Annotated in this window: 868 protein-coding genes, 28 tRNA genes, 3 rRNA genes, 3 other RNA genes and 2 pseudogenes (1 of these 904 only partly in view); 469 read left to right on the top strand and 435 right to left on the bottom strand. The window is 51.8% G+C overall.

Annotation, left to right across the window (positions count from 1 at the left end):
- Positions 1 to 1,236, bottom strand: the 5' portion of a protein-coding gene (locus BLP47_RS08340; protein ID WP_091852726.1) for an ice-binding family protein. It extends 930 nt beyond the left edge of the window; 1,236 of the gene's 2,166 nt are visible here — the first part of the coding sequence; its start codon is at positions 1,234 to 1,236; its stop codon lies off the left edge, out of view.
- A 406-nt stretch (positions 1,237 to 1,642) separates the two neighbouring features.
- Here BLP47_RS08340 and BLP47_RS08335 point away from each other — a divergent pair.
- Positions 1,643 to 1,724: transfer RNA gene (locus BLP47_RS08335), tRNA-Tyr, on the top strand.
- 86 nt (positions 1,725 to 1,810) lie between these two features.
- On the top strand, positions 1,811 to 3,904 hold the full coding sequence (locus BLP47_RS08330; protein WP_091852723.1) for an MMPL family transporter: 2,094 nt from the start codon (positions 1,811 to 1,813) through the stop codon (positions 3,902 to 3,904).
- On the opposite strand, the gene BLP47_RS08325 is transcribed toward BLP47_RS08330, so the two are convergent.
- Positions 3,901 to 5,535, bottom strand: a complete 1,635-nt coding sequence (locus BLP47_RS08325; protein WP_091852720.1) for a glycoside hydrolase family 13 protein — start codon at positions 5,533 to 5,535, stop codon at positions 3,901 to 3,903. The genes BLP47_RS08330 and BLP47_RS08325 overlap by 4 nt on opposite strands.
- 2 nt (positions 5,536 to 5,537) lie before the next feature.
- The gene (locus BLP47_RS08320) at positions 5,538 to 7,184 is read right to left on the bottom strand and encodes a glycoside hydrolase family 13 protein (RefSeq protein WP_091853124.1); all 1,647 of its coding nucleotides are present in this window, start codon (positions 7,182 to 7,184) and stop codon (positions 5,538 to 5,540) included.
- A gap of 211 nt (positions 7,185 to 7,395) precedes the next feature.
- Between BLP47_RS08320 and BLP47_RS08315 the strand changes: the two genes are divergently transcribed.
- The 7 genes from BLP47_RS08315 to BLP47_RS08285 all read left to right on the top strand — a co-directional run bounded on the left by BLP47_RS08315 (position 7,396) and on the right by BLP47_RS08285 (position 14,452).
- On the top strand, positions 7,396 to 8,658 hold the full coding sequence (locus BLP47_RS08315) for an extracellular solute-binding protein (RefSeq protein WP_091852717.1): 1,263 nt from the start codon (positions 7,396 to 7,398) through the stop codon (positions 8,656 to 8,658).
- Between the two features lie 85 nt (positions 8,659 to 8,743).
- Positions 8,744 to 10,288, top strand: coding sequence for an ABC transporter permease subunit (locus BLP47_RS08310; protein ID WP_091852714.1), 1,545 nt, complete (start codon positions 8,744 to 8,746; stop codon positions 10,286 to 10,288).
- On the top strand, positions 10,288 to 11,136 hold the full coding sequence (locus BLP47_RS08305; RefSeq protein WP_091852711.1) for a sugar ABC transporter permease: 849 nt from the start codon (positions 10,288 to 10,290) through the stop codon (positions 11,134 to 11,136). Before BLP47_RS08310 ends, BLP47_RS08305 begins: the two co-directional genes overlap by 1 nt.
- Before the next feature lie 54 nt (positions 11,137 to 11,190).
- Positions 11,191 to 12,378 carry an extracellular solute-binding protein gene (locus BLP47_RS08300; RefSeq protein WP_091852708.1) on the top strand — a complete coding sequence of 396 codons (1,188 nt, stop codon included), beginning with the start codon at positions 11,191 to 11,193 and terminating at the stop codon, positions 12,376 to 12,378.
- 6 nt (positions 12,379 to 12,384) lie between these two features.
- Positions 12,385 to 14,238, top strand: a complete 1,854-nt coding sequence (locus tag BLP47_RS08295) for a glycoside hydrolase family 13 protein (RefSeq protein WP_091852705.1) — start codon at positions 12,385 to 12,387, stop codon at positions 14,236 to 14,238.
- Between the two features lie 32 nt (positions 14,239 to 14,270).
- Positions 14,271 to 14,342: transfer RNA gene (locus BLP47_RS08290), tRNA-Thr, on the top strand.
- Positions 14,343 to 14,375: 33 nt separating this feature from the next.
- Positions 14,376 to 14,452 (top strand) — tRNA-Met (locus tag BLP47_RS08285).
- A 24-nt stretch (positions 14,453 to 14,476) separates the two neighbouring features.
- On the opposite strand, the gene BLP47_RS08280 is transcribed toward BLP47_RS08285, so the two are convergent.
- Positions 14,477 to 15,727 (bottom strand): ATP-binding protein, encoded by a 1,251-nt coding sequence (locus BLP47_RS08280; RefSeq protein ID WP_091852703.1) that lies wholly within the window; start codon positions 15,725 to 15,727, stop codon positions 14,477 to 14,479.
- 157 nt (positions 15,728 to 15,884) lie between these two features.
- On the opposite strand from BLP47_RS08280, the gene BLP47_RS08275 reads away from it, so the two are divergent.
- Genes BLP47_RS08275 through BLP47_RS08255 form a run of 5 tightly spaced genes read left to right on the top strand, consistent with a single transcriptional unit; the run spans position 15,885 to position 18,609 of the window.
- A complete protein-coding gene (locus BLP47_RS08275; RefSeq protein WP_091852699.1) occupies positions 15,885 to 16,322 on the top strand; it encodes a MaoC family dehydratase N-terminal domain-containing protein in 438 nt (145 codons plus the stop codon).
- Entirely contained in the window at positions 16,322 to 16,738 is a 417-nt protein-coding gene (locus tag BLP47_RS08270; protein ID WP_091852696.1) for a MaoC family dehydratase, read from the top strand. The genes BLP47_RS08275 and BLP47_RS08270 overlap by 1 nt, the downstream gene beginning before the upstream one ends.
- On the top strand, positions 16,735 to 17,772 hold the full coding sequence (locus BLP47_RS08265) for a UDP-N-acetylmuramate dehydrogenase (protein WP_157671614.1): 1,038 nt from the start codon (positions 16,735 to 16,737) through the stop codon (positions 17,770 to 17,772). Before BLP47_RS08270 ends, BLP47_RS08265 begins: the two co-directional genes overlap by 4 nt.
- Before the next feature lie 40 nt (positions 17,773 to 17,812).
- Positions 17,813 to 18,169 (top strand): type II toxin-antitoxin system PrlF family antitoxin, encoded by a 357-nt coding sequence (locus BLP47_RS08260; protein ID WP_157671612.1) that lies wholly within the window; start codon positions 17,813 to 17,815, stop codon positions 18,167 to 18,169.
- Positions 18,169 to 18,609 carry a type II toxin-antitoxin system YhaV family toxin gene (locus BLP47_RS08255; RefSeq protein ID WP_091852688.1) on the top strand — a complete coding sequence of 147 codons (441 nt, stop codon included), beginning with the start codon at positions 18,169 to 18,171 and terminating at the stop codon, positions 18,607 to 18,609. The genes BLP47_RS08260 and BLP47_RS08255 overlap by 1 nt, the downstream gene beginning before the upstream one ends.
- On the opposite strand, the gene BLP47_RS08250 is transcribed toward BLP47_RS08255, so the two are convergent.
- Complete coding sequence (locus tag BLP47_RS08250) at positions 18,598 to 19,797, bottom strand: pyridoxal phosphate-dependent aminotransferase (protein WP_091853122.1); 1,200 nt, start codon at positions 19,795 to 19,797, stop codon at positions 18,598 to 18,600. The two genes, BLP47_RS08255 and BLP47_RS08250, sit on opposite strands and share 12 nt — an antisense overlap.
- Before the next feature lie 213 nt (positions 19,798 to 20,010).
- Between BLP47_RS08250 and BLP47_RS08245 the strand changes: the two genes are divergently transcribed.
- The 5 genes from BLP47_RS08245 (at position 20,011) to rplA (ending at position 22,428) form a co-directional block, all read left to right on the top strand.
- Positions 20,011 to 20,083 (top strand) — tRNA-Trp (locus tag BLP47_RS08245).
- A 21-nt stretch (positions 20,084 to 20,104) separates the two neighbouring features.
- Positions 20,105 to 20,368, top strand: a complete 264-nt coding sequence (gene secE / locus BLP47_RS08240) for a preprotein translocase subunit SecE (RefSeq protein WP_091852685.1) — start codon at positions 20,105 to 20,107, stop codon at positions 20,366 to 20,368.
- A gap of 10 nt (positions 20,369 to 20,378) precedes the next feature.
- Entirely contained in the window at positions 20,379 to 21,197 is an 819-nt protein-coding gene (gene nusG / locus BLP47_RS08235) for a transcription termination/antitermination protein NusG (protein WP_249883339.1), read from the top strand.
- Between the two features lie 19 nt (positions 21,198 to 21,216).
- Complete coding sequence (rplK, locus tag BLP47_RS08230; protein ID WP_091852682.1) at positions 21,217 to 21,648, top strand: 50S ribosomal protein L11; 432 nt, start codon at positions 21,217 to 21,219, stop codon at positions 21,646 to 21,648.
- An 87-nt stretch (positions 21,649 to 21,735) separates the two neighbouring features.
- On the top strand, positions 21,736 to 22,428 hold the full coding sequence (gene rplA / locus BLP47_RS08225) for a 50S ribosomal protein L1 (protein WP_091852679.1): 693 nt from the start codon (positions 21,736 to 21,738) through the stop codon (positions 22,426 to 22,428).
- Here rplA and BLP47_RS08220 read toward each other — a convergent pair.
- Positions 22,425 to 23,996, bottom strand: a complete 1,572-nt coding sequence (locus tag BLP47_RS08220; protein ID WP_157671610.1) for a TM0106 family RecB-like putative nuclease — start codon at positions 23,994 to 23,996, stop codon at positions 22,425 to 22,427. The two genes, rplA and BLP47_RS08220, sit on opposite strands and share 4 nt — an antisense overlap.
- 83 nt (positions 23,997 to 24,079) lie before the next feature.
- Between BLP47_RS08220 and BLP47_RS08215 the strand changes: the two genes are divergently transcribed.
- Positions 24,080 to 24,736, top strand: a complete 657-nt coding sequence (locus tag BLP47_RS08215; RefSeq protein ID WP_091852673.1) for a response regulator transcription factor — start codon at positions 24,080 to 24,082, stop codon at positions 24,734 to 24,736.
- Positions 24,736 to 26,490, top strand: a complete 1,755-nt coding sequence (locus tag BLP47_RS08210) for a hypothetical protein (RefSeq protein ID WP_091852670.1) — start codon at positions 24,736 to 24,738, stop codon at positions 26,488 to 26,490. Before BLP47_RS08215 ends, BLP47_RS08210 begins: the two co-directional genes overlap by 1 nt.
- On the opposite strand, the gene BLP47_RS08205 is transcribed toward BLP47_RS08210, so the two are convergent.
- Complete coding sequence (locus tag BLP47_RS08205; RefSeq protein ID WP_091852667.1) at positions 26,480 to 27,448, bottom strand: PfkB family carbohydrate kinase; 969 nt, start codon at positions 27,446 to 27,448, stop codon at positions 26,480 to 26,482. The two genes, BLP47_RS08210 and BLP47_RS08205, sit on opposite strands and share 11 nt — an antisense overlap.
- A gap of 22 nt (positions 27,449 to 27,470) precedes the next feature.
- On the opposite strand from BLP47_RS08205, the gene BLP47_RS08200 reads away from it, so the two are divergent.
- The 6 genes from BLP47_RS08200 (at position 27,471) to rplL (ending at position 32,312) form a co-directional block, all read left to right on the top strand.
- The gene (locus BLP47_RS08200) at positions 27,471 to 28,505 is read left to right on the top strand and encodes a hypothetical protein (RefSeq protein ID WP_091852664.1); all 1,035 of its coding nucleotides are present in this window, start codon (positions 27,471 to 27,473) and stop codon (positions 28,503 to 28,505) included.
- The gene (locus BLP47_RS08195; RefSeq protein WP_157671608.1) at positions 28,498 to 29,139 is read left to right on the top strand and encodes an HAD-IA family hydrolase; all 642 of its coding nucleotides are present in this window, start codon (positions 28,498 to 28,500) and stop codon (positions 29,137 to 29,139) included. The genes BLP47_RS08200 and BLP47_RS08195 overlap by 8 nt, the downstream gene beginning before the upstream one ends.
- Positions 29,140 to 29,148: 9 nt before the next feature.
- On the top strand, positions 29,149 to 29,397 hold the full coding sequence (locus tag BLP47_RS08190) for a glutaredoxin domain-containing protein (RefSeq protein WP_091853116.1): 249 nt from the start codon (positions 29,149 to 29,151) through the stop codon (positions 29,395 to 29,397).
- Between the two features lie 92 nt (positions 29,398 to 29,489).
- A complete protein-coding gene (locus BLP47_RS08185; protein WP_249883338.1) occupies positions 29,490 to 31,226 on the top strand; it encodes a DEAD/DEAH box helicase in 1,737 nt (578 codons plus the stop codon).
- Positions 31,227 to 31,394: 168 nt separating this feature from the next.
- Positions 31,395 to 31,907, top strand: a complete 513-nt coding sequence (rplJ, locus tag BLP47_RS08180) for a 50S ribosomal protein L10 (RefSeq protein WP_091852657.1) — start codon at positions 31,395 to 31,397, stop codon at positions 31,905 to 31,907.
- 30 nt (positions 31,908 to 31,937) lie between these two features.
- A complete protein-coding gene (rplL, locus tag BLP47_RS08175; protein WP_091852654.1) occupies positions 31,938 to 32,312 on the top strand; it encodes a 50S ribosomal protein L7/L12 in 375 nt (124 codons plus the stop codon).
- Between the two features lie 564 nt (positions 32,313 to 32,876).
- Here rplL and BLP47_RS08485 read toward each other — a convergent pair.
- On the bottom strand, positions 32,877 to 33,017 hold the full coding sequence (locus tag BLP47_RS08485; protein ID WP_157671606.1) for a hypothetical protein: 141 nt from the start codon (positions 33,015 to 33,017) through the stop codon (positions 32,877 to 32,879).
- A 172-nt stretch (positions 33,018 to 33,189) separates the two neighbouring features.
- Here BLP47_RS08485 and BLP47_RS08170 point away from each other — a divergent pair, with 172 nt between their 5' ends.
- From BLP47_RS08170 to BLP47_RS08155, 5 genes and pseudogenes are all read left to right on the top strand, one after another.
- Positions 33,190 to 33,426, top strand: a complete 237-nt coding sequence (locus tag BLP47_RS08170; protein ID WP_091852651.1) for a hypothetical protein — start codon at positions 33,190 to 33,192, stop codon at positions 33,424 to 33,426.
- 1,326 nt (positions 33,427 to 34,752) lie between these two features.
- Complete coding sequence (locus BLP47_RS08595; RefSeq protein WP_249883337.1) at positions 34,753 to 35,025, top strand: hypothetical protein; 273 nt, start codon at positions 34,753 to 34,755, stop codon at positions 35,023 to 35,025.
- 125 nt (positions 35,026 to 35,150) lie between these two features.
- A pseudogene (locus BLP47_RS08650) lies at positions 35,151 to 35,627 on the top strand (fibronectin type III domain-containing protein); the annotation flags it as partial.
- 141 nt (positions 35,628 to 35,768) lie between these two features.
- On the top strand, positions 35,769 to 56,243 hold the full coding sequence (locus tag BLP47_RS08160; RefSeq protein ID WP_249883334.1) for a fibronectin type III domain-containing protein: 20,475 nt from the start codon (positions 35,769 to 35,771) through the stop codon (positions 56,241 to 56,243).
- A 147-nt stretch (positions 56,244 to 56,390) separates the two neighbouring features.
- On the top strand, positions 56,391 to 57,266 hold the full coding sequence (locus tag BLP47_RS08155; protein WP_091852642.1) for a thrombospondin type 3 repeat-containing protein: 876 nt from the start codon (positions 56,391 to 56,393) through the stop codon (positions 57,264 to 57,266).
- Between the two features lie 417 nt (positions 57,267 to 57,683).
- On the opposite strand, the gene nrdF is transcribed toward BLP47_RS08155, so the two are convergent.
- Genes nrdF through nrdH form a run of 4 tightly spaced genes read right to left on the bottom strand, consistent with a single transcriptional unit; the run spans position 57,684 to position 61,472 of the window.
- Positions 57,684 to 58,646 (bottom strand): class 1b ribonucleoside-diphosphate reductase subunit beta, encoded by a 963-nt coding sequence (gene nrdF, locus BLP47_RS08150; protein WP_091852639.1) that lies wholly within the window; start codon positions 58,644 to 58,646, stop codon positions 57,684 to 57,686.
- A 20-nt stretch (positions 58,647 to 58,666) separates the two neighbouring features.
- Positions 58,667 to 60,772 carry a class 1b ribonucleoside-diphosphate reductase subunit alpha gene (nrdE, locus tag BLP47_RS08145; RefSeq protein WP_249883434.1) on the bottom strand — a complete coding sequence of 702 codons (2,106 nt, stop codon included), beginning with the start codon at positions 60,770 to 60,772 and terminating at the stop codon, positions 58,667 to 58,669.
- 53 nt (positions 60,773 to 60,825) lie between these two features.
- Entirely contained in the window at positions 60,826 to 61,233 is a 408-nt protein-coding gene (nrdI, locus tag BLP47_RS08140; protein ID WP_091852632.1) for a class Ib ribonucleoside-diphosphate reductase assembly flavoprotein NrdI, read from the bottom strand.
- A gap of 14 nt (positions 61,234 to 61,247) precedes the next feature.
- Positions 61,248 to 61,472, bottom strand: a complete 225-nt coding sequence (gene nrdH, locus BLP47_RS08135; protein WP_091852629.1) for a glutaredoxin-like protein NrdH — start codon at positions 61,470 to 61,472, stop codon at positions 61,248 to 61,250.
- Between the two features lie 323 nt (positions 61,473 to 61,795).
- Between nrdH and BLP47_RS08130 the strand changes: the two genes are divergently transcribed.
- The 3 genes from BLP47_RS08130 to BLP47_RS08120 are packed head-to-tail and all read left to right on the top strand — an operon-like array spanning position 61,796 to position 64,788.
- Positions 61,796 to 62,320 (top strand): copper chaperone PCu(A)C, encoded by a 525-nt coding sequence (locus BLP47_RS08130; RefSeq protein ID WP_091852626.1) that lies wholly within the window; start codon positions 61,796 to 61,798, stop codon positions 62,318 to 62,320.
- A 1-nt stretch (position 62,321) separates the two neighbouring features.
- Positions 62,322 to 63,518 (top strand): Dyp-type peroxidase, encoded by a 1,197-nt coding sequence (locus BLP47_RS08125; RefSeq protein ID WP_091852623.1) that lies wholly within the window; start codon positions 62,322 to 62,324, stop codon positions 63,516 to 63,518.
- Between the two features lies 1 nt (position 63,519).
- Positions 63,520 to 64,788: an MFS transporter gene (locus tag BLP47_RS08120; protein ID WP_091852620.1), complete on the top strand. Its 1,269-nt coding sequence runs from the start codon at positions 63,520 to 63,522 to the stop codon at positions 64,786 to 64,788.
- On the opposite strand, the gene BLP47_RS08115 is transcribed toward BLP47_RS08120, so the two are convergent.
- From BLP47_RS08115 to gndA, 4 genes are all read right to left on the bottom strand, one after another.
- Positions 64,778 to 65,698, bottom strand: a complete 921-nt coding sequence (locus BLP47_RS08115) for a DMT family transporter (protein ID WP_091852616.1) — start codon at positions 65,696 to 65,698, stop codon at positions 64,778 to 64,780. The genes BLP47_RS08120 and BLP47_RS08115 overlap by 11 nt on opposite strands.
- Before the next feature lie 78 nt (positions 65,699 to 65,776).
- Positions 65,777 to 66,964, bottom strand: coding sequence for a type II toxin-antitoxin system HipA family toxin (locus tag BLP47_RS08110; RefSeq protein ID WP_091852613.1), 1,188 nt, complete (start codon positions 66,962 to 66,964; stop codon positions 65,777 to 65,779).
- A complete protein-coding gene (locus BLP47_RS08105; protein WP_091852610.1) occupies positions 66,957 to 67,157 on the bottom strand; it encodes a helix-turn-helix domain-containing protein in 201 nt (66 codons plus the stop codon). The genes BLP47_RS08110 and BLP47_RS08105 overlap by 8 nt, the downstream gene beginning before the upstream one ends.
- A gap of 180 nt (positions 67,158 to 67,337) precedes the next feature.
- The gene (gene gndA, locus BLP47_RS08100; RefSeq protein WP_091852607.1) at positions 67,338 to 68,786 is read right to left on the bottom strand and encodes an NADP-dependent phosphogluconate dehydrogenase; all 1,449 of its coding nucleotides are present in this window, start codon (positions 68,784 to 68,786) and stop codon (positions 67,338 to 67,340) included.
- A 160-nt stretch (positions 68,787 to 68,946) separates the two neighbouring features.
- Here gndA and BLP47_RS08095 point away from each other — a divergent pair, with 160 nt between their 5' ends.
- The 3 genes from BLP47_RS08095 to BLP47_RS08085 are packed head-to-tail and all read left to right on the top strand — an operon-like array spanning position 68,947 to position 73,482.
- Positions 68,947 to 70,239 carry a D-alanyl-D-alanine carboxypeptidase/D-alanyl-D-alanine-endopeptidase gene (locus BLP47_RS08095; protein ID WP_091852604.1) on the top strand — a complete coding sequence of 431 codons (1,293 nt, stop codon included), beginning with the start codon at positions 68,947 to 68,949 and terminating at the stop codon, positions 70,237 to 70,239.
- Between the two features lie 52 nt (positions 70,240 to 70,291).
- A complete protein-coding gene (gene pta / locus BLP47_RS08090; RefSeq protein ID WP_091852600.1) occupies positions 70,292 to 72,394 on the top strand; it encodes a phosphate acetyltransferase in 2,103 nt (700 codons plus the stop codon).
- Positions 72,391 to 73,482 carry an acetate/propionate family kinase gene (locus BLP47_RS08085; protein ID WP_091852597.1) on the top strand — a complete coding sequence of 364 codons (1,092 nt, stop codon included), beginning with the start codon at positions 72,391 to 72,393 and terminating at the stop codon, positions 73,480 to 73,482. The genes pta and BLP47_RS08085 overlap by 4 nt, the downstream gene beginning before the upstream one ends.
- Positions 73,483 to 73,487: 5 nt before the next feature.
- On the opposite strand, the gene BLP47_RS08080 is transcribed toward BLP47_RS08085, so the two are convergent.
- From BLP47_RS08080 to BLP47_RS08065, 4 genes are all read right to left on the bottom strand, one after another.
- On the bottom strand, positions 73,488 to 74,315 hold the full coding sequence (locus tag BLP47_RS08080) for an amino acid ABC transporter permease (RefSeq protein WP_091853114.1): 828 nt from the start codon (positions 74,313 to 74,315) through the stop codon (positions 73,488 to 73,490).
- Positions 74,312 to 74,959: an amino acid ABC transporter permease gene (locus tag BLP47_RS08075; RefSeq protein WP_091852594.1), complete on the bottom strand. Its 648-nt coding sequence runs from the start codon at positions 74,957 to 74,959 to the stop codon at positions 74,312 to 74,314. Before BLP47_RS08075 ends, BLP47_RS08080 begins: the two co-directional genes overlap by 4 nt.
- A 42-nt stretch (positions 74,960 to 75,001) precedes the next feature.
- Positions 75,002 to 75,880: a glutamate ABC transporter substrate-binding protein gene (locus BLP47_RS08070; RefSeq protein ID WP_091852591.1), complete on the bottom strand. Its 879-nt coding sequence runs from the start codon at positions 75,878 to 75,880 to the stop codon at positions 75,002 to 75,004.
- A 77-nt stretch (positions 75,881 to 75,957) separates the two neighbouring features.
- On the bottom strand, positions 75,958 to 76,734 hold the full coding sequence (locus BLP47_RS08065) for an amino acid ABC transporter ATP-binding protein (protein ID WP_091853111.1): 777 nt from the start codon (positions 76,732 to 76,734) through the stop codon (positions 75,958 to 75,960).
- A gap of 150 nt (positions 76,735 to 76,884) precedes the next feature.
- Between BLP47_RS08065 and BLP47_RS08060 the strand changes: the two genes are divergently transcribed.
- The 8 genes from BLP47_RS08060 (at position 76,885) to hrpA (ending at position 85,395) form a co-directional block, all read left to right on the top strand.
- A complete protein-coding gene (locus BLP47_RS08060; RefSeq protein ID WP_091852588.1) occupies positions 76,885 to 77,379 on the top strand; it encodes a DUF3817 domain-containing protein in 495 nt (164 codons plus the stop codon).
- Positions 77,380 to 77,465: 86 nt separating this feature from the next.
- The gene (locus BLP47_RS08055; RefSeq protein WP_197672374.1) at positions 77,466 to 78,872 is read left to right on the top strand and encodes an aspartate aminotransferase family protein; all 1,407 of its coding nucleotides are present in this window, start codon (positions 77,466 to 77,468) and stop codon (positions 78,870 to 78,872) included.
- Between the two features lie 136 nt (positions 78,873 to 79,008).
- Complete coding sequence (locus BLP47_RS08050) at positions 79,009 to 79,287, top strand: ArsR family transcriptional regulator (RefSeq protein ID WP_157671602.1); 279 nt, start codon at positions 79,009 to 79,011, stop codon at positions 79,285 to 79,287.
- Between the two features lie 3 nt (positions 79,288 to 79,290).
- Positions 79,291 to 80,265: a sodium-dependent bicarbonate transport family permease gene (locus BLP47_RS08045; RefSeq protein ID WP_091852582.1), complete on the top strand. Its 975-nt coding sequence runs from the start codon at positions 79,291 to 79,293 to the stop codon at positions 80,263 to 80,265.
- A complete protein-coding gene (locus BLP47_RS08040) occupies positions 80,265 to 80,561 on the top strand; it encodes a P-II family nitrogen regulator (RefSeq protein WP_091852579.1) in 297 nt (98 codons plus the stop codon). The genes BLP47_RS08045 and BLP47_RS08040 overlap by 1 nt, the downstream gene beginning before the upstream one ends.
- 58 nt (positions 80,562 to 80,619) lie before the next feature.
- Positions 80,620 to 81,006 carry a helix-turn-helix transcriptional regulator gene (locus tag BLP47_RS08035; protein WP_091852576.1) on the top strand — a complete coding sequence of 129 codons (387 nt, stop codon included), beginning with the start codon at positions 80,620 to 80,622 and terminating at the stop codon, positions 81,004 to 81,006.
- Positions 81,003 to 81,602, top strand: coding sequence for a mobile mystery protein B (locus tag BLP47_RS08030; RefSeq protein WP_157671600.1), 600 nt, complete (start codon positions 81,003 to 81,005; stop codon positions 81,600 to 81,602). Before BLP47_RS08035 ends, BLP47_RS08030 begins: the two co-directional genes overlap by 4 nt.
- 1 nt (position 81,603) lies before the next feature.
- Entirely contained in the window at positions 81,604 to 85,395 is a 3,792-nt protein-coding gene (gene hrpA, locus BLP47_RS08025) for an ATP-dependent RNA helicase HrpA (RefSeq protein WP_091852569.1), read from the top strand.
- Here the strand turns inward: hrpA and BLP47_RS08020 are convergent.
- On the bottom strand, positions 85,388 to 85,816 hold the full coding sequence (locus tag BLP47_RS08020) for a hypothetical protein (protein ID WP_091853106.1): 429 nt from the start codon (positions 85,814 to 85,816) through the stop codon (positions 85,388 to 85,390). The two genes, hrpA and BLP47_RS08020, sit on opposite strands and share 8 nt — an antisense overlap.
- A 191-nt stretch (positions 85,817 to 86,007) precedes the next feature.
- Here BLP47_RS08020 and BLP47_RS08015 point away from each other — a divergent pair, with 191 nt between their 5' ends.
- From BLP47_RS08015 to BLP47_RS07960, 12 genes are all read left to right on the top strand, one after another.
- Complete coding sequence (locus BLP47_RS08015; protein ID WP_091852566.1) at positions 86,008 to 88,581, top strand: MMPL family transporter; 2,574 nt, start codon at positions 86,008 to 86,010, stop codon at positions 88,579 to 88,581.
- A 106-nt stretch (positions 88,582 to 88,687) separates the two neighbouring features.
- Complete coding sequence (gene heR, locus BLP47_RS08010) at positions 88,688 to 89,491, top strand: heliorhodopsin HeR (RefSeq protein WP_091852563.1); 804 nt, start codon at positions 88,688 to 88,690, stop codon at positions 89,489 to 89,491.
- 151 nt (positions 89,492 to 89,642) lie between these two features.
- On the top strand, positions 89,643 to 91,748 hold the full coding sequence (locus BLP47_RS08005; RefSeq protein ID WP_091852561.1) for a DUF6421 family protein: 2,106 nt from the start codon (positions 89,643 to 89,645) through the stop codon (positions 91,746 to 91,748).
- Positions 91,749 to 91,800: 52 nt separating this feature from the next.
- Positions 91,801 to 92,862: a low specificity L-threonine aldolase gene (locus tag BLP47_RS08000; RefSeq protein WP_091852559.1), complete on the top strand. Its 1,062-nt coding sequence runs from the start codon at positions 91,801 to 91,803 to the stop codon at positions 92,860 to 92,862.
- A gap of 135 nt (positions 92,863 to 92,997) precedes the next feature.
- Positions 92,998 to 95,157, top strand: coding sequence for a catalase/peroxidase HPI (gene katG / locus BLP47_RS07995; protein ID WP_091852556.1), 2,160 nt, complete (start codon positions 92,998 to 93,000; stop codon positions 95,155 to 95,157).
- 202 nt (positions 95,158 to 95,359) lie between these two features.
- A complete protein-coding gene (locus tag BLP47_RS07990; RefSeq protein WP_091852553.1) occupies positions 95,360 to 95,926 on the top strand; it encodes a DUF305 domain-containing protein in 567 nt (188 codons plus the stop codon).
- A gap of 115 nt (positions 95,927 to 96,041) precedes the next feature.
- On the top strand, positions 96,042 to 97,856 hold the full coding sequence (locus BLP47_RS07985; RefSeq protein WP_091852550.1) for a phosphoenolpyruvate carboxykinase (GTP): 1,815 nt from the start codon (positions 96,042 to 96,044) through the stop codon (positions 97,854 to 97,856).
- A gap of 79 nt (positions 97,857 to 97,935) precedes the next feature.
- A complete protein-coding gene (locus BLP47_RS07980; protein WP_091852547.1) occupies positions 97,936 to 98,904 on the top strand; it encodes a quinone oxidoreductase in 969 nt (322 codons plus the stop codon).
- A 72-nt stretch (positions 98,905 to 98,976) separates the two neighbouring features.
- A complete protein-coding gene (locus BLP47_RS08645; protein WP_091852544.1) occupies positions 98,977 to 99,114 on the top strand; it encodes a DUF2256 domain-containing protein in 138 nt (45 codons plus the stop codon).
- A gap of 2 nt (positions 99,115 to 99,116) precedes the next feature.
- Positions 99,117 to 100,601 (top strand): cryptochrome/photolyase family protein, encoded by a 1,485-nt coding sequence (locus tag BLP47_RS07970; RefSeq protein ID WP_197672373.1) that lies wholly within the window; start codon positions 99,117 to 99,119, stop codon positions 100,599 to 100,601.
- A gap of 117 nt (positions 100,602 to 100,718) precedes the next feature.
- Entirely contained in the window at positions 100,719 to 101,768 is a 1,050-nt protein-coding gene (locus tag BLP47_RS07965) for a cytochrome b5 domain-containing protein (protein WP_172807188.1), read from the top strand.
- A gap of 163 nt (positions 101,769 to 101,931) precedes the next feature.
- The gene (locus tag BLP47_RS07960) at positions 101,932 to 102,411 is read left to right on the top strand and encodes a DUF427 domain-containing protein (protein ID WP_091852535.1); all 480 of its coding nucleotides are present in this window, start codon (positions 101,932 to 101,934) and stop codon (positions 102,409 to 102,411) included.
- 14 nt (positions 102,412 to 102,425) lie between these two features.
- Here the strand turns inward: BLP47_RS07960 and BLP47_RS07955 are convergent, their stop codons facing one another.
- The 8 genes from BLP47_RS07955 to BLP47_RS07920 form a co-directional block, all read right to left on the bottom strand.
- A complete protein-coding gene (locus tag BLP47_RS07955; RefSeq protein ID WP_091852532.1) occupies positions 102,426 to 102,848 on the bottom strand; it encodes an ester cyclase in 423 nt (140 codons plus the stop codon).
- A 165-nt stretch (positions 102,849 to 103,013) separates the two neighbouring features.
- Positions 103,014 to 103,457 (bottom strand): hypothetical protein, encoded by a 444-nt coding sequence (locus BLP47_RS07950; RefSeq protein ID WP_091852529.1) that lies wholly within the window; start codon positions 103,455 to 103,457, stop codon positions 103,014 to 103,016.
- A gap of 178 nt (positions 103,458 to 103,635) precedes the next feature.
- Positions 103,636 to 104,190 (bottom strand): TetR/AcrR family transcriptional regulator, encoded by a 555-nt coding sequence (locus BLP47_RS07945; protein ID WP_091852526.1) that lies wholly within the window; start codon positions 104,188 to 104,190, stop codon positions 103,636 to 103,638.
- 57 nt (positions 104,191 to 104,247) lie between these two features.
- Positions 104,248 to 105,552 (bottom strand): glutamate-1-semialdehyde 2,1-aminomutase, encoded by a 1,305-nt coding sequence (gene hemL, locus BLP47_RS07940; RefSeq protein ID WP_091852523.1) that lies wholly within the window; start codon positions 105,550 to 105,552, stop codon positions 104,248 to 104,250.
- On the bottom strand, positions 105,549 to 106,523 hold the full coding sequence (gene hemB, locus BLP47_RS07935) for a porphobilinogen synthase (protein WP_091852520.1): 975 nt from the start codon (positions 106,521 to 106,523) through the stop codon (positions 105,549 to 105,551). Before hemB ends, hemL begins: the two co-directional genes overlap by 4 nt.
- Positions 106,520 to 107,284: a uroporphyrinogen-III synthase gene (locus BLP47_RS07930; protein ID WP_091852517.1), complete on the bottom strand. Its 765-nt coding sequence runs from the start codon at positions 107,282 to 107,284 to the stop codon at positions 106,520 to 106,522. Before BLP47_RS07930 ends, hemB begins: the two co-directional genes overlap by 4 nt.
- Positions 107,284 to 108,207, bottom strand: coding sequence for a hydroxymethylbilane synthase (gene hemC / locus BLP47_RS07925; RefSeq protein WP_091852514.1), 924 nt, complete (start codon positions 108,205 to 108,207; stop codon positions 107,284 to 107,286). Before hemC ends, BLP47_RS07930 begins: the two co-directional genes overlap by 1 nt.
- Complete coding sequence (locus BLP47_RS07920) at positions 108,200 to 109,459, bottom strand: glutamyl-tRNA reductase (protein WP_091852512.1); 1,260 nt, start codon at positions 109,457 to 109,459, stop codon at positions 108,200 to 108,202. The genes hemC and BLP47_RS07920 overlap by 8 nt, the downstream gene beginning before the upstream one ends.
- Before the next feature lie 73 nt (positions 109,460 to 109,532).
- Here BLP47_RS07920 and hemE point away from each other — a divergent pair, with 73 nt between their 5' ends.
- From hemE to BLP47_RS07890, 6 genes are all read left to right on the top strand, one after another.
- Positions 109,533 to 110,612, top strand: a complete 1,080-nt coding sequence (hemE, locus tag BLP47_RS07915; protein WP_091852509.1) for a uroporphyrinogen decarboxylase — start codon at positions 109,533 to 109,535, stop codon at positions 110,610 to 110,612.
- Complete coding sequence (locus tag BLP47_RS07910) at positions 110,609 to 111,958, top strand: NAD(P)/FAD-dependent oxidoreductase (RefSeq protein ID WP_091852505.1); 1,350 nt, start codon at positions 110,609 to 110,611, stop codon at positions 111,956 to 111,958. Before hemE ends, BLP47_RS07910 begins: the two co-directional genes overlap by 4 nt.
- Positions 111,955 to 112,641, top strand: coding sequence for a hydrogen peroxide-dependent heme synthase (gene hemQ / locus BLP47_RS07905; protein ID WP_091852502.1), 687 nt, complete (start codon positions 111,955 to 111,957; stop codon positions 112,639 to 112,641). The genes BLP47_RS07910 and hemQ overlap by 4 nt, the downstream gene beginning before the upstream one ends.
- Positions 112,638 to 113,726, top strand: coding sequence for a ferrochelatase (locus tag BLP47_RS07900; RefSeq protein ID WP_091852499.1), 1,089 nt, complete (start codon positions 112,638 to 112,640; stop codon positions 113,724 to 113,726). The genes hemQ and BLP47_RS07900 overlap by 4 nt, the downstream gene beginning before the upstream one ends.
- A 140-nt stretch (positions 113,727 to 113,866) precedes the next feature.
- Positions 113,867 to 114,517 carry an LON peptidase substrate-binding domain-containing protein gene (locus tag BLP47_RS07895; RefSeq protein WP_091852497.1) on the top strand — a complete coding sequence of 217 codons (651 nt, stop codon included), beginning with the start codon at positions 113,867 to 113,869 and terminating at the stop codon, positions 114,515 to 114,517.
- Positions 114,518 to 114,670: 153 nt separating this feature from the next.
- Positions 114,671 to 115,114 carry a Dps family protein gene (locus tag BLP47_RS07890; RefSeq protein WP_091852494.1) on the top strand — a complete coding sequence of 148 codons (444 nt, stop codon included), beginning with the start codon at positions 114,671 to 114,673 and terminating at the stop codon, positions 115,112 to 115,114.
- A 47-nt stretch (positions 115,115 to 115,161) separates the two neighbouring features.
- Here the strand turns inward: BLP47_RS07890 and BLP47_RS07885 are convergent, their stop codons facing one another.
- Positions 115,162 to 115,650 carry a phosphate-starvation-inducible PsiE family protein gene (locus tag BLP47_RS07885; protein WP_091852491.1) on the bottom strand — a complete coding sequence of 163 codons (489 nt, stop codon included), beginning with the start codon at positions 115,648 to 115,650 and terminating at the stop codon, positions 115,162 to 115,164.
- Between the two features lie 627 nt (positions 115,651 to 116,277).
- Between BLP47_RS07885 and BLP47_RS07880 the strand changes: the two genes are divergently transcribed.
- The 5 genes from BLP47_RS07880 to BLP47_RS07860 are packed head-to-tail and all read left to right on the top strand — an operon-like array spanning position 116,278 to position 120,697.
- Positions 116,278 to 117,057 (top strand): ABC transporter ATP-binding protein, encoded by a 780-nt coding sequence (locus BLP47_RS07880; protein WP_249883333.1) that lies wholly within the window; start codon positions 116,278 to 116,280, stop codon positions 117,055 to 117,057.
- Positions 117,058 to 117,079: 22 nt separating this feature from the next.
- Complete coding sequence (locus BLP47_RS07875) at positions 117,080 to 118,093, top strand: aliphatic sulfonate ABC transporter substrate-binding protein (RefSeq protein WP_091852485.1); 1,014 nt, start codon at positions 117,080 to 117,082, stop codon at positions 118,091 to 118,093.
- Between the two features lie 5 nt (positions 118,094 to 118,098).
- Complete coding sequence (locus BLP47_RS07870) at positions 118,099 to 118,905, top strand: ABC transporter permease (RefSeq protein ID WP_091852482.1); 807 nt, start codon at positions 118,099 to 118,101, stop codon at positions 118,903 to 118,905.
- A 23-nt stretch (positions 118,906 to 118,928) separates the two neighbouring features.
- Complete coding sequence (locus tag BLP47_RS07865) at positions 118,929 to 120,224, top strand: O-acetylhomoserine aminocarboxypropyltransferase/cysteine synthase family protein (RefSeq protein ID WP_091852479.1); 1,296 nt, start codon at positions 118,929 to 118,931, stop codon at positions 120,222 to 120,224.
- The gene (locus tag BLP47_RS07860) at positions 120,221 to 120,697 is read left to right on the top strand and encodes a CoA-binding protein (protein WP_091852476.1); all 477 of its coding nucleotides are present in this window, start codon (positions 120,221 to 120,223) and stop codon (positions 120,695 to 120,697) included. The genes BLP47_RS07865 and BLP47_RS07860 overlap by 4 nt, the downstream gene beginning before the upstream one ends.
- A 70-nt stretch (positions 120,698 to 120,767) precedes the next feature.
- Here the strand turns inward: BLP47_RS07860 and BLP47_RS07855 are convergent, their stop codons facing one another.
- From BLP47_RS07855 to BLP47_RS07840, 4 genes are all read right to left on the bottom strand, one after another.
- Positions 120,768 to 121,562, bottom strand: coding sequence for a hypothetical protein (locus tag BLP47_RS07855; protein WP_091852471.1), 795 nt, complete (start codon positions 121,560 to 121,562; stop codon positions 120,768 to 120,770).
- 261 nt (positions 121,563 to 121,823) lie between these two features.
- Positions 121,824 to 122,489, bottom strand: coding sequence for a thioredoxin domain-containing protein (locus tag BLP47_RS07850; protein ID WP_091852468.1), 666 nt, complete (start codon positions 122,487 to 122,489; stop codon positions 121,824 to 121,826).
- A 103-nt stretch (positions 122,490 to 122,592) separates the two neighbouring features.
- Positions 122,593 to 123,012 (bottom strand): helix-turn-helix transcriptional regulator, encoded by a 420-nt coding sequence (locus tag BLP47_RS07845; RefSeq protein ID WP_197672372.1) that lies wholly within the window; start codon positions 123,010 to 123,012, stop codon positions 122,593 to 122,595.
- Positions 123,009 to 123,944 (bottom strand): cation diffusion facilitator family transporter, encoded by a 936-nt coding sequence (locus BLP47_RS07840; RefSeq protein WP_091852465.1) that lies wholly within the window; start codon positions 123,942 to 123,944, stop codon positions 123,009 to 123,011. Before BLP47_RS07840 ends, BLP47_RS07845 begins: the two co-directional genes overlap by 4 nt.
- Before the next feature lie 431 nt (positions 123,945 to 124,375).
- Here BLP47_RS07840 and BLP47_RS07830 point away from each other — a divergent pair, with 431 nt between their 5' ends.
- Positions 124,376 to 125,464, top strand: a complete 1,089-nt coding sequence (locus BLP47_RS07830; RefSeq protein ID WP_091853101.1) for a VIT1/CCC1 family protein — start codon at positions 124,376 to 124,378, stop codon at positions 125,462 to 125,464.
- A 326-nt stretch (positions 125,465 to 125,790) separates the two neighbouring features.
- Here the strand turns inward: BLP47_RS07830 and BLP47_RS07825 are convergent, their stop codons facing one another.
- Entirely contained in the window at positions 125,791 to 126,072 is a 282-nt protein-coding gene (locus BLP47_RS07825) for a DUF4143 domain-containing protein (protein ID WP_157671596.1), read from the bottom strand.
- Between the two features lie 446 nt (positions 126,073 to 126,518).
- Here BLP47_RS07825 and BLP47_RS07820 point away from each other — a divergent pair, with 446 nt between their 5' ends.
- The 4 genes from BLP47_RS07820 to BLP47_RS07800 all read left to right on the top strand — a co-directional run bounded on the left by BLP47_RS07820 (position 126,519) and on the right by BLP47_RS07800 (position 129,747).
- The gene (locus BLP47_RS07820) at positions 126,519 to 127,775 is read left to right on the top strand and encodes a multidrug effflux MFS transporter (protein WP_091852456.1); all 1,257 of its coding nucleotides are present in this window, start codon (positions 126,519 to 126,521) and stop codon (positions 127,773 to 127,775) included.
- Positions 127,776 to 128,081: 306 nt separating this feature from the next.
- Positions 128,082 to 128,819 (top strand): SDR family oxidoreductase, encoded by a 738-nt coding sequence (locus BLP47_RS07815; RefSeq protein WP_091852453.1) that lies wholly within the window; start codon positions 128,082 to 128,084, stop codon positions 128,817 to 128,819.
- A gap of 226 nt (positions 128,820 to 129,045) precedes the next feature.
- Positions 129,046 to 129,312, top strand: a complete 267-nt coding sequence (locus BLP47_RS07805) for a PGPGW domain-containing protein (protein WP_157671594.1) — start codon at positions 129,046 to 129,048, stop codon at positions 129,310 to 129,312.
- An 84-nt stretch (positions 129,313 to 129,396) separates the two neighbouring features.
- Complete coding sequence (locus tag BLP47_RS07800) at positions 129,397 to 129,747, top strand: DUF805 domain-containing protein (RefSeq protein WP_091852444.1); 351 nt, start codon at positions 129,397 to 129,399, stop codon at positions 129,745 to 129,747.
- Positions 129,748 to 129,847: 100 nt separating this feature from the next.
- Here BLP47_RS07800 and BLP47_RS07795 read toward each other — a convergent pair whose 3' ends face one another.
- The 5 genes from BLP47_RS07795 to BLP47_RS08480 all read right to left on the bottom strand — a co-directional run bounded on the left by BLP47_RS07795 (position 129,848) and on the right by BLP47_RS08480 (position 133,173).
- Positions 129,848 to 130,054 (bottom strand): hypothetical protein, encoded by a 207-nt coding sequence (locus BLP47_RS07795; RefSeq protein WP_091852441.1) that lies wholly within the window; start codon positions 130,052 to 130,054, stop codon positions 129,848 to 129,850.
- On the bottom strand, positions 130,051 to 131,526 hold the full coding sequence (locus tag BLP47_RS07790) for a glycosyltransferase family 2 protein (protein ID WP_091852437.1): 1,476 nt from the start codon (positions 131,524 to 131,526) through the stop codon (positions 130,051 to 130,053). Before BLP47_RS07790 ends, BLP47_RS07795 begins: the two co-directional genes overlap by 4 nt.
- Positions 131,527 to 131,626: 100 nt before the next feature.
- A complete protein-coding gene (locus BLP47_RS07785; protein ID WP_091852434.1) occupies positions 131,627 to 132,226 on the bottom strand; it encodes a GAF domain-containing protein in 600 nt (199 codons plus the stop codon).
- Complete coding sequence (locus tag BLP47_RS07780; RefSeq protein ID WP_157671592.1) at positions 132,223 to 132,942, bottom strand: EAL domain-containing protein; 720 nt, start codon at positions 132,940 to 132,942, stop codon at positions 132,223 to 132,225. Before BLP47_RS07780 ends, BLP47_RS07785 begins: the two co-directional genes overlap by 4 nt.
- A gap of 93 nt (positions 132,943 to 133,035) precedes the next feature.
- A complete protein-coding gene (locus BLP47_RS08480) occupies positions 133,036 to 133,173 on the bottom strand; it encodes a hypothetical protein (protein ID WP_157671590.1) in 138 nt (45 codons plus the stop codon).
- 83 nt (positions 133,174 to 133,256) lie between these two features.
- Between BLP47_RS08480 and BLP47_RS07775 the strand changes: the two genes are divergently transcribed.
- Positions 133,257 to 134,189, top strand: coding sequence for a GGDEF domain-containing protein (locus BLP47_RS07775; RefSeq protein ID WP_157671588.1), 933 nt, complete (start codon positions 133,257 to 133,259; stop codon positions 134,187 to 134,189).
- Positions 134,190 to 134,460: 271 nt separating this feature from the next.
- Here BLP47_RS07775 and BLP47_RS07770 read toward each other — a convergent pair whose 3' ends face one another.
- From BLP47_RS07770 to BLP47_RS07760, 3 genes are all read right to left on the bottom strand, one after another.
- A complete protein-coding gene (locus BLP47_RS07770; RefSeq protein ID WP_091852425.1) occupies positions 134,461 to 135,375 on the bottom strand; it encodes a hypothetical protein in 915 nt (304 codons plus the stop codon).
- Positions 135,365 to 135,811, bottom strand: coding sequence for a MarR family winged helix-turn-helix transcriptional regulator (locus BLP47_RS07765; protein WP_091852422.1), 447 nt, complete (start codon positions 135,809 to 135,811; stop codon positions 135,365 to 135,367). Before BLP47_RS07765 ends, BLP47_RS07770 begins: the two co-directional genes overlap by 11 nt.
- 129 nt (positions 135,812 to 135,940) lie before the next feature.
- A tRNA-Ser gene (locus BLP47_RS07760) sits at positions 135,941 to 136,028 on the bottom strand.
- 339 nt (positions 136,029 to 136,367) lie between these two features.
- Between BLP47_RS07760 and BLP47_RS07755 the strand changes: the two genes are divergently transcribed.
- The 10 genes and pseudogenes from BLP47_RS07755 (at position 136,368) to BLP47_RS07710 (ending at position 147,863) form a co-directional block, all read left to right on the top strand.
- Entirely contained in the window at positions 136,368 to 137,903 is a 1,536-nt protein-coding gene (locus BLP47_RS07755) for a Re/Si-specific NAD(P)(+) transhydrogenase subunit alpha (RefSeq protein ID WP_091853098.1), read from the top strand.
- Positions 137,900 to 139,297 carry a Re/Si-specific NAD(P)(+) transhydrogenase subunit beta gene (gene pntB / locus BLP47_RS07750; RefSeq protein ID WP_091852419.1) on the top strand — a complete coding sequence of 466 codons (1,398 nt, stop codon included), beginning with the start codon at positions 137,900 to 137,902 and terminating at the stop codon, positions 139,295 to 139,297. The genes BLP47_RS07755 and pntB overlap by 4 nt, the downstream gene beginning before the upstream one ends.
- A gap of 155 nt (positions 139,298 to 139,452) precedes the next feature.
- Positions 139,453 to 140,283: an alpha/beta fold hydrolase gene (locus BLP47_RS07745; RefSeq protein WP_091852416.1), complete on the top strand. Its 831-nt coding sequence runs from the start codon at positions 139,453 to 139,455 to the stop codon at positions 140,281 to 140,283.
- A gap of 45 nt (positions 140,284 to 140,328) precedes the next feature.
- A complete protein-coding gene (locus BLP47_RS07740) occupies positions 140,329 to 141,816 on the top strand; it encodes a CoA-acylating methylmalonate-semialdehyde dehydrogenase (RefSeq protein ID WP_091853095.1) in 1,488 nt (495 codons plus the stop codon).
- 56 nt (positions 141,817 to 141,872) lie between these two features.
- Positions 141,873 to 142,964 carry a Fic family protein gene (locus BLP47_RS07735; RefSeq protein WP_091852413.1) on the top strand — a complete coding sequence of 364 codons (1,092 nt, stop codon included), beginning with the start codon at positions 141,873 to 141,875 and terminating at the stop codon, positions 142,962 to 142,964.
- A gap of 39 nt (positions 142,965 to 143,003) precedes the next feature.
- Positions 143,004 to 143,099: signal recognition particle sRNA small type (ffs, locus tag BLP47_RS07730), an RNA gene on the top strand.
- A gap of 59 nt (positions 143,100 to 143,158) precedes the next feature.
- Positions 143,159 to 144,670, top strand: a pseudogene (locus tag BLP47_RS07725) (DNA polymerase III subunit gamma and tau); the annotation flags it as partial.
- 203 nt (positions 144,671 to 144,873) lie between these two features.
- Positions 144,874 to 145,470, top strand: a complete 597-nt coding sequence (gene recR, locus BLP47_RS07720) for a recombination mediator RecR (protein WP_091852407.1) — start codon at positions 144,874 to 144,876, stop codon at positions 145,468 to 145,470.
- A 56-nt stretch (positions 145,471 to 145,526) separates the two neighbouring features.
- Positions 145,527 to 146,792, top strand: a complete 1,266-nt coding sequence (locus BLP47_RS07715) for an aspartate kinase (RefSeq protein ID WP_091852403.1) — start codon at positions 145,527 to 145,529, stop codon at positions 146,790 to 146,792.
- A 3-nt stretch (positions 146,793 to 146,795) separates the two neighbouring features.
- The gene (locus BLP47_RS07710; protein ID WP_091852400.1) at positions 146,796 to 147,863 is read left to right on the top strand and encodes an aspartate-semialdehyde dehydrogenase; all 1,068 of its coding nucleotides are present in this window, start codon (positions 146,796 to 146,798) and stop codon (positions 147,861 to 147,863) included.
- Here the strand turns inward: BLP47_RS07710 and BLP47_RS07705 are convergent.
- Positions 147,860 to 148,687 (bottom strand): metallophosphoesterase, encoded by an 828-nt coding sequence (locus tag BLP47_RS07705; RefSeq protein WP_091852397.1) that lies wholly within the window; start codon positions 148,685 to 148,687, stop codon positions 147,860 to 147,862. The two genes, BLP47_RS07710 and BLP47_RS07705, sit on opposite strands and share 4 nt — an antisense overlap.
- Positions 148,678 to 151,227: a transglycosylase domain-containing protein gene (locus BLP47_RS07700; protein ID WP_091852394.1), complete on the bottom strand. Its 2,550-nt coding sequence runs from the start codon at positions 151,225 to 151,227 to the stop codon at positions 148,678 to 148,680. The genes BLP47_RS07705 and BLP47_RS07700 overlap by 10 nt, the downstream gene beginning before the upstream one ends.
- A gap of 41 nt (positions 151,228 to 151,268) precedes the next feature.
- Here BLP47_RS07700 and BLP47_RS08525 point away from each other — a divergent pair, with 41 nt between their 5' ends.
- Together BLP47_RS08525 and BLP47_RS07695 are read left to right on the top strand one after the other, a co-directional pair.
- Positions 151,269 to 151,421: a DUF4177 domain-containing protein gene (locus BLP47_RS08525; protein ID WP_172807186.1), complete on the top strand. Its 153-nt coding sequence runs from the start codon at positions 151,269 to 151,271 to the stop codon at positions 151,419 to 151,421.
- Positions 151,422 to 151,880 carry a RidA family protein gene (locus tag BLP47_RS07695; protein WP_091852391.1) on the top strand — a complete coding sequence of 153 codons (459 nt, stop codon included), beginning with the start codon at positions 151,422 to 151,424 and terminating at the stop codon, positions 151,878 to 151,880. It begins immediately after the preceding gene.
- Here BLP47_RS07695 and BLP47_RS07690 read toward each other — a convergent pair whose 3' ends face one another.
- Entirely contained in the window at positions 151,881 to 152,318 is a 438-nt protein-coding gene (locus BLP47_RS07690) for a GNAT family N-acetyltransferase (RefSeq protein ID WP_091852388.1), read from the bottom strand. It lies immediately after the preceding gene.
- A 2-nt stretch (positions 152,319 to 152,320) separates the two neighbouring features.
- Complete coding sequence (acs, locus tag BLP47_RS07685; protein ID WP_091853091.1) at positions 152,321 to 154,294, bottom strand: acetate--CoA ligase; 1,974 nt, start codon at positions 154,292 to 154,294, stop codon at positions 152,321 to 152,323.
- Positions 154,295 to 154,629: 335 nt separating this feature from the next.
- Between acs and BLP47_RS07680 the strand changes: the two genes are divergently transcribed.
- Genes BLP47_RS07680 through BLP47_RS07640 form a run of 9 tightly spaced genes read left to right on the top strand, consistent with a single transcriptional unit; the run spans position 154,630 to position 162,960 of the window.
- Positions 154,630 to 155,562 (top strand): CpaF family protein, encoded by a 933-nt coding sequence (locus tag BLP47_RS07680; RefSeq protein WP_157671584.1) that lies wholly within the window; start codon positions 154,630 to 154,632, stop codon positions 155,560 to 155,562.
- Positions 155,559 to 156,293, top strand: a complete 735-nt coding sequence (locus BLP47_RS07675; RefSeq protein WP_091852382.1) for a hypothetical protein — start codon at positions 155,559 to 155,561, stop codon at positions 156,291 to 156,293. The genes BLP47_RS07680 and BLP47_RS07675 overlap by 4 nt, the downstream gene beginning before the upstream one ends.
- Positions 156,294 to 156,308: 15 nt before the next feature.
- On the top strand, positions 156,309 to 156,470 hold the full coding sequence (locus tag BLP47_RS07670) for a DUF4244 domain-containing protein (protein WP_091852378.1): 162 nt from the start codon (positions 156,309 to 156,311) through the stop codon (positions 156,468 to 156,470).
- A gap of 16 nt (positions 156,471 to 156,486) precedes the next feature.
- Positions 156,487 to 156,756, top strand: a complete 270-nt coding sequence (locus BLP47_RS07665) for a hypothetical protein (protein WP_157671582.1) — start codon at positions 156,487 to 156,489, stop codon at positions 156,754 to 156,756.
- Positions 156,732 to 157,088: an Rv3654c family TadE-like protein gene (locus BLP47_RS07660; RefSeq protein WP_091852372.1), complete on the top strand. Its 357-nt coding sequence runs from the start codon at positions 156,732 to 156,734 to the stop codon at positions 157,086 to 157,088. Before BLP47_RS07665 ends, BLP47_RS07660 begins: the two co-directional genes overlap by 25 nt.
- A gap of 17 nt (positions 157,089 to 157,105) precedes the next feature.
- Entirely contained in the window at positions 157,106 to 159,724 is a 2,619-nt protein-coding gene (gene topA / locus BLP47_RS07655) for a type I DNA topoisomerase (RefSeq protein WP_172807185.1), read from the top strand.
- Between the two features lie 2 nt (positions 159,725 to 159,726).
- Positions 159,727 to 160,344: a dTMP kinase gene (gene tmk, locus BLP47_RS07650; protein WP_091852366.1), complete on the top strand. Its 618-nt coding sequence runs from the start codon at positions 159,727 to 159,729 to the stop codon at positions 160,342 to 160,344.
- A complete protein-coding gene (locus BLP47_RS07645; RefSeq protein WP_091852363.1) occupies positions 160,341 to 161,498 on the top strand; it encodes a DNA polymerase III subunit delta' in 1,158 nt (385 codons plus the stop codon). Before tmk ends, BLP47_RS07645 begins: the two co-directional genes overlap by 4 nt.
- Positions 161,488 to 162,960, top strand: coding sequence for an alpha/beta hydrolase (locus tag BLP47_RS07640; RefSeq protein WP_091852360.1), 1,473 nt, complete (start codon positions 161,488 to 161,490; stop codon positions 162,958 to 162,960). Before BLP47_RS07645 ends, BLP47_RS07640 begins: the two co-directional genes overlap by 11 nt.
- A 23-nt stretch (positions 162,961 to 162,983) precedes the next feature.
- Here the strand turns inward: BLP47_RS07640 and BLP47_RS07635 are convergent, their stop codons facing one another.
- Positions 162,984 to 163,352 carry a hypothetical protein gene (locus BLP47_RS07635; protein WP_091852357.1) on the bottom strand — a complete coding sequence of 123 codons (369 nt, stop codon included), beginning with the start codon at positions 163,350 to 163,352 and terminating at the stop codon, positions 162,984 to 162,986.
- A 45-nt stretch (positions 163,353 to 163,397) separates the two neighbouring features.
- On the opposite strand from BLP47_RS07635, the gene BLP47_RS07630 reads away from it, so the two are divergent.
- The gene (locus BLP47_RS07630) at positions 163,398 to 164,300 is read left to right on the top strand and encodes an oxygenase MpaB family protein (RefSeq protein WP_157671580.1); all 903 of its coding nucleotides are present in this window, start codon (positions 163,398 to 163,400) and stop codon (positions 164,298 to 164,300) included.
- Positions 164,301 to 164,369: 69 nt separating this feature from the next.
- Positions 164,370 to 164,445: transfer RNA gene (locus BLP47_RS07625), tRNA-Thr, on the top strand.
- Between the two features lie 68 nt (positions 164,446 to 164,513).
- On the opposite strand, the gene BLP47_RS07620 is transcribed toward BLP47_RS07625, so the two are convergent.
- Both BLP47_RS07620 and BLP47_RS07615 read right to left on the bottom strand, forming a co-directional pair.
- Positions 164,514 to 165,344, bottom strand: coding sequence for an ABC transporter permease (locus BLP47_RS07620; protein WP_091852351.1), 831 nt, complete (start codon positions 165,342 to 165,344; stop codon positions 164,514 to 164,516).
- On the bottom strand, positions 165,341 to 166,309 hold the full coding sequence (locus BLP47_RS07615) for an ATP-binding cassette domain-containing protein (RefSeq protein ID WP_091852348.1): 969 nt from the start codon (positions 166,307 to 166,309) through the stop codon (positions 165,341 to 165,343). The genes BLP47_RS07620 and BLP47_RS07615 overlap by 4 nt, the downstream gene beginning before the upstream one ends.
- Positions 166,310 to 166,695: 386 nt before the next feature.
- Here BLP47_RS07615 and BLP47_RS07610 point away from each other — a divergent pair, with 386 nt between their 5' ends.
- On the top strand, positions 166,696 to 166,989 hold the full coding sequence (locus tag BLP47_RS07610; protein WP_091852345.1) for a DUF2892 domain-containing protein: 294 nt from the start codon (positions 166,696 to 166,698) through the stop codon (positions 166,987 to 166,989).
- Positions 166,990 to 167,155: 166 nt separating this feature from the next.
- Positions 167,156 to 168,253, top strand: a complete 1,098-nt coding sequence (locus BLP47_RS07605; RefSeq protein ID WP_091852341.1) for a calcium:proton antiporter — start codon at positions 167,156 to 167,158, stop codon at positions 168,251 to 168,253.
- Positions 168,254 to 168,316: 63 nt separating this feature from the next.
- Here BLP47_RS07605 and BLP47_RS07600 read toward each other — a convergent pair whose 3' ends face one another.
- Positions 168,317 to 169,744, bottom strand: coding sequence for a hypothetical protein (locus BLP47_RS07600; RefSeq protein WP_091852338.1), 1,428 nt, complete (start codon positions 169,742 to 169,744; stop codon positions 168,317 to 168,319).
- 802 nt (positions 169,745 to 170,546) lie between these two features.
- Here BLP47_RS07600 and BLP47_RS07595 point away from each other — a divergent pair.
- The 3 genes from BLP47_RS07595 (at position 170,547) to BLP47_RS07585 (ending at position 174,046) form a co-directional block, all read left to right on the top strand.
- Positions 170,547 to 172,481, top strand: coding sequence for a heavy metal translocating P-type ATPase (locus tag BLP47_RS07595; protein WP_091853089.1), 1,935 nt, complete (start codon positions 170,547 to 170,549; stop codon positions 172,479 to 172,481).
- 77 nt (positions 172,482 to 172,558) lie between these two features.
- Entirely contained in the window at positions 172,559 to 173,350 is a 792-nt protein-coding gene (locus BLP47_RS07590; RefSeq protein ID WP_091852335.1) for a GNAT family N-acetyltransferase, read from the top strand.
- Between the two features lie 96 nt (positions 173,351 to 173,446).
- Complete coding sequence (locus tag BLP47_RS07585; RefSeq protein ID WP_091852332.1) at positions 173,447 to 174,046, top strand: hypothetical protein; 600 nt, start codon at positions 173,447 to 173,449, stop codon at positions 174,044 to 174,046.
- A 349-nt stretch (positions 174,047 to 174,395) separates the two neighbouring features.
- Here BLP47_RS07585 and BLP47_RS07580 read toward each other — a convergent pair whose 3' ends face one another.
- Positions 174,396 to 175,637 (bottom strand): MFS transporter, encoded by a 1,242-nt coding sequence (locus BLP47_RS07580; protein WP_091852329.1) that lies wholly within the window; start codon positions 175,635 to 175,637, stop codon positions 174,396 to 174,398.
- A gap of 31 nt (positions 175,638 to 175,668) precedes the next feature.
- Positions 175,669 to 176,268, bottom strand: coding sequence for a LysE family translocator (locus BLP47_RS07575; RefSeq protein WP_091852326.1), 600 nt, complete (start codon positions 176,266 to 176,268; stop codon positions 175,669 to 175,671).
- 90 nt (positions 176,269 to 176,358) lie between these two features.
- On the opposite strand from BLP47_RS07575, the gene BLP47_RS07570 reads away from it, so the two are divergent.
- Positions 176,359 to 177,279 carry a D-isomer specific 2-hydroxyacid dehydrogenase family protein gene (locus tag BLP47_RS07570; RefSeq protein ID WP_091852322.1) on the top strand — a complete coding sequence of 307 codons (921 nt, stop codon included), beginning with the start codon at positions 176,359 to 176,361 and terminating at the stop codon, positions 177,277 to 177,279.
- Positions 177,280 to 177,285: 6 nt separating this feature from the next.
- Positions 177,286 to 177,894: a LysE family translocator gene (locus BLP47_RS07565; RefSeq protein ID WP_091852319.1), complete on the top strand. Its 609-nt coding sequence runs from the start codon at positions 177,286 to 177,288 to the stop codon at positions 177,892 to 177,894.
- Here the strand turns inward: BLP47_RS07565 and bcp are convergent.
- A complete protein-coding gene (bcp, locus tag BLP47_RS07560; RefSeq protein ID WP_091853085.1) occupies positions 177,891 to 178,355 on the bottom strand; it encodes a thioredoxin-dependent thiol peroxidase in 465 nt (154 codons plus the stop codon). The genes BLP47_RS07565 and bcp overlap by 4 nt on opposite strands.
- A 22-nt stretch (positions 178,356 to 178,377) precedes the next feature.
- Here bcp and BLP47_RS07555 point away from each other — a divergent pair, with 22 nt between their 5' ends.
- The 3 genes from BLP47_RS07555 (at position 178,378) to BLP47_RS07545 (ending at position 180,667) form a co-directional block, all read left to right on the top strand.
- Entirely contained in the window at positions 178,378 to 179,028 is a 651-nt protein-coding gene (locus tag BLP47_RS07555) for a LysE/ArgO family amino acid transporter (protein WP_371325785.1), read from the top strand.
- Positions 179,029 to 179,152: 124 nt separating this feature from the next.
- Positions 179,153 to 180,220, top strand: a complete 1,068-nt coding sequence (locus BLP47_RS07550; protein WP_091852313.1) for a MalY/PatB family protein — start codon at positions 179,153 to 179,155, stop codon at positions 180,218 to 180,220.
- Positions 180,221 to 180,226: 6 nt separating this feature from the next.
- Positions 180,227 to 180,667, top strand: a complete 441-nt coding sequence (locus tag BLP47_RS07545) for a SprT-like domain-containing protein (RefSeq protein ID WP_091852310.1) — start codon at positions 180,227 to 180,229, stop codon at positions 180,665 to 180,667.
- Positions 180,668 to 180,676: 9 nt separating this feature from the next.
- Here BLP47_RS07545 and BLP47_RS07540 read toward each other — a convergent pair whose 3' ends face one another.
- Genes BLP47_RS07540 through BLP47_RS07520 form a run of 5 tightly spaced genes read right to left on the bottom strand, consistent with a single transcriptional unit; the run spans position 180,677 to position 184,599 of the window.
- Complete coding sequence (locus BLP47_RS07540) at positions 180,677 to 181,528, bottom strand: prenyltransferase (protein WP_371325784.1); 852 nt, start codon at positions 181,526 to 181,528, stop codon at positions 180,677 to 180,679.
- A complete protein-coding gene (locus BLP47_RS07535) occupies positions 181,525 to 181,812 on the bottom strand; it encodes a lycopene cyclase domain-containing protein (protein WP_157671578.1) in 288 nt (95 codons plus the stop codon). The genes BLP47_RS07540 and BLP47_RS07535 overlap by 4 nt, the downstream gene beginning before the upstream one ends.
- Complete coding sequence (locus tag BLP47_RS07530; protein WP_091852301.1) at positions 181,809 to 182,135, bottom strand: lycopene cyclase domain-containing protein; 327 nt, start codon at positions 182,133 to 182,135, stop codon at positions 181,809 to 181,811. Before BLP47_RS07530 ends, BLP47_RS07535 begins: the two co-directional genes overlap by 4 nt.
- Positions 182,132 to 183,709, bottom strand: coding sequence for a phytoene desaturase family protein (gene crtI / locus BLP47_RS07525; protein WP_091852298.1), 1,578 nt, complete (start codon positions 183,707 to 183,709; stop codon positions 182,132 to 182,134). Before crtI ends, BLP47_RS07530 begins: the two co-directional genes overlap by 4 nt.
- The gene (locus tag BLP47_RS07520; RefSeq protein ID WP_091852294.1) at positions 183,706 to 184,599 is read right to left on the bottom strand and encodes a phytoene/squalene synthase family protein; all 894 of its coding nucleotides are present in this window, start codon (positions 184,597 to 184,599) and stop codon (positions 183,706 to 183,708) included. Before BLP47_RS07520 ends, crtI begins: the two co-directional genes overlap by 4 nt.
- A 39-nt stretch (positions 184,600 to 184,638) precedes the next feature.
- On the opposite strand from BLP47_RS07520, the gene ilvD reads away from it, so the two are divergent.
- The 5 genes from ilvD to serA all read left to right on the top strand — a co-directional run bounded on the left by ilvD (position 184,639) and on the right by serA (position 191,980).
- A complete protein-coding gene (gene ilvD, locus BLP47_RS07515; protein WP_091852291.1) occupies positions 184,639 to 186,330 on the top strand; it encodes a dihydroxy-acid dehydratase in 1,692 nt (563 codons plus the stop codon).
- Positions 186,331 to 186,355: 25 nt separating this feature from the next.
- A complete protein-coding gene (locus BLP47_RS07510) occupies positions 186,356 to 188,110 on the top strand; it encodes an acetolactate synthase large subunit (protein WP_091852288.1) in 1,755 nt (584 codons plus the stop codon).
- A gap of 2 nt (positions 188,111 to 188,112) precedes the next feature.
- Positions 188,113 to 188,619 carry an acetolactate synthase small subunit gene (gene ilvN / locus BLP47_RS07505; protein WP_091852285.1) on the top strand — a complete coding sequence of 169 codons (507 nt, stop codon included), beginning with the start codon at positions 188,113 to 188,115 and terminating at the stop codon, positions 188,617 to 188,619.
- Between the two features lie 32 nt (positions 188,620 to 188,651).
- Positions 188,652 to 189,677: a ketol-acid reductoisomerase gene (ilvC, locus tag BLP47_RS07500; protein ID WP_091852283.1), complete on the top strand. Its 1,026-nt coding sequence runs from the start codon at positions 188,652 to 188,654 to the stop codon at positions 189,675 to 189,677.
- 707 nt (positions 189,678 to 190,384) lie between these two features.
- Complete coding sequence (gene serA / locus BLP47_RS07495) at positions 190,385 to 191,980, top strand: phosphoglycerate dehydrogenase (RefSeq protein ID WP_091852280.1); 1,596 nt, start codon at positions 190,385 to 190,387, stop codon at positions 191,978 to 191,980.
- Between the two features lie 67 nt (positions 191,981 to 192,047).
- On the opposite strand, the gene BLP47_RS07490 is transcribed toward serA, so the two are convergent.
- From BLP47_RS07490 to BLP47_RS07475, 4 genes are read right to left on the bottom strand one after another with little or no spacing between them, the layout of a single operon-like run.
- Positions 192,048 to 193,691, bottom strand: coding sequence for an FAD-dependent oxidoreductase (locus BLP47_RS07490; protein ID WP_091852277.1), 1,644 nt, complete (start codon positions 193,689 to 193,691; stop codon positions 192,048 to 192,050).
- A gap of 2 nt (positions 193,692 to 193,693) precedes the next feature.
- Positions 193,694 to 194,026 (bottom strand): rhodanese-like domain-containing protein, encoded by a 333-nt coding sequence (locus BLP47_RS07485; RefSeq protein ID WP_091852274.1) that lies wholly within the window; start codon positions 194,024 to 194,026, stop codon positions 193,694 to 193,696.
- Complete coding sequence (locus BLP47_RS07480; RefSeq protein WP_091852271.1) at positions 194,026 to 194,343, bottom strand: rhodanese-like domain-containing protein; 318 nt, start codon at positions 194,341 to 194,343, stop codon at positions 194,026 to 194,028. Before BLP47_RS07480 ends, BLP47_RS07485 begins: the two co-directional genes overlap by 1 nt.
- Positions 194,344 to 194,361: 18 nt before the next feature.
- Complete coding sequence (locus BLP47_RS07475) at positions 194,362 to 194,619, bottom strand: metal-sensitive transcriptional regulator (protein WP_091852268.1); 258 nt, start codon at positions 194,617 to 194,619, stop codon at positions 194,362 to 194,364.
- A gap of 71 nt (positions 194,620 to 194,690) precedes the next feature.
- Between BLP47_RS07475 and BLP47_RS07470 the strand changes: the two genes are divergently transcribed.
- From BLP47_RS07470 to BLP47_RS07435, 8 genes are all read left to right on the top strand, one after another.
- A complete protein-coding gene (locus BLP47_RS07470; RefSeq protein ID WP_157671576.1) occupies positions 194,691 to 195,059 on the top strand; it encodes a rhodanese-like domain-containing protein in 369 nt (122 codons plus the stop codon).
- The gene (locus tag BLP47_RS07465; protein WP_091852262.1) at positions 195,059 to 195,664 is read left to right on the top strand and encodes a hypothetical protein; all 606 of its coding nucleotides are present in this window, start codon (positions 195,059 to 195,061) and stop codon (positions 195,662 to 195,664) included. The genes BLP47_RS07470 and BLP47_RS07465 overlap by 1 nt, the downstream gene beginning before the upstream one ends.
- A gap of 47 nt (positions 195,665 to 195,711) precedes the next feature.
- Positions 195,712 to 196,740: a 3-isopropylmalate dehydrogenase gene (locus BLP47_RS07460; protein ID WP_197672371.1), complete on the top strand. Its 1,029-nt coding sequence runs from the start codon at positions 195,712 to 195,714 to the stop codon at positions 196,738 to 196,740.
- 8 nt (positions 196,741 to 196,748) lie between these two features.
- Complete coding sequence (locus BLP47_RS07455) at positions 196,749 to 197,834, top strand: branched-chain amino acid aminotransferase (protein ID WP_091852259.1); 1,086 nt, start codon at positions 196,749 to 196,751, stop codon at positions 197,832 to 197,834.
- A gap of 4 nt (positions 197,835 to 197,838) precedes the next feature.
- Positions 197,839 to 198,591 carry a fumarylacetoacetate hydrolase family protein gene (locus BLP47_RS07450; protein ID WP_091852256.1) on the top strand — a complete coding sequence of 251 codons (753 nt, stop codon included), beginning with the start codon at positions 197,839 to 197,841 and terminating at the stop codon, positions 198,589 to 198,591.
- A gap of 10 nt (positions 198,592 to 198,601) precedes the next feature.
- A complete protein-coding gene (gene gltX / locus BLP47_RS07445) occupies positions 198,602 to 200,107 on the top strand; it encodes a glutamate--tRNA ligase (protein ID WP_091852253.1) in 1,506 nt (501 codons plus the stop codon).
- Between the two features lie 31 nt (positions 200,108 to 200,138).
- Positions 200,139 to 200,210, top strand: a tRNA-Gln gene (locus tag BLP47_RS07440).
- Between the two features lie 30 nt (positions 200,211 to 200,240).
- Positions 200,241 to 200,621 carry a hypothetical protein gene (locus BLP47_RS07435; protein ID WP_091852250.1) on the top strand — a complete coding sequence of 127 codons (381 nt, stop codon included), beginning with the start codon at positions 200,241 to 200,243 and terminating at the stop codon, positions 200,619 to 200,621.
- Here BLP47_RS07435 and BLP47_RS07430 read toward each other — a convergent pair.
- The gene (locus tag BLP47_RS07430; RefSeq protein ID WP_091852247.1) at positions 200,618 to 201,253 is read right to left on the bottom strand and encodes an MBL fold metallo-hydrolase; all 636 of its coding nucleotides are present in this window, start codon (positions 201,251 to 201,253) and stop codon (positions 200,618 to 200,620) included. The two genes, BLP47_RS07435 and BLP47_RS07430, sit on opposite strands and share 4 nt — an antisense overlap.
- Positions 201,254 to 201,305: 52 nt before the next feature.
- On the opposite strand from BLP47_RS07430, the gene BLP47_RS07425 reads away from it, so the two are divergent.
- From BLP47_RS07425 to BLP47_RS08475, 4 genes are all read left to right on the top strand, one after another.
- Complete coding sequence (locus BLP47_RS07425) at positions 201,306 to 202,199, top strand: diacylglycerol kinase family protein (RefSeq protein ID WP_091852244.1); 894 nt, start codon at positions 201,306 to 201,308, stop codon at positions 202,197 to 202,199.
- A 41-nt stretch (positions 202,200 to 202,240) separates the two neighbouring features.
- Positions 202,241 to 202,313 (top strand) — tRNA-Glu (locus BLP47_RS07420).
- Between the two features lie 16 nt (positions 202,314 to 202,329).
- The gene (locus BLP47_RS07415) at positions 202,330 to 203,484 is read left to right on the top strand and encodes a DivIVA domain-containing protein (protein ID WP_091852241.1); all 1,155 of its coding nucleotides are present in this window, start codon (positions 202,330 to 202,332) and stop codon (positions 203,482 to 203,484) included.
- Positions 203,485 to 203,582: 98 nt separating this feature from the next.
- The gene (locus BLP47_RS08475; RefSeq protein WP_157671574.1) at positions 203,583 to 203,975 is read left to right on the top strand and encodes a hypothetical protein; all 393 of its coding nucleotides are present in this window, start codon (positions 203,583 to 203,585) and stop codon (positions 203,973 to 203,975) included.
- Here BLP47_RS08475 and BLP47_RS07405 read toward each other — a convergent pair.
- Complete coding sequence (locus tag BLP47_RS07405) at positions 203,972 to 205,210, bottom strand: MFS transporter (RefSeq protein ID WP_091853076.1); 1,239 nt, start codon at positions 205,208 to 205,210, stop codon at positions 203,972 to 203,974. The two genes, BLP47_RS08475 and BLP47_RS07405, sit on opposite strands and share 4 nt — an antisense overlap.
- Positions 205,211 to 205,267: 57 nt before the next feature.
- Here BLP47_RS07405 and leuC point away from each other — a divergent pair, with 57 nt between their 5' ends.
- The 6 genes from leuC to BLP47_RS07375 are packed head-to-tail and all read left to right on the top strand — an operon-like array spanning position 205,268 to position 211,439.
- A complete protein-coding gene (gene leuC / locus BLP47_RS07400) occupies positions 205,268 to 206,680 on the top strand; it encodes a 3-isopropylmalate dehydratase large subunit (RefSeq protein WP_091852238.1) in 1,413 nt (470 codons plus the stop codon).
- A gap of 3 nt (positions 206,681 to 206,683) precedes the next feature.
- Positions 206,684 to 207,286, top strand: coding sequence for a 3-isopropylmalate dehydratase small subunit (gene leuD, locus BLP47_RS07395; RefSeq protein WP_091852235.1), 603 nt, complete (start codon positions 206,684 to 206,686; stop codon positions 207,284 to 207,286).
- On the top strand, positions 207,287 to 208,603 hold the full coding sequence (gene murA / locus BLP47_RS07390; protein ID WP_091852232.1) for a UDP-N-acetylglucosamine 1-carboxyvinyltransferase: 1,317 nt from the start codon (positions 207,287 to 207,289) through the stop codon (positions 208,601 to 208,603).
- 3 nt (positions 208,604 to 208,606) lie between these two features.
- Positions 208,607 to 209,374 carry a 1-acyl-sn-glycerol-3-phosphate acyltransferase gene (locus BLP47_RS07385; protein ID WP_091852230.1) on the top strand — a complete coding sequence of 256 codons (768 nt, stop codon included), beginning with the start codon at positions 208,607 to 208,609 and terminating at the stop codon, positions 209,372 to 209,374.
- Positions 209,371 to 210,372, top strand: a complete 1,002-nt coding sequence (locus tag BLP47_RS07380) for an NAD(P)H-dependent glycerol-3-phosphate dehydrogenase (RefSeq protein WP_249883329.1) — start codon at positions 209,371 to 209,373, stop codon at positions 210,370 to 210,372. Before BLP47_RS07385 ends, BLP47_RS07380 begins: the two co-directional genes overlap by 4 nt.
- On the top strand, positions 210,372 to 211,439 hold the full coding sequence (locus BLP47_RS07375; protein ID WP_091852225.1) for a D-alanine--D-alanine ligase family protein: 1,068 nt from the start codon (positions 210,372 to 210,374) through the stop codon (positions 211,437 to 211,439). The genes BLP47_RS07380 and BLP47_RS07375 overlap by 1 nt, the downstream gene beginning before the upstream one ends.
- On the opposite strand, the gene BLP47_RS07370 is transcribed toward BLP47_RS07375, so the two are convergent.
- Positions 211,436 to 211,882, bottom strand: a complete 447-nt coding sequence (locus BLP47_RS07370; RefSeq protein WP_091852222.1) for a DUF3515 family protein — start codon at positions 211,880 to 211,882, stop codon at positions 211,436 to 211,438. The two genes, BLP47_RS07375 and BLP47_RS07370, sit on opposite strands and share 4 nt — an antisense overlap.
- Before the next feature lie 23 nt (positions 211,883 to 211,905).
- On the opposite strand from BLP47_RS07370, the gene thiL reads away from it, so the two are divergent.
- Positions 211,906 to 212,901: a thiamine-phosphate kinase gene (gene thiL / locus BLP47_RS07365; RefSeq protein WP_091852218.1), complete on the top strand. Its 996-nt coding sequence runs from the start codon at positions 211,906 to 211,908 to the stop codon at positions 212,899 to 212,901.
- Here the strand turns inward: thiL and dapD are convergent.
- Entirely contained in the window at positions 212,898 to 213,839 is a 942-nt protein-coding gene (gene dapD, locus BLP47_RS07360) for a 2,3,4,5-tetrahydropyridine-2,6-dicarboxylate N-succinyltransferase (RefSeq protein ID WP_091852215.1), read from the bottom strand. The genes thiL and dapD overlap by 4 nt on opposite strands.
- 39 nt (positions 213,840 to 213,878) lie before the next feature.
- Here dapD and dapE point away from each other — a divergent pair, with 39 nt between their 5' ends.
- Both dapE and BLP47_RS07350 read left to right on the top strand, forming a co-directional pair.
- The gene (gene dapE / locus BLP47_RS07355) at positions 213,879 to 214,949 is read left to right on the top strand and encodes a succinyl-diaminopimelate desuccinylase (protein WP_091852212.1); all 1,071 of its coding nucleotides are present in this window, start codon (positions 213,879 to 213,881) and stop codon (positions 214,947 to 214,949) included.
- 71 nt (positions 214,950 to 215,020) lie between these two features.
- Complete coding sequence (locus tag BLP47_RS07350) at positions 215,021 to 215,194, top strand: DUF3117 domain-containing protein (protein ID WP_091852209.1); 174 nt, start codon at positions 215,021 to 215,023, stop codon at positions 215,192 to 215,194.
- A gap of 3 nt (positions 215,195 to 215,197) precedes the next feature.
- Here BLP47_RS07350 and BLP47_RS07345 read toward each other — a convergent pair whose 3' ends face one another.
- Positions 215,198 to 215,827 carry an O-methyltransferase gene (locus BLP47_RS07345; RefSeq protein WP_091852206.1) on the bottom strand — a complete coding sequence of 210 codons (630 nt, stop codon included), beginning with the start codon at positions 215,825 to 215,827 and terminating at the stop codon, positions 215,198 to 215,200.
- A 62-nt stretch (positions 215,828 to 215,889) separates the two neighbouring features.
- On the opposite strand from BLP47_RS07345, the gene BLP47_RS07340 reads away from it, so the two are divergent.
- A complete protein-coding gene (locus tag BLP47_RS07340) occupies positions 215,890 to 216,240 on the top strand; it encodes a sec-independent translocase (protein WP_091852202.1) in 351 nt (116 codons plus the stop codon).
- Position 216,241: 1 nt separating this feature from the next.
- Here the strand turns inward: BLP47_RS07340 and BLP47_RS07335 are convergent, their stop codons facing one another.
- The 4 genes from BLP47_RS07335 to BLP47_RS07320 are packed head-to-tail and all read right to left on the bottom strand — an operon-like array spanning position 216,242 to position 220,572.
- On the bottom strand, positions 216,242 to 217,708 hold the full coding sequence (locus tag BLP47_RS07335) for a succinic semialdehyde dehydrogenase (protein ID WP_091852199.1): 1,467 nt from the start codon (positions 217,706 to 217,708) through the stop codon (positions 216,242 to 216,244).
- Positions 217,709 to 217,716: 8 nt separating this feature from the next.
- Positions 217,717 to 218,820, bottom strand: coding sequence for an Mrp/NBP35 family ATP-binding protein (locus tag BLP47_RS07330; RefSeq protein ID WP_091852196.1), 1,104 nt, complete (start codon positions 218,818 to 218,820; stop codon positions 217,717 to 217,719).
- The gene (locus BLP47_RS07325) at positions 218,817 to 219,332 is read right to left on the bottom strand and encodes a DUF1003 domain-containing protein (protein WP_091852193.1); all 516 of its coding nucleotides are present in this window, start codon (positions 219,330 to 219,332) and stop codon (positions 218,817 to 218,819) included. Before BLP47_RS07325 ends, BLP47_RS07330 begins: the two co-directional genes overlap by 4 nt.
- Positions 219,333 to 219,336: 4 nt before the next feature.
- On the bottom strand, positions 219,337 to 220,572 hold the full coding sequence (locus BLP47_RS07320; RefSeq protein ID WP_091852190.1) for a magnesium transporter MgtE N-terminal domain-containing protein: 1,236 nt from the start codon (positions 220,570 to 220,572) through the stop codon (positions 219,337 to 219,339).
- Between the two features lie 47 nt (positions 220,573 to 220,619).
- Between BLP47_RS07320 and BLP47_RS07315 the strand changes: the two genes are divergently transcribed.
- Entirely contained in the window at positions 220,620 to 221,135 is a 516-nt protein-coding gene (locus BLP47_RS07315) for a general stress protein (protein ID WP_091852186.1), read from the top strand.
- Here the strand turns inward: BLP47_RS07315 and BLP47_RS07310 are convergent.
- Entirely contained in the window at positions 221,121 to 222,512 is a 1,392-nt protein-coding gene (locus BLP47_RS07310; protein ID WP_091852183.1) for an aminopeptidase P family protein, read from the bottom strand. The genes BLP47_RS07315 and BLP47_RS07310 overlap by 15 nt on opposite strands.
- A gap of 17 nt (positions 222,513 to 222,529) precedes the next feature.
- On the opposite strand from BLP47_RS07310, the gene BLP47_RS07305 reads away from it, so the two are divergent.
- A complete protein-coding gene (locus BLP47_RS07305) occupies positions 222,530 to 223,399 on the top strand; it encodes a PHP domain-containing protein (RefSeq protein WP_091852180.1) in 870 nt (289 codons plus the stop codon).
- On the opposite strand, the gene BLP47_RS07300 is transcribed toward BLP47_RS07305, so the two are convergent.
- Positions 223,384 to 224,733 carry a DEAD/DEAH box helicase gene (locus BLP47_RS07300; protein ID WP_371325783.1) on the bottom strand — a complete coding sequence of 450 codons (1,350 nt, stop codon included), beginning with the start codon at positions 224,731 to 224,733 and terminating at the stop codon, positions 223,384 to 223,386. The genes BLP47_RS07305 and BLP47_RS07300 overlap by 16 nt on opposite strands.
- Before the next feature lie 64 nt (positions 224,734 to 224,797).
- Between BLP47_RS07300 and BLP47_RS07295 the strand changes: the two genes are divergently transcribed.
- Positions 224,798 to 225,526 (top strand): ferritin-like fold-containing protein, encoded by a 729-nt coding sequence (locus BLP47_RS07295; RefSeq protein WP_157671572.1) that lies wholly within the window; start codon positions 224,798 to 224,800, stop codon positions 225,524 to 225,526.
- Here BLP47_RS07295 and BLP47_RS07290 read toward each other — a convergent pair.
- Entirely contained in the window at positions 225,516 to 225,809 is a 294-nt protein-coding gene (locus BLP47_RS07290) for a hypothetical protein (RefSeq protein WP_091852174.1), read from the bottom strand. The two genes, BLP47_RS07295 and BLP47_RS07290, sit on opposite strands and share 11 nt — an antisense overlap.
- Positions 225,809 to 226,033 (bottom strand): DUF3107 domain-containing protein, encoded by a 225-nt coding sequence (locus BLP47_RS07285; protein ID WP_091852171.1) that lies wholly within the window; start codon positions 226,031 to 226,033, stop codon positions 225,809 to 225,811. Before BLP47_RS07285 ends, BLP47_RS07290 begins: the two co-directional genes overlap by 1 nt.
- 67 nt (positions 226,034 to 226,100) lie before the next feature.
- Between BLP47_RS07285 and BLP47_RS07280 the strand changes: the two genes are divergently transcribed.
- Together BLP47_RS07280 and BLP47_RS07275 are read left to right on the top strand one after the other, a co-directional pair.
- Complete coding sequence (locus BLP47_RS07280) at positions 226,101 to 229,037, top strand: ATP-dependent DNA helicase (RefSeq protein WP_091852168.1); 2,937 nt, start codon at positions 226,101 to 226,103, stop codon at positions 229,035 to 229,037.
- Entirely contained in the window at positions 229,030 to 232,140 is a 3,111-nt protein-coding gene (locus BLP47_RS07275) for an ATP-dependent DNA helicase (RefSeq protein ID WP_091852165.1), read from the top strand. The genes BLP47_RS07280 and BLP47_RS07275 overlap by 8 nt, the downstream gene beginning before the upstream one ends.
- On the opposite strand, the gene BLP47_RS07270 is transcribed toward BLP47_RS07275, so the two are convergent.
- Entirely contained in the window at positions 232,118 to 233,221 is a 1,104-nt protein-coding gene (locus tag BLP47_RS07270; protein WP_157671570.1) for a phosphotransferase, read from the bottom strand. The genes BLP47_RS07275 and BLP47_RS07270 overlap by 23 nt on opposite strands.
- 65 nt (positions 233,222 to 233,286) lie before the next feature.
- Between BLP47_RS07270 and BLP47_RS07265 the strand changes: the two genes are divergently transcribed.
- Positions 233,287 to 234,903 carry an ATP-dependent helicase gene (locus tag BLP47_RS07265; RefSeq protein WP_091852159.1) on the top strand — a complete coding sequence of 539 codons (1,617 nt, stop codon included), beginning with the start codon at positions 233,287 to 233,289 and terminating at the stop codon, positions 234,901 to 234,903.
- Here the strand turns inward: BLP47_RS07265 and BLP47_RS07260 are convergent.
- Both BLP47_RS07260 and BLP47_RS07255 read right to left on the bottom strand, forming a co-directional pair.
- The gene (locus tag BLP47_RS07260) at positions 234,889 to 235,896 is read right to left on the bottom strand and encodes a hypothetical protein (protein ID WP_091852156.1); all 1,008 of its coding nucleotides are present in this window, start codon (positions 235,894 to 235,896) and stop codon (positions 234,889 to 234,891) included. The two genes, BLP47_RS07265 and BLP47_RS07260, sit on opposite strands and share 15 nt — an antisense overlap.
- 50 nt (positions 235,897 to 235,946) lie before the next feature.
- On the bottom strand, positions 235,947 to 237,224 hold the full coding sequence (locus BLP47_RS07255) for a zinc-dependent metalloprotease (RefSeq protein WP_091852153.1): 1,278 nt from the start codon (positions 237,222 to 237,224) through the stop codon (positions 235,947 to 235,949).
- A gap of 128 nt (positions 237,225 to 237,352) precedes the next feature.
- Between BLP47_RS07255 and BLP47_RS07250 the strand changes: the two genes are divergently transcribed.
- The 3 genes from BLP47_RS07250 (at position 237,353) to BLP47_RS07240 (ending at position 241,421) form a co-directional block, all read left to right on the top strand.
- Positions 237,353 to 238,414: a PDZ domain-containing protein gene (locus BLP47_RS07250; RefSeq protein ID WP_157671568.1), complete on the top strand. Its 1,062-nt coding sequence runs from the start codon at positions 237,353 to 237,355 to the stop codon at positions 238,412 to 238,414.
- Positions 238,415 to 238,423: 9 nt separating this feature from the next.
- The gene (locus BLP47_RS07245; protein WP_091852147.1) at positions 238,424 to 241,312 is read left to right on the top strand and encodes a UPF0182 family protein; all 2,889 of its coding nucleotides are present in this window, start codon (positions 238,424 to 238,426) and stop codon (positions 241,310 to 241,312) included.
- 32 nt (positions 241,313 to 241,344) lie between these two features.
- A tRNA-Met gene (locus BLP47_RS07240) sits at positions 241,345 to 241,421 on the top strand.
- Between the two features lie 298 nt (positions 241,422 to 241,719).
- On the opposite strand, the gene BLP47_RS07235 is transcribed toward BLP47_RS07240, so the two are convergent.
- The 3 genes from BLP47_RS07235 to BLP47_RS07225 form a co-directional block, all read right to left on the bottom strand.
- Positions 241,720 to 243,549, bottom strand: a complete 1,830-nt coding sequence (locus BLP47_RS07235) for a S9 family peptidase (protein WP_172807182.1) — start codon at positions 243,547 to 243,549, stop codon at positions 241,720 to 241,722.
- 76 nt (positions 243,550 to 243,625) lie between these two features.
- Positions 243,626 to 245,143, bottom strand: a complete 1,518-nt coding sequence (gene glpK, locus BLP47_RS07230; protein WP_091852144.1) for a glycerol kinase GlpK — start codon at positions 245,141 to 245,143, stop codon at positions 243,626 to 243,628.
- A 73-nt stretch (positions 245,144 to 245,216) separates the two neighbouring features.
- Positions 245,217 to 246,947 carry a glycerol-3-phosphate dehydrogenase/oxidase gene (locus BLP47_RS07225; protein ID WP_091852141.1) on the bottom strand — a complete coding sequence of 577 codons (1,731 nt, stop codon included), beginning with the start codon at positions 246,945 to 246,947 and terminating at the stop codon, positions 245,217 to 245,219.
- A 117-nt stretch (positions 246,948 to 247,064) separates the two neighbouring features.
- Here BLP47_RS07225 and BLP47_RS07220 point away from each other — a divergent pair, with 117 nt between their 5' ends.
- The 5 genes from BLP47_RS07220 (at position 247,065) to BLP47_RS07200 (ending at position 250,841) form a co-directional block, all read left to right on the top strand.
- Complete coding sequence (locus tag BLP47_RS07220) at positions 247,065 to 248,027, top strand: sugar-binding transcriptional regulator (RefSeq protein ID WP_091852138.1); 963 nt, start codon at positions 247,065 to 247,067, stop codon at positions 248,025 to 248,027.
- A 119-nt stretch (positions 248,028 to 248,146) separates the two neighbouring features.
- The gene (locus BLP47_RS07215; RefSeq protein ID WP_091852135.1) at positions 248,147 to 248,554 is read left to right on the top strand and encodes a hypothetical protein; all 408 of its coding nucleotides are present in this window, start codon (positions 248,147 to 248,149) and stop codon (positions 248,552 to 248,554) included.
- Positions 248,548 to 249,285: a hypothetical protein gene (locus BLP47_RS07210; RefSeq protein ID WP_091852132.1), complete on the top strand. Its 738-nt coding sequence runs from the start codon at positions 248,548 to 248,550 to the stop codon at positions 249,283 to 249,285. The genes BLP47_RS07215 and BLP47_RS07210 overlap by 7 nt, the downstream gene beginning before the upstream one ends.
- A 100-nt stretch (positions 249,286 to 249,385) precedes the next feature.
- Positions 249,386 to 250,585, top strand: a complete 1,200-nt coding sequence (locus tag BLP47_RS07205; RefSeq protein WP_091852129.1) for a S1C family serine protease — start codon at positions 249,386 to 249,388, stop codon at positions 250,583 to 250,585.
- 4 nt (positions 250,586 to 250,589) lie between these two features.
- Positions 250,590 to 250,841, top strand: a complete 252-nt coding sequence (locus BLP47_RS07200; protein ID WP_091852126.1) for a DUF3039 domain-containing protein — start codon at positions 250,590 to 250,592, stop codon at positions 250,839 to 250,841.
- Here BLP47_RS07200 and BLP47_RS07195 read toward each other — a convergent pair.
- On the bottom strand, positions 250,838 to 252,115 hold the full coding sequence (locus BLP47_RS07195) for a nicotinate phosphoribosyltransferase (protein WP_256381058.1): 1,278 nt from the start codon (positions 252,113 to 252,115) through the stop codon (positions 250,838 to 250,840). The two genes, BLP47_RS07200 and BLP47_RS07195, sit on opposite strands and share 4 nt — an antisense overlap.
- 59 nt (positions 252,116 to 252,174) lie before the next feature.
- Here BLP47_RS07195 and murI point away from each other — a divergent pair, with 59 nt between their 5' ends.
- From murI to rdgB, 3 genes are read left to right on the top strand one after another with little or no spacing between them, the layout of a single operon-like run.
- The gene (gene murI / locus BLP47_RS07190; protein ID WP_091852123.1) at positions 252,175 to 252,996 is read left to right on the top strand and encodes a glutamate racemase; all 822 of its coding nucleotides are present in this window, start codon (positions 252,175 to 252,177) and stop codon (positions 252,994 to 252,996) included.
- Positions 252,989 to 253,729: a ribonuclease PH gene (rph, locus tag BLP47_RS07185; protein ID WP_091852120.1), complete on the top strand. Its 741-nt coding sequence runs from the start codon at positions 252,989 to 252,991 to the stop codon at positions 253,727 to 253,729. The genes murI and rph overlap by 8 nt, the downstream gene beginning before the upstream one ends.
- On the top strand, positions 253,730 to 254,302 hold the full coding sequence (rdgB, locus tag BLP47_RS07180) for an RdgB/HAM1 family non-canonical purine NTP pyrophosphatase (protein WP_091852117.1): 573 nt from the start codon (positions 253,730 to 253,732) through the stop codon (positions 254,300 to 254,302).
- Positions 254,303 to 254,305: 3 nt separating this feature from the next.
- On the opposite strand, the gene BLP47_RS07175 is transcribed toward rdgB, so the two are convergent.
- A tRNA-Arg gene (locus BLP47_RS07175) sits at positions 254,306 to 254,377 on the bottom strand.
- A gap of 288 nt (positions 254,378 to 254,665) precedes the next feature.
- Between BLP47_RS07175 and argS the strand changes: the two genes are divergently transcribed.
- From argS to BLP47_RS07075, 20 genes are all read left to right on the top strand, one after another.
- Entirely contained in the window at positions 254,666 to 256,324 is a 1,659-nt protein-coding gene (gene argS, locus BLP47_RS07170; RefSeq protein ID WP_091852114.1) for an arginine--tRNA ligase, read from the top strand.
- A 3-nt stretch (positions 256,325 to 256,327) separates the two neighbouring features.
- Complete coding sequence (gene lysA / locus BLP47_RS07165; RefSeq protein ID WP_091852111.1) at positions 256,328 to 257,731, top strand: diaminopimelate decarboxylase; 1,404 nt, start codon at positions 256,328 to 256,330, stop codon at positions 257,729 to 257,731.
- A gap of 3 nt (positions 257,732 to 257,734) precedes the next feature.
- Positions 257,735 to 259,039 (top strand): homoserine dehydrogenase, encoded by a 1,305-nt coding sequence (locus BLP47_RS07160; RefSeq protein WP_091852108.1) that lies wholly within the window; start codon positions 257,735 to 257,737, stop codon positions 259,037 to 259,039.
- Entirely contained in the window at positions 259,039 to 260,121 is a 1,083-nt protein-coding gene (gene thrC, locus BLP47_RS07155) for a threonine synthase (protein WP_091852105.1), read from the top strand. The genes BLP47_RS07160 and thrC overlap by 1 nt, the downstream gene beginning before the upstream one ends.
- Complete coding sequence (thrB, locus tag BLP47_RS07150) at positions 260,118 to 261,032, top strand: homoserine kinase (protein WP_091852102.1); 915 nt, start codon at positions 260,118 to 260,120, stop codon at positions 261,030 to 261,032. Before thrC ends, thrB begins: the two co-directional genes overlap by 4 nt.
- A 74-nt stretch (positions 261,033 to 261,106) precedes the next feature.
- Entirely contained in the window at positions 261,107 to 262,879 is a 1,773-nt protein-coding gene (gene rho / locus BLP47_RS07145) for a transcription termination factor Rho (protein WP_091852100.1), read from the top strand.
- A gap of 2 nt (positions 262,880 to 262,881) precedes the next feature.
- Entirely contained in the window at positions 262,882 to 263,958 is a 1,077-nt protein-coding gene (prfA, locus tag BLP47_RS07140) for a peptide chain release factor 1 (RefSeq protein WP_091852097.1), read from the top strand.
- Positions 263,958 to 264,806, top strand: a complete 849-nt coding sequence (gene prmC / locus BLP47_RS07135; protein WP_091852094.1) for a peptide chain release factor N(5)-glutamine methyltransferase — start codon at positions 263,958 to 263,960, stop codon at positions 264,804 to 264,806. Before prfA ends, prmC begins: the two co-directional genes overlap by 1 nt.
- 9 nt (positions 264,807 to 264,815) lie before the next feature.
- Positions 264,816 to 265,478, top strand: a complete 663-nt coding sequence (locus BLP47_RS07130) for an L-threonylcarbamoyladenylate synthase (protein WP_091852091.1) — start codon at positions 264,816 to 264,818, stop codon at positions 265,476 to 265,478.
- Positions 265,478 to 266,596: a glycosyltransferase family 4 protein gene (locus BLP47_RS07125; protein WP_091852088.1), complete on the top strand. Its 1,119-nt coding sequence runs from the start codon at positions 265,478 to 265,480 to the stop codon at positions 266,594 to 266,596. Before BLP47_RS07130 ends, BLP47_RS07125 begins: the two co-directional genes overlap by 1 nt.
- A complete protein-coding gene (locus BLP47_RS07120) occupies positions 266,586 to 266,987 on the top strand; it encodes a hypothetical protein (RefSeq protein WP_157671566.1) in 402 nt (133 codons plus the stop codon). Before BLP47_RS07125 ends, BLP47_RS07120 begins: the two co-directional genes overlap by 11 nt.
- A gap of 112 nt (positions 266,988 to 267,099) precedes the next feature.
- A complete protein-coding gene (gene atpB, locus BLP47_RS07115; protein WP_091852083.1) occupies positions 267,100 to 267,924 on the top strand; it encodes a F0F1 ATP synthase subunit A in 825 nt (274 codons plus the stop codon).
- 40 nt (positions 267,925 to 267,964) lie between these two features.
- Positions 267,965 to 268,195 (top strand): ATP synthase F0 subunit C, encoded by a 231-nt coding sequence (gene atpE / locus BLP47_RS07110; RefSeq protein ID WP_091852081.1) that lies wholly within the window; start codon positions 267,965 to 267,967, stop codon positions 268,193 to 268,195.
- A gap of 10 nt (positions 268,196 to 268,205) precedes the next feature.
- Positions 268,206 to 268,754: a F0F1 ATP synthase subunit B gene (locus tag BLP47_RS07105; protein ID WP_091852079.1), complete on the top strand. Its 549-nt coding sequence runs from the start codon at positions 268,206 to 268,208 to the stop codon at positions 268,752 to 268,754.
- A complete protein-coding gene (locus BLP47_RS07100; protein ID WP_091852076.1) occupies positions 268,755 to 269,546 on the top strand; it encodes a F0F1 ATP synthase subunit delta in 792 nt (263 codons plus the stop codon).
- 31 nt (positions 269,547 to 269,577) lie between these two features.
- Positions 269,578 to 271,215: a F0F1 ATP synthase subunit alpha gene (gene atpA, locus BLP47_RS07095; RefSeq protein ID WP_091852072.1), complete on the top strand. Its 1,638-nt coding sequence runs from the start codon at positions 269,578 to 269,580 to the stop codon at positions 271,213 to 271,215.
- Between the two features lie 18 nt (positions 271,216 to 271,233).
- Positions 271,234 to 272,136: a F0F1 ATP synthase subunit gamma gene (locus BLP47_RS07090; protein WP_091852069.1), complete on the top strand. Its 903-nt coding sequence runs from the start codon at positions 271,234 to 271,236 to the stop codon at positions 272,134 to 272,136.
- A gap of 15 nt (positions 272,137 to 272,151) precedes the next feature.
- On the top strand, positions 272,152 to 273,588 hold the full coding sequence (gene atpD / locus BLP47_RS07085; RefSeq protein ID WP_091852066.1) for a F0F1 ATP synthase subunit beta: 1,437 nt from the start codon (positions 272,152 to 272,154) through the stop codon (positions 273,586 to 273,588).
- A complete protein-coding gene (locus BLP47_RS07080) occupies positions 273,588 to 273,854 on the top strand; it encodes a F0F1 ATP synthase subunit epsilon (RefSeq protein ID WP_091852063.1) in 267 nt (88 codons plus the stop codon). Before atpD ends, BLP47_RS07080 begins: the two co-directional genes overlap by 1 nt.
- Positions 273,855 to 274,595 (top strand): YaaA family protein, encoded by a 741-nt coding sequence (locus tag BLP47_RS07075; RefSeq protein ID WP_091852060.1) that lies wholly within the window; start codon positions 273,855 to 273,857, stop codon positions 274,593 to 274,595.
- Here the strand turns inward: BLP47_RS07075 and BLP47_RS07070 are convergent.
- Genes BLP47_RS07070 through BLP47_RS07055 form a run of 4 tightly spaced genes read right to left on the bottom strand, consistent with a single transcriptional unit; the run spans position 274,592 to position 277,510 of the window.
- Positions 274,592 to 275,899, bottom strand: a complete 1,308-nt coding sequence (locus BLP47_RS07070; protein WP_091852057.1) for a hypothetical protein — start codon at positions 275,897 to 275,899, stop codon at positions 274,592 to 274,594. The two genes, BLP47_RS07075 and BLP47_RS07070, sit on opposite strands and share 4 nt — an antisense overlap.
- Position 275,900: 1 nt before the next feature.
- Positions 275,901 to 276,404, bottom strand: a complete 504-nt coding sequence (locus BLP47_RS07065; protein WP_091852054.1) for an RNA polymerase sigma factor — start codon at positions 276,402 to 276,404, stop codon at positions 275,901 to 275,903.
- Between the two features lie 42 nt (positions 276,405 to 276,446).
- The gene (locus tag BLP47_RS07060) at positions 276,447 to 277,010 is read right to left on the bottom strand and encodes a DNA-3-methyladenine glycosylase I (protein ID WP_091852051.1); all 564 of its coding nucleotides are present in this window, start codon (positions 277,008 to 277,010) and stop codon (positions 276,447 to 276,449) included.
- On the bottom strand, positions 277,007 to 277,510 hold the full coding sequence (locus BLP47_RS07055) for a methylated-DNA--[protein]-cysteine S-methyltransferase (RefSeq protein ID WP_249883324.1): 504 nt from the start codon (positions 277,508 to 277,510) through the stop codon (positions 277,007 to 277,009). The genes BLP47_RS07060 and BLP47_RS07055 overlap by 4 nt, the downstream gene beginning before the upstream one ends.
- A 135-nt stretch (positions 277,511 to 277,645) precedes the next feature.
- Between BLP47_RS07055 and BLP47_RS07050 the strand changes: the two genes are divergently transcribed.
- Positions 277,646 to 278,653: an AAA family ATPase gene (locus tag BLP47_RS07050; protein WP_091852048.1), complete on the top strand. Its 1,008-nt coding sequence runs from the start codon at positions 277,646 to 277,648 to the stop codon at positions 278,651 to 278,653.
- Positions 278,654 to 278,694: 41 nt separating this feature from the next.
- Here BLP47_RS07050 and BLP47_RS07045 read toward each other — a convergent pair whose 3' ends face one another.
- Both BLP47_RS07045 and BLP47_RS07040 read right to left on the bottom strand, forming a co-directional pair.
- Positions 278,695 to 280,200, bottom strand: coding sequence for an aspartate aminotransferase family protein (locus tag BLP47_RS07045; RefSeq protein ID WP_091852045.1), 1,506 nt, complete (start codon positions 280,198 to 280,200; stop codon positions 278,695 to 278,697).
- A gap of 44 nt (positions 280,201 to 280,244) precedes the next feature.
- The gene (locus BLP47_RS07040) at positions 280,245 to 280,718 is read right to left on the bottom strand and encodes an Lrp/AsnC family transcriptional regulator (protein ID WP_091852042.1); all 474 of its coding nucleotides are present in this window, start codon (positions 280,716 to 280,718) and stop codon (positions 280,245 to 280,247) included.
- A gap of 112 nt (positions 280,719 to 280,830) precedes the next feature.
- On the opposite strand from BLP47_RS07040, the gene BLP47_RS07035 reads away from it, so the two are divergent.
- The 5 genes from BLP47_RS07035 (at position 280,831) to BLP47_RS07015 (ending at position 286,528) form a co-directional block, all read left to right on the top strand.
- Positions 280,831 to 282,309, top strand: coding sequence for a gamma-aminobutyraldehyde dehydrogenase (locus BLP47_RS07035; RefSeq protein WP_371325782.1), 1,479 nt, complete (start codon positions 280,831 to 280,833; stop codon positions 282,307 to 282,309).
- 133 nt (positions 282,310 to 282,442) lie between these two features.
- Positions 282,443 to 283,687, top strand: a complete 1,245-nt coding sequence (locus BLP47_RS07030) for a PotD/PotF family extracellular solute-binding protein (protein WP_091852039.1) — start codon at positions 282,443 to 282,445, stop codon at positions 283,685 to 283,687.
- Positions 283,688 to 284,815, top strand: a complete 1,128-nt coding sequence (locus BLP47_RS07025; RefSeq protein WP_091852036.1) for an ABC transporter ATP-binding protein — start codon at positions 283,688 to 283,690, stop codon at positions 284,813 to 284,815. It begins immediately after the preceding gene.
- 4 nt (positions 284,816 to 284,819) lie between these two features.
- Complete coding sequence (locus BLP47_RS07020) at positions 284,820 to 285,734, top strand: ABC transporter permease (protein WP_091852033.1); 915 nt, start codon at positions 284,820 to 284,822, stop codon at positions 285,732 to 285,734.
- Complete coding sequence (locus BLP47_RS07015) at positions 285,731 to 286,528, top strand: ABC transporter permease (protein WP_091852030.1); 798 nt, start codon at positions 285,731 to 285,733, stop codon at positions 286,526 to 286,528. Before BLP47_RS07020 ends, BLP47_RS07015 begins: the two co-directional genes overlap by 4 nt.
- Here the strand turns inward: BLP47_RS07015 and BLP47_RS07010 are convergent.
- Positions 286,517 to 287,875 (bottom strand): transaminase, encoded by a 1,359-nt coding sequence (locus tag BLP47_RS07010; protein WP_091852027.1) that lies wholly within the window; start codon positions 287,873 to 287,875, stop codon positions 286,517 to 286,519. The genes BLP47_RS07015 and BLP47_RS07010 overlap by 12 nt on opposite strands.
- Before the next feature lie 45 nt (positions 287,876 to 287,920).
- Entirely contained in the window at positions 287,921 to 289,252 is a 1,332-nt protein-coding gene (gene gabT / locus BLP47_RS07005) for a 4-aminobutyrate--2-oxoglutarate transaminase (protein ID WP_091853058.1), read from the bottom strand.
- 76 nt (positions 289,253 to 289,328) lie between these two features.
- On the opposite strand from gabT, the gene dxr reads away from it, so the two are divergent.
- The 17 genes from dxr (at position 289,329) to BLP47_RS06915 (ending at position 305,786) form a co-directional block, all read left to right on the top strand.
- Positions 289,329 to 290,423, top strand: a complete 1,095-nt coding sequence (dxr, locus tag BLP47_RS07000) for a 1-deoxy-D-xylulose-5-phosphate reductoisomerase (RefSeq protein ID WP_091852024.1) — start codon at positions 289,329 to 289,331, stop codon at positions 290,421 to 290,423.
- 22 nt (positions 290,424 to 290,445) lie between these two features.
- A complete protein-coding gene (locus BLP47_RS06995) occupies positions 290,446 to 291,750 on the top strand; it encodes an RIP metalloprotease (protein WP_091852021.1) in 1,305 nt (434 codons plus the stop codon).
- A gap of 56 nt (positions 291,751 to 291,806) precedes the next feature.
- Entirely contained in the window at positions 291,807 to 292,964 is a 1,158-nt protein-coding gene (gene ispG, locus BLP47_RS06990) for a flavodoxin-dependent (E)-4-hydroxy-3-methylbut-2-enyl-diphosphate synthase (RefSeq protein ID WP_091852018.1), read from the top strand.
- A 14-nt stretch (positions 292,965 to 292,978) separates the two neighbouring features.
- Complete coding sequence (locus tag BLP47_RS06985) at positions 292,979 to 294,751, top strand: proline--tRNA ligase (RefSeq protein ID WP_091852015.1); 1,773 nt, start codon at positions 292,979 to 292,981, stop codon at positions 294,749 to 294,751.
- 16 nt (positions 294,752 to 294,767) lie between these two features.
- On the top strand, positions 294,768 to 295,745 hold the full coding sequence (gene nusA / locus BLP47_RS06980) for a transcription termination factor NusA (protein ID WP_091852013.1): 978 nt from the start codon (positions 294,768 to 294,770) through the stop codon (positions 295,743 to 295,745).
- Positions 295,746 to 295,753: 8 nt separating this feature from the next.
- Positions 295,754 to 296,029, top strand: a complete 276-nt coding sequence (locus BLP47_RS06975) for a YlxR family protein (RefSeq protein ID WP_157671564.1) — start codon at positions 295,754 to 295,756, stop codon at positions 296,027 to 296,029.
- A 73-nt stretch (positions 296,030 to 296,102) separates the two neighbouring features.
- Positions 296,103 to 298,757, top strand: a complete 2,655-nt coding sequence (gene infB, locus BLP47_RS06970) for a translation initiation factor IF-2 (RefSeq protein WP_091852007.1) — start codon at positions 296,103 to 296,105, stop codon at positions 298,755 to 298,757.
- The gene (rbfA, locus tag BLP47_RS06965; RefSeq protein ID WP_091852004.1) at positions 298,757 to 299,188 is read left to right on the top strand and encodes a 30S ribosome-binding factor RbfA; all 432 of its coding nucleotides are present in this window, start codon (positions 298,757 to 298,759) and stop codon (positions 299,186 to 299,188) included. The genes infB and rbfA overlap by 1 nt, the downstream gene beginning before the upstream one ends.
- Positions 299,188 to 300,057 (top strand): tRNA pseudouridine(55) synthase TruB, encoded by an 870-nt coding sequence (gene truB, locus BLP47_RS06960; protein WP_091852002.1) that lies wholly within the window; start codon positions 299,188 to 299,190, stop codon positions 300,055 to 300,057. The genes rbfA and truB overlap by 1 nt, the downstream gene beginning before the upstream one ends.
- Entirely contained in the window at positions 300,050 to 300,430 is a 381-nt protein-coding gene (locus BLP47_RS06955) for a hypothetical protein (protein WP_091851999.1), read from the top strand. The genes truB and BLP47_RS06955 overlap by 8 nt, the downstream gene beginning before the upstream one ends.
- Before the next feature lie 10 nt (positions 300,431 to 300,440).
- Entirely contained in the window at positions 300,441 to 300,824 is a 384-nt protein-coding gene (locus BLP47_RS06950; RefSeq protein ID WP_091851996.1) for a hypothetical protein, read from the top strand.
- Positions 300,817 to 301,743 (top strand): riboflavin biosynthesis protein RibF, encoded by a 927-nt coding sequence (ribF, locus tag BLP47_RS06945; RefSeq protein ID WP_091851994.1) that lies wholly within the window; start codon positions 300,817 to 300,819, stop codon positions 301,741 to 301,743. The genes BLP47_RS06950 and ribF overlap by 8 nt, the downstream gene beginning before the upstream one ends.
- A 9-nt stretch (positions 301,744 to 301,752) precedes the next feature.
- A complete protein-coding gene (locus tag BLP47_RS06940; RefSeq protein WP_091851990.1) occupies positions 301,753 to 302,325 on the top strand; it encodes a DUF805 domain-containing protein in 573 nt (190 codons plus the stop codon).
- Positions 302,326 to 302,468: 143 nt separating this feature from the next.
- Complete coding sequence (gene rpsO / locus BLP47_RS06935) at positions 302,469 to 302,738, top strand: 30S ribosomal protein S15 (protein ID WP_091851987.1); 270 nt, start codon at positions 302,469 to 302,471, stop codon at positions 302,736 to 302,738.
- Positions 302,739 to 302,875: 137 nt separating this feature from the next.
- A complete protein-coding gene (locus tag BLP47_RS06930) occupies positions 302,876 to 304,234 on the top strand; it encodes an ATP/GTP-binding protein (RefSeq protein ID WP_172807181.1) in 1,359 nt (452 codons plus the stop codon).
- Between the two features lie 21 nt (positions 304,235 to 304,255).
- The gene (locus BLP47_RS06925; protein WP_091851981.1) at positions 304,256 to 304,843 is read left to right on the top strand and encodes an RloB family protein; all 588 of its coding nucleotides are present in this window, start codon (positions 304,256 to 304,258) and stop codon (positions 304,841 to 304,843) included.
- Between the two features lie 268 nt (positions 304,844 to 305,111).
- Entirely contained in the window at positions 305,112 to 305,786 is a 675-nt protein-coding gene (locus tag BLP47_RS06915) for a hypothetical protein (RefSeq protein WP_091851975.1), read from the top strand.
- Here the strand turns inward: BLP47_RS06915 and dcm are convergent.
- Positions 305,770 to 307,029, bottom strand: a complete 1,260-nt coding sequence (dcm, locus tag BLP47_RS06910; RefSeq protein ID WP_197672370.1) for a DNA (cytosine-5-)-methyltransferase — start codon at positions 307,027 to 307,029, stop codon at positions 305,770 to 305,772. The genes BLP47_RS06915 and dcm overlap by 17 nt on opposite strands.
- Before the next feature lie 280 nt (positions 307,030 to 307,309).
- On the opposite strand from dcm, the gene BLP47_RS06905 reads away from it, so the two are divergent.
- The 4 genes from BLP47_RS06905 to BLP47_RS06890 are packed head-to-tail and all read left to right on the top strand — an operon-like array spanning position 307,310 to position 312,025.
- Complete coding sequence (locus BLP47_RS06905; RefSeq protein WP_091851972.1) at positions 307,310 to 309,526, top strand: polyribonucleotide nucleotidyltransferase; 2,217 nt, start codon at positions 307,310 to 307,312, stop codon at positions 309,524 to 309,526.
- The gene (locus tag BLP47_RS06900; RefSeq protein WP_249883320.1) at positions 309,468 to 310,841 is read left to right on the top strand and encodes a pitrilysin family protein; all 1,374 of its coding nucleotides are present in this window, start codon (positions 309,468 to 309,470) and stop codon (positions 310,839 to 310,841) included. The genes BLP47_RS06905 and BLP47_RS06900 overlap by 59 nt, the downstream gene beginning before the upstream one ends.
- Before the next feature lie 13 nt (positions 310,842 to 310,854).
- Positions 310,855 to 311,574, top strand: a complete 720-nt coding sequence (gene dapB / locus BLP47_RS06895) for a 4-hydroxy-tetrahydrodipicolinate reductase (protein WP_091851970.1) — start codon at positions 310,855 to 310,857, stop codon at positions 311,572 to 311,574.
- A 4-nt stretch (positions 311,575 to 311,578) separates the two neighbouring features.
- Entirely contained in the window at positions 311,579 to 312,025 is a 447-nt protein-coding gene (locus tag BLP47_RS06890; RefSeq protein WP_091851969.1) for a hypothetical protein, read from the top strand.
- On the opposite strand, the gene BLP47_RS06885 is transcribed toward BLP47_RS06890, so the two are convergent.
- The gene (locus tag BLP47_RS06885; RefSeq protein WP_091851966.1) at positions 311,996 to 312,439 is read right to left on the bottom strand and encodes a DUF4395 domain-containing protein; all 444 of its coding nucleotides are present in this window, start codon (positions 312,437 to 312,439) and stop codon (positions 311,996 to 311,998) included. The genes BLP47_RS06890 and BLP47_RS06885 overlap by 30 nt on opposite strands.
- Positions 312,436 to 312,882 (bottom strand): thioredoxin family protein, encoded by a 447-nt coding sequence (locus BLP47_RS06880; protein ID WP_091851964.1) that lies wholly within the window; start codon positions 312,880 to 312,882, stop codon positions 312,436 to 312,438. Before BLP47_RS06880 ends, BLP47_RS06885 begins: the two co-directional genes overlap by 4 nt.
- 79 nt (positions 312,883 to 312,961) lie before the next feature.
- Here BLP47_RS06880 and thyX point away from each other — a divergent pair, with 79 nt between their 5' ends.
- Positions 312,962 to 313,690 carry an FAD-dependent thymidylate synthase gene (gene thyX / locus BLP47_RS06875; RefSeq protein WP_091851961.1) on the top strand — a complete coding sequence of 243 codons (729 nt, stop codon included), beginning with the start codon at positions 312,962 to 312,964 and terminating at the stop codon, positions 313,688 to 313,690.
- A gap of 8 nt (positions 313,691 to 313,698) precedes the next feature.
- On the opposite strand, the gene BLP47_RS06870 is transcribed toward thyX, so the two are convergent.
- Positions 313,699 to 314,958 carry a SulP family inorganic anion transporter gene (locus tag BLP47_RS06870; RefSeq protein ID WP_091851958.1) on the bottom strand — a complete coding sequence of 420 codons (1,260 nt, stop codon included), beginning with the start codon at positions 314,956 to 314,958 and terminating at the stop codon, positions 313,699 to 313,701.
- A gap of 54 nt (positions 314,959 to 315,012) precedes the next feature.
- Here BLP47_RS06870 and dapA point away from each other — a divergent pair, with 54 nt between their 5' ends.
- The 12 genes from dapA to dapF all read left to right on the top strand — a co-directional run bounded on the left by dapA (position 315,013) and on the right by dapF (position 326,859).
- Complete coding sequence (dapA, locus tag BLP47_RS06865) at positions 315,013 to 315,993, top strand: 4-hydroxy-tetrahydrodipicolinate synthase (protein ID WP_091851956.1); 981 nt, start codon at positions 315,013 to 315,015, stop codon at positions 315,991 to 315,993.
- Positions 315,993 to 317,672: a ribonuclease J gene (locus BLP47_RS06860; RefSeq protein WP_091851953.1), complete on the top strand. Its 1,680-nt coding sequence runs from the start codon at positions 315,993 to 315,995 to the stop codon at positions 317,670 to 317,672. The genes dapA and BLP47_RS06860 overlap by 1 nt, the downstream gene beginning before the upstream one ends.
- A 36-nt stretch (positions 317,673 to 317,708) precedes the next feature.
- Positions 317,709 to 320,204, top strand: a complete 2,496-nt coding sequence (locus BLP47_RS06855) for a DNA translocase FtsK (protein ID WP_091851949.1) — start codon at positions 317,709 to 317,711, stop codon at positions 320,202 to 320,204.
- Positions 320,194 to 320,742 (top strand): CDP-diacylglycerol--glycerol-3-phosphate 3-phosphatidyltransferase, encoded by a 549-nt coding sequence (gene pgsA, locus BLP47_RS06850; protein WP_091851946.1) that lies wholly within the window; start codon positions 320,194 to 320,196, stop codon positions 320,740 to 320,742. Before BLP47_RS06855 ends, pgsA begins: the two co-directional genes overlap by 11 nt.
- Positions 320,739 to 321,254: a CinA family protein gene (locus tag BLP47_RS06845; RefSeq protein WP_091851943.1), complete on the top strand. Its 516-nt coding sequence runs from the start codon at positions 320,739 to 320,741 to the stop codon at positions 321,252 to 321,254. The genes pgsA and BLP47_RS06845 overlap by 4 nt, the downstream gene beginning before the upstream one ends.
- 44 nt (positions 321,255 to 321,298) lie before the next feature.
- The gene (locus tag BLP47_RS06840; protein WP_091851940.1) at positions 321,299 to 321,610 is read left to right on the top strand and encodes a helix-turn-helix domain-containing protein; all 312 of its coding nucleotides are present in this window, start codon (positions 321,299 to 321,301) and stop codon (positions 321,608 to 321,610) included.
- Between the two features lie 17 nt (positions 321,611 to 321,627).
- Complete coding sequence (locus BLP47_RS06835) at positions 321,628 to 321,855, top strand: DUF3046 domain-containing protein (RefSeq protein WP_091851937.1); 228 nt, start codon at positions 321,628 to 321,630, stop codon at positions 321,853 to 321,855.
- A 149-nt stretch (positions 321,856 to 322,004) separates the two neighbouring features.
- A complete protein-coding gene (recA, locus tag BLP47_RS06830; protein WP_091851934.1) occupies positions 322,005 to 323,084 on the top strand; it encodes a recombinase RecA in 1,080 nt (359 codons plus the stop codon).
- 41 nt (positions 323,085 to 323,125) lie between these two features.
- Positions 323,126 to 323,611, top strand: coding sequence for a regulatory protein RecX (locus tag BLP47_RS06825; protein ID WP_091851931.1), 486 nt, complete (start codon positions 323,126 to 323,128; stop codon positions 323,609 to 323,611).
- An 11-nt stretch (positions 323,612 to 323,622) separates the two neighbouring features.
- The gene (miaB, locus tag BLP47_RS06820; protein ID WP_091851928.1) at positions 323,623 to 325,083 is read left to right on the top strand and encodes a tRNA (N6-isopentenyl adenosine(37)-C2)-methylthiotransferase MiaB; all 1,461 of its coding nucleotides are present in this window, start codon (positions 323,623 to 323,625) and stop codon (positions 325,081 to 325,083) included.
- Complete coding sequence (gene miaA, locus BLP47_RS06815) at positions 325,073 to 325,993, top strand: tRNA (adenosine(37)-N6)-dimethylallyltransferase MiaA (RefSeq protein ID WP_091851925.1); 921 nt, start codon at positions 325,073 to 325,075, stop codon at positions 325,991 to 325,993. Before miaB ends, miaA begins: the two co-directional genes overlap by 11 nt.
- Complete coding sequence (gene dapF, locus BLP47_RS06810; protein WP_091851922.1) at positions 325,990 to 326,859, top strand: diaminopimelate epimerase; 870 nt, start codon at positions 325,990 to 325,992, stop codon at positions 326,857 to 326,859. Before miaA ends, dapF begins: the two co-directional genes overlap by 4 nt.
- Here dapF and BLP47_RS06805 read toward each other — a convergent pair.
- Entirely contained in the window at positions 326,837 to 327,445 is a 609-nt protein-coding gene (locus BLP47_RS06805; protein WP_091851920.1) for a class I SAM-dependent methyltransferase, read from the bottom strand. The two genes, dapF and BLP47_RS06805, sit on opposite strands and share 23 nt — an antisense overlap.
- Positions 327,446 to 327,481: 36 nt before the next feature.
- Between BLP47_RS06805 and hflX the strand changes: the two genes are divergently transcribed.
- Positions 327,482 to 328,915: a GTPase HflX gene (gene hflX, locus BLP47_RS06800; protein ID WP_091851917.1), complete on the top strand. Its 1,434-nt coding sequence runs from the start codon at positions 327,482 to 327,484 to the stop codon at positions 328,913 to 328,915.
- Here the strand turns inward: hflX and lexA are convergent.
- A complete protein-coding gene (gene lexA / locus BLP47_RS06795; RefSeq protein ID WP_091851914.1) occupies positions 328,902 to 329,522 on the bottom strand; it encodes a transcriptional repressor LexA in 621 nt (206 codons plus the stop codon). The two genes, hflX and lexA, sit on opposite strands and share 14 nt — an antisense overlap.
- A 196-nt stretch (positions 329,523 to 329,718) precedes the next feature.
- Between lexA and BLP47_RS06790 the strand changes: the two genes are divergently transcribed.
- The 6 genes from BLP47_RS06790 to BLP47_RS06765 are packed head-to-tail and all read left to right on the top strand — an operon-like array spanning position 329,719 to position 333,845.
- Positions 329,719 to 330,012, top strand: coding sequence for a LysM peptidoglycan-binding domain-containing protein (locus tag BLP47_RS06790; protein ID WP_091851910.1), 294 nt, complete (start codon positions 329,719 to 329,721; stop codon positions 330,010 to 330,012).
- A 30-nt stretch (positions 330,013 to 330,042) separates the two neighbouring features.
- Positions 330,043 to 331,113 (top strand): histidinol-phosphate transaminase, encoded by a 1,071-nt coding sequence (locus BLP47_RS06785; protein ID WP_091851907.1) that lies wholly within the window; start codon positions 330,043 to 330,045, stop codon positions 331,111 to 331,113.
- A 30-nt stretch (positions 331,114 to 331,143) separates the two neighbouring features.
- Positions 331,144 to 331,743 (top strand): imidazoleglycerol-phosphate dehydratase HisB, encoded by a 600-nt coding sequence (hisB, locus tag BLP47_RS06780; RefSeq protein ID WP_091851903.1) that lies wholly within the window; start codon positions 331,144 to 331,146, stop codon positions 331,741 to 331,743.
- Entirely contained in the window at positions 331,740 to 332,369 is a 630-nt protein-coding gene (hisH, locus tag BLP47_RS06775; protein WP_091851900.1) for an imidazole glycerol phosphate synthase subunit HisH, read from the top strand. The genes hisB and hisH overlap by 4 nt, the downstream gene beginning before the upstream one ends.
- Positions 332,370 to 332,376: 7 nt before the next feature.
- Complete coding sequence (gene priA, locus BLP47_RS06770; protein WP_249883318.1) at positions 332,377 to 333,099, top strand: bifunctional 1-(5-phosphoribosyl)-5-((5-phosphoribosylamino)methylideneamino)imidazole-4-carboxamide isomerase/phosphoribosylanthranilate isomerase PriA; 723 nt, start codon at positions 332,377 to 332,379, stop codon at positions 333,097 to 333,099.
- A complete protein-coding gene (locus tag BLP47_RS06765) occupies positions 333,099 to 333,845 on the top strand; it encodes an SseB family protein (RefSeq protein WP_157671562.1) in 747 nt (248 codons plus the stop codon). The genes priA and BLP47_RS06765 overlap by 1 nt, the downstream gene beginning before the upstream one ends.
- Here the strand turns inward: BLP47_RS06765 and BLP47_RS06760 are convergent.
- Positions 333,842 to 334,162, bottom strand: coding sequence for a DUF1844 domain-containing protein (locus BLP47_RS06760; RefSeq protein ID WP_091851891.1), 321 nt, complete (start codon positions 334,160 to 334,162; stop codon positions 333,842 to 333,844). The genes BLP47_RS06765 and BLP47_RS06760 overlap by 4 nt on opposite strands.
- A gap of 178 nt (positions 334,163 to 334,340) precedes the next feature.
- Between BLP47_RS06760 and infC the strand changes: the two genes are divergently transcribed.
- The 33 genes from infC to BLP47_RS06595 all read left to right on the top strand — a co-directional run bounded on the left by infC (position 334,341) and on the right by BLP47_RS06595 (position 369,559).
- The gene (infC, locus tag BLP47_RS06755; protein WP_091851888.1) at positions 334,341 to 334,922 is read left to right on the top strand and encodes a translation initiation factor IF-3; all 582 of its coding nucleotides are present in this window, start codon (positions 334,341 to 334,343) and stop codon (positions 334,920 to 334,922) included.
- 9 nt (positions 334,923 to 334,931) lie between these two features.
- Positions 334,932 to 335,126 carry a 50S ribosomal protein L35 gene (rpmI, locus tag BLP47_RS06750; RefSeq protein ID WP_040324904.1) on the top strand — a complete coding sequence of 65 codons (195 nt, stop codon included), beginning with the start codon at positions 334,932 to 334,934 and terminating at the stop codon, positions 335,124 to 335,126.
- A 23-nt stretch (positions 335,127 to 335,149) separates the two neighbouring features.
- Positions 335,150 to 335,533, top strand: coding sequence for a 50S ribosomal protein L20 (gene rplT, locus BLP47_RS06745; protein WP_091851885.1), 384 nt, complete (start codon positions 335,150 to 335,152; stop codon positions 335,531 to 335,533).
- Positions 335,533 to 336,333 (top strand): RNA methyltransferase, encoded by an 801-nt coding sequence (locus tag BLP47_RS06740; protein WP_091851882.1) that lies wholly within the window; start codon positions 335,533 to 335,535, stop codon positions 336,331 to 336,333. The genes rplT and BLP47_RS06740 overlap by 1 nt, the downstream gene beginning before the upstream one ends.
- Before the next feature lie 9 nt (positions 336,334 to 336,342).
- Positions 336,343 to 337,377: a phenylalanine--tRNA ligase subunit alpha gene (pheS, locus tag BLP47_RS06735; protein ID WP_091851879.1), complete on the top strand. Its 1,035-nt coding sequence runs from the start codon at positions 336,343 to 336,345 to the stop codon at positions 337,375 to 337,377.
- Positions 337,377 to 339,875, top strand: a complete 2,499-nt coding sequence (pheT, locus tag BLP47_RS06730; RefSeq protein WP_091851876.1) for a phenylalanine--tRNA ligase subunit beta — start codon at positions 337,377 to 337,379, stop codon at positions 339,873 to 339,875. Before pheS ends, pheT begins: the two co-directional genes overlap by 1 nt.
- Positions 339,875 to 340,921 (top strand): N-acetyl-gamma-glutamyl-phosphate reductase, encoded by a 1,047-nt coding sequence (argC, locus tag BLP47_RS06725; RefSeq protein ID WP_091851873.1) that lies wholly within the window; start codon positions 339,875 to 339,877, stop codon positions 340,919 to 340,921. Before pheT ends, argC begins: the two co-directional genes overlap by 1 nt.
- The gene (gene argJ / locus BLP47_RS06720) at positions 340,918 to 342,072 is read left to right on the top strand and encodes a bifunctional glutamate N-acetyltransferase/amino-acid acetyltransferase ArgJ (protein WP_091851870.1); all 1,155 of its coding nucleotides are present in this window, start codon (positions 340,918 to 340,920) and stop codon (positions 342,070 to 342,072) included. Before argC ends, argJ begins: the two co-directional genes overlap by 4 nt.
- Positions 342,072 to 342,959, top strand: a complete 888-nt coding sequence (gene argB / locus BLP47_RS06715; protein WP_091851868.1) for an acetylglutamate kinase — start codon at positions 342,072 to 342,074, stop codon at positions 342,957 to 342,959. The genes argJ and argB overlap by 1 nt, the downstream gene beginning before the upstream one ends.
- A gap of 2 nt (positions 342,960 to 342,961) precedes the next feature.
- A complete protein-coding gene (gene argF / locus BLP47_RS06710; protein ID WP_091851866.1) occupies positions 342,962 to 343,885 on the top strand; it encodes an ornithine carbamoyltransferase in 924 nt (307 codons plus the stop codon).
- Complete coding sequence (locus BLP47_RS06705) at positions 343,886 to 344,443, top strand: GNAT family N-acetyltransferase (RefSeq protein WP_091851864.1); 558 nt, start codon at positions 343,886 to 343,888, stop codon at positions 344,441 to 344,443. It abuts the gene before it with no gap.
- A gap of 25 nt (positions 344,444 to 344,468) precedes the next feature.
- Entirely contained in the window at positions 344,469 to 345,869 is a 1,401-nt protein-coding gene (argH, locus tag BLP47_RS06700) for an argininosuccinate lyase (protein WP_091851861.1), read from the top strand.
- Positions 345,870 to 347,171, top strand: a complete 1,302-nt coding sequence (gene tyrS, locus BLP47_RS06695; RefSeq protein WP_091851859.1) for a tyrosine--tRNA ligase — start codon at positions 345,870 to 345,872, stop codon at positions 347,169 to 347,171.
- Positions 347,172 to 347,668: 497 nt separating this feature from the next.
- A 16S ribosomal RNA gene (locus BLP47_RS06690) occupies positions 347,669 to 349,191 on the top strand.
- 382 nt (positions 349,192 to 349,573) lie between these two features.
- A 23S ribosomal RNA gene (locus BLP47_RS06685) occupies positions 349,574 to 352,674 on the top strand.
- A 101-nt stretch (positions 352,675 to 352,775) separates the two neighbouring features.
- Positions 352,776 to 352,892: ribosomal RNA gene (gene rrf / locus BLP47_RS06680) — 5S ribosomal RNA — on the top strand.
- The 16S, 23S and 5S rRNA genes sit together here, the layout of an rRNA operon.
- Before the next feature lie 936 nt (positions 352,893 to 353,828).
- Positions 353,829 to 355,025 (top strand): hypothetical protein, encoded by a 1,197-nt coding sequence (locus BLP47_RS06675; RefSeq protein ID WP_157671560.1) that lies wholly within the window; start codon positions 353,829 to 353,831, stop codon positions 355,023 to 355,025.
- A gap of 45 nt (positions 355,026 to 355,070) precedes the next feature.
- A complete protein-coding gene (locus tag BLP47_RS06670) occupies positions 355,071 to 356,051 on the top strand; it encodes an HAD-IIA family hydrolase (protein WP_091851852.1) in 981 nt (326 codons plus the stop codon).
- A gap of 123 nt (positions 356,052 to 356,174) precedes the next feature.
- Positions 356,175 to 356,972 (top strand): TlyA family RNA methyltransferase, encoded by a 798-nt coding sequence (locus BLP47_RS06665; protein WP_091851850.1) that lies wholly within the window; start codon positions 356,175 to 356,177, stop codon positions 356,970 to 356,972.
- On the top strand, positions 356,969 to 357,865 hold the full coding sequence (locus tag BLP47_RS06660) for an NAD kinase (RefSeq protein WP_091851848.1): 897 nt from the start codon (positions 356,969 to 356,971) through the stop codon (positions 357,863 to 357,865). Before BLP47_RS06665 ends, BLP47_RS06660 begins: the two co-directional genes overlap by 4 nt.
- Positions 357,862 to 359,523 carry a DNA repair protein RecN gene (gene recN, locus BLP47_RS06655; RefSeq protein WP_091851846.1) on the top strand — a complete coding sequence of 554 codons (1,662 nt, stop codon included), beginning with the start codon at positions 357,862 to 357,864 and terminating at the stop codon, positions 359,521 to 359,523. The genes BLP47_RS06660 and recN overlap by 4 nt, the downstream gene beginning before the upstream one ends.
- 55 nt (positions 359,524 to 359,578) lie before the next feature.
- Complete coding sequence (locus tag BLP47_RS06650) at positions 359,579 to 361,243, top strand: CTP synthase (protein ID WP_091851844.1); 1,665 nt, start codon at positions 359,579 to 359,581, stop codon at positions 361,241 to 361,243.
- A 51-nt stretch (positions 361,244 to 361,294) separates the two neighbouring features.
- On the top strand, positions 361,295 to 362,143 hold the full coding sequence (locus BLP47_RS06645; RefSeq protein WP_249883316.1) for a site-specific tyrosine recombinase XerD: 849 nt from the start codon (positions 361,295 to 361,297) through the stop codon (positions 362,141 to 362,143).
- A gap of 29 nt (positions 362,144 to 362,172) precedes the next feature.
- Entirely contained in the window at positions 362,173 to 362,997 is an 825-nt protein-coding gene (locus tag BLP47_RS06640) for a ParA family protein (RefSeq protein ID WP_249883314.1), read from the top strand.
- The gene (locus tag BLP47_RS06635; protein ID WP_091851838.1) at positions 362,981 to 363,784 is read left to right on the top strand and encodes a ScpA family protein; all 804 of its coding nucleotides are present in this window, start codon (positions 362,981 to 362,983) and stop codon (positions 363,782 to 363,784) included. Before BLP47_RS06640 ends, BLP47_RS06635 begins: the two co-directional genes overlap by 17 nt.
- Positions 363,777 to 364,322: an SMC-Scp complex subunit ScpB gene (gene scpB, locus BLP47_RS06630; protein ID WP_091851835.1), complete on the top strand. Its 546-nt coding sequence runs from the start codon at positions 363,777 to 363,779 to the stop codon at positions 364,320 to 364,322. The genes BLP47_RS06635 and scpB overlap by 8 nt, the downstream gene beginning before the upstream one ends.
- Positions 364,315 to 365,070: a pseudouridine synthase gene (locus BLP47_RS06625; protein ID WP_249883312.1), complete on the top strand. Its 756-nt coding sequence runs from the start codon at positions 364,315 to 364,317 to the stop codon at positions 365,068 to 365,070. Before scpB ends, BLP47_RS06625 begins: the two co-directional genes overlap by 8 nt.
- A complete protein-coding gene (gene aroH / locus BLP47_RS06620) occupies positions 365,070 to 365,432 on the top strand; it encodes a chorismate mutase (protein WP_091851829.1) in 363 nt (120 codons plus the stop codon). The genes BLP47_RS06625 and aroH overlap by 1 nt, the downstream gene beginning before the upstream one ends.
- A complete protein-coding gene (locus tag BLP47_RS06615; RefSeq protein ID WP_091851826.1) occupies positions 365,429 to 366,499 on the top strand; it encodes a prephenate dehydrogenase in 1,071 nt (356 codons plus the stop codon). Before aroH ends, BLP47_RS06615 begins: the two co-directional genes overlap by 4 nt.
- On the top strand, positions 366,499 to 367,137 hold the full coding sequence (cmk, locus tag BLP47_RS06610) for a (d)CMP kinase (RefSeq protein WP_091853045.1): 639 nt from the start codon (positions 366,499 to 366,501) through the stop codon (positions 367,135 to 367,137). The genes BLP47_RS06615 and cmk overlap by 1 nt, the downstream gene beginning before the upstream one ends.
- Positions 367,130 to 368,593: a ribosome biogenesis GTPase Der gene (der, locus tag BLP47_RS06605; RefSeq protein WP_091851823.1), complete on the top strand. Its 1,464-nt coding sequence runs from the start codon at positions 367,130 to 367,132 to the stop codon at positions 368,591 to 368,593. Before cmk ends, der begins: the two co-directional genes overlap by 8 nt.
- A 6-nt stretch (positions 368,594 to 368,599) precedes the next feature.
- Positions 368,600 to 369,463, top strand: a complete 864-nt coding sequence (locus BLP47_RS06600; RefSeq protein ID WP_197672369.1) for a DUF368 domain-containing protein — start codon at positions 368,600 to 368,602, stop codon at positions 369,461 to 369,463.
- Positions 369,464 to 369,485: 22 nt separating this feature from the next.
- Positions 369,486 to 369,559 (top strand) — tRNA-Pro (locus BLP47_RS06595).
- 9 nt (positions 369,560 to 369,568) lie between these two features.
- Here BLP47_RS06595 and BLP47_RS06590 read toward each other — a convergent pair.
- Positions 369,569 to 371,167, bottom strand: a complete 1,599-nt coding sequence (locus BLP47_RS06590; RefSeq protein ID WP_091851819.1) for an ABC-F family ATP-binding cassette domain-containing protein — start codon at positions 371,165 to 371,167, stop codon at positions 369,569 to 369,571.
- Positions 371,168 to 371,361: 194 nt separating this feature from the next.
- On the opposite strand from BLP47_RS06590, the gene BLP47_RS06585 reads away from it, so the two are divergent.
- The 6 genes from BLP47_RS06585 to BLP47_RS06560 all read left to right on the top strand — a co-directional run bounded on the left by BLP47_RS06585 (position 371,362) and on the right by BLP47_RS06560 (position 375,850).
- The gene (locus tag BLP47_RS06585; protein WP_091851816.1) at positions 371,362 to 373,320 is read left to right on the top strand and encodes a bifunctional UDP-sugar hydrolase/5'-nucleotidase; all 1,959 of its coding nucleotides are present in this window, start codon (positions 371,362 to 371,364) and stop codon (positions 373,318 to 373,320) included.
- 55 nt (positions 373,321 to 373,375) lie between these two features.
- Entirely contained in the window at positions 373,376 to 373,543 is a 168-nt protein-coding gene (locus BLP47_RS06580; RefSeq protein WP_157671558.1) for a hypothetical protein, read from the top strand.
- 9 nt (positions 373,544 to 373,552) lie between these two features.
- Positions 373,553 to 374,131: a CDP-alcohol phosphatidyltransferase family protein gene (locus BLP47_RS06575; RefSeq protein WP_091851810.1), complete on the top strand. Its 579-nt coding sequence runs from the start codon at positions 373,553 to 373,555 to the stop codon at positions 374,129 to 374,131.
- Positions 374,132 to 374,159: 28 nt separating this feature from the next.
- Positions 374,160 to 374,579, top strand: coding sequence for an FHA domain-containing protein (locus BLP47_RS06570; protein ID WP_091853039.1), 420 nt, complete (start codon positions 374,160 to 374,162; stop codon positions 374,577 to 374,579).
- The gene (locus BLP47_RS06565) at positions 374,579 to 375,259 is read left to right on the top strand and encodes a MerR family transcriptional regulator (protein ID WP_091851807.1); all 681 of its coding nucleotides are present in this window, start codon (positions 374,579 to 374,581) and stop codon (positions 375,257 to 375,259) included. Before BLP47_RS06570 ends, BLP47_RS06565 begins: the two co-directional genes overlap by 1 nt.
- 81 nt (positions 375,260 to 375,340) lie before the next feature.
- A complete protein-coding gene (locus BLP47_RS06560; RefSeq protein WP_091851804.1) occupies positions 375,341 to 375,850 on the top strand; it encodes a MerR family transcriptional regulator in 510 nt (169 codons plus the stop codon).
- Here the strand turns inward: BLP47_RS06560 and BLP47_RS06555 are convergent.
- Positions 375,847 to 376,770 carry a ParA family protein gene (locus tag BLP47_RS06555; RefSeq protein WP_091851801.1) on the bottom strand — a complete coding sequence of 308 codons (924 nt, stop codon included), beginning with the start codon at positions 376,768 to 376,770 and terminating at the stop codon, positions 375,847 to 375,849. The two genes, BLP47_RS06560 and BLP47_RS06555, sit on opposite strands and share 4 nt — an antisense overlap.
- 64 nt (positions 376,771 to 376,834) lie before the next feature.
- On the opposite strand from BLP47_RS06555, the gene BLP47_RS06550 reads away from it, so the two are divergent.
- From BLP47_RS06550 to BLP47_RS06540, 3 genes are read left to right on the top strand one after another with little or no spacing between them, the layout of a single operon-like run.
- Positions 376,835 to 380,236, top strand: coding sequence for a pyruvate carboxylase (locus tag BLP47_RS06550; RefSeq protein ID WP_091851798.1), 3,402 nt, complete (start codon positions 376,835 to 376,837; stop codon positions 380,234 to 380,236).
- 10 nt (positions 380,237 to 380,246) lie between these two features.
- Positions 380,247 to 381,347, top strand: a complete 1,101-nt coding sequence (locus tag BLP47_RS06545) for a MinD/ParA family protein (RefSeq protein WP_091851795.1) — start codon at positions 380,247 to 380,249, stop codon at positions 381,345 to 381,347.
- On the top strand, positions 381,344 to 381,838 hold the full coding sequence (locus BLP47_RS06540) for a peptide deformylase (RefSeq protein ID WP_091851792.1): 495 nt from the start codon (positions 381,344 to 381,346) through the stop codon (positions 381,836 to 381,838). The genes BLP47_RS06545 and BLP47_RS06540 overlap by 4 nt, the downstream gene beginning before the upstream one ends.
- Here BLP47_RS06540 and BLP47_RS06535 read toward each other — a convergent pair.
- Positions 381,835 to 383,640, bottom strand: coding sequence for a long-chain fatty acid--CoA ligase (locus BLP47_RS06535; protein ID WP_249883310.1), 1,806 nt, complete (start codon positions 383,638 to 383,640; stop codon positions 381,835 to 381,837). The two genes, BLP47_RS06540 and BLP47_RS06535, sit on opposite strands and share 4 nt — an antisense overlap.
- 141 nt (positions 383,641 to 383,781) lie before the next feature.
- On the opposite strand from BLP47_RS06535, the gene BLP47_RS06530 reads away from it, so the two are divergent.
- From BLP47_RS06530 to BLP47_RS08580, 4 genes are read left to right on the top strand one after another with little or no spacing between them, the layout of a single operon-like run.
- A complete protein-coding gene (locus BLP47_RS06530) occupies positions 383,782 to 384,732 on the top strand; it encodes an ROK family glucokinase (protein ID WP_091851787.1) in 951 nt (316 codons plus the stop codon).
- A gap of 29 nt (positions 384,733 to 384,761) precedes the next feature.
- Positions 384,762 to 385,448 (top strand): 1-acyl-sn-glycerol-3-phosphate acyltransferase, encoded by a 687-nt coding sequence (locus BLP47_RS06525; protein WP_091851784.1) that lies wholly within the window; start codon positions 384,762 to 384,764, stop codon positions 385,446 to 385,448.
- Between the two features lie 11 nt (positions 385,449 to 385,459).
- Positions 385,460 to 386,806, top strand: coding sequence for a class II 3-deoxy-7-phosphoheptulonate synthase (locus BLP47_RS06520; RefSeq protein ID WP_091851782.1), 1,347 nt, complete (start codon positions 385,460 to 385,462; stop codon positions 386,804 to 386,806).
- Complete coding sequence (locus tag BLP47_RS08580) at positions 386,803 to 387,141, top strand: Rv2175c family DNA-binding protein (protein ID WP_249883309.1); 339 nt, start codon at positions 386,803 to 386,805, stop codon at positions 387,139 to 387,141. The genes BLP47_RS06520 and BLP47_RS08580 overlap by 4 nt, the downstream gene beginning before the upstream one ends.
- Here the strand turns inward: BLP47_RS08580 and BLP47_RS06510 are convergent, their stop codons facing one another.
- Positions 387,142 to 388,233: a polyprenyl synthetase family protein gene (locus tag BLP47_RS06510; protein ID WP_249883307.1), complete on the bottom strand. Its 1,092-nt coding sequence runs from the start codon at positions 388,231 to 388,233 to the stop codon at positions 387,142 to 387,144.
- Between the two features lie 56 nt (positions 388,234 to 388,289).
- Here BLP47_RS06510 and BLP47_RS06505 point away from each other — a divergent pair, with 56 nt between their 5' ends.
- From BLP47_RS06505 to dnaE, 21 genes are all read left to right on the top strand, one after another.
- Positions 388,290 to 388,637 (top strand): DUF3040 domain-containing protein, encoded by a 348-nt coding sequence (locus tag BLP47_RS06505; RefSeq protein WP_091851776.1) that lies wholly within the window; start codon positions 388,290 to 388,292, stop codon positions 388,635 to 388,637.
- Between the two features lie 154 nt (positions 388,638 to 388,791).
- Positions 388,792 to 389,223 (top strand): division/cell wall cluster transcriptional repressor MraZ, encoded by a 432-nt coding sequence (mraZ, locus tag BLP47_RS06500; RefSeq protein WP_091851773.1) that lies wholly within the window; start codon positions 388,792 to 388,794, stop codon positions 389,221 to 389,223.
- Between the two features lie 121 nt (positions 389,224 to 389,344).
- On the top strand, positions 389,345 to 390,307 hold the full coding sequence (rsmH, locus tag BLP47_RS06495) for a 16S rRNA (cytosine(1402)-N(4))-methyltransferase RsmH (protein WP_091851769.1): 963 nt from the start codon (positions 389,345 to 389,347) through the stop codon (positions 390,305 to 390,307).
- Positions 390,304 to 390,822 carry a hypothetical protein gene (locus tag BLP47_RS06490; RefSeq protein WP_091851766.1) on the top strand — a complete coding sequence of 173 codons (519 nt, stop codon included), beginning with the start codon at positions 390,304 to 390,306 and terminating at the stop codon, positions 390,820 to 390,822. Before rsmH ends, BLP47_RS06490 begins: the two co-directional genes overlap by 4 nt.
- A gap of 6 nt (positions 390,823 to 390,828) precedes the next feature.
- Positions 390,829 to 392,595 (top strand): penicillin-binding protein 2, encoded by a 1,767-nt coding sequence (locus tag BLP47_RS06485; RefSeq protein ID WP_091851764.1) that lies wholly within the window; start codon positions 390,829 to 390,831, stop codon positions 392,593 to 392,595.
- Positions 392,596 to 394,026, top strand: a complete 1,431-nt coding sequence (locus BLP47_RS06480; RefSeq protein WP_091851763.1) for a Mur ligase family protein — start codon at positions 392,596 to 392,598, stop codon at positions 394,024 to 394,026. It abuts the gene before it with no gap.
- Entirely contained in the window at positions 394,019 to 395,410 is a 1,392-nt protein-coding gene (murF, locus tag BLP47_RS06475; protein ID WP_091851760.1) for a UDP-N-acetylmuramoyl-tripeptide--D-alanyl-D-alanine ligase, read from the top strand. The genes BLP47_RS06480 and murF overlap by 8 nt, the downstream gene beginning before the upstream one ends.
- Complete coding sequence (gene mraY, locus BLP47_RS06470; RefSeq protein ID WP_091851757.1) at positions 395,407 to 396,507, top strand: phospho-N-acetylmuramoyl-pentapeptide-transferase; 1,101 nt, start codon at positions 395,407 to 395,409, stop codon at positions 396,505 to 396,507. The genes murF and mraY overlap by 4 nt, the downstream gene beginning before the upstream one ends.
- A complete protein-coding gene (gene murD, locus BLP47_RS06465; RefSeq protein WP_091851754.1) occupies positions 396,507 to 397,949 on the top strand; it encodes a UDP-N-acetylmuramoyl-L-alanine--D-glutamate ligase in 1,443 nt (480 codons plus the stop codon). Before mraY ends, murD begins: the two co-directional genes overlap by 1 nt.
- Positions 397,946 to 399,103: an FtsW/RodA/SpoVE family cell cycle protein gene (locus BLP47_RS06460; protein ID WP_091851751.1), complete on the top strand. Its 1,158-nt coding sequence runs from the start codon at positions 397,946 to 397,948 to the stop codon at positions 399,101 to 399,103. The genes murD and BLP47_RS06460 overlap by 4 nt, the downstream gene beginning before the upstream one ends.
- Complete coding sequence (gene murG, locus BLP47_RS06455; RefSeq protein WP_091851748.1) at positions 399,100 to 400,179, top strand: undecaprenyldiphospho-muramoylpentapeptide beta-N-acetylglucosaminyltransferase; 1,080 nt, start codon at positions 399,100 to 399,102, stop codon at positions 400,177 to 400,179. Before BLP47_RS06460 ends, murG begins: the two co-directional genes overlap by 4 nt.
- Positions 400,172 to 401,560: a UDP-N-acetylmuramate--L-alanine ligase gene (murC, locus tag BLP47_RS06450; RefSeq protein ID WP_091851744.1), complete on the top strand. Its 1,389-nt coding sequence runs from the start codon at positions 400,172 to 400,174 to the stop codon at positions 401,558 to 401,560. Before murG ends, murC begins: the two co-directional genes overlap by 8 nt.
- Position 401,561: 1 nt before the next feature.
- Positions 401,562 to 402,335: an FtsQ-type POTRA domain-containing protein gene (locus tag BLP47_RS06445; RefSeq protein ID WP_157671556.1), complete on the top strand. Its 774-nt coding sequence runs from the start codon at positions 401,562 to 401,564 to the stop codon at positions 402,333 to 402,335.
- Positions 402,336 to 402,475: 140 nt separating this feature from the next.
- Complete coding sequence (gene ftsZ, locus BLP47_RS06440; protein ID WP_091851738.1) at positions 402,476 to 403,666, top strand: cell division protein FtsZ; 1,191 nt, start codon at positions 402,476 to 402,478, stop codon at positions 403,664 to 403,666.
- Positions 403,663 to 404,358: a YggS family pyridoxal phosphate-dependent enzyme gene (locus tag BLP47_RS06435; protein ID WP_157671554.1), complete on the top strand. Its 696-nt coding sequence runs from the start codon at positions 403,663 to 403,665 to the stop codon at positions 404,356 to 404,358. Before ftsZ ends, BLP47_RS06435 begins: the two co-directional genes overlap by 4 nt.
- Positions 404,359 to 404,385: 27 nt before the next feature.
- The gene (locus BLP47_RS06430) at positions 404,386 to 404,781 is read left to right on the top strand and encodes a cell division protein SepF (protein ID WP_091851732.1); all 396 of its coding nucleotides are present in this window, start codon (positions 404,386 to 404,388) and stop codon (positions 404,779 to 404,781) included.
- A gap of 4 nt (positions 404,782 to 404,785) precedes the next feature.
- Positions 404,786 to 405,070 (top strand): YggT family protein, encoded by a 285-nt coding sequence (locus BLP47_RS06425; RefSeq protein WP_091851729.1) that lies wholly within the window; start codon positions 404,786 to 404,788, stop codon positions 405,068 to 405,070.
- 52 nt (positions 405,071 to 405,122) lie between these two features.
- On the top strand, positions 405,123 to 405,803 hold the full coding sequence (locus BLP47_RS06420) for a DivIVA domain-containing protein (protein ID WP_091851726.1): 681 nt from the start codon (positions 405,123 to 405,125) through the stop codon (positions 405,801 to 405,803).
- Complete coding sequence (gene lspA, locus BLP47_RS06415; RefSeq protein ID WP_157671552.1) at positions 405,790 to 406,284, top strand: signal peptidase II; 495 nt, start codon at positions 405,790 to 405,792, stop codon at positions 406,282 to 406,284. The genes BLP47_RS06420 and lspA overlap by 14 nt, the downstream gene beginning before the upstream one ends.
- A complete protein-coding gene (locus BLP47_RS06410) occupies positions 406,250 to 407,209 on the top strand; it encodes an RluA family pseudouridine synthase (protein WP_371325781.1) in 960 nt (319 codons plus the stop codon). The genes lspA and BLP47_RS06410 overlap by 35 nt, the downstream gene beginning before the upstream one ends.
- A 29-nt stretch (positions 407,210 to 407,238) precedes the next feature.
- Positions 407,239 to 410,730, top strand: coding sequence for a DNA polymerase III subunit alpha (dnaE, locus tag BLP47_RS06405; RefSeq protein WP_091851719.1), 3,492 nt, complete (start codon positions 407,239 to 407,241; stop codon positions 410,728 to 410,730).
- Here the strand turns inward: dnaE and BLP47_RS06400 are convergent.
- Positions 410,727 to 411,251: a flavin reductase family protein gene (locus BLP47_RS06400; protein ID WP_091851717.1), complete on the bottom strand. Its 525-nt coding sequence runs from the start codon at positions 411,249 to 411,251 to the stop codon at positions 410,727 to 410,729. The genes dnaE and BLP47_RS06400 overlap by 4 nt on opposite strands.
- 49 nt (positions 411,252 to 411,300) lie before the next feature.
- Here BLP47_RS06400 and hisD point away from each other — a divergent pair, with 49 nt between their 5' ends.
- Genes hisD through BLP47_RS06385 form a run of 3 tightly spaced genes read left to right on the top strand, consistent with a single transcriptional unit; the run spans position 411,301 to position 414,045 of the window.
- Entirely contained in the window at positions 411,301 to 412,608 is a 1,308-nt protein-coding gene (gene hisD, locus BLP47_RS06395; protein ID WP_091851714.1) for a histidinol dehydrogenase, read from the top strand.
- The gene (nrdR, locus tag BLP47_RS06390; RefSeq protein WP_091851711.1) at positions 412,608 to 413,051 is read left to right on the top strand and encodes a transcriptional regulator NrdR; all 444 of its coding nucleotides are present in this window, start codon (positions 412,608 to 412,610) and stop codon (positions 413,049 to 413,051) included. Before hisD ends, nrdR begins: the two co-directional genes overlap by 1 nt.
- A gap of 4 nt (positions 413,052 to 413,055) precedes the next feature.
- A complete protein-coding gene (locus tag BLP47_RS06385) occupies positions 413,056 to 414,045 on the top strand; it encodes a quinone-dependent dihydroorotate dehydrogenase (RefSeq protein WP_091853034.1) in 990 nt (329 codons plus the stop codon).
- Here the strand turns inward: BLP47_RS06385 and BLP47_RS06380 are convergent.
- Both BLP47_RS06380 and BLP47_RS06375 read right to left on the bottom strand, forming a co-directional pair.
- Positions 414,042 to 415,043 carry an aldo/keto reductase family protein gene (locus BLP47_RS06380; RefSeq protein ID WP_091851708.1) on the bottom strand — a complete coding sequence of 334 codons (1,002 nt, stop codon included), beginning with the start codon at positions 415,041 to 415,043 and terminating at the stop codon, positions 414,042 to 414,044. The two genes, BLP47_RS06385 and BLP47_RS06380, sit on opposite strands and share 4 nt — an antisense overlap.
- 24 nt (positions 415,044 to 415,067) lie before the next feature.
- Positions 415,068 to 415,607, bottom strand: a complete 540-nt coding sequence (locus tag BLP47_RS06375; protein ID WP_091851705.1) for a DUF3043 domain-containing protein — start codon at positions 415,605 to 415,607, stop codon at positions 415,068 to 415,070.
- A gap of 35 nt (positions 415,608 to 415,642) precedes the next feature.
- Here BLP47_RS06375 and BLP47_RS06370 point away from each other — a divergent pair, with 35 nt between their 5' ends.
- From BLP47_RS06370 to ssrA, 6 genes are all read left to right on the top strand, one after another.
- Entirely contained in the window at positions 415,643 to 417,055 is a 1,413-nt protein-coding gene (locus BLP47_RS06370; protein WP_091851702.1) for a M20/M25/M40 family metallo-hydrolase, read from the top strand.
- A 20-nt stretch (positions 417,056 to 417,075) separates the two neighbouring features.
- Positions 417,076 to 417,417: an iron-sulfur cluster insertion protein ErpA gene (gene erpA / locus BLP47_RS06365; RefSeq protein WP_091851699.1), complete on the top strand. Its 342-nt coding sequence runs from the start codon at positions 417,076 to 417,078 to the stop codon at positions 417,415 to 417,417.
- A 79-nt stretch (positions 417,418 to 417,496) separates the two neighbouring features.
- A complete protein-coding gene (gene coxB / locus BLP47_RS06360; protein ID WP_371325780.1) occupies positions 417,497 to 418,351 on the top strand; it encodes a cytochrome c oxidase subunit II in 855 nt (284 codons plus the stop codon).
- A gap of 6 nt (positions 418,352 to 418,357) precedes the next feature.
- The gene (ctaD, locus tag BLP47_RS06355; RefSeq protein WP_091851693.1) at positions 418,358 to 420,049 is read left to right on the top strand and encodes a cytochrome c oxidase subunit I; all 1,692 of its coding nucleotides are present in this window, start codon (positions 418,358 to 418,360) and stop codon (positions 420,047 to 420,049) included.
- The gene (locus tag BLP47_RS06350; protein ID WP_249883305.1) at positions 420,046 to 420,462 is read left to right on the top strand and encodes a cytochrome c oxidase subunit 4; all 417 of its coding nucleotides are present in this window, start codon (positions 420,046 to 420,048) and stop codon (positions 420,460 to 420,462) included. The genes ctaD and BLP47_RS06350 overlap by 4 nt, the downstream gene beginning before the upstream one ends.
- Before the next feature lie 147 nt (positions 420,463 to 420,609).
- Positions 420,610 to 420,979, top strand: a transfer-messenger RNA (tmRNA) gene (gene ssrA / locus BLP47_RS06345).
- Between the two features lie 95 nt (positions 420,980 to 421,074).
- Here ssrA and BLP47_RS06340 read toward each other — a convergent pair.
- From BLP47_RS06340 to BLP47_RS06325, 4 genes are read right to left on the bottom strand one after another with little or no spacing between them, the layout of a single operon-like run.
- Positions 421,075 to 422,733, bottom strand: a complete 1,659-nt coding sequence (locus tag BLP47_RS06340; protein WP_091851690.1) for a cytochrome bc complex cytochrome b subunit — start codon at positions 422,731 to 422,733, stop codon at positions 421,075 to 421,077.
- Positions 422,734 to 423,750 carry a ubiquinol-cytochrome c reductase iron-sulfur subunit gene (locus tag BLP47_RS06335; protein ID WP_091851687.1) on the bottom strand — a complete coding sequence of 339 codons (1,017 nt, stop codon included), beginning with the start codon at positions 423,748 to 423,750 and terminating at the stop codon, positions 422,734 to 422,736. It lies immediately after the preceding gene.
- 11 nt (positions 423,751 to 423,761) lie between these two features.
- The gene (locus BLP47_RS06330; RefSeq protein ID WP_371325779.1) at positions 423,762 to 424,538 is read right to left on the bottom strand and encodes a c-type cytochrome; all 777 of its coding nucleotides are present in this window, start codon (positions 424,536 to 424,538) and stop codon (positions 423,762 to 423,764) included.
- Positions 424,539 to 424,550: 12 nt separating this feature from the next.
- Positions 424,551 to 425,177: a heme-copper oxidase subunit III gene (locus tag BLP47_RS06325; RefSeq protein ID WP_172807180.1), complete on the bottom strand. Its 627-nt coding sequence runs from the start codon at positions 425,175 to 425,177 to the stop codon at positions 424,551 to 424,553.
- 105 nt (positions 425,178 to 425,282) lie between these two features.
- Here BLP47_RS06325 and trpD point away from each other — a divergent pair, with 105 nt between their 5' ends.
- Complete coding sequence (trpD, locus tag BLP47_RS06320; protein ID WP_091851681.1) at positions 425,283 to 426,341, top strand: anthranilate phosphoribosyltransferase; 1,059 nt, start codon at positions 425,283 to 425,285, stop codon at positions 426,339 to 426,341.
- A 138-nt stretch (positions 426,342 to 426,479) separates the two neighbouring features.
- Here the strand turns inward: trpD and BLP47_RS06315 are convergent, their stop codons facing one another.
- Entirely contained in the window at positions 426,480 to 427,085 is a 606-nt protein-coding gene (locus BLP47_RS06315; protein ID WP_091851678.1) for a YitT family protein, read from the bottom strand.
- A 31-nt stretch (positions 427,086 to 427,116) separates the two neighbouring features.
- On the opposite strand from BLP47_RS06315, the gene BLP47_RS06310 reads away from it, so the two are divergent.
- A complete protein-coding gene (locus tag BLP47_RS06310) occupies positions 427,117 to 427,890 on the top strand; it encodes a glycerophosphodiester phosphodiesterase family protein (RefSeq protein WP_091851675.1) in 774 nt (257 codons plus the stop codon).
- Positions 427,891 to 427,952: 62 nt separating this feature from the next.
- Positions 427,953 to 428,312, top strand: a complete 360-nt coding sequence (locus BLP47_RS06305) for an RNA polymerase-binding protein RbpA (protein WP_091853025.1) — start codon at positions 427,953 to 427,955, stop codon at positions 428,310 to 428,312.
- On the opposite strand, the gene BLP47_RS06300 is transcribed toward BLP47_RS06305, so the two are convergent.
- The 11 genes from BLP47_RS06300 to BLP47_RS06250 are packed head-to-tail and all read right to left on the bottom strand — an operon-like array spanning position 428,302 to position 438,824.
- Positions 428,302 to 429,015: a polyprenol monophosphomannose synthase gene (locus BLP47_RS06300; protein ID WP_091851672.1), complete on the bottom strand. Its 714-nt coding sequence runs from the start codon at positions 429,013 to 429,015 to the stop codon at positions 428,302 to 428,304. The two genes, BLP47_RS06305 and BLP47_RS06300, sit on opposite strands and share 11 nt — an antisense overlap.
- Positions 429,012 to 430,526: an apolipoprotein N-acyltransferase gene (lnt, locus tag BLP47_RS06295; RefSeq protein WP_091851669.1), complete on the bottom strand. Its 1,515-nt coding sequence runs from the start codon at positions 430,524 to 430,526 to the stop codon at positions 429,012 to 429,014. Before lnt ends, BLP47_RS06300 begins: the two co-directional genes overlap by 4 nt.
- Positions 430,527 to 430,543: 17 nt before the next feature.
- Positions 430,544 to 432,976, bottom strand: a complete 2,433-nt coding sequence (locus BLP47_RS06290; RefSeq protein WP_091853022.1) for an RNA helicase — start codon at positions 432,974 to 432,976, stop codon at positions 430,544 to 430,546.
- A 1-nt stretch (position 432,977) separates the two neighbouring features.
- Positions 432,978 to 433,766 (bottom strand): twin-arginine translocase subunit TatC, encoded by a 789-nt coding sequence (tatC, locus tag BLP47_RS06285; protein WP_091851665.1) that lies wholly within the window; start codon positions 433,764 to 433,766, stop codon positions 432,978 to 432,980.
- Complete coding sequence (locus tag BLP47_RS06280) at positions 433,766 to 433,969, bottom strand: twin-arginine translocase TatA/TatE family subunit (protein ID WP_091851662.1); 204 nt, start codon at positions 433,967 to 433,969, stop codon at positions 433,766 to 433,768. The genes tatC and BLP47_RS06280 overlap by 1 nt, the downstream gene beginning before the upstream one ends.
- The gene (locus BLP47_RS06275; protein WP_091851658.1) at positions 433,966 to 434,283 is read right to left on the bottom strand and encodes a hypothetical protein; all 318 of its coding nucleotides are present in this window, start codon (positions 434,281 to 434,283) and stop codon (positions 433,966 to 433,968) included. Before BLP47_RS06275 ends, BLP47_RS06280 begins: the two co-directional genes overlap by 4 nt.
- A complete protein-coding gene (locus BLP47_RS06270) occupies positions 434,284 to 435,246 on the bottom strand; it encodes a YafY family protein (protein WP_091851655.1) in 963 nt (320 codons plus the stop codon).
- On the bottom strand, positions 435,239 to 436,177 hold the full coding sequence (locus BLP47_RS06265) for a YafY family protein (protein ID WP_091851652.1): 939 nt from the start codon (positions 436,175 to 436,177) through the stop codon (positions 435,239 to 435,241). Before BLP47_RS06265 ends, BLP47_RS06270 begins: the two co-directional genes overlap by 8 nt.
- A gap of 19 nt (positions 436,178 to 436,196) precedes the next feature.
- Positions 436,197 to 437,171, bottom strand: a complete 975-nt coding sequence (locus BLP47_RS06260; protein ID WP_091851649.1) for an FKBP-type peptidyl-prolyl cis-trans isomerase — start codon at positions 437,169 to 437,171, stop codon at positions 436,197 to 436,199.
- 29 nt (positions 437,172 to 437,200) lie between these two features.
- Positions 437,201 to 438,163 carry a tRNA (adenine-N1)-methyltransferase gene (locus BLP47_RS06255; protein ID WP_091851646.1) on the bottom strand — a complete coding sequence of 321 codons (963 nt, stop codon included), beginning with the start codon at positions 438,161 to 438,163 and terminating at the stop codon, positions 437,201 to 437,203.
- Positions 438,156 to 438,824, bottom strand: coding sequence for an HAD family phosphatase (locus tag BLP47_RS06250; RefSeq protein WP_091851643.1), 669 nt, complete (start codon positions 438,822 to 438,824; stop codon positions 438,156 to 438,158). The genes BLP47_RS06255 and BLP47_RS06250 overlap by 8 nt, the downstream gene beginning before the upstream one ends.
- Positions 438,825 to 438,883: 59 nt before the next feature.
- Between BLP47_RS06250 and BLP47_RS06245 the strand changes: the two genes are divergently transcribed.
- Positions 438,884 to 439,747, top strand: coding sequence for a PAC2 family protein (locus tag BLP47_RS06245; RefSeq protein WP_091851640.1), 864 nt, complete (start codon positions 438,884 to 438,886; stop codon positions 439,745 to 439,747).
- A 2-nt stretch (positions 439,748 to 439,749) separates the two neighbouring features.
- On the opposite strand, the gene uppP is transcribed toward BLP47_RS06245, so the two are convergent.
- Together uppP and BLP47_RS06235 are read right to left on the bottom strand one after the other, a co-directional pair.
- On the bottom strand, positions 439,750 to 440,577 hold the full coding sequence (uppP, locus tag BLP47_RS06240) for an undecaprenyl-diphosphatase UppP (protein ID WP_091851637.1): 828 nt from the start codon (positions 440,575 to 440,577) through the stop codon (positions 439,750 to 439,752).
- Positions 440,574 to 440,777, bottom strand: a complete 204-nt coding sequence (locus tag BLP47_RS06235; protein WP_091851634.1) for a hypothetical protein — start codon at positions 440,775 to 440,777, stop codon at positions 440,574 to 440,576. Before BLP47_RS06235 ends, uppP begins: the two co-directional genes overlap by 4 nt.
- Positions 440,778 to 440,887: 110 nt before the next feature.
- Here BLP47_RS06235 and BLP47_RS06230 point away from each other — a divergent pair.
- Positions 440,888 to 440,970, top strand: a tRNA-Leu gene (locus tag BLP47_RS06230).
- 61 nt (positions 440,971 to 441,031) lie between these two features.
- On the opposite strand, the gene BLP47_RS06225 is transcribed toward BLP47_RS06230, so the two are convergent.
- Positions 441,032 to 441,760, bottom strand: a complete 729-nt coding sequence (locus BLP47_RS06225) for a LuxR C-terminal-related transcriptional regulator (protein WP_157671550.1) — start codon at positions 441,758 to 441,760, stop codon at positions 441,032 to 441,034.
- A 173-nt stretch (positions 441,761 to 441,933) separates the two neighbouring features.
- Between BLP47_RS06225 and BLP47_RS06220 the strand changes: the two genes are divergently transcribed.
- Positions 441,934 to 442,761, top strand: a complete 828-nt coding sequence (locus BLP47_RS06220) for an NAD-dependent protein deacetylase (protein ID WP_091851629.1) — start codon at positions 441,934 to 441,936, stop codon at positions 442,759 to 442,761.
- On the top strand, positions 442,758 to 443,333 hold the full coding sequence (locus BLP47_RS06215; protein WP_091851625.1) for a histidine phosphatase family protein: 576 nt from the start codon (positions 442,758 to 442,760) through the stop codon (positions 443,331 to 443,333). The genes BLP47_RS06220 and BLP47_RS06215 overlap by 4 nt, the downstream gene beginning before the upstream one ends.
- Here BLP47_RS06215 and BLP47_RS06210 read toward each other — a convergent pair.
- Both BLP47_RS06210 and BLP47_RS06205 read right to left on the bottom strand, forming a co-directional pair.
- Complete coding sequence (locus BLP47_RS06210; protein WP_091851622.1) at positions 443,326 to 444,408, bottom strand: glycosyltransferase family 1 protein; 1,083 nt, start codon at positions 444,406 to 444,408, stop codon at positions 443,326 to 443,328. The two genes, BLP47_RS06215 and BLP47_RS06210, sit on opposite strands and share 8 nt — an antisense overlap.
- Positions 444,405 to 445,271 (bottom strand): alpha/beta fold hydrolase, encoded by an 867-nt coding sequence (locus BLP47_RS06205; protein WP_091851620.1) that lies wholly within the window; start codon positions 445,269 to 445,271, stop codon positions 444,405 to 444,407. Before BLP47_RS06205 ends, BLP47_RS06210 begins: the two co-directional genes overlap by 4 nt.
- Before the next feature lie 60 nt (positions 445,272 to 445,331).
- Here BLP47_RS06205 and BLP47_RS06200 point away from each other — a divergent pair, with 60 nt between their 5' ends.
- Positions 445,332 to 446,039, top strand: coding sequence for a 3'-5' exonuclease (locus BLP47_RS06200; protein WP_091851617.1), 708 nt, complete (start codon positions 445,332 to 445,334; stop codon positions 446,037 to 446,039).
- Positions 446,040 to 446,047: 8 nt separating this feature from the next.
- Here the strand turns inward: BLP47_RS06200 and BLP47_RS06195 are convergent, their stop codons facing one another.
- From BLP47_RS06195 to glgA, 3 genes are all read right to left on the bottom strand, one after another.
- Positions 446,048 to 446,296: a type B 50S ribosomal protein L31 gene (locus BLP47_RS06195; RefSeq protein WP_091853019.1), complete on the bottom strand. Its 249-nt coding sequence runs from the start codon at positions 446,294 to 446,296 to the stop codon at positions 446,048 to 446,050.
- Between the two features lie 74 nt (positions 446,297 to 446,370).
- Positions 446,371 to 447,153 carry an ABC transporter ATP-binding protein gene (locus BLP47_RS06190; protein WP_091851613.1) on the bottom strand — a complete coding sequence of 261 codons (783 nt, stop codon included), beginning with the start codon at positions 447,151 to 447,153 and terminating at the stop codon, positions 446,371 to 446,373.
- A 10-nt stretch (positions 447,154 to 447,163) separates the two neighbouring features.
- Positions 447,164 to 448,348, bottom strand: coding sequence for a glycogen synthase (gene glgA, locus BLP47_RS06185; RefSeq protein ID WP_091851611.1), 1,185 nt, complete (start codon positions 448,346 to 448,348; stop codon positions 447,164 to 447,166).
- Between the two features lie 46 nt (positions 448,349 to 448,394).
- Between glgA and glgC the strand changes: the two genes are divergently transcribed.
- Complete coding sequence (gene glgC, locus BLP47_RS06180) at positions 448,395 to 449,636, top strand: glucose-1-phosphate adenylyltransferase (RefSeq protein WP_091851608.1); 1,242 nt, start codon at positions 448,395 to 448,397, stop codon at positions 449,634 to 449,636.
- A complete protein-coding gene (gene serB, locus BLP47_RS06175; RefSeq protein WP_091851605.1) occupies positions 449,633 to 450,262 on the top strand; it encodes a phosphoserine phosphatase SerB in 630 nt (209 codons plus the stop codon). Before glgC ends, serB begins: the two co-directional genes overlap by 4 nt.
- Here serB and fabI read toward each other — a convergent pair.
- Together fabI and BLP47_RS06165 are read right to left on the bottom strand one after the other, a co-directional pair.
- Positions 450,259 to 451,026 carry an enoyl-ACP reductase FabI gene (gene fabI, locus BLP47_RS06170; protein ID WP_091851603.1) on the bottom strand — a complete coding sequence of 256 codons (768 nt, stop codon included), beginning with the start codon at positions 451,024 to 451,026 and terminating at the stop codon, positions 450,259 to 450,261. The genes serB and fabI overlap by 4 nt on opposite strands.
- A gap of 40 nt (positions 451,027 to 451,066) precedes the next feature.
- The gene (locus tag BLP47_RS06165) at positions 451,067 to 451,777 is read right to left on the bottom strand and encodes a beta-ketoacyl-ACP reductase (RefSeq protein ID WP_091851600.1); all 711 of its coding nucleotides are present in this window, start codon (positions 451,775 to 451,777) and stop codon (positions 451,067 to 451,069) included.
- Between the two features lie 98 nt (positions 451,778 to 451,875).
- Between BLP47_RS06165 and BLP47_RS06160 the strand changes: the two genes are divergently transcribed.
- The 3 genes from BLP47_RS06160 (at position 451,876) to BLP47_RS06145 (ending at position 453,739) form a co-directional block, all read left to right on the top strand.
- Entirely contained in the window at positions 451,876 to 452,169 is a 294-nt protein-coding gene (locus tag BLP47_RS06160; RefSeq protein WP_157671546.1) for a DUF3099 domain-containing protein, read from the top strand.
- 158 nt (positions 452,170 to 452,327) lie between these two features.
- The gene (locus BLP47_RS06150; protein ID WP_157671544.1) at positions 452,328 to 453,152 is read left to right on the top strand and encodes an SURF1 family protein; all 825 of its coding nucleotides are present in this window, start codon (positions 452,328 to 452,330) and stop codon (positions 453,150 to 453,152) included.
- Between the two features lie 29 nt (positions 453,153 to 453,181).
- On the top strand, positions 453,182 to 453,739 hold the full coding sequence (locus BLP47_RS06145; RefSeq protein WP_091851588.1) for a biotin transporter BioY: 558 nt from the start codon (positions 453,182 to 453,184) through the stop codon (positions 453,737 to 453,739).
- Between the two features lie 60 nt (positions 453,740 to 453,799).
- Here the strand turns inward: BLP47_RS06145 and BLP47_RS06140 are convergent, their stop codons facing one another.
- The 5 genes from BLP47_RS06140 to sufB are packed head-to-tail and all read right to left on the bottom strand — an operon-like array spanning position 453,800 to position 457,792.
- On the bottom strand, positions 453,800 to 454,132 hold the full coding sequence (locus BLP47_RS06140; RefSeq protein ID WP_091851583.1) for a metal-sulfur cluster assembly factor: 333 nt from the start codon (positions 454,130 to 454,132) through the stop codon (positions 453,800 to 453,802).
- Positions 454,129 to 454,887, bottom strand: coding sequence for a Fe-S cluster assembly ATPase SufC (gene sufC, locus BLP47_RS06135; RefSeq protein ID WP_091851580.1), 759 nt, complete (start codon positions 454,885 to 454,887; stop codon positions 454,129 to 454,131). The genes BLP47_RS06140 and sufC overlap by 4 nt, the downstream gene beginning before the upstream one ends.
- Before the next feature lie 19 nt (positions 454,888 to 454,906).
- Positions 454,907 to 455,215, bottom strand: coding sequence for a non-heme iron oxygenase ferredoxin subunit (locus tag BLP47_RS06130; protein WP_091851577.1), 309 nt, complete (start codon positions 455,213 to 455,215; stop codon positions 454,907 to 454,909).
- On the bottom strand, positions 455,216 to 456,370 hold the full coding sequence (sufD, locus tag BLP47_RS06125; RefSeq protein ID WP_091851574.1) for a Fe-S cluster assembly protein SufD: 1,155 nt from the start codon (positions 456,368 to 456,370) through the stop codon (positions 455,216 to 455,218). It lies immediately after the preceding gene.
- A 3-nt stretch (positions 456,371 to 456,373) separates the two neighbouring features.
- Positions 456,374 to 457,792, bottom strand: coding sequence for a Fe-S cluster assembly protein SufB (gene sufB, locus BLP47_RS06120; RefSeq protein WP_091851571.1), 1,419 nt, complete (start codon positions 457,790 to 457,792; stop codon positions 456,374 to 456,376).
- A 154-nt stretch (positions 457,793 to 457,946) separates the two neighbouring features.
- Between sufB and BLP47_RS06115 the strand changes: the two genes are divergently transcribed.
- Both BLP47_RS06115 and BLP47_RS06110 read left to right on the top strand, forming a co-directional pair.
- Positions 457,947 to 459,008: a heme A synthase gene (locus BLP47_RS06115; RefSeq protein WP_371325802.1), complete on the top strand. Its 1,062-nt coding sequence runs from the start codon at positions 457,947 to 457,949 to the stop codon at positions 459,006 to 459,008.
- Positions 459,001 to 460,368 carry a deoxyribodipyrimidine photo-lyase gene (locus BLP47_RS06110; protein WP_091851569.1) on the top strand — a complete coding sequence of 456 codons (1,368 nt, stop codon included), beginning with the start codon at positions 459,001 to 459,003 and terminating at the stop codon, positions 460,366 to 460,368. The genes BLP47_RS06115 and BLP47_RS06110 overlap by 8 nt, the downstream gene beginning before the upstream one ends.
- On the opposite strand, the gene BLP47_RS06105 is transcribed toward BLP47_RS06110, so the two are convergent.
- Complete coding sequence (locus tag BLP47_RS06105) at positions 460,365 to 461,282, bottom strand: heme o synthase (RefSeq protein ID WP_091851566.1); 918 nt, start codon at positions 461,280 to 461,282, stop codon at positions 460,365 to 460,367. The genes BLP47_RS06110 and BLP47_RS06105 overlap by 4 nt on opposite strands.
- A gap of 125 nt (positions 461,283 to 461,407) precedes the next feature.
- Between BLP47_RS06105 and tkt the strand changes: the two genes are divergently transcribed.
- From tkt to pgl, 6 genes are read left to right on the top strand one after another with little or no spacing between them, the layout of a single operon-like run.
- On the top strand, positions 461,408 to 463,483 hold the full coding sequence (tkt, locus tag BLP47_RS06100) for a transketolase (RefSeq protein WP_249883299.1): 2,076 nt from the start codon (positions 461,408 to 461,410) through the stop codon (positions 463,481 to 463,483).
- Positions 463,480 to 464,574 carry a transaldolase gene (gene tal, locus BLP47_RS06095; protein WP_091851561.1) on the top strand — a complete coding sequence of 365 codons (1,095 nt, stop codon included), beginning with the start codon at positions 463,480 to 463,482 and terminating at the stop codon, positions 464,572 to 464,574. The genes tkt and tal overlap by 4 nt, the downstream gene beginning before the upstream one ends.
- The gene (locus BLP47_RS06090) at positions 464,565 to 466,148 is read left to right on the top strand and encodes a glucose-6-phosphate isomerase (protein ID WP_371325801.1); all 1,584 of its coding nucleotides are present in this window, start codon (positions 464,565 to 464,567) and stop codon (positions 466,146 to 466,148) included. The genes tal and BLP47_RS06090 overlap by 10 nt, the downstream gene beginning before the upstream one ends.
- Positions 466,145 to 467,665, top strand: coding sequence for a glucose-6-phosphate dehydrogenase (zwf, locus tag BLP47_RS06085; RefSeq protein WP_091851556.1), 1,521 nt, complete (start codon positions 466,145 to 466,147; stop codon positions 467,663 to 467,665). The genes BLP47_RS06090 and zwf overlap by 4 nt, the downstream gene beginning before the upstream one ends.
- Positions 467,662 to 468,585, top strand: coding sequence for a glucose-6-phosphate dehydrogenase assembly protein OpcA (locus BLP47_RS06080; protein ID WP_091851553.1), 924 nt, complete (start codon positions 467,662 to 467,664; stop codon positions 468,583 to 468,585). The genes zwf and BLP47_RS06080 overlap by 4 nt, the downstream gene beginning before the upstream one ends.
- Complete coding sequence (gene pgl, locus BLP47_RS06075; protein ID WP_091851550.1) at positions 468,575 to 469,276, top strand: 6-phosphogluconolactonase; 702 nt, start codon at positions 468,575 to 468,577, stop codon at positions 469,274 to 469,276. The genes BLP47_RS06080 and pgl overlap by 11 nt, the downstream gene beginning before the upstream one ends.
- Here pgl and BLP47_RS06070 read toward each other — a convergent pair.
- The 14 genes from BLP47_RS06070 to polA form a co-directional block, all read right to left on the bottom strand.
- On the bottom strand, positions 469,260 to 469,637 hold the full coding sequence (locus BLP47_RS06070) for an RNA polymerase-binding protein RbpA (protein ID WP_091851547.1): 378 nt from the start codon (positions 469,635 to 469,637) through the stop codon (positions 469,260 to 469,262). The two genes, pgl and BLP47_RS06070, sit on opposite strands and share 17 nt — an antisense overlap.
- The gene (secG, locus tag BLP47_RS06065) at positions 469,634 to 469,885 is read right to left on the bottom strand and encodes a preprotein translocase subunit SecG (RefSeq protein WP_091851544.1); all 252 of its coding nucleotides are present in this window, start codon (positions 469,883 to 469,885) and stop codon (positions 469,634 to 469,636) included. Before secG ends, BLP47_RS06070 begins: the two co-directional genes overlap by 4 nt.
- Before the next feature lie 33 nt (positions 469,886 to 469,918).
- Entirely contained in the window at positions 469,919 to 470,701 is a 783-nt protein-coding gene (tpiA, locus tag BLP47_RS06060) for a triose-phosphate isomerase (protein WP_091851541.1), read from the bottom strand.
- Positions 470,694 to 471,902, bottom strand: coding sequence for a phosphoglycerate kinase (gene pgk / locus BLP47_RS06055; RefSeq protein ID WP_091851538.1), 1,209 nt, complete (start codon positions 471,900 to 471,902; stop codon positions 470,694 to 470,696). Before pgk ends, tpiA begins: the two co-directional genes overlap by 8 nt.
- On the bottom strand, positions 471,902 to 472,903 hold the full coding sequence (gap, locus tag BLP47_RS06050) for a type I glyceraldehyde-3-phosphate dehydrogenase (RefSeq protein ID WP_091851535.1): 1,002 nt from the start codon (positions 472,901 to 472,903) through the stop codon (positions 471,902 to 471,904). Before gap ends, pgk begins: the two co-directional genes overlap by 1 nt.
- 63 nt (positions 472,904 to 472,966) lie before the next feature.
- The gene (locus BLP47_RS06045; RefSeq protein ID WP_091851532.1) at positions 472,967 to 473,584 is read right to left on the bottom strand and encodes a superoxide dismutase; all 618 of its coding nucleotides are present in this window, start codon (positions 473,582 to 473,584) and stop codon (positions 472,967 to 472,969) included.
- A gap of 45 nt (positions 473,585 to 473,629) precedes the next feature.
- Entirely contained in the window at positions 473,630 to 474,607 is a 978-nt protein-coding gene (gene whiA / locus BLP47_RS06040) for a DNA-binding protein WhiA (RefSeq protein ID WP_091851530.1), read from the bottom strand.
- 4 nt (positions 474,608 to 474,611) lie between these two features.
- Entirely contained in the window at positions 474,612 to 475,484 is an 873-nt protein-coding gene (gene rapZ / locus BLP47_RS06035) for an RNase adapter RapZ (RefSeq protein WP_091851527.1), read from the bottom strand.
- A 63-nt stretch (positions 475,485 to 475,547) separates the two neighbouring features.
- Positions 475,548 to 477,392: an excinuclease ABC subunit UvrC gene (uvrC, locus tag BLP47_RS06030; protein ID WP_091851524.1), complete on the bottom strand. Its 1,845-nt coding sequence runs from the start codon at positions 477,390 to 477,392 to the stop codon at positions 475,548 to 475,550.
- Positions 477,393 to 477,394: 2 nt separating this feature from the next.
- Positions 477,395 to 480,244, bottom strand: a complete 2,850-nt coding sequence (uvrA, locus tag BLP47_RS06025) for an excinuclease ABC subunit UvrA (RefSeq protein WP_091851521.1) — start codon at positions 480,242 to 480,244, stop codon at positions 477,395 to 477,397.
- A 9-nt stretch (positions 480,245 to 480,253) separates the two neighbouring features.
- Positions 480,254 to 482,320: an excinuclease ABC subunit UvrB gene (gene uvrB, locus BLP47_RS06020; RefSeq protein ID WP_091851518.1), complete on the bottom strand. Its 2,067-nt coding sequence runs from the start codon at positions 482,318 to 482,320 to the stop codon at positions 480,254 to 480,256.
- 9 nt (positions 482,321 to 482,329) lie between these two features.
- On the bottom strand, positions 482,330 to 482,908 hold the full coding sequence (coaE, locus tag BLP47_RS06015) for a dephospho-CoA kinase (RefSeq protein ID WP_157671542.1): 579 nt from the start codon (positions 482,906 to 482,908) through the stop codon (positions 482,330 to 482,332).
- A 63-nt stretch (positions 482,909 to 482,971) separates the two neighbouring features.
- Complete coding sequence (rpsA, locus tag BLP47_RS06010) at positions 482,972 to 484,435, bottom strand: 30S ribosomal protein S1 (RefSeq protein WP_091853014.1); 1,464 nt, start codon at positions 484,433 to 484,435, stop codon at positions 482,972 to 482,974.
- Between the two features lie 123 nt (positions 484,436 to 484,558).
- On the bottom strand, positions 484,559 to 487,252 hold the full coding sequence (gene polA, locus BLP47_RS06005; RefSeq protein ID WP_091851512.1) for a DNA polymerase I: 2,694 nt from the start codon (positions 487,250 to 487,252) through the stop codon (positions 484,559 to 484,561).
- 80 nt (positions 487,253 to 487,332) lie between these two features.
- On the opposite strand from polA, the gene BLP47_RS06000 reads away from it, so the two are divergent.
- Positions 487,333 to 487,716, top strand: coding sequence for a PaaI family thioesterase (locus BLP47_RS06000; protein WP_091853010.1), 384 nt, complete (start codon positions 487,333 to 487,335; stop codon positions 487,714 to 487,716).
- A 3-nt stretch (positions 487,717 to 487,719) separates the two neighbouring features.
- On the opposite strand, the gene BLP47_RS05995 is transcribed toward BLP47_RS06000, so the two are convergent.
- Complete coding sequence (locus BLP47_RS05995; RefSeq protein ID WP_091851508.1) at positions 487,720 to 488,298, bottom strand: ANTAR domain-containing response regulator; 579 nt, start codon at positions 488,296 to 488,298, stop codon at positions 487,720 to 487,722.
- A 55-nt stretch (positions 488,299 to 488,353) separates the two neighbouring features.
- On the opposite strand from BLP47_RS05995, the gene BLP47_RS05990 reads away from it, so the two are divergent.
- Positions 488,354 to 488,434 (top strand) — tRNA-Leu (locus BLP47_RS05990).
- Between the two features lie 54 nt (positions 488,435 to 488,488).
- On the opposite strand, the gene pyk is transcribed toward BLP47_RS05990, so the two are convergent.
- The 43 genes from pyk to BLP47_RS05775 all read right to left on the bottom strand — a co-directional run bounded on the left by pyk (position 488,489) and on the right by BLP47_RS05775 (position 532,159).
- Entirely contained in the window at positions 488,489 to 489,931 is a 1,443-nt protein-coding gene (gene pyk / locus BLP47_RS05985; RefSeq protein ID WP_091851505.1) for a pyruvate kinase, read from the bottom strand.
- A gap of 27 nt (positions 489,932 to 489,958) precedes the next feature.
- A complete protein-coding gene (locus BLP47_RS05980; protein ID WP_091851501.1) occupies positions 489,959 to 491,416 on the bottom strand; it encodes a glutamate synthase subunit beta in 1,458 nt (485 codons plus the stop codon).
- Positions 491,409 to 495,962 carry a glutamate synthase large subunit gene (gene gltB / locus BLP47_RS05975; RefSeq protein WP_091851499.1) on the bottom strand — a complete coding sequence of 1,518 codons (4,554 nt, stop codon included), beginning with the start codon at positions 495,960 to 495,962 and terminating at the stop codon, positions 491,409 to 491,411. The genes BLP47_RS05980 and gltB overlap by 8 nt, the downstream gene beginning before the upstream one ends.
- Positions 495,963 to 496,022: 60 nt before the next feature.
- Complete coding sequence (lgt, locus tag BLP47_RS05970) at positions 496,023 to 496,928, bottom strand: prolipoprotein diacylglyceryl transferase (protein ID WP_213083577.1); 906 nt, start codon at positions 496,926 to 496,928, stop codon at positions 496,023 to 496,025.
- 4 nt (positions 496,929 to 496,932) lie between these two features.
- A complete protein-coding gene (gene trpA / locus BLP47_RS05965) occupies positions 496,933 to 497,712 on the bottom strand; it encodes a tryptophan synthase subunit alpha (RefSeq protein ID WP_091851496.1) in 780 nt (259 codons plus the stop codon).
- Entirely contained in the window at positions 497,709 to 498,914 is a 1,206-nt protein-coding gene (gene trpB / locus BLP47_RS05960; protein WP_091851493.1) for a tryptophan synthase subunit beta, read from the bottom strand. Before trpB ends, trpA begins: the two co-directional genes overlap by 4 nt.
- 10 nt (positions 498,915 to 498,924) lie before the next feature.
- Entirely contained in the window at positions 498,925 to 499,698 is a 774-nt protein-coding gene (locus tag BLP47_RS05955; RefSeq protein WP_249883297.1) for an indole-3-glycerol-phosphate synthase, read from the bottom strand.
- Positions 499,698 to 499,922: a DUF6704 family protein gene (locus tag BLP47_RS05950; protein ID WP_091851490.1), complete on the bottom strand. Its 225-nt coding sequence runs from the start codon at positions 499,920 to 499,922 to the stop codon at positions 499,698 to 499,700. Before BLP47_RS05950 ends, BLP47_RS05955 begins: the two co-directional genes overlap by 1 nt.
- 35 nt (positions 499,923 to 499,957) lie before the next feature.
- Positions 499,958 to 500,455 (bottom strand): hypothetical protein, encoded by a 498-nt coding sequence (locus tag BLP47_RS05945; RefSeq protein ID WP_091851486.1) that lies wholly within the window; start codon positions 500,453 to 500,455, stop codon positions 499,958 to 499,960.
- Positions 500,448 to 501,935, bottom strand: a complete 1,488-nt coding sequence (gene trpE / locus BLP47_RS05940) for an anthranilate synthase component I (protein WP_091851483.1) — start codon at positions 501,933 to 501,935, stop codon at positions 500,448 to 500,450. Before trpE ends, BLP47_RS05945 begins: the two co-directional genes overlap by 8 nt.
- The gene (gene hisI, locus BLP47_RS05935; RefSeq protein ID WP_091851480.1) at positions 501,932 to 502,255 is read right to left on the bottom strand and encodes a phosphoribosyl-AMP cyclohydrolase; all 324 of its coding nucleotides are present in this window, start codon (positions 502,253 to 502,255) and stop codon (positions 501,932 to 501,934) included. The genes trpE and hisI overlap by 4 nt, the downstream gene beginning before the upstream one ends.
- Positions 502,252 to 503,007: an imidazole glycerol phosphate synthase subunit HisF gene (hisF, locus tag BLP47_RS05930; RefSeq protein ID WP_091851477.1), complete on the bottom strand. Its 756-nt coding sequence runs from the start codon at positions 503,005 to 503,007 to the stop codon at positions 502,252 to 502,254. Before hisF ends, hisI begins: the two co-directional genes overlap by 4 nt.
- The gene (gene hisG / locus BLP47_RS05925; protein ID WP_091851472.1) at positions 503,007 to 503,849 is read right to left on the bottom strand and encodes an ATP phosphoribosyltransferase; all 843 of its coding nucleotides are present in this window, start codon (positions 503,847 to 503,849) and stop codon (positions 503,007 to 503,009) included. The genes hisF and hisG overlap by 1 nt, the downstream gene beginning before the upstream one ends.
- On the bottom strand, positions 503,849 to 504,112 hold the full coding sequence (locus BLP47_RS05920; RefSeq protein WP_091851469.1) for a phosphoribosyl-ATP diphosphatase: 264 nt from the start codon (positions 504,110 to 504,112) through the stop codon (positions 503,849 to 503,851). The genes hisG and BLP47_RS05920 overlap by 1 nt, the downstream gene beginning before the upstream one ends.
- Positions 504,113 to 504,121: 9 nt before the next feature.
- Positions 504,122 to 504,784, bottom strand: coding sequence for a ribulose-phosphate 3-epimerase (gene rpe, locus BLP47_RS05915; RefSeq protein WP_091851468.1), 663 nt, complete (start codon positions 504,782 to 504,784; stop codon positions 504,122 to 504,124).
- Positions 504,785 to 504,793: 9 nt separating this feature from the next.
- A complete protein-coding gene (locus BLP47_RS05910; protein WP_172807179.1) occupies positions 504,794 to 506,134 on the bottom strand; it encodes an RsmB/NOP family class I SAM-dependent RNA methyltransferase in 1,341 nt (446 codons plus the stop codon).
- Positions 506,127 to 507,032: a methionyl-tRNA formyltransferase gene (locus BLP47_RS05905; RefSeq protein WP_091851462.1), complete on the bottom strand. Its 906-nt coding sequence runs from the start codon at positions 507,030 to 507,032 to the stop codon at positions 506,127 to 506,129. The genes BLP47_RS05910 and BLP47_RS05905 overlap by 8 nt, the downstream gene beginning before the upstream one ends.
- 12 nt (positions 507,033 to 507,044) lie before the next feature.
- Positions 507,045 to 508,886: a hypothetical protein gene (locus tag BLP47_RS05900; protein ID WP_091851459.1), complete on the bottom strand. Its 1,842-nt coding sequence runs from the start codon at positions 508,884 to 508,886 to the stop codon at positions 507,045 to 507,047.
- Positions 508,887 to 510,074, bottom strand: a complete 1,188-nt coding sequence (gene metK / locus BLP47_RS05895) for a methionine adenosyltransferase (protein ID WP_091851456.1) — start codon at positions 510,072 to 510,074, stop codon at positions 508,887 to 508,889.
- A 23-nt stretch (positions 510,075 to 510,097) separates the two neighbouring features.
- A complete protein-coding gene (gene coaBC / locus BLP47_RS05890; RefSeq protein WP_091851453.1) occupies positions 510,098 to 511,237 on the bottom strand; it encodes a bifunctional phosphopantothenoylcysteine decarboxylase/phosphopantothenate--cysteine ligase CoaBC in 1,140 nt (379 codons plus the stop codon).
- 9 nt (positions 511,238 to 511,246) lie between these two features.
- Positions 511,247 to 511,498 (bottom strand): DNA-directed RNA polymerase subunit omega, encoded by a 252-nt coding sequence (rpoZ, locus tag BLP47_RS05885; RefSeq protein ID WP_091851450.1) that lies wholly within the window; start codon positions 511,496 to 511,498, stop codon positions 511,247 to 511,249.
- Positions 511,498 to 512,058 carry a guanylate kinase gene (gene gmk, locus BLP47_RS05880; protein ID WP_091851446.1) on the bottom strand — a complete coding sequence of 187 codons (561 nt, stop codon included), beginning with the start codon at positions 512,056 to 512,058 and terminating at the stop codon, positions 511,498 to 511,500. Before gmk ends, rpoZ begins: the two co-directional genes overlap by 1 nt.
- Positions 512,055 to 512,861, bottom strand: a complete 807-nt coding sequence (pyrF, locus tag BLP47_RS05875) for an orotidine-5'-phosphate decarboxylase (RefSeq protein ID WP_091851443.1) — start codon at positions 512,859 to 512,861, stop codon at positions 512,055 to 512,057. Before pyrF ends, gmk begins: the two co-directional genes overlap by 4 nt.
- Positions 512,854 to 516,147 carry a carbamoyl-phosphate synthase large subunit gene (gene carB, locus BLP47_RS05870; protein ID WP_091851440.1) on the bottom strand — a complete coding sequence of 1,098 codons (3,294 nt, stop codon included), beginning with the start codon at positions 516,145 to 516,147 and terminating at the stop codon, positions 512,854 to 512,856. The genes pyrF and carB overlap by 8 nt, the downstream gene beginning before the upstream one ends.
- The gene (carA, locus tag BLP47_RS05865) at positions 516,147 to 517,262 is read right to left on the bottom strand and encodes a glutamine-hydrolyzing carbamoyl-phosphate synthase small subunit (protein ID WP_091851437.1); all 1,116 of its coding nucleotides are present in this window, start codon (positions 517,260 to 517,262) and stop codon (positions 516,147 to 516,149) included. The genes carB and carA overlap by 1 nt, the downstream gene beginning before the upstream one ends.
- Positions 517,255 to 517,743, bottom strand: coding sequence for a hypothetical protein (locus BLP47_RS05860; protein ID WP_091851434.1), 489 nt, complete (start codon positions 517,741 to 517,743; stop codon positions 517,255 to 517,257). Before BLP47_RS05860 ends, carA begins: the two co-directional genes overlap by 8 nt.
- Positions 517,740 to 519,014, bottom strand: coding sequence for a dihydroorotase (locus BLP47_RS05855; protein ID WP_091851431.1), 1,275 nt, complete (start codon positions 519,012 to 519,014; stop codon positions 517,740 to 517,742). Before BLP47_RS05855 ends, BLP47_RS05860 begins: the two co-directional genes overlap by 4 nt.
- On the bottom strand, positions 519,011 to 519,946 hold the full coding sequence (locus BLP47_RS05850; RefSeq protein ID WP_091851428.1) for an aspartate carbamoyltransferase catalytic subunit: 936 nt from the start codon (positions 519,944 to 519,946) through the stop codon (positions 519,011 to 519,013). The genes BLP47_RS05855 and BLP47_RS05850 overlap by 4 nt, the downstream gene beginning before the upstream one ends.
- Positions 519,946 to 520,473 carry a bifunctional pyr operon transcriptional regulator/uracil phosphoribosyltransferase PyrR gene (pyrR, locus tag BLP47_RS05845; protein WP_091851425.1) on the bottom strand — a complete coding sequence of 176 codons (528 nt, stop codon included), beginning with the start codon at positions 520,471 to 520,473 and terminating at the stop codon, positions 519,946 to 519,948. Before pyrR ends, BLP47_RS05850 begins: the two co-directional genes overlap by 1 nt.
- Positions 520,474 to 520,534: 61 nt before the next feature.
- Positions 520,535 to 520,954 carry a transcription antitermination factor NusB gene (nusB, locus tag BLP47_RS05840; protein WP_091851422.1) on the bottom strand — a complete coding sequence of 140 codons (420 nt, stop codon included), beginning with the start codon at positions 520,952 to 520,954 and terminating at the stop codon, positions 520,535 to 520,537.
- A complete protein-coding gene (efp, locus tag BLP47_RS05835; RefSeq protein ID WP_091851419.1) occupies positions 520,955 to 521,515 on the bottom strand; it encodes an elongation factor P in 561 nt (186 codons plus the stop codon). It abuts the gene before it with no gap.
- Between the two features lie 27 nt (positions 521,516 to 521,542).
- Positions 521,543 to 521,977: a type II 3-dehydroquinate dehydratase gene (gene aroQ / locus BLP47_RS05830; RefSeq protein ID WP_091851416.1), complete on the bottom strand. Its 435-nt coding sequence runs from the start codon at positions 521,975 to 521,977 to the stop codon at positions 521,543 to 521,545.
- A 9-nt stretch (positions 521,978 to 521,986) separates the two neighbouring features.
- Positions 521,987 to 523,021, bottom strand: a complete 1,035-nt coding sequence (gene aroB, locus BLP47_RS05825; protein WP_091851413.1) for a 3-dehydroquinate synthase — start codon at positions 523,019 to 523,021, stop codon at positions 521,987 to 521,989.
- Positions 523,014 to 523,511: a shikimate kinase gene (locus BLP47_RS05820; protein ID WP_091851410.1), complete on the bottom strand. Its 498-nt coding sequence runs from the start codon at positions 523,509 to 523,511 to the stop codon at positions 523,014 to 523,016. Before BLP47_RS05820 ends, aroB begins: the two co-directional genes overlap by 8 nt.
- Entirely contained in the window at positions 523,511 to 524,707 is a 1,197-nt protein-coding gene (aroC, locus tag BLP47_RS05815; RefSeq protein WP_091851407.1) for a chorismate synthase, read from the bottom strand. The genes BLP47_RS05820 and aroC overlap by 1 nt, the downstream gene beginning before the upstream one ends.
- 4 nt (positions 524,708 to 524,711) lie before the next feature.
- Positions 524,712 to 525,497 (bottom strand): shikimate dehydrogenase, encoded by a 786-nt coding sequence (locus tag BLP47_RS05810; protein ID WP_091851404.1) that lies wholly within the window; start codon positions 525,495 to 525,497, stop codon positions 524,712 to 524,714.
- A complete protein-coding gene (gene mltG, locus BLP47_RS05805; RefSeq protein WP_091851401.1) occupies positions 525,490 to 526,551 on the bottom strand; it encodes an endolytic transglycosylase MltG in 1,062 nt (353 codons plus the stop codon). Before mltG ends, BLP47_RS05810 begins: the two co-directional genes overlap by 8 nt.
- Positions 526,544 to 526,987, bottom strand: a complete 444-nt coding sequence (gene ruvX / locus BLP47_RS05800) for a Holliday junction resolvase RuvX (RefSeq protein ID WP_091851398.1) — start codon at positions 526,985 to 526,987, stop codon at positions 526,544 to 526,546. The genes mltG and ruvX overlap by 8 nt, the downstream gene beginning before the upstream one ends.
- Positions 526,984 to 529,623, bottom strand: a complete 2,640-nt coding sequence (alaS, locus tag BLP47_RS05795) for an alanine--tRNA ligase (RefSeq protein ID WP_091851395.1) — start codon at positions 529,621 to 529,623, stop codon at positions 526,984 to 526,986. The genes ruvX and alaS overlap by 4 nt, the downstream gene beginning before the upstream one ends.
- Positions 529,624 to 529,833, bottom strand: coding sequence for a hypothetical protein (locus BLP47_RS05790; RefSeq protein ID WP_091851392.1), 210 nt, complete (start codon positions 529,831 to 529,833; stop codon positions 529,624 to 529,626).
- A 2-nt stretch (positions 529,834 to 529,835) separates the two neighbouring features.
- Positions 529,836 to 530,183 carry a DUF948 domain-containing protein gene (locus tag BLP47_RS05785; RefSeq protein WP_091851390.1) on the bottom strand — a complete coding sequence of 116 codons (348 nt, stop codon included), beginning with the start codon at positions 530,181 to 530,183 and terminating at the stop codon, positions 529,836 to 529,838.
- A 6-nt stretch (positions 530,184 to 530,189) separates the two neighbouring features.
- The gene (gene rpsD / locus BLP47_RS05780) at positions 530,190 to 530,819 is read right to left on the bottom strand and encodes a 30S ribosomal protein S4 (protein WP_091851387.1); all 630 of its coding nucleotides are present in this window, start codon (positions 530,817 to 530,819) and stop codon (positions 530,190 to 530,192) included.
- A 104-nt stretch (positions 530,820 to 530,923) separates the two neighbouring features.
- On the bottom strand, positions 530,924 to 532,159 hold the full coding sequence (locus tag BLP47_RS05775) for a replication-associated recombination protein A (protein WP_249883295.1): 1,236 nt from the start codon (positions 532,157 to 532,159) through the stop codon (positions 530,924 to 530,926).
- A 54-nt stretch (positions 532,160 to 532,213) separates the two neighbouring features.
- On the opposite strand from BLP47_RS05775, the gene BLP47_RS05770 reads away from it, so the two are divergent.
- Positions 532,214 to 532,966: a peptidylprolyl isomerase gene (locus tag BLP47_RS05770; protein ID WP_091851381.1), complete on the top strand. Its 753-nt coding sequence runs from the start codon at positions 532,214 to 532,216 to the stop codon at positions 532,964 to 532,966.
- Between the two features lie 25 nt (positions 532,967 to 532,991).
- Positions 532,992 to 534,206, top strand: coding sequence for a DUF349 domain-containing protein (locus BLP47_RS05765; RefSeq protein WP_091851378.1), 1,215 nt, complete (start codon positions 532,992 to 532,994; stop codon positions 534,204 to 534,206).
- On the opposite strand, the gene BLP47_RS05760 is transcribed toward BLP47_RS05765, so the two are convergent.
- Genes BLP47_RS05760 through thrS form a run of 12 tightly spaced genes read right to left on the bottom strand, consistent with a single transcriptional unit; the run spans position 534,203 to position 546,238 of the window.
- The gene (locus BLP47_RS05760; RefSeq protein ID WP_091851375.1) at positions 534,203 to 536,431 is read right to left on the bottom strand and encodes a bifunctional (p)ppGpp synthetase/guanosine-3',5'-bis(diphosphate) 3'-pyrophosphohydrolase; all 2,229 of its coding nucleotides are present in this window, start codon (positions 536,429 to 536,431) and stop codon (positions 534,203 to 534,205) included. The two genes, BLP47_RS05765 and BLP47_RS05760, sit on opposite strands and share 4 nt — an antisense overlap.
- 31 nt (positions 536,432 to 536,462) lie before the next feature.
- Entirely contained in the window at positions 536,463 to 537,437 is a 975-nt protein-coding gene (gene secF, locus BLP47_RS05755; RefSeq protein WP_091851373.1) for a protein translocase subunit SecF, read from the bottom strand.
- Positions 537,430 to 539,112: a protein translocase subunit SecD gene (gene secD / locus BLP47_RS05750; RefSeq protein WP_091851370.1), complete on the bottom strand. Its 1,683-nt coding sequence runs from the start codon at positions 539,110 to 539,112 to the stop codon at positions 537,430 to 537,432. The genes secF and secD overlap by 8 nt, the downstream gene beginning before the upstream one ends.
- A 2-nt stretch (positions 539,113 to 539,114) precedes the next feature.
- On the bottom strand, positions 539,115 to 539,411 hold the full coding sequence (gene yajC, locus BLP47_RS05745; protein WP_157671536.1) for a preprotein translocase subunit YajC: 297 nt from the start codon (positions 539,409 to 539,411) through the stop codon (positions 539,115 to 539,117).
- A gap of 58 nt (positions 539,412 to 539,469) precedes the next feature.
- Entirely contained in the window at positions 539,470 to 540,459 is a 990-nt protein-coding gene (gene ruvB, locus BLP47_RS05740; protein ID WP_371325800.1) for a Holliday junction branch migration DNA helicase RuvB, read from the bottom strand.
- Complete coding sequence (gene ruvA / locus BLP47_RS05735) at positions 540,434 to 541,006, bottom strand: Holliday junction branch migration protein RuvA (RefSeq protein WP_091851361.1); 573 nt, start codon at positions 541,004 to 541,006, stop codon at positions 540,434 to 540,436. The genes ruvB and ruvA overlap by 26 nt, the downstream gene beginning before the upstream one ends.
- 4 nt (positions 541,007 to 541,010) lie before the next feature.
- Positions 541,011 to 541,544: a crossover junction endodeoxyribonuclease RuvC gene (ruvC, locus tag BLP47_RS05730; RefSeq protein ID WP_249883293.1), complete on the bottom strand. Its 534-nt coding sequence runs from the start codon at positions 541,542 to 541,544 to the stop codon at positions 541,011 to 541,013.
- Entirely contained in the window at positions 541,544 to 542,299 is a 756-nt protein-coding gene (locus tag BLP47_RS05725) for a YebC/PmpR family DNA-binding transcriptional regulator (protein ID WP_091851359.1), read from the bottom strand. Before BLP47_RS05725 ends, ruvC begins: the two co-directional genes overlap by 1 nt.
- 12 nt (positions 542,300 to 542,311) lie before the next feature.
- Positions 542,312 to 542,884, bottom strand: a complete 573-nt coding sequence (pdxT, locus tag BLP47_RS05720; RefSeq protein WP_197672368.1) for a pyridoxal 5'-phosphate synthase glutaminase subunit PdxT — start codon at positions 542,882 to 542,884, stop codon at positions 542,312 to 542,314.
- Positions 542,885 to 543,775 (bottom strand): pyridoxal 5'-phosphate synthase lyase subunit PdxS, encoded by an 891-nt coding sequence (gene pdxS / locus BLP47_RS05715; RefSeq protein WP_091851356.1) that lies wholly within the window; start codon positions 543,773 to 543,775, stop codon positions 542,885 to 542,887. It abuts the gene before it with no gap.
- A gap of 30 nt (positions 543,776 to 543,805) precedes the next feature.
- Positions 543,806 to 544,318: an HIT domain-containing protein gene (locus BLP47_RS05710; protein WP_249883429.1), complete on the bottom strand. Its 513-nt coding sequence runs from the start codon at positions 544,316 to 544,318 to the stop codon at positions 543,806 to 543,808.
- A 21-nt stretch (positions 544,319 to 544,339) separates the two neighbouring features.
- The gene (gene thrS / locus BLP47_RS05705; protein ID WP_213083579.1) at positions 544,340 to 546,238 is read right to left on the bottom strand and encodes a threonine--tRNA ligase; all 1,899 of its coding nucleotides are present in this window, start codon (positions 546,236 to 546,238) and stop codon (positions 544,340 to 544,342) included.
- Positions 546,239 to 546,413: 175 nt separating this feature from the next.
- Between thrS and BLP47_RS05700 the strand changes: the two genes are divergently transcribed.
- Together BLP47_RS05700 and mqo are read left to right on the top strand one after the other, a co-directional pair.
- Complete coding sequence (locus tag BLP47_RS05700) at positions 546,414 to 546,950, top strand: VIT1/CCC1 transporter family protein (protein ID WP_091851351.1); 537 nt, start codon at positions 546,414 to 546,416, stop codon at positions 546,948 to 546,950.
- 19 nt (positions 546,951 to 546,969) lie between these two features.
- On the top strand, positions 546,970 to 548,439 hold the full coding sequence (mqo, locus tag BLP47_RS05695) for a malate dehydrogenase (quinone) (RefSeq protein WP_091851348.1): 1,470 nt from the start codon (positions 546,970 to 546,972) through the stop codon (positions 548,437 to 548,439).
- Between the two features lie 438 nt (positions 548,440 to 548,877).
- On the opposite strand, the gene BLP47_RS05690 is transcribed toward mqo, so the two are convergent.
- From BLP47_RS05690 to BLP47_RS05665, 6 genes are all read right to left on the bottom strand, one after another.
- Positions 548,878 to 550,119 carry an ABC transporter permease gene (locus BLP47_RS05690; RefSeq protein WP_091852993.1) on the bottom strand — a complete coding sequence of 414 codons (1,242 nt, stop codon included), beginning with the start codon at positions 550,117 to 550,119 and terminating at the stop codon, positions 548,878 to 548,880.
- A gap of 1 nt (position 550,120) precedes the next feature.
- Positions 550,121 to 551,044, bottom strand: coding sequence for an ABC transporter ATP-binding protein (locus BLP47_RS05685; RefSeq protein WP_091851345.1), 924 nt, complete (start codon positions 551,042 to 551,044; stop codon positions 550,121 to 550,123).
- Between the two features lie 246 nt (positions 551,045 to 551,290).
- Positions 551,291 to 551,362: transfer RNA gene (locus BLP47_RS05680), tRNA-Val, on the bottom strand.
- Positions 551,363 to 551,377: 15 nt separating this feature from the next.
- Positions 551,378 to 551,448 (bottom strand) — tRNA-Cys (locus tag BLP47_RS05675).
- A gap of 15 nt (positions 551,449 to 551,463) precedes the next feature.
- Positions 551,464 to 551,535 (bottom strand) — tRNA-Gly (locus BLP47_RS05670).
- Positions 551,536 to 551,693: 158 nt separating this feature from the next.
- On the bottom strand, positions 551,694 to 552,950 hold the full coding sequence (locus BLP47_RS05665) for an ammonium transporter (protein WP_091851342.1): 1,257 nt from the start codon (positions 552,948 to 552,950) through the stop codon (positions 551,694 to 551,696).
- Positions 552,951 to 553,069: 119 nt separating this feature from the next.
- Between BLP47_RS05665 and nhaA the strand changes: the two genes are divergently transcribed.
- On the top strand, positions 553,070 to 554,221 hold the full coding sequence (nhaA, locus tag BLP47_RS05660) for a Na+/H+ antiporter NhaA (RefSeq protein ID WP_091851339.1): 1,152 nt from the start codon (positions 553,070 to 553,072) through the stop codon (positions 554,219 to 554,221).
- On the opposite strand, the gene zapE is transcribed toward nhaA, so the two are convergent.
- Positions 554,218 to 555,213 (bottom strand): cell division protein ZapE, encoded by a 996-nt coding sequence (gene zapE, locus BLP47_RS05655; protein WP_249883291.1) that lies wholly within the window; start codon positions 555,211 to 555,213, stop codon positions 554,218 to 554,220. The two genes, nhaA and zapE, sit on opposite strands and share 4 nt — an antisense overlap.
- Positions 555,214 to 555,263: 50 nt before the next feature.
- Here zapE and BLP47_RS05650 point away from each other — a divergent pair, with 50 nt between their 5' ends.
- Genes BLP47_RS05650 through BLP47_RS05630 form a run of 5 tightly spaced genes read left to right on the top strand, consistent with a single transcriptional unit; the run spans position 555,264 to position 558,948 of the window.
- Positions 555,264 to 556,139, top strand: coding sequence for a sulfurtransferase (locus BLP47_RS05650; protein ID WP_091851337.1), 876 nt, complete (start codon positions 555,264 to 555,266; stop codon positions 556,137 to 556,139).
- Positions 556,136 to 556,564 (top strand): SufE family protein, encoded by a 429-nt coding sequence (locus BLP47_RS05645; RefSeq protein WP_091851334.1) that lies wholly within the window; start codon positions 556,136 to 556,138, stop codon positions 556,562 to 556,564. Before BLP47_RS05650 ends, BLP47_RS05645 begins: the two co-directional genes overlap by 4 nt.
- Positions 556,554 to 557,147, top strand: coding sequence for a hypothetical protein (locus tag BLP47_RS05640; protein WP_091851331.1), 594 nt, complete (start codon positions 556,554 to 556,556; stop codon positions 557,145 to 557,147). Before BLP47_RS05645 ends, BLP47_RS05640 begins: the two co-directional genes overlap by 11 nt.
- Positions 557,148 to 557,182: 35 nt before the next feature.
- Positions 557,183 to 557,743, top strand: a complete 561-nt coding sequence (locus BLP47_RS05635; protein ID WP_157671534.1) for a DUF3000 family protein — start codon at positions 557,183 to 557,185, stop codon at positions 557,741 to 557,743.
- Positions 557,740 to 558,948, top strand: a complete 1,209-nt coding sequence (locus BLP47_RS05630; protein ID WP_091851326.1) for an HRDC domain-containing protein — start codon at positions 557,740 to 557,742, stop codon at positions 558,946 to 558,948. Before BLP47_RS05635 ends, BLP47_RS05630 begins: the two co-directional genes overlap by 4 nt.
- Here the strand turns inward: BLP47_RS05630 and dxs are convergent.
- The 5 genes from dxs to dut are packed head-to-tail and all read right to left on the bottom strand — an operon-like array spanning position 558,890 to position 565,206.
- Complete coding sequence (gene dxs, locus BLP47_RS05625) at positions 558,890 to 560,833, bottom strand: 1-deoxy-D-xylulose-5-phosphate synthase (protein ID WP_091851323.1); 1,944 nt, start codon at positions 560,831 to 560,833, stop codon at positions 558,890 to 558,892. The two genes, BLP47_RS05630 and dxs, sit on opposite strands and share 59 nt — an antisense overlap.
- A 34-nt stretch (positions 560,834 to 560,867) precedes the next feature.
- Positions 560,868 to 563,543, bottom strand: coding sequence for an aconitate hydratase AcnA (acnA, locus tag BLP47_RS05620; protein ID WP_091851320.1), 2,676 nt, complete (start codon positions 563,541 to 563,543; stop codon positions 560,868 to 560,870).
- Between the two features lie 21 nt (positions 563,544 to 563,564).
- Positions 563,565 to 564,233, bottom strand: coding sequence for a DUF3159 domain-containing protein (locus BLP47_RS05615; RefSeq protein WP_091851317.1), 669 nt, complete (start codon positions 564,231 to 564,233; stop codon positions 563,565 to 563,567).
- Positions 564,226 to 564,786: a DUF3710 domain-containing protein gene (locus tag BLP47_RS05610; protein WP_091851314.1), complete on the bottom strand. Its 561-nt coding sequence runs from the start codon at positions 564,784 to 564,786 to the stop codon at positions 564,226 to 564,228. The genes BLP47_RS05615 and BLP47_RS05610 overlap by 8 nt, the downstream gene beginning before the upstream one ends.
- Positions 564,787 to 565,206 (bottom strand): dUTP diphosphatase, encoded by a 420-nt coding sequence (dut, locus tag BLP47_RS05605; protein WP_371325778.1) that lies wholly within the window; start codon positions 565,204 to 565,206, stop codon positions 564,787 to 564,789. It abuts the gene before it with no gap.
- 34 nt (positions 565,207 to 565,240) lie between these two features.
- On the opposite strand from dut, the gene BLP47_RS05600 reads away from it, so the two are divergent.
- The gene (locus tag BLP47_RS05600; protein ID WP_157671532.1) at positions 565,241 to 565,693 is read left to right on the top strand and encodes a DUF3093 domain-containing protein; all 453 of its coding nucleotides are present in this window, start codon (positions 565,241 to 565,243) and stop codon (positions 565,691 to 565,693) included.
- On the opposite strand, the gene BLP47_RS05595 is transcribed toward BLP47_RS05600, so the two are convergent.
- The gene (locus BLP47_RS05595; RefSeq protein WP_091851305.1) at positions 565,655 to 565,936 is read right to left on the bottom strand and encodes a DUF4193 family protein; all 282 of its coding nucleotides are present in this window, start codon (positions 565,934 to 565,936) and stop codon (positions 565,655 to 565,657) included. The genes BLP47_RS05600 and BLP47_RS05595 overlap by 39 nt on opposite strands.
- A gap of 162 nt (positions 565,937 to 566,098) precedes the next feature.
- On the opposite strand from BLP47_RS05595, the gene sepH reads away from it, so the two are divergent.
- Positions 566,099 to 566,854 carry a septation protein SepH gene (gene sepH, locus BLP47_RS05590; protein WP_091851302.1) on the top strand — a complete coding sequence of 252 codons (756 nt, stop codon included), beginning with the start codon at positions 566,099 to 566,101 and terminating at the stop codon, positions 566,852 to 566,854.
- On the opposite strand, the gene BLP47_RS05585 is transcribed toward sepH, so the two are convergent.
- The gene (locus BLP47_RS05585) at positions 566,822 to 567,937 is read right to left on the bottom strand and encodes an alkaline phosphatase family protein (protein ID WP_157671530.1); all 1,116 of its coding nucleotides are present in this window, start codon (positions 567,935 to 567,937) and stop codon (positions 566,822 to 566,824) included. The two genes, sepH and BLP47_RS05585, sit on opposite strands and share 33 nt — an antisense overlap.
- A 33-nt stretch (positions 567,938 to 567,970) precedes the next feature.
- On the opposite strand from BLP47_RS05585, the gene BLP47_RS05580 reads away from it, so the two are divergent.
- Positions 567,971 to 570,313 carry a DNA topoisomerase (ATP-hydrolyzing) subunit A gene (locus tag BLP47_RS05580; protein ID WP_091851296.1) on the top strand — a complete coding sequence of 781 codons (2,343 nt, stop codon included), beginning with the start codon at positions 567,971 to 567,973 and terminating at the stop codon, positions 570,311 to 570,313.
- On the opposite strand, the gene BLP47_RS05575 is transcribed toward BLP47_RS05580, so the two are convergent.
- The gene (locus BLP47_RS05575) at positions 570,310 to 572,367 is read right to left on the bottom strand and encodes a type IIA DNA topoisomerase subunit B (RefSeq protein WP_091851293.1); all 2,058 of its coding nucleotides are present in this window, start codon (positions 572,365 to 572,367) and stop codon (positions 570,310 to 570,312) included. The genes BLP47_RS05580 and BLP47_RS05575 overlap by 4 nt on opposite strands.
- Before the next feature lie 111 nt (positions 572,368 to 572,478).
- Here BLP47_RS05575 and BLP47_RS05570 point away from each other — a divergent pair, with 111 nt between their 5' ends.
- A complete protein-coding gene (locus BLP47_RS05570) occupies positions 572,479 to 572,676 on the top strand; it encodes a hypothetical protein (protein ID WP_091851290.1) in 198 nt (65 codons plus the stop codon).
- Here BLP47_RS05570 and BLP47_RS05565 read toward each other — a convergent pair.
- From BLP47_RS05565 to BLP47_RS05550, 4 genes are all read right to left on the bottom strand, one after another.
- Positions 572,666 to 573,232, bottom strand: coding sequence for a hypothetical protein (locus BLP47_RS05565; RefSeq protein ID WP_091851287.1), 567 nt, complete (start codon positions 573,230 to 573,232; stop codon positions 572,666 to 572,668). The genes BLP47_RS05570 and BLP47_RS05565 overlap by 11 nt on opposite strands.
- On the bottom strand, positions 573,229 to 574,446 hold the full coding sequence (locus BLP47_RS05560; RefSeq protein WP_091851284.1) for a MurT ligase domain-containing protein: 1,218 nt from the start codon (positions 574,444 to 574,446) through the stop codon (positions 573,229 to 573,231). Before BLP47_RS05560 ends, BLP47_RS05565 begins: the two co-directional genes overlap by 4 nt.
- Positions 574,447 to 575,697: an RNA polymerase sigma factor gene (locus BLP47_RS05555; RefSeq protein ID WP_249883289.1), complete on the bottom strand. Its 1,251-nt coding sequence runs from the start codon at positions 575,695 to 575,697 to the stop codon at positions 574,447 to 574,449.
- A 68-nt stretch (positions 575,698 to 575,765) separates the two neighbouring features.
- Complete coding sequence (locus tag BLP47_RS05550; RefSeq protein WP_091851281.1) at positions 575,766 to 576,671, bottom strand: proteasome assembly chaperone family protein; 906 nt, start codon at positions 576,669 to 576,671, stop codon at positions 575,766 to 575,768.
- Positions 576,672 to 576,704: 33 nt separating this feature from the next.
- On the opposite strand from BLP47_RS05550, the gene BLP47_RS05545 reads away from it, so the two are divergent.
- From BLP47_RS05545 to glnA, 7 genes are all read left to right on the top strand, one after another.
- Entirely contained in the window at positions 576,705 to 578,123 is a 1,419-nt protein-coding gene (locus BLP47_RS05545) for a leucyl aminopeptidase (RefSeq protein WP_091851279.1), read from the top strand.
- Between the two features lie 39 nt (positions 578,124 to 578,162).
- Complete coding sequence (gene lpdA, locus BLP47_RS05540; protein ID WP_091851276.1) at positions 578,163 to 579,536, top strand: dihydrolipoyl dehydrogenase; 1,374 nt, start codon at positions 578,163 to 578,165, stop codon at positions 579,534 to 579,536.
- A 31-nt stretch (positions 579,537 to 579,567) separates the two neighbouring features.
- Positions 579,568 to 581,130: a 2-oxo acid dehydrogenase subunit E2 gene (locus tag BLP47_RS05535; protein ID WP_091851274.1), complete on the top strand. Its 1,563-nt coding sequence runs from the start codon at positions 579,568 to 579,570 to the stop codon at positions 581,128 to 581,130.
- Positions 581,131 to 581,326: 196 nt separating this feature from the next.
- The gene (gene lipB / locus BLP47_RS05530; protein ID WP_091851271.1) at positions 581,327 to 581,968 is read left to right on the top strand and encodes a lipoyl(octanoyl) transferase LipB; all 642 of its coding nucleotides are present in this window, start codon (positions 581,327 to 581,329) and stop codon (positions 581,966 to 581,968) included.
- Complete coding sequence (gene lipA / locus BLP47_RS05525; protein WP_091851268.1) at positions 581,949 to 582,941, top strand: lipoyl synthase; 993 nt, start codon at positions 581,949 to 581,951, stop codon at positions 582,939 to 582,941. Before lipB ends, lipA begins: the two co-directional genes overlap by 20 nt.
- A gap of 14 nt (positions 582,942 to 582,955) precedes the next feature.
- Positions 582,956 to 583,654 carry a DUF4191 family protein gene (locus BLP47_RS05520; RefSeq protein WP_091851265.1) on the top strand — a complete coding sequence of 233 codons (699 nt, stop codon included), beginning with the start codon at positions 582,956 to 582,958 and terminating at the stop codon, positions 583,652 to 583,654.
- An 80-nt stretch (positions 583,655 to 583,734) separates the two neighbouring features.
- Complete coding sequence (glnA, locus tag BLP47_RS05515; RefSeq protein ID WP_091851262.1) at positions 583,735 to 585,159, top strand: type I glutamate--ammonia ligase; 1,425 nt, start codon at positions 583,735 to 583,737, stop codon at positions 585,157 to 585,159.
- Between the two features lie 42 nt (positions 585,160 to 585,201).
- Here glnA and BLP47_RS05510 read toward each other — a convergent pair whose 3' ends face one another.
- Positions 585,202 to 588,093: a bifunctional [glutamine synthetase] adenylyltransferase/[glutamine synthetase]-adenylyl-L-tyrosine phosphorylase gene (locus BLP47_RS05510; RefSeq protein WP_091851259.1), complete on the bottom strand. Its 2,892-nt coding sequence runs from the start codon at positions 588,091 to 588,093 to the stop codon at positions 585,202 to 585,204.
- Entirely contained in the window at positions 588,094 to 589,434 is a 1,341-nt protein-coding gene (locus BLP47_RS05505) for a glutamine synthetase family protein (protein ID WP_091851256.1), read from the bottom strand. It abuts the gene before it with no gap.
- Between the two features lie 29 nt (positions 589,435 to 589,463).
- Here BLP47_RS05505 and BLP47_RS05500 point away from each other — a divergent pair, with 29 nt between their 5' ends.
- On the top strand, positions 589,464 to 591,086 hold the full coding sequence (locus BLP47_RS05500; protein WP_091851253.1) for an NAD+ synthase: 1,623 nt from the start codon (positions 589,464 to 589,466) through the stop codon (positions 591,084 to 591,086).
- Positions 591,083 to 591,868, top strand: coding sequence for a 3-methyl-2-oxobutanoate hydroxymethyltransferase (gene panB, locus BLP47_RS05495; protein ID WP_091851250.1), 786 nt, complete (start codon positions 591,083 to 591,085; stop codon positions 591,866 to 591,868). Before BLP47_RS05500 ends, panB begins: the two co-directional genes overlap by 4 nt.
- On the opposite strand, the gene BLP47_RS05490 is transcribed toward panB, so the two are convergent.
- Entirely contained in the window at positions 591,865 to 592,059 is a 195-nt protein-coding gene (locus BLP47_RS05490; RefSeq protein WP_091851247.1) for a hypothetical protein, read from the bottom strand. The genes panB and BLP47_RS05490 overlap by 4 nt on opposite strands.
- A 40-nt stretch (positions 592,060 to 592,099) precedes the next feature.
- On the opposite strand from BLP47_RS05490, the gene map reads away from it, so the two are divergent.
- Positions 592,100 to 592,963, top strand: coding sequence for a type I methionyl aminopeptidase (gene map, locus BLP47_RS05485; protein WP_091851244.1), 864 nt, complete (start codon positions 592,100 to 592,102; stop codon positions 592,961 to 592,963).
- Positions 592,964 to 593,722: a polyphosphate--glucose phosphotransferase gene (ppgK, locus tag BLP47_RS05480; RefSeq protein ID WP_091851241.1), complete on the top strand. Its 759-nt coding sequence runs from the start codon at positions 592,964 to 592,966 to the stop codon at positions 593,720 to 593,722. It abuts the gene before it with no gap.
- A gap of 1 nt (position 593,723) precedes the next feature.
- Here the strand turns inward: ppgK and rnpB are convergent.
- From rnpB to BLP47_RS05445, 7 genes are all read right to left on the bottom strand, one after another.
- An RNA gene (gene rnpB / locus BLP47_RS05475) (RNase P RNA component class A) lies at positions 593,724 to 594,066 on the bottom strand.
- Between the two features lie 13 nt (positions 594,067 to 594,079).
- Positions 594,080 to 595,195, bottom strand: a complete 1,116-nt coding sequence (locus BLP47_RS05470) for a histidine phosphatase family protein (protein WP_091851238.1) — start codon at positions 595,193 to 595,195, stop codon at positions 594,080 to 594,082.
- A complete protein-coding gene (locus BLP47_RS05465) occupies positions 595,192 to 595,908 on the bottom strand; it encodes a zinc ribbon domain-containing protein (RefSeq protein ID WP_091851235.1) in 717 nt (238 codons plus the stop codon). The genes BLP47_RS05470 and BLP47_RS05465 overlap by 4 nt, the downstream gene beginning before the upstream one ends.
- Positions 595,905 to 596,708: a Nif3-like dinuclear metal center hexameric protein gene (locus BLP47_RS05460; protein ID WP_091851232.1), complete on the bottom strand. Its 804-nt coding sequence runs from the start codon at positions 596,706 to 596,708 to the stop codon at positions 595,905 to 595,907. The genes BLP47_RS05465 and BLP47_RS05460 overlap by 4 nt, the downstream gene beginning before the upstream one ends.
- A 26-nt stretch (positions 596,709 to 596,734) precedes the next feature.
- A complete protein-coding gene (locus BLP47_RS05455) occupies positions 596,735 to 598,189 on the bottom strand; it encodes a hypothetical protein (RefSeq protein WP_157671527.1) in 1,455 nt (484 codons plus the stop codon).
- Between the two features lie 23 nt (positions 598,190 to 598,212).
- A tRNA-Val gene (locus tag BLP47_RS05450) sits at positions 598,213 to 598,285 on the bottom strand.
- Positions 598,286 to 598,331: 46 nt separating this feature from the next.
- Entirely contained in the window at positions 598,332 to 598,790 is a 459-nt protein-coding gene (locus BLP47_RS05445) for a peroxiredoxin (RefSeq protein WP_091851226.1), read from the bottom strand.
- Between the two features lie 115 nt (positions 598,791 to 598,905).
- Between BLP47_RS05445 and aceE the strand changes: the two genes are divergently transcribed.
- From aceE to fabF, 6 genes are read left to right on the top strand one after another with little or no spacing between them, the layout of a single operon-like run.
- Positions 598,906 to 601,629 carry a pyruvate dehydrogenase (acetyl-transferring), homodimeric type gene (gene aceE, locus BLP47_RS05440; protein WP_091851223.1) on the top strand — a complete coding sequence of 908 codons (2,724 nt, stop codon included), beginning with the start codon at positions 598,906 to 598,908 and terminating at the stop codon, positions 601,627 to 601,629.
- Complete coding sequence (locus BLP47_RS05435; protein WP_249883287.1) at positions 601,616 to 602,776, top strand: CdaR family transcriptional regulator; 1,161 nt, start codon at positions 601,616 to 601,618, stop codon at positions 602,774 to 602,776. Before aceE ends, BLP47_RS05435 begins: the two co-directional genes overlap by 14 nt.
- A 10-nt stretch (positions 602,777 to 602,786) precedes the next feature.
- Positions 602,787 to 603,674, top strand: coding sequence for an ACP S-malonyltransferase (locus BLP47_RS05430; protein ID WP_091851220.1), 888 nt, complete (start codon positions 602,787 to 602,789; stop codon positions 603,672 to 603,674).
- Positions 603,671 to 604,669, top strand: a complete 999-nt coding sequence (locus BLP47_RS05425; RefSeq protein WP_091851215.1) for a beta-ketoacyl-ACP synthase III — start codon at positions 603,671 to 603,673, stop codon at positions 604,667 to 604,669. The genes BLP47_RS05430 and BLP47_RS05425 overlap by 4 nt, the downstream gene beginning before the upstream one ends.
- A gap of 37 nt (positions 604,670 to 604,706) precedes the next feature.
- The gene (locus BLP47_RS05420) at positions 604,707 to 604,955 is read left to right on the top strand and encodes an acyl carrier protein (RefSeq protein ID WP_091851212.1); all 249 of its coding nucleotides are present in this window, start codon (positions 604,707 to 604,709) and stop codon (positions 604,953 to 604,955) included.
- Positions 604,956 to 604,959: 4 nt separating this feature from the next.
- Entirely contained in the window at positions 604,960 to 606,192 is a 1,233-nt protein-coding gene (fabF, locus tag BLP47_RS05415) for a beta-ketoacyl-ACP synthase II (RefSeq protein ID WP_091851207.1), read from the top strand.
- Here fabF and BLP47_RS05410 read toward each other — a convergent pair.
- Entirely contained in the window at positions 606,189 to 606,653 is a 465-nt protein-coding gene (locus BLP47_RS05410) for a DUF3145 family protein (RefSeq protein WP_157671525.1), read from the bottom strand. The two genes, fabF and BLP47_RS05410, sit on opposite strands and share 4 nt — an antisense overlap.
- Positions 606,654 to 606,772: 119 nt before the next feature.
- On the opposite strand from BLP47_RS05410, the gene BLP47_RS05405 reads away from it, so the two are divergent.
- The 5 genes from BLP47_RS05405 (at position 606,773) to BLP47_RS05385 (ending at position 611,849) form a co-directional block, all read left to right on the top strand.
- Positions 606,773 to 607,372 (top strand): thymidine kinase, encoded by a 600-nt coding sequence (locus tag BLP47_RS05405; protein ID WP_091852986.1) that lies wholly within the window; start codon positions 606,773 to 606,775, stop codon positions 607,370 to 607,372.
- A 174-nt stretch (positions 607,373 to 607,546) separates the two neighbouring features.
- The gene (locus tag BLP47_RS05400; protein WP_091851201.1) at positions 607,547 to 608,839 is read left to right on the top strand and encodes a hemolysin family protein; all 1,293 of its coding nucleotides are present in this window, start codon (positions 607,547 to 607,549) and stop codon (positions 608,837 to 608,839) included.
- Positions 608,840 to 608,971: 132 nt separating this feature from the next.
- The gene (locus tag BLP47_RS05395) at positions 608,972 to 609,841 is read left to right on the top strand and encodes a DUF6671 family protein (RefSeq protein WP_091851198.1); all 870 of its coding nucleotides are present in this window, start codon (positions 608,972 to 608,974) and stop codon (positions 609,839 to 609,841) included.
- A gap of 180 nt (positions 609,842 to 610,021) precedes the next feature.
- The gene (locus BLP47_RS05390; RefSeq protein WP_091851195.1) at positions 610,022 to 611,470 is read left to right on the top strand and encodes an NADP-dependent isocitrate dehydrogenase; all 1,449 of its coding nucleotides are present in this window, start codon (positions 610,022 to 610,024) and stop codon (positions 611,468 to 611,470) included.
- Positions 611,471 to 611,513: 43 nt separating this feature from the next.
- The gene (locus BLP47_RS05385; protein WP_091851192.1) at positions 611,514 to 611,849 is read left to right on the top strand and encodes an AsnC family transcriptional regulator; all 336 of its coding nucleotides are present in this window, start codon (positions 611,514 to 611,516) and stop codon (positions 611,847 to 611,849) included.
- Here the strand turns inward: BLP47_RS05385 and BLP47_RS05380 are convergent.
- The 7 genes from BLP47_RS05380 to BLP47_RS05350 form a co-directional block, all read right to left on the bottom strand.
- Positions 611,846 to 612,631 (bottom strand): UbiA family prenyltransferase, encoded by a 786-nt coding sequence (locus BLP47_RS05380; RefSeq protein ID WP_157671524.1) that lies wholly within the window; start codon positions 612,629 to 612,631, stop codon positions 611,846 to 611,848. The two genes, BLP47_RS05385 and BLP47_RS05380, sit on opposite strands and share 4 nt — an antisense overlap.
- A 45-nt stretch (positions 612,632 to 612,676) precedes the next feature.
- On the bottom strand, positions 612,677 to 613,720 hold the full coding sequence (locus BLP47_RS05375; protein WP_091851186.1) for an NAD(P)/FAD-dependent oxidoreductase: 1,044 nt from the start codon (positions 613,718 to 613,720) through the stop codon (positions 612,677 to 612,679).
- Entirely contained in the window at positions 613,717 to 614,253 is a 537-nt protein-coding gene (locus BLP47_RS05370; RefSeq protein WP_172807178.1) for an isoprenylcysteine carboxyl methyltransferase family protein, read from the bottom strand. The genes BLP47_RS05375 and BLP47_RS05370 overlap by 4 nt, the downstream gene beginning before the upstream one ends.
- Positions 614,250 to 615,302, bottom strand: a complete 1,053-nt coding sequence (locus BLP47_RS05365) for a type III polyketide synthase (protein ID WP_091851183.1) — start codon at positions 615,300 to 615,302, stop codon at positions 614,250 to 614,252. The genes BLP47_RS05370 and BLP47_RS05365 overlap by 4 nt, the downstream gene beginning before the upstream one ends.
- Before the next feature lie 87 nt (positions 615,303 to 615,389).
- Positions 615,390 to 616,427, bottom strand: coding sequence for a sodium-dependent bicarbonate transport family permease (locus BLP47_RS05360; protein WP_197672367.1), 1,038 nt, complete (start codon positions 616,425 to 616,427; stop codon positions 615,390 to 615,392).
- 422 nt (positions 616,428 to 616,849) lie between these two features.
- Positions 616,850 to 616,923 (bottom strand) — tRNA-Ile (locus BLP47_RS05355).
- Positions 616,924 to 617,122: 199 nt separating this feature from the next.
- On the bottom strand, positions 617,123 to 618,133 hold the full coding sequence (locus BLP47_RS05350) for a LacI family DNA-binding transcriptional regulator (protein WP_157671523.1): 1,011 nt from the start codon (positions 618,131 to 618,133) through the stop codon (positions 617,123 to 617,125).
- Between the two features lie 133 nt (positions 618,134 to 618,266).
- Between BLP47_RS05350 and BLP47_RS05345 the strand changes: the two genes are divergently transcribed.
- The 7 genes from BLP47_RS05345 to BLP47_RS05315 all read left to right on the top strand — a co-directional run bounded on the left by BLP47_RS05345 (position 618,267) and on the right by BLP47_RS05315 (position 624,706).
- Entirely contained in the window at positions 618,267 to 619,244 is a 978-nt protein-coding gene (locus BLP47_RS05345; protein WP_197672366.1) for a substrate-binding domain-containing protein, read from the top strand.
- Positions 619,245 to 619,324: 80 nt separating this feature from the next.
- Positions 619,325 to 620,035, top strand: a complete 711-nt coding sequence (locus BLP47_RS05340; protein WP_091852979.1) for an ATP-binding cassette domain-containing protein — start codon at positions 619,325 to 619,327, stop codon at positions 620,033 to 620,035.
- Positions 620,036 to 620,037: 2 nt separating this feature from the next.
- On the top strand, positions 620,038 to 621,042 hold the full coding sequence (locus BLP47_RS05335) for an ABC transporter permease (RefSeq protein WP_091851177.1): 1,005 nt from the start codon (positions 620,038 to 620,040) through the stop codon (positions 621,040 to 621,042).
- On the top strand, positions 621,039 to 622,079 hold the full coding sequence (locus BLP47_RS05330) for a phosphotriesterase (protein WP_091851174.1): 1,041 nt from the start codon (positions 621,039 to 621,041) through the stop codon (positions 622,077 to 622,079). The genes BLP47_RS05335 and BLP47_RS05330 overlap by 4 nt, the downstream gene beginning before the upstream one ends.
- 1 nt (position 622,080) lies before the next feature.
- The gene (locus BLP47_RS05325; RefSeq protein WP_091851171.1) at positions 622,081 to 622,836 is read left to right on the top strand and encodes a glutamine amidotransferase; all 756 of its coding nucleotides are present in this window, start codon (positions 622,081 to 622,083) and stop codon (positions 622,834 to 622,836) included.
- Positions 622,836 to 623,780: a nucleoside hydrolase gene (locus BLP47_RS05320; protein WP_091851168.1), complete on the top strand. Its 945-nt coding sequence runs from the start codon at positions 622,836 to 622,838 to the stop codon at positions 623,778 to 623,780. Before BLP47_RS05325 ends, BLP47_RS05320 begins: the two co-directional genes overlap by 1 nt.
- Complete coding sequence (locus BLP47_RS05315) at positions 623,777 to 624,706, top strand: ribokinase (protein ID WP_091851165.1); 930 nt, start codon at positions 623,777 to 623,779, stop codon at positions 624,704 to 624,706. Before BLP47_RS05320 ends, BLP47_RS05315 begins: the two co-directional genes overlap by 4 nt.
- On the opposite strand, the gene BLP47_RS05310 is transcribed toward BLP47_RS05315, so the two are convergent.
- The 5 genes from BLP47_RS05310 to BLP47_RS05290 form a co-directional block, all read right to left on the bottom strand.
- Positions 624,699 to 625,874 (bottom strand): M20 family metallopeptidase, encoded by a 1,176-nt coding sequence (locus tag BLP47_RS05310; protein ID WP_091851163.1) that lies wholly within the window; start codon positions 625,872 to 625,874, stop codon positions 624,699 to 624,701. The genes BLP47_RS05315 and BLP47_RS05310 overlap by 8 nt on opposite strands.
- A 179-nt stretch (positions 625,875 to 626,053) precedes the next feature.
- Positions 626,054 to 627,019, bottom strand: coding sequence for a bile acid:sodium symporter family protein (locus tag BLP47_RS05305; RefSeq protein WP_197672365.1), 966 nt, complete (start codon positions 627,017 to 627,019; stop codon positions 626,054 to 626,056).
- On the bottom strand, positions 627,019 to 628,770 hold the full coding sequence (locus tag BLP47_RS05300; RefSeq protein WP_091851160.1) for an AMP-binding protein: 1,752 nt from the start codon (positions 628,768 to 628,770) through the stop codon (positions 627,019 to 627,021). Before BLP47_RS05300 ends, BLP47_RS05305 begins: the two co-directional genes overlap by 1 nt.
- Positions 628,771 to 628,936: 166 nt before the next feature.
- A complete protein-coding gene (locus tag BLP47_RS05295; RefSeq protein ID WP_249883285.1) occupies positions 628,937 to 630,352 on the bottom strand; it encodes a glycosyltransferase in 1,416 nt (471 codons plus the stop codon).
- The gene (locus BLP47_RS05290) at positions 630,345 to 631,247 is read right to left on the bottom strand and encodes a DMT family transporter (RefSeq protein ID WP_249883284.1); all 903 of its coding nucleotides are present in this window, start codon (positions 631,245 to 631,247) and stop codon (positions 630,345 to 630,347) included. Before BLP47_RS05290 ends, BLP47_RS05295 begins: the two co-directional genes overlap by 8 nt.
- A 68-nt stretch (positions 631,248 to 631,315) precedes the next feature.
- Here BLP47_RS05290 and def point away from each other — a divergent pair, with 68 nt between their 5' ends.
- The gene (gene def / locus BLP47_RS05285) at positions 631,316 to 631,888 is read left to right on the top strand and encodes a peptide deformylase (RefSeq protein ID WP_091851154.1); all 573 of its coding nucleotides are present in this window, start codon (positions 631,316 to 631,318) and stop codon (positions 631,886 to 631,888) included.
- On the opposite strand, the gene BLP47_RS05280 is transcribed toward def, so the two are convergent.
- The 20 genes from BLP47_RS05280 to lepA form a co-directional block, all read right to left on the bottom strand.
- Entirely contained in the window at positions 631,877 to 632,179 is a 303-nt protein-coding gene (locus BLP47_RS05280; protein ID WP_091851151.1) for a hypothetical protein, read from the bottom strand. The genes def and BLP47_RS05280 overlap by 12 nt on opposite strands.
- The gene (locus BLP47_RS05275) at positions 632,176 to 632,820 is read right to left on the bottom strand and encodes an AzlC family ABC transporter permease (RefSeq protein WP_091851148.1); all 645 of its coding nucleotides are present in this window, start codon (positions 632,818 to 632,820) and stop codon (positions 632,176 to 632,178) included. The genes BLP47_RS05280 and BLP47_RS05275 overlap by 4 nt, the downstream gene beginning before the upstream one ends.
- 16 nt (positions 632,821 to 632,836) lie before the next feature.
- Positions 632,837 to 632,912 (bottom strand) — tRNA-Asn (locus tag BLP47_RS05270).
- A gap of 45 nt (positions 632,913 to 632,957) precedes the next feature.
- On the bottom strand, positions 632,958 to 634,775 hold the full coding sequence (gene dnaG / locus BLP47_RS05265) for a DNA primase (protein ID WP_091851145.1): 1,818 nt from the start codon (positions 634,773 to 634,775) through the stop codon (positions 632,958 to 632,960).
- A 10-nt stretch (positions 634,776 to 634,785) separates the two neighbouring features.
- Complete coding sequence (locus BLP47_RS05260; RefSeq protein ID WP_091851142.1) at positions 634,786 to 636,045, bottom strand: deoxyguanosinetriphosphate triphosphohydrolase; 1,260 nt, start codon at positions 636,043 to 636,045, stop codon at positions 634,786 to 634,788.
- Positions 636,046 to 637,227: a tRNA dihydrouridine synthase DusB gene (dusB, locus tag BLP47_RS05255; protein ID WP_371325799.1), complete on the bottom strand. Its 1,182-nt coding sequence runs from the start codon at positions 637,225 to 637,227 to the stop codon at positions 636,046 to 636,048.
- Positions 637,202 to 638,578 carry a glycine--tRNA ligase gene (locus BLP47_RS05250; RefSeq protein ID WP_091851138.1) on the bottom strand — a complete coding sequence of 459 codons (1,377 nt, stop codon included), beginning with the start codon at positions 638,576 to 638,578 and terminating at the stop codon, positions 637,202 to 637,204. The genes dusB and BLP47_RS05250 overlap by 26 nt, the downstream gene beginning before the upstream one ends.
- A gap of 36 nt (positions 638,579 to 638,614) precedes the next feature.
- On the bottom strand, positions 638,615 to 639,373 hold the full coding sequence (locus BLP47_RS05245) for an isoprenyl transferase (RefSeq protein WP_091851135.1): 759 nt from the start codon (positions 639,371 to 639,373) through the stop codon (positions 638,615 to 638,617).
- Entirely contained in the window at positions 639,373 to 640,092 is a 720-nt protein-coding gene (recO, locus tag BLP47_RS05240) for a DNA repair protein RecO (protein ID WP_091851132.1), read from the bottom strand. The genes BLP47_RS05245 and recO overlap by 1 nt, the downstream gene beginning before the upstream one ends.
- Before the next feature lie 40 nt (positions 640,093 to 640,132).
- Positions 640,133 to 641,863: a 2-isopropylmalate synthase gene (gene leuA / locus BLP47_RS05235; RefSeq protein WP_091851129.1), complete on the bottom strand. Its 1,731-nt coding sequence runs from the start codon at positions 641,861 to 641,863 to the stop codon at positions 640,133 to 640,135.
- Between the two features lie 133 nt (positions 641,864 to 641,996).
- Complete coding sequence (gene era / locus BLP47_RS05230) at positions 641,997 to 642,881, bottom strand: GTPase Era (RefSeq protein ID WP_091851127.1); 885 nt, start codon at positions 642,879 to 642,881, stop codon at positions 641,997 to 641,999.
- A complete protein-coding gene (locus tag BLP47_RS05225) occupies positions 642,874 to 643,947 on the bottom strand; it encodes a hemolysin family protein (RefSeq protein WP_091851124.1) in 1,074 nt (357 codons plus the stop codon). Before BLP47_RS05225 ends, era begins: the two co-directional genes overlap by 8 nt.
- A 2-nt stretch (positions 643,948 to 643,949) precedes the next feature.
- Positions 643,950 to 644,408 carry an rRNA maturation RNase YbeY gene (gene ybeY, locus BLP47_RS05220; protein ID WP_091851121.1) on the bottom strand — a complete coding sequence of 153 codons (459 nt, stop codon included), beginning with the start codon at positions 644,406 to 644,408 and terminating at the stop codon, positions 643,950 to 643,952.
- On the bottom strand, positions 644,405 to 645,346 hold the full coding sequence (locus BLP47_RS05215) for a PhoH family protein (RefSeq protein WP_197672364.1): 942 nt from the start codon (positions 645,344 to 645,346) through the stop codon (positions 644,405 to 644,407). The genes ybeY and BLP47_RS05215 overlap by 4 nt, the downstream gene beginning before the upstream one ends.
- Positions 645,346 to 645,636, bottom strand: a complete 291-nt coding sequence (locus tag BLP47_RS05210; protein WP_249883282.1) for an HIT domain-containing protein — start codon at positions 645,634 to 645,636, stop codon at positions 645,346 to 645,348. The genes BLP47_RS05215 and BLP47_RS05210 overlap by 1 nt, the downstream gene beginning before the upstream one ends.
- Before the next feature lie 44 nt (positions 645,637 to 645,680).
- Positions 645,681 to 646,382, bottom strand: a complete 702-nt coding sequence (locus tag BLP47_RS05205) for a 16S rRNA (uracil(1498)-N(3))-methyltransferase (RefSeq protein ID WP_091851115.1) — start codon at positions 646,380 to 646,382, stop codon at positions 645,681 to 645,683.
- Entirely contained in the window at positions 646,382 to 647,434 is a 1,053-nt protein-coding gene (dnaJ, locus tag BLP47_RS05200) for a molecular chaperone DnaJ (protein ID WP_091851112.1), read from the bottom strand. The genes BLP47_RS05205 and dnaJ overlap by 1 nt, the downstream gene beginning before the upstream one ends.
- A 3-nt stretch (positions 647,435 to 647,437) precedes the next feature.
- On the bottom strand, positions 647,438 to 648,457 hold the full coding sequence (hrcA, locus tag BLP47_RS05195) for a heat-inducible transcriptional repressor HrcA (RefSeq protein WP_091851109.1): 1,020 nt from the start codon (positions 648,455 to 648,457) through the stop codon (positions 647,438 to 647,440).
- Positions 648,458 to 648,498: 41 nt separating this feature from the next.
- Complete coding sequence (hemW, locus tag BLP47_RS05190) at positions 648,499 to 649,698, bottom strand: radical SAM family heme chaperone HemW (RefSeq protein ID WP_091851106.1); 1,200 nt, start codon at positions 649,696 to 649,698, stop codon at positions 648,499 to 648,501.
- A complete protein-coding gene (gene lepA, locus BLP47_RS05185) occupies positions 649,699 to 651,555 on the bottom strand; it encodes a translation elongation factor 4 (protein WP_091851101.1) in 1,857 nt (618 codons plus the stop codon).
- 132 nt (positions 651,556 to 651,687) lie between these two features.
- Here lepA and rpsT point away from each other — a divergent pair, with 132 nt between their 5' ends.
- Positions 651,688 to 651,948, top strand: coding sequence for a 30S ribosomal protein S20 (gene rpsT / locus BLP47_RS05180; RefSeq protein ID WP_091851098.1), 261 nt, complete (start codon positions 651,688 to 651,690; stop codon positions 651,946 to 651,948).
- A 63-nt stretch (positions 651,949 to 652,011) separates the two neighbouring features.
- Here rpsT and holA read toward each other — a convergent pair whose 3' ends face one another.
- The 5 genes from holA to BLP47_RS05155 form a co-directional block, all read right to left on the bottom strand.
- Complete coding sequence (holA, locus tag BLP47_RS05175; protein ID WP_091851095.1) at positions 652,012 to 652,971, bottom strand: DNA polymerase III subunit delta; 960 nt, start codon at positions 652,969 to 652,971, stop codon at positions 652,012 to 652,014.
- Entirely contained in the window at positions 652,968 to 654,812 is a 1,845-nt protein-coding gene (locus BLP47_RS05170) for a ComEC/Rec2 family competence protein (protein ID WP_091851092.1), read from the bottom strand. The genes holA and BLP47_RS05170 overlap by 4 nt, the downstream gene beginning before the upstream one ends.
- The gene (locus BLP47_RS05165) at positions 654,809 to 655,378 is read right to left on the bottom strand and encodes a ComEA family DNA-binding protein (RefSeq protein ID WP_249883280.1); all 570 of its coding nucleotides are present in this window, start codon (positions 655,376 to 655,378) and stop codon (positions 654,809 to 654,811) included. The genes BLP47_RS05170 and BLP47_RS05165 overlap by 4 nt, the downstream gene beginning before the upstream one ends.
- A 63-nt stretch (positions 655,379 to 655,441) precedes the next feature.
- Entirely contained in the window at positions 655,442 to 657,904 is a 2,463-nt protein-coding gene (gene leuS, locus BLP47_RS05160; protein ID WP_091851089.1) for a leucine--tRNA ligase, read from the bottom strand.
- 30 nt (positions 657,905 to 657,934) lie between these two features.
- Positions 657,935 to 659,212 carry an anthranilate synthase component I family protein gene (locus BLP47_RS05155; protein WP_091851086.1) on the bottom strand — a complete coding sequence of 426 codons (1,278 nt, stop codon included), beginning with the start codon at positions 659,210 to 659,212 and terminating at the stop codon, positions 657,935 to 657,937.
- Positions 659,213 to 659,245: 33 nt separating this feature from the next.
- Here BLP47_RS05155 and BLP47_RS05150 point away from each other — a divergent pair, with 33 nt between their 5' ends.
- From BLP47_RS05150 to BLP47_RS05130, 5 genes are all read left to right on the top strand, one after another.
- Entirely contained in the window at positions 659,246 to 660,025 is a 780-nt protein-coding gene (locus BLP47_RS05150) for an aminotransferase class IV (protein ID WP_157671521.1), read from the top strand.
- Between the two features lie 228 nt (positions 660,026 to 660,253).
- On the top strand, positions 660,254 to 660,886 hold the full coding sequence (locus BLP47_RS05145) for a DedA family protein (RefSeq protein ID WP_249883278.1): 633 nt from the start codon (positions 660,254 to 660,256) through the stop codon (positions 660,884 to 660,886).
- 2 nt (positions 660,887 to 660,888) lie between these two features.
- Positions 660,889 to 661,590 carry an SOS response-associated peptidase gene (locus BLP47_RS05140; RefSeq protein WP_091851080.1) on the top strand — a complete coding sequence of 234 codons (702 nt, stop codon included), beginning with the start codon at positions 660,889 to 660,891 and terminating at the stop codon, positions 661,588 to 661,590.
- A gap of 84 nt (positions 661,591 to 661,674) precedes the next feature.
- Complete coding sequence (locus BLP47_RS05135; protein ID WP_157671520.1) at positions 661,675 to 661,959, top strand: hypothetical protein; 285 nt, start codon at positions 661,675 to 661,677, stop codon at positions 661,957 to 661,959.
- Positions 661,960 to 665,184 (top strand): DNA polymerase III subunit alpha, encoded by a 3,225-nt coding sequence (locus tag BLP47_RS05130; protein ID WP_091851075.1) that lies wholly within the window; start codon positions 661,960 to 661,962, stop codon positions 665,182 to 665,184.
- Here the strand turns inward: BLP47_RS05130 and BLP47_RS05125 are convergent.
- The 12 genes from BLP47_RS05125 to BLP47_RS05075 form a co-directional block, all read right to left on the bottom strand.
- Positions 665,181 to 665,930 (bottom strand): Bax inhibitor-1/YccA family protein, encoded by a 750-nt coding sequence (locus tag BLP47_RS05125; RefSeq protein ID WP_157671518.1) that lies wholly within the window; start codon positions 665,928 to 665,930, stop codon positions 665,181 to 665,183. The two genes, BLP47_RS05130 and BLP47_RS05125, sit on opposite strands and share 4 nt — an antisense overlap.
- Positions 665,931 to 666,148: 218 nt before the next feature.
- Positions 666,149 to 666,221: transfer RNA gene (locus BLP47_RS05120), tRNA-Ala, on the bottom strand.
- A gap of 23 nt (positions 666,222 to 666,244) precedes the next feature.
- Positions 666,245 to 666,601 (bottom strand): ribosome silencing factor, encoded by a 357-nt coding sequence (gene rsfS / locus BLP47_RS05115; RefSeq protein ID WP_091851069.1) that lies wholly within the window; start codon positions 666,599 to 666,601, stop codon positions 666,245 to 666,247.
- 10 nt (positions 666,602 to 666,611) lie between these two features.
- The gene (locus tag BLP47_RS05110) at positions 666,612 to 667,340 is read right to left on the bottom strand and encodes a hypothetical protein (RefSeq protein ID WP_091851066.1); all 729 of its coding nucleotides are present in this window, start codon (positions 667,338 to 667,340) and stop codon (positions 666,612 to 666,614) included.
- Positions 667,337 to 667,930: a nicotinate-nucleotide adenylyltransferase gene (gene nadD / locus BLP47_RS05105; protein WP_091851064.1), complete on the bottom strand. Its 594-nt coding sequence runs from the start codon at positions 667,928 to 667,930 to the stop codon at positions 667,337 to 667,339. The genes BLP47_RS05110 and nadD overlap by 4 nt, the downstream gene beginning before the upstream one ends.
- A 6-nt stretch (positions 667,931 to 667,936) precedes the next feature.
- Positions 667,937 to 668,107, bottom strand: a complete 171-nt coding sequence (locus BLP47_RS08470) for a hypothetical protein (protein ID WP_157671516.1) — start codon at positions 668,105 to 668,107, stop codon at positions 667,937 to 667,939.
- Positions 668,108 to 668,137: 30 nt separating this feature from the next.
- Positions 668,138 to 669,382, bottom strand: a complete 1,245-nt coding sequence (locus BLP47_RS05100) for a glutamate-5-semialdehyde dehydrogenase (RefSeq protein WP_091851061.1) — start codon at positions 669,380 to 669,382, stop codon at positions 668,138 to 668,140.
- A gap of 10 nt (positions 669,383 to 669,392) precedes the next feature.
- Entirely contained in the window at positions 669,393 to 670,166 is a 774-nt protein-coding gene (gene proB, locus BLP47_RS05095; RefSeq protein WP_091851058.1) for a glutamate 5-kinase, read from the bottom strand.
- Entirely contained in the window at positions 670,166 to 671,653 is a 1,488-nt protein-coding gene (obgE, locus tag BLP47_RS05090) for a GTPase ObgE (protein WP_091851055.1), read from the bottom strand. Before obgE ends, proB begins: the two co-directional genes overlap by 1 nt.
- 59 nt (positions 671,654 to 671,712) lie before the next feature.
- Complete coding sequence (rpmA, locus tag BLP47_RS05085; RefSeq protein ID WP_091851053.1) at positions 671,713 to 671,964, bottom strand: 50S ribosomal protein L27; 252 nt, start codon at positions 671,962 to 671,964, stop codon at positions 671,713 to 671,715.
- Positions 671,965 to 671,974: 10 nt separating this feature from the next.
- A complete protein-coding gene (gene rplU / locus BLP47_RS05080) occupies positions 671,975 to 672,280 on the bottom strand; it encodes a 50S ribosomal protein L21 (protein WP_091851050.1) in 306 nt (101 codons plus the stop codon).
- 104 nt (positions 672,281 to 672,384) lie between these two features.
- Complete coding sequence (locus tag BLP47_RS05075; protein WP_091852962.1) at positions 672,385 to 674,286, bottom strand: Rne/Rng family ribonuclease; 1,902 nt, start codon at positions 674,284 to 674,286, stop codon at positions 672,385 to 672,387.
- Positions 674,287 to 674,502: 216 nt separating this feature from the next.
- On the opposite strand from BLP47_RS05075, the gene BLP47_RS05070 reads away from it, so the two are divergent.
- A complete protein-coding gene (locus BLP47_RS05070; protein ID WP_091851046.1) occupies positions 674,503 to 675,072 on the top strand; it encodes a vitamin K epoxide reductase family protein in 570 nt (189 codons plus the stop codon).
- 7 nt (positions 675,073 to 675,079) lie between these two features.
- Here the strand turns inward: BLP47_RS05070 and ndk are convergent, their stop codons facing one another.
- The 4 genes from ndk to ileS are packed head-to-tail and all read right to left on the bottom strand — an operon-like array spanning position 675,080 to position 680,396.
- The gene (gene ndk / locus BLP47_RS05065; protein WP_091851043.1) at positions 675,080 to 675,493 is read right to left on the bottom strand and encodes a nucleoside-diphosphate kinase; all 414 of its coding nucleotides are present in this window, start codon (positions 675,491 to 675,493) and stop codon (positions 675,080 to 675,082) included.
- A complete protein-coding gene (locus BLP47_RS05060; protein WP_157671514.1) occupies positions 675,483 to 675,875 on the bottom strand; it encodes a DUF4233 domain-containing protein in 393 nt (130 codons plus the stop codon). Before BLP47_RS05060 ends, ndk begins: the two co-directional genes overlap by 11 nt.
- Positions 675,862 to 677,208, bottom strand: coding sequence for a folylpolyglutamate synthase/dihydrofolate synthase family protein (locus BLP47_RS05055; protein ID WP_091851036.1), 1,347 nt, complete (start codon positions 677,206 to 677,208; stop codon positions 675,862 to 675,864). Before BLP47_RS05055 ends, BLP47_RS05060 begins: the two co-directional genes overlap by 14 nt.
- The gene (ileS, locus tag BLP47_RS05050) at positions 677,205 to 680,396 is read right to left on the bottom strand and encodes an isoleucine--tRNA ligase (RefSeq protein ID WP_091851033.1); all 3,192 of its coding nucleotides are present in this window, start codon (positions 680,394 to 680,396) and stop codon (positions 677,205 to 677,207) included. The genes BLP47_RS05055 and ileS overlap by 4 nt, the downstream gene beginning before the upstream one ends.
- Positions 680,397 to 680,468: 72 nt before the next feature.
- Between ileS and valS the strand changes: the two genes are divergently transcribed.
- Positions 680,469 to 683,048, top strand: a complete 2,580-nt coding sequence (gene valS / locus BLP47_RS05045) for a valine--tRNA ligase (RefSeq protein ID WP_091852959.1) — start codon at positions 680,469 to 680,471, stop codon at positions 683,046 to 683,048.
- A gap of 9 nt (positions 683,049 to 683,057) precedes the next feature.
- Positions 683,058 to 685,088 carry a M3 family metallopeptidase gene (locus BLP47_RS05040; RefSeq protein ID WP_091851030.1) on the top strand — a complete coding sequence of 677 codons (2,031 nt, stop codon included), beginning with the start codon at positions 683,058 to 683,060 and terminating at the stop codon, positions 685,086 to 685,088.
- Here the strand turns inward: BLP47_RS05040 and BLP47_RS05035 are convergent.
- From BLP47_RS05035 to BLP47_RS05010, 6 genes are all read right to left on the bottom strand, one after another.
- Positions 685,085 to 686,179: a benzoate/H(+) symporter BenE family transporter gene (locus BLP47_RS05035; protein WP_249883421.1), complete on the bottom strand. Its 1,095-nt coding sequence runs from the start codon at positions 686,177 to 686,179 to the stop codon at positions 685,085 to 685,087. The two genes, BLP47_RS05040 and BLP47_RS05035, sit on opposite strands and share 4 nt — an antisense overlap.
- Before the next feature lie 74 nt (positions 686,180 to 686,253).
- Positions 686,254 to 687,528 carry an ATP-dependent Clp protease ATP-binding subunit ClpX gene (clpX, locus tag BLP47_RS05030; protein ID WP_091851025.1) on the bottom strand — a complete coding sequence of 425 codons (1,275 nt, stop codon included), beginning with the start codon at positions 687,526 to 687,528 and terminating at the stop codon, positions 686,254 to 686,256.
- Between the two features lie 49 nt (positions 687,529 to 687,577).
- Entirely contained in the window at positions 687,578 to 688,210 is a 633-nt protein-coding gene (locus BLP47_RS05025; protein WP_091851022.1) for an ATP-dependent Clp protease proteolytic subunit, read from the bottom strand.
- Positions 688,211 to 688,212: 2 nt separating this feature from the next.
- Positions 688,213 to 688,794, bottom strand: a complete 582-nt coding sequence (locus BLP47_RS05020) for an ATP-dependent Clp protease proteolytic subunit (protein ID WP_172807177.1) — start codon at positions 688,792 to 688,794, stop codon at positions 688,213 to 688,215.
- A gap of 79 nt (positions 688,795 to 688,873) precedes the next feature.
- Entirely contained in the window at positions 688,874 to 690,136 is a 1,263-nt protein-coding gene (tig, locus tag BLP47_RS05015) for a trigger factor (RefSeq protein WP_091851019.1), read from the bottom strand.
- Positions 690,137 to 690,174: 38 nt separating this feature from the next.
- Positions 690,175 to 690,251 (bottom strand) — tRNA-Pro (locus BLP47_RS05010).
- A gap of 73 nt (positions 690,252 to 690,324) precedes the next feature.
- Here BLP47_RS05010 and BLP47_RS05005 point away from each other — a divergent pair.
- Positions 690,325 to 690,398, top strand: a tRNA-Gly gene (locus tag BLP47_RS05005).
- Position 690,399: 1 nt separating this feature from the next.
- On the opposite strand, the gene BLP47_RS05000 is transcribed toward BLP47_RS05005, so the two are convergent.
- The 3 genes from BLP47_RS05000 to BLP47_RS04990 form a co-directional block, all read right to left on the bottom strand.
- The gene (locus tag BLP47_RS05000; RefSeq protein WP_091851016.1) at positions 690,400 to 691,182 is read right to left on the bottom strand and encodes an Fpg/Nei family DNA glycosylase; all 783 of its coding nucleotides are present in this window, start codon (positions 691,180 to 691,182) and stop codon (positions 690,400 to 690,402) included.
- Between the two features lie 3 nt (positions 691,183 to 691,185).
- Entirely contained in the window at positions 691,186 to 691,659 is a 474-nt protein-coding gene (locus tag BLP47_RS04995; protein WP_091851012.1) for a ribose-5-phosphate isomerase, read from the bottom strand.
- A gap of 79 nt (positions 691,660 to 691,738) precedes the next feature.
- Complete coding sequence (locus BLP47_RS04990; protein ID WP_157671511.1) at positions 691,739 to 692,914, bottom strand: cation:proton antiporter; 1,176 nt, start codon at positions 692,912 to 692,914, stop codon at positions 691,739 to 691,741.
- Positions 692,915 to 692,988: 74 nt separating this feature from the next.
- Between BLP47_RS04990 and pepN the strand changes: the two genes are divergently transcribed.
- From pepN to BLP47_RS04975, 3 genes are read left to right on the top strand one after another with little or no spacing between them, the layout of a single operon-like run.
- Positions 692,989 to 695,538 (top strand): aminopeptidase N, encoded by a 2,550-nt coding sequence (pepN, locus tag BLP47_RS04985; RefSeq protein WP_091851006.1) that lies wholly within the window; start codon positions 692,989 to 692,991, stop codon positions 695,536 to 695,538.
- A 6-nt stretch (positions 695,539 to 695,544) separates the two neighbouring features.
- Complete coding sequence (locus tag BLP47_RS04980; RefSeq protein ID WP_091851003.1) at positions 695,545 to 696,405, top strand: mechanosensitive ion channel family protein; 861 nt, start codon at positions 695,545 to 695,547, stop codon at positions 696,403 to 696,405.
- Positions 696,405 to 696,782, top strand: a complete 378-nt coding sequence (locus tag BLP47_RS04975; RefSeq protein WP_091851000.1) for a globin — start codon at positions 696,405 to 696,407, stop codon at positions 696,780 to 696,782. Before BLP47_RS04980 ends, BLP47_RS04975 begins: the two co-directional genes overlap by 1 nt.
- Here the strand turns inward: BLP47_RS04975 and BLP47_RS04970 are convergent.
- The gene (locus BLP47_RS04970; RefSeq protein ID WP_157671509.1) at positions 696,779 to 697,438 is read right to left on the bottom strand and encodes a hypothetical protein; all 660 of its coding nucleotides are present in this window, start codon (positions 697,436 to 697,438) and stop codon (positions 696,779 to 696,781) included. The genes BLP47_RS04975 and BLP47_RS04970 overlap by 4 nt on opposite strands.
- Before the next feature lie 35 nt (positions 697,439 to 697,473).
- On the opposite strand from BLP47_RS04970, the gene BLP47_RS04965 reads away from it, so the two are divergent.
- Entirely contained in the window at positions 697,474 to 698,355 is an 882-nt protein-coding gene (locus BLP47_RS04965; RefSeq protein WP_091850995.1) for an acyl-CoA thioesterase II, read from the top strand.
- Here BLP47_RS04965 and ettA read toward each other — a convergent pair.
- From ettA to msrA, 3 genes are all read right to left on the bottom strand, one after another.
- Entirely contained in the window at positions 698,352 to 700,034 is a 1,683-nt protein-coding gene (ettA, locus tag BLP47_RS04960; RefSeq protein WP_091852953.1) for an energy-dependent translational throttle protein EttA, read from the bottom strand. The genes BLP47_RS04965 and ettA overlap by 4 nt on opposite strands.
- 167 nt (positions 700,035 to 700,201) lie before the next feature.
- Positions 700,202 to 700,627 (bottom strand): single-stranded DNA-binding protein, encoded by a 426-nt coding sequence (locus BLP47_RS04955; RefSeq protein WP_091852950.1) that lies wholly within the window; start codon positions 700,625 to 700,627, stop codon positions 700,202 to 700,204.
- A gap of 117 nt (positions 700,628 to 700,744) precedes the next feature.
- Positions 700,745 to 701,266 (bottom strand): peptide-methionine (S)-S-oxide reductase MsrA, encoded by a 522-nt coding sequence (msrA, locus tag BLP47_RS04950; RefSeq protein ID WP_091850992.1) that lies wholly within the window; start codon positions 701,264 to 701,266, stop codon positions 700,745 to 700,747.
- An 86-nt stretch (positions 701,267 to 701,352) separates the two neighbouring features.
- Here msrA and BLP47_RS04945 point away from each other — a divergent pair, with 86 nt between their 5' ends.
- The 3 genes from BLP47_RS04945 to BLP47_RS04935 are packed head-to-tail and all read left to right on the top strand — an operon-like array spanning position 701,353 to position 702,898.
- A complete protein-coding gene (locus BLP47_RS04945) occupies positions 701,353 to 702,291 on the top strand; it encodes a DMT family transporter (RefSeq protein ID WP_091850989.1) in 939 nt (312 codons plus the stop codon).
- Between the two features lie 4 nt (positions 702,292 to 702,295).
- Positions 702,296 to 702,673, top strand: a complete 378-nt coding sequence (gene trxA, locus BLP47_RS04940) for a thioredoxin (protein ID WP_091850986.1) — start codon at positions 702,296 to 702,298, stop codon at positions 702,671 to 702,673.
- Complete coding sequence (locus BLP47_RS04935; protein WP_091850983.1) at positions 702,674 to 702,898, top strand: hypothetical protein; 225 nt, start codon at positions 702,674 to 702,676, stop codon at positions 702,896 to 702,898.
- Here BLP47_RS04935 and ald read toward each other — a convergent pair.
- The gene (ald, locus tag BLP47_RS04930; protein ID WP_091850980.1) at positions 702,895 to 703,995 is read right to left on the bottom strand and encodes an alanine dehydrogenase; all 1,101 of its coding nucleotides are present in this window, start codon (positions 703,993 to 703,995) and stop codon (positions 702,895 to 702,897) included. The genes BLP47_RS04935 and ald overlap by 4 nt on opposite strands.
- A gap of 127 nt (positions 703,996 to 704,122) precedes the next feature.
- On the opposite strand from ald, the gene BLP47_RS04925 reads away from it, so the two are divergent.
- The 13 genes from BLP47_RS04925 (at position 704,123) to BLP47_RS04865 (ending at position 717,278) form a co-directional block, all read left to right on the top strand.
- Complete coding sequence (locus BLP47_RS04925; RefSeq protein ID WP_091850977.1) at positions 704,123 to 704,602, top strand: Lrp/AsnC family transcriptional regulator; 480 nt, start codon at positions 704,123 to 704,125, stop codon at positions 704,600 to 704,602.
- Between the two features lie 26 nt (positions 704,603 to 704,628).
- Positions 704,629 to 705,993, top strand: a complete 1,365-nt coding sequence (locus tag BLP47_RS04920) for a pyridoxal-dependent decarboxylase (protein ID WP_249883274.1) — start codon at positions 704,629 to 704,631, stop codon at positions 705,991 to 705,993.
- Positions 705,990 to 706,982: a nitrilase-related carbon-nitrogen hydrolase gene (locus tag BLP47_RS04915; protein WP_091850971.1), complete on the top strand. Its 993-nt coding sequence runs from the start codon at positions 705,990 to 705,992 to the stop codon at positions 706,980 to 706,982. Before BLP47_RS04920 ends, BLP47_RS04915 begins: the two co-directional genes overlap by 4 nt.
- Positions 706,979 to 707,980: an agmatine/peptidylarginine deiminase gene (locus BLP47_RS04910; RefSeq protein WP_091850967.1), complete on the top strand. Its 1,002-nt coding sequence runs from the start codon at positions 706,979 to 706,981 to the stop codon at positions 707,978 to 707,980. The genes BLP47_RS04915 and BLP47_RS04910 overlap by 4 nt, the downstream gene beginning before the upstream one ends.
- Positions 707,981 to 708,064: 84 nt before the next feature.
- The gene (locus BLP47_RS04905; RefSeq protein WP_091852947.1) at positions 708,065 to 709,108 is read left to right on the top strand and encodes an ABC transporter substrate-binding protein; all 1,044 of its coding nucleotides are present in this window, start codon (positions 708,065 to 708,067) and stop codon (positions 709,106 to 709,108) included.
- 8 nt (positions 709,109 to 709,116) lie between these two features.
- Positions 709,117 to 709,938: an ABC transporter ATP-binding protein gene (locus BLP47_RS04900; RefSeq protein ID WP_091850964.1), complete on the top strand. Its 822-nt coding sequence runs from the start codon at positions 709,117 to 709,119 to the stop codon at positions 709,936 to 709,938.
- Positions 709,931 to 710,731 carry an ABC transporter permease gene (locus BLP47_RS04895; RefSeq protein WP_091850960.1) on the top strand — a complete coding sequence of 267 codons (801 nt, stop codon included), beginning with the start codon at positions 709,931 to 709,933 and terminating at the stop codon, positions 710,729 to 710,731. Before BLP47_RS04900 ends, BLP47_RS04895 begins: the two co-directional genes overlap by 8 nt.
- Positions 710,728 to 711,600: an ABC transporter permease gene (locus BLP47_RS04890; RefSeq protein WP_091850957.1), complete on the top strand. Its 873-nt coding sequence runs from the start codon at positions 710,728 to 710,730 to the stop codon at positions 711,598 to 711,600. The genes BLP47_RS04895 and BLP47_RS04890 overlap by 4 nt, the downstream gene beginning before the upstream one ends.
- 82 nt (positions 711,601 to 711,682) lie before the next feature.
- Complete coding sequence (locus tag BLP47_RS04885) at positions 711,683 to 713,137, top strand: aminotransferase class I/II-fold pyridoxal phosphate-dependent enzyme (RefSeq protein WP_091850954.1); 1,455 nt, start codon at positions 711,683 to 711,685, stop codon at positions 713,135 to 713,137.
- Between the two features lie 36 nt (positions 713,138 to 713,173).
- Complete coding sequence (locus BLP47_RS04880) at positions 713,174 to 714,838, top strand: DUF885 domain-containing protein (RefSeq protein ID WP_091850951.1); 1,665 nt, start codon at positions 713,174 to 713,176, stop codon at positions 714,836 to 714,838.
- Between the two features lie 21 nt (positions 714,839 to 714,859).
- Positions 714,860 to 716,173: an argininosuccinate synthase gene (argG, locus tag BLP47_RS04875; protein WP_091850948.1), complete on the top strand. Its 1,314-nt coding sequence runs from the start codon at positions 714,860 to 714,862 to the stop codon at positions 716,171 to 716,173.
- On the top strand, positions 716,173 to 716,868 hold the full coding sequence (gene deoD / locus BLP47_RS04870) for a purine-nucleoside phosphorylase (protein WP_091850945.1): 696 nt from the start codon (positions 716,173 to 716,175) through the stop codon (positions 716,866 to 716,868). Before argG ends, deoD begins: the two co-directional genes overlap by 1 nt.
- Positions 716,865 to 717,278 (top strand): hypothetical protein, encoded by a 414-nt coding sequence (locus BLP47_RS04865; protein ID WP_091850943.1) that lies wholly within the window; start codon positions 716,865 to 716,867, stop codon positions 717,276 to 717,278. The genes deoD and BLP47_RS04865 overlap by 4 nt, the downstream gene beginning before the upstream one ends.
- Here the strand turns inward: BLP47_RS04865 and BLP47_RS04860 are convergent.
- Entirely contained in the window at positions 717,268 to 718,239 is a 972-nt protein-coding gene (locus BLP47_RS04860) for an ROK family protein (protein ID WP_157671507.1), read from the bottom strand. The two genes, BLP47_RS04865 and BLP47_RS04860, sit on opposite strands and share 11 nt — an antisense overlap.
- Before the next feature lie 78 nt (positions 718,240 to 718,317).
- Here BLP47_RS04860 and BLP47_RS04855 point away from each other — a divergent pair, with 78 nt between their 5' ends.
- Together BLP47_RS04855 and BLP47_RS04850 are read left to right on the top strand one after the other, a co-directional pair.
- On the top strand, positions 718,318 to 718,950 hold the full coding sequence (locus BLP47_RS04855; RefSeq protein ID WP_091850935.1) for a LysE family translocator: 633 nt from the start codon (positions 718,318 to 718,320) through the stop codon (positions 718,948 to 718,950).
- Between the two features lie 43 nt (positions 718,951 to 718,993).
- Positions 718,994 to 719,689: a metal-dependent transcriptional regulator gene (locus BLP47_RS04850; RefSeq protein WP_091850932.1), complete on the top strand. Its 696-nt coding sequence runs from the start codon at positions 718,994 to 718,996 to the stop codon at positions 719,687 to 719,689.
- Here the strand turns inward: BLP47_RS04850 and BLP47_RS04845 are convergent.
- The 3 genes from BLP47_RS04845 to BLP47_RS04835 are packed head-to-tail and all read right to left on the bottom strand — an operon-like array spanning position 719,686 to position 722,241.
- Positions 719,686 to 720,573, bottom strand: a complete 888-nt coding sequence (locus tag BLP47_RS04845) for a metal ABC transporter permease (protein ID WP_091850929.1) — start codon at positions 720,571 to 720,573, stop codon at positions 719,686 to 719,688. The genes BLP47_RS04850 and BLP47_RS04845 overlap by 4 nt on opposite strands.
- Positions 720,570 to 721,313, bottom strand: a complete 744-nt coding sequence (locus tag BLP47_RS04840; RefSeq protein WP_091850927.1) for a metal ABC transporter ATP-binding protein — start codon at positions 721,311 to 721,313, stop codon at positions 720,570 to 720,572. Before BLP47_RS04840 ends, BLP47_RS04845 begins: the two co-directional genes overlap by 4 nt.
- Complete coding sequence (locus BLP47_RS04835) at positions 721,306 to 722,241, bottom strand: metal ABC transporter substrate-binding protein (protein WP_091850925.1); 936 nt, start codon at positions 722,239 to 722,241, stop codon at positions 721,306 to 721,308. Before BLP47_RS04835 ends, BLP47_RS04840 begins: the two co-directional genes overlap by 8 nt.
- Before the next feature lie 447 nt (positions 722,242 to 722,688).
- Between BLP47_RS04835 and BLP47_RS04825 the strand changes: the two genes are divergently transcribed.
- From BLP47_RS04825 to BLP47_RS04815, 4 genes are all read left to right on the top strand, one after another.
- Positions 722,689 to 724,131: a DEAD/DEAH box helicase gene (locus BLP47_RS04825; RefSeq protein ID WP_091850921.1), complete on the top strand. Its 1,443-nt coding sequence runs from the start codon at positions 722,689 to 722,691 to the stop codon at positions 724,129 to 724,131.
- Between the two features lie 453 nt (positions 724,132 to 724,584).
- Positions 724,585 to 724,740 carry a hypothetical protein gene (locus BLP47_RS08465; RefSeq protein WP_157671505.1) on the top strand — a complete coding sequence of 52 codons (156 nt, stop codon included), beginning with the start codon at positions 724,585 to 724,587 and terminating at the stop codon, positions 724,738 to 724,740.
- A gap of 210 nt (positions 724,741 to 724,950) precedes the next feature.
- Positions 724,951 to 726,321, top strand: a complete 1,371-nt coding sequence (locus tag BLP47_RS04820; protein ID WP_157671503.1) for a hypothetical protein — start codon at positions 724,951 to 724,953, stop codon at positions 726,319 to 726,321.
- 577 nt (positions 726,322 to 726,898) lie between these two features.
- Positions 726,899 to 727,822 (top strand): ion transporter, encoded by a 924-nt coding sequence (locus tag BLP47_RS04815; RefSeq protein WP_157671501.1) that lies wholly within the window; start codon positions 726,899 to 726,901, stop codon positions 727,820 to 727,822.
- 67 nt (positions 727,823 to 727,889) lie between these two features.
- Here BLP47_RS04815 and BLP47_RS04810 read toward each other — a convergent pair whose 3' ends face one another.
- The 8 genes from BLP47_RS04810 to BLP47_RS04775 form a co-directional block, all read right to left on the bottom strand.
- On the bottom strand, positions 727,890 to 728,375 hold the full coding sequence (locus BLP47_RS04810; protein WP_091850915.1) for a YqhA family protein: 486 nt from the start codon (positions 728,373 to 728,375) through the stop codon (positions 727,890 to 727,892).
- A 193-nt stretch (positions 728,376 to 728,568) separates the two neighbouring features.
- A complete protein-coding gene (locus tag BLP47_RS04805) occupies positions 728,569 to 728,922 on the bottom strand; it encodes a monovalent cation/H(+) antiporter subunit G (RefSeq protein ID WP_249883273.1) in 354 nt (117 codons plus the stop codon).
- Positions 728,919 to 729,185: a monovalent cation/H+ antiporter complex subunit F gene (locus BLP47_RS04800; RefSeq protein ID WP_091850913.1), complete on the bottom strand. Its 267-nt coding sequence runs from the start codon at positions 729,183 to 729,185 to the stop codon at positions 728,919 to 728,921. Before BLP47_RS04800 ends, BLP47_RS04805 begins: the two co-directional genes overlap by 4 nt.
- Entirely contained in the window at positions 729,182 to 729,574 is a 393-nt protein-coding gene (locus tag BLP47_RS04795) for a Na+/H+ antiporter subunit E (RefSeq protein WP_091850911.1), read from the bottom strand. Before BLP47_RS04795 ends, BLP47_RS04800 begins: the two co-directional genes overlap by 4 nt.
- A complete protein-coding gene (locus BLP47_RS04790) occupies positions 729,571 to 731,196 on the bottom strand; it encodes a monovalent cation/H+ antiporter subunit D family protein (RefSeq protein WP_091850909.1) in 1,626 nt (541 codons plus the stop codon). Before BLP47_RS04790 ends, BLP47_RS04795 begins: the two co-directional genes overlap by 4 nt.
- Positions 731,196 to 731,597: a sodium:proton antiporter gene (locus BLP47_RS04785; RefSeq protein ID WP_091850906.1), complete on the bottom strand. Its 402-nt coding sequence runs from the start codon at positions 731,595 to 731,597 to the stop codon at positions 731,196 to 731,198. The genes BLP47_RS04790 and BLP47_RS04785 overlap by 1 nt, the downstream gene beginning before the upstream one ends.
- Positions 731,594 to 734,587: a hydrogen gas-evolving membrane-bound hydrogenase subunit E gene (gene mbhE / locus BLP47_RS04780; protein ID WP_157671499.1), complete on the bottom strand. Its 2,994-nt coding sequence runs from the start codon at positions 734,585 to 734,587 to the stop codon at positions 731,594 to 731,596. Before mbhE ends, BLP47_RS04785 begins: the two co-directional genes overlap by 4 nt.
- Positions 734,588 to 734,824: 237 nt before the next feature.
- Positions 734,825 to 734,897, bottom strand: a tRNA-Arg gene (locus tag BLP47_RS04775).
- 187 nt (positions 734,898 to 735,084) lie between these two features.
- Here BLP47_RS04775 and BLP47_RS04770 point away from each other — a divergent pair.
- The 13 genes from BLP47_RS04770 (at position 735,085) to BLP47_RS04710 (ending at position 749,748) form a co-directional block, all read left to right on the top strand.
- A complete protein-coding gene (locus BLP47_RS04770) occupies positions 735,085 to 735,363 on the top strand; it encodes a DUF305 domain-containing protein (protein ID WP_091850898.1) in 279 nt (92 codons plus the stop codon).
- Positions 735,356 to 736,153, top strand: coding sequence for a hypothetical protein (locus BLP47_RS04765; RefSeq protein WP_091850895.1), 798 nt, complete (start codon positions 735,356 to 735,358; stop codon positions 736,151 to 736,153). Before BLP47_RS04770 ends, BLP47_RS04765 begins: the two co-directional genes overlap by 8 nt.
- A gap of 116 nt (positions 736,154 to 736,269) precedes the next feature.
- On the top strand, positions 736,270 to 737,280 hold the full coding sequence (locus tag BLP47_RS04760; protein ID WP_157671497.1) for a hypothetical protein: 1,011 nt from the start codon (positions 736,270 to 736,272) through the stop codon (positions 737,278 to 737,280).
- A gap of 103 nt (positions 737,281 to 737,383) precedes the next feature.
- Complete coding sequence (locus BLP47_RS04755) at positions 737,384 to 738,346, top strand: L-threonylcarbamoyladenylate synthase (protein ID WP_197672363.1); 963 nt, start codon at positions 737,384 to 737,386, stop codon at positions 738,344 to 738,346.
- Between the two features lie 112 nt (positions 738,347 to 738,458).
- Entirely contained in the window at positions 738,459 to 738,746 is a 288-nt protein-coding gene (locus tag BLP47_RS04750) for a DUF427 domain-containing protein (RefSeq protein ID WP_091850886.1), read from the top strand.
- Positions 738,747 to 738,767: 21 nt separating this feature from the next.
- On the top strand, positions 738,768 to 739,484 hold the full coding sequence (locus BLP47_RS04745) for an ABC transporter ATP-binding protein (RefSeq protein WP_091850883.1): 717 nt from the start codon (positions 738,768 to 738,770) through the stop codon (positions 739,482 to 739,484).
- On the top strand, positions 739,485 to 740,126 hold the full coding sequence (locus BLP47_RS04740; RefSeq protein WP_091850880.1) for an ABC transporter permease: 642 nt from the start codon (positions 739,485 to 739,487) through the stop codon (positions 740,124 to 740,126). It begins immediately after the preceding gene.
- A complete protein-coding gene (locus BLP47_RS04735; RefSeq protein WP_091850877.1) occupies positions 740,119 to 740,799 on the top strand; it encodes an ABC transporter permease in 681 nt (226 codons plus the stop codon). Before BLP47_RS04740 ends, BLP47_RS04735 begins: the two co-directional genes overlap by 8 nt.
- Positions 740,800 to 740,804: 5 nt before the next feature.
- A complete protein-coding gene (locus BLP47_RS04730) occupies positions 740,805 to 741,671 on the top strand; it encodes an ABC transporter substrate-binding protein (protein WP_091850874.1) in 867 nt (288 codons plus the stop codon).
- 219 nt (positions 741,672 to 741,890) lie between these two features.
- A complete protein-coding gene (locus BLP47_RS04725) occupies positions 741,891 to 745,322 on the top strand; it encodes a bifunctional proline dehydrogenase/L-glutamate gamma-semialdehyde dehydrogenase (RefSeq protein ID WP_091850871.1) in 3,432 nt (1,143 codons plus the stop codon).
- 95 nt (positions 745,323 to 745,417) lie between these two features.
- A complete protein-coding gene (locus BLP47_RS04720; protein WP_091850869.1) occupies positions 745,418 to 749,023 on the top strand; it encodes an efflux RND transporter permease subunit in 3,606 nt (1,201 codons plus the stop codon).
- Positions 749,024 to 749,048: 25 nt separating this feature from the next.
- The gene (orn, locus tag BLP47_RS04715; RefSeq protein ID WP_091850866.1) at positions 749,049 to 749,648 is read left to right on the top strand and encodes an oligoribonuclease; all 600 of its coding nucleotides are present in this window, start codon (positions 749,049 to 749,051) and stop codon (positions 749,646 to 749,648) included.
- Positions 749,649 to 749,672: 24 nt separating this feature from the next.
- Positions 749,673 to 749,748 (top strand) — tRNA-His (locus tag BLP47_RS04710).
- 46 nt (positions 749,749 to 749,794) lie between these two features.
- Here BLP47_RS04710 and gatB read toward each other — a convergent pair.
- From gatB to BLP47_RS04680, 6 genes are read right to left on the bottom strand one after another with little or no spacing between them, the layout of a single operon-like run.
- Positions 749,795 to 751,294: an Asp-tRNA(Asn)/Glu-tRNA(Gln) amidotransferase subunit GatB gene (gatB, locus tag BLP47_RS04705; protein ID WP_091850863.1), complete on the bottom strand. Its 1,500-nt coding sequence runs from the start codon at positions 751,292 to 751,294 to the stop codon at positions 749,795 to 749,797.
- Entirely contained in the window at positions 751,294 to 752,796 is a 1,503-nt protein-coding gene (gene gatA, locus BLP47_RS04700) for an Asp-tRNA(Asn)/Glu-tRNA(Gln) amidotransferase subunit GatA (protein ID WP_091850860.1), read from the bottom strand. The genes gatB and gatA overlap by 1 nt, the downstream gene beginning before the upstream one ends.
- A gap of 3 nt (positions 752,797 to 752,799) precedes the next feature.
- A complete protein-coding gene (gene gatC / locus BLP47_RS04695) occupies positions 752,800 to 753,096 on the bottom strand; it encodes an Asp-tRNA(Asn)/Glu-tRNA(Gln) amidotransferase subunit GatC (RefSeq protein ID WP_091850857.1) in 297 nt (98 codons plus the stop codon).
- A gap of 38 nt (positions 753,097 to 753,134) precedes the next feature.
- Positions 753,135 to 755,243 carry an NAD-dependent DNA ligase LigA gene (gene ligA, locus BLP47_RS04690; protein WP_091850854.1) on the bottom strand — a complete coding sequence of 703 codons (2,109 nt, stop codon included), beginning with the start codon at positions 755,241 to 755,243 and terminating at the stop codon, positions 753,135 to 753,137.
- Positions 755,236 to 756,342, bottom strand: a complete 1,107-nt coding sequence (mnmA, locus tag BLP47_RS04685; protein ID WP_091850851.1) for a tRNA 2-thiouridine(34) synthase MnmA — start codon at positions 756,340 to 756,342, stop codon at positions 755,236 to 755,238. Before mnmA ends, ligA begins: the two co-directional genes overlap by 8 nt.
- Before the next feature lie 16 nt (positions 756,343 to 756,358).
- Positions 756,359 to 757,537 carry a cysteine desulfurase family protein gene (locus BLP47_RS04680; RefSeq protein WP_091850848.1) on the bottom strand — a complete coding sequence of 393 codons (1,179 nt, stop codon included), beginning with the start codon at positions 757,535 to 757,537 and terminating at the stop codon, positions 756,359 to 756,361.
- A gap of 57 nt (positions 757,538 to 757,594) precedes the next feature.
- On the opposite strand from BLP47_RS04680, the gene glgX reads away from it, so the two are divergent.
- From glgX to glgB, 3 genes are all read left to right on the top strand, one after another.
- Positions 757,595 to 759,652, top strand: a complete 2,058-nt coding sequence (gene glgX / locus BLP47_RS04675) for a glycogen debranching protein GlgX (RefSeq protein WP_091850845.1) — start codon at positions 757,595 to 757,597, stop codon at positions 759,650 to 759,652.
- Between the two features lie 79 nt (positions 759,653 to 759,731).
- Complete coding sequence (locus tag BLP47_RS04670; RefSeq protein WP_249883271.1) at positions 759,732 to 761,708, top strand: alpha-1,4-glucan--maltose-1-phosphate maltosyltransferase; 1,977 nt, start codon at positions 759,732 to 759,734, stop codon at positions 761,706 to 761,708.
- Positions 761,705 to 763,855: a 1,4-alpha-glucan branching protein GlgB gene (glgB, locus tag BLP47_RS04665; RefSeq protein ID WP_091850839.1), complete on the top strand. Its 2,151-nt coding sequence runs from the start codon at positions 761,705 to 761,707 to the stop codon at positions 763,853 to 763,855. Before BLP47_RS04670 ends, glgB begins: the two co-directional genes overlap by 4 nt.
- Here the strand turns inward: glgB and BLP47_RS04660 are convergent.
- Positions 763,852 to 764,691, bottom strand: a complete 840-nt coding sequence (locus BLP47_RS04660) for a tetratricopeptide repeat protein (protein WP_091850836.1) — start codon at positions 764,689 to 764,691, stop codon at positions 763,852 to 763,854. The two genes, glgB and BLP47_RS04660, sit on opposite strands and share 4 nt — an antisense overlap.
- Positions 764,688 to 766,397 (bottom strand): hypothetical protein, encoded by a 1,710-nt coding sequence (locus BLP47_RS04655; RefSeq protein ID WP_091850833.1) that lies wholly within the window; start codon positions 766,395 to 766,397, stop codon positions 764,688 to 764,690. Before BLP47_RS04655 ends, BLP47_RS04660 begins: the two co-directional genes overlap by 4 nt.
- A 67-nt stretch (positions 766,398 to 766,464) precedes the next feature.
- Between BLP47_RS04655 and BLP47_RS04650 the strand changes: the two genes are divergently transcribed.
- Both BLP47_RS04650 and BLP47_RS04645 read left to right on the top strand, forming a co-directional pair.
- Complete coding sequence (locus BLP47_RS04650; RefSeq protein WP_091850830.1) at positions 766,465 to 767,550, top strand: hypothetical protein; 1,086 nt, start codon at positions 766,465 to 766,467, stop codon at positions 767,548 to 767,550.
- Positions 767,534 to 768,586, top strand: a complete 1,053-nt coding sequence (locus BLP47_RS04645; protein WP_091850827.1) for an AI-2E family transporter — start codon at positions 767,534 to 767,536, stop codon at positions 768,584 to 768,586. The genes BLP47_RS04650 and BLP47_RS04645 overlap by 17 nt, the downstream gene beginning before the upstream one ends.
- On the opposite strand, the gene BLP47_RS04640 is transcribed toward BLP47_RS04645, so the two are convergent.
- The 9 genes from BLP47_RS04640 to rpsB all read right to left on the bottom strand — a co-directional run bounded on the left by BLP47_RS04640 (position 768,583) and on the right by rpsB (position 774,748).
- Entirely contained in the window at positions 768,583 to 769,293 is a 711-nt protein-coding gene (locus tag BLP47_RS04640; RefSeq protein ID WP_249883269.1) for an alpha/beta hydrolase, read from the bottom strand. The genes BLP47_RS04645 and BLP47_RS04640 overlap by 4 nt on opposite strands.
- Positions 769,290 to 769,586: a hypothetical protein gene (locus tag BLP47_RS04635; RefSeq protein ID WP_091850820.1), complete on the bottom strand. Its 297-nt coding sequence runs from the start codon at positions 769,584 to 769,586 to the stop codon at positions 769,290 to 769,292. The genes BLP47_RS04640 and BLP47_RS04635 overlap by 4 nt, the downstream gene beginning before the upstream one ends.
- Positions 769,587 to 770,168: a transglycosylase SLT domain-containing protein gene (locus tag BLP47_RS08460; protein ID WP_157671495.1), complete on the bottom strand. Its 582-nt coding sequence runs from the start codon at positions 770,166 to 770,168 to the stop codon at positions 769,587 to 769,589. It abuts the gene before it with no gap.
- Positions 770,169 to 770,221: 53 nt separating this feature from the next.
- Complete coding sequence (locus BLP47_RS04625) at positions 770,222 to 770,758, bottom strand: hypothetical protein (RefSeq protein ID WP_091850817.1); 537 nt, start codon at positions 770,756 to 770,758, stop codon at positions 770,222 to 770,224.
- Between the two features lie 13 nt (positions 770,759 to 770,771).
- Complete coding sequence (locus BLP47_RS04620; RefSeq protein ID WP_091850814.1) at positions 770,772 to 771,596, bottom strand: phosphatidate cytidylyltransferase; 825 nt, start codon at positions 771,594 to 771,596, stop codon at positions 770,772 to 770,774.
- Complete coding sequence (gene frr, locus BLP47_RS04615) at positions 771,597 to 772,157, bottom strand: ribosome recycling factor (protein ID WP_091850811.1); 561 nt, start codon at positions 772,155 to 772,157, stop codon at positions 771,597 to 771,599.
- A 20-nt stretch (positions 772,158 to 772,177) separates the two neighbouring features.
- Positions 772,178 to 772,879: a UMP kinase gene (gene pyrH, locus BLP47_RS04610; protein ID WP_091850808.1), complete on the bottom strand. Its 702-nt coding sequence runs from the start codon at positions 772,877 to 772,879 to the stop codon at positions 772,178 to 772,180.
- Between the two features lie 106 nt (positions 772,880 to 772,985).
- Entirely contained in the window at positions 772,986 to 773,813 is an 828-nt protein-coding gene (gene tsf, locus BLP47_RS04605) for a translation elongation factor Ts (RefSeq protein WP_091850805.1), read from the bottom strand.
- A 2-nt stretch (positions 773,814 to 773,815) separates the two neighbouring features.
- A complete protein-coding gene (gene rpsB, locus BLP47_RS04600; RefSeq protein ID WP_091852942.1) occupies positions 773,816 to 774,748 on the bottom strand; it encodes a 30S ribosomal protein S2 in 933 nt (310 codons plus the stop codon).
- 246 nt (positions 774,749 to 774,994) lie between these two features.
- Between rpsB and BLP47_RS04595 the strand changes: the two genes are divergently transcribed.
- Positions 774,995 to 775,471, top strand: a complete 477-nt coding sequence (locus tag BLP47_RS04595; protein ID WP_157671493.1) for a peptidoglycan DD-metalloendopeptidase family protein — start codon at positions 774,995 to 774,997, stop codon at positions 775,469 to 775,471.
- On the opposite strand, the gene BLP47_RS04590 is transcribed toward BLP47_RS04595, so the two are convergent.
- From BLP47_RS04590 to BLP47_RS04560, 7 genes are all read right to left on the bottom strand, one after another.
- Positions 775,468 to 776,358, bottom strand: coding sequence for a tyrosine recombinase XerC (locus BLP47_RS04590; RefSeq protein WP_091850800.1), 891 nt, complete (start codon positions 776,356 to 776,358; stop codon positions 775,468 to 775,470). The genes BLP47_RS04595 and BLP47_RS04590 overlap by 4 nt on opposite strands.
- Positions 776,359 to 776,639: 281 nt before the next feature.
- Complete coding sequence (locus tag BLP47_RS04585; RefSeq protein WP_091850798.1) at positions 776,640 to 777,674, bottom strand: DNA-processing protein DprA; 1,035 nt, start codon at positions 777,672 to 777,674, stop codon at positions 776,640 to 776,642.
- A gap of 65 nt (positions 777,675 to 777,739) precedes the next feature.
- Positions 777,740 to 778,063: a DUF2469 family protein gene (locus BLP47_RS04580; RefSeq protein WP_091850795.1), complete on the bottom strand. Its 324-nt coding sequence runs from the start codon at positions 778,061 to 778,063 to the stop codon at positions 777,740 to 777,742.
- Between the two features lie 21 nt (positions 778,064 to 778,084).
- Entirely contained in the window at positions 778,085 to 778,717 is a 633-nt protein-coding gene (locus BLP47_RS04575) for a ribonuclease HII (RefSeq protein ID WP_091850793.1), read from the bottom strand.
- Positions 778,717 to 779,478 (bottom strand): signal peptidase I, encoded by a 762-nt coding sequence (lepB, locus tag BLP47_RS04570; protein ID WP_091850791.1) that lies wholly within the window; start codon positions 779,476 to 779,478, stop codon positions 778,717 to 778,719. Before lepB ends, BLP47_RS04575 begins: the two co-directional genes overlap by 1 nt.
- A 24-nt stretch (positions 779,479 to 779,502) precedes the next feature.
- Positions 779,503 to 779,856 carry a 50S ribosomal protein L19 gene (gene rplS / locus BLP47_RS04565; RefSeq protein WP_091850788.1) on the bottom strand — a complete coding sequence of 118 codons (354 nt, stop codon included), beginning with the start codon at positions 779,854 to 779,856 and terminating at the stop codon, positions 779,503 to 779,505.
- Between the two features lie 130 nt (positions 779,857 to 779,986).
- Positions 779,987 to 781,141, bottom strand: coding sequence for a Fic family protein (locus BLP47_RS04560; protein ID WP_091850786.1), 1,155 nt, complete (start codon positions 781,139 to 781,141; stop codon positions 779,987 to 779,989).
- Between the two features lie 95 nt (positions 781,142 to 781,236).
- Here BLP47_RS04560 and BLP47_RS04555 point away from each other — a divergent pair, with 95 nt between their 5' ends.
- Positions 781,237 to 781,833 (top strand): type IV toxin-antitoxin system AbiEi family antitoxin domain-containing protein, encoded by a 597-nt coding sequence (locus BLP47_RS04555; RefSeq protein WP_091850784.1) that lies wholly within the window; start codon positions 781,237 to 781,239, stop codon positions 781,831 to 781,833.
- Here BLP47_RS04555 and trmD read toward each other — a convergent pair.
- The 5 genes from trmD to ffh form a co-directional block, all read right to left on the bottom strand.
- Positions 781,828 to 782,514, bottom strand: coding sequence for a tRNA (guanosine(37)-N1)-methyltransferase TrmD (trmD, locus tag BLP47_RS04550; protein ID WP_091850782.1), 687 nt, complete (start codon positions 782,512 to 782,514; stop codon positions 781,828 to 781,830). The two genes, BLP47_RS04555 and trmD, sit on opposite strands and share 6 nt — an antisense overlap.
- Positions 782,504 to 783,091: a ribosome maturation factor RimM gene (gene rimM / locus BLP47_RS04545; protein ID WP_091850780.1), complete on the bottom strand. Its 588-nt coding sequence runs from the start codon at positions 783,089 to 783,091 to the stop codon at positions 782,504 to 782,506. Before rimM ends, trmD begins: the two co-directional genes overlap by 11 nt.
- Positions 783,048 to 783,284: an RNA-binding protein gene (locus tag BLP47_RS04540; RefSeq protein WP_091850778.1), complete on the bottom strand. Its 237-nt coding sequence runs from the start codon at positions 783,282 to 783,284 to the stop codon at positions 783,048 to 783,050. The genes rimM and BLP47_RS04540 overlap by 44 nt, the downstream gene beginning before the upstream one ends.
- A gap of 5 nt (positions 783,285 to 783,289) precedes the next feature.
- The gene (gene rpsP / locus BLP47_RS04535) at positions 783,290 to 783,871 is read right to left on the bottom strand and encodes a 30S ribosomal protein S16 (protein WP_091850776.1); all 582 of its coding nucleotides are present in this window, start codon (positions 783,869 to 783,871) and stop codon (positions 783,290 to 783,292) included.
- A gap of 146 nt (positions 783,872 to 784,017) precedes the next feature.
- The gene (ffh, locus tag BLP47_RS04530; RefSeq protein WP_091850774.1) at positions 784,018 to 785,517 is read right to left on the bottom strand and encodes a signal recognition particle protein; all 1,500 of its coding nucleotides are present in this window, start codon (positions 785,515 to 785,517) and stop codon (positions 784,018 to 784,020) included.
- A 93-nt stretch (positions 785,518 to 785,610) separates the two neighbouring features.
- On the opposite strand from ffh, the gene BLP47_RS04525 reads away from it, so the two are divergent.
- On the top strand, positions 785,611 to 785,943 hold the full coding sequence (locus BLP47_RS04525; RefSeq protein WP_157671491.1) for a hypothetical protein: 333 nt from the start codon (positions 785,611 to 785,613) through the stop codon (positions 785,941 to 785,943).
- On the opposite strand, the gene mutM is transcribed toward BLP47_RS04525, so the two are convergent.
- Genes mutM through BLP47_RS04495 form a run of 6 tightly spaced genes read right to left on the bottom strand, consistent with a single transcriptional unit; the run spans position 785,933 to position 790,920 of the window.
- On the bottom strand, positions 785,933 to 786,844 hold the full coding sequence (gene mutM / locus BLP47_RS04520; protein ID WP_091850770.1) for a bifunctional DNA-formamidopyrimidine glycosylase/DNA-(apurinic or apyrimidinic site) lyase: 912 nt from the start codon (positions 786,842 to 786,844) through the stop codon (positions 785,933 to 785,935). The two genes, BLP47_RS04525 and mutM, sit on opposite strands and share 11 nt — an antisense overlap.
- Positions 786,837 to 787,508, bottom strand: a complete 672-nt coding sequence (rnc, locus tag BLP47_RS04515; RefSeq protein WP_091850768.1) for a ribonuclease III — start codon at positions 787,506 to 787,508, stop codon at positions 786,837 to 786,839. Before rnc ends, mutM begins: the two co-directional genes overlap by 8 nt.
- A gap of 4 nt (positions 787,509 to 787,512) precedes the next feature.
- Positions 787,513 to 787,716, bottom strand: coding sequence for a 50S ribosomal protein L32 (rpmF, locus tag BLP47_RS04510; protein ID WP_091850766.1), 204 nt, complete (start codon positions 787,714 to 787,716; stop codon positions 787,513 to 787,515).
- Positions 787,717 to 787,718: 2 nt separating this feature from the next.
- A complete protein-coding gene (locus BLP47_RS04505; protein ID WP_091850764.1) occupies positions 787,719 to 788,225 on the bottom strand; it encodes a DUF177 domain-containing protein in 507 nt (168 codons plus the stop codon).
- On the bottom strand, positions 788,222 to 788,710 hold the full coding sequence (gene coaD, locus BLP47_RS04500) for a pantetheine-phosphate adenylyltransferase (protein WP_091850762.1): 489 nt from the start codon (positions 788,708 to 788,710) through the stop codon (positions 788,222 to 788,224). Before coaD ends, BLP47_RS04505 begins: the two co-directional genes overlap by 4 nt.
- Before the next feature lie 23 nt (positions 788,711 to 788,733).
- Positions 788,734 to 790,920, bottom strand: coding sequence for an ATP-dependent DNA helicase RecG (locus tag BLP47_RS04495; protein WP_249883267.1), 2,187 nt, complete (start codon positions 790,918 to 790,920; stop codon positions 788,734 to 788,736).
- 4 nt (positions 790,921 to 790,924) lie between these two features.
- Here BLP47_RS04495 and rsmD point away from each other — a divergent pair, with 4 nt between their 5' ends.
- Complete coding sequence (gene rsmD / locus BLP47_RS04490; RefSeq protein ID WP_091850760.1) at positions 790,925 to 791,500, top strand: 16S rRNA (guanine(966)-N(2))-methyltransferase RsmD; 576 nt, start codon at positions 790,925 to 790,927, stop codon at positions 791,498 to 791,500.
- 639 nt (positions 791,501 to 792,139) lie between these two features.
- Here rsmD and BLP47_RS08455 read toward each other — a convergent pair.
- The 7 genes from BLP47_RS08455 to BLP47_RS04455 form a co-directional block, all read right to left on the bottom strand.
- Positions 792,140 to 792,304 carry a DUF3800 domain-containing protein gene (locus tag BLP47_RS08455; RefSeq protein ID WP_157671489.1) on the bottom strand — a complete coding sequence of 55 codons (165 nt, stop codon included), beginning with the start codon at positions 792,302 to 792,304 and terminating at the stop codon, positions 792,140 to 792,142.
- Positions 792,305 to 792,574: 270 nt separating this feature from the next.
- Positions 792,575 to 793,849: a citrate synthase gene (locus BLP47_RS04480; protein WP_091850756.1), complete on the bottom strand. Its 1,275-nt coding sequence runs from the start codon at positions 793,847 to 793,849 to the stop codon at positions 792,575 to 792,577.
- Positions 793,850 to 793,880: 31 nt separating this feature from the next.
- A complete protein-coding gene (gene dapC, locus BLP47_RS04475) occupies positions 793,881 to 794,981 on the bottom strand; it encodes a succinyldiaminopimelate transaminase (RefSeq protein WP_091850754.1) in 1,101 nt (366 codons plus the stop codon).
- Between the two features lie 2 nt (positions 794,982 to 794,983).
- The gene (gene fdxA / locus BLP47_RS04470) at positions 794,984 to 795,301 is read right to left on the bottom strand and encodes a ferredoxin (RefSeq protein WP_091850752.1); all 318 of its coding nucleotides are present in this window, start codon (positions 795,299 to 795,301) and stop codon (positions 794,984 to 794,986) included.
- A gap of 46 nt (positions 795,302 to 795,347) precedes the next feature.
- Entirely contained in the window at positions 795,348 to 796,391 is a 1,044-nt protein-coding gene (gene ftsY, locus BLP47_RS04465) for a signal recognition particle-docking protein FtsY (protein WP_091850750.1), read from the bottom strand.
- Complete coding sequence (smc, locus tag BLP47_RS04460; RefSeq protein ID WP_091850748.1) at positions 796,391 to 799,840, bottom strand: chromosome segregation protein SMC; 3,450 nt, start codon at positions 799,838 to 799,840, stop codon at positions 796,391 to 796,393. The genes ftsY and smc overlap by 1 nt, the downstream gene beginning before the upstream one ends.
- Positions 799,841 to 799,926: 86 nt before the next feature.
- Complete coding sequence (locus BLP47_RS04455; protein ID WP_091850747.1) at positions 799,927 to 800,328, bottom strand: type IV toxin-antitoxin system AbiEi family antitoxin domain-containing protein; 402 nt, start codon at positions 800,326 to 800,328, stop codon at positions 799,927 to 799,929.
- A gap of 249 nt (positions 800,329 to 800,577) precedes the next feature.
- On the opposite strand from BLP47_RS04455, the gene typA reads away from it, so the two are divergent.
- A complete protein-coding gene (gene typA, locus BLP47_RS04450) occupies positions 800,578 to 802,485 on the top strand; it encodes a translational GTPase TypA (RefSeq protein ID WP_091850745.1) in 1,908 nt (635 codons plus the stop codon).
- Positions 802,486 to 802,549: 64 nt separating this feature from the next.
- Here typA and BLP47_RS04445 read toward each other — a convergent pair whose 3' ends face one another.
- Entirely contained in the window at positions 802,550 to 804,193 is a 1,644-nt protein-coding gene (locus tag BLP47_RS04445; RefSeq protein ID WP_091850743.1) for an ABC transporter ATP-binding protein, read from the bottom strand.
- A 32-nt stretch (positions 804,194 to 804,225) separates the two neighbouring features.
- On the opposite strand from BLP47_RS04445, the gene BLP47_RS04440 reads away from it, so the two are divergent.
- Positions 804,226 to 804,798, top strand: a complete 573-nt coding sequence (locus BLP47_RS04440) for a PH domain-containing protein (protein WP_091850741.1) — start codon at positions 804,226 to 804,228, stop codon at positions 804,796 to 804,798.
- A gap of 20 nt (positions 804,799 to 804,818) precedes the next feature.
- Here BLP47_RS04440 and BLP47_RS04435 read toward each other — a convergent pair whose 3' ends face one another.
- The 3 genes from BLP47_RS04435 to BLP47_RS04425 all read right to left on the bottom strand — a co-directional run bounded on the left by BLP47_RS04435 (position 804,819) and on the right by BLP47_RS04425 (position 809,330).
- Complete coding sequence (locus BLP47_RS04435) at positions 804,819 to 805,907, bottom strand: ABC transporter permease (protein ID WP_091850739.1); 1,089 nt, start codon at positions 805,905 to 805,907, stop codon at positions 804,819 to 804,821.
- Entirely contained in the window at positions 805,907 to 807,451 is a 1,545-nt protein-coding gene (locus BLP47_RS04430; protein ID WP_091850737.1) for an ABC transporter permease, read from the bottom strand. The genes BLP47_RS04435 and BLP47_RS04430 overlap by 1 nt, the downstream gene beginning before the upstream one ends.
- Before the next feature lie 82 nt (positions 807,452 to 807,533).
- Entirely contained in the window at positions 807,534 to 809,330 is a 1,797-nt protein-coding gene (locus BLP47_RS04425; protein WP_091850735.1) for an ABC transporter family substrate-binding protein, read from the bottom strand.
- A gap of 194 nt (positions 809,331 to 809,524) precedes the next feature.
- Between BLP47_RS04425 and BLP47_RS04420 the strand changes: the two genes are divergently transcribed.
- Together BLP47_RS04420 and BLP47_RS04415 are read left to right on the top strand one after the other, a co-directional pair.
- The gene (locus tag BLP47_RS04420) at positions 809,525 to 810,358 is read left to right on the top strand and encodes a DMT family transporter (RefSeq protein WP_091852936.1); all 834 of its coding nucleotides are present in this window, start codon (positions 809,525 to 809,527) and stop codon (positions 810,356 to 810,358) included.
- 8 nt (positions 810,359 to 810,366) lie between these two features.
- Positions 810,367 to 811,557: an MFS transporter gene (locus BLP47_RS04415; protein ID WP_091850733.1), complete on the top strand. Its 1,191-nt coding sequence runs from the start codon at positions 810,367 to 810,369 to the stop codon at positions 811,555 to 811,557.
- Here the strand turns inward: BLP47_RS04415 and BLP47_RS04410 are convergent.
- Genes BLP47_RS04410 through BLP47_RS04385 form a run of 7 tightly spaced genes read right to left on the bottom strand, consistent with a single transcriptional unit; the run spans position 811,546 to position 815,133 of the window.
- On the bottom strand, positions 811,546 to 811,935 hold the full coding sequence (locus BLP47_RS04410) for a hypothetical protein (RefSeq protein ID WP_157671487.1): 390 nt from the start codon (positions 811,933 to 811,935) through the stop codon (positions 811,546 to 811,548). The genes BLP47_RS04415 and BLP47_RS04410 overlap by 12 nt on opposite strands.
- A complete protein-coding gene (locus BLP47_RS04405; RefSeq protein ID WP_157671485.1) occupies positions 811,932 to 812,219 on the bottom strand; it encodes a hypothetical protein in 288 nt (95 codons plus the stop codon). Before BLP47_RS04405 ends, BLP47_RS04410 begins: the two co-directional genes overlap by 4 nt.
- Positions 812,220 to 812,265: 46 nt before the next feature.
- Positions 812,266 to 812,619 carry a hypothetical protein gene (locus BLP47_RS04400; RefSeq protein ID WP_091850727.1) on the bottom strand — a complete coding sequence of 118 codons (354 nt, stop codon included), beginning with the start codon at positions 812,617 to 812,619 and terminating at the stop codon, positions 812,266 to 812,268.
- Positions 812,616 to 812,768, bottom strand: coding sequence for a hypothetical protein (locus tag BLP47_RS08515; protein WP_172807175.1), 153 nt, complete (start codon positions 812,766 to 812,768; stop codon positions 812,616 to 812,618). The genes BLP47_RS04400 and BLP47_RS08515 overlap by 4 nt, the downstream gene beginning before the upstream one ends.
- Positions 812,769 to 812,782: 14 nt before the next feature.
- Positions 812,783 to 813,340, bottom strand: a complete 558-nt coding sequence (locus tag BLP47_RS04395) for a type II secretion system F family protein (RefSeq protein ID WP_091850725.1) — start codon at positions 813,338 to 813,340, stop codon at positions 812,783 to 812,785.
- Complete coding sequence (locus tag BLP47_RS04390; protein ID WP_091850723.1) at positions 813,330 to 814,091, bottom strand: hypothetical protein; 762 nt, start codon at positions 814,089 to 814,091, stop codon at positions 813,330 to 813,332. The genes BLP47_RS04395 and BLP47_RS04390 overlap by 11 nt, the downstream gene beginning before the upstream one ends.
- Entirely contained in the window at positions 814,075 to 815,133 is a 1,059-nt protein-coding gene (locus BLP47_RS04385; RefSeq protein ID WP_091850721.1) for a CpaF family protein, read from the bottom strand. Before BLP47_RS04385 ends, BLP47_RS04390 begins: the two co-directional genes overlap by 17 nt.
- An 81-nt stretch (positions 815,134 to 815,214) precedes the next feature.
- Here BLP47_RS04385 and BLP47_RS04380 point away from each other — a divergent pair.
- Positions 815,215 to 815,296, top strand: a tRNA-Leu gene (locus tag BLP47_RS04380).
- A 222-nt stretch (positions 815,297 to 815,518) separates the two neighbouring features.
- Here the strand turns inward: BLP47_RS04380 and BLP47_RS04375 are convergent.
- Positions 815,519 to 817,420, bottom strand: coding sequence for a beta-galactosidase (locus tag BLP47_RS04375; RefSeq protein ID WP_091850719.1), 1,902 nt, complete (start codon positions 817,418 to 817,420; stop codon positions 815,519 to 815,521).
- Positions 817,420 to 819,531, bottom strand: coding sequence for an alpha-galactosidase (locus tag BLP47_RS04370; protein ID WP_197672362.1), 2,112 nt, complete (start codon positions 819,529 to 819,531; stop codon positions 817,420 to 817,422). Before BLP47_RS04370 ends, BLP47_RS04375 begins: the two co-directional genes overlap by 1 nt.
- A 252-nt stretch (positions 819,532 to 819,783) precedes the next feature.
- Here BLP47_RS04370 and BLP47_RS04365 point away from each other — a divergent pair, with 252 nt between their 5' ends.
- Positions 819,784 to 820,557 (top strand): DeoR/GlpR family DNA-binding transcription regulator, encoded by a 774-nt coding sequence (locus tag BLP47_RS04365; RefSeq protein ID WP_091850716.1) that lies wholly within the window; start codon positions 819,784 to 819,786, stop codon positions 820,555 to 820,557.
- Between the two features lie 11 nt (positions 820,558 to 820,568).
- Here BLP47_RS04365 and BLP47_RS04360 read toward each other — a convergent pair whose 3' ends face one another.
- Complete coding sequence (locus BLP47_RS04360; RefSeq protein ID WP_197672361.1) at positions 820,569 to 821,222, bottom strand: uracil-DNA glycosylase; 654 nt, start codon at positions 821,220 to 821,222, stop codon at positions 820,569 to 820,571.
- A 49-nt stretch (positions 821,223 to 821,271) separates the two neighbouring features.
- Here BLP47_RS04360 and BLP47_RS04355 point away from each other — a divergent pair, with 49 nt between their 5' ends.
- The 5 genes from BLP47_RS04355 (at position 821,272) to BLP47_RS04335 (ending at position 827,327) form a co-directional block, all read left to right on the top strand.
- Positions 821,272 to 822,468 (top strand): M20 family metallopeptidase, encoded by a 1,197-nt coding sequence (locus BLP47_RS04355; protein ID WP_091850714.1) that lies wholly within the window; start codon positions 821,272 to 821,274, stop codon positions 822,466 to 822,468.
- Between the two features lie 121 nt (positions 822,469 to 822,589).
- Positions 822,590 to 823,885, top strand: coding sequence for a bifunctional o-acetylhomoserine/o-acetylserine sulfhydrylase (locus tag BLP47_RS04350; protein ID WP_091850711.1), 1,296 nt, complete (start codon positions 822,590 to 822,592; stop codon positions 823,883 to 823,885).
- Complete coding sequence (locus BLP47_RS04345; RefSeq protein WP_091850709.1) at positions 823,885 to 825,090, top strand: homoserine O-acetyltransferase; 1,206 nt, start codon at positions 823,885 to 823,887, stop codon at positions 825,088 to 825,090. The genes BLP47_RS04350 and BLP47_RS04345 overlap by 1 nt, the downstream gene beginning before the upstream one ends.
- Before the next feature lie 9 nt (positions 825,091 to 825,099).
- Entirely contained in the window at positions 825,100 to 826,263 is a 1,164-nt protein-coding gene (locus BLP47_RS04340; RefSeq protein ID WP_091850707.1) for an MFS transporter, read from the top strand.
- Entirely contained in the window at positions 826,260 to 827,327 is a 1,068-nt protein-coding gene (locus BLP47_RS04335) for an NADH:flavin oxidoreductase/NADH oxidase (protein ID WP_091850705.1), read from the top strand. Before BLP47_RS04340 ends, BLP47_RS04335 begins: the two co-directional genes overlap by 4 nt.
- Positions 827,328 to 827,390: 63 nt before the next feature.
- Here the strand turns inward: BLP47_RS04335 and BLP47_RS04330 are convergent, their stop codons facing one another.
- Positions 827,391 to 828,425 carry a hemolysin family protein gene (locus BLP47_RS04330; RefSeq protein ID WP_091850703.1) on the bottom strand — a complete coding sequence of 345 codons (1,035 nt, stop codon included), beginning with the start codon at positions 828,423 to 828,425 and terminating at the stop codon, positions 827,391 to 827,393.
- The gene (locus tag BLP47_RS04325) at positions 828,422 to 829,738 is read right to left on the bottom strand and encodes a hemolysin family protein (RefSeq protein ID WP_091850701.1); all 1,317 of its coding nucleotides are present in this window, start codon (positions 829,736 to 829,738) and stop codon (positions 828,422 to 828,424) included. The genes BLP47_RS04330 and BLP47_RS04325 overlap by 4 nt, the downstream gene beginning before the upstream one ends.
- A 114-nt stretch (positions 829,739 to 829,852) precedes the next feature.
- Here BLP47_RS04325 and BLP47_RS04320 point away from each other — a divergent pair, with 114 nt between their 5' ends.
- A complete protein-coding gene (locus BLP47_RS04320; RefSeq protein WP_091850699.1) occupies positions 829,853 to 833,605 on the top strand; it encodes a multifunctional oxoglutarate decarboxylase/oxoglutarate dehydrogenase thiamine pyrophosphate-binding subunit/dihydrolipoyllysine-residue succinyltransferase subunit in 3,753 nt (1,250 codons plus the stop codon).
- Positions 833,606 to 833,610: 5 nt separating this feature from the next.
- Complete coding sequence (locus BLP47_RS04315) at positions 833,611 to 834,207, top strand: GDSL-type esterase/lipase family protein (protein ID WP_249883405.1); 597 nt, start codon at positions 833,611 to 833,613, stop codon at positions 834,205 to 834,207.
- On the opposite strand, the gene BLP47_RS04310 is transcribed toward BLP47_RS04315, so the two are convergent.
- From BLP47_RS04310 to BLP47_RS04300, 3 genes are read right to left on the bottom strand one after another with little or no spacing between them, the layout of a single operon-like run.
- On the bottom strand, positions 834,204 to 834,446 hold the full coding sequence (locus BLP47_RS04310) for a zf-HC2 domain-containing protein (protein WP_091850697.1): 243 nt from the start codon (positions 834,444 to 834,446) through the stop codon (positions 834,204 to 834,206). The genes BLP47_RS04315 and BLP47_RS04310 overlap by 4 nt on opposite strands.
- Positions 834,443 to 835,033: a sigma-70 family RNA polymerase sigma factor gene (locus BLP47_RS04305; protein WP_091850695.1), complete on the bottom strand. Its 591-nt coding sequence runs from the start codon at positions 835,031 to 835,033 to the stop codon at positions 834,443 to 834,445. Before BLP47_RS04305 ends, BLP47_RS04310 begins: the two co-directional genes overlap by 4 nt.
- Positions 835,034 to 835,060: 27 nt before the next feature.
- The gene (locus tag BLP47_RS04300) at positions 835,061 to 836,035 is read right to left on the bottom strand and encodes an SLAC1 anion channel family protein (RefSeq protein ID WP_091850693.1); all 975 of its coding nucleotides are present in this window, start codon (positions 836,033 to 836,035) and stop codon (positions 835,061 to 835,063) included.
- Positions 836,036 to 836,106: 71 nt separating this feature from the next.
- Here BLP47_RS04300 and aroA point away from each other — a divergent pair, with 71 nt between their 5' ends.
- From aroA to BLP47_RS04280, 4 genes are read left to right on the top strand one after another with little or no spacing between them, the layout of a single operon-like run.
- Positions 836,107 to 837,381, top strand: a complete 1,275-nt coding sequence (aroA, locus tag BLP47_RS04295; RefSeq protein WP_091850691.1) for a 3-phosphoshikimate 1-carboxyvinyltransferase — start codon at positions 836,107 to 836,109, stop codon at positions 837,379 to 837,381.
- Entirely contained in the window at positions 837,378 to 838,385 is a 1,008-nt protein-coding gene (gene rsgA / locus BLP47_RS04290; protein WP_091850689.1) for a ribosome small subunit-dependent GTPase A, read from the top strand. The genes aroA and rsgA overlap by 4 nt, the downstream gene beginning before the upstream one ends.
- A gap of 8 nt (positions 838,386 to 838,393) precedes the next feature.
- Positions 838,394 to 839,164: an inositol monophosphatase family protein gene (locus BLP47_RS04285; protein ID WP_091850687.1), complete on the top strand. Its 771-nt coding sequence runs from the start codon at positions 838,394 to 838,396 to the stop codon at positions 839,162 to 839,164.
- Positions 839,165 to 839,171: 7 nt separating this feature from the next.
- Positions 839,172 to 840,356: a CynX/NimT family MFS transporter gene (locus BLP47_RS04280; protein ID WP_091850685.1), complete on the top strand. Its 1,185-nt coding sequence runs from the start codon at positions 839,172 to 839,174 to the stop codon at positions 840,354 to 840,356.
- Here the strand turns inward: BLP47_RS04280 and glpX are convergent.
- Both glpX and BLP47_RS04270 read right to left on the bottom strand, forming a co-directional pair.
- Positions 840,353 to 841,327 (bottom strand): class II fructose-bisphosphatase, encoded by a 975-nt coding sequence (gene glpX / locus BLP47_RS04275; RefSeq protein WP_091850683.1) that lies wholly within the window; start codon positions 841,325 to 841,327, stop codon positions 840,353 to 840,355. The two genes, BLP47_RS04280 and glpX, sit on opposite strands and share 4 nt — an antisense overlap.
- A 45-nt stretch (positions 841,328 to 841,372) precedes the next feature.
- Positions 841,373 to 841,738, bottom strand: coding sequence for a hypothetical protein (locus BLP47_RS04270; RefSeq protein ID WP_091850681.1), 366 nt, complete (start codon positions 841,736 to 841,738; stop codon positions 841,373 to 841,375).
- Between the two features lie 142 nt (positions 841,739 to 841,880).
- On the opposite strand from BLP47_RS04270, the gene cysK reads away from it, so the two are divergent.
- Complete coding sequence (gene cysK, locus BLP47_RS04265; RefSeq protein ID WP_091850679.1) at positions 841,881 to 842,831, top strand: cysteine synthase A; 951 nt, start codon at positions 841,881 to 841,883, stop codon at positions 842,829 to 842,831.
- The gene (gene cysE / locus BLP47_RS04260) at positions 842,828 to 843,358 is read left to right on the top strand and encodes a serine O-acetyltransferase (RefSeq protein WP_091850677.1); all 531 of its coding nucleotides are present in this window, start codon (positions 842,828 to 842,830) and stop codon (positions 843,356 to 843,358) included. Before cysK ends, cysE begins: the two co-directional genes overlap by 4 nt.
- A gap of 122 nt (positions 843,359 to 843,480) precedes the next feature.
- On the opposite strand, the gene BLP47_RS04255 is transcribed toward cysE, so the two are convergent.
- Together BLP47_RS04255 and BLP47_RS04250 are read right to left on the bottom strand one after the other, a co-directional pair.
- Positions 843,481 to 844,569 (bottom strand): acyl-CoA desaturase, encoded by a 1,089-nt coding sequence (locus BLP47_RS04255; RefSeq protein WP_091850675.1) that lies wholly within the window; start codon positions 844,567 to 844,569, stop codon positions 843,481 to 843,483.
- Positions 844,570 to 844,630: 61 nt separating this feature from the next.
- The gene (locus tag BLP47_RS04250) at positions 844,631 to 845,551 is read right to left on the bottom strand and encodes a DMT family transporter (protein ID WP_172807174.1); all 921 of its coding nucleotides are present in this window, start codon (positions 845,549 to 845,551) and stop codon (positions 844,631 to 844,633) included.
- Between the two features lie 100 nt (positions 845,552 to 845,651).
- Between BLP47_RS04250 and BLP47_RS04245 the strand changes: the two genes are divergently transcribed.
- The 3 genes from BLP47_RS04245 to BLP47_RS04235 all read left to right on the top strand — a co-directional run bounded on the left by BLP47_RS04245 (position 845,652) and on the right by BLP47_RS04235 (position 847,761).
- Positions 845,652 to 846,185, top strand: a complete 534-nt coding sequence (locus BLP47_RS04245; protein ID WP_091850671.1) for a hypothetical protein — start codon at positions 845,652 to 845,654, stop codon at positions 846,183 to 846,185.
- Positions 846,186 to 846,241: 56 nt separating this feature from the next.
- Entirely contained in the window at positions 846,242 to 847,354 is a 1,113-nt protein-coding gene (locus BLP47_RS04240; protein WP_091850669.1) for a calcium/sodium antiporter, read from the top strand.
- A gap of 170 nt (positions 847,355 to 847,524) precedes the next feature.
- Entirely contained in the window at positions 847,525 to 847,761 is a 237-nt protein-coding gene (locus BLP47_RS04235; protein ID WP_091850667.1) for a hypothetical protein, read from the top strand.
- A gap of 88 nt (positions 847,762 to 847,849) precedes the next feature.
- On the opposite strand, the gene ychF is transcribed toward BLP47_RS04235, so the two are convergent.
- Positions 847,850 to 848,923, bottom strand: coding sequence for a redox-regulated ATPase YchF (ychF, locus tag BLP47_RS04230; RefSeq protein ID WP_091850665.1), 1,074 nt, complete (start codon positions 848,921 to 848,923; stop codon positions 847,850 to 847,852).
- Positions 848,924 to 848,953: 30 nt separating this feature from the next.
- On the opposite strand from ychF, the gene BLP47_RS04225 reads away from it, so the two are divergent.
- From BLP47_RS04225 to fbaA, 4 genes are all read left to right on the top strand, one after another.
- Positions 848,954 to 849,523 (top strand): exonuclease domain-containing protein, encoded by a 570-nt coding sequence (locus BLP47_RS04225; protein WP_091850663.1) that lies wholly within the window; start codon positions 848,954 to 848,956, stop codon positions 849,521 to 849,523.
- Positions 849,524 to 849,544: 21 nt separating this feature from the next.
- Positions 849,545 to 850,738 carry a DNA recombination protein RmuC gene (locus BLP47_RS04220; RefSeq protein ID WP_091850661.1) on the top strand — a complete coding sequence of 398 codons (1,194 nt, stop codon included), beginning with the start codon at positions 849,545 to 849,547 and terminating at the stop codon, positions 850,736 to 850,738.
- An 83-nt stretch (positions 850,739 to 850,821) separates the two neighbouring features.
- Positions 850,822 to 851,835 (top strand): 1-phosphofructokinase family hexose kinase, encoded by a 1,014-nt coding sequence (locus tag BLP47_RS04215; RefSeq protein ID WP_157671483.1) that lies wholly within the window; start codon positions 850,822 to 850,824, stop codon positions 851,833 to 851,835.
- Between the two features lie 14 nt (positions 851,836 to 851,849).
- Entirely contained in the window at positions 851,850 to 852,872 is a 1,023-nt protein-coding gene (gene fbaA / locus BLP47_RS04210; protein WP_091850657.1) for a class II fructose-bisphosphate aldolase, read from the top strand.
- Positions 852,873 to 852,922: 50 nt separating this feature from the next.
- Here the strand turns inward: fbaA and BLP47_RS04205 are convergent, their stop codons facing one another.
- The 3 genes from BLP47_RS04205 to BLP47_RS04195 all read right to left on the bottom strand — a co-directional run bounded on the left by BLP47_RS04205 (position 852,923) and on the right by BLP47_RS04195 (position 854,845).
- A complete protein-coding gene (locus BLP47_RS04205; RefSeq protein WP_157671481.1) occupies positions 852,923 to 853,258 on the bottom strand; it encodes a HepT-like ribonuclease domain-containing protein in 336 nt (111 codons plus the stop codon).
- A gap of 38 nt (positions 853,259 to 853,296) precedes the next feature.
- The gene (locus tag BLP47_RS04200) at positions 853,297 to 853,629 is read right to left on the bottom strand and encodes a nucleotidyltransferase family protein (RefSeq protein WP_091850653.1); all 333 of its coding nucleotides are present in this window, start codon (positions 853,627 to 853,629) and stop codon (positions 853,297 to 853,299) included.
- Positions 853,630 to 853,831: 202 nt separating this feature from the next.
- Entirely contained in the window at positions 853,832 to 854,845 is a 1,014-nt protein-coding gene (locus BLP47_RS04195) for a 4-hydroxy-3-methylbut-2-enyl diphosphate reductase (protein ID WP_091850651.1), read from the bottom strand.
- A 38-nt stretch (positions 854,846 to 854,883) separates the two neighbouring features.
- Between BLP47_RS04195 and xseA the strand changes: the two genes are divergently transcribed.
- From xseA to BLP47_RS04170, 5 genes are read left to right on the top strand one after another with little or no spacing between them, the layout of a single operon-like run.
- A complete protein-coding gene (gene xseA, locus BLP47_RS04190; protein ID WP_091850649.1) occupies positions 854,884 to 856,122 on the top strand; it encodes an exodeoxyribonuclease VII large subunit in 1,239 nt (412 codons plus the stop codon).
- On the top strand, positions 856,115 to 856,324 hold the full coding sequence (locus tag BLP47_RS04185) for an exodeoxyribonuclease VII small subunit (RefSeq protein WP_091850647.1): 210 nt from the start codon (positions 856,115 to 856,117) through the stop codon (positions 856,322 to 856,324). The genes xseA and BLP47_RS04185 overlap by 8 nt, the downstream gene beginning before the upstream one ends.
- Entirely contained in the window at positions 856,321 to 856,875 is a 555-nt protein-coding gene (locus BLP47_RS04180; RefSeq protein ID WP_091850645.1) for a DUF4245 domain-containing protein, read from the top strand. Before BLP47_RS04185 ends, BLP47_RS04180 begins: the two co-directional genes overlap by 4 nt.
- 1 nt (position 856,876) lies before the next feature.
- Complete coding sequence (locus BLP47_RS04175) at positions 856,877 to 857,506, top strand: carbonic anhydrase (protein ID WP_249883403.1); 630 nt, start codon at positions 856,877 to 856,879, stop codon at positions 857,504 to 857,506.
- Between the two features lie 9 nt (positions 857,507 to 857,515).
- Positions 857,516 to 858,904 (top strand): aspartate ammonia-lyase, encoded by a 1,389-nt coding sequence (locus BLP47_RS04170; protein ID WP_091852921.1) that lies wholly within the window; start codon positions 857,516 to 857,518, stop codon positions 858,902 to 858,904.
- Here BLP47_RS04170 and BLP47_RS04165 read toward each other — a convergent pair.
- The 3 genes from BLP47_RS04165 to BLP47_RS04155 form a co-directional block, all read right to left on the bottom strand.
- Positions 858,882 to 859,370, bottom strand: coding sequence for a prepilin peptidase (locus BLP47_RS04165; RefSeq protein WP_091850643.1), 489 nt, complete (start codon positions 859,368 to 859,370; stop codon positions 858,882 to 858,884). The genes BLP47_RS04170 and BLP47_RS04165 overlap by 23 nt on opposite strands.
- Before the next feature lie 78 nt (positions 859,371 to 859,448).
- Positions 859,449 to 860,753, bottom strand: coding sequence for a PhoH family protein (locus tag BLP47_RS04160; protein WP_091852918.1), 1,305 nt, complete (start codon positions 860,751 to 860,753; stop codon positions 859,449 to 859,451).
- Between the two features lie 165 nt (positions 860,754 to 860,918).
- Positions 860,919 to 861,680 (bottom strand): isoprenyl transferase, encoded by a 762-nt coding sequence (locus BLP47_RS04155; protein ID WP_091850641.1) that lies wholly within the window; start codon positions 861,678 to 861,680, stop codon positions 860,919 to 860,921.
- 58 nt (positions 861,681 to 861,738) lie between these two features.
- Between BLP47_RS04155 and BLP47_RS04150 the strand changes: the two genes are divergently transcribed.
- Positions 861,739 to 862,467 (top strand): hemolysin III family protein, encoded by a 729-nt coding sequence (locus BLP47_RS04150; RefSeq protein WP_091852915.1) that lies wholly within the window; start codon positions 861,739 to 861,741, stop codon positions 862,465 to 862,467.
- Here the strand turns inward: BLP47_RS04150 and BLP47_RS04145 are convergent.
- Entirely contained in the window at positions 862,421 to 862,717 is a 297-nt protein-coding gene (locus BLP47_RS04145) for a hypothetical protein (RefSeq protein WP_091850639.1), read from the bottom strand. The two genes, BLP47_RS04150 and BLP47_RS04145, sit on opposite strands and share 47 nt — an antisense overlap.
- 37 nt (positions 862,718 to 862,754) lie before the next feature.
- Between BLP47_RS04145 and BLP47_RS04140 the strand changes: the two genes are divergently transcribed.
- Together BLP47_RS04140 and greA are read left to right on the top strand one after the other, a co-directional pair.
- Positions 862,755 to 863,141, top strand: coding sequence for a DUF4307 domain-containing protein (locus tag BLP47_RS04140; protein WP_091850636.1), 387 nt, complete (start codon positions 862,755 to 862,757; stop codon positions 863,139 to 863,141).
- 51 nt (positions 863,142 to 863,192) lie between these two features.
- Positions 863,193 to 863,699, top strand: coding sequence for a transcription elongation factor GreA (greA, locus tag BLP47_RS04135; RefSeq protein WP_091850634.1), 507 nt, complete (start codon positions 863,193 to 863,195; stop codon positions 863,697 to 863,699).
- Here greA and ilvA read toward each other — a convergent pair.
- The 11 genes from ilvA to hisS form a co-directional block, all read right to left on the bottom strand.
- Entirely contained in the window at positions 863,696 to 864,931 is a 1,236-nt protein-coding gene (ilvA, locus tag BLP47_RS04130) for a threonine ammonia-lyase (RefSeq protein ID WP_091850632.1), read from the bottom strand. The two genes, greA and ilvA, sit on opposite strands and share 4 nt — an antisense overlap.
- A gap of 46 nt (positions 864,932 to 864,977) precedes the next feature.
- Positions 864,978 to 865,865: a M48 family metalloprotease gene (locus BLP47_RS04125; protein WP_091850630.1), complete on the bottom strand. Its 888-nt coding sequence runs from the start codon at positions 865,863 to 865,865 to the stop codon at positions 864,978 to 864,980.
- Between the two features lie 8 nt (positions 865,866 to 865,873).
- Positions 865,874 to 866,443 (bottom strand): LemA family protein, encoded by a 570-nt coding sequence (locus BLP47_RS04120; protein ID WP_091850628.1) that lies wholly within the window; start codon positions 866,441 to 866,443, stop codon positions 865,874 to 865,876.
- 59 nt (positions 866,444 to 866,502) lie between these two features.
- On the bottom strand, positions 866,503 to 867,423 hold the full coding sequence (locus tag BLP47_RS04115; RefSeq protein WP_091850626.1) for an alpha/beta hydrolase: 921 nt from the start codon (positions 867,421 to 867,423) through the stop codon (positions 866,503 to 866,505).
- Between the two features lie 21 nt (positions 867,424 to 867,444).
- Positions 867,445 to 867,520, bottom strand: a tRNA-Leu gene (locus BLP47_RS04110).
- Positions 867,521 to 867,563: 43 nt separating this feature from the next.
- The gene (locus BLP47_RS04105; RefSeq protein WP_091850624.1) at positions 867,564 to 868,955 is read right to left on the bottom strand and encodes an NAD(P)/FAD-dependent oxidoreductase; all 1,392 of its coding nucleotides are present in this window, start codon (positions 868,953 to 868,955) and stop codon (positions 867,564 to 867,566) included.
- 27 nt (positions 868,956 to 868,982) lie between these two features.
- Positions 868,983 to 870,134, bottom strand: a complete 1,152-nt coding sequence (locus BLP47_RS04100) for a S8 family serine peptidase (protein WP_157671479.1) — start codon at positions 870,132 to 870,134, stop codon at positions 868,983 to 868,985.
- A gap of 26 nt (positions 870,135 to 870,160) precedes the next feature.
- Positions 870,161 to 870,643, bottom strand: a complete 483-nt coding sequence (locus BLP47_RS04095; protein WP_249883402.1) for a DUF501 domain-containing protein — start codon at positions 870,641 to 870,643, stop codon at positions 870,161 to 870,163.
- Positions 870,643 to 871,185, bottom strand: a complete 543-nt coding sequence (locus tag BLP47_RS04090; protein WP_091850618.1) for a septum formation initiator family protein — start codon at positions 871,183 to 871,185, stop codon at positions 870,643 to 870,645. The genes BLP47_RS04095 and BLP47_RS04090 overlap by 1 nt, the downstream gene beginning before the upstream one ends.
- Positions 871,186 to 871,253: 68 nt before the next feature.
- Positions 871,254 to 872,540 carry a phosphopyruvate hydratase gene (gene eno, locus BLP47_RS04085; protein ID WP_091850616.1) on the bottom strand — a complete coding sequence of 429 codons (1,287 nt, stop codon included), beginning with the start codon at positions 872,538 to 872,540 and terminating at the stop codon, positions 871,254 to 871,256.
- Between the two features lie 101 nt (positions 872,541 to 872,641).
- The gene (gene hisS, locus BLP47_RS04080) at positions 872,642 to 873,838 is read right to left on the bottom strand and encodes a histidine--tRNA ligase (RefSeq protein WP_091850614.1); all 1,197 of its coding nucleotides are present in this window, start codon (positions 873,836 to 873,838) and stop codon (positions 872,642 to 872,644) included.
- An 89-nt stretch (positions 873,839 to 873,927) separates the two neighbouring features.
- Between hisS and BLP47_RS04075 the strand changes: the two genes are divergently transcribed.
- Positions 873,928 to 874,518: a TetR/AcrR family transcriptional regulator gene (locus tag BLP47_RS04075; protein WP_091850612.1), complete on the top strand. Its 591-nt coding sequence runs from the start codon at positions 873,928 to 873,930 to the stop codon at positions 874,516 to 874,518.
- Here BLP47_RS04075 and BLP47_RS04070 read toward each other — a convergent pair.
- From BLP47_RS04070 to rsmI, 16 genes are all read right to left on the bottom strand, one after another.
- Positions 874,515 to 875,099 carry a hypothetical protein gene (locus BLP47_RS04070; RefSeq protein WP_157671477.1) on the bottom strand — a complete coding sequence of 195 codons (585 nt, stop codon included), beginning with the start codon at positions 875,097 to 875,099 and terminating at the stop codon, positions 874,515 to 874,517. The two genes, BLP47_RS04075 and BLP47_RS04070, sit on opposite strands and share 4 nt — an antisense overlap.
- Before the next feature lie 55 nt (positions 875,100 to 875,154).
- The gene (locus tag BLP47_RS04065) at positions 875,155 to 875,850 is read right to left on the bottom strand and encodes a MazG family protein (protein ID WP_091850609.1); all 696 of its coding nucleotides are present in this window, start codon (positions 875,848 to 875,850) and stop codon (positions 875,155 to 875,157) included.
- Positions 875,837 to 879,352 (bottom strand): transcription-repair coupling factor, encoded by a 3,516-nt coding sequence (mfd, locus tag BLP47_RS04060; protein ID WP_091850607.1) that lies wholly within the window; start codon positions 879,350 to 879,352, stop codon positions 875,837 to 875,839. Before mfd ends, BLP47_RS04065 begins: the two co-directional genes overlap by 14 nt.
- Before the next feature lie 9 nt (positions 879,353 to 879,361).
- Positions 879,362 to 879,952 (bottom strand): aminoacyl-tRNA hydrolase, encoded by a 591-nt coding sequence (gene pth, locus BLP47_RS04055; protein ID WP_249883400.1) that lies wholly within the window; start codon positions 879,950 to 879,952, stop codon positions 879,362 to 879,364.
- Positions 879,897 to 880,502, bottom strand: coding sequence for a 50S ribosomal protein L25/general stress protein Ctc (locus tag BLP47_RS04050; RefSeq protein ID WP_091850605.1), 606 nt, complete (start codon positions 880,500 to 880,502; stop codon positions 879,897 to 879,899). Before BLP47_RS04050 ends, pth begins: the two co-directional genes overlap by 56 nt.
- Positions 880,503 to 880,631: 129 nt before the next feature.
- The gene (locus tag BLP47_RS04045; RefSeq protein WP_091850603.1) at positions 880,632 to 882,170 is read right to left on the bottom strand and encodes an aldehyde dehydrogenase family protein; all 1,539 of its coding nucleotides are present in this window, start codon (positions 882,168 to 882,170) and stop codon (positions 880,632 to 880,634) included.
- Positions 882,171 to 882,245: 75 nt separating this feature from the next.
- Positions 882,246 to 883,454 (bottom strand): APC family permease, encoded by a 1,209-nt coding sequence (locus tag BLP47_RS04040; protein WP_091850601.1) that lies wholly within the window; start codon positions 883,452 to 883,454, stop codon positions 882,246 to 882,248.
- A gap of 9 nt (positions 883,455 to 883,463) precedes the next feature.
- Positions 883,464 to 884,438: a ribose-phosphate diphosphokinase gene (locus BLP47_RS04035; RefSeq protein WP_091850599.1), complete on the bottom strand. Its 975-nt coding sequence runs from the start codon at positions 884,436 to 884,438 to the stop codon at positions 883,464 to 883,466.
- Positions 884,439 to 884,440: 2 nt separating this feature from the next.
- Positions 884,441 to 885,856 (bottom strand): bifunctional UDP-N-acetylglucosamine diphosphorylase/glucosamine-1-phosphate N-acetyltransferase GlmU, encoded by a 1,416-nt coding sequence (glmU, locus tag BLP47_RS04030; RefSeq protein ID WP_256381067.1) that lies wholly within the window; start codon positions 885,854 to 885,856, stop codon positions 884,441 to 884,443.
- A 26-nt stretch (positions 885,857 to 885,882) separates the two neighbouring features.
- A tRNA-Gln gene (locus tag BLP47_RS04025) sits at positions 885,883 to 885,954 on the bottom strand.
- Positions 885,955 to 885,995: 41 nt separating this feature from the next.
- Positions 885,996 to 887,789 (bottom strand): ABC-F family ATP-binding cassette domain-containing protein, encoded by a 1,794-nt coding sequence (locus BLP47_RS04020; RefSeq protein WP_091850597.1) that lies wholly within the window; start codon positions 887,787 to 887,789, stop codon positions 885,996 to 885,998.
- Entirely contained in the window at positions 887,789 to 888,679 is an 891-nt protein-coding gene (locus BLP47_RS04015; RefSeq protein ID WP_091850595.1) for a 4-(cytidine 5'-diphospho)-2-C-methyl-D-erythritol kinase, read from the bottom strand. The genes BLP47_RS04020 and BLP47_RS04015 overlap by 1 nt, the downstream gene beginning before the upstream one ends.
- A complete protein-coding gene (gene rsmA / locus BLP47_RS04010) occupies positions 888,676 to 889,494 on the bottom strand; it encodes a 16S rRNA (adenine(1518)-N(6)/adenine(1519)-N(6))-dimethyltransferase RsmA (protein ID WP_091850594.1) in 819 nt (272 codons plus the stop codon). The genes BLP47_RS04015 and rsmA overlap by 4 nt, the downstream gene beginning before the upstream one ends.
- Complete coding sequence (locus BLP47_RS04005) at positions 889,494 to 890,387, bottom strand: TatD family hydrolase (RefSeq protein WP_091850593.1); 894 nt, start codon at positions 890,385 to 890,387, stop codon at positions 889,494 to 889,496. Before BLP47_RS04005 ends, rsmA begins: the two co-directional genes overlap by 1 nt.
- Positions 890,384 to 891,955 (bottom strand): methionine--tRNA ligase, encoded by a 1,572-nt coding sequence (metG, locus tag BLP47_RS04000; protein WP_091850591.1) that lies wholly within the window; start codon positions 891,953 to 891,955, stop codon positions 890,384 to 890,386. The genes BLP47_RS04005 and metG overlap by 4 nt, the downstream gene beginning before the upstream one ends.
- 9 nt (positions 891,956 to 891,964) lie before the next feature.
- Complete coding sequence (rsmI, locus tag BLP47_RS03995) at positions 891,965 to 892,780, bottom strand: 16S rRNA (cytidine(1402)-2'-O)-methyltransferase (RefSeq protein ID WP_091850589.1); 816 nt, start codon at positions 892,778 to 892,780, stop codon at positions 891,965 to 891,967.
- A gap of 23 nt (positions 892,781 to 892,803) precedes the next feature.
- On the opposite strand from rsmI, the gene BLP47_RS03990 reads away from it, so the two are divergent.
- Together BLP47_RS03990 and BLP47_RS03985 are read left to right on the top strand one after the other, a co-directional pair.
- On the top strand, positions 892,804 to 894,249 hold the full coding sequence (locus tag BLP47_RS03990; RefSeq protein WP_091850587.1) for a dolichyl-phosphate-mannose--protein mannosyltransferase: 1,446 nt from the start codon (positions 892,804 to 892,806) through the stop codon (positions 894,247 to 894,249).
- Between the two features lie 8 nt (positions 894,250 to 894,257).
- Positions 894,258 to 895,409, top strand: coding sequence for an MFS transporter (locus tag BLP47_RS03985; RefSeq protein WP_157671475.1), 1,152 nt, complete (start codon positions 894,258 to 894,260; stop codon positions 895,407 to 895,409).
- On the opposite strand, the gene BLP47_RS03980 is transcribed toward BLP47_RS03985, so the two are convergent.
- A complete protein-coding gene (locus BLP47_RS03980; RefSeq protein ID WP_091850583.1) occupies positions 895,406 to 896,383 on the bottom strand; it encodes a TerC/Alx family metal homeostasis membrane protein in 978 nt (325 codons plus the stop codon). The two genes, BLP47_RS03985 and BLP47_RS03980, sit on opposite strands and share 4 nt — an antisense overlap.
- 81 nt (positions 896,384 to 896,464) lie before the next feature.
- On the opposite strand from BLP47_RS03980, the gene BLP47_RS03975 reads away from it, so the two are divergent.
- Entirely contained in the window at positions 896,465 to 897,349 is an 885-nt protein-coding gene (locus tag BLP47_RS03975) for a TIGR01777 family oxidoreductase (RefSeq protein ID WP_256381066.1), read from the top strand.
- Positions 897,350 to 897,352: 3 nt separating this feature from the next.
- Here BLP47_RS03975 and BLP47_RS08535 read toward each other — a convergent pair whose 3' ends face one another.
- Genes BLP47_RS08535 through BLP47_RS03960 form a run of 3 tightly spaced genes read right to left on the bottom strand, consistent with a single transcriptional unit; the run spans position 897,353 to position 899,171 of the window.
- The gene (locus tag BLP47_RS08535; protein ID WP_197672392.1) at positions 897,353 to 897,889 is read right to left on the bottom strand and encodes a hypothetical protein; all 537 of its coding nucleotides are present in this window, start codon (positions 897,887 to 897,889) and stop codon (positions 897,353 to 897,355) included.
- 59 nt (positions 897,890 to 897,948) lie between these two features.
- Positions 897,949 to 898,545, bottom strand: coding sequence for a hypothetical protein (locus tag BLP47_RS03965; RefSeq protein ID WP_091850579.1), 597 nt, complete (start codon positions 898,543 to 898,545; stop codon positions 897,949 to 897,951).
- Between the two features lie 56 nt (positions 898,546 to 898,601).
- Complete coding sequence (locus tag BLP47_RS03960; RefSeq protein ID WP_091850577.1) at positions 898,602 to 899,171, bottom strand: GNAT family N-acetyltransferase; 570 nt, start codon at positions 899,169 to 899,171, stop codon at positions 898,602 to 898,604.
- A gap of 18 nt (positions 899,172 to 899,189) precedes the next feature.
- Here BLP47_RS03960 and BLP47_RS03955 point away from each other — a divergent pair, with 18 nt between their 5' ends.
- Both BLP47_RS03955 and BLP47_RS03950 read left to right on the top strand, forming a co-directional pair.
- Entirely contained in the window at positions 899,190 to 899,711 is a 522-nt protein-coding gene (locus BLP47_RS03955) for a 5-formyltetrahydrofolate cyclo-ligase (RefSeq protein ID WP_091850575.1), read from the top strand.
- 32 nt (positions 899,712 to 899,743) lie between these two features.
- Positions 899,744 to 899,941, top strand: a complete 198-nt coding sequence (locus tag BLP47_RS03950; protein ID WP_091850573.1) for an FmdB family zinc ribbon protein — start codon at positions 899,744 to 899,746, stop codon at positions 899,939 to 899,941.
- Here the strand turns inward: BLP47_RS03950 and BLP47_RS03945 are convergent.
- The 3 genes from BLP47_RS03945 to BLP47_RS03935 form a co-directional block, all read right to left on the bottom strand.
- Entirely contained in the window at positions 899,938 to 903,543 is a 3,606-nt protein-coding gene (locus BLP47_RS03945) for an ATP-binding protein (protein WP_091850571.1), read from the bottom strand. The genes BLP47_RS03950 and BLP47_RS03945 overlap by 4 nt on opposite strands.
- Positions 903,544 to 903,702: 159 nt before the next feature.
- Entirely contained in the window at positions 903,703 to 904,068 is a 366-nt protein-coding gene (locus BLP47_RS03940; protein WP_091850569.1) for a hypothetical protein, read from the bottom strand.
- A 223-nt stretch (positions 904,069 to 904,291) separates the two neighbouring features.
- The gene (locus BLP47_RS03935) at positions 904,292 to 905,692 is read right to left on the bottom strand and encodes an NAD(P)/FAD-dependent oxidoreductase (RefSeq protein ID WP_091850567.1); all 1,401 of its coding nucleotides are present in this window, start codon (positions 905,690 to 905,692) and stop codon (positions 904,292 to 904,294) included.
- A gap of 513 nt (positions 905,693 to 906,205) precedes the next feature.
- Here BLP47_RS03935 and BLP47_RS03925 point away from each other — a divergent pair.
- Together BLP47_RS03925 and BLP47_RS03920 are read left to right on the top strand one after the other, a co-directional pair.
- The gene (locus BLP47_RS03925; protein WP_249883398.1) at positions 906,206 to 907,177 is read left to right on the top strand and encodes an arsenic resistance protein; all 972 of its coding nucleotides are present in this window, start codon (positions 906,206 to 906,208) and stop codon (positions 907,175 to 907,177) included.
- 252 nt (positions 907,178 to 907,429) lie between these two features.
- Positions 907,430 to 907,502, top strand: a tRNA-Arg gene (locus BLP47_RS03920).
- Positions 907,503 to 907,555: 53 nt separating this feature from the next.
- Here the strand turns inward: BLP47_RS03920 and BLP47_RS03915 are convergent.
- The 7 genes from BLP47_RS03915 to BLP47_RS03885 form a co-directional block, all read right to left on the bottom strand.
- A complete protein-coding gene (locus BLP47_RS03915) occupies positions 907,556 to 908,080 on the bottom strand; it encodes a PASTA domain-containing protein (protein WP_157671471.1) in 525 nt (174 codons plus the stop codon).
- A 39-nt stretch (positions 908,081 to 908,119) separates the two neighbouring features.
- Complete coding sequence (locus BLP47_RS03910) at positions 908,120 to 908,521, bottom strand: hypothetical protein (protein WP_091850559.1); 402 nt, start codon at positions 908,519 to 908,521, stop codon at positions 908,120 to 908,122.
- The gene (locus tag BLP47_RS03905) at positions 908,521 to 908,892 is read right to left on the bottom strand and encodes a PadR family transcriptional regulator (protein ID WP_091850557.1); all 372 of its coding nucleotides are present in this window, start codon (positions 908,890 to 908,892) and stop codon (positions 908,521 to 908,523) included. The genes BLP47_RS03910 and BLP47_RS03905 overlap by 1 nt, the downstream gene beginning before the upstream one ends.
- Before the next feature lie 173 nt (positions 908,893 to 909,065).
- The gene (locus BLP47_RS03900) at positions 909,066 to 910,067 is read right to left on the bottom strand and encodes a TerC family protein (protein ID WP_091850555.1); all 1,002 of its coding nucleotides are present in this window, start codon (positions 910,065 to 910,067) and stop codon (positions 909,066 to 909,068) included.
- Between the two features lie 122 nt (positions 910,068 to 910,189).
- The gene (locus tag BLP47_RS03895) at positions 910,190 to 910,696 is read right to left on the bottom strand and encodes an HNH endonuclease (protein WP_091850553.1); all 507 of its coding nucleotides are present in this window, start codon (positions 910,694 to 910,696) and stop codon (positions 910,190 to 910,192) included.
- Between the two features lie 281 nt (positions 910,697 to 910,977).
- Positions 910,978 to 911,628 (bottom strand): C40 family peptidase, encoded by a 651-nt coding sequence (locus BLP47_RS03890; RefSeq protein WP_197672391.1) that lies wholly within the window; start codon positions 911,626 to 911,628, stop codon positions 910,978 to 910,980.
- Positions 911,629 to 911,770: 142 nt separating this feature from the next.
- Positions 911,771 to 912,451, bottom strand: coding sequence for a metal-dependent transcriptional regulator (locus BLP47_RS03885; RefSeq protein ID WP_091850551.1), 681 nt, complete (start codon positions 912,449 to 912,451; stop codon positions 911,771 to 911,773).
- 59 nt (positions 912,452 to 912,510) lie between these two features.
- On the opposite strand from BLP47_RS03885, the gene serC reads away from it, so the two are divergent.
- Positions 912,511 to 913,626, top strand: coding sequence for a phosphoserine transaminase (serC, locus tag BLP47_RS03880; protein WP_091852903.1), 1,116 nt, complete (start codon positions 912,511 to 912,513; stop codon positions 913,624 to 913,626).
- Between the two features lie 71 nt (positions 913,627 to 913,697).
- On the opposite strand, the gene BLP47_RS03875 is transcribed toward serC, so the two are convergent.
- Complete coding sequence (locus tag BLP47_RS03875) at positions 913,698 to 914,204, bottom strand: DUF3027 domain-containing protein (RefSeq protein WP_091850550.1); 507 nt, start codon at positions 914,202 to 914,204, stop codon at positions 913,698 to 913,700.
- Entirely contained in the window at positions 914,194 to 914,574 is a 381-nt protein-coding gene (locus tag BLP47_RS03870) for a cold-shock protein (protein ID WP_091852900.1), read from the bottom strand. Before BLP47_RS03870 ends, BLP47_RS03875 begins: the two co-directional genes overlap by 11 nt.
- A gap of 56 nt (positions 914,575 to 914,630) precedes the next feature.
- Here BLP47_RS03870 and BLP47_RS03865 point away from each other — a divergent pair, with 56 nt between their 5' ends.
- From BLP47_RS03865 to BLP47_RS03840, 6 genes are read left to right on the top strand one after another with little or no spacing between them, the layout of a single operon-like run.
- Positions 914,631 to 914,870, top strand: a complete 240-nt coding sequence (locus BLP47_RS03865; protein WP_091850548.1) for a hypothetical protein — start codon at positions 914,631 to 914,633, stop codon at positions 914,868 to 914,870.
- Complete coding sequence (locus BLP47_RS03860; protein WP_091850546.1) at positions 914,871 to 916,484, top strand: helicase-associated domain-containing protein; 1,614 nt, start codon at positions 914,871 to 914,873, stop codon at positions 916,482 to 916,484.
- Between the two features lie 9 nt (positions 916,485 to 916,493).
- A complete protein-coding gene (locus BLP47_RS03855; protein ID WP_091850544.1) occupies positions 916,494 to 918,122 on the top strand; it encodes a DNA repair helicase XPB in 1,629 nt (542 codons plus the stop codon).
- A 49-nt stretch (positions 918,123 to 918,171) separates the two neighbouring features.
- On the top strand, positions 918,172 to 918,864 hold the full coding sequence (locus tag BLP47_RS03850; protein ID WP_091850542.1) for a response regulator transcription factor: 693 nt from the start codon (positions 918,172 to 918,174) through the stop codon (positions 918,862 to 918,864).
- 15 nt (positions 918,865 to 918,879) lie between these two features.
- Entirely contained in the window at positions 918,880 to 920,328 is a 1,449-nt protein-coding gene (locus BLP47_RS03845) for a cell wall metabolism sensor histidine kinase WalK (RefSeq protein ID WP_091850539.1), read from the top strand.
- Between the two features lie 57 nt (positions 920,329 to 920,385).
- Positions 920,386 to 920,673 (top strand): WXG100 family type VII secretion target, encoded by a 288-nt coding sequence (locus BLP47_RS03840; RefSeq protein WP_091850537.1) that lies wholly within the window; start codon positions 920,386 to 920,388, stop codon positions 920,671 to 920,673.
- A gap of 51 nt (positions 920,674 to 920,724) precedes the next feature.
- Here the strand turns inward: BLP47_RS03840 and groL are convergent, their stop codons facing one another.
- Positions 920,725 to 922,344 carry a chaperonin GroEL gene (gene groL / locus BLP47_RS03835; protein WP_091850535.1) on the bottom strand — a complete coding sequence of 540 codons (1,620 nt, stop codon included), beginning with the start codon at positions 922,342 to 922,344 and terminating at the stop codon, positions 920,725 to 920,727.
- Between the two features lie 148 nt (positions 922,345 to 922,492).
- Complete coding sequence (locus BLP47_RS03830) at positions 922,493 to 922,693, bottom strand: cold-shock protein (protein ID WP_091852897.1); 201 nt, start codon at positions 922,691 to 922,693, stop codon at positions 922,493 to 922,495.
- Positions 922,694 to 922,746: the final 53 nt, after the last annotated feature.

The following is a 922,746-nucleotide window of genomic DNA, read 5'->3' as shown; positions in this document are numbered from 1 at the left end:
AGTGGTGTCTGCTCCCACTGGAGAAGCCTGAATCGTGACGTTAGTCGCTATTACCCCAGAGGCGGTGCCCGAGTTTGCCGAATTGCCCGAAACACTCTTGATGCCAGAAATCAGGCCTGGCTTACTGGCCATGATGGTGGCTGTGAATGGAGTGCCCGAAGGGAGCCCTGAAACTGTAACGACTCCGGTAGCACTAATTCCAACCAAACCACCATTGGTCACAGCTCCGGTCCAGGTATAAGTCGGATCGTAATTGCTTATGAGAAACCTAACTCCTTCAGGAGTTGGGGTGGGAGTTGTCAAAATCGGAATAAGTCCTGAACTAGTTCCAGTTCCAGCGCCAGTGCCAGTGCCAGTGCCAGTGCCAGTTCCACCAGTGCCAGTTCCACCCGGGGGTATGACAGTGGTTCCGATACCGGCAAGTCCAAAGGAGGATCCTGGCCCACTGGTTCCAAAAAGAATGTAACCAGTTTGGGAGAAAATCCGGCCCTGCACCGAAGCATCCGCTCCGAGGCTCACGTAGCTGGAGGCCAGAATGTTGCCTGCGATGGAGGCGTTAGCTCCGAGCGAAACATAACCCCCAGTGAGCCAAAACACGTTGCTAGCTTTGGCACCGTTTACCAAGGTCACTCGGCTACTAGCCGCCGCGGCTAAATAGGTCGGGCTCTTGATGATGAACACTGCGTTGGAATCATTTCTGGCATCCAGGGTGATGGTCCCGGTGAGAGTCAAAAATCCTGCAGGAGCTCCGGAATAGACACCGGCTAAAAGAGTGGTTCCGCCGAGCTCAGAGCTAATTTCGGTCGAAGTGCGAGCGCTAGCATCGGCAATTGCCGCATCCATGGCAGACATGGCGCTGGAGAAAAGTGGCGAAACTCCAGGCTGGCTTGATTTCTGCGAACCCTCGATTTTGGTTGAAGCGCCATTGGTGATTGCAGCAACAGCATAAAGGCTTCCATTTATTGAATTACCAGCGCCCGTTGTGATGGCAGCTCCAGCGTAGAGGCTGCCCTCGTGGGTGCTGGTGGCACCTGTGGTGATTGCAGCACCGGCACCAATATCACCATTGATGGTGCTGGTGGCACCAGTGGTGACATAGGTCTTGGCCAGAACCGCAAAGTTAGCCGCGCCAGCAAGGTTCACACCAGTCGGGGAGGCCGCGTAACTCGGGGAGGCTGTTATTCCAACGACCCCCAGGGTCAAAAGGCTAGTTATTGTGAAAAAAGAAATTGACATCCGAAAATCGGACTTCGTTTTGGAGAACACTTTTAGTTACCTAAAATCTTAGGATTTATAGCCATGTCGCGATCTGTCACGATTAGTTAGCCGTGGTAAAAAGAATACACCTTTACTTAAGCTAATTAAGCAACACTTTCCGATCAGTTTCGTTTTTTCTTGTCAATTGATTTTCCACTGACGAAAAATTAGAAGAATTAGCTGGTCACTTTGTGTTCGGTCAGATGTGTCAATTGCGGCACAGAAGTTTAATCCCCATGCCCCGTCTTCTTTGTTGGCGGTTAGCGGAAACATACCCATCTTTTTTGGCCAGTTGAACTAAAGCTCACAGCTGGTTTCCAACCAAGGCATTTTGCCGATAAACTTTGGAAGCATCGCATTCGCCTCCACGCGAGTGCGGTGCGCTGGCAAGTTACCCAAGCGGCCAAAGGGATCTGACTGTAAATCAGCTGTCATCGACTTCGTGGGTTCGAATCCCTCACTTGCCACTAAACCCCGAGAAATCGGGGTTTTTAGGTTTTGGGGGTCCCACTCTCCCGATTTGTATTTCCTAGAAAAAAACATCGGAGCATAAATGAACGGCTTACTGAAGTTTCTAACTGGCAAAAAAACTGCACCGGTAACGATGCTGATTGGTTTGATATTTGCAGTGCTGGCCTTTGGGGCACTGAATACCGAATCCGAGGCCACCACCCCAACTAACGGCTTGCCAGATAGTGAGGAGTCGGTTCAGGTCTCTAAGTTCCAAAACGAGCTGCCAGCCAATGATGGCTCGGCAGTTTTTATCGTTTACGCCTCCGATGCCAAATTCTCCGAAGCTCAACTTTTATGGCTGCAAGGGGAGTTTGATCCAGTAACCCAATTGCCAGCTGGTGGGGCCAGCGAGAAGTTTGTTGAATTTACTAATTTAGAGGTGGGGGGCGCGAAATTCGTGCCGCCTGCGGTGATCTCTGAAGATGGCACCACGGCCTTGATTTCGGTTCCCTTGGCCCAAAGCGATGACTTTGATGTCACGATTCAGAGGGTTGATGCCATGCGCGAGGTTGCGCCCCAAAACATGCCGGCGGGTATCTCGGTTTATGTGACAGGCCCCGAGGCGTTTATCAAAGACATCGGGTCAATCTTTTCGGGCGCAAACTTTAGTCTTTTGGCGGTCACTGCTTCTGTCGTGGCGCTGCTTCTTTTGATTACCTACCGTTCTCCAGTTTTGTGGTTGATTCCATTATTGGTTGTTGGGGTGGCCGATGGCATGGCCGGGATCTTGGCCAGAAGGGTTGCCGAGGGGCTTGGCTTTACACCCGATGCTTCGGTAACCGGAATCTTGTCGGTGCTGGTGTTTGGCGCTGGGACAAACTATGCCCTGCTACTAATTGCGCGTTACCGAGAAGAGCTCTTGACCTATGTTGATAGGCGCGAAGCGATGCGAGTCGCACTTCGTGGCGCAGGCCCCGCCATCTTGGCTTCCGGTTCAACGGTTGCGGTGGCACTGGCATTGTTGCTACTGGCGGAGATTGAGAGTCGCCAGGTTTTAGGTCTTGTGTCAGCAGTAGGCATCGTGGTGGCGATGATTGCTGGGCTTCTAGTTTTGCCTGCTGCACTAGTGATCTTCCCACGCGGAATCTTTTGGCCACTGATTCCCAAGGTGGGAAGTAAAAACCCCTTTGAAAATTCTCTTTGGGCCAGACTTGGCCGGGGTGTTTCAAAGCGCCCAGTAATAGTTGCCTCAGCCGGAGTCGCCATTTTGGCCGTTTTGGCCACCGGGGGCCTAGGCATAAAAACCGGCTTGAGCGCAAACGAAATCTTTATCGAGAAACCAGAAGCCGTGGTGGGTCAAGAGGTCTTGGCAAAGAGCTTTGCAGCAGGTTCTGCCACTCCGACTCAAATGATTATTTCCAACCCGCAAGTTGATCAGGCGATTGAGATTGCCCAGGGTGTGGCGGGTGTTGATCAGGTCAGAACTGGAGCGACCAATGGCAGCATCACCCAGGTAGATGTTGTGCTTGCTGCTGATCCAGAATCCGCCGAGGCGCTCTTGATTATTCGCGAGCTAAGAAGCGCGCTGGATATTTTGCCTACCGAGGCGATCGCGTTAGTGGGCGGTCAAGATGCCAGCACTCTAGATGCTGAGGATGCCACCGCCCGTGACCAAGCGCTTTTGATTCCCCTGATTCTGATCTCAGTGTTCCTGATCCTGATTCTTTTGTTGCGGTCACTTTTGACCCCGGTCCTTCTGTTGGTTGCAGTGGTCGGCTCTTTCTTTGCGGCAGTGGGCGTGAGCTGGTTTATCTTCCAAAACATATTTGGGTTCCCCGCCCTAGATCTAACCGTGTTTATCCTGGCGTTTCTATTCCTTGTGGCACTTGGGGTTGACTACAGCATCTTTCTGGTCACCCGTGCCCAAGAAGAGGCCCGCAAGCATGGCACGCGAGAGGGCATGCGGATCGCCCTTGGTGCAACCGGTGGCGTTATTACTTCAGCTGGAATTTTATTGGCTGCGGTATTTGCGGTGCTCGGGGTGTTGCCACTAATTGCCTTGGCACAGGTCGGAACCATAGTTTGCATCGGAGTGCTCTTGGACACTCTTTTGGTCAGAACAGTAATTGTGCCGGCGATGGCGTTTATCTTGGGTAAAAAGTTCTGGTGGCCAAGAAAAGAATTTGCCGACTAAACCTTGAGGTAGCAGCTGGCGTGAGCCGGAAGTAAGCCCTCAAATAATTCGGCGCTGGCTAGCAACAACCTTCCTGCGGGAAGCCGTTTTGGTATGTCTGAGAAGTTGTGAATTATTAGTGTCTCGCCATTTTTATAGCTCAAAAGCTCGCCTTGATTCACCCAATCAAAAGAGCCTTCACCGAGTTTTAGTTCGTTTCTTAGCCGCAGGGCCGCCTTATAAAACTCGAGGGTCGAGTCGGCCACATTGAGTTGCTGGTCTCTGGAAAGGGCTTTGTAGCTTGAGGGTTGTGGTAGCCAAGATGCTCCGGTTTCACTAAAACCATTTGATTGGTTGCCCTTTTCCCAGGGAAGCGGGACTCGAGAGCCGTCTCTGCCTAGTCTTTTGCCATTGGTTCTTAAAAAGGTTGGGTCCTGGCGGTACTCATCCTCGAGGGTGGTGTGATCTGGCAGCCCGAGCTCTTCACCTTGATATAGGTAGCTGGCTCCGGGAAGGCCAAGCATAAAAAGGGTGGCACCCTTGGCGATTGCCAGCCCGGTTTCATTATCAGGCTGGGGGTCATTAATTCCAATGCCATCCGAGGCTGTGGCTCGGCCGTAATTACCACCGAACCTTGAGACATGTCGCATCACATCGTGGTTATTCAAGACCCAAGTGCTCGGAGCTCCAACCGAGTCGAATGCCTCAAATGATTCGTCTATCGCACTGGTGATGGCGGCTTCATTCCAACCGGCATCTAGAAAACGGAAGTTGAAGGTTTGGTGAAATTCATCGGGCCTAACCCAAAGCGCCATCAAGCTAAGTGGCAGAACGTAAGCCTCGCCACACATTGCCCTTTGGCCAGGGTAGCTCTCGAGGATCTTGCGCCAGTCTCTAAATATCTCATGGACCGAATCCTGAAACCACATCGGCGGAGCTTCGCGACCCTCAATAAACCCGGCACCGGCTTCATCGACATAGGGGTGATCTGGTAATCCAGCCGCTTTGGCCATCGCATGCGGCTGATCGACTCGGAAACCATCAACACCGCGATCGAGCCAGAAGCGAAGAATCGCTTCAAATTCACTTCGAACTAGAGGGTTCTCCCAGTTCAGATCGGGCTGAGAGGAGTCGAAGAGGTGCAAAAACCACTGGCCATCTTCACACCTGGTCCAAGCCGGCCCGCCAAACATTGAGAGCCAATTATTTGGTGGCAATTCGCCATTATCGCCGAGGCCATTTTTGAAGTGGTAGTACTCGCGTTCTTTGGAACCAGGTTTGGAATTCAGGGCATCTTGAAACCACCGGTGCTGGTCTGAGGTGTGGTTTGGAACCAGGTCGATCATCACGCGCAAGTTTTTTAGGTGAGCCGTTTTCATCAGTTCATCAAAGTCAGCGAGCGTACCAAAAAGTGGATCCACGTCGCAATAATCAGCCACGTCATAGCCGGCATCTTTTTGTGGTGAAGTGTAAAACGGGCTCAGCCACAACGCATCAACACCGAGATCAACAAGCACATCTAAGCGTTGGGTAATACCCCTAAGGTCTCCGATGCCATCTCCACTGGAATCCGCAAACGACCTCGGGTAAATCTGGTAAATAACTCCCGAGCGCCACCACTTGTATCCTTCGATGGCAATGTGCCGGGCCATTTTTAGAGTTTGATCCAGACCACTTGGTCGTGCTCAAGTACCTCTTCCACCAATAGGTCGTGCTGAGTGGTTGCTAATAGCTCACCGGCCGGCATTGAGATGGCACTGCCGGTGAAGTTTGCCAACACTAAGACGCCATTATTTTTATAGGCAAGCGAATTCTCAGAGGCGTGTTCCGGGGCCCAAATTAGTTCACCGTTACCCATGTCGAATTCTTTGCGCACCTTTAGCAGACGCTTATAAAGCTCAAGGGTTGAGCCTGCAATGCCCTCCTGAGTGTCCCTGGCGTAACGCTGGTAACTTGCCGGCTGCGGCAACCAAGACTCTCCGGTCTTATTGAAACCAAAGGCCGGTTCATGAGCCTCCCAGGGGATTGGGACTCGGCAACCGTCGCGACCAACCCGCTCGCCCTTAGTTCTGAAGAATGTTGGGTCTTCACGATATTTGGCTTCGATGGTGGTGTGTTCTGGAAGGCCTAGTTCTTCGCCCTGGTAGAGGTAGGCCCCACCAGGTAAACCCAGCATGAATGCGGTGGCAGCTCTGGATACTCGCTGGCCCTTGGCCTCATCGGGCTGCGGGTAATTCGGCCCTATTCCATCGCCCTGTTTCGGAACTTTGTCATAACCCATGCGGGTGGCATGACGAATCACATCGTGATTCGACAGCACCCAAGTGCTGGGAGCGCCAACTGCTCCAAAACCGATAAGTGATTCATTTACTACTGTTTCGAGTTTTGCCTTGTCCCAAGGAGTCTCTAGGTAGTTGAAATTGAAGGTCTGGTGATATTCGCCAGGCCTAACCCACTTGGCCATCTTTTCTATAGTTGGCAGCCAAGCTTCGCCACACATCGCGCGATCGTCATATTCATCTAGCACGCTGCGGAAGCGGCGATTGATGTCGTGCACCGCATCTTGGCCCCAGAACGGGTGAGCCTGGGAGTTTTTATCTTCTAGACCGGTCATGGTGCTCAGGTTTTGCTTGAGATCAGGCAGGCCAGGAGCTTTTGCCATGCCGTGAGCGACGTCGATTCGGAACCCCGCCACGCCGCGGTCTAGCCAAAAGCGCAACACTGAATCAAACTCGAGTTTGACCGCCTCGTTCTCCCAGTTAAAGTCCGGTTGCGAGCTGTCGAAGATGTGCAAATACCACTGCCCTAATTCGCCATTTGGCTCTGTGATTCTGGTCCAAGCCTGCCCTCCAAATACTGACTCCCAGTTGTTTGGAGCCAGTTCGCCCGAATCGCCTTTGCCATCACGGAACATGTACATGTCGCGCTCCGGAGAGTTGGGCGCGGCCTTGAGAGCGGCCTGGAATAGGGCATGCTGATCAGAGGAGTGGTTTGGCACTAGGTCCACAATCACCCGGATTCCTAAAGAAGTGGCCTTTTCCAACATGGTATCGAAGTCACCCAGGGTTCCAAATAGCGGATCGATGTCTTTATAGTCGCTGACGTCGTAGCCGGCATCTTTTTGAGGAGAGCGAAAAAACGGTGAAAACCAAACCGCATCTATCCCCAGTGAGGCCAATGAGTCAAGGCGTTGAGTAATGCCCTTCAGGTCACCCATGCCATCGCCATCGCCATCGGCAAACGAGCGCGGATAAATCTGGTAGATGACGGCAGACTGCCACCACTTCGCTTCTGTGGGCATTGAAAACCACTCCTTGATCTGAGTCAAACTGTAAACGCTTGCAGGCGTGCAGGCCCCTTAGCTATTGACGCCTAGGTTACTAGCTTCCAAACGGCAAAGAAACTCGTAATCATTATGTTATAAATCTTATTAATAATGCCTTGACTGTAAGCCTTTACAGAGTGTTTATATTATCCAGCCGTCGCAACGTTGCGACGAAATAAGGAGAAAAATGAAATCAAAGAAGGTTGTTGCGCTAGCCCTAACTCTCGGCTTCGCTGCTTCATCTTTATTAGCACTGCCTGCCTCGGCGGACGACAAGGTCATCACGGTTTGGGCAGATGAGTCTCGCGGTCCGAACCTGATCAAGGTGCTTGGAACACTAGACGATCAAAAAGGCGGCGAGTGGGTGCCTGGTTACAAGATCAAGGTTCAAGCATTCTCAAGCTTTGACGCTTTGAAGCTTGCGGTCGACAACGTGACCAAAGATGGCCCAGACATCATTGTTGGCGCCAACGACTGGGTTGCAACCGGCGCGGCTAATGGAAAGCTGGCCCCATTCACACCGTCTGCGGCAGTTCGCAAGGCCTTCAACGCGAACAACTGGTTTGACCTTACCTACAAGGGCAAGATCTACGGTGTTCCAGTTGACATCAACAACGTCGCCATGCTGGTAAACACCAAGCTAACCGGCAACAAGAAGCCCGAAACCTTTGGTGACATGGTGAAGCTTTACACCTCGACCAAGACCAAAAATAAGTTGGTTGCCGGGCTATGTGTGGCTGGCGGAGGCATGTCTTTCGGTGCCCACCCAGTGATTAGCGCTCTAGGCGGCAACGCCTACACGATGTTCTCTGGAAAAGTGAACTCGAAAGCGACTCCAGTTCCAGCGGCTGTTGCAGCAAACATCCAGAAGAACCTGCTTGGAGCAAACGGCAAGAGCAATGGCTTTTTCCCAGCCACCGACACTGGCTGCAAGGACAACTTCCTAGCAGGAAAAGTTCCTTACGCAATCATCGGAAACTGGGAGTGGAAGGATTACACCATGAAGGGTTTCTCAATGAATAACCTCATGTCGGTTCCAGGGGTCACCAAGGGCAAGTTTGGTTCAGCCTTCGGAAGCGTCAGTGGCGCCCTTCTCACTTCTTTCGCCAAGACCAACGGAAATGATGCGGCTGCTAAGTCGCTTCTAACCCGCTTCTTCGCCTCAAGCGGTGGACAGGTTATTTACCAGAACATTGAGCAGCGCCCGCCAGCCAACAAAGAGGCAGCATCTCAGGCTGGAGCCGCTCAAAAAGGCTTCGGCAACGCAGCAGCAGTAGCGTCGATCCCGCAGATTGGCAGCATCTTGAATGGTGCTGCTGGCGGAACGTCCTACTGGGACGCACTTCCTGCATTCTGGGATGACGTTCTAGTCAAGAACATTGCACCAAAAACAGCAGTGACGAAGTTGAACGCCATCTTCGTAAAGAACCGCGCGGCCGGTCTCAAGTAACCACTTGAAATTGAAAGGCTGAAAAGCAGGCTCAGAAGGGTCCCTTGACCCTTCTGAGCCTGCCTAAAACCCCGATCGGGAACTCATGAAGTTATTCAAAGGCACCGCCTTGGCGGTGACGCTAAAGATCATATTTGTCAGCCTCACCCTTGCCTTTTTAGGCACAATCGCAATCAGTGCTTTTGCAGCTGGCGAGTACGCAATTGCTATCTTTGTAGCTTTGGCCATAGGCATCATCGCCGTTGTCTACTTCACCTCAATTTCTGTCCCGATGAAGTTTTTTATCCCGGGTATTTTGCTTCTCACTGCTTTTGTTGCGGTGCCGATTGGCTACACCCTGGTGATGTCCGGTTTTCAGTTCAAAACGGGAAACTATGTTGATAAGCCTCAGGCTCTGGAGCGGATTCAATCCGACTCATTCGTGGCGGACGAGTCAGGTCTTAGTTTTGATGTCGTAATTGGTGAAACTTCAGATGGCCAATTGGCTCTTTTAGCCACCGACTACCTAAGCGGCGAATTCTTCTTAGCTACCGACAATAAAATCACCCCGCTGACCCAGGACATGGTGACCTTAGATCCAGATCTGGGAATCGCCGTTAACACGCCTGGGTTTGAAAAGCTCACCGAGGATCAGCTGGCGGCTCAGGGTGAGGCCCTGGCTCAGGTCAAGTTCGCTGGTCCGGAGGGCTTCTTCCTGGGACTTGAAGGTTTTGAGGTTGCCATCCCGTTCAAGCCAGCCTATGAATATGATGCGACATCCGACACCTTTAAAGCTCTGGAAACCGGGGCTATCTACGTAGATAATGGCCGCGGCAATTACGAGAATGTTGCGGACACAGAAGACCGCCTTTCACCAGGCTGGCGCTCGCCAATTTGGTTTGAGAACTATTTCTCTCTTTTCACCGATGACAACATCCGAGGTCCATTTATCGGAGTCTTTATTTGGACGATGATATTTGCTGTTTCAACCGTAGTAACCCAGTTTGCACTTGGACTATTGGTTGCACTGGCGCTAGACAAGCCCCTGATTGGGCGTCGCTTTTACCGTCTCATCATAATTTTGCCCTATGCGGTACCAAGCATCATGAGCATCCTGGTTTGGGGAGGGATGTTCGACACTGAATTCGGCGCCATTAACGCACTATTTGGCACCAAGATCGCGTGGTTCCTGGATCCAAACTTTGCTCGGGCGGCGGTCTTAGTGGTGAATCTCTGGCTGGGCTTTCCGTATTTCTACCTGATTTCAAACGGGGCCTTACAGGCAATTCCTCCTGAGTTGGCTGAGGCTGCGACTATTGATGGAGCCAATGGCAGGCAAATCTTCCGGCTGATCACCTTGCCGCTTTTACTAAAGATGCTCACACCGCTTTTGATTGCGTCTTTCGCGTTCAACTTCAATAACTTCAACCTGATATTTTTGCTCACCGGGGGCGGACCTAGAAATGCCCTGGACGGCGAGATAGCTGGTGCGACAGACATCCTGATCAGCTACACCTACAGAATTGCCTTCGGTTCTTCGGTTCAGGATCTGGGGCTGGCTTCAGCAATTTCCGTTGTGATATTTATTTTGGTTGCTGCTATTTCCCTTTACGGAATTAGGCGCTCCAGAGTATTGGAGGAATTCATCTAATGGTTTGGCTAAGAGAAAAAGCGTGGCGTCACCTGGTAGCTATATTTGCCGTTCTGTTTGCGCTGTTCCCGCTTTATTTAGTGGTGCTGACATCATTCCGCTCGAGTGGTTCGCTGCAGCTAACTTCGTTTTTGCCCACTGAGTTTTCGCTTGTGAACTACGAAAAACTTTTCAACGACCCGAACATCCCCTACCTGCGCTGGATGTATAACTCTTTGTTCATAGCCGGTTCGGTCGCGATTATCTCGGTTGTGATCGGTGCTGCCTCCGCATTCGCATTCAGCCGGCTGCGGTTTAAGGGTAAAAAGCTGGGGCTTCAGGCGCTGCTGTTGATTCAAATGTTCCCGGCGATTTTGGCGATTTCCGCTATTTATTTGATCATGGAGGGAATCGGCAATTTTGCACCCGAGTTTGGGTTAGGAACCCAGAATGGACTTATTCTCATCTACCTTGGCGGTGCAATGGGCGTCAATATTTGGCTATTGAAGGGTTTCGTGGATTCAATTCCGATTGAGATTGATGAGGCGGCAAAGATAGACGGTGCCAGTGCGATGCAAACCTACTGGCAGATTTTTATCCCGCTGGCTGCGCCGGTATTGGCTGTTGTCACATTATTGAGCTTCATCGGGACCTTTAACGAGTACATCTTGGCCAGGCTGTTTTTAGTGGACATGGATATTCGGACCGTTGCGGTTGGTCTACAGCAGTTTGTTTCGGGGCAGTATTCAGAGAACTGGGGAGCCTTCGCGGCTGGCTCGATTCTGGCTTCCATACCGATTGTTTTGATATTCTTATCACTGCAGCGCTTCATTATTAGTGGGCTCGCTGCCGGGTCCGTGAAGGGCTAAGGGCCTCTTCTTCATTCATCTGGCATTATTGGGTCGGTAGCTAGACGGGAAATCATGCGCAAGGTAATTATTGGTTCGAGTTTGCTTGTTCTGGCGCTCACGCTAACCGGATGCCAGAGTGTGCAAACGAATCCCGATGCCGAGCCTTCTTTGACCCAATCTAAAGTCAGGGAGCTGTCATCGATTGAAGTGTGGGCTGGTGAAGAGCTGCTCGAGTCGCTAGCAGCAGCGGCCAAGCAGTTTCAGGCAGATTATGGGGTTTCGGTCACCGTTACCCAAAAAGGCTTTTTTGATATTCGTGACGAGATTGAGACTGGCCTAAACCCCCCTGATCTTTTCGCTGGCAGCAGCACCTGGGTCAGGTCGCTCCAAGATAAAGGCTTGATTTATCCAGTCCAATCCGAGCCGGCCCTCGAGTTTCAAGCCCCGAGCCTTCGGTCATTTGGCTATCAGGGCAAGCAGTTTGGCTATCCATACGCCGCCGAGAATATTGCTCTAATTTGCAACTCAAATCAGGTGCCGAATCAGCCCACTGATTGGAGCCAGGTTGCGACCAAAGAGGCCCCGTTGCCGGTGCTCGAAAACGGTGACCCTTATTACCTTTATGCCCTGCAGGCATCTTTTGGTGCGAGCGTGTTTTTGCAGGATGAACTCGGTGACGATCTTGCAAAGCTGAATTTTGGTGGTCCCGGGGGTTCGGCTTTCGCGAACTGGCTGGGGGAGAACAGGAGCAGTTTCAAACTGCAGTCCAGCCAGGCGGCCGTGAACAGTTTTTTGAATAACGAAGCAAATTGCCTTTTGGGTGGTCCATGGCTAATACCCCAACTGGGCGATGCTATTCCTTTGGCAATCTACGATGTTCCAGCGCTTCGAGAAAGTCCAGCCACTTCCTTTTTGACAACTCGCGGGTTTTTTATCACCCAAGCCTCTTCGGCAAAAGAGACTGCTGAATTATTTCTGAGTGAGTATCTTGCTTCGGGCGAGTTTCAAAAGCTGGTTTATTTGACCTCTGGGCAGCAGCCGGTAACCGAGGCGTTCTTAGGTGAGATTGATTCTTCAACCACCAGGGGCTTTATAAAGGCGGCCAATACCGCGGTGCCGTTACCGACTCTCGAACAGCTTTCCCAGATTTGGTTTGAGTGGGGATTGGCTCAAGTCAAGATCATCCAGGGAGCTTCCGACCCAGATTTACTGTGGAGTGAAATGGCTCGAAATTTGGCCAGCAGGCTAGGACTCGAGTAAATATAAATGGCAGTAATTAACCACCTAGCTCACACTCCCCACCATGATGGATCAACCCTCTATGTTCGGAACCAGTCGCCGAAAGTAGGGGAGAAGCTAAAGCTAAAAGTGCGAATTCACTCATCGCTTGGCAAGGTAAGTCAGGTCCTGATTCGCCAAAGCGATTCTGGTGAAAACTTTCTAGCCCCCAAACTAAAAAAGATTTACACCCGCCACGGTTGGGATTGGTACGAGGGGTCGATTGAAATGTTCAACCCCCAGGTCCATTACCGCTTTTTTATTGAGCTTGAAGATAACAGCAGCTTTTGGCTCAACCCGCTTGGTTTGCACGAGATTGACCAGCCTGATCGAGATGACTTTAAAATAAACACGCATCCAAAAGCGCCGAAGTGGGCTACCGGATCCGTGCTCTACCAAGTGTTTCCAGATCGCTTTGCCAGAAGTACCGCGGCAGCAAAGCGTGAATTGCCGGATTGGGCAATCCCCAAAGCCTGGGGCGATGAGGTTATCGGCCAGGGCCCCGGCACCTCGCAACAACTCTTTGGCGGCGACCTAAAGGGTGTTGAGGAGCACTTGGATCACCTCAAAAAACTTGGTGCCAGCATTTTATACCTGACTCCCTTTTTCCCAGCCGGGTCAAACCACCGCTACGACTCTTCCAGTTTCACCCAGGTTGATCCGCTTTTGGGCGGAAATAAGGCACTGAGTGACTTGGTGAAAAAGGCCCACTCGATGGGGCTAAAGGTGATGGGAGATTTGACCGCGAATCACTCGGGGGATAAGCACGAATGGTTTCAGGCAGCTTATAGAAACCCGAAGGCTCCAGAGTCTGAGTTTTATTACTTCACCAATAAGAACTCCGAATATGACAGCTGGTGGGGAGTCAAGTCGCTACCAAAGTTCAACTGGAACTCGGCAGAACTCAAGAGGCGTTTCATCTTGGGCAAGCAGTCGGTCGTGGCCCGCTGGCTCAAGGCTCCGTTCGAGCTGGATGGCTGGCGCATCGATGTTGCAAACATGACCGGCAAAATTCGCGGTGATGACTTTAATCAAGAAGTAGCTAGGACCATCAAAAATACGATGGATGAAATAAACCCGGACACATTTCTAATTGGCGAATTTACCTCGGATGCGGCCAATTTGGTTCAGGGCGATAGTTATCAGTCCACCATGACTTACGCCAATTTCACCAGGCCGACCTGGCGCTGGCTATGGGATCCCAGCCAAGAACTCGAAGAGAATCAAATGGGGCCGGGTCGCAAGGGAATCTCGGGCACTCAGTTCATGCAGCTGCACCAGAGCTTTGCCGGCACATTCCCTTGGCAGCTCAGAATGCACAACCTCAATGCCTTGGATACTCACGACACCGGAAGGTTCAAGACGTTTGCAATTCAGGGGGCGCAGCGAGTTGCCGCCGGTTTGCAGTTCACATTCCCCGGAATCCCGATGATATTCGCCGGTGATGAGTTTGGTTTGGATGGATATAACGGAGAGAACTCTCGAACTCCGATTCCTTGGAATAACGAGCGTCCCTTTGATTCCTCTATGATTTCAACCTATTCGACCCTCGCTGCGCTTAGGAAAAAGCACCGCGCACTGGTTGAGGGTTCCATGCGCTGGCTCTACACCTCGAAAGAGGCGATGGTTTTTATTCGCGAATCCAAGACCGAATCAATCCTGGTAATTGCCGCAAGGGGTAAAGATCGCAAGATTGAATTTCCAAAAGATTCTCTAAGTGGCGCGGAAAATGCTGAGAACCTATTCGGAAATGGGGTACTCAAAGTGGTGGGTGGAAAGATTCGCTATGAGTCGGTCGCACTAGATCTTCAGATTTGGCGGTTGCCGAGCGCCCACCGCTAGTGGTAATCTTTTGCGGTCGCCTTTTAGGCTTCGCCCCGATAGCTCAGTGGTAGAGCACTTCCATGGTAAGGAAGGGGTCGACAGTTCAATCCTGTCTCGGGGCTCGTTCTTTGGTGAGGTCACTTGCTTTAGTTCGTGGCTGAGTAGCTCAGTTGGTTAGAGCGCACGACTCATAATCGTGAGGTCGCGGGATCGTGCCCCGCCTCAGCTACCAACATTTACAAAACCCCTACGGGTTTCAACTAAAATCAATCGCCCCGAGGGGGACCACGGCCACGCCGTTAGGCAGCGTCAAGATGTTTTGGCCAGCAGTAATGATTATTTTTGCTTTCACTCGACCCCCGAGAGACTTTTCCAGCGCCTCTAAGTGGCCTGACTCTTTGACTCCGGCAGCTGATAATTTAACCTCAATTATCGTCAGGTCGCCATTAGCAGCCTCCAGAATTAGATCAACTTCTGAGCGGCCGTCCCACTCGCGATAGTGGCTTAGGGTGCTTTGGTTGAGAGCTGCATGGGTCTTTAGGTGAAGAGTGACCAGTGACTCAAAAAGCTGCCCGAGTATCAATCGGTTTCCGCTCCCCGGGTGCCCGAGCATTAGATGACTTGAATTCAATCCCAGCAGCGAAGCGGTGAGGCCCGGATCCACCAACCCGTGTTTGGGACCCTGATGCACCCGTCTAAGTGAGCTGGCGGCCAATGGGAACGCTTCCACATCATCAATAATCCGAAGCAGTTTTAATAAGTCAAAGTAAGAATCAGTGGTGTTTCGCGCCGGCGTGGAATCGGAATCCATTCGAGCGGCCTTGCGAATGCTTTCATAGCTCGCGGTGGTCGCTGTGGCTGCAGCATAGGAGCGCAACCAATTCCTAAATGCGATCGGTCTGCGCACTTCGGCACCGATATCTTGCAAGTCACCCTCGGACATTATCGCTAGGTAGCTGAAAAGCTCAAACCTGGCCTGCTCTTCCGGTAGATCAAAGAAGGCCGGAAAGCCGGAGGTGACAATTGCGCGAGCGTAATCTTTGAGCTCCAGTGATGCCCGAGTTGAAACTGGCTTTAGACCCTTGGCTAAATCTGACATCATGACTTTGAGTTCTGAGATGCCACGTTCTTGCAGCGTCATAGTCCTGAGTCTCAAGTAGCTGAGCCTTCCAATGCCAGAATGCGGCATGCTTGCTGGTCGCGAGCCAGCTAGCAGGAAGTGTCCCGGTTGGCGATTTGCATCTACCGATCTTCGAACCCCGCCAATAATCTCTGGGGCCAGGTGCCATTCGTCAATAAAAATTGGCGGAGTGCCCGCCAGGATTTCATCGGGCTGCGTTTGAGCCAGCTCTCTGATGGCTGGAACTTCAAGATTCAAATATGCGCTGGATCTGGACTTGCCCAAAGTGGTCTTACCAACCCCTCTTGGACCATCGATAACCACGGCGGGTGAGAAGCTCATCAGGTCATCTAGGGCTGGCTCGATCAGGCGCTTTACTTTATTCATCCTGCCCTTACTATACAATAAACACACTCACTACTATACAATAAACACACTCACTACTATACAATTCACACACTCACTACTATACAATTCACACACTTCTGAGCACTGGTCCCGGTTGCTTGGGATGCGCACGATGAGCTTGGAGTAGCCTTATTCGATGGTCAATCCAGATATCCAAGGCAAGCGCTACCCAAGAACGCCAAGCTATTTAGTAGGTCGCGAAAAAGTGCGCGAATTCGCTAGAGCTGTGATGGCCCCCAAAGAGTGCCTTGACCTGGAGTTTGCCAAGGCTAACGGCCATGCAGACCTGGTTGTCCCAACGACTTTTCCTGTCGTTATTCAAGAGCAGAGTCTCGCGGTAGTGCTTGCAGACCCAGAAGCCCAGATTGATTTTTCCCGAGTGGTCCATGGTGAACAGAAGTTTGTCTACCAAAGACCCATCATCGCGGGCGATGAGCTCACCAGTGAGCTCACTGTCTCAAGCGTCAAGAGCCTTGGTGGGAACCATATGGTTACCTTCGATACGGAGATATTTGATTTAGCTAACAAGCTGGTCTGCACTGCAATATCGACACTTGTGGTTCGGGGTGGCTAATGGCTGATTATTCCAAGTTGGAAATTGGCGAAGTGATTGCCGAAGAGAGTTTTTCACTAACTCGAGATTCTTTGGTGCGGTATGCCGGGGCTTCGGGGGACTTTAATACCATTCACTATCGCGATGACATTGCCGAATCGGTTGGCCTACCGGGGGTGCTAGCTCACGGCATGCTAACCATGGGGCTCGCAATTCAGCCGGTTGTTGCATGGCTCGGGGACGCCGGCAAGATTATCGACTACGGGGTTCGATTCACGAGGCCGGTTGTCGTGCCAGCCAATGGCGAAGCCGTGCTTTTGGTTATTGCAAAAGTCGCCGCTCTGGAAGAAGAAACTCGCAGGGTAAGAATTGATTTGACTGTGACATTTGAAGAGAACACTGTTTTGGGTAAAGCCCAGGTTTGGGTGCAGCTTTGACTCTGATTAAAACTTCGGCGCTCGCCAATTACACCACCATCAAGGTGGGCGGTGTTCCAGCTAGCATGAACGTTTGTGAAACCGCCCAAGAGCTCTACGAAGCCGCAATTGAAGCTTGGTTGAGTGATGAAGAATTTCATGTCCTAGCAGGAGGGTCAAACACCGTTTTTGCTGATGACCTGCGCGATCTAAACATTATTTTCGTCGCCAATAAGGGCATCGAAGTTGTTTCGGAAACTGAAACCGAAGCTTTGATTCGCGTGCAAGCCGGTGAGTGGTGGGATGATTTTGTGGCTTGGTGTGTCAGTCGTGGCTATGCGGGGGTTGAGGCAATGAGTGGGATTCCTGGCTCAACAGGGGCCACTCCGGTGCAAAACGTGGGCGGCTATGGTCAAGAGGTTTCGCAAGTCATTACTCAGGTTGAATTCTTGGATAAAGCAACCCACCTGGTAGAAATCAAGCCTGCCTCTTTCTTCGAATTCAATTATCGTGATAGCGCCCTAAAGCACGAGCTTCAAGGCGTAATCGGTTGGGTGGAATTCCGGCTGCAAAAACTAGGTGGCATGAGCGTTCCGATGGCCTCGGGTCAAATCACCAATCACCTCGGCGAGCCTTACGGGTCTCAACTGCCCTTGCAGGTGGTGCGCGACACCGTGCTTCAGCTTCGAAGCTCGAAGGGCATGGTTGTAAAGCCCGAGGATTTTGACAGCGTGAGCTGTGGCAGCTTTTTTACAAATCCCGTTGTGAGCTATAACAAGGCTTTGGAGTACCCGGAAGACATGCAGCGCTGGGAAATGGAATCGGGAGACGTGAAGCTCTCCGCTGGCTGGCTGATTGAGCAGGCTGGATTCCCCAAGGGCTACAGCCTCCCCGGTTCCAATGCCGGAATATCCGCTAAGCACGCCTTGGCAATCATAAATAAGGGTGGCGCCAGTGGCACCCAGATTCTTGAACTAGCGAGACTTATTCAGGAGCGAGTAGCAGCTCGCTGGGGGATAAACCTAGTCCCCGAACCAAACCTGATCGGTTTCTAAAAAAGTAGCGATGGTAATGCAAATGCATTACCATCGGGTCATGAAGAATCCTTTTCGTTTTTTAGGTGTCTCAAAGCTCACCGATCGGTTTCAAACCACGATCCCTGCTTTTGTTCGTCAGGAGCTCGGGCTCAACAAACGCGACACAATTGAGTTTCTCAAGTCGGATGATGGCTATATCGTCCTGGGTCGCAGAGAGCCTAAGGCGCCCGAGTCTCAGGAGGAATTTTCTCCAACTCTTTTGGCCTGGCTCAAATTCATCGAGCAGGACCACGAAAATCACCCGGAGCAACTCAAGCCTCTAGGAGAGGTGATGTTTGCGGAGATCGATGCTCTTGTCGGTGATGTTGAGGTGGACCTCGATCAGCCTTTGGACCCGAACGATGATCTCAGGTGATGAAGCTCGGTGCGCAAGACGGCTGGCAGCTATTCGGGGACCGTCATTTCGAGATCGCTTACCAAGACTTGCGAGAGGGTGCCATGAAGGTCTTGCATGAGGAAAATTTTAAGACATCTAATCAAGCCAAAAGACTGAAGGCACTCTCTCGTATTTTTAGAGAAGTTGTTCCCTCAAATCCTGCGGGCAAAGAATTTCAATTAGGAAACACTTTAGGCTCGACTAATCGTGCATGGAGACGAGCCAAGTTTCTCCAGCAATATCGATTATTTTTTAGGTTTGATTCGAAATCGAAGATCATCATCTACAGCTGGTTCAATGACGAAGAGTCCTTGCGAGCGTATGGTTCAAAAACAGATGCCTACTTGATTTTTGAAAAGATGTTGGAGCAGGGCGACCCACCAAGCAATTGGGAATCGCTATTGGGCTCAGCTAAATAGCTTCTGCAGTCTTTGAATGCCTTCTAGCAACTGGTCATCGCCTAGGGCATAGCTCAGTCTTAGATATCCGCTCGGTCCAAAGGCTTCACCCGGGACCATTGCAACCTCTGCCTTTTCTAGGGCAAAATCAGCAAGTTCCAGAGAGTTGTTCAGCATTACGCCTTGATAGCTCTTGCCCAATAGGCCCGAGACGTCTGCGTAAACATAGAAGGCACCCTTTGGCATCGGGGTCACAAGCCCTGGAATCCTATTCAGCTCATTGACCGCAAGCTGGCGCCTTCGGTCAAAAGCTAGAAGCATGTCCTTTACGGGGGCTTGGTCTCCGGTGAGGGCGGCTATGCCAGCACGCTGCGAGATGTTGGAGACATTGGAGGTTAGGTGAGACTGCAGGTTGTTCGCAGCTTTAGCGGCATCTACCGGGCTCACCATCCAGCCGAGTCTCCAACCGGTCATGGCATAGGTCTTGGCAACCCCGTTGACCATGATCGTTCGGTCCGCAATTTCAGGAACCAGTTCGGTTATTGAGTGGGCGTAGGCCCCGTCATAGGTGAGGTTTTGATAAATCTCATCGGACACAACCCACAGGTTTGGCTTTGAGGCAACCCAGTTTCCGATGTCGAGAATCTCTTGTTTTGTGTAGACGGCTCCGGTTGGGTTCGATGGTGAGCACATCAAAAGCGCCTTGGTGTTTTTGTTATAGGCGGCTTCTAATTGGTCGACGGTGACCTTATAGTCTTTATCGCTACCCGCAAACACGTCGACCTGCTTGCCTCCGGCAAGCTTGATTGCCTCAGGATATGTGGTCCAATAAGGGGTTGGCACGAGCACTTCATCACCCGGATCAAGGATCACCGCGAAGGCTTGGTAAACCGCTTGCTTGCCACCGTTGGTGACAGTCACCTGGGTCGCAGAAACCTCGGTGCCGGAGTCGGTTTTGGTTTTGAGGGCAATTGCTTCGCGCAATTCCGGGAGCCCTGCGGCAGGGGTGTAGCGGTGGTTTTTGGGGTCCCTAACGGCCGCAAGTGCTGCCTCGACTATGTGGGCAGGGGTTGCGAAATCCGGTTCTCCCGCGGCGAAGGAAATGACGTCCTTGCCCTGGGCCTTCAAGGCTTTTGCTTTGGCGTCCACTTTAAGAGTTGCGGACTCGGCGATGGCTGCGATTCGTTTTGAAATGCGGGATTCACTCATGGTTTCTAGAATACTTGGAAGCACTGGCTCTTAGCCTAAAAAGCCCTTTGCATTGTGTGGGTTTAACGCCTAAACTCTTTTAAGTTGACATCTGCCGATAACTAATCTGGCGACAAATTCACTAATAGATACCAATCTAGAAGTGTGTCTTCGCTGGGTGGCACTTGAAACCAAGCCTTGTGCCTATTTCGGTTGGTGGCGATGGCAACATCTAGGGCGGTAGTTCAATTGGTAGAGCATCGGTCTCCAAAACCGAAAGTTGCAGGTTCAAATCCTGTCCGCCCTGCGTTTTAAGGAAAGGTTACAAATGGCAGAAGAGAACGAGAGAGCCTCGGAGGACCTGGTCGAAGTAGCGAAATCAGACGCTAGCAAGACTAAGAACCCTCTGCAGCGAGCTGTGCTTTTTATCAAGCAGGTGCTTGCCGAGCTCGGCAAGGTAACCAAGCCGAGCCGCAAAGAACTCATCAACTTCACCGGCGTGGTGCTCGGGTTCGTGGCCGTTGTGATGGTCATCATCTCCGGTTTGGACTGGGTGTTCCTAAACGTCGTAACCTTCGTATTTGCAGGATAAAGAGGATCAATTGTCAGATTTAAATTTCAGCGACGATTCAGTCGTTAGTGAGCCGGTGGAAATTGCCGAGCCTGCTACCGACGAGAACGTCGACCTAGACAACACCGATCTAGCCGAGGCTAGCGATGAAGCAAGCCACGAGATGGATGGCTTCCACATCGAAGAGGCCCCCACCGAGACGGCGGAAGAAGTGCCAGCGCCCATCGAAGAAGACCCGTATCACAAATTTCGCCAGGAGCTTCGCGAGCAGAGTGGCAAGTGGTATGTAGTCCACTCCTATGCGGGTTACGAGCGCAGGGTCAAGCAGAATATTGAAACTCGCAAGGCGGCCCTGGTGGGTGGCGATGAGATTCTACAGATCGAAGTTCCAATGGAAGAGTCCATTGAGATCAAAAACGGTCAACGCAAACTTGTTTCCAAAGTTCGCATCCCCGGCTACGTGTTGGTCCGAATGGAGATGACCGAAGAGAGCTGGTCACTAGTGCGCCATACCCCGGCCGTAACAGGTTTTGTCGGAAACTCGCAGCACCCCACTCCACTAAGGCCAAACGAAGCTTTTGAAATGCTCAAGCCGCTTTATACCCCGGAAGAAACCGAAGAGGTTAAAAGTGCTAAGGCAAGCGGCAAAGCCAAGGGCAAGAGCATTCCCATCAAAATCGATTTCTCGGTCGGCGAATCCATCCTCATCAAAGATGGTTCCTTTGCCGGTCTTCCAGGCACCATCTCGGAGATCAAGCCAGAATCTGGCAAGGTCACCGTACTGGTTTCACTATTCGAGCGTGAGACTCCAGTTGAGTTGTCCTTTGACCAGGTCGGCCCACTGAACTAACCCACAAAGAAAGAAAAAAATGGCACCCAAGAAAAAAATCACAGCTCTGATCAAGCTTCAGATCAATGCTGGCGCTGCTAACCCAGCTCCGCCCATTGGACCTGCACTAGGTCAGCACGGTGTGAACATCATGGAGTTCTGCACCCAGTACAACGCAGCCACTGCTGACCAGCGTGGCAATGTTGTTCCGGTTGAGATCACCGTGTATGACGACCGTAGCTTCACATTCATCCTCAAGACCCCGCCAGCTGCTGAGCTAATCAAAAAGGCAGCCGGAGTTCCTAAGGGTTCAGGCACCCCGCACACCGTCAAGGTCGCGCACCTAACCAATGATCAGGTCATGAAGATTGCTGAAATGAAGATGTCCGACCTAAATGCGAACGACATCAACCAGGCAGCAAAGATCATCGCTGGAACTGCTCGCTCCATGGGCGTAACAGTAGATCTGTAAATCAATAACCAAAAACTAACCAAATAGTCGTGGGATGGGTCGCGCTGACCCGGACACCACAACTGTGACCAATTAAGGAATATCAGCATGGCAAAGCGTTCAAGAGCTTATTTAGAAGCAAAGGCAAAACTAGTCGAAGGCAAGCTTTACTCTCCAGAAGAGTCAGCAGCACTCGCGATTGACACCGCAGGCAAAAAGACCAACTCCACAATCGAAGTTGCTCTCAAGCTTGGGGTTGACCCTCGCAAGGCAGACCAGATGATCCGTGGCACAGTCTCATTGCCACATGGAACTGGAAAAGTTGCCCGCGTAATCGTTTTCGCAACCGGAGCCGCAGCAGATGCAGCTCGTGAAGCAGGGGCCGATGAGGTTGGTGGCGATGAGCTAATCGCCAAGGTTGAAGCCGGTTGGGTCGACTTTGATTCAGCAGTTGCAACCCCTGATTTGATGGGTAAGGTCGGTCGTCTAGGAAAGGTCCTAGGTCCACGCAATCTAATGCCAAACCCAAAGACCGGAACCGTGACCATGGACACCGCGAAGGCAGTTGCAGCCATCAAGGGTGGCCGCATCAACTTCCGCATTGACAAGCAGTCGAACCTTCACTTTGTAATTGGGAAGGCAAGTTTTTCTCAGGAGCAACTAACCGAGAACCTAAACACCGCAATGGAAGAGGTTGTTCGTCTAAAGCCTTCCACTGCAAAGGGTAAGTACCTAATCAAGGGAGCAGTTGCGACCACATTTGGTCCTGGCATCCCGCTTGATGTCGCTCTTTACAGCTAAAGAGTTAATAGCCACTTATAAAGCGCCAGCGTGCTCGCACAATCATCTTGGTTGTATGCGATCACCTGGCGCTTTAGCATTTCTGCCTGAGACTTGTCTTCGGACAAAGCGGTTAGATACTGGTCGTAGTAGTCCATCGATCCCATTGCTTCTTTGACATCTGAGCCTCTTTTGAATTCGTAGTAGTTTTCTAATTTCTTTATTGAATAGCTCTCTTGGGAAATTACCAGAGCGGACTTCACTAATTTATAAAGATCCACAAATACTCCGCGTTCTAGAAACCGCTGCACCTCAACCTGATAGATGTTGTGCCGGATTGCCAGTTTCCTAAGAGCGCTCTGTTCGTAATTTGCGTAGTGATAGACCTTGGAGCCAGGGAAGCGTTGCTGACGATGAATTAGCTCTTTGACAAATATTGCAAAGGACTCCTTCTCACCCTGCCGATCATCGGCCCAATTATGGTGAAACTCTTCGCCCTTATCCACACTTGTCCAGCCGAAGAGATATTCCAAACCACCAGGTTCTGGAAAGAAAGTAAAGCCCTCAAGATCAAAGAACATATCGGCGTTATTTGGCTTTGGGAGGGCATCGAGTGCATCCTGATTGACTACCTTCACAAAATGCTGTCCGGTGTCGTAGGTCTGCTGCTGCAGTCTGGCTTGAAGAGAAAGCTGTTGCACTTTTTGCTCACTTAGTTTGTCAGTCTCACCCGAGAAGTCAGCGAGCTGTCTCACTGACTGCACTCCGGAGCGATTCAGCGAGGCAATCTGCACGCGCGTGATTCCAGCAACTAATTGCAGATGGTTTGATTCATGGCGAGTTTCCTCACACAGCGAGGGGTACTCGCAAATATCGCAATAGCTGGAAGCATCGCAAATTAGCACCCCAACATCCGCTAGCAACTTTGGTCTGGAATCCACGAATTTTTTCACGGCGCCGAGAAATTCAGCGCGCTTGGGCGCTAGTTGTGCAAGCAGCACCGCTGGGTCAAAGCCGATGATTTCCCGGGAGCCCAATATCAGGCCGTGCTCGGTTTTCGCTGCTAGTCCGATGGATTCCAAAACATCAAGGTAGAGCGCCACTTGATTTTGATAGTCGGGTTTGGCTGAGCTGGAAAGCTTTGCATCCCAGGCGCTGTATCCTCTGGAGTCATTTCCGAAGGGAATTGCTGTGAGGCCCGCCTGGCTGAAAACAAAACGGTAGTCGGCTCGCAATAAGAAATCGGGCCGTCCTGAAAACACAACTTCGCCAGATCCACCCCGAAGGCTTCCCTGGTAGATGACCGGAACTCCTTGCTGCATGAGTTCGATGGTGGAGTCCATTGAGTTGTCATTCGGGGCTTGAACTAATCCGTCGAGATTCAAAAGAAGCTCCTTTTCCAGCTGGGCCTCATATTTAATTCCGTATCGAATCGCAAGGTTATCGGGAGCCTGGTAGTGCTCCCGCACGAGCAATTCAACTCCCGGGATTTTCAGTTCGCGACCTACTGAAAGCCTCATGCAGTGACTGCATTGGGAGCGCATCAAGTCTCGGGAATCAAAGCTCCAAATGCCTTCACGAATTCTCATCACACTAGTCTGCCCGCAAGCATTGCTTCTGTTGGACTCTAGAGGCAGTTGGGACATAAGATTTGCGTGAGGAGACGATACGTTTGAATAATTTCGACCCCAAAAAAACCAGGCACGTTGTCCTGGTTGAAAATGAACCCCTCATGCGGGACCTATTGGCGCGGGCAATCGAGTCTGCAGGTTTCAGAGTCACCACAGCAGCCAACGCCGCTGACGCCAAAAGAGCGCTTATTTCAGTTGACCCAGACGCCTTTGTTTTAGACATTGAATTGGGACCTGGGCCCAATGGTTTTGATTTCGCCGAAGTTGTGATGAAGAAATCCCCATCAACCGGAATCGTATTTTTGACCAATTTGCCCGATCCGCGCTTTGGCGGCAAGGCCCAAAACGTAGTAAAAAAGAATCAGGCCTATTTGCGCAAGTCGGAGATCTACAGTGGCGAAGAACTTGTCCTAGCCCTAGAGGCAGTGCTGCGGGACCAGGTTACGAAGGAATACCGCCATGACCTAGTTTCGAATGATTCAATTTCCAGTCTCTCGGCAAGGCAAATCCAAACTCTGCAATTGGTCTCTGAAGGCAGAACGAATACTCAGATTGCAAAGGTTCGTGGAATTAGCGTTCGGGCAGTCGAGAGCATGCTCTCGCGAATATTTGGAATTTTGGAAATTGATCCAAATTCCTCCAACCCCCGGGTGGAGGCATCAAGTCGATTTCATCAACTAAGAAGCCAAATCGAGTAATGCCGCAAAACCAGCCACGCCTCCAAACCGGCTCCGGCCGGGAACTTTTGAGAGCACTTGGGCAGCCGGGGTCGCTGAATTGGCGCACGCACTTGATTTTCGCAGTCCCGGCAGGTGTTAGCCCATTTACCTTTGACTTTCCCAGGCTCGGAGGCAGCCCTTACTCCTGGGCTCTGACTGGGATTGCCGGCTTTTTGGCCACAGTTTTGGCGATTGAAATTTTTAGCAGGCTCTTTGGCAAGAACCGATGGCGAAAACCAAGGCCAGCTCTAGTGCTGACAATTCTTGGCCTGGCAGGGTTGACCCGGGGAGCGGTTATCAGCCTAATGGGCACCAGTATTGGAGTAATTCCGCTGAGTGACTTAACATTCAGAATTTTGGGTGGACCAGTTTTTGTAATTCTGATTTACTTTCTCGCTAATGCGATAGTGTCTTCGCGAATCGAGTACCGAGAAATCCTGAGTCAGCTGCTTGAAGATCAAGAGAAATTAGAGAAATCTCGCAGTGGGTTCAGCGCAGAAATTTTAAGACTTCAAAATGCTGTGAAGTTTCGAATTCAGGAATTAATCGCACCCTCGGTGTGGGAGCTCAGGAAGCTAGTCTCCGAGGCAAAACTATCAAAAGATGTCTCTGTGACAATCGGTGCATTACTAGGCCTGAATGAGTCAATCGTGCGGCCACTTTCAAAATCTCTAGCCGAACCAACCGGAAGATTGCAAGAACTACAAGGGATGTCAGGGCAAAAACTTGAACGCGTGATCTTCCCAGCCAGTGTTTACCTTGGCTCCAGTTTACCCATCCTGTCTCCAGTTCTAACGACATTTATACTTGGTTTGAGTACACGTCTAGCGCAGACGGGCTTCTTGCCCGCACTGCTTTTGGCACTTCTCACATCGGCTCTGGTTCTTAGCGCTCTAGTCATATTCACTCGGGTCACCAAAACACTTGAAGTCTCTACTCCAATAGCGGTTGCGGCTGTTGTCGGTTATGGAATTCTGATTGGGATTTTCACTGGGTTGTTAGTGCCGTTGGACTATTTGGGCCTGACTATTGTGTATGTTCCGCAAGCCATAGCTTTTGCGGTCTTAAACTTCATTCTTCATTTCTTGTTGCAGGTGTATCAAAACCAGCGAGTTGAAACTGTGAGTCAGTTGGCCGGGGTGGTGAGTGCGCTGAAAATTGTGAATGGCCAGCTACGGCAGCAGGTCTGGATTTATCAAAAAATGATTTCGAGTCAGCTTCACGGAAGACTGCAGGCAGTATTGCAGTCAGCCGCTTTTCGGCTAGCACGGCTTGAAAGCCCAACTCCACAAGAACTGGAGGCGGTTTTGTCGGATGTCAATCGTGCCGTGGCGGACCTTGGCAATTTTGACTACCTAGAGGGCAGTTCCCTTTCCCAAAGCCTTTTGGACCTCCAAGATGTCTGGGAGGGCGTTTCTCAAATCAAGTACAACTTAGACGAGGCCACCCAAACTAGTTTGGCAAAAGATCCAATTTTGGCAAGGTGTTTTATTGAGGTTCTTCGCGAAGCTGTCACAAACGCAATCAAGCATGCCGAGGCCGCAACTATTTGGGTTGAGGCTGAAAAGTTAGCCGATCGATTGAGGCTGAGTGTGGTTAATGATGGTCACGCTGTTGCTGATACCAGGCGCGGTTATGGCAGTGAATTAATTGATGAATTGACGCTGACAAGGAGCCTCGGAACCGAGAATGGCAAAACTATTTTTCGAGCTGAAATACTCTTTACTCGCTGATACGCAAGCCCACTTCTTCCTTGGTTGGAGGCTCGCAGCCAGCACGCTCGCAAACAATTCCGGCCGCAACCGCGGCTATTGCGGCAGCCTGTTCTAGGTCTTGATCACTTAGTTTTAGAAGGCGTGGCTTTGGGGCGGCTCCGAGGCCAGCCAGGGCATTAATCTCTGCTAAAAAGTTAGCCATGAAGGTGTCGCCAGCTCCCACGGTGTCAACCAGTTGAATCTTTGGGGCTGCGACATCAATCCTTTTTCCGCCGCGGTAAAGCGATGCACCGCTTGCACCGCGAGTTAGGACTACAAGCTTTGAGCCCTGAGACCAGAGGTGGCAAATTTCATCCAAATCCGCACCAGCGGGTAGGTCGAAGAGCCATTCTAAATCGGCGTCGGATGCTTTGATAATGTGGCTTTGACTGTTGGTTCGCTGCACCCTTTGAAGTTCTTTCGATCTTTCAAATCCCAGTGCTGAGCGGATGTTCAAATCGTGAGAAAGCGTGACCGCCCCGGCTGCATAAAGAGCCAGCAGCCAGTCTTCTATCACTAAATTTCCCGGCTCTATAGCCATAGCAAGACACCCAAACTGAACCGCACTCACGCCGAGCTCTTGAAGCTTCTCGAGGCTTGGGAGCTCACGGGGCTCCCAAGCCCAGTCGGCCGTGCCGTTTATGTAAAAGCTGTAGGAAGCCACACCCGCAGGATCGATGCTCGCAACCGCGAGAGTGGCCTGCTCCGTTGCTGCAATGGCAAGCTCCAGATTCACACCGTTAGAGGAGAGTCGGTGGCGAATCTGGACACCAAACCCGTCGGTTGAAATCCTCCCCAGAAACTGTTGCGGCTCACCTCTTCTGGCTAACGCCAGTGCGACATTCGCATTGGCGCCACCAACCACTGCGGTGAAGTTGCCACTCGCGTCGTTTTTGCCAATCAAATCTATAAGGGCTTCACCAATTACCAGAATCATCTAATAAGTCTAGGCTTGGGCCATGGTAAGAAAAATTGATTCAGTCAGACTCGCTCTCGCACTCCCGCTGATTGGGCTAGTAGCCACGTGGGTCACCTTCATGCTTTCGGCTTATTCCGACCAGTTTCTCGAACAGTCCTATTACACAGACTCAGGGGAGTGGATGAACCCAACCCCTGCGGTTCAGTTGAGCACCTATCTGATTTTGCTCGGCATCACTGCATTTGCTGCATCTGCGCTTTTGGGCCAACGAATTGCGATTAGCGAGCGGGCCAAAAATGACTCTGCCTTGGCAATCACGGCGCACCGCTTCACCAATCTTGCGGTAATTTTGTCTTTGGTAGCTGGCGCCGTCTACGCAATCGGTACTTTTTTGGGTGCGTTCAATACTTACGATTCCAGGGACGCAAGCGTTTTGATTCGAATCTTTGGCGTCTACGTGCCAATCATCTTGGCCACCGCGCTGGTGGTTTTTGTCTTGCTATTCGCTTTTGTCTTCAGAAACGATGCGCCGGATTTGCCTCACTCCGAAAAAGACAACGAACGCGATGCTCTGCAGCGCGCAATTGGTCTGGCCTATGCGGTGCCGGTTATTGGAACCGCCATTGCCATCATCTTCGGGTTAGCGGTCTATGACACCACCAGAACCAATTTGGATGTTTGGATTTGGGTAATTATCCAGGTGATTATTGCGAGCTCAATAATCCTTGGAACCCGCTTTGCAGCAAGGGCGCGACTTGCCAAGCCGCTACCGGTAAGACCACGTCGTACCGGAGCCGCCGCGGTGAACCTGAACTTGGTGCTAAGCATCATCTTTGGCGCAACTGTGACGCTGATGTCCTTCACCTATGGCTTTAGCGCCATCGAGAGCCTAAGGATTTGGCCCGAGTGGGTTGAGGGCGCAACAGATATGCAGTTACAGCCAACACTTGAACCGGTGACCCTCGAGTGGCTCTTGCGCGAGCTGGCGCCGGCACTGGTGCTCTTGGCTCTAGCCGCCTTCGGTGTCTACCGCAGCATGATTGTCAGAAACGGTCAGGCAGACAAAGTTGCTTAGTTTCTATCAGGGCCTCTTATTCGATAACGACGGGGTGCTGGTTGAATCTATGCATGGCGCGACCGAAGCCTGGCGGCTTTGGGGAAAGGAGTTCTCGCCTGGGTTTGAGCTTCTTCAAAGCCACCACGGTATGAGGGCCCAAGATTTAGTTTTGGAATTGGTTGGCGCCGAAAACTTCAAAGTGGCAAATGATCGAATCAATCAGCTCGAGCTCAAGGTGGCGCACCTAACTACCGCACTAAAAGGTGCTGTCGAACTCACGACTTCTTTAGTTGCCGGAACTTGGACTGTTGTAACAAGCGCCAACCAGGAGCTGGCGGCTGCCCGGCTGACAGCCGCTGGAATGCCAATTCCAAAGGAGCTGGTGTCGGCGACAGATGTTTCAAAAGGCAAGCCTGATCCTGAGCCATATTTATTGGGAGCCAAGCGACTGGGTTTGGATATCTCCGAATGCGTGGTGTTTGAAGATGCCGCAGCCGGGATTCAAGCCGGGCTTGAAGCCGGTGCGGGCCTACTGGTTGGAGTGACCGAATACGCTATGGATACCCAGGCGGATTTGGTAGTTTCTTCTCTGATGGGAATTACATTCAAGGATGGCGAATTGTTCATTCCAGATAGCTTGAGATTGAGATAGGTGGAAATTATGGCTGCAATTGAGTTTTATGGCGCTGACTGGTGTTCAGACTGCAGAAGGTCCAAGTCACTGCTAAACACTCTGGGTGTTGAATTTGCAATGTTTGATGTTGCGGAGAGTGCCGAAATGGCTCAAAAGTCCAAAGACATATCGGGCAAGACCAGTATTCCAGTGATTAAATTCGAAGACGGAGTCTTCTTGGTTGAGCCTTCAGACGCAGTTTTGCACGCCGAGCTAACAGTGCGCGGGCTAATTTAGTTCTATCTTTTTGGTAACTATTGACTTAGGCTGGGTCATGTAGTGCTAGAGGAAACCTCCTTAGGCACGTTGCCTAAGGAACCTCAATAAATATGTCAAAAGAATATTCGCCTTCCCGCGCGCCTAGAAGCGCGTCCGACTCAGCCCCAAAAAAGCGCTCAGTAGCGCCAAAGTGGGACGCCCCTAAGCGCGATGGTGCAGCTGCACCAAAGCGCGAAGGCCGACCTGGCTACACATCTAATAAGGGTGACTACGTCCCAAAGGGCGAGCGCTCCGGCGGCCGTGATTTCAACTCCGACCGCCCAAACCGCGACTCTTCCAGCTCTGACCGCGAGCGCTCCGGCGGCCGCGATTTCAACCCTTCTGACCGCAAGCCAAGGGCAAAGTCCGACCGCCCGGACCGCGTATCACGCGAGACTGGCCGCGACAAAGTCTTCGAAAAGGCTCGTGCCACAACCGGCAAGACCTTCCAGGGCGATAAAAAACTAGACCGTTTGCAAAGCACCGATGCCGCCGAGGTTGTCTCTTTTGCAACATTCGAAGAGATGGGCCTTCCTGAGCGCCTAGTAGATGAGCTAGTCAAGATGGGTGCGGCAACCCCGTTCCCAATTCAGGCATCCACAATTCCGGCAGCCCTTGAAGGTCGCCACGTTTTGGGCCGCGGTAAAACTGGCTCTGGTAAGACCATCGCTTTTGGTGTTCCGCTAGTTGCATTTTTGGCCAAGGCTGGAAACCAGCCTCGGGTGCCATTCAAGCCAAAGGCTTTGGTCTTGGCTCCAACTCGCGAGCTGGCCGATCAGATCGACCGCACGCTTTCTCAGCTTGCTAAGTCCGTTGGCTTTTTCACCACAACCATTTACGGTGGTGTTCCTCAGTACCGCCAGGAGCAGGCCCTCAAGCGTGGCGTTGACATCATCATCGCAACCCCTGGTCGCCTAGAGGACCTGATGGCTCAGGGTTTGGTTGATCTTTCAAGCTGCGAGCGCGTGGTTGTTGACGAGGCTGACCACATGTGCGATTTGGGCTTTGTTGAGCCAGTGAACCGCATTTTGTCGGCATCCGGCGAGAGCCAGAAGCTTTTGTTCTCGGCAACCTTGGACCAAGAGGTAGCTCAGCTAGTGAAAAAATACATGCCGAGCCCTTATGTTTACGAGGTTCCGGGCGAGGTAGAAGAGTCTTCGGATATCGATCACAAGGTATTGGTAATTGAGCCTAGAGACCGCTCAGCCGTGTTTCACCGCCTCGTGCAAGGTAGCGACCGAAGCATCGTATTTGTTCGCACCAAGTCAACCGCGGAAGCACTGGCTATGTCACTTAACGATGCCGGTGTCCCAACCGCTCGTTTGCACGGTGACCTGAACCAGGCGCAGCGTACTCGCAACCTAGAGCGCTTCACCAAGGGTGCAGCTCGGGTCATGGTTGCAACCGATGTTGCAGCTCGTGGTATTCACGTTGATGACGTGAAGCTGGTTATTCAGCTTGATCTTCCAGAGGAATACAAGACCTACTTGCACCGCGCTGGTCGAACTGGCCGTGCCGGTCGCTCAGGAACAGTTGTGTCACTAGTTCCAATGGGTCGCACTCGCAAGGCGGAGGATCTGCTAAAGCGAGCTGACCGCACCGCTGAATTCACTCAGGTGAAGCCAGGGGATGCGATCATCGAAGAGCTAGCAGGCCCAATCGCGCCGCCACCAATTGTTGATTTCTTAGACTTTGGCGATTCAAGATTTGAGTCAATGAACCGCGATAAAGCGAAAAAGGACTTGCGCGCCAAGCACACTCCAAATAAGCTATACCAAGCCAAAGACCGCCGGTATCGCGGGCGCTAAACCTAAGAATTAATTCAAAAGGTTCTGCCTCCACGACTAAGGATCACGAAAAGTGAATTCCAGCGTTAGGTGTGTGTAGAACTTCCCGATTCGGGAAATGCTCCGTGCGCCAAGCGCCGGAGCATTTTTGTTATCCAAAGTAGCCGGCACTAACCAACAAGGAGTGCCATGGCAGACAAGAAAGCGCAAGTTGCCGAGCTAACGGAGAAATTCAGTAGCTCATCAGCAGTTGTCCTTACTGAATACCGCGGACTCACTGTGGCGAAGCTTAAGCAGCTTCGCCGCTCAATGGCTGATGACGCAACATTTGTCATTGCAAAAAACACCCTGATCATGATTGCTGCAAAAAACGCAGGCGTCACCGCATTTGAAGGACAGTTATTTGGTCCAACTGCAATGACGTTTGTGCACGGCGACCCCGTGACCGCAGCAAAAGCACTCAAGGATTTTGCAAAGACTAACCCGCTGCTTGTGATTAAGACCGGTGTCATGGATGGCATCGCACTTTCAGAAGCAGATGTGAAGAAGCTTGCAGATCTCGAATCCCGCGAAGTGCTATTGGCTCAGGCCGCTGGTGTCTTCAAGGCTTCGCTATACAAGGCTGCCTACACCTTCAACGCGCTGCCTTCATCGGCAGTTCGCGTAGTCGACGCGCTGCGTCAAAAGCAAGAGTCCAACTAACTAAACGTTCAAATAAACTAGGAGACAAACATGGCAAAGCTAACCGCTGAGCAGCTCATTGAAGCATTCAAGGAGCTAACACTGATCGAGCTTTCTGACTTCATCAAGAAGTTCGAAGAGGTATTCGAAGTATCCGCAGCCGCACCAGTTGCCGTTGCAGCTGCCGCAGCACCAGCCGAAGCAGTAGAAGAGAAGACTGAGTTTGACGTCATCTTGGAAGCAGCTGGCGACCAGAAGATCCAGGTCATCAAGGAGGTTCGTGCAATCACTAACCTCGGCCTAGGTGAGGCTAAGGCACTAGTAGACGCAGCTCCATCAACCATCCTTGAGGGTGCGAAGAAGGATGCAGCTGAAGAGGCCAAGGCAAAGCTAGAAGCAGCCGGTGGCAAGGTTACCCTAAAGTAACTTAAGCTCTAAAAGACTTAAACCCCCGAGAGGCAACTCTTGGGGGTTTAGTTTTGGGTGGTTAACTGACTGTTAGTTCACCTGAGGCAAATCCTAGATCTTCTACTTTTCAGATGTTTTACAGACTAACCAGACGTGCAACCCTGTTGCTTTCTGACATAGTGGGTCAATTTAATATTTTTAGCCTAATTTTTTTTCCGGACTAATAGTCCTGCCGGTTTCACTGCCAGTGGCCTTTGGCTTGAGCGCATCGACAATGGAGCTGGCGCGAGAGCGGTAAGCACAACTTCCTATCCGATGTCACCCGGCAATAACGAAACTATTTTGAAGCAGCAAAGCACTAACTCGTCGGTCAATTATTTCCACCTTGGGCTCTATAAGTTTGGCGACCAGCACTTCGTTGATAACGGCAGAATTCAAGGCAATTACCTCCAACACTGCAGAGGCCTCTCAGGCCCTTCACAGTTCCTGATGCTTCGGTTTCGGCGACAGTGTTTGGGGTGGCGATGACATCGTCATTACTCGGGGCCTTCCAATATTTGATGGCGGGTCTGCAATCAGTGACTACCAGATCTTGCTGGACAGTGTCCCTGCCACCTTCGCCACGACTAGCCCGACATCTTTCGCAATTCCAAAGAACTCGTTGACCCCAGGTTCAACTGTCGCAATCGATATCAAGGTAGAAATCGGTGCTCGTTTGTCCACGCCAGCTAACGGGTCGCAAGCTTTCAAGCTCCTGTTGTAGTCAATCCAAGATCCCCAATCCCTTCGGTTCCAGGACCAGCTGCAGGCATCGAAGCAGTCTGTGGTCAAACCTGGGTTTGGACTAAGAGAATTAGCCCTAACGAGGTCAAGGTTTTACATTAAGTTCCCTGAGATGGGTGCCAACTACCAGATCAAACTTCAAAAAAACGATGGCGACTATGTTCGAAAGATGAGTAAGACCATCAACTCAACTGCTGACACAGGTTTGAGAGTTATTGGTGACTCGTATTACCTGGTCAGGACCATCACCCTTCCTGGCTCAGGTCAATACCGAATAGCGGTCACTCTTGATGGCGAAAGAACCGTTTTGAACAGCAAAGACAGGCCGGTTTTCTATAGCTATCGGTGAGCCTGAGGCAGTCGTGCTTGTTAGCTAATTACGCTTACGAGGCAAGACCCGCAGAGCACTTGAACTGAACCTTTTTTGTTTGGACTCCTTATTTGGTGTGCAACTTTTGGGGTTCAGTTCGTTTCTAAGCGGGTCCTTTTTTTGAGTGAAGTGGAATCCTTTAGCACTTCTATTTTTACCGGGCTAAACGATGGACTTGGCTACAAAGATCTATTAGGCACTAGCCTCCGCAAGCTTTACCGAATTGTCTTTGTTCTCATCAAGCCAACGACTTTCTCGGAGCTGTCGAATAATGTCAGTCGACAAAATTGAGAACTTTGAGTGCTATGAAGTCGGAGAAAACTTTTTCACCTAGCTGTAAATTAATATCGGTGCATTGACGAGCGGAACAAGTAAAAGATTTCCAGGTTGTACCAACGCCGACTTGGTCCGCCAGCAGAAGTTTGTTGCATCCTTAGAGCGATTACATGGCCAGAAAGAGTGTCAGTAATAATTTTGGTTACTCAAGATAGCAAGTGGGTCAAATTCCTTAGAAAAGTCAGACTTCAGACCCTCTCGAAGATGTGAGCTCGTAGTTTCTGGGCCTTTCTGAAAGGATTTTGACGGAAATTTCAGATAGACGCCCCATAACCCTCAAGATAACTTCGGGTACCCGTACTTGTACAGGGCGCAAAAACCCCCAAATGCTATCTTTTAAACTCTATGGGTTCAAAAAGATTGGGCAACCAGCGAGCGCTCTTGAAGCGTCTATTTGTTTTGCCCGCACCCAAAGCCTCGCCCTTGTTTGATTGGGTGGCAAAGTGAGAATAAAGAGGCCGAAGCTATCGACTCGAGCCTTTGCTGTGCTCACTGGAATGTTGGGTTTTGTGCTGGTCAGCGCCCTCTCAGTTGGAGGACTATGGAGTGATCAAGCGGCAGCTAGCTCCTCCTGCACGAACCAAAATGGACAAAGCGGTATAACGGACGCTCGTGTTGTGGGTACAAATTGTGTCCTAACTTTTGACACTCCTGGTTCGTACACCTGGACAAAACCAACAGGGGTATCGAGCCTGGCTCGGGTGGTAGTGATTGCCGGTGGTGGAGCAGGAGGATCTAGGCACGGCGGTGGCGGTGGAGCGGGAGGATTTAGAGACTCGTCTGACGTTGCCGTTCCGAGCGATAGCTATTCGATCGTTGTCGGAGGGGGAGGACTTGGGGTAGCAGCAATCGGTAATCACACCTCTGGAGGATCCTCAAGCGCATTTTCCATTTCGTCGACAGGTGGGGGGCGAGGAGGAAGCAACTACGGAGCCCAAGAGGCTGGTGGCTCCGGAGGAGGTGCTCACAATGACAATGCCTCAGGGGCAGCAGGAACAACCGGTCAAGGATATAACGGTGGTAATGGCCGGGGTGGTGGTGGGTACGCAGGTGGCGGTGGAGGTGGAGCCGCAACCCCTGGCTCTAACGTTTCAAGTAATTATGTGGGCGCCAAGGGCGGTGACGGCGTTCAATTCAATATCCGAGGGTTTGTTGACTCTGCAGCTGCTGGAGGCGGCGGCACTGGCGTATCGGGATCAGGAACCGGTGGGGCTAACGGCGGAGGAGCAGGTAACTCTTTAGGCGCAGGAACCGATGGTTCTACATGGGGCAGTGGTGGTGGTGGTGGAAACTTTAACGATGGCGTTGGTGTTTCTGGATACAAGGGAGGAGATGGGCGGTCAGGAGCGGTACTTGTTAGCTACCAAATGAGCGCCCCAACCAACCCCAGCTCAGTCACTGCCTCAGTAGCAAATGCGCAGTCAGTAGTTTCTTGGGGCGCCTCAACATCAAATGGCGGTGCTGTCACATATTCTGTGACCTCGAGTCCTGTGGTTTCAGCACCAGCATCTTGCACGAATACAGCCAGCACTTCCTGTACCTTTGCGGGGCTCACGAATGGCACCAACTACACCTTCACGGTGAGGGCAACCAACACGATTGGAACTAGCACCGGAGCTACAGCAACGGCAACTCCGCGAACTACAGCTGGCCAACCAACTAGCGTCTCAGTTACAGCGACAGGTGCGAGCACTGCGAACGTTAGCTTCACTGCGCCGTCTTCAAATGGTGGCTCCACCATTACTTCATACACCGCAACCTCGTCGCCATCTGGGATAACAGGATCAATTTCCCAAGCTGGATCTGGGACGATTGCAGTGTCGGGGTTAGTTCCTAACCAGGCATACACCTTCACTGTGACTGCAACAAATGCCGCTGGAACTTCTAGCCCATCCTCAGCATCCAGTTCATTCACGATTGCTGGCACAGCAGCCACGGTGAATATAACTTCCACAGGATCAACCTCAGGGTCATTTGTAAGCGGAGTGTTCAAGACCAACACCTTGGGTGCCGCTAACATTTTGAACACTGACCTGCAAACGGCTTTGACTCAAGGCAGCATCTTGATTGAGAGTGCCGGTGCGATAACCGTTTCGGCCGCCGTAACCAACTCAACCGCAAATAGTAATTTGACTTTGAATTGTGCGGGGTCTGGTGCTTTCACTAATTCGAACGGCGCGATATCCGTTGGAGGAGCATTGAGTGTTGACTGTGCAACTATCACCACTTCAGCGGCTTTAGGTGCGGTTGGCTCTGTTTCTCTTACTTCCGCAGGTGCAGCGTCTGCCCTGACAGTTGGTGGAAACGTGATTGTTACTGGTGCAGGAAATGATTTGACCCTTAAGTCTAAATTCAACATCCTGATCAATAGTGCCACCTTACAAACTGCAGGTACTTCTTCGGGCTCTGGAGGTGGAGTTATTGTCTGGTCAGACAGCGATGGAAACAGCACGGGATTTGTGCAAACAACCAACAGTGTCTGCATAAATACATTTGGTTCCTGCGTAACACCAGTTTCGACAGGTGGCGGCGACATCATTATTGGAGGTGGATCTACCACTGACGCTTCGGGAAGATACCCAACTGGAGGTTCGCAGGCAGGCTCCGCGTCAGGGCAACACGGTGTTAGGCTCGGCTCTGCCCACGCGGCGAACGGCACAAAGATTTGGTCTGGTGGTGGCGACCTTTCTCTCTCCTCGAGCACGGGAACAAGCGCAGGAATTTACGGGCAATACTGGTATGGAGGCACCAGCATAAACGCTGGCAATGGTCAGGTAAGAATCAATAACTTTGCTGGTGCCACGACAACGACTCAAACTTACGGATTGTTTCTGGAATCAATTAATCATCCAATTACAGTCACGTCATCAAAACCAGACGGACAAGCAATTCGGATTATTAGCTCTTTGGCCAACACTGGAGATAGATCTCAGCCAATTCTCTTTTGGGACGGAACAGGATCCATTAGGAAGACAATCTCTGCCACCGGTGGTGGAGACGTCTACATGGAGGGCAATGCCTCTGGAACCGGAGCCAGCACTTACTCTTTTGAAATAAGCAATGCAGACATCCTGGCCTCCGAAGGCGACATAACGCTTAAGGGAAATCGTGGAGCCAATTTTAACTCCCGAGACACGAACACCCTTACCAGTTTTGGAGCCGTTCCCTCAGGCTCGGCAAAGGGCGACATACTGTTTGAAGGTAATCGATTCAAGAACCAGTCAACCGATTGGGGCCTTTTGATAAAAACAGCTGGGTCGCTAACAGTCAGACCCTTAGCTGGAGAGAGTTTTACCGACGCAATTACATTTCCACGATCTGAAGTTTCCCTAATTGGATTATCTGGCTTGACCATTGGCGGGATTGGAAATACGCAAGCAATAACGGCATCAACGCCAAGCGTCAGCTCAACATCTATCGCCGGTGATGTCACATTCAGAGGTGGGGCAGTAACCCTAAACGGAAACATCACAGCCTCTGGAAATATATCGGCCTATGGGGCCGCGATTAGTCAAAGCGGTGCTTTCACATCCACCGAAGGTGACATAACGCTCTCAGGCACTGGCGCCATAAGTACTGGCGCGAGCGCAACAAACACCTCGACAGCTGGAGCAGTGTCAATTACCTCGAGCGGGTCAACAGTTACGACGTCAGGATTAATTTCTGCGAAGACTGGCGTCACTCTAGAAACCACAAGTGCCTCTAGCTCGCTAGCCGTGAATGGCAATGTTACGGTTACTGGGGCTGGTGGAGATCTACTCTTGAAGTCAAAAGTCAATGTCGTCATTGACACCGCAGGGATAAAGCTTCAGACAGCTGGCACTGCCTCTGGGTCTGGCGGCCGAATAATTCTCTGGTCAGACTCTGATGCTTCTGGGCAGGGATATATAACTGTCGATCCGAACGTAACGCTCAACTCAATAGGTGGTGCCACCACTACCTATACCGGTGGTGGAGACATTCACCTTGCAGGCGGTTTGGACAATGGTTCGACAGCCGTTTCACCAGCTTCAGTCAATAACGACGGGCTGCCAGATGGTTGGGCGATCGCTACTGACGGCCAAATGGGTATTTGGTATGGGTTCGGTGCTGCCAGTGGAAACACCAACACCATCCAAAGTGGTGGCGGGGATATTCGTCTTTTTGGAAAGAGCACGACAGCAGTCGATGCTCTTGCCTTTCACTGGACAACCCGCGTTGATTCCGGTTTAGGCCAAATTGAGATTCGAGCTGACTCCGCAGGCTGGGGGCTTCAGCTGAACAGAAGTGGTGACGCCGACACTTACACCAACAAGTCAATCTTTACCTCAAGAAGCAACATTTCGCCTGCTATCGGAATGTACGCAAAGAGCACCGGTGGCGTGGACTACATCGCACTCACTGGATCCTGGGCTGATACTGGCACTGACAACCTCGTGATTCAGTCGGTGGGAGATGGTTCTGTGGAAATTAAGGCAGATGGCCCTGCAAACAATCCTGCGCTTGGACTTACTTCCACGGCAGTTTTGAGTAAGTCGGGAAAAATCACGCTCGATGGAGGAGCTGGAAATGCAGGTATCCATTTCGGTGCTTTGCGATCTGGTCACAGCCAGGGTCAAGTGCATTTAGGAGACTGCGCTGTGGCAACCTGTGCAAATAGTTTGGTCACATCTTCCTCTGCCGATGTTGAGGTAATTGGGAACAGGGTTACAACCTTCCTAACCTTAGGCACCACAGTCTCAAGCTTAGGGGCGCTGAGCATTCTCCCTGCGGCCAACAGCACCGCCTTCACAGATTTCCAGGGACGAACTGCAGGACTCACGCTGGCATCAAAGCTTGGTGGCCTTCAGATAGGAAGGCCGGGCGACACCACAGCTGCAATGACCCTTTCAAAAAACTGGACTATTGCTGGACCAATTAGTGTCCATGCTGGTGACATAGTTGTCGCTAGCAACATCGAGCTCGTGACAACCGACGAAGCCACCTCTCCTATAAGGTTCTTCACCGGCGGCAGTATTTACACCGCTACCGGTGTTGACCTCACCACTACTGGCTCAGACGTCGTTTATTGGACTGCTGTTGACAAGGTTGCTGGAACTAACAGAACGGCTTCCAATATCTACATCGACCCTGGGACCATAACAACTAACGGTGGCAAGATTTGGCTCGCGGGCGGTCGGGATGATGGGGGCCTTGATGCTCTGATCACCACAGATCGGGGTAAGTGGTCCTCGGTGTCAGCACGGGATGGCCTACCCGATGGCTACGCGGTCGGCCAGAATAGCGCTAACTGGGACGAAATGGGCGTTCTAATAAACGCAAACTCGGTTCTGAAATCAGGGGGCGGTGACATCTTTATTGCCGGAGCGGTAGCCCCCGCGGGTGGATACAACCTTGGACACATCGGCATTTTCCCTGGGGTTCAAATCGATTCTGGCACTGGGCGCATTGCGATGTGGGGACGTTCGCTAGGCAGTGCAACCAACCAGGGTATTAGTCTTCACGTTGGGAACAACGGGGCTCCGGCCATAATTTCTTCTGATGCGGCGAGTGCCGATGCTATCTCCCTATACTCTGACTCTTCTGCCGGCGGAGCCTGGAGCAGAGGAATTACGGCTTTATGGTACGCAGCCTGGGACCAGAAGTCTGGGCATCAAGGAGTGCGGATCCTTGCAACCAAATCAGGTGGTGGTATCACACTGTCTGGAATAGGTTCATCTGCCGGCAATGACGGTAGTGGCATCCAAGGACTACGACTTGGCTTTATCGACATTCTCGCAACTGACGGCCCCATTACTTTAAACGGAGCTGCTGGGCCTTCTAGCTGGGCCGTGGGCACATCCTTTGGATGGGAAAACAATTCTCAGGAGGCAGTCCGACTCGGCGCTTGGACTGCTGGCGCAACAAATGCAGTAGGCGGCAATCGTGTGACCACCGCTGGAGGTACTCAGGTTGACTTTGCAACATCCTCCTCTGATGTCACAATCCATTCTGATGCGGTGTGGATGAGGCAATCCGGAAATGGCATGTGGGGTGTTTATGTTGCAACCACTGGAGACTTCAAGATTCTGCCCACCACAATCACCGGCGGACTATTTACTGAATCCGCTAACTTCAAGACAACTCAGAACACCACTGACTGGTCGTTCGGAAAGCTCCAGTTCCCAATTACCCCCGAGAGCATACAAATAGGTCGACCAACCACCACGACACCTATCAGCATCGCTTCAAACCTAGAGGCTCATGGAGCAATCTCGGTCCATGGCAGCGCACTCAATATTCAGGGCAACGTTGAAAGCAAGTCTGGCCGCGGTGACGTGCTATTCAAGTCCAGAAGCAGCATTGCACTCGCCCCAAATAAGAAAATTGAAACCAATGGTTCAAACATAGTCCTCTGGGGTGGATCTGCAGATGGAAACGGCTATGTGCTAATTGATGACGGTGCCTGCGTAAACACAAACGCGTCCTGTGATCCAGCGGTGTCAGTTTCTACCGGAAGCATTTACATGGGTGGCGGATCTGCTGGGACTAGCTACCCAACCGGACCTGTAGTTGATAGCGGTTATCGGGGCGTGAGGCTGGCCACCAGTTCGCTTTCGAGGGTCAAGGTCCTTTCCGGTGGCGGAGACATCGTCATGAGGGGCCAGTCAAATCTTCATGGATTCGAATCTTGGCAAGGGTCAACAATCAAGGCCACAACCGGCAGCATCACCATTGAGGGAACAAGCACAACCGCCGGCAATCAAGGTGTGAGATTCGCTACTAATTCTGGAACAACACTGATTAGTTCTGGAAAAACCTCGGGCACAGCAATCCAGATACTCGGGAAGCAAACCAATCCCGGAACTAACACTCTTTCTAACGCTATTTACATTGGTGACTCTAACTCCACCATCGAGGCAACCGGTGGCGGGGATATTGTCTTCAGCTCCGATGTTGTTTCAGCATTTGATACTCGAAGCGTTGACCTTAGGTCTGCAACAGTGTCGGCCAACGGCGGTGACATTCTGTTTGATGGCGATTTTGCGGATATCATTTCCTCCAACATCACTGGCACAAGCGGGTCTAGCATCCGGATTAAGTCTTCCTCCCATATCGGTCTTGACAGTTCCACCGTTCAAACCTCAGGACCGTCCGGAGCAAAACTGGGCCAAATTTCGCTTTGGACAGACTCTGACGGCGATGACGCCGGGGTCTTCCGCACCAGCAACGCTGTCTGCATTAACACAATCGCATCGTGCTCCGGAACCTCAGAAACTGGCGGAGCCGACATCGTCATTGGCGGCGGCAGTGCAGCTAAGGGCTTCTTCCCCGCAGGAGGCGCGCCATCAACTGCAGGCTCACAAGGAGTGCGGCTAGGAAGTGCCAATGCCGCGAATCAATTCAAGCTTTGGTCTGGTGGCGGCGACATTACCATCCGATCTAAATCTGCTACCAGTACAAACCTCATTCAGGGACAGTATTGGCATGGTGGCACCAACATGAACTCTGGCTCAGGCGCCATTTTGGTTGAAAACATTGCTGGCGCGACCGGGTCTATGCAAAGTCTAGGTATCGACATCCGGGCAGACGGTCACCCAATCTCCGTCGTCTCCACGAAAGCCACCGGTGAAGCAATCAAGTTTGTGAGCGCTTTGGGAACAACGAACGACTATTCAACGGCAATCTTGATTTACAACGGCACAAACACTGTTCGCACCTCAATCTCGGCCACTGGCGGCGGTGATATTGTCATGGAGGGCACAGCAGCTGGGACTGCCAACAACACTTATTCTTTCGATTTCAGCAACGCGGACATTATTGCCACATCAGGAAACATCACGCTCAAGGGCAATCGGGGTCTATGGCTTAACCGACTCGGAAGCGGCTCCTCAAACATTGGTGCGACTGCCGCTGGAAGTGCAACGGGCAACATTTCGATTGAGGGCAATCGTTTCATAACTGACTCAACGCTGCCTGTTAACTTCAAGACCACTGGCAAGCTAACCGTCAAGCCGATGGCAGGCCAATCTTTTATCCATCCAGTGACCTTTCCTGCCACCGGCTACACGCTCACCGGTCTTACTGGCTTGCAGATTGGGGCGGCAGACAACACTGCCAACCTAACGGTTGGCCAGTCAGCAACTGTTGCGGGTCCGATTACATATCAGGGTGGTGTTATCACAGTCAGCAATGCCCTGACGAATAACGGAGCTGGACCAATCTCGCTTACTTCGAGTTCCACAGTTGCGCAAAATGCTGATCTGGCTTCCGGTGTTGGCGGAATTTACATGAAGTCCGTTGGAAAAATCTCTGTAGGTCCAGGGGCATCGGTTGCCGTCCCTAGAAAGCTCTCCACGGCTGGAGGCCCAATCACATTATGGACAACTGCTGACAACGCTGGAGTTGATTTCAGTAACTATGTCTTGATTGAGACAAATGCCAATGAAAGTGATGGTGCAGACATCACTATCGGTGGCGGTTCGGCAGATCCAAATAATTCGGCAAGGCCAGCTGGCAGTACTTTGAGCACTAGCGGAACAGCCTTGCAAATCGGTGGAGTGTCAACCAACGCGGAGAACCTCGTGAGGGTCTACTCAGGAGTTGGGGCCATCAGCATGAAGGCACAAACAACCCACGCGAATGCTGCTTCGTCTGGAATCAACTTAAGTGCCGGTGTGAAGATTGTTGGCAACACCATTGACCTCTTCGGGAAGGCAAAGGGAACTTCAGGTACGGACAACACGGCTTCTGGTATTTTCCACTATGAAGATTTGGCAAGCGCCCAGACGGTCATTGAGGCGACAGCAAGCTACTCGACCCACACCAATGCATTAACCATGACTTCCGTTTTGGAAAATGGAGCCTACGGTTCGATGCTCGGCAACGCAACGGGAGCTCGCTCCGCTCAGATCGCGATCATCACCTCAGGTGACATGGCAGATATGTTGCTGAGCGGTGAAACATTGACTGGCGATTACGGCTTCCAGACAGGCGGCCTGCTGATTGCAACCAAAACAGGAAACGTTGTTATCGATAGCAAGGGCAAAGTAGTCGTTTTCTCCAGAAGTGGCGCCAATAGAAAAGTCGAGTTCAAACCCGTTGCCGGGCCCACGGGAGGAGACCTGACTGTTTACACTTCCGCGGTGGACAGCTTCAGCAATGGCATCATGGAGATTAAAACCGCAGGGGTTGTGTCAATTTTGCCCCCGGTAGGACAGACCTCCTTTGGTGCAGAAACGACATTCCCAATCCCAGGATCAAGTATCGACGTCGGTGGTTTGATTGTCGGCAAAGTTGGAAACACAGCGAACCTGGTCCAGGGTGCAGCGATTAAGTCAAGCGGCGACGTTAGGTACTTCGGTGGCGCCCAAACGGCTAACTTGGCAATCACGACATCAAACTCGGGCAACATAGAGTTCTATCCAACAACCTCGTTCACAAAGAGCACACCCAGTTTTAATGCATCTGGTTCGATTTTGATTGGAAAATCTTCATCTCCGGCCTCCTCCGTAACGTTGAGCACATCGACTTTGACGGCAGGGGCAAGTGTGGAGGTCTTTAGCTCTGGAACTATCACTCAGACAGCCGCCTTAGCAGCAAGCTCTGGAATCCAGCTTGAGTCCGGCACAGATGTGTTGGTGCAGGCCAACATTGGCTCGGGAGTTGGCCCAGCGCTTATTAAGGCCAAAAGGCACATTGTCACAGCGGCCGGAACCTCTGTATCACCGCTAACTATTAGTTCTCTGGGTCAAAACATTACATTCCAAGCGGACTCAGATGGCAACGAATTCGGTCATGCCCAGATCAAGAACTTCAATCGCCTGGACACGGGCACTGGTGGTGGAGACATCCTGATTTCAGGCGGAACTGATCCGGCGTCAGGTTTTGCGACATCAAATAATGACGGAACGGGGAACATATTTGGTGGCGTTACTTTAGCGACCACAGTTGATGGAACCAATCCCTACTTCTCGAATGGCATTCGTATTACAGCCGGGACTGGTGACGTGACAATACGAGGCTGGAGTAAGGGAGAGCAGTATGGCCGCGGTGTAATTGTACCCCTAAGTAATGATGCAGCTAATCCAACGGTTATATCCGGGCGTGACATTTCACTTGTAGGGAAGTCCACCGGTGCTTCTTCGTGGTACGGCATTGAGCTCGGAAAAACTTCAGGAAACCAGGCGGCACAAACTACTCAAAACTCAATAACTGCGACTCGAATATTGTCTCTCTTGGGTACATCAGATGTTTACGATGGCATTGTTCTCGTTGGCAATACAAAACTGTCCGGTGGGACAATGTCTCTGGAGGGAACTGGCCCGAGATACCCTGTGATGATCTCGCTTGCCCAGTCTGCCATCGATGCTGGTTCAGGTGGAGTTTCAATACTCGGAGTGAAGTCCTCCGCCAGTGCTGGAGACCTGACCTTAGCTGCGAGCTCTTTCCTTTCTTCCGGGCTTGTATCAATCGAACTCCGACGAGCCTCATCTAACGCTGTTCTAGATATCACTGGTGGGATTGATTCATCTTCGTCGAATTCCAACATCGAGATAACGTCTGATTTTCTAAATCTAGGAGCATCCATAAACGCAGGAACCGCAAGGGTCACCATCGAGCCTTTGGCCCCAAGCCAAGCAATCACTCTGGGAAGTGAAGTGGCAGGCACCTTGGCGCTCTCAACAACCGAATTGCAACGTATTTCCGCCGGAACCTTGGCTTTCAATACTGATGGCAACATTAACGTCTCTGCCAGCCAAAACTTCACAGGTAAAGTTTCTACCCTTGCCCTCAGAGCTGGCGGCAACGTGAATGGCTCAGCAGGAGTCGGCATCACCGTTGCAAACCTAGGCATCGACGCTGGCGGAACCATCAACTTCCCAGGCAATCAATCAGCATCAGTTATCGCCTTGAATGCCTCAACAGTCTCTTATAACCAGTCGGCCAACTACTCAGTTGCAACTGTTGATTCAATTGATCCTGAGTTTGGCTACGGCTTGAAGATGGCAGTTTCAAACGTGCCGGTAACTGGAACTGTCGATGCTTTTATGGCCGTTACTTTCAACCCGCCACCAACTGTCACCATTAGAGATAAGTTCGGCAACACACTTGCAACCAACAACTCCTCAGCTGGGGACTACACGGTGTCAACAGCTTTCACTGTCGCAACAACAACCTCTGGCACCCCGGTTATTTCGGGCGCAACGGCAACTCGCTCGGGTGGCACGTTCACCTTCTCCGACCTAAAGGTCGTTGACGGCACTGGTACAGGAACATTCACTTTCAGCGCGACTCGAAACGGCACATCACTTTCTCAGAACTCTGAATTAGTTGATGGAGAGGCATTTACCGCTCAATCAACCACCACTTTCACCTCTGCCAGCTACAACATTCAAGCGGGCGAGCCCGCATCAATTGCGCTTTCATTTGCCAGCACTTCAGCTCAAGCGGGCAAAACAGGCCTAGCACCTACTGCCACCCTGAAAGATGTCGGCGGTAACACCATTGCTTCTGGCCCTCACGCTAACGCGGCAATCACTATCTCAATTGCCGGGCTAGATGGCATCATCGTTTCGGGTGCAACTGCGACCACAGTTAATGGTGTTGCAAGCTTCCCGAACCTGGTTCTTGGTGGCAAGGTCAACACCGACTACACCCTCACCTTTTCTGTCACCTTCCAGAACACAAACACACCGCCGCAGTCAGTCACAGTTACTGAGGATGAGGTTGTCACACTTACCTTCGGAGATGCCAGCAAGGTGACACTCGGTGCAGCTACCCAAACAGTTGCCAACCGATCCAATCTGGCAAATATCGTTGCCACCATTCGGGACGCTTACGACAACGTCGTGACAGATTCGACCGCATCCGTTGCTCTTACCTTTGGCACGGGATCGACCCTTGCACAATCGCCGGTAGTCACTGACTACAGTGCGCAGAACGCCTCCTCAGGCGTTGCAACCTTCAGCGGTGTTTCACTTGCTGCAACGGTAGACAGCTACACGGTAACTGCTAGCTCGAGCACGCTAGCGACTGCAAGCCAGGTGGTCACAGTTACCCACGGTCAAGCACACACAATAACCTTGACCGCTCCCGCGACCGCAACCAATGATGTTGTCTTTGGAACTCAGCCAGTCGTGCGGATCTTTGACCAAGAGGGAAACTTGGTCACCACAGGGGACCAGTCAACCCAGACCGTTACCCTCTCGGCAACCGAAGCCACTCTTGGTGGAACAGTCTCTATGCCTGCAGTTGCCGGTGAAGCAGACTTCACGGGAAAGTTAGTAAAACTAACCGGAACCATCGGTTCTATCACCCTCAAAGCCGCCATCGCATCACCAAACGTGATTGAGGAGACTGAGACCATAACCGTTGGTTTTGGTTCAGCAACAAAGCTTTCCATTACCCAGGCTGCCTCAGGCTTTGTCAACCGCACCGACTTCACTGCTCAGCCCAAGGTCACAGTTCAGGATATCTCTGGAAACACGGTTCAAAACTTCGTGGGCACCATCAGCCTCGGTATTGGCTCGGGCGCGATCATCACCGGATCTCCTTCAATCACCTTGGCATCTCCAAATTCAGGTGTCGCTACTTTCTCAGGTTTGGGTCTGCAGGGCACCATCGGCAGCTACACGATAACCGCTAGCTCTTTGAACCTAACTTCAGCTACTCAAACTGGTGTTGCCCTTACTCACGGAGCTGCAGCCAAGGTGGTTGTTACCGCTCCGGCTAATGCCCAAAGCAATGTCGTCTTTGGAACCCAGCCTGTCGCACGGATTCTGGATGCGGACGACAACCTTGTCACCACCGAATCTGAATCCACTCAGGTTGTTACCCTCACTGCGACAGGCGCTACCCTGAGCGGCAACAACGCCCAATTGCTTTCAATGGCAGCGGTTGCCGGTGAAGCTAACTTCACTGGCAAGGGTCTCAAGCTTGAGGGCGAACTTGGCACTAAGACTTTGACTGCCACGATTTCATCCCCATCCCCGATTAGCGGAAATGCATCCATTGAGCTTGGTTTCGGCGAGGCGGTAAAGCTAGCCATCACCCAAGCTGCTGCAGGCTTTGTAAACCGAACCAACTTCACCACTCAGCCCAAGGTGACAGTCCAAGATGTTTCGGGCAACACCGTCACCAACTTCACCGGTGAAGTTGAACTTTCGATTGGCTCAGGCGCAATCATCACCGGCGACATTGATCTGACCTTGGTTGCGGGCGACTTGGGTGTTGCAACCTTCTCAGGTTTGGGTCTGCAGGGCACCATCGGCAGCTACACAATCACCGCTAGCTCCCAGGACCTCACTTCAGCAACCCAAACTCCTGTTGCTCTTACTCACGGAGATGCAACATCGGTTGCCCTAACCATCCCTGCAACTGTCACCAACGATGCAGTCTTTGGAGTTCAACCTCAGGCAAGGATCCTGGATGCTGATGGCAACCTAGTTTCAACAGGAACTCAATCAACCCAGGATGTTGTCTTGAGTTCTTCAAACGCAACTATCTCTGGCACCTTGACCCAGCCTGCCCTTGGAGGTGTTGCTGACTTCACTGGCATCAAGCTCACGTCAACCATTGGCTCAAGAAGTGTCACTGCAACTATCTCTGACCCAAGCGCCGCTGACACTGAAGCCACCACAGTTACATTCGGTTCGGCAACCAAGCTCGCAATCACCCATGCTGCCGCAGGCTTTGTCAACCGCACCAACTTCTCGACCCAGCCCAAGGTCACAGTCCAAGACATCTCCGGCAACACTGTTACTAACTTCACAGGAGATGTTGCACTTTCAATTGGCTCCGGCGCAAGCATCACAGGCGACATTGATCTGACTTTGGTCGCTGGTGACTTAGGTGTTGCAACCTTCTCGGGTCTTGGTATTCAGGGAACCATCGGCAGCTACACAATCACTGCATCGTCAGCCGGCCGCACCTCCGCCACCCAAGACATCACATTGACTCACGGCGCTGCCCACTCAGTAGTTCTCACTTCACCTTCAACTGTCACTAACAACACTGTCTTTGCCACTCAGCCATCAGTTGAGATACTGGACCGGGACCTAAACCGAGTCACCGATGGAACCCAGTCCACCCAAACCGTGACGATTAGTTCAACAGCTGATCTTTCTGGCACAGTATCAATGCCTGCGGTTGCTGGAATCGCAAACTTCTCGGGCAAAGGCCTAAAGCTCACCGACACCATCGGCAGCTACACCATCACCGCGACTATCACTTCGCCTGAAGCAATTGAAGACGAAAACAACATCTCTATCAGCTTCGGGACCGCAACCAAACTTGCCATCACCACACCCGCTGCAGGTTTTGTGAACAGAACCAACTTCTCGACCCAGCCCAAGGTCACAGTCCAAGACATCTCCGGCAACACTGTTACTAACTTCACAGGAGATGTTGCACTTTCAATTGGCTCCGGCGCAAGCATCACAGGCGACATTGATCTGACTTTGGTCGCTGGTGACTTAGGTGTTGCAACCTTCTCGGGTCTTGGTATTCAGGGAACCATCGGCAGCTACACAATCACTGCATCGTCAGCCGGCCGCACCTCCGCCACCCAAGACATCACATTGCTTCACGGAGCCGCCCACTCAGTAGTTCTGACATCCCCTGCGACTGTCACCAACGACACTGTCTTTGCCACTCAGCCATCAGTTGAGATACTGGACCGGGACCTAAACCGAGTCACCGATGGAACCCAGTCCACCCAAACCGTGACGATTAGTTCAACAGCTGATCTTTCTGGCACAGTATCAATGCCTGCGGTTGCTGGAATCGCAAACTTCTCGGGCAAAGGCCTAAAGCTCACCGACACCATCGGCAGCTACACCATCACCGCGACTATCACTTCGCCTGAAGCAATTGAAGACGAAAACAACATCTCTATCAGCTTCGGGACCGCAACCAAACTTGCCATCACCACACCCGCTGCTGGTTTTGTGAACAGAACCAACTTCTCGACCCAGCCCAAGGTCACAGTCCAAGACATCTCCGGCAACACTGTTACTAACTTCACAGGAGATGTTGCACTTTCAATTGCACCACCTGCTGGTCAGACCCGGGTCGCCTTGATCACTGGCATCACAACCCTTACCCTGACTGCAGCCAACGAGGGTGTTGCTAACTTCTCAGGCCTTGGTCTTCAAGGAACTGTTGGTGATTACACAATCACTGCATCGTCAGCCGGCCGCACCTCCGCAACCCAAGACATCACCTTGCTTCACGGAGCTGCCGTGAAGCTGTCAGTTGCTAGGGCAACAGCTGGAGTGAGGGCTGGTATTGACTTTGTTACCCAGCCTCAAATTGAAGTTTTGGACCAAGACGACAACCGTGTCACAACGGGCACGGCCGCCTCCTTGAATGTGATTGCGTCGATCTCTGGCTCTGGAGCGACCATCAGCGGCACATTGACTGGTCAAGCCTCAGTAGGCCTTGCTACTTTTGAAACCTTGCGTGTATCTGGCACTGCAGCCGGGTATCAGTTGAACTACCAGGTGTTTGGTCCAGCGGAGCTGACATCGCTCACGGCTGCCCAAGAGTCGGTTACCTTGTTGGCAGGTAATCCATACGACCTCTTGGTCACGGAGCAACCGGCGGCAATCATCGCTGGTGAAGACTTTGCACTTGATATAAAAGTATCCATTCGTGACCAATGGCTAAACACTGTTCTTTCTGACAGCACGTCAACCATTAAGCCCACCCTTGTTGCCACAGATGGCACAACCGTGATTGACAGCAGCAAGGCTGCTGTTGCTGCCACTGCCGGTGTAGTCACATTTGAAGACATGACCTTCACCTCCGCAGGTAATCGCAAGGTCTTATTTGCACTCGGTGGCATCAGCGAATTGAGCGACACCTTCACAATCACTCACGCAGCTGCGTCTCAGATTGTTTGGCTATCAAGTGAGCCAACCGCAATGCGCAACGAGATCAGCATTAGCCCTGCGCCAAGTTTTGAGATTCGGGACCAGTTCGGCAATCCTGCGACAACCGGTCCAAGATTTGCAGTCACAGCAACTGTGATTAGCTCAAACAGCGCCAATGTCTTGGCAACAGCCAACACCTCGCAGACTCTGGCCAACAACTCTGCAAACGTTGTGTTTGCAGGCCTAGTGCTAAAGGCCCCTGCAGCCAGTTACCAGTTGCGCTTCACTGCAACCTCTGGTGCAACAAGCTTCAGTGTAGTTTCGGCTGCAATTCCCCTGACCTTCGGTTCGCCAACTCAGCTTGCAATCACCACCCCGGCAACTGTTGCCAGAGCGGGATTGGCATTTGGCGGTCAGCCGATTATTGAGATCCGTGACAGTGCTGCAAACCTCGTGTCCGATAGCCAGCTAGTTGTCACTGCAAGTGTTGCAGGCAGGGACTTGGTTGGCTTGCCAACCAAGGGTGCCGTCAACGGTGTTGCAAACTTCACGGCCTCGGGTCTTGGGATTAGCGGTGCGGCCGCTGAGGGTCTGACACTTGTGTTTAGCACTGAATACCCAACTGGCACATTTATCACCAAGAGCCAAGAGATAGACGTAACAGCTGGTCAGGCCACCTTGTTCAGAATTGTTCAGAATCCGACGAACCTTATCACAAGACAAACTTTCTCTCCTGTTGTGGAGATCGAGCTTTGGGACCAGTTCGCCAACAAGGTCGAGACCGACAGCAGCTCGCAAGTATTGGTCAGGCTGTTCACCAACACTGACTCCCTTGCTCTTGCAACCACAGGCCAACCCCCAGTCACGACCATCTCCGCAACTGCCAACGCCGGCGTGGTGCTATTCACAGGGCTCGGTTACGCAGTTGCACCTGGTGTGGATTACTACCTAGAGGTAGACCTCAACGGCTATGAGCAGAACTCAAATGACTTTGAGGTTTTGCCTGGTGTTGCAACATCGATCGCTATTGACACACAGCCGAGTACCCTCACCGGGTCTGTTTTGACAAAGACCGGTGAGCTGTTGGCTGCCCAGCCTCGGGTCTCTGTATTTGACCAGGATGGTTATCTAGCAACTACAACCGCTGGCACAGTCACAGTTTCGGCCACTAATACGGGCTCTTTGTCCGAAGGCGTCACCACTGCCTTGCTGGAAAATGGCTCTGCTCAGTTCGCTGGAGTCAAGTTGTTTGGAACTCCGGCCCAAAACGGCAACCCAGCACTGAACCACGAGTTGGTGTTTAGTTTTGGTTCTGCAACCGTTACTTCACAGTCACTAAATGTGACCCACAACGATGCGTTCCAGCTTTCCTTGTTGCAGCCTGCTGCGGATGGTCGAGCATCAGAGCCTTTTGAACAGCAGCCGATCATCGAGATTCGCGACCGCTACAACAACCGCGTGGAAACCGGCGCTGGAGCCACCCTGCCGGTGCGTGTTGGCACCTCAGGTGGCGCTGTTTCAGGTGCGAATAAGAATGCGGTTGCAGGTCGCGCGACCTTCACCGGTTTGAGCCAGGGTGGAACAGTTGGCACCAACTACACCCTGACTTTTGAGGTTCCAGAGGCGCCAAATGTGGCCACGACTTTGCAGCAAAACGTTCAGGTCAGCTACGGCTTTGCTGCAGGCCTGAGGCTTGCCCAGGCGCCACTATCGATCGCCTCAGGTCAGTTAACTAAGACTGGCGACGACTTAGCAACCCAGCCGGTGATTGAGGTCGTGGACAACTGGCAAAACGTGGTTCTTGATTCAAGTGCAACTGTTACCGCAAGCCTCTTGGCAACACTTGATGCGAGAGACCGACTCGTCTCTGCTTCAAAGCAAGCGGTAAATGGAGTTGCAACATTTAGCGGACTAGCAATGGTTGTAAGGCCACTGCAAGATTATGCTCTCAAGTTCAACTCCGGTTCTTTGCAGTTTGCTCAAAGTGCAGCGCTTCAAGTGCGCCACGGCGATGCCACGCAACTGGAGATCACAACCCAGCCCGTTACCTACATTTCAGATGGTGTCATAACCAAGACCGGTGACAGGCTGGAACAGACTCCGATTGTCAGGGCTTTGGACTTTGACGGTAATCCTGCGACTGAGCTAAACGGTGACATCGTCACCGCGACCGTTACAACCGGTGACGGTCAGGCCGATGTCGCAGTTCATCAAAACACCCTGCAGCACAACCAGGCAGTTTTTATAAACGGAATTGCTCAACTGCAAAACCTGAGAGTGATTGCGCTGCCTCAGGTCGACCAGAAGCTCACCTTCACGAGCCAGCTCACGAGCCCTCAGGTGACAATCACCTCACCGGAGTCCTCGGCCTTCAAGCTGACCTTCAATGATCCTTACTCCGTTGCTGTTGTGACAAAGCCTTGTGCGGGGGTTGAGGTCGCATCTGTTTGTCAAGCCGGTATAACCGGAAACAACCTGCTGCAACAGCCTGTTGTTGAGATCAGGGACCGCTTCCAAAACCGGGTCACCAACTATGTCGGCACTGTCGAGGTTGCAACATCATCTGTTGGTTCAAGCATTCTGGTTTCAGGTGTTGCAAACCCCGCAGCTCAGGTTGCACCAGTCAGCAATGGACTTGCAAGTTTTGAGTACCTTGGTGTTGTGGCAACCCCCGGTGCCACAACGCAGTTTGTCTTTAGCTCAGGAACGCTCTTTTCTGCAACTTCCCAAAGCTTTGATGTTCTCGCCGCTGAGGCGGCAAAGCTCGTCATGGCCACTCAGCCAGTGGGTGCAAGAACCGGTGACTTATTGCCCACCCAACCTGTTGTCCATGTTCTTGACAGGTTCAACAACCGCGTTCTTTCAGACTCCTCTACCGTGGTTTCGATTCAAATTGATTCCGGTAGTGGGGGCACGCTAACAGCAGCTGCCCCCGCAACACTCTCGGCCACTTCCGTCCAGGGAGCTGCGACATTTGCAGGTTTGAGCGTTAGCGGCACACCGCTTGCCATCTACACACTTGGCTTTAGTGCTGAAGGTTTGACTCCTGCCACATCTGCTGCTTTTAGTGTCACCAATGGTTTGGCAAATGGCTTTGCATACCTGCAAGATCCTGCCGCCTCCAAGACTGGAGATCTACTAACCACAATGCCGGAGCTTGAGCTGCTGGATGCCGAGGGTAACCGGGCAGTTGATGACTCAACCACGGTTGTAGCGGTCAGCTTCGCGGTTACCGACGGCAACGCGAGATTCGTCAACTCACTTGATGAGACCGTCACTCCTTCGATGGTGGTTTCAGAAGGTGTCGCTAGCTTCACTGGCTTGCGAGTTGTTGGCACACCAGGGTTTGAATACAAGCTCCTGTTTACTGCGACTCCAGTTACTGGGCCTAGCTATACAGCCGCAGCATCGGCCGCCTTCTCGCTGATCGCTGCCAACCCCTACCAACTTGTCTTGACTCAGGATTCAACCGGTGGTCTTGTTGGTGAGGTGCTGACTGGTCAGCCGGTGCTGCAGGTCAAGGACCGCTTCAACAACAACGTTGACTGGGACAACCAGTCGGTTGTGACCGCAGCGGTATTCAACGATGTTTCGGGTTCTGTTGTTTCTGGTGGCAGCACAACTGCTAATCAGGGTGTGGTGACCTTTAGCAACATTGCGGTTACTGGTTCACCAGGCGCGGTCTACAAGCTCCGATTCAGTAGCTCTCACCTTGGCTATGCATTCAGTGTTGATGAGACCGTTGGCTACACGCTTTCAAAGACAGCGGCGATTAGCATTCGCTATCAAGCAAGGAGCTTTGTCAATGGCGAAATAGTCACGCCAACCTTTGCTACCGACTCACCCGCAACACCTAGATACACGACCTCATCACTATCGAGTATTTGTGAGCTGGTTCTTGATCCACAAACCAACGAACCAAATGGTCAAGTGTTTGTTCGCGGTGTTGGTGACTGTGTGGTTACTGTCACAGTTCCTGGGGTTCCGTTCTACTTTGCGAATACCGCCACAGCAACGTTGTCAATCTCCAAGGCTCAGCAAAAGGCTCTCGTTATCACGAGTGCAAATAACCTTGACTTTTGGAGCACCATGACCCCGGCTGCAGCCGGCGGCTCTGGAACTGGCCAGCTTTCGTTCTTGGTTCAAGGCGATTGCCGCATCATCGGCACCACCTTGATTCCAGGTCAAGCCGGTAGCTTCTGTGAGGTCACCGCGCGCAAGTTGGGAGATAACAATTACCTGATTGCGTACTCTGACCCGATGGTTTTGACAATCAACAAGATCTTGCAAAACCCACTTCGTATGGCTAGTGCGACCAGTGCAAACATGATCGATATCACCCTGTTCACATCAGGTGGTTCTGGTGATGGATTGGTCACCTTTGCGGTCACCACTAACGATTCTCTTTGCAGAATTGTCGACGGTAATAAGCTGCGTGCAAATGCCACCGGTAGCTGTGGTGTGAGTGCAACAAAGTTGACCTCAACAAACTACCTGGTTGCCATTTCTCCAGAGCAAACGGTGACCTTCACTAAGGCTGACCAGAGGGTCAACTTCACATCTGTGATACCCGCAACGCCTTTGCCTCAGCAGCTCTTCACCCCAGTTGCGGTTGCAAGTAGTGGCTTGGCTGTCCAGTACACAATCACCTCGGGGCTTGGAATAATTTGCGCCTGGGACACTGACCCAACCAAGGTCAAGTTCTTGGCCTCAGGTGTCTGTGATATCACTGCAACACAAGCTGGTGATGGTCAGTTCATGCAAGCCTCTGCGGTGCAGCGAATCGTTGTGAGTGCAAGAAACCAGACCATTGCCTTTAGCCCAATTGCACAAAAGACCTATGGTGACCCAGGATTCTTCGCAGCTGCCACCGCATCCTCTGGTTTGCAAGTTCAATACAGCGTGACGAATATTGTGGGCGCTCCAAAGTGTGCTGTCAACACTCGGGGCTTCATCACGCTCTTGGCTGCCGGAGGCTGTGAGATCACAGCCTCGCAGCCGGGTAACCTCGAGTACCTTGCTGCCACAAGTGTCCGCCAAATGTTTGTGATCTCAGCTGATCTAGCCGGTGCTCCGCACCTGGTTTCAATCTCCGCGGGCAAGCAAAACATCACCGCGTCGTTTAACCCACCTGGCTACAACGGTGGCGCAACCATCACCGCTTACCGAATGGTGGTCACAAACGCTGATGGTGACAACTTCATCAACGCGGGCTGTGTTGTTTCGGCAGCACCTATTAACTGCACCCTGGTTGGTCTGCCTATTGATACCTACACCGTCAAAGTCGCAGCAATTACTGTCGCCGGTATCGGTGTCTACTCAGAGAGCTCCTTGCCAATTAGAACCTCAAACGCTCCGCTTGGTGTGACCAACCTGGCAGCAGCCCCAAGTCCTAACACCTTGACTTTGAACTGGGACGAGCCAACCGCTTTTGATGGCAACTTTGAGGGCTATGAGGTCTATGTCTGGCCACTGGGCGGCGATGAGCCAGCAACACCCACCGCAACTTCAATGAGCACCTCGGCAAGCTTTAGCACCTCTATCGTTCAGGCACAGAGTTTCAGAACATCTGTTTTCCGCGCGATGACAGCACCAACCGCTATCGACTACTCGCCTGCCTATGAGTTCAAGGTTGTCACTATCACCTCAGAGTCACAGACTGAGGGCGAAGAGAACACCACGGTTGGTATGCAGCAGAGCCTGACAACACCATCAGCACCAACCAGGTTGCAGCTAGTCGAGCTCGAGGGCGAGCTAGTTCTTGGTTGGTCAGAGCCAGTATTCAATGGTGGTTCTAGCCTTCTCGGCTACAAAGTATTGGTGAATGGTGCTGAGCCAGCTGACTGCCCTGCAAGTGCTGACAGGCTATGTGAATACACCGAGGTTCTACCTGGGCAAACCTATGAGTTTGCGGTCTCTGCGGAGAACGGACTTGGTTTTGGTCAGGTTGCCACCTACTCAATAACTATCCCTGCACCGCCACAAACCAACTCGAGCTTTGATGGTCCAATGATCACAAAGGTGACCCCAAACCCAGCCAGACCCGGTTCCACCGTCAAGGGAATTGGTGTGAAGCTTGGAACCGTCACCAAGATCGAAATTGCTGGTCGCGAGATGCAGTTCAGTGCAACGCAGGACAGCATCACCTTTATTCTGCCTGCAAACATTGCCGACGGCGTATACGACCTAGTGCTGCACTCAAGCTATGGCCGCCTAACAATCCAAGAAGCACTCACGGTTAGCGCAATTGCAGTTGTAGTCACTGACCCAGAAACCCAGCCAGAAACCGATCCTGACTCAGGCTCTGGTTCTGGGATCGGATCTGGAGATTCTGGTACTGAAGGCTCTGGTTCTAACGGCTCAGGCTCTAGCAACTCCGGCACTGACGGTTCAAACGGTGACGGTTCTGCAGGCGATCCAGATGGAAGTGTTACTAAGCCTGATGAAGGTAGTGACTCTGGGGTCTCAGGTCCAGAATCAGAGCCGGGCTCAGGGGGTTCAGATTCCGGTGAGGAGCGTCAAGGCACTGACTTTGCCTGGCTCTGGATAGCACTAATTTTGATCGCGCTTGCTTTGGTCATTTTTGTCCGCGCAAGAAAGCGTTCTGAGCGAATAGCCGGCTAGCCGAGACGGCTCTCATCAGCGCCACAATTTACTCTAAAAACTTCGGTTAACCGAACGCTCTTCGATGCCCGATTTTGGGCTCCTTTAGATTTATCACAGTTCAATTGGGCGATTCATACCCAAAGGAGGGCAGTTGCGTATCCAGAGATGGATCAGGCGCCAAGGAAAGAGCCTTGCAGGCCTGATTTTGCCATTCTCTCCAGGAGCACCACCTACACCGTCGCAGTCGAGGCAGTGAACGAGATTGGTGCACGCCAGCGTAATGTGAAGACCTTCACTACTCCTGAAGCCCCAAACCCCCAGACCGGGGTCAACTACCAGTACCCAGGTCCAATTTTGGCTAAGTTCAACCCAACCACTGCTGCCACCGGTCAGATTGTGACCGTTACTGGCTTGAAACTCAACATGATTGATCGTATGCAGATGGGCGGAAAGGAAGTTGAGTTTGTAATCTACTCGGCAACCGAGCTTGCCATGAAGATTCCATTTGGCCTAGCCGATGGCAGATACGATGTCGTTGTTTATTCCGAATTTGGAAAGCTGAACGTTCAGGATGCCCTGCGAGTTGCAGGTAGTCCAGTAAACGAGGACCTAGTTCACCAACCGGTCGAACCAGGCCAACCTTCGCTTCCTGGAGACCAAGATGGCGATAGGGTCCCTGACAACCTAGATGCGGATATTGACGGTGATGGGCGTCCGAATGCCGTTGACCCAGACATCGACGGCGATGGGCGTCCGAATGCCGTTGACCCAGACATCGACGGCGATGGCATCCCGAATGACTACGATCCAAATCCGGTCTCACCAAATGCGCCGGAGGATGCCCTGGACACTCCTCGCGATGACGGAACAGACTCATCAGTTGACGAAGATTTGCCTGCTACGGCTGAGAATTCTGGAGGTATCAACTGGCTACTGATTGTTGGCTTTTTGGCTTTATCTCTGACATTTGGTGCGGCTCTCACCATCGTGATGCGGAAGCGCAAGATCGTTTCAGTTGTCACGGATAGCACGCTCGCCTAGTCGCTCAGGGCTAATGGGATTCGTGCTGTGCAAACCCAAAACTTCGACGGTTCAGTGCTTCTGTCATGACTAGACTCCTAGACTTCCTGAGAGCTTTTCAATCCACATTCTCCAGCTACTGAGGACTCAGGCGAAGAGCTAATCAGAAATGTTGCAAACCTTGACGAAACGCTGGCCTGGCATTCACGCTAATTGGAACAAGAATTCGGCCCTAAGAGTATTGCCTTTGGCAAGCCCCTTCTACAGTGATTCTTAAATTCCCCAGTTTTGCTGCGACAAAAAATTCATCGTCCATGTTCAGGTGCAGAAAATGCCGGGCAAATTATCTTTGCCCGGCATTTTTTGATAAAGCTTTAGCTAGTGCTTGGTGCCACAGCCGCAGCTGTCTTTAGAGCAATTGCAATCCATGATTCCTCCTTAGAAGTCCCAGTCGTCGTCAGTGGTTGATTCGTGCTTACCTATGACGTATGAAGAGCCGGAGCCAGAGAAGAAGTCGTGGTTCTCATCGCTGGATGGGCTGAGCGAGCTCAAGATGGCAGGGGAGACCTGGCAGTCGTCCTTAGGGAACAGAGGGTCAAACCCTAGGTTCATGAGTGCTTTATTGGCGTTGTAATGCAAGAACTGCTTCACATCGTGAGTTAGACCGATTTCATCGTAAAGATCTGCGGTGTATTTCATCTCGTTCTCGTATAGCTCAAGCAGTAGGTCGTAGGTATAAGCCTTTAGCTCATCCTTGCGCGCCTGCGACTGCTCGTTATAACCAAGCTGAAACTTATATCCGATGTAGTAACCGTGGATCGCCTCATCGCGAATGATTAGGCGAATTAGGTCTGCGGTGTTGGTGAGCTTGGCCCTTGAGGACCAATACATTGGCAAATAGAACCCGGAGTAGAACAAGAAGGATTCCAGCAAGGTGGAAGCAACCTTGCGCTTTAGCGGGTCATCTCCTCGGTAGTAACCGAGGATGATTTCTGCCTTTTTCTGCAAATAAGGGTTGTCTTCTGACCAGCGGAAGGCCTCATCAATCTCGGCTGTGGAAACCAAGGTGGAGAACACGCTCGAGTAGCTCTTGGCGTGTACGGACTCCATGAAAGCAATGTTGGTGATTACAGCCTCTTCGTGCTGGGTGCGAGCATCCGGCATCAAGCTCATCGAACCAACGGTGCCCTGAATCGTGTCGAGCATGGTTAGCCCGGTGAACACGTGAAGGGTTAGCTTCTGCTCGTGGGGACGCAAGGTCTCCCAGGACTGAATGTCGTTCGAGATGGGGACCTTCTCGGGCAGCCAAAAGTTCTGGGTGAGACGGTTCCAAACATCCAGGTCAACCGAATCTTCGATTCGGTTCCAGTTGACGGGGCGGGTTACAAGTTTTGTCTTCATTTGATTTCCTTCTTGGGCTTCTAGAGCATGCAGCTGACGCAGTTTTCGACCTCGGTGCCCTCTAGGGCAGCCTGGCGAATCCTGATGTAATAGATGGTTTTGATGCCCTTGCGCCATGCGTAAATCTGTGCGCGGTTGACATCTCTGGTGGTGGCGGTGTCCTTGAAGAACAGGGTGAGTGACAGACCCTGGTCAACGTGCTGGGTTGCAACCGCATAGGTGTCGATGATCTTGTCTGGACCAATCTCATAAGCATCCTCGTAGTAGTCCCAGGTCTTATCGGATAGGAATGGAGCTGGGTAATAAACCCGGCCCAGCTTTCCTTCTTTACGAACCTCGATGCGAGAGGCAATCGGGTGGATCGAGCTGGTGGAGTTGTTGATGTAGCTGATCGATCCGGTTGGTGGGACAGCCTGCAGGTTCTGGTTGTAGATACCGTGCTTCATAACTGAAGCTTTTAGTTCTGCCCAGTCGCTTTGGGTTGGAATAGCGATGTTTGAATCCTCAAACAACTCCTTCACCTTTGGTGTCGCAGGAGCCCACTCTTGATCGGTGTACTTCTCAAAGAATTCACCGGAGGCATACTTTGAGTTCTCAAAGTTGTGGAAGTAGCTCTTTCGCTCAATCGCGATGCGGTTTGAAGCGCGAATTGCATGGTACACAACGGTGTAGAAGTACATGTTGGTGAAATCAAGCGCGACCTCAGAGCCGTAGTGAATCTGCTCACGAGCTAGGTAGCCGTGCAGGTTCATCTGGCCCAAGCCAATTGCGTGGCTCTTGTGGTTACCGTCTGAGATCGAGCGAACACTCTCGATGTTTGACATATCGCTCACCGCGGTTAGCGCCCTGATCGAGGTCTCTACGGTGTTGGCAAAGTTCGGCCCATCCATTGCCATGGCAATGTTCATGGAGCCTAGGTTGCAAGAGATGTCCTTTCCAATGTCGTCGTAGGAAAGGTCTGGGTTGTAGGTGGTGGGGGTGTTTACCTGCAATATCTCAGAGCAGAGGTTCGACATGTTAATGCGGCCCTGAATCGGGTTGGCCTTATTAACGGTGTCTTCATACATGATGTAGGGGTAGCCGGATTCAAACTGAAGTTCTGCAATTCGCTCAAACAGCTCACGAGCCTTGATCTTGGACTTCTTGATGCGCGGGTCATCAACCATCTCGTTGTACTTCTCGGTAACCGAGATGTCACCGAATGGGATGCCGTAGACCTTTTCGACATCGTAAGGGGAGAACAGGTACATGTCCTCGCCGTTTTTGGCTAGCTCCAGGGTGATATCTGGAACTACTACGCCGATCGACAAAGTCTTAATGCGGGTCTTCTCATCGGCGTTCTCACGCTTGGTGTCCAAAAAGCGCAGGATGTCTGGGTGGTGAGCGTTTAGGTAAACCGCTCCGGCACCCTGGCGAGCGCCAAGCTGGTTTGCATAGGAGAAACTGTCCTCCAAAAGCTTCATCACCGGAATGATCCCGGAGGACTGGCCTTCGATCTTCTTGATTGGTGCGCCATACTCACGAACGTTGGAAAGTGAAAGGGCAACGCCGCCACCGCGCTTGGAAAGCTGAAGGGCTGAGTTAATGCCGCGGGAGATGGACTCCATGTTGTCTTCGATGCGCAATAAGAAGCAGGAGACAAACTCGCCGCGCTGCTTTTTGCCACAGTTCAAAAAGGTCGGGGTGGCTGGCTGGAAGCGGCCCGAGATCATCTCTTCGACCATGTTGATTGCCACTGCCTCATCGCCATCGGCAAGTGTTAGTGCAACCATTACAACTCGGTCTTCGAAGCGCTCTAGGTAGCGGGTGCCATCGAAAGTCTTTAGTGCGTAGCCGGTGTAGAACTTATAGGCACCCATGAATGCTTCGAAGCGGAACTTCTTTGAGTAGGCAAGCTTCTCAAGGGTCTCAATGAACTCAAACTTGTATTTGTCGAGGATTTCTTTTTCGTAGTACTCGTTTTCAACCAGGTAGTCCAAGCGCTCTTCAAGGCTGTGGAAGAAGACGGTGTTCTGGTTGACGTGGTCCAAAAAGTACTTGCGAACCGCAAGCTTGTCTTTTTCAAGCTGAAGCTTCTGGTCCTCACCCCAAAGGTTAATCATGGCGTTGAGGTCCTGGTAGCTCATGGCGGTTTCAATACCTGATTTACCGACTAGGTTGCCTCGGTCGTCTGCTATTTCTACGATTTGGTTTGCCATAGGGTGGCCAGCCTTTCTTTAACTTCTACTACATCTTCCGGCGTGCCGGTTATTTCGAATCTGTATAACACTGGTACTCCCAGCTTGGAGGCAACGATGTCTCCGGCTTTACAAAAGTGGGAACCAAAATTGGTGTTTCCCCCAGATATGACAGCCTTGATGTGTTTCCGGTTTATCGGATTATTTAAAAACTTGATTACCTGTTTTGGAACAGTGCTCGAGTCGTTCCCGCCACCGTAGGTGGGGACGACTAAAACGCTATCCCGATCGTGCACAAACTCGGCTGCTTCATCGGTCTTTAGTGGGATCCGAATCGCATTGCTGTCGATTTTGTCTACGAAGCGTTTGGTGTTTTCCGAGACACTCGAGAAATAAACAACGTCGAACATCTCAAAACCTTTTCTTAGGCGCTGATTGCTTGGATTTTGTCCATCCGGAAACCGCTCCAGTGCTCTTGGCCTGAAACAACTACCGGTGCTGCGGTGTAACCGAGGGTCTTCACCATCTCTAGAGCCACTGGATCCTGGCTCATGTCAACTTCCGAATACTCGATCTGGTTGCGCTGCAACATGCGCTTGGTGCTATCGCATTGAACGCAGGATGGAAGTGTGTAGACGGTGACCGACATTGGTACTCCTTGATAAATCGTTTTGGCTGCTGGATGAGGCTAAAAACCTCTGTTTTGGTGCAATTTTTAGAGAAAAACTCGCTAACTGAGGACTTACTAATATAGCACTAAACCACTACATGTAGTGATAAAACTCTAGAAAATTCTCTTATTTAGTTATTTCTTGAACACTAAACCACTACTTGAACTTTAGACACCTGCTTTAACCCGCGTGTCGCAATAAGTTTTGCGAAGTGGAGCACAAGCGACATTCTACGTAGCGTAGAATTTATGTTTAAGGTACACAAATTCTGCCGGTACCCACCCACAAAGATTGGATTCGGATGCGCAAGATTGCTGTTTTAATTGCCTCACTGTTGGTTTTAGCAGGCTGCGCTCCGATTGGCGACAGCGAGGACGGCATGGAACTAGGGGAGCTGTGGGTGAAATCCTCAGAAATGTCGATGGTCGGTGGTATGAGTGCTGTCTATGGAACACTCACCAATAACTCAGATCGGGACATAACACTAATCGGCGGAACAACTTCGGTGGCAAACATTGTTGAGGTGCACCAGATGATGATGATGGACGGTGAGATGAAGATGCAAAAGATTGATGGGGGGCTCTTAATCCCGGCCGGTCAAACCGTCCTGTTAGAGCCTGGTGGAAACCACCTAATGCTTATGGATCTGGTTTCGGATGTACTGGCCGGCGACCAAATCACCGTCACCTTTGAATTTGATGGCAACGCAGATGTGGTTGTTGATGGCATGACCGCTAAGCCATCGGTCGGTGGCGACGAGGAATACCACAGCACTGACATGGGTAAAACTGACATGGACATGACCGATATGGAAACGAGCAACTAGCTTGGTTTCAAGAAGAGGCTTTCTAACCGGCACCGCGGCGACAGCTGCCGGCACCGCACTCGGTGTTGCCGGTGGGGCCTCTGCCAGCTCCTTTTTTAGCACTCAGGCTCAAGAAACTGCAACCGCCACCCGCTCGCTCGAGTTTTACGGTGAGCACCAGATGGGCATCGAGCTAGATATGCAAGCCGTCACCAACATGGTTGCCTTTGACATCAAACCGGGTGTCGACAAGGCATCGATGCTGCGCTGGATGGGTTTGCTCACCGACGACATTCTTAGGCTGTCTTTGGGGCAAGCGGTTTTGGCAGACCCGGCCCCTGAGTTGGCGATTGGGGCTGCCAGATTCTCGGCTTATGTTGGTTTCGGTCCAAGTCTTTTTCAAAAGCTCGGTCTTGAGTCATTGATGCCGGTCGGTTTTAAAGAACTGCCCCGATTCAAAGTGGATCAGCTCCAGCCAGAATTCTCGGCGGGTGATGTGTTGATTCACATCGCTGCCGATGACCCAATCGTGCTATCTCACGGCACCCGTGGCCTGATTCGCGACTCGATGCCCTTTGCAACTGTGAAATACAGCCAGGCTGGCTTCACCCACACGCCGGGCATGCTCAAATCTGGGGTGACGCACCGAAACCTGATGGGTCAGGTCGATGGAACCGCGAACCCTGCGCTGGGATCAAGCGACTTTGACGATGTGGTCTGGATTGATGATGGACCCACCTGGATACAAGGTGGCACTCAGATGGTTTTCCGCAGGATCGCCATGAACCTAGACACTTGGGATCAACTTGGCACCCCCGCTAAAGAAGAGGTCATCGGCAGAAAGCTCGGTTCTGGCGCGCCGCTAACCGGTTCAATAGAGTCTGATACACCGGATCTGGCAGCCAGGCATCCAAATGGCCTAACTGTGATTCCGGAGTTTGCTCATATCAGAAGAGCTGCCCCAGCAAGACCTAACGAGCGAATATTCCGCCGGCCTTTTTCTTATGAGGCTCCGGTTTCTTCGCAGGGAAGCCCGAATGTGGGGCTGTTGTGGAATGCGTACATAAAGGACCTCTACGGGCAATTTGTTCCAATTCAAAGGCGCCTTGATGAACTGGATCTGTTAAATGAGTGGACCATTCCAATTGGTTCTGCCGAGTTTGCAATCGCAGCTGGAGTAACTCAGGCTGAGGTTATCGCGCAGGCGCTATTCTCTTAGGGTGCCAAGACCTCCTAGAACTCCAAAGGTTCAATCTGTTATCTCCACGGGAAGTCAACTTTCACCCAGGATGATGGGTATTTACATCGGTATTCTGGCGCTTTCGCTCAGCCTAATTCCATTCGCTATTGACCCTCACCTGCCGACCTTCCCTTATGTCGCAGACTTCTTCGGCCTGCCGCAGGGAACCATTCAGTCCTCAATAGTCGGTGTGACCATCGGGATTGCAGTCGGTCAGATTTTGATTGGCCCACTCACCGACGCTTTCGGCAGAAGACTGCCGATGATTATCGCGATGCTGGGTTTTGCAGGAGCCACGCTTTTGGTCATGATTGCGCCAAGCTTTGAGGTTTTCCTATTTCTCAGATTTCTAATGGGGCTCTTTGGAGCCGCCGCCGATGTCATCGGTCGGGCAATTGTTCGGGATCTATTTCGCGGCCAGGCGATGCAGCAAATGCTCTCCAGGATCTTTATGTTTCAAGCACTTTCACCGATTCTGGGACCAATTGTGGGCGCGCAGTTACTCGGGGTCGGCCCCTGGCAGAACGTCTTTTTGGTCTTTGGGCTGGTGGGTCTCGCGCTGAGCATATTCTCAATGCGCTTTTTGGTAGAGACTTTGCCGGTAGCTCAGCGTCGCAGCCCCTCAATCACGGGCATGCTGCGCGGCTATCGCTCGGTGCTCAGAGATCCGGTATTTGTGGGTTTGATGTTCTTTGGTGCCAGCGGGCTAGCTGGCATATTCGGCTACCTGAACACGGTGCCAATTCTTTACCAGGAAAGCTTTGGCCTAGACACCGCAAGCTTTGGTCTCTGGGTTTCGGTTAATGCAATTGCGCTTTGGTTTGGCTTCCAATCCGGTGGAATAATGGCGAAGCGCTTCAGGGCGCAATGGATGCTTCTGGTTTATGCAATAGCTGGCCTGGTGGTTGGTGGTTTGATGATTACCACCGCGGGCAGTGGCTTATTAGTCGCAGAATTGCTCTTTTTAGCCCAGCTTTTCCTATTCGGCTCGGCCGGAACATCGATTCCTACTCTCGCGCTATATAACCACGGCACCGAAGCAGGCAGCGCCTCTTCATTACTTGGCATGAGCGCATTTGGCGCTGCCAGCATCTTTGGAGCTATTGCGGCAGGTTTGGACGCCAGTACCACCTTGAACATGGGGATTATGTTGGCCAGCTTCTCCGCGTTTGCTCTGATTGTGATTTTTACTCTAATTAAGCCCTGGCTGATGCCGGACCTTAGGGACAAGGCTGAAGCTAAGAGTTAGCTCGCTTAGTTACTACTGAGACCTTTTGATTTAACCTGCGACCTTTTCGTTGGGCCAAGAAAGCTCCAAGGATAACCAGAACTGCTCCAACGGGTTCATACCAGTGCAGGTCTTCGCTAAGCAGCAAGACACCCCAAATGGTCGCTATCAAAGGGTTGGTATAGGTGACAATTGCGGCGGTGGCGCTTCCGGCTTGGGCCACGACACCGTGGAATAGCCGATAGGCAAAGCCAGAACCCAATACCCCGAGCGCCAAAAGTGCCCCGACGGTTTCGAATCTTGGCGCTGCCACAAACAAAGGCCCGGTCATTAGGTAAAGCGGCAACAGAGTCAGTGCCGCCGACAATACCTGAGCCGCTGCGGTCGTGGTGGCAGGCAGGCCCATCGGGGTGACGTGCTTGCGGATATAAGGACCGCCAATGCCGTAGGACATGGCCGCCATGACCAACGCGATTATGGCAAGCGGTTCATTGTCCCCAAAGCCCTGCCAAACCCCCAGGGTTACTGCAACCCCAATCAGGCCAACTAGGAGACCCACAATGGCCAGCATCGAGATTTTCTCAGTTTTATAGATAACCAAAATAGACAGCAGTGTGAACATCGGGGTGGCGGCGCCAATTATGGCGGCCAACACGCTGGTGGTGGACTGCTGAGCGTAAGAGAAAAGTGAAAAAGGAATTGCGCTCATTAGTAATCCTGCGACCCAAAGGTGCAACCACTGCACTGGCTTACTGGGAAAGCGCTGGCGAAGCAATAAGCCAAGTAGCGCCATGGCCACTCCACCCAAAAAGGTGCGCCAGAATGCCACTCCGAAAAAGGTGGTTAGTTCCAGTGACAGCTCGGTGAACAGAAAGCTCGAACCCCAAATCAGGGCCATTGGGATAAAAAGCCAGATCCAGTGTGAGCGCATTTCACGAGCCTACCGATTTAGTAACAAGTCATTGTCGTTGAAGTGAATTTGTAACGCCCGAGCCTTTCTGCTCAAAATTCACAGAAGCCGCTCGGCTCGTTTTTTTAGAAACTTTGCCACTTCGTAGTTCTCATGCCGCTGAAAAGGCAAGGCACCGTCGATTATCATTTTTGGTAGGTCGGCCAATATCCCTAGCTGTTTATCAATGACTTTTTGGGCTGCTTTTTCTGGAACTAGAAGCTGTGCCGCAGTCTTAATCAATAGATTTCTGGACCAATTAGTGACCAGGCCGCCTATTGGTAGTGCCATTTCTCTATCCTGGTAATACCTTGTGCACAGTAAGTCGTAAGCGGGTGAAACCCGCCATTCCCCAGCTGGAGTTTCCAAAATTGAATAGTTTTTGGCGTGCGTGTCACCGTTTCCGATAAGCCAGGAGAAGACAAGTTGCCTAAACAAATTCAGGCCAGCCACAGCTGCCGCAGGGCAGAGTGAAATCAACTTATTCGCAACCCTTAGGAAATCTTGGTTGTATTTTTCCGCTGGATATAAATTCAACGCCTGAGAACCGTCCTCGGCTGCCAACCTGTGTTTGACCCCCTTTAGACTCACTCGATCGAACCTCTTGAGACGCAGGGCGTGCTCACCTTTGGAATCGGTTAGTAATTTAAACTTGTAGGTCTCGACCCCGCATTTATTGGCGAGCCCCAAAAAGAAATTCTCATTCTCCACGGCAAATGGAACAGTTGCAGGGTTGAGCTTCAAAATGTAATCGATGCTCGCGAACCTCACTGGAGCATTAATCATCTTGCTGGAGACCTTGTCTTGAACTCCGGGAATCCCACTGGCTCGGGATCCAAAATAATCTTGGCGAATCTTCCCGAAGCTAAATTCGGAATCACTCAAATTTAGCGAGAGAGACTCTCTTTCAAGCTCGGGATTCGCACCAATGGGAAGGACTTGGACATCGCCAATTAAGTCCTGCCCAACTTCTAAGAGCAGGCTAAGGTCATCATTTAGTGAGGCCTTGATTCGATTCTTCATAGCGATCAACCGGGGTCCTTCCGGGAGCAGGCCGGCAAAAAATGCCGGAGTTGCGCCGTTTTGAAGGGTGATAGCGTCAGCGCTTCTCGGCAGGGTCGTTGCCAATGGCGGCATATGGGAGTTTAGGTAGTCGTTTTGATATTCAAAGCGGATCCCCTGACTGGTCCTGGTGAACCTGGCAGCCAGGATTCCCTTTTTGTAGATCAATGCTTCCGAGTTACTCATTCTTGGCAACTTCGATTCGAATCTTTAGCCCCAGTGCTTCGAGAATCCTCAGCACTCGCTTCAGGCTCATCGAATTACTACCATTCTCCAATTCAAATAGCGAGCGAGTAGAGACATCAGCCAGGTCTGCCAGCTCAATTTGGGTAAGGCCCAGATCTTTGCGCCTCGACTGGATTAGTTCGGAAACCTTCAAGAGCGCACTCTCCTAAATCTGCAATTTACTTCTGATTTAGAACAAAAATAGCGATAGCTCGGGGCTTAGTCAAGTAATTCGGCAATATTTTGCCGAATTACTAACTGCTGGGGCTGAAGCGAATCAGTAAACAGCAAAATCAGCAGTTTCTTGCCGAAATAGGTCAGGCGCTTGAGCTAGTTAGTGGCTAGACGGAGTCGTCTCAACCTCTGATCGATCAGCGGACCAAAGGGTGTGAAAGACGCCCGGTAGGTCAACCCGCTTATAGGTGTGAGCGCCAAAGAAGTCGCGCTGTCCTTGAATCAGAGCGGCTGGAAGACGCTTGGCACGCAAGCCGTCGTAGTAGCTAAGAGACGAGGCGAAGGCTGGGTTTGGGATGCCGGCCAATGAGGAGTGAGCCACAACCTTGCGCCAGGATTCGATTGAGGTGTCAATCGCTTTTGTGAAGTAGTCGTCAAATAGCAAGCTCAAGAGGCTCTCGTTCTTGGCATAGGCGTCGGAAATACGGTTTAGGAACTGGGCGCGAATAATGCAGCCGCCGCGCCAGATCTTTGCCACATTGCCAAGATTAATGTCCCAGTTATATTCAGCTGCGCCGGCACGAATTGCATCAAAGCCCTGGGCGTAGGCGATGATCTTGGAGGCGTAAAGCGCTTTGCGAACATCCTCTACAAAGGCTGCCCTGTCTTCAATAGTCCACGTTTGAGTTTTTGAGGGAAGGTGGCCGGCGCCTTGGCGCTGAGCCTCTTGAGATGAAAGGCTTCTGGCAAACACCGCTTCGGCGATGCCCGAGACCGGGGTGCCAAGATTCAGTGCAGTCTGAACGGTCCAGACCCCAGTTCCCTTGGAGCCGGCCTGGTCAAGCACAACATCGACCAGCGGCTTGCCAGTTTTTTCATCGACTTGCCTTAGGACCTCGCCGGTGATTTCAATAAGGAAGCTCTCGAGCTCGCCCTTATTCCACTCCGAAAAGATATCTGCTATCTCTGAAGGCGAATAGTTGCCCGCTTGCCGCAAGACGTCGTAAGCCTCAGCGATTAGTTGCATGTCGGCATACTCAATGCCATTGTGGATCATCTTTACAAAGTGACCGGCACCATCGGTGCCGAGGTGAGTGACGCATGGTTCGCCATCCACAACCGCAGCAATCGAGGCCAGGATTGGACCGAGAGTTTCATAGGCTTTTTTTGATCCGCCAGGCATTATTGAAGGTCCTTTCAGGGCACCTTCTTCACCGCCTGAAATCCCTGCGCCAACAAAGTTGATGCCCTTGGCGCTAACTTCATTCTCACGGCGAATGGTGTCGGTGAATAGGGCGTTCCCGCCATCCACGATTATGTCGCCCGGCTCAAATCTTTCGGCCAATTGGCTAATGACGGCATCGGTGCCGGCACCCGCCTGCACCATGATGATTGCGGTTCTTGGGGATTGAAGTGATGCAACAAACTCATCGATTGATTTTGAGGGGATAAAGTTCGCTTCGGGGTGCTCAGTTACTAAAAGTTCGGTGCGTTCTTTTGAACGGTTATAAACCGCAACGCGATTGCCCTCTCGGGAGGCCAAATTTCTTGCCAGGTTAGATCCCATTACTGCCAGACCAACTACGCCGATGTTTGCTTTTTCAGACATTTATTTCCTTTGCGGGTTCGATGCATAACTTCGAATGCTTCAGCGCGCGTCGTTGAGCGGAATTTCTTTTAGGTTAGCGCACATCGGCAATGCAACTCTTGGTTTATTGCAAGCGCGAATCGACTGATTGTGGGGTATCCGGTATTAGCCTTAGCAGGTTATGAAAAAGCGCATATTAGGTTTTATGGTGGTTTTGGGTCTCGGGCTCACTGCATTATTTCCCACCCCGGCATTCGCCGCGAGCTGCACAGCGGCCAAACAGCTGGCCTCTAAAAACATCAAAGATCTCCATTTAGAGGTCTTGAATGCAGAAACTGGCCAGCAGCTTTTAGGCATCAATGAAACTGATTCTGAGCGCACCGCATCGGTTATGAAACTTCTAACAGCCGCGGTTGCCATCGACGTGCTGGGCCCCGAGCATCAGATAACCACGAGTGTTTATGCAGATCCGCAAAATCCGGGCAAGATTTATTTGGTTGGAGCGGGAGATGTCACATTGTCTCGGATGCCCGGGAACGTGACCTCTTATTACGCCAAGGCGCCCAAGTTAGACACGCTAACTAGGCAGATAGCCAGCTGGGCAAGGCTCTCCGGGGTCGCAATTACTGAAGTTTCAATCGACAATTCACTTTATGGCGGCAATGCCGACTATCACGAGACTTGGGATAGAAGGGGTCTAAGCCAGGGCTACATGGCCCCAGTTTCAGCGCTGCAAATTGATGCCGGCCGAATCACCAGCACCCAGAATCCGAATCGCTGGCTGGCTAAGCGCACCACCAAGCCGGTTGATCAAGCCGGAGAGCTGTTTTTGGCCTCTCTGAATAAAAGAAATATTGCCGTTGGGGCCAAGGTGATTCAAGAGGTCTTGCCAGAAGGGGCTATCGCAATCGCCTCGGTGCAATCAAGACCGCTGTCCGAATGGATCTCAAACATGCTTCGAGTTTCTGATAACTCATTGGCCGAAGCCATGGCCCGCAATGCTTCTTTGGCCCTGGGTTTCGATGGCAGCATGGGGTCTCTCACCAAAACCTATGCCCAGGTGTTTCAAGCTCGAGGCTTGGATGTATCGAAGCTCTCAATAATCGATGCCTCCGGCCTTTCAAGACTAAATAAAGTGCCGGCCGAGTTTGTGAATGACCTCTTGGTTTTGATTAATAAAGGTGTCGATAACTACTCGGTGATTGAGGCCGGCATGCCAGTTTCAGGCAAATCAGGTTCATTGAGAACTCGTTTCGCTACTGGATCCAAGGCCGCCACTAGGGGCTTGGTAACTGCCAAGACCGGGTTTATCAGAACTGGTTATTCGCTTGCTGGGTTTCTGACTGCACGAGATGGCACGGAGCTGATTTTCACGGTCTACAATCTTTCGCCGAGGGCAACCTTTAATAATCGCTTGGCAATGGACAACTTGGTCTACCGGCTCTTTCAGTGCGGAGCCAAGCTGAGCCTCTAGGGATGTTTCTGGGGCACGCTTGGGTCGATAGATATCAAGATACCCTTTAGGTATGGCTCGTAGCGTATATGTCGCCTCGGTAGAGGGTCACACTGCCAAATCCGTGGTCGCCCTCGGGGTCCTGGAGGCACTGACAAAAAAATATAAGAAGGTTGGTGTTTTTCGTGCCATCGCTCCGACCGAACACGACTCTGTTTTAGAGCTTTTACTGGAAAGCACAAACACCGAATTTCCGATAAGTGAATCGGTTGGGGTCAGCTATAAAGAGATGCATCAAACTCCGGAAAAAGCCATCAGCCTGATTCTTGACCGCTTTAAGGCTCTAGAAGACAAATGCGATGCCGTGGTGATTTTAGGTTCCGACTACACCGACGTTTTTTCTCCCGCAGAGTTTTCTTTTAATTCCAGGGTTGCCACCAACCTCGGTGCACCTTTGATTTTGGTCTTCAATGGCCGCGAGATTCATTCCACCTCCGAGCACCTTGGCCAGGCTAAACCCAGAAGTTCGCAGGATTTGATGTCGATGGCCGAGCTCGCGATGCAAGAGGTCAAAGAAGCCCACACCACCATCTTGGCCGCAGTGGTGAATAGGGCAGACCCTGAACGCCTCGAATCCATCAAAGAAGCCTTGGGTAATGCGCTTCCTAAAGAGGTTCCAATCTGGGTTATTCCGGAAGAGCAACTTCTGTCTGCACCAAGAATGGAGCAAATCCTGGAGGCTGTTTCTGGGAAGCTACTTTTCGGGTCGGAAGCCAGGCTGCGAACTGAAGCTCTTGATTTAGTTGTTGCAGCAATGACTCCCGAGCACGTCCTGGAGCGAGTATCAGAGTCTGCGGTGGTGGTGGTGCCGGCCGATCGAACCGATGTCCTGCTCGCGCTTCTGATGGCGGATAGCTCAAAGAATTTCCCTCAGCTTGCTGGCATCGTGCTGAATGGTGGCTTTGAGCTCCCGAGGCTGATTAGTGAATTGATAGCCGGCCTCACCCCAACCCTGCCGGTTATCACCACCGATGGCCGAAGTTTCGACACCACCATGAAGATATCCGCCGCACGCGGCCGGGTCACCGCTTTGGACCCCGAGAAGTTGGTCTTGGCCAGAAAGTTGGTTGTTGACCATTTGGACACTGATTTACTGACCGAGCGACTTGAGGGCCTGGAATCTAGCGCCATAACACCTCTCGCGTTTGAATACTCCCTGGCCCAAAGGGCTCGAGAGGCGAAAAAGCGAATTGTCTTGCCGGAGGGGAATGAAGACCGGATTTTGCAGGCCGCTGATCAAATCATCAAGAAACAAATCGCCAGCCTAATTCTTCTTGGGGAGGAGTCGAGCATCCGTGCTAGAGCTCATGAGCTAGACCTAGATCTCTCAGCAGCCGAGGTCATCAATCCTAAAACCTCAAATCATCTAGCTGCTTGCGTGGCCGAATATGTCAAACTCAGGAGCCACAAAGGCGTGACTGCGCTGCAGGCCACCGAAAAAATGCTGGATGTCTCATATTTTGGCACCATGTTGGTAAAACTCGGAGTCGCCGATGGCATGGTCTCGGGAGCAGCCCACACAACAGCCCACACCATCACCCCGGCCTTTGAGTTCATCAAAACCAAGCCCGGTGTCTCAGTTGTTTCCTCGGTGTTTTTGATGGCCCTGGAGGACCGCGTCTTGGTCTATGGGGACTGCGCTGTGATTCCGGAGCCTACGGCTGAGCAGCTAGCCGACATCGCAATCTCCTCGGCCAAGACTGCGAGGAACTTTGCTATCGAGCCCCATGTCGCGATGCTCTCTTACTCAACCGGCGCATCTGGTTTCGGGGCGGATGTTGATCGGGTGCGGGAGGCAACCAGGTTGGTCCGGGAGCGCGAACCCGGTTTATCGGTTGAGGGCCCGATTCAATACGATGCCGCGGTCGATGTTGCGGTGGCCAAGGCTAAGCTTCCCGAGTCAACAGTCGCCGGCCACGCCACAGTCTTTGTTTTTCCGGATTTGAATACTGGGAACAACACCTATAAAGCAGTGCAGCGAACCTCTGGGGCCGTTGCTATCGGGCCCATCCTGCAGGGCTTGAATATGCCGGTGAATGACTTATCTCGCGGAGCACTGGTAGCCGATATCGTAAACACCATCGCAATCACTGCGATTCAGGCGGGCCAGCAGTGAGGCCGATTCTGGTCATCAATTCGGGCTCCAGTTCCTTGAAGTATCAGCTGATTGATGTTGATTCTTCGGTCGCTTTAGACTCCGGCTTAATTGAGCGAGTCACCGATCATGCGGCAGCCTTCGGGCAGATGCTTGCCCAGCTCTCTGGTCCGAGACCGCTTGCGGTTGGGCATCGGGTGGTTCACGGTGGTTCGTTGTTCTCAGCTCCGACTTTAATCAACGAGGAAGTGATGTCTGAGATTGAGAACCTGAGTGCTTTAGCGCCGCTTCATAACCCGGGCAACGCAGCCGGTATTAGGGGAGCAATGAAGGTGTTCGCGGACTTGCCGCAGGTTGCAGTTTTTGATACCGCCTTTCACCAATCCATGCCGGCGAGTTCTTATAGGTATGCGATTGATGCTCAGTTAGAAAAAGAATTTGGAATCAGAAGATATGGCTTTCACGGAACCAGTTACTCCTACGTCTCCAAAAAGGCCGCGGAGTTCATCGGGATAGATTCAAGCAAGCTAAGCGCCATTATTTTGCACCTAGGCAGCGGCGCTTCGGTTTGTGCAGTGAAAAATGGCAAGTCCTTCGATACCTCGATGGGATTAACCCCACTGCAGGGCTTGGTGATGGGCTCACGCTCGGGAGACATAGACCCCGCAATCATTCCTTACCTCGAGCGTGTTGCCGGAATGAGCACTAACGAGATTGACCAGAGTCTCAATAAAAATGCCGGGCTTCTGGGGATGACGGGGGAATCGGATCTTCGCGATGTTGAGTCCCGAGCGTCTAATGGCGACCAAGTTGCCATCGAAGCGCTTGCGGTTTACTCCCAAAGAATCAAGCACTACATCGGAGCATATTTGGCGGAGATTGGCCCGATTGATGCACTGGTGTTCACAGCCGGTGTCGGGGAAAATTCCAGCGGGATGCGGGCCCAAGTATTGGCCGGTTTGGAGCATCTCGGTTTCAATTGCGACAAAGATTTGAATGAGTTTCGCAGTAGCCAGGTTAGGAGTATTTCAGACTCCGGGACTCAAATTTTGATCGTGCCGACAAATGAAGAGCTTGAGATAGCACTTCAGGCTCAGAGTTTTATTTAGTTCCGCTAGCTCTGAACACTGCTGGTTTTTTTGGCTACGTATCTTGCAAAGATCGACAGGCTGATATTCATTGCTAAATAGATGGCGAGGGTGACCATAAAGAATGAAAAGGTATAGCGACTGCCAAAAAAGCTCGAGAGGTTGTTCATGGTTGAGCGAAGCAGCTCGGGGTATCCAACGATGAATCCAAGCGAGGTGTCTTTCAGTAACACCACTAGCTGGGCCACGATTACCGGCAGCATCTGCCTAAATGCCTGTGGGAACTGAATCAAAAACATTGACTGCATGCGGGTCATTCCGAGGCTGAGCCCAGCCTCGTCTTGCCCTTTTGGTAGAGCGGTCAGGCCAGCCCTCAAGGCTTCACCGATGATCGCACCGTTGTAGAGGGTCAGCGCTATTACGACTGCCCACAGGGCCCCAGTTGAAAATGAAAGCAATATAAAAAGCATCATCAAAAGCACCGGCATACCTCGGAGTAATTCCAGAAGGGCCGAGGTTGGGATTCGAATCCAAACTCTGTTGCTGGTTCGCAATAGCGCCATTACGACACCGAAAATAATGGCTAAGACAGCGGCTATTCCCGCGGCGGTAAGGGTATTGATCACACCCTGGCCGATGAATCCCCAAAGTGCTGGATCTTCGAAAATATCCCAGCGCGAGGAATCAAAAAGACCCGGCTGAGTGGTTCCGTTAAAAATCTCCCGCTCTCTGGCCAGAAGGTAAATTAAATAGCCGAGCCCACCAATTACCAACGCGCCAAAGCCAATGGAGAGGATTCTTGAGAGGCGCTTGGCCCTGGGCCCTGGTGCGTCAAATAAAACACTGTTGCTCACTTGACCATCACCCACTTCTTTTCAAGTCTCGAGGCAACAAAGCCCAGGGGAATGGTGATTGCTAGATAGAAAAGGGCGATTCCCAATAAGACCGGGATAACCGCATCGCCATTGGCGTTAGCCAGTTCTTTACCGATTGTGAAGAGCTCCACCACAAAGAATGCGCCTGCGACCGAGGTGTTTTTTGTTAGGGCAATAAATACGTTGATCAGCGGGGGAATGACCATCCGAAACGCCTGCGGTAAGACAATTTGGATCAGGGTCTGCGAAAAGCGCATTCCCAGGGATCTGGCAGCCTCGGCCTGTCCAAGCGCAACTCCGTTTATTCCAGAGCGCAGCGCCTCCGCCACAAAGGGGGAGGTGTAGAAGCTTAGGCCGATGATTGCAAGGTTGGGGTAACTGAAATCGCTGCCGAGATAGGGCAACAAAAAGGCGCAAAAGAAAAGCACCAGGGTCAGCGGGGTGTTTCTAGCCAGCTCGGTATAAGCGGTGGCAAACACTCTCATCGAGCCAAGCGGGGAGATGCGAAGCATGGCAATTAGGGTGCCAATAATTAGGGCAAAAAAACCAGAAACCAAAAGGAGTTGGAGGGTCATCCAGAAGCCGACCAGGTAACGATCGAAATTCTCAAATAGGACTTCCACTCCAACTCCCTTCTGGCTCTACTTACTTATTTGAGCTGGTAATTAGTAGCGGTCCGGCATTGGGGCTGCGCGGAATGGCAATAGCACTCCAGCGGTGGTGTCCCAAGCTGTTTGGTAGCGACCGTCTTGGTAGCTTGCCTCTAGCACGTCATTGATCCACATGCGGAATTCGGTGTCGTCTTTTAGAACGCCGATGCCGTATGGCTCATCAGTAAATGCGTCTCCCGCAATCTTGAACTGGCCCTCGTTCTGGAACGCAAGACCGGCAAGAATCACGTTGTCCGTAGAAACTGCAACAACGGCTCCGGTGCGCAGTGGCTCCAAGCAGTTGCTGTAGGTGTCAGTTAGGAAAGTGACAGCACCCAGCTCCTCAAGCTTCGCAGCAGGAGTAGACCCGGTTACAGAACAAACTGGCTGACCAACTAGGTCTGCTTCGGATTTAATTGTGTCGTTATCTGCCAAAACCAAGATCGACTGACCGGCTAGGAAATAAGGACCAGCGAAGGAGATGATCTCTTTGCGCTTATCGTTGATGGTGTAGGTGGCAACCACAAAGTCAACCTGGCCGGATTCAATGAATGGCTCGCGGTTTGCAGAAACGGTCTCAACCCAGTTGATGTTCCCCTCGGAGATACCCAGCTCGGCCGCGATCATCTTTGCGATTTCAACATCGAACCCAACCGGGATTCCATCTGGTGCTACTAGTCCAAATAGTGGCTGGTCGAACTTGGTGCCGATGGTGACTTCTCCGGCAGCAGCCAGGCGGGCCATCGTGCTGCCAGCTGCGAACATCGGAGCTTCGGTTGCGGTTTCTTCAGGAGCCGAGGCTGTTTCTGCCGGAGTGCTAGCCGCACAACCGGATAGAACTAGTGCTGCAACACCAAATGTTGCTAATAGTGAAAACTTTGCTGAACGCTTCATTTTCTCTCTTTCCTTGTGTCGTGTGACCCGAGGTTACGAGTCACTTATTCGTTTCCCCGGGTGGGGGAAATGTCTCTCTAGTGGTTCAGAATCTTCGAGAGGAAGTCTTTGGCTCGATCGGTTTTTGGATTGGTGAAAAACTCTTCGGGAGTCGCCTCTTCGACTATTTCGCCCTGGTCCATAAACAAAACTCGATCGGCGGCTTTTTTGGCAAAGCCCATTTCGTGGGTGACTACAACCATGGTCATTCCCTCATCGCTTAGCTTGACCATGACATCGAGTACCTCGTTGATCATCTCCGGGTCTAGGGCGCTGGTTGGTTCATCGAGTAAAAGAAGTTTTGGACTCATCGCTAGGGATCTTGCGATGGCGACTCTTTGTTGTTGGCCGCCGGAGAGCTGGGCCGGTTGCTTATCCGCCTGGTCTTTGACCCCAACTCTTTCCAGCAATGCCAAGGCTCGCTCCTTGGCATCGGCCTTGGACATCTTTTTTACCTTGGTCGGAGCGAGGGTGACGTTTTCCAAAACTGTCTTATGGGCGAAGAGATTAAAGGACTGAAAGACCATTCCGACCTTGGCTCTGAGTGCCGCCAACTCCTTGCCTTCTTGCGGCAGCAACTCGCCGTCAATGGTGATGGTGCCGGAATCGATAGTTTCCAATCGGTTGATAGCTCGGCAGAGGGTTGATTTTCCAGATCCCGAAGGACCGATCACCACTACCACTTCACCGCGCTTGATTGTGACGTTGATATCCTTGAGGACATGAAGCTCGCCGAAGAATTTATCCACGTTTTTTATTTCAACTAGCGGTTCTCCAACCTCAACTTGAGTGATGGATGTCGTGTTTGGCAGCATTGGGGTCACATTTTTGAATCTAGTCCACTTAATAGACCCGCTAGAAAATCGACCCCAATAGTTACCGCAATGTGACCCCTGGTCTAAGACCCAATTTCCCAGAATCTTCGTTCAGGAAAATTCCAAGGATCGATTACTAAGATTTTGATAATGAGTGAAACAATTTCAAGGTTCGCGCCTAAACCGCTATTCACGTTTGTCGCCACCGGCGAGGTCATTACCTGGGCCATCTTGATTACCGGCCTGATTTTTCGTGCTGTGGGTGTGGATCCGATAGTGGTTACTATCGGGGGTTCAATTCACGGCGCGATGTTCTTGAGTTACGGCGTTATTGCCGCTTTGGTCGGGGTGAATCAGCGCTGGAAGACCTCTAGAACCATCAGCGCAGTTGCTCTTGCGATTGTTCCTTTTGCCACCCTGCCATTTGAGCGAAGTCTGGCGAAAAAGAAACTGCTTGAGGGCGAATGGCGCACATCTAAATCCGATGATCCAAAAGATGAAGGCTGGTTTGATTCCTTATTTCGCTGGTTTATTGGCCGGCCATTCTTGCTGATTCTCGCAATGGCAGTTGTGGTGAGCATCATCTTTTTGACCCTGTTGTGGCTCGGCTCGCCCACCGAATGGGGCGAAAGGTTCGCTGACTAGTTTCTGGGCTTCGCAAGACTCGCTGAGGCTAGATTGGCTAATTAGAGCCCTTTAGGTGACAATTAGAGCGCGAAGGAGCACTCCAATTGACTATCAAAATAGCCACAACAAACGATCCAGCAGGTCTTAGACATCTTCCAAAGCACCACAAACCCATTGACCGGGATCGAATTAAAAAGCTTCTTGATCAAGAGTGGGAGCGCTTTAGCGCAAGCTCCCCAAAGTCTGCGGCAGAAAACATTGTGGCATCCAAGTCGCTGCCTCTTGGAGTGACATCCAGTTTTCAACACTGGGACCCATACCCAATCTCCATCGTCTCCGCCAAAGGTGCTTACCTAAAAGACGTTGACGGCCGCAAGTTCCTAGATTTGTCGATGGGCTTCGGGGCGATGATGGTGGGCCACTTGAACCCGGTGGTGGTGCGTGCCGTCAAAAAGGCGCTGCGCAAAACTGGCACGCTTTTTGTCACCCCTTCCCCAACTGCAACCGATGTGGCCGAACGCTTCAAAAAGCGCTTCGGCCTAGATATGCTGCGTTTCACCAACTCTGGCACCGAGTCCACCATGTATGCCATCAGGACAGCCCGTGCGGTGACTCTAAAAAAGGGTGTCATCAAGCTTGAGGGTGGTTATCACGGCGGTTACGATCCGCTGCAAGTTTCGGTGAAGCCAGCGCTAGAGCAGATTGGCGAAGCCAATGCCCCAACTCCTCACGTGCCATTTGAGGTGGTAGCCGGCGATGTCTACGTGGTTCCTTATAACGACTTGGCTTATCTAGAGCAGATCATGATGGATCATGGCAAAACCATCGCCTGCTTCATGATGGAGCCGGTGATGGAGAATCTTTCCATAATCCTGCCCGATCAGGGCTACCTCGAGGGGGTTCGAGATCTGTGCGATAAGTACGAGATTGCTTTAATATTCGACGAAGTGAAATCGGGCCTCACGGCGGGAATTGCTGGAGTAGCCGGTCGAACTGGGGTGAAGCCGGATCTAGTTACTCTTGCTAAGAGCATTGGCGGCGGGTTCCCAGTGGCTGTATTTGGCGGCACTAAAAAATACATGGACGCCGTCACAGATGGGCGAATGGCCCACTTTGGAACCTATAACGGGAATCCATTGGTGTCTGCGGCGATGAAAGCCGTAGACGAAATCTGCACACCGAAAGCACTTGGTGATGCTGAGGCAATCAACTACGAAACCATTAGGCAGCTTGATGAAATCATCGCCGAATTTGAGCTCCCAGCCCACACCATCGCTTTAGGCCTCAAGGGCGCGGTGATTTGGTCCCCGGAACCGGTTAGAAATTACCGCGATTTCAAGGCCACCGACTTCGAGGTCGCAGAACTTTCCTGGCTTTGGGGAGTGAACCGCGGCGTCCTGACCCCTCCGGGGCTGGACGAGCAGTGGTTGGTCTCTTTGGCTCACACCCAAAAAGATATGAATAAGTTGGTTGCGGCAACCAGGGAAATGGCCAAGGCACTTCGCGCTTAGCTAACAATAATTTGCAGTTGCCTCTGGGCTTCGGCTTTTATGGGTATGGTGAGGGCGGAACAAATGTTCTCTGAACTATATTTCTTTACAATACGCGGCTTTGCAGGCCGCACCTGGGTGGTGAATCGGCTTGGTAATGCGTTGGACTTTTTTAACGCATCATGCGCACGTGATGCTTTTACTCGATAAGAATCCGGATTCAAAAATCGAGGAGCTTGCGCTGGATTTAGGGGTAACTTCCCGCTACACGGTGAGCATATTAAATGATCTAACCGAGGGCGGGTATTTGCGGAAAGAAAAGATAGGCCGCCGAAATCACTACCTGATAAACCGTGAGGCTGAGCTAAGGCATGAAACCTCAAGGCACAGATCGATTGGCGACCTAATCGATTCTCTTGGATCGATAGGGGTCTAAGAAATGGATATTCTTTCGGTTGCGGTTCAAAACCTAACCAGCGCTCCGGTACTGGCATTCGCACTGGGGCTCTTGGCTGCTGCAGTAAAAACTGATTTGCGCCTTCCCGAGCCGATTTATCAGGCAATTTCGATTTACTTACTGCTGGGAATTGGCATTAAGGGCGGCGTGGCGCTATCGAATGCTGAATTCTCCGAGGTGGGGATACCGATTTTGGCGACTCTTATATTGGGAGTAACAATCCCGGTGCTGGCCTTTTTCATTTTGAAGTTCATGAAAAAGCTTTCGGTGATTGACCGCGGGGCTCTGGCCGCTCACTACGGCTCTACCTCTTTGGTTACCTTCACCGCGGCAATCATCTTCTACGAATCAATTTCGATTTCGGTGGAGGGCTACCTCACCACACTGCTTGCAATACTAGAAATCCCAGGCATCATCGTCGGTCTAATGCTTGCCTCAAGAGGCTTGCGCCGCGAGGTCTCCTGGGGTGAGTCGCTCAGGGAGATCCTCACCGGCAGGTCAATCTTCTTATTGGCTGGTGGTTTGGCAATTGGTTTTCTCACCAAGTCAACTGGCTTCGCCAGAATTGAAGATTTTTTCGTAGTTCTATTCCCCGGAGTTCTGACGCTGTTCTTGCTGGAACTTGGAATTGTTGCGGGGAGAAGACTTTCGGATCTGAAGTCAGCTGGCTTTGGTCTAGTGATATTCGGAATCGGCTTCCCGCTTTTAGCCGGGACACTCGGTGTCCTAACGGGACACCTGTCTGGCCTAAGTCTTGGAGGAGCCGCCACGCTTGGCGTGCTAAGCGCTTCGGCTTCTTATATTGCGGCTCCGGCCGCAGTTCGATTGGCGCTTCCTGAGGCAAGCCCCGGAATCTACCTCACGGCAAGCCTTGGCATTACCTTCCCCTTCAATCTCACCTTGGGAATACCGATCATGTTGGAACTTAGTAGGTTCCTAGAAAGCGCAGGGCTCTGATGCTCACAAATCGCAAACTCGTTGTCATTGTGGTGGAAGCGGCATTAGAGAAGAGGCTCTCAAAGGACGTAATTTCTCAGGGCGCCAAAGGTTTCACAATCACTCACGCAAATGGCCTGGGCCCAAGAAACCAAAGAGCTGGAGACCTTGAGGGAGGCAACATTAAGCTCGAAACAGTTGTCACCGAGGAAATTGCGACCAAAATTATGGAGCTTTTGAGCACTAACTACTTCCCGCACTATGCCTGCAGCGCTTGGATGAGTGACGTGCAGATCCTGCGCGATGCTAGGTATTAGGCTCCAAACACTGAAATCTGTGATACTTTTGCTAAGAATACTTAGCAAAAGGAATCTCTTGGTTCAAAGTTCGGCCAAATCCTCCATCAGAGAGTTGCGCAAGTCTGTAGGCCTGAGCTCTGATCAATTGGCAAAACGGCTTCATAGGGCCGGGTCAAGCATCAGATATCTTGAAAGTTCGGAGGTAGCCGGCTCGGCCAGTATCTCAAACCTGCGCGAAGTGGCGCAGGAGCTTGGCTTTGTGATGCAAATCCAATATCTCCCAATTCCAGGGGCCCGCGACATATCTGAGGCTAAGGCGGATGATTTAGCGAAGAAAATCGCAAAGCGAATACAAGTGACCATGGCAATCGAGCAACAGAGCCTAAGCGCCCTTCAGCTTGCAGACATCACTGAGAAAGTCAGAACGAGGCTCCTTCAGAATCCGAAGACGCTCTGGGGTTGAAGTGGCAAGCGGCTGATGGTCAGACTCCCCTAGACCCCGATGAGATTCAAGGGCTAAAGCTCAAGCACCTGATGTTTCAGCACGAACTAGACACTTCCGAGGCTCTCAATATTTTTGAGGCCGAGTTTTGGCTCTTGAAGCCAATACCTAAAGACCCTCTGCAGCTCAAGTTTTTAATGCGTCTCCACCTCGAGATGTTTGGGCAGGTGTGGGGTTGGGCCGGAAGTTTTAGATCGATAGACAAAAACCTCGGTTCAAGTTTTCCACTCATCCGTATCGAGCTCACCGACCTACTGGCGAAAGTGTCTGCTCAATTTGACGCCCACCTACCAAAGGAAGATGTGCTTACTTTTTACCACCACGGCCTAGTCAAGATCCATCCTTTTCCAAATGGCAACGGGAGACTCGCAAGATTGGCCACAGAGGTGTTGTGCCTGCAATCTGGCGCTCCGGATCCAATTTGGACCCTCTTAGAAATCGATGCAATCCCAGAATTCCGTAAGCAATACATAGCCGCGTTAAAGTTGGCTGACTTGGGAGACTACCGACCTCTGAGACAATTACTATTTCCACATAACATCGAGATTGAGGCTTAGGGTGAGCGATCTAGTTATCCACTACCCGCCTGATCTTCCGGTATCTGAGCGCCGGGAAGACATCCTTTCGGCGATCAAGCAAAACCAGGTGGTAATAATTGCTGGAGCCACCGGCTCCGGCAAGACCACCCAGCTTCCAAAGATGTGTCTTGAGCTTGGCAGATTATCCATTGCCCACACTCAGCCCAGAAGAATTGCGGCCCGCTCGGTTGCTGAGCGGATCTCGGAAGAGCTAAACGTGAATCTCGGCGGGCTGGTGGGCTATCAGGTTCGCTTTACCGATCAGGCCAGTAAAGATACCAAAATCAAAGTTATGACCGATGGCATCTTGCTTAATGCTTTGCAGCGCGACAAGATGCTCAAGCAATACGACACCATCATCATCGACGAGGCTCACGAGCGAAGCCTGAACATCGACTTTTTGCTTGGCTATCTAAAGCAGCTCTTAGCAAGACGCCCTGACCTAAAGCTAATCATCACCTCGGCAACGATTGACCCGGGTTCTTTTTCTAAACACTTCAATGACGCTCCAATCATCGAGGTTTCTGGCCGCACCTACCCGATTGAGATTCGCTATCGACCGGTGACCCGAGAGGCTTCTGAAGATGGCGATCCCGAGGCCGCAACCACGGCGGCTGACTACCTTGACGGGGTTGTTGCCGCGCTCAAAGAACTCGAAGCCGAACAGGACGGTGATGTACTGGTGTTTTTGTCTGGAGAGTCTGAGATCAGAGATTGCCAAGACGCAATCCAAGGCAACCTAACCGCAGGCTCGCTAAAGACGAACACCGAAGTGTTGCCGCTATATGGGCGACTCAGCTCAGCCGAGCAACATCGAGTTTTTGAGCCAAGCAAGCTAGCCGGGATAAGGAGAAGGGTAATTCTGGCCACTAACGTGGCGGAGACCAGCCTGACCATCCCAAACATCAAGTACGTCATTGACGCTGGCACCGCTAGAATCTCTCGCTATAGCCCAAGGGCTAAAGTTCAACGCTTGCCAATTGAGGCAGTTTCCCAAGCCAGTGCCAATCAAAGAGCCGGCCGTGCAGGTAGGACCTCTCCCGGAACAGTCATTCGGCTTTATTCTCAAGAGGATTATCAATCTAGGTCCGAGTTCACCGACCCCGAGATTTTGCGCACCAACCTTGCCTCTGTGATCTTGCAGGCTGCAAATATTGGCCTTGGTGACATAACCAAGTTTCCTTTTTTGCAAGCGCCTGATTCAAGGGGGGTCAAGGACGGGCTCGGGCTGTTGAGAGAACTGGGCGCTATCGAAGAAAGCGCCGATGTGGTGCTTACCCAGATGGGTAAAGAGCTCTCCAGAATTCCAATCGAGCCGCGCTTTGGCAGAATGCTGCTGGAATCCAAGCGGCATAATTTGGTGCGTGAGGTAATGATCATCGTTGCCGGCCTGACCATTCAAGATCCGAGGGAGCGACCCTTGGAAAAGCGCGAAAAGGCAGACCTGTTGCATGCGCGTTTCATCGATCCAACAAGCGACTTTTTATCACTACTTAACCTTTGGAATCATGTCGAGGACCAGCAGGCCAAGCTATCTTCCTCGGCATTTAGAAGGCTCTGCAAGGCGGAGTTTTTGAACTACTTGCGAGTGCGCGAGTGGCAAGACCTGGTCCGGCAACTAAAGAGCGTGACAAAGGAGCTAGGCCTGAATTTTGGTGGGCGCAGGGTCGATCCGAATGGAATTCACAAGTCTCTGCTAGCGGGTCTACTGAGCCAAATTGGCCTCAAGCAGGAGAATGAAAAAAAGGTCTTCAAAAACGGCAAGCTGCAAAAGCCAAAACGCGTTCAGAGCGAATACTTGGGTTCTGGAAGCAAAAAGTTTGTTATTTTCCCCGGCTCCGCGCTAGCCAGAAAGCCGCCCGAGGCTTTGATGAGCGCGGAGTTGGTCGAAACCAGCAGGCTATTTGCGCGCATGAATGCGGCGATTGATCCGGTATGGGCAGAGGAGTTAGCTGGAGAACTTTGCAAGCGAAATGTTTCTGAACCGCACTGGGAAAAAAAGCTTGGCGCCGTGATCGGGTATGAGCGAGTGATCCTCTACGGCCTGACCTTGATAGCCAAGCGCAAGGTGCAATATTCCAAGATTGACCCGATGTTTTGCCGAGAGTTATTCATTCGGCACGCTCTTGTGATGGGGGAGTGGGATTCAATTCAGCCCTTTGATAAAAAGAATAGGGACCTACTTATAGAGCTCGAGGCGATTGCGGAACGAGCCAGGGCGCCGCAGCTTGCCCCGGGCGAGGAAGATGTTTTTCGCTTTTATAACAACCGAATTCCACTCGATGTTTTTTCAACCCGCTCCTTTGAGGGTTGGTGGAAAAGGGCGAGGGTTGAGTCCCCAGAGCTCATGACAATGACTAAGTCGAACATCTTGGAACAAGAGATTCTGGAACCTAGCGAGCAGGATCTTCCAAAGACCATTCTGGTGAACGGCCAGCAGTTCTTACTTCGGTATAAATTCGAGCCTGGGGCCAAAGACGATGGCCTAAGCGTTTTAGTGCCACTTCCGATCCTGGCGAGCCTTGACAGAGCCGCCTTCGAGTGGCTTGTCCCGGGGATGCGACTTGAGCTAATAACCGAGTTGATTCGATCGCTTCCAAAGAGTCTCAGAAAAAATGTTGTCCCAGCCAAGGACTGGGCTCAAAAGGCGCTGGCTCAAATGCCGGACAATCCAGTCGGTGACATAACTTCGGCGCTCGCCAAAACCCTGCAGAAACTTAGTGGTGTCGCCATCAAGGCCGAGGATTTTGTGCTGGCCTCGATAGACCAGGGCCTGCGCGTGAAGTATGCGGTTCTGGATGACAATAGTAAGGAACTCGGGCTCAGCTCAAACCTCGCTGAGCTGCAAATCAGCTTGGCGACCAACAATCGGGCAGCGGTCGCCCTTGCTACCCAGAGCGTCACCAGCCCGATCGAAAGATCAGCAATCCCAGGCTGGGATTTTGATTCGTTACCCGAAAGTGTTGAGGTGAGTCACGGCGGTAATTTAGTTCGAGGTTTCCCCGCTCTTGTGTTGGAAAATACGGATGCTGTCGCAATTCGGGTCTTTTCAACCCACTCGGAACAGCTCACTCACCACAAAGTCGCAGTGGTTCAGCTGGTCGTACTGGCAATTTCTTCTCCCCATAAATACATTGAAAGCCACCTGAGCCCACAAGAAAAATTGGCCATAGCAGCGCTGCCTTATAAGAGCCTCAGTGGCTTTGTGCAGGATGTGATTCGAGCCGCTGCTTTTTTGGAGCTGTCGAAGATAAATCAAGCGGGTTTGATTTTCACAAGGGCCGAGTTTGAGGGCATTCGTGACTCGGTGGAGGCCAAGTCAATCGAGCTTGCATTCGAAATCGTCAAAATCGCTGCCAGAATCGCTAACGCTCTGAGGGATGCTAATAAGGCTATTTCGGAGACAAAGGATTTTGATTTTCTGCAAGTTCTAGCAAGTGAGAAGCAGCACATTTCCGAATTGCTGAGCCCTAGGTTTGTGAGCGATATTGGTCTTGAAAGACTCCCTCGACTCGAGATTTACCTCAGAACAATAGAGCTGCGAATTCAAAAACTCAGACAAAACCCGCAGCGCGATAACGTGGCCCAATACGAACTATCTCAGGCAATATCATTTTTTGAATTGGCTGGAGGAAGTTTTAGCCAGTCTGGCTCGGGGCCAGTTGCGCAGGCAAGGTGGCTGATTGAAGAATTCAGGGTGAGCCTATTTGCCCAAAGCCTCGGAACCACCGAACCGGTATCGCTGCAGCGCATCAAGAAACTGCTTAGCTAATGGCCTTTTTGATCAAACCAATAATTTGCTCCTCGGTCTGCTTGTCTAGGTCGATTAGGGCATAGGCGTTTGGCCACATGTTCCCGCCATCCAAATTAGCGTGCTCGCTGAAACCCAGGGTTGCGTAGCGGACCTTGAATTTGCCGGCGTCTTGGAAAAATAATATGGTTTTACCAGCTCTTGCATAGGCGGGCATGCCGTACCAGGTTTTGGCATCAAGTTCGGGGGCGAAGGTCTTCACAAGCTCGTGAATTTTCTGTGCGAGGGCTTTGTCATTTGAGGACATCTGCGAAATCTTTAGGAGTACTTCGGCTTCTTGAGACTCCTTGGTGCTCGCCTTTTGTTGTTCTTTGGCGCGCTCCTTGATGGCGGCGCGCTCCTGAGGGGTGAACGATTCGAGTTTGGGTTGCCTCTGAGCCATTAGCTTCTCCTGACCTTCGATGCCCACGTTACTCCTTGGTAAAAAGCCTCGACCAAGTTCGTGAAATAGATTTCGATGTTTGGGGGTTGGTTTGACAGGGGTTTGCCTGTCAGTTCCCATTCAGACTGGAAGCCTAAACTTAGACGATTTTAGATTAAGCGCTCAGTGCGCATCACAAGAACAAGGACATCATGGCTGAACTGCTTTATCGCCTCGGAAAATTCTCTGCAAAAAATGCCTTGGCTGTGATTGGTGTTTGGCTAATTTTGTTGTCGAGTGTGGGTGCCGCAGCGGCATTCTCAGGTGGTCAGCTTTCAACTGCGATGACCATCGATGGGATTCCATCCCAGGACCTAGCAACAAGCTTGCAAAAGAATTTCCCATCCGCCAGTCGCGGTGCCGGGCAGGTCGTGTTTCATAAGGCAGACGAATCCGTATTCAGCGCGGCCGATAAGGCTGGAATTGCGGACCTCTTAGAGTCAGTCAATAAACTCCCAGGAGTAGATGAGACAGCGGATCCTTTTGTGACCCAGGCCCAGCTTGACTCTCAGCGGATTGACCTCCAAGACGGCAAGGTTGCCATCGAAGATGGCAAGGTCCAGTTGGCTTCCTCACAGGCAGAACTTGACGCCGGACAGCAGGCACTGGATGCCGCAAGAACCGATTTAGAGGGACAACAGGCAGCTTTAGAGCAGACCCTGGCCGACATGTCCGCAGCTAATGCACCGGGTCAAGAAGCCGTTCAGGGCGGCTTGGCGCAGATTCAAGCGGGCCTAGATCAGATTTTTGCCCAGCAGGTAGAGCTGTCAGCGGGTCAAGCGCAATTGGATTCAGGGAAATTGGAGCTAGCAGACAACGAGTCTTTGCTTTTGGCTGGAGATTCTCTGCTGCAAAGCGCGAATGAGTTCAGGACCGTGTCTCTTCAAGGCGGAACAGCAATCGCGACGATCTACTTTGATATCCCCCTCTCAGAATTAGAGCAGCCAATCGTTACTGCCGTGGTAGACAAGATCAAGGCTGGAACTCCCGAGGGAGTTCAGGTTGAGTTCACCCAATCGCTGGTGTTCTCTCTGGATGGGCTTTTGGGTATTGGCGAGATAATCGGGCTTGCCGTTGCGGCTTTGGTTCTTACAATCATGCTTCGAACATTTATCGGAGCGGGCCTACCGGTCATAGCGGCACTTACCGGTGTGGCAATTTCTGCTGCCATCACTTTTGCCCTTTCGGCAGTTGTCGAGATGACAAGCACTACTCCGATTTTGGGAATCATGTTGGGTCTCGCGGTTGGGATTGACTACTCGCTCTTTATTCTCAACCGACACCGGCGCCAACTCAAGGCCGGCATGGAGGTGCGCGAATCCATCGGCCTTGCAAACGGCACCAGCGGTAACGCTGTGGTGTTTGCTGGAGTCACCGTGATTATTGCGCTTCTGGCCTTGAATCTGACGGGAGTCGGTTTCTTGGGTCTGATGGGAAGCGCGGGCGCGTTGGCAATTGTTATCGCGGTGCTAGTGGCCCTGACCCTAGTTCCAGCGATGCTTGGGCTCGCAAAGGAAAAGGTGCTGACCAAATCCGAGCGAGCCAAGCGTGCCGAACTTGGAGCCGAGAATGATTCCGAGAAGTTTCACCAGCTTGAAGAAGCCAATGCGCCAAAAAAGCGCGTATTCGCAAATCGCCACCCATGGCTTGTGATACTTGGCGTTGTCACAACCCTAGGTATCGTGGCAATCCCAGCGTTGAGCTTGAGATTGGCTTTGCCGGATGGCGGCTCGGAGCCAAGCTACTCGACCGCCTATAAGTCGTACACCTTGATCTCGGACAACTTTGGTCCAGGGACCAATGGCAGCTTGGTTGCCATTGTCGATGTTCCAAAAGAGCTAAATGAGATCGACCTATTAAACCTGCAGGCCGAGGTGAGCGAGCGACTAGTTTCGCTGGATGGCGCAACTGCTGTTTTACCGGGCGGGGTCTCTGAATCTGGCCTTGAACTAATGTTTGTGGTGGTGCCAAAGTTCGGCCCGACCAGCGAAGAGACTGAACAACTGGTGTTCGATGTTCGCGCTTTAGAATCTGAATTTTCCTCGGAGCTCAACGCAAATATTGAGGTGACCGGTATTGCAGCGGTGAATATTGACATTTCGCAGAAGCTTTCGGATGTGCTTCCGATTTATCTTGGAACAGTAATCGCACTTTCGTTCCTGCTTTTGATTTTGGTATTCAGATCCTTTGTCGTTCCACTGATTGCGACCGGAGGATTCCTGCTAACGGTGATCGCAACCCTCGGTGCCGTTGTCGCGGTTTATCAATGGGGTTGGCTCGGCGACTTCCTGGGAGTTGCCCAACCCGGACCGATTTTAAGCTTCCTACCGACGATATTGATCGGAATCCTGTTTGGGTTAGCGATGGACTACCAGCTGTTTTTGGTCTCGGGTATGCGGGAGGCCTATGTTCACGGTAAAAGTCCAAAGGATGCCATTGACTCCGGTATTTACCTCGGTCGCGCCGTGGTGATTGCAGCGGCAATTATTATGATCTCGGTCTTTGGTGGCTTTGCCTTCTCACACATCACAATGATCAAGCCGATGGGCTTCGGTCTTGCTATTGGCGTTCTGATAGATGCTTTCCTAGTTCGACTGCTTTTGGTTCCGGCCCTAATGAGCGTTGTTGGAAAGTCAGCTTGGTGGCTGCCGAAGTGGCTGGACAAGATTTTGCCAGATGTAGATGTCGAGGGTTCCAAACTCGAGCGCACCCACGCGAAAATCTAGACTGGACGAGGGCCTCAGTGACAAAAAAAGAAATTACACCAAATGTATTTTGTGATGTGCAGTTATCGGACCTAGACTAAAAACACAATGAACGAGGGAGTTCTAAATGGCTAAAACAGCCAAATCACCAGATGTATATATCAAGGGGCTGCGCCGCTACAACGTTGTCGCAGGATTATTACACTTGGCCCAGGCATTGGGCTTGACTTACGTACTAACGCTTTTGGACAACCAGATTCTTTTCCCAGTCACCATCGAGTATCCAACCGGTCCTCCGGGAGTTCCCGCACCAACCGATTTGGTCACACTGTTTGACATCAACATCGGTGCTGGAGCAATTGGATTCTTGGCACTTTCGGCACTCTTCCACTTCATAATTTCTTCGCCAATGTTCTACGGCCGCTATAAGGCTGGGCTAAAGAAAAACCACAACTACTTCCGCTGGGTTGAGTATTCCCTGAGTTCATCGGTCATGATCTTCTTGATCGCGCTGCTGAATGGAATTAACGGCGTGGCTGCGCTTATCGCGATCTTCGCAGTGAACGCATCGATGATCCTGTTCGGTGCTCTTCAGGAAAAATATGAGACTCCGGGAAATGGTAAGGGTCTTCCTTTCATCATGGGTTCGATGACCGGAATTGTTCCTTGGTTGATTCTTATCCTTTACATCTGGCAGCCGGGTGCGACAAACGCATCTGAGATTCCAGGCTTTGTTTACGGGATTGTGGTTGCACTGTTCTTGTTCTTCAACACCTTCGGTTTCAACCAGGCCTTCCAGTACAAGCAGATTGGCCCATGGAAGAACTACCTATTCGGTGAGACCACCTACATCACATTGAGCTTGGTTGCTAAGTCAGTGTTGGCATGGCAGGTATTCGCCGGAGCAGTTATCCCAGCGATCGTCAGCTAAATTCGAAAAAGCTCAAAACCACCCCGACTAGAACTCGGGGTGGTTTTGGCTTGTGAGGCCATACACAAAACGGCCGCAGCTTCGATTGGGATTGACCGAAGGGCTTTTTTGGCCTGAATCGGCTAACCTTGCAGGGTCTTAAGTTCATAACATGGCGGAGGCAATTTTGCACCTCAATTCTCATATTCTCATCGACCAGTCACACCGACAGGCTTGGAGTGCCGACCCTTTATTGGCGGCAAAGATGAATCCTGCGAACCCCAAAGATGCTGGCTATTCAACCCTTGCCGCTTCAGCAGTTGGGGCTGGCTTTAAGGTCAGCATCAATGAAAAATCAACTATCACGCCAGAACTTCTCAAAGAGATTGACATCTTGGTTTTGCCCCACTCTTCTTTAGATGATTGGGAGAACACGGTTGGCTACGGAGAGCCTGTGCTGTTGAAATCTGAAATCGATTCCATCCAAGATTTCGTTGCAGCCGGAGGCGGGTTGCTGGTCTTGGGTGAAACTGAGCAGCGCAAATACGGCAATAACTTCAATGAACTGATCTCGCATTTTGGCTTGGAGTTAAGTAATTTAACCGTGCAGGACCCGACCCGTAACTTTAGAGAAGTGGCTAGCTGGCCGATTGCCGAGATACCCAAGCTTGTGCAAGGAGACTTTGGCTATAAGACCAAGAAGGTTTGTCTTTATCGGGCTGGAACAATCTCAGTTTCTGATTCGGTGGAGGCTGAGGTGTTCTTGCGCTCTAGCGCCACAGCGCTACCTGCAGGTGCCGCACTCGGTGTCGCGGTGAGGCACAAAGACGGCAGAGTTGTCGTAATGGCAGACTCCGATTTGTTTGGTGATGACTCGATTGACGATTTAGACAACCGGCAGCTTTGGTTGAACATCGCGGGCTGGCTTTCCAACTCCCGAGTTGCTCTTTTGGCGAACTCGAAAAGAGACCCCAATTGGAGTGCTACCGATTTGAGTTGGCAGCGTTTGGTTTTGGCCGTTGAGCAACTTCGCCCAATGCAAGATGCGAAGGGTGCGATTCTGGATGCGTCATTACACATCAAAGCCCAAGAATTACTCGAAGACGTTCTTATTGCAATCGAAGGACTTGCTTCGAGGTTTAGCCACCAAGCTCAGTACCTAGCGGCTTGCGAGGCTGATTTGAAGAATTGGAGCTTGAGCGGTTTTGGAGTGCCAGATTTCTATGACTCTTTGGCGCTGTTCCGCCCCGATCAAGCCCGGGTGGACGGCATCCAGCACCTGGCAGTCTTTTCGATGTATACCCAAAACGGAAACCCAAATCGTAATCTTGAGGCGGTGGTGATCAACACCTTTTGGCCAGATTGGCTTGCAAAACAAGAAATCAAATACGCTAACCCAGCCTTCATCCCGATCGAGTTTGTTGGCTTCACAAATGGTTACGACACCAATTCGGCTGTGTTTTTCCCAGAGACCGTTTCAGTTCGCGAGGTCGCTACCTATCACTGGGGTGGCATATTCTGCGATCGAGAAGCGGCTCGTTTCCGCAAGGTTGTTGCCAGTGCTCAAGAGCTTTTGCACTTGCCACTTCCAGCCGATGCTGAGCGCTTGGTCAGTGACCAGCAGTTAGCGCAGGAGACTTTTGTGTTGTGGGACTTGATTCATGACCGCACTCACTCCAAGGGCGACTTACCGTTTGATCCATTCATGATCAAGCAGCGAATGCCGTTTTGGATGTATTCACTAGAGGAATTACGCTGCGATCTAACAACCTTTAGAGAGACCCTTGCTTTAGATGCCGATGGCGATCCACTAGCCAAATACATTCGCTACGCGATTTTATTTGACCGGCTATTTCGCTTCCCAATCACTGGGGGTAGGGTTCGCAACTACGACGGGCTCGGTGGTCAAATCATATTCGCCAAACTCCACCAGGCCGGCGCATTGACTTGGACCGATAATCGCTTGACTTTCGACTGGGATCTAGTGGTTCCGGTCATGGTCGAGCTTTGCGAAGAGGTTGAGGCTCTCTACCACGGTGGCATCAACCGCTCAAGGCTCGCTCAGTGGATCGCGGCCTATGAGTTTGTTACTCACCTGGTTCCTGCTCACCCGGGATCAAATTGGGCCAAGGGCAAAGACCAGCTGCCGACCGCCGGTGAGCTCAAGGAGGTAGTCAACTTGGTGCTGGATGATGAGTTCCCACTCAATGTGTTCTACGAGACTCTAAACCGCAAGTTGGCCGATGTGGTGGCTTCGACAAAAGGAATTGCGGCTTAGGTAACTGCCGATTTCAATTATTAGAAACCTTTAGCTTCAGGAGAGACGTTCAATGAGTAAAAGAGGCTTTGCAAGCGATAACTACGCGGGAGTTCACCCTAAAGTGCTAGAGGCTATGGCCCTAGTGAATGAGGGTCATCAGGTGGCCTACGGTGAGGACACTGAAACTGAGAAATTTGGCGAAATAGTCAAAGAGCTTTTTGGCAAAAATGCCGTTGGCTATCCGGTTTTTAATGGCACTGGCGCCAACGTGATTGCCCTGCAGGCTGCGACTAAGCGTTGGGAAGCAGTAATCTGCGCCCAGAGCGCACACATCAATGTTGATGAGGGGGGCGCTCCAGAAAAGATGGCCGGCCTAAAGCTTTGGACCGTGGAAACTTCCGATGGAAAGCTAACCCCAGAGTTGGCCGCTACTCAAATCTTTGACGTGGGAGTGGTTCACAGGGCGCAAGCCTCGGTCATAAGTATTACTCAAACCACCGAAATGGGAACTCTCTACAGCGTCTCTGAGATTAGGGCTCTAGCTGACCTAGCTCATGAGCACGGCATGCTCTTGCACCTAGATGGAGCCAGGCTTTCAAACGCTGCTGCGGCCCTGGGTAAAAGTTTCAAGGAGTTCACAACCGATGCTGGTGTTGATCTGGTTTCACTGGGTGGCACCAAGATTGGCGCGATGGCTGCCGAGGCGGTTATCGTGACCGATGGCTCTAGTGTTCGCGGTGCAGCCCTCGCGGAAGCTATGCCGTTTTTGCGCAAGACCTCGATGCAGCTGCCCTCCAAGATGCGGTTCGTCTCAGCGCAGCTCAACGCATTATTCGAAAATCATGCCGAGCTGGCTTTAGCAAATGCCAGGGTGGCTAATTCGATGGCTGATCTTTTATATGCCGGGGTCGTGGAATTGGCTAATAAGCACCCCAGCATCACGGTGCCGAATCCAACTCAGGCAAATGCGGTGTTTCCAATCTTGCCTCAGGAGGTAACGCTCAGAATTCAGAAGGACTACCGCTTCTATGTTTGGGATCAGTCAACCGGTCAGGTGCGTTGGATGTGTGCTTGGGACACCACTAAAGAGGACGTCTTGGGTATTTTGGCCTCTCTGGAAGCCGCTCTTTAGATATGGGTCTACCCGCGAGGACTAATAGCCAGGCAGCTCGGGATGCTTCGAGCCCGCAATCTGGTTCTAGGTTTTAGGGTCATTCCCAGCTCTTTCGAACCACGGAAATATTAATTAAGAAAAAAGGAGAATCTCATGGAACAAAGCGGTACCTGCCCAGTAATTCACGGGGCACAAACCAAAGTCGGCTCGGCGAGCATGGACTGGTGGCCTAACGCTCTGAACTTGGAGATCCTGAGCCAAAACGATACGAAGTCGAACCCAATGGGCAGTGACTTTGATTATCATGAGGAGCTCAAAAAGCTTGATGTCGATGCTCTGAAAACAGACCTGCACGCTTTTATGGTTGAGTCTCAGAGCTGGTGGCCAGCCGACTGGGGTCACTACGGCGGGCTAATGATTCGCATGGCTTGGCACTCCGCCGGCACCTACCGCACCGCAGACGGACGTGGCGGCGGTGGTTCTGGTAGCCAGCGTTTTGCGCCACTGAACTCGTGGCCAGATAACGTGAACTTGGATAAGGCCAGGCGACTGCTTTGGCCGATAAAGAAAAAATACGGAAACCAAATCTCCTGGGCCGACCTCATGATTTTGGCCGGAAATATTGCTTACGAGTCCATGGGTCTAAAAACCTTCGGGTTTGGTTTTGGCAGAACAGATGTTTGGCAGCCAGAAAAAGATGTCTACTGGGGTAGTGAAAAAGAGTGGCTCGCGCCCTCGGACTCTCGATACGAGGATCTAGAGAACCCCTCTTCTATGGAAAACCCATTGGCAGCGGTTCAGATGGGGCTTGTTTATGTGAACCCAGAGGGCGTGAACGGTAAGCCCGATCCGCTAAAAACTGCCGGTCACGTGCGTGAAACATTTGCCCGGATGGCGATGAATGACGAAGAGACCGTCGCACTAACCGCCGGTGGTCACACTGTCGGGAAGATGCACGGCAACGGCAGTGCCGAGAACCTTGAGGCAGTTCCAGCCGCCGCCGGCCTTCACGAAGCCGGTCTTGGCTGGATGAACCACACAACCAGAAGTGTCGGAACCGACACCGTTTCTTCAGGTCTCGAAGGGGCCTGGACCACCCACCCAACCAAGTGGGATAACGGCTATTTCTACCTATTATTCAAGTACGACTGGGCGCTCAAAAAGAGCCCGGCTGGAGCGTTTCAATGGGAGCCAATAAATATTTCTGAAGAAGATATGCCGGTGGATGTTGAAGACTTCTCGGTTCGCAAAAGCCCGGTGATGACCGATGCCGATATGGCAATGATTAAAGACCCTGCGTATTTGGAAATCTCTAAAAAATTCTATGCCGATCCAGATTACTTCTCTAATGTCTTTGCACGGGCTTGGTTCAAACTCACTCACCGAGACATGGGTCCAGTGGGTCGCTACTTCGGCCCAGATGTGCCGAAAGAAGAGCTGATCTGGCAGGACCCGGTCCCAGCCGGCAATAAGTCATACGACCTAACCGCCCTGAAGGTAAAGATTGCTGAATCGGGACTGTCAGTCTCGGACATGGTTTCAACTGCTTGGGATTCAGCCCGCACCTATCGCGGATCGGATATGCGCGGTGGAGCCAACGGTGCTCGCATTCGACTGGAGCCGCAGGTTGGCTGGTTAGGTAACGAGCCCGAGCGCTTGAATAAGGTGCTCAGTGTTCTTGAGCCAATCGCTAATGAGTTTTCAGCAAGTTTGGCCGATGTAATCGTTTTGGCTGGAAATGTTGGTATCGAAATCGCCGCCAAGCTTGCGGGTCATAAAGCTGATGTTCCATTCTCCCCGGGGCGCGGAGACGCCTCAAGGGAGTGGACCGACATTGAATCATTTGAACCGCTAGAGCCAATCCATGATGGTTTCAGGAACTGGGTCAAAAAGGATTACACGGTTAGTGCTGAGGAGCTAATGCTTGACCACGCTCAGCTTTTGGGCCTCACCGCCTATGAAATGACGGTTCTTGTCGGTGGAATGCGTGTTTTGGGCACCAACCACTCCGGCACCAAGCACGGCGTTTTCACCGACCGTGAGGGCTCTCTAACCAACGACTTCTTCGTCAACCTAACCGACATGACTTATGTGTGGGAGCCGGCCGGATTTAATCTTTATAACCTGCGTAATCGCGAGACCGGGCAGGTAAAGTTCACTGCTACTCGTGCCGATCTGGTGTTTGGTTCTAATTCAATTCTGCGCGCATATTCAGAGGTCTATGCCCAGGATGACAATGGTCCAAAGTTTGTCAAGGACTTTATTGCTGCTTGGAATAAGGTCATGAATGCAGATCGCTTTGATCTGAGCTAATTCTTCAAATAATCTGAATAACCCCGGTCCAAGCCTCAGCGGCTTTGACCGGGGTTATTCGCAGGGATAAGTCAGAATCCTATGAAACAGTTCGGAACAGGTTGCGTTATTCGAACGGACCAAGGCGCCAAGTTACCTCGGCGCTAGCGGGGAATGGTAGGTGTGCCTGATGGGTTGGATTGGTTTGACAGATGGGTGCTAAATGAAAAGTCTAAGATTTCTAGCAATAACGGGAACGTTATTAATTTCCGGTTCTTTCCTGACGGGCTGTGCCATGCAGATGGATGGAATGGACATGTCCTCATCTCAAAGCAGTGAAAATTCTGGCTTCTCTGGGATGGATGTGATGTTTGCCCAGATGATGATTCCTCATCACCAGCAAGCGGTTGAGATGTCAACCCTTGCGGAATCCAGATCACTAAACCCCGAGGTGTTGGCGATAGCCGCCAAGATAAAAGCCGAACAAGATCCTGAGATTGATCAGATGAGAAGCTGGCTCAAAGCTGCCAACTCTTCAGAAACCATGGCCCATTCAATGGGGATGGATGGGATGTTGTCTGAAACTGAAATAGCGAAACTAGAGGGCTCTTCAGGTGTGGAGTTCGATCAGCTTTTTCTTGCTGGCATGATTGCCCACCACCAGGGAGCAATTGAGATGGCGGACATGGTTGTGAATTCAAAAAATTCTGAGGCAGCTAAATTAGGCGCCGACATCATCAAGATGCAAACTAGTGAGATTCTCGAGCTGCAGGCCCTGCTCTCCAAGTAGCCCTGAAGCGTGCCTAATTTGGCCGAATAATTTGGGCGAAAGTGACAAACGTGCTGTCGGTACAGGATATTTTGAAGATTGACGTATTCTTGGATAAAACTAAACGGAGACAATGATGTCCTTGGTTGACTTGAAGAACTGGGTTGGGGAAGTAGCTTCTCTGACCAAACCCGATAGCGTGCAGTGGTGCGATGGCTCGGCAAACGAGCTGGAATCAATCAAATACCTGTTGGTTCGCAATGGAACTTTTATAAAGCTCAACCCGGAACTCAGACCCGACAGCTATCTTGCTCGCACTGACCCGAGAGATGTCGCGCGGGTCGAAGAGCGCACCTTTATTTGCTCGGAAAGCGAGCAGGACGCCGGCCCCACCAATAACTGGATGGAGCCGAGCGTGATGCGCACCCTGATGCGTGAATCATTCTTAGGCTCAATGCGCGGGCGAACGATGTATGTGATTCCATTTGCGATGGGTCCAATCGGTTCTCCGCTAACCCAGTACGGGGTTGAAATAACCGACTCACCCTATGTGGTTGCCTCAATGCACATCATGACCCGAGTCTCGGCCGATGTTCTAAAACAAATCGAAAAGGGAGCCGAGTGGGTTCCAGCGGTGCACTCGGTTGGAATGCCGCTAATCGATGACATGGGCAATAAAACCAAGGATGTTTCTTGGCCATGCAACCCAGAAAAGGTCTACGTTGTGCACTACCCAGAGACCAGGGAAATCTGGTCCTACGGATCCGGCTACGGCGGTAACTCGCTTTTAGGTAAGAAGGCCTTGGCCTTGAGAATTGGTTCGGTCATGGGCCGAGATCAGGGTTGGCTTGCTGAGCATATGTTGCTTATTCGTGTCACTTCCCCCGAGCAAAAGCAATACCACTTATCTGCCGCCTTCCCATCGGCCTGCGGGAAGACGAACCTGGCGATGCTGCAGCCTTCAATTCCGGGCTGGAAGGTCGAAACTTTAGGCGACGACATTGTTTGGATTAGGCCCGATGCCTCCGGCAGGCTAAGGGCGATAAATCCCGAGAACGGCTTATTTGGGGTAGCTCCAGGCACCTCCGCAAACACCAACAGCGCGGCAATCGAATCAATGTCCTATGGCACCATTTTCACGAATGTCGCATTGACAAAAGACGGTGACGTTTGGTGGGAGGGGCTCTCCAAAGTGGCCCCGGAGGGACTGATTGATTGGAAGGGTAATCAATGGGAGCCAGATATGGGTCCGGCCGCTCACCCCAACTCCCGGTTCTGTTTTCCGATGTCAAACACCACGACTTTGTGCCAGGACTGGGAAAAGCCCGAGGGTGTGGAGCTTGATGCCATCTTGTTTGGTGGCAGAAGGGCGACCAATGTTCCGCTTGTAGCCAAGTCTTATAGTTGGCAGCACGGTGTCTTTATGGGTGCAACTATTTCTAGCGAGCAAACTGCCGCTGCTGAGGGTCCGGTGGGAAAGCTGCGTCGGGATCCATTCGCCATGCTGCCATTCTGCGGTTACAACATGGCCGATTACTTTGACCATTGGCTTTCAATGGGAGAGAGCTCAACACCGGAGGCACTCCCAAAGATCTTCCAGGTCAACTGGTTTAGAAAAGGAGCCGAGGGCCAGTTCTTGTGGCCAGGCTTTGCAGAGAACTCCCGAGTTATTGAGTGGATAATCAACCAGCTTGAGGGCAAGAACAAGGGAGTCGCGACTCCGGTGGGGATTGTTCCTGCGGAAGGTGAACTAAATCTTTTTGGGCTAGCGGTCTCAGAGCAAGATCTGGATGAGCTATTCGAGATTGACTTTGAGTCTTGGAGCATCGAGGTTGAATCAACCAGAGCGTTCTTTGCGGGTTTTGGTAAAAAGCTCCCTATGCAGCTGGAGCTTGAGCTGAGTTCTCTGGAATCCCGTCTAAAAGGCCAAGTTCCGAGCCGGTCGGTCTAGGTGCTTGTCGTTTCTTAGAGTGTCCTATTTGAAAAACGAATCCCAACAGAAGTAATTGCCACCTTGCTAAGGTCTTGAAATGCGGGCTGTTCAAATAGAGAGTCATGATGGGCCCGAGGCTCTTATATTGGTTGAGGTCCCGACACCAATAATCAACAGCACTGAGGTGTTGGTGCGCAATGATTTTGCCGGAGTCAACTACATCGATGTTTACCAGCGCAGCGGGATGTATCCGATGAGCCTGCCTGCCACTTTGGGTCTTGAGGGTGCCGGTGAGATTGTGGCCCTCGGTGATTCGGTGACGGACTTGAAGATTGGTGATCGCGTTGCCTGGGGCTGGGCTAAGAACAGCTATGCGGAATATGTCGCCATATCACAGGACAGTGCGGTTATTATCCCGGCAGGAATAAGCACCCAAGTTGCAGGGGCAAGCATGATGCAGTGCACCACCGCTCACTATCTAGCCACCAGTGTCTTCCAGGCTAAAAGTGGTGACACCGCATTGGTTCATGCGGCTTCGGGTGGGGTCGGGTTAATTCTTTGTCAGATGCTCAGCGCCAAAGGGGTCAGGGTGATTGGCGCTGTTTCAAATCCGGAGAAAGAACAACTGGCAAAAGAGGCTGGGGCTTCGGAAATTATTCGCTATGACCAGGTGGATTTTGCCGCTGGTGTTTACGACATCACTAAAGGGGAAAAATGCGAGGTTGTCTACGACGGGGTAGGAGCTAGTACTTTTGAAGGCAGCTTGCAATGCCTGAAACCACGCGGGACTCTGGCCTTATTCGGAGCTGCTAGCGGGCCGGTTCCGCCCTTTGATTTGCAGCGATTGGGTGGGCTCGGGTCTTTGGTAATAACTCGCCCGACGATTGCCCACTTCATAAGTTCAAAAGAGGAGCTTTTATGGCGAACCTCCGAAATCTTCGAAGACATCACATCTAGAAAGTTGAAGATTCAAATTGGAGGCATTTATGATCTGGAAGATGCGCATCAGGCTCACAAGGATCTTGAATCACGGGCAACCGGGGGCAAGCTGCTTCTAAGAATCTAAGCTGCCATCGAAGGCGGTCATAAATATGCCAACTCTGCAGAATCACAGCGATTCTTGAATTACCATTTTCATGTGAGCGCAAATGCGAAAACCAAAAACGGCTTTGAGCCTAAGATTTGCGAGCGCTGTAGCAGGCCTTTTGAGTGGCGCAAGAAGTGGGCCAGGGATTGGGAGAGCGTGAAGTATTGCTCTGAAAAGTGCAAGCGTTGATGATGAGCGATTCCTTCGAGCGGATTCTGCTAATACCGTTTGACCATTTAAATCTTGAGCGCGGTGTCCTAAAGACGGCCAATACCAAGACCGACCTGATTTTGTTTGTGCAGTCCGAGCGAATGACCTCGGGCCGAAACTGGCATAAAGAACGCTTATTCTTTCTTATTTCTTCGGCCAAGCACTTTGCTAAAAAGCTAGAAGATATGGGCTTCACCGTCTGGTTTATTGAGGCCCCCAGCACCTTGGAGGGAATTAGTCAGGCCAAGAAAAAGCTCGGAGACCTCCCGGTAGTCTGCGCCGAGCCTTCATCCTTCAGACAATACTCTCAGCTGAAACAAGCGAGCGTGGAGTTTGTGCAAAATGACTTTTTCCTAACTTCAAGAGAGCTGTTTCGGGATTGGGCTGATTCTCAAAAAACTTTTGTGATGGAGAACTTCTATCGAGTCCAAAGAGTCCGGCTTGGTATCTTGGTGAAAAATGGCAAGCCCGAACAAGACCGTTGGAATTTTGACGCAGAGAATCGCTTGCCACCGCCAAAGAACTACACCTGGCCAGAACGCTTATCCCAAGAGCGCGATGAAATCGATGCAGCTGTTGCCAAGGCTCTCGAGTATGAACCCACCGACACCTGGGCCACCACTCGAGAGGGTGCGCTTAGGCAACTGGATCATTTTCTAGAGCACCATCTCGCTGGCTTTGGTCCCTACGAAGATGCTGTCACTCTGGATGAGTGGTCCCTTCACCATTCACTCCTGAGCCCATATCTAAATAACGGCCTCATCACAGCGGCTGAGGTTGTGGCGGCAGCGGTTAGAAAGTACGAACTGGGCGCGGCCCCAATCGCATCGGTGGAGGCGTTTGTTCGGCAAATCATTGGCTGGCGCGAATACATCAACGGCATGTATTGGTTTTTGGGAGCCGACTATCAGGAGCTCAATGGTTTAAATGCGCATAGAAAACTGCTCCCGCTATTTCACGATTCGTCAAAAACTAAGATGAATTGCGTGAGCAAAGTGGTTGAGCAAGTCGAAACCAGAGCCTGGACCCATCACATTCCAAGGCTTATGATCCTGAGCAATTTGGCCCTTGTGACTGGAACCAACCCGCAAGAGTTTTTAGATTGGATGCGAGAGAGCTTTGTTGATGCCAGCCAGTGGGTGATGGTGCCGAACATTATCGGCATGGGCGTCCATGCCGATGGCGGCAAGCTAATGACCAAGCCTTATGCTGCAGGTGGTGCCTACATCAGCCGCATGACCCAATACTGCAAGGGTTGCGTTTATGACCCAAAGAAGCGGGTTGGGGAAGATGCTTGCCCATTCACCACTTTGTACTGGGATTTCCTCGATAGACATAAAGACGAGTTCAAGAAAAACCACCGAATGAGTCAGCAGGTATTTGGGTTGAACCGACTCTCTGATCTGCCGGAGCTCAGGGTGCGCGCTCAAGAGGTTCTTGCAGGACTCAGCGAGGGTAAAATCTAGCCATTCACCGCACGAGAACGTGGTTCGATTTTCCCAGCTATGTAACAGGTTTATAACAGGAAACTCGCAATTTTTATGGTGATACTTCCTTTAATAAACTCAGTCCCAAAGGAATCCATGTTCGACACAATCGCCGGTCTCCCAGTCCATCCCCTCGCGATTCACTTTGCGGCTGTGCTGATCCCTCTTTCGGCCCTTGCTTTTGCTGTCATGATATTTTTCCCACGGTTCCGCAAGGCCTACCTCCCGCTAGTTTTGTTCGCACTCGGATTCTCGGTGGTGCTTGCCTTTGTTGCAAAAGAATCTGGCCAGGCTTTGGCGAAAAGAGTTGGAGATCCCGGTTTACACGCCGAACTTGGCGACATCCTATTTCCGGCATCGATCGGACTCTTCGCGGCAGGGATGGCTTGGTACTTGCTGCTCAGATTTAATCGACCAAGGTGGAGCCTTCAAATCGCTGCATCAGTTTCAATTTTGGCAGTAGCGGGCGTTGTTGGCCTTACTTATTTTGTCGGACATTCAGGCGCGGAGGCATCCTGGGCTAGCCGAATCGTGGCAAGTGAAGGAGTACCCCTTGTTCCGACCAAGGATTCGGCAAAGCCTTCTGTCGAAGGCGCAATTCTCCCCGAAGTGGTGGCCGCACACAGTTCACCGAGTGATTGCTGGACCGTGATAGACAGCAACGTATATGACCTTTCTTCTTTTGTCCAAAAGCATCCAGGCGGGGCTCAAGTCCTAGAAAGTATTTGTGGCACAGACGGTTCAGCGGCTTTTAGCAACCAACATTCTGGGCAACGCGACCCGGCAAGGGAATTGAAAGGGCTTCTATTGGGTCCCCTAGCAAGTCAGAGCAAAGCTCCGTCGGCTTCTGAACCCAAGGCAACTCAGCCTGCAGCCGCCACAAACACCGATCCCTCGGCAGATTCTGTAGTTCAACTCACCTCGGCAGCGGTGTCAAAGCACGACAAGGCTGCGAGCTGCTGGAGTGTCGTTGACGGGAAGGTTTACGACTTGACTTCGTACATTTCCTCACACCCGGGAGGCGCAAGTGTTCTGGAACAGATCTGTGGCAAGGACGGCTCGAATGCCTTTAGGGGTCAACACGGTAGCTCTTCCGAACCCAACCAAGCCCTAGCCAGCCTGCTAATTGGTCCTTTAGTTCAATAATTCAGGTGAAGATCACCAACAGCTTTGATGACAACTGGGAGGCGAGCGCCTCGGGGGTCGAAAGCTTCCGACGGACCGAGCTCCAATCTAAGTGCCTCATGAGTCTTGGATGGATTCTCAGAGGGTTTGGTTTAGCTTATGGAACACTTAGAAGGAGCGCCCAATGTCAAAAAAGCCTGAGGTTGAATCGGTTTGGGATTACCCAAGGCCACCACGACTGGAAGAAGTCTCCCAGCACCTGAGTGTTCACCATGCTGGCCAAGAGATCGCCTCAACCAAAGGATCGGTTCGAGTGCTTGAGACATCGCACCCGCCAACTTATTATTTGCCAATGGCCGACTTCACTCAGGGGGTTCTTATCCCTAGTCCGGGAGAGACCTATTGCGAGTTCAAGGGGGTCGCCAGTTACTTTGATTTACTCATTGCTGGTCGCCTAATTCCAAGAGCTGCCTGGACCTATAAAAAACCAAACCGAGGCTTTGAAAAGCTTTTGGGCAAGGTCGCAATCTACGCCTCGAAGGTCGATGAGTGCTACGTGGGGGAAGAGTTAGTCCAGTCCCAAGAAGGCGATTTTTATGGTGGTTGGATAACCTCCAGCATCAAAGGCCCATTCAAGGGCGCAGCTGGAACTATGGGCTGGTAGTCAAACCCAAGAAATTACACTGCTGGCAGCAGCCCAATTTGCCGGCGCAAGACAACCGAATCCCAGGCATCAAAGCCCGAGACCACCATGCCGTTGTGGATTCGGTCGATTGATACACCGTCTACCTGAATTTTGTTTCCGGTTGCCGCCGCTCCCCAGAATTCTCCAGAGTGCGTGCCAGTGAGAATCCAGCGCGTCACAACCGTGCTGGTCTCGCTATCAGCTATTAGCTCTTGAACCGCAAAATTCACGTCTGGGAAGGCGATTCGCCAGCCCTTCCACTGCTCACGAAAGCTTTCCCGACCAATCCCAAACTGCGGGTCATTGCCGGCCGCATCCTCTGCGATGAAGCGATCAATCGCACTCTCGTCGCCCTGATTCCATATCTGGTCAAAGAAGTCCTGAGCAATCTTTTTGAGTTCTTGGTTGGTGTGCAATTGATTACCGCCTTTAGCTGTTCGATGCTTACTGAAAAGCTACCCTGCAAATTGCAATCTCAGAACAATTGGCGAGATTCGCAGTGTGAAGAAAGTGTGGAAACCGTATAGTTCAAAGTGCGGAAACCGTATAGTTCGGAATTTGGAATTTATTCGCTTCTGACTTTAGCTAGCGCTGAGTTTCAGAAGAAACTGACCGCCACCGGGGGTTATCTCAGTCTTGAAGCTGGTGTTGGGTGCGAGTCTGGAAACTCTATCCAACAGCCACTCAGAAGCAGCTTGGGCATCTTCCATGCTTGGACAGCGAGCGATCGCTTCGCGGCCGCCCTTTTTACTGAGTCTTTCTACGGACTCAAAGATTGGAGCCGGGTCAACCACGAATAAGTCCTTGGACCAAGCAACGACTGGTGCAATCTTGCCGCGGCTAGTGTTGCAGGAACGGTGCGCTAAACGGTCAATTGTCGGAGTGCCCTTTTTGGCCTTGGAAGCTGCATAGCTATCGGTGCTGGGTCCAAGATCAGAATTGACTGAAGAATTGGGATCAACTGCGGCATCACAGAGCCAACAGCGCCAGCCATCGCGTTCTCCGACCTCATTCAAATTACTCATCTAGCTTGCCCTTCCGCTAATAATTTTATTCACTTAGTCCCCAAAATCTTAGAAGAGCCTCAATCGTCAGTCAGGTCGTCTCGAATGTTTTGGCGGTTGTCGAGGGCAAAACGGTGATTTCAATGCAAACTTTTAGCCGGAACCACTGAGGTTATTGGGAACCTCCTAGGACAAAGGCTCAGATTAGGCCAGCGGAGACAAACTTTTCTAATGCCTTAGCTTCAGCTGAGAAATCGGCGCCCTCGCCAATTCGCTTGGCCGCGGCTGCAACCGATCCATAAATCATGCTGCAAACTGCAGCGGGGTCTTCGGTTCCAAGCTCTGTTAGCGGGGAGATAAGGCTCATCATGAAATAGCCGTGCATTGCGCGCAGCATTCCACGCTGGTCATCGGGCAAGGTGTCAATAGAAATCTGTCGAACTATTCCGTGCTGCTTGCTCGAAAGATGAGCCAACGAATAGTGCACCCAAACTCGAATTCGTTCCATCGGGTCTTTGATTTCCAAGCCCAAGCGTTCAATCTCATTGCTGAGATCCGCCATTTCGTTCAACATGAGTTCGCCGAGCACGTGCTCACGCGAAGAAAAGTACTGATAAATGGCTGGCCTAGAAAGACCGGTGGCTTTAGCCAAGCTGGCCATGGAAACCTGAGCTGTTCCGCCATCTTCTATGATTTGCATAGCCGAATCCAGAATTAACTGCTGCCTCAGGGCAAAAGTCTCAGAAACAGTCATTTCTAGAGTTTAGCCTGCCGACCAGCTCACTGGAGAGGCTATCGGGAGCTTCACAGCTCACAGACTCGCGGCAGTCGCCTCCGCGGCTACTTTGGCGGCTGCAAGAATTGAAGCTACGTCTTGAGCGGTGATGGCATTTGAAACAAACCAGGCCTCAAAAGCAGATGGCGGCAGGTAAATCCCTTGCTGGAGCATGCTGTTGAAAAAGACACTGAATGCATCGGTGTTTTGTTTTTTGGCATCATCAAAGTTCGAAACCAGACCCTGTTTGAAGAAGAAGGAGAATAAATTACCGCCAGTTTGATAGCTGTGATTCACATTCGCGGCACTGAGTGCCGCACTAATCCCAGCTCCAATCACTCTTGCTGAGTTATCGAGCTGGTCATAGACCTCCGAGGTGCAGTTCTCAAGGGTTGCCAAGCCAGCAGCGGTTGCGATTGGGTTTCCACTGAGAGTGCCCGCCTGGTAAACCGGGCCCATAGGTGCCAGTAGGTCCATTATTTCGGCCTTGCCAGCCAGGGCAGCTATCGGAAAGCCACCACCAATGACTTTTCCAAATGTGTAGATGTCAGCCTCCCAACCCTCTTGATGACCATACTTGCCCCACCAGCCGCCGGGTGAAATCCTGAAACCTGTCATCACCTCATCGAGAATTAATAGTGCACCGTGCTTGTGCACAGTATCCGCCAGGAATTTATTAAATCCCTCAGCCGGTGGCACCAGCCCCATGTTTGCTGGCGTGGCCTCTGTGATTATTGCGGCGATCTCTGAACCGCGTAGTTGAAAGATATCTTCTACGGCCTGAAAATCGTTGTAATCCAAAACTATGGTGTCCTGGGTTTGACCGGGGGTGACTCCCGGGGAATTTGGCAAACCGAGAGTCGCAACTCCTGAACCAGCCTGCACCAAGAGCGCATCGCTGTGACCGTGATAACAGCCGGCAAATTTCACTATTAAGTTTCGGTTGGTTGCCGCGCGAGCGAGTCTGACGGCGGTCATTACTGCTTCGGTGCCGGAAGAGACAAACCGAGCTCGATCGCAAGAGGGAACTCGACGCAGGATTTCTTCGGCCAGCAAGACCTCATTCTTATTCGGCGCTCCAAAAGAAAATGAATTCTTTGTTGTCGATTGCACCGCCTCTAGGACTGCAGGGTGGGCGTGGCCAAGGATCATCGGCCCCCAAGAGTTGACTAAATCGATGTACTCATTGCCATCGATGTCGCGGATACGCGAACCCACTCCGGAAACAAAATAACGCGGGGTTCCACCCACTGCGTGAAATGCTCGAACTGGCGAGCTAACTCCGCCCGGGATGCTCAGTTTCGCTCGACTGTGCCAGCTTTTGGATTCAGTGATGTTCAAGGGGTTCTCTTTTCTATTTCGCGGGCTATTTCCAGGGCCCAATAAGTACAAATAATTTGGGCACCAGCTCGGCGCACCGAATAGAGCATTTCGAAAATCGCTGGTAGGCGATCGATGAATCCCGCCGCCGCCGCCGCCTCAACCATCGCGTATTCTCCAGAAACCACATAGGCGGCCACCGGAACCGAACTAATCTTCGACACCTCGGACACTATGTCTAGATAGGACAGCGCAGGTTTTATCATGACGATATCTGCCCCTTGTTCGATGTCGAGCTCAACCTCTAGCAGTGATTCTTTTCGATTGCGATAATCCTGCTGATAAGTCTTCCGGTCGCCAGCTAGCTCAGACTCAACAGCGTTTCGGAACGGGCCGTAGAAAGCCGAAGCATACTTGGCGGCGTAGGCCAAAATTCCGACGTCTATGCAACCGGCCGAATCCAAGGCTTTGCGAATCGCCCCTACCTGGCCATCCATCATTCCGCTGGTGCCAAGCATGTGGGCTCCTGCCTTTGCCAACACCTCAGCCATTTTGCAATAAAGCTCTAAGGTTGCATCGTTATCCACAGCCCCATGATCATCTAGGACACCGCAGTGCCCATGGGACGTGAACTCGTCCAGGCACAGATCGGCAATGATGACTAATTGGTCCCCAAAACGCTCCCGGGCCAATCGCACGACGCGACTCAAAATCCCATTGGGGTGATAAGCCTCGGTACCCAGCTCGTCTCGAACTTCCGGCACTGCAAAAAACATGACGGATGGCACCTTGGCCAAAACTAGCTCATCGAGGTATTCCAGGTAGCTATCTTCGGTGTGCTGCAAAACCCCTGGCATCCCAGCGATTTCACGTGGTTCAGTTAGGCCCTCTCGAACAAATACGGGCTGAATAAGGTGTTGTGGCAACAAGGAGGTTTCGGCCACCATCTCACGTAGCTTGGAAGAACCCCGCAGCCTTCTGGGCCTAATCATTGTCTCTCCTTATGATTCAGATGCTCAGCTATTTTTTGGGCAACCGCTGCGGGCGTTGTCTCTACTAAGGCCAGATCGGAGGCGAACCCCAATTCCCTAATCGCAGCGGTGGTAGTCGCCCCAACGCTAATCACAGTTCGGGTGGGCACCCCTTGCAGGGCAAAATAAGCCTTGGCTGAACTCGGCGAGCGAAACAGCACAAAGCCAATAGCTTCCGAAGAAATTTCGGCACGCTCGGTTTCGCTGATCTGGAGGGGCCGGTTTTGGTAGACAACCTCGGCCAGCACATCAAAACCCGCTAGGGCAAGTTTGTCTTGAGCCACAACCAGCGATCGACTGCCGATTGGCATTACGACGGTGGGCCTCATCTTGGAGCTTTGATTCTGAGCTTCAATCATTGCCCCTGCAAGTGAATAAGCATCGTGGATTTCGGGAACTAAGACTTCGACCTCAGCAATAGCTTTCAAAGAATCCGCAGACGACTCACCAACTGCAGCGAACCTTAGATTTGGATTCTTGAAGGCCAGGGCTAACTCCGCTGGGTCGGCTTGTGAAATTAGCGCCTCTATTGCGTTTGAAGAGGTCGCGATAAACCAAACATTTTCGTTTGTTCGAATTTCGGAAAGCATCCCTTTAACACCGGTTGGATTTTCTAAATTCGAGATACCGATCAAGGGGATAATGCTGGATTCGATGCCATAAGAGATAAGTGCCGCGGCGTCCTCTTCATTGCGGCTTGGCCTTATTAAAAGCGCCCTCATCAAAGAGCGGCCTTTTTAGCAATCGGGGATTCTAATAGCCTTTGAGCAACTAAGAGGCCCAGCTTTTCCGCATCTAAAAGATCCTCGGGACCAAGAATAATTTCGCTACTGATTGAGACAGATTCCCCCGTTGATTCAACAGAAAGCTCTGCAACTAAAACCAATCGGTTCCCTAGAAGCTCACCAGCAGCTCCTATCGCGGTTGCGCAGCCAGCGTTTAGACCCACCAGCACCGATCGCTCGGCAAGGGCCACCAGCCTCGATAAATGGTGATCGAGTTTGGACAGCGCTTCAATCAGGTCTTGATCTTGATCGCGACATTCAACACTCAAGGCTCCCTGTCCCGGGGCCGGGACAAAGAGTTTTCGATCCAAGTGCTCGGTAATTTCTGATTCCCGGTTGATGCGCCTAAGCCCGGCAAGTGCCAAGAGAGTGGCGTCATATTCCCCGGACTCGACCTTTTTGAGTCGAGAATCAATATTGCCGCGAATCGAATCGACGACTAGATCGGGCCGCAACCTTCGAACACTCGCCGCTCTTCTGGGCGAAGAAGTTCCCACTCTCGATCCAGCGGGCAGTGCCATAAGACTCAAGCCGGATTGAGAGATAAATACATCGGAGGAATCTTCGCGTTCTGGAACTGCTCCCGTGACGATACCCGGGTATGGTTTTGCGGGCAAATCTTTCATGGAGTGGACTATAAAATCAACCTCACCGGCTAGTAGCGCATCGCGCAGCGCAGAGACAAATACGCCGGGGTTTTTGGACTCACTCAAAGGAGTCGTAGTTTGGTCGCCCTCGGTTTTGATGATTACTTCTTCTACGCTCAGCCCCGGATTTAGTTCGATCAACTTTGCGACTACCAATCTGGTTTGTGTCAAGGCCAAAATGCTGCCCCTACTACCCACCCGCAAGCTAGTCATTTCTGCTCAAATCGATGCTGTAGAGCAACTTGACTGCCTGAACATAGTCGTTGTGATTTCCGGTTCGAGCCATGGTTTTTGCCTTCACTAAGGGTTTATGCAAAATCGCATTAGTGACCCGCATCAGTGAGCGCTCAACATCCAGGGCGGCCTGATCTCCCAACCGACGCTTCACCGCCGCCACCTCGTCGCTGACAAGAGCGCCAAACTCATGACGCAAGGCAGAAATTATCGGGTCCACCCCGCGCTCAAGCTTTGATTGGTTATAGCTAATGATCGAGGCAAGAATTATGTTTTTTGCTTGGGCTAATTCCTCTTCGTGTCCCGAGTCTTGGAGTTTTGCGAGCGTCTCGAGGTCAATGAGCTCGCAACCCGGAATTTGAGCGACCGCTGGTTCCACGTCTCGAGCCAGGGCCACATCGATAAAGATTTGAGGTGGTGAGCCGAGCTTGGCTCGTATGGCTTGAGCTTCTAAGGCTAAATCCAAACTGATCACAAAGCCCGCTCTACCACTTGCCCCCACCACTAAATCGGCCTCGACCAGTGCCGCGAGCAGGCCATCCTCGACAACCGCTTCCAGTTCGTGCGTGTCTGCAAATTTCTGAGCTCTTCCAGATCTGGAGTAAACCGATATCTGTCTTGTTTTTGTAAGCCTCAGGGCCAGAGTTGCAACCCGGGCGTAAGACCCAGTTCCAATCAGCAACACCTTGGTATTCGATAAGTTATCCATCCGGACTGCTGCTTTTTTGATCGCTTCGCCGATTATCGACCTCACGGAGAATCCGAGTCCGGTCTGGTTTGCCACTTGCTTAGAGACTCGAAAGGCACTTTGAAAAAGTCTTTGGATCTCGGGGCTGGTGGATTTATGTCGTTCAGCTTCAAAAAGCGCCCGCTTCACCTGACCCGATATTTCACCTTCACCTATCACCATTGATTCAAGACCGGCTGCCACTGAGAAGAGGTGTTGAACGACATCATCCCCCGTTCGAATCTCAAGTCGGTGAGCAATCTCTATCCCCGGTTCGCCGAGAGCCTCAGTGATCGCAGCGTGCGCGATTGCTACAGCCTCGGGCAAATTTTTGGAGTCCAAATACATCTCAAAGCGGTTGCACGTGGCTAAGACAACCGCACCGGCGCTCAATTCAAGCTTGGCTGCGAGATTGATCCGGATTTGGCTAGCGTGGGTCTCTAGAAGTTCAAGGTCCAGAGCCCGTGCCTCTCGGAAATCTGTGCCAAGAAAAACTACCGCCATAAACCTAAAACTAACAAGGGGGCTGCTGACACTATGTCAGCAAAGTTATTAGACCTGAACTAAAGATGGTGCAATGCAACTAAATGCAAATCACCCGCTCAACGATGGAAGAACCCGCCAGTCGAATTTAGTGCGCTCGCTCAGAGGGGAGCGAACTAGCCCCTTGCCAGTTTGGTTCATGCGTCAAGCCGGCCGCTCCTTGCCGGAATATCGCAAGCTCCGCGAGAACGTCAGCATGCTCGACAGCTGCCTAACCCCGGATTTGGTGGTTGAGATAACCATGCAGCCGGTCAGGCGCCACGGCGTTGACGCAGCAATTCTTTTTTCAGACATCGTGATTCCACTTCGCCTTGCAGGGGTGAAAGTGGAAATCACCGCCGGCATTGGTCCCCAAATTGCGAATCCAGTGACGACTCGAAAGGCGTTTGAAGAACTTGGCGACCTAAGCGATGAGGCCTTGGAGCCAATTCGCGTCTCTGTTGGACGGTTGATCGAGGAACTCGGAGAAACTCCTCTAATTGGTTTTGGCGGGGCGCCATTTACATTGGCCTCCTACCTAATTGAGGGAGGGCCTTCGAAAGACCTTCCCCAATCGCGCAGGCTGATGGCAGAGGATCCAGAGCTGTGGAACGACATTCTGTCTTGGTGCGCAAAAATTACCGCTTCGTTCATTCGCGCCCAAGTGCTATCCGGTGCTAGCGCGCTTCAAGTATTTGATTCCTGGGCGGGCAAGCTGAGCCATGCGGATTATGTTGCATTCGCCGCCCCACACACAAAAACCCTGTTTGATCAGCTGAAAGACCTGAGCGACGACTCCGGTGTCGCAGTACCAAGAATTCACTTCGGGGTGGGAACCGCCGGTATTCATAAGCAAATGATGGAAGTTGGAGCAACGGTACTCGGGGTGGATTATCTAACCTCTTTGGCTGATACTGCGGCCGAATTTGATTTCAAAGTACCGCTTCAGGGAAACATCGACCCTGCCTTTCTAGCTGGGGATTTTGAAGAACTAAAGGCGCACACCAAATCGGTGATTGATGCCGGTCAGAAGGCCCCCGGTCACGTGGTGAACCTTGGTCACGGGGTGCCCAAGGACACCGACCCAATCGTCTTAACAAAACTCGTTGAATACATCCATCAAATAACCTCATGAAAACATTTGACCACGTAGTCATTGGCGGCGGCTTTTCAGGGCTTTTGGCGGCACTGCGCGCTTCGGATATAGATCAACGGGTGCTAATTATTGAGGCAAATGATTATCTCGGCGGCCTGGTGAAAAAGGCTCCGATTGGCGAATCACAGATTGACTTGGGTGCGGAGTCCTTCAGCATCATAAAAGACGATCTTCTGGCGCTGGTGATCGAACTCGAATTGGAATCAAAACTAGTAATCCCTAATTCGGTGGGTGCATATTTACTCACCAGCGGCAGCCGGATCGAGATTCCAAAAGGTTATTTGGGTGTCCCAATGAATCTCGATGACCCAGTTCTTAGAGAAATTTTCAGTGAGTCGGAAATTGCCGAGGCCAAAAGATTGGATTCACTTCCCTTTGGCTTCGAGTCTGGAACAGTTTTTGACTTGATTACTAGCCGACTAGGCGAAGCCTTTAATTCAAGACTAGTTGAGCCAGTGCTCGCAGGAGTTCACGGCTCAAGCTCGCAAAACTTAGATGCGGAAGTTATATTCGCAAGCATCTTGCCAAAGGCCCTGGAACTTGGTTCCTTAGTTGAAGCCGTGAATCACAACAGAATGCAATTGGAAAAATCTGGTTCCACAATGGCGCCGGGAAGCGCCGTCATGGGGCTTTTAGGGGGCATGACCACCCTGATTGAAGCTCTGGTCGAGCGGCTGACGAAAGAATCTGTGGTTTTCGAGCTGGGTAGCAATGTGGAGTCGATATTTCGAGTCGAAGATCAATGGCGGGTCACTACTAAAAATGGTTCCGTTCTAGCTAAGAGGATGAGCGTTTGCACGGGCCCGGCTGCTGTTTCAAAGTTATTTAAATCAGCGGTCGGCCTGGCCGCGGAGCGATTCAATGTTGTGGATGTGGCAGTTGTCGGGGTTTTGGTGCAAAGCGCTCAGCTCAATAGCAACCCGCTCGGAACCGGCGCGCTGATTGCAAAAGACCAAGGGTTTTTGGCTAAGGCGACTACTCACACCAGTGCCAAATGGTCCTGGATCAAAGAATCGTTGCCCAAAGATAAGCACTTGATTCGACTGAGCTACGGTCGCGATGGTGAAATTCCGAACGGTGACCTGGAGGCTTTGGCCAAGGCGGAGCTTGGGCTCATCTATGGAATTTCCGATCACAAAGTGCTTGAGTCGGTTTCCATTTTCTGGCCAGGAGCACTGGTGCAATCGAATCAAAAAGTAATTAGTGATTTTCAGCAGGCAACCGAAAATCTAGAAGCCATGGGCATCGAATTTTGCGGGGCATTTTTGAGTGGGAACGGGCTACTCGGATTAGTAAATCAACACAATAAACGGAGGAACTCATGAGTCAAGAAGCTGTTAACGCCATCAACGACGAGATTCGCTATACAAACTGGACTGCGCTGAAACTCAGCGCACCAACTGAAGATTCTGCGCAATCTAGAAATGAAATAGCACTTTTTGAGGCCATGCTGGCCGAAAATGATATTGAGCTACGCGGTAGTTACGATATCCGAGGATTGCGTGGTGACGCTGATTTGCTTTTATGGCTGCACGCCCCCAAGGCGGAGTTGATTCAGTTGGCGCTGCGCGAATTTAGAAGAACCACGGTTGGTTCACGCTTTGAGAGCACTTGGTCGGGCATGGGAATCCATCGGCCGGCCGAATTCAACCGGAGCCATGTGCCGGGATTCATGTTGGGAAAGCCTGCCAAAGACTGGCTGTGTTTCTATCCTTTTGTGCGATCTTTTGATTGGTACTTATTACCGGAGCCCGAACGCCGCGAAATGCTGATTGAGCACGGGGTTGCGGGCGGCAAATTTCCCGGGATCGTGTCCAACACCGTCGCTTCTTTTGGTCTGGGGGACTATGAGTGGCTACTGGCCCTGGAGTCAGATGACCTCCACGAAATCGTAGACATGATGCGAGAACTTCGTTACACAAAGGCACGGCTTCACGTTCGCGAGGAAGTGCCGTTTTACACAGGCAAGCGCTTTCCACTAGAGACCACAGGGAGTCTATTCGCATGAGTTACGACGCAATTTTACTAACTTCATTTGGAGGCCCCGAGGGCCCTGATGAAGTGATGCCTTACCTAGAAAGGGTGACAGCCGGTCGAGGGGTTCCGCATGAGCGACTAGTTGAAGTGTCCCACCACTACCTAGCCTTGGGTGGAGTGAGCCCCATCAACTCCCAAAATCGGGCACTACTCGCGGCACTGAAAGATCGACTGCCCGAGCGCGGGGTCGAGATTCCCATTTATTTAGGTAATCGAAACTCTGAGCCATATTTTGCCGATGTCCTAACCCAAATGCATAACGACGGTCATAGCAAAGTTTTGGCTTGGGTCACGAGCGCCTATTCGTCTTATTCGGGTTGCAGGCAGTATCGCGAGAACCTCGCCCAGGCGCTAACGGTCTCCGAGCTCGAGGGAAAGATGACGATTGATAAAGTGAGGCATTACTTCGATCACCCTGGCTTTTTGGCTCCCATTATCGAAGACCTAAATAAAGCAATGGGTCGACTGGCCGCCAAAGGAATAGCGACCGCAGACACCATTGTTATGTTCGCAACCCATTCGATCCCCGAGTCAATGGGCGAATCTAGTGGCCCGCCGGGTGTTCGAGAAGGCTTCGAGAAGCCGGGAGGGACTTATGCCGCGCAGCACCTAGCAGCAGCTACTTTGGCGATGGCTGGGCTCAGCGAGCAAGAGAATTTACCGAGCTGGGAACTGGTCTACCAATCTCGCAGCGGATCGCCTAGTGTTCCCTGGCTTGAGCCGGATGTGAACGATGCGATCCGAACTGCTAAGGATGCCGGCAAAAAAGCCATTGTTATTGTTCCAATTGGCTTTGTTAGTGACCATGTTGAGGTTATTTGGGACTTGGACAACGAGGCGAAAGAAACCTGCGATGAGCTTGGTTTGGAGTTTGAGCGGGTCGCCACCTCGGGAACTCACAGTGCATTTGTGGAAGGCATTATTGACCTAATTAAGGAAAGAACCGATGGCCTAGAAGCCAAAGCTCTTTCGCCGCTAGGTCCATGGCCAAGCTTCTGCAAGCCGGACTGTTGTCCCAATCTTCGAAAGCCTCTTCCAGTCATCGCGGAAGGTTAGACATAGAACTATCGCAAGGGCTTGTAATTACATTGAGTCGGCCATTTTGAATAAAGTTGCGGCAGTCCGGTTTGATGATCTGTTTCTCAATCAAATCGGTTCGTCTGGTTTACTTATTGCCTGAGATGAAAAGAAGGTGAATGATGCCAGTAATGCCGATGTTTCCCCTTGGGCTAGTGCTGATGCCAAACATGCCGATGGATCTGCGCATCTTCGAGGAGCGTTACCTGAAGCTCTTGGGAGACTTGGTTCTTGAAGACAAGCCTGAGTTTGGGGTGGTTGCGATTGAGCGCGGAAGAGAATCTGGCGGTGGAGAAAAGCGGTTCGGCCTTGGAACTATTGCCTCGGTTACCGAGATTGGCACAACCGAAGAGTTTTATGGCCTTCAGTCGATAGGTGCTCAAAGGTTCAGGGTAAACAACTGGCTGCCGGATGAGCCGTATCCGCTGGCAGACATCGATTTCATAGAAGATCTAGTTTGGGATGAAAGCCTGAATCCGCTTCTAGAGCTGCTGGATGTGAAGGTGCGGAAGCTCTTGGCTTTTGCGAGTGAGTTCACCGATTTGCAATATGGCTCGGACACCATTTTGAGCGATGACCCCATGGCGGCTGCTTGGCAGCTGGCTGGAATTTTGCCGGTGGGAGTTTTGGATCAAATGGACTTATTGGGATCAGAAACCGCAGACGAGCTGCTTAGCCGCACTAACGAAATTGTCGAAACTGCTGATGAAACCCTGCGGGCAATGATTGCCCAGCAAGACGGCAATGATTTTGGCGAGAGTCAAGTCTGATCGGACAAGATCCTAATTTGAATGAAACCCTAGGCGCCATGCCTAAACTCTCTCCGTATCCACAGCTCAAAGGAGTAGCCTAAAAACTAGCGGTGAATCCAGCACCAATGCAGGATCGAAACTTAAAGCGCGACCAATCTAAGGGAGCTAAGAATGAAAAAAGAACTAGTCAGTGCATTATCAACTGTCCTCAGTGACACCGTTGTGCTGAAGTACAAAGTCCAGGGAGCACACTGGAATGTGGTTGGAATTGACTTCCACCAGTTCCACGCCTTTTTCGAAGAGATCTACCTTGAGGTTGACTCAGCCATTGACCCAATAGCCGAGCAGATTCGAACCCTTGGAGCAAGCGCACCCTTTAGGCTCGCTGAGTTCTCGGAGCTCTCCAACATTGACCAGCCGGTTCGAATTGATAGCACCTCGAGGGCGTTGGTTCAAGAAATCCACACCGCCATCGAGATCGCCCTGAAGGACATCGACCACGCGTTTGATCTAGCCAACCAGCTGGGCGAACAGGGGGTCGTTGGATTGTTAGCTCAACGCGAAGATATGCTAAAAAAGTGGCGCTGGCAGCTTGAGTCGGCGCTCGCCGGCTAGCTGGAGAGCTTTTTTGGAAGAAGTCGGAGCCGGGGTCTGATTCCGATCTAGCTCCTTTTGCTGAGGGCTTTCGCAACCGCCGCCTCGGCAACTTTCGATAAGAAGATTGCTAACACCAGTGCCACGACGATGATTGTGCTTATACCCAACTCAATCACTGCTCGGTCGAATTGTTCCCGAGTCTTTCCTGACCCCAGGGTCATGTAGGCGCCTACGGTGAGGATGTGTCTAACCGCAGCGATAACTCCAATAATCAAGAAGTTCTGTAGCTGGAAGACACCATCGGTATATCTAGCTATTACCGTTCTAAGGATCTCCAAAATGATGATGATGAACAGAATGTCATTTATGGCCTGAATCAGGCCGGTTGGGAAAAAAGGCTCAGTGGTGAAGACTCGAATCAGAGAGTAAATGAGAGCTGCAACTGCGATTCCAAAGAGGAAAATTCCAAGAACCACATGGAAGACCTCTTCCATGATTTCGACCATGCGCGAAGGCACAAGGCTCTTTTTCCCTATTTGCATTTCATCTTTCATCTATTAGTGAATTCGCGAGCCTTCAATTTGCTTCCCCATTCGGAATAAATCCACAAGTTTCGTGCATTAGAAAGAGCTGAGTCTTAGATCGCTGGGATCGAGTGCAACTCCGAATCTTAACCGGGTTCGCCCAAAGCGGGGGCAGCGTGAATTCCTCGAGAGGCCCACATTTTCTTCGCTTGCGAAAGGCAAAACTTCATGTGTTTAGATTTATTACGGAGTATTTCTGCCACTTGAGGAAGTGAAAAAATACATTTTTGAGCATGGCTCGGGATGCCACACTCCTCTGGAGCCCAATAATCTATTGAAAAATATGAACAAGCGTAAATTTCTTTTTTAGACACGGACACGCAATGACCCGAAAAATACTCGAGGTTCAAACACCGACCCACTGCAACTGTGCTTATCATTAGTCCACTCGAACCCCTAGTAAAGGAAACCATGTCAGATTTGCGCATTTTGCACTCTGTAGTTTCTAAAGTGGGTATGCGCATGGTGTCTATGGAGCGAATGCTCTAGACGCTTAGTATCTGCGTTTCGAAATAAACGGTGAACTAAGCCGCGAGGGTAAAAGCTCGCAAACCTTCCCCTAATCGAATCGATTCAGAAATCAAAAGGTCACTCAAATTGGCTATAGCCGAACCAATTAAGCCTGAAACCCCAAGCGTTTTAGCCGCGTCCGTAAAAATAACGGAAGTGAATAAGCACTTCGGATCGGGTCGAAACAGAGTTGATGTCCTCCGAGACATAAACCTTGAAATTCGAGCCGGAGAAGTGCTGGTCCTATTAGGCCCATCGGGTTGCGGAAAATCCACCTTGCTTCGACTAATTGCGGGCCTCGATTCTCCAAGCGAGGGTCTTGTTGCAATAGCTGGGGAACTGGTGGCGGGGGTTGACAAGCGCTGCGGAGTCGTGTTCCAAGAGCCGAGGCTGCTTCCTTGGCTAAACCTTCAGGACAACGTGGCAATTGGTGCAAGATCAAAGCGTAGTCAGCAGGAAATACTAGAACTGCTAGCAACCGTCGGGCTGGTTGGATTCGAAAAGTACCTACCCAGACAGGTTTCTGGTGGCATGGCGCAGCGTGCCGCATTGGCAAGAGGTCTTGCCGGCCACCCGGGAGTGCTTCTTCTAGATGAGCCATTCGCAGCACTTGATGCGTTGACTCGTTTGCGGATGCAGGATCTATTGCTCGAGGTGACCCGGGTTTCGGGTGCAACAGTTGTTCTTGTTACCCACGATATCGATGAGGCCCTTCACTTGGCAGATCGAATTGTGGTCTTGGCCGAGAGGGGCCGAGGTATCGATGAGATTGTCAAAGTCAATCACCCGCGACCCAGAGACCGCTCTCACCCCGGACTTGCACCCCTTAGAACAGAACTATTATCCAAATTCGGCATTTACACCTAAACCTATAAATAAGGAAAGAACCATGTCAAAATCAAAAAAGTCCACCCGTCTTCGCGCTTCACTTGTGGGGGTCGTGATTTCACTTCTCGCACTAACCGGCTGTGTTGCGGGCGAGGGGCAGCAAACAGATTCAGCCGAGGCGTCAAAAGTCCTGAGGCTTGACTACGCCTACTGGAATCCATTATCTCTAGTCATCCGCGACCAAGGCTGGCTGGAAACTGAGTTGGCGGCGCAGGGTTACCAGGTCGAGTGGATTCTTTCGGCCGGGTCTTGGGCAGCTCTTGAAAACCTGAACGCAAAAGTCATTGACATCGGCTCCTCGGCGGGTTCGGCTGCGTTTGCCGCCCACGCTAACGGTGTGGCAATCAATACCATTGGTGTTTTTTCTCAGCCAAACTGGGCCAGCCTGGTAGTGGCAAAAGATAGCGAAATTACCAAAGTATCCGAGCTCGCGGGTAAGAAAATTGCTGCAACTAGTGGAACCGACCCATACTTCTTTTTGCTCCAGGCCCTTGATGAGGTCGGTCTAACCGCCTCAGATGTGGAGATAGTCAACTTGGCACATGCCGACGGTCAGAAGGCTCTCGAGAACGGTGACGTCGATGTTTGGTCGGGCCTTGACCCACTAACAGCAACCAGCGAGAAAAACGCTGGAACAAAAATAATCTACTCGAACCCTAGTTTTAACTCCTGGGGCGTAATAAACGCGCGTACCGAATTTCTCGAGAGCAACCCAGAGTTGGTGGAAATAGTTCTTGTGCAATACCAAAAGGCCAGGGCGTGGATTCTTGCAAATCCAACTAAGGCAGCAGAGATTCTAGCTAGGGAAGCGCAGCTCGATGCGGATGTTGCTACCAAGGTGTTGACCGAAAGAACCAACGTGGATGTCTCGCTTATCCCGGGTGAAACACAGCTTGCTGTTTTTCGCATTATTACTCCAGTATTAGTTGCCGAAGGAAAAATTAAGTCTCAGGAGGCTGCGGATCTTGCATTGCAGACCCTAATCAACGACAGCATTGCCAAGAAGGTTGGCTAACGATAATGTCCGAATTTAGAGTCGAACAGCAAAGTACTAGACAGCAGCGTCGCGCTGCCCTACTTGGGAAATCACGTCGAGTCGCACTCGGGGCCTTGCTGCCGATTCTTATTTTCGGGCTTTGGCAGGGCCTAAGTACCAGCGGTTCTTTTTCAGTTAGTCAGCTCCCCCCTCCAGCCGAGGTTTTTGAGGGAGCCTTGGGGTTAATTGAAAGAGGGACGCTTTTTGGTCACATTGCAATTAGTTTGCAGCGAGTGTTTGGAGGCTTTGCCATCGGCGCGTTTTTAGGCATCGCCTTGGGCTCTGCGGTTGGTCTTTCCAAAATTGTCTCGCAACTTTTGCAGCCAACCATCGGTGCTCTTCGCGCGGTGCCTTCCTTGGCTTGGGTTCCATTACTTTTGATTTGGATGGGTATCTATGAAGAGCCAAAAATAACACTGATAGCCATTGGGGCGTTCTTTCCAGTCTTCACCACGGTGGCCTCGGGCTTGGCTGCAGTGGACCGAAACCTTATCGAGGTGGGCCGGGCTTATGGCCTCACGGGTATCAATTTGGTGACAAAAATTCTTTTGCCAGCCGCAGCACCAATCATTTTTTCTGGTCTGCGGCTCGGCCTGGCACAAGCATGGTTGTTCTTGGTTGCTGCGGAGCTAATAGCAAGCTCTAAGGGGCTGGGGTTTTTGCTACTTGATAGCCAAAACACGGCTCGCACGGACGTATTGTTCATGGCAATCATTCTGCTGGCGCTATTGGGGAAACTGAGTGACGTGGTAATTGCAAGAGTCGAAAAGCGCTCATTGCGCTGGATTTAGCCAAAATTAATTAGGAGAAGTAAATGTCAGAACGCAGCTTTGGATTCAAGACTCGAGCACTTCATGCCGGCAACATCCCCGATCCGGTTTACGGAGCTCGCGCGGTGCCGATCTATCAAACGACATCATTTGTGTTTAAGGACACTGCTGACGCCGCGAACCTATTTGCCCTCGAGAAATATGGCAACATCTACTCGCGCATCGGAAACCCTACGGTCGCCGCCTTCGAGGAGCGAGTCGCAAGCCTAGAGGGGGGCATTGGTGCGGTTGCAACCGCCAGCGGTCAATCGGCTGAATTCATTACTTTTGCAGCACTTTGCGCAGCGGGTGACCACATTGTTTCTTCCTCAAGGCTCTATGGAGGAACTATTACCCAGATTACGGTGACGCTTAGGCGCTTCGGCATCGAAAGCACCTTTGTTGATTCAAGTGACCCAAAAGATTACGAGGCGGCTATCAGGCCCAACACCAAGCTGATTTTCACAGAGATGATTGCAAATCCGTCGACTGCCATTGCAGACATCGAGAGCTTGGCCGAGCTTGCACATCGCAACGGAATTCCTCTAGTTGTTGATTCGACAACGGCCTCGCCCTACCTGGTTCGGCCAATAGAACACGGGGCAGACATCGTCATCCATTCTGCAACGAAATTTCTAGGTGGTCACGGGACGACCCTCGGGGGAGTTGTCATCGACTCTGGAAACTTTGAGTGGGATGGCGGTAAGTTTCCAGCCATGACCGAGCCGGTTGCCGCTTATGGAGATCTTGAGTGGTGGGGTAACTTCGGAGAATATGGTTTTTTGACCAAACTGCGAAGCGAACAGCTCAGAGATATTGGCCCGACACTTTCTCCTTTTGCGGCCTTCCAGCTTCTCCAAGGCATCGAGACGCTTCCGCAGCGAATGAAAGATCACGTGGCGAACGCGAAGGCGGTTGCCGATTGGCTCAATGGCGATAAACGAGTGAGCTGGATTTCCTACTCGGGATTGAAATCCCATCCTGATTACAAGTTAGCCAAGAAATATGCGCCCGAGGGTCCGGGATCGGTGTTTTCATTTGGAGTCGAAGGCGGCCGCAGGGCGAGCGAGAGTTTGATTAATAATGTCCAACTGATAAGCCACCTGGCAAACATTGGCGACGCCAAAAGTTTGATTATTCACCCCGCCTCGACTCTTTATCGTCAGCTAGGACCAGACCAACTGGCGGCAGCGGGAGTGCCTGAGGATTTGGTTCGAATCAGTGTGGGAATTGAGGACATCGAAGACATCCTTTGGGACCTCGATCAGGCTCTAGAGGCTGCTACCGGGAGGAAACGATGAGCTATCAGGAGTCAACCGCTAAGGAACGCTTGGGTATTTTGCAATCATCGAAAACGGTGGCAATAGTTGGAGTTTCCTCTAATCGCTCGCGGGCTAGTTATTTTGTGGCCAGTTATCTCAAGGGCGGCGATTATTACAAGGTCTATTTTGTGAATCCAATGATTGACACCCTATTCGACCAGAGGGTATACAACTCGTTGGCAGAACTGCCCGAGGTGCCGGACATTGTCGACGTGTTCAGAAAATCGAGTGAAACCCCGGGCATTTTGGATGAGGCAATTGCTATCGGTGCCAAAACCATCTGGCTTCAGCTTGGAGTCTCAAATGATGAGGTTGGTGAGCGAGGAAGCAAAGCGGGCCTGAACGTTGTCATGAATCGCTGTCTCAAAATCGAACATGCCCGCTTCCACGGCGGTCTTCATTTAGCCGGCTTCAATACCGGAGTGATTAGCTCAAAGCGGGCAAATAACTGAGGCCGAGGTCCCAAACTTTTTGCATCTCATTGATTCACTTAGGGGCACGCTTGCCTGGGAACCTAGGATTTCAAGGCTTGAGTACTAGAAGATCCTTTTTTGATCTAGCGAAGTAAGTAATTCCAACTGCAATCGCAATCAGGAAAGCCAGTGAAGTCAAATCGGTACCCAGCCCGAGCCCTCCCACATCTGAGGACTGTGATAACAAGTCACCGAGTGCAGCCCCAAGAGGCCTTGTCATGATGTAAGCCAACCAAAAAGCAAGGACCGGCCCAGCGATACCGAACCTCCATAGTGCTGCGATTATCGCAATCGTGGCGGCAAATATTGCAAGGGAGAGTGCGTAACCTAGGCTCATGGATTCAGCCAGCTGATCACCGGCTGAGGTTCCCAGGGCAAAAGTCACCAAAACAGTCACCCAATAAAATATTTCCTGACGAGGGCTCTTAATGCTCTTCATAGCCAGTGTTCTTTCGGATGAATACCAAAGGCCCAGCACCACAATCAGCATGGTTGCAAAAATAACCGTGGTGATCCAGAGTTCGACCCCGAGTAAATCGTGCAGGCCGTCGGTTACCAATGTTCCAACGATGCTCACAAAAACAATCGCCGGCCAATAGAGCCAGCGGCGATAACCGCTACTTAAGAACTGCATCGCCAGGAGCGAAATAAGTACCACCAGGGTGATGGTCAAAACTGCAATGAATGCGCTCGAGTCGGCCAGACCTAGAGAATCGACAAAGGTCGTATTCAAATAGTCGGCGAAGGTCTCTCCAACTGTTGTGGAGAGGATCTTGATTAGCCAGAACACTGCGGTGATGGCTGGTACTTTGGCGATCATTTCACGCCTAGATAGGTTTGTCATGCGATGAAATTAGATTGAGTTCCTGAATTTAAGCTGAAGAAATCTTGAAAATTATTGGTGAACGTTTTCATCTGGAAAGCGCGAGAGGGTTTCCATGTAAAAACGTATTCCTAATTATCGAATTTTGAGTTCCTCGCTGCGCACATGAGCTCACTCGGCCCTGCGCAGCGGACGAAGGATTCACTCACGCTGAGGTTTTGGTTTTGGTTTGCAATGCCCCATTTGATTGCGCGCCTCAGTAGTAGATTCTCTACAGCAACGTTAGCGACCTAGTTCCTGAACAATCGCAAGCCGAAGGTCATCGAAAGAGGTTAACTGCAACATCCGGTTGTTGAGAAAGAACGTCGGGGTGGACGCGACTCCAAGCTCTAAGCCATCATCAAAGTCGGACTCAATTCGAGCCAGCGTTGCGGGATTCGCCACTGTGGCATCGTATTCAGCGAGATTCAAATTCAGGTCTTCGGCGAATTGACGAAACAGTGGAGCACGGGTTTCTTGTGCCTCACCCCACTCAAGCTGCGTCTGAAACATCATGGTGTACATCCCCTCGAGTTGCCCCTGCTGGGCGGCTGCCTCAACCGCCAACGCGGCGTTCTTCGAGTTGAAGTGACCGGGTAGTGGGAAATAGCGCAGGGCGAAGGTGACCTCACCGGCGAACTCCTTACGCAGATCTGCTATCACCGGATAAAAAGCGGCACAGGCCTCACACTCGAAGTCGAGGAACTCCACTAGCGTCACTGCACCTTCCCCAGCGTCATCCAGGATGTGGGTGTCCTCTCGAATGGCGGATGCCAGTCCAGTCTCGGGGTTGCCCTCACCTGCGGTGCTGGACGGTTGGGCTTGAAGGCTTATTACTCCCATGACGACAACCACGATCAGGACTAGTGCGCCGCTGAGACCGATGGCGATTTTGGTGCTTATTTTCATTCTGATTCTCTCTAAATCTCGTGGGACATATCAGGCCGAACACACTCGAACATTTTGAAGGCGCGGCAATACTTTACCTGTGGCAGAGTCAAGGCGCGACGCCTCAACCCAGCCGGTCATCCAGCTCGGTTCCACCCGCCGCATGCGGAAGCACAGTGTGACCGACGTGCTCAAGCGCCAACTCGATCAGAACCCGAACATGAGCGTCGGCTAGGGCGTAATAGGCAAACCGGCCCTCGCGGTCTACGTCCACTACACGGTGTGCGCGCAGCAGACGCAGCGCATGTGAGACGGCTGACTCGCTCTGTTCAACCACGGCGGAGATGTCCTTTACCGCCATCCGACCGGCTAGCAACGCGATCAGGATGCTGACGCGGCCGGAGTCACCGAGCAGGCTGAATACGTCGGCCAAATCCACGATCTCCCGATTAGTAGGCATGCTCGCTCGGACCTGGGCAACTTGTTGAGGGTGAACGCTCGTTAGGCCCCTGCCGTTGGGCTCTGGTGAACTTGTCTCGTTCATGCTTCTCTTCTTTCTTGCTCATTCGAGTTACACCGGGTTGGTCGGTCTTCGAGGTGCGCCCGCTCGCACTGGATTGTGGCGTGCTCAATCTGGTAACTATCTCGGAGCAGGGTTAGCACCGAGTCGAGGACGTTCTGATAGTGATGATCAGCCGCGATTACGACATGCCCACTGGCGGATTCCATACCCGAGGTGATCGTCCACACGTGAAAATCATGGACTTCGACCACGCCGTCCACGGTCAGCACCGAGGTCCGCAGTTCATCCATGTCTATGTTGGACGGGGCGACCTCGAGGAGAATTCGCAAAGCCTGACGGATCATCTTCCACGTGCGCGGCAGGATAAACAAGCCAATACCGACGCCGACGATCGCATCAGCGTAGACCCACCCGGTAGTAAGGAGAACGACCGCCGCCACGATCACGCCCACCGACCCGACTAGGTCAGCGAGGACTTCGAGATATGCGCCTTTCACGTTAAGGCTTTCCTTCGATCCGGCCCTGAGTAGCCGGAAGCTAACGAGATTGATGACGAGTCCGATAGAGGAGACGATCAGTAGCGGCACGCCTGGGATCTCCGTAGGTTCGCTGAACCGCTGTATCGCCTCGAAAAGCACGTAGCCGGCAACGGCGAACAGGAGAATACCGTTCGCCAAGGGCGCCAGCACCTCGAGACGATACAGCCCGTAAGTGCGCTGGGATGTGGCCGGGCGATTCGCCAGAGTGATCGCCGCCAGCGCCATCCCAATCCCGAGCACATCAGTGCCCATGTGAGCAGCGTCGGAGATTAGAGCGAGCGAGTTGATGGTGAAGCCGACAATGAACTCGACCAACATGTAGCTGCCGGTCAATACGAATGCGATGATCAGTGGACCGCGATGCTTCCCGCCGGAACTCAACAGCGAATGAGAATGCCCTGTCTTTTTTGGCATGCTAAACCATAAATGTTTGATTGAACATATGAACGGTCTTGCATACATTGTCTTGCTGACACAAGTTGGTCATTTGGCCAGCGCCACGCGCGGGCTGAAGGGAAGGGTGCATCCGCATTCGATTGCGGTGCGCCCTAGGACGGTGATCCGATTTTTGGCTCAAGCTTGCTGCTCGCTTGCCCGCAACAAGATCCGACCCAGAATATTTTACCTAGCTAGACTTGGGGGCGAAGGGGAGTAGTTCACACTGGCCAAGCCGGTGGAGATGTGTCGACATGCTGGCTGAATAAGCCCGGTGCATCACCCATTATGGGCGAACGAGACCTTCAGCCGGATAAACAACGAGATCATCATTTGGTGTGCTCGATTCTCTGGCTGAAGCGCCAGCTTTCAGTGCTGATTCTTTGGTCGGAGCCGACAAAAGGATTACGATGCCCACGAATTCACACGTGCCCGCGCGCCCAACTCCAACCCAGGTCCGCCGTTGGCGGCAACACCTGGCCAATGAAAGAGCTGAGGCTGCGGTATATCGCGACTTAGCGAGTCGTCGAAGCGGTGAAGAACGAGAGATTCTCCTAGAGCTCGCCGAGGCCGAGGCTCGGCATGAAGCTCACTGGTTGAACCTGCTCGGAAGTCACGTCGGCAAGCCTCGCCGCGGCGATAGCCGCACCCTGTTTCTTGGTGTACTCGCTCGCCGTTTCGGATCGGTGTTCGTCCTTGCCTTGGCCCAGCGAGCCGAGGATAAATCACCCTATGAATTAGATCCTGATGCCACGTCAACAATGGCAGCCGATGAGCGTATTCACGGTGAAGTTGTCCGTGGCCTTGCCGCACGGGGACGCAACCGGCTCTCCGGCAACTTCCGTGCCGCAGTGTTTGGCGCCAATGATGGCCTTGTCAGCAACCTCTCTCTCATCCTGGGAGTCGGCGCAAGTGGTGTTGGCACGAACATCATCCTGCTCACCGGTCTGGCCGGTCTCTTAGCCGGCGCGCTTTCCATGGGAGCGGGTGAGTACGTTTCCGTGCGATCGCAGCGTGAACTCTTGGAATCCTCTAGGGCTGATCCCGAGATGCGTAACGCCCTTCCCCATCTCGATATTGACGCGAACGAGCTCGCTTTGCTTTACCGAGCCCGAGGCATGAGTCCCGAAGAAGCGCAAATTCATGCCGTCGAGGTTCTCACTGGAAACTCAAGACTCGAGTTGGAAGCGGAGGCCTCGGAGCCTGACCAGCACGAAGCTGTCGGAACTGGACATGCCGCGGCCACCTCAAGCTTTTGCTTCTTCGCATCCGGAGCAGCTATTCCCGTGTTGCCCTACCTATTCGGGATGGAAGGGATATCCGCAGTTCTTGTTTCGGCAGCCCTGGTGGGAGTTGCACTTCTCGGAACCGGTGCCATAGTCGGACTACTTTCGGGCGCTTCACCCCTCAAGCGCGGGCTTCGCCAACTCATGATCGGTTTCGGAGCCGCAGCAGCAACCTACCTACTCGGCCTACTTCTCGGGACCGGTGCGGCATAATCCGGCTCGTGTTGTTCGCGGCTTGATTGACGTAATCGTGGTGTGAGATCCTGATCGCCTTGCTGAGACAAAGTGCCCTCGATGTTCGCCGCGATGGACCGGACATTCCGCCTCCTTGAAGGGGTCGACGACTCTGGTTTAGAGGGGTAACGAGAGGGTAGTCACGGTCGCTCTTATATTGCGGGGCTTGGTGGGCAAACATCCGGTCGCCCATTTAGGCCTTCAGAATTCGAACAGCTCAAGGTGCTTTTAGGTGCAATTTCTATTGCAGGTCGCCACATGAAGATGCAAGGGGACAAGCTGTAATTTAGGAATCTGGCAGAAACTCAAGCGGTGAGTAACGCGAGTGGGATTACCGCCACACCATCCTTTTTCCGAGAGGCGCGAGATCCCGTGTTAATGACTACGAGGTCGACGATTTGGTCGGGGAGAGACTTCTTCTGCCAGAGCAATTTCCTAACGTCGCGGTCGGTGATGGCGGACTTTAGCTTCACTTCAATACCAACAGCCTCCGCGTCTCCGCGGTGAATAATGAAGTCAATCTCATGCCTACCGTCATGGTCGCGGAAGTGAGACACTTGTGCGTCATTGGCTTCGCTGAGGCTCAAAAGGCGCGCGGACAGTGCCGGATCGGCTAGAGAGTGCTTCTGTGCGAGGTCAGGTCCAAGTCGAGGATTGTCTTCGCTCGCTGCCTTCCAGTGGAGGCCCTTCCAATCGCGTGAGCACCATCTATTGATATTTCAGCGAAAGAAGGAACTAGGTCATCGATAGAGTCATCAAGTATCCGTCTGTCGTAGCTACAATTTCTGCTGGTTCTCGATAACAGCGGCTTCATTTTTTTTGGGCGCTTATAAAACACTATTGTGAGCTCACATAGCACACCATTTTGAGCACAATTTTGAGCAGAAATCGCTGTTCATTGCGCATAAAATGGGGGATTCGAAAAATCTAAAGCTCAAGCACTTACCGGGAATTTAGGTTGAGCAACAAAGCCACAGCACTCAAGAAAGCATTAGGGCCGGTCCGTTATCTTGAGAGACGCTAGTCTCTTGGAGTGTCAGAACCCAAGCCAAACCGCATTCGCGGCAGGGTTATAGATTCCGGCGATCAGCTTTCCAAAAAATTACTATTTAGCTTTATCGTAATTTTGGCACTCTCAATGAGCTTGGTGCCTTACTCAATTGACCCTTTTCTCCCTGCCTTCCCTGATATCTCGACCTACTTTGGCGTGCCAAATGGAACCGTTCAAGCTTCCCTTACTGGCGTGACAGTCGGTCTTGCGCTCGGCCAGTTGATAATCGGGCCACTCTCGGATGCCTTTGGTCGAAGGCCTCTGATTTTGCTTGCAACCGTTGGCTTTGGTTTGAGTGCAGTAATGGCCTTTTTTGCACCCAACTTCGAAACTTTTCTCGGCCTTAGGTTCGCAATGGGGTTTTTTGCAGCTGGTGCCGATGTGGTCAGCCGCGCAATCGTAAGAGATCTTTATCGTGGTCAACGCATGCAGAGCGTGCTGGCAAAAATCTTTTTGATTCAATCTCTTTCGCCGATCATCGGACCAATCGTTGGTGCACAGGTTACTCAAGCGGGCAACTGGCAGGCCATATTTCTAATCTTCGGACTCGGTGGAATCGTCTTGTCACTTTTTTCATCCCGACTGCTTATTGAGACACTTCCCGTATCAAGGCGAAGAAGTAGCACCCCGTTGGGGCTGGCCAGGGGTTACCTTGCGGTCCTGCGGGACCGGGTCTACATCGGGCTTTTGATTTACGGGGCATTCCAGATTTCAGCTCTTTTTGCATATCTCAACAACGTGCCATTTTTATTTCAAAATGGTTTTGGTTTGAGCCCGAGTGAATTTGGATTCTGGATAGCAGCGAATTCGCTAGCTTCATACATAGGCGTCCAAGTTGGCGCCTATGCCGCCAGGCACATAAAGGGCCAGTGGTTACTGGCTCTTTACTCAAGCATCGGAGTGTGTATCGGTGCTGGGCTATTTTTGACCGCCGGCTCCGGGCTGGTCGTGGCCGAAGCATTTTTCATGCTTCAGCTATTTATATTTGGGGCTGGCATCACAACTATCCCAACTATCGCTCTTTATAACCACGGTTCTGAGGCTGGCACCGCCGCCTCTTTATTGGGTGTTGTGAACTTCGCAACCGCCAGCCTGGTCTCAATTGTTTATGGCTTCATGAACACCCAGGACACCAGGGATATCGGAATCTTGATCGGGCTGTTGTTCGTGGTGTCATTGGCTAGCTTGATGTTGATCACCAGACCCTGGAAGGTCCCGGATCTTCGAACCGGCGGCTAATAAAAGTGCCCAATGTCTTATGGGGACGCTTTTGCGACACTTCTTGTCGGTGTGATCCTCCGATAGCTAAGCAAAGCTGTTTTAGGGGCCTAATTCACCGGATTATTACCCCAGCAGAGAAATAAGACTCGTTAGAAGCGTTCCCGCGCAGATCCAGTTGACAGACTCCGTCCGCGGTGCATAGAGTCAAAGGACATCCAAAATAAGACTCAGAAAATCTTCACTAGGTCGAAACATGGAACCGTTCATAACTCTTCCGAATACCTCTTCTGGGTCAAACCGATTTGGGTCTGAAAGGGAAAAATAATGGCTAGATTCGATGGAAAAGTTGTTTTAGTAAGTGGCGGAGCCCGCGGAATGGGCGAATCCCACGTCCGCGGAGTCATTGCGGAGGGCGGCAAGGTTGTCATCTCTGACGTGCTCGATAAAGAAGGTCAAGCGCTCGCCGAGGAGCTTGGAGAAAACGCTGTATTCACTCACCTTGATGTCACCAAGGAAGAGGATTGGAATAAAGCTGTGAAGCTTGCCGTGGACGAATTTGGCGGCTTGCATGCGCTGATCAATAACGCAGGAATCGTGAACTTTGGCACCATCGATACTTATACCGAAAAAGACTGGTCGCTCATCATTGGGATCAACCTAACCGGCGCATTTTTGGGAATCAAGGCGGCAACGCCTGAGCTAATCAAAAATGAGTCATCAGCCATCGTGAATATTTCATCTACTGCTGGCATGCAGGGCTACGCAGCCCTGCATGGCTATACGGCCTCTAAGTTCGGCCTTCGCGGACTCACCAAGTCGGTCGCGATGGAACTTGGCGCTCAGGGCGTTCGAGTGAACTCCGTTCACCCCGGTGGCATTGCCACCCCGATGACCGAAGGTCTCGGAAACGACACTCCGGGAATCCCGATTAACCGACTTGGCCGGCCCGAAGAAGTAACCAAGATGGTGCTTTTCTTGGCCAGCGACGATGCGAGCTTCTCAACAGGCTCAGAGTTCATCATTGACGGTGGCACCCTCGCAGGCGAAGGTGCTGTGAATTAGTCCCGGGAATCCAATCCCATAGCAAGTTGGAAAACCCGCCAAATCTTCGGATTGGCGGGTTTTCTATTTACGGTGGCCCAAGTTTCAGCATCTGGGAAACCACAATGAGGTCTTTTCCGAACCCGAAACACTGCCGCTGAGCTTGGGTTGTGGGGCAGCCCAATTTGCCAGTAAAAAGAATCTGGCTGAGTTAGGATTCTAGAATCTTGAGTTCGGTGAGGCGCGGTTGAAGAAATTAAAGAGGCTTCTGGCAAAGCTGCCGCACCCGATTCGCTGGGCGCTGTCAATGCTCGTAGGGTTCACGCTACTGCTAATTGGTTTGATAATGCTTGTTACGCCAGGTCCCGGGTTGCTCTTTTTATTCTTTGGGCTTTCGATCTTGGCTCTTGAGCTCGAGTGGGCCAGGGAGATGAATAAGCAGGGCTTGCAAGGGCTTGAAAAGATAGTCGCCAAGCTAAAAGTTTGGTTTAAGATCGGCAAGAAGGACAAGTAGTAAGAGTTCATTAGCTAATAAGCAATTAGAGGGGCATGGGGCATGGGTTTTTGAGAAGCAGTTAGGTCTTTTTGGTCCAACTACGTGAATTTCAAGGGCAGAGCCCGCAGGTCAGAGTACTGGTTCATATCGCTGTTCTTGTTTCTGACCAATCTGGCAGTGGCAATTATTGACTTTGTCCTTTTAGGTAGCGACGTGGACCGGTTCATCGCCAATGGCGGCGGTGGCATTGTGGGGCTGATCTGGATCTTCGCCACAATCATTCCCGCCCTATCAGTTCTAGCTCGCAGGCTTCATGACACCAACCGAAGTGGTTGGTGGATACTGATTGGTTTTATGCCAGTGGTTGGAGCCATCGTGCTCGTCGTATTCACCCTGACTGATTCTTCGGACGGTGACAATAAATATGGCCCTTCGCCAAAGGTGAGAGTTTAGGCAGGCACCGCAACTGGCAGTGCAACCGCAGATTTACGAGCGCCAACAGCGGTATTTAGAATCCAACTACACAACGTTCTTTGGCTGGCAACTGTTACTTTTAGGACTGGTTGCCTTCGAGAGTCTCAGGATAAATACTGCGAGATTCGGCACGAGTATTTCTGCTACTAAACCATTGGGTTGGATAGAGCCTTGGTAAAACCGAGGCGAGCGAAATAGTTCCATAAATCAAGGTGTTGACTGCGACAAATGAGGATAGGACTTGAAACCAAGCTGACTCTAGGGTTTCGGGAGTGAACCAATTCATAATTCTGCACCTTTAGAGTTGGCTCCAGCGGTTCTGGCATGCCTGCCTGCCTGCCGCTCTTGTGTGCCGGCATGTTCGTGGACTACGTGCCCCCAATTGGCATCACGCTTTAAAATGATGTCCAGCATGCTATTGAGAAACACCGCTTGCAAGAAAAACTCATAGATTAATTCTGGAATCATTGTCGCCGCCAATAGGCGCGCCCGCCAACCCGAGTGCCACACCGTTTTAACTCTCTCGTAGAGAAAAATAGCTCCCACCCCCAGCCAAAATGGATACCAGACCCAATAATCCAGGGATAAAAACACAATTCCCTGCAACGCAACAAATGACGAGAGTGCGATGACGCCGTAGCCGATACCCAATTGCTGTCCCCAGTATCGAAAAGTTGCGGGAGTCATCCCATAGCTACCGATGTTTTCTATAGCACCGCGCTGCCACCTCATCCTTTGCTTCCAGAGGTATCTCCAGGAGGGCATCAGTTCGGTATGAACTACGCAATTTTTGGGTGATTCCATTAGGGCCCCAAGAGTTTTTAACGCCAGAGTCAGTTCGTTGTCTTCAGTTAGGGAAACCGTGTCAAAGACGTCGCCCTGGAACCCACCAATCAAGACGCCGCGGTTTTCAGCAACAGTTTTGAGTGCAATCGATCGAAACATCGTAGAAGTTCCGGTTAGGACAAAGACTTGTCCCCGCCGTCGGTTTATTTTACGTTCATAGCGATCGTATTCATTGCGCTGTAGGACCCCGAGAAGGCCTCCGCCTGCATATCCCTTAAAGATTCCGCCAACAGCCATCAGGCCCCGATCTGCAGTGAATCGCAAGACCGCAGCCTCAATGAACCCAGCATCTAGAGTGGTGTCGGCATCGACAATCATCACAATGTCATTATTGCCAAGACCGGGCAATAAAGTCTTGAGTACTTGATTTAGTGCGCCACCTTTTTGACTCTGATTATTTTGTGTTTCAAAAATTTCAACGCCCAAACCCTCGGCTACCTCAATTGTCTTATCCGTGCAGTTGTCGGCAACAACAATGATGCGTTCCGGCGCTCGTCCTTGTCGCTGAAGAGCGGGTATTGTCTGTCCTAACATCCCCGCTTCATTATGAGCTGGAATCAAAACGGTGACCGTTATTTCACCGTCAAAAACTCCTCGAGTCCTAGCCATTTGAACCCGTGGAGAAAGCGGGAGCGTCGAAGGCAGCAAAGAGCGGCGAGAGTTATTTGAGGAGCGTTTTTCGATAAGCGCGAAACTTCCCGCGGCGAATAGTGCAACTGCCACGGCGATCCAAATAACGAAAATCACTGGAATCTGATTGCTATAGGTGATGCCATTCCAAGTATTCGTGAGTGATAAGTCAGTGAAGTTTGGTGCAATTTGAAGATCAAGAAAAATCGCCAAACCAAACAGGGTCACAGTGAAAAAAAGAATCCCCACGGTGCCCCGTATCAAGCCTTCATTGTTGCGCATAAATCCCCCCCCTTTTTTAGAGGTTAGTAACTAAAAAAAAGCCGGCTTGCTGCAAGGTTTCATAACAAAACCAATTACTAAAAATAGCCGCTGGACACGGTCAAGCACCCGGATTATCCTTCTGGGCTAGGTCTTCAGTCTCAGCAGTTCCAAGAAAGGAAGCCAGACCTGAAGTCTCGGCTGCACTAATCACGACGGGCAGCGCTTTTCGAAGCAGGCTTTGCACCTGAATTTCCCTGGCGACAATTTTGGATAGTAAATCAAGAATTTGACGCTGCGCTTGAGTCATTGGTTCGTGCGGCCTGAGATCCATAACGCACAACGCCCCAATGTTATGGCCGGAAATAGTTACGGTGGCACCAGTGTAAAAACGGATGCCAGGGTCGCCTTTCACAAATACGTTTTCCCTCACAACCTCGTGCAAGGTGGTGTCTGGGATTTCGAAAACCTCGTCTTGCCCGATGGTCAAGTTGCAAATGGCATCTTGTCTTGGACTTTCGGTTAGGTTCAAACCTTGCATGCTTTTGAACCACTGTCGGTCGCCGTCAATCAGTGAGATGTCAGAGATCGGTACGTCAAATATCAATCGACAGAGTTCTACAATGCGTTCCAAGTTTTCATCAGGTGCGGTGTCTAAAATGGCGAGCGAATGTAAGAATTCAACTCTCTCCGCATCTGATTTTCTATTGGACTCATTCATTGCTTAACCTTCCTGATTAGCACTTGACCTAGTTCGGAAAATGGAACGGGTTTGTAAAATTGGAAACTTTGGAACACGCGATAGCCCGCATTTGCCATCAATTCAAAAGACTCGCTCGACTCGTAAACTTCGACCACATGGGATTTATTGAGTGCAGTTAGCATTTCAAAAAGCAGCGATAGCACTTTCACTTTTGCAGTTCGCTGACCCAGGTCCATCGTCAGCATGCGGTCAATTTTCACCACGTCAAAATCGTAGTCAGTGAGCATGGTCATGCCATTTAATCCGGACCCGAAATCGTCTAAAGCGGTTACGTGACCATTCTGGCGCAGGCCCAAAAACAACTTATTTATCTCACCAGAGGGTGGCAATGCATTGGTTTCTGTAAATTCAAAAGTGGTACCAGGAACCCCTTTTTCACTAATCCTCAAAAATTGCGCTTGACCCATTGGTGAGAAGATTGCACTGTTGTCGACATTGATCGAGGATTGCAAGTTGAACTCTTCCTTCAAAAACTCTGATTGCTCTATCAGCCACTCGAGTAATAGGAAGTGCTCAAAGGAATCCAATTGTGCAATAAACTCAAATGCACTTTGGCCTGATTCGAGCCGAGTAAGGATTTCCCCCTCACGAGCGTCTTCGTCATCAAGATTTTTATACAGCTGAAAATAGGGCTCTAGCCGAACCCCCCGAAGTTTGAAATTTTCCTGACCCACAGATTCACTATAATCAAAAATTTCTCCCGATAGTCAGATTTCGTCGTTGCATCTTTGCAACGATCCAGGATGCGATTCGGATGCCAACACTCCCTAATAATCAGAGTCGTTGTTTTCTGTGGTCATTCGCATTCCCCACATCGAATCCCTAATCGAGTTTCTGGCCATCCGCAAGGTTTGAAGTGGTCTTGTGGCCCCAGCCGGTGGAATATATTTTTTAGATTCGCTCATTTGGCATTTGATTGTTATGTAGTGGCCATGGAATAATTGCCTCCTACGGCACTCTACCAGCTGGGGTATTTCAAGGGGGAATAGTGGCTTTACCAAGCAGGGGCGATTTGAGCGGTCTTGTTCCTAATCAATTGGATGTTTTGGCCCAAGCATTAAATGCCTCAAGCGACGGTTTCGCAATTTGGAAGCGGGTTGAGCAGTCCAGTGAGTCCGAATCCGAATACAAACTTGTCTATATGAACCCTGTGGCCGCGGCTCCCACGGGCAAAACACCGGATGAATTAGTCGGAGTTAGTCTTGGCGAGACTTTAGCCAGGGACGAGTCGCATGTATTAGCTAAGTTATTCGACAATGCACTTCAGTCCACTGAGCCCCAAATCTTAGTGGTTGAGATAAATGGAGAAAACGGCTGGGTGGGGGCATTTGAGAATAAAGTCTCGGCTCTTTCTCAGGACACAGTTGTCGCTGCGTTTCGTGATGTGAGCCAGTTCGTATCTGAGGTGGAGCGCCTTGAGGGCCTAATTCGGCACGATCAACTCACTGGCCTGTTGAGTCGTTCTGCAATGGAGGCAAGAGTTACGAGACATCTAGAGGAATCTCAGCTTCAGGGAGTTCCTTTTATTTTCGGATTTCTAGACGTCGATGACTTCAAGTCAATCAACGATAATTTTGGGCACGCAATGGGCGATCAAGTACTTATCGGTATTGGAAGAATTCTTGAAGAAGTCATGGACACAAGTGGAGAGGTGGCTCGAATAAGTGGCGATGAGTTTGCAATCGCAAGTTCGAAGATCCAAAATAAATCCAGCGTTGAGAATCTAATGGAAGCCTTGTTGCTTCGTTTGCGCCAGCCCTTGGGTGTTCCTGGATTTGATGGTCAGGTCACTGTTTCAGCTGGGGTTGCTTTGGTTCTGAATCCGAAAACTGATGCGTCACATGTTTTTGGTGCCGCAGATCGAGCCATGTATAAAGTGAAATTTGACGGCAAAGCTGGCTATAAAATCACCACAATATGAAACTTGCCTGACTTTCTGTAGCTCTAGGTGAAGATAAGGGAACCCGAAGTTCGTGCTTGTCTCACTAGGGAGACGGGCCTAAGACGAACCAATGATTAGGGAAATTCTGGTACTAATCGAGGCGGCTCAATAAGTTCGAGAATCACAGCCAGCTTCAGTAACCTCTTTGCCACCTCTTCGAAATGTGCCGACCAATCAAGCTCAAAACCGTGCTCGATCAGAAAAATCACAGGAACTTTTCAAGCGAACAGTTGGATCTAGGAGGTCGAAGCTACGCCTTGCGGCGAGCCGCAAGGTTCCAGCCCCCAAAGGCTAAAGCTGAAATGCTCCCAAGTGCGATGAAGCTTGTGATTGTGGTTTCGCTTGGGCTCGAGAATGACTCTGCCCTCAGGGCTTGAACTACGGTAATAATCACAAAACCCAAATAGGCAAAATTTCCTATAACCAGTAGGGGAGTCCGTGCCGCAATCGGCAAAATCAGGGCAATGGCCACAAGGGCTATTGCAACTTGAATTGAGTGCAATCCAAAGAAGTGCCCAACCCTAAGGTCGCCAGCAACGGTGCTCCAGCCAAGAAAGGGTAAACCCGGCCCCCCATCCTTAGCCCCCACGCCATGAGCCCCGGCAATGCCCTGAAAATTTGCCAGCTGATTGGCCGTTGGGCTGGTCATCAAAAATGCCAGTGCCATGCCGATTGCGGTGTTTAGGCTGCCGAGTCCTAGACCCAATCGAACCAGGTAATTTTGTTTTCTACCCCCGAGAATCAGCAAACTGAGGACCACTGTCGCAATAAGGACTGCTGAAATGAAAATAGCCATCAGCGACCAGATGACAATTTCCAGGGGAGACGAGACGTTGAAGTGACTCGTTTTGGCGAACGCCGCCACTGCGGTGATGAGGATAAGTTCGAACGAAAAAGCGATAAATATTACCCAGCCAGCCCACTTGACAAGTCTCTGCCCGCGGGTGATAAAAGAGCTAAGCCAGGAATAGGTCATTGAAAATATCACAGTTGAGATAAAGAACTTAAGAGGTTTTTCCCAAGTGGAGACCCCTTGAACAGTCCTTGGATCAATCAGCCACAGTGGAATCAGCGCGATGAATAAAACTAGTGAAGCAATCCCCATCCAGTAAAGCGGCCTGCTAAATCGAAATCTAGCTGGCTTGACCAGGTCCCTAAGCAGCAATTTTGTTCCCTTGATCGGCTAAGAGCTGCGAGGTTATCTTCTTGAGGGTGCTATCTAGTTCGCCAAGGTTTACTTCAGGCAGGCCTTGGAAAAGTGTCCGGAACTCTTTTTCTAGAAAATCTGCCGAACTAACCGCAAGTGAACGCCCGACATCCGTGAGTGCTAGTGACAAATTTTTGTGGTTCCCCTTTGGCCTAGAAATATCTATCAGATTCCGCTGTTCAAACCAGGTCAATCTTTGACTCACTGCAGCCCTTGAAACACCGAGGCTTTCGGCCAGGTGAGCAGCTGTCGATCTCCCAAGGCCTTCTAAGGTGACTATGAACAGGAACTGACTGTAGGTCAGTGAGAAGTTTGCCCGAAGGAGTCGATCAGCAGCTCCATTTAGAACGGAAACTAGTTCATTGAGGGTAAAGGTTATTCGGTTGGTAGCCATGGATAAAGTTAACTAATTAACTAAATAATAGTCAAGTTCTTGCCTGTTATTTAGAACACAGCGGCTGCGCCACCTTGATGTTTGAGTAGTGAAAAACCCGCCAAATCATAAGATTGGCGGGTTTTCTGCTGGCGGAGAATGGGGGATTCGAACCCCCGAGGGCTTGCACCCAACACGCTTTCCAAGCGTGCGCCATAGGCCACTAGGCGAATTCTCCAGGAGCCAACACTCTACTTGAATATGTGGCTCTTTGCTAAATCAGGCCAAAGCTCAAACCTCGCAGCCAATTGGAACTCCGAAACTAGACATAAGCCCCGTCATTCTCTAAAGGTGAAAGTTCGTAGCCCAGCTAATGATCGGCCTTAGGCAAGTGTTTTTTTGAGGGGTTTTTATGACTGTGTTTTCTAATTTTTAGAAGCCAAGGATTTTGAGTTTTTTTCGAGTCAGATTATTCATTTGGCGTGTTGACCGATTAGCAGAAAGACAATCTATAGAGTGTTCTGGAATACAAGGCGCCTTGGGTGAGTTGCCAAAGGGATTCAGCGAGGAAGTCTTTATGTCAGTAATTGGAATTGTTGCCGAAGCACCGGGCGAGGCTAGAGTTGCCGCTACCCCGGAGACCGTAAAAAAGATCATAACTTTGGGCTATGAGGTCCAGGTTGAAAAGGGAGCCGGGATTAGGGCTTCTTTTCCTGATGCGGCTTATGTTGCCGCGGGAGCCAAGATTGTCACTAAGGCCAAAGTCTGGAACTGCGATGTCCTTCTAAAGGTCGACGCTCCGAGTTTGGCCGAGGTTAAATACATGCGAGCAGGAGTTACCCTGGTGGGGATGCTGAGCCCTGCATTCAAGCCGGCGTTATTGAAGGCACTTGCAAAGCAGGGCGTTACTGCACTTGCCATGGACGCCGTCCCAAGAATTTCCAGAGCCCAGTCGATGGATGTGCTCAGTTCAATGGCGAATATCGCCGGTTATCGAGCTGTCGTGGAGGCGGCGCACGAATTTGGTCGCTTTTTCACGGGCCAAATCACGGCCGCAGGAAAAGTTCCCCCAGCCAAGGTCTTGATTGCGGGAGCGGGGGTCGCCGGACTTGCGGCAATCGGTTCGGCTTCTAGTCTCGGGGCTATCGTGAGGGCAACTGATCCAAGACCGGAGGTCGCGGAGCAGGTTAAGTCCATCGGGGGTTCTTACCTGCCGGTTGAGATTGACGAGCAGATGCAAACCGGTGATGGCTATGCCAAGGCAACATCTGAGGCCTATAACAAACGCGCTGCTGAGATTTACACCGAGCAGGCAATGGATGTGGACATTATTATTACCACCGCGTTGATTCCGGGTAGACCGGCACCGAAACTAATCACCGCAAAAGATGTTGCGCTGATGAAGTCTGGAAGCGTAATTGTGGACATGGCCGCGGCTCAGGGTGGCAACGTGGAGGGTTCAGTAGCTGGAAAAAAGATCGTCACCAAAAACGGCGTGACCATTCTTGGCTACACCGATTTGCCGAGCCGCTTGCCAGCCCAGTCTTCGCAGCTTTATGGAACCAACTTATTCAACCTGCTAAAACTTCTTACCCCAGGCTCCGCAGGGAAGCTCGAGTTGGACCTTGATGACGTGGTTCAGCGTGCGGTAACGGTAGTCAATGCCGGCAAAGTTACTTGGCCACCGCCCCCAATTCAAGTCTCAGCCGCGGCCACGGCCGTGGCCGAGAAGCCAGTGGTGGCTGAGAAGAAAAAGATGTCGGCTTCAACCAAGAGTGTTCTGATCGGTCTGGGTATTGTTTTGTTGGCCGCAGTTATTTCATTTGCGCCCCCGATACTGCAGCAGCACTTTTTGGTTCTCACGCTTTCGACGGTTGTAGGCTTTTACGTTATTGGCAAGGTGCATCACGCACTGCACACTCCACTGATGAGCGTTACCAATGCAATCTCTGGCATTGTGGTTTTGGCTGCCATCCTGCAAATCAAAGACCCTAGCCTGCTGATTCAAATTCTTGCGGCAATCGGTGTGCTGCTCGCGAGCATCAACGTCTTTGGAGGCTTCGCAGTAACCCGTCGAATGCTCAACATGTTCTCGAAGGGGGAAACCCGATGAACGCTCTGGCACTGGCAAATTCTGCCTATATTGCAGCCGCAATCTTGTTCATCATGAGCCTTGCGGGCCTAAGCAAGCACGAGACCGCTAGGACCGGCGTTGCCTATGGAATTTCCGGGATGGCGGTTGCTATGGTCGCTACGGTCTGGCTCACATTTTCTGGGGAGTGGAACGAGTCGACCTCACTGGGACTAGTCCTTCTGATTATTGCACTTGCGGTAGGGGCGATCATTGGGCTCTGGCGCGCAAGAGTTGTCGCAATGACGGGGATGCCGGAACTAATCGCGCTTTTCCACAGCTTCGTAGGCCTGACGGCAGTGTTAGTCGGCTGGAACGGAGCTCTTCACAGTCAAGATTTAGCTTCTGACATGGTCGGGGTGCACCGGGGTGAGATTTTTATCGGTGTCTTTATCGGTGCGGTCACCTTCACTGGCTCGATCGTCGCCTACCTAAAACTCTCAGCGAAGATTTCGTCTAGACCGTTGATGCTCCCCGGGAAGAATCTACTTAACCTCTCGGCGCTTATTGCATTTGTCGCGCTAACGGTTTGGTATGTGGTGACTCCGGAGTTGGGTCTTTTGATAGCCGTAACTCTGTTAGCACTGGCTCTTGGTTGGCATCTAGTTGCATCGATTGGCGGCGGGGACATGCCGGTGGTTGTATCTATGCTAAACAGCTATTCAGGTTGGGCAGCTGCGGCAACGGGCTTTTTATTGAGCAACAACTTGCTGATCGTGACTGGCGCACTTGTTGGCTCTTCTGGTGCTTACCTTTCATACATTATGTGTCGAGCCATGAACCGCTCGTTTATATCGGTTATCGCAGGTGGTTTTGGTATTGAGGCACCAGGCTCGGCCGAAGAAGAGACCGGTGTTCACACCGAGATCGATGCCGGCTCTGCAGCCGAGCTCCTCAGAAATGCCAGCAGCGTGGTTATCACTCCGGGTTACGGCATGGCGGTAGCTCAAGCCCAGTATCCGGTAGCAGAGCTAGCAAAGCGGCTGCGGGACAAGGGCGTGAATGTCAGCTTTGGGATTCATCCGGTGGCTGGCCGTCTGCCAGGACACATGAACGTCCTTTTGGCAGAGGCAAAAGTGCCCTACGACATCGTCTTTGAGATGGATGAAATCAATGATGAGCTATCTAAGACTTCGGTGGTTCTGGTGATTGGTGCTAACGACACCGTGAACCCGGCAGCCACAGAAAACCCGGGTAGTCCTATCGCGGGCATGCCGGTTCTAAAGGTTTGGGAAGCTGAGAACGTGATCGTGTTTAAGCGCTCAATGGCCTCTGGCTACGCCGGTGTAGCAAACCCGTTGTTTTATAAGGAAAACACCAGGATGCTCTTCGGCGATGCCAAGGACCGGGTTGAAGACATTCTAAAATCTTTATAAAACTGCGCGGCCAGAAGACTCGGCCCACGGATACTGATAGCCAGAGCAGGATTTCTTGAGTGACTCGGGAGATATGTATTGCCCTAAATCGAAACCGTTATATTTTTTTCAATTTGGATTCAGCGACAGGGTTGCGCTAGCTCTAATCTAGGTAAATGGACGAACTGAAACCGACTCCCTGGACTATCAAAAAAGGAATTGCTGGCTTTCATTGGCCTTCCAAGAAGGCCAAGGCCCAGCTTTTATTGCAACATGGCCTTGGCGAATACTCCGAGCGCTACGTAGCCAAATACAACGAGCTGATTCCAAAGCTTTTAGAAAACGATTTTGATGTTTATGCCATTGACCTTCCGGGTCACGGCAGAAGTGATGGTGAGCGTGGCCTCGTGGATCTGCACGAGGGCTTGAAATATCACCTGATGGCTCGCAGTTTGCTGCCAAATTCAGGGTTGCCGACTTTTCTTTATGGGCATTCGCTGGGCGGCCTAGTTACGGCCGCAAGCGTGATGGCAAACCCCTCTGGCATCACTGCGGCTGTAATTGGAAGCTCAGCCCTTCACTTGCCCTCAAAGCTTTGGGAGCGAGCCTTAGGTGGCATCATGGGCAGAATTGCCCCCAATGCCGATGTGGCAGTGCCAAGGCCGGGGCTTGAGGCGCTTAGCCGAGACCTGCAAATCATTACCGATGCCGAGAACGACCCGATGTTTTACCCGGGCAAGGCTAAAAACCTGGTTGCTAAAACGGTGATTGAACTCTCAGATGAGATTTGGCAAAAGGTGGGGGAGTGGAAAGTTCCGACCTTGATTATGCACGGGGACCAAGACACTTCAACCGATGTGAATTCCTCCAGGGCGCTCTTTGAGCAAATCTCATCGGTTGATAAGGAGCTCAAGATTTACCCTGGCGGTTTTCACGAGCTACTAAATGACCTAGATAAAGACCAAGCCACAAAAGACCTGATTGATTGGCTAAATGCCAGGGTGTAATTGGTTAGCATAAAAGGTATCTAAAACAGTTAGTTGGTTTCAAAGATGAGCCTTATCGGTCACTACGTAAATGGTCAGATTCTAAATTCACAATCCGGCCGTCACGGTCCGGTGTTCAACCCGGCTCTCGGGGTGGAGATTAGCCAGGTTGGCTTTGCCAACCAGGCGGAAATCGAGCTGGCGGTGGCGAACGCCAAAAAGGCTTCGGTGGACTGGAAAAACCAATCATTGGCTAAGCGCCAAGCAATCATTTTTAAGTTCCGAGAGTTGCTCGAGGCCAAAAAGGGCGAGCTGGCTGAGCTAATCACAATGGAGCACGGCAAGGTTTTGTCTGATGCCCTGGGTGAGATTACTCGTGGCCAAGAGGTGGTGGAGTTTGCCTGCGGCATGCCGCATCTTTTGAAGGGGGAGTTCTCCGAGAATGCGTCAACCTCCGTCGATGTTTATTCAATCAAGCAGCCACTTGGTGTGGTGGGGATCATCAGCCCCTTCAACTTTCCGGCAATGGTGCCGATGTGGTTTTTCCCAGTGGCTATTGCCGCTGGCAATGCCGTGATTCTGAAGCCAAGTGAGAAAGACCCATCGGCCGCGATTTGGATGGCCCGGCTTTGGACTGAGGCCGGGTTGCCAAACGGGGTATTCAATGTTTTGCAGGGTGATAAGGAGGCCGTGGACGGGCTGCTAAACCACCCGGATGTCTCAGCCATCAGCTTTGTTGGCTCCACGCCAATCGCCAGGTATATCTATGAAACCGCAGCCAAAAACGGCAAGCGCGTGCAGGCCCTTGGTGGAGCCAAAAACCACATGTTGGTCCTGCCAGACGCAGATCTTGAGCTGGTGGCAGACTCTGCGATTAATGCAGGCTTTGGCTCTGCGGGGGAGCGCTGCATGGCAATTTCGGTCATTGTGGCCGTTGAGCCAATTGCCGATCAGATGATTCAAAAGATTACTGAGCGCATCGCCAAAATTAGAGTTGGCGATGGTCGTCGCTCCTGTGACATGGGTCCATTAGTAACTAGGCAGCACCGCGATAAAGTCGCCAGCTACATCGACATCGCCATTCAAGATGGCGCTGACGTATTGGTGGATGGCCGCGGGGTAAACCCCGATGGCGATGCAAATGGTTTTTGGCTGGGCCCAACTCTGATTGACAAGGTTCCTTTGACTTCAAAGGTTTACACCGAAGAGATCTTTGGGCCAGTGCTCTCGATTGTCCGAGTGAAGAGCTTTGACGAGGGGCTGAATTTGATCAACTCTTCCGAGTTCGGCAATGGCACCGCCATCTTCACCTCGGATGGCGGCGCTGCTAGGCGCTTTCAGAATGAGGTAGAGGTCGGGATGATCGGCATCAACGTGCCAATTCCGGTGCCAGTGGCCTATCAGAGCTTTGGCGGGTGGAAGCACTCTTTGTTTGGAGACTCCCGGGCTCACGGTGAAGAGGGCTTTAGGTTCTTCACTCAGACCAAGGTGGTCACCTCGCGTTGGCCAGATCCTTCTCACGGCGGCATTAACTTAGGTTTCCCGCAGAACTAGTAAAGATTCTGAATCAATGATAAATTGAATTTATCAATTTATCATTGGAGGCTTAGGTGCTTGTTGCAACGCCAAGTTTGACTAGGGCTCAGCTTTTGATGCTCGAGGATATTTGGTTATTGCAGGCAGAGTTGGCGCCGAGCTTAAATGAGCCCAAGATTTGGACCGGAACCCTCAGAAGGCAGGCGCTGGCTCGAGTGGTTCGTTTCTCTGCCGGTATTGAGGGCTACGAGGCCACCAGTTCGGTTGTGAACTCGGTGCTTTTGAATCAGGGGCCAGCAGATCTGAGTGATGAAACCTTGGTGGCACTTTCGGGCTATCGCGATGCGATGAGCTTTTTGTTGCGCGTGGCTGCAGCGCCAGATTTTAAGATAGAGCAGAACTATCTGAACGCAATTCACTTCATGATTCTTGGTGGTCAGGCTTCCAGTGACTCTGCAAGCCTTCGGGAAAAAGACATATCTGTAGTTGATCAAAGAAGCGGTCTGAGAGTTCATCAAGGGGCCGAGCCTGCAGAGTTGCCAAAGCTAATGGGTGAATTCATAAAGCGGTATTCGCCAAGGCCGGATCGCATTGCGATCATCGACGCCGCCATGGCGCACCTGAACCTTTTGCTCATTCATCCCTACTCGGATGGCAATGGCCGCTTGGCAAGGGTTTTGCAGAGCTCACTTTTAGCGCAGGAGGAAAAGCCAAGCCCGCTATTTTTATCGGTCGAGGAGTATTTGGGTATGAACACAGATGCCTATTACCGAGTGTTGGCGGGCGTCGGTCAAGGTCAATGGAATCCGAAGGTCGATGCTTCACCCTGGCTAAATTTCATGCTTTCGGCACACCTAGAACAGCTTCACTTTGTCAAACAGCATTCTGCAGACTTGACCAAAAAATGGGTATTAATTTCGAAACTGGTTGAGAGTTTGGGTATAAATGAACGCTGCGTCCCAGCCCTGGTTCACGCGCAATCGCAGAATCGACTAACCAATTCGATTTACCGCCAGCTTTTATTGGAGGCTGGGGATCGGGTTGGTTTATTGACCGCCTCAAGAGACCTGGCGCTACTTTGTGAAAATCAACTTCTCGAGCCGATTGGTGAGAATAACGCCAGGAGTTACCGCCCCGGGCAAGCGGTAACCGGCTTGTTTTCCTAACCAAATTCCAAACACCCAAATGGGCAAGATAGAATTTTGAATGACTCCTCGTGTGGCGTCATCTTGGCTAATCCCCCAGGACCGAAAGGTAGCAAGGGTAACTGAGCTCTGACGGGTGCACGGGGAGTCGCTTTTTCTCCACAGCAGCGCTAGCCAAAGCACTCAATGTTCCTTGGGCAAGTTAGGCTTGCATCGTGACCACAGCCCTATATCGTCGATACCGCCCGGAGTCTTTTGCCGAGTTGATTGGCCAAACCCAGGTCACTGAACCTCTAATGACTGCGCTCCGCGCAGACCGCGTGAATCACGCTTATTTATTCTCTGGCCCAAGAGGTTGCGGTAAGACGACCTCTGCCAGAATCCTGGCCCGGTGTTTGAACTGCGCTGAGGGCCCAACCGACACCCCTTGCGGCAAGTGCCCAAGTTGTATCGAGCTAGCAAATGGCGGTTCGGGTTCTTTGGATGTAGTTGAGATTGATGCCGCGAGTCACAACGGCGTTGATGATGCAAGAGACCTTCGCGAGCGAGCAATCTTCGCCCCGGCTCGCGATAGATATAAGATTTTCATCCTCGATGAGGCTCACATGGTCACCCCCCAAGGATTCAATGCGCTGCTAAAGATTGTTGAAGAACCACCGGCCCACGTGAAGTTCATTTTTGCGACCACCGAACCCGAAAAAGTTATTGGCACAATCCGCTCTCGCACCCACCACTACCCGTTTCGCTTAGTTCCACCGGGGGAACTATTGGAGTACCTGACTCAGGTCTTAGAATCCGAGGACTACACCGCTCAGGGCGGGGTTATGCCACTGGTGGTTAGGGCCTCCGGTGGCTCGGTGCGCGATGCTTTATCGCTTTTAGATCAGCTGATCGCCGGCACCGAATCCAAAGAGATTGAGTATGAGCGTGCGGTGAACCTATTGGGCTTCACCCATGACCAGCTCATGTCCGAGGTGATTGACGCCTTTGCTGAGATTGATGCGGCCAAGGCTTTTAGCGCGGTGGACAAAGTAATTCAGTCCGGTCAAGATGCCAGAAGGTTTCTAGAGGACCTCCTCGAGCGCATCAGAGACCTGATGTTGGTTAATTCACTGGGTGACTCCGCCAAGGCAATCTTGCGCGGCTTAGGTCCCGAACAGTTCGAAGTCCTAACTATTCAAGCCAACCGCTTTGGTTTGAATCAATTGACCCAAGCCGCCGAGGCAACCGCCAAAGCGCTGAGTGACACAAGCGCCGCCTCAAACCCAAGGCTTCAATTGGAGCTGCTCTGCGCCAGAGTGCTCGCCCCAGCGATTGATGCCACCCCCCGCACCCCACTGATCAAAGCCACGACCGTGTCAATACCCGAAGCAATCGTTCAGGAGCCAGTCGTGCTCAAGGCGCAAGCAAAGCCTTTCGAGCAGGCCCCAGCAAAAACCGCCGAGCCTCAGCAGACCCGACCAGCAGCGGCAGTGGCGAACCTTTCTTCTTCTGCATTTAGGGATGGTTGGCCAGAGATTATGGAGCAGGTCGCAAAAAAGTCCAGGTCAGCTTGGGCGGTTGCCTTCACCACCAAGGTTCTTGACTTTAGTGATGATGTGCTAACCCTTTTGTTCCAGAGCCAAAAAGACGTAGACGCCTTCAAGAATCAGCAGGGGGCCGCTGAGGTGCTTCGCACCGCTATCGCCGAGCGCTTTGGCGTGAAGGTTAAATATAAGGCCAAGGTTGCGGAGGCTCCAGAACAAAAACCACTGGCCCCGATTATCGAACCAACTGCGCCAGAGGAATTCACCGAACCAGAGGATCACGAAGAGCCTCTCACTGAAGTTTTGAACACCTTCCCAGAGCCTAAAAAAGATCCGGAGCGATCCGGAGAGTTCATTCTTCGAGAAGTTCTCGGGGCCACACCAATCAAAAGTGAAGATAAATAATGTATGACGGCGTAGTGCAAGAACTGATGGATGAACTTGGAAGGCTCCCGGGTGTTGGTCCGAAATCCGCTCAGCGGATTGCGTTTTATCTAATTGAGGCAGATATCGATGTCGCCCATAAACTTTCAGACATCTTGCGCGAGGTCAAAGAAAAAGTTCGCTTTTGCGGGATTTGCGGCAATGTGACCGAGAGCGACACCTGTGGAATCTGCCTGGATCAAAAGCGTGACATGGGTCTGATTTGCGTTGTAGAAGAGTCCAAAGACATCAATGCGATAGAACGCACTCGAGAATATCGTGGCCGCTATCACGTGCTGGGTGGAGCGATTTCCCCAATCTCGGGGATTGGCCCAGACCAGCTCAGAATAAAAGACCTCTTAAAGCGATTGGCCGATCCCGATATTCGCGAGGTTATTTTGGCTACCAACCCAAACCTAGAGGGAGAAGCCACCGCCACCTATTTGGCTCGGTTACTCGGTTCGATGGAAATATCTGTCACCAAACTTGCTTCTGGCTTGCCTGTTGGTGGGGATTTGGAATACGCCGATGACATGACACTTGGCCGAGCCTTTGAGGGTAGGCGCAGAGTCAACTAGACTATGTGGCTATGCCAATGCAGGCACCTCATCCCTAATTTTCCAAGGAGCCCCCCTTGGCACTAATCGTGCAAAAATTCGGAGGATCTTCCGTCTCAGACGCTGAGAAGATCAAGCACGTTGCCGCGCGCATCTTGCAAACCCAGGCCCAAGGCAACGACGTTTGCGTTGTGGTCTCGGCGATGGGGGACACCACCGACGATCTAGTTGATTTGGCGGATTCGGTGTCTTCAAAGCGAGATAGTCGTGAGATGGACATGTTGCTCACTGCGGGTGAACGGATTTCAATGTCCGTACTCGCTATGGCAATCCAGGAACAAGGCGGCAAGGCAAAGTCTTTCACCGGATATCAGGCGGGCATTTCGACAGATTCCGATCACGGCTCGGCCCGAATCTGGAAGATTGAGCCCGTGCGCATTCGAGAGGCTCTAAAAGCCGGGGAGGTTGCGATTGTTGCAGGGTTTCAAGGCTTCAGTTTTGAAACTGGCGATGTCACGACTTTGGGTCGCGGGGGTTCTGACACAACGGCAGTGGCTCTGGCTTCGGCATTGAATGCTGATGTCTGTGAGATCTACTCGGATGTCGATGGTGTCTATACCGCCGATCCTCGGATTGTCCCAAGGGCCAGGAAACTCGCTCAGATAGATATTGAGTCAATGCTCGAGCTTTCCTCTTCGGGGGCCAAGATTTTGTACATACGCGCGGTTGAATTTGCAAGAAGACACGGCGTGCCGCTTCGCGTGAGATCAACCTTTAGCGCCGATTCAGGAACCCTTGTTTACACGACAAAGCCAGGAGATGAAATGGAAGAACCAGTTGTTTCAGGTGTCACAACCGACGATACTCAATCCAAGATCACCATCATTGGCCTGCCAGATATCCCCGGCAAGGCAGCGGAGGTGTTCCAGATAGTTGCGGAGGCTGGGGTGAACATCGACATGATCGTGCAGAACTCTTCCTCCCAAGACACTCAGCTCAGCGATATTTCAATCACACTTCCCCATTCGGAGCGGCCCAAGGTGGTTGAAGCACTGCGCTCCAAGCAAGCCGAGGTTGGTTTTGAGGGTGTTAGCTACGATGACGAAATTGGCAAGCTTTCGATAGTTGGGGCCGGCATGAAGACTTCTTCGGGAGTCTCGGCCAAGCTTTTTGGAGCTTTGGCTCGAGCTGGAATCAATATTGAAATGATCTCCACCTCGGAGATTCGGGTTTCGGTTATCACCCGCGCTAGCCAGCTAAAGGATGCCACTCGAGCGGTGCACACTGCATTCGAATTGGATGCCGCTGACACCGCAATCATCTACGCAGGAACCGGAAGGTAAATAATGTCCAAGCCAAACCTCGCACTAGTCGGAGCAACTGGAGCCGTCGGCTCGGTGATGATTGAGATCATCAATGCTCGCGAAAACATCTGGGGCGAAATCAGGCTAATTGCTTCCAAGCGCTCCGCAGGCAAAGAAATCATGGTCCACGGCTCTAAGCACGTTGTGGTGGAACTCACCGAAGCGGCTTTCGATGGCATCGACATAGCAATGTTTGACGTGCCAGACGAGGTTTCTGAGATCTGGGCCCCCATTGCCGCTGGCAAGGGCGTTGTTGCAATTGATAATTCTGGCGCGTTTCGGATGAACCCTGAGGTGCCACTGGTGGTCCCCGAGGTGAACCCTTTTGCTGCAAAGTCGAGACCACTAGGCATTATTTCTAACCCAAATTGCACCACTTTGACGATGATGGCTGCTCTTGGCGCGTTGCATAAAAAGTGGCAGCTCACCGAGTTGGTAGTTTCTAGTTATCAGGCGGTATCCGGTGCAGGCAGTGTCGGTATTGACCAGCTGGCCAGGGAGATAGCTGCTGTAGCAGGGAACTTGGACGCGGGACTGAGGTCAGATAATGTGTCCGAGATTATCGCTAAGGCCGGAATCAGCCAGGCTGACTCACCTTGGGGAAACCCAATTGCGCTAAATGTCATTCCAGCAGCTGGCGGCTTCCAGGCTGGCGGCCACACATCTGAAGAGCTAAAGGTCAGAAACGAGTCCCGCAAGATTCTTGGAATTAAAGATCTCAAGGTTTCTGCCACCTGCGTGAGGGTGCCGGTGCAGGTTGCTCACTCCCTAGCGGTTCACGCGACTTTCAAAAACAAGCTAACCGCGGACCAGGTTCGTGCTGAGCTAGAGCTTCAGCCCACCATCGTGGTGATGGATGATCCCGAAAAAGGCATTTTCCCAACCCCGGTTCATGTTGCAGGGCAGGACCCGACCTTTGTCGGCCGAATCAGGCAATCCGAGGACTTTGAGAACTCAATTGACTTATTCGTAGTGGGAGATAATCTTCGAAAAGGCGCGGCTCTGAACACCTATGAAATAGCAGAACTAGTTGCCCAGGAGCTTGGCTAAGAAATAGTCAAGAGCGTCGCGCTCGGGGGGCAGAAGAGCCTCACTGGAGCGTAAATCGAACAGCCCAGCCCTTGGGACACGTGAAGTATTGACTGCTTATCGCCAAACTCCCAGGCCGAGAGCCCAGAAGCGTGTTGGGTTGGCAAATCGCAGTTTGTCACCAGAGCGCTTTGACCGGGCAGGCAAATCTGACCGCCGTGGGTGTGGCCGGCAAAGATCAAGCTCGCGTCAAGCTTGGTGAAGCTCTCAATTACTCGAAGATAGGGGGCGTGAGCTATACCGAATATGACTTCGGCCGAATCAACGCTGAGGCGCTGCTTTGTGAGACCCTGAAGATTATCCAGATCTTCATGAGGGTCATCCAGTCCCAAAAAGCCCAGCCTTGATCCTTTGATATCTATCGAGCCAGCTCGATTATTGAGATTAAGCCAGCCAGCTGTTTCAAGCTCTCGAGTAAATCGGTTGGTGTCAAGGGTATTTGCGTTATTAGCCTGAGAGGGCCCTTGGAAGTATTTCAGAGGATTTCTTGGCTTCGGCGCTCGGTAGTCGTTTGAACCATTCACAAACACCCCTGGAAGATCCAATAGCGGTGCCAGCGCGCTAAGTGTTGGATTGATGGCCTGAGAGTGTCCGAGGTTATCACCGGTGTTGATTACAAGGTCGGGCTCAAGTTCGGCGAGTTCTTTTAGGTAGTGGGCTTTTTTGTTTTGACCCGGGGCGAAGTGTAAATCTGAAATATGCAGGATGGTGAATGCGGATTTGACTCCGATTTCGACGGATTTTTCAATCAGCTGAAAGGGCCCACTATTGCCGGCTAGCCACATTTATTTGGTATGACCAAGATTGCACTGGCATTGGAAACCTCGGTCCCCACGGCGGGCGAAGTTCCAATTGCTAGATCGTTTGGCCAGATTGGATCACACCTTGAATTCAGGCTTAACTGACTTGGTTGTGGGAAAGAGGGGGTCAGGCCGAGTTCCTGCAAAGTGGCAAAGGCATTCGTGTAATCCATACCCGCAATGTTCGGAACCACTATTTTTCCACCGGAGGAAATGAAGACTTTGACAATCGAGCCCTTGGGAACTGGGGTTCCAAATTCTGGGGTTGTGTAGGCAATTGCGCCAACCGGCTGGCTGGAGGCAACTTCTCTGGTAATAACCTGCATGCTCAGGCCTGCAGTGACTAACTGAACCTTCGCGCTCTCTAATTCAAAACCGGTAACCTCTGGGACCGTGACCATGGGAGCAATAACATACTTTGGGTCTGGGCTTGGGAAGGCTTCACCTTCATAGTGCTTATCGACCTCTCGCATGATCTCTTTCCAGATCGAGTGGCGAATCGTCGACACGGCCCTGCCATTGATGCTCTTAGAAGATTGCGATGTGAGGCCCACTACGTTACCTACCCAGGTTGCGGTGGCAACCTTTGATGAGAAGCCGGTCATCCAGGTGTGGATTCTTCGGTCGGTTGTTCCAGTTTTACCGGCTAGCGGGGTGCCATCACCCGGGTTCGCCGCCGCACCGGTACCACCCGAAACTACCGAGCGCATAACCTGGGTCATTGCTGCCGCAATTTCAGGAGTTACAGCTTGAGAGCACTGGGTCTTTGGAACCGGAAGTTCTTCCTTTGTTCTTCTTAGTAGCACCTTATCAATCGCTACTGGTGAGCAGTAAAGGCCGGCATTGGAGATTCCGGCGTAAGCCGCAGCCATAGCTAGAGGCGAGATTTCGTTAGTGCCCAAAATTGATGCGGGGAAGTATTCAAGCTCAGCACCATCGGCGCGATGGACACCAAATGCTGCTGCAGTGTCCCTAATCGCACAAAGATCCAGCTGAGCTGCCATTGCCGCAAAGGCGGTGTTCTGGGAAGTCACAACCGCTTGAAAAACGCTTATGTCATCTACGGTCTTATCACCTGAGTTATTGACCTCCCAAAGCCCTGCCACCCCGCCACAGCTGGCACGGAAATCCTTTTCAACATTCCAGATTTTCACCGGGTCGGGTTTGCCATCGAGGTCGACATCTTCACCGGTGAAGATTCGACCATCCACGTGTTCACCCAGGGTGTGACCATCTTTTAGCCACTGGGCCAAGGTGAAGACCTTATAGGTAGATCCGGGCTGGAATCCAGATGAGCCGCCGTAGTTTTTATCGGTGTTGTAGTTCACGCTCGTGCCGCCAAGTACCGGCTCGGTGGATTGATCAAAATATCTGTTCTGGGCCATCGAAATTATTCTTCCGGTTCCAACTTCAACCGAGACTGACGCGGTGCCAAAGCCCCACTCGTTCTCGGGAGGTAGGTCTTCCATTGTGGTGTCCCAGGCCACCTGCTGAACCGACAAATCTAAACTGGTGTAAATCTCCAGGCCGCCGCGGCGAAGCAGAATCTCACGCTCCTCCGGGGTGACACCGAACTCGGGCGAGTTTCGAATTGTCCACACGGTGAAGTCGCAGAAAAAAGCGGTTACCTGGTTCTCCTGGCAACCCTGCCTGGTTTTAGTGATTTTGGTCTGAATTGGAGAGGTCTTATAGGACTCGGCTTGCTCAAAGGAGATATACCCAGCGTCTGCCATTTGCTGGAGCACGTAGTTGCGACGCCCTATGCCGCGCTCAAGGTTGGCTGCTTCATCGGGTTTGTAATCGTTCGGAGATTTCAGCATGGCGGCAAGGTAGGCAGCCTGCGGAATGTTCAGGTCCTTGGCGCTTATTCCGAAGTAGTACTGCGAAGCAGTCTCAACACCGTTAATCTGATTGCCCAAAAAAACCAAGTTCAGGTAGCCGGCAAGAATGTCTTTTTTGCTGAATTGCTGTTCAAGCGCAATTGAAAGCCTGATTTCTCGCAGCTTTCGCTCGATAGTCACCTCGGTAGCGGCTGCGATTGCGCTCGCGTCTCCCGAGAGGTTGGCGGCTTCAACTAGAGACTGCCGCACGTATTGCATTGTGATTGTGGAAGCTCCCGGACCATCACCAAAGGTTGCGAGATTGGTAAGTGCCGCGCGCACCAGCGAAATAATGTCTACGCCGCCGTGCTCATAAAATCTTGGGTCCTCTGTCGCGATTACCGCGTTGACCAGGTTCGGGGAGATGTCCTCAAATGGAACTTCAACCCGGTTCTCGTGGAAGAAGGTCGCCATCTTGACCGGCACGCCATTTTTTAGCGCGTAGACCGTGGATGACTCGGCCGAATTAACCGGGCGAATATAACTTGGAAGTCCTTCGAACATGCCTATGCCGGTAGAGGCCGCAACTCCGGCAACTGCGACTGCAGGTGCTAGGAGTGCGACAGATAAGACTCCCGCTACAGCGCTGAACAGACCAAACTTTAGAAAAGTTGTGAGCGCCGAACCTTTTGACTTTCCGGACATAGACTCTAGGTTATCGAAGACTTGCTGATTAGGAGCTGTAAATGACCAAGTGGGAGTACATCACAACACCGCTTTTGCTTCACAAAGAAACCCAAATTTTGAACACCTGGGGCAACCAGGGCTGGGAGCTGGTCCAGATAACCACCGGCCCACAGGGCGGCCTAATCGCGTTCTTCAAAAAAGCTGCCGAGTAAATGAGTGTTGAACAAAGAATCCTTGACCTCGGTCTAGAGCTTCCGAATGTTGCAGCCCCGGCAGGTGCCTATTTGCCAGCCATTGTTTCTGGCAACCTAGTTTTCACCGCTGGCCAGCTGCCTCTAATCGATGGACAGCTCATGGCCACCGGCAAGCTCGGTGCTGGCATTGAGCCCGAGCAGGCAAAGGCAATGGCTGCAAGGTGTTTGCTAAATGCCCTTGCTGCGACCAAGGGGGTAATCGGCAACCTTGATCGCATTACCAAGATTGTCAAGGTGGTCGGTTTTGTTGCCTCAACCCCGGATTTCACGGCCCAGCCGAGCGTGATCAATGGGGCTTCTGAGTTACTGGAGAGCATTTTTGGTGAGCTTGGCAGGCATGCCCGAAGTTCAGTTGGGGTGGCATCCTTGCCGCTCGACTCCCCGGTGGAAATTGAACTGATTATTGAATTTTTATAGCTAAAGCTTTTTTCTGAGCCAGACAGAATCCTCTTGCTCAAAACCGATCCGGTGATATAGCTTTCGCACCCGATCGTTTGGCTTTTCGGTTTCTAAAAAAATCACCCTCACACCATTGGCTTTGGCATGCTCAATTGCCAGCTCGGCAAGGGAGCGCCCTAGACCCTGATTTCTGGCATCGGGGGAGATATAAACCTCGTCGATGAGCGCTTCTTTGCCGCCAGATTCGATGCCCCAGCCAAAGCTCATAACTAAATATCCCAAGAGCTCTTGATCTTGGGCCACCAAGATCACACCGTGCGGGTTTTCAGTCAGTAATGGTTCGACCGCCGCTTCGATGTGATTTTTTTCTAAAGGACTCAGGGCCTCAGTGCTGAACTCCAACATTAGCTGGGTCAAATTAGCTAGATCCTTAGGCTCGGCCCTTCGTAGCCGCATGCTTACTCGCTATGGCCGGCATTAATCTTGCCGGTGATTGTGTCCATTACCGAGGTGTCGGTCAAAGTGGTGATGTCTCCCACCGGGCGATCCTCAGCGACATCCCTAAGGAGCCTGCGCATGATCTTGCCGGAACGAGTCTTGGGTAATTCACTCACCACGATGATGGTTCTTGGCCTCGCAATTGCCCCGATTTCTTTTGCAACATGATCGCGCAAGATCTTGGAGGTGTCAGCCTCGCTACCCAGATCATTGAGTTGGCTGCTGCGCAAAATCACAAAGGCAACAATTGCTTGACCCGTAGTTTCATCTTTGGCTCCCACCACCGCAGCTTCGGCAACAAAGGGGTGAGACACAAGCGCCGATTCAATTTCGGCAGTTGAAAGCCTATGGCCGGAGACGTTCATCACATCATCCACTCGACCCAGAAGCCAAAGATCGCCATCTAGGTCAAATTTGGCGCCGTCTCCCGCAAAATAGCTGCCGGGGAATCTGTCCCAGTAGGTTTCTTGGAAACGCTCAGGGTCTTTCCAAATACCCCGCAGCATCGCGGGCCAGGGCTCTGAGATGGTGAGGTAGCCACCGTGGCCCGGGCCAACAGGTGCTCCCGCTTCATCGAGGATTGCCAGCTCAATGCCTGGCACTGCAACCTGGGCGCTGCCCGGCTTTGTGTGAGTTATGCCGGGGAGTGGCGAAATCATGATTGCGCCGGTTTCGGTTTGCCACCAGGTGTCGACTATTGGGGCAAGGTTTGAACCAATAACTTCGCGGTACCACATCCAAGCCTCGGGGTTTATTGGCTCGCCAACCGAACCCAAGACTCTGATTGAGCTCAGGTCGTAATGCTGCACCACTTTGCGGCCGAGCTTCATAAAGCTTCTAATCGCTGTTGGTGCAGTGTAGAAAATCGAAACGTGATACTTCTGAATGATGTCCCACCAGCGGCCCCAGTCGGGAGTGTCGGGGGTGCCTTCGTAAATGACCTGAGTTGAACCATTTGCCAACGGCCCGTAAGCCACATATGTGTGCCCGGTTATCCAGCCGACATCCGCCGTGCACCAGTAAATGTCTTGAGCGGGCTGCAAATCAAAAACGTTTTTATGGGTATAGCTGGCCTGGGTGAGATAGCCACCGGTAGTGTGCATGATGCCTTTGGGCTTTCCGGTGGTACCAGAGGTATAAAGAATAAATAGCGGGTGCTCGGCACCAAAGCCCAAGGCTTCGTGCTGATTTGAGACCACCTGCATCTCTTCGTGCCACCAAAGATCGGTGACCGGATTCCAGGCCACTTCCCCCTTGGTTCGCTGCACGACCAACACGTGCTCCACGCTCGGGCAATTTTGATTTGCTAGAGCCTCATCGACCGCGGGTTTTAGAGCACTAGCCTTGCCCTTGCGAAAACCTCCATCAGCTGTGATAACTATCTTTGCCTCGGCGTCTTGAATTCTTGATGCCAATGAGTCGGCTGAGAATCCACCGAAGATAACCGAGTGCACCGCACCGACCCTAGCCACCGCTTGCATCGCAATGATTGCTTCAGGAATCATTGGCATATAAATCGCCACCCGATCGCCAGGACTGACACCGAGTTTCAAAAGCAGGTTCGCGGCCTTTTTGACCTCATTGAGAAGATCGCGATAGGTAAACACCTTGGTGTCACCAGGCTCACCCTCAAAAAACAAAGCGACCCTTTTGCCAAAACCTGCCTCAACATGACGATCGAGGCAGTTATAGCTGATGTTTAGTTCGCCATCTTCAAACCATTTGGCAAAAGGTGGGTTGGACCAATCTAAAACCTTGGTAAAAGACTTGTGCCAGTGGAGTTGATTCGCTTGATCGGCCCAAAAACCCAAGCGGTCTGCCCGGGCCGATTCGTAAAGCTCAGGCTTTGCGATGGCGGCGTTCGTGAAAGCCGGCGTGGGTGGAAAGCTTCTGGTTTCATTCGCTAGATTCTCGAACTCTTGATTTTGGGACAACTTGGCCCTCCCGTTTTCTTTGACTTGCAAGCCTTTGATTAGAAAACATCTCAGGCAGCCCTTGTTCTGGTTGTGAGTCTAGGGACTGGCCCGAGAGGATTCGGTGTAAATAAATAAATTATTTGAACTTCCTGAAAATCCCAAATTGGGGGACGCTTCGTGGCCAATATCGCCTACACTTGAAAGTGCTAACTTCGGTTAGTTTGCGGTGCTAAGCGTCCCCCCATGCTGGCACCGCTGGCGGCAGGTTTCCCCCAAACCTGTCGCCCCTTTTTGTTTTCCACAGATATTGTTTTTGGCAATTATTCATGCTCGAAACCTCGCAACATAGGTCAATGAGTGAAAAAGACCTGATACCCCAAGCCCTGAAACGGCTCCTGGAGTTACCCGGCGTCACAGACATTCTGGTTGATGGTGCGAAGAACTGCCTGGTAGATGTTGGTCGCGGCCTAGAGCAAGCCCCAAACCCCTTTGAGTCCGAGCAAGAGCTGGTTAGTGCTATTCGGCAGCTCGCCTTTGATGCTGGGGCTCGCCTTGATCTTGCGAAACCAGCGGCTGATTTCATGATCGGCAGGATCCGTTTTCACGCGATACTGCCATTCGGCATTTCAGCCTCAACCCTGGTGAGCATCAGAGTCCACCCGGTAAATCAGATCTCACTGGCCGAGCTTGCAACTACCGGCTTTATTGATTTAACGCAGCGAGAAATCCTCGAACAGGCTCTCGCAAATCGATCCAACCTAATAATCAGCGGGCCGACCTCGGCGGGTAAGACCACGCTACTTTCTGCTTTGATCGCAGAGCTTCGCGAACGTGTGATCTGCATTGAGCAAATGCCCGAGCTTCAGATCCGCTGGCCTGCGATTCGGATATTTGAGCGCGAGGCTAATCAAGAGGGCCTAGGTGAAATATCAATGCAGCACCTTTTGACCCACTCTCTAAGAATGCGTCCAGACCGCATTGTGGTTGGCGAAGTAAGGGGCGCGGAGCTTGGCCAGATGCTTCAGGCCATGAATAATGGCCATAGCGGGACCATGGCGACCCTTCATGCTCGGAGCCTTCATGAAGTGCCCAATCGACTCATATCATTAGGCATGCTTGCGGGACTCAGCCAAAAGCTCGTCAGCAACCTGGCCGGGACCTCAATCGATCTAGTGATTCAGGTCGGCATCGTGAATCGAATACGCAAGGTGGTGGCGATTGGAAAACTCAGCAATGGCAAGAAGAATCTTGAAATCGAGCCGTTAAACCTGATGGCGCAGGCATGAGCGCTCTAATCGAAATCTCGGCGCTACTGTCCGCCGGACTATCCAGCAAGTCGGCGCTCGCAAATCGTTTTGACCAGCTCAGTCCGGAGCAGCAAGAGCTAATAAAAAAAGGCCAACAATTTGGAGCTCCACTGGGCCCGGCACTAAAAATACTTGAGCAATTCGAGAATGCCAAAGCGGATTTCGAAGCTGAAATAGAAAGCAGCCAAGCGGTACCCAGGGCAACTAGAACGCTCCTGCTGTGGCTCCCAGCATTTGCGTTAGCACTGGGTCAACTCGTCGGGCTAGATCCATTGGCGAGTCTTGGGAGCGGTTTTGGCATCGCCTCCTTTGCGATTGCTGGAGGCTTGATTTATCTAGGAGCCCGTTGGAGCCAAAAGATGCTCGCTGGCACCAAGGGGTCTTTTTTGAAACCGGCTAATGACCTACTGGCATTTCAGCTGGCCATCTCATCGGGGGTTGGGCTTTTTGAAGCGAAAAGACTGGCGCTTGAATCAGGGGTTGACGAGCAGGCAATTCAAGACCTTATTTCACTTTCAATGGAAACTGGCGTTGGTCTTATTTTCTTGATTGAGGCGCGCATCAAGGGCTTGATTCTTTCGGGTCGCACCCAGGCACTGGTTAGCGCGAGAGCGCTTTCGGTTCGCTTATTGATTCCCCTCGGGTTGACCGTATTGCCCGCTTTTTTGATTCTCACAACAATCCCGATGCTGATTGGCATCGCAAACTAAAAAGAAGGAGACAAAATGACCATCATTAAATCCGATAAGGGCGCAATCACTGCTGAATACGCCATCGCGACCATGGCTGCGGTTGCGTTCGCAGGCCTTTTAGTGATCGTGCTTAGAAGCGATGAGGTGCGCCAAATGCTGTTTCAGCTGGTCGCAAATGCGCTTGGTATCGAATAAAAACGACGGAGGTGCCGTGACGGCTGAGTTTATGATGTTGATGCCGGTGCTGGTGCTGGGAGTGTCTCTAACCCTAGGGGCCGTGAGTTTGGGGTTCGAGCGGCTAGAGCTACAGACCATGAGCTGGTCGATGGCCAGAGCAGACGCCCTCGGGTTAGAGCTTCCCGAGCTCGAGGGCGCCACCTACACAATTGAGCGCATCGAGCGGATTAGCTGTGTTCACCTATTGAAATCAAATCCGCTTCCGATTCGAGCAAAATCATGCCAATTGATTCTCGGCTACTAGAAAAAGGCTCCGCCTCAGCGCTTGTAATTGGCTTGATAGCTGCGCTGTCTAGTCTCTTTTTGGCGCTGAGTTTGGGCTTTGAAGTCACCCTCGGCAAGATTGTGGTGCAGCAGGCAGCCGATGCCGCTGCGGTCGCGGCCGCAGACACTCTGGCAGGGAACATAAGTGGGCTTCCATGTGAAAATGCCGTGCAAATATCCCAAACCAACGGTGCGACAGTGATTTCATGTCGTATTGTCGGATTCGGCGCCATGCTCGAGGTTGAGAAAAACATCGGATTATGGCGCCTGTCAGCAATCGCTGAGGCCGCCGTGCTTGACTCGGTTCAATAGCTATATAAGGAGTGCCCGTGCCAAAGAAGTTGGTAATCGTGGAGTCGCCGGCAAAGGCGAAGACCATTGCCAAGTATTTGGGTAAAGACTTTGAGGTTTTGGCTTCGGTTGGACATATCAGGGATCTAGCGGACCCCAAAGAGATCCCCGCTGAGAAAAAGAAGGGATCTCTGGCAAAGTTCTCAATCGACATCGAGAACGACTTCCAGCCATATTACGTAATCTCGGCGGGTAAGTCGAAAACCGTCAGCGAACTCAAGTCCGCTCTGAAGGGCTGCGATGAGCTCTATCTCGCAACCGATGAGGACCGTGAGGGTGAGGCAATTGCTTGGCACCTTCTGGAGGTCTTGAAGCCCAAGGTCCCGGTTAAGCGGATGGTCTTTAACGAGATCACCAAGGATGCAATTCAAGCGGCGGTGGATAACACCCGGGCTTTGGATGAGGATTTAGTGCAAGCGCAGGAAACCCGGCGCGTGGTCGACCGATTGGTCGGCTATGAAATTTCTCCAGTTTTGTGGCGCAAAATCAACCGCGGCCTATCCGCTGGCCGAGTTCAATCCCCAGCAATGCGAATGGTTGTCCAACGCGAGCGCGAGCGAATGGCGCACGTGAGCGCCGGCTACTCCTCGGTCATCGCTGAGCTCAAAGAAGCCGGCATTGAGTTTGAGGCGAAGCTGCAGTCGATTGACTCCAAGCGCTTGGCCACCGGGAAAAGCTTTGATGCCGATGGCAAGCTCAACTCGGATGTTTTAGTTTTACCACTTGAAAAAGCGGAATCCTTGGCTCTTGGTCTCAAGGATGCGACACTCAGTATCAGCTCTGTTGAAGCAAAGCCATCAAGCCGCAAGCCTTATGCGCCATTCACAACTTCAACACTCCAGCAAGAGGCCTCGAGGAAACTGGGCATGAGCGCGAAGCAAGCGATGGACACCGCACAGCAGCTCTATCAAGAGGGTTACATCACCTACATGAGAACCGATTCACCCAATCTTTCTCAGCAAGCGATGACCGCGGCGCGAGCGGCTGCCAGTGAGCTCTTCGGTATGGATTCAGTATCAGCGACTCCAAGGCTTTACGGGGCGAAATCTAAAAACGCCCAGGAGGCGCACGAGGCGGTGAGGCCATCAGGAGATGTTTTTAAGCATCCGAGTGAATTGACAAAGCTCGTGCACGCCAGATCGCTCGCTCTTTACGAATTGATTTGGCGAAGGACCGTGGCCTCTCAGATGGCCGATGCCAAACTCTCCACCACCACCGTGAAGTTCGCTACCAATATTCAGAACCAAGACCTTGAGCTATCTAGCTCTGGAACCACGGTGCTGGTCAAGGGCTTTCTCGCGGTCTATGACGAGACTCGAGAAGAAGACAACTCCGCAGAATCCGCCAAGCTGCCGATTCTTTCAGAGGGTCAGTCGGTGGATTGCGCTAATGCGCTAGCCAAAGACCACAAAACTCAGCCGCCAGCTAGGTACACAGAGGCATCCTTAGTAAAAGCCTTAGAAGAACAGGGGATTGGGCGACCATCGACCTATGCCGCAATTATCTCCACCATCTTGAATAAGGGCTATGTTCGAAAGCAGGGCAGCGCGCTGGTTCCAGAGTGGATTGCGTTTACGGTTACCAGGTTTTTGGAAGATAATTTCGGCGACCTGGTCGATTACGCCTTCACCGCCAAGATGGAGAATGACTTGGACCAGATTGCGCTTGGCAAACTGGATCGCTCGAAGTGGCTGACCGATTTCTACTTTGGCGACGAGGGCCTAAAGCTAACCGTGGAGAGCCTGGGGGAGTCTGACCCGAGGCTCATAAACTCCTTCGAGCTCGGCGATGGCATCTTGTTGAGAACTGGTAAGTACGGACCTTACATAGAGGTAACCGAAAACGAAGAGCGTCGAATTGTAAATATCCCTGAGGGACTAACACCGGATGAGCTCACCCACGAAAAAGCCGTAGAGCTAATCAACGCCCCACCGGTTGAAAATAGAATCTTGGGCCAGGACCCCGATAGCGGCTTGGACATAATTGTCAAGGACGGTCGCTATGGCCCCTTTGTCACCTTGGTTGATGAGGGTAACCCCAAGCCTAAAACTGCATCTTTATTCAAGAGCATGGCCCCGGCTACCATTAGCTATGAGGATGCCGTAATGCTGATGTCGCTACCGCGCGAAATTGGAATTGACCCAGAATCCCAAGCTGTAATCACAGCGCAGAACGGAAAGTATGGCCCCTATCTCAAGCGCGGCACCGACTCTAGGTCGCTCACCACTGAAGAACAAATATTTGCGCTAACGCTTGAAGAAGCAATCGAAATCTACAAGCAACCAAAGTACGGCGCTCGCAGAACTGCGGCAACCCCGCTTAGGGAGTTCGGTGAAGATCCGGCCTCGAAGCTGAATGTGGTCGCTAAGGGTGGTCAGTTTGGGGACTACGTCACCGACGGCGTTATAAATGCCACGGTGCCAAAAGACGAGGCTCTTGATGAGCTCTCCAACGATCGCGCATTTGAACTTTTAGCCATCAGGCGCGAAAAGCTCGGCGTTGAACCAGGCGAAGCGCCAAAGACTTCGAAGACCTCGAGGGCGAAGCCGAAGACGGTAAAACCAAAAGCTAAGCCCAAGGCAAAGAAAAAGGCCTAGCCGTGTTTATTACCTTCGAGGGCATTGACGGGGTTGGTAAATCAACCCAGTTGGATCTATTGGAAACCTGGCTCAAAGACCTGGGCCACGATGTGGTCAGAACGCTTGAACCGGGCGGCACCGAGCTTGGCAAGGAAATTAGGCACCTTTTGCTCCATCGAAAAGGTGATGTTTCTCCAAGGGCCGAGGCTCTTTTATACGCGGCAGACCGAGCTCACCATGTTGCCACCAAGATCAAGCCAAGTTTGACTCAGGGTAAAACCGTGCTGTCTGATCGCTACTTTGATTCTTCGGTGGCCTATCAGGGTGCTGCCAGGGATCTCGAGGTTGATGAAGTCAAAAACATTTCACTTTGGGCAGTTGATCACCTGATGCCCGACCTCACTATTTTGTTAGATCTACCCGCCGACCAGGCAATCTTGCGCAGGAACAAAAAGGGGACCGAGCCGGATCGCCTAGAGCGTGAAGAGGTGGCTTTTTTTGAGCGCGCCCGAGACGAGTACCTTCGTCGGGCCGAAGAGCCCAGGTTTTTAGTCATCGACGCGAAATTGGCAGTTCATGAGATTCAAGCGCTGATTCGGACGCGGGTCAGTCAGTTGAGTGCTGCGGGTTCTAGTTGAGCCACCCTGTTTGGGATGAACTGCTGGGGCAGCCAGAGGCAATCGAGCAGTTGCAGCGTGCGATAGGGACCAAGCAAGCCGGGTTACAGCACGCTTGGCTCTTCACGGGCCCCGCAGGTTCTGGAAGAAGTAACCTCGCAAGATCTTTCGCAGCGGCGATTGAGTGCGAGCTAGACGGCTGCGGGTCCTGTCAGCAGTGCCGCTTGGCAATGGCAGATGCTCACCCCGATGTCACAATTTTGAAAACTGACCGAGTGGTTATCAACATCGATGAGGTGAGGAGTGTTGTTTCAAGAGCCTCGCTTGCCACCTCGGTAGGAAAGTACCGAATCATCATTATTGAAGATGCCGATCGAATGGGCGAGCGCACCTCAAACGTTTTACTGAAAGTCTTAGAGGAACCAGAGGCAAACACCATTTGGATTCTCTGCGCCCCATCGGTGTCTGACCTTTTGCCAACCATCCGATCTAGAACCAGAAACCTAAACCTCAGGCTGCCCTCGGTGGCTGAGGTGACAGCTTTAATAATGCAACGCGATGGTGTCGAAGAGTCACTAGCCAGAAGAGCTGCGTTGCAGGCTCAGAACCACGTGGGCATGGCAAGAAGGCTGGCGACCTCATCGGAGGCCAGGGCGAGAAGACAAGAGACTCTGAGGGTCGCTTTGTCAGTGGGCAATTTATCTCAAGCCATGCTCGCAGCTGAGAAGCTTTTGGGGGTGGCCAAACGCGATGCCGAGGCGGTTGCCCAAGAGCGCGACGATAAAGAGCGCTTGGCACTGATGAGAGCCTATGGTCTGGAGGAATCCGAAAAGGTGCCGCCAAACCTCAGGGTCCAATTCAAGGAACTCGAAGAGAATCAAAAACGTCGTCAGACCAGAGCGCTGAGAGACGGAATCGATCGAATTTTCACCGATTTAGAATCCCTCCATCGAGACATCATGGCCATCCAACTTGGTGGCGAGCAGGAGCTAGTCAATCAAGAGTTTCAGCAGGGGATTATCGAAAGAGCCCAGGGAACCAAGGCCAAGGATACGATTGAGATTCTGGATGCCATTACCAAATCCAGGGCTCGTTTGGCTTCCAACGTCAGGGATCTGCTGGTCTTGGAGTCGCTGTGCGTGCAAATGATTTTTAGGGAGAAAATTGCGAGTTAGAGGCCTATTGGCTCTATCGGTATTGCTACTCACAGGCTGTGCCCCAGTAGTTTCAGATAGTTCAATCACTCAGGTCGAGAAAGGCTTACCTGTCTTTGATCAGGTTATCGACTGGATCGACTGCGAAACCGGTTTCGAATGCGCTGTTATCGCGGCCCCACTTGATTGGGTGACCGAGACCGGTGAGTTCATTGAAATAGCTCTTACCAGAAATTCGGCCACAAAAGACCTACCCCCGCTTTTGGTGAACCCGGGTGGTCCGGGTGTCAGTGGTGTGAAGTGGCTCCAGGAGGGCTATCAGTCGATTGGCACAGCTGCCCTTCGCTCCAAGTTTCAGCTTTTGGGTTTTGATCCGCGCGGTACTGGCGGCTCGAGCCCGGTGGAATGCCTTGATGTGGATCTCAAAGATCGGGTTTACTACAGCCAGTCAGAATTTCCCTACGGTTCAGAAGCGGATTTGGACTGGTCAAGAAAGTTGCTGACGGAATTTGCTCAAAGTTGCCAAGAGGTCGGTTTTGACACCGGCTACTTCACTACTCAGCAGGCGGCCAGGGATCTTGAACTAATCAGAGCCTTGATGGGCATGGAGCAACTTGATTACCTTGGCTATAGCTACGGAACCGAGCTTGGCGCGGTTTACGCGGCGCTATTTCCTGACCGAGTTGGGCGCATGGTTTTAGATGGTGCAATCGACCCCACCACCACGGAGGGTAAAAACCTGATCGGTCAGATAGCCGGTTTTGATAATGCTCTTCGGGGCTACCTGGCCGACTGCTTGACTCAGCGGGGTTGCCCTTTTTCTGGAACTGTTGACCAGGGGATTGCCAAAATAGCGAGCTTCCTAACTGATCGGGAATCATCGACATTGCCTACTCAGGTCGATCGTGAACTCGGAATTGGCCCTGCAATATCGGGCATTATCGCGGCTTTATATTCCCAAGAATCTTGGCCGTTTTTATCGCAAGCCTTTACTGAATCCTTTGACGGAGATGGCACTACGATGCTGCTTTTGGCCGATTTCTACAACGATAGAAATGTGACTGGCGGCTATCTTTCGAATGTGAATGAAGCGAATCTGGCCATCACTTGCGCCGATACTCGAATCACTGAGGACGAAGTAACCGAGCTGGAGCCTCAAATTGCACAGGCCTCCAAAGTCTTCGGCAAGTACTTTTCGGCTCCCCATGTCTCTTGCGAGAGCTGGCCGGATGGGATTGGTAAGCAAGAGCTTGATTTCGGTATCCCGTTAGCCAATGCACCACTAGTGGTTGGCACAACTGGTGACCCGGCAACTCCCTATTCGCAAGCCGTGGCTTTGGCAAAGCTGCTGGATGGAGCTACGCTTTTGACCTTTGTGGGTGAGGGTCACACCGCTTATGGTGGCAACCAGTGTGTGGACGCACTGGTTGATGCATACTTTGATGGCCAGGTTTATGACCAAGAAGAGCTCACTTGCGGCTGAAGCTGGTCGGTGGAGAATATGTTTTAGTAGTAGAGCCCTAAAAGAATTGTCGCGAATATAGCGATAAAGATCGTAGGGGTAACAAACTTTATGACATCGAGCCAGGGTCTGAAGGATATTATGCGGCTCCGCAGTGCAGATTTTCCAGGTAGGACCCTAAGGTCGTCAATGGCCGCCTGGGCTTGGGAAGCAGCCGAATACTCAGCCAGTGCGCCTAGAATGCCAGAAGCTAACAAGATCAAAGCAAAAGCCGCTTTCAGGTAGTTGCTGTAAGTGGCAATTTCTGGAGTGGCAAAGGCGGCAAAGGCCAAAAGTGCCGTTGGAGCCAGCTGAGCCAGAATTACGTGCAGTCGGTTTTTATTGAAGTCTTGGATTAGTTCTTGTTCGGTCATTGTTATCCTTTTTCGAAGGTCTTATTCAAGGTTAGGCAGTTGCGGTTGAAAAACAACGCTCTTCAGGAGAATTTATCCAAGCGATTCCGCAAACTCCTATCTGGCGCCAGCGATGGCGTGCCACCCTGGCTCAAGGTTGTTGAGGCCGGAGACAAGCCTGGACTTTATCTTCCAAGTGATGCTCCGTGGGTTGTGCATGGAGATTTTGCCACTTTGGTCGGTGGAGTAAGGGCGCTTTTAATGCAGGCCCTTCACCCAGGGTCACTCACTGGCGTGGCTCAGCACTCGAGGTATGAAAAAGATCCACTGGGTCGACTCTCCGGCACAATCCGTTGGCTGACAGTCACAACCTTTGGTTCAACCGACGCAGTCTTTGGTGAGGCCTCCAGGGTAAATAAAATGCACACTCGCGTTACCGGTGAGTATGAGACTGCAGCTAAAGAGGTCAGGCCCTATAAGGCCGCTGACCCCGATTTATTGCTTTGGGTGCATGTAGCATTCATGGATTCTTTTTTGCGCGCCCACCAGAACTATTCAAGAAAGCCAATCCCCGGTGGGGCGGACGATTACGTGAGGCTTTGGGCCAAGTCTGTCGAGCCGCTGGGCCTAAACACAGCCCCAATGTCAGAAGCCGAACTTCTAGAGACCCTGCAGGGTTTTGATTCTCAGCTAGTGGTCACTCCAGCAACCACCGATGTGATCAAGTGGATTCGCAAGGTGCCCTTACCCTTGGCGACCAAGCCAATTTACGCCCTGCTGTTTCACTCAGCCTTGGCGTCGCTGCCAAAGGTCTATCAGGAACGCATTGGCATGCGCTCCTATCCGCTTTGGATTTTGCGCCCCATCACCACAAACCTTTTGGCAATCATGCGAAAGGCAATCGGACCAGAGTCGGCAATCGAAGACGCCGCTGTGGCGAGACTCAAAAGAGCCGGAGTCATTTCCTAACAATTAGTTGGGGTCTGGCGTCAAAAGTGATTGGCGCTAAACTTTTGCAAGTGCCCAAGGGCATTTTTCGCCACCCTAGCTCAGTTGGTAGAGCAGCTCCCTCGTAAAGAGCAGGTCAGCGGTTCGATTCCGCTGGGTGGCTCCAAAGTGCAAGAGGATTGCCAAGGTTAGCTTCACATCCGAATTCGACAAGTCCATCGAATCAAGCCGCACCTAAACTCTGGACAAAGCCTTGAATTTTAGAATGCTGGCCGGGACGAAAATTGCTAATAGCAACCCAATACCCACCAGCACGATCAACAGCGGATTTTGCTGCACGAAGCTATCTCCCACGGGAGTCCCTGCCGGGATGTTTCCAAAGAGTTCGCGACAGGCCTGAATTAGAGAACTAACGGGGTTCCACTCCGCAAATATGCGCAGTGGGGCCGGAAGTGTGTCTGATGGCACAAAGGCATTGGACAAGAATGTCAGCGGGAAAAGAACCAAGAAACTAACGTTGTTGATAATTTCAGGTGACTTGACCGACATCCCGATTAGCACCATTACCCAGCTAAATGCGTAGCTGAAGCCCAACAACAGTCCCACTGCAAGCATTGCTTCAGGTAAGGAGCTTGTTACTCGCCAACCGACTAGGTAGCCGGTAATAAGCATCGCGACCATAGAGGCTGCGTTTATAACCAAATCTCCAGCGGTCCTTCCGATCAATAGCGCTGCAGTATTCATCGGCAGGGTTCGAAAGCGGTCAATGATGCCGTCTTTTAGATCTTGCGCCATTGCGGAACCCGAGTAGGTGGAGCCAAACACTATTGTTTGAGCGAAAATGCCTGCCATTAAGAATTGGGTATAGTCGCCACCCTCAATTGAGATTGCCCCAGCGAATACGTAGTTGAACAGCAGCACGAACATGATCGGTTGGATCAGGGTAAAAACAAAAATCTCTGGATCACGCCGAAGTTTGATGATGTTGCGCTTTGTGGTCACCCAGCTGTCGGAGATCAGCTGGGTGAAGGGTCCTTTTATATCTACTTGATATGAAAGTGTCATTTTGCAACCTCATCTTCTTGAGCCTGGCGGCCGGTTAGGTTCAGAAACACATCGTCTAGGGTCGGTCTTCTCATGCCCGCGTCATTGAGCTCTATCCCTGCATCCGAGAAAAGCTTGAGTGCTTTTTGAAGTTTTTCAGGGGCGGAATCTGCGGCAACCGACAGGGTTCTGCCATCGTTTCCAATAAACACCTTTTCATTTGAAATAGATTGCAAAAGGCCTTTACCTTGTTCGATGTCCTCGAGCCGCACCAAAGCGAACTCGATGTACTGCCCGCCAATTTGCCGCTTTAGTTCGTCGCTGGTGCCCTCGGCGATTACCTGACCATGGTCGATAACCGCAATCGAATCGGTTAGCCGGTCGGCTTCCTCGAGGTACTGGGTGGTTAGGAGTACCGTGGTGCCGTTGGTGACCAGGTCTTTGATTACCTTCCAAAGGTCAAGCCGGCTCTTAGGGTCTAATCCTGTAGTCGGCTCATCCAAGAACAAAACCGCCGGGTTGATAATCAGAGCCCCAGCTAGGTCAATTCTTCTGCGCATACCGCCACTAAATCCCTTTACGGGCCGATTCGCGGCTTCAACCAAATCGAATAGCTCGATGAGTTCATTGGCTCGTTTTTTTGCTGCTGAGGCACCAAGGTGGTAGAGCCGCCCGATCATCTCTAGGTTCTCAAAGCCGGTTAGCTTTTGATCAACCGCGGCATACTGACCCGAAACCCCGATCATCCTGCGGATCCGCTCGGGTTCCGAGGTGACGCTCACTCCATCGATAAATGCTTCACCTGAGGTCGGAGTAGTCAAGGTCGTCAGTATCTTGACTGCAGTGGTCTTGCCGGCACCGTTGGGACCAAGAAGTCCCTTAACTGTTCCCTGTGGGATTGAGAGCGACAGACCATCTAGAGCTTTTATTTCGCCTGATTTGGACTTGTAATACTTTTTCAAGTCATGCGCTTCAATGAAGTTCAATGGTGTTCTCCTGTTTTGTTCGAAAAAGCAACTGGGCTAAAAGTTTTTCGGTACCAGCAAGCTTTTGTTAAAATCTTCAGTGCAGCAAAGCCTCGCCCGCTTTTACACAACATAGCCCAGCGCTGTTTTATGCCAACTCGTCACTTAGTGACTTTCTTGCTTTTCCCGGAGACAAGGCACTTCGCTCGATCTGCCAGGCCTTGCTGGTGCCGGGGGTATCGCGGCCGGGACCAGGAATAAGATGTGGCTGCGACTTGGAATGGTTGCCGAAGTCTAAATTCCCCTAGGCAACTCTGTCAGAAAACTGTCATCCTCTAAATACCCTAGGGGGTATACTAACGACAGCGGTAACAACAAGCCGCATTGCACCGAGCAAGGAGATTCAAATGACCAGCAGCGCAACCCCAAGATTAATCCCCAAATCAAGTATCGCGGTTATGAAGGCTGTCTCTTCCCCCGCGGGTCGCTGGGCCCGAATTGTTGGCGGACCGGTTTTGATTGCTGGAAGCATTCTTTCTGGCGGCTGGGCTTTGGCGCTTATCCCACTTGGTCTGATGATGTTCAGTACTGGTCTACTGAACCTGTGTCCAGTAAGCCTTTATTACCGAGCGCCACTGAACGGCGAGAAGCTGCTCTTCTTTTTTGATCAGGTCGATTCTAAAAAGTTTGGCCTGAACTAGCCAAAGTCTCCTTAGTTGGAGTTGGGTTAATTCTCCAAAACCGAATTAGCACTTTGATTGACCCATTCAAAAATAATTGCCGCTTCCGCATTTTCAGAACTGTCGTAATATTTGAATTCGTTCACAAAGTCTCCAGCCTTTTGAACCAAATCCGGACGGGAGCACTTTGGCCACCGAGTTCTCCAACCTCAAGGTCCCCTATTTTGCCGTTCCAGTAGTTGCCTTGGTTTTATTGGCAATTTCTTGGAGTGCGACCATTCCCTTGGCGCTGCTTGCCGGGCTGGGTTTAGTTTTAGTGGCCACCGTTTTTGTTGCCGTCTCTCACGCTGAGGTAATCGCTCTGAAGGTGGGGGAGCCTTTTGGTTCTCTCATTCTTGCGGTTGCAGTAACAATCATCGAGGTCGGGATGATTGTGGTTTTGACCATAGCTGACCCCGATGCCACCAGGAACCTTGCGCGCGACACCGTGTTTGCAGCCATAATGATCACGACCGGGTTAATTATTGGCGGCTCGATCTTAATTAAGTCTTTTAGGCTCAAGTACGCAACCTTCAAGCCTGAGGGCGCAGTGCCGGCGCTGTCGGCACTGGCATCCCTGAGCATCTTGAGCTTGGTTATACCGAACTTCACCACATCAACTCCGGGCCCAACTTTTAGCCCAGCCCAACTCGGTTTTGCAGCCATCACATCACTTGTTATCTATCTGACATTCGTAACGATGCAGACCGTCAGACATCGTGATTATTTCTTGCCGCCTCCCAGAGCGAACATGCCCCCTAGTCAAACCGCTCACGTTAGGGCTCCGAGTAAAAAGCAAGCACTTTGGAGCGTATTTGGACTGCTGGGATCCTTGGTGGCCGTGGTTGGCCTGGCAAAGGTCACCAGTCCGCTTATTCAAGGGGCGGTTTCCGGCCTCGGGCTGCCTCAGATGGTAGTGGCCTTCACGATTGCAATCGTGGTGTTGTTACCCGAATCAATTTCCGCTTTGAAGGCTGCTTATTACGGCCGGACTCAGACCAGCATTAATTTAGCCCTCGGCTCGGCTCTTGCCAGCATAGGCATGACGATCCCGACGATTGCCGTTATTTCATTGGTGTTTGGTTTTCAGGTGAACCTGGGTCTCGGTGCAACGGAAATATCCCTCTTATTTCTAGCGCTATTTGTTAGCGCCCTGACGCTTTTGCCAGGCAAGGCTTCAATCCTGCAGGGGGCCGTGCACCTGAGCATTTTTGGCGCATTTGTCATGGTTGTTTTCACTTCTTGAGACTTGTTTATTTTTCGCTTGCCAAAGAGCGGTCAGCAGGTAATTGAGACCCGAAAATCGGAGCTAGTTCTGAAAGATGACCCTGAAGGGATCGAGAGTCTTGCCATTGACCTGCCATCGATACCAGTTTTCATCAGCCTTCGCCACTCTGATTTTCAGGCTCGGGGCCACACCTCCAGACTTGCATTCCCAGACATCTTTGGATCCCCAGGGGAGTTTTGTTGGAATTCCATTTCCCAGCGTTGTCCATTTACCTCCGGACCAGGTTTGCATCTTTGAAGAACTAATTTGGCTCCAGCAGAAGTCTCTTGGCCCCAGCACTACCAGCCCGATAGAGCAAATCCACGTTCCCTTAACCGATCGGCCATTTTGATCAAATAGCGGATTGCAGGTCCCTCGGTCTTGATCACTTAGAAGATTGTTTCCAACCCAAGCTTTCTGAGTCAATATGTCTACTCCGGCTGCGTTAGACCCCAGGTAATAAATCCCGTTCGGGTCCATTTCAGTTCTCTGGTTTGAGAAGCATCTTGTTTCGGGGAAATCCGACCTCGAACTCATGAGATCACAATTCTCGGGCACATGCTCGACCCCCAAGTTGTGCAATGCCTCATGAATCCACACTTTAGAAAACACTCGACCGAATTCACTTGAGCTGGCGCCGCAACTTCCCTTCATCGCGACCAGAGAGATTGTGCCAGAGACGACACCACGCCCGCAGACATCCGCCGAATCTTTTACCGGGGCGAATAAGACATAGAGCTTTCTCGAAGTGGAAGGTTTCTCAAATCCTGTGCCTGCGATCAATCCGTCTAATCTGCCACCCTCTGATAAAAGTTGCTCAATGTCGTTGGTTGACATCGAGCTTTGGATGAATCCAATGTCTATTTCCCCTTGCTGGTTCATGTCCAGGGGAAATTCGAGTCCTATGGTTTTTTTCAAAAAGTCATTTCCCTCGCGCAGGGATGTGGCAATCGTGCCATTGAGATCAAGGCGCTCATCTGCCACATCTGAGGGGAGTAGATAAATCGGTTTGATTTGAAAGCCTGCGACAGTGTCGGGGCTTTCAAAACTGCTTCGGCTCACAGCCTCGGAACCTTGATTTAGCAAGGGGGTCTTTATTGAAATCAGCACTCGACCCTGATATCTCTTAGCGTTGGAATTCTTGGATTGAAACCAAGTCGAAAGATACGGGTTCAGGCTAGCGGCATATTCACAGGCAGCTTTTGCTCGAATCCGAATCTTGAGCCGTTCCTTGCTAGATGCTTTTGGAGAGGTCACCCCCGTGCAAATGTACTTATCGGCGCTCGAATACTCTGCAACTCTGGTGAAGATGCTGGCTTTTTGGGCCGAAGTTAGCTGGGTTGAATTCACCGGAAACGCGGGCAACCACGACTGATTCACGCTTCGAGGGACCTCTTGGGCGGTGGCGCCTGGGCCAAAAATAGAAGTTAGAAAAAGGGCTGTGACCAACGCTGTAAAAAACTTTTTCAATTTCCTCCGGTGGGTCCTTGGCTCTCAAGCTATGCGGAACTTGGGGAATCTGCAAGTTCCGCATATGAGCGACGCTTTATGAATGCACGAAATTTCTGCTGGATAATGCAGAGCCGGCTTTATGCCGAAATAGGCGCTTGCCTTATAACCTGCAACCAAAGCCGAAATGACTGCAAGAGAGCTGTTCTTAATAAGGCTCACGATTGGCATTCTTTGAAGGACAGGTTGGGGCTTGTCCGTTCGATCATTTCGGCCAAATGCAGGGTGACGCGAACGGAGGTTTTGGCCCAAATACCTCAAGCGGGAGGGCGTCCTCATCCAATTCGACTCCAACTTCCACAGCCAACACAAGAATCTCCGATTGAGGACAGCGAGCTCAGTACTTTGGGCACTCGGCTTGGCATGTTGACTAAAATCACAATCAGTGGCGTTGATGCGGAAATCTCGAATCACCCACCCTTGATGTCAGTCACGAGTATTCCTACTAATTAGAGACCGATTATTACCCTTGAAAGCGGCCCTTCCAGTTGGGCGCACTTAGATTGAGATTTCTAATCTTTTCGAAGTGTGCCAGAGTGATAGCCAAGCTGCACCAGGAAAGGCCGCTGTGAATCAGCAAGATAACATTGAGAGTTCCAAGGGTGAGACTCGGAGCACTGGCGCTAGTGACAAGCACAATATGAGGGACCCAGCAGCTAACTCAAAAGTTGATGCTGGCTCGTCAAAGGGTGATCATCACGATCATAAAAAACATTCTGGCCATCACGATCACGTGGCTCAATTTCGCAGGTTGTTCTGGATCATGCTCATAGTGGCGGTTCCCGTGGTTTCACTCTCACCTATGTTTGCCAATTTGATTGGCTATCAGCTACCGAGCCTTGGCTGGCTGGCATGGGTGCCGCCAATTTTTGGAACTGGGATGTATGTCTTTGGGGGAAGGCCTTTTCTAACCGGGGCGGTTAGTGAATTAAGAGTCAAAAAGCCCGGCATGATGCTTCTGATTGCTCTTGCCATCAGCGTCGCATTTTTAGCCTCTTGGGGTTCAAGCCTCGGATTGCTCGATCAACGCCTGGATTTTTGGTGGGAATTAGCGCTTCTAATTGTGATCATGCTGCTCGGGCACTGGATCGAAATGAGTTCGCTGGCTCAAACTACCTCAGCACTTGACTCACTAGCCGCGCTGCTACCGGATGAGGCCGAGCGAGTGGAGGGCGACAAGGTTGTGGTGGTCTCCCCGGCGATGCTAAAAATTGGCGATGTCATTGTGGTGCGGCCAGGCGGTCAAGTCGCAGCTGACGGCATGATTTTGCAAGGGTCCGCCAGCATGGATGAATCCATGCTGACTGGCGAATCGATCGCGGTCCGAAGGGGTGAAGGCGATTTGGTTATCGCCGGAACCGTGGCAACGGACTCCGGACTTCGGGTTGAAATCACTGCGGTTGGCGAAGGAACGACGCTGGCTGGAATTCAAAAGCTCGTGGCCGAGGCTCAGTCTTCAACTTCAAAGGCTCAACGTTTAGCTGACAAGGCTGCCGGCTGGTTATTCTGGTTTGCACTGTCGGCAGGCGTAATCACGGCTATTACCTGGAGCCTCCTAGGGATGCCGGATGCTGCGGTGATTCGCAGCATTACCGTTTTAGTTATCGCTTGCCCGCATGCGCTGGGGCTAGCAATTCCGCTTGTGGTTTCAATCTCCACCGAGCGAGCTGCTAAGGCTGGGGTGCTGATCAAGGATCGCCTGGCTCTTGAAACAATGCGCAAGGTCGATACTGTTTTGTTTGACAAGACTGGAACCCTGACCAAGGGAACACCGGTTGTCACCGCAATCGAGTCGGCGACGGGTCTGAGCCAGGACGAGCTTTTGGTTCTTGCCGCAGCGGCAGAAGCTGATTCTGAGCATCCACTGGCCAGGGCTATTGTCAGCGCCGCCAAGAATAGAAATTTGGATGTTCCAAAATCCAAGGACTTTGAATCTTCACCTGCGGTGGGAGTTAGGGCCAAGGTGGGAAGCCAAGTCATTCAAGTGGGTGGGCCACATTTATTAACCCAAGAATCTGGTTCAGAGTTACCAATTGCCGATAAGTGGCGAAGCGAAGGCGCGATCATCCTGCACGTTTTTATCGACGGGCAGGTTGCAGGAGCTCTAGCGCTTGCCGATGAGATTCGAGAAGAGTCAAAGGCGGCTATTGCCGCCCTCAACCAAAGGGACATCGAAGTAGTGATGATCACCGGGGATGCCGAAGCAATCGCCGCCACCGTGGCTAAGGAATTAGGTATTGAGCGATTTTTTGCTGGCGTGAAACCTGAAGATAAGGCCCAGAAGGTCAAAGAGCTGCAAGCTGAAGGCCGAACCTTAGCAATGGTGGGGGATGGCGTGAATGACGCCCCAGCTCTGGCTCAAGCGAATGTTGGAATTGCCATTGGCGCAGGGACCGATGTCGCCATCGGTTCGGCTGGGGTGATCCTGGTGAGCGATGATCCTCGCTCGGTTATCTCGGTGATCGACCTATCCAACGCGGCTTATAAAAAGATGACGCAGAACCTCTGGTGGGCAGCCGGTTACAACCTAATCTCGGTTCCCTTAGCTGCTGGAATTCTCGCGCCTATCGGCTTTATCTTGCCAATGTCAATCGGAGCGCTTTTGATGTCAATGTCCACGATAGTTGTCGCTCTAAACGCTCAGCTATTGAGGAAGCTTGATCTAAGGCCCGAGTCAGCACCCCCGGTTTTAGATTAGCTTTTAGTAATCCGCTGTTGCAGCTGGTTCTGGTGTGTTCTGCTGTTCCACTTGTTTCTTCTAGATACCCTTAGGCCATGAGGCTTGACTCCGTATCTGATCCGCAGGGTAATCCCGTGGGCGAGCTGGTTGAAGATTTCACTTTGCCTGAGCTTCCCGACTTAACATCGGTATTGCTCGGCCAACTTTGCAGGCTCGAGCCGCTTGATGATGCCAAGCATGCTGCAGATTTATTTCAAGCTTTTAGTCTGAATCAATCGGGCAGCCTGTGGATCTATATGCCCCACGGGCCATTTCAGGATGAAGCCGAGTACCGAGCTTGGGTCTTGAAATTTCAGAATCAGCAAGACCCAATGTTTTACGCCTTAATAGATCTTGAAACCGGCAAGGCCGTGGGAGTAGCTGCCTACCTTCGAATAGATCCAAGGGCTGCTTCGATTGAGGTTGGTTGGATCACCTTTTCACCTCTAATGCAGCAAAAGCCGATCGCTACCGAGGCCATGTTCCTCATGATGCAATACGCCTTTGAGCTGGGTTACAGAAGGTATGAGTGGAAGTGCAATGCCTTGAATCAGCCCTCTATCCAAGCCGCCATGCGGCTCGGATTCTCCTTTGAAGGGGTGTTTCGCCAGGCAACCATTGTCAAGGGCCGTAACCGTGACACCGCTTGGTTCTCGATTCTCGATAGGGACTGGCCCAGCGCAAAGATCGCTTTTGAGACCTGGCTGGATCTAAGTAATTTTGATGAACTGGGCGTTCAGAAGACTCGGCTTTCGGAACTCACCTCTGATCTATTGGAGGACAGTTGGCCAAGCCTTCGCATCCGAGAAGGGCAGAGATTCAAACTTGGCCTTCCAAAACAACTCTAAAAAAGGGAGAGAACATGATTCTTGCTGTTCCAGTTGCAAGGCTTTTCCCTAGGGTGCTGATGGGAACAATTATTTTGAAGTCGAAAGGCATGCATCTTGGCTAAGCAAGACGCCCAACTACCGGAAAAATTGATTGCCTCGGTCATTGAGGACATTCGTGCTGGACGAGTGCCCAAAATGGCAAGCATCACCAAGAAACTCGGCGTTAGCGCGCCAATGGTCAATCACCATTTTGGAGATAGCGCTGGGCTAATAAGAAGAGCTTGGCGCGAGATAGTGCTCTCTTCGATTAGGGATGACTATTTATTTTTGGATGACCTGGCTGCCAAGAACGACTGGGAAGGCCTGTCGGATTTCATCTATGAGATCTTCTCCCCGGAGCGTCAGGCTAGTCGCCTGGCTCATCTGCGGGCAGTTTCTGAATCTATAGCGGATAACCAAGTCCGAGAGGTGGTTCTAGAGGCTCAAGAGCTCACTCGTCAAAGCTGGTTCAACTTTATAACCAAGCACACCGATGCCGGCAATTTGGCTAAACGAGTAGATGTGAATGCCATGGCAATTCTGTTTGCTGCAATGCCACTTGGCATTACCGCAGCCAGGTTGGACCTGAGTCAGCTCGAACGAAGGCAGGTATCTAATGCTTGGTTCATCATCATCCTTGCGATGCTCAAGCCGGATTACAGACTCGACAGCTGAGCAAAAACTCATCGTTGGTTGATCTGAGAACATTCTTGCGATCTGCGCCTAGGGCTATGAGGTTTAGGGAATGACGGCAAAAATTTCAGGTATTCAGGTATTCAGGTATTCAGGTATTCAGGTATTCAGGTATTCAGGTATCGGTTGGAGAGTCAGAAAACAACTTTGTTTCGATGACAGGGAACAGCATCCCCATGTCAATTACCCCATTATCATCACGATTAGTTTCGGCGAAGCAACGCGAGAAAAGGTTTTCGTCCATTTCAAAAAACCTAAATTGCTAATCCCCACTTGCCCTATTGAGCCGAGCAGCTGTCGCAGGCCAATCGGTTATTTTTTACTGTGGGGATTAATCACCTATGGGAAAAAGATTTTTGAGTGAGATTATGAATCGAATGCCCAGAATCGCAACGAAGAGTGCAATGCTTCCTGCGACTAAATAGGGCATCCGCAAACCAAACTGGGCAATTACACCGCCCATAAGCGAACCAATTGGCATCATGCCCCAAACCAAAGTCCTTCTGGTGCCATGGATTCTGCCAAAGAGCTCATTGGGGATTATCTGGTGGTAGCTAGACATTAGAAGAATATTCCACCAGGTGATGGTGATGGAGTTCACCAACCCAAATGCCACAAAGAAATAAACCGTTGGTGATAGTCCGGTCGCAACTGTGACTGCCGAGCTTGTGACAATCGCAAAAGCCATTACATTGGTCCTGCCATAGCGAGCTGAAACCTTGGGCCCGGTGATCGAGCCAATGATCGCTCCGATCGCCGGCACCGTGAAGACAAAGCCGAAGAAGGTCGGGGTGACTTCTAGAGTTTGAGTGAGGAAGAGCACCATGGTAGAGCCGGTCGCTGCCCAAAAGAAACCAAGTGTTGAGGTGAAAAGAACTAGCTTGAGCAGCACCTTATTGTTATAGAGGTAACTGATGCCAAAGCGGATATCGGACCAAAACTTGGTTGGGGCAACTGGGGCTTGATTCTCATCGAGCTTCATGAGCTTTTTGAAATTACCGGGAATTGTCAGAACCAATATCCCTGCCACCAAAACCCCGGCTCCGCCTAGGAAAAAAGGAATCGCAATCGCAACTGCAAAGAGGATTCCGGAGATTGGCGCCCCGATGAACTCTCCAACCGTGACCGCACCAATCTCTAGTCTTGCGTTACCGCGCTCGAGGTTCTTGGGTTTTAGTATTTGCGGAATCATGGACTGGGCCGTGGTGTCATAGAGCACCTCGGCAACCCCGAAGACAAATACCACCAGGTAGAGAATTGGAATGGTAATTAGATCAAAAGCGACCATGGTGGCTAAATAGGCGGCCATTAGGAATCTCACTGCATTCGCAGTTGCTAATAGCAACCGTCTATCAATGCGATCCACAATGCCGCCGATTGGAATTGCAAATAACAACCATGGCAGCATCACAAGTGCTGCCATGAGTGAAATAACAATGGGGTCTTTGGTAAGGGTTGCCGCTAGCAGTGGCGCCGAAGTCTTGAATATGCCATCGGCGAGGTTTGAGGCTAAGGAGGCCGACCAGAGCCTATTAAAGCTAGGCCCTAGGCCTTCGGCTTTGGTTTTGGTCACCGCCTAATCTTGGCATCTATTAGGAAGTTATTTAGCGTAAGAATAGAACCGGCACCATCGAGGCCACCAGCAATACTCCAGCCACCCAGTTGAATGCTTTGCGTTTCTTGGGATCCATCAAAAAGTTGCGAAGTAGTTGCCCGAATCCGGCCCAAGCCAGCGCCCCGGGAATCTTAGAGATTAGAAACACTGCAGCAAGTGTGGCGGTGATTTGAAAGCTGGCGCCAGCTGGGATGTAGCCTGCCATAAAGCTCGGGACTACCACCCAGACCTTTGGGTTTACAAACTGCAGACTGACTGATTGGAAAAAACCAATCACCTTGGTTTCTTTATCGATTGGTTGATAGCCCGAGCGAATAAGCGAAATGGCAAGGTAGAGAATGTAGCCAAAGCCCAAATATTTGATGGCTTGATAAATTACGGGAACGGTTGCGAACACCAGATTGAGGCCAAGACCAACCAGCGTGATCATGCCCATCAGGCCAAAGCTAATGCCAGCTAGATATGGCAAGGCTTTTCTGAAGCCGTGGTTCACGCTGGTGGCAAGCAATATCGTGTTGTTTGGCCCGGGGGTGATGGCTGTGACAAACCCGAAGGTCGCTGCGGCAAATATCAAACTCAGGGTTAGCACCTATGTATCTAAGCAGTTCTTTGGCCTTGATTTTGACGTCATTACTTAGAGATTCAAAAACAATCGCGGGGTTAGTGCCAGAATCAGATTATGAAGACTGAGATTGCTTTAGAACCGAGGCGGGTCCCCGCGTATCAAGAGGCTATTGAGTCTGTTGGTGCGGTGGTGGTGCCCTTGAGCGCAGCCATCGAGGCCATGGTTTGGACCGACTACGCAGATCCTGCGGGGCTAAAACAAGTTTTAGCAAATAACCCACAGCTCAAGTGGGTGCAGTTGCCCTTTGCCGGGGTGGATGCTTTTCACGAGGTATTGCAGCACTCAATCGTTTTCACCAGCGCCAAGCGCTCATACTCTGAACCGGTTGCTGAGCACGCGCTAGCTCTTTGTTTGGCCCTTGGTCGAATCATTCCAGAGCGTGTGAGGGAGAAGTCTTGGGGCAGACAATTCGCTGACTCATTATTTGACGAAGAGGTTTTGATTATCGGTGGCGGCGGAATTGCCGAGCAGCTGGTTCAGCTGCTGGCGCCCTTTAGGTCTGAAGTCACAGTGATCCGTAAGCACCCGGATGCCCCTTTTGTCCCGGGTTTTCAAGGAAGGGTGCTGGGCTTTGACCAGTTCCAAACCGAATTGGCAAAGGCGAAGTTTGTGGTGTTGGCCTGTGCTCTAACCTTCGAGACTCAGCACTTATTTGATTCAAGGGCCTTCAAGTTGATGCGCGCGGATTCGTATTTGGTCAATGTGGCAAGGGGCATGGTGATCAACCAGGATGACCTGGTTGATGCTCTGAATAATGGTGAGATTGCTGCCGCTGCAGTTGATGTGACATACCCTGAGCCGCTTCCTGAGGAGCACGCGATGTGGGGTTTGGATAATCTTTTGATCACCCCACACTCTGCTGACACTCTGGAGATTGTGACCAGGTTGTTCTCGCAGCGCTTGCGCGAAAATGTGAGCGCCTGGCTAGATGGCTCGGAGCTTATTGGCGTGGTTGATAAGAAGCTTGGTTATTAGTTAGACATGGCGCTTGATACCTGGATTATTTATGCACTAGCAGCACTTGGGTTATCTCTTACTCCGGGGCCCAATGGTCTTTTGGTGCTTACTCACGGAGCGCTCTACGGGGCCAAAAGAACCTTGGCGACAATATTGGGTGGCTCGCTCGGCTTCACTTTGGTGATTGGGCTTTCGATGTTCGGGCTCGGAGCCTTTTTGGTGGCGGCACCGGATCTGATCATTTGGCTCAAGTTGGCTGGTGGGCTGTATTTGATTTGGCTTGGGGTTCAGGTTTGGCGAGCCCCTGCGATGCGGGTGGGTAAGGTCCAAGAGGCTACTTCGCTGTCCCCTTTCGCCCTTTTTAGACAGGGGTTATTGGCTGCTAGCTCTAACCCCAAGGGGATCTTATTCTTTGTCGCATTCTTACCGCAGTTCGTGGTGCCGGAGCGGTCTTTACTGGCTCAATTTGCCATTATGGCGCTGACATTTGTGGTGATTGAGTTCGGTTATGAGTTTTTGGTTGCCTTCTTCGCCGATCGGCTGCAGCCACTTTTGGCCAAGGCCGGCAAGAGATTTAATCGTTTTTTCGGCGGAGTATTCATCGTTATCGGGGTATTGTTACCGCTTCGTTAGAGGCCCAACTCGGCTTGCAGCAAATCGATATGACCCTTGGCTTTGACGTTATAAAAAGCGTGGCTAATTTTGCCTTCTTGCACCACAAAAGTGGAGCGAATTATGCCCACATATTCTTTGCCATACATACTCTTTTTACCAAAAGCGCCATAGGCCTGAGCGATGAGGTTCTCGGGGTCGCTTAATAACTCAAAATTTAGGTTTTCTTTATCCTTAAACTTTTTGAGCTTGGCTGGCTTATCAGGGGAGATGCCCAACACGCTGAAGCCTTTTGCCTTGAGGGCGTTTATGTTGTCCCGGAGCTCACAGGCCTGGGTTGTGCAGCCGGGGGTGGAGGCTGCCGGATAGAAATAGACGATTACCCTGTCACCCGTTTCTGAAAGAGAGATCTCTTTCTCGTCTTGGTTTAGTAGGGAAAAAGTGGGGGCGGCTGCGCCAGCCACTAGCTTGAATTCACTCATGAAATAACTCAAACTTGGGCGATTGGAAATAATTCCTCTTCTAGAATCAAGGGAATCTCGAAGGGCCTTCATGCTGGCAGCTATTACCGGTTTACTGACCGGGCTTTCGCTAATTCTGGCCATTGGGGCTCAGAACGCTTTTGTGCTTAGGCAGGGGCTTCGGCGCGAGCATGTCTTATGGGTGGTGATGTTTTGCTCACTCAGTGACGCGGTCCTGATATTCTTAGGCATTGCTGGCCTTGGAGCTTTGATTAGCTCGGTTCCGATAGCCCTAGAGGTGATTCGATATGCTGGCGCCGCTTATTTGATTTGGTTTGGTGCGATGGCCCTAAAAAGGGCGATGAAGCCCAAAGCGCTAGATCCCGCGTCGAACACTCCCGCAACGCTCAAAAAGACCATTTTGGCCACCGCTGCCATCACCTTTTTGAATCCTCACGTTTATCTAGACACCGTGATATTGCTTGGGGGATTGGGTAATCAATTTGGCAATGAGCGCTGGGCATTTGGGCTTGGCGCTGCAATTGGAAGCGCGGTCTGGTTTGTTGTTTTGGGCTATGGCGCTAAGTTGGCGAATCGATTCGTATCCAGGCCAAGCTTTTGGCGTGTCTTGGATTCTGTGATTGCAGTTGTGATGTTTGGCATTGCCATTTTGTTATTGACATTCCAGTTCTAAATCGAGTGCTCAGATTGGATTCAGGAGGATAATCAAAGCTGTGATCAGACCTGAAGATTCATTTGGAAATTATGCCAACCGTTCGAGTTCGAAGTGGAAGAGGTATCCCGAGGATGTCCTGCCTATGCACGTGGCAGAGATGGACTTCCCCGTTGCAAAACCGATAAGTGACCTAATCATCTCCTTGGCCACTAACTCCGACCTTGGTTATCTTGGCCCGCTACCCGAGCTCGCGCCGGCATTTGAGGCATATGCTTTGGATAAGTGGGGCTGGCAGATCGACCCCAAGGGAATCTCGATGGCCACCGACGTCGGGGTCGCCGCGGTAGAGATAATTCGAGCGGTTTCTAGCCCAGGCGACCGAGTTTTGGTAAATTCACCGGTCTACCCAAATTTTTACTCTTGGATCCAAGAGGCTCAGTGCGAAGTTGTGGATGTACCCCTGAATCTAGTAGCAGAGCGCTGGCAGTTGGATATTCCAGGGATTGAAAAGGCCTTTGAATCAGGTGTCAAAATATTTCTAATCTGCAGTCCGCAGAATCCGGTTGGTCGAGTGCATTCGGCGCAAGAATTGACTCAGATAGCCGATCTGGCAAAGGCTCACGGGGTGCTAGTAATCTCTGACGAGATTCACGCCCCACTGGCTTGGGTTCCTTTCACCCCCTTCCTTTCCGTCTCGGATGCCGCGCGTGAGACGGGCGTGGTTATCACATCGACTTCCAAATCTTGGAATACCGCAGGGCTCAAGGCGGCGTTTATCGCCACCCAGAGCGAGACCGTTCGCAAAAAACTCGCGGGCATGCCCGAAGCAATGCTCTGGAGAAGCTCATTAATCGGCGGGCTTGCAATGGTGGTGTCCTATAAAGATTGCGGCGGGTGGATTGAGGAAACCGTTTCGACTCTGCAAGAGAACCTCGACCACCTTCGTCACGAGCTAGCTAGCATGCTACCCAAAGCGAAAGTGGCTGATATGGATGCCACTTATTTGGCTTGGATCGACCTGGCTGCTTATCACGTTGAGCGCCCCATGCAGTTTTTATTAGCAGAGGCTAAGGTTGCGCTGAATCCAGGGGAGGATTTTGCGCCACAGGATCAATACTCTTCTTTTATTAGGTTTAATTTCGCCACCTCAAAGCCCAGAATCACCGAGGCCGTTAGAAGAATGGCGGCGGCGCTCGAGGGTGTTCACTAAGCGGTTATGCAAGAACGGGTTATTGAGCTGGCAGCTAAGTTATTCCAGCAGCACGGGATTGTGAACTACTCATTCGGCTTTGATCGAGCAATCAGGCGTGCGGGAGTTTGTAACTACCGTGATAAGCGAATCACTTTGAGTAAGCATCTGGTACTAACCGGCGACTTGCATCAAATCGAACAGGTTTTACTGCACGAGATAGCCCACGCGCTTTGCGGCGAAGGGGCCGGTCACGGCGCTATCTGGAAGAACAAAGCAACCGAGCTGGGCTATTTGCACCAGAGAATTGATGGTAATCAAATTGCCCGCGAGAGTGCGAGGTACCTAGGGGTTTGTCCGGGTGGCCACGAACACTTTAGGTCTCGGAAGCCAACCAGCTTGCTATCTTGCAAGCACTGTGCGCCTAAATTCTCTAGGCGCCACCTGATTGATTGGTCGCTGCGCTAGATCTTTGGTTTAGCTTGGACCTATAAGTAATGCACTCACCAGGGCGCCTGCGAAAAAGTTGAGCCAAATAAAAACACGCCAACCGCGGTGGGCTGTTTCGCAAGTTTCATCGGTGATGAAAAACTCGCGGCCTACCACCACAAGATATGGGATTGCCGCCAGGGTGGCAAATGCGAACCTATCGGGCAGGGTTAGGGCCGAGATTCCCGCTAATAGGTAACCCACTAGGGCCAATCTGGTTGTGATTCTGGCGCCAAACTTGGTGGCAATTGAGTGGATGCCAGCTTCGCGATCTGCTTTCACGTCTTGAACGGCCCCGAAGGCATGGGAGGCCATACCCCAAAGGAAAAAGGCAATCAGGGTTGCGCTTTGGCCCTGGGCACTAATGTCTGCCCCACTCATGAAAAGGCCAGTAACCAGCGGTCCAACAAAGTGCAGGCTAGAGGTAATCGAATCCAACACCGGTATCTCTTTGAACCTGGAGGCCTTATGGCTATAGGCAATCACCATGAAAATTGTGAACCAAAGCACTAGCCAAGCGCTCGGTTTTAGGGCCGTGAGAGCTATCACAAAAGGGAGGGCGAGTAAGTAGGCCCAATAAAGAGTTGCCAAGTGATACTTGGGGTCTAGTAGCCCACCCTCGATGCCGCCTTTGCGGGGGTTGCGCAAATCGGATTCGTAATCGTAGACATCGTTCACCCCATACATCAAAAGGTTGTAAGGGATTAGAAAAAAGAAGGTACCGAGAAAAAACACCAGGTCGAACTCTGCGGTTCCGAGGTAATACGCCACCGCGAACGGGAAGGCGGTGTTGATCCAGGAGATGGGCCTCGAGGAAATAAAGAGCTTTTTCAGAATCACAATTTGGTCCGAAACAAATTAAACAGGGATGGGATCAGCACAAGTGCCAGAACCGTATAGGCGAAATCTTCTATGGGGGCAAGACCAATCATGATGCCGGAGATTTTTTCTTGGTCATAGGCAACTATGCCGGTGCCGATGATCAGATTGTCAAAGATTGCGGTGAGGGTAAGCATCACGACACCTGCGTATATGACTGGCTTCACTGGCAACCATCTGCGCATTAAAAACGCATAGCCCGCTCCCAGGGATAGAACTACGGTGTTGAGCAATAAATAAATCACTTGGCAAGCCTCCTTGCGAAAAAGCAGTATGCCAGAAGGGTGTTGTAGCAAAGCAGAATCAAAAAGAACAACTCTTCAATCGGTAGTTCTGGCGCCAAGAGGATGCCGCTTAGGTGTGGAGCATTGCCTCGGAAAAAGATTCCCAGTGCTATCCCAAGTAGATCCCAGATTAGAAAAACCACCACGCCGATACTGACCGATAAAACGGTGGCTTTGGTGTGGACAAAAAGCGCAAGCTTCTGTCTATGATCGATCGCGCCAAGTCCGGCTATGGAAATTAGTAGAGCCGCAAGATAGCCAAAGCTGGCTATCTCAAAACTCACCTAAGACCCTTCCAGTTGGTTACCTCGGTCAGTTCGCCAACTGTCGGGCCGGAGCTCTTGTCATCGATTAGATGCTTATACACGAGCTCCGCACCGATTAGGCACATCGGCAGGCCAATGCCGGGGATGGTGTTGTGTCCGGTGTAGAAGAGGTTTTTGAGTTTCTTTGAGAAATTCGCTGGTCTAAAAAATGCACTCTGAGTCAGAGTGTGCGCCATCCCCAAGGCGGTGCCGCTCCAGGCGTTGAGTTCCTCTTCAAAATTCTGCGGGCCTACGGTTCTTCTGACAACGATGCGCTCGGCAAGATCTGGGATTTCGCACCAGTCAGATATTTGCTGGATGATTTTGTCAGCCTCAAGCTCGAATTGCTCATCACCTGAGCGCTCGATGCCACCTCTACCGATAGAGGGGTCCGGGGCGATTGGGACCAGCACGAAGACATTCTCAAAACCTTCGGGGGCAACGGTCTTATCGGTCTTTGACGGCATGCAAATATACAGCGAGGCAGGAGAGGGCACCTTGCGCATGCCGTCTGCTTTGTGGAATACCTCTGCGAAGTTGGTATCCCAATCCTCGGTGTATAAAAGCGTGTGGTGATCTAGCTGCGGAAGCTTGCCCTTGACACCCAAATAGATCAGCATCGCTGAGGGGCCAGGAATCTTTTTATCCCAGAATTTCTGCGGGAAAGTCTGCTCTTTGGGTTCGAGCAGCTTGGTTTCCACGTGGTGCAGATCGGCGCTCGCAACCACTACGTCGGCCAGATACTCGGCTGGGCCGACCTGAATGCCAACGGCTTTGCCGTTTTCACTCAGGATTTTGGTGACTGGCGAAGAGGTGTGGATTTCGACGCCGTGCTTTTTAGCAAGCCGCTCGATCGCCTGAATCACAGTGTGTATGCCACCCTGCGGGTAATAAACACCCTGATTCATATCCACGTGGGTCATTAGGTGGTACATGCTCGGGGTGTTGTATGGGGAGGCTCCTAGAAACACGGATGGAAAGTTCAGCATCTTTTTTAGTCGGTCGTCTTTTACATACTTACCTGAATAGTCATAAAGAGACATTGTGAGTAGTTTCAGGAACTTAGCAAGCTTCTTCAGCACATCTGGGTGCACAAAGCTTCTGACATCTCGAAAGTTGGTGTACAAAAAGTGCTTAATAGAAAGCTCGTAGGTTTCTTCCGCACTGTCAAGATATTGCTGCAGTTTCACCGAGCTGCCAGGCTCGATTGAATCGAACAACTCTTTGATTTCTGGCAGGTTCTCGCTCATGATCAGGCGATCGTTTTTACCCTCGTTCCGGGTCTGGTAGGCGGGGGACAGGCGCTCGAGGTCCAGTTCCTTATCAGCCGTGGTTCCCATCAGGTTGAAAAACTGCTCAAAGGCATCCGGCATGAGATACCAGCTGGGTCCCATGTCGAATCTGAAGCCGTCTTTTTCCCAGCTGTAAGCCCTGCCGCCAAGCACATCCTTGGCCTCAAAGAGCTGCACCTTCATACCGGCTTTTGCCAACAGGGCCGCGCTTGCAAGGCCTGCGATGCCGCCACCGATTACTACCGCTGTTTTTTGAGTCAAGGCTTAGCTCCCATAATTGCTCTGAAAAGTAGCATGAGTTTTTTGAAGTTATTCACGCTGATACGAGTGTTAATCAAATCTTGGGCGCTAGTTGTTCCAATTTTCTGATTTAGTTCTTGGAATAAAAGCTGAGCTGCGGTGACGGCCCTTTTGGCTGAACTCGGCAAAAGCCCGAGGGAGGCGGCCGAAACCTTTAGGTCCTTCTCGATATCTTCAACCAAGCGCATCTTGGTTTCCTCATCAAAGCTACTTATGTTCACATCGGGAAAATAGCTTCGCTCAAGACTTTTGAAATCGGCTTCGAGGTCTCTAAGAAAGTTCACCTTTTGAAATGCACTTCCAAGGGCTCTGGCACCTTTGACTAGCTTTTGTTTTTCATCCAGCGAATAGTTTTTGCCATGCACAAACACCGCGAGACACATTAGCCCCACCACTTCGGCTGAGCCGTAGACGTAGGTATCGAAGGACTCTTGGGTGTGGGCCTTTTGGTTTAGGTCCTGTCGCATGGAGTAGAAAAAGGGCTCCACAATATCTTTTTGGATTCCAACTTCCCTGGCGGTTAGGGCGAAGGCGTGAATAATCAAATTGGTGCTGTAGCCGAGCTGCATGGCTCGATAGGTCTCTTGTTCAAACTTATTTAGTTCTTCTTCCGGGTCTAATTCTGGTGCTAACTCGGCTGCCTGATGGGCTGAGCCATCAACTATCTCATCGGCCACTCTCACAAGCGCGTAGATGTTTTCGACCGAGGGGCGGAGTTTTTTATCCAGCAGCCTGGTGGCCAAACCAAACGATGTCGAGTAGGCGTAAATAACCTCTTTTGCGGCCCTGTGAGCGGCGATGTTATAAAGATTGAGTCCGGTTGGGACTTTGGTCGTGTCTTGTGGTTCCACGCCATCAGGGTACTAGTTTTCCCAACTAAGATTAAGTGCATGACAAATCCCATGAAACCCCGCTCTTACCTTGTTACCGATGGCATCGAACGTGCACCAGCCAGAGGCATGCTTCGAGCAGTGGGGATGGGCGATGACGACTGGGTTAAGCCGCAAATTGGGATTGCATCCTCTTGGAACGAACTCTCTCCTTGCAATTTGTCTCTCGATCGACTCGCCAAAGCCGTAAAGGTTGGGGTTAAGGACGCTAACGGATTTCCAATGCAGTTTGGAACGATTTCGATTTCAGATGGTATTTCCATGGGTCACGAGGGCATGCACTTTTCTCTGGTTTCCAGAGAGGTCATTGCGGATTCGGTTGAGACCGTGATGCAGGCGGAGCGCCTGGATGGCTCGGTATTGCTAGCAGGCTGCGATAAGTCACTGCCGGGTATGTTGATGGCGGCAGCCAGGCTTGATTTGGCTTCAGTATTTTTGTATGCCGGCACAATTGCCCCGGGTTGGGTAAAACTGACCGATGGAACGGAAAAGCAGGTCACAATTATCGATGCTTTTGAGGCGGTTGGGGCCTGCAATGCTGGGATCATGAGCCTTGAGGACCTAGACCGGATCGAGCGCGCAATTTGTCCCGGTGAGGGCGCCTGTGGCGGAATGTATACCGCTAATACTCTTGCGTCAATCGGAGAAGCTCTTGGAATGAGCCTCCCTGGTTCAGCAGCCCCACCCGCAGCAGATCGTCGGCGCGACATTTGGGCGCAGCGCTCCGGTGAGGCTGTCGTTAATTTGATTTCTAAGGGCATCACCGCCCGCATGATCATGACCAAGAAGGCTTTTGAGAACGCGATTGCGGTTTTGATGGCTTTCGGCGGTTCCACCAATGCCGTGTTGCACCTTCTGGCAATCGCTCGCGAGGCCGAAGTGGACCTTAAACTTTCAGACTTTAACCGGATTGCCGACAAAGTTCCGCAATTGGGAGACCTGAAGCCATTTGGTCAGTATGTGATGAACGATGTGGACCGTGTCGGCGGCGTTCCGGTTTTGATGAAGGCACTTTTAGATGCCGGTCTCTTGCACGGCGACGTGCTGACCGTAACCGGAAAAACGATGGCCGAGAATTTAGCCGATATTTCTCCACCGGACCCGGATGGCAAGATTATTCGCGCAATTGATAACCCGATGAACGCTCGTGGCGGAATTAACATCCTGCACGGCTCCTTTGCTCCAGATGGTGCCGTTGTGAAGACCGCGGGCTTCACTCTTGCTGGGTTCGAGGGCCCAGCGAAGGTCTACGACAGGGAAAATGGCGCCTTGGAAGCTCTCGCCAACGGCGAAATTATGCCCGGAGATGCGGTCGTTATTCGCTATGAGGGACCAAAGGGTGGCCCGGGGATGCGCGAGATGCTTGCCTTCACTGCAGCTGTTAAAGGTGCAGGACTAGGTGGCGATGTCTTATTATTAACGGACGGAAGATTCTCAGGCGGCACAACCGGCCTTTGCATCGGACACATTTCTCCAGAGGCCACCGAAGGTGGGCCGATTTCTCTGGTTCGCGATGGAGACTTAATACGAGTCGACATCGCCACTCGTTCGCTTGACTTACTCGTCGACGATGAAGAGTTGGCTCGCCGCCGGATCGACTGGCAGCCACTACCGCCGCGCTACACCAGCGGTGTGCTCGCAAAGTTTACGAAATTAGTGCATTCAGCCTCAGAGGGCGCATACTGCGGTTAGTTTGCCAAAACGAATGAGGATTTAAATGCCTGCTGAAATACTCACCGGGGCCCAAGGAATCATCAGATCCCTTGAGCTACTGGGTGTGACCGATATTTTCGGTCTCCCCGGTGGTGCCATCTTGCCAACCTATGACCCCCTAATGGATTCCAAAATAATCCGTCACATCCTGGTTCGTCACGAGCAGGGTGCTGGTCACGCTGCTGAAGGCTATGCCGCAGCTAGCGGCCGGCTCGGGGTTTGCCTTGCAACTAGCGGGCCGGGGGCCACGAACCTTGTGACCGCCATCATGGATGCCCAAATGGATTCGGTTCCAATGCTTGCAATTACCGGTCAGGTGAACTCTCACGCAATTGGTACCGATGCCTTCCAAGAGGCGGACATCGTTGGTATCACAATGCCCATTACCAAGCACAGTTTTTTAGTCACTAAGCCTGAAGACATTCCAGCGGTTATGGCCGCGGCTTACGAGCTTGCGACTACTGGACGGCCGGGCCCGGTTTTGGTTGATGTTCCAAAGGACGTTCAAAACGGCAAGTTCGAATTTAGCTGGCCACCCAAGATCGATCTAGCAGGCTATAAGCCGGTGACTGTCCCGCACGGCAAGCAAATACAGGCAGCGGCCGAGCTCATTCTTGCAAGCGAAAAACCCATGCTCTACATTGGCGGCGGAGTGATTCGGGCAGGCGCATCTCCTGAGTTGGCAAGATTGCAAGAATTGATTAATGCCCCTGTGACCACCACATTGATGGCTCGCGGGGCATTCCCAGATTCTCATCCGGCACACCTAGGCATGCCGGGTATGCACGGAACCGTGCCAGCGGTTACCGGTTTGCAAAAGGCGGATTTACTAATCACTTTGGGTGCACGTTTCGATGATCGAGTAACCGGAGATGTGAAAAGCTTCGCTCCCGGGGCCAAAGTGATCCACGTAGATATTGATCCCGCGGAGATTGGCAAGGTTCGCCACGCTGATGTTCCAATCGTGGGTGACGCCAAGGTGGTTATCGGCATGCTCATCACCGAGCTCACCAAGCAAATGGCAGGTAAAAAGCCCGATTACTCTTCCTGGTGGGAGTATGTCAATGGGCTCAAGGAGCGCTACCCACTTGGCTACACCGACGAGAACGATGGCAAACTAGCGCCACAGTATGTGATTGAGAGAATCGGCGCGATTTCGGGCCCCGAGGCCATATTTGCCTCAGGTGTTGGCCAGCACCAAATGTGGTCGGCACAGTTCATTAAATACGAACGGCCAAACTCTTGGTTGAATTCGGGAGGCGCCGGCACCATGGGTTACTCGGTGCCAGCGGCAATGGGTGCCAAGGTTGCGCAGCCCGATCGGGTAGTTTGGGCAATCGACGGTGATGGCTGTTTCCAGATGACCAACCAGGAGCTTGCCACCTGCACCATCAACAACATACCCATCAAGGTCGCAATCATCAATAACTCTTCTTTGGGCATGGTTCGGCAGTGGCAAACGCTGTTTTACGATAAGCGCTACTCAAACACCGACCTACACACCGGCACCGACACCCAGATGGTGCCGGACTTTGTGAAGCTCGCAGAGGCTTACGGATGTTTGGCAATTAGGGTGGAGCGCGAAGAAGAAGTTGACGCTGCAATCAAGCTCGCCATCGAAACAAACGATCGACCGGTAGTGATTGATTTCATTGTTGGTCGCGATGCGATGGTCTGGCCGATGGTGGCAGCCGGTGTTTCAAACGATGCGGTGCAATATGCTCGAGATGCTAGGCCGGTATGGGAAGGGGATGAGTAAAGATGTCGCAACACGTACTTTCACTTCTGGTAGAAAATAAACCAGGCATCTTGACCCGGGTTGCAGCACTTTTTGCAAGGCGCGGTTACAACATCGAGTCTCTTGCGGTGGGGACCACCGAAGTAGAGGGTCTTTCCCGAGTGACCGTTGTGGTTTCTTTAGATGGTCAGCCACTCGAGCAGGTCACCAAGCAACTCAATAAGCTCATAAATGTGCTCAAGATAGTGGAGCTTGATTCAGAAGCTTCGGTGGCTCGGGACCACATGCTGATTAAAGTCAAAACCGACGTCACCACCCGCTCTCAGGTCCTAGAGGCCGTCACTCTTTTCCGGGCAAGGGTGATTGATGTTGTGAGCGATGCAGTGGTTATTGAAGTGACCGGAGACAGCGCTAAGTGCCAGGCATTCATTAAAGTTCTTGAGCCTTTTGGTATCAAGGAATTGGTTCAATCGGGGGCTATTGCTATCTCTCGCGGATCAAAGTCCATGAGCGAAAAAGTTCTTCGCTAAATAGCTTTCTAAATAAAACAAGGAGATAAAAATTGGCAGAAATTTTCTATGACAAAGATGCCGACCTAGGCATTATCCAGGGTCGCAAAGTTGCAGTGCTTGGCTTTGGCTCTCAGGGCCATGCACACGCGCTAAACCTAAAAGATTCCGGCGTTGACGTCGTAGTCGGTCTGCTTCCAGGTTCAAAATCGATTGCCAAGGCAACCGAACAGGGCCTCAAGGTTTTGACCCCGGGCGAAGCAGTCAAGTGGGCCAGCGTGATTGTTGTGCTAGCACCAGATCCAAAGCAGCGCGATCTTTATAAGACCGACATCGAGCCGAATCTAGAGGCCGGCGACGCTATCGTCTTTGGTCACGGTTTTGCGATTCGCTATGGACTAATTGTTCCTCCCAAGGATGTTGACGTATTCCTAGTGGCCCCAAAGGGCCCGGGTCACACCGTTCGCCGCGAGTATGTTGCCGGTAAGGGTGTGCCAAACCTAATTGCCATCGAGCAAGATGCGACCGGTCACGCCATGGAGGTAGGTCTTTCCTACTCCAAGGCAATTGGTGGAACCAGAGCCGGAACCATCAAGACCACCTTCACCGAGGAGACTGAGACCGATTTGTTCGGCGAGCAGGCCGTTCTTTGTGGTGGCGCATCGCAGCTAGTGATGTATGGCTTTGAGACCCTGGTCGAAGCCGGCTACCAGCCAGAGATTGCCTATTTTGAGGTGCTCCATGAGCTCAAGTTGATTGTTGATTTGATGTATGAAGGTGGCATTGCTAAGCAGCGCTGGAGCGTATCCGACACTGCCGAGTACGGCGATTATGTTTCTGGTCCGAGAGTCATTGACTCATCGGTCAAAGACAACATGAAGGCCGTGCTAACCGATATCCAAAACGGTGCGTTTGCCAAGCGCTTCATCGAAGATCAGGATGCTGGAGGCCCGGAGTTCAAGGCACTTCGCGAAAAGGGTGAGGCTCACCCAATCGAGAAGACTGGCCGCGAATTGCGCAAGCTATTCAGCTGGATCAAGTCGGACGACGACTACGAAGAAGGTAGTGCTGCGCGCTAGAGATCAAAAGCAACCAAACCCCTTTCTGAGATCATGAGAAGGGGGTTTGGTATTTAAATCTAGACGTGCGGGGTATCCGAGTAATCCGAAGTGATTTGCAGGCTGTGCTCAAAGAACATTTCAAACCAAAGCTGCTTGTCATCGGCGGACATTTGTGCTTATATTGGGACACCCCACCGACTGTTGCGATGGTCGGATCAGACTCCCTCGTTCGCGAGGGAGTCTTGTCTTAAGCCTGAGTTTCTGGCCTTGATCTCACCTTTTTTGGAATCCACCATTTTGGCTAGAAATCGACAAGTGGTAACCGCCATTGCCCCCGAAGACCAAAAAGCCAAGCAGCACTGCAAAACGCTTCGGGTTTTCCAAGTTGAACGAAACCCAGGTAGCAATCAGCCCGGCACAGCCGATCAGGCGGGTCAAATAGGAAGTTCGTTGAGTGTTAAATATTTGAGTCGGTCAATACCCTAGGGGGTATAATAATCTGTAACTCACTCGAGAATTAAGGAAATATAATCATGTGCTCACAAGCCACTTGCTACACCTGCAACAAGATCACCTGGGAAGGCTGCGGCCAGCACGTTGAAGAAGCCCTTGCCGGTGTTCCAGAATCTCAACTCTGCACCTGTAAATAAATCTCTGGCTGGCGCTTGATTCGCTAGACTTCGAGAGTCCCCCTAATCATTGTCGATAAGACGTTAGGTTTGCCATTGTCTAAGCCAGTTGTATTAATTGCCGAAGAACTCTCACCCGCCACGCTTGAAGCGCTCGGCCCGGATTTTGAAGTTCGAAATGTCGATGGCGCTGATCGCTCAGCTCTATTGCCGGCTCTGAAAGAGGCTCACGCAGTCTTGATTCGCTCAGCCACCAAAATGGATGCTGAGGCTATTGCCGCGGCCCCTCTGCTAAAGGTGATAGCGCGAGCCGGCGTCGGGCTAGATAACGTGGACATCAAGGCGGCAACCAGTGCCGGGGTCATGGTGGTAAACGCCCCAACCTCAAACATTATTTCGGCCGCAGAGTTGGCCATTGGTCAAATCATGGCGCTTTCGCGCCACATCCCGGATGCCAATGCCTCTTTGAAAAACGGGCTCTGGAAGCGCAGTCAGTACACCGGTGTCGAGCTTTACGAAAAAACCATCGGCATCATTGGTTTGGGCAGGATCGGAACCTTGGTCGCCCAGCGGCTAGCTGGTTTTGGCGTCACCCTGATTGGTTACGACCCTTATGTGACAGCTCAAAGAGCTGAGCAAATCGGTGTTGAGCTTTGCGATATTGAGACCCTCATGAAGCGCAGCGACTACATCACCATCCACATTCCAAAGACTCCCGAGACAACCTCGATGATTTCGACCAACGAGTTCGCGATGGCGAAGCCAAACCTGAGAATTGTGAATTGCTCACGCGGTGGAATCATCGATGAGGCCGCTCTTTACGAGGCCCTCAAGAGCAAGCAAATCGCCGGAGCAGGGCTTGATGTTTTTGTGAATGAGCCGCCCACAGATTCACCACTATTAACTCTCGATAACATCCTGGTTACCCCGCACCTTGGAGCCTCAACCGATGAGGCTCAAGAAAAAGCCGGCATTTCGGTGGCCCGCTCGGTTCGATTAGCGCTGGCTGGCGATTTGGTTCCAGACGCTGTGAACGTAGCTGGTGGCGTCATCGATGCTTCGGTCAGGCCCGGCATTGGTCTTGCTGAAAAGCTCGGGCAGATTGTCGCGGGCCTTGCCCACACTTCAATCGTCTCTGTAGAGTTCGAGGCTCTTGGGGAAATCGCAGCTCACGATGTCACCGTCTTGAAGCTTGCCGCCCTGAAGGGCCTATTCCAATCCATGGTCACCGAGCAGGTGTCCTATGTGAATGCGCCCCTATTGGCTCAGCAGCGCGGGGTTGAGGTGCGCCTTATTCAAGACCTGGTTTCTGATGAGTATCGCAATGTCACAACTTTGAAGGCCGTGCTGTCGGACGGCAGTGTTGTCTCGGCTGGCGGAACTGTAATTGGCCCTAAGCACCATCAAAAAGTGGTCTCTATTAATGGATACGATGTTGAGCTTTCGATGGCCGAGAACTTTGTGGTCATGGTCTACCAAGATCGCCCGGGAATCGTTGCCATTTACGGCAAGGCGTTTGCAGAGGCTGGCGTGAACATTGCAGCAATGAACATTGCACGCCAGCAAAAAGGTGGCAAGGCGCTTGCTGTTATCACAATCGATAGTCGGATTGACCAAGCGATTTTGGAAACTTTGCGTGCTGAGATTTCGGCCGACCTTATGCAAGCCATAGCCATTACCGAGGCTTACTAAACGCTTGTTACCCAGCCAGTAACGATTACTCGACTAAAAAGGCTGGGTCAGGAAACACCCAGGGTCGCTAAATCGCGACCCTTTCTTTGGCATCCATTCCGCTTCGCCACGTGGTGTAACCACCGTCGAGGTTGCGGGTGTTGATGCCGTGGCTGCGCAATATTTGCGTGGCTGTGTGGCCGCGCTGGCCAACAGCGCAGGTCACAATCACGTCCTTACCAGCTAGTTCGGTCAGGCGTTCCCTGAGGGTATCAACCGGAATCAGTTGAGTGTTAGGGATGCTACCGGCTTGGTGCTCTTCGCTTGAACGAACATCCACCACGATTGAGCCTTGTTCCTGAGCGGCTTTGAGCTCGTGCCATTGAATGGTGGGGGTTTTGCCGCCTTTTACATTGTTTCCAACATAGCCGGCCTGGTTGATCGCATCCTTTGCGGAGCCAAATGCAGGCGCATAGGAGAGCTCTAGATTCATTAGGTCATCAATACCGAGTCCGGCATAGATTGCGGTTGCAATCACATCCATTCGCTTATCAATGCCATCCATGCCGATTGCCTGAGCCCCCAAGAGCCTCCCGGTTTTAGGATCAAACAAAATCTTTAGTGAGACTCGTTCGGCTCCTGGGTAGTAGCCGGCGTGACTGCCTGGGTGCAAGTGAATCACGGTGTGTTCGATGTTCATGCGCTTGGCAAGGCCTTCGGTAATCCCCGTGAGAGCCGCCGCCATTCCGTAGGCGCCGATGATTCCCGTGCCAATCGATGGTCTATTCGACACTTTTTCACCGGCAACAACATCGGCTACTAGCCTCCCGTGACGATTTGCTAAGTTTGCGAGCCATATCATTTGGGGCTGCCCAGTCAGTGCGCTGATCTTCTCGGCAGCATCTCCCACCGCATAAATATATGGGTTTGAGGTGCGCATCTGATCATCAACTTTTATACCGCCAGCAGTTCCAATCTCAAGACCCGCGTCAACGGCTAGGTGGTGATCTGCCACTACGCCGATTGCTGCAACCACTAAGTCGGCCGGGATCTCTCTTCCATCTTTTAGTATCAGGGTGTCACTTCTAACCTCGGCAGTTTCTGAATTCAAAGCGAGTTTGATGCCGTGCTCAATCAAAAGCTTTTGCATCGGTTCAATCATCTCGGGGTCGAACTGCGGCAAGATGCTGTCGCGGAACTCAACGATGGTGGTGTCAATGCCGCGGTGCTGGAGGTTCTCAGCAAGCTCCACACCGATGAAGCCGGCGCCGATAATCACGGCAGATTTAATCTTCTTATTGTCAACCAGCTCCTTGATACCGATCGCATCTGGCACATCGCGCAACACATGGGCACGCTCGAGTCCTGGAATGGGTACCATTCGGGGCTTGGCCCCGGTGGAGAGAATTAGCGAGTCGTAGCTCTCTATGTATTTTTCACCAGTTTGTAGGTTTTCAACCTCTACGGTTTTAGCTGTTGGGTTTAGCTGCACCACGCGATTATTTACTCGAACATCCAGGTTGAAGCGGTCTTTAAGAGACTCCGGGGTTTGCAGCAATAGATCTGCTTCGGCTGGAATAATCTCACCGATGTGATACGGCAGGCCGCAATTCGCATAGGAGACGTGGGGTCCCTGTTCGAAAATGACTATCTCTGCATCTTCGCGGAGTCTGCGCAATCTAGTTGCCGCGGACATGCCACCGGCAACCCCGCCAACGATTAGAACCTTCATAACTAGTTCACTACCCGCTGACCAGCACGTTTCCAGCCCATCATCCCACCCGAGATATTTGTCACCTGATAGCCATTGGAGGCTAGAATTCCGGCCGCTTGCCTAGAGCGCATGCCAGACTGGCAGATCACCAATATTTTGCGTTCAATTGGGATGTCCTTGAATTTTTGTTCTAAAGAACCGAGTGGAATTAGCCTGGCTCCAGATGCGTGGCCTGAACGGTATTCACTGGGTTCGCGGACATCGATAAGCATCGCCCCGGCGTCTAGCGCTTCCTTAGCTTGCGCTGGTGAAATCGTCTCGAACTTCTTTTTGAAAAAATCAAATAGACCCATTAGATATCTTCTCCCATTGAGACGTCTTTTCCGGAGGTAATCCAGCCACCGGTGCCCCCCGCTACCGAAACCGCGTCAAAGCCTTGGGCCTCTAGGTAATTGGCCGCAGTCATGGATCTTCCACCAGACTGGCAGATTACCCATATCTTTTTGTCTTTCGGAAGATCCGTTAGATTCTCCGGTACTGAGCTCAGCGGCATATGAATTGCGGCTGGAACGTGTCCGTCTCGAAACTCCCAGTCCTCGCGCACGTCGATTAGAAATGCATCTTCCCCTAATGCTTGACTTAGATCGTTTAGGTTTACTTCTTGTGCCATTGGTTGATTCCTTATCTTTTAGCTGAGTGAGAGAAAGGCTTTTTCGAGCTTGGCTCGGTCTTTATGCCCGGATGCATCCTGCGCACAGTTGGCCATCCCGGACGCGATTAGAGCAAAAGCTCCGCGGGAGATGGCGGCTTGAGCTGCTGCAAGCTGGGTCAGGATGTCGGTGCACTCCCTGCCTTCTTCGAGCATCTTTATGATGCCGCCGATTTGCCCTTGGGCTCTGGCGAGCCGTCTTTTTACTGAGTCGAGATCCTCTTGTGGAATTTCCAAATTCAGCTCCTTTCAACTTGACACTAGATAACCTAGCACATACCCTAGGGGGTATCCTGAAAGGAATCAGATTGAAGATTTATAAGTTTTTAGCAGCCGCACTAATCGCCCTCTTCGCAGTGAGCTCACTCGCCGGTTGTTCAACGGAAAAGTTTGATCCGCAGAGCTATGCAGAGATTATCGACGTGCGAGAGCAGTCCGAGTGGGATAGCGGACACCTCGAAGGCGCAGTCCTAATTCCAATTGCCGCTGCCGATTTTGCAACCCAGATTACAACTCTTGATCCAAGCTTGGATTACTACATTTACTGCCGCAGTGGCAACCGCGCGGGCCAGGCCATTACTCAGATGCGCGATCTTGGCTTCACCGGTGAGTTGATTAACGGTGGCTCTGTGGCCAATGCTTCCAGTCAGCTTGGGCTCGCTGTCGTCAAAGACTAATGAACGGGCAATCCGCCAAGAGCTGGGATGAGCGTTATCTAGCTACTGAGTCAATGTGGTCTTTGGAGCCCAATCAGTTTGTCCTCGAGGCGCTTAGTGAGTTGCCCGTGGGGTCGATGATTGATCTGGCCGGCGGGGAGGGGCGCAACGCGCTTTGGTTCGCCAAGCGCGGTTGGCAGGTTGAGAATGTCGAATTCTCCATGGTTGCCCTGGATAGGTTTTTGGCAAGAGAGCAAAAGCTAACCCTGGCAAAACCGGTAATCACAAACCATGCCGATGCCACCAGCGTTGTCTTTGGGTCAGAGCCCGACTTGACGCTAATCGCTTATCTGCAGTTACCGTGGAATCAGTTAGAGCTTGCTCTGAATAATGTTTTGGCACAGCAGAAGACCGGTGTGATGTTTGGAGTCTGGCATTCACTTCTGAATTTGACCAAAGGCTTCGGTGGGCCACCTTTCGCAGAATTACTTCCGTCTGGGTCGCAATTAGAGGCCTGGGCGCTTTCAAAAGGACTCAATTTTGAGGTTTCGGATCGCACCCGAGAGGTTTCAACCGATTCGGGTGTAAAAACTGCGTTGGATGTAACTCTTTTAGTGCGGCTTTAGGCCCGATAAGCCAATAAGGTTAAATCAAATAACCCGTGAGGTCAGATTTGAATTCTATTAACCTTGCCGTAATTCCAGGCGATGGCATTGGACCAGAGGTCACCAAGGTCGCGCTTTCGGCGCTTGGCAAGGCTCTAGGCGATGTTCAAGTAAGGGCCACCGAGTATGACCTCGGAGCAAAAAGATACTTGGCCACCGGCTCGGTATTAGAAGAATCGGATTTAGTAGCTCTTGGAACCCACGACGCGATTCTTTTGGGAGCGATTGGCGACCCGCAGGTTGCCTCTGGAATCTTAGAGCGCGGGCTACTGCTGAAACTACGCTTTGCATTTGACCACCACATTAACCTTCGCCCATCCAAACTCTTCGCCGGGGTGCAGTCTCCGCTTTCAGGAATCGAGGGTTTGGATTTTATAGTGGTGCGCGAGGGCACCGAAGGTCCCTACGTTGGTAACGGCGGGGCTATCCGAATTGGCACCGACCAAGAGGTGGCGAACGAGGTCTCAGTCAACACCGCCTTCGGGGTGAAAAGAGCCGTTGAATATGCCTTTGAGCTCGCTCAGACTCGCGAGCGCAAGCACGTCACACTGGTGCATAAAACCAATGTTTTAGTGCATGCCGGCAAGATTTGGCTTCGAATGGTCGAGGAAGTTTCGGCTAACTACCCGGGTGTCACCCACGATTACATGCACATTGACGCCGCAACTATTTACATGGTGACGGCTGCGAATCGTTTCGATGTGATTGTTACCGACAACCTATTTGGCGACATCATTACCGATCTGGCAGCCGCAATCTGCGGTGGCATTGGGCTGGCTGCATCGGCTAATCTAAATCCAACCGGTGCATTTCCCTCCATGTTCGAACCCGTTCATGGCTCTGCACCGGATATCGCCGGCAAAAATCTGGCTGATCCAACCGCGGCCATCCTGTCTGCGGCGCTCATGGCAAAAACCCTCGGGTTCGATTTGGCTGCGCAGAAGATTGAGACTGCGGTTGCCCAAGACCTACTAACCCGCGGCAATCAAAAGCGAACCACGGATCAGATTGCAGAATCTATCCTTGGACTGATTTAGGGGTAGAGATGAAATTTGAAGTAACCCGCAACCCATCACCGCTGAGTGACTTTGATCGCGAAGCCGCTATATCTGACCCCACCTTTGGAAGCCACTTCACCGACCACCAGGTCGTTGTGGTTTGGGAAGCGGGTATCGGTTGGCACAGCGCTCAAGTAATTCCATATGGCCCAATTTTGATGGATCCATCCTCGGCAGTTTTGCACTATGGCCAAGAGGTTTTTGAGGGCATCAAGGCTTATCGCCATGAGGACGGTTCAATCTGGACTTTCAGGCCCGAGATGAATGCTGCACGCATTCAGCGCTCTGCCAAGAGAATGGCATTACCCGAGCTCCCAGCCGATGTCTTCATAGATTCACTCCACCAGTTGATTGCGGTTGACGGCGACTGGGTGCCAAAGCCCGAGGGCGAAAAAACGCTTTATTTCAGACCTTTTGAGATTGCTGCGGAGAATTTCTTGGGAGTTCGCGCCGCTAAGCGCGTTGAGTATCGAGTGATCGCATCCCCGGTAGGTCCATATTTTGTTGGGGGAGTCAAACCGATTTCGATTTGGATTGCCCTGGATTCTTCGAGGGCCGGGAAGCACGGCACCGGTGAGGCGAAAACCGGCGGTAACTATGCGGCCTCGCTTTTGGCCCAGCAAGAAGGTTATGACCAGGGCTGCTCCCAGGTGGTATTCCTAGACGCTGAGACCTCAACCCATGTCGAGGAACTTGGTGGAATGAACCTGTTCTTTATTTATAAAGACGGTTCCGTAGTCACTCCTGGACTTGATGGCACCATTCTGCGTGGCATCACCAGGGATTCTTTGATAACGCTTATTAGGGACCGTGGGATAAAAATAACCGAGCGCAAAGTGACCCTGGATGAGGTTCGTGAGGGGGCCAAATCCGGTGAAATAGCTGAGGTTCTTGCCTGCGGCACAGCAGCCGTTATTACCCCGGTGGGAATCTTCAAATCTCGAGATGAAGAGATTGTGATTGGGGATAACCAGCCGGGTGAGCTGACTGTTTCGCTTCGCGAGGAGCTCACCGGCATCCAATATGGAATTGTGGCTGATCGCCATAATTGGATGCATAAGCTGGCAGACTAACAAGGTGCGCACAGCGAGGTTCAGTCACCAGTCCGTTATTAAATACGGAGAAATTCAAGACACCCTGATTAGAGTCTTCGTCTCAAGCCCAATCGAATCATTGGAATATTCCGGTGAAGTGCTTGAGCTCTCGGAAGTGCGGCTCTTGGCTCCGGTTATTCCATCAAAAATAATCTGCATCGGAATGAACTATGCGGCCCATGCCGCAGAGATCGCGCAGGATCTTCCGGATGAACCCCTGATGTTTTTCAAGCCCGTGAGTTCGATTATCGGTCCAGGGGATGCGATTGTGCTTCCCAGGCAGTCCGATCAGGTCGAGCTAGAGGTTGAACTGGCGATTGTTATTGGCAAGCAAGCCAAAGACATCTCTGAGTCAGAGGCCAGGGAGCACATCTTTGGTTACACAATCGGCAACGACGTCACCGCCAGGGATCTGCAGTTCTCTGATTTGCAGTGGGCCAGGTCCAAGGGCTTTGATACTTTTTGCCCACTGGGGCCTTGGATTGAAACCGAATTCGAACCACAAGGCAAAAGAATTTCTTCCAAGGTGCATGGCCAGCCCAGGCAACGCTCAATCACTAGTGACATGATCTACTCTGTGGATCAGATTGTTTCCTATGTTTCGCAGAATGTGACGCTGTTTCCCGGTGATGTGATTCTCACGGGATCCCCAGCGGGAATAAGCCGGTTCGATTCTGGAGATCTGGTTGAGTGCGAGATTGAAGGAATAGGCGTTCTTAGTAACCCCGTCAAATAAGCTTTAGGCAATGTCACTGATAACTGCCCCCACAACAAAAGCCACAGGTGCTGACACCAGAGTGCGCTTTTGCCCTTCGCCCACTGGAACTCCACACGTTGGATTAGTTCGCACCGCCTTGTTCAATTGGGCCTATGCCAGAAACCAAGGCGGCAAGTTTGTCTTCCGGGTTGAGGACACCGATGCGGCGCGCGATTCTGAAGAAAGCTATGAGCAGATCGTCGAGGCGCTTCGGTGGCTCGGTCTAGATTGGGATGAGGGTATCGATGTTGGTGGGCCCAATGAGCCCTACCGCCAATCGCAGCGTGGAGATATCTATTTAGGGGTGGTTGAGAAGCTCAAGGCCTCTGGTCACTTATACGAGAGTTTCTTGTCCTCCGAAGAAATCGAAGCTAGAAACATTGCTGCTGGTCGCGCCAAACAACTTGGTTACGACAACTCTGAGCGCGAGTTATCGGACGAGCAAAGAGCTAAGTATTTGGTCGAAGGTCGTCAGCCAGCTCTTCGGTTGCGGGTTCCAGATCAGGACATTACTTTTGACGATTTGGTGCGCGGTGAGATTACTTTCCCAGCCGGTTCGTTCCCAGACTTTGTGGTGGTTAGACCGGGCGGTCAACCGCTTTATACCCTTGTGAACCCGGTTGATGATGCCCTGATGGGCATCACGCATGTCTTGCGTGGTGAGGATTTACTTTCCTCCACCCCCAGGCAGATTGCGCTTTATAACGCAATGTTTGAGGCGGGTATAACCGAGTTCATTCCGCGCTTTGGCCACTTGCCGTTTGTAATGGGAGAGGGCAATAAAAAGCTCTCTAAAAGAAACCCGGAGAGCAATCTTTTTCTACACCGCGACCGCGGGTTCATCCCCGAGGGGCTCTTGAACTACCTTGCACTTCTGGGTTGGTCAATTTCTCACGATAGAGATATATTTTCGCTGCAAGAACTCTGCGATAACTTCGACGTGAAAAGTGTGAATCCAAACCCCGCCAGGTTTGATCAGAAAAAAGCGGACTCTATTAATGCCACTCACCTGAGGATGCTCGATCCAAAAGACTACGAAAACCGGGTACTTCCTTATCTTCAAAGCGCAGGGGTTTTGCCTGGCGAACCGGATCAAAAAGAGTTGGACCTGCTTGGTCAGCTGGTGCCTTTGATTCAGGAGCGAATCACGGTTCTTTCAGAGGCGCCGGGAATGATCGGCTTCATGTTCCAGAAATCTAATGAACTGACCCTTGATGAGGATGCGCTTGCCTCGCTGCCAGCTAACGCTAAGGAGATTATCGAAGCCGCCATCAAAACCCTTGAAGAGCTGGCGGATTTCAACACCGTCGAGCTTCAGGCGGCTTTGAGTGCAGCTTTGGTAGAAGGTCTTGGTGAAAAGCCGAGGAATGCTTTCGGGCCAATCCGCACAGCCATTTCTGGCCGCAGGGTCACGCCACCATTATTTGAATGCATGGAGTTATTGGGCAAACAAGAGTCATTGGCCCGACTAGAGGCTTTCGCCCAAGGCCGCTAGGATAGAGCCTCGAGTCGCAAGATTCGACCCTTGGGGTATGGTGTAATTGGCAACACGGATGATTCTGGTTCATTTGTTCTTGGTTCGAGTCCAGGTACCCCAGCAATGATGTTTTTGACAACCGGAGGTTTAAATGCTTGCATTTGCCTCCGGTTTTTTAGTTTTTGCCTACCTCGCCACAGCATTATTTCAAATCGCTTTAGTCTTCGGAGCGCCACTTATGGAGTATTCCTATGGCGGTCAGGCTAAAGGTGCCCCGAACTTTAGATATCGGATACTGAGTGCTATTGCCAGCCTTGGAATGATCGGGATCGCGGGTCACTACCTGGCCCAGCTTGGATTTTTCTCACCACTTCTAGGTGTGGAGCTGAATGCAATCGCGAATTGGGGCTTTGCAGGCTTCGCAATGTTGGTTGCATTCGTGACCAGCGCTTTGGGTAGCAAAAAAGAGCGGGGACTCTGGTCTCCAATTACCATCGCGGTGTTTTTGGCTGCTCTAGTGGTGGCTTTTTAGAGCTGCCAGCTTTCGCCGATATCTAGATATCTAAACTCACCACCATTTGATTCGGTCACTTCTTTGATGCGAGCATTTTGCAGAGCGTGACCATTGTTGTTTAGAAGCGCATTATGAGTGGGGAATACTCGCTTTGCTTTTACCGCGCTCACATAATCAATCACATCTGAGATCCTGAGCCAAGGACCAGAAGCGGGCATTGCTAAAAGTTCGACCTGGTATTCGGGTTGCGTGTAACTATCTCCGGGGTAATAAAGAGCGTCATTCACAAGCACCCCAACATTCTGAACAATCGGAATGCTTCGGTGAATCTCTTGGTGAAGATCTCCGAAAAACTCTAGGGTGAAGGGTCCGACAGAAAAGCTGTCACCGTGATAGACCGGCTGAACCTCTAGGCCGCTAAGTTTCTCCACCACTTCTCTTGGCCCAAATAGTTTTGCTTCAGGGTTTTGCTGCAAGATCTTTTCGAGGTGGGGCAGGTAGCTGTGGTCATCGTGAATATGACTCAGAGAGATTGCAGCGACATTTTTTTGCACCCCAAAATCCACCGTGTAGATGCCCGGGTCAATCAATAGGTGCTGGTCTCTAATTTCAATATCCAGATACGCGTGTTCGTGTTTAGTGATTTTCATCTTGCTCCTTGGAAGTTCAGTCTATGTTTGTGTGCATTGCGAAAGGTTTTAGATGAAGCCGTTAGGTGTATTGGTAAATCCAGAGGCTAACCGGGGTAAAGGTGAGCTTGCTGGTGAAAGAGTATTTGAGATCCTTGCTAAATCTGGAATTGCCGCCATCAATCTTTCGGCCGAATCGGCTTTGTTGGCGCAGGATAAATCCCAGCTCGCCATCACGCATCAGGAAATTTCGGGGGTAATCGCAGTTGGGGGAGATGGCACCATTCAACTTGGTGCAAATATCTGTATTCCCAACCAGTTGCCGCTTGGAATTGTGCCTGCCGGTAGCGGCAACGACATTTCTAGAGAGCTGGACATCGAGCGCGGGAATATCGAAGCCGCGATGCAGAACATACTTTCAAGCATCGAGAATCCTCGGAGAGTTGACGCGATGCGGGTCACAACCGAGCATCGAGAGTTTTGGTCGATGGGCTCAATCTCTGCGGGTTTTGATGCACTCTGCACGGAACGTGCTAATCGGCTCAGCTGGCCGAAAGGGCCAAACAGCTATATCGCAGCACTTTTGCTTGAGCTCCCAAGCTTCAAGTCGATTACTTACCAACTCGAGGTGGATGGCGAGCAGCGCGAAATCGAGGCGATGCTGTGCGGGGTGGCGAACGTAAAGAACTTTGGTGGGGGAATGCGAATCTCACCGCAATCTGATTTCACTGATGGTGAGCTCGAGGTCTTTATTTTGCATAAGGTCTCCCGCCCCAGACTCTTGAAGATCTTCCCCAGCGTCTATAAGGGAGGGCACCTGAAATACCCCGAGGTCGAGATTTTCAAAGCGAAGTCAATCAGAGTTTCCAATAGTGGTTTTCCGATGACTTGCGATGGTGAAATAGTTGGTAAAGCGCCATTCAGCGTTCAAGTTCACCCCGGCGCTTTGGCTCTGTATAGCCGATAGACAAAGTTCTGGATTTATGGCAGACTTCTCAAGTTGCGAATGGCTCCATCGTTTAGCGGCCTAGGACGCTGCCCTCTCACGGCAGTAGCGCGGGTTCGAATCCCGCTGGAGTCACAAAATCCTGCTCTTGATGAGAAAATCTTGGGAGCGGGATTTCTCATTTCTGAGCTTCGACATTTATAATCTTCAGATGGTGGACACTCCAAAAAAAGCATTCTCATCCTCTGTAGCTGGCTATAGCCGTGCAGAGGTTGACGCGCATGTTTCCAGCTTGATGCTGGAGCTTGAGAAGCTAGAAACCTATAACGGAATGGCGATGCGAGAGCAAAATGCTCTTCGTGAGAAAATCACCGAACTCCAAGAGTCGCTAAAACTTGCCAAATCCCCCGGCTACGCCCAGGTTGGTGCTCAGTTTGAGCAAACCCTGAGGCTTGCAGAGACCGAAGCAGCCAGGCTAATTAACGATGCCAGCCGTGAGGCAATGAAACTTCGCGATCAGGCTCGAGCGGATCTAGAAAATTCGCGCAATCAGTTCGAAGAAGAAACCGCAGCAAATCTGGCCCGGGCCGAAAAAGAAGCCAAACTCCAGCTCTCTCAGGCCAAAAGGCGTTCAATTGAAATTCTTGAAGAGGCTGAAGTCGAGCTAAATCGCGCAACCAAGGAGCGCACCTCGCTAGAAAAGCAGGCAAACGTTATTCGGTCTGAGGCAGACAACTACGCTGCTCAAATTAAAGCTGAATTGCAAACCGAAGTTGAAAAGATTCAGAACGCAAATGCCAGGCTGGTCAAGCGCAATGCGGATCTGGATGCCGAAATTACTCGCAAACTCGACGACGGTGAAAAACAAGCACTTGAGATATTCCGCAGTGTTGAAAACGAGGCCCAGCAGATTCAAGAACAGGCTGAGCGGAACCTAAAGGACGCCACCAACGAGGCCAGCTCGCTGGTCGAAAATGCCGAGCAAACCTTGCTAAATGCGAGGGTCGAAGCTGATCGAATTTTCAATGACGCTAAAGAGATGGCGTTGAACATCATGGAGGATTCCAAGACTCGTGCCGAGCGGCTTGCAATCAGATCCCTCGATCTAACTCGGGACGCCATAGTTGAAGCCGAGTACCGCTTAGCAAAGCTTCCGATGCAGCAGGCTGCACTTGAAGAATTCATATCTGAGACCGAAGGGTTATTGACTCCTGAGCAACAGGTTATGCTGTCTAGAAGGCAGTCGATGAAGAGACTGGCCGAGGCGCAGGCGATTGAACCTGAGGTAATCCCCTTAGAAGATTAGGTAAATTGCCATTTTGCGCCAGGAAGCCTCGTTCTGGCCCCTGGAAGGGAGATTGCAATTTTGGTCGTTGATGCGACCCAGAGAGCAAAACCTTTTCCATGGCATTTTTTCAAAAGAGAACGACTTCACAAACCGAGGTGTCCGAAGCAGCTGGCGAGGAGCTTCTAAATTTGGAACACAGCATTCAGCACTCATTCGCTCAGCTCCGAAATGAATATCCAAAATCAGAGCCCTTGGAAATTTCCCCAAGCGCATTGCCCGATCCAAATCGCAGGGCAATGCGAGCAGCGGCAAAAAAGCAAGCCCTCGAGTTTGCTCAAGCCAAGGCCTTAGCGAAACCAAAACCCCGCAAGCCCAAGGCGGCACCACCAGAGGAGCCAGTTGCGCAGGATGCCGTGGAGCTAAAAAAGCCCGCTGCTAAAAAGCCCGCCGCAAAGAAACCTGTATCACAGAAACCGACTCCAAAAAAGCCAGCTCCAAAAAAACCCTAGGCGCTCCAGCGCCTCGAGAAGCTGGTTGCCAGCACGATCATTACCACTGGCAATAGGGCTGCTGCGTTGAGACCACCGAAGGTGTAGACGGTGAGGATTACCCCGGAGATGGCGCCACCAAAAGCCCCTGAGAAGCTCATGAGCGAGTCGCTAAAGCCCTGAACCCTTGGTCTTTGCTCGGTGCTCAACACCTCGCTCAAAAGGGCGCTGCCGGCGACCGTGGAGGCGGACCAGCCAAGGCCCAATAAGAACAAGCCGATCAGCACGGCGTTGAAGCTGTATTGGCCGAACCCAGCCACCGCCAGTGAGATGAGAAATATCATTTGCCCCAAAACGATGGTTCGCTTGGCGCCGAGTTTGTCGGTGATGTATCCGAACACCGGGGCAAAGGCATACATCCCAGCGATGTGCAGTGAGATAGTGAAGCCAACCTCGGCCAGTGAGTGCCCCTCGGCTGAAAGGTGAGCCGGGGTCATGGACATCACCGAGACCATCACCATGTGGCTCAGGGCTATTGTGAGAACTGCGTAGCCTGCCATGGGAATCACTCTGAGAACTTCGATAGCCGATTTCATGCCGTGGCGTTGTTTTTTACCGGTGAGGCCGGCCACCTCTCTTGCAACTAAGAGCGGGTCGGGTTTTAGCCCAAACCAGAAAACTGATGTGGAGAGGGTCTGCGCTAAAATCGTAAACACAAATGGCCCTGCTAGGTGGGGCATGCCAATTGCAAGCCCCATGGCCTCACCGGGGGCAATCAGGTTTGGCCCAATTACTGCCCCGAGCGTAGTGGCCCAAACCACCAGTGACAGATCCCTACCCTTGGGTTGGCCGGTTGGGATGTCGGTGGCGGCAAATCTTGCTTGCAGGCCAACAGCAGAACCGGCGCCTAAAAAGACCAGCGCAATGATTTCGATCGGGAAAGATCTCAGCCCTGCCGCGAGAATCATCCCTGAGGCTCCAAGAATTGCCAAGAATGCGCCAACACCGAGTGCAACCCGCCTGCCTCTTTGAGCCGCCAGGTTTGCCAGCGGGATTGCGCTAAGGGCTGCTCCCAGGGTGCTAAGAGTCGCAGCGGCCCCCGACCAGGCTGCTGAGCCGGAGAGTTCGACTGCCATGAGGGCTCCAACTGACAGGGTGGAGCCGAGCCCAAAGCCTCCCAAAGCCTGACCAAGTGCAAGTCTTTTTACTGTTTTTTTCTGAAGCGCAATTAGTTGTTCTTGGGTGTAATGGGTCACCCACACAATCTACTCCTTGGGGTAAACTTCTAATTCACGCGAATCGCGAGGTGAGAAATGTCAACCAACACCCTGACTCTGGCGCAGAAGCTCTGGAATGACCATTTAGTAGTCAAGGGAAAAAATGGTGCTCCAGATCTTTTATACATTGATCTCCACCTAATCCACGAGGTCACAAGCCCCCAGGCTTTTGACGGCCTAAGACTTGCTGGTCGCGATATGCGACGTAAAGATTTGACAATTGCAACCGAAGACCACAACACACCAACCGAGAACATTCACCTGCCCATTGCGGACCCCACTTCAAAACTCCAGGTCCAGGCGCTGCGCGACAACACCAAGGAGTTTGGTGTCAGAATTCACTCACTCGGGGATGCGAACCAGGGCATTGTTCACGTGGTTGGACCTCAGCTCGGGCTCACAATGCCCGGAATGACTATTGTTTGCGGCGACTCGCACACCTCAACACATGGCGCTTTTGGCTCACTAGCGATGGGTATCGGCACCAGCGAGGTTGAGCACGTGATGGCAACCCAGACCTTGCCGCTGCAGCCCTTTAAGACCATGGCAATAAACGTGGAGGGGACATTGCGACCCGGGGTTGGCGCAAAGGACATTATCTTGGCGGTAATTGCCAAGATCTCCACCGGCGGCGGCCAAGGCTATGTCTTGGAATACCGCGGAAGTGCAATTCGTTCGCTTTCGATGGAAGGCCGCATGACAATTTGCAATATGTCAATTGAAGCCGGGGCAAGAGCCGGCATGGTGGCTCCCGATGAAATTACCTACGAATACCTCAAGGGTCGCCCGCATGCACCTGAGGGTCTCGAGTGGGACAAGGCAATCAAGTATTGGGAGACCCTCAAAACTGATGACGATGCGGTTTTTGAAGCCGAAGTGTTTATTGATGCCGATAATTTAGACCCATTTGTTACTTGGGGAACAAACCCCGGCCAGGGTGTCTCGCTGCTGGACAGCGTCCCATACCCCAAAGATATTTTGGATCCCAACGAGCGCTCAGCAGCCGAAAGAGCCTTGGAGTATATGGACCTAAAGGCCGGAACTCCGATGAAGGACATCGTCGTGAACACGGTGTTTTTGGGTTCTTGCACCAACGGCAGAATCGAGGATTTGCGAGCTGCGGCCGAGGTAATCAAGGGTAAAACCAAGGCCACCGGCATTCGGATGCTGGTTGTTCCTGGTTCGCAAAAAGTCAAGCTGCAGGCTGAGGAAGAAGGCCTGGATCAGGTATTCATAGACTTTGGTGCCGAATGGCGTTTTGCCGGTTGTTCAATGTGTCTGGGCATGAATCCGGATCAGCTTGGTTCGGGGGAGCGAGCGGCATCTACCTCAAACCGAAACTTTGAGGGCAGACAGGGTAAAGGAGCCAGAACCCACCTGGTGTCTCCAGTTGTAGCCGCTGCTACCGCAATTCGTGGAACACTTTCTAGCCCATCGGATTTGGAGTAGTAAATGGAGAAGATAACGGTATTTGAGGGCCTCGCTGCGCCTTTACAAAGAAGCAATGTTGACACCGACCAAATCATCCCGGCGGTGTATCTCAAGCGCATCACTAAGACCGGTTTCGAAGATGGCCTTTTCGCAACTTGGCGTCAAGACCCGGAGTTTGTGTTGAATCAGCCCCAGTTCCAGGGCGCCCAAGTTTTGTTTACTGGGCCCGATTTTGGAACTGGTTCTTCTCGAGAGCACGCTGTTTGGGCACTGAAGGACTTTGGTTTCAAGGCTGTATTCGCAGCTAAGTTTGCGGATATCTTTTCAGGCAATTCAGGCAAGCAGGGCCTGATTGCCGGCGTTGTGAAAGATTCGGATATCGAGGCTATCTGGGCCAAGATAAAAGCAAATCCGGGGATTATTGCCAAGGTGGACCTGCCCAATCAATTAGTTTCGGTGGGGGATCTGCAAGTGGGTTTTGGGATAGACGAATACACTAAGTGGCGTCTTACAGAAGGCTTAGATGATATCGGCATCACGTTGCAAAACGAGGCTGCTATCTTGGCTTATGAGGCAAAAAGAGAGTCTTGGAAACCCAAGACCTTGCCAGCCAAAGGAGTCTGATTGAGCCAGATCACCATCAATGGGGGCAAGCCGCTTATTGGTCGCGTAGACCTGAAGGGCGCCAAAAATCTTGTCACCAAAGCTATGGTTGCGGCCTTATTGGGTGAGACCAAATCGATTCTTCTAGATGTTCCAAACATTTCTGATGTCGAGGTTGTAGCCAGGCTTTTAGAACTGCATGGCGTAAAGGTGGAGCACGACCCATTCACGGGCAATATGACCCTTGATCCATCCAATGTCGAGCAGGCTCGGATCGTCGATATTGACACTCACGCCGGATCTTCAAGAATTCCAATTTTGTTTTGTGGCCCGCTCCTGCATCGCCTCGGCGAGGCCTTCATTCCGGGTCTTGGCGGCTGCGAGATTGGCGATCGCCCAGTGGATTTCCACTTTGACGTGTTGCGCAGTTTCGGCGCGGTGATTGAGAAGCTTTCTACCGGAACCAGGCTTAGCGCTCCCGACGGACTCCGCGGAGCAAGAATCTCTTTGCCATATCCTTCGGTGGGAGCAACCGAGCAGGTTTTGCTCACCGCGACCATTGCCGAGGGTGTCACCGAGCTCACCGGAGCCGCAATTGAGCCTGAAATCATCGACCTGATTAGCATCTTGCAAAAGATGGGTGCGGTGATATCGGTAGATACCGATCGAGTAATTCGGATTGAAGGAGTGAAAAAGCTCAAGGGCTTTACTCACCGGGCTCTTTTCGATCGTAATGAGGCTGCCTCCTGGGCGGCTGCGGCGCTTGCCACCGAGGGGGACATATTTGTGGGGGGCGCATCTCAGGTCGAGATGATGACCTTTTTGAATATCTACCGCAAGGTGGGTGGGCAGTTCGAGATCGAAGATGATGGCATCCGCTTCTACCACCCCGGGTCACCACTTCAGCCGGTTGTAATTCAGACCGATGTTCACCCGGGGTTTATGACCGACTGGCAGCAGCCGCTAGTGGTTGCATTAACCCAAGCGCAGGGGCTGTCAATCGTTCACGAGACCGTTTACGAGAACCGTTTTGGCTTTACGGACGCCTTGAACCAAATGGGCGCCAAGATTCAAATTTATCGCGAATGTCTTGGTGGCAACCCTTGCCGTTTTGGACAACGCAACTTCAATCACTCCGCGGTCGTTTCGGGCCCAACTCCACTTCATGCAGCGGATATAAGGGTTCCCGATCTGCGCGGTGGGTTTAGCCACGTTGTCGCTGCCCTAGCGGCCGAGGGAACCTCTAACGTCAGCAACGTCCAGCTAATCTCTCGCGGTTACGAGCGTTTTATCACCAAGCTCGGAGACCTCGGAGCGGACTTCGAGTTCAAGGCCTAAAAAATGACAAATGCCAACATGCCCAAGGTTTCGCAAAAGGAAAACGCGCTTGCTTTTAAGGTAACCGCTTTTTTGATTGGCGCCGTCTTGCGGCTAATGTTTCGAATCAAGACAACCGGTTTAGAGAACCTTCCAAAGGGTGGCTACATTTTGGTGGGCAATCATGTGAGCTATCTAGACCCCTTTTCTTTTGCTTACTCGGTTTACTACCACATGAAAAGAACCCCGCATTATTTTGCCAAGGAGTCTCTGTTTAGGATTCCCATCCTCGGCAAACTTCTGCCAAAAGTGGGTCAGATACCAATTTCTAGGTCCGGTGGAAATTCAAACGAGGAGCCACTTCGTGCCGCCAAGGACTTCCTGCTAGCCGGTCAGGTCGTTGTGGTTTTCCCCGAGGGCACGCTAACGCGCGATCCCGACTTATGGCCGATGCGCGGCAAGCCAGGAGCGATTCGGATGGCGATTGAGCTGGGGGTTCCAATTGTCCCGGTTGGCCAGTGGGGCGTGCAAAAGGTGCTTGGAAACTATGGCAAGAAGTTCCGACCCAATCCTTTTCATATTGTGCAGGTCAAAATCGGCAAGCCATTGACCTTTGAGCACATGAATCAGGAGGGTCTGGGCACCAAAGAGGTCACAGTCGCAGCCGGCGAGGTAATGCGGGAGGTCGCCAAGATTGTTGGCGAGCTCAGGGGCGAGACACCCCCCGAGAAGCTTTGGGATCCGACCACCAAGGGCCAAACCGAGATCGGTAACTTTAGGAAACGCAAGTGAGCCGCATAGTAGTTATGGGTTCGGGCAGCTGGGGAACCACGATTGCCAAAGTTATTGCCGATGGCGGAACTAAAGTGACGCTTTGGTCAAGGCGTCAAGCGGTAGCCGATGAGATAAACCTCGAGCATACAAACAATAAATATCTACCAGGCATCGAGTTGCCCGCCAATCTTTTTGCCACCACTGATTTATCCATTGCCCTAGGCGAGGCCGAGCAAATCTATTTCGCAGTGCCAGCACAAACTCTTCGGCAGAATCTCACTGAGTGGAATTCATTTATTCCAGGATCAGCAACTTTGATTTCGCTAATAAAAGGCTTAGAGCAGGGCAGTGGTTTGCGGATGTCTCAGGTGATGACTGAGGTAACCGGTTTTCCAGGCGATCAGCTGGCCGTGATTTCGGGCCCAAACTTGGCTCTGGAGATTGCCAGGTCAGAGCCTGCGGCCTCGGTTTGCGCCTGTGATAATTCTGAGCGGGCTGAAGAGGTGGCAAGAGTCTGCTCGAGCGAGTACTTCACAGTTTTCACCAATAATGACGTGGTGGGTACTGAGCTCGGCGGTGTTCTAAAGAACTTAATTGCCGTGGCTATCGGTATCGTGAACGGTTTGGGCTATGGCCAAAACACCAAGGCATCGATTATGACCCGAGGCCTTGCCGAGATCATGCGCCTCGCGGTGGATCATGGAGCCAGAAGGCGCACCATGTTTGGCTTGGCAGGACTCGGGGATCTAATCGCCACCTCCGAGTCGGCTTTGTCTAGAAATTTCAGGGCTGGTGAAATGCTTGGTCAGGGTTTTTCGAAGAGCGAAGTTTTGGAAAAGATGGAACAGACCGCCGAGGGGCTCAGTTCCCTCCAGCCGGTTCTGGAGATGTCAAAGGCTCGTGGAATTGAGATGCCAATCGTGCAGCAGGTAAGCGATGTGCTTGAGGGCAGGATGGATCCAAAAGACTTCGGTAGGCAACTAAATCTTGCCGACGCCATCGAGGTAGAGGCCTAATGAAGCTAAAAATTGCTCTTATATACGGTGGAAAATCCTCCGAACACAGCGTGTCATGTGTGACGGCGGTGGGCGTTAAGTCGGCTATCGATCTCGAGCGGTATGAGCTGATTGAAATAGGCATTACCCCGGCGGGTAAATTTGTTTTAGAGACAATTAATCCCGAATGGCAGCTGGCTGATTTTCCAAAGGTTTCGAGCCTAAGCCCAGAAGTGATAATGCCCCTTGGCGGTGGCGAACTTAGGTTGAGCTCCGGTGAGCTGCTGGGCAAAATTGATCTGGCTTTTCCTTTGCTACACGGTCCAAACGGTGAGGACGGCTCAATTCAAGGTCTTTTGCAACTTTGCCAAATCCCTTGCGTCGGTAATGGGGTCTTGGCTTCTGCGGTTGCAATGGATAAGTCCAAGGCCAAGGCGGTTTTTCGCGATGCGGGCATTCAGGTGTCTGAGCATGTGGTGATTTCTCGAGGGGATTTTTTCAAGGATCCAAAAACTTGCCTGGCATCGGCTGCTGGGTTTAGCCAATTTCCAGTTTTTGTAAAGCCGAGCCGATCAGGTTCCTCGGTGGGGGTCTCCAAGGTGCACGAGCTCTCCGAGCTAAAGGTGGCCATCGAGTTAGCGCTTAGTCACGATGAATCCGCCTTAGTCGAAGAGTGCATCGTTGGTAGAGAGATTGAATGCTCCGTGCTGGAGTATCCAAATGGCGAACTCGAGGTTTCTTTGGCGGGCGAAATCGTGGTCACCACTAGGGAGTTCTACGATTATGAAGCCAAGTATTTAGGTGGCGGGGCGGATCTTGAGGTTCCCACCAACCTCAGTGCCCAGCAGCTTTCTGAGCTCCACGAACTGGCCATCAAGGCCTTTCGCTCGCTGGGCTGTTCTGGCCTGGCTAGAACAGATTTCTTTCTAACTGCCACAGGTTTTATATTGACCGAGGTGAATACGATGCCGGGTTTCACTCCGATTTCGATGTATCCAGCGCTATTTGAGGTCAGTGGGGTCAGCTACCAAAAGCTTGTGGCCACCCTGCTGGAAACTGGTTTGGCTAAGGGCTCTAGCGCTATCTAGTTGGTTTCGACGGTGCACTTGGTGCTGAGTGGCAGTTTCATAACGGCCTGAGCCACTGAATCCAACGCAGTGGCGCCGCTGGCTTGTTCAGAATCAACAATTACCTCAACCGCGGGGGTGGTGCCAAAAGAAATAAACCTGAAACTTGGTGCATTGGTGTCATCCACCAGCCAATCCACTCCACTTGCTGTGACGCATGGAAGAGTTGAAATTACGACCGGCTCAAGGCCGCAGCGGAATAATATCGCGGTTGGGTCTCCCCAGGCCTTTGTGGCTTGGGCATTGGTGAATCGTTGCGGTAATTCGCCAATTTGATCCGGGAGTCGAACCGAAACTTCGGCGCAGTTTGGGTCATTGGCAAACTCGGCGGCCTCAAGGCTCACCACAGCCGAGCAGCCACTCAGCAGAATCGTGCTGATCGTGAGAAAAAGGATTTTACGCATTGATAAAAGGCTAGCGTTGCTTTGTGAATAATTACGACCCAACCGTCTTTGAGTTAGGTGAGATTGAGGCACTCAAGCGCGCCGTCAAATTTTTTAGGCCCGTGGCCACGACCCTGGTCGGTTCGGGGGATGATGCAGCGGTTATTTCAGTTTCTGATAACCGCTTCGTAGTAACCTCCGACACCATGGTTGAAAATCATGACTTTAGAACTGAGTTTTCTTCAGGTTTTGATCTTGGCTATAAAGCGATCGCCACGAATCTGGCGGATGTTGTTGCGATGGGCGCGATTCCCAATGCCGTTGTGGTGGCGATGGTTATTCCCAAGACCACCAAGCAGACTTGGCTGGAGGATTTTGCACGGGGCATGCAGGAGGCGATTGATTATTTGGCGCCGAGTTGTGCGGTGGTGGGTGGCGACCTAGCTGCCGGTGACAACATCGTGATAGCAGTGACGGCCCACGGCGATTTAGAGGGGAGGAAACCCGTTTTGCGAAGTGGCACCAGGCCGGGTGATTTGGTTGCGGTGGCGGGGACGCTGGGCTGGGCGGCCTGCGGCCTGGAGCTATTGATGCACCAGGACCCCACGCTCAAAGCCGCTTACCCAGAGTTTGTGGATATTCAGCTAAGACCAAACCCGCTAATCGGCCTTGGTTTAGAGGTTGCGAAGTTTGCAACGGCGATGCTCGATATTTCAGATGGCCTGTCACTCGATGCCGCAAGGTTGGCAAATGCTTCAGGGGTGAGTATCCGATTGGACCCCAGAGCGCTGTCTGGCTTCGAGGCGGTCTTGGAGCTAGCCGCGCAGTCAATCAGCGCCAGGCAAGTTCAAATGATTAGCGAGCGAGATTGGGTGCTGCACGGCGGCGAAGACCACTCATTCTTATTTACCTGCGCCAAGGATTCGTTTTTGCCAAGGGGTTGCAAGGTCATTGGCGAGGTAGTTGAGGTTGATAAGGCTCCGCTTTATTTTGGAGCCGAAGTTTTAGAAGCTAAAGGCTGGGATTCAATCTCGGGTTAGGCGTGAAGATCTGGGTTTAGCGTGATTCCGTCTCCGGATCTGGCGATTGCTTCAACCGCTCCAGTTTGCGAGTTTCTCCTGAATAAGAGCCCGGGCAATCCGCTGAGCTCGGAAGCCTTGACGATTTGCGATCTGCCATCCACTAACAGCGTGAGCTTGCTACCAGCTGTTAGATAGAGTCCCGCTTCAACAATTGAGTCATCACCTATTGAGATGCCGATGCCGGAGTTTGCTCCCAACAGCGCGCGCTCTCCAATTTGAATGCGATGGGTGCCACCACCTGAAAGTGTGCCCATGATTGATGCCCCACCGCCAATATCAGATCCGTCTCCGACCACAACTCCCTGGGAGATGCGGCCTTCAACCATCGAGGCTCCAAGGGTGCCGGCATTGAAATTCACAAAACCCTCGTGCATTACGGTGGTGCCCGGGGATAAGTAGGCGCCGAGTCGGACCCGATTGGCATCTGCGATTCTGACCTTATTGGGCACTACGTAATCCACCAGCCTTGGGAACTTATCGATTGAGTGCGCCACAACTCCATGGGCTCGGAGGCTGACGCTGCGTTTCTCAAACTCTTGGAGCGTCATTACTCCCCTGTTTGTGAAGGCCACTATTGGGAGCTGGGAGATTAGGCCTTCAAGGTTTATTGTGTTGGGCTTCACCACAAGCTTGGAGAGCAATTGAAGTCGAAGATAGGCATCTTGGGTCGATCCAACTGGTTGGGATAACTCGACTTCGGTGCGAATCACCTCGGTTCTGATGTTGCGAAGCTCATCCTTACCCACCAGTTCATCTAGCTCCTTGGGGGAGAACCACTGCAGGTCTGTTTGGGGGGTGGTCCCAAGCTGAGGATCCGGATACCAAACGTCTAGGACGTGACCCTCAGCGGAAATTGTGGCCAGCCCGTGACCCCAGGCCTTTGATTCAAGATACATTGCGCTCATCGACCCAAGAATACAGGTAGCCTTTTTGCCATGGAACTTCACAAAAACCTCGGTCTAGTTGAACTCACAATGGCGATTTGTGATATCGAGTCGGTTTCCGGAAACGAAAGCGAGCTGGCCGATCAGCTCGAGCAGCTGCTTAGCGCTGCACCCCACCTGAAAATTATTCGTGACGGTAATGCGGTGATCGCAAAAACTGAGCTGGGGCTGAAAAGCCGAGTGATTATCGCTGGACATCTCGACACCGTTCCGGTCGCGAATAACCTCCCAACTCAGCTTCATCATTTTGAGCGCGAGCAAACCATTATTGGCCGCGGCACGGTGGATATGAAAGGGGGAGTTGCCGTGATGCTCAAGCTCGCATTGGAAATAACTAACCCAATTAATGACATCACCTGGATTTTCTACGACAACGAGGAGGTGGCGGCTGATCTGAACGGATTGGGTCGAATTCAGCGGAATCACCCTGAATTAATGAGGGGTGATTTTGCCGTGCTGTGCGAGCCAACCAACGCGTTAGTCGAAGGCGGCTGCAATGGCACTATGCGCATCGAGCTTCACACCAATGGCGTCAAGGCACATTCCGCTAGACCCTGGATGGGCGAGAATGCGATTCATAAGCTGGAGCGGGCGCTAGGGATTCTGAACTCTTATAAACCTAAAACTATCTCGGTGGAGGGGCTCGATTTCCGGGAGTCCCTGAATGCGGTCTTAGTTCGAGGTGGGATTGCGACCAACGTGATTCCAGACCAAGCGGTTCTCACAATCAACTATCGCTTTGCGCCTGATAAAGACGCCGCTCAGGCCAAGGCCCATTTGGAAGAAGTGTTTAGCGAATTTGAGATTAGAGTCACCGATATGGCGACGGGGGCTAGGCCTGGGCTCAACACACCCATAGCTCAAGCGTTTCTAAAGTCTGTCGGTGGAGACCCGAAACCCAAGTACGGCTGGACCGATGTGGCGCGTTTTTCCGCAGCTGGAATCCCAGCGGTTAACTATGGCCCGGGCGACCCGAGTCTTGCTCACGCAGATAATGAAAACGTACCAGTTGGTCAGTTATTCGACTGCGAAATAGGCCTGCGAGGCTGGCTGACGCCTTAGCCGGCTGGCTTTATCCAGAGATTTCTGGGATAATCGTAGTTTCCACCTGAATTCCCAAGGAGCAGATTCTTATGGCAGCAATGAAGCCACGTACCGGTGATGGTCCTATGGAAGCAGAGCGCGAACCTCGTGGTCTGATCGTTTTGCGAGTTCCACTGGAAGGTGGCGGTCGGCTCGTTGTCTCGGTCAATGAAACCGAAGCCAAAGAACTTCATGCAGTGCTTCAAGGCGTAATTAAAAAGTAATTACTAAGAGGCCTTAACGGCCACCAAGAGACCATCGCCAACCATCGAAAGCGATGAAATAAATTCTTCTCGATCTCCGAGGTTGCGAATCACGTTCCTGAGACTTGTGGTGTCTTCATCTCGCAGGGCGGGGTTTGGAACTCGATCTCTCCAAAGTGCGTGAGCCACAACAATGGTTCCGCCCTTTTTTACAAGCCCAATCGCGGCCTCTAGGACCGCCTCCAAGTCGTTCGGGTCAATGTCAATGAAGACTAGGTCGTAGGCTTCCTCCGCCATATTCCCAACTACTGCCCGAGCCTTGCCGGTGATTGCTCTGATGCGGTTCTGGGCAATGCCACTTTGTTTGAACATTTCCCGAGCCACATTTTGATACTCGGGCTCGTCGTCGATCGTGGTGAGCACGCTCTCGTCTGATGCCGAGAGCAGCCAGAGCCCTGAGACCCCGGCTCCGGTGCCAATTTCCACGATGCTCCGAGCATTAGAGATTGCGGCGATGAGGGCGAGTTGGTTGCCCGTGCCGGCTGTGACCGGCTCAACGCCAAGTTCTTGAGCCTGCCTTCTCGCGTTTGCGATGTGCTCGGGTTCGGATACGAACTCTTCGGAGAATTTCCAGCTTGCAATTTTGTCTATCATCTTGGGCCTAAGTGTATGAGTCCAAAGCCAAATAGCGGGGATTCATTAGGTAAGCTCATCTCATGTTTGGTCTTAGCGCAGAGAAGCTGTTACTGCTTGTGCTTTTGGCCGTCCTGATTCTTGGGCCTGAGCGGCTCCCTTACTACGCCAAGCAACTTGGCGAATTGGTGCGCAAGGGCAAGAAGATGGTGGACAACGCGCAAGTTCAGATGAAATCTGAACTTGGAGACGGCTACCAGGATTTGGATTGGAAAAAGCTCGATCCGAGACAATACGACCCGAGACGAATTGTTCGAGAAGCTTTGCAGCCTGAAAAAAAGACCTCAAACATTTTGGACCGAGTCAAAGAGCGGCCTCCGCAGCGCAAGCTGGAATTTGGTGAGGCCCCACCATTTGACCTAGAGGCTACCTAAATCAAATCCAACGAGCTAGTTTCGACATCAACGGAGCTAGTTTTTTATAATCTTTCGCCCTAGTCGGCAACCCAATTGGAAGCTTGTTGGCAACCCCAATGGTTCTAGTCTCGGTGAAACGCAAGAGCCCTCCTGGGCCTGACCTGCGCCCCATGCCCGACTGCTTCATGCCACCCATTGGAGCCGCCATCGATGCCATCGTGGCGCGGTAACCCTCGTTAACATTTACCGAGCCCGCCATTAGCCGAGAAGCCAACTTCAGCGCCGCTTTTTTATCTCCAACAATTGACGCGTTGAGACCAAAGTCGCTATCGTTCGCAAGCCTTACCGCATCATCGAGTGAGTCGTAACCGCAAAGCACAATGACCGGACCAAAGACTTCTTTGGTCAGTATTTCGGAGTTTGCTGGCGCATCGGCTATCACCGTCGGCGCATAAAAGTTGGGTCCAATTTCAGGAAGCGCTCTGCCTCCTGCAACAATCCGGGCTCCATCGGCTTGGGCTCTTTGAATAAAGCCTTCAACTCTTTCAAGCTGAGCTCTTGAGGTGAGCGAGCCGATATCGAAGTTGTAGTGATCGGAGACCCCGAGAGTAAGTGAGTTAACTCTTTTGGCCAAAATGGCCTCAAACTCTTTTATGGCATGATTCGGAACGTAGAGCCGTTCGATTGAGACGCACAGTTGGCCGGCATTGCCAAAGGCCCCACCGATAGCAGTTTCAGCGGCCATTTCTAAATCAGCACCGGGCATCACAATCATGGGGTTCTTGCCGCCGAGCTCTAGGGAGTAGCCAATGAGTCTTTTCGCTGCGCGCTCGGCGACGATTCTGCCGGTGGGGGTGGAGCCGGTGAAGGCGACATAATCAACATTGTCGGTTATGGCGTTGCCAACCTTGGCCGCTTCGCCATGGACGACCTGCCAGATTGCTTCAGGCACTCCGGCCATTACGGCGATGTCTCTGGCCAACCTAATGGTCTTCGCGGCTTGGTTATCTGCTTTTTGAACCACAGCATTGCCGGCCATGAGCGCGGGAATTACATCCATCATCGTCAGTGCGAGCGGGTAGTTCCAGGGGGTGATAATCCCGACCACTCCCAGTGCACTTGGCTCGGTGTAGGCCTCGAGCATTAGCGGCACCCCGGCCTTGAGGCGCTTACGCTTCATGGTTTTCGCGGTGACTCTTGCGTAGTAGCTCACGGCGGCAAGGCCACCGGTTAGCTCTTCGAAAGCATGGGCGCGGGACTTACCCGTCTCGGCCTGCAGAATATCCATGAGCTGATCACCGTGCTCGCTCAATTTCTTTGCGATTAGTTTCGCTATCGCGGCACGGTCTTTTGCTGATCTGACACCCCAGGCTTTTTGAGCGACCCTTCCGAGCTGAATTGCTGCAATGACATCCTCGGTTGAGTGAGAATCCAAATCGTGCAGTTTGGTGCCGGTCAGTGGGTCAACGACTGTAATTAGGTTCATAGTTATATCTAAACCGGTTTTAAGCCAAGAGATTTCCCGGAAAGCCCCCTGGGTTTTTGGGCGATGAATCTAGCTAGCTCCAAAATAGCCAAGCTAATTGCAGAGTCTGGCTCTGAGAGGACAACTGGAACCCCAAGGTCTGAGCCAATCCGAAGGTTTTCGCTCAGCGGCAATTTAGCTAATAGTTTCACTTCTTCGCCGCTTAGCTCTTGGAGCCTCGAGGCTACTGAGTCGCCACCGCCCTGGCCGAAGATGTAGAGCTTTTCACCTAAGTTATCCAAGTGGCTCATGTTTTCGACCACCCCGAGAATGCGTTGGCCAGTTTGCAGACCGATAGCCCCGCTTCGCTCCGCAACTGATGCGGCGGCGGATTGTGGAGTGGTGATGACCAGGGACTCGGCCTTGGGCAGTAGCTGCCCCAGTGAGATTGCAACATCCCCGGTCCCCGGCGGCAGGTCTACCAATAAGAAATCTAGATCGCCCCAGTAGACATCGGTTAAAAACTGCTCAATGGCTCGGTGCAACATTGGGCCGCGCCAGGCAACCGGTTTATTGTCCGCAACAAAAAAACCGATTGAAATAACTTTTACGTCGTAGGCGATTGGCGGGAGCATCAACTCATCCACCTTGGTCGGGGTCGTGGTGATTCCAAGTTGGCCGGGGATTGAGTAGCCAAAAATATCCGCATCCAGTAACCCAACCTTGTGCCCGAAGCTAGCAAGCGCAACCGCAAGGTTTGCGGTGATGCTGGATTTACCCACCCCACCTTTACCGGAACCAACAAAGATCACCCTGGTGAGATTCTCTTTTTGAGCAAACTGGTTGAACTTCATGGGCTTATTGCCGCGCAGTTTGGTGGTTAGGGCTTGACGTTCCTCACGTGTCATTGTGAGCATCTGCACCGAGACCTTGGAGAAGCCCTTGGCCAGCGCCTCCCGCACATCGCGCTCGATGCTTTGAGCAGCAGGACAGCCAGAGATGGTGAGCTTTATCTCAACGGCCACTTCATCCTGAGATTCTGTGAGCTCGCCAATCATCCCAAGATCCGTGATCGGAAACCTCAGCTCGGGGTCGATAACCGTGGCCAGCAGATCAAGAGCCTTTGAGCTCATTTGCTTTTCTTTTTTGACTGCTCGGCACTATTTATTTCGGCAGTTAGCTGCTTGAGCATGTCCTTGAGTTCATCCCTCACAAAGTCCTTGGTGGCAACCTCCTCAAGGGCCAGCCGCAGCGCCACCACTTCTCGAGCCAGGTATTCTGTGTCGGCCAGATTACGCTCGGCTCGCTGCCGGTCCTGCTCGAATTTCACTCGGTCACGATCTGCTTCGCGATTCTGGGCCAGAAGAATCAGCGGCGCGGCATATGAGGCCTGCAGGGACAAAATTAGCGTCAAAAGCGTGAAGTTCAATGCCCTGGGGTCAAACTGGGCACTAACAGGCGCCATAGTATTCCAGGTCAGCCAGGCCGCCACCACCAGGCTCATGGCGATTAGAAAGAAGCCGGTACCCATCGCTCTAGCGATTGCTTCGGAAATCCGACCAACGGTGTCTTGGCCAAAAGAGGGTTTGCGAAAGAGTTTGCGCCTGGTGACCGGAGTCTCAAGTTCGGAGGGTCTGCGAGCCATCTAGCTACTCCTCTTCACTTCGCCAGTCCTGCGGAAGCAGGTGGTCTAGCACGTCATCGACCGTAACTACCCCTAAAAGGTGATTCCGTTCGTCAACTACTGGAAGCGCAATTAGGTCGTAAGCGGCCAAGTCTCGGTGAATTTGGGCAATCGGGGTGTTGACTCCGATCGCTTGCTGCTCGGTGTCTAGGAGCGAGCTCAGGCTTTGGTGGGGCGGATAGCGCAAGAGCTTCTGAAAATGCACAACCCCCAAGTATTTCCCAGCTGGAGTTTCATAGGGTGGGAGCGTTACAAAAACCTGGGCTGCCAGAACCGACTCAACCTCTTTTCTTCGAATCAGGGCCATGGCCTCTGCGACCGTGGTGTCGGCAGCGCAAATGATTGGTTCGGGGGTCATCATTCCACCTGCGGTATACGGTCCATACTTTAGGAGCGATCTAATGTCTTCCGCCTCTTCTGGGTCCATCAGATCAAGAAGGGTTTCGGTTCTCTCTGCCGAAAGATTAGCCATGAGGTCAGCGGCATCATCCGGCCCCATTAAATCCAAAACCTCAGCCGCTCGATCATCATCCAACCCCTTCATGATTTCGAGTTGCTCTTCTTCTGGGAGCTCCTCTAAAAGATCGGCAAGTCGCTCATCGTCAAGTCCTTCGGCCAGAGCGATCATGCGATCTTCGGGCAGTTCGAGCATTGCAGTGGCGAGGTCGGCCGGTCTGAGGTCTGCGACGGTGGACAGCAGTTGCCGGGCATCTTGATCAGCCGAGTTCTCATGGTTCTCGCTGGCGTCATTCCAGTTCACAAATAGCGTGCTGCCCTTCGCAAATGGCAGCGCGGAGTTTTTGGCCTTACGCACAAACAGTTCCGCTAAAACCCAGTCGCCACGCTTGGTCTTTTCAATGGAAAAATCCTCGATGGTGGCAATGCCTGAGCCGTCAAGCAAAGTGACTTTCCTCCCCAGCATTTGAGCAATCGCCCGCACTTCTTGACCGCGCTGCGAAAATCTGCGGAGGTCAATAAAACCGTTTGACATGAGTTGACCCGGCGCGATTGCCGTCACTCGAGCGACTGGCAAAAAGACTCTACGACGCCCCGAAATCTCGATTATGAAGCCCGTGGCCCTGGGCGGCTGGGTAGCTCGATAAGCCATCAAGACATCAATAACTTTTCCAACTCGATCGCCCTGTGGGTCAAAAACCCCACAGCCGGTCAGTCTGGCCACGAATACCCTGGTTGCGCTCATAGAGATAACCCTATGGGCATAAGCAACCTGGTGTCACAATTCTTGGGATGAGTGATGCAAGAGTTAGCCCTAAGTCCAAGCGAACCGGTCCAACGATTCCCACCGGTCACACGCTGGGTAATTTTGCCAACCATAAAGAGGCTTCGAATCTTGTCGAAAAGCTAATCGCGGGGGACTTTAGCCCCCAAAAAGTCTCAATTATCGGACACGATCCGGTTATGGTCGAGCGAATTCGGGGTCGATTGGGTTATGGCCGCATCGCGGCATCCGGTGCAATCACCGGATTGTGGATTGGACTTTTATTCGCCCTGCTTTTGGGTTCGGGAGTTCAGATGGGAGAGGACGGTTCTACCGAATTCTTGCCCCAACAGTTTGTGTCGGTGGTATTTGTAACCGCCGGAATCGGAATGCTCCTTAATATCCTTCGTTTTGCCGTTTCTAAGAATAAGCGTGGTTTTTTATCCACCCAGATGCCCGTGGCCTCACGTTACGAAGTCATAGTTCCAGAGTCGGATGCTCCAAAGGCGCTCGGAATTCTCGCTAAGAGCTCAACCGCCGAGTAATGCTTTTGAGTACCAAGCTTCAATGCCCTCAGTCGTTCTTGGAAGTGCGCCACTGAGGTTTTCTACCCCCTCATCGGTAACTAGGACATCATCCTCAATGCGCACGCCAATCCCGCGCATTTCTTCGGGAACCAGGAGGTCATTTTTGTGGAAATAAAGTCCCGGCTCAATTGTGAAAATCATCCCCGGTTCCAAGATGCCATCTTGATAATGCTCTCGCTTGGCTTGGGCGCAGTCGTGCACGTCCATTCCAAGGTGGTGGCTAGTGCCATGCACCATGAATCTGCGGTGATGTTGGTTTTCTGGCAATAAAGATTCCTCCGCAGTCACCGGCAAAAGCCCAAACTCGGCCGCCTTGCGAGAGATAACTTCCATGGCAGCGTTGTGGATATCGCGGAATTTTACTCCCGGCCTGGCTGCCGCAAAAGCTGCATCGGATGCCTCTAGGACAGCGTCGTAAACCCGCTTTTGAGCCTGAGTGAATTTGCCATTAATCGGAATTGTTCTTGTGATATCAGCGGTATAAAGAGAATTCAGCTCCACCCCGGCATCTACCAAAATAAGATCGCCATTATTTACCTCACCATCGTTTCTGGTCCAGTGCAGGGTGCAGGCGTTGGGTCCCGCGGCGGCAATCGTGTCGTAGCCTAATTCGTAGCCATCCTGCCGGGCTCGAGCATAAAAGGCAGTTTCTACGACTCTTTCACCACGCGCACTCACCGCGGCTTTTGGCAAAGAACGGGCGATATCGCCAAAGCCTTGGATGGTGACATCCACGGCCTCGCGCATTTGAGAAATTTCATAATCATCTTTCACAAAGCGCATTGTGGATGCTGCTACCAGGAGTTTTTTGCTGTCGAGGTTGAGGTGCTTGCCTAATTCTTTGATTTTCTTTTTGAAGTCGTGAATCGAAGCTGTTTGGATATCGAGTATCTCGGACACCTCTTGAAGCCCAGGTCTTGCCCCAACCCAAAACTCTCCGATTGCCGGGTTTGCAAAGAATTCATCGGTCTGCCTTCCCGCGGTTGGCAGAAAATAAAGCGTGCTGCTTGGTGTTTGAGTGCGGGCATCAATCACCAGGATTGACCCGGGGACTGCTTCAGATCCCCAACCGGTCAGGTATGAGAAGGCGGTGTGGGCTCGGTAGCGATACTCAGTATCGTTCGAGCGCGTCTTGGGTTCACCAGCCTCAATCACTAGGACTTTGCCCGCTAGTTTTTTGGCTATCGCATCACGCCTTAGTTTTGCGTAGCTCGCGACCTCCCACACTTTTTGAGTCTGAGGGATTTGCTCTTGCCAATCGGAAGCAATAAAGTCCAAAAATTCTTTGGAGTGAGGTGTGCGTGATCGGTTAGTTGCGTTTATTTTTTTTCCCATGCGACTATTCTCCTACTGTGATCGATCTTCATACCCACTCCACGCAATCCGACGGCAAAGATTCTCCAAGCAGACTCGTCGAGCTGGCCAGCCAGCAGGGAATAACGGTTCTGGGGGTGACAGATCACGATTCCACTGCCGGTTGGGCTGAGGCAATAGCTGCCGGAAATAGATTTGGCGTCGGGATAGTGCCGGGTATTGAGGTTTCCACTCGGTCTGAGACTTTCGATGGCCGAGGCATTAGTGTTCACGTGCTTTGTTATTTGCCAGACCCGGCTAACCAGGCCTTGGCTAGAACTCTTCTGGCAACCAGGGAATCCCGGGTCATTCGGGCTAAAAAAATGGTTGCCCTGCTGGCTAAGGATTACCCGATCAGCTGGGAACTGGTTTTGGCGCAGCTACCCACCGGGGCAACTATTGGAAGGCCCGCCATTGCCGATGCACTAGTTGAACTGGGCATAGTGCCCAATCGAACAGACGCCTTTACTTCCATTTTGAATTCGAGCGGGCGCTACTACATTTCTGAGTTGTCACTTGAAACTGAACTCGCAATCAAGCTGATCCGAGAGGCTGGGGGAGTGTCAGTAATGGCCCACCCCCTGATGGATTTTCCGGCCGGCAAATCCCTGCACGATTTATCTGTAGAGCATTTTGAAAAACTTATTCTTGCCGGGCTTGATGGTCTTGAGATTGACCACCGAGCAGTCCCAGATCGCGCCAAGGGCTGGCTCCGCAATCTTGCGCTCAAGCACGATCTGATCGTGACCGGTTCAAGCGACTATCACGGGGTTGGCGGCAAAGATAATGAGCTTGGTGAAAACCAAACCACCCGAGAGATGCTTGATCGAATTATCGATCAAGCAACGGGCTCTCAAGCCTTTTTGTAGTTTCGGTTTCTAGTTCTACTTCTCGGAGCGGGCGTCGACTGGGTCGCGGCTTCGCGCTTTGGTGCTGCTGATCTTGGCTGAGTAGCTCTCTGGCTAGGGGGGCTTTTTTTAGAATCTGGCGCCCTGCCGATTCGACCCTTGGTGCCCTCGGGAATCTTGAGATCCTCGAATAGCTTGGGTGAGTTCGAGTAGGTTTCGGTTGGCTCTGGGGTATTGAGCTCTAGCTCGCGGTTGATGTGGACCCAACGGGTCATGTCCTCCCAGTCAACAAATGTCACTGCTACGCCGAGCTTGCCGGCACGGCCTGTGCGACCCACGCGGTGCAGGTAGGCCTTCTCATCCTCAGGGACCGAGTAGTTGATTACGTGGGTCACATCGTCAACATCGATACCCCGAGCTGCCACCTCGGTGGCTACAAGGATTTCTTTCTTACCGGTTCTAAATGCCACCATGGAGCGCTCACGTGCCTCCTGGGACATGTCTCCGTGCAACGGAGTGGCTAAGAACCCTCGGTCTTGCAGTTCCTCGGTTAGCTTGGCTGAAGCGCGCTTGGTGCGAACAAATACGATGGTTTTGCCGCGGCCCTCAGCCTGCAAGATTCGGCCAACAATCTCATCTTTGTCCATCGAGTGGGCGCGGTAAACAAATTGCTTGATGTCAGCCTTGGTCTTTCCCTCATCCGGATCAGCGATTCTGATGTGGATTGGGCGGTTCTGATACCTTCTGGCCAAATTCAGGATGGCTGCCGGCATGGTCGCCGAGAACAACATGGTCTGTCTTTTTGGTGGGGTATAGCTGAATAGCTTCTCGACATCGGGAAGAAAGCCCAAATCCAGCATTTCATCCGCTTCATCTAAAACCATAAATCTGATCTGCGAAAGATCCAGCAGTTTTTGCTTTGAAAGATCAATTAGGCGACCCGGTGTTCCAACCACCACCTGGGCACCTCTTTTGAGGGCCTCGATTTGGCCCTCGTAAGCCTTGCCGCCATAAATGGCGATCACCTGGGTGGCGCGATTGGCGCTCGCAAGCTCTAGGTCCGAGGCAACCTGAACCGCGAGTTCACGGGTTGGCACAACCACTAGCGCCTGAACTCCGTGAGCGGGGTCGGTACCTAGGGATTGCAAAAGCGGCAGGCCGAAACCCAGGGTCTTTCCGGTGCCAGTTTTGGCTTGGCCGATTACATCGGTGCCAGATAACGCAACTGGAATAGCTTGAAGCTGGATTGGGAATGGTTCGGTGATTCCTCTGGAATCTAGTGCGGCGCAGATGTCTGCATCTATGCCTAGGGATTGAAAACTCAAAAAACTCTCCGTTTGATTTTGGCCAGCCATCGTAATTCGGCGGGCACAGTTATAAGCTTGCTGGGTGTTGGACTGGTTTCGTAGAATACGCAGGGTGTCTCAGAAGCTGACGCTTCCTTCGAGGGACTCCTCTTTGGGACGCAGCCAAATCCAACTGAACCCATCAAAGCTTACTCCAGCCCCGGAGATTTATCTCGGCCAGCTTGCTTCTAGTTCACTGGCAATCGCCGACTCTCTAATGTTTGCGGCAAGCAAGGCGCCAACTAGAGCTCTGAAGAACCAGCTCAACACCCTGGCCGATTATTTCATTGTGAGAGAAAAAACCTGCGCGGCTCTGCTGCGAAAAGCTGGAGTGGACTCTTTTTTACTGCACGAGCAGTTTGATCATCGCTACGAAGAGCTTTTCGAAATTACCAAGGGCGTCAGCTTCATGGAAGAAGTCGCCAGACTTTACGTGCTGGTTGGAATCATGGAGGACTCTGCCCTGAGGCTCAGTAGAGGTCTTAGCCCGGCAAAGAGAATTCAAATCGAACCGGTGTTGTTGCTCAGCGACTTGGAACAAAGCTGCCAAAAGATACTGCAAAACCTTCTTACAGGTTCCCCGGATCTGGTTGACCCGTTGGCGCTTTACTGCAGGTCCGTTGTTGCCGATGGATTATTAGAGATTAGACATTCGGTGGATTTAACGAAGCTTGGCAAAATAAGCCAAACCGAATCAAAGGCCGATAAAGCTCGAGAAGAATTTAAGCTAATCGAGCCATATACTGCCGAATTAATTTCGGCGCATAATCTGCGGATGGACTCTTTAGGGCTTACCGCGTAGCTCGGAGTTGTTCCAGCTCTTTAGCTTCGGCTGAGGATCTCCTTGAATTCAAGAAACCAGTTGCAAACCAAATAGCCGCTGGCATGCCCAGCATGACTACGAACCAAATCCAGGCTTCGTCATAGTGAAATCCCAGCCAGGTGAAAATTAGCCATAGTGCACTGCCTGAAACAGCCGCGATACCAGCCGGAACAAATCTTCCGTAAAAATCTGATTTTGGCATCACAAAAGGAGCCACTAAAGACAAGATGGCGGTGTAGCCCAGCAGAACCAGAATTTCCATTAGGCCAGGAATCCGACTCGGCGCTTGTCCTCAACACCGATTTCAACATACGCGATTGAGGCAACTGGCACCAAAATGGTGCGACCTTTATCATCCTGCAAACTAAGGACGGTGACTTTGTCATTGAGTGCCTTGGTTACCAGCTCTTGAATCTCTTTGGCACCAAGTGGTGACTCAAAGCTCAAATCGCGAGCATTTTCTCTGATTCCGATTCTGATTTCCATAATTCTCCTTAGACGCATCTCAAGGTTACGACACGAAAATGTCGGCCGGTGCAAATAGATTGGCAACATGGCCAATGATATTCCGCTATTTGCGAATGCGCCCGCAGCTGGTGGGGCAAATTTTTTGGTACCTAGCGAGCTGGCCGAGCTACTCGAAGCTCCAGTAAGCCTGATAATTGGTGCCCCGGGTACGGGAAAGACTTCGGCGCTAGCCCAGCTCGTGTCGGAGCTCGAATCCAAAGGTTTATCAGCAAGCCAGGTTTTAGTTCTGACCCCATCTCGAAATGCGGCCAGTGCGTTGAGAAATCAATTGGCTTTACAATCCGAGAAAACCGCTACGGGCGCGCGGGCTCAATCAATATCCTCTTTTTGTTTCGGTTTGATTCAAAAATTGAATCCCGACTTGAGGCTTCTTTCTGGAGCAGGCCAACAGAATCTAATTTCCGAAATCGTTGAGAGCTTGGAGGCTTCGGGTCTTGCAGGAACTTGGGGTGTGGACCAATTAAGTCTTCGTTTGCCAAGCTTCCACATTGAACTCAGGGACTTAATTACCGTGGTTTTGGAGCATTCACTCAGCGCGAATGACCTTGGCGCACTGGGAGTTCAATTTCCCAAGCTGAAACATCAGATACTCAAGGATCTTTTGCCTATTTATCTTGAAGCGCTTGAGAAACAAAACTACCTGGACCCATCTACTTTGATTGCGCGGGCTAAAGATTCTGTAGCTTCACTCAAAGGAGTGAGGTACGTCCTGATTGATGATGCCCAGAATCTTTCGCAAGCCGGGTTGGAGCTTGCTCTAGAAATGGCGCGCGGCCGCAATCTAGTGATGTCTGGAGATCCGGACTCGGCGACCAATTCATTTCGTTCGGCAGATCCCGGCGAGTTCATTTTGGCGACCAAGCGCGAATTCAAAAATGTGAAGACCACCTTTTTGCAGAGTTTTCAACCGCAACCAAAATCCATCGCCTCGGCCATGGCCAGGATCGCACAGCGACTCCCAACTTCGGCGGCCGGTCTACAACGCAAGCCTTTTTTGCAAAGCGAGGATACCTCTGGCATCTTGGCCACCCTGCACGATAACCAGCAATCTGAGACGGATTGGCTCGCGGCGAATCTAAGAAAACTCAGACTTACTCGTGGTCTTGACTTTTCCCAGATGGTGGTGGTCGGTAGAACCAGAAGACAACTGGAACAGCTGGCTATTTCGCTTTCATCAAGGAATGTGCCGGTCCGAATTCTCGGCTCGCAGGCCGCTCTGCGAGACCAATTTGCCGCCCGCGCAGTTTTGGACTTGGGTAAATTAATTTATGGCCAAAACGAACCAGATTTGGTTGAAGCAATTCTGCTGTCACCTTTTGGGGGCTTTGATTCGATTAGCCTCCGAAGACTAGTTCGCCAGCTAGCCCAGGACCCTATCTTTGATGGCCTTGCCAGGTCGGAGATTCTTTCGGCACTGGTTTCTGAAACATTCGAACTAGATTCACCCGAGGGCCGAAAACTCGAAAAGCTCAAAGCCCTGATTAGGCGCCTGAAAACCAACCCGCCCAGCCACTCTCACGAGCTGGTTTCGATGATATTTTCCGATGTCACAGCCTCGCGCTGGGCCGAAGCGGCGCGCGGTGATTCCGAGGTCGGCTTTGCCGCAAATCGCGATCTGGACTCAATTCTCGAACTTTTTGCAGCCGCTCAAAGATTTGATCAAAGAGAGCTTGGCTCACCAGAGGATTTTGTGATTCAGCAACTGGCGCTTCGAGTGCCAGAGGACTCACTGGCCAAAGCCGGCCAGAAGCCCGCGGTGCTTTTGGCGACACCAAGTCAATTGGCGGGGCAGAGCTTTGAGGTGGTTGCGATGCCGAGGCTGCAAGAAGGCATTTGGCCCAATTTACGCCCGAGAAACTCACTGCTAGGTGCGAACTCGCTGCAGGCTTATTTGGCTGGCAAATTAGAAGATCCAACCAAACCGGCCAAGTCCGAGTTAGCGGATGAATTAAGAATGGCCTATCGAACTATCGGGGCCTGTCGGAGCGTGCTTTTGCTCTCCGCGATGCAGGACGCTGAAGAACAGCCCTCACAACTTTTTACCCTGTTTGGAATCTTGCCCGATCGGGCTAATAGCGAGATTGATTTTGATTTACGCAGACTGGTTGGCAGGTTGCGCGCCAAGCTAGCAGCTGGGGATCAAGGTTCGGCAATCACCTTGGCAAGTTTCGCCGCGGCGGGTGTTGCCGGGGCTCACCCTTCACAGTGGCTTGGATTATTTCCGCTTTCAAAAGACTCCGAACTTGTCTCAGAAGATGAGCAAATACGCATTTCGGCCTCAAAGCTAGAGGCTTTTGAGCGCTGCCCATTGCACTGGTTCATTGGCAATTTTGGGGGAGACGGCTCCGGGTTTGCGGCCTCTTTGGGAACGCTGATTCACGCAGCACTAGAGAATGCAGAGGATATTGACCCAGTTAGCTTTGTGGAATCCAATTGGCACACCCTGGATTTTGAGACTCAGTGGCAGCAAACCGCTCAAAAGCGCAGGGCGATGCAAATGGTTCAGCTGATGTCGGAGTATCTATCCACCGCGGGAGAGCTGATAAGGGCTGAGCAGGGTTTCGAGCTGCGCGTTGGCAAGCTGATCGTGAGTGGAAAAATCGATCGAGTTGAAAAAAATGCTGCCGGTGAGATCCTGGTTAGTGATCTAAAAACTGGCCGAGTCCCGACCAAGCTTGATGTTGAAAAGAATCGCCAATTAGCGCTTTACCAAATGGCCGTGCGAGTGCTTCACCAGGATGAACCACTGGCCGGAGCTCAGATTATTTCGGTTGGCTCGGACAAGTTAAGGGTGCTTTATCAGGCGCCTCTTTCCAACGAGCTCGAGGCCGAGATCAATGCGCTCTTAGAAAAAGCCGAGGATGGCATATCGGGAACCGAGTTCATTGCCAATTACCAGAGCCATTGCAATCAAGACTCTAGTTGCCAGCTTTTGCTGGCAAGAGCGGTAACAGATGCCTAGATTTTCTGCGCAGCAGGTTTATAAATTATTGAGTGAGCACCAGCTGACTGAGGAACAGCTAAGGGCGTGTGAGGATTCCTCGCTCAGTGAACCCTCACTTGTGATAGCCGGCGCCGGAAGCGGTAAGACCGAGTTGATGACGGTGCGGATTCTTTATTTGGTGGCCAATGAGCTCGCAAGACCGGATCAGATTCTCGGGCTCACATTTACCAAAAAAGCCGCTAGCGAGCTTCAAATTCGGGTTCAGCAGGCACTTTATGTCATGCGGGAATCGGAGCTCTGGCCCCCCAGCTTGGGGGTGGACTTTGAGCCACCGCGGATTTCGACTTACAACTCCTTTGGAAATGAAATATTCAGAAGATATGCGTTGAGCGTCGGATACGATCCCGAGGCAACCTTGCTAACAGAGGCGGGCTCAGTCGCCTTGGCCAGCGAGCTTTTGAGAAAAATCAATCCTGATATCTCTCTAAAGTTAGGGGACTGGGATCGCAGTCTTGAGAATCTGGTGAATTTGACTTTGGCAATGGCTTCCGAGCTCACCGATAATCAAGCGGATCCGCAGGCTGCCAGGGAGCTTCTGGAAGATTTAATCGAACATGCCAAAACTTTGCCAAAAACCGAATCTGGCTCGATGGTCCGGTTTCAATACACCCAAGATTTGATAGACCAAGCGCAGACCAACAGTCTGATTTTGGAAATTGCACAGGAGTATCTTGAACTGAAAAGAGCCCGCAACCTTCTAGATTTTTCCGATCAGGTGGCGCTTGCTCTAAAAGCGCTCGAGAGCGTCGACCCGGATTTGGATATTTCTTTTGTCATGCTGGATGAGTATCAAGACACTTCAACAATCCAGATAAGGCTCTTGGCAAAGCTATTCTTTGGGATGCCGGTCTTGGCGGTTGGGGATCCGAATCAGGCGATTTACGGTTGGCGCGGCGCAAGTAGTGCGAATCTAGAAAACTTTCACCAAGACTTTGGTTCAAAAACCAAAGCCGTCTATCCGCTTTCTCGCTCTTGGAGGTCCGGACTAAAAGTGGTGGAAGCGGCAAATCTGGTCAGTCAGCCCCTTGCCACACCCCTTAGTTTTGACACGAATCCAGATCCCAATGACTTTTCTCTCACCCCTGTTTCCTTGGTTGCGGGTAACAGCTCGCAGAAAGATCAGGTGCTGGGTCGGGTATGTGTCGATGAGCAACAAGAGAGCGAACAGGTTGCCAGCTGGCTCCGAGAAAACCTGTCGCCGGAAGCCACTGCCGCAGTGCTATTTCGAACCAAGGCGGCTATGGCCATGTTCGCCGAGGCAATCGAGGCTCGTGGGATGGAGGTCGAAATCACCGGATTATCGGGGTTATTGGACCTACCCGAGGTAATCGATTTAATCGCGGCTCTAAAGGTGATTCAGAACCCGGAAGCGGGCGCTCATCTAATGCGGATTCTTGGTGGCCCGAAATGGCGAATCAGCCCAAGGGATTTGGCGAGCCTCTCTGGTTACGCAAAAAAACTGTCACGAATTCGTAGCGAGGTCAACAGTGCGAGGCCGGTCACCATAATCGAGGCACTTGATGAGTTTCGGCGGCCGGAAACTCAGAACTATTGTGATGTTTCCGAGATTGGTTTTGCCAGGCTCAAAAATGCCGCCGAACTCTTTGCCAAAATGCGTAGCTTTTCGTCTTTGACGCTCAGCGAACTCGCCTGGGTGATTGCACGAGAGCTACAAATTGACATTGAGCTATTTGCTCATTCCAAGCGTAGAAACCCGCTTCAGCACTTGGAGGCTTTTATCGCAAGGATTGCAGATTACGAGCAGGCGGCTCTGCGACCAAGTCTCGCGGCGATGCTTTTGTGGCTTGACCAGGCGATGGAAAGGGAGAGCTTCGAGCTCCCCAAATCTGGCGCTAGAAAAGGAATAGTTCAGTTGATGTCGGTGCACGCGGCCAAGGGCCTGGAATGGGATTTGGTTTGTGTTGTCGGGCTCGTTAACGGATCTTTCCCGATTCAGGGTCGTGATGCCAAGGGTTGGCTGGTGGCAGGTAAGTTGCCATTCGCACTTCGTGGCGACCGGGCCAAGCTCCCTGCTTTTAGATTCCAACTATCCACAACTCAGGTTGAGCTGAAGGAGAGTTTCGAATCCTTTCAATCCCAGATGCGATTGCGCTCCAGTTACGAGGAGCGCCGGTTGGCTTATGTTGCAATAACCAGAGCCAAGCACAAGCTCCTATTGACCGCTTCGTTTTATAAGCAGGGTGCCAAAAAACCACGTGAGCTTTCAAGCTTTTTTACTGAGCTCTTGGAGGCAGGAGCACTGGAGTTACTCGGCCCGATCCCTTTAGTGCCAGAACAAAACCCGCTGGATCAGGTGATGGAAGTCAAAACTTGGCCAACAGACCCGCTGGGTGCAAGGCGAGCTCAGATAGAAGAGGCGGCGGACCGGGTTCAAAACGCTAAAACTTCGAGCGTTTTTGACTCTGTGGAGATTGGTCTTTTGATGGAGGAGCGAGAGCGCGCTGGCTTTCTACAGGCCGTCAGCTTCCCGGAGAGGCTCTCTGCCTCTATGGTTGTAGCTCTTTTGAAAGACCCCGAGGATTTTGCGAAACGATTGGCAAGACCGCTGCCAAACCCATATTCAAAAGCGGCCAGCATTGGCACCAAATTCCACGCTGAGCTGGAAAATGCTTTTGGCTCGGGGGATGAATTGGATGATAAAGATTGGAACGAGCAGGAAGCCAATCTCGCGATGAATTTTAAGAATTCCAGGTTTAAGGATATGCTGCCCTTTTTAATCGAGCAGGAAATTCAATTCCGCTTGGCCGGGGTCATTATTGTTTGCAAAATTGATGCAGTTTTTCAAATCGATGGTGGGTATTTGGTTGTGGACTGGAAATCTGGGAGCACTCCAAAAAGTCAGAGCGACTTAGACTCCCGTTCCATTCAGCTTGCAATCTACCGAATCGCGTTAGCTAAGCACCTTGGAATTGGGGTGGAAAAAGTGCGGGCGGCATTCTTTTTCGCCGGCGATGGCCAAGAAGTTGTCCCCCTGAAATTAGTGGGCGAGCTGGAGCTGGCCAATCAGATTGAGCTGGCTAGAAAAGCTCATCGCTCTTAGGGTCTGTTTTAGATTCTGAATCGCTCAGCTCCGCATCGGCGATTAGCGCTTCGGATGGCTCAGCCTCAGAATTCCATGCAGCCGGCTCCTCCTGAGCCAAGACGGCTTGAGTGGGAGTCTGATTCGGAATGCTGATTGTGTTGAGCCCAATAAAACTGCTCGCTCGGATGTCTCTGAGGGAGCCCGCTTCAAGCTGGGTTCGGAGATCTTCGATCAAGTCTTCGGCTTGCGCAATTCTTGCGGGGTCGCCTTCTTCGACGCAGTGAGCTAACCAGCTGCCGAGCTCCAATTCTGAATAAAGCACCGCTCTTTGGGCGATGTTTTCATCGGCCTGCGGGCGAAGAGCCCGATAATTCAGGATTGTGTCTTCGGCTGTCGACTGAAGAGCTGCACCAATGAGCCAGCGGAAATCTTCGGCCGGATCTGAAACCGACAGCGAGCTCCAGTTAGTCAAACCGGTCAGGCTCTGAGCCTCGACTAAAACGCTTTCCTGGCTGATATCACCATGAGTAATCGTTGGATGAAAGCGGAATAAGCCAACATCCTCCAGGGCTTGCTCCCAGCGCTGAAGTAAAGCGGATGGCACCCTTCCGGTGTCAGCAATTCTGTCCAGCTCGGTAACTTTGTTATGCAAAATCTGAGTGGCGGCATAATCGGGAAGGCCAGCTTCAACCACCTTCGCATTTTCCAGTGAGTGCAAGGCGGCCAGGGCATGGGCAAAGGATTTTGAGAAAGCGCCCGGTCCAAACTTCGTTAGATCCGGTTCCGAACCCCCCAAGAGAGTGAAAACTGAAATTCTGATGCCATCGGCATCGGTGGTTTGGCCTAGGAGTTCAGGTATCTCAAAGGGCAATTCTGAGGAGAAATTTCTTAGAACTTTTAGGACGCTGAACTCGGTAGCCAACTCTCGCTCACCATCAGGGCTAGCTGGAGCCTTGAGCTCATACGAGCCTCCCCGATCGTCCCAGAGTCTCAAGAGTTCAAGGTCAGTTTGACCTTCGGGCTTCTGAAAATGCCGAAAGTTTTTGCCGGGCACGGCGTCGGCCGCTAGCGCGGCTAAAATCAAAGCTTGTCTTCCCACGGACAAAGGTTAGACAATCAAGCTGGATTCACTCAGCTTCGCCACGCGCACTTAGAGGATTAGCAATGAGCTCACAGCCTTTAGCCGAGAGTATTTTGGCGGCACTCGATGCGGATCAGGCTGCGGCGGCCATGGCTCTTCGCGGGCCGGTTTGCATAGTCGCAGGTGCCGGCAGTGGAAAAACCAGAACCGTTAGTCATCGCATTGCCTACGGAATTGCCACCGGTGTGTATGCGGCCAATCGAATTCTCGCCCTGACCTATACCAACCGTGCGGCAGCAGAACTCAGGGTGCGCTTGCGCAAACTCGGGGCATCCGCGGTGCAAGTTCGAACTTTTCACTCTGCAGCCCTGAGCCAATTGCAGTTTTTTTGGCCGCAGCTGACTGAAACTTCGACACCCAAGCTGATTACCAATAAGCCGCAATTGCTAGCGGAAGTATTGCAAGATCACAACATCAAGTTGACTGAGGCTCAGCGTCGAGAGGTGATTGCCGAGATTGAGTGGCTCAAGTATTCGATGACCGATCCGAGCGAGTATCAGGATTTGGACCGAGGTTTAACAGCGGGGTTGAATTCCAAGGTGTTTTTGAATCTCCAAAATGGCTATGAGCTGCTCAAGCAAAATCGCAAGGTGATGGATTGGGAGGATGTGCTGCTACTAACCATCGGCTTATTGCGCAGTGAGCCCAGAATGCTCAATCACGTGCAGCAGCAATTCCGCTTCTTCACTGTTGATGAATATCAGGACATCTCGCCATTGCAGCAAGCGCTGTTAGAAACTTGGCTCGGCGAGAGAGAAGACATCTGCGTGGTGGGGGATCCTCGCCAGACCATCTATAGCTTTGCCGGAGCCTCGAGCGATTTTCTAATGGGGTTTGCTTCTGACTACCCGGAAGCCGAGGTTTTCAGTTTGGATAATAACTATCGTTCCAGTTCGGAGATAGTGACTCTGGCTAATTCGATAGCGGTTGGTCGCAAGTTGGAAGCCGTCCGCTCCGCTGGCTCAAAGCCAGAAATGAGAGCTGCCAAGTCGGCTGATGCCCAGGTTTCTGATTGCATAAGCGGTCTGACCGGGGCTTTGAGCTCTGGCATGCGACCCAGGCAGCTCGCCGTTTTATCGAGGATTAATTCGCAGTTAGAGCCGATTGAGAAAGGGTTACTCGAGCTCGGAATTCCCGTGCAAGTAAGGGGGGCTGGCCGATTCTTTAGAAGGCCTGAGGTGTTGCAGGTAATCAGCGCCATCAAGGCCTTGCAGTTGACTCAAAGTGATGACCCACTTTTTATTGAGCTCTCCAAAATTTTGGCATCAATGGGTTGGCGCTCAAGGCCGGAGGTCAGCGAGAAGTGGGAGGCTTTGAATTGGTTTTTCGAGGTGCTCGAGGAGATTGGCGATGATGTCAGTCTTGAGGAGTATGTCCGAGAGCTTGAGGAGCGCGAACGATCCGGGCACGAACCAATTCGAGATGCGGTGACACTCGCGACAGTTCATGCCACGAAGGGTCTGGAGTGGGATCGGGTGCATTTAATAGGCATGAATCAGGGCCTTTTTCCAATTTCACACGCCACCTCAGAATCTGAGATTGCCGAGGAAAAACGGCTTTTTTACGTTGCTGTGACTCGGGCTCGAGACAAATTAGTTATCAGCCATAATGCGGCTAAACCAATCTCACAGTTCCTCTAGGCGGCAGCCACAGTTCAGGTCCTGTGGCTCCTCAAAGCTAACTTCACTCTGAGATCGAAAAAACTTTGCGGTTTTGAAATCCTGGGGTTGATTGGGGTTATCAATCTGGTTCACTAGCCGGCTTACCGCTAAGCCGACAGCTACCAATAAGCTTGCCGAGTCCGAGAGATTTCGCTCCATGAGGGCCAATTGCGGGGCAATTTTGGCCCAGTTTTGTTGATTATTTAGTCGATATTTTTCGATGCATGCTAGGCAGGCGGTGGTTCCCGGCAAAATCAATGGCGATACTTCAGCGCCGGTTTCATCGAAGTTTATTGCGATATGCGGCACATCTCTGGCCATCCAGGTTTGGTAGCTTGGGGGTAATACGACATCGCTTGAGATCAAAAGCGCCACATCGGTTAGCTCGAAAGGCTCGCTGATTCTGGAATGCAATTGAAGGCTTGCGGAGTTGCCCAATAACGCTTTCGCGCCTTGAATCCGAGATTCGCCCTCTGATGAAACTGGATATCCCAGCTCCAGAGTGTCGCCCTTCCTAATTCGCTCGTGGTCGGTGGTGAAGACCGTTCCAATCCCCGCTGCGGCTAGGGCACGCATGGCAATCAGTCCAACTCGATCAAACTTATTGATAAAGACCTTGGCTCGGGCTCTATTTCGTAGCGCGGCAGCCGGATCTTTGGATCCGAGAAGAAACAGCCGCATGATCTCAGTGAAGCGCTGTTCAATCTGTGCCTCATCAAAACCGAAACTTGAGGTCTTCACTAGGAGCGGGGAAATTCTCTGAATCAGGCTGTTCACTTGAGCATCGGTGGCCATCGCCATTTTGGGAATCAATCGCGCCTGATTATCGGCCACCCCACGCTCGAGGTAATCCAAAATTCTAAGCTGGGTTTCACTGAGATTTTCTAGTTGCTGGGACTGCGCCGATCCGAATTGCCTACTGTTTCCGTCAAGCCAAAGTCTCGCGAGGGCTGGATTGATTTGAATGACCATCGCGCAAGTGTGCCAAATCCCAAGAAATTTGGCTTTTAGTTTTGCACAGGCTACTCGCCGAGCAGTTTCCTCAGTTCTGAATCCATTTCGTCCCCGTTGCCTTTGAGTCTGATAATAAGTTCAGCAGGGTTTTGAATTTCTTCTAAGGTTGGCAATTGGTCTGGATGCTGCCAGAGCGAGTCTCGCTTCTGGGCATCGAATTCACTTTCTACCAGCTGCCACATGAGCGTTGCCTCGCGCACCAGTCTTGGCCGCAGCTGCAACCCCAGCAGAATTCCAAAGGTTTTTTCAGAGGCTCCTTGCGTGGCTCGGCGCCTCATGAAAAGTTCTGCAATCGCATTAATTGCTGGTAATCGCTTAGCCGCTTTGAGGCTCACCGCATCCGCCCAACCCTCAATCAGTGCCAATAGCGCCTCTATTCTTTGAAGTGCTGCATCCTGCTCCTCGGAGCGCGGCGTGATCAAGGATCCCGACTCAATCAGGTCATTCAGTGCCTTGGGGTCACTTGGGTCAATCTGTTCGGCCAAGTCTTGAATCGAGCTCATGTCAATTTTTAGACCGGCGGCGAATTCCCTAACCTGCGTGGTTATTTGATCCTTGAGCCAGCGGTTGGATTGATAAAGACCCGAGATTGCCAACTCTCGGATCGAAAGATAGATCAAAACCTCACTTTTTGGGGTGTCAAGATCGGTCATAAACTCGGCAACATTTTGCGGGATCAGACCCGGACGTTGTGAGATTGGGATCCCTATTTCAGTGCTGGTGAGGGTTTGTGAACTGAGCTTTCCGATTGCCTGCCCTAGTTGCATCGCAAAGATCATTGCGCCTGCGTTGCCTAGCATTTTCGCAGCGGGTCCGAGCATTTGTGAGAGCTCTTCAGGCAGCATTTCGCCAATGTTTTCACTAAGGGCGTTAGCCATGGATTTTGCCACTGGTTCCGACAGCTCTTTGAAAATTGGCATGGCGTCTTTAACCCATAGCGATCTAGTTAGGTGCTTCGGGGTTTCCGAACCGCAAAGTTCAGTGACTTCAGAGAGCCATAAACTGGCCATGTCGAAGGCTCCAGTCAGTTCCCCAACTAATCCTGGGTTTGAGTAACCATCAGACTTAGAGGCCGACTCAAGGGCCTTTTTGGTTGCCATGTCCCAGTTCACCGGATCTTCAGAGTCGCCCATCATGGCCTGCATTTGGCCAAAAGCCTTGGCCAAATCAGCCGGGTTTGCACTGATGCCCGCCATTTTGCTCAGTTGTTCTGGATCGATTTGGCCGGAAGCAAAAAGTTGCTTGAGGAATTCCTCGAACTCTTCTCGGTCTGGCTGATTAGTCAAAATTCTCCTTGGTGTCTAAAAAAACGCTACTGCGTAAAACTTCAAACCCTCTAGGAATAACACCTTGTTCGCCCAGGGCGTTAGGTCGCTCAGGTGTTTTCTAAGCATCGCTACCTAGCATGGTGGGGATGTCTTATTTCAATTCAGAGAAACCCAAGCCTAGATTTAGTCGCTGGGGGATTGTCAGCCTTCTCGCTCTCGCGCTGGCTGGACTGAGTTTTTTACCGAGCGGCTATGTAATTGAAAGACCCGGCCAAGTTTTTAATGTGATGGGTGAAATAGATGGCAAACAAGTCATCTCCTCCAGCGATTTAGAAAGCTATCCTTCCGAGTCTAGATTCGACATCACCACCGTTTCGCTTTTGGGAAACCGCGAAGCGAATCCGAACTGGATTCAAGTGCTTGCCGCCTGGGCTGACCCAGACCAATTAGTTTTACCAATAGATACGGTTTTTCCACCAAACCTTTCCACCGAAGAGGTTCGAGCTGAGTCCACTTTGCAAATGGAGGTCTCACAGCAAGACGCGATTGCGGTCGCACTGAAGCAAATGGGCTATCAAGTGCCACGCTCGCTCTATGTGAATTCGGTTATCGAGGACACCCCGGCCTCAAAGAAATTGATTGCGGGAGATTTTGTTGTTAGCGCACAGGGGTTTGCGATCACGACCTTTGAGGAGCTCAAGGCCACCATCCAAGCCACCGGTGATTCGGAGCTGTTGCTGGGCTTAGTGCGGGACGGGATCGAGCGGCAAATCACTATCACCCCAGCCAAGCAGGGCGATTCTTTTGTGATCGGGGCCATGCTCGGCTACACCTACGACTTCCCAGCCTCAGTTTTGTTGCAACTTGGTGATGTTGGGGGGCCATCGGGTGGGCTGATGTTTACCCTTGGCATTTTGGATTCTTTTACCCCGGACTCACTTGCCGGAAATAATCATGTCGCAGGCACCGGCACAATCTCTTCGGATGGCCAAGTGGGTCCAATTGGGGGCATTAAACTGAAGGTGATTGCCGCTAAAGATGCTGGCGCAACCGTATTTCTGGCTCCCAGCCAAAACTGTGAAGAGCTACTTGGCCATGTGCCGAGTGGTCTGAGCGTAGCCATCGTGAGAGACTTAGAAGACGCACTTATTGTTTTGGACCAGGTTGCAGCTGGAACAAAGCTCCCCGAACTCAAATGCACTAACTAGGAGAAGACAGTGACCCAGACCGCACCGAGCCCAAAGCGAAGAGTCTCACCACTTTCAATTGCGATCGGAATCTTGGCCGCGATTGCCTTTGCGCTGATAAGCGCAGCAGGCATCTACACCGATTGGCTCTGGTTCGACCAACTCGGATACGTAGGGGTTTTCCTCACTCAAATCTGGGCTCAAGTCATCGTTTTCCTGATTGGTTTTGTAATCATGACCGCCTTGGTTGCCCTCGGCCTCATGCTGGCTTGGCGCACCAGGCCGATTTACATAAAGATGCCATCCGAGTCGCCCTTTGCGGTCTACGCACAGATGATTGAGGGAATCCGCAAGCTGTTTATGTTTGGTGTCCCTGCGGTAATTGGTATTTTTGGTGGCCTCTTGGCTGCTGGCCAGTGGAGAACTGTGGCACTGTGGCTCAATGGCCCCGAGTTTGGGTATACCGATGCCCAATTCGGTTTAGACGTTGGCTTCTTTGTTTTTGACTTACCATTTCTGAGTTTTGCGATCGGGTTTGTTTCCGGAGCTGTTTTCCTGGCGGCTCTGGTAAATGTTGCAATCCACTTGATTTACGGTGGAATTCGCTTCACTGGTAGAGAAATCAAATTCACCAAGCCCGCTCGCGTGCAGATTTCTATTTTGGTTGCAGTTTATTTGGCCATTCAGGGCCTTAGCGTTTGGTTGGATCAGTACGGAACCGTTACTTCCACGGGCAACTTATTCACTGGCGTGAACTACACCGACGCCAATGCGGTTATCCCGGGTCTACAGATCCTGGCGCTAATTTTGGTCGCAGTGGCCGTGACGTTTGTAGTAACAGCATTCCTAGGTCGCTGGAGGCTTGCAATCGTCTCCACTTCGGTGATGGTTGCTTCTTCGATTGTCTTGGGTGGACTATTTCCTTGGATCGTCCAGACCCTCCAGGTGGTCCCAAACGAGAGAGCCCTGGAAAGTGAATTTTTGCAACACAATATCGATGCGACAAGGCTGGCCTACGGTTTAGCTGATGTCAACGTCGTGAATTATGACGCAACCGTCGTGGCAGAGCCGGGTGCTCTTCGCGAGGATGCTAAAACCACTGCCTCAATCAGAATTATTGACCCAGCATTGGTGAGCGACGCCTTCAGGCAGCTTGAGCAGTACCGTCAGTACTACAGCTTTCCAAACCGACTCCACGTTGGCCGTTATGAAATCGATGGCGAAGTTCAAGACACCGTTATCGCGGTGCGCGAGCTCAACCAAGCGGGTCTTGGAGAGTCGCAGAACTGGATCAACTCCACAATCGTTTATACCCACGGTTTTGGAATTGTTGCAGCTTACGGAAATAAGCGAGACACCGATGGTAAACCTCTATTCTTCCAGTCTGGGATTCCATCCGTAGGCTCCCTTGGAGAGTTTGAACCAAGGGTTTACTTTGGAGCCAACTCTCCGCTTTACTCAATTGTTGGCGCACCAGAAGGTGCAGAGAATCTTGAGTTCGACTTCCCGGCCGGTGAAGGCGAATCGAATGAGACATACAACACCTTCTCAGGCTCGGGCGGACCAAATGTTGGCGGCCTAGTTCCCAGAATCGCCTACGCTCTTCGATTCCAGAGCGAGCAAATCCTGCTTTCCGATGCCATTAATTCTGAGTCTCAAATTCTTTATAACCGAGACCCAGCAACTCGAGTCCAAGAGGTCGCCCCTTGGCTACAGCTCGACTCTGAGGTTTACCCAGCGGTCGTGGATGGACGAATTAAATGGATTATTGATGGCTACACCACAGCCAGCAACTTCCCCTATTCAAATATTGAGAACTTTAACCTCGCTATTTTGGACTCCGCATCGGATGCCTTCGGTGGTTCTGGAAACAACATCAACTACATCAGAAACTCGGTGAAGGCCACGGTCGATGCCTATGACGGATCTGTTGACCTTTACGCCTGGGATGAAGAAGATCCGATTCTTGGGGCTTGGATGAACGTCTTCCCAGACACGGTCAAACCTCGCTCCGAAATCTCCGGTGATCTGATGGCGCACGTTCGCTACCCGACCGATCTATTCAAGGCGCAGCGTTCAATCCTTGGTCGCTACCACGTTACCGATGCGGGTTCCTTCTTCTCGCAGCAGGACGCCTGGATGACGCCGAACGATCCTGTTGAAGGAACTGGCTTGGGAGACTTGCAGCCGCCTTACTACCTAACCCTTCAGGCGCCTGGTGATGAGGAGAGCGCATTCTCCATCTACTCAACCTTCATTCCACAATCTGAAGGAGCGATAGCAAGAAACGTCCTCACCGGGTATCTGATTGCTAATGCCGATGCTGGAAAGGTGTCCGGAACGGTAAATGAGAACTACGGCAAGTTGACCCTGCTAAATCTTCCTCGCGAAACTATTGTTCCGGGTCCAGGTCAAGTACAGAACCAGTTCAACTCCGACACCGCAGTGTCTTCTCTATTGAACCTATTGCGCCAGGGATCCACCAGGGTGTTGAACGGAAACTTATTGACAGTCCCTGTGGGTGGCGGATTGCTATATGTCCAGCCGGTCTACGTTGAGTCAACTGGTGAGACCAGCTACCCGCTCCTGCAGAAGATTCTGGTTGCCTTTGGCGATAAAATCGCCTTCGAAGACACTCTCGATGAAGCGTTAGATGTTCTTTTTGGCGGAAACTCTGGAGCTAATGTCGACGACGGAGCTCCCACGACGGGAACCGGTGGCACTGTACAGCCAGACACTGGAACCAGCTCGCCTGTTGCCTCAGTTGATAACGCGGCCTTAGATGCAGCCTTAGAACAAGCACGAGTTGCACTTCTAGATAAGCAGGCGGCACTTGCCGCTGGGGACTGGAGCGCATTTGGTGCAGCTGATGAGCGCCTAGCCAAGGCGATCGAGGACGCTATTGCTGCGTTGAACTAACCCCCGATCTTCTGCTACTATAAGAGCTTCGCCGCGGGGTGGAGCAGTTCGGTAGCTCGCTGGGCTCATAACCCAGAGGTCGTAGGTTCAAATCCTGCCCCCGCAACCAATGTAAGTAGTCGAGGCTCAGGTCTCGGTGGCCCACGATTCGAAAGAATCGTGGGCCTTTCTATTTGACCTAGATAAGAACTGCATGTCAGGTTCAGTCGAATGTGAAATGGATGCGGGCCACCTGTTGATCGGGAACTTTGGCTCCTGGGTCAGTTTAAAATATCGCAGCCGCGGATCACACCGGAAGTTCTTGCTAGATGGATTTTGGTCTAGTAGGGAATTAGAAAAAGGCCCCAGCGCTAATTGCGCTGGGGCCTTTTTGCTTGGACTAAAGAGCTCTAAAGCTCGCCAGTCGGTTAGTAGTTGACGGTCAGCGTGTTGGATACTGACATGATCGTCACCACGCTCGCCATGATAAAGCCGGCGATGTATGGGTTCTGAGTGGCTCTGTAAAGCTTGCGAGAGATAACAACCGCTACCGCAAGTATGACGATTACAGGGAACAGCCATATGCTGAAGATTCCACCGAAACCATCGATGGTGTAGCCCGTGTTTGCGAAGTTGACGTACTGCGCTACCACCAGCACAATCACCGCTGACGAGGCCATAAGTGCCAGTACCAGGGTGTTCAACCATTCTTTTCCACGCAGAGTGAATCGGTTGAAGCTGTTTACAGCGACCGAGTTCACGACAAAGTAGAACAAGAAGAATGGCACGTATAGCAATGCAATCCAGAGCTTGTCTGCTTCAAAAGCCTTGACGGCCATGGTCCAGAATCGGAAGTCGGTTTTCAGGAAGTAATCGAGCAAGAATACGATTCCAAATGCTGCAAATACAACAACAGCTCCCAGGCCTATTCCCTGGAAGAATTTCTTCCAGCCCGGCAGGATGCCTGCGGCCTTGAGGTTCATGCCGTTGCCTTTATTGAACGCGAAGTATGAGATCAGCATGATCACAAGTCCGGCTAATCCGTTTATCGCAGCCCAAGTGGCGATGAAGAAGACCGCACCTTGGGTAAAGATAGTTGGAGTTCCGTTAAAGGCAATGCCCTGCATCCAAGACTGTTGGCTCAGCCAAACGTAGCTACCACCTGAAATTAGCGCGGAGACACCAAGAGCTCCCCAGAACCAGCCGAGGCCCTTGCGGGTTGTTCCTGCGAGTTCGGTTGTCACCTCATTCTTGAGACCGGCAAATGTTCTTGTTCCAAGAAGTGACCTAGCGAAAGCCAATAAGAAGATTCCGAAGCCAACTAGGCCAAGAGTTGTGAAGAGCTCCTTTACCTGCCAGATTTGGGTTGAGGCCGCCATCGGATTTGGGGCTGGGAGAACTTTGTCCCAGAACTCAATCTGACTCCCAATTGTGGTCTTCGAGATAGTTCCCCAGGGGTGAGTCTCAGCTGGGGTGTAGGCGACGCGCTGAGCGCCGTCTTTATTCTGATAAGAACCCGCTGAAATGTTTGCCATTCCTTCTGGGTCGGTGCCAAAGTTCAAGAACGACTGGGCGTTGGGGGTGGTGATGTAATCACGTGGCGGGGTTAGCACGGCACCCTCGGCACTGTAGCTTCGGAAGAAGAATTCGTCGTACTGGGCAGCTACTAGTCCGACACTTCGGTTGCCATAGATATTTGCGTAGGCACCATCGGCATCTCGGTAAACCGGGTCACTGTCAACTAGGAAGACTGCGTCTATCAGCTGCTTTTCTGCGGCATCATCAAGCACGACCGAGAAGTTAGCGGCGCGAGCACCGTTGGAGTGGCCGGAGATTCCTAGGCCATCTATGTAGGGCAGTTCGGAAACCAGTTTGACGACGTCATACATTCCGGTTCCGCCAAGTGTTAGCTGGTCGTAACGCAGGTTAGACGAATTACCGTGACCGTACATGTCAATTGAGACGACCACGTAACCGCGGCGGGCCAACTCTACATAGTTGCCGCTTTGCATCTCGCGGTTGTTCCACCATCCGTGGCTCACGATGATGGCGGGAGCTTTGTTTTCTTCAGTCACCGAGTCGGGCTTGAATAATAGCGCGCTAACCATCTGGCCCGAGGGGGTTTCCCAGCGCATATCTTTAATCGCGACTGTCCCTCCAGCTGTTTGTATGAGTGATGCACCGATGCCGGACACCAGCATCATGATCAGCGAGAGGGCCAGCCAGCGGCTGTTCCTTCTCAGTAGGTTCGTGTTCATTTATCCCCAACTCCTTTGTGTGAGTAGCTATCGGTCCAGAGTCGCAACGGATGTGCGCTCGTCATGTTGCTGGACATCAGGTCTCCACGTCCTGATCAACCCAACCCATGGTTTTGGTTACCGCCTTTTTCCAATTGCGGTAAAGCTTGTCTCTTTCTGGCACCGGCATCTGAGGCTCCCAGCGTTTGCCCTCCGACCAGTTTTCGGTAACGTCTTCGGGTCCCGCCCAAAACCCCACGGCAATGCCAGCAGCATAAGCGGCACCAAGGGCAGTTGTTTCAATCACGCTCGGTCGGATGACTGGAACCCCGAGTTGGTCAGCTTGAAACTGCATCAGCAGCTCGTTAGCAACCATGCCGCCATCGACTCTTAATTCAGTTAGTTCAACTCCGGCATCAGCGTTCATGGCCTCAATCACCTCCCGGGTTTGGTAGGCGGTGGCCTCAAGCGCAGCGCGGGCAATGTGATATTTATTCACATACCTAGTGAGTCCAACAAGAGCTCCGCGGGCGTCGGGTCGCCAATAGGGAGCGAAGAGTCCCGAAAATGCCGGCACAAAATAAGCACCGCCGTTATCGTCGACTTCCCTGGCTAGCTTCTCGATATCGGTTGCGTTGGAGAACAGCCCAAGATTGTCGCGCAGCCATTGCACGAGTGAGCCCGTGACAGCGATTGATCCCTCTAGGGCATAGATCGGGGCTGCAGTGCCTATCTGGTAGCAGACTGTGGTTAGCAGGCCGTGGGTGCTGTCGATGCGCTTCTCGCCGGTACTTAGCAACACAAAGTTTCCGGTGCCATAGGTGTTCTTAGCCATGCCGACTTGGAAGCAGGCTTGGCCAAAAGTCGCCGCCTGCTGGTCACCCAGAATCCCCGAGATGGGAACCCCGGGAAAAATCCCACTGGCCTTCCCGGAGCCGTAAATTTCAGACGAGGAGCGAATTTCTGGAAGCATCGTTAGGGGAATCCCCATGTCGGCTGCAATATCTTCTCTCCAGGTGAGGGTGTCAAGGTCCATTAGCATCGTGCGAGATGCATTGGTTACATCGGTGACGTGTATTCCACCGTCGATGCCTCCGGTCATGTTCCACAAAAGCCAGGTGTCCATGGTGCCAAAAAACAAGTCACCTTTATCCGCGGATTCGCGGGCACCTTTGATGTTGTTCAGAATCCAGGAAATCTTTGGACCTGAGAAATAGGTTGCAAGCGGGAGGCCAACAATGGCTTTATAGCGATCTGCTCCCTTATCGCCTGCAAGCTCCTGTGCAATTTTCTGAGTTCGGGTGTCTTGCCAAACTATCGCGTTGGTAACGGGGATCCCGGTGTGACGATTCCACACGAGCGTTGTTTCACGCTGGTTGGTGATGCCGACCCCGGCTATGTCTTCGTAACTTAGCTTTGCACGACTCAGTGCTAGTGCAACCACGTCCCGCACGTTATTCCAGATTTCAATCGGATTATGCTCAACCCATCCAGCGCGAGGAAAGATTTGCTCGTGTTCGAGCTGTCCGCTGGATACCACGGTTGCTTTTTGGTCAAAAACAATTGCGCGGGAACTGGTGGTTCCCTGATCGATTGAAACAATGTATTTTGACATCTGCGGCTCTCTTCGTTGAGGTCGATTGGTCGGGATTTATTGGTTGTTACTGAATCAAAGGCGCTGCTAAAAATCACCCCGTCATTTTCACAACGCTTGGTGCTTCAGATCTAACAATCGAAGCGCTTTGATCATTTGGCTCGAGGGCCGCCTTGGAATCTGCTTCCGCAGTCATTGAATAAGAGGCGATCTCGGCAGCCAGGCGTTTCTTGGACCAGTTGAGCTGTTCCGCAGCAATCTTGGCTATTTCTGGGAGCGCAGCTCGTGCTTCGAGCTTGTACTCGTAAATCATGCGAGTGCGACGGGCCATTATGTCTTCTAAGTGCAAGGCTCCCTCGTGGGTTATCGCATACACAATTTCGGCTCGGAGGTATGCCGGAGCCTCGGCCAAGGGCATAGCCAGCTCCTGATCAGCCCGACATAATTCGATGATGTCTTGGATATTGCTGCCGAATCGGTGCAGGAGGTGGTCGACCATCGCAGCATCCCAGCCGAAAAGGTCGATGTCTGATTGCAGATTGTCGATCTTGACGGGGGCTGCTCCGGTCAGTGGAAGAGTTTTTGTGATTGAAGGATTAGCACCCGTTATGTTTTTCAAGGCGAAATCAACGGCGTCCTTTGCCATCACTCGATAGGTGGTGAACTTACCCCCGGCGATTACGGTTAATCCCTGAACCGGAGAAGCCACGGTGTGCTCACGTGACACCTTGGCCGATGAAGTGCCCTCCTTGGTGCCGGGTTGCAATAGGGGGCGCAGTCCAGCCCACGTCCCGAGAACATCATCAAGGCTGATGGGGCGCTCTAGGACCGAATTGGCCTCATTAATCACGTACTCGATGTCTTTTGCGTTTGCTGTTGGATTCTCAAGATCCTCATTCCATGGTGTGTCAGTTGTCCCGATTACCCAATAGCGCGACCAGGGAATCACAAAAAGCACACTTGACTTGGTCTGAAGAATCAGGCCAACTTCCCCAGCGATACTCTCTCGTGGCACAACAATGTGGATGCCTTTTGAGGCCAGAACCTTGAGCCCACCTTTTTCACCAGCAAGTTCTTGGGACTCTTCGGTCCAGACTCCTGTGGAACTAATCACGTGGTGAGCGCGCACGGGAAAAGTCTCGCCCGTTTCAAGATCCTCGAGAACTGCACCGTTGACATGACCCAGTTCATTCTTGGAAATTTCTATTACTTTGGTGCGCGAGGCCGCCTGAGCTCCGTAGTCGGCTGCCGTGCGTAGCACTGTGACCACGTAGCGAGCATCATCGACGTTTGCATCCCAATATTGGATTGCCCCTACCGCTGCACTTGCTGAGAGATCGGGAAATACTGCCGAGACCTGCGAGCGAGTTAGGTGACGGTGCCATGGAAGCGCCCGACGCCCACGACGAATGGTTGCGAGGGTGTCATACAGTGCGATTCCCGCCCCTACGAAGAGTCTTTCCCAAACCCGGTGTCTCAATGGGTATAAAAAGGGGATTGGCCGAACCAGGTGTGGTGCAATTTCAGTGAGTAATAAGTCTCGTTCTGTGAGTGCCTCGATTACAAGCTTGAAATCCAGCATTTGCAAATATCGAAGCCCACCATGAATCAATTTGCTCGATCTGCTGGAAGTTCCGGAGGCCCAATCTTGTGATTCGACGATTGCCGTTTTGAGTCCTCGGCTTGCGGCATCCAAAGCAATGCCCGCCCCGGTAATTCCGCCACCTATTATCAAAACATCAAGCTCTTGGCCCGGGGACACACTCGCCCGAAGCCTCTCTAGGGCATGCTCGCGGGCCTCTTTAGTTAGTCGATTTTGAGACATCGAGATCCCTTCGTGAAACGTTGATCGCGCCTTTGCTTGCCCTCGCAGTCTAGGTAGAGCTGAGCGCTTCTTGGTAAATTGTTCAGCTAATCTGCACGAACGTGCATAATTGTCGTCATGGATAATGAAGAAGCCATGCTGGCTGCGTCCTCGATGTATTACCTGCAGGACGTCAAGATGGAAACCATCGCGAGTCACCTTCACATGTCGCGATCCACGGTGTCTCGCTTACTAAAGCGAGCCCGCGAATCCGGGTTGGTAGAAATAACCCTGCGCCCCACACCGACCAAGGCTCCCGGAGTGGGAAAGAGCATTTCTCAGGTCTTTGGTGTTGAGACCTATGTGGTGCCGGTAAGTGATTCGGCTTCCGGTGCAGAACGACTCGAACAAGTAGCCATGGCAACCGCAAGGATTGTGACCGGTTGGTTTCACTCCGACATGGTGCTGGGTGTGGCTTGGGGAACGACCCTGAGCGCAATCGCCAAGCACCTTCAGAAAAAACCAACCCGCGGCAGTGCCATTGTGCAGCTAAACGGCGCTGCGAACAATCGCACTTCGGGGGATGATTATGTGGGAGCGCTAATTCTTCGGTTCGGGGATGCTTTTGATGCGAGTGTCCACTTATTTCCGGTTCCAGCCTTTTTTGACTTCGCACAAACTCGTGAGGCGATGTGGCGGGAGAGGTCTGTCGCAAGAGTGCTCGATGTTCAGCGTCGGGCTGATATTGCGCTGTTTTCAATCGGAGCCCTCACTGGAATGGTTCCAAGCCATGTCTACTCAGGTGGCTATCTCGAACCCGAGGATATCGAATTGCTGAATGCGGAAGGTGTGGTTGGGGACGTCTGCACCGTGTTTCTCAGGGCAGATGGAACCTATGAGGACCTTCCTCTGAACGAACGTGCAACTGGACCCACGCCCAAAGAGCTCAAGCAGGTCCCAATTCGAATCTGCGCGGTTGCGGGCGATAACAAGGTGGTACCGCTGTTGGCCGCGCTTCGAGCCGATTTGATATCTCATCTTGTGATCGACGAGCAGACGGCAACCAAGTTGGTGGAATTGATCAAAGTCGAGGCCAATTAGCCAGGCAGTGAACTATGGGGGGTGCACCCATGGTCAGTTTTTACTTACTAGCCGCGTCTTGGGTCGAGGCTTGTGGATAACTTTTTTCAAAACTCTCGGTTTATGACTAGTTTCACTGCATGAGACTGATTCTGTTTTTATCGATTATTTCTCTCACTGGATGCAGCGCTCCGGTGGCAGTCTTAAATGATGCACTACTGGGCTATGCGCAATCCGCGGAGAGTGGCTACGGCTTTGATAAATATCTAACTGGAGAGGCGCTAGATTCAGCGATTCAGACTCAAGAACTGCTTGATGAATTGGGTTTGATTTCCATGGGCCAAGCCAAATTCAATGAGCTCGAGCTAGTCGGTAAAACCTCGGCCAAGGCCTGCATGGATTTGCGTGCAATAACCGTTGTCGACTCTTCGGGATTGCTTGCGGATCTTCCGCCAAGAGCTAACCAATTGGCCGTCTTGATTCAATTCCAAGACATTGGGGATCAATTGTTTATCACTAGCCTCGAAGTCAAAGGTGCGAAGTGCTAGTCGAATTGGCCATGCTTCTGGCCGCATCCTCTTGCGATATAAATAGAGCAGCCATGGGGCTTTGTGGTGGATGTCCCGATGGCGGCACCTCCTACGCAATTTGCGCGACAGAAACTGGTGGCGGAACTGGTACTTCAAACTTGCCGGGAAGTTCGAGTTCTGGACCCTCCAGGCCGACCCCGATGAAGCTTTGCGAATACTACCTAAACGGCAGCATCGATGTTCCGACCCAGACAATTATTAGCGCCTGGGTGCCGGTCGGGTCAAGGCTTTGCATCGGCGACGTAGTTGTCGAATACACCCCTGGCCCAACGCGCGAAGAGCGCATTGAGACCGAAGTCTCTGACCGGTTCGCCGCGAGTAGCAATCTGCCGTTGGCTTGGTGGGAGCCCGGTGATGAGATTGAGTACGAAGAGTTAGTTAGGTTTTATGTGGACCCTAAAAATAAGTCGGTTCCTGGCACGCTCTTAGGCGAAGCGGCAACCATTCGATTTACTGCAATTAGCATAATTTGGAACTTTTCCGATGGTGGACGCGGGTCTTCAGATTCATACTCGCGAGAGTTCAAAAAGATTGGTAGCTATAAAGCCTTTGCCCGGGTGCAGTACCGGGTTGATTACAGAATCGGCTCAGCCAGCTGGGTGCTTGGAGCTGCGACCAGGGAGCTGAAATCAAATGTGCTGGATGTGTTAGTGGTGAAATATCCGAGAAGAACTCTTTTGGTGGGGTAGTTTAGATGAGGTACTCCGAGGTCAGAAAAAACACAGTTAGAGCGCATAAATTCCTCAGGAACTCGGGTCATACTTTCTTGTCTACCACGAAAGGGTTTTCATGTCGCAGTGGAACAGATCTGGCGAGTCCCAATTCAACTTCAATACACCTTATATTTCGCCGCTCTTGGCTCAGTCAAAAAAGCCCAAGCGTTCGTTCAGGCCGCTTGCGATTGCAAGCCTCGCGTTGGCATCGGCAATGGTTGGTGGCATAGTCGCCTCAACCGCCTTCACGCTCTCCTACCTCTCCGTTGCGCAACCAGCTCCCGTTGTTGTGAATGACACTCAAGCCGTTAACTGGGTCACTGGCGCCGCCGCCGCCGCGTCTCCTTCGGTTGTGACGCTCTCTGTCATCTCTAGTTCGGGTTCCGGTTCGGGCTCGGGGGTAATTCTGACCGAAGACGGCTACATACTCACCAATGCGCACGTGGTTACCCTGGGCGGTCAGACTGAGACCGCAATTATTACGGCAAGAATGTCCAACGGTGAGGTACTCACCGCCCAACTGGTAGGTTTCGACTCCGTTTATGACATGGCGATTGTGAAGGTAATGGCCACGGGCCTGAAGCCAATAGTGTTTGCCGATTCGCAGATGCTGAATGTGGGCCAGGCCGTGATTGCTATTGGTGCTCCGCTTGGGCTAACAGCGACGGTTACCCAGGGCATCGTCTCAGCACTTAACCGCACGATTCAGGTGGCAAGCTCGGCGGTTGCAGAAGACCCCGGACTTCAGTTCTGGAACGGCACTGGATCCGCTCCAATTTCGCTACAAGTCATCCAAACCGACGCGGCCATCAATCCTGGAAACTCGGGCGGGGCATTGGTTAATGAAGCCGGGGAGCTGATCGGAATCAACGTGGCAATTGCGACAGCTGGCAATGGTGCATCTGGTTCGATAGGCGTAGGTTTTTCAATACCATCTAATACCGCGAGTCGAATTGCGCAGGAAATTATCGCCACTGGATCTGCCACTCACGGGCTCCTCGGGGCATTGGTCAGAGATGCAACCGAAGCAAATTCCTCATTCTCAACCGGTGCATTTGTTGAAGAAGTCACCGTGGGCGGGGCAGCTGAGGCGGCGGGAATCAGAAGGGGTGATATTGTGACGAAATTTAACGGCCAAAGTGTTACTTCTTCGAGTGACCTAACTGCCATGGTGCGCGCTCAGGCCGCGGGTGCGGCTGTGGATGTTGAAGTTCTTCGCTCATCAAACCCCCGAAGCTTTCAAGTGACCCTGGGCGATGCTTCGGCTCTAAACTAGCAATATGTCAGATTCAAAATCATCGGGCTCCACATTAGAAAAAGAGCAAGTTTCAACTGACTCGGGCGATCACGAGAAGTACTCCCACTATGTGAAGAAGAACAAGATCGTCGAATCGGCGGTCATGGGCAATGCCGTAGTCGCATTATGCGGCAAGGTCTGGGTGCCTGCGGGCGATCCAGTGAAATACCCGGTTTGCCCAGACTGCAAGGCGATCTACGAGGGTCTCAAGCCTGGAAAAGAAGACAAAGACTAAATAAAGACGGTCGGGATAACGGGTTCGCCCTTGGAGAGTCTGAATCCGGTCGGTGGAAGCTCCGCAATGGCTTTGGCGTGGTGAATCCTTGCCAGCGAGACTCCTGGAGCCCCAATATATTGCTGTTGAATTGCGCCTTTGATTACCAGTGGAACCTGGAGAGGTCTTCCCGAGTGGTTTTCTTTCCTCGAAACAACTTCGCTTCTGGCTAACCCATTTTCCAAATCGCGGTGGGCAAATTTCTTACCACCTAAATTTGACTTTGACTTAGAGGTTTTGGCTACCTGAATCCAAATATTATTGTCCTTGTGGGCCACCAGCTTATAAACGAATCCAGCAGTCGGAAATCCGGATCCGGTGACCAAGCTGGTGCCTACACCGTAGGCATCCACGGGCGCAGCTGCCAGTGCCGCAATGGTGTATTCATCTAAATCACTCGTCACGGTAATTTGCGTATTATTGGCCCCGAGCTCATCCAATAGTTTGCGAACCGACTCTGCGCTAGAGCCTAAATCTCCGGAGTCAATGCGCACTGCTCTGAGTTCTTTATTCGAGAGTTCAACTGCTTTGCGAACGGCAGCATCGATGTCGAAGGTGTCTACGAGTAAGGCGGTTTGATTGCCCATTGAGCCCAATTGCGCTTCAAAGGCTTCCGCCTCGCTGTCGTGCAAGAGGGTAAAGGAGTGAGCACTGGTGCCCATTGTAGGAATTCCAAAACTTCTTCCAGCCTCAAGATTGCTGGTGGCATCGAATCCAATTATGTACGCGGCCCTGGCGGCAGCCACTGCGGCTTGTTCGTGGGCTCGCCTGCCACCCATCTCGGAGATAGCGCGATTCCCAGCGGCGTACTTCATCCGAGCTGCGGCCGATGCCACGGCTGAATCGTAATTCAGGATCGATAAGAATAGGGTTTCCAGCACCACTGCTTCAGCGAAACTTGCTTCCACCGTCAAAATCGGAGAGTAGGCAAAATAGAGCTCCCCTTCTTGGTAACCGGAGATACTGCCCTTGAATTCAAAATTAGCCAGCCACTCTAGAGTCGCATCGTCAACCACCTGATTGGTTCTCAGAAACTCGATTTCCGCCGAATCAAACTTGAAGTTTTTTAGAGCATCCAGCAGCCTCCCCGTGCCAGCAACTACCCCAAACCTTCTGCCCGCGGGCAACTGCCTGGCAAACACCTCAAAGACGCATTGCCGATTGGCCTTGCCGGAGTGCAACGCTGCTTGCACCATGGTGAGTTCATAGCGATCGGTTAGAAGAGCGGTAGACACGTCTAAAGCCTACCCAACTGCAAAGATCGAATTCGGGTTCGCGCTCTAGACTTGGACTCGTGGATCAAAGGCCTATCGGAATATTTGACTCTGGAGTCGGTGGACTAACCGTAGCCAGGGCAATCATCGACCAGCTACCGCATGAATCCGTCATCTACGTGGGTGACACCATTAACTCTCCATACGGGCCAAAACCCATCTCCGAAGTCCGGCGTTTGGCGCTTGGGGTCATGGATGAATTGGTCGCCAAGGGTGTGAAGCTTTTGGTAATCGCTTGCAATTCGGCATCAGCGGCCGTGCTGCGTGATGCCAGGGAGCGCTACACCGAAGCCCTTGGGGTGCCTGTTGTTGAAGTGATTCAGCCAGCCGTGCGTAGGGCAGTTGCCTCAAGCAAGAATCAAAGGGTTGGCGTGATTGGCACAAGTGCCACGGTGACTTCTGGCGCCTATGAAGATGCCTTTGCAGCGGCCGTTGATTTTCAGATAACCTCGGCTGCCTGCCCATCATTCGTTGATTTTGTGGAACGCGGCATCACGTCAGGACCTGAACTTCTAGCGGCCGCAAAAGATTACCTGGCGCCACTCAAAGTTGCTGGTGTGGACACCCTGGTGCTGGGCTGCACGCACTACCCACTTTTGAGCGCCGCGTTGCAATACGTCATGGGGGAGTCGGTGAATCTGGTCTCCTCGGATGAAGAGACCGCCTCCGATGTTTTTAGGGTCCTAACTGAACACGATATAGCGGCGGACACTTCTAGCGATCCCTCGTACGAGTTTTTTGCAACTGGCGACGCTAAAGAGTTTGAGACTCTGGCAAAAAGATTCTTAGGGCCAGAGGTTTCCGGCGTTAAGCAAATGAAACGAGAGAGCAAAAATGACTAGATCAGACGGCAGGCTGCCCGAGCAACTCAGGCCAATCACACTTGAGCGCGGCTACACCATGCACGCGGAGGGTTCCGTATTGGTTAGCTTCGGAAACACCAAGGTGCTCTGCACTGCATCTTTTACCCCCGGGGTTCCAAGGTTCAAAAAAGGTAGCGGCGAGGGCTGGGTAACCGCAGAGTATTCAATGCTTCCAAGAGCCACCAACACCAGAAACGACCGCGAAGCGGTCAAGGGGAAAATTGGTGGTCGAACCCACGAGATCTCGCGACTTATCGGCCGCTCACTTCGGGCGATTATCGACGTGAAACAGCTCGGTGAAAACACCATCGTGCTGGACTGCGATGTGATTCAGGCCGATGGTGGCACCAGAACCGCTGCCATAACCGGTGCGTTTGTTGCGCTGGCAGATGCCGTGGCGTGGGCGAAAACCCAAGGTTTTATTGCCAAATCAGCCAAGCCACTCATCGACAGCGTTTCCGCGGTGTCGGTTGGAATCATTGAGGGGGTGCCAATGACCGATTTGGCTTATGTCGAAGATGTCCGTGCCGAAACCGATATGAATGTCGTGATGACCGGTCGTGGTTTATTCGTTGAGGTGCAGGGCACCGCTGAGGCCGCACCCTTTGATAGAGACGAGCTAAACGCCCTGCTGGATCTGGCTAAAACCTCGACCGCCGAGCTAGCCAAGGCTCAGGTTTTGTCTCTTGGTGGCTCTTTGGAGCTTCGCTAAATGGAGCTGGTGTTCGCAACGGGAAACAAGAACAAAGCCAAAGAGGCGCAGGAGATTCTGCTGGGCAAAGTTCCCGGGCTGACGGTTCTTTCTTACTCCGGCCCGGAGCCGGTGGAGGACGGGGTTTCTTTTTTAGAAAACGCATTGATTAAAGCCCGAGCCGCTCACGCAGCAACTGGTAAGCCGGCTTTTGCCGACGACTCTGGAATTGCGGTTGGAATCTTGGGAGGATCTCCCGGTATATTTTCGGCAATTTGGTCCGGCACTCGGGAGGATAAAACCAATTGCAATTTACTTTTGGCGCAGCTAAAAGATATTCACCCAGAACACCGGGCCGCTGCATTCATCTGCACTATCGCCCTGGTATCAAGAGGTTCTGAAATGAGTTTTACCGGTGTCTGGTCTGGTTCGGTGGCGCCTGAGGCAATTGGCGAAAATGGCCACGGCTATGACCCGGTTTTTATCCCGGAGGGTTTTCAGTTGACCTCAGCTCAGCTCGAGCCAGAGGTGAAGAACACTTTGTCTCACAGGTTTTTGGCGTTGACTCAAATGGCTGATTATTTAGCCCGGTAATTGTGCCCCCAGCAGGAATCGAACCTGCGCCCCCGCCTCCGGAGGGCGGTGCTCTATCCCCTGAGCTATGGGGGCTAGGGAATTGAAAGCTTATCAGCGCTTGTCTTTGACCAATATCTTGATGCTCGGTGCTAAATTTCCAGCAAATCGCAAAGATAAGCCAGGTTGATCTCAATTTGGCGAGGGAGTCGGGATTTGGCAGATGACCTTGATGGCCTAGGGGCTCAGCTATTCGAGCAGCATCTGCGAGAGCACTACTAAAAAACAGCCCATGGCCCAAGCACCAGGGCGGATTATTGGGCAGGTATGCTTGTGGCAGACCAGTAAGCCCCTAGTGGGAAACCAAGTTACCCGGGAATTCAGATGACTCCAGAACAGCTATCCGCTTCGATTCTGGCTGCGCTTAGAACCTTGATGTTAAAGGGCCAGTTGCAATTAGTTGAGCTTCCCGAGTTAGTCAATGTCGAGCGCCCAAAAAACCGAGAGCACGGTGACTGGGCTACCAATGTTGCGATGCAGCTTTCGGGAAAGTTCGGGGTAAAACCTCGCGAATTCGCGGAGCGACTGCAGGCCGAGCTGATACACGCCGAGGGCGTCGAGAGAGTGGACATCGCGGGTCCCGGTTTTATAAATGTTTTTGTATCAGACGCTGCGGCCGGGGCATTGGCCAAGGTAATTGTCGAAGCTGGCAATGCATATGGCAGAGGAAGCGAGCTATCGGGGGTGAAGCTGAACCTTGAGTTTGTCTCAGCAAACCCAACCGGCCCGATCCACCTAGGCGGAACCCGCTGGGCGGCGGTTGGTGACTCACTCGCAAGGGTTCTGGCTTTTGCGGGTGCGCAGGTGACTCGGGAATATTATTTCAATGACCACGGTGCTCAGGTGGATCGATTTGCCAGATCACTTTTGGCAAGCGCTCGAGGTCTTGAGGCTCCGGAAGATGGCTATTCGGGTGACTACATCGGCGAGATTGCGCAGCGTGTTTTGGCTGAGACGGCCGAGGATATTTTGGCGCTAGATGACGGCTTGGCCCAGGAGAAATTTAGGCTTGCCGGGGTCGATTTAATGTTTGGGCAAATCAGGGAGTCGCTGCACCATTTTGGTGTCGATTTCGATGTCTTTTTTCACGAAAACTCCCTGTATGAATCGAAGGCGGTTGAGAAGTCTTTGACCAAGCTCACCGAGCTTGGTCACACTTTCGAGGCTGAAGGGGCTACCTGGCTCAGGAGCACAACGTTCGGCGATGATAGAGATCGCGTGGTTATTAAATCAGATGGCGATGCGGCTTACATAGCCGGAGACATCGCTTATTACCAAGATAAGCGCTCTCGTGGCTTCGATCGCTGCATTTACATGCTGGGAGCGGACCACCACGGCTATGTCCCCAGAATGATGGCGCTGTGCGCAGCTTTTGGTGACACTCCGGGAGTCAACATGGAAATTCTTATTGGTCAGTTGGTCTCTTTGGTGAGAGACGGGGAGCCAGTTCGAATGTCTAAACGCGCTGGAAACGTTGTGACCATGGAGGATCTGGTGGATGCGGTTGGAGTGGATGCCGCAAGGTATGCGCTGGCAAGATCTTCGATCAACTCGACTTTGGACATTGACATCGAGCAGCTTTCGAAAAAAACCAATGACAACCCGGTTTTTTATGTGCAGTATGCCCATGCTAGGACCAAGCAGGTCTCAAAAAATGCAGCTGCTCTTGGTGTTGACCTAAGTGAATTCGACCCTGGTCTGCTCTCGCATCCATCCGAGGCCGAACTGATTTCCAAACTAAGCGAGTTTCCAAGACTTGCGGCTCAGGCTGCCGAGTTCCGCGAACCGCATCGAGTGGCAAGGTTTATTGAAGAGGTGGCAGGAAGTTATCACCGCTTCTACGACAACTGTCGAGTCACGCCAATGGGCGAAAACCCGGTCGAGTCGGTCCACCGCACCAGATTGTGGCTAAATAATGCCGCCACTGTGGTGTTGGCCAATGGCCTTGAGCTTTTGGGCGTTAGCGCCCCCGAGAGGATGTAATAAATGAAGAATCCCCTTGCCCCGGATTGGCTCCAAGAGCCCAAAGATCTAAATAGTCTCGAGCCAAGAATCTGGCCAAGGACTGCAGTTCGCAATGCTCATGGTGAACTTACCTTGGGTGGAATCGGGGTTAGGGAGCTGGTTCGTAAGCACGGCTCTCCAATCTACGTGGTGGATCAAGAGGAGTTCGAGGCCCGACTTTTGATGGTTAGGCGTGCTTTTACCGATGCCGCGTCGAAGATTGGCAGCACAAGCAAGATTTACTATGCCTCAAAGTCGCTTTTGACCACCGATGTGGTTCGCTGGGTGGAGGCGGCCGGTCTATCGATAGATGTTTCGACCGGCGGAGAGCTGGCGGTGGCCCTGGCGGCCGGGATGCCCGGTGAGCGTATTGGCATGAATGGTAACAACAAGTCCTTGGTAGAAATTGGGCGAGCGGTATCGGCCGATGTCGGTGCGATAGTGATTGATTCAGAACTTGAGATTGAACGCATTGCCTCCGTAGCCGGAGCCCAAGACAAGGTCCAAGCTGTCAGGCTCAGAGTTAATTCTGGTGTCCACGCCCACACTCACGAGTACTTGGCCACAGCTCGGGAGGATCAAAAGTTTGGGATCGCAATTTCAGATGTGCCCGACCTGGTGCAAAAAATTCGCTCCCATTCTCACCTCAGGTTCCTGGGGCTTCACAGTCACATTGGTTCGCAGATTTTTATTGTGGATGGCTTTGTGGCGGCTGCCGAGAGGCTCTTGGATATTTACCCACAGTTGCTAATTGATGGCGAGGTTCCTGAGCTTAATCTTGGGGGTGGTTTTGGCATCAGTTACCACAGGGCAGAGCACCCGATGGAACTTTCTGAACTTGCAACCAGAATCGCTAGTGCGGTGGAAGCTAGGTGCCAGAAGCTCGGCATCTCAGTTCCTAAGCTCGCTTTTGAGCCCGGTCGGATAATCTCTGGACCCACCGGGGTGACAATTTATTCAGTGGGGACCATCAAGGATGTGCTGGTTTCGGATTCTGGCGCTTCGGCGGTCAGAAAATACGTGAGTGTTGATGGTGGCATGAGCGATAACGCTCGCCCTGCTCTATACGAGGCGGAGTATTCGGTGAGCATAGCCTCGAGAAAATCGGCTGCCACCGGGGCGCTTAGTCGCGTGGTGGGTAAACACTGCGAATCCGGCGACATCGTGGTGAGAAACGATTACCTGCCTTCAGACGTGGCGGTTAATGACTTATTGGCGGTTCCTGCCACTGGCGCCTACTGCTTTTCGCTATCTTCTAACTACAACTTTGTTCCTAGACCCGCCGTGGTCGCAGTGAAAGCCGGAGCCAGCCACCTATTGGTTCGGGCAGAAACTGAGCAAGACCTACTGAGCCGGGATGCCGGCTACCAACCCGAAAAGGCTTAGAGCATGCAAAGCGCTTATAGACCCATCCGCCTGGCCCTGTTGGGCGCCGGTTCTGTTGGCTCTCAGGTAGCAAGGCTGCTACTAGAGAATGGGGCCGAGTTGGCCTTGCGTGTTGGAGCACCCTTAGAGCTTTCTGGGATCGCTGTTCGAGACCTTGAGGCCAAGCGGGACACGGATCTGCCTCAAGAGCTCTTTACCACTGACGCCGAGTCTTTGATTCTGGGGTCCGACATAGTTATCGAGCTGATTGGGGGGATTGAGCCAGCCAAGTCGTTAATTAGCTTGGCGCTGAATTCCGGTGCCGATGTCATAACCGCGAATAAGGCACTGATGGCCGCCCATGGCCCAGAGTTATTAGATCTTGCTCACCAGCTTGGAGCGCAGCTTTACTATGAGGCAGCTGTTGCAGGGGCTATTCCAATCATTCGCCCCTTGCGGGAGTCATTGGCCGGGGACAAGGTGAACCGGGTGATGGGTATCGTCAACGGGACCACGAACTTTATTTTGGATCGCATGGAATCCACCGGAGCAAATTTCTCTGACGCTCTGGCTGAGGCGACTGATTTGGGGTATGCCGAAGCCGATCCGACCGCGGACATCGAGGGCTTTGACGCGGCCAGCAAAGCTGCGATTCTCGCCTCTTTAGCCTTTCACTGTGAAGTACCGGTTGAGTCGGTTTACCGAGAGGGTATTAGCTCGATCACAGCGGCGCAGATCGAGACCGCGCGAGAGGCTGGTTATTGCGTGAAGCTCTTGGCAATTTGCGAGCGAATTGAGCAGGATGGCCTAAGCGGAGTCGTGGCTCGGGTTCACCCAACACTTATTCCCCTAACCCATCCATTGGCCGCTGTGCGCGGTGCTTATAACGCAGTCTTTGTGGAAGCCGAATCGGCTGGGGAACTAATGTTTTACGGCGCTGGCGCAGGGGGCCCCGAGACCGCTTCGGCAGTTTTGGGTGATTTAGTTTCAGCGGCAAAGCGTCACATTGCAGGAGGCCCCGGTTTGGCAGATTCAGTTCATGCCAATCTCGAGATTCTGCCAGTTCAATTTGTGACTACCAGGTTCCAGATCACATTGCAGGTGCAGGACCTGCCCGGGGTATTGGCCGCGGTTGCATCGGTGTTCGCGCTGAATGATGTAAGCGTAGAGACGGTGTCTCAATCATCTTCGGGTAAGCGTGGAGCCGCTCTTTTGACCGTGATGACCCACCAAGCTCTCGAATCCGACCTAGAGCGGGTCGTGCTCAAACTTAGAGAAAGTGATGCGGTGCAGAACGTTAACTCTGTGATCCGCGTGGAGGGTGTGTAATGGCTCATCAATGGCGTGGGGTTATCCGAGAGTATTTTGACCGGCTCCCCTTTAATGAGGGTGATCCAATCATCACTCTGGGTGAGGGCGGCACCCCGCTGATTCTTGCACCGGCGCTCGCAAAACTATTAGATGTGGGCCAGGTGCACCTGAAATATGAAGGCATGAACCCAACCGGTTCATTCAAGGATCGCGGAATGACCACCGCTGTTTCCAAGGCTGCGCTTCATGGAGCAAAGGCAGTAATCGCAGCTTCTACCGGGAACACCTCGGCCGCTGCGGCAGCTTATGCGGTGGCAGCTGGAATGCAGTCGGTAGTTTTGGTGCCCGCCGGAAAGATTTCTTGGGGAAAACTATCGCAGGCCGTTGCGCACAAGGCTCAGATTCTGCAGGTCAAGGGAAACTTCGATGACTGCCTTCGCTTAGCTCGTGAGCTGAGTCAGGGCTACCCGGTGTTTTTGGTGAACTCAGTCAACCCGGATCGGCTCCAGGGCCAAAAGACCGCCGCTTTTGAGGTGTTTGATGCTCTTGGCTATGCACCCGATTTGCACGCCATGCCACTTGGTAACGCGGGTAACATTTCGGCTTACCACTTGGGCTATAAAGAGGAAAGGGAGATCGGTAGGATTTCCCAAATGCCAAAGCTCTGGGGAATCCAAGCGGCTGGTGCCGCTCCTTTTATCACGGGCTCCCCAGTTCTGAAGCCAGAAACAATCGCGACCGCCATCAGAATTGGAAACCCGGCATCTTGGGATCTGGCGCAGGCCGCGAAGACTGAAACCGACGGGGCCTTTGGCTCGGTTACGGATAAAGAGATCTTGTGGATGCACCGATTTTTATCCCAAGAAACCGGTGTCTTTGTTGAGCCCTCAAGTGCCACCGGCGCAGCCGGTTTATACAAGGCTTTTCTCCAGGGCACCTTGCCAAAGGTGGAGAACATAGTTATCACCGTTACCGGTCACGGGCTCAAGGATCCAGACTGGGCCTTGAAGACCGAAGCGGGAAAAAAGATTAAGCCCAAAAAAGTCGCAGCACTGGCGACATCGGTAGCTGAAATTCTAGGGCTGGAGAAAAATAAGTGAGCAAATATCTAGTCAAGGTCCCGGCTACCAGCGCTAACCTCGGTCCCGGGTTTGACACTTTGGGCATGGCGCTTTCTTTTTATGACACCTACGAGCTAGAAGTTATTGAAAGCGGCCTCAGGATTGAGGTTTTGGGGGAGGGTGCTAAAGATGTCGCAACCGACGAAACGAACCTGATTTATTCATCGATGAAGCATGTCTTTGTTGCGCTAGAAAAAACGGTTCCAGCAGTCTCCATCACCTGCCATAATTCAATTCCGCACGGCCGCGGCATGGGTTCTTCGGGTGCAGCAGTCGCTGGAGGGGTGATGCTGGCCGCCGCCTTGCTAAAAGCTGAAATCGAATTATCGGAGCAGCAGCTGTTGGAGTTTGCTACCCAAATCGAGGGACACCCGGATAACGTGGCGCCGGCATTATTTGGTGGATTAACGATTGCTTGGGTTGACCAGAATGGTCCGCGCCATAAAAAACTCACCGTTCACCGCGGTGTTTCCCCCTTGGTATTAGTTCCTGCAAATCAAATGTCCACGAAATTGGCTAGAAGCCTGCAGCCCGATTCGGTCCCTTACGATGATGCCGTTTTCAACGTTTCCCGGTCAGCACTTTTAGTGGCCGCCTTGGTTCAGAGTCCGGAGTTACTGCTTGCCGCAACCGAGGATCGACTACACCAAACTTATCGAGCCAGTGCGATGCCGGAGACTGGCGATTTAATTAGCCAGCTTCGGGAACTTGGTCACCCGGCCGTTGTTTCGGGGGCCGGTCCTTCGGTATTGGTGCTTGAAGACGATCCTAAAAAGCGCCTTGCAGCAATCAAATTTGTTGCAGAAAAGTTTCCCACCTGGCGAGCCCTAACCCTTGCAGTTGACTACAAAGGTGCTAGTGTTGAAGCGCAGCATGGATCAGGCAGCTAAACGCCCCACTGCATTTATCTCGAAATTCTTTATAAACGGCCCAAAGCGCCGCGTAGAAATGAGCAATCAAACAAATGGATGAAATCCAACAAGACAAGCCTGTAAAGCGCGTTAGACGCGCCACCAGTTCTTCAGCTTCAAAAGAATCAACAACCGAAACAAAAGCGCCATCTGAACCCAAGGCCCAAGCGCGTCAGGCTTCAGATTCAAAGCCAGCGGCCCGCCGCCGCTCAGCAGTAAAGGCCGAGGGCGCCGAGACGGCTAATAAGCCGGAGGCCTCAAGTGCCCCTGAAAGCTCCGACAAGTCCGAAGCGCCAGCCAGACGGGGCAGACAAAGCCCGCAGCGGGCGGATTCGACGAAGACCGACGGTGGTTCAGAAAACTCCGGTAAGTCAGAGAAGTCCGACTCTCCAGCTAGACGCGACCGTCAGGGCTCGGATGCTAATCGCAATGACTCCAATAAGTCGGATTCAAACAAGACCGATGGTGGCTCTGATAAGTCGGAGGGTCGCGAAGACCGCGAGACTCGAAGCACAGATCGCGATAATTCTCGCAACGATCGCGACGATGACCGTCGCGGTGGTCGCTCCTCATCTAATAACAGCAATAACCGCCGCGGTCGTTACCGCGATCGTGACCGTCGTGGCCGTCCAGGTGGCCAGGATGAGCAAGAGCCGGAAATATCTGAGGATGATGTCTTAGTGCCGGTTGCAGGAATCTTAGATGTGCTCGAGAACTACGCCTTCTTGCGCACTTCGGGTTACCTTCCAGGTCCGAACGACGTTTATGTGTCTTTGGGGCAGGTCAAAAAATACGGTATGCGCAAAGGCGACGCCATTATTGGCTCAATCCGTCAGCCTCGCGATGGCGAGAGCCTGAACCAGCGTCAGAAGTTCAATGCCCTAGTCAAGGTGGAGTCGGTAAACGGCCAGACTCTTGAAGAAGCGGCTAATCGTGTTGAGTTTGGCAAGCTAACTCCTTTATATCCAGACACTCGATTGCGTCTAGAGACAGAGAGCAAGCGACTTTCCACCAGGATTATTGATCTTGTGGCTCCGATTGGTAAGGGCCAGCGCGGTCTGATTGTTTCGCCACCGAAGGCCGGTAAGACCCTGGTGTTGCAGGCAATTGCAAACGCAATTTCAACCAACAACCCAGAGGTTCACCTCATGGTTGTCTTGGTTGACGAGCGCCCTGAAGAAGTTACCGACATGCAGCGCACCGTCAAGGGTGAGGTTATTGCTTCCACCTTCGACCGCCCGGCAGAAGACCATACAACCGTTGCAGAGTTAGCCATTGAGCGTGCTAAGCGCTTGGTTGAGCTGGGCCACGATGTGGTTGTGCTCTTGGACTCAATCACCCGTTTGGGTCGCGCCTACAACCTAAGTGCTCCACCCTCGGGCCGAATTCTTTCCGGTGGTGTCGATTCTGCGGCTCTCTACCCACCAAAGCGCTTCTTTGGAGCGGCTCGAAACATCGAGTTCGGTGGCTCGTTGACCATTTTGGCAACCGCCTTGGTTGAAACCGGATCAAAGATGGATGAGGTTATTTTCGAGGAGTTCAAGGGAACCGGAAACATGGAACTTCGCCTATCTCGCCAGCTGGCCGATAAGCGAATCTTCCCCGCCGTTGACATCAACGGTTCTGGAACTCGTCGCGAAGAGATGCTAATGAGTCAGCAGGAGACCAAGATCATTTGGAAACTTCGCCGTGCCCTAGCTGGCTTGGACCAGCAGCAGGCTCTCGAGCTTGTGCTTTCTCGACTCAAAGACACCTCCTCAAACGTTGAGTTCTTGCTCAAGCTTGAGAAGTCAATGCCGGTGCCTTCAGAGTCAGACTCGGAGTAATTTTGTTAGATTCGCTTGCAGGTCTTCGGGCTGAGCACGCGAAGTTGCAAGAGCAACTCAGCGACTCGGCGGTTCACGGCAATCCAGCTTTAGCCAAGAAGCTGAATCGTCGCTACGCCGAACTCTCGGCAATGATGTTGGCGGAATCGAACGCAATCCAGCTAACCGATGATTTGGCAGCAGCCAGGGAGTTGGCCAAGGAGGATGAGGCGTTTGCCGAGGAGCTTCCTCTAATAGAGCAACAACTGCACGAGGCTCAGGAGAAACTCAAACGCCTGCTGATTCCGCGCGACCCAGATGACGGTAGGGATGTCATCATGGAAATCAAGGCCGGTGAGGGTGGAGCCGAATCCGCGCTGTTCGCTGGCGACCTATTGCGGATGTATTTGCACTATGCGACATCTAAGGGTTGGAAATCGGAGATTCTCGATCGCACTGAGAGCGATCTTGGCGGAATCAAAGACGTCCAGATCGCCCTAAAGTCGAATTCCACCGACCCCTCTCAGGGGGTTTGGGCGCACCTAAAGTATGAGGGTGGCGTGCATCGGGTTCAGCGAGTGCCAGTTACTGAGACTCAGGGTCGCATTCACACCTCAGCAGCCGGTGTTTTGGTATTTCCCGAGGTTGATGCCCCCGAAGAAGTCGAGATTTCGCAAAATGATCTTCGCATTGATGTATTTCGTTCTTCCGGCCCAGGCGGTCAGTCGGTGAATACCACCGACTCGGCAGTGCGCATCACTCACTTGCCAACCGGCATTGTGGTTTCGATGCAGAATGAGAAGTCGCAGTTGCAAAACCGCGAGGCTGGAATGCGAGTGCTTCGCGCCCGTATTTTGGCCGCTCAGCAAGAGGCTGCTGAGGCGGAGGCATCAGCTGCCAGAAGGTCCCAGGTTCGAAGCGTGGACCGTTCTGAGCGAATCCGGACCTATAACTTTCCAGAGAACCGGATAGCTGATCACCGCACCGGGTATAAGTCCTACAACTTGGATCAGGTCATGGATGGCGCGCTTGAGCCGATTGTCATCTCGGCTATCAAGATGGATGAAGAAGCTCGATTGCAAGCTCTTTCGGGTGAATAATGCTCATCCAAGATGCCATCAGTCAAGCGACGATAACCCTGACCAGGGCCGGTGTAATAAGCCCAGCCGTTGATGCGCAGTGGCTTATGGCGCATGTAAAGAAGATTGGTAGGGGAGACCTCGGGGTACTAATCGCCGTTCAGCAGGATTTATCGGCGGTGCACGAAGCTTTATTTTTTGAGCTCATTGCCATCAGGGCAAAGCGAATCCCACTGCAACACATAACCGGAGTCTCGGGCTTTCGAGCTCTGGAACTTCAGGTTGGCAAAGGGGTTTTTATTCCGCGCCCTGAAACAGAGATGGTTGTTCAGTACGCGATTGATTTTCTAAGCACTCTGCCTCATGGTGGCAAGGCGATCGACCTTGGCACCGGCTCCGGCGCCATTGCCCTGGCCATGGCCACCGAGGTGCCAAACATTCAGGTCACGGCTGTGGAGCTCTCCGAGGATGCTGCTTTTTTTGCACGTAAAAATATCGCTAGGTATGCACCTGAAACTAAATTATTAGTTGGTCCAATGGCTGATGTGTGCGCCAAGCTCGAGACGGATTTTGATGTTTTGATTTCCAACCCCCCTTACATCCCATCCGGGGCAATTCCCATTGACCCCGAGGTTCGAGATCACGATCCCGAACTTGCGCTTTACGGCGGAGTGGATGGGCTGGATGTGATTCGACAGATTTCTGAAATCGGCATGCGAATTTTGAGGCCCGGAGGTTTTTTGGTTTTGGAGCACGCCGATGGTCAATCTGAATTGGTGCGTGAATTACTATTGAGCGCAGGCTGGCGATTGGTGTCGCCTCATAAAGATGCTAATTTCAGATTTCGTACTGTCACTGCGGTGCGATAGGAGGCAATAATGCAGCGAATTTACGACTGCTCGGTAGATACCGATCTGCTTTCAGGTTTCCGCCAGGCCAAAGTTGCTCTGGGCCGGGGTGAGCTTGCGGTGATTCCAACCGACACTCTTTACGGCCTTGCCGCAGATGCCTTTAATGTCAAGGCGGTGGAGCTACTGCTCAGCACCAAAGGGCGCAACAGAACCTCACCGCCACCGGTGTTGATTCCCAAAATAGAGACGCTCTCGGCATTGGCCGCGGACTTGCCATTGGTGGCCAATCAGCTAGCGGCAAAGTTCTGGCCCGGCGCTCTCACTATGATTCTCAAGTCCCAGGCTTCGCTGTCATGGGATCTTGGGGACACTAAGGGCACCGTGGCCCTAAGGATGCCAGACCACAAGCTCACGTTAGCCCTCTTGGAGGATGTTGGCCCACTCGCTGTGTCGAGTGCAAATCTCTTCGGCCACCCAGCCGCCACCAATGCACAAGAGGCCTATCAATATTTCACTGACAAAGTTCCGGTATATCTGAATGCCGGTCCATCGCCGGTAGGCAAACCATCGACTATCTTGGATCTCACTCAGGTAAGAGACGGTGAGCCGATTCGAGTGCTGCGTCAAGGATCTATATCGCTGGAGGCAATCCGCGAGGTCATCGGAGATATCGAGCTCGAGGTCGACTAATGAGGGCCTATCTGCTGGTAGCTCTCATCACGGCTTTGGTGACCTATTTGGCAACCTGGGGTGTTCGCCTCTTTGCAAAGAAATTTAATATTCAACCTGCAATTCGAGAGCGTGACGCTCACAAGGCTCCCACGCCAAGAATTGGCGGTCTGGGAATGTTCGTTGGCCTGATTGCGGGATTAGCTGCGGCCGCTAGCTTCGGTTGGTTTGAATCAATCTTTGTGAATCCTGGGCCAATTTGGGCTCTTTTAGGCGCTAGCAGTGTAATTATCTTGGTCGGCCTTCTTGATGATCTGATTGATCTGGACTGGACTGCAAAAATGGGCGGGCAGATGGTGGCTGGTTGGATTCTGGCATCCTCCGGAGTGCAAATCGTCTCACTGCCGATTGGCGGTCTGACGGTTGGAAGTTTTGGAGTGTCGCTGGCTATTACGGTGTTTGTTGTGGTGCTGGTGATGAACGCCGTCAACTTTATTGATGGCCTTGACGGTTTGGCGACCGGCGTTGTGGCCATTGGAACGCTGGCTTTTTTTATCTACAGCTACCTATTGGCTCAGCAGTCCACGCCAACAAACTTCTTCTCAACCGCCGGACTCATTTCCGCCATCATCTTGGGCATGACCGGCGGTTTCATTTTTCACAACTGGCGCCCGGCGAAAATTTTCATGGGGGACTCCGGAGCGATGCTTTTAGGTCTACTGATGGCGGCATCCGCAATTACAGTGACCGGCTCAATAGACCCAGGCACAGTAACCCGCAATGACCTTTTGCCAGCTTTGATCCCACTTGTTCTGCCAGTTTTCATCTTGCTATTGCCACTTCTGGACCTCTTGTTCGCCGTGATTCGAAGGCTAAGTCGTGGGCAGTCTCCCTTCGCGGCTGATCGGGAGCATCTGCATCACCAATTGCAAGATTTGGGCCATACCCACCAGGGTGCTGTGTTGGTTTTTTATCACTGGACAGCTTTGGTTTCCACCACGCTTCTGCTATTTTTCTGGTTCGATTTAGCTCTGGTGCTAATTATTTTCGGGGCTTGGCTAATCTTGGCTTTAGTTCATACCTACTGGCCAGTTTTCAAAAAGGTTCGTAAATTCAGAAAGGCAAGAAGTGAAAAATAGTTCTGGCGCCATGTTCAAGAAGGCCTTGATTTTTACCTCCGTGCTAGTTGGGCTAATTGCACTCTTAGGAGTGGGCATCGGCTACTTAGCAGTTGGGGCCATCGCAATTGCCTCCGCCTTGATTGGCTCCGGGGTAGCACTCGTGTTTTCCAGTGTCACCATCTTGAGCATCTGGCTCGGATCTAAGCTCAGCCTAAATGGCTTTTTCGCGCTCTTGATGGGAGGTTGGCTGGTCAAATTTGTGGTTTTTGCTTTGGTACTGAGTACCTTAATAGGGGCAGAATTTATTTCTGGGCCGGTGCTGTTTTTCGCCGTGGTGGCCTCGGTTATGGGGACTTTGGCCATTGAGAGCTGGGTAGTGTTGCGCACTCGAGTGCAAACAATCTCCTGAAGCGAACGAATTTAGCTAAAGCGGCAAAATTCTTCTGAAGTCTCTTATAAACTGCTACTGATTCCAACTCAAGACTTGCGCAGCATAGCTACGCACCCGATTTAGGAGAACGATGCTGTTAAGATCGCTAACCCTGATCGCGGCCGAGGGATCTGAGTTTGTTCCTCCCACGATTTTCGAGTTCTATCCTGAGATAGTCGCTTTCGAAGGAACTATTTTCGCGATAAACAGAATTATGATGATCCGTTTAATCGTCATGGTCTTGCTCATTATCGTTTTTTTGCTGTGGACCAGAAAATTTAACCAAGCCGTCAAGACTGGGAATGTTGTTCCTGGCCGCTTCCAGGTTCTTGGTGAGATGGCCCTGAATTTCGTGAGAAAGTCCATTGCGCATGATCAACTCGGTGAAAAAGACGGAGAGCGCTTTTTACCGCTTCTGACAACCATCTTCTTTATGGTGCTGGGTATGAACATCACTGGAGTTATCCCCTTCGCAAACATTGCTGGCACATCCGTAATCGGCGTACCTCTGGTTTTGGCCCTAGCCGCTTACGTAACATTTATTTACGCTGGAATGCGCAAGCATGGAGTCAAATTTTTCAAGAACTCCTTATTTCCGCAGGGAGTTCCCAAGGTGTTCTACTTGCTGGTGACCCCGATCGAATTTCTTTCAACCTTCATTCTTCGGCCGGTGACCCTTGTGCTTCGTCTTCTGATGAACATGATTGCGGGTCACCTTTTGCTCGTCCTGTGCTTTTCTGCCACCCAGTTCTTCTTCTTTGAAGCGGATGGCCTATTTAGGCTCTTCGGTGCGGGTACATTGGTATTTGGGTTTGCTTTCACGCTCTTCGAAATTCTGGTTTCAGTTCTTCAGGCATACGTTTTCACACTTCTGACCACTGTCTATATTCAGTTGGCATTGGCAGACGAACACTAATTCGGCAACCGTCGAAGATAACCCCACGGAAGGAAATCAAGTGGACGCAGTAAACATTGCCGAACTAACCGGCAACATCGCAGTAATTGGTTACGGTCTTGCAGCAATCGGGCCTGGTATCGGTGTAGGACTTGTGGTTTCAAAGACCATTGAATCGATCGCCCGCCAGCCAGAGCTCGCAGGTCGCTTGCAGGTCACAATGTGGCTTGGAATCGCGTTTACCGAGGCTCTAGCCCTAATCGGTCTAGCAACCCCGTTCATTTTCGCTTAAGGAATACCCGATGATTTTAAGGATTCTTGCAGCAGCAGCCCCGGAGGGTGCCGAGGCACCGAACCCGCTGCTGCCTGCTAGCTATGACATCCTCTGGTCATCCGTTGTCTTTGCGATTCTTTTGGTTTTCTTTTGGTTCAAGGTTCTTCCTGGATTCAAAAAAATGCTAGATGAGCGTGCCAAGGCAATTGAAGGCCGGTTAGCTGAGGCTGAAGCCGCACAAGCTGCTGCTGAGGAGCGCACCCTTGCGGTTGAAGCAGAGCAGGCCAAGCTTCGCGCGGAGTCCTCATCGATCCGTGAAGAGGCTAGGACTGAAGGCGCCGCCATTCTTTCAGAAATGAAGGCGCAAGCTGCCTCGGAATCTGAGCGGCTGGCACTGCAGGCTAAAGCATCTCTAGAGGCTGAGCGCGACAGCGCCGTTAAGGCACTTCGTGCTGAAATCGGTGGGCTCGCAATCGACCTTGCTTCTCGAATTGTTTCGGCAAAACTGCAGGATGACGAGGTGGCCAATAAGGTTGTCGACGATTTCATAGCAGAACTAGCGGGCAAGAAGGCATAAGTGGCTTCCAGCACTAGAGCATCAAAAATAGCAGCGGAGCAAGCTCTGGCTGAAATTGGTAGCGCAAATCTCAACACGGCGGCAGAGCTATTCGCTATTGCAAATGCGTTGCAACTTTCCAAGCAACTGCGCTTATTGCTCTCGGACACTTCCGCCGAGGCGAAAACTAAAGATGAAATTGTTGCCAAGGTTTTTGGACCAAAGGTATCAAGTGAATCCTTGGCTCTGATGATGGTGCTGGCGAAACTTCGGTGGTCAAAAACTCGCGACCTTCCAGCAGCCTTGGAGGAGCTGGGAGTGCGTGTAATTGCCCAAAATGCAGGATCAATGGAGGCTCTGCAGGCCGAGATTTTCCAGGTTCAGCAGCTAGTTTCTTCGGATCCAGAGTTAGAGCTTGCACTTGCCAACACCCGTGCGACGGTCGCCCAGAAACAACTCCTGATTCATGCGCTCACTTTTGGCAAAATCAATGAGAGTGCTCAAGCCTTAGTTCAGCAGGGCCTTGAGTCCAAAAGCTTCAAGCGTTACGCCGATGTCCTGGAGCAGTTCAGCAAGTGGCTCGCTCGATTTGCCGGAGAGTCTGTTGCTCACATCAGGGTTGCTCACCCTTTGAGCGCAAGTCAGTTGGAACGCTTGGGCGAAGCGTTGAACAAAAGTTTTGGAAAGAAGCTTCAGCTCAACGTTGAGTTGGACAAAGAAATTATTGGCGGCGTTCACATTTCAGTGAACGGCGTGGTCATTGACCAAACCGTAGGTACCAAACTAAATCAAGCAAGATTGCAACTCTCTTGAGTTCAAAAACCAACCAGAAGCAGAGGAACCAATGTCAGAGCTAAAGATCAGCCCGAATGAGATTCGGGACGCGCTGAAGGACTTCGTTTCGTCCTATTCCCCAAAGGGGTCGGACAAGCAAGAAGTCGGCTACGTCATAGACGGCGCTGACGGCATCGCACACGTCGAGGGATTGCCGGGTGCGATGGCCAATGAGCTTTTGCGCTTCGCAGATGGCACCTTGGGCTTGGCGCTGAACCTTGACGAGCGCGAAATCGGTGTCGTTGTGCTGGGCGAGTTCGCTCAAATCGAAGAGGGCATGGAGGTTTACCGGACCGGTGAAGTTCTGTCGGTTCCAGTAGGCGATGGTTTCATGGGCCGCGTGGTCGACCCTCTGGGTAAGCCAATTGATGGTCTAGGCGAGATTAAGAGCGAGGGAACTCGTGCTTTGGAGCTTCAAGCCCCAGGTGTCATGGATCGCAAGAGCGTTCACGAGCCACTGCAGACCGGCATCAAGGCGATTGACGCCATGATTCCGGTTGGTCGCGGTCAGCGTCAGCTAATCATTGGTGACCGCCAGACCGGCAAGACCGCAATTGCGGTCGATGCAATTATCAACCAGCGCGCCAACTGGGCATCGGGAGATGTCAACAAACAGGTTCGCTGCATCTATGTTGCAATTGGGCAAAAAGGTTCTACCATCGCGGGCGTCAAGGCCGCTTTGGAAGAAGCCGGAGCCATGGAGTACACAACTATCGTGGCCTCTCCGGCTTCTGACCCAGCTGGCTTTAAGTATCTAGCCCCCTACACCGGCAGCGCCATTGGGCAGCACTGGATGTATGGCGGCAAGCACGTGCTAATTGTCTTTGATGACCTTTCAAAGCAGGCCGAAGCCTACCGCGCAGTTTCACTACTACTTCGTCGTCCACCAGGCCGTGAGGCTTACCCTGGAGACGTCTTTTACCTGCACTCTCGCTTATTGGAGCGTTGCGCCAAGCTTTCGGATGCCATGGGCGCCGGTTCGATGACCGGGCTACCAGTCATCGAAACCAAAGCCAACGACGTATCTGCATTCATTCCGACCAACGTGATTTCGATCACCGACGGTCAGATCTTCTTGCAATCCGACCTCTTCAACGCCAACCAGCGCCCAGCTATCGACGTCGGTATCTCGGTGTCTCGTGTCGGTGGAGCGGCTCAGGTTAAGGGAATCAAGAAGGTTTCCGGAACTCTGAAGCTTGAGCTTGCTCAGTACCGCTCACTAGAGGCTTTCGCAATGTTCGCATCTGATCTAGATGCCGCAAGTCGCAAGCAGCTAGCCCGCGGCGCACGCCTGACAGAGCTTCTAAGACAACCTCAGTATTCTCCTTACCCTGTTGAGGACCAGACGGTTTCAATTTGGGCGGGTACTACCGGTGAGCTCGACGATGTCCCAGTGCAGGACATTTTGCGCTATGAGCAGGAGTTCTTGGAGTACCTCAGAAGAAACACCAAAACTCTAGATGTTATCCGGGAGACCGAGAAGCTTGAGGATGACACCATTGCCGAGCTCAAAAAGGCAACGGAGCACTTCAAGAAGTCGTTCCAGACACATGACGGGGAATCCCTTGTCAAAGTCGGTAAAGAGAGTGTCGAGGCCCTTGAGGATTCCGAAATCGGCCAAGAGAAAATCGTTCGCCAAAAGCGATAGTCAGGTAAAGGAAATCTAATGGGAGCGCAACTTCGGGTCTATCGGCAGAAAATTAAATCTGCCAAGACGACCAAGAAGATTACCCGTGCCATGGAGTTGATCTCGGCATCGAGAATTCAAAAGGCACAGCAGCGGGTGGCTGCGTCGAATCCCTATACCCGGGCTGTAACTCGCGCGGTATCGGCGGTTGCAACGCACTCAGAGATCTCGCACCCGTTGGTAAATAAGGTTGAGAACCCCAAACGCGCTGCGATTGTGGTTTTTACTTCCGATCGGGGGCTGGCTGGAGCTTTTTCTACAGGGGCTCTCAAGGAGGCCGATCAGCTTGCCCAGAAACTAGCTGATGATGGGCAGGAAGTTACTTCTTACCTGGTCGGTCGCAAGGCGGTAGCCTATTTCAACTTCCGCAAACGAGAGGTTGTCCGCAAGTGGATTGGTGGCACAGATTTGCCACAGATCACCGTGGCTCGTGAGATCGCAGCAGAGGTTTTGGAGGCGTTCAATTCGCCTACTGAATCTGGCGGCGTGGATGAAATCTACCTGGTGGGAAACCGCTTTGTGTCGATGATTCTGCAAGAACCCACCACAGTTCGACTTTTACCTCTTGAAGTTGTTGAAGAAGAGGTCTCGGATCAATCTGAGATTTTGCCACTTTATGAGTTTGAGCCAGAGGTTGAATTAGTGCTTGATGCACTGCTCCCGGTCTACATTGAAAACCGGATTTTCAACGTGATGCTGCAGTCCGCAGCTGCTGAGCACGCCGCTCGACAAAAATCTATGAAGAGCGCAACCGACAACGCAGACAAGCTAATCCAGAACTTCACCCGCTTGGCAAACGCAGCCCGCCAAGCAGAAATCACCCAGCAGATTTCGGAGATCGTTGGTGGCGCTGACGCGCTTGCAACGGTGTCCGAGGACTAAGAGAGAGAAAGCACAATGGCGCAGAGCACAAAAACAGCAACGGGTCGTATCGCAAGAGTAAATGGACCGGTGGTGGATATCGAGTTTCCGCACGATTCAATCCCGGGAATTTACAACGCCCTGACCACCGAGATTGTTCTTGGTGAGAAAACTTCGAAGATCACCCTTGAGGTTGCCCAGCACCTCGGCGATGACTTGGTTCGTGCGATTGCTTTGAACCCAACCGATGGTCTGGTTCGCGGTCAAGACGTGCACGACACTGGCGCACCAATCTCTGTTCCGGTTGGAGATGTAACCAAGGGGCACGTGTTCAACGTCATCGGTGACGTACTGAATCTTGAGCCTGGTGAAAAACTCGAAATCAAGGAGCGCTGGCCAATTCACCGCACTCCACCAGCTTTCGATCAGCTTGAAGCAAAGACAACGATGTTCGAAACCGGTGTCAAGGTAATTGACCTTTTGACCCCTTATGTTCAGGGTGGAAAAATCGGGCTATTCGGCGGTGCCGGTGTTGGTAAGACTGTTTTGATTCAGGAAATGATTTACCGCGTTGCTGAGAACCACGATGGTGTTTCGGTATTCGCCGGTGTCGGTGAGCGTACCCGTGAGGGCAACGACCTGATTGAGGAGATGAAAGAGGCCGGGGTTCTTGAAAAGACCGCACTGGTCTTTGGCCAGATGGATGAGCCACCCGGGACGCGTCTTCGCGTTGCGCTTTCGGCTTTGACCATGGCGGAGTACTTCCGCGATGTTCAGGGTCAGGACGTGCTCTTGTTCATTGACAACATCTTCCGCTTCACCCAGGCCGGTGCCGAGGTTTCAACTCTCTTGGGGCGCATGCCATCAGCCGTTGGTTACCAGCCGAACTTGGCCGATGAGATGGGCATTCTTCAGGAGCGCATCACCTCGACTCGTGGTCACTCTATTACTTCGCTTCAGGCGATCTACGTGCCAGCAGATGACTACACCGACCCGGCTCCTGCAACTACCTTCGCTCACTTGGATGCCACAACGGAGCTAAGTCGTGAGATTGCTGCTAAGGGCCTATACCCAGCGGTTGACCCGCTGACTTCTACTTCACGCATCTTGAACCCCGCTTATATTGGCAAGGATCACTACGACACTGCGATTAGGGTCAAAGCCATTCTGCAGAAGAACAAGGAGCTCCAGGAAATCATCGCAATTCTGGGTGTCGAGGAGCTTTCTGAGGAAGACAAGATCACGGTTTCCAGGGCGCGCCGGATTCAGCAATTCCTGTCGCAGAACACGTTCATGGCCACCAAGTTCACCGGAGTTCCGGGTTCCACGGTCACCCTGAAGGACACCGTGGAGGGCTTCACAATGATCGCCAATGGCGACCTGGACCACGTTCCAGAGCAAGCCTTCTTTAACTGCGGTGGCATTGACGATGTTATGAAGGCCTATGACCGAATCCAAAAGGACTTGGCATAGTGGCGAACCTGATCCAGGTAAGCCTGGTCTCTCAAGATTCACCGGTGTGGTCCGGGGAGGCCACAATGGTGGTTGCTAAGACCACAGTGGGTGAGATCGGCTTGCTAGCGGGACATGAGCCATTTTTGGCAATCCTGACCGCTGGTGAGATCCGCATCACAACTGATTCTGGCGTTATCAAAGCCGAGACCAGCGAGGGTGGTTTTTTGTCCATGGAAAACAACATCGTTACCGTGGTGGTCAGGGATGCACACCTGGTTAAGTAATTGCTAATACTGCTGCCGCCGTCCGAGACCAAGCGTCCTGGCGGCGTTGGTGTTTCTATGAAATACCAGGCAATTATTTGGGCGTCGTTAGACCCAACGCGTGAGTCGATAATTCGAGCACTTGAAAAAGCTTCTAAGAATGAATCCTTAGCCGAGAGGGTTCTAAAACTTGGCAAACGTAATTTGCACGAAGCAAAAGCAAACCTAGAGCTTCACACTTCACCCACTATGCCGGCTCTGGCTAGGTATTCCGGGGTTCTTTACGAGGCATTGGGATACGACACTCTTACAAAGTTCGGGCTTCAAAGGGCTAAGGAGCAACTCTTTATTCAATCTGCTCTCTTCGGACTTCTTCCTGCAACCGAGCAGATTCCTTTCTACAGGCTCTCTGCTACTACCTTGCTTCCCGGAATCTCAATCAAGAAGCTCTGGCCGATTGCTCATGAGGAGCTGGTTTGGCCAAGACTTTCTGGTCCGATTATCGACATGCGGTCGAAGGCTTATATCGAGTTAGCACCGATTCCAAAATCTATAGAGAGTTATCAGGTTGAGGTTCTAGATGAACAAAGTGGTAGCGCTCTTAATCACTTCAATAAAAAGGCCAAGGGCGCTTTCACGCGGGTAGCCCTTGAGGGCGGACTTTCAAGCATTGATGATGTCGCTGGAGTAGCAGAAAAAGCCGGCCTCAAATCTGAATTTGAGACCGGCGTAATCCGATTGATTGTTCCTATGGGGTTCTAGCCCTGAGCTGGATCAACTTCGATTTTCAGGTTTTCAGGACTGAACTCCACTGGGTCGTAGAGTTCGATGACGCCCTCTTCTAAGCTGATGACTGCGTCAAACCAGCCCTGATTATTGTGTAGGAGGTATCCCGGGACTAGCCATACTCCACCATTTTTATCGTAAATCATGAGCATGGCCGCAGTGGATTTTTCAATTGTTAGTTTCACAATTCGAACTTCTGGCTGTGATTCGGTTGGGCTGGAATCTCCAGTAACTTTGAGTTCGGATTCGGCTGGTAGAGCTTCTTGGATTCGGTTCATGCCCTCCGCATCGTAGTAAAGGTTCCAGGCGTTGCTGGAGGGACTTCCGAACCACCTGCCGTCTGAAATTCGATCCACTGCATCCAGTGGTGAGATGGTTTTGAAGTCGCCGCGCTCCACTATCTCAACGCTTTGACCGTAGGCGTAAGCCAGTTTTCCAGTGCTGTCGTATGAGATGCTCCATTCCAGTGCAGTCTCTTGACCTTCAACTTTTAGGCTTGCTGTTGCTCCGGCGCTCCATTCGTCACGATAAGTTCTGATTTCTGAGGCGCTCACTTCGAGGCCTGTGGCGCCGAATATTTCAAGAGCCTTGGCAATAACTTCGGCATTACTGGGGATCAACTCGGGAGTGGGCTCGATTGCTACATACTCGCAGGTGTCAAAGTTATCCGAACCGTCAGCACAGCGTGGCTCCTGCTGACTCCAATTGGAATACCACCAGCTACCGGTGCCGACCCAGGAGATGCCGACCTGATTATTGTCCGTACCCAATGAGAAGCTCGGATACTCCTTTGTGGACCACTCGTCCTCGCGAATCTCACCTGCGATTCCGAAAAGGGCAGCGATTTCTGCTAGGCGTTCCTCGGGGCTGCCTTTTGGCAGGAGCTGATATACATTGCCTCGTCCGGTGTCGGAAGAAACATCAGGCCCGGCCGCGTACTCATTCTCGATCCAGTATCCTGGCCAAATACCAATACTGGCGTCTGAGCCTGCCATTACTTTTGAAGTATTAGCTTCGCTCGACGCGACTTGAGGTGCCCCAGCAGCCAGCTGTATTAGAGGCTGTGTTGCGAGGTTAGCGGAAAGGGTTAGTGCCAGAGCGGTGACTGCGACCGCAGACGCCCCTCCCAGGCCGAGCCTTATTGACTTGAAGCCAAAAAAGCGTTTTGCAGTCTTTGACAGACTCGCCTTGACTACAACGGTGTGATTTAGTTCAGGAGTGTTTTGGGCCGGATCCGCAGCTTGGATGCGAATCCGGAGTTCGTCAAATTTATCGTTCATGTTAGAGAGATGTCCTAAGTTCTGATGAATTTTCAAGGGCGAGAAAGTTTTTTAGTGAGGCCTTAGCTCGAGTTAACCTGATAGCAGCAGCGTTCTCGCTTGTTTCAATAACGATGGAAATTTCCTTATTGCTGAGACCCTCCAGGGCCCATAGTGCAATTATTTCTTGCTCTTGAGGTTTGAGCTTGCCCCAGGAAGAGCCAAGCTCCATATCAGCTAAGGCAATGGACTCCGCACTTGGCGCTGAAGTCGGCGGCCGAAGGGAGTCGAAGATTCTTTTGCGATTGTCGGATTTACGACGGCTGTTTGAGATTAGATAGCGCGCGCTTTTATAAAGCCAAGGAACTTCAAAGCCCTCTGGTATTGAGTCGCGTTTTTGCCAGGCGACTTCGAATAGATCACCAGCCAGATCTTCAACCTCTGAATCCGGCACGCGACGTGCGATGAACCTGGTGATTGAACCGAGCTCGGCACGGTAAATCGCATTAAATTGTTCGGGCGTCATTTGTCCTCCTGCACTGTAAATGTAGCGAGGTGCTGAGAATTTTCAAGCAGAACGGAAACAATCTGGGGCGTGGTCTTTTACGACACCTGAGGATTGCATGAGGGCATACATTGTGGTGGGCCCAACAAAGCTGAAACCCAGTGATTTTAATTCCTTGCTAAGTGCCTTGGATTCCGGGCTTTCCGATCGGAATTCGAATTCTGCAGCAGTCTTTGTTTTGGTTTGAGACTCGTGCTTCCAAATCAGTTCGACGAGGTTGATTTTTTTATCCAAGACGATGCCAGCATTTTTTATTGTTGATTGAATCTTTGCCCGGTTGCGGATGATTCCTGGGTCTTGCATGAGCAGATCGATCTCTTGATGGCCCATGGCTGCGACTTTGGTAATTTCAAAGTTGTGAAAAGCCTTGCGAAATCCTTCACGACGGCTAAGTATCGTGATCCAGCTGAGCCCGGCTTGAAATCCTTCCAGACAGATCGCCTCAAACAGTTGCTGTTGACCACGGTTGGGATTGCCCCATTCCTCATCGTGGTATTGCAAGTAGGTGGGGTCATCAGTAACCCAACTGCAGCGGGTCAGCCCATCGGGATGAGCTCGCGTGTTCAATTTTTATACTCTATGTTTTCGTGCCAAAGGAGCCAGCGCTTGGTTTCTAGGCCCTTACCACCGGAGTAGCCAGTTATTTTAGAGTTCGAACCCAGAACTCTGTGACAGCCAATTATCAATGGCAACGGGTTGGCTCCAACCGCCGCACCGACTGCGCGAGCAGCCATGGGGCTTCCAATAGCCCTTGCTATCTCGCCATAGCTAAGGACCCGGCCCTTTTTCAGCTTTTCAATTTCTTTCCAAACCGCCATTTGAAATGCGGTCCCCGCGACTGAAATTGGAAGTTCGAATGAATCTCTATTCCCGCTAAAGAATTCGGCAATTTGTTTTTGGGCCTCATCAAGTATTTCTAGGTCCCCTGAAGTGGAGCTGAAGCTGGAGCGCTTATGGGCATCGGTCAGAATCTCGACTGTCACCAATGACCAGCTCTTTAGGCCGATGAATATGTCACCAATTGGCGAGTCGATTACTGTCGCTGCATCCAGGATCATGTTTTCCATGACATTTATTATGACGCTTTCCAGCCTTGCCGTGGAATGGGAGCTCTGGGCTGTGGATAACTTCCGGGCCGTTAGTTATCCACAAAATCACAATTCTCCGGAGACACCGTTATTTGATTTTTGGAGACTGTTCCTATGAGTCTTTTATTTTTACTGCCCAGCGCAGGTTACGGTTTATTTTTATTCATCACCCAGGGAAATCCAATTCTTCTCATTATGAGCGGCGCGATGGTTTTGGTTTACTCGCAGACGATGAAGTATCGCGACATTCCCAAAGACGCCTCGGTTTCCTTCTCAGATGAACGGGTGTATCTAGGCGATCGCAGGCTACCGCTTTTGGCGATTCTGTGGCCCGGAAAGATTCGCAACCAGGTCTTTGAGGCCGCCTTTAAAAGGAACCCGAGAGAGCTTCTTGCGAATATTGAGATCGAAGATCACGGAGTTACCCTTGCTGGGGAAAAAGTGTCCCTTGAGCCCAGCGATAGATCTCCGCACGCAATCATAATTGGACCCACCGGCTGCGGTAAGACTCAACTCATGCGCGCGGTAGTCAATAGTTTCCGCGGAGAGGTTTGGGCTGTTGACTTCAAGGGCGGGTCAGGCTTTAGGGACTTTCGGAACCTAGCCAAGCTTGCCTCGGAGGCCGATGCCCAAATGTTGGCCACGGAAATCAACGAACTCATAAACAATCGTCAACGACAGATGTTCTCTGAATCATTGTTGATAGTTGTGGATGAATTGGGTGAGGTGATGCGCCATCGAGAACTCGCTCAAGCGATTGAGCTTGTGGCCGCTAAAGGCCGGAGTCTCGGAGTATTTTTGCTGTGCGCCAATCAAACCCTTAGTCAGATACCAAGAACCATTTGGGTCAACTGTGCAATCCGAGTCGTAATTCGGGCCGACCCGGTGGATGCTGCTCAGTTAGGGCTAAAAAGCGCTACGGAGTTTGATTTGCCGAATGATCTTCGACTTGCAGCCGCCGACATTTCAGGATTCAAAACTCAGTTCTATTTTCAAATTGGCAGGGAGATAAATACTGGATCCAGTCTCGATGATCACTCGGCACGGAAAAGTTCTCCAGTTTTTCCATTGCTCGAGTTTCATGATGATGAGTTGGAAAAAACGGTCAGTTTCAGGTTATGAAAAAAGCCCCGAGGAATAGATTCCTCGGGGCTTTTTAAGACTCAGCTAAGCTTTTTCCAAGCTTCCACTAAGACGCTACGCAGTATCTGCTCGAGCTCGTTGAACTCCTTGGGCCCGATGGTCAGCGGCGGAGCCAGCTGAATCACGGGATCTCCTCGGTCATCCGCTCTGCAGTAGAGACCCGCATCGTAGAGAGCGTTATTCAAGAACCCACGCAGAATCTTTTCCGCCTCTTGGGAGTTCAGGGTCTCTTTGGTGGCCTTATTCTTCACAAGTTCGATTGCGAAGAAGTAGCCATCACCGCGAACGTCACCAACAATCGGAAGGTCCTTGAGTTTCTCGAGGGTCTGCCTGAATATCGGGGAGTTCACTCGCACGTTTTCCACCAAGCGCTCGTTATCGAAGATATCGAGATTGGCCAGTGCTACGGCGCAAGATACCGGGTGAGCTGCGAAGGTATAGCCGTGGGGGAAGATTACCTTGTCTTCTGTGAAAGGCGTAAAGAACTTCTCCTTTAGAAACAGCGCTCCAAGAGGGGCGGCCGCCGAGGTTATTGCCTTGGCGGTTACCATCATGTCCGGCTGAATGTCGTATTTGGTAGATGCGAACATCTCTCCCGAGCGCCCGAAGCCAGTAATGGTCTCATCGGCCACCAGAATCACATCGTACTTATCGCAGATCTCACGAACTCTTTTGAAGTAAGTGGGGTGTGCGGTAAAGCAACCTCCCGAGTTCTGAATTGGCTCAACGAAAAACGCGGCTACCGTTTCTGGACCCTCGAACAGAATCGCTTCCTCGAGGCGGTTTGCCGCCCAGATTCCGAACTCCTCTTCATTAGCAAATTCACCCGGTGCGCGATACCAGTTGGTATTGGGCACTCTGAAGGTTGAAGGAACCAACGGCTCAAACATCGCCTTCATGGAAGAAATACCAGTGATTGAAAGTGCTCCGTGACTTGTGCCGTGGTAGGCGGTTTGCCTGCTGATGACTTTGGTTTTCAGAGGCTTTCCCGTTAGCTTGAAATACTGCTTTGCAAGCTTCCAAGCGGTCTCATTCGCCTCACCACCTCCGGTGGTGTAAAAGATTCGAGTGAGTTCCTTTGGCGCGTATGAGAGCAACCGCTCCGCTAGTTCAATCGCCTTGGGGTGGGCGTAGGACCAGAGGGGAAAAAAGTCCAACTGCATCATCTGCTTGGCGGCGGCGTCTGCTAATTCTTGACGCCCATGCCCAGCATTTACTGCAAATAGACCAGAGAGTCCGTCGAAGACCTTGCGGCCCTTGGTGTCCCAGAGGTAGTGCCCCTCACCGCGCTCAATGATTGTCATATCATTGTCTTGGTAGGGTGCGTGGCGCGTAAAGTGCAGCCAGAGGTGGTCTTTGGCGCTTTGCTGAAGATGCTTGTCGCCAATTACTTCGCCGCTCGCTATGGCCTCGATGAGCGGCAGATCGTCACGGTCTGCTTTGGTATGGGTTGGATCAACCCTGCGCTTTCGTTTGCCAAATAGCTTGCTGAGCGCGCTTACCTTTCTGCTTTCCTGGATTGCCATGAAATATCACTTCTATTCGTTTGTTAGATGTGGCTGAAGGCTCGTCATCGAGTTCCCCAGTTGTAGAACTGCTTGTGCAGTCTCAGGTAGACGAATGTCTCCGCTGATACCACTCCGGGCAGAATCCGGATTTTTGAATTGAGAAGGGCGATCAGGTCGTCATCGTCCTCACACACCACCTCAACCAAAATATCAAAGCCGCCAGCGGTCATGACCACATAGTCAACCGCTGAAATATCGCTTAGTGCCACTGCTGTGGCCTCAACATCCCCAGAGCATTTAATGCCCACCATCGCTTGTCTTTTGAAGCCAAGTCGCATCGGGTCGGTGACTGCTACTACCTGCATCACGCCGGATTCGGTTAGTTTTTGAACTCTTTGTCTCACGGCAGCTTCTGAGAGGCCGACCACTTTGCCTATCTCGGCATATGATCTGCGGCCGTCATGCTGTAACTGCTCAATGATTAGTTTTGAGACATCATCAAGCTGGGATTCACGGGTGCGCAGCATCCTAGACATTTTTCGATTATGTCAGTGGTTTTGCCCTTTCGCAATTCAATCCGCAGTTTTTTTCCTATTTTTGTTCGAAATCAGCAGAGTTTGTCCAGAAAGCTATCGGATTGGCTATCCATTGGCTAAAGTCGGTGGAAAGTATCTCAATGAGGAGCGATTCTTGGCCATTCAAAAGCTGCAAAACTTTATTGGTGGAAAATACGTGTCGGCAAGTTCCGATCTCGCCACAGATGTCACTGATCCTTCCACCGAAGAGGTCTACGCCCACTCACCCGTCTCATCCGATTCCGATGTGCAAGATGCTTATTCGGTGGCTCAGAAGGCCTTTGTCGACTGGAGTCAAACCACACCGAGCGAGCGCCAGCTTGCCCTGTTCCGGATTGCCGATGCTCTAGAGGCTCGAGCCGAAGAGGCAGCGGACATTGAATCAAAGAACACTGGCAAGCCTCGATCCACACTGGTTGACTACGAAATTATGCCCTCCGTAGATCAGATTCGTTTTTTTGCTGGAGCTGCCAGGAACCTTGAGGGTCGTGCCACTGCGGAATATATGCGAGACCACACCTCCTCGGTTCGTCGGGAGCCAATCGGTGTCATCGGACAGGTGACCCCTTGGAACTATCCACTTAACATGGCGGTTTGGAAGTTTGCTCCGGCAATTGCGGCGGGAAACACAATCGTGTTGAAGCCCTCAGACACCACTCCAATGTCAACCTTATTTATGGCTGAGATTGCGGCGGAATTTTTACCAGCAGGTGTATTTAACGTGGTTTCGGGAAACCGTGATACCGGCCGTGCGATGGTGGAAAACAAGATTCCCCAGATGGTCTCGATCACCGGCTCGGTTCGGGCCGGAATGGAGGTTGCCAAGAGCGCAGCCTTGGATCTAAAGAGGGTCCACCTAGAGCTGGGTGGGAAAGCTCCGGTAATTGTTTTTGCAGATGCTGATTTTGAGAAGACGGCGGCCGGCATTGTGGCAGCTGGCTTTTTCAACGCCGGTCAGGACTGCACGGCTGCAACTCGGCTTCTGGTTGAGGATAAGGCTTACGACGGCTTTATGGCGGCGCTTTTGAATGAGGTCAGAACCAACGCCAAGGTCGGTGCTCCTTCCGAGGCTGACATTTTGTTTGGACCTGTTAATAACGCGAACCAACTCACTCGGATTCAGGGCTTTATAGATCGAGTGCCGGCCCACGCCAAGGTAGAAATTGGTGGAAACCGCATTGGGCCCAAGGGTTACTTCTTGGAGCCGACCGTTATTTCTGGTCTAAGGCAAAACGACGAGCACATTCAAGACGAAATCTTCGGGCCGGTGCTCACCGTTCAGCGCTTCACTGGTGACGAACAGGCTCTTGCGTGGGCCAATGACATTCAGTACGGATTGGCTTCTTCGGTTTGGACCTCTAATCACACCAGGGCAATGCGTTTTGCCAAGTACTTGGACTTTGGTGCGGTCTGGATTAACACTCACATTCCACTGGTAGCTGAGATGCCGCACGGTGGTTTTAAGCACTCTGGATATGGCAAGGACTTGTCTCACTACGGGTTTGAGGATTACACCCGTGTGAAGCACGTCATGAGCTACATCGGAGACTGAAAGTAAAATATAGGTTTCACGGGCACTTGCTAAAAGGTTTTATGACAAACTTTGCAAAGCTTTGGATTTTCAGGGTGCAGGTTCAAGGAAAGAAAATGAGCCGGTTAGAGATAGCTGGATTTAGGAGATTGCAATGATGCGAGGACTTCCTCAAGACCCAATGCTTCGCCAACTGGTTAAAGCAGCCAGAAGCCACCAGGTTTCTAGGCGCGCGGCCCTAGCTGGAATCGGAGGAACTGCGGCTGCATTATCGCTGGCCTCCTGCGCCACGGCCGAGTCGACCCTGACACCTCTGACGGATGTATCCGATTCTGAACCCGTCTTGACTTGGCACAACTGGCCCGCTTATATGGACGAGGATGAAGCGGGAAACTATCCGACTCTCTCAAGATTCGAGCAGGAAAGCGGAATCACCGTTGATTACCGCATCGAGATCGACGATAACGACACCTGGTACGCAAAGGTCAAAGACCAGCTCGAGCTCGGGCAGGATATTGGTGCAGACATTGCTTGCCCAACTGGCTGGATGGCTCAACGGCTCAAAAACTTGGGTGTAATTCAGACATTCGATGATGCAAATATGCCAAATAAGGTTGCTAACTTAGACCCCAGTTACCTTGGGTCGGCCGATGACCCAGACCGGATCTACTCAATTCCCTGGCAGGCGGGTTTTGCAGGGATTGGATATAACAAGAAGGCCTATAAAGAAGCGACCGGCAAGGATGCTCCTGGATCAGTTGCCGATCTTTGGGCGGCAGAACTTCGCGGAAGAGTCGGATTGCTATCTGAGATGCGCGACAGCGTCGGGATAGTTCTGATGGCGGAGGGGATTGACATCACTTCTACTTCCAGCCTCAGCGAAGATGCCTTCATGAGCGCCATCGAGATCATTAAGGCTCAAATTGACGCCGGGCAGATTTTCAACGTGCGCGGCAACAGCTACCTTGACGACCTTGCCACCGGGAACATAATCGCCGCTACGGCCTGGTCGGGAGACATCACCGTGGCGAACATTGAAGCGGCGACCGATGAAGAACCAGAGCCATTCGGCTTCATCTTCCCCGAGTCTGGAGCCACAATCTGGGCGGACGTATTCGTTACCCCAATGGGAGCCACTCACAAGAAAAATGCGGAGAAGCTAATCGACTTCTACTACGACCCGGTGAACGCAGCAGAGCTGGCTCTTTGGGTGAACTTCATCACTCCAGTGGTCGGAGCGAAGGAAGTTGCGTTCGGAATTGATCCGGTATTGGCCGAAAACCAGCTGATTTTCCCGAGTGAACAGACTCTTTCGAACACTCAGGCTTTCAGGGCGCTAACCGGGCAAGAGGAACAGCGATTCTCATCGGCTTGGCAAAACCTTCTTCTGGGCGCCTAGGTGGCGATTGATTTCGTAGCTCGTGGTCAGGATTTAGAGCTAAAAGGTATTCGCAAAGAGTTTCCCGGTTTCGTGGCGGTTGACGACCTTCACCTCCATATCCCGGCCGGGGAGTTCTTCGCCTTATTAGGCCCGTCGGGTTGTGGCAAGACCACGACCCTTCGAATGATTGCTGGCCTTGAAACGCCAACCAAGGGGCAGATCCTTTTGGGCGGCAAGGACGTGACCGGCATGAAGCCCCACGAGCGGCCCGTGAATACCGTGTTCCAAAACTACGCACTATTTCCCCACATGAGCGTCCTGGAAAACGTGGCTTTTGGTATCAGGCAGCGCAAGCTCCCCGAACCCTTGGATAAGGCGCAAAAAGCACTAGAGCTGGTTGAGCTTGAGCACCTTGCGGCCAGAAAGCCTCAGCAGCTTTCGGGCGGTCAGCAGCAAAGAGTGGCTTTAGCTCGGGCCCTTGTGAATCGCCCCGCCCTGCTACTTCTTGATGAACCGCTCGGTGCACTGGATCTAAAGCTCAGGCGACAAATGCAGATTGAACTCAAGGCAATACAAATGGAGGTCGGTCTAACTTTCCTGCACGTAACCCATGACCAAGAAGAAGCAATGGATATGGCAGACACCGTTGCGGTTATGAACCAGGGCCATATCGAGCAGCTAGGTTCGCCGGAAGCTCTCTATGAGAGGCCAAGAACCGCCTTTGTTGCTAAATTCTTGGGCCAATCCAACATTTTTGTTGGCGATGTTCTTGATAGTTCTTCGGGAACTCTGAGTATCTCTGTCGCAGGGAGCAAGGTCACAGTCTTGACGGAACGCTCTGAAAAGCAGACCGGCAAAATTGCAATCGGAGTGCGTCCCGAAAAAGTGCAGTTCCTCGAAGAGAAACCAGAATCAAGCTCAGAGCTCAATGTGCTCGGACCCGGTGAGATAACCGATATTCGCTTTACCGGAGTGAGCAATCAGTACCAGATAGACATCCCCCATGTCGGCGAAGTCACGGTATTTGCGCAGAACATTGGGCGATCACCGGTGATTGAATTGGGAGCGCAAGTTTGGATCAGTTGGAAAGTTAAGCACAGCTTCGGTTTGAGCGATTTGCCCTCCGGCACCACAGAAGACGCCTAACGCTATGGCGTTCGTGGCATTTGGGCAGACTTCTAAGACGCAGGTTAAAACTCAGACTAAAAGTGGTCGCGTAGCTCTTGTGCTACTCGTGCCAGGGTTGATTTACCTTGGTTTATTCTTTATCACTCCGCTGATTTCGCTGATCATGGCTTCGCTAAAACAACCGGCTCCCTCTGGAATTATCGGACAGTACGACTTTGGTGTTGAATTTGGCAATTACGCCTACGCGGTCTCTCAATATGCTCCACAAATTTTTAGGTCTTTTTCCTTCGCTTTCATTGCCACCATCATCGCTTTGCTTATCAGCTATCCAATTGCCTATTTCATAGCCGTTAGGGCAAGGGAGCGCCCGCTGCTCAGGGGCATACTGCTGACTTTGGTAATTGCGCCATTTTTCATTAGCTTCCTGCTTCGAACCTTCGCCTGGAAGCAGATATTTTCCAATGATTCTTGGATAGTGAATGTCCTGAAGGATGTCGGAATCTTCGGGGCAGACAGTTACATCATTGGCACCAACTTTGCCGTTATTTTTGGCCTGGTTTACAACTTTATTCCGTTTATGACCCTGCCAATTTATGCCAATCTCGACCGGCTGGACATGCGACTGGTCGAAGCGGGTTCAGATCTATATGCGAGCCCGGCTACCACTTTTAGGAAGATTACTTTTCCACTTTCGTTGCCCGGGGTCATTTCTGGAACGCTACTAACCTTCATCCCCATCAGCGGAGATTACGTGGTTGCCAGCCGAGACTTTCTGGGAGGTCCAGACACGGCCATGATTGGAAACGTGGTGGAGGCCAACTTTTTGAGAATTCAGGACTACCCAACTGCTTCGGCCCTATCCGTGATGCTGATGGCTGCGATTGTGGTTTTGGTGTCGGCCTATGTGAAGCGCAGCGGAACGGATGACCTACTATGACCCGATTCTCCCTGGGCCGCTGGCTGCTACCGACCTATGTCGTCCTTACTTTTGCCTTTTTGATGATCCCGATCATTTACACTTTTGTTTTTTCATTCAATGACTCAATCAAATCAAATATTATTTGGCGAGGGTTCACCTTTAATAACTGGATCAATGTTTGTGACCAGCAGGTTGTATGCACCGCCTTTGGGAACTCTTTGATAATCGCGCTGAGCGCAACGACTATTGCCACAGTTTTGGGCACCATGATTGCCATTGCGCTAGTGCGATACCGCTTCAAGTGGCGAGCAGCAACAAACCTGCTTTTGTTTCTACCACTGGCCACTCCCGAAGTAGTAATGGGAGCTGGGCTTGCGGCTCAGTTCCTTGACTTTGGGTGGGCAAAGGGGCTCACCACGGTAATAATTGCCCACGTTATGTTCACTCTAAGCTTTGTCGTGGTGACGGTAAAGGCGCGCGTCGCGACTTTGGATCCGGCTTTAGAAGAGGCGGGTAGAGACCTTTACGCCAACCCATTTCAGGTCTTCAGAAAAGTGACTCTGCCGCTTTTGCTGCCGGGCATTTTGGCCGCCGCGATGCTGGCGTTTGCTTTGAGTTTCGATGATTTCATCATCACTCAGTTCAACTCAGGTTCAATCGAAACTTTCCCAAAGTTCGTCTACACGGCGGCCGCAAGAGGAATTCCTGCAGAGGCTAATGTGATTGGGTCGTCGGTGTTCTTGATCGCGATTGCGATCGTGCTCATCGTTCAGATCCGCGGCAGCAGGAAAGCGAAGAAACTAGCCAAATAGCGCTGCGGTTGCTTCGCTAAAGTGAGCTAGATGTTTTTCTAAATCAGCGTCGGTTGTCTTTGGTGACATCAGCGCCATGTTGTGGAACGGTGTCATGAGAACTCCGCGGTTCATGGCGTGCAGCTGTAAATACTGTTGTAACTCGAAGTCCTCCGCGGCGTTCGCTTCTTTTCCATTTTGCGGAGCCTTAGATCGAAAGCTGTATTCCCCGCGGCAGCCAATTTGGGACACCTGCCACGGGAGGTTTCCTTGCGTTATTACCTGCTGCACGTTTTTAGTCCATTGGGTAGCCAGTCGCTCCATTTCAATGAATGCCTCTTCAGTCAGGACCTCAGACAGCGTGGCAGCCACCGCGGCCATTGAAAGGGCATTCCCGGCCAGGGTTCCACCTACTCCGCCAACATCAATGCTCTCTAGGTTTGAGGAGTCGATGATTCTTTGAGCGAAAGCTGCCGATAGCCCAAAGGCCCCAACTGGGACTCCACCACCAATAGTTTTCCCAAGCACCACTGCGTCTGGCTTTAGGTTCAAGGTCTTCGTCATGCCTCCAATGCCCGCTGATAGTGTGTGGGTTTCATCGATTATTAGGAGCACCTGGTATTTATCGCAGAGCTCTCGAAGCCCCTCTAGATAGCCGGGTAGCGGCAACACGATACCGATGTTTGTCATGGCGGGCTCGATCAGCATCGCTGCAATGTCGCCCACCGCAAAAGCTAGCTCTGCAGCTGCTAAGTCATTAAATGGCACAACTACGGTGGTTTGGTCCAGCGCAACCGGCTTTCCGATATTGTCCTTTCGAGCAATCGTTTGTCCGTCATCACTCAAGACTGCAAAGGTTTCATCAACGCTTCCGTGATAGCAGTAATCGTGAACTACGATCTTCGGTTTGCCGCTGGCGTGTCTGGCGTAGCGAATCAGGTGGCGATTGGCGTCTGTTGCAGTGAGGGTGAATTGCCAACTCGGCAGGCCAAATCGTTTTTGAAGAATTTCTGCGGCAACGATGGAATCGTTGGTCGGAAGCATGAATGTGGAGCCTTTGGCTATTTGGGCCTGGACTGCGGCAACGGTTGCCTCGGGTGCATGTCCCGACATCGCTCCGGTGTCACCCAGGCAAAAGTCAACGTACTGATTCCCGTCTATGTCGCTGAAGTGCGAACCCTTGGCGCTCTCAACGTAGATAGGGAATGGCCCCGGCCACTTTGACATCCAAATCATGGGCACGCCCCCGAGCATCGAGGACTTGGCTTGGTTATGCCGTGCCTGAGATTTCGGGTGGGTTTTTATAAACCGGTCCAACTCTGCCTGGTGGAGTGCGCTGAGTTTTTCGCGGTTTTGGAAGCTGTGCAAAACAAATCTCCTTTGATTGTTTTGGTGGTTTTGATGTTTCTCTAGTTACTGAGCTAGCTTTTCGAGGCCAGCTGCCAGGACATCCAGAGCGTCATGCAGCAGTTCGTCGCTGATTGCAAGCGGTGGCAAGAACCGAATCACGTTGTTATAGGTTCCGGCATTTAGAATCACCACACCGTTTTGATGGCAGTGGCGCACCAGTTCTTCCACGGCCTGGGAATTTGGTTTCATAGTGCCTGCTTCAACAAATTCGATAGCTTGCATCGCACCCTTGCCGCGCACTTCACCAATGATTGGATACTGGGCTTGAAGTGCAATGAGACGTGTTGTCAGAATCTCGCCTATTTCGAGTGATCTTTCGAGCCAGCCGCCTTCTTCCAGCTGCTCCAGGACCGCCACCCCAGCGGCTACGGCGGTTGGGGAGCCACCGAAGGTTCCACCCAGACCGCCTGCGTGAGAAGCGTCCATTATTTCTGCACGTCCCACGATGCCTGAAAGCGGCAGCCCGCCGGCGATACCCTTGGCGACAGTAATCAAATCCGGCTCGTAGCCTTCTTCCCATTCGCTGGCAAACCACTTGCCCGTTCGGGCGATGCCCGACTGAACTTCATCGGCCACCATCACGATGCCATTTGCCTTGCACCATTGATCAAGTGTCCTTAGGAATCCTTTGGCGGGAACGATAAAACCACCCTCACCCTGAATCGGCTCGATGAAAACCGCAGCGAGCTGAGAGGCCCCGACTCGCTTTTCTAGGTAGGTGATAGCCCTGGCAGCAGCCTCTTCGCCAGTCATGCCCTCTGGATCTCTAAACGGGTAACTCATCGGGGCGTGGTGCACGCTCCCGGCTAGTGGCCCAAATCCGGTGCCGTAGGGGTGCATTTTGAAGTTCATGGACATGGTCAGGTTGGTGCGGCCGTGATACGCGTGATCAAAAACCGCGATCTCAGTTCGGCCGGTCGCCTTGCGGGCCACCTTCACGGCATTTTCAACGGCTTCGGCGCCCGAATTGAAAAATGCCGCTTTCTTCTTGAAGGTCCCTGGTGTGTGCCTTGTGATGATCTCGGCAACTTTTACATAAGGCTCATAGGGTGCCACAGTAAAAAGTGTGTGGGTAAGTTTGGCGACCTGGTGCTGAACAGCCTCAACCACTCGCTGGTTGGTGTGACCAATGGTCACTACTCCGATTCCGCTTCCCATATCGATGAACTGATTGCCATCGACATCGCGCAGAATAGCTCCGTGGGCTTCGTCCATAAAGACTGGGAGGGCTGTGCCCACCCCAGCAGAAATGACTTCCATCCGGCGCTTTTGCAACGCGATAGAGTTTGGCCCTGGAATTGCTGTCACAAGATTTCGTTTTTGCTCAATGGTCATATCTTCCATTGTAGATTCTTTGAGAGCTTTTAGCGCCCTAGAGTTCGCGATTCGCACTTGGTTCTAAGCTTGCAGGATGCGTTCAGTGATTGTTCTCGGCTCTACAGGGTCAATTGGCACTCAGGCCCTCGAGGTTATAGAGCAGTACCCCGATTTGTTTAAATTGGTCGGAATCTCCGGGTTCCAAAATCAAGACCTACTTGATTATCAACGTGATAAGTTCGGCCTCGCTTCATCCGATGCAGTTCTGGGCACTCAGGCAGCTAGCGATCTTGTCTCAGGCACTCAGGCCGATGTTGTTCTAAATGGCATCACCGGCTCAGCGGGACTAATGCCAACTTTGGCGGCCTTGGCCTCTGGAAAGCAGCTAGCCCTTGCAAATAAAGAGTCGCTAATTGTGGGCGGCACTCTGGTCACTAAAATCGCTGCACCAGGGCAAATCCTGCCGGTTGATTCCGAGCATTCCGCAATCGCGCAGGCGCTTCGATCCGGCTCGAATGGCGAAGTAAAAAAACTCATTCTCACAGCTTCGGGCGGACCGTTTCGCGGCTTTAGCCTTGATCAGCTGGCGCTAGTCACACCACAGCAGGCGCTGAAGCACCCGACCTGGGATATGGGCAAAGTGGTAACCACAAACTCGGCAACATTGGTCAATAAGGGGCTCGAGATAATCGAGGCGCACTTATTATTTGGGCTCCCCTTTGAGCAAATCGAGGTGACTGTTCACCCGCAGTCAATCATCCACTCGATGGTCGAATTTATTGACGGATCGGTTATCGCTCAATGCTCACCGCCCGATATGAAGCTCCCGATTGCGATCAGCTTGAATTGGCCCAACCGAGTGCAGGGGGTAAGCCAGGCCCTGGACTGGACCAAGTCCCATAACTGGCAGTTTGAGCCGCTTGATGAAGCGGTCTTTGGCGCAGTAGCTTTGGCTCGACAAGTCGGCAAAGCTGGGCTTACCTACCCAGCGGTATTTAACGCCAGCAACGAACAGGCAGTGGAGGCGTTCCATAAACTCAAAATCGGCTTTTTGGAGATTCTGCAGATTGTTGCTGAAACGGTTGATCTTCATGAAGCCGAATTGGAGCTGACCCTCGAGGGTGTCCTGGAGGCTGAAATCTGGGCCAGGAAAACCGCTGATTCGCTGATAGCAAAACGCAGTTCTTGATCTTTGAAGGTAGCCTTTACAAGTGGTAGACACCCTGCTTTACATCCTTGGCATATTGATTGTGCTGGTGGGGATTGCGCTATCTATCGGGTTGCACGAAATTGGCCATTTGCTGCCCGCCAAGGCATTCAAGGTGCGCGTCAAGCAGTACATGGTTGGGTTTGGCCCGACCGTCAAGTCCTTTACTCGCGGCGAAACAGAATATGGCCTAAAGGCTTTTCCGCTTGGTGGATATATTTCGATGGCGGGTATGTATCCGCCGGAGACAAAGCCTTATAACGGCCCATTTTCAAAATGGATTAACGAGGCGAGAGTAGAGGTCAGAAAAGAGATTCTTGCAACTGACGACAACCGTCAGTTCTACCAACTTTCAGCTCCCAAAAAACTAATAATCATGCTCGGGGGTCCGGTCATGAATCTGCTACTCGGGGTGGTTTTAATCATCGGGGCCCTGGCAGGTCTTGGGATTAACCAGCCTTCGATGAGCGTGGACCAAGTGTTTGCTTGCATTGAGGCCGATGCCCAGGGCAATTGCCCCGCAACCGCTCCAGAGTCTCCAGCATCGGCAGGGGGCCTCATGGCGAACGACACCATCACAGCCGTGAACGGCAACCCAGTCTTGAATTGGGATGAGGCTATTGCGATTATGAACCAATCCCCGGGGAGCCCCGTGATGCTTGAGGTTCGGCGCTCGGGGGAGTCGCTTACTCTATCGATAGCCCCAGTTTTCACTGAGCGTCAGGTCTTCTCCGAGACTAACTCGCCTCTAAAAGATGAAGCCGGTCTGCCAATCACCGAACTTCGACCAATCTTCGGTTTTCAGTTCAAGTCTGAATTGCAACCCCTTTCGCTGGGGGAGTCCCTGAGCTACGCCGGCAACATGACCCTAAGCACGCTCGGTTTCGTCCTGCAACTACCCGCGCAAATCTGGCAGGTAGGGAGCTCGGCATTGGGACTAAGCGACCGAGACCCAATGGGCGCGGTATCGATAGTGGGGGTTGGGCAGCTGGCGGGTGAGCTAACGGCTACCGATGCGATCGGTATCGACGCCAAGTTGGCATCACTTCTAATGCTGATTGGCTCTTTGAATTTGGCGTTGTTCGCCTTCAACCTGATTCCACTGCTGCCGTTGGATGGCGGTCATGTTCTTGGCGCGGTTTACGAAGGGGCAAAACGTCGAACCGTAAAGCTCATAACTAAAAAGGACCCTGGCCCAATTGACACGGCTCGGGCTCTACCTCTGGCCTATGCGGTTTGGGCATTACTAATCTTGGTAGGTATTTTGTTTATCACGGCCGATTTCATTAATCCGATTCGCCTGGGTTAGGAAGCCAAACGGCTAGTTCGTTGTTCTTGCTTGTTGCATCTCGAGAGGAAACATAAGTGCCTGCTGTAAATCTGGGTCTTCCCAAAGGTCCGCCACCAACAATTTCCCCTAGACGAAAGACTCGCCAGATTATGGTGGGCAAGGTTGGGGTTGGAAGCGATTCACCAATTTCTGTGCAGTCCATGACCACCACCCAAACCACCGACATCAATGGCACCCTGCAGCAGATTGCTGAACTGACTGCCACCGGTTGCGATGTGGTTCGAGTGGCAGTGCCAACCCAAGACGATGCCGACGTACTTCGCATTATTGCCAAGCGCTCGCAGATTCCAGTGATTGCAGATATTCACTTTCAACCTAAGTACGTCTTCGCAGCGATCGATGCTGGCTGTGGCGCGGTAAGGGTAAACCCGGGTAACATTCGCAAATTCGATGATCAGGTTGGCGCAATCGCAAAGGCAGCTAAAGACGCTGGTATTTCTCTCAGAATCGGTGTAAATGCGGGTTCGCTGGACCCCAGATTGCTCACCAAATACGGTAAACCAACTGCAGAGGCGCTAGTTGAGTCTGCGATTTGGGAAGCCGCGCTATTTGAAGAACACGATTTCCACGACTTCAAGATTTCGGTGAAGCATAACGACCCAGTCGTGATGGTAAAGGCATATGAAATGCTTGCGGAGCGCGGCGATTGGCCGCTCCACCTTGGCGTCACTGAGGCCGGGCCGGCATTCCAGGGGACCATAAAGTCGGCAGTCGCCTTTGGGGCACTGTTGTCCCGCGGAATTGGCGACACCATCAGGGTTTCGCTTTCCGCTCCGCCAGTTGAAGAGATCAAGGTTGGATTCCAGATCCTGGAGTCCCTAAATCTTCGCCCAAGAAAGCTTGAGATTGTCTCTTGCCCAAGTTGTGGTCGCGCTCAGGTGGATGTCTACACCCTTGCGAACGATGTCACCGAGGGGCTAAAGCACCTCACCGTCCCAATCCGAGTTGCGGTTATGGGATGTGTTGTGAACGGGCCCGGTGAAGCTCGCGAAGCTGACCTTGGCGTGGCCTCGGGAAATGGCAAGGGACAGATTTTCGTAAAGGGTGAAATTATCAAGACGGTGCCCGAATCCGAAATTGTCAAAACCTTGATTGAAGAGGCAAATCGGATCGCGGCGGAAATGGATCCAGCAATTTCTGGCACAGCGCAGGTCACGACCTCCGACAAATAGCTAACATTGAGCTCATGCCCATACGCCTGAGTACTTTATTTTTGCGCACACTTCGCGAGGATCCATCCGATGCCGAAGTCCAAAGCCACCGACTGCTAGTGAGAGCCGGTTACGTTCGCCGCAATGCTCCAGGGATTTTCTCCTGGCTGCCGCTTGGACTGCTGGTAAAAAACAAAATAGAAGCAATTGTGCGCGAGGAAATGAACACTGCCGGTGCCCAGGAGGTCTATTTCCCAGGGCTGTTGCCCAAAGAGCCGTTCGAGATCACTGGTCGTTGGAGCGAATATGGTGACAACCTTTTTCGCCTGAAGGACCGCAAGGATGCGGATTACCTTCTAGCACCGACTCACGAAGAGGTTTTCACCCTCTTGGTCAAAGACCTCTACAGCTCTTATAAAGATCTCCCACTAACTATTTACCAAATCCAAATCAAATACCGCGACGAGGCAAGGCCTCGCGCGGGGCTGTTGCGTGGGCGCGAGTTTGTGATGAAGGACGCTTACAGCTTCGATGTGACCGACGAGGGTCTCGGTAGAAGCTATGCGGCTCAGCGGGCCGCCTACGAAAAGATTTTCCAGCGTCTGGGTGTCGAGTACGTGATCGTGAAGGCGGATGCCGGTGCGATGGGGGGCTCGAAATCAGAAGAGTTTTTGAATCCTTCGCCAATTGGGGAAGACACCTTTGTTCGCTCCAGGGGAGGATTCGCCGCCAATGTTGAAGCGGTGAAGTTTGAGGTAGCAAATGAAATCGATGGTTCTCTGAACCCGATTGCCAAGGTCCATGACTCTCAAAACACTCCAACCATTGCTTCACTGGTGGATTTTTCAAACGCGAATCACCCCAAGACTGCGGGTGTCTGGAGCGCAGCTGACACGCTGAAAAATGTGGTCTTGGCACTTACCGATAAAGATGGCAAGCGTGAGCTTGTAATTGTTGGTTTGCCGGGGGACCGCGAGGTTGACCCGAAACGCGCCGAGGCATTTTTTGGCCCCAAAGAAGTAGAGCCCGCCACTGAGGAGGATTTCAAGAAGTACCCGGCATTGGTAAAGGGTTACATCGGGCCTAATCTTGGCGGCGAGCAGCACCTGGGCGAAAAGACTGAGTCTAAGATTCGCTATTTGGTTGACCCACGGATTGCCAAAGGTAGTGCTTGGATAACCGGTGCAAATATCGATCAAAAACACGTCTGGTACCTAACCTTTGGCAGAGACTTCGAGTCCGATGGCTATGCCGATATCGCCGAAATCAAAGCTGGAGATCCGGCCCCTGATGGTTCGGGCGAATTGGAGCTCTCGCGCGGTATCGAAATCGGTCACGTCTTCCAGCTGGGTCGCAAGTATGCCGAGGCCCTGGGGCTCAAAGTGCTTGACGAGAATGGCAAGTTGGTGACGGTAACCATGGGGTCCTACGGGATTGGCGTCACCAGGTTGGTAGCAGTCTTGGCGGAATCTTATAACGATGAAAAGGGTCTTGTTTGGCCGGAGAGCGTCTCGCCGGCGGATGTTTATATCATCGCCACCGGCAAGGATCCAGTGGCTTTTGAGGTCGCAGAGCAGTTGACTCTCGAAGCCGAAGCCGCCGGCTTATCGGTCATGCTTGACGATCGCCCAAAGCTTTCCCCGGGAGTCAAGTTTGCCGATGCCGAGTTGATTGGCGTGCCATGGATTTTGATTTGCGGCAAGGGCGTTGTCGATGGCGAAGTGGAGCTTTGGAATAGAAGAAGTAATGAGCGGGTCGCGGTGAAGATAGAATCTGCATTGGCAAAGCTCATTTCTGAGCGCTCATAATAGAAAAGAGAATATCGTGGACATCGATCTTTCAGTGTTGCGGCTTCTAGAGCGAGAAAAAGAAATTCCTTTCGAAGAGCTGGTTCTTATTATTGAATCGGCAATCTTGGCCGCATACTTCAAGCAAATTGGCAGTTCGGACGCTGGCCCGAGGGCGGTTTTGGACCGTAAATCGGGACACGTAACTATTTACGCTCCGGTTTTAGATGAAGCTGGCGAACGAATCGGTGAATCGGATTCCACCCCCGACGGCTTCGGCAGAGTCGCCGCCTTCGCTGCCAAGCAAGTCATCGCTCAGCGACTTCGAGAGATTTCAGATGAAAGCCTCTTAGGCGAATTCAAGGGCAAAGAGGGCGACATCGTGGCCGGTGTAATTCAGCAGGGCACCAGGTCAAATATGGTTTATGTGAATCTCGGTTCCATCGAGGCCATGATGCCTCCGGAAGAGCAGGTCCCTGGAGAAAACTACGCGCATGGTTCCAGAATCAGGGTTTATGTGACCAGCGTTCAGCGGGGTCTGCGCGGTCCTCAAATCACCGTCTCCAGAACTCACCCGAACCTAGTTCGCAAACTTTTTGCGCTTGAGGTCCCAGAGGTGCTCTCCGGGCAGGTTGAAATTGCGTCGATTGCTAGGGAAGCTGGCCATCGAACCAAAATTGCAGTCATAGCTCGAGAGCCAGGCATCAACGCCAAGGGTGCATGCATCGGGGAACTGGGTCAGCGAGTTCGAGCTGTTAGTGCGGAGCTGCACGATGAGAAAATTGACGTGGTGGACTTTTCTGAGGACCTGGCTAAGTTTGTCGCGCACGCTTTGTCTCCAGCCAAGGTCTCCGACTCCTACATCATTGATCACGCCACCAAGGCGGTAAGGGTGCTGGTTCCTGATTTTCAATTATCCCTAGCAATCGGCAAAGAGGGTCAGAATGCGAGGCTTGCGGCGAAGCTAACCGGAGCCAAGATTGACATTCAGCCCGACAGCATTTTAGAAGGTTAGTCACTTTGGTGGCATCTGGGCTTAGACTAAAGCCGATAAGAACCTGCGTTGGCTGTCGCCAGCGCGATTCAGTCGAAAATCTAATGCGAGTTGTTCTAGTTGGAAACACCATCAAGATCAATCAGGACGGGAATCTTCCCGGCCGAGGTGCTTGGTTCCACGAGAGTTGTTCGCAGCTGGCTATCGATAGAAAAGGTTTTCAACGAGCTTTGGGTGCAACCGATTTGGTTGAGTTCGAAGCCTGGCTAAGGAATAAGGCAGAAAACATGCTGAAATCACGATGAGTTACTCGAAATGAGAGCCCCTCAGCACTAACGCCTGCCCTGTTTGGGTAGGCCCCAGACAGGAGAAAAGAAATTGGCGCTTCCACGCGTATACGATTTGGCCAAGGAACTTGGCATTGACACAAAGGTCGCCCTAGCAAAGCTCGAAGAGCTCGGTGAATATGTAAAAGGTGGTTCTTCCACGATTGCCCCGCCGGTAGCGGCCAAGCTTCGTAAATCATTTCCCAAGGTTGAGAAGCCCGCTGAGAAAGCTCCCGAGTCCAAAGTCAGTAAGCCAGCGACCCCAAAGCCCGCTGCTCCGACCCCGGTTGCTCCCGAGGTCGCAGTTGAGTCTTCTCCCGCGGAAGTAGCTCCAGCGGCACCTTCTCCAGTTGCTTCAACCCCTTCTTCCTCAGACTCTGCAGCAGCAGAACCGCAAGCAGCCGAGGCTGCCGCTGCGGCAGCTTCATCGATTTTGGGTATTCCAAGGCCCGGCAACAACCCCTTTAGCTCTGCTCAGGGCATGGGTATTCCTCGCCCAATGGCAAGGCCCGGCAATAATCCTTTTAGTGCCAACCAGGGCATGGGCCGTTCGGCCAGACCAGGTGCACCACGCCCAGGTGGCGCTCCGGCAAGACCTGGTCAAACCGGCGCTCCAGCCAGACCGGGTGCACCTCGCCCGGGTGGCGCTCCTAGACCAGCCGGCACGGGTGCTGGCGCTCCACGCCCAGGCTTTGGTGGCGGACCAGGCGGCGCTCCGGGTGGCGCTCCAGCGGGCAGGCCGGGACCAGCGGGTCGCGGTGGCCGAGGTGCTGGAACAGCAGGTGCTTTCGGTAAGGGCGGTGCCCGCGGCAAGGCTCGCAAGTCAAAGCGCACCAAGAGAGAAGAGTTTGAACAAAGAGATGTACCGAGTCTTGGTGGCACCATGGTGCCGCGCGGGGACGGAAACACCGTGTTGCGCTTGCGCAGGGGGGCATCCATTCAGGACTTTGCCGACAAGATTGGCGCCAACCCGGGTCAGCTAATTACGGTTTTGTTCCACTTGGGTCAAATGGCTACCGCTACCGCATCTTTGGATGAGGACACCTTCCAGATTCTTGGCGTCGAGCTTGGTTACAAGATTGAAGTGGTGTCCCCAGAGGACGAGGAAAAAGAGCTTTTCGATGGCTTCGGTTTGGATATCTCAACCGGCATAGAGCAGGAAGAAGATGAAGATCTTCAGGCTAGGCCTCCGATTGTTACTGTCATGGGTCACGTTGATCATGGTAAGACCAGGTTGTTGGACTCAATCCGTAACGCCAATGTCGTAGCGAGTGAGGCCGGTGGCATTACTCAGCACATCGGTGCCTACCAGGTACACACCACTCACGAAGGTCTAGATAGGGCAATCACCTTTATCGACACCCCGGGTCACGAGGCCTTTACTGCAATGCGTGCTCGTGGTACTCAGGTTACCGACATCGCAATTTTGGTCGTGGCAGCCGATGACGGTGTGATGCCTCAGACCATTGAGGCGCTGAACCACGCTCAGGCCGCCAAGGTGCCAATCGTGGTTGCGGTCAACAAGGTTGATAAAGAAGGCGCTAACCCCGATAAGATTCGTCAGCAACTCACCGAGTTTGGCCTAGTGGCCGAAGAGTACGGTGGCGACGTTATGTTCGTGAACGTCTCGGCTCTCAAGGGCGAAGGTATTGACAGGTTGCTCGATGCGGTGCTCCTGACCGCGGACGCAGCTCTTGACTTGCGCGCCAATCCAGACCGCGATGCTCGCGGTGTGGCAATCGAGGCGAACCTCGATAGGGGCCGAGGTTCAGTCGCGACAGTGTTGATTCAGTCTGGAACCCTGCGAGTCGGAGACGCCATTGTGGCAGGTTCCTCTCACGGCCGAGTTCGCGCCATGTTTGATGAAAACGGCGATTCACTAATAGAGGCAACTCCATCGAGACCAGTACAGGTGCTTGGATTGCAATCGGTGCCGCGTGCCGGTGACACCTTTGTGGTTGCCGAGGATGAGCGCCAAGCTCGCCAGATCGCTGAGAAGCGCGAGGCTGCAGATCGCAACGCACTTCTGGCCAAGACCCGCAAGAAACTATCGCTTGAGGACTTTGCTAAGGCGATTGAAGACGGCAAGGTCGAGTCACTAAACCTCATCATCAAGGGAGATGTCTCAGGTGCTGTTGAGGCCCTGGAGGATTCCTTGATGAAGATCGAGGTCGACGATTCAGTTCAGCTTCGAATCATCCACCGCGGTGTTGGTGCGATTACCGAGTCGGATGTTAACCTAGCCACCGTCGACTCGGCGGTAATCATTGGTTTCAACGTCAGGCCAGATAATAAGGCCAAGGAGCGCGCCGACCGTGAGGGTGTCGATATCCGTCACTACACCGTCATCTACAACGTGCTGGACGACATCGAAGCATCGCTCAAGGGCATGCTCAAGCCAGAATACGAGGAGAAACAGCTTGGAACCGCAGAGGTCAGAGACATCTTCAAGTCCTCCAAGTTCGGCATCATCGCTGGCTCCTATGTTCGCTCGGGTCTAATGCGACGTAACGCAATGGCCAGGGTTCTTCGTAAGGGTGAAGTTATCAAGGACGGGCTCAAGATTGAATCGCTAAAGCGCTTCAAGGATGATGCCACCGAAGTGAAGACCGACTACGAGTGTGGAATTGGTTTGGGAGACTTCAAGGACCTCTTGGTCGATGACGTCATCGAAGCCTTTGAAATGGTGGAGAAGCCGAGGGCCTAGTGGTTGATCATGGAAGAGCTCGCAAACTAGGCGAGCGCATCAAGGTTTTGGTGGTTGAGGCTTTGGTCAAGGTTGTAAAAGACCCCGGCCTGGGCTTTGTCACCATCACCGATGTTCGAGTAACTCCTGATTTGATGCACGCGAAGATCTACTACACCGTAATGGGTAGCGATGATGATATCGAACAATCCATTGAAGTTATGGAGAAAAACAAGGGTCGGATTCGCGGCGAGATTGGGCATAAGCTCTCGATTCGCTTGACTCCAACCATCGAGTTGATTCGAGATGATGTTCCAGAAGTTGCAACGGCGCTCGCTGATTTATTGGCCGAAGCTAAACGTCGCGATGAAGAGGTTCAAAAACTCTCCAGGAACGCGAAGCCGGCTGGCGATGCCGATCCATACGTGAAGCCAAGGGTGCAGGAGGACTAATGCCAAATGGCATTGCCCTGATTGCTAAACCCCAGGGCTTCACTTCTTTTGATGTGGTTGCAAGACTGCGCAGAATCCTAAAAACCAAAAAGATTGGCCATGCTGGCACCCTCGATCCGATGGCCACCGGATTATTGATTATTGGGGTGGGGTCTGGAACTAAACTGCTGCAGTTTCTAATCGGCGTCGATAAGCAGTATCTGGCAACGATTCGGCTGGGAGCAATAACCGAAACTGATGATGCCGAGGGCGAAATAATTGGCTCCAGAGACGCATCTGGCATAACCCCCGAGCAAATTGACTTACAGATTGCAAGGCTCACCGGAGAAATCTCTCAGGTGCCCTCGAGTGTGAGTGCAATAAAGGTGGATGGCAAAAGGGCTTACGATCTGGTGCGCGAGGGGAAAACGGTTGAGCTTTTGGCCAGAGATATCACAATTCGCCGGTTTGAGCGGACCTCTGAAGTTCGCGTTTTGGATAATTATTTAGATTTTGACGTCCTGGTGGATTGCTCATCAGGCACCTACATTAGGGCGCTCGCAAGAGACATTGGAGCTCGGCTCGAGGTTGGCGGCCACCTAACTGCGCTAAGTCGAACTAAAGTCGGCGACTACTCATTAGATTCTGCTTGCCAACTTGACGGCGAAATCTTGGTGACAGATTTAGAACTTGCTGCAGCGGAGATTTATCCAAGCGTGGCGCTGACTCTGGAGCAGGAGCGAGATCTGAGATTTGGCAGGCAAATCGACCTGTCTGGAGATTTTCGCGTCAGCGGGGTGTCGCCCAAGGGAGACCTGGTTGCAATTTTGGAAAGTGCCGGCTTGAAATATAGGTCCCTAGTGGTTTTCCCCGCGGTGCAAGATGCTTGAGTGGTGGTACCTAGCGCAGTTGTGGTTATTAGTGCCGGCAGGATTGCTGCTTATCGGCATGGGTCTTCTCGGTAGAAAGCCAAGCGGCTTTTCGATCTCCATTATGGCGATCGCCGAGTTCGGCTTGTTGATGCAGCTGATTGCCTCAATCAGCCTTGTGATTTTGGGCGGGCGGGCCGCCATCGACACCTGGGAGTTTTTTGGATATTTGATCGTGGCTCTACTTATACCGGTGGCAGGCGGTTTATGGGCCTTGGTAGAGCGCTCCAAGTGGTCGAACGTCGTGATGGGGGCGGCTCTTTTGACAGTCGCTGTGATGTTGGTTCGAATGGTGCAGATCTGGACCGGAGTCAATCCGGTTGTAGGTAGTTAGGATTTAGCTGATGAAACAAAATCTCGGGGTCGGCAGACTTCTAATCGCCGTTTACGGTGTCTTTGCAATCTCCGCAACTGCTCGGGCGAGTTATCAACTCCTGCGTGAGTTCGATCAGGCCCCACTCGCCTATTCCCTATCCGCAATAGCCGCGATTATTTATATTCTCGCCACAATATCGCTGGCCAAATCAGGACCGGCTTGGCGCAAGATAGCCTTCGCAGCGGTGACATTTGAGTTGGTGGGAGTCTTGGCGGTTGGAACACTGAGCGTTTCGCACCCCGAGCTGTTCGGGCACCCTTCGGTTTGGTCTAATTTTGGGATGGGATATGGATATGTTCCGCTGGTGCTTCCGATTCTCGGCTTGGCCTGGCTTGTGAAGCGCCGTGCTTGAGATTTCTCTAGCAACTCAGTTGCCGCCGAATCATTCCGGTTTAGCTCTAGCGATAGGTAAGTTTGATGGCGTCCATTTGGGGCATCGTCAATTGGTGCATGAGTTAATCGAGTTTGCAGAAGAGGCCGGCTATGCCTCGTCTGTTTTGACTTTCGATCGCGACCCCAAATTCACTTTAGATCCGGTGAGCGCCCCCAAGGCGATAATTGGGCCGCGACAAAAAGCGGAGCTGCTGGAGCAGATCGGGGTGGATGTCCTTTTTACCCTCATGTTTGACAAAGCTCTCGCGAGTCTGAGCCCGGAAGAGTTTGTTATTACTCAGCTGGTCCCACTGGGGGTCAAGATGGTGTTCGTGGGGAAGGGCTTTCGTTTTGGCTCCAAGGGTGCGGGCGGGATTTCGGAGCTCAGGGAGTTGGGGCTCAAGCACGGCTTCAGGGCGCGCGAGCTGCCGCATGTGATGTTCGGCGATAAAAGAATATCGAGCACGTGGGTGAGAGAGTTGTTAGAAGTTGGCGATGTCGCGACCGCCTCTGTTTTATTAGGCACGAACCACAGCGTGACCGGTGAGGTAGAGCACGGTCGCAAACTTGGCAGAACTTTAGGTTTTCCAACCGCTAATCTCGCGCGCGATAGTGAAGGGTTACTGCCCGCGGACGGAGTTTACGCTGGCTGGCTGGTGGCCGATGGAGTTCGCTACCGAGCCGCCCATTCAGTCGGCACGAACGACAGCGTGGCAGCGGTGCCCAGGCTTCTTGAATCTCACGTGATTGGCCGGGATGACTTAGATCTATACGGTCAAATTGTCAGGTGCGAGTTTGTCACTCGGGTTCGCGGCTGGGCGAAATATGAAACTCTAGAGATACTCGTTGAGCAGATTGCTAGCGATGTAAAAGCGGCCTCCAAGGCCCTGGGGGAGTAGCTTTAGCATATGAATTTTGTGGATTCGGTGAAATCTGGCTTCAAGAACTTTGTGAACTTTCGGGGCAAGGCCTCCAGAAGTGAGTTCTGGTATTGGGTGTTGTTCCGCATCCTTTTGTCTCTAGTTCTTGGAACCGTGGAAAACGCTATTTGGCCGGCAACTATGGCCACCTCCGGAGATCTAGCCACGGATTTAGCCGCTGCCCTTTCGGCGCCGACACCGCTCACTTCGATAGCAACACTGTTGTTTTTCTTACCTGACCTTTCGGTGTTAGCCAGAAGGTTCCACGATGCAGGATTCAGTGCCAAGTGGTTGCTGTTGCAGCTCGCGCCAGTAATTTACGGAGTGTTTGCTTCGATCGGTGTTGTGGTGCTTTTGAACGACGCGGTCCTGGGCCAAGAGCTTTCCTCAGCAACCTTGATGACAATCATCTTCTTGGTGATTCCGTTATTTGCGCTTTTTGCAGTGGTGATCGTGGCGTATTTGATTATGACCACCAAGAAATCGCGCTCTTTTTACAATGGCAATAAATACGTCGAACCAACCCCTCTGGAGCCGGGCGATGAGGGAACCACAGCCTAGAAGGTCTCAAGTCCTTCTGAACCTGCCTAGCGCATTCGCGCTTTACCCTCTAAACTTCTCAGGTTGCCGTGTAACGGCCGCGGATAAATAGAGCAATAAACCCAATGTTTATTGCGCCGCGCAGCGGACGAAAGGATCAGTAAATGTCTCTAGACCCACAGGTAAAGACTCAGATCATCGAAGAATATGCCACCTCAAAGGGTGACACCGGTTCTCCTGAGGTACAAGTTGCAGTGCTGAGCCGCCGCATCCTGGACCTCACCGAGCACCTAAAAGAGCACAAGCACGACCACCACTCGCGTCGTGGTCTGTTGCTTATGGTTGGACAGCGTCGCCGCCTTTTGGGTTACCTTCAAAAGGTTGACATCGCTCGTTACCGTGCACTCATTGAGCGCCTAGGTCTTCGTCGATAAATAGTTTTTACTTAGAAACCCTCGGTGTGTATACACGCCGAGGGTTTTCTAGTTCCCAGGGGTTTTCCACAGGCCAATCTTTAGGCTTTGTTTATGAGAAAAAATCTCATAAACTCTAACAAAGATTGGAGATTAGAGTGATTATTGACTTTAGCGTTGAGAATTGGTCCTCTTATGGGGAAGAGGCAACCTTGAGCATGCAGGCCACCAAGGAGCGGAATCACCGCGAAAGGGTAGCTAAGGTCTCTAGCTCATTGAGTGTTTTGCCGGTGGCGGCCATTTTTGGCGCCAACGCTGCCGGTAAATCCAATTTGGTGTCTGCTTTGTCAGCTCTTAGGGGGCTAGTGACCAAAGCACAGCCCGATTTGAGCGACATTTCGGGTAGGCACTTTGCTTTTGAGTCAGTGTTCGCCAAGCGGCCAACTAAATTTGAAATTGAGTTTCTAACTGAAGGATTCAAATACAACTATCAAGTGGCAATTCATGAGGGCTTGGTAGTTCAGGAGAAGCTTGAACGAGGGATAGGCAAGCTTTCACTTGTGTTCGCAAGAAAAGGCAGTGAAGTTATTTGGGGTCCAAAATTTAAAGGGCTAGGGCATGAACTTGATGAACTTAGTCTTGAACAACTCAGGCCAAACCAGCTTCTGCTTAATTTGTCTGGCTGTCAAAGCGTCTCAGCCCTAGCCGCTCCAGTAAGTTGGCTAACGAATTCATTGTTGATCCTGCCACCCCCAGCCTCACAAGCACGGACACCAGAGGGACTATTGAAGAGCCTTGATGCCGCAGCCCTGACTTCTTTGACCAGCATTGACTTTGGGAGCCTAGGTTTTGACATCAAGACGATTTCCCTCGACCCCGCGATAGCTGAGGTGTTCACCAAGCTGCAGTCGGATATCTACGAACAGCTTTCACCTGCACTCTCTGAGCTGACGCAAAAGCTGTCAGCTTTGCAGCTGGGTATCAGTAGCGAGCTCTCGGAGGATTTGGTTGCACTTAGGGATTCTGCCAAAAAGGTATCTGAGCAATGGAGTAGGCCTGAACCGGATGCGAGCGAGCTGACCGTTACGCGAGAGAGTTTGGCCGGAGACGAAGTTTCATTGAGTATCCAAAGCGAGTCTGATGGCACCAAGCGAGCACTGGCTCTGCTGCCAGTTTTCCAGAAACTCATGCAAGAGGGCATGGAACTCACGGTGGTGATAGACGAGCTTGATTCCAGTCTGCACTCCTTGGCATCAAGAGCGCTTATTTCTAGATTCCTAGCAAGCCTCAACAGTGACTCACGGAGGCAGTTGATCTTCACTACGCACGACACTGATTTACTCACCACAAGCCTATTTCGCAGAGATGAAATATGGCTTGTGGATAAGTCGAAACGCACCATGCAGTCGGAGTTGTACGCTGTGATGGAATTTGAGGGCGTTCGCTACGACCACGATCTTCGAAAGATGTATTTGAGTGGGAGATTCGGAGCGGTGCCTGATCTTATGGCGGTCTAACAAACAGTCTGGAGTTTTCCCATGGGGCGAAAAAGAGCGACTGCGCCCGCCAGGCGAATCAAGCGGTCAATCTACATAATCCCAGAGGGCAACAAAACCGAGGTTGAATACATCAACTTGCTAAAAGACCTCACTCGCGACTCTGACGTCACACTCATTACTGATCCGGCCAGCACGAGCACAAGCCCACAGGCACTGGTGAAGCGAGCAACTAAAAGAGAGTCCGAGACGAAGTTCAGTGAAATTTGGATCATCTTTGACAAGGACGACTGGCCGCCTGAGCAAATTGAGGCAGTGTTGCGATGGGAGAGTCAGGGGCAGATCCGCCACAAAGCAATGTCTAACCCATCCTTTGAATACTGGCTGCTATTGCATTTCGAAGAGGGCCGTGAGCTCAGTAGAGTCGAGCTCAAGAAACGGCTCACACAGCACTGGCCAAACTATTACGAGTCCAATAAAGGGCTTGAGGCTAAAAAGTTTGATCTGGAAGCCATCCAGCTGGCGATTGTGCGAAGTAGGGCGAGGCTGGTGAGCAGGTCTTCGGATAACCAGGCGGGTTCGGAGGTGCACCTATTTGTAGAAAAGCTTTTAGTTCTTGACGGGGCATGAACCATTTTGCTAACTTTCCGGCGTATCAGCCACTTGACAAAAAAGGAACAGAGGCGCGAGCAGTATCCACCTGCCTTGCTACTGATGGCTCGACGGTATCGCCCCCCGTGTATTGGCTATGGTTGAAAAGATTACTCCCGTTTCACTGCTTGATTGTTGGGCGCCCAAGCCTTCTTGTCTTGCGCTCACTGCGCCTATTGGCAACTTGGGATGCCAAAAGTGCAGGTTGGTTGCTTTATGGTTGAAGCTGGATAGAAAGTAGGGGGCTATGAAATTTCGAACTTTTTCACATAGGCACGCACTTCAGATTTTGGAGAACACCAAGGAGTACTCAGAACTTTTGCGTGAGATTTTTGAATCTCTGGAAAACGTGACTGAGGAGCGATTGATTGAACACTTCCAGTACAACTATGAGGTTCCGGGTAAAGCAAAGAAATCAATCTCCGAATCGATTAACAAGCTGCTCAAATCTGAACTTGTAATCGCGGGTTGGAGGGTAGAGGCCCCAATATTTAGAGATGCTGATTTTGGAGAAGGTAAGTGGCGGTTGGATTTTGCTAAGAGCTGCAAGCTTCCCGCGTCGGACTCGAGGCCGTATGGGGATGCCGACCAGACTGGAATATCAATGGAGGTCGCATTCAATCACAGTGGATCAATTGCTTGGAATTTACTGAAGCCAGTCCTAGCCAGCGAGCTGAATCACGTTGAAAAAGCAATTCAAACTTCTGTTGGTGTGGTTGTAACAGCTACCAGGGCTTTGCAAGAAGCAGGAGGCTTCGATGGCGCCATCGGAGTTTACGAAGACTACGTGAGCCATTTGATTCCCCTAAGGGATGTTCTGACAGTGCCGATTCTAATCATTGGCCTTGAGGCGCCAGAAACGTTTGTGATGCGCCATGAAAAGCGAGGCACTACTACTTACGGCCTTATTTCAAAGAATTAAGACGATTTTTTATCTCGGAAGCGACCATAGTGACGAGTCCGACAACCAGTGCATTTCCCATAAAAAATGCTCGCCTGGAGTCAGAAAGCTCATTTCCCTGAGCATCGTATTTAGTCCAATTGTCTGGAAAGCCATTTAGTCTTTCCAGCTCGATTGGGGTCAGTCGCCTGTGACCGGATGAGGTGAGAATTACGTGCTTAAATCTGGATGCAGATGTCCCGCCCTCCGCTGTGAGAATTGTCCTGCTGGGTTTTTCTGTAGAGTCAGGAAACGCCATCCTCCCCTCCGAGTAGAGGTATTTGTGGCCGGATGTTGTTACTCGCTCTATTTTTTTTGAGCCCTTTAAATATTCCCATTCGCCAATCTTGGCCTCATCAACAAAAAACGAGGAAGGCACATCACCTTCATCAAGAAGAATATCCCCTAACACTTTTCTCGCGACGGGCTCCTCGGTTTCGATTTTGGAGGTGAAGACCGATCCGTTCTCGTAGACGCCACCCTCGAGAAACGGACTTGTTTTTCCGCCGAGATTGAACTCGTCGGAAAGTCGAACTAAGTCAGTGTCTAGCCTGAAATTCATCACTTCACCTTGGATGTGCGACTTTAGTGCTTTCCCCAGAATTCCAGTTTCAATGCTTTTGGCGGAAAACTCTTCGAACTTGTTGGCTAGTTCCGAAAGGGTTGCCACAATAAAAACGCGAATTCTCCTTTGGGGAAAACCGTGTTCTGCGGCATTTGCGATTCGCCATTCAACTCGGTAACCGAGGTCGCCAAGGGTGCGCAGCATGATGGCGAAGTCCCTCCCTCTTTGACCGGATGGTGACTTGAGTAGGCGGTCGACATTCTCAAGAAAAACGAATTTTGGCTTTTTCTGCGAAACAAGTTTGTGAATTTCCCACCAGAGCACCCCCTTTTTCCCCTCCAGTCCCTTTGAGGAGCCAGCGGTTTTGGCAACGGAGTAGTCCTGGCATGGAAACCCGCCAACAATGAGGTCTGCTTGCGGAATCAACGAATCGTCCTCTTCCGAGTGCGCCACTTCAACTGCAAGGTCTCGGTTTGAGTGGCCATCGTCCCCAAAATTTCGAACGTAACACGAGGAAGCGTGCTGAGCCTTTGTCGCAGGTTCCCACTGGTTCGACCAAATGGTGCGCCATCCCGCCTCGTCTAGTCCAAGACGGAAACCGCCGACTCCGGCGAAGAGCTCGATGGCTGAGGGGGGACTCAAGTGGATGTTTGATTTCACATTGCAAGCTTACTTTTTGCCACGGACATTATGAGTGGACTGAAGACTCAAATGGCGCACTAGGCGTGGAGTTCCTAGCCATTTCGTTACCTAGTCGTTAGACTTTATAAAGGAGATTCCGAAGGCGGGTCTTCGGTGGAATTTATTGGGTCAATGTCCCCAATTGGTTTTACTGACGGCCGGCACTTCACTTGCGAGTAGTAACTCGCCTCCAGCGCGCAGCAAAACAATGCGAATTGCCTTGTGGGTATTTGCGTGCGAAAAATAAAGAGGAGGGGCTATGGAAGGCCCAGAGATTAAATTCGCAGAAGCGATTATTGACAACGGTAAGCACGGCAAGCGCGTAATTCGGTTCGAGACTGGCCGTTTGGCACAGCAGGCAGCGGGAGCTGCGGCTGTCTACATTGACGAAGAGACCATGTTGTTCTCTGCCACGTCAGTATCAAAGCAGCCAAAGGACAACTTTGACTTTTTCCCACTAACAATCGATGTTGAAGAGCGCATGTATGCCGCGGGCAAGATCCCAGGCTCGTTCTTCCGCCGTGAGGGTCGCCCGTCAACGGCAGCAATTCTTGCTTGCCGTTTGATTGACCGACCGCTTCGCCCGTCCTTTGTTGATGGTCTTAGAAACGAAATTCAGGTCGTTGTGACCGTTATGTCGATTGAGCCAGATGAGCTTTATGACGTAGTGGCAATAAACGCAGCTTCAATGTCAACCCAGCTAGCTGGCTTGCCATTCTCCGGCCCGATTGCTGGTGTTCGTGTTGCACTGATCGATGGTCAGTGGGTAGCCTTCCCTAAGTACTCACAGCTAGCTAACGCCGTGTTTGACATGGTTGTCGCTGGTCGCGTTGTAATCGAAGATGGCAAAGAAGACGTTGCCATCATGATGGTCGAGGCTGAGGCTACTGACGTGAGTTGGGACCTAATCGCCGGTGGCGCTTTGGCTCCAACCGAAGAGGTTGTCTCGCAGGGTCTTGAGGCTGCAAAGCCTTTCATCAAGGAATTGGTTCGTGCCCAGAGTGACCTAGCGAAGCAGGCTGCAAAGCCAACCGCTGATTACCCAGTGTTCTTGCCTTACACCGAAGAGGTGTTGGCAGCTGTTGTGAAATCTGCTGGTGCAGAGCTCGCGACCGTTTACCAGATTGCCGATAAGCAGTCTCGTCAGGATGCCGATGATGCACTCAAGGCAAAGGTCAAGCTAGAGGTTGCTACCACTTTGACCGAAGAGCAGATGTCGCAGTTCTCTGGTGCGTATAAGTCAGCTACCAAAAAGGTAATGCGCGACCGAGTTTTGAAAGAGGGCATCAGAATTGATGGCCGCGGTCTAACCGATATTCGTGCATTGGATGCAGAGGTGGCAGTTATTCCTCGCACCCACGGTTCGGCCATCTTCCAGCGCGGGGAGACCCAGATTCTAGGTGTCACCACCTTGAACATGCTCAAGATGGAGCAGCAGCTAGATGCCTTGACCCCGGAAAAGTCAAAGCGCTACATGCACCACTACAACTTCCCTCCTTACTCAACTGGTGAAACTGGCCGCGTGGGCACTCCAAAGCGTCGCGAAATTGGTCACGGTGCATTGGCCGAGCGCGCACTGGCTCCAGTTCTACCGTCTCGTGAGGAATTCCCTTACGCAATCCGTCAGGTATCTGAGGCGCTGAGCTCAAACGGTTCAACCTCAATGGGTTCAGTTTGTGCTTCAACTCTTTCGCTACTAAATGCTGGTGTGCCACTTCGCGCGCCAGTTGCAGGTATCGCAATGGGCCTGATTTCAGACACTGTCGATGGCAAGATTCAGTACGCGGCTTTGACCGACATCTTGGGCGCTGAAGATGCGCTTGGGGACATGGACTTCAAGGTTGCCGGAACTCGTAACTTCATCACAGCAATCCAGCTAGACACCAAGTTGGATGGAATACCAGCTTCGGTTTTGGCCAGTGCGCTAAACCAGGCAAGAGACGCTCGTAATCACATCCTTGATGTGATGCTCGAAGCGATCGAGGAGCCAGATGAGCTTTCCAAGTACGCACCTAGAGTGATTGCAGTCAAGATTCCAATTGACAAGATCGGCGAGGTCATTGGGCCAAAGGGCAAGATGATCAACCAGATCCAGGACGAGACCGGGGCCGACATCTCAATTGAAGATGATGGAACCGTCTACATTGGTGCCACCAATGGTGAGAGTGCTGATGCGGCTAGGGCTGCCATCAACGCAATCGCAAACCCACACGTTCCTGAGATTGGTGAGCGCTTCCTAGGTACCGTCGTGAAGCTAGCCACCTTCGGTGCGTTTATCTCACTGATGCCCGGTAAGGACGGCCTGCTGCATGTTTCCGAGCTGAAGAAGATCTCAGGCGGCAAGCGCGTCGAGAACGTCGAAGACATTCTCGAGGTTGGTCAGAAGCTTCAGGTTGAAATCACCAAGGTAGACGACCGTGGCAAGCTATCGCTTTCCCCAGTTGTTGAAGATGGTGCCGAAGGAGCAAGCGAGTAGTTTGCTCTTCTCACTTAGAGATTCAGTCGAGTTCACCGCTGAGGCAGCCCGTGTTAATCGCACGGTGCTGCCCAGCGGTGTTCGCGTATTAACCGAAGAGATTCCCGGTGCACCCTCTGTAGCAGTTGCCGTTTCGGTAGCGGTTGGTTCAAGAGATGAGACCGGGGGTCACTTCGGTTCCACTCACTTTTTAGAGCATTTACTATTCAAGGGCACACCAACAAGGTCGCCGCTTGATATCTCTATTGCTTTCGATTCTGTTGGTGGATCCTCAAACGCCGCCACCGCCAAGGAATACACCAGCTATTACGCTCGGGTTTCCAACGCTGCTTTGGGTTTGTCACTTGATGTCTTGTTGGACATGTTTACCTCGGCCAGACTCGATGAAGCTGACTTCAATCTAGAGCGCACCGTGATTCTCGAAGAGCTTGCGATGAACGAGGATGACCCAGAGGATGTTGCACACGAAAATTTGGCTGAAGCACTGTTGCCAAACCACGAACTCGGCAGGCCAATTGGTGGCACCGAACAAACTATCAATGAGGTTGGCCGACAGGCGGTCTACAACCACTATAAAAAGCACTACATCCCCGAAAACCTGGTGATCACGGTTGCCGGCGGAGTGCCTCACGCCGAGGTGTTGAGGCTGGTTGAAAAAGAATTAGGCAAAGTTGGTTGGTTGTCGGGGATTAGTCATCCAACTCAAAGGCGCTCTCAGGTTCCAGATACCTTGAGCGCCGCCGAGCCTTTTAGAATTTTAGAAAAAGACGTGGCGCAGGCCAATGTTATTTTGGGCTTTCAGAGCATCCACGGCATGGATCCCGACCGCTACGCGGTGGGGATCATGAACACCATCTTGGGTGGTGGAATGAGCTCTCGATTATATCAGCAGATCAGAGAAAAGCGTGGGCTGGCCTATTCCACCTACTCTTACCAGCAGGGCTATTCTGACGCTGGGTATTTTGGTATTTATGCCGGCACGGCTCCCGAGAACGCCGAAAAAGTCACGCTCTTGATGCGGGAGATTTTCGATGGGGTAGTTCAAGATGGCGTGACAAAGGGTGAGCTGGATTTGGCCATGGGAAACCTAACTGGGGGCTTGGCGCTTCGTTATGAAAGCTCAATGGCTCGCATGAACCGGCTGCTTTCGGCAGAGATTGGTTCGGGGGAGTACCTTTCCACATCGGAAATCATGGAGCGTTTTAGCACCGTGAGTTTGGATGATGTGCAAAGGGTTGCGCAGCGGATTGCCTCAGGTTCAAGGTCGTTAGTCGCGGTTGGTCCAGATTTGGTCTCTCTTTCAGCTCACAGTTGATAGGGTCTTTAGCATGATTAGTGTTGCCATTTTGGGAGCCAGTGGTCGCATGGGCGCCTTGACTCTGGAGCTCGTCAACGACGCTGCAAATCTGTCTCTACACGCGAAACTCAACTCTGAGTCGGAGATATCCCAAATGCTGGGTGCCGATGTAATTGTTGACTTCACACTGCCAGATGTGAGCCCGAAGATGGTGGAATTTGCAATTGAGCACGATCAAAAAATCGTGGTGGGAACCTCTGGCTGGAATCAGAATAAGTTAGCGGGCCTGGATAGACTGCTGGCCCTTCATCCAAAGGCTGCAGTGTTGGTAATTCCAAATTTTTCAATTGGTTCAATGCTGGCTCAGGGTTTCGCCGCTCAGGCCGCAAAGTATTTTGATTCGATCGAAATAATTGAGGCTCACCACGCCGGCAAAATTGACTCTCCATCGGGAACCGCTGTCCGCACCGCCGAAGAGATTTCCAAGGCGCGATCGGGCATGGTGCAACCGCTTTTAACCGGGGTGGATCAAAGAGCTCGCGGTGAGGTAGTAGCGGGGATTCCGATTCACTCAATAAGAGTCCAGGGGATTAGCGCCAAACAGGATGTTCTTTTTGGCGGCGACTCCGAGGTGTTGAACATCTCCCATGAGGTCTCTTCGCTCAGGGCCTACTCAAACGGGATTCGGCTAGCCATCGAGTTTGCTGTTTCTGCAACTGGCTTGCATGTTGGCCTAGATAAGGTCGTTTAGGTTTATGAGCACAAAAATCTGGGTCCTGATTATGAGTCTTTTGACCGCCGCCTACATGATTTTGCTTGGTAGTCGCGGCGTAGTTTTGATTGCAGATCCGAACTGGATTGCCAAGGCAATGGGGCTTCTTATTCTGGTTTTCCCAATTCTTGGGATTTGGTCGCTCTATATGGAACTGCGCTTTGGGTTAGCAGCTCAGGCCTTAGTGCTTAGGGCCCGAAAGGCCGGTGTGCCAGAGCTCATGGTCGAGCTCAGGCCCTCTGGTAAGGCCGTGAAACAAAGCGCACTAATCGCCTTTGAGGGTGCCAAGTCAATTGCCGAAGCCGACCCCGAGAACTGGGAGAGCTGGGTCAGGTTGTCGGAAGGCTATGACGCGTCAGGGGATAGAAAGCGCGCTAGGTCAGCCATGCGCCACGCTATTTTATTGGCGAAGCAGACCAAGTCTTCTTAGCCCCAAGTACATCTGGCAACCTAGGCACAGCCCAAAGAATGCATTTAGGAACGCCGCGAGGAATATGAATGCGGCTGCGATTGTGACCCCGAGTGGCCAAACAAAGCCCGAAATGACCCCGAAAGCTGCAAAGCTCAATCCCACCTGCTGAGCAAAGTGTGGGGGGCGTGGATCCTCAAGTTCGGCCGGGGCCGCAAGTCTCGGGCGAACAAATTTTTGAAATAAATACGAATAGGGATGAGTGATGTTTTTGCCGAACACACTAAGTGCGAAAAGAGCAAATAGTAGCCACAAAATCAGCCAGGCATAAAGCCAGGTATCCAGGCTAAAGCCAAATGCAATGATGGCAAAAACGGATGTGATTGCCGCCCCAAATCGTGGGCCGCGCGGATCTATTCTCTGTGGCTGGGTCATAGTGCTCCTAGTTTCTCAAGCTCGGCTCTGATGATGGCCGATTTCGGTACTCCGCCAATGCGGAACTTTATTGTGCCAATTTCATCAAGGATGAAAACGGTTGGGGTCTGGCTGATCGAAAAATGGGCTGCTAAGTCAAGTCGTTGGGTGATGTCAACCTCAACATATAAGAGGTTCCCGTGCCGATATTCTAATTGTGAAAGTGATCTTCTAACCCCGGGGCATTGGCCACAATACTCGGTGGAGAATTGCACCAGGGTGGCTTTTTTGCCGAACTCGGTTACCGGCACCCCGTTTTTACTCACTTTTAGTCTGCTCAGGTTGATGGATTCCAGGGTCTTGACACGTCGTCCCCTGCCCGAGAAAACCTTGAAGCCTGCTCCGAGTGCAATTGCAATTGCAAATAGCAAACCGGCCCAGATCAGACTTGTATTAGGTAACACCTTGAAAGGCTATTTGATTTGCTTGTGCAAAATCGGTGTGTTGCGCTTTTTTACTTTCCGACTCCCTTAAACTTTCGAGGTGACCGAAATTAAATTTAGATCCGACGTGACCGTTGAGCTGGTTCGCTCAAGTGCCCGGGACGCAGACGTATTGTTCGCAGCTCGGGTTTCAACCATGGGCGAACTGACATTGGACAGCGCGCGTGAGACCGATGTAGAGGTGCAGAAGCGCGATAAGGGACTGATTAATTACCTGATGCGCGATCGTCACGGTTCCCCGTTCGAGCACAACTCAATGACGTTTTATGTGCAGGCCCCAATCTTTGTATTTCGCGAGTTCATGCGGCACCGGATCGCCAGTTACAACGAGGAATCCGGTCGCTACCGTGAGCTGCAGCCGGTGTTTTATGTTCCAGGCCCAGACAGGAAGCTGATTCAGGTAGGAAAGCCAGGGGCATACGATTTTGAGGACGGGACAGCCGAGCAAGCCGCTCTTGTCGCTCAAGAAACCATGGCCATTACACGAGCCGCCTATGAGTCTTATCAGCGGATGCTTGTGGCTGGCGTTGCCCGCGAGGTGGCGAGAATTGTGTTACCAGTGAACATTTACTCGAGCATGTACGTCACGATGAACTCGCGCTCACTGATGAACTTCTTATCTTTACGCACAAAGCGCGAGGGAACCCATTTCCCCTCATATCCCCAGCGCGAGATTGAGATGTGCGCCGAGAAGATGGAAGACGCTTGGGCCAAGCTCATGCCGCTCAGCTACGAGTCGTTTAACGAAAACGGCCGGGTAGCTCCGTAGCCCAATAATTAGTCACCGAGCGTCTCAAGCGCATCGATTTGAATTTTGTGCTTTGAGAGTTTTGTTTTTCGCAACGCTAAGTAAATCAATAGGCCGATAGCCAATGCACTTATCAGATCCAAAAACACGGTAGCTGTGATTGTGGTGAAGAGCACCATTGCATCTAAGGTCGATCTTCTAGCCGTGAACCGTAGCTCCTGGATTTTCACCATGTGCCAAGCGGTAGCAATCAGAACCCCACCGAGTGCCGCCAGGGGAATTTGAGCTATCCAGCTGGAGACCAGAAGCACAAACAGAAATAGGAATATTCCATGACTGATAGCGGAGAGCCTCGAGGTCGCTCCGGCTCGGACGTTGACCGCAGTTCTAGCAAGTGCTGCGGTGGCGGGTACTCCGCCGAAAAATGGCACAATCAGGTTCGCCACCCCTTGACCAAATAGCTCACGGTTCGGATTATGTTCCCCGGATTGCGCCATTCGGTCTGATATCTTCGCGCTCAAAAGGCTCTCGAGACCCGCGAGAAATGCGACCGCCAAGGCTGGCCCGAGCAGTAAAAGCCAATTCCCTCCCGATAGAAAATCCAATTCTGGCAAAGCGAATGTTGATGGCAGATCGCCAATCCGAGTGAGGTCTAAACTCAACGCATTTGCAATCATCGTGAGGGCGACCACGCTCAAAAGGGCGAGCGGCAGTTTTGGCCAAAATTTTGACCCAAGAATATTTCCCACTAGCGCCAGTAAACCGATAACCACCGGTGCCCACATCGGCTCGCGAAGCCAGGTTTGCCATTCCAGAATGACGTTTTGCCAGATGTGCTCGCCAGTTTCAAGCTTCACGCCCAGCACGAACGCCACCTGCTGCATCGCGATGACCAGCGCAATTCCCGCAGTGAAACCTTCAATCAAGGCCGTTGGTAGTCGATGGATGTGTTGCCCCAGCTTGAATAAGGCGGCGAGTATCAAAATGCCCCCTGCCATTAGCCCAACTTGCAGCACGGCGCTCACCCCGTAGCTCGCGACAATGGGGATCAGGATCACGGTCATTGCCCCGGTGGGTCCAGAGACTTGGTATTTGCTGCCCCCTAATGCGCTGGCAACAACTCCGGCAATCACCGCTGTGACCAAGCCGGCTTGGGCACCAAGCCCAGAGCCAATTCCGAAAGCCAAAGCGAGCGGAAGAGCCACAACGGCCACCGTCAATCCGGCAATCAAATTCCTAAAAATTACAGCGGGACCCCAGGAGTGAGCTTTTTGCTTTGGGAACCGCACACTCTTGACCCTACTCCTAGTTCAAACCAAGAAGGAGTTGAGTAGGCTAATCGGATGACTCAGGTTCAAAAAGACATCTTCGGCCAGGTGCTAGTGGCACTTGTCACACCCATGACCCCCGAGGGGGAGGTCGACTGGGCCGCCACTGAGCGTCATATTGACTATGTGATCTCCAATGGCGCGGACGGCATCGTAGTTACCGGCACAACTGGTGAGACATCAACCCTGACCGACCCGGAGAAAATCAAATTGGTCGAGGTGGGGAAGGCTGTCTCGGCTGGCCGAGCAAAAATCATTACCGGTGGCGGTTCGAATGAGACTGCCCATGCCATTCAGCTTTACCGCGAGAGCGAAAAGGCTGGAGCCGATGGAGTGATGATTGTCACCCCTTATTACAATAAGCCTACCCAGGCTGGCATCTTGACCCACTTCAGGTTGATTGCCGATGCCACCGATTTGCCAGTTTTGCTTTACGACATTCCTGGGCGCACCGGTGTGGCGATTGCTTCGGATACTTTTCATAGAGCCGCAAAGCACCCCAACATTGTGGCGGTCAAAGACGCCAAGGGTGACTTGGCTCAGGCCTCTAGGTTGATGCTGGAAACCGGACTGATGTACTTTTCGGGAGACGATTCTTATGCATTGCCGCATTTGTCAATCGGCGCTACTGGGCTGATTGGCGTGACAGCCAACATTGCTCCGCACGCCTACCGAGCCATGATTGATGCCACAAACGCGAATGATTTTCACGCTGCGCTGAAGGTCCATAACGCACTCGAGCCTCTACAGCGGGCAATCATGAATCACGTGCCGGGCACGGTTGCCGCCAAGTACGTCTTGCACGGACTTGGCCAAATCGACTCTCCACGGGTTCGTTTGCCGCTGGTTGGTCCGGAGGATTCCGAGGCAGCAGCCATCGAAGCCGGCATCGACCAGGTTATCTCGGTTCCGGGATTGAGCTTTGATAACTTCCGCCCAAACCGCAACGCCGCAGCTGGCGGAGCGCTACCAAAGATTGCAGGGACCACTCGCTAATGGAAATCAAAGCACCAGAAAAACTTGCCAAGGGCACGCTCAGAATTGTGCCACTCGGTGGCCTGGGTGAAATCGGTAGAAACATGACTGTCTTCGAAATCAACGATCAGATTCTGATTGTGGATTGCGGAGTGCTTTTTCCCGAAGAGACTCAGCCCGGTGTCGATTTGATTCTGCCCGACTTTAGTTATTTGGAAGACAAGCTCGACCGAATAGCCGGCATCGTTCTAACCCACGGTCACGAGGATCACATCGGCGGTGTTCCATACCTTTTGAGGCTGCGCCAGGACATTCCAATATTAGGCTCGCGCCTCACTCTCGCTTTGGTTGAAGCCAAGCTCAAAGAGCACCGCATCAACCCCTTTACTCACACCGTAAAAGAAGGGGAGATCGAGCAGGTGGGGCCTTACTCCCTAGAATTTATAGCTGTTAACCATTCGATTCCAGACTCGCTCGCGGTTTTGATTCGCACCGAAGCGGGGTCCGTTTTGGGCACCGGTGACTTCAAGATGGACCAGCTACCACTTGACGGAAGACTCACGGATCTTCGAGCCTTCGCTCGCATCGGAGAAGCCGGCCTGGATTTGTTTATGGTTGACAGCACCAATGCTGATGTGCCTGGGTTTACTCCGCTTGAAAGCGACATTGGCCCGGTTATCGAATCTGTGATTGCTAAGACACCGGGCAAGGTCGTGGTGGCATCGTTTTCTTCTCACGTTCACCGAGTGCAGCAGGTTATTGATGCAGCGGTTGCGAATAACCGCAAGGTGGCTTTTGTAGGACGCTCCATGGTTCGCAACATGGGCATCGCTCAGGAGTTAGGTTTTCTCAAGGTTCCAGATAAGTCAATCATCGAGATGCGTCAGATTCCGGACTACCCCGATAACAAGGTGGTGTTGATGTCCACCGGGAGTCAAGGCGAGCCCATGGCTGTTCTTTCTCGGTTGGCGAATCGCGAGCACCAAATCTCCATTGGCGAGGGAGACACCGTCTTGATGGCTTCATCTTTGATTCCCGGCAACGAGAACGCGGTTTATAAGGTAATCGACGGCCTAACTCGAATTGGCGCCAACGTTGTTCATAAGGGAAATGCCAAGGTGCACGTTTCTGGTCACGCCGCAGCCGGAGAGCTCCTTTACTGCTACAACATTCTGAAGCCTAAAAACGTAATTCCGATTCACGGAGAGTTCCGCCACCTCGATGCGAACGCGGCACTAGCCATAAGAACCGGTGTGCCCAAAGAACGCGTTTTAGTGGTTGAGGACGGCGTGGTTATTGATCTCAAAGACGGCATCGCAGAAGTAGTTGGGAGAGTTCCCTGCGGAATGCTCTATGTCGATGGGAAGACCGTTGGCAAGATTACAGAAGACGATCTAAAAGATCGTATGATTCTTGCCGCAGAGGGTTTTATCTCTATTTTTGCGGTGGTAGACAAAGATGGCAAGGTTGTTGAGGGTCCCGAAATCAGGGCCCGAGCCTACGCCGAGGACGATCACGTTTTCGATGACATTTTGCCGGCTATCTCGAACGCGCTTGCTGAGGCTCAGGCCGGTGGCATGCGCGACACCTACGGCTTGCAGCAGGTCATTCGAAGAACCGTAGGTAATTGGGTCGCAAAGGCTCACCGCAGAAAGCCGATGATTATTCCAATTGTGGTTTCCTCGAAGCGCGGTGCCTAAGGCCAAAATGCTCCCAAGCGTTGATACCTTTATCTAATGGCTTCAAAGACTCCTCCACCTAGGCGCCCGGGCGCTAAAACACCTGCGCGCCGAGCGTCACGCTCTAGTGCAATCCAAAAACCCCAACGAGCTAACTCCGGCGCCATTTTCGCCGGAGGATACATGGCCTTGGCCCATGGCCTGGGAGGATTAATCAGGGCTTTCAGCACTGAGAAACTCCCCAAGGAAGATAGGCGAGATGGCGCGCCGTTCTTTGTGTTTTTACTTTCAGTCTTGGGAGCGTTAGTAGCTTGGTTTTTCATCAATGAAACCTGGGCCAGTTTTTTACATTCCTATAGTTTTGGGATGCTTTTTGGGCTAGTTGCTTTCGCGCTGCCAGCCGTGTTTTTTGTTTATTCTTTCTACTTATTCAGACACCCGGCTTCTGTTAGGGACAGCTCCAGGTTTGCGATCGGCTTTTGGCTGTTTCTTTCGGTAATCTCCGCATTTTTTCACATCTTTGGGGGCACCCCGAGCCCCAACTCAGATGGTGCCGAGGGGCTAGCCAAGGCTGGAGGATTATTCGGTTGGTTAATTGGTGGTCCATTGAACTCGGTGCTGACCGTGTTCGGAGCAACACCGGTTCTGGTCCTACTGGCGGTTATTTCTATCCTTGTCATGACCGGAACCGCTCCCTCGCAGATCAAACCCAGGCTCATCAGTTTCAAGCAGTTCTTATTTGGAGTCTCGACCCAACCTGATATTTCTGACGCGTTTGATGGCAAGACATCGAAGTGGTTCAAGCGAAGCGATAATAATAGCCACGCTTTTGATACCGCGGTGGTGCAAGACATCGATGAGTTTGTCGCACAGGAGTTAGCCCAGCCATACCCTGAGGTAACCCTGGAGGCGGAGGCTTCCAATCTCGAATTTTTGACTCAGGAGGAAAACCTGACTGAGCCGATAGCCCTGATTGAGGGCACGAGCCCAACCAAGCAAAAGCGAACTTACACCTTGCCAAGTTTGAACATTTTGGCTGCCGGCTCCCCTCCCAAATCAAGAAGCGCGGTGAATGACCAGGTAGTCATCGCTATTAATGCCGTTTTCCAAGAGTTCGAAATTGGCGCAAAGGTCTCTGGCTTTTTGCGCGGCCCAACCGTTTCTAGATACGAAGTCGAATTGCAGCCGGGCGTGAAGGTGGAGGCCGTTACAAGGCTGAGTAACAACATTTCATACGCGGTTGCCTCGAGCGAAGTCAGGATATTGGCTCCGATCCCGGGTAAAAGTGCAATTGGTATTGAGATACCTAATACCGATCGGGAAACTGTTTCTCTAGGAGACGTGCTGCGGTCTAAAAATGCGGCCAATTCCACCCACCCTTTGACGATTGGTGTTGGTAAAGATGTTGAAGGGGGCTACCTAATTGCCAATCTGGCAAAGATGCCTCACCTTTTGGTCGCCGGAGCTACCGGCGCCGGTAAATCTTCCTTTGTTAATTCAATGATTGCTTCAATTTTGATGCGGGCGAAACCTTCTGAGGTGCGGATGGTTTTAGTAGATCCGAAGCGGGTGGAGCTGTCGGTCTACCAAGGTGTTCCGCACCTGGTTACCCCCATTATCACAAGCCCCAAAAAGGCTGCCGAGGCATTGCAGTGGGTCGTCAAGGAGATGGACTCGCGCTATGACGATTTAGCGAGCTTTGGCTTTAAGCACATTGATGACTTCAATAAAGCTGTCGTAGCCGGAGACATAAAGGTCCCAGAGGGTTCTAAGCGAGACCTACAGCCATACCCTTATCTGCTTGTAGTGGTAGACGAGCTGGCTGATTTGATGATTGTCGCGCCAAGAGATGTGGAGGATTCAATTGTGCGAATCACTCAGTTGGCCAGGGCTTCGGGCATTCACCTGGTACTGGCCACCCAGCGGCCTTCGGTGGACGTGGTGACCGGCCTGATCAAGGCGAACGTTCCTTCCAGGCTGGCATTTTCGGTTTCCTCGCTTACCGACTCGAGGGTTATCTTGGATCAACCCGGTGCCGAGAAATTGGTTGGGCAGGGAGACGCTCTGTTTTCTCCTATGGGGTCCAATAAGGCTCTGCGAGTTCAGGGCGCTTGGGTCTCCGAAGAGGAGCTCCACAAGATCGTGAATCACGTCAAGGCCCAAATGGAGCCTGAGTACCGTAGCGATGTGACGGCCAGTGCTCCAACTAAAACGGTGGATGCCGATATCGGGGATGATCTCGATGTTTTCTTGCAAGCGGTTGATTTGGTGGTTAATTCGCAATTTGGATCTACCTCAATGCTCCAGCGCAAGCTCAGAATTGGTTTTGCTAAGGCTGGAAGGCTCATGGACCTGATGGAATCCAGGGGAGTGGTTGGACCCTCAGAGGGCTCTAAGGCCAGAGACGTTTTAATAAAGCCCGATGATGTACCGGCACTTTTTGCCAAGGTTTCAGGTCAGACTACAGCGGTATTCGAGGGGGATCTCGGCCACCAGGACGAAGATCCAGATGAAGACGCGTGGCAACTAACCGGTCGAGGCGATGGAAACTAGAGGCTTTTTTTATCGGCAGACGCCGAACCTAATTACCAGTTCAAGAATCCTGGTGGTTCCTTTTGTGCTGTGGTTGATTTTGACCCAGTGGGATTCAATGTGGATGCGGCTTATCGCACTGGCCCTATTGATTTTGGCCGCTTCGACAGACGGCATTGATGGCGCGATTGCGCGCAAGAGAAACCTGGTCACTAATCTTGGGAAGATCCTCGATCCAATAGCCGATAAGGCCCTCCTGTCGGGCTCCCTGGTGGCTCTTTCAATTCAGGATGCGGTGCCGTGGTGGGCCACTATTTTGATTTTGGTTCGAGAGTTCGGCATTACTATTTACCGTCTCGCGGTCTATAAAAGGCGCGTAATTTCTGCCTCTGGCGGTGGGAAGCTCAAGACTGTTATCCAGATTATTGCGGTTTCCATGGCTCTGGCACCGTTTGACTTTCTCGGTGCTTGGTTCGAGTATTTGACCACCGGCATGATCTATCTGGCCGTGGCGCTTACCCTGTACACCGGCCTGCAGTACCTCAGGCCTCAAAGATGACTCTGATTGAGCGCTTAGAAAAAAAAGGGCTTTTTCTGGCAATCGCCGAGTCGGTCACCGGGGGTCTTATTTGCGCAAGGCTGATTGACACACCCGGTGCCTCCAGAGTGGTCTTAGGTGGAATTGTCGCTTATCAAAACGATGTGAAGCAAAATTTGCTCGGGGTTCCAAGCGAGCTCCTGGCAAAAGTGGGCCCGGTTGACTCAAAAGTTGCCATGATTATGGCCACTTCGGTGCGCGACAAGTTTGCTCTTGCCAATACTAAAAACATCTCCCGGGTCATTGGGCTTTCTTCCACCGGAGTGGCCGGTCCAGACCCGGTTGGCCGAAGCGAGGTCGGCGAGGTGTTGATTGGTTTTAGCTCCTCCAGAGGCGCTGGTCATCGAGCGTTTCAATTCCAGGGCGATCGAGAGCAGATAAGGTCGCAATCCCTAGCTGCGGCACTTCTGGTATTGGGGGAACATTTGGATGAGTTTTGGGGTTTAGAGTCAGGAAACAGTCAGATACATTGAGTATCTTTTTAGTCCACAGGATAAGTTAGAGGCATGGTGAAAACTTGGTAATTCTTAGGTTAGAAATTGGAGATGTCTTGCGTTCGCACAGGCAGCGACAGGGCCAGACCCTAAGGCAGGTGGCCGCGAAGGCATCTGTGGCTTTGGGATACCTTTCTGAAGTCGAGCGTGGCCAAAAAGAGGTTTCCTCAGAGATTTTGGCTTCGGTAGCCGAGGCGCTTTCCGTTCCACTTTCTCTGGTCATGCGCGAGGTCTCCGATCGAGTCGCTGCGCTTGAGGGCATCTACATAGATGACACCTACATTCCAGACACGGTCCCAGATGCATTCGTGACCGAAGTATCGCTTTATTCCTAGACCCAACTTCATTTCAATTGAAACTAAGTCAATTTCACGAGCTGATAAATGACGAGTTTGGTGCTGGGTTTTCGGGTGTCATAGCCTCGGACACCAGGCTCACTGAACTTAGAGACGCGACCCCCAACGAACTACTGAGCCAAGGCGAGGATCCGAGAGAAATTTGGCTGGCCATCTGCAGGCACTTGGATGTGCCCAAGGAACGTTGGCAAGGGAAATTGGCGACTAAAAGACACGCCGAATAAATTCATTCGAAATTTTGTTCGAACGCCTAGTGTTTTACCAGCACAGGATTTTGAGAGTTATCCACAGATTTTGTTGGTGGCATCAAAATGTTGGCGGCACAGCGTAGCTTCATGGGTATCAACGGCCCATGAGCCAGAAAGAGGTCTAAATGCCATCTCCATCCGAGCGTGAAAAAGCACTAGAAACTGCACTAGCTCAAATTGATCGTCAATTCGGCAAGGGCTCAGTTATGCGCCTTGGCACTGAGGAAAGATCACCAATTGAGGCAATCCCGACTGGCTCAATAGCGCTGGATGTTGCTTTGGGAATTGGCGGCCTGCCAAAGGGTCGCATCGTAGAGATTTATGGACCCGAGTCTTCGGGAAAGACGACTCTGGCCCTGCACGCCATTGCTAACGCTCAGCGCAATGGTGGCGTGGCTGCATTTATTGACGCGGAACACGCTCTTGATCCGGAATATGCAAAAAAGCTCGGTGTGGACATCGATGCCCTTTTGGTCAGCCAGCCTGATACTGGTGAGCAGGCCTTGGAAATTACGGACATGTTGATTCGTTCCGGCTCGATAGATGTAGTCGTCATCGACTCTGTAGCGGCCTTAGTGCCACGAGCCGAGATTGAGGGCGAAATGGGAGATTCACACGTTGGCCTGCAGGCCCGATTGATGTCCCAGGCGCTTCGAAAGCTAACGGGCGGGCTAAGCAATACAAAGACCACTGCAATCTTTATCAACCAGTTGCGTGAGAAAATCGGCGTCTTCTTCGGGTCTCCAGAAACCACATCGGGAGGTAAGGCCTTGAAGTTCTATGCCTCCGTGCGGCTTGATATCAGAAGAATTGAAACCTTGAAGGACGGAACGGACGCAGTCGGTAACCGTACGCGCGTGAAGGTGGTTAAAAACAAGCTCGCCGCACCTTTTAAGCAAGCCGAATTCGACATCATGTTTGGTGAGGGTATTTCTCGTGAAGGTAGCCTCATCGACTTTGGTGTCGATCAAGAAATCGTAAAAAAGTCGGGCGCTTGGTACACATTTGAAGGTGAGCAACTGGGTCAGGGGAAGGAAAACTCCCGAAGGTTTCTCAAAGAGAACCCGGAGATCGCCAACACTATCGAGCAGCGCATCAAGGTGAAGCTAGGTATTGGAGTCCCACGTCCAGTCGCTGACCTTCCAAAAGAGGAAGTCGAACTGCCCGTGGTGACTAAAGTCGCCAAAGCGGCGAATGACGGCTAGCCATCCGCTATCAAAGTAAATCTCCAGCGGTAGCGAGTGAGATGGCAAGCGAACCCTCGGATGAGAAGTTGGAAAAGCGGGCCAGGAACGTCCTGCTTTACCAAATCTCTCGGAGCATGAAGACCAAGCAGCAGCTGGCTCAAATACTTGTCAAGCGCGAAATCCCAGATCATGTGGCGCTGCCGCTTCTAGATCGTTTTGAAGAGGCTCAGCTGATAAACGACGCCGAATTTGCAAGGGCATTTGTGGTTTCAAAGTTGGCCACGGGTGGGAAGTCGGCAATGGCTCTAAGGCGTGAGCTGAGACAAAAAGGCGTTGCCGATGATCTAATCGCAGAGGCTCTTTCTGATCTTGATCAGGAGCAGGAGCAGCAGATTGCCAATAAGTTGGCAATCTCAAGATATCAGCGTTTATTGAAACTGGAACCGGATGTGCGCTACCGGAGACTCTCGGGCTTCCTCATGCGTCGCGGCTTCAGTTCTGCAATAACAACTCGTGCAATTCGCGAAGCGCAAGCTTCAGGGTAAAATCATTTTCAATGTCCCTAACTTATGAAGTTCGCACCTACGGGTGTCAGATGAATGTTCACGACTCTGAGCGCATCTCTGGCCTTCTCGAGTCCGCTGGATATGATAAATTTAGTGATGGCGATCCGGACTTAGTGGTTTTTAATACCTGTGCCGTGCGAGAGAATGCCGACAATAAGCTCTACGGGAACCTTGGGATGCTGCTTCCGAAAAAAGAGGCCAACCCAAACATGCAGATCGCTGTCGGGGGTTGCCTGGCCCAGAAAGACCAAGACGTAATCATTCAACGTGCGCCATGGGTGGATGTTGTCTTTGGGACCCACAACATGGGTTCCCTGCCAGTTCTGCTGGAGCGAGCTCGACATTATCAGGAAGCGCAAATCGAGATTCTCGAGTCGCTTGAGATTTTCCCATCAACGCTGCCAACTAGAAGAGATTCTGCTTATGCCGGGTGGGTCTCGATTTCTGTGGGCTGCAATAACTCCTGCACCTTTTGCATTGTGCCCTCGCTTCGAGGCAAGGAAAAGGACCGAAGGCCCGGGGACGTATTAGCGGAGGTCAAGGCGCTGGTTGAGGACGGAGCCATTGAGGTCACCCTCTTGGGGCAAAATGTGAATACCTACGGGGTCGAGTTCGGCGACCAGGGTGCCTTTGCTAAGCTTCTGAGGGCCTGTGGCGACATTGAAGGTCTAGAGCGAGTGAGATTCACCTCGCCACACCCGGCCGCCTTTACGGACGATGTGATTGAGGCCATGGCTCAGACGCCAAATGTTATGCCCCAGCTTCACATGCCAATGCAATCTGGATCCGACCGGATTCTCAAGGCCATGCGCCGCAGTTATCGTTCCGATAAGTACTTGGGCATATTGGATCGCGTGAGAATTGCAATTCCGGATGCTGCGATCTCCACAGACATCATCGTGGGCTTTCCTGGCGAGACCGAAGAGGACTTCCAGCAGACCATAGAAGTTGTCAAGGCGGCAAAGTTCTCTATTTGCTATACCTATCAGTACTCAATTCGTCCCGGAACCCCCGCCGGTGAAATGGCTGATCAGATTCCCAAGGATGTAGTTCAGGATCGCTACGAGCGCTTATTGCAAGTGGTTAATCAGGTTGCCTGGGAGGAAAACAAGCAGCAAATTGGAAAACAGGTCGAGGTCTTGGTTGCAAATGGTGAGGGGCGCAAGGACGCCAATACCAATCGATTATCTGGGCGAGCTCGGGATAATCGTCTGGTTCACTTCGAGGTTCCCGACTCAGAGGCTAGGCCAAGACCGGGGGATGTCGTGACGGTTACCGTGTCGCAGGCAGCTCCCTACCACCTGATTGCCGATGGTGGAAACTATCAGCTGAGACGAACCCCTGGCGGGGATGCTCATGACAGAAGAGAGCTAGAAAGTTGCGGAGTTCCGGCGGTGGGTTCGGGCAAGGTTTCGCTCGGTCTCAGCGTGAAGGCGGCAATTGAGTTTTGATGTAATCGCGGTTTTAGGCCCAACTGCGAGCGGCAAGTCTGAGTTGGCAATTGATATTGCAACCCGGTTTATCGAATCCGGTCAGCCAGCTGAGGTTGTAAACGCAGATGCTATGCAGCTTTACAGGGGTCTTGATATCGGTACTGCGAAGCTCGCTCCGGAAAAGCAGCGCGGGGTCAAGCATCACCTAATCGGAGAAATCAGTCTTAGCCAAGAGATGACTGCGGTCGAGTATCAGGGTCTGGCCCGTTCTAAGCTGACCGAACTGTTAAAAAGCGGCATCCAACCGATTTTGGTTGGGGGAAGCATGTTTTACGTTGCCGCCGCTCTGGATCAATTGGAGTTCGCGCCGACTGACATTGAGATTAGGTCCAGATTTGAAAAACTTCGGGAAGAAATTGGCGTTTTCGAGCTGCATAAAATTTTGGAGCAAAAAGATCCGGTTGCAGCATCCAGAATTCCGGCTCAGAACGCCCGGAGAGTTATCAGGGCCTTGGAGGTTATTGAAATAACCGGAGTTAGTTATTTGTCTGCGCTGCCCCAGCCAGAATACTGGAGACCGACAATTCAGATTGGCATCTCTGTTGACCGAGACATCCTCAAGGCGCGTATCCAAAAAAGAGTTTTACACATGTGGGAGCAGGGGCTAGTCGGGGAAGCTAGCGGCATCCTTCAGCAGGGCTGGGAGCTTTCGAGAACTGCCAGAATGGCAATCGGTTATTTCCAAGCTTTTTCCCAACTTGAGGGAAAGCTGACCGAACAAGAGGCTCAACTTGAGACCATATCGCTGACCAATCGATACGCCAGAAGGCAAATGTCCTGGTTTAGGCGCGATAAGAGAATTAATTGGGTGAATTCTTCAGATACTGTGATTGAAGATGCGATGAATCAAATTAGGCTGACTCAATGACCATCACATTCACAAAGGGCCACGGCACCGGCAACGACTTTATTTTGATTCAGGATCTGGCGGGGCAGATGGCTCTGACTGAGGCGGAGATTCGGAAGCTTTGTGATCGACATTTCGGCATTGGCGCGGATGGGTTAATTTTTGCCGTTCGGACCGAAAATTCAGCTGAAGTCAGGGGGCTGCTCGAGCAAGAGCCGAACGCTGAGTGGTTCATGGACTATCGGAACTCTGATGGGTCTAAGGCCGAAATGTGTGGCAATGGGATTAGGGTCTTTGCCCGTTACCTACTGTCTAATTCACTCGCTGAGCTGACCGATGGCAGCACTTTGCCAATAGCTACAAGAAACGGCATCAAAGACGTCACGGCGACAGCTTCTGGATTCGCGGTGGATCTTGGCCGTTGGGGAGTCACTGAGACCGAATATCTTGTTCGCGTGGGAGGTCTGGGTGTAGCTAGGCCGGGACTTGCGATAAATCTTGGTAACCCCCACATAGTCGTAGCTTTAGCTGACCAAGAGGAACTCAGCTCTCTAGAGCTTTCGAAGGCTCCAGTTTTAGACCCCGAGGCCCCAAACGGTGCCAACGTTGAGTTCGTAGTGCTTGATGAACCGCTTATCAAAGAGGGTGTCGCCTCGCTCACCATGAGAGTGCACGAGCGTGGAGTGGGCGAGACAATGAGCTGTGGCACAGGTGTCGCCGCCGCCGCTTTGGCCATAAGGCACTGGGCTGGTAATGGTCAAAATTTCTGGAAGGTAAGGGTGCCGGGCGGAGAGGTCGCCGTTCGAATGTTTGCCACCGAAGACGGTGAGCATGTTGGCATAAGCGGAGCTGCAGAGTTGGTGTTCACCGGGTCCGTAGAGCTCTAATAATCCGATAACCCTTTGCAGTATTGACCCTCTCGACACTGAAATTCTCGAATGAATCGGCGATCCACTGCTGCAATGAATCGGCCCCTAGTTGTTTTTGAACCACGAGCATTGCAACGCCGTCAATTGCGAGCCTCGGAAGCCAAGCCTGCAAAAGCTCATGGAGAGCTTGTTTTCCAATGCGAATTGGTGGGTTTGACCAAATAGCTTGAAATTCTAAATCGTCTGGGACATCGAGCGCCAAAACTGGATTGATGTTTTCAACATCGCTGCGCTTGGCGTTCTCCATGGTGAGTTCAAGGCTTCTATTATTCACATCCAATGCGTAAACAACCGTGTTTGGATTCAGCTTTGCTATTGCTATCGATATCGGACCCCAACCGCAACCCAGGTCCAGGACGTTGCCGCTTTTGGGGAAGTGACGGTGTTCTTTCAGAAGCACTCTGGTTCCGGGATCGAGTTTTGTTGCACTGAAAGTCCCACTTGCTGCCGTGAGCGAAAATTCAACCCCACCAACTTCGAACTCAACATCGCTTGTTCTCTTAGAGCTTTGGGGGTCTGAGCTGAAATAATGCTGCGCGACCATGACACAAACCTAATGCAGGCCTAGGCTTTTAGAACAATGGAATCTGAATCCACGATTGACCGCATTCTCCGGCGCGGAGCAGCCGCCCCCGAGTCTGAATTTGATGGCGACCAGCTAGATCTTGAAGAGCGCGAATCGCTCAGGCGAGTTCCGGGGCTGTCTACCGAACTTCAAGACATCACCGATGTCGAGTACCGGCAACTTCGTTTGGAGAAAGTGGTCTTAATCGGGGTCTGGGGTAGCGGAACCATCACCGACGCCGAAAACTCGCTCAGAGAGTTAGCCGCCTTGGCTGAGACCGCCGGCGCTGAGGTGCTGGATGGGGTCCTTCAAAGAAGGCCGAAGCCGGACCCAGCTACCTACTTTGGTAAGGGTAAGGCGCAAGAATTATGCGAATTAGTGGCAGCGCTAGGCGCTGACACTGTAATCGCAGATGGGGAATTGGGCCCGTCCCAGCGTCGCGCGCTTGAAGATGTCGTCAAAATCAAGGTGGTCGATCGCACCGCGATTATTTTGGATATTTTTGCGCAGCATGCCAAGAGCCGTGAGGGCAAGGCGCAGGTCGAGTTAGCCCAGCTTGAGTATCTATTGCCCCGGTTGCGTGGTTGGGGTGACTCAATGTCAAGGCAAGCCGGTGGTCAAGCCGCGGGAGGTGTTGGTATTGGCTCTAGGGGGCCAGGTGAGACCAAGATTGAGCTCGATCGGCGCCGCATCAATACCAGAATGGCCAAGCTCAGGCGAGAGATTTCCTTGATGAAGCAGGCTCGTGATGTGAAGCGCTCCGCTCGTGAGAAATCCAAGGTGCCACAGGTGGCGATCGCAGGATATACAAACGCTGGTAAATCCTCACTTCTGAACAGGCTCACTAAAGCCGGGGTGTTGGTCGAGAATGCTCTTTTCGCAACTCTTGATCCAACAATTCGCAAGCACCAGACACTGGATGGCCGCGAATACACCCTTGCCGACACGGTTGGTTTTGTTCGAAGCCTCCCGCACCAGCTGGTCGAGGCTTTCAGGTCCACACTTGAGGAAATATCGGCAGCTGACCTGATTATCCACGTGGTGGACGCCACAGACCCGAACCCCATGGGTCAAATAAAAACCGTGAGGGCTGTCATTAGAGATGTCGAAGCATCGGCTATTGAGGAGCTCGTGGTTTTTAATAAGTCAGACCTTATCTCTGAGGCAGATGCGGTGCTGCTCAGAGGTTTGATTCCAGGCTGCCTGTTGATTTCCACTCGCACAGGATTGGGAATTAACGAACTTGAAAAGCGCATCGCGGAGTTCTTGCCGAGGCCAGATGTTGAGTTTTTTGGCCTGATTCCCTATGACCGGGGCGATTTAGTCTCTAGGACCCACCTCAGTGGCAAGGTGTTGAATTTTGAATACGTTGAAGCAGGGACAAAGATTCATGCGTTGGTGCGACCAGATTTAGCGAATGAGTTGTCGGGCTTCGCTACACGGCCCTAAGAACCGCTACCACTTTGCCCAATATCACAGCGTGATCCCCAAGGATCGGTTCAAAAGCTGAGTTTCTAGGAAGTAACCAAGTGTGGCCATCTCGCTGTTTGAAGGTCTTTACAGTTGCTTCCTCCTCGAGCATCGCCGCCACTATATCTCCGTTTTCGGCGGTTTGTTGCTGTCTTACGACTACCCAGTCGCCGTCGCAGATGGCTGCATCAATCATTGACTCTCCGACGACTCGCAATAAGAACAAGTCGCCCTGACCGACTAATTGCCTTGGTAACGCAAAAACATCTTCGACATTTTGCTCAGCTGTGATCGGTATCCCGGCGGCGATTCGGCCAACTAGGGGAACCATTGCGGCGTCTGCCCTGAACATTTCGGTTTCCGTTTCTTCGCCCAGAAGGTCAATGGTGCGTGGGCGACGGGGGTCCCGGCTTATGAAACCGAGTAATTCGAGCTTATTGAGTTGGTGCGAAACGCTTGCAGTGGATGAGAGTCCTACCGATTCGCCTATTTCGCGCATTGATGGTGCGTAGTTGCGATCATTCATTGATTCGCGAATCACGTCAAGGATTCTTCGCTGCACAGCGCTGAGATTAGTGGTGTCCATGCTTGACCTTCCAAAATGTATGAGGGTATCGCTTTACTACTTATGTCGAAACTGTATTCGCAAGTGCACCAAGATTCAAACACATTTTCGATGATTCCGAGAAAAAATAGAGAATATATCTTGCTTTAGTGACATTTATCTCTACAATTAGAACAAGTGTTCGAAACAAATAATCGATTTGAAAGCGAGTCGGAAGATGACTGCAATCACAAAGTATCGAATTACCAACCCCCGCAAGCTTTTTCGTGGCTTAGCAATTGTGGTCCTGACTGCGGGATTCGCGGCCTCCAGCATCACCGGTTCGATGGCTGGATCGGGTTCCACGGGCGAACTTGAATTCCTAACCGTTACAGCCGGAGACTCGCTGTGGGGACTCGCCGCGGTGCACGCTCCCAAAGCGGATCCCAGAGACTGGATTTCCGAGGTCGTGCTTCTAAACGCCCTAGAGTCAGTCAATCTCGAGCCGGGTCAAAGAATCGCTTTGCCCTAGACCCTAGTTTTTATTAGCTACCCTTAGAGAGTGACCGACTTCAACCAAATCCCGCTCAGACCTGACCTGAAGGGTCAGGTGCCCTACGGCGCACCTCAAATAAACGTCCCAGTGGCTCTGAATGTGAATGAAAATACATTTGGAATTCCCGAGGTGGTCGCCTTGGAGATTATCCAGCGTCTTGCCGCTGAGGTGATTGGCCTGAATCGCTACCCTGACCGGGAATTCATGCAGCTCAGGGGTAAGTTAGCGGACTATCTGGGTTTTGGTCTAGCGCCAGAGCAACTATGGGCTGCAAACGGCTCCAACGAGATTCTTTTGCAGGCCTTTCAAGCTTTCGGTGGTCCAAGTTCCAGCGCGATTAGCTTTGGACCGACCTATTCGATGTATCCCAACATTGCGCGCATCTCTCTCACTCCTTATGAGGAGTTTGAGCGAGAAGCGGATTTTGAACTGAGTGCAGACTACGTAGCCGAGAAGATCAGGGATTCGAATCCGGGGATTGTCCTACTCTGCTCTCCAAATAATCCAACTGGGACACCTATTTCGCTGGCTGTTATTGAGGCCGCCTACCAGGCGTTTGATGGAATCCTGATTGTCGATGAGGCCTACGCGGAATTCTCAGCAGAAGAGTCTGCACTTTCGCTGCTCTCAGGAAGGCCGAGGTTAATGATCTCGCGCACCATGAGCAAGGCGTTTGCTTTTGCAGGGGCGAGAGTGGGCTATGTGGCAGCCGATGCAACAGCAATTGACGCATTACGCATAGTGCGCTTGCCATATCATCTTTCCTCGCTGACTCAGGCGGCTGCTCTTGCAGCGCTTTCTTTTTCAGAGCTTTTGCTCGAAAATGTCGCACAAATCAAGGGGCAACGCGATCGGATAATCCAGCAGGTCACCAAGATGGGACTGCGCGCTTTTCGGTCAGATTCGAACTTTGTTTTGGTTGAGGGTTTCCAGGATTCAAACGAAGTGTTCGAGAAGCTTCTAGAGCGCGGGGTCTTGATTAGAAACGTTGGAATACCCAACACTTTGCGGTTCACTGCCGGCACCGAGTCGGAAACTACAAAACTGCTTGCGGAATTAGCCATCATGCTTGACTAAACTTAGAGCAATCCCAACTAAAGGTTTCGAATGAGTCGCACAGCAAAGCTATCTAGGTCAACTTCTGAGTCCCAAATATCGCTTGAGCTGAATCTCGACGGCACTGGAATCAGCGAGATTTCTACCGGAGTTCCGTTTTACGACCACATGTTGACCGCTTTGTCAAAGCACTCCCTTATTGACCTCAAGGTGGAGGCGACAGGCGACGTAGAGATAGATGCGCACCACAGTGTTGAAGATGTGGCAATTGTTTTCGGCCAAGCACTTAGGGAGGCACTCGGGGACAAGTCGGGGATAGCTCGTTACGGCGATGCGACTGTGCCTCTGGATGACGCGCTTGCCAGGGCTGTGGTCGATGTCTCTGGGAGGCCTTTTTTGGTTCACAGTGGAGAGCCGCAGGGTTTTGAATTTCACCTAATTGGTGGTCACTTTACGGGTTCGCTAGTGCGCCACGTTTTCGAAGCAATTGCTTTGAACGCGGGGATTACTCTGCACGTCACCCTTTTAGCCGGCCGGGATCCGCATCACATTGCCGAGGCCCAGTTCAAGGCACTGGCCAGGGCGTTGCGCAAGGCGGTTGAAATGGACTCACGTGTCAGTGGAGTGCCCTCCACCAAGGGAAGTCTTTGAGTAAAAAAGTCGCTGTTTTCGATTACGGCAGCGGCAACATTCACTCTGCCCTAAAAGCGCTCCAGGCCGCGGGCGCAGAAGCTATCCTGACTGATGACCCAGTAGTTGCTCTTGAGGCGGATGGGTTGGTGCTTCCCGGAGTTGGAGCTTTCTCGGCGGTGATGCAAAAACTGAAAGCCAAGCAGGTCGATCGCCTGGTGGATAAAAGGCTGGCTGCAGGGAAGCCGGTCTTGGGAATTTGCGTTGGCATGCAGGTGATGTTTAGCTCCGGGGATGAGCACGGTGACTCGGCGGAAGGCTTGGGGCAGTGGCCGGGAGTAATCGAGCGTCTTGAAGCCCCGCTTCTCCCACACATGGGTTGGGCAACTCTTGAGGTTGATGAGGGCTCCAAGCTGTTTAGGGGGATTGAGAACGAAATGTTTTATTTTGTCCATAGCTATGCGGCCAAAAGATGGGAATTGGACATCATTCCCCCCTTCGTGCCCGCCGCACTGAGCTGGGCCACCCACGGCGAGCGTTTTTTGGCTGCAGTGGAAAATGGACCACTTTCGGCCACTCAGTTCCATCCCGAGAAATCGGGTGAGGCGGGACTCAAGCTTTTGCAAAACTGGATCAAGACCCTTTAGGAGCATCGTGAAACTAGAACTTTTACCCGCAGTTGATGTGGCAAATGGCAAGGCGGTGCGGCTAACCCAAGGCGAGGCTGGTAGCGAAGAGGATTTCGGTCACCCGTTAGCGGCCAGCCAAGATTGGATATCTCAGGGCGCAGAGTGGATTCACCTTGTGGATCTTGATGCAGCCTTTGGTAGGGGAGAGAATCGAAGCGTGATTTCCGAGGTGGTGCGGGCCGCGGGGGTTACCAAGATTGAGCTTTCGGGTGGCATTCGTGACGATGCGTCTTTAGAGGCAGCGCTATCGCTTGGGGCGTACAGGGTCAATTTGGGCACGGCGGCGCTGGAGAATCCAGACTGGACCGCTGATGTTATTCAAAAATATGGCGATCAGATTGCGGTTGGGTTGGATGTCAGAGGCAGTGTTTTGGCAGCCAGGGGTTGGACTAAAGAAGGCGGAGACTTATTTGAGGTTTTGGAGCGCTTGGAACAAGCCGGCTGCGCTCGCTACGTGGTGACCGATGTGACCAAAGACGGCACGCTTCGGGGGCCAAATATAGAGCTTCTAAAAAAGGTAATGCAGCACACCGATAAGCCGGTCGTGGCCTCTGGAGGTATCTCGACTTTGCAAGACATCCACGACTTGAGGGAACTGGTTCCTCTCGGCTTAGAGGGCGCCATCTTGGGCAAAGCACTGTATGCCGGAAGATTCACTCTGACCCAGGCTCTAGAAATTGCCAACTAGTGGCCTTTGATAAGTATCACGACTCAGCGGGAGTTCCTTGGCAGGGACGCGAGTTTCAGTCGAACAGTTGGGCTGGTGATGACGGCAGCGCTCCTGATGAACTAGCGTCCGCTTTGAGCCAAGTGCCATTGGATAAGGCTCGTTTGGTCGCGGTGGTCTCGAGAACTCGCCTATTGATACCACTTCTAGCAACGGTTGGTGAGACGCAGATGGGCCCACACGGCCTGCTGGTTGAAAAAAGTGCTGACCTCGGGATTGTCGCGGTGGCAACCCCTGATGGTAAAACGGCGATCCCCGCTTTTTCTTGCACCAATGAGCTCACACTTTGGAATTCCAGTGCTCGTCCGGTTCCGACCCCGGGCGCAAAAATCGCCTTGGCAGCTGCCAGCGAGGGGCACGAGCGAGTGGTTATCGATCCGGCTGGGGCGCGAATTGCGTTGCGAAAGACCTGGCTGCCGGCGATTGCCCAAGGTCTAGCTTGGTTGCCACCACATTTGAATCCGCGAGTCTTGGAGCTTATTTTGGCCGTGGCCAAGGGGCAGCAGGTCATTAGGGCTGTTGAATTACTGGATGGCGATCCCAAGGGAACACTCGAGGGTAATGAGCTCATAATCCAGGTTGCACTTCAGCCTGGTCTAGATTCGGAAGCATTACAGAATATGCTGGGCGATTTCAGCGGCCAATTGCAATCTCAAGAGTTCTTGGCCCTGGTTGACTCAATTTCTGTGCGATTGGTGCCCGCCTAGTTCACCGGTCCGGTGAACTTTTCGCCCGGGCCCTTGCCTGGTGCATCCGGAATCAAGGAAGCTTCCCGAAAAGCAAGTTGTAGCGAGCGTAGGCCATCTCTTAGCGGCCTAGCGTGCTGATCGCCAATCTCAGGTGCTGCTGCGGTAATTAGGCCGGCCAAGGCGGTAATGAGTTTTCTGGCTTCATCCAAATCGGCGGGAGTATCTTCTGCAAGCCCGCATTGCACCGCGGCGGCGCTCATGAGGTGCACGCAAGCGGTGTTGATAATCTCTACCGCAGGAACTTCTGCGATATCGCGAGATAGATTTTCGTCCAAGATTCCTCTTTCATTTGGGAAATTGCTCTGCTAGGCTACCTGAGGCTCCGGGCTAATGCTCGGTAAGAAGTGGATTACGATCCCACCTTGCAATCGCTAAATAGATTGACTGGGTTTGAGAGTTTTTGTTTCTATGCGCATTCGCGCGGGCTAAAACGAATACCTAGAGGAGCAAGTTATTAGCGATCCGCGCATTAACGACCGTATTCGCGTCTCAGAGGTCCGACTAGTTGGACCAGCTGGGGAGCAGGTTGGCGTAGTTGCCATCGATCAAGCACTGAGATTGGCCCGAGAAGCAGACCTCGACTTAGTCGAGATTTCTCCCGGTTCAGTTCCTCCAGTTTGCAAAATTATGGATTACGGCAAGTTCAAATACGAGGCAGCGCAAAAGGTTCGCGAAGCTCGCAAGAATCAGGTCAACACAGTTCTAAAGACGGTGCGCTTCGGTCTAAAAATCGATGATCACGACTTTGAAACCAAGGTTGGACAGGTTCGAAAATTCCTCAAGGCTGGCGACAAGGTGAAGGTCATGGTTGTCTTTCGAGGTCGCGAGCAGTCTCGTCCAGAAATGGGTGTGAGACTGCTTCGCCGACTCAGCGAAGGAGTAACCGAGTTCGGAATCGTGGAGTCAAACCCATCTATCGACGGCCGCAGTATGGTCATGGTGATTGGGCCGCTAAAGAACAAAGCAGAGGCCAGAGCCGAAGCTAAAAAGGCTCAGCAAAAAGCCGAACCGGCTTCAGCTACAGAAGATAAATAAGGAGACATCATGCCGAAAATGAAGACCCACTCGGGCGCCAAAAAGCGGTTCCGCTTTACTGGCAGCGGCAAGCTGATGAAGCAGCAAATAAACATGCGCCACAACCAAGAGCACATGTCCTCCAGGCGCAAGCGTCGCCTGAACGCCGACCAGGTTGTGTCACCAGCAGATTTCAAGAAGCTAAAAAGGCAGCTAGGCCGCTAGGCCAGCGAGAAAAGGATTAGATCATGGCAAGAGTAAAAAATGCTGTCAACTCGCACAAAAAACGTCGCACAGTCTTGGAGCGCGCTCACGGTTACCGTGGTCAACGCTCACGTTTGTACCGTCAGGCCAAGCAGCAGTTGCTGCACTCCTACGTTTATGCATACAACGACCGTCGCAAGAAAAAGGGTAATTTCCGCAGGCTTTGGATTCAGCGCATCAATGCTGGTGTCCGCCAAAACGGCATGACCTATAACCGTTTCATCCAGGGCCTAGCGCTCGCCGGCATTGAGGTGGATCGTCGCATCTTGTCAGACATGGCAATTCATGATTCCGCCACCTTCTCCGCAATCGTGGCTCAGGCCAAGGCTGCTTTGCCCAAGGACGTGAACGCCCAAAAGGTCAGCTAATGATTCAGGACCCGAGCGATGCAAGGGTCCGGTCGATAATTCAACTCTCACAAAAAGACGCCCGGTTTGAAACCGGGCTCTTTTTGCTTGAAGGACCCCAGGGTCTCAAGGAATTAGTTGAATCTCCGGGTCTTGCTCACGAAATTTTTGCCACAGAGCTGGCTCAAGACCGTTACGACAATCTGCTGACTGATCTTGAATCAGAAGGCATCAAAGTGACCTTGGTGTCAGAACGAGTCATGACCAAAATCAGCGACACTAAGACTCCTCAGGGAATCGTGTCGGTTCTCAGTCACCTCGATGTCACATTGGACGAGTTATTGGCCACCGAGCCAAAGCTCTTGGCTATTTTGGATAAAGCGAGAGATCCGGGGAATGCTGGGACAGTGTTGCGTGCAGCGGATGCTGCCGGGGCCGACGGCATCATTTTTACTAAAGAGTCGGTCGATCTTTATAACCCAAAGGTCGTTCGGTCAACTGCCGGAAGTATTTTGCATCTCCCTTCGGTGATAAACCAGGATCCGGTTGAATTGATTGCTGAGCTGCAAAAGCGCGGGATTCAAGTGTTTGCTGCGGCTTCGGGTGGCGTGTTAATTAATCAAATTTCGGATGAAGTTATGGCTAAGCCGACGGCCTGGATATTTGGTAATGAAGCGCATGGGATTGCGGAAAATCTTCTCGAACTTTGCGATCAGGTGGTTGCATTACCCATTTATGGCTCAGCCGAATCGCTGAATTTGGCCACTGCCGCATCGGTCTGCCTGTACGCATCAGCTTTTCAAATGAATAGCAATCGCTAAACTTGCACAGTGACTGAAGAACTAGACCCCCAGAGCGTTGAAAGCGCGCTAGAAGTTGCGCTCTCCGAGATTGCGCGACTTGGCAGCATTTCCGATCTCAGGGCTGCAAAGCCTGGGATTATTGGGGAGGGTTCCGCCATCTCCTTGCTGAATGCCTCAATCAAGACGATGCCAAATGATCTGAAGGCTCAAGCTGGCAAGCTTATTGGTGGAGCTAAGGCTCAAGTCTCGATGGCCTTTGAGGCCAAGGAGCGAGAGCTAGAGCAAGTAGCCGCGGTTCTAGCCCTAGAGGCGGAGCGCATGGATATCACCGCAGCCGCTCGTTATGCACCAGTGGGAGCAAGGCACCCGTTGTCTTTATTGATGGATCAGGTTAGCGATGTATTCATTGGCATGGGTTGGGAAATTGCCGATGGACCAGAGCTTGAGAATGAATGGTTCAACTTTGACGCGCTGAACTTTCACCCGGATCACCCAGCACGGGCCATGCAGGACACCTTTTTTGTTACACCAGTAGAAAATCACCTGCTACTTCGGACACACACCTCCCCGGTGCAGGTGCGTTCGATGCTGGAGCGCGAGCTGCCGATGTACGTTTTATGTCCGGGTCGGGTTTATCGGACCGACGAGCTTGACGCCACCCACACACCCGTTTTCCACCAGGTCGAAGGATTGGCAATCGATAAGGGACTGACGATGGCCGACCTCAAGGGCACCCTTGAGTTTTTCGCCAGGGTGATGTTTGGGGAGGAAGCCAAGATTCGATTGCGTCCCAGCTTTTTTCCATTCACTGAGCCATCGGCCGAGCTGGATGTTTGGCACCCGGGCGCCAAGGGCGGTGCTCGCTGGGTCGAGTGGGGCGGTTGTGGAATGGTGAATCCAAACGTTCTGCTTTCAGCCGGAATTGATCCGGATGTGTACTCGGGCTTCGCATTCGGCATGGGGATTGAACGAACTTTGATGTTTAGAAATGGTGTTCGAGACATGCACGATATGGTCGAGGCGGACGTGCGCTTTTCGAGGCAATTTGGGAGCGTGATTTGATGCGCATTCCGCTGAGCTGGCTCAGAGAGTCAGTTGATCTTGAAAAAGAGGCCACCCCCAATTCCGTAATGGCGCAGTTGGTCAAGGTGGGTCTGGAAGAAGAGGGTTCCCACGGCGGAGAGCTTTCCGGCCCAATCGTGGTGGGCGAAGTGTTGGAATTTGCTGATGAGCCACAGTCCAACGGTAAAACCATTCGCTGGTGCAAGGTAAGAGTCGCGAGGGACGGCGAACTCGCAGCTGATGGCGGCGGTGATGTGCGCGGAATTGTTTGTGGAGCCTCGAATTTTCTGATTGGTGACAAGGTGGTTGTATCGCTGCCCGGAGCGGTTTTACCTGGGAACTTTGTGATCTCGGCACGCAAGACCTACGGGCATGTCTCTGACGGCATGATCGCCTCAGCTAGGGAGCTAAGCCTTTCTGATGAACATGATGGTATTTTGCGCCTGATAACTGTGGATTTAGATCCCGAGGTCGGAACAAACGCCCTCGCACTTTTGGGGCTTAACGAGTCTGCCGCCGAGGTAAACGTCACTCCAGACCGTGGCTACTGTCTATCGATTCGGGGTATCGCCAGAGAATATTCGCACGCATCGAAAGTCTTATTCACTGACCCAGCTAGTCGGGTAAAGGTGTCCCGGGCGACCGGTTTTCCGCTGGTAATCGATGATTTGGCTCCGATTCACGGGATTCCTGGTGTCTCTAGATTCAGGCTCTTGAGCGTTACTGGCATCAACGCCAAGGCACTGGTCCCCGACTGGATGAAGACTCGGTTGCAACTTGCAGGAATGCGCTCGATTTCAATCGCGGTAGACATTACCAACTACGTGATGCTTGAGCTTGGGCAACCATTGCACGCCTACGATCAGCAAAAGATTTCCGGGGGCATCTCGGTGCGCCGCGCCCTGGCCGAGGAGCAACTGAAGACCCTGGATGAAAAGGTTCGAAAGCTCAGTGTCGAAGACTTGGTAATTTGCGATGAATCTGGGCCGATTGGTATGGCGGGTGTGATGGGTGGATTCTCCACAGAGGTATCGGATGGCACCACAGATCTTCTTCTAGAAGCCGCAGTGTTTGATCCGATCTCAATCGCCCGCTCAAGCCGCAGACACAAGCTTCCTTCGGAAGCATCCAAGCGATTCGAACGCGGCGTTGACCCCGAGGTTGGCCTGTATGCTCTTTACCGCGCGGCAGCCCTTCTCGAAGAATTTGCCAGTGGAAGAGTTACTAATTTTGGCGCTGAGTTTTCGATTCCAGTCTCGAAAACCACCATCGAACTTCCTATTGGTTTTGCTGGTGAACTCGTCGGGGTTAGTTACACCAAATCGCAGATCTCCGAAGTGCTCCTCGAAATCGGTTGCGAGGTCGTTGATAAAACTGACTTCTTGAGCGTTACCGCACCGAGTTGGCGCCCTGATTTGAAGCACAAAACCGACTTGGTTGAAGAGGTTGCGAGGCTCTTGGGGTATGACCTAATACCTTCTAGAATCCCAACCGCTCCGCCGGGAAGGGGCCTAACAGCTCGACAAAAATTCCGCAGAAGGGTGGTTGCGGCCCTTTCGGGTTCGGGCCACGTCGAGGTCTTGAACTACCCGTTTGTTTCCACCGAGCAAAACTCTTGGTTCAATAAAGGGGTTGCTGTGGTGCTGGAGAATGCGATGCAATCGGAGTTCCCGGAACTACGGCGCTCGCTGATTGCCCCACTGTTAATAGCTGCACAGCGAAATATTTCAAGAGGCCTGACTTCGCTCGCTCTTTACGAAGAGGGATCGGTGTTTCTAGAGCCCAAAGGGCAAGGAGTTTCCAGTTTGCCGCTTGGGGGGCAAAGACCAAGCGCTTCAGATCTCAGGGTCCTCAACGAAAGCATTCCTGAGCAACCAAAACACGTAGCAGGGGTGCTCCTAGGCGATTGGATTCTTCAGGCTCCGGGGCAAAAAGCCATTGAAGCTGGCTATCCTCAAGCCATTGACGCCGTGAGCACCGTCATCGCCGCTGCTGGCATTCGGGCAACTATTACCCAAAAAGTAGTTCCCGGTTTTCACCCGGGTCGTGCTGGTGAAGTTTTTGTACTCGGTAAGTCGGTGGGCTATGTCGGAGAGCTTGATCCTGCCATCAGCGAAGAGCTCCACCTGCCCCGCCGAGTTGGGGTGTACGAAATAAACCTGGACGCTGTGTTTGCTTTGGCTCCGGAGGTCTTGGTTGCCAGCGAACTTAGGATTATGCCTGCGGCAACCCAGGATTTATCTTTGGTAGTTGGTATCAAGGTGCCGGCGGGTGAGGTTTCTGAGGCGATTTACGAGGGTGCAGGAGAGCTTCTAGAAGAGGTTCGACTGGTTGATGATTACCGCGGCACTGGCGTGGCTGCCGGTTCAAAATCACTTACGTTTTCGCTGGTATTCAGAGCCCAGGATCGCACGCTAACTCAAATCGAGGCCACCGACGCCAGAGATAAAGCGGTAGCTTTGGCTTTCGAGAGATTTCAAGCGACCCTGAGGGCCTGATGATTTATAAAGTAGCGATTGCCGGGGCAAGCGGATATGTTGGCTCGGAGCTGCTGCGCTTGATTGCCAATCACCCAAACCTAGAGCTCGGTGCGGTCACGGCAAATAATAATGCTGGAGAAAAGCTCGGTCTTTTTGCCCCTCATATTCCGCAATTTGCGGAGCGTCAACTAGTTCAGACCACCGCCGCCAATCTTGCCGGTCACGATATTGTTTTTCTGGCGCTTCCTCATGGGAAAAGCGCTGAGATTGCCAGTGGTTTGGGCGACACTAAATTGGTGATTGATTGCGGTGCGGACTTTCGGTTGGAATCAGCTAGCGACTGGGAGAAATACTACGGGTCAAAACATGCTGGCACCTGGAGCTACGGCCTTCCGGAGCTGGTCTTGAATTCGGTTGGGAGGCAGCGTGATCAGCTGAGCGTGGCTAATCGGATTGCCGTGCCCGGATGCAATGTGACAGCAATCACCCTAGCTCTAGCCCCAGCGATTGGTGCCAACTTGATTGAGGCCCAGGACTTGGTGGCGGTCTTATCTGTCGGCACCTCCGGTGCTGGCAAGAGCCTCAAGCCAGATCTTTTGGCCAGCGAGGTGATGGGTTCAGCCAGGGCCTACGGTGTTGGTGGAAGCCACCGCCACACTCCTGAAATAGAACAGAATCTTCGCTGGGCCGGAGCTAAAGCGGTAAGCGTGTCGTTTACTCCGGTATTGGTGCCGATGTCTCGCGGCATACTGGCGGTTTGCACCGCAAGGCCGGCCCCGGGTTTTAGTTTTGAATCTTTGATTTCGGTCTACGAGAATGCCTACGGTCCGGAGCGATTTGTTCAGGTCCTACCTCAGGGGCAGCTTCCCACCACTAAGGCGGTTTTGGGTGCGAATAATGCCCAACTTTCATTGAGCTATGACGAGCACGCCGGCCGCGTTTCAATTATTTGCGCAATTGATAATCTGGTCAAAGGGACCGCGGGAGCTGCAATTCAGTCGATGAATCTTTCGCTTGGTTTAGCCGAGGAATCGGGACTTACGGCAATCGGCGTGGCTCCTTGAGCGTCACATATCCGTTGGGCTTCGAATCGGCTGGCGTGGCATGCGGACTAAAGTCCTCTGGCAAAAAAGATCTTGCCTTGATAGCGAATCGCGGGCCAAGTAAAAATGCTGCGGCCGTGTTCACAACCAATCGGGCCAAGGCCAATCCAATTATTTGGTCCGAAGAGGTTATAAAAGATCTCCAGGCTTCGGCAATTGTGTTGAATGCCGGGGGAGCGAATTGCTATACCGGCAGCCAAGGGTTTCAGACCACCCACGCCACCGCTGAGCTAGTAGCTGAGTTATTGGGTGTTTCCTCAAGTGATGTTTTAGTTTGCTCAACCGGGTTGATCGGGGAGCAGCTAGATCGAGCCAAGGTGCTCGCTGGCGTGAACAGGGCCTTTCAGGATTTGTCCGATTCCGGGGGAGAGTCGGCCGCATTGGCAATCATGACAACCGATTCGGTTCCTAAATTGGCAGTTCGTCAGGGTTCTACCGGTTGGCGACTCGGCGGCATTGCTAAGGGTGCTGGAATGTTGGCGCCGGGATTAGCCACCATGCTTGTGGTTATCACAACCGACGCTAATGTTCAGGCACGGGACCTGGACTCAGCGCTTCGCGAAGCAACAAGGTTGAGTTTTGACCGGCTGGATTCCGATGGCTGCATGTCCACAAACGATCAGGTGACTCTGATGTCTTCGGGTGCATCGGCTGCCACTGTTGATCTTGCGGAATTCAAAAGTGCACTCATTGAAATGTGCCAGGAGCTCGCCCTTAAGCTCTTGGATGATGCCGAGGGTGCGAGCCATAATATCCACATCAAAGTGGTGGGTGCCGCGTCCGAAGGCGAGGCCCTCGAGGTTGCCAGAGCTATTGCGCGCAATAACTTATTCAAGGCTGCGATTTATGGCAACGATCCCAACTGGGGCAGAATCCTGGCGGCCATTGGCACTACAAAAGCCAGCTACGACCCTTATGACATCGATGTTTCCATCAACGGGGTGCTGATTTCTTCAAAGGGCGAACCAGCAGGTAGCAGATCTTTAGTTGATCTGAGTCCTAAAAAAGTAGATATCTTTATCAACCTATTCGCAGGCGACCAGGACGTGACCGTGGTCACCAACGATCTCACTCATGCCTATGTTGAAGAGAACAGTGCATACTCAAGCTGATGATTCCATTTAATCAAGATAAATCGCTAGTGCGAATCAAGGCGGAAACCTTGATCGAATCGCTTGATTGGCTGAGGGAGTTTCACGGACGCATTGTCGTGATTAAATTTGGTGGCAACGCTATGGTCGACGAGGCCTTGCAGTTGGCTTTTGCCCAGGACATGGCCTATCTGAGGTTTGTCGGGATTAGGCCGGTGGTTGTCCATGGTGGTGGCCCGCAAATCACTGCTCGGCTTGCCGAGCTGGGAATTGAGACCGAATTTCGGCACGGCATGCGTTACACGGACAAAGACACTATTTTGGTGGTGAAAGATGTGCTCCGAAATCAAGTTAGCGCTGCACTGGCGAACCTAATCCAGCAGGCCGGGGCGGAAACCACGGTCTTATCGGGTGAGGACGAGAACCTCTTTAGAGCCGAAAAGGTAAAGGCAAAGACCCCCGAGGGCGATGTTGACCTGGGACTGGTGGGTGAGGTGAGGAGCGTAAACCCGAGGGCAGTCTTGCGCGCTCTGGATCAAGGTAAGGTGCCGGTAATTTCAACGGTGGCACCCACAATCCAAGGCGAGCTTCTAAACGTAAATGCGGATTTGGCTGCGGCCTCACTTGCAGTTGCACTCGGTGCCGAGAAGCTAATGGTGTTAACCGATGTTGCGGGTTTATACGCGAACTGGCCGGATCGAGGCTCATTGGTTTCCGAGATAAACGTGGCGGAGCTGAGAGAACTGATTCCATCTTTGGAATCGGGGATGATTCCCAAGATGCAAGCTTGTTTGATGGCAATCGATGGCGGCGTGCCGAAGGCGCACATTATTGATGGGCGAGAGCCGCACAGTATTTTGCTGGAGATATTCACCGAAGCTGGGGTCGGTACCCAGGTAATGAGGTAAACATGACTAGACACTTTCTAAAAGATGACGACCTAACAAGTGCCGAGCAGTTGGAAATTCTTGAGCTGGCTATTGAGCTCAAGAAGAATCGCTTCAGCCAGAAGCCTTTTGCTGGACCTCAGACAGTCGCGGTGATTTTCGATAAGACTTCGACCCGCACTAGGGTCTCATTTGCCGCTGGAATATCGGATCTTGGGGGAGTGCCCTTGATAATCGATAGTGGTTCATCGCAGCTTGGGGCAAAAGAATCGGTTGCTGATACGGCTAAGGTTTTGGAGCGCATGGTGGCTCAGATTATTTGGCGCACATATGCACAATCTGGCTTGGAAGAAATGGCGCAAAACTCTTCTGTGCCGGTGATTAATGCGCTTTCGGACGACTGGCACCCCTGCCAGCTATTAGCCGACTTGCTCACCATCAAGGAACACTTTGGTAAGACTCAAGGCTTGAAACTGGCCTATATCGGCGATGCCAATAATAACATGGCGAACAGTTATTTGGTTGCCTGCGCGTTAGCCGGGATGGATGTCTCGATCGCAGCACCATTTGGTTTTAGGCCTCAGGAGGCGGTCGTTATTAGGGCCTCAGAGATTGCAAAAGAGTTTGGTCGCAACATCGAGGTATTCGAAAAGCCCGAGGATGCTGTCATGGGTGCTCACGTGATTGCTACTGACACCTGGGTGTCAATGGGAATGGAGCACGAGAAGGCCGCACGGCTCGAAACTTTTGCCAACTACACCGTAGATCAGGCCCTAATGGATCAGGCAGCCGAGGATGTCGTTTTTCTGCACTGCCTGCCTGCCTACCGCGGCTATGAAGTGTCGGCGGAAGTGATTGATGGTCCAAGGTCCTTGGTTTGGGATGAAGCCGAGAATCGGCTGCACGCGCAGAAGGCTCTGATGCTGTGGCTCTCGAGGCAGGCCTAGTTGCAAATAGCTCAGTCGAATCAGCTGAGGCTCCGAACTCTTAGGACTTCTGATGCCGAAAACATGCTGCCGTATTTTTCTGACCCCGAAGTTTGTCGATTTATCCCCTGGGAGCCGAGGGGCATCGAAGGGGTGAATACTTTTCTCACTGAAGTGTCTGACCAGCATGTTCCTAAAAAAGATGGTGATGACCTGGTCTTAGGAATTGAGCACTTAAACCATGGTGTGATCGGTCAACTAAAAATGTTTTATCGCAGCCAGCTGAACGGCATGGTCGAAGTCGGGTATGTAATTAACCCCGTCTTTTCAGGCCGGGGTTTTGTGACTCAAGCGCTGGGTCTTTTTATCGACTGGATATTTCAGTTCCTGCCCGCTCGTCGTATCACAGCTCAGGTTGACCAGAGAAATTTGCCATCGAGCAAAGTGCTCAGGCGGCTTGGGTTTCGACTAGAAGCCACCGAGATTGATCGGGAGTGGTTCAAGGGCGAATACTGCACCATGGAAACCTATGCCCTTTTGAAAAGCGAATGGCGCGGAGCCGAATTAGTAAACTCCTAGTTACTCAAGATTGGTTGGTTTATAAATGGCTCAAAGTAATGATGCACTCTGGGGTGGAAGGTTTGCCTCCGGGCCTGCAGATGCGCTGGCGGCACTGAGTAAATCCACCCACTTCGATTGGCGCTTAGCAAGCTACGACCTTTTGGGAACCAGCGCCCACATCAAGGCGCTGAGTGCGGCAGGCTACCTTGATGCTGATGAGCTAGCAATTCTAGAAAAAGCCATCATTGAGCTTGATAAGCGGGTTCGCTCGGGTTCCTTCAGGCCAAAGCCGGAAGAAGAAGATGTTCACGCAGCCCTGGAGCGCGGTCTGATTGAAATTGCGGGGGCAGATGTTGCTGGCAAGGTTAGGGCTGGTCGTTCAAGAAACGACCAAATCGCAACGCTTGTGCGCAGCTTTATGCTAGAGGCTGCGGATCTGTTGCAAATTGAGCTAACCGAATATTTGGGCGCACTTTGCGATCAGGCCGAGGATCATGTTGGGGTTGCAATGCCGGGTCGCACCCACTTCCAGCATGCTCAGCCGGTGTTGCTATCTCATCACCTGTTGGCACACGCCTGGCCTCAAGTAAGAAACTTGCAGCGGATTGAGGATTGGCGAAAGCGTGCCAAGAAATCCCCCTACGGCGCAGGCGCGCTGGCGGGAAACACACTGGGCTTAGACCCGAACCTGGTTGCCCAGGAGCTCGGGTTCGATGCTCCGACTGAGAACAGCATGGATGCCACTTCGGCCAGGGATCTGGTTGCCGAATTTGTCTTCATCTGCGCGATGATTGGCATCGATCTTTCGAGATTTTCCGAAGAGATCATTGCTTGGTCAACCTACGAGTTTGGTTATGTCAAATTAGATGACTCTTTTTCCACCGGGTCTTCGATCATGCCACAGAAGAAAAATCCAGATATTGCTGAGCTTGCCAGGGGCAAGTCTGGAAGGCTGATTGGTAACCTCAGCGGTCTTTTAGCCACCCTCAAGGGATTGCCGCTGAGCTATAACCGTGACTTGCAAGAGGACAAGGAGCCCTTATTTGACTCGGTGGATACTTTGCTGCTTGTCTTTCCGGCCTTCACCGGCATGGTGGCAAGCTTGAAATTTGATCGTGAGAGGCTCGAAGAGCTAGCTCCAAGGGGGTTTTCTTTGGCCACCGATGTGGCGGAGTGGCTAGTAAAGCAGGGAGTCGCCTTTCGGGATGCTCACGAGATAACGGGCAATCTGGTCAAACTTTGCGAAGCACAAAATTGCGAGCTGCATCAGGTGAGTGACTCGGAATTGCAAAAAATTTCTAAACACCTAAGGCCAGAGGTGCGCGAGGTAATGAGCGTTACAAGCGCTATTAGGTCAAGAGACGGAGCCGGCGGGACTGCGTTACCTCAGGTTTTGGAGCAACTATTGGCGTTGCGCAAATTGGCACCGAGAAAGCAGGGCTAAGTGGCAACCTTAGAAACTCTTAGGGCTCAACGGAATGATTCGAGTTTCGAACACATTATTGATGAGCTCTTGTGGCGGGGGCTAATTGCACTATCCACTGACGAAAAAGAGCTTAGAGCTGCGCTCAGCGTCGGGCCAATGACTTATTACTGCGGCTTTGACCCAACCGCGCCCTCTTTGCACCTTGGGAACTTGGTGCAGTTACTGACGATGCGTCGGATTCAATTGGCCGGCCACTTTCCGCTTGCCTTGGTGGGTGGAGCTACTGGCCTAATCGGGGATCCAAAGCCGAATGCGGAGCGCACCTTGAATACCAGGGAGACGGTCGCGGATTGGGTGGAGCGTTTGGCTGCCCAAAATGCTAGGTTCCTCGATTTTGAGGGACCATTCGCGGCCAAGATGGTCAACAACCTCGATTGGACTAGTCAATACAGCGCAATCGATTTTTTGAGAGAGATCGGGAAGCACTATCGGGTCGGAAAAATGCTTGCTAAAGACTCGGTTAGCGCCCGCCTTAATTCGGATGCTGGCATTAGTTACACGGAGTTTAGTTACCAAATTTTGCAAGGCCTAGATTTTCTGGAGCTGAATAGGCGTTATAACTGCTCGATGCAAACTGGCGGAAGCGATCAGTGGGGCAACCTTACTTCGGGATCAGATCTGGTTCACAAGGTTGAGGGTAAAAGTGTGCACTTGATTGCCACGCCCTTGATAACCAATTCCGATGGAAAGAAGTTCGGCAAAAGCGAGGGGAATGCCATATGGCTTGATGAATCGCTTACCAGCGCCTATGCGATGTATCAGTTTTGGTTGAACACAGACGATTCCGATGTGATCGACAGACTTAAGGTTTTCACTTTCCTTACCCGCCTAGAGATTCAGGACTACGCCCAGAAGGTCTTGGACGAGCCCTTCAGGCGCGAAGCACAAAAAAGGCTGGCACTTGAGGTTGTTGAGCTTGTGCACTCCAAACAAGAGGCGTTGATGGCTGAAACAGCCTCTTCCGCATTATTTGGCTCAGGTGAAATTCGGGCGCTGGATGAAAAAACTCTCAGAAACGCTCTGAATGCGTTGCCTGGTATTGAGGTTCAGAACGGCACTTCCGTTATCGAGGCATTGGTGAAAACGGGGCTTTCTGAATCGAACTCGGCGGCCAGGCGAGCAATCGAACAGGGGGCGGTTACATTCAATAAAATCAAAGTTGAGTCCGTGGATGATCAGATGACGGATTTTCTGCACGATTCTATGGCAGTCCTAGGGCGTGGCAAAAAGAATTTAGCGGCACTTTTCCTAGTGAAATAGCGGGTTCCGAAAGATTTATTGAACAATCTCGGGTTTGATTTGACAGCGTGACTAAATCGTGACTAAGCTCTACCGAGTTGACCAAAGCTAGGCAGAATCCATTGAGATTGCCGGTTCAAGTGCAACACTTCCAAGATCTAAAATGGCCCTTGTGGTCGACGTTTTTAGTGTCTAGGATTTAGGTCTTCCGATCAAAATTTTGATGAAGATTTCTGGGTTACCAGGAGTTGACAAAGAGCTGGAAATCGGTAGGCTTGTGAAGTTGCCCTGAGGCTGATTCGAAAGATGAAATCAGGTGCATCCGATCTTTGAGAACTCAACAGCGTGCACAATGTCGATGCCAAAAACCTCGGTCAGAACTTGTTCTGGCAGAGATCCTTTTTGGATAAAGATACAAAACAGAATTGTCAGTAGACAGTTCGAAAGCCAAATCAAATTGATCGCCTCATTTCCGAGGCGTTCGTAAATGCTTTGCTGATTTATCAGTGAAACAATTTTTTACGGAGAGTTTGATCCTGGCTCAGGACGAACGCTGGCGGCGTGCTTAACACATGCAAGTCGAACGATGAAGCTGGAGCTTGCTCCGGCGGATTAGTGGCGAACGGGTGAGTAACACGTGAGCAATCTGCCCTTGACTCTGGGATAACTGCGGGAAACTGTAGCTAATACCGGATACTTTCCTCGGTGGGCATCCACTGGGGAAGAAAGAATTTCGGTCAAGGATGAGCTCGCGGCCTATCAGCTAGTTGGTGAGGTAATGGCTCACCAAGGCGACGACGGGTAGCCGGCCTGAGAGGGTGACCGGCCACACTGGGACTGAGACACGGCCCAGACTCCTACGGGAGGCAGCAGTGGGGAATATTGCACAATGGACGCAAGTCTGATGCAGCAACGCCGCGTGAGGGATGAAGGCCTTCGGGTTGTAAACCTCTTTTAGCAGGGAAGAAGCGAAAGTGACGGTACCTGCAGAAAAAGCACCGGCTAACTACGTGCCAGCAGCCGCGGTAATACGTAGGGTGCAAGCGTTGTCCGGAATTATTGGGCGTAAAGAGCTCGTAGGCGGTTTGTCACGTCTGCTGTGAAATTTCGAGGCTCAACCTCGAAATTGCAGTGGGTACGGGCAGGCTAGAGTGCAGTAGGGGAGATGGGAATTCCTGGTGTAGCGGTGGAATGCGCAGATATCAGGAGGAACACCAATGGCGAAGGCACATCTCTGGGCTGTAACTGACGCTGAGGAGCGAAAGCGTGGGGAGCAAACAGGATTAGATACCCTGGTAGTCCACGCCGTAAACGGTGGGTGCTAGCTGTGGGCCACATTCCACGTGGTCCGTGACGAAGTTAACACATTAAGCACCCCGCCTGGGGAGTACGGCCGCAAGGCTAAAACTCAAAGGAATTGACGGGGGCCCGCACAAGCGGCGGAGCATGCGGATTAATTCGATGCAACGCGAAGAACCTTACCAAGGCTTGACATATACAGGAAAAGCGTAGAAATACGTTCCCCGCAAGGTCTGTATACAGGTGGTGCATGGTTGTCGTCAGCTCGTGTCGTGAGATGTTGGGTTAAGTCCCGCAACGAGCGCAACCCTCGTCCTATGTTGCCAGCACGTAATGGTGGGAACTCATGGGATACTGCCGGGGTCAACTCGGAGGAAGGTGGGGATGACGTCAAATCATCATGCCCCTTATGTCTTGGGCTTCACGCATGCTACAATGGCCGGTACAGAGGGCTGCAATACCGTAAGGTGGAGCGAATCCCAAAAAGCCGGTCTCAGTTCGGATTGAGGTCTGCAACTCGACCTCATGAAGTCGGAGTCGCTAGTAATCGTAGATCAGCAACGCTACGGTGAATACGTTCCCGGGCCTTGTACACACCGCCCGTCAAGTCACGAAAGTCGGTAACACCCGAAGCCGGTGGCCTAACCATTTATGGAGGGAGCCGTCGAAGGTGGGATTGGTGATTGGGACTAAGTCGTAACAAGGTAGCCGTACCGGAAGGTGCGGCTGGATCACCTCCTTTCTAAGGAGCATCTCGAAGAACTTCGGTTCTTCATAGAGAGCCGCTTACATGCAAATGTTATGTAATCGGTTAGCTCATGGGTGGAACATCGCATTGGATAGATAAAAAAATTACTCGGCTAGTACGCCTTTATTGGTTGGAACGTTGATGATGGATGAATTTGTTTGCACGCTGTTGGGTCCTTGGGGATCGGAAACGATAACCCAGGGGCCATTTGGAGTTTTAGGACTTCATTGACCCGGTTCGTATTGAGATCAGAAATGATTGAATGCGGAACCGCACGTACTTTGAGAACTACATAGTGGACGCGAGCATCTTTATGGTCTGAATTTATTCAGACCAACGATTTTACATAAATTTATTTATGGAAGATCTCTTTGTGTATCAAGTTTTAAAGAGCACACGGTGGATGCCTTGGCAATAGGAGCCGAAGAAGGACGTAGAAATCTGCGATAAGCCTCGGGGAGTCGATAATCAGACTTTGATCCGAGGATTTCCGAATGGGGAAACCCAGCCAGACTCGATCTGGTTACTCCCGTCTGAATGTATAGGACGGGTAGAGGGAACGTGGGGAAGTGAAACATCTCAGTACCCACAGGAAGAGAAAACAACAGTGATTCCGTAAGTAGTGGCGAGCGAACGCGGAAGAGGCTAAACCAAGCATGTGTGATATCCGGCAGGAGTTGCATGTTTGGGGTTGCGGGACTTTTCAGAAGGTCTGCCGACCTTCAAGAGTATGTTATTCATATAGACGAATGGTCTTGAACGGCCAGTCATAGAGGGTGCGAACCCCGTAGTCGAAATGTGAATGCAGCTCGAGAAGTATCCCAAGTAGCACGGAACCCGTGAAATTCTGTGTGAATCAGCGAGGACCACCTCGTAAGCCTAAATACTACCTATTGACCGATAGCGGACAAGTACCGTGAGGGAAAGGTGAAAAGTACCGCGGGAGCGGAGTGAAATAGTACCTGAAACCGTGTGCTTACAATCCGTCGGAGCCAGCTTGTTCTGGTGACGGCGTGCCTTTTGAAGAATGATCCTGAGAGTTAGTGATCTGTGGCAAGCTTAACCCGCGAGGGGGAGGCGTAGCGAAAGCGAGTCTGAATAGGGCGCTTTAGTCGCAGGTTCTAGACCCGAAGCGAGGTGATCTACCCATGGCCAGGTTGAAGCGAAGGTAAGACTTCGTGGAGGACCGAACCCACTTCAGTTGAAAATGGAGGGGATGAGCTGTGGGTAGGGGTGAAAGGCCAATCAAACCTCGTGATAGCTGGTTCTCTCCGAAATGCATTTAGGTGCAGCGTCATGTGTTTCTCTCTGGAGGTAGAGCTACTGGATGACCGATGGGCCCTACAAGGTTACTGACGTCAGCCAAACTCCGAATGCCAGAGAGTTAGAGCATGGCAGTGAGACTGCGGGGGATAAGCTTCGTAGTCGAAAGGGAAACAGCCCAGACCACCAACTAAGGTCCCAAAGCGCTTGCTAAGTGGGAAAGGATGTGGAGTTGCAGAGACAACCAGGATGTTGGCTTAGAAGCAGCCACCATTTAAAGAGTGCGTAACAGCTCACTGGTCAAGTGATTCCGCGCCGACAATATAACGGGGCTCAAGCAAGTCACCGAAGTTGTGGCATTTATACATTGCTAGGCCGTAAGGTCCAGGCGTATAGATGGGTAGGAGAGCGTCGTGTGGCGAGTGAAGCGGCGGGGTGACCCAGCCGTGGACGCCACACGAGTGAGAATTCAGGAATGAGTAGCGAAATGCGGGTGAGAAACCCGCACTCCGGAAGACTAAGGGTTCCAGGGCCAGGCTAATCCGCCCTGGGTAAGTCGGGACCTAAGGCGAGGCCGACAGGCGTAGTCGATGGACAACGGGTTGATATTCCCGTACCGGCGAAGAACCGCCCAAACTAATCCAGTAATGCTAAGTAGCTGAAACTATCTGTTGAGACCTTCGGGTTGATCTGGATAGCGGAGCCTACGACCCTATGCTGGTGCGGTTAGCGTATTAACAGGTGTGACGCAGGAAGGTAGCCTCCGCGGGGCGATGGTTGTCCCCGTTTAAGGACGTAGGGCGAGAGATAGGCAAATCCGTCTCTCATTAAGCCTGAGATCTGATGATGAGTCCGCAAGGACGAAGTGGGTGATCCTATGCTGCCAAGAAAAGCATCGACGTGAGGTTCAAGCTGCCCGTACCCCAAACCGACTCAGGTAGTCAGGTAGAGAATACTAAGGAGATCGAGAGAATCGCGGTTAAGGAACTCGGCAAAATGCCCCCGTAACTTCGGGAGAAGGGGGGCCTGAGGCGTGTATGGATTTACTCCAGAAGCGCTGTATGGCCGCAGAGACCAGTGAGTAGCGACTGTTTATCAAAAACACAGGTCCGTGCGAAGTTGCAAAACGATGTATACGGACTGACTCCTGCCCGGTGCTGGAAGGTTAAGAGGACTGGTTAGCAGTAATGCAAAGCTAGGAATTTAAGCCCCAGTAAACGGCGGTGGTAACTATAACCATCCTAAGGTAGCGAAATTCCTTGTCGGGTAAGTTCCGACCTGCACGAATGGAGTAACGACTTCTCAGCTGTCTCAACCGCGAACTCGGCGAAATTGCACTATGAGTGAAGATGCTCATTACGCGCAGAAGGACGAAAAGACCCCGTGACCTTTACTATAGCTTGGTATTGGTGTTCGGTGTGGCTTATGTAGGATAGGTGGGAGACTGTGAAGCTTGAACGCTAGTTCAGGTGGAGTCATTGTTGAAATACCACTTTTGTCACCCTGGATATCTAACCACGAACCGTAATCCGGTTCTGGGACAGTGCCTGGTGGGTAGTTTAACTGGGGCGGTTGCCTCCTAAAAAGTAACGGAGGCGCCCAAAGGTTCCCTCAGCCTGGTTGGTAATCAGGTGTCGAGTGTAAGTGCACAAGGGAGCTTGACTGTGAGACTGACAAGTCGAGCAGGGACGAAAGTCGGGACTAGTGATCCGGCAGTGGCTTGTGGAAGCGCTGTCGCTCAACGGATAAAAGGTACCTCGGGGATAACAGGCTGATCTTGCCCAAGAGTCCATATCGACGGCATGGTTTGGCACCTCGATGTCGGCTCGTCGCATCCTGGGGCTGTAGTAGGTCCCAAGGGTTGGGCTGTTCGCCCATTAAAGCGGCACGCGAGCTGGGTTCAGAACGTCGTGAGACAGTTCGGTCTCTATCCTCTGCGCGCGCAGGAAATTTGAGAAAACCTGACCCTAGTACGAGAGGACCGGGTTGGACAAACCTCTGGTGTGTCAGTTGTACTGCCAAGTGCACCGCTGATTAGCTACGTTTGGGAGGGATAACCGCTGAAAGCATCTAAGCGGGAAGCCTGTTTCAAGATGAGATTTCCATGACTTAGGTCGAGAGGGCCGCAGCTAGATTACTGCGTTGATAGGCGGGATGTGGAAGTGTCGAAAGGCATGGAGCTGACCCGTACTAATAGCCCGATAACTTGATACAACTTCAAAACTTTTGCTTGCGTCCACTGTGTGGTTCTCGAAGTACGTTCGAGAACCGAATACTAAGCTTATGCTTAATCGATTCACGTGCTTCAATAGTGTTTCGGCGGCCATAGCGAGAGGGAAACGCCCGGTCACATTCCGAACCCGGAAGCTAAGACTCTCAGCGCCGATGGTACTGCAAGGGGGACCTTGTGGGAGAGTAGGACACCGCCGGACTTACTTTAGAAATGGCCACTCCTTTTGGGGTGGCCTTTTCTATTTAAGCCAAAAATTGCTCAAGGAGTTAAATAATGGAAGAACGCGGCAGAGGCAAACGGCCGAATGAAAGGCCTGAGGGTCCTTCGGGTCGAGGCGAGCGCAATGAATCGGAGCGTCCGGAGTGGCAAAAGCGCGTAGAGCGCGTTCGCACCGACGAAAAGTCCCCCCTGATTCCTAGCGCGATCACCCCAGAGGATCTGGACATCGGGGCTCGGGTGCAACTTAAGACTTTAACCGCCGAAAATGCTGAGATGACTGCCCGGCACCTCGCGATGGTGTCTCTTTTGATCGACGATGATCCCCAGTTGGCCCATAAGCATGCATTAGCTGCGTCTAGGAGAGCTGGCCGTTTGGCGATTGCTCATGAAACCCTTGGTCTCACGGCATACGCAATTGGTGATTTCTCCTTGGCTCTGCGAGAGCTCCTTACTCATCGAAGACTTTCTGCCTCCAATGAGCAGCTACCGCTGATTGTAGATTCTGAGCGTGGGATGGAACGCCCGAAGCGAGCATTGGAAGCAGTAGTTGGTGTTGACCGAACTTCTTTGCCGGTCGGAATTCGGATTAATCTTGCTATCGCGCTTTCTGGAGCCAGGCTCGACATGGGCGAAGCAAAGTTGGCGCTTCAGGAGCTTGAGATCCCTGAGCTGTCTCCAAAGCGCGTCCACGAACAATCCCCTGCCCTTTTTCGCGCCTACGCCGAATGCCTCCGGGAATTGGGGCGCGATGGCGACGAGTGGGATGCTCTGGCTGAAAGAGCAGAGACCGCAATAGCAACTCAGGATGGCGAGCTCTTTGACGTTTTCGAGGAGATCAGCATCCCAACCAGCGAGGAATTCGACGCGACCATGAAACCAGAGAAAAAAGAATATAAGCCACGCCGCGAGGGCGATCGTGACGACAGACCACGCCGCGAAGGAAGTTACTCCAGACCGGGCAGTGACTCCGGCAGGCCCTCCAGGCCAGCCGGCGATCGCCCAAACCGTGATGCTGATTCACGCCCGTCAAGGCCAAGGCCCGAGTCAGATCGTGGCGATCGGCCAGCAAGAAGTTATGAGGATAGACCACGCCGCGAGGGAGGTTACTCCAGACCGGGAAGTGACTCCGGCAGGCCCTCCAGGCCAGCCGGCGATCGCGATGAGCGACCTCGTCGCAGTTTTGAGGATCGCCCAAACCGTGATTCTGATTCTCGGCCATCAAGGCCAAGGCCCGAGTCAGATCGTGGAGATCGGCCAGCAAGAAGTTATGAGGATAGACCACGCCGTGAGGGAGGTTATTCCAGACCGGGAAGTGACTCCGGCAGGCCCTCCAGGCCAGCCGGCGATCGCGATGAGCGACCTCGTCGCAGTTTTGAGGATCGCCCAAACCGTGATTCTGATTCTCGGCCATCAAGGCCAAGGCCCGAGTCAGATCGTGGCGATCGGCCAGCAAGAAGTTATGAGGATAGACCACGCCGTGAGGGGGGTTATTCCAGACCGGGAAGTGACTCCGGCAGGCCCTCCAGGCCAGCCGGCGATCGCCCAAACCGTGATTCTGATTCTCGCCCGTCAAGGCCAAGGCCCGAGTCAGATCGTGGCGATCGGCCAGCAAGAAGTTATGAGGATAGACCACGCCGCGAAGGAGGTTATTCCAGACCGGGCAGTGACTCCGGCAGGCCCTCCAGGCCAGCCGGCGATCGCCCAAATCGTGATTCTGATTCTCGCCCGTCAAGGCCAAGGCCCGAGTCAGATCGTGGCGATCGGCCAGCAAGAAGTTATGAGGATAGGCCACGCCGCGAAGGAGGTTATTCCAGACCGGGCAGTGACTCCGGCAGGCCCTCCAGGCCAGCCGGCGATCGCCCAAATCGTGATTCTGATTCACGCCCTTCAAGGCCAAGGCCCGAGTCAGATCGTGGCGATCGGCCAGCAAGAAGTTATGAGGATAGGCCACGCCGCGAAGGAAGTTACTCCAGACCGGGCAGTGACTCCGGCAGGCCCTCCAGGCCAGCCGGCGATCGTCCAAAGGATGACCGTCCGAGGCGCGATGGTGACGCTAGGCCCGCCCGATCTTCAGATCAAAAACCTGCCAGGCCCAGCGATTCGAGGCCGGTAGAGCGTAAGCGATTCGACCGAGGTGATTCAAAGCCTAGGAGGCCAAATGGTTCAGCTGATTAGTGGTTACGATTCTCTGTTATTGGATCTTGATGGAGTTGTCTATTTAGGTAATGAGCCAGTAAAAAACGCAGTCTCGAGTATCCTCGCCGTGCATGCAAGGGGATTGCAGGTCGGATATGTTACTAATAATGCGTCGCGAACCCAAGAATCCATGGCTGAGCAATTAGCTGGTTTTGGATTACCGGCAACTTCATCAAGTCTGATTGGTTCCGCTCGGGCTGGAGCGAAGATGCTCCTTGAGCGAATAAATGTTGGTGAAAAAGTCTTGGTCGTGGGAGGGGAAGGCCTGAGGGTTGCCGTGTTGGAGGCTGGTTTTGAGATTGTAGATTCACATAAGCAACTACCAAAGGCAGTGATCCAGGGATTTAACCACGATGTTTCTTGGGATGATCTTGCCCAGGCGAGCTACGCAATTCAAAATGGTGCAATCTGGATTGCCACCAATCAAGACTGGACCATTCCAAGAGAAGACGGCATAGCGCCCGGAAATGGGACTCTTGTCTCTGCCGTTCATACCGCTGTTGGAATACTTCCTGACGTGGCAGGAAAGCCATTCGCTCCAATATTCCGATCCGCAATCGACGAGTTGGAAATCTCGAATCCGCTATTTGTTGGAGATCGTCTCGATACCGATATCAGGGGGGCAAATAACTTTGGAATCGACTCGGCTTGCGTTATGACAGGAATAGCAACTCGCAAAGAGCTGCTTGGGGCCAATATTGAGGATAGACCAAAGTTTATTCTTGGGGACTTGAGCGAATTGCTTCTTGATTACCCAAAGTCAAAAAAGACCAAGTACGGAATTCGGGTTAATAAAACAGAGGTTGAGCTTTTGGCGGGCAAGGTTTTGGTTTCTCGAGGCGACCCTGCATCGTTAGACGCCTTAAGGGCCGCAAGCGAGCTAATCTGGACCTGCGGTACGCCGATTTATGCATTAGACGTCGAGCCGGCTCTTTTTAGTTAGGAATTATTTATGAACTTAAACCCGATTCTGCAGGAATTGGAAGTTATTGAGGACTTAGAGCCGCAGGCTCAGATTGACGCACTTGTCGGGGTAATCTCTCGCATCGAAGAATTGCTCAACTAATTGGCTGAGCGACTAGACATCGAGTTGGTCGTGAGACTGCTTGCGCGCTCCAGGTCTCAGGCCGCGCAGCTAATCTCGCAGAACAGGGTTGAAGTCAACGGGAAGTTGGCAACAAAGTCCTCAGCGAAAATCGAAGAGACTGACCTAGTCAACCTGACGGAGGGGGCTAACTATGTCTCTAGGGCTGGACAGAAGCTAGCTGAGGCGCTGATTGAGTTCGGAGTGACCCCAACTGGCTGGTGTCTTGACGCTGGGTCATCTACCGGAGGCTTCACTCAGGTTCTTCTTGAACAGGGCGCACACGGGGTAGTTGCGGTGGATGTAGGTCACGACCAGCTAGTTGCCGAATTGAAAAATGACGGGCGAGTCATTTCTCTTGAAGGGTGCAACCTTCGCGACCTAACCCCTGGCTCCTTAAAAGAGCTTGTTGGCAAAAATCTTGATTTCTCACTGGTGGTTGCGGATCTGAGCTTTATCTCTCTTACGCTGGTATTAAGTCAGCTAGCAGAGCTTGCACCAAAAGCGCCGATGGTGCTTTTGGTGAAGCCTCAATTTGAGGTTGGAAAGCACTCGCTTAGTGCCAACGGAATAGTTACTGACTGGCGGGAGAAGGCGAGGGCAATGTCCCAGGTGGCCGATAATGCGGTGCAGTTGGGGTATGAAATCTCCGGGTTGACAACTTCGAGCCTAAAAGGGACCCACGGAAACGTGGAGTTCTTGTTGTGGATAACGCCAAATCGGGAAAATAATCGGCAACAATGGTCTAAAGAAATTGAGAGGTTGGCCAAGGGCAAATGAGCCGCAACATTCTTCTAGTTACCAATGCTCAGTCGCAGACGCAGGCGAGCTTGGTTTCGGATGTCTGCCAGCTGCTCTCAGCCAACGGGCTGAGCTGCCTTTTTGAACCGGGCGAGCTATCCAGGCTTGAATCTCAAGGGGCCGAGATTGAGTCTCGAGTCGAATATGATTCCCAGAAGCTCGAAGCCGTGGTGGTCTTAGGGGGTGACGGGAGCATCCTTCGAGCTGCCGAACTAACCTTTGGGAAAAATGTCCCTATTCTTGGAATCAATACGGGTCACGTCGGATTCATGGCAGAGGCGGAACTTATTGGTCTGGACGCGGCAATCGCCGCCCTTGCTCAAAAGGATTACAAAGTTAGAAACCGAGTCGCCCTCGAAGTTTCGGTGATGGTTTCAGGTGTTGAGGTTTTTAATTCCTGGGCACTCAATGAGGTGACCGTAGAAAAAAGTGCTCGTGAGCGGGTCCTCGAGGTAGTCATGGAGGTGGATGGTCGGCCACTGGCGGCATTTGGCTGCGATGGTGTACTGGTATCAACTCCCACCGGATCCACGGCTTACGCCTTTAGCGCTGGAGGACCGGTTGTCTGGCCAAATGTCGAAGCGCTTCTGCTTGTCCCCCTGAGCGCACACGCCCTATTTGCGCGGCCACTTGTTTTAGGCACAAACACGGAGATTGCCATCGAGGTCCTTGCTCGAAGTGCGAGTGCTGGAGTGATGTGGTGTGATGGTAGGCGCAGCTTTGATTTGAGCCCCGGATCCAGGGTCGAAGTTTATAAATCGGATACCTCAATACCAATGATTGTGCTGAGTGACGCTCCCTTCACGGATCGCTTGGTCAGAAAATTCGCCCTGCCAGTTGTTGGCTGGAGGGGTCCGGAGTCCCCGAATTGATTGAGTCAATTTCAATAAGAAACCTCGGAGTAATAAGTTCGGCGCAGTTGAATCTTTCAGCAGGCTTCACCGCACTGACGGGGGAGACTGGCGCTGGAAAGACCATGGTTTTAACAGCCTTGAATCTTCTGCTTGGCGGACGAGCAGACTCTGGTTCGGTTCGCAATGGTGAGAGCTCGCTTTTTGCAGAGGGACGTTGGTTCGGGGTGGATTCGTCACTCTCCGAGCAACTTATTGATCTTGGTGCTGATCTTTCAGAAGGTGAGCTGATCGTGAATCGAACGGTTTCGCAAGACGGCAGGTCAAAGGCGGCAATTTCTGGGGCTTCGGTACCCATTTCCGTTCTGTCTCTGATTGCCGATCAGTTGGTTACCGTTCACGGGCAATCAGATCAACTGCGATTGCGCTCTGCGGGCGCTCAGCGTGAAGCCCTTGACGCCTTCGGCGGAGCTGAACTCGCCAAGGCGTTGAGCACATACTCGGGAAATTATTTAAGTCATCGAGCCTTGGCTGCTCAGCTAAAACGCATTAGAGGCAGTAGTGCCGAGGAACAAGTGGCACTGTCGAAACTTCGAGAGCTGATATTTGACATCGAAGCCCTCGATCCCTTTCTCGGAGAGCTAGAGGAGCTATCAGAAAAAGTTGAGCGACTAGGAAATGTGGAGTCTCTTCGCGAGGCAGCAGATAAGTCTCACGATGCTCTTAGCTCCGAAACCAGCTCGGATGTTATGTCGCTTGCTGCGTCGGCGCGCAAGGCCCTTGAGTTATCCAGCGATCCAATTCTGCTGGCCCTGAGCGAGCGACTCAAGGAGATTGGCATGCTCGCTGGTGAGGTTGCTGCGGATTTATCCTCTTACCTCTCAGACCTAGATGCAGACCCCTCTTTATTGCAGAAGTTACTCTCCAGAAGGGCGGAGCTTATTTCACTCGAGCGCAAACACGGCAGGAGTTGTGATGAGCTAGTGGAATCTTTGCCAGCGCTTCGACTGCAGATGTTGAATCTCGATTCCTCTGATGAGCAGCTTGAGAATTTAGAAAAGCAACTCGCAGCAGAGCTCTCGGCTTTAACCGAGGCCGCTCTTGGGTTGACCAAGGCCCGCATTTCTGCAAGCGAACGACTTAGCCATTTGGTGAGCGTGGAGCTTTCGCAACTCGCGATGGGCGGCTCGGCGCTGGTCATCTCGGTTGGCGAATTGGCCGAGTTTGAAGCCACCGGTAAAGATTCAATTGAGTTTCTTCTCGCCTCGCATTTGGGGGCCCAGCCTAGGCCTCTTGCCAAGGGTGCTTCGGGTGGAGAGTTGTCAAGAATAATGTTGGCCATCGAACTGGTGTTGGCTGAATCGAACACACTCCCCACAATGGTTTTCGACGAGGTCGATGCCGGGGTTGGCGGCCAAGCGGCAGTGGAATTAGGGCGAAGACTAAAGAAGCTATCCGAGACCACGCAGGTGATTGTGGTTACACACCTAGCCCAGGTCGCCGCATTTGCGGACCATCAACTTTTGGTGTCAAAAAACTCCTCTGGCGAATTTACTGCAACATCAGTGAGTGAGCTTTTTGGTCACGACCGCGAGGTTGAGCTGGCAAGAATGCTCTCGGGTAGCCCCGATTCTGCGGTGGCAATTCAGCATGCCAGAGAACTTTTACAAACTAGCTAGCAAAGTTTCGTGTCACTGATAACTGCCGGACTAATCGCTGATAGATTCAGATTCCATGGCTGAACGTGCACAAACTCCAAGACATATCTTTGTTACCGGAGGCGTCGCCTCTTCATTAGGCAAGGGCTTGACCGCCGCCTCGCTGGGAAACCTGCTTCGAGCTCGCGGCCTCCTGGTGGTTATGCAGAAGCTAGACCCTTATCTAAACGTTGACCCCGGGACAATGAACCCTTTTCAACACGGCGAGGTCTACGTCACCGAGGACGGTGCCGAAACAGATCTCGATATCGGCCACTATGAGCGCTTTTTAGATATCAACCTAAACGCGGCAGCCAATGTCACCACGGGCCAGGCTTATTCCACCGTGATTGCCAAAGAGCGACGCGGTGAGTATCTCGGTGACACGGTTCAGGTGATTCCTCACATAACCGACGAGCTAAAACGTAGAATGCGACTCCAGGCGGATCAAGACCCGGTTCCCGATGTGATTATTACCGAAATCGGTGGGACCGTAGGAGACATCGAGTCTCAGCCATTTATGGAGGCGGCTAGGCAGGTCCGGCAAGATATTGGTCGCGATAATGTATTTTTTGTTCACGTCACCCTGGTTCCCTATCTGAAGCCATCGGGGGAACTCAAGACCAAGCCAACCCAGCACTCGGTTGCCATGCTTCGCTCTCTCGGTATTCAGCCGGATGCGATTGTTTGTCGAGCTGATCGCGAGCTGCCAGATTCAATCAAGAACAAGATTGCTTCAATGTGTGACGTAGATCGCGAGGCGGTTGTGACCGCCGCAGATGCCAATTCAATCTACGACATTCCAAAGGTCCTAAACTCCGAAGGTCTCGATACTTATATCATCCGCAAGCTCGGATTAGTCTGTGGCGAAGTGGACTGGTCTCACTGGCAACCAGTTCTGGACGCTGTCCACGACCCAAAGCATGAAATCACTATCGGTCTAGTTGGCAAGTACATCGATCTGCCCGACGCCTACCTTTCTGTGACAGAAGCACTCCGAGCCGGTGGATTTGCCGAAAACACGAAGGTTTCGATTCGCTGGATTAAGTCTGATGATTGTGAAACCCAGGGCGGCGCTCGCGATCAGTTGGCAGATTTGGATGCAATTTGTGTCCCCGGAGGATTCGGCATCAGGGGAATTGAGGGAAAACTCGGAGCGCTTAGGTTTGCTCGAGAGAACCAGATCCCTACCCTCGGCCTTTGCTTGGGGCTGCAGTGCATGGTGATTGAATATTCGAGAAACGTTGCTGGCATAGCGGGTGCCACCTCTAGTGAATTTGAGCAAGACGCTCAACATCCCGTAATTGCAACCATGGCCGAGCAGGTTGATGTCCTGGCTTCTGGAGACATGGGGGGCACAATGAGGCTTGGGGTATACGAGGCCAAATTGACTTCCGGTTCGATTGTGGCAAATGCCTATCAGGCAGAATCAGCGCTTGAGCGTCATCGCCACCGCTACGAGGTAAATAACCAGTACCGTGAGCAGATCGCGGCGGCCGGACTGGTGTTTTCTGGGACCTCTCCGGATGGCACCTTGGTTGAATACGTAGAACTTCCAAAAAGCGTGCACCCTTATTACCTAGCAACCCAGGCTCACCCAGAGTTCAAGTCGCGGCCAACTAAAGCTCACCCACTGTTTCACGGTTTGGTAAAAGCAGCGCTGGAGCGCCAAAAGCAGCAAAAACTATTCGACGAGAGCTAGCAATTGCAGCCGCTAGATAAATATTTGCGGCATCTAACCGTGGAGCGCGGTTTGAGTAAAAACACTCTGGCTGCCTACAAAAATGACCTCGCCAAGTACTTCGGATATCTAAGCCGGCTTGGCGCATCGGTCGAGGGTGTGACAGCCGAACTTGTGCAAGATTTCGTGGTCACTCTGAGTGAATCCGGATTAAAGTCGACTAGCTGCGCTCGTATTTTGGCGGCGGTAAGGGGATTTCACAGGTTTTTGTTGCTCGAGAATCTTAGAACTGACGATCCGACAGCGCGGCTGAGACCCATAAAGCTCCCGATGCGACTTCCCAAAGCGCTCAGTCAAGACCAGGTTCTTAAACTCCTAGCTGCCAGTGGACCGGAACCAACCGATGAATCGGCCGACCCGATTGGGCTGCGCAATCGCGCAATCTTGGAGCTGATGTATTCCTCTGGGGCTCGGGTCAGCGAAATAGTCGATTTAGACCTGGATGAAATAGTAGGTCAGGGCCTCATGAGAGTCAGAGGCAAGGGCGCAAAGGAAAGAATCGTTCCAATTGGCTCGTATGCCTTGAAGTCTTTGGATGCTTATTTAATTAGAACTAGACCGTTACTGAACAAAAAGACTGGATTGCCAGCATTATTTCTCAATCAGCGAGGTGGAAGGCTCTCTAGGCAAAGCATTTGGGAGGTAATTCAAAAAGCGGGCAAGGCATGCGAACTTGCTGTCTCGCCCCACACCCTGAGGCATTGTTTTGCGACCCATCTAATTGAAGGTGGGGCCGATGTCAGGGTGGTTCAGGAGCTCCTTGGTCACTCCTCGGTGGCCACGACCCAGATTTACACAATGGTGACTATTGACACCCTCAGAGAGGTCTACCACGCTGCGCATCCGCGCGCTCAGCGATAGGATTTAGCCACAAACAACTGGAGGTACCGGTGTTCCTTTCTGAAAAGGTATTCCCCGTTCCGGCAACGCTAAAGCAGCATGGCCCGGCTCGAATTATTGCTATGTGCAATCAAAAAGGTGGTGTTGGGAAAACCACCACCACCATCAATCTGGCAGCCTCTCTTGCGGAGTATGGCCGCAAGGTGCTCGTAGTTGATTTTGATCCTCAGGGCGCTCTGAGCGTGAACCTAGCTGCTGACTACCAGGACGCACCGACTATTTACGAACTGATGATGAATGCCGGGATGGACCCACACACGGCCATTCAGAAGACTGAAATCGAAAATTTAGACATAATTCCGGCAAACATTGACCTATCAGCTGCCGAGATGAACCTGGTCACCGAAATGGGTCGAGAGAGAATTCTGGATGGCATTTTGGCAAAGGTTAAAAACGAATACGACGTGATATTTATCGATTGCCAACCATCTCTTGGGCTTTTGACCGTAAATGCCCTGACAGCGGCCCACGGAGTTTTGATTCCTATGGCAACCGAGTTTTTTGCCCTGCGAGGGGTGGCGCTGCTGGTTCAGACCATCGAAAAAGTGAAGGCCCGCACCAACCCCAGCCTTACTCTGGACGGCCTGATTCCCACTATGCACGATAATCGCACGCTGCACGCTCGGGAGGTCTTGGAGCGCCTGCGCGAAGCGTTCCCTGGAGAGGTCTTTGACACCGCGGTCGACCGCACCGTAAAGTTCCCAGACGCAACCGTTGCCGGCAAGCCAATAACGACATTCGCCCCCAATTCCGAAGCCGCCGAGGCGTATCGACGGGTGGCCAGGGAGCTGGTAGCGCGTGGCAGTGCAGCTTGAATCGGAAATTGATTTTCAGCTCCAGCTAGATAATTTCGAGGGCCCTTTCGATTTACTGCTTCGGCTGATTGGTAAGCACGAGCTCGATATCACTCTGATTTCACTTTCGAAAGTCACCGAGGAGTTCCTGAGCTACGTCAGAAAGCTTGATGCCAAAGCCGAAATTAATAGCGCGAGTGAATTCCTAGTGATCGCAGCAACCCTTTTGGATATCAAAATCGCGAGTCTTTTGCCGCAGGGGGAGGTGGTAGATGCCGAAGATGTAGCAATGCTTGAGTCAAGAGACCTCTTATTCGCAAGGCTCTTGCAGTATCGGGCATTTAAGGAAATTGCCAGTTGGTTTTCCACCTCGCTGGAAATCGAGTCGAGCAGGATTCCTCGCGAGGTTCGCTTGGAGGATCGCTTTAGGAACGCACGCCCAGAGCTCAGGTGGACTACTGAACTTGACGAGTTCGCAAAGATTGCAGAATTGGCATTTTTACCCATAGCAATTCCCGGTGTCGGGCTAACCCACTTACACGCACCCAAAGTGAGTATTAGAGAGCAGGCCAGATTCATGGTGGGGCTGCTTCGTAAAACTGGCTCTGCGACATTTAGAGAGTTGATGCACGGAACTAAAGATCGCAGTGAGCTGGTCGCGAGGTTCTTGGGCCTTCTTGAGCTCTACCGCATCGGCGCGGCTTCTTTTTTGCAGCCCGAAGCATTCGCGGATTTTACCGTCTTGTGGGCAGATGAGGCCTTTAGTATGGATCAACTAACGCAGTTGGGATCGGAATTCGATGACTGATTTTCAGCTGCGCGCTGGGCTGGAGGCGATACTGGTTGTAGCAGAGACCCCCCTGAACATAATCACAATAGCGGGTGCCCTAGAGGTCCCAATCAACTCGGTTCGAGAGGAACTAGAAGCCCTCAGGGCGGAATACGACCAGGCCAATAATGGCGCCGGTCGTGGTTTTGAGATTCGCGAGGTTGGCGGGGGCTTCCGGCTTTATGTCAGGAGCGACCACGACTGGGCGGTTAAGCAACTGGTGGCAAATGAAAACCCCGCGAAACTATCCCAGGCTGCTCTTGAGACCTTAGCCGTGATCGCTTATCGGCAGCCGGTGGCCCGGGGCCAGGTTTCCTCAATCAGGGGAGTAAACGTAGACTCCGTGGTGCGCACGCTCTTATCTCGAGGCCTCATCACTGAGCTTTATCTTGATGGCGACAGTGGCGCCGCTATGTTTGGCACGACTGATCTTTTATTAGAAGTGCTAGGAATAAACTCACTGGAAGAGCTTCCTTTAGTGAGCCCGTATCTACCAGGTCAGGATGACATTGATTGAGAATGAGGGAGTAAGACTCCAAAAGGCACTTGCTGCTGCGGGGGTTGCATCGAGAAGGGCATCCGAAGAGCTAATCGTCAAGGGCAAGGTTAGAGTCAACGGCAAAGTAGTAACCGAGCTAGGCAGCCGAATCAATCCTTTGGAGGATATGGTTTCGGTGGACGGTCGCCCAATTCAGATGGACCCGGATCGGGTTTATATCGCTTTTCACAAACCCAAGGGCGTCGTGTCTACGATGAAGGATGAAAACGGTCGACCCTGTCTGGCGGACTATTTTCTTGGTTTTGATCGAGTCTTCAATGTTGGGAGACTGGATTCCGAGACCACGGGTATTTTGCTCATGACAAATGATGGAGAGCTAGCCAACCAGCTGGCACACCCATCTTTTGGTGTTCAAAAGGTATATTTTGCCAAAGTGCGCGGTCAAATAACTAGAGCAGAGATGACCAAACTCACCGAAGGGGTGAAGCTTGAGGATGGCGTATCCAAGGCTGATGCGGCGAAGGTTATAGATCAAAACGAGCAATCATCTTTGGTCGAGTTATCTATGCACTCCGGGAAGAACCGCGTTGTTCGTCGGATGTTCGAAGAAATCGGTTTCCCGGTGCTAGATCTCACCCGAAAAAGCTTCGGCCCGCTTCGGTTGGGCAACCTCAAGCCAGGTCAATATCGTGAGCTGGGTAAGCTGGAGGTTAGTTCGCTGATGGAAGCGGCGCAATCTTCTGAAAAGGCTAGAAAGAGGCAGTAATGGCGGTTAGGGCGATTCGCGGCGCAATTCAGCTTGACCAAGATGAGCGCAGCCACCTTTTGCAATTAACCGCTGAACTGGTTACCAAGGTCCTGCACGAGAACGACTTAGAAGTCGCAAATCTAATTTCTATTTGGTTCACTGCGACCCCGGATGTTGTGAGTGAGTTTCCGGCGCTCGCAGCCAGGGAGCTTGGCTTGGGGGATGTGCCCCTGATGTGCAGCGTGGAGATGAATGTGAAAAGTGCAATGCCCCTGGTGATTCGCCTAATGATGCACGCCGAAACCCCAAAGTCTCGGAGCGAGATTCAACACGTCTACTTGCGCGGCGCAAGTGGGCTTAGGACAGATCTAGCTCAGTGAGTGATCCAAAAGTACTGATTATTGGGGCAGGGTTGTTGGGCACCAGCCTGGGCCTTGCGCTATCCCGGCAGGGCGTGGTTCCGGCTATTGAAGATTTATCTAAGGCCAACCAGAGGCTCGCCATTGAATATGGTGCCGGCGTCAAGCCTTTTCAAGAACCCGATTTGGTCTTTGTGTGCGTTCCGCCGGACTTTACTGCTCAAGCGGTTGTCAATCAGCTCAAAAAATACCCGAAGGCGATCGTGACGGATGTTGCTAGCGTCAAGGCTTTTATTCTGCAGGAAGTTGCCAGCCAGGTGACTTTGGCCGAGCTTGCAAGATACGTCGGCTCCCACCCGATGGCTGGTCGGGAAAAAGGTGGCCCCGGTTCGGCAAGAGCGGATTTATTTTTCGCCAGACCTTGGGTAATAACCCCGAGAGTAGATAACGACTCGCTAGCAGTCGCTCTGATTAGAGACACTGCGAGTCGCCTGGGAGCATTGCCAATTGAACTGAGCGTTGAAAGGCATGATTCGGCGGTTGCTCTGGTGTCGCATTTGCCACAACTGCTTTCATCTTTATTGGCGGCAAGGCTGGTTGCGGGTTCTGAGGAGCAGTTGAATCTTGCTGGTCAAGGCCTGCGCGACACAGCCCGCATTGCCTCAAGTGACTCAGATTTGTGGATTCAGATAATTAGCCAAAATGCCCCCCAGATTTTGCCACTTTTGGTGGATTTGCAATCGGATTTGAATCAACTGGTAGCAAGCATTGCGAATCTTGATGAAGTTGGTGCGCTGGCGAGGGTTCATTCGATTTTGGATGCGGGTAATCGTGGGGTTGCGAGGATACCGGGCAAACACGGGGGTAAATTCCTCGAGTATCAGCTTGTGACCGTGGTTATTGACGACTCGCCAGGAGCATTGGCAGGCCTGCTCGTATTCATTGGCGAAATCGGTGTCAACATCGAGGATCTAAAGCTCGAGCACTCACCCGGCGCCGCAATTGGTTTGGTAGAGCTCCAAGTATTGCCAGAGTCCGCCGGTCGCTTGGTTGAAAAACTATCCGAAAACGGTTGGCGGCTGGTCTAGTGACTGGGTTTGTCGTGGCGATTGACGGCCCGGCTGGATCAGGAAAATCCAGTGTGAGTAGGGCCGTGGCAGCTAGGTTGGGGTTTGGTTACCTTGACACCGGCGCCGGGTACCGAGCTTTTGCAATCCACGCCCTGAATAATCCGGAAGTGCCTGCCGAACATCTCGCGGAATCCTTTGGCTACAGCATTTCCATGGACCCCGGTGCCCAGAGCGTTTTTCTCAACGGCCAAGACGTTACCGAATTGATTCGAACTGACGCCATCGCCAAAGCGGTGGGCGCCATAGCGCGGAACCTGATAATTCGAAAATTCCAGAATTCCGATGCCAGCGCGAGAATCCTGTGTTGCGACCTACCAGGCATAGTGGTGGAGGGTCGAGATATCACCACTGTTGTTGCCCCCAATGCAGCGGTTAGAATACTGCTAACCGCTTCAGAAGAAGTGCGAATGAAAAGAAGGGGCCTAGAGCAGACCGAGTCTGCCGAGAATTTGGCCCAAAGAGACAAAAGCGATTCAAAAGTCGTTGATTTTATGACGCCCTCACCCGGTGTTGAACTAGTCGACACTACCAATTTGGATTTCGAAGGTAGCGTCCAAAAGGTGCTAGAAGTGATTGAGGCAAAAAAGCATGGCTGAAGAATTTGACCCAGAAATTGATCTGGCTAGAACTGAAATTTTAAGAGAAGAACTCGAGGACTACGAGCTCGAAGAAGAAGACCTAGCGTTACTAGGGCTTGCGCTCGATGATGACTCAACCCCCAGATACAACCCAGCTCCGCCGGTACTGGCGATTGTCGGAAGACCAAACGTTGGAAAATCCGCGTTGGTCAACAGGATTCTGGGTCGTCGCGAAGCTGTGGTCGAAGATAAGCCTGGTATCACTCGAGACCGAGTCTCCTATAAGGCTGACTGGAACGGCAGGGCACTGACCCTGGTGGACACCGGTGGCTGGGAGCACGGTGCAATGGGCCTAGATGCCGCGGTCGCCGAGCAGGCCGAAATCGCAGTCGAACTAGCGGATGCGGTCCTATTCGTAGTGGACGCCCTAGTTGGTGCAACTTTTTCGGATGAAAAAGTTGTGAAGATGCTTCGCGCATCAGGCAAACCGGTGTTTTTGGTGGCCAATAAAATTGATGATTATCACCTCGAGGCTGAGGCCGCAGCGCTTTGGTCGCTCGGCCTAGGACAGCCCTATCCGGTGTCTGCCCTTCACGGCAGGGGAGTGGCCGATCTTTTGGACGCGGCCCTCAAGACCCTTCCAGAAAAATCCAACATCGCAAAAGATGAGTACTCAGGGCCACGTCGAGTAGCTCTAATCGGGCGTCCCAATGTTGGCAAGTCTTCGCTTTTGAATAAGGCCACCGGAACCAATCGCGCCGTGGTTAGCGATTTAGCTGGAACCACCCGTGACCCGGTCGATGAGCAAGTCGAGATTGCCGGCAAGATATGGCGCTTCATCGATACTGCGGGCATTAGGAGAAGGCTTCACCGTGTAGTTGGCGCAGACTTCTATGCATCCCTAAGAACAGCTGCCGCTCTCGAACGCGCTGAAGTTGCGGTCGTGTTATTTGATGTCACAGAGCCAATTAGCGAGGCCGATATCAGAATCGTGCAGTTGGCCCTTGATTCGGGCCGGGCTCTCGTGCTGGCCTTCAATAAGTGGGACATGCTAGATGATGAGCGACGTATTTACATCGAAAAGGAAATTGACCGGGACCTGGCTCACGTTGATTGGGCTCCGCGGGTCAATATCTCAGCTCTAACCGGGCGCCACCTCGAGAAGCTGGTGCCAGCCCTTGAGCTCGCTTTAGAGTCTTGGGAACAGCGCATTCCAACTGGCAAGCTAAATGCTTTTGTGCAAGAACTTCAGGCTTCAACACCCCACCCGATTCGTGGCGGAAAACAACCGAGGATCCTGTTTGGTACCCAAGCCGCATCAAGGCCACCAAAGTTCGTATTATTTGCATCGGGGTTCATCGAAGCTGGTTACCGAAGGTTTATTATTCGTAAGCTTCGCGAAACCTACGGGTTCGAAGGCAGCCCGCTTGAAATTGGCGTCCGGGTCAGGGAGCGCCGCAAGCGCGGCAAATAGTACAAAATGTTTCAACACCTACTGAGCGCACTTAGGGGTTTTCTAATTGGCACCGCCGAGGTAATTCCCGGAGTGTCTGGCGGCACCGTGGCATTGGTTACCGGAGTCTACGATCGAATCATAAGATCCGCCGCTGCCACAGTCGAGGGCTTGATTTGGCTAATTAGATTCAAGCCCAAAACCGCGCTGGTTGAGTTCAAGAAGATCGATTTCGTGCTTCTAATTCCGCTACTGATTGGCATGGTGCTGGCCATTATCTCGGCAGCTGCGGTTCTTGCCCCTTTGCTTAGAGATTATCCAATGCTCTCCAAAGCAGTCTTCGCTGGCATGATTACGGCTTCGATCTATGTCCCATTCTCCATGGCCGCTAGGCGCTGGAAACTCAGGGACTATTTGATTGGCGCTGGCTTTGCGAGCTTGGCTTTTCTGCTGACCTCACTGCCTTCAGTGGCACCGGCTAATCCAAGCGGCCTGGTAATTGTGGGGGCTGCTGCCCTCGCGGTCTGTGCACTTGTATTACCTGGCATCTCGGGTTCGTTTCTGCTTTTGGCGCTTGGAATGTACACCCCCACCATTCAGGCGGTGAATGACCGAGACATTGGCTATTTAGGGCTATTTGTTTTGGGTGCGATTTTAGGGTTGGCGAGTTTTGCTTCCGGCCTCGACTGGCTTTTGAATAACAAGAGACGAATCACGCTGGTGGCAATGACCGGATTGATGCTTGGATCCCTAAGGGCCTTATGGCCTTGGCAAGACGAGGCAAAAAACTTTTCCCAAATTACCGACCTGAGTGCAGTTCTAGTCGCGTTTGGACTTGGAGCCGCCCTGATTGTTGGCGTGATAATGCTTGAGCGTCGAATTCATCAATAGACTATGCAAGCTAGTTAGCTAGCGGGATGTAGCGCAGTTTGGTAGCGCACCTGGCTGGGGGTCAGGGGGCCGCAGGTTCAAATCCTGTCATCCCGACAAATCTTTCTACGATAATGAAATAAGATCCGCGTAGCCCTCGTTCCAGTGGTCCTCATCGCCATCAGGCAGGATGAGCACTCGCTCTGGGTTTAGAGCTCTGACCGCGCCCACATCGTGCGAGACCAGGACGATCGCACCTTTGAACGTGGCCAATGCATTGAGGATTTCCTCCCGACTAGCTGGGTCTAGGTTGTTGGTTGGCTCGTCCAGTAAAAGCACGTTGGCGGATGAAACCACAAGTGACGCGAGTGCTAGCCGAGTTTTTTCCCCACCGGAAAGCACGCCTGCTGGCTTATTCACGTCGTCACCGGTGAATAAGAAGGACCCTAAGACTTTTCTGGCATCAGTGTCAGGGATCTGCGGTGCAGCATCCTGCATGTTCTGCAATACGGTTCGGTTGACATCAAGAGTTTCGTGCTCCTGAGCGAAATAACCGACCTTTACCCCGTGCCCTTCGATTAGGTGTCCGGTGTCTGGTTTATCGACTCCTGCCAGGATCCTCAGAAGCGTAGTCTTGCCGGCACCGTTTAGGCCGATGATGACAACCTTGGAGCCTTTGTCAATCGCTAGGTCGACTGCGGTGAAGATTTCTAGTGAGCCGTAGCTTTTGGAGAGGTTCTCCGCCATCAGCGGAGTGCGCCCACAAGGGGCTGGGTCGGGGAACTTGATTTTGGCTACTCGCTCGACATCTCTGACGTCTTCAAGCGAATTCAGAAGGGCGTCAGCTCGGCGAACCATTTGCTTGGCGGCAACTGCCTTGGAGGCCTTAGCGCCGAATTTGGCTGCTTGGAGTTGAAGCGTGCTGGCCTTTTTTTCGGCAATGGAGCGATCGCGCTTGCGGCGTTCCTCGTCGGTGTTGCGAGCCTTTTTGTATTGGTTCCAGCCCATGTTGTAGATGTCAATCACTGTTCTGTTGCCATCAAGGTAAAACACGCGATTCACAGTGTCTTCGACCAGGTCGACATCGTGACTGATGACAATCAGGCCACCCTTATAGTTTTTGAGAAACTCCCTGAGCCAAACAACAGAGTCGGCATCGAGGTGGTTTGTTGGCTCATCCAGAATCATGGTTTGGGCGTCCGAGAAAAGAATCCTCGCCAACTCAATCCTTCTGCGCTGACCACCCGATAGCGTCTTCAGGGGCTGGTCCAAAATAGCGCCTTTGATATTAAGGCTCCCTGCGATAGCGGCAGCTTCAGCCTCTGCGGCATAGCCCCCAGCATTTTGGAAGCGTTCTTCAAACTTGGCGTAGTTGGTCATCGCGGTTTCGGAAATCTTCGGGTCTGAGCTGCCCATCTCTTCGGTAGCGCGAGTCATTTTTTCAATGAGCGATCCCAGCCCGCGGGCATTCAAAATCCTGGTCCGAGCTAGCTCTTCCGGGTCCCCGCTTCTAGGGTCTTGAGGCAGATAGCCAATCTCGCCCTGGCGATCAACGAAACCCTGGGAGGGTTGCCCATCGCCGGCGAGGATCTTGGTCAAGGTGGTCTTGCCGGCACCGTTTCGACCAACGAGGCCAACCTTGTCACCCTTGTCTACCCGGAAATTCACCCCGTGCATCAAGATTCGCGGGCCAATGCGAATCTCAAGGTCGCGCACGCCAATCATTTATTGCTCCAAGGGGGATTAGTTGTCGCGAATCAAAAGCGACCAACGAAACTTCAGCCTACCAAAGCAATGACCTGAAGGGATTTTTGTTTTTGATTGGTCAGTGACTCGGGAGCCTAAAGTTCACCTAAAGGTTGATACGACTTCATGTTTCAGACAAAGGGGCGGAACTCGAGGGGCATAGAGTCGGGCTTATGAAACTAATAGGTCAACGTCGACCCAGGGTCGGCCCCGCAGCTTTAGCTGCGCTTCTAATCGGTGCCCTAGCATTTGGCACCCCCGCCGTCTCAGCTGAGACGTATGCAGTTCCAACTGCACCAGTCGCTGTAACTGTTGTTCAAGCCGACGGCGGCCTAATGGTCTACTGGCGCGGGGCTCAAGGCTCACCTCCCATCACCAACTACGTCATCTCAGGGGGCCCGGGGAGCTGTCCGGTAATAGTCGGTCCAAATGCCCGCAGGGCACTTTTACCAGCTTTAAGTAAAGAAGCCATGACGGTCACCGTTGAAGCGGTTAACTCCTACGGGTTCTCTCCTTCAAAGGCCTCGACGGGCACAATAGCAGCCAATAGCCTGGCATCGAGCGACCTAAAAAACGTTCAGCTACTGCAATTTAGTGATTTCCACGGCGCACTAGAGGCTAGCTCGACCGCCATCGGAGCCGCAGGTTTGGCGGCAGCCTTCGAGGCGGATCGAAAGCTATCGAAAGCCACTTTGACTCTATCTTCGGGCGACAACATTGGCGCAGCTCCTCCAATCAGCTCTCAGTTTGGAGAGCTTCCAACAATCAGGGCACTAAACGGTATGAGGCTCGATGTTTCGACCTTCGGTAACCACGAGCACGATCGTGCGACTCAGCACCTGAGAGAAATGATTCGCTACTCCGACTTTAAGTGGATTGTTAGCAATTACAGCTCACTTAAGGGCCTAAAGGCCTCGAACGATAAGCGTGCTCAGAGTTACACCATCATTGATCGCGGTGGGGTTAAGGTCGGGGTGATAGGTATTAACACCTCGCAGACCGTGGATCAGGTCTTCCCCGGGAATCTTGACTTCACATATGCTGGAGTCTCATCTGAGATTGTGATTCAAACGGGTGTTGTCAAAGCCCAAAGGGCGGTAGATGCGGCAACGGCTGCCGGTGCCGATTTGGTTGTGGCTTTGATTCACGAGGGCTGGAACCAGAACCTTGGCGGCGAAGCGCTTGGCCCGCTAATTGGTTTCGCAGAAGACCTCAAGGGTGTGGCGGCGGTTTATGGTGGCCACTCTCACCAGCAGTTTTCCTCGGTAGTCAATGGCGTTACAACCGCAATGGTCAAGAACTCGGGTGTGCAATACACCCGGACCCAGCTCTGCGTTGACACCAAGGCAAATAAGGTACTGGGCTCATCGGTTGAGTTTATTGGTAAGTCCGATGTCGCGAGCCTGACACCAAACGCTGCGGTAACCACCATGGTTGGCGGTTATAAATCCAGACTCAACGCCAAAATGGATGTTCAAATTGGCACCGTCGCGGACCTATCTCCTCGAGGCGGAAGGCCTGCAGTTGAGCGATCCGGCGAAGCAGCTCTTGGGAGCTACACTGCCGATCTGGTTCGCGCCAAATATGAGGTTGACCTTGCACTATTAAATGGTGGCGGAATTAGGGACACCCTCCCGGCTGGGAACTATAAGCCAGCAGACGCCACACTGCGCCGACCAGCTGGAACGCAGACCGTTGGACCGTTTGATGTGACGCTCGGTGACGCCTATACGGTTTTCCCTTTCGGGAACTCAATTAGCACCGCACAAATTAGTGGAGCGGGTCTCTGGGCGGCATTAGAAAACGGAGTATCGAATTACCCAACCGACGGTCGATTCCCTCAGGTCTCTGGCTTCAAGTTCTCGTTCGATTCAACCAAGGCTGTCGGGTCCCGCATTGTTTCAGTCACCAAAACCGATGGAACTTTGATTCCCAAGGACACCGCGAGCTACAGCATCGCAACCCTGGATTTCTTGGTTTACGGTGGGGACGGTTACTCGCAGTTCAACCCAGCCAACCAGCAGGTCAGAGATCTGTTGGTCGATGTGTTCACCGAGGGGCTGAAGGCTGATTTGGCCGCCGGCAAGGTCACCACACTCAAGACTGACGGCAGGATCACAGTCATCAAATAACAAACAGGCAGGAAGGGTTGTGGGCCCGGGTGAAACCTTGGCCCACAACTCTTTAATGGCTCTTTTTTCAATCCGACTGATGATGTGCGCCTGGCTCTTGGTCTTTTTGTTGCCCGTTGACAAGGTGGATGCCTTGCTCACCGAAGCTCAAGCGAGGGTCTCTACTTTGATGTCCGTTTGGTCCAGGGCGAGCCAAGCGGATTTCTGGTGGGGTACTGGCTAGAATCGGGGGATGAGCGTTTTGAGGGAGCTGCGTAGCCTGCCGAACATGCTCAGTGTTTTGCGGCTCTTGCTTGTGCCGGTGTTCCTCTACCTGCTGTTATCAGGAGATCATTATATTTGGGCTCTTATTGTCCTAACCTTCGCCGGGGCAACCGACTGGCTTGATGGGCAAATTGCTCGAAAATTTAATCAAATGACCAAGCTCGGGCAGGTCCTTGATCCAGCCGCGGACCGGCTTTACATCCTGGCTACCATCGTTGGCCTGACCATTAATGGAACCATTCCACTTTGGCTGGCTGTCGTGATCGTTTCTCGCGATGTGATGCTTCTGATTGTTTACCCAATTTTGGCAACCCACGGCTATGGGCCGCTCCCAGTTCACTTTTTGGGTAAAGCTGGCACCTTTGCTTTGCTCTACGCCCTGCCACTACTTCTCATGGCCGACATCTGGCCCGGTGCAGATTTCATAATTTTGCCTTTGGCTTGGGGCTTCACCTACTGGGGAATTGGGCTTTACTGGTGGGCCGGTTTTGTCTATGTAAAACAGGTCTACGAATTGATTTTTGCCAGAGCGAGAAAAAGCCTCTAAAGTTGTGGGGTTAGGGGAGGAGGAAATAATGTCCAAGGAGAATTTCAGCGATGAAACTACTCGATTTGCCGAGGACTTATTGCCTCAGGACCCCAATGAACTAAGCCCTGAAGAGGTTTCTGCGGTCAAAGCGCTGCCATCTGGTTCAGCACTGCTGATTGTGCGAAGGGGGGCGGCAGCGGGGTCCCGTTTCCTGTTGGATCAAGACCTGACATTGGCCGGACGCCATCCGAATGCGGATATCTTTTTGGATGACGTAACCGTCTCCAGAAAACATGCCGAAATTCACAGGAGCGGTAAAAACTTCACGGTCAAGGACCTGGGCTCGATGAATGGAACATATTGCGATGGTGCAAGAGTAGATTCCTGCGAGCTCTCCGATGGTTCTGAATTATTGATTGGAAAATTTCGAATGACTTTTTATACAGCCCAGAGTGATAAAACCTGATGGAGTCTGCAGTTCGCAGTATCCAGCACAATCAAAAGCTCTACACTATCGGCCAAGTGCTGGCGGTCCTCAAGCCTGAGTTTGGAGAACTGAGCCCCTCAAAGCTTCGATTTCTAGAGGATCAGGGTTTGATTACTCCGGATCGGACCGAAGCCGGCTATCGAAAGTATTCGGAAAACCAGATTGAGCGCCTGAGAATTGTTTTGACTCTGCAACGAGACCAGTACCTTCCGCTAAAAGTCATCCGAGATCACCTAGACGAATTAGACGCCGGGCGCGAGCCGTTATTGCCAGTTGCTAGCGCCGCTTCACTTCGAAAGGGGCAGCGGTTTTCGACGAATCAGTTGAAAGCGGAAACTGGCATTAGCGATCAGGCATTTCGAGAAGGTTCGGAACTTGGGCTATTCGCCGCACAGCCACACTCTTCGCACGAGGTTGAAATTGCCTTCGCCCTGGTTGGTCTCGAACAGTTCGGTATTCAACCCCGGCACTTGCGGGGCCTCAAGTCTGCGACCGAGCGTGAAGTGGGCATTATCACCGGGGTTACGGAGCCGATAATACGAAAAAAGGCGCTAGATTCTCAGGCTCGAGCGGGCCATATTGCTCGAGAAATCGCCGAGCGTTTTGGGGCAATTCGTTCGCACCTGATTTCAGAAGTTATCGACGAAATCGAAAGCTAATCGCGACACGCCGAGACTCAACAGCAACCTTAAAGTAGGACTTGAAGGAATACTAAGTAAGTCTTGAACAAGGAGAAGGCTATGGACTACGAACATTTATTGTTCACTGACGGCCTGCCCGCAACCGACATTGGCTATCGCGGGGCATCAGCCGCGGCGGCTGCCGGAATTTCTTATCGCCAGTTGGATTATTGGGACCGCACCCAGCTGGTAGTTCCTAGCATTCAGACCGCTACTGGATCGGGCTCTCAAAGACTCTATGGATTCCGGGACATTTTGGTGCTGAAGCTTGTGAAGCGCTTATTGGACACCGGTGTCTCTTTGCAGCAAATCCGACTCGCTGTTGAGCAGCTAAAGGCCGCAGGTCTGAGCGATTTATCCAACACCACCTTGATGTCTGACGGCGCACGGGTTTATCTTTGCACCAGCCAGGATGAGGTTATTGACCTTCTGGGTCAAGGCCAGGGCGTATTCGGAATTGCTGTGGGTCGAGTGCTGCGCGAGGTTGAGGCGACACTTGTTGACTTTGCTGCCGAAGAAGCACAAATAACCGATGAGCTTGCGGCTCGTCGCGCCCGCAAGATTTCTTAGCGCCTAAATAAACTCTTTTTTCGGGCCGCTTTTCTAGAAAGCGGTTGTTCCCTAGAACTCTCAGGTATTAGCTCCGAGATGGGACTCGCCTGACCCCTAGTCGCACGGCCAATTGCTCCAACTCGGTCTCGTTTTTCGATTCCTTGGGTCATGTGCGACAGGGCCCCCGCTAGCAGCCAGTCAAAAGACTGAGCTACCTCGAGTGCGCCTTCGGCGGGCCAGGAGTGAATTGGTCTGGCGGCACCGGTGGCTTGCTGGATGGCGGCCCGCTCTTCAAAAAATGGCATTAGTAGTTGCTCAGAAAACATCTCTCGAAGCTCTCTGATGCGGTATTCGTGCTCGTTGGATTGTGAGCGATAGCGATTTACCACCACCCCCAGAAGCTGAAGTCTTGGGGTCAACTTGGCACTGATTTCGTTTATTGCCTTGCGTGCTCGGTCCGCGGCAATTACCGAGTAAAGCGAGGGTTCGGTAACAATCAACACTCGATCTGATGCCACCCAGGCAGTTCTTGTTAGCGCGTTTATTGAAGGCGGGGTGTCGATGATTACCAGGTCGTAATCTTCCTCGATGAGGGTCAGAACCTCTTCCAATCTCCAGACATCAGCGATAGTTGGGGCCGGGTTATCAAGTAGCAAAGAGCGGGGGCTGCCCACCATCACATCCATCTTGCTGCCCTTGTGCCAGTGAGAAGCCACGATCGCTTTTTTGATGTTTTGAATCTTTGGGGATTGCAGGACTTCTGCTACGGATAATCCAGATTCACTCATTGCGCCCAGGCCACTGGTGGCGTCACACTGGGGGTCCAGGTCGATCAAAAGAGTGTTTATTCCCTTATTGAGTGCAGCAGAAGCTAGACCCAGGGCAATGGTGGTTTTACCTACTCCGCCTTTTAGCGAGCTGACACTTAGAACTTGCACTGCAATAGGCTACCTTTTTATTAGTTAGTTGGCGCTTAGCAAGCCAGAGTTTCAGTGAGGTCTCATGTTTAAAAAGATTTTGGTAGCCAACCGAGGAGAAATTGCAGTTCGCGCATTCCGCGCAGCCTATGAAATTGGGGCCAGGACGGTAGCGGTTTACCCCTTTGAGGACCGCAACTCTGTGCACCGCCTCAAGGCCGACGAGGCTTACGAGATTAAAGCCGATGGATCGCCGGTGAAGGCCTACCTGAGCGTTTCGGAGATCATTCGAGTGGCCAAGGAGTCGGGCGCAGATGCCATCTATCCCGGATATGGATTTCTATCGGAAAACCCCGATTTAGCCAGAGCGGCTCGAGAGAACGGGATTGCATTCGTCGGGCCTGCTGCAGAAATATTGGAACTAGCTGGAGACAAGGTCAATGCCAAGGCGGCTGCGATCAGGGCCGGAGTCCCGGTGTTGGCCTCTACCGAGTCATCGGATGATAAAGCCGTATTGATCCCCCTAGCTCAAGCAATTGGTTTCCCACTGTTTGTAAAAGCGGTTGCTGGAGGTGGCGGCCGAGGTATGCGAAAAGTCGATGATGAGTCAAAGCTTTCGGATCTTCTCGATGAGGCGATGCGTGAGGCTGGAAGTGCATTTGGTGATTCAAGGGTGTTTTTAGAGCAGGCGGTTATTCGACCGAGGCACATTGAGGTGCAGATTTTGGCCGATAATCATGGGAATATCATCCACTTGCTCGAACGAGACTGCTCGATTCAGCGAAGAAATCAAAAGGTCATTGAAATTGCCCCGGCCCCGTTGCTGGATGATGAGCTGCGCCAAATGCTCTTTGTTGATGCCGTGGCTTTTGCCAAGGAGATTGGCTATCAGAACGCTGGGACCGTTGAGTTTCTGATTGACACTGTCGGTCCAAACGCCGGTAAGCATGTTTTTATTGAGATGAACCCGAGGATTCAGGTCGAGCACACCGTCACCGAAGAGGTGACCGATGTTGATTTGGTTCAGTCCCAGTTGCGCATTGCGGCCGGGGAGTCATTGAGTGATTTGGGGCTCCGGCAAGAGGACATAAAGCCACACGGTTTTGCGATGCAGTGCCGGATTACTACGGAGGACCCTGCCGCGGGCTTCAGGCCTGACACTGGAAAAATAACCACCTATCGCTCCCCGGGAGGCGCGGGGATTCGCCTAGATGGCGGAACGGTTACCACTGGGGCAGAGGTCTCGCCGCACTTTGATTCGTTGCTGGTGAAGCTGATTACTCGCGGGCGAGATTTCAAATCAGCCGTTGATCGAGGCAAACGCGCCCTGGCAGAGTTCCGCATCAGGGGAGTGGCCACCAACATCACCTTCCTCCAGGCGGTGTTGGAGGATAAAGCCTTCGCGGCGGGAGATCTCTCCACGCATTTCATTGATGAACGCCCAGAGCTATTTGAAACTCAGCCCTCCAGGGACCGAGGCACAAAAGTCATGCAGTGGCTTGCCGAGGTCACCGTCAATAAACCCTATGGAGATCGAGAGGGCAAGCCTGATCCGGTCGTGAAGTTGCCAAAGGTCGACTTGAGCTCCAAAGCCCCCGCTGGTTCCAGACAAAAATTACTAGAGCTTGGGCCCGAGGGCTTTGCTTCATGGATGAGAGAACAGAACAGGGTTCTGGTGACCGACACCACATTCAGGGATGCCCATCAGTCACTCTTGGCTACCAGGGTTCGTGGCAAAGATTTAGTTGCAATTACTCCGCACATTGCCAGGCTCACACCAGAACTTTTGTCCATCGAGGCATGGGGTGGGGCTACTTACGATGTGGCGCTGCGCTTTTTAGGTGAGGACCCTTGGGATCGTCTAGCAAAGCTTCGCGAGGGTTTGCCAAATATTTGTATCCAAATGCTGTTGCGTGGCCGCAACACTGTTGGCTACACCCCATACCCGGAAGAGGTGACCGAGGCTTTTGTTTCTCAGGCTGCCAAAACCGGGGTGGATATTTTCCGAATCTTTGATGCCCTAAACGATGTAAACCAAATGGTTCCAGCCATTAAAGCGGTGCGGGAGACTGGCACCGCTTTGGCTGAAGTCGGCATGAGCTACACCGGAAACCTCGCGGACCCCGAAGAAAAGCTCTACACCTTGGATTATTACCTTGGCCTAGCGGATGAGATTGTGGCAGCGGGCGCCCATGTTTTGGCAATCAAGGATATGGCCGGGCTCCTGAGACCAAAGGCTGCCAGGATGCTGGTGAGCGCTCTAAGAGAGCGATTCGATTTACCAGTTCACCTGCACACTCACGACACTGCAGGAGGCCAGCTAGCCACGCTTATGGCCGCCATTGATGCGGGTGTTGACGCAGTAGATGTGGCAAGCGCCCCGATGGCTGGAACCACATCGCAGCCCTCACTGTCTTCATTGGTCGCGGCGCTCGCAAACACCGAACGTGACACTCTGATGAGCTTGGATGCCGTCACGAACATTGAGCCCTACTGGGAGGCAGTGCGAAATGTTTATGCGCCGTTTGAATCTGGCCTACCGGGACCAACCGGCAGGGTCTACCGCCATGAGATTCCAGGTGGTCAACTCTCCAACCTTCGCCAGCAAGCGATAGCCCTTGGTTTGGGAGATCGGTTCGAGCTGATTGAAGAAATGTATGCGGCAGCCAACCAAATGCTTGGTCGTCCGCCAAAGGTCACACCTTCTTCAAAGGTGGTGGGAGACTTGGCCCTTCACCTAGTGGCAGTTGGTGCGAACCCAAAGGATTTCGAAGAGAATCCTCAGAATTACGATATCCCAGACTCGGTAATCGGTTTCATGGCGGGCGAACTCGGAGATCTCCCGGGTGGTTGGCCCGAGCCCTTCAGGTCGAAGGTCCTCAAGGGTAGGCACGTGGATATAGGAGTGACTCCGGTCTCTCCTGATGATTTAAAAGCACTTTCATCATCAAATGACAAGCTGATTCGCAGCACCCTCAACAGGTTATTGTTCCCGGGTCCCACAAAGGAATTCGAAAGAATTCGGGGGCTTTACGGGGCTTTGGATAACGTTGAGACCCTGGATTATCTCTACGGTATTGACGCGGAAGGGGAGCACGTGGTTGAGCTTCGAAAGGGCCTTCAGCTTTTTGTGGGTCTAGAAGCAATTGGCGAGCCTGACTCCAAGGGTTTCAGAACCGTAATGACCACATTGAATGGCCAGCTCAGACCGGTGACGGTTCGAGATCACAGCATTGCCGTGAGCGCAGTCTCTGCCGAAAAAGCCGATAAGAATAATCCGGGCCATGCCGCCGCACCTTTCACGGGCGTGGTTACCCTGAAAGTAGCCATTGGCGAGCAGGTGTTGGCAGGGGCCCCAATCGCAAGCATCGAGGCCATGAAAATGGAGGCGAGCATAGCGGCTCCAATTTCTGGCAAGATTACCAGGCTGGGCGTGAGTGGCCCGACCCCGGTTGAGGGTGGGGATCTGATTGCAGTTATCGAGTAGGGATTTATAAATGGAAAAAAATAACGAACCAACCGAGCCTTCAAGAGACTGGTCTTCGGGGGAGGGCGCAGACTTCTCAGATCTGGAACTTGACCCTGAAACCGGCGGTATCAACCAAATAGCCCCCTCCGAGACTGTCTCGGTGGAGGTTGAGATGGTGAGCCCAAGTATTTTCGACGAGGCCGAGCCAGCCTCCATGCTCACATCTGAGAGATTATTACAGGATAAAGCAAGGCCCAATGTCGTGCCGGAGACTTTTTGGCGCAGGCTCGTGTTTGGCATGAGTTTCGGAAAACTCAACCCGGGGGATAACAAGAGGGTCCTGGCAAGAAAAGCACTCGACTCCCGAATAACTGCAAACCTCACTGGCAAAACTAGGTTCGTGCCGGTGCTAACTCGAAAGGGCGGAGTCGGTAAAACCACCGTTACCGCTCTAATCGGGATGGCGCTCTCCATGGCCCGCGAGGACCGCATTTTGGCTATCGATGCCAATCCCGATCGAGGAACTCTCTCGGAGAGAGTCCCAAAGGGCACAACCAAAACCGTTCGAGACATTGTGAATAAAGCCAGCTCGATAACCGGGTTCACCGTGTTTTCAGAATATGTCTCGCGAGATAAAACCAGGCTCGATGTCCTGGCTTCGGATACTGATCCGATGATCTCTGAAGCCTTTGATGAGGGAGATTACAACGTAGTTGCAGACATCGCCTCGCGTTACTACAGCATTTGTCTAACCGATTGCGGCACTGGCATTGTGCACAGCGTCATGCGTGCAATTCTGCAAAGAGCAGATTCGATGGTCGTAGTTTCTGGCGGCTCAATCGATGAGGCGAGGCTTGCTTCGGAGACTCTAACTTGGCTGGAGGCTAATGGTTATGCGGATGTCGTGAAGGACTGCGTGGTGGCTCTAAACACCGCCACCTTTGGAACCGAATTAGTGAAACTCGACGAAATTGAGGCCCACTTCAAGACTCGCGTGCGCGCGGTGGTTCGAATTCCCTACGACCCACAGCTGGCCGCCGGCGCCGAAGTGAACTTCGAAAAGCTTCACCCCGCCACCAAGCAGGCTGCGAGAGACCTTGCGGCCCTCGTGGTTGATGGATTGGCGTGAGCGTAAGGGAAATCCGGTTGCTCGGCGATCCGATCCTGAAAACAAAGACCAAGCCCGTTCGGAATCTTGAAGATGCCCGCCAGCTGGTAGGGGATCTCTTGGAAACCGTGGCCCTTCCCGGTAGGGCCGGGGTCGCGGCTAATCAGATTGGGGTAGGCCTGAGCGTCTTCGCCTATAACATCGACGGGGAGCTGGGTTATCTGATAAATCCTGAAATCACTTTTTTGGGTGATGATAGGGAACTCATCGAAGAAGGCTGCCTATCGGTGCCGGGGTTATGGCATAGGGCTCTCCGCCACAAAGAAGCGAGTGCCACCGGATTTCAGTTAGACGGCTCCAAGATTACAATTTCAGGTAGCGGTCTCATGGCCCAGGCGCTGCAACATGAGTGTGATCACCTGGCTGGCAAAACATATCTAGACAGGCTCGAACCCACCGAAAGAAAAATCGCCTATAAAGAGCTGCGATCTCAAAAATGGTTTTTGGGCTAGTTATAAATCCGGCCCAGTTGAATGTCAAAATCGGCCATGACCTTGGCTCGCTTGATTTTTAGCGATGGGGTCAGGTGACCCGATGCTTCGGTCAATTCCACGTCCAAAATCTCAAAGGCCTTGATCTGCTCGGCGTGTGAGAATTTTTTGTTCACCTCATCCACAGCCTTTTGAAGTTCGGCTTTTATCACCTCGTGCCTGCTGGCCTCCGAAAGAGTCAGGCGCTCTGTGACTCCGTTGTTTTGACTCCAAACTGGCACCATTTCCGGGTCGAGTGAAATCAGTGCGCCGATAAAGGGCTTCGCATCCCCAACGGCAACAACCTGACCAATCAACGGGTGGGCTCTTAGCAGGTCTTCGATTGGGGCAGGTGCGACATTTTTGCCTCCAGCCGTGATCAAGATTTCTTTCTTGCGGCCCGTAATGGACAAAAAGCCATCCTCGTCTAGCTCGCCAATGTCACCGGTTTTAAACCAGTCCTCTGAGAATGCTTCCCGGGTGGCTGCTTCGTTTCGCCAATAGCCGCGCATCACGTTAATGCCGCGCAACCAGATTTCCCCGTCCTCCGCAATCTTAATTCCGGTGCCGGGAAGTGCCCTGCCCACCTTGCCAATTTTTAGCCACTTGGGTCGGCCGATGACCGCCGCAGCTGTGGTCTCGGTAAGCCCGTAACCCTCTAGCACGATTAGCCCTATTCCGCGATAGAAATGACCGAGTCGAGCGCCCAGCGGGGCTCCTCCTGAAATCGCAAACTTAACCCCACCACCCATGGCTGCTCTAATCTTGGAGTAAACCAGCTTGTCGAAGACGCCGTGCTTGAGCTTCAGCGCCAATCCTGGACCAGACTTTGAATCCAGCGCCTTTGAGTATTCGATGGCAGCTTCCGCGGCCTGTCGAAAAATCTTGCCCTTTCCGCCAGACTCAGCCCTGAGTTCGGCGCCGTTGTAAATTTTTTCGAATACTCGGGGGACGGCTAGCACAAACGTGGGCTTGAAAACCGGAAGAACTTGAGCAACCAGCTTGCTGTCACCGAGGTGCCCCACTCGGATGCCGGACTGGACGCAGAGTATTGAAACATACCGAGCCAAGATGTGGGCGAGCGGCAAGAAGATTAGTGAGCTTTGATTCGCATTCGCGATCTCAGGGATTTCCGCTTCAGCATTGCGACAGTGGTCAACAAAGTTTTTATGAGTCAGCTCGCAACCCTTGGGGTTGCCCGTAGTGCCTGAGGTGTAAACAATTGTTGCCAAATCGGTCAGCTCGGTTTTAGAGCGCGCCTTTTCCAGGTCCTCATCGGATATTGACTCTCCTTGTTGGTTCAAAGCTGAATAATCCTTGGTGTCGATGCGCCAAACATTCACCACCTTGGGGGTATTCGCTTTACCTTGCAGGTACCTCTCCATGTGATCGTCGTTTTCGATGAAAAGCGCCACGGCATCGGAGTCGGAGAGAATCCACTCGATCTGACTTGCTGAAGAGCTCTCGTAAATTGGAACGCTCACAGCACCCGCGAACCAGATTGCAAAGTCGATAACACTCCACTCGTAGCGGGTGCGACTCATGATTGCAATGGCTTGACCCGGCTTGATGCCACTGGCCATCATTCCTTTTGCCAGGGAGACGACATCCGCGTGAAATTCACGCGAGGTCACGTTGCGCCAGCTGCCATCTGAATTGGCTCTCGAGAACAAAGCGTGCTCGGGGTTTATCTTCATTCGAGTCAGCAGAATATCGCTCGAGTTATTGGTTGCCACCGGTTCGATTAAAAGCGGAACATCGTAAAACGTCATCGTTTTCTCCATCTAAGAGTTTGTACCACTCTATGGCAGGTTGCATGCCCAGACTCATTGGTGTGGAGTAACTTTTTCACAAACATATTGGTCATTTTTTGTGCGGTTGGGCCTACTATTTAGAGGTTCCCATTTTGTTACCGAGGTCATGAGTTGCTTGCTATTGGAATAGATATTGGCGGAACCAAGATTCTTGGTGCCGTGGTCGATGCCACTGGGAACATTCTTTCATCTAAAAAAGTCCCCTCCCCGGCCCAGGACCCCGACAAAATGGTCGAGGCTGTGGCAGAACTGATTACGGGACTTGCAAGGGACGCCCCGGGGGCAATTCTCGGAGTTGGGATAGCGGCCGCGGGTTTTATAGATGCGCAACAGTCAACAATCCTTTACGCCCCAAATCTGAATTGGCGAAATGAGCCACTCAGGGATCGGCTTCAAGCGATTGTTCCGTTTCGCATCGTGATCGAAAACGATGCCAATGCTGCCGGCTGGGCAGAATACAAATTTGGCGCGGGCAAAGGCTCAAAAGACATGGCGATGCTGACTTTGGGCACTGGCGTTGGGGGAGCGATTATCGCCGATCATAAGCTGCGCCGTGGTGGCTTTGGTATCGGCGGAGAACTCGGCCACATTCGCGTTGTGCAGGATGGTTTGCAATGCGGTTGTGGCCGGAGGGGCTGCGTTGAGCAATACGCCTCTGGCTCAGCGGTTCTGCGAGAGGCTAAAGCTTTGGTTGCCGCGGGCTCTTCTTTGGCCGCGAGGCTCACCGAACTTACTCAGACACCCGATGGCCTAACCGGAATGCTTGTTTATCAAGCTCTTTTGGAGGGCGACCCAGGGGCAATCTCTTTGATAAATCAAGCCGGGGCATACTTGGGTCAAGCGATGGGGAGCATCACGGCTGCAATTGACCCCCAAATTTATGTAATAGGGGGAGGGCTAAGTGAGGCCGGAGAGCTAATTCTGGCCCCGATTCGAGAGGGGTTTCTCAAGGAATTGCCGGCTCGCGGGTTTCGACCCGAGGCCCAAGTAGTTGCGGCCACTTTCAGCAATCAGGCTGGAGTAATCGGCGCTGCAGACCTCGCAAGAGAATCGCTTAGCTAAGCTTAGGTATTCGCGATGCAGGAGATCAGGTGACATATTTTTTTCTCAAGAACTTTGTTCTGGGGCCAATTCTCAAACTGCTGTTTCGCCCGTGGGTTCGTGGGGAGAAAAATATCCCCAAATCTGGTGGTGTCATTTTGGCCTCAAACCACCTTTCTTTCATTGACTCAATTTTTCTCCCTCTGAAAACTCGAAGGCCAATTACTTTTTTGGCTAAATCTGAGTACTTCACCGGCAAGGGTCTCAAGGGAGCCCTCACGCGTTGGTTTTTTAAAGCCACCGGCCAATTGCCCATCGATCGTTCAGGTGGTAAGGGTTCCGAAAGTTCGTTGAATACCGGGCTTGGGGTCTTGGAGCGCGGCTTGGTATTGGGGATCTATCCGGAGGGAACCAGATCTCCGGACGCGAAGTTATATCGTGGCCGAACTGGGATTGCGCGGATGGTTCTGGAGGCTCAAGTTCCGGTCCTTCCAGTGGCTATGATCGACACGGACAAAGTTATGCCGATCGGCGCGAAGCGACCCACCATCCATAAAATCGGGGTGGCAATCGGTGAGCCGCTTGATTTTTCAAGGTTTGCGGGCATGGAGGGGGAGCGGGCAGTATTGCGCGCGGTCACCGACAAGATTGTCTATGAGATTTATAAACTTTCCAATCAAAAATACGAGGATGTTTACGCATCCTCAGCAAGAAGCCGGCTGGCTAACCCCAGCTAATAAGGAGAAGCGTGTCCGAGTTTGGTTTAGACAACTACCTCAATCTTGAGTCCAAGCAGCAACCCAACTGGGCGGATGCTGAGGTTTTGGCAAATACTAAGGCCAGACTTGCCAAAGTGCCCCCGCTGGTATTTGCCGGTGAGGTTGACACCCTAAGACAGCGGCTAGCCGAGGCGGCTAGTGGTAAGGCGTTCTTATTGCAGGGTGGGGACTGCGCTGAGACTTTCGTAGACGCCACTGCAGATCAGATTCGCAATCGAATTAAGACCGTTTTGCAAATGGCGGTGGTTTTGATGTACGGCTCTTCTTTACCCGTGATCAAGATGGGCCGGATGGCGGGACAGTTTGCCAAACCACGCTCCTCCGATTTTGAGACCAGGGGTGACGTCACCCTTCCCGCCTATCGAGGCGATGCGGTGAATGCTTACGAGTTCGATGCAGTTAGCCGAACCAATGACGCGAGTCGTTTGATGCAGGCCTATCACACCTCGGCAAGCACCCTGAATCTAATCAGGGCTTTTACTACCGGGGGTTTTGCCGACTTACGCGAGGTACACGCCTGGAATAAGGGATTTACCGACAATCCCATTAACAAAGAATATGAGTCTCTGGCTCAGGACATTGATCGTGCGATGAGGTTTATGGAGGCCTGCGGAGTCGACTCGGCGGAGCTGCGTTCCACCGAATTCTTCGTATCTCACGAGGGTTTGCTGATGGATTACGAGAGACCCCTCACCAGAATCGACTCCCGCACTCACCAGCCCTACGCAACATCGGGTCACTTTATTTGGATAGGCGAGCGCACCAGGCAGTTGGATGGCGCTCACGTTGACTTTTTGTCCAAGGTCAGAAACCCGCTCGGGGTCAAGCTTGGCCCAACAACTTCGGTGGATGACGCGTTGGCCTTGATTGACAAGCTTGACCCGAATCGCGAGCCAGGGCGTTTAACGTTTATTACTCGGATGGGTGCCGGCAAGATTCGAGATGAGTTACCAAAGCTAATTGAAGGCGTGCGGGCGTCAGGAGCTCAGCCGCTGTGGATCACAGACCCAATGCACGGCAACGGGATTACCACTGAAAATGGCTACAAGTCAAGAAGGTTTGACGATGTAATGGATGAGGTAATGGGTTTCTTCGAGGTTCACCGCGCGCTTGGCACCCACCCGGGTGGTCTTCACGTGGAGCTCACCGGTGATGATGTCACCGAATGTCTTGGCGGCTCTGAGCACATCGATGAGAAGGCGCTAGCCAAGCGCTACGAGTCGGTTTGCGATCCGAGGCTCAACCACATGCAGTCTCTGGAGCTTTCATTCTTGGTAGCCGAACAGCTAGTTCAGACCTCTAGGGGGCAAGCTTGAACATCTCTGAGGTTGAGCACTGGATCACCTTGGACCAGGCATCCGATCAGTTGGGTATTTCAACTGCAAAGGTGCGCAGGCTAATTGATGAGCACATTTTATTTGCGGTGAGAATTGACAAGCAACCCATGATGCCGGCTCATCTGATATCAAACGGTGAGCCCCTAAGCAGCATTAGAGGCAGCATGCTGCAGTTAATTGACGCCGGATTCAGCGCCGAAGAGGCAGTGGATTGGCTTTATGCTCCAAATGAATTCCTTGGGGAAAAGCCAATTGACTCGCTACTAAAAGGGCACAAGGCCCCGGTTCGCAGAGCGGCTCAGTCGCTGGGCTGATTACTTGCTGCGATGAATGACCGCGTCGGCTAGGTCGGCAAGCTCTTTTCTTCCGGAATCTGAGATTTCCAGCGCAGCCAGAGCTTCTATCGAAGACCGTGAATGTTCAGCGATTAGCCTCTCGGTCTTATCCAGGGCACCGGATTCCCGAATGGTGGCGCGCATGAATTCGACTTGACCCTGATCCAGGTCTCCGGAAACCAAGAGTTCTTCAAATATTTTCCCTACCGACTTCGGTGCCGCTTCCAGGGTAAGTCCAACCAGGACTGTCCTTTTGCCCTCCCGCAAGTCGTCCCCAGCGGGCTTGCCGGTGACCTTTGGGTCGCCAAATACGCCTAGAACATCGTCTCTAAGTTGAAAGGCCATTCCCAGTGGGATTCCGAAATTACTGATCATGCGAAGCGCATTTTGGTCGGCCCCAGCAAAAGAAGCGCCAATCAAAAGCGGAGCCTCAAGGCTGTATTTGGCGGATTTATAAAGGATGACCTTATTGGCCCTCGCCACCGCCTGACTGGGGTCCTTGGTGGGCCCAGCGTTTTCTTCTAGAACATCTAGGTACTGCCCGGCCATAACTTCAAAGCGCATCTTAGAAAATTCAGTTCGGCAGTTAGCCTCGATTTCCTCATTACTTACCCGAAGCAGTGCTTCACCAAAAATTTCCGAGCTCCAAGAGAGCATCAGGTCACCAACTAACACCGACCCTGCAACCCCGAATCTTTCACTGGAACCCGCATAGCTGTGCATTTCATGCAAAGCCTGAAACTTTTTGTGGATCGAGGGGTCTCCGCGTCGAGTGTCGCTTTGGTCCAAAAGGTCATCGTGGACCAGGGCGGCTGCGTGGAACACTTCAAGGGCAGCGGCAATGCCGATAATTGGCGAGTCTTTGGTAAGTGGAGTTAGCTGCTGGCTCAGGCCGGCAAAAGCCTGATAGGCGAACAGCGCCCGAAATCTTTTGCCGCCGGAGAGTAGCACTTGGGTGTAGTCAATGATTGGTTCGAGGTCTTCTGAGATGGCAACTAGCTCTGCTCTTTTGCTATCACAAAAAGAGTCCAAGCGCTCTTGAACAAGGTTTCTAAGAAAATCTTCAGCCACAAGGAATAGCTTATCTGCTCTGAGCTGTTTACAATTAGAGAAGGATTGGAGTGATAATGGCACTTTCAGAACGCGAGCAAGCATTGCTCGAAGAGATGGAACGGAACCTGATGAGTCAGGACGCCGGCTTCGCCAACAGGGTAAAAAACGTTTCGTCCACGAATAAAAGCGCTAGCAAGCTGATAGCTGGAGTTCTAGTGCTTTTGGCTGGGCTGGTGCTGTTGGTCCTAGCGGTGGCTTTACAGGTGGCCTTTTTCGGTGTCGCGGCTTTTATCGTGATGGTAATTGGAATCATCATTGCATCGAGCAACTTCAGGCTCCCAGAAATCCCAAAAGTCGGCGGATCTAGCAACAAGGGTTCATTCTTTGAAGATCGTTGGAACCAAAGGTTTAATAAGGAGTAACCAATCCGTTGCAGACAGAGGCCTTCGAGAAATCGGGGGTCTTTTTTTGTTGAACAAAATAATTACCGAATTGTGATGAAATGAAATGAAAATTACCTTATTGTGGAGTGAAGTGGAGTAAAGTGGAGTAAGAGTTGGGAAAGGGGATCTTGCAATGTTGCTAGGCACACACACCCTAAAACTCGACGAAAAGGGCCGCCTGATCCTTCCAGCCAAGTTTCGAGAAGAACTTGAAGCTGGAGTCGTAATTACTCGCGGTCAAGAGCGTTGCCTCTATGTTTTTTCTCAAAAAGAGTTTGAAGGGGTCCACGAAAAGATTCGTCAGGCTCCAGTTACCTCCGATGAGGCTCGCAAATATCTTCGAGTCTTTCTTTCCGGGGCCACAGACGAGACTCCGGATAAGCAGGGTCGAGTTCTTTTACCGAGCATCCTGCGCGATTACGGCAACCTGCAAAAGGATTTGGTCATCATCGGGGTTGGCTCCAGGGCGGAAATCTGGGACGCCAAGAGTTGGAATGAATATCTTTTATTGAATGAAGAGGGCTTTGCCAATCAGGCGAAGGAGGTGATTCCCGGGCTTTTCTAGCCCCTGCACTTTGATCCTTGGCCGTGACCGACTCTCTTCCCCTGAGCCGGAAAAGCGAAAACCAAGCTCGCTAACGGGCAAGGGTCAAGGTGCAGGGCAATTAGATACCCGGCACTTAGTTATGAACCAGTCAACTTCTGATCTCCACACACCGGTGCTGCTTGAGCGTTGTCTCGAACTATTGGCCCCCTCTGTCTCGGGCGATAACTCGATAGTCATTGATTGCACACTTGGACTTGGTGGCCATAGCCAAGCGCTTTTAGAAGCTCATCCGACTCTTCGCGTCATTGGCATTGATCGTGACCCGAGAGCAATCGAATTGGCTAGTGAAAGACTCAGTGCTTTTGGGGCAAGGTTCAGTGCTCACCTAGCTGTTTATGACCAGATTCTCGATGTTCTAGCGGAGCTCGGGATCTCCAAGGTAAACGGCGTGCTGATGGACCTCGGGGTTAGCTCGATGCAGCTCGACGAAGCCGGGCGAGGTTTTTCCTATGCCAAAGATGCGGTACTTGACATGCGCATGGATCAGAGCTCTGGCCGCACTGCAGCAGAGATCCTGGCTCGATATTCCGAAGAAGAGCTGACACATATTTTCAAGAAATTTGGAGAGGAACGATTCTCTGGCCCAATAGCCAAGAGAATCGTGCAAGACCGGAAATTGGCGCCGATCGAAACTTCCAGCCAGCTGAACAAAATCGTGACTCAAATCGTGCCCTCGGCCCCCGGAAAAACCACGGGACACCCTGCGAAACGTATCTATCAGGCCCTAAGAATCGCCGCCAATGACGAGCTAGGCGCTTTAGAGCGCTCACTGCCGCAAGCTATTGAGGTTCTGGCCCCGATGGGCCGTATCGTCGTTATGTCATACCACTCACTGGAGGATGGGATTGTCAAACAGGCGCTACAGGCCGGCTCGGTCAGCAGCACGCCAATCGACTTGCCGTTTGAACTCCCCGGGACCGGGGCAATTCTCAAAATAATCACCAAGGGCGTCGAACGCGCTGGCGAAATCGAACTATCAGCAAACCCGAGGGCAGCATCGGCGCGCCTTCGGGCCGCAGAAAAACTAGAGGTAAAAGAATGAAGCTATACATGATGTCGAAATCTCAAGCGAATCGACTGAAGCCCAACATGGTAGCGGGGGTCATTTTTCTGATCGGCATCCTTGCCGTGCTCGGGGGGCAGCTGGTGTTGAACATGGCCCTGACCCATGACGCTTACTACCTGCGCGAGCTCAACATTGAAAAACGCAATCTCGCAACCGATGTTCAGATTTTGCAGGAAGAGGTCGACTCACTTGGATCACCACAAAATTTGGCCGATGCCGCAAACCAATTAGGAATGGTGGCCAATCCGGCTTCGGTTTTGCTAGATATTGAGAATGACAAAATTTACGGCAAGCCAATTCCCGCCGACTCCGGACGCAGCTTATTGGCGAGTGCAAATCTGGTTGCAAATTCTGCAATGGTGACGGTCTCGGAGTTTTCCTTGAGCACTGTTGCCGCGAGCGAGGTGGAAGCGGGTGTCAATACCGAAACATCCTTGGGGTCCGAAGTAGTTTTAGCTTCGGGTCTTATCCCAGCATCGCCGACGAGGTAGGAAAAAATGAGCAATCAGGGCAATCTATCTAGGCGCCTTGGCCTTTTTGCTTTTTTGCTGGTTGCGCTAGTTGGCGCCTTAGGTATTCGACTGGTCGATTTTCAAGTGGTCCGTGCCGATGAAATTTCGAAGCAATCCCTTGAGTCGCGTTCTGTGACTCAAACTTTGACCGCGTTGCGCGGTGAAATCAGGGACGCCTCCGGGCAGGTGATGGCGAGAACTGTGTTTCGCTACGACGTGAATGCGGCCCCAAAGAATGTCGGCCCCGTTAAAACTTTTGTGGAGGGTGTAAGGATCGAACGCAGTGTTCAAGATGTTTCACTTGAGCTTGCAACATTGCTCGGGTTATCCCTAGCGGAGCTAGCTTCCAAGCTTGAGGGCAACTCGGAGTATTCGAATCTTGCGAAAAAAGTTGATGCGCAAACCTACAATGCAATCCGCGATCTTGAGATTCCGTGGATTTATTTCGACAAGTTTGCCGACAGGCTTTACCCGGACGGTGCAGTTGCCGGCAATCTAATCGGATTCGTGGGCTCGGATGGCACACCGCTTGCCGGTCTCGAGCGCCAGTACAACAGCTGTTTAGCTGGAATTGATGGTCAAGAGACTTTTGAAAGAAGTCGCGAAGGGGTCCGTATCCCGACATCAAATCAGACCACTCAACCGACCCAGCATGGCGGTACTCTGAATCTCTCGATTGATGCCAACCTGCAATTTTTTGCGCAACAGGTATTAGCGAATGCGGTGAGTAAATTATCAGCGGAGTGGGCAACCGCTATTGTCATCGAGGTGGAGACGGGCAGGATTCTGGCCGCTGCCGAGGCTCCGTCGGTGGACCCTAATGACCCGGGTGCCACCTCGAGCCTGGATCGAGGCTCGAGAATCTTCCAAGCGGCTTTCGAGCCCGGATCGATTATGAAGGCAATAACCAGCGCGATTGTGCTGGACACCGGCAAGGCCAGTGAGCGCGATACAGTCATCGCTCCTGATTATTTGGATTTAGATTTTCCAGGCGGTTGGATTAAAGACAGTTTCTCGCATGAGGATTTCACGCTTACCTTGGCTGGAGTGCTTCGATATTCATCCAACACCGGTATGTCGAAATTTGGAATAAAGGTCGATAGCCAGACCCGCTACGACTACCTGAAGCGCTTTGGTTTTGGTGCAACGACCCCACTTCGATTTGAGGGTGAGAGTTCCGGAATTCTGCACCCAGCTAAGGAGTGGGACAAGATGACCAACTATGCAACTCTTTACGGCCAGGGAATCTCAGTTACCACAATCCAAATGGCCAGTGCCTATCAGGCGATCGCTAACGACGGGGTAAGGCTTTCGCCAGTGCTGGTGGATTCTTGTGTGAAAGAAGACGGAACGCTTTACGCAGCCACTCCTCAACAATCTACTCGCGTGATAAAAAAATCCACCGCGAATCTAAATCTAGAACTCATGGAAAAAGTGGTCGAGTTTGGTGGGGTTGGAAAAAACGCCCAGATTGATGGCTATCGAGTCGCAGGCAAGACCGGAACCGCGCAGATTCAGGATGGACTCGGGGGTTATGGCGAGCGCTATGCCATTTCCTTTTACGGGGTAGCGCCAGTTGAGGACCCGAAGTTCGTGGTTGGAATTAGCATCTTTCGCCCCTTGGGCGAGACAAACTCACTTCAGGCCACTCCGCCCTTTGTTGCTATCATGCAGCAAGCCCTCAAGCAGTATCGAATCCCGCCATCAACCACAAGCTCTCGCGACATCCCCTCGGATAAAACGGGGAAGTAGATGGTTAGCTCACAACAGCTTGCCGATGAGTTTGGGCTTGAACTGGTAGGTGAATCCCGAGAACTAAACCACGTTGCCTTGCACACCGATAAAATCCGGCCCGGCTCGCTATACATTGCAGCCCAGGGCGCAAGAAATCACGGTATTGAGTTTTTGGAAAGCGCCATTCACAAAGGCGCAATCACCGTTCTCACCGATGCAGAGCATGCCCGGGTCTTTGGCCTTCCCTGCTTGATTCACCCCGAGCCACGCAAGGTCGCCGGCGTTATCGCAGCCAGGATCTTTGGGGAGCCCGCGGGTCAGGTGCAACTTTTTGGCATCACCGGCACAAACGGCAAAACCTCGACGGCTTCCTACTTGGCAAGAATCCTTCAGCTTTGCCTGATCCCAACTGGACTTAGCGCATCCACCGGAAGGTTTTTATCTGGCGAGGTGCTACCCAGTTCGCTGACTAGCCCAGAAGTCACAGAGCTTCACGAACTGTTAGCAAAAATGGTTTCTCAGGGTCTCGAAGCCGGGGTTATCGAGGTTTCAGCTCAGGCGCTTGTGCGGAACCGAGTTGATGCCGTGATGTTTCAAGTCGCCGGTTTCACAAATCTAAGCCGAGACCACATGGATGATTTTGAATCTATGGAGAACTACCTTGCTGCCAAATCCACGCTTTTCACCAAATCTTTTGCTGCGCGCGGTGTTGTTTTTGTCGAAGACGACTTCGCTAGAAGGCTCGCCCAAAATGCGAGCATTCCCATCGAAACCGTCGGGAAATCAGGGACTGATTGGATTTATTCAATTTCTCAAGGCGGCGTTTTCAAGATCGAGGGTCCCGGTGGAAAGCTAAACCTAAGCTTTAATCACGGGGAACTGATGGCAAAGAATTTTGCCCTAGCAATCGCAATGGCTATTGCGGGAGGCGTGGGTGTGGAGATGCTCCAAGCTGCCCTTGTTGATTTTGATTTCCAAGTTCCAGGACGCCTGGAAAGAGTAAGCGTGGCTAGTCCAGCGATCTTTATCGATTACGCCCATACCCCCAGCGGGGTTCAAGAGGCGGTCTTAGAGATTAGGAAGCGCTTTTCGCACCTCACTTTGATTTTAGGGGCAAGCGGTAATCGGGATACCGGCAAGCGGCTTGAAATGGGCCGGGCTGCCAGGGAGGTTGACTTTCTGGTCATAACTGACCAGCACCCAAGGGATGAAGACCCGACTCTGATTAGGAGTGCTCTAAAAAAAGGTGCTCTTGAGTTTTTAGAAAAGGGTCAGGTTTTGGAAATTGCCGATCCTGAAAAAGCTCTTGAGGAAGCATTCAGAAGAACCCCGAGAACTGGGGCAATTCTTTGGTGCGGTCCCGGGAACCTTGGATATCGCGAGATTTCGGGCGTCAAGACTCCCTTTGATGCTAGAGCGCTTGCTAGAAAATTGGTGGATCGTGATTGAGCTAACATTCGGGCAAGTTGCCGAAGCTTTAGGTGGAGAGCTGAAATTCTGCGACCCACAGACTCTTGTGTCGGGAGCTGTGGAGACCGATTCTAGAAGCCTCGTGCCGGGGGGAATCTTTTTCGCGAAATTGGGCAAAGAGCTCGATGGCCATGACTATTTAGCAGAGGCGTTTGCCAAACAAGCCGCATTAAGTGTCGTGAGCCGGGAAACAACGAGTCAAATGCCTCAAATCATGGTTGGCGACACAGTGGTCGCGCTTCGCGATCTAGCAGAGTTTGTTTTGCAAAAAGTGCGTAACCTCGGAGAGCTAACTGTGATTGGGATTACCGGCTCAAATGGCAAAACCTCAACTAAGAACATGTTGGCCGCCATTCTTTCGGGCGATGCCCCAACTGTTTATCCCAGAGAATCTTTTAATAACGAGGTCGGGTTGCCACTGACGGTCTTGAAGTTGGCTCTGGATACCAAGTACTTGATTCTTGAGCTTGGGGCCGCTGGGCTAAGCAGCATTCACAAATTGGCAAGTTGGACCAGGCCGGATATTGGGGTTCAGCTAAAAGTTGGAATGGCCCATGTTGGTGAATTTGGCGGGATCGAGACCACCGCAATCATCAAGGCCGAGATGATGCCATTTATATCAAAAATTGCGATATTGAATCAGGATGACCCAATTGTTTCGGGTTATCGAGTTGAAGCTGGAGTTGCCAGCCGAAGTTTCGGCACTTCGGCACTCTCCGATTACCGAATTCTGGATGTTGATATTTCACTGCAGGGAACGATTGTAAAATTTCGCTACCCAGATTCTGAAGAGGTCTTAGTTTCACTCAAGATTCTTGGCGAGCATCAGGCGATGAACATGGCCGCGGCTCTGGCCGTGGCGGATCAGCTGGGAATTGAAAGAACCAGGGCCGTCCTTGAACTCGAAAAATTGGAAATGGCAGAGCGTTGGCGCATGCAACCAATTTGGACCACCTCGGGGGCTCTAATCATCAACGATGCCTATAACGCGTCCCCGGATTCAATGAAGGCTGCTTTGCAAACTCTCGCGGTAATTGGGCGCCAGGGGCATCGCACGATTGCCGTGCTGGGTGAAATGGCAGAGCTCGGCCCGGAATCCAGAGAGTCGCACGATGCAATCGGCCGCTTGGTGGTTCGGTATAACATCGACATGCTTTTTGTGGTGGGCGAAGCCGCCAAGTTGATCCACATGGGGGCAATGTTTGAGGGGAGCTGGGATGGCGAATCTGCTTATTTCGACTCAATCAGCGAAGCATTTGAAGCAATCAGTGGAAAGCTAGCGAAAGGCGATGTGGTGTTGGTCAAATCCAGCAACCTCGCGGGGCTTAGGTTTCTAGGAGATGAATTGGCGGCTATGGCGTGAGAGCACTTCTGAGTGCCGGTGGCATATCTTTATTCATTACCCTGTTTGCCACTCCGGGGTTTATCTGGGCCTTTAGAAAACTTGAGTGGGGCCAGTTCATAAGGGATGATGGGCCAAAGACCCATCACACCAAGCGCGGCACCCCAACAATGGGCGGTATTGTCATTCTTTTGGCGGCTACCGTTGCATACTTTTCGGCCAAGTGGCTCAATGGGGAGACCCCCACCGCTACCGCCCTGCTGGTGATTTTCATGATGCTGGGTCTTGGCTTGGTGGGTTTTATCGATGATTACCTAAAAGTTCGAAATCAACGGAGCCTAGGCCTGAGTGGCTGGGCCAAGATTGCTGGCCAGGGAGTCGTAGCAATTATCTTTGCCGTCTTAGCCCTGCAGTTCCCAGACGAGGATGGTCTAACTCCGGCTTCGACTAATATTTCGCTTTTTCGAGATTTGCCGATTGACTTATTTTTCTGGGGCAGCATCTTGGGCATGGGGTTATTCATACTCTGGGTCTATCTTTTGGTGGCATCAGCATCCAATGGCGTGAACATCGCTGATGGTCTCGATGGACTGGCTTCTGGGTCAGCTGTCTTGGCAATCGGTGCCTACGTGGTTATCGGTTTCTGGCAGTTCAATCAGAGCTGCGCGACAGTGGTAGAGAACATCGAATCCTGTTACCAGGTTCGAGATCCTTTGGATATCGCTGTGATCGCCGCCGCGATTGGGGGAGCCTGCCTAGGTTTTTTGTGGTGGAATACCTCACCGGCGCAATTGTTCATGGGGGACACTGGGTCACTTGGCCTGGGCGGCGCACTAGCTGCTCTGGCGATTTTGTCGCGGACCGAGCTCCTGCTGATTCTGATTGGCGGAATCTTTGTGATTGTTACCGGCTCGGTAGTGATTCAGCGAGTGTTCTTTAAAATAACCAAATGGCGAACTGGGACCGGCAAAAGAGTGTTCCTAATGTCTCCGCTTCACCACCACTTTGAGCTCAAGGGCTGGGCAGAAATCACAGTGGTGGTTCGGTTCTGGATTATCGCAGCCCTGAGCGTGGTTTCTGGTGTCGGCTTGTTTTACATTGAATGGATTTATAACTGATGATCACTCAAACAAGCTGGCACGATGACTGGAGTGGGCTCAGGGTGGCGGTTCTGGGTCTTGGTAAATCCGGCTTCTCAGTGGCCGACACTCTCAAGGAGCTTGGGTGCAAGGTCACGGTTTACGCAAAATCCACGACTTTTGAATATCGCGAACTAATGAGAGTCATAGAAGCAAAGTTGGTTTTATCTGATGATTCGACCGGCCTAGATGAGAAGGCCCTAGAGGTTGATTTTGTTGTTGTGTCCCCCGGGTTTATGCCAGATCACCCAATGGTCATGGCTTTCAAAAAAGCGAATGTTCCAATTTATACGGATGTAGATCTAGCTTGGCGGCTGCGCGACAAGACCGAGCGGGTGGCCAAATGGATCACAATTACCGGAACTAATGGCAAGACCAGCACCACCGAATTAACCGCAATGATGCTGCATAAAGCCGGCTATCAGGTGGCACCGTGTGGAAATATTGGAACCCCAATTCTTGACGCGATCCGAGACCCGGAGGGCTTTGACTATTTTGTTGTTGAGCTTTCTAGTTTTCAGTTGCACTACCTGCATCAAATAAATGCCGAAGCCAGCGCCTTTTTGAACCTCGCGGAGGATCATCTGGATTGGCACGGTGGAATCGAGCAGTACTTTTTAGATAAATCAAAAATATTTGCCGGCACCAAAACCGCGATTATTTATAATTCAAGCGACTCAAAGACGCTCGAGGCCGCGGAGAACGCAGTGGTTATCGAGGGTTGCCGGGCCATATCTTTCTCGGTGGGAATCCCGAGCTTGTCTAGCGTAGGTTTTGTGGAAGAGTTTTTAGTGGACCGAGCCTTCATAGATGATCGAGACAAGACGGCCCTAGAACTGGCAACCATCGAGGATGTCGCGGAAATTGGCGTAGTTTCCCCGCACCTATTGGCTAACGTCGCAGCAGCTAGCGCATTGGCCCGCGCGGTGGGTTGCGATGCGGCAGCTGTTCTAGAGGGGATTCGGAGCTTCAGACTCGCACCGCATCGAATTCAGAGAGTAGCCGAGCATGGGGGCGTTTTATATTTTGACGACTCAAAGGCCACCAATGCTCACGCCGCCGCCGCCTCGCTGGGCTCATTCGAGAACGTGGTTTGGATAGTCGGTGGCCTTCTGAAGGGCATCGACCTGAAGCCCTTATTAATGAAATTCGGACCAAAGATTCGAGGTGCTGTAATCATCGGGGCGGATACTCAGCTTCTGGAGGCTCTTTTTGAGAAACACCTTCCGCTGACACCGGTGCGCGTCGTTAGCGGGATTGATGTGATGCAGGATGCCGTGCTTTTTGCTAGTCAGCTCGCTTCTCCGGGGGACGTGGTACTTCTAGCTCCAGCGGCAGCGAGCATGGACCAGTTCAAGGACTATGTGGAGCGGGGCCAGAGTTACCAGGCTGCAGTGAGCAATCTGGCGGCCGAAAAATGAGTCGGATAACTTTCGCAAAGGTCGCTAGGCCTCGGTTCAAGGCGCAGTCCCCGCAATTCTTTTTGTTGTTGAGCCTCACCGCGATTACAGTTTTTATTGGTCTCGCGATGGTTGCCAGTGCCTCTTCGGTGGACGCCTTCAAAGAAACTAATAATGCGGCCTCCACCTTTTTCAGCCAGGGAAGGTTCGCCCTCATTGGCTTGGTGGGTCTGATAGTGGCCTCCAACCTGCCGATGAATTTTTATCGAAGGATTGGTCTTCCATTTCTTCTTGCCATGACTGGCTTACAACTTGCCACGGTGCTTTTTGGCAAGGAAATTAATGGCAACAGAAATTGGATTGACCTTGGTTTTGCCACTCTTCAGCCCTCGGAGTTTCTCAAATTGGCGCTGATTATTGGGTTTGCACATCAACTTGCTCAGCTGAGTGATGACCCAGAATCCAATAATCGAATTTGGCTGAGAATCTTCGGATACTCAGGTGTTGCCCTTGGCCTAGTGGTGGTTGTCGGTAGGGACCTGGGAACCGGTGTTGTAATGGCGGTGATGCTCATGGGGCTTTGGCTATTTGCTGGAATGCGCTGGTCGCGTTGGCTTGCAATAGCTGGAGTTGGAGGCTTATTAGCCACGGTATTAGTGATGAGCTCGGCTTCGAGAAGAATCAGGTTTGAGGCCTGGCTGAATCCCGATGCCGCGGATCCCATGGGGGTCATGTGGCAGTATCAGCACGGCACCTGGGCGCTGGCTGCCGGGGGGCTTTTCGGAACTGGCATTGGCCGCTCAAAGCTTAAGTGGAGCTGGATCCCCGAGGTTGAGAACGACTTTATTTTTGCCGTGATTGGGGAAGAGCTTGGTCTCATCGGTGCCATGCTAATTATCTGCCTCTTTTTGGCCCTGGGGCTGACCATGTTTGCTATTGCAAGGCACCAAACGAGTGCTTTCAACCGGAATCTAGTCGTCGGCGTGATGCTCTGGGTTGTTATGCAAGCTTTTATTAACATTGCGGTTGTGCTCGGTTTATTGCCTGTTTTAGGCGTCCCGCTTCCACTTATTTCGGCTGGAGGGTCTTCGATGATCGCAACTCTGAGTGCAATCGGATTGGTTTTAGCTGTGGAACGCGACCGGACTGCTCATCTGGGGCGTCGTTCGGTATGACCAGATTTTTATTGGCCGGTGGCGGGACTGCCGGCCACGTGAACCCCATGCTGGCACTGGCTGAAAACCTCAGGGAGCAGGGGCATCAGGTGATTGCTCTGGGAACCAAGCAGGGCCTGGAAGCGCGGCTCGTTCCGGAAAGGGGGTTTGAGCTTTTTTACATATCGCGACTTCCTTTTCCCAGAAGATTCAGCGTCCAAGCCTTGGCGTTCCCATGGAGATTCCTCGGGGCAGTTTTAGCGGTCAATAAGATACTCAAAACTCAGAAAATCGATGCTGTTGTTGGGTTTGGTGGTTACGCCTCAGCGCCAGCGTACGTGTCAGCTTTTTTGAAGCGAAAACTGCTGATTATTCACGAGGCTAACGCGATCGCGGGTTTTGCCAATCGTCTCGGCGCTAAGTTTACAAAGCATGTGGCGGTGGCCTTCGAGAACTCTAATTTGAAAAATGCCAAGTTGACCGGGATGCCGATTAGGCAAGAAATTATTGACTCTGTGCATTCTTACGATAAGGGTCAAGCCAGAATCGAGCTCGGCCTTGATCCGATGATGCCAACTCTTTTGGTAACCGGCGGTTCACTGGGAGCAAAGAGCATAAATGAGACTATCGCCCACAGCCTCGAGCGCTTGATTGCCGCCGGAATTCAGGTGTTGCACATAGTCGGAGAGCGAGCCAACCTCGGTGAATACAGCGAGGTCGGTTACACCAGAATGGCATACTGCTCAAGAATGGACGCGGCGATAGCGGCGGCGGATTTTGCAGTTTCGCGGGCGGGCGCATCCACCGTTTCTGAGTTTTCGGCCGCTGGGTTGCCAGCGGTTTATATTCCGTACCCGGTTGGCAACGGCGAGCAACGACTGAATGCCCAGACCGTTGTGGGTGCTGGTGGGGGTCTGCTCTGCCTTGATAATGACTTCACACCCGAATTTGTGCTAAACGAGCTAATCCCGCTAATTTCCCACGCGAAGACCCTAAACAAGATGCAGGCCGCGGCCATGTCGGTTGGAATTTCTGACGCCACGCAAAGACTCAGCGTCTTAGTGCTCGAGGCAGTGGATACTTATAGCCGTGATTAAGCCAGATTATTCAAAGCCCATACCAGCCGAATTGGGCAACCTGCACTTTATCGGCATCGGCGGTTCCGGTATGTCGGGGATAGCTCGACTGTGTTTGGGCATGGGTTATCAAGTTTCCGGTTCGGATCTCAGAGACACGGAAAACGTAGCCACGCTTAGAGAGCTCGGCGCACAGATTTTTATCGGCCACGACGCTGCTAATTTGCAAGCCGCCGACACGGTTGTAGTCACCAGCGCACTGTGGCCAACAAACCCAGAATTGGTCTTAGCTCAGGAGCGCGGCCTCACTGTTCTTCATCGCTCGGCACTTCTAGCTCATCTCGCTTCAAGAGGCAGGTTGATAGCTGTGGCCGGGGCTCACGGCAAGACCACATCGACCGGCATGGTGGTGACCGGGCTGATAAATCTTGGTCAGGACCCCAGCTTTGTTAATGGTGGAGTGATAGCGAGTTATGGAGCCTCAGCTCGCTTTGGCAAGGGGGAGCACTTTGTAATAGAGGCCGATGAGTCGGATAGCTCTTTTTTGCACTACGACACCAAGGTGGCCTTGATCACAAATATTGACCCCGATCATTTAGATCACTTCGGTTCCCTGGAGGCATTTGAGGCTGAATTCGCCAAATTTGCTGATGCCGCTAGCGAAATGGTGGTGATTTCTTCGGATGATCCCGGTGCAAAGCGGGTTGCGAAATTACTTAAGCACCAAAAGGTGCTCAGCTACGGTGAGGCAAAAAATGCCGACATCCGACTCGGCAAAATTGACTCTACTGGGCCTTTGGTTAGTTTTGTTATTGAGTATCTTGGCGAGTCCCAATCAGTCTCTCTCGAGATACCAGGTCACCATAACGCCCTGAATGCTGCGGGTGCGATAGCGGTTTTGGTTGGCCTCGGGTTTGAATTTCGAGCCAGCGTCGAGGCAGTTAGCAAGTTCTCCGGCACTCAAAGGCGCTTTGAGTTGCATGCCACCCGTCGTGAAGTATCCGTCTACGACGACTTCGCTCATCATCCGACAGAGGTTAGGGCCGCCCTCTTAGCGGCGCGAGCTTCGGTGGGGAAGGGGCGTCTGATTACGGTTTTTCAGCCCCACCTTTACAGTCGAACAAGAATATTTGCTCAGGAATTCGCCGATGCCTTGGCGCTATCGGATGAGGTTGTGCTGCTTGACATTTACGCAGCCCGCGAGGATCCAGAACCCGGTGTCACTGGGGAATTGATTGCAAATAAATTCTCGCGGCCAATAAATATGCACTACGTTCCCAGCTGGGACGGCGTGGCCTCAGTGGCAGCCAAAATTGCCGAACCGGGGGATTTTATTATCACAATGGGGTGTGGAGACATCTACCGCATGGTTCCCGAGCTGATTGAGGCTTTGGAGAAGTAGTTTGAAAAAACCTGAACGGGAATTGATTCGGCAAGAGCGCAAGAGATCTCTAAAACCGAAAAAAGCTAAATCTGGGACCGGATCAATCGGTGCCTTTGGGATTTTGGGACGTTCCCTTTTGATCGGTGGCCCATTAGCCCTGGTGGCTCTCGTGCTGGCAACTTTTGTCACCCCACTTTTAGCAATTGAAAACATTTCAGTTTCGGGCACCGAACGCATCTCGGGGGCGACAATCGAAAAGAGCCTGCAGGGTCTGATTTCAAGACCCCTGACTACGATCAGCGAGAGTGAGATTACCGAGCTACTAGCAGACTTTGCGCTAATCGAGACGTTCGCAATTCAGGCAGTGCCGCCGCACACTCTTGAGGTAAAAATTAGAGAACGGCAACCCATCGTAGTGATTGCTAAAGCTGGCAAGAATTTTCTTTACGACCCGGCGGGAGTGAGAATCGCCCAGATGACTAAAGAGGATAAGTATCCATTTCTATCGATTGGAACAAACGACCTAGCTAGTCCTGAATTCAAAACCGCGGTCAAGGTTCTTCTCTCACTTCCTCTAAAAAACTACGAGCGAGTTTTTTCAATCGAGGTTTCAAGCTCTCTGACCACGATTCTGACTCTCCGGACTTCCAACATCAAGGTGATCTGGGGTGGAGTGAATGATCCCCTGCTAAAGGCTGAGGTGTTGGACTCCTTGATTGCCACCAAGCTAAAAAAAGGTGTTCAGATAGACGTAACCAGTCCAAACTCTCCGGTAGTGACATATCCCCGTTAGTGGATGAATTTTAGTTTGCGACACGCCCGAGAATCTGGGACGCCAAGGCCCGGGTAACGCATACCTTTTGGGCGCAAATCGAAAACTTTTTGAAAAGCTAAGCCTCAGCCTTAGCTTGAGAGTTTTTTACAGGAGGCAAAGTGTCACAATTACCTAACTACCAGGCAGTTATAAAGGTTGTGGGAGTCGGCGGCGGCGGTGTGAATGCGCTGAACCGCATGATTCAGTCTGGCTTACGCGGAGTCGAGTTTGTGGCAATCAACACCGACGCCCAGGCCCTACTGATGTGTGACGCAGATGTGAAGCTAGATATCGGCCGCGACATAACCCGTGGTCTCGGTGCTGGAGCGGATCCAGAGGTAGGTCGTCGAGCAACTGAGGAGCACGAGTCTGAGATCGAAGCAGCCCTCAAGGGAGCCGACATGGTTTTTGTGACCGCTGGAGAGGGCGGCGGCACTGGAACCGGCGGCGCTCCCGTTGTCGCTAGAATCGCGAAACGATTAGGCGCATTGACAGTTGGTGTGGTCACCAGGCCATTTAATTTCGAGGGCAAGCGTCGCGCCGTGCAGGCCGATGAGGGCATCAGAGCGCTTCGCGAAGAGGTTGACACCCTCATTGTTGTTCCGAACCAGCGCTTGCTGGAGATGACTAATAAAAAGATTTCCGCTCTCGAGGCTTTTATTACTGCTGATGATGTCCTTCGTGCGGGAGTTCAGGGCATCAGTGACTTGATCGTGGTTCCAGGACTAATCAACCTTGACTTCAACGATGTGAAGTCAGTGATGCAGGGAGCGGGAAGTGCTCTGATGGGGATTGGCACGGCAAAGGGTGAGGACCGAGCTGTTCGCGCGGCAGAAATTGCTGTTTCTTCGCCACTGCTGGAGGCGACCATCGAAGGAGCCCACGGCGTTCTTCTATTAATTCAAGGCGCATCCGATTTAGGTTTGCACGAAATTGATGACGCCGCGCGCTTGGTCCAAGAGGCAGTGCACCCGGAGGCAAACATTATCTTTGGAGCGACTATTGAAGATACTCTCGGCGACGAAGTTAGGGTCACGGTTATTGCCGCAGGCTTTGATGGCGGCGAACCAATTCGCCGCAAATTTGAATCTCAAGCTTTCGCCTCCTCGGCTCTGAGCTCCTCGGCTGCCACCGCGCAGGTGGCTAGCGAGTGGGCCTCGGTAGAGCCTTTGGAGTCCGAGGGCATCCCGGGGTCTGTGCAAGAGTTTGAAACTGAAGCCGAGATTGTTTCGCCAGAAGGGGATCGCGAAAAAGTCTCCACCAAGGGGAGCTTCGGCGATGACTTGGATTTGCCTGAATTCTTCCGTTGAGTTCAGTTTCCGAGCGCTACGAGCAGATTGAGCAAAGAATTCAATCGGCTTGTGGTCTAGCCGGCCGATCCAGGAGCGAAGTCGAACTCATTGTGGTGACTAAAAATCATCCCGTGGATCTTGCGGTGGAGCTTTTTGATCTGGGTCATCGAAACTTCGGTGAGAATAAAGATCAAGAGGTCAGCCAGAAAGCCCAGGAATTTGCGCTTCTCAAGCCTCAAGCCGTGGTGACTTGGAGCTTCATAGGCCAGCTTCAAAGCAATAAGGCTAAGTCCGTGATTCGATATGCCAGTTCGCTGCACTCCTTGGATCGAAGTTCTCTTTTGAAAGAGCTCAATAAACAGCTCGAAATAGCGGATTCTGAGTTGAGGGTATTCATTGAGCTAAATCTCACAGGAGATTCCAATCGTGGCGGAATTCAGCCAGACAACCTGGTGGAATTCGCCCATTTGGTTTTGGACTCGCCACGACTTAAATTGCAGGGCGTAATGGCGGTGGCGGGCCTAAATGTAGACCCGAGGCAGGATTTTGAGATAGCGAGAACCGCGGCTGAAACTCTATTGACAATGGAGCCCGATGCAAAGTACTTATCGATGGGAATGAGCGAGGATTTTGAAGTCGCCATAGATTTTGGGGCGACACACCTCAGAGTTGGATCGGCAATAACGGGACCTAGGCCGCAGAGCGCCTAGTCTTTATACGAACTTGAAGGAGTAAACATGGGCGCGATGAATTCGATTTTGACTTTTTTCGGCTTTGGATCTAGCGAAGCTGTCAAGCCTGAAACTGCTTCCTCCAATAAACCTAAATCCATGGCACCAAGGCCGAGACGCTCGGGTGAGATGTCGGAAATTATGACGCTTGACCCGCAGTCTTACGCTGACGCGAAGGAAGTGGCCGCTAGTTTTCGAATGAACATTCCAGTTATCGTCAATATTGCCGCCATGAGCGAGCCTGATGCCAAGAGGATGCTGGACTTTATGATTGGCCTCAAAGAGGGCTTAGAGGGCCACCTAAGGCGTGTAACGCCAAAGGTTTACCTGCTCAGCCCCTCTCACGTAGCGGTTACGGACAATGAAGCGTCTGAAGCGGATGTTTCTCAGGAGATGCTCTAGGTCAATGACAATAATCGGGACAGCCCTGTATTGGGTTTTGCAGTTTTATATTTACGCGATGTTTGCGAGATTTATTGTGGATTTAGTCGTAAGCGTGAAACCGGACTGGCGACCGCCGGCAGCGGTTATGCCAATTATTGATTTCGCTTACTCGATAACCGATCCACCCATCAAATTTGTTAGGCGCTTCGTGCCGCCTTTGCGTTTGGGGCCAATAGCGTTGGATTTGGCTTGGACAATCGTTCTTCTTGCCGCAGTGATTCTGCAGGGCTTTGCCAGAGGTATCTAAAAAGCCCTAACATAGGCGATGAACTTATAGTGCTGGATGAGGAAGGTGCGAGATGGCCCTGACGCCTGAAGACGTAGTAAACAAGAGATTTACCATTGTCAAATTCCGCGAGGGATACGACCAGGATGAGGTAGACGACTTCTTGGATGAAATCACCAAGGAGCTTCGTCAGATGGCGTTGGAGAATGAGTCTCTAAGAGGAAAGCTAGCGGCTTCTGAAGCCTTGGAATCCGAGCCTGTCCCGAGTATGCCAGACTTCCCGGTCGCACCAATTTTGGCGGCCGCGGTCCCATCTGCTGCGGACGCCAGCAACTCCCACAGCCTTCTGGAGCTTGCTCGAAGACTCCATGAGGAGCATGTGCGCGAGGGTCTTACCAAGCGGGATCAGCTCATCCGAGATGGGCAGGAGAATGCGGCCCGCTGGGTTCGCGATGCCGAATCTCAAGCCAGAGCTGTCATCGGACAACTCGAATTGGATCGAAGGGCAATCGAGAGCACAATCGATGATCTTCGTGATTTCGAGCAGGACTATCGGTTTAGACTTCGCGACTACATTGAAACCCAGCTTGCTTCTTTGGTTCGAGAAGAACTCATTGATCAGGACCCGAGTCAGGCGGTAGCGCTGGTTCAAGAAGAGATTGACTTGGCTGCCCGCGCCGCCACGGAAAACGACAGCGACTTAGATAATACTTATTCCGGGAACGAACAGAACGAGCTCGGTGAGCGCAGTTAGCAATCGCCGTAACCTGTTTTTTGCAACAGCTTTTTTAGTAATACTGCTAGACCAAATCACCAAAGAGCTGGCTATCTTTTTTCTCACGCCTGGCACTTCGGTTCCCTTTATCGGCGAAATAATTCGATTTAGGTTGGTCTACAACGATTCCGCAGCTTTTTCGCTGAGCTTTGGGGCAACTTGGATACTGGCAATCATTTCGATTCTGGCGGTTCTTGGGTTGCTCTGGTATGGACCGAAGGTGAAGACGACGCTGTGGGGTCTGATAGCTGGATTTGTAACTGGCGGGGCGGCCGGTAATGGAATTGACAGAGTGCTTCGCGAGCCGCAGCTTTTCAGTGGTCACGTGGTCGACTTCATTCAAGTGCCGCTTAATTTTCCAATCTTCAATTTGGCTGATTCATTTTTGGTAATCGGAGTGGCATTGATGATTTATCGGACTTTGCGTGGGGATCAGATCGGCGGGGGAGTTGGTAAGTAAGTACCTTCCGGTTCCGGATTCTCTGATTGGCGAGCGGGCAGACCTGGGCCTCAGCAAAATGCTCGGATTGAGCCGTTCTCAGTCAGCCGAATTGCTTGGTGCTGGAGCTGTTAGTGCCGCTGGCAAGCTAATTGGCAAGTCTGATCGCCTCACTGTTGAGATGTTAATCGAGGTGGTATTGAATGAGAAACCGGTTGGCCTCGAGATCACCTCGGATGCGGTGGTGGATTTCAAAATTATTTTCCAAGACGATCACATCGTGGTGGTGGACAAGCCAGCGGGTGTTGTCGCTCACCCTTCTGCGGGATTTGATGGACCGAGTGTTCCGGGCGCGCTTTTGAACTTAGGGGTAACCCTCACCACATCGGGGGCTCCGGAGCGCCAGGGAATTGTTCAGCGGCTGGATGTGGGCACTAGCGGTCTAATGGTCTTGGCAAAATCCGAGCGATCATACTCGGTGCTGAAGCAGGCTTTTCGCGATCGAACTGTGAAAAAGACTTACCATGCGCTTGTTCAGGGGAGTCCCGAACCAAGTTCCGGGACAATCGATACTCCGATTGCACGCAGCCAAAAACACGATTATAAATTCACAATTTCTCCAGATGGCAAGCCCGCTGTTACCCACTACAGCACAATTGAATTACTTCCGGCCGCAAGCTTAATGAAGGTCGGATTAGAAACTGGGAGAACCCATCAAATCAGGGTGCATTTTTCGCAATTCAGACACCCGCTTGTGGGTGACCCGCTTTACGGGTGTGATCCAAAACTTGCGAGCGCCCTGTCTCTGGAGCGTCAGTGGCTGCACGCCATGAAGCTGGGATTTGCCCATCCTAAATCTGGCAAATGGGTCGAATTTGAGAGCGAATACCCATCCGATTTAAAACTCGCCCTCGATCGACTGCGTGATTCAAGCTTTCGGTTTTAGGCTTTAGCTTTGAAGGCAAAGAGGTTTCGGTGAGCAAGGATAATTTTGTGCACTTGCACAACCACACCGAGTACTCAATGCTTGACGGTGCGGCCCGCATCAAGCAGCTTGTGGGCAAGGCCGCTGAGCTGAAGATGCCGGCAATCGCCATGACCGATCACGGCAATACCCATGGAGCTTACGAGTTTTGGAAACAATCCAAGGCGGTAGGTATCAAGCCGATCATTGGTATTGAGGCATATTTAGCCCCGGAATCTAGGTTATTGAAATCAAAGGTGCGCTGGGGAGATGGCGGGGACGATGATGTCTCTGGCGGCGGGGCCTACAGTCACATGACCATGTGGGCTACTGATAACAACTCGATGCAAAATCTCTTTAGATTGTCTTCGGAATCCTATCTTTCGGGTTATTACTTTAAGCCGCGCATGGATAGGGAGTTGCTCCATAAATATGGCAAGGGCCTGATTGCGACCTCGGGGTGCCCAGGTGGCGAGGTTCAGACCAGGTTGAGAATGGGTCAATACGATAAGGCGGTTGAGACGGCCGCGGAATTTAGGGATATTTTTGGGGAGGGCAACTTCTTTGTCGAATTGATGGATCACTCCCTAGATGTCGAAAAACGAGTGCGCGAAGATCTGTTGCGTTTGGCCAAAGACCTGAATCTTCCCCTAGTTGCCACCAATGACCTGCACTACACCGAGCAGGCCGATTCTCAGGCACACGACGCTTTGCTGTGCGTTCAGGTTGGGTCAAATCTTTTAGACCCAAATAGATTCAAGTTTGAATCTCAGGAGTATTACCTGAAGTCTGCTGCGCAAATGCGCGAGATTTTCAGGGATGTTCCCGAGGCTTGCGACAACACGCTTTTGATTGCCGAGCGTTGCGAGGTCGATTTCATCAAACGAGACCTAATGCCGCGCTTTCCAGTTCCTGAAGGTCAAACAGAGTCCGGTTGGTTTCAGGAGGAGGTTTGGCGTGGGATGGAACGCAGGTTCCCACAAGGTTTTAGCGAAAAACATAAAGATCAGGCTGCCTACGAGATTGAAGTGATCATCAAGATGGGTTTCCCGGGTTATTTTTTGGTGGTGTCAGATTTTATCGCCTGGGCAAGGAATCAGGGTATTCGGGTTGGTCCGGGGCGGGGCTCCGCGGCTGGGTCACTGGTTTCTTATGCGATGGGGATTACGGAGTTGGACCCATTGCTTCACGACCTGATTTTCGAGCGGTTTCTTAATCCCGAGCGACTCTCCATGCCCGACATCGATGTGGACTTTGATGATCGTCGAAGGCCAGAGGTCATCAAGTACGTAACCGAAAAATATGGCAGCGATCGAGTTGCGCAAATTGTCACGTTCGGCACCATCAAAGCAAAGCAGGCCCTGAAGGATTCATCACGGGTTTTAGCGATGCCATACGCAGTGGGGGAGCGACTCACCAAGGCTATGCCGGCGATGGTGATGGGCCGAGATGTCTCGCTTCAAGACCTGATCAATAAGGACTCTGAGCGTTACTCCGAGGCCCAGGAATTTCGCGAGATCATCGAAACCGATCCGGACTCCATGAAGGTGTTTGAATTGGCCCAGGGTCTAGAGTCCCTTAAGCGGCAGTGGGGCGTTCACGCTGCCGGCGTGATTATGTCGGCAGAGCCGCTAATGGACGTGATTCCGATTATGAAGCGTGAGGAAGACGGCGCCATCATCACTCAGTTTGATCAGCCGCCCTGCGAAGAGCTGGGTCTTCTAAAGATGGACTTTTTGGGGCTCCGAAACCTGACTGTGATTGATGACGCCCTGGAGAACATTCGCTCAAACCGCAAACAAGAAGTGGTTTTGGAGACACTAGATCTAAATTCTGATATTCCGACTTTCGAACTTATGTCAAGGGGTGACACTCTAGGAGTTTTCCAGCTTGACGGCGATTCAATGCGGCAGCTTTTGCGATTACTGAAGCCGACAGAATTTGAACACATCTCCGCAGTGATTGCCCTATATCGACCCGGTCCAATGGGCATGAATTCGCACATTAATTACGCCCAACGAAAAAATGGAGTCCAGGAATCGCAGGGCATCCACCCCGAGCTCACCGAGCCACTGAGGGACATCCTGGGGCCGACTTATGGTCTAATCGTCTACCAAGAGCAGGTTATGGCTGCGGCTCAAAAAGTGGCTGGCTACACCTTGGGCCAGGCAGATCTGTTGCGCCGAGCCATGGGTAAGAAAAAGCCGGAAGAGCTAGCCAAGCAGTTTGAAGCTTTCAGCGACGGAATGGTTGCTGGAGGGTTTTCAAAGCCTGCAATCACTGCACTCTGGGACACCCTGCTGCCTTTTGCTGACTACGCCTTCAATAAAGCGCATTCGGCTGGCTACGGTGTTCTTTCTTATTGGACCGGCTATCTCAAGGCGAACTTCCCTGCGGAGTTCATGGCGGCACTTCTAACCTCGGTGGGAGATTCTAAGGACAAGCTAGCGATCTACCTAAATGAGTGTCGCAAGATGGGCATCAAGGTGGTTCCGCCTGATGTAAACCAGTCCATCGGGGTCTTTGCCGCCGTGGGTGAAGATATCAGATTCGGCTTGGGTGCTATTCGCAACGTTGGTAAAAACGTGGTTGACGCAATCGTTCAGGCGAGAAAAGCAGGTCCCTTTTTATCGTTTCACGATTTCCTTTCGCGATCATCGCAGCAGGCCACCACGAAGAGGGTTGTTGAGTCGCTCATCAAGGCCGGGGCCTTCGACTCTCTCGGGCACACCAGAAGATCTTTGATCGCAATTCACGAGGAGGCAATTGATTCGGCCAGCGTCACTCGTAAGCAAGCGGCTTCCGGGCAAGTTGATCTATTCGGAGAACTGGAGGGTGAAGACCCAATGGTGGTCCAGGTCCCCAGTCTGCCGGAGTGGACCAAGCGCGATCTACTTTCTCACGAACGCGAGATGCTCGGCCTTTATGTTTCTGACCACCCGCTGGCTGGCCAAGAAGCACTTCTTCTGAGGCACTCAGACATGGGGGCAATCGCGCTCAAGGAAAGTGACATCCAAGACGGCGAGACGGTCACCCTGGCGGGCCTAATAACACAGGTGCAGCACCGGATTGCAAGATCCTCGGGCAACCCTTGGGGTCAGGTAACGCTTGAGGATTTCTCGGGGGAAATCAGTTTGATGTTTATGGGTAAGACCTACATCGAGCATCGTGAAAAGTTAGTTCCAGATCAGACTGTTTCGGTGCGTGGAAGAGTTTCAAGGCGTGATGAAGAAATCATGGTTCAGGCCTATTCGATCGACCTACTTGATGCGGGTAGAGAGCAGGGCGGTGTTATTAAGCTCACCATCTTGGAGGCAATGGCCACCAAGAGCCGCTTGGAGAAACTCTCCGAAATTTTGGCTAGATATCCTGGTCCTGTGGAGGTGCAAGTGAAGCTAGTGGGATCGGGAACAAAGCACTTCTTGCTTCCTCAACGGGTGGGTGTTGATCACACCCTATTTGGAGAACTTAAGGCGCTTTTAGGTCAGGAGGCAGTGGATTAGTAGTTATCTGCTAGTCGCTCACCAATTGCTGCGTATCCGCGCTGAAAGTAGATAAGTGGGGATTTATTTCTTTGATAATCCTCGGCAGTTATTGCGTCAACCACCACAACAGCGTTGCTCTCAACTTCGAATCGCTCCCTCACCTTGCCCACCAAAACAGCACTCACGCCATTGAGTAGCGGTGTATTTCCGGGTCCTGTTTGATAATCGAGATCGACAAACCGATCCTTTGAGAGCCCTGCAAATCTTTGAGCCAATTGAATCGAGTCGTCACTAAGAGCGTGAATTGCGACCCACTTGCCAATTCTCAAGTGCGGGTAGCTCGATGAGCCCTGGGATATGTTGAAAGACGCCAATGGCGGCCTAGATCCAAGCGATGTGACCGAGGATGCCGTGAAACCAATTGGCTCACCATCGCTATTGGTTGATGTGATTATGGCTACGCCGGAAGCATGCATTCTGAATACGGCCTTGAGTGCTTCTGAGCCCTCAAGGGGCAATGTGGGGTCTAAATTTGTCATGTCAAGATAAGGTTAGGGCATTAGCTGAGACATTTTGAGAGGGTTTCTAGTGCGCAGGGTAGTTATCAGCCAACAAATTACTCAAGAGCTGGTCCGCGAACTAATTCCCAGGGCTGCAATAAATATTGCCGAAGCCACCGATGCCACTTCCACAATCATTACCGAGGTCAGAGACTCCGGGATTGAGGCTCTAAAAAAGCACAGCGCCAAATTCGACGGTGTCATCCCAGTAAATTTCAGGGTGCCCAAAGCCTCGCTAGAAAAAGCTCTGAGGGAGCTTGACTCTGAGCTAAGAATTTCAATTGAAACTGCGATTGAGCGAGTAAAAAAAGTCAGCGAAGCGGGATTGCCTCAAGAGTTTTCTGTCGAATTAGCCCACGGTGCTTTTGTTCACCAGCGATACCACCCAGTTGACTCTGTGGGGCTTTATGTTCCTGGTGGAAAGGCCGTTTACCCTTCAAGTGTTGTCATGAACGCGGTAGCTGCGATGGTCGCAAAAGTTCCGAGAATCGCGATAGCAACGCCGGCTCAGAAGGAATTTGGCGGATTGCCTCATCCGAGTATTTTGGCAACGGCAGAGCTTCTTGGCATTTCAGAGGTTTACGCAATTGGGGGAGCAAGTGCGGTTGCAGCTTTTGCATACGGGGTGAAAGAAATTGGTCTAGAGCCGGTCCGCATGGTCACAGGCCCGGGGAACATTTTTGTTGCTACGGCAAAAAGGCTACTTCGCTCCGAAATAGGAATCGACTCCGAAGCGGGGCCATCTGAGATCTTGATAATCGCCGATGGTGCCGCCGATGCCAGAATGATCGCTGCAGATTTGATTTCGCAAGCGGAACACGACGAGAACGCGGCGGCAGTTTTGGTGACGGATTCTGAGCAGTTGATTGGCCGTGTTGAAAGTCAGATCGACTTGCTGTCAAAAAATACGGCTAATAAAGAGCGCATTAGTATCGCCCTAAATGGACAACAGTCGGCCCTAGTTTTGGTGAAAAATATCGAAGCAGCGATCGAGGTGTCAAATTTCTATGCCACCGAACATCTTGAAATCATGACTAGCGACCCACGCGAAGTGCTAGCGAGGATTTCAAATGCCGGAGCAATTTTCTTGGGTTCATATTCTCCTGTCAGCTTGGGGGATTACCTGGCTGGATCAAACCACGTTCTACCCACTGGAGAGCAGGCCAAATATGGCCCAGGCCTCGGGGTTCACAGTTTCTTGCGTCCTCAGCAAATCATTGAATACTCCGAGTCTGCACTGAAGCAAGTGGCGGATCAGATATCCGTTTTTGCTAATAATGAAGGATTGCCGGCCCACGCGGAAGCGGTCCAGCTTCGTTTCGAGAAAGATAACTGATGCACTGTCCATTTTGCAGAAATTCAGACTCTAGGGTGATTGACTCCCGGACCTCAGACGACGGCTCCTCAATTCGACGTCGCAGGCAATGCCCCGAGTGCCAAAAGCGTTTTACAACCATCGAAACTGCAAGTCTCATGGTCACCAAAAGAAGTGGAGTCACCGAACCTTTTTCAAGAGACAAAATTGTCTCTGGTGTGCGCAAGGCCTGCCAGGGCAGGCCAGTCACCGATGCCGATCTAGCGTTATTGGCTCAACAGGTAGAAGAAGCACTTCGTTCATCAGGTGCTGCGAGCATTGAGGCCCAGGACATTGGCCTTGCGATCCTGGTGCCACTAAGGCAATTGGATCATGTTGCGTTCATGCGCTTTGCGAGTGTCTATCAAGCTTGGGATTCGCTCGAGGACTTCGAGGCAGCTGTAGATTCACTAAGGAAATCGTAAATTGCTGTACCGGCTTGTTTTTAGGTTTTTCTTCAAACCGCTTGAGCCAGAATTCGCACACCACGTAGTAGTTTTTGGTTTGTCTTTTTTGTCAAAGGTCGGCCTGCTCAGAGCGAAGAAGTCACCGAGACCAATCACCGAATTGGGGCTGAATTTTGAGAATCGACTTGGAATGGCGGCAGGTTTTGACAAAAACGGAGAGTACATTCGCCCTTTGCATGCTCTTGGTTTTGGGCACATCGAGATTGGCACCATAACCGCAATTGCTCAGCCGGGAAATCCAAAACCGCGGATGTTTAGACTTCCGGATCAAAGAGCTTTGATAAACCGAATGGGTTTTAATAATCAGGGAGCCCTGGCGGTTAGTAGGCGAATTCAAAAATTGCGCGAGCGTCACGATGTTTTGCCGATAATTGGAATAAACATTGGGAAGAGCAAGGTCACCGAAGCTCATTTAGCTGCTGCTGATTATCGAGCTAGTGCCAAGCTTTTGGCTCCAGTGGCCGACTATCTGGTTGTCAATGTTTCCTCACCGAATACTCCAGGTCTTCGGGATTTGCAACAAGTTCAGGAGCTAGGTCCAATTCTTAGCGCCGTATTAGCCGAGGCTGGATCGAAGCCAGTTTTGGTCAAAATAGCTCCGGACCTTGCAGACCAAGACGTCTTGTCGGTTTTGGAGCTGGTAAAGCGTTTAGGTCTCAGCGGAGTGGTGATCGCAAATACGACAATCAAGCGCGAGGTTGCGGGAGATCCAGAGGTTTTGAGACAAGCTGGCGGGCTGAGTGGCCCGATGCTGAGACTTAGAGCAACAGAGATGCTGGAACTTGCTCGAGCGGAGCTGAAAGAGGGTTACACGATAATTTCAGTGGGTGGTTTGGAAACTCAGGAGGATGCAAGGAACAGGATCGCACTCGGGGCCAACTTGCTTCAGGCTTACACGGGTTTTGTATACGGCGGACCTTTTTGGGCCCGCCGTATCACACGGGGTCTCTAGGACATTCTTCCTTCAGGTGATTTAGTGAGGCTCGCGTCTCGCACGACGCTTGAGCCGAGAATCTCGTCAATTTTGATGAGCATTTCCTTTGGAATTTTCACACCGCTGGCTGCAACATTGGAAGCGATTTGCTCTGGCTTAGATGCCCCAACAATCGCCGCAGAAATGTTTGAATTGTTCAGAACCCAAGCGATTGAGAGCTGAGCCATTGTGATGCTCAGCTCATCGGCTAATGGCTTTAGGAGCTGAACTTTAGTTAGCACCTCATCTGACATGTATTTCTCGATAATGCTCGCCAGTTCTGGATCGGCAGCTCTTGAGCCCTCAGGAAGCGGTGCTCCCGGCAGATATTTGCCGGAGAGAACTCCTTGAGCCATCGGCGACCAAACAATCTGAGTGACGCCGTTTTGCTCGCTGGTGGGAATGACTTTTTCCTCAATTACCCGATACAACATCGAGTACTGCGGCTGATTGGAGACAATCTTGAAGCCAAGTCCTTTGGCAAGTTTTTGGCCTTCGCTAATTTGCTCTGCGGTCCACTCTGAGACACCTACGTAAAGAACCTTGCCCATACGCACAAGGTCACCAAACGCCTGCATGGTCTCTTCGAGGGGTGTTTCGTAGTCGTAACGGTGAGCCTGGTAGAGATCGACGTAGTCGGTCTGAAGCCGCTTTAGCGAACCGTTTATGGACTCGAAGATGTGCTTGCGGCTCAATCCAGTGTCATTTGGACCCTTTTCAGCAACTGGCCAGTAGACCTTTGTCAGAATCTCAAGACCTTCTCGGCGCTGGTTTTTCAGGGCTTTACCCAACACGGTTTCCGCGGCCTGGTTGGCGTATACATCTGCAGTGTCATAAGTGGTGATGCCGGCTTCAAGCGCTGCAGCAACGGTCATCATCGCTTGGTCATCGGCTATTTGAGAGGCATGGGTCAGCCAGTTGCCGTAGATGATTTCTGAAACTTTGAAACCGGAGTCGCCAAGATATCTAAACTGCATTTTTATTGCCCTATCTACTAGTGATTATTTAAGCTTTGCAAAGCGCGCGACCTGCGGCTTCGGAATCCGCAGTGAGCGCATCTGAATTGAACGCATTGCTCCATACCAAACCAAGCCGCCTTCGAGCTTGTCGGCACCGAACTTTGCGGTCACCATCTTTTTGACTCTGCGGCCAACAATCCAGGCATCTATTGCCACGACTCCAAACAGTCCCCACATTGTGAAAAGTGACACTAGTTGGACAATGTAAGAGTCAATGAAGGTGGTCAGTACGACTACCAGCAAGAGCGGCAGAACTAGCTCGCCTGCCGTGAATCGCGTGTCCACGACATCGCGGGCGAGCTTTCGCTGAGGGCCCTTGTCGCGAGCGGTTAGGTAGCGCTCGTCCCCGGCCATCATGCCCTCGCGGGACTTTTTTCGCTCCTCGCGTACTTTGTCTTTATTTGCTGACTTAGCAGCCTTACTGCGATCTCCAACCAAAGGGCGCTGGTTAGCATGCTCTTGGTCTTTTCTGGCCGGGGTCGGTCGACCTTTTCCAGCTTTTGGTTCGCTTAGATCACTCATCTGAACCTTTCAGGATTTGCCACTAGATTACTGCCATGGCGTTTAGCGAAAAACCCTTAGACCAATCCTTAGTTACTCCCGTAGAGGAATTTATCTCCCGAGAATTCGATGAAGCGGTGAATCTGCTAGGCGAGTTTGTATCCATCCCGGGAATTGCGTGGCCGGCTTTTGATCCCCAGAATCTTGAACTTTCAGCTCAGCGGGTGGCTCAAGAGTTTGAGAACCTAGATTTTTTTGATTGGGTCGACATTCGCAAATCGAAAAAACCAGATGGCCAACTTGGTTCTCCGGCGATATTAGCTAGGCGAGCCGGCAAGCCGGGAGTGCCTCATGTCCTGCTTTACGCTCACCACGATGTTCAGCCGCCGGGGGATTCTGAGCTTTGGGAAACCGAGCCTTTTGTTGCGACCCGCAAGGGGGAGAGGCTTTTTGGTCGGGGAGCGTCCGATGACAAGGCTGGGATTGTGACCCACCTCTGGGCAATCAAGGGTTTAAAGCATCTCGCCGAAGAATTAAACCTCGGGGTGACTTTATTTATTGAAGGTGAAGAGGAAGCGGGTTCTGAGTCATTTGCGAATTTCTTGATTGATAACGAGAAAGATTTGGCCGCTGATTTAATCATCGTGGCCGATAGTGGCAACTGGACCGAAGAGGTGCCAGCTCTGACCACATCGCTTCGAGGAATGGTGTCTCAGGTTGTGACAATCAAGACCCTCGACCATGCGGTTCACTCCGGGATGTTTGGCGGCCCGCTACCGGATGCTATGACCGCGATGATTCGCCTTCTGGACAGCCTCACGGATGAGAGGGGAGATGTTGCAATTTCTGGGCTGCGGTCAACCAAGGTGGACGAATTACCACTCAGCGAAGAAGAGTTCCGACAATCTGCTGGAATTCTAGAGGGCGTGCAGATTCTTGGATCCAAATCTTTGGTTCAGCAGAACTGGGGGGAACCTGCGGTTACCGTGATTGGCATCGATGCCCCTACGGTTGCGCTCTCCTCGAACACTGCGCAACCGGAAATTACCGCCAAGATTTCGCTCAGGCTTTCACCCGATGAAAATCCAGCTACGGGTTTGGATTTATTGCGCAAGCACCTCGAATCTCACGCTCCCTTTGGAGCTCGCGTGAGTTTTGGGCACAGCGAACAGGGTCCCGGGTATCTCGCTAAGAGCGGCTGGGCCTCAAAGTTGGCACACGAGGCTTTCAGTGCTTGCTGGCCAAATCCGTCGGTAAATATTGGAATTGGTGGTTCGATTCCTTTTATAACCGACTTTGCCCGAGTCTTTCCTCAGGCTGAGATATTGGTTACTGGCGTTGAGGAGCCCGACTCAAGAGCTCACAGCCCAAACGAGTCCCAGCATTTGCCAACTTTGAAAAGAGCGATGGCTGCAGAAACTCTTTTGTTGCTTCACGGGAATCAGTTGCTAACTAATGAGTTAAACTAAGAGAGATTTAGGGAGAAATAATGTCAAATGTCGCAACCCACGGAGTAGTTCTGACTGACACCGCAGTTGAAAAAGTACGCGGTCTGTTATCCGCCGAAGGTCGCGATGACCTCAGGCTCAGAGTAACCGTGCAGCCGGGTGGCTGCTCGGGACTGATTTACCAGCTATTTTTTGACGAGCAGCTAGAAGAGGCCGATGCTGTAGCAGCTTTTTCCGGGGTAGAGGTGGTGGTCGACGCGATGAGCGTGGTTTATCTAGACGGAGCTTCAATCGATTTCGAGGACACCATTCAGAAGCAGGGCTTCACCATCGACAATCCAAATGCGGGTGGCTCTTGTGCCTGCGGAGATTCCTTTAGCTAAATGCACCAAAACTCCCAAAATTCTAATAACCCTCGGGTTAGAATTAGGACGCATAATTGCTATTTAGAAGGAAGTTTCAGTGAATAAGAACCGTCGCCGGATACCTGTTGCGATCACTGCAGCGTCTTCGTTGCTCTTTCTAACCGGGTGTTCTCCAGAAATGCAGCGTGGCTTTCTTCCAGACGCTGCTGGAGTCACAAATCACACCGACTTAGTCATTGGGCTCTGGACCACTTCATGGATAGTTTTGCTACTGGTCGGAGCGATCTCTTGGGCTCTAATGGCCTGGGCGTTGATTGTTTACCGTCGCCGCAAGGGTGAAACCGAAATGCCGGTTCAGCTGAGGTACAACCTTCCAATTGAGACTCTTTTTACAGTGATCCCTCTAATTCTCGTGGTGGGCTTCTTCGCCTTCACCGCGAGAGACATGTCGCTGATTGAAAACCCTGTTGAAGAGCCGGATGTCAGGATTGAAGTCGTGGCAAAGCAGTGGAGCTGGGACTTTAATTACGTGGACGACAACGTTTACTTCTCCGGCATTCAGGCCCAGGTCGAGGGTCCGGATCCTGACGTCTTATCCAAACTGCCAACCCTTTACCTCCCGGTAGGTAAGAGCGTTCAGATCGAACTGAACTCCAGGGACGTCATCCACTCTTTTTGGGTAGTCGATTTTCTGTATAAGAAGGACATGTTCCCCGGACACACCAACTACATGTACTTCACTCCCTTGAAGGAGGGAACCTACATCGGCAAATGCGCTGAGCTCTGCGGAGAATATCACTCCATGATGCTCTTTAATGTCAAGGTGGTTTCGTTGGCGGAGTATGAAAAACAAATGGGTCAGCTTGCGGTTGCTGGAAACGTAGGCCAGCTCTCAGGGGAATTTGACAGAAATCAGAATATGCCTGGCGGCAAAGTTACTCGTGAGGACTAAGGAAAAATGGCAACGATAACCGACATTCGCTCCAACCCATCTAGCTTCACACCTAAGCGAACCAAGGGTCAGATTATTGTCGACTGGGTAACCACCACCGACCACAAGAAAATTGGCTACTTATACCTGATCACCTCTTTTTTATACTTCCTCATTGCTGGCGTGATGGCCTTGATTATTCGCGCTCAGCTTGCCCTGCCCGGCCTTGAGGTTGTTGCCACGAAGGAACAGTACAACCAGCTTTTCACCATGCACGGAACAATCATGCTTCTTATGTTTGCAACCCCGCTTTTTGCAGGTTTTGCAAACGTTTTAATGCCAGTTCAAATCGGGGCCCCCGATGTGGCTTTCCCAAGGCTGAACTCGATTGCCTACTGGCTCTTTAGCTTTGGATCTCTAATCGCAGTTTCCGGCTTCTTTACCCCGCAGGGGGCGGCTTCCTTCGGCTGGTTTGCCTACGCTCCGCTGTCGAACACCACATTTTCGCCAGGCATTGGCGGAGATCTTTGGGTCTTCGGATTAGCCCTGAGCGGTTTCGGGACCATTTTAGGTGGCGTGAACTTCATCACCACCATCATCACAATGCGTGCACCTGGAATGACAATGTGGCGCATGCCGATCTTCACCTGGAACACCCTAGTCACGTCAATCTTGATCATCATGGCGTTCCCACCGCTGGCTGCGGCATTATTTGCACTCGGAGCTGATCGCAAGCTGGGCGCTCACATTTTTGACCCCGAAAACGGGGGAGCAATGCTTTGGCAGCACTTGTTCTGGTTCTTTGGGCACCCAGAGGTTTACATCATTGCGCTACCGTTCTTTGGAATTATTTCTGAGATCCTCCCCGTATTCAGCCGCAAACCGATCTTTGGCTATAGGACATTGGTCTATGCCACGATTGCCATTGCTGCCTTGTCGATGACGGTATGGGCTCACCACATGTATGTAACAGGCCAAGTGCTTCTTCCTTTCTTCGCGTTCACCACGATGCTTATCGCAGTTCCCACGGGTGTGAAGATATTCAACTGGATTGGAACGCTCTGGCGCGGTTCGGTTACCTTTGAAACTCCGATGCTCTGGAGTCTGGGCTTCTTAGTGAGCTTCGTCTTTGGGGGTCTGACTGGAGTGATATTGGCGTCACCGGCCTTAAACTTCGCTCTGTCTGACAGTTATTTCGTTGTCGCTCACTTCCACTACGTTGTCTTTGGAACTGTGGTGTTTGCAATGTTTGCCGGATTCTACTTCTGGTGGCCTAAGTTCACCGGCAAGATGCTCAACGAACGCCTGGGTAAAATCCACTTTTGGATCTTATTCATCGGATTCCACACTACGTTCTTGGTTCAGCATTGGCTCGGTGTGCTTGGAATGCCTCGTCGATATGCCACTTATCTTGTTGAGGACGGTTTTGCCGAAATGAACCTAATCTCTTCGGCAGGGGCTGCGCTTCTGGCAGTGTCGATGATTCCATTCTTCTGGAACGTTTTCATCACCGCGCGGCACGGCAAAATGGTTGGGCTCAAGGACCCTTGGGGTTACGGCCGCTCGCTAGAGTGGGCCACGGAATCGCCTTTTCCAAGGCACAACTTCCACTCCATTCCAAGAATTCGCTCCGAGTCTCCTGCGTTTGACATGAACCATCCCGAGTACGCGGCTCAAGAGGCAAAGGATGCCTACGTCAAGGAGGGATTAGTTAAGTGAAATCAAACATTGGCATGCTAATTGTCTTGGCCGTTTTCTTCACACTGACAGCGGTCGGGTATGTTCTGCTCTCCAATATTTATTGGGGCTACACCGAGCCAATTGGCACAATCGTCATTGGATTATTGGTTCCGTTATGTTTATTCATCGCTTACTACCTATACGCTGCCGATAAGCGCTCGGCTTTGCTTCCAGAAGATCGCCTAGATGCTGAAATCTCAGACGACTCTGGTGAAGTCGGGTTTTTCAGCCCATGGAGTTGGTGGCCACTGATCCTTGGAGCTTCTCTTGCCTTCGTGTTTCTCTCGCTTGCTGTCGGCTGGTGGCTCACTTATTTTGCGATCCCATTCGCAATCGTTGCAGTTATTGGCTTCGTGTTCGAGTACAGTCGCGGAGCACACGCTCGTTCATAGGGCTGCGAACGGGTGCATGCGCCTCAATTAGCCAAATGTGCCTGCTGTTGATCTCTATTTGCATTAGACAGCAAGAGAAAACAGTTGAAAGCTGTTATCCTTATCTCCTTGGTCAAACCAGGGCACGACACTTATACAACTAAACATGGGGATGATCGGTTTCGACATTGTAGTAATGAGTGAAAGAAGCGGGTCGAGGATGAGCACTTATCTCGTAAACGATGTGTTCAAAACTATAGGTGCCAATACAAAGCGCGCCGACTTCGCCCTAGCTGCATAGCTAGCCCCGAAGTCCGTTTAACCGGTTGTGATTTCGTGCCGGATCTAGACGTCATTTAGAAATCTTGCTGGTTAGCTGGGTTGCAGGGCTGATTGGGACTTTTACTGTAACTGGGCCTGTCAGCGTAGTTGCTTCAAACAAATGCTGGGGCCAAGTAGAACGAATAACGAAGCTACACCCGTAGAAGAATCATGAATGTTGCATTGGACCCGGGTTCGATTCCCGGCATCTCCACCTTTGAGCACCCTCAGACCAACGGCCTGAGGGTTTTCTTTTTAACTAATAAACCCCCAACTGCTTAATTCAGTTGGGGGTTTATTAGTTAGGTTAGATTATTTTGAAGTTAATTCCTTAGCCTTGCGCTTTGGCTTGACTTCCTGTGTTGACTCTGGGGCGTGATCGGCATTTGCCAGCTCGTACTCGGCCTTAGAGACTGGAGCAATCCGGTCCTCGAAGTAGATGCTTGACACTCTCGCTCGGATTTTAGATCCCAGAGTGATCTTGCCATCCTTGTTGGGCCTTGCCATAGTCGGCTGGTAGTCCTTGAAGTCCACAAGCTTCCACAATTCATACTTATCCACTTTGTCGTGGATTTCGATGTATTCACCATGGGGGAGTCGCACCACGCGGCCAGATTCGCGGCCGTGCAGGGCAATTTCGCGGTCCTTACGCTGTAGCGACAAGCAGGCTCGCTTGGTCACCCAGTAAGCAATGACCGGACCGATTATAAGCAGTATCTGCATCGCGAGGAGTATCTGGTTTAGAGACATTTGGAAGTTGATCGCAATCAAGTCTGTGGATGCACCTGCCCAAAGAACACCGTAGAAAGTTACCCCAGCAGCGCCGATGGCGGTTCTGGTTGGGGCATTTCTTGGGCGATCCAACACGTGGTGCTCACGCTTGTCCTGGGTCACCCAGTTCTCGATGAATGGGTAGGCGGCCACTAGAGCCAAGAAGACCAAAGATACGACTAGTGGAACCATGACGCCCATCGGAATTACGTACCCGGCAATCGAGATGTCCCAACCGGTCGGAGCTAACCGAAGTGCACCATCGAGCCATCCGATGTACCAGTCAGGCTGTGTTCCAGCCGAAACAGGGGACGGGTCATACGGTCCGTAGTTCCAAATTGGATTGATGGTGAAGGTCGCTGAAATGGCCATGATGACGCCGAATACTAAGAAGAAGAATCCACCAGCCTTTGCTACATACACGGGCATTAGCGGATAGCCAACGACGTTTTCGTCGGTGCGTCCTGGGCCCGAGTAGTGGGAGTGCTTGTGAATGATAACCATCATCAAGTGAAGCGCTATGAACACGATAATCAACGCTGGAATAATCATGATGTGAAGGCTGTAAAGCCTCGCAACAACTTCTGTTCCCGGAAATTCGCCACCAAAGAAGCCTGATGATATGGAAGTTCCAATAACGGGGATTCCCTTGAGCATTCCATCGATGATACGAAGACCGTTTCCGGAAAGTAGGTCATCTGGAAGTGAGTAGCCAGTGAAGCCAGCACCCATGGCCATTAGGAAAAGTAGGAAGCCGACTACCCAGTTCAGTTCGCGAGGTTTGCGGAATGCCCCGGTGAAGAACACCCTGAGCATGTGCAGGCCGATAGCGGCTATGAAGAGTAAGGCAGCCCAGTGGTGAACCTGGCGCATAAGAAGCCCACCACGTATGTCAAAGCTGATGTCGAGGCTAGAGGCATAGGCAATTGACATCTCAGCACCCTTGAGAGGCGCGTAGCTGCCCTGATAGTAGACCTCAGCCATCGAGGGCTGGTAGAAGAATGTCAGGAAGGTTCCTGTAAGAACCAGAATCACGAAGCTGTAGAGGGCCACCTCACCGAGCATAAAGCTCCAGTGATCAGGAAAGACTTTGCGTCCAAAGCCCTTCAGGACTATTCCGAGACCGACTCGCTCGTCGAGATAATTGGCTGTGCCTGCCAACGCTCCGCCAGATTTTTTTTGCTTGGATACAGTGCTCATTTATTTCCTTATGTCCCAGAATGAGGGGCCTACTGGTTGGTCGAAGTCGCGCTGCGCGATTAGGTATCCCTCCGCATCAACGGCTATGGGCAATTGGGGGAGAGGCCTGGAGGCGGGTCCGAAGATTACCTCGCAGTGGTTTGCTAAATCAAAAGTTGACTGGTGGCATGGGCAGAGTAAGTGGTGGGTGTGCTGCTCGTAGAGCGAAACGGGACAACCAACATGCGTACAGATCTTCGAATACGCGACGATTCCGTCGTAGCTCCAACCGGCCTTTTCCGGATCTTCGTTCAAATCAGAGGGGTTGACCCTCACGAGCAAAACTGCCGCCTTGGCTTTTTCCTCTAACTTGTGATCGAGATCCGATAAGCCCTCCGGAATGACGTGAAATACTGATCCGATTGTGACCTCAGAGGCCTTGATGGGAATTCCGGTGGGATCTTTGGTAAGCCTGACGCCCTCTTTCCACATGGTGTGCTTTAGAGAGTCACCGACTACAGGACCCAGGTCGCCGAATATGACAATCGCAGGGACCGGAAATACGGCAAGGGCTCCATAAAGACTGCGTCGAATCAATTTTCTTCTCGAGAAGCCAGATTCACCATCGGCCATCTTGATTATTTCAACGGCTGCGGCTCTCGACTCGTCCGGGCTGCGGGCCTGGTGGCGGGGCTCTGAAACCTCAGCATCGGGCATCAGTGTCTTAGCCCAGTGCACTGCTCCAAATCCAATACCGAACAGGCTCAGAGCCATCCCAACACCCATCCATAGTGTGTTGTTGCGAGTCGCAGATAGATCCCCATCCATGATTGGGAATGCTACAAATCCCCAAATGGCTATGAAAGCACCTATGACAGAGACAAAGAACATCGCAGAGATCTGCTTTTCAGCAGTCTTCGCGTGCTTCTCGCTTTTATCGGTCATTCTTAGCCGGTGGGGCTCAATTCCTGGGTTTGGAATCGGCTTTTCAATCTCACCGGCTAGACCAGCTGGATAGACCTTTTCAATGTCACTCATCAGCTACCTTCCTAATTCGATTTGGCGCCGAGCCAAACAGTGATCGCGATTATAAAACCTAACCCGAATATCCACACAAATAATCCCTCTGCGACCGGACCAATTGAACCAAGTTCAAATCCACCCACTGAGTCGTTCTCTTCCACGTACTGCAGGAATGTGATGATGTCTTTTTTATCCTCAGGAGTCAGATTGGCATCATTGAAGACCGGCATGTTCTGGGGACCAGTAACCATAGCTTCGTAGACGTGTTTTTCGGTGACCCCCTGGAGTTTGGGAGCAAACTTGCCCTGTGTTAGCGCTCCGCCAGCACCTACAGCGTTGTGACACATTGCACAGTTAATTCTGAAAAGCTCTCCACCATGAGTTGCGTCGCCGTCGGCCCGGAGCATTTCCTCGGTTGGGATGGCTGGCCCGGGTGCCAGGGACGCCACGTAAGCCGCCATGGCAGCAATCTGTGGATCCGTGAACTGAACTGGCTTCTTCCTTAGCTGAGCGCCTGAACCTTGGCCGGGCATTCTCCCTGTTCCGACTTGGAAGTCGACCGATGCGGCTCCGACACCGATCAGACTTGGACCTCCGACAGCACCCTCACCATTTGAGCCATGGCAGGTTGCGCAGTTAGCCAAGAAAAGTTTGCGGCCTTCATCCACTTGCGCTGGGGATGAGGCATCCGCCTGCACAACGTTGGTGGCCGTAGCGTACCCGCCTCCTGAAAGAACCAGTCCCAGGAAAATAACGAACCCTGCCGCCCAGGGGCGGCGTCTCATCGGTTTTTCAGATTTCAACAATCTCTCCGTCTATCTAAGGATGTAGACGACCACGAAAAGGCCGATCCACACCACGTCTACAAAGTGCCAGTAATACGAAACCACGATCGCGCTAGTGGCCTCACGGTGACCAAAATTTCTCGCGGCGAATGCTCTTCCCACAATCACCAAGAAGGCCATCAATCCGCCAATTACGTGAAGTGCGTGGAACCCGGTGGTGATGTAAAAAGCGCTGCCATAAGAGTTCGTTGCAATTGTCATGCCCTCAGAAATAAGGACGGCATACTCCCAAATCTGGCCTGACACAAATATCGCACCCAAGAGATAAGTAAGCATGAACCACTCGACCATTCCCCACTTCACTGGGGAGGCGCCAGTCCTTCTCGGTTGCAGTCTTTCGGCGGCAAAAACTCCGAACTGGGCCGTAAAAGAGCTAGTCACAAGAATTAGCGTGTTGATGAAAGCGAAGGGAACATCGAGTAAGACAACTTCGCTTTCCCAAAGCGCTGGAGCACCAGCTCTCAGGCTGAAATACATCGCGAAAAGACCAGCGAAGAACATGACTTCGCTGCCGAGCCAAACAATTGTTCCAACCGAAGTTGAGTTAGGTCTATTAATGACCGTATTCGCTGCTTGAGGCATTGTGGAGGATGTCATAGGAAAAAGTCTAACCGAACGCCGGACTCCAAAGCGCTCTGAAGCTAGCATTTCGTTGGATTTTTTAGAGTTTTTGAGTTCTTTTCGCTAGCTAAACTCTTGTTCATGACTAATCAAACTTGGCCAAGTGTGCTCTCGGCCCTATTGGCGGGGGAGGACCTCGATAGAAACAGTGCCAGATGGGCCATGGAGCAGATCATGCAGGGTGAGGCAACCCAAGCTCAAATGGGTGCTTTTATGCTCGCACTTCGCTCTAAGGGGGAGAGTGTTCAGGAGCTAGCCGGGTTGGTTGATGTAATGCTCGCTAGCGCCGTTCTCCTAGAGACCGGAAACGACGCAGTGGACATTGTCGGAACCGGGGGAGACCTGATTGGCACAGTTAACATTTCATCAATGGCGGCAGTTGTGGTCGCTGCCTCCGGGGTGCCCGTTCTAAAACACGGCTCCCGTTCGGCTTCTGGAAAAACAGGATCTTCCGAAATGCTCGAAGTTCTAGGGATCCGCCTAGATTTGGCGCCTGATCAGGTGGCTCAGGTCTTTGATTCGCAGGGGATAACCTTCTTTTACGCGCCGGTATTTCACCCCGCCATGCGTCACGTGGCGCCTATTCGTAAGGAATTAGGGGTGCCAACTACATTCAATTTCTTGGGCCCCCTTGCCAACCCGGCTCAGCCGATTGCCACAGCTTTGGGGGTTGCCAATCGCCAGATCGCACCGCTCATGGCTCAGGAGCTCGCCGACCGAGGTCGAAGCGGGCTGGTTTTCCGATCCAACGAAGGTCTCGATGAGCTCTCGATAACCTCGCCCAATGAGATCTGGGAGGTCTCAAATAAGAAAGTCATTCATCACGCGCTTGATTTTGGATTTGACCCTAGCGCCAAAATTACGGAACTTTTAGGCGGAGATGCTCATCACAACGCTGATGTTGCAATGCGCCTTTTCGAGGGCGAAGAGTTTGGTAACTACCGCTCTATAAAAAACGTCGTGTTGCTAAACGCGGCTGCCGGTGTTGTTAGTTATGACTTAGCCAAGGATTCGACTCAGGTTCAGCTGGATCTTGGTGCAAGGTTTGATTCGGCCCTGAACAAAGTTACTCAGGCACTTGAATCTGGCGCAGCCAAACAGAAGCTCACTTCCTGGTCTAAGGCGACTCAGCAAATCTAACTCGGTCTCTAGCGGCTCAGGGGGCCGATCGAATTCCCTAACTTGACATAATGTTTATTATCGGCTGTTTGGAAGTGCTCCTTGGGCGACCAGAAGTGGCCGGAATATAACACCTCACACGGCTTAGTTTCATTGGCTCTAACTGCGACCGTCCTTGCCCACCAGCTTGAATATCCTTAGGCCCAGTTGATTTAGATAGCCAATCGAAATAGCAAACAACAATGTTCCTTCTCGAACTTGACCGCCTAGGGCAAAACCAACCGAAACAACAATTATCTCCACAGAAGTTCGAGCGATCCAAAATGGTGTGTTGAATTTCTGCGCCAGGCCCATCATTAGCCCGTCCCTCGGGCCTTTTCCCATGCCTGACGAGATGTACATCCCGGTTGCGAATGATATAAGCAACATTCCAAAAATAAACATGATTGCCTGTTGCCAGTAAATCTCGGTCTCGGGCAGCACTGGCAACGCTAAATCGGCGAATAAACCGACCAAAAGTGCATTCAGAATTGAGCCCAAACCTGGCTTAACTCGAAGTGGAATCCAGAACAAAAGCACAAGAGCGCTCACCAAAATAGTGGCCTGACCGAATGATAATCCGAGTTGGGATGCTAAGCCCTGTGAGAGCACGTCCCATGGCGGAACCCCGACGCTAGCCTTTACCATCATGGCGAGCCCAAGGCCGTAAAAGGCTAATCCCACCAATAGGTTCACTAGCCTTATTGGGAAGGATTTCTTTTGCATTTCCAAATGCTATGGCCGAAAGTGAATCAAGATGCTCGAATCGAACTATTTCGAAGGTGGTCAGCCACGTATTATTGCTCATCGTGGGCTCTTTATGCATCGCGACGGAATAAGCGAAAACACTCTCGAAAGCTTTCAAGAAGCTCTGAGCAATGGTGCCACTCACTTAGAAACTGATGTCCAGGCGACCTCAGATGGCCACGCCGTCTTGTTTCATGATTTTGATCTATCACGCGTTTCGAGTTCATCGAGTTCGGTTGGAAAGCTCACACTTGCCGAGCTTCAGTTGATCAAGCTCAAAAGGGGTGGACGTGTCCCCACTCTCGCCGAAATACTTATCGCGTTGCCCGGTGCCAAGCTGAATTTAGACATAAAGTCAGAGCAAGCCATTAGCGCGACTGTTGCCGCCATCGAGCAACAACAAGCTCACCACCGAATCCTGATTACAAGTTTTTCCAACTCGAGGAGAATCGCAACTCTCGCTGGATTGTCTAAGCCGGTCTTGAGTTCGGGCTCGGCCATGACAGTGCTGCGGGTCTGGTTCTCACACTATGTTTTTTTTGGCATCGGTTTAGGGCGCCAGCTCAGAGGCCTCTCCGCTCTGCAGATTCCGGTGAGCAAGGGCCCATTGCGTTTTGATGGAAAATCCTTTATTGCGAGAGTTTCCAGCCTCGGTTTAGAGGTTCATTACTGGACAATCAATGATGCAAATCAGATGCGCAAGCTCATCGAGCTAGGTGCCCACGGAATCGTTACGGACCGGGTGGACTTGGTGCCCAAAGAGTTTCTGAGAGAAGACTGTTAGCTTCTCAGGATTAGGAATTCCATAGGACCCATTTGGTTGTTGCTCTCATCGAAAGGGTTGTAATGGCTGAATCTATGCGCGGAATGAGACTTGGATCGCAGTCCATGGAGTCTGATCGCAATGTCGAATACTCTCCTAGGCAGCGAGTCCTGTTCCGCTGCCCGGCTGAGCACGAATTTACCCTGACCTTCTCAGAAGGGGCGGAGCTGCCCTTCACCTGGGAGTGCAAGAGCTGCTCAAAAACTGCAGCACGACTGGAAGACGGCGAGTTTGTAGCCGACCCCAAAGAATTGCCTGATGGCCCTCGAACTCACTACGACATGCTCCTAGAAAGACGGAGTCGTGAAGAGCTGGAAGAGCTTCTTCAAGAGGTTCTTGGGGATATGAGGGCAAGGCGTAAAGCCGGCAAACTCATCGCCTGATTAGGCGCAAAATCCCCCACTTTGTGCACAACAAAAACGCTTCGATAACTATGTCTAGAGTCATTTTGCTGACCCCGTTTTCGCGTTCGATGAACTGAATTGGAACCTCGATAACCTTCGCACCAAGCTTCTGGGTTTGATATGTCATCTCAACCTGAAAACCATAACCTTGGGCCTCAATCGAATTTAAATCTAGGCGTTTAATCAAATCGGTCTGATAGACACGAAAACCCGCCGTCATGTCCTTGAGTTCTGAATCAAGGGCTGTTGCGGCGTACCAATTACCAAGCCGAGAGATGAGTTGTCGAGATTTTGGCCAATTCGTGACTTCTCCACCCTGGATCCAGCGTGAACCGATGACCAACTCCACCTTTTGGGCTTGTGACAATAGGGCTGGTAAGTCCTCGGGTCTGTGCGACCCATCGGCATCCATTTGGACCAAGAGTTCATAGCCGCGGGCTACTCCCCAGTGAAATCCGGCTATGTATGCTCGACCAAGACCAGATTTTTCACTGCGATGCAAGACGTTTATATTTGCGAAATCCTTGGCAAGCTGATCTGCCAGATATCCGGTCCCATCCGGGGAATTATCATCAATAACCAAAACATCCAAACCAGGGTTTATTAGCATTAGCTGCCGGACAGAGCTCTCAAGGGTTGATATTTCATTAAAGGTTGGCATCAAAACTAGAGTTTTTTTCATCGCTTTCGCACTCTCGCAAATCCTGCGCCAACCGAGAGAGCTACAAGCAGAGCATTCAGAAGATCAAACCAGAGCCCAACCGTGGTGGCCGGAGTGAGCCCGTCATAAAGCGGCACATCCTGAACCATGACGGCCGGGGTGTACCAAGTTAATTCGTCTAAAATTTTGCCATCGGGTAGGTAGATAACTGAGAGACCAACGGTGGATATGTTCACTACGGTCCTGCCGGTCTCAATGGCCCTCAATCTAGCTATCGCTGCCTGCTGAAAAGTTTCGTCGCTGTAGCCAAAATCAGCGTTATTAGTCTGCGATAAAATCAGTCTGGCACCTTGGGCGGTCAGGGTTCTAGGTATCGAATCTTCTGCTATTTCGAAACAAATCAAGCTACCCACGAAACCCTGAGATATTTCAAAGATTCCGTCTCTGGTGCCAAAGCTAAAGCCCCCGGGAACTAGGTCAACTAGATCGGGCGCAAGTGCTCTCCAGAATTCTCGATCTGGGACGTATTCCGCGAAGGGCACCGGGACCTGCTTATCGTAAAAATCTGTTGGACCGATACCCGGTTCCCAGAGAATTGTCGAATTAAAGCTTTCGCCGCCGCGCTGGGTAATTGTTCCAAAGACAAAAGGTGCGTCAATGCGGTCTGCGAGCTCAGAGATCTTGTCACGAGCAAATTCCGATCGGCTCGGGTCTAAATCCGAGGCATTCTCGGGCCAAACCAGGAGGTCAATTTTTTCATCGGGAAAGTTTTTAAAAACTAGTTCCGTGGCATCCAGGTGATTTTGCAGAATCGTGCCACGCTCTAGATTGGAAAATAACCCGGCGTTGGCATTTCCCTGGACCGCAGCGACTTTTAGAGTCCCGGCGGCTTGGGTTGTTATTCCGATTGGTGTGATAAGTGGCACTAGAACGCTCAGTCCCACCACTCCGACCATCGCTAATCGGCCCCTACTCTTGAGTTTTTTGCCATTTAGAATCGCGAGCGCAATGAGCGAGCCCAGTAGTGCGATCACAAAGCTCAGCAGCGACAGCCCGCCCCAATAGACCCAATTCGCAAAAAAGCTGTCGGATTGGGTCATTGCGAGCCTCGACCAGGGGAATCCGCCGTAGGGGAAATTGTTTGCCACCCACTCCTTCAGAGTCCAGATTCCAGCAGCAGCAAAGGCAAACCTAATAACCCCAAGTCCTTTGGGTCTCTTGCGAGCATGGAGCCAGGCGGTTAGCCCGCTTCCAAGGGCAAAGGGAATCGAGCAAAGGGTACTTAGCCCAATCAGAGGAACCGGCCCTAGATAAAGGCTTATCCACTCAATGTGTGAGATGTAGAAGGCCTGCCCGGCTATAAACCCAACTAGGGTTGCCTTCCAAAAGCCAAGACCCAGTGTTGCAATCAGTATCACGGCTGGAATCAGGGGAGCAATAATCCAAAAGTTCTCAGTGGGAAAGGCCCAGAGGCCCAGTCCCCCACCCAGAATACCAAGAGGGATTCGCCAAGCCATCGAACCTAACTTCATTACTAAAGTTTAGACAACTAAACGTAGAAGCTTGCAGCCACAATCCCACGCTTCACCAAGGTCATTGCCTTATGAGCGTTCTCAGCAAGCTGAGCATCGGCAGATTGGCTCAGTTGATCCAGTAGGTCAATCAGTTGCTTGCTCCAGCGAATAAAATCTCCCGGTACCTGACCGGATAGCTTGAGGACATCATCCAGCCTGGCTCCTGTTGCCCAGCGGTGCATGGCCCAGCACATTCCCAACTCAAGCTGGGACTCTTTGGGCAGTCGATAACGTTCCTGGAGGTGCAGCAGCTCCCCTTGAATTTCTTCGGTGGCCTCGAGTGCGGTTAGAAAATTGCCTTTTGGAAGCTTGGGTTCGTAGTCGCCATCATCGCGCCGGTTCTCGTAAACCAGTGCCATCGCCATCGCAGCCAGATTCGGCGGGTCAAGATCAATCCAGATTTTCCGGTTTATGCTCTCAGCTATCAGTAGGTCACGCTCGCCATAGATTTTGGAAAGTCGCTGACCATTTTCTGTCACATCGAGGTCATCATCGGATTCCTTGAGGTACTTCAAGTCCGTTAGCAAAAGGCAGATTCGGTCGAAAATCTTGGCCACCGCATTTGTGCGCGACTCAATCTGATTCACCGCAGCATCTATCTCCTTGCGAAGTTTTTGATACCTCTCACCCCAGCGGGCATGGGATTCGCGGTCATTACAGCCATGGCAGGGGTGCGCGCGCATCGCGCGCTTGAGCTCCCCTATTTCTTGATCAATTCTTCGAACAGATTTTGAATCCGTGAGGTCTTTGCCGGCCCTGGTTCTTTGACTAACACCTTGGCGCTCTAGGTCGCTTAGGTCCCTTCTAATCCGGGCGTAGGCCATGAAGTCGCCCAAGTGACACTGCATTGCAGACTCGTAGCCTTCGAGTGACTCTTTTTTATCGGTTATGAGTTTTGCCAGACCGACCACTGAGCGATCAGCCTGGAACTGGGCGAACGACTTTTCCAAGACCTTTGAGGCTCGCTTGGCACCGAAGGCTGAGATCAGATTTACCGCCATGTTGTAGGTGGGCTTAAAGCTTGAGTTCAGCGGGTAGGTTCTTTTTGAAGCGAGCCCTGCAACGATATTGGGGTCGAGTTGAGCCCCCCACAAAATCACAGAGTGCCCCTCGGTGTCGATGCCTCGCCTGCCGGCTCTTCCGGTGAGTTGAGTGTATTCACCCGCTGTAATTGGCACTCGGCCTTCGCCGTTGTATTTATCTAGACGCTCCAGCACTACGGTCCTGGCCGGCATGTTTATCCCTAGAGCCAAAGTCTCAGTGGCGAATACGACCTTAACCAGTTTTCGCAAGAAGAGCTCTTCGACCACTTCCTTAAATGCAGGCAGCATGCCTGCGTGGTGAGCCGCAAAGCCGCGCTCCAATGAGGCCAACCAATCAAAATATCCCAAGGTGTCGAGGTCCTCGTCGGCAATTTGGCCACAACGCGCCTCGGCAACCCGCCGAATCTCCACTTGCTCCTCGCGATTGGTGAGGCGCAGATTCTCTCTACGGCAAGCCGAGACTGCACCCTCGCAACCCGCTCTTGAGAATATGAAGAAAATTGCGGGGAGTAACCCCGCATCGAAGAGTATCTGGACCACCTCTGGTTTTTCGAGTCTTGGAAAAGACCTAAAGTCACCGCCTGGTCGAGAGCCATAATTATTTTTGCTTTGGCGTCTACTGGATCTCATTGGCGTGCGCTGACGAGCCTGATGTTTTTGCAGCAGTTCAGGGTTCACACGCGTCTTGTGGGAGCCGTGCTCAAAAAGCTCGATGAGTTCATCACCGAATAAAACATGCTGATGCAATGGCACTGGCCTGTGCTCTGAGACAACTACCTGGGTGTTGCCCCTAACCTCCTGCAGCCAAGCCCCAAACTCCTCCGCATTTGACACAGTGGCACTCAACGAGATTACCTTGACGTCTTTTGGCAGGTGAAGAATTACCTCTTCCCAAACCGCCCCGCGAATTCGGTCCGCAAGATAGTGAACCTCATCCATCACCACATAACCAAGCCGCATCAGCGAGGTTGATGTGGAGTAGATCATGTTGCGAAGCACTTCGGTGGTCATAACTACAATTTGTGCTTCGGAATTATTGTTGGTGTCCCCCGTCAGAAGTCCAACCTTCTGTTTGCCATAACGCTGTTGGAGCTCGGCGAATTTTTGATTGCTCAGGGCCTTTATGGGTGTGGTGTAAAAGACTTTTTGTCCGGATTCAACCGCGAGGTGAATTGCGAATTCGCCAATAATTGTCTTGCCGGCTCCGGTAGGAGCCGCGACTAAGACTCCCGATCCGCTCTCCAACGCCTGACAGGCCTTGATCTGAAAATCGTCGAGCGGAAACTTGATTTGAGATTCAAACTCTTCGAGTTGACGATATTTAGCTTTTTGCTTGGATTGCCGATAGCGCTCCGAGGGGCTCATTTCAATCAAATGCCGGTTCTTCGTCCATGAGTTTCGATAGTTTCAAATTCTTGCGCTTATCGTTCAACAATGCAATTCCGACGGCCGAAAAATACAAGGCCGTAAGTGGAATCACAAGTAAGAACATCGAGAATAAGTCCGCTACCGGGGTGGCCAAGGCTGAAACAACGCAAATTACCAGAATCGCGACTCGCCACGCTTTAAGAATCCCTCGACCTGTGACAACACCGACCATGTTCAAAAGAACCAAGGCCACCGGCATTACAAAGGCGAGACCAAAAATCAGAAGAATTCGAATCGAGAACAACACGTACTCGGCCGCACTAATAACATTCGAGCTTCCCTCCGGGGTGAAGCTGACCAAAGCAATCACAAAGCCCGGCAGCGAGGTCCAGGCCAGAGTAGTACCAACCAAAAAGAGCGGCGTGGATGCGAAGATGAAGGCCAGTGAATACTTTCGCTCTTTGGCCTTGAGCCCAGGTGCTATGAACGCCCAAATGTTGTAAAGCCAAATCGGGGCAGTTACCAGAATTCCTAAAAAGATAGAAAGTTGAAGCCTTAGGTCGAAAGCGGAAACTACGGTTCCAAAGTTGATGACAGCGTCTATGCCGCGCTCCTGAGTTATCTCAATCAGGGGCTGCTGCAGAATTTTAAAAACCGGGTCAAAAAAGAACCAGCCGGCTACGGTTCCAACGAGTATGAAGCCCGCTGACCAAGACAGTCTTTTTCTTAGTTCTCTTAGGTGAGAACCAAGGGTCATGCGGCGCTCTTTGTTTTTGCGCCGGAGCATTAGCCTTGCTTCTTGTCGCTTTCTTCGACGACTACCTCTGGTTCTGGTGCAGCAGTCTTATCTGTAGGGGTTTTTTCAATTTCCTTGCGGAAAATTCGCATTGACTGCGCTGCACTTTTAGCAAGTGCGGGAAGTTTAGGCGCGCCCCAAAGTAGAAGCACAATCGCCAAAATGATGATCCATTCCCAGCCCTGTAGTCTCATTTTTTCCTCTTATCTAAATCGATGAATCTAATTCGTTGAATCAGTCTACGCTCTCGGGCCTGCGACGCTAGCAACCTCTTGCGCTTTAGCAAAGCTCGCTTGGTAACGAGTTGAAAATAGTCCGAACCGAGGCTTGGGGTGGCCTGGGTGATTTCAGCCTCGGCGCTGTTCTGAAGTGTCGCAAGTAACTCTTTGAGTTTCTTAGTCTCGGCTAATAGATTCTTGGCATCCAGGCTCAATCGATATGCGACTAAGCCCAGAACGTATATCCCCGATATAACAACGACTGCAACTATCCAACCGATGATCTCCACCTAGTCCTCGTCCTTTGGGGTTAGATCCGAGCTGAGAGCCGATAGAGCAAAATCGCGCACCGCATCCTTCGCGTTCTGAGGCCCAATAACCAGCACCTCACCGCCATAGCGAGAGATGTGTCGACCAAGTGCGGCTAGGTTTCCAACCCGAATTGAACCCACCTGGCGGTCCCCCACTCGGAGCACTTTTGAAGTAGTTGGAAAGTTCCAAAAAATCTCCTGGGCTTCAAGGCTCGCGGATATCTCTATTTCTTGCTCATTGGTAGCCTCGCCAAAAACGTCTTCGGGAATTACGGCGTTTTTTGCCTGGTCGCTGATTGTTGTTTCGAGGACCTCGAGCCCAAGAATCCGATCCAACCTGAAAGATCTAATCGCTTCATTTTTGAGGCACCAGCCCCTCAGGTAGTGCTTTTGACCAATGAAGTCGACTCTTAGGGGGTCAATGTCACGAGATGTGCGATCTCCGAGCTGGTTGGTGTATTCGCAGCGCACTCTGGCTTGACTCGCCAAGGCTTCCTGCAATAAACCAAGCACTGAAACCGCCAGCGGCGCAATAAACCCAGAACTTCGATGTTGCGAATCTGCTCCAAGCATCTTTCTCAAGGCCAAAAGATCGGGGTTTAAATCGAACTGAGGCAGTGCTGCCAAGTAATCCAAGCCCGTCGCCAAAGCGCTGACTTGCCTTTTTGATAGCACTGGCGGCTCTTGGAGTTTGCCCTGAGCGACACTAAAGGAGATCTCGCCCTCATTCAGTAGGTCTTGGTCTAGATAAAAGTGGGTTTCGTAGCGGCCCAAATCCTCACTATTGGCAACCGCCCAAGCGGCCTTGGTGATTACTTTTTCGCTGTAGCCGAAGTGTTCAGAGAGCTCTGTGACATACATTGGACCATCTCTTAGGACTAGTCCTACTATCGACAGGGCTAAATTGAAGAGCTCCTCGCCACCAATTTCTTGTTTAGGCATGAGCTTCCACCACCTTTTTAAAACCCCGAGCCATGCGTTCGGCAAGACTTAGGGGGCTCAGTACCCTTAGCTGCCCGCCAAATTCCATCAAATCCTGGGCAATCAATCCCTCATCCATGAAGTGCAGTTCGATCTGAGAATGCTCGGGGGCACCGAAGTGCCACCAGGCCTCCGACTCCTTCAGCACCTCAATTACGGCGAGGTTGGTCTCAGCAAAAGCGGCCAGGTCTGCTTCGGCAAGGGCAATCTTTTCCGCTGCGGCTGGTACAAAAACATCCTTGGTCGCAGTTACTAGAGAGCTGATTCTTCTGAGTAAAAAATTCTTTATGACACCAGAATCACTTGCCAGAAGCACCCATTGGCCCTCGATCATGCGCAGCTTTAATGGCTCTAAAAGGCGAACAGACTTCTGCCCATCAAGTTTTTGATATTCGAAACTGACCGCAAGGTTCGCATCGATGGCCTGAGCCAACGGGGCGAAGCTGGCATGACGGGTCAGGAGCTTTGGTGAAAAAAAGCCAAGGGTTTCGGATTGTGTGACGAGCCCCAAGGATCGAAGCCTAGTTATTCCAGACCGAGCTGAGGCGCTCATCAGCTGGTTATTCCAAGCCTTGGCGGCGAGCTCCAAGAGTTGTAGCTGGGCCGGGTTCAAAGATAAGTCGCCGGGCCAATCGAAACTGCCGGGCGCAATTCGATAGCGGGAGGCATTGATGTCTTCATAAAAATCGTTGAAGAATACCTCCACCTGGACGCCGGCACCGCGCAGGAGCTCTTTGTCTCGTTCAAACATTTGATCACGAGCTACGTCGGTTTTTGCGCTGGCATATGAGGAAACGGCATTAAACAGGTCTCGTTTTGATAGCCCTTGAATCGGGCTTGCCAAAAGGCAGCAGGTCAGGTTGAAAAGCCTTTCGGCCGGCGATTGTTTCACCTAATCCCCTTCGATTTGGCTACTGCTTACCCAAGATGTCAATTACGAAAATCAGTGTTGAGCCGGCTGGAATCGCTCCTTGTGCGGTGTCTCCATACCCCAGCTCTGGAGGAATAACCGCTATCACCTGAGAACCAACCGTGGCACCATCGAGTGCTCTAACAAATCCCTCAATCAGTCCCTCGGAGGCGACTGTGAAGCTCGCTGGAGCTCCGCGCTCCCAGGAACTATCAAATTGCTCGCCATCCCAAGTCCAACCTGAATACTGCAACACAACGGTATCGCCGATTGCAATCGGCTCCCCCTTGCCAAGAATCGTCTCAGCCTTCATAAATTCAACGGGTGCTTCGGTGGCTGGAATCTGAATCCCAGGTTGGCCCGAAGGGGCCAAGATTACGGTTGGGAATCCGGATTTGGCAGCCACTTGGTCACCGGTTGCGGTTGGTAGGTAAGCGGTAACAATGTCAAAGACGAAGATTATGCCATCGTTCGGGCCCACTGCGAGGCCTTCAACCCCTGCGCCACCATGGGCACTCTGTGGGTCCAAAAGAACGGCCACGCGAGACCCGACCGAAACCCCGGTTAGTGCGTGGCAAAAATCGGGAGTCGAGCCCTGCACTAAATCTTGGATAATTGTGGTTTCCGTGCCAAATTCACTGCCCTGGAACTGCTCTCCAGTAGCGGCATTAAAGCCGGTGAAGTGCATGGCCACTCGCTGGTTTCCGACGATCTTGCCGCCATCACCCTCGATAAAAACCTTGGTCTCAACTCCGGTGCCGACTAACGGAGTCGGGAAGGTAACTTCCGGTGCCACCCCAAAGTCTCCTGAGAGTTCGATTTGATCAACCGCATCTCCCCCAGAATACACATCGCAGATCTCACTGAGATTTTGGCTTATAACGTCGTAACCCAAAGGACCCTCGGGCTCGGAATTGGCGGGGGCGCAACCGGCGAGAACCAAGATTGGCAATAGAGCAATGACTAATTTACGCAATGTGAAACTACTTTCATTTTTGATAACGGCTAATTCTCTCTCTGATTGGCTTCATTCTGAACCCTGCGGACGGTTTTTCTCAGTTTTTTCTCACTCAGCGGCCTTTGACCAATCGCCTGGGGTAACCAAGCCTCCATGTCTGCAGCGGTTCCTTCTGCTTTACTCCCAGTTTTTACCTTAAACTTTGGCAAAATGGTCCCGGGCGCCAGCCTTCTGGCCGAAATTAGGAAACCTGTGTGAGCAATCATTCGGTGATCCGGTCTGACCGCTAAGCCGTCCAAGTGCCAAGTGCGCACCATCGACTCCCAAGCCACCGCTTCGGTGAAGCCGCCAAAATCCCTGAATGCTTCGTGAGTTCTAGATAGCTGGGTAACGGTTGCAACGTAGCAAATCAAAACCCCGCCCGGCTTCAATGCGTCGGCCACGGCCTCGATGCACTCCCAAGGAGCCAGCATGTCTAAAACTGCCCGATCAACACTTTGGTCTGCAACTAATAACGGCAGCTCGGTCTCGAGACTGCCCAGATGAATATCCCAGTTTGTGGGGGCCTTGCCCAAAAGGTTCGTGATATTTGCCTTGGCGATCTGCGCAAATTCCTCGCGCCTCTCAAAAGAAATCAGTTTTCCAGTATCCCCAATTGCCCGCAAGAGGTAGCTCGAAAGCGAGCCGGATCCAACTCCCGCCTCCACCACTACTGCCCCCGGAAAGATGTCCGCTTCAACAACAATTTGGGCAGCATCTTTGGGGTAAACAATTGCAGCACCACGTGGCATCGACAAAACATAATCAGTGAGCAGTGGCTTTAGGGCTAAATATTCGATGCCTGATTGATTGGCAATCACGCTTCCTTGAGGTTGCCCGATGATGTCATCGTGCATTAGGTCGCCCTTATGGCTCCCGAAGCGACCGCCCACAGCCAACACGACCGTGTTCAGCCTGCCCTTGGGGCCAGTGAGCTGGACCTTATCGCCAGCTTGAAACTCTTCAGCCACGGTTTCTAAGCTCCCCGATGTTAGCTGCAGTCAGTTCGGTGAGCGATTTTATAACGACACCATTGGCCGTTGGAACTAGTGGAATCAGATTTGGTATCCCAACCGCCAATGTTCCGGCTGCTTCTGCTGAAGCTAGTCCTGTCGAAGAATCCTCGAGCGCGATGCACTTTGTTGGATCAACCCCGAGCATCGCCGCGGCCTTTAGATATGGCTCCGGGTGGGGCTTGCCCATAACGACCTCGTCCCCTGCAACCACCGCGTCAAAAGCGTGGAAGGGGATCTGGTCAACCACCGACTGCGCCATGCGCCGCATTGACATTGTGACCAGAGCTGTCTTGATGCCTGCTTTTTTCAAATCAGTCAGAAGCTCGAGCGCTCCCGGTCGCCAAACTAGTCGCTGACTCAGATCCGAAACGACCTCGCTGGTGAGTCGCTCAATCACCTGGACGACGCTTAGGTCAGTAATTCCGAACTTCTGTCTTAGTAGCTCGGATGAGTCGTAGAGGCTCTTCCCTATCAACTCGTGAGCATCCTGTTCAGACCAAGTTGTTCCATAATCCTGGGCCAGCCGGTGCTCACTCGCCACCCAATAGGGCTCGGAGTCGATAAGGGTGCCATCCATGTCCCACAGGACGGCTTCGGGGAAATTGTTTTCAGACATTTAACCAAGTGTAGTTCGAAGGTCAATTAGAGTTTGGGGAAGCGATAAAAGGAGTTCCAATGCTGACCGGCCGGATACTGATAGTGGCTCTGCAGGGCTGGAACGATGCCACAGAGGCGGCTTCGGGCGCCCTTAGCGCAATTACCGAACAGACCGATGCTCAAACTCTAGAAGCGGTAGATCCGCAGGAATATTACGATTTCCAGCTTTTTCGACCGATGGTCGAATTGGACGAAGAGGGTAACCGGGTAATTATTTGGCCCTCCACCGAGCTATTGCAAGCTTCCAAGGAAAACATTCAGCAAAACCCGGAGCTTGACCGACTCTATCTTTTGGTCGGCGCCGAACCTTCGAGGCGCTGGTTAGCCTTCGCCGCGGAAATTTTAGAGATGGTGCAGGACCGCGAAATCGATCAGGTCATAATGCTCGGATCAATGTTTGCCGAGGTCCCTCACACTCGCCCAATGCCGGTATTCAAATCCACTCAGAACAAAATTCTGCAGGAGTCGATGCAGATTGAAACATCAAATTATGAGGGCCTAGTTGGCATCTTGGCCATTCTTACCCAAGCCTTTGAAGACGAAGGGATTCCCGTGCTATCGCTTTGGGGTTCGGTACCGCACTATGTCCACAACGCCATAAACCCCAAGGGTTCGCTGGGTTTTTTGAACGAGCTACAAACCCTCATCGGCTTTAGCTTTGACTCGAGTGCTTTGGCGGAGGCTGGATTCGCTTGGGAGCGCTCAATCGATGATGCCGCTGAGAATGATGATGACCTATCCGCCTACATCGCCCAGCTCGAAAAAAACTACGACACATTGGAGTCCGAGCAAGCCTCCGGGGACTCTCTGGCTCGGGAGTTTGAGCGCTACCTCCAAGACCCTCCAGAATCACCGGGAGATAAAGGCGATAAAAAAGGCTAAAACTAAATGGCCCCGACTCCAAGGCCAATCAGCAACAGGCTTCCAACGGCCACTCGCCAAATCACAAAGGGCATAAACGAGCCCCGACTGAGGTATTTCAAAAGCCACGTAATAACGCTATAGCCGACTATGAAGCTCACGATTGTCGCTGCAATTGTGGAAACCAAAAGATCCGGCGGTAAGTCTCGATAGCTACCTAGGAATTGATAGATACCCGAACCCAAGACCGCCGGGATTGCCAGCAAAAAGCTGTAGCGAGCCGAAGCTTCTCGAGTGAAGCCCAAAAGCAACCCAACGGTAATGCTGCCTCCGGATCGAGACACCCCGGGAATTAGGGCCAATGCCTGCCCGAAACCGAAGGCCATGCCTGATTTGAAGTCAAGCTCCTCAATCGGCTTTCGCTTTTTCCCGACCTTGTCTGCAACACCCAGAATCAGACCAAATACCACCAGGGTGATTCCAATCACCCAGAGCTGTCTGACATCGTTTTCGATTTGAGACTGAAAAGTTAGACCTAAAACCACCACCGGCAGGGTTCCTAAAATGATCAACCAGCCAAGCTTGGCTTGGGCTGGTTGAGCCCTCCAGGGTTTAAAGCCGGCTTTGAACCAAGAGCCCAAGACTTCAATGATGGTTTTATAGAAATACAGCACCACTGCGACTTCGGTGCCAATTTGGATGGTCGCAATAAATGCGGTTAGTTGAGGCTTGGAGAGCTCTGAAAGCCCAAGTAGCTCTTGCGCAATTTGAACGTGAGCGGAAGATGAAATTGGTAGAAATTCCGTTATTCCTTGGATCAGACCCAAGAGAATTGCTTCAAATGGGCTCATTCTTCTTCGGAAACAATCGGCAGAAATTCACCGAAAGACTCTTCTAGCAAGTCTTCATACTTCTCAAATGCATCCGCCACTTGGCCGTAGGCCTCTTCAATTTCTTGGTCAGAGCCGGGACGCTTAGATAAACAGGTGTCAAGGTGTCGCTCAAGAGCGGCAACTAGTGTTCTAAGTGCAACCTGCGGATCTTCATGCATAACCTAACGCTACCGCTATAAACCAATTAGGCAAACAAACCCGAGTGATTTTGAGGGACTCAGAACATGCTATATTTAGGGCCGTTGCCTAGAGACTTAGGCAGTCACCTGTCCGGGTGGCGGAATGGTAGACGCGCTAGCTTGAGGTGTTAGTCCCCGAAAGGGGGTGGGGGTTCAAGTCCCCTCTCGGACACAAATTGAGTTACAGAGAATCGCTCATCAACTCTTTAGTCCCCTTGGTCAAAATTCAAAATTTAGCGGATGAGCTCTGAATCGCTAGACAAATTGGAAGACTCTTCTTCATCCGAATCAGTTGGTTTTGCTTGTTGAGCCGACTCTCTGACTGCCGCGCAAGCTTCGTTTCGGTTTGCAACACCTAAATATCTGTAAATTTTCATCAACTCTTGGCCGACGGTGGATAGTGAGACATGGAGCCGGGTCGCTATTTGAGCATTGGTTAGAGAGTTACAAACATGCTCAAGGATGGCGAGCTGTCTCGAGGAGAGATCCCCAGGCGCGGCCTGCCCTCCACTTCTGAATTTCGATTCAAGGTGCTGCGTCAGAAAGTATCCACCGAGCACCTGCACTAGACGAAGTTGGCTCTGAAGTTCATCTTTTATTTCCGAACCCCGCTCTCCGATCAAAATCAGAGAGCCAATTGCAAGGTCATTGTGTAGCAATGGCAGAATGTGCAGGGTTCGCAAGGATTCGGCCTTGTGAACATATTGATTGCCGCGCAGTGCCTCCGAGAAAAAGTCCGATTTCCAAATGTCTTCTGGTGGAGTGAACTCATCGGCAGTCTTGCCTTGCGAATGCTCTATCTTGACTAGCCCTCGATCCGAGAAAGAGCAAACAAAGATTGTGTGGGCAAAATCGTTTAGATCTGAAAAAAGAAATTTGCGACAGACCTCAAGCATTGAGTCACTTTGCAGCAAAGTTTCAAACAACTCTGTGGAGGCATTGACTGCAACAAGATTCGTCACGCTCAACCTTCCCCAGCCTTCGAATTCTTTGAGTTTAGGTTCGTGATTCAAGGGGGCCTAAGCAAAAATCTGTGGATAACTACTTCTTGCATGCAGTTGAATGAATTGAACGCAAGACATGCATCTTGAACTGGGTGGCGACAGCTCGGGTCACATCGGGTTAAAATTTCAAAGTGATTAACTCGAATCCCGAAACCCAGTTGGGGGCAATTCAACGGGCCCGGGATTTATTGAAGGGTCAAGAGTTGTTGGTCCTTACTGGAGCTGGCATTTCGACAGATAGCGGCATACCAGATTATCGAGGCGCCGGCAGAGTTGAAAAGCATCCCCTTACCTTTGATGAATTCATGGGATCTAGGGCAAATCAAGCGCGCTATTGGGCCAGAAGCTACGTGGGATGGTCGAGAGTTGCTCTCGCAGAGCCAAACCTCGGACACTTTGCTCTAGCGGAAGCTGAACAACTAGGGATGGTCCAAAAAATCATTACCCAGAACGTTGATGGTCTCCATCAACGCTCTGGTTCAAAATCGGTTCTCGAGCTCCACGGCCGGCTGGATCGTGTTCTTTGTTCGGGTTGCGGTGATATTCTTTCGCGCAACGAGCTGGACGCTCGAATTTCGTTTTTAAACCCCGATGTTTATCAAGACCAAAATGTTGAATACACACCCGATGGTGACGCCGAGGTTGAGGTTGGCAAGAATTTTCGGGTGCCAGATTGCGGCCAGTGCGGGGCCCACTTTAAACCCGATGTAGTTTTCTTCGGCGAACAGGTTCCGATGACCCGAGTCCTTGAGGCTCAATCGGCAGTGGATGTAGCTCAGGCGGTCTTGGTGGCCGGCACTTCACTGACGGTAAACTCGGGTCTCAGGCTTATAAAACGAGCCCAAAAGCGTGGAATTCCAATTGTGATTGTGAATCTTGGTGAAACAAGAGGCGATCAAATGGCAACACTTAAAATACATGGCTCCACCAGCGAACTACTAAAGGAAATACTGTTTTGACAATTACAACTTTTGGCCTTCTTCGTCACGGTCAGACCGATTGGAACATCGACCTAAGGCTGCAGGGCACAACGGATATTCCAATGAATGAGTTTGGGGTTGCTCAGATTCAGCAGGCCGCAGAAAGGCTCGCACTGCAAGATTGGGACATGATCCTCACCTCCCCCCTTGGCCGGGCCAGGCACTCGGCCGAGCTGGTCGCAAAAAAACTAGGAATCAAAGAACTGATTGAAGAACCGCTATTACTGGAGCGCTCATTTGGTCTTGGTGAAGGACTCAAATACGACGAGTGGCACAAGGAATACGCCAGTCTGGATGACATCCCCGGGGCCGATACTGCCAAGGTAGTTGGTGAGCGTGCGAGGGATTTACTCGCTGTGATTGAGTCTCGGCACGCTGGCGCAAAGATATTGGGTGTCTCGCACGGCTCGCTAATCAGGGTCGTTTTGGCGCAGGTTTCTGAAGGTGCAGTTCCTCCCAAGGGTGAAAGGCTAGAAAATGCCTCACTTCACCTTTTGCGTCACCAGGGCAGCTGGCAGCTCGAGGCTTGGGCTCCGCAGCCCCTCAGCTGATTTTGGCGGTTTTTAATTGCTGCAAGACCTCGAACAATGCCTGAGCTGAACGCTCCCAAGAGAAACCCTTAGCCTGACTCAGCGCGAGGTTTGAATACCAATCCCAGTTATTGGCGTCATTAAGCCTCAAAACTTCATTGGCAAAGGCTTGCGGGTCAGTTGCTATGAACCTTAGGGCTGCCTCTTGACCAATTTCCCTAAAGATCTCTAGGTTGCTCACCACGATGGGCGTGCCACGCTCCATTGCCTCGACCAGAGGAATACCAAACCCCTCATCCAAAGACGCGCTGACCAGCGCCTGAGCGCTTGCTAGAAGGTCTCCGTATTCGGTCTTAGTGACACCATTTCTGAACTCAATGTTTGCGCCGACCATATTGGCTAGTGCTTTGAGTTCCGCTTTTCTTTTTGAGCTGATGCGAGAGAGCAGGATGAGTTTGTGTTCTTTCAGTAACCCGGCTCCTTGAATCAGGGTCTCAACGTTTTTATATCCGATGAAGCTGCCCATGTAGATCAGGGTTCGCTGGTTATGCCGATTTCCCTCAGGCATTATCTCAACAGGATCAGCCGCGTTGTAAACCACGTGAATGGGTCTTTTGGTCAGGCGGTGTTGAACTATCTCATTTCTGGTGGTGCGAGAAACCGTGACCACCGAATCAGCCTTATTTAAAACCAGCCGCTGCGGCAAATAACTCAGGTGAAATAGCCACCAGCCGAGTTTTACTATCGGATTCAAATAGGCTGGCGGTGTTCGATGGCGATAATAAATTAAATCGTGCAGGGTGAGCACGAGCTTAAAGTTTCGAAACCAACTCGAGGTTGTTTGCATAGGGGAAAACAAAACATCTATGTTTTGTTTTCGAAGCCTAAAGGCAAGCGTTAGTTCGCTTGGTGACTCGGGGCTATTGACCAAAAAATGCTTTAGCCCCTCGAACTCATCTGCCTGAGCCTTGGATGAAACCAAGACGGTCACATCGGTGAGTTTTGCAAGCTCTTTTGCGAGCCCCAAGCTAAATTGCCCGATGCCATCGGGCTTGCCGGGCTTGACGAAGCGGCCATCGAACCAAATGCCACTCAAAGCGACTCCACAAATTTTTCGATTATCGAGGCCACCTCGGTTGGAGTTTCATAATGGGTGAGGTGACCGACTTTTGGCATGATTTCCAAACTCGAACCTGGGATTTGCTTGTGAAGTTTAATTTGGTTTACTAGCGGAGCGATTGAGTCTTTCTCCCCCGCAATCAAAAGAGTGGGCAGATCGAAGGCTTCAGTGTGGTCAAGCACATTGCCAGAAATTGCTGCTAAAAAGCCCTCTTGAGCGACTCGGTCTTGCTGGTAGTTCGAGAAATAGCTGGAGTGTTGGGAGTGTATGAAGGATCTCAGTCTGGGTTTTTTTGTTGTGGCCATAACCATCGACATCCCTCTAACTATTACTGGGCTTGCAAGAAGCAAAGAACCCGGGGCGCCAAGCTTTGAAGTTAATTTATAAAAAGATCTGGCCATCCTATTTGCCAAGTCTTTTTGCGAGCTAGCCCTAGTGGTGATGGGGTTTTGCAAAATTATCCCTTTGACTCTTAGGCCCTCAGCGATTGCGGTTGCCACAATCAGCGAACCAAAAGAGTGACCAAGAACAACAACCTCGCGATTGACCTGAGAAACCAGATCTATCAACCATTTCGCGTAGTTCTGAAGGTTGTGCTCGTCTTCGAGCATCGGGGTCTTGCCATAACCGGGTAGGTCAGGGATGAGCACATCGTATTTTGTGATGCTCGCCGCAATTAGCGAGAGTCCGTGGTGATCTCCCCTGAAGCCGTGAACCAGAATAAGCAGAGGGGTTTCGTTGTCTCCCTCAAGCCACCAGCCTGCAGTTGCTCCGATGTCCCTGCGCACGGATCTTTGTTTAGCTCTCAGGGCTAATTCCATCGCGGTAGTTTTCGACATTGGCACGTCCCCAGTCTAAGTTGAATGAGCCAACAGCTAGTCTGACGCCGAGGAGTAAAAATGTTAGATTTTGATTTTGAACCACAAAGACCGGCTTGGGCTAGAAGTCTTGCAGTGTTTGACTTAGAGACCACGGGCCTTGATCTTAGGGAGTCCCGAATAGTTTCTGCTGGGGTTGCCGTGCTTGATACCAACGGTAAAGCCCTTGAGCTACACGAGTGGCTTGTGAACCCTGGGATTGAAATTCCGGAGCAAGCATCCAACGTGCACGGCATTACCACTGAAATGGCAATCGATAAGGGCATGAGTCCGGAAAAGGCGATTGCTGAGATTTTGGCAGTTCTTGCAAAGCACAATAAGGACATGCCGCTAGTGGCCTTTAACGCCCCCTATGATTTCACAATCCTGCACTTTGAAGCCAAAAGATACGGCCTCGAGTCTTTGGTTCCCACCCCGGTGATTGACCCCTTGGTGTTGGATAAAAAGTGCATGAAGTATCGAAAGGGCAAGCGCACGCTCATTGCGCTTTGCGCTGACTACGGGGTCGAATTAACCGACGCTCATAATTCAACCGCCGACGCTATCGCTGCTGGACGTTTGGCTCAGGCTCAGGCTCTAAAGTTTCCCGAGCTAGACCTAACCGCCGGCGCACTCCACTCCCTGCAAGTTGGTTGGGCTGATGAGCAGGCAATCAGTTTTGCCGAATACCTTAAAACACAAAACCGCCCGGATTTCCAGGCGGAATTGGGATGGCCAGTAAGGCTTTAGGTGAAGCTCTAGCCGAAGTTCTTGTAGCGGTCGTTGAATCGCTCTACGCGTCCTGCTGCATCCATGATGCGCTGCTTTCCGGTGTAGAAGGGGTGGCTCTCGGAGCTAATTTCCACATCGTGAACTGGGTAGGTCTTGCCGTCTTCCCACTCAATTGTCTTTGAAGAGGTGATGGTGGCGCGAGTTAAAAAGGCAACCCCTGATGCTAGGTCGCGAAATACGATTGGCTCGTAGGTTGGGTGGATGTCAGCCTTCATGATTTCCTTCTTTGTAAATTCTCTTTGCGAATTGCGCAACAGCGCCAAAGCATAGCAGGTTCTTTGGCTGGAGTCTAGGCGGCTACAGCCTGAAATCTGCCGCCTTGATAGCTAACTTTCAGCGGGAACCGAAAGGCTTCAGAGATTGACTCAGATGTGATCGTCGAGCCGATCTCACCCTTGGCTAATATTTTGCCATCTTGCAGCAAGAGCGCATGAGTGAAGCCCGCTGGAATTTCCTCTAGGTGGTGGGTAACCATTAACATCGCCGGAGCCACCGAGGATTGAGCGTAGCCACCTATCAGCTTCAGCGTTAGTTCCCTAGAAGCGATGTCCAAGCTTGCCACCGGCTCATCCAGCAAAAGCATTTCCGGATCGGTCATAATCGAGCGAGCAATTTGGACTCTCTTACGCTCACCGTCACTCAGGGTCCCAAAGGGGCGTTCCTCAAAATCAGCTAACTGCCACTCCCCCAGCACTCTTCTAGCCCGGCGCTCATCTACCGAGTCGTAAAACTCTTTCCAGCGACCGGTGACTCCGTAGCTGGCTGTCATGACGGCGTTTAGAACGCTTTCACTGTTGGGTATCTGATTGGCAAGTGCGCTTGAAGCAAAGCCAATCCTGGTTCGCAGTTCAAAAACGTTTACTTCACCAAGCCTTTGGCCAAGAACTATTGCTTCGCCTTCGGATGGGTGAATCTGAGCGGCCGCAACTCGGAGCATTGTTGTTTTGCCAGCGCCGTTTGCGCCCAAAATTACCCAGCGCTGATCAGAATCGGCTTGGAAGGTGACTGAATCGAGAATTGCGCGACCATTGCGCACAATGCTGACATTTCTAAGATCTAATACCGTTGACATCACGCTAAGCCTAGCTCTCAAGGGCTCTTTGATAGACCTCAAGTGTGCGAGTCGCGATGGTGTCCCAGCTGAACTCTTCAATCACTCGGTTGCGGCCCGCTTTTCCAAACTCAGCGAGTTCAGGGCTATTGAGAGCTTGATTCAAAGCGGCTGACCAATCCGCCACAAACTGCGCCTCGTCAATGGGTGTCCCGCTGCCATCTTGCACTTGATCAATTGGCACCAACCACCCAGTTTGGCCGTGAATTACAACCTCGGGTATGCCGCCGGTGGCAGTCGCTAATACGGGCACCGCACAGGCCATAGCCTCAAGATTCACGATGCCAAGTGGTTCGTAAATTGATGGGCAAACAAATAAGTCAGCGTTTGTCAAAAGTGCGGCCAGTTTGGGTTGCGCCAGGTGCTCGGGAATCCAAATTACTCCGGAGCGCTCTTTGGATAACTCCAAGACCAAGTTTTCGACCTCTGCCATGATTTGGTCGGTATCGGGTGCCCCGGCACAAAGAATCAATTGAACGTCTTTGGGTAATGCCTTTGCGGCCCGTAGAAAGTAGGGCAACCCCTTTTGCCTAGTGATTCGACCAACAAAAATTACTGAACGCTTATTGGGGTCGATGCCGTGCTCTTTGAGTGTTTCAAGATCCGCCACAGGCTGCCATTTATTTGAATCTATGCCGTTGTAGACGACCTCTACCTTGGCTGGATCAAGAGTCGGATAGGAGTTCAGGATGTCGTTTCGCATGCCGTGGGAGACTGCGATGATTCTGTTCGCCTGCTCGTAAGCGCTTTTCTCGATGTGTGAACTAACCGAGTACCCGCCACCTAGTTGTTCTTTTTTCCACGGCCTTAGGGGCTCAAGTGAGTGAGCTGTTATAACGTGTGGAATCCCGTGCAATAAGGAAGCCAAGTGGCCCGCATTATTGGCATACCAAGTGTGGCTGTGAACTAGGTCTGCACCCTTGATTGCTTCGACCATCGCAAGATTCACAGCGAGGGTTTGCAGGGCTGGATTGGCATTTTCATATCCGTCCGGCACAGGATATCCAAAAGTATTTGGCTCGCTGACCGGGTTGCCAAAGCAGTGAAGGTGAGCCTCGATTCGCTCGCGAATTACCTTTACCAGCTCGGTAACATGCACGCCAGCGCCACCATAAATGTGTGGCGGATACTCTTTTGTAACAAAATCCACTCTCATAGCTGAATGCTAGCCCGAGAGGGCAATTGACAACTAGCATTTGAGAATGGGACGCACCAGAGTATTTGGAATGGTTCTCGCCGGAGGCGAGGGTAAAAGGCTTATGCCATTGACCGCGGATCGAGCAAAACCCGCAGTTCCATTTGGGGGAAGTTACCGATTGGTTGACTTCGCGCTATCAAATCTAATCAACTCGCAAATTCGGCGCATCGTTGTTTTGACTCAATACAAATCTCACTCATTGGACCGCCACGTGTCACAGACCTGGCGCATGTCTCCGCTGCTTGGATCATACGTGGCCTCAGTCCCCGCTCAGCAGCGTTTGGGTAAACGCTGGTACACCGGAAGTGCGGATGCAATATTTCAGTCCATGAACGCGCTGAGTGACGAGCGGCCAGACTATGTGGTTGTGGTCGGCGCCGACCACGTTTATCGGATGGATTTTGATCAAATGCTGCAATCGCATATCGATTCTGGCCTAGAGGCAACAGTTGCAGCCATCAGGCAACCGATTTCTTTGGCCAATCAATTCGGAGTTATCGAAGTGGATGAGACCAATCCCATCAAAATAGACCAGTTTCGGGAAAAGCCAAACGACCCAAAGTCAGTTCCTGGTGATCCCGAACAGGCTTTGGTCTCGATGGGCAACTATATTTTCACCGCCGACGCACTCATCGATGCGATTGAGCTAGATGGCCAAAATGAGAGCTCAAGTCACGACATGGGCGCGGACATAATTCCGTATTTTGTGTCCAAGGGGCAGGCTGGTGCTTATGACCTGAGCTATAACGAGATTCCCGGAGCTACTGACAGAGATAAGTCATATTGGCGGGATGTGGGGACAATTGACTCTTATTACGATGCTCACATGGATCTCATATCGACCATGCCAATCTTCAACCTCTACAACTCAGAGTGGCCAATCTTCAACCAGCAAATAAACCTTCCCCCAGCGAAGTTCATTCATGATTCCGAGGGCAATCAGGGTAGAACAACCGACTCAATAGTTAGCCTCGGGGTGGTTGTGGCCGGTGGGATTGTTGAGCGTTGCGTCTTGAGCCCTAATGTTCGAGTCGGTTCGAGGTCTCTAGTCACGGATTCTGTAATTCTTGATGGAGTTCTTATCGGTCGCGATGCCACGGTTCGAAGGGCGATCTTGGATAAAGACGTCATCATCACCGACGGGGCAAGCGTCGGGGTCAATAAAGACCGCGATTTGGAACGAGGCTTCACCGTGACTGAATCTGGATTGACCGTGGTTGCCAAGGGGTTATTGGTTCGACCTTGAAAAAGTTTTTAGTGGTTTTTGATGTTGACTCCACCCTTATTGACCAAGAAGCAATTGAGCTGCTTGCGGATTTTGCTGGAAGCAAGGATTTGGTTTCTAATATCACCGAACGCGCAATGCTCGGGGAATTAGATTTTTCCGAATCCCTCATTCAGAGGGTTGCGACACTCAAAAATCTCGATGTTTCGGTTTTGGAACAGGTCTCTAGGACGCTGACTCCGACTAGGGGCGCCAAATCCCTGATTGAGGAGATTCACAACCGCGGCGGCAAAGCCGCAGCCGTTTCCGGCGGTTTTATTCAGCTTTTAGAGCCGCTAAAAAAAGAGCTCAATCTCGATTTTCACTTAGCGAACAGGCTGGAGATTTTAGATCAAAAGCTAACCGGCAGGGTGATCGGCAACATTATCGACCGTGAAGCTAAGGCCGAAGCCTTGATTGGGTGGGCTGCGAAGCTTGGGATTGAGCTCCAGAACACCATCGCCGTTGGAGATGGAGCCAATGACCTAGGAATGATGGAGGTCGCCGGGCTGTCTGTGGCTTTCTGCGCGAAGCCAGTTGTCAGAGAATTTGCAAAGGTCACGCTTGACGAGCGTGACCTTGCATTACTAATTCCTTATCTGCCCTAAGCGCCAGTTGAGTGCAATCCACCATCAACGTGAATCATCTCGCCTGTGGTGGCTGGGAACCAGTCGCTGAGAAGTGCAATCAATCCTCTGGCTGCGGCTTCAGTGTCTGTGAGGTTCCAACCTAAAGGCGCTCGGCCAGTCCATAGCTCTTCCATGGTCGCAAAGCCGGGTATGCCCTTTGCAGCGGTGGTGCGAAGCGGTCCTGCGGATATCAAGTTGACTCTAATCCCCTTGGGGCCTAGGTATCTAGCCAAGTAACGCGAGGTGGCCTCGAATGCTGCCTTGGCCACACCCATCCAGTCGTATACCGGCCAGGACACGGTGGCATCGAATGTGAGGCCCACTACGGAACTCGGGTTATTCAAAACTGGCAAGCAGGCGGTGGTAATTGCCTTGAGTGAGTATGCCGAAACCTCGACCGCGGTAGAGACATCGGCCCACTGAGTTTCCATAAAATTGCCGCCCAGAGCGCTCTGCGGAGCAAATGCGATTGCGTGCACTATGCCATCAAGCGAACCCAGGGTTTTGCGAATTGCATCCGGAAGCGCATCAAGATTCTCTTGGCTCGTGGCATCGAGTTCGATCACAGTTACAGGCTTGGGTAAGCGCTCAGATATTTTTTTAGTGATTGGAAGCATGCGGCCAAAGGAGCTTAGGAGAATCTCGGCCCCCTCTTCTTGCGCCAGCCGCGCCGCGGTGAAGGCAATCGACGCCTCTGTCAATACCCCGGTTATGAGTATTTTCTTGCCTTCTAGAATTCCCAAAATAATCTCCTTAGCTTGTTTGCTCTCAAAAAGTTACTACCTAATGACCCATTCCAAGACCACCATCAACTGGAATCACTGCGCCAGAGATATAGGAAGCCTCATCAGATGCCAGCCAGCGAACCACTTTGGCCACCTCTTCGGGTGAAGCAAAGCGTCCAGCTGGAATTCTATCGATGTAGCTTTTTTGAAGGTCTTCGCCAAGCGCCTCCGTCATGTCGGTGTCGATAAAGCCAGGCGCAACAACGTTTGCGGTGATGTTTCGACTCCCCAGCTCCCTGGTCACCGAACGCGCCATGCCGATTAGTGCGCTTTTGGATGCCGCGTAGTTGACCTGTCCAGCACTGCCCAGAACTCCTACTACCGAGCCGATGAATATCACACGCCCAAATTTGGCCTTGAGCATAGATTTTGTGACGCGCTTTAGCACTCTAAAAACGCCGGTGAGGTTGGTATCGATGACCCGCTCAAAATCCTCATCACTCATTCTGAGCAAGAGCGTGTCCTTGGTTATTCCGGCATTGGCAACCAAGATTTGAATCGGGCCAAGCTCTTGTTCTATTTTGGAAATTGCGGCATCGAGCGATTCGGCATCGGTGACATCCGCCACCACGCTCAGAGTCCCCTCGGGGCCACTTCCTGACCTGGCGGTGACCGCTACTTGGTATCCGGCGCGAACAAATTCCTGGGCGATGGCAAAGCCAATTCCTCGATTGCCCCCGGTGACTAAAACAACACGAGAATTTTCCAAGACCGACTCCTTATTTTTGGGAATAGCATTGTCCGATTAGCGTTTGGAATAAACAAGAGTCTAGTAATCCGATTCTTATTATTGAGCGAGAGATCAAATTGGCAATTAGGCAAAGTGCGACATCGGTTGAGATTTCCCCTGAGGACGAACGCAAGTCTCGCCTAATCAAATACAGCGTGGCAATGCTGATAAGAATGGCCTGTCTAATCGCAGGGGTGTTTACCACCGGTATTTTGATGTGGATATTCTTTTCTCTTGCAATTTTCCTGCCGTATTTCGCAGTTATTTTGGCCAACTCCCAAGGTCCTAATCAGCCTAAATCTCAATCCAATGCGATAGCCCCAAAACTCACCATCAAGGCGGACCAGATTCGTGTTGTCGACGAATCTTGAGCAAAAATGCTCTAGGGCAGGCTGCAACTTGGATGCCAAACACCTTATTCATTGGCGAAATCCTAAGATCCACACCCTAGATCGCGTCAAAATCTGGTCAGCCTGTGATGAACACCGCGAGTATCTGGTTGAATATCTGTTAGCTAGAGACTTTTATCTTGAGGACAAACCCTTTGAAGCAGAGCACACTTAGACGCTGGGGCCCATGGCTCGCGCTAGTTGTGGTGTTTGCAACTATCACCTCACTGCTTAGCTGGTGGCAGTTTGCCCGACGCGAAGAGCTTGTTGAGCGAATCAATGAGGTGATCGCTAATTACGATAAGCCCCCGATTCCATTGGCTGACATCGGATTTGTTTTAGAGGACGGGAAGAGCGCTCAAGAATGGCGACCCGTCACGGTCTCAGGTCGTTACCTTTCAGACCTAACAACCTTGGTGAGAAATCGACCACTGAATGGCCAGGCCGGCTTTTTACAGCTGGTGCCCTTTGAGTTGAATGACGGCAGAGTCCTCATTGTCGAGCGGGGTTGGCTAGTAGCCGGATCTGATTTGAGCCCAACAATTGACAACCCATTGCCCCTAACCGAGCCTAAGCAGCTGGTGGTTCGCCTGCGAGTGTCCGAAGCGAACCTGGGCCGACCTCCGATACCAGGTCAGATATCCTCGATTGACCTAAAGACTCTCGCGGAGAGATTCCAGTCAAGCGGCGAAGTGATAACGGATTACTATGGCCGGCTGGTGAGCGAAAGCCCAGGCTCTGAGACTTTCCCAACCGCAGTACCAAAACCATCGCTAAGTGAAGGAAACCACCTTTCCTATGCTTTGCAATGGGTTTTGTTCGGCTTAATGGCCTTCGGGGCCTTCATTTGGGCGATTCGAAACGATCGCCGAATTCAGCTTGAGGAAGCCGGATTGCGGGCTCCAAAGACTCAGAAGCGAACCCAGGCGCTAATAGATGCTGAAATCGAAGACGCCAACCAATAGACTGAAAAAAACCCGAAGGAAGATGAATCATGACCGCAACCACAATGATCTTGGCTGACAGAGTTTTCAATCGTTCTAGGGCAACGGATATCGCTCTCATCGGTGCCGGAGCCCTAATAACCGCTCTAGCAGCACAAATTCAAATCCCTATGTTCCCGGTGCCGATGACGCTGCAAACTCTTGCAGTGTTGCTGGTTGGCGCTTCTTTGGGCCTCAAGCGCGGCTCAATCTCAATGACGCTTTATCTTGTGCTCGGCGCCATAGGGCTTCCTGTTTTTGCCGGTGCCAAGACTCTGACCGGGGTTCTGCCAACCGCCGGCTACCTGGTCGGCTTTGTGGCCGCAGCGGCACTGGTTGGCTGGTTGGCTTCGAAGGGATTCTCAACAAGCCCGCTCAAGGTCGCCTTTAGCTTCGCATTGGGCAGCACTCTTATTTATGCACTCGGGACGCTAGGGCTTATTTTGACCCTCGGCCTGAGCTTCCCTCAGGCACTGGCTGCCGGAGTTGCACCCTTTATTCTTGGGGATGTGGCGAAGGCTATAGCAGCGGCAGCACTTCTGCCTCTGGCTTGGAAGCTGACAAAATAAATTCACCTAAATATTAAAAAACAGGCCCTCCATCGAGGAGGGCCTGTTTTTGTTTAATGCTTAGATTGAGAAGCCAATTGCTCGCATCATTTCTTTGCCATCGTCTGTGATGTGCTCCGGACCCCATGGTGGCATCCAAATCCAATTGATCCTGAAGGCCTCTACAACACCGTCCAGTGAGTCGGCGGTTTGCTCCTCGATAACTTCCTGAAGAGGGCAACCAGCCGAGGTCAGTGTCATGTTGATCAAAAGAGAGCCGTCTTCAGATTCCTGGAGGCCATAGACCAACCCGAGGTCAACTATGTTTATACCAATCTCGGGGTCAATGATATTCTTCATCGCCTCAATTACCAGATCGTATTTTTCTGGGCCTAGCTCAATCGGTTCAGTCATGCATCTTCCTTAAGGTAGCGGTCGTAGCCCTCGGCCTCTAGGCGGTCAGCTAATTCTGCGCCACCCTGCTCCGCAATCTTGCCGGCTACAAAAACGTGAACGAAGTCCGGCTTGATGTAGTTGAGGATTCTGGTGTAGTGAGTGATCAAAAGAACTCCCAGGTCGTTGCTTTCTTTGGCGCGATTTACTCCCTCGGCAACTGTCTTGAGTGCATCAACATCAAGGCCCGAGTCTGTCTCATCTAAAACTGCAATCTTTGGCTTTAGAAGTTCAAGCTGAAGAATTTCGTGACGCTTCTTCTCTCCACCAGAGAATCCCTCATTCACGTTGCGCTCGGTGAAATCGGAGTCCATCTTCAGGTTCTTCATCGCGGTCTTTAGGTCCCCCACCCACTGTCGCAGTGCAGGGGCTTCTCCTGAAATCGCAGTTTTGGCGGTGCGGAGGAAATTCGAAACTGATACTCCTGGTACTTCTACCGGGTACTGCATTGCTAAGAACACACCGGCGCGAGCACGCTCGTCAACGCTCATCTCCAAAACGTTTTCGCCATCCAGGAGAATCTCCCCCTGTGTGACTTCGTACTTCGGGTGACCAGCGATGGAATACGCGAGGGTTGACTTGCCGGAGCCATTTGGCCCCATGATGGCGTGCGTTTCACCAGATCTAATTATCAGGTCTACCCCGCGGAGAATCTCCTTCGGGCCTTGCTCGGTTGTGACTGAAACGTGAAGGTTCTTAATTTCTAGAATTGCCATGATTTCCTTTTCTAAATTCTTATTCGTATTCGATGAAGATGTCGTTGTTGTCTATCAGCACTTCGTAAACCGCTACCGGCTCGTAAGCCGGCAGACTGAGAGGTTTGCCCGTGTTCAGGTCAAACTTCGCGCCGTGTGCCCAGCACTCGATTGCACCGTCTTCGACAAAACCCTCACTGAGCGAAATCTCACCGTGCGAGCATTTATCGTCTAAGGCCTTGACCGTGCCCGAGGGCTCCCGGACAACGGCTATTGTCGCCTCTCCGATTTTCACACGGATAGCTTTTCCCGGCTTGAGGTCATCAAGCGAACAAATTCTGGTTGCCAATTAGGAACGCACCTTTTCTAGCTCTTGCTCAACCGCGGCCATCAGGCGATTTTCGATTTCCTCGACCCCAACCTTTTGGATGATTTCGTGAAGGAAGCCTCGAACCACGAGTCTTCTTGCCTCGTGCTCTGAGATTCCGCGAGCCTGCAAATAAAACAGCTGCTCATCATCGAATCGACCAGATGCACTTGCGTGGCCAGCCCCAATGATCTTGCCCGTTTCAATCTCGAGATTTGGCACAGAATCTGCCCTTGCTCCATCGGTCAGCAATAAGTTGCGGTTTAGCTCGTAGGTGCTGGTGCCTTCTGCTGTTTCACGAATCAGCACATCACCGACCCAAACCGTGTGAGCTCCCCTGCCCTGCAAGGCTCCCTTATAGGCAACATTAGAGACGCAGTTCTCGGCAATGTGGTCAACAAATGGCCGGTGCTCAAAATAGTTTCCAGAATCAGCTAAATAAACACCGAACATGTTGATTTCAGCGCCCGGTGAACTCAGCGAGACCGCCGGAGTGATACGAACCAAGTCGCCACCCAGCGAAACCACAACGTGCTTGAGCTTGGCGTCACGGCCAAGTTTTGCGAACTGGCTTGAGACGTGGCTCGAGCCCTTGTCCCACTCTTGAATCGTGATGACGTTTAGGTTCGAGGAATCCCCTGCCAAAATCTCGACATTTTCACCCAGTACACCCAGACCCGAATGATCCAAAACAATAGTCGCTGAACTGTGACGTCCTGCTGAAATAACGATATGGACCGCTTTGGCATCCTGAGACTTTGGATCGATTCTGATAAAACTTGGGCCTTGAATTTCCGCTTCGGCCGGGATCTCGATAATTAGCGTCTTTGAGGCGTTCGTCCAAGCCGCGGCCGCAACTCTATCTTCTGGGATACCGGCTTTGCCGACTAATTCATCGGTTGAATCGACATATCGGCTAGTGACTCCCTCAGCCAAACTGATTTCAATCTCAGCCTCTGATAGCTCCCCCATTACCTCTTGGTCTAGACCGCGAAGTAAGTCCTGAGGGATGTAGCGCCAGATTTCCTGAAGTTTGGAAACTTCAGGAAAGTCTGAAACTGAGGTTGATTGCGGTCTCTGAGACCTGGTTTGGATGGGAATGCCGTGGCTATGTTCCTGGATACCGTGCTGTGCCATCGACTAACCCACCGCACCTTCCATTTGCATTTCGATTAGCTTGTTTAGCTCTAGCGCATATTCCATAGGAAGTTCTTTCGCGATCGGCTCAATAAAGCCGCGCACAATCATCGCCATAGCCTCGTCCTCTTTCATACCTCTTGACTGCAGGTAGAAAAGCTGCTCCGCGCTGATTTGTGAAACGGTGGCCTCGTGACCCATCGACACGTCGTCCTCACGAATGTCGTTCGATGGATAAGTGTCAGAGCGAGATATGGTGTCTACCAATAAGGCATCACAGCGAACCGTGTTTGCCGAGTGGTGGGCGCCCGGGTTCACGCGAATCTCACCTCGGTAAGAGGTTCTTCCGCCACCGCGAGCGATTGACTTGGAGACAATGGAGCTGGTGGTGTAAGGGGCCAAGTGAATCATTTTGGCTCCGGCGTCTTGGTGCTGACCTTCACCTGCGAATGCAACCGAGAGAGTCTCACCGCGAGCGTGCTCGCCGGCCAAAATTACGCTCGGGTACTTCATTGTGACCTTCGAACCGATGTTGCCATCGATCCACTCCATGGTGGCACCCTCGTGAGCAATTGCTCGCTTGGTGACCAAGTTGTAGACGTTGTTGGACCAGTTCTGAATGGTGGTGTAGCGAACTCTCGCGTTTTTCTTGACGATGATTTCAACAACAGCGGAGTGAAGGGAATCAGATTGATAAATCGGAGCGGTACAGCCCTCGATGTAGTGCACGTAGGAATCTTCATCCGCAATAATCAGCGTGCGCTCAAACTGGCCCATGTTCTCAGTGTTAATTCGGAAATAGGCCTGCAGCGGGATTTCAACGTGAACGCCCTTGGGTACATAAACAAAGGAGCCACCCGACCACACCGAGGTGTTCAGAGCAGCAAACTTATTGTCTCCAGCTGGAATTACGGTACCGAAGTACTCTGCAAATAGCTCCGGGTGAGTTCTTAGGGCAGTGTCGGTGTCCAAGAATAGGACTCCCTGCTCTTCTAGGTCCTCACGAATCTGGTGGTAGACAACTTCGGATTCATATTGTGCTGCAACTCCGCCAACAAGTCTCTGACGCTCGGCGTCTGGGATGCCTAGACGCTCATAGGTGTTCCGGATATCCTCTGGCAGGTCTTCCCAGCTTTGAGCCTGCTTCTCAGTCGACCGAACGAAATACTTAATGTTGTCAAAGTGAATACCGGAGAGATCGCTGCCAAAGGTTGGCATTGGCTTTCTGAGGAAATACTCATATCCCTTGAGGCGGATGTCAAGCATCCACTGCGGCTCATTCTTGAGCCCGGAAATATCGCGAACTACTTCTTCACTGATACCTCGGCGCGCTGACGCACCCTTATCGTCTTTATCAGACCATCCAAACTCGTAGTTACCTAGCTCGTCAAGTTCGGGGCGATCTATGATTTTTTCTGACATTAGTGCCTCCTGCTTTCTTTAGATACAACTCTCAGCTCAGCTCGTTATTCCTCTAAAGAACTCGTGAGAGAATTAAAGTTAAGACCGTCTAACGATAGACGCTAATGCTAAAATGAAGGACTTAGGGTTGCCTAAGTAAAGGTGCGCGGTGCGGATTATTAAATCCATTTGGCTCAATGGGCTTGCCTCCAAGTCGAGGTTGCGGCTTTATGTTTGGCTTTCTCTGGCGACTCAGATTCTCATTGTGGTAACCGGAGGCGCCGTCAGGCTCACCGGTTCTGGTCTCGGGTGCCCGACCTGGCCGATGTGCACCGATGAATCACTCACCACTACTCCGGAAATGGGTTTTCACGGCATCATCGAATTCGGTAACCGATTGCTCACGTTTGTTCTTTTGATAATCGCAATTTTAACCTTTGCCGTTGCAATAAGGGTCCACGGCAACATTAGAAGGCTGAGCCTTCCAATAGTTGGTTTCTTCTCCTCTGCGATCGCTATGGTCTTGTTTTTGATTGCGGACCACATTTTTGTCGGGATAGCAATCTCTTTTCCAGCGATGACCCTTTTCGGAATTCTCTTAGTACTAAGAGTTCGAGAGACAAAGAGATCCGGCATTGTGGTGCCCGCTTTTGCACTTGGACTGGGCGTCATTGTGCAGGCGGTTCTTGGCGGAATCACGGTGCTAACAGGATTGAACTCCTGGATTGTGGGAGCTCACTTTTTGGTTTCTATGTTCTTGATTGCCATAGCAGCGGTCCTGGTGTTCCGAGCACTACCCAAACCAATTCGGCCGGTCTCTCCAGTGTCCAGGGCATTAGCTTGGCCGACGGTTTTTGTCTCGCTGGCCTCTATATTGGCGGGAATCATCGTCACCGGAGCTGGCCCGCACGCTGGAGATCTCAACACGCCAAGAAATGGCTTCAGTATCGAGATTTGGCAACACTTCCACAGCTACCCGGGATACCTAATGCTGGCTTTGATTGCCGTGCAATTATTTTTTCAGCTCAGGCTTTCCAAGAGGCTCTTCGGTGACCTGCCGACCAGAGTCCTATTCATTTTGTTTTTGGTCACAATATGTCAAGCTGTTGTCGGCATTATTCAAGCCAGGCTCGGTGTGCCCGCGTTGTTAGTTGGCATTCACATGCTCGGTGCGTCCGTTCTGGCAGCACTGGTTATTTTTCAGCTACTTTTTATGCGCCAAAAAAATAATGTCTAGGGCCTTCTGGTTTCGCAAGGATCTGAGGCTTCAGGACAACCAGGCTCTCACTCACGCTGCCGCCCTCGCCCACAGCGATTTAGATAATTCCTTATTTCCGTTGTTTTTCTTGCCGAATGACTACCACGACCTGTCACCGCTTCGTCAGCACTCAGTTTTTGCATCAGTTTCTTCTCTCCGCCTCGATCTTCAGGATCTTGTTTCGGTGTTTGATAAGGACCCTTTGGAGTCAATGGCGAGCATTGCCAAGACCCTGGGGGTGACCTCGGTGGTCGCAACCGAGTCCTTTAATAAAAAAGGTATTGCCGAGCAGGTTTCGGTCTCAAAGGAACTTGCCAAAATCGGAATTGAGCTAGAGCTAGTGGGCAGCAATTACGCCGTTGTCCCGGGCAGCGTTCGCAAAGACGATGGCACTAACGTCCGGGTTTATTCACCGTTTTATAAACGCTGGCTTTTGGAGCTTGACTTTAGGCCCTTTGCATTGGATGTGCAGAGTGTGAATTGGGCCAAGGTGCCCGAAAGCTTTGACTTTTCTCTCCCTATAAGCCAGAGCCCTTTCGAGGTAAAAGCCGGCGAGGAATTTGCGAAAAGGACCTTCGCCCGATTCCAAAAAAGAGCACTCGCTGATTACTCGCAGGCTCGCAATCGAATGGACCTGGCGGGCACCTCCCAGCTATCACACGCGCTAGCTCATGGGGAAATTCATCCGCGCACCCTATTGGCCCAGTTGGGAAACTCTGAGGGTGAGGAAGTTTTTAGAAAAGAAATTGCTTGGCGAGAATTCTACGCGGACGTCTTATTTCACAACCCGGAAACCGAGTCGGAGTATTACGAACCCAGGTTCGCAAAAATGCGTTATAGCGACCCAATCAAAGACGCAGCACTATTGGAGGCCTGGCAGCAAGGTAGAACGGGTTTCCCAGCGGTAGATGCCGCAATGCGTCAGCTTGTTACCACGGGTTGGATGCACAATCGGGCTCGCATGATGGTCGCTAGCTTCTTGGTCAAGGACCTTCATTTTGAATGGCAAGTTGGGGCCGATTGGTTTGAAAAACACTTGACCGACTTCGATCCAGCTTCAAATGCTCACGGTTGGCAGTGGACGGCAGGTTCCGGAACGGACGCATCCCCTTATTACCGGGTTTTTAATCCGATTTTGCAGGGTAAAAAATTTGACCCCAACGGAGATTACGTTCGGAGGTTCGTCCATGAGCTCGAGCACATCTCTGGCGGCCAGGTTCACGAACCCTGGCTTTTAATCGACGGTTTGGCGCAAGGCTACCCGGCCCCGATTCTTGATCACGCAACTGAGCGCAACGAGTCTCTGGCGAGGCTAGAGGAAATAAAGGTTAGGAATTAGAAGCTGAAGTACAAAAGCGGATCAATCGCAATCGCTAGAAATAGCAGCGTTAAATGTGTTATCGATCCGTGAAATAGCCGCATCGGGTTCTGGGGAATTCGAACCCTTGCTTCGTTGTAGAGCTTGTGTGACTCCCAGGTAAACCAGGTGCCCGCGACAACCGCTGTGATCGAGTAAATCAATCCCATGTTTGCCACCGGGATCAGTAGCAAGGTGGCAGCCAAATAGGCCCAGGCGTAGAGAATGATTTGGCGGCCTACCAGCTCATTTTTTGCCACAACGGGGAGCATCGGCACTCCTGCTTTTTTATAATCCTCTAGGTACCTCATGGACAGTGGCCAGTAGTGCGGCGGAGTCCACAAGAAAATAATGAAAAAAAGCACCCAGGCAGCCGGGGAAATTTCATTGGTCACTGCGGCCCAGCCGATTAGAACTGGAACAGCGCCCGCCGCTCCTCCCCAAACTATGTTCTGCGGCGTGCGGCGCTTTAAGCCGAGCGTGTAAACGAACACGTAAAACAAAATTGCAATCAGCGAAAGAACTGCGGAGAGCGGATTTACCAACACCGCGAGCCAGATTATTGAAATGACCCCCAGCGCCCAAGCAAACCGCAGAGCTTCCTTATCGGTAAGCTCACCAGTCACCAAGGGTCGCTTTTTGGTTCGATTCATCACCTTGTCGATATCTCTATCGATGTAGCAGTTAAAGGAGTTGGCGCTCCCAGCACTGAGTGCTCCCCCGACCAGGGTGGCCAGTACTAGCCAAACAGATGGAATGCCTTGAGCTGCCAAAATCATGGTTGGCACGGTCGCAATCAGCAGCAACTCGATAACCCTCGGCTTGGTGAGCGCGAAATAAGCTCGCAGCTTGGTTAGAAAGCTCCTGCGAGCCGGGGTTTGAGTGTCTAGAGCCATTGTGAAATAAGTCTAACTCCCAGATGCTGAGAATTTCCCAAGGTATAGACTTCCCTCAAAGCTTGGGGCACTGTGGCCTCTTAAATCCCCCTTTTGAAAAACCAAAAAAAGTAAGGAATTCTCAATTGTTAGAATGGAATGAGCTCGATGACCTGGCGGTAAAAACGGCAAAAGTACTAGCCGCAGACGCCGTAGAAAAAGTGGGTAACGGACACCCCGGCACTGCTATCAGCTTGGCACCAGCTGCCTATTTGCTCTTTCAGAAGGTCATGCGTCACGATCCCAAGGATGACCAATGGGCCGGTCGTGATCGTTTCATCCTCTCTGTAGGACACTCTTCACTAACAATCTACAATCAGCTCTTCATGGGCGGTTTTGGGTTGGAGAAAGCCGACATCGAAGCTCTTCGCACTTGGGGTTCCAAGACTCCAGGCCATCCCGAATTTGGCCACACTCACGGGGTGGAAATCACCACGGGGCCGCTAGGTCAAGGCATTGCATCCGCAACGGGTTTTGCAATGTCGCAACGCTTCGAGCGCGAACTTTTTGACAACGACACACCAGCCGGTTCATCTCCCTTTGACCATTTTGTGTATGTGATTGCCGGAGACGGGGATGTGCAAGAGGGCGTGAGTGCCGAGGCTGCCTCTATTGCCGGACATTTGGGGCTGGGCAATCTAGTGGTTATTTATGACGCAAATCAGATTTCCATTGAGGACGACACGGACATCAGTTTCACCGAGGATGTGGCTATGCGTTATCGCGCCTACGGTTGGGAAACTATTGAGGTTGACTGGAGAAACAACGGAGCCTATCAAGAGGACGTTCACGCCCTTTTTGAGGCAATAAAAAAAGCCAAGGCAAATACTGAGCAGCCAACCTTCATAACACTTCGCACAATAATTGGCTGGCCTTCGCCTACCAAACAGAACACTGGAAAAATCCACGGTTCCAAGCTCGGGGCTGAAGAGCTCGCCGGACTCAAGGTTGCGTTGGGCTTTGACCCCGAAAAGAATTTCGAGGTCTCTGCCCAAGTGCTGGAACACACCCGCAAGCTGGTTGCAAAAGGCGCTGCGGAGAGAATTCATTGGCAGAAGAGCTTTGACGCTTGGGGCGAGGCAAATCCCGAGGGTGCCAAGCTCTTTGCAAGACTCCTAAAGGATGAATTGCCGGAAGGCTTGGAAGCGGTCTTGCCAGCGTTTGAGCCTGGGACTGAGATTGCCACTCGAGCCGCTTCCGGCAAGGTAATTAATGCAATAGCCAAAATTATGCCCGAATTATGGGGCGGGTCTGCCGATCTAGCGGAGTCAAATAATACCTCCATCGAAGATGGCGGATCTTTTGTGCCATCCAAGTATCAGGTTTCGGCTTGGACCCCCAAAGCCGCTGGGCGCATCTTGCACTTTGGGGTGCGCGAGCACGCCATGGGCGCGATCCTTTCGGGTATCACCCTGTCTGGTCACACCAGGGTTTTTGGCGGCACATTTCTAGTGTTCTCGGACTACATGCGGCCAGCAGTTCGTTTGGCAGCGCTTATGGGAGTCCCGGCAATTTACGTCTGGACTCACGACTCGGTCGCTCTTGGCGAAGATGGCCCCACCCATCAGCCCGTTGAGCACCTAACTGTCCTTCGAGCAATACCAAATCTCGCGGTAGTCAGACCGGCCGATGCCAATGAAACCTCACACGCCTGGTTGCAGGTACTCAGGCGCAAATCAGGACCCGCGGGAATGATTTTGACTCGTCAGAACCTTCCAGTACTTCCTCGTGGAAACGGCTATGCACAAGCCAGTGAGGTTTCCAAGGGCGGTTATGTTCTAGTCGACGGGTCAAAACCGAAGCTCGATTTGATTTTGGTTGCTTCCGGCAGTGAGGTTCAATTCGCTGTGGCCGCTCGGGAAACACTCGAGGCCCAGGGGATATCTACGCGGGTGGTTTCAATGCCTTGTGTTGAGTGGTTCGATGAGCAATCTACTGAATACAGAAATCAGGTTCTACCAAAGTCGGTCACTGCTCGAGTATCTATCGAAGCAGGCTTAACTATTGGCTGGCGCGGAATTGTCGGCGATGCCGGTATCAGCATCGGGATTGATCACTACGGAGCATCTGCCGACTACCAAACCCTTTATCAAGAGTTTGGAATCACCACCGAAGCCGTCGTTGCGGCCGGCACAAAGCTTTTTGAAGGAGAGAATAAATGACTAATCCACTAAAGACCCTGACTCAAAACGGCGTTTCCATCTGGCTAGACGATCTATCTCGTGAGCGAATTCAATCTGGGAACCTTGCCAAGATGATCAGCGAATACAGCGTGCGCGGGGTGACCACCAACCCCACCATTTTCGCGGCCGCACTCAAGGGTGCGAGCTACCACGAGGCCATTGCCTCAGAAGCTATGGCCGGCCACGATGCAAGCACGGCGATTGCAAACATTACCTCGAGCGATGTCGCCGCAGCATGCGATATCTTTTTGGAGGTTTATGAGCAATCAAACGGGGTTGATGGTCGAGTTTCAATTGAGGTGGAACCGAAGCTCGCCCATGATGCGAAGGGCACTATCAAGCAGGCGCTAGAGCTCTACGAGCTGGTTGGGCGCGAGAACGTAATGATCAAGATCCCTGCGACTAAGGCGGGACTCGAGGCAATTGAAGCAGTGACCGCAGCCGGAATCAGCGTGAACGTTACTTTGATTTTTTCGACGCTTCGCTATAACCAAGTCATAGATGCCTATTTTGCCGGCCTAAAAAAGGCCCATTCCGAAGGCAAGAATCTGGCCAAGATTCATTCGGTGGCGTCCTTCTTTGTCTCTCGGGTCGACACCGAGGTTGATAAAAGACTTGAGGCCCTTGGTCGAGAAGAACTAAAGTCTCAGGCTGCCCTGGCTAACGCCAGACTCGCCTACCAGTTATTTCTAGACCGATTCTCTAGCGCTGACTGGCAGAAGCTCAGTGACCTCGGAGCTCGACTGCAGCGACCGCTGATGGCCTCAACTGGAGTCAAGGACCCAACTCTTGATGACACTCTGTATGTGACCCAGCTGGTGTCTCCGGACCTAGTAAACACGATGCCAGAAAAGACCATGATGGCGACCTTTGAGCACGGCATTATTCCGGATGACTCAATCCGCAACCAAGTTGAGTCAGCCGTGGCATTCATGAAAAAACTCTCCGATGCCGGAGTCGATTTTGACGATGTTACCGAGTTGCTAGAAAAAGAAGGCGTTGAAAAGTTCATCGTTTCTTGGGATGAGCTAGTTGCAACCGTGGAGCAAGCTTTAAAGGAATCCAATTGAAGTTACAGCTCTCAAAGCAGTTAGAAAACCAACTCTTAGAGACAGTCAAAGGCCTCATTGGAGATTCAATAGCCTCCCGAATCAGAGCAAAGGACTCGAGCATTTGGGGAAGCGCCGCTGAATCGGAAGCTCGTAATCGATTGGGTTGGGTCGAATCTAGCGAAACCTCGCTCGAGCTGATTCCTGAAATTCTAATTTTGCGCGATGAATTCAGAGCTTTGGGCCTGAATAGGGTCGTGCTTTGTGGGATGGGGGGTTCGTCTCTTGCGCCCGAGGTAATAACCAAGACCTCTAATGTGGCGCTCACTGTGCTTGATTCAACCGCCCCAGACCAGGTGGCCGCCGCTCTGAATCAACTTGCCACGACAGTTGTGGTGGTGTCTTCAAAGTCAGGCTCTACTCTAGAGACTGACAGTCAGAAGCGTGCGTTTGAAACCGCTTTTCGGAGCGCAGGTATTGATCCAAAGACCAGAATTGTGATTGTGACCGACCCGGGCTCCCCGCTTGATCTCGATTCACGTGAGGCGGGTTACCGAGTTTTTAATGCGGATCCAAATGTTGGCGGCAGGTATTCGGCGCTGACCGCTTTTGGGCTGGTGCCCTCAGGCTTGGCCGGTGCTGACATAGCCGGGTTGATTGCTTCGGCGGCAAGATCGAATCCGACTTTGGTTTCGGACTCGCTTGACAACCCTGGTCTTTGGCTCGGGGCCGCGCTGGCTAGAAGCCCTGGAGTGAATGGCAATAAAGATAAATTTTTGATTGAATCAGATGGCTTGGCTGGTTTTGGTGATTGGGTTGAGCAGTTAGTAGCCGAATCAACTGGCAAAGAACAAAAGGGAATTTTACCCGTGGCTTTGACAGCAAGCGCCCCGGAGATAAAAAATCTTGGTAGCGACACGTTGTTGATAAAGTTTTCTTCCTTAGCTCCTGGCATTGAGGACATCACGTTCTCGGGAAATCTCGGCGAGCTGTTTTTACTGTGGGAGTATGCCACCGTAATCGCGGGTTATCTGATGCAAATAAACCCCTTCGACCAACCCAATGTTGAATCGGCCAAAATTGCATCTCGAGCTCTTCTGGACTCCCCCACGATAAATGTGGAGGCCGATTTTGTTGATGGCGGCATTTCCGCCAAGTCCTTCGGTTTTGAATTAGTCGGCAGCACCCTTAAAAGCGCGGTTGACGAGTTGCTCGAAAAAATCCAAGAAGGTAGCTACGTTGCTATTCAGGTTTACCTGAATCGCCCGGAGTATCCGCAATTTGTTGATCTCAGAGACTTGATGGCCGCAAGGACCTTGGTACCCGTAACTTTCGGTTGGGGCCCGCGTTTTTTACATTCCACCGGCCAATATCACAAGGGTGGCCCAAGGCAGGGCGTCTTTCTAATTATTACCGGGAACCACGGCATGGATCTTGAAATCGAGGGCAGACCCTTCACATTCGGCAATCTGATCTCCTCGCAGGCTCAAGGAGACGCCAGGGTTTTGGCTGAAAACGGCTTGCCGGTTCTGACTTTGGATTTTGAAGAACCACTGTCCGATCTTGCAAGACTTGTGCAGGTTATTGGTAAGTGAGTACTAACCCGCTAAGCGATTTTTCCGACCGCAGGATCCAAAAGATTGCTGGACCTTCCGGTCTGATTCTGTTCGGGGTGACCGGAGACTTATCTCGCAAAAAACTAATGCCAGCAATTTACGATCTGGCCAATCGAGGTTTACTGCCACCGGCTTTCTCGCTTGTCGGCTTTGCTCGGCGTGACTGGAGTCGAGAAGACTTTGAGAAGGTAGTTCACGATGCAGTGAAGAGTCATTCTCGAACTCCTTGGTCCGAGGAGGTCTGGCAACAGCTTGCTAAAGGGATTCGCTTTGTATCCGGCCAGCATTATGATCCATTGGCATTTGATCAATTACGCGAGACGGTAGCAGAGCTAGACCGAGTGCGAGGCACCGCCGGAAACCACACTTTTTACCTATCCATCCCACCGCGCGACTTTCCGTTAGTAATTAATCAGCTTGAGCGAAGTGGTCTGGCAAGGGCGGCAGCTGGAGAATTCCGCCGGGTGGTTATTGAAAAACCCTTCGGCTCCGACCTAAAAACCGCGAAAGAGCTCAACGAGGTAGTGGAGCGAGTCTTTCCGGCTGATTCGGTATTTAGAATCGACCACTACTTAGGAAAAGAGACCGTGCAGAATATTCTTGCACTTAGGTTCGCCAATCAGATGTTCGAGCCACTTTGGAACTCTAAATATGTCGATCACGTGCAAATTACTATGGCCGAGGATATCGGCATCGGGTCTAGAGCTGGTTATTACGACGGCATAGGCGCGGCGCGCGACGTGATTCAAAATCACTTGCTGCAACTTCTCGCGCTCACTGCCATGGAGGAACCTGAGAGCTTTGACGCTGCCGATTTGAGGCACGAAAAAGAAAAAGTGTTAGCAGCTGTGAGACTGCCGAAAGATTTAGCCAAACACACCGCGACCGGTCAGTACTCCGGCGGCTGGCAGGGCGGCGAGGAGGTGCTTGGTTTTTTGTCAGAAGAAGGTGCCAACCCCTCGAGTAAGTCGGAGACCTATGCTGCGATGCGCTTGGATGTGGATAACCCGCGCTGGCAGGGAGTTCCTTTTTATCTGCGAGCCGGCAAGCGGCTTGGCAGGAGAGTCACCGAGATTGCGATTGTCTTTAAGCGCGCTCCGCAGAAGCTCTTTGCAGAATCTCAAACGGCGCTACTTGGTGAAAATGCACTGGTGATTCGCGTGCAACCCAACGAGGGTGTCACAACCAGGTTTGGCTCAAAGGTTCCGGGACCCGCGATGCAGGTGCGCGATGTCACCATGGACTTTGGCTACGGTCATGCTTTCACAGAGGACAGCCCCGAGGCCTATGAGCGTTTGATACTGGACGTGCTCTTGGGAGAGCCCCCGCTTTTTCCTCGGCAGCGCGAAGTTGAGCTCTCCTGGGAGATCCTCGATCCAATCGTCAAGTTCTGGGAGGAGCACACCAAGCCTCAGCAGTACTCCCCTGGGAGCTGGGGGCCGCTAGGAGCAGAGCAGATGCTCGAGGTTGACGGCAGAGTTTGGAGAAGACCTTGATAGTTGACCTACCTAACACCACCACCTCGAAGGTGGCAAAGCGGATTCAAGATCTCAGAGACTCGGGAGGTGTGGTAGCACTCGGGAGGGTTCTGACCCTTTTGATAGAGACTGATTTTGAGCACATCGAAGCCGCGGTCAAGGCGGCCAATGGCGCCTCGAGGTTGCACCCCTCAAGAATCATTGTTTTAGCCGAAGATCTAGACAAACAGACACAGAGTCGCCTAGACGCTGAAATCAGGGTTGGCGGAGATGCTGGAGCCTCTGAAGTGATTATCTTGAAGGCTCATGGCCAAGCTGCGACAAGCCAAGAATCCTTGGTAATGGGATTGCTACTTCCAGACGCCCCAGTTGTTGCATGGTGGCCATCGGATTGCGAGGACAACCCTGCGAAAACGGCCATCGGCAAAATTGCGAGTCGTAGAATCACTGACTCTGCCTGCCAGAGTTCGCCCGTAGAATTTTTAAAAAGATTGGCACAGAATTATCAGCCGGGGGACGGCGACATGGCCTGGACGAGAATAACTTTGTGGAGAGCTCAAATAACAGCTCTTTATGAACAGCATTCTGACCGCCATGTAACCTCAATTGAAGTATTTGGCTCCGCGCATTCCCCCAGCGCCTACCTTTTAGCCAGCTGGCTTGAACAACACTTGGGCATCAAAGCCAAAATCAACGATGTTCTCAATGAGACTCAGGTCACAGGAATCGCGGGAGTTCGCATCGGTTTTGATGAAGGAGCCCTGGAAGTTATCAGAAGTCAAGATGTCGCTCAGATTCGGCAAATTGGCGCTCCCGATAGCTCGATCCTGCTTCCACAACGAAGCGACCAAGATTGCCTTGTTGAGGACATGAGGTTCCTGGGTGAAGATGCCGTCTACGGCCAAGTTCTGACAAAGGGATTCGGCAGTGAGCGCTGAAATTAGGGTCTTAGAAAACCCAGAGCTTTTATCATTGGCCGCCGCCTCTGAGATTGCCGGGGAAATTAGGCGAGTCCTTGAAGATAAGCCAAGAGTCAGGATCGTTCTCACTGGTGGAACCCTCGGCATTCAAATCCTGAAAGACTTGAGGGCGCTGGAGATTCCCGTCTCAAAACTAGATGTTTTTTTTGGCGATGAGCGATTTGTACCACTTGCGGATTCGGATCGAAACGAATATCAAGCGCTTGAGGCTTGGCCGGAACTTCGAACCGCCAGGCTCTTTCGTTTCCCAGACACCAACGGGACACTGGAGCTTGCCCGCGTCGAATTCGATTCGCTCATTTCCAGTGAGCTGGGGCCTCTTTATAAAGACGCGGCCGTGTTCGACATTCTGATTCTGGGTATGGGGCCAGATGGTCACATCGCATCGCTCTTTCCAGACCATCGGCACCCGGATGCTTGGATTGTCGCAGAATCTGATTCGCCAAAGCCCCCAGCGCAGCGGCTCAGCTTTAGCTATCAGGCTCTGAATCGCAGCGAAAAGGTCTGGTTTTTGGTATCTGGAAAGACCAAATCCGCCGCGACAAGAGCTGTTCTTAATGATCCGGCTTGTGAACTTCCGGCCGCAAGAATTTCGGGTATGTCGGCTACGAACTGGTTTCTAGATCTGGAAGCTAGCCGCGCGCTTTAGCCGAGGCCGCGGCGCGTTCGCGACGCTCTTTAATCGACTGCAACGCCTCCTCAAGAATATCTTGTGCTTCATCGTCGCTGCGGCGCTCTTTGACATAGGCCAAGTGAGTTTTATATGGCTCAACCTTGGCCACCAAGGGCGGATTAGCCTTGTCTACCCCTGCGGGCAAGCCACAATTGGGGCAATCAATCTCGCTTGGAATATCTTCGCTTGCCACCGTGGCCGCGTATGAAGGATGGGTTTCGTGCCCGTTAGAGCAGTAGAAACTCATTCGGATCTTTTCAACCTTATGGCCACGATCCTGCTCGCCCATTGGGCCTGCTCCGACTCTTGCTCCCCTTATAGAGGATGAGTTACTCATCCGGCCCAACCGAATCGGGTAAAGAGGCCCAGGGTCACGATAACAATTAGCCAAACCAAGGCCAGCACGATTGTGATGCGGTTTAGGTTTCGCTCAGCGACTCCAGAGGAGCTCATCGTAGATGTTACGCCACCGCCAAACATGTCGGCGACGCCACCTCCGCGGCCCTTGTGTAGCAAAATCAGCATGATAAGGAGCACGCTGGTGATTGCAAGCAATACCAGCAGTGCGGTTTGAAGGGCAGCCATTTGGATCCTTTGTTTAGCGGGCGCTCGTGGAAATTATAGGACTATGTGCTTTTGGAATCGGGCAATGCCGGCAAACTCGTCGGCATCCAGTGAGGCTCCCCCAACCAAAACTCCGTCTACTTCTCCCGAAGCCAAAAAGCCTGCGACGTTGTTTGCTTTGACTGAACCTCCGTAAAGAATACGGCTATTTCCGGATTCTTGACCAAACTCTTGCGTGATTGCGGCCCTTAGGGCTTTGGCTACAGCCTCTGCTTCGGCTGGGGTCGCAACTTTGCCGGTGCCAATAGCCCAAACCGGTTCGTAAGCGATTACAAACTCGCCTAGAGTTTCGTGCCCCGATAAAGCCGCGAGCGCCTGGGCAATGGGAACCGCCGCTTGTCCTTGAAGCTCAAGTTCTTCCAGAGTTTCTCCAACGCAAATAATTGGAATAAGCCCGTTCTGCCAAGCTGCGGAGACCTTAGCATTCAAGATCTCGTCGGTTTCCGAATGATACTGACGACGTTCAGAATGACCAATCAGCACGTATTTAACGTTTAGTTTGGATAAAAACGCCCCCGAAACCTCTCCAGTGAAAGCTCCGCTTGAATGACGAGAGACATCCTGTGCTCCAAGCCCGATCTTAAATTTCTCGCTCTCAATCAGTGTCTGAGCGGTCCTGAGGTCGGTAAAGGGAGGAAACACTGCAACCTCGGCCTTTTCATAATCGTGTTTGGCATCATCGAGTGTCCAGCTCAGTTTCTGTATCAGAGCAATCGCTTGGAAATGGTCGAGGTTCATCTTCCAGTTTCCTGCAATTAGGGGTACGCGACTAGTCATTTAGGACCTCCAGCCCGGGTAGGTGCTTGCCTTCAAGAAATTCCAGGCTGGCGCCTCCGCCAGTGGAAATGTGTCCAAATTTACTTTCATCAAAGCCCAGAAGTCGAACTGCCGCAGCTGAGTCCCCTCCGCCGACCACTCCGAGCCCATCGAGGTTGCTGAGTGCATGCGCGACCGCCCTGGTGCCGCCAGCAAAATTCGCAAATTCAAAGACCCCCATTGGGCCATTCCAAAAGACTGTTTTTGATGATGAGACGGCTGCCGCAAAGGATTTTGCAGACTCAGGCCCAATGTCTAACCCGATGCCCGATTCCCCGAAACTCGTGGACTCGATCTTGTCGAAGGCGACAACTTCGAACTCTGCATCCGGGGCAAATGAAGATGCCACCAAAATATCAGTAGGCAAAATTACTTCCACACCGAGCGCTGCAGCTTGCTCCAAAAAGATTTTTACCGTTGCTATTTGGTCCGACTCCAGAAGGCTCTTCCCCACCTTATGCCCCAACGCCGCTAGGACTGTGAAGACCATGCCACCGCCGATTACGAGTCGGTCAACCTTGGGCAGCAGATGCCCAAGCACCCCTAGCTTGTCGGAAACCTTTGAGCCACCCAAGACCACTGTGTATGGCCGAACTGGATCATGGGTTAATTTATTCAATACCTCTAATTCGGACTCAATCAATCCCCCGGCGTAGCTAGGGATAATTTTTGCCAGCTCAAAAACGCTAGCCTGCTTGCGGTGAACTACTCCAAACCCATCGCTTACGAGAATTTCGCCTAGGTCGGCCAGTTTCATGGCAAACCTTTCACGCTCTTTGGGGTCCTTGCTGGTTTCGTCTTTGCTGAATCTTAAGTTCTCGAGTAAAGCGACCCCGCCGTCCTCGAGGAGCTTGGCTGCTGCCTTGGCCTGAGGGCCGACAGTGTCGTTTGCAAAAACAACTGGTTGGCCGAGCAGTTCCTCGAGCCTCAGGGCGACTGGGGCAAGTGAGAATTCCAGAATTGGCTCGCCCTCGGGTCTACCCAGGTGAGAACAAAGAATGACTTTTGCTCCAAGATCAACCAGTTTTCTGATCGTCGGAATCGAGGCTCTGATTCTTCCGTCGTCAGTAATGACACCGTTTTTGATTGGAACATTTAAATCGCAGCGCAAAATAACGCGCTTGCCAGCAAGGTCACCGGCAGCATGAAGAGTTCTAAGCATTAGAGCTTCGAGGCAACCAGTTCGGTTAGCTCAACTAAACGGTTGGAATAGCCCCACTCGTTGTCGTACCAACTTGAAAGCTTCACTGTCTGATCAATGACTCGTACCAGCCCCGCGTCGAAAATTGACGAGTGAGGATCGCCAACTATGTCGGAGGAGACGATTGGCTCCTCTGTGTAGAGCAGGATACCTTTGAGGGGTCCCTCTGCCGCCGCTTTATAAGCAGCTTTTATCTCTTCAACTGTGACGGTCGCGTCGGTTGTGATGGTTAGGTCTGTGATTGATCCCGTTGGAACTGGAACTCTCAGCGCAAAGCCATCCAGCTTGCCTTTAAGCTCGGGCATTACCAGCCCGATTGCCTTGGCGGCGCCGGTAGAAGATGGCACAATGTTGATCGCTGCAGCGCGTGCGCGTCGCAAGTCATCGTGTGGTCCATCATGCAGGTTCTGATCTGCCGTATAAGCATGAACGGTGGTCATAAGACCATTTTTAATTCCCCACTTATCGTGGAAAACCTTCGCCAATGGCGCCAAACAGTTGGTGGTGCAGGAGGCGTTGGAAATGATGTGGTGTTTGGCTGGATCGTAAAGGTGGTCGTTCACTCCGATAACAAAAGTTGCATCTTCGTTGGTCGCAGGAGCCGAGATTAAGACTTTTTTTGCCCCAGCCGCAATGTGTTTTTTGGCATCATCAGCATTAGTGAAGCGCCCAGTTGACTCAATCACGATGTCTACGCCGAGCTCTCCCCATGGCAAATTCGCTGGGTCGCGCTCAGCCAGGACTCTAATGGCTTGGCCATTAACGATGATGCTGTCGCCATCCACCGATACGGCTGCGTCAAGACGCCCTGCGATTGAGTCGTACTTCAAAAGATGAGCCAGGCTCTTAGGGTCTGATAGGTCGTTTACAGCTACTATTTCTAGGTTTGAGTTTTGGGCTAGGGCCGCACGCAAGTAATTGCGGCCAATTCGGCCAAAGCCATTAATGCCAACACGGGTCACGGGAAGTCTCCAGTTCTAAAATGGATTTACAAATGTGTTCCACGCTCCATTGGGCAGAAGTGCTCAGCCTAGCAGCAGCGACTTGCTATTCAGCTTGACCGAGGCAAACCTAGTAGCAACATCCTCGAAGTCAATAATGTTCCAGAAGGCTTTCACGTAATCGGCTTTGACATTGTGGTAATCAAGATAGAAGGCGTGCTCCCACATGTCCAGCATCAAAAGCGGCAGGGTCGCGATGGGTAAGTTGCCTTGCTGGTCATAAAGTTGACCAATCACCATTTGGTTGCCAATTGCATCCCATGCTAGGTATGCCCAACCGGAGCCCTGAATACCCATTGCGGCTGCAGTGAAGTGGTTCTTAAAAGCCTCAAATGATCCGAAGTACTCGGCAATTGCTGCGCTCAAGTCACCGGTCGGCTCTTGAGTCTCGGGAGATAAGTTTTTCCAGAAAATACTGTGGTTTATATGGCCACCCAGGTTGAAGGCAAGATCTTTTTGCAATTTCGGAAGATTGGCAAAGTCATTCGCTTCGCGAGCTTTTGCCATCGCGTCCAGCGCTGCGTTAGCACCAGTGACATAGGCCTGGTGGTGCTTGGAGTGGTGAAGCTCCATGATTTTCGCCGAGATGTGTGGCTCAAGGCTCGAATAATCGTAGGAAAGTTCCGGTAGTGAATAAGTCATTTAAATCTCTCTTTCTTATAGTGGCGAAGTCCAGGGTCGAGCGTTTTATTCCTCTATCAAATAATCGATGGCCGATTCGGTGTCCGGAATACCTAAATCCGAAGCAAGCTTGTCCGCTGTAGCCAGCAGTCTTCTGATTCGTCCAGCGATTGCATCCTTTGTCATAGGAGGGTCTGCCAAGCGGCCAAGTTCATCGAGCGAAGCCTCTTTGTGCTCAAGCCTAAGCTCGCCGGCGTATTTTAAGTGTCTGGGGGCTCTTTCGCCGAGTATCTCAAGTGCTCTTTGAACCCTGGCTCCGGCTGCAACCGCTGCCTGGGCGCTTCTTCGAAGGTTGGCATCATCGAAGTTCGCTAGTCGATTGGCTACCCCGCGAACCTCTCTTCTGGTTCTGAGGGCTTCCCACTTCTCGACCTGCTCGGTGCAGCCGATTTCGCTCAAAATGTGCGTAATTGCCTCGCCATCGCGAATCACCACGCGGTAGACATTTCTAACCTCACGGGCCTTGGCGCTGACACCCAGCCGCCTTGCAATACCCACCAATGCCATGGCGGCTTCGTTGCTTGGCGCAGTTATTTCCAAGGATGTGGTGCGACCAGGGTCGGTAAGGACCCCGTTGGCTAAAAATGCACCTCGCATGATCGCCTTGGCCTCCTCGAGGGTAGATGAGATCATGGTTGCCGGGAGCCCTCTGACCGGACGCCCTTTATTGTCGATGAGTCCAGTTTGCCTAGCGAGTAATTCGCCGTCACGCATAACGCGAATCTGATAGCCGCTGTGTTTGCGCACCCCACTCGCCCCAACAACTGAAAGTTCCGATTGGATCCCATAGAGCTCGGAGATTGCCCTCGTGAGTCGCCTAGCTAAGGTCGAAGAGTCCAGCTCTACCTCGATGGCAATTCTTCCCGAAATCAGGTGCAATCCGCCACAAAACCTCAGAATGGTGGCCAGCTCAGCTGCTCTTTCTACGCCCTTGCCGACCGGTACGCGCGCCAATTCGTCTTTGATTGCTTGCGTTATTACCAAATGTCTACTCTCTGCCTAGGTCGCGGTGCTGCACAGAGACCTTAACATCGTCTTCATCGCTAAGAATTTTTGCGATGGTGTTGGCCAATGCCACTGACCGGTGCTTGCCACCGGTGCAACCGATAGCAATAGTTGCGAATCTCTTATTTTCCTTGCGGTAACCCGTTAGGACAATCCGAAGCGTGGCCACATAATTCTCGATGAACTCTTTGACCCCGGGTTGCTCAAGCACGTATTCCAAAACCTCTGGGTCGTTGCCAGTCTTGTCCCGCAACTCTTCTTTCCAGTGCGGGTTTGAGATAAACCGCGCGTCTGCCACGAGGTCCGAATCGGCCGGTAGGCCATATTTAAAACCAAAACTCATGACGTTTATTTTGAGCCCCGAGTTAGAGGCTGAAAAAGCGTCATTCACTCTGTTTGTTAGTTGGTGCACATTCGAATCCGAGGTATCAAACACCACATCAGCACTCTCGCGAAGATTTAGCAGCTCCGCCCGTTCTTTACCGATGCCATCAAGTACTGTCCCATCTTCTTGGAGCGGGTGCGGACGTCTGACCGACTCAAATCTTTTTACGAGTGCCGAATCGTTTGCCTCGAGAAACAGAAGCCGAACGTTGATTTCGCGCTTTCGAAGTTGCTGAATATAGGTTTGTAGTTCGGTGAAAAACTCACCGCCGCGAACATCGATGATGACCGCAATCTTCGGGAGATTGGCTTTGCTAAGAGAAAACAAATCATTTATCGGACCCAATAATTGTGGCGGAAGATTGTCTATGACATACCAACCCTGGTCTTCCAGGGCGTTGCCTACGGTCGAGCGACCAGCTCCCGACATGCCTGTAACCACAAGCAGTTCAGGTTTCTTGTTCGCTTCCATCTCTCCCCAATCTGAGTCGCCTCCTAGATTATCCTTTCGGCGTGTCGCCTGGTTAGAAAAAACTTAGTTTGGTAGCGAATCTTTTATCTGTTGCGCCAATTTGGCACTAAACCCAGGCAAATCACTAATTTCCGCTATGGAAGCAACCCGGATTCGCTTGAGTGAACCGAACTTTCGCAAGAGTGCTCTCGCCTTGGCCTCGCCGAGTCCTGGAATTTCTAGCAATTGGCTGGAGATGGACTTGCTTCGCGAAGCTCGCTGGGCAGAAATAGCAAACCGGTGGGCCTCATCCCGAATTCGCTGCAACAAGAACAGCTCCTCCGATGTTCTTGGCAAAATGACCGGGTAATCGGTTCCAGCGACAAAAATCTCTTCGAGTCTTTTTGCCAGAGTCGCAATGGTGACTCCCTGGACCCCTGAATCCTTGAGAGCCCTGAGCGCGGCGTTTCGTTGAGGCATCCCACCATCGATCAGCATTAGTGCCGGGCGGTAGCTAAATTTCTCTGAGCTCTGATCATCGGCGAGATACTTCAGGCGCCTCATCAGAACCTGATAAATCGACTCGGTGTCATCCGCAGTCTCAAGATTAAACTTCCGATAATGATCTTTTTTAGGCAGGCCATCCTCGAAGACGACCATGGAACCCACGGTTCCGGTGCCACCCAAATGCGAGATGTCAAAGCATTCAATTCTTAGTGGCGCATTTTCCATCTCGAGGGCCCGCTGAATCCCGGAGAGGGCATCTGCTCGGGCAGTGAAGTCACTGGTGCGCTTGAGCTTATAAGTCTTTAGGGCGTGGGCGGCGTTCGCCCTCGCGGTCTTGGCCAGCGTTGCCTTTTCACCACGCAACGGGACTTGGATTCTTACTGCGGAGCCCCTAATTGAGCTCAACCAAGCTTCAACCTGCTTTGCGTCGGCTGGCATTTCGGGAACCCAAATGTTCTTCGGCACCTCGGTGGCCGCTAGCTTCTCGCTTGGTGTGTAGATCTCTTGCAGAACGTATTCCACCAACTCTTCATTACTTCGATCAAGCTCGAGATCGACTACCATCGAGCGGTTACCGCGAATCCTGCCGCCCCTAATAATAAATAAGGAGACAGCTGCGGAGAGCTCATCCCGCTCGAGACCTATTAGGTCGGCATCTATCGCCTCCGAAAGAACAACTGTGCTCTTCTCCAAGACCTTCTCTAAGGCTGCAACATCGTCACGATAGTGAGCGGCCAACTCGTAGTTCTCAATCAGAGAAGCATCTCGCATCTTGTCTCTGAGCACAGCCACGTGAGAATCATTGCCGGAAGCAACAAAATCTCCGAACCGCTTCGCCAGCGACTTGTGCTCTGGCTTTGTAATCCAGTCAACACAGGGCGCAGAACACTTTCCAATATCCGCCAATAGGCAGGGGCGATTTTGACGCTTCGCTCTTTGGTAAATGCCAGCCGAACAGGAGCGCATCGGATATACCTTCAATAAGGTGTCGAGTGTCTCTCTGAGTGCCCACGAGTGGGTGTAAGGCCCAAAATAGCGAACACCCTTGAGAGTGCGATTTCTGGTAATAAATACCCTGGGCACCTCATCGGCCATCGAGATGGCTAGATATGGGTAGGTTTTATCATCTCGAAAACGAACGTTGTAGGGCGGGTCGAACTCCTTAATCCATTGAAATTCGAGGGTCAGCGCATCGTATTCGGTATCGACTATGGTCCATTTAACGTCACTAGCTTTTAAAAGCATGCGCTGAGTGCGCTCATGAAGTTTTTCTAGTGGCCCAAAATAATTAGATAGCCTGGCACGAAGGTTCTTAGCTTTACCGACATACAGCACCCTGCCGGTGGCATCCAAAAAACGGTAAACCCCCGGCCTGGTTGGGATTTCGCCGGTTGCGGGTCTGAACGCCAGGTCCTTAGCCATGGTTAGCCAAGAAGCTCGCCAAGAAATTTGCCGGTGTGGCTAGCGGGTGATTTAGCAATCTGTTCCGGGGTGCCCTGAGCAACCACGAGCCCTCCCCCGGACCCACCTTCTGGGCCAAGGTCAATCACCCAATCAGCGCATCTGATCACATCAAGGTTGTGCTCTATCACAATAACGGTGTTGCCTTTTTCGACCAGGCCGTTTAGAACTAATAGAAGCTTGCGAACATCTTCGAAGTGCAGCCCGGTGGTCGGCTCATCTAATACGTAAATCGTCTTACCCGTTGATCGACGCTGCAGTTCGGTGGCGAGTTTCACTCGCTGGGCCTCTCCACCGGAAAGCGTGGTGGCGCTCTGTCCAAGGGTGACATAGCCCAAGCCAACATCAACCAGGGTGTTCAAGAATCTTGCAATCGAATTAATCGGTGCGAAGAACTCAGCCGCATCGTTGATTGGCATGTTCAGAACATCACCAATCGATGCGCCCTTGTATTTCACCTGCAGGGTCTCGCGGTTATATCGGGCACCCTTGCAGTCTTCGCACATCACGTAAACATCGGGTAAGAAGTTCATTTCGATTCGAATGGTGCCATCTCCGGAACAGGTCTCGCACCTTCCACCCTTGACGTTGAAGGAGAATCTCCCCTGCTGATAGCCTCGAACCTTCGCCTCGGGGGTCTCCGCGAAGAGAGCGCGAATTTTATCAAATACTCCGGTGTAGGTTGCCGGGTTGGATCTTGGCGTCCTGCCAATTGGAGCCTGATCTACGTGCACGACCTTGTCAAGTTGATCCAAGCCTTCGATTCGAGTGTGCTTTCCAGCAACGCCCTTGGCACGGTTTAGCTTGTTAGCAAGCACCTCGTAAAGAACATCGTTCACCAGGGAGGACTTACCTGAGCCACTAACTCCAGTAACTGCAGTCATTACCCCGAGCGGGAAATCCACGTCTACGTTTTGCAAGTTGTTCTCGCGCGCTCCAACGACTCTGATCTTGCGCTTTGGATCTACCTTTCGACGCTTGGCGGGGGTTTCAATCTTGCTTCGGCCCGATAGGTAGGCGCCGGTGGCTGAGTTCGGGTTCTTGAGAATTTCTAGGTAGCTTCCCGAGTGAACAACCTCACCACCATTCAGACCGGCACCCGGGCCGATGTCAACCAACCAGTCGGCCGCCCGAATCGTATCCTCATCGTGCTCAACAACAATCAGCGTGTTCCCCAAATCGCGCAGCTTTAAAAGGGTCTCAATCAATCGGCGGTTGTCTCGTTGATGCAAGCCGATGCTCGGTTCATCTAGCACATAGAGCACACCGGTCAAACCAGCACCGATTTGAGTTGCTAAGCGAATTCGCTGGGCTTCGCCTCCAGATAGGGAACCGGCTGCTCGTTCCAGAGACAAGTAATCCAGGCCCACGGCCAGCAAGAAATCGAGCCTGGCCCTAATCTCACGAAGCACCTGGGCGGCAATTGTGGACTCGCGCTTGGTCAGCTCTAAGCCATCAAAGAATTCGTGAGCCCTTGCGAGGCTCAGGGCAGCAACATCGTGAATCGACTTGCTGTGCACCGTCACCGCTAAAACCTCCGGTCGCAATCTTGCACCATCGCAGGCCGGGCAAGGAATTTCCCGCAAAAAATCAGACCACTTGCCTCTTGACCAGTCATTTTCTGACTCCAAATAGCGTCTTTCGATATAGGGGAGCACTCCTTCAAATCCCGAGGTGTAACGCATCTCTCGGCCAAAGCGTGAGCGCCACTTAACTTGCACTTCAAAGTCATTGCCACGCAAAATTGCGGCCTGAGTCTCTTCGGGAAGTTTCTCCCAGGGGGTGTCGAGGCTGAATTCAAGATCTGTTGCTAGACCATCGAGCAGTCTCACAAAATAGCTGTAAAGGCCCTTGCCCTGGGTCGACCACGGAAGAATTACGCCCTCGCGAATACTGCTACCAGGGTCGCCAATTACAAGGTCAACGTCAACCGCCATTTTGGTGCCAAGACCAGAGCAAACCGGACAGGCGCCAAAGGGCGCGTTAAAACTGAAGGTCCTGGGTTCTATCTCGGTTAGCGCTAAATCGTGTTCGTTTGGGCAACTGAGGCGCTCGGAAAAAGTACGGGTGCGCTTTTCATCAACAAAGTCAACCACCACCCTGCCGTCAGCCAGTTTTAGCGTGGTCTCAATCGAATCGGTAAGACGAGAAATCACCTCGGGCTTCATCGCTAGGCGATCAACAACCACGGAGATATCGTGTTTAAAGGACTTTTTTAGTGGCTTTGCCTCGCTGAGAACTATGGTCTCACCATCGACCACCGCCCTGGCATAGCCCTGGGCCTGAAGGGACGCAAAAAGATCGACGAACTCGCCTTTTTTCTGCTGCACAATTGGAGCCAGCAGTTGAAACTTCGTGCCATCGGGTAATTCCATGAGTTGATCGACTATCGCCTGGGGAGTTTGCTTGGCAATAACTTCCCCGCAGACATGGCAGTGTGGGATTCCGATTCTGGCCCAGAGCAACCGCAAATAATCATGAATCTCAGTAATGGTGCCCACAGTGGAGCGCGGGTTTCGGTTGGTTGATTTTTGATCAATCGAAACTGCGGGGCTAAGTCCTTCAATAAAGTCAACATCCGGTCGGTCAACTTGGCCCAGGAATTGCCTGGCGTAGGCGCTAAGTGATTCAACGTATCGACGCTGACCTTCAGCGAAGATTGTGTCAAAAGCAAGCGAGGATTTTCCGGATCCCGATAGTCCTGTGAACACCACCATCGCGTTTTTTGGTATCTCTAAATCTAAGTTTTTAAGGTTGTGGACTCGCGCGCCCTTGATTGAGAGCTTTGAGCCTTTGGGTGTCTTAATGGTCACTTGAGAAGTTTACGCATGGCCGGCAGCTTCCAATTGTCTAAGCTCTTTCTTAAGCTCCCCAATTTCGTCTCTTATTCTTCCTGCCAGCTCGAACTTGAGCTCGCTGGCCGCTAATTTCATCTGGGCGTCAAGGTCAAGAATTATGCCAAGAAGGTGTTCGGCGCCTTTGGCGCCGATGTCTTTGCGGCCGCGCATTTTAGGCGCTTGACCTTTGACTTTGCTGTCTTTTTTTAGTGAGTCAATCAGGGACTGGGTGTCAATTTCTTCTCGCATCAACTGATCAGTAATGTCGGCAATCTTTTTCCGAAGCGGCTGCGGGTCAATGCCGTTTTCAAGGTTATAGGCAACTTGCTTCTCGCGCCTGCGGTTGGTCTCATCGATCGCACGCTCCATCGAGTTGGTAATTCGATCGGCATACATGTGGACCTCGCCATTTATGTTTCTCGCAGCCCTTCCAATGGTCTGAATGAGCGAGGTTGTGGAGCGCAGAAAGCCCTCCTTATCCGCATCGAGAATCGAGACTAAGGAAACCTCAGGTAAATCAAGACCCTCTCTCAGAAGGTTGATTCCTACCAGCACATCGAAAAGCCCCTGACGCAATTCGCGCAGGATTTCCACCCTTCGCAGGGTGTCAACATCGGAGTGCAAGTACCTAACGCGCACGCCCATCTCGGTGAAGTACTCGGTGACTTCTTCGGCTAGGCGCTTGGTCAGTGTTGTAACTAGAACACGCTCATTGCGTTCGGTACGAAGCCTAATTTCCTCGAGCAAGTCATCGATTTGACCCTTGGATGGCTTCACCACAATCTGAGGGTCAACCAGGCCGGTCGGGCGAATTATTTGCTCGACTACGCCATCTGCTAAACCGAGCTCGTATTTTGATGGGGTTGCTGAAAGATAAAGGGTTTGACCAGTTCGTTGAAGGAATTCTTCAAATCGAAGCGGTCTATTATCCATAGCCGACGGCAGCCTAAAACCATGCTCAACCAGGGTTCGCTTGCGCGATGCGTCTCCCATCGACATAGCACCAATTTGTGACACGGTAACGTGCGATTCGTCGATCACGGTTAGGAAGTCATCTGGAAAATAATCGAGCAAGCAGGCGGAGGGTTCACCTTGAGCTCGGCCATCAATGTGTCTGGAGTAGTTCTCAATACCGGAGCAGAAACCAAGCTCCTTGATTGACTCGATGTCAAAGGTGGTGCGCATCTTGATTCTTTGAGCTTCTAAGAGCTTGCCTTGACGCTCAAAATCCTTATAGGTTGTCTCTAGCTCTTCCTCGATGGCTTCTATTGCTAGGGCCATCTTTTCGGGCGGTGCTACGTAGTAGCTGGCCGGGTAGATTGCCACTGAGTCGCGCTCCATCAGAATCTCGCCGGTCAAAGAATGAATGCGGTAAATCTTTTCTATTTCATCGCCAAAAAATTCAATCCTGGTGGCCTCTTCGTCGTAAACCGCAATGATCTCAAGAGTGTCCCCCTTGACCCTGAAATTTCCTCGAGTGAACTCAACATCATTTCTTTGATACTGAATAGCAACTAGTGCTCGAATCAATTCGTCTCTATCAATCTTCTGCCCAACCTGCAAGGGTAAAGATTGGGCGAGGTATTCCTTCGGGGCACCAAGGCCATATATACAAGAAACGGTTGCGACCACAATTACATCCCGGCGGGATAATAGCGACATGGTGGCCGAATAGCGCAGCCGCTCCACCTCCTCGTTAATAGTGGAGTCCTTCTCAATAAAAGTGTCAGTTTGTGGCACGTATGCCTCGGGCTGGTAGTAGTCGTAATAGCTCACAAAATACTCGACGGCGTTTTCTGGGAACATTTCCCTGAGCTCTGAGGCTAATTGAGCAGCCAGGGTTTTATTGTGCGCAATAACAAGGGTCGGGCGTTGCAGTTTTTCTATCACCCAGGCAGTTGTTGCAGACTTTCCGGTTCCGGTAGCGCCGAGCAAAACTACGTCCCGCTCGCCATTTGTCAGTCGCTCGGTGATTTCCCTGATGGCTTGTGGCTGGTCCCCAGATGGTTCAAATGGAGTTACCGCGCGAAAGGGTCTGACATCATCAAGCATCCGTTAACCCTATGCGCTCAAAGATGCGTAAATCACATCAGCCCGACTAATCAACTCCGGCAAGGAGCAATCCGAATTGATAACAAAATCAGCAATTGCTTCGCGCTCAGCATCGCTGGCTTGAGCATCAACTCTTAGACGGGCTTGCTCTACTGTCATTGCGCGAGTTTTGATAAGTCTCGTAATTCTGGTCTTTTCGCTGCAACTAATTGCGACAATTTTGTCAAAGCGCAGTTTCGATTGAGTCTCTACCATCAGAGGAATTGAATAAATGATGACCCCAGAAGTCGCGGCAACTCTTTTTGCTGCGAGCTCTTGGATCAGCGGATGAAGAATCGCTTCAACCTTTAGGCGAGCCACCTCATCCCCAAAAATCAGGGCAGCGAGAAGGCCGCGATCCAGTTCTCCGGTTGGCTGCAAAATTCCAGCACCAAATTCTTCGACTAGGAGAGTGAGGCCTTCACTTTCGGGCTCAACTGCCTCCCTGGCTAAAAGGTCCGCGTCTATTTCAGTCGCTCCCAATTCAACCCAGCGCCTGGCGACGGTGGATTTACCTGAACCGATCCCGCCGGTTAATCCGATAAGCACCCTCAAGGATAAAACGAAACCCGGGATGCTTTCGCATCCCGGGTCATCGATTTGAATTTTTCTTTAGGCCTTATCACCGGAGAGCTTGTCGCGCAAAGCGGCAAGCGACTCGTCGTCAGCCAGAGTTCCCTGGTCTGAAGCTGTTCCGGAGGACGCTGAGGCTTCCATGGATGGGGCTGGGGTTTCTGGCAAAGCAGCTAGGTGTGCTGCAGATTCCTTGGCCTGAACCTTGTGGAGTTCCCAGCGAGCATGGGCTTCGGCGTATTCTGCTTCCCACTTGGTGCGAGCTTCTTCGAAGCCTGCCTTCCATTCGCTGGTTGCAGGGTCAAAGCCCTCTGGGTAGCGGTACTGACCGTTTTCGTCATAGTCCGCACTCATTCCGTAGAGTACCGGGTTGAACTCGGTGCCCTGAGCATCCACTTCTTCAAGTGCCTGCTTTAGCGATAGGGAGATTCTACGACGCTCTAGGTCGATGTCGATTAGCTTCACAAAGACTTCCTGGTTCACGGAAACAACCTGGTCGGCGTGCTCAACATGTCTGGCCGAAAGTTCGGAGATGTGGACAAGTCCCTCGATGCCGTCAGCCACTCGAACAAATGCTCCGAACGGAACAATTTTGGTGACCTTGCCTGGGATGTACTGCCCAATCGCGTGGGTGCGAGCAAACAGCTGCCATGGGTCTTCCTGGGTTGCTTTGAGTGACAACGAAACGCGCTCGCGCTCCTGGTCTACCTCTAGAACCTCAACGGTAACCTCTTGACCAACTTCTACTACCTCGCTGGCGTGCTCGATGTGCTTCCAGCTCAACTCGGAGACGTGAACTAGACCGTCCACTCCACCTAGGTCAATGAACGCACCGAAGTTTACGATTGAGGAAACCACACCGGTACGAACTTGACCCTTTACTAGGTCATTCATGAAGGTGGTGCGGCTTGCACTTTGACTCTGCTCCAATAGGGCACGACGCGAAAGCACAACATTGTTCCGGTTCTTGTCTAGTTCTAGTATCTTGGCCTCAACCTCGGTGCCCAAATAGGGAGCAAGGTCGCGAACACGGCGTAGTTCAATCAGCGATGCTGGCAAGAAGCCGCGAAGTCCGATGTCAACAATGACACCGCCCTTCACGATTTCAATCACGGTACCGGTGACTACGCCATCGGCTTCCTTGATCTTCTCCACATCACCCCAAGCGCGCTCGTACTGTGCGCGCTTCTTGGACAAAATTAGTCGGCCTTCTTTATCTTCTTTTTGAAGAACAAGGGCCTCAATTGCATCGCCAACCTTGACGATGTCACTCGGGTTCGCATCCTGGCGGATGGAGAGCTCGCGGGATGGGATCACGCCTTCGGTTTTATAACCAACGTCTAGGAGGACCTCATCGCGATCAATCTTCACGACGATGCCGGAGATTAGGTCTCCATCGTTGAAAAACTTGAGAGTTGCTTCGACTGCGGCTAGAAATTCTTCTTTGGAGCCAATGTCGTTGACTGCTACCTGAACGGGTTTTGCAGTTGCTGTAGTTGCCATATTTAGATTACTTCTTCTTTTATTTACTCGGGTCGCGCCAAACCAAAGTTTCACCTATTAGTTTTGGCCCAACAAATGGACATAATCAATGCCGAAGGCACTTCCCAAAGCTTACTGGTTTTACTAGTGCCCTGCCAGTTCCCAGTTCGCCCCGACACCGATATGGACTTCTAGGGGAACGCTTAGTATCACGATGTCTCGCATGGTTTCGGTTGCCAGTTTCGTGAGGGTTTCGAGTTCGCCGGGGGCTACTGCAAACACCAATTCATCGTGAACCTGCAATAAAAGCTCGGACTTGAGTCCGCGAGCGTTCATTTCGTCGAAGACCTTGATCATGGCGAGCTTCATGACATCCGCCGCAGTTCCTTGAATCGGTGCGTTCAACGCCGCCCTACGGGCGTTCTCGCGCACCTGAAAGATCTTGGAGTTAAGATCGGGGAAAGGCCTTCTTCTGCCGTAAATTGTTGCCGTGTAGCCGAGTGCTTTAGCCCGCTGCACGACTTGGTCGAGATATGTCTTGACCCCGCCGAATCTAGCGAAGTAGTCGCTCATTAGCTGTTTAGCCTCGGCACCGGTAATCCGCAACTGTCTCCCGAGCCCAAACTCGCTGAGCCCGTACACCAGTCCGTAGCTCATCGCCTTGACTTTAGATCGCATACCAGCGTCGACTTCGCTTGGCTCAACTCCGTATATTCTTGAGCCGACAAAACTGTGCAGGTCCTCGCCGGCATTGAAGGCTTGGATTAATCCTTCATCTTCGGAAAGATGCGCCATAATCCGCATCTCAATCTGCGAGTAGTCGGCGGTGAGGAGAGTTTCAAAATCCTTACCCGCAATAAACGCACTGCGCAGCTTTTGACCTCGAACCGTCTTTATCGGAATGTTTTGCAGGTTTGGGTTTTCTGAAGAAAGCCTGCCGGTTGAAGTTCCGACCTGAGAATAACTGGTGTGAATTCTGCCATCTGGTTCGATTGCCTTCATTAGAGTTTCAGCGATTTGCTTTAGCTTGCTGGCATCCCGGTGTGCAAGAAGGCGCTCCAAAAATGGATGCTCGGTTTGTTCGAATAAAGTTGCCAGCGCCTCGGCGTTGGTCGAAAAGCCAGTTTTCACACTCCGAGTGCCCTGCATGCCGAGCTCTTCGAACAGCACTGCCTGGAGCTGCTTAGGAGAAGCGAGATTAACTTCGTGGCCGATGATTGAGTAGGCCTGGGCGGCGATTGCATTGACCTCCTCGGTGAGATCCTCGAATTGAGCCTGCAAAATACCTTTGTCAATCGCAATACCTCGCTGCTCCATTGCAGCTAGCACTCTGGAAGCGGGAATCTCGATATCTCGGTAGACCCCCAGGGCATCTTGGCCTTCGAGCTCTGGAATCATGACAGCCATCAGGCACGCGTAAATCCAAGCATCCAAGGATGGATCCGATTCGGCCAAAAGTTGATTTGCATCCTCGCGAATAATGTCGATGCCGGCATGGGTTCGAAGCATCGCATCGGGGTTTACATCTTTTGCGACCGGATCATTTAGATAGCAAGCCAGTAGGGCATCGTCTGAAACTTGACCCAGTTTCAATCCGATGGCATTAAGTCTTCTGGAAAGACCCTTGGAGTCCCAAGCGCTGAAGCCGCCACTTTCGATGAGCACGATAAGTCCGGCCGTATCCTGACCGTCCCAGGTGAACCGCGCATCTTTGGTGGCAACTCCGCAGCCAACAATCTTGGACTCGGCAATCTCTATCGAAATAGCCGCGCCACCCGATTGAATAAGGTTCAACAGTGTCTCAAGATTTGCAACTTGGGCTTTTGGCGGCTCGGTGGGAAGATCAATTACCGACCTTTTGGCCGCGACGGCAGTTGATTGGGCTGAGTCCATGGCCGGATTGCTATCAGGTTCAATTTCAGCGCGTATCGCGTTGTGTTGAGACCCGTTTGAGCCGCGTAGTTTGAGAACTCGAGTCAAAAGGGTGCGGAACGACAATTTAGCAAAGACCTCTTGCAGCGCTGACTCATTAACTGGGCCGAGCTTGAGATCTTCGATTGAAAAATCAAATTCAAGGTCAGTCAATAGGTGGTTTAGCCTGCGGTTTCTAACCGCCAGTTCTTGGTGTTCTCTGAGGCTCTCGCCGACTTTGCCCGGGATCTCTGATGCGTGCTCGAGGATCGCGGTGAGTGATCCGAATTGCTGAATCCACTTGGCAGCGGTTTTGGGTCCGACCCCTGGGATGCCTTTCAGGTTGTCACTGGTCTCCCCCACCAATGCCGCTAATTCCGGGTACTGAATAGCGTGGACGCCGTATTTCTCATAAACGGCCGTGTCATTCATTCTCGCTAGGTTCATCACACCCTTAACGGGGTATAGAACGGTGACTGTTTCGCGAATCAGCTGAAAGGTGTCTCGGTCTCCAGAAACTACAAGTACATTCATGCCTGCTTGCTCGCCTTGAAAGGCCAGAGATGCCAGCAAATCATCAGCCTCAAAATTTTGCCTTGAGACCGAACTGATGTTCATGGCGTTTAGCGCCTCGACCAAGAGCTCGGTTTGACCGAGAAATTCCTCTGGCGTCTCACCCCTAGTGCCCTTATATTCAGGAAGCTCGATAGTTCTGAAGCTCTCTCGAGACACGTCGAACGCCACACAAAGGTGAGTGGGTTTTTCGAGCTCAAGGATGTTTAGCATCATCGAGATAAAGCCGTGCACAGCGTTGGTGTGCTGGCCTTGCGCATTCTTGAAGTTATCTGGACTAAGGGCGTAAAAGGCCCGAAACGCTAGTGAATGACCATCAATTAGCAAAAGAGTAGGCTTTTGTAGGGAACTCATGCCCGCAAGCCTACTTCGCCAAGGAGCCAATCATCGTGACTAACAAAGACGTTCCAGCCTCCTCAAACGCCTACGAGCTCATGAAACAGCGCGGCCTCGGCCCGCTGGCCGAAAAAATGGGAATTGTGCTAATCGAACTCAGCGCCGAAAAGGCCGTCGCGACCATGCCGGTTTTGGGTAATACGCAGCCGATTGGTTTATTGCACGGCGGCGCTCACGTGGTGTTGGCTGAATCACTCGGAAGCTTTGCAGCCAATGTTCACGCGCATCCCTGGGGATTTGCGGTGGGTATTGAGCTAAATGCTTCGCATCACTCTGCCATCTCGGAGGGGCTGGTCACCGGCACCTGCACCGCCGTGAAGTTAGGGAAAACCCTCACCACCCACGAAATCAAAATGACTGATGAGGCCGGGAAGCTCTTATCCACCGTGCGCATCACAAACTACCTGAGACCGAAAGTCTAAAAACTACTTTTCGCCCAGCTGCTCAATAACGGTTTTAGCAACCTGAGCCATAGTCAGGCGGCGATCCATTGACGCCTTTTGAATCCAGCGGAAAGCATCCGGCTCACTGAGCTGCATCTTGCCCTGCAGGAGACCCTTGGCTCTATCCATGAGCTTTCGAGTTTCTAATCTCTCGTTAAGATCAGTAACTTCAGCTTCCAACGACAGCAGTTCTTCATGCCTGGAGAGTGCCATTTGAATTGCCGGGAGCAAATCCGCCGGCTTAAAGGGTTTGGTGACATAGGCCATCGCTCCGGCCGTTGCGGCACGTGCGACCAGATCCGATTGAGAAAAAGCGGTCAGCAGAACGACGGGAATCTTTAGCTCGGCTATTTTTTCGGCTGCACTAATCCCGTCAAGTTTTGGCATTTTGATGTCCATTACAACTAAATCGGGCTCCAACTCGGTTGCCAAACGAATGGCTTCCTCGCCATCGGCACCTTCGCCAATCACCTCGTAACCAGCCTCCTGCAAGGTGGCCACCACATCCATGCGGATCAGACTCTCGTCTTCAATGACTATTACTCTCAGTGGCTCTTGCATGTGCCTACTTTATCTTGCCGCACCTGCGAATCCAGTAGAGTATCCAAGGTAACAAGCCGGAGTGGCGGAATGGTAGACGCGACGCACTCAAAATGCGTTGTCTTAGGGCGTGTGGGTTCGACTCCCATCTCCGGTACAAAAAAAGTGGCGATGGATGATTCCACCGCCACTTTTTATTGGTTAAGCCTATTTAGCTCGCGTAACCCGGAGCTGCCTGATTAACGGCGTCCCCAACTCGGTGAACGCGCAAACTGTTGGTTGAACCCGGTATTCCAGGAGGTGAACCGGCAACGATTACAACCTCGTCGCCGACCCGACACTTGCCCGAGGCCAGAACAATCTCATCTACCTGCTTGATCATGTCGTCGGTGTGCTTTACAGGGTCCGCCTTGAAGGTGGTTGCTCCCCAAACTAGCGACATCTGGCGGCGGACCTCTTCGTTTGGTGTGAAGGCGAGGATTGGAATTCGAGAACGGAGCCTTGAGACGCGCTTGAGCGTATCTCCCGACTCGGTGAAAACGCACACGTACTTGGATCCCAAAAGCTCTGCAATGTCCATTGCAGCCCTAACTACGGCCCCCGAATGGGTGTGCGGCTTGGTGCCCAACTGAGGAATTCGCTCAAGGCCATTTTCCTCGGTGGATTCAATAATTTTTGCCATTACTTTGACGGTTTCTAGAGGGAATTCACCAATCGAGGTCTCACCCGAAAGCATCAGGGCATCGGCACCGTCTAGCACTGCGTTTGCCACATCCGAGGTCTCGGCACGCGTCGGTCGAGATGCAGTAATCATGCTCTCTAGCATTTGGGTTGCCACTATGACCGGCTTTGCCCAGCGTCTTGCGAGCTCAACGGCACGCTTTTGCACAAGCGGCACCTGCTCCAAGGGAAGCTCAACACCCAGGTCACCTCGGGCTACCATCACGCCATCGAATGCATCGATAATTTCTTCTAGGGCTGCAACCGCCTGAGGCTTTTCGATCTTTGCAATAACCGGCAAGAAGGTTCCCTCTTCGGCCATGATCTCGTGAACGCGAACTATGTCTTTTGCATTTCTTACGAAACTCAAGGCAATCATGTCAGCGCCGAGCTTCAGGGCCCAGCGAAGGTCGTCCTCGTCCTTTTCACTTAGCGCCGGCACGTTTACCGCAACGCCTGGAAGGTTGATTCCCTTGTTATTCGAAACCTGTCCACCAACTTCAACTATGCAGGTGACGGTAGTGGCATCTACCGCTGTGGCTCGAAGCCCGATTCTGCCATCGTCTATCAACAGCTCGTCACCGGGCTTCACGTCTCCGACCAAGCCTTTATAGGTGGTGGAGCAAATGTTCACGTCGCCCAAAATGTCATCAATGGTGATTTTGAAGGTGGCACCGTTTGCCAAAAACACCTTATCTTCGGCAAATTTTCCAAGCCGAATCTTTGGACCTTGAAGGTCTACCAAGATACCCACGGGCTTATTTAGATCGGTTGCGGCTTCGCGTATGGTCGCATAGACAGCCTCGTGGACCGCGTGACTGCCGTGGCTAAGGTTTAGTCTGCCAATGTCAACCCCAGCCTCAATAATTGCCCTTGCCATTTCGTAATCTGCAACTGCCGGGCCAAACGTGGCCACAATTTTCGCGCGTCTCATCTTGCGTATTACTACCTATTCTTAGATTTAGCTGTAGACCGAAATTGGCCTATCAGTGGGCTTCACCGGAAACGGAAGCTCTGTCTCACCTTCGAGATACTCATCAATCGCGGCGGCGGCGGCGCGACCCTCTGCTATGGCCCAAACGATTAGTGATTGCCCACGACCTGCGTCACCAGCAACAAACAATCCATCTACGACCTTATATCGGTTATCCCTGGCAACATTACCTTTAGTGTCAAGCGGTGCTTGTAACTGTTCGGAAATGCTTGCCGTCTCGGGACCCACAAAGCCTAGGGCTAAAAACACCAAGTCCGCCGGGATGACATGCTCTGTTCCGGGTTTTGGAAGCCTTTTTCCGTCGATAAATTCGGTTTCGGCGACCTTTATGCCAATAACGTGGCCATTTTCGCCGATGAACTCGACCGTTGATTGCTTATAGAGCCGCTCGCCAAATTCCTCGTGGGCACTTGTAACTTCGAAGAGATTAGCGACCATTGGCCAGGGTTGATTCTCTCCTCGCTCATCACCGGGTTGGTTTCCAATTGCAAGCGTGTTGACGCTCAGGGCACCCTGCCGAGTGGCGGTGCCAAGACAGTCAGCCCCGGTGTCGCCGGCTCCCAGAATGACCACATGCTTGCCATCGGCGCTTAGCTGCTCAGTTACGGTGTCCCCCGCAACTGTTTTATTGGACTGAACCAAGTAATCCATTGCGTAGTGAACACCTATGAGCTCCCTACCAGGAACCATAAGATTTCTGGGAACCATCGCCCCGGTGGCAATCAGGACCGAGTCGTAGCGTCTTTGAAGGTCACTCCAGCTGATGTCAACTCCGATGTCTACTCCGGTTCTAAACCGGGTGCCCTCCGCCTCCATCTGGGCAATTCGTCTATCAATATGAGATTTCTCCATTTTGAAATCTGGAATCCCGTACCGAAGCAATCCACCAATTCGGTCATCTCTTTCAAATACTGCAACCGTGTGTCCGGCTCTTGTTAGCTGCTGCGCAGCCGCGAGCCCTGCAGGTCCAGAACCCACCACGGCGACGGTTTTTCCGGTGAGTCGCTCTGGGATCGAAGGGAGCACGAATCCAGCATCAAAGGCATCGTTAATGATGGAAACTTCGATCTCTTTGATGGTTACCGCGGGTTGACTGATGTTCAAAACGCAGGCACTTTCACAAGGCGCAGGGCAAAGACGACCCGTGAACTCGGGGAAGTTGTTCGTGGCATGCAACCTATCGATCGCTTCCTTATTGCGCCCTCGGTGAGTCAGGTCGTTCCACTCCGGAATCAGGTTACCCAGCGGGCAGCCGGCGTGGCAAAAAGGAATTCCACAATCCATACAGCGGCTCGCTTGCTCCTTGATAACCCCACTGGAGCGCTCTTCGTAAACCTCTTTCCAATCCCTAATCCGCACTGAAACCGGTCTCCGAACGGCCGTTTCGCGATCGGTAATCTTCATAAAGCCTCTTGGGTCAGCCACGAGTCACCTCCAGTATCTTGGTCCAGACTTCTTCGCCATCAAGCTCAAGGCCATCAACCGAAGCATTTATTTGAATCTGCCTGACTGCCGCATAATCCCTTGGCATGACCCGAACAAAATTCTTGATCTCCTCATCAAAGTCGATCAGCATCTTTTGGGCCAAAACAGACTCAGTATTTTCGATGTGCTGCTCCAGAAGATCTCTAAGATCAGCTACGTCATCGCCTTCTAGTTTTGACATTTGCAGCTCCCCGGACTGAAGGGCTTCTCGATTGACTTTTGTTTCTGAGAGTCGGTAGACATAGGCCACTCCACCAGACATTCCCGCCCCGAGGTTTATCCCGGTGCGGCCCAGGATCAAGACTTTACCGCCAGTCATGTACTCCAGGGCGTGGTCTCCAACCCCTTCTACCACAGCGGTGGCACCAGAGTTTCGAACCATAAAACGCTCACCCACGATGCCGTTTAGGTATATCTCACCCGAGGTGGCGCCGTAGCCAATAACGTTTCCAGCAATCACGTTCTCCTGGGCCTGGAAACCAGCATTACGAGATGGTCGCGCGCTAATTCGACCACCAGAAAGACCCTTGCCAACATAATCGTTGCAGTCACCTTCTACTGAGATCGAAATGCCCCTTGGGATGAACGCCCCGAGTGATTGGCCTGCAGAGCCAGTGAGCGTGAGCTTCAAGGTTCCAGGATCTAGACCCTCTTCCCCAAAGCGTTTGGTGAGTTCGTTGCCCAGCATCGCCCCGATGGCTTGATTCGTGTTGTTAATGTTCCTAATGATTTCCACCGGCTTGCCGTTTTTCAGCGCTTCCGAAGTTTCTTCTATTAATGGAAAGTCAAAGTGCTCTTCGAGCTGGTGATCCTGGGTGGTCTTGCTGCTTAGGTTTTGGTTTACGCCCAGTTCCTTGCCGGCAAAAATCGGCGAAAGGTCAAGCCCATCACCTTTCCAGTGACTGATTGCCCGATTGGCATCAAGAAGCTCAACGTGGCCAATAGCTTCTTCAAGAGTCCTAAAGCCGAGTTCAGCGAGGTGTTCTCTTACTTCCTGAGCTAGAAATTCGAAGAAATTAACTATGTGCTCGGCCTGGCCCGTGAAGCGTTCACGAAGTTCTGGGTTTTGAGTCGCAACCCCCACCGGACAGGTGTCAAGATGACACACCCGCATTAGTATGCAGCCGCTAACTACGAGCGGGGCAGTTGCAAAGCCATATTCTTCGGCGCCCAGAAGTGCCGCGATGACTACATCGCGACCAGTCTTCATGGAGCCATCAACCTGAACGACAATCCGGTCTCGAAGGCCGTTGACCAAGAGGGTTTGCTGAGCCTCTGCGAGGCCGAGCTCCCAGGGTGTGCCGGCATGTTTGAGCGAGTTGAGTGGGCTCGCCCCTGTTCCGCCATCGTGTCCAGAAATCAAAACGACATCGGCTTTGGTCTTAGCCACTCCCGCGGCAACCGTGCCAACACCGAACTGGCTGACCAGTTTCACGTGGATTCGCGCTTCACGGTTTGCACGCTTCAGGTCAAAGATTAATTGCTTGAGGTCTTCAATCGAATAAATGTCGTGGTGCGGCGGAGGTGAAATAAGACCTACCCCCGGGGTGGAGTGTCTCAGATCCGCAATCCATGGGTACACCTTATTTGGCGGCAACTGGCCACCTTCACCCGGCTTGGCTCCCTGCGCCATTTTGATCTGAATGTCATCCGCGTGAGTCAAGTACATCGATGTCACACCAAAACGGCCCGAAGCAACCTGTTTCACCTTGCTGCGACGCTGGGGGTCCAGGAGTCGCTCAACCGACTCACCGCCTTCTCCGGTGTTACTCCTGGCGCCAATGCTGTTCATTGCAATAGCGAGCACCTCGTGAGCCTCCGGTGAAATTGAACCCATTGACATGGCTCCAGTGGAAAAGCGCTTCACAATGCTCGATACCGACTCGACTTCAGAAATTGAAACCGCAGGCCTCATTCCAATGTTAAATTTGAACAGTCCCCGGATGGTCATTAGCCGCTCCGACTGATCGTCGACTGCACGCGTATATTCCTTGAATATGTCGTATCTCTTGGCCTTGGTAGAGTGCTGCAATTTGAAAATTGTCTCTGGGTTAAATAAGTGTGGCGGTCCATCTCTGCGCCACTTCATCTCACCGCCGACCTCAAGTGGTAAGTGGATTCGGCTTGCGCCCTCAACCGGGTAAGCGGCTAGGTGCCTCTTCTCGATCTCGGTGTGAAGTATCTCAAGTCCCACTCCCCCGAGCTTGGTGATAGTGCCGGTGAAATAAGTGTCCACCAGCTCTTGGCTAAGCCCAATGGCCTCGAAGCATTGCGCACCCGAATAGGAAGAGACGGTTGAAATCCCCATCTTGGACATGACTTTTAGAACACCCTTACCCAAGGCCTTGACCATGTTTTTGCTGCTTTGCTCCTGGGTAATGCCTTCGATGAGACCCTTCGCCACCATGTCTTCTGCGGTTTCTAAGGCCAGATATGGATTCACGGCTGAAGCGCCATAACCAATCAGTGAGGCAACGTGGTGAACGTCTCGCGCGTCACCAGATTCAATAACCAGCCCGGCTCTTGTTCTTGTGCCATTACGAATTAGATGGTGGTGAATCGCTGAGCAAAATAGCAATGAGGGAATTGGCGCCAGCTCACGGTTTGAATTTCGATCCGAGAGCACAATAAAGGTGGCACCGGCGGCGAGTGCCTCATCGGCCTCAAGGAACATTTCATCGAGTCGCGTTTTTAGGGCTTGAGCACCATCATCCACTCGGTATAAGCAGGATATCGTGACGGCTTTGCCAATGTTATTGGCACGATCGATGTGCTTGATTTTGGCCAGCTCATCATTGTTGAGGATTGGGAAGTCCAACACCATTTGCTTTGCATGCTGGGGAGTCGCGCTCAATAAGTTCAAAACTGGACCAATGGCCGTAGACATCGAGGTGACAACCTCCTCGCGAATGGCGTCTAGCGGAGGATTCGTAACCTGAGCGAATTGCTGGGTGAAATAGTCAAAGAGCAATCTCGGCCGGTCTGAGATTGCGGCAATCGGGGTGTCGGTACCCATTGCTCCTAGAGGCTCCTGGCCGGCCCGCGCCATTGGCGCGATGAACTCTTTAAGGTCCTCTTCGGTATAACCAAAAGCGCGTTGGCGACGGTTGACCGATGCGGAAGAATATCTAATGTGTTCGCGCTCAGGAAGGTCTCTGAGGTTGATCATTTCGGCTTTCAGCCACTTACCCCAAGGCTCAATCGCTGCAACCTCACTCTTGATTTGCTCATCTTCGATGATTGTGCCACTTGCAGTGTCTATCAGGAACATTTTCCCGGGCTGCAATCTGCCCTTTCGAACAATCCGCTCCGGGGCTATGTCCGCCACTCCGATTTCGCTGGCCAAAATCACAAAACCATCGTCAGTGACCACGAACCTACCCGGCCGAAGTCCATTTCTATCGAGGGTTGCTCCCACCAGAGTTCCGTCGGTAAAGATAACTGCCGCCGGACCATCCCAGGGCTCCATTATCAGACTGTGATACTCGAAGAAATCTCGAAGGCCTGGATCCATGTCTAGTTGGTTTTCCCAAGCGCCGGGAATCATCATCATCATGGCGTGCGGGAGGGATCTACCAGAGAGCACCAAAAGCTCCAAGACCTCATCGAAGGTCGCCGAATCGGATGCGCCACCAGAAACAATTGGCTTCAGTTGTTCAATGTCACCGAGCAGTTCGCTCTGAAGCTGAGACTCCCTGGCTCGCATCCAGTTCGCGTTGCCCTTGACCGTATTGATTTCGCCGTTATGGGCGATGAATCTAAACGGGTGCGCGAGCGGCCAAGATGGGAAAGTGTTTGTGGAAAAACGCGAATGAACTAGCGCTAACTGAGACTCAAATCTCTCATCCGACAGGTCAGCATAAAACGGCTCCAATTGCAAGGTTGTCACCATGCCCTTATAGATAAGTGTCCTCATCGAAAGCGATGGGTGATAGATCCCGATTTCTCGCTCACTGCGCTTGCGCAATCGAAATAACATTCGCTCGAGCTCGAGGCCCGCAGAGTGATCTTTAGCGGCCAGAAATACCTGTTCAATTAGGGGCATCGCATTTCTCGCGAGTTCCCCTAGCACTTCTGGCCTTGTGGGAGGCGTTCTCCAGCCGAGGACGATTAGCCCCTCGGTTTCGGCCAATTGCTCGAATCTCTTTTTATCCTCGGGCATCGAGTCTTGTTCAAAAAAGACCATGCCAGCTCCGTAAGAGCCGCTTTCTGGCAACTCAAAATCCACAACTCCCCGAAAGAATCGATCCGGCAGCTGGGTCAAGATTCCGGCCCCATCACCGGTGCCCTCATCGGAGCCCACTGCGCCACGATGCTCAAGGTTTCGGAGTGAAGATAAAGCCATCTGGACGATGTCGTGTCCGGGCGTGCCGCGCAAGGTGGCAACCATGGCGAGACCGCAGGCGTCTTTCGAATCAGCTGGGTCATAGAGGCCATGGGCGGCAGGAGCAGAGTTGAACCTTAGGAAAGGACTCAAGCGGGTCATGCGTTCTCCAATCGAAAATGAATTTTCAATCAGGACTTCTTTGGCCCGAAATGTGATGTTTTAGGTGGCCTTTGTTGACTCAACTTCAGGCTCGGGTGGATTGGATTCGTTTGGGTCCTGAACAGGTTCTCTGCCTTTGGACCAAACTGAAGGCTCAGCGCCGGGGTGACGGCGAGTCTGAACCAGGTAAATAATAATACCTATCGCAATGCCGATCAGCGCCGACCAGACATTTACTCGAAGACCAAGAATAATCTCACTCGGGTCAATTCGGATACTTTCTATCCAAACTCTTCCAGTCGAGTAAATAACAATGTAAAGCGCGAAGACCTTCCCCCACTGCAGCGAAAGTTTCCTTGCGAGAATCAAAAGCAGTGCGGCACCTGCAAAGTTCCAAATCATTTCGTAAAGGAAAGTCGGGTGAAAGGTGAGTCCTTCCGGTAGGCCGTTTGGATAAGCCCGGTTGTCTATCGATATTTCAAGGCCCCATGGAAGTGTGGTGGGAAGTCCGAACAGCTCATTATTAAAGTAATTACCGAGTCTTCCAAGGCCCTGGGCGATTAATATTCCGGGGGCCGCTGCATCCATCACGGCCCAAAAGCGAAGCCCAAGCTGTCTGGTCCCTATGAAAGCACCCACGGCACCAAAAATAAGGGCCCCGTAGATGGCTAGACCACCCTCCCAGATTCGAAAGACAGCTAGTAAGTCGGCCCCCTCGAAAAAATAGTCTCTCGGGTGCGTGATGACATGGAAAAAGCGCCCACCCAGGATTCCAAGCGGCACTGCCCAGAGCGCGATGTCTAAAAAGGCTCCGCGGGCTGCGCCACGAGAGTGCAATTTAGCATCTGCCAAGAGGCTCCCGATGACTATTCCGGCAAGGATAAACAAAGCGTAAAAGTGAATACGGACGGGCCCTAGGTCAAAGTAGCTGACATCTGGGGACGGGATACTCAGAAGAATTTGCACTCGTTTATCCTAGACCGCTGGCAAGTTCTTTTGTTTTTTGGGCTAGTGCCAGAAGTCCACCGGTGGCAAATGCATTTACAAAAGCGGTTCCCACAATCGCCCCATTGGCGTAGCTATTCACTTCCCTGACCTGAGCCGCGGTTGAGATGCCGACACCCACACAAGTTGGTACTGAACCGAGTTGCTTAACCCTGGAGGTGAGGGACTTGGCTATGTCATCTAGGTTCGCTCGCTCCCCGGTTATGCCCATGGTGGAGACCGAGTAGACGAAGCCACTCGAAGCGGCTGAGGTGGACTCGATTCTAAGATCGGAAGAGGAGGGGGCGACAAGAAACACCCGGTCCAACTCCAGCTTCTCAGAAACCTCAATCCAGCTGCTGGCCTCATCCGGGATTAGGTCCGGAGTGATAATCCCTTGAGCGCCAGCTTGCTTGAGTTGACCGGCGAAATCTTCGACCCCAAAGCGCATAATTGGGTTCCAGTAACTCATCACCAAAATTGGGGTCTCGACCTCTTCGCGAACTCGCCGAATCACATCGAAGAGCTGCTTGAGCCTAAAACCGTTTTCAAGAGCCTTTTCGGTAGCTTTCTGAATCACAATTCCGTCCATTACGGGATCGGAGTACGGAACCCCTATTTCCAGGACGTCGCAACCATTTTTGGCCATCGCTATTAGTGCGGCAACCGACTCATCCACCGTTGGAAAACCGGCTGGAAAATATCCGATTAGGGAGCCCCTGCTTGATGCGGTATTAGCTTCTAGAAGCTGTGAAATCTTGCTCATTTATCTCCTAATAAGCCAAAATAACGACCCGCGGTCTCCATGTCCTTATCGCCGCGACCCGAGAGATTTATCAAAATGCTTGAACCCTTTGGCAAGACTTCGGCGAGTTTTGCAATCCCCGCTAGCGCGTGGGCAGTTTCAATCGCTGGGATGATTCCCTCGGTTTGGGACAAAAGTCGCATCGCATTCATGGCCTGGGCATCCGTAATTCCAAAGTAATTAGCTCTTCCCAGATCTTTGAGCCAAGAGTGTTCCGGCCCTACACCCGGATAGTCCAAACCTGCGGAGATCGAATGCGAGTCCATGGTCTGACCGTCTTCATCTTGCAAGAGATAGCTTCTTGCACCGTGTAAGACGCCAGGGGTGCCCATCGACAGGGTCGCTGAGTGCTGCGGGGTGTCAATGCCATCCCCTGCCGCCTCAAAGCCCCAGAGTGAAACATCAGGATCATCTAAGAATGCGTGGAAGATTCCAATTGCATTAGACCCGCCGCCGACGCAGGCCGCTACAACATCTGGCAGCTTGCCAGTTAGCTCGAGCATCTGAGCCCGCGCCTCATTTCCTATTACGGAGTGGAAATCCCGCACCATGGTTGGAAAAGGATGGGGGCCGGCAACGGTTCCCAAAAGGTAGTGAGTGGTATCGACATTTGCCACCCAGTCCCTGAGGGCCTCATTAATGGCATCCTTGAGAGTCCTTGAGCCCGTTGTAACTGGGATCACTTCGGCTCCTAAGAGCTTCATGCGGGCGACATTTAGGGCCTGACGTTGGGTGTCAACCTCGCCCATGTAAACCACGCAGTCAAGATCGAAATAAGCGGCAGCAGTGGCGCTAGCCACCCCGTGCTGACCGGCACCAGTTTCGGCAATGATCCGCTTTTTGCCCATGCGCTTGGCCAACAGCGCCTGACCCATTACGTTGTTAATTTTGTGACTGCCGGTGTGGTTAAGGTCTTCGCGTTTTAGGAAAACTCTTAGGTCACCAAACTCTTTAGCAAATCTTGGCGCCTCGGTAATTATTGAAGGGCGGCCGGTGTAGTTCTTGTGCAAATCCGCAAGTTCCAGAGCAAAACTTGGGTCGGCTTTGGCTGCCAGGTAGGTGGCTTCTAGCTCATCTAGAGCGGCAATGAGTGGTTCCGGCACAAACCTGCCACCGTACTCGCCAAAATATGGACCCGTTTGATCGCCTAGCAGATTTGTCATGCGCTAAATCTTACGTAACGGAAGTGAACTGGGGGATCAAAATCTCGGGATTGCCTGTCACTAGTGCCTCGCCGACCAAAACGACATCTGCTCCGGCACTGCGGTAACGTTCGACATCGGAAACCGTTTTCACCGAGGACTCGGCCACCCGAATCACCGTTTTAGGCAGTAGCTGCGCCATTCGCTCATAAAGCGAGAGGTCTTGCACGAAAGTCTCAAGGTCTCGAGTGTTGATGCCGATGAGTTTTGCGTTCGCGCTCAGCGCAGTCTCAATCTCTTTTTCACTATGAGTTTCCACGAGCACCGCCATCTCCAAAGATTCGGCGAAGGCGTGCAACATCTTGTACCTTTCCGGACTTAGCCAGGCCAGAATCAAGAGCACGAAATCGGCGCCCGCCGCTCTGGCTTCAAGAATTTGATACTCCGAGGAAATAAAGTCCTTGCGCAAAATCGGAATCTGCACCCTGAGCTTGACCTCTTCGAGATCTTTCATTGATCCACCAAAACCGGATTCCTCAGTCAATACCGAGATCGCGTGAGCGCCAGCCAGCTGGTACCGCTTTGCCAATTCGCCAGCATCTGGGATTTCGGCAAGAAAACCCTTCGAAGGGCTTCGCCGTTTGATTTCTGCGATTAGTTTGATTGTTGGGCCGGGGGAAAGAATTTTGAGGGTATCCAAGGGCCTCGGCAGCTCTTGGATAGCTAGCGCCACCCGGGCCGGAGAAACCCGATCCATGCGTCGTTCAGAAGCCAGCAGGGCCTGGGCAAATAGGTTATCGAGCACTAGTGATTTTTATTTTTTTGACCAGATACGCCGTACCCTCTGGTGCGAAGCACTATTCCAACAACCGGACCCAGGGCAGCAACTGCCGCGGATGCCCAAACTACTTCGGGAATGTCCAGGTAGAAAAAAAGAGTCCCAACGCAAAATGCGAACAAGATGATTGTTACCGTTACCCAAGCTGCAATTGAGTTACCGTGGCCTGGATCTGCACCCTTATAAGTCATCTGAGTTCTCCTTTTTCTCTTGCTGATTCTAGCAATTAGTTTTCTTGCTCATCCCAAAGCGACTTGGGGTCCTCGGGGTTAGCGTCGGCACCCTCGCTGCGCTTGGCTCGGGGTTGCCACTTTGCAAATAAAGCGATGGTTAGTAATGAGGTGGAGATGATTACTAAAACCAAGGCCACTTGGGGCCAAATTGTGCTCTGATAATCGTAAGTTGTTGCCGAGGGGTCAATGCTCACCTGCGCGGTAAGTTTTGCAATCAGATCCCCAAATGCATTTTGCATTTTGGGGTTAGTGGTCAAAAGCAAGTAGCTAACAAAACCCGAGGCTAGAACACCCAGTCCGAGAATCCAGCGCGCTTTTTTGTAATACCCGGCAATAAAGACAGTTATCAATGTGATGCTGGCAAGAATCTGAAGTTGTGGGTAAAGCTGAGTGCCAGCCAGTGTCTCTACTCCAAAGTCGTACCAAGGAATAACCGCAATAATCCACCACAGTGCGGTGAAAATTGCACCCAGAATTAAGGGCCTACGCATGACCCATCGCATTCGCTGCTGCTATCGCCCTCAGCACGACGGCTGCCTTCGCTTCAGTTTCCGCATATTCACTCTCTGGGTTTGAATCCAACACGATTCCTGCACCGGCTTGTACATGTGCAATTCCATCACGAATCAATGCAGTTCTTATCGCAATTGCCAAATCTGAGTTCCCTTGAAAGTCAAAATATCCGACTACGCCTCCGAAAAGGCCTCGATAGCTGGGTTCCAACTCGTGAATAATTTCCAGCGCTCTAGGCTTAGGGGCTCCTGAGAGCGTTCCGGCCGGAAAGGTCGCTCGAAGACATGAAACTGGCCCCATGCCCTTTGAGAGTTTCCCCTCAACGGTTGAAACCAGGTGCATGATGTGGCTAAAACGGTGGACCTGCATGTACTCGCTGACGTGCACTGAGTCTGGGTCGCAGACTTTGAGAAGGTCGTTTCTCGCCAGATCCACCAGCATCAAGTGCTCGCTGCGCTCCTTCTCGTCCTTTTGCAATTCCTCGGCCAGAGCGATATCGCTTTGGGTGTCCTTGCCTCTTGGGCGCGAGCCGGCAATTGGGTGCATTATTGCGCTGGCTCCCGAAATCTTCACAAGTGCTTCTGGGGAGGATCCGACGATTGAGAAATCCCCAAGAACATCCTGGAACCTGAGTAGGTACATGTAGGGGCTGGGATTCACAGCGCGCAGCGCCCGATAGACCTCCAGGGCATCTACTGTAATTTCATGATCAAAACGTTGAGAAATCACAACCTGAAATACATCTCCGGCGCGCACGTGCTCTTTGGCTTGCGCTATTTGACTCAGGTAATCGGCCTTCGCAGTGCGCTTTATAAAGCTGGGCTCGGGCCAATTTGGCTCGCTAATCAAAGACTCAGTGGGCTCACTCAGCCGCAGCACTAATTCGTGGATTTGAGATTGTGCCAATTCGTATTTTGACTCTAGGTCAGCCCCGGATTCTAGGTGCATCACCGCAACCACAATCAGTTCTGCAGTTTTGTGGTCCATAACAATCAATTCGGAAAACTGATTAAATGCGTAAAGCGGTATTTGATAGTCCGCCGGCTTGGATGTTGGCAGCTTCTCGATAAAGTTCACCGCCCCCCAGCTTAGAAATCCGACCAGGCCCGAATTTAGTGGAAAGTCTGTTGGTGAGGATCTCCAGGAGGATTGCATTTGCTCGAGCGCCTCAAGGGGGTTTGTGATTAGTTCGCTTGAATCTGGAAGTGCGGAATCTATCCCTTCGAATCTGACGCCCGAATCGTCGGCTATTAATTGGCCGCGCGATTTGAGCCCGATGAAGGAATAGCGACCCCAGACCCCCTGCTCTGCTGATTCAAGTAAGAAGGTGTTGGGGTTGGTCTTTGCAAGTTTCTGGTAAATACCAACCGGAGTTTCAGTGCCCGAGAATAATCTCTTGCTAAGTGGAATTACGTTGTATTCGATAGCCAGCTCTCGGGCCTCATCTAAAGAGATCACTTCGGTTCCTCAAAGCAACTTGTGGTGCCGTTATGGCAAGCTGGGCCCATAGGGGTGACCCTAGCCAAAATGGTGTCCTGATCACAATCAAGCCAGAGTGACTTTACATTTTGGAAATTGCCACTAGTTTCACCCTTGTGCCACCTGGCGCCACGAGACCGAGAATAGTAAACCATCTGCCCGAGTTGCATCGTTTCCAAAACGCTCTCTCGATTCATAAATGCAAGCATCAACACCTGATTAGTCAACTCATCCTGAACAACAACTGGGACCAGTCCATTTTTGTCGAAATTGACTTTATCTAAAACTAGGGACCTCATCGAACCACTACCCCTTTCGCGCGGAGTTCATTTTTTACATCGGCAATAGTGAAGCTGCCCTGGTGAAAAACGCTTGCAGCGAGAAGTGCATCCGCCCCAGCTAGCGCGGCAGCAACAAAATCAGAGACTTTGCCAGCACCACCAGATGCGATGATGGGCACCACGCTGATTTTTCGCACGCCTTCGATAAGTTCAATATCGAAGCCATTTTTGGTGCCATCGGCATCAATCGAGTTCACCAATAGTTCGCCAGCTCCGAGATCTTGAACCTCTTTGATCCACTCAAATGCATCTTTATCGGTTAGCTCTCGGCCGCCATTGGAGGTGACACCAAAACCACTCTTGGTGTCGGAGCGCTTTATGTCTAGTGAAATAACTAGCACCTGGGAGCCGTATTCGCGAGCGATTTCAGAAAGTAGAGCGGGCCTTGAAAGTCCAGCGGAACCAACTGAAACCTTGTCGGCACCGTGAGCCAATAAATTCGAAACATCGGAGAGTTGGCGTATCCCCCCGCCCACGGTCAACGGGATAAAAACCTGCTCCGCACAGCTTTGAACCAATTGCAGCATGGTGCCCCGATTTTCGTTGGTGGCCGCAACATCCAAGAATGTCAGCTCATCGGCACCCGATTCGAAATAGCTGGCTGCGAGCTCTATCGGATCTCCACTATCACGAAGATTTTCGAAGTTAACCCCTTTGACTACGCGGCCAGCTGCGACATCCAAACACGGAATGATTCGGATTGCCGGCACTAGATTCTCGCTGCGTGAATGGCACTGACCAAAATTGCGCGCGCCCCTAATTCGTAGAGTTCGTCCATTTTTTGGTTTGTCTCTGCTGCCGGCACCAACGACCTGACCGCTACCCATTTAGCATCGGCTAGCGGCGATATGGTGGGAGATTCGATGCCGGGGGTGACGGCTACGGCAAGATCCAAAAGCTCAATCGGGCAGTCAAAGTCAAAGATTACAAACTTCCTGGCTACCAGCACGCCCTGAAGTCGTCTTAGCAACTTTGCGGCATCCGCTGACTTACCCGGAGCTGCAATAAGCCTTGCGGTGGATCGCAAAATTACCGGTCCAAATATCTGGAGCCCCGCCTTACGCAAAGTGTTCCCGGTAGAGACCACATCGGCAACAGCATCCGCCACGCCGAGCTTTACTGCGGACTCAACGGCTCCGTCAAGCTTTATCAACTCAGCTTTTACCCCGTGTTGATTCAAAAAATTAGCTATCAGGGTGGGGTAAGCGGTGGCTAGTCGCTTCCCGCTTAGGTCACTGATTTTAGAAAAACCGGCGGATTCGGGGGCTGCAAACCTAAAGGTGGAAGCCCCAAAACCCAAATCGGCAATTTCTTGAGCCTCGGATTCGGAGTCGTGCAAGAGGTCCAAGCCGGTAAAACCGGCATCCAAGGAACCCGAGCCAACATAAGTCGCAATATCCCGGGGTCTGAGGTAGAAAAACTCGATTTGATTATCTTCATCAACCAGGTGCAGTTCCTGGGTGTCGCGTCTGACCGCGTAGCCAGCTTCCCTGAGCATGGAAATTGCTGATTCGGAAAGAATTCCTTTATTCGGAACTGCAACTCTGAGCATTAGAGCCTCTCCTCGACCATTGACATGGGGATTTTTCTAGCTATCAAAATTAGTTGCAGGTGGTAGATGAGTTGCGAGGCTTCAAGAGCCAAGGCCTCATCTGACTCGTATTCGCTTGCGATCCAGACTTCGGCTGCCTCCTCAACGAGCTTTTTGCCTATCGCATGAACACCCTGATTTAGCAGTTCCGCACTGGCCGAGCCCTCGGGACGCGCTATATCTTTAGCCAATAATTCGGCGTAGAGGTCATTAAAGGATTTCATGAGACTAGGTTACCTAGCCATTCCGCCTTCTTGAGCTAAAGCCCTGAGGTTATTGATCTCAAGGTTGCGATTCTTTTTGCCGAAAACCGAGGATCCGGCGACAAAAATCTCCGCTCCCGCCAGGGCGAGCTGGTAAATATTCGAAGCGGTGACTCCCCCATCGACCTGCAGTTTTACAGGGTAATTCCGAGCCGCTATCAGCTTTCTTGCCTCGGATATTTTTTCGATCATTTCGGGTATCAGCGGTTGACCCCCGAAACCTGGCTCAACGGTCATCACCAATAAAAGATCGATCTCGCTCAATAAGTTTTTAAGCTGAGTCAGATCGGTACCCGGCTTTAGCGCCACTCCGACTTGGCATCCGGTGTCCCTAATTTGGCGGGCTAGCTCCAAGGGATTCTGAGAAGCTTCGAGGTGGAAGGTGACCGAAGCCACCCCCAGCTGAGCGTATTCAATCGCCAGTCGGTCCACGTTCTCGATCATTAGGTGGACATCAAGTGGGAGCGCTGAAACCTCCTGAAGTCTTTGCACCATCTGGAGGCCAAAGGTGAGGTTTGGCACAAAGTGGTTATCCATCACGTCTACGTGAATTGCATCGGCGGCAGATATGGTTTGGAGTTCTGCTTCCAAATTCGCAAAATCTGCGCTGAGTATTGAGGGATGTAACTTCATAAAAGCACTCTAGGCCTTTCTCAGAATTGCGATGAACATCGCGTCTGTTCCGTGAGTCTGTGTCCAAAGTTGTGTAGTTTTTCGCTTTTCTCCGAGTTGTAAATTTGGATTTAGAGAATTCAACAGTTGGTTTGAATTTTCCAAGCTCATCTGGGGATGCTTTTCCAAGGCCTTCTTAATTTGCGAATTGGTCTCTGGAATAAGCGGTGAGCAAGTCGAATAAAGCACCACTCCTCCGGATTTTAGAGAATTGATAGCCGCCTCTAGTAATTCTTGCTGCAATCTAATGAGCTCTGGCAGTTGCTCGGGCTTCTTGCGCCAGCGCGATTCAGGCTTGCGCCTGACCGATCCAAGTCCCGAGCACGGTGCATCTAGAAGCACCGCGTCGTAATGGTTCAGCTTTGCATTTTGACCATATTCAACAAAAACCTTTGCTTTGGAATTCGGCCCTAGGGCTTGGCGAACCATTTCAGCACGCCTTGGAATCGGCTCAAAGCAATCTAAGCTGCCGCCGAAATAGGAAATGTCCGCATCGATTAAGGCTGCCTTACCCCCGGGCCCAGAGCACATGTCAAGCCACTGGCCGTCTTTGTTGCCAACCGCTAATAAGGCCAGCGCGACCAGCTGGGAACCTTGGTCTTGAACCTTTACGCCCGGATGTTCCAAAAGTGGTTCTGGGTTGCCCCTGGCGATGAATCCAATCGGAGAGGCCAAGCCTCTCTCCAGGTTCAAGCTCTCTAGATAATCCGCTGCGGAGGTTTCATTCGGCCCAATCACCCCTGGAAGCGCAGCTAGGTGAACCAGTGGAGTTTCATTATTTGATTCAAGAAGTCCCTCTAGTTCGGCACCCTTACCGTCTAGTTCCAAAGCGGATTTTAGGGCTCCAACCACCCAGCTGGGGTGAGAATATCGAATCGCAAGTTCATCTAGACCAGCCTTAGTTGCCAAGGATTGTTTTAGCAGTGAATCAAAACCGGCACGCTCCGCGTTTCGCAAAACTGCGTTCGCGAGCCCAGCTGCCTTGGGTTCAAACTTTTTTACAAGTTCCACGCTTTCATGGATCGCTGCATGGGGAGGTATGCGCATGCGAAATAGCTGATGCATCCCAAGGCCAAGGCATAGCCTCAGCGGCTTGGAAAGCGTCTTGCCCGGGGTCAACACGTCAATAAAGGCCTCGTACTGCCCTTTCCACCTGAGGGTGCCATAGCTCAGCTCTTGCACTAATCCCCGGTCCGCATCGGTGATATGGTCCTCGCGGGCCAATAGCTTGGGAAGTAGGAGATTTATATAACTATCGGTTTCCTCAACTCGATTCATTAGATCAAGTGCCAATTGCCTTGGATTAGTCAAATGCTGCTCCCTCATTAAGTCCTCGCTGCCAATCTGCTGCCGGCATTTGATTTTTACCCGCTGGTTGAACAATGATCAGCTCGAGAATCCCTTGACCGCAGCCAACAATTACCTTCTTCGCTAAAACGGCAATCTGTCCCGGCAAGAGATTTTGGGATAGGGCCTCCTCGCTGGGGTGTGCGACGGCTTCAATAATGCGAACCGGGGATCCTGCAAGCTCGGCCCAGCAGGTCGGCTCGGGGTTGAATGCAGCTACCAGGTTTGCGATTAGGTGGGCGGGCAAAGTGAAATCAAGCCTGCCTTCGGCACGGGAGATTTTCGGTGCGAAGGTCGGATTTCCAGACTGCTCAATGGGTTCGGGTCTAATGTGCATCGCAGCCAGCAGTAGTTCTGTTCCAAAGCTTGTGAAGCGTGGCAATGCATTCAAAGTAGATTCACCGGGCATTATCTCTATGCTTCGCTGAGAGATTATTGGCCCAGTGTCCATTCCTTTATCCAGCTCGAATATTGTTACCCCGGCCCCATCCCCGCCCGATGCGATCGAGCGTTGCAGCGGCGCGGCACCACGCCATTTCGGCAGCAGTGAAAAGTGCATGTTCCACCAGGGCAATACATCAAGAGCCGCTTGGGGCAAAATGCAACCGTAAGCCACGACCACACCCAGTTCAGCCGCTGCGCCCTGAAGTGCGGCCAATTCAGTTGTAGTGATTCGGTTCGCTTTATGAACTAATAATCCCAGTTCCTGAGCTGCCAGAGCAACTGCCGATTGAGTCATCACCTTTTTTCTGCCAATTGGTGCGTCCTCGCGGGTGAGCACCAATACCACTTGGTGTTCCTGAGAGATTGACCGCAGCGCCCGCGCCGCATTGTCCGGGGTTCCAGCAAAGATAATTCTCATAACCACCCCAATTTACAGCGAGCCTTGATCATCCATGGCAATGCGCAGTCCGCGTCTTTTATTAGCCCCAACCAGACGCGCGTTGGTCTTCAGGGCCAGGGTCCTAAGTTCCTTTGAGATTCCGGGACCTAGGTTGTAACCAAAGCTAATTAGGGCTTCTGCAATGGCCATGTCGCTTCTAAGTACTGTCGCACCTAATCGAGTGCAAGCATCAAGAGCTTCCTCGATGATTGCCGGGCTACCTGTTAGCAAACAGACTCGGACCACTGGGGGAAGCTTGAGAATCGATAGCTCGTTTAGAGCCTGAATGGCGAGCTCCCTGTGTTGCTGCAGAGACAGCGGTTTGCCGAGTAAGCTTCCCAATCCTGCAATGACAGCGCGGCCATCAGGAGCCATTAGTTCAATTGCCTCTTGCCAATCTCTTATTGCATTGAGCTCGGCCCGCATCGACTGCATTGAAAGCCACACGTCCGAATCCAGGACCACCACTCCTGAGTATCCCCGGGTCATTCTTGGGGCGGCACCTGGAGTCGCGACAATAATTTGATTGACCTCTTTTAAATTGCTGGGCTGCCTATCGGCCGTGGCCTCAGAAATCAGAACCTGGGGAAAACTTTTCCCGAGCTCGCTGACCGTGCGGCTACTGCCAGTTCTCCCCTTGCGAAAATTTGCCCCACCACAGGCGCCACAGCTTTGAGTAGCAACCTTGCAAATTCGACATTCGAATCGGTTCGCGCTAGGTTCCCAGATCCATCCTCCGCAACGTCTGCACTTTATTTTTTCATCACAACTCGAACAGAAGACGGCCGCAGAACTGCCTTTTCGAGGCATAAGGATCAAAACGGGGCCGAATTGAAGTCGCTCACGAATTAATCGAAAGGCAGCCTCGTCGACCCTGGGGCCTGGCTCAGTGAAAGAGATACGCGGGGGTGGAAGTGTCACCGAGTGGTCACTGAGGTATCCAATACTTATAAGTCGCTGAATCTCCACCGAGCGATAGTTTGCTGCAAAAAGTAGCTGCACATTATCGCCGGCGCGCATCAGGGCGAGTTCGCGGGCGTGAGTAAAAGGCGATCCTTGTTCCCTGAGACTCTCATCCAAATCATCAAATAGCGCGATCAGGCCGAGTGTATTCACCGGGGCGTAAATTGCTGAGCGAGTTCCGATTACAAGGCTTGCACGGTTCGCAAGGGATTTATGAAAGGCCTGAAATCGGAGCGATTTTTTTGCTCCAGGCCCCATCTCGACTAGGTAGTCCGCTAGCCCCAGGTTTTTCGCAATCTCGATGAGAATCTGAATTTCTGAAGTCTCAGGAACAATAAGAATGACCGATTTATTTTGACTGAGGACCTGGTGGGCCTGAAATAAAAATAACAGTGCCCAGTCGGGGTAATTTGTTCCGAACGCGGGCACGGTCCGAGCCGAGCTCAAAACTGCCGAGCGCAGAGTAAGCGGTGCGTCTAAAGTGACCAACGGCTCGAGGGGCTCTATTCTTTTGGGAGCTAAGGATTCCTTGGCTCCTGAGCGTGGCATATGATCTGGGATTGCAGCTTTTAGAATCTCGCCTAGCGCAACGCACTGCCTAAGAGAAACGGCCTTGCAAAATTGAAATAAATCCTCGGTTAGAACTGGAATGGTCGATGTGATTGCGATCAGCTCAGTGGTTGCATAATCGCTTTGATCAAGCACGCCAATTACAAATCCACTTTGCTCCTTTTTTGTCCGCCCTAATAAAAAGCTCACCCTTTGTCCAAAGCGAACTTCTTTTTCTAGTGGTGCAGGAATTATGAAATCAAATTCTCTGTCTAATTGCAGCAAATCCGACTCGACCACGACCCGGGCGTAGTGGGTCAACTATCGACCCGCGGCCTCGCGCAGTGCCGCAGCCCGATCAGTTTTTTCCCAACTGAATTCCGGTAATTCTCTGCCGAAGTGGCCGTAAGTTGCGGTTTTTGCGTAGATCGGACGGCGAAGATCGAGCTCTCTGATTATTGCGGCTGGCCTTAGGTCAAACACTTCCAAGACAGCCCGTTCGATACTTTCAAGCTCGGTGTGCTCAGTCCCAAAGGTTTCCACAAAGACTGCGACCGGCTTGGCAACTCCGATTGCGTAAGCGACCTGAATTTCCACTCGGTCTGCCAATTCCGCGGCCACTATGTTTTTGGCCACCCAGCGCATCGCGTAGGCAGCAGAGCGATCCACCTTCGAGGGGTCCTTGCCACTGAACGCTCCACCGCCATGTCGAGACATTCCCCCGTAGGTGTCAACGATTATTTTTCTTCCCGTGAGGCCAGCATCCCCTTGGGGTCCGCCCAACACAAAGCGACCGGAAGGATTGATGATGAACTTAGTGTCCTGGTGATCTAAACCGGATTCTTTGAGTACCGGTCGAATAACGCGGTCTAATACTAGGTTTGCCAGATCTTCTTGTGTCGCATCCTGATGGTGCTGGGTTGATAAAACTACCGTGTCGATCGAAACTGGAACTGCTCCGTCATAGTTCACCGAAACTTGGGCCTTGCCATCGGGCCTGAGAACTCCGTTATTGAGCTCTTTTCGCAAATTTGCCAGCGCCTGAGTTATTTTGTGGGAGAGCAAAATTGGCATTGGCATGAGAGTTGCGCTCTCGTTGGTTGCATAACCAAACATCATGCCCTGATCCCCTGCGCCGAGCAGGTTATCGGAATCCATGTTGCCCGAGCGAAACTCCAAGGCCTGATCTACACCGCCCGCGATGTCAGGAGATTGCGCTCCGATCGACACCGAGACCCCACAGGAGTTTCCATCAAAGCCAACCTCAGATGAGTTGTAGCCAATCTCCAGCAGCTTCTGACGCACCAGCTGGGGAATCTCGACGTAGCCAGAGGTTGTAACTTCGCCAGCAATATGAACTAGCCCTGTCGTGACCAAGGTCTCAACCGCAACTCTGGCGTTTGGGTCCTGCTCGAGCATGGCATCCAAGATAGTGTCACTGATTTGATCACAGATCTTGTCGGGGTGGCCTTCGGTTACTGATTCAGAGGTAAAGGTTCGTAGCGTCATGTCCCAAACTTTACCTTATGACCCTAAAGTGCTTCTGAAATCTTAGTTATTATCGATTGGGCTACGAGCCTTTTTGGGCCGTGAAAGTAAGTCGATTCTTTCTGAGTGACATATTGCACTTGCGTTTCCGATGAATTAAGAGCTGACAGCGAATTACCAATCACAACACAGATCCCCTTGAGTCTAAGTTTCTCCCTCGCCACCTCAATAAGCTCTTCGCCCGCGCTTTCCGAAAGAGCGAACCCAATCGTCAATGTCTCTGGATACTTTTTAGCAAAACCCGCAACCAGATCCTCGGTTGGAACCAACTTGAGTGTCATCCCAGCCGAGCGACTTAGTTTCCCGGCGTGGGGCTCAGCAACTCGAAAGTCACTAACCGCTGCGGCCATGATTAGGACATCAGTTTTTCTGTCCATGGCCACTTGAAGTTCAACAACGGTGCCAGCCTCAACCACAGTGACGCCTTTGGGGGTTGGAATCTCTAGGTTGCAAGCGATTAGCGTGACACTAGCGCCTTGATCCAAGGCGGCTGTGGCAAGTGCAACCCCCATTTGACCCGATGATGCATTTCCTATAAAGCGCACCGCATCAATTGGTTCTCTGGTCCCGCCTGCGGTTACGGTCACAGATTTACCAGAGAGTCGTTGTTCTTTAAATATGAATTCCAGGATGTCTTGAGTCTCAGGTAGCCTGCCGGCTCCCGAGTCTTTGCCAGTTAATCGCCCAGCGGCAGGGGGCATGACTCTGATGCCCCTGGAACTGAGGGTTTCTACGTTTTGTTGAGTCGCAGCGTTGAGCCACATTCCAGTGTGCATTGCCGGGCAAATTACAATCGGGGCGTTGGAGGCGAGTATTGCATTCAGTAGCAGGTCATCGGCAATCCCAGCAGCTAACCTCGCCATAAAAGACGCTGTGGCTGGGGCGATGACGATCAAATCGGCTTGGGTGCCAAGCTCAACGTGGCGCACCTCGGACACATCGTGATACATGTCAATGTCGATTTTGTTCCCGGAAAGCGATTCGAGAGTCGGTAAACCTACAAATCTCAATGCATTTTGGGTTGGAACAACCTCAACTTCATGGCCCAATTCTCCAAAAGCTCGAATTAAGTTGGCAGCTTTATAGGCCGCTATTCCACCGGTGATGCCAAGCAGAATGCGCAATTAAATTACCTAGTCGTTTTTGTTCTGGACTAACTTATTGGCGAATATTTCGTGAAGCGCAATGCTCAACGGCTTATCGTCAATGCTGGAATCCACCAGGGGTCCTACGAAGTTGAACAGGCTTCCTTCATGCAACGCGCTGTAGTACTCGTTGATCTGTCTGGCCCGCTTTGAGGCGAAGATCACCAGCTCGTAGTTGGAGCCAACTTTCTCCAACAGCTCGTCGATTGGTGGTGAGACAATTCCTTCAAGCTTTTGCATTAGTTTCCTCTTTCAGATTCTCTGACCAATTCAATAATCTCTAGGGCGCATTGCTCCAGATTTGAGTTGGTCAATTGGTGATCAAATTCCCCCGCAGCCAATAATTCCGTGCGAGCAGTCAACAGTCTAGTTTGAATCTGAGCTTCTGTCTCGGTAGCGCGGTTGCGTAATCTAGTTTCGAGCTCCTCCCAGCTTGGAGGGGAGATAAAAATAGTCAGCGCTTCTGGGATGCGATTTTTTATCTGCCTGGCGCCCTGCAGGTCGATCTCGAGCAATAGGTGCTTATCCAAAGCCTTGGCACGAGTTAGCTCTTCTAGCGGAGTGCCATAGTAGTTATCGTTATGAACAGTTGCGTATTCAAGCAATTGATTGTTTTTAATGAGCTTTTCAAATTCCGGCTTATCGATGAATTGATACTGGACCCCATCGGTCTCACCGGGTCTTGGTCCGCGAGTAGTAGCGGAAATGGAAAGCATGAAGTCTGCCTCATGTTCAAGAATGTAGTTCACCAGCGTGCCCTTACCCACCCCGGCCGGTCCTGCCAGAACAACCAGACTCACAGCCTGTCCCTATGCTGTTTAATCTGATCTGAGAGGCCCGCGATGCCGTGTTGAGTAATGTCTCTGGAGACATTGGCGACGACTCTTGGGCTACTAGCACCGAAAATCTTTTTTAGATTTTCCAAATTCCCACCCTGTGTCCCGAATCCCGGGGCCAAGATGGGGACTTGAATGTCCTCAGTTTTTAGAAACTCGATTCCCAACTCGGCAAAATTCTGCGTGGCTCCAATCACGACTCCTAAATCACCATTTCCCAGCCTCTGAGCGGCACGAATCACGCTGGAGGCCACTGATTCGCCATTAATTTGTGCACTCTGGACCTCCTTCGCCTCGGGATTGCTGGTGGCTGCGAGCATGAATAACCCCCCGTTCACGTCCCGCGCATAATCCAATGTCTCCAAAAGCGAGCTGGGCCCCAAATAACCAGAGACCGTCAGAGCGTCAGATCGAAGTGGCGAATCATCGCCGAACCAAGCCTGGGCGTAACCAAACATTGTTGAACCGATGTCTCCGCGCTTGGCATCGGCAATGACTAAGAGGTCCGCTTGCCTTGCGCGAATCAGAACTTCTTCCAAGGCCAAATATCCGGCAGAACCAAAGCGCTCAAAAAAACTAACTTGCGGCTTGACCATGCCGACCTGACCGCTAGCGGCATCAACAATGCGAAAGCCGTACTCTCTTGCCCCCACGGCGCTGTTCAGCAGATCCCAGTTTTCAAGCTCAGAATCGCTTGGGTCAATCCCTACGCAGAGTTGAGAGTGGCTCGTAAAAATCGCAATCAGCCGATCCATGAAGCTAACCATTAGTTAGAGCCTGGCGATCTAATGAGTGTTCCTGCAGCGACTTCACTCTAAATTTTCCTTCACGAACGACTTCAAATGAACCTATTGCCGCGCTTAGTTGGGCCACGGTTGTGAATATCGGCCGATCCGCGGCTGTTGTTGCAGCCCGGATTTCATAGCCGTCAACTCTGGCATTTGCACCAGAGGGGGTGTTCACCACGACATCAACCTCACCGGCGGTGATCATGTCCACAATGGAACGAACTCCGGTAGTCGCTTCTGAGTGCTTGACCACCGCTTCGGCCTTGATCCCATGTCTGGCTAAAAGCTTGGCCGTGCCGCTTGTCGCAAGAATGCGATATCCAAGCTGAGCGAGTCTTCTGACGGGAAGCAGGGCTTGCGGCTTATCCCGATCGGCTACGGACACAAATACCGTCCCGCTAATTGGAAGTGCCGAGCCGGCGGCGGCTTGGGATTTGGCGAATGCAGTTGGGAAGTCGGAATCGATGCCCATGACCTCTCCAGTTGAACGCATCTCGGGGCCCAAAAGCGAATCCACAAATCTTCCATCACTTGTTGCAAAGCGCTTAAAAGGCAGAACGGCCTCTTTTACCGAGATTGGGGTGCCGGCGGGTAGGTCTCTTCCATCCACCAAGGGTAATCCGCCAGCTTTTACGATTTCCGCAATGGTTGTTCCAGCCATTACCAGGGCTGCGGCTTTGGCAAGAGTGATTCCAAGCGCTTTTGATACAAAAGGTACGGTTCGCGAGGCCCTGGGGTTGGCTTCTAACACATAAAGAACGTCAGCCGCTAGTGCGAACTGAACGTTGAGCAGCCCTTTTACGTTTAGACCTTTGGCAATCCGTTCGGTTGCGTCAGCGACTCTGTGAAGCTGGGAGTCGCTCAAGGTTATTGGGGGTAGGGTGCAGCTCGAGTCACCGGAGTGAATGCCGGCTTCTTCTATGTGCTCCATGATGCCGCCGACGTAAAGCTGGTGGCCATCGTAGATGGCGTCGATGTCTATCTCAATCGCGTCATCCAAGAAGCGGTCTACTAGTAATGGATGCTCCATATCTACTAGAGCGTGCTTCGCAATTCTTTCGAAGTAACCATCGAGACCGCTTTGGTCATAAACGATTTCCATGCCTCGACCACCAAGTACAAAGCTTGGTCTGACCAATACCGGGTAACCGATTCGGTTCGCTACGGCGATTGCCTCATCGAGGTTGGTGGCCATGCCATTAGCTGGAGCGCGGAGCCCCGCCGCGTCAAGAATCTTCTGAAATTGACCGCGCTCCTCGGCTCGATCGATGTTCTCAGGCGTGGTTCCTAAAATGGGCACTCCTGCGGCTTCGAGGCCCTTGGCAAGACCAAGTGCCGTCTGTCCGCCTAGTTGCACAATTACACCTAGAAGTTCTCCAGATTGGGATTCGGCGTGAATCACCTCGAGCACATCCTCCAGGGTGAGCGGTTCAAAATAGAGTCGGTCCGAAGTGTCATAGTCTGTTGACACTGTTTCAGGATTGCAGTTAATCATGATTGTTTCGTAGCCGGCATCTCCAAGAGCAAATGCAGCGTGCACGCAAGAGTAGTCAAACTCAATGCCCTGACCAATCCGGTTGGGTCCACTTCCCAAGATCACAATCTTTTTTTGGTTAGAAGGCACCACTTCACTTTGCTGTTCATAAGAGCTGTAGTGATAAGGAGTCAAGGCTGGAAACTCACCGGCACAGGTATCTACCGTTTTATATACCGGCCTGAGATTTAGCTCATGTCTAAGTTTTTGCACCTGAATCTCGCTGAGCCCCCTGAGCTGTGCTATTTGCAGATCAGAGAAACCGTGCTCTTTTGCCTTTTTGAGTGTTTTTCTATCAAGTTCTGGGGCAGCTTTGACAAAGGTCGCAATCTCATTAATAAGGACTATTTGATCGATGAACCACGGGTCGATTTTTGTCGCCTCGAAAACCTGCTCAGCGCTCGCGCCCTTATAAAGGGCCTGCTGAACCTGCACCACTCGCTCATCAGTTGGCCTACTCATTAGGGCCAGAAGCTCTTCGACCGAACGAGTCTCACTCCCAAAATGGAATGAGCTCCCGCGCTTTTCCAGAGAACGAAGTGCTTTTTGTAGAGCCTGGGTAAAAGTGCGGCCAATGGCCATTGCCTCCCCGACGCTTTTCATTGTGGTGGTCAGGGTTGTGTCGGCTGCGGGGAACTTCTCAAATGCGAAACGGGGAACCTTGACCACGACATAGTCAAGGCTGGGTTCGAAACTAGCTGGAGTTACTCCGGTAATGTCATTTGGGATTTCGTCGAGGGTGTAACCAATTGCTAGTTTGGCGGCAATTTTGGCAATTGGAAATCCGGTGGCCTTGGACGCTAGTGCGGAGGACCTCGATACCCTTGGGTTCATCTCGATAACCACAAGACGCCCATCTGCCGGATCCACCGCGAACTGAATGTTGCAACCACCGGTGTCTACACCAACCGCTCGAATAATCTCGATGCCAACATCACGCATGTTTTGATACTCGCGGTCGGTCAGCGTCAAAGCGGGGGCCACGGTGATTGAGTCCCCGGTGTGCACCCCTACTGGGTCAAAGTTCTCGATGGAACAAACCACAACCGTGTTGTCGTTTGTGTCGCGCATCATTTCTAGCTCGAACTCTTTCCATCCCAATATCGATTCTTCTAAGAGCACCTCGCTGGTCGGAGACGCTTGAATCCCCGCTCCCGCGATCCTGCGAAGATCCTTTTCGTCATAGGCGATTCCGGACCCGAGCCCACCCATGGTGAATGACGGCCGAACTACCAGCGGGTAGCCGAGCATTGCGGCGGCCTCTAGGCAATCATCCACGGTGCGCGCAATAGCGCTTTTTGCCACATCAGCTCCGGCGGCGAGCACGAGCTGTTTAAAAGCTTGGCGATCTTCACCGGCATTTATGGCCGCGACATTTGCACCAATTAGTTCAACATTATATTTTTCGAGTGATCCGCGAGCATGAAGTGCCATTGCCGCGTTGAGCGCGGTCTGGCCACCAAGGGTTGGCAAAATCGCATCCGGCCTTTCTTTTTCTAAAATAGCCTCAATAACCTCGGGGGTGATTGGTTCGATATAGGTTGCATCGGCGAAATCGGGGTCCGTCATGATGGTGGCCGGGTTCGAGTTAATCAGTATGACCCTGATCCCTTCTTCGCGTAATACGCGGCAAGCCTGTGTGCCCGAGTAGTCAAACTCGCATGCTTGTCCTATGACAATTGGTCCGGAGCCAATTACTAAAACTGATTTAATGTCCTCGCGTTTTGGCATTAACTGTGTTCCTTAATCATATTTATGAACTTGTCAAAAAGGTAGTGTGAGTCGTGGGGACCGGCCGCAGCTTCCGGGTGGTACTGAACCGAAAAAGCTGGTATGTCTAGGCACTGCAAGCCCTCAACCACCTGGTCGTTGAGTGCGCGATGGGAAACCGCTACGCGACCAAAACCCGTTGGTGACAACGCTTCATCGCCCTCCAATCGAACTGCAAAACCGTGGTTGTGTGCGGTGACTTCAACTCGCTGGTTGATGCTTCTAAGAACGGGCTGGTTGATGCCTCGATGACCGAAAGGCAACTTATAAGTCTCGAACCCAAGTGCGCGTCCAAGAAGTTGATTACCAAAGCAAATCCCAAAAAATGGCTTACCGGCTCTGAGCACCTCTTGCAAAAGCTTGACCTGCTGGTCACTCGCCTGAGGGTCCCCCGGACCGTTTGAGAAAAACACCCCATCCGGCGAGTCACTCAAAAGCTCCTCGGCCGAAACGTTTGCCGGATGAACGGTGATTTCTAATCCCCTTTGGCTTAGGTGCTCTAGGGTGGAGCGCTTTATCCCGAGATCGAGAATCGCTACTGCGCCAATCTTTGTCCCGACCGCAGGGATTGAATACCTATTTGGCGTGGTGACTACATCGCTCAGCTGCCTCCCCTTCATCTCGAGTGCTTCTCTAACTTCAGCTAGCATTTGGGTTTCCGATGAGACGGCTGGACCGGAAAATATCCCAGCCCGCATCGCTCCTGCATTTCTAATTAGTAGCGTTACAGCCCTTGTGTCGATATTTGAGATCCCAACCACGCCGGATTTCTCGAGTTCGAACTCAAGAGTGGTTTCGGCTCGAAAGTTGCTTGAAATGCGAGAGGGTTCTTTCACAATGTATCCTGCAACCCAGATTTTGTCGGACTCTGCATCGCGCTGATTCATCCCCACAATTCCGATGTGAGGTGAGGTCTGCAGAACTATTTGCCCGGCATATGATGGGTCGGTAATGGTTTCTTGGTAGCCGGTCATTCCGGTAGAGAAAACCAACTCTCCAAGGGTTTTACCCTTAGCTCCAAGAGATTCACCAACAAATATCTGGCCATTTTCCATAACTAGATAAGCCTCATGCATCCGGTGCTCCAATCAAACCGCCGAGTTTTTTCAAAGTTGCGCTTCTGACACTCGGGTTGACAACCCGTAAGTTTGTGATCACTGGAGTAGCCCCGAGATTCCAATGAATCGCGATCAGTCCATTAGCTTCGACCCCCTTGTCGATTGTTGCTGTGGCGGTGCCGATGAATCTTATGTCCCCAAGGGGTATTCCAAAACTCGATTCGCCCTTGCGACTAAAACCAAGTTGATTGGCGCTAAGACTTAGCTCAACTTGACCACGATGCCCGAATCCGTGCGCCCAGACTCGCTTCAACGGGTCCGATTCGAAGCAGGTCGAAACATAAAAACAAGCCGCTACCAGTTCCCCAGATTCGAACTCGGTCGGCACGGAAATCTCCTTCTCCTGCTTGGCTCGAAGCCTGCGGTTAGATAGAAAGATTGCGAGCGCGATCAACGCCACCATCGAGATCATGGCTACGCCAATAGCTTCTCTTATCATTTGATCTCCTGTATTTGTTTATCGCGAACAGTGAATTTACCCGCAAATATTGTGTGAACTATTTCACCCGGCAGCTCCAACCCGATAAACGGGTTGTTTACCGATTTTGATTGACTGGTCGAGCCAATTTGTCTTTTTTGGCTTGGATCAATCAAAGTAATATTGGCATGTCTTCCAACCCCTATTTTGCCTTGGTTTTTAAGCTGCGCCAGCTCCGCTGGCTTGGAACTAATAATGTTTGCGAAGCGATCCCAACTTTCACCGGATTCTTCGATTAATACCTGCTGCAAAACGCTGGCGGCTGTTTCAAGACCAATCATCCCAAAAGCAGCATTACCCCATTCGCAATCTTTCTTCTCTATCGAATGAGGAGCGTGGTCGGTTCCAAGAACATCGATCGTGCCATCAACCAGGGCTTTTTTTAGAGCGAGAGTGTCCTCGGTTCGCCGTAGTGGCGGATTTACCTTATAAATAGGGTCGTAACCGCGAACCAGCTCCTCGGTGAGGATTAGATGGTGTGGTGTGACCTCAGCAGTTATGTTAATGCCTCGCTTTTTTGCCCATCGAACCACATCGACCGCTCCGGCGGTAGTGAGGTGGCAAACGTGCAGCCTGGAGCCGGTTTGCTCGGCCAGCAGAGCATCCCTCGCAATGATGGACTCCTCCGCCACGCTAGGCCACCCGCTTAGTCCCAGCTCGGTGGCGAGCGCCCCAGCGTTCATTTGGGACCCCGGGGTCAGCCGAGGATCCTGAGAGTGCTGGGCAATTAGCCCACCAAAAGGTTTTACGTACTCAAGGGCTCGTTGCATCAATAGGGGGTCGTGAACGCAGTACCCATCATCGCTAAAAACTTTAACCTTGGCTAAAGAATTGGCCATCGATCCGATACCGGCTAGCTCTAGGCCCAAAAGCCCCTTTGTGACAGCTCCAATTGGCTGCACCTCACAGTAACCAGCCTGTAATCCAAGTTCTCTGACTCGCTCCACCACGTTCGCATTATCGGCCACCGGTTCGGTGTTGGCCATCGCGCAAATAGCCGTGTAACCTCCGGCTGCTGCGGATCGTGATCCTGATAGAACAGTCTCACTTGCCTCAAACCCGGGCTGCCGAAGATGGGTGTGCATGTCTACAAAACCAGGTAGCGCTATCAGACCAGAACAATCAATCCCCCGAGAAGAGCTTGAGCCCATTGCCGCGACCAGGCCATTTTCAATCTCGATGTCACTCCTCTCTCCATTTTGCAGGGTCACATTTTTTAGAATAATTTTCATTTCTCACCCTCACCCGAAAGAAGTCTGTGCAGCACTGCCATGCGAACAGCCAAGCCATTTTTAACTTGTTGGAGCACCTTGGAGCGTGGGTCGTCTGCGGCGGCACTTGAGATTTCAAGCCCGCGATTCATGGGGCCAGGGTGCAGGATGACCGCGTTCTCGCCAAGTCTTTGCAAGCGCTCTAGATTCAGTGACCAATTCGCGGCGTACTCTCTTACCGATGGCAAGTAGTCGCCGTTCATTCTCTCCTTTTGAACCCTGAGCATCATCAGAGCATCTGGTTTTTTCGAGAGCGCCTCATCAAAGCTTGGGATTACATTGGCGCCGAGCTCGGCTAGGCCTTCGGGCATCAGGGTACTGGGCCCTGAGACGCTGACATTTGCACCTAGTAAATTCAGCAACAGGATATTTGATCGTGCCACCCTAGAGTGTGCGATGTCCCCGATAATCAGGACCTTGAGGCCTGCAAGATCGTTTTGCAATCCGAAGCACTGTCGCAGAGTTAGGGCATCCAGCAGGGCTTGGGTCGGATGTTCATGCGTACCATCGCCAGCGTTGATTATGCTCGCTCGAATCCAGCCGCGATTAGCAAGTGCGTGAGCTGATCCGGATAGCGGATGGCGCAGAATGATGGCGTCGGCGCCAAGTGCCTCCAAAGTCTGCGCCGTGTCCTTTAGGGACTCACCCTTAGAAGCGCTCGAGGCTTCGGCCGCGAAATTAATCACATCGGCACTTAGTCTCTTGGCGGCCACCTCGAAGCTAATTCTTGTCCTGGTGGAATTTTCAAAAAACAGGTTCACAACGGTTTTGCCTCTTAGTGCGGGGAACTTTTTAACTTCGCGGTCGTTGACTATGGACAGTTGCTGAGCGCTGTCTAATAGTGAAATGGCGCTTTTAGAAGTCAGGTCGCGGATTGATATCAAATGCTTCATTAGCCGATCACGACCTGATCTATGTCGTCCTGCTCGACCAATTGCACTGTTACTCGCTCGGATTTAGCGGTGGGGATGTTTTTGCCCACAAAATCCGGCCGAATTGGCAGTTCGCGGTGTCCGCGGTCTATCAGTGCTGCGAGTTTAACTTGCTGAGGCCTGCCGAAATCCGAGAGCGCATCAAGGGCCGCGCGGATTGTGCGACCGCTAAATAGAACATCATCAACTAGAACTACGACCTTGTCTGTAATTCCGGTGGCGGGCAAGAGGGTCGCTTTGATCTCTCGCTCTTGATCGGATAGATCATCCCGATACATCGTAATGTCCAGGGTGCCAAGTTCGCCCTGATACCCGGGCTCAATTTCCCTTAGGATCGCTGTCAGGCGATTGGCAAGCGGCACGCCACGCGTCGGGATTCCTAGAAGGACCAGATTACCGGATCCTTCATTCGCTTCTAAGATTTCATGCGCGATGCGCTTGAGGGCTCTTTCAATATCCTGTGAGCTAAGGACTACGCGATGGTTCATACAACTCCTTCTCCGCCTCTCGGGACGAACTTAAAGGACAACTTGCAAACTATAACATTGGCTAGAGAGCCTGGCGACCCCTGGCGAGTCTTGCTAAGACACCGTTCACAAATTTTGGTGAGTCATCAGTGGATAGCTCACTTGCGAGGTTGACCGCCTCGGAGATTGCGACCTCATCGGGCACCTCATCGTTATACAGAATTTCCCAGGCTGCCAACCTGAGGATCGCTCTATCGATACTGGGCATTCTCTCGATGCTCCAATTATCCGCAAGCATGGTGAGCTCGTTGTCTATTTGTGCTGCATTTTGCTGGTAGCCATTCAAGAGGGTTTCCGCATAATCAAAAATCTGCTCTTGGTTTTGATGACCGGTTACCTCCGAAGCAGTTTCAGAAAGCAGTAATAGCGCCGACTCTCCGCGCACGCCAGCTGCGTAAAGCGCGTCCAGTGCGCGCTTTCGGGACTTGGTTCTCGTGCTCAACTATTCGCTAACTCTGCCAAGGTAGTCACCGTTGCGGGTGTCGACTTTGACCTTTGTGTTGTTGTCAATGAATAAAGGAACTTGAATCTGGTGCCCAGTTTCTAAAGTTGCGGGCTTGGTGCCCCCGGTTGAGCGGTCACCCTGCAATCCGGGTTCGGTATAAGTGATTTCAAGAATTACCGAAGGTGGCAGCTCCACATATAGTGGGTTGCCTTCGTGCAATGCAACTGTTGCTACCTGATTCTCAAGTAGGTAATTGGAGACATCCCCCAATGTCTCAGCGGAGACAGTGATTTGTTCGTAATTTGTGTTGTCCATGAAGACGTAGCCACCATCGTTGTATAGGTACTGCATGTCACGACGGTCAACGTTTGCAGTTTCAACCTTTATGCCGGCATTAAAAGTCTTGTCGTTAACTTTTCCGGTCAAAACGTTGCGTAGCTTGGTTCGCACAAAAGCGGGCCCCTTGCCCGGCTTCACGTGCTGAAAATCGATTACGGCCCAGAGTTGTCCCTCTAGGTTCAGCACCATCCCGTTTTTTAGATCATTTGAGGTTGCCATGAGTCTCCTTGATTCTCCTAGCGAAGTCTAGTTGTCGATGAGTGCTTTGAGAGCCAAGGCGTAGCTTTGCGCTCCGAAGCCAGCAATCACTCCGGATGCCACTGCAGAAATAACGCTCGTATGCCGAAACTCTTCCCTGGCGTGTGGATTCGAAATGTGTACCTCGATTAGTTTTTGACCGTTGGCACTCAATGCCGAGCAAGCGTCTCTTAGCGCATAGGAGTAATGGGTAAATGCAGCGGGATTCAGTATTACATCTAGTTTTTGACTAAACGCTTCATGAATCCATTCGATTAGTTCGGCCTCGCTGTTAGTCTGCCTCAGATCTATTTCGACCTGATTCAAAGATATGTCTTCAAGATCAGCCTTGATTTGAATCAGGTCAATTCGCCCATAGATTTCGGGTTCGCGCTTGCCTAAAAGATTTAGGTTTGGCCCATTTAGCACTAAGACTTTTCTCATGTTCAAACGCTATTCCACAATCGCTTGATATGCGGTAAAAAGAAGCTCTGGAGTTGGCGCATTGAGCATCGTTGGTTTTGCGATGTCCTGGAGGATCACAAAGCGCAATGAGCCGGCGCGCGATTTTTTATCTCGCCTCATGTTTGCCAATAACTGGTCCCAACGATCTGCTCGGTAGCTGATTGGAAGGCCAAGCTGCGTGAAGATGCTTCGGTGCCTTTCCACGACTTTCTCGGAAAGCTGACCAGAGAGCAGTGCCAGCTCGGCCGCGAAAACCATTCCTATCGAGATTGCTGCGCCGTGACGCCATTTATAGCGCTCTGCAAGCTCGATAGCGTGGCCAAGCGTGTGCCCGTAGTTCAAAATCTCGCGCTCACCAGACTCGCGAAAGTCCTCGGTGGTAATCCGCTCTTTGATTGCAACTGAGCGAGATATTAGCTCTGCAAATAAATCGGAGTTGGAATCGATGGCTGCCGGGTCTGATTCGATCGCCTCAAGGATAAAGGGGTCGGCAATGAAGCCGTATTTCACAACCTCAGCCATTCCTGCGACTAGCTCATTGCGTGGCAACGAGGCCAGCGTGTCGAGGTCGATAATCACCTTATGAGGAAGATGAAAAGCCCCAACTAAATTTTTACCCTCCGCGGTGTTGACTCCCGTCTTGCCACCGATGGCAGCATCGACCATTCCCAAAAGGGTCGTGGGAATCAAAATTGAGCGAACCCCGCGCAACCAAGTCGCTGCCACAAAGCCCGCAAGGTCGGTAGTTGATCCTCCGCCAATTCCGATGACCGCGTCGTTTCGATGAAAATCAGCCTGCCCCATGATTCCCCAGCAAAAAGCTGCTACCTCGATACGTTTCGCATCCTCGGCATTGGGCACTTCGGCCAATAGGGCCTCATAACCCTTAGATTTGAGGTCCTCCTGAACTAGGTCGGCCGTCGCCGCTAGGGCTTGAGGGAAAATAATTAGCACTTTTCTCACTCCGTCTAGGGAGTTGGCGACCTCACCGAGTAGGCCCCGGCCAATGATTGAATTACTCATTTATTTCAACAATCTTCCTAAGTTCGTTCATGACCGCTTTGACGGATCTGCCGCCGGTGAACACGGTGCTGTCTGCTGCGGCTCGATACTTGGCAATTCGATCATCGTAAATCTCTTGCCATTTTTCAGGGTTGTCTTTTAGAAGCGGGCGCTTTGCCACTGAAATTTTACCAATTACGTGTTCCGCCTTTGTATCTAAAAAAACAGTGTGAAAGCCTTTCAGCATTTCTTGGTTTATCTCGCTGAGAATCACTCCACCGCCGGTGGCGATAATGCCGCCTTCGCCCAGGGCAACCCTTAGAGCCGAGGTTTCCAAATGACGAAAAGCAGGCTCTCCTATTTTTTGAAACAAACTGGTGATAGGGCCGTGAAGCTTGGATATCTGCTTATCGGTGTCGATGAATGAGAGTCCAAGTTCCTTGGCCAGTTTTTTACCAAAGGTCGTTTTTCCAGAACCCATTGGTCCAATCAGAACGACCACGTCTAGCACTACGGCTTGACGATTCTGGAGCGCAACACGGCCGGAATGTTCTCGAGATACGAATCCAAGTTTCGCTTGGTTTCCGAAATTGAGTCTCCCCCAAACTTCTCCATCACACTGTTAGCTATCACCAGAGCAACCATCGACTCTAGGACAATTCCAGCGGCAGGAACCGCGCAGACATCACTTCTTTGATGATGAGCCGTTGCCGCTTCACCGGTTGAGGTGTCGAGAGTCCTAAGGGCCTTGGGAACCGTGGAGATGGGCTTCATTCCTGCGCGCACTCGAATAATTTCTCCGTTAGACATGCCACCTTCAATGCCGCCGGCGCGATCGGTTACTCGCTGGGCTAAATCGTTCTCGCGAATAATCTCGTCATGGGCCACTGAACCCCGTCTTCTTGTGGTTTCCAGCCCATCCCCGATTTCCACTGATTTAATAGCCTGAATTCCCATAACCGCCTGCGCCAACTGACCGTCTAGCTTTCGATCGTGATGGACGTAACTCCCGAGTCCCGGGGGGCAACCATAGACCAGGGTCTCAACCACTCCCCCCACCGTGTCGCCACTTGAATGACAATCATCGATTTCGGCGACCATCTTTTCGGAGGCGGGCTTATCAAAGCAGCGCATCGGATCCTCGTCCAATACCGCTCGATCGCTTGGCCTTGGAAGGGCAAGTTCATGGTTTTGGACCGGCCCGATTGCCACAGTGTGGGTAACTAATTCGATTCCGAGGCTCTTCAAAAAACTCTGAGCAATCGCTCCTAACGCTACTCTTGTGGCAGTTTCGCGCGCGCTGGCGCGCTCTAAAACTGGCCTTGCCTCTTCAAAGTTGTATTTTTGCATCCCGGTGAAATCCGCATGCCCAGGCCTTGGCCTGGTCAGGGGTGCTCCCCTGGCTCCCGAGAGTTCGCTCTGATCTACCGGTGCCGCGCTCATGACTTTCTCCCACTTTGGCCACTCCGTGTTTGCAATGCGTATCGCAATTGGCCCGCCCTGGGATAACCCGAAGCGCACGCCACTTGAGATTGTGACTTCGTCGAGTTCAAACTTCATGCGGGCGCCGCGGCCATAGCCCAATCTTCTTCTGGCAAGCGCCGCTTGAATATCCTCCGCCAAAACGGCAACTCCAGCCGGCAGGCCTTCTAAAACACCAATGAGTTCGGGGCCGTGAGATTCTCCGGCAGTGATAAAGCGCAACATACTACTATTTTGCCATGCTTAGAGCCTCGCGAACGGCTTCCACTAATTTATGCTCATTTTCTAAGGGCTCTTCTAATTGATTGCCGGCGAATAACCGCTGTTGTCCGATGGCTTGCCAAATTAACATCTCAATACCGGAAATAACTTCGTGATTCACGGACCACAATTTTGCTGCCCCTGAAGGCCAAGGATCATAAGCCACATCCAAAAGCATCCCTTGTGGCGATAGCGACTCTAGGTATTGGTCTAATCCCCCTCCGGGAAGTGTTGAGATGGTTAGGTCCGCCCTCACTGCCTTATCAAGAGAAACCCATGCGCACTCAAACTCTTTAGCCATTCGAATGCCGGCAATCTCATTGCGCCCCCAGATTGTGACTTTTTTCTCAAGTTGCTGCATCGCAATGATCGCGCTTCTAGCAGTAGCTCCTGTGCCCAGGACCGATACGGAATCGAAATCACTGCCTTCTAGCGCTTGGCCTATGCCGAAGATATCGGTGTTATAGGCATCCCAGCCCGTATTGGTGCGAATCAAAGTGTTGGCCGCCTGAGCCTCGATAGCAAGATAATCCACTCGGTCACCAAAGGCGAGGGCCTCTCTTTTTAGTGGCATCGTGAGAGAGAGCCCGAGCCAATCACTGCTCAATCCAGCTATAAAGCCCGCTACGCCCTCTTCTAGCTCGATAGCCTGATAATCAGAATCGGCCCCCAGAAAACCGAAAGCAGCATTGTGGATTAGTGGGGACTTTGAATGCGCGATGGGCGAACCTAGGACTGCGTAGTGACTAGTCATTAAAACCCGGATTCGCCCTCAGCCAGGCCTGGAACTCTTTCACAGCAACAAGGTGCTCGGCAAAGGTATCGGTGAAAACAGTCTCCCCAGTTTCAAGATTGACCGTTACAAAATACAGCCAGGAACCGTCGGCAGGTCTAAGTGCGGCATCTATCGCGATACCTCCGGGGCTTGCGATTGGCCCGATTGGGAGGCCTAAGTGAACATAGGTGTTGTAAAGATTTAGGTCTGCTCGCTGAGCATCGGTGGTTGTGACTGTTTTGCCGTCAGTACCATAGTTCACCGTCGCATCGGACTGTAAGAGCATCCCAATGTCCAGTCGATTCAAAAAAACCCTCGAAGCCCTATAGAAATCCTCAACGTTTCTCGCTTCGGCCTGCAAAACCGAAGCCAGTCGAATTACATCAAATGATGACTTGAGGGTGATATCGTGCTTGGCAAGCTCGGTTTCGGTGCGCCTGAGCATCGCATTAATGATTTCTTGCGCGCTCACCCCGGGGTCAAAAGTATAGGTAGCGGGAAATAGATAGCCTTCAGCATTGAGGGCTTGGTCGGGCAGTTCCCCCATAATCGTTGCGATAGCGGATACAAAGTCCTGTTCGCTCAAGCCGAAGTCACTAGCTAGCTGGGGAACAATTTGTGAGATCCTGAATCCCTCAGGGATTGTGCTTGTGAGCGTGATTTTGCCATTGCCTTCGATTAGTAAACGCAGTGCTTCTTGACCTGGGATTTGAGTTGGGAACTCATACACCCCCGGGAATATTGTGAAATCCGTTCTGAGCATGTCGCGATAGACCGCGTCAAAGCTTTTTACGATGTCAGCACTTACCATTTTTCTGGCAACATCGGCACCCGTATCCCCGGGCTCAATCTCTATCCGGGTTGCTGGCCCGCCCTCACCTTCATAATCCTCAACCTGAAAACGAGATAGCAAAGAGGTTAGAGAGCCTTGAGCTAAAAATAACCCGCCCCCGATGGCCCCCGCCAGTAAGGCAAAAGAAATAAGGGCCGCGTAAAACCCCTTGGATCGGCGGGGCCTGGCAGTCTCAGTCATTCAAATCCTCCAGAGTTTTACCAGCAAGCTGGCCCTGCACCTCTTGCTGAAGAGCTGACTCAAGAATAATCGCTGCCGCCTGGGCATCGATGATGCTTTTTGAGGACTTAGCGTTTTTGCCCGCGCTTCTGAGCATTGAAGCCGCGGTTTTTGTGGTCAGACGCTCATCCACAAACCGCACCGGTACTTGGCTTTGGCTCGCCAGGGCTTTGCCCAGTGCGATGGCCTTGTGGGCGGAGTTACTAAGCCCGCCTCCTAGGCTTAGCGGTAAGCCGATATAGACCGCGGCTATTGAGCGGGCTTGTATTTCACTTAGGATTTTGGATACGGCTTGGGCATCGTTCGGGATCGCCTCGATTGGCAGAACGAGAGTTCCCTCTGAAATTGCGATTCCAATTCTGGCATCGCCAGAATCCAAGGCTAACCTTCTGTTCACGCGATGGCTGAGACTGCAGCCCTAAGAGCCGCCGAAAGCTGCAGTACCTCTGTACCGCCACCCTGGGCGATGTCGGCTTTTCCGCCGCCGCCGCCGCCGAGCTCTGCCGATGCAATCTTCGCAAGATCTCCAGCTCGAACCCCTTGAGATTGGGCGATTTGGCCCGCCGCGACCATTACCGTGGCCCGAAGGTCCAAGATGCTCGCGAGAATGACAACGGATTGTTCGCCCAGTTGATCACGTACCGCAATAGTGAGGCTTCTGAGCTGATCCGCGGTTAGGGGTTGTTCTAGGTGAGTCGACACCACATCGAGCCCTGCAATCTTTGTGCTGGATGCCAGGATTTCGGGAACTAACTTGAGAGCTTGTTGCCCCTCCAGTAGGGATACCTTACGCTGCGCGGATTTGAGATCTTCTAATGCTTGCCCGATTCTCGCTTCTAATTCCTGAGCGGGTGCTTTTAGGCTCAGCGCCAGTCTGCGAACCAAATCCCGCTCCGCAAGCAAAGAGGTCAATGCCCCGAGGCCGACCTCGGCCTCGATTCTTCTCGAACCAGAACCCACCGAGGCCTCTGCTGTCACTGAAACAAGGCCAATTTGCGAGGATCTTGAGACGTGTGTGCCGCCACAAAGCTCGCGCGACCAAGGTCCGCCAACCTGAACCACTCGGACTTTCTCATCGTAGGTCTCGCCAAATAGCGCAATGGCTCCCCATTCGCGAGCATCAGGCAGGCTCATGAACTGTGCAGAGACTGCTAAATCAGCTCTAATCGCCAGGTTAGATACTTCTTCGATTTCAGACTTACTGGCTTCCGAAAGTGCCTGAGTCCAGGAGAAGTCAAGCCGAAGATATCCGGGGCGGTTATAAGATCCCGACTGCATAGCCTCTTTACCAAGAACCTGACGCAGTGCTGCATGGATTACGTGAGTCGCCGAGTGGGCCTGGCAGGCCCCGAGGCGCCAATCGGCATCGACCAAGGTTTCGGCACTCGACCCGATTCCTACCTCGCCACTTAGGACTCGAACCTTATGGGAAAAAAGGCCCTTTACTGGTTTTTGGACGTCTAGCACCTCAAGTTCAAAGCCTTCGCCTCTTATAAGACCTGAATCCGCCGCCTGGCCACCGGATTCTGCGTAGAGAGAGGTTTTATCAATAAAAAGCTCCCCAACCTCACCTTCGGACAAATCCTGAACGCTAATTCCGTCGCGGACCAGCCCCAAGATAGTTCCGCTCGTGTTCAAAGCTTCGTATCCTAAAAATTGCGTCTCACCCAATGAGCGAAATTCGCTGTAAACCTGAAGTCCGGAAGAGCCAACTTTTTTATCCTTAGCATCTTTTTTTGCGCGCTCTTTTTGATCTTGCATCAAGCTATCGAACGCACCTCGATCGATTGTGAGATCGTTTTCCTGTGCTATTTCAATTGTCAAATCGATCGGAAAGCCATAGGTGTCGTGTAACAAGAACGCGACCTCAGGAGCCAGTGAACCTTTAGCTAGGGCCATGGACTCCTCCAGCACCTGACTACCAGACTCCAAGGTTCTTAGGAACCCAGTCTCCTCGGCGAGCGCTAGGCGCAGAACCCTGGGGAAACTTTCTTCCAGCTCGGGGTAGGCCTCAACCATCGCGTTTTTGCTACTCGTGAATAATTCATGGAAGGCTTTTTCTGTCACACCCAAAAGGCGTAGCGATCGAATCGCTCTACGCAAGAGTCTGCGCAAAATATATCCACGACCCTCGTTTGATGGTGATACTCCATCAGACATCAGCATTAGAGCCGAGCGAATATGATCTGCTATGACTCGCATCCTGATGTCGTCTGTTTCGTCAGCGTTATATTTTCTACCGCTGAGCCTCGCGGCGACATCTATTAGTGGACGAATCTGGTCTATCTCGTAAATGTTCTCGACGCCTTGCTTCAAAAAAGCAACTCGCTCAAGCCCCATGCCAGTGTCAATGTTCTTTTTCGGCAGGTCACCAAGAATCTCAAAGTGATCTTTGGTGCCGCCATCCGCGCGCTCGTATTGCATAAAGACCAGATTCCAGATCTCTATGTAGCGGTCCTCATCGGCAATCGGGCCACCCTCAAGACCGTATTCCGGACCGCGGTCAAAGTAGATTTCCGAGCAAGGCCCGGCCGGACCGCGCTGGCCGGTTGACCAGTAGTTATCTGCCATGCCACGCTTTTGGATTCGCTCCAGCGGAATACTTGTTTCTTCTAGCCAGTAATCGATAGATTCTTCGTCGTCCTCATAAACGGTTGCCCACAGCTTCTCTGGATCAAAACCAAGCCCACCATCCGCTTCGGATTTGGTCAGTAGCTCCCAGGCATAGCCAATAGCTTCTTTTTTGAAGTAGTCGCCAAAGGAAAAATTGCCATTCATCTGGAAAAAAGTTCCGTGCCGGGTGGTCTTGCCGACTTCATCGATGTCCAAAGTGCGGACGCACTTTTGGACACTGGTTGCCCTCAAATAAGGTGCGGGAATGACTCCCGACATGTATGGGATGAATGGCACCATTCCGGCTACCACAAACATCAGGTTAGGGTCTTGGGAGATTAGTGGGGCACTTGGAACAACAGTGTGGCCCTTTTGTTCAAAGAAGTTGAGCCAACGCCGTTTTATCTCGGCAGTCTTCATTTAGCTCTTCTTATTGGCTGGGCGTTTTGGGGCCGGCTTATTCAGCTCAGCCTCTCGCTCTGCATAACCCTCTGCAATCGAGTTACCGAAGTCTTTGGCGGCAGCGACTGCTCCATCCAGAGCGTCCTGAGCCTTCGGGTTATCCCTGAGCTGCACTACCGCGAAAGCACCTAAACCGATGCCGATTGCGAACCAATTGAATTTAGACATGACTACCTCCGCTTTCCGAATGCTTTGAAAATACCTTGAGTTACGCCAAAGATTTTCGTCAGTGGGGTGCCTACCGCGGCGGTGAAAACGGCCACCAGCGAGCTAATGTTTACGCTCACCTGTTCGACATCCTTGGTGATTTGATCAATTCTTTTGAGCTGCTTATTGGCCTCGGTTAGAGTAACCCTGGCCTCAGCAAGCATGGGTTCAATTTCTTTATTCACCGATCTGACGGTGTTTGAGCTCTCGTCAAGCAACTTACCCAGCTTGGTAAGAGGAATTCCGATGAATAAAACAAGCAGGGCGAAACCACTGGCAAAAATAATGCCTGCGATCTCGCCACCGCTCATAAGTTATTACCTCGCTGCGTAGTACTCAACTACGAGTTGGACTTCACAGGTCACTGGAACCTCGACACGCTTTGGGCGTCTAATGAGAGTCGCCTGCAACTTGTCAATGTCAACCTTGATGTATTCCGGGATCTTTGCTAGCACATCAGAGTTTCCTCCAGCAGCAGCGACCTGGAAAGGTTCTGTCTTCTCACTCTTGTCGTGAACGTGAATCAGCTGACCGGGCTTTACTCGGAATGAAGGGCGGTCAACGCGCTCACCATTAACAAGGATGTGGCGGTGCACCACCATTTGACGAGCCTGCGCCATGGTGCGAGCAAAACCGGCACGAAGTACAAGTGCGTCTAGACGCATCTCCAAAAGCTCAACCAAATTCTCACCGGTTAGCCCCTCGGTTCGCTTTGCCTCTTGGAAGGTCTTGCGAAGCTGGGCCTCGCGAATACCGTACTGGGCGCGAAGGCGCTGCTTCTCGCGCAACCGAACCGAGTAGTCGGAGTCTGACTTGCGCTTGGTGCGGCCGTGCTGACCGGGACCATATGGTCTTTTTTCCATGTACTTTGCAGCTTTTGGCGTTAACGCGATACCAAGGGCACGAGATAGACGGGTCTTGCTGCGGGATCTAGTTGTCTTTGACAAAAAGGTACCTTTCAAATTTTCTATGTTTGGGAATCTTGCACTACGTCCCAGCCGCTGGAGCAGAGCAACCCCGAAAGCTTACCAGTTGGAGCCAGGGCTGTCACTCATCTACCGAGGATTTCTCCGATTGCTTTTAGTCGAGTGGCTATGACGGACTCAAAGCCGTGGGCACTTGGCAAGTAATAGCTCTTTTTTTGAAGTGAGTGCTCCTGGGCTATGACCCCTCGAGGGTCATCATGAGGGTATTTGTAGCCGACTGCGCCGGTGGATCTGAGAGCCGCAGGAATCGCCGGAACATCGCCTGATTCTGCGTCTGCAATAGCTTGGTTTATTGCAATATAAGCCCGGTTCGATTTTGGAGCTGTTGCCAAATAAATTGTGGCTTCGGCTAGTGGGATTCGGCCCTCGGGCATTCCTATTCTTTCCACAACATCCGCGACCGCGCTTGCCAGCACTATTGCTTGCGGATCCGCGAGGCCGATGTCCTCTGCCGCCAGAATCATCAGCCTTCTCGCTATGAACCTAGGGTCTTCTCCCCCGAGAATCATGCGGGCCAGATAGTGAATCGCAGCGTCAGGATCGGAACCTCGGACCGACTTGATGAAAGCGCTAATCGTGTCGTAATGCTCATCCCCGTTGGGGTCATAGGCGATTGTTGATTCGCTGGCATCTGCGGCTGCCTGATAACTGACTTCGCCGGTGCAACTCTGTGCTGCCGCTTCCATCAGGGTGAGTGCCCTTCTGGCATCTCCTTGACAGATGTGAGCGATGTAGTCAAGTGCCTTTGGTTCAAAGGCTCTTCCCTGAAGTCCCGCGGCACTATTTCTCGCTCTTTCCAAAAGCGATATCAAGTCATCTTTGGCAAGTGGTTCGAGGTGAAAAACTAGTGACCGAGAGATAAGTGGCTTGATGACACTGAAGGCGGGATTTTCCGTGGTTGCGGCGATGAGGGTTATAACTCCACTTTCAACCGCTCCCAAAAGCGAATCCTGCTGGCTCTTGGAGAATCGGTGTATTTCGTCTAAAAATAAAATTGTGGACCGATCAAAAACTTCTCGAAGCTTTTTGGCTTCCTCAATAACCTCCCGGACCTGCCCCACTGAGCTTGAGATAGCCGATAGTTCCACAAACTTGGCATCTTTGACACGCGATAGCAGTCTTGCAATGGTTGTCTTCCCGGTCCCCGGCGGGCCCCAGAGCAATATTGATGACCAAGTGCCATCTTTTTCGGCAGCAACTAATCGCTCGAGAGGCGAGCCTTTTTTTAAAAGACGTGCTTGCCCGAGCACCTCATTGATAAAACTTGGGCGCATTCTGTCGGCTAAAGGGGTTTGTACCACCAGATGATTCTAGGCAAGTCCTAGAATTACTGGTCGGATGAGAACCGGGGAGTAATGAATAACAACGAAAAGTTAGAAAAATATCAAGCTAAGCAACTACTAGTTGGGAAGCGCCTGATCAGGGGCAAGGCGGATAACCGAGTGGCCTTAGTTGCCGGAGCCGCGGCACTTGTCCTTGCATTTGCCGGCCAGCTTCTTTATTTCAATTTTGGTCCCGGCTCAAGTGATCCGGCATTGGATGTGACCCAGGAGCCGGCCGCTGAGGCACCGCAAAATTCCAGCGAAGTCCCGAGCGCTGACTTAGCAGAGGCTCGTATTTGGGAAGGAGCATTGAACCTAAACGACCAGGCGATCTCTCTTGAACTGGATGGCGTAAATGCTCCCCAAGCGGTCGCTAACTTTATTTCCCTTGCGCAATCTGGTTACTACGAAAACGTGACCTGTCACCGGCTTACAACAGCTGGAATCTTTGTGTTGCAGTGTGGCGACCCAGACGGAACCGGCGGCGGCGGTCCGGGCTATAACTTCGGACCAGTCGAGAACGCTCCCGCGGACGACCTGTACCTAGAAGGAACCCTAGCGATGGCGCGGGTGGGTCAGGATGGCAACTCAATGGGTTCGCAGTTCTTCATCGTCTACGGCGACTCGAGTATCCCGAGTGACTCGGCCGGCGGCTACACCGTGTTTGGAAAAATAACCGGTGGTCTTGATGCGGTAAAAGCAATTGCCGACCTAGGCACTTCGGATGGTTCATCTGATGCAAGCCCGGTAGAGCCGGTAATTATGTCTCAGATTTCGGTAAAGTAAGAACAACCACCCTTAGGAGCTCCCATTGACTAGCAATGAGTTTGGCCGCGTAGACCAAGACAACAACGTTTTCGTAATTGACAACGGTGCTGAGCGTCAAATCGGCCAATACCCCAACGTCAGCGCCGACGCAGCGCTTGTCTATTACACCCGCAAGTTCGCCGACCTTGAGGCTCAAGTTCGAACTCTTGAACAGCGAATCGCTGCTGGAATCAGTGACTCAAAAAGCCTGAAGATGGGTCATGACGCCCTAGTTTTGGAGCTAAAAGAGCCCAAGGTTTTGGGAAACATTGCCAGTCTTCGTGATCGTTTGGCCAAGCTCCAGGGGCCGATTGGTGCTGCTGCTGAAATGATTTCGGCTCAGCGGGACGCCGCATTTGCTATCGCCTTGGCAGAAAAAGAAGAAATTGCTGCTCGCGCGGAGGCAATGGTCCACAAGATGGAAAGTATCAACTGGAAAAAGTCCGCCGCCGAGATGACCGAGCTTTTTGATAAGTGGCAGACACTTCAGAAAAATGGGCCAAAGATTCCCAAATCTAAGACTGATCCAATTTGGAAGCGCTTCTCTCAGTCGCGGGCAAAGTTTGAAACTGGCAGAAGAAGCTATTTTGCCAATCTAGATGGCAAATTCAAAGAGGCTAAGGGCATCAAGGTGAATCTCACCGAGCAAGCTGAGGCCCTGGTTGCCAGGGGCGGCCAAGCCGCCGCTGAATATCGCAAGCTTCAGGACCAGTGGAAGGCTTCTCCCAAAGCCGGCAAGGCCGAAGAATCACTCTGGACCAAATTCCGTGCCGCCGGTGACGCAATCTTCGCGGCCAAAAAGGCGACGGATTCCGAGCTCGCCTCCTCGCAGACGGGCAACCTAAAAGCCAAACTTGATTTGATTGATCAGGCGGAAAAAATTGACACCTCTGATCTTGAGTCCGCAAAAAAGCAACTTGGTGAAATTCAAACCAAGTGGGTCAAGGTGGGGCACGTTGCCAAAGAAGAAGTGCGCAAAGTGGAGGACCGGCTTCGTAAGGTAGAAAAGAAGATTGCAGATGCTCAAGCGGAAGCTTGGCGTCGGTCCGACCCTGCGGCTAAGGCGCGGAGCAACTCCTTGGTATCCCAGTTGGAAACCGCTATTTTAGGCCTAGAAGCCGAACTCGCCGCGGCTCCAGCGGTCAAGCAAAAGGAGCTAAAGGAACAAATTGCTGCTCGGCAGGCTTGGCTGGAAGCAGCCCAGAAGGCTGTTGACTAAGAGCTTTTCACTCGATAAACGTCGTAAACAGCTTCGATTCTTTTGACCTGATTGAGCACGTGGTCAAGGTGCGATGGGTCCGCCATTTCAAAGACGAATTTACTCAGCGCAACTCGATCTTTACCTGTTGATACGGACGCGTTCAGAATGTTGACGTGATTTTCTGTTAGCACTCTTGTGACATCCGAAAGTAGGCCGGATCGATCCAGTGCCTCAACCTGGATCTGCACCATGAATACACCGCGGGCCTGGTCGGCCCAAGACACCTCGACAACCCGTTCGGGGTTTAAGCTCTTGCAGTTCTTGCAGTCTTCTCGGTGCACCGATACACCTTCGCCTCTTGTAACAAAGCCGATAATTGGATCTCCCGGCACCGGGGTGCAGCAGCGGGCCATCTTGGTCAGCACTCCCGCGGAGCCCTTTACCATCACTCCTTGGTCGGCACTTCTTGGGCCACGCAGGGACTTGGGTAGCTGAATTGGTATCTCTTCAGTCTGAAGTTCCTCGGTGTAACCCTCGAGCTGTTTGAGCCTCTCTATGACCGAAATTGTTGAGAGCTGGCCCTGACCAATAGCGTTATAAAGAGCCTGAATATCCGCATGCTTATTCTCCTGGGCCACTTTTTGAAGTGACTGGGAGCCAATCAGGGCTTGAATCGGCAGGCCCTGCTTCCGCAGGGCTTTGACGAGCGCCTCTTTGCCGTCCTCGGTAGCAAGCTCTCTGCGCTCTTGAGTGAAATAGTGCTTAATCTTGGCCTTGGCTCTTGGAGAGGCTACGAAATTTAGCCAATCCTTGCTGGGTCCAGCATTTTCAGACTTGGAGGCCAGAATTTCAATTACATCCCCGGCTTGCAGTTTGGACTCAAGCGGCACGAGTCGCCCATTAACCTTTGCCCCAATGGTTTTGTGGCCAACTTCGGTGTGCACCGTGTAGGCAAAATCAACCGGCGTAGAACCCGCGGCTAGGCCAACAACTTTGCCCTTTGGGGTAAATACGTAGAGCTCCTTGGCTCCAATTTCAAATCTAAGGTTGTCAAGAAACTCCCCCGAGTCTGCCGTTTCCTCTTGCCAATCGCTGAGCTGCTTGAGCCAGGCAAAGTCAACTTCCTTATCTCCGGTTTTCCCGCTTTGGGTCTTGTATTTCCAGTGCGCAGCCACTCCATACTCAGCTCGCTGATGCATCTCGGAGGTCCTGATTTGGATCTCAACGGCCCTACCTTCCGGGCCAACTACTGTGGTGTGCAAGGACTGGTATAAATTGAATTTGGGCATCGCAATGTAGTCCTTGAAGCGGCCGGGAAGCGGAGACCACTTGGCGTGAATGGCTCCGAGAGCGCCATAGCAATCTTTTACGCTGCCAACTATGACCCTAATTCCGACAAGATCGTAGATGTCGTCGAACTCCCTACCGCGAAGCACCATCTTTTGGTAGATCGAGTAGTACTGCTTGGGTCTGCCATCAATTTTGGCCTTGACTTTGCCTTCCTTGAGCTCGGCGGTGATCTCGTCGATCACGTTCTCGGTGTATTCACTCCGCGTCGGGTTTCGTTGTCCAACAAGAGAAACTATCTCCTCGTAAACCTTTGGATATAGAACCGCAAAGCTAATGTCCTCGAGTTCAACCTTCATCATGCTGATGCCCAAGCGATGGGCCAGCGGTGCGTAAATCTCTAAAGTTTCCTGGGCCTTGCGTTTTGCGGACTCTTGAGCCACAAAACCCCAGGTGCGGGCGTTGTGTAATCGGTCCGCAAGTTTGATTACAAGAACTCGCACATCCTTGCTCATGGCGACCACCATCTTGCGCATGGTTTCGGCCTGAGCGCTGTCACCGAACTTGACCTTGTCGAGTTTTGTAACCCCGTCTACCAGGAGGGCAACCTCCTCACCAAATTCCTTTTTTAGGGCTTCCAGGGGGTATCCGGTGTCCTCCACTGTGTCGTGCAATAGCGCTGCCGCTATTGTGGCCGGGCCGGAGCCCAAGTCGGCAAGGATTTTGGCGACTGCCAAAGGGTGGCTTATGTACTCTTCACCACTTTTTCTAAGCTGCCCAGTGTGGTAGTGAGAGGCTGTCACATAAGCGCGCTCGATAATACCGAGATCGCCCTTTGGGTGATTGATTTTGACTATTCGAATCAGCTCTTGAAGGTCGGCTCCGTAAGCAGTCGAAGATCTTGTGAATATGCGCGGCAGCCTAGCTCTAAGTGAGCTAGATCGGCTGTCGGTCATTTTTGGCTCCTGTTTTTGGGTAAGCAGAAGTCTATTCGCGGTTAGCTGCAACTTTCATCGCGGCGAGCTTAACTTTGCTCTCGGATTCGCGCAGGTGCGCATAAATCGGAGCGGCTAAAAACACGGAAGAGTAGGTTCCAACTATGGTTCCGATGAATAGTGCGAGAGCAATATCCCTGAGGGTGCCCGCGCCAAGGAAAGTCGAACCGATGAACAGAATCGAGGCAATCGGCAACACTGCAACCACGGAGGTGTTTACTGACCTCACTAGTGTCTGGTTGATTGCAAGATTTACCATTTCACTCAGAGTTCTGGTTTCGGAGAATTCAATCTCGAGCGTGTTTTCTCGCACTTTATCGAAAACAACCACGGTGTCATAGAGCGAGTAGCTCAAGATAGTTAGAAACCCAATCACGGCTGCTGGGGTCACTTCGAAGCCAACACCGGCGTAGATGCCAGCGGTGAGAACTAGATCGTGGGCCAAAGCGATCAGTGCGGCCACCGACATTTTCCAGGATCGGAAATACAGCGCCATCAATATCGAAACCAAAAGCAAGAATACGATCAAACCGGTGAGCGCCTGTCTTGTAACATCGGCACCCCAGTTCGGCCCGATAAAGCTTGACGCCACTTCGGCTGCAGGGACACTGTAAGCATCGGCAAGTGCTAGCCGAGCGGCCTCCGACTCGGTGTCCGCCAGCTGTTCGGTTTGGATTCTCAAATCGTTGGTTCCAACTCCGGTGGTGCTCACTTGCACACCAGGAACAACGCTTTGGATTGCGTCGGTTGCTAGAGACTGAGGCAAGCCTTGGGAATTCGATAGTCTGAACTCGCTGCCGCCGCGGAACTCAATTCCGAAGTTGAAGCCGCCCCGGACGACCGGCAATAAAATGGCAAGGATAACTAGCACCGCTCCAATTGCGTACCAGATTTTACGCTTACCTACAAAATCAAAGGATCGCTCACCCGTGTAGAGCTGATTTCCTAGCGTGCGAAATTTACTCATCTGCTCCCCTATTCGCCAGAGCCTTGCGCTCGGCAATCGTTTGACGCGTATGTGCTTCCTTGGATGATTTCTCCGCTTTACCGGCGCTGAGATTTTCGGATAGCTGGAACTTTCCTCGTCCCCTATAAGAGGCCCTTTGGGCAGATAGGTCGAATCCGGAGAACCTGTGGCCGGAGGCAAAGAACTTGCTGCGAGCCAGTAGCTGAACCATTGGGTGGGTAAACAGAACTACAACCAAAAGGTCGATGAGCGTGGTGAGTCCGAGAGTGAAGGCGAAACCACGCACAGAGGAACTCGTGAGAAGAAAGAGCACCACGGCTGCTGTGAAGCTAACGGCGTCAGCTACCAGAATCGTTCTCAGGGCGCGCTTCCAGCCTGCTTCAACGGCGGCTTCGAGGGTACGTCCGTCTCTCAGCTCATCTCTAATTCTTTCGAAATACACAATGAATGAGTCGGCGGTGATTCCGATTGCCACAATTAGGCCTGCCACACCTGCCAAAGAAAGCCGGTAACCCTGACGCCAGGATAAGAAGGCGATGAAAAGATAGACCAGAAGTGCAGCAATAATTAGCGAGCCCACAACCACTGAGGCCAAGCCGCGATACTGGAAAGCCATGTAAACAATCACGACAATCAGGCCTATCAAGCCGGCGATTAGACCCGATTGGAGGGACTCTTTTCCAAGAGTGGCGCTGATGTTTTCTTGGGACTGCACCTCAAAGCCAATCGGAAGAGCGCCGTACTTGAGCTGATCGGAGAGCACTGTGGCGCTATCTTGAGTAAAGTTTCCGGTTATCTCAGCCTTGCCGTTGGTGATAACTGCATTGGTGGATGGTGCGGTGATTACCACGCCGTCAAGCGTGATTGCGAACTGGTTTTGTGGGCTCGGAAGCGTAAATAGTCTGGAGGTCACTTGGCCGAACGCCTCTGAGCCAACAGAGTCGAACTCTAGATCAACTTTCCAGTCGCTGGTCTGGGCTCCGGTCTGAGTAACCACCGTTCCCGCAGTGGCTCCACTGACATTTAATCCCTTTACCTCCACGGGCCCAAGTATGTACTTAAACAACGATTGGTCATCACAAGTAATTAGCGGAATGGTTGGGTCATCCACCTGGCCTGGTGAACGAAATGGCACCGAACAGTCAAGCACGTCGTATTGAGCGCTTAGTTTTGGTGTGACCCAGGCAACATCGGATGCGTTAGTTGGATCCGATGTTGGGGTGTCACTCAAGGTTTCTAAATCAACCGCCAACGCTTCTGGAGTCGGGGTGCTGGTCGGTGCGAAGATAATGACTGGTCGGAATTCCAAGAGGGCGGAAGCCTTGATTAGCTGCAAGGTTGTAGCATCCGGGGTTCCTGGGATTTCTACAATGATATTCTGTCCACCCTGCACGCTGACTATGGCTTCGCCAACACCACTCCCATCAATACGTGCTCGAATGATAGACACGGCCTGGTCGAGTTGCTCGGGAATGACCGCTACGCCATCCGCAAGTGTCGGTGTCAGGATGATCGAGGTGCCACCTTGCAGGTCTAGGGCCAGCTCTGGAGCGTAAGAAGCCCCCGGCTGTAAGCTTACGACACCCCAGATGATTAGGCCAATGAAAAATGCTGCAATGCCGCCGATCCAGCCAAGCTTTCTCCGGGCGCTCGCGACGGTTGTTTTTTCGGCCAAAATTAGTTCCCCTCAACCTTTGGATCGGTCTCTTCTTCTTCGATCTCTGGTTCGATCTCTTTTTCGATTGTGCGAACTGCTTGTTTAACAACTCTAAGTTTTGCTCCGGGGGTGGATTCAATTTCCAGCTCGGAGTCTTCGATCAGTGTGACGGTACCTTTAATGCCGGAATGCAGAATCACCTTGGCGCCAACTACTAGGGCTTCCACCAGGGCGTTGGCATCTTTCTTGCGCTTGCGATTTTGATTAATCAATAACAAAACCATGACCGCGAGCACGCCAATTAAAATTAGATCCATTTGCATTCCTTACCGAATTGGTACCCCGAAATTATAGGGGTTTCTAGCATTTCTCGCTTCAGGCTAGCCCTAAATGGGAAATCCCGAGCGCTGTTATCTCTCGACCTCTTGGGGTTCGTTGTAAATACCCCACCCTAATCAAATAGGGCTCGATTACCGCCTCAATGGTGTCCGGCTCCTCGCCGATAGCAACCGCAAGGGTAGAAAGACCAACCGGCTTAGCAGCGAACTTGGTCGCTAATAAGCTGAGAATCTGCCTGTCTACTCGGTCTAAGCCCTGATCATCAATCTCAAACAGCTCCATCGCCTTGAAAACAGAGTTCTGATCAATCTGTCCCTTGGAGTGCACGGCCACATAGTCCCTAACTCTGCGAAGCAATCGGTTGGCAATTCTGGGCGTGCCTCGCGCGCGCCTCGCTATCAGTCTTGCGGACTCCTCTGGCATAGAGATTCCAAGCCGGGCTGCGCTTCTCAGAACCACAGTTTCGAGGTCACTGGGTTCGTAATATTCCAAGAATGCGGTAAATCCGAAGCGGTCTCTAAGTGGTGTTGGTAACATCCCGCTTCTGGTTGTGGCCCCGACAAGAGTGAACGGCGCGATCTCCAAAGAGATAGAGGCAGCTCCGGGCCCTTTGCCAACCATCACATCGACCCTGAAGTCCTCCATCGCCAGATAAAGCATCTCCTCCGAGCTGCGCGACATCCGGTGTATTTCGTCTATGAATAAAACATCGCCGGGTTCCAGCGCGGAGAGAATTGAAGCTAAATCCCCACTCGACTGGATAGCGGGGCCACTGGTTAGTTTTAGTGCTCTGCCAGATTCGTGAGCCACGATCATCGCAAGAGTTGTTTTTCCCAGGCCGGGCGGACCCGCAAGCAGCACGTGATCAGGGGTTCTATTACCCATTTTTGCGGCGGTGATTATCAAAGAAAGCTGATCCACCACACGCTGCTGACCAACAAATTCACTTAGCGAAGCGGGCCTTAGGGCCTGTTCAATCTCCCGCTCTTCGGTGGATAGTTCACTCACTGCCAACCAGCTTTCCAGCCCCAAGAATGACCAATGCTTGTTTTAGAAGCTGGGACTCGCCAAGACCTTCGGGGAGCTGTGCCAAGGCTGCGCGAGCCTTAGAATCATCTGTTCCAAGCTGCAGCAAGGCCTGAAGTACCTTGTCATTCACTGGCGAAATAGAACTGAGACCAACCTTGCCCGCAAGCGAAATAAGAATCAACTTCGCAGTCTTTGGCCCGATTCCACTAACAGAGCGAAACACTGCCTCGTCATTATTATTAACGGCACTGCGTAGCTTGTTTTCAGACAGGCCAGCCAGCACGGTCATCGCAAGTTTCGGACCTATTCCATTTACCGAGCAAAGTAGATCGAACAGCTCGCGCTGATTTGTAGATTCAAAGCCAAAAAGTGAAAGGTCATCTTCTCTAACAATCAATTTCGTGTGCAGAAAAACTTCTTGCTGGTTCCGAAGGGTAAGGGCGTGGCGGGGGGTAAGTGCCACTCTTAGCCCGATTCCTCCAACGCTGATTACGGCATTATCAGTCCCTAATTCAAGGATCTTGCCGCTCAAAGATGAAATCACGTTGCTACCCTAACTTGCGGTTTGCGGCTTTAGCGGCTTTGACCCAGGCGCTTTGTGCAGGAGTTCCAACGCCGATTCCCTTTTTGGATGCCGTCAGGGCTACCGCCAGGGCATCAGCAACGTCTGCCGGTTGAGGTAGCTCCTTGAGCTTGAGTATTCGCTGAACCATCATTCCGACTTGTTCTTTGGTGGCCCTGCCGTTTCCTGTGACAGCGGCTTTCACTTCACTCGGGGTGAAGAACTGAAGTGGAATATCTCGTGAGTAAGCAATCGCCATCAGCGCGCCAGAGATTTGAGCCACCCCCATAACGCTTCTGAGGTTCGCTTGAGCGAAAACTCTTTCCAATGCAATGAGGTTCGGTTTGTGTTCGTCTATTAATTGCTCAAGTTCATGGGAAATTTGCCCGACTCGATCTCTTGGCTCCTGGGCCGGCTTTGTTTGAAACATTCCAAAGCCAATCGCAGTTTGATCCTCAGTCCTTAGGAGTCCGAAGCCACAGCGCGTCAGCCCCGGATCAACTCCAAGAATCAGAGGCACTATCCCCTGGCTTCCAGCTCAGCCAGGGCGGCTGGCGATACATCCATGTTGGAATAGACATTCTGAACATCATCGAGCTCTTCCAGGGCTTCTATGAGTTTGATTACTTTTTCGGCAGTATCGGCATCTGATTGGATTCTTATTGCCGAAATGAACTCAACATCGGCTGATTCATATTCCAAACCAGCTTTTTGAAGTGACTCTCGGGCTTGGACCATCGAGCTTGGATCGCAAGTCAAGATGAAAGATTCGCCATTTGATTCAATGTCTTCAAGCTCGTGCTCGAGGGTTGCTTCCAAGATCGCGTCCTCGGAGCTTGTGCCGGCAACCAGAATGACGCCCTTGCGAGCGAATTGATAGCTCACCGAACCGGGGTCTGCCATTGAACCGTGATTTCGATTCATGGCGAGCCTGACCTCAGCGGCCGCGCGATTTTTATTGTCGGTCAGGCACTCGATCAATAGTGCGATTCCATTTGGGCCGTAGCCTTCGTAGAGAATGTTCAGATAGTGAACGCCATCCCCGAGTTCTCCGGATCCACGCTTTACCGCGCGTTCGATGTTATCAAGCGGCAGGGATGCTTTACGGGCCTTATAAACTGCGTCGTAGAGGGTTGGATTCCCCTCCAGATCCGAACCACCCATGCGTGCGGCCACTTCAATATTCTTGATTAGCTTTGCAAATAGCTTGGCACGCTTGGCATCAATCGCCGCTTTTTTGTGTTTGGTGGTTGCCCACTTTGAGTGTCCTGACATAGTTTTACTAAATTACCGCTCTTTATGCTTTTTTACAGCATCTATGAACAAGCTGTGGAGTATTGGATTTTTTGTAATCTCAGGGTGAAAGCTCGCCCCAAATATATTGCGATACTTTACGGCCACTGGCTCGCCATTTAGTGTCGCAATCACCTCGGTTTTTTTGGTATCAAGAATTTTGGGAGCTCGAATAAAGGCGACATCTGCTTTTTGACCAGCTATTTCGATTTGCGCTTCGAATGAGTAACTCTGACCGCCGTAGGCATTTCTGCTTGTCCTAATCGGCAGGCCACCCAAAAACTCTTGGCCCGGTATCGCACCCTCGACTTCTTCTGACAGCATTATGAGACCAGCACAAGTGCCAAGTGTCGGTTTGGCTTTCACGAAATCCCTGAGCGGCTCAATCAAGCCGAAGGACTTAGCCAAGTTAGACATCGCGGTTGACTCTCCACCGGGGATTATCAGCCCATCGATATTTAGAAGCTCCGCTGCGGTCCTTACCTTTTTAGCCTTGACACTCAAAGATTCGAGCATCGCTTCATGCTCTCGATAATCTCCCTGAAGGCCCAGGACTCCGATCAGCAATTACCAGCCGCGCTCCGATAGACGGTGCGGTGCCGGAAGATCGCTTACGTTGATTCCAACCATCGCCTCTCCCAATCCGCGAGAAGCATCTGCTACGACTTTGGGGTCATCAAAAAATGTAGTTGCCTTCACGATAGCTATTGCGCGAGCAATCGGGTCCCCCGACTTAAAAACACCCGAGCCAACAAAGACGCCATCTGCACCAAGTTGCATCATCATCGCTGCATCCGCAGGAGTTGCAATGCCTCCTGCCACAAACATCACAACCGGAAGTTTTCCAGTCTGAGCAACTTCTTTGACTAGTGAATACGGGGCCTGCAATTCCTTTGCAGCCACGTAAAGCTCCTCGGGTGACTTGGACGCCAAAGAGCGGATCTCGCCGAAGATGGTGCGGATGTGCTTTGTGGCTTCCGAAACATCTCCCGTGCCAGCCTCACCCTTAGAGCGAATCATCGCTGCGCCTTCGGTGATTCTGCGAAGGGCCTCCCCGAGGTTGCTAGCGCCGCAAACGAATGGAATGTTGAAATCCCACTTATCAATGTGGTTGACATAGTCGGCAGGAGAAAGCACTTCGGATTCGTCGATGTAATCAACCTCTAAGGACTGCAGTATCTGCGCTTCAACAAAGTGGCCGATTCGAGTCTTAGCCATTACTGGGATAGAGACTTCTGCCATGATCTGCTCGATCAAGTCCGGATCGCTCATGCGAGCTACCCCGCCTTGGGATCGAATGTCCGCGGGGACTCTCTCGAGAGCCATTACCGCTACAGCGCCGGCATCCTCTGCAATTCTGGCCTGTGCTGCGTTCACCACGTCCATAATTACACCGCCCTTTAGCATCTCTGCTAGACCGCGCTTGACTAAAGGAGTTGCATTCTCTTGCTGTGACATCTTGATCGTCCTAAATGTTGGATTTATAGCCTAAAGGTGTGTAACCCAATTTTGCTCAATTGTTTCCCTAACTTCACCAAGTAATTTTGGCATCGCTTTGGTCTGAGCAATGATTGGAAAAAAGTTGGAATCGTTTCGCCAGCGCGGCACTATGTGTTGGTGCAGGTGTGACGCTATGCCAGCTCCCGCCACCTCGCCTTGATTCATGCCTATGTTGAAGCCGTGAACCCCTGAAACTTCTTGTAGTGTGCGCATCCCCTGCTGCGTAAGTAGCCCAATTTCAGCTACTTCTTCCTGAGTGGCCTTGTCAAAAGTGTCAACGTGCCGATAAGGGCATACCAGCAGGTGGCCGGCATTGTATGGAAACATGTTTAGAAGCACGTAGCTGGTTTTCCCCTTGCGGACCACCAGGCCATCTTCAGGAGCTTTTTGAGGCGCCAAGCAAAAAGGACAATCTTCATCTTTGGGTTGCTGACCGTTTTGCAAATACACCATTCGATGCGGGGTCCAAAGTCTGGAAAAATTGTCCTGCATGCCCGACATGGACTCTAGAAATTCGCTCACCTAGACCTGCGTCTTTTGCTCAATGGCCTCAAGAATCAGTGTTTTAGCATCTTCAATTGAAATGTCATTTTCCTGTCGACCATCGCGGTAGCGGAAGCTGACGGTTCCGGCTTCAACATCCCTTGCTCCGGCAATCAGGATAAAAGGAACCCTTGAAAGGGTGTGGTCTCGGATCTTTTTTTGCATCCGGTTATCAGAGTGATCAACTTCAACTCGAACTCCTAAAGACTTAAGTTCATCGGCAAAGCCCTGAAGATAGTCCCCGAATTCATCGGCAATCGGAACACCAACCACTTGAACCGGCGCAAGCCATGGTGGGAAGTGCCCCGCGTAGTGCTCAGTTAGCACACCAAAGAATCTTTCGATTGAGCCAAACAATGCTCGATGAATCATGATCGGGCGATGCTTCTCGCCATCGGATCCGATGTAATCAAGATCGAATCGCTCGGGAAGATTAAAGTCCAGTTGAATCGTACTCATTTGCCAAGTTCGACCAATGGCGTCTTTGGCTTGGATTGAGATTTTAGGGCCATAGAAAGCAGCTCCTCCGGGGTCGGAGACCAACTCGAGTCCAGAATCTTTCGCAACTTTTGCCAAGGTGTTCGTGGCCGAATCCCAAACCTCATCGCTACCAACAAACTTTGGGTTCTCAGGGTCCCTGGTCGAAAGCTCTAAGTAAAAGTCATTCAACCCATAGTCACCAAGCAGCTCAAGCACGAACTTCAAAACGCTGGTGAGTTCTTGTTCTAATTGATCGGGGGTGACGAATAAGTGAGCATCATCCTGAGACATGCCTCGAACCCTTGTTAGGCCGTGCAGCACGCCTGATTTCTCGTATCGATAAACGGCCCCAAATTCAAACATCCTCAGGGGAAGCTCGCGATAACTCCGAGACCGTGAGCGAAAGATCAGAATGTGGAACGGGCAGTTCATTGGCTTTAGGTAGTAGTCCTGCCCCTGCTTTTTTAGCTTTCCCTCTTCGTCGAATTCTGCGTCAAGCTTCATTGGTGGGAACATGCCATCGGCATACCACTGCAGATGACCTGATATTTCAAACAGGTTGGACTTTGTGATGTGTGGCGTGTAAACAAACTCGTAGCCAGCCTCTTCGTGGCGCTTCCGGCTGTAATCCTCCATTACCTTGCGAATGACTCCACCCTTGGGGTGGAACACCGCAAGGCCCGAACCAATCTCTTCGGGAAAAGAAAATAGGTCTAGTTCAACGCCTAGCTTCCTATGGTCGCGCTTTTGAGCCTCTTCGATCCTTGAAAGATATTCATCATGATCCTCCTGCGTGGCCCAGGCTGTGCCGTAGATGCGCTGAAGTTGCTTGTTATTTTCATTTCCCCGCCAGTAAGCTGCCGCCGAGCGCAATATGGAAAATCCTTTGCCAATTTGCCTGGTGTTTGAAAGATGTGGCCCGCGACACAAGTCCAGCCACGCAACAGTGCCGTCCGGGTTGAGATTTTCGTAAACTGAAAGACCTCCGGCCCCAACCTCGGCCGCGGCCTCGCCAACATCGGTGGACTTTAGGCCAATAAGTTCGAGTTTATAAGGCTCACTCTTCATTAGCTCGCGAGCTTCTTGATCGGAGACTTCTCGGCGCACGAATCGCTGAGACTTGCCTACGAGTTCCTTCATGCGCTTTTGAATCTTCTTTAGATCCTCAGGCTTGAATGACTCGGCCACATCGAAGTCAAAGTAGAAGCCATCTTTGATGGGCGGCCCGATTCCCAATTTGGAATCTGGAAAGAGTTCTTGAACAGCCTGGGCCATGACGTGGGCGGCTGAATGACGAAGAATTGCCAGACCATCCTGGCTAGTGATGAGAACCCCTGAAATCGAATCCGATTCAATCAGTACGTGAGCCAAATCCCTGAGTTCATCATTGACTCGCATAGCAATAATTTGGCGATCTTCAAATAGATCAAAACCGGTTGCAGCTTCGGCCACGATAATTAGCTGGCCTTCTAGAAAGATTTGCAATTGGGCTCCTAACCCTCATAAGTCTAGTAATTCGGTTAGGCATGCCTTGCTAGCAATAGCAAAGTATCTGCTCTAATTTTCTTGAATTATGACCAAAACATCAGAACAAACCCTTGAGCTAAAGCTCAACTGGTTGAGAGCGGCAGTGCTGGGTGCTAACGACGGCGTGGTCTCGGTGGCCGGTGTCGTAATGGGAGTCGCTGGCGCAGGAGCCGACAACCTGGCTATTTTGGTAGCGGGAGTCGCAGCTCTAGTAGCGGGTGCTATTTCCATGGGTGGAGGCGAATACGTATCCGTAAGCGCGCAGCGCGACACTGAAATTGGTCATGGTCGCCCTCGAAGTGAAGTAACGGCCGCTCCCTGGTCTGCCGCAATTGCCTCACTGATTGCTTTTTTTCTGAGCGGTCTTATCCCTCTGATTGCCATCACCGGCCCGTGGGGGGAATTCAGGATTCTCGCCACGGTTTTGTCGGTATTTGTGGCCCTAGCAATAACTGGTTTTTGGGCTGCCAAGGTTGGCCAGGCATCGAAACGGGCATCTGTGATGAGAAACGTTACGGTAAGCATTCTGACGATGTCCATCGCCTATGGAATCGGTGCACTTCTTGGAGTGACAGTTCTCTAAACCTTGTTACCCTTATCAAGTGTCTGAGCTAGAAAACTACGATGTTGCGCTAATTGGTGGCGGAATCATGAGCGCCACTTTGGCTACCTTGATTAGAAAACTAAGCCCCAAAACTTCAGTGATTATTTTTGAACGCCTCGAAGATGTCGCTCTGGAAAGCTCTAACCCTTGGAACAACGCGGGCACCGGCCATGCGGCGCTGTGCGAACTGAACTACATGCCCGATAGCGCCGATGGCTCACTGCCCGATCCTTCAAAAGCCATCGCAATTAACGAACAATTTCAGGTCTCCAGACAATTCTGGGCTTCCCTGGTTCAAGAGAAAATTCTGGGCAAGCCGGACACTTTTATTCGCTCCGTGCCACACCTGACCTTTGTAAAGGGTGAAAAGGATGCCGATTACCTCAGGCGCAGACACCTCGCCCTCAAGGACCAGCCTCTGTTTCAAGGCATGGAATTCAGTCAGAGCGCCAAGGATTTGGCTAAATGGGTTCCCTTGATGGCCGATGGCCGTTCAAACGAGGTGTTCGCTATTACGAAGATTGACCAGGGTACCGATGTTGACTTTGGAGCCATAACGCAGCAACTAATTTCGTGGTTGGAAAAAAACGAGGTGCGTGTTGAGGTCAAGACTGAAGTAAAAGGTCTCTACCAGTTCGTCGATGGCGACTGGCAGCTCACCCTGGGGGGTTCGGATTGGACCCGGATGGTGAGGGCTAAAAAAGTTTTTGTAGGGGCCGGTGGTTACGCGCTCAAACTGTTGCAGTCCTCTAAAATTCCGCAAATCAAGGGTTATGGAACCTTTCCGGTTTCCGGTCACTTTCTCAGGACAAATAATCCAGAACTGGTTGCAAAACATCAGGCCAAGGTCTATTCACAGGCAGCAGTTGGCGCTCCCCCAATGTCGGTTCCGCACCTTGACACACGAGTAGTGGATGGTAAGGCTTCGCTTTTGTTTGGCCCGTTCGCAGGGATAAATCCCAAATTTCTCAAACGGGGCTCTATTTTGGATTTGCCGCTATCGATCAGGATTGCCAACATTGTTCCCTATTTGAGCGTTGCATTGAAGAATTTCCCACTGGTCACCTACCTCGTGAAGGAAATCTTGAAGTCTCGAAAGCAAAAACTTGAGAGCCTCAGAGAATTTGTTCCAGAGGCAAAGGACCAAGATTGGTTCCTCTACGAAGCTGGTCAAAGGGCTCAGGTAATAAAGCCCGGAGTGGGCGGCGGCTCGCTGCAGTTTGGCACGGAACTGATAGCCAGTGAGGATGGAACTATTGCAGGGCTACTGGGGGCTTCCCCTGGGGCGTCAGTCGCGGTGAGCGTAATGCTTGAGGTTTTGGAAAAGTTCTACCCGTCGGAATTTGACGACTGGAATCAGGAAATCAAAAAGATGATCCCGAGCTACGGTGTGAAGTTAAATGATGATGCCGCGTTGGCCAAAAAGACGCTTGCCGCAAGCGCTAAAACCCTTGGGCTGGTTGCTTAGAGCAAATACTATGAATTTCCGGTCCGGTGCGTTGTCAGACCCCCAGGCATTTAGAGATGTTTTACATCGTATAAAAAACCGATCTAGGCAGTGGCTTCTGACGTCAACTCCCTATGGGTCAGATCAGGATTGTGACTAAACAGGGCCTGCTTCAGAGAATCGCAAGAAGAAATCCTCGGAATTGAGTCTACGAATTCTCAATAGCCCCGCAGCAATGAATCCCCAGCCTCCCAAAGAATTTTTACCTAGTTAAAAGGCAGCAATAATCTTTCGGCATTTGCATGGTTCAATCTTTAGTTGACGGAAGTGTCCGCTTTTCCCAAAGTATTGAATAATTCCGCTAGAAGCTCTTGCACAAATAGGAATGGGTATACCTTAATTCGGCCGAGCTTGCTGGCCTGAGGTGCTGACCGGGCCCAGATACACACTAGCGTCGAGCTAGCGTCGAGCCGCCCTAATGACCTTAGGACTTGAGAAAACGGTCTTCAGGGAGACCCTGCTGTTGTATTGGATGGAACCGGTCCTGAATAAGCGTGCGGCTATCTGTAAAACGATTGCACTCAGCAGGAAGAGTCCGGTGATAATGATGGCTGCCTGCCAGCCAGCCAGAGATCCAAACGCATTGCGGATTATGGAGGTGATTGGCGCGGAGTAGGGAAAGTACGTGAAGATTTGCACGACTGGGTTTTGTGGGTCTGAAATAACCAAATTGACTGTGTACAGCGGCACTACCATCAGCGCGATAAGAGCACCAAAGATATTTCCAGCATCCTTGGCGGTGGGCATCACCGCTCCGATGGCCACCGTGGTACCGGTAAATAACGCGAAGCCACCGATAGCCAAAAGCGCGCCCACGACCATCTGAGCAGGGTCGAAGACAAAATTTGACAGGTCGATGTTTGGGAGATTGATTGCGGACCCAAAGAGCAGGAATCCAACCAAAACGGGCAACAGGAAGACCAGCGCTTGAACAAAAGCGACAATGAAAAGTGAAATTATTTTTCCGCTGATCAACGCGTTGGGATTCAGTGTCGTGAGAATCATCTCAGTGACCCGGTTTTCCTTCTCCTCTAGCGTGCTAGTGAGCATTTGATTTGCGAGCAAAGTGAAGATCAAAAAGAACATGACCAAGAATATCAGCGGCGGTAGGACGCCAAAGAGACCTGTCGTCTCTTCCCCTTCGCTATAAGTGGTCGATGACACGGGCAAGTTTCCCTGCGCCAGACTTGTAAGCGTCGGGTTCCCAATCTGATTACGAACGCTCTGAATCAGAACCTGGGTAGCGATCTCACCGTATTGCGCGTTCTCGAAGAGCCCCCTATCCAATCCATACACCTCAATGGGTGTTGTTGTCGGATCTGCCGGGTAAATAAAATGAGCGGCTTGCTGTCCTGCTCTCACCGCTGCGATTGCTTTGGCATCGTCCTGAGTGACTACCCCGTCAAATGCCGCTGCGATGGCAGGATCAATAAATCCAGAAGCGTCGGTATAGGTATAGGGCAACTCAGCGTCGGATTGATTACCGAAGTTGTTGGATGCCACACTATTGCCCAGTATCACCAATGCCAAAACTATGCCGATGGCAATTGGCAGCAAAAGCGTAATGAACCAAAAGCGTTTCTTACTCAGTGCTCGACGAACTTCAAAACCAATGACCTTGCGCAGGTTGTGCTGACTCATCTCAGGCATCTTCCGAATCGTTTTGAGCTCCGTAGATTTTGACGAAGATTTCATCCAGAGAAAGCTTGCTGGGGGTAAAACTGCGAACAAGAACCCCAGCGTTCACTAGTTCTCGAAGTATCTCTCCTTCGCCAGTTGCACCGGTGAGGGTGAGCTCTGCGTAATTGCGGTCCATGGTCGTAATTTTGTAATGCGGCGAAGTTGGTATGTCACCCGAATAGTGGATTCTGATCATTGTCTCGCCATATTGGCTTTGAACCTCGGGAACGGTTCCGTAGGCTTTTGCCCGACCATCTTTCAGAAGGATAATTCTGTCGCACAGGCGCTCGACTTCTTCCATCTGGTGGGTAACCATCAAAACTGTCGAACCGGCCAGTTTCCGTTCGTCAATGATGTCCATTAAAAGACGGCGATTCACCGGGTCAAATCCTTTGGTTGGCTCGTCCAAAATTAGTAATTCTGGGTCGTTCATTATGGTGACCCCAAGCTGCACCTTCTGCTGCTGGCCGCCGGAAAGCTTATCGACTCGCGCTTTACCCTTGTCTGCTAGGCCCACGCGTTCTAGGTAATTCATCGACCAGTTGGCGGCGGCTTTTCTGCTTAGACCTTTCAATTCTCCAAAATAGGTCATGACAGTCAAAACCGATTCCTTTTTGTACAGGCCCCGCTCCTCAGGAAGGTATCCCAAACGACTACCGTCCTTGGGAGTGAAAGGCCGACCATCAATGTGCAGGGTTCCGCTGTCGGCTGTTAATATTCCAAGAAGGGCCCGAAGAGTTGTCGTTTTGCCCGAACCGTTTGAACCAAGAAACCCGAAGGTCTCGCCCCGCTGCACGTCGAAGGAGAGGTCTTCAATGACGGTCACCCCTGAGAATCTCATCTTGAAATGATCGATGTGAACCAGAGGGTCTTGTGGTGATGTCATTGTGTGAATCCTAACCACGGGGTCACTGGTTCACAAAACGTTCCCCGTGCAGCCGGGTTGTATTCGCAACCCAGAAAGCTCAAGAGAAATTGGGGCTGCAGGCTGAATGAATAATTAGAAAAGCTTAAATTACTCAGACATTTCCTGCTGGCAGTTTGAGCTAACTCACGGATGAACTAACTGGGGTTGGCCAGGTACGAAAGCTGACTCAGGTGAATCACGCCTCGCTTTGGGCGGATAAATCGGTGGGCGATACTGGGTTCGAACCAGCGACCTCTTCCGTGTCAGGGAAGCGCGCTACCACTGCGCCAATCGCCCAATCTGTGGTACTAGAGGTAGAGACGGGATTCGAACCCGTGTACGCGGCTTTGCAGGCCGCTGCCTCGCCTCTCGGCCACTCCACCACTTTTTGTCCTCAGAGCGGATGACGAGATTCGAACTCGCGACCCCAACCTTGGCAAGGTTGTGCGCTACCACTGCGCCACATCCGCATGCTCTTTATAAGAGAACTAGAGAATTATGGCATACAAATACAAACATTGTGTCAAAGAGCGAAACACTTGGAGAAAAGCGTTTATTTCCAACCCGGTGTTCAAAAAAAGACCACCCTCCGGAAGGATTCTTCCAGTGGGTGGTCTGTTTTTGGTATTTAGGCCTTATCGCTGCCAAAGCTGTATGCCAGCTCGCCGTGAACCGCGGTATCGATGCCCGCCAACTCATCCTCGTGCTTGACTCTGAAGCCAATAGTCTTTTCGATAGCAAAGCCAATCGCTAGAGCCATTACGAAGCTGTAAATCAGAACGGCAACCGAACCAACCAACTGGAACCAAAGCTGTTCGAATCCGAATCCAAATAGGAAACCGACTCCATTTCCAAAGACTCCAATTGACAGGGTTCCGATCATGCCTCCAACCAGGTGTATGCCGACTACGTCGAGCGAGTCATCAAAACCGAGTCGAAATTTGAGATCGATTGCCAGGGCACACACGGCGCCGGTCACTAGACCTAGGACAATTGCCCAGATTGGATCAATCGATGCGCAGGCAGGTGTGATGGCAACTAAGCCCGCAACCACCCCCGAAGCGGCTCCAATGCTTGTGCCTTTTCCGTGTCGCATTGTCTCAACTGCGATCCAACCGAGCATCGCGGCTGCCGGTGCTGCGATGGTGTTGATGAATGCAAGAGCAGCAACCCCATCTGCTGCTAGCTGACTCCCGGCGTTGAAACCGAACCAGCCGAACCACAATAGCGACGCACCAATAAGGGTCAGTGGGACGTTGTGGGGCTGCATGATTCCCTTTGAGAACCCGAAACGCTTGCCCAGGACTATCGCCAGAGCAAGACCTGCAGCCCCGGCATTAATGTGTACGGCTGTTCCACCTGCAAAGTCGATTGCGCCGAGCTTATCGACTATCCAGCCTCCCTCGCCGGAGTCAATGAAGTTGAAAACCCAGCCCGCAACTGGAAAGTAAACCAGGGTTGCCCAAAAACCAGCGAAAAGCATCCAAGCGCCAAACTTGGCCCTGTCCGCGATCGCACCGGAAATCAGAGCCACAGTCAAAATAGCGAAGGTCGCTTGAAATGCCACGAAGGCCATCTCTGGGAAAGCGCCAGAAGGATTTGCTGCGTCAGCAACTTGGGCCGCTAGTCCAATCGCGTTGGTGTCAATGCCGATGAGGTGAGGAATGCCAATCCAGCCCGCATCGTCGATGTCTGCGAAGGTAATTGCGTAGCCGTAAAGCACCCAGAGCACCGCCACTAATGCCAGGGAGCCAAAACTCAGCATCATCATGCTCACAACGCTTTTTGACTTCACCAGGCCGCCATAAAAAAAGGCGAGTCCGGGTGTCATCAGCAGCACAAATGCCGCTGAAAAGAGCACGAATGCCGTGTTTCCTTGATCCATCGAGGATTCCTCTCATAGAGTTGAAGCAACCCTTGATGGGTTGATGCCGTCAGTTAACTTGATTGATGTTTCGATTGACTGCCTAGATTTGTTTCCAGAATGTAAAAAGATAAGAATCCATGAAAAGCGAAAGATCTGCCGCAATTGCCCTTATGGCGGCCGCCATAATTGGCTTAATAGTTGCAAACAGCCCCTTGGGGCCAGGCTTATTCGCTGCCAAAGACTTTGACTTGAGCATAGATTTTTTGAACCTCAACCTGAGTCTGGAGATGTTAGTAAGTGATTTATTTCTCGCCGTTTTCTTTTTGGTGGCAGGTCTAGAACTCAAATACGAGCTCACATCCGGCATGCTTTCCAAAGCATCCACCGCTTTCGTTCCAGTTCTAGCTGGGATTGGCGGCATAGCTGTGCCGGCCTCGGTTTACTTGGTCTTTAATTCCAGTGGGGACTACGTAAATGGCTGGCCAATTCCCACTGCGACCGACATCGCATTCGCACTCGGGGTCCTGGCCATATTTGGTCGCGGGCTACCACGGTCCGCAAGGATATTCCTGCTAGCTCTCGCAATCTTTGATGACCTGGTTGCGATCTCAATCATCGCAATATTTTTCACTGAAGATGCTCAGCCGTTTTGGCTCTTGGCCACCGCGGCTATCGCAGCCGCGCACATTTATGCAGAGCGCAAAAATAAACTGCCTATTAACCTGCTCAGAACCGTAACCTTCATATTGCTCTGGTACACGGTTTTCCAATCCGGTATTCACGCCACGGTTGCCGGAGTGATTCTTGGTCTAATAATTCCGAGCAAGAAGACCCATGCGCTGACGAAGAAGCTTCAGCCGTGGACAAGCACCGTTGTACTTCCATTATTTGCCTTCTTCTCGGTGGGCATCTTGCTTCCAAAATTCGAAGGCGACACCTCTTCGGTATTCCTGGGCATAATGATTGCCTTGCCACTTGGCAAGATGGTGGGCATCACGGCCTTTGGCGTTCTGGGAAATGCGATAGCTAGAAAGGAAGCCAAGCTCGATTTGGAACCTCTTGATTTCATGGCCATCTCCCTATTGGCTGGAGTCGGTTTCACGGTTTCGCTTTTGATGACAAAACTCGCTTTCAAGGGAAACGAAGAGCTGATTTCGGAAGGCACCCTGGGCGTTGTGCTTGGGTCTTTAATTGCCATGACTCTCGGTGCGGCACTTTCGCAATACCGCGGCCGATATCACATGCGCAAGCGCAGGCTTGAGAAACAAGCTCAGCAAGACAAGTCTTAGAGTTCGCTCAGCGCCCCAATTCGAGAAATTGCTCTTAGATATTTTTTCCGGTAACCACCAAGCTTCATTGTTTCCGAGAAGACCATGGTGACCGGAACCTTCCCCGAGGTTCGCAAGGGCACCTTTGCCTCGTAAAGTCGATCAATAAAGCCAACAAACCTCAGTGCTTGAGCTTGGTCCTCGAGTTGATGAAAATCTGTTATTCCTACTCCGGTGGCCCTAGAGACCAAAGCCCGATACTTTGTCGGGTGAAGTGCCGCGAGATGCTTGAGCAAATCTTCAAAAGAGTCTGAGTAACCATTATCTTGCTGCAACACCCAGCCCTGAAGGCCCGCTTCGCTCATTGATTCGACATGAGTATCCGAATCTCGATGGCGATAGTCATCGCCATCAATTGAGACCATTTGAAAGCGCTCCCCAAGGCCTTGAATCTCTCGTTTGAAATCTGAAGCCGCAAAGCGCCCCTCGCCCAGGGCGTTGGGCGGAGTGTTTGAGGTTGCGGCAAACCGAACCCCTTTTTGACTGAGTTCTTTTAGCAATCGCGACATGATCATCGTGTCGCCCGGATCATCTAGCTCGAACTCGTCGATGCAGATTAGTTTGTACTCGCCCAGTTGACTTAGTGCTTGCTGGAACCCCAGATACCCAACCAGCGAGGTGTAATCCAAAAATGAACCGAAGGCCCTCCTACCGCTGAAGCCATGCCATATTGAAGCCAGGAGGTGGGTCTTGCCGACTCCAAAGCCGCCGTCTAGATAAATTCCCGGATTAGTCTCTGGTGCTTTGCGCTTAGGTCTTGAAGGAGCCACAAACTGAATCGCGAGTTCAAGGGCTGTAGCCTGGCTCGGGAAATTTTGGTCCGGAATGTAGTTATCAAACCTTGAGGTTTCAAACTCTCTGGGAGGCATTAGTCCGCGCATGAGCTCTATGGTCGAAATTTCTGGGAGAATGGAGGTGAGGGAATCGCCTCGAAGCGAACTTGGTTCAGACACTTGCCACCCTTTTTCTAATCGGACAATTCTAATTCAACGAATGGAGCACCATGAGCCAGAACGAGCGAATCGCCCAGTACGCCCACCCAGAGGTTGTTGTCACTGATAGCTGGCTATTTGAGAACCTTGCCAGCGTGAAGGTTGTGGAGTGTGATGAGGACATTTTGCTCTATGAAACTGGCCACATCCCGACCGCTGTGAAGCTCGATTGGCACACCGAATTGAATCACCCAGCTTCTCGTGACTACCTAGATGGCGAAGCTTTTGCGAAGCTCATGAACGAAAAAGGCATTTCCCGAGACGACACTGTCGTGCTTTACGGAGACAAGAGCAACTGGTGGGCAACCTATGCCTTTTGGGTCTTCAAGCTCTTTGGTCACCAGGACGTTCGCATGCTCGATGGCGGCAGGGCAAAGTGGATTTCGGCCGGACGCGAGCTAACCAAAGATGCTCCGGCTGCCTCATCCGGGCAATACCCGATTGTCGAGCGTGATGATTCAACTATCAGGGCTTTTAGGGAAGAAGTACTGGAGAAACTCGGTGCGCCGCTCATTGATGTTCGTTCCTTCCCGGAGTACACCGGAGAAAGACTGCACATGCCGGATTACCCCAACGAGGGCGCTTCTCGTGGCGGACACATCCCAACAGCCGCATCCATTCCCTGGTCAAAAGCTATCCAGGAGGATGAAACTTTCAGGACGCTAGCGGAGCTCGAAGAGATTTATTTCAAGAACACCGGCTTTGATCGAGACTCAGACTTCATCGCCTACTGCAGAATTGGTGAGCGCTCAAGTCACTCCTGGTTCGTTTTGAAGTACCTTCTGGGAGTGAAAAATGTAAAAAATTACGATGGCAGCTGGACCGAGTGGGGAAACCTTGTCGGTGTCCCAATTGCTGTGGGCGAGGAGCCAGGAGTCGCTAGATGATTGAGTCTGCTCGGCTAGTCACCGAAGACTTCAACCTAACTCCAGAACGAGAGCGACTTCAGCTCCTGCTCGAATTTAGCGAGGCGCTTCCTGAGCTTGCCGATCGTTTCGGTCAACACCCGGAGCTCATGGAGAGAGTTGAGGAGTGTCAGTCACCAGTGTTCATCGCCGTGGATGGCGACTCGAGCAAGGTAAACCTTCACTTTTCGGCGCCTAGGGAATCACCAACCACAAGGGGATTCGCATCAGTTCTTAGTTCTGCACTTAACGGGCAGAGCGCCGCCGATATTTTAGCCCTGAGCGATGATTTCCCATCAGAGCTGGGGCTAGACAAACTCATCTCACCGCTTCGGGTCAGGGGTATGCGGGGGATGCTTTATCGAATCAAGCGAAAAACGCGAGAGTTAATTCAGCTTGATAACTGACTCGCTTGGGACCTATGAGCAAAGCGAGTTGAGCTACTTGACCGCTCTCATCTCAGGCTTCAAAATCACGGGATCTTTGGTTGTCGACTCCTTTGGTAGCACGGTAAATGCTCTCGGGAATTCTCGCGGTATCGGAGGGGAACTTGACCTCAAGCTTCTAAAGTGCCTTCGCGGGCAATCACAAATCATTTACACATCGGGCAAGACCGCCCGCGCGGAGGGAACCATTAGGCCAAAGAAAAAAGATCTTGCGGTGTTGTCTCGCAAGCTTTCATCCGAGACCTATGGTGCTGGGCTCGGAAAAGTTCTGAACCTGAGTCCGCTTTCGGGGTCCGGCCTGGAAGCGAATTCGGTCTACCAAGGTCTCAGGATTCTCAAGGGCATGGAGTATCAAAGGATTCAATGCGAGTTTGGAGCAGCAGGAACTTTTGAACTATTGGAAGCAAATGCCCTGGATGTTCTAGTCATTAGTTGCGAGCAAGGTGATGGCGCAAATTTATTCGCAAGAGAAAATAACCTTGAAATTGCAGCGAAGCTAAGAGTAGCTGAGCTGACCATCCTAATGAGCACTGGGCGTGGCTAAGCCTTGATCAGGATGACTGCGAGTAAATTTCTAAAGTGGAGTTAGACCTAAGCGATCTCAGTGAACGTTTCTTAAGCGTGCTCGCACCGCTGGCAGCCGTAACGACTAGACCAGAAATAACTCTGACTCAAATCCCCTCACCACAGGGAATATCCCCGGAGGCCTTTGCGATTGCCGCCGAAATCGACCACCAAATTGCGAGCGATCATGGCGTGTCCAGATTGGTTTTCTGTCATGATCCTGCAGAGCCAGAGGGCTGGAACGGGCCTTTTCGAATGATTGGCTATGCCAAGAGCCCGATAGAACTTGACATGGCTCGAGACGAGTATCTTTCACAACTGCCGTGGGAGTGGCTCAGGGATTCGCTAGCTGGGCAAAATGCCAGTTTCAGCCACGAAGCTGGCACCACCACCACGGTCCTCTCAACAGGCCATGGGACCCTAATCTCCCAGCCGCAGCATGCCGAATTGGAAATTCGTGCGTCCTGGGCTCCTGGTGACCTTGATTTTCGACCGCACCTGCTGGGCTGGATAGAACTATTGGCATTGATTTCGGGCTTGCCACCGATCGAATCTAAAGTAACGAGAATTAGTTGAAGTTAGATAAACCGCGCTCCCCCGTTGTTGTAGTTGACAGCCACATTATTTTCGACGCATTTCTGGCCGAGCTGGAGAATAGCAATGATGCGATTGGACTCGACGCCGAACGCGCTTCGGGGTTCAAGTTTTCCAATCGAGCTTATTTGCTTCAAATTTCAATCTACCAAGGCAGCATTTATCTTCTTGACCCAATCGAGCTAGATCAACACGTGCCCGATTGGAACACTTTGCTTGCCAAGGCTATTCAGCAAAAGACCTGGTTGCTGCACGCTGCCACTCAAGACTTGCCGTGTCTCCAGGAGTTAGGGATTAGGCCGAGCAGTTTGATTGATACTGAGCTCGCGGCTCGCATCGCGGGTATGGAAAAGGTCGGTCTCGGCTCCTTATGCGCAGAGCTATTAGAACTTGAACTTGCTAAGGAACACAGTGCTTCCGATTGGTCACTGAGGCCCCTGAGCCCAGCGATGTTGGACTACGCGGCCCTAGATGTCGACGTGCTTCATGAGCTTTGGGAGAAAATCAAAGCCAGCCTCATCGAGCAGGGGAAACTCGAATGGGCAATACAAGACTTTAAGAACCTGCTGAGCTTCCAGCCAAAGGCCCCACTAGAAGAGCCCTGGCGTGGATTGCCTGGTTTATCCAAGATCAAGGACTTATCAAAGCTCAAGGTGGCCGCGAGCATTTGGCAAGCTCGCAATGCTATTGCCATCGAAAGAGACGTTGCGCCCGGTCGCCTGATTCCAGATCGTTCAGTGATGGCCGCGGTGACAGCCGTTCCCAAAAGCAAATCCGAGCTGGCGAATAATAAGGAATTCCAGGGCCGCGCCTCCAGATCACTTCTTGCCACCTGGTGGGAGGCAATTGAAAAGGCGCCAAAATTAGAAGTTGAACTTTTAGCCAGAGAAAAAGGGAATGGTATTCCCAGTCACCGCAGCTGGGAGAAGCGCTTTCCAGAGGCTCATGCGCGGCTAGAAATCATCCGCCCAATGATGTTGGAACAGGCCACCGAGCTGAAACTTCCGATTGAAAACCTTTTGACCCCTGACTACTTGCGAAGAGTGTGCTTTGAACCTCAAGAGAACATCGAGAGTCAGCTCAAAGATCTCGGCGCCAGGAAATGGCAAATTGAACTCGTTGCGAAGATTATTTCGGAAGGTCTTGAGAAAGCTCATCAAACGCCCGAGAATCCGGAAGCGGCTTAGCGTGTGGAACTTTAGCGCCTAATACCTGAGCCACGATGTCTCTCGCAATAGCTTGTGGTGTAAGACCAAGCCGCTCCAAGATTTCTTCTCGCTCGGCATGTTCCAAAAACTCAGCTGGAACCCCGACCTCATTCAAACCGGTGTCCACTTCATTAGCGCGAAGCTCCTGACGCAATCTGGTTCCAAAGCCGCCAACCCTGACGCCATCCTCCATGGTCACCACGAGCCTGTGGTCTCTTGATAGCTCAACCAAATCCTTGGAGACCGGGAGAATCCAGCGTGGATCCACTACGCTCGCGCCAATCCCCTGATTTGCCAAAAGTTCAGCGACTTTTAGAGCAGCCGGCACAAAAGAACCAACCGCCACAATCAAAACATCTTTAGCTGCTGACTCGTGCAGAACGTCCACACCGTCACTGGTGCGTCTAAGAGCGGCTATGTCTTTGGTCACTGACCCCTTAGGAAAGCGCACAACAGTTGGTGCGTCATTAATTTGAATCGCCTCACCGAGCTGTTCTCGCAGCGATGATTCGTCTCGCGGTGCCGAGATTCTTATGCCCGGCACAACTTGCAGTATCGATAGGTCCCAGACTCCGTGGTGTGAGGCGCCATCGGGCCCGGTAATCCCAGCGCGATCCAATACAAAAGTCACACCGGCCTTGTGAAGGGCAACATCCATCAAGAGTTGATCAAAGGCCCTGTTTAGAAAAGTTGAATAGATTGCCACCACTGGATGGAGTCCACCGTAGGCCATGCCAGCTGCTGCGGTAACGGCATGTTGCTCTGCTATACCAACATCGAAAACCCTAGCCGGGTACTTTTTGGCCATCTCATTTAAACCAACCGGTATCAGCATGGCACCGGTGATAGCTACCAACTTGTCATTGTGGTCCGCTAAGCGAACCATTTCCTGAGCGAAGACCTTAGTCCAAGAAAGTGAGTTCGAAGCCTTGAGCGGTTGCCCACTAATAATGTCGATCTGCCCGACAGCGTGGAACTGATCGGCCTCATCGCTAAGTGCCGGGTCGTAACCCTTACCTTTTTGAGTGATGGCGTGCACAATGACGGGCGCACCATATTTCTTAGCCTTAGACAGTGCTTCTTCCATCTCTTTTAGATTGTGCCCGTCAATTGGCCCAATGTATTGAATGTTGAGGTTGGGGAAGATTCCCTTTGAGCTGAGGTCTTGTGTTACGGCCTGCCCGGCCGCGTGAATCCCGGTAAAAATAGATCTACCCAGTGGTCCAAATGCCCCAAAGAATCTTTTGGACACTCGGTAGCCCTTGCGGTACCAAGGCTCAATGCGAATGGCATTCAGGGTCTTCGCAAGCCCACCAATCGTCGGGGCGTAGGATCGCCCGTTGTCGTTCACGATGATCACCAAATTGCGATCGTTGTCATCGGTGATGTTATTTAGTGCTTCCCAGGCCATCCCACCAGTAAGAGCGCCGTCGCCTATCACCGCAACAACATGACGGTCAGTCTGCCCAGTTGCGGTAAAAGCTCGAGAAATGCCGTCTGCCCATGACAATGATGAAGAAGCGTGCGAAGATTCCACGATGTCGTGCTCAGACTCTGAACGCTGTGGGTATCCGGCTAAACCGCCCTTTTGTCTTAGCCTTGAAAAATCCTGCCTACCGGTCAATAATTTATGGACATAGGACTGGTGCCCAGTATCGAAGACGATGGCATCTTTTGGTGAATTAAAAACTCGATGGATTGCGACTGTTGTCTCAACGACTCCAAGGTTAGGGCCAAGATGCCCTCCGGTCTTAGCCACGGATTCGATCAGGTAGTCGCGCAACTCTTTGCACAAGATAGCAAGCTCAGAGTCGCTCAGTGAGTCAAGGTCTCTGGGGCCTAAAATGCGTTCTAAGATGCTCATGATTTAGCCAACCAAACCCATCTAGCCGAGATTCCTAAGCGACCATGCTTCTAAGTACATATTGGAGTATCCCACCGTTTCGGAAATAATCGGCCTCGCCCGGGGTATCAATCCGCACGATAGCGTCAAACTCAATGACCGATTTGCCTGCCGGAGAATGTGCTGTCGGCTTCGCGACAACACGAACCGTTTTCGGCGTTGACCCATCATTGAGTGCGGCAATTCCAGTGAAGTCAAACTCCTCGGTACCATCCAATCCCAAAGTGGCGGCTGTTTCACTCTTTGGGTACTGCAGCGGCAGCACTCCCATACCAATCAAATTGCTTCGGTGAATTCTCTCGAAGCTTTCGGCAATTACCACCTTGATACCAAGAAGCGAAGTTCCCTTCGCTGCCCAGTCGCGAGAGGAGCCGGATCCGTATTCCTTGCCAGCCAAAGCAACAAGGGGCACGCCGTGGCTCAGGTAGTTTTCACTCGCATCGTAGATAAAGGCTTGGTCGCCACCAGTGGTTGTGAAGTCTCGGGTATAGCTACCTTCAACCTCATTTAGGAGCTGATTCCGAAGCCTGATGTTCGCGAAGGTGCCACGAATCATAACCTCGTGGTTGCCGCGCCTTGAGCCATAAGAGTTGAAATCAACCCTTGATACTCCTCGGTCGGAAAGGTACTTTCCGGCTGGCGAATCCGCTTTGATTGAACCTGCTGGTGAGATGTGATCCGTGGTCACACTGTCACCGAGCTTAACCAACACACGTGCGCCCGAGACCTCTTGAACCGGTTCCGGAAGAAGCGACATGTTGTCGAAGTACGGGGGCTTTTTCACATAGGTCGAATTTGGATCCCAATCGAAGATCGCGCCCTCAGGAGTTGGGATGGCTTTCCAGCGCTCGTCGCCATCAAAAACTGAAGCGTATTGAGTAGTGAACATCTCAGAGTTGATTGAAGAATCGATAGTGCTCTGAACTTCTTGCGGAGTGGGCCAGATGTCCTTCAAGTAGACATCCGCCCCGGACTGGTCCTGACCCAAAGAATCGGATTCGAAATCGAAGTCCATGGTTCCTGCAAGAGCGTAGGCAATAACCAAGGGCGGCGATGCCAAGTAATTCATCTTCACGTCTGGATTGATACGACCCTCAAAGTTCCGGTTTCCAGAGAGCACCGCTGTTACCGCAAGATCATTTTCATTTACTGCGGCCGAAATATTTTCGTCCAATGGGCCGGAGTTACCGATGCAAGTCGTGCAGCCGTAGCCCACGGTCTGAAAACCAAGCGCATCCAGCGAAATGTTTAACCCCGACTTCTCGTAGTAATCGGTCACCACTTTAGATCCCGGGGCCAGCGAGGTTTTAACCCAGGGCTTGGATTGCAGACCCTTTGCCACCGCATTTTTGGCCAAGAGCCCAGCCGCCAACATGACGGAAGGGTTTGAAGTGTTTGTGCAAGAGGTGATTGACGCAATCGTAACTGCACCGTGATCTATCGAAAAATCACTGCCGTGCACCTTTGTTGGGTGCGAGGAAGTCTGGGTGTAGTTTTCTAAGTCATCTGCAAATGTGGCCTTGCTCGCAGTGAGAGAAACTCGATCTTGCGGCCTTTTGGGTCCAGCGATTGAGGGAACGACAGTTGCCAAATCAAGTTCCAAATATTCGCTAAAAATCGGCTCATTTGAGGGGTCGTGCCATAGGCCCTGAGCCTTTGCGTATGCCTCCACCAGGGCAATTTGATCTTCATCACGACCGGTAATTCTGAGGTAGTCCAAAGTCACGTCGTCAATCGGAAAAATGGCCACCGTGGAACCAAACTCGGGGGACATATTTCCGATAGTGGCCCTGTTGGCAAGCGGAACATTGGCCACAGAATTTCCATAGAACTCAACAAACTTGCCAACTACGCCGTGTTTGCGAAGCATCTCGGTGATGGTTAGCACCACGTCTGTCGCAGTTGCGCCGGTCGGAATTTGCCCCTTGAGCTTAAAGCCGACGACCTTTGGTATCAGCATCGAGACTGGCTGACCGAGCATTGCGGCTTCGGCTTCAATGCCACCGACTCCCCAACCCAATACGCCAAGACCGTTGACCATGGTGGTGTGGCTATCGGTACCAACGCAGCTATCTGGGTAGGCGATGGTCACCCCATCTTGCTCTTTGGTCATAACCGTGCGGGCCAAGTACTCGATGTTTACCTGGTGCACGATTCCAGTGCCAGGTGGAACAACCTTGAAGTTATCAAAAGCGGTCTGGCCCCAGCGCAAGAATTGATAGCGCTCGGCATTTCTCAGGTACTCGTATTCAACGTTTCTTTGGGCAGCATCCGCTGTCCCAGCTACATCGATTACTACCGAGTGGTCAATAACCATTTCGGCAGGGGCTAGTGGATTAATCCTTTGTGGGTCGCCACCCAGGGCAACTACCGCCTCTCTCATAGTAGCCAAATCCACGATGCAGGGTACTCCTGTGAAGTCCTGCATAATCACGCGGGCTGGCGAGAACTGAATCTCGGTGTCAGGCTCGGATTGCGGATCCCAATTCACAAGTGCATCTACGTGCGACTGTGTGACGTTGGCACCATCCTGGGTTCGCAGCATGTTCTCGAGCAAAATCTTGAGGCTGTATGGCAGCTTTTGCGCCCCCAACTCTGACATTGAGAAGATTTGGTAGGTCTTGTCTCCGACCTTGAGTTCTTTTGTGTTTGCTGAATCCGATGCCATCATTCATTTCCTCCAAAGACTTACCTACCTAATATACCGCTCCGGCTGCGCAATCTTGCGAATCATCACCCATGTCAGTGCCAAAAGGCCCGCGTAGGCCGGTGCGCCCATGATGATGCGGCTAGTTGCTAAAAGTTCTACTTGGTTTGAAAAATAAAGCGGAAGTTGAATCAATAGTCGAAGCGAGAAAAAAGATACCCAGACAAGCGTTACGAAACGGAACCGACGATACAAATGATCGGTCTTTCGCCAATTAGCCAAACCGAAAAGAAACTGGCCTACGTATCCCATAATCGGGTAGCGAACTAAAACCGAAACAAGAAAAACAAAACCGTAACTTGCGTTTGTGATGAAGCCGGGTACAAAGTAATCTGCTGCCTGACCGCCATCTCTTAGGGCCAGCCAGGCCGCCAGAGCAATTGCGAGCGCTCCAACCAGTGCCTGGGTAAGAGGTTTGCGCTGAAACAGCCTGATCACGATAAAAATCAGCGCCAGCCCGGCGGCACCTGAAACTGATGGCAATGCGTCCTTTGTGATTGCAAAGACGATGGAGAAAAGCATCGAGGGCAGCACTGCCTCTGCCACCCCCAGCGGGCCGCCAATGGCCGCCAAAAGGGATTGTTTGCTCAAGTTGTAGCCCTGCTCGGACTGCTCAATCCCGAGTTTTTTGGCTATGTTTTCGGGGTTAGGCATCGACCGAAGGCAGGGTAAGTGGCAGTAGCTCCCCGGGCGGCATTGCAATATTGCCCCGGTTCACCGCTGTAGCGCGAAAGATCTCAATCAACGCCTCGTAATTGGACTGCAGGTATAGCTCTGGGCCGCTGAGCACTCCACGTAAAAACCATCTGGGTCCATCTACCCCGATAAACCGCGACTCTCGCAAGATTTTTTTCCCGTTCTCTTCAACAGCGACTCTAGCCAGTAGCTCTGGGCCGATTAGGCCTTCGAGTCTTTCGCAACTGCCACCCTGGGCCGAAATTCCCGACTCGATGGCAGCCATCGTGTCCCCCCAAATGCCAGCGGCCTTGCTTGCAGCAAACGCTTGGAGTTGAATCCGATGGCCGGACTTTTCAATGGTTAGCGCGATCATGCGTTTGGTTGACTCTTCAATATCTGCGCGTATTTGCAAATCCTGCTTAGGTGCAATTCTGATGGAACCAAAATCAAGATACGGAACCAGGACACCAACCTCAGAAATGTCGTAAGGACCAAGCTCCGCTCGATTATCAGGTGCGATCTTTTCCATTTATTTCCTCCCGGTTGAGCCAAAGCCATCAGCACCGCGTGCGGATTCCGGAAGCTCGGATACTGCAATAAATTTGGGTGTTATTACCTCTTGAAAAATAATTTGGGCAATTCTGTCTCCAGCTTGAATTTCAAAATCCTGATCTGAGGTATTCAATAAGGTAACCATGATTTCGCCACGGTACCCCGCATCCACAGTTCCAGGAGCGTTCAGAACAGTGATGCCGTGCTTAGCGGCTAGCCCGGATCTTGGGTGGACCAACCCGACTAACCCGTTGGGCATTGCAATTCTTACTCCGGTTGGAATCAACGCTCTTTGACTTGGTCCAAGCACTAGCGATTCGGTGGAGCGCAAGTCAGCCCCAGCGTCTCCGGGCTTGGCGTATGTCGGCTCAAAACCGGACTCGGCAATTATTAGCACTTCGAAACTCACTCCTTGAGCGTAATCTATGGAGGTGAAAACTCAGGCGTATCGGGAAAGACTCTACCCATCAATATCCATGCTTCTCGGATTGTCATTATCTGCTCCGATGGTGCTCTTAGCAGCACTGCCCCTTGGATTAGGACCCTCAATCTTCTTGGCGCTGTGCGTCACCAGCCTCATCATTTACGGTAGTTTTTATTTTTCCCCGGTGGTCACACTGGATCGGCGGCTAACCGCAAGACGATTATCGTTGCCCCTTGAAATTCTGGGTTCTGTGACCGTGTATGAGGACGCCGATGAGGTGCGCATGCAATTGGGCCCAAGTCTCAACGCAAACGCCAAGCTTGCGATAAGGGGCGACATCCCTAAATTGGTAAAGATCGAAATTATCGACCCATTGGACCCCACACCATATGTCCTAATAAGCACTCGTCAGCCGGAGCAGTTAGCTAGCGCACTCCGTGCAAATCTTTCCAGCTCTTGATTTTGAACCCAGCTGACTGAGTGGTTTCACCAAGAAGCAACTCATGCAGGTGAACTCATTCTCCTGCAGTGGCAAAATCACCACATCCAGCTCTTCGTTCACAACATCGGGAATCGAGAAGGAGTCCGCGTTGTCTACATCGTCGTCATTTAGCGAGGGTTTGGATGGGATCCGTTCCTTGATTGCATCAATGGATTCGGTGTCGTCATCCGTCTTTCTCTGAGCATCGTAGTCAGTTGCCACGGCAAACCCCTCTCGGTTGGTTCTCGGCGTGAACTATGCCTTAGCTGAGCAGATTTTGCAAGTTCTGAACCCCGTGTTGAAAAATACTTCTAGAACCACCGAGCTAAATAATTGCCGAACTCGGCTCAACTGGCACACTTTTGTCCATGAGGAGCCCAAGCCATGGAACTTAAATTTGTAACACGCGAGAGTGACTATCTAGTTTTCGAAACCCAACAGGGGGATCGACTAAGAGCGCTGATTGACGATGGACTCAGAGAGGCCATCAGAAAAGAGCAGGCCAACTTCTCTTCGGGGGTAAGCCCCAGGGAGGTTCAAAGCGCATTGCGTTCTGGCAAGAGCCTCGAAGAAATTGCGGCAGATCTTGGTGTTCCAGAGCGCGCAATCGAGCCCTTTGCGGCCCCTATTCTCGACGAGCTTAGATACATCCTGGACGCGGCTCTCAAAACTACCCTCCCGAGTGGAAATCAGATGGTGAGCTTTGGAGAACTAGTTGCACAATCCTTCCCAACGGCCCAACTGAAAGTCTATAAAAACTTGGATCGCTGGATTGTCGAAGACTTAGAAAACCCAAGCTTGAGCTGGTTCTTCGACCCCAAAACTCGCCATATTGAACCTTTGGGTGATGCCGCTAAGACTCTACTTAGGGCCTCCAGGAATCCGGAGACCAACATTCCGGCTTCGGCGCTGAGGTCCGTCTCCAGCGAGCAAAATGTTCATAAGCCCGTCGACGTTTCAGCGCCCGAAGAAGGCCCGGGAGCCTCAATTCACGACTTGGTCCAGCAACTTCGAGAGCGCAAAGCTCCCGAACAAACCAAACCAGCTAGCGCAAAAGGCAGGGCGGCACTTCCGAGCTGGGACGAAATAGTACTCGGGACTGGGATGCTAGAGCCCAACCCTGATGAGCGGGATTCTTAGCTCTGCAGAACTCAGGCCACCGTGGTGCCCAATCATGTCGAAGCTCCGCTTTTTAGAGAATTCAGAGTGGTAGAGCGTGAATGAGGACTTTGCCAGAAGCATGATCTCGGGGAGTCTCCCCCTCGCCAATTCGCCAACATCCCCAAACCAACCCGCGTCGATTGCGTGGCTAGTTTTGACCGGCGTGGCTATGTTTTGGAGCAGGCCGAGTGCTTCGAGAACTTGGTTCTCGTGCTGAGAACTTTTGAGATAGATGTAGCGCGATCTTGTGTCGCCCCCAACCCAATCCACTAGATCAAGGTCTAAATAGTCATCAAGGTAAAATCTGAGCTCGTCTGCCGTATCAATCATTCCGTGATCCGCCGTGACTATTACCCCGGCATCCCTTGGAAGCTTTTCGGTGAAGGAGCTGAGTTGACGATCGAGTTCCTCTAAAAGAGATGCCCAACCCACCGACTGCCAGCCGTGCCTGTGAGCGTATTTATCGAGCTCCGGGATGTATAGATAAGTAATTGAATCTTGCCTGTCCCTCAAAATCGAATTCGCCTTTTCGAACTTCTCGGCCAGTGAATCCGCTGCGATGAAATTCGCCTTACGCATGGTGGCCTGGGTGTATCCAGTGTCTTGATACTCTTTGGCTGCGATCACATTGCAGCTAAGTCCTCGCGTAAAAGCCTTTTCAGAGATGGTCTGGTGGGGTTGCCAAAGATGCGGATCAGTCCCTTCGTGCCAGCCAGTTAGAAGATTAAGGCGTTGCCCGAAATTAGCATCCTGAACCATGTGACCAATCAGGCCATGCTCACCAGGGGTCATTCCAGTAGCGAATGAACCAATGTTTGCGCTGGTGGTGGATGGGAAGCCGCAATGCGAAACCTGACCGGCCGAGATGTGCTTGCTCAGCCAAGGGGCGTGGCCGGCGCGCGCAGTAATCTGTTCGGCCCCAAGACCGTCAACTAACACGACTACTATTTTGTTCGCGTTCCTTAGCCCAAGCTTGTTTGGCTCGCCCAGCGCAAGGTGGTAGGCCGAATCGAACACGTAACGCAAGCTCCCAAGAGCTTTAGGAACTGAAGGTAGAGTCATTTTCACAAGGCCAAGTTTTACACACCGGGACAAATGCAAACTAATCAAGAACGAATCGTAGATGTAGACGTATCCAAAGAGATGCGCGAATCCTTCCTGGAGTACTCGTACTCGGTGATCTATTCCCGAGCCCTGCCGGATGCCAGGGACGGCCTAAAGCCAGTGCAGCGGCGGATTGTCTATCAGATGGGCCAGATGGGCCTTCGGCCCGACAAGGGGCATGTGAAAAGCGCGAGAGTCACCGGTGAGGTGATGGGCAAATTGCACCCCCATGGTGATGGAGCAATATACGACGCCCTGGTGAGAATGTCTCAGTCTTTTTCTTTGCGACTCCCCCTGATCGACGGCCATGGCAACTTTGGCAGCCTAGATGATGGCCCAGCTGCTGCTCGCTACACAGAGGCACGGCTGGCTCCCGCGGCTCTTTTACTGAACGAGTCGTTAGACGAAAACACGGTTAATTTTGCGCAAAATTACGATGCTCAACTTACTGAGCCGGAAGTCCTGCCCGCCGCCTTCCCGAATCTTTTAGTAAATGGAGCCAGTGGCATCGCGGTTGGGATGGCCACCAACATGCCACCACACAACCTGCGCGAGGTTGTGGCTGCCCTACAGCTACTGATAAAAAACCCGCTGGCCACCCTCGACGAGATCATGGAATGCATACCGGGACCCGATTTGCCAACCGGTGGGGTAATTTTGGTCACGGAGGCTCTCAGGGAGGCCTACGAGACTGGCCGTGGCACCTTTAGAACAAGAGCCAAGATATCGGTTGAGTCGGTGGGTCCAAGGCGAACCGGGCTGGTGGTTACCGAGCTGCCATATCTAGTGGGCCCCGAAAGAGTCACTGACAAAATACGTGATGCGGTAAACGCGAAAAAGATTGAGGGAATCCACAACATAGTGGATCTAACCGATCGGGAAAATGGCCTGCGCCTGATTATCGAGCTTAAGTCTGGATTTGATCCCAACTCGGTTATCGAGGCGCTTTATCGGTTCACCCCACTTGAGGACAGCTTTGGAATCAATAATGTTGCCCTGGTTTTAGGCAGGCCCCAGCAACTTCCACTCAAGGCGCTCCTCGAGGTCTACCTAGCTCACCGATTCGAAGTCACTAAGCGACGGAGCCAAAACCGTCTAGACAAGAGGCTCGCAAGAGTCCACCTTCTCGAGGGCCTGCAAATAGCCGTTCTAAACATCGATGAAGTCATTGAGGTAATTCGCTCGAGCGATACCGCGGAGGCTGCAAGACAGCGGCTCAGAGAAATCTTTGATCTGAGCGATTTGCAAGCCGACTTCATCTTGGAGCTTCGGCTTAGAAGGCTGACTCGGTTTAGTTTGATGGAACTCGAGGGAGAGGCCGATCTTCTTCGTAAGGAAATTGAAGGGCTGCAAAAGTTGCTCCAATCCGAACAGCTACTAAAAAACACCGTGGCCAGAGAGCTTGATCAGGTCGCTTTGACCCACGGAGACAATCGCAGAAGCGCACTAATTGATGCCAGTGGAGTTTCACTAAGTCGCAAGCCGATAGTGGTAAGCGAGATAGCTGATAGTCCGATTTTGGTGTTTATGGACGCAGCTGGCCGAGTCTTCAGGTCTGAAGCAACCACTCCCGGATTGGTTGGCATCGAGACCTCTTTGCGTTCTGATATTGCTTTTGTTACCGAGACTGGTCGCGCGATCGCAGTTCACGTGTCGGACCTGCCGACCGTTACCCCCGGTATTTCAGGTAACATCCCGAGCGCAACAGAGTTTTTAGGACTAAACAAAGAGGCGGTAGTTGCGATTTTGCCATGGCGTGGCGACCAGACATATGCAATTGGGACCAGCCAAGGCGTTGTAAAGCGGATTCAGGGGCCACTTCCGGAACGGCCTGAAATAAGCCTGATTGGCCTTAAAGATGGCGATCGTCTGATCGGTGCAGTCAAATCCGATCAAGGCTCAGAGCTAGCATTTGTTAGTTCGACAGCTAATCTTTTGATCTTTTCGGCTGACACCGTTAGACCGCAAGGTCTGGCGGCTTCAGGGATGGCGGGTATCAATCTTGTGAGCGGTAGGGCAATTTATTTTGGTGCTGCTACCTCGCAAAGCGTTCTGATCACCGCAAGCAATAGCTCCCAGGCGTTGGGTGACACTGATCCGGGTTCAGCAAAGGTCACAGCGCTAAGTGCCTATCCTCGAAAAGGTCGAGGTGCAATGGGCGTTCGATGCCAAAAGTTTCTCAAGGGCGAAGATCAGCTGTATTTCGCTGCGGTCGTGGAACCAAGCTTTCAGGCCTATGACCTAGGCGATAACACCATCGATTTGCCAGCGGTTGATGAGCGCCGGGATGGCAGCGGAGCTCCCATCGCAGAGTACTTGGGCTCAGCTATTTAGGTATCGATTTTTTCTCTATCGAAGGTGTCCGCTGATTCGATGATGAAATCTCTTCTTGGGGATACGTCGTTTCCCATCAAAAGTTCGAAGACTTCATCGGAAGCTTGTGCATCTTTGGCGGTTATTCTTCGCAGCATTCGATTACTCGGGTTCATTGTGGTGTCGGCCAGCTGGTCAGCATCCATCTCCCCCAGACCCTTATAGCGCTGAATAGGTTGAAGATAGCTTTTCCCGGTTTTTTCTAAGCCCGCAAGTAACTCGTTGAGTTCCTGCTGGCTATAGGTATAGATGGTTTGCTTAGTCTTGCCCTGCGGAATTATTACTCTGTGCAGGGGCGGAACTGCTGCATATACTCTCCCCGCCTCCACCAGTGGCCTCATGTATCTGAAAAAAAGCGTGAGCAGTAAGGTTCGAATGTGGGCGCCGTCTACATCGGCATCGCTCATAAGAATTATTTTTTCATATCGCACTGAATCTAGGTCGAAACTTCGGCCAGAACCCGCGCCAATAACCTGCAAGATAGAGGCACACTCCGTGTTTGAGAGCATGTCCGACAAAGACGCCTTTTGAACATTGAGGATCTTCCCCCGAATGGGTAAAAGTGCTTGAAACTTGCTGTCTCTTGCAAGTTTTGCGGTTCCGAGCGCCGAATCACCCTCAACGATAAACAGTTCGGAACCCGAAGTTGCGTCCGCACGGCAATCCACGAGTTTGGTTGGAAGCGAAGAGGACTCCAAGGCGTTTTTCCGCCTTTGAGTATCTTTCAGCGATCGAGCACTGATGCGAGCTTTGGCCTCACTTACAATTTTGTCGAGCAGCTTCTCAACCTCGAGCTTTGTGCCGCGCAATGTCCCGGAAAGATATTCATCCAGGTAAGAAGAGACGCTGTTTGCAACTATCTGCCTGATTGCTGGAGTGCCGAGGGTCTCTTTGGTTTGACCTTCGAACTGCGGCTCGGGAAAGCTCACTGCAATCACAGCGGTGAGACCTGCAAAAATATCGTCCCGCTCTATTTTGAGACCCGTGGCTTTCAGCTTTCGAGCATTAGCTTCAATGGCGGCCCTGACGGATTTCAGGAGCCCTTGCTCGAATCCGCTGAGGTGCGATCCGCCTTTGGGCGTTGAGATTATGTTTACAAAGCTTCTAATGTCAGTCTCGAACCCCTCACCCCAGCGGATTGCTATGTCCACTTTGCATTCGCGCGCCACCTCTTGGGAAATCATCGAACCGGATTTTTCGTCCAAGACCGGGATGGTCTCATTGAATTTACCGATGTGTTGGATTTTGCGGGTGGGGACAACCGCGCCATCTTTGCTCAGGTACTCAACGTATTCAACAATCCCGCCCTGGTATTGAAACTCGAGGCTTTGACCTGTTGCCCGCTCCATGGCGCTGAGCTTTAGCCCGGGGACTAAAAATGCGGTCTGCCTCAGTCGGTTGGTGAGATCCTGAATTGAAAACTCCGCTGCAGACTCAAAAATCTGACCATCCGGCCAATATCTCACTCTGGTCCCCGTTAAGCCCTTGGTGACCTTCCCGAGTTTCTTTAGTTCGCTATTTTCTTCAAACGCCAAAAAGGGTGCTTTTGGTCCAGGTCCATTGAAGACCCCGGGTTCTCCTCTATGAAAGGACATGCCCCAGGTGGTGCCACCCCTATCGACTTGAACATCTAAGCGCTCACTCAGGGCGTTCACGACCGAAGCTCCGACGCCGTGCAGTCCCCCAGAGGCTCCGTAAGAGCCGCCACCAAACTTTCCTCCGGCGTGGAGCTTAGTGAACACAACCTCGACTCCGGTCAAGCCGGTGCGGGGTTCGATGTCAACTGGAATTCCTCGACCGTTGTCAGAAACGGAGATCGAGCCATCCTCGTGAATGTCCACCTCTATTGAGTTACCGTATCCAGCAAGCGCTTCATCCACTGAATTGTCTATAACTTCCCAAAGGCAATGCATTAGGCCCCGACCATCGGTTGAGCCAATATACATGCCTGGGCGTTTGCGAACGGCTTCTAGGCCCTCGAGTACCGATAGGTGTCTTGCTGAGTATGTTTCCACTTTGCCAAAGTTAGCCCCAAGAAGAGTCGGAGAGGGTTTGCCACTTCGCAGATAGCGAAATAGGGGGTCAATTGGGACTAAAACCGCAACGTTACTGCTTAGATATCAGCAATGGAAGAAATCAAGGAAACACAGAAGCTAGTTGCAAATGATCGATGCGATGTTTGCGGAGCTCAGGCCTATATTCGAGTTGAACTCGAAGGGGGAGATTTACTGTTCTGCAATCACCACGGTAATGCAAACAAATCGAAGCTCGAGCCCCTAGTAATCAATTGGTATGACCAGTCCGAAGAACTAACTAAAAGATAGTTCGCCTTCTAATTTCGGCAATAAGGTCACTGTCGGACCTGTCCAGCGCAGGCTGGAATCCCATTTTTAGCGAAATCATTTGCAGCAATTCTGGGTTCTTGGCTAAAACGGGACCGTATAGCTGAGTCCCAACAAAAGCTCCCGCAATAAAAACTTCAGCGTCGAATAATTCAGAGTTTCGATAACCGATAACTGGTTCCATCAAATTCGTAACCACCGAGACGAATCCAGACACTCGCTGGGCCATGCGATACTTTGGAAAATCGGGAATTCTTTTTAGATAAAACTCGTAGCTCGAACCAACTATCAAGGTCGGATTTCCACTTTCTAAGCGCTCCGTCAGAATCGGAACAAGATTTTCAAGTTCAGCTTGATAGTGCGCGATTGCCGCAAATGACGCGTCGCCAATGAGTACGAAATCCGAATCGGGGGAAATGCTTGTTGAAATTTCATAGCCCACTCCAGCCTTGGCCATCAACATAGCCAACACCTCGATGTTTCCCTGATCCGCATTGTTATTGAAGTGCTCCGGGTGAAAAGTGGCTAGCGAAATCATTTTGCCAGTCCGAGGTGTCTTCGAGTGCGCCGCATAGCATCTGCGGAGAACATGATTACTGGGGACTCCCCTGGAAGCGCCAAAAAGCTTTCGGCAGCTTTGTCTGCTTCAACAACGACTTCACCGAAATTTACTCCTGCAAATTTAAGTCTTAGGGCTAGCTCGTGGGCATTGAAACCCCCAACCACATCGACGTATTTGAGGGTCGAAAAATCAACCGCCCAGAGCCAACTCGGGTCGTGTATGTCGCTCCCAGCCATAAGCATCAGGGGCCTAGGGTCTAGCGGAAGAGAATCTACATTCAGTTGAAAACTTGTGGAGTTCTGCACGAGCATCAGCCTGACTTCACGACCTCTGATTATCGCCAATTCATCGCGTGCAAAGACCACGGGCATTTGATTAAAGGCTTCGCCACAAAGACTTGGGTCCAAAGTAATCAACTTGGAAGCGGCCAGGAGCGCTCCAGCCAGATTGAGCCCCTGATGCAGACCCGAGGTCTTGGCCTTGAACTCGAAAACCTCATTCACCATTTTGACCTTTATGTTGGCATCGCATGCGACAACCAGCGCGCTAGCCGGGATTTCAGCTTCTTCATTGAAGTTAACTGCATAAATTGGCCGGTCAGCACGAATTGAAAGCTCGCTAGACAACCCAAAACTTGAGCTCGCCCGATGGTTTTTAATTAGCTCTCTCAGATTCGGGTCATCTGAGTTTGCTACCAAAACTTCAGAAGATTCGGCGATGGTTCGCAACTTATCCAGCACAAGACTCGGATCGACAAACCTATCCAATTGATCCGAGAGTAGATTGGTCAGCACGGCGAGCCGAGGTTTTAGGGTCTTTGATAAAGCCGCTCCGTGACCCTCGTCCCATTCCAGAACGACCACATCGGCGGCAATGCGGCCGCGAAGGTTTGCAAATTGCAGCACCGCAGCAAAGTAACCCTGCAAAATGTTAGCGGTTGAAGGGTTCGTGAACACTCTCAGCCCATGAGCTTCTAAAAGAAGAACCAAGGCGCTGGTGGTCGTGGATTTTCCAGCAGATCCAGAAACTACTACCAAACCCATGGGAGCGGTTTTGATGACACGCTCTAAGAGCTTGGGGTCTAGCAGTCTTGCTACGGTTCCGGGAAGAGCGGATCCTCCCCCGGGCCTGACGATTCTAATTAGAAAGCGAAGCAGCTTTCCGACTGCCATCGCCAGAATCGTGCGCATTTAGCCGTCTAGGTAATCGCGCAGAAGTTGAGAGCGCGAGGGGTGGCGCAACTTAGACATGGTTTTTGATTCAATCTGACGAATTCGTTCGCGAGTAACGCCAAACTTTTCTCCGATTTGATCCAAGGTCATTTGGACCCCATCGCCGAGGCCGAATCTGGAGCGTATTACGCCTGCTTCTCGCGGGTGGAGACTTTCAAGGACACGGTCAAGCTCTTGTTGCAGCATCGTGAATCCCACAGCGTCAGCCGGAACCACGGCCTCGGTGTCCTCAATTAGGTCACCGAATTCGCTGTCACCGTCTTCGCCAAGAGGTGTTGATAAGGAAATTGGCTCCCTGCCGTATTTTTGGACCTCAACGACTTTTTCGGGTGTCATATCCAGCTCTGCAGCGAGCTCCTCGGGAGTTGGTTCGCGCCCAAGGTCCTGCAACAGCTGGCGCTGAACCCGGGCGAGTTTATTTATGACCTCGACCATGTGAACCGGAATACGAATGGTCCTGGCCTGGTCGGCCATAGCCCTGGTGATTGCCTGGCGGATCCACCAGGTGGCGTAGGTGGAAAACTTATAACCCTTGGTGTAATCAAATTTCTCAACAGCACGGATTAGGCCCAGGTTTCCCTCTTGAATCAAATCTAAAAATTGCATGCCGCGCCCGGTGTAACGCTTGGCCAATGAAACTACCAGCCTGAGGTTCGCTTCTAAAAGGTGACTCTTTGCCCGCTGTCCATCTTTCACCACCCAGTTCAGATCGCGACGCTCGCTCGGGGCAAGATTTTCGGAGATAGCTAGCTTCTCCTCCGCGAAGAGACCAGCTTCAATGCGCTTCGCGAGCTCTACCTCGAGCTCGGCATTTAGGAGCGCCACCTTGCCGATTTGCTTTAGGTAATCCTTAACTGGATCCGCGGTAGCCCCACTGATTGTCAGGTTTTGAACTGGGATGTCGTCTTCGTCATCGCTTAGCACCAGGACATTGCTTGGTAGTTGAATGCTCTCAGTTTCCGGGTCTGAGGAGTCTTGGAGCTTGCCAGACTCGCTCAAGTCCACAGCATCCGCCGCTTCAGCAACGATTGATTCCACAGAGTCGAGATCGTCATCAGAGCCTATGGACTCATCGTTATCGGCTGAGGTCGCTCTCTTCTTCGGAGCAGCCTTGGTTGACTTGGCTTTTGCTTTCGAAATAGTTGCGATGATTACCTTCTTCTTCAGGGCAGAACTTAAACCCTTGTCAAGTCGAAAACGACAAAACATGGGTTAGGTACTTCATTGTGCCACAGATACTTCTCTTTCGTTGTTAGAAAACCAAATAAAGAGCGGATTTATTCCTCTGGCTCTTGATTTCTTCTAACCGTGGCTAGGTATGACTCGAGCTCTTCGGCAATCTGATCCGCACTGGGTGACTGGGCGTGCGGTCTTCCAATTGGCGCCTTTGATGGACCGGCTTCACCCGATGCGTAACCTTGCTCCAGGGACGACACCAGCTTCGCCAAATCTGGATTGTCGGCCACTTGCTGATCAACTTTTTCAAGAAATTTGCGAGCTTTTTCTCTAAGGTCATCGGTGGGAAAGACCAGTTGGGTTGCGGCCGCAATCATTTCGATTCCAGTTATGGCGGATTGTGGTACTTCATTGTCTGCCAAGTAATGAGGGACCAGCATGACAAATCCCGCGCTGGGGAACTCGAGTTTAGAAAGCCTGTACTCCAGCAGGTGAATCACGTTACCCGGGACCTGGGTTTGCGGTTTCCACTCTGTAAAACGCTCAATTAAATCTTTTCGGTTGCCCGAGACGGTGACTCCGGTTGGGCGAGTGTGTGGCACTGGGAAGGGAATTGAGTGAACCCAGGTGAAGCTCGAAACTTCGAGGTCTGTCGCAATATCTGTAATTGCCTGAGAGAAAGCCTCCCATGCAAAATCTGGCTCATAGCCCTCTAGGAACAAAAAGGGCTGTTCGGCCTCGTCCTTCATTAGGAAAATTCCTAAAGTTGCAGGTTCGTAGGACTCAATGTGGTCCTTCTCAAAATAGAGGATGGGCCTTCTAGAGCGATAGTCCAACAGCTGGTCATTATCAAAGCGAACCACCAATTCATTGTCTAAATTGGCAAACAGGTGTTCCGATACCTGCGAGATCGTGCTGCCAGCATCGCTAAAGCCGGAAAGCATCGCAATCATTGGCAAGCCACGTAACTCGTTGGTCGGTTTGTAGAAACGGTATAACTCGCTCATCAGGCGATACTAACCCACCTAAACTTATTGAATATGCAACGTATCTCATTGGTCTCAATCATCCCTAATGGCAACTACCAACTGGCCGTCCCTTATTCCGATAACGAGTCGCTAGCAAGATACTCCCAGCTGGAAATCTCAAGTGAGCAGCTCGGGTTACTTGGTGCCGAGTCCAAATCCGGAGCCATCATTAGAGTCCCGCAAGCCTTTGGATATGCCTTGTTGATTGGCTCGCCATCGAAGCAGTCGAGTCGGGATTTCGCGGCCTCGGTATCCAGGACCGCGAAGGCTGGAGTGCCCATTGTTATTGCAGTTGATCCCTCGGACGCTGAGATTTTGGAAATCGTTGAGGGTCTGGTTCTCGGGCAGAAAACCCCCACTGCCTACAAATCAAAAACCAATGACTCGGCCAAAACAGAAATAGAGTTTCAAATTCTGGTGGCAGAAAATCAGTCCCAATTGGACATTGCGGCAACCCTAAAAGTAGCTCAGACTATTTTGGACATTCGTGAAATTGTCAACCAACCAGCTAATGATCTATACCCGGAGTCTTTCGCCCAAGCGGCAAAAAAGCTCGTTCAAAACCAGTCCATCGAAGTGGAAATCTGGGATGAAAAGAGACTCGAGCTGGAACGCTGCGGCGGAATACTAGGTGTTGGAAAAGGCTCCGCGAGAGGGCCCAGGCTAGTCAAATTACAGTATCGGGGTGGTGGCAAGCACCTGGCCTTGGTGGGTAAGGGCATAACCTTTGACACCGGAGGGCTATCGATTAAGCCGGCTGATGCCATGGTGGGTATGAAGTACGACATGGCTGGTGCCGCAACAATTCTTGGTGCCATAAATGCCATCGCCATACTAAAACTTGAAGTAAACGTAACGGCCTGGATGTGTATTGCCGAAAACATGCCCTCGGGAGAAGCCACAAGGCCAGGCGATGTCCTTGTTATGCGAAATGGCAAAACCGTCGAGGTGCTGAACACCGACGCGGAGGGAAGGCTAGTGCTCGCGGATGGCCTCTGCCTGGCGCAAGAGGAAAACCCGGACCACATAATTGATGTAGCGACTCTTACCGGTGCAGCAACGGTTGCCCTGGGTAATAGGTATGCCGGCCTAATGGGACATGGAGCCGCCATCGAATTACTTGTTGAATCGGCTAGCAGGGCGGATGAGAAGCTGTGGGCAATGCCACTGCCTGAAGAGCTTCGGGCTCTGTTGGATTCCGAATTGGCAGATATCACAAACGTGAAGATAGGCAGCAGGGCTGGTGGAATGCTGATTGGCGGACACTTCCTATCCGAATTCGTATCCCCCGAGTCCAGCTGGGGCCACTTGGACATTGCGGGTCCTGCCAATAACGACGGCGCACCCTACTCCGTGATTCCCAATGGCGCTTCCGGTGTGATGATTCGCACCCTGATTGATTTCGCCCGCCAACTGGGTGTGGCCAGATAAGCGTTAGACTTTGAATGTTTGGCAGATTTGGGAGCGTAAATGGCAGAAAATACCTTTGACCTAGTAATTCTTGGAGCTGGCTCAGGCGGTTACGCCGCAGCCCTCAGAGGGGCTCAATTGGGTCTGAGCATCGCTCTCATCGAGAGAGATAAACTTGGGGGAACCTGTTTGCACCGAGGCTGTATCCCAACCAAGGCGCTATTGCACTCCGCTGAAGTTGCCGACACCACCAGGGAAGCCAGTCACTACGGCGTGAACGCAACGTTCCAGAACATTGATATGAATCAAGTGAATAAATACCGAGATTCTGTTGTAGAAAAACTTTACAAAGGCTTGACCGGCTTGGTCAGCGCCAAGAACATTACTTTTGTTCATGGCGACGGTCGAATGACTGGACCGAAATCGGTCACCGTGAACGGCGAGATTTATACCGGCAAAAACCTGCTATTGGCAACGGGCTCGAATAGCAAGACCTTGGGAATTGAGATCACCGGCAGGGTTATCACCAGCGACCAAGCCCTTCAAATGGATTATGTCCCGAATAGAGTTGCGGTTCTTGGGGGCGGAGTAATCGGAGTCGAGTTTGCTTCGGTGTGGAAGTCATTCGGAGCAGAGGTCGTCATTATCGAGGGCTTTGACCGACTGGTTCCAAATGAGGAGCCAGTGATTTCCAAGGGACTGGAGAGGGCTTTTAAAAAGCGCGGCATCGAGTTAAAGCTCGGCAATAAGTTTAAAACCGTTACTCAATCGGATGCTGGCGTTTTAGTGGAGCTTGAGAACGGAGACCAAATCTCAGCGGATCTCCTTCTAGTGGCTGTGGGCCGAGGCGCAAACGCCACGGGATTTGGTTTCGAAGAGCAGGGCGTAAAAATGGATCGAGGCTTCGTGCTGACCAATGAGAGGCTGCAAACCAACTTGGATGGCGTTTTTGCAGTTGGCGACATAGTCCCGGGTTATCAGTTGGCCCATCGCGGCTTTATGCATGGAATCTTCGTAGCCGAGGAAATCGCCGGCCTGAAGCCCATCAAGGTGGACGAAAATGGAATTCCGCGCGTAACTTACTGCGAACCTGAGATTGCATCGGTTGGGATAACCGAAGCCCAAGCCGCCGAGAAATATGGCGCAGAGAACATCTCGACCTATGAATACAACCTCGCCGGCAACGGTAAGAGCAACATTCTTGGAACTGCCGGTGTCATCAAGTTGATTCGGCAGATTAATGGCCCAGTTATCGGTTTCCACATGATCGGCTCTCGAGCTGGAGAGCAGATTGGTGAAGCCCAGCTAATAGTCAACTGGGAGGCATACCCAGAGGATGTTGCACCATTGCTTCACGCTCACCCGACAATGAACGAAGCGATTGGCGAGGCTCATCTGGCCCTTGCTGGCAAACCACTTCACGCACACGCCTAAGAACCCGAAAAGAAGAGAAACAGGTAAGACAATGACTGATGTAGTTCTTCCAGCACTAGGGGAATCCGTAACCGAGGGAACAATTACCCGCTGGCTGAAAAAAGTCGGCGACACGATCGCAGTAGATGAACCTTTGGTAGAAGTTTCCACGGACAAGGTTGATACTGAGATCCCTTCTCCTGTGGCCGGAGTGATTCAGAAGATATTGGTTCAAGAGGATGAGACGGTCGAGGTCGGAGCCATCCTCGCCGTGATTGGCGAAGAGGCAGCGGCGACTCCCGCCACCCCAGAACCGGAGGCGGCTCCTCCTGCACAAGAGGCTGCGCCAGTGGCGGCTCCTGCCCAAGAGGCTGCGCCTGTAGCTGCGCCTGTAGCTGCGCCTGTAGCTGCGCCTGTAGCTGCGCCTGTAGCTGCGCCTGTAGCTGCGCCTGTAGCTGCGCCTGTAGCTGCGCCAACTCCAGCACCAGTAGTTGCAGCACCAGTAGTTGCAGCACCAGTAGTTGCAGCACCAGTAGTTGCAGCACCAGTAGTTGCAGCACCAGTAGTTGCAGCACCAGTAGTTGCAGCACCAGTAGTTGCAGCACCAGTAGTTGCAGCACCAGTAGTTGCAGCACCAGTAGTTGCACCACCACCTGCTCCCCCGGCCTCGGTGCCAGTAGTCGCACCATCGAGTCCCGCTCCGACAGAATCGACTTTCGAAACAGACCCTGGCTACATCACTCCGATCGTGAGAAAGCTCGCTAACGACAATGGCATTGACCTAAGTCGAATCAAAGGTACGGGCGTGGGCGGAAGAATTCGCAAGGAAGACGTGACGGCGGCCCCTAGCTCGCCAGTTGCGACTGCGGGCTCACAGCATGTTGTCCAGATTTCTCCGCTGCGCGGAACCTCGGAGTCGATGTCAAGGTTGCGAAAAGTTATTGCGGAACGAGCGGTTGCATCCATGCAACAAAGCGCCCAGCTAACCACCGTGGTGGAAGTTGATGTGACAAATATTGCCAACCTCCGCAAGAAGGTGCAGGCTGAATTCACCAAGCAAGCTGGCGTCAAGCTGAACTTCATGCCGTTTTTCACCTTAGCAACGGCAGAGGCCTTGCAGTCTCACCCAAAGATTAATAGTTCTGTTGATGGCGAGACCATGGTTTATCACCCGAGTGAGAATATCTCCTTCGCTGTGGACACAGAGCGTGGCCTATTGACTCCGGTTATAAGAGACGCAGCGAGTTTGAGCTTGGCTCAAATCGCTCAACAGATTTCCGATCTGGCCTTACGCACCCGCAATAACCAACTCAAGCCAGACGAGCTCTCAGGTGGAACATTTACACTGACGAACACGGGTTCTAGAGGCGCGCTTTTTGACACACCAGTTGTGTTTTTGCCGCAAAGTGCGATTCTAGGGACGGGAGTCGTTACCAAGCGTCCTGCGGTCGTGACAGACGCTCATGGGAACGAGGCGATAGCGATTCGATCCTTGGTCTACTTAGCTTTGAGCTACGACCACAGAATCATCGATGGCGCCGACGCCTCCCGATTCCTAACCGACTTAAAGGCAAGGCTAGAAGAGGCTAACTTCGAAGCCAACCTAGGGATTTAGCTTCAGCTTAAGATTTCCATTTGGAGTCTTTTGAGCCATTACTCCCTTGAGTTGCTTGGGAGAACCTGTGAGGAGTAATACTCGATTGGGTAGCTTGATGGAGGTAGTTTTCATGGTCAAACTATCGCGGCATCCGAGGGTCGATAAGGCACAAAAAAGCTATCTGTCAAGAACTTGGCAAAGTCGAGGCATGTGAATGCCTGAATTTATCCGCGTGGGGTTTGCTCCCAATTTTGTTGACTACCAAACGGGTTTGGACCTGCAGCGCGAAATTCACGCGGAAGTAGCAGGGGGGCAGCGACCCAACACTGTTTTGCTTCTGGAACACTCCTCCGTTTACACCGCAGGCAAAAGAACAGATGTATCCGAATTACCGGATGACGAATCGGCTTTTTTTGAAACGGACCGCGGTGGAAAAATAACTTGGCACGGCCCAGGCCAACTTATCGGCTACCCAATAATGCACCTGCCACAACCCATTGACGTAGTTGGATACGTAAGATTTTTAGAGCAGACCATAATCGATGCGATTTCCGGTTTCGGCGTGGCTGGAATTCGGGTCGAAGGCCGCAGTGGGGTTTGGGTTGATACGCAACATGGCGTTCAGAAGCTTGCCGCGATTGGAATCCGTGTAGCGCAAAAAGTCACCATGCACGGATTTGCCTTGAACTGCGATAACAGCCTTGAGCCTTACGATCACATAATTGCCTGTGGAATCCAGGATGCCAAGACGACCACACTGTCACAAATCTGCGGCAGAACAATAAGCGTGATGGATGCAGTTAGGCTTATAGAGCAGCGAATGGGAGAAATACCAAATGCCAGAATCAAAGCCTGAACGCAAGCTTCTTAGACTCGAAGTTCGCAATAGTGAAACCCCGATTGAACGCAAACCCGCTTGGATTAAAACCACAGCGAAAATGGGCCCGGAGTACCAAAAACTTCACTCGCTGGTAAAAGACCAGGGGCTTCATACCGTTTGCCAAGAGGCCGGTTGCCCGAACATATTCGAATGCTGGGAAGACCGCGAGGCAACATTTCTAATCGGTGGTTCACAATGCACCAGGCGCTGCGACTTCTGCCAGATTGATACTGGGAAGCCAGCCGCTCTTGATGTCGATGAGCCAAGAAGAGTTGGGGAGTCTGTGAAGTCAATGGATCTTCGCTACGCGACCGTGACCGGAGTAGCAAGAGATGACTTACCCGACGAGGGAGTTTGGCTCTATGCCGAGACCATCAGGCAGATCAAAAAGCAATCCCCGGGTACGGGTGTGGAAATACTCATTCCAGATTTCTCTGGTCGACCTGAGCTGCTTCAGAAAATCTTTGAAGCTAAGCCTCAGGTCTATGCGCACAACGTAGAGACGGTTCCACGCATTTTCAAAAGAATCAGACCGGCCTTTACTTACGATCGATCCTTAGATGTCATAACTCAGGGTAGAGCTGCGAACATGGTTACCAAATCGAACTTGATATTGGGGATGGGCGAGGAGCGCTCCGAGATTAGCCAGGCGCTAAGAGACCTTCACGATGCCGGAACCGACATAATCACCGTCACTCAATACCTCAGGCCCTCACCTCGACACCACCCGGTGGAGCGATGGGTAAGGCCAGAGGAGTTCATCGAGATTGCTCAAGAAGCTGAGCAGATTGGTTTCCTGGGTGTCCTTTCTGGACCACTGGTTCGCTCAAGCTACCGAGCCGGTCGACTATGGGCCCAGAGCATGCTCTCCAAGGGCAGGGATATTCCTGAACACCTGCAACATCTCGCGGATAAGCTCGAGTTCTCGCAGGCATCGGCGATTGCCTAACTAAACTATCAACCGTGGCTAAAAACAAGAATAAGAAACAAGGGCGCTTCAAGCAGTTGATGCGGGTCTACCGCCAAACTATTAAAGGCGACCCGAGCGCGCTGTGGTTCGCTTTATTGGGTTTACTTCTGTCGGTTGGTGGTGGTATCGGCCTAGGCCTTCTAACCTCTGGGGGAAGCGCCTTCATAGCTACAATGTGGATCATCTCCGGTTCACTAACTGGTGTTTTGGTAGCCATGCTGATTCTTTCAAAGCGCGCAGAGCGTTCGGCTTACATTTCTATCGAGGGTCAGGCTGGAGCTGTCGGGGCAGTGCTTGATTCTCAAATCAAGCGCAAGTGGCGAGCCAAGTCCACACCGATTGCTGTCAATGCAAAGTCTCGTGAGGCCATTTATCGGATGATTGGGCCGGCTGGAGTTGTCCTAATAGCAGAGGGTGGGAGCTCTCGCACTCAGCAAATGCTCACCGACGAAGGTCGAAAGGTGGAGCGCGCCGTGCCGGGGGTCAAGATTCACAAGGTGAATGTCTCGATCGACCACGGCGTTCGGCTCTATGCCCTTTTGAAGACCGTATATAAATTGCCTAAATCCTTGAACCGCAGAGAGGTAACCATGGTCGTTAACCGACTGGATGCCCTCGCGGGAGCTGGCGGATTGCCAATTCCTAAAGGAATTGATCCGATGCGAGTGCGCGCACCCAAGCGCAAGGGTTAACATTTTCGAAACATTTGACCTGTAGTTTCTGAGTGGTTCCATCCGGAATCTAGCTCTTACCCTCTAGGAGAGGTATCACCATGTTTAAGAATGTTGCCGAAGTTCTGGCCTTCATAAAAGACAATGACGTTAAATTTCTAGACGTACGTTTCACAGACCTACCTGGAATTCAACAGCACTTCAACCTTCCCGTCTCTCAGATAAACGAGGAGTTTTTCGAGAACGGTCAGCTCTTTGACGGGTCGTCAATAAGAGGTTTTGCATCCATTCACGAGAGTGACATGCAGCTGATTCCAGATGTGACAACCGCCTACATGGACCCATTCAGAGTAGAGAAGACTCTGATTGTTTCTTTTGACATTTATAACCCTCGCAACGGTGAGCTTTACCACCGTGACCCACGTCAAGTGGCGCACAAGGCCGAGGCTTACCTAAAATCCACCGGAATCGCGGATACGGCGTTTTTTGCGCCGGAGGCAGAGTTCTTTATCTTTGACGAGGTTCGTTACGAGACGAAATCGCACACCTCATTCCACATAGTTGATTCGGTTGAGGGTGCCTGGAACACCGCCCGCCAAGAAGAAGGTGGCAACTTGGGCAACAAAACCGCCTTCAAGGGCGGATATTTCCCAGTTTCGCCTGTTGATCACCTGGCCGATATTCGTGATGCAATCGTTTTGGAGCTCGAGGACGCCGGTCTAGATGTTGAGCGCAGCCACCACGAAGTAGGAACCGCGGGTCAATGTGAGATCAACTACCGCTTTGACAGCTTGGTAAAGTCCGCCGATGATGTCTTGAAATTTAAATATATTGTCAAGAACGTTGCGCACCAATACGGCAAGACCGCGACCTTTATGCCAAAGCCGCTATTTGGTGATAACGGTTCCGGGATGCACGTTCACCAGTCACTCTGGAAGGACGGAAAGCCTTTATTCTACGATGAGTCTGGTTACGCGGGTCTTAGCGATCTGGCTCGCTGGTACATCGGAGGTCTTCTCAAGCACGCCCCCAGCGTGCTGGCCTTCACAAATCCAACGGTCAATTCCTACCGCCGACTAGTCCCGGGCTTCGAGGCTCCTGTTAACCTGGTTTACTCGGCCGGAAACAGGTCCGCAGCCATTAGAATCCCGCTAACCGGTTCAAACCCCAAGGCAAAGCGAATCGAATTCCGTGCCCCGGATGCATCGGGTAACCCGTACCTCGGTTTTGCAGCAATGCTAATGGCGGGTATCGATGGAATCAAGAACCGCATAGAGCCTCACGCGCCAGTTGATAAGGATCTCTATGAGCTTCCACCGGAGGAGGCTAAAAACATCCCTCAGCTACCAGGCACTCTGGAAGCAGTATTGGTCGCACTGGAAAATGATCACGAGTACTTGATGGAGGGCAACGTTTTCACCAAGGATCTAATCGAGACTTGGATTGACTATAAGCGTGAGAAGGAAATCAAACCGCTAGCACAGCGCCCACACCCGTATGAGTTCGAGCTTTACTACGGGGTCTAAAAAAGAAATTCAAAAAAGGGCCGAGTCTTTCTCGGCCCTTTTTTATTTATAAAACAAATCTTCGTAACTACCCCTGGCCCTGCGAGTAATGCCAAGGTAGTCCTGCTCAAGCTCTCCTGCGCTGCCCGGCGTGTACTCCAAAATCCGAGCCATTGCCTCCAATTGCCTTAGGTCTAGGGGAAGCAAGTCGGCTGACTTATCTACCGCCAGCACCAGTGCATTTCTGCAGCGCGACGCAAAAACCCAGGCTTCTCTGAGCAAACTGACTTCTTCACTGCCAGCCAGCTTGAGGCTCACGATTTCCTCGAGCGCCCTGATTGTAGAGGTGGTTTGAAGTGCGGGGTGTTGATGGGCGAATTTCAGCTGAGAAAGCTGCGCAAACCATTCAACATCACTCAAGGAGCCTTTGCCGAGCTTTAGGTGCCTTAGTGGATCCGCTCCTTGCGGCAGGCGCTCCGCCTCAATCCGCGCCTTAATCCTTCTAATTTCGACTACGGCCTTCGCGCTGAGCTCTCTTGGATATCGATACTTTGAAATGAGCTCAATGAAGGCGGATTGGAGCTGATTTGAACCGCTAATCGGGCGGGCCTTCAAAAGCGCCTGATGCTCCCAGACCTCGGCCCATTTTTCGTAATAAGCAGTATATGCATTGAGGGATTTCACTCGGGGGCCATTTTTCCCTTCCGGCCTAAGGGCCAGATCGAGCTCGAATGGAAGCAGGGGATCCCGGACCAATTCCAGCAAATCTGAGGTGATTTTCTCAGCGATTTGCTGGGCAGATTGATCGTGATCTTGATAGACCAACATGGCATCCGCGTCTGAGCCAAAACCTATTTCGGATGCCCCTAGTCGACCCATAGCAATGATACAAATGTCAAGGTCGCTTTTTTGGGACCTTTTTGCCACGGCAAGCATGCTGCGCAGATAGGCATCATTGATCTCCGAGAGCCCGAGTGAAATTTGCTCTAAATTCAAAGTGGCAAGCACGGCTCCAATCGCAAGCCTGAGAGTTTCGCGTCTTCGAACCTGTCGAATAGCCTCGGAGGCCTGCTTTTTATCGTCATATCGCCCGAGAACTGCGAGCATTTCATTCTCATAATCCGATTGCGGGCGAGGGAACAGCAAGGCCTCATCATCGAACCAAGCGGAGGTGTCTGGAATTCGCTCAAGCATCCTTGCCACAAAAGCCGATGATGACAAAACGGTCATGAGGCGCTCAGCGGCCCCCGAGGAATCGCGCAGCATCCTGAGAAACCAATGAGTCTCCCCCAACGCCTCACTGAGTCTTCTGAAGCTGATCAGAGCCCGATCCGGATCTATTCCCTCCGCCATCCAGCGCAACAAAACTGGTAATAGCGTGCGCTGAATAGTGGCTCTTCTACTCACCCCAGAGATTAGTGAGTTTATGTGCCGCTTGGCCCCAGCAGGATCCATGAACCCCAGTGCAACTAGGCGCTGGAGGACTTCGTCATCGGTCAGTCGAACCTCTCCGGCGCTTAGCGCCGCGGTCGCGCCAAGAAGCGGTCGATAAAACACCGATTCATGAAGCGTCGCGACTTCGGACTTGGTCTGTTGCCAAAGCAGTTTTAGTGCCTCGGTTTTTATGCCCTCTCCCAAGGAACGAGCGATGATCAAAAGCGCTACTTCATCGGTTGGCATTAGGTGTGTCCGCCTGAGCTTTACGAGTTGCACACGATGCTCGATGGCTCTGAGGGTTTTATAGTGCAGCGAGAAGTTATCGCGATCTTCACGAGACAGCAAGCCCGCTTTGGCTAAAGCGTCCAAGGAGCTGAGAGTATCCATCACCCTGAGCGACTCATCAGCAACCCCGTGAACCAACTGCATTAGCTGCGCCGTAAATTCGACATCGCGCAGGCCACCACGGCCGAGCTTTATTTGCGAATCCCTTTCAGAGCTGGGGATTAGATCTAAAACCCGCTTGCGCAAATGACGCGCGTTTTCAACTATCGATGCGCGGTCTGCCTTTGACCAAATCAACGGCTTCAAGGCTTGCTCGTAAGCCAGCCCTAACTCCTTGTCCCCCGCCAAAAAACGAGCCTTGAGAAGGGCCTGAAACTCCCAGGACTCAGCCCATTTCTCAAAATAAGCGATGTGAGATTGTAGGGTCCTGACTAAAGCTCCGGACTTGCCCTCGGGCCTTAGATTGGGGTCCACCTCCCAGAGCCCCGGCTCAATTCCGGGTTCGTTGATGACTTGTGCCAATCTTGCGGCAATCTTGCTCCCGATAAATACCGGATCCCCGGCTGATGATTCCGCCACGTAGACGACATCCACGTCGCTCACATAATTCAGCTCTCTCGCTCCACTTTTACCCATGCCAATAACCGCGAACCGAATATCACTAGCTTCTATGTTGGTGAGCTTAGATTCCGAAACCAATTCCTGCTTGGCAAGCCGGATTGCTCCTTCGAGCGCCGCCCCAGCTAGGTCAGAAAGCTTCGCAGTCACCGGACCAATTGCGAGCCGAAAATCAGTTTGAGACAGGTCCCAGTCGACCACCCTAAGAACTGCCCGTCGGTATTCAACTCTTAGTGCAACGCGATTCAGAGATTGACATATTGACTCTAAAGAGTGCGGAAGCGCTGAGGGTTCAAGGAATATGTCGAGAGAGTCAGAATGCCTCTCGATGTAATCAGCAAGCCCCATGGAAAGACCCACGACCCTGCACAATCGCTCGGCCGCAGCCGGTTGGTTCAAAACCTTTTTCAAACTAGCCGCATCACGATTGGCTATTCGAATAAGAGTGTCCAATGCCTGATCGGGTGAGGCGGACTTGGAGAGTGCGATAAGAGTCTGCTCGGCTATTGGCCCAGTCAACAAACTTAATTCTTGTAGCTTTTCAGCACTTTCAGAAAGCGAGACAAAACCCAAGCGAGCCAGCTCACTAAGCCCGGATTTACGCTCGGAGACCATCTATAGAGTGCGGAGGTTTTGCGCTATTTCAAAGGGAGTAACTTGGGCGCCATAGGCGGCCCACTCCTGGCGCTTATTTGCCAATACGTAATTAAACACCGACTCCCCCAAGATCTCGGCGGCCAGTTCGGACTCCTCTAGCTTTCTAATTGCGTGAGCCAGCGATTGGGGAAGTGAGACAATTCCCATCGCGCGGCGTTCCATATCGCTTAGTAGCCAGACATCATCTTCGCTCTCCAAGGGAAGTTCATACCCCTCTTCTATCCCCTTCAGCCCGGCTCCTAGAAGCAGTGCATATGCAAGATAGGGGTTCGCTGCCGCGTCCATTGCTCGATACTCAATTCGAGTGCTTTGGGGTTTCCCAGGTTTGTGAAGGGGAACTCTAACTAGGGCGCTTCGATTGTTGTGGCCCCAGCTCACATAACTCGGAGCCTCGCCTCCACCCCAGAGACGTTTATAGGAATTTACGAACTGATTGGTAACGAGGGTAATTTCGGGTGCGTGCCTGAGGACGCCGGCCATAAATTGTCTTGCGGTATTTGAAAGATGGTAGCTCGCACTCGGGTCAAAAAAAGCATTTTTATCACCCTCAAAAAGCGAGAAGTGTGTGTGCATGCCACTACCTGGTTGATCGGTGAAGGGTTTTGGCATAAACGTTGCGTAAACCCCCTGCTCGATAGCAACCTCCTTGATTACCGTTCGGAAGGTCATGATGTTGTCCGCCATCGATAATGCGTCGGCGTAGCGCAAATCAATTTCATTCTGACCGGGACCGCCCTCATGATGGGAAAACTCCACGGATATCCCAAGCTGCTCCAGCATAGTGACTGCTCGACGCCTAAAGTCGTGGGCTGTGCCTCCTGGGACGTTGTCAAAATAGCCAGCATTATCAACTGGAACGGGCAGTCCGTCTTGTCCCACTTCTGAGGATCTCAGCAGGTAAAACTCAATTTCGGGGTGAACATAAAAGCTGAAGCCCATCTTTGCGGCTTTGTCCAAAGAGCGGCGCAGAACATTTCTAGGGTCCGCGAGAGCAGGCTTATAGTCAGGCGTAGCGATGTCACAAAACATTCGGGCCGCAGGGTCCACTGTCCCTCGCCAGGGCAATATCTGAAAGGTTGCAGGATCCGGAATCAGCAACATGTCTGCTTCTGATGTTCTAGCTAGGCCTTCAATAGCACTTCCATCAAAACCGATGCCCTCGTTGAAGGCCCCTTCTATTTCCGCAGGGGCGACGGCGACAGATTTTAGAGTTCCAGCAACATCGGTGAACCAAAGCCGAATAAACTTCACTCCACGCTCTTCGATGGTGCGAAGTACAAACTCTTGTTGCTTGTCCATCAAGCCCTCCTGACACTAAGAATAGGCTAGTGCTTGTGTTGAATTTAAAAGTAGCTTTTGGGCAGACCAACCCTGTGGTTGGCGCCCTGAATCATAACCTCGATCATATTAAAAAAATGATCGCTGAAGCCCATCTTGCCAAGGTCGATTTACTAATCTTTGGAGAGTTAGCCCTTTGCGGTTACCCACTTGGCGACCTTAGCTACCGTCGTGACGTGATAGCGCGAACCGAACTAGCTCTGCAGGCTCTAATCGCAATAACTGCTGGTGATGAATATATGGGCCCGGTAGTTGTTCTTGGTCACGTATCTCGTGCCACGATTTTGGCTCCAAAAATCCAGAGGAGCTTAGCCACCGCTCACAATACAGCGAGCGTATTTGGCCAAGGGAAACTAATCGGCACCTACCATAAGCACTTACTACCAAACTATGACGTGTTTGATGATTGGCGGAATTTTGTTCCGGGGCAGCAGGAGCTGGTCTTCACCCTTAAGGGTCACAAAGTGGCAGTGATGATCTGCGAGGATATTTGGGGCGATAGCGATAGGAGCGAAGGGCTCAAAGCCAGTGGAGTTGAACTAGTGGTGGTGCCCAACGGATCTCCATACTCGAGAACCAAAAGGATCGAGCGTCGAGACGCCGCAATTCGATTCGCCTCGGGAATGGATCTCGCGTATGCAAACCTGGCCGGGGGGCAAGATGAGCTGGTTTTCGATGGCGACAGCTTTTATATCTCAGACTCCAGTGAGATCTTCCGAGCAGATAGTAGCCCCGGGTTGTATCTGGTTTCTGAGAGTCGGCCTGCCCCGCTAGAGCCCAAGGATTTGCCAAAACTCTACGAGATTCTCGTTACCGGACTTAGAGACTATCTCTCCAAAACCAACCAGGTCAGCTGCGTACTCGGGGTTTCCGGAGGCATCGACTCCGCACTATGCGCTGCGATAGCCGTTGACGCAGTGGGAAGCGAAAACGTCGTGGGTGTAGCCCTTCCCTCTCGTTACAGCTCGGAGCACTCGATAGCTGATGCCAAAAAACTCTGCCAAAATCTCGGAATTGAGTATCGCGAAATACCGATCGAACCGGCCCATGCGGCATTTGAAGCCATGCTGGAGCTGAGCGATCTAGCCGCAGAAAACATTCAGGCCAGAATCAGGGCGGTCCTGTTGATGGGAATCTCAAACACTCAAGGGCAGCTGCTTTTATCAACGGGAAATAAGTCAGAAATAGCCGTTGGATATTCCACCATGTATGGAGATGCAGCCGGCGGCTTTGCGCCCATCAAGGATGTTTATAAGACTGACGTGTGGCAGCTAGCAGAGTATTTGAATTCGACTAGAGATCACGAAGTGATTCCTCAAAACTCCATCACTAAGCCGCCTTCAGCTGAACTCAAGCCCGATCAATTTGATTCAGACTCCCTTCCCGATTACAAGGAACTCGACCAAATACTCGAGCTGCTGATTGAGCAGGCAAATAGTGCAGGTGCAGTAATCGCCCAGGGTTTCAAATCGGAAACCGTGCATAAAATCGATGCGATGGTCAGGAGTGCCGAATGGAAACGCTCCCAAGGGGCCATCGGGACAAAGACCACGAAGGTTGCGTTTGGTCTTGGTCGCAAAGTGCCAATTACAACTAGATTTGAGGATCTATGAAGATTAGAACCGGAACGCTTCGTGGACTAAAAGAAAAAGGCCAGCGCTTTTCTTGTCTTACTAGCTACGACGCGCTGACGGCCAAAATCTTCGACTCGGCGGGTATTGAAGTGCTTCTTGTCGGTGACTCGGCGAGTAATACCATTCTGGGCTACCAGGGCACAGTTCCAATCACACTCGAAGAGATGATCCCATTCGGCAGAGCTGTAGCCAGCGCCTCAAAAAGCGCACTGGTGGTCTTTGATCTGCCCTTTGGAAGCTATGAATTCAGCGCGGAACAAGCTTTCAAGACGGCCACCGCGGCCATGAAGCAAACCGGAGCCGCTGCAGTAAAGCTAGAAGGAGACAAGATTGAGCAAATCGGAGTCCTAGTCAATGCGGGAATACCCGTGATGGGGCATGTCGGATTCACTCCGCAATCGGTCCACGCACTCAGTGGTTTCAAGGTTCAAGGCAGAGGTGAGAGGGCCGATGAATTGCTTAAGCAGTGTCTCGAAATAGAAGCCGCGGGGGCATTTGCAATAGTTCTAGAGATGGTGCCGGCCGAGTTGGCAACAAGAATATCAAAGCTATTGAAGGTTCCAACTATAGGAATCGGGGCAGGGGGCGGGACTGATGGCCAAATACTAGTTTGGACTGATTTTGCCGGACTGAGCGAAAAGATCCCCTCATTTGCCAAGCCGTATTTGGACCTGCAGGGAATGCTTCAAAAGGCGGCTCAGGATTATCGGCAAGATGTTAGAGACGGCAGTTTTCCTAGCCAAGAACAGAGCTTCAGCTAGCTTTTCCAATCTAAATCTTTTTCTTCATCCTCATCCCGGATGGCCCTGGCCCGAGATTCAATTATTGCGGGGGCTGAAAGTGCGGATTCATATGTCTCAAAGGGACCAACGCGGTAGAGGCTAAGAGATTGCGGACCTGACTCCACGGTCTGAGTCTTTGTGTTGAACCAAAATTCGGGCTTATCGCTCATGCCTAACCTTCCCCAGCGGATGAATACGTAGACTTATTAGATGCCAAAGACAGCCAGCGGGGTACTAATCCCCGGCAAATTGTCCCCATTAAGGGCCGTTCCCAAGAGTATCACCAGGCCCGAGTATGTTGGGAATCTAGCGCCTAGCCCACACGTCGGAGGAGATAGATACTCAGATTCTGAGATTTTGCGAATTCGAAAATCTTCAAAGATCGCGGCGCAAGCTCTAGAGATGGTTTTGGGCTTTGTGAAGCCGGGGGTTTCAACCGATGAACTCGATCGAATTGGGCACGATTTTATAGTGGGCCAGGGCGGCTACCCTTCAACCCTTGGCTATCGTGGCTTCCCCAAATCTCTTTGCTCCTCCGTGAATGAGGTTATTTGCCACGGAATCCCCGATGACACCGTTTTAGAGGACGGCGATTTAGTGAACATAGATATCTCTGCTTATTTTGACGGAATGCATGGCGACACTAACGGCACAGTTGTAGTTGGGAGCGGCTCCCAAGAAGTGATTGACCTTGTTAAGCGGACCGAGGAAGCCACAATGCGTGGCATAAAAGCGGCGCTTCCGGGTCGCGAGGTGAACATTATTGGTCGAGCAATTGAGTCCTACGCGAAGAGATTTGGATACGGGGTGGTTCAGGAGTTCACCGGTCACGGCGTCGGCTCTAGCTTCCACACCGGACTAATAATTCCGCATTACGATGCCCCTGAATTCTCGACGAAAATTGAGCTGGGAATGGTATTCACTGTTGAGCCAATGCTCACTCTCGGCACCAGAGAGTGGGACATGTGGGAAGACGATTGGACAGTGACGACTAAGGATAAAAAATACACCGCCCAATTCGAACACACCATATTGATTACTCAGGATGGCCCCGAAATTCTTACGGTTCCCTAGATGAGAAACCATTCGATTGGAATTGACATTGGCGGCACTGGAATAAAAGCCGCACTGGTGGACACTCGAAGCGGCGTTCTACTGAGTGAACGAATTCGAGTTGAGACGCCCGAGGGTGCAGAGCCTGGTGACATATCTCTCGCTGTTGCCGAGCTAATTGATAATTTCAAAGACCTGAAAGACCAATCGGCTGTTGGAATCTGTTTTCCGGCAGTGGTGCAGCACGGCTTTACGCGTTCGGCTGCAAATGTCTCTGCTGATTGGATTGGGTTGGATGCAGAGGGCCTCTTCGCGGATGCCCTAAAGCGAAGAGTGCACATTTTGAACGACGCGGATGCCGCCGGATTTGCAGAGATTAAATTTGGAGCCGGAAGAGGCTCCAAGGGTCTGACCATAATGACGACTCTAGGTACTGGTATCGGAACAGCTCTTTTTTATGATTCCAGATTGATTCCCAACTCCGAGCTCGGGCACATTGAGATTGATGGGGTCGACTACGAAACCATGGCATCCTTCGCCGCAATGGAGAAAGATGGTTTGAGCTTTCAGGAATGGGCTACAAGGCTCAATCGGTACTACCAAGAGCTCGAGAAGCTATTGAGCCCCGACCTTTTTATAGTTGGTGGGGGCATTTCGAAAAAGCACGAATTATTTCTACCGCTGTTGGATCTGAAGACCAAGATAATTCCAGCCGAAACCAGGAACTCCGCGGGGATCATTGGAGCCGCTTCCCTCGCCGCTGAAATATTTAGAGGATGACGAGATGGGTCAACCGATACGCCGGGTTCTGTAGCGCCTAAGCACTGACGGCCATCTATCTCGGCCTGCAATTGCTCACAGGCTCTAGCAACCTACCCAAAGACTCGAACGGGCAGTTCTCAAACGCCTTCTGCTTGGTCTTGCTCCCGGAGAGGTTTACATAGCCAATCTGGTCACCCAGACTGCTGGTGGTCTCTTACACCACCGTTTCACCCTTACCCTTGCGGGCGGTTTACTTTCTGTTGCACTTTTCTCTCGAGTTACCCCGGGTGGGCGTTACCCACCTCCGTGCCCTTTGGAGCCCGGACGTTCCTCGGCAATGCCGCGACCGTCTAGTTGACCCATCTCCCGTAGAGCCTAACCAACAAGCAGGTGCTCACAAGCGTTTAGGCAAAACACTTCTGCTAAATCTTGCCCAAAGAATCTATAAATACTCACCGAACCAGGATTGAACTGAAGGCTCCAATGAACACTGGTGGCGGCACCCAGTGCCCTTTTTGCTATCGCTCGAGCCGGCATCATGTGGCTCACAATGGCAACAGAACTCCCCCGGTTCTTTTCTATTAACTCATCCAGCGCGCTCAAAACCCTTACCTCAAGATCCACAACAGCCTCCCCTTCGCTAGGCGCCAAGCTGGTGGAGCCCCTCCAGCTAGCAACCTCGGCGGGATACTTAGAATCAACTTCTTCCATAGAAATCCCCTCCCAGTTACCAAAACCGATCTCACGCAGGCGAGTATCCGCTGCAATTGGGAGCTTGAGAGCCTCGGCAATAGCGTTTGCCGTCTGGGTGGTTCTGAGCTGAGTGGAGTGGTGGACGCTGGCAAGCTCGGGGAGCTCAAAGCTGGCTAGCAGCCTTTGTATCGCAATAGCAGTCAGCTTCGCCTCTGAAAACCCAAGCTCGCTGAGGGTTGGGTCTTCGCCGTTTGATCCTGAAATCAGACCCAACTCGGTGTGCTGGGTGTGGCCATGACGAACAACCACAATTGTGGTCGGTTCGGTGACTTGCCTTGGGGCCCTCACGCTCTTTGGTTGAACTGCCGAAAGGTTGAGTTTGACGGCCGGTTCAGAACTAAAATCCCCGAGATCCAAGGCCCGGTTGGCGGCGGCGTCTGCAAGGGTGTTTTGTTCTCTTGGTACCCACTCCAGGGCAACTTTGAAGTTTCGCAATAGCTTTGCAGCCTCGGCTGCCAGCTCTCGCATCTGAGGATGCTTGATTTTCCAACGACCCGAAAGTTGCTCTATTACTAGCTTGGAATCAAGCCGAATCGTGACATTGGCACCCTGGTGGTTTTGTATCAGGTATCTCAAGGCTGCAATAACACCTTGGTACTCCGCGTAGTTATTGGTCTGCTCCCCCAGGGACTCTCCAAAACTAGCCAGCAAGGAGCCTGATTCATCAACAATTGCTACTCCATAGGATGCAGGTCCCGGGTTGCCCCTTGACGCTCCATCGGCGTAGGCAAAAATCACGCGCGAACCAAAATTGCCGCGCAGACCGGGCAGCTTGCCACCTCGTCATCCGGCACCAGATGAAGGGCGCTCAGAGCAGTAGAAGTGATTGTCATGTTGCAGGCCCCGCAAGTATTTCTCAAGAGCTTGCCAACGGCTATCCCACGAGCAAATCTAAGATTAAAAAGACCCAAGAGCTCTTCGGGGAGGTTGGTCTCAAGATCTTTTATTTGGCTCAAGTTCTGGGTGTGAATCGCTTTAAGCGCACCTAATTCCTCACGGGCCTGAACCTTATGTGCCTCAAGCTCCAGATCAAGACGGTCTCGATCCGCCTCGATCAGCTGCTGCTCGGTAGTGGAAGATTCTATTTTTTCGAGAAGTTCCAACTCGGAATCCTCCAGAGCTGATTGTCTCGAAGCCAGAGTCTCAAGCTCATGGGTTAACCCAGAAATCTCTTTTTGGGTGAATGCCTGAGTAAGTAGCTGCTTATCCTTCGCGATTCGCTTATCGACCAAATCCCGATCAACCTCAAACCGATCACGACCCCGCAGGAGCTCCTCATGGGCGCTGCGAAAGAGATTCAATTCACCGCTTTTTGCTAGCAGGGCCTCTCGGCGCGAGTCAATCTCAATCCCCGAAGACAATTGCTTGGCCTTACTCTCGAGATTTCGATTCTCTACTTTTAGTCTTTGGAGCTCAATCAGCTCGCCGGCTTGATCGGAAGTCATTTTCATTGCATCACCGCGAAATCCCAAGGGTCAGTATTTAGTTCACTACCAACGAACTCTACAGCCGGGAACTTTGCCCGAAGACTAGCTGCGGCAACATCGACCCAGAGCCACTCGGCGCTGAAGTGCGCAATGTCTATTAGTGCTGGGCCGTTTGATACATTCGATTGCGAAATAAAGTCCTGAGCCGGGTGATGCCTGAGATCGCTGGTGATAAAGACATCTATCCCTGCCTCTAGTGCCGTATTTAGGTAAGAGTCACCGGCTCCGGCCAGGAGTCCAACTCTGCCGATGACTCGATTCGGGTCGCCAGATACCTTAATTCCAGCGGCCACCGCCGGTAAGCGTTTGGCTAATAACCGAGAGAGCTGCAGCAAGCTCAATGGCTCAGGCAATGTGCCGATTGTGCCGTGCTTGGTGAGTGGATCTAATGGCTCTAGTTTTTCTAGCCCGATTGCCTTAGCGAGTGATTCCCCAACCCCATCAGTTTGAAAATCGGCGTTTGTGTGCGCCGCAAAAATCGCTAGATTTGCTCTTATCGCCTTGGCGCTGAGGCGACCCTTGAAGCTCTGCTCCGTAAGTGAGGTGAAGCCTCGCAAATAAAGAGGGTGATGGCTAACAAGTAAATCGGCACCGATTTCTATTGCCTCTGAAATCACCTTTTCGGTGCAATCGACACTGACTAGAACTTTTAGAACGTCACTCTGCACATCACCAAGCATCAGTCCCGGACGATCCCAATCTTCGGCCTGCGCTGGGGGCCAGATTTGATCAAAATGGAGGATTAAATCTTTAAGAATCGTCATGGCTATAAGCCAAGCAGATAATCTGGCTATCCGTTGCGTGATTCTAGGTTTTTGATATCGCGATCTTGGCCAATGACAACTGGTATTCGAATTAGCCCGAACACGATCCCGAAGAGCAAACCTGAGAAAAATGCGAGCTCCAAGGGCGAAAACCTTAGACCCGAGGACCAAAGCTGCTGGAGTCCAGGAACACCGGCTAGGGCCGCAACGGCCAGCGCTAACCAAGACCAAACCTGGAACCCCGAGTAAAAGCCATGACCATTATTTAGCGAATCCACGTGAAGCGAGGACCTTCTAGAGAATTGGTCAAAAATGATGAGCACCGCAGCGCAACTCAGCATGGCGACTATCGGAGCTAATAAATAGTCTCCGAGATTTGCAAGGAGCGGCCCTAGCAAAAAGGCTGCTCCCACGCAGCGACCGAGCCCCTTTCCTGCCAAATCGAAACCACTCAGTGCTAAAAGCAAGAGCAAGGACAAAATTGCGGTCAACTCGAGGAATTGCCAAGCAGGTTGTGTGACACCCGCTAAAAACCCGAGTGCGAGAACCGAAAAGACGATTGAACTCAGGGCTGAAAAGCTTAGGGTTGAGGCGGTTTCTTGTTCATGAGGTTCGCCGAACACGATAACTAAGGAACTGGTAACCCCGATTGCGACAGCAGCCCAAATAGAATTTGGCGTCAATCCCGAATCCAAAGCGGGAAGCTGGTAACTCACATTGGTTGCAGCCCAGCCGATGCCGATAAACAGCACGATTCCGGGGAGGACCTTTTTGAAACCGGCGGAGCTGAATTGCGTGAGGATGAAAATTGCTAAGCCAAGAATCAATAGGTCGGCTCGGAACTCGGGAAGCTGAAAACGGCTATCCAGAGCGTCTGACTGGAACACGTACCCGGTGCTGTAAAGAACAGAGATCATTCCAATAATAAGCCCCGAGGACCAATAGACACCAAGCCCCCCGAATACAGAGGCTGAGCGTAATAGTGGATGCAACTTATGGGTTTTGGTAATGAGGGCTATTAGGTGTGCCGCGATTACCCCAACTGCAATTGCGATTATCGAGTCGATGGCGCTGAGCTCTAGCCAACTTAGTATCGAGAGGTTAATCAGAGCGAGGGTAAGACTTGTGATCAGTGTCCTGATATAGAAAAATACCGAACCACGACCCCTTTTCCTCTGGCGCTTGGTTACAACGGTCTTGAACTCCGGGGCGAGCGACGCTTCTGGTTCGCCCTTTGAATCACTTGGAGCGGCTGGGAATAGATCAACAACGAAAATACTGATTGCTCGAATTGCTTCAGCTGACCCATCAGCCTTGAGGTCTGCTATCCAGCCCTCTAGAGCATCTGCATCTTCCAATCGAAGTTTTTGTTGTTCGAGTAATAGAGCTGAGGAAGCTGCAATCCGAGAACTGAGTGCCTTGATGGCCTTATCTAGTTCGGATTCACTGAGCGCTTTGCGCTGAGGCGGCTGAAATTTCAACGTCTCCTCACAAGGTGTTGGAGTGGGCCCTACCGGGCTCGAACCGATGACATCCACGGTGTAAACGTGGCGCTCTACCAACTGAGCTAAAGGCCCCTAGTTTTACTTAGGGAGGTGCTCAAATCATACAGTTAAAAACTAGCTAAATCAGCTCGAGTGCTTTTTCATAGTCGGAAAGTTTCCTCGCCTCACCCACGGGGACAGCGAATTTGGCCAAGACAGCCCCGTTGATATCGATCACAAACGTGGCGCGGGACGCATGCCCAGATTTATCAAGAAACACTTCGTACTCACGAGCCACCTGACCGTGCGGCCAAAAATCGGCCAAAACACTGAATTGATAGCCCTCTTGTTTTGCAAACTTCGATTGGACAAATTTCGAATCAATCGAAATCGCCAACAACTCGACATTGGGGCGCTCGAACAATGAGATGTTGTCGCGCAGCTCGCATAGCTCACCGCTACAGGTGCCACTAAATGCGAAGGGGAAAAACACTAGAACCACGGGCTTGTGACCCCTGAAGCTCGATAGAACCACTTCTTCACCGTGCTGATTAATGAGACCGAAATCAGGAGCTTGGTCCCCAACAAAAGCGCTCATATTGTTCCCTTCAAGAGTGTTTAGAGCCTAAGTGACAAACTCTTTGGGCAATGTCAATAGACTTGAGTAGCCCCAACAGGGCAATTTTATTTGCAGCCACGAAAAGAGGCTTTCAGTGTCCTTCAACGACCAAGAAGCATTTGCACCCGCTCGCCAAGACAGCGATCCACAAGAAACCGCAGAATGGCTTGAATCGCTAGATGCACTAGCCAAAGTGCATGGCCGCGGTCGGGCTCGGGAAATTATGCTTTCTCTTCTTCGTAGATCTCATGACCTGCAGCTAAACGTTCCCCTAGTTCCGACCACCGATTACATCAATACCATTTCTCCCGAGGATGAGCCGGAGTTTCCCGGAGATGAGGCCACTGAGCGGACTTATCGTGCCTGGATGCGTTGGAACGCAGCAATTATGGTTCACCGAGCGCAACGCCCAGGGGTATCGGTTGGTGGACACATTTCCTCATACGCTTCTTCTGCCTCCCTTTACGAAGTCGGCTTCAACCACTTTTTCAAGGGCCACGATCACCCTGGTGGAGCGGATCAAATCTTTATTCAAGGGCACGCCTCCCCTGGGCCATACGCCCGAGCGTTCTTAGAGGGACGACTTTCGGCCGAGGACCTCGATGGGTTCCGACAGGAAAAGTCACACGCCGGGCACGCTTTGCCCAGTTACCCGCACCCGAGGTTGCTGCCAGAGTTTTGGCAGTTCCCCACGGTCTCAATGGGACTGGGGCCAATCAACGCCATCTATCAAGCTCAATTTAACCGCTACCTATCGGGCCGCGGCTTCAAGGACACCAGCGAACAGCATGTTTGGGCCTTTTTGGGTGATGGTGAAATGGATGAGGTCGAGTCTCGCGGGGCATTGCAGTTAGCTGCCAATGACAATCTTGACAACTTGACGTTTGTTGTGAATGCCAACCTTCAGCGTTTGGACGGTCCAGTTCGCGGAAACGGAAAGATCATTCAGGAGCTCGAATCTTTCTTCCGAGGCGCTGGCTGGAATGTTATCAAGGTGGTTTGGGGTCGCGAGTGGGATGCCCTTCTAGGCAGTGACCACGATGGTGCACTTGTGGATCTGATGAACCACACACCGGATGGCGATTACCAGACCTATAAGGCAGAATCGGGCGGGTTCATCAGGGAGAACTTCTTTGGTCGCGATGAGCGCACTGCGAAGCTCGTAAAGGACCTGTCAGATGAACAAATTTGGGGCCTGAAGCGCGGTGGGCACGACTATCGAAAGATCTACGCGGCCTATAAGGCCGCAATGAACCACAAGGGTCAACCGACCGTGATCATCGCAAAAACCGTGAAAGGTTACGGTCTCGGGAAAAGCTTTGAAGCGCGCAATGCGACGCATCAGATGAAAAAGATGACGCTGGATAACCTAAAGATGTTTAGGGATGAGCTGAGAATCCCCATTTCCGACTCGCAGCTTGAGGCCGACCCGTACCAGCCTCCCTATTACAACCCGGGCTCCGACGCCCCAGAGATTCAATACATGCACGAAAAAAGACGAGAACTTGGAGGCTACCTCCCAGAACGGAGAACCGACTTCGTATCGTTCGCACTACCGGAAGAAAAGGCCTATGCGGCGCCGAAGGCGGGTTCTGGTAACCAGCAAATAGCGACAACGATGGCTTTTGTAAGAATGCTGAAGGACCTGCTGCGCTCTGAAGGAACTGGGCCACGCATCCAGATGATCATTCCAGATGAGGCGCGCACCTTTGGTATGGACGCCTTTTTCCCGACGGCCAAAATCTACAACCCAAGCGGTCAAAACTACATGTCGGTAGACCGTGAGCTTTTGTTGAGCTATAAGGAAGCTACCAACGGTCAGATTCTTCACACCGGAATCAACGAGGCTGGCTCCGTAGCCGCCTTCACTGCCTCGGGATCTAGCTATGCCACCCATGGCCAGCCAATAATCCCGTTCTACGTTTTTTACTCAATGTTTGGCTTCCAGCGAACCGCAGATGCGATTTGGCTGGCGGGCGATCAGATGGTTCGAGGCTTCATGATTGGAGCCACGGCAGGTAGGACGACACTAACCGGCGAGGGTCTGCAACACGCCGACGGTCACTCGCACGTCATTGCCAGCACCAACCCCGCCGTGCTCTCCTATGACCCGGCATATGGTTATGAAATAGCTCACATCGTGCGCTCCGGTATCGAAAGGATGTACGGCGGTCAGCATCTGGAACCTAACGTGATGTATTACCTCACCGTCTACAACGAGCCGATGCTGCAACCCGCTGAGCCTGAGAATGTTGATGTGGATGGCATCGTGCGAGGGATACACCAGCTGAGTAAAAACAGCACTCAGGGTCACAAGGCCCAGATCCTCGCATCTGGAGTGGCGGTGCCTTGGGCTTTTGAAGCCCAGCACCTCCTGATGGAATGGGGAGTCTCGGCTGATGTTTGGTCAGTCACCAGCTGGACGGAACTGCGTCGCGATGGCCTAAAGGTTCAGGAAGCTAAATTCCTATACCCAGATCAGGACCCTGCGATGCCGTATGTTACCCAGAAGCTCGCAGACGCCTCGGGTCCGGTGATTGGGGTCAGCGACTTCATGCACTCAGTTCCCGACATGATTCGCCCCTTTATTTCGGGAGACTACGCAACACTTGGAGCCGATGGCTTCGGATTCTCCGACACTAGGGCGGCGGCTCGTAGGTTCTTCAAGATTGACGGGCCATCGATCGCGGTTCGAGTGCTCGAGCAGTTAGTGGCTCAGGGGAAAATTGACCAGAGCATTCCCCAACAGGCAATTGATAAGTATCGTTTGCACGACGTGAACGCTGGAACATCTGGAACGGCCGGTGGCGACTCCTAAGCACCTTGCCTGGCTGCAATCCATAGCCGGCGAGTTGGCGACCGCGACGGTCAGCAAGCTCGAGCACACCCTGGATTGGTATTCCAAGATGCCTCCGGCCCGAAGAGCAGCCGTTGGCACGGTTGCGCAGAATGGCATCACAAGCTTCATCGATTGGTATCAAGACCCGAATTCTCAACCCTGGGCAGCAGCCGATGTCTTTGGCAGTGCTCCAAGTGAATTACTGCGCTCAATTTCGCTTCAAGAGACTTTGCAAGTGATTAGGGTTGCAGTCGAAATGGTGGAGGAGCTTGTTGTAAAGGAACACCCCGACCTAACCGACGCGGTGCTTCGTTATTCCAGGGACTTGGCTTTTGGTGCTGCCGACATCTATGCCAAGGCGGCCGAAGCCAGGGGTCTGTGGGACGCGAGGTTGGAGGCGCTAGTCGTGGATTCGATAATCAGCGGCGAGACTTCACAGGAGATTAGCTCGCGGGTGGCCGCTCTAGGCTGGCGGGCCGATGGCCAAGTCGCTGTGATGCTCGGTGTGGCCCTGAGCGACAACGACCCCGATGCAATGAGAAAAGCGGCAAGAAAGTCCAACTCAGATCTGATGATCGGAATTCAGGGCCGCAGGCAGGTGGCAGTGATTGGGCTTGCCAAGCCAACCAGCGACCCGAATCCAGCGATACTGGCAACCGCCATGGCGCTAGAGCCCTATTTTGGGCCGGGAGCGCTGATATTGGGCCCAACGGTGCAGGCAGTCGCAGACGCACAGCGAAGCGCCAAAGCGGCCCTGTCGGCTAACGCTGTAGCGCAAGCAAGTAGTTCCAATTCCAGACCAATATTGGCGGATGAATTGCTGCCGGAACGGGCATTGGCAGGTGACTCACTGGCAAAGACAACCCTGATTCAGGCTTATTACTCCCCCCTTGCAAACTCCTCCCAGGAACTGTTGCAGACACTTCGCAAATACTTAGAATGTGGCAGGTCCCTAGAGGCCACCTCCAAAGTACTTTTTGTCCACGCCAACACCGTCAGATACCGTCTCAAACGCGTTTTTGAAGAGGTAAACGCTGACCCGACAGATGCTAGAACTGCTTTTGTCCTTCAAGTAGCCATCACACTGGGGGCCATAAGTGATCAAGAATCTGGCACGAGACGGTAGTTTATAAAGAATGAAGATTGTGCTTTGTCCAGGTCAGGGTTCGCAAACCGTCGGGATGTTTGTGCCATGGATCGAACAGGTGCCTGGCTTCGAAGCAAAAATCAAGGAACTGGCTGCCGCAAGCGGCAAAGACCTCATCCACTTGGGAACCCTCGCCGATGAGGAGACCATTCGCGATACCGCCAATGCCCAGCCTCTAATTGTGGCGTTCTCAATCGCAGCTTTTCGAACGGCCGTCACCGACAATTTTGACGCGGTTGCTGGGCACTCAGTCGGGGAATTTGCAGCTGCCGCGATTGCCGGTGTCCTGTCTGATACCGAAGCAATGCGACTTGTAGCAGTAAGGGCCGAGGCGATGGCTAATGAATCGCGCCAGATTGAAACCTCGATGGCGGCGGTGATTGGTGGCGACCCAGAAGAGGTTGAAAGGGTCATTCTTCGAGCTGGGCTGAGTATCGCGAACTACAACGGTGCCGGCCAAGTTGTGGCTGCCGGCACAAAAGAGCGAATATCGAATCTAGTTGGGACAGACATCCCCAAAGCCCGGGTCATTGAACTTAAGGTGGCCGGAGCATTTCACACAAGCTTCATGCAGCCGGCGATAGAGAAACTCAAAGTGGCGAGCCAGCAGATACTTCCCAAGGATCCGACCAAGATCTTGTGGTCGAACTTCGATGGTCGTGCGCTGGATTCGGGAATTGCTTTTTTAGATTCGCTCATTGAGCAAGTTGCGAGGCCTGTGCGTTGGGACCTTTGCATGCAAAACTTTTCGGGGGCCGAGACTCTAGAACTGCCCCCAGCCGGAGCGCTATCAGGATTGGTAAAACGTGGGGCGGATAACGTGGGCACATTGGCGCTCAAGCTCCCAAGCGATGTTCTAAAGATTGGAAACAGATGAAAACGCTAAACCAAACTCAGCAGCGCGAATTCACAAGAATCTTTTCTCTTGGGGCGTCTAGAGGGTCACTCACTGTGACAAACCAAGACATTGCTGGACCGATAGATTCATCTGATGAGTGGATTAGGCAGCGCACTGGAATAGTCACACGCAAAAGAGCCGGTGCAGGGCAGTCGCTCATGGACATGGCTACCGAGGCGAGTGAGGAGGCCATCGCCAAGGCGGGTATTGACCCAGCTGAAATCGGGGCGGTCATTCTTGCGACCATAACTTTCCCCTTCCAGACACCATCCGGGGCGTCGCTGCTATCTGCCAAAGTCGGCGCCGTCAATGCCGCCGCTTACGACATCTCTGCCGCTTGCGCGGGGTACTGCTACGGCATAGCTCAAGCAGATGCCCTCATTCGATCCGGAGTGGCAAAGTATGTTTTGGTAGTCGGAGGCGAAAAGCTCTCGGACTTTATAGAACCAACCGATCGATCAATCAGCTTTTTACTAGGAGATGGTGCTGGAGCCGCGATTGTTGGCCCCTCGGACCACCCGGGAATATCGAAGAGCGTCTGGGGAGCCGATGGTAGCAATTGGGATAAGGTCGGCATGACCGGATCGTTGATTGATTATAGGGACGGAAAAATAGCATGGCCGACTCTTGTTCAGGAGGGCCAATCGGTATTTCGATGGGCAGTCTGGGAAATGGCAAAAGTCGCCAAGCAAGCACTTTTAGAGGCCGGACTAGAACCGAAAGACCTGGCTGCACTAGTCACTCATCAAGCGAACATTAGAATCATCGACGAGCTGGCGAAACAGCTGGAACTGCCCGACTCTGTGGTAATCGCAAGGGACATAATTGATACTGGAAACACCTCTGCAGCGAGTATCCCCTTGGCAATGCACAGGCTTTTGAGCGAAGGCTTGGTTGCCAAAGGCGGATACGCACTACAAATTGGTTTCGGCGCAGGGCTCGCCTTCGCCGCCCAAGTCATAGAACTACCCTAAAATAAGCGAGCATTCAAAACCCCAAATAGGAGACACCATGGCATTATCACAGCAGGAAGTATTAGCTGGACTAGCAGAACTAGTAAACGACGAGACTGGGATTGCCGCCGACGCCGTCCAGATGGAAAAATCCTTCACGGATGACCTAGACATCGACTCGATCTCGATGATGACCATCGTTGTTAACGCCGAGGATAAATTCGGAGTCAAGATTCCAGACGAGAACGTCAAAGATCTAATAACAGTGGCCGACGCAGTTAACTTCATCACCTCAGCGCAGGACTAATAAAATGCGTCGCGTCGTTGTCACAGGCTTAGGGGCATCAACTCCCCTGGGAGGCGATGTCGCGACAAGCTGGGCTGCCCTATTGGCGGGCGAAAGCGGAGTCAGCACCCTGGAGCAAGACTGGGTGGCTAGATACGAACTTCCAGTCACGTTCGCAGGTCAAGCCAAAATAAAGGCAACCGAGTTACTAACCCCTCAAGAAGCCAAGAGACTCGACCCCTCCAGCCAATTTGCTTTGGTTGCAGCTCGGGAGGCATGGGCAGATGCTGGCAGCCCAAAAGTCGAACCCGAAAGATTAGCGGTTGATTTCGCCACTGGAATTGGTGGAGTCTGGACACTACTGGACGCCTTCGACACGCTAAAAGAAAGAGGCCCCCGTCGTGTGCTGCCAATGACGGTGCCGATGCTGATGCCCAATGGGCCGGCGGCGGCGATTGGCATGGATCTTCATGCCCGGGCCGGAGTACACACGGCAGTAAGTGCCTGCGCATCAGGTAATGAAGCAATTGCTAACGCCTTTCACAGGATTGCTCGCGGCGAGGCCGATGTTGTGGTCGCCGGAGGGGCAGAGGCCGCCATTCACCCCTTGCCAATTGCCTCATTTGCCGCGATGCACGCTTTGAGCCGAAGAAATGATGACCCGCAATCAGCATCTCGCCCCTACGACCTAAATCGCGATGGCTTTGTGATGGGAGAGGGTGCGGGAGCGCTAGTTTTAGAGACTCTCGAGAGCGCCCAGGCGCGTGGCGCAAAGATTTACTGTGAGATTGTAGGGGGCTCCGTCACAAGCGACGCCTTCCACATAACGGCGCCAGACCCGGAGGGTTCGGGAGCAGCCCGCGCAATATTGATGGCCTTAGAGCAGGCAGATTCTAAACCCAGCGATGTTGAGCACGTAAACGCCCACGCAACCTCCACCCCAGTCGGGGACATCGCTGAATACACGGCAATAAAACGCGCTTTCCAAGACCACACTGACAATCTGGTGGTTTCCGCGACTAAGTCCGCCACCGGGCATCTGCTTGGAGGTGCTGGCGCAATTGAGGCGATTTTCACAATCTTGGCGCTCACTCAACAACGGGTCACACCAACAATAAACTTGGATTCTCAGGACCCAGCCATCCCATTGAACGTGCCCACTCAGATCACAAACCTATCAAGACCAGATGCTCTCGCGATCTCAAACAGCTTTGGATTCGGCGGCCATAATGCCGTGCTGGCATTCAGGAATATCTAGACGGCCTTAGTTAGATTAATTAGCTCCTCGGAAACCCTGCGATAGGGCTCAAGAAGATCGTTCCAAGAAGTGCCCAGGAGTCTTCTCAGACCCCTATTGAAGTCCACTACGCTGCCGCGGCACTGCATCATAAGATGCTCCATAGCCCCGCCACGCAGAAGTATTTCCCCCGCTTCGTCAAGCTCTAGTCGAATAATGCCGAGCGCTCGATGATGGAGGTAGCGGATCGAGCCAGGTCTAGAGAAAATTTCGACCTCGAAGTTTGCGCCAGTTTTTGCTAAATCAGACACCAACTCTGCCCAACCCTGCTCGGAGAGTTTTAGCGATAATTTAAATTGATAGCAAAAGACATCCAGTGGCTGCACTCGCCAATTGACGCGCGAAAAATCAGCTCCAAGAAGTTCTTGAACATTCTTGCAGCTTGCCTCTTGGGCACTTAGCACCCACAACTCGCCATTCAACGCTGAGCCTCCGATTCAGTTGCGTCTTCCCCAACGTCCTGAATCGGTATCTAAAACCTAACTTTTTCTACCCTGGTTGTCAAAGAATTGGTGGCAGAATGGCGGTAATCTTGCGTCATATGAGCAAACTATATTTTCGTTACGGCGCAATGAACTCCGGTAAATCCACCTCTTTACTTCAGGCCGCGTTCAATTACGAAGAGCGTTCACAACATGTCTTATTAGCCAAGCCGAGTGTCGACTCAAAGGGTGATGTGGCAATTGTGAGTCGACTGGGGGTTTCCAGGAACGTAGATTTTCTTATTTCGCCGAAGCAAAACCTGCGAACGGTGTTCGCGCAAGAGTCAGCCGAGTTTGAGCTAGAGAATGGCCAGCGGGTGGCGTGCCTGTTGCTTGACGAAGCACAATTTCTAACCGCCGAGCAGGTGGACCAGGCCCTTGAGATAGCAGTACTTGACGGAGTTCCAGTCCTCGCCTATGGCATCAGAACAGACTTTAGGACCATCAGTTTTCCAGGAAGCAAACGTCTTTTGGAGATTGCGCATAGCCTCGAGGAGCTAAAGACAATATGTCGGTGCGGTCGCAAGGCCATGTTTAACGGTCGATTGGTAAACGGCGAATTTACATTCTCTGGAGAGCAGGTAGCCATCGATGGCGATCAGGTTACCTACGAATCTCTTTGCGCCAATTGTTATTTGGAAAAACTTCACGGCGAGTAAAAACGCAATGCTGAGCAAGAGCCGCGCCTTCGTAGGCGCGTAGCTTGCAGCCACGATTACCACTTCGGAGGTCATTGAGCGATGGTCTAAATTTGCTCTTAACATGAAACTCTCAGCACTGATTACTAGGTTGTTGAATTCAAGAAGCCCACCGCATGGTGGAGAAAGTGGCTCGTGGAAATCCCGCTTCTGCTTGTCCTTATCCTCACAAACGCGATGTTGGCGATGTCAGAGGTAGCCCTACTGACCTCCAAAAGATCCAAGCTAGCTAGTATGGCCGCGCAGGGCAAGAAATCAGCCGCGCTAGCCCTTCGAATGACCGAGAAGCCCACCGAATTTTTATCGGCAATTCAAATAGGCATAACTTCGATCGGCCTATTCAGCGGAATTGTCGGTGAATCAGTATTCGCCCAGCCACTATCTGTCTGGTTCCAAGAGCTGGGGCTAAGCGTCGCATTTTCCGATATATCCTCCACCGTTTTAGTGGTTCTCATTGTCACCTACGTTTCGATAACCATTGGAGAGCTGGTTCCCAAACGAATTGGTCAAACCCGGCCTGAGGCTATTGCCTCATTAATGAGTCCACCGTTACTTCTGATTTCCAAAATAGCAAAGCCGTTTGTATTTGCCTTGAGTGTCACCACAAATTCCATTCTGAAGCTTTTCGGCGTCGATAAACACGTGCCGGCCACTGTTACCGAAGAGGAAATTGAAGCAATCCTCGAAGAAGGATCCCTGGCCGGCCTGATTGAAGCGCAGGAAAGAACGATTGTAAGAAACGTCTTCCGGCTCGATGAGCGAAGGCTGGGCTCACTAATGGTGCCAAGGTCGGAAATCGTGTTTGTCGATCTGGCTTCGCCAGAAAAAGACAATCTCAACCTCATTGCAGAATCCCCTCACTCCAAAATTCCAGTTTGCGATGGAGGCTTGGAAAACATCGTCGGAGTGCTTAGCGCGAAGGCGGCCCTGGCAGCTGTGGCTCGCGGGGCTCAGCTAAGCCTGACACAAAACCTAGAAACAGCGATCTTTTTGCCCGAGACTCTCACCGGTATGGGTCTACTCGACGAATTTAGGCTTTCCAGGAAAAACATCGCCTTTGTCGTCAATGAGTACGGCGGACTTGAGGGCTTAGTCACGCTCCAGGACATCCTCGATTCTCTAGTTGGAGACATGGGCGAAGATGGCGGAGAAGAGTTTGAGGCAGTTCAGCGAACCGATGGTTCCTGGCTGTTGGATGGTTCACTGGCAATTCCCGAGTTCAAGGATTCACTCGGGCTAATGAGCGTTCCGCAAGAAGAGGAATGGAAGTACCACACTCTCAGTGGCCTCATACTGCTCTTGCTGGGAAGATTACCCTCCCCGGGAGACTACGTGGTTTGGGAGTCCTGGCGACTCGAAGTAGTAGACATGGACGGCAGAAGAATCGACAAAGTGTTAGCTATTAGGATATTGCCGAACCTGCTTTAGTCAATTCAGGACCTTGGTTTCTGCCATTTTCGCGAGGGTTCTAAATCTTTGGGCGTTTCACCAAGGGCTCATATCGTTGAACACATTGGCGGAAAGATCAGAGCTGAGCCGATAAAAAAAGGGGGGGTGTAAATGTCAGGAAATCTAGCTAAAAACCAAAGTCATCCCTATTTTAATCGGAACGCAGTGCTGACCACCAAGCATCATAAGCTTGGGATGATTGCCCCAGCTTTCTCGGAGGTATTGGGGATCGAATTATTCGATTTCCCAGCCGATACTGACCTGCTTGGAACATTTAGCGGCGAGGTGGACAGAAAGTTACCCCCCAAACAAACCGCAATCCAAAAAGCAAAAATAGGTATGAGGGAGCTTGGCATACCCCTTGGAGTTGCCTCTGAAGGATCTGTTGGAATGGATCCTGCAATGCCCTTTGCTAACTCCAACACCGAACTCATTGTTCTAGTGGATGACCAAAGACAGATAGAAATCTTTGAGAGTTACCGCTCATTCGACATCGCAGCCATCAAGGAAAGTGTCGACCCTAAGCAAAACCTCGACGAGATTTTGCTTAGAGCCGGATTCCCCAACCACAAACTCATCGCCTCTTCGAACCAAAGCCAGAATCCTAGCTTCACCAAGGGCATTGGCAGTTTGTTAGAACTCCGAGATTCGATTCAAAAATACGCTGATCTTTCAGAGGATGGCCTAGCTCTAATTCAATCCGACCTGAGGGCGCACTGCTCACCCACACGGGCACAGAACATTAGAGCAGCAGCCAACTTGCTAGCGGCAAGGATAGCGAGACTGTGCTCGCTTTGTGACACACCCGGCTGGGGGAAAGTTAGCTCTGAGCACGGATTGGACTGCGCTCAGTGTGGAATGTTTGTCCCTAATACCCCCAGGTACGAAGTGTTCGGCTGCGTCAAGTGCGAACATACTGAATTTGGTCCGCAGCTTAGAAAAAAAGCAGACCCAGCAACGTGCCCAAACTGCAATCCCTAGCTGGAAAATTTCCTAAATCGGCCTAAATGTATTCGGTAGCGCGAGTAGCTCCCATGCCAAGCAGATCTTTTAACATCAAGCAAGGGACGTGACGGTGACATTTGAACCTGGTAACCACCGATTGCCAAGAGTTTCTTCAATTGCTGATACCTGTAAAATAATTCATGTAAAGTGTTGCTTATGATAAATAACCTGAATTCAAAAAGAACAGTCACAGTTATCGAAGGGGATGGCGTTGGGCCTGAAATAACCTCCCTCACCATTGACCTCATGCGCGCCAGTGGCGCAATGTTCGATGTTGAACTAGCTGAAGCGGGCGAAGTGGCGTTTACCAAAGGCATAGCAGGTGGCGTTCCTCAAGACACTCTGGATTCAGTTTCGAGAAACAAGGTAGTCCTCAAGGGGCCATTGGCAACGCCCATTGGAGAAGGTGGCAAGAGTGCCAACGTTACGCTTCGGAAAACTTTCGAAATGTTTGCCAACATCAGGCCAGCCCGCGAGCTACCCGGTATTCCTAGCCCCTTTTCGGGAAGAGGCATTGACCTCGTGATTATTCGAGAGAACGTGGAGGATCTCTACGCCGGAATAGAGCATATGCAAACACCCAACGTCGCTCAATGCCTAAAGCTCATCTCAAGAGTTGGTAGCGCCAGAATAGCTGAGGCAGCGTTTGCATTTGCCCTATCGCAGGGCAGAAGTTCGGTTGTGGTTGCTACTAAGGCCAACATTATGAAGTTGACCGAGGGGCTCTTTAAATCCGAGTTTGAAAGAATCGCGAAGGGGTATCCAAACATCGAGTCCTCCCACATACTCATAGACAATTGCGCCCATCAACTGGTAATGAAACCAGAAGATTTTGACGTGATTGTAACCACCAACATGAACGGTGATATTCTCAGCGACTTAGCCAGCGGCTTGGTGGGAGGACTCGGATTTTCCCCTTCGGCTAACCTGGGCTATGAGGTAGCAATGTTCGAGGCGGTCCACGGCACGGCCCCAGACATTGCCGGTAAAAACAAAGCTAATCCAACCGCCATGATTCTTTCAGGCGTGATGCTGCTGAGGCACATTGAGGAATTTACGGCCGCCGACAAACTGGAGCAAGCATTGCTCCTGACTCTTGAGGATGGCATCCACACATTTGATGTGCCCGGAACTGGTGCGGTTGGAACGCTAGAGTTTTCGGAGGCAATAAAGCTGCGCCTCGGATCGCTCTCCAGCTACCCAACTAAGACACACAGCCCGCTAGCGATGAAAAAGCTCTGGCCAGAGGATGTGGATGTCACTCCCCCATCTCGGTCCAAGGATGGCCTTGATGTTTTGATTGAAACAAACGAGGAGGCCCAAGTAGTGGCGCAGAAAATCCAGGCTGCTCTGAGGGACGATAACTTCAGGCTAACTATGATTTCGAACCGTGGAACTAGGGTTTGGCCCGGCGCTCCAAGCAATGCAACGCAGGTTGATCACTATCGCTGTCGCTTTCTAGCTACTAAGAAATCCCGATGGAGCGATGAAACGGTATCGCGATTGCTTGCACAAATCGGCGGGGTCTACCGCTGGATGCACATTGAAAAACTAGAGTCTTATCACGACAAGCCGCAGTATTCAAAGGCTCAAGGGGAAGATTGATGCCCCTTGTATCCGCACCGGATCGATAAGTAAGGAGATATGCATGACGCCTCAGGACGGCCAAACCGCAAGAAGATGGACTTTACTGACCAACCATGCGCGACTACTTCTTCTAATAGCTAGAGAGCCCGGCACAAAGATCAAAGATTTGGCACTTGCGGCCTCGGTGACCGAACGCACAGCCCAGTCAATAGTGAGTGATTTGGAACTAGCAGGTTATGTCTCTAAGCAGAAAATGGGCAGGCAAAATAGTTATACCGTGCATCGCGAATTACCCTTTCGCCACCCAGCTGAGTCAGACCACAGCGTCGGGGAGTTGATTGAAATCTTCTTAACCTTGACCAAGAGCCAGGACGGTAAAAAAACACTACTGGACTAGAGAGACCCGGTTCCCAACATCAGAAGAATAACGTTTACCAGGGATGCCAAGATGAGAAGCGGGAAAACAATCCTGGGCGGCTCAGGCCTCAAAGATAAGATGCTCGCAGTACCCGCGAGTGCAACGGTCAGAATCAAGCCGATTAAACCAGTTGTCGACTCTAAATTACTTGCCTGAGTCACGACGATTAGGCTCGCTGCTAAGGCCGTGACGGCGATAATTATCGCCGAGAGGCGCTGTCCGAGAATATGCGGCAAGGCCCTCACTCCCGTCGCCTTATCATCGAGCAGATCCGGCAATGCGTTCGCAAAGTGAGCGGACACTCCAAGGAGTGAAGCCACCAGAACTATCCAAGCTGGTGGGAAAATCGGCTCGGTCATAGCAAGAGTCACAAAGACGGGCAGAATTCCAAATCCCACAGCATAGGGCGCAACCGAGAGCCAGTTCGATTTCAAGCCGAGGTTATATGACCACCCGACGGCAAGCATAAATATCATCCACGCCCCCTCCGGGGCGCCGAGCAAAAGAGCAATCAATAAAGCAGCTAATCCGGAAATAAATGAGGAGTTTCGCACTAAGGAGCTTGAGATTTCGCCCTTCGCAACCGGCTTATCCTTGCGACCGACCGCTTTATCGCGCTTCAGATCAAGCCAGTCGTTAGATAGGCCCACAGAGAGCTGTTGAAGCAAAACTGCAAGACCCGCTAGCGCAGATTTACCGACCGGTAGGCCGATACCCAGGCCAAACAAAAAGGCAAATCCTGCCACTGATAGCGAAGGCATCGGATGGCTGGATCTAAAAAGTGAAATCAACCTAGGCATGAGGAACTAGCGCGCCAACCGATTGACTATGAAGCCAAATAATGACGGAAATCGACTCGCCAATGGAACTATGGCCATTCGAAGGGGTGAATTTGCGAGTGTTATCAAGCCCCGAGTCAACACCCTAAAGTCTCGACTAACTTGTCGCCAGCGAAGCTCATACATTTGTGGTTGGCCCAAAACAATGCATTCGACCGCGGCCCTAGCCTGAGCAAAGCCAAGCCTAAGACCCTCCCCCGTTATCGCGTCAACATACCCGGAGGCATCTCCGACTAAAAGCACTCTCCCCTTAGTTCGAGCGGCCGTGAGTTGTGGAAAGGAGCCTGCGCCACTTCGCTGAGAGCTCGGGGCTGCCCCTTCTAACCTCGCAGCCAATTCGGGAAGGCTCGCTATTGTTGCCTCGAAGTCCGTGGCCCTTGGCCCCAGAACTGCGACTCCAACCTGATCGTTGGACACGGGTGTGATGTAAACCTCAGCGTATTTTGTGTAATAAACCTCAATGAATTCCGACCAGGGCGCAATCTGAAAGTGTTGCCGAATGCCATATCTTTTTGTCCTGCCGACTGATACTTCTCGAAATAAGCCAGCCTGCCGCGAAACCGTGGAATGAAGACCATCAGCACCAATCAGGTAATCCCCTCGAATTGACTCGCCACCTTGACAATCCACGACAACGTGCTTTTCATGGGAACGAAGGGTCTGAAGTGAGTCCTCGACAAAAATCACCCCTAGTTCATTAGCACGTGATCGAAGCGCATCGTGAAGAATCGTTCTTCGCATGCCCATTCCAGATCCTGAGGAGAAACGGTGCGTGACCGAATGATCCCCGCTTCGATAGGTGACTCCAACCAAGTCGCGCCCCACCGGGGTCACGCCCAGACGTTCCAGTAGGGGTAACGCCCCAGGCATTAGCCCTTCACCGCAAGCCTTGTCTACGGTGCCCGCTCTTTGTTCGATAATCCCGGCAGATAGCCCGCTGAGCCGAGCTTCTATCGCAGCCGCCATACCTACAGGCCCACCGCCAATAACTAGAACATTAAAAGTTCTCATAACAGGGCCTTCAAAGCTCGATTTTCGGTTGGAATTCGGAAACCCAGAAGCAGAATTGCGTTCAGAATGGTGAACACAATGGCGGTAATCCAAGCCGAGTGAACCAGCGGCAAAACGATCCCCTCAACCGCAACTATCCAGTAATTGGGATGTTTCAACCAGGAAAAGGCATAAGGGCCTCGCGTAACGCGCTTGGCACCTGGGATGACTATTACTCTGGTGTTCCATTGAGTGCCCAAGGCCCAAATGACCCAATAACGGGCGGCCTGACACAAAAGCGCCAAGCATAAGATTATCCAGCCAACGCTTCCTAGAAATGGCCGGTTCAAAACCAGCACCTCAACAATGGCACCTAGGAGCATTCCAACGTGAAGAATTATCATGAAGGGCAAGTGACCCCGACCGTACTCAATGGCCCCCAACGCAAATGCGAGTTTCGCGTTTCTCTTTGATACCACTAGCTCGTAAATTCTCTCCCCACCGGTAGCCAGAATCAATAGAACAAAAAGTAAGACGCTAATCGAGAGAATCATGACCACTCCAATAAAACCAATTCGACTGTCACGCCAGGACCTAGGGCAAATAGCAGCCCCTTGGATTTGCTTGGTTGAGTGAACATTTCCGACAGCACATGTAACACCGCGGCAGAGGACATATTACCCGCCCGCTTCATGACCCCCCAGCTGGCCGATAACTCATCATTTTCAAGACCAAGGGCGCTGGTGAAACCATCGAGGATCTTCGGACCACCCGGGTGCGCCACCCAAACATCCACCTCAGCCCTAGAAGATCCGCTTGCGGCTAAAAAAGCATCGACGTCCCGGGCAAAATTCTGCCCAATTATCTCAGGCACCCCGGCTTCTAGCATTAGCGACATCCCGGAGGTTCCTATCTGCCAGCCAATCATCTGCTCGGTGTCGGGGTAGAGGATACTGCGAGACGCACTTACGCCAATCCCGTTACTTGCCAGCGGGTGATCTTCGCCCACCATCACAACCGTTGCCGCGCCGTCCCCAAAGATTCCTGTACCGACAAAATTGGCCATCGAGCGATCTTGCCACTGAATCGTTAAAGAGCAGAGTTCGACCGAGACGACTAAAGCAATCTCGGTTGGGTGCCCCCTAAGGTAATCGGCAACTCGCGCAATTCCCGCGGCTCCCCCAGCGCACCCAAGACCAAAACTCGGTATGCGCTTTAGGTCGGATCTAAAGCCCAATTGAGAAGCAAGCAATACATCTAAGGACGGCGCGCCGACGCCAGTAACCGTCGTAAAGAATAGGTAATCGACTTGTTTGGCTTCTAGCCCCGCCTTGCTCAGGGCGCTTTGGGTTGCTTGCGCGGCAAGTGCAAGTGCATGCTCAGTAAAGAGCCCGTTGCTTTTAGAGAAGCTATCAACGCTCACATAATCTTGAATTGGCATCACAAAATGGCGTTGCTCAATCTTCGTGGCTTCGTGAATCCGGCTGAGCACTGCCCTGGCGGAATCCGATTTTGCTAGCTGACTTGCCAGCACCTCGGTTACTTCAGATTGATCATGAACATAGGCAGGAAGCGCCGTACCGATTTCTATGATCACTGCCACTGATTCAATCTCCCAACGATTAACCTAAATTCTAACCGAAGGGCACGAATAATTTAGAAGGAAGGCAGTTGCGGGACTTTCAACCAGCTATCCAAGAATCAGTTGAGCGGCAGCGTAGTAGAGCGGTATCCCGAAAATAATGTTGAAAGGAAAAGTTATGGCCAACGACATGGTGAAATATCGACTCGGTCGCGCCTCGGGGATGGCGTATCTCAAGACCGCAGGAACCACGATATAACTACCACTAGCGCCAAGCACCGCTAGCAGCGTGGCATCTCCGACGCTAAAGCCTAATAGCGCACTTAGTCCCAAAGCCAAAGACGCACCAACCAGCGGAGCCACGATTCCAAAACCAATCAAAAACGGACCCACATCTCTTACTTGTCGCAATTGACGAGCCACCAGTAGACCCATGTCTAAGAGAAAAAATGCCAGCACACCCTTAAAAAGGTCCACCACAAAAGGCGCCATGGTCTCCCCGCCTACCGGACCACTCAGGGCTCCCACCACTACGCTCCCTATCAGTAGAAGGTGAGCACCGTCAGTGAAGGCTTCATGGAGTACAGATTTGATTGACAGGGCCTTGCCGCTTCCTGGCTGTCCATCCGTGGTCGGAGTCTTATTGAAGTGATCGTCACGAAGGGCGCCCGTTTCGGCAGGAGCGCGGTTGCGAACCCAGGTTGCAAGTAGTACCGCCATGATTATGGCGGGAGACTCCATCACTACCAATGCAATGGTCAGATACCCACCTGCCGCATCGCCTTGGCTAACCAAGAATTGTGAGGCTGTAACAAAAGTCACTGCGCTCACAGATCCATAGGTTGCCGCGATCGCTGCGGCATCAAAGTGGTTAACTTTGCGTCTTAGAATTGGAAACAAAATGGCTGGCATGGCGATTGCGAGCACTAGTGACACGCCTACAACCTTCAGGCCATCACCACCCAGACCCGCTTGATTCAAGGCCTGGCCGCCCTTGAAGCCAATTGCCATTAGGAGGTAAAGGGATAGGAACTTTGTCACAGGTGCTGGAATCTCCAGGTTCGATCGAATCGTTCCGATTAGCACCCCAACTGCGAAAAAGAGGATCGCCGGGTCAGTCAGATTCTGCAGTATGTCGCTGTCCATGTCGTTACTCCCTAGTGATCTATCTTGGGAAGTATAATACATGTAATTTAGTTCGTGTTTGTCAATACACATCCGAAATGTCTTGCAATTGCCGTCCTTCAAATTTATCCAGCAACAGGCTTCTACTTCTTTAAGTAGCCAGCTTCATTGGGACCTTTGGGCATGAAAGAGCTTCAAGCTCTGAAGATCCATTTCTGAGGCGATTAGAAATTCCGGCAATCGCTAATCCGGGTCTTACCCAATTGCAATGGGCAGCCTCTCCTATCCGCGGTCCATCCGAACCCTAGGTGCCAGGGGGATTAATAACCACAAATTGAAACTAATAATTAGTCCACCACCGCCCGAATAAATGACCAAGACTTTGGCTCTTTAGGTCTAGTCAACAGCTAGTTAGTCCTCAGCGACTAGAGACATTACTTGAGTGGGGCGTGCGGGACTTGAACCCGCGACCGACGGATTATGAGTCCGCTGCTCTAACCAGCTGAGCTAACGCCCCGACATACGACTTACTCTCAAAAAAACACATGAGTTACTGCTCACTCAAAATAGTAACGTCAATCAACCCTAAACTTCGTCACGGGACGATGAAAAAACAAAGTCACCTGTTCCATTGGATAAAAATACGCAGCCTTGGATACTTTTGGCTAGCCATTAGTTACAAAACATTTAGAGTCAAAAAAATTTCCAATCTCGAATCAGATTATTGGACTTGACTCACGAACCACCAGCGCGGGCTTGAACAACCCGAGGGCGCCAATTTCTTTTGAGGATTGAGATGCGAGAATAATCTCACCAATCGCCGAGGTCATTTCTGCAATTGGTTGTCTCACAGTCGTGAGTGTTGGGTGGGCTAGGAATGAGACTCCAACATCATCGAATCCGACGACTCTGAAATCCTCCGGGACAGAACGACCCATAGAAATCAGCATGGAGCTTACCCCAAGGGCGATAACGTCCGCAGCGCAGGCGATAAAGCCTCGACTATGACCTTCGGACAGTATCTGCCTTGCAGCTTCCTGGCCCCAGGAAAATCCAAAATTTCCATCCCGAAAATCGGAGTCGGGCATGAAATCCATGAAGGCCGAACTTCGTTCACGACCTGAGGAGGAAGATTGTCCTCCACCCACGAAGAACACCTTTTCCGGAAATGCTTGTTCATGCTCAGCGATGTGTTCGGCAACTAGTTTCATGCCAAAGCGGTTATCACATCCGACGAAGGGGACGTTGGACCCGGGAACAAATCTGTCAAATTGAATCGTGGGCACCAAGCGACTTGCCTTTTCTAAGGCGGCACGACTTTCCTTTTCGTCGTGTGGAATCAAAACAATTCCATCGACTTGACGCCCAAGAAAAGACTGCACTGCGCGCAACTCTTGCCCAACGTCATTATCGGCACTGGCAATGAGCACGTCTACTTCAGATTGAGCGAAGCTTCGGCTAATGTTTTGCGCCAGGGATGAAAAGAAAGGGTTTTCCAGATCGGGTATGACCAATCCGAATGTTGAAGTCCGCTTTTTCCTAAGAGCTCTGCCAACGAGATTCACCTGATATCCGAGAGTTTCAGCAGAATCAAGAACCCGAGCCTTTAGCTCATCAGACATCTGCCGATTTCCACTGAGGGCTCTGGATACGCTTGCAATAGAGACACCTGCGTGCCTGGCGACATCATGCCCCGTCACGCCAGGCGAACCTTCATTTTCACTCACCACAACTTCTCCTTGTTTCCAAAATGTTATCTCGGGATGTCATTTTTAACCTCCCACAACACCTCATTAATGCTTAGATTACCAAGTTCAGGTAAACGATTACCAATATCTACTCAATCAATCAGGAGGAAAAATGACACGCACAGGAAAAGCGCTGGGTGGCATCGTCGCCGCTGCAGCTCTTACACTGGGACTCGCAGGATGCGCTGCAGGCACTAGCGAAACACCAACTGCGGACGAGGGCGCTACACCAGCGGAATCAGCCATCGAATGCTCGATTGGAATGGTGCAGATCAATCAAGCTGCCGCATTCTTCACGGAAATGAATAAGGGTGCCGAGGAGGCAGCCGCCGCCGCGGGCTGCGAGCTCACCATCTCAAACGCAAACAACGACTCAGCTAAACAGGCCAGCGACATTGAAAACTTCGTCACTCAAGGAGTTACTGGGCTTATCGTGGTAGCAATTGACGTGAACGCGGTCCTACCGGCAATTAGGTCCGCAATAGACGCCGGCATCAAGGTGGTCGCAATCGACTCCTCTCTAGAAGATGGATACTTTGACACTTTTGTTGGTGTGGACAATGCAGTCGCTGGAGCGGTTATTGGCCAGTGGGCAATTGACAATGGTTACGCAGATGGGAGCTACGGTGTAGTTGGGGCGAAGAACTCGTTCATTCAAAACCAACGAGAAGACTCATTCCGAGCATCGATTGATGCGGCAGGTGCAGTATTCACACAGAGCGTTTCTGGCGACAATGTGCAAGAACAAGCAGCTGATGCAGCCACAAACTTGGTAACTGCACAGCCTGGCTTGAACTTCATTTACACCACTGGTGAGCCCGCTACCGTGGGCGTAGTAGCCGCACTGGGTGCCAACTCCAATACCAAGGTGATTGGCTGGGACCTAACCGCAGAGGTAATAGCCGGGCTTGATTCCGGGACGGTTGTTGGCGTAGTTCAACAAGATCCATATCAAGAAGGCATTGAAGGAGTGAATGAAATTTTCGCACTGCTCAATGGGGCAATTGCGAAGGGTTTCATTGACGTCCCAATTGCCGTTGTCACAACCGAGAATGTCGAGCCTTACCGCGCGATTTTCCCAGCTGGATAATTACAACCAATCTGACAGTTAGATAGCAGAAAAGAGAACGTGACTCCGTGATAAAAACTTCAACTACTCCACGAGTAGAAATGACAGATATTAGAAAAAGCTTCGGCGCTATTGAGGCTTTGCGTGGGGTCACGTTCTCGGTTCAACCCGGTGAGGTGGTAGGACTGGTCGGAGACAACGGGGCAGGAAAATCAACCCTGATGAAGATGCTGGCCGGGGCAGAAGTCCCCGACTCCGGACAAATGCTGGTTGACGGGGTCCGCTTCGACAAAGTGGGGCCCAAAGAGGCTAGAAATCTTGGCATTGAAATGGTGTACCAGGATCTCGCCCTTTGCAACGACATTGACGTTGCCGGGAATCTGTTTCTTGGAAGAGAAATTTACCACCCAGTCACAAGAAGAATGGATCACAAGCGCATGCACGCTGAGGCCCTAGAGCACTTGGAACGCCTGCACATTAGAGTCAAAAGAACAAACCAGCTAGTGGGCACTTTGTCCGGCGGGCAGAGGCAAGCGATAGCGATAGCCCGTGCCGTTACATTTGATCCCAAAGTTCTGGTTCTTGATGAACCAACGGCCGCACTGGCAGCTAAGGAGGTAGAGACTGTTCTGCAGCTAGTTCGTGACATTTCAGCTCGTGGAGTCGGAGTGATTTTGATCACCCATAGACTTCAAGACCTTTTCGAGGTTGCGGACCGCCTAGTCGTTCTTTATGAGGGCCAAGTTTGGAAAGAATTGATTCCTAAGGAAACCAATCTCACTGGTCTTGTAAACGCAATGATGGGAAACTAAAAATGGCAGATAAAGATCCTTCGAGGACCGATGGCCGCAAAACGCACGGATCTCCAGCATTCGAATTTTTCACCAAGTACTTCAATATAATTTCCATTATGGGAGTCTTTGTTCTCCTTTTTGCTTTTTTCAGCATTCAAGCCGACTCCTTTTTGACAGCAGAAAATTTAGTAAACGTGGGCCGCCAGATAGCACCGACAATCATCGTGGCGACCATGATGACCCTAGTTATCACTACTGGACAGATCGACCTATCTGTGGGGTCGATTATTGGATTGACAGCTTCGGCGCTCGCCATACTGATACAAACTGGTAGCCCAATATTCGGTGTAGTTGCAGCCCTGATAATTGCAGTAGCAGCAGGGGCAATCCAAGGACTTCTGGCTTCTTACGGAAAACTTCCCGCTTTTATAGTTACCCTTGCGGGGCTTATCGCGCTGAGGGGTGTCGCCCTATTAATAACTCAGGGCTACAGCACGCCAATAACGGTTGACTGGATCTTATGGCTTGGTCAGGGTGAGTTCCTCGGAATTTACATGCCTACGTGGATTGCTCTGGCAACAGTAATTTTTGGCTGGTATTTGTTTACGCAGACTAGGTTTGGTCGCTACGTAGTCGCGTCCGGGTCTAATGCCGAAGCTCTTCGGCGCTCGGGAGTGAATGTTAAACGAATACTCGCAACCACACTCGTTCTCACTGGGTTATTCGCCGGTATTGCCGGGGTTCTAATCGCAGCTCGCCTGGCTACTGGCTCCTCTAACTCAGGCACACTCTTCGAGCTTGAAGTTATTACCGCAGTGGTTCTGGGAGGCACCAGCCTCTTGGGAGGAAAAGGTTCTGTTGTCGGAACACTGATTGGGGCTCTAACTTTGGGCATCATTGCAAACGGACTGGTTTTGCTCAGAGTTGATGTGTTCTGGGTGCCTATAACACAGGGTGTTATTTTGATTGTCGCAATGTTGTTGAATCAAAGTGCAGTCGACAGATTTAGCAAGAGGAAAGCGTGACAATCGTAAGGTCGGTCACTGGAGACGTAGATTCTGCTGATCTTGGGATTTGCCTCCCACACGAGCACATTCTCAATGACGTCAGGTCCTGGTGGTCTCCAACCAGCCAGATTGGTGTGGATAGCGAGTGGTTCAAAAACGCGGCAGTTTCCCACGAGATTTCATGGGAACTGAAGCAGGACCCTTTCGGGAATTTATCTAATTGCGTGATGGATGATTCCGAGCTTGCAATCAGAGAACTAAAGATGTTCGAAAGCCTTGGGGGGGTGAGCGTCCTTGAGGCAACCTCGGTTAGCATCGGTAGGGATTTGCCGAGACTTCGGGACATAAGCGTCGCCACTGGTCTGACGATAATAGCGGGTACGGGTTTTTATCTAGACAGCTCTCAGCCCGAGAAGATTAAACGCATGTCCCGCGAAGAAATAGCTGACATCATGCGGCTGGATCTCGAGATCGGCGTTGACGGGGTTCGTCCAGGATTCATCGGAGAAATCGGCGTAAGCGCTGATTTCACGGATGCTGAACGCCGCAGCCTTGAAGCTGCCTGCATGGTGCAATTGGAGGCGAAGCTTCCCATGCAAGTTCACCTACCGGGTTGGTTTAGATTGGGGCATCAAGTGCTTGACGTCTGCGAGGGCATGGGCGTTAATCCTGAGTCAGTTGTGCTTTGTCACATGGGGCCCTCCGGCTCTGATGCTAAATACCAGCTCTCTCTAGCCCGACGAGGCGCATGGATTCAGTACGACATGGTGGGAATGGAACTTTACTATGCCGATCAATCGGTGCAGTGCCCTTCCGACGAAGAAAATGCACTCAACATATTGGGCCTTAGCGACGCTGGACACGCAAACCAGATTCTGATATCGCAAGATATCTTTCTTAAGTCACTTTTGCGCTCAAACGGTGGGCCGGGTTTTTCTCACATATTGCAGTACTTCGTGCCACGACTAATCCGACATGGCGCGTCAAATGACCTAATTCAACAATTTCTAGTGACCAATCCACGAACAATGTTCGAGAAAGCAAAAGGAGAATGAAATGATTAAAGTACTACTGGCAGGTGAAACCTGGATTTCTGAGTCCACTCATCACAAGGGCTTTGATAGCTTTACCAGCGTGACTTTCCACTCTGGCGCGGATGCATACATCAAAGCCCTTACTTCCAAGGGCATTTCTGTTCATCACATGGCAGCCCATGACATCCCCCAACAGTTTCCCAAGACGGCTATGGAACTCTCCGAGTTCGACGTAATAGTACTTTCTGATATTGGGGCTAACTCATTTCAGCTTCCGCCAGAAACATGGCTTGAAGGGAAATCGAGTCCCGATCGCCTAGCTGTGTTGGCTCAATGGGTTCATGACGGAGGAGCACTAATGATGGCCGGGGGGTACCTGAGCTTTCAAGGCTTCCAGGCAAGAGCAAACTTCGCACGCTCAGCAATAGCACCGGCGCTTCCAGTGGACATGGTTGACTACGATGACAGAGTGGAGGCATCGTCTGGGGCGTTCGTTCACCCGGTCGGAGAAGGCATGTTAGCGGCTTTTCTAACTTCTGATGCACCAGTTTTGCTTGGTTACAACAGAGTTACTGCTCGAATAGGATCCACAGTTCATGCCACAGTGGGTGAAGATGTGCTAATCGCCACATCCGAATATGGCAAGGGTAGAACGTTGGTCTGGACTAGCGATATCGGTCCTCACTGGTGTCCGAATGAATTTGTCGATTGGCCCGGCTATGGGCCGTTGATGGCGGGAATGATTCAGTGGCTTGCAGGCACAGAGGCGGCCAACTGATGCCCACATCAATTATTCTTGACTGCGACCCCGGGCACGATGACGCCGTTGCGATTCTTCTAGCGGTCTCCTCCCCTGAGATAGACCTGAAAGCCGTAACAACCTGTTTTGGAAACTGTTCGATTGAAGACGCAACTAGAAATGCGCTACGCATTTTGACTTTGGCCGGTGCCACTAGTGTTCCAGTGGCGCAAGGGGCCGGGGTGCCGCTAAAGCAGTCACTTGAGCTTGGCAATTACGTTCACGGAGCAAGTGGGCTAGATGGACCAGAGATGCCAGAGCCCGGTATGAAGCTTAGCGAGCTCAGTGCGGTGGAACTTATGCATCGTATTCTCGAAGAAAGCGACACAGCTATAACCGTAGTTGTTACCGGTCCAATGACAAATATGGCCCAGTTGCTGCGGGATTATCCAAACAGCTTGGAGAAAATCACCGAAGTTATCTTTATGGGAGGATCAACCGAGCGTGGTAACCATACCCCTTCGGCCGAGTTCAACACCTTTGCGGACCCAGAAGCGCTAGACGAGGTTATCAAATCCGGAGTCCCCCTAAGGATGGTAGGCCTTAACCTCACCCACCAGGCGCTGGCCGTGCCATCAGTCGTTGAGCGCATGCAGGCCATGAATCACGTAATTGGTAAAACTTGCGCGGAATGGATGGGATTTTTTGGAAGCTCTTACCGTTCAGTCTGGAGTTTCGAGGCTCCGCCTGTGCACGACCCTTGTACTATTGCCGCCCTTATTGACCCAACATTAATTCAGTGGCAGAGCACGTTTTTGGCTGTGGAACTGGATGGAAAGTGGAGTAGAGGAGAAACCATCGTTGATTTACACAATCGCTATGAGCTCCAAGCCAACGCGAGTGTCGCAATTAAACTTGACTCCAAAAGGTACTGGGATTTAGTCCTCGAATCTATCGAACGCTTGGGCAGGTCTCAATCTTGATAAGTAACCCAAAGCCGGAAGTTCTTGTTGTGGGTTCGGTGAATGCCGACGTCTCTTACATGATGCCAGATCTGCCAGGGCCTGGTGAAACAGTGCTCAGTACTCTCCGACTGGATGCGCCTGGCGGGAAGGGCGCTAACCAGGCTGCGGCACTCGCAATTCTTGGAATTGATGTCGAGTTCATCTCGGCAGTGGGTGATGACGAATCCGGACGCACGCTCTTAGACGGTCTGAAAATTGCAGGGGTAGGCGTTAGCGGCGTGGCCAAGATTGGGAACGAAACCACCGGATCCGCTGTGATCCTGGTCAGCGACTCCGGCGAAAACTCCATAGTCGTGCACGCCGGAGCCAACAGCGCCCTCACATCGGAGCACGTGCGGATTGCAGTCAGTGGCATGAATCCCCGCATAGTGATCAGTCAATTAGAGATACCATTGCGAGCGGTCCTAGAGGCCAGCAAGGTTGAGGGTTCCACATTTATTCTCAACCCAGCACCGATGCCAAAATCAAGCACTGAACTAGAGCTGATACTCAAGTCGGTAGACATACTGGTTCCGAACCGAACAGAGTTGGCAAGCCTCGCGGGTAAACCTCTCCCCAAAAGCATTAAAGAAGTGGTCGCATGCGCGCAATCTCTAGATTTTGGCGGCCAGTTGATTGTGACCCTTGGCGCAGAAGGTGCCCTTGTATTCGCAGAAGGAGTGCGCGGAACACATCGAGTCGTGAGTGCCCCTAAGGTCAATGCAGTTGACACTAGTGGCGCTGGAGATGCGTTCTGTGCGGCACTGGCTGCTGGCTTAGCTCAGGGCCTGGACATCATCCAAGCAACCGCCCGAGCGTGCGAGTTTGCAGCCTGGACTACTACTCAACATGGAGCACAAGTTTCAGCTGGAATGCACATTAAACCTGAGCTTTATTTCAGTTAGGACCCGGGGCAAGGGCTCTGAACAGTGCAAATCCAGTTTTCATCGCCTCCTCGTCGAATTCGGCTTGAGCAGAATGGTTGAATGAGGGGTCGTCACCAACGGCTGCCCCGATGTAAACCATTGCACCTGGCCAGCGTTTCAAAAAATAAGAAAAATCCTCGATGACCATCGAGGGTGCTAGAAGCCTCTGCACACTTGGAAATTCTTGCTCGATTATGATTCTGATAAGTTGCTCCATGAATGCATCATCTGAGACCACCGGCGGGTATCCCTTAGTGATACTGAGCGAAGCAGAGAGCTCGTAGTCGCGCCCGAGCTTGTTTGCGAGCTCTCGCATGCGAGAGTGAAGCTCCTCCTGCTGGCTCTGGCTGACCGTTCTCAAAGTGCCCCGTAATGAGCCGTGGGTCGGAATCACATTAACGGCATTTCCCGCAAGAAATTCAGTTGTAGTTGCCACAACCCTGAGATTGACGGTGCTCAATTCATGCGCGAGAGCGTGCAGCCCTTCGACGAACAAAGAACCTAGCCTTATCGGATTCCCGACAAGTTCCGGGGCACTTGCGTGACCCCCTTTGCCAATAATCTCAAGTCGAAACCAGTCCCCCGCCGCCATAAATGTTCCGTATCTAAGAGCAATTGTTCCCGATGGCAGCACTGCGTTAACGTGAATAGCGAAAACTTCCGCATCGTCAATTTGCAAATTCTCATGCAATAAAGTTTTCACTGCACCACGATCTGACTCCTCGCCCGGCTGGAAAACCAGGATTACATCTCTTGCACTTGGCCTTGCAATTAGATCCTGGGCGACACCCAACAACACCGCAGTATGGAGATCGTGACCGCATGCATGCATTGCCCCCTGCCGAACAGATCGAAAATTCGATCCTGAAGCCTCCTCTATAGGCAGCGCATCCATGTCTGCGCGAAAGATAATTGGCAATGCTTCCCGGGCCGTTCCAGGGATTACGACTGAGATGCCTGCACCAAGATGAAACTCTGGCAAAAATCCCATGCCCTCAAGCTCTTGTAATACGTATAGATGAGTATCAGGAAGGTCAATTCCAACTTCAGGGTGCTTGTGCAGATGACGCCTATGACGAACCATGTTTTCCCACACTTCGGGAGCTGGATGTTTCCACAAGTTCGTCACGTCCTTACGTAAAACCATTCTCCCTTTTCGGAGAATAGCAAATTTGCCTCCATTATGACAGCCGCACAAAGGGATTAGCCGTCGATCCGGAGTGGTTGCTGATCTAAAACGAAGCCAAGCAACAAAGTTTTTGGCGCCCCCCTTACTCTAAAACTCGACCGCCTTGCGACAAACCGACCTTGATAGATCCTTCCGGCCTAGAGAAGGTTTGGAATTTTCTGCTCTTCGGCCACATTTGCGCGGCGGAACCAGAAGGTGACAGCAGTCGAAACCAGCACGATGAACAGTGAGTAGAGGGCTGGGACGATAAGAATCAGCCCAACGTTTGGAGTTCCACCGAAAGTCAAAAGCACGATTGCAAGTGCCAGTGGTCCGTTCTGAATACCGGTCTCTAGAGCGATTGTTCGAACGTTCATCGGGTGGAGCTTTAGGAGCTTTGCAATTGTGAAGGCAATCGCAATACCAAAAAGACCCAAGCCGATCGCCACCGTATAGGTTTGCCACGGCGTGGCTGCCAACAGCTCCCAGTTTCTTGGCACCCAAGTAACCAGTAGGAACACGATAAAGAACAAGCCAAAAAAGCCCCCCATCAATTCTAAGAATGCCCCTATGTTTGCGCTGTAGCGGCGGATGAGCATCCCACCGACCACCGGAATAAGCAAGAGGAATAGCGTAATCACGATATTGGTGATCGGAATTTGAAACTCTTCGTTATCCGCGAAAAGAACGCGTCCGTAGAGAGCTAACACAAGCGGCGTCATCAGGATTGCCCAGAGGGTCGAGTTCGTGGTCATGATTACGCTCAAGGCCAAGTTACCCTTTGAGAAATAGGTAAAAATGTTTGAGGTGGTTCCTGCCGGAACAGAACCCATCAATAAGGCACCCAGAGCCACCGGCGCGGCATACTCCATGGGGAGCTGCCACAAAAATATGATGATAAGCGTGAAGGCCAAAAGTGGCATGATTCCGAATTGAGTTAACCAACCGATAACAAGCCCCCAGGGGCGCTTGATCGCAAGCTTAAAATCTCTTGGTGTCAAACCTGCCCCGAGGCCGAACATGATGGCAAAGACCATTGCAACCATGAGGTTTTGCTCGAAGGGAGTCACCACATCTTGCTCGGAAACTGTTACCTGGGTCAAAAAAGTTATCGTATTTATCATCAGTTGGCATCCTCTGCACTCGTGTTGATTGGCTTGGTCTCTGTAATCCCGCCAGCCAGAACTGAGGTCCTGAGCTCGCGTCTAAGAATCTTGCCAATCGGACTCTTTGGAAGCTCATCCACAAAGATCACTTTTTGCGGCACTTTATAAGCTGAGAGGTGCTCACGGCAATAGGCAATTATTGACTCGGCACTTGGTGCAGGCTGAGTTGTCACAACAAAAGCCCTGACTTTTTCGCCGCTATTTTCATCAGGAACCCCGATCACGCCAACCTCAAGAACGCCTTCGATGGCGCCAATCTGCTCTTCAACTTCGTTCGGATAAACGTTGAAGCCAGACACTAGAATCATGTCCTTCTTGCGATCAACAATCGTGAAGTAGCCATCCGCGTCCATCTGTGCGATGTCCCCGGTTCTTAACCAGCCGCCCTCGAGGCTCATAGCAGTGTCCTCATCACGCTGCCAGTAGCCCTTCATAATCTGCGGCCCGCGGGCGATGAGCTCTCCAGGGACACCTACCGGGGCGTCATTACCGTCCTCATCAACGCAACGTATCTGAGTTGAGGGAACTGGGATGCCGATAGTGCCATCCTTCTGAAGTCCACCGAGAGGGTTGAACGTGAGAACTGGTGAGGACTCGGTGAGACCGTAGCCCTCCACAATTGGAGTGCCGGTTACATCGCGCCAACGCGTGGCTACCGACTCGAACAGCGCCATGCCTCCTGCAGCAGAGGCCCTCAGATGCTTCGGCGGGCTATCCGCAAACCAGCGCTCATTCAGTAAAGCGTTAAACAAAGTATTTACTCCACTGAGCCAAGTGATCTTATAGTTTTCAAACGCTCGCTTGAGGTTGCTTGGTGGTCTCGGCGATGGCACCAAGATATTGCGAGCTCCGATGTGGAAAAAGCCAAGCAAATTCACAGTAAAAGCAAAGATGTGATACAGCGGTAACGCGGTGAGCACGATCTCAACGCCTGGGCGCATATAAGAACCGCACATCGAAATCATTTGCAAAGTGTTAGTCACCAGGTTTCCATGGGTGAGCATGGCGCCCTTGGAGACACCGGTTGTGCCGCCAGTGTACTGAAGCGCAGCTATCGAGTCACTGCCTATTCCGGTGAGATATCCGACGGCCTTTTCAGCAGATCCAGACTTTCTACCGAGGGCGAGAGCGTCCTTAAATTTGGTGTGTTCGATGGTGATCTTAGGTAACGTACGGCTCCAATACTTCTGGGTTGCCCTAATAATTCCAGAAACTGGACCAGGAAAAAACTCCGAAATCCCCAGAGTAACTACGGTCTTTATCTTGGTCTTTGGCAACACCTCGGGCAGTCGATCGGCAAACATATCTATGACCACAAGAGCCGTTGCACCGGAATCAGAAAATTGATACGCCATCTCGGTGGCCGTGTAAAGAGGATTGGTGTTCACCAAAACCAACCCGGCTTTCATGACACCAAAGGCGACAATCGGGTAGCTGAGGCAGTTTGGCATCTGAACCGCGACTCGATCACCCTGAGATAGTCCCGCCACATCTCGTAAATAGGCAGCAAAATCATCGCTTAGCTTGTCCACTTGCTCGAAGGATAACGAGCCGTTCATACCATTGGGCATGACTTGAGTAAAAGCGGTCGTCTTTGAGTACCTATCGGTAGCCGATTTAATCATCGCTGGAAGATGCGCAAAGGGGACCTCGGCCAGCTGGTGAGGAACATCACTCGGGTAATGATTAAGCCATGGGTGCTGAGTCATCTAAATTCCTTCGCCTCGAATACCAGGTATCGAGAAAAGCCCCGACTCTGGAGTTGTTCCCCTCATACTAATAAGGTTTCGGTGTTGAATTCGGTAACCGGATTTTTGAACTTAATCCCAAAAGGCGGTCTGATTACCTCTGGGTTCTAAGGGACCAGAATCCCCGCTAGTCGTCTTTTTTGCGCCTGAGCTTCTTCGCAGCTCTTTCCACTTCAGTTCTAATTTCACTGAGCTGCTCACGAACCTCTTCGCGCACCTCCCCGAAACGCTCTTTAGCATCATGACTCAAGTCACCAGCCCTCTTGCGCAACCTTTCGGCATCGGAGCGGAACTCGTGAAGTCGCTCTCTGATTGATTCACTCAAGCGCCCAATCGGTTCGGAGTAAGAGCCCTCGTTGTCCGCAGTGGTTGGGGCATCCTCACCAATCCCGCGATACAGGTCTTCGAAAATGCTGACCGTTCGCACAATGTCGTGGGCCCGAATCAAGTGCAGTGAGTTTTCGCTGAGCCTCAATAACTCCTGATCATCGGCCTGCAAAATACGCTTCATTCGCTCCGCAAGGGCGGGCACGTCATCGGGAGGAAAAAGATAACCGTTATCGCCGTCGTGAACCAGGTGGGGCAGGGCCATGGCGTCCGCACCGATGACTGGCCTGCCCGAGGCCATAGCCTCCATAGTCGCGATTGATTGGAGTTCGGCGATGGATGGCATGACAAAAGCCGTGCAGCGCTCATAGGTTGAAGGTAGGTCATCATCTGAAATGTGTCCTAAGAACTTAACCCGGCCTTCGATTCCTAGTTCTCTTGCTAGGACCTGCAAGCGACCGCGCTCGGAGCCATCTCCAACTAGCTCAACTTTGATGTTGGGATATTCAGTTAGAGATGCGACAGCGCGAAGCATTGTTGGAATTCGTTTTTCGTCATCCAGGCGACCCAGAAACAAGAACATTGGATTCTTATTGCTGGTCGGAGTGCTGTTGGCAAATCTGGCGGCATTTATTCCGCAACTAATAGCCAAAACTCCGCTAAGGCCGGAAGAGTTTTCTAATAATTCGGCTGCTCGTCTTGTCGGAGTGGTTACGACATCAACCTTCCGAAGAATTTTCCCGGCATCCTTCCAAACAACTCGCCGAGCCCAATTGTGCAGAAACTTAGGGAGAAAAGAGTATTTGATTAGATTTTCAGGCATCACGTGGTTCGTAGCAATAACTCGAGTTCCGCTGCCAGCAAGCGCCCAGAGCGTGAAGCGGCCCATCAGTAAATGAGACTGAATATGAACCGCCGTCGGCTGAACCTCATTCAAAATCCTTCTAATATTTCTCTTCAGCCCCCAAAAGGCGGTAAACCTAGCACTGGCGTGCTGGGGCACCCGATGGCTACGCATGCGATGCACAAATAAATCCACCCCATCATGCTGCTCAATCCGCATCCCACTGAATGAGTCCTGACTCGCCGCGATGATGTGAACTTCGTGACCATTGCGAACCAAGCCGCCTGCTAGGCGCTCTGCAAATCTCGCCGCCCCATTAATGTCGGGGGCGAAGGTGTCGCAGGCCATGACGACCTTTATGTTTTTAGTCATAACTCTCTATTTGCTTGGAAAGTTCAGGATGAACCTTGCTGAGCATAATTACACCGGCCGCCGCGATCGCACCGGCTACCCCGAAACCTAAAATTTGCAACAACCCCGCTTCCGAAGCTTCCCCAAGGATAACAATGCCTATGCCAACGGCGACAGCCGGGTCGATGACGGTCAGGCCCGCAATAACCAGATCCGGAGGACCCGATGCGTAGGCGTTTTGCACAAACCAGCCCCCAAGAATGGCCGCCGAAATCAAAGCAACGGCCGCTAGTAAAGTGAGCCAATCAAAATCACCCTGAGACACTCGTGTGAGCACGACCTTGGCCAGCGAAGCCACGAATCCGTAGAGCACACCGGCGCCAAAAATGTAGTTGAGCGGCCCAACCTTGCCATTGCTGAAGTAGAACAAAGCCCCAAATATGGCCAATAAGCCAAATAAGATGCCGACTATGACCAATAGTTTTCCGTCGCTCATCTTGACCTGAGTGGCACTAAATGCGGCAAAGAATACGAAGGTTCCAACCCCAAACATAGTCAGGCCGATTGCCAGAAAGGTCCTCAAGTCCAATCTAACTTTATGAATTCGCGCGTTCAGAATTGAGGTGATGATCAAAGCAATTGCGCCTATTGGCTGAACCACAATCAGCGGAGCAAGTGCAAGTGCTCCCAACTGGAAAACAACTGCCAATACTAAAAATGAAGTTCCAGTTAGCCATCTAGGGCGCTTGAGGAGACTCAGCACCTGCTTGAAGGATAAAGACCCTATCGAGACTTGCTTTGAAACTTGATTCTTGCCGACAGCGTCGTTCTGGAATTGCGCCCCCAAGGAGAGAAATATAGCCCCGATGACCGCCAGCAAAATGGCGACGGCTCGAAGAATTTCAGGTGGAAACAATCCACTCTCCTGTCTTGCGATGCGACGCGCTTATTCTAAAGGTTCAACCAGAGAAATTCTTTCGGTAGATTGTCGTTGTGCCAATTAGAAGAATCGCAATTACTGGAGAAACCGTGCTCCACCAGCCGGCATTAACCGTTGCAGAAATAACCCTCGAAATAAAAGAACTGGTGTCGGACATGTTCGACACCATGACGGCCGCACCCGGTGTTGGCCTTGCAGCAACCCAAGTTGGGGTCGGTCTCAGGATATTTGTCTACGACTACGAGCAAGACGAAATTCACTATCGAGGGGTGGCTATAAATCCGACACTAGAGGTTGGAGAAATACTAGATCTGCAGGCCGATGAAGACACCGACTCGGAAGGTTGCCTCTCGATTCCTGGCGAAAGATACCCGCTGAAGCGTTCTGACACGGCGACACTTCACGCTACCGACCTAGCTGGCAGCCCTTATACAATTGCCGCCACTGGCTGGTTGGCAAGAATCTTTCAGCACGAATACGATCATTTAGATGGCGTCCTTTACGCCGACCGGCTAATCAAGCCCTACCAAAGAGAACTCAAAAAGGTCTATAAATACGAAGGCTGGGGTGTCCCCGGGCAATCCTGGATGCCGGGCGAGGATGATTTAGAAGCCTAGTGCGGCCCTAATTGCAGCAGCCGTTAGTGCCGCTGCAATAATTACCAAAATATATGGAACTCTCAGGGCCAATAACAGGGCTGCGACTCCAAGCCCGACCGCTTTGGCATCCAGTGAGTACTCCCCCGCAGCGGTGAAGCCCTGCACTCCAACCAAGGCGGCCAACAACACGGTTGTTACCCGATCCGCAAAGAGTCGAAAACCGGCAGAAATCCAAGTTTGGGGAATCAAATAACCAAATAATTTCCAGCTGTAAACCGCCGCGGAGGCAGCCAGAACGATGAGAATCACTTCTTTTTCCTAGTGGGCAAAAAGGCGACCAGCACCGCAGCCAGAATCGCTGAACCGGCCGGCAACCATGGCGTCAATAAAGTAGCTGCAGTCGCGGCAATTAGAGCGGGTAACCACTGCTTTTTCAGACGCGGCCACAAAAGCCCTAAAAACGCCGCCGCCGCCGCGGCATCAAGGCCCCAAGTCTCAACCGACCCGAAGAGTTCACCCAACACAGCACCAAAATAAGTTGCCGTGTTCCAAAATACGAATACAGAGGCACCGGTAAGCCAAAAACCAAGTTTTTGGTCTCTCAACTCGAGCTGTGCACTGGAAACTGCATTGGATTCGTCGATACTCAGCTGCGCGGCAAGCAGTCGCCAGAGACCTTTGGGTTGGATGATGCTCGAGAGTCTCAGAGCGTAAAAACTGTTCCTTACTCCTAAAAGCCATGCGGAGGTAACTGCAGTTATTGGCGCTCCCCCGGCAGCAATGACTCCAATGAAGGCAAATTGAGAAGCCCCGGAAAACATCAGGATGCTCAAGAGCATTATCGAAAGAAGATCTAAGCCAGCAACAGAGGCAAGAGCTCCAAAGGAAATTCCGTAGAGTCCAGTAGCTAAACCTACCGATACCGATGTGCTGATTACCTGTTTGCTCACAAGAATCCTTGTTAATTGGCTCCCCGGCCTGGACTCGAACCAGGAACCTATCGGTTAACAGCCGATTGCTCTGCCAATTGAGCTACCGAGGAAAAGCGCCTGAGCGCGAGACAACATTAGCAGAGATTTACTTGCAGTTACATCAGTTTTCGGCGCTCAGATTCCAGATTCATAAGTTGTCGTTGAATCTGATTAACGGCATCCGCCATCGTATCCGGGTCCATCCTGCGCAGGGCCGCCATTAGATCAATCTTCTCCCTAGCCAATGCCTGCATCAGAGCACCATTCACGACCCCTTTTGCATACCTAAGTAGCTCTACTTCGTTTTTAACAGGCAACTCAACCAAAGCCAGTTCGCGAATCAAAGAAAGCAAGTCGTCACTGGACTCACTCGCCAGAATGTTTACCCAGTCGGGTTGAGCCAAAGACTCTTTGTGAGCAAGCGCCAATTGCATCAAGCTTTGATGAAGCGCATCCTGCAAACCAGCGGCATATATGCGCAGAAGCTGATCTTGATTAAAAGCACTCGGGTGCTGAATGAGGATCTCAAGGATTTGACGTTCCAGGCGCACTTGCGGATTGCTAACTACCGGCTGGGGCGCGGGCGATGTTCGCATTGATGCAACTTGCTCCAGATTGGACGCCTTACCATTTTGCGAAACTAAAGCGGCGACCTCGTTCACGTCGAGCGAAACCCAGTCGGCCAGCGCTCTGGTGTAGCCAGTTCTCAGTGCCGGGTCCGAAATCTCAGCCACAACAAAAGCGGCCGACCTGGCCGCAGCCACTCTGGAGTCCAAGTCGGTAAGCGAGAATTTAGAAATCCGATGCCTAATCACAAACTCGAAAAGCGGTTTCTTAGCCTCCAGCATCTGAGTGATGCCCGCGTCGCCGCGTTGCTGACGAAGATCGCTCGGGTCAAGCCCCGAGGGGCCGGTAGCAACAAAAGTCAGAGCGTTGAACTTTGCCGTGTCTCCATAAACCCGAAGAGCTGCTTTCTGGCCGGCCGCATCTGGATCAAAGGTGAATATCACACTGGCTGGTACTTGAGTTTGCCCAAAAAGTCGATTGATCAGCTTTATGTGCTCCTCACCAAAAGCGGTGCCACAGGTGGCCACTGCGACCTGATGCCCAGCTAGATGGCATGCCATTACGTCGGTATACCCTTCAACAACCACGATCTCTTTGCGCTTCACGATCTCCTTGCGCGCAAGATCTAACCCGTAAAGAACGCTCCCCTTGTGATAAACGGGGGTCTCTGGAGTATTGAGATACTTAGGCCCCTGGTCTTCCTCGTAGAGCTTTCTTGCACCAAAGCCGAGCACTTGAGAGTTGGCATCCCTAATCGGCCACAGCACTCTGCCCCGAAAGCGGTCATACCCACCCTTATCGCTTGCCATAACCAATCCAGCGAGTATGAGCTCCTCAAGCGTGTAACCAAGCTTTGTGAGGTGATCAATTAGATTCTGCCAACCCTTTGGAGCGTAGCCCACACCAAACTGACTACAAGCAGCCGCATCAAACCCTCGGCCCAATAAAAAATCCCTCGCCGCTTTGGCTTCATCGGATGCGAGCTGACTTTGATAGAAGCTGGCCGCTTCGCTGTTGGCTGCCAAGAGTCGAGAGCGATTCGAGACTTCTTGGGAGCCACTCTCGTCGTAGGTCAGAGTAAATCCGGTCTTATCCGCCAGTCGTTCAACCGCATCGGCAAATGAAATTGATTCGATCTCCTGCAAAAACTTATAGACATCACCGCCAGCTCCGCAGCCAAAGCAATGGTAAAAAGCTGGTGACGAGCGAACATTGAAACTGGGAGATTTTTCTGAATGAAAGGGGCAGAGACCCTTAAAGCTCCCGGAACTAGCTGGCCTCAGCGATACGTACCCGGAGACGACTTCAATAATATCGGCCTTAGCCTTTAGCTCTTCAATATCACTCTGGCGCACTCGAGGGGGCATACCCAGAATCCTAAGTGGTTAAAACTGCGTGCAGGGCGATTGCAGCGGGGTCGGTAAGGGAAGCTACTTGATCAACGATTGCGCGCTTTCTCTCTTCGGGAGTCTCAGCCTTTAAGAACGCCTCCAAGGATGTTGCATCCAAATGGTCGCCATGGCCAGCCAGCAGAGCATCAGACAGTGATATCAGTTGCTCCCGCTGCTTCTCATAAAAAGGTTGCCTAGAGTTGTGGGTCATTACTTGCGAAGCCACCAAACCCTTGAGTACCGCAATTTCGCTTCTTACCTTGGAGGGAATAATGACGCCGGCCCGGTAGCGGGTAAGCGAAGATTTGGATGCATTTTCCAAAATCGTCTCGGTGGTTCGAGCCACAAAAGAACCAATCATTTCGCTCGCAAGATTCTTAAGCTTCGCCAAGTGTCTTGGAGAACCATCAAACTCAAACAGCCAATATTTGGAATTCCTGAGCGTGTCAAGCGCCTCTTCCAGTTGCACCTTGGCAAGCAAGCCCCCGGACCACCTGGCGACCTCCTCGATTAATTCATCAGTTGCTAGCGGATCAGAAATCAAAGCCGGATCTAAAAAACCCTCAACTATGGCATCTTCGAAATCGTGCACGCTGTAAGCAACATCATCTGCAAAATCCATAATCTGCGCTTCAACGCATTTTGCTCCATCGGGGGCCCCCTGGCGCATCCAGGAAAACACATCCAGGTCGTCTGGATAAACCCCAAACTTAAAACTATTGCCATGTTCAGCGGCCTTGGTAAGTAGCCACGGGTATTTTGTCGCGGCGTCAAGCGAGGCTCTGGTTAGATTCAGGCCCCGAGAATTGCCGGATTCATCGTAGATTTTGGGCTCAAGCTTTGTAAGAATCCTGAAGGTTTGCGCGTTCCCCTCGAAGCCACCAATCTCTGCAGCCCAGAAGTTCAATGCCGACTCGCCATTATGACCAAATGGGGGGTGCCCTAAATCGTGCGCTAGGCAAGCCATGTCGACCAAGTCTGGATTCACACCCAACACCGTTGCAAGTTCCCGACCAACCTGGGCCACCTCTAGTGAGTGAGTGAGTCTAGTTCTTGCAAAATCACCCGATGCCGGGGACAATACCTGGGTCTTGGCGGAGAGTCTTCTAAATGCGGCGGAGTGCAACACCCTGGCTCGATCCCGCGCAAATTCCCCGCGTTTAACCATGCTCGAAAGCGGTTGACTGACAAATCTCTCCCGATCGAAGTCCTTGTAGCCAGGCTCTTCTAAATTGGAATTGTTCATCTACCCACCCGAAACCGAGAGCTCAGCCTGTTGCAAAATCAACTTGTGACTGCCAGAAAGCTCCCTGGAGTCCAGCCAATTTTCGGGAAGCGAACAGGCCTTCACAGACCCGAGCCGACCTCTTGGACCTTCTGCCTCATCGCCGGGATACGGGCTAGAGCGATCTAGCTCCGAAAGGATTTCGCGCATGTGGTCCAAGGACATAACCTGAGCCAGCTTCGCCCTGAATTCGCCGCCCACCGGATAGCCCTTGAAATACCATGCGACGTGCTTGCGAATGTCGCGACAAGCCCGCCCCTCCTCTTCAAAAAATTCGACCAACAATTCAGCGTGCCGATAAAAGCCATCGGCCACTTCGCCTAGTGAGGGCATCACTTGGGTAATTGCGGGGTTCTTGTCCCCAGCTAAATATGCGCGGATCGCCTGTTCTAAATCGGCGAAAAGCCAAGGCCTGCCGAGGCAGCCTCTGCCGACAACAATTCCGTCCACTCCGGTCTGCTCCATCATGTTTACAGCATCCTGAGCGGACCAAATGTCGCCGTTGCCTAAAACCTGAACATCAGGAAGGGATTCTCGCAAAGTGGCGATTGCCTGCCAGTCAGCAGTCCCAGAATAATAATCGGATGCAGTTCTGCCGTGAAGAGCAATCGCGGCAACACCGGCGTCCCTCGCCGCTTTGCCAGCATCCAGGTAGGTTAGGTGCTCGCTATCGATGCCCTTGCGCATTTTTACCGTTACGGGGGTGTCGCCGGCTGCCTGAACCGCAGCATTTACGATTGCGGAGAAAAGATCACGCTTCCAGGGAAGAGCCGCTCCGCCGCCTTTTTTGGTGACTTTTGGAACTGGGCAACCAAAATTCAGGTCTATGTGGTCCGCCCTATTTTCAGCCACGAGCATTGTGACGGCCTCGGCAATGATTTTTGGATCGACCCCGTAGAGCTGAACCGATCGAATCTCCTCTGACTCGTGATGTCCGATTAGGCGCATGGACTCTTCGGTGCGCTCAACCAGAGCCCTGGAGGTCACCATCTCAGAGACAAAAAGACCGCCGCCATATTCGCGGCAAAGCCTCCGGTATGCAGTGTTGGTAATGCCGGCCATCGGTGCCAGAACAACTGGTACCGCAATCTCATGTTTGCCGTATTTCAAGCCCAAGTTAGCCGGCAAGCCTTTCGACCAAATAGCTCTTAATTTGAGAAAGCGCTACGCGCTCCTGAGCCATTGAGTCACGCTCTCGAATTGTGACGGCCAGATCATTTGGAGTGTCAAAGTCAACGGTTATGCAAAACGGTGTGCCAATTTCATCTTGGCGTCGGTAGCGCCTTCCGATAGCACCTGCATCGTCGTACTCAATGTTCCAATGGTTTCTCAGATCCTGAGCTAACTCTTTTGCTATCGGGTTTAGCTCCTCGTTACGACTCAGCGGCAGAACTGCGGCCTTGACGGGAGAAAGCCGGTAGTCCAGCTTTAAAACGGTGCGAGTGTCCATTCCGCCTTTTGCGTTCGGTGCCTGATCCTCGTGGTAGGCGTCGACTAAGAATGCCATTAGCGACCGGGTGAGACCTGCTGCCGGCTCAATCACAAAAGGAGTCCAACGCTTCTCCTCAGTGGGGTCAAAGTAGCTGAGGTCGACGCCCGAAGCCGCTGAGTGGGTTTTCAGGTCGTAATCGGTTCGATTAGCCACACCCTCAAGCTCTCCGAAGGCCCCACCCTGAAAACCGAATCGATATTCAATGTCAACGGTGCGTTTCGAGTAGTGCGAAAGCTTGTCCTTGGGGTGCTCCAAGAGCCTCAGGTTCTCCGGATTTATGCCCAGGTTCACGTACCAATTGAATCGCTCATTAATCCAATAATCGTGCCAGGTTTCGTCTTCTCCGGGCTTTACGAAAAACTCCATCTCCATCTGTTCAAATTCGCGAGTCCGGAAAATAAAGTTTCCCGGAGTGATTTCATTTCTAAAACTCTTACCCATCTGACCAATGCCAAACGGGGGCTTCATGCGAGAGGCATTTAGGACATTATTAAAATTTACAAAAATACCTTGGGCAGTCTCCGGTCTGAGGTAGTGCATTCCCGATTCATCCTCAACCGGCCCAAGTGAGGTCTTTAGGAGCCCATTGAAGCTCTTGGGTTCGGTCCAAATATCCTTATTGCCGCAGTTCGGGCAGGCAATCTCGGCCATCGAAGTTGGAGGCCGGCCTTTTTTCTCTTCGAAGGCCTCTTCAAGATGATCGGCGCGAAATCTCTTGTTACAGCTTGTGCACTCAATAAGCGGGTCCACAAATGCCTCAACGTGACCGGAGGCTTCCCAAACTCTGCGCGGAAGAATAATTGATGAGTCAAGCCCAACTACATCTTCGCGACCAGAGACCATCGAACGCCACCATTGGCGCTTGATATTCTCCTTGAGCTCGACTCCCAGCGGGCCATAGTCCCAAGCCGAGCGCGACCCCCCGTAAATCTCGCCGGCTTGAAACACAAAACCGCGACGCTTTGCTAGCGAAATAACCTGATCTAATTTTTGGACTGCCATTTATCTCCAGTGAATTACTGCCTGTGCGGGCTTTTTCTAGTTTAGCGGAGCATCTGAAGCTTGGCCAAAGCGGCGCTGTCTTCTGCCGTATTCCAAAACCGCAGACCACAGGGTCTCCCGAGTGAAATCCGGCCACAGGTCTGGCAGAAACAGATATTCCGCATAGCTGGACTGCCATATCAAAAAGTTCGAGCTTCGCTGCTCTCCTGAAGAGCGCAAGAAAAGATCCACATCGGGCAATTCAGGGACGTATAAGTGTTTTGCGATGCTCTTTTCGGTGACTAACCCTTGCTTAATCTGGCCCGATGCGACCTTGGAGTTAATTTGGTTTACCGCGTCTACAATCTCTTGACGCCCCCCGTAGTTCACCGCCATCGTCAGGGTCAGCCCCTTATTATTTTTAGTGCGCTCCTGAGCCTCCAGCAGTTCGGTTATTACCGAAGGCCAGAGTTTTGGGGTTCTTCCCGACCAGCGAATTCGAACCTGCCAACTGTCGAGCAAGTCTCTTCTTCTTCTGAGGACTTCCTTGTTGTAACCCATCAAAAAACGAACTTCCTCGGGAGATCGCTTCCAGTTTTCAGTTGAAAAGGCGTATGCAGTTATGTGGCTCACGCCCGCTTCAATGGCCCCCGCCACAAATTCCAACAGAGCTGCCTCGCCCGCTTTATGGCCTTCGGTTCTAGTGAGTCCGCGTTGATTCGCCCAACGACCATTACCGTCCATAACTATTGCGATGTGCTTTGGAATTGCCCCAAATTCAGGGGGCTTGCGTCCTGAATCAAATAATTCAGTCACTAGCGCTCCACGTGATTAAGGGCCTTTAAGCCACGCTCCAACTGCCACTGCAAGTATCCGGAAATAACGCCACTCACCGTTGTTTTCACGCTCGCATCAGCCAATTCGATCTGCTCCCATTCGCCGCGCAACAGATGTGTCATCAATCTAAGACCTTTTTCCCCGAGCCGGACCGAACCCGGCATCGTGCAGTCATTGCAACTTACGTGACCGGTGTGTACGGAAAATGCAATCGGGCTCGGATCCCCGCAACCCTGGCATGAATCCAGGTCGGGCACCCATCCCGAGAGAGCTAAAGCCCGCAGCAGGTAGCTATCTAGCACCTGACTCGCTGGCTGAACTTTTTGTGAGAGAGTTCTAAGCGCCCCTAATAAAAGCATGTAGTGCTGCGAGGTCGAAGTTTCGCGAGTCAATCTTTCCGCTGCCTCAACAATTGCCGAGGCCGCCGTGTAAGTTGCGTAATCGGAAACAATCTGGGCACCGTAGTTGGCTAGTTGCTCAACTTGCGAAACAGTATCAAGATTCTTGCCCTCGTAAAGCTGCAGATCAGCCACCATAAAAGGTTCAAGTCTTGCCCCAAACCGACTGGTTGTCTTTCTCACACCCTTGGCCACCGCCCTGATTTGGCCATGGTTCTTTGACAAAGCGGTGAGGATTCTATCGACCTCCCCAAGCTTATGAGTGCGAAGTATTATCGCTTCATCTCGGTAGTGGGGCATTTACTTAGTATCCATCACTCAGAGCCATTACCCCTTTAGGCTAACCTCGTATCGCTCGATTCACGGCGGAAATCAGTGCCTTTAGAGAAGCCGTAGAGATGTCGCCATCAATGCCAACCCCCCAGAGATTTCGGCCCATAACCTCGAGTTCAATGTAGGCAGCAGCTTGCGCATCCCCCCCGGCAGACAGGGTGTGCTCAACATAATCTAAAAGTTTTGCCGCAACACCATGCTGGTTTAGAACATCAAGGAAAGCGGATATCGGTCCGTTTCCAGAGCCTTCAGAGCTGATTTCTTGCTCAGCGACACGGAGCGTGACATCAAGCTTCACAATGCCATCCATGGCGCTCTCTGAACGCATCTTTCGAAGTTCGAAGCGACCCCACTTATGCGAGCCGACGCCCGAAGGCAAGTACTCGTCCTGGAAGCTATGCCAAATCTGTTCTGAGGTCACTTCCCCGCCATGCTGATCCGCTTTGCCCTGGATTACCTTGGAGAATTCAATCTGCAGCTTTCGGGGCAAGTCTAAGTTGTGGTCAGTTTTGAGAAGATAGGCAACCCCACCCTTACCCGATTGAGAATTTACTCGAATAACAGCTTCGTAATTTCTGCCGACATCCTTGGGGTCAATCGGAAGATACGGAACACCCCAGGTGAATAGATCCACCGAGGAGTTGGCTGCCGCAGCATCTCGAGCCATCTGATCAAAACCCTTTTTAATTGCATCTTGATGCGATCCGGAGAATGCGGTGTAAACCAGGTCACCACCGTATGGACTTCGCTCTGGGACCGGTAGCTGGTTGCAATATTCGACCGTTCGCTTTATCCCGTCGATGTCAGAAAAATCGATTTGAGGATCAATCCCCTGACTGAAAAGGTTCAAGCCGAGCGTCACCAAATCAACGTTTCCAGTGCGCTCGCCATTACCAAATAGGCAGCCCTCAATACGATCTGCCCCGGCAAGATAGCCCAGTTCCGCGGCAGCAACTGCTGTGCCACGATCATTATGCGGGTGAAGCGATAAAAGAATGGAATCGCGTGGCACAAGATGATTGCTCATCCATTCGATTGAGTCGGCATAAACATTTGGGGTTGTCATCTCTACCGTTGCAGGCAGGTTGATTATCAACTTGCGCTCCGGGGTTGGCTTGATAACAGCCGCCACCGCGTTGCACACCTCCAGAGCATATTCCAACTCGGTGCCGGTATAAGACTCTGGTGAATATTCGTAGAAGACTTTTGTGCCGGGAAGGGTTGCCTCGAGCTCTAAGCACTTGCGCGCCGCGGACAATGCGATTTCCTTGATGCCATCTTTATCTAGACCAAAAACCACCCTGCGTTGCAAAACCGAGGTTGAATTATAAAAATGCACAATCGCACTGTGGGCTCCCCGGAGGGATTCATAGGTGCGCTCAATCAGGTGGTCGCGGGCCTGAGTTAAAACCTGAATTGTCACGTCGGCAGGAATGTGGTCGTTCTCAATTAGAATTCGCACGAAATCGAAATCGGTCTGGGAAGCCGAAGGAAAGCCGATTTCAATTTCTTTATATCCCATTCGAACCAACAGCTTGAACATCTCGAGCTTGCGCTCTGGGCTCATGGGGTCAATCAGAGCCTGGTTTCCATCCCGAAGGTCCACTGCGCACCAATGCGGTGCCTCGCTAATTCTCCTGGAGGGCCAGGTCCGTTCCGGCAAATCCACCTTGATTTGCTCGTGAAAAGGTTCGTAACGCTTAAAAGGCATTTTTGAAGCCCGTTGCTGATTTTTCATTTCATCTCCTCGCTAAAAATTGGGTGGCCACTCAAAGGCTCCGCGACGAGTAGGGACCGATTCAGGCCTCGTCGCGGCCAATAAGAAGAAGAGGTAGGCGCATTGCACAACACTAGCACTCCATGGTTTTTGGCTAAAAGCCCAGCTTCCCTAATTCTTTCGGGTTACGTTGCCAATCCTTAGCGATTCTCACCTGAATTGCTAGGTGAATCGGCTCTCCGTAAAGGGCTTCTATCTTGCCCCGCGCCTCGATACCAATCCGCTTGAGCATTGAGCCACTCTTGCCGATAACAATTCCTTTTTGACTATCTCGCTCCACCCAAAGCGAAACATGCATCGTGGGTTTATTCTCGCCCTCGGTGATTTCATCCATTGTGACAGCTAGCGAGTGTGGAAGCTCATCGTTCACAAGTTCAAGGGCCGATTCGCGCACCAACTCACAGATTCGATCTTCCATAGTCTCCGCGGTATCTTCATCGGCCGAGTAAAGGGCCGGTCCCGGGGGTAATTGAGCCACCAGAAGCTTCTCAACCAACTCAAGCTGGTCGCCGGATACGGCGGACACTGGGACAATTTCTTTCCAATCCGCAAGCTGGCTAACCTCAAGTAGATGCTGCGCGAGTTGCTGCTTGGAAACAGTGTCGGTTTTGGTCACAAATGCCAGCTTCTTAGCCCTTGGGAATTTCGCGAGATCGGCAACAATGTGCTTATCCCCCGGCCCGACCTTTTCGTTTGCGGGAGAGCAAAATACAATTACATCCACCTCGGTGAGTGTTGAAGTCACCAAGTCGTTTAGCCTTTGGCCTAGAAGTGTCCTTGGCCGATGAATCCCAGGCGTGTCGACGATTATTAGCTGGTAATCATCCCTGGTGATAATCGCCCTAATCGCCTTACGAGTGGTTTGTGGTTTGGAGCTGGTGATTGCCACCTTTTGCCCAACTAGAGCGTTTGTTAGGGTTGATTTTCCAACATTAGGCCTTCCAACGAAGCTCACAAATCCGGATCTAAATTCAGTCATTTTCACTTTCTAACTTGCGCACCAATATGCTTAGTATCCTCCCCTTGCGAGCGTCCACCCGCTCAGCGGTGAGCTCCAGACCCAAAACAGTAACCACCTCACCACCTTTAGGCAATTCGCCATTTGCCTTTATCAATAGCCCGCCCACTGTGTCAACATCTTCGTCCTCGAGTTCAATCTCACAGTGCTCGGAGAGCTCGTCCAGGGTGACCCTCGGGCTGACCCTGAATAGATCGACATCCACAAGCTCAATGTCTTCACCCTCACGGTCGTACTCATCGGTTATTTCCCCAACCAGCTCTTCAATCAGATCCTCCACGGTCGCAATGCCGGCGACGCCACCGTACTCATCCGTGACGATAGCAATTTGCACCCTGGTGACTTGCATTTGCTGCAAAAGAGCAGAAACCGGTTTGCTCTCTGGTGTGAATAATGGCTTTCGTGAAGCTTGTCTTGCGGTAACGCTCGAAAGCAGTGAAGGATCTCGGTGAGTTACACGAGCCACATCTTTCAGATAAAGAACTCCTACAACATCATCAACATTCTCCCCTATGACGGGAAGACGCGAGTAACCACTTGCAATGAAAACCGCTAGCGCATGCTCCAAAGTGTCCTCGGCAGAGACAACTTCTAGGTCAACCCTCGGAACCATTACCTCGCGAACAATCGTCTCGGAAAAATCTTCCACGGACTCAAGCAAATCCTGCTCGTAGTCCTCGACTACCTCGGGGGCGCTTAGCCGAATCGGCGACACAAGCCTCGCCCAGACTGTGATGGCCTTATCTAGCCGAAATGCCGATTTTTTGGCAAGCTCGCTTTTGCCAAGGGTGCTGCCAATAATTTGCTGTAGAAACCAAATCAGAAGCAGCGCGAAGGCTAGAAGTGCCGCCACGGGCTGAGTGGCGGCCATAAAAACCAGCCAAACCGCGGCAGTCAAGACCAATAATGCAGCTCGCAAAATGGATAGCGACCCGGCGCGCGGGTCGCCCTCGCGTTCCAAATAACCCTGGGCCATTGCCACCGTTGACAAAAGGACCAGCATTGCAAACCCAATAATGAGTTCCACTATTATTTGGCCTCTGATTCATAAAAAGCCGCGAGGATTTCACGCTGCAAGCCAAACATTTCTTCTTCCTCTTTTGGCTCAGCGTGGTCGTAGCCAACAAGGTGCAGCATGCCATGGGTTATTAAAAGCAATATTTCATCAATCATTTGGTGACCCGCGGCACTGGCCTGAAGAGTCGCCACCTGCGGGCAGACCACGATATCCCCCAAAATCCCCGAATTAGATACCGAATCCTCATCACCGGGGCGAAGTTCGTCCATCGGGAAGCTAAGCACATCAGTGGGGCCGGGCTCATCCATCCACTTCACATGCAAATCTGTCATAGGAGCCTCATCGATGAACATAATTCCAACATCAACCATCGGATGCAATTTCAGCTGCTCTCTAACAAATTGGGCAACTAAAAGAACTCGATCAGTATCGATTTCAACATCTGATTCATTGGTTATTTCGATGCTCATTTACTCTCATCTAACTCATATGCTTCAACAATTCGAGTAACTAGCTCGTGCCGCACCACGTCTTGACTGGTCAACCTAAAAACGTGCAGCCCCTCGACTCCACTCAAGATTCCAGTAGCCGCTATCAGACCGGACTTCCCGCCCGGCAGATCTATTTGGGAGGCGTCGCCGGTTATTACCATTTTTGAATTGAACCCCAACCGAGTAAGAAACATCTTCATCTGCTCGGCCGTGGTGTTTTGCGCCTCATCCAAAATTACAAATGCGTCATTGAGGGTCCTGCCCCTCATATAGGCAAGTGGGGCAACTTCGATGACGCCAGACTCCATGAGCTTGGCGGTGACCTCGGGCTCAAGCATCTCTTGCAAAGAATCGAATAACGGCCGCAGGTATGGGTCAATCTTCTCGCTCAGAGTTCCCGGCAAAAAACCCAACTTTTCCCCAGCCTCAACGGCAGGTCTGGTGAGAATGATTCTTGATACTTGCTTGCTGTAAAGAGCCGCTACGGCCTTAGCAACTGCGAGATAAGTCTTGCCCGTGCCGGCCGGACCGATACCAAAAGTAATTGTGTAATCATCAATCGCCTCAAGATATTGTTTTTGGCCCAGGGTTTTGGCCCTGATTGTTTTGCCCGGGGTGTGGATTGCGCCCAGGCCTAAGATCTTGGCGGGAGATTCTTTTTGCTCTAGAAGAGCAACTGCCTCAATCACACTGCGTGAATCCGGTGTCACTCCCTGCCTCACCAAATCGGCAAGAGCCAAAATTGCCGCCTTGGCCTTCTCAGAATCCGACTCTTCGGCGTCAATCAGGAATCCAAAACCGCGATTCTGAATTTGCATCCCCGGAAATTGTGACTCAAGACTTCTAATTAGGGAATCTTCGGGGCCAAGCAATTGAACTAAATCAACTTCGGCAACATCAAAACTAAGCTTCGGCACTAGCTTCCCTGCTGGCTCAAAATGTGAGCGTGAGTGTGAAAAACAGACTGCCCCTCGCGCTCTCCCGTGTTGAACTGCAGTCGAAACTGACCGTCGGTGAACTTGGCTGCCATCTCGCGCACCAATTCGTGAAGCCCTAAAAGCGTTTGGGGGTCCGAGAGTCTTGAAATATCAGAACTGTGAATCCGGGGCACCACGAGAATATGAACCATCGCAAGTGGATTGATGTCTTTGAAAGCGATCGCGAATTCGTTTTCGCCAAGTAGCTCGGTCGGCAGCTCAGAAGCCACGATTTTACAAAAAATACAGTCCAATGATTCCTCCATGTTCAATTCTAGGCCTTATCCCAATTTGCACCTAGGGCACTGATTGCGGCAATTGCGGCAGGTCCGGCACTGGAGCTCCTGAGCACTGACTGCCCCAGCCTCACTCTAATAAAACCCTTAGATTCCAAAACCGCCATTTCCGAGTCGGTGATTCCGCCTTCTGGCCCAACCGCGATCGAAATATGCTCAATCGATAAATCGAGGTCCTTAAGACCGATCTCTGCTCTTGGATCAAGCACAATTCCAAGCTGACCACAAATTAGTTGCTTGGTACTGGAGAGCGGGTTGATAACTGGCAGCCATGCTTGTTGAGATTGCTTCATAGCCTCGGTTGATATTTGCTGCCAACGCAGCTGGTTTCGCTCTAATTTCCCGTCCCACCTAATAATGCAGCGACTAGCCGACCAGGGGGTTATCTCGGTAGCACCCAGCTCGATCGCAGTTTGCATGGCAAGTTCATCGCGGTCATTTTTCGCCAGAGCCTGAATCAAATGAAAACTCAGCGGCGACCTTGAGTGCTCGCGGGCTTTAGTAACCAATAGGGAAGGTGGGGTGAGCTCCAGCACCTCACACTCAAAGCTTTCTCCCAAACCATTTGTGACAACTATCCCCTCACCCTTTTGAATCCGCAGCGCACGAAAGTGCTTTTGCTCGGAGTCGCCTATGGAAGTTGAAGTGTTGCTAAAAGCTGGGTCATAAAACCAATGCACTAGAAGCGGCCTTTGGTTCTTCTGGAACCCAGCCGCGGAACATCTTGAGAGTGCATTTCTCGTAGTTTTTTGAACAAGTCTCGTTGTTTACCATCAAGTCTGGTGGGAGTCAGTATCTTCACTTCTACCAGTAAATCCCCACGACCACGGCCGCGCAACTTCGAGGCCCCAAGATGCTTCAAAGTAATAATGTCGCCATTTTGAGCCCCCTGCCTAACCTCCAATTTGGTTGGGCCATCGAGGGTTTCAATCTCAGTTTCAAAACCCAGCGCCGCGTCGGCTACGGGAACTTCGAGCACTGCCCTGAGGTCATCGCCATCTCGACCGAAAATTGGATCCGGGGCAACCGAAACTTCAAGGTAAATGTCTCCAGCTGGACCACCTGCAAAGCCCACTTCACCTTGGCCTTGTAGGTGCAGCCGCATACCGTCAGCGACTCCGGCAGGAATCTGCAATTCGAGATCTCGCTGTGCCCGGACCCGACCTTGACCGCGGCAAGTGACACAAGGGTTCGGAATTATCTGCCCGGTTCCGCGGCAGGAACCGCAAGGTGCGGTGGTTACCATCATGCCCATAAATGACTGCACCTGGCGCTGAATCTGGCCAGAACCCCTGCAAACATCGCAAGTCTGGATGCTAGTCCCCGGTTTGCAGCAACTCCCCTTGCAGGTTGCACACAGCACCGCTGTATCAATGGTTAGCGTCTTTTCGACCCCGAATACCGCCTCCGCCAAATTCAAACCCACTCGGAGTAAGGCATCTTGTCCCCGCTGCGCCCTGGATACCGGGCCACGAGTGCCACCACCACCGAAGAAATTATCAAAAATATCCCCGAGCCCAAAACCCTGTGCACCACCATTATCAAACTGCGCGCGCTGCTTCGCGTCCGACAAAACCTCGTAAGCGAAAGTCACTAATTTGAATTTTTCTGCAGCTGCCGGCTCCGGATTCACATCTGGGTGCAATTCTCGGGCAAGTTTGCGATAAGCCTTTTTTATCTCATCGGTAGTTGCCTGACGCGTTACGCCCAAAACCTCGTAGTGATCGCTCAAGAATTACCTTTCCGTTAACTTTGTTAGATACCGAGCCACGGCCCTGACCGAAGCGATATTTGATGAATAGTCCATCCTGGTTGGGCCCAAAATGCCAAGCTTGGCGACCTCGGTGCCTCGGTTTTGGTAACCACTAGCCATCATGGCCGTGTGACTAATGCCAGCTAGCCCAATCTCAGAACCAATCTTAAGGCCCACGCCATGCTGGTCAACCTCAAGTTCATCCAGCAAGCGAAGAAGCACCACCTGCTCCTCGATTGCCTCCAGCACTGTGGAGAGCTCGCCCGAGAAATCAGCATCGCGCTTAATCAGATTCGCCGCACCCGCTACCACCACTTTTTCCTGCCGATTAGCATCTACTAATCCTTGAAGAGAACTAGTGACCTGCAAAATAAAATTCCTATCCTCAGGAGAAAATTGAGATTCTAGATCCTTGAGGACATCTGACACCTGGGTGAGTTGGGAGTTGGAAAGTAGTCCGTTTAGACGACCCCGAAGGTCTTGAATCAGACTATCTTCCGGGTCTATTTCAACTTCAAGCTGTTGTTGTTGGATTCTCCCCGAATCCGTAATCAGCATCATTAAAACTCGGGAGTTCCCAAGCGGTAAAAGTTCGATGTGCCTAATCGAGGCCTGACCTAAAGACGGGTATTGCACCATGGCTAGCGTGTTGGTTAGCTGTGCCAGGGTCCGCGCGGTTCTTTGGACTATGTCGTCCAAATCAAGCCCAGCCGCCATAAAGACTTCAATAGCGCTTCGCTCAGGGTTGGTTAGTGGTTTCACCTCACCGAGTTGGTCTACGAATAGGCGATAGCCCTTCTCGGTTGGCACCCGACCCGCCGAGGTGTGCGGAGCAATGATGAGTTCTTCGTCTTCCAATAAAGCCATGTCATTACGAATCGTTGCTGCCGAAACTCCCAGGGGGTGGCGATCCAAAAGCGCCCTAGAGCCAACCGGCTGATTTGAGGTTATAAAGTCCTGAACAATTGCCCGCAAAACTTCGAGCGATCTATCCGGAATCATTGGCACTCCCCTGACTTGAGTGCCAATTCTAGCCCGAACAGTTATTTTGTGAGGAAATCAAGCACGATTCGATCCACAAACAACCTGCCGGATTCGGTGGCGCGGATTCGGTTTCCCCTAATCAACTCGATGGCCCCAACTGCCAGCTGCTCAGCAACCAGCTGAGCCGAAACCCCGAGCTCTTTGAGCACTCTTGTCTCGACTCCAAAAATTGTCCTCAGCTCCAGCATCAAAGATTCCTCAAGCTGCTGACTGCGAGTTAATACCTCCATACCGGCGACCTGAGAATGAGTCAAAAGCGCCTTGGCATAAGCATCCGGGTGCTTTGTGTTCCAAAACCGATTGCCGGCAATGTGCGAATGAGCGCCGGGCCCATACCCCCACCAGTCCTTAGATTGCCAATAGGCAAGATTATGCAGTGAAGGCTCGCCCCAGTTTGCTACTTCATACCACTCAAGTCCGGCTTGACCGATGAGTTCCGAAGCCAGCTCAAATTTTTGAGCATTCAAATCTTCATCAACTTCTTGGTGGATGCCCTTCGCGATTTGGCGGGCAAGCTTGGTGCCGGGCTCAATAATCAGCGAATAGGCGGAAATATGCTGTGTGCCAAGCTCCAATGCTTCCTCTAGCGTGGCCCTAAAGCTCTCAAGTGATTCTCCGGGGGCCCCATAAATCAAATCTACGCTGACCTTAAAACCCATCTGCTTTGCCAGAAAGACAATCCCGGCCACCGTGCTCGGATCATGTTCACGATCCAAAACCCTTAACACCTCTGGGTCAAAGCTCTGGACCCCAAAACTCAAACGGTTGATTCCGGCTTTTTTTAACCCAACCATTAGCTCTTCCGATGCTGATTCCGGGTTTGCCTCGAGAGTCACCTCACAGTTTGGTAATAAGCCGAAGGTGCTCTCCAGCACCGAGAGTATCTCGGACACCTGATCGGCTGAAAAAAGCGAAGGCGTTCCCCCACCAAAAAAAACCGTGGTTAATTTCTTGGGCTCGAATCCCGAATCAGCAAGAACCTTTTTGCTCAGCAGAATCTCTTGGATCAGTGGTTTGTGAAACTCTTCACGCTTTGTCGAACCAAGCTCCGTGGAAATGTAGGTATTAAAGTCACAGTAACCACAACGCGCTTTGCAAAAAGGAATGTGAACATATGCGTGGAAGCTGTCCGATGGCTCACCGAGCACTAGCTTTGAGTCGGAAGGCCAGGGCATACCGAGCGGCAACGGCCCAGACATCTATTTCTTCTTCTCGGCCTTTTGGCCTTCGTCGCTGGAGAGCGCCTGAATAAAAGCATCTTGTGGAACCTCTACTCGGCCAACCATTTTCATGCGCTTCTTACCCTCTTTTTGCTTTTCTAGAAGCTTGCGCTTTCTTGAAACATCGCCACCGTAACATTTGGCAAGCACATCTTTTCGCATTGCCCTAACCGATTCGCGGGCAATAATTCTCGAGCCCACCGCCGCCTGAATTGGCACCTCAAATTGTTGTCTTGGAATTAGCTCTCTGAGTTTTCCGACGATCTTGGTGCCGTGAGCATAAGCCTTATCCTTATGAACAATCGAGCTAAAGGCATCGACTTTTTCACCCTGCAATAAAAGATCCACTTTGACCAAATCGCCAACTGCGAAGCCATCATCCTCATAGTCAAGCGACCCATAACCCTGAGTTTTGGATTTGAGTTGATCAAAGAAATCAAAAACGATCTCCGCTAGCGGCAAGTTGTATCGAAGCTGAACTCGATCTTCGCCTAGATATATCATGTCGACCATAACACCGCGTTTTTGCTGGCAAAGTTCCATGATTGTTCCGACATAGTCCTTTGGGCTAAGAATCGTTGCTTTGACCATCGGTTCTTTTACCTCGCGAATTTTACCCTCGGGGAATTCGGATGGATTTGTCACAACAAAAGCGCTGCCATCCTCGCGAGTCACGTGATAGACCACCGAGGGTGCGGTTGCTATCAGTGACAAATTGAATTCACGCTCCAGGCGCTCGGTAATGATTTCGAGATGCAACAGGCCAAGGAATCCGCAACGGAATCCAAACCCGAGAGCGGCTGAAGTCTCAGGCTCATAGACCAACGAAGCGTCCGAAAGCCTCAGCTTATCTAGGGCATCTCTTAGGTTCGGGTAGTCACTGCCGTCGATTGGGTAAAGCCCCGAATAAACCATTGGTTTAGGCTCCGCGTAACCCTTTAGGGCGTTTACCGCGGGCTTCAGCTTCGTTGTAACAGTGTCGCCGACTTTGGATTGGCGAACATCTTTCACCCCGGTGATGAGATAACCAACTTCACCCACCGACAGACCTTTTGAGATAACCGGCTCGGGGCTAATGACGCCAATCTCCAAGAGTTCGTGAACGGCCTTTGTGGACATCATCTGAATCTGCTCCCGCGGGTGGAGTCGGCCATCAATCATCCGGATATAAGTAACCACACCACGGTAGCTGTCATAAACCGAGTCAAAGATCATTGCCCTTGCCGGCGCATCGGGATCTCCCACTGGGGCCGGAACTTTTTGAATAATGCGATCCAGCAACTCGGCTACGCCCTCACCAGTTTTGCCAGAAACCCTGAGGCAATCGGCCGGGTCTCCTCCGATCAAATTTGCTAACTCTTCGGCGTATTTTTCGGGCTGTGCTGCTGGTAAATCAATTTTATTAAGAACAGGAATGATCTCCATGTCATTTTCCATAGCAAGATAAAGGTTCGCGAGCGTCTGAGCCTCAATGCCCTGAGCCGCATCTACCAAAAGCACGGCCCCCTCGCAGGCTGCTAAAGATCTAGACACCTCGTAGGTAAAGTCGACGTGTCCAGGGGTGTCAATCATGTTCATGGCGTATGTAACAGTCTCAAACTCCCAGGGCAGCCTGACAGCCTGCGACTTTATGGTGATGCCGCGTTCACGTTCGATGTCCATGCGGTCTAAGTACTGGGCTCGCATCTGTCGATCATTGACGATTCCGGTGAGCTGCAGCATCCGATCTGCCAGGGTTGACTTGCCGTGATCGATGTGAGCAATAATGCAGAAATTTCTGATTAGCTCCGGGCTGGTCTCCGAAGGGACCAGTGCTTTCAGCGCGCGTGGAGACAATAGGACCTCTGTAATTGATTTGGACTTCTTTATTCTCTCACGGTGCTTGCTCCTCCCGCTCGAAACTGCTAGAGTTTGGCTTTGTTATAGGGGTAATTAGCCCTGAAAATTTTTCGCCAAAGAAAGTGAACCATGGCAAACATCAAGTCCAACATCAAGCGCATCGGAACTAACCTAAAAGCCGAGGAGCGCAACAAAGCAGTTCGTTCCGAAGTGAAAACTGCAATCCGCGCCACCAAAGAAGCTACCGCTTCTGGAGACGCCGTAGCAGCGAAGGCGGCGCTTGCTTTAGCAAGCCGGAAGATTGACAAGGCAGTTGCCAAGGGGATTATCCACAAAAACCAGGCTGCTAACCGTAAGAGTGCTATCGCGAAAAAAGCAGCTGCTCTCTAAGAAAGTTCAAAAAAATCCGGGCTTCGGCCCGGTTTTTTTATGCCGAAAACTTTGACTCTAAACTCAGACTCTTCTTGCCATCGCCAATAAAAGCTTCTCTATCGAGTACTCGGGGTCTCTGGCTGCGCCCTTGACGTCGGCATCAGTCTGGGCAACCAATAAAACCAAATCAATAAGTTCCGGCTCTCGGAAGCTTGAAAGCTCGCGACGAGCCTTATCGAGTTGCCATGGCTGCATGCCAAGAGCTGCTGGAGACGCGTTTCGATCATTGAAGAGTCTCGCTAGCTGCCTTATGCGCATTGCAAGAGCGGCGGTCAAGGCTACAGAATCGATGCCAGTGGCAGAGCCGTGGCGAAAAAGTCGAATTGCCTCCGCCGCGTTTCCGGCAAGAGCCGCGTCTGCGATCTTGAACGCGTTGGTCTCTAGACGTCCCTCAAAAGTGTTTTCCACATCTAATACCGTTATAACTGGCTTACCCATAAAGGCGAGCTGATTGCAAGCCGCACCGAGTTCGCCAAGATCTGATGCGAATGCCCCCAGCAAAGCCTTGACTGCGGCGGGCTCGATTTTTACCCCCGAGCCTGCAAACTCTCCAAGCACAAATTCTTGACGCTCAGCATCCCTTTTGATTTCATCGCAGGCCACAACCAAGCAGCTTTTGGCTAAAGCGGTTTTTATCTTCCCGTTATGGCCGATTGCGTTCGGTAGTCTAACGACAACATAGCAATCCTGAATTGGCTCTTTCACAACGGCCTCAAGTTCCGCAAGCAACCCGTCCGCTGCCCCGTGAATCAGGACAAGTCTTGGCTCGGCAAATAGCGAAGGGGCTGCAATTGTAAAAAGAAGTCCGGGAGAATATTCACCCTCCTGTATTTCTGCAACCTCGAGGTTTGGGTATTCAGCTAAGAGTTGCTGCTTGATACTGCGCTGCGCCCTCGAAGCTAAATATGACTCAGTGCCGGTGATAAGAGTAAGTGGTGCAGGTTTCACCTGATTCCAGTAAACGGTTTTCGCAACAATCACGTCGTGAGTTTACCGCTTTGGTGATAACTGAGTTCTGAGTCTTGATTACGAAGTGCAATTGAACCTTGCTTGTCAGTTCGGAGTATCAGAGCCCCAATTGAGCTTGCTATTCGCAATGCGCGATCGGTTGGATGGCCATAATCATTTTTACCAACCGAATACAACATGACTTCGGGCTCTAAAAATTCATAGAGCTCACGAGACTGATCTGAGGAACCGTGGTGAGCAACCTTCACGATAAGCGACTGGTCTCTAAGAAGCGCCAACTCGCCAGCCATTTGCCTCATAAGTCTTGACTGACCCGCCTCCCCCAAGTCCCCCAGGGCTAAAACACCCAGAGTCTCGGATCTAAAACTGATCACCACGGAAGCATCATTGCTGTCCGAGGCCTCTGATGCATCAAAAGACGGGGCCAAAATAGTGAAGTTAAAATCACCGAGCACTCCCGTAAGGCCACGGTGGCCAATCGAGACATTTTCGGCCGATTCCAGTACCTTAGCCACTGTTGCCACCAGGGGTCTATCGTCTCTAAAGCCAGACAGTAGCGCCTGACCGATTTGAATTCCACGGAGTCCCGTGATCCCGGCCACGTGGTCCGCGTCATAGTGAGTCAGCACCAGCAAATCAATCCGAGTGACTCTCTGAGTATTTAGACATTTGGCAATCAAACTCGGATCCTTTCCGACGTCAATTAGAGCAACTGCGCCTTTTGACTTAATTAGCAGCGCGTCACCCTGACCCACATCACACTGCAGAACACTCCAATTTCCAGCGAAGGTATTGGCCCTGGCAAGATCGGTTAGCGACCACCCGGCGCTAACCGCCAAAACTACGCTCAGCAACGAACCGAAGAGCTTCCTAGAATCCGACCGAGTAATGACAAGGCCGGTGAGCAAAGCGATAAGAGTCAATAGCACGACCGCAATGGGACCAGAGACAAAGTGCATCCGCGCCAAAGGAAAACCCGAAACGGTATCCGCCACCAAAGTAATCCACCAGGTGCCGATGGACGCCAAAAGAGAAAGCCCCCAGGTAAGAGGCGGGAATGACATCGCAGAGACCACCGCAATGATGCCCAAAATAGTGACCGGCGCAACTACCGGTTCGACTAAAAGATTTGCCAAAACCGAGTAAATAGGAATGGACGGCTGCAACATGATCAGAATCGGCATCGTGAAAAGCTGTGCCGAAAACGAGGCCGCGATGCCCAGTGCGAGCCACTTTGGAACATGTTTCGAAAGATACTTATAGATGGGAACCGCCAACCAGACCAGACCCGCGGTCGCTAAAGCAGACAGACCAAACCCGTAGTCCACCGCCAAGCCGGGATCTATGGTCAACAAAAAGATAATCGCCCAGGAGAGCGAAACCATTGGGTTCGTGCCTCTCCCAATCCAAATTCCAGTCATGACAAACATTGCCATCGTCGCCGCCCGCAGCACACTGGACTCTGGGCCCACAATCAATACATAGCCAACCATGGCCGCAATAGCGATCAGAAACCTCAGGTTGCGCCTGACCCCGAAAAGCCCAGCCAATAAAAAGACTGCCCCCATAACTATCGCTAAATTCGCCCCCGAAACAGCAACCAGGTGAGTCAGCGAAAGCGTCTTCATTTGCTGAGTCATTTCATCCGAAAGCAGGTCACGCTCGCCGATTGCTAATCCTGCAACCAGGGCCTTGGAGTCTGGTGTGACCCCTTGGGAAAAATTCAAAAACGCGGCTCGAAGGCTTTCAACAATTTGAATATCGGGATAACTTTCCTTGATCATTGAGCGCTCACCGGGTGGTGCAAAGGCCCACAACCCAAGCCATAAAGCTGCAGCAAAAGCAATAATCACAACGTGAGCTTCTCGCTTATTGCCGCAAAAACCTTGGAACCAATTCCACTCACCTCTCGCAGTTGTGAGACTTCGGAGAACGACCCGATTTCATCTCGATAGGCAATGATTCGACCAGCAAGTGCGGGACCGACTCCCGGCAGTTCCTCGAGCTGCAACTGAGACGCGGTGTTTAATGAAATAAAGCCACCTTCTCCGGGTGCAGCGCTCAACTGTGATTGGGAGAGCACAACAACTTGCTCCCCATCCGAAAGCATTCTTGCCAGATTGACACTCGATGCGACCGCGTCTGCACTAAAGCCACCGGCAAGCTCAATCGCCTCTTCCACTCTGGCACCAAATTTAAGTTCGTACAGCCCGGGTTTGGCAACCTCGCCAACAACGTGAATAAAAAGCGAGCCGCTCGAAATCTCCAGGGCATCCGGTGCCAACACGCTCGCAGAATCTTGCATTTGACCTTGCGAAAAAAAGAACCCGGCCACTAAGCCGATTGCTACGGTGGCAGCGATGAACTTTTTACGTGATAGTTGCGACAGAGCTTGAAACCACTGAATAATCTGAGCCATGGCACAAGTTGACTAAATACAAAGTCTTGGAAATGCCCAAAAACTGGATTGGTTGAAAACTAACTATTTGGTGGCGATGTTGACAAGTTTCGGAGCTCGAATAATGACATTCGCAAGCTCCCTATCCCCAATAGCTCGCCGCACTAGTTCAGAACTCATTGCAAGATCCTTGAGCTCGGTTTCGGTGATGTTTACCGAGACCTCGAACTTATCTCGCAACTTGCCATCTACCTGGGCTATGGCCGTGATGGTTTCTTGCACCAATAAAGACTCATCTGCCGTCTTGAACTCGGCAAGGGCCACTTGGCTGTGACCCAGAATCGCCCACATATCCTCAGCCGCGTAGGGAGCAAAAAGGCTCAATGCCTTAGCGAGCTCCTCGGCACCTTCGCGAACCGCAGGGTCGCTAGGCCCAACACCCGAGTCGATAGCCTTGCGAAGAGCATTGGTCAATTCCATGGCTCTTGCGACACCTACATTGAACTTGAAGCCCTCAATGGCCTCGCCAAAACCAACCAGGAAGCTGTGGGTTACCCTTCGCAACTCCGCGTCTCCAGTGGATGCTTCGACCCCCACTTCAGAGCTAACATCCTTGGCGATTCGCCAAGCCCTGGCCAGGAACTTAGAGGAGGCCGCTGGGGAAACATCTGCCCAGTCGATATCATCTTCCGGCGGGCCCGCGAAGGCCATGGTCAATCGAACGGCGTCCACGCCGTGAATGTCCAACTGCTCGCTCAAGCGAACTATGTTGCCGCGGCTTTTTGACATTGCCGAACCGTTCATTAAGACCATGCCCTGATTCAAAAGCTTGGTAAATGGCTCGTCAAACTCAATTAGCCCCATGTCCTTCAAAACCTTTGTGAAGAATCTTGAATAAAGCAGGTGCAAGATGGCGTGAGTCACACCACCGACATATTGATCAACTGGCGCCCACTTTTTTGCCTCTTCAGAACTGAAGGCTTCGGTCGTGCTCTTCGGATTTAAAAACCTCAAAAAATACCATGAGCTATCCACAAAAGTGTCCATCGTGTCAGAGTCACGACGGGCGGGACCTTGACACTTTGGGCAAGGAACATTAACCCAATCGCTTGCCGCACCGAGCGGGGAACTGCCCTTCGGGGCCAAATCCAGACCTTTGGTTGACGGCAATTCCACCGGTAATTGATCCTGAGGAACCGGAACTTCCCCGCAAGCTTCGCAGTGGATAATCGGAATCGGAGTTCCCCAGTATCTCTGCCGGGAAATTAACCAGTCACGAAGTCTAAAATTCTTAGCCTTTTGGCCCAAGTTCTTCTCGGTGATAATTTCAATTGCCCGCGCGATTGCGTCTGCTTTATCGAGCCCGTTGAGCTCACCAGAATTAACTAGAGTGCCATCACCGGTGGTGGCTATGCCGCTGTCCACTGGATCAGCTTCACCGGTAGCGATGACGGTTCGAACCGGCAGGTTCATTGCTCTAGCAAAGTCAAGGTCACGCTGATCGTGAGCGGGAACCGCCATTATCGATCCGGTCCCATAGTCGGCCAGCACGTAATCTGAAACCCAAATCGGGATTCTTTCCCCATTGAGTGGGTTCACGGCGAACCGGCCGATATCCATGCCGGATTTGGGTCGATCGGTTGCTAACCGGTCTATGTCATTCACTTTTTTCACTGAGTCGAGGTAGGTATTGAATTGTGCTTGGGTTTCTTCGGAAGTTTCAGACACCAGCTCTTGAGCCAGAGCGCTATCGACCGCCGCAACCATAAAGGTTGCTCCATATAAAGTGTCCGGGCGAGTGGTGAACACGCTAACCTTTTCGGCTCTACCTTCTATCTCAAAATCAACATTGGCTCCGTGGGATCTGCCTATCCAATTTCGCTGCATGCTCAAAACCTTGGAGGGCCAATTACCCTCAAGGCCATCCAAATCATCCAATAGCCGGTCGGCGTAATCGGTAACTTTGAAGTACCACTGGGTCAAAGCCTTCTTGGTGACCTGCGAATCACAACGCTCGCAAAGCCCCTGCACCACCTGCTCGTTTGCCAAAACCGTCTGACAGCTCGGGCACCAGTTCACGTTTGAGTTTTTGCGGTAGGCAAGACCGCGCTTATAAAACTCCAAAAACAACCACTGGTTCCAACGGTAATAAAGCGGGTCGCAGGTCTCTAGTACTCGATCCCAATCGAAGCTGCACGCGTAACGGCGCATTGAAGCTTTTTGCTGCGCGATGTTCTCGTAGGTCCAATCCCTTGGATCCAAGCCGCGTTTGATTGCGGCATTTTCGGCCGGCAAACCAAAGGCGTCCCAGCCAATCGGATGCATGACGTTATAGCCGCGCTGAACCCAGTACCGCGAAATTACATCTCCCAGTGCGTAAGCCTCAGCGTGACCCATGTGTAGGTCGCCCGAGGGGTATGGGAACATGTCCAAAACATACTTGCGTGGTCTTTGATCCCCGGGCTTTGATGAATCAAATGGCTTCTGCTCATCCCAAATGGGAAGCCACTGATTCTGGATGTCTTCAAAGTTATATTCTGCGCGCAAGTCATACCTTTAGTTCCTGAAGCCCCTAGATTACCAATGCAATCTTGCTCCAAGCGCTCTTGAGAGCGCTTGGGCCTTCAATTGAATCTCTTGATGCTCCAATTCTGGTATCGAATCTGAGGTTATGCCTCCGCCAATCCCGATTGACACTCGACCGTCTCTAAAGATGGCCGTCCTAATTACCATGCCCAGGTCCATTGCACCATCCCGCCCAATCCAGCCAATCCCGCCCGAGTATCCAGCCCTTGGCGAGTCCTCCAGCTGACCAATTAGGTCAATTGCTCGTAATTTTGGGGCGCCGGTCATTGAGCCGCCTGGGAACAGGGCTCGAAGAACATCAAACCCGCTCAAACCCAAAAGTAACTCTCCAGAAACATCGGAGACCAGCTGGTGGACAGTCGAATAGCTTTGAACTTCGAATAGGCCGCTCACGCAAATGCTTGCCGGCTCACATGCGACAGAAAGATCGTTTCTAATCAAATCCACAATCATCAAGTTTTCAGCGCGCTCTTTTGGGTTGGTCGAAAGCTCAAGCTTCAGGGCTTCATCCTCGGCCTCATCCAGAGAGCGAGCCCGGGTTCCTTTAATGGGCGAACTGAGGGCGGTATTTCCCGAGACCTCTAAAAACCGTTCGGGAGAAATGCTCACATAGCTGAGCTGGCCGATTCTTAAAAAGCTGCTGTAGGGGGCTGGATTAGTTTTTCTAAGCCTCAGAAAATAAGAGAGCGGGTCACCCGAATAGTCTCCCTCGAGTCTTGTGGTGAGGCAAAGCTGATAGACCTCACCGCTAGCAATATGACCCTGAGCTGTAGATATTTTTTCAAGATAAGAGTCTTTTGAAGTCTTGGCGGTGAGCTCAAAACAGCTTGCTGGGTCATTTGCTAATTGATAATTGAGCCCCTCACCGCCAATGATTGCCATGCGCAACAAAGCTGCGTGATACCAATTATCAAAATCCTCTCGGGAATCAAAGCGTCCGAGAAAAAACATCACCCGGTTGTCGTGATCAAAAACCACAGCTCGGTCCACCTGAAGAAAATCCCCCTTGAGTTCGCCAGCTAGCTCCTCGGCATAATGCAGAACTCCCAATAGGTGAGGTCGAAAATCGAATGGCAAGTCCTGTTCGATTTCAATAATTGCTGTCGTGTTTGCCGAATCCGTCGGCACGCCCGACCCGATAACGCTGAAGCGACTGGTCAAATGAGTCTCCCGGTCCAACCAAAAACAGTTAGTCAGGTTGCCAAATAAGGAGGTAAAGGTATCTGTAATTGAGCTAAACCCATTGAGCTTTTGATAGTGCAATGGCATTTGACTCCTTTCTAGCCTCGTATCCTTGAGATGATGAGCGTATCGGGTGAGTTCTACCAATACCTAAATGGTGAATTGGTGAAGTTCAATCACGCCCTCAGTGACCCATTATCGGTGGCGGACAGCTGGTTGGTAAGTAACGGGATGGTGCGAGCCTTCGATAGACACGCAAAACGCTTCAGTGGCTCAATTTCTGACCCAATCAGCCAACAGCAAATGCCAGAATTCCTTAGCCAAGTAAAAGAGTTAACTCCGCTAGGTGGGGACTGGTTTCCAAGAATCGAATATCGCGAGGCTCAGCTACCTGGCCAAAGGTTATTTCTCAGAATGAGAGAGGCGCCTATTCGAACAAAGACCTGTTCGCTTTATACCCACCAAGCCCAAGACACTCGAGAGCAACCCTTTGTAAAAGGGCCCGATCTGTCTCTTTGTCAAAAGTTTCGCAGGCTAGCCAATCTTCGAGGCGCGGATGAGGCGGTGCTTTTAAGTGAGGAGGGTTACATAGCTGACGGTGCCCTCAGCGCGATTCTGTGGTGGGAGGGTGATGTTCTGGTTGGTCCTGATGATTCGACGAATTGGCTTCCATCAATCACAAGAGAGCTGGTCTTCGAACTCGCTCGCCAGGGCGGTTATCAGACCGCCACTCGTGCCGCGAAGCCAAATGAACTTGAAGATTTGGAAGTTTGGAGCCTTAGCGCCCTGCAGGGAATTCGAGGGGTGACAAACTGGGGCGATATTAATCTTGGCCAGCATCGGTTTTTGGCTCCTTTTAGAAAACGGCTCGAATTACTTTCGGGTTCGATAAAAAACTGATTTTTCAGCTCAGCCAAATAGGCGCTCCACTTATTTGGAGAATTTCTGAAAACTGTTTTGCTTTTAAAGCCGCAGGATTCAACTTTCCGAATCAAGTCGTTTTTTCCCGACCTGCAGGCAATTTCTTATTGGGCCCTGCTTCTGCCATTGTTCTCCAGGCAGATTTTTGAGTAGTTTTGCTTTTCGCTTTCATCAATCATTCCCAGTTACTCGTGAGAGTATTTCGGGGTGATTGAGTTTTTTAGTTCTCTTATTGATGCCGTCACCCAGGCACCACCGATTTGGCGCAACTTGATTGCTGGTTTTGCCATCATGCTGGAGACATCAATTTTTCTTGGTTTAGTCATGCCCGGAGACACCGTGGTTATCCTCGCCTCCACGATGGTGCTTGATTGGGGGGATTTCGCATTCCTTTTGATGGCCGTCTTAATCGGATCCTTGATTGGTGAAACCATAGGATTTTTCATTGGAAGATTTTTTGGTCCAAAGCTTCGCCACAGCAAGCTGGGCCGAAAAATAGGCGAGAAAAACTGGGTTATGGCCGATAAGTTGGTGGCCAAGCGCGGTGGGGTTGCAGTCTTTATTTCTAGGTTTCTGCCGGTTTTACACTCCGTAGTCCCAGCGGTGGCCGGCATGACCAAAATGCCTTATAAAACCTTTATTAGCTGGACCTTTGCGGCTTGCACGATTTGGGCCGCGATGTATGTCGGTGTGGGCTATTTGGCCAGAGCGAGCTTTGATCAACTTTCAGGTAATCTCAGGGTTGCGTCTTTTGTTGGAATCGGCATTATTTTGCTGTTTATGCTTTTGGTTTTTATCGGAAAGAAATTACTCAATAACTACGCCCATAAAGAGGTTTAGAGATGTGTGGAAGATTCGTAATTGCTAAAGACCTTGGGTTTATCGCAGAGGCCTTTGAGGTAGATGAGTTTAACCAGTCCCAGGATTTTAGAAGCTACAACATAGCTCCGAGCACGCAGGTGCCGATCATTATTGAGCGGGAAATTGATGGCTTGCCATCCAGGGAAATACACTCGGCACGCTGGGGCCTAGTCCCGTCTTGGGCCAAGGAAATCTCCGGAGCACCCTTATTTAACGCGCGCATTGAAACGGTGTTAGAAAAACCAAGCTTCAAAGAGGCGGCTTTGATTAAGCGCTGTGCTGTGCCAGCAAGCGGTTATTTCGAATGGCAAAGCGTGGGCGACACTAAAGAGCCTTTCTACATATACCCCGAAGAGTCAATGTTGGCTTTTGCTGGCATTTATTGGTGGTGGAGAGACCCCTCCAAGCTTGCAACAGACCCTACGCGCTGGCAATTGACCACAGCTATTTTCAGCAAAGATTCCGCTCCGAACCTGAGCTTCATCCATGATCGCAGTCCAGTCATGCTCTCCCCCGAGAACATCTCCGCCTGGCTAGCCCCAGATTATGAAACCTCTCAGGAATTGCTTGATGCCCTTAGCGAAGAGTCTGATTTGGTCGCTCAAAATCTTAGTTACCACAAGGTAAATAGGGCGCTCGGCAGTGTCTCCGAAAACACCGCAAGGAATATCGAGGCGATCTAAAAACTCACTTTGAAAATGTGAGACTCTAGGCATACACTTTCCTAAATCGAACAAATGTTCGAATAGCGAAAGATGGTTGGGGAAATGCTTGGCGAGCGACTCGGTGCGGTGCTGGTTGATTTTGATGGCGCACCCGTATCTTTTGATTGGCGCTCAAATCAGTACCTCGTGAATTCAAGACCGGTGCGCTGGTATTCAAGAACTCTTTGGTGGGATCAGGCTAAGGGCGTACCCAAGGGTGCCGGGGTTGCGGTGTTAGAAATCGAGATGTGGCGACTCTGGGCCGCCAGCGCAGAAGGCAGTATCTTTTTTGAACTAAAACACGATCGAATAAATAACAGCTGGGAAATCAGCCGGCTTGGGTCATAGATGAGCTTTACCCACCTAAATGTCAGCTCAGCATTCTCCAACCACTACGGGGTCACAAGACCTGAGGTAATGGTTGTGGCAGCCAAGGCAATGGGTTTTGACTCTCTTGCAATAACGGACAGAAACGGCCTCTACGGGGCAATCAAGCACATTGGAGCCTGCCTGAGCTCCGGTATCACGCCAATTATTGGGGTGAGCCTACAAGTCCTGGGCCACGGCAGGGTGGTAATCCTTGCCCATGGTAAAAATGCCGGGAAGGGCTGGGGTGCGCTTTGCCGAATCGTCTCAAAGGCTCACCACCGAAACAAAAAAAGTAAAGAAATTTCCATTGAGCTTGCTGAACTAGCCGAGCTGATAAATCCGGATAATCCGAACTGCACCGTTTTGCTTGGCAGCGAGTCGGCATTATTAAAAGCCTTAATAACAAGCCCTAAAACCGCCAAGGAGCTTTTAGCTCAATGGCAAAGTGCGCTACCGCGCGGTGGGTTTGCGATAGAAATAACCAACCACTTGACTGAGCCCGGTACAAAAAATTCCACTCAGCACGCCCGCAAGGCGCTGAGTTTGGCTCAAGCATTCGCAATCCCCGCGGTTCTAACAAACGCGGTGCGCTATTTGGAACCAGATGATGCCCTCACCGCCGATGTATTAGATTCTGCAAGGCTTTTAGAGCCATTAGGCATATTTACTCCGCAGCCAAATGCTCAGGCCTGGCTCAAGCCCGCAGCCATGATGGCTCAGCTTGCTTTGGAGATAACCGAAGATCCAAAAAGATCCATGCTCCTACTGGCGGAAACAGAAAAACTAGCCGACCGCGCTCGATTGGACCCCGCCTCCGATTGCGGTTGGGGTAAACCCAAGACTCCCGAACAATCAGCTCTTGGGATAACCGATAATCCCTTTGAAGTGCTTTGGCAAAAATCTCATGCCGCCATAAATTGGCGCTACTCGGGAGCCAAGGCGGCTGAACTGGCTCAAATTCAACACCGTTTATCAAAAGAGTTGATTGCCATAAATCAGCTTGGCTTTGCAACCTATTTTTTGACCGTGAGTGATGTGGCTCAGATGATTCGGGATATGAATATCCGCATAGCCGCCCGGGGTTCTGGGGCAGGATCCTTGGTGAACTACCTTTTGGGAATCAGCGGGGTTGATCCGATTAGTGAGGGGTTGCTGTTTGAGCGATTCTTATCAACCGAAAGAAGCACACTGCCGGATATTGATATCGATGTTGAATCAGCCAGAAGGCACGATATCTACCGGAATATCTTTCGTCGTTATGGCGGTGAGCGAGTAACGCTTTTATCTATGCAGTCCACCTATCGAGGCAGAGGGGCAGTCAGAGATTCCGGCCTAGCGCTTGGTTTAGAGGAAGATCAAATAGATGATATAGCGAAAAATATCTGGCGTTTTTCAGCAAGAAATTTTCGGAAAGAAATGCAAAATAAGCCCGAACTAGCCGAGTTTGCAAGACTCGCCGAAGAGGATCGCAAACTAAACCTTTTGGTGGATATCACTCAACGCTTGGATCGACTACCGAGACACATTTCTATGCACCCCTGCGGAGTGATACTCGGAAACAACCAGCTCCTCTCTTTGACCCCAACCGAGCCAAGCGGTATGGGTCTTCCAATGAGCCAGTTTGATAAAGACGATATGGACCCGATGGGCTTTTTGAAACTAGACGTTTTGGGGGTCCGAATGCAATCCGCGATGGCCTACACGATTTCTGAGATAGCTCGAGTAAAAAACCAAACTCTCGACCTAGATTTAGTAGATAAGGCGGACCCGGAAACCTTCAAGCTAATTCGCACTACAAACACCCTGGGTATTTTTCAGATTGAGAGTCCCGGTCAGCGAGAGCTCACCGGGAAGCATCAACCGACCAAGTTCAACGATCTGACTATGCAAATTTCGCTGTTTCGACCGGGGCCAATGAAGGGCAATATGATTGCCCCCTACCTAGATGGCAGACACGGTTTTATTCAGCCCGACTACATTCATAAGGACCTTCGGCCAATCCTTGAAGAAAGCTACGGGGTAGTGATCTTTCACGAACAGCTAATGCGCATCATGCAGGTTATGACCGGCTGCACCCTTGCCCGAGCCGATGAGATGCGTCGAATGCTGGGCAAGGAGCAAAAGGCTAAAACAATCGCAAATTACTTCAAAAAGTCGGCTTCCGCCAGGGGTTACCAACCCAAAGTAATTGAACGCATATGGAGCATTCTTGAAGGTTTTGGTTCCTTTGGGTTCTGCAAGGCTCACGGTGCGGCATTTGCTGTTCCTACCTACCAATCGGCCTGGCTAAAGACTCATTTCCCAACCGAGTTCATATCGGGATTACTCACTCATGATCCGGGGATGTACCCCAAGCGCTTATTGCTGGCCGAGGCCAGAAGACTCGGGGTTAGGATTCTTCCGATCGATGTCAATAAATCGACCAACGAGTACCGCTGTGAATTAGACGACAAAGGTATTGGAATCAGAATGGCGATTACCGAGATATCCGGCATTTCCGCACCCGAAGTTCAACGAATTCAAGCCCACCAACCCTTTGAGGATCTACCCGATTTTTACATCAGAGCAAGACCTTCAAGAAGAACCCTGCAGCGCCTTGGCCTAATTGGAGCCCTGGACACTCTGGCTGGAGTATCGCTATCCGAAGATGCCGAACACACAAGGGGCGATCTAATGGTTCGCATCAGGCAGCTCAGCGCAAAGCCCGCTCCCAAAAGAGATTTAGCTCAACTCGAATTTGACCTCAAGGCGATTGATCAGTTGCCAACCGGGTTCAGTCAAACCAGCAAAGCTCAGCAGCTCGAACAAGAGATCAAGATAACCGGGATGGACATCTCTGATCACGAGCTGAGTCAATTCACACAGATGCTTGATGAAATGGGGGTTACTAAGGCATCGGAACTGGCCTTGCTAAGGGGTAACACCGAAGTCTTGATAGCTGGCGTGAGAATAGCGACCCAGTCTCCCCCGATGCGAAGTGGCAAGCGAGTGGTCTTCATTAGTCTCGACGATGGCACGGGCTGCGCTGATGCCACCTTTTTTGATGAAGCTCAAAAACACTGCAGCCCGCTCTTATTCAATAATCGATTACTTCTAATATCAGGAAAGACCCGCCGCACCGGAGTGCGAGGGGTCTCTGTCCTGGCTGAAAACGCGTTCGATCTCAGGCAGTTGTGGATTGAGTGGCAGCGTAAAGCAAGCTAATTCTGGTTGAAAATTGACAGCAGGCGAAGAATCTCAACGTAGAGCCAGATTAGGGTCACGGTGAGCCCGAAAGCGGCACGCCATTCCATCTGCTCTGGCCATTTCTGAGCAACACCCTGGGTGATCTGCTCAAAGTCGAGGTTTAGAGTGAAAGCCGCCAGCCCAACACCCAAAAGGGCAATTACCCAACCAAATGGTGAGGAGTAGACGCTAACACCGGCAATCAGAGAGAATCCCAGGTTCACAACTGCAAATGTCATGTATCCAATTAGCGCGAACATCATAAAACGAGTGAACTTGGCGTCTACCTTCACCCAACCAAAACGGTAGGCGGCAAACATTGCTCCCGCAGTTGCCAAAGTTCCAATCACTGCAGTTTGAACGATGCCTGGATAAAGACTCTCTAGCATCCCGCTAAAGCCACCGATAAAGACACCTTGAGCCAGTGCGTATGCACCCATTACTCCGGGTCGGACCTTACGAGAAAATGTCGCCCATAGCCCCAGGCCCAGACCAACAAACATTGCAGGAAATGCCAGGCTGTAAAGCTCAAAGAACCAGGTCGTGCCAGCACCCGCAAGTAAGGCTGCGAACAAGATAAATACCTTGGACGCGGTGCCCTCCATGGTCATTGGGCGCTGGGTCATTGCATCGAACTCTTGATCAACCTTGAGCTGGCTGTTATTAGCAGCTACCAGGCCGGTCTGAAGACTTCGGTTGAATACCGGGTTGTGCGAAATAGCCAAGGGGAACCCTTTCGAGATGTTTGATAAACTTCCCAAATCCTAAGCGAAATCACTGAAAAATCGCTGACAATACCGAGACATTAGATAAAAAAAACAAATCATGATATCAAGAAGATAAGAACATTTACAGCTATCCCAATCGCCTTTGAGTCAGCTATTTATCTGCCCCAAAGACAGACTTAAACAAGAAAATCCCCGAATAATCGGAGATTTTTTTGTGGACCTGAGGGGATTTGAACCCCTGACCCCCTGCATGCCATGCAGGTGCGCTACCAGCTGCGCCACAGGCCCTTGAACTAGAGCAGTCTACACATTTAATTGCCCAATGGCACAACCGGGCAATCCAACCAGAGTCTTTCAAGACCATAGAACTCACGCTCTTCTTGATGCATGACGTGCACAATAAGATCCCCAAAATCAATCAGTATCCAACGACCCGCTGCCCTGCCCTCACGAGCCTTTGTTTTGACACCGAGCTTGAAAAGCTCGTCCTCGACATTCGAGGCAATCGCCTGCACCTGAGTCTCATTATCCGCCGAGACCATTAGGAATATTTCGGCCAAAACGAAAGGCTCAGAGACATCTAGCGCGACTAGGTTCTCACCCAACTTGTCTCTAGCTGCAACGGCTGCCGCCTTGGCAAGTTCAATGGTTTCTTTACTGGTTGGCAAAAAGTGTCCTTTATACGATGTTCATGATTGTGATGGTGGCAATTAATGCGGCAATTACCATACCGAGCGCCAGGAACGCTAACGCCCATTTGCGCCACCACCCCTTGCGCAATACTGCCTGCGGAACGACTCCAACATCTAGCCGAACACTAATCAATTCAAGAGCACTGATTGGCTCCACAATTGAAATTATTCCAGTCACCGCATCCTGGCGATCAGCGTTATCCAGAGCCATTCCATCCAGCGAGTCAGTGATTGTGTTGGATGCCGTGTCAGTTAACACCAAGATGGAGCCTGTGATTGTGATCTCGCCGGTCTCAATTGGAAGCGATATCGCTTCGGGGGCTACATCTAAGACAATTGACTGAGTGCTCGGCTCGGAAAATAAGTTGGTGCCCTTGAAATCAATGCTGGGGATTTCGACTTCGGGAATCTGAACATCTGAAAGCTCATCGGACAACGCATCCTGGTTAACCTCAACCGGCTTTAGGCCGGGGATAGAATTGGCCGTGGCATCGGCGATTACCTCTCCCCGAGCTTCAGCCTCACGCCGTTCTTTTCGAGAGACGAAGATTTCAGGTTCAACCTCAGCCGAATTAGAAGACTCGTTCGGGTCATCATGATCATAGAGACTTATCGACTCGGGCTCGACCCCAGTGCTATTCGGAGCCATCCGAGTGACAGCGTGGCCATTTTTTTCGGCTTCACGCAACTGCCTTCTGGTGGGTAGCTCTGTCACTTTGCACCGCCATAGAGGCCGTGCTTGCCGATGTATTGCACGACTCCGTCCGGGACGAGATACCAAATTGGCTTACCGGTATTTGATCGCTCTCGGACAGCTGTGGAAGATATTGCCATTGCGGGCACTTCTAAAACTGACATCTGCGCACCCGGGGCATCTGGCAATTCGAGGGTGTGGCCCGGCCTGGTAACCGCGACAAAGTGAGCTAAAGACCAAACTTTATCTATTTGCTTCCAAGCCAAAATCTGAGCAATAGCGTCAGATCCGGAGATGAAGAACAGGTCTGCATCCGGATGTGCAGCCGAAATATCTATCAAAGTATCCACGGTATATGTAATACCGGGTCTGTCTAAATCAACTCGACTCACGGTGAAGTTTGGGTTTGCCGCGGTCGCGATAACCGTCATTAGATAGCGATGTTCCGCACTGCTGACGGTTTTTTTGTGCCAGGGAAGACCGGTTGGCACAAAGATAACTTCGTCCAACTGAAAAGCGTTTGCTACTTCGCTGGCTGCGACCAAGTGACCGTTGTGGATGGGGTCGAATGTTCCACCCATCACGCCAATGCGCGGTCTTATGGTTGCCATAGGGACTTAGTGCTGAGCCCCGGTGCCGCTGCTCTTGTGTGAATTACGATTTGCTAAATCACGATATGACCAGGTAATGGCACCCATTAGGGCAAAAATTCCAAAGGCGAGCACGCCGAACATGATTCCAGGGACTGGAAGTGGGTTCACTACTTCGGCCGCTAAAAGTGATATCAATCTTGCTCCTTAGATTTATCTTTGGTTAGTCTACTTGCGCGCCTGACCAGAACCACGAATCAGCCATTTGGTGCTGGTCAGTTCGCGAAGGCCCATTGGTCCCCGAGCGTGCAATTTTTGAGTGGAGATGCCGACCTCGGCGCCGAAGCCGAACTCGCCACCATCGGTGAAGCGGGTTGCCGCATTCACCATCACGACTGCGGAATCCACCTCATCCAAAAAACGCTGAGCGTTTAAAAGGGATTCGGTAACGATGGATTCGGTGTGCTTGGTCGAATACTTTGCAATGTGCTCTAGTGCCTGATTCAAATCCTTGACTACCCGAACCGAGATCTCCAGAGACAAGTACTCGGTCCCCCAGGATTCCTCGGTTGCCGGCAGTGCTCCGGGCACTAACGACACCGTCTTTTCGCAACCGTGAATCTTTACCCCCACGGCCATTAGCTCCTGGCCGATTTTAGGAAGCAGCCTGGGGGCAGCTGCTTCATGAATCAAAAGAGTCTCCAGAGCATTACAAACCGAAGGTCGCTGGGTTTTTGAGTTCAACGCTAGAGCGAGGCTCATCTCGAGGTTTGCCGAATCATCGAGAAACATGTGGACTACGCCGTCGCCAGTCTCAATCACTGGCACCTTTGACTCCTCGACCACGGTTTTGATCAGGCCGGCACTCCCCCTTGGAATCAATACATCAATAAGCCCCCGCGCCTGCATCATCTGCAGGGCGCCATCGCGACCAAAAGGATCAACGGTCTGAGCGGCTGATGGATTCAAGCCGGCTTCCACTAGGCCCTCTTGCAGTAGTTCAACCAGCACGGCATTACTGTTACTGGCTGCGGATCCGCCCCTTAATACAACGCAGTTCCCGCTTTTAATGGCCAGTGCCGAGATGTCAATCGTCACATTCGGCCGCGCTTCGTATATGACACCAATCACGCCAAATGGAACGCGAATCTGCTGAAGTTTTAGGCCATTAGGCAAGGTCTTACCTGAGACATTTTCGCCGATTGGATCTGGCAGTCCGATAATCTCGCGAATCGCAGCTGCCAAACCGAAAATTCTCGATTCATCGAGCCTCAAGCGATCGATAAGCCCCTCGGCGGTTCCATCCGCCTTAGCCCTCTCCAAATCTAAAAGGTTGGCGCTCATGATTTTTGGCGCATTGCGTTCAAGCAGTTTGGCGATATTTTCTAGGGCAAGATTTTTCTGATCAGTGCTGGCTCCGGCCAAGCTCTTTGTTGCAAGCTTTGCGTTTTGCAAAATCTCGGAAACGGTCATAAAAAAAATCCTAGCTAGCTGGTTCGAAATATGTATGGTTGCAGTCACTATTCGAAAGCTTGGTTACATTATCGGTTTCGGTTAATAACACCGAGATTCCCGCGGCTGTTGCAGTTTTCGCTGCGGCTAGCTTTGTCAGAGCCCCGCCGGTTCCATAACCCGTGGAAGTTCCCGAAACCTCAATGCCGCTAAGGTCTTCTCCAAATTTAACCAAAGCGATGCGCTCGGCGCCGGGTTCTGTTGGGGGCTTGGTGTAGAGCGAATCCACATCACTCAACAAAATCAAAAGGTCGGCTTTAGCCAGAATCGAAACCCTTGCCGCTAATTGATCGTTGTCACCAAATCGAATCTCTTGAGTAGCAACACTGTCGTTTTCGTTAATAATCGGTAAAACGCCAATTTCAATTAATCGCTCAAGAGCCCTTAGGGCATTTGAGCTTGTGACCTCTTCGGTCAGGTTATCCACTGTCAAAAGTAGTTGACCCGGAATCTTGTCATGCCTCGAAAGACTTCTCTCATAGCGACCCATAAGTCTGGCCTGACCGATACTGGCTAGAGCCTGTGACGTCGGCAGGTCTTCGGCTTTAGCTGTCAGGCCAATTAGAGGTGCGGCGGTAGCGATGGCTCCCGATGAAACTAAAATCACTTCCCGATCCAACCCCAAAAGCTCAACGGCAAAATCCACAATCTTGTCTAAATTATGTTCATTGCCACCGGTGATAGAACTTGAGCCCACCTTTATCACAATTCTTTTTGCGCTCAAAACACGCCGATTTGCCAGCATCACACTGAATCTTCGTTGAAGACGCTAGCCTCGCGGACCGCTTCTCGCTCGGCTCGACCACGCGCGCGCTCATCCATCATCTCGTGGTACTTCATTCTGCGCTGCTCGTTGGTTCTGCGAGAATCATCGATGGTGGTGGAGCCATCTACCAGCTCGGCTACAGAGGCCACCAATGGATCCCAGTCGAACACAACACCGTTAGCCTCACCGATAATTACCGTCGAACCGCGCTTGGCGCCTTGCTTATATAGCTGGTCCTCAACGCCAAGTTTTTGCAGGCGCTCCGCCAGATATCCGATCGCATCCTGATTATTAAAAGCGGTCTGGGCAACCCAGCGCTCCGGCTTTGATCCAATAATGCGGAAAACATCTTCGCCGCCAATTTGTTCGTTGCGTATGACGAAGCTCGACTCTTCCTTTTTTTGCGGCAGGAGCGAGATGCGTTTTTGGCTTTCAGGAAGATTGGCCTTGCGCTCCTTGGTCACAATTTCTGCTAACGCGAAATTCAACTCCTTCAAACCCTTGTGGCTTGCCGCGGAAATTATGAACACACGATAACCGCGAGCCTCAAATGATTCTTTTACAAACTCCGCCAACTCCAAAGCGTCTGGGACATCTGCCTTATTTAGAGCAATCATTTGTGGCCGCTTTGTCAAAGGGGTCTGGCCCTCTGGAACCTGGTAGGCATCAAGCTCAGCCAAAATAACATCAAGGTCACTGATTGGGTCTCGGCCCGGATCCATGGTGGCGCAATCAATAACGTGCAACAAAGCACTGCAGCGCTCGACATGCCTCAAAAACTCGAGACCGAGGCCCTTGCCCTGACTCGCGCCCTCGATCAAGCCCGGGACATCGGCAATGGTGTAGCGCATTTGAGCAGCCTGAACCACACCGAGGTTGGGGTGCAAAGTTGTGAAAGGGTAATCGGCAATCTTGGGCTTCGCAGCGCTCATTGCGGCAACTAGAGAGGACTTACCAGCTGATGGAAAGCCGACCAGGGCGACATCCGCGACCGTCTTGAGCTCAAGGACAATGTCGCCGCCCCAGCCCGGGACCCCCAGCAAGTGAAAAGCTGGCGCGATACGTTTTTGATTCGCTAGGGCCGCATTTCCCAACCCACCCTGACCGCCCTCAGCGACCAGAAGCTCCATGCCCGCTTCTTTGAGATCGGCAATCACCTTGCCCTGAGGAGTCTTTACCACAGTACCGATGGGCACCTCTAGAACTAAATCGCCACCACGAGCTCCGTTGCGGAAGTCCCCCGCGCCCGAACCGCCAGAAGGAGCACTCCTGTGGGGGCGGTGGTGGAAGTCAAGCAATGTTGTGGTGTTCGGATCTGTCACTAACGTAATTGAGCCGCCATCGCCGCCATTTGCCCCGTCCGGACCTGCCAGTGGCTTAAACTTCTCCCGCTTTATCGATGTGCAGCCGTCTCCGCCATTACCTGCGGTTAGGTGCAGCGTCACTTGATCTACGAAAGTGACCATTTTTACTCCTTATAAAGAAAAAGGCGGACCCAATGGCCCGCCTTGATCAGTAAAAACTGTTACTGGGTAACGATATTTACAACTCGGCGGCCAGCCTTGGCTCCGAAGGCAACTGCGCCTGCAGCTAGGGCGAATAGTGTGTCGTCCTTGCCTCGGCCAACATTTACACCCGGGTGAAAGTGGGTACCGCGCTGACGAACAATAATCTCACCGGCGCTCACAACCTGACCATCGTGGCGCTTTACACCAAGACGCTGCGCGTTTGAATCGCGGCCGTTGCGAGTGGAGCTAACTCCCTTTTTGGATGCCATTTCTACCTACCTACTTGATCTCGGTGACCTGGACACGGGTCAAGTCCTGGCGGTGGCCCTGCTTTTTCTTGTACCCGGTCTTGTTCTTGTACTTCTGAATAATAATTTTTGGACCGCGAAGCTGCTCAAGCACCTCGGCGACAACCTTCACCTTAGCCAGCGCGCTAGCGTCGGTGGTGATCTTTGCACCGTCGACCAGCAACACGGCTGGAAGCTCGATGGTGCCGGTTGATTGGGCAATGCGGTTCATGGTGACAATAGTGCCAACCTCAACCTTTTCCTGGCGACCGCCAGCACGAACAACTGCGTAAACCACGTGTAAACCTATCTTCTTGGAAGTGTTTTTACCTAAGCACTAAGCCATGGGCAACAGCGTCAAAGTCTAGTAACTAACTAGGCCGCGGTCAACCACAAAACGCGCTATTTTTCCACTGGATCTTGGGATGCGGTGGACTGAACCTGCGAGGTTGCCCTGCGCCTTTTTGGCTTTGGTTTTTCAACCGGCTCTGGAAGTGAATCCAGCACCAAATTTAGAATCTCGGTTTTACCCTCGGGGGCCTTCTCGGCCTCCACTGCAGGAGCTTCCTCATGCTTGGAGGCAGACGCGATTTGGCTAGCCACGAACTTGAAGGCATCAGCTTGTTCCTGGGTGACAACCTTTTTGACTACCTCCGGCTTATCCCTTTTCTTTTGGGTCTTCTGGCGACTGGTATTCTCGGGCATTTTGAATCGCGGCTCATCGTGAACCACGACTCCTCGACCCGCACAGCACTCACAAGATTCGCTGAAGCTCTCTAGCAGACCGACACCGATCTTCTTGCGGGTGATCTGAATAAGTCCTAAGGACGTGACCTCACCAACTTGATTCTTGGTTCGATCGCGACTCAAGCACTCCAGCAACCTGCGACGAACCATCTCCTGATTCGATTCTTGAATCATGTCGATGAAATCGACCACGATTATCCCGCCGACATCTCGCAATCTCAGCTGTCGCACTAGTTCTTCGGCAGCCTCCAGGTTATTTTTAGTGACTGTCTCCTCAAGATTTCCGCCGGAACCAATAAATTTTCCGGTATTCACATCCACCACGGTCATTGCCTCGGTGCGATCAATTACCAAAGAGCCTCCCGATGGCAGGTAGACCTTGCGATCTAGGGCCTTGACAATTTGATCACCGATTCGGTAGTTATCGAAGATATCTTCCTCATTGGAATAGCTTTCTAATCGCTCCACCAATTCTGGGGCCACCGATTCGAGGTAGTCCTTGATGGTTTCCATCGAAGACTCGCCGGAAACCACGAGCTTTTGGAAATCTTCGTTGAAGACATCTCTGATGATCTTTACCAAGAGGTCTGGCTCGCTGTGAAGAGCCAGAGGTGCTTTGCCTTTTTGCACCTTTTGGTTAATGCTCTCCCACTGCGCCTTCAGGCGCTCAACATCGTGAATCAACTGCTCTTCGGAGGCACCTTCGGCAGCGGTTCGGACAATTACTCCCGCGTCCTCTTCAAGAGTGTTCTTCAAAATCTGCTTGAGTCTTTGGCGCTCCCCCTCGGGAAGCTTGCGGGAAATTCCAGACATGTTGCCGCCTGGAACATAAACCAAGAAGCGACCGGGAAGTGAAACTTGAGATGTGAGCCTGGCTCCTTTTTGGCCAATGGGGTCTTTTGTTACCTGGACCAAAACCTGATCGCCAGACTTGAGGGCCAACTCGATTCTTCTTGGTTGGTTTCCAGTCTCAGCCGCCTCCCAGTCCACCTCGCCGGAATACAAAACGGCATTTCTACCACGACCGATGTCCACAAAAGCAGCTTCCATCGAGGGCAAAACATTCTGGACCTTGCCCAAATAGACGTTTCCAATTAGCGAACCGCCCTGGCTCTCGGCGATGTAATGCTCGACCATCATGCCGTCTTCTAGAACTCCAATTTGAACGCGGTCGTCTTTTTCACGGACCACCATTTGGCGATCCACAGATTCGCGACGCGCCAGAAACTCGGATTCAGTGACAGATGACCTGCGACGACCAGAGTCCCTGGAGTCTCGTCTTCTTGAGCGCTTAGCATCCAGTCTGGTAGACCCGGACTCTTTGTCTTTTTCAGACTCACTCTCCGGCTTGGCTTTCTCACGGACCGGCTTCTCTCGCACGGGCCGCTCTCGCTCAGGCCGCTCACGCTCAGGCCGCTCACGCTCAGGCCGCTCACGCTCAGGCCGCTCACGAGTTGACTGTTGGGGTGCCCTAGATACCTCATCGACTTCCAGCAGCCCGCTTCTAGGGTTGACCTTCGGAGTTGGGAGATCTGGTGCCTGAAATAAAAGTTGCATTGCCAGCGGTTTTACTGGCTCTGGTGTTTTCTTAGCCACTTGTGCCTTCACGGCTCCTCGGTCCACAACCCGGGGGCCTATTGTCGTGATTCAAGCCGCAACCTGAATCGAATTCTTTACTTGACGGCATCTATGCCCGAAAAATCTTTTGACGCGAATGTGGTCGCATCTTCCTAAAGTATGCCACGGTCGTTACCAAAATGCGATAATTCTCAGATGGTGTTTCCTTTTGCCCTAATCGGCTTTGGCATTCTTGGCTGGATTGCTAGCTTCGGGCTGACTCTAGAACGACTAAAAGTGGCCGCTGACCCGAGTGCTTCGACCTCGTGCGACATCTCGCCATTTATAAGCTGTAAATCAGTCATGCTCAGCGAACAAGCGGCACTCCTGGGCTTTCCAAACCCCCTGATTGGCATTGCTGCATTTGCGGTTCCAGTTGTTGTTGGTTTTGGGATTCTTGCTGGCGCAAAATACAAGGGGTGGTTCTGGAACGGCTTGCTATTGGGCCACCTATTAGCCCTTGGCTTTGTGATTTGGCTATTCACCCAAAGCGCTTATGTAATCGGCGCACTTTGCATCTACTGCATGGTTGCTTGGACTGCGACCATCCCATTATTTTGGTCGATCCTCGGCTTTAACCTCAGTCAAGGTTTTTTGGGCCAGAAATTTATGCGGCTTGGAAAGGTCATCTTCGAGTGGGCCTGGGTAATAACAATCCTGAGCTATCTAGTGATAGCCACCTTGGCAGTAATCCAGTTCTGGGAATTCTGGCCGACGCTTTTCTAAAAAGACCCTAGAACCACAATTCAAGCTCACGCTGAGCAGACTCAATTGAATCAGACCCGTGCACCAGGTTTTGAACCACTTTGGTTCCCCAGTCTCGACCAAGGTCGCCGCGGATAGTCCCTGGGGCCGCCATAGTTGGCTCGGTGCTTCCTGCGAGCGACCTAAAGCCCTCAATCACTCGGTGTCCCTCAAGCTCGATCGCAACAATCTCCCCGGAAAGCATGAACTCCAGAAGTGGTTCGTAGAATGACTTACCGTCATGCTCGGCATAGTGCTCGCCCAGGAGCTCCCGGGTCGGAGTAACTTTTTTTAGCCTGGAAACCGAATAGCCTTTTGACTCACAGCGCAGGATGATCTGACCAATGAGGTTTCTGCGCACGGCATCGGGCTTCAATAGAACTAGAGTTTTCTCAGTCATTATTTTCCTCTTCTTTTTTCTTCAAATAGGCCTCGCGTCCGCGATCAATGGTTGATCCAGCAACCAAGGCCCAAATCCATAAGCCCACCAGCGCCGCTCCGATAATGAACATTCCCCAAAGGTAAAACCCGCTGAACAGGATTCCGGCCTGAAGCACCGAACCTACCCAGTAACCAAAAGGCTTAGACAAAATCCCCGGGGTCAGAATGCACAAGATTGCCCAGCTGAGACCAATCGCCCATATCCACTCAACAGCTGGAAGCGAGTCTGATGCGTCGGCACTTTTCAGACCAAAAGCGGCCAAAGTTGCAAAGAAAACCACAAAAGATTCAAAACCCAGCACTATCGAGGCTAGGGTCCGCTTGGAAGATCTAGCTTTCTTCATCTTCAACATCCTCTCTCAATTCACCGAGAATTTCTCCAATGAGGTAAAGCGACCCCGTCACAAATAATGCCGCTTCGTTTTGGCCGGCAAGGGCAAGAGCCTTTAAGTAGGCAGCTTTGGGGTCATCAATTATTAGCACTACATTACCGCCTTGCTCGGTCAACTCCTGAGCAAACTCTTTAGCCTTTAGGCCCCTTACTCCCGGGGCTGTAGTGACCACAATTTCATCGAACATTCCAGCAAATTCATAAGCGGTGGCAGGGATGTCCTTATCCGCCAGGATTCCAATCAAACCGACAGTTTTAGGGGCCGCAAACTGCCACTGGATAGCCCTTGCGAGCGACCTAGCGCCGGCCGGGTTATGAGCGCCATCCAGAATCACAAGCGGCTCTTTGGAGACTACGTGAAGCCTCCCGGGGCTAACCGTGTCGGCAAGCGCCGCCCGCAACACCTCATCGGCAATCGCCCTGGTGCCCTCGCCCAGAAAAAGCTCCACCGCAATGATCGCGGTTGCCGCGTTATGGGCCTGGTGCTCCCCCATGATTGGCATCCACACCAATGGGTAGTTTCCAGCAATTCCCTCAACCGAAAATCTGACCCCATAACCATCGGGCGTTATGTCGCTGATAAAGAAGTCTCTTCCGGCAAATTTGACACCGTGCTCGGCCTGGCTATCGATTATTTGAGCGACGCTCTCCTGCTGGATGGATGAAACCACAAGTGATTTAGGCTTGATAATGCCCGCCTTGGTTTGAGCTATTTCTTCTACTGTGTCACCGAGGCTCTTGGTGTGGTCTAAGTCGATATCGGTAAACACAGCAACATCTGCGTCCGCCACATTCGTCGAATCCCACTCGCCACCCATGCCAACCTCTAAGACCAGAACATCTATCGGGGCATCCGAAAACAGCTGGAAAGCCAGCGCCGATAGCGCCTCAAAAAAGGTGAGCCTAGGCTCTCCCTCGGCAACCAACTGCGCGTCTACTAACTCAATTAGATCAATGTTTTCCTCGTAGCAAGCTATGAACTCTTCATCAGTCACCGGCTCACCACTGAGCACGATTCGCTCACTGAAACTCATCAGGTGCGGGCTGGTAAGCCTGCCGGTGCGCAAGCCGTGCTCCAACAAGATGCGCTCAATCAGTCTTGCAGTTGAGGTTTTTCCGTTTGTGCCGGTGACGTGAATAATCCCGTAGTTGCGCTGCGGATCCCCCATCAGCTCGACCGCTCGCTTAGTTGGCTCCAGCCTTGGCCTTACCTGGTGCTCGGGTTGCCTAGCGTAGAGCTCCTGCAGCACCTCGGCCATCCGTGCCGAAGAATCCTGAGCGTTCAATTTTTTTCCAGTTCAATAGCAATTCCAAAGCCCTCGCCCACGGTCAAGTGGGCACTCACGCTTCCCACTCTTAGCTCAAACTTGGTAGCGAGCGTCTCGGTGGCGATGAACTCTCTGTGCTCGGTGAAAGCTGCGATGGTCTCCTGATCCGAAGTCAGTGTCAAGAAAATGCGGTCCGAAACCTCTAGACCGGCATCTTTTCTCGCCTGCTGAATCAAGCGAACCGCATCACGCGCGATTCCCTCTTTTTCGAGCTCGGGGGTAATCACCGTGTTCAACAAAACGAAGCCCGAGTCGGTGACCCCAACTCGCTGCAGCTCGGAATCACCGGCGGCAACCATAGTGATCTCATACTCTCCCTCCAGCAACACCGTTCCATCGACCTCAACCTCCCCGGCAATCAACTTCCAGTTACCGGCCTTGGACGCTTTGATAATGCGCTGGACATCGCCTCCAACTCTTGGTCCAAGGGTTCTTGCGTTGACGCTAAGGGACTTAGTCAATCCAAACTCACTGGCCACTTGCTCAGTAGCTTCCACAACTCGGATGTTCTTCACATTGAGCTCATCGGCAATCAAATCGGCATAAGCACCGAGTGTCTTTGAGTTTTCAGCTGCAATAACCAGTTCCTGAAGCGGCAACCGAACCCTGAGTCCAGCAGCTTTTCGAAGCGAGAGTGCAACCGAGGCCGCCTCACGAATCGTGTCCATGTCTTCGACTAATTGATCGTCTGCCTTGAATTCCGCAGCTTCTGGCCACATCTCAAGGTGCACGCTGCGGCCTCCGGTAATCCCGCGCCACATCTCCTCGCTAGCCAGCGGCAGTAAAGGAGCCGTGACTCGAAGAGTTGCCTCCAAGACGGTGTAAAGAGTGTCAAAAGCATCTTTATCTCCCGCCCAAAATCGGTCTCTAGATCTTCGAATGTACCAATTGGTTAGCACCTCAGCGAACTCTCTGACCCGGGCACTGGCCGAATAGCTATCAAACTGATCAAGGTCATTTGTGACCTGCAAAATCAGCTGATTGGTCTTGGCTAAGATATAGCGATCCAATAGCTGTGGGGAACTTTGAGAGGGACTCGCCTCGTAGTTTGCCGCATTGGCGTAAAGCGCGAAAAAGTAATAGCTATTCCAGATGGGAAGAAGTGCCTGACGGACGCCCTCGCGAATCCCCTGCTCGGTCACCGTCAGGTTTCCGCCGCGCAAAATTGGTGAAGACATCAAAAACCAACGCATAGCGTCTGAACCATCTCGGTCAAACACCTCATTCACATCGGGGTAATTGCGTAATGATTTCGACATTTTCTGCCCGTCATTACCCAACACAATGCCGTGACTAATCGCGTTTTTGAAAGCGGGTCTGTCGAATAAGGCGGTTGACAAAACGTGAAGGGTGTAAAACCAACCTCGGGTTTGGCCGCTGTACTCCACGATGAAATCTCCCGGATTATGAGACTCAAACCAATCCTGATTTTCAAATGGATAGTGAACCTGGGCGAATGGCATCGAGCCGGATTCAAACCAACAATCCAAAACCTCGGGAACCCTACGCATCATAGATTTGCCCGTCGGGTCATCCGGGTTGGGCCTTACCAAATCATCAATTACCGGGCGATGGAAGTCGCTCGGACGGACCCCAAAATCTGCCTCTAGTTCATCGAGCGAACCGTAGACATCCAGCCTGGGGTAATTTGGGTCATCGGATTTCCAGACCGGGATTGGGGCGCCCCAGAACCTGTTTCTCGAAATTGCCCAATCGCGGACATTTTCCAACCACTTGCCAAAGCTGCCGTGTTTAGTGTGCTCGGGAACCCAGTTGATGTCCTCATTCAGTTCTAACATTCGATCGCGCAACTTTGTCGTCTCGACAAACCAAGAAGAGACCGCCTTATAAATTAGCGGGCTCTTGCAGCGATAGCAGTGGGGGTAGCTGTGTTCATAAGAAGCCTGCCGCAGAAGACGCCCAAAAACCTTCAGGTCCTTGGTAATTTCTTTATTTGCGTCAAACACGTGTTGGCCTTGGTAGGGGCCGACAACGCTGAGAAATTCACCGCGCTCATTGATTGAAACATAAGTTGGGATACCGGCCAATTGGCAAAGGTTTTGATCATCTTCACCATAGGCCGGGGCCTGATGCACGATGCCGGTTCCATCGGTATCGGCAACGTAATCTCCAACTAGCACCTGCCAAGCATTTTGGACGTCAAATACCTCGGTATCAGCGTAAAAATCAAAGATCCGCTTGTATTTTAAGCCCAAAAGATCCGCTCCAAGGTAGCGCGCTTCGATCGCAGCAATTGCATCTTCCGGCGAGTCATAACCTAAATCTTTCGCGTAATTACCCAGTAGCTTGCTGGCGATCATTATCTTTCCACCTGAAAGATTCTGGCCGCGATCTTGAACCACTGCGTATTCGATCTTGGGCCCAACCGCCAGGGCGAAGTTAGTCGGCAGGGTCCAAGGAGTTGTGGTCCAGGCCAAAAGCTCGACGCCATCAAGCGGATTACCAGGTGCAATTATGGGGAACGAGACCGTTACCGACTGGTCTTGCCGAGGTTTGTAGACGTCTTCATCCATGCGCAATTCGTGATTTGACAGCGGTGTTTCGCAACGCCAGCAGTAAGCCAAAACTTTGAAGCCCTCGTAAATCAGACCTTTTTTGTGAAGCTCCTTGAAGGCCCAGAGCACACTTTCAGTGTAATCCTGGTCAAGAGTCTTGTAATCGTTGTCAAAATCAACCCAGCGAGCCTGGCGCGTGACGTAGGAACGCCAGTCCTCGGTGTACTTCAGGACCGAGGTTTTACAAAACTCATTGAATTTGCCGACCCCAAATTTCTCAATCTCGGGCCTGCCGGAAATGCCCAGTAAGCGCTCGGCCTCAACCTCGGCTGGCAAACCATGAGTATCCCAACCGAATCTGCGCTCCACGCGAAGCCCTCGCATTGTTTGGTAGCGAGGAACTAAGTCTTTTGCGTAACCAGTGAGTAGATGACCGTAGTGCGGCAGTCCATTCGCAAAGGGCGGACCATCATAAAAGACGAACTCTGGAGCCTCCTCGGCTAGCCTCTGATCAATCGAGGCCTGGAAGGTGCCGTCTTTATCCCAATAATCCAGGACCTCTATTTCGAGGTTGGGAAACGAAGGAGAGGCGACTGGATTGTCGCTGAGGGGCTTGTGCTTTGGATACATCACGACTTTCGGAAATGTTGAGGTAAGAACAATGTTAATCTAGTTCGGTTGTCTACCGGAAAGTTCGCCAAAGTGAATGAATCTAATCCTGCGCCGCTAAGGCCCGCCGTTATCCCCGAAAAAGCCACGGTAGACGGCCTCGAGGCCAAGTGGGCACCGGTTTGGGAGCAAAATAAGGTTCACTCATTTGACGAATCGGCAGCAAAGTCAAACGTCTTTTCTATCGACACTCCTCCTCCGACGGCGTCTGGATCACTTCACGTTGGTCACGTTTTTTCTTATACCCACACCGATGTGATCGCTCGCTACCAAAGAATGTGCGGCAAGGATGTCTTTTATCCGATGGGCTGGGATGACAATGGACTGCCTACCGAACGCCGAGTGCAGAATTATTACGGAGTGCGCTGCGACCCCACATTGCCATATCAGTTTGATTTTTCCCCACCGCAAGTTGGTGGCGACAATAAATCTTCAAAAGCTGCCGACCAACTACCAATTTCGAGGCGCAACTTTATCGAGCTCTGCGAAGCTCTCACCGAAGAAGATGAGAAAACCTTTGAAAATCTCTGGCGCGACCTGGGGCTATCAGTTGACTGGGCACAGAGCTACCGAACCATATCTAAAGAGTCCCAAAGGATCTCTCAGCAGGCCTTTCTAAATAACCTTTCAAGGGGCGAAGCTTACATGGCCATGGCTCCAACGCTGTGGGATGTCACTTTCCGGACCGCAGTCGCTCAAGCGGAACTTGAGGACAGAGAGATGCCGGGGGCTTATCACCGAGTGGGCTTCGAGGGTCCCGAGGGCACTATCTACATCGAGACCACCAGGCCCGAGCTAATCCCAGCCTGCGTCGCGCTAGTTGCCAACCCGGATGATGAACGATACGCCCACCTATTTGGCAAAACAGCGAAAACCCCACTGTTCGGGGTAGAGGTTCCGATCCTTGCCCATCGCCTCGCCCAAAAGGACAAGGGTTCAGGAATTGCAATGATTTGCACCTTTGGAGACGTGACCGATGTCATCTGGTGGCGCGAGCTGAACCTTCCAACCCGCGCAATCCTTGGCTGGGATGGCAGAATCCTCAGCGAAGCACCCGAGGAAATTTCAAACTCGAAAAACCCAGAGCTATTTCAAGAGATCGCGGGGAAAACCGTATTCAGCGCCAAGGACATCATCGTCAAAGCGCTGATTGAATCAGGCGAGATGATCGGCGAACCGAAGCCAATAACCCATCCGGTGAAATTCTTTGAAAAAGGCGATAAGCCGCTCGAAATTGTTTCCACCAGGCAGTGGTACTTAAAAAACGGCGGTAAGGATCAAGGCCTTTCTCAAAAGCTCTTAGATCACGGAAAAGAACTTAACTTTCACCCGAAATTTATGCGGGTGCGGCTAGAAGACTGGATTAATGGTCTAAACGGAGACTGGCTGGTATCACGCCAGAGGTTTTTCGGTGTCCCAATTCCAATCTGGTACCCATTAGATCAAGATGGCAACCCTGATTATCAGAACCCCATCGCTCCAAATTCTGAGTCACTCCCTGTCGACCCTTCATCTGAAACCCCGGTGGGCTATCAGGAGTCGCAGCGCGGTCAGGCCATGGGTTTCATTGGCGAATTGGATATTCTCGACACCTGGGCAACCTCATCGCTCACCCCCCAACTTGCTGGCGGCTGGCTAACAAAACCAGAGCTTTTTGAAAAAGTCTTCCCGTTTGATGTTCGTCCGCAAGGACAAGACATTATTCGAACTTGGCTCTTCTCAACACTTTTGAGAAGCGAGTTGGAGCATGGCGAATTGCCCTGGAAAAACGCTGCCATTTCGGGCTGGATACTAGATCCAGACCGGAAGAAGATGTCAAAGTCCAAAGGCAACGTTGTGGTTCCGAATGAAATCTTAGAAACCCACGGTTCCGACGCCGTGCGCTACTGGGCCACTTCGGCTCGGCTCGGTACGGATGCCGCCTTTGATGAGGGCCAGATGAAAATCGGTCGCAGACTAGCGACCAAGTTGCTCAACGCCGCCCGCTTCGCGCTGAGCTTCGAACTACCCAGTGGGGTTTCTGAAATCACCGAGCCAATCGACCAAGCAATGCTCGCAGGGCTTCAAGAAGTCGTTGTGGGGGCCACTAAGGCATTGGAAAACTTCGACCACACCAAAGCGCTCGAATTGACCGAATCCTTTTTCTGGTCCTTCACCGACGACTATATGGAGTTAGTCAAAGAGCGAGTCTGGGCCAATGGCGAATTCTCAGCTCAAGAGACTGGCTCCGGAGTGATTGCTCTTCGCGAAGCGCTGAGCGTTTTAGTTCGGCTATTTTCCCCAGTCATTCCTTTTGCGGCAGAGGAAGTCTGGAGCTGGTGGCAAGAGGGGTCTGTCCACCTGTCCCCCTGGCCTTCGAATGAACTCATCGGCTACAGCGACGACTCTTTGCTAAAGCCCGCGGCAGCTGCACTTATTTTGATTCGAAAGGCCAAATCCGATGCCAAGTTGTCGATGAAGGCCGAAATCAGAACCGTCAAGCTTTCTGGTCCAAGAGTAGAAATAGACAAGTTGGCTAAGGACCTCAGGGCTGCCGGCAAAATACATGAGCTCATACTGATAGAAGCACCTGAAATCTCACTTAGTGATTTGGAGTTTGTGCTCGAGGGATAGTCTGTTGGTATGACTAATCCGCTGCTATCAAAAAGCACCCTCGAATTCGAACTTCCAGATTTTCAGAGCCTCAAAGACGAGCACTACATGCCAGCTTTCGAACATGCGGTTACTGAGCACAACCGAGAGATTTCAAGCATCCTAAACACGCTCGACGTCAGCTTTGACAACACGATCGTTGCGCTGGAAAAAGCGGGAGACTTACTCAATAGCATGCTAATGGTTTTTTATAATCGAAGCGCTTCTGACACTAACGACCAAATTCAAAACCTAGAAGCAGAAATCGGACCAAGACTCGCCGCTCACACAGACTCAATCACGCTGAACCCCGACCTATTCGCGCGGCTACAAATTCTTGAAGGAATGAGAGATAAGGGTCACCTCGAACTGGATCAGCAAAGCGACTGGCTGCTAACAAAGTACCTCAAGGATTTCCGATTCGCAGGAGCAGATTTAGAGGAAGAAGAAAGGACCCGAGTCAGTCAAATCAACGAGCGACTTAGCTCGCTCGAGGCCGAATTCGACAAGCGCCTCCTCGCAGACACGAACGATCTTGCAGTTAATCTGGAATCGGAGGAGCAACTTGGAGGCCTATCCAAAGCTGAATTGGCGTCCTTGAAACAAGCAGCTTCAGACCGAAATCAAACTGGGTACACCATTCCACTGTTGAACTATTCAGGCCACCCACTACTTGCGAACTTAGAAGATCGCCCACTGCGCCAGGAGCTAATGCAACGAGCGCTTTCACGTGGCTCGAGGGGCAATGCCAACGACACCTCAGGGCTAGTAAGGGAGCTTCTAGACCTGCGGCGCGAAAAAGCCGCATTATTCGGCTACGAAGACTTCGCGCAGTACGTCACCTCTCAGCAGACCGCACAAACTCCGAAGCGAATCCACGAGGTCCTTCGCGGAATCGCACCTGCCGCCCGAAGAAACGCTGAGACAGAAGCCGCGACGCTTCAGATGCTCTTGCAAGATGAAATTCCGAACGCCCACCTTGAACCCTGGGACTGGGATCGATTCACCGAACAAGTGCGAGAGAATCGCTTCTCAATCGATACTTCTGTGCTGAAGCCTTATTTTGAACTCTGGCGTGTCCTGGAAGATGGGGTCTTCTTCGCGGCCGGAAAACTTTACGGCCTCGAGTTTCAAAGGCGCGAGGATCTCCACGCTTACCACGCCGAAGCTCGGATTTACCAGGTAAATAATGAGGACGGTTCGGCTTGCGGACTCTATATCTTTGACCCTTATGCCAGAACTTCAAAGCGCGGTGGGGCATGGATGAATAACCTGGTTGACCAGTCGACCTTGCTTGAAAAAATGCCCGTGGTTGTGAATAACATGAATATTCCAAAGCCCGCCGCAGGTGACGCAGCTCTTATGACCTTCGATGAGGTTTCAACTCTGTTTCACGAGTTCGGCCATGCTTTGCATGGGCTCTTGTCAAAAGTTAGGTACCCGAGATTCTCCGGCACCAATGTCGAGCGGGACTTCGTAGAATTTCCATCCCAAGTTAATGAGATGTGGATGCTATGGCCGGAGGTCTTGGAAAACTATGCCGTGCACTTTGAAACTGGCGAGAAGTTATCGCTTGAATGGGTTGACAAACTAAGCGCGGCCGAAGGGTTCAATCAGGGTTTCGAGACTACTCACTACCTTCAGGCCGCGATCCTTGATTTAGCTCTTCACCAAGCCCAAGAGACGCCAGAAGATATCGAGGCCTTTGAGGCAAAGGCGATCAAGGAATACGGACTAGATTTCAAAGCCGTCCCCACTAGGTATCGACCAAATTACTTTGCCCACATCTTTGCGGGCGGCTATGCCGCCGGCTATTACGGGTATATCTGGAGTGAAATTCTGGATGCCGACACTGTGGAGTGGTTCAAAGAACACGGTGGCCTAACTCGAGAAAATGGCAAGCGCTTCTCGGAGTACTTGCTATCAAGGGGTGGCTCAAAGGACTCCATGGAGTTGGTGGCCGAATTTCTAGGAAGATCCCCGAAGATTGGTCCGCTGCTAAGCCGAAGAGGTTTGAACTAACGCTTTTTTGTGAACAGCCAAATCAGGACACCGACAACAAGGGCCCAAAAGGCTCCCCCGATGCCCAGCACGGTAATCCCAGCTGCCCCAATGATGAAGGTTGCAACTCCCGCCAAGCGCAAGCCGTCTTCGCTTACCGCCGTTCTGAGCGATCCGGCAAAGGTGTTCAATAAAGCCAAGCCGGCTAGAGAGAGTAAAAGCTCTCTTGGAACCGCAAGCACGAATGCCGCGAAGGGCGCCGCGAATACTCCAAACAGAATGTAGACCACACCGCCGAAACTCGCGGCTATCCAGCGCCGGCTCGGGTCCTTGGCGGCGTGTTCATCGGCGTTGAGAGCCGCAGTAATTGCCGCTAGGTTCAAGCCAAAGCCCCCGAAGAAACTAGTGAGCGCGGAGCCTAAACCGGTTGCTCTAAAAACTTTTCCAGACGGAATTTGGTAACCCAAACCGCTCATAATGGCCAACCCCGGCAGGTTCTGAGAAGCCATTGTTATGAGGTAAAGCGGCACACCAATGGCCAAAATAATTGCCACATCAAAAACCGGACCTACGAATGAAAACTCAGGCAGAAAACTGCCCTGAGAGATGTCGTTCACCTCAGGACTCAATGCAATCAGCACAAAGCCCAGTGCTATTGAAACTGGTGATGCCCAGATTGGTATGAATCTATTGAGTAGCAGCCAAAGAATTACCGGTGGCAGAATCAAAAGCGGGTAGTCAACTCCGGCATGAACTGTCGCAACCACAAAGGGGAAGATCACACCGGCCAGCATCGCCGCGGATATTTGTGGCGGAATTTTAGCCACCAGCTTCCCCAGCGCCGGCCACAAGCCAGTTAGCAAAATAAGAAGACTGGACACCAGGAAGGCGCCAACTGCTTTATCGAAAGTTAGCCCAAGAATCTGAGAGCTCGCTAAAAAGGCCGCTCCGGGTGTTGACCAAACCACACTGATTGGCATTTTGAGCCAAACACTCAGCCCGATCGACAAGACCCCGTATCCAAAAAGCATCACCGCCAACGCGGTCGCGGTTTGGGATGAGCTCGCACCCATTGCCGTCAGTCCGGCAATTGCAATACCAAAGGTGGCGATTGAGCCGGTGGTGGAAGCAACGGTGCCTGCTAAATAGGGGGCAAGTTTTTGGGAGGAAGGTTTGATTTTCTTGCCTAGGCAGTCTTGTCTTTGAGCTGCTCTACTAGAGGCAATACCTCAGGCAGCACTTTATTGATCACGATGTCGGCGGTGATCACAACCCGCCCCTGCTCTTCGGATCCGGGAAGCTCAAACATTACTGGACCGAGAATTTCCTCAAGGATGGCCCTCAAGCCCCTGGCACCGGTTTCACGCTCGAGTGCTTGATCGGCAATGAGGGCAATTGCCTCAGGTGTGAACTCCAACTCAAAGCCATCAATCTCAAACATTCTTTGATACTGCTTGATTAGAGCGTTCTTGGGCTCGGTCAAAATCGCTATCAGGGAGGGCTTATCGAGTTGCTCCACTGTGGCTACAACTGGAAGTCGACCGATGAACTCTGGAATTAGGCCGAATTTCCGCAAATCCTCTGGCAATACCTGCCTGAAAATATCGTTCGAATCAGTTTTTTCCTTCAGCGGTGACCCGAAGCCAATCCCTTTTTTGCCGGTTCGCTCTCCCACGATGGACTCGAGGCCCGCGAAAGCACCGGCCACAATGAATAGAACATTGGTCGTATCGATCTGAATGAAATCTTGCTGAGGGTGCTTGCGTCCACCCTGGGGAGGCACCGAAGCGATGGTGCCCTCGAGAATCTTCAAAAGGGCTTGTTGGACACCTTCTCCAGAGACATCCCTTGTAATCGAAGGGTTCTCGGACTTGCGTGAAATCTTGTCGATCTCGTCTATGTATATGATTCCACTCTCGGCTCGTTTGGGGTCATAATCGGCAGCCTGCAAAAGCTTCAACAAGATGTTCTCAACATCTTCGCCTACGTATCCAGCCTCGGTGAGTGCCGTGGCGTCGGCAACGGCGAATGGCACATTCAATCGTTTAGCCAGGGTCTGGGCCAAGTAGGTCTTGCCGCAGCCGGTTGGCCCGATCATCAGGATATTCGACTTTGCGATTTCAATATCGTCGTGACTCTTACCCTTTTTTGTGAGAGTTCCCGCCGCCCTGGTTCGCTTGTAATGGTTATAGACCGCAACCGCCAGCTGCTTTTTCGCAGAATCTTGGCCTATCACGTATTCGTCCAAGAATGCTTTTATCTCCTTGGGGTTGGGCAGCTCGATTGATTCGATCGGTTCGGCCGCACTGGAGCCAAGCTCTTCTTCGATAATCTCGTTGCATAACTCGATGCACTCATCACAAATATAGACCGTCGGTCCGGCGATTAGCTTGCGCACCTGCTTTTGACTTTTGCCACAGAAGTTGCACTTGAGAAGGTCGCTGGTTTCGCTCAAAGTCATCTTCAAAGCCTATAGTCCAAAGTAGGGAAATTAGATGTTCCCTGCCGCTTTAGTGGCTTTTGCGTGAAGCCAAGACTTGATCGATAAGGCCGTACTCCAGAGCCTCTTGCGAAGTCAGGATTTTATCTCTATCGATGTCCTTCGAAACCTGGGCTTCATCGCGACCAGTGTGTTTGGCCAGTGTGAACTCCAGCCATTCGCGCATCCGCATAATTTCTCGAGCCTGAATCTCGATGTCCGAAGCTTGCCCCTGGCCCCCTCCACCGGAAGATGGCTGATGAATCAGCAACCTTGCGTTTGGAAGCGCTAAGCGCTTACCGGGAGCACCGGCAGCTAGCAAAACAGCGGCTGCAGAAGCTGCTTGACCCAAGCAGACGGTCTGAATCTGAGGCTTTATGTACTCCATGGTGTCATAAATAGCAGTCAAGGCCGTAAACGAACCACCTGGAGAGTTGATGTACAAAGTGATGTCGCGGTCCGGGTCCTGAGACTCAAGCACCAATAGCTGCGCCATAATGTCATCGGCCGAAGCGTCATCTACCTGAACACCCAAAAACACGATGCGATCTTCAAATAATTTGGTGTAAGGGTTGTGGCGCTTGATGCCGTAGGAGGTGCGCTCTTCAAACTCAGGGAGAATATAGCGGGCTTGGGGCATTGATTCTGGATTAAAGCTTGTCATGATTAGGCCTTTCCTACACCGGTTGAACGGCTTGCATACTCTTGAATCTGATCGATAAAGCCATACTCCAACGCTTCCTGAGCGGTGAACCAGCGGTCGCGGTCACCATCGAGCATGACCTCCTCCACAGTTTTGCCGGTCTGGTCAGCGGTAATCGCTGCCAGCTGGCGCTTCATGGACATAATTAGTTCGGCTTGAGTTTGAATGTCGGCAGCGGTTCCACCGAAGCCACCTGAGGGCTGGTGAAGCAACACGCGAGTGTTTGGGGTTGCGTAGCGCTTGCCCTTGGCACCTGATGACAACAAGAACTGCCCCATCGATGCACACATCCCGATACCTACCGTGACTATGTCATTGGGGACGTACTGCATGGTGTCGTAGATCGCCATACCGGCAGTAATCGAACCGCCTGGGGAGTTGATGTATAAAAAGATGTCCTTTTCGGCATCCTCGGCGGCAAGTAAAAGAATCTTTGCGCAAATTTCATTCGCGTTGGTATCTCTTACTTCGCTGCCCAGCCAGACAATGCGATCTTTCAAAAGGCGATCGAATACGCCATTTAATTCCATGGGTGTGTTTGCCATTTAGAGCTACTCCTTAGCTATCTAAAGATAAACGATAGCTACCGATTGGCCAGTTGGACCCGCTTGTTCGCCTAAGGCGTTAGACGGTTACTGAAACCTTGGCGCCCTTGGAGTCTGAAATTTCAGCAAGACCCACCAGTACATCCACTGCCTTGCGGCGCGATAGCTCTTCCACAAAGGACGGAACTTGCCCGGCGTTTGCAACCTGCTTGATGAAATCGTTTGGCTCCATGTTGTAGTTTCGAGAAGCGAAAGCTAGGTACTCGATTAGCTCTTGGTCCTCTACCTTGACTTCTTCAGCCTCGGCAACTGCATCCAAAAGAATCTGAACCTGGTAGTTCTTCTCAGTCTCCTCGGTCACCTCTTTGCGGTGGACATCGTCTTTTTCACGACCCTCCCCAGCTAAGTGATTCTCAACCTCGCGACTAATTGTCTCCTGGGATAGTGGAATCTTCGCTTTGAGCAAAAGTTCGTCAACGATTAGATCGCGAGCCTGCAGGATTTGCTTCTGCACCATGCTCTTTTCGATGCCGGCCTCGATGTCGGCTTTTAGCTCTGCCAGTGTGTCAAACTCACTGGCCAACTGCGCAAAATCGTCATCAGCCTTTGGCAGCTCGCGCTCCTGAACAGCTGTCAGAGTCAGTGTGACCTCGGCTTCTTTACCGGCCTCGTCACCGCCAACCAGCTTGGAGCGGAAGGTCGTGGTCTCGCCGGCGGTAAGTGTGTCTAATGCCTCATCGATACCATCCAAAAGCTGACCGGAACCAATTTCGTAAGAGATGTCCTTCACGTTATCGATCTGCTTGCCCTCGATTTGGGCTGCTAGATCGATTGTGGTGAAATCGCCCATTTTTGCTGGGCGGTCAACATCTACCAGAGTGCCAAAGCGAGCGCGCAGCGCATCCAGCTCGGTCTCGATGTCCATCTTGGCCACCTTTACGGTGTCGACCTTGATTTTCATCCCTTTATATTCTGGCAGCTTGAACTCGGGGCGCACCTCAACCTCTAGCTCGATGATCAAAACCTTGTCTGGTTCGCTGGCACTCGGTGCACTTTTTACCTCTGCCTGCGGTGTGCTCAGCGGGCGAAGCTTCTCAGATTGGATTGCTTCGCGGTAGAAGCTGTCCATCCCATCGTTGATCGCCTGAGCCAATATGGAGTCCTTGCCAACCCGCTGATCCAGGATCTTGGCCGGAACATTTCCCTTACGAAATCCAGGAATGTTCACCTGCGAGGAGATCGTTTTATAAGCGGCGTCCAAGGCGGGCTTGAAGGTTGCCTGATCCACCTCAATGGTGAGCTTGACGCGTGTTGGGTTTAGCTTTTCTACAGTGGTTTTCAACTACTTCTCCAAGAGATTGACGGACTCGATCGACCAAATGGTCGGGATGACAGGATTTGAACCTGCGACCCTCTGTTCCCAAAACAGATGCGCTACCAAGCTGCGCTACATCCCGGATCCGATCTGCACTTCCGAGCAGAACTCTGAAACTCTACCCCATACAATGGTGTTACACCTAACGGTGATTCGCGAGTGTAGCTCAATGGTAGAGCCTCAGTTTTCCAAACTGATGGTGCGGGTTCGATTCCCGTCACTCGCTCCAATTATTTTTGGCATCTTGCGCACCAGTAAAGCTTTCTAGCCTGCATTAGCCCAATACTTACGGGTCCGAAACACAGCCGACATTCAAGCCCCTCACGCTTATAAACCTGGTAACGCTCGAACCTAGGTACCTTCGCACTGAGGTAACCGTCACGAGTGAGCATCAACCCTGTTTTTACGCCGAGCGCCATCAAAACCACTGCGTCATTCCAGATGCCAACCAAAACCTCTTGTGGAACCGACTTGCCCTTGGTGAAGGGGCTTAGTCCAGCTCGGAACAAAAGCTCCGCCCGATAAACATTGCCGATGCCAGCAATTACGCTCTGATCCATCAGCAATTGCCCGATGGCTGAATTGCTCCTGGAGACTCGCTCTAAAAATCGAGCTAGCTGCTTCAAATCTCCATCGGGCCAAAGTGGATCCGGGCCCAATCGGTCGTACACCGCTTGCACACCCGCCTGATCAATCAACTCGCAAATGGTTGGGCCACGCAAGTCAGCGATCAAGCCCTCAGTCTGGAAACGGGCTCTTACTTGGCCTACCGGCTCTTTTTCAAGTTTGGAAAAACTCCACTTGCCAAATATCCCGAGGTGTATTCGGATTGTTCCCGATTCAAAATGCAGAAACATTTGCTTACCAAGCGCGTTAGCCTCAATCAGCTCTTGACCCGAAATAAGAGTTGAATCAACGAATCTGCCCTGCGGGCTTGTGATTTTTATTGGCGAATTCTTGAAGTCTTTATTAAATCGATTTGCTATCCGCCGAACACTGTGACCCTCGGGCATTTATTAGTAACTAACCAAACCGGTTTGTTCAAACAGCGAGATTTTATCGATTCGGCGCACGTGACGCTCTTCATCAGAAAAACCCGCCGCGATAAAAATCTTCACCAACTCAAGCACCTCGGCCTGAGAGTGTTGCCTTGCCCCCAAGGCGCAGACATTGGCATCGTTATGATCCCTAGCCAAAGCCGCGGTCTCCGGATTCCAAATTAGAGCCGCCCGAACCCCGGCGACTTTATTTGCAGCAATCTGCTCGCCGTTTCCGCTACCACCAAGCACAATACCTAGGGCCTCAATACCCTTGAGTTGATCACCAACCACCCCTTGAGCGCAGGCTATGCAAAAACCTGGGTAATCATCGAGGGCGTCATAAACCGTAGGGCCATGATCGACCATTTCATGCCCCAATAATGAGAGCTCCTTCACCAAAAAGGCGCTGAGCTCCATGCCGGCATGGTCAGTTGCAATGTGGATTCGCATGTGTTCCTAACTTTGAAAAAAACTAACTGATTACTTTTTTTAAGGTGCACTTTCCTAAAGCCTAGAACTAGTTTGTGAACTATTTTCGTTCCAAGCTGCTACGTGTAAATCGCAATAACAAAGACGCGCAGAAAGCGGTAATCAGAACATAAGTCAGCGTCAAAGCCTGAAGCTCAAAGCCGATCACGATCGGGGCCGCAAGGGCTGCAATAACCATTGAGAACTCGCCCCTTGGAATCAAAAACCCAGTAACTCTCAGCGCGCTCGACTTATCGCTCATATCCCTAGTGACCCACCAGCCCACAACGTATTTTCCAGCAATCCCCAGAATTGACAGCAAGAGGGCCAGTGGCAGAACCGCAGGAATATCGGCCGGGTCGGTTGAGATACCAAAAAACAAGAAGAAGATTGCCGCGAAGATGTCTCTTATTGGACCCAATTTCGCGCGGGCAGTTTCGGCTATCTCCCCGGTGAGTAAAAGCCCCAACAAAAAGGCTGCCACCACGCCCGAAAAGCCAATCAGATCGGCTAAACCCGCGGCCAAAAGTGCTGCACCAAAAACCGTTAGAAGTAGCCCGCCCGGCACATTCGGGTCGAGGATCTTGACTAGCTTTGAAGATCCCCTGAAACTGAGCAAAATGACCAACCCGGTAATAACCAAAGCAATTGAAACCGAAATTAGCCCACTAACTGCCGAGACCCCTAGCACCACGGAGGTTAGAAGCGGCAGGTAAGGGGCCAGAGCGAGATCTTCAAAAACCAGTATGCCAACAGCTCGCTTTGATACCTCTGATCTCCGAAAGCCCATTTCTTTAATAAGCTGCGCGCCGATTCCCGAGGAAGATACATAGGTAATCCCTGCAAGTGCCATTGCCGCCCCAACGCCCCAGCCCAAAAGTATCGCAACGACAAAACCCGGGATCGCATTGGCCAGAAAATCTACAAGACCTGCAGACTTGCGTTCCTTAAAGGCCTTGGAGAGGTCGTAGGAGCTGTATTCGAGTCCTAAAAGTAAAAGCAACATGATTGCACCGATTTGGGCTCCCGTGGTCATGAACTCTTCACTTAGAGAAAGTGGAAGTAGCCCCCCTTCGCCCAGTGCCAGACCCATCAGTAAATAAAGTGGAACCACCGAAAACTTCAATCGGCTAGCAATAAATGCGATCACCCCCAGTGCCAAAAGAGCCGCACCAATTTCCGCCAATAACGCAGAAGTTTGCAGGTCGGTGCTGGCGACTAGGAAGTGATGTGGCATGGTCAATTATCTCGGAACTTTCTCTTGGTTATTTGCCTCTAGGCTGGTTGTCACAAACACTTAATGGAGTGAAAATGCCTGGTGAAAATTTAACCCGTCAAGAAGCGTCCGAACGTGCGAGCAAGATCCACGTCCATAAATACCTAGTTGAATTAGATGTCACGATTGATGAAAAGACTTTTCAGAGCAAGACCACGGTGCACTTCGATAGCAAGACCATCGGATACGAGAGCTTTATTGATGCCCAAATGGCCTCGATTCAATCAATCGAGCTCAATGGGAAAGTTTTAGATCCAAAGACCCATTCAGATAAAGACCGAATTCAACTACCCAACTTGCAATCCAAAAACACCTTGGTTGTAACCGCCTTGGGTAAGTACTCGAACACTGGCGAAGGGCTGCACCGCTTTGTTGACCCAGTAGACCAAGAGGTTTATCTCTACACCCAGTTTGAGGTTCCCGACTCGCGAAGAATGTTTGTTGTTTTTGAACAGCCCGACCTCAAAGCCAACTTCGAATTCAAAATCACAGCGAGCTCCAACTGGCAAGTGATTTCCAACTCCCCCACCCCGCAGCCCATTTTGCTTGGTGAAGAAAAGGCCCTCTGGGAATTCGCACCAACTCCGAGAATTTCAAGCTACATCACTGCACTTATCGCGGGTCCATATTCAATCTGGCGGGACGAGCTGACCTCCCTCAGCGGGCTACAGGTTCCGCTGGGAGTCTTTTGTCGCTCGAGTCTCGCTGAGCACATGGATGCCGAATATATATTTGAAAAAACCAAACAGGGCTTCAAGTTTTACGAAGAGCTGTTCGATGTTCCGTATCCATTTGAGAAATACGACCAGCTTTGGGTTCCAGACTTCAATGCTGGGGCAATGGAAAATGCCGGGGCAGTAACCTTCACCGAATCTTACGTATTTCGCTCGGCAGTGACCGATGCAACCAAAGAGCGCCGGGTTGTCACCATATTGCACGAGCTAGCCCACATGTGGTTTGGAGATCTAGTAACGATGCGCTGGTGGAACGATCTTTGGCTAAACGAGTCCTTTGCGGAGTATGCCTCAACCTTGGCCACTGCCGAGGCGACCGAGTGGACCGAGGCTTGGACAACCTTCGCGTCCCTTGAGAAAAACTGGGCTTATCGACAAGATCAACTCCCCTCCACTCACCCGATTGTTGCGGAGATAAACGACTTAGAAGATGTGCAGGTGAACTTCGACGGCATAACTTACGCCAAAGGCGCTTCAGTTCTGAAACAAATGGTCGCCTGGGTCGGCCAAGAGCCATTCATGAAAGGCGTTTCCAACTATTTCAAAAAACACCAGTGGTCTAATACCGAACTACCAGATCTATTAGTAGAGCTTGAAAAAGAGAGCGGTCGCGACCTCAAAGTTTGGTCCAAACTCTGGCTGGAAACAGCGGGGGTAAACACCCTGAAACCGGAGATTGAATACGACTCTCAGAACCTAGTTAGCTCGTTTAGGGTCACTCAGACGGCTATCGAAGAGCACCCGACCATTAGGCCGCATCGCATGGCAATAGGGTTCTTTGAGCTAAAAGACGGGACCCTGGATCGCTTCCACCAGGTGGAGGTGGACATTGATGGCCCAGTAACTGATATCAAGGAGCTGGTTGGTGTCAGAAAACCGGACCTTGCTCTGCTCAACGACTTAGATCTCGCCTACGCCAAGATTCGCCTGGACGAGGAATCCAGGCAAGTCGCAATGGCAAATCTGTCTGGCATCAAAGATTCACTGGCCAGAACTCTGGTTTGGACCGCGGCATGGGATGCCACCCGAGACGGTGAAGCGCCAGCGCGGGATTTCATCGAATTGGTGCTAAATCACATTGGTTCGGAGACCGAATCAACCACAATGCTCACCCTGCTCCGCCAGCTTGTGACTACCGGCAATCTGTATGTCTCGCAAGATGGCAGAAATACCACCCTGGAACTGATTGCAGGCGGGCTCATAAAGCTTGCGGACGTAGCAAAAGCCGGTTCGGATGCCCAGTTGCAGTTCACTAAGTATGTGCCTCAATTCGCAAGAACCGATGCACAACTGGACTGGGTTGAGTCTCTTCTGAATGGGGAAAGGTCCCTAGCTGGGCTCGCCATTGATCAAGATGTTCGCTGGGAGTTGTTGAGCGGATTGGTAGTGGGGGGTCGTTTTGGTCAGCCTCAAATTGATGCGGAGCTAGAGCGCGACAACACCGCCAATGGCCAAAAATTCGCCGCTGCGGCAAAGGCTGGCATTCCAAGTGCCGAAGCCAAGGCTGCCGCTTGGACCACTCTGGTTGACACTGAGGATTACTCAAACACCTTGATCAACTCGGCTTCGATGGCATTCGGAAGGGTGAACGATCCAAAGTTATTGGAACCGTACATCCAAAAATACCTGGATGCCGCCCAAGAAATATGGGACTCCCGCAGTTACCAGATAGCCGCGTACCTTCTCAACAACCTCTACCCAATTGGGTTGGCGAATCAGGCCCTGGCGGATGCCACCCGGGCTTTCATCGAAAAACCCGAGGTAAAAGCCAAGCCTGCATTTAGAAGAATCTTGGTAGAAAACCTAGCGGGGCTCGAGCGAGGCCTAAATGCTCAAAAAGTAGATAGTTAGGAAATTATGGACTGGCAGGCAATCATGGATCAATGGTCACTTCTGATCCACATTGGAATCATCCTTTTGGTGGCTATTGCCGTGCGGCTGGCCCTAAAGCTGGCCGCCAAAAGAATCGTGAAAAGCATTGTTTCTGGGGTCAAGATTCCGCGCCGGAGTCAAAGAATTGAAAAAATAGTTAGTGACCAGAGACTTACCCAAAGAACCAAAACAATTGCATCGGTTCTGGATAATGTTGCGACCTGGGTGATTGCGATCACTGCAATTGTGATGATTCTTTCTGAATTTGGCGTGAACGTTGGGGCACTGATTGCGGTTTCGACCATCCTGGGTGCCGCTATTGGTTTTGGATCTCAATCGCTTGTTAAAGATATTCTCGCGGGGATCTTCATAGTCTTTGAGGACCAATACGGAGTCGGTGACTGGGTTGATCTAGATGGCACTTCGGGCGAGGTGGAACGAGTTGGGTTGCGCATAACTGAGCTCCGAGACATTCATGGGGCCCTCTGGTTTCTAAGAAATGGCGAGATACTCAGGGTAGGTAACTCCTCGCAGGAATGGGCCAAGGCACTACTGGATTTGCCCTTTGCCTACGACAACGATGTAGACCAAGTGCAGAGCATCATCATTCAAGTTGCCAAAGAGCTCGAGGCCTCCGACAAGTTCGGCAAGGACATCACTGAAGAAGTTGAGATTCAAGGCATGATGCATTTCTCGGGAGAGCAATTTGTAATTCGAGTGGCCTTAAAGACCCTGCCAAATCGGCAGTGGGCCGTTAGTCGTGAGCTGAGACTTAGGCTCAAGAATGCATTCGATGCGAATGGCATCACGCTCTTGCAAGCCTCAAAAATCAACCTAGCCAAATAGTGAGCACGTTTTTTGAAAGAGTCGGCGGGGCCGAAGTCTTTGAGAAATTAACTAAAGAATTTTATGTAGGTGTTGCCAGCGACCCACTTTTAAAACCAATGTACCCAGAAGATTATTTGGGTCCCGCCGAGCGCAGGCTCAAGATGTTTCTCGAGCAGTATTGGGGTGGGCCTGATACTTATCAACAAGAACGCGGGCATCCCCGACTGCGCATGAGGCATAACGCCTTCAAGGTGAGCCCCAAGGCAAGAGACGCCTGGCTACACCACATGAAACACGCGGTTGGGACCCTGGGTCTCTCGCAACTGGATGAAGCTGAGCTTTGGGAGTATCTCGAACGCGCAGCCCACTCGCTCCTGAATACCTTCGAGGACTAAGTAATCCTGAAGCTCTCCTTCGAGAGCACGTGACCATGCTGAGTGGATAATCGCACCCAGCCTCTGGTTCGATAAACGAAAATCTGTTCACCTTTTTTCATAAACCCAAGTCCTGCTAGAGCAAAGGCACTAGCGGAGGGGAAGTCGAATGCAATGCCCACCGATTTTCCCCAAATTTGCAGTCTAACTTTGCCGGCTATCGCGCTTCCAATACTCTCCGGAAGTGTCGCAGCAACCTCTGCAATACCGTCTTTAGCCCACTGGGTTATTTGCGACTGCGGAATCTCGCCGGTCAGCTCCCAACCCTCTCGAGGCGGGGTGATGCCAGTCCAAGCAGCGCGTTGGGCATTTGGCGGAAGCGCTAGCTCTAGAGTCATTTTCAAAGAATCCACCGCCAGTCGATCCAAGATTGCAGAAATTGCAAAGGCGGCATCCAGCTCAACAGGTTTGGCTAATTTTAGGGTTCTGAGCCCGATTACCGTTGGGCCATCACCCAGTAAGTTGCCTGAAAAGATTGGCGACACATAAACGGCCAAGACGTCTCCGAAACAGCGCAATTTGACCAAGCCCTCTTGGTCTAGTCTTTTGGCCTTGACTAGGTAAGACTCGAGGTCGGCCAAGTCTTTCTCATCCTGGAAAAAAAGTGAATTTTTCATTTCGCTCTCTAAACTAGCTAACGAATCGAGGCCAAATGCAGAATCCTGAAATCCCATCCGATCCAGTTGCTGATTTAGTGGATGTTCTGAACCTAGAAAGGGTGTCCGAAACCGAGTTTGTGGGCCGAACTCAGTGGATGCCTCACGGCCGAGTCTTTGGCGGCCAAGTTTTAGCACAATCCCTCACGGCGGCAACACTAACGGTTCCAGAGCACCGCCTTGTTCACAGCCTGCACTCCTATTTTCTCAGACCGGGAGATGTCTCAAAAAAGATAAATTTCTCTGTGGAAATCCTGCGCGATGGCCGAAGTTTTAGCGCTAGACGAGTCCATGCGATTCAGGATGACAAGCCGATTTTCTCCATGATTGCAAGCTTCCAAGACCTAGATTCTGGTCTCGAGCACCAAGACCAGATGCCCGAGGGGCTCCCAGAGCCAGAATCACTGCCCTCGGCCCAGGATCTTCTGGGCTCTATCGAGCATCCTGCAGCAAAGTACTGGTCGACCGCTAGGCCTTTCGATGTTCGCCACATCGAACCCGCCATTTACCTGAGGCCTGCCAAGGTGCAGGTGGCCAAGCAAATGCTCTGGTTCAAGGCCTTTTCCGCGCTTCCCGATAGCACTCTGGTGCAAAGCGCAGCTCTTGCCTATGCCAGCGACTACTCAATTCTTGAGCCAATATTACGAAAGCACCAGCTCAGCTGGGCGGTACCCGGACTCAGCTCGGCCAGCCTTGATCATGCAATGTGGTTCCATAGACCAGCAAAGGTTGACCAATGGCTTTTGTATGTTCAAGACTCCCCCTCGGCCCAAGGCGGTAGGGGGCTCTCATTTGGCAAGATCTTTAGCCAATCGGGAGAACTTGTGGCAAGTGTTGCTCAAGAAGGAATGCTTCGCGTCCCAACTAGCAGCACTTAACCCCTAGTCAACCTGCGATACGTGGAGCGATGCGGCTTCGCAGCCTCTGCGCCCAAGCGAGCGATCTTGTTCTCTTCGTAAGCGTCAAAGTTTCCTTCGAACCAGTGCCACTGATCGGGCTTTTCATTCGTGCCCTCGTAGGCCAATATGTGTGTCGCCACCCTGTCCAAAAACCAACGATCGTGTGTGATCACAACAGCGCAGCCGGGGAATTCCATCAAGGCGTTCTCGAGCGATGCCAAAGTCTCTACGTCGAGGTCGTTTGTTGGCTCGTCCAAAAGCAAAAGGTTTCCACCTTGCTTGAGCGTCAAAGCCAGGTTCAGGCGATTTCGCTCACCACCGGATAGCACGCCGGCCTTTTTCTGCTGGTCAGCGCCCTTGAAACCAAATGCCGCAACATAGGCACGCGAGGGCATCTCAACCTGACCCACCTGCATGTAGTCAAGACCGTCAGAGACGACCTCCCATAAAGATTTATTCGGATCAATGCCGGCGCGGGACTGATCAACATAGGAAATCGAAACGGTTTCGCCGATTTTGAGCACCCCGGAGTCAAGGTCTTCTTGACCGGTGATGCACTTAAATAGCGTCGACTTACCAACACCGTTCGGGCCGATGATTCCCACAATTCCATTTCTCGGGAGGCTAAAACTCAAGTCGCTGAAGAGCATTCGGCCCTCGTAACCCTTCGCCAGCTTATTTGCCTCTAGAACGATGCTTCCCAGTCTCGGGCCGGGCGGAATCTGAATTTCTTCAAAATCTAGCTTTCTAGTCTTATCAGCCTCGGCTGCCATCTCCTCATAGCGAGCCAGCCGAGCCTTTGACTTGGTCTGCTTGGCCTTTGGGGTCGAGCGGACCCACTCGAGTTCATCCTGCAGGCGCTTAGAGAGCTTCGCGTCTTTTTTACCCGAGACGTTTAGCCGTTCCGCTTTTTTCTCTAGGTAAGTTGAGTAGTTTCCCTCGTAAGGGTAGGCGCGACCTCGGTCCAACTCCAGAATCCACTCGGCAACGTTATCCAAAAAATAACGGTCGTGAGTGACCGCAAGCACCGCACCGGTGTACTTGGCCAGGTGCTGCTCTAACCACAACACACTCTCGGCGTCTAAGTGGTTGGTTGGCTCATCCAGCAGCAAAAGATCGGGCTTTTGAAGTAACAGCTTGCACAAAGCAACCCTTCTGCGCTCGCCACCAGAGAGGTTTGTTACAGGTGTGTCACTGGGGGGACAACGAAGTGCATCCATCGCCTGCTCGAGCTGATTTTCGAGATCCCAACCATCGGCTGCATCGATTTGCTCTTGCAAGGTGCCCATTTCGCCAAGCAGCTTGTCATAATCGGCATCAGGATTAGCGAGCTCTGCGGAAATTTCATTGAATCTTTCGAGCTGACCCATAATTTCAGTAACGGCCTCTTGCACGTTCCCTAAAACGGTCTTTTCCTCGTTTAGAGGCGGTTCTTGGAGCAAAATGCCGACCGAGAACTCTGCGCCTAGTCGAGCCTCCCCGTTGGAGGGAATGTCCATACCGGCCATAATTTTTAGAACGGTGGACTTACCGGAACCGTTTGGCCCCACAACCCCAATTTTGGCCCCCGGATAAAACGCCAAAGTCACATCGTCAAGGATGACCTTGTCTCCGTGCGCTTTGCGCGCCTTAATCATTTGGTAAATAAACTCAGCCAATTTTTCCCGATTCCTGAAATAGACGCGAAAAATCCCTCTTCGCCTTTTTGGATAGTTTATCCACATCGCATTGCACCGGGATTGGGGCAACACTTATAAATGGCGAAGAGGGATTTTTCTGGGGCCGGGTGGGCAGTTGGGGGACTTGGCCCGGCCGCATCGAAAAACTAAGCTGGCTGCAGCTCAGTATCCGAATCTTCTTGTGCCTCTTCGACCTCTGCCGCGTCTTCAGAGTTCGGCTTTACTCGAACAAATGAACTCACGCCAAACATCAAATCATGGCCGATGGAGCTCGCCTCGATCTCCACGGCCGTCCCGGAGCGCTCTCCGTTATCCCAATCCCGGACTTTTAGCTTTCCAAAAAGAACAACTCGATCACCCTTGGATATTGAACTGGCCATGTTTTTAGCGAGTTGACGGAACGCGACTACCGAAAACCAGTTGGTCTCAGCATCGATCCAGTTACCGGTTGATCGGTCAAAACGCCGCTTGGATGATGCCAGGCGGAAGGAGGTTATGGCCAAGCCGTCTGAGGTGACGACTTCCCTCGGTGTGGTTGCAACTAATCCTGAAACTGCTATTTGCTCTGTCATTTGAGCCCCTTTCATTTGTGAAGTGGGGCAAGTTTGCAGGTTTCTCGGGGCTCGCGAAAGGGGGTTAGTGCAATCTGTGGATAACTTCTAAAAGCAGCCTGATGTGAACAAATCCGATTAGGAAATTAGGTGCGCGAACTTAGCGCGAACTTTGGCTACTTTTGGAGCTACCACGGCAACGCAATAACCCTGATTCGGATTCTTGGCAAAATAATCTTGGTGGTATTCCTCGGCCCGATAGAACTCGGGAAGCGCAGAGATTTCAGTGACGACATCCTCGCCCCAAATTTCCTTAGTTTTTTCTAGGGCTTGTTCAAAGACCTCACGCTGGGCATCGGAGGTATAAAACATGCTGGAGCGGTATTGAGTTCCCACGTCTGCGCCCTGGCGATTTAGCTGGGTTGGGTCGTGAAGTGTAAAAAAGATCTCCAGGATTTGCTCGGCGGTGATGATGTTCTCATCAAATTCGATGGACACCACTTCAGCGTGACCAGTGTTACCATCACAAACTCGCTCGTAACTCGGGTTCACTAGCTCACCGCCGGTATAGGCGCAGGTCACATCAGTAACCCCCTTGAATTCCACAAACGCGGAATCTAAACACCAAAAACAACCGCCACCCAGTACAAATTTTTCCATATCGAATCTAAACTCCTTCTTGGCGTGATTTCTTCCTGACCCTTCGGGATCCACACCAAATCCAGAAAGTTACAGGTTAAGCCTAATTGACTCAAAAACACCCCACGCTAGGTGTGGCCTTTGCTCTAATCGCCGCGATCCTGTTCGGCATGAATGCATCAGCTACCAAAGTGATTATTCAATCCGGGCTCAGCACCGAACAGGTTGTCATAGTGCGATCATTCTGCGCATTCTTGATTGCTCTAATTTGGGCCATAACCGCTAATCGGAACAACTTCCGTTTTCCGCTAAAGCTATTGCCAGTAATAATTTTGATGGGTGTCGTGGGCTCCGGAATGCTGCAATGGACTTACTCAATTGCAGTCGTGAGGTTGCCAATTGGCATTGCGTTGCTGATCGAGTACACCGCGGTGCTCTGGGTACCCCTGATAGCTCTGGTGTTTTTCAAGGAAAAAGTGAAGCGGCAAATCTGGTTTGGTGCCGTTTTAGTGCTCGGTGGCCTAGCGGTGGTTGGCGAAGTCTGGGCGTCCACGCTCGATCCAATTGGCGTGCTATTCGCATTCGGCGCAGCCATTTCTCTGACCACCTACTTCATAACCGGCGAAAGGGTGCAGCGCACTCTGCCAACAAATGTCACCATGGTTTATGCAATGGGGATTTCCACAATGCTATTTCTGCCATTTGCCGGGCTCGGCGATTTTGATTTCGCAAGACTCCAAGAGCCACAAAACCTGATGGGAAATCTTTCAGGCTTTGATTGGCCATTGTGGCTTGCACTCTTGTGGCTCGGTATTATGGGCGGATTTATGCCGATGATGTTTAGCTTCTTAGCGCTTCGGCATCTGAGTGCCACCATCGTTGGAGTTATCGCGACGAGCGAGACGGTGCTCGCATTCTTATTTGCACTTTTGTGGCTAAACGAGGTGATCAGTCTGACTCAGGCCCTCGGGGGTATGGTGGTAGTTGCAGGAATCCTCCTCGCCCAAACCGCGAGGAAGCAAACTTACGCGAAAGTAGTTGATTAGCTTCATGGCAACAGTAGACCTAACCTTAGAGACATTCGAAACCACCATCAAAGAGCCCGGCATAACGCTGGTTGATTTCTGGGCTGAGTGGTGTGGGCCCTGCAAAATGTTCGGTCCAATCTTTGAAAAGGTTTCTGACAATCACCCTGAGATTCGCTTCACCAAGGTTGACACCGAGGCAAACCAAGAACTCAGTGGCATGGCCGGAATCTCTTCGATACCAACCCTGATGATATTCAGAGATGGCATTTTGTTATTCAATCAAGCCGGTGCTCTTCCAGAACCAGCGCTAACCGAAATAATCGGTAAAGTCCAGGCGCTAAACATGGACGATGTCCGCGCGGAGCTCGAAAAGGGTCAAGAAACCGGTCAAGAGGGCTAATTGCGCAACAACTCACTTGCCATGCTGGCAACTATCGCCGGCATTGGCATTTTGGCGTGGTGGATTGGTTTTTTCGACCCCGAAACCTGCAGTCCAGCCGCGCAGCAGCCAGGCTGGACTTCTTGCGAATCCATCGCTCAAGACCGCGCGGTTGCCCTGTGGGTACTTCTCGGAGTGACGCTAATGGCAATAATCATCACCCTGATTAGGCGCAAGAAACGCTAAATCTCCTTAGCTAAATCTGTAAACACATCGGCTACCGCCTGGTAGGTAATCTTGCCCTCATGAGCATTTAGACCCAGAGCAAGAGCTTTATCATCCTCCATAGCCCTGACCCAACCTTTTTGAGCAAGAGCAATCACATAGGGCAGGGTCGCATTGGTAAGAGCCCTGGTGGCAGTGGCAGGCACAGCTCCCGGCATGTTCGCTACGCAGTAGTAAATGGCATCGTGAACCGCAAAAGTTGGGTCATCGTGAGTTGTTGGGCGGGAGTTTTCAAAACAGCCACCCTGATCAATTGCGATATCGACTAAAACCGCACCCTTTTTCATGGTCTTGACCATCTCATCGGTAACCAGCTTTGGGGCGCGTTCTCCGGGAATCAAAACTGATCCGATAACCAAGTCGGCATCCCTTAGCTGCTCGGCTATCTCGTATTTGGTGGAAACGCGGGTTTGAATCTCGGAGTTAAATCGAGCGTCAATCTCCCTTAGCCTCGGCAGCGATAAATCAATTACCGTCACATCGGCGCCCATGCCGTTGGCAACCAGTGCCGCCTCGGTTCCGGCAACGCCTCCACCGATGACAACGACCTTTGCCCTTGGGGTTCCGGCTACTCCCCCCATTAGTACCCCTGCGCCGCCGTTAGTTTTCATCAGATGGTAGGCACCAATTTGAGCAGATAACCTTCCAGCCACCTCGCTCATGGGCTGCAGAAGTGGCAGTGAATTATTCGGTAATTGCACGGTCTCGTAAGCGATGGCGGTAGTTCTTGATCGAAGAATAGCCTCGGTGCATTCCCTAGATGCCGCGAGGTGAAGGTAAGTAAAAAGAATCTGTCCCTCACGCATGAGTGGGTATTCTTTGGCAATCGGTTCTTTGACCTTTACGATCATGTCGGAATCGGCCCAAACCGAATTGGCATCAGGCGCAATCTCGGCCCCTGCCAAAAGATAACTTGCGTCAGAGAAGCCAGAGTTCTCACCTGCGAATTCCTCGACCAGAACCCTGTGGCCGCGCACCACAAGTTCGTGAACCCCGGCCGGCGTCATTGCCACTCGGTTCTCGTTATTTTTAATTTCTTTTGGCACGCCAACAATCATTGATATCTCCCTTGATAACCTCCCAGTATTTTGTCGTAATCTTCGACAATAGACACATAACCTGCATAATATTTGTCTGAACTGTGTTTTTTTATTGTATTATTTCTAAATTGACAGAATAAGAGCCATGGAATCGAAGAAAATTCAGAACTACCCGGAGCTCGACGAAATTGACCTGGCCATATTGGCTCAGCTAAGTGGCAATGGCCGGCTCAGCAATGCCGATCTAGCCCAGGCCGTAGGCATTGCCGCCTCGACTTGTCTCGGTCGTGTTCGAGCCCTGGTGCAGTCTGGTGTGATTCTGGGATTTCAGGCTGAGATCTCACCCGCGGCCTTGGGTCTTGAGCTTGAAGCATTAATATCGGTCACACTGCGCGCCGGAGCAAGAGCGAATCTGAGCTCATTCATGAATCAGATGCGCGATCATCCTCAGGTGACCCAAGTTTTCTTTCTTGGCGGCACCGAAGATTTTATAGTCCATGTTGCCGTGAGGGATTCGGATGAGGTTCGCGAATTTGTTTTAGAGCAACTAAGCAGTAATCAATCCGTGGCAAACACTCGAACCAACATCATCTTTGATCACTATCACAAGGGACCGCTTGGCTAGAATTCACTTGGTCGAAGGAGACTCTAGTGAGTGATGCAATGCACCGACCGAATGCCACAAGTGGCATTCGGCAGGCAATTTTTGATTACGCGTCGACCCGGCTGGACTATGACCCAACCCCGCTGGATGGTCCTAGAACTAACGCCGAGTTACTAGCGCTGGCCGGTCAAACAATCACCGAAGAGGGGCTTGGCGGCGAAAAAGCGCTGGGGGTATTTGCGGAAGTACTGGCCCCGGCAACTATCTCAACTGATCATCCCAACTACCTTTCTTTTATCCCAGCCGCCCCCACCAAGGCGGCCACGCTCTTTGACCTGGTGGTTTCTGCAAGTTCAATTTATGGCGGTAGCTGGAAAGAGGGTGCCGGCGCGGTCTATGCCGAAAACCAGGTCTTGGCATTTTTGGCAAAGGAGTGCGGTTTGCCCGCGACAGCGGGCGGTGTTTTTGTGCAGGGTGGAACCCTGGGTAACCTTTCGGCTTTGGTAGTTGCTAGAGACCAGGCAATAGAAAAACACGGTAGAAAAAACTGGGCAATTATCTGCTCATCAGAAGCTCACTCTTCAGTCAAGGCAGTAGCCAAGGTTATGGATGTCGCAGTTGTTCAAGGCGATGCATCAGCCACGGGCTCAATGGGCAAGGCGGCGGCACTGGCCGCACTTGCGAGCGCTGAGGCGCAAGGACTTACCCCGTTTGCAATCATTGGAACCGCCGGCACAACCAATTTCGGAATCCTGGATGACCTAGCCGGGATAGCCCAAGTGGCCCAGGAGCATGAGCTTTGGTACCACGTTGATGGGGCCTACGGACTTGCCGGAATCTTGGCTCCGGAGCTCAAGGACCTTTACGCCGGAATCGAGAAGGCTGATTCTTTTATTGTGGATCCTCATAAGTGGCTCTACGCTCCTTTTGACGCCTGCGCTTTGGTCTACGCCAAACCAGAACTAGCAAGGGCGACCCACACCCAACACGGGGAGTATTTGGAGACTCTGAATCATTCGGGAGATTTCAACCCCTCCGATCACGCCTTTAATCTCACCAGGAGAGTGCGCGGGCTGCCGCTTTGGTTCTCACTTGCCACCCACGGCATCGCCGCCTATCGCGAAGCAATTAGCGAAAATGTGTTGTTGACAAGAAAAATTGCTGATGAAATCAAGTCCCGTGACTATCTCAAATTAGTTCGTGAGCCGCAATTATCGGTAGTGGTGTTTGAAAGACTTGGCTGGGTTCAAAAGGATTATGACCACTGGTCACAAGAGTTGCTCGAAAGCCAGTTCGCTTTCGTGGTTCCCTCAAGCCACCAGGGGAAGGTCAATACCCGCTTTGCAATAGTTAACCCCAGCACCAAACACGAAGACCTGGTGCAGATTCTAGAAACGATGAGGTATAGATGAAAGTTACGATCGCCAAACCTCAGCCACTGCTATCCAGAACCAAAGAACCCGAACGCGCAGAACTTAGGGTTGCAGCGCTTCAAGTCTCCTGGCGCCCAGATCCGCAAGAGCATCGAGCAAACTTGGAGCTCGGGATCAGAAGAGCTAAAGAGGCTGGGGCTCAAGTTGTCTTCCTGCCAGAACTAACCCTGAGCAGATATCCAGCCGATATGAAGCCGGCCGGTAACCCAAGCGAAACCGCCGAACCGCTTCTTGGTGGCGAAACCTACCAATTTATATCCAAGCTCGCTGCTGAGCTAAGTATTTTTATTCACGCCTCGTTATTTGAAGACACCGGGTTTGAAGACGGTCGCGGGCTCAATATTGCAATCGTGGTTGGACCCGGAGGGCACCTTGCGGGGAAGACTCCCAAGCTGCACATCCCTGTCACAGCGGGATATTTTGAAAATAAGTATTTTCAAGAAGGTCCGAATCTTAATCCTTACCCGGTTTACCAGCTTGGGCTTGAAGGAAACCCGCGCCTGGGTCTGCCAACTTGTTGGGATGAGTGGTTTCCCGAAGTGGCGAGGGCTTACGGACTCGCCGGAGCCGACGTCCTCTGCTACCCAACCGCCATTGGCTCCGAACCCAATCACCCAGAATTTGATACCGAACCGCTTTGGAGGGCGACCATCGTTGGTCACGCCGTAGCCAACGGGCTGTTCATGGTTGTGCCAAATCGTTGGGGTAACGAGGGTCTAATCAACTTTTACGGTAGCTCGTTCATTTGCGACCCCTACGGCAGAATTTTGGCCCAGGCTGGCCGCGAGGGCGATGAGCTTTTGGTCGCCAATCTAGACCTTGATCTAAGAAGAGATTGGCTGGAACTATTTCCGTTTTTCGGAACCAGAAGGCCGGAGACTTATTCTTCACTGACCAGTGAGATTCAAAACCCAAGGGCCGATGGTGGCAGTGGAGTCAACGGCGGCATCGCAGGTTTATCAAAATGAGTTTCTCAATGCCGCCGGAGTGGCAAAAACATAAGCAAACCTGGATCGCCTTTCCCAGCTCCGATTACACCCTTGGAGAAACTGAAGCACAGCACGATAACGCCAGAAGGACCTGGGCCGCTGTTGCAAACGCGGCCAGTGAATTTGAGCCAGTGAAAATGGTGGTGAATCCGGGAGATCAAAACATTGCAAAGCGCTACCTGTCGGCTGCAATTGAAGTCATTGACATACCAATCAATGACGCCTGGATCAGAGACTCAGGGCCTAGTTTCACTCTGAATGAAAAGGGTGAGCTTGGCGCAATCGACTGGGTATTTAATGGTTGGGGTGACCAGCCTTGGGCTAACTACGATCTGGATGCTCAGCTAGCAGTTCAAGTTGCCGAACTGGCTGGTGCTAAAACCAGTAGTTCTTCCCTAATTAATGAGGGTGGTGGTTTTCACCTAAATGATCAGGGCCAGGTTCTTCTCACCGAAACAGTCCAGCTAGGGGTTGGTCGAAATGCCTTGCTGACCAAAGCTGAGGTCGAAAAGGAGCTTCACGCTCAGCTAGGCACCACCGAGGCGATTTGGTTAAAGCGCGGACTTACTCGTGATTACGAAGAGTTTGGCACCAGGGGCCATGTTGACATAGTGGCTTGTTTCTTACCCGATGGTCGAGTGATGTATCACGATCAAAAAAACCCTAACCACCCAGATTACTTAGTTTCCGCAGAGGTACGCGAGGTGTTTATTCGCGCCGGTATCGAAACCCTGGCTATCCCCGCGCCGGAGACCCTGAAGGACGATGTGGGTTATGTCGATTACAGCTACATCAACCACTACGTGCTAAACCACGGGGTGCTCTTATGTTCATTCGACGACTCCCGAGACAAAGAGGCCAAGGCGCTTTTGCGGGAAGCCTATCCAGGCAGAGAAATTATCTTGATTGATTCAAGGGAATTATTCGCCAGGGGTGGCGGAATTCACTGCATTACTCAACAACAGCCGATTGCCTGAGTTTTTTCTGGTTTACTTTAGGTCGCAATAAGTTTTTTGAAGGTTTCTTCCAACTACTTCTCTTTCCTTGAAAGGTTACTCAAGATGTCATTTCCCATTCCCAAACCAAAGCGCTTAGCGGCTCTCGCCGCCTCCGCTGCAGTAGTCGCCCTTGCTCTTTCCGGCTGCTCCCCTGCCGCCCCAGAGGCCGAGGGGTTCGGTGAGCTCTCAGTGCAGTTCAGCTGGATCAAGAATGCCGAATTCACTGGCGAGTATTTCGCAGACAGCCTCGGCTACTACTCGGAAGCCGGTTTTGACTCGGTCAGCTTTGTGGCAGGACCAACCGCAACTGCTGCGGTTGTGCTCTCGGGTGACGCACTAGTCGGCATTTCGGACGCCGTGGCGGTGACCCCGGTGATTCTTGAAGAAGGAGCGCCGTTGAAAATAATCGGCGCTACTTACCAGAAGAACCCATTCACCATTTTGTCCTTGAAATCAGGCGGCAACATTGCCACACCGCAGGATCTGATTGGCAAGCGCATTGGCGTGCAGGCTGGCGGCAATGAAACCCTGTTTGACGCACTGTTGGCTGCCAACGGGATCAGCGCAGACCAGGTGACCAAGGTTCCGGTTGAGTATGACCCAGCCCCATTGGTAAACGGTGAGGTAGATGGCTTTTTGGCCTATGTGACAAACGAGTCAATCACCGTTTCGAACCTAGGCTTCGAAGTCACAAACCTTCTGTTTGCTGATAATGGGTTGCCATTTGTTGCAGAGGCCTTTGTCGTTACTCAAGACTCAATTGACAACCGCCGTGAAGCTCTCAAGGCATTTTTATACGCTACTGTCCGCGGTTGGAAACAAGCGGTTGCCGACCCAGCAGAAGGTGCCAGGTTGGCCGTGGAGATCTATGGGAAAGATTTAGGGCTAGACATTGCAAAGGAAACCCAGCAATCCAAGGCCCAGAACGAGCTACTGGTTGTCACCGCTGAGACAAAGGTGAATGGCCTTCTGACAATCTCGCAAGAACTCCAGGCCAGCAACATAGCTACTCTTTTATCAGCCGGTTACTCAATCACGGCAGCTCAGCTATTTGACATGAGCCTTTTGGCTGAGGTCTACGCAGAGCACCCAGAGCTGTTGAACTAACTAAGCCGATGGATACTAACGATGCCGCTACCGAAAAGCAGACCCTTTTCGGTAGCGGCATTACCATTTCCGGTTTGACCAAGGTATTCAAGCTTGGGAATGAGTCGATAACCGCACTGGATAACGCAACCCTGCATTCGGATAAGGGAAGCTTCCTATCCCTTTTGGGACCATCGGGTTGCGGGAAATCCACCATCTTGAGAATTCTTGCCGGGCTCGAAACCCCGACCTCTGGGACTGTAACCGTAGATGGAATGGACCCTGCCGAACTCAGACGCGACCATCGTTTGGGCATCGCGTTTCAAGATTCCGCACTGCTTCCCTGGCGAAGCGTATATGCCAACATCAAACTGCCGTTCGAGCTGGCCCGAGTAAAGGCCGATGACCAGATGATTCAAGATTTGATAAAGCTGGTGGGCTTGCAAGGGTTTGAAAACGCCAAGCCAGCCCAGCTGTCGGGAGGCATGAAGCAGCGGGTGTCTATCGCTAGGGCCCTTGTGGTGCAACCCTCAGTTCTGTTGTTGGACGAACCATTCGGCGCGCTCGATGACATGACAAGGCAGCGACTTAACCTTGAGCTTTTGAGGATCTGGACCGAAAAGCCGGCCACGACCTTGATGGTAACTCACGGCATATCCGAGGCAATATTCCTGAGTGATCAAGTGGCAGTCATGAGCCCGAGGCCAGGCAGAATTGCCGAAATCATCGACGTGAATTTACCCAGGCCAAGAACTCGCGAGATGATGCGGACCCCCGAATTCCACGCGCTGCACGATCAGGCTTCTGATATATTATTTGGCTCGCAAGGACTCGCCACCCAAGATGAATAGAAACGGCGTCAGGTCAAGTTTGATTGGCATTTCTCTCACGATTGCCATTTGGTGGCTAGCCGCTGAAACGGTATTCGCCGGGGTGGGGGTTCGGCCAGATGGTTCTGGTGGAGCAATTCCAAACCCTCTTCAGGTAGTGACACAGATGGCCGAGGATGGCTTCGAGTTTTACTTTAGAAACGGCTCAATGACCATCATCGAAGCCTCGATTGGTTTTCTATGGGGAAACGTTTTAGCACTCGGGTTTGCCGCAGTTGCTCTGTTGGTTCCTAGGCTGGAAAACCTCAGCACCCAGATCGCAGTTATCACATACTGCATTCCAATCGTGGCGATAGGGCCAATCGTCAGACTCGTGGTTGGAGCCCCTGGACCTGGTGAACCGGCCGGGGCCGCAATAGTCCTGGCTGCCCTCAGCGTGTTTTTCACGACGATGGTTGGGACCCTAACCGGAGTCAAGGCCACCGATAAGAAGATGCTTGACGTGGTGAGCGCATATGGAGGAGGCTCTTGGCAGCGTCTTATAAAAATTCAACTCATTAGCGCGTTGCCATCGATATTTGCGTCCCTGAAAATTGCAGCACCGGCCGCCTTTTTGGGAGCGATTCTCGGGGAATATGTCGGGGGCCCAGATGTCGGTTTCGGCCCAGCCATGGTAAACGCCCAGCAATCTTTAGAGATTGCAAGAGTTTGGGGAGTCGCCCTGGTCTCGGGGCTGCTGGCTGGAGCAGGCTACGCGTTATTCGGATTATTGGGCAAGACTTTCACACCCTGGGCGATGGTGAGTCTTCGATGAATTTCAAACTCGAAGATAGCGCCGATAAATCGCTCATTGCGGTTCGCTCTAAAGTCAAGCGCGATGGCGCGAAAGAATCAGCCAAGCTTGCCAGCAGGGCACTGGTAAACACCTTGTTGTCCCTGATAGTTGTGCTAGCGCTCTGGGTCTTTGCGCTTTGGGCGCTCAATGTCACGCCATATATTGGCAAGGGGCCGCTCGACGTATTCGGTTACCTCTATTTGGAAGCCGATTCGTCCGAAAACCGGCAGCTGGTGCTTGGTGCGCTAAGTCAAACAATGCTGGATGCGTCGATTGGTTTTAGCTTTGGATTGTTCTTTGCGACGCTGATAGCAGCACTGTTTACGCTATTTAGGTCTTTAGAGCAGGCGTTGATGCCGATTGCCATGCTGCTGCGAAGCGTTCCGCTGATTGCGATGGCGCCGATCCTGATACTAATTTTTGGAAGAGGCCAGGCCACCGTGGCCGTTATGGGTGCTATCGTGGTGCTCTTTCCGGCCCTAGTAAATATAGTTTTTGGGCTTAGAAGTGCCTCGAGCGCAATGCTCGATGTCGCGACCGTTTACGGGGCCAATAAGTTTGCTGTGTTGAGGTTTGTGGCATACCCGTCTTCGCTTCCCTCTTTTTTTGCTGCGGTAAAAATTTCAGTACCAGGAGCAATCACGGGAGCACTTTTAGTGGAATGGCTTGCCACCGGTCAAGGCATTGGCTACGGCATTATTTCTGCGATTGGTCGAGCAAAAACCGACGAGGTGTGGGCCTATGTGGTTGTTATCACCCTGGTCTCGATTCTGTTATATAACCTCGTGGGATTGCTGGAGAACTTCGTACTAAAACGCTTCGCACCCCAAGTTTGGAAAGCTCGTTAAGTCGATCCTTCTGTTTTTCACATCCACAGCAAAAATGGGGCTAAAGTTATGGCTTTGTCAGGTCCAAATATGAAATGAGATGATGTCCGAGCACGCTTTTGGTGCAGCCACTCTGCTAGACCCGAACGACCCAATGGGCTTGCGCTTAGACGCACCCTTATTAGATGCTTGGATCCGAGACATAACCTCGGAAAGATACCCTTTTCAAATCCCCGGACACAAGGGCAGAATCGACCTCACCGGACCCGTGGTCGATGGTGATATCCCAGTCCTGCCGGGAAATCACCCGAACCGCATCTCACCATCTCTAATCTTGGAAGCCGAGGCATTGGCGGCCAAGCTTTGGGGTGCCGACCTTTGCCGTTTTGGAGTAAACGGCTCGACCGGGACCAATCACGCAAGCGTCATGGCGGTAGCCGGAGACGGCGACAAGGTCATAGTCTCTAGAACTCTGCATAAGTCAGTTTTGGTGGGGATGGTTTATGCGGGAGTGGTTCCGATTTGGGTCAGACCAGAGATTAATCCAAGAACTGGCTTGCCGGAATACTTACCTTCTCACCGCTTACAAGCCGCTCTGGAAGAGCATCCAGACGCCAAGGCCGTGCTGATTGGCGAGCCTTCCTATGTCGGCACAATGTCGAATATTCCCAGACTCGCAGATGTCTGTCACGCCAAAGGCATACCGCTTGTGGTGGATGCGGCTTGGGCAGCTCACTTCGGTTTTCACCCGGCACTTCCAAAGAACCCACTTTCCGAAGGCGCCGATATTGTGATCACCTCCGCTCATAAGGCCCTGCCGAGCTACTCGCAGGCTTCTTTTGTTTTGGCAAAGGGAGACTATGTCGATTTGGCAAGACTGAATAAAACTTTTGATTCGACCCAAACAACCTCAATGTCTGGACGCATTCTGGCGTCGATTGATGCGGCTCGGGCTTTGATGCAGCGTCATGGTGCAGAACTCATTGGGCCGGTTATCGAGGCCACCCAGCAGGGTCGAAATGCCCTCAGGGCAGCCGGCATAGGGGTAATTGACGGCGAATACATCGACCCTCTCAAGCTGGTTATTCTGCTCTCTGAAACCGGGGCCGACGGAAATCTGGTGGAAGCCGAGTTATTAGCTAGCTATATAGATCTAGAAATGGCAAACCGGGATGTGATCATCCCGATGATCACGCTCGCTGACACTCCGGAAAGAATCCACAACCTTGTGGCTCGCATCATCGAGTTAGTTGATAAGTACCGAGGTGTTCCAAGGCCAATCAAAGTGGCGGCGGCTTTTAGCATTGAACCCGAGGTGGTCACAACTCCTCGCGAGGCCTTTTTTGCACCTTCGGAATCGGTGAGTGCTGCAAATGCTGTCGGCCGAGTGTCGGCCGAACTAATCTGCCCATACCCTCCGGGTGTCCCGGTTCTGAGCCCTGGGGAGCGAATTACCCAAGCCGCCATGAATGCTCTCTTGGAGGCCAGGGACTCTGGAATTAGAATCGCTTTTGTGCAGGACCCTACTCTGGAAACCTTTCGAGTTTTAAGCGAATAGATTTAGTTCTAATAATTCTTTTATTAGGAGCTGGCAATGAAGCGCATCGAAACAGAAATCGACAATCTTGCAAATAGCTGGGTTAGAAAAATGGCGGATTTCTATCCCTCTTACGCTACCTCAATCGGTTATCCCGGTGGCGAGGCAGATATGGACGACCACTCTCCCGAGGCTCTAGCTCAAGGCCAGGCCGACATTAAGAACGTTATCGCCGAACTAACCAAACTGGCACCGACCGACGATGTTGACATTGTCACCAAAGAGGCGATGCTGTTTAGCCTCGAGGGTGAAATTGAGTCCTACGAGTCCGGCCTAAGCTTCAGAAACCTCAACAACATCGCATCCCCAGCCCAGGGCATCAGGGACATCTTTGATATTTCCCCAACTGCCACAATCAAAGACTGGGAGAACATCGCATCTAGGATGCGCAAAGTTCCTCAGAGTCTTGAGGGCTACGGACGCAGCCTGAAGATTTCTGCCGCGAATAATGACGCGCCAGCAAAAAGGCAGCTCGAAGAAGTTATTGCCCAGGCCGACCAAATCGCCTCCGAAAAAGGCTTCTTCCGCAGCTTTGCGGCTTCGGCTAAAGCCGATGGCCAAGAGTTGCCGGAGTCTTTGAAAAAAGAACTAATCGAAGCGGCCGAGGAAGCAACCAAGGGCTACGCGGATTTTAGGGAGACCCTAAAGGCGATTCACGCGATTTCCAATACCCCGGATGCTATTGGTAGAGAGCGCTACCAAATGCTCTCCAGCAGCTTCTTAGGCGCAACCGTGGATCTTGACGAGACCTATAAGTGGGGCATCGAAGAGCTGGCGCGAATTGTTGCTGAGCAAAATGAAGTGGCCAACCAGATTTTGCCAGGAGCAAGTGTCGAAGAGGCCATTAAGCACCTCGAGAATGACCCGAGCACAAAACTGCACGGCACCGAAGAATTGCAAAAGTGGATGCAGAAACTCAGCGATAACGCAATCGAGGCTCTAAGTGGCACCCACTTTGAAATCGCGGAGCCGCTCAAAAAACTCGAGTGCATGATTGCACCAACCCAGCACGGCGGCATTTACTACACCGGCCCATCGGATGACTTTTCTAGGCCCGGCAGAATGTGGTGGTCGGTTCCAGTTGGTGTCACAGAGTTTGACACCTGGCGTGAAACAACCACCGTGTATCACGAGGGAGTCCCTGGCCACCACCTGCAGGTAGCGCAAGCCACCTACGTGCGAGACACTCTAAATGCTTGGCGCAGACTTGCCTCCTGGACTTCAGGTCACGGCGAAGGCTGGGCGCTTTATGCTGAGCGACTGATGGAGGAGTTGGGCTTTTTGGATAACCCGGCGGATCGCTTGGGAATGCTCGATGGTCAAAGAATGCGTGCCGCTCGAGTGGTGTTGGATATCGGAGTGCACCTTGGCAAAGAGCGCCTCGACGGCAAGGGTGTTTGGGACTTTGACTACGCCCTTGATTTCATGGGCAAAAACGTGAACATGTCCAAAGAGTTCGTTCGTTTCGAGGTCACCAGGTACTTTGGTTGGCCTGGCCAGGCACCGAGCTATAAGGTCGGCCAGCGAATTTGGGAGCAGATCCGCGATGACTATAAGGCTCGCAAGGGCGAGTCTTTTGATATCAAGGAATTCCACAAAACTGCTCTGAATCTTGGCGGATTGGGTCTCGATACCCTCGAAAAGGCGATGGCTCGGGCTTAGCGATTCGTTAGGCTTTGAATCATGTCTAAAGTCTTAGCCTCATTACCCATTGGTCAAAAAGTCGGCATCGCATTTTCAGGGGGTCTTGACACCTCGGTGGCGGTTGCCTGGATGCAGGAGAAGGGTGCCATCCCCTATGCCTACACCGCACACCTGGGCCAATACGACGAGGACGACATCGAGTCAATCCCTCAGCGCGCCACCGAATACGGTGCTGCCGCTGGGAGATTGGTTGATTGCCGAGATTCATTAGCCGAAGAAGGTCTAGTAGCAATCGCTTGTGGCGCGTTTCACATTCGCACCGGCGGCAAGGTCTATTTCAACACCACTCCCCTTGGCCGGGTAGTCACAGGAACCCTATTGGTTCGAGCCATGCAAGAAGATGGCGTTGAGATTTGGGGCGATGGCAGCACCTATAAGGGCAATGACATTGAGCGCTTTTACCGCTACGGATTATTGGCAAACCCAAACCTAAAAATTTATAAGCCATGGCTAGATGAGGATTTTGTTGCCGAACTCGGTGGCCGGCACGAGATGAGCGAGTGGCTTCAGGCCAGAAAGCTTCCCTACCGCTCTTCAAAAGAGAAGGCCTATTCAACCGATGCCAACATGCTTGGAGCGACCCACGAGGCCAAGTCTTTGGAATTTTTGAATACCTCCTATGAAATAGTCGAACCAATCATGGGAGTCAAGTTTTGGGACGAGAGTGTCAAGATTGAAACCGAAGACGTAAAAATAGCCTTTGTTCAGGGTCGCCCAGTGGCTATTAACGACGAGCGAATCGACTCCGCTGTAGACGTGATATTCAAGGCCAACGAGATTGGCGGTCGTCACGGCTTGGGGATGAGCGATCAGATTGAAAACCGAATCATTGAAGCCAAGAGTCGCGGCATCTACGAAGCCCCAGGCATGGCGCTTTTGCATATTGCTTACGAGAGGCTGATGAGCGCCATCCACAACGAAGACACCATTGCGAACTACCATCAAGAGGGTCGCCGCATGGGAAGACTTCTCTACGAGGGTCGCTGGCTAGACCCTCAGACTCTGATGCTAAGAGAGTCGCTTATGAAGTGGGTGGCCAGTGCCATCAACGGCAGCGTCACAATACGCCTTCGCCGAGGCGACGACTACACAATCATCGACACTCAGGGTGAAGGTTTTAGCTATCACCCAGAGAAGCTTTCAATGGAGCGCAACCAAGACGAGGCCTTCGGCCCGAGCGACCGCATTGGTCAGCTGACAATGCGAAATCTTGACATTCAAGACACCAGAGCAAAGCTCGATCTTTATCGCAAACAGGGCCAAATCGACCCAACCAGACTGGAGTTAACCTAATGAGCGTTCACATCAATGCAAAACCCGGTGATATTGCCGAAGTCATCCTGCTGCCAGGTGACCCCTTACGTGCCAAGTGGATTTCAGAAACCTTTCTAGAGGACGCCGTTCAGTACAACTCGGTCCGCAACATGTTCGGCTACACCGGCAGCTATCACGGCAAGCGAGTATCGGTTCAGGGCACCGGCATGGGGGCTCCCTCGATGGGCATTTACGCACAGGAGCTCTTTGAGGAGTTCGGTGTCCAGAGCGCGATTCGGGTTGGCACCGCAGGCGGGATTGCACCCACAAAGCTACGCGATGTCGTGATTGCGATGACCGCCTCAACGGACTCTCAGATTAATCACCGTGCCACAAATGGCCTGGACTTTGCCCCGCATGCCAGCTATGAGCTGCTAGAAAAAGCAGTGAATAAGGCTCGAGAGCTCGGCTCGAGTTTCCATGTTGGAGGGGTTGCCTCTGGCGATCTTTTCTATGACACCACCAATTCACTTGATAAGTGGACCGAATACGGCATCCTGGCCCTGGAAATGGAGACCAGCATGCTCTACACCCTGGCCGCAAGATTCAAGCGCAAGGCGCTTGGAATCGTAACTGTTTCAGACATGATGGATGGCTCTGGCCACACCTCCCCAGAAGAGCGTGAGAGCGGTTTTAGGGCAATGGTTGAAATTGCGCTGGCCGCTGCCGAATGAGAATTATAAAGGTTGCGCTGCAGCTTCTTCTAGGTTTCGTACTCACCTCAGCCGGCATTTCTCACCTCACGACCGCCAGGGCGGAGTTTCAAGCCCAAGTGCCAACCTGGTTGCCGCTGAGTCCCGACTTTGTGGTCGTTGCATCTGGAATCGTTGAAATTTCACTGGGCTTGGGCCTTTTGGTTTTGTGGCCCTTTCGCAAGTGGGTTGGTCTAGCCGCTGCGCTTTTCTTTATAGCGATTTTCCCGGGAAACATCTCGCAGTGGCTAAACGGGGTGAGCGCCTTCGGCTTAGACACCGATCAGGCTAGATTCATGCGACTGTTCTTCCAGCCAGTTTTGATTCTCTGGGCGCTATTTGCCACTAATGCTTACCAGCTCCTAAGACGATCAAAGAAAACTAACCCTTAGCAGCAGCGTAGGCATTCTGAGCCAGAATTGAGGCTCCGATGCAGGTAGCAAGGTCCCCCAATGATGAGGCTTTTATCAAAGGCATCTTCTGCCAGACCAGCTGACTCTCTAAATTTGCTCTGAGCGGCCCCATTAAGCCCTCACCCGCCTTCGATACTCCCCCGCCGATAACTATTACTTCTGGTGCTAAGACTGAAATATATGAAGTAAGCGCGAGACTCAAAGACCTAACCGCGTCTCCCCAAACTTGGCCAGCCAATGCGTCCCCAGATTTAGAGAACTCAAATACTTCCGCCGCACCGGCAACCTGAATTCCAGATTTCTCAAAATATCTTTGGGCGATTGAAGGGCCAGTGGCCACTGTCTCAAGGCATCCAGAAGAACCGCAAGCGCAGGATCGATCCGAGCCGACATTCAGATGGCCAATCTCACCCCCGAATTTATGGCTGTTGAGCTTGCCCTGTATCAGCATCGCGCCAGCAATCCCAGTACCGATGGCCAAAAATAACCCATTCTCAACGCCTTTTAGGCCCCCAAGAGTTTGCTCCGCCAGGCCTCCGGCTCGAACGTCGTGACCCAGGCCAACCGGAAGGCCAGTCGCCGCTTTGATCATGTCGCGAAACGGAACGTTGTCCCAGTAAAGATTCTCTGAGGCCTCCGCGACCCCGGTCTCCTCGTTGATCTGCCCAGCCAAGGCGATACCAATTGCCTTTGCCTCTGGTTCCAGTGCTACCAAATCAGCCACAAGTTTCATAACTCGTGCTGTGATTCCTTTAGAGCCCTCCGCGCGAAGCGTCTTGACCCTGAATACCTCACCTTGCTTAGGACCAGTAAAAACTGCCGCTTTGATCTCAGTGCCGCCAACATCGATTGCGATGACCTTTAGGTTTTTATGTGTCTCGTAAATTAGGCACCCCTTGGGATCTTTTTTATCGGCCTCTTGGTCGAAGCCTGTCTTCAATAGCCACCCTAAAAGAATAGCGAGGCTAGTACCTCAGTTTCCTTATTGGCAGATTGGTAACTGCAGTAAAGTCTTGTCGTGCCATCAACTTCAAACCTAATCACCTTCACGCTTCTAGCGTTGGTCATCATTCTGGTGCCTGGACCCGGAGTGCTTTTTGCAGTGGGCCGCGCTTTAATTTTGGGCACTAAGCCAGCCTTGTTGAGCGTTCTGGGGAACGCCCTGGGGGTTGGGGTGCAGATACTGCTGGTGGCTTTGGGACTTGGGGCAATCATCCAGCAATCCGAAGTGTTGTTTTTTATGATTCGGCTGCTCGGAGCCGGAATGATTATTTACTTGGGAATTAAGGCAATCTGGCAGCGAGCTGACTTTTCGCTAACCGCCAATTTGGCTGCCCAATCAAAAAAGACCCTCTTGAGAGACTCGGTAATCGTGGGTCTGACAAACGCCAAAACCTTCGTGTTCTTTATCGCAGCACTTCCATCATTTACCTCTCCAGAGCTTGGCAACCCCATCACCCAAATGCTGCTGATGGGGGTGATCTTTTCTAGCATCGGAATTGTGTCGGATAGTGGCTATGCGATTGCTGCAGGTCAAGCCAGGGCCTGGCTGGCCCACTCCGAAAAACGGTTAGCTAATTTCAGGGGAATTGGCGGGTTGGCACTGACCCTCCTCGGTTTTTATATGCTCTACGAGGCGCTGATCCACTAATTGCATTCAGCGGACTGGGACAATGAAGAACTATCCTTGAATCATGTCAGTATCAGAGCTCACCACCAGCACTCAGAACTACCTCAAGGCAATATGGGGTCTCACCGAGTGGTCGTCGAACTCAGTCACTGCGACCGAAGTCTCTCAAAAAACCGGGCTCAAGTTGTCTTCGGTATCGGATGGCATGAGAAGACTCGGACAGCTGGGGCTCGTGAACTACTCTCCCTACGCCGCCATCGAGCTAACTGATCTCGGCCGAACTCACGCTCTGGCTATGGTCCGAAGGCACCGAATGATCGAAACGTTTTTAGTTGAGGTCTTGGGGTATCGCTGGGATCAGGTCCATGATGAAGCGGAGAACCTTGAACACGCCGTTTCGGATTTCATGATTGACCAGCTCGACAAGAAACTCGGCTTTCCCAAAAGAGATCCCCACGGTGACCCAATACCCTCAGCCAGTGGCGCCATCGAGGTGCCCAACGCGATTCGACTGCACATGGTTCCCATCGGTTCTAAGGCTCAAGTCAGGCGTATTTCGGATGCCGATCCCGAACTCCTAAAGTTCTTCGATGAGCATAAAATTGGCCTAGACACTCCACTTGAAGTTCTAGAGCCGCAGGTGTATTCCCATGATTTCAGTATCCGGATCAGAGAATCAAGTAAGCCGCTTGGCCTCGGCATAGCGGCAGCTCAGGCGCTTTATGTGGAAATCATTGAGCCCGAGACACCAACTAATTAAATCGCTTTAGCCTCGAGCTTCCCTGCCGTTTTTGCAAGGCTGGCCGCCCTGATTCTTTTGCCGATGATTCCTTGGCGCGGGCTAAATAGGTATACGAATGCGAACATGGCTCCTTGAGATAGGACCACCATGCCACCCGATGCCGTATCTAGGTAATAGCTCAAATAGACCCCACCGACTGCGGCAATTGAGGCCATCACTGGCGCAATAATAAGCATCTTAGAAAACTGATCAGTCAAAAGATACGCGGTTGCTCCTGGAATAATCAGCATGGCAACAACCAAAATAACCCCCACGGCCTGCAGCGCTACGACCGAGGTGAGTGCCAATAGCGCGAGCAGCAGGGCGCCAATGAGCTTGGGATTCAGACCGATAGCGCGAGCGTGACTCGGGTCAAATGCAAATAACGTAAAGTCTCGTCGCTTATAAATCAGCACTCCGAGAGTAATGGCACCCAACACAACTACCTGGGTGACATCGGCCCAAGACACCCCCAACAAGTTCCCGAAAACAATATGGGTGAGATTGGTCTGGGATGGGGTGACTGAAATCAAAACTAAGCCCAGTGCAAAGAGGGTAGTAAACACAATCCCAATCGCGGCATCTTCCTTTACGCGACTGGTGTCCCGCACCACCCCAATTAAAATAACCGCCAAAAAGCCGAAGAAGGCGGCGCCGATAGCAAAGGGGAAATCCAACACGTAGGCGATTACAACCCCCGGCAACACCGCATGTGAAACAGCATCACCCATCAAAGACCAACCGATCAACACCAGCCAGGTCGACAGCACTGCGCCAACGATTGCAGCCACCAAGGTGGTTATCAAGGCCCTGATCATAAAGTCGTAACTCAAAGGCTCGAGAATCAAATCGATTAGGTTCATGAGGCATCCCCGCTAGCTAAAACATCAATCCCAAAGGCCAAAGCCAGATTATTTGGCTGCAGGATATTTTTAGTGGTGTCGTGCATCAAAACCCTACGCATTAAAAGAATTGATTCCTCGGCTAGCTGTGGCAATGCGAGAAGGTCATGAGTGGACACCAAGATGGTCGCCCCCTCACTGGCCAAGCCCTTAATTAGCTTGATGATTGTGGCCTCAGATTTTTTATCCACCCCGGCAAAAGGCTCATCTAACAACAAAATTCTGGCTTCTTGAGCAATTGCCCGGGCCAAAAAAGCTCGCTTGCGCTGACCGCCAGAGAGCTGGCCGATCTGCCGATCTGCGTATTCACCAAGCTCGACCTTTGCCAAGGCATTCTTTACGGCCAAGTGGTCTTCGGCATTAGCCCGTCTTGAGGGCCCCATCTTGCCGTAACGGCCCATCAGGACAACATCACGCACCGAGACTGGAAAGCTCCAGTCGATCTCTTCGCTTTGCGGAACATAGGCAATGCTGCCTTTGCGGCGAGCAGCTGCCGAGTCCTCACCAAAGACCACAATGTTGCCAGCTTGAATTTTGACCATGCCCATAATGGCCTTGAATAGTGTGGATTTTCCAGAGCCATTCATCCCCACCAAGCCCACAACCCTTGCTTTTGGAAGCTCAAAAGTGGCGCCAGTCAGTGCTTTGAGTTCGCCATAGGACACGTGCAAATCTTTTATTGAAACCGCGGGGTTAGTCATTTACTTCTCCAGTAAGTCCCGCTGCTATTTTGATGGCGTTGTATCTGATCAGATCTAGATATGTTGGCACTGGGCCATCTTGCTCAGAAAGCGAATCCACAAAGAGCACCCCTCCGAATTTTGCCGCAGTCGCACTCACCACCTGCTGCATAGCGTCATCCGACACCGTTGATTCGCAAAATACGGCGGGAACTTGATTTGCGGTAACAAACTCAATAACCCCGGCAATCTGTCTCGGGGTTGCTTGACTCTCAGCATTCACAGCCCAGATGTAGACCTCCTGCAGCCCAGCATCGCGCGCCAAATAGGAAAACGCCCCCTCGCAGGTAACCAGTGCCCGCTGGGAGTCTTTGAGATTTGCCAATTTGGCTATTAGGTCATCCTGAACCTTCTGAAGCTGCTCCTTATAGCTAATTGCATTAGCCTGAAAATAATCAGCGTCCTGCGGCGAGAGCGCACTAAATGCCTTGAGCATATTGTCGACGTAGATCATCACATTCAATGGGCTCATCCAGGCATGGGGGTTCGCAAGACCCCGATAGGAGTCCTCTGAAATTTCCATCAGCTCCACACCATCACTGACTACAACGTGAGGGACATCTAAATCAACAACGAACTTTTCGAACCAAATCTCAAGATTTAACCCGTTATCCAAAATCAAATCAGCATCCTGTGCTCGAATCAAATCCCCCGGGGTTGGTTGATACCCGTGGATTTCGCTCCCCACCTTGGTGATGGACTCGATTCTTAATTTATCCCCAGCGACATTTTGGGCGATATCTGCCAGCACTGTAAAGGTCGTGAGGACAACCGGGAGATCTGCACCCAAGTCTTGCTCGACATTCGAAAGGGAGCATCCCGCTAGAAGTATTGAAATCGCTACAAAAAGCGCACCTGCGCGGCTCGGTTTTTTGAACCTAATCACCATTCACCGCCGCCCTAATAATCAATTATTCGCTAACACTATTACATTTGTTCGCCTACCCGTAGTTTGGCTTATTTATGGTCCTCTTTGTCCCAATTGACTTTGTCACCGAGGGCGGAGCGCTTATATTTCTCGTCGCAGTCTTGATTTGGGGCATCACAGGGCTTTGGACTGTGACACCGTTAAATCACCATGAGGCCGGCAGGCCCCGAGTTGGTATTCCCAACAAACCCGCAGGCCGACAAAAAAACAGCAGCAAAGCAACTCTCGGCAGTACACTTGTACTACTTGAAACATTAATTTGTTTCCTGCGTCGTAGAACGCTCCCCACTACCCTGTGGTTGATTTTTTCTTGCGGCGAACGAATGCGTCAAAAGACGCGTTTGCCCAAAGCCAAACAAATTGTCTGGTTTCATCGTGATGCTCTCATCACCAGAAAGTGACATAAACATGTCTCAAAACACATTTTCCGATCTTGGCGTGCCACAAAGCATCTGCCTAGAACTCACCAAACAAGGAATCGACTCCCCCTTCCCAATTCAGATTGACACCCTTCCCGACACCCTGGCCGGCAAGGATGTCCTTGGTCGCGGTAAAACCGGATCTGGAAAGACTCTTGCCTTTAGCATCCCAATGGTCGTTCGATTGGCGAAAAACCAAAGGGGTAGCATCCGTGGCGCAATGCCAGTAGGTCTTGTGCTGGCACCAACTCGAGAGCTTGCAACTCAAATTGCAGGCACCATGCAGCCCCTGGCCGAAGTAATGGGCCTTCGAGTGACCACCATCTTCGGTGGTGTTTCTCAAACCCGCCAGGTAAGAGCAATCCGTGACGGTGTCGAAATCATTGTCGCCACCCCGGGACGTCTCGAAGACCTAATGCAGCAGGGCCTTCTGAAACTTGACTCCATTCAAATAACCGTGCTTGATGAAGCAGACCACATGGCTGATCTAGGTTTCTTGCCTTCGGTCACCAGAATTCTGAATGCCACCCCCAAAGGTGGTCAGCGCCTCATGTTCTCAGCGACTTTGGATAACGGGGTCAATAAGCTCGTGGATCGCTTCTTGAATAATCAGGTTATGCATGCTGTGGACGAGGAAAGCTCCCCGGTAGCTCAGATGACTCACCATGTTTTTGAAGCCAGCAACCCCGAAGCCAAAAACGCCCTCATTGAGGCTTTGGCCTCGGGAACTGGCCGTCGGATTCTGTTCATGCGGACCAAGCACCATGCGAAAAAACTAGCTAAGAACCTGACCAAGGCCGGAATCCCAGCGGTTGACCTGCATGGCGCGCTTTCTCAAAATGCACGTGACCGCAACCTGGCGGCCTTTGCAGCGGGAACCGTAAAAGTACTAGTTGCAACAGATGTTGCGGCCCGAGGTGTTCACGTCGATGATGTCAACTTGGTCATCCACGTTGATCCACCAGCAGAACACAAGGCCTACCTGCACCGCTCGGGCCGAACCGCTAGAGCTGGTGCTGCCGGAGACGTGGTGACCCTTTGCCTACCTACCCAGCGTCAAGACCTAGCGGAATTGCTTCGCAAGGCCAAGATCTCGGTTGTGCCCACCAAGGTCACAGCAAGCTCCCCATTGGTTGTGGCGCTGATTGGTGAAGTTGCCGCCTATGTGAAACCAGAGCCCGTTGCCAAACCGGCTCAAGGTGGCGGCAAGTCAAACGGTCAAAATGCCCAGCGCAAACGCAACCAGCGCGAGCAAGGCACCCCTCAACCGAGCTCAAGGAATGCCAGCTCAAGACAGTCAACTGGTACCGCTAAGCCCGCTGGCGAGCGGCCCGCAAGGCCAGCATCAAATGCCGGTCGCCCGGCAAGACCCGCCATCAATGGGCAACGACCAGCAGCCTCCGGTCAACGCTCGAGGCAACGATCCCGCTAGCGAACTTTGAGGTGATCGACTCTTCGCCAGCTTGCTAAGCACCTAATGCACGAGGAGTTGATCCCCTAGGTTCAGGAATGGTATTTTTTGTTTCTGAGTTTGGGAATCGGTAGGTTTTGGGTGGCCTCTTTTTTTCGAGTGAAAAGCAAATACACAAAGCCTTGACGCTAAGGCGCTAGCCGCCAGACCGCAAGCCAGAATTTTATTGGCTCGTTCGAAATCCAGAAACACATCGATAAAGACCACTTAGCTAATGGCGCCGACGCCGATTCGCTTGTTTTTTTAATTACCTAGGTCACTGACGGGCAGCCGGCCGGGGATCTTCATGCGGGTCCCGCAAAATGCCACCAATCATTCAGGCAATTGCTGGATCCAGTTGCTTGGTGGGGCTGATGATTTGCCCCAGACAAAAACCTTCTACTGACCAGCAACGAGCTTGAGTTGGTTGATCTCTTGGGCAAGATTAACATTGCCTCACGTCAATTCGACTCGTTGACCATCCTGAGCGACATTCGCTCCACTTGCGTCCAGCAGTCTGGCAATCAAGACTGGCTGGATGAGAATCCATCACATCAGCATGCTGGAAAAAAAATAGCCGATGACCCGTGACAATTGGCCGGGCTTGCTGTAGAGCTGCCTTTCAGCAATAAATGATTCACGCCAAAATTTCGATGGTCAACTTGTTTCACCTCCTGGAAACCCTGTAAAATTTTCCAAAAGGTGAAGAAATCTAGTTGAACAAAGTCGTGAAGTATAAGTAGACCATGACTAGTTTGAGATCTCGGGCACCTACCTGTGGGACTGAATCTTGGGGGAGATATGAAATCGTTAGCATCCAAACTTACGCCTCTACTGGCAATCTCTCTGGTCCTATTCCCGATTATCCCCTCAAGCTCTATGGCCCAATCAACAGCCGCGGCAGCGGAGAAAACTCTGCCAGTCGCAATCTGTAAACAGGTTGGAAATAACACTCCTTCTGCGCAGTTCCGCTACGAAGACGCGGGCCACATCACCGATTGGAGTCGGATTCTTCGCCCGATCGGCAACCAAAAAATGGTAGTCATCCCGTTGGACTTCTCGGATGCACCCGAGCAAAAAAAGAGTCTGGCCCAGCTCACTTTTTTAGATGAAGTGAGTGAATTTATGGAAAGGAATTCGCAGGGAAAGCTAGGGCTGGAAATTGAAGTCCTGGACAACTGGGTTCGTCTCCCCAAAACTGCCCGTTATTACGCAGACGCTATTTGGACGGAAAAGATTAATGATGCAATCGATGAGGTAGACCCTTACATTGATTTTTCAGATTACGAACTAACTCTTTTTTACATTTCCAAAACCAACATGATTACCGTTGCAACGGGCGCCTTGCCGGGATGGGATCTTCGGTACCCTGATGGGCAAACTGTTCGAGGTGCTTTTTTGGGAAATGACGGCTGGAGACAACTGGGCCAGGACGCCACCGTCACTATCCACGAACTGATGCACGTCTACGGCCTGCCAGATTTGTACATGGCGAATAAGGATGGCTCGAAAAACGTTGGAGTATTTGATCTAATGTCTGAATATCTTGAAGACGTGGGGCCGCGTCTATTCGATTGGCATCGCTGGAAGCTTGGCTGGCTGGATGATGACCAGATTGAGTGCCTGAACCCGTTAGTGAAGCACGAGCTTGTCATAAAAAAATCTGACGCCCAAAAGAAACTATGGGTCATGCCTATGAGTGACACCACAGTCAAAGTATTCCAACCTTGGATGACAGGAAGCAAATTCAGCGTTATTTCATACTCTGTGGACACCAAGGACTATGTCTGGCATTCCGGAGGACCTAAGGGTTCGGGGTTTAGCGCGATTCAAATGCTGAGGCCGAACCGCTCTCCAATTTCCCCAGGTGGTTTCATGAATCGAAATCTCACGGTAGTTCTGAAAAATGGAGATGTCATAACCGACAAGTCCTCTGTCCTGAGAGCGGGGGTTTCGAAAAACTCAGTTCGACTCAAATACGAATCAGGTACAACATCCTTGGAGACGATGAAATTTAAGACATGCAAAGAAATGTGGCGATTTTTTCCAGGCGGCGTTTCAAGGATTGAGAGTACCGACAATCAAAAGCTTGAGCCGAACTTGTCAATTCAAGCTTGGAGACTAAACGAGAGGCTTAGACAACCCGGCCAGGAGGTAATTTGTGGAAGATGATTCATCCAACTCTCCAATTCAGAAGATATTTATTCGATTAGCGCTCAGTTTATCAAGTCACTTTTCGAGTTAGTGACTAAAGCCCCCGCCTAATAAATCGCAGGCCTTCCGGACCACCCCTAGCGTCAACCGATACTTGCACGCTCGGTTTTCTGCGAGGTGGGTTTTAGACTTGTAACCCCAACCGGGCTAAGCCTTTCTATAGATCATTTATAGGCTTTGCGCTAACAATCTCCCGGAACTCTTGACCATCAACAATTCAACGAAGAGGCTTTCCGGTTCAAATGGCTCCCTAATAGTTTTCCATTCTTAAGCCGGGTTCTGGGTTAGAGGCACATTCTCCACGGGGAAGATTGTTCCAAATCAACTGACCGTGGACCCAACAGTTGTTAGCTAAATAATTAGCAGGTTGGGCGTGTTCCAGAATATTGCGCCGTAGTTCGCAAAGAGTCGCTCGAATGCCGAGTCCGGTTTTGATCGACCTGGAGTTCCAAAAAACTCACAGCACATTCAGCCTTTGAAGGCTGCGGCAGGCCCTAATCTAAATGAAATATTGGTTTCATCAAAGCGGGGGAAAATGCCAACACGAGACACGAGCCCCTCCTATGTGCGCGCCTATGGCAAAGTTAAGGAAATAGAGCCTTTTCGAATCAAGTGGCTGGCGCGCCTGGTTTACAACACAAAGTTCGAGCTAGCTATCAGTGCGGTCATAATCGTGAACGCAATTTCATTAGCCGTTCTAACAATGCCGAATCTTGACCCCGAGACGATTGCGATTGCAAACCAGGTCGACTCAGTGGCATTTTTCATTTACGTAGCAGAGCTAATCTTGCGCCTCGTCTCCTACGGCAAAAAACCGTGGATGTTTTTCCGCGAGGGCTGGAATGTCTTCGACTTTGTGGTTATTGGCCTGACGCCAGTGTTCCAAGGTCAGACAGCGGTCATGAGGCTTCTCAGACTCTTGCGACTGGTCCGAATATTCCGGTTTTTACCTGAGGTGAGAATTCTCTCCGCATCGATCATGAAGAGCGTTCCGCCGCTTCTAAGCATGAGCGTGCTAATAACGCTGTTGCTTTTTCTTTATGGCATGGCCGGCTTTTACCTTTTCGGCGAGCAGGCCGCGTCCAGTTGGGGTGACATCGGACTGAGCATGAAGAGCCTGTTTATATTGCTTACCCTCGAGAACTTTCCGGTTTATCTCGAAGAGGCAATGCTGATCAACCCCCTTGCACTGCCTTTCTTCCTGTCTTATGTATTTCTAATTGTCTTCACCGTGCTGAATGTGCTCATTGGCATCGTTCTAAACGCGATGGACGAGGCTCGCTCTGAGGATAAAATCCAAAGAGCTCAAGTCTCCGAGTTGAACTCGCTCTCTAACGCTGCCGCAGCCCTAGAGGGTAGCGATGAGGTTATTGCCTCAGAAATAAAGCAGATTCGCGACCGAATTCAAGAGCTATCTGCCAGATCTAGCGAGAAGTCAACTAACGCGGCGAAACCCTGATGGAACCCGTTGGCAGCCCGCACCCAATAAAAGGTCGGATGATATCCAGCCACTAAGTAAATATGGGTTACTTTTCGATCTGGGTTTTTTGTTTCCCAGGCCCCTTTTTGGTTGCGTAGGTAAATATGGCGAGTCCAGTAACCAGAGCCCCGGCACCAAGACCATAAGAAAGCACATCGGAAGCACGATTTGCATCCACAAAAACACCGACGAAAACAACCGCGATGATGGCCACCACCACACCGATAAGTTTCGACTTAAGGTCATCCAAATCGTTCACTTGCAGCCAGGCCGGAACATCTATGTCGGTGTCTATGAATAGCTCATAAAGACCGTACCCGATAACCAATAAAACAGTTCCCAGAAGAATCGCGTCCACCGCGGTCAAAACCTCAACAATGGTCTCTTTCAAAGAAGACTGATTCACGATGGTTTCAAAAACCACCACGATCATCTCGATTGAGCCTTGAGCCATCAAGAGCAACGCCCCAATCATCGAAGCCACCGCTGGTACGACAACCGCATATCTTGTGAGTCCAAGTATTTTTCGCATGGCTAAATGCTAGTTGGGTAACTTCTAAACTCGAGATTTGGTAGCTAAATACATTCAGTGGGAAAACTGAAATGGCTTGCGCCCTCGGAAGGGCCAGAAGCTTCATCGTTCCGACAAACTAACCGCTTCAGAGGCGTAACTCCGCGGAAACACTCGACGCACCGAAGATCCCCAGCATTTCAAAGGCCAGACCCTAAGTGCTGGACTTGTCTGCCTGGTCGGCTAATTCGTCTGGAATTGTCGTATCCACAGGCTTGCCGCCGGTCATATAGCTTGCTCGAGCGAGAACGAAACTTCCAATAGCACTAGTAACTAGTTGCGCAACGATAGCGATGATGCCTTTAATGAGGTTTAAGACTGAGAAGTCGATCACCACAACCCCAAGAATCATTAATGCAACACCTAGACCCGCCGCCGTTCCAACCGCACTGGTGCGGGTGTAAACATCGGGAAGCTTTATCAGACCGTACGCCGCGATAGCCATGATTGCGGCACCCAGAATCAACAAGGAACTGCCAAGCACCGTGATGACCATTTCGGCACTCACCTTTTTTCTCCCTGAATCAGTCGGGCCAGCGACAGGACTGAGAGGAAGCCCAGTAGTGCTGAGATCAAGATGATGTCCATAACCGCCTCGATTGGAAGCATCAGACCCAAAACTGCAACAGCCCCAATGAAAACAAAGAAGATTAAATCGCCGGCAACCGCCGAATTAGCTGCGGTAGGACCCCTCCACGCCCTAATCACAGAGAACACGACCGAGAAAGCTAAGAGCCCTAGAACCACAAAAGCGACAGCATCAGGAATCATTTGACAACCCCATTTCTCAAATTCAAGCTTGGCCTCAACCTCGTGCCAAAAAGCAATCGATCGTGCGTTTCTCGCAAGGACTCGCGGAAACTCTCTGGGTCTTGAGCAACAAACATTCCATGAACAAACATGCTGCCGTTTTCTCGGTCCACTGCGATGACCAAAGTGTCTGGTGTGATGGTAATCAATGTCACCAAAATTGTGACTTCGGACTCAGTCAGGTCAGCTATGCGCATCCGCACAATCCCCGGTGAGGGCTCTCTGCCCGGTGAAAGAATTAGCCCGACAACCTGGAGGCTGGTAATTATGAACTGGCCGATAAACCAAGCAGTGAAATACGTCATCCTCCATGGCAAGCTCCATGCTGAAGCACTCAGAGAGTCGGTCATCTTCCAATCACCGCCTTTATGTAGTCACTGGTGTCGATCAGACCAGCGCTGGCATGCTCGGCCAGAGAAACTAGGAATTCTCCTCCAAAACCGAGCGCCACAGACAATCCCCCGAGGATCAAGGCGGGCAAAATCAGCGCTACTGGAACACGGGTTCCTCTGTTTTCGTGCGGGTCGCCCTCGTTTCTTTGCGAGCCTCGTGGGGGTTTCAGATACTCGACTGCAAGAGCGGCCTCCTGGGCAACCTCATCCGGATCGAGAAGGGCTAGATCATAGAGTCCGTTTCGAGTTCGGATGCGCTCCTCGGCAGCCAGAATCTCGACATCGGAGTGGCGCTTACCATTGAACATATTCGCCCAAATCTTCATCATCGCCATTAGGACAAAAAGGCTGACAACCAAAAGCAAACCAGCCACAATGGCGAGGCCAGCGTCAGCACTTGCCAAAACCAGCGCGTACTTGGCAACGAACCCCGAGAAGGGTGGCAAGCCAACTAGTGAAAGCGATCCAATCACGAATACCCCTGTCAGAAGGTGCTCTCGAGTTCGCAGCCCGGCAATTCTCTCGAGTTGTCCCGAGCCATAGGTGTGCTCAATAGCACTTGATACCAATAGCAATGAACCCATGACAATCATGTGGTGAACCATGTAAACGATGCCTGCACTCAACCCCTGAGGTGTAAACAGGCCGACGCCAACAAGGATAAACCCAATACCGCTGACCATTTGAAACAGCAAGAGGGAGCGAATGCTTGATTCCCCAAGGGCTGCAAGAGCACCAACCACCAGAGTTAGGCAGGCAACAACCAAGATCGCGTTCATCCAGGAGCTATCACCCTCAAAAATCACCGCACTGATTCGGTAGATCACATATACCGCGACTTTGGTATGGAGTCCGGAAAACAAAGCTGCAACCGCTGGAGATGCTGATGCGTAGGCCCTGCTCAACCAACCGTGCACCGGGAAAACAGCAGCCTTGACAGCAAGTGCTGACAAACACATAGCAGTGGCTATTGCGGTAGCCGGATCAGAACCTGTGCCTGCCAGCGCTGCCAGGTTGACGGTTCCTTGGACTGCGTAAATCAAACCAATCCCGGCCAGAAAAAGTGTCGAGGCAAGCAAATTCACAACCACATAAAGCCTCGAGCCGGCCATATCCTCCCGGCGGCTAAGGAAGATCAACAACCCGTAGGAGGGCAGGAGCATCACTTCAATAAAAACAAAGAGATTGAATAGATCTGCAGTCAATAACGCTCCGGAAACGCCACCAACCAAAATCAAAACCAACGCGGGAATCGACGGGCTTCGGCTTTCTCCGCTTACGAGCATGTACTGGAAGCTAAGTAGGGCCACCAGTGCAGCGGCAGTCAAAATCAACGCAGAAAAGGCATCTGCCACAAATGCAATCGCAATGCCCTCGGGCCAGAGCGAGATTTGGTGAGCGAGCACGGTGCCATCGGACACCGTTACCAACAAAGTGATGGAACCGGCCAAAACAGCTAAGAGTGAGCCAGTAGCCACTATGTATTGAAGCGGGTGAGTGCGAGGCACGATAAATAGCACAGCGCCTAATAAAAGGGGCGCGCCAACAAATAGCGGCAAAAGTGCTTCCATGAGGTTCATCACTTCAAATCACCACCTTTTTTAGCTTCACTGTTGTTAGCTTGACTGTTGTTAGCTTCACTATTGTTAGCATCACTGTCCAAAGCCCTAATTTGTGGCTCACCCTCAGTATCGTCATCGCCCTTACTGACAACCGCTAGGGTCGCCAAAACAACGGTGATTGCGAACGCAATCACAATCGCAGTAAGAACAAAGGCCTGCGGGAGTGGGTCCGCTGCCATCGATGTGTCTCCATCAGCAAATGGGGCGTCTCGACGAGCGACTCCGCCGGCTGCAATAATCAACAGGTTTACCGCGTGGGTTAAAAGGACAAAGCCGAGGATGATTCGAATCATCCCGCGCTGCAGCACCAAAAAAACGCCGGCTGCTGCCAAAAATCCAATGCTAAGAGCCAAACTCATGATGACGCTCCCGTCTCTAGCGAATCCGAAACCGCTGAGCTACCGGTTTTTGGGGTTGCTTGACCACCAGAACTGCCGGCTTCACCTAGCCGCTCTGGGCGCGGAGAATTTGGTTCGAACCTTTCAAAACGGCTCGCAACCAGAACTGCCCCGGCGTAACTCCTTGGCTCGATATTGCTTGGACGCACACCTCCCAGTTCATTAATCACGGCAATGATTATTGCCAAAACGGCAATATAAACCCCGAGATCAAAGACCATCGCGCTAGTAAAGCCATACTCACCACCCCATGGCAAAGGAATGTCAAATCGCACCGGTTTCAAGAATGAACCGGCAGCGTAACCCCAGATACCGCTCAGGACAGCCACAATCACCCCCGAAGCCAAAAGACCTTGATACGGCCACTTCACCGGTGCTGAACGATCCGCTCGCGCACCAAGGTAGGCAAGGCCGAATCCGGTGGCCCCCACCAGTCCAGCGATAAAGCCTCCGCCGGGCTCGTAGTGGCCGCGCCAGAATAGGTGGAAAGACAAAAGAATAATCACTGGCGCTGCCCACCTGGCGACAACTCGGATCGGAAGAGTGTTGTCTTCCGTGCGAGCAAGAGCAGTATTCTCCCAGCTAGCCAAATCTGGAGTTCGCTGGCTGAGCATTGCGCGCGAGCGAAGAATACCGATTAGCACAATGCCGGCAACTGCAATAACAGTGAGCTCACCGAAGGTGTCTAGTGCGCGGTAGTCAACCAAAATAGTGTTCACTACGTTGGTGCCGCCGGTGTCCTTAGGGGCCTCATCCAAAAAGTACTGTCCAACTGCAGACATGTCACGCTGCCCAGTGAAGGCCAGTGTCGCTAATGTTGCCACCACACCAACTCCGATGGCAACCATGGCGGTGACAAACTGCCTGGAGCGTGCCACAGGATGGAAAGTCCCTGGCAGGCGACGCAAAATCAACACCAGTGCCACAACCGTAAGTAGCTCTACTAGTAGCTGTGTTAATCCGACATCAATTGCGCCAAGCGCAAAGAACCAGAGAGCTACTACAAACCCAGCTCCACCCACCAAAATCAAAGCGACTAGGCGCGATTTGGTTATTAGCGCCGGCACAACAGTGACAACCAAAAGCACGAGCCAGAGCACATCGGTCCAAGAATCTCCCGCAACGAATGCAGCTGGGGCGGGAACTATGAACAGGGCAGCAACGGCAATAAATCCAACTATCACCCAGGGCGCTGCCAAGTGCTTTGCAGGCGAGTCAGTTCTGGTGGTGTTTCCCACCCTTTTACCCAGAGCCAGAGAGCCGGTCCTAATACCCTCCACCACATCGATCGCAGTGAACTTCAAGTAGCGGCGCTCCAAGAATGTATCCAAGCGGCGACGTTGAGTTATTGCAAAAAGCCCCAAGCTATAAATCGAAAGTGAGAGAGCGAATTCGGTGGTGAACCCGCCAAAGAATTTGAAGCTTGCAGCATAAGCCTCACCCGAAGCCGCACTTCCAGCGGCTCCCAAAAGCGGGTACAGCGCGGCGATTGAGGGACCCAGAAACAAACCGATGAGCGCCGGAGTTAGTGCCGCCCCTACAAATAAAGGCTTTGCCTCGCGAATTTCCTTTTTCTGTCCGTGAGTGCCCTCCGGCTCGTCTGCGTGATTAGTTCCCCGGTAACTAAAAAAGGCCCCGAGAAGAATGCGGCCGGTATAGGCAAAGGTGGTGGCAGACGCGAGCACGGCGATAGCGGTAAGGGCAATCCCCACCCATATCTGAGTGCCGGCATCCAGCATTTGACCCAGTAGGTACTCTTTCGAGATAAAACCAAGCAGTGGGAAAACCCCCGCCATAGAGAGCCCGGCCAATAACGTTGTGATGAACGTGACAGGCATGATTCGCCACAACCCGTGCAAAAGCCGTATGTCTCTGGTGCCCGCCTGGTGGTCAATAATTCCCACCACCATAAACAGTGAAGCCTTAAACAGAGCGTGAGCAAGGGTGTAAAGCGCAGCCGTAGCCAGCGCCGCTGTCGTTCCAAGGCCGATCAAAGCAACAATCAGACCCAGCTGGCTCACGGTCGAATACGCCATGATCTCTTTGAGATCAAAACGTCGCATGGCAAAAAAGGCCCCCAGCAACGCTGTTATGAGACCGGTTGATAAAAGAATCACCTGCCACACAATCGACCCCCCAAGAGCTGGAGAGAACAGCATTAGCAAGTAAATCCCCGCTTTCACCATGGCCGCGGCATGAAGATAGGCACTCACAGGTGTGGGGGCAACCATCGCATCTGGCAACCACATGTGAAACGGGAACTGTGCAGACTTTGTCATGGCAGCCAGGGCAACCAAAACCGCAATTCCAGCAGTGAACCCTTGATCCTGTGCCCACACCTCGTCGGTTAGGGCTTCGCTAAGAACGGTTGTACCAGTTCGAACCACAATCAAAACCACTGCAAATAACAGTGCTAGGCCGCCCATCGCGGTAACCAAAAGTGTGCGAACCGCAGGAGCGCTTGCCTTTTCTCCTGAACGATTGATCAAGAAGAACGAACACAGGGTTGTGAGCTCCCAAAAAACAAAAAGTAGAACTAGGTCATCTGCTAGGACTAGCCCCGTCATGGCGAAAGCAAACAGCAACATCCATGCAAAATAGCCGGTGTGCGGGTGCACGACGCGCTCAGACATGTAGCGAGCCGAATAGGCCATTACAAGCGCCCCAATGCCTAACACAATTATCAGAAACAGGGCAGACAAGCCGTCCAGGCGCAAACCCAAAGAGATTCCAAGGCTCGGGATCCAAGGGGTCACCTCGCGCACGGCCGCCAAGCCGGAGGGAGAGTTTGCGCTTTCAAGAATCTCGGGTATTCGCAAACCAACAGCTAATGCAATGACGCCCAAGCCGGTGGCTGCTATCCACCCTGCGTTGCGACCCAGAAACCGAGTTGCCACCATAGTTATTGCGACAAGAAGCAGCGTTGAGAAGAGAATCGCTGTAAGGGTCACAAGCGCACCCGCATACAAGAGAGCTTCAGAGAAAAGCTATGGCGCGCCATTTTCTCCTCATAGTCGGTTGGTAGCCGATTACACCAGTAGGTGAACCCGCTAATGCACGACTTTCTTGAAGCCGCTACGCCGACCAGGATCCCCGGCACTCCGGTTATCTTATCAAAGGCCCCTAAACCGCTCAAGGTCAGCGCTTTCCGAGAAGAGTTGAATTATTTAGCAGCGGTACGAATTTTGCGCCCTCGGTAGGAATCGAACCTACGACCAAGAGATTAGAAGGCTCTTGCTCTATCCACTGAGCTACGAGGGCAGTTGCCTAGAAGTCAAGGCGTCCATAAGTCTACAACAGGGCTTAATCGCACACTTGGACTCTGAAGGGATGTTGCGAATACAAAATTACTGGAGTTGACAGAATTCATTCAGAACGAAGTAGCAAACTGATATAAACGCAAGAATGGCTATCGGGCCAGAGAAATAACCTAGGAGAATCAGCTGCAATGTTGGATCATCAGGCCATAATCCACCCAGCAAAATACGTGGTTGGAATGGCCTCGGATGAAGATCTCGACAAACTTTTATCTGAACTCTCTCCAAAGTTTGACAGAATATTTTTATCCATAATGACTTACCGTCCCAAAGGAGAGCTGGAAATGGTTCAGGAGATTGAGAATTCTCAAAACGAAGATGAAAGCTCTTTGGCTCAAGGAGTAATCGCTGCGCAACAAGCTAAGGTGCGGCAGATGGAAGACCTTCTTCAGGGACAAACCAATGCTTAGGCCCCTGGTCGCATCGGGAGCCGTGCTCTTGCTGCTCGCCGGCTGCGCTAGCTCGAATGACCAGATGTCTGTGGATCAAATGGAACATGTTCACAGTGTTGCAACAGACGGTGAATTTTTTTACTTGGCGAGCCACCATGGCCTTTATAAAATGAAGGGCGACTCGTGGAGCCAAGTTGGCGAGGAATTTGACATCATGGGGCTAGACATTAGCGATGGCGTCTTTTACGCCAGTGGTCATCCTGGTCCGACTCAAGACTGGCCAGACCCAGTTGGGATAATTGCCTCAGAAGACAAAGGTGAGACTTGGACGCCTAGGACACTTATGGGTGAGGTTGATTTTCACCTCCTAGAGGTGTCGGGCGATTATTTTGTTGGAGTAGCGGCTAACTACGGGGTTGTGGTTGGTTCCTCGGACGGCGCTAAATCTTGGTTGACTTTGGAAACTCCGAGCCTAGATAGCCTCAGCGTCAATCCGAAAAACGGAAGCGAGATTCTAATAATTTCAGAAGGAAAGCTTCTTTTATCAAGCGATGCTGGGTTGAGCTTCGATTCAATCGAGGCTCCCGATAACCTTTTGCTGGTGGACTGGTTTGAGTCAGGCATTTACGTTAGTACCGATCGTGGATTGTTTTTTAGCAGCGACCTCACTAAAGGCTTCAGCTCCAACCCTGAAATTTTCAATAAGATACAGGCCGCCTCAGCTCAAGGAAAAAATGTGATTGTTCTGGATGAAGATGGTGTCCACATTTCACAAGACGCTGGAGAGTCATTCAGGCTGTTGCCCTAACTCTGTGACATTCAGGGATTAGCTAAAAGCCTGAACATTACCTACCCTGAGAACTGGCAAGGTCTTTGCTGATTCGAATTGGAAAGCTGCGGCGCTTTCAAAAAGGAGTAGACAATATGAATAAATCAGACCTACTAGAAGCAATGAATCTAAAAGCCGATGTCGCGGTTTCAATCTATGCGCCGACTCACCGCAGGTCTCCCGAAAATCAGGGTGACAAAATAGTAGTCAAGAATTTGATAACCCAGGCACTTGAGAAAATCGAAGTCCTTGGACCAAAGCGCGATTATGAGAATCTCATCGCCAACCTTCACGCCAGCATCGAATCAATCGACTGGAACAACACTTTAGATGGGGTTGCACTTCTTGTGTCTGCCGAGGGTTATTGGAAATACGACCTCAACCACCAGCCGTTATTGCAAGCGAGCGTTTCCAACAATTTTGCCATCTCAGAGCTAGCCAGAACAGCAAATATGTCCTTTGCTTACCACCTTCTGGTTCTATCCGAGTCTCCCACCAGGCTGTTCCGCGGGGATAGAGAAACACTGACAGAGATTAATGGAGATTTTCCCATCGAACACTTGGGCCGCGGCGGAGAGCAGGGCTCACCAACTGATTTTGGCCAGCGCACCTCGGTGGTTGAAGATGAAGAGCACCGCAAGTTCTTTCGAAGAGTTGCAGAAGCTCTTTCGAAGACCCAAACCAAGGAGACCTTGCCGCTAGTGACAACCGGGGTCGAGCGCTTTTTGGCCTTCTGGAAAGACGTGGCTCCAGATCAAAAACCGGTGCTTGCAATTGAAGGCAGTTACGACTTTATGTCAGAGGGTCAACTATCTCAAACAGTGTGGCCAAGAATACAGGAGCACTTCAGAAACAAAAATGAGCTGGTCGTGAAAAACTTAGATCTGGCAAAAAGTAAAGGCACCTACGCTGGCGGTATCCAAGAGGTCCTAGAGCTGGCTGAGGCCGGAAGAGTCGCGCAGCTAGTGGTCTCGGAGGAACTTACCGATGAGCCAAGACTTGAGCTTGCGGTCAGGGCAACCTTGACCAACGGCGGTCTAGTTAGTTTTGTTCCAGCCGAGCAGCTATTGAGTTTTTCCCCAGTGGCTGCAGGGCTTCGCTTCTAGGGGCGCGAACTTTGAAACCTGCCCCTCTGAGCTGAGTCGCGTGCGGGATTACGCATGATGGCGAAGTCCTGAACTTAGGGAACAAGCGCATACGATATGAGACGTGAATCTCAAAGGATTAGGCACGAGTAACTTGCTGATGCAAGAGGCCGCTCGGCTCCTTCTGAAAGGTGGCCTGGTAGCCTTTCCGACCGAAACCGTGTATGGCCTAGGGGCCGATGCCGAAAACCCCTTCGCAGTCAGCACGATCTACAATGTCAAGAATCGGCCAGCTGACCACCCCGTGATAATCCACATTGCCGATTCGAAAGATGTTTTATTTTGGGCCAGATCGACTCCAGAATATGCCCACGCTCTGATGAGGGATTATTGGCCTGGGCCAATGACTTTAATACTCTCCAGAAGTCCAAATGCGAAGAGTTTTATAACCGGAGGGCAAGACAGTGTCGGCTTGCGGGTCCCAAATCACCCGATAGCGTTGGGATTGATTTTGGAATTTCAGAAACAAGGCGGCCACGGACTTGCGGCTCCAAGTGCCAACCGCTATGGTGCCGTTTCGCCAACCACCAAAGCGGCGGTTGAGCTGGAACTTAGGGAATATCTTGCCCCGACCGATTTGATCTTGGAAGGAGGTTTATCTCAAGTCGGAATCGAATCCACCATCATTGACTGCACGGGATCCAGCCCGATAATCCTCAGGCCAGGAGCCATTAGTGCCGAAATGATTGAGATCTCGACCGGGATTGTTGTCACTGAACCCCCAGAGCAAAGATTGCGAGTTTCGGGATCCCATAAAAGGCACTACTCCCCAAAAGCACGAGTACTAATAGACAAAGACGCGCTTTTTGGTGAAGGTTTTATCGCTCTGAGTGATGTTCCAACACCCTTTGGCGCAATAAGACTTTGCGAGCCAAAGACCATCGAAGATTACGCGCGTGAGCTTTACGTCTCTCTCAGAAAAGCGGACGAACTGGAATTAAAGGTGGTGCGAATTGTGCAGCCCTTAGGTGACGGTTTAGCAATCGCATTGCGGGATCGAATAGCTCGCTCAGCCGCTAAGGGTTAATTGGCGCCCCAACTAGAGCTGCGGCTAGGTTTAGAAGTATCGGAACCTAGGGGAACTAATAACTCATCGCTTCGGTTAGAGACTCTAGAGATTTACACCTAAGGAGAAAACAATGTATGTAGCTAGATGGAACGGCAAAGTAGTTGCCCAGTCGGACAGCACTGTTGAAGTTGAGGGAAACCAGTACTTTCCTATGGACTCAGTGCATGAGGAGTACCTCGCGGAATCAGACATGAAGTCAAGCTGCCCATGGAAGGGCGAGGCTAATTACTTTAACCTGAGCGTTGACGGTGAAGTAAATAACGATGCTGCTTGGATCTACCGGGAGCCAAAAGAGCGAGCCCTAAACATCGCCGGCCACGTCGCGTTTTGGCGTGGCGTAGAGGTAACCAAAAGTTAAGTCTTAGCTAGGGATCAAGCTTTGATTGAATTTAAACACGTCTCTAAGAGTTATGGTGATGCCGAGGCCGTCATAGACTTCTCATTGACTCTCCCAACTCACAAAATTACCGTCCTGATGGGCCTGTCGGGATCAGGCAAGACCACCTTGATACGCATGGTAAACAAGATGGTGGAGCCTTCTGAGGGCGCGGTGTTTATTGATTCGAATGATATCGCTGCGCTAGAGCCAGTGAAACTTCGCCGATCAATTGGTTACGTAATGCAAGAGGTTGGGCTGTTGCCCCATAAGAGCGTCCTAGAGAACATCAGACTCATTGCAGAAATCTCCGGACAAACCAAACCCGAAGCACTCAAAAACTCGAAAGATATGCTGAATTTGGTTGGGATTGATGAAGAGTTTCACGAGCGCTTCCCAGCGCAATTATCTGGCGGCCAGCAGCAAAGAGTTGGAGTAGCAAGGGCGCTTGCCATAAAGCCCAATATCCTTTTGATGGATGAGCCCTTTGGAGCGGTTGATCCGATTGTTCGTGAAGAATTGCAAGACGAGCTAATCCGAATCCAACTGAGCCTTGGGCTCACAATCATGTTTATTACTCACGATCGCCACGAAGCTCTCAAACTTGCCGACCAGCTAGTAGTGCTATCAGATAACGGCAAAATTGAGCAAGCCGGCACTCCTTTAGAGATAAAATCCTCCCCCAAAAACGACTTTGTCAAAAAGCTGCTCGGTGTCTAAATGGAATGGGCACTAAAGAACCTAGAACTAATCTACGATCTCACAATCACTCATTTGTGGGTTTCTCTGGTCCCACTGATTATTGGTTCGGTTGTAGCGATTTTCCTGGCGAGGATTGTTCCGAAGCGTTTTGCAGGTTCAGTAAATGGAACCCTCGGCGCGCTATACGCGATTCCGTCACTGGCTTTATTTGTTGCCCTACCGGCATTGATTGGCACGAATTATGTTGGTCCAATAAACGTTGTGATTGCTCTAAGTCTTTATGTTGTGGCCTCAATGTTCTTCTCGGCCCGAGATGCTTTCAATCAAGTTCCCTCCCCCGCCATCTTTATCGCCAGAGCTCAAGGCATGAGCCCCTGGCAAAGAATCATCCACGTGGAGCTTCCGCTAGCGGTTCCGGGCTTGATAGCTGGCCTCAGGGTTGCTGCTGCGAGCACTGTGTCAATGGCTTCAATTGGCGCTGTTGTTGGAGTACGTAACCTTGGCTACCTATTTTTAGATGGGTTTCAGCGCAAAATACCTGAGGAAATCATCACTGGGTTATTTGCAATTTTTGTGATCGCGATTTTGCTGGATGCGGGCCTCTGGCTCCTGAGTAGGGTGCTAACCCCTTGGAGCAAGAAGTCGGTGAAGCATGCTTAGCGTCTCCGAAGTCTGGCGGTGGTTGCTAGACCCGACCAACTGGGAGGGTCGCTATGGCCTAGTGAACCTGTTCTTTGAGCACATGGCACTGAGCTTTACAGCAATCCTGATTGCGGCTTTGATCGCGGTGCCTATTGGAGTGGCCATCGGGCACCTGGGTAAGGGCGAAGCAGTTGTGGTGGCCATATCCTCAATCTCCAGAGCGATTCCAACCATGGGATTGCTTTTTGCCCTGGTGATGTTGATGGGAATTGAGTTTAGGGACTTTGCCGTAACGCTGGCTTTGGCAATAATTGCTATACCTCCGATTCTCGCGGGCTCCTATGCCGGCATCAAGGCGATCCCGCAGACAATTAGTCAGGCGGCTAAGGCTCAAGGAATGACAGCTAAACAGCTAATTTGGCATGTTGAGCTGCCGCTATCAGCAACATCGATTATTGGTGGTGCAAGGATTGCTTATATCCAAGTCGTATCCACCGTAGTTTTGGCGCCACTTATTGGACTCGGAGGTCTTGGGTTTGGAATCATTCAGGGCTTGGCGCTGCGGGATTTTGCTCAGGTCACAGCCAGCGCCATAATCATCGTCTTTATAACAATTTTGGGCGATCGACTCATCGGATTGGCTCAAAAACTTACCGCGGTTAAACTGGCCGCAGTAGAAATAGATAGGTAAAACTAATGAAAAAAATGACAAAGAGTTCGATAGCGCTAAGCGCGGTGGCGATTTTGGGTCTGGCTGGCTGTGCCGATGCCGGAAGCGAAACCATAGTTATTGGCTCACAGGCCTACTACTCCAACGAGATCGTAGCCGAGGCATACGCCCTGGTGCTAGAGGATGCGGGCTTCTTGGTAGAACGACAATTCTCACTAGGCCAACGCGATGTTTACGTTCCGGCGATAGTGGCTGGCGAGGTTGACCTTTTTCCTGAGTATTCCGGAAACCTTTTGCAGTATTTCAACCCGGAAGCATCAGAAACCTCCCAAGAGGATGTTTATAACGCTCTGGTAGCTGCGCTACCCGAGGGCCTAACCGCGCTCACTCTTTCGGGAGCCTCGGACCAAGACTCCTATAACGTCACCAAAGAGTTCGCAGCTGCCAACAATCTTGTGTCAATTGGAGACCTTGCCGGCTTGGCAAAGGTAACCCTCGGTGGCCCACCAGAGCTCACCGGGAGGCCATATGGGCCACAGGGACTACTGACTACCTATGGTGTTAATGTCGCCTTTGAAGCTACCGGTGAGACCACTGTGGAATCTTTGGTTGCTGGCTTGATAGACATGGCCAACGTGTACAGCGCTGACCCAAGAATTCAGCAACTCGGCCTGGTTACCCTCAAGGACCCGCAGGGTCTTTTTCTAGCCTCGAACCTGGTGCCGATTGCCTCCGAGGCGGTCAACGCTGATGCCAGAGCGCTAATCAACGCAATCTCGCTAGCGATGAGTGCCGAAGATCTAGTTGCGATGAATGTTAGAAGCGTTGAAGAGCAGCTTTCCGCCGCCGTTATCGCGAGAGACTGGCTGGTTTCCAAGGGCCTGTTGAACTAATTAGTAAACCTAAACCCCGGTGGGCAATGAACTGAACCCTTTCTGTTTGGACTCCTTTTTTGGTGTCCAACTTTTTGGGTTCAGTTCAGAACCACCGGGGTTTTTCCAAAGCCTTAAAGAGCTGTGAACCATGCAAGACACTGGAGAGAATATGCTCCTCGGTGATTCACACTTGTCCTAGAGTTGGACCTGTCTGCAATGATGCGTATCGAGGTATGAATGTCACTAAACACCACGCAAATTCCATCCATCGATGGACGCGCGGAACTCACTGACGCGACTTTAAAACTTGTCCAGCAATGGGTATTGCGATCATCGCAACTCAAAACCTCTTCCTCTTCTCAAAGGCTCGCGGGATTATTGCAGGACCCCAATGGTTTAGATTTTGCGGTCGGCTTTGTTGACGGGGTTATCAGGCCAGAGGATCTAAGGGTTGCAGCCAGAAACCTTCATGGCCTTCGCAAACTCACACCGAAATTCTTGCCCTGGATTTTACGAGCCCTCATTTTTCTAGGAGCGCTTTTAGCCCCAATTTTTCCCTGGATAGTTATACCAATCGCTCGTGTGGTGCTAAAAAAGTTTGTGGCTCACTTGGTGATTGACGCCAGCCTGGGCAAGCTGGGCAAGGGCCTTCGCAGGCTTCGCAAAAACGGCGCCAAGCTCAATATCAATTTGCTGGGTGAAGCGGTTTTGGGAGAAAAAGAAGCCAAGCGCAGAATACAGAAAATATCTGAAATCCTGGCGCGGAGGGATGTGGACTACGTTTCGATAAAGGTCTCAGCCACGGTGTCGCCACATTCAAAATGGGCCTTCGATGAGACTGTCACTGACGTGGTTCAAAGACTCACCCCGCTTTATAAGATTGCGGCCACTTCGGCCACCCACAAGTTCATAAATCTCGACATGGAGGAATACCACGATCTAGATGTAACGGTCGCAGTATTCAAAAAACTTCTTTCTCAACCGCAGTTCAAAACTCTCGAGGCTGGGATTGTGCTTCAGGCCTATTTGCCGGACGCCCTCCGGGCAATGATCGACCTTCAACAATGGGCGATGCTTCGCAAGCATGACGGCGGAGCACCGATAAAGGTGCGTGTAGTCAAGGGGGCCAATCTGCCCATGGAGAAGGTGGATGCCGAGATTCATGGCTGGCCACTTGCCACCGTGCGATCAAAGGCGGAAGCGGATTCGAACTACAAGCGAGTCTTGAACTATGCGCTAACCAAAGAACGCGTGCAAAACGTGAAAATCGGTGTGGCCGGGCACAACCTTTTTGACATTGCCTTCGCTTGGCTTTTGGCCGGGGAGCGCGGTGCCCAAGAAGGCATGGACATTGAAATGCTGTTGGGTATGGCTGAAACCCAATCCAAAGCGGTGCAGGAAACCGTGGGTGCGCTCGTTCTTTATACCCCCGTGGTTCACCCTCAAGAATTCGATGTTGCGATTGCCTACCTAATTCGCAGGCTAGAAGAAGGTGCCAGTAGCGATAACTTTTTGTCCGGCGTCTTCGAGCTGATAAACCCAGTCGTTTTTGACAGAGAGAAAACCCGCTTTTTGACTTCACTCGAAATTCTTGGTTATGAGATCCCCATCCCTAACCGACTCCAAGATCGAAATCTAGACCTTGCAGTGACCCCGGCTACTGGCTTCGAAAATACTCCCGACACCGACTCCGCAATATCTCAAAACCGGGCCTGGGGTTATCGAATTATCAATCGATTAGAGACCAGCACAATTGGCCAACAGCTGGTCGAGGACCACACGCTTAAATCGGAATCCGAACTTGAAATTCTCATCAATAAAACACATGCAGCCGGCATTGAATGGGGTAAAAAAGACCCGTATCAACGTGGCCAACTGCTGCATGAAATCGGGGTAACACTCGAGCGCAATCGGGATAAATTAATCGAAGTCTCGATGGCCGAGGCTGGGAAGACACTTGACCAGGCGGATGTTGAGGTCTCTGAGGCCATCGACTTTGCCCATTACTACGCGGAGCGTGCCAAAGATCTTGCCGAGATTGACGGTGCCGACCCTGACCCAATTCCACTAACGGTAGTCACGCCGCCTTGGAACTTCCCGATTGCAATCCCAGCGGGTTCGGCATTGGCCGCACTGGCTGCGGGTTCGGCAGTCATTTTCAAACCCGCTGGTCTTGCAGCTCGTTGCGGAGCGGTGCTGGCAGAGCTCATGCTCGAGGTGTTGGATAAAAACGTCTTTGTTCCAATTCAAATCTCGGAATCAGGGCTTGGGCAAAAGCTTTTGAGCCATCAAAAGGTAGGTCAAGTTATTCTCACCGGAGGCTACGAGACTGCCCAATTATTCAAATCCTTTAATCCCGGTCTCAAGCTACTTGCCGAGACCAGCGGTAAAAACTCGCTCATCATCACCCCCAGCGCTGATTTAGATCTGGCCGCCAAGGATGTTGCCTATTCGGCCTTTGGTCACGCTGGCCAGAAGTGCTCCGCCGCATCGATCGTGATCCTGGTTGGTTCGGTTGCCACCTCCAAGCGCTTTACTCGGCAGCTGCTGGATGCAGTGACTTCGGTTTATGTCTCGCACCCGAGTGACCCAAGGGCACAGATGGGACCGCTGATTGCGCCTCCAGAGGCCAAGCTCCTCAAGGCACTAACAACATTGGGGCCCAAAGAAAACTGGCTTCTGGAACCCAAGCAATTGGATGAAACAGGAAAGCTCTGGTCTCCCGGCATAGTCCAAGGGGTAAGGCCACAAAGCACTAGCCACCTGGTGGAGTATTTCGGACCCGTCCTCGCAGTCATGACCGCCCGCAACTTGCAAGAGGCTCTGGAGATTCAAAATGCTGTTGATTACGGTCTCACTGCAGGTATTCATTCGCTAGATGAATCGGAAATAAACCGTTGGCTCAATTCAGTGCAAGCCGGCAATCTTTATGTGAATCGCGGAATCACCGGAGCGATTGTCAGACGACAGCCTTTTGGTGGCTGGAAAAAATCTGCGATTGGCCCGGGATCAAAAGCCGGTGGCCCCAACTACCTGATGGGGCTCACCAACTTCGCCTCCAAACCAAATAGCACTGTTGGGCAAATAACCAATGGCCACATTAATCACCTGCTGGCCCAGGCGAGCTTGAGCGGGCTTAGCGACGATGATCTCGGAGTCGTGATTAGGGGCGCCAAAAGTGGTCTTCAGGCCCTGAGCGAGGTCTTTGGCAAATCCACCGACCCTTCGGCCCTAAAGGCCGAGCGAAATGTCTTTCGCTACTTTAGGTCTGATTGCAGCTTACGCATCGATGAAACAGCGAGTGAGCTCGAAACCTGGAGAGCTCTGATGAGCGCTGCGGTCCTAGGCAATGTGAGTGTGAGCGCATCAGCACTCCCAACAAAGCTCGTGAAGACGCTCGGCAAATTGGGGGCGAGGGTTTCAATTGAATCAAGCGCTCGGTGGGCCGCGAAACTTAGTGGAAAAACCGCTCGGATTCGTTTCATTGGAGATCAAACCAACAAGGAACTTTTAGACCTTAGATCGAGCTGTGACATAGCCATTTACGATGGCCCACAAACCGAATCGGGGCGGATTGAGCTATTGCCATACTTCAAAGAACAAGCGGTTAGCGTCACTGCGCATCGTTTTGGAAGCCCTACGAAACTCGCAACTCAGCTCACCATATAGCTAGATAAAGTTAATTCAGGAAACTGCCAGTTAATCTATGGGATTATTAAAGACTGCATGTTTAAAAATGCCAAAAACAAAACATAAGGAATCACTTGTTCATCCTCGCGAAACTTTCTCTTGCAAATCGTGCCGTAGTAGCACTCATCACCCTGATTGTCGGAGTCTTTGGCTTTTTGTCGGTTGGTTCCCTAAAGCAAGAGCTCATCCCCTCAATAGAAATTCCATCGGCTGCGATTGTCACCAGCTACCCTGGAGCAGCTCCAGAGGTTGTGGATGCGCAAGTTTCTAGACTTATAGAAAATGCAGTGATTGGACTTCAGGATCTGGAGTCAACAACTGTCACCTCAACTACCGGGCTCTCGGTGATCAGAATTTCTTTCGCTTTCGGCACCTCGACTGCCGATGCCAATGAGCGCATCAACACCGCGCTTCGATCGGTTGAGCAGCGATTGCCCCTGGACGTGAGTCCTCGGGTCATCTCAGGAAGCTTCGATTCCATTCCCATTATTGCTTTAGCAATTTCCTCTAATAACGGCGACAACGAGGCAATTAGCGAACTTTTAGCCGATGTTGCACCCGCACTATTTCGCCAAGTAGATGGGATTCGCGACATAGCGGTATCCGGTGGCAAAACCAAGCAGGTAAGTCTTGATCTGGACCAAGCAGCTCTGGCTAGAAACGGCCTCAGCGCTAGAGACATTTCCACCGCTCTTCAATCGAGCGGTTTGGTGCTTCCCGTTGGTTCACTAAATGACCAAGACGGATCAATCGCTATCCAAATCGGATCAGCAGTTGACACCGTTGCCAAATTTGAGGCCTTGCCCCTGATTTCTCCAATAGCAGGTTCCGGGGTTCTTAGTATTGGCGATGTAGCCACTGTGAGATACGAAGACTCCCCAGTCACCTCGATTGCAAGAACCAACGGCCTTGAATCACTCGCGGTCTCGATCACCAAAACACCCGATGGGAACTCTGTAGCGGTCTCCAACGAGGTGCAGGCTCTGATTCCAGATCTAATCGCTCAGCTCGGTGGCGAAGTTGAGGTCAACACCGTTTTTGACCAAGCCCCGTTCATTGAAAAATCCATCGAAGATTTGACAATTGAGGGCCTGTTGGGACTCACGATGGCCATTTTGGTTATCCTGGTGTTCCTGTTCTCCGTAAAGTCGACCCTGATCACCGCAATTTCGATTCCAACCTCTTTGTTGATCGCCTTCATCGGTCTTTCGGTAGCAGATTATTCGCTCAACATCCTGACCCTGGGTGCTCTGACAATCGCCATCGGTCGCGTGGTAGACGACTCGATTGTGGTAATTGAAAACATTAATCGACACCTTTCCTATGGTGAAAAACGTAAAAAAGCGGTCATTACCGCCGTCAAAGAGGTTGCTGGGGCAATTACAGCTTCCACAATCACCTCAGTCGCAGTCTTTTTGCCGATCGCCCTGGTTTCAGGTCTGATTGGTGAGCTTTTCAGGCCATTCGCTTTCACCGTTGCAATCGCACTTTTGGCTTCGCTACTGGTATCACTTACCATCGTGCCAGTCTTGGCATATTGGTTCCTGAGGACTCCTAAGCGTCTAGTTTTGGCCAAGGCCGAAGACCCAAAGAACTTCGGTGAAAAGCAGCGAGTCATAGAAGAGGAGCGCGAGAAGAAGAGCTTTTTGCAACGCGGCTACATTCCGATTCTAAATGGCACTCGCAGGCACCCTTGGCTCACAATCACAGCATCAGTTCTGCTACTGGGCTTTACGGTCGCACTCGTGCCGCAACTTAAAACTAACTTTATTGACGGTGGCGGCTCCAACCAGTTCAACGCTCGCCTTGAGATGCCTGCCTCTGCAACCCTTCAAGACGAAGATGAGGCGGCAAAGATCCTCGAGTCTCAGATTCTGGCCATTGAGGGCGTCGAGGTGGTTCAGACCACAATCGGTTCCGCCGCCGATGGCCGAGTCGCCTTCGGCGCATCACCAAGCGGTGTTGCAATGAACGTGATTGCCAATGCGGACTTCGATGTCGAGCTGATAAAGACCGAAGTTCTCAAGATCGAAGCTCCGCAAGACTCCGAGATCACGGTCTCTTCGGGCGGTGGTTTTGGCTCCTCGGAGACAGTGGACATCCGAATCCTTGCTAGCGATGAATCCAAACTGCAAGAGGCAGTTGATCTAATCGCCACTCAGATGCGCACTATTCCAAATATCACATCCGTGACAACCACGTTGGAGGCAGATGAGCGGGTCCTAGAAATAATAGTGGACCGCGTGAAAGCGGCGGAGGTCGGGCTCACGGAGACTCAGGTGACTGGAATCGTCGCCTCATCGCTAAGGCCTAGCTCGCTGGGCCAGCTAAATATTGAAGGCAAAGATGCTCAGGTTTATGTCACTGGGCAAACTACCCCAGAAACAATTGCAGACATCAGGGCGCTTTTGCTACCCAGCCAGCAAGGTTTTGTTGCACTTAGCAGCATCGCTAGCGTTCAAGAGGTACTGAAACCGACATCAATCACTTCGGAGCGTGGCGACCGCACCGCTACCGTTTCGCTGGCTCCAGAGGGAAATGACCTAGGAGCCATCAGCGCGGCTGTTACCGAGCAGCTCCTAAGCATTGAGTTGCCAGTAGGCATCGAGGCGAGTATTGGTGGCGCAGCAGCAGATCAGGCCGAATCTTTCGCGCAACTGGGCTTGGCGCTGTTAGCCGCAATCGCGATTGTTTATATCGTCATGGTCGCGACTTTCGGCTCCCTAATCCAGCCGCTACTGCTTTTGATCTCAATCCCCTTTGCCGCCACCGGCGCCCTGGGGCTTTTGCTGATCACTGACACCCCGCTTGGGGTGCCGGCGCTGATCGGAATGCTTATGCTGATTGGAATCGTGGTCACAAACGCGATTGTGCTCATAGACCTTGTGAATCAATATCGCAAGCGCGGATTTAGCGTCCAAGATTCGCTATTCAATGGCTCAAGGCAGAGACTACGCCCAATCCTGATGACCGCGTTAGCCACCATCTTTGCCTTGACCCCGATGGCATTTGGCCTAACCGGAGGAAGTGGCTTTATTTCTCAGCCGCTTGCCATAGTGGTTATTGGAGGCTTGTTCTCATCCACATTGCTCACTTTGGTTCTGGTTCCAACCCTCTACTGGCTGGTTGAAGGTCGCAAGGAACGCAAGGTCATCCGCGTGGAGCGCAAAGAAATCAAAGCCATAGCTAAGTCTGAATCATCCGCAGTAGTGCCGGGCTCAAACTCGGCACCCAAATCCGTGGATTCTCTTTCAGAAAACTCAATCCCGAGCGCTCCGAATGCCCCGAACCCGTCTTCAAAGGTGGTAACAACCACATTGGCAGAGTATGAAGCGCAACAGAAACAGTCGGCTACCCAGCCTCAGACTGTGAGTCAGGATGCCGACACCATACCGACCCCAAAAATAATTGAAGACGCGAGCCTGCCTTGGTCAGAGCAAAATGACGAAGTAGTGCTGGATGGCGAAAGCCAGATGGCCTGGAGTGAGCCCTCCAGCTCGCAACCCCCCATCCCGGCTACCTCAGAGGCGATGCCTGAATTCTTGCAGGAGGCGCAAGATCCAACAGGGCCACCCAAGCCGCTCTCGAAAAAGGAACTCAGGGCAGCTCAAAAACAAGAAAAAGCCAACATCAAGGCTCAAAAAAAGTCCGCCAAAGAGTCAAGGCATTCCGAAGACTAAGTCTTTAGGAATTGGGAAGGAATAAGTGGCTGACTACATAGTCTGGGTCGATTGCGAAATGACGGGGCTAAACACTTCGGTTGATGAGATCTGTGAGATTGCGGTTGTGGTAACAAACGACGACCTTATTGCAATGCACCCTGGACTCCAGCTGGTGATAAAACCGGGCAAAAAGGCCCTGAGAAACATGGGCGAGTTTGTCACAAAAATGCATACAGATTCCGGTCTGATAACCGAAATTCCAACAGGAATATCTGTAGCAAAAGCGGAAGCACTAGTGCTCGATTACATCAAGCAGTGGGTGACTGAGCGCTCCGCTCCCCTGGCCGGAAACTCCATCGGGACAGACCGAATGTTCATCAATCGGCAAATGCCAAACCTTGACCAATACCTGCACTATCGCAATATTGACGTCAGCAGCCTAAAGGAGCTTTCCAGAAGATGGTTTCCGAAAACCTATTTTCAGCTCCCTAAAAAGACCGGCAACCACCGCGCACTGGCCGACATCCTGGAATCCATCAAGGAGTTGCGCTACTACCGCGAAACCATTTTGGTAAAAGCCCCGGGCATTGATTCCCAATCCGCGAAGCAGGTAGCGGAATCGCTCAGCGCTGATACAATTTAGGAGTTCTGTTTCCATAAAGACATGGTGGGTATAGCTCAGCCGGTAGAGCACCTGGTTGTGGTCCAGGGGGCCGCGGGTTCAAGTCCCGTTACTCACCCCAAGTAAAAAAGCCGAGGATAACCCCTCGGCTTTTTTATTTTAAGTTACTACTTGGCTCTCTCCAAGATCAGCTCACGCACTCTGGCAGCATCGACCTGGCCGCGCATGGTCTGCATCACGGCTCCGATAACAGCCCCTGCGGCCTGAACCTTGCCCTCGCGAATCTTCTCGAGAACTTCGGGCTGTTTGGCCAAAGCCTCATCGATTGCTGCTATCAAAGCGCCCTCATCTGAGACGACCTTGAGACCACGCTTTTCAACAACAGCCTCTGGCTCACCCTCGCCGGCCAAAACCCCTGCCACAACATCCCTGGCCATGCGATCGGTAAGTTTGCCCGAGTCAATCAAAGCCTGAATCTTGGCGACCTGTTCGGGGGTAATTGCCAGGTCCTGAACTGCCGAATTGTTTGCATTGGCTAGTCTCGCAAGCTCACCGGTCCACCACTTTCTTGCCGATTGAGCCGAAGCGCCAGCTGCGACCGTGGCCTCGATTTGATCGAGTAGATCCGAATTTAGAACATCGCGGAACTCCAAGTCAGCAAAACCCCAATCCTGTTGAAGCCGCTTGCGTCGAAGCGCTGGGTTCTCTGGAAGAGTTTTACGAATCTCCTCGATCCATTCAAGGCTCGGCTGAACTGGAACAAGATCGGGTTCTGGGAAATATCGGTAGTCATCAGCATCAGATTTGGGTCTTCCGGAGGAGGTGTGGCCCCTGTCTTCGTGCCAGTGCCTGGTCTCCTGAATGATGCTGCCGCCGTTTGACAAAATGAATGCTTGGCGCTGAATCTCGTACTTCACAGCATTCTCTATGGAGCGCAAACTGTTGACGTTTTTTGTCTCAGTTCTGGTGCCCAACTTCTGTTGACCCTTTGGGCGAATCGACACGTTCGCATCGCAGCGAACATTGCCGCGCTCCATTCGGGCATCAGAGACGTTCATAGCCTTGACCATGTCTCGAATGTAACGAACATAAGTGGAAGCAACCTCGGGAGCCCTGGCTCCGGTTCCATAGACCGGCTTGGTGACAATTTCAACTAGTGGAACCCCGGCTCTGTTGTAATCGACCAGGGAGTATTCCGCACCCTGGATGCGCCCGGTCGCTCCGCCGACGTGGGTTAGCTTTCCAGCATCCTCTTCCATGTGGGCACGCTCAATATCAATTTCGAAAACTTCACCGTCTTCGAGTTCAATCGAAACCTTGCCCTCAAAAGCAATCGGTTCGTCGTACTGCGAGGTCTGAAAATTCTTGGCTAAATCCGGGTAGAAGTAGTTTTTTCTAGAGAATCTGCCGGTTGGTGCGATCTGACAATCCAAGGCCAAGCCAATCGCAATTGAGGACTCAATCGCTTTTTTATTGACCGCTGGCAGTGCGCCGGGTAGGGCCAAGCAGATTGGGCAAACATTGGTGTTTGGTGCATCACCAAAGGCATTCGCACACCCGCAAAACATCTTCGATTTGGTGTTTAGCTCGATATGAACCTCAAGGCCAATCACTACCTCGAATAACTCGAGAGCCTTTTCGTATTCCATTAGTTGTTCTTTAGCCATTAGAGCACCTCTAGGTTCGGAGCCTGAGCGATCAGCGGGGCTCCCCACTGATCAACATAAAGCTTTTCAATAATTGCGCCCGCTCGATACATCAGCGCATCCTTTTTGGCAGGGGCAAGAATCTGGACTCCAGATGGCAAGCCGTCCTCTTTGGCCAGACCATTTGGGACCGACATTCCAGGAATGCCGGCCATGTTTGCGGGGATGGTGGCAATGTCGTTTAGATACATCGCAATCGGGTCGTTGATCTTTTCACCGATCTTGAAGGCGGTTGTTGGTGCAGTTGGGGTAATCAAAACATCTACTTGACTGAAGGCTCTATCTAGGTCTTGCTGAATAAGAGTTCGAACCTTTTGGGCCGAACCGTAATAGGCGTCATAGTAACCAGAGGAAAGAGCATAGGTTCCCAGAATGATTCTTCTTTTCACCTCGGGGCCAAAGCCCGCCTCTCGGGTTTGCGCCATTACGCGCTCGATAGTCGGGTTTCCCTCCGGGGCAACCCTTAGCCCAAAACGAACGGAGTCGAATCTTGCCAAATTCGATGAAGCTTCTGCGGGAAGAATGAGATAGTAAGCGGCAATTGCGTATTCGAAGCTGGGGCAATCCACTTCGACAATCTCGACACCCTGATCTAGCAACTTTTGGACGGTGTCCTCAAAGAGCGCCTTAATGCCAGGCTGAAAAGCATCGGAGGAGAGCTGTTTTACAATTCCAACCCTTAGCCCCTTGACATCCGCATTGCGCACAGCCTCGGCCATCGACCCCAAAGATTCTCTAATTGAGGTTGAGTCGTGCGGGTCGTGCCCGGCAATGACATCTTGCAGCAACGCTGAGTCAAGGACCGTGTTCGATACTGGGCCGACCTGATCCAAAGAAGAAGCCAGTGCGATTAGGCCATACCTTGACACAGCGCCATAGGTTGGCTTGGCCCCTACGGAACCCGTCACGGCCGCGGGGAAGCGAATCGAGCCGCCAGTATCGGAACCAAGCGCGATTGGCGCCAGCATCCCAGCTACAGCCGATGAGGAACCTCCGCCCGATCCGCCTGGAATCCTCAGTAGGTCCCAAGGATTTCTAGATGGTCCGTAGGCCGAAAACTCGGTAGAGGAACCCATAGCAAATTCATCCAGGTTCGTCTTACCCAAAATTGGCAGCCGAGCAGCGCGAAGCTTCTTTACGACAGTCGCGTCATACTCCGGCATCCAACCCTCGAGCATCTTTGAGCCCGAGGTGGTTGGGGCATCCATGGTGGTTAGGTTGTCCTTCACGGCGATTGGTACCCCGTGCAGCGCGGAGAGAGTTTTGCCTTGAGCCTGCTCTCTGTCCGCAAGCTCAGCAGCCCTAATGGCGTTCGCACGATTCAGGTATAAAAAACTATTGGTCTTAGGGTTGAGCCTTTCAGCCCTATCAAAAAATGCGGTCGTTACCTCAACCGAGGAGACCTCTTTGGAAGCGATGAGCGAGGCCAGCTCACTTGCCGATTTTCTCGTTAGTTCTGACATTTATTAATCCTCATCCAAAATCGCTGCCACGCGGAACTTGCCCTCGGCACTGTCCGGAGCGGCCGAGAGAGCCTGAATCTGAGTGAGGGATGGCTCTATGGCATCCTCGCGGAACACGTTCACCATCGGGATTGGGTGGCTAGTTGCCGCTATTTCGCCCGATACCGCCTTGGTGACGATTGCAACTGAGTCGACAATCACATTCAGCTCAATAGCCAGCTGTTCGACTTCCTCATCGGTCACCAGGATTCGAGACAGTTCGGCTAGGTGCCTCACTAGATCGGGAGTAATTTCAGACATGCATCAGCTCAATTCAAGAAGATCGTGTTTTCTCAAGTTTAGTTTGAATTGCCTGCGGTGCGCTGGAGGAATTCCTGTTCGGAGATAACCGCAACACCCAGCTCCTGAGCCTTAATAAGTTTCGAGCCAGCACCGGGGCCGGCAACTAAAAACGCAGTCTTTTTGGATACCGAAGAGGCGGCCTTACCTCCAAGCTCGATAATCACTGCTTCCGCCTCTTCGCGGGTCATGGTTTCAAGACTCCCGGTGACCACAATAGAAAGCCCGGCAAATATTCCATTCTTTGAGGCGGACCCTGGGCCTAAGTGTCCGGGAATGGCTAGCTGCACACCCGCTTTCTCCCAGCGCTCCAGGATTTCTTTATGCCAATCAATCAAAAACCACTCGCTAATCGACTGGGCAAGAGTCGGGCCAACGCCTGCGACTTCGGAGAGTTCGAACTCGCTGGCCGCAAAGATTGCGCTCAAAGACCCGAAGTGCTCCGTTAGCGCCCTGGCGGCCACGGGGCCGACATGGCGAATCGAAAGCGAAACCAATATGCGCCAAAGCGCTCTGGTCTTAGCCTCCTCAAGGTTTGCCAGAAGTTTGATTGCCACCTCACCCGCTGAGCCGTCTTTGCGTGCAAAAAAATCAACAATCTTCGGATTTCCCAACGCATCATGTTTAGCAAGACCGGTATCTGGATCTAGCACCATCGACCTTATTGGTAGAAGGTCTTCCAGCTTTAGATCGAAAAGGTCTGCCTCTGAAATAACTGGGGGGATCTTTGGTTCAAGGGGTTGGGTCAGGGCCGCGGCCGATACGTAACCCAGGGCTTCGATGTCTAAAGCCGCTCGGGATCCGATGTAAGCGATTCGCTCCCTAAGCTGCGCCGGGCAACTTTTGGAGTTTGGGCAGCGCAGATCAACATCGGCCGAGCTGGCGCGAGCAAGTTTTTGGCCGCATTCTGGGCAATTCAATGGCATTTCAAACGCCGTTTCGCTTCCATCTCGAAGTGCCAATACTGGGCCCAGGATCTCTGGGATGACATCCCCCGCCTTGCGAATCGAAACCGTATCCCCAATCAGAATGCCCTTGGCCTTGACCTGGTCTTGATTGTGAAGGGTTGCAAACTCCACTTCGCTGCCGGCAACAAGAACCGGAGCCAAAACTGCAAACGGAGTAGCTCTGCCGGTTCGGCCAATCGAAACCCTGATATCCAGCAATTTTGTGTTCACCTGCTCGGGTGGATATTTATACGCGATTGCCCACCTGGGAGCCCTCGAGGTCTTGCCAAGCTCCGACTGATTTTGCAATGAGTCAATCTTGATTACCGCACCGTCTATCTCGTGCTCTACGTCATGCCGACTAGATTCCAAATTCGTTATGAACTCAAAAGCCGCTTCGGCGTCTTTCACGACCTCATAACGCTTTGTGGTGGGCAATCCCCAGCTCGCTAAAAGTTCATAGACCTCGGATTGGCTTTTGAGATTACCCTGCCAGGCCCCAAAGCCGTGCACCAGCATTCTCAGAGGCCTAGCTGCCGAAACACTCGGATCCTTTTGCCTGAGTGAGCCCGAAGCGCTGTTTCTCGGATTCGCAAAAACGGGCTTGCCGGCTTGTACAAGAGAGGCGTTCAGTCTTGCAAAATCCTTCAGACCAAAAAAGACCTCCCCGCGAATTTCGATGACTTCCGGGTGATGAGTTCCAGTCAGTCGATGGGGAATTCCTTTGATCGTGAGAGCATTCTGGGTGACGTCCTCCCCCACGGCTCCATCTCCCCTGGTGGCCGCCCTGGTAAGGACTCCTTGCTCGTAGGTTAGGCAAAGAGCAAGCCCGTCAATCTTGGGCTCACAAAGAAACGGGCCTTCCCCAACTCTCTTAGCCCATGCCAGAAAATCCTCTTTCGAAAAGGCATTATCGAGGCTGAGCATCGGCTCTAGGTGTTCAACGGGAGAAAATACTTCAGCAGCCTTGCCGCCGACGATTTGGCTGGGGCTTTGACTGTCGATAAGTTCAGGGTGATTCTGCTCGAGAGCCTTGAGTTCTTTTTCCAAGGCGTCGTATTCGTGATCCGGAATCAAGGATTCATTATTTTGGTAGTAGGCCATGCGATAACGCTGGATTTGACTGCGAAGCTCTTCAGCGCGCTCTGAAACTTTAGACACTTACCGAGGCTTTGCTCTTGGTCCTGTCAATTGTTACCTGGCCTAGAACCCTTGTACCAACGTAAAGCACTGCAGTTTGACCCGGTGCTACACCGTAAAAGGGTTCCCTTAGATGAATAATCATCTCGCCGTTGATGATGGCAGCCTGGGCTGGAACAGTATCGCCGTGGGCCCGCACCTGCACCTCGCAGTCAAAGAAGATACTCGGATCCAGTGGCGGCTTACCGCACCAAGAAAGCCTTGTGCCAGAAAGTTCTGAAATCTGCAACGCCTCTTCCGGGCCAACGATGATTTCTTTGGTAATCGGTCTGATCTCTAACACGTAACGCGGTTTGCCATCTTTGGCTGGTCTGCCAAGGTTCAGACCCTTGCGCTGACCAATGGTGAATCCAACGTGAGAATCATGCTCACCGATTTGATTCCCGTCTTGATCCAAGATGGTGCCGGGTTCGGATGGAACGAATTCTTTGAGCCAATCCCTGGTGTCGCCTTCGGGTATGAAACAGATATCATAGCTATCCGGTTTTTGAGCGACCGAAAGACCTCGATCCGCGGCCTCTTGGCGAATCAAATCCTTAGACGCGGTCGCCCCAAGTGGGAAATAGGAGTGTCGGAGCTGATCTTTATTTAGAACTCCGAGCACATAGCTTTGGTCTTTGGCCATGGCTAAAGACCGGTGAAGCTCCAAGTTGCCTTCTTCATCCTCTTTGATGCTGGCGTAGTGGCCGGTTGCAACCGCGTCAAAACCCAAGGCCAAACCTTTTTCTAAAAGGGCAGCGAATTTAATTCTCTCGTTACAGCGCATGCAGGGATTCGGTGTTCTGCCCGCCTGATACTCGGCGACAAAATTATCCACCACATCAAGCTTGAATCTTTCGGAGAAATCCCAAACGTAATACGGGATACCCAGTGTGTTAGCCGCTCTTTGAGCGTCCATCGAATCTTCAATCGTGCAACAGCCGCGGGAGCCAGTTCTTAGGGTTCCGGGCATCCTTGAAAGCGCAAGATGCACCCCCACAACTTCATGACCAGCTTCCACAGCTCGCGCGGCAGCAACCGCCGAATCGACTCCACCACTCATTGCCGCCAAGATACGCATGTTCAAAGTCTAATTTCTAAATAGCCCTGGAGGAAAGCCCAGCAAGAAGTGATTGCTCAAAACACGGAACAATGGCCTCAATAAAAGCATCCACATCGCTTTGAGTAGTGGTTCGGCCAAGCGTGATGCGCAGGCAAGCCGCGGCCTGAGCCTCTGAATAACCCATAGCCAAGAGCACGTGCGAAGGCGCTAGAACCCCGGCTTGGCAGGCGCTTCCCGCCGAAACGCTTATGCCGCGCTGATCAAGCAAAAACAAAAGTGAATCGCTTTGCACGCCATCAAAAATTAAGTGAGCATTATGTGGCACCCGATTCGCGCCCGGAGCTGTTCTCAGGGCACTTGGGATGGCCCCTAAGACCTCGCGCTCCAAGTGATCTCGCAATCCCACCAGCCTCTGCTCTCTGGGCGCCAGGTCTAATTGAGCTGCGCTTGCAGCAGCCGCGAAAGCTGCCGCAAGCGGGTAGTTCATAGTTCCAGAGCGCAGTCCGCGCTCTTGGCCACCACCATGCAATAAAGATGCTGGCTTTGCGCTTCTGGCAACTATCAAGGCCCCAACCCCAATCGGGGCACCGACCTTATGGCCGGAAATGGCCATCGAGGTAAGGTTCGAATCCTTAAAAGACAGCGGAATGTTGCCAAAAGCCGCTACCGCGTCGCTATGCATCGCGATACCAAGCTCTTTTGCTAATTTGGCAATCCTTGGCACATCGGTGATCACACCGGTTTCATTATTAACCCAGATCAAGCTGATCAGAGCGATTCTTGGGCTATTGGATCTAATAAATTCTTCAAGTGAGTCGATGGCTAGCATCCCGTTTGCCGCCAACTCCACGAAGTGAATCTCGGCTCCTTGTTCGGCTGCCAACCAAAGTGCGGGGTCTAACGCAGCATGGTGCTCTGCAGCGGAAGTGACGATTAGATTTTTTTGTGGGTCCTTATTATGAGCTTCCCAGTAGAGGCCCTTGATTGCCTCGTTATTGCTCTCGGTGCCTCCAGAGGTGAAAATGACTTCGCTGCGATTGCAATCGGCGGCTTTAGATATTTGATCCCTGGCATCTTCTAAAATGGCCCGAGTGCGTTGACCGTCAGAGTGCACGCTGGAGGGGTTTCCCAAGACCCCAAGGGCTTTTTCAAGAGCGACCATGGCCTCTGGCCGAAGCGGCGAAGTGGCGGCATGGTCCAAAAATATGGACATGGAATAAAGCTTAATTGCAGGAGGGGCTAAAGATCCCCAAGTATTCTTATCTCGGCCATGGAAATGTTAAACCCCGAACTCAAAAGCGACACTGCCCAATTGGGCATGTCCCTGATGGAGGGCGTCGGCACTTTCGGCGTCTGGTCAGATTCGGCTACCGAAATCTCTGTCAACATCTTGGATCCCGAGGATTCCAGCAGGGTGATTCACAAAATTCCTTTGGCAAAAGCGGATGCCGGGATTTTTTCGTTATCCGACGAACGTTTTTTGCCTGGTATTAAGTACGTTCTTCGCGCAGCCGGACCAGAAGGTCCGAGGCACGCTTTTGATAAAGACAGAAATTTGTTGGATCCCTACGCCAAGGGGCTGATTAGGGAGAACCCCAAGGATTACCACTGCGTTGCGGTTTCCCAAGACTTCGATTGGCAAGGGGTTAAAAAACCAGGAACCGCGCTCAGTGAAACAATCATCTATGAAGCCCACCTCAGGGGTCTCACTCGAATCAACCCGAATATTGATCCCGAGATAAGAGGTTCCTATGCGGCTCTTGGTCACCCGGCAACCATAAATTACCTTTTGAACTTAGGCATCACTGCGATAGAGCTTTTACCAATTCAGGCTTATATCTCGGAGCCGCGACTAGTGAATCTGGGATTACTGAATTACTGGGGCTACAACACCATCAACTTTTTCACCCCTCACATGCGTTACGCCTCTCGGGCCAATCGAGATGCGGGTCCGGAGGCGATTGCGCTCGAGCTCAAGACGGCAATAAGAGAGTTACACCGCGCGGGCATAGAAGTGTTGATGGATGTGGTTTATAACCACAGCGCCGAAGGGGGTCACAAGGGTTTGACCTACTCCTATCGAGGCTTAGATAACTCCAGTTATTACCGCCAGGACGATGAGGGCAATTACCACGACACAACCGGTTGTGGCAATAGCTTTGATTTTTCAAACCCGATGGTTCAGCGGTTGACCCTTGATTCGCTTAGATACTGGGCCAGCGAATACCAGATCGATGGCTTCAGGTTCGACCTGGCCACAACACTCGCTCGCGACGAGCACAACAACTTCGATAAAACGCATCCGTTATTAGATCGAATGCAAATAGATCCGGTTATTAGAAACACGAAGCTAATAGTGGAGCCCTGGGATGTCGGTCTTGGCGGCTGGCAAACCGGAAACTTTGCCCCTGGGTTTTCAGAGTGGAACGATAAGTACCGAGATTCGGTAAGAAAGTTTTGGCTTAGCGACGTCTCTAGGGCCAGGCAACAAGGCCAGCACAATAACGGGGTGCAGGAACTTGCCGGGATGATATCGGGCTCTCAGGAGATCATGAAGCAAGGTTCGCCGCTAAAAAGCGTGAACTTTATAACCGCCCACGACGGCTTTACCCTCAATGATCTTGTGAGTTATGACGCTAAACAAAATGCGGATAATGGCGAGCACAACCGTGATGGTGCAAATAATAATTCGAGCTTTAATCACGGCCCCGAGGGTGTTACCAACGATGAATCAGTAAATGCCCAAAGACGTAAAGCCGCTAGAAACCTGATGGGAACACTGCTGCTATCCGCGGGTGTGCCGATGATTGCAGCCGGAGACGAGCGGCTAAAGACTCAAAATGGCAACAACAATGCCTACTGCCAAGACAATGCCATCAGCTGGCTCGACTTTTCTCCAAGCGGGGAACAACTTGATTTTGAAAAAACAGTGGTTCACCTGATTGCTCTGAGAAAAAAATACCCCGCCCTCAGGCCTCGGCAGTTCACCACGCTCTCCCCACCCACCTCTGAGCTCGATCAAATGCTCTGGTTTAGTGCTTTGGGAGATCTGATGAGCGTCGATGACTGGCACAACCAAGAGCGCCGCACCCTGCAACGCCTGAGCTACAACCAAAACCAGGATGGCTCCAAGGAGGGTTTGCTCTTAGTAATCAGTGGGTCCGAAAAAACAAAAAGCATAATTCTCCCCTCACCAGAAGATGTCACTAGCTTTGAATTGCTCTGGGACAGCTCGCTGGAGACGCCGCCACTAGAAGAAGCCCACTTTGGCGCCGGGTCGAATATCAACATGAGCGCAACAAGCATGCAGCTTTTTTTAATTCACTAAATGTGCCAAGTTCTTTAGAATCAATAACCTTTTGGGGTTATTCAGGTCATTAGTCAAAAACTTTCACTAAATTGTGATTGTGGGCAATTACCAATCAAAAATCGGACGCATCCCAGTAACTAAGACCTGGCCGGTGGTGGATGCGGGGAAATACCCTGTAAAGGCTTTTTTGGGCGAAGTTATTGAGTTTGGCGCAGTGGCGTTTCGCGAGGGTCACGATCTAATATCTGTCGAACTCCTACTGACCTCCCCCAGCGGCAAAACTCGCCGCATTTCGATGAGCGAGGGTTCTCCCGGTAAAGATCAGTGGCAAATAAAGCTAGCACTAGAGGAACTTGGCAGTTATAGCTACCGGGTTGCGGCTAGTGCGGACGAATTTGAAACCTGGTTGCATAACACTCAACTGAAACTTGCGGCCGGGGTAGATCAAGAACTCATGATGCTTGAGGGTTTAGTTCTTATGGAGCGACTCGGCGCCGATGACAGCAAGGCCAAAAAAAGCCTTCAAGAGCACAAAAAAACCCTGCAGGACCAAGCGCTGACCCCGGCTCAGCGGCTAGAGAAGACTCTGCAGCAAGGCCTGCGCGAACTGGCGAATTCCCATCCGCTAAGGAGCCTTGAGACTCTGAGTGATCCAGTTGAGGTTTTGTGCGAGCGAAAACTCGCTGGAGCTGGAAGCTGGTACGAATTTTTTCCAAGATCCGAAGGAGCTATCAAAAATAAAGATGGCTCAATAACCTCGGGCAACTTCAAAACCGCCATAAAGTCTCTGCAGCGAGTGCACGAGATGGGCTTCGAGGTCTTATATCTACCACCAATTCACCCAATTGGTAGCGCCCATCGCAAGGGGCCGAACAACACTTTGAACGCATCAACCAAAGACCCTGGCTCACCCTGGGCTATCGGGAACGAATCCGGTGGTCACGACTCGATTCATCCAGAACTTGGAACCGAAAAAGATTTTAAAGCCTTCTTGCAGGCCGCAAAAAAACTCAATATCGAAATCGCTCTCGACCTAGCCCTGCAGGCCTCCCCCGATCATCCGTGGGTGAAATCGAACCCGGAGTGGTTTACGAGATTGGCCGATGGAACAATCGCTTATGCCGAAAACCCGCCGAAGAAATATCAAGACATTTACCCGATTAATTTTGATAACGATCCGGAGGGTATTTACCAAGAGGTTCTAAGGATTATGACCAAGTGGATTGGTTTGGGAGTTTATATTTTTCGAGTGGACAACCCACACACCAAGCCCGTTAGCTTCTGGGAACGACTAATCAAAGAGGTTAATCAAAAAAACCCCGAAGTCATATTTTTAGCCGAAGCCTTCACAAGGCCCGCCATGGTGCACGCCCTTGGGAAAATCGGCTTCCAGCAGAGTTATAACTATTTCTCCTGGCGGAATTCAAAAACCGAGCTAGCTGAATACCTAACAGAATTGGCAAGCGATTCGGCTGACTTTCTGAGGCCAAACCTATGGGTCAATACCCCTGACATTCTGACTCAGTATCTGCAATTTGGGGGCAAGCCCGCGTTCAAGATTCGTGCCACCATCGCCGCCACTTCAGGCGCTAGCTGGGGAATGTATGCCGGGTTTGAACTTTACGAGTCGGTAGCCAGGCCCGGGGCCGAAGAGAACATTGACAGCGAAAAATTTGAGATCAAGCTGCGAAGCTGGCCTGCGACCGAAGACCCGGCCTCGCTAATGCCAAGGGTGAAGCTACTAAATCAAATTCGGAAAGCCAACCCTGCCCTAGGTCAGCTGCGCAATCTCAGGATTCATCAATCTGATGATTCGGAAATCCTGGTCTACTCCAAGCACCTAGCTGCCGAACATAATGGTGGTGAGGCAAACACCATTTTGGTTATCTGCAATACGGACCCGCATTCGATAAGAGAGACCAGAATTCACCTGGACCTCAGCGAACTTGGGGTTTCTGGTGAATTCTTGGTGGTGGACCTAATTACCGGAGCCGAATTCAATTTCGGTGAACACAACTACGTGAAGCTAGATTCATTTACCGAACCTGCCCATATTCTTAAAGTTTTGCGATGAAGCGCGAATTTCAAGAACTCGCCGAGGGTTCTCATCACAATCCTCATGAAATCCTTGGGATTCAGGTCCTGCAAGGAACTTGGCGACATCGAGCCCTCAGGCCCTTTGCAAAAAGTGTCTGGCTCGAAACTGCTACCGAAAGGTTCGAGCTCACTCACCAAGAAGCCGGAGTTTGGGAGCTCAGCCAAAAAGGCAGCGCTCCGAGTGATTTTAGAATTAGGGCCGTTTATGAAAATGCGCCCGATTGGCTCACTAGCGATTCTTACAGCAAGGACCCGACAATTGGAGAGCTAGATCTTCATCTGATTACTGAGGGCCGGCACGAGGAGCTCTGGAAAGCTCTCGGTGCTCGATTGATTAGCTCCAAGGACTCACTCGGAGACACCAGTGGGGTGGCTTTCACTTTATGGGCCCCGAATGCGGTCGCCGTAAAAGTGGTGGGGGATTTCAATTCTTGGGATGGCACTTGTTACCCCATGCGCTCGATGGGTAGCTCGGGAGTATGGGAGCTCTTTATTCCAGGAGTTGGCTCGGGGGCGCTTTATAAATTCCAGATTAAGACTAAAAATGGCAACTGGCTAACCAAGATTGACCCAATGGCACAGCGGACCGAAACTCCCCCGGCCACTAGCTCAGTAGTTACTCAATCCAAATATCAATGGCGAGATCAAGCCTGGTTGGCCAAGCGTGCCAATACCGACGCCCTCAAGGCTCCCATGAGCACCTACGAGCTCCACCTAGGGTCTTGGAGTGCGATAAAGAACTACAAAGAGGTCGCACCAAAACTCATCGCCTATGTTCGCGAGCTTGGATTTACACACGTGGAATTCATGCCGCTAGCGGAGCATCCGTTCGGGGGAAGTTGGGGTTACCAAGTAACCGGGTATTACGCACCGACCGCGCGTTTTGGAACGCCTGACGACCTGCGGTTTTTGATAGACGAGCTACATAACGCCAATATCGGTGTGATTCTGGATTGGGTTCCCGGCCACTTTCCAAAAGACGACTGGGCTCTTGCTCGTTTTGATGGTGAGGCGCTTTATGAAGATGCCGACCCAAGACGGGGAGACCAACCAGACTGGGGAACCCACGTTTTCAACTTCGGCCGCACCGAGGTTCGCAACTTTTTAGTTGCCAATGCGAACTACTGGCTCGAAGAGTTTCATGTCGACGGCCTGAGAGTCGACGCCGTAGCCTCCATGCTCTATCTGGATTACAGCCGCAAGGACGGAGACTGGCTCCCGAATGAATTCGGTGGTCGGGAGAATCTGGATGCCATTAGGTTCTTGCAAGAAACCAATGCCACCGCTTATAAAAGAAACCCCGGAATCATGATGATTGCGGAAGAATCGACCGCCTTCCCGGGAGTATCGGAACCCACCGATCGAGGTGGGCTAGGGTTTGGGTTTAAGTGGAATATGGGCTGGATGCATGATTCTTTGGAATACATCCAGCGTGACCCGATGTATCGAAAATATCACCATGGAGAGATCACCTTCTCGATGCTCTACGCCTACGACGAGAAATTTGTATTGCCAATCAGCCACGATGAAGTAGTTCATGGCAAAGGCTCACTACTAAGCAAGATGCCCGGCGATCACTGGCAAAAACTGGCAAATATGCGCAGCTATTTAGCTTTTATGTGGTCACACCCGGGCAAAAAACTCTTGTTTATGGGTCAGGAATTTGCGCAACCTTCAGAGTGGTCGGAGTCGAGGGAGCTAGATTGGTGGTTATTGGAGCATGCCCCCCATCAGGGGATGCAAAAATTGGTTTCCGACCTAAATCGGCAGTACCTAAAAAACCCAGCCCTATGGGAGCTGGACCATCAGCCCGAGGGCTTCCAGTGGATTGACGGCGGCAATGCTGATCAAAACATTCTGAGTTTTCTTCGATTCGATAAGGCAGGAAACCCAATGGCGGTCGTGGTGAACTTCTCCCCCAATCCGCAGCATGATTTTCGAATCGGCCTCCCCAGCCCGGGTACTTGGCAAGAACTGATTAATACCGATTCAGAAGCCTATGGGGGCAGCGGGGTCGGGAATTTTGGGGCAGTTATTACAGAACCAATTTCGCATAATGGTCATGGCCAGTCGGCCCGGATTAGCGTCCCACCGCTGGGGGCAATTTGGTTCGTGCTGACCTAAAACATCAGCATGCTCAGCCGCTTTCGGGCCGCCAGCACCTCAGGATGAACATCCCCAACCACCACAAAAAGCGATATCAGTCGATCTCTAATGGCTTCGCGATTCTCGAAGTCTTCGGCGAACCTATCCAGCAATAGTCCAAAGGACCCAGCCGAATCTCCGGCGAGAAAAGCCTGGTCAGCCGCAAATAAGACCTGGTTCAAAGGATCCAGCCCAGGTTCGAGTTGCATCCTGATCATTAGTTCAACCTGGGCAAGCCCAGCGATGGCGTCGTTGTCCTTGGGATATTCCACAGTGAGCTTTTCATAGATGAGCTTGGCACCTTCAAGGTCACCACGCTCAATCGCCTCATAGGCACTTTGGTGCTCAGGAGAAAGTTCTGGTTCGGCCTTGGGCGGAGCTCCTATCGAGAACCTCGCCGTCAGGCTGTTCTGCTTCGCAAGCTCTAAAACCTGCTGCAAAACTTTTAGGATTTGCTCCTGAGTAGCTTCGCCCTTGAATAAGGGTGCGGGCTGGCCGGCTAAAATTGCCAACATCGCGGGGGCCTGGTTGATCCCCACCGCCTGCGCTAGTTCAGGGTTCGCCACTAGGTCAACTTCCAATCCCGCGAAACGGCCCTCGGATTTAGAAAGAATCTCCGCCAAGAGGGTTCTTACCCTGAGGGATTCCTCGCTGGCATCGGAAATCAGCATTAGCACCGGGGCGCTCTCGGATAGCTTGAGGTAGGAACGCAGAGTGGCCTCGTCGGCCCGCACCAGCCAGCCGGCTACCGTTAATCCACCCACTGGTTTTGCGGAAAGGGCTGAAAGATCAAATGCTGCGCCAAAATTCGTCATCGGACTCCAAGGGTTATAGCGGTTAGAAGTTGTTGGGTCGCACCCAAAAGCGTAACTCTGGCATCGGAACCGGCAATCGGAACATGAAACAGGAGCATTGCGCCGTAGCGGGTTTCAATCCCAGTGGCAGAGCCACCAGTGCCGAGCATGATGGCTTCATCCCCCGAAATGGCCACCGCATCCCCGGGCAGCTTTGGAATTATCGTGTAGGTATCGGTCATATAAAGACCAACCAGCGCACCTCCATCCACAGTGGCCAAAAGCACCGGCGCATCATTAGAGAGAGCGTGAGCAAAATCAACGTTCGCATTGCTTAGAGTTTCGGCTAGGCCGCGTTGCACGGCAGACACATCAACTATGTATTGATTCTCGCCATCCAGCACACTTGCCCAAGGTGAGTCAAGCCCTTCATTCAGCAGCCCTCCAACGGCCTCCGGCAAAACCTCCGGGGCAACTTGCAAGAATCGGCTGTCCGGCTTCACGGCATTAGCCCCCACGGTTTCAGCCGCTACCTCGGGAAATACGGTGTCGGGCAATAGGTCCATGTATTGGTAAAGCCTAAAACTATCTCTGACGCTGTCTTGCCTAAGCACCAATAGCTGCAATCGATCATCAGCACCAGTCACCACCATTACCGAGCGCGGCCAGGTATCAGTTGCGGAGGGTAAAAAAAGCTGAATGGGGGAAGCAAGAATCGGCTCAGGACCAGAGCCATCGTCTTTTTTGCGAGCCAGGTTGTAAGCAGATCGCCTAACAATCAGAGCTGGGCCATCCACTCTCGCCTCAAGACTCTCTCGATCCAGATTCTGATCCGAAGCCGCTACCGCTAAGACAATTTCGTTAAGAATTCTCTCCAGTTGAGATTTAGTCATCACCGGGGTGAGAATGTCAGAGGCGGCAGATGGACTCGGGTTCAAAACTGGAGAAATGTATTCCGGGGCGCAGCCCGCCAGAAGCACCGGGGTCAACAAAAGGGCTATAAATCCAGCTCCACGGGCTGCCCTTCTCTCACTCACTGGACCGGGGCCAGCCTGAGAGAGAACCTTAATTCTGCCACCGCGTCTTGGTGGCTTGGGGCCCTTGCGCCTGGTTGGGCGGGAATGCTTGTTGTAATACCAAAAGGCCCAAACCGCCAATCCCGCTCCAATGAGCATCAAAATCAGACCAATCAGCACGATCGGAGCCACTGGATTTGGCTCGTTCGGCAAGTCCCAAATCACGCGAACCTCACGCGGGGCCAACTCAAAACCGGTTGTTGCGATTAGCAAAGCTGTTTCATTCCCCTCCGGGATTATTAGGCTTGCCACATCTTGCTCAAGAGAAAAATCCCGCCAAATATCCGAGCCGACCGGATCTGCCAATTCGCCATCACCTGGGATTTCGAGCTCGGCGAGCTGCACAGTCTCGGTTTGTGGGTTAACTCTTAGAGCGAGCCTGGTGAACTGAGTGTTTCCAAGCCAAGCCTCGATATCCGATTGACGAGCGGCCCCTAAAAAGACCTGTCCGCTTTGCTCGGCTCTCACGCGGACCTCCCCGGCATATGAAGTGAGCACGTTGTTGGGAATCATCACAAAGTTGGTTTGCTGCTCAATGCTCTGATTGGCAATGATCATATCCAAGGGTCGGTTGTCTAGCTGACTGACCAATCCCACTGCGGTGAGCACCAGGCCCAAGCAGAAGGTGGTGATTGCTAGCCATAAACGCATAGGGGTTCCTCATAGGTAGACTTTGTTAGCCTTCACAAGTTTACCCACAGGCTACAAAGGACCCGCCTTGCCGCAAGAATTCAATCGCTTTGAAATAGTTCGCAAAGGTTACGACCCTGCGATGGTTGAGCGTGAAATAAACGAAATAAATTCCGAACTGGTTCGTCTCAATGAGCTAACCGTGGAATCTCAAACCGCACTCAAAAACGCCCTGGCCAGCCTGGAAGAAGCCCAGCTAACCGTTAGTCAAACCGAGAAACCAAACTTCGCTGCCCTGGGGTCCAAAGCCGCCATGATTCTCTCAAATGCCCAGCTGATCGCAACCGAGTTAGAACAAAATTCCCAAATAGTCGCTCAGCAAATAACTGCGAGGGCAGAACTGGCCGCCGTTGAACTGGGAGATCAGGCCGAGTCGAACTACGAGGCGACAATCATTGAGGCAAATCGGAGAGCCTCAAGAATCCTGAATATTGCCGAATCAGAGGCAAAGCAGATTCTTGAGCAAGCAACCAAAGATTCGCAAAGCCTCACCCGCGCCAATGAAATTCAGAATGCCCAAGCCAGAGGACTTGCCGCTACTGAAGTAGCGGCCCTGCGGGCAACCACCAAGCGCGAAATAGACTTGCTGAGCGCAAAACTCGAAGCCGACTATGCTGCAAAAGTGAACCTCATAACCAACGATTTGGACCTTCAGGGGAAACTAAAAGAAAAACAGCAGGCTAAGCTCGAGGCCGCCCTGGCGGCTCGTCGACTAGACGCCGAGCAGGAGTATCAAACCAAACACCAGGAGGCCGTAGCCACCACCCAAGGCTACCTAGAAAGCGCAATCGCCGACCTATCCGGTCTCAACCAGAGCATTGCAGGACTGCGCCTTGAGATCGAGACCCTTGAGTTGCAGGCCGCGAGCTCGCAGCGCACAATTTTGCAAGAGGCCAGAGATCAGGCGGAGGCCCTGCTGCACGCAGCCCAGATCGAGAGCCGAAACTTGACTCAACTAGCGAATCTCAACGCTAAGGACATCGAGCGCAAGGCCGAGCAAAATATCACCCTCTTGCAAAATCAAACGGCGGCTATCGAGACATATCTTGAAAACCTGCGTAACTTGGTAACTGAGCAATTGAATCAAGGGAGAGATCATGGAACAGCGCACTAGATTATCTAACCCATTTCAGATCGGGCTCCTCGGTGGCTTGGGTGTATTGGTCGCGATTGTATTGGGTGGCGCGTTCCAGCAGATCGCGACAATCTTGACCTACGTGGGCATCTCACTGTTTCTGGCTCTGGGACTGGACCCCTTGATCAGGGCGCTTAGGAAAGCAAGTTTGCCTAGGCCGCTGGCGGTGGCCATTGTTGTGACCGGATTCTTGGGCACGGTAGCACTTTTGGTTTGGGCTATTTTGCCAACCGCTGTAACCGAGGCTGGGAAACTAGTTGAACGCATTCCCGCCATTGCAGAGACCCTAGTGTCTACGAATTTGGTTTCACGCCTCGATGACCAACTCGGTGGTGGAATCACTCAGGCTACGGACTCCGCAATCACCTTTATTACAAATAGCGATAACTGGCCGGCATTAGCGGGCGGGCTTTTGCAGGTCGGCATTGGAATCATCTCGGGCTTAGTTGGCTTTGTCATTGTCGTTATCTTGACTCTTTACTTCATGGCTTCACTTGAACCAATGAAGGACTACCTAGCGAATTTGGTTTCAGCATCAAAGCGAGAGCGGTTTAGGAAAATAACCGATCAGGTGGCTCTCTCGGTGGGTCGCTGGCTGATGGGGCAGACCTCCATCGCGCTGATACACGCCATCGCACTCTTCATATTCCTCACCATCATGCAAGTGCCATTTGCGCTCCTGTTATCGCTGGTGGCTTTCTTATTGGCCTTGATTCCGCTGGTTGGTGCCACCGCATCGGCAATCCTGGTGACCAGCGTTTCTTTTGTCTCTGGGACCCAGACCGCGATCGTGGTTGGAATTTATTACCTTATTTACCTTCAGCTTGAGGCCTACCTAGTGAGCCCAAGAGTGATGCGCAGGGCCGTTTCTGTTCCCGGAGCTCTAGTGGTTATTGCGGCCCTGATTGGCGGAACTTTGGTTGGAGTGCTGGGAGCGCTAATCGCGATTCCGGTGGCCGCCTCGGTTTTATTAATTGTTCGTGAAGTCTGGATACCTAAGCAGCAGTTGCGCTAAAAAGTAGTCGGCAATGGCCCCGAGCCCGGTGCCACAATTTCTGCAATACCGTTGAGCACCCTTTTGGTGGCAGACTCCCCTACCCAAAGATGCTTTTCACCATCGAATGCAATCACCTTGGCCGAATCCACCACCCCAAAGCGGATTGCTGCCTCCTGGGGTCTGAGGTAATCATCGAGTTCCGGAACAAAGGCAATCAGGGGCTTTTGAGTCTGATTCCATGCCATTAGGTCTTGCTCGGTGGCTCGATGAAGTGGTGGCGATAAAAGAATTGCCCCAATTATATGGTTTTCGGGTCCATACCTAATGGCTAGTTCGGTCCCAAAGGACCAACCGATCAGCCAGGGGGTTGGAAGACCACGATCCTCACAAAATTGAATCGCAGCCGCAACATCGAACTTTTCAGAATTACCCGAGTCAAATGAACCTGTTGATTTACCCCTGGGTGACTCGGTTCCCCTGGTGTTAAAGCGCAGCACCGCGACATTGATTAGCGCGGGAAGACGATTGGCTGCCTTGCGAAGAATGTGCGAATCCATAAACCCACCGTGGGTTGGAAGTGGATGAAGAGTCACCAGAGTTGCCACCGGTTTCCCCGTTAGCGGCATCGCCAGCTCCCCAACCAACACTTCACCATCTTGCGTATGGAGCTCGATATTTTCTCGGATAGCCGGGAGCTCGGTGGCTGCCCTGATTTCCTGGCTCAAAGTAGCTGCCCATCGAAGAGTTTCCAGCAGTGGTTGTGAAAATGTCTTCTAGTCTCAACACCACGATGTAGATCCCAGGCGACCGTGTGCGTGAGGCCCTGCTCAATGGAAATTGAGCAAACCGGACACATCCAGGTCTTGCCGGCTTCAGCATTGCCTCCAGAGGACTGCTGCACCGAAAATTCAATACCGCGCTTTAGCTCGGTCTTTGGGATGGAAGTGCGAACCCGATTTAAATCTAGATCTAGCGCCTCGGGCCGCCTTGAGCGCTTTCGAGAGCGATTGGGGTTCATTTAGTACCAGTTGTTCTCATCGGAGTGGGCTAACGCTCCGCAAGGAGAACTATAGCGACTCGATATATAACCCAATCCCCACTTAATTTGAGTCTCCGGGTTGGTGCGCCAATCGGCTCCGGCGCTGGCGAGTTTTGAGGCTGGCAGGGACTGCGGAATCCCATATGCACCGGAGGAGCTGTTTGTCGCATTGACTCTCCAGTTACTCTCTCGCTCCCAGAGCTTTACCAAGCAGGAAAACTGGTCGTATTCCCAGCCCTTGGCAGTTACCAGCTTGAGAGCTACGCCCTTGGCGGTATCGGGCGAAGGGTAAGGGGCAGAATTCACAAAGAGCTTGCTGGCCTTCGCTCCGGAGACCAATTCGAATCCGCCACGGTCAAACCCATCCCCCGCGACTTGCACAATTTTTAATTGCTGATTATCGCGGTCATCCTGCTCGAAGGCCTGCATTGTGCTGGCCGAGGCAAGGTTTCCGGAGTAAGGATCGACAGCGGAAACCATGACTAACCCGGCAACAAAAAAGAAGCCCAAAGTAGGGATAGCTGAGCGGCGATTCGCACGCTTAGCCGAGTGTCTTCCCATGAAGCTCCTTGTTATTCGGCCATAAGCCTATGCGTTGATAGCTATTTGGGCAATTACGCTGTGATTCGAGCCCTGGTCGAAGCCGCAGTTACAAGAGCCAAAAACTCATCAACCTGATCCCTATCAAGACCGGAACGAGACCTCCTGAGCGCCTGACTGCGCACCACGAAAGCATCAACCCGATCCAAGCCACCAAATTCCGAAATAATTTGGAGCACCTTTTTCACATCGCGCTTTTTGTAGCCGCGTTTTGCGTAATCAAACGCTCCGACTGCCCCGAGACCTAGAACTCTCTGCAGCTCAGTATCCATAATTTCGAGTTCACCTAAAATCACGCCCTTACCCAACCGGGCCAATCGCTCGGATTGTTCTCTGAGCTCGAAGGTGTCTGCAAGCCTTGCCAAGGCCGCATCTACGGCCTGAACTTGGTAACCTCCAGCAACTAAATCAAACCTTGTTTCAACCAGCATTCCAGCGGAAATCGGGCCGAGCCCCTGACCCTCGTATTGTCTTTTCACTCTAGCCATCAGAGCGTCAACAGCCTGCGGGTCGTAACCCTGAACCCCGGTTAGAGTGTTGGGAAAATCCATAATCAACCCCTTATTAGAAAACGATGTGCGTTAGTAGGTAAGCCACAAAAACAGAAGGTAGTAAAGAATCTATTCGGTCCATCATGCCACCATGACCGGGAAGGACATTACCCATATCCTTCACATTTAAGTCTCTTTTGATCAAGGACTCAGATAGGTCTCCAGTTACCGAGCTAACTAAGAGCGCGACTCCAAATATCAACCCGAACCACACCGAGGCCCCGAGCAGCAAAGCGGTCGTGACCCCTCCGACAACTGCTCCGAGAATTGAGGCTCCGAGACCCTCCCAGGTTTTTTTCGGGCTGATCACCGGCGATAATTTAGTTTTTCCAAAGAAACGCCCGAAAAGGTAGCCAAAGGTATCGATGAGAGCCACGGTGAAAACCGTGCCAAAGATCCAAACCACACCCATCGGTTTATTAACGATCAAGGCCGCAAAGCTCAAAAGCAGTGGCACATAAATCACTACAAATGCGCTTGCCCCAAAATCCCGCAAAGTTTGCTTCACGCTCTGATCGGTTTTTGTGACAAGCAAAAACAACAGCCGCCAGCTGACCATGAAAACCACTGAAACCGATACCGAGAGCCATTGACCCTGGGTTGAGAAATAAAAGGCTGCCCATGGAATCCCAAAAGCCGCAATAGTGGCCGGGATTCTTGGAACGAACCACCCCGCAGTCCGCATGGCCGACGCGAGTTCAAACACCGCTATGGCAGAGGCAATCGAGACCATCAAAATTACCAATGGTGACCAAGTCAGTGTCATTAGGAATACGGCACCTAGTGAAGATCCGACAGCAAGTCGGGTTCCGAGTTTCGCGGTTTTAGATTCTTCCAACTAAACCTCGAGAAGTTCGGATTCTTTATTCTTTAGTGCCTCATCGATGCGTTCGATGTGTGTCTTGGTTGTTGCCTCAAGCTCCTTTTCGCCGCGTTCCACTTCATCCTCGCCAGCGCCACCGTCTTTTTTGACCGAAGCTAGGTCTTCCATTCCCTTGCGGCGAATGTTGCGAATTGACACTCGGCCGTGCTCGGCCTTATCGCGAGTTAGCTTGACATATTCCTTGCGACGCTCCTCGGTCAGCTCGGGCAGGTTTACCCTAATGACATTGCCATCGGAGTTGGGCTGAGCACCAAGATTGGGCATCGCCATAAGCGCCTTCTCAATTGCGCCGAGGGCGCTTTTGTCATAGGGGTTGATCAGGATGGTCCGGGCCTCGGGTGTCGAGATTGCACCGAGTTGGCCGAGCGGGGTCATCGTGCCGTAGTAGTCCACCATGATCTTCTGAAAAAGCCCCGGGTTCGCTCTTCCAGTCCGAACCGATGCAAAATCGTCTTTTGTAGCTTCCAGCGACTTTTCCATCTTGTCCTTGGCTTCTGCCAAAATGTTGGTGATCATTTCTTCCTCTTTCTTCGAAACTAAGGTGTAACTCTTGTGCCAACCGGCTTGCCCAAGAGGGCATCCGAAATCTCATCCATGCCAAAGACGCGCATCGGCATCTGATTGTCCATACAGAGCGAGAATGCCGTTGAGTCCACAACCTTGAGCCCTCGAACAAGGGCTTCTTGGTAGCTCACCTGGGTGAGTTTTTTAGCCTTCGGATCCTTTTTAGGGTCGGCCGAATAAACCCCGTCTACCCCATTTTTAGCTACCAAGACCTCATCGGCGTGAATCTCTAGTGCTCTTTGCGCTGCTACCGTATCGGTAGAAAAATACGGCAACCCAGCCCCAGCGCCAAACACCACGATGCGACCCTTCTCCATGTGCCGAATGGCGCGAAGCGGAAGGTAGGGCTCGGCTACCTGAGCCATGGTGATGGCTGATTGCACCCGAACCTGAGCACCGGCTTGTTCAATAAAGTCCTGTAGGGCCAAGGCATTCATCACGGTGCCGAGCATGCCCATGTAATCGGCGCGGCCCCGGTCCATTCCTCGCCCTGATAGTTCAGCGCCTCGGAAAAAGTTGCCACCGCCAACCACGATTGCGATTTCAACCTTCTGACTTGCCGCCGCGATATCCTTGGCAATCTCAGAGACTATGTCCGGATTAACGCCTAGGGAGCCGCCACCGAAGGCTTCACCGGAGAGCTTTAGTAATACTCGGCGCTTGCGATTCACCATAATTACCTCCAGATTTACACTTCACAGACTCTTCGACCAATCCTAGGGCGCAAATAGAAACGGGCCCGGTCAAATGACCGAGCCCGCTTATAAGTTATTAGGAGATTTAGACGCCGACTCGCATGCGAATAAAGCCTGTTACCTTGAGGCCTGCAGTTTCCAAAACCTTTGCAACGGACTGCTTATTGTCCTTTGCGAAGTCCTGGTCCAAAAGGCAGTTCTCCTTGAAGAAGCCGGTAACCCGACCCTCAATAATTTTTGGCATTGCTACCTCGGGCTTACCCTCGTTGCGAGCAGTCTCCTCGGCGATCTCGCGCTCTTTGGCAACGATTTCGACTGGAACATCCTCGCGCGATAGGTAGGTCGGGCTAAAGGCTGCGATGTGGACTGCGACATCGTGCGCGGTCTCCGAATCGGTTCCCTCGTAGCCCAAAAGAACGCCCACCTGAGGTGGAAGATCTTTTGAGGTGCGGTGCAAGTAGGAATCAATACCCGAGGCCTTCACAACCTCAACCTTACGAAGCTCCACCTTCTCGCCCATGATTGCGGCCTTGTCTATGATTGCATCCCCAACGGTGTGTGCGCCGTGTGGTGCGTTCAAAGCAGCTGCAACATCTATTGCCCCAGCCGCAGCTATGGCGTCAGCCACAGCGTCAGCTAGTGCTATGAAGTTCTCGGACTTTGCGACAAAGTCGGTTTCACAGGCTAGTTCGATCATGTAGCCCACGCCATCAGAGACACGAGCCACCACTAGACCATTGGAAGTTGTCCGGCCTTCGCGCTTGGAAACGCCCTTGAGTCCCTTGAGGCGCAAAACCTCAAATGCCTTTTCAATATTGCCGTCGGCCTCATCCAAAGCGCCCTTGCAGTCCATCATGCCGGCGCCCGACTTCTCGCGCAGCGCCTTTACATCTTGAGCGGTGTAGTTAGCCATGCTTATGCATCCTTCTCAGTCTTGGCCTCTTCGGCTGGGGTTTCTGCAACTACTGGAGCCTCTACAACTGCTGGGGTTTCTGCAACTTCAGTCTCAACAACAACCTCAGTAGCGACTTCCGCTACAGCCGGAGTAGCGGAAACCGGGGCTGCCTCGGTGGCTACAGTCTCGGCCACTACCGGGGTTGACTCCAAAAGCTCGCGCTCCCAATCAGCTAGTGGCTCTGCGGTCTGGTCTTCCTTAGAGTGACGAGCGATCATGCCGTCTGCAGCTGCGTCAGCAATTACCTTGGTCAAGATCTCTATTGCTCGAATTGCGTCATCGTTACCAGGAATACCGATGGTGACATCATCTGGATCACAGTTTGTGTCAAGGATTGCGATGACTGGAATGCCTAGCTTGCGAGCTTCAGTAATTGCAAGGTGCTCCTTGTTGGTGTCAACAACCCAAAGGGCCGAAGGGACCTTTGCCATATTGCGAATTCCACCCAAAACTTTGACTAGCTTGTCCTTCTCACGGCGAAGAATCAAAAGCTCCTTCTTGGTGAGGCCGGCCTTTGGAGCATCGGTGAAGTCCATGACTTCTAGCTCCTTGAGGCGCTGAATTCTTTTGTTAACGGTGTTGAAGTTGGTCAACAGACCACCCAGCCAACGCTCGTTGATGAACGGCTGGCCAACACGTTGGGCCTCATCGGAGATAACTCCCTGGGCCTGCTTCTTGGTGCCGACAAACATGATTGATCCGCCATTTGCGACTAGGTCGCGAACGTAGTTATAAGCCTCGTCAATGAAGCCGATGGACTGCTGCAGGTCAATGATATAGATGCCGGAACGGTCAGTAAGAATGAAAGGCTTCATCTTGGGGTTCCAGCGCTTGGTTTGATGCCCGAAGTGAACACCAGAATCTAGAAGCTGGCGGACTGTTACTGTGGCCATTAGGCCCTCCTTTAGGCGTGAAAACACGCCCACTCAGTTTTGTGCTTCGGCCGGATGACCAAAACCCTGGCATTCCAGCCCGGCAGCACCCTAAAAGGGACTGAGCTATCAAGCTTGATTGGAATGCGCGAATTCGCTTTACCTGAAGGTAAGAACGTTCTGTAACCATACCAAGCAAACCCGGTGTTTTCCACTCTTTTGGGTTTACTGCGAAAAGCTCCGACCGATATATTCCATGCTTCGGGTATGAATAAATTACTCGCCATCCTGGGAATCTTCATCTCAGCCCTGAGCCCAAAACCGATTGAAGTTTGGGCGGAGCCGATTCCCTATTTTCAAACCGAGCAACTCAACCCGTATCTGGCCCCTGTGACAAAATACGGAGCAGGTCATAGAGGAGTGGATTTTTTGATCCTTTTGGGCGATCAGGTGAGCTCGCCCCAAGCCGGTGAGGTTCACTTTGTCGGCAAAGTGGTAGACCGTGACATCATCACGATTAAAACTGATGAAGGCTATTTGGCGACCTTCGAGCCGGTCTGTTCCGAGCTGACCAAGGGGTCAGCCGTCCAAGTTGGCGAGGTGATTGGCTCTCATTGCCAAGCGGATTCGGACTATAAAAACCACTGCGAAAGCTGCGTTCACTTTTCCGCTAGGTCACCCTTTGGATACATATCTCCGCTTTATCTAATGGGAAAAACAAATGCCGCGATTCTCACCGCTTAGGCCCTGGGATGGGCCTGTTCGAAGGAGGCGCGCAGCCTCTCCACGGAAACGTGGGTGTAAATCTGGGTGGTGACTAACGACGCATGCCCGAGAATTTCCTGAACTGCGCGCAAGTCAGCACCGTGATCCAACAGGTGGGTGGCGGCCGAATGTCGAAGTGTGTGCGGCCCAGCTTTACCCGAAGTGGTCTTGGCTAGCTGCTCTGCAACAAGAGAATAAAGCTGCCTGACCCCAACCCTTTTGCCTCTCGAGGAAATCAAGAGGGCATCGTCGGTTGACTCCGAGTAAAACCGAACCCTACCGAACCGAATCCATTCCTCCATCGCAGCTGCTGCCGGATATCCATAGGGCAACATTCTTTGCTTATTGCCTTTGCCAGTAACAATCAAGAGGTTTCTAGAAAAATCAACATCTGAGATGTTTAGCCCAGCCAACTCACTCACCCGCATACCGGTGGCATATAAAAGCTCCATCGTGCAAAGCTGCATGAGCGAAGTGGGATCGTCCCTACTTGCCCTGGCTTTGAGGGAGTCAAAAACCTCACCCAGTGAATTTTCACTCGCAATTTTGGGCAAGCTTCTCTCGAGCTTTGGTGATCGGAGCCTCAATCCCGGATCTGAGTCCAACACACCGCGCTCGACTAACCAGGAACTAAAAGCTCGAACCGAAGATGTTTTTCTAGCCAAGGTGCTCTTGGTCGCGCCGGCTTCTGAGATTACAAACAGCCAATTTCTGATTGAGTCCAATTCGAACTCCGCCTTGCTCGCGACTAAAAACTCAAGCAAATCCTTTATATCTGATTGATAGGCCTTGAGGGTGTTTACCGAAGATCCTCGAGCTTGCAGGCTCTTAATAAAGCCCTCGCACTCCGCAATAAGTTTCTCCATGAGTCAAGATTAGAGTCAAAATCGGGCTCCTTGGCTAGATGCGTGGCGTGGTTTATTACTGAGCCACTTGGCTTCCAAAAGATAATGCTCCTATGACCAAAATCTCAGGAGTGAAATCCATTGGAACAATGCGGCCTAAATTCCGCCTGGCTACTCAAGCAAAAACTTAACCGCTAGCTCGAAGAACAGGTCTTCGGATGCTCTTATGGCTCGATTCCCAAATGCATAGATTGTTTTCTATGAATTTCGGTTGATTCAAAGACTTGGGACGTGGTGTGGCTCTAGCTCAGGCGAAGCAAGGAGAGATTCTTTGCCACCAGCTGTAGTGAAATTCCGGACTCCATAGCTATTTGTTGATCACCAACGGCGCCGTCCCGAATCGCATCTTGAATGCGTTTCTGAATCCAATCCGGCTCGATTGTGAGTCCATCTTGCATCTGCCAAACTTGGGCTAGGCCCTCCTTGATCATGGAGTTAGTGCCCTGCGGGATTGTCTTGCCAAATCTTGCGGGCACTGCGTAGACGTCCCGGCCAAGGTTTCTAGCATGATTGGCGCTATTTCTGGATCCTGAACGATAGCCGGCTTCAACTACGAAAAGAGAATCTCCGGATGCTGCAATCAGCCTGTTGCGAAGCAAAAAGCGAAAGCGACTCGGAGCCGTTCCTGGGGAGGTTTCGGAAATTAGCGCACCGCCTGATCGAACCATTTCATGAAACAGTGGCCAGTTCTCTAGCGGATAGGCACGATCTATGCCACCGGCCATAAATGCAAAGGTTGGAATCTTCAGATCTATTGCCGCCCTGTGGGCGGCAGCATCAATCCCTGAGGCTCCTCCCGAGACAACCGGAAGTCTTAGCTGTGAAACCAGAAGTCCGCTGTTTTTAATTCCAAAAGAACTTGGACGCCTCGTTCCGACTATTGCCACGCTCTCTTGCTCGAGCGCAGAGATATCGCCCGCCACCCACAACAAATATGGGGCGCTGTGGCCAAGATCGTGAAACTTACTCCACAAAACCGGTGCATCATCCGGGAACATCGGCTTGGCCGACCAGCGAATTGCACGCTCCAAGCGTTGAGAAACGCTTAGGGTCTCAACTCTCATTGCGAACCGTTCAAAAAGTGCCGGCAGCTCGTGGCCGAATTCGGAAGCCTCTGATTCAATGATTTCAGGCCAGAGCTTTTTAGCTCTACCGGACCTGAAATCCGATATTGCGGCTGGGCCACGATTGGCGAAAATCAAGTGGGCCAGCTGGTCCCCCGGCTCAGATAGTAGCGACCACAAAATAGTGGCTTCTTTCTCGGAATCTAGATACATGCCAAAAGCATCCAAGATATTTCAGCTTGGATGCTTTTAGTTTGGAAATCTGTTGATAACCAGTGCTATTCGCCCACTGCTAGTTCCTTGGGAATCTCGATATCTTTATTGCCAATCTCTTCAACATTGACGTCCTTAAAGGTCATCACTTTGACCTGTTTCACGAAGCGATCAGTGCGGTAAATATCCCAAACCCAAACATCTTGCATGTTTAGATCAAAGTAGAAATCGGTTGGAGTGTCGATTCTTTTGAGCTCGACATCGTTTGCCAGATAGAAGCGTCGCTCGGTTTCTACCACGTAGCGAAACATCTTTACGACGTCGCGATACTCGCGATAAAGTGCTAACTCGGCTTCCCGATCGTAATCTTCAAACTCGTTCTCATCCATAATGCCCCTAAGTCTAAGCCTCTAAAAAAGCGCTTGGCCCTCAGCGAGTATCTTTGTCAGCCAACTGTGTCGGTGGTGCCTGGTCGCTCCAAGCGATTGGATCGCTTGGATGTGAGACTCCGAGGCGTATCCCTTATTCGAAGCCCAGCCATAAAGCGGATACTCCATGTGATACTCCCGCATTAATTGATCCCTGGACACTTTGGCAATTAGAGCCGCTGCGGAGACTCCAGCACAATCTCGGTCCGCCTTAACTTGCATCACGACTTCGATGTCGATTCCCTTGAGCCAGTTCTGCGAACCATCCAGCAAAATAATCGTTTTCCCACTCAGTAGAGGCTCAAAGGCCGCCACGGCGGCCTTTGCCAATGCCCTTGAGATGCCATCAGATTCGATGAAGTCACTCGAGGCAAAGCCGACATTATTTTGAACCCAAGCCTTTGAGAGCTCGGCAATATCATCTCTTTTTGATTCGATAATTTGCTTGCTGTCCCTGAGCCCCTTGGGGATTGCGCTTGCAGTCGCTGCCGAGATAACCGCTGCTCCAACGGCAACCGGGCCAGCTAGAGAGCCCCTACCAACCTCGTCCAGGCAAATCACCCGGTCGTAACGCTCCAGGAGCTTTCGCTCGAGTTCAAGGCTGGGTGAGGTCACTATTTTGTGACGCTGCTACTGGGCACACCACTAAAGGTGTCCGGAAAATTGTCTAACCAGTTCCAGTTCTCAAAAGGCCAGCTCACAACTACAGCTCTGCCAACCACATACTCTTGCTTCACAAAACCCCCCGAAGGCAAATCTTGGTGGTAACGAGAATCAGTTGAGTTTTGGCGGTTATCCCCCATTACCCAATAACTGCCTTCCGGCACTGTCACATCGAACTCGAGCTCGGAAGGAATGGACCCTGGACGAAGATAGGCCTCATCAATGGCCACGCCATTGATGATCAGCCTGCCCTCAGGATCACAGCAAGAAATCACATCACCGGGCAAGCCAATCACACGCTTGACTAGATGTTCAGCAGAGTCGGGGGCTGTGATGCCAAAGGTTCCAAGGACAAAATCAAAGGCCTCTTGAATTGGTTCTTTTTGCACAGTCGGAATCGCACCAAGCCATCCCCCTGGATCTCTGAAAACGGCTACGTCACCGCGCTGCAGCGAAATGACTTCGGGCACCAAGACGTTCACGATGATGCGGTCATTAATCTGCAGAGTTTCGAGCATGGAGCCGGAGGGAATATAAAAAGAACGAATCAAAAAAGCTTTTATCAGAACGGAGAGAATTAGTGCCGTGCCGACAATTACAACAAAGTCGATCACAAAAGCTGTGAACCAATTCTTACGGGAACGAGTAATAAACCTGCGAATGTTTAGCAATACCGTGTTCTTACGGGGCCTTATATCCCCGGTCTCTGTCATGCCAGCTAGTTTATCTAGCTTGGCTTACTTGACGTTGTCGCGCTTTTCGCGAATCTTTGCTGCCTTGCCGCGAAGATCGCGCAGGTAGTAAAGTTTCGCGCGGCGGACTGCGCCACGGGAGACTAGCTCGATGTGGTCAATAACCGGGGAGTGCAGTGGGAAGGTACGCTCCACGCCAACCTGGAAGGAAACTTTGCGAACGGTAAAGCTCTCTCGGATGCCCTCACCGGACTTGGAAATAACAACGCCCTGGAAAACCTGAATACGGCTTCTGGCACCCTCAATAATGTTTACGTGAACCTTCACGTTGTCTCCAGCGCGAAAGGCTGGGATGTTGGTCTTTAGGTTTGGGGCATCTACTGCATCTAAAATGTGCATTTTTTATCTCTTTCCATTTGCGCGCAGGTCAAAACGGTTAGTAGTGATTAGAGTCTGTGCACTTGCTCCCCTGCGGCAGAGACGATTGGGCACTGCCAAAGTATTCCACACCCCAAGAGGGTTTGCAACACTAATCGTGAGACTCGCCAGGGGAAAGAATGTCCCAAACTTCCTGTGCGAGCCAGCGCTCTCTTTTTGAGCGCCCCACAGTTCCTTTAGATTGAATCAAACCCAGCCCCTGTGCCCGGCGCAAGAGCTTGCTGGCTGTGGGCTGAGTCACTCCCAGAGAACTCTGGACGCTAGAAACATCGACTATTGGATTTGAAATCAGGTGACGAACTAGCTGAGACATTCTCAGCGCTGCTGAGGAATAAAGGTCTAGCCACGTATTGCTCAGCGCCAACAGTGCCTCCATGCGAAGCGAGGTCTGCAAGGCTTGCCGCTCAATAGCAATCGCGAAATAACTGTAAAGCTGGTCTGTCTCACCAGAGAATCTGACTTCTTGCAGGGCGAAATAGTATTCATCCCGATTCTGCTCAATGTATTGCGAAATTCCGAGATATGGCCCGGCAAGGGCGTTCTCAGAAATAAACATCAGCTCAATTAGAATTCTCCCGATCCTGCCGTTGCCATCCAAAAATGGATGGATTGTTTCGAACTGATAATGGGCCCAGGCTATTTTTGCGGCTAGCGGCCAAGGTGAGGGGGAACTGATAAATTCGACCAAGTCTGTTATCAGCTCGGGTATGTGTTTAGCCAGCGGCGGGATAAATCTAGCGTTGGCGACACCTAGGCTTCTGGAACCGATCCAAACCGGAGTTTTTCTAAAAACTCCTGGCGTCTTATCGGCACCCAATCGGCCATTCATCAGGATTGAATGGGTCTCTAGAATCAGCTGAGTTGAGATGGTTCCACGCTCCATGAATTTGGTGGCAAATTCTAGGGCCTTTAGGTAATTCAGCACCTGTTCGACATCTGCGTTATGGACCAGCTCACCACGAAGATCAGCCTCTAAAACTTCGGCAAGGGTAGCCTGCGTGCCTTCAATTCTTGACGATGCAAGCGAGTCCTTCAGTAGTGCGGCACGGTTTGAGATATTGGACGGTGAAATAAGTCGAGTAATCCCCCTGAGCTCACCCACGGCTGCATCCGCCTTGGCAATTAGAGACCACGCCTCTTGGCCAATCTCGATCGAAACGGGAATCAAATTGGGCATGAAATAGGGGTACGGGAAATCGTCCTGGTCGCTTTCAAAAATTGACCCAAAAAATACTGGTTGCTTCATGCAGATACTCTATAAGGTTTTTATGTTTTTCTTATAACGTCAAAGTCACAATAAAAGTATTGACAATTTCGTACTATAAAAAGTAGGTTTTAGGCATGAATTCGCCATCCAATCGGCAAAAGTTTCTCGCCCTTGCAGTCAACACTCACGGTGTTGTGACCACTACGGAAGCTGTGGCTATTGGAATCCCAGCGGTTGAATTGCGGAAACTGGTCGCTAGAAACGCGATTCTGAGGATCGGAACAAATGTTTATAAATCTCCATTCCACCCTGAGTCAATTGAGACTCGCCACTACGCGGCAATCCAGCTAATTGCGGCGGATGCTTTTCTCATTGGAGAAAGTGTGCTGTGGCACTTTGGCCTTACTGAGCCGGAGCCTAATGAAATAACCCTCGGCACTAGAACCAGAGTTCGAAAGGGTTACCCGAGTGACATCAACGTGCAGTCCATCTCAAAATGGCGCAAGGACAGCTTTATCCAAACCAACCTGATAAGGCATCAAAGCGTTTTTGATGCCTTATTGCACCTTGCGAAACGGAGCACTCTGAATGCGCGCGCTTATCAAAAAGCTAAAACCAAAGCCACGGCTCTGGGACTGATAACTGAATCCGAAACCCGGCTAATCGACAATGAAGTCAACAAGACGGGCGCCAGAGACGCCCGCAACCTCGACATTTACGAAAATCTATAGCTCTAATAAGTCGGGGCGATTGGTTTTGGTGCGATCCAGTTGCTGCTGTTTGCGCCACTTTTCGATCTCGGCATGGTGGCCAGAAAGTAAAACCTCTGGGACCTCCAGCTCTCGCCAAACCTTTGGTTTGGTGAAGCTCGGGTATTCCAGCAACCCATCGTTATGGGATTCCTCAGCCAAAGACTCTTTATTGCCAATCACACCGGGAATCAACCTGGCGATAGCCTCGATCATGGCAAGAGCTGCCACCTCACCGCCATTGAGGACATAATCACCGATTGACACCTCAAGCACTCTGGCCATGGTGCCGACGTGGTCAACCACCCTTTGGTCAATTCCCTCATACCTACCGCAGGCAAACACGATGTGTTCGGACTCGGAAAGCTCCTGGGCTAGCGCTTGAGTAAAAGGAATCCCGGCCGGAGTTGTGAAGATAACCACGGGAGAAGTTTCGATTTCTAAGAGATCATCAAATGCTTCACCCCAGGGCTCTGGCTTCATAACCATGCCGGCTCCCCCACCATAGGGAGAGTCGTCAACCGTCTTATGCCGATCATGGGTCCAGTTTCGCAAATCATGAGCCGTGAAAGTAATTAACCCAGACTCCTGAGCTTTCCCTAATAGGGAAAGCTCTAGGACTTTGAAGTAATCGGGAAATATAGAAACCGCATCAATTTTCATCGGCCGTCTCTATTTCCTCGAATAAGCCTCCCGGTGGGGTGATCTCAATCAAGCCTGCTGCAACATCAACCTTTGGAACAAAGGCCTTCACAAAAGGCAATAGAACTTCACCGCCGGCCGTCTTGATAATCAACAAATCCTGAGCCGGCATGTGGTCAACCCGGATTAGTTCGCCAATTTCAATACCTTCACGCATTACTTTGAGCCCGGCAAGCTGGTGGTCATACCAAGCATCTGGCTCGGAAGGGGAAGCATCTAGCGGGTGATCAACCAAAAGGATTGCCTTGGTGAGGCCTTCGGCTGCATCGCGATCCGCGATGCCTTCTAAAAAGATTACGGGGTGGGTGTTGTACCACTTGAGATCTGCCACGGTAACGTGCTTACCAAACCACGGGGATTCTTCAGGAACTTGAAGTTCCAAGACTGCGCCAACGGCAAAACGCTCTTTTGGGGAGTCGGTATAAAGCTCGAGCTTGATTGCACCTTTTAGACCGTGAGCTTTTAGGAGTCGGCCAACTCGGAGCTTGGTGGTGCTAGAAATCGGTATCCACCACGTCAACTCGGACGCGCTTGCCATCCGCTAGCGCATTGATGACCGTTCTAAGGGCTGTTGCGGTGCGGCCGCCCTTGCCGATTACACGACCTAGGTCGTCTGGGTGCACGCGCACCTCCAACAAATCGCCCTTGGCGCCGCCACGGGCGGCAACAGTTGCGTCATCGGGGTTATCCACGATGGCACGGACTAAATGCTGGAGGGACGCTTGCAACATGTTCTTTAGGCCTTAGCTTCTTCTGCAGGAGCCTCTTCGGTTGCTTCCGCAACAGGAGCCTCTTCAACTACAACTTCTGCTGGTACCTCTGCTGCTGGTGCCTCAGCTGCAGGTGCCTCGGCTTCGACAGCTGGCGCTTCCGCAACCACTTCTTCTGCAACAACTTCGGAAACTACTTCAGTCTCAGCTGGAGCCTCTACAGGAGCCTCTACTTTTGCTTCAGCAACGACTTCAACCTTCTTCTCGGCCTTAGGCAGAAGTACTGACTTCTTTGCCATGTCGTTCACAAAGACAGGCTTTGCGATCTGAGGCTTAACGGTGTTGATGTGCTCGCCCTTGGCGTTAGCAATGTCACCGGTTAGCTTGAGAAGAACTTCTGCCTGCTCGGTTGGCTGTGCGCCAACGGATAGCCAGTAGCGTGCTCGCTCTGAATTAATTTCAATTACTGAAGGGTGAGTAGTCGGAACATAGCGACCAATCTCTTCGATTACCTTGCCGTCACGGTGTGTGCGGGAATCTGCTACCACGATGCGGTAGTGCGGGTCTTTTTTCTTACCAATGCGCTTTAGGCGGATCTTTACAGCCACAATTCTCCTGAATGTATGTATTGGGGCGAGAATCTTTACGAGGGTGGGGTCACACTCTTGAGGTCTCAAGGGGTTTCGAGATCGTCCAGATCAGAGGGTCAAGACGTTCGAACTCGTTAGATTCTGCCAGAAAACTTGGCTTTGCGCTACCTGCCGAGCCCAAATGATGAACCAGAACCCGAAGTAGTTTCGGATCCATAGCTCAAACCTGAGTTCTCAGCCGCTCTTTTTGCCGGGTTCCCGCTCTTCGAGCCCTTTTTCTTATTGTCTTTTTTCTTGGCGCTAGAACCGCCCCCCATGGCCCCGGCCATCATGGCCGGGTTGGTCCCTGGGATATTTGGCATTGCGCCCTTGGACATGGTCTTCATCATCTTCGCGGCCTGCTCGAACCGATTCACCAACTGATTCACCTCGGTGACCGAGGTGCCGGAGCCTTTGGCGATTCGCATTCTGCGGGACCCGTTTAGCACCTTGGGTTGGTTTCTCTCGATCGGGGTCATCGATCGAATAATTGCCTCTGTGCGATCAATCTCTTTTTCATCAAAGTCTTCGAGGTTCTGCTTCATCTTGCCCATGCCCGGAAGCATGCCCATGATGCTCTTCATTGAGCCCATCTTGCGAAGCTGTTGCATCTGCTCCAAAAAATCCTGCAGCGTGAAGGTCTCACTCGAAATCTTCTCGGCAAGCTTTTTGGACTCCTCTTCGTCGAAGGTGGCCTGAGCCCGCTCGATGAGGCTAATAACATCACCCATGTCCAGGATTCTTGATGCCATGCGATCCGGGTAGAAGGGCTCGAAGGCATCGAGGGATTCACCCGTGGAGCTAAACAAAATTGGAGCTCCGGTTATCGAAGCAACTGACAATGCAGCACCACCGCGAGCATCACCGTCCAACTTGGTCAAAACAATTCCGGAGACTCCAACGCCATCGTTGAATGCCTTTGCCACGTTCACAGCGTCTTGGCCCAGCATCGAGTCCACCACAAAAAGAATCTCATCGGGAGACACCTCGTCTCGAATATCTCGGGCCTGCTGCATCATTTCTTCATCGACACCCAAACGCCCTGCGGTGTCAACTATCACCACCGAATACTGTGACTTTTTGGCAAAGGCAATCGCCTCTTTGGCAACCTTCACTGGATTACCGACACCATTACCCACTTCGGGGGCAAATACTGGAACCCCAACCTGTTCCCCCAACACCTGCAACTGTGTCACAGCGTTTGGTCGCTGCAGATCTGCGGCGACCAACAGAGGAGTTTGGTTTTGCTCCTTGAGCCACTTGGCTAGCTTTCCAGCCAAAGTCGTCTTACCAGAGCCCTGAAGACCTGCAAGCATGATCACTGTTGGTGGGTTTTTAGCAAAAGAAAGCTTGCGGGCTTCGCCGCCCAGAATCGCGGTCAACTCTTCGTTGACGATCTGCACCACCTGCTGCGCAGGATTTAATGCCTTGGAGACCTCATCGCCCAAGGCTCGCTCGCGAACCTTGGCGGTGAAGTTCTTCACCACCTCGAGGGCAACATCGGCTTCTAGAAGTGCCCTACGGATATCTCTTAGAGTCCCGTCAATGTCTGCGGCCGAGAGCCTGCCCTTGCCTCTAAGGTTCTTGAAGGTATCCGAGAGTCTCTCTGAGAGGTTTCCGAACATTGCTGACTCCTTTTTGGGCTAACACCGCCACTGAATTCTAGGCGCAAGTGCAATTAGCTAAATAGAGTTGGAGTCAGAAGAAAGGGTTGATCTTTGCTACTAACAAATCTTGTTGCACTTGTGCTGGGAATTGGCGTTGGTTTAGTTGGGACTACCTTTCATCAGGTCACCACCGACGGGTTTCCCCTAGGAGCCACAATGGCGCTACTTGTGGCGATAATCATCGCCGCAAGCTTGCGAAACCAGAACACCTCTAAAACCCCAGCTTTTATTTATGGGATCAGCGCATCAGCAATCGTCTTCGGCGCTGGCCTGAGCCTCACGGACGACGTGCTAGTGCCAGCGAACCTGGCCGGGAACCTATGGGCATTTGGGTTAGTGGCAATCACTATCATTGTTGCCCTTTGGCCAAAGACTAAGAGCTAGTTGATTTTAGCTTTTGACACCTAGGACAAAAGTGCGAACCTCGATTCGCCCAAGCCTCACGCTTGATTTCACCACCACAACGTGGACATGCCTGACCCGCCTGGCCATAAGCATTTAGCGACTGCGAGAAAAAACCTGATTCCCCATTGACGTTTTTGTACTGCGCATCGAAAGAAGTTCCGCCCTGCGCAACCGCTCGAATCAAAACTTCCTTGGCAATCTGAATTAGCTCCATGTGTTTTCTTACTGAAATACTCGAAGCCATTTGGTCGTAGTGCAATCTGGCTAGCCATAAAGACTCATCGGCGTATATGTTTCCGATTCCACTCAGAACCCCCTGGTCCAAAAGCACCCTCTTGATGCCCGAATTCTTCTTGGACATTCGAACCGCCACCGCCTTGGCATCAAAGTATGGGTCCAATAAGTCTCGAGCAATATGAGCCACAACAGAAGGAATTAAAGCCCCCTGGTCGGCCTCTGGCGAATAGCCAGCCCTAAGTCCATCACTGGTGGTTACTAAATCCTCAATTGCCAGACCACCAAAAAGCCTCTGATCCACAAAACGAATCTCGAGAGGATTTCCAGTCGAATCCTTGACATCGATGGTAATCCGAGTCTGCGGATCGGTCTCAAATCCAGGGCTCCTAACCAGTATCTGACCGCTCATGCCCAGGTGTCCAACCATCGCTCTAGTTTCACTAAGTGGTAACCACAAAAACTTTCCCCTGCGAACCACGGCCTGGATGCTGCTGCCAATTAGCTCATCAACAAACCCCGAGACCCCAGAGAAATTGCGCTTGAGACTTCTAGCATCGGAAATGAAAATCGAAGTCACTTCCGCACCAACCAAATGTTGAGCTAGGCCAGCACGAACCGTTTCAACCTCGGGTAACTCAGGCATTGAGCTTCCTGAGAGCTTCAATAGCCGCCTGAGTCTCTGCCCTTCGAATTGTCGTTCCGGTGCCATCAGACAGGCGCTTGGAACCGCTAAAACAGGTTGCCGTGTAGATGCGCTCGTGCTCTGGGCCGAATCCTTCAACCTCGTAGCGAACGGGTTCCAGCTTCAGCTTGGCGAGTCTCTCGCCAAGGGTGGTCTTGGGGTCGGAGGCCTCCCGGATAGCATCTGGATTCGCCAAGAGAGGCAAGACATGCTTTGAAACAATGATCGAGGCCGCCTCAATGCCACCCGAAAGATATGCCGAACCAAGAACAGCCTCAAATGCATCGGCCAACACGTTTATCTTTTTGCGGCCCTCTGTTTGTTCTTCACCTTTGCCGAGCCTTAGGTGCTTGCCAAGATCTAGTCTTTGGGCGGCGGTTGCGAGGGCTTGGGCTGATACAACGGCGTTCTTAAGTTTTGTTAGTTCGCCTTCAGCTAGTTCAACATGGTCATGAAAGACAGAAACGGCTACCAGGTATCCGAGGATAGAATCCCCAAGAAACTCGAGCCGTTCGTTGTCTTGCCCGCCTTTTTCATAGGCGAAAGAGCTGTGGGTCAATGCGAGCGTTAGTAGCTCGGCATCGATCTCGACTCCGAGCTTTTGGTTTAGCTCGTCAAGATGCATTTATCTAGGCGTCAGCGACCTTGCGGCCCTTGTACTCCATGTAAAGCTCGGTACCGACGGAGTCGGTAACCATCTTTGCGCGGTGAGGAAGTGAGTAGACGGTCTTACCGTTCTCGATGGTCTTCACCAAGGTGATTGGCGCGGCCTTCCACATCGAACGACGTGAGCGAGTGTTTGAACGGGATTGTCTGCGTTTTGGTACTGGCATGATTACTCTTCCTCGATTGCAAAATCTTTGAGAGCCCCAAACCTCGAATCAATCGGGGCTCGGTGCTTGTGTTCAGGGTTTTCATTCAACCCAATTCCACATTCCGCACACAGTCCAAGACAATCTGGGCTACACACGGGTTGGAAGGGAAGATTCAAAACCACAGAATCAATGACTAGCTGTTCTAGATCAATTTGCTCGTTCACCACAAGCAGCTCGTCATCCGAAGAGAAAGAATAGGCGAAAAGCTCCTGAAAATCCACCTCAACCGGAATCTTTAGGTCTTTGAGACACCGAGAGCATTGGGCATTGGCTTCAGCGAACACTTCACCAGAAGCCAAGACCCCCTCATACACCGCCTCCAACCGAAGCGGAATGCGCAAGCTGGCGCCCTTTGGGACGCTCACAATCTCCGTGCCAATGGCCTCCAGTGCCTCAATCTCAAGCTCCAACTCCCTCATGGTGCCTGGGCGTCGCATTAGCTCATTGACTGGGACCAGATAACTCATTTGAGTTTCTCCTTCAAAGCGCTCGCCACATTAGGTGTGACATAACCCGAAACATCACCGTTGAGGGCCAAAACCTCTTTGACCAAAGAAGAAGACACATAGCCATAACCCGGTTCCGCAGGCAAAAAGATTGTTTCTACGCAGGATAAATCCCTATTCACCTGAGCCATCGGCAATTCGTACTCGATATCCGCACTGGTTCGAAAACCTTTGATAAAAGCCTGAGCGCCAAGTTCTTGAGCCTTATCTACCAATAAACCACTCGAGAGTTCGTCGACAATAATGTTGCTCGCAGCCTGAACCTCTAATAGCGCCTTATTACAGAGCGATACTCGCTCTGCAATGGAGAAAAGGACTTTTTTATTTGGGTTATGCACAACCATCAAATGAACTTCGTCAAACAGCGCTGCCGCTCGATTCAAGATTGAAAGGTGCCCCAAGGTAATCGGGTCAAAGGATCCCGGGTAGATGGCTATGGTTTTCACAGAGTAAAGGTTAGCCCCAATAACTAGCTCCGAGCCAGTGCCTCGGCCCGAGATTCTTCAACCCAGGCATTCATTTCAGGGCTCAAGCCCCGTTCCAACAGTTCGACAGCCAATTTTCTCGCCTCCGAGATCAGGTCGGCATCCTTGATTACCCTTAATAACTTGAGCTGTGAACGGCCACCTGATTGAATATCTCCTAGGACATCGCCCTCACCCCGCAGTTCCAAGTCGACCTCGGATAACTTAAAGCCGTCGGTTGTGGCGGCGACAGCGTCGAGTCTTTCCATTGCCAAGGAGCCCGCTTCGGCATTGGTAACCAAAAAGCAAATGCTCGCATCAGCACCGCGGCCAATCCGGCCGCGAAGCTGATGCAGCTGAGAAATGCCAAAGCGATCGGCATCCAAGATCACCATTGCGGTGGCATTTGGCACGTTCACACCGACCTCGATGATGGTGGTGGCAACCAACACGTTTGTCTCATTGGCCAAAAATGCCTGCATCACAGCCGACTTTTGATCCGAGTCGAGCCTGCCGTGCAATAAGCCAAGCGCTAAGCCTGCGAGCGCCGGATTCACCTTGAGCGCCTCGAACACTTCGGCAGCAGCTGCTGGAGCTACTGAGTCTTCAAGTTCTAGAGAGTCTTCAAGGTCTAAAGATTCTTCTGGATCGATTTCAGTTTCCTCAGCGACTTTGCCTTCAATTCTTGGGCAGACCACAAACGCTTGGCGCCCCAGCGCGACCTCCTCGGCAACCCTTTGCCAAACCCTTGACACTAAAGCTGGCTGCGCCAGGGTGACGACGTGGGTTGTGATGGCCTGACGGCCCTTGGGAAGTTCGGTCAAAGTGGATATCTCCAAATCACCGAACACGGTGATTGCCATGGTGCGGGGTATTGGGGTTGCTGTCATAGTCAAAACATGCGGTGCGGTTTTACCCTTGGCTCTAATGGCCTCTCTTTGACCAACACCGAACCGGTGCTGTTCGTCAATCACCACAAAGGCCAAATCAAAAAAGCTGAGCTTTTCGGTAAACAGGGCGTGGGTTCCAATGGCTAATAGGCATTTGCCACTGGCTATGTCTAAATAAGCTCTCTTGCGCTCCTGAGTGCCCAGCTGACCGGTTAGTAACCTAACCCCTAGCTTGGCTGCCAGATCTGGCCCCAGCGTCTCTAAAACGCTCTGGTAGTGCTGAGAGGCAAGCACCTCCGTGGGGGCAAGGATTGCAGATTGCCCTAGCGATTCCGCAACTGCAAGAACCGCCCGAAGGGCAACCAGCGTCTTACCCGAACCAACCTCACCCTGCAAGAGCCGATGCATTGGAGAACCAGAGGCTAGGTCAGTCTCAATCTCTTGAGAAACCTGCTGTTGACCTTGAGTGAGCTCGAACGGCAGCAGCTTGTCGAATAGACCTAAGAGCTCACCCGGGAGCCTGATGTCCGCTTTGACCTTGAGAGCTTCCTGCTTTTTTTGCACAAGCTGCAATTGCAATTGCAGGGCTTCTCGGTACCGAAGCGATGCCCTAGCCCTAACCCAATCGACTTCCCTCTTGGGCTCATGCACGAGCCTTAGCGCCTCATCTAAGGCCATGAGCTTATTGGCCTTGATTAACCCGGCATCTAGCGGGTCACTAATCTTTGGCAATTGCTCCAAAATGATGGCGATTGATTTTTGGATCTTCCAGGTGCTCAGTGATCCCGAAGCTGGGTAGATCGGGATGGGGAGTTCCGCCCAGGCAAGGGCTAGCCCAGGATCAATCTCCTCTTCGAATAACTCATAGTCCGGGTGGGCAAGCTGGAGCTTGCCAGAAAAGATTCCGATCTTGCCAGAGAACATTCCCCTGACTCCAGCATGAAGATCCTTTTGGCGCCAAGCCTGATTAAAAAAGGCAAGTGAAATCTGGCTTTTACCATCCGATACCAAAACCTCAAGGATGCTTCCCGAGCGACCCTTGAGCTGCCTAATACTTGCCGAGACCACCTCGCCAACGATGGTTGCCGAATCCCCGATGGGGATTTCGGCAATAGCCGTTAGCTCACCGCGCCTGAGGTAGCGCCTCGGGTAATGCTCCAGGAGTTCTTTTGCGGTTTTTAGACCGAGGTGTTTCTCAAACGCTTTAGCCGTGCGATCACCCAAGAGGTTCGCAAGCTTTGTCTGAGCTAAATCCATCCAGTAATCATCCCCTAGGAAACCCTCAAGATTTACTAGGCTCACACGGGTGACCAGAATCATTGCCGGATCAATTGGATCTTTGCGCCTAAAGGGCGCAGCCAATGCCACCCGCCCCACCAGCGACCGTGTCAAAGAGAGCATCTTTTCAAAGCTTGAGTCACGCGGCGTGCTTGAGAATGCCAACGTGCTGGACCTTTTTGCCGGCACCGGGTCACTTGGCTTAGAAGCCGCCTCTCGCGGAGCAGGGGAGGTTTTATTCATCGAAAAAGACAAACCTGCCTTTGAGCTTCTGAAGGCAAATATCGGTCATGCCGCCAAGGCCCTTGACAACCAAGGACTCAGCGGGATCCTTCAAGCGCGAAATATTGAAGCCAGCCAGGCACTGAAAAACCTGCCGAAAACCTTTTTTGACTTGGTCTTTATTGACCCCCCGTATGATTTCAGCAACCAGAAGCTTGAAGAAATTCTAAATAACCTCTCACTTGCCTTAAATGACGGAGCAACGCTTTTGATTGAGCGCTCTAGCAAGTCGGAGCAGTTTGCCATTCAGCCTGGTTATGAGCTGATGGAAATAAAACACTACGGCGACACATCGGTTACTTTTTTGGAGCATGTGGCTTAGGCCAGAGCAGTGTCTCGATTTTTCGTCCCTGGCCGTTAACATGAAAACCGTCGAAATTACCGGGGGTTATTCCGGCCAGCTTTCTTACCCTGCTCACATATCGCGACCAAATGAACATGTCCTGTCCTCGAATGAGTCGACTCGGTTCTTTTTGCATGAATGACTGAGTGCACATCGGCCAAAAATTGAACTGGCGGTAATGTCTGCCATTTGGATCATTGCATGATGACTCGAATTGACGAAGCCTGGCGCTTCCACAATATTGGGGAATCTATCCCCAGAAGCCCGAAGCTTCTGACTGAGAATCGAACCAGAGACCACAGAATTCAATAGATCATTTCTGGAATCGGCTAGGACTAGCCCGAATTGATTGATTTGAGCAAGGTGAGACTGAAGAACTGAGTGGATTCCCTGGGCGGCAGAACTATGCAAAGCGGCTCCGAAGACCTGCTTGCCAAACGTCTTCGGCCAAAAGCTTCCAAGGATGCAAACTTCATGTTCACTCAATAACTGAAGAACCTGGTCGAGGAACTTAAGCTCTGCTTTCGCTCTTTCTTTTTTCTTGCGAATTTTTGACCTGATGCTTGAGCCTTTGATTTCTAGCTCCATCGAGTTTCGCAAAGATAACCCGGCCAGAAGTTACGGGAAATTCCTGCGCTTTAATCTCAGGAACGACTGCGAGATTGCCGTTATGTGCTTCTGGTGAATTAGCAGGCCCATAACCACAATGGCAGGCTGAGCCGCGGTATCGTCGCCCGACCAAGTGCCGGTGCAGCCGGATTCGTCAAGGTAAAACAGATACAAAACTCGCGCTTAAATTAAGACAGCCGCTCGAGGCGGCTGTCTGGCTGCTTGCGCAGGGGTCGCCGTCAGCCTTCGCCGTACAGCAATTTGGAACTAGTTTCCGACAAAATCACAACCCGATTATGGCTGAGTGTCGATTATTTCGAAAAAGGTTATCCACAGACAAACCTTTGCCCGGCATCTTTAGATTCCGATGTTGCCAATTTTGCTAAGCAATTAGACCTTCTAGCTTCAAAACTAAGACAAGTGTGCTACCACTGACGGCAAAAATTAGATCGAACGCTCAGCCTCGCCGATGTAGACCTGCTGCGGACGACTGATGCGAGTGTTGGCTTCGCTGTTCATCTCGCGCCAGTGAGCGATCCAGCCCGGCATTCTGCCGATTGCAAATAACGGCGTGAACATCTTGGGTGGGAAACCTAGAGCTTTGTAGATAACCCCGGTGTAAAAATCAACATTTGGGTAAAGCTTGCGGCTCACAAAATAATCATCCGCTAGGGCAATTGCCTCCAGCTGCTTTGCAACCGCCAAAAGCGGGTCTGTGACGCCAAGTTCTGAAAGAACTTGGTCGGCAGTTGCCTTTACGATTTTTGCTCTTGGATCAAAAGACTTATAAACCCGGTGACCAAAGCCCATTAGGCGAACGTTGTCTTCTTTGTTCTTTACTCGCTCAACATATGTTTCAACCGTTTCACTGGTTTTGTTGATTAGCTCGAGCATTTCAATAACCGCCTCGTTAGCCCCGCCGTGAAGCGGCCCTGAAAGGGCGTTCACACCAGCGGAGACTGAAGCGTAGAGGTTTGCCTGAGACGAGCCAACCAAGCGCACGGTCGAGGTGCTGCAGTTCTGCTCGTGATCAGCATGCAAGAGCAAAAGGGTGTCTAAAGCCTTTGAAACAATGAGGTTCTGCTCAAATGGAATTTCATTCGACCCGAAGGTCATATTCAAAAAGTTGTCCACCATAGAAAGCTCTGGTCTTGGAGCTACAAAATCTTCGCCAATGGAAGCCTTATGGGCATAGGCGGTAACAACCGGCACCATTGCCAAAAGCCTGAGGGTGGACTCTTCGATAGCCGCTTCGCTACCGGGGTCCAATGTTTCTGGGTAAAAGGTCGAGAGTGCCGAGACTGCAGCTGAAAGCACCGCCATCGGGTGGGCATCTTTTGGAAAGGACCGAAAGAAGCCATCGAGTTGCTGGATGTGCTCGGTGCGAACTGAAATCTTTTTCTCAAAATCGGTCAGTTCGGTTGCGGTGGGGAATGCCCCGTAGATCAAAAGATAAGAAGTCTCGGTGAAGCTCTTGAGCTCTGCCACCTGCTCGATTGGATAGCCGCGATAGCGAAGAATCCCCTGGTCCCCATCGATGTAGGTGATGGCACTTTTAGTAGATGCCGTGTTCACAAAAGCCGGGTCAAATGAACTCAGGCCGGTGGCCGCCATCAGCTTTGAGATGTCTAGTCCAGAGTGCCCCTGGGTGGAAGCAACAATCTCAAGCTCAGTTGCGGAATCCCCAACTAATAAAGTGACCTTGTCAAAATCTGGCAATAGTTCTCCTTGGTTGGGGTTCGGCTACAGCCTAAAGCATTTCGAGGCGGCTAACGGCCCTTAGAATCTCATCGTCAGTGGCCGTAATCGAGAACCGGACATAGTCGTTGCCGGCAACTCCGTAGAAATCTCCGGGCACGGCAACAATTCCTAGCTCAGCCAAATCGGCGATGGTTTTCCAGCAGCTCTCGCCCTTAGTCACCCAAAGATAAAGCCCGGCCTCCGAAGAGGTTATCGAGAACCCAGCGGCAATCAGAGCTGGCAAGAGTGTTTCTCTGCGCTTGCGATAAATCTCCTTCTGCAATGCGACATGAGAGTAATCGCCAAGGGCTGCGACCATTGCTCGCTGAACCGGAGTCGGCACCATCATCCCCGAGTGCATTCGAAGATTCACAATCCCCGCAATCAAGGCTCCGTCCCCGGCCGCGAATGCAGCCCGGTAGCCGGCAAGGTTTGATTGCTTGGATAAAGAATAAATAGACAAAATATTTGTCTTGTCACCGTCAGTCACCGCAGGGTCCAAAATGCAGGGGATGAAATCATCCCACTCACCCTCCCAGCCAAGCTCGGCATAACACTCATCGTTGACGATCACTGCCCCGAGCTCTCGGGCTCGACTGACAGCGGCCTTTAGCCTTTTAACCCCAAGCACTTCCCCGGATGGATTACCCGGGCTATTAAGCCAAATTAGCTTGGTATTTTCTGGCCAGTCTGCAGGCTCATCACTAGACACAAGTTCACAACCAGCAAAAGCCGCACCAACCTCATACGCGGTGTAAGCGATCCGCGGCTGGACCATCACGTCCCCAGCACCTAAGCCCAGCATTAGTGGCAACCAAGATATGAATTCTTTAGAGCCAATAGTTGGCAGAACATCTTCGGCGCTAAGGCCTGGCACTCTTCGGCGAACCGAGTACCAATTAGCTATCGCGGCTCTGGTTTCTAATTCCCCCCATGTGGTGGGGTAAGAGTGGGAGTCGCTAGCGGCATCAAGAGCAGCTTGCACAACCCTTGGAGTGGGATCGATTGGATTACCAACCGATAGATCAATGGCGCCAAGCGGATGCTTGGCCGCTATTTCTCTATAGGGTTTTAGTTTTTGCCACGGGTATTCTGGCAGTCGATCAAACAAACTTAGACCTGCAGTGGCAGTGCCAGAATTATCTCGTGGTCACCGGGGATTGGCCCCACCTTGGCTGCGCCACCTGGAGAACCAACCCCTAAGAAGAAGTCGACATTAGCTCGGTAGTACTCGCTCCACTCGCCAGGAACATCATCTTCGTAGTAGATGGCCTCAACTGGGCAAACTGGCTCACAAGCTCCGCAATCCACGCACTCATCGGGGTGGATGTAAAGCATGCGGTCACCCTCGTAGATGCAGTCAACCGGGCATTCATCAATACAGGCCTTGTCTTTGACGTCAACACAGGGAAGGGCAATTACGTAAGTCACTGATAAACCTTTCTAACACCCGAAGTCTAAAACACAAAAGACAACATTATTTATAAGCGACTAAGCCCTTAGCAAATTCCGAGGGTGAAAAGAAGGCAAAATCGTTGATTCCCTCACCGACCCCTACCAATTTGATTGGCAAATCGAGCTCTTTTTGCAAAGCGTAAAGAATTCCGCCCTTAGCGGTTCCATCGAGTTTGGTCATCACAATGCCGGTGACATTCGCCACCTCGGCAAACGCCTTGGCCTGAGCCATGGCGTTTTGCCCCATGGTCGCGTCAATTACCAATAAAACTTCCGAGATTTTTGCCTGCTTCTCAACGGCCTTGCGAATTTTGCCCAGTTCATCCATCAGGTCTTTTTTATTCTGCAGGCGTCCCGCTGTGTCAATGATCGCGATATCAGCATCTTCTCTGATGGCAAGCTCAACAGTTTGGTAGGCGACCGAAGCCGGGTCTTGACCCTGATTCAAAGGCCTCACAATCTTGCAAGCAGCCCGCTCAGCCCAGGTTGCAAGCTGCTCAACAGCCGCCGCTCTAAAGGTGTCAGCGGCTCCCAATACAACCTTCCAATCGCCGTCAGCTAACCAGCGCGAAAGCTTCCCAATTGTGGTCGTCTTGCCTGCGCCATTAACGCCAACCACTAAAAACACATAGGGCAGGGCCCCGTCAGAAAGATTCAGAGCCGAATCGGCTCTTGTGAGCCGATTGGTCAAGAGTTCCATCAAGAGCAACCTGAGCTCAGCATCGGTGGATGCCCCAACCCGGTTGGCCTCTTTTTTTAGCTCCTCGGTAATTTCAAGAGAGATCTCCACCCCAAAATCAGCCAACAGCAGGATGTCTTCAAGATCATCCAACAAAAGATCAGACCCGAACAGCGATCGAACGCCTTTGCCAATCGAACGCTCCGGCAACTGAACCTCGATGACCGCAGCCAAATGCTGCGGTTGCTTGGCGATGGCTTCGGCAGCCAAATTCTCAGGGGCAACGGCCTCAACTTCAGGTTCGACAACGGGATCTTGAACTACAGCTGGCTCGAGCTCAACCGATTCGTTCTTATCGGTGCGCAAACGCTTTAGAAAGTTGAACATTAGGCCCGCTTCTCTAGCTTTTGGCCGACAACTGCACTCATGCCGTCCTGCCTCATAGAAACCCCATAAAGGGCATCAGCGATCTCCATGGTGCGCTTTTGGTGGGTGACAATAATTAGCTGGCTGGATTTTCTCAAGGATTCAATAACCTCTAGTAATCGACCAAGGTTAGAATCATCAAGGGCCGCCTCAACCTCATCCAAGACATAAAACGGACTTGGTCTTGCTTTGAAGATTGCAATTAATAACGCCACGGCAGCCAAAGACCTTTCACCGCCAGAGAGCAAAGACATGCGCTCAATTCTCTTACCAGCCGGCCGAACCGACACCTCAATACCGCTTTGAGATAAGTCATCGGGTTCGGTAAGGGAAATAGATCCGGTGCCGCCTGGGAAAAGAATTGGGAAGATCTTCTCAAACTCCACCTTGGTGTCCTCAAAGGCTGCGGCAAAGATGCTTTGCATCTTGCCGTCTAGGTCTTTGATGATGCCCATTAGATCCGCCCTGGCCTTGGCAAGATCCTCAAGCTGTTCGGCAAGGTATTGGTGGCGCTGCTCTAAAGCTGCAAATTCTTCTAGGGCAAGTGGATTAAAGGCACCAAGCTGAGACAGCCTCGATTCGGCTTGGCGCAAACCCTTTTCAAGCTCTTCCCGAGTTGATTCGTCTGCTTGATATTCACTCAACAGCACCTCGACAGAAACGGCTAATTCTGTGTCTGTTCTTTCGGTGAGGTTCGCTAGCTTCAGCTTCAGCTCGTGATTGCGCATCTCAACTTCATGAACACCCTGGTTTAGTTCGCTGTAGCGAGCCTCCAGACCGGTTGCTTGAGATCGCAAAATGGCCAAGCGTTCGCTCTGCTGAGTTCGCTTTGACTCTTTTTCTCGAACCTCTAACCGAACCCCACTGGTCAAGCGTTCGGTGAGTGAAATAGCATTTGGCAAAACCAAAAGCGCAGCTTGCGCTTTTGACAGCTGCTGCTCTTTTTCTTGATTCGCAAGGCGATCTTGTTCCGATGCAGCGATTGCCTCATTGACCCGGCCTCGCAAAACAGCGACCGCTTTAGAGGCATTGGTGCCTCGCTCTGCAAAGGTTCCAATCGAAATTCTCACCTCAAGCTCTGCCTGGCGCACGGTTTCCAAAGTTGAAATTAAACCCGCTCGCTCATCCTCGTTAGCCAAAACAGTTTGAATCTTTGGTAAAACCTCAATTTTGAGTGCGAGCTGAGCTAGCTCAGTCTCGCCAGCAGCCTTTGATTCCAAAATTCCAGCGATATCTTTTTCTAATCGCTTGACATCGTTTTGAGCAGCGTCAACCTGAGCAATAATTCTGCCAACCCGCTGAGCTCTGGCAGCCAGTTCAGCATCATGCTCTTGAAGCTTCGCAAGAGCCGACCTAACTCCTTCTTGGGCCAAGACTGCTGCGCTCTTTGCCTTCTCTAGATTAGAGGTCTTGAGCTCAATTTGAGCGGCCAGAGCCTTGAGCCTTTTGGCGGCAGATTCTTGCTCGGCAATCAGCTCAAGCTTTGAGGGCTGCTTGGTCCCGCCGCCACGAACCAGTGCCTCGGAGACAAAGTCTCCGGCTTTGGTGATGACACTTAGGCTCGAATCTTTTTCCAGCGCCGCAAGAGCCTGTTCGAGATCCTCAGCTAGGTAGATGGCTTCAAGGATCTGGAAGATTGCCCTCGGGGCACTCACAACGCTCTGTGCAGAAATAAGGCCGTACTTCAAATCGCTCTTCTTGGCTTCCTGATTGCCCGAGGCAATCAGGAACTCTGCCCTGCCGAGACCTTCGGCTTTGAGGTAACGAAGAGCAGCTACTGCCTGCTCCTTGGATTCAACAACTACCGCGTCAGCCAGTGACCCAAGAGCTGCAGCAATTGCAACCTCATAGCCGGGTTCAATGACCACCGACTCTGCAAGCAAGCCCTTGATCCCCGAGAGGTTCGCATTACGAACCTCAACCGAACCATCAGCTTGCTCAAGTGTCATTCCTAAAGCGGAGTGCTTAGCCGCGATTGCATCGCGCTCGCGCTCAACAATGTGCAGGGTATCTCGAGCTTGATCAACCGCCGCTCTTGCCGCCTGCTCAGAAACTTGGCTGTTTTCGTATTCAACTCTCAGCTCAGAATCCGAAACCGAACCTGCATCCGGAGCTAGTACTTGCTGCTCCGCCTGAAGGGCTACAACGCCCTGCTGTGAGCTAGCCAGAGAATCGTTGAGGGACACAACCCGAGTGTCAAAACTCTGAATTCTGCTTTCTAGAACCGAGAGCGAATTCAGTAACTTCGATCGCTCAGCTTCTGAGCGCTCTATCTCGGAGCGCTCGCGCAGAAGATTTGCTTCAAATTGGCTCAGTTTCTCACTGGCTAGCAAGCGGTGTTGCTCCAGCTCTCTAAGCGCTGCAGCAGTTGAGTCAACGCTTGATTCTAGAGCCGCTAACTCTGATTCTGAGCTGGCAAGCTGTCTTTTGAGTTCTTCAACCTCGCCATCTTTGATGGAAAGCTGCTGTTGACCAAGGAGAGAAATTCTTTGCTGGGCAAGGTTTTGTAGGGACCTCAGCTTTGACTCGGCTGCCTCGAAACCAAAGAGTCTTTGGCGAAGCTCATCAAGCTCGCTGGAAACTAACTGGGTCTCAATTTCTTGGATTCCAGTTCTTGTAGCCAAGAGTTGCGATTGAGCATAGGAAGACTCAGCGCGGCGTTCGATCTCACTCTTAGATGCCAGCTCCAACTGCTGGCTCAGATATCTAATTTGGTGAGCCAAAAGCTTTGACTTTGCCTCTCTGGCAATTGCACCAATTTGCTGCGCTTGTCTTGCGGTGTCAGCCTGGCGACCAAGCGGCTTAAGATTTCTTCGGAGTTCAGCAGTTAGGTCTTGCAGTCTGGTGAGGTTCAGCTGCATGGCATCGAGCTTTCGCTCAGTTTTTTCCTTGCGCCTGCGGTATTTGAGAATTCCAGCCGCTTCTTCAATGAAGGCTCGACGCTCAAGTGGGGATGCCTTCAACACGGTGTCGAGCTGGCCTTGACCAACAATCACGTGCATCTCACGACCAAGGCCGGTGTCACTCAAAAGTTCTTGCAGATCAAGCAAGCGGCAGGACTCGCCATTTATGGCGTATTCGCTTGCTCCGTTGCGAAATAGCACCCTGGAGATTGTGACTTCGGCATATTCGATCGGCAACGCCCCATCGGCGTTGTCGATTGTGAGCTGAACTTCAGCTCGACCAAGTGGACCCTTGGTCGCAGTTCCAGCAAAAATGACGTCTTCCATTTTGCCGCCACGAAGTGTCTTGGCTCCCTGCTCTCCCATTACCCAGGCGAGAGCGTCAACCACATTGGATTTACCGGAGCCGTTGGGGCCTACAACGCAAGTTATGCCCGGTTCCAATTGGATTGTGGTGGGTTGGGCGAATGACTTAAAGCCTTTTAGGGTGATGCTCTTTAGATGCAAAGCGTGGTCACCCCTTTCGAATACCTTGAAAGCCTAGCCAAAATTGATTGATGTTTGAGCCAAGAATGTCTCTGTGGACACACGCATCAAAATTTTGAAACATACTCAATTCCGATCTGACCCACTGACATTTTGCGAGACACTCGAGTGGCAGTCTTGACTATTAGCCTCATGGGTATTTGGTCTGTTTCGCCAGCCTCCCATGCTCTAATCAAAGGGTGCACCTCGTACTCAACTCCAAGCTTGGAAAGTGCTTCTCGAGATAGCGCCCAAAAGCTCCCTTCTAGAACAACATCGCCGGAAGCAGTTTTTCGAGTTTTGGCATAGACACCCCGACCGATTCGAATCAAAGAACCGATATCAACGAGTTGAGCCAAAGCCACATCAACACGTGCGCTAGAACCAAACCGCAACATATCTTTGCGCAACACAACATCAGAGGATTGCCTCGCCACAGAGCGCCTAATCTTTTGAACAATCGAATCCATAAACCCAATTCTCTATCAAATTGAAATGCATTACATGTAGCTACAGCTCAGCAACAGCGGTACATAACAAAACATTTTACTATTGTTTTGAAATTTACAATTTTGCTCAAAACACCACTGTTAGTGGCGTCACACTACGTCCCGATAAGAGAGCGCTTATTAGGATTTCTAGGAGAAAAACGCCATTGGCAACTAGAATTACAAGGTTGCCCATGCCTTTTCGGCCAAATCTAAAGAGATATCTTTTTAATGAAAAAACAAAACCAGCACATTCGTAACGTTGCCATCGTCGCTCACGTAGACCACGGTAAGACCACCTTGGTTGACGCCATGCTCAAGCAGACCAACTCCTTCGCCTCTCACGGCTCAGTTGACGAACGCGTTATGGACTCCGGAGACCTAGAGCGCGAAAAGGGCATTACGATCCTCGCCAAAAACACCGCAGTTGCCTACTCGGGGCCTGCAGCCAAGGGCGAGACCATCACAATCAACGTTATTGACACCCCCGGCCACGCCGACTTCGGCGGCGAGGTTGAGCGTGGACTCTCGATGGTTGATGGTGTCGTGCTTTTGGTGGATGCCTCAGAAGGCCCACTACCCCAGACCCGCTTCGTGCTAAGAAAGGCACTCGAGGCCAGACTCCCGGTAATTCTTTTAGTTAATAAAACGGACCGACCAGATGCTCGCATCGACGAGGTTGTCGAGGAAAGCCACGACCTCCTTTTAGGACTAGCCTCCGACCTGCACGACTCCGTCCCGGACCTAGACATTGATTCGATCCTGGATCTTCCAGTTGTCTTCGCATCGGGCAGAAACGGAATGGCCTCTCTCAACAAGCCGGCCGATGGAACTTTGCCTGACACTGCAGATCTAGAGCCGCTGTTTGAAGCTATTCTCAGGTATATCCCCGCTCCAAGTTTTGAAGAGGGTGCACCACTGCAGGCCCACGTCACCAACTTGGATGCTTCTTTGTTCCTGGGACGACTGGCACTTCTTCGCATCTACAACGGTGAGATCAGAAAAGGGCAACAGGTTGCTTGGGTTCGCCAGGACGGAACCACTCAGACCGTCAAGATCACCGAACTTCTAGGAACCAAAGCGCTTGAGCGTTTACCAATCGAAAGCGCTGGACCAGGAGACATCGTTGCCGTTGCAGGCATTGAGGGCATCACCATTGGCGAATCGCTGTGTGATCCAAACGACATCAGACCCTTGCCCCAAATCAAGGTTGATGACCCAGCAATCTCGATGACAATTGGAATCAACACCTCTCCAATGGCTGGGCGAGTAAAGGGCGCGAAGGTCACAGCGAGACTCGTGAAGGACCGCCTAGACCGCGAGCTAATCGGTAACGTTTCAATTCGTGTTTTGCCAACTGAGCGCCCGGACGCTTGGGAGGTTCAGGGCAGAGGCGAGCTTGCTCTTGCAATTTTGGTTGAACAGATGCGTCGCGAAGGTTACGAGCTAACCGTTGGTAAACCCCAAGTGGTAACCAAGCGGGTTGACGGCAAACTCCACGAGCCGATTGAAGAACTCACTATCGATGTCCCAGAAGAGTTCCTGGGAGCTGTAACGCAGCTCCTAGCTTCTCGTAAAGGCCGCATGTTCAACATGGTAAACAACGGCACCGGCTGGGTTCGCATGGAATTCAAAATTCCTTCCAGGGGTCTAATTGGTTTTAGAACAGAGTTCCTAACTAACACCAAGGGTGCCGGAATTGCTAATGCTTTGGCGGCTGGCTACGAGCCATGGGCTGGCGAGATCGTAACTCGACTCAACGGTTCGCTAATCGCCGACCGCGCTGGTGTTGCAACTCCCTTCGCAATGATTGCCCTTCAAGAGCGCGGCGCGTTCTTTGTGGAGCCAACCAGCGAGGTTTATGCCGGAATGGTTGTTGGTGAAAACTCCAGATCTGAGGACATGGAAGTAAATATCACTAAGGAAAAGCAGCTCACAAACATGCGGGCTGCTTCTGCTGACAACTTCGTTGGGCTTACGCCTCCAAGGAAGCTCTCGCTCGAAGAGTGCCTAGAGTTTGCCCGGGAGGATGAGTGTGTTGAGGTAACCCCCGAGGGCACCAGAATTCGAAAGCTTGAGTTGGATGCCAACCTTAGAGCAAGAGCGGCTTCTGCTCGCAAAAACGCCAGCAAGGCCTAGTTCGCTCTTTTTCTTACAAATCTGGCTTAGGTAAAAGTGGTCAACCTGGAAGTTATAGGCTGAATTAATTACGTCTGGCGGATCTGCGTTTTTCTTGCTCCTCAGGATCCGGAACCGGCACAGCTGCAATCAGCTTCTTGGTGTAATCGACCTGAGGGTTTCTGAGAATCTGGTCCTTGGTGCCCTGCTCGACAATGGCACCGTGTTGCATTACGGCAATCCGGTCGCTCAACAGGTCAACCACCGCTAGGTCGTGAGAAACAAACAGAGTTGCGAATTGCTGCTCTTTTTGAATCTCCTGCAACAGCTCAAGAACCCTGGCCTGCACTGAAACGTCAAGGGCGCTAGTTGGCTCATCGGCAACTAATAACTTCGGGTTTAGTGCAAGCGCTCTGGCGATTCCAACCCGTTGACGCTGGCCACCGGAAAGTTCGTGCGGATATCGGTTTCGGTAAGTCTTGGGCAGCTCAACCATATCCAATAGTTCGCTAACGCGGTTGGTGCGCTCTTTTTCATTTTGGCCAGCGAGCAATAAGGGCTCAGCGATTGACTGGCCAATGGGCCAGCGTGGGTTGAGCGAAGAACCAGGATCCTGAAAGACAATTCCGATATTTCTTCGCACGGCCTGCAGCTCTTGCTTTGAAACTCCAACCATCTTCTGCCCAGCAACCTCAAGCTGACCAGACTTAATGGGCAGTAGCCCAACCACAGCTCGGCCGATGGTGGTCTTGCCGGAACCTGACTCCCCCACTAGGCCCAGGACTTCACCAGGATAAATCTCTAGGCTGGCTTCTTTTACTGCCAAAAATGCTGGCACCTTGCCGCGCTTTGGGTATTCGATGTTTAGGTTTTCCATCTTCAGCGTGGGGATGACCCCCTGAGCCCTTGGCTTGGGTTCTGTGACCTCAATGGAGCCAAGGTGAGGAACAGCCGCCAAAAGGTCCTTGGTGTATTGGTGGGACGGATTCTTAAAGATGTCTAAGGTGGTGCCTTTTTCAACCACCACACCATCTTTCATGACGATCATGTTGTCTGAAAGATCGGCCACGACACCCATGTCGTGGGTAATCAAAATGATTGCCGAATCAAGCCGTTTATTTAGGTTTCTGAGTAGGTCCAAAATCTCAGCTTGGACGGTCACGTCAAGGGCGGTGGTCGGCTCGTCTGCGATTAGCAGAAGCGGATCGCAGGAGATTGACTGAGCAATCATGGCTCGCTGACGCTGACCACCAGAAAGCTGATGGGGGTAGGAGTTAAAGGCTTTTTCCGGGTCTGGTAGCTCAACCATTGCCAAAAGCTCGAGAGAGCGCTTCTTGGCCTGATTCTTGGTCATCACCGGGTTGTGAACCTGCAGGGCCTCGACGATCTGAAAGCCGATCGTGTAGACCGGGTTTAGAGCGGTCATGGGCTCTTGGAAGATAAAGGCAATTTCTTTACCGCGAATTTGCCGCAGTCGCTTCTTATCGGCTCCGATTAGCTCTTCGCCCAGTAACTTGACGGAGCCGGATGCTCGGCCGTTGACTGGCAATAGGCCCAAAAGGCTCATTGCGCTGGTTGATTTACCAGAACCCGACTCACCCACAATTGCCAACACCTCACCCGGGCTGACAGAGAAGTTGATGCCCGAGGCAGCCATTACCCATTCGCCATCCACCCAAAAGTCAACTGAGAGCTCAGAGGTTTCTATGATTGCGTTTTTTTGTTGCATTAGGCAATTACTCCTAGAGCTAGATTTATCTCATGCAAGTTTTCAAGTCTCGCTTTGGCAGGGTAATCACAATCATCATTAGCTTTGTGATGGCACTGGCTTTTATTACCAGCATTGCCAACCAGGGAATCGCTGCGGCGATTGGCTCCCTGCCAGTGATCCTGCTGCTGATCTATGTGATTGTGATTTTGTTCTGGTTGCCAAGGGTTGAAATCGATGAGGGTGGAGTTCGAATCATTAATGTGCTTCGAACTCACTATGTTTCTTGGGGAGCCATCAGCCGCATCGACACTCGTTATGCCCTGACTTTGTTCGTTGGTGACAAAAAGTACGTTGCTTGGGGAGCTACTGCCCCGGGTCGCCACGCGGCCTTTTTTGCCACTCGTGACCAAGGTACCTTTTTGCCCGAATCCACTTATCTTGCTGGCACTGTTCGGCCAGGAGACCTCAACACCAGCGACTCTGGCGCCGCAGCTGCAGTTATTAGGCAGCGCTGGGAAAAGCTCCAGGGCCAAGAACTTAGGGCTAGCGTCGCAACCAGCTGGCACCTCAAAACCATCTTGCTGCTTTTGGTGCTGGTGCTCACCGCTTCTTTTATTGGTTAGCAAGTTAGTTGCCAGCTGCATTAGTTAGCCCTGCGCTTTGCAATTAGGTTCTTTAGGTCTTGAATGGCGCCATCGGTGCGCGGCAACCTTCTTTGCCTCGGGTCAAAGGCGTCCCTGAGCCCGTCTCCCACAAAGTTAATTGCTAGGGCAATCAAAACAATAAATAGACCCGGGTACCAGAACAGCCAGGGCCTGGTTTTAAAGGCCTCGTTATATTCCGAGATGATTTGGCCCAGTGAAATATCCGGTGCAGTTATTCCAAATCCTAAAAAGCTCAAAGAAGTTTCAATAAGAATCGCAGCCGACATCAAAAGAGTCGCGTTCACCACGATCACACCGATTGAGTTCGGCAAGATGTGGCGGAAGATAATTCGGAAACTCGATGCCCCGGCAACTCTTGCCGCATCGACAAACTCTCGTTCGCGCAAAGACAAGAACTCAGCCCGCACGAGCCTTGCAAGCCCCGTCCAGGCGATTAGCCCAAGCAGGATGCCCAGTGACCAAGCACTTCCGCCAAAGGTGCGCCCTAGAACCGCTCCCAAAACAAGGGTAGGGATGATGATGATTACATCGGTGAAGCGCATCAAGATGCTATCGAGCCAACCTCTAAAGAAGCCAGCTACCGAACCGATCACAACACCCAAGGTCGTGCTGATGAAACCAACCAGTGCGATAACCGTCAAAGACTGCTGCATGCCGCGCATTACCCGAGCAAATATGTCTTTACCCAGAGTATCTTGCCCAAATGGGTGGTCTCCGGGGTTTGGTGGCCAAAGGGTTAGCGTTGGAGTTCCGCCAGGGTTCAGGACGTCGTAGTTCTCATACCAGTTGTATTGCCACCAGCCCGGAATCCTAAACCCATCAAGCGCAAGTCTTCCGGTGTTCGGGTCAGTTATCAACTGACCCGAACCACCAATGATGGTCCCGACCGAGGTGAACGCCAAAAGGGTAATAAACAACAAAGTGAAGAGCGAAATCATGGCCGCTTTATGAGCGAAGAAGCGCTTTTGAACAATCTTTCCCAGAGAGAGACCTTCAGTCTCACGCTGCTCGATTGTCATCTCAAGGTTGGCTTGAGTCTCATTGGTTAGCTTTTTCTTCTTAGCCATTAGTTCACCCGAATTCTTGGATCAAGCGCCGTGTATAAGAGGTCGGCAACCAGGTTTCCCACCACCGCAAACAAACCAGTCACTAAGAAAAAGCCCATCACCAGGTTCACATCAACGGCATTTAGCCCCGCATTAAACAGAGCACCCATGCCCTGCCAGGCGAAGACTCGCTCGGTGATGATTGCGCCACCAATCAAACCTGAGATATCAAAAGCAATAATGGTGGCAATTGGGATCATGGCGTTTCTGAATGCGTGCCTAACGATCACCGTGCGCTCATTTAGACCCTTGGCGCGCGCGGTGCGAATGTAGTCCTGGTTTAAGACCTCTAATAAAGACGCTCTTGCGTAGCGGGTATAACCCGCTACCGAGATGATCATGAGAGCCGCAGTTGGCAAAATCAAGTGGGCGTAGGAGTCAAGAATCGACAGCCACATGTTGTTCTCGCGGCCAATGGTTGGAGTCACCGCACCAATAGTCGACACAAATCCGGTCTGCATTGGAATGAGCTCTAGGTAGCGACTCCAGTACTGCATGGCCTCGTCGATAACCAAAATCAATCCACCGAAACCGCCGACAATGCCGGCGGTTCTTGCGATATCGCGCTTGCCGTCTCCACCAAAAGCGAACCCGAGGCCAACGCCGATTGCGGCCATGCCGGCAATCGCTGCAAGGATGCCCATTGGGCCCTCCAGGTAGAAAAACAGGTATTGACCAGGTAGCCAAAGTGCCCCTGCTATTAGTGCCATTGCGCCCACGATAATTACCGCGCGTTTTTGGCTAAACCCGGTGGAAAGCAATAGCGCAATCCCCGCAATCATCGCGGTCGTGAGCACGACACCCACCAGCCCGATTGACGGGGTCTTGAGCCAGCCGCTTAGGTTCATGGCAATTAGAAGTGCGGCAGAAAGTACTAGGGAGCCCAAGAACACTCGGATTCTGGTCTTTAGGCCACCACCGGCTATCCCGGTGGAGACCACCGCCAATATCAACGCGATGGTGGAAATTGCTGTGGTGGAGAAAACCGGATCTTCTAAGAATCTGTTGAAGCGAATTGCACCGAACTCCTTGAGTAATACTGCGACCCAGAAGATTGGCAAAGAATAGAAAACAAAAGCAAAAAAAGTAACGCTGTAGTCATAGCCGGAATACTGACGCAGCGCGGTGGTCATACCAACCGCAACACCAACAACGATCGACAATACGGTGGCCAAGGTGATCAACTGCAGTGTTGAGAACATGGCGCCTGCTAGTGCGTCAATTACCGGGGCCTCGCCCTTGGCGATTGAGATCCCGAGGTCGCCGCGGCCAATCAAAAAGCCCGCGGCCCCTGCGAGCCAGAGGAAATAACGCAAAATTGGGGGGACGTCTAGATTCAGAGCATCGGTTAGATACGCGATTTTCGCTTGTGCCGAAAGATCGATTGAAGCCCTGAGGTCCCTGAGTGGATCGCCAGAAATGGCAGTGAGCTGATAAACGATAAAAGATGCGACCAGCAATACCACCAGAGTGGAGGCGAGTCTGCGAATGATGAAACTGAGCATGTTTTGCCTTTAAGCCATAGATATGGGGGTCACCGCAAGCTTGCAGTGACCCCCATATTCTTAATGACGCTATGTCGCTATGTTACTGAGCGTTTGGTGTCCACTCCCAGAAGTTCCAGAAGTAGTTTGGTGATAGAACGTTGGTCTTGACGTTGGTGACACTCTTGTCCCACCAGGTTAGGCCTGGGAACTGGAAGATGGTGATGCTGTAACCATCCTTTGCCAATTCCGCTTCGACGTTCACACGTAGCTCAATCTGGCGCGCTGGGTCAAGCGCGGTGTCTAGCTCAGACAAGAAACCATCGACCACGGTGGAAGAGTATCCACCGAAGTTAGAAGGCTTTTTGGTTCCTAGGTACTGGTCGGTGCCAGTAACTGCTAGGGAGGTTGACTGCCATCCGAAGATAACTGCGTCGTGCGGGTTGATTGGCATGGCCGCGGTGTCGGTGAACTCCCAGTTTGGCTCGGACTCGTCAACCAAGGTAAAGCCAACCGAGTCAGCTGAGATCTTGATTAGCTCGTACTGCTGGCCTCGGCGAACGTTGCCCTCTGGGTACCAGAAGCCAACTTCGATTGGAGTGGTTACTCCAGCCTGAGCCAATAGATCCTTGGCCTTGGCGCGGTTCTCGTCATCGGTACCCAGGTAAAGCGCGTAAGCAGCCTCGGCCTGGTCGTAGCCATCAGCGCCTGGAATAAATAGGGCTGAGGTACGCAATGAAGCGTTCGGATTTAGCGGCTTGATGATCTTGTCTAGGATCTCGGTACGTGGTACTGAAAGCAAGAACGCCTGACGAACTAGCTGGGCCTTGGTAGCGTCGCCACCGTAGCTGGCTGGGTCGAACGGGCCACCGTTATTGAAGGTTAGGTCAACGTGCTCGTAGGTACCCTCGTCGCCACCTGCATAGTCGGCGTTGGTAAGTGCCTGAACTAGAGCTAGCACGTCAGCGGTTGGCTGACCCGAAGCGATCTGAATCTCACCGTTATCTACTGCCTGAACAGCTGCGGTTGAATCTTCGATCTGACGAATGGTTACGCGGTCATACTTTGGAGCTGGGCCCCAGGTGTATAGCGGGTTGCGAACAACAGTTAGGTACTGCTCCTCAACTAGCTCTTCGACCATGTATGGTCCGGTTGAAAGCGCTACTAGAGCGTTCTCTGGAGTGTTTGGGCTCTGGTAAGCAGAGTTCCAAGTAGCTGCAACTGGCGCTAGGTAAGCCAAGTCGTTGCTCATGATGGCATCGATTAGTGCAGTCTTAGCTGCAGCAGCATCGGTTACCTCTGGGTAAGCCATCTGCACGGTACCGTGAGCCGATACGCCAACGCCGAACTGAAGCTCCCAGTCAACGTACTGCTTGTCGTACTCGAAGGTAATCGACTTGCCGTCAACAGTTGGAAGTTTGGAAGCCAGGTCCTCGCGCGGGTTAGCGTGCTGGAACAAGAACTCACCGTTGGCGTCTAGACCGTAACCGAAAATGGTGGCCCATGCCAAAAGCATGTCGGCGCCATCAACTGGAACACCGTCTGACCAAACGACGTCGTCGTTAATGGTGTATTTGACGGTTAGTGGGTCCTGAGTTACTACCTCGTAGGAACCAAAGTCGGTGTTCTTCACCAAGGTTGGACCATTGTCGTAGTAGCTGAAGCCCGAAGACATTAGGTACATGGCAACTGCGTTAGCTGTGTTGTTACCAGAAGCGCTGTTGGTGTTGAAATCGTCTATTAGGTCGTTCCATGCAACAGTGATTAGCGGTGCAGTCGCAGCTGCACTCTCAGTTGGACTGGCGGTTGGAGTTAGCTCCTCTGTTGCTGCACAGCCCGAAAGGGTTAGTGCCAGAGCGCTAAAACCAGCTACCAGGCCAATTCCGCGGAATTTCTTCATATTTCTCCTTGTAGTTGGATCGCAGCCATGGGGACGCAGGCCCCCACACTGGACGACTCAACTCTAAAGCAGAGATTTAGGTTTGGGGCAACACTGAATTGCAGTTGTGTAACAAAGCAGTAAACAAAAGAATTGTCACTAAAGCCCATAAGCCTCTCGCGCATTTGCAGCCGCAGCTGAATAAGATTTCGATTGTGAGAAGTGATCTAGCCGCAATTGGTGCAGTCCTACTTTGGGCCTCTTTGGCAAGCCTGGCTATCGCCCTGGGTGAGATACCACCATTACTGATGACCGGCATCGCACTTTTATTCGGCAGTTTGATCTCGGTGTTTCTAGTCAGGGGAAATTTCCGAAAATTAGTACCAGAGGCAAAGACCCTCTTGCTCGGGGTCTACGGCCTCTTTGGCTACCACGTGGCGCTGTTTGCCGGTCTGCAAAATGCGCCCGCGGTGCAGGCGAATTTAGTGAACTACCTGTGGCCACTTTTGATTGTGGTCTTAGCACCGCTATTTTTTCACCAGCTTCGACTGGGTCTCAAGCATGTTTTGTCAGCAATCATTGGGTTTTCAGGGGCCGCCATCGCCATTTTGAGTGGAGCTGGTTTCTCGAGGGCATTTGAAATTGGCTATGTTTATGCGCTTATTGCAGCGGTGATCTGGGCCACCTACTCGCTCGGGTCTAAAAGGATTGGGAGCTTTCCAACCGCTCAGGTTGGAAGTTTTGCCTTGGTGGCGGGTTTACTGGCGCTTCTCGGGCACTTTTTCCTGGAGGCTCCGGTGGAGATTTCTTCGACCCAGTGGCTTTGGTTGATTCTGATGGGGATTGGCCCACTGGGTGGTTCTTTCTATCTTTGGGATTACGCCCTAAAGCACGGTAACCCCCAGCGGGTTGGGTTGATTGCATTTTTCACACCACTATGTTCAACCACCTTCGCACTATTGGTCACGGGTCAAGATTTAACCTGGCCGCTCCTAATGGCCGCGCTATTAATCTTCGGGGCGGCTTTGGTGGGAGCTAGGGGTAGATAATTAGGCACATGTCTCCAGGTGAATTCAGAAAACGTAATCTGGCCACCTCGATATACCTTCCATCGCTGTTATTCACAGCAGCCGAAGGCGCGCTGCTGCCGATTCTTCCAGTCTCAGCAACCCTTTATGGTTTCAGTTTGGCTCAGGCTGGAATCATCACAACTGCCCTAATGCTGGGAACTCTGTTATTTGAATTACCCGCCTCCTGGGTAAATTCAAGAATCGGCGAGCGCCGATCAATGCTTTTTGCATCGATTGCCGGAGCTCTCATTACCTTGAGTGCCTTTTTTGAACTTGGTTATTTTGCCCTGCTAATGGCCGCGATTCTATTTGGAGCGGCCCACTCGCTTTTTGGTCTTGCCAGGCATTCGCTGATGGCCGAACTCGTTCCGATTAGGCACCGACCCAAATCAATGTCTCTGGTTGGTGGGATGTTCCGAGCTGGTGCTGCGATTGGGCCGGTCATCGGCTCCGCTTTCATATCTCTTTTTGGCCTGCAAAGCGGCTATCTGGCCGCTTCGTTGATTTGCTTAGCAACCGCTGCAACGGTATTTGGCGCACCGAAGCGAACCCTAGCCCCCGCTCAATCCGGACAAAACGGCAATATCTGGGCCGTTGCCAAAAGAGAGTCGCCCAAACTGGCCACCCTGGGGGTGGCAGTGGCGATCTTGTCTGCCGGAAGAACCATCCGGTTGATTGGCCTGCCGCTTCTGGCGATTCAGCTTGGGATCGACCCTGCGACGGCATCCTTTATTTTTGGCATAACCGGCTTTATCGACTTCACGCTCTTTTACCTATCGGGCATCATCATGGATAAATACGGCAAGTTTTGGTCCTCGGTCCCCACACTTCTAACCTTGGGCACCGTTTACCTATTCACCTTCATGGTCACCGACCTGGCTAGCTTTTGGGTTCTGGCCTCGGTCACAGCCTTGGCCAATGCGCTATCGGCCGGAATCAACATGGTGCTGGGGGCGGATCTTGCACCAACTGGTTCGCGGAGTGAATTCTTAGCGGCGTTTAGGTTCATGGTCTCCGGCGGTGTCGTGGTCTCCCCCGGGCTGATCTCGTTACTAACCGCATTCATAGGGCTTTCAGGGGCGATGGCGTCGGCTGGGCTGTTGAACTTTTTAGGAGCGTATCTTTTTTGGCGCTACCTACCTAAGTACGCACCGCATAAAAAGGCTTCAGGGAATTAAAAAGCTCTTGGCCTTTGAGCTTCTGCAGATCAAACCCGAATTCACCCCGATGCCGATTGGGTTCACAAACCTCGCACACACTTCCAAATTCGAATACTCGCCAGTAATCTCTGCCCGATAGCTCAGAGCAGTTAGCCGCTTGGCGCTGGGTGCAGCCTGCATGAAAATAGCAATCTCTACGCGAAGCTTCGACTCGTTGGGAATGCCTTTTTTATGAGCCCTATCGTGACCATAGACAATCGCAGCATCGGCAACTGCCTGAATACGATTAGCTGCGATCAAGCTGGTGCCAACGGTTACTGACCCAAGAATCGTAAATAACATCAGAGCCAATAGCCCTGCAATATAAGGCGCTATGGTTCCTTTATCGGATCTCACTCCGGCTCAATCCCCGCGGTTTGAATCGCCACCGCGTCACCCACCCGCACTTCCAGGGTGACAAGATCTCCAGGGCCACATTCACCACAGCTCAAATCAGCCAACCCCAAACTCTTGCCCCAACTCTGCGCTAGCAATGGCAAGTGCCTACCCAGTTCCTCTTGCCAACCGGCTTCGGGCTGCAACATGGCAGCCCTTAGACCCTGCATGGCAATGGATTCGGCCGCCAATTGATCGGAAACCTGTTGGTATAAAAAGAAGGACGGGCCAATCGGAGCCAGCAAGAGCGCGCTCCACAGCAACGTTTCGATGAGGGTGGAGCCCCGATCGCTAGATGATCTCGCGGGCCGCAACGGCCTGCACCTCTATTGGCAAAAGCTCACTAATGAAACCGAGCCCGGGCACTAATGCCCTGACTCGATAACCGATAAACCGATCATCGCCAAATTCCTGCACCTGGTAGTTGGAAAGCATTGGTAAGGATTGCTTTAAGAGCTTCAGTAAATATTTTTGCTGTCCCGGAGTTTCGGCTAGTGCCGAACTGCTCGCAGCCTTGACCGCAGCATCCCGAATCAAGAGAGTGTGATAGGCCGAAAAACTTAGCGTTATCACCGAGAGTGAGATCATCGTGGTGAGGGTCAAATTAATCACGGTGGCCAAAATCGCATTCCCTTGATCTTTCAAAACGAAACCACTCGGCTGAGTGCCTGATCAAATACCCCCTGCAGTGCAGGGCCAGCAAAGGCCCAGATCAGAACAACCAAACCGGCAGTCATTAATGTGATTAGTACCCAGCCGGGAACATCCCCGTTATCTTCTTTGAGCTTATTCATTTGTTCTTCCTTTCTTAGATTTGGGTTTGGAGCACTAAAACCGATGGAAACACCGCGAACAAAACGGTCACCGGCAAGATTAAAAAGATTGTTGGAATCAGCATCTTGGTTTCGTTTGATCCCGCCCTTCGTAAAAGATTTCTGGCCAATAGCTGCCGCTGAGACTCGGCCAACTGCATGACTTGGTTTGAAATTGGCGCCCCGCGCTCAATCGCGCTGACAAGTTTTTCGGCCAACTCAATCACCCCGGGATCCGGCGAGCGATCCGCTAGATCTCTAATTTCCTGGGCTAAATCAGCACCAAGCTCAAGATTTGCCACAAGTGCTTTTAGCTCTTGCCCCAAAACCCCCGAGAGCCTCGGGGACAACCAGCTCAGAGCCACCCCGACCGGCAGACCATTTTTCAGCAGCAACCCGAGTGCCTGCAAAACATCCGGAATTTCCAAGGCCAGTTGTCCTAGGGGTTTTTTATTGAAAAGGGATTTGAACCTTGCTCGAATAAGCTCTGGGTCAAATTTTCCCTTGATCTCAGGCGCAAGATGCTGAGCCATGATTCGATTGCTAATTGGCATAGAAGAGCCTCCCTGGCATCGGAAGCTTGCCCATTCGATTCACAAGCGAATACGCCACCAGACTCAGCCCGAGACCCAGAACAAGGATCACGGCCCCCAGCTCCGAGGCAAAGGCGACCTTATTTTGTGGCACTTGAATTAATACCAAAGCAATCAACCAGGGTGCCAGAAGCGCTACTTTGGCGCTACCGGATACCCAGCCCTGCTTGGCGAGCACCTGACCCAAAACCGCTTGCTCAGACCTAATTTCGTTGGCAGCCCTTTCCCAGTTACTTGCCATCGAGCGACCACCCAGTTCGCTTGATAGCTCGAGCATTAGAGTCAAATAATCGGCCTGGCGATGCCCGGTCCGAGCTCGAAAATGATTACTAGCCAGATCTAGGGATACCCCCTTATCTAAAAGCACTGCGAACTCTTGAAAATATTGCCTAAGGATTAATGGCCCTTTTTGAGCTAGATACTCAAGCTGCTCCTCGAGACCAATGCCGGCCGCAGCGGCATTTTGAAAAGAGTCAAAAACAGCCGGCCAAACTTTATCCAAGGCGGCGCTTCGCGAATTGGCCCTGAGGCGCAAAATCTCCACTTCCGCCCCCAGCGCTAAAAGCGCCAAGCAAACCGCAAGCCCCGGGACACCGGTTATCAAAAACAGGACTAATCCAAATAGCAATGGCAGCGCGAGAACCAGAAGAGCTAGCTCTTTTCGTTGCCGAAAAAGACCTGCCGATTCAACCAGCTCAGTCCAGAACTTCACTTGTCACCTCAATAATCTCTGTCACTTTTCTTGTGCCATCGGCTTCACGTTTGCAAAAAATGGCCAAATCAAAAGCCGAGGTTATGGTTGGGCGCAAAAAAGCATCGGTGATGTTGTCTCCCGCTAAAAGCGGCAGGGTCAAAAGCTTTCTAATTGCCGCCTTGGCGCTTGAGGCGTGAATGGTGCACAGGCCCGGAATGCCCGAATTCAGCGCCACCAACATGTCCAACGCCTCCGGCCCTCGCACCTCGCCGATCACAAGACGTGAGGGGCGCATGCGAAGTGCTTGACGAACTAATTCACGAAGGCTGATCTCGGGAGCCCCCTCCGGGGAAGCGGGCCTAGTTTGCATAGCCACCCAGTCGTTATGAGTAACCGATAGCTCAAAGGTGTCCTCGCAAGAAACTAGTCGCTCATCAGCGGGCATTTCATTTAGCAATGCCGTCATCAGGGTGGTCTTGCCGGCCTGGGTGGCACCGGCAATCAACAGGCTCTTTTGATCCTTGATGGCATTGGCTAAAACTTCTTGCTGCTCCAAGGTGATGGTGCCGGAGGCAACTAAGTCTGAGAGGGTGCGATGGCTCTTGCGAAATTTCCTAATGTTTATCGACCAAAACTCTTTGGTGACCTCGGGTATCACCACGTGTAAGCGTGACCCATCGGCCAATGCGGCATCAACAAAAGGGGTGAGCCGATCAATTCGGCGGCCCGATGATTTGAGCATTCGATAGGTCAGATTACGGACCGTTTGGGCGCTGAGCTCTAGATTGACAACCTGGTGTCCGGAGAAATCGTAAAAGTGCAATTCGTTTGGCCTATTGATCCAAATTTCCTCAATTTTGGGATTATCCAAATAAGGCTGCAATACCCCAAGTCCCGAGAGTTCTCGCATCGCGTCTTGCTGAAGTAATAGTTCATCCAGCGCCGAGACTGAGCTCTCTGAGAGCTCATCGATAGCAACGGCAGTGGCGCCCTGCGGCGCCATGCCGCTGGTTCTAATGAGCGCCCTGGTGCGCTGAAGCACGTTTTCTAAGTTCTGCATAGCGGAACTCTGCCAAATCTTCAGAATTGCTGCTTTGAGTTATCCACAGGGCAAAAACCGCTAAGCTATCAAAGTTCCAATGCGGGTATGGCGAAATTGGCAGACGCACCAGATTTAGGTTCTGGCGCCGAGAGGCGTGGGGGTTCAAGTCCCTCTACCCGCACAGATAATAAGCAGTAAAAAACCTAAACTGAAACCCTAGATTCTAGAATCTAGGGTTTCTTTAGTTAGCCCAGAATCCTGGCCTTGCTCAAGGCCGTACATGCAACCAGCCCCATCTACTAATTCATAAATAACCCGATTAGAAATCATAAAAAACCCGATTAGGGAGCAATAAGTTAGGGCCACTTAACCAAAACTGCCCCGGATGCAAGATTCCTAGCGGCTAGTCCCTCGTCACCTTGAAGGTGTTCTTAGCGTTATCAATCTCAAAGGTAAAGGGTCCACGCTTAGTGATCTCCAGGTGCTCTCCACCAACACTTTCAATGCCAAGTTCCTTGCAGATTCCGCTAAAGAACTTGCGCTGCGAATCATCTTCCAGCTCGGTGCCTTGATACCAGGCGGTCGAAGATCCAAGGTCTCGCTTGGCCAAAGCCACTGAGCCCTTGGCATCGCCACCTTCGAAGGTGGCAATGGCTTCGGCGCCGTTTAGCCTCGAGAGCTCGCTCCAAAGCTTCGCGGTGAAGCCATTGGAGAGTTTGATGCTTGCTTCGCGAAGCGGGTAGTACTCCTCGACATAGACCCCGATGACGTCCTTCACTAGGTTGCCGCCATAACCGCCGAGCTTCACCCTGAGGGTTCGATCGGTAATGTTCGAGAAGTAACCCACCACCAAGTTGCCACCGCCGGTTGCGTAATCGGTGAAGGTTTTTTCTTCTGATTCAGTGAGCATGTGGGCCATTGGCATAAGCACTAGCTGGTAGCCCTTGAGGGTTTCTAAATCGGCATTGGCTGGCACAAAGTCAACCTTGATGCCCTCCTTATATAGCGCTCGGTACCAGCTTGCTACCGTGTCGGGGTAGCTCAGGTCATCGGTTGGCATATTTGCCTGCATCATCGCCCAAATTTGCTCGTAGTCAAACACCATGGCGACCGCTGCCTTATCGGTTTCATAGGAACTGATTTCAGGATGAGCGGCCAAGATTGCGCCAAGCTCTGCTACCTCGCGGAACACGCGGGTGTCTTCACCAGCGTGCGGGAGCATTGAGGAGTGCATGCGCTCGGAGCCGGCTTGTGATTGACGCCACTGGAAATACATTGAACCCTGGGATCCTCGAGAGACAAAGCTAAGGGAGTTTCTAATTTCTTGGCCCGGAATCTTCGCGTAGTTTTTTGGCTGCCAGTTCACTGCCGAAGAGCTGTGTTCCATCAAAAGCCACTGCTTACCTTTTGCAAAGGCTCGGGTAAGGTCCGCCATTTGCGCCAAATCGATGTGATTTTCGATATCGTGCTGAGCCAAGTAGTGATCGGTAGAGACAAAATCCACCTCTTTGGCCCAGGCAAAATAGTCCATCGCATAGGTGAACTTCATGGACATAAAGTTGGTGGTGACCGGTTTGATTGGGTCATATTTTTTGATAATGTCGCGCTCCATTTTGAAAAGCTCCAGGGTGACATCATTACTAAAGCGCTTAAAATCAATCTGTTGACCCGGGTTTGGATGGGTGCCATCCGGGGTGCGCTTTGGAACCACAATCTCTTCCCAGCTGTAATAGCGCTGCGACCAAAAGTCCGTCCCCCAAGAGGTGTTCAGCTCTTCAATCGATGCGTAATGATTCTTTAGCCAATTAACAAATGATTTACGGGACTCATCGCAATAGCAATAAGGGGCATGGCAACCATATTCGTTGTTCACGTGCCACATCTTGATGGCAGGGTGCTTGGCGTAACGCTTGGCGATTTGCTCAACCAAAGCTGCCGCTTTTTCCCGATAGATCGATGATGCGGCGCAATATTGCTGCCGCCCTCCATGAGAAAGCTGCACACCATCAAAGTTGATTGGCAAAACGCTTGGGTACTTGAGAGTGAGCCAGGCCGGTGGTGAGGCGGTCGCTGTGGCCATGTCCACCGCAATGCCGCCTTGATCTAGCAGGTCCATAATTTCATCCAGCCAATCAAAGGTATAGACCCCTTCGGATTGCTCAATTTTTGCCCAGGAGAAAATCCCCAACGAAACCAAGTTAACATTGGCCTTTTGCATGAGCGCGATATCCTCTGCCCACACCTCTTTGGGCCACTGCTCAGGGTTGTAGTCGCCGCCAAAATATAGCTTGGAGTGATCGAGCATTAGATTGCCTCTATTTCTATTAGTAGTGCCTGTTCTGGGTAAACAATTGGTGCTCTCACACCCGTGCCGCTTAGGGCTGCGCCCGAGAGGGTGACGCCCAAAAGCCAGCTGGGCGCAGCCCGCTGCTGCCAGCGCGGTTCCCCGGCTGGGTAGACGGCTTTTAGCCGATAATTCTTGTCGTTCTCCAGGCCCTCGAACCGAATTGCGTTGGGACGCGATCCAGCCTGACCCGACAGGGTTACCCAGGCAAAGATGGCCCTTGTCTTGTCTTTAGAAACGACTCCATGCACAAACACCGCATCGTCTTGCTGGTCGACCCGGACCATTTTGCCGGTGTGCAATAGTTCGCGATTGGCTTTGTAGTAGCTAGCCCAAGTCTTTAGAACTTTAAGTTCCTCGGCGGTGGTCTCGGTCAAATCCCACTCGAGTCCCGCGTGACCAAACAGCGCGGTAATTGCCCTGAAAGATAAGTCGTGGATCCTACCGGTGGTGTGGGAGTGGGTTGGGCCAATATGGCTTCCAAGTAGTTCCGGCGGTATTGCGAACTGGGTGTAGCGCTGAATGTACTGCCGCTCCAAGGCGTCATTGCAATCCGAAGTCCAGAACCTGTCGGCGTGGCCCACCATCCCAAGATCGACCCTGCCGCCTCCAGAAGAGCAGCTTTCAATTTCCAAGCCGGGGTGCCTTGCTTTGAGCTCATCGAAGAGTCGGTAGATAGCCAATGTCTGGTTTCGAACCGCGGCTTTGCCCTGGTGGCCAGGTTCGATGAGAAATTTATTGTGATCCCATTTGATATAAGAAATTTCGTATTGCTTCAAAACCGCATCGGTCTGGTTTAGAACGTGCTGATAGGCATCGGGGTTTGTGATATCCAAAACGTGTTGCAACCTACCCAGAGGCGGCACTCGGTCACCAATTTTGAGAATCCAATCCGGGTGCGCCCGGTAGACATCAGAATCCGGGTTCACCATCTCGCCCTCAAACCAAAGACCAAACTCCATGCCGCAGCTTTTTACTTTTTCAATGAGCGGGCCAAGGCCATTTGGCCAAACCTCGCTAGATACGACCCAGTCACCTAACCCGAGGGTGTCGTTGCGTCTCGATCCAAACCAACCATCGTCAAGCACAAAGCGCTCCACGCCAATTTCCTTGGCCACATCCGCAAGCTCCGAGAGCTTTTCTAGGTTGTGGTCAAAATAGACCGCCTCCCAAACATTTAGGGTTAGCGGCCTCGCTCTTTTAGGGTGGTTTGGCCTCGAGCGAAGCCAGTCGTAGTGTCGGTTTGTCAGTTCATCAAAACCATTTGCGGAATAGCTGGCGGCAACACTTGGTGCAGCATAACTCTCGCCGGGTTTCAGAATCACCTCACCGGGAAGTAGCAGTTCCCCCGCGGCAATGAAACTGCGGCCGGATTGCTGACGCTCGATAAAGTGCCGAGAATTACCAGAGAACATCAACCCGAGTGACCAAATTTCACCCTGCTGGTAATTGGCGCCTTTGGTCATCGCCATTTGAATAATTGTGTAGTCGTGACTGGATCTACCCTCGCGCACCTCGCGCACCTGCATCCCGGGCTGAATCTGCCTGCGCTGCGGTTGGCGCTCCTTGACCCATCTGCCGGCAAAATCCATCGACTCAGAAACCTGGTCTGGAAGTGGCAAGATGACGCTCAGATCATCCAGCGAATAATCAGCAGCCCCGATGTTTTTTAGGGTCTGGGAGATCTCCAAAACCCCGGCTCCAACAAACTCAAACTTGCTGGTTATTTCAAGACCCGCCTGAGCGTCTTGCGAAACAGCGGTTAGAAAGGTTTCAGCTTTGTCAACGTTAATCAAGAGGAACTTCGGTGACCAATCGAGGCCGGAGCGGTGTCCCAATAAGGCGGGACGACCAATGTTTCCCCTTGAATTCTCACGGTAAAGTCCCGGCCAAATTGGCTCGTCTAACTCACCGTGGGCAACCGGCTCCTGCTGGCTAAGTTGCCAATCTTTTATCGACTCGATTTGACCAAGCGCTTTGCCATAGTGCATGAGCTGCACGGTTTGACCAGAAAGGTCAAGCAGTAAACTCACGCCATCTTGGCGCAGGTGGTGAAAATCTTGCTCTGGCAATTCGAACCTTCTTCTTGGGTTACCCGAAAGGGTTATTCCTAACGCTTATTGAAAATTGTTTTCTTGTATTAGGGGTCTTTTGGCCCAACAAGCAGGGCAAGTTTGCGTTCTACGATTTGTGCTTATGAATCTATCTTCAAACCAAAGATTTCGAACTAAAAACGACAAAAGAAATCATTTTGTTAGTTGGAAATGAAAAAGAAACACTAATTAGCCATAATCTTGAATCATTGATGAGGCTGAGGGGAAGATTTGCTAGCTGCGCAACGGAAAAAACGCATCTTGGAAGAGGTCGGGACGCTGGGCGCTTCCCGCATTTCAGATTTAGCGGCAGCCCTTGCAGTATCCGAGGTAACCATTCGGCGCGATGTAGAGTCACTCGCCGAACAAGGACTGGTGGATAAGGTCCACGGAGGCGTAACTGCGAACTCGCTTTCATCCACCCTCGAGCCACCTTTTTCGATTAATTCCAAAAAAGAACAGCTGGCGAAAGAGGCCATGGCCGATATTGCAAGTTCGATGATTCGGCCCGGTCAGGCCATCGCACTGATGGGCGGCAGCTCGGTCTATGCTCTGGCCAAGAAGCTGGTTGATATGCCCTCACTCACCATCGTGACCAACTCGGTGCCGATCTCTGACCTTTTTGCTCAAAGCCCCAAGTCAGACCAAATAGTAGTTTTGGCCGGAGGGGTTAGAACCCCCACAGATTCTTTGGTCGGGAACTTGACCGCCGAGGTATTTGCGAGATTTAACCTAGACATAGTCTTCATGGGGACCCACGGAATCGATAGCGAGTTCGGTTTTTCCTCTCCCAACCTGGTGGAGTCAGAAACCAACCGCGAAGTAATGCGGCACGCCAGCTTGAAAGTGATAATGGCAGATCACACCAAGTGGGGAATCCGAGGCTTTTCATCTTTCGCAAGCTTCGAGGCAGCCGATGTTTTGATTACCAGCCAGGGCCTAGGTTCTAATGCCCTTGAGATCCTAAATTCTAGAATGCGCGAGATAAAGGTAGCCAAGAGCTAGCTGCCATCTGACTAAGCGCTCCAATCGATGGGGGCTTCTCCCATCTGAATCAAAGCCCGATTGGTTTTAGAAAAAGGTTTTGAACCAAAAAACCCTCGGTAGCTCGAAAGTGGTGAAGGGTGCGCACTTTGCAACAGCGTTGAATTGGATAATTGCGGCTTTAGTTGTTGAGCCCGAAGGCCCCAAAGAATTGCTACCAGTTTCTCGCCGCGGACGCTTTCTAGCGCTGACACGGCCGAAGTGGTGAACTTATCCCAGCCGAATAATAAGTGGCCCGCGGAGTTTTGACCCTTGGTGGTTAAATGCCGATTCAGTAGCATCACTCCCCGATTGGCCCAGGGGGAGATATCACCGGTTTTGACCATAAACTCCCCCAAATCGCTTCTGAGCTCCCGAAATATGTTTGCCAGGGTTGGTGGTAGCGGGTGAGTGCCGGGCGGAACTACAAAAGCCAAGCCCGTTGCGTGGAGTGGATTGGGGTATGGATCCTGACCAACAATCAGTACTCGGTAATCCTCTGGCGGCAGCTCGAAAGCCCTCATGACGAGCTTGGCCTGAGGAATTGAGTCTAAATCGGCCATCACCCTGGCTTCAATCTCCGCAAGTAACTCAGCTTGCGGAGCCAGTAATTCCTGCCAACGAATGTGCATTTGATTGAAGAACATGTCTCAATAGTAAAAGTGCAAAGATTATTAGACGCGAAAGGGAGCCCAAATGCCCACAAGTCAAGAGCTGCTGCTAAGAGCCCAAACCCTAAAAGAAGAGCTAGTCGAGCTCCGAAGACAGTTGCACCAGATACCCGAGTTTGCCCTTAGATTGCCCAAAACTCAGGCTCGTCTTCTAGAAGCAGTGGGGGATCTGGGTGAGATAACCCTCGGTAAGGGCCTAAATTCGATTGGGCTTTTGATTCGAGGTGGTAAACCTGGGCCAACAATTCTGCTGCGCGCCGACATGGATGCTTTGAGCGTAAAAGAAGAAACCGGGCTTGCGTTTGCATCCACCAATGGCTTTATGCACGCCTGTGGTCACGATCTCCACATGGCCGCCGCCGTTGGGGCAGCGCGGCTGTTATTTGAGGAAAGAGAAAACCTGAAGGGCAATGTCCTAATTTGGTTTCAACCCGGCGAAGAGGGTCACCATGGAGCCGACATCATGATTGAAGAGGGGTTCTTGGAGCTAAGTGGCGAGCGCCCAATTGCAGCCTACGGTCTGCATGTTTTCACCTCACTACCGCTTGGGGTCGTAACCTCCAAGGCTGGGCCGATGATGGCGAGCGCCGGAGATTTGAACGTAACATTTTTTGGTGCTGGCGGCCACGGCTCGATGCCCTGGCTTTCAAAAGATCCGGTAACCCCGATGGTGGAAGCCATTTCCGCACTTCAGGTGATGCTAAATAAGCGTTTTGATCAATTTGATCCGGTTATCCTCAACGTCGGCTGGATTCGAGCGGGAGATACTGCTACCACCAACGTGATTCCGGATACCGCAAGTTTTGGTGCGACAGTGCGGACCTTCTCCGAGCGAAACACTCAGCTGCTTCACCAATTGGCCCCCGAGCTAATTCACTCGATTGCCAAAAATTATGGCGTGACCGCAACGCTCGAATTCTCTAGGGCCACAAAAGTTTTGATGAATGACCCCAAAGCCATAGAGGTTGTAGAGCAGGTGGCCAAAGAACTTGTGGGTGAATCCAGTTATTCAACAATGCCGACCCCGATGGCCGGCGGTGAGGATTTCGCTTCTATTGTGCATCAGGTGCCCGGGGCCTTTGTTTTTGTTGGGGCTTGTCCGCCAGAGATCGACCCCGATACCGCCCCCACAAACCACAGCACTAGAGCTCAGTTTGACGACTCGGTGCTGCCCCTTTGCGCAAGCCTGCTAGCAGGTTTGGCGCTTGCGCATCTGAGATAAAGTTACGTCTAGTTACCGAATGAATTGACCCTTGCGCCTCACTAGTTCATAGTTGGGGTATTCGCAGTTACTTTATTCATAGCCACCTAAGAGATTTCCACCAAAACACGAGGATAAAACAATGACTACTAACCCAAACTGGGGTTTTGAGACTACTCAGATTCACGCTGGCGCAGTTAGTGACCCCGCCACCAACGCCAGAGCGGTTCCGATCTACAAGACCACCGCCTACACATTCAACTCTGCTGAGCACGCCAGGAAACTATTCGGTCTGGCCGAATTTGGAAACATTTACACCCGCATCATGAACCCGACTCAGGATGTCGCTGAGAAGCGCATTGCGGCTCTAGAAGGCGGCACCGCAGCACTCTTGCTAGCATCGGGCCAGTCCGCCACCACCTTTGCAGTTCTGAATATTGCAGAAGCCGGCGATCACATCGTGGCAAGCGCCCAGCTGTATGGCGGCACCTACAACCTTTTCAAATACACCTTGAAGAAAATCGGCATCGAGGCCACTTTTGTCACAGACCAGGATGACGCGGCTCAGTGGCAAGCAGCAGTTCGGCCAAACACCAAGTTGTTTTTCGCAGAGACCATCGGAAACCCAAAGGTCTCAATCCTCGACATTCGCAAGGTTGCGGATCTGGCTCATAAAAACGGAGTGCCGCTAATAGTTGATAACACTGTGGCTACCCCCTATTTGGTGAAGCCCTTCGAGTTCGGCGCCGATATCGTCGTGCACTCGGCCACAAAGTTCTTGGGTGGCCACGGCACAGTAGTGGCTGGCGCCATTGTTGATGGTGGCAAATTCGAATGGTCAAAATCCGATAAGTTCCCAGGACTCACCAAGCCAGACCCCAGCTACCATGGCGTGGTCTACACCGAGGCCCTAGGCGATGGAATTGCCTACATAATCAAGGCCCGCGTGCAACTACTGCGCGATATTGGTGCTGCGGTTTCGCCTGACACGGCCTTCTCGCTGATTCAGGGCATCGAGACTTTGAGCCTCAGAATGGAGCGTCACGTAGAAAACGCGACCAAAGTTGCCAAGTGGCTCGAAGCTCAGCCGCAGGTTTTGAGCGTCAACTTCGCAGGGCTTGAATCAAGCCCCTACCACGAGGCCCAAAAGCTCTACTCCCCAAAGGGTGCCGGTGCCATTGTCTCGTTCGAAATCGCCGGCGGCGTAGAGTCCGGAATCAAGTTCGTCGAAGGACTGGAGCTGTTCAGTCACGTTGCCAACATCGGCGACGTTCGCTCACTGGTAATTCACCCCGCTTCGACCACTCACTCTCAGCTTTCACCCGAGGATCTTGCCTCAGCCGGTGTAACAACCGGCATGGTCAGGCTTTCGGTTGGCCTCGAAACCTATGACGATCTAATTATTGATCTGCAGAAGGGTTTTGCGGCTGCCAAGTAATGGATTTCCAGTTATCTGAAGACTCTGCTCCCTCGGAATTTATTACCGAGGAGCAGCGTCGTCAGCTGGTTGGAAGGCCTCCGGCCTCCGGAGCCTTTATGGCTGGGGATGAATTAGGCAATCGCAAGTTCTCCGAGGCGTTTGACATCAGGCTCGAATCAGGCCAAGTGCTTCAAAGAGCGCGACTGGCCTATGAAAGCTGGGGTGAGCTAAACGCGGATAAATCAAATGCGGTTTTAGTGTTGCACGCCCTCACCGGAGACAGTCACACCTCAGGGAATTCTGGCCCAGGACACCTAACATCGGGTTGGTGGAATGGCCTCATTGGCCCGGGGCTGGCGGTTGACACCGATCGGTTTTTTGTAATCACGCCAAATGTTTTGGGTGGCTGCCAGGGTTCCACCGGGCCCGCATCTTTGAACCCAAAGGGGATTGAATACGGCTCCGATTTTCCATGGCTCACGATTCGTGATCAGGCGGATGCTTTTGTGGAGCTTGGAAATCAATTGGGAATCAGTAAGTGGTTTGCCATTATCGGAGGATCGATGGCGGGCATGCACGCTCTAGAAATGGCGATCACTAACCCCGACTCGCTTGGGAGGCTGGCAATTCTTGCGGCTCCGCCCTATGCAACGGCTGACCAGATTGCGCTCAACACAGTTCAGCTAGAGGCAATTAGATCGGATGCGAATTTCAAGGACGGGCACTACTACCAGGCCAAGCCGGGCTTTGGCCCCCATAAGGGCTTGGCACTTGCCAGAAGAATGGCTCTTTTGAACTACCGCTCCCCCAAAGAGCTCAACGAGCGCTTTGGGAGAAGCTGGCAGTCGAAGGTGAGCCCGATAAACGATGCCGGAAAGTATGCGGTCGAGAGCTACTTGGATTTTCACGGAAACAAGTTTGTTCGTCGCTTCGATGCAAATAGCTATATCACCCTGGTGAGTGCGATGAGCTCCCACGATGTTGCAAGGGGTCGTGAGTCAACCAAGGCCGCTCTATCAAAAATCACCTGCCCGACCCTTGTCTTGGGGGTCGATAGCGACCGATTATTTCCAGTGAGCGGCCAAGAAGTGATCGCCGATGGAATCGCGGGCGAACTAATTGGCGGCGGACTCAAGGTCATTTCCAGCGAATATGGACACGATGGCTTTTTAATTGAACTCGAAGCCGTCGGTAACGAGCTCAGAACTCTATTAGCGCCCTAACATAACCAGGTGCCTTTATTAAAATCTAAAATTGCCGTCTCCTTCTTTTTCCTCTCGGGGGGCAGCGCGCTGGCTCTTTGGGCGGTTCATATTCCGCTGGTTTTAGAGACAGTCGGCATTAGCTACTCGACTCTTGGCTTATTGCTGATGCTCTCGGGCTTAGGCGGCTTTGCCGCAATGCAGCTTGCCGGCTGGATGATTGACCACGTCGGGGCAAAAACCACAACCAGAATCGGTGGCGTGGTTATCGGCTTGTCACTTTTTGGTCCAGCCTTTGCGGATTCGGTATTTTGGTTAGGTCTTGCGGTAATTGGCATCGGCTTCGGGCTTTCGGGGATTGATGTGCCAATGAACGCGGCGGCCCTGCAGGTCGAAAGGGTCAATAAGCGCAGAATCTTCACATTTTTCCACCTCTTTTGGTCGGTCGGAGGGCTTGTTGGAGCCGGCCTTGGTCTTTTGACCATTCAAGCTGGCTTTTCCCAGAGCCAAACCCTGCCCGTAGTTGGCGGCCTGCTTGCGCTAATCGGTGTTTTCCTTGCCAATTGGCTTTTGCCAAATGAGCCAAATGCCCAAAAGAGCCAAAAAATAGAGAATAGGGCGGCCGGTAAGGCCAACCGTCGGGTTCTAGGTTTTGTGATTCTTGCGGGCCTAATGGCGGCTGCCGGCGCCATCATCGAGGGCGTAGCTCAGGACTGGTCCGCTCTTTATCTAATCGATATTCAAGGTCTCAGTGTTGCCGCCGCCGCCGGAGGGTTGATCGCTTTCAACATTGGCATGATTCTCGGGAGGATCTTTATTGACCGAATCGTTGAGGTTCGTGGCCGTGGATTCATAATCAAGTGGGGCTCTTTGATGGCAGCCTTTGCGATTCTTGCTCAGGCTTTTGCCCCCAACCCCGAAACCTCACTGATTCTTTGGTTCTTTTTGGGGCTCGGTGTTTCCGGAGTTGTGCCGCAGCTATTTGCAGCAGCAGGCGAAATCGGTGAAGCGAGTCACTCGGGCCGAAACATGGCCAGAGTGGTCGGCATTACCTACATCGGCGGCTTGGCGGGTCCTTCGATAATTGGGCTACTAACAAATTTCTTTACCCTTGATGTGGCAATAGGCTGGGGGGTCGTGCTTGGACTATTTATTGTCCTGGCCAACCCGAAGTTAGAGAAATTACCCCAATGAGCAAACTTTTCACCCCGATAAAAATCCGCGAACTCGAAGTTAAGAATCGCCTCTGGGTATCACCCATGTGTATGTATTCGTGCAGGCAAGAAGACGGCGTTGTTGGCCAGTGGCACCTGGTTCATCTAGGCTCCAGGGCGGTCGGTGGTTCTGGTCTAGTAATGGCCGAGGCCAGCGCAGTGAATCCGGAGGGGAGAATCAGTCTTTGGTGTCCAGGAATCTGGAATGATGTCCAGGTCACCGCTTGGAAGATAGTTACCGACTTCATTAGAGCCGAGGGGTCTAAAAGTGCGATTCAGCTCGCCCACGCTGGTCGCAAGGCGTCAATGGGCCAAGCTAATAAAACCGTTGGTAAAAGTGAGGGCGGCTGGGAAACCTATTCGGCCACCGATGTTGCTTTTGAAGGCTACGCCTCACCAAGAATGCTGACCACAAACGAGATACCCGGTCTTGTTCAAGATTTTGCCAATGCCGCTAAGAATGCCGTATTGGCAGGTTTTGACGCGCTGGAGATTCACGCCGCCCACGGCTACCTCATTCACCAGTTTTTATCCCCCATCACCAATAAGCGCCAAGATGAATATGGCGGGAGTCTTGAAAATCGAGCCAGGTTCCTTACCGAAATAGTGCAGGCAGTGAGGTTGGTAATTCCAGAGGGCATGCCGCTGATGATTCGGTTTAGCGCCACCGATTACGTTGAAGGCGGCTGGGACCAAGCCCAAACCAACCAGGTCGCCATTTGGTGCAAAGAATTGGGCGTTGACCTATTTGATCTTTCATCAGGAGGACTCGTGACTGGAGTCAAAATTCCGACCGGGCCAGGCTATCAAGTCGGCTTTGCCCAGAGCGCCAAATTGGCAACCCAAGCTGATGTGATAGCAGTTGGTCAAATCACAGATGCCACACAAGCCGAAGTTATTATCGCTTCCGGCCAAGCAGATGTTGCAATGGTGGGTCGGGAGTTTCTTAGAGACCCTTATTTCGCCCTACGGGCTGCCCATGAGCTGGGCGAAGAGGTGAGTTGGCCAACTCAGTACGAACGAGGAAAGTGGCCGGTGGCTTAGTTTCTAAAAAGCACAGGCTCCAAAAATTACTGAAATTGATTTTGGTGGAGCAAAAAGATGTGACTAACGAGTAGTCACATCTTCAATTTCGCCAACCAGCTCTTCGATGATGTCCTCTAAAAATAGACAACCTACGATCATTCCGTTTGCCGAGAAGCTCCTAGCGATATGGGCACCCGCCCGGCGCATCTGAGCCAGGGCATCCTCTAGCTCGAGGGTCTCAGGGATCGAGATCATGGCGCGCAGTTTTTTAGTTGGAAGAGGTAGCTCCATCTGAGATTCAGATTCTGCTAAAGCGTCCTTCAGGTGCCAATAACCGATGATTTCTTGATTCTTATCGATTACCGGATAGCGACTAAAACCGTGCCCGGCAACCATCGCCTGAAGCGTTGCTGCCGTAGTCCCAATTTCTAAAGTGATCAGATTCTCAATTGGAACCGCGATGTCAACAACTATTTTTTCAGTGAATTCGAAGGCCTTTGAAATCGCACCCGAGCCATCGGAGAGCATTCCCTCGCGGGTTGATTCGGTAACAATGTCTCCCACTTCTTCGAGCGTGAAAGCACTATCCGCCTCATTCCTTGGTTCAAAACCAAAGACCCTGAGGATTCCATTAGAAATCGTATTCATGAACCAAACCAGCGGCTTCACTAGCTGGGAGACAAAGTAGAGAATTGGGGTCAAAAGCAAGGAGGCCCTGGTGGGAACGGAAATAGCTAGGTTTTTGGGAAGCATCTCCCCCAGCACCACGTGGAGATAAGTGACTATCAAAAGCGCAATTACGAAAGAGGTCACCGAAGCGGCCGTGTAGCTCAAGCCGATGGCGGAAAAAGGAATCTCGAGCAGGTGGTGAATTGCGGGCTCGGCAATAACCAAAATCAGAAGCGATGAAACCGTGATGCCCAGTTGAGCGGTCGCGAGCATTAGTGAAACCCGCTCCATTCCCTTTAGGGTTATCTTGGCAGCTCTATTGCCAGCCTCTGCCAGGGGCTCAATCTGAGCGCGGCGCGCCGAAATAACAGCGAATTCCGCACCGACAAAAAACGCATTACTCGCAAGTAATACAACCAGCCAGACCAGCCCGATTAGATCGCTCATTCGTCATTCACCTCGAGGTTTGAATTCGCAGGCGTGAATTTCACTCGATCCACCCGGCGCCCATCCATCCGCAGCACGCTTAGCACCCCTGCGGCAATCTCAACCTGATTCCCAACCTCGGGAATTTCGCCAAGTTCCGCCATCAAGAAGCCAGCTATTGTGTCGTAATCATCGTCTTCTGCGACCATCACCCCGAACTCGGCAAGCTCTAGCGGTCTAGTCAATCCACTAAAGGTCATTGAGCCATTTTCGTATCGGGAAATACCACTTCTAGAACGGTCATGCTCATCGGCGAGCTCGCCAACCAGCTCCTCTACCGCATCCTCCAGGGTCGCGATTCCAGCAGTGCCGCCATATTCATCGACCACAATTCCAAACTGCAGTCCTCTTCCCCGCAATTGCAAAATAAGTCGGTCTAAAGACATGGTCTCCGGTACCCGAATCGGATCAATCATCAAAGCACTCACTGGAACCTGATCTCGCCTGGCATATGGCACCGAGACGGCGCGCTTTAGGTGGACCACGCCCACTATGTCATCGGAGTCCTCGCCGGTCACTGGGAATCTTGAGTGCCCGGTGGCTTTGGCTAAAAGAACCAGGTCTTGGGCGCTTTGATCGCGTTCTAGAGAATACATTTTCGGACGCGGGGTCATGATGTCGCTCGCCACCAGAGTGGACATTGAGATGGTCTTTTCTAAAAGTTGCGCGGTGTCTTTTTCTAATGAACCTAGATATGCGCTTCTTCTGACCAGGGATGCCAATTCCTCCGCTGTTCTAGCACTCGATAGCTCTTCTCTGGGCTCGACACCGAATTTTCTTACCAGCCAGTTGCCGTTGTCATTTAAGACCTTCACAATCGGCCCGAATATCCAGGTGAACCCGGTCTGAAAGCGAACTACAAGCTTAAGAACTTTGAGTGGCTCGCTAAGTGCCATATTCTTTGGCACCAATTCGCCTATCAAAAAAGAAAAGATCGTGGCGATAGTCATTGCCAAAACCAAAGCAATAGCCGAAATTGCCCCTTCGTCGAGCCCAAAAGTTCCGAGCCAAGGACTGAGCAGTCGCGACAGCGAAGGCTCTGCCACGAACCCCGTTAAAAGAGTGGTCAGAGTGATTCCCAGCTGGGCGGCAGAAAGGTGGGTGGAGGTCTTAATCAGCGCGGCAATTGGCCTATCTAGGCCCTTTTCGCCACCTTCCCTGCGGCTTTCAAGCTCGATGCGCTCGAGGTTGATGAGCGAGAATTCGCTTGCCACAAATAAGCCGGTACCAAAGATCAGTGCCAGGCCAACGGCTAGCAGGAGGTAGTCGCTCAAGCGCTTACCTCTAGGGTCTTAGGTTTATCATGCTCCATTAGTGAGTTCACTATAACTCGCTGAAGCATTAGACTTGGCAAGATTTTCAAAGAGTTTTCGTTCAAAGGGGCATCCTTGTCGGATAAAGACAGTCACAATTCCGAATCAGATTTCGGCGCCAACGAGTGGTTAGTCGCCGAAATGTATGGCCAGTGGCTAGTAAACCCAGACTCGGTAGATAAATCCTGGTGGCAAATTTTAGAGCGCTACCATCTTGCTCAGGCAAAGCCCCAAACTGCGCCTGCTCCCGAGCCGGCTAATAGCTTTGATTCGGGCGAACCGGCCACCGGATCAATCACGATCATCGATACTGACTCGACGATTGTTCAGGCATTTGATGCCGACGCTCCCGCCCCGCCAACCGAGGCCATCACAATTCCGGTCGCAAAGACAACTGATGAGGCCCCAAAAACCACTCCGGTCCCAGCAGACCTGCCGGCTACCGGAACCATTCCGCTTGCGATTGAGCAAGTAAGTGACGAACCAGAGATTACGATCCTGCGTGGCATGTCGAAAACTTTGGCGACCAATATGGACGCCTCGCTTTCGATGCCAACCGCAACTAGTGTTCGCCAGGTCGCAGCAAAAGTTATGATCGACAACCGCATCGTTATCAACTCCCACCTGAAGCGAACTCGTGGCGGCAAGATCTCCTTCACGCACCTAATTGGTTACGCGGTAGTTCAGGCAATCAAAGAATTCCCAAGCCAAAACGTTTTTTACGATGAGGTTGATGGTAAGCCAGCACTAGTTTCGCCGGCCAATGTGAACTTCGGACTCGCAATCGATATCCCTAAGCCGGATGGCTCCCGAGCACTGCTAGTCCCAAACATCAAGCGAGCTCAGAATCTAAACTTCTCAGAATTTCTTTTCGCTTACGAGGCGTTGGTGAAAAAGGCTAGGGACAATAAGCTCACCGCCGAGGATTTCGCGGGTACCACCATTTCACTCACTAACCCTGGCGGTATCGGGACTGTGCATTCGGTTCCAAGGCTCACAAGGGGTCAAGGCTGCATAGTTGGAGTTGGAGCACTGGATTATCCAGCTCAGTACCAGGGGATGGCCGAAGAAGTCTTGGCGCAGCAGGGACTCGGGAAGATTCTCACCCTCACCTCAACCTACGATCACCGTGTTATTCAAGGTGCTGGATCCGGTGAGTTTCTCAAGATTGTGAATGAGCTGCTACTTGGCGAAAGAAGTTTCTACGAGAAAATCTATTCCGATATGCGAATCCCCTACACGCCTGTGATGTGGGTAAGCGATTTTCACTGGGACCTTGCCGACCAATCCGGTAAAAACACCAGGATCCAAGAATATATCAACGCATTCAGAGTGCGAGGGCACCTGATTGCCGACATCGACCCGCTTGAATATGTCCAACGCTGGCACTCGGATCTAGACATCAGAACCTACGGGCTAAGCCTTTGGGACCTCGATAGAACCTTTAAGACGGCCGGCTTTGGTGGCCGATCCAAGGCGAAGTTTAGAAACATGCTCGGGATTTTGCGCGATAGCTACTGCCGCACCATCGGCGTGGAATACATGCACATCCAAAATCCCATCGAGAGACAATGGTTTCAAAATAAGCTCGAGCGCCCGTATGAGAAACCCAGCAAGGCTGAGCAGTTTCGAATTCTAAATAAGCTCAACGAGGCCGAGGCCTTTGAGACCTTCTTGCAAACCAAGTTCGTGGGTCAAAAGCGATTTTCTCTAGAAGGTAGCGAGTCACTGATACCCGCCCTGGATGAAATATTGCAGCAAGCGGCCGATTCGCAACTCGATGAGGTTGCCATCGGAATGGCTCACCGCGGCAGGCTAAATGTTCTTACCAATATCGCGGGGAAGACTTACGGTCAGGTATTTCGAGAGTTTGAAGGGTCCCTGGACCTAAAAAGTGTTCAAGGCTCGGGAGATGTCAAGTATCACCTGGGGACCGAAGGTATCTTCACCTCGGGACACGGCTCGCAAATCAAAGTCTCACTCGCCGCTAACCCTTCTCACCTAGAGGCCGTGAACCCGGTGCTCGAGGGAATCGTTAGGGCCAAACAAGATCGCATGGGCAACCCCGACAACTATCCGGTGCTGCCAGTTTTGATTCACGGTGACGCCGCATTCGCGGGCCAGGGTGTGGTTCCTGAGACTCTAAACATGTCGCAGCTGGAAGCCTATAAAGTCGGGGGAACAATCCACATCGTGGTCAATAACCAGGTTGGTTTCACAACTTTGCCAAAAGACTCCAGGTCTTCGGTTTACTCGACAGATATTGCAAAGAGTATTCAAGCGCCGATTTTCCACGTTAACGGTGACGACCCAGAAGCGGTAGTAAGAGTTTCAAAGCTCGCCTTTGAATACCGCCGAGACTTCCAAAAAGATGTCGTAATTGACATCGTTTGTTACCGCAGGCGCGGCCACAACGAAGGCGATGATCCTTCGATGACCCAGCCGCTGATGTATAACTTGGTAGAGGCCAAGCGCAGCGTCAGGACCCTTTACATGGAGAACCTCATTGGTCGCGGAGATATCTCCCAGGAAGAGTTCGACCAGGCCAACGCCTCATTCCAAAAATCATTGGAGCAAGCTTTTGTCGATGTTCACGAAGCGATGTCACAGCCAGTTCCGCTTCTAACTCGCCCACAAGGCATCGGAACAACAGCCAGCGAGAAACAAGAGCTTATTAGACCAACCGCCATAGCCAAAGAGATAGTCGACGCGATAGGCAACGCACACGCCAACCAGCCCGATGGCTTCAGTGTTCACCCAAAGCTCGCTCAACTACTGCAAAAGCGTCAAGAGATGAGCCGCGATGGCGGCATTGATTGGGGTTACGGCGAGCTAATGGCATTTGGGTCGCTTTTATTAGAGGGCATCAACGTGCGCCTTGTCGGTCAAGATTCGCGTCGCGGCACTTTTGTACAGCGGCACGCAGTCTTTCACGATCGTGAAACCGGCCAAGAGTGGACACCGCTGAAATACATCTCCGAAAATCAGGCTCGATTCGATGTTTATAATTCTCTTCTGAGTGAATATGCGACCATGGGCTTTGAGTATGGTTACTCGGTTGAAGAGCCGGCGACACTCACTCTTTGGGAAGCCCAGTTCGGTGATTTTGTGAACGGTGCTCAAATCGTGGTGGATGAGTTCATTACCTCTGCAGAGCAAAAATGGAGCCAACACTCCTCTTTGGTATTACTTCTGCCCCACGGGTACGAGGGCCAGGGGCCAGACCACTCATCCGCAAGGATTGAACGATTCTTGCAGCTGTGCGCCGAAAATAACATGACCGTGGCGCAGCCTTCAACCCCGGCCTCGCATTTTCACCTCCTTAGGCGCCAGGCATACACCACCCCAAAAAGGCCTCTTATAGTCTTCGCCCCCAAATCGATGCTTCGCCTCAAGGCGGCATCTTCTTCGGTGGAGGATTTCACCAATGGTTCGTTTAGGCCGCTGATTAATGACGAGCAGGGGCTAGACCCAAACAACGTCAAGCGCGTCTTATTCTGTTCTGGAAAAATCTACTGGGATCTTTTGGCAGAAAGCCAGAAGCGAAATGATGGCCAGACCGCGATTATAAGAATTGAGCAGCTTTACCCAACTCCGGTTGAAGAGATGCGCCAAGCCGTGGGGCAGTTCCCGAATGCCGAATTGATCTGGGTGCAAGATGAGCCCGTAAACCAGGGTCCTTGGACCTATATGGGGCTATTTATGCCCAGGTACGGACTCAACCTTCGTGCAATCTCTCGTCCAGCCTCAGCTTCGCCGGCCTCTGGCTCGGCGAAGCGTCATGCGACCGAGCAAGCTGATTTGATTCAGCGAGCCTTCGGGGCCTAGCAACATTGCGTTCCCTAAGGGTGGTGGTGCTCGGTGATGAACTCCTCACCGGTGCTGGCGACCCGAAGGGCCTGGGTTGGCTCGGTAGGGTTCAGGCTAGGCTGCCGCAGGGCGAGGATGTTGCTTTTTTTCCACTGGCCATGGTGGGCGAAACTACCAGTAAGTTATTGGAGCGCTGGAGATCAGAAGCGATGCTTCGCTTCACTCCGGAGAGCGAAAACTACCTGGTCTTAGCGCTGAGCGCTGCAGACATTTCAGCGGCAATCACGATTTCGCGATCCAGACTCAACCTGGCCTCACTTCTGGATGACGCGATGCGCGAAGGGGTAAAGATTTTTGTCGTGGGTCCGGCACCGACCGGGGTGACCGAGTTTGATCACGAGTTAGAACATCTTTGCGCTGGCTTTGAAGACGTCGTGCGGCGCAGGAATATTATTTTTGTGGATTGCTTTAAGCCGCTTCGCGAACACGAGGGTTGGTTGGCAGAGGTGCAAAGTCATCAAAGGAGACTGCCTGGCCAGGTGGGCTACGGTCTAATTGCCTGGCTTGTTCTAAATAGAGGCTGGTTTGACTGGTTGGGGCTTGCGGAACCCAGCGACTAAGAGTTGGTCTGAATCTGCATCAAGCGATTCATCACGCGCTCAGCCAATTCCTTGGTCGGAACTTCGTCGCAAGAGCGCAAAATCACCTGATTGAGAACGACCTCGATGTCGTAGTGATCCTCGCACGAATCGCAATTGGCAAGATGGCTCGTGAGGGTGTTGAGCTCCAAATCCATCAACTCTGCGTGAATGTACTCGTGAACGTTGCGTTTAACTTCGTCGCAATCTACCTGCTTCATTCGAGTTTGGCTCCTTTTTCTAATCCATAGCCTTCTTGGACGGCATATTCAGACAACAATGTTTTTAGTAATTTCTTCCCGCGGTGAAGTCTAGACATTACGGTGCCAACCGGTGTATCCATAACCCCAGCAATCTCAGCGTAGGGCAGCCCCTCCACTATCGCGTAATAAACCACCATTCGGAACTCTTCTGGAATCTGATCTAGAGCGTCTCGAATCACCTGAGACGGCAAGTTGTCAAGAGCCTCGAGCTCGGCAGACTTTGATCTGGTAGCGGTCAAAGACTCACCTTGGCCCACCTGCCAGTCCTCTAGGTCATCCAGCGCCGTTTTGGCCTTGTCCCGGCCGCGCTTGTTATAAAGATTGATATGGGTGTTGGTCATGATTCTAAAGAGCCAGGCCTTGAGGTTAGTGCCTTGCTCGAATTTGGCCCAAGCGTTAAATGCCTTGGCAAAGGTTTCTTGAACTAGATCTTCAGCATCCGATGGGTTTCTGGTCCAGCGAAGTGCCGCTCCATAAAGCTGGGGCATCAAGGGCAATGCTTGCGCCTCAAATAAGACGAGTGACTCTGATTTTGGATTAGGCATTGAAAATGAGTCTAACCGTCCAGCTAGCTATTCTGGAACGCAAATTTCTTTGCGCCAAAAGCCGAAAAGTGTCGCGGCGAAGACCATGGCAACCACCAGCACCGTCACCGCATAAAGCGAAAGAGCAATGATCTGATACTGAAGTTGAGGAACAAGTTCATAGAATCGAAAACTAGCCACGGTGATGGCAGTCAGCGGAAAAGTAAAAGCCCACCAGGGCAGGCCAAAATCCAAATTCATAAATCGCTTGGCCTGGGAGACCAGCATCAGCGTGGTGAATAGCCCAAAAAAGTAAATCAGCACCGCAAAATCATCAATTTCATTTTGCTGGAGTCTCACCCAGGCCAAAAAAGCTACCGCGGGCGGTGCGATCAGAATAAACAGGGTTGGCAATAGTTTCTTGGGTATTGCAGGAAAAAAGAAGGCGCGGTTCAGGCTGATTGCCAAAAGTGGCAGCCAGAAGAATATTCCGATCGCAAAAAAGAAATAGGAAAGCGCAACATAACCAAGTTCGACGCCCGCCAAAGGGACAACCAGGTTGCCGACCACGGGGATAAACCAGGCCGGGGAGTTGTGCTCGAGCTTGAAGTGCTCCTTATGAATCCAACGGTCCAAGATAAGAAGCATTAGGCCAAGCTGGCCCAGGGCGCCAATCCACCAAATCAAATTGGCCAGCAGCTCATTTATTTCAACCAGCGGTATGGCAATCAGCAATAACCCAATTGCTGCGGTCGGAAAAAAACTCAACCGAACCGGGTGATCTAGTTCCTCAATCACGGCTTCGGGATAACGCAACGCTTTGAGGGCGTAGGCAACAAAAACCAACAACCAGATAGCAATAGAAAAAACAAGCAACATGGTCGAGCCGATGGTTGGCAGTTCGAACATTTCTTCGAGTTTTTTCGTTGCAATTGTGAGGCCCGCAAAACCCATGACGGCGGCAAATAAAGAAATCGGTAGGTGTTTAAGTCCAGATTCCGGCTCTAATTGCGTATCGGTCATTACTAAATTCTAGCATTTTGAGATTTAGTACCTTTTAGCTCGAGGGCCCTGGCTAGGGTATCTTTGAGCTGATGACAGCTGAGCACACCTATTGGAAAGCGCCCTTGGGCAAAGCCCTGGACGCAAGCATTTCGCTTCCCGGCTCTAAATCTCTCACCAATCGAGAATTGGTGCTCTCGGCAATTGCGATGGCCCCTTCTACTCTCATTTCTCCACTGAAATCCAGAGACACCCTGCTGATGATTCAGGCATTGGAGGGCTTGGGCACAAAGTTTGAATGGCAAGGTGAGGACCTATTGGTCATCCCGAGTGAGCTTATAGGGCCAGCAAAAGTTGATTGCGGCTTGGCCGGCACGGTCATGAGATTTTTGCCGCCATTGGCCGCTCTTGCTAAGGGTGAAACCCAGTTTGATGGCGACCTCGGGGCTAGAAAACGCCCCATGAAAACCACCATCGACTCCCTTCGAGAGCTGGGGGTCAATGTTGAATCGGAGACTAATTCATTACCGCTGAGCGTTCATGGAAATGGATTCGTGCGTGGCGGTGAGCTGGAAATTGACGCTTCTAAATCCAGCCAGTTCGTCTCCGGCTTATTGCTTGTGGCGGCTCGGTTCCAAGAGGGGCTAACTCTAAAACATAATGGGAACGAGCTGCCGTCAGCTCCTCACATCGAGATGACGCTAGCTGTTCTAAGAAACCGAGGCGTGAAAGCCAAGCGAATTGATGAGCGCACCTGGCGGGTAGAGCCGGGCCTGGTCTCCGGGGGCACAGTAATCATTGAGCCCGATTTATCTAACGCCGGGCCATTTTTGGCCGCTGTGCTGGTGGCTGGTGGGAACCTAAGAATCAAAAACTGGCCGGCAAACACAACCCAAGTGGGAGACGAATTTCGACAAATCCTGCCCCAAATGGGCGCTGAGGTTGAGCTCAAGGATGGCGACCTGGTGGTTTCAGGAGGCGGGTCAATATCCGGAATCGATATCGATCTATCAATCGGTGGGGAGCTGGCACCGGTGATTGCGGCCTTGGCGGCCCTGGCCGACTCCCCCTCCCGCATCACCGGGATAGCGCACCTGCGCGGTCATGAAACCGATCGACTCTTTGCGCTTTGCACCGAGATTAATCGGATTGGCGGCAATGCCACCGAATTACCCGATGGAATTGAGATTCAGCCCGGAACCCTGCACGGTGCGCAATGGCAAAGCTATGAAGATCACCGGATGGCTACTGCTGGAGCCGTTATCGGCTTGCGGGTAAAGGGTATTGAGATCGAAAATATTCAAACCACCCAAAAGACCATGCCGGATTTTGTGGCTCTTTGGGAAACCATGCTGGGCATCGAGTGAGCTGGCTTTATGAACCGCAGAATCGCCACGACCTAGACGAAGACGATGTCAAAATCAGGCCCAACCCCAAAGGTTCTAGGCCCAGAACCAAGCGACGACCTAATTTCGATAACGCTCCGGTGGGTATGGTGCTTGAGGTTCATTTAGCAAGATATCGGGTGTTGCTAGATAGCGGGATAGAGGTGCTGGCGACCCTGGCCAAGGACATGCGCAAAGACGGTTGCGTGACTTGCGACCGAGTCGCGCTGGATGGGGATGTTTCTTCAGATAAAGGCTCGCTTGCGAGAATAGTTAGACGTGAACCCAGAAGCTCTCAGCTAACTAGAACCTCCGAAGATGGCGAGGGGGCTGAGCAAACCATTGTTGCGAACGCCGATCAATTAGTTATCGTAATGGCAAGTGAAAACCCGGAGCCAAGACCCAGGCTGGTGGATCGCTATCTAGTGGCCGGATACCACGCAGGCCTAAAGCCGATTTTGGTCATGACCAAGTGCGATCTCAAGGACCCCGATGAGTTTCTGGAAAACTTTCGCGGTTTCGATTTAGAGATAATTAAATACCGAAAAGATGAGCCGCAAATTGACCGACTGGCGAGCCTACTCGAAAATCACACTACGGTTTTTGTTGGCCATTCGGGAGTGGGCAAGACAACTCTGATTAACCAACTAGCCCCCAACTACCAAAGACCAACCGGCGAAGTGAATTTAGTTACCGGGCGCGGAAAGCACACCTCCTCATCGGCCAAGGCGATCCACGCCCATGGTGGCTGGTTGATCGACACCCCGGGAATTAGGACCTTTGGTCTCAGCGGGATAGATGCCGCCGGGGTGCTCAAAGGCTTTAGTGATCTGGCGCTTGCCGCAGAAAAATGCCCCAGGGGCTGCTCCCACATGATAGAGGCACCAGATTGCTCGCTGGATGACCAAGCGGCCGAGGGTGTTCTGCAGGAGCTTCGACTAGATTCCTTTAGGAGACTAATTCTCTCGATCCAGTCGGTAGATTAAACCAAGTGATGAACGATCTAGACCTGGCGATTCTGCTTGCCAATGCCGCAGATGAAATTTCCCTCACTCGCTTTCGAAGTGTCGACCTTTTGGTGGAAACCAAGCCCGATCGCACTCCGGTTACCGATGCCGACAAAGCTGTTGAATTGAAATTGCGCCAGATTATCGATTTACACTCCCCGGGTGATGGTGTGATTGGCGAGGAGTTTGAGAACACTTTGGGCTCCGAGCGAGTTTGGATTATTGACCCAATCGATGGCACGGCAAACTACCTTCGCGGTTTACCAATCTGGGCCAGCCTGATTGCCCTTCGGGAAAACGGAATCATTACCACCTCGGTGGTTTCGGCCCCAGCTTTAGGCAGGCGCTGGTGGGCGAAGCTTGGAAACGGCGCATTCACCAAGGATGTCGACGGAAGCGTCAGAAGTCTCGATGTTTCCAAAGTTGCAGACCTCGGTGATTCTTCGATTAGCTACAACTCGATGCAGCAGTGGGATCAAGCTGGCATGCTCGAAAACCTGATCTCACTAAGCCGCAAGGTATGGCGAACGCGCGCCTTTGGGGATTTTTTAAGCTACATGTACTTGGCTGAGGGGAGCATCGACATGGTTTGCGAGCACGACCTAAAGATTCACGATATTGCCGCCCTGGTTCCGATTATCTTGGAGGCCGGTGGGTCTATCACCGATCTTTTCGGAGAACTAACCGAGGACTCTTCAAGCATTCTGGCCACAAACTCTTTATTGCATCGTAGCTTTCAATCAGAGCTGACCACTTAGTCAATAGATGAAGCAAAAAACCGGAAGCATCTTGGCCGCATTTGCCATTGGGTTGCTCGCATTAAATCTTCGAACCGCGGTTTCAAGCTTCTCCCCGATAGTGACCTACATCCAAACCGAGATCTCGTTGCCAATTGTCACCATCGGCCTTTTGGGGATTGCAGCCCCAATGGCATTCGCGATTGCCACCTCGTTGAGCTATCGACCCACTAGAAGATTGGGTGTTGAGCGCACCCTAACTCTCACCGTGTTGATGATTGTGTCGGGTCACCTTATTAGGGCCTTGGCCTGGGACTCAACCTCATTGTTTTTCGGGAGCCTGCTGGCTTTACTCGGGGTGGGAATTGGCAATGTGTTATTGCCGGTGATGGTTCGAAAATACTTCGCACATCGGGTTGGCCTGGTGACCTCAATCTATATCTCACTCACCGCCTTGTCGGCAACCACAGGGTCGCTGGTTGCGGTTCCGGTGGCCGAAGCGGCTGGCTGGCGCTTTTCGCTTGGCCAATGGGCAATCTTGGCGGCACTCACCCTGGTGCCGCTGATTGGATTGCGAAAAAAATCAACTCCTGAAAAACGCGCCGCGGAGCGTGGGGCACAAAAAGCTATTTGGCGCTCCCCCACTGCAATCGCCATAGCCGCCACCCAGGGCATGACCTCGGTGTTGGGTTACGTGAGCTTCGCTTGGTTACCGCTACTTTTGATCGAACACAACCAAGTGACGGTGGCCCAGGGCGGGCTTTTGCTCTCGCTTTTCGCGTTGATGGGTTTACCCGCTTCGCTCCTTGTACCGATTCTGGCGACCAGATACCACAACTCTCATAAATACATAGTTTGGTTCTCAGGGACGATGGGAATCGTGGGTACCCTTGGCATTCTTTTCTCAGGCAATGAAAGCCTTTGGCTCTGGGTAATGCTTTATGGTCTTGGGCCCTCGATGTTTCCGCTAGCACTGACCTTATTCAACCTAAGATCTAGAGAGCGCTCTACCGTCTTGGCGGTTAGCGCCTTTGGCCAAGGAATGAGCTACATATTCGCCACAATAATCGTCTTCTCAGTTGGCGTTTTGCGGCAGGTCACCGGGGGCTGGGAGCTAACCCTTTGGTTGCTCTTCGCAATCTCGGCGCTGAGCCTTCTAGCAGGATTACAGCTTGCTAAAAACCACTTCGTGGATGACGAACTAAAGCACTAAAGCCAGCGCGAAGCCTGGTACTCAGCGAACACCTTGCGGGTCGTGCCGCTTCTTCCGCGAATCACAATCGACTCGGTATGAACTGTGTCTCCGCGTTTTTTTACACCGGACAACAAAGTGCCGTCGGTGACCCCGGTTGCAACAAAAAAGGTGTTATCTGAAGCCACCATTTCATTCATCTCATAGACGTATTCGAATTTCAGGCCCGCCGCCTCGCCATTTTCAAACTCATGGTCCTCGCGAGGAGTCAGGATTCCCTGCATAAAGCCGCCAAGCGCTCTGATCCCGCAAGCTGTCACAATTCCTTCTGGGGAGCCGCCGATTCCGGCACATATGTCGATCCTGGCTTCGTCTCTGGCGGCCTGAATGCCACCTGCCACATCACCATCCAGAAGCAATCTGGTGCCGGCACCGGCCGCTCTGACCTCACTTATCAGCTCTGCGTTATAGTCACGGTCCAGGATTGCGACCACCACTTCATCAACAGCCTTGCCATAACTTTTCGCATAGCGGCGGATATTCTCAGCGATCGGTAACCGAATATCGCAAACCCCAACACCGGCTGGACCGGTGACTAACTTGTTCATCTTGAAAACCGAAGAGGCATCGAGCATCGATCCTCGATCGGCAACCGCGATTACAGAAATTGCGTTTTGCCTTCCGGCCGCGGTGAGCGAGGTGCCATCAATCGGATCCACGGCGATGTCCACCTTTGGCCCAAAACCATTGCCTACCAGTTCGCCATTAAAAAGCATCGGGGCATCGTCTTTTTCGCCCTCCCCGATGACTACCAGTCCCTCGAAGTTCACGGTGCCTAAAAATGCCCGCATAGCATCCACTGCAGCGCCATCAGCGGCATTCTTCTGCCCTTTACCAATGAACGGAAAAGCTCTGATTGCGGCGGCCTCTGTGGCCCGCACAAGCTCCATTGCAAGGTTTCGATCTGGATGTAACTCGGGAGATTCGCTCATGCCCCAACAATACCGACCCGCGGGTCTTAGGGTCCCTAGTTGCGACTAATTCCCGAACGAGACTCCCACTGCAGAGCAGCGCTCAGCAATCGAAGCCTGTAATTCATCAATCTTGGCCGAGGCGGCCACCGAGGGGTCTGACTTTGACAAGGTCGCAGTCAGTTCTGAAAAGTCAGCGGCCAACTGAGTAGACAATAGGGACCTTACTTGAGCGCCTATCAAGGTGTCCAGCTGCGCAATAACCCCGGAGTCAACTAGCCCAGAATTATAGGCATCTATGGTCGCTGTTATGGTCGACTCTGCGGCAGTGCAGGCCGCGGCATCCGCGGCCGTTGCGGTGAGTTCCTCAATGCTGCATCCGGAAAGGGCAAGGGAGGCTGAAGCCGCTAGGGCGAGTGCAATTATCTTCATAGTGAGCGAAGGTTATCTAGCCCTACTCAGAATTAGCTGAGAGGGTCGTGATAATTGACCTCCAAAGTCATTATCAGTAACGCTAGGAACAAACCAACTCAATTCTGGTTACACTTCACGAGTCAATAAGCAACGGAGTTCGATGAAAATTTACAACAACATCACCGAAGTATTTGGAAACACGCCTTTGGTGCAGCTAAATCACATCACCGACGGAGCAGAAGCCCGTGTGCTGGCAAAATTAGAGTTTTATAACCCATCAAGTTCGGTCAAAGATCGTTTGGGAATAGCCATGGTCGATTCGGCGGAAGCCTCTGGCGAATTACAACCCGGCGGCACAATCATTGAAGCCACAAGTGGAAACACTGGAATTTCTCTCGCCATGGTCGGGGCTGCTCGCGGCTACCGAACAATTATCGTTATGCCCGACTCCATGAGCCTGGAGCGCAAAATCCTGATTCGTGCCTACGGAGCCGAACTGATTCTCACCCCGGCAGCCGAGGGCATGACTGGTTCTGTTGCAAAAGCAGAAGAACTAGGCCGCAGTATCGAAGGCGCAGTCATGGTTCGCCAGTTCGAAAACGAGGCTGGGCCAGAAATTCACCGAAACACCACTGCTGAGGAAATTTGGCGTGACACCGAAGGCAAAGTGGCCGCATTTGTTGCCGGATCGGGAACTGGTGGAACAATCACCGGAACTAGCCAGCGACTCAAACAGCACAACCCGAAGATCAAAACTTTTGCAGTTCAACCAGCAGCCTCACCGCTACTGACCGGCGGCAAAGCCGCAGGTCACCCGCTGGCTGGGATTGGCCCAAACTTTATCCCCAAGGTGCTTGACCCTTCGAGTTATGACGAGGTCATCAGCGTGGAGAACGATAAGGCGTTTGAATTCGCCCGCAGGGCATCCAGTGAAGAGGGTATTTTGGCAGGCATCTCCTCGGGCGCAGCACTTTACGCCGCTCGAGAGGTTGCTCGTAGACCAGAATTTGCCGGGAAAATCATTGTCGTCCTGGTGCCGTCGTTTGGGGAGAGGTATGTTTCTTCAACCCTTTATCGAGACCTCCAAGAGCAGTACCTGCCGAAGAATTGAGCATTCGCGAAGACATTAGAGCCGGGCTCGAAAGAGATCCGGCCACCCTGACCGGATTCGAACTATTCCTAACTTCTCCCGGCCTGCACGCGATCTGGCTTTATCGATCTGCGCATTGGCTCTGGAAGCGAAAGCGCAGAATCCTGGCCCGAATGGTTTCAAACCACGCAAAATTTTACACAGCAATAGAAATACACCCCGGCGCTGTCATTGGAAAAAGGTTAGTGATTGATCACGGGGTTGGAGTAGTTATCGGAGAGACCGCCGTAATCGGAGACGACGTTTTGATTTATCACGGGGTAACTCTGGGCGGAAAGACTCTGGAGCCAGTTAAAAGACACCCAACCGTTGGCGACAGAGTAATACTCGGCGCGGGTTCCAAGCTCATCGGAAACATCGAAATCGGAAACGATTGTGCAGTTGGCGCCAATGCGGTGGTAACTCGAAGCATGCCAAATGGCACAGTTGCCGTGGGTGTCAATGCCAGACTTTTGCCAATGACCGGCGAGGATTACTACGTAATCTAAGGCTTGGCTCTTGCCCGCAGTTTGCTTGAATCAATAAGCATTTACCCAAATAATCCACCGAATCGGATGATCAGTGCAAATTGCCTCGACCTAAATATTCCTCAGGTCTGATTCAAAAAAGATTAGCTACGAGGTCTTAGCTCTGCAACCATTGGGCAATTAAAGGGATCGGCATTATTGCTCAGGCCAACCTTGTTTAGGTGCTTCATGATCGCGAGGTAGCTGGAAAAAAGGTTCATTTCTACCAGGGTGATTTCGTTTTTTCTGCAGAACTCGCTAACAATGACGTGAGCCTTGCGAAGATTTGGACGAGCCATTGAGGGGAATAGGTGGTGCTCCACCTGATAGTTGAGACCGCCCATTAGGTTGTCCTTCAACCAGCTGCCTCGAATGTTTCGGGAAGTGAGTACTTGCCGCTCGAAGAAATCCAGCTTTGAATTTTTCTCAACCAACGGCATGCCCTTGTGGTTTGGGGCAAAGGCCGCACCCATGAAAAAACCAAAGGTCATCATCATAAAGAACCAAAGTGCAATCGCCCAGAGCCAACCAAACATCAGACCCATCACGATATAAGGGGCGGTCTGGCGAATGACCATCAGTGAGAACTCCAAGAGACGAATCTTGAGTGTGCGATCCTTGCGCTTCATGCCGGCGACCGAGTCCAGCAATAAGTCAAAACCCGTGAATAAAAGAAGGAATGGGAATAGGTAACCCTGTCGATCTGAGGCCCAACGCTCAAGACCCTTTTTCGATTCCTTGGACTCGGTGGTGAAGCTAAGGACGCGAATCGCGATATCTGGGTCTTCGCCAATTTGGTTGGGGCGCTGGTGGTGCTTATTGTGCTTTTTTAGCCAGAAGCCATAGCTCAGACCCGCGAAGAGATTAGCGAGAATTAGACCCAACCAATCGTTCGCTTTGTTGTTAGTGAATACCTGTCGGTGAGAAGCCTCGTGGGCAATAAAGCCGTACTGAGCGCTCATGACTCCCAGGAGCCCGGCAAGAGCAAAACCTGCGATGATCCACCACTGCGAGCTGTTGACGGCGCTAGCTATAAATCCGGCCGCTACCCACAGGGCAATTGCGATTATCGAGATGGCTGCCAGTCGAATGATGTAAAAGCTCGGACGCTTACGCATGAGGCCCGCATCTCGCACCTGAGTGAGGATTAGGTTGAAATTTGTGAGCGGTCTTGCTGGGCTTAGAGTCGACATTTAAAAAGTGTAAACGAAATTAAATAAAACGCCCTGACAATTGTGAAGATTCTCAGAAAAGTTAGGAACTCGAATCCTCATAGGAAGCGAATCGCCTCGGCCTCTTTTTAATGCCTGGTGATTTAGTCGAAAGATATAACCCAATCGCGATAAGCGGAATGCCGGCAATTAGCCCAGGAGTTATGGGCTCAGACAAGAAAACGGTGCCTAGTAAAATCGCAACTGCCGTATTTACATAGGTTATAAGGGTTGCCTTGACCGCACCAACCTCCCGAAGCAATCTGAAAAATATCACAAAAGCCAGGGCGGAGCAGACTACCCCTAGAGCTAAAATCGCCAACCAAGATTCCAGTGGTGGATTACTTGCAATCTCTTTGGGAATGAATGAGCTTGCAGGAATGGAATACACCAGAGAGACAATCAGCATTGAAAGACCGATTGTGCCCGCGATTGGAACCTCGCCCAACTTTCGATTTGCCATAATTGCGGCGCTGGCATAACCGAGTGCGGCTAGCACCACTGCGCCAATCCATATCGCGCTGGTGTCCCCCACAATCGAATCAATCCCAATGATTATCCCGACCCCTAAAAATCCGATTGCCATGCCGGCCAAAGGCACTGGGCGCAATGCGGATCGGTCCTTGAAAAAAAGCGCCAAAATGGCCACGGCATAGAACGGGACCGTCGCAATTAGAAGGCCGGCAAGCCCCGAGGAAATATGCTTTTGAGCCTCGGTGATCAAGAACCAAGGGCCGATCATCTCTAAAGCCGCAAATAATAAAACGAAGGGCCAAGCTTTCAGCGCCGGTTTCAAGGAGCCAGTTTTGATCGCGTAGGGAATCAAAATTATTGCCCCGATAGCCGTTCTAGCGAACACAATGGTTGGAGTAGAAAAACTCTCCAGTGCAATTGCAATCAGAAAATATGGAATGCCCCAAAAGAGGCCGGCGAGACTAAAGAGTATGAGACCTTTACGAGACATCATTAGAGGTTAGCTCATCAAAGTCTGATGGGACTCAAGTGTCGTTTTGCCTTGCAACTCTCACTCTTATTCGGCACGATTACTTTTTATGGATTCCCTTATGGCGATTACGCAGGCAATAGACCTGCTCGCGAGCGTCGCAGAAAAGCTGCAGGAAGCCGGAGCAACCCCCGAGCAGCTCGCAAAGACCATTCCTGCGCACCGAATGCTAGGACTAATTCCCAGGCCCGAGACTTTCAAAAAAGCTGGGGAGGGATTTTTGATAGGTGCGCTTTTTGTCACCTCTCAGGGTGAGGTGTTTGAACCAGGAAAAATAGTTAGAGCCAGCCGACAGGTAGCCCCGGACCATCAATCTCAAAACGCTCAGGTTCGTCAAAGCCTCAAAGACAAGCTTCTTAGAGCTCGGTTTCCTGAAAATAGAACCGTTTTGATTGACGCTCGCCCGATTCCACTAAATGATCCCCTAGCTCTAACTAAAGAGCACGGCCCATTGGTGCTCAGAATTGATTCCAATCAAGAATCCAAGCTTCTGGTTCGCTGGATCCCTAGCGCCCCGGACTCGGCCCTTCGACCCCTGAGCGAGTATCTTGCCGAAAGATTAGAGCTGGCCCTCACTGCAATTAAGGATGCTTGAGCAAGTAGCACTGGACTCTCAGGCTAAGGGCCTTGTGAAAAATGTAAGCTTCAGGGGTGAATATTATTGACATCGTTTTAGTACTTGTGGGCCTTGTTCTTCTAGTTTTGGGCGGAGAGGCCCTTGTTAGGGGTGCCTCTACTCTGGCCGCTAAAGTCGGTCTTTCCCCACTGATAATAGGTTTGGTAGTTGTTTCTGCGGCGACATCCGCACCGGAATTTGCGGTGACAGTGGGGGCAGTCATCGACGGTGAGCCAGATCTGGCAGTGGGAAATGTTGTTGGCAGCAACATTGTGAATATTCTTCTGATTCTCGGCATCTCCGCAATCATTAGCCCGCTAGTCATCAAGCGACAAATTGTGCGCTTCGACATCCCAGTGATGGTGGGGCTTACGATTCTGCTGGTGGCAGTGAGTCTTGATGGAAAAATCAGTCTTTTCGATGGTGTGCTGTTGCTCGGAGTGCTAGTGCTGCACACAATCGTAAGCATTGTTATGGGCAAAAAAGAATCTTCCCGGCCCAATTTGGACCCCGTAGAACCGGCACTGAACACCAAGCCGGTTCCACTTTGGCTCGCCGCCATATTGTTGGCCGCGGGCATTGGCCTTTTGGTTCTTGGTGCTCAATTTTTAGTTACTGGAGCCGTCAACATCGCCACATACCTTGGGGTGAGCAGCCTAGTCATCGGGCTCACCGTCGTCGCCATCGGCACCTCACTACCCGAGCTGGCAACTTCTATCATTGCTCTTAGGCGCGGCGAAACCGACATGGCTGTCGGAAACATAGTTGGCAGCAATATTTTTAATATCGGCCTCGTTTTAGGGCTACCGGCGATTATTTTCGGCGAGGGCATCCCGGTTCCCTCGGCGGCAATTGCACTGGACATGCCACTAATGCTTGCGACCGCGATAGCCCTGCTGCCCATTGCCTTCACGGGCTTTGTCATAGCCCGCTGGGAAGGTGGGATGTTCGTGGCTCTTTACGTTGCCTATACCGCTTACCTAGTGCTTGCATCAACCGAACACGACGCCGCTGAGGGCTTTACTTCGATAATGCTTTGGTTCGTGCTTCCGCTTGTCGCAGTCACCCTTATTGCTGTTACCTCCTACGAAGCTGGCTTGCTTCGCGAGAGAGTTAAAAATAGAGCTTTTGAGCAGAACAACGGGTAACTCTAAACCAGCACCAAACATGAGGGAGTCAGAAGAGCTATGGCTTCAAAGGACATTCCTTGATTTATTCTCGGGCTCAGCTACTTAGTCTGGACCCGACAGCTATTCACTTATTCACCGAACAGCGCTCTTGCTAATTCCATTCTTAGCCCTGAGCTAGGCTCGGCCCGATGGAAGAACATGCGGTTGCGTTTCTCAAAGAAGTGAAACTCGAGACCCGGGTCGTAGTGCGCACGCGAATAACAAACGGGTTCACTGACTCGGTCGGTTTTCTTATTTCCCGCACGCAAAGTTATTGCGTTATAAAGACCAAACGAGAGCTGGTCACAATCATGTTTGCTGATGTCTTTGCTGCCAAGGAGGTTCCTCCGCCGCCCGCTCGGCGTCCACCGAAGACTGACTCTTAGGCTCCGCCTTTGATCCCGTGCCCTTCTCGAGCAGTAATTTCGGAAGCTGGCCGAGCGATTTGAAAACCCTTAGTTTGCTTGGGAACTACTAGACATTGAACCTAAACTCCACCACATCGCCATCTTGCATAACGTATTCCTTGCCCTCCATGCGCACCTTGCCAGCCGCCTTAGCATCATTCATAGAGCCATTGGCATCTAGGTCGCTAAAAGAGACGATTTCTGCCTTAATAAAGCCGCGCTCAAAGTCCGTGTGGATCACACCGGCTGCCTGCGGAGCTTTGGCTCCCTTTTTAATTGTCCAAGCCCTAGTTTCTTTTGGCCCTGCGGTCAAATAGGTCTGAAGCCCGAGAGTCTGAAAACCTATGTGTGCCAACTGGTCAAGCCCCGATTGCTCCTGACCTAGTGACTGCAATAGCTCATTGGCTTCCTCGGTGGAAAGATCAATCAGCTCCGACTCGACCTTGGCATCTAGAAAAACCGCCTGCGCAGGGGCAACCAGATCGGCCAAAGCCTTCTTCTGAGCGGGGTCCGAGAGAATTCCCTCATCGACGTTGAAGACAAAGAGGATTGGTTTTGCTGTCAAAAGGCCGAGCTCTTTGATTGGCTCAAGATCGACCTTGCTCAGGGACAAAGGAGTTCCGTTATTGAGAACAGCCAAGGCCTCGTCGATGGCAACCAAAACTGAAGCTTCCACCTTTTTGGTTTTGACTTCCTTTTCAATTCTCGGCCGAGCCTTTTCGAGAGTTTGCATATCCGCGAGAATCAATTCGGTGTTGATGGTTTCGATGTCAGATTTCGCATCTACCTTGCCATCCACGTGAACCACGTCGGAGTCGCTGAAGCCGCGCACCACCTGTGCTATTGCGTCAGCCTCGCGGATGTTAGCCAAAAACTTATTGCCGAGCCCCTCACCAACCGAGGCTCCGCGCACGATGCCTGCGATATCCACAAAAGACACCGGAGCGGGCAGTATCTTCTCCGAACCAAATATCTCCGCAAGGCGCGTCAGCCTGGGGTCGGGCAGATTGACCACACCGATGTTTGGTTCAATGGTGGCAAACGGGTAGTTTGCCGCCAGAACGTTGTTCTTGGTGAGTGCGTTGAACAGGGTTGACTTGCCGACATTGGGCAGTCCGACGATTCCGATAGTTAGGGCCACGGGCCAAAGTTTATTGCCTCATACTTAGGTATGGCTCTCGAGTTTTGCGCAATCGACTTTGAAACGGCCAATTCCTCCCCCGCAAGCCCATGTGCCGTGGGCTTAGTGAGGGTTCAAGCTGGTCAAATAACCGAAACACTTTCAATGCTTTTTCGGCCTCCGCACCCAAATAATTATTTTAATCAGGGAAACATAAATGTTCATGGCATCCACCCGCAGGACATTGCAGATGCGCCAGATTGGCAGGAGGTTCTGCCCGAATTGCTGCTTTTTACCCAGGGGCTCACCATGGTTGCTCATAACGCCAGTTTCGACATGCGGGTATTGAGGGATTCAGCTCGAGCAGTTGATTTTGATTTACCAAACCTGAACTACGCATGCAGCTTGCAGATGGCAAGACGAACTTATGCGCTTGAGAGCTACCGCCTCAACGCTGTTGCTTACGCGATAGGTCATGAAGAGTTTCGACACCACGATGCACTCGCAGATGCGGATGCCTGCGCTCGAATTGTATTGAATATGGCTGATAGGCACGATGCTCAAGATCTAGCTGAGCTACTGATTGCAACGAAACAAAGGCTCAAGCCGATCATTGTCTGAACCCACTGCAATACTTCTTAAATGGAAAATGCAATCTGGTTTCTAATCAACGGTCTTTTTATAGGCGCGGCGCTGGGCGCCCTAATTGGCTACCTATTGGGTAAAAAGCGCGCTCCAGCTCAGGACGTGGACCTCGCCGCGAGATTGGGTGCCCTCGAAGCAACCGAAAAAGAGCTTCGCGCTCAGCTCCAAAAAGCGGACGAGGCTCAAACCCAACAGGGCCTGCGCCAAGACCAGGAAAACAAAGTGCTCTTGCAACTGGCCCCGGTGAAACAGCAACTCGAGCAAATGCAAACCGTTGTCCAGCGGCTCGAAAAAGACCGCACGGAGCAATTCAGCTCCATTCAAGAACAGCTTCGCAGCGCCATCGAAACCGACGAGAACCTTCGCAAGCAAACCCAGCAGTTGGCTCAAGCCCTCAGCTCGAATAACCTGCGCGGTGTTTGGGGCGAAGCTCAGCTTCGCAAGCTTGTGGAGCTAGCCGGGCTTATCAAGCACGCTGACTTTTCGGAGCAAGCGACTATCTCCTCCGACGCGGGTTTGGGCCGAGCGGACATGGTTATAAATCTCCCCGGCGGCAAGTCGCTTGCGATTGACTCGAAGGTCCCTTTCAATTCTTATCAAGAGGCCAGTGCAATTTCAGAAATGGCCAGCGGTGAGGAGCTTTCGAGAAGAAAGAAGCTCCTAGAAGAACACGTGAGGGCAGTTCGGGGACACATCGATGCCCTTGGCGCTAAGACATATTGGGCCGGCCTTAGCGCGAGCCCGGATTTTGTAATTTGCTTTGTGCCTTCCGAGTCGCTTTTGTCCGCAGCGCTTGATACCGATCCTGGACTTTTGGAATATGCGTTCAAGAAAAATGTGGCGCTGGCCTCGCCGGTTAGCTTGTTTTCGGTGCTAAAAACCATAAATTATATTTGGCGGCAAAACGCTGATGAGTCCCAAGTTCGCTCAATGATCAAACTCGGCAAAGAGCTTTACGATCGCATCGGCAAGATTGCCCAGCTAGCCGATAAATTAGGTCGCTCAATAACCACGAGCGTCAAGGACTACAACAGTTTCGTGTCGTCACTGGAATCAAGGGTTCTTGTCACCGCACGCAAGCTGAACGATTTAGATGAAAATGAGTTAGCGATCGATTCAATAGCGAGCCCAAAGGTAATTGAAGAGTCGGCAACCTCGATTACCGCCAAGGAGCTCGACGCTAAAGATTAGCCGGAGTTTTTTAGTTATAGTGGTTTCGTGCCTACAACGATGTGAGTGCGAAATCTATCCCCCTCACATCCAAGGAGAACCCAATGGCTGGCAAATCGTCGCCAATTGTCACTCTCACTCCAGCTCCAACTCTTGATCGAACGTATTTCGTAGAAAATCTTGAGGAGGGAGCGGTGAATCGTGCCTACCAGGTTGGCGAGGAGCTTGCGGGTAAAGGAATAAACGTATCTCGCGGCCTAGCTCTTGCTGGCATCAGCGCTCCTGGAATTGTTCCAATCGGCAATGCGGATCCAAGCGTGTTGGAACGCACCGGCTCAACCACATTTTTGAAGCCACTCTGGGTCGAGGGCACCCTTCGGGTCTCGACCACGGTCCTGGAAAAAAACGGGCCCACAACAAAAATAAACGAGCACCCGAGGCCCCTAAAGCAAAAAGACTGGGATGCGGTTGTAGCAATGACCGAAAAGACCGTCACAGAGACCGGGGCTGAGTGGTTGGTCGTGGCCGGAGCTCACCCCGAGATTATTGAAACCGGCAAAGTCATAGACCTAGAACCACTTTTTCAACACATGGCGCAGCTCGGGGTGAAGGTTTTACTCGACACCTCCGGACCAGCTCTTCGCTACTGGGCAAAGACGGGCTACGCCACAATCATGAAACCGAATGCTCACGAGCTTGCTGAGTGCGTAGGACGTGACCTGAGAACCATCGGCGATGTAATCGATGCTGCCCACGAACTAAATCACTGGGGAGTTGATTGCGTGATGGCGTCCCTTGGTATCGACGGCATAATTGCCGTCACCGCAACCCACGCCATTCACGCCTTCACTGCGCCGGTGAAAGTTATCAACACCGTTGGCGCCGGAGATTCGACTATTGCTGGCTTTTTAGCCGCAGTCACAACCCATCCCTCCGAGCCCGGAGCCTACGGAGTTGGCTTTGATGTTGCTGAAGGCATCTCCGCAGCGGTTCAGTGGGGAGCGGCTAAAGTTCAGCAACCGACCAGCGGATTAAAGTCAATTGATAATTTAGTAGACGCAACTATAGAACTAATTCCAGACCGTAACCGCCCACTCGGCGAACCGGCAAAAGCATAACTAAGGAGCCGAAAATGGCAATTGTAAATTCAGAACAATATGGCGAAATGCTGGACCGCGCCAAAAAGGGTCACTTCGCTTACCCGGCGATCAACGTCTCTAGCTCTCAAACCCTGAATGCAGCACTGGCCGGGCTTCAAGAAGCCGGCTCTGATGGAATCCTGCAGGTCTCCACTGGCGGTGCCGACTACTGGAGTGGTCCAACCATCAAGCACCGCGTTTCAGGAGCCTTGGCATTCGCTGCAATGGCTCGCGAGGTTGCCAAGAACTACGACATCAAAGTAGCCCTGCACACCGACCACTGCGCCGAGGATCAGCTGGACGGCTTCGTGAGGCCACTGCTAGAGCTGTCCCAAGAACAAGTGTCCAAAGGCGGCGAGCCGATCTTCAATAGCCACATGTGGGACGGCTCTGCCATCTCTTTAGACAAGAACCTCGTGATTGCCAAAGAGCTTTTAGCCAAGGCACACAATGCTGGCATCATTCTCGAAATTGAAGTTGGCGCAGTTGGTGGCGAAGAAGACGGCGTTGAGGGCGCAATCGACGAGCACCTCTACACAACAGTTGAAGACGGCATAAAGACCATTGAGGCCCTGGGTATGGGAGAAAATGGTCGTTACCTATCGGCATTGACTTTCGGCAATGTCCACGGTGTCTACAAGCCAGGCAATGTCCACTTGCGCCCAGAACTGCTCAAGCAGATTCAGGACGAAGTTGGAGCAAAATACGGTAAGGCCAACCCCTTTGACCTCGTATTCCACGGTGGCTCAGGATCAACCCCCCAAGAAATTGCTGACGCAGTGAAGTTCGGAGTCATCAAGATGAACATTGACACGGACACCCAGTACGCCTTCACCCGACCAATCGTTGACCACATGTTCAAAAACTACGATGGAGTCCTAAAGGTTGATGGCGAAGTTGGAAACAAGAAGCTTTACGACCCTCGCAACTGGGGAAAGTCAGCCGAAGCTGGAATGTCAGCTCGAATCATCCAAGCCGCCCAGCAGCTTGGATCTGCAGGAAAGTCAGCCTGGTAATAAATAGCTAAACGCCGCGGCACGCAGCAGGCTGTTTAAGCCTTGGATGATTATTTACCTGCGGAGCCGCGATGCTCAGCGCATTCCAGATTTTTAAGCCTGGCTTGGATAAGGATTTCGAGCTCGGGGAAGTCGTCGCATAAAGTTCTCCATAGCGTTGCGTGGTCAATTTGACCGTATTTATGGGCCACGAAATCACGGTTCTTCATAGCCAGTTTGTAGATCCCGATCGAATAAATATCAAGGTTTGTGATTATGCAGAGTCTTTCCAATGACTCCCCCACATGAATCGAAAGAGCCTCAGCGGCAAGCTCGAGCTCGAACCGACTCAAAAAGTCCTCTTCGCCAAAATCTCTTATGGCCTCGCCTTGATAAAAGTCTGTCAAGAGCAGCTCCAACTGGGCGCACTCCTCTTGGAGCGTCACTAAATTTCTATCGCTTCAGCTGCAATTAGATTATTTACTTCCGAATTGACGTTTCGCAGCAAAACATCGACCTCAGAGCGAAGAAGCAACTCCATGTCTTCTTTGAATCCGGAGAGGGCTGAGAGTGAAACGCCATGCTTAGAAGTCACCAGAAGGTCAACATCACTTTGCTCTGTGGCCTCGTTTCGAGCTACCGACCCAAACAGTGACACTGCTGCCAGCCCCCAGCTGGCTGCGATTTTTCTGATTATCGAACTCAACCGCCTAACCCCTGAAAGAGTGAGGGCAGTTTTTCTTTCTGCCGCAAAAGACTCATAATTTCTTGCGGCCATGATCACGACCTGGGCCTTGCGATGAGAGCCGATGAAAGCAGTTACCCCCGTGCTGGAATCCTCATTGAGAAGCTTGATGATTTTGCTGAGGCCCGCCCGGGCTTCAGCAACGCTAAGAACGGGTTGCGGGACTGAAGTAACCGTCTTTCATCTCTAGCAATTATGTACATGTTTTTGTACATAATGGCGAAAGGCTTGAGAGCTACTTCTTCATTTTGTTCGAGGTGTCTTCTCCGGCCATCTTGAGATCCTTGCGAAGCTCTTTAGGCAATGAGAATTGCACATTTTCCTCGGCGGTGGTTACGGTGCGCACATCGCCAAAGTTGATTGTTGCTAGGTAGTCCAAAACCTCGGCAACCAGCTCCTCTGGAGCTGAGGCTCCGGAAGAAACGCCAACGGTTTTCACTCCTTCAAACCACTCTGGCTTGATTTCGGAGGCATAGTCAACGCGGTAGGCAGCCTTGGCTCCGGCCTGGAGTGCCACCTCGACCATGCGAACGGTGTTTGAGGAGTTGGCTGAGCCAACCACCAAAACTAAATCGCTCTCGGCACCAATTTTCTTGATGGCAACCTGGCGGTTCTGTGTGGCATAGCAAATGTCATCACTTGGCGGGTCCTGCAGGGTAGGGAACTTCTCGCGAAGCTTTATCACCGTCTCCATGGTTTCATCCACCGACAAGGTGGTCTGCGACAGCCAGATGACCTTGGATGGGTCCTTAACCTTGGCATTGGTAATGCCGTCTGGGCCATCGATTAGCTGAACAGCGTGGGGGGCTTCGCCCGCGGTGCCCTCGACTTCTTCGTGACCCTCGTGGCCAACCAGCAAAATGTCATAACCCTCTTTATCAAAGCGCTGCACCTCGCGATGGACCTTGGTCACTAGTGGGCAGGTCGCGTCAATTGTCATTTGATTTCGGGCCTCGGCCATTTGCACAACCGCCGGTGAGACTCCGTGGGCCGAAAACACCATGACGCAACCCTCGGGTGCCTCGTCTACTTCTTCGACAAATATTGCGCCGCGCCTTTCTAGGGCCTGCACAACGTGCTTATTGTGCACAATCTGCTTGCGTACGTAAACCGGAGCCCCGTAGTGATCCAAGGCCTTCTCGACTGCAATGACGGCTCGATCAACTCCCGCGCAATAGCCCCTAGGGGCTGCTAGAAGTACTCTGTTTCCCAAATCAATGTGGGTCGGGGCGTTATTGTTGATAGTCATCACCTAACAAGTCTACGAAGAGCCGCAAGGAGGTCCAAATGCAGGACGCTGCGGCTACTAAGTCCCAATCAAAGGTTAGCCAAGAGAATTCCCCCTGGCAGGTTTCTCAGCTCTCAAAATCCGTCAAAGACTGGATTGAGAAACTCGGCCAAGTTTGGGTTGAAGGGGAATTGCAATCTTTTTCTCAGCGCTCCAGTGGACTATTCGCTTCCCTGAGGGACCTGGATGTGGAAGCGGCAGTGGAGATACACGCCTTTGAAAGATCCGGCGCCGAGATCGAAGCAGGCCTAAAACAGGGCGACCGGGTTGTCGCATTGCTCCAACCCCAGTTCTGGGCCAAAAATGGCAAATTCACCCTGCGCATCATCGCAATGCATAAAGTTGGCCTGGGTGAGCTCCTGGAGCGAATAGAAAAACTCAAGCAGCAAATAATTGCCGAGGGGTTAGCTGATTCGGGCCGCAAGAAACCTCTGCCCTTTTTGCCAAATCGAATCGGTTTGATCACTGGCGCAAACTCCGACGCCGAGAAGGACATCTTGCAAAATGCCAAGCTTCGCTGGCCCGAGGTGCAATTCGAAGTGATAAACACCTTGGTGCAGGGCGAAAAGGCAGTAGGAGAGATTTTATTTGCACTGGAACAATTGGAGGCCATGGATTCGGTGGACGTGATTATTCTCGCGCGCGGCGGAGGCTCATTCCAGGACCTACTGCCATTTAGCGATGAACGACTGGTTAGGGCATGCTCAAATCTCTCAAAACCCCTAGTCTCGGCGATCGGCCATGAAAATGACCAGCCACTTTTGGATTTGGTGGCCGACTTGCGGGCTTCAACCCCAACCGATGCCGCTAAAAGAGTTGTGCCGGATGTCACCGAAGAGCGAAAAGGGCTGCGCATTTCTTTAGACAGAATTCGCTACCGCATGAAAAGCACCCTTGATTCTCAGCAGCAACTAATCGCCGGGGTTATCTCCAGGCCGGTTCTGTCCTCTCCCTACGGAGTGATAGACGCCCAAACTGATTTACTTGGCGCACTGAAAAAAAGAATCGGTGAGATTCTTGTATTCAGGCTTGAGCAAGGGACTAATGACGTGGCTCAACTGCACGCTCGCGCGAAAAGCCTGTCACCGAAATTAACTCTGGAGCGTGGCTATTCGGTGATAACAGACGCCACCGGGAAGCCACTCACAAAAGCGAAAAAAGGCGGCGAGCTTCGCATCATCACAAGCACTCAGGAAATTTTGGCCACAACTAACTCGGTTAAGGAATCCCATGACTAAAGAAATATCTACACTCAGCTACGAGGCGGCTCGCGAAGAGCTTCAGCAAGTGGTCTCCCAATTGGAGCAGCAGAATGTGTCCCTGGAGGCCTCAATGGCGCTTTGGGAGCGAGGTGAGGCACTTGCAGCCCACTGCGAGGGCTGGCTCTCCGGTGCTCGTAAAAAACTTGACGAAACAATAGCCACCAAGGACTCCAAGTGAGCGACGCAGCAGCCCAAAGGCGCGCCAAGCAAACTGTCAGAAACCTGATTCTCTCGCTCTTGGTCACCCTCGGGCTCACCGCGGCAATTGTCCTAGGTGTTCCAAGGGATGACACCAATCGAATTGTGCCAATCGATTATCAGACCATTGCCCAGTCCGCTGCCTCGAGCCTCGGGGCAGAACCTCTCGCTCCAAAAATTCCGGCCGATTGGTATTCAAATGGCGCAAGAGTTGAGAATAATCTGGATGTTCGCTCTTGGTATGTCGGCTTTGTCACCGAAGATAATCAATTTATAGGCCTGACTCAGGCCGCTGCATCAAACCCGAGCTGGCTGGCATTAACGCTGCAGGGCAACTGGCAAGACGGTGAAACCCAAATTGCCGGCCTGAGTTGGGAAATCTGGCCGACCCTGAGTCCATCAAACCCACCGGGCACCAAGGAATACGCCCTAGTTCACAAATATGGCGAGAGTGTGGTGGTGATTTTTGGGACCGCGCAGTTAGCTGATTTTGATATCCTCGCTACTGCCATCGCAGCCGAAATGGATTAGCTTGCCAAGACCAAAAACCGCCTTCGAAGCCTGGCAGGCCCTAAAAATGGGCAACGCAAACTTTGTCTTGGGCACCCCTAATCACCCGAGGCAAGGGGTGCATGTTCGAAAAAATATCGTGAACAAACAAAAGCCCTTTGCAGCGGTTTTCGGTTGCTCAGATTCCAGGCTGGCGGCGGAAATGATTTTTGATGTTGGCCTTGGGGATCTTTTTGTGGTTCGCAATGCGGGCCAGGTTATGGCCGACACGATTTTAGGCTCACTGGAATTCGCCGTGGAGGTCCTGAACGTTCCATTGATTTTGGTTTTGGGTCACGATGACTGCGGGGCGGTTCGCGAAACCATGAATGCTGCACAAGGGGAACTCAAGGTGCAAGGTAAGTTCATAAAGAACCTAGTTGCAAGAATCTTGCCAACCATTGAACGCGGAATTCTCGAAGGCGAAACCAGTATCGATGAGCTGACCATTCGTCACGTTAGAGACACCATTGCCGAAATGCTGGATACCTCCGAAGTAATCTCCAACGCCATAAAAACTGGCAAACTAGCTGTTGTGGGTGCGAACTACAAACTAGAACTCGGAGACATTCAACCGATTGTGGTTCACGGAAATATTCAGTCAAGCAAATAAGGGATGCAAATGGAATACCGCATTGAACGCGACACCATGGGTGAAGTTAAAGTTCCCCTCAACGCCCTGTATCGAGCTCAGACTCAGCGAGCAGTCGAGAACTTCCCGATCAGCGGGCAGGGCTTGGAGCGCGAGCACATCATCGCGCTAGCTCAAATCAAAAAGGCCGCCGCGCAGGCCAATCAATCCTTAGGAATACTCGATGCCAAAATTGCCGATGCGATATCTGCGAGCGCCGATGAGATTATTGCGGGTCAACACCTAGACCACTTCCCAGTGGATGTTTTTCAAACCGGTTCTGGAACCTCCTCCAACATGAACATGAATGAGGTCTTGGCCACCTTGGCGACCAGGCTATTGGGCTCGGAAGTCCACCCCAACGACCACGTGAACGCTTCACAGTCCTCGAACGACGTATTTCCAACCTCGGTGCACGTGGCTGTTACAAAATCGCTGATTCACAACCTATTGCCTTCGCTTGACTACCTGGCTAAGGCTCTGGAAGAAAAAGCCACTGACTGGAGCGAATTTGTAAAGCCCGGTCGCACCCACCTGATGGATGCGACCCCGGTTACCTTTGGGCAAGTCTTTGCCGGCTATGCTGCCCAGATTCGCTACGGTATCGAGCGGGTTATAAGCACAATCTCAAGAGTGGCGGAAGTGCCCCAGGGAGGAACCGCAACCGGCACTGGCATTAACACTCCAAAAGGTTTCCCGCAGGCGGTAATCGCGAATCTGGCCAAAGAAACCGGCTTACCAATTACCGAGGCCAGGGATCACTTTGAGGCTCAGGGCGCCAGAGACGCGCTGGTGGAGGCATCTGGGGCACTCAAGGTGCTGGCGGTCAGCCTCACCAAGATAAATAATGACCTCAGGTGGATGGGATCCGGGCCCAACACCGGCCTCGCCGAGATCAGCATCCCGGATCTTCAACCAGGCAGCTCAATCATGCCGGGTAAGGTCAACCCGGTTATCCCCGAGGCGGTCCTGATGGTTTGCGCCAAAGTAATCGGAAACGATGCGACCGTCAGCTGGGCCGGGGCCTCGGGTTCGTTTGAGCTAAATGTTGCAATCCCAGTGATGGGTAATGCGCTCTTAGAATCCATCAGGCTGCTTTCGAACTCGATGCGGGTATTAGCCGATAAGACCATTAGGGGCCTGGAAGTAAATGTTGAAAGGTCTAAGGCAATGGCCGAATCAAGCCCGTCGATTGTCACTCCCTTAAATAAATACATCGGCTACGAAAACGCCGCCAAGATTGCCAAGCACGCGGTGGCAAGTGGGGTCACAGTAAAAGAAGCGACCATAGAACTCGGTTTTGTAGATAATCAAAAACTAACCATGGCCCAACTCGATCAGGCCCTGGATGTTTTTACTATGACCCGGCCGCCGCAATAAAAGACACCGCCAATTCCGGTGTGATTGTTAGGAAAAACCCGATTAGCAAAAAGGGTCCAAGTGCCATGGAGGCCTTCCAGCTCATTTTATTAAAAAGCACCAAAGCCAGCCCGTAAATCGAACCAAGCACCAACCCCACCGTCAGAGCAACAACCACTAGCCCGGGCGCGAACCAAGCCAGGATGTGGTTGGTGGCAACCAAAAGCTTTATGTCACCCATACCAATCAGATCGTACTTAGCCATTAGGTAGCCAATCCCAAAAGTCAAACCACTAATCAGCACGGCTGTAAAAAATCTCCCAAAATCCATTTCAACCAAAGTAATCAGTGAGGTGGCACCGTGAGAGACCCCAATCGCCAAATAGGTAAAACGATTTGGTAGTCGATGTTCTAGAAAGTCGTATTTGATCAGCGGGTAGGCCAAGACCAGCATTAGTAAAACCGGAATTATCTCTAGAACCCTCATAACCCGAAAGATTAGGGCCTTCAGAAAAAATCAGCTCCAAGTTATCCCCAGCCGATTCACGATCGGCTAGCGCTCCAGCTAATCCAGAAGTTTGGTTACCAGAGCGGCAATTTCACTGCGCTCAGAGCGCATCAGAGTTATGTGGCTAAAAAGTGGCTGACCTTTTAGGGATTCCACGACCGAAGCAATTCCATCGTGCCGCCCGACTCGGAGATTATCGCGCTGCGCCACATCGTGGGTTAGAACAACTCGAGACTTTTGTCCCACTCGAGAGAGCATCGTCAATAAAACATTGCGCTCAAGTGATTGTGCTTCGTCGACGATGACAAAGGTGTCGTGAAGCGAACGACCCCTGATGTGTGTAAGTGGCAGGATTTCTAGGATTCCTCGATTCAACACCTCCTCTACCACCTCCTTTGAAACCAAGGCCCCGAGGGTATCAAAAACCGCCTGCGCCCAAGGATTCATCTTCTCCGCCTCGGTGCCAGGCAAAAACCCAAGCTCTTGACCGCCAACAGCATGAAGCGGGCGGAAGACCATTATTTTCTTATGGGCTCTGCGCTCAAGGACTGATTCCAGACCAGCGCATAGCGCCAAGGCGCTTTTACCGGTTCCTGCTCGACCACCGATTGAAACTATGCCAATCTCGGTATCAAGCAATGCGTCGATGGCGAGGCGTTGCTCTGCAGAACGCCCATAAAGGCCAAACACCTCGCGATCCCCGCGGACTAACTTAATGGTGCGCTGTTCCGAGACTCGACCAAGAGCGTTTCCGCGGTCTGAGTGAATTACCAACCCGGTATTGATTGGCAGAGTTTTTGCATCCGGGTGACTGATTTCCTCGGCGTCATAAAGGTTGGCCATTTCCTGTGGTGTAAGGCTCAGTTCCGCAGTGCCCGACCATTCGTCGCTGGCCAACTCGTGCAGATACTCCTCCGCTTGCAAGCCGATGGAAGCGGCTTTGACTCGCATTGGTAAATCCTTTGACACGACAGTTACATCAAAACCCTCGGACTTTAGGTTGGCCGCTACCGCCAATATCCTGGAGTCGTTGTCCCCGAGCTGAAACCCGCTGGGCAGAATCGATTGGTCGATGTGATTGAGCTCGACCCTTAGCGAACCTCCCGATCCGACTTCAATTGGGAAATCCAATCTCTCATGCTTTTTTCTTAGATCGTCTAGATGCCTGAGTGCTTTTCTCGCGAAAAAGCCAATCTCGCTGTCGTTGCGTTTCTTTTCGAGTTCGTTGATCACGACTATGGGCAACACCACCTCGTGCTCGGCAAAACTGAAAAGCGCCTGCGGGTCCGAAAGTAAAACTGAGGTGTCCAAAACAAAGGTTCTGACTGCAGTTGATTTTGGCTTGGCGACCGCGCTCTTCACCCCCCGCGGATTTTCAACTGTAGCAACTTGAGATTCCGATTTGGGGTTTGAAGTTTTTGGCACAGACGCTCCTCGTGGATGAATGTTGCTCGAAGGTTAAGCCCGCGAATGAGGATTTTTCGCTTTAGACACGCCAAAAATAAATAGGTTTATGAAACTTTATACTTAGGCCCCAAAGCGGCGCCTACGACGCTGGAAATCACGCATCGCCCTTAAGAAATCAACCTTACGAAAATCAGGCCAGAGTGCCTCAGCAAAATAAAATTCGGAATTTGCGCTTTGCCATAATAGGAACCCGCTCAGCCGCTGCTCCCCAGAGGTTCTAATCAATAGATCAGGGTCTGGTTGCCCACCAGTGTAAAGATGCTCGGCAATCAAATCCGGTGTCATAACCTCTGCCAGCTCCTCGATACTTGCCCCGGTTAGGGCGTGCTTTTTTAGAATCGAGCGCATGGCATCGGCGATTTCCTTGCGGCCCCCGTAGGCAACGGCAAGATTCACGTGGGTTCCCTGATTTTTTGCGGTCTTTTTCTCGACTTTGCCAAGTCGCTGGGCCGCTTGAAAAGGAAGGCTGGAGATGTCCCCCACGACCTGAAGCTTCCAGCGCGATAACTTTGCCAATTCCTCGGACAGTGAAACGATGATCTCGATCAGTTCATCTAGCTCATCTTTGCTGCGCCCAGTCAGATTATCGGTTGACAAAAGATACAAAGTGACTCGCTTGACTCCAAGTTCAGAGCACCAGGAGAGAAAATCAATAATCTTTCTGGCCCCGGCAGCATGGCCCTGACCGGCTTTTTCAAAGCCTTGACTCAGGGCCCAACGGCGGTTTCCATCCACCAAAACGCCCACGTGTTTGGGCATGTCTTTTTCACTCAGGGCAGCCTCTAGCCGCTTTTCATAAAACCGATAAACAAGGTTTTGCACGCCATAAGGTTATCCGAGACCAGAGCAACTCTGAACATGGCTTATCGTTATTTGAATGATGCCAGAACAAGAGCGCCCAGACCCCTTATATGTTCCACTGAGTGAACTCAAGGGATCGAAACAGACCGTTGATTTCAAGCCTTCTTGGAGAGGCTGGATCCACACCGGGGTGCTGCCTTTTGTGGTGGCCGGTGGTGTGTTGCTAATTGTCTTCGGCGAGGGCTGGGTGGCCAAGACTTCCGGTGCTATCTTTTTTGCCTGCTCGTTTTTACTTTTTGGGAACTCGGCGGTTTATCACCTCTTCAACTGGAAACCGCTTACCAAAAAGATTCTAAAGCGAATCGACCACGCCAACATCTTTCTGCTAATCGCCGGTAGCTACACCCCGATAACACTCTTGGCGCTTCCAGCCCAAAAGGGAATGGTCCTTATATCCTTGGTTTGGGGAATCGCAATTCTTGGAATCGGCTTTCGGGTTTTTTGGATCTCAGCTCCACGCTGGCTCTACGTGCCGATTTACTTGGGAATCGGGTGGGTGGCGGTTATCTACATTCAAGATTTCTTTGCGGCCAATATCGCAATGATGGTCTTGATAATCGTTGGAGGGGTGCTCTACTCAATAGGTGCTGTTATTTACGGCTTGAAAAAACCCAACCCTTTTCCCAAGCACTTTGGTTTTCATGAGATTTTTCACTCGCTCACTGTCGCAGCCTTTATCTGCCACTGGAGCGCGGCAATGATTATCGGTTTAGATCCGCTTCCGGGTTCTCTCGGTTCGGTTTTATAGGAGGGATTGGCCGTTCAGGCTTCTCCACCGTTAGGTTTTCAAGCTCCTCTTGGGCCAGCTTCGCGCGAATCTCCGTCCGGTAGCGAGTGTTTCGAACTCTCCGAGTCATGTCGAAAATTAGAAAAACAGCAACGGCCGCCATCAGGAAAGTAACAATAAATCCGATGGTTCCTGGGGAGTTGTATTGATCATCTGGCACCGGTATTGGGGTGACGGTTACTTCGGCCAAAAGTGAATACAGAAAGTTCATGTCATAAGTATTCCACCTGGTCGCATAACCTTGTTACATGACCAATGAGATTCTGGCTGAGCGTTACGGGGCCAAAAAGCCAAGCTCGAAGCGCAAAAAGCTCATACTTGGGCTTTCCGGCGTGGCCGCGATGGTCGCAACCACAGCATGGTTTGCCCTTGCCAACCACTCTCCCATCAGCTTCACCGACGTTGGCTTTAGCGTAGTGTCCGATTATCAGGTGATAGTAGATTTTGAGCTTCAGATGCCAATCGGCACCGTGGGGTATTGCAATGTTCAAGCTTTAAGCAACAGCTTCGGCGTTGTGGGTCACAAGCAGTTTGAATTTGGGCCCTTCGAAACCGAAACCCTGAGGTTCAGCGAGGCCATTAACACAACGAATCTAGCTGTGACCGGTCTGGTCGATGAGTGCTGGGTGCGCTAGGCTTTGCGGAATGCTCGCTAGGCGAGCTTTTTCACTACCCGGAGTAAAACAATGAGCGAAAACTTATTATTGACACCTGATGCCTATGAGCGTCTCAAGCAAGAACTTGCCGACCTGATAATTATCGCCCGACCAGATATTGCCAAGCGCATCCAGGAGGCCCGCGAAGAAGGCGACCTGAAAGAAAATGGCGGTTACCACGCCGCCAAGGAAGAGCAGGGCAAGATTGAATCCCGGATCAACCGACTTGGAAATATTCTTGCGCTGGCAACTATCGGCGAGGCCGATGCAACGGATGGCATAGTGAAGCAGGGACTCATGGTCACGTGCAAACTAAACGGCAAAGAAACAGAATTTTATCTCGGTAGCCAAGAGCTATTTGAGGGCACAAAGCACCAAAAGCAAATCGATGAAGGTGACCTGAATGTTTACTCCCCCGATTCACCTATCGGCCGGGTCATAAGCGGTAAAAAGGTGGGTGACACGGTTAGCTACAAAACCCCCAACGGCAAAGAGATTTCCGTTGAAGTCACTAACCTTGCCAATTTCGAGTTCTAGTCTTTATCCATAGACGGTCTAAGCCCAGCTTCTTCTAAGGCCTGCAGTACCTCATCGCGATGTTCCTTGCCCCGAGTCTCAACCGCTAAGCGCAACTCAACCTCGCTGATTTGAAAACCGTTGCCATGGCGAGTGTGGAGCACCTCCACCACATTGGCCTGAGCCGAAGCTACCGCCTGGGCGGTCTTCACCAACTGCCCCGGCCTATCTGGCAGCATCACCGAAATGTTTGTGTAGCGATCAGAGGCAGCCAAACCGTGTCCGATGACCTTCTGAAGTAATAGCGGATCGATATTTCCACCCGAGATAATCACACAGGTGGTGCCCTGAAGTTCCAATTTGGCAGCCATCAGGGCAGCGGCCCCAACTACTCCCCCTGCTTCAACCACCAGCTTGCTTCTTTCCATCACCGCAAGCATCGCCTTGGCCATCTCATCTTCAGACACCGTCACGATTTGGTCGACATAATCCCTAACTATTCCAAAGGTGTAGGCGCCAGGTTTAGCAACGGCAATTCCATCTGCGATGGTCGGCCTGACTTCAATTGCGGTGGGCTCCCCAGCAGCTAGCGAGGGCGGGTAGGAGGCGGCCATCTCAGACTGCACAGCGTAGACCCTAACTTTTCTGCCGAGTGATTCGGCCTTTAGCTTGGCGGCAAGCGCCACTCCGGCCGCCAAACCTCCCCCTCCAAGACACACCACGATGTTGTCAACCTCGGGTAATTGATTAAAAATCTCGAGAGCAACCGTGCCCTGCCCGATAACAATATCGCGATGATCAAAAGGCGGCACGAAGACCGCTCCGGTGGAATTAGTGAACTCCTTTGCGGCAACAAGGGTGTCATCGAAAATAGCGCCGGTGAGCACAACGTTTGCCCCATAACCGATGGTCGCTTGGTACTTCGGCAAAGACGCTCCGATGGGCATAAAAATCGTTGCCTTAATACCCAACAGCCTGGCCGCAAGCGCCACTCCCTGGGCGTGGTTCCCAGCCGATGCTGCCACCACCCCGCGGGCTCTTTCTTCTTCAGAAAGCCTTGAAATCATGTTGTAGGCGCCGCGAATTTTATAGGCACCCGTTCTCTGCAGGTTTTCGCACTTGAAAAAGACCGGCTCTCCGGTGAGATCCGAAAGCCAGTTGCTCTCAAGAATCGGGGTCTTCATTGCGACTTTTGAAACCCGCTCCCAGGCCGCATCAAATTCTTTCAGGGTGGGTAAGTCACTTGTGGGCATTAGAAACCTTCAATCTCAAACTAAAACTCTTGAAAAGTCTAGTGATTTAGAAGCTGGTTCCGATCGCCCCGAGTCTTTCGATTCGCTTAGAAATTGGCGGATGGGTTGAAAAGGCCCGCTGTGCCAATGAGGGCTTCACTGGATCATTGATGTACATGTGCGACATCGAAGGCGACGCCCGGCGCATTGGCTGGCCATATTCGCCAAGTTTTTTCAGAGCTGAGGCCAACCCATCGGGGAAACGGGTCATCTCAATACCAGAAGCATCAGCCAAATATTCTCGCTGTCGCGAAACCGCGGCTGAGACCAGCGGCCCGATTAGCGCGGCTATTATCCAGCCAATGACGCCCAATAAAATCAGGATGAGTCCGAGCTGTCCGGAATTCTTGCCCCTGGAGTGCGAGGAGAAAAACGCCATCCGAATTGCCATATCCGCCAAAATGCCAACCGCCGAGATTAGTCCGAAAACAATCGTTGAGACCCGAATATCGTAGTTTTTGACGTGGGCGAGCTCGTGGGCCATGACGCCCTCCAGCTCAGCGTCATCCATAATCTCCAATAAGCCCGTGGTGCTGGCAACGATGGCGTGCTTGGGGTCCCTTCCGCTGGCGAAGGCATTCGGCGCTGGGTCGTTGATGAGATAAACCTTGGGCATTGGCATGCCCTGCGAGATGGAAAGATTTTCGACAATATTCCAGAGCCGCGGGTTGTCACTTTTTTGGATCTGCTTGGCGCCGCTGAGCCCAATCGCTATCGATGAAGCCGCGTAATACTGAAAGATTGCGTAGCCAAAAATGAAAGCGATTATCCAAATTGCCGAGGAACCGTTTCCAGTTGCTTGCCCAAAGAACCAGGAGATTGCTCCCAAAATAATCACGAAGCCCGCAACTATAAATACGGTGTTGCGTTTATTGGCAGCTATTGCCGAATACAAGAGTTCCCCTAAAAACTAACCTGCGGTGGATTTTGAATTGCCGCTACGTCTTCAACATCGAAGAATTCGCGTGCGATAAAGCCCAGTGATCGGGCGAAGAAATTGGTAGGGAACTGCTCGAGCTTGATGTTCAGCTCGCGCACGCCACCGTTAAAGAATCTCCTAGAAGCCATCACCTTGTCCTCAGTGTCGGTTAGCTCGCGCTGTAGCTCGAGAAAGTTAGCCGAGGCGACTAATTGCGGGTAAGCCTCTGAGACCGCGAATAGGCTCTTGAGAGCTCCCTGAAGCTCGCCTTCGGCTTGCGCAGCCTGTGCCGGGTGCTCGAGGGCTTGTGGGGATACCGTCGCGGCGCGCGCCCTGGTGACGGATTCAAACACCTCTTTTTCATGCGAGGCGTATCCGCGCACGGTTTCGATCAGGTTGGGAATCAAATCCGCGCGGCGCTTGAGCTGTATTGTGATGTCACTCCAGGCTTCGTCGACCCTCACCTTCAGAGTTACTAGCTGGTTATAGGTGGCCCATAGGAAAATCACTGTCACCACAATGATGCCCAGCACTATCCAAAATGCAATATCCATAAATCTCCCTCTTCTAACCTATTTAGATTAGTTGCACCAACTGGAAGTTGGCTGGAGAACTAGCCAAGTAAATTTCTAAGCCAACTCTTGAAATCAATGGCCATTTTCTTGGAAACCCTGGCCTCCGGGTTCACAAGCTCTCCGGCATGTGGGAACCCTGGATATTTATTGAAGCTCACCGGTACCCCCTGTTCGCTTAATCGCTCAAAAAAATTGAAGTTCTCTTGAAAAAATAAATCTATATCTCCGACTCCAATCCAAGTGGCTGGCAAGCCAGCGAGGTCTTGAACTCTTCCAGGGACTGCGAAGCCAAAATCTCCCTTTGATCCAGGCTCGGCAGCAAGATACGACTTCCAGGCAAAGTAATTGGAAGAATTATTCCAAACAAAATTCTTGTCATCAAGTGCTCGGTTCATGGCGGTTCGATCATCCAGCATCGGATACTTTAGTAGCTGCCCAAGTGGCAGCAGGTCTTTTTGACTAAGCAATTTGAGGTTCAAGCTAACCGCCAGACCAGCCCCGGCCGAGTCGCCTCCGAGCACAATTTTATTCAGGTCAAAACCGAACCTTCCGGCGTTAGCACAGACCCACTTATAGCCGACCTCACAATCAATCAAGCCGGCTGGATATGGATGTTCGGGGGCGAGCCTATATTCCAAAGAAAAGACCGCGATTCCAAACTCCTGAGCCAACTCGATAAAAAGAGCATCCGCATCCTTGGACCTGCCGGCAATCATGCCACCGCCGTGAATCCAAATGATTGCCCCATCAGATTTGAGCGTGCTAGGCAGGATTGCTCGGACGTGCTTGTTGCCAATTTTATGATTCTTTATCTCAATCCCCTTTGGCACACGAACTCTTTTTGCCGTGACCAAGGAGAGAAATCTAAATCCCCTGGTAGCCGATTTGCTGCTAAAGCTAAAGTTTGGAAAACGCTTTAGTTTTAGAAGAATCTCAGGGTCCACTGTCTCAAAGTTCATCGCATGAGAATACAAGGAATTTGGTGCCCCGAGTGGGACTCGAACCCACACTGTGACGATTTTAAGTCGTCTGCCTCTGCCATTGGGCTATCGGGGCAAAACTAAAAGCCCGGGAAATCCCGGGCCCCGTTTTGATAAAGCTACTTCTTAGCTGGACGGGTTGCCCATGTGGAAAAGAATAATCGAGGTGAGCGAACCGCTTCGATCGAAGTTAGGTCGCGGCCAAAAATCCAGTTCCAGAACCACCCAGAAACAACCCTGATCTTGCGCTCCCAGGTCGGCATCGCGAGGCCGTGGTAACCGCGGTGCATGACCCAAGCGGTGAAGCCCGTGACACCGATTTTCCCGGACTGAAAGGCCCCAACATAAAGCCCCAATCCCGCCACAGCACCCAAGTTTTTGTGGATGTAAGGCTTCGGGGCCTCGCCACGAATATCAGCAACTAAATTCTTAGCCAAAAGCTTGGCCTGACGAACCGCATGCTGAGCGTTTGGAACACAGAATCCGCCGACTCCACCGCCAGACAAATCTGGAACTGCCGAAACATCGCCGGCGGTCCACGCGTTTTGAATGACCTTGTCCCCATCCACAATCTGCAAGGAGGCATTGGCCATGATGCGCATTCGGTTATCCAATGGGAAATCGCAGTTCTTAGCAACCGGTGCAGCTGCAACTCCGGCGGTCCAGATAATGAGATCTGATTCCATAGATTCGCCAGTTGAGAGTTTGACGATGCCCTTATCGGCCGATTCCAACTGAGTGTTTAGGTGGATGTGGGCCCCGCGGGATTCGATGTTTTTGATAACCCAGAGAGCGGTCTTTTCTGAGACCTCGGGCATGATTCTGCCCATTGCCTCAATCAAGTGAAAATTAACTTCTTCAAACTTAATTTCTGGAAAACTGCGCAGCAAGTGAACCGCTGCGCTATGAAGCTCGGCGAAAGTCTCGATTCCGGCAAAGCCACCGCCAACCACCACGGTGGTCAAGAGTCTTTCACGCACTGGCCCCATGGGAAGCGCTGCTGCTCGCTCGAAGTTGCCGACGAGTCGATTCCTGACTTCCACCGCTTCTTCAATGGTCTTCATGCCAATCGCCTCTTCGGCGATGCCCTTGATTGGGAAGGTTCGAGTGACGGCCCCGGCCGTCATGATGACTTGGTCGTATTTCAAGACAATCGACTTGCCGCCATCTATCTCGATGGTTGCCTTGCGAAGCTTGTGATTCACCTTCAGCATTTTGCCGGACAACAAGTTTGTCTTTTTTAGGTGGCTGCGGTGATTCACCACAACGTGTCTTGGCTCAATCGAGCCAGCCGCAACCTCTGGTAAAAAGGGTTGATAAGTCATATACGGAAGCGGGTCGACCAGCGTTACCTCTGCTTCGCCCTTTCTCAGAATCTTCTCTAGCTTCCAAGCTGCGTAGAAGCCGGCATAACCACCACCAATGATGAGGATGCGCTGTGGCTCTTTTTTATTGAAGATGGTCTCTTTTATTGCCTCAGGAATCCTGGACTGAGAGGTCGCTACTGTCATGTTGGCGAATTACCTTTGTCTTATCGATTAGCCGCGTGGGGCCTTCTTACGCCAATTGCGCAATAAAAGCCACAGCAACGGCGCCAGGGGAGCTAACAACCAATACAGTAGCGGATTTGAGGCGGATATAAAGCCCCAAAGGTCATCCCGCTCAGAACCAGGCTCATCGGTTGGGGGTAATTCAGCAACCTGATCCAACAGTTTTTCCGGGGCTTTTGGTTCTTGCAACAGCTGATTGGCACCGGGCTCCGGCTCCATGAGCTCGGGGCGATAAAGCTCAACCCACTTATCCAAGGAGCCCAAGGGGTTAGAGTCGGAAACTAGTTCCGATTGAACCGCTCCTAAAGGATTAATCAGACCGAAACCGTAAATTGCATCGAAGCCCGGTTCACCAAGATCCTCCGCACTGCCAATAAGCCGCTGGATAATGTCGTTCGCAGTGGCTTTTGGGTCCGCCTGCCTCATGAGAGCAACCAAACCGCTGACAATCGGGGCTGCGGCACTCGAACCCGAAAATAAGCGCACCTGATCTTTCGGGAAGGCTCCCGCCAAATCCTCCCCGGGGGCAGTAATTGTCACCGATATTCCCTGGGTTGCGGCCGATGTTGAGCCCAGCTTTTCCCGAGAAACCCCGGCAACAGAAATAACTCCGGGGATAGTTGCCGGAGCGGTAGGCCGAGAGTTATCCTCGCTCCGATTGCCGCTGGCGGCAATAATCACCACATCATTCTGAAACGCGTAACTGAATGCCCTATCCCAACTTATGGGCCAATTCATGGAGTTTCTACTCAGCGAAAGATTGATAACCTGAGCGCCCTGGTCCACCGCCCAAATGATGCCATTCGCAATCTGTTGGTCGGTGTTGGCGCCCGGGACACCGAGGCCAATAGAGATCGATAGCAGCTCGGCCCGCGGTGCAATTCCCAACACTCCCAGCCTGCCCTGGCCGGCTATCAAAGACGCCACCATGCTTCCGTGAAAAGCACTGCTTCCGACCGGGGTCGTGCCATCTGGCGTTCCGACTCCAGAAAAATCAACCCCGCCCACCACTGTGCCGATTAGATCTGGGTGCGAATCATCGATGCCAGTATCAATCACCGCCACCTTGATTCCACTGCCATCAAGCTCAGTTATCGAATCAAATCCATAGTCGTCAAGCCACCAGTTTGTTGGCGACAAAAAAATTGGAATCAGTAAGAGCGTGGCTAAACGCAAGAGCAGACCGTGGGAGACCAACTGAGTCTTTCCAGCGCCCTATCACCCATGGGGTTCACGCCTGGGCCCTTGGCTAGCGAGTGGCCAATTAAGGCGTGTAGGCACTTCACTCGGACCGGCATACCGCCGGCCGAAAAATCCACAATCTCCTCCACCAGTTCGATTTCCTCGCGCTCGCGCAAGTACTCCTGATGTGCCAATAGATACTGCGCCGCTATTTCTTGATCCAACAAAAGATCCTGCAGCTCCACCATAAAACCCGAGGTCTCTAAGGTCGATGCCGCCGCGGTGGCAGCCTGCTGAGTCAAATAATAAAGAGTGGGAAATGGAGTTCCATTCTCGAGCCGCGGTTTTGTCTTGACCACCAGTGGCCTGCCGCAAACACACCGCGCTGCTATCTCGAGTATGTCTCGGGCTGGCCTTCCCAGTTGCCTTGACACTTCTGCTATGTCTGCCTGACTGACTTCAGCCACTATTTTCCAGACTCTTTATCAGAATCGGTTTTAGATTCGGCTTCCGCCGGCTGATCCAGTGCAGCTACCAAGACCGATTCAATCAAGGAATCCACCCAATTCTCAGAGGCTGCGGCGACCTCAAGGCTAATAACATCGGCGTTGCGCTTTTGGGCAAGCTTCGCGCCTAAAGTGCCTGAGGTGTCAGAGAAGTCCATGCCCTCGGCATCCATAACCAAATAGCTAACCTCACCTGGCAACACGTAATAAAGCCGATCTCGAGCTTGGGAACGAATGTAAACCGGATCTTGCCAGCGATCTCTTTCGGCTTGCATCTCGCTGACGTCATCTTTGGCCAACTGGATACTGACCTCCATGTCGGCAATCTGACGCCTTTGATTCAAAAACAACTGAACGTCCTGTGAGATCAAAATGGTACCCAGCACGACCACCGCTATCAAGCTGAAGCTGATTGAATTTAGGCGCAGCATCCTGACCAGGATCTTGCCCTGGGAAAGTGGAACCGGAACCTTGGGTTCGCGATTTAGATTTTCACGCGCCATAACCACACAATCTTAAATGAGTTTGCTTGGGTGAGGCAACTGCCTCACCCAAGCAAACAGACTCTGAATTAGCCTTGAAAGCGCGGGAACGCGCTGCGACCGGCGTAGACCGCGGCGTCCGATAACTCTTCCTCAATTCGCAAAAGCTGGTTGTACTTAGCAACTCGCTCGGATCGGGCCGGAGCCCCCGTCTTGATCTGTCCAGCGTTGGTAGCCACCGCAAGATCTGCGATGAAGGTGTCCTCAGTTTCACCGGAGCGGTGCGAGATAATGGCCTTCATGCCTTGGGACTGAGCTAAGGAAACCGCATCCATGGTCTCGGTGAGTGTGCCAATCTGATTCACTTTGACCAAAATGGCGTTGCCGGCCTTGAGATCAATTCCTTTTTGTAATCTCGCCGGGTTAGTGACATAGAGGTCATCACCGACTATCTGAACTTTTTGCCCCAACTCGTGGGTCATCTTGGTCCAGCCGGCCCAGTCATCCTCTGCCAGAGGGTCCTCAATTGAGACCAAGGGGTAGTTCGCCAAAAGCTCGGTGTAATAAGAGACCATTTGATCGGCCGAGCGGTTCTGCCCCTCAAATAAGTAGGTCTTAGTCTCCTCATCGTAAAACTCAGTCGATGCCACATCCAAGGCCAGTGCAATTTCACTGCCTAGCTTGTAGCCGGCCTTTACGATTGCCTCGGATATCAGATCTAGTGCCGCCCGGTTAGTCGGAAGATCAGGTGCAAAGCCACCCTCATCGCCTAAGCCAGTAGCTAGACCCTGCTCGGTGAGCAACTTTTTGAGAGTGTGGTAGACCTCGGTGCCCCAGCGAAGTGCTTCAGAAAAGCTCTCGGCACCGTGCGGCACAATCATGAATTCTTGAATATCGACGCCGTTATCAGCGTGCGCCCCGCCATTGATGATATTCATCAGTGGCACGGGTAACACGTGAGCGTTAGAGCCACCCAGATAGCGATAAAGCGGAAGTGCGCAAGACTCAGCAGCAGCACGGGCGTTGGCAAGTGAAACACCGAGAATCGCGTTTGCTCCCAGCTTGGATTTATTTTCAGTTCCATCAACTGCAATCAAAGCGGCGTCAACCAAACGCTGGTCTGTTGAATCAAAATCAACCAGCGCCTCATCCAGAGTTTCAATTACGGCCTGAACCGCATTTTGAACGCCTTTGCCCAGGTAGCGACCCTGGTCGCCATCGCGCGATTCGTGGGCCTCAAAGGCTCCCGTTGACGCCCCGGATGGAACGGCTGCGCGACCAAAGCTGTCGTCTGATAACAAAACCTCAACCTCGATGGTTGGGTTGCCACGAGAGTCAAGAATCTCGCGGGCGCCGATTGCAGTAATGATTGACAAGGGTTCTCCTTATTTTGATTTTGCGTAATTGTGATCGCAGTTATAAAAAAGTTGGCAGGTGGCCAGAAAACTTCGCTGTATTCGCTTGAAAGCTTAGCGAGTTAGCCGAGTGCTTTAAGGTTTAGCTCGCTGAAGCTAGCCTCCAGTGTCAGCTCTGCAAAAAACTCAAAGCCCTGGCTTTGCATGTCATCAAGCTGAGTCTTGAGGTTTTTTTGCCTCAGCTCTATTCGCACCCGATAGCCCGAAGCTACCCCTTGAGCTTGCAATTTGAGAGCGGCTAGCGCGAATTGTGGACTGGGAATCAGGAGCACCACAGCATTGGTTTTCGACTCTAAGGGCGCGACTAGCTCCATAATCCGCTCAATACCCAAAGATATGCCCACCGCGGGGACATCAACACCAAGATATTTACCCACCATCGAGTCGTAACGCCCACCGCCACCAATTGAGGAGCCAGACTCGGGGTGCTCTATTTCAAATATGCTGCCGGTGTAGTAGCCCATACCTCGAACCAAGCTGGGATCAAACCGCAGTCTCGCGTGACCGGCCAGTCCCTCAAATAGTGGCGCTAGCAGCTCGGGAATTGCGGCTTGATCGATGTCCGAAAGCCAAAGGGTCGCTCTTTGAGAAACCTCGGCGCCAAACTTATCGCCGAGCTCATTCGCCACTCCGGCAATCCCAATTTTGTCAAGCTTGTCGATGCTAATCATTGCACTAAGGGCGTCCTGTGCTGAGATTCCTAAGCTCAAGATGTTATTGGTCAATAACTCTCTGTGATTCACGCGAATTGTGGCTTCTTTGAGCCCAAGCGCTGCCAGTGCGCTAAGTGCCGCGCTCAGAAGTTCGAGTTCGGCGAGGTGGCTAGGATCGCCAACGATGTCGATATCACACTGCATGAACTGGCGGTAACGACCTTTTTGCGGTCGTTCCGCTCGCCAGACCGGACCGATTTGAATCGCTTTGAAAACCTTTGGCAATTTCGAGTGATGGCTGGCGTAAAACCTTGTGAGCGGAACTGTCAGGTCGAACCTCAAGCCAAGATCTGCGAGTTCTTGATTTTGAGCTAGTGCTGATTCGAACTCTTGACCGCGTTTCTGGACCTTGAAAACAAGTTTTTCGTTGTCTCCTCCTTGGCCCGAGCTCAGCCTCTCAAGCTCCTCAAGCGCCGGAGTCTCGATTTCCTGAAAGCCAAGCGAAACATAAAGAGAGCGAATCTTTGCCAACATTGCCTCGCGCATGGATTTTTCCTGTGGCAAAAAATCGCGCATGCCTCTTGGGGGATTGATTTGATTTGCCACTTTATAAGCTTGGCATAGCGGCGACGAATAACCCACTTAGCAAAGCTCAAACTTTATTAAAAACCAACAAGATTGGTATTCTTTTTGACATGCCAGACACCAATGACAAAGCCCGCCGAGGTAGACCGGTAACAACTGACCCGATTCAGGTGGGTCTCACAGCGTTGCGACTATTCCAGGAGCGCGGCATCGATAACGTGACAATGGATGAGGTGGCCCTCGAGGCGGGCATTTCGCGCTCCAACCTATTCCGAGTCTTCCCCTCAAAATCAGCCGTTATTTGGGGCACAATGCACAAATTTACTCAAGACTTAGCCCAGAAGCTCAAAGAAGATACCGAGACCTCGATCATTACCCACCTGCACAACTCTTGGACCAGAACCCTCGAAGATGTAGGTGATGAGCGCATGGAAACAATGAGACTCAGGTTGCGCTTGATCGCCTCCTCCCCCGAAGTCTCCGGCTGGGGTCATGCTCAGCTTGAGGAAGCTCGATCGGTAATAGAAAATGAGATTTTGCGACTCGATGACTCAAACCCGATGCGGGCCAAGGTAGTCTCCAGCGCGATGATTTCGGCCTCTATGGCGATTCTTACCTGGTGGGCACAAAACAACGATCCAAGAAGCCCGGCTCAGGTTTTGGATGAGGGCTTTAGTGACTTTGAGGCAGTCTTTAACTAAAGCTTTATTACAGTTGCCACTTTGGCTAGCTCCTGAAAGAAACTTTTATCAGAATCGGCGTAGGCGTGCCGGTAAGCCCAGCCGATCAGATCGGGTGCCCACAGCATCGGCTCTTTTTTAGATGCAAGACCAAACACCTTAAGTTTCGCTGCGCTGGATTGACCCTCAGCAATTTCCTTGATTATTCTTCGATCCTGATTTTGCATGAAACCGGGAATTCGACTTTCATACACCACGGTGCCGGTGAGATAAAGATGATTTTCGGCTAGCTCATTCAAAAGAGTCCGAATCGATTCAACCCTGCCGGCCTCCGCGCTTTTATCCGATTCAGCGAGCTGCTCGATGACAACGATTACTGGAGAGACGTTTCTCGCCAAATATGCGTTTAGCTCTCTAATCTTTTGGCGTCCGCGATCGGATCTGCCCGCATCGGTGGTGTGCCAATAATTTGCACCAACTAATTTGAAAAGTTCTTGGCGCACTTTTAGCACGCGCTTTTTATCAATAACCGCGGCGGTCAGAATATAAAAAGAATCCTCCGATTGAGCCGGCGATAAAAAACTCTCGTCAATAAAAGCCATGGGACCCCTCGCCAAAGAAAATTTATCGAGCAGTCTCAGCGTCGAGAATCGAAAGTTAGTCGGCAAGGCCAATGACTCCGGCGTCGTTGTCCGGGTTGAGCTCAAATGCGCGAATTTCGACCTGTAACTCCTTAGTGGCTTCCCGAAGGGCTCGCTCTGGATCCAAGCCTGCACTTCTGGCGCTGGCGACAATGGCCAGCAGCAATTTACCTAGGTCATCCTCAGATTCCATCGGGATTGCCGGGTGCTCAGATTTTTCTAGAATTCCGATCTTCTCAGCCTTGTTCATGACCTTATTGGCTAATGCCAGGGCGGGCATTGCCTGCGGAATGCCGTCCAATATCGAGGTGCGATCCGGCTTTTCTTTTTTCTTATGCCCCTCCCAGTGCTGCATGACATCATCACCGGTCTCCGCTTTGAACCTAGCGATCTCTTGATCTGACCCGAAGACATGGGGATGGCGCGAACGCATCTTTTTTTCCATATATTCAGCGACATCCTCCAAATCAAAAGGTTCGCCCAGAGTTCCTTCGGAAGCTAGATCGCTATGGAAAATCACTTGGTATAAAACATCACCGAGCTCCTCGAGCACCTCCGCACGCGAACCCGACTCAATCGCGTCGATCAGCTCGTAGGTTTCTTCTAAGAGGTATTGCACCAAAGAGCGGTGGTCTTGTTCGGCATCCCAGGGGCAACCCCCCGGGGCTCGCAACTGGTGAGCAGTCTGAATTAAAGATTTAAGCTTTTCCATTTTTATCCCCAAACACGATTTGAAACACTTGCCATATCCAGTCAATCACTTCGATATCTCGAAGCGGTTCACCTTCGGGTGATGTCGGTGAAGTTATGCTCAGCAACTTTGCGCTTTGCAAGTACTTTGCACCCTTGAGTCGATGGGTCAAGGCCACTAATTCGCTATCGCTCAATTCCACCGGAGCAAACTTTGCCTGCAAGCCCAAGAGGTTCACATCTTTCAGACCAAGTCTTGATGCTTGCTGTCGAAGATGAGTTACTGCCAAAAGATTCTTCACCGGCTCAGGAGCCTTGCCGTAGCGATCTTCCAATTCGGCAAGAATCAAATCGAGGCGGTTTTTATCCGACCCTGCCCCTGACTCACTTGAGAGTTTGTGATACGCCTCGAGCCTTAGTCGCTCGCTATCCACGTAGGTGGCTGGAATATGGGCATCAATCGGCAGCTCTAGCTTTAGTTCGGCTGGTGATGCGATTACCTCGCCCTTGAATTCGCTTACCGCTTCGCCAATCATGCGCAAGTAAAGGTCAAAACCGACTCCTGCAATGTGCCCGGACTGCTCGCCACCCAAAAGGTTTCCAGCGCCTCGAATCTCTAGATCCTTCATCGCAACCTGCATGCCGCTTCCGAGCTCCGTGTTAGTGGCGATGGTGGAGAGCCGATCGAATGCGGTTTCCCCAAGCGGTTTTGTTGGGTCATAAAAAAAGTAAGCGTAGCCGCGTTCCTTCGAGCGGCCCACTCGACCGCGAATTTGGTGCAGCTGGCTGAGCCCATAGTTCTCGGCACGATCGACAATCAAAGTGTTGGCGTTTGGAATATCAATTCCAGTCTCAATGATCGTGGTCGAAACCAAAACATCGAATTTGCGCTCCCAGAAGTCATCTACCACCTGCTCCAGCAGATGCTCTGGCATCTGACCGTGGGCCACCGCGATTCTGGCCTCGGGAATCAGCTCTCGTAACTCAGCCGCCACCCTATCGATGCTTGCAACTCGATTGTGAACAAAAAACACCTGACCCTCTCGAATCAACTCTCGCCTAATTGCTGCTGCTACCTGCTTCTGGCTGTAGCCCCCGATATAAGTCAGGATTGGGTGTCGTTCCTCAGGAGCAGTGGCGAGGGTGGACATCTCTCGGATGCCGGTGACCGCCATCTCCAGGGTGCGCGGAATCGGAGTTGCGCTCATGGCCAGAACATCTACGTTGTGCTTTAGGTCCTTGAGTTTTTCTTTGTGTTCCACTCCAAAGCGTTGCTCTTCATCGATAATCACGAGGCCTAGGTCCTTGAATTTCACCTGCCCAGATAGCAATCGGTGGGTTCCGATAACCATGTCGACCCCGCCATTTTCCAATCCGCGTAGGGTCTCTTTAGTTTCGGCGGCGCTTTGGAATCTTGAAAGCGGCTTTATCGTGACGGGGAATCCGGCGTAGCGCGCAGAAAAAGTATCGAAGTGCTGCTTGACCAAAAGGGTCGTGGGAACCAGCATCACGACCTGCTTGCCATCTTGAATAGCCTTGAAAGCCGCTCTTACCGCCACCTCGGTCTTACCGTATCCAACATCGCCGGCCAATAGCCGGTCCATTGGAATCTCCTTTTCCATATCCCGCTTGACCTCGTCTATGGTGGTGAGCTGATCCGGAGTCTCTTGAAAAAAGAACGCTTCTTCTAGCTCTTTTTGCCAGGGGGTATCGGGGCTAAATGCGAATCCCCTACTCTTCATGCGCGCCGAGTAAAGCTTCACTAGGTCAATTGCAATCTTGCGGACCGCTTTGCGGGCATTGCCCTTCACCCGGGCCCAGTCGGTGCCGCCCATTTTATTAAGCACGGGGGCCTCACCACCGACATACCGAGTGAGCATGTCCAGCTGGTCGGTGGGCACGAAAAGAGTGTCGGTGGGGTATCCACGTTTTGGAGGAGCGTATTCAATCACCAAATATTCCCTCAGGTGCTGGCGCTGTGAACCACCAGATGAGCGCTGCACCAACTTGGTAAATCTTCCAATGCCATGAATCTCGTGCACCACATAATCGCCCTGTTTTAGAGCAAGCGGATCGACTTGTGGGCCACGTCTTCTGGCCAGTTTTCGCTCGGTTGGCGAAGCGTAAGTTGGAGCGACTCCGAAAAACTCGCTGTCGGTCATCACCAGCTGCTTGCTTTGACTAGCCACAAACCCGGCAACCAGGTTGCCGACTGTGACTGTGACGTGCTGATCCGTAAGCTCGCCCACGACCTCGGTCAATACCGCCGGAACCTTGGCTTCGGTCAGAATTTCAACAATCCGCTCCGCTGTCCCATGACCATTTGCAACCAGCAGCGTCTGATAACCCTGATCCTTTAAATCCAAAAGCCAATCGACCCCCGGGTTCTCTTGGCTGAAGCGCGGCACGTCTCTAAGCCCCAAATCAACCGCTCCCTCATTTTGTAAGGACCCGATTTGGATTAGGGCGTGGCTCCTGGATAAATCTTTCAGAACGATATCAAGGTCGTAAAACCCCCCGGCACTCAAATCAATCGGAGCCTCTGACCCGGATATTGCGGCGTCCCATGCCGCATGAAGAAACTCCTCATTGGTATCACTCAGGGATTTTGCCCTCGCAGAAACCTTTTCGAGCTCCAAAACCACAATCTTGGTTTCTTTGGGAAAATACTCTGAAATCGAGCCCATCTTTGAAGATAAGACGGGAGCAAGGGACTCCATCCCCTCAGCGGGAATGCCGTTCGCAATCTTTTCCAATAGCGTTGATATCGCAGGAAACTCGTGCACCATCTGTCGGGCAATTGAGGCCACTTCGGGGGTTATCAGAAGCTCCCTTGCTGCATAAAGCTCAATCGAATCAATTTGAGATGCGATGGAGCGCTGGTCAGAAACCGAGAACTCCCGGATGTCCTCGAGCTCATCACCAAAAAACTCGAGTCTCAGGGCGTGCTGATTAGTAGTTGGAAAACAATCCAGAATTCCGCCTCGGATGGCAAATTGGCCGCGGCGCTCCACCATGTCAACTCGCTCATAGGCGAGCTCAATCAGCTTTAGAGCAAGTTCGGGTAATAAATAATCTTTGCCGCGTTCTAAGACAAAGGGTGGGTGATCTTCAAGGCCACCAACTACCGGTTGCAAAGCGGCCCGAACCGACATCAAAATCATTACCGGATGTTTCGGGGTGGTGTCTCTGAGTTCAATCATTCGATGAAGCGCCCGAAGTCTTAGGCCCACAACTTCGGCCGAGGGGCTTAGCCTCTCGTGCGGAAGGGTCTCCCAGGCTGGAAACTCGATTAGCTCAACCGAGTCAACCAGCTCCTTTACCACCAGAGCCAAAGACTCCGCCTGCCTTGAGGTGGCAGTTATCACCACTAGGGGCTCTGTGACTTTTGATAAGAGTTGAGCAACCGCGAAACTGGAGGCTTTTTCTGGCGCAAAGAGTTTCGTTAACCCTCGCTTTTTGATTTTTAGGTTCAAAAGCGGGTGCGACTGGCCCAATGCCTTTAGAACGGGGCGGAGGGTCACCTATGGAGTTTAGGCGCTTATTAACTCGATTACCCTGTCGGCGGCAATCTCGCACAAAACATCCAATTCTTTGCGCTCCACAGAGTTGAAGTTTTCCAGCACAAAGCTCGCAACCTCTTGAGATCCCGGGGGCCTACCGACCCCGAATCGGATTCTATGAAACTCGTTTCCCAATTTGGCGATTATGTCTCTCAGGCCATTATGGCCAGCGTGCCCGCCCGAAAACTTCAAACGAATGTCACCAAATGGAATATCAATTTCATCATGAACCACGATAATTCGATCCATCGGGATTGAGTAGAACTTAGCTAGCAGGCTTATTGGGCTGCCAGAGAGATTCATAAAGCTGGTCGGTTTGGCAAGAATCACCTTCGGCTTGCCAGGGGCAATTCTTGCCTCGGCGCAAAGCGCTTGCTGTCTAGATGATTTGAAATTTGTACCGAGTCGCTTTGCCAATACATCGAGCACAATTTGGCCAATATTATGCCGGTTGGATTGATAGTTGGGCCCGGGATTACCGAGCCCAACTACTAACCAAGAATCGTTATTCAGCTGCTGGGGTGGCTGCGTCAGTAACCTCTGCAACAACTTCTGTATCACTAGCGGCACCGCCCTTAGTCTCTACGACCGAAGCCAATAGTTCGCTGGCGGCAAGCTCGAGAACCGCACCCTTTGGAACAACCAGCTCGCCAACCAAGTAGTGGTGGCCGGCCGGGTTGTCCTTGGAGATGTGCAGTTCAACAAACGCGGGGATATGAGTGGCCTCGGCCTCGAGCTTGACGCTCTTGTGCTCAAGGTCAACGATTGTGCCGCTCATAGCTTCGCCGATTACGTGCACTGGAACTTCAACATTAACCTTTTCGCCCTTGGTGACCATAACTAGATCCACGTGTTCAATGATCTGGGTCACCGGGTCCTTGGACGCACTCTTCACCAAGACCAGTTCAGTCTTACCTTCTATGCTCAATTCCAGAAGGGCGTTCTTCTTTCGAAGCGCTAGGGCGACCTGGTGGGCGGGAAGTGATATGTGGCGAGTGGCGTTACCGTGTCCGTAAATTACGGCTGGGGTGTGACCAGCGGCGCGGAGTTTACGAGCCGCGCCCTTGCCGAATTTCTCACGAACTTCGGCGGTGATTTGAATTTCAGACATCTTTTCCTCTAGGTCTTGGCGCAGCGAGGAAAAAGCACCCCGTCGATTACGAATACTAAAAGCATCCCTCGCCGCTGTTCGAGCCAAAGCTTAGCCGATTCAAGTTTGATTTAGAAGCGCTGGTTAATCCTAAACATCCACCGGATATCTAGAACCGTCCGAGAAGTTGCCGTAAAGCTGCCCCGGGCCCTCAGTAACCGACTCAACCAAGAGGTCGCCGCCAACAAAGCAGCCACGCCAGCTTGCTCCTAGACCACCGAAGACCTCCGCCTTGTCTCCTCTAGACCTTGGCTTATTCACTCCAAACTTAAAAGCTTGAGACTCGTCTTTTACTCGATCCGCAAACCCCAAATCATCACTTGCCACTGAACTCACCAAATTTCCATTTGATACGTTCATTGCGGCGATGAATTCGGCCTCTGTGTCTGCCAAAACAACCGAGTCCAGCGGTCCAAAAGGTTCTGAATGGTGAATTGACCATGATTTTGGTGGCTCCAACACGGTCTTAGGAGCAACGTAAGCGGAGATATCTTGGCCTTCTAGAAAGCTTCCCGAACTTAGGCTGCCAGCGTATAAAGGAACCCCACCGCGAGAGACAGCTTCACTAAAAGCTTCGCCCAACTCACTCGCTTTTTTGGCACTGATCACCGGCCCAAAGTGCAGCTCTGGGTAATCGTCTTCGGGGTTCTCCACCGCCAAAGGGTGGCCGAACTTGAGGCCCTTGACAACCCCCAAATACATTTCTAAAAATTCGGGAAATAGCTCGCGCTGAACCACGTATCGCGGGTATGCGGTGCAGCGCTGCTTGGCATACTCAAAACCCTTACTCAGGTGAGCCGAGAGCTCATCCCAATTCGAATAATCCCAAATCCCCCAGGAATTCAGCCCCTCTTGCTCGAGGATGTGACGCTTGGCTAGCGACCGCAGCGAACTTGCGGCGGATCGACCGTTATTTCTTCCTCCCACAAAAGCCATTGCTCCAAGCTCCGGGGAACTCACCAGAGCCGGCGCTAGTTCGGCGCCCGAGCCGGACACCAGGGTCACCGGGAGGCCGGCTCTGGCCATCAGTGCGTGCGAGAGTGTCAGGGCGTGAAAACCACCCTGAGTCGGAGTCTTTGCGATAACCGCATTACCGGCCAAGAGCTGGACCAGTTCGGCATGCACCAGAACGCTGAGAGGGTAGTTCCAGCTTGCGATATTTGAAACAGGGCCCGTTAGCGGGGTTCGGCCGGCCATCTGGCGGTCAATTTCTTCTAGGTACCATTGCACGCCTTCGATGCAGCGATCCACGTCTGCGCAAGCCAGTTTCCAAGGCTTGCCAATCTCCCAAATCAATAACTGGGCCAACAAATTGCGGTGCTCTCTGAGAAGTTCAACCGCTTTGGCCACTCGAGATTTTCTTTCATCCAGCGCGACTTTGGCCCAGTCTTTATCCATCTGAGCGGCTTTTTTCACGGCGGTGACCGTTTGGTCAAGACTGAGCATCGAAGGTCCGACAATCTCCGATTGATCCACTGGAGTGACATGGGAAACAACGGATCCCAATACCTGCCATTCACCGCCGATAAGGTTCCTAATCGAGCTTTCATCGAACGCCTCCGGGGCAACAGCCCGCGCCTTTGCGTAAATGGTAGAAAAATCTGTACCGAGTTTTAAGGTTCTTTCCATAGACGTGATAACTAAAGTGACCCGGATTTCTTCCCGATAAGTGAGTTCAATTGGAGAATCAGCGGGATGCTTTTTTTAATTTCGCCGTATGGAGCCGAGTTTCCTGAGCAAGAGAGCCAGCAGCATAAGTGTCGCGCCCACTACAAGCGCTTGAAAGGGCACGGCCACGCCAATCCCCAAACATAGCAACAGCCCAATCAAATTCCAGACCTTGGGCCTATCGGTTTCAGACCTAGGTTGCCTAAATGCAGCAAAATTTGCAATCGAATAATAGGTCAACACACAAAAAGAAGAGACCCCAATGCTAAAAACCACTCCCGAGCTGAGAACCAACACCGCAGCGAACAGGGCCACCATAAGTTCCGCCACCCATGGAGCCCCATTCTTCAAACGAGTCTGCAAGATCTTTGGAAGCTCGGCATCCTCGGCCATGATTGCGGCGGTGCGACTAATTCCAGCCAGCAGGGCCAATAAAGAACCCAGACAGGCCACAGCGGCAAACACGAATACCCAATCTGACCAGGGTTCGGGCAGGGAGATGGCCGCCAAATCGCGAAGCGGCGTTAGGCTCCCCACGCCATCGCCCCCGAGTTTATTCAACGCCAAAAAACCAAGTGACAAATAAATCAAAAGCACGATGCCCAGTGAGATATTGATGGCAAGAGGCACATTCTTAGAACTCTTACTAACCTCTGAGCCCAGTGTTGCGACCCGAGCGTAGCCGGCAAAAGCAAAAAATATCAAAGCGCTGGCTGTCAGCGCTCCTCCAAGGGTGCCCGGAGCCACCGGAGCCCTGGAGTCTGGTGCAAAAAAGGAAGAGATAATCAAGAGGCCCAAAAACACCAGGGTGATACTTGCAAGCACCGTGCTGCCAAATGCTGTTCGATTCACTCCGAGGCTGTTGACAATTGCCATCAGGGCAAGGGCTAAAACCGAAGTGAGAATCGGATAATCGGGGGTCAGATAATTTGCAAAAATCAGCGAAATAGCAGCGGCCGAGCCAATTTTTCCAATCATAAAAGCTGCCCCAGCTAGAAAACCCCAGGCCGGTCCAATGTAATGCCGCGCATAAGAATATGCCCCGCCCGAGCGCGTCACCTTGGCAGCGAGTTGGGAGATGCTTTTTGCATTGAGGTAAGCCACACCGGCTGCTATCACAATCGCCAGCGGCAACAAGGTTCCTGCAGCATCAAGAGCTGGGCCAAAAACTACAAAAACACCGGCACCGAGCATCGCAGCCAGCCCGATAAAGACGGCATCCTTCAGGCTGAGGAGTTTTTTCACTCAGTCAGGTTATGCGTGCCCGGGAAACAACGAGTTAACAGAATCATCGTAAAACACCGCGGCGATGGCCTTGGCGATCAGCGGTGCAATGGATAAAACAGTCAGAGTTGCAAATTCTTTATCCGGGGTAATCGGCAAGGTGTTAGTAACTACCACCGAGTCAATTACCGGATCACTTAGTCTTTCGATGGCTGGAGGAGATAAGACACCGTGCGTGGCTGCCACAATCACCCTTGCAGCACCATTGGCCTTGAGGGCCTTAGCTGCCGCCAGAATTGTTCCACCAGTGTCGATCATGTCATCCACCAATAAGCAATCTCGACCAGAGACATCTCCCACAATCTCGTTGACTTCAACCTGGTTTGGGCGATCTGGATCACGGCGCTTGTGAACAATGGCGAGCGAAGTGCCGAGACGATCGGCCCAAATATCTGCCACTCGAACTCGACCCGAATCTGGAGAAACCACCATTAGGTTTTCGGTTCCAAAGGTTGCGGCAATGTGGTCTGCCAATAACGGCAATGCCCACAGGTGGTCCACCGGACCGTCGAAGAAACCCTGAATCTGTGGCGAGTGTAGGTCTACCGACATCAGCCTGGTGGCGCCAGCGGCACGGTATAAATCCGCTACGAGCCGCGCAGATATTGGCTCGCGACCCTTGTGCTTTTTGTCTTGACGCGCGTAAGGGAAAAATGGTGCGACAACGGTGATGCGCTTGGCGCTTGCTCGCTTCATGGCATCAATCATGAGAAGGTGCTCCATGAGCCAGTGGTTGATCGGGTTGGGGTGAGCTTGAATGATAAAGGCGTCAACTCCGCGGACGCTTCTTTCATACCTAACAAAGGTTTCCCCGTTAGCAAAGTCGTATGCGGTAACCGGCACCAGCTCGGTGTCCAGAATATCGGCTACCTCTTGGGCAAGTGCTTGATGAGCCCTACCCGATGCGATGACCAGTTGCTTGCTAGCAGTCTTTTCGATTGCCATCGCTACTCCGTATCTTTTGATGCGGCTAGAGCCGCCTTTGAGCCGGGGCGCTGATCAAGCACCCAGCCGGCAATGTTTTTTTGAGGTGTCGGGTTCAATGCTAACGCTCCAGACTCTACGCTTCGGCGGATTGTCGAACCTGCTGCTGTGTAAGCGCCGTCACCGATAGAAACAGGTGCCACAAAGACGTTCCCACTTCCCGTGCGGACCTGATTTCCAATTTTGGTACGGTGCTTATTCACGCCATCGTAGTTAGCAAAAATTGTTCCAGCGCCAATATTTGATCCCTCGCCTATCTCGGCGTCACCGACATAAGAAAGGTGTGGAATCTTTGTTCCAGCGCCAATCTGAGCGTTTTTAGTTTCAACAAAAGCGCCAATTTTTCCATCTGCCCCGAGCTCGGTGCCGGCTCGAAGATAGGAGAAGGGTCCGACAGTAGCGCCGGCAGCGATGATTGACCCCTCAACCTGGGACCTCGAGATCAGGACCCCCTCACCGATCTTGCTGTCAGTCAAGGTGGTGTCCGGGCCAATTTGGCTACCCTGGCCAATACTGGTTTTGCCGTGCAGCCTAGTTCCGGGAAAAAGCGTGACATCTTTGCCCAACTGGACCGTAACGTCGATCCAGGTGCTAGCAGGCTCTTTAATGCTCACGCCCGCCAACTGCCAGCCCCTAATGATGCGTGAGTTGAGTTCAGCGGCAACCTCTTGGAGTTGGGCTCGATCATTGACACCGGCAACCAACCACTTATCCTGAATTGGATGCGCTGAGACTCTTTCGCCGGCAGTCAGCATCAAACCGGCGACATCGGTTAGGTACTTTTCGTTCTGCGAATTATTGACCGTCAAAGACTCCAGGTGTTTTCGAAGAACTATCGCATCAAAAATATAGACACCGGCATTTATCTCGTTAATCTCCAGCTGCTCTTCAGAGGCGTCTTTTTGCTCAATGATTCCCACAAAGTTTTCCCGGCTGCGCATTATGCGGCCGTAGCCCTGCGGGTTTTCTAGAACGGTGGACAATAAAGTTCCGGTATTTCCAAACTCGCGGTGAATCTCGATTAGTTCTGAAATCGAATTCACATCCAACAGGGGCACGTCCCCCGATAAAACTAAAACATCCCCATCAAAATCGCTGGGCAGTTCGGCGATCGCGAGCTGCGCGGCCCGGCCGGTTCCTGGGATATCATCCTGAGTGGCAATCAGGGTTCTTGGGTAAAAGCTCGAAACGTAAGTTTCGATCTGCTGTTTTTGATGTCTGAGAACTATCACCACAGCATCCGAATCAAAAGAATGGGCCGTGGCGAGCACGTGTCCAATTAGTGGAAGACCGGCAATCTCATGAAGCACCTTGGGGGTGTTCGACTTCATGCGAGTGCCCTCGCCTGCGGCGAGCACAACAACGGCTAGTTTGCGCAAAAGGCACCCTCCTAAAGATCAACCAGCTCCGCCCCTAGGATTCGAACCTAGACCGGACGCCTCCAAAGAGCGCCGTGCTGCCGTTACACTAGGGCGGAACGAGGTTTAACCTCGGCGCTAAGTCTGCCAGAAACTTTGGCTAGCCTGCCAATTTCTCCAAACTATCCAGCCAAATAGTTTCATTTTTTTCAATTTGACCCGCTATTTGCTGCCTTTTCCCCGATAACTCAGCTAACTGTTGGTAATTTGCAGGATCCAGCTCTGCCAACTGCTGATCCAATAGCTCTATTTCGGTATGCCCCTTGGCAATTGCCCGTTGCGCTTTAGAGGATTCTTTTTCCAAATTGCGTCTTTCGGCACCCGAGAGACTCGATGTTTTAGCTGCTGCTGGCCTTGATGAGGTCGGGGTAGAAACCTCAGCGCGTTGCGCCTTGCGAAGTTCTAGGAACTGTTCGACACCGCGGGTGAGGTGTCGGATTTGGCCGTCTCCGAGCATGGCATATTGGTTATCGGTCACGCGTTCTAAAAGATAACGATCGTGACTAACCACAATCAAAGTGCCAGGCCAGCTATCGAGCAGGTCCTCCATAGCAGCCAGCATGTCAGTGTCAAGATCATTGGTTGGCTCATCCAGAATCAGAACATTGGGTTCTGCGAATAACAATCTCAAAAGCTGGAAGCGCCGCCGCTGACCACCTGATAAGTCCCCAATGGGAGACTGTAGTTGCGGGGAATCGAAACCGAGCTGCTCAACCAACTGGGTCGGTCCAAGTTCTTTTTTCCCAACCAAGAAGGTCGTCTTCTCGCGCTTGATTAGGTCAAAAATCCGGTCCTTGGCGAACTCGTCAAGCTCATGAATATCCTGACTCAAGGTCGCAAACTTCACAGTTTTACCAACTTTGACCCGGCCTTTTTGAGGTTGCAGATTGCCGGTTACGATCCTTAGAAGCGTGGTCTTGCCGGCTCCATTAGCTCCGACTAGGCCGACTCGATCGGAAGGCCCCAGCCGCCAGGTGACATTATCTAGAATCTTGAGCCCATCCTCAGTTTCGTAACTGACATCCTCAAGATCCACCACGTCTTTACCGAGTCTCTGGGTGGCGAGCTTGGAAAGGGCAACCGTGTCCCTGACGGGAGGCTCGTTAGCTATCAGCTCGAGGGCAGCATCAATTCTGAACTTTGGCTTTGCAGTTCTGGCAGGCGCTCCACGACCGAGCCAGGCTAGTTCTTTGCGCATGAGGTTCTGACGCCGAGTCTCAATTGCTTGGCCTTGACGATTGCGCTCAGCCCGCTGCTGAACATAGGCGGCGTAACCGCCCTCGAAGCCCTCGATCTTGCCGCCGTAGACCTCCCAGGTGAGATTGCAAACCGCATCCAGGAACCAGCGGTCGTGAGTCACAACCAATAAACCGCCGCTTGATTTATTCCAGCGCGAGTTCAAGTGCTGAGCCAGCCACGCCACACCCTCGACATCTAGGTGATTGGTCGGTTCATCCAGCATGATGACATCGAAGTCTTGAGCCAAAAGTGCCGCCAGTGCGGTTCTTCTTCTTTGACCTCCTGAAAGCACGCCAACTTTTTGATTCCAATCCAAATCACCCAGCAGGCCGTTCAGCACGTCTCTGATCTTGGGATCCGAGGCCCACTGGTGCTCGGGCATGTCCCCCACCACAGCGTGAGCGATGGTGTAGTCATCGGGGATCTGATCCGTTTGAGTTAGATAACCAATTGTTAGACCGCCACGCCAAGTTACACGCCCAGCATCCGGCTCCAACTCTTTTGAAAGAATTCTTAAAAGAGTCGATTTACCGTCTCCGTTTCGACCAACAATGCCAATTCGATCACCCTCGTTGATACCAACAGTGATCGATGAGAAAACAGACTTGGTTGGAAACTCGAGGTCTATTTGCTCGGCTCCTAGAAGATGTGCCATTAGATGAGCCTCGCGCCTAGATTTGATGTTGAAGTTAAAATAGCCTTGTGGCCTGCATCAGCTGCTCTTTGAAGGGCTCGCTGAGCGCTTGGAAGATTTCTGGTAGCAAACCATATCGTCGGCCCAGAACCAGACATGTGGCCGGCACCGATTCTTAGGTCAAGATTGAGTGAATCCTGCAGACCGGGGACCATTGCCAAAGCGGCCATCGTCATAGTGTTCTCTCCAAGAGCCGGGTTTTGAATCCCGGCAGTCAAATCTTTTGCGAGGGAGCGAGCTCGGGATTCATCTAGCAATTTGATACCCAATTGGAGTTCATCGAATTTGGCAAACACAGCACCGGTTTCCAATCCCGCAGGACTAAGTACCAAAACCAGGTGAAGTTGCAAGATTGGTTCAAGCTGCTCGAGCCTAATACCAGAGCCGCTTCCCAAAGCTGTGCCGCCCATCAGGGAAAAGGGTACGTCCGCACCCAGAGTTGCAGCCACCTCTAAAAGCGCGGCTCGGTCAAGGTTCAAACCCCAGGCTTGATTGATAGCCAACAGCGATGCAGCCGCATCGGCAGAACCGCCTGCCATGCCACCGGCCACAGGAATCTGCTTATTAATCTCAAAATGCATCGGCTCTGGGGTTGCTTTGCCAGCGTAGCTAGCCAAAGCGTAAGCCGCCTGGATGCAGATATTCGATTCATCTTTTGGGACCCTCGCGACGTGTTCTTCGGGTAAATCCGAAACAACCGAGATGCCCCAGCTGTCACTCGCCGAGACGGTTACGGTCTCGTGTATCTCCAAGGCCTGGTAAAGCGACACCACATCGTGATAGCCGCTAGGTTGAAGCCCACCGACTTCAAAAAAGAGGTTAATTTTGCCTGGAGCCGTAGCCGAGGTCATTTCGCCTGCGCAATCCTGATAAAGCTCTCAATACCCAGCTGCTCGCCTCGAGCGGAGGGATCCACTCCAGCCCTTAAGAGTATCTCCTGGGCCTCAGCCACAGAGCCCGCCCAATTTCCAAGAGCTTGTCGCAGGGTTTTTCTTCTCTGCAAAAAAGCTTGGTCAATCGCGCTGAATACCTCAGCCCGAATTGACTGATCGCGATTGGCGTTAGTCTCAAAGTACACAAGAGCTGAATCAACCCCCGGGATTGGCCAAAACACACTTCTCGAAATGTTGCCAGCCAGCCTTGCCGGCCCGTACCATGCCATCTTCAAAGATGGCGAGCCGTATTCCTTTGAACCGGGACTTGCAGCAAGGCGATGAGCCACTTCGGCCTGCACCATAACTAAGCCTTTTTCCAGACTGGGAAAGCGCTGCATAAAAGTTAAAAGCACTGGAACCGATATGTTGTAGGGCAGATTCGCGACCAAGGCGGTTGGCTCACCGGGAAGCTCCGTGACCTTCATTGCATCTGCCAAAACCACCAAGAGCTGGCCGTTTGGAGAGTGTTTTTTTATTGTGACTGGCAAAAGCTCTGCCAGTCGCGGATCTATTTCGACAACAATGACCTTTGGCACCTTCGCGAGAATTCCAAGTGTTAAAGAACCTAGGCCCGGTCCGATTTCAACCACCAAGTCTTTAGAATTCAAGTGTGCGGCGCTTACGATTCGGTGGATGGTATTCGGATCGATAACAAAGTTTTGACCGAGCTTTTTTGTGGGCTTTAGCTCAAGCCCCAGGGCGAGCTCTCGGATTTCCGCTGCACCTAGCACTAGAGACCCTCACTCCAAAGCCCATAGACGCTTTTGGTGTTGTTATTCAAAACTTCAGCCATTTCCACCTCTGGAATGTCCAGCAGCTTTGCCATGAACCGAAGGGTGTGCGGGATTAGATAAGGCGCGTTTGGCCTTCCACGAAGCGGCTCAGGCGTTAGGAAAGGTGCGTCAGTTTCAACCAGCAGTCTGGATCGAGACACTGAGGTTAGCGAGTCCCTCAGGTGCTGATTTTTTTTGAAGGTCAGATTGCCAGCGAAAGACAGATACCAACCGTTTTCCTCACAGATTTCAGCAAGTTCCAAGTCCCCCGAATAACAGTGAAATACAGTTCGATCCGGAGCCCCAACTTTTTTTAGCGTCTCGACCACATTTGCATGCGCCTCGCGATCGTGAATCTGAAGGGCAATGTTGTTCTCTTTTGCAATCTTTATGTGTTGCTCAAAAGAGTACTGCTGCATTTCAAGAGCCTCTTGGCCTTGAGTTCTAAAAAAATCCAGTCCGGTCTCACCGATTGCCCGCACCCTTGGCTGAGTAGCCAGTTCTGCGATTCCCGAGATGGCCTCATCGAGTTCGGCCTTGGATTTATAACGCGGCGCCTCGTTTGGGTGAATTGCGACTGCAGCTAAAAGCATCGGCTCGTTTTTTGCAACCCCGGCCGACCAAATTGAACTTTCTAAGGTAACTCCAACCTGCACGGCTCCGAGCATTCCGACTTGCCGCATGAGCTCTAAATGCTCAGGAACACTGATTGGAGTATCGCCATCGGCAATCTCCAGGTGGGTGTGATTATCGTAAGTGCCAAGCTCTAAGGCTTCAGGCAACTCCGGGTAATTTTGGGGCTGGTTTACCGCGCCCGGGTAATTAGTTCTGGTTCTTAGAAACTCACTCATTGCTCTTCCACGCGAGGAAACAGTGCCTCTAGCTCTCCTAGCTTCACCCCTGGCGCTAGCTGGCCCCAGCTGGCAGCGTTGGTGACGGATTGGCTATCGAGTTCTCCAATCGATTCGCCAATAGCCCCCCAGAGTTTTTTACAGGCCTTGGGTGTAATTGGATTCAACAGGGTTGCCAGTACCCTAAGCCCTTCAAGGGCTGTGTACAAAACAGTCGCTAAGCGCTCATTATTTGACTCCTGCTTAGCCAACACCCAGGGTTCTTGCTGGGTGATGTAGCTATTTAACTCATCAACCAAAAGCCACGACTTGGCAATCGCATCGTGAATTGCTACTTTGTCGATTGCTGCCTCAGCTCCAGTTACTGCTTCAATAGCTACCCGCTGGACTCTGAGATCTGCCTCTAAGTATTCGCCCGGAGCCTGAACCACGCCATCGAAATAGCGATTCACCATCGCGATGGTTCGAGAGGCCAAGTTGCCAAAACCATTCGCGAGCTCTGAGTTGTACCTTGCCGAAAGGTCTTCCCAGCTAAAGGAGCCATCGGAGCCAAATCCGATGGCCTTCATAAAGTAATACCGAAATGCATCGGAGCCAAAAATGTCAGTGATTTGAGTTGGGGCAATGCCGGTGAGTTTTGACTTCGACATTTTTTCGCCACCAACCAAAAGCCAGCCGTGGCCGAACACTTGTTTTGGCGGGAGTAGCTCGGCTGCCATCAACATCGCGGGCCAGATGACGGCGTGAAAGCGCAGAATGTCTTTGCCGACTACCTGAACATCCGCTGGCCAAAGCGAGTTCAACTTTTCATCGTCAACTCCGTAACCGATGGCTGTGATGTAGTTCAAAAGCGCATCGAACCAGACATAGGTGATGTGATTTTGATCCCAGGGGATGTCAATCCCCCAGTCAAAGCGCTCTTTGGAGCGTGAAATCGACAAGTCACTCAGGCCTGATCGCACGAAAGATATGACTTCGTTTCTGGCAGATTCGGGTTGAATAAATGTCGGATTCTGTTCGTAATGATCCAGCAGCCTTTGCTGAAAGTCGCTGAGTTTGAAAAAGTAATTAGTTTCGTTAAGTTGCTCCACAGGCTTCGAGTGGATGGCGCAGACCTTTACTCCGGCAAACTCCAAAGTCCCCAGCACCAGATCGCCATCGTTTTTATACTCTTCGCAACCAACACAGTAATTACCCTCAAAAGAGCCCTGGTAGATAAAGCCGCCATCGTAAAGCTGTTGCAAGAACTTTTGAACTGCAACTTTGTGGCGGGGCTCGGTGGTGCGGATAAAATCCTGATTATCAATGTCGATGGTTTCTAAAAGCGGCAGCCAGGATTCGGTAACTAATTTATCCGTCCACTCTTTGGGACTGACGTGGTTTCCCAGGGCACTGCGCAAAACCTTCTCACCGTGCTCATCGGTTCCGGTCAGCAAAAAGGTGTTCTCCCCGCGCTGGCGATGCCAGCGGGTCAAAACATCGCTCGCCACCTCGGTGTAAGCATGCCCGATGTGCGGGGCATCGTTCACGTAGAAGATTGGCGTGGTTACATAAAAAGACTTGGACACCTAGATATCTTAGGCTTTTAGCAAAAGTGCTTGTTCATAAATGACACTTCGTGACGCACCGGTCTGCATTGCCACTTGAATACTCGCCTGTTTAAGACCCATTCCCTGGGCTACTAAATTCAACGCCTGCTGACCGAGAAGTTTTTCGTCATAGACCAGATCCTCTGCCCCTTCAAGCACCAGAACCATCTCCCCCTTGGGTATTGACTTCGCCCACTCGATCAAATCTGAGAGCGTGCCGCGTTCGGTGTGTTCGAACTTTTTGGTGAGCTCTCTAGAGACCGAAGCTCTTCGGTCTCCCAGCACCTTATGGGCGTCTTGCAGCGCGTCGAGAATGCGGTGCGGGGCCTCAAAAAACACCATGGTGCGCTTTTCCTGAGCCAACGCTAGGAACACCCTTTGTCGCTCCCCTGATTTTCTCGGCAAAAAACCTTCGAAGCAGAAACGGTCGGTCGGAAGGCCAGAGACTGCGAGCGCCGTCACGACCGCGGAGGGTCCGGGCAACGAGATAACTTCGACCCCCGCTTGGGCACAGGCTCGAACTAACAAAAACCCCGGGTCTGAGATCGTTGGCATCCCAGCGTCACTGACCAAAAGAAGATCATTCTCGGTTGCCAGCTCCACCAGTTGAGCGATCCGCTCGGACTCATTGTGTTCGTGAAGGCTGAATAGCTGGGCCTTCAGTTTGATTGAGAGGCCATTTGCTAGCTTTTTTAGGGTTCTGGTGTCCTCGGCGGCTATGAACTCAAAACTCTCAAGCGCTAGGCGCAGTCGCATTGAAGCATCCTGCAAATTACCGATGGGAGTTGCTGCGAGAACTAACACGCTATGAAAGCTAGCATCTAAGAGTGCTAGAGAGAATTCGACTGGGGGTTAGCTCAGCCGCGCTATCTAAAAATTTCGGCTGGCTATCCAGTCTTTTCCTGACGCTGCTCGGAGCAATTCTTCGCTTTGGCAATCTAGCCAATCCCAAACAGCTGGTATTTGACGAAACTTATTACGTAAAAGACGCCTACACCCTCAACTTATTTGGCAGCGAAAGGAATTGGGAATTAGATCCGAATCCGGCCTTCGAGTCGGGAAACCTGACCGGCTATCTGGATACCGCGGCCTATGTCGTTCACCCCCCAATTGGCAAGTGGATAATTTTCTTAGGAATGCAACTTTTCGGGGCTGATTCGAGTTTTGGCTGGAGGTTCTCCACTGCATTACTTGGAACTTTAGCCATTCCACTGATTATCTTGATTGCTTACAAACTCATTGGCTCAAAGATTTTTGCCGCTTTGGCGGGTCTATTTCTAGCTATCGACGGCCAGGCAATTGTCATGTCTCGCACCGCAATCCTGGATGGCATCCTGGCCTTTTTTGTGCTGCTGGCTTTTTATCTGCTGGTTTTGGATGATTCTCACTTTAGAAAGCGGCTAAGCCAAAAAGTAACTCGGTTGAGTTTTCGGCCACTGTTATTACTAATGGGCATAGTGCTCGGGCTTGCGGCTGGTACAAAATGGTCTGGGCTTTATTTTGTGGCTGCCTTCGGTCTTTACACCTTTTTGGTTGATTTTTATCAAAGACAAAAGCTTCATCAGCGGCCGGCCTGGGCTATTGCGCAAGGGTTTATTAATGCGCTGACTCTCTTTGTTGCCACAGTCGGGACCTATGTTCTGGGTTGGCTGGGCTGGATTTTGGGTTCGAATGGTTGGGGAAGAAACGCCAAAGCCAATTGGTGGGAATCGCTTTGGGCTTACCATCAAAACGCATTCACTTTTCACACTGGACTCTCGACCCCTCACCCCTACCAAGCCAATGCCCTTGAGTGGCTGATACTTGCAAGGCCCACGGCTTTTTATTTCGAGAAACCGGAGGATTGCGGTCGGCTTGATTTTTGCACGGCGGCGATTACCGCTTTGCCGCACCCGCTTATCTGGTTCGCTGGTGTCGCAGCAGTAATTTGGTTGCTCTTTAGATTTTTTAGAACCTTTGACAAGACCGCTGGAATAATCCTGCTTGGTTTTTTGGCGGGCTGGGCTCCCTGGTTGGCATACCTTGATCGCACCACATTCCAGTTTTACACCGTAGTCATGACTCCGTTCTTGATTTTGGCCCTGGTTTATGCGCTTTATCGCTATCGACGTAGGGGCTTTGTCTTAGGTAGAATCGGAGCTAGAGAACGGACGCTGGTTCTTTTTGTTTTTCTAAGCATTGTCTTAGCGGTTTATTTTTCGAGCCTTTGGATGGGCTTCGAAGTCCCATATTGGATCTGGCGGATTCAGATGTGGCTTCCCAACTGGATTTAGGTGTCTAAGTGAGTACTGGCGTTCGCGGATTATCCCAAGCTCCTGAAGCGATCAGGCTACTAATTTCTCAACTAGTGGCCCGATTCCCTTTTGGCATGTTTTCGCTCGCCTTCATAATATTCATTCAGGCCGAGACGGGCTCTTTTGCAATTGCGGGAATTGCTTTGGGCGCCGAGACTGTTGGCGCCAGCATCTCTGGTCCGATCATCAGCCGATACATGTCTCGCTTTGGGGTCAGAAGAGTTATCGGCACTGCCACTTTTGTTACCACATCAGCAATTATTGCGATGGTAATTGTCGAGCCCGAACCTATTAACTTGGTTCTTCTGGCCACGCTTGTGGGCTTGAGCTCACCGCCGATCGTGTCTGCGGTGAGGACTATTTACCCACATGTGACGCCCAAGCAGCTGCTGAGGCAAATCTATGCGCTTGATGCCACCGCTCAAGAGGTCATCTGGATCTTCGGACCCCTGGTGGCGACGCTGGTGGCGGCGGCTTTTAATCATCATGTGATGATGCTGACGGTTGCCGGTATTCAAATTTTAGGCTCGATCTGGTTTTTGGCTAATAAATCCGTGGGCCAGGCAAAAATACCAAAATCACAGGCCGCAGTTGGAAGGGTGCTGAAGAACCCCAGTGTCACAGCTGTGACCTTTTTGGGGCTGCTATTGGTCGGGTCTTTTGCCGGGGTAGAGATCGGTTCGGTTGCCCTTTACGGCAAGGCTCTTGCGGGCCTCATGTTTGCCATTTTTTCGATTGGTTCAATTTTTGGAGGCTTTGTTTTGGCTCCCAGAATCAAGGGCAAATACGCTCTGACAATCTTTGTCAGCATCATGCTCGGCGGCTACCTGCTTTTGATGATAAACCCGGACAATCCTTATTGGGGCGCAACCGCATTATTTATTGCAGGAATCGGAGTAGCACCGAGTTTGGGAATTCTCTCACTTTGGATAGTCAATGGCACCGGTGGCACAGACACCGCAGAAGCCTATGGTTGGACCACCACGGGCCAACTTGTTGGTTTCAGTGCCGCCAGCGCGCTGGCGGGAATTGCGATTGACACGGTGGCCCCTCCGGCTGCAATTTTGGTGTCAATTGTCTTTGGCATTGCGACCCTATTAGCGGCCATCTATGCCGCCAGGAACCTCAACCTGGGCTAGGGCTTTTTACTGGTGGCCGCGAGCGACCAGGTGGTGGTGATGACCAAAGTAATAACAATGACCGCCAAAGAAAGCTCAGTGGAAATTTCGGGTATCAGGGTTATAGGTTCCCCGTTATTGATGAAAGACAGCTCATTTTTATGCATGGCGTGGAGGATGAGCTTTGCTCCAATCCATCCCAAAATAAAACTCAAGCCGATGCTCAGGTACTTGAGTCGCTCCATCAGACCACCGAGTAAAAAGTAAAGCTGTCTGAGGCCCAGAAGGGCGAATGCGTTCGCCACAAATACGATGTAGGGCTCATTGGTTAAGCCATAAACCGCCGGAATGCTATCCAGTGCAAACAAAAGATCCGTGAACCCAATTGAGATCATCACGAGCAAAAAGGGCGTGAAGAGTCGCTTGCCATTTTTGATAATGGAGAGCTTGTTCTGATGGTATTCATCAGTGGTGGGCAGCCGCCTTGTCAAAAGTTTTAGCAACCCGCCTGATTCATTGCGATCATCATCCCCCTTATGAAGCGCCTCGACCACAAGCTTGATTGCCGTGTAAATCAAAAAGGCACCAAAGATGTAAAAGGCCCAGCTGAAGGCCTCTATAAAGGCGGCTCCCAAAATAATGAAGATAAACCGCAAGACAAGCGCAATTGCAATACCGACCAACAGTGCCTGACTCCGAAGAACTCGAGGAACCGCAAACTGGGTGAAGATAATAAGAAATACAAATAAGTTATCCACTGAAAGCGAATATTCAGTGACAAAGCCCGCGATGTATTCGGCCGCGTATTGCGGCCCCCAAGCCCCGCCAATTACAAAAGTAAATAGCAATGCCAATGAGATGTATGCGGTCACCTGAATGCCGGATTCTCGCATGGTCGGCTCGTGGGGCCTTCTGGCCTGAAGAAAAAAATCGAGGCTTAGGACGATACCCAAAATTCCAATGGTTAGAATCCAAACCCACAGCTCTACATTCATGGCAACCGCTTCAGTTCATTGGCGGAATAATCTGCCATCTGCCATTGTAGGGAACATGCAGATAAGAGGGCGAGGGAGCTTGTGCGAGTTTTAATTTCAGGAGCATCAGGGCTAGTGGGCACGGAGCTAAAGTTACAGCTCAAGGAGCTTGGTCACGAGCCGGTGTCGCTGGTGAGGCGAGACGCAAAAAATGAGTCTGAGGCGTCCTGGGATCCGGCCACCGGAAGAATTCCAGCTGATCTGATGGAAACCATAGACGCCGTGGTAAACCTTGGCGGAGCAACCACAGGCAAAATTCCATGGACCAAAAAATACAAGGAAATACTGATTGCCTCCAGGTTAGATTCGACTAAAACCCTGGTAGAAGCAATAAATAATGCCTCCAAAAAACCGACAGTGCTAATCTCCGGATCGGCGTCTGGATTCTATGGGGAGTGTGGAGACAAAGAAGTTACCGAGGCAGACCCCAAAGGTAGCGGCTTTCTGAGTGACCTGGCCGATGCCTGGGAGAAACAAGCCAACAAAGCCGACACACGAGTGGTTTTGATTCGCACCACGTTGGTAATGAGTAAAAAACTCGGTGCGCTTGGTAAATTACTGCCCCTGATTAAATTAGGCATCGGCGGACCGCTTGGCTCGGGAAAACAGTGGTGGGCTTGGATTTCTCTAGAAGATGAAGCGCGCGCGATTATTCACCTAATTGAAAATCAATCCACAGAGGGCGCCTATAACCTAACGGCTCCGGAGCCGGCCACCTGCGCTCAAATGGTCCATGAGTTAGCAAGACAGCTCAAGCGTCCTACCTTTTTGAAAGTGCCGGCTTGGGCAATGCGGTTGCTAATTGGGGAGGCGGCTCAAGAGCTCCTCTTGTGCTCGCAGAAAATGAAATCCCACCGACTGATCGAATCGGGCTTTGAATTCAAGCACCCGAGTCTCAAAGAATCGGTGGGATACGTTCTGAGCTAGAAGCTATTTGGCAGCTGGCTTTTTAGCAGCTGGCTTTTTAGCCGCAGCGGTCTTTGGTGCGGCCGCGGCTGCTTTTTTAACTGCCGGCTTAGCTGTCGCAGGCTTGCTGGCAGTTTTTGCGACAGGCTTAGTAGCTGTGGTCTTCTTGGCGGCTGGCTTAGCTGCCGCAGGCTTGCTGGCAGTTTTTGCGACAGGCTTAGCTGGGCTCTTTTTGGCGGCTGGCTTAGCCGCCGCAGGCTTGCTGGCTGTGACTTTAGCTGCTGCCGGCTCTTTTACAGTCGGCTTTGCTGCAGACTTTGCTGGGGCAGGCTTTTTAGTCGCAGCGGGTTTTTTTGCAGCGGCTGCCGAGGTAGCAACAGTCTTTGCCCCTTCTTCAATTTTAGTCAAAGCTTCCTCAGTGACTTTTTGTCTCGCCTTTGATACTTCCTCAGCGAAAACTTTGGCATCTTTGGAAACCTCTTTTGCGAAGCTGTCTCCGGCTTTAGCTCCAGCGGTTGTGGTGCTCTTAAAAAACTTTTTGATGGAATCAAAAATGCCCATGTTGTCTTCTCCAATTTAGTTATTAGGTTGAAATCTATCTAGAGCTTATTGTGCTGCAGTTAAATCGCACGCCGTCTAGCGAGGATTGCGTCAATCTCGGCTGAACTCATTGAAGCCTTTGGTTTAGCAATGGCAATAACCTGGGCGATTGGCTCGAGCATCTCACCTTCGGTGGAGCTCTTGATCGGAGAGGGCAAAGGATTAGGCATCCACTCGCGAGATCCCTGACTCTTTGGCATGTCACGCTGAGCACTTCGCCTGACAGACTGCCTCGAGCGGTGCAATTTAGTGGCGAGCTGATTTGCCTTTATTCCAGCTGCGCGCTGCACAAATAGAAAGAATAAGGTCGAAACCAAGGCCGGCCAAAAAGCCAGCCACCAGGCACTTTCTAAGGCCGAGCCGATTGCGCTTGAGACGGTCAATAGAGCAAAGAGGCCAAATAGTGAAGAGAAGACTCTCTGGGTGTTGATTAGCCTTCGGAGTTGATCTTGGGGGGTAACTTTTATGATCTCGCGCTGTCTGCGAATCTCAGACTGCGCTATGTGACTCGCCTCTTTTAGTTGCGCGCGTTTAGAAAGTCCTGGCACAAAAATAACCAACCATAAAACTGCCAACACCAAAAGTGTTATGCCGCCAAGCCCAACCGGAATCTCCATAATGTTATAAAGATATGGGCTTCTAAATCAAACGGTCCGCATTGGGATGGCGTGTTCTAAAGGCGGTTCAACAGCGAGCCAGAAATCTCTTCACTTGTGATGGCAAATATCCTGTGGTCTCGCCAGTCGCCATCGATGTGGATGAAGCGCTTTTTAAGCCCCTCTTCGCGCAGACCCAGCTTCTCGACCACCCGAAGACTGGGCGTATTTTCAGGTCGAATATCAATCTCCACTCGGTGCAGTTTTGCTTCAAGAAATAGGTAGTCAATTGTCAACGCCACCGCAATTGGAGTGATGTTATTACCGGCAACTTTTTTAGATATCCAGTAACCGATTGTGGCACTTGATAAAGACCCACGCTGTATGCCTGCAACATTGATTTGCCCAACAATTTGGCCCTGATACTCAATGATCAGGCCTAGGCCGCTGTCGTTTCTGGCCTGCGCAATCAGCGAGCCAACCATGAATCGAACATCAAGTGGGTAACGGATTCCGGGGGTGGAAGCTTCCCAGGGTCTTAGCCACTCTCGATCCGTAACCAGCAGCCTCTCCAAGGTTCTGATATCGCGGCGCCTAACTGAGCGCAGCGAAATCTCCTGGTGAGTCAAAGGCATAATTGCGCGCACGCTGGCAAGATTACCGCTATGGAAACTAAGAGTGAGACTAGATTGCGAATTGTTAGCGCAAGGCCTCACTCGAGCCTCGGGCTTACCGAACAACTTATTGAGCTGGTGCTAACTACCAAGCCCAAAACCATCGCAAGTTATTCGCCGCTATCGACCGAGCCGGATGTGTCGGGTTTCAACAATTGGGCAATCCAAAATGGCTACCAACTCGCACTGCCGAAAATCGTCGACCAAGATCTAGTTTTTGCGCAAGGTGAGCTCGCGAAGGGCAGCTTCAGCATTCAGGAACCGATAGCGTTCAGTCAAGATTTAAGGACCTTTGACTTGATGCTGTTGCCAGCCTTAGCGGTTGATCATCAAGGCTTTAGATTGGGCAAGGGAAAGGGTTTTTACGATCGAGTGCTTTTTAGGGCTAGGCCCACGCATGTCTTTGCGGTGATCTTCGACACCGAGTATTTGCCCGCACTAGAAACTGAGCCCCACGATCAAAAAGTAGATGGCTTTGTTACACCAATCCGACAAGCGCGCATTGGTGACTAGATAGTTGTCTAAACTTCTTGTTCGGAGGAACCATGCCAACCTATGCCTATGTTTGCAAAAAATGCGAACACGCTTTTGAAGCTCAACAGGAGTTTTCAGCTGCAGCCCTGACAAAATGCCCGATTTGTGGCGGGCTGCTGCGCAAGCAATTCGGCAATTTGGGCGTCACATTTAAGGGATCCGGTTTTTATAAAACTGATAACGCAACTAAATCAGATAAGAGCGACTAGCCCCAGTGAGGGGGTTTATCGTCTCTTAACCGATCGTCATTTGAATCATCCGGGTCGCCCCATGCGCGATTTGTGTCCTCAAAGGCGGCTTGTTCAAATAAGGGTTGCGCCCTACGCACCAAATCAATCCCTAATTCCATGGCAATTCGATTTGCAACATCTTGCGGCTTGGCGAAAAGCTCTAGGGCGTGAACCCTCAGATACTCCCAGCCCATTGCCCTAAGAAGACCCGGCCTGAGTCTGAGCTTTTCATCCCAAGAGTCTCCCACCAAGGCCCAATCGGGATCCACGACAGCCGATTTGTTTCCATAAGAAATAGCTAGCCCAATTCGCCCACCAAAATTCAAAGCAACTTTGATTTCAAGCTTTCGTAATCTCATCGATAGGTCGACCAGAAGAGGATCCGGCTCACCCGACCTAACATCACTCAAAAAACTTGGTGCGATCAGGTCCTTCAGCCAAGTTTGATTCTCCGGTAACTTGCCAGCCGCAAAGTCCTCGAAGTTATAGCAAGAAACCACACTCAGGCGCTTTCTCGCAGACACAATTTGATTTACCATCCAGGAGCCGGCGAACTCCGAGTTGAAATCTCCGAGCGTGCCGGAAATACGTCCCTCTGGAGTTCGACCAAAACCGACCGAAAATATAACTCGATCGGCGATTCGATGGGTGAGTTCGCTCATCGTGACCACTTCAAAGTGCTCGCGGCCGTGGGAGGCGAAAAACTCCGCATCCTGCGGCGACTCTGATTGGAGCTTTTGCACGAGGGTACTGATGCGCTCAGCATGAACTCTAGATGCTGTCACAACCATCAGTGAGTCCTGAGGGGTCCATCTGGCATGGTTCATGACCAGGTTGGCCACCTGGGTGACCTCCGCATCAAGCGATTCGGTGGCGCCCTCAATGGTGCTTGCAGCGGTGTCGCCCTCTGATATCTCAATGTGTTCGAAGTTGTGAATACCAGCGAGCTGAGCTGCGGCTGGCTCCAAAACCAAACGGTTTTGGTAAAAGTTTTGATTGAGGTAGAGGCCAAGAACCTGACCTTGGGTTCGGTAGTTCCTGGAAATTTCAAGCCTGCCGAAGCGATTAGAAACAGCATCAAATACCGATTCACGCGAAGAAGGAACATAACCCTGGTTGGCCCTTGCAACCGTATCGAAATTCTCCGGTCTTGCCAACACCGGGTCTCCAAAAGCGATTATCTGTTTGGCCCTCGAGATTGCGGGGACGGACTCGGCTAAGCCTGTTGAAGAGGCATCCAAAACCAAGACCACATCAAATTCTTGCTTATCGCTGAGCTCGTGTAACCGAAACGGTGACAAAATCTGAGCCGTGCTGAGCGCTTCCCAGAGTTCCCTGGAATCTCGGTACCCAGACTTCAAGCTCAGCTCGCGCCTGCGCAATTGATTCCTCAAGACATCGGCTTGGGCTGGCTTCGCCTCTATGCCGCTCTTCCAGCGCGTCGCAAGAACACCTTGGACTCTGAGTAATCCCTCCGCTATGAGATCCTCGGCCCTGAGTTCAAACCCTGATTCCAGCCTTGAAATTTCTTCCGCGCTGAACTCTAAGATGCTGGGGTTTGCCGCCACAATCGCCTCAAAAGCCGACTGCCACCAGGCGAGACTGAGCTCATCCGCAAGTTGCTCGGGCTCTGGATGGATTCGACACAGCTCATCACTAAGCGCTGCGAGCCCCAGCGAATCTAGTTCAGTCAGTATCGGCAGCCTTGAAATATAGCCGCTCAAAATCTCTGTTTTAGATGCCAAATCGGTGAACCGTTGCTCTAATTGATCGAGGCTCAGTCTGGTCAAAAGCTGAATATCTGGATCCGGGTCGAGGTGGCGCTGCAATAAGTCAATAAGTGCCGCGATTTTTTCGAATTTTGACTGCGTGTCGCTGAGGCCCAACGGCACAGTTGGCGGGGCCTGGGTCTGACAATAATTGCTCCAGGAGCTTCTTTGCTTCTCCGCTTTAATGAGGGCTTCGTGCAGATTTGGAACCGAGCTGCCAGGGCGAATATATTCTTTTGCTAGTTTTTTAAACCTGCGCCGCTGAGCCCCGGAAAGGGCGCCACGGTCTCCGCGAACTGCCGTTGCGGCAATTAGGTCCGATATGTTTCGATCGTAGATCGAGGGTAAAAATTTATCTAAGGTCTCCCGAATACCCAGGAGTAAATTTAACTGCTCGGCCCACTCTTCGACGCTATCAGAGGCCCTGAGCGAGAGATCTTGGAGATAGCGACTGATTTGATACCGAAGGGTTCTCAGTTCTTCTCCCGCTAACTCCCTCACCTTGACAAGCAGGCTATCGATCTGTGTCTGAGCAGTAAACCGAGAGTGGAACCAGGGAGTCTCTTTTGCGCCAAACCTGAATAACCCCGACTCTTGCGCTCTAGTGAGAGCATCGAGCCCTGGCTCTTTGATGCCGTGTAAAAGTTCGGCTCTAATTCGAGCACTATTTACTGGTGCAGGGCTCAGGCCCGATAGCTTGGCAAGCTCGCTAAGAGCGGCTATCAACGAGACCCCAACCGGATTATTACTTGACTCAATGCTCGCGAAATAATCACTCACTCTTGTTTCGGCTTCAGTTAGCGCCTCTAAGGCATTCTGATAATTATTCGGTTTTGCCTTTTCGTTTCTCGAAATAGCCGCCACCGTGTCAGCCCAGGTGTCTGTATTTCTAAAGGCAAGACCAGCAAGACCAGCCTCGGCCAAGCGCTCGGCCAGCTCATCAGCAGTCTGGGCTCGGGGGGCGATAATAAGAACCGACTTACCGTCGAGGGCAAAATTCGCGAGCAGGTTAACCACGGTTTGGATATACCCGCAGCCGGGCAGGGTTTCAACTGCGAAGGAGTTGCCGGCATGCGCCATTTCAATGACTTGACGCTGGGTTGCATCCGCGTTTGTCACCAGAGTAATTTCATGGGTTGAGCTTTTTTGAATGATTTTTGTGTCGGAGATAAGTTCATCAATCAAAGGACTTGATTCACCGAAACCAAGTCTTTGTAGTTGGAGAAGGTCTGGAACAAAATTTCCAAGCACCAGTAGTTTTTGCACTTCGATGTCTGAACCTTGAACCAGTTCCGCAACTAAGGAAAGCACAGCTACCGGTATCAGATCAACCTGCCCACTGGCTACGGCCAGCAGATCAGATTCCCTGAAGTCTCCCCTGCGTTGCCGAATCAGTTCACCAACGGCCGGATTGAGGATTGGATCTTTATCAATCCGAATCTCGTAGTCATCACCTTTAGCAATCAAATGGGTTGCCCAGAGCAAAATTGGAAGCTTTCGCGAATCGGATGCGACCTCAACCAGCCCGGCTGCGATAAAACAACTTCTTATTCCAAAGGTTGCCTCGATGCGCCTGGCCTTGGTCCTGATTCTCCTCGCCGCGCTCAGCGCCCTGGATTGAGCCACACCATCGCGCACCAGGTTTCCCATAGTCGTGCTGCGCGCTGATGTTAGCTGAGCCAGCCCGCCCGGGTGAGCGCGCGAAAGATCCACCTGACCGAAAGAGGATGGTTCGAACCTGGTCAGTGGATTAATACCACCCAAGCCGAGTAACTCTTCGCGCCAAAGTACGCGCCTATCAATGCCATCCACGACCAAATCTTAAGATAAGTCGGGGCCTAGTGAGGGTTGCCTTGCCCTGAAAACTAAATTCCGATTTCGCCGGCTTCCAAAGTAAAACAGCTGGGACTGAGCATAAAAAAATCAGGCCCGGACTGAAAACTCCGGACCTGATTCTGTTGAACTTTTTTTCTAGAAGATTGCCAACGCGAAGACGATGATTATGACCAAGGCGAAAGCTACCATCAGCGCCTGAGTGAGCTGAACGTAGCGAGCACTGGATGCAATAACAGTCGCAACTGCGGAGCCAGAGCCCGACAAATCCTTCACAACTGCGGCTCCTTCGCGCATTGCTGCAAACTGATTGACAATTGAGAGTGCACCGGTGGCGACCAGAACCACCACTGCGAATAGCTTTACCTCAAAAGCTGCCCCGATAAATGCCCCGGTGGCTACCAGGTAAAGAGCAACTGCCAAAATGATGACGGAGGCCATTTGAGACTGAATGATGCTTTTTCTTAGCGTGTTCCAATTGGTGATTAAGCTCGTTGAATCCATGTGGGCTCCTATTGTTTGAGATGAAGCATCTTTTTCGAGGCTACATGACTCCAACTCTAACCTCAGCTACCTAATTCGAGCATTGTCGAACGAGAATATGTTTACAGAATTCCATCGGGCTTCTGCTAAAGCCCGAAGCCAAAGCGAAGCAAGAACTTTCGTCTGTGCACTCAAGAACAGGAGCTTGGGTTTGTGTGTTGCGTGAAAGGCCCGCTGAATGCCTCTAAATCATGTAACCGAGGTCAGATCCCACGGTCGGATATGCTGCGGTTGCGGATTTGAGTTGGCGAGTAGTGAGCCCGAACTTGATAGCCAGACCGAAAGTGTTAATCAATTCACCGTATTCAGGGCCGAGTAGATGCGCTCCGACGATCTGGTCATTCGATTTATCGATGAGGATCTTTGCGGCGGCAGTGCTCTCGCCGACTCGATAATTTGAGAACCAGCCGCTGGCGTCGGAGTAGCGGACTTCCAAATCGATTCCCTGCTCGATGGCCTCAGACTCAAGCATCCCCACACGAACAAGTTCAGGAATCGTAAAGACCGCGGTTGGAATTCCGGTGTAATCGGGCGTGTTAGTTGTGCCCCTAATCATATTTGACGCCGCGACCTTGGCTTCGGCGCCCGCCATCGGTGTCAGGGGCATTCCAGCTGTGTCTGCAGAGTCTCCGGCAGCCCAAACTGCCTGGTTTGAGACGCTCTGAAGGTGGCTACCAACATGCACTCCGCGCTCGCCCCATTCCACCCCGGCGGCTTCTAAGCCAAGACCGGCTAGGTCAGGTACTCGCCCGGCACCGTGCACCACGAGATCCACTTCAACTACTTCGCTAGTGCCGTCTATTTCAAGGGTGACTTTATAAGTTTCGCCGCTGCGCTCGACAGCTTTAATCTCGGTGTTGCGGCGAAGCTCAATACCAACCTCAGCACCACGGCTAATCAGTAGCTCGACAAGATCCGGATCGAAACTTGGCAGTGGGCGTGCGCCGCGGTCAACAATAAGTGCCTTGCTCCCTGCGCGAGAAACAATGTGAGCGAACTCGAAGGATATAAACCCTCCCCCGGCGAAAAGTATCCGAGTGGGGAGAGCAGCTAGATCAAGGAATCCGGTGCTATCGATTAGGTGCTCGGAGCCGGGAAAGCTAAGTGGTCTTGGGATTGCTCCGGTAGTGATCAAGAAGCGTTCCGCTTCATAGCTTGTGCCGTCCACATCAATTGTGCGTTCTCCAATAAAGCGCGCATGCCCGTGGAGCGTTTCGATGCCGGCTTGGTCAAGACTCGCTTCCATGCTCTCAGAAACTGGGTCTGTATAGCCGTGCTTATGCGCCATCAGGTCCGACCAGTTCATCTTCAGGCCCAAATCATCGATGCCCTTACCTCTGAGGAGCCTTGCGCTATCAATAATCTCAGCACCGCGACGGAGAATCTTCTTTGGGTCGCAGCCCCTCAGGGCACAGGTGCCACCATAGGGAAGCGAATCGACGATAGCGACTCTCCAGCCCTCGGCTACGCACTTTTTTGCCGCAGTCATTCCCGCAGTCCCAGCTCCGATAACGATCAGATCAAAAGGCTTATCGGCAACTTTCTGGGCGGAATTTGAGGTGCTGGGGCTAATTCTGTTCTCCATTATTTTGGTTCCTTAATTTGTTGTGAAGGGCTAACTGCAGGCGGAATATTATTCAGTTTTGAAAACCAGGTTGATCCGCCACCGAGGCTATAAAAGTGAAATGGTGGAAATTATCCAGTGGAGCATTAGGGGAGCCATAAAAGCCAACTCGGTAGGCTGACTGGGTTTTCCTAGCCCACTGCTTCAGCCCTTTGAAATAGAGCCAATCTCTCGAATGATGAGTTACGAAAACTTGATTGGCTTTCCGTTCATCAAATTCTTTGAAGGGGAAAGGTTGCGAGCTCATCCCTCCACTGTAACCCTCAATTCAGGCATAACGCCAAGAGCGTAAAATGACAGCATGCAGAGCTTGGATGCGTTCCTAGGTGAGAAAGTCACTCACCTAGGCATCGACTGTCGCTTGCTAGCCTTCATGAATCTGCCAACTAGCTCGGGCTCAAAAAGCCGGGGATTTCAAGCCGCCGACATGCACTACGGGCTCATATGCGGCAACCTGATTTGATGGGAGCAGCGATGAATTGGTGGACGCGCCATCAGGTTCTGCTCTTCATTGCCGCAATTGCGGCTGGGGCAATTGGCGGCCTGCTGCTGCCTGAACTTTCCCGTCCGCTGGGGCTAGCGATTAACCCAGTCCTGGGCTTACTTATGTACGCGATTTTTCTGGGTGTGCCATTTATGGCGGCTGGCCGCGCTCTTGCCGACTGGCGTTTTATGGCCGCCCTGTTGGTGCTGAACTTCGTTTTAGTCCCGATAGTGGTGTTTGGATTGAGCCGCTTGGTGCAGGGTGAGACGGCGCTGCTGGTTGGCCTGTTGCTGGTATTACTGACGCCTTGCGTGGATTACGTGATCGTCTTTTCTGGCCTCGCGGGTGGAGCACGGGACCGGCTTCTGGCGGCTACTCCTTTACTGATGCTTCTACAAGCACTACTCATGCCGATCTACATATGGCTGATGGCCGGGCCAAATGTCGTCGATGCGTTCGAAGTCCGCCCCTTCGTTGAAGCTTTCCTAATGCTGATTGCCCTGCCGCTGAGCCTCGCTGCACTTACTCAGTTGGTGGCAACCAAATCACGCGCCATGCGGGCAATCGAAAATGTTACCGCTGCTGCAATGGTGCCCCTGGTGATGCTGACCCTCGCGGTGGTTGTCGGGTCCCAAATATTTGCAGTGAGCGGTTCAATTGGATCGTTGATTATGGTCCTGCCGATCTTCTTGTTGTTCGTGCTGATTCTCGCTCCGCTTGGAGCGCTAGCAGGTCGGATGGCGAAGCTTGATGCCTCCGGGCGACGCACCCTTGTTTTTAGTGGAGTGACTCGTAACTCGCTGGTTGTACTTCCTCTGGCCATGTCACTGCCTCCATCGTTTGCTCTTACACCCCTGGTGGTTGTCACCCAAACCCTCTTCGAGCTCGTGGTGATGGTAGTGATGGTGGCCGTTGTGCCGCGTGTGATTCGCGACCGTAGCGGGCCAGAAAAGGCTGGGTGATTGTCTTTTTGTGGCTCGCAACGCAGAGATTTACCCACATCAGAGCATTTTTTAGAAGCTTTTGGGCCTCACCCAATTCGAGTCACGCAGCTCCTATCGAAATTTAGAGAAGCCCTAAGATTAAGTCCCACTTCATTATTGAAAAGCGCGATGAACTTACGATTTCTACTGGTAAGTTTTGTGAGCCTGGAAAACCTTCCAGACGGGCCAACTCCTCTAGGAGTTGGTTCCCGTCGCTTCAATTGGGTAAATGGCCTCGTAGCTCAGTGGATAGAGCAACGGTTTCCTAAACCGTGTGTCGGGTGTTCGATTCACCTCGAGGCCACTTGTGGTTCCGGCCAACCTTTTTGGGCCCCGGCCGGCTCAATGATTCAAGTATTACGAACCAGCTAGCCCAACAAAGAGCGTCACAGGAGTTTCTGGACTAATCAGCACTCCGGCTTGAGGCTCAGTCCTTAGCACAACAGCCTCCGCCCCCGTGGTGTCATCAAACCAGACCACATCTGCCCCAAGGAATCCAGCCTCATCTAAATTGCGGTTTGCTTCATTTAGCGACATCCCAGTCAAATCCGGCACTTCAATAGGGCCCGCATTGGCGGAAAGTTGCCCTGGCAACTCACTCCCAGATTGATCGGTGAAATATAGATTGTAGACCTCTACTCCATTCTGGGTGAAGGCCTTGATTCCAGTGACCTCTTGTCCAAAGTAGCGCAGGCCGTCACGTTGGCTTGACAATTCTTGTGAATAATTGTCAAGAGATTCGGCGTAAGCAATGTTGTTCGCAATACTTCCCAGGACAATCGGTGAAAGTGCGATTGCAAAGATGTTCAGCGGCACCAGGACCGCCTGCCAAAACTTACCAACCAGCCAGATTTTGCGCCCCAGCTGAATACTAAGAACCACCAACACAGTGAGCGTGAAATAGCTGACTGCGTCTCGTGGTCAGGCGTAAATATCGCCGCCGACAAGCGAGCTGATTAGCCAAAACGCCACGTATGCACGAACCACCCACCAAAACGGTTGAATTGAGATTCCAAAATCCAAAATTATCGAGGTTGACTCTCGCTTGCGCAACCAAGCAACCAGGCTTGGGGTGAAACCAATGCCCTTGAAGAATTTGCGCAGACCGGCCTTTTCCGAGAAACCAGCCGCCGCTCGGAGTTCAGCCGCGTAATCCACCGGGGAACCCGGATCAAAAGCCGAACCTTCCTCAGCCAGACGATCTTCTAGATCAGCCTCGAGACCGTCGGTCAATTCTTGTATTTCAGTTTTTGAAAGATCGGCAAGCTCAGACCTCACTGCCGCAGCAAATTTATTACCTCTTGTGTCAAGATCAGCTTTCATTATTTACTCCCTACTAATTTCTTGCTAGTCAATTGCTTGGTTTTTACTGGTTTGCCCGGGGCCAAGAGTGCCGTCATATTGGTGCTGAATTTGGCCCAGATATCACGTTGCTGACTCAGCATTTTTTTGCCTTCGACATTTATTCCGTAGTACTTTCGGTGCGGACCATCTTCGGAAGCAACAACATAGGAAGTCACAGCCCCGGCAACAAAGAGTCTGCGAAGCGTGCCATAAACCGAAGCATCTCCAACCTCAGCCAGCCCAGCCTGCCTGAGTCGTTTCACAATGTCGTAACCGTAACCATCCTCAGACTCGATTACCGCAAGGACTGCAACGTCAAGTACGCCCTTTAGTAGTTGTGTGGAATCCATAAACACCTCATTTCGTTTTACACAGTACCATGGTATGCACAGTAGTTGGACAAACATAATAAAGCGTGTCGTAATCTAAAAATGAGGTTAGAAATTTAAGTCCAGACCCATCAAGCATCGCTCAACTTAGGCCATGGAGCCAAGGCGAGCATCTCAATAGGCGAAGGTGGAAGCTAGATCTTCTTAGTCTTATTTACCCTTGTCGCATAAAGCGACCAGACAGTAGTCACAATAAGAGTCACGACAATTACCCCAAGCGACAAGGAGGTCGGTATCTCGGGGATTAGCTTTATACTCTCGCCGCCATTGATAAACCCAAGTTCATTTTTATGAAGCGCGTGAACTACCAACTTAAAACCAATCCAGCCCAAGATGAAGGCGAGCCCTAAACCTAGGTACTTGAGGCGCTCCATCAGCCCCGAGAGCATGAAGTAGAGCTGCCTGAGGCCCAAAAGCGCGAAGGCGTTTGCCACAAAAACAATGTAGGGCTCTTCGGTCAACCCGTAGATTGCGGGAATTGAATCCAAAGCGAACAACAGGTCCGTGAACCCGATGGCAACCATCACCAGCATCAACGGCGTGAAATAGCGCTTACCGTTTTGGATGATGCTCAGCTTGGTGCCGTGGTAATCCTCGGTGGTGCGCATTCGGCGCTGCAAAAAGCTAATCAGCTTTGAGCCTTCATATTCCGCACCGGGCTCGGCCGGCTTGAGGTCACGGATGGTGTCTTTCAGAATCTTGATGGCGGTGAGTAGCAAGAAGGCGCCAAACACATAAAAAGCCCAGGAAAAGTTTTCAATAAACGCAGCGCCCAGTGCGATAAAAGCACCGCGCAGAATAAGTGCGATCACGATACCCACCAAGAGCGCCTCTGACTGCAATTTCCTCGGCACCTTGAACTGGGTGAAAATCAACAAGAAAACAAATAGGTTATCCACCGAGAGTGACTTTTCGGTGATGAACCCTGCGATGTATTCACCGCCGTATTGACCACCCCAAATTCCAGAAATCACGAATGTGAACAACAATGCCAGCCCAATGTAAATAGAGCTCTGAATCGCAGATTCTCTGAAGGTTGGTTCGTGCGGGTGCCTCACTTGGTAAGTCAAATCGCCGATTATCACGGCAGAAAAGACCGCAACGGTGGTTAGCCAAACCCAGAGTTCTACGTTCAATCTAAATCCATTCTCAAGGCTCGCTTAGAAGTGCAATAAGCCCTAATTCTAAGGCTGGTGAAGCGAATCAAAAATCACTGCCGGACGCTATCCAAAACGCTACGAACTGTGAATTGAAAAAGCTAAGCGGCCTGGGGTTGCATTGCAAGAAACTCTTCCCACTGCGGTTCGTTTTTGTCCACCCCGCGAACGCTCCAAATCAACCCACTCGGCATCTTGGGCTTTACTTTCAGCTCCCAGCCCATCTCCTTAGGGGTCTTATTGGATTTTTGGTTATTGCACTTGAGACAACATGCCACCAGGTTGTCCCAGGTGTCTTTACCGCCGCGGGATTTTGGAACCACGTGATCCACGGTGTCTGCGGGTTTTTGGCAGTAGCCGCAACGAAAATCATCGCGCCGCAAAACCCCTCGGCGAGAGACCGGAACCCGTCTTGAGTTTGGAATTCTCACATAGCGCTGAAGCAAGATGACTGTTGGTAAATCAAAAGACCGAGTGGCACTGTGAACCACTTTGTCATCGGCGCCAGCCAATATGGTGGCCTTCTGGTTTAACACCAGAATCAGGGCACGCTTAAAAGACACCACGGCCAAAGGCTCGTAGCCAGCGTTTAGAACTAATGTGCGCAATTTTTCCCCTTAGACAAAATCACCCGCACGGCTTGCAGGCGATGAGAATTGGCCACTTTGATTAGCCCTGGAAATAAAAAACGCGCCGCATAATGCGACGCGCAAGATTTCTAGGCCGGTTATCCGGGGGTATCGGTTGAGACATATTCGATCTCCATAACTGGCGAGCTGATCTCGAAGCATCTCTACCCTCCCTTGAATTTGAGTGTCCAAAACAATATCAAAAGAGTAAGTGAGATTCACTGTGAATTGGGTAGAAACGCTAAAGAGGGTTGCGTTTTTTAGTTTGAGATTTCGACAAATCGAGTTATGTAGAAGCGGTCGGTGAAGATCGGTGCCAGTTTCACGCGGTCACCCGGCTGTGGGGAATGGTAGAAATTACCGTTGCCTGCGTAAATACCGTTGTGGCTGTAGTCATTAAAGGTCACAATGTCGCCAGGAACCGCATCCGCCAAGGGAACCTTGACTGCGATCCTGGACTGCTGGTAGACGCTATGGGGAAGGTCCAACCCAAACTGAGAGTAAACAAAAAGCACGTAGCCCGAGCAGTCGAAGCCGGAAGGAGTAGAACCGCCGTAAACATAAGGAGTACCAACCAACTCAGCCGCAGCTTTCATTATGCTCGCGGAAGTGACACTCGTGAATCTTGGGTTGGCTACATAATCCTCAGCTCGGGGACCCGTGTAAGCCACTCTGCTCACGGCTTTAACCTCAAACTGACTTGCATCCGCTTCTTGATAGTCTCCCCGAGAAAACTCGACTGCCCTAACCGCGGCAACAGAAAGCCCCTGTGAAGGGGCAGAGATGTCAACCATCGTGTTGTCGTGGGCTAGGCCACTTAGAGCGGTTGTTTCTGGATCAAAACCGTAAGAAGGAAGAGCAAAAGTAGCCATTAGTCCCATTGCCGACATCATGGTAATCAGAGTCCTCAACGAATGCTTCTGCTCTTTTATCGAGACTCGCCGCTCCGCCACTCTCAGCGCTTTGCGCGAGACCGTGGTTTCAGCTGGAGCAGGGATCAAAAGGGGTTCTCCTAGGGAGTGTCTGGAACTTTTGCTCGTTGAAGTATAACCGCTAGTTCTGAATAACCGCTGCAAATAAGTGGGCGGCGACAGACCCGTCCACAATCAAACCTTCGTTGCGCCCTAATCCGGTGATTAGCCAGCCTGCAGCGCTTTTATCAATGGTTACATGTTCACCCGGGGTCAAGCCCAGATCCCATAGTTGCAATAAAAAAGCAGAGTCGATTTGCAGCGGCTCTCCGATCCGGACCAGCTGATAAGTCCCAGTTTCAAGGGCACTTATCGCATTACAGGGCTGTGGTTCGGAGCTTTGGAGCCCCAATAACTCGAGTCCAGGCACCGGCATGCCAAATGGTGAGATCCTGGGTTGATCCAAAAGTTCGATGAGCTTACGCTCTACGTTCTCGCTCATCACGTGTTCCCAACGACAAGCCTCATCATGGACTAATTCCCACTCGAGACCGATCACATCAATCAATAGCCGCTCGGCCAAACGATGTTTGCGCATCACCTCGGTGGCGGTGAGACGGCCAACATCAGTGAATTCAAGGTGCTTATCATCACCAAGACTCAGTAGGCCATCGCGCTCCATACGAGCCACCGTTTGCGAAACGGTTGGGCCAGAATGCTCCAAGCGCTCGGCAATGCGAGCTCGCATCGGCGTGATGCCCTCTTCTTCTAGCTCGAAGATTGCCTTGAGATACATCTCAGTGGTGTCGATCAGGTCTGTCACAATTGGGCCCCTTTGCTAGTCAAAAGACTAATGCCACGACGATGGATAAACTAAGGGGCATGGCAAACATCAAGATTCCAGCAAATCTTCTTCCCCAAGACGGCAGGTTCGGTTGCGGACCCTCGAAGGTGCGCAGCGCTCAGTTAGAAAACTTTTTGACAAAGGGGGCTGCCCTTTTGGGTACCAGCCACCGCCAGCTACCGGTAAAAAACCTGGTCGGGGATATTCGCTCGGGCCTGATGGGCTTATTTCGAGCTCCGGCGGGGTACGAAATCATTCTGGGAAACGGTGGCTCGACGGCGTTTTGGGATGCGGCCGCTTTTGGTCTCGCGGAGAATAAAGCACAAGCCCTAGTTCACGGAGAATTTGGATCCAAGTTCGCCAGTGCACTCACTACCCCTTGGCTCCAAGCGCCGAGTATTCAAAAGGCTGAGCCCGGCTCAAGAAGTGCCCTGACTGCTGAAGCTGGTGTGGATCTTTATGTTTACCCGCAGAATGAAACCTCAACAGGAGTTGTTGCCCCGGTAAGAAGAACTGCGGGTGTTGACTCGGGAGCTTTGCACCTAACCGATGCGACCAGCGCTGCCGGGGGAATTGATTTTGATGCGCATGAAACTGATGTTTATTATTTCGCCCCACAAAAAAACTTCGCTTCCGATGGCGGGCTTTGGTTGGCCCTGGTCTCCCCAGCAGCAATTGAGCGCATCGAAAAAATAGCCGAAAGTGACCGCTACATCCCAGAGTTTCTCAGCCTAAAAGCCGCTCTGGACAACTCGAGGTTGAATCAAACTCTGAACACTCCGTCGATTGCGACCCTTTTCATGCTGGAAGACCAGGTGGGCTGGATCAATCAATCCGGTGGTCTGAAATGGGCGGATGCTCGCACAAAAGAATCTTCCGACCTCCTCTACGACTGGGCCCAAGCCTCCAGCGTTGCCAACGCCTTTGTTGAAAACCCGGAGCATCGTTCGCAAGTCGTCGTAACCATTGATTTTGCTGAATCAATTGATGCTTCTGTTATTTCTAAAACTCTGAGAGACAATGGAGTTGTGGATGTTGAGCCCTATCGAAAGCTCGGAAAAAACCAGCTGAGGGTTGCCACCTTCGTCTCGGTTGAGCCAAGCGACATTCAGGCACTGCTTGCTTCAATCGATTATGTGTTGGGAGAGATGTGAAGGTCTTTATAAAGTTTTCCGAGCGACACCCTGAGCCGACAGTTGCCGATATCCACTCTAGGAAAATTGTTTTAGTCGGAAGCGCTCTCTGGGTCTTGGTCCTGATCATCCTCTTGGCGTTTTATCCGGCGTTGTCTGACGCGGGTCTTTTGTGGTGGCTTCACACCGCCCTGGTCGGCATCGGACTCGGAGTCCTCGGACTCTTCGCCGTCCGCAAATCCTAGGGCCATGCCCTTGATGAGTTCATCGGCTTCGGCATCGGTTTGAGCCTTGCCTTCTGCCCGAAGCTGCTTCCGGAACTCGGCCAGACGTTCGGCCCAGGGCACCCAATTTGGGGAAAGGACTGCATCGGGTCCTGCCATCAGATTAACCTCGGAGACCGAAATCCCCTTGCGTTTATCGGGAGAAGTCAGAGTGATGACCCAAACCCAGCCTTCATAACCGCGCATCAGAGCAGCAAAACGGACTTCAATTACACCCTTGGGAGATTCGACTTCGGCTATGAAATCACCAATTTGGGCGTGATTGGTAGTTTCCTTTAGGGCGCTAAGCGCAAAATCTTGATTGTTAGCCTTCAAGCTCTTCGGCCACCTTGCGCAGAAGAAGAGCTACCTTTTTAGATTGAGCCGTCTCTGGATACTTGCCTCGCTTGAGACTCTCACCCATTTGATCGAGGAGTCGGATTAGATCTTCGGTGATGATTGCTAGCTCTTCAGCAGGCTTGCGATTCACCGCCTGCAGAATCGGAACCTCGATCACTCTAACCGATAGAGCTTGCGCTCCTTTGCGACCATCGGCCACGCCATATTCCACGCGCGATCCAGGCTTTATTGAACTGTGGCCCTGAGGAAGCGCTGAGATGTGCAGGAATACCTCGGCACCGTCATCACCCTGGATGAAGCCGAATCCCTTGTCATCATCGAAGAACTTTACTTTTCCGGTTGGCATGCTTCCTTCTTTCCACGAACCTGCCATAACTGTAGCCGAAAGGTTAGAGTTGTTGGATGTCCGAAAAACGCAAGCGCCCACAAGTAGAGGTAACACTGGCTTATATGGCGGTCGGAGTAATTGGGGCCTCGATTCTTGCGATTCTTCTTACCTTGGTGCTAACACTTTTCAAAGTCTCCGACATGCCGGTCTTGTTGGCGCAACTTCCGCTGATCGGTCTACCAGTTGGCTTTTTGCTGATTATCGGACTCCTAATCGCATCAATCATCACCCGAACTAAGGGAAATAAGGATTAATTGTCTGACCTACTCACCCTCGCTGGCTCCCTAAAGCAGCTAGACCAAGCCAGGCTGGCAGCGGTCATAAGTTCATGCGTCTCAGAGACCAAAAACTGCCAGGACCTATTCGATTTGTCAAGGCTCTTGTTATCGAGGCGTGAATTGGAGTCTCGAATAAGAAACCTTGGGTCAAAAGACCTGGAGGACTTAGAGCATAAAAAACCAACCAAAAACTTGACTCACGCTCTTTTGGCTAGCAGTGACAATGTGTTTGAGCAAGCTGGGGCGCTGATGCCGGAGCTTGCAACCCCAACCCATAAGCACCTCTCGGAACCGGGCGACTCCCTAGTAATTCATGAAACCCTGCTGACAATCACCGAATCGCTATTTGCCTGCGAGCGACACTGGCTTGGTTTGGTTCGATCCGGAATCAAGGCCCAAGATGCCAAAGAGTTAGGCCTCACGGTGAAAATGGCCGCCAATCGTGTGCAAAAGATTTTCCAGTTTGCAATGCACGCCGGACTGGTTCGGTCGCATGCTGAGCGTTGGGTGGCAACTGATAAAGGGCACGCTTGGCTATCGGCCGATCACCCTAAACGCTGGGAGCTACTTGCCGAGAGCATCATGGACCTTCCGGCTATCGAGCTAACTGACGAAGACCTAATTGAGCAGTTGCAAGCCGCTTTTCCGCTTCGGCCGATAGCCGATGTGAAGCTGCTGGCATTCGGCTCACTAATCGGCCTGATTGATCAAGGTGCTCCGACAAAACTTCTGCTCGCCGCCCAAACCTCAATTCCAAAAGCGGCTAAGTTGGTGTCCGAAATGTTGCCAGAGCCGGTATCCAAACTAATAGTTCAATCCGATTTGAGCATCACATCACCCGGGCCAATTACCCCAAGCCTGCACCGAACCTTAGACGTGTTCACCGAATCCGAAGACTTGGGTTTGGCCTGCCGTTTCCGACTCAGCGCCCTAAGTATTTCGCATGCCCTAGAGGTCGGAATGAGTGTCACCGAGATTCGCGAATTTCTTGCCAGCCACAGCAACCACGAATTGCCACAGCCGGTTCAGTATCTATTAGCCGAATCAGAATCAAGGTTCCGTGAGCTCACGGTCTTAGGTTCGGCGCTTGGCACGATAATCGAATCCGATGACGAAATCTTGCTTATGCAAATATCCAACGAATCTTCACTGGCCCCGTTGCAACTCAAGCCCACCGCTAAAAATCAGCTCGGCTCTAGGTTCCAAAGTCAACTCATTTACTTTAATTTGCGGGCGGCCGGTTATGCCGCGGTGATGGTTGATGAATCAGGTCAGGTAATCTCCCCCAGGGAAAGAATTGATACCGAACCCGTGCTGATAGATCAAGCTGCAGCCAATCAGCAGGCAGAGTTGCTACTTTCCGGTGAATCTCAGGAGCCAGCGCAAGAGGACATGACTCGGCAATTGCACTTTGCACTAAAAAATAAACTCAAAGTGACCCTAAGAGTCGAGTTGCCGGATGGACAGCTGAAGGAGTTTGAGATTGAACCGCTTGGAATAGCCGGCAACCGGATCAGAGGTAGGGACCTAGAAAAAGAGGCTGAGCTGACCCTTCCGATGGCAAGAATCAAAGCGGTCTGGCTCAGTTAGGATATAGGGATGTCTTTGGGGCCTCTGATTATTCAATCCGACCGCACGGTACTTCTTGAAACCGACCACCAAGATGCCAATGAAGCTCGTCACGAGCTCGCGATCTTTGCCGAGCTGGAACGCGCGCCAGAGCACATTCACACCTATCGCATCACAAAGCTTGGGCTCTGGAATGCTCGAGCAGCCGGTCATGATGCGGATTTCATCCTTAGTTCTTTAAATAAATGGTCGAAATACCCCGTGCCTCAGGGTGTCTCCAAAGAAATTGAGGAGACGATAGCGCGCTTTGGAAAGCTACTCATCTCTAGGGATGCAATCGGCCTGATTCTAAAAAGCGATTCCAGATCCATTCTGGCCGAAGTTTCATCGAATCGAAGAATTGCAAATCTTCTAGAGGGCGAAGTTGAGGGTGGTTTCAGAGTAAGAGACTGGGCCCGTGGTCAACTTAAGCAAGAGCTCTTGAAGCTCGGCTGGCCAGCCGAGGACAATGCCGGCTACACCCCGGGAACCCCGCACGAGATCAAACTAAAACAAGACTCCTGGCACTTGCGCGATTATCAAATCCAAGCCGTGGAGAAATTTGACCTGGGCGGTTCGGGGGTTGTGGTTTTGCCCTGTGGGGCGGGAAAGACCCTGGTTGGTGCAGCGGCAATGGCTTCGGCTGGGACTAATACCCTGATTCTGGTGACCAACACGGTTTCCGCAAGACAGTGGCGCGACGAGCTTTTGGCAAGAACTTCACTCGAGCAAGAAGATGTTGCCGAATATTCCGGGGCCCATAAAAACCTAGCAGCGGTAACTATCGCCACCTACCAAATCCTCACTACAAAGCGAAAAGGCGAATTTACCCACCTGGAATTACTGAACGCCCGAGACTGGGGTTTGGTCATCTATGACGAAGTGCACCTCTTGCCGGCTCCCATTTTCAAAATGACCGCTGACTTGCAAGCAAGGCGTCGACTCGGCCTCACCGCGACACTGGTTCGCGAGGATGGCCGAGAGTCAGACGTCTTCTCGCTGATTGGGCCAAAGCGCTTCGACGCTCCCTGGAAGGAAATTGAGGCGCAAGGCTATATTGCGCCTGCGAATTGCTATGAGGTTCGAGTTAGCCTGCCCGATGAAGAACGTATGGAATATGCCATCGCGGATCAAGAGTCGCGATTTAGAATTGCTGCCACCTCTCCTCAGAAACTGGCAATCATCAAAGAGCTTTTAGCAAAGCACAAGGGCGAGCCGACTCTGATTATCGGCCAGTACCTGGATCAAATTGATACGGTTTCCGAGGCACTGAATATTCCTAAGCTCACGGGAGCAACTCCGGTTGACGAGCGCGAAGCATTATTTAATAAGTTTCGTTCGGGTGAGCTAAATACACTTGTGGTCTCCAAGGTTGCAAACTTCTCGATTGACCTACCCGAGGCATCGGTTGCCATTCAGATCTCTGGAGCTTTTGGATCTCGGCAGGAGGAGGCGCAGCGACTTGGAAGGCTTTTGAGGCCCAAGGCTGATGGCCGTTCCGCCGCCTTCTACACGGTTGTTGCTCGCGACACGGTCGAGCAAGACTTCGCCCAGAACCGGCAGCGCTTTTTGGCTGAACAGGGCTACAGCTACGAGATATTGGACAGCGAAGACATCTGATACAGCTATTTCACAGACTACTTACAGCTAAGAGGCGCAGGATTGACCTATGGAATCCTTAAAAGTGTTAGTAGTTGATGATGAGCCAAACATTCGTGACCTTCTCTCGGCAAGCTTGCGCTTTGCCGGACACACAGTTCTCACTGCCCCCAACGGCACGGATGCAATAAACAAAATTATCGAGACCCAGCCAGACATTGTGCTACTCGATGTGATGCTTCCTGACATTTCGGGTTTTGGAGTCACCAAAAAAATTCGTGGAATGGGGATCGAGACTCCGATATTGTTTTTGACTGCCCGCGACGACACCGAGGACAAGGTCACCGGGCTCACAGTGGGGGGCGACGACTACGTTACAAAGCCTTTCAGTCTCGATGAAATTATGGCGAGAATTTCGGCAATCATGCGGCGAACTGGAAAAGGCGATGATAGCGACTCGTTGATTCGCGTGGGCGAACTAGAAATTAACGAGGACGCTCACGAGGTTTCAGTCGCAGGCCAAGTTGTCGACCTATCCCCCACCGAATACCAACTCTTAAGATATCTGGCCTCCAACCCGAATCGAGTGCTCACCAAGGCGCAGATTCTCGATCACGTTTGGGAGTATGACTTCAACGGGGAAATGGGTATCGTAGAGAGCTATGTTTCTTATCTGAGAAAGAAGCTGGACCCGCTAAGTCAAGAACCACTAATTGTCACTAAGCGCGGTGTTGGCTACTTATTGAAAGGCCCCAAAGGCTAAAACTTGAAACCCAAGATGCTCGCGATATGGGAGCGCATTTCGCTCCGATCCAAGCTCACCGCTCTAGCGGTGAGCTTGATTGGGCTTCTGCTAACCGTGTCGAGTGCGGGAACCGTAGCGCTTTTATCCACATATCTTCAACAAACAACCGATGCACTCCTACTTTCCACCGCCAACTCCCTTAGAAGCGAAAACCCCCTCCAACTTGAGCAAAGAGTCAGCTCCGGGGACCTCGCACTACCCTCATTGCCGAGCGATTATTACATTGCCATATTGGATGCCGAGGGTAATCAATTCTTAGGCCTGGTCTCTGCCTCCGGTGGTGGCAGAACCGTGCCCAATTTCTCTTTTCTAGCGCTCGACGCGGTAGTTGAAACAGAAGCAACCCCGTTTGACGTAGAAGTACAAGTGGAAGGGGGGCTAGATTCTCACTGGCGCATGGTCGCCATTCCCCTGACTCGTGCCAACGGTTCGGTAGTAGTTGCCTTACCCACGAGCTCGAATCGCCAAATCATTGCGCAATACGGGGTGATTGGCGCAAGATTTGGAATCTTCCTGCTGGTGGTCTCTGGCCTTAGCATCTGGTTGACCATAAACTCGGCCCTCAGGCCGCTAAAAGAAGTTGAGCGCACAGCTTCTGCCGTAAAGGCTGGAAAGTTCAATTCCAGACTGGTAGAAAGACACGGCAAGACCGAAATTGGCAGGCTCAACGGGGCACTAAACAGCATGCTAGATAGCATTGAGAGCGCTGTTTCTGGAAAAGATAAGACTTTGAATCAAATGCGCCGCTTTGTCTCTGATGCGAGTCATGAGCTGAGAACCCCCCTTGTCACGGTGCGCGGATATGCTGAGCTCTATCGCATGGGTGCAATAAAAAAACCCAAGGATGTTGCCGAGGCCATGCAGCGAATCGAGTCCGAGGCCATCCGCATGAGCGGATTGGTCGAGAGCCTACTCACCCTCACTCGATTAGATGAGCTTGGCTCATTAAACAAGGAGCGCCACGAGTTAGTAGTGCTTGCAAAACAGGTAGTCAAAGATGCATCGGTGGCCAACCCAGATGTGAAATTTGCATTTGAGACCAATGAGCAACTCATTGAAATCCAGATCGACGCCGATCGAATCAAGCAGGTATTAACCAACCTAGTTGCAAACGCTGCTCGCTTTGCTCCAAAAAACTCCGAGGTTGCGATACGCCTAAGTGCAAGCAAGGACAAAGTTCTGGTGCAGGTAATTGATCATGGTGAAGGAATCCCTGAACCGCTTCGAGAAAAAATCTTTGATCGTTTCTACAGGGTCGACAACTCACGCAATCGAGACACCGGAGGCTCAGGGCTTGGCCTGGCAATCGCAAGCGCCATCGTGATGAACCACCAGGGTAAAATTTGGGTTTCCGAGACTCCAGGTGGCGGAGCAACCTTTAATTTTGAACTCCCCTCCACAGCTTCAATAACCAAGGCCTAATCCACAGTTTCGCATTTTCACAAACGCAATGAGAACCTCAACCCTGAAACTGTTGCCATGACTTATTTCTCAGTAGATTCAGAACGAGTACTGGCGGCCAATGGCGCCATCCAAGCAACTATCGCACGCCTGCAAGGCGAAATTCATGGCCTACAAGGCCAACTCCACTCGCTCAACGACACCTGGCAGGGCCAGGCGGCCATGAGCTTCCAGGACTTAGTTCAGCGCTGGAAGATTACCTCCGACTCGGTAGAGGCCCAGCTGGGGCAAATAGGCCAGGCTCTGGCTGTAGCGGCCGGGCAATATTCCGAAATTGAACAGGCCAACCAGCGACTTTTCCTTTAAAGACAAAAAACAGGAGGGCTTTCGCCCTCCTGTTTTTTTGGTTTGAACTCTTTAGAAGTCCATGCCGCCTGATGGGTCAGAAGGCATTGCGGACTTTGGCTCTGGTCGCTCGGCAACAACTGCCTCAGTGGTTAGGAACAATCCAGCAATCGAAGCGGCGTTCTGCAAAGCGGAACGAGTTACCTTGACTGGATCATTAATACCCGCTGCAAGCATGTCAACATACTCACCGGTTGCAGCGTTTAGACCGTGACCAGCAGGAAGGTTTGCCACCTTCTCGGCAACCACGCCTGGCTCCAAGCCAGAGTTAATGGCAATCTGCTTCAGTGGCGCTGAAACGGCTACGCGAACAATTTCTGCACCAGTTGCCTCATCGCCAACTAGGTTCAGGTCCTTGAACGCAATCAAAGATGCCTGAAGAAGCGCCACGCCACCACCGGCGACGATACCCTCTTCAACAGCAGCCTTGGCATTGCGGACTGCGTCCTCAATGCGGTGCTTGCGCTCTTTTAGCTCAACTTCAGTCGCTGCGCCAGCCTTGATAACCGCAACGCCACCAGCAAGCTTCGCTAGACGCTCCTGCAGCTTCTCACGGTCATAATCAGAGTCAGTTGCGGCAATCTCGCGACGAATCTGCTCAACGCGGCCCTTGATCTGTTCTGGGTCTCCAGCACCTTCAACTATTGTGGTCTCGTCCTTGGTGATTACCACCTTGCGGACTCGGCCCAACATTGCTAGGTCGGTGTTCTCAAGCTTTAGGCCAACCTCTTCTGCAATTACCTGACCACCGGTCAGAATTGCGATGTCCTGAAGCATTGCCTTGCGACGGTCGCCAAAGCCAGGAGCCTTGACGGCTACCGACTTGAAGATGCCGCGGATCTTGTTTACAACCAAGGTTGCTAGGGCTTCGCCATCGATGTCCTCGGCGATGATTAGAAGTGGCTTGCCCGACTGCATGACCTTGTCAACAATTGGAAGCAGGTCCTTCATATTGGAAATCTTGCTGTTTGCAATTAGAACGTAGGCGTCTTCGAGAACTGCTTCTTGGCGCTCTGGGTCTGAGACCATGTATGCAGAAACATAGCCCTTGTCAAAGCGCATACCCTCGGTTAGCTCCAGCTGGATACCGAAGGTGTTTGACTCCTCAACGGTAACCACACCTTCTTTTCCAACCTTGTCGATTGCCTCGGCGATAATCTCACCAATAACGCTGTCTCCGGCAGAGATCGACGCGGTGGCAGCAATCTGCTCCTTGGTCTCAACTGGAATTGCCATTGCCAAAAGGGCATCGCAAACAGCTGCTGATGCCTTGTCGATGCCGCGCTTCAGGCTGATTGGATCGGCTCCAGCTGCAACGTTGCGCAGACCCTCTCTGACAAGCGCTTGGGCCAAGACGGTTGCGGTGGTTGTCCCATCGCCAGCTACGTCGTCGGTCTTTTTAGCAACTTCCTTCACGAGCTCTGCACCGATTCGCTCTAGCGGATCGCTGAGCTCAATCTCCTTAGCAATTGAGACACCATCGTTGGTGATGGTAGGGGCTCCCCACTTCTTCTCTAGGACTACGTTGCGGCCACGTGGACCAAGGGTTACCTTGACCGTGTCAGCCAGGATGTTCAAGCCGCGCTCTAAGCCGCGACGAGCATCTTCATTAAAGTGAATAATTTTTGCCATTTGGGTTTCTCCCGTTTGCACTAAGACTTGGTTTTAGCACTCACGTGTGTAGAGTGCTAACTACATTTTGCCACTCTAAGCCCCCGAGTGCAAGCGAAGGCCGATACGCAATAAGCGCATCGGCCTTCGTTTAGTTTGAGAACTAGCTTTATAGAGGTACGACGTTCTCGGCCTGTGGGCCTTTGTCGCCGCTCTTTACGTCGAATTCGACGCGCTGGTTTTCTTTTAGCTCGCGGTACCCATCAGTTGTGATAGCGGAGAAGTGAACGAAAACGTCCGGTCCGCCGTCCTGTGTGATGAATCCGAAACCCTTTTCAGAGTTAAACCACTTTACGGTTCCCTGTGCCATGTATTGCTCCTGATGCTCGTTACGCACTCGCGTAACTCACGAATGCATCAAGA

It is taken from the genome of Candidatus Aquiluna sp. UB-MaderosW2red (assembly GCF_900100865.1).
Taxonomy (GTDB): Bacteria; Actinomycetota; Actinomycetes; order Actinomycetales; family Microbacteriaceae; genus Aquiluna.
Note: the sequence above shows the minus strand (reverse complement) of the source record. Positions and strands in the feature narration are given on the sequence as shown.

Coding starts and splice junctions, on each gene's coding strand:
- BLP47_RS05150 (WP_157671521.1), top strand. CDS start 659,246: ATGAGCGTATCGGGTGAGTTCTACCAATACCTAAATGGTGAATTGGTG.
- dxr (WP_091852024.1), top strand. CDS start 289,329: ATGCGTTCAGTGATTGTTCTCGGCTCTACAGGGTCAATTGGCACTCAG.
- BLP47_RS08185 (WP_249883338.1), top strand. CDS start 29,490: ATGTCAAAAGAATATTCGCCTTCCCGCGCGCCTAGAAGCGCGTCCGAC.
- BLP47_RS04185 (WP_091850647.1), top strand. CDS start 856,115: ATGACTAAAGAAATATCTACACTCAGCTACGAGGCGGCTCGCGAAGAG.
- BLP47_RS06045 (WP_091851532.1), bottom strand. CDS start 473,584: ATGACTTATTCACTACCGGAACTTTCCTACGATTATTCGAGCCTTGAG.
- BLP47_RS05505 (WP_091851256.1), bottom strand. CDS start 589,434: ATGGACAAGCAACAAGAGTTTGTACTTCGCACCATCGAAGAGCGTGGA.
- BLP47_RS05340 (WP_091852979.1), top strand. CDS start 619,325: ATGACAGATATTAGAAAAAGCTTCGGCGCTATTGAGGCTTTGCGTGGG.
- carB (WP_091851440.1), bottom strand. CDS start 516,147: ATGCCAAAACGCGAGGACATTAAATCAGTTTTAGTAATTGGCTCCGGA.
- BLP47_RS05000 (WP_091851016.1), bottom strand. CDS start 691,182: ATGCCCGAGGGTCACAGTGTTCGGCGGATAGCAAATCGATTTAATAAA.
- rph (WP_091852120.1), top strand. CDS start 252,989: ATGACTAGATCAGACGGCAGGCTGCCCGAGCAACTCAGGCCAATCACA.
- BLP47_RS06535 (WP_249883310.1), bottom strand. CDS start 383,640: ATGGAGAAAACGATGACGTTTTACGATGTTCCGCTTTTAATCGAACCG.
- BLP47_RS04660 (WP_091850836.1), bottom strand. CDS start 764,691: ATGACGAATTTTGGCGCAGCATTTGATCTTTCAGCCCTTTCCGCAAAA.
- BLP47_RS03855 (WP_091850544.1), top strand. CDS start 916,494: ATGTCTTTGGGGCCTCTGATTATTCAATCCGACCGCACGGTACTTCTT.
- BLP47_RS05945 (WP_091851486.1), bottom strand. CDS start 500,455: ATGCGTAGGCCCTTAATTCTGGGTGCAATTTTCACCGCACTGTGGTGG.
- BLP47_RS06590 (WP_091851819.1), bottom strand. CDS start 371,167: ATGATTGGCGTGCGCGACCTTGAGATTCGCATTGGCCCGCGAATCTTG.
- BLP47_RS06420 (WP_091851726.1), top strand. CDS start 405,123: ATGGCCCTGACGCCTGAAGACGTAGTAAACAAGAGATTTACCATTGTC.
- BLP47_RS07690 (WP_091852388.1), bottom strand. CDS start 152,318: ATGCGGCTACGAAGGGCCGAGCCTAAGGATCTAGCTAATTTGACCCAG.
- BLP47_RS04345 (WP_091850709.1), top strand. CDS start 823,885: ATGGATTTCCAGTTATCTGAAGACTCTGCTCCCTCGGAATTTATTACC.
- greA (WP_091850634.1), top strand. CDS start 863,193: ATGAGCGAAAACTTATTATTGACACCTGATGCCTATGAGCGTCTCAAG.
- carA (WP_091851437.1), bottom strand. CDS start 517,262: ATGCATGAGGCTTATCTAGTTATGGAAAATGGCCAGATATTTGTTGGT.
- BLP47_RS06845 (WP_091851943.1), top strand. CDS start 320,739: ATGACTCTGATTGAGCGCTTAGAAAAAAAAGGGCTTTTTCTGGCAATC.
- BLP47_RS04865 (WP_091850943.1), top strand. CDS start 716,865: ATGAGAATTATAAAGGTTGCGCTGCAGCTTCTTCTAGGTTTCGTACTC.
- BLP47_RS05535 (WP_091851274.1), top strand. CDS start 579,568: ATGACTGATGTAGTTCTTCCAGCACTAGGGGAATCCGTAACCGAGGGA.
- BLP47_RS05650 (WP_091851337.1), top strand. CDS start 555,264: ATGAGCCAGAACGAGCGAATCGCCCAGTACGCCCACCCAGAGGTTGTT.
- rplA (WP_091852679.1), top strand. CDS start 21,736: ATGGCAAAGCGTTCAAGAGCTTATTTAGAAGCAAAGGCAAAACTAGTC.
- BLP47_RS04375 (WP_091850719.1), bottom strand. CDS start 817,420: ATGCTCGATCACTCCAAGCTATATTTTGGCGGCGACTACAACCCTGAG.
- BLP47_RS03965 (WP_091850579.1), bottom strand. CDS start 898,545: ATGGAGATTCCGGTTGGGCTTGGCGGCATAACACTTTTGGTGTTGGCA.
- der (WP_091851823.1), top strand. CDS start 367,130: ATGGCTGAAGAATTTGACCCAGAAATTGATCTGGCTAGAACTGAAATT.
- ilvD (WP_091852291.1), top strand. CDS start 184,639: ATGACAAATCCCATGAAACCCCGCTCTTACCTTGTTACCGATGGCATC.
- BLP47_RS04065 (WP_091850609.1), bottom strand. CDS start 875,850: ATGGAAAAGCTTAAATCTTTAATTCAGACTGCTCACCAGTTGCGAGCC.
- BLP47_RS04360 (WP_197672361.1), bottom strand. CDS start 821,222: ATGTTCTTCAATCAAATGCACATTCGTTGGCAGGAATTACTGGCTCCG.
- BLP47_RS03850 (WP_091850542.1), top strand. CDS start 918,172: ATGGAATCCTTAAAAGTGTTAGTAGTTGATGATGAGCCAAACATTCGT.
- BLP47_RS08070 (WP_091852591.1), bottom strand. CDS start 75,880: ATGAAGCGTTCAGCAAAGTTTTCACTATTAGCAACATTTGGTGTTGCA.
- BLP47_RS07840 (WP_091852465.1), bottom strand. CDS start 123,944: ATGCCAAAAAAGACAGGGCATTCTCATTCGCTGTTGAGTTCCGGCGGG.
- BLP47_RS04225 (WP_091850663.1), top strand. CDS start 848,954: ATGGCTCTCGAGTTTTGCGCAATCGACTTTGAAACGGCCAATTCCTCC.
- rplS (WP_091850788.1), bottom strand. CDS start 779,856: ATGCACATTTTAGATGCAGTAGATGCCCCAAACCTAAAGACCAACATC.
- BLP47_RS07130 (WP_091852091.1), top strand. CDS start 264,816: ATGCAGCGAATTTACGACTGCTCGGTAGATACCGATCTGCTTTCAGGT.
- BLP47_RS06235 (WP_091851634.1), bottom strand. CDS start 440,777: ATGCATGAAGATCCGCAGGTTGCACTTAGAACACTAGTTGCCGCTCTT.
- BLP47_RS03925 (WP_249883398.1), top strand. CDS start 906,206: ATGAATTGGTGGACGCGCCATCAGGTTCTGCTCTTCATTGCCGCAATT.
- BLP47_RS04430 (WP_091850737.1), bottom strand. CDS start 807,451: ATGCTCAGTTTCATCATTCGCAGACTCGCCTCCACTCTGGTGGTATTG.
- BLP47_RS05325 (WP_091851171.1), top strand. CDS start 622,081: ATGATTAAAGTACTACTGGCAGGTGAAACCTGGATTTCTGAGTCCACT.
- BLP47_RS05165 (WP_249883280.1), bottom strand. CDS start 655,378: ATGGCTCAGATTATTCAGTGGTTTCAAGCTCTGTCGCAACTATCACGT.
- BLP47_RS05950 (WP_091851490.1), bottom strand. CDS start 499,922: ATGACTTATAAGGGTGCAGATCCAGGCCACGGTAACTCAATTGCAGCT.
- BLP47_RS04455 (WP_091850747.1), bottom strand. CDS start 800,328: ATGGATTCGATTGTTCAAAAGATTAGGCGCTCTGTGGCGAGGCAATCC.
- BLP47_RS07870 (WP_091852482.1), top strand. CDS start 118,099: ATGTCCGAATTTAGAGTCGAACAGCAAAGTACTAGACAGCAGCGTCGC.
- BLP47_RS05645 (WP_091851334.1), top strand. CDS start 556,136: ATGATTGAGTCTGCTCGGCTAGTCACCGAAGACTTCAACCTAACTCCA.
- BLP47_RS08000 (WP_091852559.1), top strand. CDS start 91,801: ATGAGTAAAAGAGGCTTTGCAAGCGATAACTACGCGGGAGTTCACCCT.
- BLP47_RS04880 (WP_091850951.1), top strand. CDS start 713,174: ATGAAGCGCATCGAAACAGAAATCGACAATCTTGCAAATAGCTGGGTT.
- BLP47_RS04280 (WP_091850685.1), top strand. CDS start 839,172: ATGAAGCAAAAAACCGGAAGCATCTTGGCCGCATTTGCCATTGGGTTG.
- sepH (WP_091851302.1), top strand. CDS start 566,099: ATGGAACTTAAATTTGTAACACGCGAGAGTGACTATCTAGTTTTCGAA.
- BLP47_RS03910 (WP_091850559.1), bottom strand. CDS start 908,521: ATGAAAGCTGATCTTGACACAAGAGGTAATAAATTTGCTGCGGCAGTG.
- BLP47_RS07990 (WP_091852553.1), top strand. CDS start 95,360: ATGAAAAGTCTAAGATTTCTAGCAATAACGGGAACGTTATTAATTTCC.
- BLP47_RS07875 (WP_091852485.1), top strand. CDS start 117,080: ATGTCAAAATCAAAAAAGTCCACCCGTCTTCGCGCTTCACTTGTGGGG.
- BLP47_RS08300 (WP_091852708.1), top strand. CDS start 11,191: ATGCGCAAGGTAATTATTGGTTCGAGTTTGCTTGTTCTGGCGCTCACG.
- BLP47_RS07325 (WP_091852193.1), bottom strand. CDS start 219,332: ATGGCTCGCAGACCCTCCGAACTTGAGACTCCGGTCACCAGGCGCAAA.
- BLP47_RS05100 (WP_091851061.1), bottom strand. CDS start 669,382: ATGACCGTTTCCGAGATTTTGCAAAACGCAAAGCTTGCAACAAAGAGC.
- BLP47_RS07930 (WP_091852517.1), bottom strand. CDS start 107,284: ATGAGGGCGCTTTTAATAAGGCCAAGCCGCAATGAAGAGGACGCCGCG.
- BLP47_RS05810 (WP_091851404.1), bottom strand. CDS start 525,497: ATGACTAGTCACTACGCAGTCCTAGGTTCGCCCATCGCGCATTCAAAG.
- BLP47_RS04785 (WP_091850906.1), bottom strand. CDS start 731,597: ATGAGTTTGGCTCTTAGCATTGGATTTTTGGCAGCAGCCGGCGTTTTT.
- BLP47_RS07550 (WP_091852313.1), top strand. CDS start 179,153: ATGCACGTGGCAGAGATGGACTTCCCCGTTGCAAAACCGATAAGTGAC.
- uvrB (WP_091851518.1), bottom strand. CDS start 482,320: ATGCTTGATGATGTCAGACCCTTTCGCGCGGTAACTCCATTTGAACCA.
- argH (WP_091851861.1), top strand. CDS start 344,469: ATGGCTCAAAGTAATGATGCACTCTGGGGTGGAAGGTTTGCCTCCGGG.
- BLP47_RS05425 (WP_091851215.1), top strand. CDS start 603,671: ATGAAAACGCTAAACCAAACTCAGCAGCGCGAATTCACAAGAATCTTT.
- recA (WP_091851934.1), top strand. CDS start 322,005: ATGCCATCTCCATCCGAGCGTGAAAAAGCACTAGAAACTGCACTAGCT.
- BLP47_RS07620 (WP_091852351.1), bottom strand. CDS start 165,344: ATGACACTTTCATATCAAGTAGATATAAAAGGACCCTTCACCCAGCTG.
- lysA (WP_091852111.1), top strand. CDS start 256,328: ATGAAGAATCCCCTTGCCCCGGATTGGCTCCAAGAGCCCAAAGATCTA.
- BLP47_RS05550 (WP_091851281.1), bottom strand. CDS start 576,671: ATGAGCGAGTTATACCGTTTCTACAAACCGACCAACGAGTTACGTGGC.
- BLP47_RS07610 (WP_091852345.1), top strand. CDS start 166,696: ATGACCAGCAGCGCAACCCCAAGATTAATCCCCAAATCAAGTATCGCG.
- BLP47_RS08255 (WP_091852688.1), top strand. CDS start 18,169: ATGAAGCTCGGTGCGCAAGACGGCTGGCAGCTATTCGGGGACCGTCAT.
- BLP47_RS07370 (WP_091852222.1), bottom strand. CDS start 211,882: ATGCGTAAAATCCTTTTTCTCACGATCAGCACGATTCTGCTGAGTGGC.
- BLP47_RS07090 (WP_091852069.1), top strand. CDS start 271,234: ATGGGAGCGCAACTTCGGGTCTATCGGCAGAAAATTAAATCTGCCAAG.
- ctaD (WP_091851693.1), top strand. CDS start 418,358: ATGGCAACGATAACCGACATTCGCTCCAACCCATCTAGCTTCACACCT.
- BLP47_RS07055 (WP_249883324.1), bottom strand. CDS start 277,510: ATGGAAAACATGATCCTGGATGCAGCGACAGTAATCGACTCGCCAATT.
- BLP47_RS04740 (WP_091850880.1), top strand. CDS start 739,485: ATGGAATGGGCACTAAAGAACCTAGAACTAATCTACGATCTCACAATC.
- BLP47_RS08115 (WP_091852616.1), bottom strand. CDS start 65,698: ATGCGCTCACACTGGATCTGGCTTTTTATCCCAATGGCCCTGATTTGG.
- recO (WP_091851132.1), bottom strand. CDS start 640,092: ATGCCCCACTACCGAGATGAAGCGATAATACTTCGCACTCATAAGCTT.
- BLP47_RS06650 (WP_091851844.1), top strand. CDS start 359,579: ATGGCTGAACGTGCACAAACTCCAAGACATATCTTTGTTACCGGAGGC.
- BLP47_RS06190 (WP_091851613.1), bottom strand. CDS start 447,153: ATGTCAACGGTATTAGATCTTAGAAATGTCAGCATTGTGCGCAATGGT.
- BLP47_RS06375 (WP_091851705.1), bottom strand. CDS start 415,607: ATGAGTGATCTAAGCGAACCAAAAGCTGGAAAAGGTCGACCGACCCCG.
- BLP47_RS06250 (WP_091851643.1), bottom strand. CDS start 438,824: ATGTCTGAAAACAATTTCCCCGAAGCCGTCCTGTGGGACATGGATGGC.
- BLP47_RS06855 (WP_091851949.1), top strand. CDS start 317,709: ATGGCTTCAAAGACTCCTCCACCTAGGCGCCCGGGCGCTAAAACACCT.
- BLP47_RS04200 (WP_091850653.1), bottom strand. CDS start 853,629: ATGGCCGCAAGAAATTATGAGTCTTTTGCGGCAGAAAGAAAAACTGCC.
- BLP47_RS04395 (WP_091850725.1), bottom strand. CDS start 813,340: ATGCCAATTAGCAATCGAATCATGGCTCAGCATCTTGCGCCTGAGATC.
- BLP47_RS06145 (WP_091851588.1), top strand. CDS start 453,182: ATGACCGCAACCACAATGATCTTGGCTGACAGAGTTTTCAATCGTTCT.
- BLP47_RS04415 (WP_091850733.1), top strand. CDS start 810,367: ATGTCTCCAGGTGAATTCAGAAAACGTAATCTGGCCACCTCGATATAC.
- BLP47_RS07415 (WP_091852241.1), top strand. CDS start 202,330: ATGAGAAAATCTTGGGAGCGGGATTTCTCATTTCTGAGCTTCGACATT.
- BLP47_RS06310 (WP_091851675.1), top strand. CDS start 427,117: ATGCTCGAATCGAACTATTTCGAAGGTGGTCAGCCACGTATTATTGCT.
- glpX (WP_091850683.1), bottom strand. CDS start 841,327: ATGAGCGAATCTCCCGAGTTACATCCAGATCGAAACCTTGCAATGGAG.
- miaB (WP_091851928.1), top strand. CDS start 323,623: ATGTCCCTAACTTATGAAGTTCGCACCTACGGGTGTCAGATGAATGTT.
- hemC (WP_091852514.1), bottom strand. CDS start 108,207: ATGACTAGCTTGCGGGTGGGTAGTAGGGGCAGCATTTTGGCCTTGACA.
- BLP47_RS07545 (WP_091852310.1), top strand. CDS start 180,227: ATGCAAGAACGGGTTATTGAGCTGGCAGCTAAGTTATTCCAGCAGCAC.
- BLP47_RS04790 (WP_091850909.1), bottom strand. CDS start 731,196: ATGAACCTCATGGAAGCACTTTTGCCGCTATTTGTTGGCGCGCCCCTT.
- BLP47_RS04120 (WP_091850628.1), bottom strand. CDS start 866,443: ATGGATATTGCATTTTGGATAGTGCTGGGCATCATTGTGGTGACAGTG.
- BLP47_RS04590 (WP_091850800.1), bottom strand. CDS start 776,358: ATGGAGAAACTTATTGCGGAGTGCGAGGGCTTTATTAAGAGCCTGCAA.
- BLP47_RS04835 (WP_091850925.1), bottom strand. CDS start 722,241: ATGGTGATTAGGTTCAAAAAACCGAGCCGCGCAGGTGCGCTTTTTGTA.
- BLP47_RS05300 (WP_091851160.1), bottom strand. CDS start 628,770: ATGACTCAGCACCCATGGCTTAATCATTACCCGAGTGATGTTCCTCAC.
- atpA (WP_091852072.1), top strand. CDS start 269,578: ATGTCAGAGCTAAAGATCAGCCCGAATGAGATTCGGGACGCGCTGAAG.
- BLP47_RS05395 (WP_091851198.1), top strand. CDS start 608,972: ATGTCAGGAAATCTAGCTAAAAACCAAAGTCATCCCTATTTTAATCGG.
- BLP47_RS08050 (WP_157671602.1), top strand. CDS start 79,009: ATGCGTTGGACTTTTTTAACGCATCATGCGCACGTGATGCTTTTACTC.
- hrcA (WP_091851109.1), bottom strand. CDS start 648,457: ATGATTCCGGATAGATCGCTCGAAGTTTTGCGGGCAATTGTTCAGGAC.
- BLP47_RS07510 (WP_091852288.1), top strand. CDS start 186,356: ATGCCTGCTGAAATACTCACCGGGGCCCAAGGAATCATCAGATCCCTT.
- BLP47_RS05025 (WP_091851022.1), bottom strand. CDS start 688,210: ATGACAAGCTTTAATCCAGAATCAATGCCCCAAGCCCGCTATATTCTC.
- lipB (WP_091851271.1), top strand. CDS start 581,327: ATGCCTGAATTTATCCGCGTGGGGTTTGCTCCCAATTTTGTTGACTAC.
- BLP47_RS05685 (WP_091851345.1), bottom strand. CDS start 551,044: ATGACATCACCACAAGACCCTCTGGTTCACATCGATCATTTCAAGATG.
- argC (WP_091851873.1), top strand. CDS start 339,875: ATGATTTATAAAGTAGCGATTGCCGGGGCAAGCGGATATGTTGGCTCG.
- leuD (WP_091852235.1), top strand. CDS start 206,684: ATGGAGAAGATAACGGTATTTGAGGGCCTCGCTGCGCCTTTACAAAGA.
- msrA (WP_091850992.1), bottom strand. CDS start 701,266: ATGGAAAAATTTGTACTGGGTGGCGGTTGTTTTTGGTGTTTAGATTCC.
- groL (WP_091850535.1), bottom strand. CDS start 922,344: ATGGCAAAAATTATTCACTTTAATGAAGATGCTCGTCGCGGCTTAGAG.
- BLP47_RS08005 (WP_091852561.1), top strand. CDS start 89,643: ATGGCGGAGGCAATTTTGCACCTCAATTCTCATATTCTCATCGACCAG.
- BLP47_RS04990 (WP_157671511.1), bottom strand. CDS start 692,914: ATGCCACATCACTTCCTAGTCGCCAGCACCGACCTGCAAACTTCTGCG.
- BLP47_RS04980 (WP_091851003.1), top strand. CDS start 695,545: ATGGACTGGCAGGCAATCATGGATCAATGGTCACTTCTGATCCACATT.
- BLP47_RS07860 (WP_091852476.1), top strand. CDS start 120,221: ATGAGCTATCAGGAGTCAACCGCTAAGGAACGCTTGGGTATTTTGCAA.
- BLP47_RS03865 (WP_091850548.1), top strand. CDS start 914,631: ATGTCCGAAAAACGCAAGCGCCCACAAGTAGAGGTAACACTGGCTTAT.
- hemE (WP_091852509.1), top strand. CDS start 109,533: ATGCAACTAAATGCAAATCACCCGCTCAACGATGGAAGAACCCGCCAG.
- BLP47_RS04895 (WP_091850960.1), top strand. CDS start 709,931: ATGAATAGAAACGGCGTCAGGTCAAGTTTGATTGGCATTTCTCTCACG.
- tpiA (WP_091851541.1), bottom strand. CDS start 470,701: ATGACTAGTCGCGTACCCCTAATTGCAGGAAACTGGAAGATGAACCTC.
- BLP47_RS05570 (WP_091851290.1), top strand. CDS start 572,479: ATGGAAGAAATCAAGGAAACACAGAAGCTAGTTGCAAATGATCGATGC.
- BLP47_RS05905 (WP_091851462.1), bottom strand. CDS start 507,032: ATGAGAATTATCTTTGCTGGAACCCCGGACAATGCGGCGCGGGCGCTG.
- sufB (WP_091851571.1), bottom strand. CDS start 457,792: ATGTCAGAAAAAATCATAGATCGCCCCGAACTTGACGAGCTAGGTAAC.
- uvrC (WP_091851524.1), bottom strand. CDS start 477,392: ATGGCTAAGGACCTGGCGTTCAGACCCGCAACCGGCGAAATCCCAACC.
- BLP47_RS08095 (WP_091852604.1), top strand. CDS start 68,947: ATGAAAAAGCGCATATTAGGTTTTATGGTGGTTTTGGGTCTCGGGCTC.
- BLP47_RS08220 (WP_157671610.1), bottom strand. CDS start 23,996: ATGAGAATTCGTGAAGGCATTTGGAGCTTTGATTCCCGAGACTTGATG.
- BLP47_RS04905 (WP_091852947.1), top strand. CDS start 708,065: ATGTCATTTCCCATTCCCAAACCAAAGCGCTTAGCGGCTCTCGCCGCC.
- glgB (WP_091850839.1), top strand. CDS start 761,705: ATGAAGCGCGAATTTCAAGAACTCGCCGAGGGTTCTCATCACAATCCT.
- BLP47_RS04635 (WP_091850820.1), bottom strand. CDS start 769,586: ATGAACCCCAATCGCTCTCGAAAGCGCTCAAGGCGGCCCGAGGCGCTA.
- BLP47_RS08110 (WP_091852613.1), bottom strand. CDS start 66,964: ATGAGTAACTCGGAAGCATTGATCTACAAAAAGGGAATCCTGGCTGCC.
- BLP47_RS07970 (WP_197672373.1), top strand. CDS start 99,117: ATGAGCGATTCCTTCGAGCGGATTCTGCTAATACCGTTTGACCATTTA.
- BLP47_RS07710 (WP_091852400.1), top strand. CDS start 146,796: ATGTCCAAGCCAAACCTCGCACTAGTCGGAGCAACTGGAGCCGTCGGC.
- rplL (WP_091852654.1), top strand. CDS start 31,938: ATGGCAAAGCTAACCGCTGAGCAGCTCATTGAAGCATTCAAGGAGCTA.
- BLP47_RS06905 (WP_091851972.1), top strand. CDS start 307,310: ATGGAAGGCCCAGAGATTAAATTCGCAGAAGCGATTATTGACAACGGT.
- BLP47_RS07480 (WP_091852271.1), bottom strand. CDS start 194,343: ATGGCACAAGAAGTAAACCTAAACGATCTAAGTCAAGCATTAGGGGAA.
- hisI (WP_091851480.1), bottom strand. CDS start 502,255: ATGAGGTCCCTAGTTTTAGATAAAGTCAATTTCGACAAAAATGGACTG.
- BLP47_RS04090 (WP_091850618.1), bottom strand. CDS start 871,185: ATGGCGCGTGAAAATCTAAATCGCGAACCCAAGGTTCCGGTTCCACTT.
- BLP47_RS06305 (WP_091853025.1), top strand. CDS start 427,953: ATGGCTGAATCTATGCGCGGAATGAGACTTGGATCGCAGTCCATGGAG.
- BLP47_RS06425 (WP_091851729.1), top strand. CDS start 404,786: ATGACAATAATCGGGACAGCCCTGTATTGGGTTTTGCAGTTTTATATT.
- BLP47_RS05020 (WP_172807177.1), bottom strand. CDS start 688,794: ATGGCAAACACACCCATGGAATTAAATGGCGTATTCGATCGCCTTTTG.
- BLP47_RS08205 (WP_091852667.1), bottom strand. CDS start 27,448: ATGATTCTGGTAATTGGTGAAGCCCTTATAGATTTGATTGGCAAAAAC.
- dapD (WP_091852215.1), bottom strand. CDS start 213,839: ATGTATCTTGAATCAAAGGCCTGGGGTCACGGGCTGGCCACAATTTCC.
- ftsY (WP_091850750.1), bottom strand. CDS start 796,391: ATGTTCAACTTTCTAAAGCGTTTGCGCACCGATAAGAACGAATCGGTT.
- BLP47_RS05665 (WP_091851342.1), bottom strand. CDS start 552,950: ATGGATCAAGGAAACACGGCATTCGTGCTCTTTTCAGCGGCATTTGTG.
- BLP47_RS06545 (WP_091851795.1), top strand. CDS start 380,247: ATGGAAAAAAATAACGAACCAACCGAGCCTTCAAGAGACTGGTCTTCG.
- rpoZ (WP_091851450.1), bottom strand. CDS start 511,498: ATGCAAAAGCTTGAAGGAATTGTCTCACCACCAATCGACGAGCTGTTG.
- rpsO (WP_091851987.1), top strand. CDS start 302,469: ATGTCTCTAGACCCACAGGTAAAGACTCAGATCATCGAAGAATATGCC.
- BLP47_RS07965 (WP_172807188.1), top strand. CDS start 100,719: ATGTTCGACACAATCGCCGGTCTCCCAGTCCATCCCCTCGCGATTCAC.
- gltB (WP_091851499.1), bottom strand. CDS start 495,962: ATGACCCGCTTGAGTCCTTTCCTAAGGTTCAACTCTGCTCCTGCCGCC.
- BLP47_RS04140 (WP_091850636.1), top strand. CDS start 862,755: ATGACCAATGAGATTCTGGCTGAGCGTTACGGGGCCAAAAAGCCAAGC.
- alaS (WP_091851395.1), bottom strand. CDS start 529,623: ATGAAGACTGCCGAGATAAAACGGCGTTGGCTCAACTTCTTTGAACAA.
- BLP47_RS03905 (WP_091850557.1), bottom strand. CDS start 908,892: ATGGATTCCACACAACTACTAAAGGGCGTACTTGACGTTGCAGTCCTT.
- BLP47_RS07910 (WP_091852505.1), top strand. CDS start 110,609: ATGAAAACATTTGACCACGTAGTCATTGGCGGCGGCTTTTCAGGGCTT.
- BLP47_RS08155 (WP_091852642.1), top strand. CDS start 56,391: ATGGATCAGGCGCCAAGGAAAGAGCCTTGCAGGCCTGATTTTGCCATT.
- rpsT (WP_091851098.1), top strand. CDS start 651,688: ATGGCAAACATCAAGTCCAACATCAAGCGCATCGGAACTAACCTAAAA.
- rplJ (WP_091852657.1), top strand. CDS start 31,395: ATGGCAGACAAGAAAGCGCAAGTTGCCGAGCTAACGGAGAAATTCAGT.
- rnc (WP_091850768.1), bottom strand. CDS start 787,508: ATGCATCTTGACGAGCTAAACCAAAAGCTCGGAGTCGAGATCGATGCC.
- BLP47_RS05375 (WP_091851186.1), bottom strand. CDS start 613,720: ATGAGAACTTTTAATGTTCTAGTTATTGGCGGTGGGCCTGTAGGTATG.
- BLP47_RS05130 (WP_091851075.1), top strand. CDS start 661,960: ATGAGCTTTACCCACCTAAATGTCAGCTCAGCATTCTCCAACCACTAC.
- sufC (WP_091851580.1), bottom strand. CDS start 454,887: ATGGCAATTCTAGAAATTAAGAACCTTCACGTTTCAGTCACAACCGAG.
- BLP47_RS07375 (WP_091852225.1), top strand. CDS start 210,372: ATGAAGCTAAAAATTGCTCTTATATACGGTGGAAAATCCTCCGAACAC.
- ileS (WP_091851033.1), bottom strand. CDS start 680,396: ATGTATCCAAAGCACAAGCCCCTCAGCGACAATCCAGTCGCCTCTCCT.
- BLP47_RS04845 (WP_091850929.1), bottom strand. CDS start 720,573: ATGAACCTAATCGATTTGATTCTCGAGCCTTTGAGTTACGACTTTATG.
- dapA (WP_091851956.1), top strand. CDS start 315,013: ATGACTCAGGTTCAAAAAGACATCTTCGGCCAGGTGCTAGTGGCACTT.
- lpdA (WP_091851276.1), top strand. CDS start 578,163: ATGGCAGAAAATACCTTTGACCTAGTAATTCTTGGAGCTGGCTCAGGC.
- BLP47_RS06370 (WP_091851702.1), top strand. CDS start 415,643: ATGGCGTTTAGCGAAAAACCCTTAGACCAATCCTTAGTTACTCCCGTA.
- glpK (WP_091852144.1), bottom strand. CDS start 245,143: ATGTCAAAATACATTGTTTCAATCGATCAGGGAACCACCAGTTCCCGC.
- BLP47_RS04330 (WP_091850703.1), bottom strand. CDS start 828,425: ATGAGCGATCTAATCGGGCTGGTCTGGCTGGTTGTATTACTTGCGAGT.
- BLP47_RS04900 (WP_091850964.1), top strand. CDS start 709,117: ATGGATACTAACGATGCCGCTACCGAAAAGCAGACCCTTTTCGGTAGC.
- BLP47_RS08015 (WP_091852566.1), top strand. CDS start 86,008: ATGGCTGAACTGCTTTATCGCCTCGGAAAATTCTCTGCAAAAAATGCC.
- BLP47_RS07985 (WP_091852550.1), top strand. CDS start 96,042: ATGTCCTTGGTTGACTTGAAGAACTGGGTTGGGGAAGTAGCTTCTCTG.
- BLP47_RS04355 (WP_091850714.1), top strand. CDS start 821,272: ATGCCCACAAGTCAAGAGCTGCTGCTAAGAGCCCAAACCCTAAAAGAA.
- BLP47_RS07125 (WP_091852088.1), top strand. CDS start 265,478: ATGAGGGCCTATCTGCTGGTAGCTCTCATCACGGCTTTGGTGACCTAT.
- BLP47_RS04890 (WP_091850957.1), top strand. CDS start 710,728: ATGAATTTCAAACTCGAAGATAGCGCCGATAAATCGCTCATTGCGGTT.
- BLP47_RS07795 (WP_091852441.1), bottom strand. CDS start 130,054: ATGAATTGGTTCACTCCCGAAACCCTAGAGTCAGCTTGGTTTCAAGTC.
- glgX (WP_091850845.1), top strand. CDS start 757,595: ATGGAAATGTTAAACCCCGAACTCAAAAGCGACACTGCCCAATTGGGC.
- BLP47_RS04440 (WP_091850741.1), top strand. CDS start 804,226: ATGCAAGTTTTCAAGTCTCGCTTTGGCAGGGTAATCACAATCATCATT.
- katG (WP_091852556.1), top strand. CDS start 92,998: ATGGAACAAAGCGGTACCTGCCCAGTAATTCACGGGGCACAAACCAAA.
- BLP47_RS05140 (WP_091851080.1), top strand. CDS start 660,889: ATGTGTGGAAGATTCGTAATTGCTAAAGACCTTGGGTTTATCGCAGAG.
- BLP47_RS06105 (WP_091851566.1), bottom strand. CDS start 461,282: ATGGCTCTAGACACTCAAACCCCGGCTCGCAGGAGCTTTCTAACCAAG.
- truB (WP_091852002.1), top strand. CDS start 299,188: ATGCCAAATGGCATTGCCCTGATTGCTAAACCCCAGGGCTTCACTTCT.
- BLP47_RS07740 (WP_091853095.1), top strand. CDS start 140,329: ATGAGCCTTATCGGTCACTACGTAAATGGTCAGATTCTAAATTCACAA.
- trxA (WP_091850986.1), top strand. CDS start 702,296: ATGGCAACAGTAGACCTAACCTTAGAGACATTCGAAACCACCATCAAA.
- BLP47_RS06315 (WP_091851678.1), bottom strand. CDS start 427,085: ATGCAAAAGAAATCCTTCCCAATAAGGCTAGTGAACCTATTGGTGGGA.
- BLP47_RS07815 (WP_091852453.1), top strand. CDS start 128,082: ATGGCTAGATTCGATGGAAAAGTTGTTTTAGTAAGTGGCGGAGCCCGC.
- hemB (WP_091852520.1), bottom strand. CDS start 106,523: ATGATTAGGCCCAGAAGGCTGCGGGGTTCTTCCAAGCTACGTGAGATG.
- argG (WP_091850948.1), top strand. CDS start 714,860: ATGTCTAAAGTCTTAGCCTCATTACCCATTGGTCAAAAAGTCGGCATC.
- rpe (WP_091851468.1), bottom strand. CDS start 504,784: ATGAAGTTACATCCCTCAATACTCAGCGCAGATTTTGCGAATTTGGAA.
- BLP47_RS06660 (WP_091851848.1), top strand. CDS start 356,969: ATGAGCCGCAACATTCTTCTAGTTACCAATGCTCAGTCGCAGACGCAG.
- sufD (WP_091851574.1), bottom strand. CDS start 456,370: ATGGCACAGCACGGTATCCAGGAACATAGCCACGGCATTCCCATCCAA.
- aroB (WP_091851413.1), bottom strand. CDS start 523,021: ATGAGTAATTCAATCATTGGCCGGGGCCTACTCGGTGAGGTCGCCAAC.
- BLP47_RS05760 (WP_091851375.1), bottom strand. CDS start 536,431: ATGACCGACAGCCGATCTAGCTCACTTAGAGCTAGGCTGCCGCGCATA.
- BLP47_RS04350 (WP_091850711.1), top strand. CDS start 822,590: ATGACTACTAACCCAAACTGGGGTTTTGAGACTACTCAGATTCACGCT.
- BLP47_RS07900 (WP_091852499.1), top strand. CDS start 112,638: ATGAGTTACGACGCAATTTTACTAACTTCATTTGGAGGCCCCGAGGGC.
- BLP47_RS06110 (WP_091851569.1), top strand. CDS start 459,001: ATGTCTAGGGCCTTCTGGTTTCGCAAGGATCTGAGGCTTCAGGACAAC.
- BLP47_RS05850 (WP_091851428.1), bottom strand. CDS start 519,946: ATGAAGCATTTGATATCAATCCGCGACCTGACTTCTAAAAGCGCCATT.
- BLP47_RS06915 (WP_091851975.1), top strand. CDS start 305,112: ATGAAATTTCGAACTTTTTCACATAGGCACGCACTTCAGATTTTGGAG.
- BLP47_RS04625 (WP_091850817.1), bottom strand. CDS start 770,758: ATGGATTTTCCCAACACTCTAACCGGGGTTCAGGGTTACGACCCGCAG.
- BLP47_RS07260 (WP_091852156.1), bottom strand. CDS start 235,896: ATGGTCATTCAAATCAATCCAGCCCTCGCGAGACTTTGGCTTGACGGA.
- BLP47_RS07015 (WP_091852030.1), top strand. CDS start 285,731: ATGACCCGATTCTCCCTGGGCCGCTGGCTGCTACCGACCTATGTCGTC.
- BLP47_RS07200 (WP_091852126.1), top strand. CDS start 250,590: ATGTCAGATTCAAAATCATCGGGCTCCACATTAGAAAAAGAGCAAGTT.
- BLP47_RS05510 (WP_091851259.1), bottom strand. CDS start 588,093: ATGGTCTCCGAGCGTAAATCCGGGCTTAGTGAGCTGGCTCGCTTGGGT.
- BLP47_RS06335 (WP_091851687.1), bottom strand. CDS start 423,750: ATGAGTGACATTGAAAAGGTCTATCCAGCTGGTCTAGCCGGTGAGATT.
- BLP47_RS04850 (WP_091850932.1), top strand. CDS start 718,994: ATGTCAGTATCAGAGCTCACCACCAGCACTCAGAACTACCTCAAGGCA.
- BLP47_RS06380 (WP_091851708.1), bottom strand. CDS start 415,043: ATGCAGTTTAGATATCTTGGCGACTCCGGTTTCAAAGTTTCAGAAATC.
- BLP47_RS08515 (WP_172807175.1), bottom strand. CDS start 812,768: ATGAATAAGCTCAAAGAAGATAACGGGGATGTTCCCGGCTGGGTACTA.
- BLP47_RS08170 (WP_091852651.1), top strand. CDS start 33,190: ATGGGTGCCAACTACCAGATCAAACTTCAAAAAAACGATGGCGACTAT.
- BLP47_RS07335 (WP_091852199.1), bottom strand. CDS start 217,708: ATGAACCTAATTACAGTCGTTGACCCACTGACCGGCACCAAACTGCAC.
- BLP47_RS04655 (WP_091850833.1), bottom strand. CDS start 766,397: ATGCGTTTATGGCTAGCAATCACCACCTTCTGCTTGGGCCTGGTGCTC.
- BLP47_RS03845 (WP_091850539.1), top strand. CDS start 918,880: ATGCTCGCGATATGGGAGCGCATTTCGCTCCGATCCAAGCTCACCGCT.
- BLP47_RS04725 (WP_091850871.1), top strand. CDS start 741,891: ATGTCACTAAACACCACGCAAATTCCATCCATCGATGGACGCGCGGAA.
- uppP (WP_091851637.1), bottom strand. CDS start 440,577: ATGAGCCCATTTGAAGCAATTCTCTTGGGTCTGATCCAAGGAATAACG.
- pepN (WP_091851006.1), top strand. CDS start 692,989: ATGCCTGGTGAAAATTTAACCCGTCAAGAAGCGTCCGAACGTGCGAGC.
- ffh (WP_091850774.1), bottom strand. CDS start 785,517: ATGTTCGGAAACCTCTCAGAGAGACTCTCGGATACCTTCAAGAACCTT.
- BLP47_RS04995 (WP_091851012.1), bottom strand. CDS start 691,659: ATGCGAATCCACATTGCAACTGACCATGCCGGCATGGAGCTCAGCGCC.
- metK (WP_091851456.1), bottom strand. CDS start 510,074: ATGACGCTACGAACCTTTACCTCTGAATCAGTAACCGAAGGCCACCCC.
- rapZ (WP_091851527.1), bottom strand. CDS start 475,484: ATGGAAGCGAACAAGAAACCTGAACTGCTTGTGGTTACAGGCATGTCG.
- BLP47_RS03980 (WP_091850583.1), bottom strand. CDS start 896,383: ATGAATGTAGAGCTGTGGGTTTGGATTCTAACCATTGGAATTTTGGGT.
- BLP47_RS07455 (WP_091852259.1), top strand. CDS start 196,749: ATGAAATTTGAAGTAACCCGCAACCCATCACCGCTGAGTGACTTTGAT.
- BLP47_RS05700 (WP_091851351.1), top strand. CDS start 546,414: ATGACCAAAACATCAGAACAAACCCTTGAGCTAAAGCTCAACTGGTTG.
- BLP47_RS08535 (WP_197672392.1), bottom strand. CDS start 897,889: ATGGGCATTTTTGATTCCATCAAAAAGTTTTTTAAGAGCACCACAACC.
- BLP47_RS07040 (WP_091852042.1), bottom strand. CDS start 280,718: ATGTCTAGGATGCTGCGCACCCGTGAATCCCAGCTTGATGATGTCTCA.
- BLP47_RS07430 (WP_091852247.1), bottom strand. CDS start 201,253: ATGAAAATCACTAAACACGAACACGCGTATCTGGATATTGAAATTAGA.
- BLP47_RS04035 (WP_091850599.1), bottom strand. CDS start 884,438: ATGGCAATCGAAAAGACTGCTAGCAAGCAACTGGTCATCGCATCGGGT.
- BLP47_RS06325 (WP_172807180.1), bottom strand. CDS start 425,177: ATGACATCCTCCACAATGCCTCAAGCAGCGAATACGGTCATTAATAGA.
- BLP47_RS05555 (WP_249883289.1), bottom strand. CDS start 575,697: ATGTTTTGTCGTTTTCGACTTGACAAGGGTTTAAGTTCTGCCCTGAAG.
- BLP47_RS07660 (WP_091852372.1), top strand. CDS start 156,732: ATGCCAATTGATTCTCGGCTACTAGAAAAAGGCTCCGCCTCAGCGCTT.
- BLP47_RS07030 (WP_091852039.1), top strand. CDS start 282,443: ATGATGCGAGGACTTCCTCAAGACCCAATGCTTCGCCAACTGGTTAAA.
- BLP47_RS08060 (WP_091852588.1), top strand. CDS start 76,885: ATGAGTGAAACAATTTCAAGGTTCGCGCCTAAACCGCTATTCACGTTT.
- hisG (WP_091851472.1), bottom strand. CDS start 503,849: ATGCTCAGAGTTGCAGTTCCGAATAAAGGAATTCTTTCCGAATCAGCA.
- secE (WP_091852685.1), top strand. CDS start 20,105: ATGGCAGAAGAGAACGAGAGAGCCTCGGAGGACCTGGTCGAAGTAGCG.
- BLP47_RS06985 (WP_091852015.1), top strand. CDS start 292,979: ATGCCCATACGCCTGAGTACTTTATTTTTGCGCACACTTCGCGAGGAT.
- BLP47_RS08270 (WP_091852696.1), top strand. CDS start 16,322: ATGGCTGATTATTCCAAGTTGGAAATTGGCGAAGTGATTGCCGAAGAG.
- BLP47_RS04165 (WP_091850643.1), bottom strand. CDS start 859,370: ATGAGGGTTCTAGAGATAATTCCGGTTTTACTAATGCTGGTCTTGGCC.
- BLP47_RS05360 (WP_197672367.1), bottom strand. CDS start 616,427: ATGGACAGCGACATACTGCAGAATCTGACTGACCCGGCGATCCTCTTT.
- BLP47_RS04270 (WP_091850681.1), bottom strand. CDS start 841,738: ATGAAGATAATTGCACTCGCCCTAGCGGCTTCAGCCTCCCTTGCCCTT.
- BLP47_RS07920 (WP_091852512.1), bottom strand. CDS start 109,459: ATGGCGGTAGTTTTTCTTGGCACAGATTTCCGAGAGGCACGGGCTCTG.
- BLP47_RS06580 (WP_157671558.1), top strand. CDS start 373,376: ATGGCTCTTTTTTCAATCCGACTGATGATGTGCGCCTGGCTCTTGGTC.
- gatC (WP_091850857.1), bottom strand. CDS start 753,096: ATGTCTGAAATTACTCCCGATCTAGTGAGGCACCTAGCCGAACTGTCT.
- BLP47_RS05370 (WP_172807178.1), bottom strand. CDS start 614,253: ATGATTCTCTCGATTAGCGTCTTACTTTTTGTTCTATTGATTCTGGCT.
- BLP47_RS05295 (WP_249883285.1), bottom strand. CDS start 630,352: ATGACTAAAAACATAAAGGTCGTCATGGCCTGCGACACCTTCGCCCCC.
- trpD (WP_091851681.1), top strand. CDS start 425,283: ATGACTAATCAAACTTGGCCAAGTGTGCTCTCGGCCCTATTGGCGGGG.
- BLP47_RS06290 (WP_091853022.1), bottom strand. CDS start 432,976: ATGAGCCCCTCGGAGCGCTATCGGCAATCCAAGCAAAAAGCTAAATAT.
- BLP47_RS04795 (WP_091850911.1), bottom strand. CDS start 729,574: ATGACCGACTCTCTGAGTGCTTCAGCATGGAGCTTGCCATGGAGGATG.
- BLP47_RS07425 (WP_091852244.1), top strand. CDS start 201,306: ATGAAGCCGTTAGGTGTATTGGTAAATCCAGAGGCTAACCGGGGTAAA.
- aroQ (WP_091851416.1), bottom strand. CDS start 521,977: ATGAGAAAAGTCTTAGTGCTAAATGGGCCAAACCTAAATCTTTTAGGC.
- hemW (WP_091851106.1), bottom strand. CDS start 649,698: ATGTCTGGGCCGTTGCCGCTCGGTATGCCCTGGCCTTCCGACTCAAAG.
- BLP47_RS07705 (WP_091852397.1), bottom strand. CDS start 148,687: ATGTGGCTAGCCGGCAATAGTGGGCCCTTTCAGCTGATTGAAAAATCC.
- BLP47_RS04560 (WP_091850786.1), bottom strand. CDS start 781,141: ATGAAGCAACCAGTATTTTTTGGGTCAATTTTTGAAAGCGACCAGGAC.
- BLP47_RS04750 (WP_091850886.1), top strand. CDS start 738,459: ATGTATGTAGCTAGATGGAACGGCAAAGTAGTTGCCCAGTCGGACAGC.
- BLP47_RS04105 (WP_091850624.1), bottom strand. CDS start 868,955: ATGACAGTAGCGACCTCTCAGTCCAGGATTCCTGAGGCAATAAAAGAG.
- BLP47_RS08065 (WP_091853111.1), bottom strand. CDS start 76,734: ATGCTGCCAAACACGACATCCATCACTCAAGTTGAGGTTGGAGAACCG.
- BLP47_RS05405 (WP_091852986.1), top strand. CDS start 606,773: ATGAGCAAACTATATTTTCGTTACGGCGCAATGAACTCCGGTAAATCC.
- BLP47_RS04250 (WP_172807174.1), bottom strand. CDS start 845,551: ATGTCTCGTAAAGGTCTCATACTCTTTAGTCTCGCCGGCCTCTTTTGG.
- BLP47_RS05430 (WP_091851220.1), top strand. CDS start 602,787: ATGAAGATTGTGCTTTGTCCAGGTCAGGGTTCGCAAACCGTCGGGATG.
- frr (WP_091850811.1), bottom strand. CDS start 772,157: ATGATCACCAACATTTTGGCAGAAGCCAAGGACAAGATGGAAAAGTCG.
- prmC (WP_091852094.1), top strand. CDS start 263,958: ATGCTCATCCAAGATGCCATCAGTCAAGCGACGATAACCCTGACCAGG.
- argB (WP_091851868.1), top strand. CDS start 342,072: ATGATTCCATTTAATCAAGATAAATCGCTAGTGCGAATCAAGGCGGAA.
- BLP47_RS06485 (WP_091851764.1), top strand. CDS start 390,829: ATGAGCAATCAGGGCAATCTATCTAGGCGCCTTGGCCTTTTTGCTTTT.
- rpsB (WP_091852942.1), bottom strand. CDS start 774,748: ATGGCCACAGTAACAGTCCGCCAGCTTCTAGATTCTGGTGTTCACTTC.
- BLP47_RS06430 (WP_091851732.1), top strand. CDS start 404,386: ATGGGCGCGATGAATTCGATTTTGACTTTTTTCGGCTTTGGATCTAGC.
- BLP47_RS05380 (WP_157671524.1), bottom strand. CDS start 612,631: ATGCCTTCGCTATCAGTGGCAGGATTTGCCTTTTTGTTTGGCCTGGGT.
- BLP47_RS07045 (WP_091852045.1), bottom strand. CDS start 280,200: ATGGCAATCCAGGAAAGCAGAAAGGTAAGCGCGCTCAGCAAGCTATTT.
- BLP47_RS05790 (WP_091851392.1), bottom strand. CDS start 529,833: ATGTCTAAATTCAATTGGTTCGCAATCGGCATCGGTTTAGGTGCTTTC.
- BLP47_RS05155 (WP_091851086.1), bottom strand. CDS start 659,212: ATGCCATTGCACTATCAAAAGCTCAATGGGTTTAGCTCAATTACAGAT.
- BLP47_RS07680 (WP_157671584.1), top strand. CDS start 154,630: ATGAGTGAAAAAGACCTGATACCCCAAGCCCTGAAACGGCTCCTGGAG.
- trpA (WP_091851496.1), bottom strand. CDS start 497,712: ATGAGCAAGATTTCACAGCTTCTAGAAGCTAATACCGCATCAAGCAGG.
- BLP47_RS05390 (WP_091851195.1), top strand. CDS start 610,022: ATGATAAATAACCTGAATTCAAAAAGAACAGTCACAGTTATCGAAGGG.
- pgsA (WP_091851946.1), top strand. CDS start 320,194: ATGGAAACTAGAGGCTTTTTTTATCGGCAGACGCCGAACCTAATTACC.
- BLP47_RS06245 (WP_091851640.1), top strand. CDS start 438,884: ATGCTGACCGGCCGGATACTGATAGTGGCTCTGCAGGGCTGGAACGAT.
- clpX (WP_091851025.1), bottom strand. CDS start 687,528: ATGACTTTGAGCGAAACCAGCGACCTTCTCAAGTGCAACTTCTGTGGC.
- BLP47_RS05250 (WP_091851138.1), bottom strand. CDS start 638,578: ATGGCAGTCCAAAAATTAGATCAGGTTATTTCGCTAGCAAAGCGTCGC.
- BLP47_RS04310 (WP_091850697.1), bottom strand. CDS start 834,446: ATGAAGCAGGTAGATTGCGACGAAGTTAAACGCAACGTTCACGAGTAC.
- deoD (WP_091850945.1), top strand. CDS start 716,173: ATGAGCGTTCACATCAATGCAAAACCCGGTGATATTGCCGAAGTCATC.
- BLP47_RS05855 (WP_091851431.1), bottom strand. CDS start 519,014: ATGAAAATTATTCTAAAAAATGTGACCCTGCAAAATGGAGAGAGGAGT.
- BLP47_RS05310 (WP_091851163.1), bottom strand. CDS start 625,874: ATGGTTTTACGTAAGGACGTGACGAACTTGTGGAAACATCCAGCTCCC.
- BLP47_RS05135 (WP_157671520.1), top strand. CDS start 661,675: ATGCTTGGCGAGCGACTCGGTGCGGTGCTGGTTGATTTTGATGGCGCA.
- BLP47_RS04070 (WP_157671477.1), bottom strand. CDS start 875,099: ATGGCTTTTATTGACGAGAGTTTTTTATCGCCGGCTCAATCGGAGGAT.
- murD (WP_091851754.1), top strand. CDS start 396,507: ATGATCACTCAAACAAGCTGGCACGATGACTGGAGTGGGCTCAGGGTG.
- BLP47_RS08295 (WP_091852705.1), top strand. CDS start 12,385: ATGGCAGTAATTAACCACCTAGCTCACACTCCCCACCATGATGGATCA.
- tsf (WP_091850805.1), bottom strand. CDS start 773,813: ATGGCTAACTACACCGCTCAAGATGTAAAGGCGCTGCGCGAGAAGTCG.
- BLP47_RS07070 (WP_091852057.1), bottom strand. CDS start 275,899: ATGAACGATAAATTTGACGAACTCCGGATTCGCATCCAAGCTGCGGAT.
- BLP47_RS05465 (WP_091851235.1), bottom strand. CDS start 595,908: ATGAAAATGACTTCCGATCAAGCCGGCGAGCTGATTGAGCTCCAAAGA.
- recR (WP_091852407.1), top strand. CDS start 144,874: ATGTATGACGGCGTAGTGCAAGAACTGATGGATGAACTTGGAAGGCTC.
- pyrR (WP_091851425.1), bottom strand. CDS start 520,473: ATGAACCATCGCGTAGTCCTTAGCTCACAGGATATTGAAAGAGCCCTC.
- dapB (WP_091851970.1), top strand. CDS start 310,855: ATGATTAGTGTTGCCATTTTGGGAGCCAGTGGTCGCATGGGCGCCTTG.
- secG (WP_091851544.1), bottom strand. CDS start 469,885: ATGGCTGCCCTTCAAACCGCACTGCTGGTATTGCTTGCAATCACCAGC.
- BLP47_RS05260 (WP_091851142.1), bottom strand. CDS start 636,045: ATGAACAATTCCAATTTAGAAGAGCCTGGCTACAAGGACTTCGATCGG.
- BLP47_RS05320 (WP_091851168.1), top strand. CDS start 622,836: ATGCCCACATCAATTATTCTTGACTGCGACCCCGGGCACGATGACGCC.
- BLP47_RS06270 (WP_091851655.1), bottom strand. CDS start 435,246: ATGCCTAAACAAGAAATTGGTGGCGAGGAGCTCTTCAATTTAGCCCTG.
- BLP47_RS07675 (WP_091852382.1), top strand. CDS start 155,559: ATGAGCGCTCTAATCGAAATCTCGGCGCTACTGTCCGCCGGACTATCC.
- BLP47_RS06480 (WP_091851763.1), top strand. CDS start 392,596: ATGGTTAGCTCACAACAGCTTGCCGATGAGTTTGGGCTTGAACTGGTA.
- BLP47_RS05490 (WP_091851247.1), bottom strand. CDS start 592,059: ATGAGCGATAAGCCCGAATTTTGGTTCAACACAAAGACTCAGACCGTG.
- BLP47_RS07340 (WP_091852202.1), top strand. CDS start 215,890: ATGTTTGGTCTTAGCGCAGAGAAGCTGTTACTGCTTGTGCTTTTGGCC.
- BLP47_RS06195 (WP_091853019.1), bottom strand. CDS start 446,296: ATGAAGGCTGACATCCACCCAACCTACGAGCCAATCGTATTTCGCGAC.
- BLP47_RS04020 (WP_091850597.1), bottom strand. CDS start 887,789: ATGGCACATCTTCTAGGAGCCGAGCAAATAGACCTCGAGTTTCCAACC.
- pyrF (WP_091851443.1), bottom strand. CDS start 512,861: ATGGTTAGCTTCATGGATCGGCTGATTGCGATTTTTACGAGCCACTCT.
- BLP47_RS07330 (WP_091852196.1), bottom strand. CDS start 218,820: ATGAGCTCAAAGGCTCTTGATCTGCTGGCCACGGTTATCGACCCCGAG.
- BLP47_RS07565 (WP_091852319.1), top strand. CDS start 177,286: ATGGCGCTTGATACCTGGATTATTTATGCACTAGCAGCACTTGGGTTA.
- BLP47_RS07745 (WP_091852416.1), top strand. CDS start 139,453: ATGGACGAACTGAAACCGACTCCCTGGACTATCAAAAAAGGAATTGCT.
- BLP47_RS05385 (WP_091851192.1), top strand. CDS start 611,514: ATGACGCCTCAGGACGGCCAAACCGCAAGAAGATGGACTTTACTGACC.
- tal (WP_091851561.1), top strand. CDS start 463,480: ATGACTAATCCACTAAAGACCCTGACTCAAAACGGCGTTTCCATCTGG.
- rpmF (WP_091850766.1), bottom strand. CDS start 787,716: ATGCCAGTACCAAAACGCAGACAATCCCGTTCAAACACTCGCTCACGT.
- thrS (WP_213083579.1), bottom strand. CDS start 546,238: ATGCGAGTCAATGATGAACTCAGGGATTTGGCTCACGTACTGATTGAA.
- BLP47_RS05560 (WP_091851284.1), bottom strand. CDS start 574,446: ATGCGCACGATTCTGGCGATGGCAGTCGGAAAGCTGCTTCGCTTTCTA.
- BLP47_RS06890 (WP_091851969.1), top strand. CDS start 311,579: ATGAGCACAAAAATCTGGGTCCTGATTATGAGTCTTTTGACCGCCGCC.
- BLP47_RS04800 (WP_091850913.1), bottom strand. CDS start 729,185: ATGATTCCTGATGCTGTCGCTTTTGTGGTTCTAGGGCTCTTAGCTTTC.
- murG (WP_091851748.1), top strand. CDS start 399,100: ATGACCAGATTTTTATTGGCCGGTGGCGGGACTGCCGGCCACGTGAAC.
- hemQ (WP_091852502.1), top strand. CDS start 111,955: ATGAGTCAAGAAGCTGTTAACGCCATCAACGACGAGATTCGCTATACA.
- BLP47_RS05860 (WP_091851434.1), bottom strand. CDS start 517,743: ATGATAAGAGAAGCTATTGGCGTAGCCATGATCTCGATGGTGGCGTTG.
- BLP47_RS06300 (WP_091851672.1), bottom strand. CDS start 429,015: ATGAAAAAAACTCTAGTTTTGATGCCAACCTTTAATGAAATATCAACC.
- BLP47_RS04735 (WP_091850877.1), top strand. CDS start 740,119: ATGCTTAGCGTCTCCGAAGTCTGGCGGTGGTTGCTAGACCCGACCAAC.
- pheT (WP_091851876.1), top strand. CDS start 337,377: ATGCGCATTCCGCTGAGCTGGCTCAGAGAGTCAGTTGATCTTGAAAAA.
- BLP47_RS07275 (WP_091852165.1), top strand. CDS start 229,030: ATGCCTAGATTTTCTGCGCAGCAGGTTTATAAATTATTGAGTGAGCAC.
- BLP47_RS05710 (WP_249883429.1), bottom strand. CDS start 544,318: ATGTCGGGCATGCAGGACAATTTTTCCAGACTTTGGACCCCGCATCGA.
- lexA (WP_091851914.1), bottom strand. CDS start 329,522: ATGGACACCACTAATCTCAGCGCTGTGCAGCGAAGAATCCTTGACGTG.
- BLP47_RS04245 (WP_091850671.1), top strand. CDS start 845,652: ATGGCGATTACGCAGGCAATAGACCTGCTCGCGAGCGTCGCAGAAAAG.
- BLP47_RS04255 (WP_091850675.1), bottom strand. CDS start 844,569: ATGTCGACTCTAAGCCCAGCAAGACCGCTCACAAATTTCAACCTAATC.
- BLP47_RS04075 (WP_091850612.1), top strand. CDS start 873,928: ATGCCAGACACCAATGACAAAGCCCGCCGAGGTAGACCGGTAACAACT.
- BLP47_RS07765 (WP_091852422.1), bottom strand. CDS start 135,811: ATGGCTACCAACCGAATAACCTTTACCCTCAATGAACTAGTTTCCGTT.
- gatB (WP_091850863.1), bottom strand. CDS start 751,294: ATGGCTAAAGAACAACTAATGGAATACGAAAAGGCTCTCGAGTTATTC.
- BLP47_RS07315 (WP_091852186.1), top strand. CDS start 220,620: ATGAGTGATGCAAGAGTTAGCCCTAAGTCCAAGCGAACCGGTCCAACG.
- BLP47_RS07850 (WP_091852468.1), bottom strand. CDS start 122,489: ATGAAAATAAGCACCAAAATCGCCATCGGTCTCAGCGGCGCACTAGTC.
- BLP47_RS07345 (WP_091852206.1), bottom strand. CDS start 215,827: ATGATAGACAAAATTGCAAGCTGGAAATTCTCCGAAGAGTTCGTATCC.
- ybeY (WP_091851121.1), bottom strand. CDS start 644,408: ATGAGCATCGAAATAACCAATGAATCAGATGTTGAAATCGATACTGAT.
- BLP47_RS05920 (WP_091851469.1), bottom strand. CDS start 504,112: ATGAAATCCTTTAATGACCTCTACGCCGAATTATTGGCTAAAGATATA.
- BLP47_RS07595 (WP_091853089.1), top strand. CDS start 170,547: ATGCTCATAGTGGCGGTTCCCGTGGTTTCACTCTCACCTATGTTTGCC.
- BLP47_RS07280 (WP_091852168.1), top strand. CDS start 226,101: ATGGCCAATGATATTCCGCTATTTGCGAATGCGCCCGCAGCTGGTGGG.
- BLP47_RS08330 (WP_091852723.1), top strand. CDS start 1,811: ATGAACGGCTTACTGAAGTTTCTAACTGGCAAAAAAACTGCACCGGTA.
- rimM (WP_091850780.1), bottom strand. CDS start 783,091: ATGGCAAGCGCGTCCGAGTTGACGTGGTGGATACCGATTTCTAGCACC.
- BLP47_RS07980 (WP_091852547.1), top strand. CDS start 97,936: ATGCGGGCTGTTCAAATAGAGAGTCATGATGGGCCCGAGGCTCTTATA.
- BLP47_RS05420 (WP_091851212.1), top strand. CDS start 604,707: ATGGCATTATCACAGCAGGAAGTATTAGCTGGACTAGCAGAACTAGTA.
- BLP47_RS04915 (WP_091850971.1), top strand. CDS start 705,990: ATGAAAGTTACGATCGCCAAACCTCAGCCACTGCTATCCAGAACCAAA.
- BLP47_RS05770 (WP_091851381.1), top strand. CDS start 532,214: ATGAATAACAACGAAAAGTTAGAAAAATATCAAGCTAAGCAACTACTA.
- BLP47_RS06200 (WP_091851617.1), top strand. CDS start 445,332: ATGTTAGATTTTGATTTTGAACCACAAAGACCGGCTTGGGCTAGAAGT.
- BLP47_RS08315 (WP_091852717.1), top strand. CDS start 7,396: ATGAAATCAAAGAAGGTTGTTGCGCTAGCCCTAACTCTCGGCTTCGCT.
- lnt (WP_091851669.1), bottom strand. CDS start 430,526: ATGAAGTTAGGTTCGATGGCTTGGCGAATCCCTCTTGGTATTCTGGGT.
- BLP47_RS07350 (WP_091852209.1), top strand. CDS start 215,021: ATGGCAGCAATGAAGCCACGTACCGGTGATGGTCCTATGGAAGCAGAG.
- BLP47_RS05075 (WP_091852962.1), bottom strand. CDS start 674,286: ATGCAACTTTTATTTCAGGCACCAGATCTCCCAACTCCGAAGGTCAAC.
- BLP47_RS07220 (WP_091852138.1), top strand. CDS start 247,065: ATGGATAATGAAGAAGCCATGCTGGCTGCGTCCTCGATGTATTACCTG.
- BLP47_RS06570 (WP_091853039.1), top strand. CDS start 374,160: ATGTCCAAGGAGAATTTCAGCGATGAAACTACTCGATTTGCCGAGGAC.
- panB (WP_091851250.1), top strand. CDS start 591,083: ATGAAGATTAGAACCGGAACGCTTCGTGGACTAAAAGAAAAAGGCCAG.
- BLP47_RS06585 (WP_091851816.1), top strand. CDS start 371,362: ATGAAACTAATAGGTCAACGTCGACCCAGGGTCGGCCCCGCAGCTTTA.
- BLP47_RS08210 (WP_091852670.1), top strand. CDS start 24,736: ATGCCGCAAAACCAGCCACGCCTCCAAACCGGCTCCGGCCGGGAACTT.
- argF (WP_091851866.1), top strand. CDS start 342,962: ATGACTAGACACTTTCTAAAAGATGACGACCTAACAAGTGCCGAGCAG.
- nrdR (WP_091851711.1), top strand. CDS start 412,608: ATGCACTGTCCATTTTGCAGAAATTCAGACTCTAGGGTGATTGACTCC.
- BLP47_RS07570 (WP_091852322.1), top strand. CDS start 176,359: ATGAAGACTGAGATTGCTTTAGAACCGAGGCGGGTCCCCGCGTATCAA.
- BLP47_RS06560 (WP_091851804.1), top strand. CDS start 375,341: ATGGACTACGAACATTTATTGTTCACTGACGGCCTGCCCGCAACCGAC.
- aroA (WP_091850691.1), top strand. CDS start 836,107: ATGACAGCTGAGCACACCTATTGGAAAGCGCCCTTGGGCAAAGCCCTG.
- BLP47_RS04885 (WP_091850954.1), top strand. CDS start 711,683: ATGTCCGAGCACGCTTTTGGTGCAGCCACTCTGCTAGACCCGAACGAC.
- BLP47_RS08250 (WP_091853122.1), bottom strand. CDS start 19,797: ATGAGTGAATCCCGCATTTCAAAACGAATCGCAGCCATCGCCGAGTCC.
- BLP47_RS04285 (WP_091850687.1), top strand. CDS start 838,394: ATGAACGATCTAGACCTGGCGATTCTGCTTGCCAATGCCGCAGATGAA.
- BLP47_RS04925 (WP_091850977.1), top strand. CDS start 704,123: ATGGAATCGAAGAAAATTCAGAACTACCCGGAGCTCGACGAAATTGAC.
- BLP47_RS06280 (WP_091851662.1), bottom strand. CDS start 433,969: ATGAGACTACAGGGCTGGGAATGGATCATCATTTTGGCGATTGTGCTT.
- BLP47_RS04300 (WP_091850693.1), bottom strand. CDS start 836,035: ATGACCGATACGCAATTAGAGCCGGAATCTGGACTTAAACACCTACCG.
- BLP47_RS08275 (WP_091852699.1), top strand. CDS start 15,885: ATGGTCAATCCAGATATCCAAGGCAAGCGCTACCCAAGAACGCCAAGC.
- ppgK (WP_091851241.1), top strand. CDS start 592,964: ATGAGAAACCATTCGATTGGAATTGACATTGGCGGCACTGGAATAAAA.
- BLP47_RS07855 (WP_091852471.1), bottom strand. CDS start 121,562: ATGACAAACCTATCTAGGCGTGAAATGATCGCCAAAGTACCAGCCATC.
- BLP47_RS04115 (WP_091850626.1), bottom strand. CDS start 867,423: ATGAACTTTGAGACAGTGGACCCTGAGATTCTTCTAAAACTAAAGCGT.
- mltG (WP_091851401.1), bottom strand. CDS start 526,551: ATGACTGAGACTGCCAGGCCCCGCCGATCCAAGGGGTTTTACGCGGCC.
- pta (WP_091852600.1), top strand. CDS start 70,292: ATGGCTCGTAGCGTATATGTCGCCTCGGTAGAGGGTCACACTGCCAAA.
- dapF (WP_091851922.1), top strand. CDS start 325,990: ATGACCATCACATTCACAAAGGGCCACGGCACCGGCAACGACTTTATT.
- BLP47_RS07300 (WP_371325783.1), bottom strand. CDS start 224,733: ATGGCTGGCCAAAATCAAACGGAGAGTTTTTTGAGTTTTCAATCCCTA.
- BLP47_RS07695 (WP_091852391.1), top strand. CDS start 151,422: ATGAGTGTTGAACAAAGAATCCTTGACCTCGGTCTAGAGCTTCCGAAT.
- obgE (WP_091851055.1), bottom strand. CDS start 671,653: ATGGTCACTTTCGTAGATCAAGTGACGCTGCACCTAACCGCAGGTAAT.
- BLP47_RS07490 (WP_091852277.1), bottom strand. CDS start 193,691: ATGAAGGTTCTAATCGTTGGCGGGGTTGCCGGTGGCATGTCCGCGGCA.
- argS (WP_091852114.1), top strand. CDS start 254,666: ATGACTCCAGAACAGCTATCCGCTTCGATTCTGGCTGCGCTTAGAACC.
- BLP47_RS08190 (WP_091853116.1), top strand. CDS start 29,149: ATGGCTGCAATTGAGTTTTATGGCGCTGACTGGTGTTCAGACTGCAGA.
- BLP47_RS04580 (WP_091850795.1), bottom strand. CDS start 778,063: ATGGATGAGAACGAGTTTGAAGATTACGATCGGGAAGCCGAGTTAGCA.
- BLP47_RS07830 (WP_091853101.1), top strand. CDS start 124,376: ATGCCCACGAATTCACACGTGCCCGCGCGCCCAACTCCAACCCAGGTC.
- BLP47_RS03950 (WP_091850573.1), top strand. CDS start 899,744: ATGCCAACCTATGCCTATGTTTGCAAAAAATGCGAACACGCTTTTGAA.
- BLP47_RS04305 (WP_091850695.1), bottom strand. CDS start 835,033: ATGCCTAATCCAAAATCAGAGTCACTCGTCTTATTTGAGGCGCAAGCA.
- BLP47_RS04505 (WP_091850764.1), bottom strand. CDS start 788,225: ATGAGTTATCTGGTCCCAGTCAATGAGCTAATGCGACGCCCAGGCACC.
- gabT (WP_091853058.1), bottom strand. CDS start 289,252: ATGACCATTGAGCAAAAACGAAATCTTGTGACAGCAATTCCAGGGCCA.
- BLP47_RS08325 (WP_091852720.1), bottom strand. CDS start 5,535: ATGGCCCGGCACATTGCCATCGAAGGATACAAGTGGTGGCGCTCGGGA.
- BLP47_RS05445 (WP_091851226.1), bottom strand. CDS start 598,790: ATGAGCGCTTTTGTTGGGGACCAAGCTCCTGATTTCGGTCTCATTAAT.
- BLP47_RS06140 (WP_091851583.1), bottom strand. CDS start 454,132: ATGACTGAACCGATTGAGCTAGGCCCAGAAAAATACGATCTGGTAATT.
- BLP47_RS06940 (WP_091851990.1), top strand. CDS start 301,753: ATGAATTTTGTGGATTCGGTGAAATCTGGCTTCAAGAACTTTGTGAAC.
- BLP47_RS08200 (WP_091852664.1), top strand. CDS start 27,471: ATGGTAAGAAAAATTGATTCAGTCAGACTCGCTCTCGCACTCCCGCTG.
- rpmA (WP_091851053.1), bottom strand. CDS start 671,964: ATGGCATCCAAAAAGGGAGTTAGCTCCACTCGCAACGGCCGCGATTCA.
- BLP47_RS07960 (WP_091852535.1), top strand. CDS start 101,932: ATGTCAAAAAAGCCTGAGGTTGAATCGGTTTGGGATTACCCAAGGCCA.
- BLP47_RS04235 (WP_091850667.1), top strand. CDS start 847,525: ATGGAAGAACATGCGGTTGCGTTTCTCAAAGAAGTGAAACTCGAGACC.
- BLP47_RS06805 (WP_091851920.1), bottom strand. CDS start 327,445: ATGGTCGCGCAGCATTATTTCAGCTCAGACCCCCAAAGCTCTAAGAGA.
- BLP47_RS07755 (WP_091853098.1), top strand. CDS start 136,368: ATGTCAGTAATTGGAATTGTTGCCGAAGCACCGGGCGAGGCTAGAGTT.
- BLP47_RS03955 (WP_091850575.1), top strand. CDS start 899,190: ATGGAAACTAAGAGTGAGACTAGATTGCGAATTGTTAGCGCAAGGCCT.
- BLP47_RS06565 (WP_091851807.1), top strand. CDS start 374,579: ATGGAGTCTGCAGTTCGCAGTATCCAGCACAATCAAAAGCTCTACACT.
- nrdE (WP_249883434.1), bottom strand. CDS start 60,772: ATGAGCTACCAGGACCTCAACGCCATGATTAACCTTTGGGGTGAGGAC.
- BLP47_RS05460 (WP_091851232.1), bottom strand. CDS start 596,708: ATGACGATTCTTAAAGATTTAATCCTCCATTTTGATCAAATCTGGCCC.
- BLP47_RS06070 (WP_091851547.1), bottom strand. CDS start 469,637: ATGAGTAACTCATCCTCTATAAGGGGAGCAAGAGTCGGAGCAGGCCCA.
- BLP47_RS08310 (WP_091852714.1), top strand. CDS start 8,744: ATGAAGTTATTCAAAGGCACCGCCTTGGCGGTGACGCTAAAGATCATA.
- BLP47_RS04595 (WP_157671493.1), top strand. CDS start 774,995: ATGAATAAATTACTCGCCATCCTGGGAATCTTCATCTCAGCCCTGAGC.
- BLP47_RS05060 (WP_157671514.1), bottom strand. CDS start 675,875: ATGAAGAAAGCTAGATCTTCCAAGCGGACCCTAGCCTCGATAGTGCTG.
- BLP47_RS06885 (WP_091851966.1), bottom strand. CDS start 312,439: ATGACCCAGCCACAGAGAATAGATCCGCGCGGCCCACGATTTGGGGCG.
- BLP47_RS06205 (WP_091851620.1), bottom strand. CDS start 445,271: ATGTCGAAAACTACCGCGATGGAATTAGCCCTGAGAGCTAAACAAAGA.
- BLP47_RS04840 (WP_091850927.1), bottom strand. CDS start 721,313: ATGACTAACCCCGCGGTTTCAATAAAAGATTTGCACGTGTCCTATGGC.
- BLP47_RS04335 (WP_091850705.1), top strand. CDS start 826,260: ATGAGCAAACTTTTCACCCCGATAAAAATCCGCGAACTCGAAGTTAAG.
- fbaA (WP_091850657.1), top strand. CDS start 851,850: ATGGCAATTGTAAATTCAGAACAATATGGCGAAATGCTGGACCGCGCC.
- acnA (WP_091851320.1), bottom strand. CDS start 563,543: ATGATGGCATCGGATTCAGCAAACACAAAAGAACTCAAGGTCGGAGAC.
- serC (WP_091852903.1), top strand. CDS start 912,511: ATGGCAAACATCAAGATTCCAGCAAATCTTCTTCCCCAAGACGGCAGG.
- atpD (WP_091852066.1), top strand. CDS start 272,152: ATGGCGCAGAGCACAAAAACAGCAACGGGTCGTATCGCAAGAGTAAAT.
- xseA (WP_091850649.1), top strand. CDS start 854,884: ATGCAGGACGCTGCGGCTACTAAGTCCCAATCAAAGGTTAGCCAAGAG.
- BLP47_RS07265 (WP_091852159.1), top strand. CDS start 233,287: ATGAGCTCACAGCCTTTAGCCGAGAGTATTTTGGCGGCACTCGATGCG.
- BLP47_RS05345 (WP_197672366.1), top strand. CDS start 618,267: ATGACACGCACAGGAAAAGCGCTGGGTGGCATCGTCGCCGCTGCAGCT.
- BLP47_RS07485 (WP_091852274.1), bottom strand. CDS start 194,026: ATGGGTCTATTTGATTTTTTCAAAAAGAAGTTCGAGACGATTTCACCA.
- lepB (WP_091850791.1), bottom strand. CDS start 779,478: ATGACAGAGACCGGGGATATAAGGCCCCGTAAGAACACGGTATTGCTA.
- dxs (WP_091851323.1), bottom strand. CDS start 560,833: ATGAGCATCTTAGAACGCATTTTAGGCCCCAGAGACCTTGACTCACTG.
- BLP47_RS05305 (WP_197672365.1), bottom strand. CDS start 627,019: ATGATAAATACGATAACTTTTTTGACCCAGGTAACAGTTTCCGAGCAA.
- BLP47_RS06000 (WP_091853010.1), top strand. CDS start 487,333: ATGAAACAGCGCGGCCTCGGCCCGCTGGCCGAAAAAATGGGAATTGTG.
- BLP47_RS07320 (WP_091852190.1), bottom strand. CDS start 220,572: ATGAGCGCAACCAGGGTATTCGTGGCCAGACTGACCGGCTGTGGGGTT.
- BLP47_RS04815 (WP_157671501.1), top strand. CDS start 726,899: ATGCCAACACGAGACACGAGCCCCTCCTATGTGCGCGCCTATGGCAAA.
- leuA (WP_091851129.1), bottom strand. CDS start 641,863: ATGAAAAATCAGCAACGGGCTTCAAAAATGCCTTTTAAGCGTTACGAA.
- gltX (WP_091852253.1), top strand. CDS start 198,602: ATGTCACTGATAACTGCCCCCACAACAAAAGCCACAGGTGCTGACACC.
- BLP47_RS06505 (WP_091851776.1), top strand. CDS start 388,290: ATGGCACTTTCAGAACGCGAGCAAGCATTGCTCGAAGAGATGGAACGG.
- BLP47_RS04015 (WP_091850595.1), bottom strand. CDS start 888,679: ATGACCTCGGCTACGGCTCCAGGCAAAATTAACCTCTTTTTTGAAGTC.
- BLP47_RS04045 (WP_091850603.1), bottom strand. CDS start 882,170: ATGGAAAGAACCTTAAAACTCGGTACAGATTTTTCTACCATTTACGCA.
- trmD (WP_091850782.1), bottom strand. CDS start 782,514: ATGAAAATTGATGCGGTTTCTATATTTCCCGATTACTTCAAAGTCCTA.
- glgC (WP_091851608.1), top strand. CDS start 448,395: ATGGGACGCACCAGAGTATTTGGAATGGTTCTCGCCGGAGGCGAGGGT.
- tatC (WP_091851665.1), bottom strand. CDS start 433,766: ATGCTCCGGCGCAAAAACAAAGAGCGCCGCATGACCCTTGGTTCTCAC.
- BLP47_RS08525 (WP_172807186.1), top strand. CDS start 151,269: ATGACCAAGTGGGAGTACATCACAACACCGCTTTTGCTTCACAAAGAA.
- efp (WP_091851419.1), bottom strand. CDS start 521,515: ATGGCAACCTCAAATGATCTAAAAAACGGGATGGTGCTGAACCTAGAG.
- rplK (WP_091852682.1), top strand. CDS start 21,217: ATGGCACCCAAGAAAAAAATCACAGCTCTGATCAAGCTTCAGATCAAT.
- BLP47_RS04170 (WP_091852921.1), top strand. CDS start 857,516: ATGGAATACCGCATTGAACGCGACACCATGGGTGAAGTTAAAGTTCCC.
- BLP47_RS07435 (WP_091852250.1), top strand. CDS start 200,241: ATGCTTGCATTTGCCTCCGGTTTTTTAGTTTTTGCCTACCTCGCCACA.
- rho (WP_091852100.1), top strand. CDS start 261,107: ATGGATGAAATCCAACAAGACAAGCCTGTAAAGCGCGTTAGACGCGCC.
- lipA (WP_091851268.1), top strand. CDS start 581,949: ATGCCAGAATCAAAGCCTGAACGCAAGCTTCTTAGACTCGAAGTTCGC.
- BLP47_RS03870 (WP_091852900.1), bottom strand. CDS start 914,574: ATGCCAACCGGAAAAGTAAAGTTCTTCGATGATGACAAGGGATTCGGC.
- nrdF (WP_091852639.1), bottom strand. CDS start 58,646: ATGAAGACAAAACTTGTAACCCGCCCCGTCAACTGGAACCGAATCGAA.
- BLP47_RS04150 (WP_091852915.1), top strand. CDS start 861,739: ATGCCAGAACAAGAGCGCCCAGACCCCTTATATGTTCCACTGAGTGAA.
- BLP47_RS05580 (WP_091851296.1), top strand. CDS start 567,971: ATGCAAACTAATCAAGAACGAATCGTAGATGTAGACGTATCCAAAGAG.
- gatA (WP_091850860.1), bottom strand. CDS start 752,796: ATGTCAGAACTAACGAGAAAATCGGCAAGTGAGCTGGCCTCGCTCATC.
- glgA (WP_091851611.1), bottom strand. CDS start 448,348: ATGAGAGTGGATTTTGTTACAAAAGAGTATCCGCCACACATTTATGGT.
- BLP47_RS06950 (WP_091851996.1), top strand. CDS start 300,441: ATGAAACAAAATCTCGGGGTCGGCAGACTTCTAATCGCCGTTTACGGT.
- trpB (WP_091851493.1), bottom strand. CDS start 498,914: ATGACAAATCTGCTAGGCGATCAAACGGGTCCATATTTTGGCGAGTAC.
- hisB (WP_091851903.1), top strand. CDS start 331,144: ATGAGTCGCACAGCAAAGCTATCTAGGTCAACTTCTGAGTCCCAAATA.
- ilvN (WP_091852285.1), top strand. CDS start 188,113: ATGTCGCAACACGTACTTTCACTTCTGGTAGAAAATAAACCAGGCATC.
- BLP47_RS06400 (WP_091851717.1), bottom strand. CDS start 411,251: ATGACAAATTTAGACCCCACATTGCCCCTTGAGGGCTCAGAAGCACTC.
- BLP47_RS06550 (WP_091851798.1), top strand. CDS start 376,835: ATGTTTAAAAAGATTTTGGTAGCCAACCGAGGAGAAATTGCAGTTCGC.
- BLP47_RS06600 (WP_197672369.1), top strand. CDS start 368,600: ATGTTTCAACACCTACTGAGCGCACTTAGGGGTTTTCTAATTGGCACC.
- BLP47_RS07790 (WP_091852437.1), bottom strand. CDS start 131,526: ATGCGCAACAATGAAGGCTTGATACGGGGCACCGTGGGGATTCTTTTT.
- ald (WP_091850980.1), bottom strand. CDS start 703,995: ATGATTGTTGGCGTGCCAAAAGAAATTAAAAATAACGAGAACCGAGTG.
- BLP47_RS06670 (WP_091851852.1), top strand. CDS start 355,071: ATGGTTCAGCTGATTAGTGGTTACGATTCTCTGTTATTGGATCTTGAT.
- BLP47_RS07635 (WP_091852357.1), bottom strand. CDS start 163,352: ATGACCGAACAAGAACTAATCCAAGACTTCAATAAAAACCGACTGCAC.
- aroH (WP_091851829.1), top strand. CDS start 365,070: ATGGCGGTTAGGGCGATTCGCGGCGCAATTCAGCTTGACCAAGATGAG.
- pgk (WP_091851538.1), bottom strand. CDS start 471,902: ATGCTTAGAACTCTTCATGCTGCCGGTGACCTTGCTGGCAAGCGCGTT.
- BLP47_RS05565 (WP_091851287.1), bottom strand. CDS start 573,232: ATGATTTCGCTAGCCACTTTTCACCCGGAGCACTTCAATAACAATGCG.
- pntB (WP_091852419.1), top strand. CDS start 137,900: ATGAACGCTCTGGCACTGGCAAATTCTGCCTATATTGCAGCCGCAATC.
- BLP47_RS06860 (WP_091851953.1), top strand. CDS start 315,993: ATGGAAATCAAAGCACCAGAAAAACTTGCCAAGGGCACGCTCAGAATT.
- nrdH (WP_091852629.1), bottom strand. CDS start 61,472: ATGTCGGTCACCGTCTACACACTTCCATCCTGCGTTCAATGCGATAGC.
- BLP47_RS07050 (WP_091852048.1), top strand. CDS start 277,646: ATGAGTCTTTTATTTTTACTGCCCAGCGCAGGTTACGGTTTATTTTTA.
- BLP47_RS04760 (WP_157671497.1), top strand. CDS start 736,270: ATGAATAAATCAGACCTACTAGAAGCAATGAATCTAAAAGCCGATGTC.
- BLP47_RS07465 (WP_091852262.1), top strand. CDS start 195,059: ATGAACGGGCAATCCGCCAAGAGCTGGGATGAGCGTTATCTAGCTACT.
- mutM (WP_091850770.1), bottom strand. CDS start 786,844: ATGCCTGAGTTACCCGAGGTTGAAACGGTTCGTGCTGGCCTAGCTCAA.
- BLP47_RS04215 (WP_157671483.1), top strand. CDS start 850,822: ATGGCTGGCAAATCGTCGCCAATTGTCACTCTCACTCCAGCTCCAACT.
- BLP47_RS07785 (WP_091852434.1), bottom strand. CDS start 132,226: ATGAATGAGTCCAATAGAAAATCAGATGCGGAGAGAGTTGAATTCTTA.
- BLP47_RS04425 (WP_091850735.1), bottom strand. CDS start 809,330: ATGAAGAAATTCCGCGGAATTGGCCTGGTAGCTGGTTTTAGCGCTCTG.
- BLP47_RS06790 (WP_091851910.1), top strand. CDS start 329,719: ATGACTGCAATCACAAAGTATCGAATTACCAACCCCCGCAAGCTTTTT.
- BLP47_RS06925 (WP_091851981.1), top strand. CDS start 304,256: ATGGGGCGAAAAAGAGCGACTGCGCCCGCCAGGCGAATCAAGCGGTCA.
- thrC (WP_091852105.1), top strand. CDS start 259,039: ATGGCTCATCAATGGCGTGGGGTTATCCGAGAGTATTTTGACCGGCTC.
- cysK (WP_091850679.1), top strand. CDS start 841,881: ATGAAAATTTACAACAACATCACCGAAGTATTTGGAAACACGCCTTTG.
- BLP47_RS05690 (WP_091852993.1), bottom strand. CDS start 550,119: ATGAGTCAGCACAACCTGCGCAAGGTCATTGGTTTTGAAGTTCGTCGA.
- BLP47_RS07160 (WP_091852108.1), top strand. CDS start 257,735: ATGCAAAGCGCTTATAGACCCATCCGCCTGGCCCTGTTGGGCGCCGGT.
- BLP47_RS07205 (WP_091852129.1), top strand. CDS start 249,386: ATGTCGCAGTGGAACAGATCTGGCGAGTCCCAATTCAACTTCAATACA.
- mnmA (WP_091850851.1), bottom strand. CDS start 756,342: ATGCGTATCTTGGCGGCAATGAGTGGTGGAGTCGATTCGGCGGTTGCT.
- atpB (WP_091852083.1), top strand. CDS start 267,100: ATGCTGTTAAGATCGCTAACCCTGATCGCGGCCGAGGGATCTGAGTTT.
- dnaG (WP_091851145.1), bottom strand. CDS start 634,775: ATGCCCCCTCGAGTGCGCCAGAGTGATATTGAAGAGCTAAAGGCTAAG.
- BLP47_RS08305 (WP_091852711.1), top strand. CDS start 10,288: ATGGTTTGGCTAAGAGAAAAAGCGTGGCGTCACCTGGTAGCTATATTT.
- glnA (WP_091851262.1), top strand. CDS start 583,735: ATGTTTAAGAATGTTGCCGAAGTTCTGGCCTTCATAAAAGACAATGAC.
- BLP47_RS04005 (WP_091850593.1), bottom strand. CDS start 890,387: ATGAGTGAGTTTCTAAGAACCAGAACTAATTACCCGGGCGCGGTAAAC.
- polA (WP_091851512.1), bottom strand. CDS start 487,252: ATGAGTTCCCTACAAAAGCCTACTCTTTTGCTAATTGATGGTCATTCA.
- BLP47_RS07590 (WP_091852335.1), top strand. CDS start 172,559: ATGAGGCTTGACTCCGTATCTGATCCGCAGGGTAATCCCGTGGGCGAG.
- rdgB (WP_091852117.1), top strand. CDS start 253,730: ATGGAGCTGGTGTTCGCAACGGGAAACAAGAACAAAGCCAAAGAGGCG.
- BLP47_RS08045 (WP_091852582.1), top strand. CDS start 79,291: ATGGATATTCTTTCGGTTGCGGTTCAAAACCTAACCAGCGCTCCGGTA.
- BLP47_RS07250 (WP_157671568.1), top strand. CDS start 237,353: ATGTCTTATTTCAATTCAGAGAAACCCAAGCCTAGATTTAGTCGCTGG.
- leuC (WP_091852238.1), top strand. CDS start 205,268: ATGTCAACCAACACCCTGACTCTGGCGCAGAAGCTCTGGAATGACCAT.
- BLP47_RS04050 (WP_091850605.1), bottom strand. CDS start 880,502: ATGTCTGAAATTCAAATCACCGCCGAAGTTCGTGAGAAATTCGGCAAG.
- BLP47_RS08130 (WP_091852626.1), top strand. CDS start 61,796: ATGCGCAAGATTGCTGTTTTAATTGCCTCACTGTTGGTTTTAGCAGGC.
- BLP47_RS05725 (WP_091851359.1), bottom strand. CDS start 542,299: ATGTCAGGACACTCAAAGTGGGCAACCACCAAACACAAAAAAGCGGCG.
- BLP47_RS04385 (WP_091850721.1), bottom strand. CDS start 815,133: ATGCAGAACTTAGAAAACGTGCTTCAGCGCACCAGGGCGCTCATTAGA.
- BLP47_RS04220 (WP_091850661.1), top strand. CDS start 849,545: ATGGAAAATGCAATCTGGTTTCTAATCAACGGTCTTTTTATAGGCGCG.
- BLP47_RS07020 (WP_091852033.1), top strand. CDS start 284,820: ATGGCGTTCGTGGCATTTGGGCAGACTTCTAAGACGCAGGTTAAAACT.
- BLP47_RS04765 (WP_091850895.1), top strand. CDS start 735,356: ATGCTTAGGCCCCTGGTCGCATCGGGAGCCGTGCTCTTGCTGCTCGCC.
- yajC (WP_157671536.1), bottom strand. CDS start 539,411: ATGGATCTAATTTTAATTGGCGTGCTCGCGGTCATGGTTTTGTTATTG.
- typA (WP_091850745.1), top strand. CDS start 800,578: ATGAAAAAACAAAACCAGCACATTCGTAACGTTGCCATCGTCGCTCAC.
- ilvA (WP_091850632.1), bottom strand. CDS start 864,931: ATGCCCACAAGTGACTTACCCACCCTGAAAGAATTTGATGCGGCCTGG.
- BLP47_RS04435 (WP_091850739.1), bottom strand. CDS start 805,907: ATGGCTAAGAAGAAAAAGCTAACCAATGAGACTCAAGCCAACCTTGAG.
- BLP47_RS07945 (WP_091852526.1), bottom strand. CDS start 104,190: ATGACTGTTTCTGAGACTTTTGCCCTGAGGCAGCAGTTAATTCTGGAT.
- gndA (WP_091852607.1), bottom strand. CDS start 68,786: ATGTCTGAAAAAGCAAACATCGGCGTAGTTGGTCTGGCAGTAATGGGA.
- dapE (WP_091852212.1), top strand. CDS start 213,879: ATGGAACTTCACAAAAACCTCGGTCTAGTTGAACTCACAATGGCGATT.
- BLP47_RS04820 (WP_157671503.1), top strand. CDS start 724,951: ATGAAATCGTTAGCATCCAAACTTACGCCTCTACTGGCAATCTCTCTG.
- bcp (WP_091853085.1), bottom strand. CDS start 178,355: ATGAGTGAATTCAAGCTAGTGGCTGGCGCAGCCGCCCCCACTTTTTCC.
- BLP47_RS06460 (WP_091851751.1), top strand. CDS start 397,946: ATGAGTCGGATAACTTTCGCAAAGGTCGCTAGGCCTCGGTTCAAGGCG.
- BLP47_RS06955 (WP_091851999.1), top strand. CDS start 300,050: ATGCTTGAGTGGTGGTACCTAGCGCAGTTGTGGTTATTAGTGCCGGCA.
- BLP47_RS05545 (WP_091851279.1), top strand. CDS start 576,705: ATGCAACGTATCTCATTGGTCTCAATCATCCCTAATGGCAACTACCAA.
- nrdI (WP_091852632.1), bottom strand. CDS start 61,233: ATGTTCGACGTTGTTTATTTCTCGAGTGTCTCGGAAAACACCAAACGC.
- rplT (WP_091851885.1), top strand. CDS start 335,150: ATGGCAAGAGTAAAAAATGCTGTCAACTCGCACAAAAAACGTCGCACA.
- BLP47_RS03935 (WP_091850567.1), bottom strand. CDS start 905,692: ATGGAGAACAGAATTAGCCCCAGCACCTCAAATTCCGCCCAGAAAGTT.
- era (WP_091851127.1), bottom strand. CDS start 642,881: ATGACTGAATTTAGATCCGGATTTGTGAGCTTCGTTGGAAGGCCTAAT.
- nhaA (WP_091851339.1), top strand. CDS start 553,070: ATGAAAAGCGAAAGATCTGCCGCAATTGCCCTTATGGCGGCCGCCATA.
- BLP47_RS04955 (WP_091852950.1), bottom strand. CDS start 700,627: ATGACAGAGCAAATAGCAGTTTCAGGATTAGTTGCAACCACACCGAGG.
- BLP47_RS04770 (WP_091850898.1), top strand. CDS start 735,085: ATGTTGGATCATCAGGCCATAATCCACCCAGCAAAATACGTGGTTGGA.
- BLP47_RS08260 (WP_157671612.1), top strand. CDS start 17,813: ATGAAGAATCCTTTTCGTTTTTTAGGTGTCTCAAAGCTCACCGATCGG.
- BLP47_RS08280 (WP_091852703.1), bottom strand. CDS start 15,727: ATGAATAAAGTAAAGCGCCTGATCGAGCCAGCCCTAGATGACCTGATG.
- BLP47_RS04555 (WP_091850784.1), top strand. CDS start 781,237: ATGAATTCGCCATCCAATCGGCAAAAGTTTCTCGCCCTTGCAGTCAAC.
- BLP47_RS04195 (WP_091850651.1), bottom strand. CDS start 854,845: ATGACTATCAACAATAACGCCCCGACCCACATTGATTTGGGAAACAGA.
- scpB (WP_091851835.1), top strand. CDS start 363,777: ATGACTGATTTTCAGCTGCGCGCTGGGCTGGAGGCGATACTGGTTGTA.
- BLP47_RS03830 (WP_091852897.1), bottom strand. CDS start 922,693: ATGGCACAGGGAACCGTAAAGTGGTTTAACTCTGAAAAGGGTTTCGGA.
- BLP47_RS07845 (WP_197672372.1), bottom strand. CDS start 123,012: ATGAACGAGACAAGTTCACCAGAGCCCAACGGCAGGGGCCTAACGAGC.
- BLP47_RS08475 (WP_157671574.1), top strand. CDS start 203,583: ATGGCATTTTTTCAAAAGAGAACGACTTCACAAACCGAGGTGTCCGAA.
- BLP47_RS06575 (WP_091851810.1), top strand. CDS start 373,553: ATGAGCGTTTTGAGGGAGCTGCGTAGCCTGCCGAACATGCTCAGTGTT.
- BLP47_RS05070 (WP_091851046.1), top strand. CDS start 674,503: ATGGTGTTTCCTTTTGCCCTAATCGGCTTTGGCATTCTTGGCTGGATT.
- mraZ (WP_091851773.1), top strand. CDS start 388,792: ATGTTGCTAGGCACACACACCCTAAAACTCGACGAAAAGGGCCGCCTG.
- BLP47_RS05335 (WP_091851177.1), top strand. CDS start 620,038: ATGGCAGATAAAGATCCTTCGAGGACCGATGGCCGCAAAACGCACGGA.
- BLP47_RS07385 (WP_091852230.1), top strand. CDS start 208,607: ATGACAAATGCCAACATGCCCAAGGTTTCGCAAAAGGAAAACGCGCTT.
- map (WP_091851244.1), top strand. CDS start 592,100: ATGCCAAAGACAGCCAGCGGGGTACTAATCCCCGGCAAATTGTCCCCA.
- rpmI (WP_040324904.1), top strand. CDS start 334,932: ATGCCGAAAATGAAGACCCACTCGGGCGCCAAAAAGCGGTTCCGCTTT.
- BLP47_RS07670 (WP_091852378.1), top strand. CDS start 156,309: ATGACCATCATTAAATCCGATAAGGGCGCAATCACTGCTGAATACGCC.
- BLP47_RS06340 (WP_091851690.1), bottom strand. CDS start 422,733: ATGAGCACTGTATCCAAGCAAAAAAAATCTGGCGGAGCGTTGGCAGGC.
- BLP47_RS05995 (WP_091851508.1), bottom strand. CDS start 488,298: ATGCAAGAGCCACTGAGAGTAATAGTCATTGAAGACGAGAGTCTGATC.
- BLP47_RS04965 (WP_091850995.1), top strand. CDS start 697,474: ATGCAGAATCCTGAAATCCCATCCGATCCAGTTGCTGATTTAGTGGAT.
- BLP47_RS06740 (WP_091851882.1), top strand. CDS start 335,533: ATGATTCAGGACCCGAGCGATGCAAGGGTCCGGTCGATAATTCAACTC.
- BLP47_RS07065 (WP_091852054.1), bottom strand. CDS start 276,404: ATGACGCCCGAACAATTTAATGCGATTTACCGTGCCGAGCTCGGTTCA.
- BLP47_RS03840 (WP_091850537.1), top strand. CDS start 920,386: ATGACTTATTTCTCAGTAGATTCAGAACGAGTACTGGCGGCCAATGGC.
- BLP47_RS07235 (WP_172807182.1), bottom strand. CDS start 243,549: ATGAACACGAACCTACTGAGAAGGAACAGCCGCTGGCTGGCCCTCTCG.
- rpsA (WP_091853014.1), bottom strand. CDS start 484,435: ATGGCAACTACAGCAACTGCAAAACCCGTTCAGGTAGCAGTCAACGAC.
- pyk (WP_091851505.1), bottom strand. CDS start 489,931: ATGAGACGCGCGAAAATTGTGGCCACGTTTGGCCCGGCAGTTGCAGAT.
- BLP47_RS07310 (WP_091852183.1), bottom strand. CDS start 222,512: ATGGGAAAAAAAATAAACGCAACTAACCGATCACGCACACCTCACTCC.
- BLP47_RS06490 (WP_091851766.1), top strand. CDS start 390,304: ATGAAGCTATACATGATGTCGAAATCTCAAGCGAATCGACTGAAGCCC.
- BLP47_RS03940 (WP_091850569.1), bottom strand. CDS start 904,068: ATGGATTCAACGAGCTTAATCACCAATTGGAACACGCTAAGAAAAAGC.
- BLP47_RS07890 (WP_091852494.1), top strand. CDS start 114,671: ATGAAAAAAGAACTAGTCAGTGCATTATCAACTGTCCTCAGTGACACC.
- BLP47_RS04910 (WP_091850967.1), top strand. CDS start 706,979: ATGAGTTTCTCAATGCCGCCGGAGTGGCAAAAACATAAGCAAACCTGG.
- pyrH (WP_091850808.1), bottom strand. CDS start 772,879: ATGGTGAATCGCAAGCGCCGAGTATTACTAAAGCTCTCCGGTGAAGCC.
- BLP47_RS08460 (WP_157671495.1), bottom strand. CDS start 770,168: ATGGGAAGACACTCGGCTAAGCGTGCGAATCGCCGCTCAGCTATCCCT.
- BLP47_RS04810 (WP_091850915.1), bottom strand. CDS start 728,375: ATGCGAAAAATACTTGGACTCACAAGATATGCGGTTGTCGTACCAGCG.
- BLP47_RS07290 (WP_091852174.1), bottom strand. CDS start 225,809: ATGGAAATTCTGGTTCTGCTGGGCTACACCGCCATCTTGTCTTTAGTG.
- BLP47_RS04645 (WP_091850827.1), top strand. CDS start 767,534: ATGGAACAGCGCACTAGATTATCTAACCCATTTCAGATCGGGCTCCTC.
- BLP47_RS05785 (WP_091851390.1), bottom strand. CDS start 530,183: ATGAGCGGTGGCGAGATCGCAGGCATTATTTTTGCCAGTGGTTTCGCC.
- BLP47_RS07285 (WP_091852171.1), bottom strand. CDS start 226,033: ATGGAAATCAGAATCGGAATCAGAGAAAATGCTCGCGATTTGAGCTTT.
- aroC (WP_091851407.1), bottom strand. CDS start 524,707: ATGTTGCGCTTTATCACTGCCGGAGAATCTCACGGCCCCGAACTCATT.
- BLP47_RS04730 (WP_091850874.1), top strand. CDS start 740,805: ATGAAAAAAATGACAAAGAGTTCGATAGCGCTAAGCGCGGTGGCGATT.
- fabF (WP_091851207.1), top strand. CDS start 604,960: ATGCGTCGCGTCGTTGTCACAGGCTTAGGGGCATCAACTCCCCTGGGA.
- BLP47_RS07885 (WP_091852491.1), bottom strand. CDS start 115,650: ATGAAAGATGAAATGCAAATAGGGAAAAAGAGCCTTGTGCCTTCGCGC.
- nadD (WP_091851064.1), bottom strand. CDS start 667,930: ATGGCAACCATAAGACCGCGCATTGGCGTGATGGGTGGAACATTCGAC.
- BLP47_RS05040 (WP_091851030.1), top strand. CDS start 683,058: ATGACTAATCCGCTGCTATCAAAAAGCACCCTCGAATTCGAACTTCCA.
- BLP47_RS07215 (WP_091852135.1), top strand. CDS start 248,147: ATGAGACTGATTCTGTTTTTATCGATTATTTCTCTCACTGGATGCAGC.
- BLP47_RS08320 (WP_091853124.1), bottom strand. CDS start 7,184: ATGCCCACAGAAGCGAAGTGGTGGCAGTCTGCCGTCATCTACCAGATT.
- BLP47_RS05585 (WP_157671530.1), bottom strand. CDS start 567,937: ATGACTCTACCTTCAGTTCCTAAAGCTCTTGGGAGCTTGCGTTACGTG.
- BLP47_RS07105 (WP_091852079.1), top strand. CDS start 268,206: ATGATTTTAAGGATTCTTGCAGCAGCAGCCCCGGAGGGTGCCGAGGCA.
- hflX (WP_091851917.1), top strand. CDS start 327,482: ATGGAATCTGAATCCACGATTGACCGCATTCTCCGGCGCGGAGCAGCC.
- BLP47_RS07700 (WP_091852394.1), bottom strand. CDS start 151,227: ATGTCCGGAAAGTCAAAAGGTTCGGCGCTCACAACTTTTCTAAAGTTT.
- BLP47_RS07895 (WP_091852497.1), top strand. CDS start 113,867: ATGATGCCAGTAATGCCGATGTTTCCCCTTGGGCTAGTGCTGATGCCA.
- secF (WP_091851373.1), bottom strand. CDS start 537,437: ATGAGTAAATTTCGCACGCTAGGAAATCAGCTCTACACGGGTGAGCGA.
- BLP47_RS05615 (WP_091851317.1), bottom strand. CDS start 564,233: ATGCCTAACCCCGAAAACATAGCCAAAAAACTCGGGATTGAGCAGTCC.
- BLP47_RS04145 (WP_091850639.1), bottom strand. CDS start 862,717: ATGAACTTTCTGTATTCACTTTTGGCCGAAGTAACCGTCACCCCAATA.
- BLP47_RS06825 (WP_091851931.1), top strand. CDS start 323,126: ATGGCAAGCGAACCCTCGGATGAGAAGTTGGAAAAGCGGGCCAGGAAC.
- rsmH (WP_091851769.1), top strand. CDS start 389,345: ATGAACCAGTCAACTTCTGATCTCCACACACCGGTGCTGCTTGAGCGT.
- BLP47_RS04825 (WP_091850921.1), top strand. CDS start 722,689: ATGTCTCAAAACACATTTTCCGATCTTGGCGTGCCACAAAGCATCTGC.
- BLP47_RS07865 (WP_091852479.1), top strand. CDS start 118,929: ATGTCAGAACGCAGCTTTGGATTCAAGACTCGAGCACTTCATGCCGGC.
- heR (WP_091852563.1), top strand. CDS start 88,688: ATGGCTAAAACAGCCAAATCACCAGATGTATATATCAAGGGGCTGCGC.
- pdxS (WP_091851356.1), bottom strand. CDS start 543,775: ATGTCACAGCAAGAGAATGCAACTCCTTTAGTCAAGCGCGGTCTAGCA.
- BLP47_RS04445 (WP_091850743.1), bottom strand. CDS start 804,193: ATGCAACAAAAAAACGCAATCATAGAAACCTCTGAGCTCTCAGTTGAC.
- BLP47_RS08480 (WP_157671590.1), bottom strand. CDS start 133,173: ATGAGCGAATCTAAAAAATATATTCCACCGGCTGGGGCCACAAGACCA.
- BLP47_RS07225 (WP_091852141.1), bottom strand. CDS start 246,947: ATGTCTCAAAATCGACTAACTAAAGAGGCCCGCGAGCATGCCCTAGAG.
- erpA (WP_091851699.1), top strand. CDS start 417,076: ATGTCAAATGTCGCAACCCACGGAGTAGTTCTGACTGACACCGCAGTT.
- BLP47_RS08595 (WP_249883337.1), top strand. CDS start 34,753: ATGACAATGCCTCAGGGGCAGCAGGAACAACCGGTCAAGGATATAACG.
- BLP47_RS04970 (WP_157671509.1), bottom strand. CDS start 697,438: ATGAAAAATTCACTTTTTTTCCAGGATGAGAAAGACTTGGCCGACCTC.
- BLP47_RS05610 (WP_091851314.1), bottom strand. CDS start 564,786: ATGGAAAAGATCGCACCTGATAATCGAGCGGAGCTTGGTCCTTACGAC.
- BLP47_RS04540 (WP_091850778.1), bottom strand. CDS start 783,284: ATGTTGCAAGCGTCCCTCCAGCATTTAGTCCGTGCCATCGTGGATAAC.
- BLP47_RS08040 (WP_091852579.1), top strand. CDS start 80,265: ATGCTCACAAATCGCAAACTCGTTGTCATTGTGGTGGAAGCGGCATTA.
- BLP47_RS04585 (WP_091850798.1), bottom strand. CDS start 777,674: ATGTATCTAGATTCCGAGAAAGAAGCCACTATTTTGTGGTCGCTACTA.
- BLP47_RS04680 (WP_091850848.1), bottom strand. CDS start 757,537: ATGTCCATATTTTTGGACCATGCCGCCACTTCGCCGCTTCGGCCAGAG.
- proB (WP_091851058.1), bottom strand. CDS start 670,166: ATGCTGGCAAATCGGCGTGTTTTGAGCGCAAAAAGAATTGTGATAAAG.
- BLP47_RS07950 (WP_091852529.1), bottom strand. CDS start 103,457: ATGAGTAATTTGAATGAGGTCGGAGAACGCGATGGCTGGCGCTGTTGG.
- BLP47_RS08020 (WP_091853106.1), bottom strand. CDS start 85,816: ATGGCTCAGAGGCAACCCAAACTCGAATCGTTCACCCCTCAGGAGCGC.